The organism is Dyella humicola, from assembly GCF_026283945.1.
In the GTDB taxonomy this organism is placed as follows: domain Bacteria; phylum Pseudomonadota; class Gammaproteobacteria; order Xanthomonadales; family Rhodanobacteraceae; genus Dyella; species Dyella humicola.
Map to the genome: position 1 here is coordinate 342,978 of NZ_JAPDPC010000001.1, position 922,746 is coordinate 1,265,723.

Annotated in this window: 789 protein-coding genes, 6 tRNA genes, 2 other RNA genes, 1 pseudogene and 3 riboswitches (1 of these 801 cut by a window edge); of the genes and pseudogenes, 475 read left to right on the forward strand and 323 right to left on the reverse strand. The window is 63.1% G+C overall.

The annotated features are described in order from the left end of the window. The first annotated feature begins 350 nt into the window (after positions 1-350). On the forward strand, positions 351-848 hold the full coding sequence (locus OUZ30_RS01495; RefSeq protein WP_266180390.1) for a hypothetical protein: 498 nt from the start codon (positions 351-353) through the stop codon (positions 846-848). A 51-nt stretch (positions 849-899) separates the two neighbouring features. Here OUZ30_RS01495 and OUZ30_RS01500 read toward each other — a convergent pair whose 3' ends face one another. Beyond that, positions 900-1,562, reverse strand: coding sequence for a glutathione S-transferase family protein (locus OUZ30_RS01500; protein ID WP_266180391.1), 663 nt, complete (start codon positions 1,560-1,562; stop codon positions 900-902). A gap of 584 nt (positions 1,563-2,146) precedes the next feature. Here OUZ30_RS01500 and OUZ30_RS01505 point away from each other — a divergent pair. The 3 genes from OUZ30_RS01505 (at position 2,147) to OUZ30_RS01515 (ending at position 4,090) form a co-directional block, all read left to right on the forward strand. Beyond that, positions 2,147-2,392: a hypothetical protein gene (locus tag OUZ30_RS01505; RefSeq protein WP_266180392.1), complete on the forward strand. Its 246-nt coding sequence runs from the start codon at positions 2,147-2,149 to the stop codon at positions 2,390-2,392. A 161-nt stretch (positions 2,393-2,553) separates the two neighbouring features. Then, positions 2,554-2,889: a DUF5996 family protein gene (locus OUZ30_RS01510; protein WP_266183073.1), complete on the forward strand. Its 336-nt coding sequence runs from the start codon at positions 2,554-2,556 to the stop codon at positions 2,887-2,889. Positions 2,890-3,046: 157 nt separating this feature from the next. Continuing rightward, positions 3,047-4,090: a Vgb family protein gene (locus OUZ30_RS01515; protein ID WP_266180393.1), complete on the forward strand. Its 1,044-nt coding sequence runs from the start codon at positions 3,047-3,049 to the stop codon at positions 4,088-4,090. 171 nt (positions 4,091-4,261) lie between these two features. Here OUZ30_RS01515 and OUZ30_RS01520 read toward each other — a convergent pair whose 3' ends face one another. Both OUZ30_RS01520 and OUZ30_RS01525 read right to left on the reverse strand, forming a co-directional pair. Continuing rightward, entirely contained in the window at positions 4,262-4,945 is a 684-nt protein-coding gene (locus OUZ30_RS01520; protein ID WP_266180394.1) for a toll/interleukin-1 receptor domain-containing protein, read from the reverse strand. 19 nt (positions 4,946-4,964) lie between these two features. After that, the gene (locus OUZ30_RS01525) at positions 4,965-5,831 is read right to left on the reverse strand and encodes a c-type heme family protein (RefSeq protein WP_266180395.1); all 867 of its coding nucleotides are present in this window, start codon (positions 5,829-5,831) and stop codon (positions 4,965-4,967) included. A gap of 377 nt (positions 5,832-6,208) precedes the next feature. Here OUZ30_RS01525 and OUZ30_RS01530 point away from each other — a divergent pair, with 377 nt between their 5' ends. From OUZ30_RS01530 to OUZ30_RS01555, 6 genes are all read left to right on the forward strand, one after another. Beyond that, positions 6,209-7,207 (forward strand): GGDEF domain-containing protein, encoded by a 999-nt coding sequence (locus tag OUZ30_RS01530; RefSeq protein ID WP_266180396.1) that lies wholly within the window; start codon positions 6,209-6,211, stop codon positions 7,205-7,207. 352 nt (positions 7,208-7,559) lie between these two features. Continuing rightward, a complete protein-coding gene (locus OUZ30_RS01535) occupies positions 7,560-7,826 on the forward strand; it encodes a hypothetical protein (RefSeq protein ID WP_266180397.1) in 267 nt (88 codons plus the stop codon). 96 nt (positions 7,827-7,922) lie between these two features. Next, positions 7,923-8,366: a hypothetical protein gene (locus OUZ30_RS01540; protein WP_266180398.1), complete on the forward strand. Its 444-nt coding sequence runs from the start codon at positions 7,923-7,925 to the stop codon at positions 8,364-8,366. A gap of 110 nt (positions 8,367-8,476) precedes the next feature. Continuing rightward, complete coding sequence (locus OUZ30_RS01545) at positions 8,477-8,746, forward strand: YciI family protein (protein ID WP_266180399.1); 270 nt, start codon at positions 8,477-8,479, stop codon at positions 8,744-8,746. A gap of 404 nt (positions 8,747-9,150) precedes the next feature. Further along, entirely contained in the window at positions 9,151-9,864 is a 714-nt protein-coding gene (locus OUZ30_RS01550; RefSeq protein WP_266180400.1) for a hypothetical protein, read from the forward strand. Between the two features lie 241 nt (positions 9,865-10,105). Beyond that, the gene (locus tag OUZ30_RS01555; RefSeq protein WP_266180401.1) at positions 10,106-12,364 is read left to right on the forward strand and encodes a winged helix-turn-helix domain-containing protein; all 2,259 of its coding nucleotides are present in this window, start codon (positions 10,106-10,108) and stop codon (positions 12,362-12,364) included. 67 nt (positions 12,365-12,431) lie between these two features. On the opposite strand, the gene OUZ30_RS01560 is transcribed toward OUZ30_RS01555, so the two are convergent. Further along, positions 12,432-13,565 carry an NHL repeat-containing protein gene (locus OUZ30_RS01560; protein ID WP_266180402.1) on the reverse strand — a complete coding sequence of 378 codons (1,134 nt, stop codon included), beginning with the start codon at positions 13,563-13,565 and terminating at the stop codon, positions 12,432-12,434. Positions 13,566-13,709: 144 nt separating this feature from the next. On the opposite strand from OUZ30_RS01560, the gene OUZ30_RS01565 reads away from it, so the two are divergent. Next, entirely contained in the window at positions 13,710-14,417 is a 708-nt protein-coding gene (locus OUZ30_RS01565) for a VOC family protein (protein WP_266180403.1), read from the forward strand. Positions 14,418-14,997: 580 nt separating this feature from the next. Then, positions 14,998-15,798: a carbonic anhydrase gene (locus OUZ30_RS01570; RefSeq protein WP_266180404.1), complete on the forward strand. Its 801-nt coding sequence runs from the start codon at positions 14,998-15,000 to the stop codon at positions 15,796-15,798. 51 nt (positions 15,799-15,849) lie between these two features. On the opposite strand, the gene OUZ30_RS01575 is transcribed toward OUZ30_RS01570, so the two are convergent. Next, on the reverse strand, positions 15,850-16,380 hold the full coding sequence (locus OUZ30_RS01575) for a MarR family winged helix-turn-helix transcriptional regulator (RefSeq protein WP_266180405.1): 531 nt from the start codon (positions 16,378-16,380) through the stop codon (positions 15,850-15,852). Between the two features lie 373 nt (positions 16,381-16,753). On the opposite strand from OUZ30_RS01575, the gene OUZ30_RS01580 reads away from it, so the two are divergent. The 5 genes from OUZ30_RS01580 to OUZ30_RS01600 all read left to right on the forward strand — a co-directional run bounded on the left by OUZ30_RS01580 (position 16,754) and on the right by OUZ30_RS01600 (position 22,373). Then, complete coding sequence (locus OUZ30_RS01580; RefSeq protein WP_266180406.1) at positions 16,754-18,322, forward strand: DHA2 family efflux MFS transporter permease subunit; 1,569 nt, start codon at positions 16,754-16,756, stop codon at positions 18,320-18,322. Beyond that, positions 18,312-18,839 carry a MarR family winged helix-turn-helix transcriptional regulator gene (locus tag OUZ30_RS01585; protein ID WP_266180407.1) on the forward strand — a complete coding sequence of 176 codons (528 nt, stop codon included), beginning with the start codon at positions 18,312-18,314 and terminating at the stop codon, positions 18,837-18,839. The genes OUZ30_RS01580 and OUZ30_RS01585 overlap by 11 nt, the downstream gene beginning before the upstream one ends. Before the next feature lie 58 nt (positions 18,840-18,897). Next, positions 18,898-20,382, forward strand: a complete 1,485-nt coding sequence (locus OUZ30_RS01590; RefSeq protein WP_266180408.1) for an efflux transporter outer membrane subunit — start codon at positions 18,898-18,900, stop codon at positions 20,380-20,382. Positions 20,383-20,392: 10 nt separating this feature from the next. After that, positions 20,393-21,580 carry an HlyD/EmrA/EmrK family protein gene (locus OUZ30_RS01595; RefSeq protein ID WP_266180409.1) on the forward strand — a complete coding sequence of 396 codons (1,188 nt, stop codon included), beginning with the start codon at positions 20,393-20,395 and terminating at the stop codon, positions 21,578-21,580. 253 nt (positions 21,581-21,833) lie between these two features. After that, positions 21,834-22,373 (forward strand): MarR family transcriptional regulator, encoded by a 540-nt coding sequence (locus tag OUZ30_RS01600; protein ID WP_266180410.1) that lies wholly within the window; start codon positions 21,834-21,836, stop codon positions 22,371-22,373. Positions 22,374-22,501: 128 nt separating this feature from the next. Here the strand turns inward: OUZ30_RS01600 and OUZ30_RS01605 are convergent, their stop codons facing one another. From OUZ30_RS01605 to OUZ30_RS01620, 4 genes are all read right to left on the reverse strand, one after another. Next, entirely contained in the window at positions 22,502-23,305 is an 804-nt protein-coding gene (locus tag OUZ30_RS01605; protein WP_266180411.1) for a radical SAM protein, read from the reverse strand. A 48-nt stretch (positions 23,306-23,353) separates the two neighbouring features. Further along, positions 23,354-23,923, reverse strand: a complete 570-nt coding sequence (locus tag OUZ30_RS01610) for a 3'-5' exonuclease family protein (protein WP_266180412.1) — start codon at positions 23,921-23,923, stop codon at positions 23,354-23,356. Continuing rightward, entirely contained in the window at positions 23,920-24,579 is a 660-nt protein-coding gene (locus OUZ30_RS01615; protein ID WP_266180413.1) for a toprim domain-containing protein, read from the reverse strand. The genes OUZ30_RS01610 and OUZ30_RS01615 overlap by 4 nt, the downstream gene beginning before the upstream one ends. A 224-nt stretch (positions 24,580-24,803) precedes the next feature. Continuing rightward, the gene (locus OUZ30_RS01620) at positions 24,804-25,496 is read right to left on the reverse strand and encodes a TetR/AcrR family transcriptional regulator (protein ID WP_266180414.1); all 693 of its coding nucleotides are present in this window, start codon (positions 25,494-25,496) and stop codon (positions 24,804-24,806) included. 365 nt (positions 25,497-25,861) lie between these two features. Here OUZ30_RS01620 and OUZ30_RS01625 point away from each other — a divergent pair, with 365 nt between their 5' ends. The 3 genes from OUZ30_RS01625 (at position 25,862) to OUZ30_RS01635 (ending at position 29,287) form a co-directional block, all read left to right on the forward strand. Beyond that, positions 25,862-26,413, forward strand: a complete 552-nt coding sequence (locus OUZ30_RS01625; RefSeq protein ID WP_266180415.1) for a 4-hydroxylaminobenzoate lyase — start codon at positions 25,862-25,864, stop codon at positions 26,411-26,413. 218 nt (positions 26,414-26,631) lie between these two features. Continuing rightward, positions 26,632-27,249, forward strand: coding sequence for a hypothetical protein (locus OUZ30_RS01630; RefSeq protein WP_266180416.1), 618 nt, complete (start codon positions 26,632-26,634; stop codon positions 27,247-27,249). 868 nt (positions 27,250-28,117) lie between these two features. Continuing rightward, positions 28,118-29,287: a XylR family transcriptional regulator gene (locus OUZ30_RS01635; RefSeq protein ID WP_266151540.1), complete on the forward strand. Its 1,170-nt coding sequence runs from the start codon at positions 28,118-28,120 to the stop codon at positions 29,285-29,287. A gap of 63 nt (positions 29,288-29,350) precedes the next feature. Here the strand turns inward: OUZ30_RS01635 and OUZ30_RS01640 are convergent, their stop codons facing one another. The 3 genes from OUZ30_RS01640 to OUZ30_RS01650 form a co-directional block, all read right to left on the reverse strand. Beyond that, a complete protein-coding gene (locus tag OUZ30_RS01640) occupies positions 29,351-31,873 on the reverse strand; it encodes a glycoside hydrolase family 3 C-terminal domain-containing protein (protein ID WP_266180417.1) in 2,523 nt (840 codons plus the stop codon). Positions 31,874-32,203: 330 nt separating this feature from the next. Continuing rightward, positions 32,204-34,447 carry a beta propeller repeat protein gene (locus OUZ30_RS01645; RefSeq protein WP_266180418.1) on the reverse strand — a complete coding sequence of 748 codons (2,244 nt, stop codon included), beginning with the start codon at positions 34,445-34,447 and terminating at the stop codon, positions 32,204-32,206. Continuing rightward, positions 34,447-37,524, reverse strand: coding sequence for a TonB-dependent receptor (locus OUZ30_RS01650; RefSeq protein ID WP_425601504.1), 3,078 nt, complete (start codon positions 37,522-37,524; stop codon positions 34,447-34,449). Before OUZ30_RS01650 ends, OUZ30_RS01645 begins: the two co-directional genes overlap by 1 nt. Positions 37,525-38,428: 904 nt before the next feature. Here OUZ30_RS01650 and OUZ30_RS01655 point away from each other — a divergent pair. Beyond that, positions 38,429-39,151, forward strand: coding sequence for a response regulator transcription factor (locus OUZ30_RS01655; RefSeq protein ID WP_266180420.1), 723 nt, complete (start codon positions 38,429-38,431; stop codon positions 39,149-39,151). A 34-nt stretch (positions 39,152-39,185) separates the two neighbouring features. Here OUZ30_RS01655 and OUZ30_RS01660 read toward each other — a convergent pair whose 3' ends face one another. Continuing rightward, entirely contained in the window at positions 39,186-40,718 is a 1,533-nt protein-coding gene (locus OUZ30_RS01660; RefSeq protein ID WP_266180421.1) for a sensor histidine kinase, read from the reverse strand. A 586-nt stretch (positions 40,719-41,304) separates the two neighbouring features. Between OUZ30_RS01660 and OUZ30_RS01665 the strand changes: the two genes are divergently transcribed. Next, positions 41,305-44,574, forward strand: a complete 3,270-nt coding sequence (locus OUZ30_RS01665) for a protease pro-enzyme activation domain-containing protein (RefSeq protein ID WP_266180422.1) — start codon at positions 41,305-41,307, stop codon at positions 44,572-44,574. A 236-nt stretch (positions 44,575-44,810) separates the two neighbouring features. Here OUZ30_RS01665 and OUZ30_RS01670 read toward each other — a convergent pair whose 3' ends face one another. Continuing rightward, entirely contained in the window at positions 44,811-45,110 is a 300-nt protein-coding gene (locus OUZ30_RS01670) for a hypothetical protein (protein WP_266180423.1), read from the reverse strand. A 522-nt stretch (positions 45,111-45,632) separates the two neighbouring features. Then, complete coding sequence (locus OUZ30_RS01675; RefSeq protein ID WP_266180424.1) at positions 45,633-46,061, reverse strand: hypothetical protein; 429 nt, start codon at positions 46,059-46,061, stop codon at positions 45,633-45,635. On the opposite strand from OUZ30_RS01675, the gene OUZ30_RS01680 reads away from it, so the two are divergent. Continuing rightward, complete coding sequence (locus tag OUZ30_RS01680) at positions 46,051-46,281, forward strand: hypothetical protein (protein ID WP_266180425.1); 231 nt, start codon at positions 46,051-46,053, stop codon at positions 46,279-46,281. The genes OUZ30_RS01675 and OUZ30_RS01680 overlap by 11 nt on opposite strands. Here the strand turns inward: OUZ30_RS01680 and OUZ30_RS01685 are convergent. Together OUZ30_RS01685 and OUZ30_RS01690 are read right to left on the reverse strand one after the other, a co-directional pair. Further along, on the reverse strand, positions 46,278-48,215 hold the full coding sequence (locus OUZ30_RS01685; RefSeq protein ID WP_266180426.1) for a S8 family serine peptidase: 1,938 nt from the start codon (positions 48,213-48,215) through the stop codon (positions 46,278-46,280). The genes OUZ30_RS01680 and OUZ30_RS01685 overlap by 4 nt on opposite strands. Before the next feature lie 62 nt (positions 48,216-48,277). Beyond that, positions 48,278-52,156, reverse strand: coding sequence for an ESPR-type extended signal peptide-containing protein (locus OUZ30_RS01690; protein ID WP_266180427.1), 3,879 nt, complete (start codon positions 52,154-52,156; stop codon positions 48,278-48,280). A 292-nt stretch (positions 52,157-52,448) separates the two neighbouring features. On the opposite strand from OUZ30_RS01690, the gene OUZ30_RS01695 reads away from it, so the two are divergent. Then, positions 52,449-53,918 (forward strand): sensor histidine kinase, encoded by a 1,470-nt coding sequence (locus OUZ30_RS01695; protein ID WP_266180428.1) that lies wholly within the window; start codon positions 52,449-52,451, stop codon positions 53,916-53,918. On the opposite strand, the gene OUZ30_RS01700 is transcribed toward OUZ30_RS01695, so the two are convergent. After that, positions 53,871-54,596: a response regulator transcription factor gene (locus OUZ30_RS01700; protein ID WP_266180429.1), complete on the reverse strand. Its 726-nt coding sequence runs from the start codon at positions 54,594-54,596 to the stop codon at positions 53,871-53,873. The genes OUZ30_RS01695 and OUZ30_RS01700 overlap by 48 nt on opposite strands. A gap of 424 nt (positions 54,597-55,020) precedes the next feature. Here OUZ30_RS01700 and OUZ30_RS01705 point away from each other — a divergent pair, with 424 nt between their 5' ends. Both OUZ30_RS01705 and OUZ30_RS01710 read left to right on the forward strand, forming a co-directional pair. Further along, positions 55,021-57,264: a protease pro-enzyme activation domain-containing protein gene (locus OUZ30_RS01705; RefSeq protein ID WP_266180430.1), complete on the forward strand. Its 2,244-nt coding sequence runs from the start codon at positions 55,021-55,023 to the stop codon at positions 57,262-57,264. Positions 57,265-57,520: 256 nt separating this feature from the next. Further along, entirely contained in the window at positions 57,521-59,872 is a 2,352-nt protein-coding gene (locus OUZ30_RS01710; RefSeq protein ID WP_266180432.1) for an ESPR-type extended signal peptide-containing protein, read from the forward strand. A 215-nt stretch (positions 59,873-60,087) separates the two neighbouring features. On the opposite strand, the gene OUZ30_RS01715 is transcribed toward OUZ30_RS01710, so the two are convergent. Both OUZ30_RS01715 and OUZ30_RS01720 read right to left on the reverse strand, forming a co-directional pair. Beyond that, positions 60,088-60,528, reverse strand: a complete 441-nt coding sequence (locus OUZ30_RS01715) for a hypothetical protein (protein WP_266180433.1) — start codon at positions 60,526-60,528, stop codon at positions 60,088-60,090. Positions 60,529-60,839: 311 nt separating this feature from the next. Beyond that, positions 60,840-61,832, reverse strand: coding sequence for an aldo/keto reductase (locus OUZ30_RS01720; RefSeq protein WP_266180434.1), 993 nt, complete (start codon positions 61,830-61,832; stop codon positions 60,840-60,842). Positions 61,833-61,937: 105 nt separating this feature from the next. Here OUZ30_RS01720 and OUZ30_RS01725 point away from each other — a divergent pair, with 105 nt between their 5' ends. Next, the gene (locus tag OUZ30_RS01725; RefSeq protein WP_266180435.1) at positions 61,938-62,837 is read left to right on the forward strand and encodes a LysR family transcriptional regulator; all 900 of its coding nucleotides are present in this window, start codon (positions 61,938-61,940) and stop codon (positions 62,835-62,837) included. A gap of 12 nt (positions 62,838-62,849) precedes the next feature. Here OUZ30_RS01725 and OUZ30_RS01730 read toward each other — a convergent pair whose 3' ends face one another. Both OUZ30_RS01730 and OUZ30_RS01735 read right to left on the reverse strand, forming a co-directional pair. Further along, positions 62,850-63,614, reverse strand: a complete 765-nt coding sequence (locus tag OUZ30_RS01730; protein ID WP_266180436.1) for a bestrophin-like domain — start codon at positions 63,612-63,614, stop codon at positions 62,850-62,852. 135 nt (positions 63,615-63,749) lie between these two features. Further along, a complete protein-coding gene (locus tag OUZ30_RS01735; RefSeq protein WP_266180437.1) occupies positions 63,750-65,792 on the reverse strand; it encodes an amidohydrolase family protein in 2,043 nt (680 codons plus the stop codon). Positions 65,793-65,946: 154 nt separating this feature from the next. Here OUZ30_RS01735 and OUZ30_RS01740 point away from each other — a divergent pair, with 154 nt between their 5' ends. The 5 genes from OUZ30_RS01740 (at position 65,947) to OUZ30_RS01760 (ending at position 71,070) form a co-directional block, all read left to right on the forward strand. Further along, positions 65,947-67,095, forward strand: a complete 1,149-nt coding sequence (locus tag OUZ30_RS01740; protein WP_266180438.1) for an FAD-dependent oxidoreductase — start codon at positions 65,947-65,949, stop codon at positions 67,093-67,095. 230 nt (positions 67,096-67,325) lie between these two features. Beyond that, positions 67,326-67,694: a hypothetical protein gene (locus tag OUZ30_RS01745; protein ID WP_266180439.1), complete on the forward strand. Its 369-nt coding sequence runs from the start codon at positions 67,326-67,328 to the stop codon at positions 67,692-67,694. A gap of 170 nt (positions 67,695-67,864) precedes the next feature. Then, positions 67,865-68,293, forward strand: coding sequence for an SMR family transporter (locus OUZ30_RS01750; RefSeq protein ID WP_266180440.1), 429 nt, complete (start codon positions 67,865-67,867; stop codon positions 68,291-68,293). Beyond that, complete coding sequence (mdtI, locus tag OUZ30_RS01755) at positions 68,283-68,615, forward strand: multidrug/spermidine efflux SMR transporter subunit MdtI (protein ID WP_283255863.1); 333 nt, start codon at positions 68,283-68,285, stop codon at positions 68,613-68,615. The genes OUZ30_RS01750 and mdtI overlap by 11 nt, the downstream gene beginning before the upstream one ends. 118 nt (positions 68,616-68,733) lie before the next feature. Continuing rightward, positions 68,734-71,070 (forward strand): S9 family peptidase, encoded by a 2,337-nt coding sequence (locus OUZ30_RS01760; RefSeq protein ID WP_266180441.1) that lies wholly within the window; start codon positions 68,734-68,736, stop codon positions 71,068-71,070. Between the two features lie 178 nt (positions 71,071-71,248). Here the strand turns inward: OUZ30_RS01760 and OUZ30_RS01765 are convergent, their stop codons facing one another. The 4 genes from OUZ30_RS01765 to OUZ30_RS01780 all read right to left on the reverse strand — a co-directional run bounded on the left by OUZ30_RS01765 (position 71,249) and on the right by OUZ30_RS01780 (position 76,460). Further along, positions 71,249-72,463, reverse strand: a complete 1,215-nt coding sequence (locus OUZ30_RS01765; protein ID WP_266180442.1) for an ABC transporter permease — start codon at positions 72,461-72,463, stop codon at positions 71,249-71,251. A gap of 8 nt (positions 72,464-72,471) precedes the next feature. Further along, entirely contained in the window at positions 72,472-73,773 is a 1,302-nt protein-coding gene (locus OUZ30_RS01770) for an ABC transporter permease (RefSeq protein WP_266180443.1), read from the reverse strand. A gap of 250 nt (positions 73,774-74,023) precedes the next feature. Next, positions 74,024-76,072 (reverse strand): M56 family metallopeptidase, encoded by a 2,049-nt coding sequence (locus OUZ30_RS01775; protein ID WP_266180444.1) that lies wholly within the window; start codon positions 76,070-76,072, stop codon positions 74,024-74,026. Between the two features lies 1 nt (position 76,073). After that, a complete protein-coding gene (locus OUZ30_RS01780) occupies positions 76,074-76,460 on the reverse strand; it encodes a BlaI/MecI/CopY family transcriptional regulator (RefSeq protein WP_266180445.1) in 387 nt (128 codons plus the stop codon). A 363-nt stretch (positions 76,461-76,823) separates the two neighbouring features. On the opposite strand from OUZ30_RS01780, the gene OUZ30_RS01785 reads away from it, so the two are divergent. Together OUZ30_RS01785 and OUZ30_RS01790 are read left to right on the forward strand one after the other, a co-directional pair. After that, on the forward strand, positions 76,824-77,021 hold the full coding sequence (locus OUZ30_RS01785) for a hypothetical protein (protein ID WP_266180446.1): 198 nt from the start codon (positions 76,824-76,826) through the stop codon (positions 77,019-77,021). Between the two features lie 7 nt (positions 77,022-77,028). Further along, entirely contained in the window at positions 77,029-77,898 is an 870-nt protein-coding gene (locus OUZ30_RS01790) for a prohibitin family protein (RefSeq protein ID WP_266180447.1), read from the forward strand. A gap of 453 nt (positions 77,899-78,351) precedes the next feature. On the opposite strand, the gene OUZ30_RS01795 is transcribed toward OUZ30_RS01790, so the two are convergent. From OUZ30_RS01795 to OUZ30_RS01810, 4 genes are all read right to left on the reverse strand, one after another. Continuing rightward, positions 78,352-79,377 (reverse strand): ribonucleotide-diphosphate reductase subunit beta, encoded by a 1,026-nt coding sequence (locus OUZ30_RS01795; protein WP_266180448.1) that lies wholly within the window; start codon positions 79,375-79,377, stop codon positions 78,352-78,354. Positions 79,378-79,554: 177 nt separating this feature from the next. Then, on the reverse strand, positions 79,555-82,068 hold the full coding sequence (locus OUZ30_RS01800; protein WP_266180449.1) for a ribonucleoside-diphosphate reductase subunit alpha: 2,514 nt from the start codon (positions 82,066-82,068) through the stop codon (positions 79,555-79,557). A gap of 149 nt (positions 82,069-82,217) precedes the next feature. After that, a riboswitch (cobalamin riboswitch) is annotated at positions 82,218-82,435 on the reverse strand. A 236-nt stretch (positions 82,436-82,671) separates the two neighbouring features. Then, positions 82,672-83,535 carry a type 1 glutamine amidotransferase domain-containing protein gene (locus tag OUZ30_RS01805; protein ID WP_266180450.1) on the reverse strand — a complete coding sequence of 288 codons (864 nt, stop codon included), beginning with the start codon at positions 83,533-83,535 and terminating at the stop codon, positions 82,672-82,674. Between the two features lie 9 nt (positions 83,536-83,544). Then, complete coding sequence (locus OUZ30_RS01810) at positions 83,545-84,402, reverse strand: energy transducer TonB (RefSeq protein ID WP_266180452.1); 858 nt, start codon at positions 84,400-84,402, stop codon at positions 83,545-83,547. 288 nt (positions 84,403-84,690) lie between these two features. Between OUZ30_RS01810 and OUZ30_RS01815 the strand changes: the two genes are divergently transcribed. The 3 genes from OUZ30_RS01815 (at position 84,691) to OUZ30_RS01825 (ending at position 88,714) form a co-directional block, all read left to right on the forward strand. Then, on the forward strand, positions 84,691-86,901 hold the full coding sequence (locus OUZ30_RS01815) for a TIR domain-containing protein (RefSeq protein ID WP_266180453.1): 2,211 nt from the start codon (positions 84,691-84,693) through the stop codon (positions 86,899-86,901). 78 nt (positions 86,902-86,979) lie between these two features. Next, entirely contained in the window at positions 86,980-87,423 is a 444-nt protein-coding gene (locus OUZ30_RS01820) for a hypothetical protein (RefSeq protein WP_266180454.1), read from the forward strand. Between the two features lie 199 nt (positions 87,424-87,622). Continuing rightward, a complete protein-coding gene (locus OUZ30_RS01825; protein WP_266180455.1) occupies positions 87,623-88,714 on the forward strand; it encodes an MBL fold metallo-hydrolase in 1,092 nt (363 codons plus the stop codon). 63 nt (positions 88,715-88,777) lie between these two features. Here OUZ30_RS01825 and OUZ30_RS01830 read toward each other — a convergent pair whose 3' ends face one another. From OUZ30_RS01830 to OUZ30_RS01840, 3 genes are all read right to left on the reverse strand, one after another. Further along, positions 88,778-89,509, reverse strand: a complete 732-nt coding sequence (locus OUZ30_RS01830; protein ID WP_266180456.1) for a DUF1223 domain-containing protein — start codon at positions 89,507-89,509, stop codon at positions 88,778-88,780. A gap of 1,154 nt (positions 89,510-90,663) precedes the next feature. Continuing rightward, a complete protein-coding gene (locus tag OUZ30_RS01835) occupies positions 90,664-91,044 on the reverse strand; it encodes a hypothetical protein (RefSeq protein WP_266180457.1) in 381 nt (126 codons plus the stop codon). A gap of 90 nt (positions 91,045-91,134) precedes the next feature. Further along, positions 91,135-91,881 carry a glucose 1-dehydrogenase gene (locus OUZ30_RS01840; protein WP_266180458.1) on the reverse strand — a complete coding sequence of 249 codons (747 nt, stop codon included), beginning with the start codon at positions 91,879-91,881 and terminating at the stop codon, positions 91,135-91,137. Positions 91,882-91,977: 96 nt separating this feature from the next. On the opposite strand from OUZ30_RS01840, the gene OUZ30_RS01845 reads away from it, so the two are divergent. After that, entirely contained in the window at positions 91,978-92,361 is a 384-nt protein-coding gene (locus OUZ30_RS01845) for an ArsR/SmtB family transcription factor (protein ID WP_266180459.1), read from the forward strand. 275 nt (positions 92,362-92,636) lie between these two features. Here OUZ30_RS01845 and OUZ30_RS01850 read toward each other — a convergent pair whose 3' ends face one another. Together OUZ30_RS01850 and OUZ30_RS01855 are read right to left on the reverse strand one after the other, a co-directional pair. Further along, complete coding sequence (locus OUZ30_RS01850; protein WP_266180460.1) at positions 92,637-93,938, reverse strand: amidohydrolase; 1,302 nt, start codon at positions 93,936-93,938, stop codon at positions 92,637-92,639. Positions 93,939-94,151: 213 nt separating this feature from the next. Further along, entirely contained in the window at positions 94,152-94,529 is a 378-nt protein-coding gene (locus OUZ30_RS01855) for a peptidase C13 (protein ID WP_266180461.1), read from the reverse strand. A 112-nt stretch (positions 94,530-94,641) separates the two neighbouring features. Between OUZ30_RS01855 and OUZ30_RS01860 the strand changes: the two genes are divergently transcribed. After that, complete coding sequence (locus OUZ30_RS01860) at positions 94,642-95,490, forward strand: serine aminopeptidase domain-containing protein (protein WP_266180462.1); 849 nt, start codon at positions 94,642-94,644, stop codon at positions 95,488-95,490. 7 nt (positions 95,491-95,497) lie between these two features. On the opposite strand, the gene zapE is transcribed toward OUZ30_RS01860, so the two are convergent. Both zapE and OUZ30_RS01870 read right to left on the reverse strand, forming a co-directional pair. Next, positions 95,498-96,613, reverse strand: coding sequence for a cell division protein ZapE (gene zapE, locus OUZ30_RS01865; protein WP_266180463.1), 1,116 nt, complete (start codon positions 96,611-96,613; stop codon positions 95,498-95,500). Between the two features lie 73 nt (positions 96,614-96,686). Then, positions 96,687-97,376, reverse strand: a complete 690-nt coding sequence (locus OUZ30_RS01870) for an alpha/beta hydrolase (protein ID WP_266183075.1) — start codon at positions 97,374-97,376, stop codon at positions 96,687-96,689. Positions 97,377-97,433: 57 nt separating this feature from the next. Between OUZ30_RS01870 and OUZ30_RS01875 the strand changes: the two genes are divergently transcribed. Further along, positions 97,434-98,051: an acyl carrier protein phosphodiesterase gene (locus OUZ30_RS01875; RefSeq protein WP_266180464.1), complete on the forward strand. Its 618-nt coding sequence runs from the start codon at positions 97,434-97,436 to the stop codon at positions 98,049-98,051. 173 nt (positions 98,052-98,224) lie between these two features. Here OUZ30_RS01875 and OUZ30_RS01880 read toward each other — a convergent pair whose 3' ends face one another. After that, a complete protein-coding gene (locus OUZ30_RS01880) occupies positions 98,225-98,746 on the reverse strand; it encodes a c-type cytochrome (RefSeq protein ID WP_425601505.1) in 522 nt (173 codons plus the stop codon). Positions 98,747-99,089: 343 nt separating this feature from the next. On the opposite strand from OUZ30_RS01880, the gene OUZ30_RS01885 reads away from it, so the two are divergent. The 6 genes from OUZ30_RS01885 to OUZ30_RS01910 all read left to right on the forward strand — a co-directional run bounded on the left by OUZ30_RS01885 (position 99,090) and on the right by OUZ30_RS01910 (position 112,365). Next, positions 99,090-100,352: an efflux RND transporter periplasmic adaptor subunit gene (locus OUZ30_RS01885; protein WP_266180465.1), complete on the forward strand. Its 1,263-nt coding sequence runs from the start codon at positions 99,090-99,092 to the stop codon at positions 100,350-100,352. A gap of 154 nt (positions 100,353-100,506) precedes the next feature. Continuing rightward, on the forward strand, positions 100,507-103,743 hold the full coding sequence (locus OUZ30_RS01890) for an efflux RND transporter permease subunit (protein WP_266180466.1): 3,237 nt from the start codon (positions 100,507-100,509) through the stop codon (positions 103,741-103,743). A gap of 358 nt (positions 103,744-104,101) precedes the next feature. Further along, positions 104,102-107,227 carry an efflux RND transporter permease subunit gene (locus OUZ30_RS01895; protein WP_266180467.1) on the forward strand — a complete coding sequence of 1,042 codons (3,126 nt, stop codon included), beginning with the start codon at positions 104,102-104,104 and terminating at the stop codon, positions 107,225-107,227. Between the two features lie 351 nt (positions 107,228-107,578). Further along, positions 107,579-109,816: an NADP-dependent isocitrate dehydrogenase gene (locus tag OUZ30_RS01900; RefSeq protein WP_266180468.1), complete on the forward strand. Its 2,238-nt coding sequence runs from the start codon at positions 107,579-107,581 to the stop codon at positions 109,814-109,816. A gap of 181 nt (positions 109,817-109,997) precedes the next feature. Continuing rightward, a complete protein-coding gene (gene chrA, locus OUZ30_RS01905; RefSeq protein ID WP_266180469.1) occupies positions 109,998-111,221 on the forward strand; it encodes a chromate efflux transporter in 1,224 nt (407 codons plus the stop codon). Between the two features lie 76 nt (positions 111,222-111,297). Continuing rightward, positions 111,298-112,365, forward strand: coding sequence for a TraB/GumN family protein (locus OUZ30_RS01910; RefSeq protein ID WP_266180470.1), 1,068 nt, complete (start codon positions 111,298-111,300; stop codon positions 112,363-112,365). Between the two features lie 58 nt (positions 112,366-112,423). On the opposite strand, the gene OUZ30_RS01915 is transcribed toward OUZ30_RS01910, so the two are convergent. Both OUZ30_RS01915 and OUZ30_RS01920 read right to left on the reverse strand, forming a co-directional pair. After that, positions 112,424-113,368, reverse strand: a complete 945-nt coding sequence (locus tag OUZ30_RS01915) for an aldo/keto reductase (RefSeq protein WP_266180471.1) — start codon at positions 113,366-113,368, stop codon at positions 112,424-112,426. Positions 113,369-113,447: 79 nt separating this feature from the next. Further along, the gene (locus OUZ30_RS01920; RefSeq protein ID WP_266180472.1) at positions 113,448-113,639 is read right to left on the reverse strand and encodes a hypothetical protein; all 192 of its coding nucleotides are present in this window, start codon (positions 113,637-113,639) and stop codon (positions 113,448-113,450) included. Positions 113,640-113,746: 107 nt separating this feature from the next. On the opposite strand from OUZ30_RS01920, the gene OUZ30_RS01925 reads away from it, so the two are divergent. From OUZ30_RS01925 to OUZ30_RS01940, 4 genes are all read left to right on the forward strand, one after another. Next, positions 113,747-114,667, forward strand: coding sequence for a LysR substrate-binding domain-containing protein (locus OUZ30_RS01925; protein ID WP_266180473.1), 921 nt, complete (start codon positions 113,747-113,749; stop codon positions 114,665-114,667). Positions 114,668-114,818: 151 nt separating this feature from the next. Continuing rightward, a complete protein-coding gene (locus OUZ30_RS01930; protein ID WP_266180474.1) occupies positions 114,819-115,931 on the forward strand; it encodes an S-(hydroxymethyl)glutathione dehydrogenase/class III alcohol dehydrogenase in 1,113 nt (370 codons plus the stop codon). A 225-nt stretch (positions 115,932-116,156) separates the two neighbouring features. Further along, positions 116,157-117,047 carry a class I SAM-dependent methyltransferase gene (locus OUZ30_RS01935; protein ID WP_266180475.1) on the forward strand — a complete coding sequence of 297 codons (891 nt, stop codon included), beginning with the start codon at positions 116,157-116,159 and terminating at the stop codon, positions 117,045-117,047. Positions 117,048-117,090: 43 nt separating this feature from the next. After that, positions 117,091-117,627 (forward strand): pseudouridine synthase, encoded by a 537-nt coding sequence (locus tag OUZ30_RS01940; protein WP_266180476.1) that lies wholly within the window; start codon positions 117,091-117,093, stop codon positions 117,625-117,627. Between the two features lie 78 nt (positions 117,628-117,705). On the opposite strand, the gene OUZ30_RS01945 is transcribed toward OUZ30_RS01940, so the two are convergent. Then, positions 117,706-118,494 carry a TatD family hydrolase gene (locus OUZ30_RS01945; RefSeq protein ID WP_266180477.1) on the reverse strand — a complete coding sequence of 263 codons (789 nt, stop codon included), beginning with the start codon at positions 118,492-118,494 and terminating at the stop codon, positions 117,706-117,708. 334 nt (positions 118,495-118,828) lie between these two features. Here OUZ30_RS01945 and gspE point away from each other — a divergent pair, with 334 nt between their 5' ends. From gspE to hrpB, 12 genes are all read left to right on the forward strand, one after another. Next, complete coding sequence (gene gspE, locus OUZ30_RS01950) at positions 118,829-120,562, forward strand: type II secretion system ATPase GspE (protein ID WP_425601470.1); 1,734 nt, start codon at positions 118,829-118,831, stop codon at positions 120,560-120,562. A 189-nt stretch (positions 120,563-120,751) separates the two neighbouring features. Next, on the forward strand, positions 120,752-121,969 hold the full coding sequence (gene gspF, locus OUZ30_RS01955; RefSeq protein WP_266180480.1) for a type II secretion system inner membrane protein GspF: 1,218 nt from the start codon (positions 120,752-120,754) through the stop codon (positions 121,967-121,969). 57 nt (positions 121,970-122,026) lie between these two features. After that, the gene (gene gspG, locus OUZ30_RS01960) at positions 122,027-122,452 is read left to right on the forward strand and encodes a type II secretion system major pseudopilin GspG (RefSeq protein ID WP_266180481.1); all 426 of its coding nucleotides are present in this window, start codon (positions 122,027-122,029) and stop codon (positions 122,450-122,452) included. A 41-nt stretch (positions 122,453-122,493) separates the two neighbouring features. Next, positions 122,494-123,003 (forward strand): GspH/FimT family pseudopilin, encoded by a 510-nt coding sequence (locus OUZ30_RS01965; protein ID WP_266180482.1) that lies wholly within the window; start codon positions 122,494-122,496, stop codon positions 123,001-123,003. Next, complete coding sequence (locus tag OUZ30_RS01970) at positions 123,000-123,401, forward strand: prepilin-type N-terminal cleavage/methylation domain-containing protein (protein WP_266180483.1); 402 nt, start codon at positions 123,000-123,002, stop codon at positions 123,399-123,401. The genes OUZ30_RS01965 and OUZ30_RS01970 overlap by 4 nt, the downstream gene beginning before the upstream one ends. Next, entirely contained in the window at positions 123,398-124,096 is a 699-nt protein-coding gene (locus tag OUZ30_RS01975; RefSeq protein WP_266180484.1) for a prepilin-type N-terminal cleavage/methylation domain-containing protein, read from the forward strand. Before OUZ30_RS01970 ends, OUZ30_RS01975 begins: the two co-directional genes overlap by 4 nt. A gap of 11 nt (positions 124,097-124,107) precedes the next feature. Then, positions 124,108-124,971, forward strand: a complete 864-nt coding sequence (locus OUZ30_RS01980; protein ID WP_266180486.1) for a type II secretion system minor pseudopilin — start codon at positions 124,108-124,110, stop codon at positions 124,969-124,971. Next, positions 124,968-126,131, forward strand: a complete 1,164-nt coding sequence (locus tag OUZ30_RS01985; protein WP_266180487.1) for a PilN domain-containing protein — start codon at positions 124,968-124,970, stop codon at positions 126,129-126,131. Before OUZ30_RS01980 ends, OUZ30_RS01985 begins: the two co-directional genes overlap by 4 nt. Then, complete coding sequence (gspM, locus tag OUZ30_RS01990; protein WP_266180488.1) at positions 126,128-126,757, forward strand: type II secretion system protein GspM; 630 nt, start codon at positions 126,128-126,130, stop codon at positions 126,755-126,757. Before OUZ30_RS01985 ends, gspM begins: the two co-directional genes overlap by 4 nt. Next, complete coding sequence (locus OUZ30_RS01995; protein ID WP_266180489.1) at positions 126,754-127,491, forward strand: general secretion pathway protein GspN; 738 nt, start codon at positions 126,754-126,756, stop codon at positions 127,489-127,491. The genes gspM and OUZ30_RS01995 overlap by 4 nt, the downstream gene beginning before the upstream one ends. Beyond that, a complete protein-coding gene (gene gspD / locus OUZ30_RS02000; protein ID WP_266180490.1) occupies positions 127,492-129,861 on the forward strand; it encodes a type II secretion system secretin GspD in 2,370 nt (789 codons plus the stop codon). Positions 129,862-129,989: 128 nt separating this feature from the next. Continuing rightward, the gene (gene hrpB / locus OUZ30_RS02005; protein ID WP_266180491.1) at positions 129,990-132,509 is read left to right on the forward strand and encodes an ATP-dependent helicase HrpB; all 2,520 of its coding nucleotides are present in this window, start codon (positions 129,990-129,992) and stop codon (positions 132,507-132,509) included. 100 nt (positions 132,510-132,609) lie between these two features. Here hrpB and OUZ30_RS02010 read toward each other — a convergent pair whose 3' ends face one another. From OUZ30_RS02010 to OUZ30_RS02020, 3 genes are all read right to left on the reverse strand, one after another. Further along, positions 132,610-133,482: a formylglycine-generating enzyme family protein gene (locus OUZ30_RS02010; RefSeq protein ID WP_266180492.1), complete on the reverse strand. Its 873-nt coding sequence runs from the start codon at positions 133,480-133,482 to the stop codon at positions 132,610-132,612. A 218-nt stretch (positions 133,483-133,700) separates the two neighbouring features. Beyond that, positions 133,701-134,297 (reverse strand): glycoside hydrolase family 11 protein, encoded by a 597-nt coding sequence (locus tag OUZ30_RS02015; protein WP_266180493.1) that lies wholly within the window; start codon positions 134,295-134,297, stop codon positions 133,701-133,703. A gap of 401 nt (positions 134,298-134,698) precedes the next feature. After that, positions 134,699-135,067, reverse strand: coding sequence for a hypothetical protein (locus OUZ30_RS02020; RefSeq protein WP_266180494.1), 369 nt, complete (start codon positions 135,065-135,067; stop codon positions 134,699-134,701). 705 nt (positions 135,068-135,772) lie between these two features. On the opposite strand from OUZ30_RS02020, the gene OUZ30_RS02025 reads away from it, so the two are divergent. After that, positions 135,773-137,755 carry a serine hydrolase domain-containing protein gene (locus tag OUZ30_RS02025; RefSeq protein WP_266180495.1) on the forward strand — a complete coding sequence of 661 codons (1,983 nt, stop codon included), beginning with the start codon at positions 135,773-135,775 and terminating at the stop codon, positions 137,753-137,755. A gap of 134 nt (positions 137,756-137,889) precedes the next feature. After that, positions 137,890-138,252: an MliC family protein gene (locus OUZ30_RS02030; protein WP_266180496.1), complete on the forward strand. Its 363-nt coding sequence runs from the start codon at positions 137,890-137,892 to the stop codon at positions 138,250-138,252. 16 nt (positions 138,253-138,268) lie between these two features. Here OUZ30_RS02030 and OUZ30_RS02035 read toward each other — a convergent pair whose 3' ends face one another. Beyond that, a complete protein-coding gene (locus OUZ30_RS02035; RefSeq protein ID WP_266180497.1) occupies positions 138,269-138,952 on the reverse strand; it encodes a DUF4336 domain-containing protein in 684 nt (227 codons plus the stop codon). Between the two features lie 132 nt (positions 138,953-139,084). Here OUZ30_RS02035 and OUZ30_RS02040 point away from each other — a divergent pair, with 132 nt between their 5' ends. From OUZ30_RS02040 to OUZ30_RS02070, 7 genes are all read left to right on the forward strand, one after another. Next, on the forward strand, positions 139,085-139,618 hold the full coding sequence (locus OUZ30_RS02040; protein ID WP_266180498.1) for a TetR/AcrR family transcriptional regulator: 534 nt from the start codon (positions 139,085-139,087) through the stop codon (positions 139,616-139,618). Positions 139,619-139,701: 83 nt separating this feature from the next. Then, the gene (locus OUZ30_RS02045) at positions 139,702-140,367 is read left to right on the forward strand and encodes a response regulator (protein ID WP_266180499.1); all 666 of its coding nucleotides are present in this window, start codon (positions 139,702-139,704) and stop codon (positions 140,365-140,367) included. Next, positions 140,364-141,791 (forward strand): sensor histidine kinase, encoded by a 1,428-nt coding sequence (locus OUZ30_RS02050; protein ID WP_266180500.1) that lies wholly within the window; start codon positions 140,364-140,366, stop codon positions 141,789-141,791. Before OUZ30_RS02045 ends, OUZ30_RS02050 begins: the two co-directional genes overlap by 4 nt. A 248-nt stretch (positions 141,792-142,039) precedes the next feature. Further along, positions 142,040-143,410, forward strand: coding sequence for a TolC family protein (locus OUZ30_RS02055; protein ID WP_266180501.1), 1,371 nt, complete (start codon positions 142,040-142,042; stop codon positions 143,408-143,410). After that, positions 143,407-144,453, forward strand: coding sequence for an efflux RND transporter periplasmic adaptor subunit (locus OUZ30_RS02060; RefSeq protein ID WP_266180502.1), 1,047 nt, complete (start codon positions 143,407-143,409; stop codon positions 144,451-144,453). Before OUZ30_RS02055 ends, OUZ30_RS02060 begins: the two co-directional genes overlap by 4 nt. Continuing rightward, a complete protein-coding gene (locus OUZ30_RS02065; RefSeq protein ID WP_266180503.1) occupies positions 144,450-147,494 on the forward strand; it encodes an efflux RND transporter permease subunit in 3,045 nt (1,014 codons plus the stop codon). Before OUZ30_RS02060 ends, OUZ30_RS02065 begins: the two co-directional genes overlap by 4 nt. 107 nt (positions 147,495-147,601) lie before the next feature. Next, positions 147,602-149,224, forward strand: a complete 1,623-nt coding sequence (locus tag OUZ30_RS02070) for an ArnT family glycosyltransferase (RefSeq protein WP_266180504.1) — start codon at positions 147,602-147,604, stop codon at positions 149,222-149,224. Here the strand turns inward: OUZ30_RS02070 and OUZ30_RS02075 are convergent. The 6 genes from OUZ30_RS02075 to OUZ30_RS02100 form a co-directional block, all read right to left on the reverse strand. Beyond that, a complete protein-coding gene (locus OUZ30_RS02075; protein ID WP_266180505.1) occupies positions 149,217-151,040 on the reverse strand; it encodes a tetratricopeptide repeat-containing diguanylate cyclase in 1,824 nt (607 codons plus the stop codon). The genes OUZ30_RS02070 and OUZ30_RS02075 overlap by 8 nt on opposite strands. A 30-nt stretch (positions 151,041-151,070) precedes the next feature. After that, positions 151,071-151,388: a hypothetical protein gene (locus OUZ30_RS02080; RefSeq protein WP_266180506.1), complete on the reverse strand. Its 318-nt coding sequence runs from the start codon at positions 151,386-151,388 to the stop codon at positions 151,071-151,073. A 187-nt stretch (positions 151,389-151,575) separates the two neighbouring features. After that, positions 151,576-152,382, reverse strand: coding sequence for an SAM-dependent methyltransferase (locus OUZ30_RS02085; protein ID WP_266180507.1), 807 nt, complete (start codon positions 152,380-152,382; stop codon positions 151,576-151,578). Positions 152,383-152,616: 234 nt separating this feature from the next. Continuing rightward, positions 152,617-153,405, reverse strand: a complete 789-nt coding sequence (locus tag OUZ30_RS02090) for an alpha/beta fold hydrolase (protein ID WP_266180508.1) — start codon at positions 153,403-153,405, stop codon at positions 152,617-152,619. A 49-nt stretch (positions 153,406-153,454) separates the two neighbouring features. Beyond that, positions 153,455-154,567, reverse strand: coding sequence for a serine hydrolase domain-containing protein (locus OUZ30_RS02095; RefSeq protein WP_266180509.1), 1,113 nt, complete (start codon positions 154,565-154,567; stop codon positions 153,455-153,457). Beyond that, positions 154,564-156,090: a serine hydrolase domain-containing protein gene (locus tag OUZ30_RS02100; RefSeq protein WP_266180510.1), complete on the reverse strand. Its 1,527-nt coding sequence runs from the start codon at positions 156,088-156,090 to the stop codon at positions 154,564-154,566. The genes OUZ30_RS02095 and OUZ30_RS02100 overlap by 4 nt, the downstream gene beginning before the upstream one ends. A gap of 263 nt (positions 156,091-156,353) precedes the next feature. Between OUZ30_RS02100 and OUZ30_RS02105 the strand changes: the two genes are divergently transcribed. Next, complete coding sequence (locus OUZ30_RS02105) at positions 156,354-157,211, forward strand: fumarylacetoacetate hydrolase family protein (protein ID WP_266180511.1); 858 nt, start codon at positions 156,354-156,356, stop codon at positions 157,209-157,211. Positions 157,212-157,252: 41 nt separating this feature from the next. Here the strand turns inward: OUZ30_RS02105 and OUZ30_RS02110 are convergent, their stop codons facing one another. Then, positions 157,253-158,803 carry a S53 family peptidase gene (locus tag OUZ30_RS02110; RefSeq protein ID WP_266180512.1) on the reverse strand — a complete coding sequence of 517 codons (1,551 nt, stop codon included), beginning with the start codon at positions 158,801-158,803 and terminating at the stop codon, positions 157,253-157,255. A gap of 184 nt (positions 158,804-158,987) precedes the next feature. Between OUZ30_RS02110 and hemB the strand changes: the two genes are divergently transcribed. Together hemB and OUZ30_RS02120 are read left to right on the forward strand one after the other, a co-directional pair. Next, the gene (gene hemB, locus OUZ30_RS02115) at positions 158,988-159,980 is read left to right on the forward strand and encodes a porphobilinogen synthase (RefSeq protein WP_266180513.1); all 993 of its coding nucleotides are present in this window, start codon (positions 158,988-158,990) and stop codon (positions 159,978-159,980) included. Between the two features lies 1 nt (position 159,981). After that, on the forward strand, positions 159,982-160,362 hold the full coding sequence (locus OUZ30_RS02120) for a hypothetical protein (protein ID WP_266180515.1): 381 nt from the start codon (positions 159,982-159,984) through the stop codon (positions 160,360-160,362). A gap of 839 nt (positions 160,363-161,201) precedes the next feature. Here the strand turns inward: OUZ30_RS02120 and OUZ30_RS02125 are convergent. After that, positions 161,202-161,582 carry a tautomerase family protein gene (locus tag OUZ30_RS02125; RefSeq protein WP_266180516.1) on the reverse strand — a complete coding sequence of 127 codons (381 nt, stop codon included), beginning with the start codon at positions 161,580-161,582 and terminating at the stop codon, positions 161,202-161,204. A gap of 12 nt (positions 161,583-161,594) precedes the next feature. After that, positions 161,595-162,158, reverse strand: a complete 564-nt coding sequence (locus OUZ30_RS02130) for a DUF4865 family protein (RefSeq protein WP_266180517.1) — start codon at positions 162,156-162,158, stop codon at positions 161,595-161,597. Positions 162,159-162,639: 481 nt separating this feature from the next. Here OUZ30_RS02130 and OUZ30_RS02135 point away from each other — a divergent pair, with 481 nt between their 5' ends. From OUZ30_RS02135 to OUZ30_RS02155, 5 genes are all read left to right on the forward strand, one after another. Next, entirely contained in the window at positions 162,640-163,641 is a 1,002-nt protein-coding gene (locus OUZ30_RS02135; RefSeq protein ID WP_266180518.1) for a hypothetical protein, read from the forward strand. Then, entirely contained in the window at positions 163,629-163,778 is a 150-nt protein-coding gene (locus tag OUZ30_RS02140; RefSeq protein WP_266180519.1) for a hypothetical protein, read from the forward strand. The genes OUZ30_RS02135 and OUZ30_RS02140 overlap by 13 nt, the downstream gene beginning before the upstream one ends. A 154-nt stretch (positions 163,779-163,932) precedes the next feature. Further along, the gene (locus OUZ30_RS02145; protein WP_266180520.1) at positions 163,933-164,823 is read left to right on the forward strand and encodes a LysR substrate-binding domain-containing protein; all 891 of its coding nucleotides are present in this window, start codon (positions 163,933-163,935) and stop codon (positions 164,821-164,823) included. Positions 164,824-164,921: 98 nt separating this feature from the next. Further along, positions 164,922-166,763, forward strand: a complete 1,842-nt coding sequence (locus OUZ30_RS02150) for a monovalent cation:proton antiporter-2 (CPA2) family protein (RefSeq protein WP_266180521.1) — start codon at positions 164,922-164,924, stop codon at positions 166,761-166,763. A 241-nt stretch (positions 166,764-167,004) separates the two neighbouring features. Continuing rightward, positions 167,005-168,174, forward strand: coding sequence for a glycosyltransferase family 9 protein (locus OUZ30_RS02155; protein WP_266180522.1), 1,170 nt, complete (start codon positions 167,005-167,007; stop codon positions 168,172-168,174). On the opposite strand, the gene OUZ30_RS02160 is transcribed toward OUZ30_RS02155, so the two are convergent. After that, a complete protein-coding gene (locus OUZ30_RS02160; protein WP_266180523.1) occupies positions 168,093-171,560 on the reverse strand; it encodes an ankyrin repeat domain-containing protein in 3,468 nt (1,155 codons plus the stop codon). The genes OUZ30_RS02155 and OUZ30_RS02160 overlap by 82 nt on opposite strands. A 73-nt stretch (positions 171,561-171,633) precedes the next feature. Then, positions 171,634-171,930 (reverse strand): YcgL domain-containing protein, encoded by a 297-nt coding sequence (locus OUZ30_RS02165; protein WP_266180524.1) that lies wholly within the window; start codon positions 171,928-171,930, stop codon positions 171,634-171,636. A 307-nt stretch (positions 171,931-172,237) separates the two neighbouring features. On the opposite strand from OUZ30_RS02165, the gene OUZ30_RS02170 reads away from it, so the two are divergent. Continuing rightward, positions 172,238-173,674: an OmpP1/FadL family transporter gene (locus OUZ30_RS02170; protein ID WP_266180525.1), complete on the forward strand. Its 1,437-nt coding sequence runs from the start codon at positions 172,238-172,240 to the stop codon at positions 173,672-173,674. 81 nt (positions 173,675-173,755) lie between these two features. Here the strand turns inward: OUZ30_RS02170 and OUZ30_RS02175 are convergent, their stop codons facing one another. The 6 genes from OUZ30_RS02175 to OUZ30_RS02200 all read right to left on the reverse strand — a co-directional run bounded on the left by OUZ30_RS02175 (position 173,756) and on the right by OUZ30_RS02200 (position 183,742). Further along, positions 173,756-175,168, reverse strand: a complete 1,413-nt coding sequence (locus tag OUZ30_RS02175; protein ID WP_266180526.1) for a coniferyl aldehyde dehydrogenase — start codon at positions 175,166-175,168, stop codon at positions 173,756-173,758. Between the two features lie 6 nt (positions 175,169-175,174). Further along, positions 175,175-177,637: a TonB-dependent receptor gene (locus OUZ30_RS02180; RefSeq protein ID WP_266180527.1), complete on the reverse strand. Its 2,463-nt coding sequence runs from the start codon at positions 177,635-177,637 to the stop codon at positions 175,175-175,177. A 68-nt stretch (positions 177,638-177,705) separates the two neighbouring features. Next, positions 177,706-178,851: an SO2930 family diheme c-type cytochrome gene (locus OUZ30_RS02185; RefSeq protein ID WP_266180528.1), complete on the reverse strand. Its 1,146-nt coding sequence runs from the start codon at positions 178,849-178,851 to the stop codon at positions 177,706-177,708. 11 nt (positions 178,852-178,862) lie between these two features. Next, on the reverse strand, positions 178,863-180,101 hold the full coding sequence (locus tag OUZ30_RS02190; RefSeq protein ID WP_266180529.1) for a parallel beta-helix domain-containing protein: 1,239 nt from the start codon (positions 180,099-180,101) through the stop codon (positions 178,863-178,865). Positions 180,102-180,275: 174 nt separating this feature from the next. Beyond that, the gene (locus tag OUZ30_RS02195; protein WP_266180531.1) at positions 180,276-182,423 is read right to left on the reverse strand and encodes a TonB-dependent siderophore receptor; all 2,148 of its coding nucleotides are present in this window, start codon (positions 182,421-182,423) and stop codon (positions 180,276-180,278) included. A 236-nt stretch (positions 182,424-182,659) separates the two neighbouring features. After that, on the reverse strand, positions 182,660-183,742 hold the full coding sequence (locus tag OUZ30_RS02200) for an AraC family transcriptional regulator (protein ID WP_266180533.1): 1,083 nt from the start codon (positions 183,740-183,742) through the stop codon (positions 182,660-182,662). Positions 183,743-183,861: 119 nt separating this feature from the next. Between OUZ30_RS02200 and OUZ30_RS02205 the strand changes: the two genes are divergently transcribed. Further along, positions 183,862-184,659, forward strand: coding sequence for an acid phosphatase (locus OUZ30_RS02205; RefSeq protein WP_266180534.1), 798 nt, complete (start codon positions 183,862-183,864; stop codon positions 184,657-184,659). A gap of 105 nt (positions 184,660-184,764) precedes the next feature. Here the strand turns inward: OUZ30_RS02205 and OUZ30_RS02210 are convergent, their stop codons facing one another. After that, positions 184,765-185,493 carry a TlpA family protein disulfide reductase gene (locus OUZ30_RS02210; protein WP_266180535.1) on the reverse strand — a complete coding sequence of 243 codons (729 nt, stop codon included), beginning with the start codon at positions 185,491-185,493 and terminating at the stop codon, positions 184,765-184,767. Between the two features lie 73 nt (positions 185,494-185,566). Then, the gene (gene putA / locus OUZ30_RS02215) at positions 185,567-188,722 is read right to left on the reverse strand and encodes a bifunctional proline dehydrogenase/L-glutamate gamma-semialdehyde dehydrogenase PutA (RefSeq protein ID WP_266180536.1); all 3,156 of its coding nucleotides are present in this window, start codon (positions 188,720-188,722) and stop codon (positions 185,567-185,569) included. Between the two features lie 505 nt (positions 188,723-189,227). On the opposite strand from putA, the gene OUZ30_RS02220 reads away from it, so the two are divergent. The 5 genes from OUZ30_RS02220 (at position 189,228) to OUZ30_RS02240 (ending at position 193,497) form a co-directional block, all read left to right on the forward strand. Further along, positions 189,228-189,668 carry a DUF2244 domain-containing protein gene (locus OUZ30_RS02220; protein ID WP_266183077.1) on the forward strand — a complete coding sequence of 147 codons (441 nt, stop codon included), beginning with the start codon at positions 189,228-189,230 and terminating at the stop codon, positions 189,666-189,668. A gap of 20 nt (positions 189,669-189,688) precedes the next feature. Then, positions 189,689-190,654, forward strand: a complete 966-nt coding sequence (gene coxB / locus OUZ30_RS02225; protein ID WP_266180537.1) for a cytochrome c oxidase subunit II — start codon at positions 189,689-189,691, stop codon at positions 190,652-190,654. A gap of 49 nt (positions 190,655-190,703) precedes the next feature. Then, entirely contained in the window at positions 190,704-192,320 is a 1,617-nt protein-coding gene (gene ctaD / locus OUZ30_RS02230) for a cytochrome c oxidase subunit I (protein ID WP_266180538.1), read from the forward strand. Positions 192,321-192,369: 49 nt separating this feature from the next. Then, positions 192,370-192,501: a hypothetical protein gene (locus OUZ30_RS02235; protein WP_266180539.1), complete on the forward strand. Its 132-nt coding sequence runs from the start codon at positions 192,370-192,372 to the stop codon at positions 192,499-192,501. A gap of 114 nt (positions 192,502-192,615) precedes the next feature. After that, positions 192,616-193,497 (forward strand): cytochrome c oxidase subunit 3, encoded by an 882-nt coding sequence (locus OUZ30_RS02240; protein WP_266180540.1) that lies wholly within the window; start codon positions 192,616-192,618, stop codon positions 193,495-193,497. A 237-nt stretch (positions 193,498-193,734) separates the two neighbouring features. Here the strand turns inward: OUZ30_RS02240 and OUZ30_RS02245 are convergent, their stop codons facing one another. Continuing rightward, a complete protein-coding gene (locus OUZ30_RS02245) occupies positions 193,735-193,950 on the reverse strand; it encodes a twin transmembrane helix small protein (RefSeq protein WP_266151663.1) in 216 nt (71 codons plus the stop codon). A 59-nt stretch (positions 193,951-194,009) separates the two neighbouring features. Here OUZ30_RS02245 and OUZ30_RS02250 point away from each other — a divergent pair, with 59 nt between their 5' ends. The 10 genes from OUZ30_RS02250 to OUZ30_RS02295 all read left to right on the forward strand — a co-directional run bounded on the left by OUZ30_RS02250 (position 194,010) and on the right by OUZ30_RS02295 (position 209,114). Next, positions 194,010-194,750, forward strand: coding sequence for an SURF1 family protein (locus OUZ30_RS02250; RefSeq protein WP_266180541.1), 741 nt, complete (start codon positions 194,010-194,012; stop codon positions 194,748-194,750). Further along, positions 194,747-195,316, forward strand: a complete 570-nt coding sequence (locus tag OUZ30_RS02255) for a hypothetical protein (protein ID WP_266180542.1) — start codon at positions 194,747-194,749, stop codon at positions 195,314-195,316. The genes OUZ30_RS02250 and OUZ30_RS02255 overlap by 4 nt, the downstream gene beginning before the upstream one ends. Further along, on the forward strand, positions 195,316-196,482 hold the full coding sequence (locus OUZ30_RS02260; protein ID WP_266180543.1) for a COX15/CtaA family protein: 1,167 nt from the start codon (positions 195,316-195,318) through the stop codon (positions 196,480-196,482). Before OUZ30_RS02255 ends, OUZ30_RS02260 begins: the two co-directional genes overlap by 1 nt. A 2-nt stretch (positions 196,483-196,484) precedes the next feature. After that, positions 196,485-197,390 carry a heme o synthase gene (gene cyoE, locus OUZ30_RS02265; RefSeq protein ID WP_266180544.1) on the forward strand — a complete coding sequence of 302 codons (906 nt, stop codon included), beginning with the start codon at positions 196,485-196,487 and terminating at the stop codon, positions 197,388-197,390. An 801-nt stretch (positions 197,391-198,191) separates the two neighbouring features. Next, a complete protein-coding gene (locus OUZ30_RS02270; protein WP_266180546.1) occupies positions 198,192-198,437 on the forward strand; it encodes a hypothetical protein in 246 nt (81 codons plus the stop codon). 169 nt (positions 198,438-198,606) lie between these two features. Further along, complete coding sequence (gene mgtA, locus OUZ30_RS02275) at positions 198,607-201,273, forward strand: magnesium-translocating P-type ATPase (protein WP_266180547.1); 2,667 nt, start codon at positions 198,607-198,609, stop codon at positions 201,271-201,273. A gap of 174 nt (positions 201,274-201,447) precedes the next feature. Next, complete coding sequence (locus OUZ30_RS02280) at positions 201,448-203,103, forward strand: Na/Pi cotransporter family protein (protein WP_266180548.1); 1,656 nt, start codon at positions 201,448-201,450, stop codon at positions 203,101-203,103. A 275-nt stretch (positions 203,104-203,378) separates the two neighbouring features. Then, a complete protein-coding gene (locus OUZ30_RS02285; RefSeq protein ID WP_266180549.1) occupies positions 203,379-204,497 on the forward strand; it encodes an efflux RND transporter periplasmic adaptor subunit in 1,119 nt (372 codons plus the stop codon). Next, positions 204,490-207,585, forward strand: a complete 3,096-nt coding sequence (locus OUZ30_RS02290; protein WP_266180550.1) for an efflux RND transporter permease subunit — start codon at positions 204,490-204,492, stop codon at positions 207,583-207,585. The genes OUZ30_RS02285 and OUZ30_RS02290 overlap by 8 nt, the downstream gene beginning before the upstream one ends. 2 nt (positions 207,586-207,587) lie before the next feature. Further along, entirely contained in the window at positions 207,588-209,114 is a 1,527-nt protein-coding gene (locus tag OUZ30_RS02295; RefSeq protein ID WP_266180551.1) for an efflux transporter outer membrane subunit, read from the forward strand. A 119-nt stretch (positions 209,115-209,233) separates the two neighbouring features. On the opposite strand, the gene OUZ30_RS02300 is transcribed toward OUZ30_RS02295, so the two are convergent. Continuing rightward, complete coding sequence (locus tag OUZ30_RS02300; RefSeq protein WP_266180552.1) at positions 209,234-209,863, reverse strand: DedA family protein; 630 nt, start codon at positions 209,861-209,863, stop codon at positions 209,234-209,236. Positions 209,864-210,006: 143 nt separating this feature from the next. Continuing rightward, the gene (gene dnaG, locus OUZ30_RS02305; protein WP_266180553.1) at positions 210,007-211,743 is read right to left on the reverse strand and encodes a DNA primase; all 1,737 of its coding nucleotides are present in this window, start codon (positions 211,741-211,743) and stop codon (positions 210,007-210,009) included. A gap of 140 nt (positions 211,744-211,883) precedes the next feature. Here dnaG and OUZ30_RS02310 point away from each other — a divergent pair, with 140 nt between their 5' ends. Beyond that, entirely contained in the window at positions 211,884-212,540 is a 657-nt protein-coding gene (locus OUZ30_RS02310) for a GNAT family N-acetyltransferase (protein WP_266180554.1), read from the forward strand. A gap of 3 nt (positions 212,541-212,543) precedes the next feature. Here OUZ30_RS02310 and OUZ30_RS02315 read toward each other — a convergent pair whose 3' ends face one another. Then, entirely contained in the window at positions 212,544-212,714 is a 171-nt protein-coding gene (locus OUZ30_RS02315; RefSeq protein WP_266180555.1) for a DUF1328 domain-containing protein, read from the reverse strand. Positions 212,715-212,864: 150 nt separating this feature from the next. On the opposite strand from OUZ30_RS02315, the gene OUZ30_RS02320 reads away from it, so the two are divergent. Then, a complete protein-coding gene (locus tag OUZ30_RS02320; protein ID WP_266180556.1) occupies positions 212,865-213,167 on the forward strand; it encodes a hypothetical protein in 303 nt (100 codons plus the stop codon). Here OUZ30_RS02320 and OUZ30_RS02325 read toward each other — a convergent pair whose 3' ends face one another. Together OUZ30_RS02325 and rpsU are read right to left on the reverse strand one after the other, a co-directional pair. Then, entirely contained in the window at positions 213,168-213,614 is a 447-nt protein-coding gene (locus OUZ30_RS02325; RefSeq protein WP_266180557.1) for a GatB/YqeY domain-containing protein, read from the reverse strand. Positions 213,615-213,780: 166 nt separating this feature from the next. Beyond that, positions 213,781-213,996, reverse strand: coding sequence for a 30S ribosomal protein S21 (gene rpsU, locus OUZ30_RS02330; RefSeq protein ID WP_055999514.1), 216 nt, complete (start codon positions 213,994-213,996; stop codon positions 213,781-213,783). Positions 213,997-214,065: 69 nt separating this feature from the next. Here rpsU and tsaD point away from each other — a divergent pair, with 69 nt between their 5' ends. The 5 genes from tsaD to OUZ30_RS02355 all read left to right on the forward strand — a co-directional run bounded on the left by tsaD (position 214,066) and on the right by OUZ30_RS02355 (position 218,398). After that, positions 214,066-215,145 (forward strand): tRNA (adenosine(37)-N6)-threonylcarbamoyltransferase complex transferase subunit TsaD, encoded by a 1,080-nt coding sequence (gene tsaD / locus OUZ30_RS02335; RefSeq protein ID WP_266180558.1) that lies wholly within the window; start codon positions 214,066-214,068, stop codon positions 215,143-215,145. Between the two features lie 34 nt (positions 215,146-215,179). Beyond that, a complete protein-coding gene (gene folB / locus OUZ30_RS02340) occupies positions 215,180-215,536 on the forward strand; it encodes a dihydroneopterin aldolase (RefSeq protein ID WP_266180559.1) in 357 nt (118 codons plus the stop codon). A 1-nt stretch (position 215,537) separates the two neighbouring features. Beyond that, positions 215,538-216,020, forward strand: coding sequence for a 2-amino-4-hydroxy-6-hydroxymethyldihydropteridine diphosphokinase (folK, locus tag OUZ30_RS02345; protein ID WP_266180560.1), 483 nt, complete (start codon positions 215,538-215,540; stop codon positions 216,018-216,020). 68 nt (positions 216,021-216,088) lie between these two features. After that, positions 216,089-216,946 carry a DUF6159 family protein gene (locus OUZ30_RS02350; RefSeq protein WP_266180561.1) on the forward strand — a complete coding sequence of 286 codons (858 nt, stop codon included), beginning with the start codon at positions 216,089-216,091 and terminating at the stop codon, positions 216,944-216,946. A gap of 732 nt (positions 216,947-217,678) precedes the next feature. Next, entirely contained in the window at positions 217,679-218,398 is a 720-nt protein-coding gene (locus tag OUZ30_RS02355) for a response regulator transcription factor (protein ID WP_266180562.1), read from the forward strand. A 121-nt stretch (positions 218,399-218,519) separates the two neighbouring features. On the opposite strand, the gene OUZ30_RS02360 is transcribed toward OUZ30_RS02355, so the two are convergent. Then, the gene (locus OUZ30_RS02360; protein WP_266180563.1) at positions 218,520-219,989 is read right to left on the reverse strand and encodes a sensor histidine kinase; all 1,470 of its coding nucleotides are present in this window, start codon (positions 219,987-219,989) and stop codon (positions 218,520-218,522) included. 403 nt (positions 219,990-220,392) lie between these two features. Here OUZ30_RS02360 and OUZ30_RS02365 point away from each other — a divergent pair, with 403 nt between their 5' ends. From OUZ30_RS02365 to OUZ30_RS02380, 4 genes are all read left to right on the forward strand, one after another. Then, entirely contained in the window at positions 220,393-220,908 is a 516-nt protein-coding gene (locus OUZ30_RS02365; protein ID WP_266180564.1) for an RNA polymerase sigma factor, read from the forward strand. Continuing rightward, entirely contained in the window at positions 220,901-222,040 is a 1,140-nt protein-coding gene (locus tag OUZ30_RS02370) for a FecR family protein (RefSeq protein ID WP_266180565.1), read from the forward strand. The genes OUZ30_RS02365 and OUZ30_RS02370 overlap by 8 nt, the downstream gene beginning before the upstream one ends. A 129-nt stretch (positions 222,041-222,169) precedes the next feature. Next, a complete protein-coding gene (locus tag OUZ30_RS02375; protein WP_266180566.1) occupies positions 222,170-224,980 on the forward strand; it encodes a TonB-dependent receptor in 2,811 nt (936 codons plus the stop codon). An 80-nt stretch (positions 224,981-225,060) separates the two neighbouring features. Beyond that, positions 225,061-226,584: a CehA/McbA family metallohydrolase gene (locus OUZ30_RS02380; RefSeq protein ID WP_266180567.1), complete on the forward strand. Its 1,524-nt coding sequence runs from the start codon at positions 225,061-225,063 to the stop codon at positions 226,582-226,584. 98 nt (positions 226,585-226,682) lie between these two features. Here the strand turns inward: OUZ30_RS02380 and OUZ30_RS02385 are convergent, their stop codons facing one another. The 3 genes from OUZ30_RS02385 to OUZ30_RS02395 form a co-directional block, all read right to left on the reverse strand. Beyond that, the gene (locus tag OUZ30_RS02385) at positions 226,683-227,132 is read right to left on the reverse strand and encodes an H-NS histone family protein (RefSeq protein ID WP_266180568.1); all 450 of its coding nucleotides are present in this window, start codon (positions 227,130-227,132) and stop codon (positions 226,683-226,685) included. Between the two features lie 276 nt (positions 227,133-227,408). After that, entirely contained in the window at positions 227,409-228,155 is a 747-nt protein-coding gene (locus tag OUZ30_RS02390; protein WP_266180569.1) for a pteridine reductase, read from the reverse strand. A 60-nt stretch (positions 228,156-228,215) separates the two neighbouring features. Next, the gene (locus OUZ30_RS02395) at positions 228,216-228,914 is read right to left on the reverse strand and encodes a hypothetical protein (protein ID WP_266180570.1); all 699 of its coding nucleotides are present in this window, start codon (positions 228,912-228,914) and stop codon (positions 228,216-228,218) included. A 209-nt stretch (positions 228,915-229,123) separates the two neighbouring features. On the opposite strand from OUZ30_RS02395, the gene OUZ30_RS02400 reads away from it, so the two are divergent. After that, positions 229,124-231,319: a TonB-dependent receptor gene (locus tag OUZ30_RS02400; RefSeq protein WP_266180572.1), complete on the forward strand. Its 2,196-nt coding sequence runs from the start codon at positions 229,124-229,126 to the stop codon at positions 231,317-231,319. 111 nt (positions 231,320-231,430) lie between these two features. Beyond that, the gene (locus OUZ30_RS02405; RefSeq protein WP_266180573.1) at positions 231,431-232,624 is read left to right on the forward strand and encodes a class I SAM-dependent methyltransferase; all 1,194 of its coding nucleotides are present in this window, start codon (positions 231,431-231,433) and stop codon (positions 232,622-232,624) included. Positions 232,625-232,683: 59 nt separating this feature from the next. On the opposite strand, the gene OUZ30_RS02410 is transcribed toward OUZ30_RS02405, so the two are convergent. The 4 genes from OUZ30_RS02410 to OUZ30_RS02425 all read right to left on the reverse strand — a co-directional run bounded on the left by OUZ30_RS02410 (position 232,684) and on the right by OUZ30_RS02425 (position 239,960). Further along, positions 232,684-234,591 (reverse strand): LTA synthase family protein, encoded by a 1,908-nt coding sequence (locus tag OUZ30_RS02410; protein WP_266183078.1) that lies wholly within the window; start codon positions 234,589-234,591, stop codon positions 232,684-232,686. A 246-nt stretch (positions 234,592-234,837) separates the two neighbouring features. Further along, on the reverse strand, positions 234,838-236,067 hold the full coding sequence (locus OUZ30_RS02415) for a multifunctional CCA addition/repair protein (protein WP_266180574.1): 1,230 nt from the start codon (positions 236,065-236,067) through the stop codon (positions 234,838-234,840). Positions 236,068-236,916: 849 nt separating this feature from the next. Beyond that, positions 236,917-237,861 (reverse strand): complex I NDUFA9 subunit family protein, encoded by a 945-nt coding sequence (locus tag OUZ30_RS02420; protein ID WP_266180575.1) that lies wholly within the window; start codon positions 237,859-237,861, stop codon positions 236,917-236,919. Positions 237,862-237,875: 14 nt separating this feature from the next. Then, positions 237,876-239,960, reverse strand: a complete 2,085-nt coding sequence (locus OUZ30_RS02425; RefSeq protein WP_266180576.1) for a transglycosylase SLT domain-containing protein — start codon at positions 239,958-239,960, stop codon at positions 237,876-237,878. A gap of 256 nt (positions 239,961-240,216) precedes the next feature. On the opposite strand from OUZ30_RS02425, the gene OUZ30_RS02430 reads away from it, so the two are divergent. Then, a complete protein-coding gene (locus tag OUZ30_RS02430; protein WP_266180577.1) occupies positions 240,217-241,824 on the forward strand; it encodes a glycoside hydrolase family 17 protein in 1,608 nt (535 codons plus the stop codon). Here OUZ30_RS02430 and OUZ30_RS02435 read toward each other — a convergent pair. From OUZ30_RS02435 to OUZ30_RS02455, 5 genes are all read right to left on the reverse strand, one after another. Beyond that, the gene (locus OUZ30_RS02435; protein WP_266180578.1) at positions 241,738-242,172 is read right to left on the reverse strand and encodes a hypothetical protein; all 435 of its coding nucleotides are present in this window, start codon (positions 242,170-242,172) and stop codon (positions 241,738-241,740) included. The two genes, OUZ30_RS02430 and OUZ30_RS02435, sit on opposite strands and share 87 nt — an antisense overlap. Then, a complete protein-coding gene (locus tag OUZ30_RS02440) occupies positions 242,169-242,978 on the reverse strand; it encodes an endonuclease/exonuclease/phosphatase family protein (RefSeq protein ID WP_266180579.1) in 810 nt (269 codons plus the stop codon). The genes OUZ30_RS02435 and OUZ30_RS02440 overlap by 4 nt, the downstream gene beginning before the upstream one ends. A gap of 115 nt (positions 242,979-243,093) precedes the next feature. After that, the gene (locus OUZ30_RS02445; protein WP_266180580.1) at positions 243,094-243,747 is read right to left on the reverse strand and encodes a thiol:disulfide interchange protein DsbA/DsbL; all 654 of its coding nucleotides are present in this window, start codon (positions 243,745-243,747) and stop codon (positions 243,094-243,096) included. Positions 243,748-243,796: 49 nt separating this feature from the next. After that, positions 243,797-244,666: a thiol:disulfide interchange protein DsbA/DsbL gene (locus OUZ30_RS02450; RefSeq protein WP_266180581.1), complete on the reverse strand. Its 870-nt coding sequence runs from the start codon at positions 244,664-244,666 to the stop codon at positions 243,797-243,799. A 71-nt stretch (positions 244,667-244,737) separates the two neighbouring features. Beyond that, positions 244,738-245,508, reverse strand: a complete 771-nt coding sequence (locus OUZ30_RS02455; protein WP_266180582.1) for a c-type cytochrome — start codon at positions 245,506-245,508, stop codon at positions 244,738-244,740. Positions 245,509-245,624: 116 nt separating this feature from the next. Here OUZ30_RS02455 and yihA point away from each other — a divergent pair, with 116 nt between their 5' ends. Next, positions 245,625-246,260, forward strand: a complete 636-nt coding sequence (gene yihA, locus OUZ30_RS02460; protein ID WP_266183079.1) for a ribosome biogenesis GTP-binding protein YihA/YsxC — start codon at positions 245,625-245,627, stop codon at positions 246,258-246,260. 127 nt (positions 246,261-246,387) lie between these two features. Here yihA and OUZ30_RS02465 read toward each other — a convergent pair whose 3' ends face one another. Continuing rightward, positions 246,388-246,876, reverse strand: coding sequence for a GAF domain-containing protein (locus tag OUZ30_RS02465; RefSeq protein WP_266180583.1), 489 nt, complete (start codon positions 246,874-246,876; stop codon positions 246,388-246,390). Between the two features lie 119 nt (positions 246,877-246,995). Here OUZ30_RS02465 and bioD point away from each other — a divergent pair, with 119 nt between their 5' ends. From bioD to dcp, 3 genes are all read left to right on the forward strand, one after another. After that, positions 246,996-247,667: a dethiobiotin synthase gene (bioD, locus tag OUZ30_RS02470; protein WP_266180585.1), complete on the forward strand. Its 672-nt coding sequence runs from the start codon at positions 246,996-246,998 to the stop codon at positions 247,665-247,667. A 54-nt stretch (positions 247,668-247,721) separates the two neighbouring features. Further along, positions 247,722-248,072 (forward strand): hypothetical protein, encoded by a 351-nt coding sequence (locus tag OUZ30_RS02475; protein WP_266180586.1) that lies wholly within the window; start codon positions 247,722-247,724, stop codon positions 248,070-248,072. 114 nt (positions 248,073-248,186) lie between these two features. After that, positions 248,187-250,400, forward strand: a complete 2,214-nt coding sequence (gene dcp, locus OUZ30_RS02480) for a peptidyl-dipeptidase Dcp (protein WP_266180587.1) — start codon at positions 248,187-248,189, stop codon at positions 250,398-250,400. Between the two features lie 146 nt (positions 250,401-250,546). Here dcp and OUZ30_RS02485 read toward each other — a convergent pair whose 3' ends face one another. The 7 genes from OUZ30_RS02485 to OUZ30_RS02515 all read right to left on the reverse strand — a co-directional run bounded on the left by OUZ30_RS02485 (position 250,547) and on the right by OUZ30_RS02515 (position 258,115). Then, positions 250,547-251,914 carry a glutamate--cysteine ligase gene (locus OUZ30_RS02485; RefSeq protein ID WP_266180588.1) on the reverse strand — a complete coding sequence of 456 codons (1,368 nt, stop codon included), beginning with the start codon at positions 251,912-251,914 and terminating at the stop codon, positions 250,547-250,549. A 79-nt stretch (positions 251,915-251,993) separates the two neighbouring features. After that, on the reverse strand, positions 251,994-253,451 hold the full coding sequence (locus tag OUZ30_RS02490) for a sensor histidine kinase (protein ID WP_266180589.1): 1,458 nt from the start codon (positions 253,449-253,451) through the stop codon (positions 251,994-251,996). Next, on the reverse strand, positions 253,444-254,109 hold the full coding sequence (locus OUZ30_RS02495; protein ID WP_266180590.1) for a response regulator: 666 nt from the start codon (positions 254,107-254,109) through the stop codon (positions 253,444-253,446). Before OUZ30_RS02495 ends, OUZ30_RS02490 begins: the two co-directional genes overlap by 8 nt. 191 nt (positions 254,110-254,300) lie before the next feature. After that, positions 254,301-255,224 (reverse strand): Grx4 family monothiol glutaredoxin, encoded by a 924-nt coding sequence (gene grxD, locus OUZ30_RS02500; RefSeq protein ID WP_266180591.1) that lies wholly within the window; start codon positions 255,222-255,224, stop codon positions 254,301-254,303. A 62-nt stretch (positions 255,225-255,286) separates the two neighbouring features. Then, positions 255,287-256,144 carry a UDP-2,3-diacylglucosamine diphosphatase gene (locus OUZ30_RS02505; protein ID WP_266180592.1) on the reverse strand — a complete coding sequence of 286 codons (858 nt, stop codon included), beginning with the start codon at positions 256,142-256,144 and terminating at the stop codon, positions 255,287-255,289. A gap of 116 nt (positions 256,145-256,260) precedes the next feature. Next, positions 256,261-256,890, reverse strand: a complete 630-nt coding sequence (locus tag OUZ30_RS02510; protein WP_266180593.1) for an SGNH/GDSL hydrolase family protein — start codon at positions 256,888-256,890, stop codon at positions 256,261-256,263. Further along, positions 256,874-258,115: an aminotransferase class I/II-fold pyridoxal phosphate-dependent enzyme gene (locus tag OUZ30_RS02515; RefSeq protein WP_266180594.1), complete on the reverse strand. Its 1,242-nt coding sequence runs from the start codon at positions 258,113-258,115 to the stop codon at positions 256,874-256,876. The genes OUZ30_RS02510 and OUZ30_RS02515 overlap by 17 nt, the downstream gene beginning before the upstream one ends. 151 nt (positions 258,116-258,266) lie before the next feature. On the opposite strand from OUZ30_RS02515, the gene rsgA reads away from it, so the two are divergent. The 5 genes from rsgA (at position 258,267) to aceE (ending at position 266,740) form a co-directional block, all read left to right on the forward strand. Then, positions 258,267-259,325, forward strand: coding sequence for a ribosome small subunit-dependent GTPase A (gene rsgA, locus OUZ30_RS02520; protein WP_266180595.1), 1,059 nt, complete (start codon positions 258,267-258,269; stop codon positions 259,323-259,325). Positions 259,326-259,399: 74 nt separating this feature from the next. Beyond that, positions 259,400-259,879 (forward strand): hypothetical protein, encoded by a 480-nt coding sequence (locus OUZ30_RS02525; protein ID WP_266180596.1) that lies wholly within the window; start codon positions 259,400-259,402, stop codon positions 259,877-259,879. After that, positions 259,876-261,150 (forward strand): peptidase MATCAP family protein, encoded by a 1,275-nt coding sequence (locus OUZ30_RS02530; RefSeq protein ID WP_266180597.1) that lies wholly within the window; start codon positions 259,876-259,878, stop codon positions 261,148-261,150. The genes OUZ30_RS02525 and OUZ30_RS02530 overlap by 4 nt, the downstream gene beginning before the upstream one ends. 155 nt (positions 261,151-261,305) lie before the next feature. Then, complete coding sequence (locus OUZ30_RS02535) at positions 261,306-263,597, forward strand: NADP-dependent malic enzyme (protein ID WP_266180598.1); 2,292 nt, start codon at positions 261,306-261,308, stop codon at positions 263,595-263,597. Positions 263,598-264,046: 449 nt separating this feature from the next. After that, positions 264,047-266,740 (forward strand): pyruvate dehydrogenase (acetyl-transferring), homodimeric type, encoded by a 2,694-nt coding sequence (gene aceE, locus OUZ30_RS02540; RefSeq protein ID WP_266180599.1) that lies wholly within the window; start codon positions 264,047-264,049, stop codon positions 266,738-266,740. A 76-nt stretch (positions 266,741-266,816) separates the two neighbouring features. On the opposite strand, the gene OUZ30_RS02545 is transcribed toward aceE, so the two are convergent. The 3 genes from OUZ30_RS02545 to OUZ30_RS02555 all read right to left on the reverse strand — a co-directional run bounded on the left by OUZ30_RS02545 (position 266,817) and on the right by OUZ30_RS02555 (position 269,880). Further along, on the reverse strand, positions 266,817-267,149 hold the full coding sequence (locus tag OUZ30_RS02545; protein WP_266180600.1) for a hypothetical protein: 333 nt from the start codon (positions 267,147-267,149) through the stop codon (positions 266,817-266,819). Positions 267,150-267,254: 105 nt separating this feature from the next. After that, positions 267,255-268,448 carry a 5-demethoxyubiquinol-8 5-hydroxylase UbiM gene (gene ubiM, locus OUZ30_RS02550; RefSeq protein ID WP_266180601.1) on the reverse strand — a complete coding sequence of 398 codons (1,194 nt, stop codon included), beginning with the start codon at positions 268,446-268,448 and terminating at the stop codon, positions 267,255-267,257. 160 nt (positions 268,449-268,608) lie between these two features. Beyond that, positions 268,609-269,880 carry an MFS transporter gene (locus OUZ30_RS02555; protein ID WP_266180602.1) on the reverse strand — a complete coding sequence of 424 codons (1,272 nt, stop codon included), beginning with the start codon at positions 269,878-269,880 and terminating at the stop codon, positions 268,609-268,611. A gap of 153 nt (positions 269,881-270,033) precedes the next feature. Between OUZ30_RS02555 and OUZ30_RS02560 the strand changes: the two genes are divergently transcribed. After that, positions 270,034-270,336, forward strand: a complete 303-nt coding sequence (locus OUZ30_RS02560; RefSeq protein ID WP_266180603.1) for a DUF3247 family protein — start codon at positions 270,034-270,036, stop codon at positions 270,334-270,336. 27 nt (positions 270,337-270,363) lie between these two features. On the opposite strand, the gene OUZ30_RS02565 is transcribed toward OUZ30_RS02560, so the two are convergent. Beyond that, entirely contained in the window at positions 270,364-271,593 is a 1,230-nt protein-coding gene (locus tag OUZ30_RS02565) for an acyltransferase family protein (protein WP_266180604.1), read from the reverse strand. A gap of 152 nt (positions 271,594-271,745) precedes the next feature. Between OUZ30_RS02565 and OUZ30_RS02570 the strand changes: the two genes are divergently transcribed. From OUZ30_RS02570 to OUZ30_RS02580, 3 genes are all read left to right on the forward strand, one after another. Further along, entirely contained in the window at positions 271,746-272,633 is an 888-nt protein-coding gene (locus OUZ30_RS02570) for a LytTR family DNA-binding domain-containing protein (RefSeq protein WP_266180605.1), read from the forward strand. 136 nt (positions 272,634-272,769) lie between these two features. Then, the gene (locus OUZ30_RS02575; protein WP_266180606.1) at positions 272,770-273,495 is read left to right on the forward strand and encodes an outer membrane protein assembly factor BamD; all 726 of its coding nucleotides are present in this window, start codon (positions 272,770-272,772) and stop codon (positions 273,493-273,495) included. 60 nt (positions 273,496-273,555) lie between these two features. Then, positions 273,556-274,002 carry a DUF6491 family protein gene (locus OUZ30_RS02580; RefSeq protein WP_266180607.1) on the forward strand — a complete coding sequence of 149 codons (447 nt, stop codon included), beginning with the start codon at positions 273,556-273,558 and terminating at the stop codon, positions 274,000-274,002. A gap of 83 nt (positions 274,003-274,085) precedes the next feature. Here OUZ30_RS02580 and OUZ30_RS02585 read toward each other — a convergent pair whose 3' ends face one another. Together OUZ30_RS02585 and OUZ30_RS02590 are read right to left on the reverse strand one after the other, a co-directional pair. After that, the gene (locus tag OUZ30_RS02585) at positions 274,086-274,907 is read right to left on the reverse strand and encodes a ferritin-like domain-containing protein (protein WP_266180608.1); all 822 of its coding nucleotides are present in this window, start codon (positions 274,905-274,907) and stop codon (positions 274,086-274,088) included. A 151-nt stretch (positions 274,908-275,058) separates the two neighbouring features. Further along, positions 275,059-275,475, reverse strand: coding sequence for a universal stress protein (locus OUZ30_RS02590; RefSeq protein WP_266180609.1), 417 nt, complete (start codon positions 275,473-275,475; stop codon positions 275,059-275,061). A gap of 315 nt (positions 275,476-275,790) precedes the next feature. Here OUZ30_RS02590 and OUZ30_RS02595 point away from each other — a divergent pair, with 315 nt between their 5' ends. The 9 genes from OUZ30_RS02595 (at position 275,791) to OUZ30_RS02635 (ending at position 281,593) form a co-directional block, all read left to right on the forward strand. Next, positions 275,791-276,249 carry a hypothetical protein gene (locus OUZ30_RS02595; protein ID WP_266180610.1) on the forward strand — a complete coding sequence of 153 codons (459 nt, stop codon included), beginning with the start codon at positions 275,791-275,793 and terminating at the stop codon, positions 276,247-276,249. Positions 276,250-276,345: 96 nt separating this feature from the next. Beyond that, complete coding sequence (locus tag OUZ30_RS02600) at positions 276,346-276,882, forward strand: peroxiredoxin (RefSeq protein ID WP_266180611.1); 537 nt, start codon at positions 276,346-276,348, stop codon at positions 276,880-276,882. Between the two features lie 5 nt (positions 276,883-276,887). Next, on the forward strand, positions 276,888-277,430 hold the full coding sequence (locus OUZ30_RS02605; protein WP_266180612.1) for a hypothetical protein: 543 nt from the start codon (positions 276,888-276,890) through the stop codon (positions 277,428-277,430). A gap of 72 nt (positions 277,431-277,502) precedes the next feature. Then, entirely contained in the window at positions 277,503-278,255 is a 753-nt protein-coding gene (locus OUZ30_RS02610; RefSeq protein ID WP_266180613.1) for a DUF2884 family protein, read from the forward strand. 103 nt (positions 278,256-278,358) lie between these two features. Next, positions 278,359-278,799: a PA2169 family four-helix-bundle protein gene (locus tag OUZ30_RS02615; protein ID WP_266180614.1), complete on the forward strand. Its 441-nt coding sequence runs from the start codon at positions 278,359-278,361 to the stop codon at positions 278,797-278,799. 25 nt (positions 278,800-278,824) lie between these two features. Further along, positions 278,825-279,400 carry a DUF924 family protein gene (locus OUZ30_RS02620; protein ID WP_266180615.1) on the forward strand — a complete coding sequence of 192 codons (576 nt, stop codon included), beginning with the start codon at positions 278,825-278,827 and terminating at the stop codon, positions 279,398-279,400. A gap of 30 nt (positions 279,401-279,430) precedes the next feature. After that, complete coding sequence (locus OUZ30_RS02625; protein ID WP_266180616.1) at positions 279,431-279,703, forward strand: DUF2845 domain-containing protein; 273 nt, start codon at positions 279,431-279,433, stop codon at positions 279,701-279,703. 239 nt (positions 279,704-279,942) lie between these two features. Continuing rightward, complete coding sequence (locus OUZ30_RS02630) at positions 279,943-280,305, forward strand: DUF2845 domain-containing protein (RefSeq protein ID WP_266180617.1); 363 nt, start codon at positions 279,943-279,945, stop codon at positions 280,303-280,305. Positions 280,306-280,372: 67 nt separating this feature from the next. Next, positions 280,373-281,593, forward strand: coding sequence for a low temperature requirement protein A (locus tag OUZ30_RS02635; protein ID WP_266180618.1), 1,221 nt, complete (start codon positions 280,373-280,375; stop codon positions 281,591-281,593). On the opposite strand, the gene OUZ30_RS02640 is transcribed toward OUZ30_RS02635, so the two are convergent. Both OUZ30_RS02640 and OUZ30_RS02645 read right to left on the reverse strand, forming a co-directional pair. Next, positions 281,587-282,606 (reverse strand): 2-dehydropantoate 2-reductase, encoded by a 1,020-nt coding sequence (locus OUZ30_RS02640; protein WP_266180619.1) that lies wholly within the window; start codon positions 282,604-282,606, stop codon positions 281,587-281,589. The genes OUZ30_RS02635 and OUZ30_RS02640 overlap by 7 nt on opposite strands. Beyond that, a complete protein-coding gene (locus OUZ30_RS02645; RefSeq protein WP_266180620.1) occupies positions 282,603-284,261 on the reverse strand; it encodes an FAD-binding dehydrogenase in 1,659 nt (552 codons plus the stop codon). Before OUZ30_RS02645 ends, OUZ30_RS02640 begins: the two co-directional genes overlap by 4 nt. 243 nt (positions 284,262-284,504) lie before the next feature. Between OUZ30_RS02645 and OUZ30_RS02650 the strand changes: the two genes are divergently transcribed. From OUZ30_RS02650 to lpdA, 4 genes are all read left to right on the forward strand, one after another. Beyond that, on the forward strand, positions 284,505-285,323 hold the full coding sequence (locus OUZ30_RS02650; protein WP_266180621.1) for a DUF2884 family protein: 819 nt from the start codon (positions 284,505-284,507) through the stop codon (positions 285,321-285,323). Positions 285,324-285,403: 80 nt separating this feature from the next. Beyond that, positions 285,404-286,237, forward strand: coding sequence for a mechanosensitive ion channel family protein (locus OUZ30_RS02655; RefSeq protein ID WP_266180622.1), 834 nt, complete (start codon positions 285,404-285,406; stop codon positions 286,235-286,237). A 233-nt stretch (positions 286,238-286,470) separates the two neighbouring features. Further along, complete coding sequence (gene aceF / locus OUZ30_RS02660; protein WP_266180624.1) at positions 286,471-288,141, forward strand: dihydrolipoyllysine-residue acetyltransferase; 1,671 nt, start codon at positions 286,471-286,473, stop codon at positions 288,139-288,141. Between the two features lie 92 nt (positions 288,142-288,233). Continuing rightward, a complete protein-coding gene (lpdA, locus tag OUZ30_RS02665; protein WP_266180625.1) occupies positions 288,234-290,018 on the forward strand; it encodes a dihydrolipoyl dehydrogenase in 1,785 nt (594 codons plus the stop codon). Between the two features lie 132 nt (positions 290,019-290,150). Here the strand turns inward: lpdA and OUZ30_RS02670 are convergent, their stop codons facing one another. The 5 genes from OUZ30_RS02670 to OUZ30_RS02690 form a co-directional block, all read right to left on the reverse strand. Beyond that, a complete protein-coding gene (locus OUZ30_RS02670) occupies positions 290,151-291,200 on the reverse strand; it encodes a hypothetical protein (RefSeq protein ID WP_266180626.1) in 1,050 nt (349 codons plus the stop codon). Positions 291,201-291,805: 605 nt separating this feature from the next. Then, the gene (locus OUZ30_RS02675) at positions 291,806-293,680 is read right to left on the reverse strand and encodes a tetratricopeptide repeat-containing sulfotransferase family protein (protein ID WP_266180627.1); all 1,875 of its coding nucleotides are present in this window, start codon (positions 293,678-293,680) and stop codon (positions 291,806-291,808) included. Between the two features lie 61 nt (positions 293,681-293,741). Beyond that, positions 293,742-296,651, reverse strand: coding sequence for a TonB-dependent receptor plug domain-containing protein (locus OUZ30_RS02680; RefSeq protein WP_266180628.1), 2,910 nt, complete (start codon positions 296,649-296,651; stop codon positions 293,742-293,744). 160 nt (positions 296,652-296,811) lie between these two features. Further along, positions 296,812-297,954: a DNA polymerase IV gene (dinB, locus tag OUZ30_RS02685; RefSeq protein ID WP_486599068.1), complete on the reverse strand. Its 1,143-nt coding sequence runs from the start codon at positions 297,952-297,954 to the stop codon at positions 296,812-296,814. Positions 297,955-298,007: 53 nt separating this feature from the next. Continuing rightward, entirely contained in the window at positions 298,008-299,333 is a 1,326-nt protein-coding gene (locus OUZ30_RS02690) for a tyrosine/phenylalanine carboxypeptidase domain-containing protein (RefSeq protein WP_266180629.1), read from the reverse strand. Between the two features lie 355 nt (positions 299,334-299,688). Here OUZ30_RS02690 and OUZ30_RS02695 point away from each other — a divergent pair, with 355 nt between their 5' ends. Continuing rightward, positions 299,689-301,017, forward strand: a complete 1,329-nt coding sequence (locus OUZ30_RS02695; protein WP_266180630.1) for an APC family permease — start codon at positions 299,689-299,691, stop codon at positions 301,015-301,017. Between the two features lie 70 nt (positions 301,018-301,087). Further along, positions 301,088-303,268 carry a beta-agarase gene (locus OUZ30_RS02700; RefSeq protein WP_266180631.1) on the forward strand — a complete coding sequence of 727 codons (2,181 nt, stop codon included), beginning with the start codon at positions 301,088-301,090 and terminating at the stop codon, positions 303,266-303,268. A 180-nt stretch (positions 303,269-303,448) separates the two neighbouring features. On the opposite strand, the gene OUZ30_RS02705 is transcribed toward OUZ30_RS02700, so the two are convergent. Genes OUZ30_RS02705 through OUZ30_RS02715 form a run of 3 tightly spaced genes read right to left on the reverse strand, consistent with a single transcriptional unit; the run spans position 303,449 to position 305,356 of the window. Next, complete coding sequence (locus tag OUZ30_RS02705) at positions 303,449-303,859, reverse strand: hypothetical protein (RefSeq protein ID WP_266180632.1); 411 nt, start codon at positions 303,857-303,859, stop codon at positions 303,449-303,451. Between the two features lie 60 nt (positions 303,860-303,919). Beyond that, entirely contained in the window at positions 303,920-304,411 is a 492-nt protein-coding gene (locus OUZ30_RS02710; protein ID WP_266180633.1) for an Mpo1 family 2-hydroxy fatty acid dioxygenase, read from the reverse strand. 18 nt (positions 304,412-304,429) lie between these two features. Next, positions 304,430-305,356 carry a phosphoribosylaminoimidazolesuccinocarboxamide synthase gene (locus tag OUZ30_RS02715; RefSeq protein WP_266180634.1) on the reverse strand — a complete coding sequence of 309 codons (927 nt, stop codon included), beginning with the start codon at positions 305,354-305,356 and terminating at the stop codon, positions 304,430-304,432. Positions 305,357-305,619: 263 nt separating this feature from the next. Between OUZ30_RS02715 and OUZ30_RS02720 the strand changes: the two genes are divergently transcribed. The 6 genes from OUZ30_RS02720 (at position 305,620) to OUZ30_RS02745 (ending at position 311,634) form a co-directional block, all read left to right on the forward strand. Then, entirely contained in the window at positions 305,620-305,934 is a 315-nt protein-coding gene (locus tag OUZ30_RS02720) for a c-type cytochrome (protein ID WP_266183081.1), read from the forward strand. After that, positions 305,931-306,737 carry a co-chaperone DjlA gene (gene djlA, locus OUZ30_RS02725; RefSeq protein ID WP_266180635.1) on the forward strand — a complete coding sequence of 269 codons (807 nt, stop codon included), beginning with the start codon at positions 305,931-305,933 and terminating at the stop codon, positions 306,735-306,737. Before OUZ30_RS02720 ends, djlA begins: the two co-directional genes overlap by 4 nt. Positions 306,738-306,850: 113 nt before the next feature. After that, positions 306,851-307,531, forward strand: a complete 681-nt coding sequence (rpe, locus tag OUZ30_RS02730) for a ribulose-phosphate 3-epimerase (RefSeq protein ID WP_266180637.1) — start codon at positions 306,851-306,853, stop codon at positions 307,529-307,531. Between the two features lie 771 nt (positions 307,532-308,302). Further along, positions 308,303-308,992: a proteobacterial dedicated sortase system response regulator gene (gene pdsR / locus OUZ30_RS02735; protein WP_283255943.1), complete on the forward strand. Its 690-nt coding sequence runs from the start codon at positions 308,303-308,305 to the stop codon at positions 308,990-308,992. Further along, entirely contained in the window at positions 308,992-309,588 is a 597-nt protein-coding gene (locus OUZ30_RS02740; RefSeq protein ID WP_266180639.1) for a hypothetical protein, read from the forward strand. The genes pdsR and OUZ30_RS02740 overlap by 1 nt, the downstream gene beginning before the upstream one ends. A 33-nt stretch (positions 309,589-309,621) precedes the next feature. After that, a complete protein-coding gene (locus OUZ30_RS02745; protein ID WP_266180641.1) occupies positions 309,622-311,634 on the forward strand; it encodes an ATP-binding protein in 2,013 nt (670 codons plus the stop codon). A 6-nt stretch (positions 311,635-311,640) separates the two neighbouring features. Here the strand turns inward: OUZ30_RS02745 and OUZ30_RS02750 are convergent, their stop codons facing one another. Next, complete coding sequence (locus tag OUZ30_RS02750; protein ID WP_266180642.1) at positions 311,641-312,870, reverse strand: hypothetical protein; 1,230 nt, start codon at positions 312,868-312,870, stop codon at positions 311,641-311,643. Positions 312,871-313,021: 151 nt separating this feature from the next. On the opposite strand from OUZ30_RS02750, the gene trpE reads away from it, so the two are divergent. The 3 genes from trpE to OUZ30_RS02765 all read left to right on the forward strand — a co-directional run bounded on the left by trpE (position 313,022) and on the right by OUZ30_RS02765 (position 315,565). Next, entirely contained in the window at positions 313,022-314,497 is a 1,476-nt protein-coding gene (gene trpE, locus OUZ30_RS02755; protein ID WP_266180643.1) for an anthranilate synthase component I, read from the forward strand. A 2-nt stretch (positions 314,498-314,499) separates the two neighbouring features. Then, positions 314,500-315,201 carry a hypothetical protein gene (locus tag OUZ30_RS02760; protein WP_266180644.1) on the forward strand — a complete coding sequence of 234 codons (702 nt, stop codon included), beginning with the start codon at positions 314,500-314,502 and terminating at the stop codon, positions 315,199-315,201. A gap of 169 nt (positions 315,202-315,370) precedes the next feature. Next, complete coding sequence (locus tag OUZ30_RS02765; RefSeq protein ID WP_266180645.1) at positions 315,371-315,565, forward strand: hypothetical protein; 195 nt, start codon at positions 315,371-315,373, stop codon at positions 315,563-315,565. A 50-nt stretch (positions 315,566-315,615) separates the two neighbouring features. Here the strand turns inward: OUZ30_RS02765 and OUZ30_RS02770 are convergent, their stop codons facing one another. Then, the gene (locus OUZ30_RS02770) at positions 315,616-316,296 is read right to left on the reverse strand and encodes a M15 family metallopeptidase (protein WP_425601506.1); all 681 of its coding nucleotides are present in this window, start codon (positions 316,294-316,296) and stop codon (positions 315,616-315,618) included. 342 nt (positions 316,297-316,638) lie between these two features. Here OUZ30_RS02770 and OUZ30_RS02775 point away from each other — a divergent pair, with 342 nt between their 5' ends. The 7 genes from OUZ30_RS02775 (at position 316,639) to OUZ30_RS02805 (ending at position 323,386) form a co-directional block, all read left to right on the forward strand. Beyond that, a complete protein-coding gene (locus OUZ30_RS02775) occupies positions 316,639-318,045 on the forward strand; it encodes a C40 family peptidase (protein WP_266180646.1) in 1,407 nt (468 codons plus the stop codon). A 79-nt stretch (positions 318,046-318,124) separates the two neighbouring features. Further along, positions 318,125-318,919: a L,D-transpeptidase family protein gene (locus OUZ30_RS02780; protein ID WP_425601471.1), complete on the forward strand. Its 795-nt coding sequence runs from the start codon at positions 318,125-318,127 to the stop codon at positions 318,917-318,919. A 159-nt stretch (positions 318,920-319,078) separates the two neighbouring features. After that, positions 319,079-319,675: an anthranilate synthase component II gene (locus tag OUZ30_RS02785; protein ID WP_266180647.1), complete on the forward strand. Its 597-nt coding sequence runs from the start codon at positions 319,079-319,081 to the stop codon at positions 319,673-319,675. Next, complete coding sequence (gene trpD / locus OUZ30_RS02790; protein WP_266180648.1) at positions 319,672-320,748, forward strand: anthranilate phosphoribosyltransferase; 1,077 nt, start codon at positions 319,672-319,674, stop codon at positions 320,746-320,748. The genes OUZ30_RS02785 and trpD overlap by 4 nt, the downstream gene beginning before the upstream one ends. A gap of 45 nt (positions 320,749-320,793) precedes the next feature. Further along, positions 320,794-321,588, forward strand: a complete 795-nt coding sequence (gene trpC, locus OUZ30_RS02795; RefSeq protein WP_266180649.1) for an indole-3-glycerol phosphate synthase TrpC — start codon at positions 320,794-320,796, stop codon at positions 321,586-321,588. A 3-nt stretch (positions 321,589-321,591) separates the two neighbouring features. Then, positions 321,592-322,293 carry an HAD family hydrolase gene (locus OUZ30_RS02800; RefSeq protein WP_266180651.1) on the forward strand — a complete coding sequence of 234 codons (702 nt, stop codon included), beginning with the start codon at positions 321,592-321,594 and terminating at the stop codon, positions 322,291-322,293. A 73-nt stretch (positions 322,294-322,366) separates the two neighbouring features. Further along, positions 322,367-323,386, forward strand: coding sequence for a bifunctional helix-turn-helix transcriptional regulator/GNAT family N-acetyltransferase (locus OUZ30_RS02805; protein WP_266180652.1), 1,020 nt, complete (start codon positions 322,367-322,369; stop codon positions 323,384-323,386). On the opposite strand, the gene crp is transcribed toward OUZ30_RS02805, so the two are convergent. Further along, positions 323,383-323,997 (reverse strand): cAMP-activated global transcriptional regulator CRP, encoded by a 615-nt coding sequence (crp, locus tag OUZ30_RS02810; RefSeq protein ID WP_266180653.1) that lies wholly within the window; start codon positions 323,995-323,997, stop codon positions 323,383-323,385. The two genes, OUZ30_RS02805 and crp, sit on opposite strands and share 4 nt — an antisense overlap. Before the next feature lie 363 nt (positions 323,998-324,360). On the opposite strand from crp, the gene speD reads away from it, so the two are divergent. Beyond that, positions 324,361-325,146: an adenosylmethionine decarboxylase gene (speD, locus tag OUZ30_RS02815; RefSeq protein ID WP_026633844.1), complete on the forward strand. Its 786-nt coding sequence runs from the start codon at positions 324,361-324,363 to the stop codon at positions 325,144-325,146. 81 nt (positions 325,147-325,227) lie between these two features. Here the strand turns inward: speD and coq7 are convergent, their stop codons facing one another. Together coq7 and OUZ30_RS02825 are read right to left on the reverse strand one after the other, a co-directional pair. Then, positions 325,228-325,869 (reverse strand): 2-polyprenyl-3-methyl-6-methoxy-1,4-benzoquinone monooxygenase, encoded by a 642-nt coding sequence (gene coq7 / locus OUZ30_RS02820; RefSeq protein WP_266180654.1) that lies wholly within the window; start codon positions 325,867-325,869, stop codon positions 325,228-325,230. Between the two features lie 10 nt (positions 325,870-325,879). Beyond that, positions 325,880-327,082 carry a (Fe-S)-binding protein gene (locus OUZ30_RS02825; RefSeq protein ID WP_266180655.1) on the reverse strand — a complete coding sequence of 401 codons (1,203 nt, stop codon included), beginning with the start codon at positions 327,080-327,082 and terminating at the stop codon, positions 325,880-325,882. Positions 327,083-327,213: 131 nt separating this feature from the next. Between OUZ30_RS02825 and rplM the strand changes: the two genes are divergently transcribed. From rplM to OUZ30_RS02845, 4 genes are all read left to right on the forward strand, one after another. Next, a complete protein-coding gene (gene rplM / locus OUZ30_RS02830) occupies positions 327,214-327,642 on the forward strand; it encodes a 50S ribosomal protein L13 (RefSeq protein WP_046972628.1) in 429 nt (142 codons plus the stop codon). Between the two features lie 9 nt (positions 327,643-327,651). Beyond that, positions 327,652-328,044, forward strand: a complete 393-nt coding sequence (rpsI, locus tag OUZ30_RS02835) for a 30S ribosomal protein S9 (RefSeq protein WP_266152260.1) — start codon at positions 327,652-327,654, stop codon at positions 328,042-328,044. A gap of 54 nt (positions 328,045-328,098) precedes the next feature. Beyond that, positions 328,099-328,172: transfer RNA gene (locus tag OUZ30_RS02840), tRNA-Gln, on the forward strand. 734 nt (positions 328,173-328,906) lie between these two features. After that, positions 328,907-330,982 (forward strand): S53 family peptidase, encoded by a 2,076-nt coding sequence (locus tag OUZ30_RS02845; protein ID WP_266180656.1) that lies wholly within the window; start codon positions 328,907-328,909, stop codon positions 330,980-330,982. Positions 330,983-331,069: 87 nt separating this feature from the next. Here the strand turns inward: OUZ30_RS02845 and rpiA are convergent, their stop codons facing one another. From rpiA to OUZ30_RS02875, 6 genes are all read right to left on the reverse strand, one after another. Further along, positions 331,070-331,711, reverse strand: a complete 642-nt coding sequence (gene rpiA, locus OUZ30_RS02850; RefSeq protein ID WP_266180657.1) for a ribose-5-phosphate isomerase RpiA — start codon at positions 331,709-331,711, stop codon at positions 331,070-331,072. A 24-nt stretch (positions 331,712-331,735) separates the two neighbouring features. Then, complete coding sequence (locus OUZ30_RS02855) at positions 331,736-332,200, reverse strand: EVE domain-containing protein (RefSeq protein WP_266180658.1); 465 nt, start codon at positions 332,198-332,200, stop codon at positions 331,736-331,738. Continuing rightward, positions 332,197-332,817: a 5-formyltetrahydrofolate cyclo-ligase gene (locus OUZ30_RS02860; protein ID WP_266180659.1), complete on the reverse strand. Its 621-nt coding sequence runs from the start codon at positions 332,815-332,817 to the stop codon at positions 332,197-332,199. Before OUZ30_RS02860 ends, OUZ30_RS02855 begins: the two co-directional genes overlap by 4 nt. 93 nt (positions 332,818-332,910) lie before the next feature. Next, positions 332,911-333,098, reverse strand: a non-coding RNA gene (ssrS, locus tag OUZ30_RS02865) — 6S RNA. A 7-nt stretch (positions 333,099-333,105) separates the two neighbouring features. Further along, positions 333,106-333,426 (reverse strand): cell division protein ZapA, encoded by a 321-nt coding sequence (locus tag OUZ30_RS02870; RefSeq protein ID WP_266152265.1) that lies wholly within the window; start codon positions 333,424-333,426, stop codon positions 333,106-333,108. Then, positions 333,419-333,658, reverse strand: a complete 240-nt coding sequence (locus tag OUZ30_RS02875; protein ID WP_266180660.1) for a TIGR02449 family protein — start codon at positions 333,656-333,658, stop codon at positions 333,419-333,421. Before OUZ30_RS02875 ends, OUZ30_RS02870 begins: the two co-directional genes overlap by 8 nt. 102 nt (positions 333,659-333,760) lie before the next feature. Between OUZ30_RS02875 and OUZ30_RS02880 the strand changes: the two genes are divergently transcribed. Beyond that, entirely contained in the window at positions 333,761-334,324 is a 564-nt protein-coding gene (locus OUZ30_RS02880; RefSeq protein WP_266180661.1) for a UPF0149 family protein, read from the forward strand. Then, on the forward strand, positions 334,282-335,631 hold the full coding sequence (locus OUZ30_RS02885) for an aminopeptidase P N-terminal domain-containing protein (protein WP_266180662.1): 1,350 nt from the start codon (positions 334,282-334,284) through the stop codon (positions 335,629-335,631). Before OUZ30_RS02880 ends, OUZ30_RS02885 begins: the two co-directional genes overlap by 43 nt. 18 nt (positions 335,632-335,649) lie before the next feature. Here OUZ30_RS02885 and cydX read toward each other — a convergent pair whose 3' ends face one another. The 10 genes from cydX to rph form a co-directional block, all read right to left on the reverse strand. Then, the gene (gene cydX / locus OUZ30_RS02890) at positions 335,650-335,787 is read right to left on the reverse strand and encodes a cytochrome bd-I oxidase subunit CydX (protein WP_266180664.1); all 138 of its coding nucleotides are present in this window, start codon (positions 335,785-335,787) and stop codon (positions 335,650-335,652) included. 15 nt (positions 335,788-335,802) lie between these two features. Then, positions 335,803-336,933 carry a cytochrome d ubiquinol oxidase subunit II gene (gene cydB / locus OUZ30_RS02895; RefSeq protein WP_266180665.1) on the reverse strand — a complete coding sequence of 377 codons (1,131 nt, stop codon included), beginning with the start codon at positions 336,931-336,933 and terminating at the stop codon, positions 335,803-335,805. A gap of 10 nt (positions 336,934-336,943) precedes the next feature. Continuing rightward, entirely contained in the window at positions 336,944-338,530 is a 1,587-nt protein-coding gene (locus tag OUZ30_RS02900) for a cytochrome ubiquinol oxidase subunit I (protein WP_266180667.1), read from the reverse strand. Continuing rightward, positions 338,527-338,769 carry a cytochrome oxidase putative small subunit CydP gene (gene cydP, locus OUZ30_RS02905; protein ID WP_266180668.1) on the reverse strand — a complete coding sequence of 81 codons (243 nt, stop codon included), beginning with the start codon at positions 338,767-338,769 and terminating at the stop codon, positions 338,527-338,529. Before cydP ends, OUZ30_RS02900 begins: the two co-directional genes overlap by 4 nt. 198 nt (positions 338,770-338,967) lie before the next feature. Beyond that, positions 338,968-340,290, reverse strand: coding sequence for a Xaa-Pro dipeptidase (gene pepQ, locus OUZ30_RS02910; RefSeq protein ID WP_266180669.1), 1,323 nt, complete (start codon positions 340,288-340,290; stop codon positions 338,968-338,970). Between the two features lie 1,171 nt (positions 340,291-341,461). After that, the gene (locus tag OUZ30_RS02915) at positions 341,462-341,830 is read right to left on the reverse strand and encodes a PilZ domain-containing protein (protein WP_266180670.1); all 369 of its coding nucleotides are present in this window, start codon (positions 341,828-341,830) and stop codon (positions 341,462-341,464) included. Further along, positions 341,827-344,103: a DUF1631 family protein gene (locus OUZ30_RS02920; RefSeq protein ID WP_266180671.1), complete on the reverse strand. Its 2,277-nt coding sequence runs from the start codon at positions 344,101-344,103 to the stop codon at positions 341,827-341,829. The genes OUZ30_RS02915 and OUZ30_RS02920 overlap by 4 nt, the downstream gene beginning before the upstream one ends. A gap of 85 nt (positions 344,104-344,188) precedes the next feature. Next, the gene (gene hemW / locus OUZ30_RS02925; protein ID WP_266180672.1) at positions 344,189-345,355 is read right to left on the reverse strand and encodes a radical SAM family heme chaperone HemW; all 1,167 of its coding nucleotides are present in this window, start codon (positions 345,353-345,355) and stop codon (positions 344,189-344,191) included. 4 nt (positions 345,356-345,359) lie between these two features. Next, positions 345,360-345,959, reverse strand: coding sequence for an RdgB/HAM1 family non-canonical purine NTP pyrophosphatase (rdgB, locus tag OUZ30_RS02930; RefSeq protein WP_266180673.1), 600 nt, complete (start codon positions 345,957-345,959; stop codon positions 345,360-345,362). 20 nt (positions 345,960-345,979) lie between these two features. Next, positions 345,980-346,711, reverse strand: coding sequence for a ribonuclease PH (rph, locus tag OUZ30_RS02935; RefSeq protein ID WP_266180674.1), 732 nt, complete (start codon positions 346,709-346,711; stop codon positions 345,980-345,982). 81 nt (positions 346,712-346,792) lie between these two features. Between rph and OUZ30_RS02940 the strand changes: the two genes are divergently transcribed. The 7 genes from OUZ30_RS02940 to OUZ30_RS02970 all read left to right on the forward strand — a co-directional run bounded on the left by OUZ30_RS02940 (position 346,793) and on the right by OUZ30_RS02970 (position 352,062). Beyond that, on the forward strand, positions 346,793-347,653 hold the full coding sequence (locus OUZ30_RS02940) for a YicC/YloC family endoribonuclease (protein WP_266180675.1): 861 nt from the start codon (positions 346,793-346,795) through the stop codon (positions 347,651-347,653). Further along, positions 347,650-348,291 (forward strand): guanylate kinase, encoded by a 642-nt coding sequence (gene gmk / locus OUZ30_RS02945; protein ID WP_266180677.1) that lies wholly within the window; start codon positions 347,650-347,652, stop codon positions 348,289-348,291. Before OUZ30_RS02940 ends, gmk begins: the two co-directional genes overlap by 4 nt. Before the next feature lie 203 nt (positions 348,292-348,494). Beyond that, complete coding sequence (locus OUZ30_RS02950) at positions 348,495-349,331, forward strand: ABC transporter ATP-binding protein (RefSeq protein ID WP_266180678.1); 837 nt, start codon at positions 348,495-348,497, stop codon at positions 349,329-349,331. Then, on the forward strand, positions 349,328-350,101 hold the full coding sequence (gene mlaE, locus OUZ30_RS02955) for a lipid asymmetry maintenance ABC transporter permease subunit MlaE (RefSeq protein ID WP_266180679.1): 774 nt from the start codon (positions 349,328-349,330) through the stop codon (positions 350,099-350,101). Before OUZ30_RS02950 ends, mlaE begins: the two co-directional genes overlap by 4 nt. 64 nt (positions 350,102-350,165) lie before the next feature. After that, positions 350,166-351,032, forward strand: a complete 867-nt coding sequence (mlaD, locus tag OUZ30_RS02960) for an outer membrane lipid asymmetry maintenance protein MlaD (protein WP_266180680.1) — start codon at positions 350,166-350,168, stop codon at positions 351,030-351,032. A 53-nt stretch (positions 351,033-351,085) separates the two neighbouring features. Next, positions 351,086-351,757: an MlaC/ttg2D family ABC transporter substrate-binding protein gene (locus OUZ30_RS02965; protein WP_266180681.1), complete on the forward strand. Its 672-nt coding sequence runs from the start codon at positions 351,086-351,088 to the stop codon at positions 351,755-351,757. Further along, positions 351,754-352,062, forward strand: a complete 309-nt coding sequence (locus tag OUZ30_RS02970; protein WP_266180682.1) for an STAS domain-containing protein — start codon at positions 351,754-351,756, stop codon at positions 352,060-352,062. Before OUZ30_RS02965 ends, OUZ30_RS02970 begins: the two co-directional genes overlap by 4 nt. 78 nt (positions 352,063-352,140) lie before the next feature. Here the strand turns inward: OUZ30_RS02970 and OUZ30_RS02975 are convergent, their stop codons facing one another. Beyond that, on the reverse strand, positions 352,141-352,986 hold the full coding sequence (locus OUZ30_RS02975; protein WP_266180684.1) for an MlaA family lipoprotein: 846 nt from the start codon (positions 352,984-352,986) through the stop codon (positions 352,141-352,143). Positions 352,987-353,187: 201 nt separating this feature from the next. Between OUZ30_RS02975 and rpoZ the strand changes: the two genes are divergently transcribed. The 7 genes from rpoZ to OUZ30_RS03010 all read left to right on the forward strand — a co-directional run bounded on the left by rpoZ (position 353,188) and on the right by OUZ30_RS03010 (position 361,571). Further along, positions 353,188-353,478, forward strand: a complete 291-nt coding sequence (gene rpoZ / locus OUZ30_RS02980) for a DNA-directed RNA polymerase subunit omega (protein WP_199100727.1) — start codon at positions 353,188-353,190, stop codon at positions 353,476-353,478. A gap of 136 nt (positions 353,479-353,614) precedes the next feature. Next, positions 353,615-355,780, forward strand: a complete 2,166-nt coding sequence (locus tag OUZ30_RS02985) for a RelA/SpoT family protein (protein WP_266180685.1) — start codon at positions 353,615-353,617, stop codon at positions 355,778-355,780. Between the two features lie 175 nt (positions 355,781-355,955). Next, positions 355,956-356,339 (forward strand): RidA family protein, encoded by a 384-nt coding sequence (locus tag OUZ30_RS02990; protein WP_266180686.1) that lies wholly within the window; start codon positions 355,956-355,958, stop codon positions 356,337-356,339. An 80-nt stretch (positions 356,340-356,419) separates the two neighbouring features. Then, positions 356,420-358,540 (forward strand): ATP-dependent DNA helicase RecG, encoded by a 2,121-nt coding sequence (gene recG, locus OUZ30_RS02995; protein ID WP_266180688.1) that lies wholly within the window; start codon positions 356,420-356,422, stop codon positions 358,538-358,540. A 202-nt stretch (positions 358,541-358,742) separates the two neighbouring features. Then, complete coding sequence (locus tag OUZ30_RS03000) at positions 358,743-359,669, forward strand: nucleoside hydrolase (RefSeq protein WP_266180689.1); 927 nt, start codon at positions 358,743-358,745, stop codon at positions 359,667-359,669. Positions 359,670-359,775: 106 nt separating this feature from the next. Beyond that, entirely contained in the window at positions 359,776-360,021 is a 246-nt protein-coding gene (locus OUZ30_RS03005) for a type B 50S ribosomal protein L31 (protein ID WP_266180690.1), read from the forward strand. 254 nt (positions 360,022-360,275) lie between these two features. After that, a complete protein-coding gene (locus OUZ30_RS03010) occupies positions 360,276-361,571 on the forward strand; it encodes a citrate synthase (protein WP_266180691.1) in 1,296 nt (431 codons plus the stop codon). A 79-nt stretch (positions 361,572-361,650) separates the two neighbouring features. Here the strand turns inward: OUZ30_RS03010 and OUZ30_RS03015 are convergent, their stop codons facing one another. Further along, a complete protein-coding gene (locus OUZ30_RS03015; RefSeq protein ID WP_266180692.1) occupies positions 361,651-362,325 on the reverse strand; it encodes a hypothetical protein in 675 nt (224 codons plus the stop codon). Positions 362,326-362,411: 86 nt separating this feature from the next. Further along, the gene (locus tag OUZ30_RS03020) at positions 362,412-364,949 is read right to left on the reverse strand and encodes a penicillin-binding protein 1A (RefSeq protein WP_266180693.1); all 2,538 of its coding nucleotides are present in this window, start codon (positions 364,947-364,949) and stop codon (positions 362,412-362,414) included. A gap of 249 nt (positions 364,950-365,198) precedes the next feature. On the opposite strand from OUZ30_RS03020, the gene OUZ30_RS03025 reads away from it, so the two are divergent. The 11 genes from OUZ30_RS03025 to OUZ30_RS03075 all read left to right on the forward strand — a co-directional run bounded on the left by OUZ30_RS03025 (position 365,199) and on the right by OUZ30_RS03075 (position 377,749). Then, on the forward strand, positions 365,199-366,257 hold the full coding sequence (locus OUZ30_RS03025) for a pilus assembly protein PilM (RefSeq protein WP_266180694.1): 1,059 nt from the start codon (positions 365,199-365,201) through the stop codon (positions 366,255-366,257). Further along, entirely contained in the window at positions 366,257-367,009 is a 753-nt protein-coding gene (locus tag OUZ30_RS03030) for a PilN domain-containing protein (protein WP_266180695.1), read from the forward strand. The genes OUZ30_RS03025 and OUZ30_RS03030 overlap by 1 nt, the downstream gene beginning before the upstream one ends. Continuing rightward, positions 367,006-367,719, forward strand: coding sequence for a type IV pilus inner membrane component PilO (locus tag OUZ30_RS03035; RefSeq protein WP_266180697.1), 714 nt, complete (start codon positions 367,006-367,008; stop codon positions 367,717-367,719). The genes OUZ30_RS03030 and OUZ30_RS03035 overlap by 4 nt, the downstream gene beginning before the upstream one ends. Further along, the gene (locus tag OUZ30_RS03040; RefSeq protein ID WP_266180698.1) at positions 367,716-368,261 is read left to right on the forward strand and encodes a pilus assembly protein PilP; all 546 of its coding nucleotides are present in this window, start codon (positions 367,716-367,718) and stop codon (positions 368,259-368,261) included. Before OUZ30_RS03035 ends, OUZ30_RS03040 begins: the two co-directional genes overlap by 4 nt. A 56-nt stretch (positions 368,262-368,317) precedes the next feature. Further along, the gene (locus OUZ30_RS03045) at positions 368,318-370,558 is read left to right on the forward strand and encodes a type IV pilus secretin PilQ (protein ID WP_266180699.1); all 2,241 of its coding nucleotides are present in this window, start codon (positions 368,318-368,320) and stop codon (positions 370,556-370,558) included. A gap of 159 nt (positions 370,559-370,717) precedes the next feature. Next, positions 370,718-371,713, forward strand: a complete 996-nt coding sequence (locus OUZ30_RS03050) for an AAA family ATPase (RefSeq protein WP_266180700.1) — start codon at positions 370,718-370,720, stop codon at positions 371,711-371,713. Next, a complete protein-coding gene (locus OUZ30_RS03055; RefSeq protein ID WP_266180701.1) occupies positions 371,710-372,642 on the forward strand; it encodes a DUF58 domain-containing protein in 933 nt (310 codons plus the stop codon). Before OUZ30_RS03050 ends, OUZ30_RS03055 begins: the two co-directional genes overlap by 4 nt. Continuing rightward, on the forward strand, positions 372,639-373,184 hold the full coding sequence (locus OUZ30_RS03060; RefSeq protein WP_266180702.1) for a DUF4381 domain-containing protein: 546 nt from the start codon (positions 372,639-372,641) through the stop codon (positions 373,182-373,184). The genes OUZ30_RS03055 and OUZ30_RS03060 overlap by 4 nt, the downstream gene beginning before the upstream one ends. Next, positions 373,177-374,157 (forward strand): VWA domain-containing protein, encoded by a 981-nt coding sequence (locus OUZ30_RS03065; RefSeq protein ID WP_266180703.1) that lies wholly within the window; start codon positions 373,177-373,179, stop codon positions 374,155-374,157. The genes OUZ30_RS03060 and OUZ30_RS03065 overlap by 8 nt, the downstream gene beginning before the upstream one ends. After that, complete coding sequence (locus OUZ30_RS03070) at positions 374,154-376,055, forward strand: VWA domain-containing protein (protein WP_266180704.1); 1,902 nt, start codon at positions 374,154-374,156, stop codon at positions 376,053-376,055. Before OUZ30_RS03065 ends, OUZ30_RS03070 begins: the two co-directional genes overlap by 4 nt. After that, positions 376,052-377,749 (forward strand): BatD family protein, encoded by a 1,698-nt coding sequence (locus OUZ30_RS03075; RefSeq protein WP_266180705.1) that lies wholly within the window; start codon positions 376,052-376,054, stop codon positions 377,747-377,749. The genes OUZ30_RS03070 and OUZ30_RS03075 overlap by 4 nt, the downstream gene beginning before the upstream one ends. On the opposite strand, the gene OUZ30_RS03080 is transcribed toward OUZ30_RS03075, so the two are convergent. Further along, a complete protein-coding gene (locus OUZ30_RS03080) occupies positions 377,733-378,257 on the reverse strand; it encodes an O-acetyl-ADP-ribose deacetylase (RefSeq protein ID WP_266180706.1) in 525 nt (174 codons plus the stop codon). The genes OUZ30_RS03075 and OUZ30_RS03080 overlap by 17 nt on opposite strands. Before the next feature lie 74 nt (positions 378,258-378,331). On the opposite strand from OUZ30_RS03080, the gene OUZ30_RS03085 reads away from it, so the two are divergent. From OUZ30_RS03085 to OUZ30_RS03095, 3 genes are all read left to right on the forward strand, one after another. Beyond that, on the forward strand, positions 378,332-378,796 hold the full coding sequence (locus OUZ30_RS03085; RefSeq protein ID WP_266180707.1) for a MarR family winged helix-turn-helix transcriptional regulator: 465 nt from the start codon (positions 378,332-378,334) through the stop codon (positions 378,794-378,796). A 324-nt stretch (positions 378,797-379,120) separates the two neighbouring features. Then, entirely contained in the window at positions 379,121-380,251 is a 1,131-nt protein-coding gene (locus OUZ30_RS03090) for an efflux RND transporter periplasmic adaptor subunit (RefSeq protein WP_266180709.1), read from the forward strand. A gap of 92 nt (positions 380,252-380,343) precedes the next feature. After that, on the forward strand, positions 380,344-383,448 hold the full coding sequence (locus OUZ30_RS03095; protein WP_266180710.1) for an efflux RND transporter permease subunit: 3,105 nt from the start codon (positions 380,344-380,346) through the stop codon (positions 383,446-383,448). Positions 383,449-383,528: 80 nt separating this feature from the next. Here the strand turns inward: OUZ30_RS03095 and OUZ30_RS03100 are convergent, their stop codons facing one another. From OUZ30_RS03100 to OUZ30_RS03110, 3 genes are all read right to left on the reverse strand, one after another. Continuing rightward, positions 383,529-384,968, reverse strand: coding sequence for a M20/M25/M40 family metallo-hydrolase (locus OUZ30_RS03100; RefSeq protein WP_266180711.1), 1,440 nt, complete (start codon positions 384,966-384,968; stop codon positions 383,529-383,531). A gap of 129 nt (positions 384,969-385,097) precedes the next feature. Then, positions 385,098-385,508 (reverse strand): large-conductance mechanosensitive channel protein MscL, encoded by a 411-nt coding sequence (mscL, locus tag OUZ30_RS03105; protein ID WP_266180712.1) that lies wholly within the window; start codon positions 385,506-385,508, stop codon positions 385,098-385,100. 96 nt (positions 385,509-385,604) lie between these two features. Then, positions 385,605-386,291, reverse strand: a complete 687-nt coding sequence (locus tag OUZ30_RS03110) for a fumarylacetoacetate hydrolase family protein (RefSeq protein ID WP_266180713.1) — start codon at positions 386,289-386,291, stop codon at positions 385,605-385,607. Between the two features lie 232 nt (positions 386,292-386,523). On the opposite strand from OUZ30_RS03110, the gene OUZ30_RS03115 reads away from it, so the two are divergent. From OUZ30_RS03115 to OUZ30_RS03130, 4 genes are all read left to right on the forward strand, one after another. Next, positions 386,524-387,771: an efflux RND transporter periplasmic adaptor subunit gene (locus OUZ30_RS03115; RefSeq protein ID WP_266180714.1), complete on the forward strand. Its 1,248-nt coding sequence runs from the start codon at positions 386,524-386,526 to the stop codon at positions 387,769-387,771. 76 nt (positions 387,772-387,847) lie between these two features. Beyond that, a complete protein-coding gene (locus OUZ30_RS03120; RefSeq protein WP_266180715.1) occupies positions 387,848-388,534 on the forward strand; it encodes an ABC transporter ATP-binding protein in 687 nt (228 codons plus the stop codon). A gap of 10 nt (positions 388,535-388,544) precedes the next feature. Beyond that, complete coding sequence (locus OUZ30_RS03125) at positions 388,545-389,711, forward strand: ABC transporter permease (RefSeq protein ID WP_266180716.1); 1,167 nt, start codon at positions 388,545-388,547, stop codon at positions 389,709-389,711. A 10-nt stretch (positions 389,712-389,721) separates the two neighbouring features. Then, positions 389,722-391,038 carry an ABC transporter permease gene (locus tag OUZ30_RS03130; RefSeq protein ID WP_266180717.1) on the forward strand — a complete coding sequence of 439 codons (1,317 nt, stop codon included), beginning with the start codon at positions 389,722-389,724 and terminating at the stop codon, positions 391,036-391,038. Between the two features lie 181 nt (positions 391,039-391,219). Here OUZ30_RS03130 and yedA read toward each other — a convergent pair whose 3' ends face one another. The 3 genes from yedA to OUZ30_RS03145 form a co-directional block, all read right to left on the reverse strand. Beyond that, the gene (gene yedA / locus OUZ30_RS03135) at positions 391,220-392,143 is read right to left on the reverse strand and encodes a drug/metabolite exporter YedA (protein ID WP_266180718.1); all 924 of its coding nucleotides are present in this window, start codon (positions 392,141-392,143) and stop codon (positions 391,220-391,222) included. A 123-nt stretch (positions 392,144-392,266) separates the two neighbouring features. Then, the gene (locus tag OUZ30_RS03140) at positions 392,267-393,163 is read right to left on the reverse strand and encodes a methylated-DNA--[protein]-cysteine S-methyltransferase (RefSeq protein WP_266180719.1); all 897 of its coding nucleotides are present in this window, start codon (positions 393,161-393,163) and stop codon (positions 392,267-392,269) included. A 158-nt stretch (positions 393,164-393,321) separates the two neighbouring features. Then, the gene (locus OUZ30_RS03145; RefSeq protein WP_266180720.1) at positions 393,322-393,591 is read right to left on the reverse strand and encodes a hypothetical protein; all 270 of its coding nucleotides are present in this window, start codon (positions 393,589-393,591) and stop codon (positions 393,322-393,324) included. Between the two features lie 78 nt (positions 393,592-393,669). On the opposite strand from OUZ30_RS03145, the gene OUZ30_RS03150 reads away from it, so the two are divergent. Beyond that, the gene (locus OUZ30_RS03150) at positions 393,670-394,014 is read left to right on the forward strand and encodes a Rieske (2Fe-2S) protein (protein ID WP_266180721.1); all 345 of its coding nucleotides are present in this window, start codon (positions 393,670-393,672) and stop codon (positions 394,012-394,014) included. A 16-nt stretch (positions 394,015-394,030) separates the two neighbouring features. Here the strand turns inward: OUZ30_RS03150 and OUZ30_RS03155 are convergent, their stop codons facing one another. The 5 genes from OUZ30_RS03155 to OUZ30_RS03175 form a co-directional block, all read right to left on the reverse strand. Further along, the gene (locus OUZ30_RS03155) at positions 394,031-395,848 is read right to left on the reverse strand and encodes an SLC13 family permease (protein WP_266183084.1); all 1,818 of its coding nucleotides are present in this window, start codon (positions 395,846-395,848) and stop codon (positions 394,031-394,033) included. Between the two features lie 336 nt (positions 395,849-396,184). Next, the gene (gene trmB, locus OUZ30_RS03160; protein WP_425601472.1) at positions 396,185-396,892 is read right to left on the reverse strand and encodes a tRNA (guanosine(46)-N7)-methyltransferase TrmB; all 708 of its coding nucleotides are present in this window, start codon (positions 396,890-396,892) and stop codon (positions 396,185-396,187) included. 133 nt (positions 396,893-397,025) lie between these two features. Then, complete coding sequence (locus OUZ30_RS03165; RefSeq protein WP_266180723.1) at positions 397,026-397,826, reverse strand: thiazole synthase; 801 nt, start codon at positions 397,824-397,826, stop codon at positions 397,026-397,028. Between the two features lie 59 nt (positions 397,827-397,885). Beyond that, entirely contained in the window at positions 397,886-398,086 is a 201-nt protein-coding gene (gene thiS / locus OUZ30_RS03170) for a sulfur carrier protein ThiS (RefSeq protein WP_266180724.1), read from the reverse strand. 81 nt (positions 398,087-398,167) lie between these two features. Then, positions 398,168-400,360: a DUF6600 domain-containing protein gene (locus tag OUZ30_RS03175; RefSeq protein ID WP_266180725.1), complete on the reverse strand. Its 2,193-nt coding sequence runs from the start codon at positions 400,358-400,360 to the stop codon at positions 398,168-398,170. 242 nt (positions 400,361-400,602) lie between these two features. On the opposite strand from OUZ30_RS03175, the gene OUZ30_RS03180 reads away from it, so the two are divergent. The 7 genes from OUZ30_RS03180 (at position 400,603) to OUZ30_RS03210 (ending at position 405,596) form a co-directional block, all read left to right on the forward strand. Next, positions 400,603-400,676: transfer RNA gene (locus tag OUZ30_RS03180), tRNA-Gly, on the forward strand. Between the two features lie 57 nt (positions 400,677-400,733). Then, a complete protein-coding gene (locus OUZ30_RS03185) occupies positions 400,734-401,189 on the forward strand; it encodes an ATP-dependent zinc protease family protein (protein WP_266180726.1) in 456 nt (151 codons plus the stop codon). After that, positions 401,186-402,094, forward strand: coding sequence for a 30S ribosomal protein S6--L-glutamate ligase (gene rimK, locus OUZ30_RS03190; RefSeq protein WP_266180727.1), 909 nt, complete (start codon positions 401,186-401,188; stop codon positions 402,092-402,094). Before OUZ30_RS03185 ends, rimK begins: the two co-directional genes overlap by 4 nt. Positions 402,095-402,188: 94 nt before the next feature. Beyond that, positions 402,189-402,674, forward strand: a complete 486-nt coding sequence (locus OUZ30_RS03195) for a hypothetical protein (RefSeq protein ID WP_266180728.1) — start codon at positions 402,189-402,191, stop codon at positions 402,672-402,674. A 190-nt stretch (positions 402,675-402,864) separates the two neighbouring features. Continuing rightward, a complete protein-coding gene (locus OUZ30_RS03200) occupies positions 402,865-403,353 on the forward strand; it encodes a hypothetical protein (RefSeq protein ID WP_266180730.1) in 489 nt (162 codons plus the stop codon). Positions 403,354-403,642: 289 nt separating this feature from the next. Beyond that, positions 403,643-404,329, forward strand: a complete 687-nt coding sequence (locus OUZ30_RS03205) for a response regulator transcription factor (protein ID WP_266147878.1) — start codon at positions 403,643-403,645, stop codon at positions 404,327-404,329. After that, a complete protein-coding gene (locus OUZ30_RS03210; RefSeq protein WP_266180732.1) occupies positions 404,313-405,596 on the forward strand; it encodes a sensor histidine kinase in 1,284 nt (427 codons plus the stop codon). The genes OUZ30_RS03205 and OUZ30_RS03210 overlap by 17 nt, the downstream gene beginning before the upstream one ends. A 129-nt stretch (positions 405,597-405,725) precedes the next feature. Here the strand turns inward: OUZ30_RS03210 and OUZ30_RS03215 are convergent, their stop codons facing one another. From OUZ30_RS03215 to metF, 3 genes are all read right to left on the reverse strand, one after another. Further along, positions 405,726-406,643 carry a branched-chain amino acid transaminase gene (locus OUZ30_RS03215; protein WP_266180733.1) on the reverse strand — a complete coding sequence of 306 codons (918 nt, stop codon included), beginning with the start codon at positions 406,641-406,643 and terminating at the stop codon, positions 405,726-405,728. A gap of 120 nt (positions 406,644-406,763) precedes the next feature. Continuing rightward, positions 406,764-407,390 (reverse strand): DUF4124 domain-containing protein, encoded by a 627-nt coding sequence (locus tag OUZ30_RS03220; RefSeq protein ID WP_266180734.1) that lies wholly within the window; start codon positions 407,388-407,390, stop codon positions 406,764-406,766. 28 nt (positions 407,391-407,418) lie between these two features. Beyond that, a complete protein-coding gene (gene metF / locus OUZ30_RS03225; protein WP_266180735.1) occupies positions 407,419-408,246 on the reverse strand; it encodes a methylenetetrahydrofolate reductase [NAD(P)H] in 828 nt (275 codons plus the stop codon). 205 nt (positions 408,247-408,451) lie between these two features. Between metF and OUZ30_RS03230 the strand changes: the two are divergent. Both OUZ30_RS03230 and OUZ30_RS03235 read left to right on the forward strand, forming a co-directional pair. Further along, a pseudogene (locus OUZ30_RS03230) lies at positions 408,452-408,925 on the forward strand (cbb3-type cytochrome c oxidase subunit I); the annotation flags it as partial. Positions 408,926-409,080: 155 nt separating this feature from the next. Continuing rightward, complete coding sequence (locus tag OUZ30_RS03235; RefSeq protein ID WP_266180736.1) at positions 409,081-409,989, forward strand: lysophospholipid acyltransferase family protein; 909 nt, start codon at positions 409,081-409,083, stop codon at positions 409,987-409,989. 94 nt (positions 409,990-410,083) lie between these two features. Here OUZ30_RS03235 and ahcY read toward each other — a convergent pair whose 3' ends face one another. Then, entirely contained in the window at positions 410,084-411,517 is a 1,434-nt protein-coding gene (gene ahcY, locus OUZ30_RS03240; protein WP_266180738.1) for an adenosylhomocysteinase, read from the reverse strand. A 37-nt stretch (positions 411,518-411,554) separates the two neighbouring features. After that, positions 411,555-411,687, reverse strand: a riboswitch (S-adenosyl-L-homocysteine riboswitch). 459 nt (positions 411,688-412,146) lie between these two features. Here ahcY and ppc point away from each other — a divergent pair. Both ppc and OUZ30_RS03250 read left to right on the forward strand, forming a co-directional pair. Further along, positions 412,147-414,852, forward strand: coding sequence for a phosphoenolpyruvate carboxylase (gene ppc / locus OUZ30_RS03245; protein ID WP_266180740.1), 2,706 nt, complete (start codon positions 412,147-412,149; stop codon positions 414,850-414,852). A gap of 199 nt (positions 414,853-415,051) precedes the next feature. Next, positions 415,052-416,044, forward strand: a complete 993-nt coding sequence (locus OUZ30_RS03250) for a glutathione S-transferase family protein (RefSeq protein ID WP_266180741.1) — start codon at positions 415,052-415,054, stop codon at positions 416,042-416,044. A gap of 87 nt (positions 416,045-416,131) precedes the next feature. Here the strand turns inward: OUZ30_RS03250 and OUZ30_RS03255 are convergent, their stop codons facing one another. Beyond that, on the reverse strand, positions 416,132-418,003 hold the full coding sequence (locus OUZ30_RS03255) for an ATP-binding cassette domain-containing protein (protein WP_266180742.1): 1,872 nt from the start codon (positions 418,001-418,003) through the stop codon (positions 416,132-416,134). 288 nt (positions 418,004-418,291) lie between these two features. On the opposite strand from OUZ30_RS03255, the gene OUZ30_RS03260 reads away from it, so the two are divergent. Next, complete coding sequence (locus tag OUZ30_RS03260) at positions 418,292-419,431, forward strand: D-alanyl-D-alanine carboxypeptidase family protein (RefSeq protein ID WP_266180743.1); 1,140 nt, start codon at positions 418,292-418,294, stop codon at positions 419,429-419,431. A gap of 302 nt (positions 419,432-419,733) precedes the next feature. Here the strand turns inward: OUZ30_RS03260 and metK are convergent, their stop codons facing one another. After that, complete coding sequence (gene metK / locus OUZ30_RS03265) at positions 419,734-420,933, reverse strand: methionine adenosyltransferase (RefSeq protein WP_121882559.1); 1,200 nt, start codon at positions 420,931-420,933, stop codon at positions 419,734-419,736. A gap of 289 nt (positions 420,934-421,222) precedes the next feature. Continuing rightward, positions 421,223-423,052, reverse strand: a complete 1,830-nt coding sequence (locus OUZ30_RS03270; RefSeq protein ID WP_266180744.1) for an FAD-binding oxidoreductase — start codon at positions 423,050-423,052, stop codon at positions 421,223-421,225. Positions 423,053-423,274: 222 nt separating this feature from the next. Between OUZ30_RS03270 and OUZ30_RS03275 the strand changes: the two genes are divergently transcribed. Further along, entirely contained in the window at positions 423,275-423,433 is a 159-nt protein-coding gene (locus tag OUZ30_RS03275; protein WP_266180745.1) for a hypothetical protein, read from the forward strand. A gap of 23 nt (positions 423,434-423,456) precedes the next feature. Here the strand turns inward: OUZ30_RS03275 and OUZ30_RS03280 are convergent, their stop codons facing one another. The 4 genes from OUZ30_RS03280 to OUZ30_RS03295 form a co-directional block, all read right to left on the reverse strand. Next, positions 423,457-424,278: a class I SAM-dependent methyltransferase gene (locus OUZ30_RS03280; RefSeq protein WP_266183085.1), complete on the reverse strand. Its 822-nt coding sequence runs from the start codon at positions 424,276-424,278 to the stop codon at positions 423,457-423,459. Between the two features lie 87 nt (positions 424,279-424,365). Then, positions 424,366-425,277, reverse strand: a complete 912-nt coding sequence (locus tag OUZ30_RS03285; protein ID WP_266180746.1) for an alpha/beta hydrolase — start codon at positions 425,275-425,277, stop codon at positions 424,366-424,368. A 142-nt stretch (positions 425,278-425,419) separates the two neighbouring features. Continuing rightward, the gene (gene dusB, locus OUZ30_RS03290) at positions 425,420-426,406 is read right to left on the reverse strand and encodes a tRNA dihydrouridine synthase DusB (protein WP_266180747.1); all 987 of its coding nucleotides are present in this window, start codon (positions 426,404-426,406) and stop codon (positions 425,420-425,422) included. A 66-nt stretch (positions 426,407-426,472) separates the two neighbouring features. Then, a complete protein-coding gene (locus tag OUZ30_RS03295; protein WP_266180748.1) occupies positions 426,473-427,741 on the reverse strand; it encodes a nucleoside permease in 1,269 nt (422 codons plus the stop codon). 225 nt (positions 427,742-427,966) lie between these two features. Here OUZ30_RS03295 and rhtC point away from each other — a divergent pair, with 225 nt between their 5' ends. After that, the gene (gene rhtC, locus OUZ30_RS03300) at positions 427,967-428,596 is read left to right on the forward strand and encodes a threonine export protein RhtC (RefSeq protein ID WP_266180750.1); all 630 of its coding nucleotides are present in this window, start codon (positions 427,967-427,969) and stop codon (positions 428,594-428,596) included. Between the two features lie 171 nt (positions 428,597-428,767). On the opposite strand, the gene OUZ30_RS03305 is transcribed toward rhtC, so the two are convergent. The 3 genes from OUZ30_RS03305 to OUZ30_RS03315 are packed head-to-tail and all read right to left on the reverse strand — an operon-like array spanning position 428,768 to position 432,408. Beyond that, positions 428,768-430,138 (reverse strand): FAD-binding oxidoreductase, encoded by a 1,371-nt coding sequence (locus OUZ30_RS03305; protein ID WP_266180751.1) that lies wholly within the window; start codon positions 430,136-430,138, stop codon positions 428,768-428,770. A 48-nt stretch (positions 430,139-430,186) separates the two neighbouring features. Continuing rightward, entirely contained in the window at positions 430,187-430,543 is a 357-nt protein-coding gene (locus OUZ30_RS03310; protein ID WP_266180752.1) for a YraN family protein, read from the reverse strand. Between the two features lie 14 nt (positions 430,544-430,557). Continuing rightward, the gene (locus tag OUZ30_RS03315; RefSeq protein WP_266180753.1) at positions 430,558-432,408 is read right to left on the reverse strand and encodes a penicillin-binding protein activator; all 1,851 of its coding nucleotides are present in this window, start codon (positions 432,406-432,408) and stop codon (positions 430,558-430,560) included. A 94-nt stretch (positions 432,409-432,502) separates the two neighbouring features. Between OUZ30_RS03315 and rsmI the strand changes: the two genes are divergently transcribed. The 17 genes from rsmI to lpxC all read left to right on the forward strand — a co-directional run bounded on the left by rsmI (position 432,503) and on the right by lpxC (position 450,992). Then, the gene (rsmI, locus tag OUZ30_RS03320; protein ID WP_266180754.1) at positions 432,503-433,330 is read left to right on the forward strand and encodes a 16S rRNA (cytidine(1402)-2'-O)-methyltransferase; all 828 of its coding nucleotides are present in this window, start codon (positions 432,503-432,505) and stop codon (positions 433,328-433,330) included. A gap of 227 nt (positions 433,331-433,557) precedes the next feature. Then, positions 433,558-433,924: RNase P RNA component class A (gene rnpB / locus OUZ30_RS03325), an RNA gene on the forward strand. A gap of 310 nt (positions 433,925-434,234) precedes the next feature. Next, positions 434,235-434,681 carry a division/cell wall cluster transcriptional repressor MraZ gene (gene mraZ, locus OUZ30_RS03330; protein WP_266180755.1) on the forward strand — a complete coding sequence of 149 codons (447 nt, stop codon included), beginning with the start codon at positions 434,235-434,237 and terminating at the stop codon, positions 434,679-434,681. Between the two features lie 56 nt (positions 434,682-434,737). Then, complete coding sequence (gene rsmH / locus OUZ30_RS03335) at positions 434,738-435,661, forward strand: 16S rRNA (cytosine(1402)-N(4))-methyltransferase RsmH (protein WP_266180756.1); 924 nt, start codon at positions 434,738-434,740, stop codon at positions 435,659-435,661. Further along, on the forward strand, positions 435,658-435,930 hold the full coding sequence (gene ftsL, locus OUZ30_RS03340; RefSeq protein ID WP_266147919.1) for a cell division protein FtsL: 273 nt from the start codon (positions 435,658-435,660) through the stop codon (positions 435,928-435,930). The genes rsmH and ftsL overlap by 4 nt, the downstream gene beginning before the upstream one ends. Continuing rightward, the gene (locus OUZ30_RS03345; protein ID WP_266180757.1) at positions 435,927-437,741 is read left to right on the forward strand and encodes a peptidoglycan D,D-transpeptidase FtsI family protein; all 1,815 of its coding nucleotides are present in this window, start codon (positions 435,927-435,929) and stop codon (positions 437,739-437,741) included. Before ftsL ends, OUZ30_RS03345 begins: the two co-directional genes overlap by 4 nt. After that, complete coding sequence (locus tag OUZ30_RS03350; protein WP_266180758.1) at positions 437,738-439,210, forward strand: UDP-N-acetylmuramoyl-L-alanyl-D-glutamate--2,6-diaminopimelate ligase; 1,473 nt, start codon at positions 437,738-437,740, stop codon at positions 439,208-439,210. The genes OUZ30_RS03345 and OUZ30_RS03350 overlap by 4 nt, the downstream gene beginning before the upstream one ends. After that, complete coding sequence (locus OUZ30_RS03355; protein ID WP_266180759.1) at positions 439,207-440,577, forward strand: UDP-N-acetylmuramoyl-tripeptide--D-alanyl-D-alanine ligase; 1,371 nt, start codon at positions 439,207-439,209, stop codon at positions 440,575-440,577. The genes OUZ30_RS03350 and OUZ30_RS03355 overlap by 4 nt, the downstream gene beginning before the upstream one ends. Further along, positions 440,567-441,667 (forward strand): phospho-N-acetylmuramoyl-pentapeptide-transferase, encoded by a 1,101-nt coding sequence (gene mraY / locus OUZ30_RS03360; RefSeq protein ID WP_266180760.1) that lies wholly within the window; start codon positions 440,567-440,569, stop codon positions 441,665-441,667. The genes OUZ30_RS03355 and mraY overlap by 11 nt, the downstream gene beginning before the upstream one ends. A 2-nt stretch (positions 441,668-441,669) precedes the next feature. Further along, positions 441,670-442,911, forward strand: a complete 1,242-nt coding sequence (gene ftsW / locus OUZ30_RS03365) for a putative lipid II flippase FtsW (RefSeq protein WP_266180761.1) — start codon at positions 441,670-441,672, stop codon at positions 442,909-442,911. After that, positions 442,908-443,981, forward strand: a complete 1,074-nt coding sequence (gene murG, locus OUZ30_RS03370) for an undecaprenyldiphospho-muramoylpentapeptide beta-N-acetylglucosaminyltransferase (RefSeq protein ID WP_266180762.1) — start codon at positions 442,908-442,910, stop codon at positions 443,979-443,981. Before ftsW ends, murG begins: the two co-directional genes overlap by 4 nt. Continuing rightward, the gene (murC, locus tag OUZ30_RS03375; RefSeq protein ID WP_266180763.1) at positions 443,978-445,420 is read left to right on the forward strand and encodes a UDP-N-acetylmuramate--L-alanine ligase; all 1,443 of its coding nucleotides are present in this window, start codon (positions 443,978-443,980) and stop codon (positions 445,418-445,420) included. The genes murG and murC overlap by 4 nt, the downstream gene beginning before the upstream one ends. Then, positions 445,417-446,352 (forward strand): D-alanine--D-alanine ligase, encoded by a 936-nt coding sequence (locus tag OUZ30_RS03380; protein ID WP_266180764.1) that lies wholly within the window; start codon positions 445,417-445,419, stop codon positions 446,350-446,352. The genes murC and OUZ30_RS03380 overlap by 4 nt, the downstream gene beginning before the upstream one ends. Then, complete coding sequence (locus OUZ30_RS03385; RefSeq protein ID WP_266180765.1) at positions 446,349-447,086, forward strand: cell division protein FtsQ/DivIB; 738 nt, start codon at positions 446,349-446,351, stop codon at positions 447,084-447,086. The genes OUZ30_RS03380 and OUZ30_RS03385 overlap by 4 nt, the downstream gene beginning before the upstream one ends. Continuing rightward, positions 447,083-448,315, forward strand: a complete 1,233-nt coding sequence (gene ftsA, locus OUZ30_RS03390; protein ID WP_266180767.1) for a cell division protein FtsA — start codon at positions 447,083-447,085, stop codon at positions 448,313-448,315. Before OUZ30_RS03385 ends, ftsA begins: the two co-directional genes overlap by 4 nt. A 118-nt stretch (positions 448,316-448,433) precedes the next feature. Beyond that, positions 448,434-449,615 (forward strand): cell division protein FtsZ, encoded by a 1,182-nt coding sequence (ftsZ, locus tag OUZ30_RS03395; RefSeq protein ID WP_266180768.1) that lies wholly within the window; start codon positions 448,434-448,436, stop codon positions 449,613-449,615. Positions 449,616-450,077: 462 nt separating this feature from the next. After that, positions 450,078-450,992 (forward strand): UDP-3-O-acyl-N-acetylglucosamine deacetylase, encoded by a 915-nt coding sequence (gene lpxC, locus OUZ30_RS03400; RefSeq protein ID WP_266180769.1) that lies wholly within the window; start codon positions 450,078-450,080, stop codon positions 450,990-450,992. Between the two features lie 232 nt (positions 450,993-451,224). Here lpxC and OUZ30_RS03405 read toward each other — a convergent pair whose 3' ends face one another. Further along, positions 451,225-451,707: a DciA family protein gene (locus tag OUZ30_RS03405; protein WP_266180771.1), complete on the reverse strand. Its 483-nt coding sequence runs from the start codon at positions 451,705-451,707 to the stop codon at positions 451,225-451,227. A 30-nt stretch (positions 451,708-451,737) separates the two neighbouring features. Here OUZ30_RS03405 and OUZ30_RS03410 point away from each other — a divergent pair, with 30 nt between their 5' ends. Continuing rightward, positions 451,738-452,667, forward strand: a complete 930-nt coding sequence (locus tag OUZ30_RS03410; RefSeq protein ID WP_266180772.1) for a M23 family metallopeptidase — start codon at positions 451,738-451,740, stop codon at positions 452,665-452,667. 242 nt (positions 452,668-452,909) lie between these two features. Continuing rightward, complete coding sequence (secA, locus tag OUZ30_RS03415; protein ID WP_266180773.1) at positions 452,910-455,648, forward strand: preprotein translocase subunit SecA; 2,739 nt, start codon at positions 452,910-452,912, stop codon at positions 455,646-455,648. Positions 455,649-455,739: 91 nt separating this feature from the next. Here the strand turns inward: secA and OUZ30_RS03420 are convergent, their stop codons facing one another. From OUZ30_RS03420 to OUZ30_RS03460, 9 genes are all read right to left on the reverse strand, one after another. After that, positions 455,740-456,591 (reverse strand): symmetrical bis(5'-nucleosyl)-tetraphosphatase, encoded by an 852-nt coding sequence (locus tag OUZ30_RS03420; RefSeq protein ID WP_266180774.1) that lies wholly within the window; start codon positions 456,589-456,591, stop codon positions 455,740-455,742. After that, positions 456,591-456,974, reverse strand: a complete 384-nt coding sequence (gene apaG / locus OUZ30_RS03425) for a Co2+/Mg2+ efflux protein ApaG (RefSeq protein WP_266183086.1) — start codon at positions 456,972-456,974, stop codon at positions 456,591-456,593. Before apaG ends, OUZ30_RS03420 begins: the two co-directional genes overlap by 1 nt. A gap of 290 nt (positions 456,975-457,264) precedes the next feature. After that, positions 457,265-458,050, reverse strand: a complete 786-nt coding sequence (rsmA, locus tag OUZ30_RS03430; protein WP_266180775.1) for a 16S rRNA (adenine(1518)-N(6)/adenine(1519)-N(6))-dimethyltransferase RsmA — start codon at positions 458,048-458,050, stop codon at positions 457,265-457,267. A gap of 123 nt (positions 458,051-458,173) precedes the next feature. Then, complete coding sequence (gene pdxA, locus OUZ30_RS03435) at positions 458,174-459,193, reverse strand: 4-hydroxythreonine-4-phosphate dehydrogenase PdxA (RefSeq protein ID WP_266180776.1); 1,020 nt, start codon at positions 459,191-459,193, stop codon at positions 458,174-458,176. A gap of 7 nt (positions 459,194-459,200) precedes the next feature. Further along, positions 459,201-460,550, reverse strand: coding sequence for a peptidylprolyl isomerase (locus OUZ30_RS03440; protein WP_266180777.1), 1,350 nt, complete (start codon positions 460,548-460,550; stop codon positions 459,201-459,203). 38 nt (positions 460,551-460,588) lie between these two features. After that, entirely contained in the window at positions 460,589-463,039 is a 2,451-nt protein-coding gene (locus OUZ30_RS03445) for an LPS-assembly protein LptD (protein WP_266180778.1), read from the reverse strand. 242 nt (positions 463,040-463,281) lie between these two features. Further along, positions 463,282-464,202 carry a histone deacetylase family protein gene (locus tag OUZ30_RS03450; protein WP_266180779.1) on the reverse strand — a complete coding sequence of 307 codons (921 nt, stop codon included), beginning with the start codon at positions 464,200-464,202 and terminating at the stop codon, positions 463,282-463,284. A gap of 5 nt (positions 464,203-464,207) precedes the next feature. Continuing rightward, on the reverse strand, positions 464,208-464,768 hold the full coding sequence (locus tag OUZ30_RS03455) for a cob(I)yrinic acid a,c-diamide adenosyltransferase (RefSeq protein WP_266180780.1): 561 nt from the start codon (positions 464,766-464,768) through the stop codon (positions 464,208-464,210). A 17-nt stretch (positions 464,769-464,785) separates the two neighbouring features. Further along, positions 464,786-465,394: a hypothetical protein gene (locus OUZ30_RS03460; RefSeq protein WP_266180781.1), complete on the reverse strand. Its 609-nt coding sequence runs from the start codon at positions 465,392-465,394 to the stop codon at positions 464,786-464,788. Between the two features lie 123 nt (positions 465,395-465,517). Here OUZ30_RS03460 and ubiH point away from each other — a divergent pair, with 123 nt between their 5' ends. From ubiH to OUZ30_RS03475, 3 genes are read left to right on the forward strand one after another with little or no spacing between them, the layout of a single operon-like run. Further along, positions 465,518-466,759 (forward strand): 2-octaprenyl-6-methoxyphenyl hydroxylase, encoded by a 1,242-nt coding sequence (gene ubiH / locus OUZ30_RS03465; RefSeq protein WP_266180783.1) that lies wholly within the window; start codon positions 465,518-465,520, stop codon positions 466,757-466,759. After that, a complete protein-coding gene (locus OUZ30_RS03470) occupies positions 466,756-467,973 on the forward strand; it encodes a UbiH/UbiF/VisC/COQ6 family ubiquinone biosynthesis hydroxylase (protein WP_266180784.1) in 1,218 nt (405 codons plus the stop codon). Before ubiH ends, OUZ30_RS03470 begins: the two co-directional genes overlap by 4 nt. Positions 467,974-468,006: 33 nt before the next feature. Continuing rightward, on the forward strand, positions 468,007-468,795 hold the full coding sequence (locus OUZ30_RS03475; RefSeq protein ID WP_266180785.1) for a dienelactone hydrolase family protein: 789 nt from the start codon (positions 468,007-468,009) through the stop codon (positions 468,793-468,795). Between the two features lie 56 nt (positions 468,796-468,851). Here OUZ30_RS03475 and OUZ30_RS03480 read toward each other — a convergent pair whose 3' ends face one another. Beyond that, entirely contained in the window at positions 468,852-469,853 is a 1,002-nt protein-coding gene (locus tag OUZ30_RS03480; RefSeq protein WP_266180786.1) for a polyprenyl synthetase family protein, read from the reverse strand. Positions 469,854-469,990: 137 nt separating this feature from the next. Between OUZ30_RS03480 and OUZ30_RS03485 the strand changes: the two genes are divergently transcribed. From OUZ30_RS03485 to OUZ30_RS03555, 15 genes are all read left to right on the forward strand, one after another. Continuing rightward, positions 469,991-471,211, forward strand: coding sequence for an MFS transporter (locus OUZ30_RS03485; RefSeq protein WP_266180787.1), 1,221 nt, complete (start codon positions 469,991-469,993; stop codon positions 471,209-471,211). A 115-nt stretch (positions 471,212-471,326) separates the two neighbouring features. Further along, entirely contained in the window at positions 471,327-472,298 is a 972-nt protein-coding gene (locus tag OUZ30_RS03490; protein ID WP_266180788.1) for a DedA family protein/thiosulfate sulfurtransferase GlpE, read from the forward strand. Between the two features lie 429 nt (positions 472,299-472,727). Continuing rightward, a complete protein-coding gene (gene kdpF / locus OUZ30_RS03495) occupies positions 472,728-472,820 on the forward strand; it encodes a K(+)-transporting ATPase subunit F (RefSeq protein ID WP_266180789.1) in 93 nt (30 codons plus the stop codon). Beyond that, the gene (gene kdpA / locus OUZ30_RS03500) at positions 472,817-474,619 is read left to right on the forward strand and encodes a potassium-transporting ATPase subunit KdpA (RefSeq protein ID WP_266180790.1); all 1,803 of its coding nucleotides are present in this window, start codon (positions 472,817-472,819) and stop codon (positions 474,617-474,619) included. Before kdpF ends, kdpA begins: the two co-directional genes overlap by 4 nt. A 20-nt stretch (positions 474,620-474,639) precedes the next feature. Further along, on the forward strand, positions 474,640-476,721 hold the full coding sequence (gene kdpB / locus OUZ30_RS03505) for a potassium-transporting ATPase subunit KdpB (protein ID WP_266180791.1): 2,082 nt from the start codon (positions 474,640-474,642) through the stop codon (positions 476,719-476,721). Positions 476,722-476,738: 17 nt separating this feature from the next. Continuing rightward, complete coding sequence (locus OUZ30_RS03510; protein WP_266180792.1) at positions 476,739-476,948, forward strand: hypothetical protein; 210 nt, start codon at positions 476,739-476,741, stop codon at positions 476,946-476,948. 92 nt (positions 476,949-477,040) lie between these two features. Next, positions 477,041-478,543 carry an outer membrane beta-barrel protein gene (locus OUZ30_RS03515; protein WP_266180793.1) on the forward strand — a complete coding sequence of 501 codons (1,503 nt, stop codon included), beginning with the start codon at positions 477,041-477,043 and terminating at the stop codon, positions 478,541-478,543. Between the two features lie 9 nt (positions 478,544-478,552). Next, positions 478,553-479,122, forward strand: coding sequence for a potassium-transporting ATPase subunit KdpC (gene kdpC / locus OUZ30_RS03520; RefSeq protein WP_266180794.1), 570 nt, complete (start codon positions 478,553-478,555; stop codon positions 479,120-479,122). A 40-nt stretch (positions 479,123-479,162) separates the two neighbouring features. Next, entirely contained in the window at positions 479,163-481,829 is a 2,667-nt protein-coding gene (locus tag OUZ30_RS03525; RefSeq protein WP_266180795.1) for a sensor histidine kinase, read from the forward strand. A gap of 11 nt (positions 481,830-481,840) precedes the next feature. Continuing rightward, the gene (locus OUZ30_RS03530) at positions 481,841-482,536 is read left to right on the forward strand and encodes a response regulator (protein WP_266180796.1); all 696 of its coding nucleotides are present in this window, start codon (positions 481,841-481,843) and stop codon (positions 482,534-482,536) included. A 240-nt stretch (positions 482,537-482,776) separates the two neighbouring features. After that, positions 482,777-483,313, forward strand: a complete 537-nt coding sequence (gene ssb / locus OUZ30_RS03535; RefSeq protein ID WP_266180797.1) for a single-stranded DNA-binding protein — start codon at positions 482,777-482,779, stop codon at positions 483,311-483,313. A 206-nt stretch (positions 483,314-483,519) separates the two neighbouring features. Further along, positions 483,520-484,725, forward strand: coding sequence for a site-specific integrase (locus OUZ30_RS03540; RefSeq protein ID WP_266180798.1), 1,206 nt, complete (start codon positions 483,520-483,522; stop codon positions 484,723-484,725). Between the two features lie 33 nt (positions 484,726-484,758). Continuing rightward, positions 484,759-486,396 (forward strand): site-specific integrase, encoded by a 1,638-nt coding sequence (locus tag OUZ30_RS03545; protein WP_266180799.1) that lies wholly within the window; start codon positions 484,759-484,761, stop codon positions 486,394-486,396. Continuing rightward, a complete protein-coding gene (locus tag OUZ30_RS03550; RefSeq protein WP_266180800.1) occupies positions 486,383-488,350 on the forward strand; it encodes a hypothetical protein in 1,968 nt (655 codons plus the stop codon). The genes OUZ30_RS03545 and OUZ30_RS03550 overlap by 14 nt, the downstream gene beginning before the upstream one ends. After that, complete coding sequence (locus OUZ30_RS03555) at positions 488,347-488,823, forward strand: protein kinase (protein WP_266180801.1); 477 nt, start codon at positions 488,347-488,349, stop codon at positions 488,821-488,823. The genes OUZ30_RS03550 and OUZ30_RS03555 overlap by 4 nt, the downstream gene beginning before the upstream one ends. Before the next feature lie 377 nt (positions 488,824-489,200). Here OUZ30_RS03555 and OUZ30_RS03560 read toward each other — a convergent pair whose 3' ends face one another. After that, positions 489,201-489,425 (reverse strand): helix-turn-helix domain-containing protein, encoded by a 225-nt coding sequence (locus tag OUZ30_RS03560; protein ID WP_266180802.1) that lies wholly within the window; start codon positions 489,423-489,425, stop codon positions 489,201-489,203. 85 nt (positions 489,426-489,510) lie between these two features. Between OUZ30_RS03560 and OUZ30_RS03565 the strand changes: the two genes are divergently transcribed. The 4 genes from OUZ30_RS03565 (at position 489,511) to OUZ30_RS03580 (ending at position 490,791) form a co-directional block, all read left to right on the forward strand. Beyond that, positions 489,511-489,849, forward strand: coding sequence for a hypothetical protein (locus OUZ30_RS03565; protein ID WP_266180803.1), 339 nt, complete (start codon positions 489,511-489,513; stop codon positions 489,847-489,849). Positions 489,850-489,998: 149 nt separating this feature from the next. Beyond that, a complete protein-coding gene (locus OUZ30_RS03570; protein WP_266180805.1) occupies positions 489,999-490,151 on the forward strand; it encodes a type II toxin-antitoxin system MqsR family toxin in 153 nt (50 codons plus the stop codon). A 53-nt stretch (positions 490,152-490,204) separates the two neighbouring features. Then, entirely contained in the window at positions 490,205-490,402 is a 198-nt protein-coding gene (locus OUZ30_RS03575) for a type II toxin-antitoxin system MqsA family antitoxin (protein WP_266183087.1), read from the forward strand. A gap of 131 nt (positions 490,403-490,533) precedes the next feature. After that, positions 490,534-490,791 carry a hypothetical protein gene (locus OUZ30_RS03580; protein WP_266180806.1) on the forward strand — a complete coding sequence of 86 codons (258 nt, stop codon included), beginning with the start codon at positions 490,534-490,536 and terminating at the stop codon, positions 490,789-490,791. 247 nt (positions 490,792-491,038) lie between these two features. Here the strand turns inward: OUZ30_RS03580 and OUZ30_RS03585 are convergent, their stop codons facing one another. After that, positions 491,039-491,650, reverse strand: coding sequence for a hypothetical protein (locus OUZ30_RS03585; RefSeq protein WP_266180807.1), 612 nt, complete (start codon positions 491,648-491,650; stop codon positions 491,039-491,041). Between OUZ30_RS03585 and OUZ30_RS03590 the strand changes: the two genes are divergently transcribed. The 5 genes from OUZ30_RS03590 to OUZ30_RS03610 all read left to right on the forward strand — a co-directional run bounded on the left by OUZ30_RS03590 (position 491,649) and on the right by OUZ30_RS03610 (position 494,811). After that, complete coding sequence (locus OUZ30_RS03590) at positions 491,649-492,104, forward strand: hypothetical protein (protein WP_266180808.1); 456 nt, start codon at positions 491,649-491,651, stop codon at positions 492,102-492,104. The genes OUZ30_RS03585 and OUZ30_RS03590 overlap by 2 nt on opposite strands. Positions 492,105-492,181: 77 nt before the next feature. Beyond that, positions 492,182-493,162, forward strand: coding sequence for an HAD domain-containing protein (locus OUZ30_RS03595; RefSeq protein ID WP_266180809.1), 981 nt, complete (start codon positions 492,182-492,184; stop codon positions 493,160-493,162). Between the two features lie 22 nt (positions 493,163-493,184). Beyond that, on the forward strand, positions 493,185-493,439 hold the full coding sequence (locus OUZ30_RS03600; protein WP_266180811.1) for a type II toxin-antitoxin system Phd/YefM family antitoxin: 255 nt from the start codon (positions 493,185-493,187) through the stop codon (positions 493,437-493,439). A 170-nt stretch (positions 493,440-493,609) separates the two neighbouring features. Then, a complete protein-coding gene (locus OUZ30_RS03605; protein ID WP_266180812.1) occupies positions 493,610-494,254 on the forward strand; it encodes a hypothetical protein in 645 nt (214 codons plus the stop codon). Positions 494,255-494,571: 317 nt separating this feature from the next. Beyond that, the gene (locus OUZ30_RS03610) at positions 494,572-494,811 is read left to right on the forward strand and encodes an AbrB/MazE/SpoVT family DNA-binding domain-containing protein (RefSeq protein ID WP_266180813.1); all 240 of its coding nucleotides are present in this window, start codon (positions 494,572-494,574) and stop codon (positions 494,809-494,811) included. 407 nt (positions 494,812-495,218) lie between these two features. Here the strand turns inward: OUZ30_RS03610 and OUZ30_RS03615 are convergent, their stop codons facing one another. The 5 genes from OUZ30_RS03615 to OUZ30_RS03635 form a co-directional block, all read right to left on the reverse strand. After that, positions 495,219-496,511, reverse strand: coding sequence for a type II toxin-antitoxin system HipA family toxin (locus OUZ30_RS03615; RefSeq protein ID WP_266180814.1), 1,293 nt, complete (start codon positions 496,509-496,511; stop codon positions 495,219-495,221). 91 nt (positions 496,512-496,602) lie between these two features. Next, positions 496,603-497,283: a class I SAM-dependent methyltransferase gene (locus OUZ30_RS03620; protein WP_266180815.1), complete on the reverse strand. Its 681-nt coding sequence runs from the start codon at positions 497,281-497,283 to the stop codon at positions 496,603-496,605. 77 nt (positions 497,284-497,360) lie between these two features. Beyond that, on the reverse strand, positions 497,361-498,275 hold the full coding sequence (locus OUZ30_RS03625) for an AraC family transcriptional regulator (protein ID WP_266180816.1): 915 nt from the start codon (positions 498,273-498,275) through the stop codon (positions 497,361-497,363). 537 nt (positions 498,276-498,812) lie between these two features. Next, a complete protein-coding gene (locus OUZ30_RS03630; RefSeq protein WP_266180818.1) occupies positions 498,813-499,505 on the reverse strand; it encodes an alpha/beta fold hydrolase in 693 nt (230 codons plus the stop codon). 447 nt (positions 499,506-499,952) lie between these two features. After that, complete coding sequence (locus OUZ30_RS03635) at positions 499,953-500,591, reverse strand: CGNR zinc finger domain-containing protein (RefSeq protein WP_266180819.1); 639 nt, start codon at positions 500,589-500,591, stop codon at positions 499,953-499,955. Positions 500,592-500,761: 170 nt separating this feature from the next. Between OUZ30_RS03635 and OUZ30_RS03640 the strand changes: the two genes are divergently transcribed. Next, entirely contained in the window at positions 500,762-501,382 is a 621-nt protein-coding gene (locus OUZ30_RS03640; RefSeq protein ID WP_266180820.1) for a TMEM175 family protein, read from the forward strand. 218 nt (positions 501,383-501,600) lie between these two features. Here the strand turns inward: OUZ30_RS03640 and OUZ30_RS03645 are convergent, their stop codons facing one another. The 3 genes from OUZ30_RS03645 to egtB are packed head-to-tail and all read right to left on the reverse strand — an operon-like array spanning position 501,601 to position 505,609. After that, positions 501,601-503,328: an MOSC and FAD-binding oxidoreductase domain-containing protein gene (locus OUZ30_RS03645; protein WP_266180821.1), complete on the reverse strand. Its 1,728-nt coding sequence runs from the start codon at positions 503,326-503,328 to the stop codon at positions 501,601-501,603. A gap of 23 nt (positions 503,329-503,351) precedes the next feature. Next, positions 503,352-504,335 carry an L-histidine N(alpha)-methyltransferase gene (gene egtD / locus OUZ30_RS03650; protein WP_266180822.1) on the reverse strand — a complete coding sequence of 328 codons (984 nt, stop codon included), beginning with the start codon at positions 504,333-504,335 and terminating at the stop codon, positions 503,352-503,354. Further along, positions 504,332-505,609, reverse strand: coding sequence for an ergothioneine biosynthesis protein EgtB (gene egtB, locus OUZ30_RS03655; protein WP_345781034.1), 1,278 nt, complete (start codon positions 505,607-505,609; stop codon positions 504,332-504,334). Before egtB ends, egtD begins: the two co-directional genes overlap by 4 nt. Before the next feature lie 204 nt (positions 505,610-505,813). Between egtB and OUZ30_RS03660 the strand changes: the two genes are divergently transcribed. Further along, complete coding sequence (locus tag OUZ30_RS03660) at positions 505,814-506,737, forward strand: sensor histidine kinase (protein WP_266180823.1); 924 nt, start codon at positions 505,814-505,816, stop codon at positions 506,735-506,737. 113 nt (positions 506,738-506,850) lie between these two features. Continuing rightward, entirely contained in the window at positions 506,851-507,264 is a 414-nt protein-coding gene (locus OUZ30_RS03665) for a response regulator (RefSeq protein WP_266180824.1), read from the forward strand. Here the strand turns inward: OUZ30_RS03665 and OUZ30_RS03670 are convergent. Beyond that, positions 507,227-507,859, reverse strand: a complete 633-nt coding sequence (locus tag OUZ30_RS03670; protein WP_266180826.1) for a response regulator transcription factor — start codon at positions 507,857-507,859, stop codon at positions 507,227-507,229. The two genes, OUZ30_RS03665 and OUZ30_RS03670, sit on opposite strands and share 38 nt — an antisense overlap. Positions 507,860-508,409: 550 nt before the next feature. Between OUZ30_RS03670 and OUZ30_RS03675 the strand changes: the two genes are divergently transcribed. The 5 genes from OUZ30_RS03675 (at position 508,410) to OUZ30_RS03695 (ending at position 513,057) form a co-directional block, all read left to right on the forward strand. Next, a complete protein-coding gene (locus OUZ30_RS03675; protein ID WP_266180827.1) occupies positions 508,410-509,399 on the forward strand; it encodes a DMT family transporter in 990 nt (329 codons plus the stop codon). 263 nt (positions 509,400-509,662) lie between these two features. Continuing rightward, complete coding sequence (locus OUZ30_RS03680; protein ID WP_266180828.1) at positions 509,663-510,355, forward strand: alpha/beta hydrolase; 693 nt, start codon at positions 509,663-509,665, stop codon at positions 510,353-510,355. Positions 510,356-510,438: 83 nt separating this feature from the next. Further along, complete coding sequence (locus OUZ30_RS03685) at positions 510,439-511,293, forward strand: alpha/beta fold hydrolase (RefSeq protein WP_266180829.1); 855 nt, start codon at positions 510,439-510,441, stop codon at positions 511,291-511,293. Positions 511,294-511,715: 422 nt separating this feature from the next. Then, positions 511,716-512,165 (forward strand): VOC family protein, encoded by a 450-nt coding sequence (locus OUZ30_RS03690; RefSeq protein ID WP_266180830.1) that lies wholly within the window; start codon positions 511,716-511,718, stop codon positions 512,163-512,165. Positions 512,166-512,193: 28 nt separating this feature from the next. Continuing rightward, positions 512,194-513,057, forward strand: a complete 864-nt coding sequence (locus OUZ30_RS03695) for a DUF427 domain-containing protein (RefSeq protein WP_266180832.1) — start codon at positions 512,194-512,196, stop codon at positions 513,055-513,057. Between the two features lie 150 nt (positions 513,058-513,207). Here the strand turns inward: OUZ30_RS03695 and OUZ30_RS03700 are convergent, their stop codons facing one another. Further along, positions 513,208-514,119, reverse strand: coding sequence for a DMT family transporter (locus tag OUZ30_RS03700; RefSeq protein WP_266180833.1), 912 nt, complete (start codon positions 514,117-514,119; stop codon positions 513,208-513,210). A 341-nt stretch (positions 514,120-514,460) separates the two neighbouring features. Here OUZ30_RS03700 and OUZ30_RS03705 point away from each other — a divergent pair, with 341 nt between their 5' ends. The 4 genes from OUZ30_RS03705 (at position 514,461) to OUZ30_RS03720 (ending at position 518,217) form a co-directional block, all read left to right on the forward strand. Then, positions 514,461-515,111 (forward strand): CGNR zinc finger domain-containing protein, encoded by a 651-nt coding sequence (locus OUZ30_RS03705; RefSeq protein WP_266180834.1) that lies wholly within the window; start codon positions 514,461-514,463, stop codon positions 515,109-515,111. 771 nt (positions 515,112-515,882) lie between these two features. Beyond that, positions 515,883-516,770 carry a haloalkane dehalogenase gene (locus OUZ30_RS03710; RefSeq protein ID WP_266180835.1) on the forward strand — a complete coding sequence of 296 codons (888 nt, stop codon included), beginning with the start codon at positions 515,883-515,885 and terminating at the stop codon, positions 516,768-516,770. Between the two features lie 520 nt (positions 516,771-517,290). After that, the gene (locus OUZ30_RS03715; RefSeq protein WP_266180836.1) at positions 517,291-517,518 is read left to right on the forward strand and encodes a hypothetical protein; all 228 of its coding nucleotides are present in this window, start codon (positions 517,291-517,293) and stop codon (positions 517,516-517,518) included. Positions 517,519-517,521: 3 nt separating this feature from the next. Further along, the gene (locus OUZ30_RS03720) at positions 517,522-518,217 is read left to right on the forward strand and encodes an SOS response-associated peptidase (RefSeq protein ID WP_266180837.1); all 696 of its coding nucleotides are present in this window, start codon (positions 517,522-517,524) and stop codon (positions 518,215-518,217) included. Positions 518,218-518,271: 54 nt separating this feature from the next. On the opposite strand, the gene OUZ30_RS03725 is transcribed toward OUZ30_RS03720, so the two are convergent. Further along, positions 518,272-518,724: a hypothetical protein gene (locus OUZ30_RS03725; protein WP_266180838.1), complete on the reverse strand. Its 453-nt coding sequence runs from the start codon at positions 518,722-518,724 to the stop codon at positions 518,272-518,274. 947 nt (positions 518,725-519,671) lie between these two features. Here OUZ30_RS03725 and OUZ30_RS20400 point away from each other — a divergent pair. The 5 genes from OUZ30_RS20400 to OUZ30_RS03745 all read left to right on the forward strand — a co-directional run bounded on the left by OUZ30_RS20400 (position 519,672) and on the right by OUZ30_RS03745 (position 528,942). Then, positions 519,672-520,208, forward strand: coding sequence for a 2'-5' RNA ligase family protein (locus OUZ30_RS20400; protein WP_425601473.1), 537 nt, complete (start codon positions 519,672-519,674; stop codon positions 520,206-520,208). A 270-nt stretch (positions 520,209-520,478) separates the two neighbouring features. Continuing rightward, on the forward strand, positions 520,479-521,135 hold the full coding sequence (locus OUZ30_RS03730; RefSeq protein ID WP_266180839.1) for a hypothetical protein: 657 nt from the start codon (positions 520,479-520,481) through the stop codon (positions 521,133-521,135). A gap of 983 nt (positions 521,136-522,118) precedes the next feature. Then, the gene (locus OUZ30_RS03735; protein WP_266180840.1) at positions 522,119-523,927 is read left to right on the forward strand and encodes an ATP-dependent nuclease; all 1,809 of its coding nucleotides are present in this window, start codon (positions 522,119-522,121) and stop codon (positions 523,925-523,927) included. A 63-nt stretch (positions 523,928-523,990) separates the two neighbouring features. After that, a complete protein-coding gene (locus OUZ30_RS03740; RefSeq protein WP_266180841.1) occupies positions 523,991-525,211 on the forward strand; it encodes a hypothetical protein in 1,221 nt (406 codons plus the stop codon). 86 nt (positions 525,212-525,297) lie between these two features. Next, a complete protein-coding gene (locus OUZ30_RS03745; protein WP_266180842.1) occupies positions 525,298-528,942 on the forward strand; it encodes an ATP-binding protein in 3,645 nt (1,214 codons plus the stop codon). Between the two features lie 361 nt (positions 528,943-529,303). Here OUZ30_RS03745 and OUZ30_RS03750 read toward each other — a convergent pair whose 3' ends face one another. Then, positions 529,304-529,975 carry a glutathione S-transferase family protein gene (locus tag OUZ30_RS03750; protein ID WP_266180843.1) on the reverse strand — a complete coding sequence of 224 codons (672 nt, stop codon included), beginning with the start codon at positions 529,973-529,975 and terminating at the stop codon, positions 529,304-529,306. 192 nt (positions 529,976-530,167) lie between these two features. Here OUZ30_RS03750 and bla point away from each other — a divergent pair, with 192 nt between their 5' ends. From bla to OUZ30_RS03775, 5 genes are all read left to right on the forward strand, one after another. Further along, positions 530,168-531,193 carry a class A beta-lactamase gene (gene bla, locus OUZ30_RS03755; protein ID WP_266180845.1) on the forward strand — a complete coding sequence of 342 codons (1,026 nt, stop codon included), beginning with the start codon at positions 530,168-530,170 and terminating at the stop codon, positions 531,191-531,193. Positions 531,194-531,445: 252 nt separating this feature from the next. Next, the gene (locus tag OUZ30_RS03760; protein WP_266180846.1) at positions 531,446-532,636 is read left to right on the forward strand and encodes an alpha/beta fold hydrolase; all 1,191 of its coding nucleotides are present in this window, start codon (positions 531,446-531,448) and stop codon (positions 532,634-532,636) included. Positions 532,637-533,132: 496 nt separating this feature from the next. Next, a complete protein-coding gene (locus tag OUZ30_RS03765; protein ID WP_266180847.1) occupies positions 533,133-534,116 on the forward strand; it encodes a hypothetical protein in 984 nt (327 codons plus the stop codon). Between the two features lie 122 nt (positions 534,117-534,238). After that, positions 534,239-535,480: a molybdopterin-dependent oxidoreductase gene (locus tag OUZ30_RS03770; protein WP_266180849.1), complete on the forward strand. Its 1,242-nt coding sequence runs from the start codon at positions 534,239-534,241 to the stop codon at positions 535,478-535,480. Between the two features lie 10 nt (positions 535,481-535,490). Further along, positions 535,491-535,838 (forward strand): hypothetical protein, encoded by a 348-nt coding sequence (locus OUZ30_RS03775; protein WP_266180850.1) that lies wholly within the window; start codon positions 535,491-535,493, stop codon positions 535,836-535,838. Positions 535,839-535,866: 28 nt separating this feature from the next. Here the strand turns inward: OUZ30_RS03775 and OUZ30_RS03780 are convergent, their stop codons facing one another. Then, on the reverse strand, positions 535,867-536,265 hold the full coding sequence (locus OUZ30_RS03780; protein WP_266180851.1) for a DUF302 domain-containing protein: 399 nt from the start codon (positions 536,263-536,265) through the stop codon (positions 535,867-535,869). A gap of 368 nt (positions 536,266-536,633) precedes the next feature. Here OUZ30_RS03780 and OUZ30_RS03785 point away from each other — a divergent pair, with 368 nt between their 5' ends. The 4 genes from OUZ30_RS03785 (at position 536,634) to OUZ30_RS03800 (ending at position 540,405) form a co-directional block, all read left to right on the forward strand. Continuing rightward, complete coding sequence (locus OUZ30_RS03785; RefSeq protein ID WP_266180852.1) at positions 536,634-537,110, forward strand: YqhA family protein; 477 nt, start codon at positions 536,634-536,636, stop codon at positions 537,108-537,110. A gap of 172 nt (positions 537,111-537,282) precedes the next feature. Next, positions 537,283-537,744, forward strand: coding sequence for a hypothetical protein (locus tag OUZ30_RS03790; RefSeq protein WP_266180853.1), 462 nt, complete (start codon positions 537,283-537,285; stop codon positions 537,742-537,744). A 291-nt stretch (positions 537,745-538,035) separates the two neighbouring features. Beyond that, positions 538,036-539,358 (forward strand): Xaa-Pro dipeptidase, encoded by a 1,323-nt coding sequence (locus OUZ30_RS03795; protein WP_266180854.1) that lies wholly within the window; start codon positions 538,036-538,038, stop codon positions 539,356-539,358. A gap of 270 nt (positions 539,359-539,628) precedes the next feature. After that, positions 539,629-540,405 carry a class I SAM-dependent methyltransferase gene (locus tag OUZ30_RS03800; RefSeq protein ID WP_266180855.1) on the forward strand — a complete coding sequence of 259 codons (777 nt, stop codon included), beginning with the start codon at positions 539,629-539,631 and terminating at the stop codon, positions 540,403-540,405. A 241-nt stretch (positions 540,406-540,646) separates the two neighbouring features. On the opposite strand, the gene OUZ30_RS03805 is transcribed toward OUZ30_RS03800, so the two are convergent. The 3 genes from OUZ30_RS03805 to OUZ30_RS03815 all read right to left on the reverse strand — a co-directional run bounded on the left by OUZ30_RS03805 (position 540,647) and on the right by OUZ30_RS03815 (position 544,179). Next, on the reverse strand, positions 540,647-542,170 hold the full coding sequence (locus tag OUZ30_RS03805; protein WP_266180856.1) for a flavin-containing monooxygenase: 1,524 nt from the start codon (positions 542,168-542,170) through the stop codon (positions 540,647-540,649). Between the two features lie 157 nt (positions 542,171-542,327). Continuing rightward, positions 542,328-543,134 carry a family 1 encapsulin nanocompartment shell protein gene (locus tag OUZ30_RS03810; RefSeq protein ID WP_266180857.1) on the reverse strand — a complete coding sequence of 269 codons (807 nt, stop codon included), beginning with the start codon at positions 543,132-543,134 and terminating at the stop codon, positions 542,328-542,330. Next, positions 543,127-544,179 carry a Dyp-type peroxidase gene (locus OUZ30_RS03815; protein WP_266180858.1) on the reverse strand — a complete coding sequence of 351 codons (1,053 nt, stop codon included), beginning with the start codon at positions 544,177-544,179 and terminating at the stop codon, positions 543,127-543,129. The genes OUZ30_RS03810 and OUZ30_RS03815 overlap by 8 nt, the downstream gene beginning before the upstream one ends. A gap of 331 nt (positions 544,180-544,510) precedes the next feature. Between OUZ30_RS03815 and OUZ30_RS03820 the strand changes: the two genes are divergently transcribed. Together OUZ30_RS03820 and OUZ30_RS03825 are read left to right on the forward strand one after the other, a co-directional pair. Continuing rightward, on the forward strand, positions 544,511-545,611 hold the full coding sequence (locus tag OUZ30_RS03820; protein ID WP_266180859.1) for a thioredoxin family protein: 1,101 nt from the start codon (positions 544,511-544,513) through the stop codon (positions 545,609-545,611). A gap of 56 nt (positions 545,612-545,667) precedes the next feature. Beyond that, positions 545,668-546,735 (forward strand): alpha/beta fold hydrolase, encoded by a 1,068-nt coding sequence (locus tag OUZ30_RS03825; RefSeq protein WP_266180860.1) that lies wholly within the window; start codon positions 545,668-545,670, stop codon positions 546,733-546,735. Between the two features lie 53 nt (positions 546,736-546,788). Here OUZ30_RS03825 and pdxR read toward each other — a convergent pair whose 3' ends face one another. Next, the gene (gene pdxR / locus OUZ30_RS03830; RefSeq protein WP_266180861.1) at positions 546,789-548,270 is read right to left on the reverse strand and encodes a MocR-like pyridoxine biosynthesis transcription factor PdxR; all 1,482 of its coding nucleotides are present in this window, start codon (positions 548,268-548,270) and stop codon (positions 546,789-546,791) included. Positions 548,271-548,398: 128 nt separating this feature from the next. Between pdxR and OUZ30_RS03835 the strand changes: the two genes are divergently transcribed. Next, entirely contained in the window at positions 548,399-549,376 is a 978-nt protein-coding gene (locus OUZ30_RS03835) for a transporter (protein WP_266180862.1), read from the forward strand. Positions 549,377-549,540: 164 nt separating this feature from the next. Next, entirely contained in the window at positions 549,541-550,563 is a 1,023-nt protein-coding gene (locus tag OUZ30_RS03840; RefSeq protein ID WP_266180863.1) for a class I SAM-dependent methyltransferase, read from the forward strand. Here the strand turns inward: OUZ30_RS03840 and OUZ30_RS03845 are convergent. The 5 genes from OUZ30_RS03845 to OUZ30_RS03865 all read right to left on the reverse strand — a co-directional run bounded on the left by OUZ30_RS03845 (position 550,523) and on the right by OUZ30_RS03865 (position 555,602). Next, complete coding sequence (locus OUZ30_RS03845) at positions 550,523-552,205, reverse strand: hypothetical protein (RefSeq protein WP_266180864.1); 1,683 nt, start codon at positions 552,203-552,205, stop codon at positions 550,523-550,525. The genes OUZ30_RS03840 and OUZ30_RS03845 overlap by 41 nt on opposite strands. A gap of 98 nt (positions 552,206-552,303) precedes the next feature. After that, positions 552,304-552,495 (reverse strand): hypothetical protein, encoded by a 192-nt coding sequence (locus OUZ30_RS03850; RefSeq protein ID WP_266180865.1) that lies wholly within the window; start codon positions 552,493-552,495, stop codon positions 552,304-552,306. 41 nt (positions 552,496-552,536) lie between these two features. Continuing rightward, positions 552,537-552,824: a hypothetical protein gene (locus tag OUZ30_RS03855; protein WP_266180866.1), complete on the reverse strand. Its 288-nt coding sequence runs from the start codon at positions 552,822-552,824 to the stop codon at positions 552,537-552,539. A gap of 99 nt (positions 552,825-552,923) precedes the next feature. Further along, complete coding sequence (locus OUZ30_RS03860; RefSeq protein ID WP_266180867.1) at positions 552,924-553,298, reverse strand: hypothetical protein; 375 nt, start codon at positions 553,296-553,298, stop codon at positions 552,924-552,926. A gap of 117 nt (positions 553,299-553,415) precedes the next feature. After that, positions 553,416-555,602 carry a TIR domain-containing protein gene (locus OUZ30_RS03865; protein ID WP_266180868.1) on the reverse strand — a complete coding sequence of 729 codons (2,187 nt, stop codon included), beginning with the start codon at positions 555,600-555,602 and terminating at the stop codon, positions 553,416-553,418. A 380-nt stretch (positions 555,603-555,982) separates the two neighbouring features. On the opposite strand from OUZ30_RS03865, the gene OUZ30_RS03870 reads away from it, so the two are divergent. From OUZ30_RS03870 to OUZ30_RS03880, 3 genes are all read left to right on the forward strand, one after another. Then, positions 555,983-558,286, forward strand: coding sequence for a TonB-dependent receptor (locus tag OUZ30_RS03870; RefSeq protein ID WP_266180869.1), 2,304 nt, complete (start codon positions 555,983-555,985; stop codon positions 558,284-558,286). A 67-nt stretch (positions 558,287-558,353) separates the two neighbouring features. Continuing rightward, the gene (locus OUZ30_RS03875) at positions 558,354-559,040 is read left to right on the forward strand and encodes a Fe2+-dependent dioxygenase (RefSeq protein ID WP_266180870.1); all 687 of its coding nucleotides are present in this window, start codon (positions 558,354-558,356) and stop codon (positions 559,038-559,040) included. Further along, positions 559,037-559,744, forward strand: a complete 708-nt coding sequence (locus OUZ30_RS03880; RefSeq protein WP_266180871.1) for a tetratricopeptide repeat protein — start codon at positions 559,037-559,039, stop codon at positions 559,742-559,744. The genes OUZ30_RS03875 and OUZ30_RS03880 overlap by 4 nt, the downstream gene beginning before the upstream one ends. Positions 559,745-559,846: 102 nt before the next feature. Here OUZ30_RS03880 and OUZ30_RS03885 read toward each other — a convergent pair whose 3' ends face one another. Then, positions 559,847-560,260 carry a DoxX family protein gene (locus tag OUZ30_RS03885; RefSeq protein ID WP_266180873.1) on the reverse strand — a complete coding sequence of 138 codons (414 nt, stop codon included), beginning with the start codon at positions 560,258-560,260 and terminating at the stop codon, positions 559,847-559,849. Positions 560,261-560,591: 331 nt separating this feature from the next. Beyond that, the gene (locus OUZ30_RS03890) at positions 560,592-561,407 is read right to left on the reverse strand and encodes an SDR family NAD(P)-dependent oxidoreductase (protein ID WP_266180874.1); all 816 of its coding nucleotides are present in this window, start codon (positions 561,405-561,407) and stop codon (positions 560,592-560,594) included. Between the two features lie 698 nt (positions 561,408-562,105). Here OUZ30_RS03890 and OUZ30_RS03895 point away from each other — a divergent pair. Together OUZ30_RS03895 and OUZ30_RS03900 are read left to right on the forward strand one after the other, a co-directional pair. Then, positions 562,106-563,659 carry a mechanosensitive ion channel family protein gene (locus OUZ30_RS03895; RefSeq protein ID WP_266180875.1) on the forward strand — a complete coding sequence of 518 codons (1,554 nt, stop codon included), beginning with the start codon at positions 562,106-562,108 and terminating at the stop codon, positions 563,657-563,659. Between the two features lie 57 nt (positions 563,660-563,716). Then, entirely contained in the window at positions 563,717-564,343 is a 627-nt protein-coding gene (locus OUZ30_RS03900; protein WP_266180876.1) for a hypothetical protein, read from the forward strand. A gap of 66 nt (positions 564,344-564,409) precedes the next feature. On the opposite strand, the gene OUZ30_RS03905 is transcribed toward OUZ30_RS03900, so the two are convergent. From OUZ30_RS03905 to OUZ30_RS03920, 4 genes are read right to left on the reverse strand one after another with little or no spacing between them, the layout of a single operon-like run. Next, on the reverse strand, positions 564,410-565,627 hold the full coding sequence (locus OUZ30_RS03905) for an AGE family epimerase/isomerase (protein WP_266180877.1): 1,218 nt from the start codon (positions 565,625-565,627) through the stop codon (positions 564,410-564,412). After that, positions 565,624-566,601 (reverse strand): carbohydrate kinase family protein, encoded by a 978-nt coding sequence (locus OUZ30_RS03910; RefSeq protein WP_266180878.1) that lies wholly within the window; start codon positions 566,599-566,601, stop codon positions 565,624-565,626. Before OUZ30_RS03910 ends, OUZ30_RS03905 begins: the two co-directional genes overlap by 4 nt. 10 nt (positions 566,602-566,611) lie before the next feature. Continuing rightward, a complete protein-coding gene (locus OUZ30_RS03915) occupies positions 566,612-568,315 on the reverse strand; it encodes a sugar MFS transporter (protein WP_266180879.1) in 1,704 nt (567 codons plus the stop codon). A gap of 14 nt (positions 568,316-568,329) precedes the next feature. Continuing rightward, positions 568,330-569,376 (reverse strand): LacI family DNA-binding transcriptional regulator, encoded by a 1,047-nt coding sequence (locus tag OUZ30_RS03920; protein WP_266180880.1) that lies wholly within the window; start codon positions 569,374-569,376, stop codon positions 568,330-568,332. 153 nt (positions 569,377-569,529) lie between these two features. On the opposite strand from OUZ30_RS03920, the gene OUZ30_RS03925 reads away from it, so the two are divergent. The 4 genes from OUZ30_RS03925 to OUZ30_RS03940 all read left to right on the forward strand — a co-directional run bounded on the left by OUZ30_RS03925 (position 569,530) and on the right by OUZ30_RS03940 (position 575,847). After that, positions 569,530-571,893 carry a GH92 family glycosyl hydrolase gene (locus OUZ30_RS03925; protein ID WP_425601474.1) on the forward strand — a complete coding sequence of 788 codons (2,364 nt, stop codon included), beginning with the start codon at positions 569,530-569,532 and terminating at the stop codon, positions 571,891-571,893. A gap of 103 nt (positions 571,894-571,996) precedes the next feature. Then, a complete protein-coding gene (locus tag OUZ30_RS03930; protein ID WP_266183090.1) occupies positions 571,997-573,793 on the forward strand; it encodes a sensor histidine kinase in 1,797 nt (598 codons plus the stop codon). Next, positions 573,790-574,236, forward strand: a complete 447-nt coding sequence (locus OUZ30_RS03935) for a response regulator (protein WP_266180881.1) — start codon at positions 573,790-573,792, stop codon at positions 574,234-574,236. The genes OUZ30_RS03930 and OUZ30_RS03935 overlap by 4 nt, the downstream gene beginning before the upstream one ends. Before the next feature lie 30 nt (positions 574,237-574,266). Next, the gene (locus tag OUZ30_RS03940; protein ID WP_266180882.1) at positions 574,267-575,847 is read left to right on the forward strand and encodes an ATP-binding response regulator; all 1,581 of its coding nucleotides are present in this window, start codon (positions 574,267-574,269) and stop codon (positions 575,845-575,847) included. 1,033 nt (positions 575,848-576,880) lie between these two features. On the opposite strand, the gene OUZ30_RS03945 is transcribed toward OUZ30_RS03940, so the two are convergent. Then, a complete protein-coding gene (locus OUZ30_RS03945; RefSeq protein ID WP_266180883.1) occupies positions 576,881-578,287 on the reverse strand; it encodes a sigma-54-dependent transcriptional regulator in 1,407 nt (468 codons plus the stop codon). A gap of 54 nt (positions 578,288-578,341) precedes the next feature. Further along, the gene (locus OUZ30_RS03950) at positions 578,342-579,997 is read right to left on the reverse strand and encodes a sensor histidine kinase (RefSeq protein ID WP_266180884.1); all 1,656 of its coding nucleotides are present in this window, start codon (positions 579,995-579,997) and stop codon (positions 578,342-578,344) included. 309 nt (positions 579,998-580,306) lie between these two features. On the opposite strand from OUZ30_RS03950, the gene sucC reads away from it, so the two are divergent. From sucC to OUZ30_RS03965, 3 genes are all read left to right on the forward strand, one after another. Then, entirely contained in the window at positions 580,307-581,470 is a 1,164-nt protein-coding gene (sucC, locus tag OUZ30_RS03955) for an ADP-forming succinate--CoA ligase subunit beta (RefSeq protein ID WP_345781035.1), read from the forward strand. Positions 581,471-581,484: 14 nt separating this feature from the next. Further along, positions 581,485-582,360, forward strand: a complete 876-nt coding sequence (gene sucD, locus OUZ30_RS03960) for a succinate--CoA ligase subunit alpha (RefSeq protein WP_266148017.1) — start codon at positions 581,485-581,487, stop codon at positions 582,358-582,360. Between the two features lie 71 nt (positions 582,361-582,431). After that, positions 582,432-584,063 (forward strand): NAD+ synthase, encoded by a 1,632-nt coding sequence (locus OUZ30_RS03965; protein ID WP_266180885.1) that lies wholly within the window; start codon positions 582,432-582,434, stop codon positions 584,061-584,063. Positions 584,064-584,207: 144 nt separating this feature from the next. On the opposite strand, the gene OUZ30_RS03970 is transcribed toward OUZ30_RS03965, so the two are convergent. Then, positions 584,208-585,047, reverse strand: a complete 840-nt coding sequence (locus OUZ30_RS03970; RefSeq protein ID WP_266180886.1) for an outer membrane protein assembly factor BamD — start codon at positions 585,045-585,047, stop codon at positions 584,208-584,210. Between the two features lie 70 nt (positions 585,048-585,117). Between OUZ30_RS03970 and rluD the strand changes: the two genes are divergently transcribed. Further along, on the forward strand, positions 585,118-586,095 hold the full coding sequence (gene rluD / locus OUZ30_RS03975) for a 23S rRNA pseudouridine(1911/1915/1917) synthase RluD (RefSeq protein WP_266180887.1): 978 nt from the start codon (positions 585,118-585,120) through the stop codon (positions 586,093-586,095). A 4-nt stretch (positions 586,096-586,099) separates the two neighbouring features. Beyond that, positions 586,100-586,852 (forward strand): peptidoglycan editing factor PgeF, encoded by a 753-nt coding sequence (gene pgeF, locus OUZ30_RS03980; protein WP_266180888.1) that lies wholly within the window; start codon positions 586,100-586,102, stop codon positions 586,850-586,852. 44 nt (positions 586,853-586,896) lie between these two features. Here the strand turns inward: pgeF and otsB are convergent, their stop codons facing one another. Then, entirely contained in the window at positions 586,897-587,700 is an 804-nt protein-coding gene (otsB, locus tag OUZ30_RS03985; protein ID WP_266180889.1) for a trehalose-phosphatase, read from the reverse strand. Between the two features lie 198 nt (positions 587,701-587,898). Between otsB and clpB the strand changes: the two genes are divergently transcribed. The 31 genes from clpB to OUZ30_RS04140 all read left to right on the forward strand — a co-directional run bounded on the left by clpB (position 587,899) and on the right by OUZ30_RS04140 (position 618,610). After that, positions 587,899-590,481 (forward strand): ATP-dependent chaperone ClpB, encoded by a 2,583-nt coding sequence (clpB, locus tag OUZ30_RS03990; protein WP_266180890.1) that lies wholly within the window; start codon positions 587,899-587,901, stop codon positions 590,479-590,481. Positions 590,482-591,238: 757 nt separating this feature from the next. Then, positions 591,239-591,460, forward strand: a riboswitch (cobalamin riboswitch). Between the two features lie 157 nt (positions 591,461-591,617). Further along, positions 591,618-593,426: a TonB-dependent vitamin B12 receptor gene (btuB, locus tag OUZ30_RS03995; protein WP_266183092.1), complete on the forward strand. Its 1,809-nt coding sequence runs from the start codon at positions 591,618-591,620 to the stop codon at positions 593,424-593,426. A gap of 76 nt (positions 593,427-593,502) precedes the next feature. Further along, the gene (locus OUZ30_RS04000) at positions 593,503-594,084 is read left to right on the forward strand and encodes a hypothetical protein (protein ID WP_266180891.1); all 582 of its coding nucleotides are present in this window, start codon (positions 593,503-593,505) and stop codon (positions 594,082-594,084) included. 79 nt (positions 594,085-594,163) lie between these two features. Then, a complete protein-coding gene (gene cobO / locus OUZ30_RS04005; protein WP_266183093.1) occupies positions 594,164-594,766 on the forward strand; it encodes a cob(I)yrinic acid a,c-diamide adenosyltransferase in 603 nt (200 codons plus the stop codon). Positions 594,767-594,775: 9 nt separating this feature from the next. Next, entirely contained in the window at positions 594,776-596,074 is a 1,299-nt protein-coding gene (locus OUZ30_RS04010; protein ID WP_266180892.1) for a cobyrinic acid a,c-diamide synthase CobB, read from the forward strand. Next, the gene (gene cbiB, locus OUZ30_RS04015; protein WP_266180894.1) at positions 596,071-597,000 is read left to right on the forward strand and encodes an adenosylcobinamide-phosphate synthase CbiB; all 930 of its coding nucleotides are present in this window, start codon (positions 596,071-596,073) and stop codon (positions 596,998-597,000) included. Before OUZ30_RS04010 ends, cbiB begins: the two co-directional genes overlap by 4 nt. After that, on the forward strand, positions 596,993-597,988 hold the full coding sequence (gene cobD / locus OUZ30_RS04020) for a threonine-phosphate decarboxylase CobD (RefSeq protein ID WP_266180895.1): 996 nt from the start codon (positions 596,993-596,995) through the stop codon (positions 597,986-597,988). Before cbiB ends, cobD begins: the two co-directional genes overlap by 8 nt. Next, entirely contained in the window at positions 597,988-599,472 is a 1,485-nt protein-coding gene (locus OUZ30_RS04025) for a cobyric acid synthase (RefSeq protein WP_266180896.1), read from the forward strand. The genes cobD and OUZ30_RS04025 overlap by 1 nt, the downstream gene beginning before the upstream one ends. Beyond that, on the forward strand, positions 599,460-599,981 hold the full coding sequence (cobU, locus tag OUZ30_RS04030) for a bifunctional adenosylcobinamide kinase/adenosylcobinamide-phosphate guanylyltransferase (protein ID WP_266180897.1): 522 nt from the start codon (positions 599,460-599,462) through the stop codon (positions 599,979-599,981). Before OUZ30_RS04025 ends, cobU begins: the two co-directional genes overlap by 13 nt. Next, positions 599,978-601,024 (forward strand): nicotinate-nucleotide--dimethylbenzimidazole phosphoribosyltransferase, encoded by a 1,047-nt coding sequence (gene cobT / locus OUZ30_RS04035; RefSeq protein WP_266180898.1) that lies wholly within the window; start codon positions 599,978-599,980, stop codon positions 601,022-601,024. Before cobU ends, cobT begins: the two co-directional genes overlap by 4 nt. After that, positions 601,021-601,599, forward strand: a complete 579-nt coding sequence (locus OUZ30_RS04040; RefSeq protein WP_266180899.1) for a histidine phosphatase family protein — start codon at positions 601,021-601,023, stop codon at positions 601,597-601,599. The genes cobT and OUZ30_RS04040 overlap by 4 nt, the downstream gene beginning before the upstream one ends. Next, positions 601,596-602,315 carry an adenosylcobinamide-GDP ribazoletransferase gene (locus OUZ30_RS04045; RefSeq protein WP_266183094.1) on the forward strand — a complete coding sequence of 240 codons (720 nt, stop codon included), beginning with the start codon at positions 601,596-601,598 and terminating at the stop codon, positions 602,313-602,315. The genes OUZ30_RS04040 and OUZ30_RS04045 overlap by 4 nt, the downstream gene beginning before the upstream one ends. A 172-nt stretch (positions 602,316-602,487) precedes the next feature. Then, on the forward strand, positions 602,488-602,763 hold the full coding sequence (locus OUZ30_RS04050) for an FmdB family zinc ribbon protein (protein WP_266180900.1): 276 nt from the start codon (positions 602,488-602,490) through the stop codon (positions 602,761-602,763). 125 nt (positions 602,764-602,888) lie between these two features. Then, entirely contained in the window at positions 602,889-603,479 is a 591-nt protein-coding gene (locus tag OUZ30_RS04055) for a DUF3011 domain-containing protein (protein WP_266180901.1), read from the forward strand. Positions 603,480-603,608: 129 nt separating this feature from the next. Next, on the forward strand, positions 603,609-605,381 hold the full coding sequence (gene aspS, locus OUZ30_RS04060) for an aspartate--tRNA ligase (protein ID WP_266180902.1): 1,773 nt from the start codon (positions 603,609-603,611) through the stop codon (positions 605,379-605,381). A gap of 104 nt (positions 605,382-605,485) precedes the next feature. Next, positions 605,486-606,124, forward strand: coding sequence for an esterase/lipase family protein (locus OUZ30_RS04065; RefSeq protein WP_266180903.1), 639 nt, complete (start codon positions 605,486-605,488; stop codon positions 606,122-606,124). Between the two features lie 105 nt (positions 606,125-606,229). Next, positions 606,230-606,964, forward strand: a complete 735-nt coding sequence (locus OUZ30_RS04070) for a YebC/PmpR family DNA-binding transcriptional regulator (RefSeq protein WP_266180904.1) — start codon at positions 606,230-606,232, stop codon at positions 606,962-606,964. A gap of 39 nt (positions 606,965-607,003) precedes the next feature. Next, positions 607,004-607,525, forward strand: a complete 522-nt coding sequence (gene ruvC, locus OUZ30_RS04075; protein ID WP_266148042.1) for a crossover junction endodeoxyribonuclease RuvC — start codon at positions 607,004-607,006, stop codon at positions 607,523-607,525. Then, positions 607,522-608,121: a Holliday junction branch migration protein RuvA gene (ruvA, locus tag OUZ30_RS04080; RefSeq protein ID WP_266180905.1), complete on the forward strand. Its 600-nt coding sequence runs from the start codon at positions 607,522-607,524 to the stop codon at positions 608,119-608,121. Before ruvC ends, ruvA begins: the two co-directional genes overlap by 4 nt. Before the next feature lie 3 nt (positions 608,122-608,124). Beyond that, positions 608,125-610,026, forward strand: coding sequence for a potassium transporter Kup (locus OUZ30_RS04085; protein WP_266180906.1), 1,902 nt, complete (start codon positions 608,125-608,127; stop codon positions 610,024-610,026). A gap of 221 nt (positions 610,027-610,247) precedes the next feature. Beyond that, positions 610,248-611,294 (forward strand): Holliday junction branch migration DNA helicase RuvB, encoded by a 1,047-nt coding sequence (gene ruvB, locus OUZ30_RS04090; protein ID WP_266180908.1) that lies wholly within the window; start codon positions 610,248-610,250, stop codon positions 611,292-611,294. Between the two features lie 154 nt (positions 611,295-611,448). Then, positions 611,449-611,862 (forward strand): tol-pal system-associated acyl-CoA thioesterase, encoded by a 414-nt coding sequence (ybgC, locus tag OUZ30_RS04095; RefSeq protein ID WP_266180909.1) that lies wholly within the window; start codon positions 611,449-611,451, stop codon positions 611,860-611,862. 29 nt (positions 611,863-611,891) lie between these two features. After that, on the forward strand, positions 611,892-612,581 hold the full coding sequence (gene tolQ, locus OUZ30_RS04100) for a protein TolQ (RefSeq protein WP_266180910.1): 690 nt from the start codon (positions 611,892-611,894) through the stop codon (positions 612,579-612,581). Positions 612,582-612,592: 11 nt separating this feature from the next. Beyond that, complete coding sequence (gene tolR / locus OUZ30_RS04105) at positions 612,593-613,030, forward strand: protein TolR (RefSeq protein WP_266180911.1); 438 nt, start codon at positions 612,593-612,595, stop codon at positions 613,028-613,030. Then, positions 613,027-613,971, forward strand: coding sequence for a cell envelope integrity protein TolA (gene tolA / locus OUZ30_RS04110; protein WP_266180912.1), 945 nt, complete (start codon positions 613,027-613,029; stop codon positions 613,969-613,971). Before tolR ends, tolA begins: the two co-directional genes overlap by 4 nt. 8 nt (positions 613,972-613,979) lie before the next feature. Beyond that, positions 613,980-615,296 carry a Tol-Pal system beta propeller repeat protein TolB gene (gene tolB, locus OUZ30_RS04115; protein WP_266180915.1) on the forward strand — a complete coding sequence of 439 codons (1,317 nt, stop codon included), beginning with the start codon at positions 613,980-613,982 and terminating at the stop codon, positions 615,294-615,296. 249 nt (positions 615,297-615,545) lie between these two features. Then, on the forward strand, positions 615,546-616,052 hold the full coding sequence (gene pal, locus OUZ30_RS04120) for a peptidoglycan-associated lipoprotein Pal (protein ID WP_266180916.1): 507 nt from the start codon (positions 615,546-615,548) through the stop codon (positions 616,050-616,052). A gap of 104 nt (positions 616,053-616,156) precedes the next feature. Next, positions 616,157-616,945: a tol-pal system protein YbgF gene (gene ybgF, locus OUZ30_RS04125; protein WP_486599069.1), complete on the forward strand. Its 789-nt coding sequence runs from the start codon at positions 616,157-616,159 to the stop codon at positions 616,943-616,945. A gap of 10 nt (positions 616,946-616,955) precedes the next feature. Next, a complete protein-coding gene (queE, locus tag OUZ30_RS04130) occupies positions 616,956-617,645 on the forward strand; it encodes a 7-carboxy-7-deazaguanine synthase QueE (RefSeq protein WP_266180918.1) in 690 nt (229 codons plus the stop codon). Between the two features lie 142 nt (positions 617,646-617,787). After that, positions 617,788-618,474: a 7-cyano-7-deazaguanine synthase QueC gene (gene queC / locus OUZ30_RS04135; RefSeq protein ID WP_266180919.1), complete on the forward strand. Its 687-nt coding sequence runs from the start codon at positions 617,788-617,790 to the stop codon at positions 618,472-618,474. Positions 618,475-618,534: 60 nt separating this feature from the next. After that, positions 618,535-618,610, forward strand: a tRNA-Lys gene (locus tag OUZ30_RS04140). Positions 618,611-618,721: 111 nt separating this feature from the next. Here the strand turns inward: OUZ30_RS04140 and OUZ30_RS04145 are convergent. Continuing rightward, positions 618,722-620,158: a sensor histidine kinase gene (locus tag OUZ30_RS04145; protein ID WP_266180920.1), complete on the reverse strand. Its 1,437-nt coding sequence runs from the start codon at positions 620,156-620,158 to the stop codon at positions 618,722-618,724. Positions 620,159-620,543: 385 nt separating this feature from the next. On the opposite strand from OUZ30_RS04145, the gene OUZ30_RS04150 reads away from it, so the two are divergent. Continuing rightward, the gene (locus tag OUZ30_RS04150; RefSeq protein WP_266180921.1) at positions 620,544-621,062 is read left to right on the forward strand and encodes a DUF3617 domain-containing protein; all 519 of its coding nucleotides are present in this window, start codon (positions 620,544-620,546) and stop codon (positions 621,060-621,062) included. A 75-nt stretch (positions 621,063-621,137) separates the two neighbouring features. Here the strand turns inward: OUZ30_RS04150 and phnD are convergent, their stop codons facing one another. Next, positions 621,138-622,205 carry a phosphate/phosphite/phosphonate ABC transporter substrate-binding protein gene (gene phnD, locus OUZ30_RS04155; RefSeq protein WP_266180922.1) on the reverse strand — a complete coding sequence of 356 codons (1,068 nt, stop codon included), beginning with the start codon at positions 622,203-622,205 and terminating at the stop codon, positions 621,138-621,140. Between the two features lie 278 nt (positions 622,206-622,483). Continuing rightward, entirely contained in the window at positions 622,484-623,173 is a 690-nt protein-coding gene (locus OUZ30_RS04160; RefSeq protein WP_266180923.1) for a LuxR C-terminal-related transcriptional regulator, read from the reverse strand. Positions 623,174-623,536: 363 nt separating this feature from the next. Between OUZ30_RS04160 and OUZ30_RS04165 the strand changes: the two genes are divergently transcribed. Next, the gene (locus tag OUZ30_RS04165; RefSeq protein ID WP_266180925.1) at positions 623,537-625,249 is read left to right on the forward strand and encodes a type VI secretion protein IcmF/TssM N-terminal domain-containing protein; all 1,713 of its coding nucleotides are present in this window, start codon (positions 623,537-623,539) and stop codon (positions 625,247-625,249) included. 30 nt (positions 625,250-625,279) lie between these two features. Here OUZ30_RS04165 and OUZ30_RS04170 read toward each other — a convergent pair whose 3' ends face one another. From OUZ30_RS04170 to OUZ30_RS04185, 4 genes are all read right to left on the reverse strand, one after another. Continuing rightward, positions 625,280-627,130: an ATP-binding response regulator gene (locus OUZ30_RS04170; protein WP_266180926.1), complete on the reverse strand. Its 1,851-nt coding sequence runs from the start codon at positions 627,128-627,130 to the stop codon at positions 625,280-625,282. Between the two features lie 151 nt (positions 627,131-627,281). Then, the gene (locus OUZ30_RS04175; protein WP_266180927.1) at positions 627,282-628,016 is read right to left on the reverse strand and encodes a TVP38/TMEM64 family protein; all 735 of its coding nucleotides are present in this window, start codon (positions 628,014-628,016) and stop codon (positions 627,282-627,284) included. Further along, complete coding sequence (locus tag OUZ30_RS04180; RefSeq protein ID WP_266180928.1) at positions 628,013-628,570, reverse strand: nucleoside deaminase; 558 nt, start codon at positions 628,568-628,570, stop codon at positions 628,013-628,015. Before OUZ30_RS04180 ends, OUZ30_RS04175 begins: the two co-directional genes overlap by 4 nt. A gap of 24 nt (positions 628,571-628,594) precedes the next feature. After that, positions 628,595-630,379: a glutamine--tRNA ligase/YqeY domain fusion protein gene (locus OUZ30_RS04185; RefSeq protein ID WP_266180929.1), complete on the reverse strand. Its 1,785-nt coding sequence runs from the start codon at positions 630,377-630,379 to the stop codon at positions 628,595-628,597. Positions 630,380-630,827: 448 nt separating this feature from the next. Here OUZ30_RS04185 and OUZ30_RS04190 point away from each other — a divergent pair, with 448 nt between their 5' ends. Both OUZ30_RS04190 and OUZ30_RS04195 read left to right on the forward strand, forming a co-directional pair. After that, complete coding sequence (locus OUZ30_RS04190; protein WP_266180930.1) at positions 630,828-631,106, forward strand: putative signal transducing protein; 279 nt, start codon at positions 630,828-630,830, stop codon at positions 631,104-631,106. Between the two features lie 100 nt (positions 631,107-631,206). Next, a complete protein-coding gene (locus OUZ30_RS04195) occupies positions 631,207-631,737 on the forward strand; it encodes an adenine phosphoribosyltransferase (RefSeq protein WP_425601475.1) in 531 nt (176 codons plus the stop codon). Positions 631,738-631,783: 46 nt separating this feature from the next. Here the strand turns inward: OUZ30_RS04195 and OUZ30_RS04200 are convergent, their stop codons facing one another. Together OUZ30_RS04200 and oxyR are read right to left on the reverse strand one after the other, a co-directional pair. Then, positions 631,784-632,383, reverse strand: a complete 600-nt coding sequence (locus tag OUZ30_RS04200) for a hypothetical protein (protein ID WP_266180931.1) — start codon at positions 632,381-632,383, stop codon at positions 631,784-631,786. 7 nt (positions 632,384-632,390) lie between these two features. Continuing rightward, positions 632,391-633,335, reverse strand: a complete 945-nt coding sequence (oxyR, locus tag OUZ30_RS04205) for a DNA-binding transcriptional regulator OxyR (RefSeq protein ID WP_266180932.1) — start codon at positions 633,333-633,335, stop codon at positions 632,391-632,393. 155 nt (positions 633,336-633,490) lie between these two features. Here oxyR and OUZ30_RS04210 point away from each other — a divergent pair, with 155 nt between their 5' ends. Next, positions 633,491-636,175 carry a M1 family metallopeptidase gene (locus OUZ30_RS04210; protein ID WP_266180933.1) on the forward strand — a complete coding sequence of 895 codons (2,685 nt, stop codon included), beginning with the start codon at positions 633,491-633,493 and terminating at the stop codon, positions 636,173-636,175. Positions 636,176-636,364: 189 nt separating this feature from the next. Then, a complete protein-coding gene (locus OUZ30_RS04215; protein ID WP_266180934.1) occupies positions 636,365-640,483 on the forward strand; it encodes a hypothetical protein in 4,119 nt (1,372 codons plus the stop codon). 53 nt (positions 640,484-640,536) lie between these two features. Here the strand turns inward: OUZ30_RS04215 and OUZ30_RS04220 are convergent, their stop codons facing one another. The 6 genes from OUZ30_RS04220 to OUZ30_RS04245 form a co-directional block, all read right to left on the reverse strand. Beyond that, positions 640,537-641,553: an NADP-dependent oxidoreductase gene (locus OUZ30_RS04220; protein WP_266180935.1), complete on the reverse strand. Its 1,017-nt coding sequence runs from the start codon at positions 641,551-641,553 to the stop codon at positions 640,537-640,539. Between the two features lie 22 nt (positions 641,554-641,575). Beyond that, positions 641,576-642,364, reverse strand: coding sequence for an SDR family oxidoreductase (locus OUZ30_RS04225; RefSeq protein WP_266180936.1), 789 nt, complete (start codon positions 642,362-642,364; stop codon positions 641,576-641,578). Between the two features lie 16 nt (positions 642,365-642,380). Continuing rightward, a complete protein-coding gene (locus OUZ30_RS04230) occupies positions 642,381-643,151 on the reverse strand; it encodes an SDR family oxidoreductase (protein WP_266180937.1) in 771 nt (256 codons plus the stop codon). A gap of 76 nt (positions 643,152-643,227) precedes the next feature. Further along, positions 643,228-643,917 (reverse strand): histidine phosphatase family protein, encoded by a 690-nt coding sequence (locus tag OUZ30_RS04235; protein ID WP_266180938.1) that lies wholly within the window; start codon positions 643,915-643,917, stop codon positions 643,228-643,230. A gap of 3 nt (positions 643,918-643,920) precedes the next feature. Continuing rightward, positions 643,921-644,991 carry a phosphotransferase family protein gene (locus tag OUZ30_RS04240; RefSeq protein WP_266180940.1) on the reverse strand — a complete coding sequence of 357 codons (1,071 nt, stop codon included), beginning with the start codon at positions 644,989-644,991 and terminating at the stop codon, positions 643,921-643,923. Beyond that, positions 644,988-646,217, reverse strand: coding sequence for an acyl-CoA dehydrogenase family protein (locus OUZ30_RS04245; protein ID WP_266180941.1), 1,230 nt, complete (start codon positions 646,215-646,217; stop codon positions 644,988-644,990). The genes OUZ30_RS04240 and OUZ30_RS04245 overlap by 4 nt, the downstream gene beginning before the upstream one ends. 128 nt (positions 646,218-646,345) lie before the next feature. On the opposite strand from OUZ30_RS04245, the gene OUZ30_RS04250 reads away from it, so the two are divergent. The 3 genes from OUZ30_RS04250 (at position 646,346) to prmC (ending at position 650,013) form a co-directional block, all read left to right on the forward strand. Continuing rightward, positions 646,346-647,260: a LysR family transcriptional regulator gene (locus tag OUZ30_RS04250; RefSeq protein ID WP_266180942.1), complete on the forward strand. Its 915-nt coding sequence runs from the start codon at positions 646,346-646,348 to the stop codon at positions 647,258-647,260. 136 nt (positions 647,261-647,396) lie between these two features. Further along, the gene (locus OUZ30_RS04255; RefSeq protein ID WP_266180943.1) at positions 647,397-649,073 is read left to right on the forward strand and encodes an FAD-dependent oxidoreductase; all 1,677 of its coding nucleotides are present in this window, start codon (positions 647,397-647,399) and stop codon (positions 649,071-649,073) included. A 109-nt stretch (positions 649,074-649,182) separates the two neighbouring features. Beyond that, positions 649,183-650,013 carry a peptide chain release factor N(5)-glutamine methyltransferase gene (gene prmC / locus OUZ30_RS04260; RefSeq protein ID WP_266180944.1) on the forward strand — a complete coding sequence of 277 codons (831 nt, stop codon included), beginning with the start codon at positions 649,183-649,185 and terminating at the stop codon, positions 650,011-650,013. Positions 650,014-650,063: 50 nt separating this feature from the next. Here the strand turns inward: prmC and dxs are convergent, their stop codons facing one another. Further along, a complete protein-coding gene (dxs, locus tag OUZ30_RS04265) occupies positions 650,064-651,953 on the reverse strand; it encodes a 1-deoxy-D-xylulose-5-phosphate synthase (protein ID WP_266180945.1) in 1,890 nt (629 codons plus the stop codon). Between the two features lie 171 nt (positions 651,954-652,124). Continuing rightward, on the reverse strand, positions 652,125-652,727 hold the full coding sequence (locus tag OUZ30_RS04270; protein WP_266180946.1) for an HNH endonuclease: 603 nt from the start codon (positions 652,725-652,727) through the stop codon (positions 652,125-652,127). Between the two features lie 255 nt (positions 652,728-652,982). Here OUZ30_RS04270 and OUZ30_RS04275 point away from each other — a divergent pair, with 255 nt between their 5' ends. Together OUZ30_RS04275 and OUZ30_RS04280 are read left to right on the forward strand one after the other, a co-directional pair. Continuing rightward, a complete protein-coding gene (locus OUZ30_RS04275; protein ID WP_266180947.1) occupies positions 652,983-653,753 on the forward strand; it encodes a SapC family protein in 771 nt (256 codons plus the stop codon). 233 nt (positions 653,754-653,986) lie between these two features. Next, positions 653,987-654,388, forward strand: a complete 402-nt coding sequence (locus OUZ30_RS04280; RefSeq protein WP_266180948.1) for an ester cyclase — start codon at positions 653,987-653,989, stop codon at positions 654,386-654,388. 23 nt (positions 654,389-654,411) lie between these two features. On the opposite strand, the gene OUZ30_RS04285 is transcribed toward OUZ30_RS04280, so the two are convergent. The 4 genes from OUZ30_RS04285 to OUZ30_RS04300 form a co-directional block, all read right to left on the reverse strand. Further along, on the reverse strand, positions 654,412-655,119 hold the full coding sequence (locus tag OUZ30_RS04285) for a DUF899 family protein (RefSeq protein ID WP_266180949.1): 708 nt from the start codon (positions 655,117-655,119) through the stop codon (positions 654,412-654,414). A 65-nt stretch (positions 655,120-655,184) separates the two neighbouring features. After that, positions 655,185-655,658: a GNAT family N-acetyltransferase gene (locus OUZ30_RS04290; RefSeq protein ID WP_266180950.1), complete on the reverse strand. Its 474-nt coding sequence runs from the start codon at positions 655,656-655,658 to the stop codon at positions 655,185-655,187. Between the two features lie 121 nt (positions 655,659-655,779). Then, positions 655,780-657,555: an acyl-CoA dehydrogenase C-terminal domain-containing protein gene (locus tag OUZ30_RS04295; RefSeq protein WP_266180951.1), complete on the reverse strand. Its 1,776-nt coding sequence runs from the start codon at positions 657,553-657,555 to the stop codon at positions 655,780-655,782. A gap of 37 nt (positions 657,556-657,592) precedes the next feature. Continuing rightward, a complete protein-coding gene (locus tag OUZ30_RS04300) occupies positions 657,593-658,075 on the reverse strand; it encodes a hypothetical protein (RefSeq protein ID WP_266180952.1) in 483 nt (160 codons plus the stop codon). Between the two features lie 204 nt (positions 658,076-658,279). Between OUZ30_RS04300 and OUZ30_RS04305 the strand changes: the two genes are divergently transcribed. After that, positions 658,280-658,747: an SET domain-containing protein gene (locus OUZ30_RS04305; RefSeq protein WP_266180953.1), complete on the forward strand. Its 468-nt coding sequence runs from the start codon at positions 658,280-658,282 to the stop codon at positions 658,745-658,747. Between the two features lie 792 nt (positions 658,748-659,539). On the opposite strand, the gene OUZ30_RS04310 is transcribed toward OUZ30_RS04305, so the two are convergent. Then, on the reverse strand, positions 659,540-660,043 hold the full coding sequence (locus OUZ30_RS04310; protein ID WP_266180954.1) for a GreA/GreB family elongation factor: 504 nt from the start codon (positions 660,041-660,043) through the stop codon (positions 659,540-659,542). 137 nt (positions 660,044-660,180) lie between these two features. Further along, on the reverse strand, positions 660,181-662,220 hold the full coding sequence (fusA, locus tag OUZ30_RS04315; protein ID WP_266183096.1) for an elongation factor G: 2,040 nt from the start codon (positions 662,218-662,220) through the stop codon (positions 660,181-660,183). 473 nt (positions 662,221-662,693) lie between these two features. Between fusA and OUZ30_RS04320 the strand changes: the two genes are divergently transcribed. The 3 genes from OUZ30_RS04320 to OUZ30_RS04330 all read left to right on the forward strand — a co-directional run bounded on the left by OUZ30_RS04320 (position 662,694) and on the right by OUZ30_RS04330 (position 667,054). Next, positions 662,694-663,524, forward strand: a complete 831-nt coding sequence (locus OUZ30_RS04320) for a hypothetical protein (protein ID WP_266183097.1) — start codon at positions 662,694-662,696, stop codon at positions 663,522-663,524. A gap of 62 nt (positions 663,525-663,586) precedes the next feature. After that, positions 663,587-665,512: a hypothetical protein gene (locus tag OUZ30_RS04325; RefSeq protein ID WP_266180955.1), complete on the forward strand. Its 1,926-nt coding sequence runs from the start codon at positions 663,587-663,589 to the stop codon at positions 665,510-665,512. Between the two features lie 267 nt (positions 665,513-665,779). Beyond that, positions 665,780-667,054 carry a threonine/serine exporter family protein gene (locus OUZ30_RS04330; RefSeq protein WP_266180956.1) on the forward strand — a complete coding sequence of 425 codons (1,275 nt, stop codon included), beginning with the start codon at positions 665,780-665,782 and terminating at the stop codon, positions 667,052-667,054. Positions 667,055-667,120: 66 nt separating this feature from the next. On the opposite strand, the gene OUZ30_RS04335 is transcribed toward OUZ30_RS04330, so the two are convergent. The 3 genes from OUZ30_RS04335 to OUZ30_RS04345 all read right to left on the reverse strand — a co-directional run bounded on the left by OUZ30_RS04335 (position 667,121) and on the right by OUZ30_RS04345 (position 670,006). Next, positions 667,121-667,444, reverse strand: a complete 324-nt coding sequence (locus OUZ30_RS04335) for an H-NS histone family protein (RefSeq protein WP_266180957.1) — start codon at positions 667,442-667,444, stop codon at positions 667,121-667,123. Positions 667,445-667,731: 287 nt separating this feature from the next. After that, positions 667,732-669,429: a proline--tRNA ligase gene (locus tag OUZ30_RS04340; protein WP_266180959.1), complete on the reverse strand. Its 1,698-nt coding sequence runs from the start codon at positions 669,427-669,429 to the stop codon at positions 667,732-667,734. A gap of 118 nt (positions 669,430-669,547) precedes the next feature. Continuing rightward, complete coding sequence (locus tag OUZ30_RS04345; protein ID WP_345781036.1) at positions 669,548-670,006, reverse strand: DUF4124 domain-containing protein; 459 nt, start codon at positions 670,004-670,006, stop codon at positions 669,548-669,550. Positions 670,007-670,079: 73 nt separating this feature from the next. Between OUZ30_RS04345 and pssA the strand changes: the two genes are divergently transcribed. Genes pssA through rimI form a run of 3 tightly spaced genes read left to right on the forward strand, consistent with a single transcriptional unit; the run spans position 670,080 to position 671,806 of the window. Continuing rightward, a complete protein-coding gene (pssA, locus tag OUZ30_RS04350; RefSeq protein WP_266180961.1) occupies positions 670,080-670,850 on the forward strand; it encodes a CDP-diacylglycerol--serine O-phosphatidyltransferase in 771 nt (256 codons plus the stop codon). 2 nt (positions 670,851-670,852) lie between these two features. Then, positions 670,853-671,329, forward strand: a complete 477-nt coding sequence (locus OUZ30_RS04355) for a hypothetical protein (protein ID WP_266180962.1) — start codon at positions 670,853-670,855, stop codon at positions 671,327-671,329. A 6-nt stretch (positions 671,330-671,335) separates the two neighbouring features. Next, on the forward strand, positions 671,336-671,806 hold the full coding sequence (rimI, locus tag OUZ30_RS04360) for a ribosomal protein S18-alanine N-acetyltransferase (RefSeq protein ID WP_266180963.1): 471 nt from the start codon (positions 671,336-671,338) through the stop codon (positions 671,804-671,806). A 154-nt stretch (positions 671,807-671,960) separates the two neighbouring features. Here rimI and OUZ30_RS04365 read toward each other — a convergent pair whose 3' ends face one another. From OUZ30_RS04365 to OUZ30_RS04385, 5 genes are all read right to left on the reverse strand, one after another. Next, positions 671,961-674,807: a valine--tRNA ligase gene (locus tag OUZ30_RS04365; protein WP_266180964.1), complete on the reverse strand. Its 2,847-nt coding sequence runs from the start codon at positions 674,805-674,807 to the stop codon at positions 671,961-671,963. Between the two features lie 188 nt (positions 674,808-674,995). Then, entirely contained in the window at positions 674,996-676,063 is a 1,068-nt protein-coding gene (gene hemE, locus OUZ30_RS04370) for a uroporphyrinogen decarboxylase (RefSeq protein ID WP_266180965.1), read from the reverse strand. A 1-nt stretch (position 676,064) separates the two neighbouring features. After that, entirely contained in the window at positions 676,065-676,325 is a 261-nt protein-coding gene (locus OUZ30_RS04375; RefSeq protein WP_266180966.1) for a WGR domain-containing protein, read from the reverse strand. Between the two features lie 151 nt (positions 676,326-676,476). Then, positions 676,477-677,580, reverse strand: coding sequence for a 3-dehydroquinate synthase (aroB, locus tag OUZ30_RS04380; RefSeq protein ID WP_266180967.1), 1,104 nt, complete (start codon positions 677,578-677,580; stop codon positions 676,477-676,479). Continuing rightward, positions 677,577-678,116: a shikimate kinase gene (locus tag OUZ30_RS04385; RefSeq protein ID WP_266180968.1), complete on the reverse strand. Its 540-nt coding sequence runs from the start codon at positions 678,114-678,116 to the stop codon at positions 677,577-677,579. The genes aroB and OUZ30_RS04385 overlap by 4 nt, the downstream gene beginning before the upstream one ends. Positions 678,117-678,174: 58 nt before the next feature. On the opposite strand from OUZ30_RS04385, the gene OUZ30_RS04390 reads away from it, so the two are divergent. Then, a complete protein-coding gene (locus OUZ30_RS04390) occupies positions 678,175-679,014 on the forward strand; it encodes an NAD-dependent epimerase/dehydratase family protein (protein ID WP_266180969.1) in 840 nt (279 codons plus the stop codon). Positions 679,015-679,124: 110 nt separating this feature from the next. Continuing rightward, complete coding sequence (locus OUZ30_RS04395; RefSeq protein WP_266180971.1) at positions 679,125-679,469, forward strand: YbjQ family protein; 345 nt, start codon at positions 679,125-679,127, stop codon at positions 679,467-679,469. A gap of 13 nt (positions 679,470-679,482) precedes the next feature. Here OUZ30_RS04395 and OUZ30_RS04400 read toward each other — a convergent pair whose 3' ends face one another. Beyond that, the gene (locus tag OUZ30_RS04400) at positions 679,483-680,313 is read right to left on the reverse strand and encodes a kinase (RefSeq protein ID WP_266180972.1); all 831 of its coding nucleotides are present in this window, start codon (positions 680,311-680,313) and stop codon (positions 679,483-679,485) included. A gap of 40 nt (positions 680,314-680,353) precedes the next feature. Between OUZ30_RS04400 and pdxH the strand changes: the two genes are divergently transcribed. Genes pdxH through OUZ30_RS04415 form a run of 3 tightly spaced genes read left to right on the forward strand, consistent with a single transcriptional unit; the run spans position 680,354 to position 682,252 of the window. After that, entirely contained in the window at positions 680,354-680,941 is a 588-nt protein-coding gene (gene pdxH, locus OUZ30_RS04405; RefSeq protein ID WP_266180973.1) for a pyridoxamine 5'-phosphate oxidase, read from the forward strand. Positions 680,942-680,973: 32 nt separating this feature from the next. Beyond that, positions 680,974-681,411, forward strand: coding sequence for a secondary thiamine-phosphate synthase enzyme YjbQ (locus OUZ30_RS04410; protein WP_266180974.1), 438 nt, complete (start codon positions 680,974-680,976; stop codon positions 681,409-681,411). 34 nt (positions 681,412-681,445) lie between these two features. Then, positions 681,446-682,252: a cobalamin-binding protein gene (locus tag OUZ30_RS04415; protein ID WP_266183099.1), complete on the forward strand. Its 807-nt coding sequence runs from the start codon at positions 681,446-681,448 to the stop codon at positions 682,250-682,252. Between the two features lie 165 nt (positions 682,253-682,417). Here the strand turns inward: OUZ30_RS04415 and OUZ30_RS04420 are convergent, their stop codons facing one another. The 3 genes from OUZ30_RS04420 to proC all read right to left on the reverse strand — a co-directional run bounded on the left by OUZ30_RS04420 (position 682,418) and on the right by proC (position 685,982). Next, positions 682,418-684,508 carry a M13 family metallopeptidase gene (locus OUZ30_RS04420; protein ID WP_266180975.1) on the reverse strand — a complete coding sequence of 697 codons (2,091 nt, stop codon included), beginning with the start codon at positions 684,506-684,508 and terminating at the stop codon, positions 682,418-682,420. Between the two features lie 77 nt (positions 684,509-684,585). Continuing rightward, positions 684,586-685,161, reverse strand: a complete 576-nt coding sequence (locus OUZ30_RS04425; protein ID WP_266180976.1) for a YggT family protein — start codon at positions 685,159-685,161, stop codon at positions 684,586-684,588. After that, the gene (gene proC / locus OUZ30_RS04430) at positions 685,158-685,982 is read right to left on the reverse strand and encodes a pyrroline-5-carboxylate reductase (protein ID WP_266180977.1); all 825 of its coding nucleotides are present in this window, start codon (positions 685,980-685,982) and stop codon (positions 685,158-685,160) included. Before proC ends, OUZ30_RS04425 begins: the two co-directional genes overlap by 4 nt. 317 nt (positions 685,983-686,299) lie before the next feature. Here proC and OUZ30_RS04435 point away from each other — a divergent pair, with 317 nt between their 5' ends. After that, entirely contained in the window at positions 686,300-687,337 is a 1,038-nt protein-coding gene (locus tag OUZ30_RS04435; RefSeq protein WP_266180979.1) for a type IV pilus twitching motility protein PilT, read from the forward strand. A gap of 38 nt (positions 687,338-687,375) precedes the next feature. Continuing rightward, on the forward strand, positions 687,376-688,542 hold the full coding sequence (locus OUZ30_RS04440) for a PilT/PilU family type 4a pilus ATPase (RefSeq protein ID WP_266180980.1): 1,167 nt from the start codon (positions 687,376-687,378) through the stop codon (positions 688,540-688,542). An 87-nt stretch (positions 688,543-688,629) separates the two neighbouring features. Here OUZ30_RS04440 and OUZ30_RS04445 read toward each other — a convergent pair whose 3' ends face one another. After that, positions 688,630-688,995, reverse strand: coding sequence for a BON domain-containing protein (locus OUZ30_RS04445; protein ID WP_266180982.1), 366 nt, complete (start codon positions 688,993-688,995; stop codon positions 688,630-688,632). 403 nt (positions 688,996-689,398) lie between these two features. On the opposite strand from OUZ30_RS04445, the gene OUZ30_RS04450 reads away from it, so the two are divergent. Then, a complete protein-coding gene (locus OUZ30_RS04450; RefSeq protein ID WP_266180983.1) occupies positions 689,399-690,178 on the forward strand; it encodes an ACT domain-containing protein in 780 nt (259 codons plus the stop codon). Between the two features lie 19 nt (positions 690,179-690,197). Next, complete coding sequence (locus OUZ30_RS04455) at positions 690,198-690,941, forward strand: MHYT domain-containing protein (protein WP_266180984.1); 744 nt, start codon at positions 690,198-690,200, stop codon at positions 690,939-690,941. A gap of 98 nt (positions 690,942-691,039) precedes the next feature. Here OUZ30_RS04455 and OUZ30_RS04460 read toward each other — a convergent pair whose 3' ends face one another. The 6 genes from OUZ30_RS04460 to gshB all read right to left on the reverse strand — a co-directional run bounded on the left by OUZ30_RS04460 (position 691,040) and on the right by gshB (position 696,845). Beyond that, positions 691,040-692,803, reverse strand: coding sequence for a hypothetical protein (locus tag OUZ30_RS04460; protein ID WP_266180985.1), 1,764 nt, complete (start codon positions 692,801-692,803; stop codon positions 691,040-691,042). A 133-nt stretch (positions 692,804-692,936) separates the two neighbouring features. Further along, positions 692,937-693,863: an aspartate carbamoyltransferase catalytic subunit gene (locus OUZ30_RS04465; RefSeq protein ID WP_266180986.1), complete on the reverse strand. Its 927-nt coding sequence runs from the start codon at positions 693,861-693,863 to the stop codon at positions 692,937-692,939. 26 nt (positions 693,864-693,889) lie between these two features. Further along, positions 693,890-694,330, reverse strand: a complete 441-nt coding sequence (gene ruvX / locus OUZ30_RS04470; RefSeq protein ID WP_266180987.1) for a Holliday junction resolvase RuvX — start codon at positions 694,328-694,330, stop codon at positions 693,890-693,892. Beyond that, positions 694,327-694,902, reverse strand: a complete 576-nt coding sequence (locus OUZ30_RS04475; protein ID WP_266148130.1) for a YqgE/AlgH family protein — start codon at positions 694,900-694,902, stop codon at positions 694,327-694,329. The genes ruvX and OUZ30_RS04475 overlap by 4 nt, the downstream gene beginning before the upstream one ends. Before the next feature lie 102 nt (positions 694,903-695,004). Continuing rightward, the gene (locus tag OUZ30_RS04480) at positions 695,005-695,871 is read right to left on the reverse strand and encodes an energy transducer TonB (RefSeq protein WP_266180988.1); all 867 of its coding nucleotides are present in this window, start codon (positions 695,869-695,871) and stop codon (positions 695,005-695,007) included. Next, a complete protein-coding gene (gene gshB / locus OUZ30_RS04485) occupies positions 695,868-696,845 on the reverse strand; it encodes a glutathione synthase (RefSeq protein ID WP_266180989.1) in 978 nt (325 codons plus the stop codon). The genes OUZ30_RS04480 and gshB overlap by 4 nt, the downstream gene beginning before the upstream one ends. 546 nt (positions 696,846-697,391) lie before the next feature. Between gshB and pilG the strand changes: the two genes are divergently transcribed. From pilG to OUZ30_RS04520, 7 genes are all read left to right on the forward strand, one after another. Next, positions 697,392-697,748: a twitching motility response regulator PilG gene (pilG, locus tag OUZ30_RS04490; protein ID WP_114238650.1), complete on the forward strand. Its 357-nt coding sequence runs from the start codon at positions 697,392-697,394 to the stop codon at positions 697,746-697,748. A gap of 31 nt (positions 697,749-697,779) precedes the next feature. Then, the gene (locus OUZ30_RS04495) at positions 697,780-698,151 is read left to right on the forward strand and encodes a response regulator (protein ID WP_266148133.1); all 372 of its coding nucleotides are present in this window, start codon (positions 697,780-697,782) and stop codon (positions 698,149-698,151) included. A 7-nt stretch (positions 698,152-698,158) separates the two neighbouring features. Then, complete coding sequence (locus tag OUZ30_RS04500) at positions 698,159-698,701, forward strand: chemotaxis protein CheW (RefSeq protein WP_266180990.1); 543 nt, start codon at positions 698,159-698,161, stop codon at positions 698,699-698,701. Positions 698,702-698,814: 113 nt separating this feature from the next. Further along, positions 698,815-700,845 (forward strand): methyl-accepting chemotaxis protein, encoded by a 2,031-nt coding sequence (locus OUZ30_RS04505; RefSeq protein WP_266180991.1) that lies wholly within the window; start codon positions 698,815-698,817, stop codon positions 700,843-700,845. A 74-nt stretch (positions 700,846-700,919) separates the two neighbouring features. Next, positions 700,920-707,033 carry an Hpt domain-containing protein gene (locus tag OUZ30_RS04510; protein ID WP_266180992.1) on the forward strand — a complete coding sequence of 2,038 codons (6,114 nt, stop codon included), beginning with the start codon at positions 700,920-700,922 and terminating at the stop codon, positions 707,031-707,033. Further along, positions 707,026-708,726 (forward strand): chemotaxis protein CheB, encoded by a 1,701-nt coding sequence (locus OUZ30_RS04515; RefSeq protein WP_266180993.1) that lies wholly within the window; start codon positions 707,026-707,028, stop codon positions 708,724-708,726. Before OUZ30_RS04510 ends, OUZ30_RS04515 begins: the two co-directional genes overlap by 8 nt. Further along, positions 708,723-709,199 (forward strand): chemotaxis protein CheW, encoded by a 477-nt coding sequence (locus OUZ30_RS04520; RefSeq protein ID WP_266180994.1) that lies wholly within the window; start codon positions 708,723-708,725, stop codon positions 709,197-709,199. The genes OUZ30_RS04515 and OUZ30_RS04520 overlap by 4 nt, the downstream gene beginning before the upstream one ends. A 22-nt stretch (positions 709,200-709,221) precedes the next feature. Here OUZ30_RS04520 and OUZ30_RS04525 read toward each other — a convergent pair whose 3' ends face one another. Continuing rightward, positions 709,222-709,956 carry a 16S rRNA (uracil(1498)-N(3))-methyltransferase gene (locus tag OUZ30_RS04525; protein WP_266180995.1) on the reverse strand — a complete coding sequence of 245 codons (735 nt, stop codon included), beginning with the start codon at positions 709,954-709,956 and terminating at the stop codon, positions 709,222-709,224. Positions 709,957-710,128: 172 nt separating this feature from the next. Between OUZ30_RS04525 and OUZ30_RS04530 the strand changes: the two genes are divergently transcribed. Beyond that, positions 710,129-710,497 (forward strand): hypothetical protein, encoded by a 369-nt coding sequence (locus tag OUZ30_RS04530; RefSeq protein WP_266180996.1) that lies wholly within the window; start codon positions 710,129-710,131, stop codon positions 710,495-710,497. Between the two features lie 26 nt (positions 710,498-710,523). Here the strand turns inward: OUZ30_RS04530 and OUZ30_RS04535 are convergent, their stop codons facing one another. Next, a complete protein-coding gene (locus tag OUZ30_RS04535) occupies positions 710,524-711,885 on the reverse strand; it encodes an adenosylmethionine--8-amino-7-oxononanoate transaminase (RefSeq protein WP_266180997.1) in 1,362 nt (453 codons plus the stop codon). Positions 711,886-711,947: 62 nt separating this feature from the next. Between OUZ30_RS04535 and gspN the strand changes: the two genes are divergently transcribed. From gspN to mazG, 5 genes are all read left to right on the forward strand, one after another. After that, positions 711,948-712,733, forward strand: coding sequence for a type II secretion system protein N (gene gspN / locus OUZ30_RS04540; RefSeq protein WP_266180998.1), 786 nt, complete (start codon positions 711,948-711,950; stop codon positions 712,731-712,733). After that, positions 712,730-713,533, forward strand: coding sequence for an inositol monophosphatase family protein (locus tag OUZ30_RS04545; RefSeq protein ID WP_266180999.1), 804 nt, complete (start codon positions 712,730-712,732; stop codon positions 713,531-713,533). The genes gspN and OUZ30_RS04545 overlap by 4 nt, the downstream gene beginning before the upstream one ends. A gap of 261 nt (positions 713,534-713,794) precedes the next feature. Beyond that, positions 713,795-714,352 (forward strand): ADP compounds hydrolase NudE, encoded by a 558-nt coding sequence (nudE, locus tag OUZ30_RS04550; RefSeq protein WP_266181000.1) that lies wholly within the window; start codon positions 713,795-713,797, stop codon positions 714,350-714,352. Further along, positions 714,349-715,176, forward strand: a complete 828-nt coding sequence (gene cysQ, locus OUZ30_RS04555) for a 3'(2'),5'-bisphosphate nucleotidase CysQ (RefSeq protein WP_266181001.1) — start codon at positions 714,349-714,351, stop codon at positions 715,174-715,176. Before nudE ends, cysQ begins: the two co-directional genes overlap by 4 nt. Next, complete coding sequence (gene mazG, locus OUZ30_RS04560; protein ID WP_266181002.1) at positions 715,173-715,985, forward strand: nucleoside triphosphate pyrophosphohydrolase; 813 nt, start codon at positions 715,173-715,175, stop codon at positions 715,983-715,985. Before cysQ ends, mazG begins: the two co-directional genes overlap by 4 nt. 903 nt (positions 715,986-716,888) lie before the next feature. Here mazG and OUZ30_RS04565 read toward each other — a convergent pair. Then, positions 716,889-717,428 (reverse strand): tetratricopeptide repeat protein, encoded by a 540-nt coding sequence (locus OUZ30_RS04565; RefSeq protein WP_266181003.1) that lies wholly within the window; start codon positions 717,426-717,428, stop codon positions 716,889-716,891. A 144-nt stretch (positions 717,429-717,572) separates the two neighbouring features. On the opposite strand from OUZ30_RS04565, the gene OUZ30_RS04570 reads away from it, so the two are divergent. Next, positions 717,573-718,340, forward strand: coding sequence for a DUF4097 family beta strand repeat-containing protein (locus OUZ30_RS04570; protein WP_266181004.1), 768 nt, complete (start codon positions 717,573-717,575; stop codon positions 718,338-718,340). A gap of 8 nt (positions 718,341-718,348) precedes the next feature. On the opposite strand, the gene OUZ30_RS04575 is transcribed toward OUZ30_RS04570, so the two are convergent. The 3 genes from OUZ30_RS04575 to OUZ30_RS04585 form a co-directional block, all read right to left on the reverse strand. Then, on the reverse strand, positions 718,349-719,470 hold the full coding sequence (locus OUZ30_RS04575; RefSeq protein WP_266181005.1) for an SLC13 family permease: 1,122 nt from the start codon (positions 719,468-719,470) through the stop codon (positions 718,349-718,351). A gap of 76 nt (positions 719,471-719,546) precedes the next feature. Then, positions 719,547-722,030, reverse strand: coding sequence for an ABC transporter permease (locus tag OUZ30_RS04580; RefSeq protein WP_266181006.1), 2,484 nt, complete (start codon positions 722,028-722,030; stop codon positions 719,547-719,549). Positions 722,031-722,061: 31 nt separating this feature from the next. Continuing rightward, a complete protein-coding gene (locus OUZ30_RS04585; RefSeq protein ID WP_266181007.1) occupies positions 722,062-722,787 on the reverse strand; it encodes an ABC transporter ATP-binding protein in 726 nt (241 codons plus the stop codon). Between OUZ30_RS04585 and OUZ30_RS04590 the strand changes: the two genes are divergently transcribed. From OUZ30_RS04590 to OUZ30_RS04600, 3 genes are all read left to right on the forward strand, one after another. Beyond that, positions 722,786-723,427: an arylesterase gene (locus OUZ30_RS04590; RefSeq protein WP_266181008.1), complete on the forward strand. Its 642-nt coding sequence runs from the start codon at positions 722,786-722,788 to the stop codon at positions 723,425-723,427. The genes OUZ30_RS04585 and OUZ30_RS04590 overlap by 2 nt on opposite strands. Before the next feature lie 125 nt (positions 723,428-723,552). Further along, a complete protein-coding gene (locus tag OUZ30_RS04595; RefSeq protein ID WP_266148162.1) occupies positions 723,553-724,284 on the forward strand; it encodes a response regulator transcription factor in 732 nt (243 codons plus the stop codon). A gap of 21 nt (positions 724,285-724,305) precedes the next feature. Then, positions 724,306-725,295, forward strand: a complete 990-nt coding sequence (locus OUZ30_RS04600) for a sensor histidine kinase (protein ID WP_266181009.1) — start codon at positions 724,306-724,308, stop codon at positions 725,293-725,295. Between the two features lie 4 nt (positions 725,296-725,299). Here OUZ30_RS04600 and OUZ30_RS04605 read toward each other — a convergent pair whose 3' ends face one another. After that, positions 725,300-727,519, reverse strand: a complete 2,220-nt coding sequence (locus OUZ30_RS04605) for a reprolysin-like metallopeptidase (RefSeq protein WP_266181010.1) — start codon at positions 727,517-727,519, stop codon at positions 725,300-725,302. 86 nt (positions 727,520-727,605) lie between these two features. Then, positions 727,606-728,964, reverse strand: coding sequence for a 3-oxoacid CoA-transferase (locus tag OUZ30_RS20330; RefSeq protein ID WP_283255872.1), 1,359 nt, complete (start codon positions 728,962-728,964; stop codon positions 727,606-727,608). Positions 728,965-729,211: 247 nt separating this feature from the next. Here OUZ30_RS20330 and OUZ30_RS04620 point away from each other — a divergent pair, with 247 nt between their 5' ends. Next, the gene (locus OUZ30_RS04620; protein ID WP_266181011.1) at positions 729,212-730,207 is read left to right on the forward strand and encodes an isoaspartyl peptidase/L-asparaginase family protein; all 996 of its coding nucleotides are present in this window, start codon (positions 729,212-729,214) and stop codon (positions 730,205-730,207) included. Between the two features lie 45 nt (positions 730,208-730,252). Here the strand turns inward: OUZ30_RS04620 and OUZ30_RS04625 are convergent, their stop codons facing one another. The 3 genes from OUZ30_RS04625 to OUZ30_RS04635 all read right to left on the reverse strand — a co-directional run bounded on the left by OUZ30_RS04625 (position 730,253) and on the right by OUZ30_RS04635 (position 733,845). Then, positions 730,253-730,816: a response regulator transcription factor gene (locus OUZ30_RS04625; protein WP_266181012.1), complete on the reverse strand. Its 564-nt coding sequence runs from the start codon at positions 730,814-730,816 to the stop codon at positions 730,253-730,255. A 101-nt stretch (positions 730,817-730,917) separates the two neighbouring features. Then, positions 730,918-732,195, reverse strand: a complete 1,278-nt coding sequence (locus tag OUZ30_RS04630; protein WP_266181013.1) for an ATP-binding protein — start codon at positions 732,193-732,195, stop codon at positions 730,918-730,920. A 117-nt stretch (positions 732,196-732,312) separates the two neighbouring features. Then, entirely contained in the window at positions 732,313-733,845 is a 1,533-nt protein-coding gene (locus OUZ30_RS04635; RefSeq protein WP_266181014.1) for a peptide MFS transporter, read from the reverse strand. A gap of 247 nt (positions 733,846-734,092) precedes the next feature. On the opposite strand from OUZ30_RS04635, the gene OUZ30_RS04640 reads away from it, so the two are divergent. From OUZ30_RS04640 to OUZ30_RS04655, 4 genes are all read left to right on the forward strand, one after another. Further along, positions 734,093-734,467 carry a diacylglycerol kinase gene (locus OUZ30_RS04640; protein WP_266181015.1) on the forward strand — a complete coding sequence of 125 codons (375 nt, stop codon included), beginning with the start codon at positions 734,093-734,095 and terminating at the stop codon, positions 734,465-734,467. Positions 734,468-734,697: 230 nt separating this feature from the next. Continuing rightward, a complete protein-coding gene (locus OUZ30_RS04645; RefSeq protein WP_266181016.1) occupies positions 734,698-735,318 on the forward strand; it encodes a LemA family protein in 621 nt (206 codons plus the stop codon). A gap of 1 nt (position 735,319) precedes the next feature. Continuing rightward, a complete protein-coding gene (locus tag OUZ30_RS04650; RefSeq protein ID WP_266181017.1) occupies positions 735,320-736,213 on the forward strand; it encodes a TPM domain-containing protein in 894 nt (297 codons plus the stop codon). 1 nt (position 736,214) lies between these two features. Next, complete coding sequence (locus OUZ30_RS04655; RefSeq protein WP_266181018.1) at positions 736,215-736,718, forward strand: TPM domain-containing protein; 504 nt, start codon at positions 736,215-736,217, stop codon at positions 736,716-736,718. 139 nt (positions 736,719-736,857) lie between these two features. Here OUZ30_RS04655 and OUZ30_RS04660 read toward each other — a convergent pair whose 3' ends face one another. Continuing rightward, positions 736,858-739,740: a TonB-dependent receptor plug domain-containing protein gene (locus OUZ30_RS04660; protein WP_266181019.1), complete on the reverse strand. Its 2,883-nt coding sequence runs from the start codon at positions 739,738-739,740 to the stop codon at positions 736,858-736,860. A 355-nt stretch (positions 739,741-740,095) separates the two neighbouring features. Between OUZ30_RS04660 and lgt the strand changes: the two genes are divergently transcribed. The 4 genes from lgt (at position 740,096) to OUZ30_RS04680 (ending at position 743,300) form a co-directional block, all read left to right on the forward strand. After that, a complete protein-coding gene (gene lgt / locus OUZ30_RS04665) occupies positions 740,096-740,926 on the forward strand; it encodes a prolipoprotein diacylglyceryl transferase (RefSeq protein ID WP_266181020.1) in 831 nt (276 codons plus the stop codon). A 4-nt stretch (positions 740,927-740,930) separates the two neighbouring features. Next, the gene (locus tag OUZ30_RS04670) at positions 740,931-741,725 is read left to right on the forward strand and encodes a thymidylate synthase (RefSeq protein WP_266181021.1); all 795 of its coding nucleotides are present in this window, start codon (positions 740,931-740,933) and stop codon (positions 741,723-741,725) included. A gap of 111 nt (positions 741,726-741,836) precedes the next feature. Further along, positions 741,837-742,325: a dihydrofolate reductase gene (locus OUZ30_RS04675; RefSeq protein WP_266181022.1), complete on the forward strand. Its 489-nt coding sequence runs from the start codon at positions 741,837-741,839 to the stop codon at positions 742,323-742,325. Positions 742,326-742,367: 42 nt separating this feature from the next. Beyond that, positions 742,368-743,300: a Nudix family hydrolase gene (locus OUZ30_RS04680; RefSeq protein WP_266181023.1), complete on the forward strand. Its 933-nt coding sequence runs from the start codon at positions 742,368-742,370 to the stop codon at positions 743,298-743,300. Between the two features lie 7 nt (positions 743,301-743,307). Here OUZ30_RS04680 and coaE read toward each other — a convergent pair whose 3' ends face one another. From coaE to pilB, 4 genes are all read right to left on the reverse strand, one after another. Continuing rightward, positions 743,308-743,931: a dephospho-CoA kinase gene (gene coaE, locus OUZ30_RS04685; protein WP_266181024.1), complete on the reverse strand. Its 624-nt coding sequence runs from the start codon at positions 743,929-743,931 to the stop codon at positions 743,308-743,310. Further along, on the reverse strand, positions 743,928-744,785 hold the full coding sequence (locus OUZ30_RS04690; protein WP_266181025.1) for a prepilin peptidase: 858 nt from the start codon (positions 744,783-744,785) through the stop codon (positions 743,928-743,930). Before OUZ30_RS04690 ends, coaE begins: the two co-directional genes overlap by 4 nt. Positions 744,786-744,850: 65 nt before the next feature. Beyond that, positions 744,851-746,119: a type II secretion system F family protein gene (locus tag OUZ30_RS04695; protein ID WP_266181026.1), complete on the reverse strand. Its 1,269-nt coding sequence runs from the start codon at positions 746,117-746,119 to the stop codon at positions 744,851-744,853. Between the two features lie 145 nt (positions 746,120-746,264). After that, positions 746,265-747,986: a type IV-A pilus assembly ATPase PilB gene (gene pilB / locus OUZ30_RS04700; RefSeq protein ID WP_266181027.1), complete on the reverse strand. Its 1,722-nt coding sequence runs from the start codon at positions 747,984-747,986 to the stop codon at positions 746,265-746,267. Between the two features lie 707 nt (positions 747,987-748,693). Between pilB and OUZ30_RS04705 the strand changes: the two genes are divergently transcribed. From OUZ30_RS04705 to OUZ30_RS04720, 4 genes are all read left to right on the forward strand, one after another. Continuing rightward, positions 748,694-749,548, forward strand: coding sequence for a glycosyltransferase family 2 protein (locus tag OUZ30_RS04705; protein WP_266181028.1), 855 nt, complete (start codon positions 748,694-748,696; stop codon positions 749,546-749,548). 198 nt (positions 749,549-749,746) lie between these two features. Then, positions 749,747-750,874, forward strand: coding sequence for a glycosyltransferase (locus OUZ30_RS04710; RefSeq protein ID WP_266181030.1), 1,128 nt, complete (start codon positions 749,747-749,749; stop codon positions 750,872-750,874). Beyond that, positions 750,871-751,599 carry a class I SAM-dependent methyltransferase gene (locus tag OUZ30_RS04715; protein ID WP_266181031.1) on the forward strand — a complete coding sequence of 243 codons (729 nt, stop codon included), beginning with the start codon at positions 750,871-750,873 and terminating at the stop codon, positions 751,597-751,599. The genes OUZ30_RS04710 and OUZ30_RS04715 overlap by 4 nt, the downstream gene beginning before the upstream one ends. A 68-nt stretch (positions 751,600-751,667) precedes the next feature. Continuing rightward, entirely contained in the window at positions 751,668-752,318 is a 651-nt protein-coding gene (locus OUZ30_RS04720; RefSeq protein ID WP_266181032.1) for a class I SAM-dependent methyltransferase, read from the forward strand. A gap of 56 nt (positions 752,319-752,374) precedes the next feature. Here the strand turns inward: OUZ30_RS04720 and OUZ30_RS04725 are convergent, their stop codons facing one another. The 5 genes from OUZ30_RS04725 to OUZ30_RS04745 all read right to left on the reverse strand — a co-directional run bounded on the left by OUZ30_RS04725 (position 752,375) and on the right by OUZ30_RS04745 (position 759,331). After that, positions 752,375-753,526 (reverse strand): lipopolysaccharide biosynthesis protein, encoded by a 1,152-nt coding sequence (locus tag OUZ30_RS04725; RefSeq protein WP_266181033.1) that lies wholly within the window; start codon positions 753,524-753,526, stop codon positions 752,375-752,377. Between the two features lie 81 nt (positions 753,527-753,607). Beyond that, positions 753,608-755,665, reverse strand: coding sequence for a hypothetical protein (locus OUZ30_RS04730; protein ID WP_266181034.1), 2,058 nt, complete (start codon positions 755,663-755,665; stop codon positions 753,608-753,610). Positions 755,666-756,073: 408 nt separating this feature from the next. Then, entirely contained in the window at positions 756,074-758,059 is a 1,986-nt protein-coding gene (locus OUZ30_RS04735; RefSeq protein WP_266181035.1) for a tetratricopeptide repeat protein, read from the reverse strand. 114 nt (positions 758,060-758,173) lie between these two features. Further along, positions 758,174-758,611, reverse strand: a complete 438-nt coding sequence (locus tag OUZ30_RS04740) for a pilin (protein ID WP_266181036.1) — start codon at positions 758,609-758,611, stop codon at positions 758,174-758,176. Positions 758,612-758,950: 339 nt separating this feature from the next. Beyond that, positions 758,951-759,331, reverse strand: coding sequence for a pilin (locus OUZ30_RS04745; RefSeq protein WP_266183101.1), 381 nt, complete (start codon positions 759,329-759,331; stop codon positions 758,951-758,953). A 293-nt stretch (positions 759,332-759,624) separates the two neighbouring features. On the opposite strand from OUZ30_RS04745, the gene OUZ30_RS04750 reads away from it, so the two are divergent. Then, positions 759,625-759,831, forward strand: coding sequence for a hypothetical protein (locus OUZ30_RS04750; RefSeq protein WP_266183191.1), 207 nt, complete (start codon positions 759,625-759,627; stop codon positions 759,829-759,831). 104 nt (positions 759,832-759,935) lie between these two features. Further along, entirely contained in the window at positions 759,936-762,020 is a 2,085-nt protein-coding gene (locus OUZ30_RS04755; protein WP_266181037.1) for a S9 family peptidase, read from the forward strand. Positions 762,021-762,099: 79 nt separating this feature from the next. Here the strand turns inward: OUZ30_RS04755 and OUZ30_RS04760 are convergent, their stop codons facing one another. Both OUZ30_RS04760 and OUZ30_RS04765 read right to left on the reverse strand, forming a co-directional pair. Then, complete coding sequence (locus OUZ30_RS04760) at positions 762,100-763,788, reverse strand: tetratricopeptide repeat protein (protein WP_266181038.1); 1,689 nt, start codon at positions 763,786-763,788, stop codon at positions 762,100-762,102. A 130-nt stretch (positions 763,789-763,918) separates the two neighbouring features. Then, the gene (locus OUZ30_RS04765) at positions 763,919-764,947 is read right to left on the reverse strand and encodes a magnesium and cobalt transport protein CorA (RefSeq protein WP_266181039.1); all 1,029 of its coding nucleotides are present in this window, start codon (positions 764,945-764,947) and stop codon (positions 763,919-763,921) included. Positions 764,948-765,060: 113 nt separating this feature from the next. Between OUZ30_RS04765 and OUZ30_RS04770 the strand changes: the two genes are divergently transcribed. Next, the gene (locus OUZ30_RS04770) at positions 765,061-767,079 is read left to right on the forward strand and encodes an acyltransferase family protein (protein WP_266181040.1); all 2,019 of its coding nucleotides are present in this window, start codon (positions 765,061-765,063) and stop codon (positions 767,077-767,079) included. A gap of 18 nt (positions 767,080-767,097) precedes the next feature. On the opposite strand, the gene OUZ30_RS04775 is transcribed toward OUZ30_RS04770, so the two are convergent. The 6 genes from OUZ30_RS04775 to miaB form a co-directional block, all read right to left on the reverse strand. Further along, a complete protein-coding gene (locus OUZ30_RS04775) occupies positions 767,098-768,336 on the reverse strand; it encodes a lipoprotein N-acyltransferase Lnb domain-containing protein (RefSeq protein WP_425601507.1) in 1,239 nt (412 codons plus the stop codon). 20 nt (positions 768,337-768,356) lie between these two features. Continuing rightward, positions 768,357-769,205: a CorC family transporter gene (locus OUZ30_RS04780; protein ID WP_266181042.1), complete on the reverse strand. Its 849-nt coding sequence runs from the start codon at positions 769,203-769,205 to the stop codon at positions 768,357-768,359. Positions 769,206-769,432: 227 nt separating this feature from the next. Next, positions 769,433-769,900: an rRNA maturation RNase YbeY gene (ybeY, locus tag OUZ30_RS04785; protein WP_266181043.1), complete on the reverse strand. Its 468-nt coding sequence runs from the start codon at positions 769,898-769,900 to the stop codon at positions 769,433-769,435. Next, complete coding sequence (locus OUZ30_RS04790) at positions 769,897-770,883, reverse strand: PhoH family protein (RefSeq protein ID WP_266181044.1); 987 nt, start codon at positions 770,881-770,883, stop codon at positions 769,897-769,899. Before OUZ30_RS04790 ends, ybeY begins: the two co-directional genes overlap by 4 nt. Before the next feature lie 12 nt (positions 770,884-770,895). Next, on the reverse strand, positions 770,896-771,390 hold the full coding sequence (locus tag OUZ30_RS04795; protein ID WP_266181045.1) for a GNAT family N-acetyltransferase: 495 nt from the start codon (positions 771,388-771,390) through the stop codon (positions 770,896-770,898). Then, positions 771,387-772,739, reverse strand: coding sequence for a tRNA (N6-isopentenyl adenosine(37)-C2)-methylthiotransferase MiaB (miaB, locus tag OUZ30_RS04800; protein ID WP_266181046.1), 1,353 nt, complete (start codon positions 772,737-772,739; stop codon positions 771,387-771,389). The genes OUZ30_RS04795 and miaB overlap by 4 nt, the downstream gene beginning before the upstream one ends. Before the next feature lie 409 nt (positions 772,740-773,148). On the opposite strand from miaB, the gene OUZ30_RS04805 reads away from it, so the two are divergent. Next, positions 773,149-774,264 carry a lytic transglycosylase domain-containing protein gene (locus tag OUZ30_RS04805; RefSeq protein ID WP_266181048.1) on the forward strand — a complete coding sequence of 372 codons (1,116 nt, stop codon included), beginning with the start codon at positions 773,149-773,151 and terminating at the stop codon, positions 774,262-774,264. Positions 774,265-774,279: 15 nt separating this feature from the next. Here the strand turns inward: OUZ30_RS04805 and OUZ30_RS04810 are convergent, their stop codons facing one another. After that, entirely contained in the window at positions 774,280-775,470 is a 1,191-nt protein-coding gene (locus tag OUZ30_RS04810; RefSeq protein WP_266181049.1) for a S1C family serine protease, read from the reverse strand. A gap of 361 nt (positions 775,471-775,831) precedes the next feature. Here OUZ30_RS04810 and petA point away from each other — a divergent pair, with 361 nt between their 5' ends. From petA to OUZ30_RS04835, 5 genes are all read left to right on the forward strand, one after another. Continuing rightward, on the forward strand, positions 775,832-776,437 hold the full coding sequence (petA, locus tag OUZ30_RS04815) for a ubiquinol-cytochrome c reductase iron-sulfur subunit (RefSeq protein ID WP_266181050.1): 606 nt from the start codon (positions 775,832-775,834) through the stop codon (positions 776,435-776,437). After that, entirely contained in the window at positions 776,437-777,738 is a 1,302-nt protein-coding gene (locus OUZ30_RS04820) for a cytochrome b (RefSeq protein ID WP_266181051.1), read from the forward strand. The genes petA and OUZ30_RS04820 overlap by 1 nt, the downstream gene beginning before the upstream one ends. Further along, positions 777,731-778,480, forward strand: a complete 750-nt coding sequence (locus OUZ30_RS04825; RefSeq protein WP_425601476.1) for a cytochrome c1 — start codon at positions 777,731-777,733, stop codon at positions 778,478-778,480. Before OUZ30_RS04820 ends, OUZ30_RS04825 begins: the two co-directional genes overlap by 8 nt. A gap of 74 nt (positions 778,481-778,554) precedes the next feature. After that, on the forward strand, positions 778,555-779,178 hold the full coding sequence (locus OUZ30_RS04830; protein ID WP_266181052.1) for a glutathione S-transferase N-terminal domain-containing protein: 624 nt from the start codon (positions 778,555-778,557) through the stop codon (positions 779,176-779,178). Positions 779,179-779,363: 185 nt separating this feature from the next. After that, the gene (locus OUZ30_RS04835; protein ID WP_266181054.1) at positions 779,364-779,816 is read left to right on the forward strand and encodes a ClpXP protease specificity-enhancing factor; all 453 of its coding nucleotides are present in this window, start codon (positions 779,364-779,366) and stop codon (positions 779,814-779,816) included. An 18-nt stretch (positions 779,817-779,834) separates the two neighbouring features. On the opposite strand, the gene OUZ30_RS04840 is transcribed toward OUZ30_RS04835, so the two are convergent. The 4 genes from OUZ30_RS04840 to OUZ30_RS04855 all read right to left on the reverse strand — a co-directional run bounded on the left by OUZ30_RS04840 (position 779,835) and on the right by OUZ30_RS04855 (position 783,899). Continuing rightward, entirely contained in the window at positions 779,835-780,242 is a 408-nt protein-coding gene (locus OUZ30_RS04840; RefSeq protein ID WP_266181055.1) for a DUF3301 domain-containing protein, read from the reverse strand. Positions 780,243-780,323: 81 nt separating this feature from the next. Further along, positions 780,324-781,178: a carboxylating nicotinate-nucleotide diphosphorylase gene (gene nadC, locus OUZ30_RS04845; RefSeq protein ID WP_266181056.1), complete on the reverse strand. Its 855-nt coding sequence runs from the start codon at positions 781,176-781,178 to the stop codon at positions 780,324-780,326. Beyond that, entirely contained in the window at positions 781,175-783,463 is a 2,289-nt protein-coding gene (locus OUZ30_RS04850; RefSeq protein WP_266181057.1) for a DUF1631 domain-containing protein, read from the reverse strand. The genes nadC and OUZ30_RS04850 overlap by 4 nt, the downstream gene beginning before the upstream one ends. A gap of 163 nt (positions 783,464-783,626) precedes the next feature. Beyond that, the gene (locus OUZ30_RS04855) at positions 783,627-783,899 is read right to left on the reverse strand and encodes a Trm112 family protein (protein WP_266181058.1); all 273 of its coding nucleotides are present in this window, start codon (positions 783,897-783,899) and stop codon (positions 783,627-783,629) included. A gap of 65 nt (positions 783,900-783,964) precedes the next feature. Between OUZ30_RS04855 and purE the strand changes: the two genes are divergently transcribed. After that, on the forward strand, positions 783,965-784,468 hold the full coding sequence (purE, locus tag OUZ30_RS04860) for a 5-(carboxyamino)imidazole ribonucleotide mutase (RefSeq protein ID WP_266181059.1): 504 nt from the start codon (positions 783,965-783,967) through the stop codon (positions 784,466-784,468). Further along, positions 784,465-785,619, forward strand: a complete 1,155-nt coding sequence (locus OUZ30_RS04865) for a 5-(carboxyamino)imidazole ribonucleotide synthase (protein ID WP_266181060.1) — start codon at positions 784,465-784,467, stop codon at positions 785,617-785,619. Before purE ends, OUZ30_RS04865 begins: the two co-directional genes overlap by 4 nt. A gap of 71 nt (positions 785,620-785,690) precedes the next feature. Here the strand turns inward: OUZ30_RS04865 and sodB are convergent, their stop codons facing one another. Then, complete coding sequence (sodB, locus tag OUZ30_RS04870; protein WP_266181061.1) at positions 785,691-786,269, reverse strand: superoxide dismutase [Fe]; 579 nt, start codon at positions 786,267-786,269, stop codon at positions 785,691-785,693. Positions 786,270-786,384: 115 nt separating this feature from the next. On the opposite strand from sodB, the gene grxD (OUZ30_RS04875) reads away from it, so the two are divergent. The 6 genes from grxD (OUZ30_RS04875) to OUZ30_RS04900 all read left to right on the forward strand — a co-directional run bounded on the left by grxD (OUZ30_RS04875) (position 786,385) and on the right by OUZ30_RS04900 (position 796,578). After that, on the forward strand, positions 786,385-786,708 hold the full coding sequence (gene grxD / locus OUZ30_RS04875; RefSeq protein ID WP_266181062.1) for a Grx4 family monothiol glutaredoxin: 324 nt from the start codon (positions 786,385-786,387) through the stop codon (positions 786,706-786,708). Next, positions 786,708-787,478 carry an SDR family NAD(P)-dependent oxidoreductase gene (locus OUZ30_RS04880; protein ID WP_266181063.1) on the forward strand — a complete coding sequence of 257 codons (771 nt, stop codon included), beginning with the start codon at positions 786,708-786,710 and terminating at the stop codon, positions 787,476-787,478. Before grxD (OUZ30_RS04875) ends, OUZ30_RS04880 begins: the two co-directional genes overlap by 1 nt. A 36-nt stretch (positions 787,479-787,514) precedes the next feature. After that, complete coding sequence (locus tag OUZ30_RS04885; protein ID WP_266183103.1) at positions 787,515-788,114, forward strand: YhgN family NAAT transporter; 600 nt, start codon at positions 787,515-787,517, stop codon at positions 788,112-788,114. A 100-nt stretch (positions 788,115-788,214) separates the two neighbouring features. After that, positions 788,215-789,924: a bifunctional ornithine lipid synthase OlsF gene (olsF, locus tag OUZ30_RS04890; RefSeq protein WP_266181065.1), complete on the forward strand. Its 1,710-nt coding sequence runs from the start codon at positions 788,215-788,217 to the stop codon at positions 789,922-789,924. Between the two features lie 476 nt (positions 789,925-790,400). Beyond that, positions 790,401-792,821, forward strand: coding sequence for a TonB-dependent receptor (locus OUZ30_RS04895; protein ID WP_266181066.1), 2,421 nt, complete (start codon positions 790,401-790,403; stop codon positions 792,819-792,821). Between the two features lie 445 nt (positions 792,822-793,266). After that, entirely contained in the window at positions 793,267-796,578 is a 3,312-nt protein-coding gene (locus OUZ30_RS04900) for a TonB-dependent receptor (RefSeq protein WP_266181067.1), read from the forward strand. A gap of 109 nt (positions 796,579-796,687) precedes the next feature. Here OUZ30_RS04900 and OUZ30_RS04905 read toward each other — a convergent pair whose 3' ends face one another. Beyond that, positions 796,688-797,062 (reverse strand): DUF2784 domain-containing protein, encoded by a 375-nt coding sequence (locus tag OUZ30_RS04905; protein ID WP_266181068.1) that lies wholly within the window; start codon positions 797,060-797,062, stop codon positions 796,688-796,690. Positions 797,063-797,249: 187 nt separating this feature from the next. Here OUZ30_RS04905 and ppnN point away from each other — a divergent pair, with 187 nt between their 5' ends. From ppnN to OUZ30_RS04925, 4 genes are all read left to right on the forward strand, one after another. Then, positions 797,250-798,653, forward strand: a complete 1,404-nt coding sequence (ppnN, locus tag OUZ30_RS04910) for a nucleotide 5'-monophosphate nucleosidase PpnN (RefSeq protein WP_425601508.1) — start codon at positions 797,250-797,252, stop codon at positions 798,651-798,653. Positions 798,654-798,719: 66 nt separating this feature from the next. Then, a tRNA-Asn gene (locus OUZ30_RS04915) sits at positions 798,720-798,796 on the forward strand. A gap of 765 nt (positions 798,797-799,561) precedes the next feature. Next, entirely contained in the window at positions 799,562-800,245 is a 684-nt protein-coding gene (locus OUZ30_RS04920; protein WP_266181070.1) for a DUF2092 domain-containing protein, read from the forward strand. Continuing rightward, positions 800,235-800,783 (forward strand): hypothetical protein, encoded by a 549-nt coding sequence (locus OUZ30_RS04925; protein ID WP_266181071.1) that lies wholly within the window; start codon positions 800,235-800,237, stop codon positions 800,781-800,783. The genes OUZ30_RS04920 and OUZ30_RS04925 overlap by 11 nt, the downstream gene beginning before the upstream one ends. 3 nt (positions 800,784-800,786) lie before the next feature. On the opposite strand, the gene OUZ30_RS04930 is transcribed toward OUZ30_RS04925, so the two are convergent. Further along, positions 800,787-801,344, reverse strand: coding sequence for a GspH/FimT family pseudopilin (locus OUZ30_RS04930; protein ID WP_266181072.1), 558 nt, complete (start codon positions 801,342-801,344; stop codon positions 800,787-800,789). A 157-nt stretch (positions 801,345-801,501) separates the two neighbouring features. On the opposite strand from OUZ30_RS04930, the gene uvrB reads away from it, so the two are divergent. From uvrB to OUZ30_RS04950, 4 genes are all read left to right on the forward strand, one after another. Then, complete coding sequence (uvrB, locus tag OUZ30_RS04935) at positions 801,502-803,520, forward strand: excinuclease ABC subunit UvrB (RefSeq protein WP_266181073.1); 2,019 nt, start codon at positions 801,502-801,504, stop codon at positions 803,518-803,520. 83 nt (positions 803,521-803,603) lie between these two features. After that, a tRNA-Val gene (locus OUZ30_RS04940) sits at positions 803,604-803,678 on the forward strand. 329 nt (positions 803,679-804,007) lie between these two features. Continuing rightward, complete coding sequence (locus OUZ30_RS04945) at positions 804,008-804,571, forward strand: OmpA/MotB family protein (RefSeq protein ID WP_266181074.1); 564 nt, start codon at positions 804,008-804,010, stop codon at positions 804,569-804,571. A gap of 126 nt (positions 804,572-804,697) precedes the next feature. Next, entirely contained in the window at positions 804,698-805,147 is a 450-nt protein-coding gene (locus OUZ30_RS04950; protein ID WP_266181075.1) for a CopD family protein, read from the forward strand. An 83-nt stretch (positions 805,148-805,230) separates the two neighbouring features. Here the strand turns inward: OUZ30_RS04950 and OUZ30_RS04955 are convergent, their stop codons facing one another. Next, entirely contained in the window at positions 805,231-806,244 is a 1,014-nt protein-coding gene (locus OUZ30_RS04955; RefSeq protein WP_266183104.1) for an NAD-dependent epimerase, read from the reverse strand. A gap of 407 nt (positions 806,245-806,651) precedes the next feature. On the opposite strand from OUZ30_RS04955, the gene thrS reads away from it, so the two are divergent. From thrS to OUZ30_RS05000, 9 genes are all read left to right on the forward strand, one after another. Next, a complete protein-coding gene (thrS, locus tag OUZ30_RS04960; RefSeq protein ID WP_266181076.1) occupies positions 806,652-808,553 on the forward strand; it encodes a threonine--tRNA ligase in 1,902 nt (633 codons plus the stop codon). 44 nt (positions 808,554-808,597) lie between these two features. Then, a complete protein-coding gene (infC, locus tag OUZ30_RS04965; protein WP_323134909.1) occupies positions 808,598-809,125 on the forward strand; it encodes a translation initiation factor IF-3 in 528 nt (175 codons plus the stop codon). 329 nt (positions 809,126-809,454) lie between these two features. Beyond that, entirely contained in the window at positions 809,455-809,652 is a 198-nt protein-coding gene (rpmI, locus tag OUZ30_RS04970) for a 50S ribosomal protein L35 (RefSeq protein ID WP_017463631.1), read from the forward strand. Between the two features lie 16 nt (positions 809,653-809,668). After that, the gene (rplT, locus tag OUZ30_RS04975) at positions 809,669-810,028 is read left to right on the forward strand and encodes a 50S ribosomal protein L20 (RefSeq protein ID WP_131409389.1); all 360 of its coding nucleotides are present in this window, start codon (positions 809,669-809,671) and stop codon (positions 810,026-810,028) included. Positions 810,029-810,295: 267 nt separating this feature from the next. Further along, on the forward strand, positions 810,296-811,291 hold the full coding sequence (pheS, locus tag OUZ30_RS04980; protein WP_266181077.1) for a phenylalanine--tRNA ligase subunit alpha: 996 nt from the start codon (positions 810,296-810,298) through the stop codon (positions 811,289-811,291). 22 nt (positions 811,292-811,313) lie between these two features. Next, positions 811,314-813,725, forward strand: a complete 2,412-nt coding sequence (pheT, locus tag OUZ30_RS04985; protein ID WP_266181079.1) for a phenylalanine--tRNA ligase subunit beta — start codon at positions 811,314-811,316, stop codon at positions 813,723-813,725. 1 nt (position 813,726) lies between these two features. Next, positions 813,727-814,026 (forward strand): integration host factor subunit alpha, encoded by a 300-nt coding sequence (ihfA, locus tag OUZ30_RS04990; RefSeq protein ID WP_019467382.1) that lies wholly within the window; start codon positions 813,727-813,729, stop codon positions 814,024-814,026. Beyond that, positions 814,007-814,363, forward strand: a complete 357-nt coding sequence (locus tag OUZ30_RS04995) for a MerR family transcriptional regulator (RefSeq protein WP_056007932.1) — start codon at positions 814,007-814,009, stop codon at positions 814,361-814,363. Before ihfA ends, OUZ30_RS04995 begins: the two co-directional genes overlap by 20 nt. Before the next feature lie 70 nt (positions 814,364-814,433). Beyond that, positions 814,434-814,510 (forward strand) — tRNA-Pro (locus OUZ30_RS05000). Between the two features lie 66 nt (positions 814,511-814,576). Here the strand turns inward: OUZ30_RS05000 and serA are convergent. Next, positions 814,577-815,809, reverse strand: coding sequence for a phosphoglycerate dehydrogenase (gene serA / locus OUZ30_RS05005; protein WP_266181081.1), 1,233 nt, complete (start codon positions 815,807-815,809; stop codon positions 814,577-814,579). 122 nt (positions 815,810-815,931) lie between these two features. Between serA and OUZ30_RS05010 the strand changes: the two genes are divergently transcribed. From OUZ30_RS05010 to pip, 3 genes are all read left to right on the forward strand, one after another. Continuing rightward, positions 815,932-817,314: an FAD-binding oxidoreductase gene (locus OUZ30_RS05010; RefSeq protein ID WP_266181082.1), complete on the forward strand. Its 1,383-nt coding sequence runs from the start codon at positions 815,932-815,934 to the stop codon at positions 817,312-817,314. A 142-nt stretch (positions 817,315-817,456) separates the two neighbouring features. Then, positions 817,457-818,488 (forward strand): YncE family protein, encoded by a 1,032-nt coding sequence (locus OUZ30_RS05015; RefSeq protein ID WP_266181083.1) that lies wholly within the window; start codon positions 817,457-817,459, stop codon positions 818,486-818,488. A gap of 72 nt (positions 818,489-818,560) precedes the next feature. Beyond that, positions 818,561-819,517 carry a prolyl aminopeptidase gene (gene pip / locus OUZ30_RS05020; RefSeq protein ID WP_266181084.1) on the forward strand — a complete coding sequence of 319 codons (957 nt, stop codon included), beginning with the start codon at positions 818,561-818,563 and terminating at the stop codon, positions 819,515-819,517. A 60-nt stretch (positions 819,518-819,577) separates the two neighbouring features. On the opposite strand, the gene OUZ30_RS05025 is transcribed toward pip, so the two are convergent. From OUZ30_RS05025 to OUZ30_RS05045, 5 genes are all read right to left on the reverse strand, one after another. Continuing rightward, complete coding sequence (locus OUZ30_RS05025; RefSeq protein WP_266181086.1) at positions 819,578-821,344, reverse strand: EAL domain-containing protein; 1,767 nt, start codon at positions 821,342-821,344, stop codon at positions 819,578-819,580. A gap of 52 nt (positions 821,345-821,396) precedes the next feature. Beyond that, positions 821,397-823,043, reverse strand: a complete 1,647-nt coding sequence (locus OUZ30_RS05030; protein ID WP_266181087.1) for a methyl-accepting chemotaxis protein — start codon at positions 823,041-823,043, stop codon at positions 821,397-821,399. Positions 823,044-823,303: 260 nt separating this feature from the next. Beyond that, the gene (gene upp, locus OUZ30_RS05035; protein ID WP_266181088.1) at positions 823,304-823,945 is read right to left on the reverse strand and encodes a uracil phosphoribosyltransferase; all 642 of its coding nucleotides are present in this window, start codon (positions 823,943-823,945) and stop codon (positions 823,304-823,306) included. 104 nt (positions 823,946-824,049) lie between these two features. Beyond that, a complete protein-coding gene (locus tag OUZ30_RS05040) occupies positions 824,050-824,403 on the reverse strand; it encodes a PsiF family protein (protein ID WP_266181089.1) in 354 nt (117 codons plus the stop codon). Positions 824,404-824,562: 159 nt separating this feature from the next. Further along, complete coding sequence (locus OUZ30_RS05045; RefSeq protein WP_266181090.1) at positions 824,563-826,065, reverse strand: aminotransferase class III-fold pyridoxal phosphate-dependent enzyme; 1,503 nt, start codon at positions 826,063-826,065, stop codon at positions 824,563-824,565. A gap of 284 nt (positions 826,066-826,349) precedes the next feature. On the opposite strand from OUZ30_RS05045, the gene OUZ30_RS05050 reads away from it, so the two are divergent. From OUZ30_RS05050 to secF, 9 genes are all read left to right on the forward strand, one after another. Next, entirely contained in the window at positions 826,350-827,264 is a 915-nt protein-coding gene (locus tag OUZ30_RS05050; protein ID WP_266181091.1) for an ABC transporter ATP-binding protein, read from the forward strand. Then, entirely contained in the window at positions 827,264-828,061 is a 798-nt protein-coding gene (locus tag OUZ30_RS05055; protein ID WP_266181092.1) for an ABC transporter permease, read from the forward strand. Before OUZ30_RS05050 ends, OUZ30_RS05055 begins: the two co-directional genes overlap by 1 nt. Before the next feature lie 45 nt (positions 828,062-828,106). Then, positions 828,107-829,321, forward strand: coding sequence for a sensor histidine kinase (locus OUZ30_RS05060; RefSeq protein ID WP_266181094.1), 1,215 nt, complete (start codon positions 828,107-828,109; stop codon positions 829,319-829,321). A gap of 193 nt (positions 829,322-829,514) precedes the next feature. Continuing rightward, complete coding sequence (locus OUZ30_RS05065; RefSeq protein ID WP_266181095.1) at positions 829,515-830,117, forward strand: response regulator transcription factor; 603 nt, start codon at positions 829,515-829,517, stop codon at positions 830,115-830,117. 212 nt (positions 830,118-830,329) lie between these two features. Next, positions 830,330-831,361 (forward strand): tRNA preQ1(34) S-adenosylmethionine ribosyltransferase-isomerase QueA, encoded by a 1,032-nt coding sequence (gene queA, locus OUZ30_RS05070; RefSeq protein ID WP_266181096.1) that lies wholly within the window; start codon positions 830,330-830,332, stop codon positions 831,359-831,361. Positions 831,362-831,605: 244 nt separating this feature from the next. Further along, a complete protein-coding gene (gene tgt, locus OUZ30_RS05075) occupies positions 831,606-832,733 on the forward strand; it encodes a tRNA guanosine(34) transglycosylase Tgt (protein ID WP_266181098.1) in 1,128 nt (375 codons plus the stop codon). Positions 832,734-832,975: 242 nt separating this feature from the next. After that, on the forward strand, positions 832,976-833,317 hold the full coding sequence (gene yajC, locus OUZ30_RS05080) for a preprotein translocase subunit YajC (RefSeq protein WP_266181100.1): 342 nt from the start codon (positions 832,976-832,978) through the stop codon (positions 833,315-833,317). Between the two features lie 90 nt (positions 833,318-833,407). Then, positions 833,408-835,279 carry a protein translocase subunit SecD gene (secD, locus tag OUZ30_RS05085; protein ID WP_266181101.1) on the forward strand — a complete coding sequence of 624 codons (1,872 nt, stop codon included), beginning with the start codon at positions 833,408-833,410 and terminating at the stop codon, positions 835,277-835,279. 16 nt (positions 835,280-835,295) lie between these two features. Further along, on the forward strand, positions 835,296-836,252 hold the full coding sequence (gene secF, locus OUZ30_RS05090; protein ID WP_266181102.1) for a protein translocase subunit SecF: 957 nt from the start codon (positions 835,296-835,298) through the stop codon (positions 836,250-836,252). Positions 836,253-836,401: 149 nt separating this feature from the next. Here the strand turns inward: secF and OUZ30_RS05095 are convergent, their stop codons facing one another. The 6 genes from OUZ30_RS05095 to OUZ30_RS05120 all read right to left on the reverse strand — a co-directional run bounded on the left by OUZ30_RS05095 (position 836,402) and on the right by OUZ30_RS05120 (position 842,770). Continuing rightward, positions 836,402-837,586, reverse strand: coding sequence for a radical SAM protein (locus tag OUZ30_RS05095; protein WP_266181104.1), 1,185 nt, complete (start codon positions 837,584-837,586; stop codon positions 836,402-836,404). Between the two features lie 420 nt (positions 837,587-838,006). Further along, on the reverse strand, positions 838,007-839,122 hold the full coding sequence (locus OUZ30_RS05100) for a sterol desaturase family protein (protein WP_266181105.1): 1,116 nt from the start codon (positions 839,120-839,122) through the stop codon (positions 838,007-838,009). A gap of 173 nt (positions 839,123-839,295) precedes the next feature. Then, complete coding sequence (gene murU / locus OUZ30_RS05105) at positions 839,296-840,009, reverse strand: N-acetylmuramate alpha-1-phosphate uridylyltransferase MurU (RefSeq protein ID WP_266181106.1); 714 nt, start codon at positions 840,007-840,009, stop codon at positions 839,296-839,298. Next, positions 840,006-841,019 (reverse strand): aminoglycoside phosphotransferase family protein, encoded by a 1,014-nt coding sequence (locus OUZ30_RS05110; protein WP_266181107.1) that lies wholly within the window; start codon positions 841,017-841,019, stop codon positions 840,006-840,008. Before OUZ30_RS05110 ends, murU begins: the two co-directional genes overlap by 4 nt. Positions 841,020-841,101: 82 nt before the next feature. After that, the gene (locus tag OUZ30_RS05115; protein ID WP_266181108.1) at positions 841,102-842,442 is read right to left on the reverse strand and encodes an ammonium transporter; all 1,341 of its coding nucleotides are present in this window, start codon (positions 842,440-842,442) and stop codon (positions 841,102-841,104) included. Beyond that, positions 842,432-842,770, reverse strand: coding sequence for a P-II family nitrogen regulator (locus OUZ30_RS05120; RefSeq protein WP_266181109.1), 339 nt, complete (start codon positions 842,768-842,770; stop codon positions 842,432-842,434). The genes OUZ30_RS05115 and OUZ30_RS05120 overlap by 11 nt, the downstream gene beginning before the upstream one ends. A gap of 340 nt (positions 842,771-843,110) precedes the next feature. Between OUZ30_RS05120 and OUZ30_RS05125 the strand changes: the two genes are divergently transcribed. The 5 genes from OUZ30_RS05125 (at position 843,111) to OUZ30_RS05145 (ending at position 848,576) form a co-directional block, all read left to right on the forward strand. After that, positions 843,111-843,545 carry an SUF system Fe-S cluster assembly regulator gene (locus tag OUZ30_RS05125; RefSeq protein ID WP_266181110.1) on the forward strand — a complete coding sequence of 145 codons (435 nt, stop codon included), beginning with the start codon at positions 843,111-843,113 and terminating at the stop codon, positions 843,543-843,545. A gap of 44 nt (positions 843,546-843,589) precedes the next feature. After that, entirely contained in the window at positions 843,590-845,068 is a 1,479-nt protein-coding gene (sufB, locus tag OUZ30_RS05130) for a Fe-S cluster assembly protein SufB (RefSeq protein WP_266181111.1), read from the forward strand. Between the two features lie 111 nt (positions 845,069-845,179). Next, positions 845,180-845,950 carry a Fe-S cluster assembly ATPase SufC gene (gene sufC / locus OUZ30_RS05135; RefSeq protein WP_266181112.1) on the forward strand — a complete coding sequence of 257 codons (771 nt, stop codon included), beginning with the start codon at positions 845,180-845,182 and terminating at the stop codon, positions 845,948-845,950. Continuing rightward, entirely contained in the window at positions 845,947-847,266 is a 1,320-nt protein-coding gene (gene sufD / locus OUZ30_RS05140; RefSeq protein WP_266181113.1) for a Fe-S cluster assembly protein SufD, read from the forward strand. The genes sufC and sufD overlap by 4 nt, the downstream gene beginning before the upstream one ends. Before the next feature lie 62 nt (positions 847,267-847,328). Continuing rightward, positions 847,329-848,576, forward strand: coding sequence for a cysteine desulfurase (locus tag OUZ30_RS05145; protein WP_266181114.1), 1,248 nt, complete (start codon positions 847,329-847,331; stop codon positions 848,574-848,576). Positions 848,577-848,654: 78 nt separating this feature from the next. On the opposite strand, the gene OUZ30_RS05150 is transcribed toward OUZ30_RS05145, so the two are convergent. Beyond that, positions 848,655-848,975, reverse strand: coding sequence for a putative hemolysin (locus OUZ30_RS05150; RefSeq protein WP_266181115.1), 321 nt, complete (start codon positions 848,973-848,975; stop codon positions 848,655-848,657). Positions 848,976-849,146: 171 nt separating this feature from the next. Between OUZ30_RS05150 and OUZ30_RS05155 the strand changes: the two genes are divergently transcribed. Beyond that, positions 849,147-850,538, forward strand: a complete 1,392-nt coding sequence (locus tag OUZ30_RS05155) for a pyridoxal phosphate-dependent decarboxylase family protein (protein WP_266181116.1) — start codon at positions 849,147-849,149, stop codon at positions 850,536-850,538. Positions 850,539-850,598: 60 nt separating this feature from the next. Here OUZ30_RS05155 and OUZ30_RS05160 read toward each other — a convergent pair whose 3' ends face one another. Further along, positions 850,599-852,635, reverse strand: a complete 2,037-nt coding sequence (locus OUZ30_RS05160) for a M13 family metallopeptidase (protein WP_266181117.1) — start codon at positions 852,633-852,635, stop codon at positions 850,599-850,601. Positions 852,636-852,799: 164 nt separating this feature from the next. On the opposite strand from OUZ30_RS05160, the gene OUZ30_RS05165 reads away from it, so the two are divergent. Both OUZ30_RS05165 and OUZ30_RS05170 read left to right on the forward strand, forming a co-directional pair. Then, entirely contained in the window at positions 852,800-853,348 is a 549-nt protein-coding gene (locus tag OUZ30_RS05165) for a GNAT family N-acetyltransferase (RefSeq protein ID WP_266181118.1), read from the forward strand. Beyond that, positions 853,345-853,665: a non-heme iron oxygenase ferredoxin subunit gene (locus OUZ30_RS05170; protein WP_266181120.1), complete on the forward strand. Its 321-nt coding sequence runs from the start codon at positions 853,345-853,347 to the stop codon at positions 853,663-853,665. The genes OUZ30_RS05165 and OUZ30_RS05170 overlap by 4 nt, the downstream gene beginning before the upstream one ends. A 79-nt stretch (positions 853,666-853,744) precedes the next feature. On the opposite strand, the gene OUZ30_RS05175 is transcribed toward OUZ30_RS05170, so the two are convergent. Genes OUZ30_RS05175 through OUZ30_RS05195 form a run of 5 tightly spaced genes read right to left on the reverse strand, consistent with a single transcriptional unit; the run spans position 853,745 to position 858,741 of the window. After that, positions 853,745-854,554 carry a MipA/OmpV family protein gene (locus tag OUZ30_RS05175; protein ID WP_266181121.1) on the reverse strand — a complete coding sequence of 270 codons (810 nt, stop codon included), beginning with the start codon at positions 854,552-854,554 and terminating at the stop codon, positions 853,745-853,747. Between the two features lie 28 nt (positions 854,555-854,582). Then, entirely contained in the window at positions 854,583-855,518 is a 936-nt protein-coding gene (locus tag OUZ30_RS05180; RefSeq protein WP_266181122.1) for an efflux RND transporter periplasmic adaptor subunit, read from the reverse strand. Then, the gene (locus tag OUZ30_RS05185; RefSeq protein WP_266181124.1) at positions 855,515-856,273 is read right to left on the reverse strand and encodes an ABC transporter ATP-binding protein; all 759 of its coding nucleotides are present in this window, start codon (positions 856,271-856,273) and stop codon (positions 855,515-855,517) included. The genes OUZ30_RS05180 and OUZ30_RS05185 overlap by 4 nt, the downstream gene beginning before the upstream one ends. A gap of 3 nt (positions 856,274-856,276) precedes the next feature. Further along, positions 856,277-857,410 (reverse strand): ABC transporter permease, encoded by a 1,134-nt coding sequence (locus OUZ30_RS05190; RefSeq protein ID WP_266181125.1) that lies wholly within the window; start codon positions 857,408-857,410, stop codon positions 856,277-856,279. Further along, the gene (locus OUZ30_RS05195) at positions 857,410-858,741 is read right to left on the reverse strand and encodes a TolC family protein (protein WP_266181126.1); all 1,332 of its coding nucleotides are present in this window, start codon (positions 858,739-858,741) and stop codon (positions 857,410-857,412) included. The genes OUZ30_RS05190 and OUZ30_RS05195 overlap by 1 nt, the downstream gene beginning before the upstream one ends. 456 nt (positions 858,742-859,197) lie before the next feature. Here OUZ30_RS05195 and OUZ30_RS05200 point away from each other — a divergent pair, with 456 nt between their 5' ends. Both OUZ30_RS05200 and OUZ30_RS05205 read left to right on the forward strand, forming a co-directional pair. Continuing rightward, positions 859,198-859,902 carry an MtnX-like HAD-IB family phosphatase gene (locus OUZ30_RS05200; RefSeq protein ID WP_266181128.1) on the forward strand — a complete coding sequence of 235 codons (705 nt, stop codon included), beginning with the start codon at positions 859,198-859,200 and terminating at the stop codon, positions 859,900-859,902. Positions 859,903-859,955: 53 nt separating this feature from the next. After that, complete coding sequence (locus OUZ30_RS05205) at positions 859,956-861,365, forward strand: aspartate aminotransferase family protein (protein WP_266181129.1); 1,410 nt, start codon at positions 859,956-859,958, stop codon at positions 861,363-861,365. Between the two features lie 148 nt (positions 861,366-861,513). Here OUZ30_RS05205 and OUZ30_RS05210 read toward each other — a convergent pair whose 3' ends face one another. Both OUZ30_RS05210 and OUZ30_RS05215 read right to left on the reverse strand, forming a co-directional pair. After that, positions 861,514-862,854: a sensor histidine kinase gene (locus OUZ30_RS05210; RefSeq protein WP_266183105.1), complete on the reverse strand. Its 1,341-nt coding sequence runs from the start codon at positions 862,852-862,854 to the stop codon at positions 861,514-861,516. A gap of 107 nt (positions 862,855-862,961) precedes the next feature. Further along, on the reverse strand, positions 862,962-863,651 hold the full coding sequence (locus OUZ30_RS05215) for a response regulator (RefSeq protein ID WP_266181130.1): 690 nt from the start codon (positions 863,649-863,651) through the stop codon (positions 862,962-862,964). Between the two features lie 225 nt (positions 863,652-863,876). Here OUZ30_RS05215 and OUZ30_RS05220 point away from each other — a divergent pair, with 225 nt between their 5' ends. The 5 genes from OUZ30_RS05220 to OUZ30_RS05240 are packed head-to-tail and all read left to right on the forward strand — an operon-like array spanning position 863,877 to position 868,556. After that, a complete protein-coding gene (locus OUZ30_RS05220) occupies positions 863,877-864,536 on the forward strand; it encodes a PepSY-associated TM helix domain-containing protein (RefSeq protein ID WP_266181131.1) in 660 nt (219 codons plus the stop codon). 12 nt (positions 864,537-864,548) lie between these two features. After that, positions 864,549-865,064 (forward strand): DUF2271 domain-containing protein, encoded by a 516-nt coding sequence (locus tag OUZ30_RS05225; RefSeq protein WP_266181133.1) that lies wholly within the window; start codon positions 864,549-864,551, stop codon positions 865,062-865,064. Positions 865,065-865,085: 21 nt separating this feature from the next. Continuing rightward, on the forward strand, positions 865,086-865,898 hold the full coding sequence (locus OUZ30_RS05230; RefSeq protein ID WP_266181134.1) for a DUF4198 domain-containing protein: 813 nt from the start codon (positions 865,086-865,088) through the stop codon (positions 865,896-865,898). Between the two features lie 22 nt (positions 865,899-865,920). Beyond that, positions 865,921-866,913 (forward strand): FAD:protein FMN transferase, encoded by a 993-nt coding sequence (locus OUZ30_RS05235; protein WP_266181135.1) that lies wholly within the window; start codon positions 865,921-865,923, stop codon positions 866,911-866,913. Beyond that, complete coding sequence (locus OUZ30_RS05240) at positions 866,910-868,556, forward strand: sulfite reductase flavoprotein subunit alpha (protein ID WP_266181136.1); 1,647 nt, start codon at positions 866,910-866,912, stop codon at positions 868,554-868,556. Before OUZ30_RS05235 ends, OUZ30_RS05240 begins: the two co-directional genes overlap by 4 nt. An 85-nt stretch (positions 868,557-868,641) precedes the next feature. Here the strand turns inward: OUZ30_RS05240 and OUZ30_RS05245 are convergent, their stop codons facing one another. From OUZ30_RS05245 to OUZ30_RS05260, 4 genes are all read right to left on the reverse strand, one after another. After that, positions 868,642-869,211, reverse strand: coding sequence for a HutD/Ves family protein (locus OUZ30_RS05245; protein WP_266181137.1), 570 nt, complete (start codon positions 869,209-869,211; stop codon positions 868,642-868,644). Then, on the reverse strand, positions 869,208-869,747 hold the full coding sequence (locus OUZ30_RS05250; protein WP_266181138.1) for a GNAT family N-acetyltransferase: 540 nt from the start codon (positions 869,745-869,747) through the stop codon (positions 869,208-869,210). Before OUZ30_RS05250 ends, OUZ30_RS05245 begins: the two co-directional genes overlap by 4 nt. Before the next feature lie 5 nt (positions 869,748-869,752). Then, a complete protein-coding gene (locus tag OUZ30_RS05255; RefSeq protein WP_266181139.1) occupies positions 869,753-870,232 on the reverse strand; it encodes an SET domain-containing protein-lysine N-methyltransferase in 480 nt (159 codons plus the stop codon). 105 nt (positions 870,233-870,337) lie between these two features. After that, entirely contained in the window at positions 870,338-870,685 is a 348-nt protein-coding gene (locus OUZ30_RS05260; RefSeq protein ID WP_266181141.1) for a ComEA family DNA-binding protein, read from the reverse strand. A gap of 218 nt (positions 870,686-870,903) precedes the next feature. Between OUZ30_RS05260 and OUZ30_RS05265 the strand changes: the two genes are divergently transcribed. From OUZ30_RS05265 to OUZ30_RS05275, 3 genes are all read left to right on the forward strand, one after another. Continuing rightward, positions 870,904-872,328, forward strand: a complete 1,425-nt coding sequence (locus tag OUZ30_RS05265) for a M20 family metallopeptidase (RefSeq protein ID WP_266181142.1) — start codon at positions 870,904-870,906, stop codon at positions 872,326-872,328. A 110-nt stretch (positions 872,329-872,438) separates the two neighbouring features. Next, positions 872,439-873,158: a YggS family pyridoxal phosphate-dependent enzyme gene (locus OUZ30_RS05270; RefSeq protein WP_266181143.1), complete on the forward strand. Its 720-nt coding sequence runs from the start codon at positions 872,439-872,441 to the stop codon at positions 873,156-873,158. Between the two features lie 242 nt (positions 873,159-873,400). Continuing rightward, a complete protein-coding gene (locus tag OUZ30_RS05275; protein ID WP_266181144.1) occupies positions 873,401-874,138 on the forward strand; it encodes a C40 family peptidase in 738 nt (245 codons plus the stop codon). An 88-nt stretch (positions 874,139-874,226) separates the two neighbouring features. On the opposite strand, the gene OUZ30_RS05280 is transcribed toward OUZ30_RS05275, so the two are convergent. After that, entirely contained in the window at positions 874,227-874,868 is a 642-nt protein-coding gene (locus OUZ30_RS05280) for a Rossmann-fold NAD(P)-binding domain-containing protein (protein WP_266181145.1), read from the reverse strand. A gap of 206 nt (positions 874,869-875,074) precedes the next feature. Here OUZ30_RS05280 and OUZ30_RS05285 point away from each other — a divergent pair, with 206 nt between their 5' ends. Together OUZ30_RS05285 and OUZ30_RS05290 are read left to right on the forward strand one after the other, a co-directional pair. Next, complete coding sequence (locus tag OUZ30_RS05285; protein ID WP_266181146.1) at positions 875,075-875,728, forward strand: rhomboid family intramembrane serine protease; 654 nt, start codon at positions 875,075-875,077, stop codon at positions 875,726-875,728. A gap of 30 nt (positions 875,729-875,758) precedes the next feature. Beyond that, positions 875,759-877,141 (forward strand): amino acid permease, encoded by a 1,383-nt coding sequence (locus OUZ30_RS05290; RefSeq protein WP_266181147.1) that lies wholly within the window; start codon positions 875,759-875,761, stop codon positions 877,139-877,141. 750 nt (positions 877,142-877,891) lie between these two features. On the opposite strand, the gene rapA is transcribed toward OUZ30_RS05290, so the two are convergent. From rapA to pilV, 7 genes are all read right to left on the reverse strand, one after another. Further along, positions 877,892-880,732, reverse strand: coding sequence for an RNA polymerase-associated protein RapA (rapA, locus tag OUZ30_RS05295; protein WP_266181148.1), 2,841 nt, complete (start codon positions 880,730-880,732; stop codon positions 877,892-877,894). A gap of 126 nt (positions 880,733-880,858) precedes the next feature. After that, the gene (locus tag OUZ30_RS05300; RefSeq protein ID WP_266181149.1) at positions 880,859-881,461 is read right to left on the reverse strand and encodes a GspH/FimT family pseudopilin; all 603 of its coding nucleotides are present in this window, start codon (positions 881,459-881,461) and stop codon (positions 880,859-880,861) included. Between the two features lie 5 nt (positions 881,462-881,466). Beyond that, complete coding sequence (locus tag OUZ30_RS05305) at positions 881,467-881,895, reverse strand: type IV pilin protein (RefSeq protein WP_266181151.1); 429 nt, start codon at positions 881,893-881,895, stop codon at positions 881,467-881,469. Next, positions 881,892-886,286, reverse strand: a complete 4,395-nt coding sequence (locus OUZ30_RS05310; RefSeq protein ID WP_266181152.1) for a pilus assembly protein — start codon at positions 886,284-886,286, stop codon at positions 881,892-881,894. The genes OUZ30_RS05305 and OUZ30_RS05310 overlap by 4 nt, the downstream gene beginning before the upstream one ends. A 17-nt stretch (positions 886,287-886,303) precedes the next feature. Beyond that, a complete protein-coding gene (locus OUZ30_RS05315) occupies positions 886,304-886,963 on the reverse strand; it encodes a pilus assembly PilX family protein (RefSeq protein ID WP_266181154.1) in 660 nt (219 codons plus the stop codon). Positions 886,964-887,084: 121 nt separating this feature from the next. Beyond that, positions 887,085-888,446 carry a PilW family protein gene (locus OUZ30_RS05320; RefSeq protein WP_266181155.1) on the reverse strand — a complete coding sequence of 454 codons (1,362 nt, stop codon included), beginning with the start codon at positions 888,444-888,446 and terminating at the stop codon, positions 887,085-887,087. Then, positions 888,443-888,970, reverse strand: a complete 528-nt coding sequence (gene pilV / locus OUZ30_RS05325) for a type IV pilus modification protein PilV (RefSeq protein WP_266181156.1) — start codon at positions 888,968-888,970, stop codon at positions 888,443-888,445. Before pilV ends, OUZ30_RS05320 begins: the two co-directional genes overlap by 4 nt. 404 nt (positions 888,971-889,374) lie before the next feature. Between pilV and panE the strand changes: the two genes are divergently transcribed. Further along, entirely contained in the window at positions 889,375-890,307 is a 933-nt protein-coding gene (panE, locus tag OUZ30_RS05330; RefSeq protein ID WP_266181157.1) for a 2-dehydropantoate 2-reductase, read from the forward strand. A 117-nt stretch (positions 890,308-890,424) separates the two neighbouring features. Here panE and OUZ30_RS05335 read toward each other — a convergent pair whose 3' ends face one another. Then, entirely contained in the window at positions 890,425-892,563 is a 2,139-nt protein-coding gene (locus OUZ30_RS05335; RefSeq protein WP_266181158.1) for a M13 family metallopeptidase, read from the reverse strand. 376 nt (positions 892,564-892,939) lie between these two features. Between OUZ30_RS05335 and OUZ30_RS05340 the strand changes: the two genes are divergently transcribed. Together OUZ30_RS05340 and OUZ30_RS05345 are read left to right on the forward strand one after the other, a co-directional pair. Next, positions 892,940-894,625, forward strand: a complete 1,686-nt coding sequence (locus tag OUZ30_RS05340; RefSeq protein WP_266181159.1) for a phospholipase C — start codon at positions 892,940-892,942, stop codon at positions 894,623-894,625. 80 nt (positions 894,626-894,705) lie between these two features. After that, entirely contained in the window at positions 894,706-896,331 is a 1,626-nt protein-coding gene (locus OUZ30_RS05345; RefSeq protein ID WP_266181160.1) for a multicopper oxidase family protein, read from the forward strand. Positions 896,332-896,559: 228 nt separating this feature from the next. Here OUZ30_RS05345 and OUZ30_RS05350 read toward each other — a convergent pair whose 3' ends face one another. Next, positions 896,560-897,237, reverse strand: a complete 678-nt coding sequence (locus OUZ30_RS05350) for a DUF502 domain-containing protein (RefSeq protein WP_266181161.1) — start codon at positions 897,235-897,237, stop codon at positions 896,560-896,562. A gap of 132 nt (positions 897,238-897,369) precedes the next feature. Between OUZ30_RS05350 and OUZ30_RS05355 the strand changes: the two genes are divergently transcribed. Then, complete coding sequence (locus OUZ30_RS05355) at positions 897,370-897,894, forward strand: RNA polymerase sigma factor (RefSeq protein ID WP_266181162.1); 525 nt, start codon at positions 897,370-897,372, stop codon at positions 897,892-897,894. 2 nt (positions 897,895-897,896) lie between these two features. Then, positions 897,897-898,559, forward strand: coding sequence for a hypothetical protein (locus OUZ30_RS05360; RefSeq protein WP_266181163.1), 663 nt, complete (start codon positions 897,897-897,899; stop codon positions 898,557-898,559). Between the two features lie 18 nt (positions 898,560-898,577). On the opposite strand, the gene OUZ30_RS05365 is transcribed toward OUZ30_RS05360, so the two are convergent. After that, on the reverse strand, positions 898,578-899,030 hold the full coding sequence (locus OUZ30_RS05365) for a DUF4442 domain-containing protein (protein WP_266181164.1): 453 nt from the start codon (positions 899,028-899,030) through the stop codon (positions 898,578-898,580). A gap of 206 nt (positions 899,031-899,236) precedes the next feature. Between OUZ30_RS05365 and OUZ30_RS05370 the strand changes: the two genes are divergently transcribed. Continuing rightward, complete coding sequence (locus OUZ30_RS05370; protein ID WP_266181165.1) at positions 899,237-901,231, forward strand: alpha/beta hydrolase family protein; 1,995 nt, start codon at positions 899,237-899,239, stop codon at positions 901,229-901,231. Between the two features lie 72 nt (positions 901,232-901,303). Here the strand turns inward: OUZ30_RS05370 and trxA are convergent, their stop codons facing one another. Beyond that, entirely contained in the window at positions 901,304-902,176 is an 873-nt protein-coding gene (gene trxA, locus OUZ30_RS05375; RefSeq protein ID WP_266181166.1) for a thioredoxin, read from the reverse strand. Between the two features lie 325 nt (positions 902,177-902,501). On the opposite strand from trxA, the gene OUZ30_RS05380 reads away from it, so the two are divergent. The 8 genes from OUZ30_RS05380 (at position 902,502) to nadD (ending at position 910,960) form a co-directional block, all read left to right on the forward strand. Then, positions 902,502-902,972 carry a paraquat-inducible protein A gene (locus OUZ30_RS05380; RefSeq protein ID WP_345781037.1) on the forward strand — a complete coding sequence of 157 codons (471 nt, stop codon included), beginning with the start codon at positions 902,502-902,504 and terminating at the stop codon, positions 902,970-902,972. After that, a complete protein-coding gene (locus OUZ30_RS05385; RefSeq protein ID WP_266181168.1) occupies positions 902,969-903,592 on the forward strand; it encodes a paraquat-inducible protein A in 624 nt (207 codons plus the stop codon). Before OUZ30_RS05380 ends, OUZ30_RS05385 begins: the two co-directional genes overlap by 4 nt. Beyond that, entirely contained in the window at positions 903,585-905,270 is a 1,686-nt protein-coding gene (locus tag OUZ30_RS05390; RefSeq protein ID WP_266181169.1) for a PqiB family protein, read from the forward strand. The genes OUZ30_RS05385 and OUZ30_RS05390 overlap by 8 nt, the downstream gene beginning before the upstream one ends. Continuing rightward, complete coding sequence (locus OUZ30_RS05395; protein ID WP_266181170.1) at positions 905,267-905,890, forward strand: PqiC family protein; 624 nt, start codon at positions 905,267-905,269, stop codon at positions 905,888-905,890. Before OUZ30_RS05390 ends, OUZ30_RS05395 begins: the two co-directional genes overlap by 4 nt. A gap of 84 nt (positions 905,891-905,974) precedes the next feature. Then, positions 905,975-908,734, forward strand: coding sequence for a leucine--tRNA ligase (gene leuS / locus OUZ30_RS05400; RefSeq protein ID WP_266181171.1), 2,760 nt, complete (start codon positions 905,975-905,977; stop codon positions 908,732-908,734). Positions 908,735-908,739: 5 nt separating this feature from the next. Further along, positions 908,740-909,291 (forward strand): LPS-assembly lipoprotein LptE, encoded by a 552-nt coding sequence (locus tag OUZ30_RS05405; protein WP_266181172.1) that lies wholly within the window; start codon positions 908,740-908,742, stop codon positions 909,289-909,291. A 20-nt stretch (positions 909,292-909,311) separates the two neighbouring features. Beyond that, the gene (gene holA / locus OUZ30_RS05410) at positions 909,312-910,322 is read left to right on the forward strand and encodes a DNA polymerase III subunit delta (RefSeq protein WP_266181173.1); all 1,011 of its coding nucleotides are present in this window, start codon (positions 909,312-909,314) and stop codon (positions 910,320-910,322) included. Further along, a complete protein-coding gene (gene nadD, locus OUZ30_RS05415) occupies positions 910,319-910,960 on the forward strand; it encodes a nicotinate-nucleotide adenylyltransferase (RefSeq protein WP_266181174.1) in 642 nt (213 codons plus the stop codon). Before holA ends, nadD begins: the two co-directional genes overlap by 4 nt. A gap of 6 nt (positions 910,961-910,966) precedes the next feature. On the opposite strand, the gene msrB is transcribed toward nadD, so the two are convergent. Both msrB and OUZ30_RS05425 read right to left on the reverse strand, forming a co-directional pair. Next, the gene (gene msrB / locus OUZ30_RS05420) at positions 910,967-911,590 is read right to left on the reverse strand and encodes a peptide-methionine (R)-S-oxide reductase MsrB (RefSeq protein ID WP_266181175.1); all 624 of its coding nucleotides are present in this window, start codon (positions 911,588-911,590) and stop codon (positions 910,967-910,969) included. A gap of 29 nt (positions 911,591-911,619) precedes the next feature. Continuing rightward, positions 911,620-913,341, reverse strand: a complete 1,722-nt coding sequence (locus OUZ30_RS05425; protein ID WP_266181176.1) for a cytochrome c biogenesis protein DipZ — start codon at positions 913,339-913,341, stop codon at positions 911,620-911,622. A 343-nt stretch (positions 913,342-913,684) separates the two neighbouring features. Here OUZ30_RS05425 and OUZ30_RS05430 point away from each other — a divergent pair, with 343 nt between their 5' ends. From OUZ30_RS05430 to OUZ30_RS05465, 8 genes are all read left to right on the forward strand, one after another. After that, positions 913,685-914,209, forward strand: coding sequence for an RNA polymerase sigma factor (locus OUZ30_RS05430; protein WP_266183106.1), 525 nt, complete (start codon positions 913,685-913,687; stop codon positions 914,207-914,209). Between the two features lie 5 nt (positions 914,210-914,214). Then, positions 914,215-914,874, forward strand: coding sequence for an NrsF family protein (locus OUZ30_RS05435; protein WP_266181178.1), 660 nt, complete (start codon positions 914,215-914,217; stop codon positions 914,872-914,874). 509 nt (positions 914,875-915,383) lie between these two features. Then, positions 915,384-915,686, forward strand: a complete 303-nt coding sequence (locus OUZ30_RS05440) for a hypothetical protein (RefSeq protein WP_266181179.1) — start codon at positions 915,384-915,386, stop codon at positions 915,684-915,686. Between the two features lie 242 nt (positions 915,687-915,928). After that, positions 915,929-916,321 (forward strand): ribosome silencing factor, encoded by a 393-nt coding sequence (rsfS, locus tag OUZ30_RS05445; RefSeq protein WP_266181180.1) that lies wholly within the window; start codon positions 915,929-915,931, stop codon positions 916,319-916,321. 86 nt (positions 916,322-916,407) lie between these two features. Then, entirely contained in the window at positions 916,408-916,878 is a 471-nt protein-coding gene (gene rlmH, locus OUZ30_RS05450; RefSeq protein ID WP_266181181.1) for a 23S rRNA (pseudouridine(1915)-N(3))-methyltransferase RlmH, read from the forward strand. A 66-nt stretch (positions 916,879-916,944) separates the two neighbouring features. Then, positions 916,945-917,394, forward strand: coding sequence for a GNAT family N-acetyltransferase (locus OUZ30_RS05455; protein ID WP_266181182.1), 450 nt, complete (start codon positions 916,945-916,947; stop codon positions 917,392-917,394). 92 nt (positions 917,395-917,486) lie between these two features. Continuing rightward, a complete protein-coding gene (scpC, locus tag OUZ30_RS05460; protein ID WP_266181183.1) occupies positions 917,487-919,001 on the forward strand; it encodes a succinyl-CoA:acetate CoA-transferase ScpC in 1,515 nt (504 codons plus the stop codon). Between the two features lie 32 nt (positions 919,002-919,033). Beyond that, the gene (locus OUZ30_RS05465; protein ID WP_266181184.1) at positions 919,034-919,603 is read left to right on the forward strand and encodes a Maf family protein; all 570 of its coding nucleotides are present in this window, start codon (positions 919,034-919,036) and stop codon (positions 919,601-919,603) included. Here OUZ30_RS05465 and OUZ30_RS05470 read toward each other — a convergent pair. Further along, entirely contained in the window at positions 919,600-920,481 is an 882-nt protein-coding gene (locus OUZ30_RS05470; protein ID WP_266181185.1) for a CPBP family intramembrane glutamic endopeptidase, read from the reverse strand. The genes OUZ30_RS05465 and OUZ30_RS05470 overlap by 4 nt on opposite strands. Before the next feature lie 148 nt (positions 920,482-920,629). Between OUZ30_RS05470 and OUZ30_RS05475 the strand changes: the two genes are divergently transcribed. After that, a complete protein-coding gene (locus tag OUZ30_RS05475) occupies positions 920,630-922,189 on the forward strand; it encodes a TerC family protein (RefSeq protein ID WP_266181186.1) in 1,560 nt (519 codons plus the stop codon). A gap of 241 nt (positions 922,190-922,430) precedes the next feature. On the opposite strand, the gene OUZ30_RS05480 is transcribed toward OUZ30_RS05475, so the two are convergent. Then, positions 922,431-922,746 carry the 3' portion of an MAPEG family protein gene (locus tag OUZ30_RS05480; protein WP_283255873.1) on the reverse strand. The gene runs 80 nt beyond the window's last position, so 316 of the gene's 396 nt are visible here — the last part of the coding sequence; its start codon lies beyond the right edge, outside the window; its stop codon occupies positions 922,431-922,433.

Genomic DNA, 922,746 nt, shown 5'->3' on the forward strand with positions numbered 1-922,746 from the left:
ATCTCCAACTCTTCATAAGCCCCATGAAAAAAAGTAGGCGCGTGGTTTGCACTCCCTCCGCGCCAAGCTGAGTTGTGCCAAAAAGTAGAGATGGGCCCTCGGCCGTCTCGCACACTCGGGCTGGGCTTGAACATCTCCGGCCGTAACGCGGGCGTGATCCCGGGAAGGGTCCTTGGCCACGGATACCCAACATTGCCGCAGCTTCCCATGGCATTGCTCCGGGGATCCCAGGGGCTGGATGTCGGCGTGCCCCAGTGGCAGTCCACTACACGACATCCGATGACTTCTGACCGATTTATTTTGTCTTGAGGGCGGCCTTAGGCTGGACATAGCCACAGAGGGGCGGTGCCATGCGCCTGATTACCATGGGTTGCGGTTTGTGCCTGTTCGCCGGCAGTGCCTTCGCCGCAGCCGATGAACCGTTTCGTGAGTTTGCCGATCTGCCGGGGCAATGGACGTGCCATGGCGTATTTCCCGCCAGCGGCAAGAGCATCGACTCCATCCTTCGCTTCGAAAGCGATTTGGCCGGGAACGCTTTGGTCAAACATCACGACGACACGTCGCCTCCTGCTGCGTACCACGCAATGGAAGCATGGCGCTACGACGCCAAATCGGGGCGCTATAACGCGGTCGTTCTCGACAGCCTTGGCGGCACGCGAATTTTCGTGACGGAGGGTTGGCGCGACAATCGACTGGCTTGGACCTCCGCGCCCGAGGTGAAACCCTCACAGCGTTTCATTTACACCCGAATGCCGCAGAACCACCTCCGGGTCGATTGGGAAGTGGAGCGGGATGGCAAGCTGATCATCGGCGATACGCTCGACTGCGAGCGACAACGGCCCAGCTAAGGCCGGGCAGCGCTAAATGACACCCGGCTTGAGTTGGAGGAACCGGGACAGTCAGCTTTTGACGTCGGCTTTGCTTAGGTCTGCTGCAGCAAAATGCGCCAACTGGTCTGAGTGTGCCTTCACGAAAGACGGGCGGGCCGTGGCGCGCGCGACATAGTCACGACAAGCGGGATGTGCCGCCAATCCGTCGAACCGATCGACAAGGCGAAGCACATCCACCATGCCTATGTCGGCGACAGAGAAGGTTCCGGCCAGCCACTCGCGCCCCGCCAAGACCGGCTCCAGATGCTTGAGCCGGGCCTTGAGGAAGTCATCCAAACGCTTCCATTCCAGCGTTTCACGGGCGTAACCAGAGAACGCAAAGATGGACCAGGGCAGGCTCGCCATCTCAACTGAATTGAGCGCCGCGAATAGCCATTCGATAGCCAGGCTGCGACCGCGCGAGTCGGCAGGCATCAGCGCATCACTACGATTGCCCAAATGAAGCAGGATCGCACCGCTCTCGAAGATCGAGATGTCTCCATCGGTCAACCAGGGCACTTGGCCGAAAGGTTGGTGCGCGAAGTGCTCAGCATTCCGGGCGGCAAATGGCACGCTCTCGACCCGATAAGGCAGCCCGCCTTCTTCCAGTGCCCAACGCACACGTAGGTCACGAACATAGCCTCGCGGCGTCTCGGGAACCCAATCGAAGGTGGTGAGGATCAAGTCGACCATTCGGGATCTCCATTTGTAGTCGGCTTCGCTGACCATTGACCGCGCACGGGGCAAGCGATACGGCAGGGGTAATGGAGGGGTCAAGCGATACCAAAACATATTACGATGTTTGGGTGAATATCGGCTTTCGACCCGATATAGGTATTCCGCCCCGTTTTCAGTGACCCTGTCACGGCGGCCACCTAGTTGGCCGCGATGGCGGGGCTGTATCAAAGCTGTCGCGGTGGATTCTCAATGGGAGACATGCAACGCATTCCATCGTCTCTGTTGGCGACGTTGGAGAGCGGCGGCCCAGGCTCGATGTGCAGGGATAGGCACAAGTGCACGGTATACCCGAAGGCATTCGCCCGCCGACATGCCGACATGCCGACCTTCGGCGGAGCGATAACATTGCGATCGCGCGTGATGTCGAGCAAGCTGACGGATGTCAGCATTCGAACCATGGCGGACCTTGGCCAGTGCTGGTTCCTGGCGTGCTGAAGTGCTGGAATCCCAGCGCGAATGAGATGGCGGAGAAGTCATGGGTATCCATGGGCTTCCTTCGCTTCGAGCTACGGCCTTTTACTCGATTCTGGAGATGAAAAATGCCAGCGCCAATCACTCTCAGCTTTGCCCGTGATATTCGCCCCATGTTCACCAGCATGGACGTTGACCATATGAAAAAGAGCATGGACCTCAGTGACCGCGACAGCGTGTTCCGGAACGCGAAAGCCATCTATGAATCGGTGTCCAGTGGTCATATGCCGCCAGCGTCGAGCGGTGAGCCACGCTGGACACAGGAGATGTGTGCGAGGTTCAAGGATTGGCAAGAGCAAGGTGGAGAGCCGTAAGGTGCCGTGGCTGTCCATCGGGTGGAGCTGTGCAATAACTGCGCTCGGCGATTCTTCTCCGTAACGTTCAAATCGACTTCTCGCACCTGCAGATGAGGACGCTGCCATGCCTGTCCGGAGCGATATCCTTCTCGACCCATGGCCCCTTCTTTCCTACCCGGATGTTGCCGGCACCCGGTATTTGCTCCACATGGGTCTGCAGGCTGTCGGCAAGGCTCATCGAGATGGGATGGTGGACTGGCAATACCGCTTACCCCAGGCCGGCGTTCTATTCTTTTAGCTATCCGCAGCCTGCGGGAATCGAAGACGAAAGAATCAGCCCTTCAAGCGCGCGCTGGGATCCCGCCATGGGCGAGTTCATCTTCGATGATGACGAGCTGCCCAAATCGAAAGACCCTGATGGTGTTCTGCTGTCGTTTTTCCGATCTGCCTTCAATGCCTCAGCTGAGCGTGCGGGCTGGGATCCGAAGCTCATGGGGAGCGGAAGGCCTGATTAGCTGATTTCCAGGCCCTATGCTGCTCGGCCGCCTTGTCGGGACAAAAGCCACCACCGCTAGTCACGGTGTTCGCCAAGCCCATCTCATGGTGCAAATAAGTGCCAAGATAAAGCGGCCTGCAGGCTTGGAAACTTGTCCCGAGAGAAGGGAGGTGGCCGTGCTGAAAATCGCCAGAGCCAACGTTGTCACGGCGGTACACAGGATGCTCGAATCCTGGCGGGTACCGTTTTTAGCGGTGGCCCTGTTGAGTGGCCTGCCCGCGCCGGGTTCGGCACAGGTGCAACCTCAAACCTTCGCATCGTTCGCCGTCCCCGCCGGCAGCGCTCCGCACGACGTCGCGCCTGCACCTGACGGTACTGTGTGGTACACCGCACAGGCGCGGGGTGCAGTCGGGCGGCTGGACCCGCGCAGTGGCAAGGTCGACTGGGTTCCGCTTGGCAACGCCTCGGCGCCACACGGCGTCATCGTCGGTCCGGATCAGGCTGCCTGGATTACTGACGGCGGCCAGAACGCGATCGTGCGAGTCGACCCCAGCACACTCGCCGTCACGCGTTTCCCGCTGCCAAAGGAGCGGTCGAACGCCAATCTCAACACAGCCGTCTTCGACAAACGGGGGCACCTGTGGTTTACCGGGCAAAACGGTATCTACGGCGAACTCGATCCGGTGAGCAGCAGGATGCGCGTTTTTGATGCGCCGCGCGGACGCGGGCCCTATGGCATCTGCGTGACCCCCGACGGAAGCCTCTACTACGCGTCACTGGCTGGCAGCTATATCGGCCACATCGACCCCGCAAGCGGCACAGCGCAGGTCATCGATCCGCCGACTCCCAACCAGGGCGCACGCCGTATATGGTCCGACTCGAAAGGGCGCGTCTGGGTCAGCGAGTGGACCGCAGGAAAAGTCGGCATGTTCAATCCGGCTACGCATCAATGGCGTGAATGGCCATTGCCCGGACACGATCCGCACGCGTACGCGATCTTCGTCGACGACCAGGACATCGTCTGGCTGAGTGAATGGAGCGCCAACGCGCTGGTGCGCTTCGACCCCCGAACTGAGCGATTCGATGTATTGACGCTGCCGCGCCCAAACTCAAACGTCCGTCAGATGATGGGACGCCGCGGGGAGGTCTGGCTGTCCGCATCGGGCACCGATCATCTGCTTCTCTACCGAACGCGCGCACCAGAAGCCGGCAGCAAGTGACGGAGCCACGTGGTGACGCGCGTTTGCCATGCGCAGCGATGCAGGCCGCTTCGTTGAGGCCCTTGCATGAGCTGGTGCCTGTTTGTAGTTAACTCGCGATGCGCCTGAGACAGGCTCATGCCCACACACGGCGTTGCGGGCTTTCGTTGGTCGTGGGTAGCCACCCGTCGTCTATTTGCCCTTGCCGATCCGCCAGCAGGCTTCAAGGAAAATTCGTCGTTCCTGCTCGCCGTCAATTTCCGGTGCGAGGCGCCGCGCAAGGGTATCCAGGTCGCCGCCGCCCTGCGTGGCCCGACGTACCAGGTGTCCGGCCACGGGCCCGATGCGCTTGGCGAGTTCAACCTCTAGCAGGCGCAGGTGGGCCGCATCGACGCCGCCGGCCGCATGGACGCTATCGCCCGGCCCGGTGTCCTGCGATGGCCGATGTGCGGCGGGGATGTCGTGGGCGGTGTACCCGCCGAGGGCTGTATCGAGGTAATCGCACAGGCGAGTGATGTGCGGTTCGAGTGGTGGCGGGAACGCATCCATCCAGTGTTGTGCACTGAGGAAGTACTCCAGGCTCTTCGATGGCAGCACATCCTCGATCCGAAACGGCAGGATCGGCAACTGCTTGTGCACAGCCCGTTCCACTTCGCGCCGCACTTGGCCCGAGTCGTTGCTGCTGCCGGAGAAAACCAGCACCATCAGCCGCGCACTGGAAATCGCATCGATGATTTCAGCCGCCCAGTCGGCTGCCGGGGATACGTCGCGCGGCGCGATCCATACGCTGATGCCGCGCGCTTCCAGGCGCTGCACGAGCGCGAATGCAGCCTCCCGATCCGGCTGCGAATAGCTGACGAACAGGTCGTGTGCCATGGCACCCTCGCGGAATACATCAGAGCATCCCCAGCATCTGCAGCGCCTTGTCCAGGCTCTTGCGCATGCGGTTAAAGGCGGCCGACAACGCCGCCACCTCAGGCCCTCCGCCACGTGGGAACTCCGCGGCGGCGGTATCACCGAGGCTCACCTGGTCGGCTATCCGTGCAATCCGGCGCACCGGGCGGATGACCAACATATAGAGCGAGACGTTGACGACCACCAGTACGCTGACAAGCATCGCCGCGATGGCGGTCAGCACGTCGCGGCGGACGCGTCCGGCGTTCGACTCGGCACTGGCCAACGGCACCGAGATGACTTGCGCGCCGACGACCTCGTTGGGCTGCCAGCCAAAACCATTGTCGCTCCCATAGCGTGCGAGCATCGTTGCCGGTGCCGCCGAAGGCAGGCTGTGACAACCCAGGCAGCCGGCATCGACGCGGATCGGGCGTGCCAGGTAAAGGGTTTTGCCCATCGGGGTGTCGCGTGTTCCGCTCACTTCCCTGCTGCTGCTGTCGTTGCGGAAGCGCTGCACGATGTCGGCCTCCCAGTCCGTCGCGCGGTCGCGTGGATTGGTCGGGTTGAGCGTGGCTTCCTTGTAGGAGTAGTCGGGGTGCTCTTTGTGCAGCGTGAGGAAATTCTGCGTCGCGGCATAGAACGGCACGCTCTGCGGGCGGAACGCGCTGACCATCTTGTCGTCGAGTAACGGCCCGATCTCAGTCTCGGTGTAGGAGCGAATCGCCGCAGCGCTATCCAACATCAAGCCGGCCTGGGCGAGCACCTCGCGCGTCGCGTTGTCCTGCAGCGTCGATGTCACGACCAGGGAGATCGCGACCATGCCAAGCGCGAATGCGACAAGCAGTATCAGGTTGATCCGCAGCAGCATGCTCGACCCCCTTGCCGGAGCACAGGCCCACCGACCCGGCCCCAGCAGTGTTCATGGCTGTTGGAACTTCGCTGGCGCCCTGGAGACGCGCCACTCATGCCACCTCGAGAAATCATGACACAAAGCGCCAGGCCGGGGACCTGCCCGGTCGATGGGGGCCTGGTCGATGGGCGATTTGGAGGGAAGTGCCTGCGCAGCTTTGCCCGCCTCTCAGCCGGCATGCGCTCGCCGGCGTGCATCCCCGCGTTGCAACATTCGTCGCTGCAAGCTGAAATGGGACAACTCGCCTCGATGGCCGTCTTCATCCATTTCCATTCCAGCCGAAAACCCTTGTGATTATGCAAACGCCACAGCTAAACGCTCCTGCCGCCGCCTTCATGGGCAGGCTGGCAGATTCGGTGACTCATGCGCGCACTCTCGAAGAGTTGGTGCGGCCGCTGCTGGAACTGCTCCAGACCGTGACTGGACTTGAATCCACCTACCTGACCACGATCGATCAGGAAGCGGGCTTTCAATACATCCTGTTTGCGCGCAACACGCGCCGGCTCGAGATTCCCGAGGGATTGTCCGTGCCGTGGGAGGGCACCTTGTGCAAGCGTGCCCTGGAGGAGGGCCTGCCCTATACCGATGACGTCGCCCATTGTTGGGCGGATTCCGCGCCGGCACGGGCACTCGGAATTGCGACCTATGCGAGCACCGCCGTACGCACGGATGACGGCACGCTCTACGGCACGCTTTGTGCTGCCAGCGGGGAGCGCCAGCCGTTGGCCGAGGGCGCCGAGCAGGTCCTGCAGATGTTTTCACGATTGATCGCCCAGCAGGTCGAGCGCGAACGACTGGTGCAGGCGTTGCGACAGGCGAATGACGTGCTGGCGATCAGTGCGCTCGTGGACACCACGACCCAGCTGCCCAATCGACGTGCACTGATGGATGAGATGAATCACCGCCTCGCGTCGCTAGTACCCGACCAGCAGGCGCTTGTGGTGGCCTTCATTGACCTTGACCAGTTCAAGGCGATCAATGACAAGTACGGACATGACACGGGTGATCGCTTTCTGGTTGCCATTGGTGGCCGACTTCAGGGCGCACTTCGCGCAGGTGACTTTGCCGCCCGTCTTGGTGGCGACGAATTCGTGGTGCTCGCCACCTCGTCCCGTGCTGATGCGACTGGCGCGGTCCATGCGCTGCGAACCCGACTTGAGGTCGCCACTACCGGCCGATTCCATTTGAAAGATCTGACGATCGACTATGGCGGGCCGAGCATTGGTGTCATCGTCGCAGCACCGGAATGGCGCGATCCTGAAGCGTTGCTTTCCGAGGCCGATGCTGCAATGTACGCCGCCAAGCGCACACGCAAGAACACATTCCGTCACTGACACATGCGGGAAGAGTCGTTGCCGACCCATGGCAGACAAGCGCAAGGGGGGCAAACACGCTTTGGTTAGGGGCGCTGTGTACGAAGCGAAAGCGCCTCTGGATTGCCTTCCCGGCTATCCCCTGGGGAAGCCTTGGCTGAGGTCGGACCTTGTCCCCAAAGATGCCCCGAAACGTCAGGGGCAACCTCTGCCCCATGCCCTTGCCGCGATTCCATGAGGTCAACGGACGGCCATTTGGCGGCTTGGACAGGGCGATACTCCCCGACGGCTTGAAGAGTTGCCATACTGCGCACCGGGGACTCTAGGCGTTGTCTGCTCTTTTGGCGGGCGGACACGGGGACAAGGGGGGGATATGGGGCTTTGGTCAGGCTTGGCCGTCGGGCAGGGATTTCCGCGTCCCGAAGGAACTGCCAGCTTCGAGCTTTATGGCGTCGTCTCCGCCTGCGACTCAGGCTCGGCGCTTTCAAAGGCCATTGATCTCGCCACACGGCACTGGCCGGAAATCGCGCAAGGCAATCAAACCTCCGCTTCCGAGGCCGTGATCCATGCCGGGGGGATCAACGAGGTTGCCTTGGTACCGGGAATGGAGGTCGACTTCGTCGACGTCTCTTGGACCTAGATGCCCTGTCCACACCCCAAAGTGGACAGATGCTTGGCTTGCGCAACTACACACTCGTCGATTCGAAATGGTCTTCCAACAAAGAGGGTGGACTTCATGAAATCGAAAGGCTTGGTATTGGTATCGGTTGGGCTCATCGTCGTCGTGGGCTTTCTAGTGCAGCGAAGCTACAGTTCGAGCGCGCGTCCAGACAGAAATCCGGATCCGCAGAAGAGCGCTTTGCCGGTCGACGCGCTTCAGTTCAAACCCATCGATCACGAGAGCTATGAACTTGGTTTCGCGGCTGGAAAGTCGGCCACAAACACAACCAAGAAGCCCGCTGACTGGGTCAGTTATTGGCTTGGCTACGGGGAAGAAAAGCGGGCGGAGGGTGATACCCCACCGCGCGCGGGTAGTTTCGCCGACCTCCTCCATGAGGATCAGCGTTGCGTTCAAGGCGAAGTTCTAACGATTCGCGAAAGTACCTATGCCAAGACAAAGAATGCCTCGGGAACCACATTCCTGTGCAACCGCTTCACGGTTTTGCCGCCTGCTAGCTGAAGGGGCAGGGCTGATGGAGCCGGTATTGAAGGCACCTTCAGCCCTACTCGCACGTGCGTCTATTAGGTGTGTCGGCCGATCTTTGCCTGTTAGACAACATGGAGAAGCGAATGAAGTTTCTTATGTTCTACGAGCTGGCTCCTGACGGTCTATCTAAAGTGCAAGCGAATCTCCCTGGCCACCAAAGTCGGCTAAGAGAGTTTCACACGGGAGGCTCACTCCTCATGGCAGGGCCGTATGGCGCGCCACCGCTCGGCGCGGTGGGGATCTTCACCTCGCGTGAGGCTGCCGATGAATTCATTGCGGGCGATCCGTTCGTGCTGAACGGCGTCGTGGGCAAATACAGTATTCACGAATGGTTTGAGGTCTTAGCGCCTTGAGTCAGCGCCCGCCATCTGCTTGCACCTGAAGCACTTGCCTCACTCGGCATTCAAGGGGTCGCGCGTGCCACGCGCGGCTTACCTTGGGCGTTGACTGTATAGACGCGCCTAATAGCGAGACGCCCGGCAAGTGACGGTCGGGCGCATTTGTTTGCGGGGCAGTCATTGCAGCCCCGAGGAACCGACGTCAGTGCTTCCAACGGGGCAGAAATCAGTCAGCCCGCCGCGATTCTTCGCATCCCCCCATGAGACGTCGGCATAGCGGAGCGGCGGATGTCGATTTGCCCGTGCCAGGTTCGTCGTTCAGATGAGAGGCTTTCTGTTGGGCCAGACGCACAGTCAGGCCCAACGGGCAGAGCGTGCCTCAAGCACCTTGCATGGGAACGGCCTGAGGGAGCAAGCAGATGAACAGAAAAGTCCATCATTTCAGCTGTCTGGTCACGATATGCATGCTCGCTACCTGGGCTGTGAGCGCAGTCGCCGCGACGCAACAACCGCGCCCAAGTTATCCCCGCATGGCGTCGCTTTCCCAATACCTGATGACTGACCGTGCCGCGGAAATAGCGTTGGCGCGAAGCGCTGCGCCTGCGGCGATTTCCGACCGTGCCACCGTCCTGGTTCTCGCACCGCATGGCTATGTAACAGCCGTCGAAGGCAAGAACGGCTTTGTGTGCGTCGTCGAGCGAGGCTGGATGTCGCCCTTCGATGCTCCCCAGTTTTGGAATCCCAAATTACGTGGACCTATCTGTTTCAATCCAGAGGCAGCCAGGTCGATCCTACCCATGACGTATAAAAGAACGGCCCTGGTGCTGGCCGGGCAATCCAGGGAGGACATCCAAAAGGGCATCGAGGCCGCGCTCGCCGCCAGGCAACTGCCGCCGCCGGAGTCTGGAGCCATGTCTTACATGATGTCCAAGCAAGGGTATCTGGACGACCAGGCGGGTCACTGGATTCCACATCTGATGTTTTATACGGCCACCAACGTGGATTGGGGTGCTGATCAGGCAGGCTCCCCGGTCATGTTGAACCCACAATTTCATGGCTCACCTGAGCCGATAAACGTGTTCATGATGCCTGCCGGCAAGTGGTCCGACGGCACCGCCGCGCCGAGCAGGTAGGCACAGCAGCGCTGATGGAGCCGGCGGTCGGCGTGCTGGAAAAGTCCGCCTTGACCCATGACGGCAGACACGTCCGACGTTCACAAAATCAGCGTAAAAGTAGGTACGAGCGGCGCCTGCTGCCGATGGCACGGGCATGCTGTTCAGTCGATAACGGAATTCACACTTGGGCCATGCCGAGGCTCGCAACTGACTTGGTGTAACCTGAATAGGACCGGGAGTGGCGATGGAGGTCGAACAAATGGCTGCAGAGTCCGCCTCTGCTGCGTGGATTGCGTTCGGTGCGATAGAGATCGACACCCTGGGCCATCGCTTGTTTGTCAACGGCGAGGAGGTCGGGCTTGAGCGCAAGGCATTCGCCGTACTCGTCCTGTTGGCGCGCGAACCCGGTCGCGTCTTGAGCCGTGACGAGATTCTCGACGAGGTGTGGGGGCATACGCACGTCACGCCTGGCGTGCTAAGTCGCGTCATCGCGATGTTGCGTCATGCGCTCGGCGAGAGCGGCGACGAAAGCCACTATCTGCATACCGTGCATGGCGTCGGTTTTCGCCTTGATGCCGAGGTGCGATCCGCCAGGTCGCGTGAGGAGTTGGTGACGGATGGGGCCTTTCCGGTCACCGAGCCTGAGTTCGAACCGGTACTCACCAGCACGGTCGCCGCGCCACCCGTCGCCACGGCGGCGAGTTCGGCAGCGCCCTCGCGGCCGGTCCAGCCGCCTCGGCTAAAAAAGCGCCTCGTTGCCTTCTTGACGGGGCTGTTCGTAGTGGCAGCCGTACTGCTCGGCCGTCACCTGTTCGCACGTCACCCTGCGGACACGGCGCCGGTGGCGGATCTCAAGTCCATCGCGGTGCTGCCGTTCGAGAGTCTCAGTACCGACCAGGGCAACGCGTATTTCGCCAGCGGCATGCAGGACATGATCCTGACCGAGTTGGTGGGTATCGGCGGGCTCAAGGTGATCTCCCGCACCTCGACCGAGAAGTACCCGAGCCATCCGGAGGACGTGAAGACCATAGCGAAACAATTGGATGTGGCGACGCTGCTGGAGGGCACGGTTCAGAAGGTCGGCAATCAAGTGCTCATCAATGTGCAGTTGATCGACGCGAACAGCGGCAACCATCTTTGGGCGAAAGCCTATACGCGCACGCTGGAGAATGTCTTTAACGTGGAAGGCGAGGTCGCGCAGAACGTAGCGGAGGCGCTGAAGGTACGGCTGACATCTGCCGAGACCGCGCGTATCGACAGGGCGCCGACCTTGAACGCCGAAGCCTACGATCTGTACCTGCGAGCCGGCGCACACGCCAACCGCGCCTACGATGATCCCACGCTGTCATCGTCCGAGTTGCGCTTGGCGATCCCGTTGTATGAACAGGCCTTGGCCAAGGATCCGGAGTTCGCGCTGGCGGCCGCCGCGCTGGCGCGCGCCCACATGCAGATCTATTTCTTTGGGCCCGATCGCACGAACGCGCGACTGGTGGAGGCGAAGACCGCCGTCGATCGCGCCCTGGCGCTGCAGCCGAATCTGGGCCAGGCCCATTACGCGCTGGGCCTGTATGACTATTGGGGGCATCGGGACTATGCCGCTGCCACCACCCAGTTGGAGCTGGCCCGGCAGGCGTTGCCCAACAGTGCCACGGTTGAGCTCCTGATCGCCTCGATCGCCCGGCGCCAGGGGCGTTGGGATGAGGCGGTGGCGCTGTTTCACACGGCCACCGAACTTGATCCGCATAGTGAGTTTGCGTTCAACCAACTCGGCGTGACTTACCAGAGCATGCGTCGTTACGCCGATGCCGCGCGGGCCTATTCCGCTGCCCTGGCCGTAAGTCAGAATCCCATTGGCGAACGTATGTCGCTGGCCTTCAATGAGCTGATGTGGAAGGGCGATCCGGCACCGCTACGCGCCGCGCTGGCGGCGATTGCGCCGGGCAGTGATGCCTACGCCGGCAATGTCATGGCCATCTATTTCGAGCGCTCGCTGGCGCACGACTATGCCGGGGTCATCAAGTTGGTCGAGGCGAACAAGGCAGAGAACTGGGACGACGCGGACAACGTCGTTTTGCCCCGACGCCTATTCCTGGCATGGGCTTTGGAAGCGGCGGGAGACACGGCCAAAGCGACAGCGGCGTATGCCGAGGTGGAGGCGCGTGCGCACGCCGCCCTTGGCGAGCGGCCGGACGACGCGGACCTGCATCTCACCCTGGGATATGCCTATGCCGGACTCGGGCGAAAAGCCGAGGCCGTCGCCGAAGGCGAGCGTGCCGTCGCCTTGATGCCGATCACGGCGGACGCCCTCACCGGAGCGGACATGCTCGCGCACCAGGCGCAGCTCTATGTGCGGGTCGGCCAGCCCGAGCAGGCCATCGACCTGATCGGACGAGTGCTGTCCATGCCTGCTGGCGGCATCCTGACGAGCGGATTGCTCCGGATCGACCCGGTATGGGATCCGCTACGCGACGATCCACGCTTCAAGGCGTTGCTGCTGAAGTACCCCAGCGGAGCCTAGGCCTCCAAAGAGCCGGCCGCCGCACCCGACCTGACGTCCGGACGCGGCGGCACTGAAACAGTTACTGCTACTGCTCGGTGGTCGGGACGAGAGTCACGACGAGGTCGTTGGGGACATCGTCGATGGCCGCGTAGTTGAACGCCGCGTTCTTAGGCGCCAGTACCGTAGCCACGCCGAATGCGCCGCCTTGTGAAGCGTCGACATTGACTTCTCCGACGTAGTGGCCGGTGCGCGTGAACTCCACGATTTCACTCGGATGCAGAGGATCGGCGTTGACCGCATCACCGTTGGCAGTCAGCAGATGCCCGTTCGGAGCAAATGTCAAAGCCAGGGGGCCGCGCAAATGGGGATCCACAAAGACAACGTGGCCTTTGTTCACGGCCGTGTTGCGCTCTCCTGCGTTGGGTATGGCGAAGATCGCATTGTCCGCGGTAGACGCGACGAACAGCGTGTCAGAGGCGCCGTCATAAGCCAGCCCCGTTGGCCCCAAAACTAGTGCTGCCGAGTTCGGTTGATGGGAATAACCCATGGCAATCTGTACTTTTTTGGTGACCACGAAGCCCGAGCTGCCAATACTGACATCCAGTCGCGACACGGTCCCGCTGAGCACGTTGGAGACAAAAATTTGTGCGCGATTGCCTTGGTCGTTGATGGCCAGATCCCACGGGCTATCCAGGTACGTGCTATTGGACAGCGTAGTCACCAGGTGGCCATGGCTGTCGATGACTTGGAGCGCTCCTTGCGAAATCGTGTTTATCGTGCCGTCCGACGTAGGCACGTTTCCAACGATGACGAAGCCGCGACTAAGTACGCCCAGTGCGGTCGTCAGACCAGGATAGTGGCTTTGGAAAAACGTCGTGGCGTTACCAGGAGTGCCCGCTGCGACACCTGGTGCCAAGTCACCCGTGGGCGTCAATTTGATGATCGTTGTGCCAGTGCCCTGGAGGTTGTTGATGTTGTTGAAATTTGACACCAGCACGTCGCCGGGCGCGATGGATCCGCCCTGCGGGAAGTTCACGGGCACGAATGCCACGCCGTAGGGGTTCAAGTCGCCGTTGGCCGGGATCGTCGAAGATGTAATGCTGGGCGGCAGGAAAGCGTCTTGCGCAGCCGTCGCTTGCGCAATATTGATGGTGTAAAGAAATAGATACGCGAGTCCGATCGCGGATAGGCGGGTCATCCTTCGAATATTCACGCTCATGGTTGTCTCCTGTTTCAGTCGGGGACACCAGGGCCTCTCCACGCCCCTGTGAGTGTGGTCCGGGTGAGGGGTACGTCGATGTGCCGCCCAACGCTCGGTCGGACGGCGGAGATGCGCACTGCTATAGAGTGATTCCCTCCGAGCATGCGCGAAGGTGCATCGGCAAGGGACCGTGATTTAGATATCATTCATCCGGTTCGACCTGCCGCGCATCAACCGATTCTGGTGGAGGGAGATCTGCAGTCGCTTTTCGCCATGCTGGAAGGCCCGCCGCGACCGTACTTCGCGCACGGATTCGATGCTATCTACACCCATTGCTCTATATCCCGGCTCGTCACACCGACTTATATAGAGCCGGCGCGTCACCACGGGCCACGTCAATTGCAAAGGAGCGAGCAAATGCTAGTGAGGTCGATCCTGGTGCTATGCCTTGGATTTCTCTTGATGGCCAAGCCGGCTGAAGCCGCGCCGGCCGCGGCGGCCGGACACGTCACTGGCGTCGGCGGCGTGTTTTTCAAGGCGAAGGATCCGAAGGCGCTGGCCGCGTGGTATCGCGACGTGCTTGGACTGCCGATAGAAGCCTGGGGCGGTGCGGCGCTACGCTACGACGCACCCAAGCACCCTGCGGTGCTGGCCTGGAATGCATTCCCTGCCTCGACGAGTTACTTCGCGCCATCGACCAGTGCGTTCATGATCAACTACGCAGTTGACGACATGGATGCCTTGCTCGCACGGTTGCGCGCAAAAGGCGTCGTCATTCTGAAGCGCGACGACAACGACCCAAATGGCCGCTTCGCGTGGATTCTGGATCCCGAAGGCAACAAGATCGAGCTTTGGGAACCGAAGCGCTAGGCACGTCCTCATCAGCCGGCAAACCAGCTGCGATGTCTGAGCGCGTGGTGGGTCATGTCGATATGAGCCAAAACTACACGGATCACGGTGGCGACTCTGCGCGTGCATCAACTTCCGTCGACCGTCGTACGTAGCTGTACAACTGCTCTTCTAAGCGACGGACGAAGGTTTGGCGCAGTGAAGGGCGTTGGCTGTTTCGACCGGCTGAATCCGTAACCTAACGCGGACGTGAAACCGTCCTTCACGGAAGCGCGAGGGTCCACGCGCGAAAATGCAGGCGATTAACCGGTTTTCACCTGTTCGGTGGTTTGGGCCGCGCTCTGGCCACAGCTGTATGCCAGCGTCTTCCATTGACAAGGATTGGGTGGCGACTGTTGTGGGGCAGATGGCGCATGTTGTGTTTTGAACTGAAACCCGTGCCTAGTTACATCCGGCGCAGCGTCGATGCATCGGTAGTGACGACCAGGAAGCTTTGGATGGGCCGCGTCGTCTACAGCATAGGTATGGCGGGGTGCTTCGTCGTTGCGTGTCGAAGTAGCCGGTTCCCATGGTGGGGTTCCATAACGTCTGGGGATTGATCATGCGTAGTTCCAAACGGCACCTGCTCGGTTTGACCACCGCGGCGGTCATGGTGGCATCAGTGGGCGTGCTGGCCCTGCCTCTCTCATCGGACAACTGGGCGTCGACGCCACACTGGTCGTACTCGGGGAAAAGTGGTCCCTCGCACTGGTCGTCGATGGGTCCGAGCTTCGTCGTGTGTGGCAATGGCAAAGCGCAGTCACCCATTGATCTTGAGTCGCGTGATGCCAAAACCGGAAAGGCCGACGAGTTTCACATCGACTATGAGAAGGGCGCGGTCGCCCTGGTAAACAATGGGCATACGGTCCAAGCCAATGTCAGCGACGCCAAGGACACCGTGGTCTTCGATGGCGATACCTATCGACTGGCCCAGTTCCATTTTCATTCGCCCAGTGAGCACACCACGGACGGAACGCGCTTCCCGCTGGAGATCCACTTCGTCAATGAGGATGGAAGAAAGCGGGTCGTTGTCGTTGGCGTGATGGTGAAGCTAGGCAAGCAGAACGAGAGCCTCGCGTCGGTGCTCAGGGCTCTTCCTGCCTCGGAGAAGGAGACTTCGAAGGACACCCGGCCGCCGGTCACGGTGGACCTGGGCTCCGTCCTTCCCCACGACCACGGGGCCTATGTCTATGCCGGGTCGCTCACCACGCCGCCCTGCACGGAGGGCGTACATTGGGTCGTGCTCAAGGAGCCCATTCAAATGTCGAGCGATCAGATCGCGTCCTTCACGCGACTCTTCCCCGACAACCATCGACCTCTGCAAAAGGCCAATGGACGGGAGATCGACAACGAATCGGATTGAGCGTCGCGGATCGGCGTCTGATCTCAGTGGCTACCTGGGCGCGTCGAGGCGTCAGTTCTTTTCGTTGGAAACCTTGGCAAAGCCATCGCGCATACGTCGCAGCAGACGTTGAATCACATCCAGTTCGTCTGGCGAGAGGTCGACAAATACCCTCTCCAGCCTATGCGCATTCATCTCCATGGCGCTGGTGATGACGTTCTTGCCCTTCGCCGTCAGCGTCGCGAGTAACCGGCGCCGGTCTTTCTCATCACCGATCGATTGCACGAGACCGTCTTGCTCGAGCGAGAACATCAACGCGGATACCGTGGCGCGCTTGACCTGTAAGGCAGCAATGATTTCCTGATGCGGAACGGGACGACCACCAGCGCCCCAGAGCACGGCGAGCGCCATGAATCGCGCAGGTGAACCTGCCGTGCCTTCCAGCCACGCGTTCAACATGTTGTTGATCTGCTGGCTCACCAATTTGAGCGTGAAAACGGTTTCCAGACGCTGGGCAGCCGCCAGCGGAAACCGGCGCAGGTAGGCCTCGCGCAGATACGGGGTGGGAAAGTTCTGGTCGCTGGTCGAATCGTCGTCTGTCAAAGCATTTCCCCTCTCCAAAACTATCTGGTACTGGATTGTATGTTACAAGACAATTTCTTGCGATAGATATAACACCTCAAAAACAATGAGATAAGCCGTTTATTGTCGGCTGGCGGCCTGCGTGTTGACTTGTTCGTGGCCTAACAGTATTGTATGGCGCCATACAACATGGCGAAGGGCGAGCCACGACACGGATGCTCGTGTCAGCGCCGTCGCCGTGAACGCTTCGAGCTGTGAAGGGAGTCCAGCTGGACATCCCCGAAACGCCGGTCAGGCAAACCGCCGGCGCTTTTTTTTAACCACATATCTGACTAGTCAGATATTTGAGCCGCTAGTCGCTGCATTGACACCTACGTCGCCGCACCGGATTTCCATGATCGCATCCACTTCGCCCGCTGCACCGTCCCCGGCCCCCTTAACAGGCATCCGGTTTGCACTCGGTGCCTTCGCCGTTGCACTTGCCACCTTCATGAACGTGCTTGACTCCTCGATTGCCAACGTCGCCATTCCGACGCTGTCGGGCGATCTAGGCGTGTCGGTCGACGAAGGTACGTGGGTGATCACCATGTTCGCCGCCGCCAACGCGGTGGCGATTCCGCTCACCGGCTGGCTCACCCAACGCATCGGTCAGGTCAAACTGTTCGTCGGAGCGATTCTGCTCTTCGTGATTTCCTCTGCATTGTGCGGCATAGCACCCACCCTCCCGGTGCTGCTGGCGGCCCGCGTGCTACAGGGATTGGCCGCGGGTCCACTGGTGCCGTTGTCGCAAGCCCTGCTGCTCACGACGTTTCCAAAACACAAAAGCGGCAGCGCGTTGTCGTTGTGGGCCATGACAGCAACGGTCGGTCCGATCGCTGGCCCGGCTTTGGGTGGCTGGATCACCGATAGCTACAGCTGGTCGTGGATCTTCTACATCAACGTGCCGGTAGGCCTATTCGCTGCTGCCGCGGTGTGGGCGATCTATCGTGACCGTGAATCGCCCGCTCGTCGTTTGCCGATCGACACCGTTGGGCTGATCTCCCTGATCGGCTGGGTCGCGGCACTGCAAATCATGCTCGACAAGGGCAAGGATCTGGATTGGTTCAACTCACCTGTGATCTGTGCGCTTGGCGTATTCGCGCTGCTCACGTTCGCGTTCTTCGTGATCTGGGAGCTGACCGAAGAGAAGCCCATCGTCGATCTGCGATTGTTCGCCGGACGCAACTTCCTCGGAGGCACGGTCGCCATCTCTGTCGCCTATGCGATCTTCTTCGCGAACCTGGTGATCCTTCCGCAATGGATTCAGGAGTATCTCGGTTATCGCTCGGTCGACGCAGGCTTGGTGACCGCTCCGCTGGGAGTCTTCGCCGTGATGCTTGCGCCGATGATGGGCAGGATGATGCAGAAGATCGATGCACGCATCTTGGCGACACTGGCCTTCGCCGGTTTTTCAGCGGTCTTCTTCCTGCGCTCGAATTACACTACCAACGTGGATCAATACACCTTGATCCTGCCAACGCTGCTCCAGGGTATTCCGACCGCTCTATTCTTCGTGCCGTTGACCGCGATCATCCTGTCGGGCTTGAGCCCCGATAAGATCCCCTCCGCCGCGGGCTTGTCGAATTTCGCGCGCATCCTCGCGGGCGCCGTTGGAACATCACTACTGGCCACTGGCTGGAACGACCGCACGATCCTGCATCACGCACGGCTGGTCGAGCAGGCCAACAGCTATAACTCGATCTTCAACGAATCGATCTCGCAGGCGCAGTCGACGCTCCACGTCGGTGCGTCCAATGCGCTCGCGTTCATCGAGAACGGATTGGGCGCGCAGGCGGCCATGCTCGGTCTCAATGACATCTTCTGGATGTCCGCCGTCATCTTCGTTGTGATCATTCCGCTGATTTGGGTCACTCATCCAAGCAAGGATGCGGCGGCTGGAGCGGCGGCCGCTGGTGGCCATTGATAAGACGCAAACAGGACCGTTACCGAACGACGCATACAACGCGTCCGAGGACTTCGACGTGGAACACTACACACAGAAAACCTTCTCGAGGACGCACAGCATCGGCTTCATGTTGACCAAGGCGCGCAACCTGGTGACTGCGGAGATGGATGCGGCCGTCAAGCGGCTGGGCATTACCAGCCACCAGATAGGCATCATCCTCTGGCTTAGTCGCGGCATGGCTGCCACACCCTTTGAGATGTCGAAGCATCTAAGCATCGACACCGGTCTGATGAGCCGCATGCTGGACAAACTTGAGGCAAAGGGGCTGCTCAAGCGTTCCCGAAGCAACCTAGATCGCCGCGTCGTCGATCTGACGTTGACCAGCACAGGCGAGGCGATCGCCGCCGAGATTCCAAATATTGCGTTGCCGGTGTTCAACCGGCGTCTGAGGAACTTCAGCGAGGCCGAGTTCAACGAACTGCAGCGGCTCCTTCACAAGTTCATTGACGTCGATACCCCTCGCCAACCTTCTTGAGGCCGAAGCGCGCGCGCTCCAGCCGATAAAACCCACCCCACTTACCGAGACAAAGACCATGCGTGTTCAGCTCATTGCAGCAGCGGTCGGATTGACCGTCGCACTGGCAGGCTGTGCCAGCACCGGCGGGCTGCATCCGGACGGCGCTCCCATCCACCCAGACTCTCTCGAGGTTGAGCGCACGCTCGCAAACGTCAAGGTGTCACCTGCCGCTTGGCCTGAAGCTGACTGGTGGACCTCATTGGGCGATGGCCAGCTCAATGCATTGATTGCCGAGGCCCTGCACGACAACCCAGGTCTCGCAGAGGCCGATGCACGGGCGCGCCAGGCGCAGTCAGAAGCATCGAAGGCCGATGCTGATCGCAAGCCGGAAGTGGATCTCGCGGGAAGCGTTACCGAGGTTCGCTTACCGACAACGCTGCCACCCATAGGCAAGGGCCATAACAAGACCGCCAAGTATGTCTCCGCCAGTTTCAAATGGGATCTGGATCTTTGGGGTGGCGAACGCGCAGCGTGGGAGGCCGCTCTTGGTCAGCAGCGGTCGGCGGAAGTCGACGCCCATGCGGCGCGGATTGAACTGTCCACGAACGTCGCTCGCGCCTACGTGCAGCTCGGTTACGCCTACACTCAGCAAGATGTCGCATCGGCCGAGCTCGAGCGGGCGACCGACGTGCGCGGGTTGACGCAACGACGCGTCGCCGCTGGCATCGATAGCCTGGTGCAGCTCAAGCAAAGCGACTCAGAAGTGGCCAGTGCACAGGGTAGAAAGGCGCAGGCGGATCGTGCGATCGATGCAGCGCGGTCCGCGCTGTCCGTGCTCCTGGGCAAAGGTCCGGATCGCGGCCTGACGATCACCCGCCCCCAGCTTTTGCCACCCGGCGCCGTGAGCGTGCCATCCGATCTGCCGGTCGAATTGCTTGGGCATCGCGCGGACCTCGTCGCCGCACGGTGGCGCGTGGAAGCCGCTGACAAGGATATTGACGCGGCCAAGACCCAATTCCTTCCGAACGTCAACATCACCGCCATGGCGGGTCTGGTCGCGCTCGGCGGCGGCAATCTCTTCCAGGCGAAGTCCCGCTTCTACGACGCGGGCCCGGCGATCAGTCTGCCGATCTTTGATGGCGGTCGCCGCCGTGCGGATTTGAACAGCAAGGACGCGCAATACGATCTCGCCGTGGCGCAGTACAACGAGACGCTCGTGCGTGCAGTCAACGAAGTGTGTGACGACAACAATGCACTGACCTCGTTGCAGGTGCAAATCGACGCGCAGCAGCGCGCACTCGAGGCGGCTAACGATGCCTGGACGCTGGCCGAGCAACGCTACAAGGCTGGCATTGGCAGTTACCTGGAAGCCCTCATCGTGCGCCAGCAGTTACTGGTCGCCCAGGATCGCCTGGCGACGCTGCATGCCGAACAAACCGATTACTCCGTGCAAATCATCAGGGCGCTTGGTGGTGGCTTCCACCCAGGCCAGCCCGCTCCCGACGTGTCGACAGTCGCCGCCGATGCGAACTCGCCTTCCCTCATTCATCATCGCTCTTGAGTCAGTCATCATGTCTACACAAATATCTTCGGCTCCTAACGGAGCCGCGCAACCCACGAAGCATGGCCGTAGCATCATGCTCCGCATCCTGGGTGCAGCTGTCCTTGCGGGCGCCATTGGTTTTGGTGCTTGGTACGTGCTGGCGAGTCGCTGGTACGAAGGTACCGACGACGCTTACGTCAACGGCAACGTCGTGCAGATCACGCCGCAGATTGTCGGCACCGTGGTCAGCATCGGTGCCGATGACGGCGACTTCGTGAAACAGGGCGATGTGTTGGTCACGCTCGACAAGGCGGACGCGGATGTCGCCCTGGAGAATGCCGCTGCGAACCTTGCCAATACCGTTCGCAAGGTGCGTGGTCTGTACAGCACAGTGTCAGGTGCGCAGGCTGATGTGGCCGTGCGTCAAACGGCGGTACAGAAGGCAAAGGACGACTACGATCGTCGCGCCAACCTGGCTAGCTCCGGCGCGATATCCGCGGAAGAGCTCTCACACGCCAAGGATGCCCTGACCGCTGCCGAGAGCTCGCTCACCACGGCCGAACAGCAGCTGCAGACCAATAAGGTGTTAGTGGACGACACCATTGTCACGTCGCATCCCGATGTCAAAGCCGCTGCCTCTCAATATCGTGCCGCTTACCTCACAGAAGTGCGCACGACCATGGTGGCACCGGTAACGGGCTACGTCGCCAAGCGCAGCGTGCAGGTTGGCCAGCGCGTGCAGCCTGGAGCGGCCTTGATGGCCGTTGTGCCGCTGCACGAGGTATGGATCGACGCCAACTTCAAGGAGACCCAGCTCATGCACATGCGCATCGGCCAGCCGGTGGAAGTGACGTCGGACATCTATGGTCACGCGGTCAAGTACGACGGCAAGGTGCTGGAGCTCGGTGTGGGCACGGGCGGCGCCTTTTCGCTGCTGCCGGCGCAAAATGCCACCGGCAACTGGATCAAGATCGTGCAGCGCATGCCCGTACGTGTGGTATTCACCGACCCCAAGCAGCTCGACCAACATCCGTTACGCGTCGGCATGTCTTTGACCACGAGGGTGGACTTGCACGACAAGAGTGGCCCGATGCTTGCTCAGAAGGTACCCACGCGGCCGGCTTTCAGCACGGATGTGTATGAGCAGCAGTTGGCGCACGCTGACGAGCAAGTCGCTCAGCTCATTCACAAGAATATGGCCGGTGATGCGAAGTAGGTACGCCAGCGCAGGAGCAGGGCCTGTGGTGGTGCATTGCTGATTAGGCTGGCGTGCGCGTGAATCTGCACGCCGGTCGAACTATGAGCAGCGGCATGGCGCAGCTCTCCTCAGCATCCCATCTCTCTGTGGACTTCGGCCAACACGTCTCAATTAATCGATGCGCCGCGAAGAAGCTGTCCGTGGGTTCTGCAGTCAATGCCCGGACGATAGACAAAACGCCACGCAAACAACTTTTTCGCGCGGAGTGACTATGAACAAGCACGCGACGAATACCGGTCGCCGGACAAATGGGCGTGTGGCGCTTGCACCGCACCCCTTAGAGCACGTCAGCGAGCAAACTGCGACAGAAACGATCTACAAGGTCACGGAGGTCGCAAGATCGTTGAGGTGCGCAAGCCAACTGATGGAAAAGTGGGTGGCTATGGCTGCAGGAGCGAGTGAGCACCTGACGATGTCGCATTGGCTCGTGCTTGTTCGCCTTTCAAGTGCACCGACGTGCAAGCAGGCGGAGCTGAAATGCGACACAAAGATTTCCGCTCCGCATTTGACGAGACTGATCGATGATCTAACTCGACAAGGTCTGGTGCGCCGGCACCGCTCATCATCAGACCGCCGGCAAATCCTCCTTGCACTTACAGAACAGGGGAGGGCTGCAGCGCTTGGTCTATTGGCCTCGTTGGACCATGTCAGCGGGCCATCGCAGCTCAACGCCATCGAAGACCTTGGTACATCTCTCGAACAGTTTGTGTCGCTCGCGGCCGGTGATGGATGGTTTGGCGGTGGGGTGTAGTCCTTGAGTGAGACATACCCGAATTCGCTGCCATTACAGATCGCCAATGCGGTCTTTGTCATCGGCCTGAACGGGCCAGGGTCGGCAAGACAAGTGCATTGTTCAGCCGGTACCGGAACGCTGTCAGGTCATCTCTGAATGCTGCTGTCGGGGATGCGCTTGGGCGGTACCGTGTAGCCGGGAATGGTGTAGAGCAGGGTGTCGAGCGATTCGCTTGCACGCTCAAGCAGCACGCGGCCATCGGCTTCGACGACTGGCAGGGGTTGAGCGGAAAAGTCGAGCCAGCGCACGTCGAGACGACCGCGAAGGGTGTGCCGCAATCGGCGAACCCGTTCATGCGCTTGTGCACGTTGCGCGGGTGTCAGGCCGTATTCGCCTTGCGTCCGATAGCCGCTGCCGCGTGGGATGAAAGGCAGTACGCACCATTGCGGCACGCCTTCGGCCAGGCAGAAGTCCGCCATCCAGTCCAGTACCCATTCACCGCCGGAGACGACGGTTGTCTGTATCCCGGTGGGAATGCCAGCCATGAGCAGGGAGCGTAGATGCCGTGTAGCCAGGTCGAAGGCCGCGCGACCCACCACCGCGTCATGGTGTGCGCGATCGCCGTGCAGGCTCAACTTGACCCGGGTGCGTGCCGCACCGAGCGCCGGCAGCAGTCGATCGGGCAGCGCGATGCCATTGGTGGTGAGCCGCGAGCCACCGCCTTGGGCCCGCACATGGGCGAGCAGCTCGGGCAGGGCGGGATGGATGGTGGGTTCGCCTCCGCAGAAGTGGATAGTTCGCACGCCCTGGCCTGCCAGCCAGTCCAGTCGTTGCATCAGCACATGGGCGGGCGGGTGCGCACCATCGGGGGGAGCCAGGCAAAAGCCGCAGCGCGCGTTGCAATAGCGCGTGACGCGGAAGCAAACCATCGCTGGCAGATGCAGTTTCATGGCGACGCCGGAGCCCCCGCGTGGACGAGCCGGCTGCGCCTTGGCCGGTCAGCGCTTTCGGCTCTCGCTGAGCATGTTGCAGAACAGTGCACCCTGCTCGAGCGCGTCGTCAAGCGCCACGTGGCTGTGTGGCAGGTCGTCGAACCAGCGCCTGGGCATGGCGTTCTTGGTGCTGCGCCGATAGTCCTTGCGCAGCAGCACCATGGCCAGCGTCTTCATGTCGAGCGCGGAGAAACTGAAAGGACTATGCCCGACGAAACGGATCAAATACCAGTACACGAACATGAAGTCGAACGCTGCCGGATAGCCCACGAACACGGGTACGCCCGGCAACGCTTCCAGCCATCCTGCGTATTCCGCCATGGCGGTTTCCGGTGCGCGCAGCTCAGTGCGAGTCGCCTGCCAGGCCTCGGCGTGCTGTTGCCACCAAGTGAGCGTATCCGGGTGGCCGCATGCGCCGGGTAGCAGTTCGAGGTTCGCGGTGAAGGTGCCCAGCAGAGTCTTGTCAGCGGTATAGGCGGCCGATGCAAAGCTAAGCATCGAATGCGGGCCGGGAATCGGTCCGTCGACTTCGACATCGGTACTGACATAGATCTCGGAACGGGGACGCTCGCTCATCGGGCAGTTGTATCACGGGCCTGGATGCTCTCGCGGAGCCAGCGCGCCATGGCGGCCTGGCCGCGCTTGAGCAACGCCGTGTTCCAGTCCTTGCAATGGGATGGTGGCAACAGACGACGCGTTGCTGAGCGCGGAAGGTGCTGCATGTAATTGGCCACTTCATCCTCCCCAGGTGCATTGGCGTCGAAAGCCAGCCACACGGTCCGACTGGCACAAACTTCCGGCAGCCACGGCGCCCAGCGCCCGATCGTGGCGACGCAATCCCAGCCGCATGCCGCGAGCGACAGGGCATCGAAGATGCCTTCGACGAGGATCAGTGGCTCGCCATGCCAGCCCGCGCCGGTGCTGGCCACGCCGCCACCGGCGCCGATCGTGAACATCTTGTCCTGTCCGCGCAGGGTTTCCAAGTAACGGCCGTGCACCGAGACCAGGCGGGCTTCGCGATCGTGCATGCCGATCAGGACGGCGGGCCGCCCATTCCAGTCAGGGTCGAAGCGCATGCCTGCGGCATCGGCGATTGCCAGCGGAATCCGCCGTCGCTCGACATAGGCCTGTCCGGGCGTGCCTGATAGCGACAAAGCGCGGGCCAGCCGCTCGTGGGGTTGCTCGCCCGTGTGGGGCATGCTCGGGGGATCGCTGTGCGTATGTCGGGACATGGGTCGCCGCGCTGCCCGCCAGGGTCTGGTGTCAGTCTGAGGATCGCAGTCACTCCATTTTACAGGTACCCGGACGCAGGTCTTCGACGGCGGACGTGTGTCCGCAGGCGGCACCATGGGTGACCCAATTCGCGCAGATCGCCATGCGCGTGGACTAACTACTCCCCATTGGACTTCGACATGGTGCGGCAGAGCGGGCCCGTCGGTGTATGTCCTTGCCTCTGTTATCGGCGCGCGCGTGTTTTGGTTTTTCTGAATGCGCGCAGGAAGCTTGCGACCGCCTCATGCGCCCAGCGGTCGCGTTGCGCAGCCGAGGGGCGTGAGTTCGGGTGGGTCAGAGACTGCATCTGCGCTTCGCCTCGAACCATGTTCACGAAAAGTGCTGCGGCGGCGTTGCGCCCGACACTGCTGAAGTCGAGTTCGTTCCGCGACATGGTCCGATCGAGCAAGGTCGCGACCATCTCGTTCATGGCGCCCGGCCCGGCAATGTAAAAGCGCCTGGCCAGTTCCGGAAAACGTGGGGCTTCGGCAACGATGACCCGATACAGCGCCAGGGCCTCGGGTGACAGCACCAGGTCCAGATACGCGCGCGCCGTTTCTTCCAGAATCCATTCCAGGCCCTTGTCCGAAAACTTGAGTTTGCGCGTGGCCACAAAAAAGCATTCGCACTCAGCCTCGACCACCGCCGTAAACAGAGTCTCCTTGTTTGGATAGTGCGAATAGACCGTGGACTTGGATACGCCGGCGGCTCGCTGAATCATGTCGGTGGTCGCGGCACTGAAGCCGTGCGCGAGAAAGATCTCACGAGCTCCCGCCAGCACGGTGGCTGCCTTATCCCGCGGCGGCAAAACCGTGTATGCCGCAGGATTTGCTTCCTGGGTGGCGGTGGCGGACTTGCGGCGCGGCGAAGGGGGCATACATGGGGCAGGTAAAGGTGATGGCCTCCAGCCTATCAGCAGGCACGTACCGTACCGATCGGTATATCTGGATGACAAGGATATTGGCGTACTTTGAAGCGCTTTTATCCAAAGGCTGCTTGACTTACCGTACCGATCGGTATACTATTTATTTCGTTCCATCAGAACAGGTCCGTGAGCCATGTTGGTCGGCCGCCAGTCGGTCAAGCTTGCGATGAATGACTCCCTGCGCGTGCAAGCTTGTTGATGTCGTAGGTCGACAGTTCTGATCCCATTTGCAAAACAAGCCAGCGCGGCCACTCGACGTGGTTCCCGTTGAGGGATGGCGCGCGTGTGCATGACGCTTAATCGAAGGACTAGCTGAAATGTCTCAGATCCCATTCACCAGTAGCCAAGACGAATTTCTCGCCCGTTTGATTCCCGTGCTGCAAGAGGTCAAGGACATGACCACAAGCACGGAGGTCGAGCAATGGCTTAACTCGACATATGGTGTTGAAAGCGAGTTGTACAAAGATCTGGCGCGTCTGGTTAGCCTCGGCCTGAAAGAGGGCTGGGTGGCCGATGTTGAAATCGCGGGCTCACGTTACCGTCGCGCCCAACTCGCTGCACCTAGCGCGGAGACGTTTTTCTTCAGCATCACGGGGGTGCTGATGGACAGTACGGATAATTCCCAGGGCAACCCCGAGGACAGCTTCCGTGGCGGCTATCACTCGCACCCGTATGGCGAGATCAATTTGGTCGTGCCGCTCAATGAAGGCGCGGCGTTGGCTGGTCCAAACGGCTGGTGTTATGGCGGCTGGACCACACCGGTACCGGGAAGCCACCACTTTCCGGAAGTAAAGGGCGGCGCCGTCATCTCAATCGCTTTTCTGCCAGCTGGCCGGATCGCGTTCGACGTCAATGCGCCGTCGCGCTAAAGCATTCTGGCGTGCCCTGTAGACGTCGATCCTGTGGCGCACGCCGGTCAAACGAGTGATCGCGCGCGCTGGCCACGCTCACGGTAGGGCAGTGGTGACTGGCAACGACTCTTCCGTTGCACCGGAGAGCCCCGCGATTCTGCGAAAATGCGCATTCCCCTATCCAGCTTGGTTTGCGGGAGGCGCTGATGTCACGCTTGGAGAATCGCTCAAAGCCTATGACCGCGCTCGGCTTGCGCGCGCGCAAGGGCGGCGCCGTGGTCATCGGCATCACCATGGACAAGGGCGAGCCTCGCGTCGTCGTCTCCACGCTTCTTGAAACCTGCGCCGACGGCGACCGGCTTTCCTTTGAGCCCTACCGCGTCGCGGCCGAGATGGCGCGCGGGCCGCAGGGTGGAGTCAGCGCCGAAGCGGCGGAGGTCGTGGCGGAGGGGCGCAGGCGTCAAGAACGACTGGCAACGAACAGTCTGCGGGGGACCATCCGTCAACTGGAGGGTGCGGGGTGCAAGCCGGTCGTCGCTGCCTTGCTCGTCAATCGCGCCAGCTGGATCACGGACCTCCTCCAATACAGTCTTGCGTGGCCGGAACATGTACCCGTGGCCGAGGCCCTTGCCGTGCGCGACGCACTTCGATTCGCATGCCATCAATGCGGTATCGAGATCGCCGAGATGGACGAGAAGTCGCTACCCGATTTCGCAACCAGGAGCCTCGGCATGCCATCGACGGAGATCACGGCCCGACTGAAGGCTCTGGGCGCGCCCATTGGGAAACCCTGGCGGAAAGAACAGAAGCTTGCCTGCCTGTCCGCCTGGACCGCGGTTACAGGGCAGCGCTGAAGCCAGGGCGTAAGTCGATCCGTGGCGATGCAGAGATGGGTCCATCGCGTTCCTAGTGGATGGACTCAACCGCTGGACCTGGGAACGGCCGCGTTGAGAGCGTCTGCTTTCGAGGGCCGACTCGACCCCAAGGGTGCGTGCAAGGTCTCGCCAGTCGCCGCGCAGATGCTTCGGATGGCGTCATTGGCCCATGGTCAGCTGACAAGTGAGTCCCGAGTACGGCGGCATTCAAGCATGGAAAATGGACTGGCCCGGATATTGCGGCACGAGTGAGACGGCGCAAGGGCGGGACGACCAATCACCGAGAAAATACAAATCAAGACGGCGATGGCCGAGCGAGCGCTTTTCTTTGCGCCAGGGGCTACGGGAACACACCAATGCGCGACCATGTCATGTGGCTAATGGCAGTGTTTACTTAGCGGTCGAACATCGATAATCGCGTCCACTGAAAAGCTGCACATGAAAGAACGCCCAAGACACTGACCCGGGGCTCGTGGCGAGCGAGTACGAGTCTTCGATGGCTTGGGCACACCCCCGCATGAGTTGGCCATTCCCAATCGCGCCCGGATAGCTCGGGGCTGGCTAGTCGGAAAGAGGCTGACGCAACCGTACCGCGCGACAGTCGCCAGGCAAGAATGTTTTAAAGTATGTGTTCCGAACTCATGCACGATTTGCGTTGCCCTGCGCTAATTGCGAAGACTAATTCTGCCCGTGATCGCGCGAGTCGCAGGAGACCAGTAAGAAAATATATCAATAGGACTTTTGACCTATTTTCGTTGATGCGCCGCAGCGTGTCGCTGGTCGATTAATCCGTTACGTTTTGGAGGGTAATACTCGTCGTAATCAGGTTGCTTATGTAACGGTCCCTATGTCTCCTCATCGCATCGCACTCCTCTTCAATGCCAACAAGGTTTATGACCGGCAGGTGATCGCCGGTATCGGGCAATACATCACGTGCACGCGCGTGAAGTGGGACCTGTTCATGGAAGAGGACTTCCGCAGCCGCACGGTCGGCATTCGCCAATGGCGTGGGGACGGCATCATTGCCGATTTCGACGATCCGATGGTGGCCGAGGCGGCGTCGGCCCTGTCCATTCCGGTCGTGGCCGTGGGTGGTTCCTACGCCGACGAATCGCACTATCCGGCGGGCATTCCCTATGTAGCCACCGATAATCAGAAGCTGGTGCAGCTGGCCTACGATCAACTGATCGAGCACGGCCTGCAACGCTTCGCCTTCTTTGGCAAACCGCCTTCGCCGGACAACCGCTGGGCGCACGAACGGGAGATGTGGTTTCGTCGTCTCGCTGCCGCGGACGGCCTGGAAGGCTTTGTCTACCACGGCTCGCCCACCAGTGCCGGCGGTTGGGGTCGCGCCCAGGAAGAGGTCGCCGAGTGGGTGGGTTCGCTGCCCAAGCCGATCGGTATCATCGCCGCCACCGATGCCCGCGCGCGGCAGCTGCTACAGGCATGCATCGTGGCCGACGTACCGGTGCCGGAGCAGGTGGCCATCGTCGGCATCGACAATGATCCCATCGTGCAGATGCTCAGCTGCATCCGGCTCAGCTCGGTGATCCAGGGCGCGGAAGAAATGGGCCGCACCGCGGCGCAATTGCTGCACCAGATGTTGCATGGCGGCGACTACTCCGCCACGCGCGTGCTGGTGCCGCCGGCAGGCATCAATGTGCAGGCCAGCAGCCAGTACCAGTGCATTCGCAGCCCGCACGTGATGCGTGCGCGCCACTACATTCGTCAATACGCCTGCATGGGCATCAAGACCGAACAGGTGGCCTGCTACGCCGGCATTTCACGCACCTCGCTGGAAGAGCATTTCAAGCGGGAGCTGAAGAAGTCCGTGCATCAGGTGATCCTGGACCACAAGCTGGAAACCGCGCGGCACATGCTGGCCAATCCGCTGGTATCGCTGTCCGACGTGGCCGTGCGCAGCGGGTTTACCTCGTTGCAATACATGTACGCGGTGTTCCGGCGTGAGTTCAACTGCACGCCGAAGCAGTATCTGGAACAGCTGCGGGCGTCGTAAGACGCGTGCGTCGCCCCGGCCTTGGCCGGGGCGAATGGCTGGCCACCAGCTATCAGATGGGCGCTATGGCGCCAGCGACAGTTCCGCCGTCAGCGGGGTGTCATCGGAAGCATCGCCCACGTAGAGCTTGAACATGCCCGGGTCGACCTTCCAGCCATGGCTGGCCACGTCGTAATAGGCAAACGCGCGTCGATCGAGCTTCAGCGTCACATGCTGCGTCTTGCCCGGGGCCAGGCGCACTTTCTGGTACGCCTTCAATTCACGCGCCGGCCGCGCCGCCTTGGCGGATGGATCGCCCACATACAACTGGGCCACGTCGGCGGCGTCCACCTTGCCCGTGTTGGTAAGGTCGAACGATACGCTGACGTTGTCCTGCGCATCCGGCTTGCTCACGCTGAGGTGGGCAAAGGCGAACGTGCTGTAGGAGAGGCCGTGGCCGAAGGCGAACAGGGGCTGCGTCTGCTCGGGGTGGCTGGTGTACCAGCGATAACCGAGGAACACGCCTTCCTGGTAGGCCACGTCGAATGGCTGGCCGAAGGTGAATGACTTGGGTTCATACCCGGCATGCGCGGGATTGTCCGCGATATCGCGCTCGAAGCTGATCGGCAGCTTGCCTTCCGGCGAATGCTGGCCGAACAGGACCTGCGCGATCGCGGTGCCGCCTTCCTGGCCTGGGTACCAGGTTTGCAGCAAGGCGGGTACCTGGTCCAGCCAGCGATGGCTTGCATAGCCGCCGCCGGACGTCACCGTCACCACGGTTTTCGGATTGGCTGCTGCCACCGCTTCGATCAGCGCGTCCTGGCCCCATGGCAAATCGTAGCTGCGATCGAACGCCTCGCTTTCCGAGGCGGGATCGAAGCCGACCGCGACGATCGCCGCATCAGCCTGTTTCGCCATTTTTCGTGCATCGGCGGAAATCATGTCATCGACGGCGACCACGCCAAAACCCATGCGGCTGTAATCGACGTCGGGCTTGTAGTCGAGTCGGATCGTCACGGGCTGGTTGGCGTGCAGCGCCAGCGTGGCATACCGCGGCGCCTGGCCTTCGCGGTGCGGCTGTTCGATGGCCGGCTTGCCGTCGACATAAAGCGTGTAGGTGTCTTCGCTGGCGGCGGCGGTGAGGAACAGGTACTTGCCATCCCGCACCGGTGTGAAGCGACCGCTCCAGCGCATGCTCTTGCGTTGCTTGGCCGGGCTGGTCCACAGCTCCGACTTCCACTGGTCGACATGCGCATCGATGCTGGTCGCGGGCGTGCCGGCGAAGCCGTCGTTGGCGAACACGTCCTTGCGCAGGCCGGTTTCGCCGTGGGGCCCGGTGAACTGGCCCTGCTTGAAGACGTCCATCGGCGCGGGCAGGCCGCGGGTGTACAGCACCGTCACCTTGTCGCCCAGCAAGTGACGGATGCCATCCAGGATGCTTTGCGCGTGAAACGTATCCACATGTGAACTGCCGCCGGCGCCGGCAATGGCCGGATCGGCGTCGGGTCCGATCACCGCGATGGTCTTGATTGCGCGGGCATCCAGCGGGAGCACCTGATGCTCGTTCTTCAGCAGGGTGAGGCTTTCCAGCGCATTCTGCAGCGCCACCTTGTCGTTCTCTGCACTGTCGGGCGGCAGGCTGGAAACGGTCTGCTCGCGATCAAGAAAGCCGAAGCGCACGGCGGTGCGCAGGATGCGGCGAACTTTGTCGTCGAGTTCGGCTTGCGTCAGCGTGCCGTCCTTGAGCCTGGCCGCGATCAGGCCGGCATTCATCAGTTCCGCATTGGGCATTTCCAGGTCCAGCCCGGCCTTGAACGCTTTCGCGCCATCGTGCACGGCACCCCAGTCGGACATCAGCAGACCGTCGAAGCCCCATTGTTGCTTCAGGATATCGGTGAGCAGCAGCTGGCTTTCGGAGGTGTAGTCGTGATTGAGCAGGTTGTAGCTGCTCATCACCGCGCCTACGTGGCCTTGCCGCACGGCCATCTCGAAGGCCGGCAGGTAGATTTCATGCAGGGTGCGTTCGTCGATGAGGCTATCGACGTGACGACGATCGTATTCGGAGTTGTTGGCGGCGTAGTGCTTGACCGTGGCGACCACGCCCTGGCTCTGGATGCCATCGATCAGGCCGACGGCCGTGCTGCCGGACAGCAGCGGGTCCTCGCCGAAATATTCCATGTTGCGGCCGTTGAGCGGCGAGCGGTACATGTTCACACCGGGGCCGAGGATGAAGTGCACGCCGCGCGCACGCGCATCGCGGCCCATGGCCTCGCCCACGCGCTCGGCCAGTGCCGGATCCCACGTTGCCGCCAGCCCGATGCCGGCCGCATAGGCGGTGGATTTTCCGAACACGCGCACGCCATACGGGCCGTCGGACATCTTCAGCGGCGGCAGGCCGATGGTCGGCTGCGCGATGGTGTAGAAGTTGTCCTTGCCGCCGATCAGCTGCAGTTTCTGTTCGAGCGAGAGCTTGGCCAGCAGTCCATCCACGCGGCGTTCAATGCCGGCGTTGTCTGGCGTCGGCGCTGCGCCTGCGCAGGCAAGCGGCTGGATCAGCATCGCGAGGCTCAACGACAACAGTGCGGGTTTCAGCCAGGACTTGCGCATGGAATGCCTTTCAATGAGAGGTGGGGGTCAGTAGCGCCAAGCTGGAACATGCCGACGGACAACAGCCCGATTAAGTGGCGCCATGGCCGATACATGTATTTGCCCACTCGGCGCCCGTTCAAATTTTCCGGATCAGGGCCGGAAGCTCCCTAGACGTTGGCTTCTACGGAGTCGCCATCCCAGTTCCCTCACCGTCATCCCCGCGAAAGCGGGGATCCAGTGACTTTTGCTCTTGCGCCACGTTGAACCAAAGGCCAAAGGCACTGGATCCCCGCTTTCGCGGGGATGACGACTTTGGAAGGGGGCCGCAGATTCCTCACACTTACAGACTCAGGGTCTCTCGGCTTTGGCAGGATCGCCGTAGACAATGCCGCGCCCGCTGGTGCCGAAATACACACGGCCAAACAGGCGCGGATCGCCGGTGATCATGCTGATCTCGCCGTAACGATGGGCGTCATCGTCGATGCGCAGCCAATGCTGGCCTTCGTCGATGGAGCGAAAGATGCCCGCTTCACCGTTACGCGTGCCGGCTGCGTACAGCGTCGCCTGAGATCGACCGGGCGCCGGCATGCCAAAGCCGAAGGCGTCCACGCTGCTCAATTCGCGGGTGCTGGCCAGACGCGCCCCCGTGTCGTTGCCGAGGACGAGTCCCTCGTGGCTGGACAGATAAAACTGCCCAGCCACGTCCGGCGAGGCGTGCAGGCGCAGATGCGAGGCCGAGCCCGCGAACGCGCCCAGGTCGCCGTGGATCGGCTGAAAGTGTGCGCCGCCATCGCGGCTGACAAACAGCGTTTTCTGCGCCGCGTCGACCGCGTAAAAGCGCTGTGGGTCGAGACGATCGGCGACCACGTGTAGATGCCCTTCCAGACCGTCGGTCGTCTGCCAGTGTTGGCCGAAGTCAGCGGTGAGATAGCCGTGCTTCGCTTCGCGCGGGAACCACAGCACATGCCCCGCGTCCGCCGCGATGGCGATGCTGCCGCCGCCTTCACCTTCCATGTTGGCGGGTTCGTTGGCGAAGGCCTGCCAATGGTTGCCGCCATCGGTGGAGTAGGCCGCGCGGACAGCCGGCTGCGAAGGCTGGCGTAGCCAGCCGCTGCGCACGATCACGTCGGGCTTGCCGCCCGCGTAGTCAACGTCGTCGGCATCCGTGTAGCGCGGTGGAGTGGCGAACTGCGGCGGCGCCACCTCGAGTTCATCGTGGCGGTAACCGTCCAGGTCGTACATCGCGCTGATCAGGTGGGCACCGGCGGATGGACTGATGATGGCCTTGGGGACGATCTCCTCCAGGCCTTGATCGAGGAATTGCCAGTGCACCGTGCCGCCGTGGTCGAGTTGGCCCAGGTCGTTCGCAGCCCATACGCCGTAACCGGTGACGAACCATGCGCGGTCGGCGTCATGCGGGTCGATGGCGATGGAGGCAATCCAGTGCGGCGTGTGTTCCTTTAACCAGACCGGGTGTTCGGTATCGAACTGCGAGTGCGCAAAGACCTCCTGCCAATGCTGGCCGCCATCCGTGCTGCGGAACAGCAGATCCTTTGGCGTGTAATGCCCGAACGTGGCGGTCATCACCACTTGCGGGTTCTTCGCATCGACCGCCACGCCGTCCCAGCCATAGCCGCTGGGGTGGCCCGCCGCGCGGGGCAGTGGCGTGATGTCGGTCCACTGGCCGTCCGCAGGCGTGTATTTCCACACCGCGCCATCGTGCACGCTGTCCGGTCCGGGTTCGTCGCCGAAGGTGAGGTAATAGGCGCCATCGCCAGCGCGCAGCATGTGGTGAGGACGCAGGCCGTCGGGCTGGCCTGCGACCGCACTCCAGCTCTGGCCGCCATCGGTGGAGTGATAGAGGCTGGTGTCTTGGGTGGAGACGCCGGCGTACAAGCTGCGGCTAGGGTGTCCGGGCCTGCCGCTGGTCGGATCAAACACCACGAACACGATGCCTACCGGCTGCGCGCGCGTGGCGTGGGTAGCGTGGGTGCCGGCGCTGGTGGCGATGGCGGGGAAACCGTCCACTTTCGCCCAGTGCGCGCCATGGTCCGCGCTGCGCCACAGGCCGGCGGTGCGCGAACCGAGGAACAAAATGCGCCCGTCGTTCGGATCGACCGCGAGCCGTTCACCGTTGTTGCGGCCCTGCTCATTGCCGCCCATCGGAAACGGCAGGTCGCTGCGGGTGAAATGGGAGCCGCGATCGGTGGAAATCAGTACCGCGCCGTTGCCGGCTGCGGGGAAGGTATAGGTGCCGGTCAGCAGGTAAAGCCGCTTGGCGTCACGCGGATCGACGGCGAGGCTGTCCACGCCGTAGAGATTATTGTCGCCAGCGGGAAGCCAGTCCTGCAGTGGCGTCCACTGCGCACGCGCCTGGTCCCAGCGATACGCGCCGCCCACATCGGTGCGCGCATAGAGCAAGCCATTGGCGGCGGGGTGGTAGAGCAAGCCGCTGACAAAGCCACCGCCACCCATGCGGACATTGGCATAGCGGTACGAAACGGCACCGTCGCTTGCATGCGTAGGCATGCAAGCGACGGTGAGCAGACAGGCAAGCATCCAGCGGCTTGCCTTGTTCGCCTGAGCGAGCATTAGAACGTGCCGCGGAACACGAGCTCGTAACGACGATCGTTCTGGAAGATCGCGCGGGTGTACAGGTTCGGATCCACCGTGCCATTGACATAGGTGGAGGGACCCATCAGCACGCGCGTGGTCGTGTTGGTGAGGTTGTTCATCTGCAAGCCGATCTGCAGATTCTTGTTGATCTTGTAGAACACCGAGGCGTCGAGCGTGCCAGCCGAATCGTTCCACATGGGCAGGTAGGTGTCACCCGAATCCTCGGCCGTGATCAGGTAGCGGCTGCGCCACGACCAGGCCACGCGTGCGGACCACTTGCTGTACTCGTACATGCCGATCAGGTTGTAGCTGTTCTTCGACAGGCCGGCCATCGGCAGCGGCGGGTTGGTGACGACGAAATTCGCGCCGCACGAACCGTTGGCATGGTCGGGATCACACGAGGTGGTGCCGGAGATCTTGCTGCTGTTGAGGTAGGTGTAGTTGGCCTGGAAGCCCAGGCCCTTCCATGCACCCGGCAGGAAGTCGAAGAACTGCGAGTAACCTGCCTCGGCGCCCCTCACGCGACCCGTACCAGCGTTCTGCGGACCGGTGACCGCGAACTCCTGGCCGCTGATGTTCTCGGTAGTGATTTCGTTGGTGATGTAGTTCTTGATTTCCTTGTAGAACACCGTCGTGTACAGCATGCCGGTCGGTGCGAAATACCATTCCAGCGCGGAGTCGAACTGGTTGGCCTCCATCGGCTTCAGGTTCGGATTGCCGCCGGTGCTGGCAGTCCAGCCGGTGATGGTCGGCTCCTGGCCTGCCGGACCACCCCACGAAGCACCGAGCTTCATGTACGAGTTGAGCTGGGTGATATCCGGGCGTGTCATCGCCTTCGACGCGGCCAGGCGCAGCTGCAGATCGTCGGTCAGCTTGAAGCGGAGGTTCAGGCTGGGCAGCAGGTTGTGGTAACTGCCCTTGCCATCGATCGGTACATAGGCGCCGCTGAACAAGGCCAGCTGTGCCGGCGTCAGGTTGGCCGTGCTGCCGCTGATATTGCTTGCCGCGGGATACTGGATGGAGCCATTGGAACGCACGTCGGTATTGACGAAGCGCAGGCCGATGTTGCCGTCGAAGGGAACGCCCAGCGCGGTGTCATTGCCGAAGTAGAGCGAGGCGTAAGCGGCCTGCGTCTTTTCGTTCAGGTGGTTGTCTTCCCCAGCCAGCCCCGGAACCTGTGCCTGCCAACCACCGGCGGCCTCGATCGCATACAGCTGCTGAATCGCCGCCTTGTAGTTGCTCACCAGCGCATTGCTGGGGAACCACAACGTGTTCGGCAGGTTCGCGCCGCGGTAGAAGTTGGACATCGTGTACTGCTCGGTCATCGACGACGGGATCTGGTTGAACCAGTCCAGGCCCGTCGACGTGTAACCGGAGGTCTTCCAGATCTGGCTGATCGGGCCCCAGTTGTAGCCACTGCTGGTGTTGTTGCTCTCGGCATCACGATCGGTGAAACGCACGCCGACACGGAAGAACTGCAGCCAGCTGCTGTCCTGGAAGTTGTATTCCAGGTCTGTGCGAATCGTGCGCTGCTCGGCGTAGTCCTTCTCCAGGTGGTCCATCGCCGCACCCAGGTAATAGTTGCCCTTGTTGGCGAGGTAGCTGGGATCGGACAGGGTCAGGCTGGGCGTGCCGACCACGCTCACGTTCGCTGGCGGCATGTAGAACTGGCCGAATACCGAGAAATCCGTCATGTCGCTGGTCGACTTGACGAGCTGCACGTCGGCCGTCAGCAGCATGTGATCGTTGATGTTGTACTTCATCCCGTTCGACCAGTCCGTGGTGCGGGTGAACTGGGTCTGGATACGGTTATCGGTGTAGTAGTTCACATAACCGTTGGGAATACCTATCGACGACGGGCCGCGCCATGCGTCGGACGCCATGGTGCCGCTCTGGAAGATGCCCTGGCTGTTGTAGTTGAACTCGGTACCGGGTGCAGGCAGGACGTTGTTGTAGGCGCTCTCGTTCGTCTGCACATTGTGCTGGTCCCACTGCAGGTTGTAGTCCGAGCGGAAGAACTGGGAGGTGAACTCAAGATCGTTGGTCGGACGCCACTGCAAGGCGCCGTACAGGCCGATGCGACGGCGCTGCATCTGCATTTCCAGCCAGTTGATGTCGCCAGGCACGTAGACCGTGCTGGTGGGCGAGCCGGCGGCGATGTTCGGGGCGTAATAGGCCGTATCGGTCGCATTGGGACGCATGACGTACGGGTTGGTCTGGATGCCGTCGTTGCGCGACGCCAGTTCCGAGTAGGACACGTCGACGATCGCGCCGATTTCGCCGAGGTCCTCGGTCTTCCAGCGGTCGCTGTAGAGGAACGAAGCCGACGGCTTGCTCTTCTGCGCCATGTCCCCTTCGTTGATGCCGGTGGAGAAGCTGACCACCTGGCCCGGATTGTCGAACGGCATGCGTGTGCGCAGGTTCACCGTGCCGCCGATGCCGCCTTCGGTGATTTCCGCCGACGGATTCTTGTATACGTCCACGCCTGCCATCAATTCAGCCGGCACGTCCTCGAAGCCGAGCGCGCGGCCGTTGTTGGCCGAGAAGCTGTCGCGGCCATTGAGCTGGCTGGCCACGTAGGGCAAACCACGGATCAGTACGCCGCTGCCTTCAGCGGACGGATGGTCCGGGTCATTGTCGGCCAGGAAGTGATCCACCGTCACGCCGCTGATGCGCTGCAGGGTTTCGGTCACGCTGCGGTCGGGCAGGGCGTTCATGTCCGTCGCGGTGACGGAATCGACGATCTGGCTCGCGTTCTGCTTCAGCGACTGCGCCGTCTCCAGGCTGGCGCGGATGCCGGTGACCGTCACGCCATCGAGATTCTTGACGTCTTTCTGCTCGCCGTCCTTCTTCTTCTTCGCATCGGTCTTTGCATCGGACTTGGCCGGTGCCTGCGTCGTGGTACCCGTCGTCTGGCTAGCGTCCTGCGCCAGGGCGATGGTCGGCGCATACATGAGTGCCAGGCCCAGGGCGACGGCGGCCGTCAGTCGACGGCTGGACAGCGACACGGTGGAGGACAGGTACGCGCCATCCTGCAACACCGAAGTTTGCATCTTGCTCTTCATTCTTGGATCACTCCCCCAGCATGTGTAATGTCGCCGATGACTCGCGCCCTTCGGCTTATTTTTTTTCATCACGACGCCAGCCCGGTCCGCAAGATCTTGCAACGCGGTCCCCATTACCCGGTCTTAGGCGTTTGCGTAGTGAATAGGACGGAGTGCCTATAAACAATTACGAAATTGCTGGCCGTCTTTAATGATTCTTCGTTTGCAGTCGCCGCAATCAAGCGTTTGAATCCGACCCGCGTTTGCGCGATCGCGTCCCTGCAGGGCAATTCATTCCGTTCGTGGTGGATTATCCCAGCCTCGGGCGGCGGTGGGGGAGCTGCCTTGAGGTGCGCCCAGACGGTGACTGGGGCGTCTTGGCAAGGGGGGGGCATCAGCGCCGGCTGACGACCATGTCCCCACCTGGCACGCGACCGTAGGACGCGCTGCCGGTGGTCAAGAGGTGGTCAACCTGTACTTCCGTGCTGGGCCTTCCGCTTCAGCTTTGTGCGGGTGACCCGGTGGCTTGCTGCTCATGAATATCTCCCTCGCTGCCGGAAAACAAGGCTCCTTGGTGCCCACCAGAGGCTGCTGGAAGCATCTCGCCCGGAACGCCATCGATGGTGCTCTCCGAGTGACGGGCCGCTCCAATGGCGGGGGGCGGGCGCCGTGGTCTACGAATGGTTTGGTCGACCCGCGGGCAAAAGTTGTACTCTCAACCAGTGGTTGCCCTTTTGGAGCAGCGCGAGCACGGTTCGTTACCTGGACTTGGCTTTGCATGCTGCTCTGATGCGCACCCGTCATGGGTAGCAGGGGTTACTGGCGGCCATTCAATCGGCACGGACGAGCAGGGCAGAGGCGTGGTCTCGACCATCTATCACTCGTCAGTGACAGTTCGATCTTGAGGTGTGTTGTGGCTGCGTCGATCAATCAGCTCAATTCGGCCGATACGGCGAGACCATTACGGCTCGTCTTGCTCGAGGATGACGACTTGCTGCGCGATCGGGTGCTCGCGCCGAAATTGCGCCAGTTCGGCTTCGACGTCGTCACGGCGGGCAGCATGGCCGAGATGCGCAAGGTGATGGCGGGCATCCATCCCGACATCATCGTGTTGGATATCGGCCTACCCGATATCGACGGTTTTGAAGTGGCGCGCAAACTGCGGGTAGATATTCCCAATGCCGGTATCGTGATGCTCACCGGGCGGTCAGAAAACACGGATCGAGTGCGCGGACTGTCGGAAGGAGCGGATGCCTACCTATCCAAGCCTGCCGAGATCGATGTGCTGGTAGCGACCCTGCATAGCGTGGCGCGGAGGTTGAAGCCGTCGGCTCGCACGGTAGAAGACAAATGGCGTTTGAGCGCAGATGCCTGGCTTCTGTTCTCGCCTTCCGGTGGTCGGGTGACCTTGACCAAGACAGAGCGGCAACTGATGGAAATGCTCATGCGCCATCGCAATCAAGTCATCTTGAGAGAATCCCTGATAGGCGTGCTAACGGACGATGTCAGCACGTTTGACCCCCATCGTCTTGATTCGTTGGTTCATCGCTTGCGCCGAAAAGTACTCGCGACGATAGGTGAGTCCTTGCCGCTGGATGCCGCGCATGGCACGGGATATCTGCTGGCCGTGGAATGATTCTGGCTATCGTCACTTCGCACGCCCCTTTCGCTTAAGCCGAAGACAGCAGGCTACGCAGATCGTTGTCGTCATCGATCAAGAGGGCCCAGGCATGCTCTTCAGCTTCCGACACGCCCGGCTCGGAGCTCGCCGCAGACGCCGTCGCCATGGGCAGTCGTATGCGGAAGACTGAGCCCTTGCCAGGTTCACTCTCTATACGTATGTCGCCATTAGCGCGCTGAATCAGGTCGTAGACCACGCTAAGGCCAAGCCCCGTGCCGCTTCCTATCGGCTTGGTGGTAAAAAAAGGTTCGAAGATCTTGGCCTTGGTGCTCGCCGACATGCCCGTTCCCGTGTCCAGAATAGACAGGATCACATCGCTGCCTTCTCGTTCGGCGGAAAGCGTGCATGCGCCTCCGCTTGGCATGGCGTCTCGAGCGTTGGCCGTCAGGTTAATGATGGCGAGCGCGAACTGGCTGCGATCAAAACGGATAAGAAGCTGGCTGTCGGGGACTCGTATGTCCAAGAGGATCGACGGTGGTAGCAGCTGCCTGAGAAGAGGGTGAAGCTCGTGTATGGCCGAGGCGATGTCGAACGTTTCCGCATGGGTGGCGTCGCGGCGGCTGAAGTTGAGAAGCTTGCGGCAAACGGTCGTGCCGCGGCGCGCGGCAAGCTCGATGCCTTCCATGGCGTCTGCCGTGATCTGTACGTCTTCATCGGATAAGGCGTCGGCCGTGGTCAGGCGATCTCGCTCCGTGGAAAACCCTAGAATGATGCCAAAGACATTGTTCAGATCATGGGTGATACCGCTTGCAAGCTTGCCCACGGCATCCATTTTCTGGGCATGCAGGAGCTGTTCCTGGGCCCGCCCACGTTCTGTTATCTCCCAACTCAACTGCCGGCGTTGCGCGTTCGCCTCGGCGAGGCTCTGCCGCAATGCATTCACACTGCGATCCAGGATGACGGTGATCAGCAGATAACTCATCAGGGCGCGCAGCGGCAGTGAGTTATACGCCTCGACGAGCCAGGGCATGACGTGGGGAATGGAAGCGATTTTTGTTGGCGCGATACTTATGATCAAGACAACCGCCTCGGCGGCGTACGTGATCCATAGCGCGCGTCGACCGAGCATCATGCCGCTCAAGGCCAGGACCATGATCAAGGTGATGCTGCCATCGGTGGCGCGGTAGCCGAACGCGGCATAGGCCAATGCGCCGGAGCACAATATGACGGCAAGGTATAAAGACACCGCCGGCCTGAATCTACCCGTGCGTATCAGATACAGGCCCAACCATGCCACCGCCGTCATCGCCAGGTCGGTTCCCAGATCAACGGCAATGGCCATTCGCGTGCCCGTGCGGGCCTTGCTGTAGAAGCGTTCGTAAAGGTATGGCCAATGGAACGATGCCAAATACAGCTTGTTCAGAGGGGTACGAAGGCCCTCGAATAGCAGTAGCCACTGCATGAAGAGTGCATTGCGGCGATCGACCGGATCATCTACGGGTATGCGGTCGATCCAGGCGCGGAGACGTGCAAGCATAAGTTCGTTCTTCTGAGATGTCGCGGATGCATGGATGCCGTTCATGCCCCTTGTGTTTGTTGAATTGGCCGGGGCACGGTGGCTGACTGCCCATAGTACTGATAGCCAATCCGGCGAAGAGTTAAGTGAGGGAGCTTGCTTTTTCGGTCCCTCTCCGCTTCCGGTCGTCGGCGGTTTGTGCTGATGGGCACGGCGGATCCACGTCGGCTGAGAAGTTCGTCGCGCAGCATGCCGCTGAAGCGCTTCACGAACCCCGTTCATGATGGACTGCTCGTCGCACCAAACGAGCGCATCCACGCGCATGTCGCGAGCAGTCGCTCAGACATCAATCCGGCAGTACGAGCGATTGAACCCGTGCCGGCCGGTATCGCACCGCGGCCAGGGATTCCTGCGCGAAGGCGACGAGTCCTGGACCTTTCCCGCATGCGCAGCATCGCCATCCGAGGCGGTGAGAAGTCGGTGAGATTAAGCGAATAAAGCCGTGTATGACGAAGGGAAATTGCAAGGATAAGCTGCAGTGGCTGATGTGGGGCCTGGCGCTGGATCCAGGTCCGTCAAACATGCTTCGTCAGCGGCGAAGCCGCCGAGACATTTCATCACTCGTTGCAAAATCTCCTGGGGAGGGGACTACATGTCATTTAATAGATGCAAGCCATGGCTTGGGGGATTGGCGGTTGCGTTTGCGGGGACCCTGTCGTGGGGTGCGCAGGCCTCAGCCGCCACGCCAGTAGCCAGCAACACCGCGAGCACTCCGCTCATCGACGCGTCGAAGATCAGCGGCAATCAATTGACTACGCTTAAGGGGACAGTCCCGCTGCCGGTCCTGGTCAGTGCGGATAAGGGCGCCATGGGGCAGACGGAAGTCATTCCGTCGATGACCTTGCTGCTCAAGCGCAGTCCGCAGCAGCAGAAGAGCTTCGAGAGCTTTCTGGCATCGCTCAACAATCCAGCGTCCGGCAATTACCACAAGTGGCTGACGGCCAAGGAGGTCGGCGAGAGGTTCGGGCCCAACGACCAGGACGTGGCCACCGTAAAATCCTGGCTGGCCTCGCAAGGCTTGGGCGTCAAGAGCGTGTCGCCCGACAAAATGCTGATCCACTTTTCTGGCTCGGTCGCCGCGGTGCAGCGCGCTTTTCACACGTCGATGCACCGCTACACGGCCAATGGCAAAACGCATTTCGCCAACGCCACCGAGCAGCAGTTGCCTAGCGCGCTGACGCCGGTGGTTGCGGGCGTGGCATCGCTCAGCAATATCTTCCCGGAGCCGCAGGTCAAAAATGTCCAGGCGGTTACGCGGAACAAGAAAGGGCAGTGGGTGGCGGCGGGCGGCAAATCGTCCAACTTCAATTTCGTGTTGAACGGCGACGTCTTTTTCGACGTCGTGCCGTCAGATTTCAACACCATCTACAACGTCAACCCGCTGTGGTCGGAAAGCACGCCCATTCGAGGCGCGGGCCAGACGGTCGCGGTACTCGAGCGTACCGACGTGTTGGACCAGGATGTGGCGACCTTCCGCCAATCGTTCTTGCCACCCGATGCCCTGGGCGCGTTCAGCCAGATCCATCCCGCCGCGTTCGTGGGCGACACCAGCTGCGCGGATCCCGGAACCAACGGCGATGAGGGCGAGGCGGCACTGGATGCCGAGTGGGCCGGCGCCGCTGCGCCCGATGCGAACGTAACCCTGGCCGCGTGCGCGGATAGCGGCAGTGACTTCGGTCCTTTCCTGGCTGCGCAGAACTTGCTCAACCAGACTACGCCACCGGCGATCATGAGCTTGAGCTACGGTGAGTGCGAGCTGGTCAGTGCCGTGGTGGGCGATTCCAACGAGGCCGATTACCTGTGGAGTCTGGCAGCAGCCCGCGGTGTCACGGTATTCGTATCGTCCGGTGACGCCGGCACGGCCGCCTGTGATCAGGGTCAGAGCGTGGCCAGCTTCGGCATCGCGATCAATGGCCTGGCCAGCACGCCCTACAACATCTCTGTGGGCGGCACGGACTTCAACGACTTCAACAACACGAGCAAGTACTGGGCGCCGGGCAACGGCAACCTGGGCGCCAGTGCACTGGGCTACATCCCGGAGCAGACCTGGAACGATTCCTGTGCCAGCAGCCAGCTGTACCCGATACTGAAATTCTCCGATCCGAACACGGCCTGCAACAATGGCCAGGGCTTGAATTTCCTGGATACCGCTGGTGGCGGCGGCGGTCCGAGCTACATCGTGCCTCAACCGTCATGGCAGACGGGCGTCTTCGGGATGCCCCAGACCAACATGCGTGCCACACCCGACATCGCGTTGTTCGCGGCCAACGGCCTCTACGGCCACGCCTTGATCTTCTGCATGTCCGATGCGTCGGAGGGCGGCACGGATTGCAATTATCTCAACCCCGTCAACGCCGTCTTCAACAGCGCGGGCGGCACCTCGTTTGCCGCACCCGCGATGGCCGGCATCCAGGCCCTGATCAATCAAAAGGCCGGCGTCAGTCATGGCAATATCGGGCCGACGTTCTATGACCTGGCACGCAAGCAATATGGCAGCGTCGGGTCTCCGGCGAACGCTTGTGGCAGCGACGGCGCGGGCGCCAACTGTGTCTTCCATGACGTGACCGTCGGAGATATCGACGTGCCCTGCGCAACGGGTACGGCGGATTGCTACTCCAAGGGCAACGACAGTTTCGGCGTGGTCAGTAACGGTGGAGCGGCATCCTTGATTACGCCCTGGAAGACCGGTGCGGGTTACGACTACGCAACCGGCCTGGGTTCGGTCAACGTGCAGCACCTGGTCAATGCCATCGTGACAGAGGATACGCGTGGCAACCTCTTGCCAACCTGGGATCTGTTCGGATTCAACAGCAGCGGCACGTCCAAGCATATCGGGACGAACGGCGTGCTGGACGGGCACAGCACCATCCTGATGATCAATTCGGTTCCGGATAGCAACGGCGCAGTGGATGCGCAGATGTTGTGGATGAACGGCGGCACGGTCGTCGGTACCAATCCCTGGGACGGCGTCTTTGCGCCGGGCGACCAGGTTACGGCCATTGCCACTGACTTGTTCACCGGTGCTTTGGCGAACCAGACCGTGATGGAGAGTTATAACCCGGTCAACAACACTGCCGCCTTGTCGATCTATAGCTACGGCTGGATTAGAAATAATGTGGCGCCGAATCCGGCTGGCTGGGTGCTGGTGGGCTCGGGTGTTGTCGACAGCACCGGTATTTCCCAGGAAATCTGGCGCAATAACGCCACGGGCCAGCTCGGCTTCTGGAGCATCAACTGCAGCGGCGGAATCATGTTCGGCCAGTTTAGTCCCGGCACCAATTGCACCCGTGTCGTCGGCAACACGATCGCGGCCACCACCGGCTACACCCCGCGCCTGGCTGACCTGAATGGCGATGGCTATATCGACATCGTCTGGACGGGCCCCAAGAACGACATCTATTACTGGATCAACGACGGCCAGGGCAATTTCACCAAGACGTATGGCGGCACCTTCCCGGCGGGCTGGGTACTGGAAGGCGCGGGTGAAGTGGCTGGTAGCGGCAAGACCGACCTCATCTGGTCGAGTGCCGGCAGCCATCAGATGGGCTGGTGGGTCATGAACGGTACGCAAGTAGTCGACCATCAGGTTCGCAGCGTGGCGAGCGGGTACAGCATCGCCACGATCGAGGATTTCGACGGCGATGGGCTGGCGGACATTCTGTGGACCAATAGCAGTGGCGATGCCTGGGTCTGGCAGGGCACCGGCGGGGCCTTCGTGTCGCAGCATGTGGCCGACGGGCAGGGCAATCTCTACACGATCCCATCGGGTTACGTGGTACAGAAGAACCGCTTGCAGGGCGTCCTTTCCCTCGCCGCGGGCAGCAACGTCAATGCTTCAATGGTCGTTGCCAGCAAGCACTGAGCTAAGTGATTGAACACCGGGCCGGCTGTTTGCCGGCCCGGTCTCAACTTGGCTGAAGCCGTGGACAAGCGGCTTCAAAGACGCTGAAGAACCATTGCTTCCGAACCTTTCAATCATCGCAGGCGTTCCCACGGCATGGCCTTGGTAGAACGTCGTGCTCGCATCGCGATCGCGACGGTCGCCCCGTCATGGTCGAACCGGCAGCCGCGTGTTCCAGCATGGGGTTTCCGACGTCGTCAATGGCCGGAAGGCTCAGAGGCGTGGCGTTCCAGGCCCTGATAGACCAGGCGATCAAAGAAAACGGGATTGATGACGAACTGTCCCCACATGAGGTCATATTCCGCACTCGGCGTGGCCGCCAGGACCTCGTCGAGCGACTTGCCTTGATGCTTGAGCGACGCAACGTTCTCAGGCACACCAACGAGCATGTCCCTGAAGGCGACGAGCTGCCCGCGATTGCCAACAGGACCATGACCCGATAGGACGATCGTGTGATCCACCCTCATGCCCAAGGCTTCGTTCACGGCGGCAATCATGCCGTCGATGCTTCCACCGCGTGCATCGTCTATGAATGGGTAGATGCCGTTCCCGAACGTATCGCCAAGCACGAGGACGTCGGCATTCTTGAAGTAAACGATGATGTCGCCATCGGTTTGGGCCTGCGAGATAGGCTTTACCTGGACCGTTTCGCCGCTTCGGTGTTACCGGGCAAGGATTCTGACGCGGCCAAGCTATGGCGCAGCGGCGAGGTCAGAGTATGGGTCAATGCACGTTGCGTTCGGGTCGACGACGATTGACCCGTGGCCATGCCGCGGGTTGAACGCGCGCTTCTGATCGGCGCTGGTCATTGCGGGGAGTGCAATCGGCAGGCAGGTTAACGATGTCTGTTTCCTGGCCAAAAAAGGCATCGCCGAGCGCATCATTCACGCGGGATGGTGACCTAGTTGATCTTGCTAGGACACACGTAGGGAGGTTCGTCGAGGTCATCGATGGGCGAGCCAGAATTCATGCCGATATCGCGACCTCATGGGGAAGCGCTGACCGCTGGTCGGCATTCATCAGCACTGAAGCGTGCCCAGCTGCCGCAAGGCGATTCCTAGCGCAATTCGGTAACTCGTCGATAGATCCCCGTTGATGATGATGGTCGCCAAGGGGGCGCCGCGGTGGCAGGACCCAGATCCTATCGCCGTGTCGCTGTCATCGTGGACTTCAATATAGGGTGCCGTCAGTTCGTCGAGTGCGTCGTGCAGACCTGCCTCGGGATGTGCCTGGGCTTCCAGTGCAATGTCACCGGGATCAAGCAGCACGAACTCGGGGGTTTGGGTCCGGGCTACGCGCAGGCCGGCGATGAAATCGCGCAGTCCCGTGCAAGCGCAGACCTCGACGATGCGTCCCGCTTCGCGGGCTAGTTGTTGGAGGCTGCGCAGGAGCTCGCCGTTGAAAGAGTTGCCGGTGGGGTGGGGGCCCCGGAGTATCATGATGGTCATCGCTTTACGCTGGTGTCGGCGAATGACCCATGCTGCGACCCACGGGCGTAAAGACACCATGCCGGCGCTGACCAATAGCGTAAAATTTCCGCATACTTTCCATCGCGGAACTTTGCGGCATGCGATCCGGGCCGAGATCGCGCCATCCGCGTTGCTTGCGTTATCCGGTGCGGATGTGAGCGAGGCGGCATTCCGTACCGCCTCGCCTTTCTTCACTTAATGCGCGACGTAGCTGGCGATCACCTGCACGTTCGCAAAGGCCTTCACGCCGACCACGCTGACGTACCAGATACCCGGAGCCGGGCTCGTCTGGACAATCGTCTCGTTGTTGGTGTTTGGCTTGACCGACGAGAAGTCGGCGTTCGCGCCGTTCGGGGCCACCGGAATGCCCAGTTTGGCGTACAGCGACACATCACCCGTGCCGCCGATCGTGCGCAGCGTGAAGTTGGTGGAGCCCGGCGGCACATAGATGCTGTAGGTGATTGCATCGCTTGCGTTGCCTGCTGCCGTCGCCGGCACGCCGCTGGTGAGCGTGATAGCCGGAGCGACCGTATTGGCGTTGAGTGCCGCCTGCACAGCCGCCGCCGCATCTACGATGCCGGCGCCGATCGGGTGATCCTCCGTAATCGGGAACTTGCGGGCCGACACGATCAGCGCATTCTGGATCTGCACTGGCGTCAACGCGGGCAGCCCCGCTGCCTGCACGGCACCGATCATCAAGGCCACGACGCCGGTCACATGCGGTGTCGCCTGCGAGGTGCCTGCCATCTTGCCGTAGATCGGGTTGCCCGGGGTGGTGGCACCGTCATTGAGCGTGGACCAGATGAAGCCGGCGTCGATCTGCTGACCACCGCCGGCATCGTTGGCGTAAATGCCGCCGCCCGGGGCGGCGATGGTGACGTCGTTGCCGAAGTTGGAATAGAAGGCGCGCCTGCCGGTGATACCGACGGACGACACCGCGATCACGCCAGGGCAGCTTGATGGAGTGAATCCCGAGGTATCCGCGCCATTGTTTCCGGCAGCCACCACCACAGTCGTACCACGCGATATGGCACCCGCGATGGCCTGAGCCGTGACATCCGACGCAGAGCACGTCGCCTGACCGCCCAGGCTCATGCTGATGATCTGCGCGGGATGCGGATTGGTCGGCACGCCGGCTACCTGGCCACCGGAAGCCCAGGTGATCGCATCGACGATGTCCGAGGTGGAGCCGCCGCAATGGCCCAGTACGCGAATCGGCACCACCTGCGAGCCCGGGGCGACACCGGTCATGCCGACACCGTTGTTGGTGATCTCGCCGATGTTGCCGAACACATGCGTGCCGTGCCAACTGCTGTTCTCATTCACGCCACACATCGCGACCGTGGTCCAGTCACCGGTATCCCAACCGCCAGCAACGCGACCATCAGTAGCGCGTCCGGATGTCGCGGCATCCGTGATGAAGTCATAGCCACTGGCGGCCAGCGCCAGATTCAAATCCGGATGTTGCGTCACGCCGGTATCGATCTCGGCCACCGTTACGCCGGTGCCGTCGTAGTTCGGCCAAGCGGCCGACGCGTTACTGCCACCCAGGTTGGCCCAGGGAACGGTATCCGCGCCGATCAATTCGCTCTCGCCGGTACCCGGCCGCATGTGCCACTGATACTGCTGGAAGCTCGGATCGTTCGGCGTGCTGGTGCCGACGGCCAACGGCTTAGCGGGAGCCGTGGCGGTGATGTCCTTCACGATCTGCATCCGCACATCGGGCTCGACGTGCACGACCGCCGGATCCGCAGCGATCTGCTGCATTAGCGAGGCCGCTTCGTTCTGGCTGAGTTTGCGATTCGTACGCACAAGGTCCGCACCGATGGAGAGCTTGCGCTTCCAGGCCACGCTGACTGCCTGGGAAGGCGTCGCCTTGAACGCCGAAGCGTCGAGCTTGGCGCGCGACACCGCGGCGTTGACGTTCTGCGTGACGGCCGAGCCATTCGCGTTTTCCGTGCTTCCATTGCGATAGACGACGATGAAGCCATCAAACGTCTGATTCGCAGTCAGTGCGGACGGGTTGATCTTGGTAAGCGCATCCGGCGACACCACCGGGCTGGCGGCGTGCGCGGAAGAGAAGCCGATGGCCGCTGCGAGTGCGGTAAGTCGAAAAAGAATCGAGCGATTCATAGATTGTTCCCCAAATGATTTGTGCAGGAAAGCGGGGCGCCCGGTGGGCGCCCCGCAGCGCCTTACCAGCTGATGCCGCCGCCGACGCCGACCTGCGATTCGGATCCGGAGACCGAAGCGCCGATCGAAACGCTGGCGTGGTTTGCGTTGAACGCGCGCTGATAGCCCACGGAGAAAGCACCCTGGCCGTTGTAGTTGCCGGCACCGAAGCCCACGCGATTGTCACCAGCAAGGCCCGATGTATTGGCCGTCATCTGCGCCATGGCAGCACCCATCGCACCCACGCGATCCAGACGTTGATTGACGTCGTGGAACTGGTCGTTCATCTGGGTTTGCAGGTTGGACAGGCTCTGCACATTGCCGAGTGCGGAATCGGTATAGGCCTTGGCCGCCGAGAGCGTCTGCTGCGCATTGGTATCGGTGTAGCTCTTGGCGGTTGCCAGGGCCGCGTTGAGCTGACCGACGTTGGTCGCATCGGTGGCGTTCACGCCGGCGGCCACATTGGTGATCTGTCGCTGGTTGGTGGCGGTGCCGACGGACACCGTGTTGGCGACATTGGCGACCGAGCCCTGGCCCAGGGCCACGGCATTGGCGGCCGTCACTGACGAGCCTTGACCGATGGCCGTACCCGAGGCAGCCGTCACCGACGCACTCTCACCGACGGCGACCGCATTCGTTGCCGTCGCGGCGATCACGGTGTTCGCACCGACGGCCGTGCTGCCATCCGCCTGCACCTGCGCCTTGCCGCCTAGTGCGGTGTCGTTCGGGCCTGCAGCGAAACTGCTGGCACCGACGGCCACGCCGTTGCTACCCGCAGGGCTGCCGCCGGTCACAGCGCCATTACCGATCGCCACACCGCCCGAACCGCTCACCACGGATGCGCTATTGCTGCCATCCACGGCAATCGTGCCTGGCATGGAGGGGCCGCCACCACCTGACGGTAGCGCACTGATCTCGTTGCTCAGTGTGGTGAAGTCCAGGTTCTCCTTGGTGATGGCATTCGTGAGCTGGGTCTGCAGCGGTTGGATGCTGGTGTTCGTATACGCATTGGCCGTGGCCAGCGCACTGTTGACCTGACCCACGTTGGCGGCATCGGTCGCATTCACGCCGGCGGCGACGTTGTGAATCATCGTGCCGTTCGCACCACCCAAGGTGAGGTTGCTCATGTCCGCAGCGTCGTAGTTCACCGCCAGTGCACTGACCTGGGCCATGCCAGTCGTCACCGCCGAATTCAGCTGGCCAAGATTCACCGCGTCCGTTGCCTGCGTGCCTGCCGCCACATTGGTGATCTGACGCTCTGCACCCACGCTGCCGACCGATACGGTGTTGTCGCGATCGGCGACGGAATTGGCGCCGAGCGCAACGGCATTGTTCGCCATCACCGTGGCGCCATAGCCAATCGCCGTGCCACCGCCATTGAGCGTCACCGCGCCGCTGCCGATGGCCGTGTCGCCCACCCCTGCGGCATAGCTGCTCGAACCCACCGCGGTCGAGTAGTCACCTTCGGCATCGGCCTGGAAGCCGTTCGACATGCTCTGCAGACCCACTGCAATCGCGTTGTTACCGATCGCCTGCGACTGCACGCCACTGGCCGATGCGCTGACGCCGACGGCCATCGCCTGGTTGACGCTGGCGATGGAGGCGGCGCCGATGGCCACCGAGTCACTGACATTGGTGTTGCCGGTGGGATCGCCGGCGGTAGCGCCATTGCCGACCGCCATATTGCGCGTACCCGTGCCGCCACCGGCCCAGGCGTTGGTGCCCAGCGCGATGTCGCTGGTATTGGCTGCAATCGCGTTGTTGCCCAGTGCCACGGTGTCGGTGCCCCAGGCCACGCTATTGACGCCGACCGCGGTGCCGTTGGTCATGGTGGTGTTGAGCGCACCATTGGCGATGGCATTGCGACCGATGGCCAGGCTGCCGTCACCGTCCGCGGTCGACTTGTAGCCGATGGCGATCGACCCGGCGGTGGGGTCACCGCCCAATGCTTCCGAACCGCTGGCATAGGCCCCGGCACCCAACGCGACGCTGTAGTCACTGTATGCATAGGAGCTCGTGCCAACCGCAACGGCAGAAGTGCCGCCGGACGATGCCCCAAGGCCGCTGCCCCCAAACTCGCTGAACGCACCGCCCAGGGCGACCGAACCCGGGCCGACCGAATACGAGTGCGAGCCGATGGCAACGGAGCCGTTGCCGTAGCCGATGGCGCGGTCACCAATACCAATGGCGTCAATACTGCCTTGGGCGATGCCGGCCGAGTAGCCAATCGCCACGCCGGTCTGGCCGCCATAGGAGATTGCATTGGCGCCGATGACAACGCTGCCAGTGACCAGGCCCGATCCACCGCTATAACCAGGAGAGGTTTCCACGGCCTCGGCACTGTTACCGATCACGACGGTATCCGCTGAGTTCGGGCCGGAGTACGCGCCGCCGCCGCTGCCGATGACGATGCTGTGGGCACCCTGGGCCTGGGCGTTGGTGCCAAGCGCCGTCGCGGCGGCACCCGGCGCAATGGCTCCGTTGCCAACCGCCATGGAAGAGGCCGAAGTGGCGCTCGCGCCGAAACCCATCGCAATGGCGTACTTGGCGCCTGCATTGGCGCCATCACCTATCGCCGTGCCATACGATGCCTGCACCTGCGAGCTATAGCCCATGGCGGTGCCGCCGGTGATGGAAACCGGCGTAGCGGACTGGTCGGCAACGAGCGAGCTGGCACCCACCGCGACGGACTGGGTGGCGGCGTTCATCTCCACGCCGTAACCCATCGCCAAATCCTGGCGGTAAAGCCCCGGGATGGCCGTGCCCGTACTCAATCCCAGGTTGGTGATGGTCGCGGTAGCGCCCATGACGACGCTGTTGGAGATGCCGACATCGGACGCCGTATAGCCGATCACGGTCGAGCTGGCGCCGGTGGTCGTCGCGCTGGTGCCCAGCACCATGCTGTTGGAGCTGCCGGCGCTCGAGCTGTTGCCAAGCGATATGGCGTTGCTACCGGCAGCCTGGGCGCCATCGCCGAGCGCCATGCTGTTGGCACCGCTGGCTGTCGTCTTGACGCCCGTTGAATTCGCGCTGCCAATCGCGGTGGCATAGTTGCTCGTCGACTGCGCACCTTCACCCAAGGCGATGCCGTTGGTGCCGCTGGCGGTCGATGCCGTGCCAACAGCCATGGCTGCGGCACCAGCAGCTTGAGCGCCCTGGCCCACCGCCACGCTGGTATCGGTGGCCGCACTGGCACCCGTACCAAGGGCCGTGCTGTTAAGGCCGGTCGCGGTCGCGCCGGCGCCTAGCGCCACGGCGGCATTGCCCACGGCGTTGGCGTTTTCGCCCACCGCCGTAGCCGTATCGGCCTGAGCTTGTGCACCCGTGCCCAGGGCGGTGCTGTTGGCACCCGTAGCGGTTGCGCCGGCACCCAAGGCGGCGGACGAATTACCCATGGCGTTCGCGTTGTAACCGACTGCCGTGCCGTTATCGGCCTGCGCCTGGGCATTGCTGCCCAGCGCAGTACCGTTGCTGCCCATGCTGTTCGCGCCGGAACCGAAGGCCACATCGTTGTAGCCTCCCGCGTTGGCCGGCGAGGTCGAACCGCCGTTCGGGCCAGAGATCGACCAGAACCCGGTGGGATCGCTCACGCTTGTGCCAGCCGGTGCGGTGGTTGCCGTCGGTGCCGTTACCGTCGGCGGCGTCACCACCTGGATGCTCTGCGCCATCAATGCGCTGCAAGTGAGTGCGTCGGTCGTTCCCGTGTTGCCGCTGCCTGGCCAGGACAGCCCCGCGCAAGCGTTGGCCGCGAAGGGCATCATCGTCGCACCCACTAATGCGACGATGGCGGCCACCTTGCGCGTCTTGCCATGACGGCCTTTGCCGGCCGAGCGCGCATGCTCCGACGCCACGACGACGGCGCCAAGCGCCGGATTCCAGACTTTGCTGTAGATCTTATTCACCAAGATTCCTCCCCAAAACCGTTGGCTGCGCGGCCGCTCCCACGGCTCAATAGCAGGTGGCCTCCCCTTAGGCCTGACCCTGCCGACGCTGGCTTCCGGCAACCTAGAAAAGAGCGCGTGATCGCACTCGCGTTGTGAAGCCAGCCGAGGTTCGGCGACGCCTGGGGGCAAGTCACGCACGCTCGCGCACGTCGAGCACGAGGCTCTCCAACCTCACCGACCTTGTGCTTGATCACGGCGCTCGCGCAGGGAAGAATGGGCGGGCAAGTCGCAGTTTTCCGGGGCCCACAGCATGACCATTCCAGGACTACGAGCGGTGCGGGAATGGCTGGATCGGGCACCTACGGACAACCCGGTCGATCGCCTCAACGCACGCTTTATCCAGCTATTGATGATCGGCTTCGGCCTGGCGTCGGTGTTCAGTCGCGTCTATTTCACGCTGAGGGAACCGGCTATCGCGTTGCCGTCAGTCTGGACGCTCGATCAGATCACCGATCTCACTACCGACGTTGTGGTCACGCTGGCCGCCTTCGGTGGCGTGGTGGTGATCCGGCGTGGCCATTTTCATCGCGGCATCCAGTTGTTTCTCTGGGTTTCCCTGCTGTCCCTGGTAGCGGATTACATGTCCTCCGGTTATCGCCATGCGCCGCCGGATCCCACGCCCACTTTGCTGCTGGCGGTGGCGGGCATCATGCTTGGGCGCCGCACGCTTTGGGCCGTCTATATGGCCATTATCAGCATGTTCGCGCTTGGCCAACTGGGGGACGCGCTGTGGGTGCCCGGGCCAGAGCTCAGCGTCTCGGATGCGCTGCACACACTGCCGATGCTGGTGCCGGCTTATCTGCTGGTCACCTTCGCCATCGACAGCACCACGCGCGCGCTGCGCACCATGCTGGCCGAAGCGCTACAACGCGGTGAGGCGCTCGCCCGCAGCAATGAACTCCTCAAACGGGAGATGGAGGAGCGCGAACGCACGCAGCAGCAGTTGATCCATTCGCAGAAGCTCGACGCCATCGGTCGCGCGGCCAGCGGCGTCGCGCATGATTTCGACAACGTGCTCAGCGTGGTGCTGGGCTATGCCTCGCAACGCGAGCAGCTGGCCGACCTTGGCACGCCGGCCTTGCTCAACGCGCTGGAAGGCATCGAGCTCGCCGCGCTGCGGGCGCTGACCGTCAGTCGCAAGTTGCTCAACTTCAGTCGCGAGGACGTAGGCGCCACCCAGGTGTTCGACGCGGCTGCTGCGCTCACTGAGCTGCAGCCGATGCTGCGCCAACTGCTGGGGCGCTACATCCAGCTGGACTTGCAGCTGCAAGCGCACGAGATGCTGGTTCACCTCGATCGCGGTCAGCTCGAATTGATGGTGCTGAATATCGCCGCAAATGCTCGCGACGCCATGCCGGACGGCGGCCGTTTCAGCATGACGCTCGAACGGCTCGAGGCGGAACCTGCCCTGCAGCTCACCCTGGCGGATACCGGCGTCGGCATGACCGATGAGGTGCGCGCCAAGGTATTCGAGCCTTTCTACACGACCAAGCCGTTTGGTCGCGGCACCGGCTTGGGGCTCGCCGTGGTCGCCAGCATGGTCGAGGCCGCCTGTGGTCAGATCGATGTTTCCAGCGCGCCACAAGTGGGTACGCGCTTCCGAATCCGCCTGCCGTCGCTAGGCAAGGTCGACGATGCGCCGCGTGACGCCATCAAGCATGCAGCAGCGTCTTCAAGCGTCGCTGGCGAACAAATAGCCCTGGCCACGCGAGGTCAATAACGGCAACGGCTGGCCCGCTGCGTCCTGCGCCTTGCGGCGCAGTCGATGCACCATCATTTCCAGGCGGTGCGGATCGAATTCGTAGATGTCGGACGTGAGCGCGCCGATCAGTCGCTCGCGTGACACCGGCTCGCCTCGCACGGCCATCAGGATGCGCAGGATGCAACGCTCGGGGGCCGTCAGCGGCAAGGCCTGGCCGGCTGGCGTCACCAGGCACCAGTCGTCGGTATCCAGTCGCCAATGACCTGAGCCACCAAAAGGCGTGGCGAGATGGCCCGCGCTCGGTCCTGCGGCAAGGCGGCGCGCCACGCTATGCAACGTGGCTGCGAGCACTTCGATGTTCACCGGTTTGTTGAGGAACGCATCGGCGCCGTTGGTCAGTGCACTGACATGGTCGTCCATGCCGGTGTTGCCGGTAAGCATGACGATGCCGAGGTTGGACACCTCGCGCAGATGCTTGACGACGGTAAGCCCATCCTCGTCAGGCAGGCCGATATCGAGCACCACCATGTCGAAGCGCTGGCTCAGCATGTGGCGGTACAGTTCGGCCGCGGATGCGGCGCCCGCCACCTCGAAACCGAAATAGCGCAAGCCGGGAATGATGATGCCTTCACGCAGTTGTGCATCGTCTTCCAGCACGCCAATGCGCCACGCGCGGTTTGGCGTTCGAGCGACCATCTTCGGGTTTCCGTTGTTCATGCGGCCTGGGTGCTGCGGTGGTGTGGAAAGGGCTGACACTCTCGGTGCGCAGTATCCACTGCGTCAAGCGGATTTGCACAATTTCCCGGTGATTTCCCCGCGATTGCTTGCACCGGTGCAGTTCCGGAGGTGCGGCTGGGTGTGGTCGGTGAGCAAGCGTGAGGAAGGGTGGGTGTGGGTGCGTGTTTTGTGCAGCGCGGTTGGTCGAAGCTGATTTCAAGCTGTCGTCCGGCTAGCGTGTTGCCGCTGCAAACCAGGGGGTGCTCCGCCACGCGGAGTGCGGGGTTCTCGGGATCGTCGTTAGCCAGCGAGCTTGACCATGCGCCTTCTAGGCGCGCTATTCGATTTGGGGTCCACGCGCATGCAAGGTGTGACGTTGGCCTCGCATACCCGGGGAACGAAGATGTCCAGTTGTACTCGTGTGTTGAAGGCGGGCTCGCATGCCTGCCGCAAGGCGCTGCTACCCATGGCACTCGCGCTTGTCCTGAGTCCGTTGTCGGCCCATGCGGCGACCACGTGGGCTCCTACCGCAAGTCATGCCGCCCTGTTGAAGACGCTGTCGGCGAACTCGGCCGTCGCGGGCGCGCCTGCCACCACGAGCACCCACTACGTGCTCAATGTGCATGGCAAGCCGCAGGTCAAGGAGCTCGTGTCACCGCTGGAAAGCACCAAGGTGCTGCACGTGGCCGTGAGCCTCAACCTGCGCAATACCTCGCAGATGCAGGTGCTGATCAAGAGCATCAATACGCCTGGCAACGCCGCCTATGGCAAGTTCCTCACCCCCGAGCAATTCAAGGCCGCCTATGCGCCGACCGACGCGCAGGTGCAGGCAGTCGTGGCGCATCTGCAGCAGTCTGGCTTTACCCATATCAGCGTGTCTGCGAACAACACGCTGGTATATGCCGACGGTAATGCCAGCACGGTCGGCACCGCGTTCAACACCACCATGAAGACGTACACCCACAACGGCAAGCAGCACTTCGGCAACGATGCCGATGTGATGGTGCCGCAGGCACTGAGCGGCATCGTAGGATCGGTGGTGGGCCTGCAGAACGTCAGCACCAAGCACACGCTCAGCTATCTCGGCCCGAAGGTGGGTACGCAGGTTGCCGCGACACAGGCCGTGTCAAACGTGACGCACTCGCCCACCGAGTTCCCGGGCATCTATGACGCGGCCACTACGCCAACCGCATTCAACACCACGGTAGGTATCATCACCTGGGGCGACATGTCGCAGACGGAAAGCGACCTGGCCCTGATGACCAGCGCTGCGGCGATGAACCCAGTCAACGTGAAGGTCGTCCCGGTCACCCTCGGCAGTGCGGTCGACTTTTCCGACGACTCCAGCTCGGACGTGGAATGGAACCTGGACTCACAGTCCATCACCGGCACGTCGGGCGGGGTCAAGCAGCTGATCTTCTACGCGGCGGCCAACGGCAAGGGCGGCCCGGCCGACGAAGAGCTGACCGATGCGGGCATTACCGCCGCCTACAACCAGGCGGTGGTCGACAATCTGGCCAAGGTGATCAATGTCTCGCTTGGCGAAGACGAAACCGGCGCCAATCAGTCGGGTACCCAGCAGGCGGACGATGCGATCTTCGCGCAGGCGGCGCTGCAAGGGCAGACGTTTTCGGTGTCCTCGGGCGATCAGGGCGTCTATCTCACTACCAACGGTGAATTCGAGACGAATGCGGGCGTAGTGTTGCCGGCACCCTTCAGTCTGAGTACGTATTCCGTCAGCGAACCGGCGTCATCGCCGAACGTGATCGCCGTCGGGGGCACCAAGCTGAGTACCAACAGCGGCGCCTGGGCTGGTGAAGTGGCCTGGAACGATGGCGTCGAGGACGCTGGCGATGGCAACAATCGCATCTGGGCGACCGGCGGCGGCACTAGTCTTTTCGAGACGGCTCCGACCTGGCAGCAGACCACGCTTGGCGCCAGCAATCGCCAGATTCCGGACATCGCGTACGACGCCTCGTCGGTTACCGGCGCCCAGATCATCATTGGTGGCCAGCGCTATTCGGTGGGTGGCACCAGTTTGGCGTCGCCGATCTTCGTCGGTGTGTTCGCCCGCGCGCAGACCTATGCCAACAACTCGATCGGTTTCCCGGCCAGCTTCATGTACCGGGACTTCCCGAGCAACCCGGCCGTGTTGCATGACGTGACCTCGGGCAACAACGGCGTGACTTATGCCGGTACGACCTACGGCTATAACGCCGGCACGGGCTGGGACAAGACCACCGGCTTCGGCTCGCTCGATATCAGCAAGTTCAATGCGCTGGCCTACACCTGGGGCAACACCAACGTGCCGCCGACGACCGCGCCACCGCCGGCTGCACCCATTGCGTTGACCGATGACGTGGCGGTCACCACGCAGGGCCCGGCCGGCTCCAGCCAGCAATTCACGCTTGTAGTGCCCAATGGTACGGCGAGCTTCACCGTGCGCACGTCCGGCGGCAGCGGCGATGTAAGCCTGTATGTGAAGCGTGGCAGCGCGGCCGGCGCTTCCGGTTATGACTATGTGTCGGCGCATCCCAGCACCAACACCGAGTCGGTAACGGTCCGCAACCCGGTCGCGGGCAAGTACTTCATCACCGTAACCAGCCCGAGCGTATTTACCGGCGTCAGCGTGCTCGGCGTGTACTGAGCGTAAGGCGGCTGACGGGAGGAGGGCAGGTTCGTGGGGATCGCCATGAGCCTGCTCACCGCACGACGCACATACGCACGCTGGTTGCCGCCGTTGCTGGTGGCCGATGGTTTTGGCCCATGCAGCGCGGTGGCGGCCCGTTTCGATTACTCCATGGACGTCCATACGTCCTCTTTCAAGGTGCATGACATCCGTCGCCGCGCATCCGCGCGACACGATGATGCCGCGCCGCGAATCCATCTTTCGGGGAAGGGCAATGAACACGATTCACAGCAAGATCTGGAACCAGTCACTTGGCATGCTGGTGGTCGCCAGCGAATTCGCCAAGGCGGCCGGCAAGGGCGCGAACGCCAGGCGCGTGCGTGCCTGCATCGCGGCCGTGACGCTGGTCGCCGCCATGACACCGGCCTTCGCGGCGGACAACGCGACACCACAGCTGGTAGGTACGACGCAAGCCACGACGACCAAGCCGGTCGCGCAGGTCGTCGCTACGCCACAGGTTTCGAATCCCGCGGATCCGTATTTCTCGGCGGACGGCGCCGGCGACGGCAGCGACGACGCGTTGTCCCTTGGTACCAATAGCGTGGCGGCCGGCGCGCTGAGCACGGCCATGGGTACGGAAAGCACGGCGATGGGCTACAACAGCTTCGCGCTCGATGACTACACCACAGCGGTCGGCGGCAATGCGTTCGCCGCGGGTATCGGCTCCTCCGCCTTCGGTCACAGTGCCACCACGGGCAACAACTACGCCACCGCCGTCGGCTACAGTGCCGGCGCCGCGAATTTCAACACGACCGCTATCGGCGCCAACGCCCGGGCCACGGGCCTGAGCAGCGTGGCCATCGGCGGCTTTATCGTCGACGCCAATGGCAACCCCAAGGACTTCGACATCTCCGGTAATCCGCAGGCGGCAGCGGCGACCGGCGACTACGCTACGGCGGTGGGCCCGGGCGCTCTGGCCACCGCGCACGGCGCCACTGCTATCGGCGTGGCGGCCACCGCTTCCAACCAGAACAACGTCGCGATTGGTAACAGCGCCAATGCGACAGGCACCAATTTTGCTGTCGCAGTGGGTACAGCCTCGCAGGCCCTTGGTGATTACACCGTGGCCGTAGGCAACCAGGCGGCTGCCATCGGTGACGATGGCACCGTGGTTGGCGCGGTAGCCCAGGCAACAGGCACAGGTGATACGGTGGTGGGCATCGGCGCCAACGCCGCCGGCGACTATGTCGTCGCCATGGGCATCGGCGCTAATGCCGTGGGTACGCAGTCGGTGGCCATTGGTGCTGGATCGAGTGCCGCTACCGACAATTCCATCGCCTTGGGTGCATTGGCTAGCGCGACCGGAGCGCAATCGGTTGCCGTCGGTACCGGTGCGACGGCGACGGGCAACAACAGCGTCGCCTTGGGCACGGGTTCGCTGGCAGATCGGGACAATAGCGTCTCGGTAGGCGCCGCGGGCGCAGAGCGCCAGATCACCAATGTCGCGGCCGGCACGCAGGCGACCGACGCCGTGAACCTCAGCCAGCTCGACGCGGCCGTCGCCGCCGGCGGTGGTTCCGCTAATCCTCTGGCCGTGAGCTACAACACCGCCAGCAAGAGTGATCTCACACTGGGTGGCGCGGGCGGTACGATGATCCACGGTGTGGCGGCTGGGGTTAGCGCTACCGACGCCGTCAACCTGGGACAGCTCAACCTCGACTTCACCACCCTGAGCAACGAGATCAGTGCGCTACCTTCGGGCGGCGCTGCTGCCATGCCGAACACCATCGCGGTCGACGGCAGCAATGGCGCGTCCGTGGTGGCCGGTTCGGGCGGCGTGGCCATCGGCAATGGCGCTGCGACCGGCGGCAGTGCGGCAGGTAGCAACGGCGTGGCCGTCGGTGCCAGCAGTTTCGCTGCCGGCCCGAACGACACCGCGCTGGGCGGCAAGGCGCAGGTGCAGGCGGATGGCAGCACGGCCGTCGGTGCGAACACCGTGATCGCCGCGACGGCAACGAATGCGGTCGCCGTCGGTGAGAGTGCGTCGGTGACGGCTGCCTCGGGTACGGCCATCGGTCAGGGCTCATCGGTGACGGCCGCCAATGCCGTGGCCCTGGGCCAGGGCTCGGTCGCCAATGTCGCCAACACGGTGTCCGTCGGCACAGCTACCAACCAGCGACAGATCACCAATGTGGCCGCCGGTGTAAACGCCACGGATGCGACCAACGTCGGTCAGCTCAACGCGGCCCTGGCAACGGCCAAGAGCTACACCGATACCAACGCACAGCAGACGCTCTCGGCGGCCAAGGCCTATACCGATTCCGCACTCGGCAACGTGCAAAGCCTGTCCAACCTGCAGAACCAGATGAACGACCAGTTCCAGCAGGTCAACAAGCGCATCGATGAAACGGGCGCGATGGGCGCCGCTTCGACCCAGATGGCCATCAATGCGGCAGGCGCCACCGGCAACGGCCGCATTGCGGCAGGCGTGGGCGAACAGTCGGGCCGCTCGGCGATCTCGGTGGGCTATGCGGCACCGCTGGGTAGCCGCATGCACGTCAGCGTGGGCGCCACAGCCAGTGGTTCACAGACATCCGTCGGTGCGGGCTTCGGTGTAGATCTGTAAGTGCTGGTAACGCGCACCGGTCGGCATGGCTTTGCCCTGCCGACCGGTGTCGCGAGTCGCGACATCAGCGATCTGGTCGGAGGCGACGAATCGTCGGCTCCAACTTGCCGGCTACGTTGCCGGCTACGATCAAGCGGCTGAAGGCCCCAGCTACGCTTTGCTTGTTCCATGGCGATATTCGCCGGTGACGCCTGGCTGCCCTCTCGATGGAGGGGCTAGGCGGGACCTTGCTGGGAACGTTCCGAGGCTCGACGAAGCCAGGGATCGCCCGCGGCCCAGATATAACGTTGGCTGACGTAGCCCCAAGGGATCACGATCGGCACGAGCACGACGCCCATCAGGCAGGCAAACAGTGTTTCGGACGCATACGCATCCAGGCCGGGCCCTAGCCACATGGGCACGGCAGACGCGACCACCCAAATGACCTTCCAAAGCAGTTCGAAGAGCAGCAGCGGAAGCATTTGCAGCGGATAACGAAGGCCAAGCACGGACATGACGGCCAGTGCGCCTAGCAGCGCGCGGATGACCGATTTTGGCCCGGCCACCAAATCCGGCGGCGAGATGATATGTGGCCACACGGTAGTCGCCAGGCCTGCCGCGATGAGCAGGTACATAGCCCTCAGCAAGTAGAGCCGGACGGTGCTGACGCTATTCATGTCGTTGATACCTCCAGCTTAGGAGAGGATCGACCCGCGGCTGGCGCCGCTCATGGGTGGCGGCCCTGTGAAAACGCCACGCAACGCAGCGGGGCTACCCAAGGCTCACGCAGTCGATGGAGTGTCGCATGAAGCGATTCGTTGAGGGTGTTGCACGTGAGTCTAGAGATCGCCCTGAAGGCTTCTGGGTATGACTTCGGCCGCTCAACGAGTGAGAGGACCAAGGCGATCGCAACGACAGTTGAGTCGGCGTCGCCGGTAGTCTCGCCGTCACTACCGGCTTGACGGCGAGGTGGGCCTCGAAAGACGGATCAAATGTTGACCATGTGCATCATCGTTGCGTGGTAGCGCGTGCCGGCCGCAGCGTCGAGCGGAAAGATGGCGTCGATCGCCCTCAATTCTGCTGCATTGAGCGTGACATCGAGCGCGCTAATGTTTTCATCCAGGCGGTCGCGGCGCCTGGTGCCGGGAATGCCGATCAGGCCCTTGTCCTGCGCCAGCACCCAGGCCAGCGCCAACTGCGCAGGCGTGCAGCCCTTGTCTGCGGCAAGCGCTTTCACTTCGTCCACCAGTTGCAGATTGTGCGCAAAGTTTTCGCCCTGGAAACGCGGCGAGTGGCGGCGGTAGTCGTCCTCGGCGAAGTCGTCGGGGCTGGCAAAGGCGCCAGTGAGGAAGCCACGACCCAGCGGAGAGTAAGCCACCAAGTTCACGCCCAGACGGCGGCAGGCGTCGAGCATGCCGTTCTCTTCAGGATCACGCGTCCACAGCGAGTACTCCACCTGCAGCGCGGCGATGGGGTGCACCTTGCTGGCACGTTCCAGCGTCGCGCCCGAGGCTTCGGACAGGCCCAGGTAGCGCACCTTGCCCGCCTTTACCAGCTCAGCCATGGCGCCGACGGTTTCCTCGATCGGTACGCGCGTATCCACGCGGTGCTGGTAATACAGGTCGATATGATCCAGCCCCAAACGTTTGAGGCTGGCGTCGCAGGACGCGCGTACGTATTCAGGGCTGCCGTTGACGCCGCGCTTGGACGGATCATTGAGGTCACGCACGATGCCGAACTTGGTGGCGACAAAGGCCTGGTCGCGACGGTCGTGAACGGCCTTGCCCACCAAAACCTCATTGGTGAAGGGGCCATACACGTCGGCGGTATCGAGCAGGTTGATGCCACGCTCCAGCGCGTGATGGATGGTGGCGATGGATTCGGCGTCATCGCGCGCACCGTAAAATTCGCTCATGCCCATGCAGCCGAGGCCGAGGGCGGATACGAGAGGACCATTCTTTCCTAACTGTCGTGTTCGCATGGAAGAGGCTCGCGTTGGGGGGTGGCGAACATCATTAGTCATGACGGCGTTCGGATAAATGATCAATAATCGCCATATCTGTTGCCGAAATTGCCAACAATCACCATGGACCGACTGCAAGCCATGCGGGTATTCACGCGGATCGTGGAACTGGGCAGTTTCACCCGCGCTGCCGACGACCTGAGCCTGCCGCGCGCCACCCTGACCCACACCATCAAGCGGCTGGAGGAGCGCGTGGGCGCGCACCTGCTGCAGCGAACGACGCGTAGCGTGCGGCCCACCCGCGACGGCGAGGTGTACTACAACCACTGCGTGCGCCTGCTGGCCGACCTCGATGCGGTGGAGGCCGACTTTCGCGAAGCCGCCTCGGTGCCAAAGGGCAAATTGCGCGTGGACCTGCCCTCGACGGCAGCAGGCACGATCCTGATCCCCGCCTTGCCGGACTTCTTTGCGCGCTATCCGCAGATCGAGCTGGAGATCAGCACCAGCGACCGCTTCATCGATCTGGTGCAGGAGGGCGTGGACTGCGTCCTGCGCGCCGGCGAACTTTCCGATTCGAGCCTGGTGGCGCGTCGCGTTGCCACGCTGTCCCAGGTCACCGTGGCCAGTGCCGATTATGTGCGTCGACTAGGCATTCCGCTGACGTTGGCGGAGCTGCAGGACGGCCACGTGGCGGTCAACTGGGCTTCGCCAACGACGCGTCGCGTGACGCCGCTCGAATTCATGGTCGGCAAGCGGATGCGCGAAGTGATGCTTCCGTCCCTGGTCACGGTCAATGGCGCGCATGCCTATCTCAGCTGCTGCGAGGCCGGCTTGGGTATCGCCCAGCTGCCTGCCTATCGGATTGTCGATCAGCTCGCCCGAGGCAGCCTGGTGGCGCTGCTGCCCGGCATGCCGCCGCCCTCGATGCCGATAAGCGTGGTCTTTGCTTCGCAACGCCAACTGCCCTTGCGGCTGCGCGTGTTCATCGACTGGGTCGCCGAACAGCTACGCGGCATCCGCTGATCCCACCAGCCCTCACTGTCCCAATTGCGAAAGCGCCTCGCGCATCGGCGTCACTGACACTTTGACGATACCGGTAAGCGGTGTATCCATCTCCAGGATCACGAAGATGGCGCCCGACGCGGACAACGCGCACAACAGGAAAAAGAACATCACGGTGCCGTTGCGTGGTGCAAGCAAGCCGAAGGTGCCGAAGATCACGCACAGCCACGACACCAGCACGATCAGCAAGGTCATCGGAATGGCGCCGCTTTTTTGCATCAACGCCAGCCAGCGTGCAGAGAACACTTCGTCGGAAATATCCAGTGCGCGCTCCTGCAGCTGTCGCTGGTTCGCGCTGGTTGGCGTCAGTTCGGCCAGCCGGCGCTGGAAATCGCTGATGTGGTTGAGTACCTGTGGGCTGTCCAGCGTGGCCAGCGTGGTCGAATTGCCGGACGCCAGCAGTTCGATCCAGACGCCGTAATTGTGCTTGAGCTGCTGGCGCAGTGACTGCACCTCGGGCCCGTATTGCGCCAGCGTGCGATCCAGTCGAATGATGTTGACCGCGTTGCGCTCCAGATCGCCACTGACCGTGTCAAACGAACTCTTGGCCGAGGAGATCAACAGGCCCAGCACCAGGGCGGCGATGGTGGCAATAAGGCCGGTGGCAAGTTTGATCGCGGTGGCCGACTCTTCATCGAGGTGGTGATCGGGCAGGCGGGTGCGCATATGCATGCCAACTAACGCGCAGCCGAACACGCTGATGAAAATGAGCAGGAAGATCAGCAGATGCTGTGCCATGGACACCCTCCCCAGCGGACCCAGCCCGGATCCTGCGTAAGCGCAAGGCCGGGAATGCTTTTCCGGCCTTGCGCAAACATTGCCACTGCGGCTGGGCCGCGTCGAGTGGCTGCTCCTGGGATATGCCGGTGCCGATTAATCCTGGTACGCCGGACGCTTGCTGATACCGCCGGCCGTGCGCAGGGCACCGGCGTCCATCAGCTTGCCTTCCATCATCACGACATCGGTATGGCGCAGGTCCCCGATATTCACCGCCGGGTTGCCGTCGACCAGCACAAGATCGGCCGACTTGCCGATCTGGATGCTGCCCGTGTGCTGGTCAGCGCCAACCAGATGCGCGGTCTCGACGGTGGCGCTGGCCAGCGCTTCTTCGTTGGTGAAGCCGGCCTGCACGTAGAGTTCAAGCTCGCGCACCAGTTCCAGTCCCGAACCATCGGTGCCGGCCACGATCGGCACCCCGGCTTTATGCATGGCCGCCACCAGGGCCTGCAATTTGGCAAAGCTGGCGCGATAGTCGGCGCGGGTCAGATCCTTCGGCACCGCGAAACCACCTTGGCGAAAGCCGCGCTCGACCGCTGGCGGCAAGGTACCCACAAAGGGTGCGTAAGCCGGCGAGAGATCGCCATTTTCCGGTACGAACAGGCTTTCGGCCACGACCAGGGTCGGGTCCGACGTGATCTTGCGCTGCGCCATGCTGGCGATCAGCGACTTCATCGGGTCCTTGGTGAGATCGACATCCTTCGCATAGCGGCCCGGGCCTTCAAAGCGCGCCATGCCGTTGGATACCTTCACCACGGCATCGGGCATCGCCTGCATCATCACGAAGTAGATGTGGGTGATTTCGTCGTAGCCATCAGCGATCGCCTCGTTGGGTCGCATGCCGGCGGGAAGGTGCCCATGCACATGCAGTCCGAGCCGATGTGCTTCCGCCGCGGTGGCGCTTACCCAGGCCGGATTGAAGGTGCCATAGATCTTGATCGCATCGAAGCCATCCGCCTTGGCCTTGCGTACGAGTGCCAGTGCTTCGTCCTGAGACGTAGCCACGCTGGCTACCTGGGCGGTATTGGGGCCCTTGCCATCGATCAGCGAGGACGGATAGACCTTCGGGCTCAGCAGTTCGCCCTTCGCGCGACGTGCCGCGCGCGCCATGGTGAGTTCGTTGATATTGCCGGGGTCACGTACGGAGGTAATGCCGAGTGACAGCAGCATCGGGCCGGCGGCATCGTCGGGCACATGCTGGTGCGAATCCCACAAACCGGGAACCAGCGTCTTGCCCTTGCCGTCGATGATCTGCGCATTCTTTGGCACGCTGACCGACGCGGCAGCTCCGACCTGGGTGATCACACCCTTGTCGACAAGCACAGTCTGGCCATCCGCAAAATGAGTGCCGTCGAGAAAGGCGCGCACGTTGGTGAAAGCCACCGGGCCTGTTGGCGTCTTGAGCAGCTTGGGTACCAGCGCCTTCGAGCTCAGCGCCATGGCATCGGACTGGGCCTTCTCAAGCACAGGCTGCGCACTTTCGTAGCCGACCGGCATCCAGGACAGTCCGTTGACGAAGGCGAAGAACTTGCCCGACGCATCAGCCCACACGGGAATCGGCGTGTTGGCGACGCCGGTGATTGCATAAGCCGTCACTTTCTTCTTGTTGGCGCCATCGCCGATGGTGGCGGTGGTGAGTTCTTCGGCATGTGCCTGGCCACCTGGCAGCAACGCCATCGACTTGCTGGGCGACATCAGCAACTTTTCGAGCATGTCGGCGGTGAGGTCCATCGGTCCGCCAAAGCTCACGTATTCGGCGGCTGCCTTGTAAGGGGCGGAGCCCGCATCCACCTGGCTCTTCCATATGGCGGTGCCGTCTTTCACCGCGAACGTCTCCGCGGCATCGCCTTGCGGGATGTGGCCGCGAATGATGACGTGGTTGAACATGCCATCGCCACCCGTGGTGGCCGCGCTATCCATCTCGAATACCTGGCCGCGCAGCACCATGCTTTCGCGGCCCATACGGGTGCCATCAGCGGCGGTCCAGCGGGCCGAGGTGCCGTGCTTGCCGGCCGTCGACACGATGGTGAAGTGCTGTGCGTTGGAAGGTGGAGTGGCGAGCTGCTCGGTGGGCGTGGATGTGCCGGCGAGACAGGGCAGGGCGAAACACAAGGCGAACACGGCGAGCGGGGCGCGCATGGGAAAGCCTCCGATGGGTTCGCGCTGAGTATGGGTGAGTGGCGATCCGGGTAGAAGTGCGACCTGGGGGTGTCTGATGGCATAGGCGGCGTTGACGTCGGGGCAACGTTCGTTGGCGGCACACTACGGCGGGACAAAGCCTGGCGTTACACCAATGGGCCTGCCGAACGACATTCAGAGCGCCACCAACGCGGCCGTCTTGATTGCCGGCGCCGGCCCTACCGGTCTGGCGGCGGCCCTGTTTCTCGCGCGGCGCGGCGTCGCCGTGCGCATCGTCGATTCCGCGCCGCTGCCTTCCGTCAATTCCAAGGCGCTGGCCGTCAACAGCCGCACGCTCGACATGCTGCAGGACACGGGTGTATCGGACCGTATCGTGACGCAAGGCTGGTCGGCGAGGGGCGCCACCCTGCACCAGGGGGACAAGGAGATCCTCTCGTTCGATCTGCCGACGACGCTTGGCGCGCCACGCGCCATGACGGTGTTGCCACAGGCGCGGACCGAGACGCTGCTGACCGACGCCTTGCATGCGCAAGGGGTGAATGTCGAGCGCGGAGTCAGTCTGAAATCGCTGGTGCAAGACGAGCGGCAAGTGACATCGACACTCGTCCACATGGACGGCCATACGGAAGAAGTGAAAAGCCAGCTGCTGCTGGGTGCCGACGGCGCGCGAAGTACGACGCGCCTTGCGCTCGGGCTCGAGTTCGCCGGAAGCGACCTTCCCGAGCCCTGGAAACTGTGGGATTTGCAGCTGGAAACGCCGCTCGACCCCTGGCACGCTCACATCATGTTCGAGCCGGATGGTTTCATCTTCTTGCTGCGATTGCAGGCCGGACTCTGGCGTGTGATCGGCAATGGCGACGACCCGCTCGCGGCCTTGCGCCGTACGAGCACCTTGGGGCCGGTTGCCTGGACGTCGCAATTCCATATCGGGCACCGCGTGGCCTCGAAGGCGGCGCTAGGTCGTGTCGCGCTCGGTGGCGACGCGGCGCATATTCATTCGCCGATCGGTGCGCGTGGCATGAACCTGGGCATCGAGGATGCGTACGTCTATGCCGACTGCGCCGCCGATGCGCTGGCTGGCGATATGACGCGATTGCACGACTATGCCGTGCTTCGACACGCCGTGCACAAGGCCGTGGTACGGCGAATCGGCGCGATTACCCGTCTGGTGCATGGGCGGCCCACCTGGCTACGCCGGGTGCGCGATGAAGTGGTGCCTCTGGCCGCCCACCTGACGCTGGCACGGCAGCTGATGCTGCGGACGGTTGGCGGCCTCGATCATCCCCTGAAGACTCGTCCCTAGGCCATTCCACGCGATCCGTGGCGCCATCGACCCGGCGCAGTGCAAGGTCTTGTCGCCCCCTAAAGTCGAACCGCCCTTGGCCGATAACGGAGAACGCGCGCCATCCGTTCTCCGCAAGTCGCCAGCGGCCCGGTATGGGCGCGGACACGGCCCGCCGGCCTCCGAGGTGATGGACGAGGCGCCGGTGGATGACGGTCGGCTGCACGCAGTCCCATGGGATGTCTATCTGTATGAACGCTCACAAGCATCAATCAAAAGGCAATCGCGTGGACTGGAGCGACCCGCGCCTGGAAGCCCTGCTGCGCAAAACCGAAGCCTGGAAGCTCGACAATCGCGGCACCTATGCACCCAAGGAAGTACAAGTCCACATGGGCTGGGGCGCGACCACGGCCCGTCCAGCCGTGTTGGTGTGGGAGCGCGACCAGGTGATGATGATCGAGACGCGCTTTCCGATGGAGCTGGGCGAACACGTACGTGTCGACGAAGCGCAGGGCGTGAGCATACGCAGCGTGTGGGGCATCGTGGCCGAAGGCCGCGAAGGCTTTCGTGCCGAGGACCGCGCCAACGGCGTGCACCTGCACTGGCTGCATTTGCGCTGATTGCTTCTCCCTCTCCCTTGAGGGGGAGGGTTGCGGTGAGGGGCCAATCTTGCGAGAAACGTGGTTCAAGGCGGATGCTTTGAAACGCTTCGCCTGCCTCTGTCCCCCAACCTCCATCCTCTCCCGGCAAGCCCTGTCTTTGGGGCACTCCAAAAATCCGTGTTTACCGCTTGAGCAGCGAAACAGCGCGCCCACGCGCTACGATGCAGGTGACGCCACTGCAGGAGAACAGCGTGCGCTACTGGCTATTCATGGCGGCCGCCATCATCACCGAGGTGATCGGCACGGTGGCGATGAAGTACGGCGCCCACCAGGGTTCGCGTGCCGCCGGCTTGGCGGTGATGTTCGTGATGCTGGTGCTCTCGTACACCTCGCTGGCGATGGCCATCAAGCGCATTCCGCTGGCGGTGGCGTATGGCATGTGGGAGAGCCTGGGCCTGGTGTTGATCACGCTATGCAGCGCATGGCTGTTCAGCGAAGACCTGAAGCCGGTAAAGCTGGTGGCCATCGCCCTGATCATTGGCGGCATCGTCCTGCTCGAGCGCGGCACCGAGGAGGCACCTGCCTCGATACGCGCGGGGGACGATCATGCTGCCTGAGTTTGCGCCCATCCATCTACTCTATCTCGCCATCGCCATCGTGCTGGAAATCGCCGCGAATGTGCTGATGAAGGTCTCGCATGGTTTCACCTACAAGCGCCCCGCCATCGCGGCGATCGCCTGCGCATTGGCGGCGTTCACGGCGCTCAGTTTCGCGGTCAGAGGGATCCAGCTATCGGTGGCTTACGGCGTGTGGGGTGGCGTGGGCCTGGTCGCCACGGCGGTATTGGGCATTACCGTATTTCACGAGCACCTGCGCCGTTCCGGCTGGTTGGGCCTGGGACTCATCATGGTCGGTGTCTACCTGATGAAGTTCGCCTAGGCTTGCCTCGCCCCCGACCTATGGCAGGGGTCCGCGCGCCGCGGCGACGCTACGATGAAAGGTTAGAGTAGGCGCCAGGTCAGGCGTCTGCATGCATTGATTTATCCGGGGAGTTGGCATGGTTTTGACGACACGCAGCTCGCGCCTTATCGGCGCGTTGGTGATGAGTACGCTATCGGCAGGTGTGGCCGCGCAGGGCAAGGCCCTGACGGCTGACGACTACGCCAGGGCCGAGCGCTTCGTGGGCTACAACACCACGCCGCTGGTCGACCACGCGGTGCAGAGCGTGACTTGGCTGGACAACGACCACTTCTGGTATCGCGACCACGATGCCAGCGGCGATCACTACCTGCGATTCGATACCGCCACGGGCAAGACCGGGGCCGCCTTCGATCAGGTCCGTCTCGCCAAGGCGTTGAGCAAATTGCTCGACAAACCCGTGGATGCAAACAAGCTTGGCCTCACCAACTTCGTCCTGATGGCTGATGGCCGACTCGACGTCAACCTGCGTGGTAAGCACTACTTGTGCGATCTCAAGGAAGCTGCCGTGTGCACGGCTGGCAAGGACGACGACGCCAGTGGCATCGGCAACGAGCCCGGCGTGCTCTCTCCGGATAAGCGCAGCGAGGCTTTCGTGCGCGACTGGAACCTGTGGGTACGCGACGTGGCCACCGGCAAGGAAACCCAGCTCACCATCGATGGCGTGGAGAACTTCGGCTACGCCACCGACAACGCCGGCTGGAAGCACACCAACAAAGCCATCCTGGTGTGGTCACCCGACTCGAAGCAGATCGCCACCTTCCAGCAGGACCAGCGCAAGACCGGTGACATGGTCCTGGTCGGCACCAATGTCGGCCATCCCAAGGTGGAAAAGTGGAAGTATCCGCTGGTGGGCGACAAGGACGTGACCATGATCGAGCGTGTCATCGTCGACGTGGATGGCCGCAAGGTGCTGCGCCTGAAGATGCCAGCGGATCAACATCGCTCCACCCTGTGCGATGACGTGAGCTGCGGCCGCGAAGGCGGCTGGGACGATGTGCAGTGGGCGCCGGACGCGCGCACGCTAGCCTTCGTGTCCTCGTCGCGCGATCACAAGCAGGCCTGGTTCCGCGTCGCCGATGCCAGGACCGGCGACGTACGCACGGTGTTCGACGAGACCGTCCCCACCTATTACGAAAGCGGCGACGGCAAGGTCAACTGGCAGTATCTGCCGGAAAGCAATGAAGTCGTCTGGTTCAGCGAGCGCAGCAACTGGGGCAACCTTTACCTCTACGACTTGGGCACCGGCAAACTCAAGCACGCCATCACCACCGGCGACGGCAATGTCACCGAAGTGCTGAAGCTCGATGCCAAGACGCGCACGCTGTGGTTCCGCGGCGTGGGCCGCCAGCAAGGCGTCGATCCGTACTACCAGCAGTTCTACAAGGTTAGCCTGGACGGCGGTGAGCCGACCCTGCTGGCGCCGGAGCCGGCCGATCACAGCATCACGCTGTCGCCCGACGGTCGCCTGTTCGCCGACGCCTATTCCACGCCAACCACACCGTCGATCACCGTGCTGCGCAGCGTCGATGATGGTCACGTGGTGCATGGCATCGCCAGGGCCGATATCACGCGCCTGAGCGCCACCGGCTGGCAGCCACCGGAGCCGTTCACGGTGAAGGCACGCGACGGCAAGACCACGCTATACGGCCTGATGTTCAAGCCAACGCATTTCGATCCGAACAAGAAATATCCGATCATCGACTACGTCTATCCCGGCCCGCAGACGGGCTCGGTGGGCACGCGCAGTTTCAATCCCGCCCGTGTCGACCATCAGGCGCTGGCCGAGCTTGGCTTCATTGTCGTTGCCATCGACGGCATGGGTACGCCGGGGCGGTCCAAGTCATTCCATGACGCGTACTTCGGCAATATCGGCGACAACACCTTGCCTGATCAGGTGGCCGCCTTGAAGGCGTTGGGCAAACAGCACGCGTGGATCGATCTCGATCGCGTCGGCATCTGGGGCCATTCCGGTGGCGGCAACGCCACGGCAGACGCGATGTTCCGTTATCCAGATTTCTTCAAGGTGGGCATTGCCGAGAGCGGCAACCACGACAACCGCAACTACGAAGACGACTGGGCCGAGAAGTGGCAGGGCCTGCTGGTCACCGACAAGGACGGCAAGAGCAACTATGACGACCAGGCCAACCAGAGCCACGCCGCCGACCTCAAGGGCCATCTGCTGCTGGCGCACGGCACCATGGACGACAATGTGCCGCCGTACGAAACCCTGCTGGTGGTCGATGCGCTGATCAAGGCCAACAAGGACTTCGACCTGCTGCTGATTCCCAATGCACATCATGGCTATGGTGCTGCTGCGAACTACATGATGCGCAAGCGTTGGGACTACTTCGTGCGCAACCTCGCCGGGGATACGGCGCCGAAGGAATACACGATGAAGCCGCCGAAAGACTGAAGCGCCGCTCTACTTCCTCTCCCCTTCGGGGAGAGGATTGAGGTGAGCCACGAACAGGGGGTAAAGGGCGGGTGCTCGCGGGATCGCTTCATCGAAAGCGACTTTCATTGAAGCCTCATCGCAAGATTACCCCCTCACCCCAACCCTCTCCCCTTGGGGGAGAGGGAGTTCATGAGGTTCACCCACCCCTCGTCGCCACCACCGGCGGCACCGCCGCTGCACGCAGCGCCGGTCCAAGCACGGCCAGTTGCCCCAACAGCCACAGTGCGATTGCACCCATCGGTAGATAGATCCATGGCAGCCGCTGCATCGTGTACCGCTGCATCAGTTCGAGATTCAGCACAAACGCAAGCACGACCCCGAGCACGACGCCGCCGCTGACGATCAGGAAATTTTCCAGCTGGAAGTAATGCAGGATGTTGTCACGCGTGGCACCTACCGCGCGACGGATGCCGATGGCTTGCTTGCGCTGCTGCACCCAGAAACTGGCGAGACCAGCGATGCCGGCGGCAGTGACCAGCAACAGCGCGCCGGCAGCAGCGAGTAGCAGGCCGATCATGCTGCGGTCGCGCGAGAAGTAATCCGCACGCAGTTGCTCGAACGTCTGTGCATGGCGAAGCACACGATTGTTGTCGAGGCGGGTGAGCACATCGGTGGCCTGCTTCAGCACGCGTTCGCGTTCGTTGGGGTCAGTGCGCAGCACATAGGTGACGTTGCCGGTATCGGGCAGCAAGGGAAGCAGGGTGCTGTATTCGTTGCCGGCGCTTTCGTCCAGCGTCGGCCGCAGCAGGTGATCGACCACGCCCACGATGCGGACCGGACCGTCGCCCGGATAAATCAGCTTGCCCAGCGGGTCCTGGCCGGGGAACAGCTGCTCGGCCAGCGCACGCGTGACGATGGTGGCCGCCACATGGTTGATGCCCGACCAGTCGTGTGCGCTATCGATCGGCATGTATTCGTCGGGCAGGAAGTCACGCCCCGCGATCAGGCGAAGCCCTAGCGTCTGCCGTTCGCCTGGGGTGCCGTTGAAGGCCGTGGCCGTGAGTGCGGGATTGCCAGCGGGCCTGGTGGCAATCCCGTTGCTCCAGTTGTTGCTGTTGAGCGGCAGTGCATCCACCGCGACGGCTGAGATCACGCCCGGAATCTGCCGTAACGCGGCGAGGTCGCTGTTGTGCCGGACCAGCGGATCGTCGTGCTCGTCCACGCTTATGCTTTCCAGGGTGACGAGTTCGTCTTCCGCTACGCCGCTGGCCTCGTGCATCTGGGCGGTGCGATGGCCGATCATCGAAGCGACATTGCAGACGATGGCGCAGGTAAAGGCGACCTGGAGCACCAGCAGCATCACGGTGAGCTTGTGCCGGGTGAGACTGGCGAGCATGGGTGAGCGGCGCATATGAGGTCTCACTGTGTCTTGAGTTGCAGGGCGGGCGTGATGTGACAGGCGCGCCAGGCCGGCAGCAGGCCAGCAAGCACGCTGGCGATCACGGCCAGCACGAACGTACCGAGCAACATGCTCATATCCAGGTGCGCAAGCTGCGCGTAACCGTCCGGCCGCTGGCGCACACTCCATAGGCCGGCACAGGCCAGCAGCAGGCCGAGTACGCCACCAGTCAGGCCGATCACCGACGCTTCCACGCCCAATTGCAGGAAGATGTCGCGCCGACGCGCGCCCAAGGCACGCCGCACGCTGATCTCGCCGGCACGGCGCAGGAAGCGGGCAAGCAGCAGGCCCACCACGTTGAGCATGCATACGGCGAGGAAGCCCAGCGACAACGACAGCTGTAAGCGCAGGTCGTCGGGAATCACGTGCTGGTTGGCAAGCCAGCTCATCAGGTCGTAAAGGCCGGGGTCGACCGGCCGCGGGAAGCGTCCGTGCGCCTGCTGCTGTCGCCAGTAGTCGGCAAGGAAATCGCGGTAAGCGCGTGCCTTGGCCGGGCTGTCGAGCTGAACCCAGAACTGCAGCCAGCTGCAGTGATCGCTGCTGCGACCGTCACCGCCATCGCCCCAGCAGGAAAAGCGGCCGTTGAAGTCCAGCCCCAGGTCCATTGCCGTCTGCAATGGCAGAAAGAATTCGTCGCTGCGACCAAAGGCGCGGTTGTCGAGCTGTGCGTAGAAGGTCGGCTGCGGATGCCAGTCGTCGACCACGCCGATAACGCGAAAGTCCGTGTTCTTCAAGCGCACAATGCGACCGATTCCCGAGGCATCGCCGAACAGTTTGCGCTTGAGGCCGCTGTTGAGTACCACGACGCGTGCGCGTTGCTGATCGTCCTCCGCGCTCCAGCCGGCGCCAGCGCGAAAGGGCGCGCCAAACATGCCGAAGAAATCGGAGGTGACGTAATGACCCGTTTCATAGAAAGGCGATTCCCCAGCGTGGGTGGAACGCACCGGTACCGAGCCGCCCGTCATCGCGGCCTGGCGGTCTGCCCTTGCCGCGCGCAACAGCGCTTGCGCATCGGGCCAGGTGAGGTTGCCGCCAGGCAGGGATGCATCATTCTTGGATGTGGCCAGCGGGCGAGCGTCGATCACCGGAACATAAAGCGTGGCGCTGCGCCCGGGCAGCGGATCGCCCGACATCGCGTGGAATACGGTGATCATGGTCATGCTGGCGCCAATGCCAAGACCGATCACCAGGATCATCAGCGCGGTCAGGCCCTTGGTCTGGCGCAGACTGCGCAAGGCGATCGCAGCGTAGTAGTTGAACATCTCTTGCCTCCGTGGGGCGCAACTTCACTAGCGATGCGTCGCCGAGGGAACGCGCGACGAAGCGGCCAGAATATGAAGCGCAATTCACCGCCCGCTCCCCACATGGGGGAGCGGTAAGCTGCGGGTGTTCGTTGTCGACGCTTCGAGATGGCGTCTATGGCTACGTGGACCGCGAACAACTCGTTCTCGGCTCGTCATCCCAGCGTTCGCTGCGATGACGAGCTCAGCGCGGGGCTATCCTCGGCTCCCTTCAGTGCGCGCTGACCGGCTGCGCCGCACCCTTGGCGACGGCCTCGGCAATCAGGCTCTGCATTTCACGGTCGGCCTTGGCGGAAACCTCTTGCTGCTGCTTTTCCAGCACCTGCTGCTGGCGTTCGAGATCTGCTTGCTGGCGCTCCAGATCCGCTTGTTGTTGCGCGAAGGACTTTTCCTCGCGTGGCTCTCGCTGTCTGTCGGCAAGTGCCTTGATCTGATTGTCGAGTGCGCGCGTTTGCGCATCGAGTTCACGCAGTGCCGTAGCCGGCACCGAAGACTGCGCCTCCAGCGCGGCGCGTTGGGCTTCCAGCACGCCACGTTGTGATTCGAGCTGACCCTCTCGGGCGGCGAGTTCCCCCATGCGAGAGGCCGCGGCGCCTTGCTGGCTGGCCAGACGGCCTTGCGCGCCGGCGAGGCGGCCTTGTTCACTGGCCAGGCGACCCTGCATCCTGGCCATCTCCTTCATGGGTGCGTAGACGCTCTGCGCGCGACGGATATAGGTGTCGTCCCGAATGACATACGCCTGCTGCTCGCGACGTATCCACAACATCGATTCGTTGGCCTTGCGTTCGCGCTTGGCCGCGTCGATGTCTCGGGTCGTGCCGTTGACCATGATGCTGTCAGCATTACGATCGAACAGGGCGAAGCCGTTTCTCGAGTCGTTGTCGATATCGATATCGACATGACTGGCGTGCAGTCCGTTCGTATCCGCGGGCGGCGCAGGCGGCGCGGGTGGTGCAGGCGGCGTCGGCGGGGTTCTTGGCGTGGGCGGCGTCAGCGGCGTGGGTGGCGTCGGCGGAACCGGTGGCACGCTGCTCGTATGCGCATGACTATGCGTCTGCGTGACGGTGGCGCTCGTGGGCTTCTGTGCGACGGTCGCTGCCTTGGCAGGCACCGCCTGGGTCACTGGGGCGGCCAGCTGTGCCGGTTGAGCCGCGCTAGCCGCGGTTGCGGGTGCAGCGTTGGTGGCATCCGAAGCCGCTTGGGTTACGCGATACGGCAGCACACCCGCAGCGGCGACCAGGACGATCCATAGCCAGCCGCGTGCACCTGACGTGGTGCCCTGAGCACTCTGTTGCAGCATGGTCAACCGCCTTTTCAGATTATTGAAGGTGGGGGAAGCACCGGCCAGGCCGGCATGGAGCGGATGAGCCACGCCGAGCCGCAGCAACAGGCGGCCATAGTCCTGCGGGGTCGCATCGTGTTGTTGCACCACCTGGGCATCGCAGGCAGCTTCGCGATGCAGCGCGTATTCGCGCATGGCCCAAGCCACCAAAGGGTGAAAAAAGAACAGTCGCTGCGCCATGGCGGGCACCCAACCCATCCAGAGATCGCCACGGCGCAAGTGCGCCAGTTCGTGCGCGAGCGCCAGCGCAGATTCCTCCGCGGAAAGACTCTGCTGCGCGGGCAGCAGCACGGTAGTGCGCCACAGGCCGGTGACCTGCGGCGAGTCGATGGCAGGCGACACGCGCAGCGAAGGGCACCGACGCAAGCCCATGGCCTTGGCCTGTGTCGAACACGCGGCCTGCAGGGCGGGATCGTTCAAGGGCAGCGAGGTGCGCATGACGGCTCGAGCCTCAAGCCATTGGCGCGAGGCCAGCATGACTTGCACAAGTACGCCCGCCAGCCACAGCGCAAACAACGCGACCTTCCAGTTCGCAGGTGTCGACGCAGCATCCGTCGTGGCCGCTACGGCTTCGCTGTCGGAAGCGCTGTCAGCGACCTGAAACGACGTGGGATCGGTGACCCGGGCGACGGCCGTGAAGTGATGTTCACGGGGTGCGGCGAGCACGGTTACGACGGAAGCTTCCGGTACGGTGGCGGGAGCAGGGGAGAGCAAGCGCAGTTGCAGCGGCGTCGCCACGACCAGACCGAGCAACAATTGCACGCCAAGCAACCACCACAACAGGCTTCGCGTCGATGCCGGCAGGCGCGGCATGTATCGGCCAGCAAGCCAGATGCCGCCGGCGAGCAGGGCCGCCTGCAAAGACGTCCAGGCAAGACGATCGACGACGACTTCAGCGAACGATGAGAAGGCGCTCATCTCAGGTCTCCTTGCGGCGCGATTGCAGCTGGCTTACCAGCGCTTCCAGCTCGGCGAGTTCGGTATCGCTGACTTCGGCGCGTTCGGACATCCACGCAACAAAGGGCGACACCGAACCACTGAGTGTCTTTTCTACAAACTGGCCGACCGCCGATCGCATCACCTCGCCGGGACCCGTGGACGGGCTGTAGCGATAGACGCCATCCACCTGGCGGCGGCGCAGAAACGACTTGCTGCGTAGGCGGTCCATCATGGTCAGCACGGTGGAGCGGGCCAGCCCACGTGGTTCGCCAAAACCGGTGACGACTTCACCGACCGACGCATGGTTGTGTTCAGCGATGTATTGCAGCAGCGCCAGTTCCTGGTCGCCGATGGATGGCTTGGCCACGTTTGAATCCCTATGACTACATCTGTAGTCAAGCTAATCCGTGACTACAGCTGTAGTCAATAGGTCGTTGGGCAGGGCAATGGGTCGGGAACGAACTTGTTGCGTCGCACAAAAAGCGGAGTAGACTTCGCGCCGTCCTCATCCAGCAGCGCGCATCGGAGTGCGCTTATATGAAGGCCGTGGCCACCTTATTCGCCTACTCGTCTTGCCGCATCCGGCACCGCTTCTCGCGGACGGGCTAGCGCTCCCCATCGTTCTCCAGGCTGTATCTCCGCCAGCGGGTTGATCGCGCTGATGGGTGAGGCATGCCGGATGGACGTCCAAATCGGTGCATGGCGCCAAGTTCAAAGCAAGGGGAAATCCATGAAGACGCTCTTCAACAGGCTGGCGTATGGCGGGTGGCCGTTCGCCATCGGCGTGCTTGTTTATGTCGCTGTCATCGGCCCGGAACTGATCTCCGCCGCCAGTACGTCTGCCGTACTCGTAGGTCTCGGTCTCCTCGCCCTGCTAGCGGCGTGGGGCCATGTCGTCCTGCGCCGTGTTCTCTCTCACAAGGAATGATCAAGCCATGAAGCGCTTAGTGACGGTGTTGTTATCGCCTTTGGTGTTGTCGCTTGCTGCATGCTCCAAAGTGCCGGCGGGCAATGTGGGCGTGAAATTCCAGATGTATGGCGACGACAAGGGTTCGTTGCAGGAATTGCCGCCGGGTCGCTACTGGGTGGGCTGGGGCTATGAGATGTACACCTTCCCCACTTTCACTCAGACCTATACGTTCACCAGGTCCGCATTCGAAGGACGCCCGGTTGATGAGTCGATCAGCTTCCAGACATCGCAAGGTTTGACCGTAAATGCCGATGTGGGCATCACCTATCACGTCGATCCGTCCAAGGTGACGCTGATCTTCCAGAAGTACCGCAAGGGCATCGATGAGATCACCGACGTCTATCTGCGCAACATGATCCGCGATGCGTTGGTGAAGGACGCCTCCAGTCTCGACATTGAATCGGTCTACGGCAAGGGTAAGGCCAGCCTTATCGAAGCCGTGCAGAAGGACGTTGCCGACGAAGTGGGTTCGGTCGGCATCGTGGTGGAGAAAATCTATTGGATCGGCGAACTGCGCTTGCCGGAGAACGTAGTGCAGTCGATCAATGCCAAGATCCAGGCCACGCAAATGGCCGAGCAGCGCCAGAACGAGGTGGCTCAGGCACAGGCCGAGGCGCAAAAGGTGGAGGCCGAGGCACAGGGTAATGCGCAAGCCCAGCTCACCATCGCGGAGGCCGAGGCAAAGGCGATCTCGCTGAAAGGCGAAGCACTACGCCAGAACCCGAACGTCGTGCAAATGTCTGCCATCGAGAAATGGGACGGTCACCTGCCCACCTATAACGGCGGCGGTGCCTTGCCGTTCGTGAATCTTAGCAGCCCGGTGCCGAGCAAGTAAGCAAGCTTGATTCCCGCACTCGACGCCGGGAGCGGGCGTCGAGTACGGTGGAGTGCCGCGATCACTGAGTGCTTTCTCCGCTCTTGATTCAAGTCAAGCCAACGTGGGTGCAGATGCCCGCCCACTCGTCCGAAGAATCGCTCAGGGAGGACGCGGGTTACGAATTTTGTCCGGCGCACAAACGCGCCTAGACGGCGGGCAACACGAATCAGTGGTTTGTCACCCAAACGGGCAACGCGACGGTCAACATCCCGCAGACAGCGCACTAAGTACAAACCGGAGGCGTCGTGAAGCCCGGTAGTGTTGATGCATACGCGACGTTTACGATGAGTTACCAATAAGCGGAAGTTGCCATGGTTGCGATAAGCAGCCGGTGATAAAAAAGCTCGTCTCTTGTGACGGGCACTTCCATTTTCTGCTGCGTTAAGGCGATTTCGACGCCGCGGTTTTCGATCAGAACGCCATATCGAATGCCACTTCGCCCTGCACGCCAACCTGATAGGCCGAGACGCGGCGTTCGAAGAAGTTGGTCACTTCCTGCACGTCCTGCAGATCCATGAAGTCGAACGGGTTCTTGGCGCCGTACTTCTTGGGCAGGTCGAGCTGGGTCAGGCGCTGGTCGGCACAGTATTCGAGGTACTGACGCATGTCCTTCGCCGACAAGCCGGCCACGCCACCGGAAAGCACGTCCTCGGCGAATTGCGTTTCGCAAGCGATCGCCTCTTCCAGCATCTCCTCGATCTGGCTGCGCATGGAGTCGTCGAACAGGTCCGGCTCTTCCGATCGCACAGTGCGTACCACGTCGAACGCGAAAGCCATGTGGCAGCTTTCGTCACGGAACACCCAGTTGGTGCCCGATGCCAGCCCGTGCAGCAGGCCGCGCGAGCGCAGGAAATACACGTAAGCGAACGCAGCGAAGAAGAACAGGCCTTCGATACAGGCCGCGAAGCAGATCAGGTTGAGCAGGAACTGGCGGCGAGGCTCGCGCGTCTCCAGTCGATGCAGGTTCTGCACCGAATCGATCCACTTGAAGCAGAACTCGCCCTTCTGGCGGATCGAGGGAATCGTCTCGATCGCGTGGAAGGCCTTGTTGCGCTCGGTCGGATCGGGAATGTAGGTGTCGAGCAGGGTGAGGTAAAACTGCACATGCAGTGCTTCCTCGTACAGCTGGCGCGACAGATACATGCGCGCTTCCGGCGCATTGATGTGCCGGTACAGGTTAAGGACGAGATTGTTCGCCACGATGGTGTCACCGGTAGCGAAGAACGCGACGAGGCGATGAATGAGGTGGCGATCAGCTTCCGACATCTTTGACTTCAGGTCGGTGACGTCGAGCGAGAAATCCACTTCCTCCACCGTCCAGGTGTTCTTGATCGCATTGCGATACATCTCGTAGAACTCGGGATAACGCATGGGGCGCAGGGTGAGTTCGAAACCGGGGTCGAGGATGTGTTGGGGGCGGTCGGGCTGGGTGGACATGGGGTTCCCTTGCATCAGTGACGCACAGCCGCAGGCCGTCGCCATTCGGTTTTGTTCGTCATTCCAGCGAAAGCTGGAATCCAGTGACTTCCTGCTCTTCGACGGCAAGTGTCGGCGAAAGGCGCTGGGTCCCAGCCTTCGTTGGGATGACGAGCCAGGAGGCGGGTGCGAATAGGTTTACTGGCAGGCTTCGCAATACTCCGGATTCTCCAGCGAACAGAACACGGCCGCCGTCGCCTGCTCCTGATCCGCAACAGGCGCAGCCTTCGCCGCTGGCGCCGAAGACACCGTCGTCTTGGCGATCTTGGTGGCCGGACGCGAACGCAGGTAATACGTGGTCTTGATGCCCGCCTTCCACGCATACATGTACATCGAGCTGAGCTGGCCGATATTAGGGTTTTCCATGAACAGGTTCAGCGACTGGCTCTGGTCGATATAGGCCCCACGTGCAGCACCAAGATCAATCAATGCCTTCTGCGGTAGTTCCCATACCGTGCGATAGATGCTGCGCAGGCGCTCCGGGATCGCAGTGATGCCCTGGATCGAACCCTCGGCCAGCTTGATGGCGTCGCGGACTTCACCGGTCCACAGGCCGAGGGTCTTCAGTTCCTCGACCAGGTAGCGGTTCACCACCAGGAAATCGCCGGACAGCGTCTCGCGCTTGAACAGGTTGCTCACCTGGGGCTCGATGCATTCATAGCAACCGGCGATCGACGCGATGGTGGCGGTGGGTGCAATGGCGATCAGCAGCGAGTTGCGCAGGCCCTTGGCCTTGATCGCTTCGCGCAAGGATTCCCAGCGGGCGCTGTCGTGCGGCTGCGCGTTGCTCCAGTAGTCGAACTGCAGTTCGCCGTTGGCCGCACGGCTCTCGGCAAATCCGGGATGCGCGCCTTGCTGTGCCGCCAGTTCATTCGACTGCGACAGCGCGTGGAAGTAGATCTCTTCGGCGATGCGCGTGGACAAGGCCAGTGCTTCGGCCGAGTCGAACGGCAGGCGCAGTTTGAAGAATACGTCCTGCATGCCCATCACGCCCAGGCCGACCGGTCGCCACTTGCTGTTGGCGGTCTTGGCGGTGTCGATGGGGTAGAAGTTGAGATCGATCACGCGATCCAGCTGGCGCACCGCGGTGCGCACCGTGGAGGCGAGCTTGTCGAAATCGAACACACCGTCGACCACATGGCGCGCCAGGTTCACCGAACCCAGGTTGCACACGGCGGTTTCCTCGGCCGAGGTCACCTCCAGGATCTCGGTGCACAGGTTGGACAGGTGGATGACGTTTTCGGGGCGCGCGGTCTGGTTGCTGGTGGCGTTACTGCGATCCTTGAAGGTGATCCAGCCGTTGCCAGTTTGGGCCAGCGTGCGCAGCATGCGCGCATACAATTCGCGCGCCTTCACTTTCTTCGCGGCGAGGCCGTTGGCCTCGGCTTCGCGGTAAGCGTTCTCGAAGGTCTCGCCCCAGCTGTCGACGAAGTGCGGCACGATCTTGGGGTCGAACAGCGACCAGTCGCCGTCGCTCTCGACGCGGCGCATGAATTCGTCGGGAATCCAGTTGGCGAGATTGAGGTTGTGAGTACGGCGGGCTTCGTCGCCGGTGTTGTCACGCAGCTCGAGGAATTCCTCGACGTCGGCGTGCCACGGTTCCAGGTAGACGCAAGCTGCACCCTTGCGCTTGCCGCCCTGGTTCACGGCGGCCACCGAGGCATCCAGCGTCTTCAGCCACGGTGTCAGGCCGTTGGAATGGCCGTTGGTCCCCTTGATCAGCGAACCGCGCGAGCGCACGCGCGAATAGGCGAGGCCAATGCCGCCAGCGAACTTGCTGAGCTTGGCCACGTCGGCGTATTTGTTGTAGATCGACTCCAGCGAATCGGATGGCGAGTCGAGCAGGAAGCACGAGCTAAGCTGTTCATGCGCGGTGCCGGCATTGAACAGCGTGGGCGAACTGGCGATGTATTCCAGCGACGACAGCAGGCGATACAGTTCCAGCGTCTCGCCGATCTCGTTGCCGCCCAGTGAGCACGCAATACGCATGAAGAAGTACTGCGGCGTCTCGATCACCTTGCGCAGCTGAGGATGGCGCAGCAGGTAGCGGTCGTACACCGTGCGCAGGCCGAAGTATTCGAAGCGGCGCGAGGCGAGCGGATCGATGGCGTCGTTGAGCTTGCGCGCATTGGTGGCGACGAAATCGCGCAGGCGCGCATTCAGGATGCCAAGTTCGGCGCCGCGCGCGATGGACTGCGAGAAGCTCTGGATTTCCTGGCCGCTTACTTCCTTGTCGACATAAGCGCTGAGCAGGCGCGCGGCCAACTGGCCGTACTCGGGTTCTTCGGCGGTGAGTGCGGCGGAGGTGCGGATGGACAGTTCGTCCAGCTCGCGCGTGGTGGCGCCGTCGTACAGGCCGCCAATGGTCTTCAGCGCCACGCGCAGCGGATCGACGCCGTGCAGGCCTTCGCCGCTGCGAGTGACCGCGCGCACGATCTTGTTGACGTCGACGATCTCCTGGCTGCCGTTGCGCTTGGTAACGCGCATCTGGCCAGGGTTATGCGGTGGGGTCAGGGCAAACGGCGCGTCGTCGCCGCCTTGGGCGGGTGCGATGGGCTGGGGTGCTTCGGCCACGACGGCCTCGGCAGGGAAAACGGCGGCGTCCGCGCGGTCGTCAGTACGCTCGCGCGAGGTGGTATCGATAGGTTGCATGCAGCATCGCTCCGGGCCTGGTCATCAACCGCCTGCTCCCGCGCGCAGGGCTGAAATAGTGCGAGTCCACGGACGGTCGACCGACAGGGCATGCCGCCCTGCGCATCGACGCGCCTCCCCGCGGAAGCCGTCACCACGCATCGCGGCGCTCAGGCCACGATGTGCCGGCAGGTCTTCGGACTCGTGGACATGGGTCTTGCGACCCGGCCTACTTGCTCCCGCTTCCCAGCCGCTGAGGGCCAGTGCGATGGGGGCTTTCGTTTCCACTTACCGCTGCGGGGCAGTTCCGGATTTGCACCGGATTCCCTATTAAGCCAATCCGACCGTAGGTCTGAGAGAGGCACCGACCAGCACAACATATCGGGCTAAACCAGGCCGGTCAACCCAATAGATTGTGGATTAGGCGGTGGATAAGCAGGAAAAAGTGAGGCGGTGGCGGGGGTTATCGGCCCAGCAGGAAAATTTCCTGGGGCTCTGTTCAATGGCTCCACAGGAAGGACGGCAGCAGGCCGAAACGCCACTTCGCCTGAGTCGTCATCCCCGCCATCGCGGATGACGGCTTGCTTCGACGATCGCCCTGGGATTTGAAGCAGAGTGCTTGGCTCAGCTCGGCCGGCTGGCGAGGATGTCGGCGAACGTCGCGGCGAAACGGTGCACGTCCCCCGGCCAGCGAGCGGAGACATAGTTGCCGTCGCGCACAACGAAGGCCGGTCTGCCATCCGTAGCGCTGTCACGCACCAGGCCGGAGGTCTTGCGTCGATAGTCTGGAACGTCGCGAGGCACATCGAGGAAATCTTCAGGCCTGGCCAGTGCGCGCGTCACTTCCTGCTGCACCGACATATAGCCCGCCGGCTGCCCGGGACCATCGGGATACGTGCGGTAGTAGTCCGGGTCCCAGAAGCGGGTGATGCGGGTGATCGACCACGCGGATTTCTCCAACGCCCAGGTCAGCGCGGTAGTGCGTCGGCCATGCAGCACGGAACGACCATCCGCACCGCGGCTGCGCGCAGCGAGCACCACGCCATGACAGATCGCGGCGACCGGTTTGTCGGCGCCGAAGAAGGCGGCAACTACATGCTGCAGCTGCGAGCTTTCGAGATATACACGCACGCCACGCGCGCAGTGGCCACCGGGAAGCAGCAGTCCATCGAAGCCAGCGGTCTCGACGTCATCCCAGCGCAGCGGCGCGTTGAAGGCCTGATCTTTCAGTAGCGCGGCGTAATCGCGACGCGCAACCGCATTGGCGCGCAATAGACGGCCAAACGCGGTCAGCTTGCGCAGGCCCGGGATCCAGCCCCACAGATCCAGTCCTTCGCCACTGATCATGATCGGGTCCGCGCTGGCCGTCTGGCCGTCTGGCGTGGCAAACGTCACCTGATGGCCTGCCTGGGTAAGCACGCGCCACGGCACGGCGACTTCGCTGGGGTCGAAGTCCTGGTGCGGCAGGGGGATCAATACGTGGGCCATCAGGTGTACTCAGCTTCCAGCCAGCGATGTGGCCAGGCGCGGCCCGGTGCCAACCTGGTGGAGTGCTCCGTCTGGGATGGCGTCAGGAGCCTCGGAAAGCAGGGTGCGGTCCTTGACCCAGGGCACGTCTTGCTTGGGACCGGGTACATAGATGTCCCAATGACCGTATTCCGACGCCGGTGACTGCTGTTCGCCGAAGGCGTGAAGATCGAAACTGACGGGAACACGCACCAGCCAATAGGGCGCATCGGCGTCTTTACCCTTCGTCGGGATATCGTAGGTCCATTCTCTGGCAGCGTTGAGCGCAGCGCCGGCTAGGCTCTTGCGATACCGATCCATGGCCCATTTGTCGCCGTAGGCACGCAGGTTGACCTGTTCGGCGAAAGCATCTTGCACGCGGCCATCCCGGTCGATGCGCAACAACAGGAAGACCGTGCCCGATACCCGCGCATCGATGGCCATCGGCGGGTACTGGGGTTGCCGCCTGGTCTTGAATTGGATGCGCTCGTCCTTGGCGCCCTTATCGTCGCCGAAAGTCGCGGCGATGATGCTCACCGATTCGTGTTGCGCGTCGACGGCCTTGGCGAGTACGCGCACGCTCATGCTCTCATTCAAGACAGCCTCGGGCGTGGCAGCAAACTGAAATTTCCAGGAAGGGATATTTTTCCGGATGAGCTCGGTGACCGCCGGCGGTAGCTTCTCCGCCTGATCGAGCACATAGCCTTTGACGCTGCCGTCCGGACTGATCTGCACAGCACCCTTCACGAGCATGCTCGCCTCGGCGATCTTCCGAACATTTTCCGCCTGTGCGTCCGGTGTCGCGCACGACAGCCACACACTCAACATGCCCACCAGCAAAAGCCTCATACCGAATCCCTCCGTTGGAATGCACGCAGTCTAGCTTTACGGGGGCGGCATTTAGCCTTCCAAGGCGGGGCCAGTCGCCAGCCGGGGGCGTGCCATGGTTTTCGAATGGGTCGAACAGCCCGCCACGACCTTAAAAGTGTGATGGTCATCACATTTGGTATGCTACGGTGATGATTCCGAATGCTTTTGTCGGCGTCTTCGGAAGGTCGGTGCCTGGTTTCCGACCGAATGTCGTGGGGATTCCACGGCCAAGGAGGGCGGCAGCCTTCTGCGGGAGTGCGGTGCGTTATGGCGCAGGCCCCCGTGGTATCGGAGTTCCGGTACCGCGCCTTCATCAGCTACAGCCACCAGGACAAGTCCTGGGTCGACTGGCTGCACAAGGCACTGGAAACCTATCGCGTGCCATCGCGCCTGGTCGGCCAGCAGACGACCGCGGGGACGATTCCGCGGCGTCTTGCGCCCATCTTCCGCGACCGCGACGAACTGGCCAGCGCCACCGACCTGGGCCGCAAGGTCAACGAGGCACTCGGGCAATCCGAGAACCTGATTGTGATCTGCTCGCCGCGTTCGGCGACCTCGCGCTGGGTGCAGGAGGAAGTGCTGGCCTTCAAACGGTTGGGCCGTAGCGAACGCATTTTTTGCCTGATCGTCGATGGCGAACCCAACGCCAGTGATTGGCCGGGCCGGGGGGCCGAGGAGTGTTTTGCGCCGGCGCTGCGCTTTCAGCTGAATGCCGACGGACAGCCGACCACAACGCACACCGAGCCGATCGCAGCGGATGCGCGCGCAGGCAAAGACAGCCGCAGCACGGCCAAGCTGAAATTGATCGCCGGCATGCTCGATATCGGTTTCGACAGCCTGCGGCAACGGGAGCTGCATCGCCGTCATCGCCGTATGACGGCGGTCACCGCAGCGGCACTGGTCGTGATGGCGGTAACCACGGTCCTGGCGATCAGGGCAACGATTGCGCAACACGCCGCGGATGTGGCCAGCCAGGTCGCGGAACGCCGCCAGAAGCAGGCCGAGGATCTGGTCGACTTCATGCTTGGCGATCTCAACGACAAACTGCAGGAAGTGAAGCGTCTCGACATTATGGCGGCCGTTGACGACAAGGCGATGGCGTATTTCACCTCGTTGCCGGTCACGGATGTCACCGACCAGGCTTTGGCGCAACGCGCCACGGCGTTGCAAAAGATCGGCCGCATTCGCGAGGAACTGGGTCATATGCCCGAAGCGATGGTGTCTTACCAGGCCGCGGCGAAGCTGACCTCCTCGTTGGCTGCTGCCCATCCCACCGACGTGCCTCGTCAGCTCCAGCACGCGCGCATCTTGACCTTCATTGGGCAGAACCAGTGGTTCCAGGGACAGCTCGACCAGGCGCAGGCGAGCTTTGAATCGGCGCAAAACGTATTGCAGCAGGCCGAACCCCATGCGGCGAACGATCTCGTGCTGCAGTTTGAGCGGGAGATGATCTACAACAATCTCGGCCATGTACTGGAGACGCTCGGTCGCCTGGACGAAGCATCGGTGCAGTACAAGAGCGCGCTGGAACTGTCGAGGAAACTAGTGGCAGCTAATCCCGACAAGACCGAATGGGCGGTCGAACTCGGTGGTGCGCACAACAATCTCGGCAAGCTGGCGCTCCTGCACGGAGATCTTGTGACTGCCATTGTCGAGTATGCCAAGGACGACGCCATCGAAGCCGAATTGGCGGAGCGAAACCCCAAGGACAATGAGCAAAGCGACGCCATGCTCACGGTGCGGGCCATCCTGGGGCGCACGCTGGCCTTGGCCGGTGATGACGAGACCGGCATGCACCATTTGCAGCAGGCGGTGCAGATGGCGAACGCGTTGGTGAAGCTCGATCCCCACAATAGCGGCGCTCAGGACGACCTTGCCCACTACGCTCAGCAACTGGCCCGGCTGAAACGCCTCAACGACGATCTGCCTTCGGCGCAAGCCCTGACCGCGCAGTCGCTATCGATCTATGCCGAGCTGGTTCGCGAGAGCCCCGCCGACACAAGGCTGCAACGAGAGCTGGCCGAAGCGCGGACGGAACAGGCCGCCGAATTCCTCGCCGCCGGGCAGGTAGATCCGGCGCGTGCGCAGGTGCAGGCGGCACTCCACGCACTGCTTCCTTTGCGGCAACAACAGCCGCATGACCGCTCGACCTTGTTGGCCACCATGGCCGCGCAAGTGTTGCTGGCCAAGGTCACTACCGATCCGGCGGCCGCCGCGCAGCTACGCAGTGCGGTGGTCACTGCGGCACAGGCCCAGCCAAGCGGTCGGGGCGATCCTCGACTGCTGGCGTTACAGGTGGAGGCACTGCTTGCACTGGGCAGCAAGGGCGACGCGGAGCCGCTGATCCGGCAGTTATGGAACAGCGGCTATCGCGATGCGGGGCTGCTGGCTTTATTGCAACGCGAGCGCATCGCTTATCCGGTCAATGCGACGGTTCAGCAGCAGCTGCTGGCGGCAACCAGCAGAAGCGGTCGCTGAAGTATGAACAGGGCAGGCAGGGAGCACGGAAGCATCCACAGGCACGGGGAACCAACCTCTCACCCATAGGAGTTCACCATGGAAAACCATAGCGAGCAGCATGTCGTGTTGAGTGTCGAGCTTAGGTACGATCTGAGCGAATGCGACGACGATAATATGCTTGTCATCGACAATGGCGATCACCATCGGAGCTTTCGCAGACTGGAGAACCCCGATCACATGCATACCATCACCTGGAGGCTGACGGGCAACGCCATTGATGGCGAGTTCTGTGCGCTTGACGACGACGAACACCCTGGCTTCGTCTGGCTCATAAGGAAGCCTGATGCAAGAGTCTTTCACCATCTGCAGCTGAAAGGCGGCAAAACGTTGGAGATACACAATCACCACATCGACAAGAGCAGCGAAGGTACGTGGTACTACCAGCTCTTTGCACGTTTCGGTGACAGGGTGTACGGCGTGCCTTTGACATGCGTCGCCGGGGGCGCGAATAGCCCCAATCCGTCAATCAAGAATAACTAGCGGCTTCCGGCCAACACGGGCAGGGACGCCGCCAAGCCTCCGGCCGCGGCCCAAACGTCACGACTTGGAATTCGCCGGGATGACCCGATAAGAAAGGGACGGCACTCGCCGCCGCCGGAGCACCGGCGGTGGCCGTTTGTCACGGCTTGATATTCCATGTGAACGGGTGCGCCAGTACTGCTTGCCCGGGAGGTTCGAGATGGCTTTCTTTGCTCGGCATGCGACCGGACTCAGGCTTGAGCGGATGCAGGCGTCTGCGCAGTACGTTGGCGCTGGCTTCGTCAATACTTACCCCTCGAGCACGCCGCTGGTGCGCGAGAACCGACCCTCGCTGACCGACTTTGTCTTTGGCGGCGAAGGACGCACGCCAGGTCAGCCGTTGCCCGCGCTCGATCCGCGCGGCGCCTGGACACAGCCCGTTGAAACGGGCTTGCGCGCCACCTGGCTGGGCCATTCGACGGTGCTGCTGGAGATCGATGGTCAGCGCGTGCTGACGGATCCGGTGTGGGGGCAGCGCGCGTCGCCGTTCTCCTTCTTCGGGCCCAAGCGCTTCCAGCCAGTGCCAGTCGACATCGCGCAGTTGCCGCCATTGGACGCGGTGCTCATCTCGCACGACCACTACGATCATCTCGATTACCCGAGCATCCGGGCACTCGCTGCCATGCAGGTGCCTTTCGTTACTTCACTGGGCGTGGGCGTGCATCTGGAAGCGTGGGGCGTGCCGGCGGAGCGCATCACCGAACTCGACTGGTGGGAGCACGTCGTATTGCCGGGTGGGTTGACGATTACCGCTGCGCCTTCGCATCACTTCTCGGGGCGCGGACTGCACGATCGCAACGCGACGCTGTGGTCGTCGTTCGCCTTGCGTAGTGAGCGGCATTCGGTATTTTTCAGTGGCGATACCGGCCTGTCCCCGGCCTTCGCCGAGATCGGGCAGCGGCTGGGGCCGTTCGACCTGGTGATGATCGAAGTCGGTGCATTTCATCCTTCCTGGGGCAATGTACATCTGGGTCCGGACAATGCCCTGGAAGCGTGGGCCCAGTTAGGTAGCGGTCGTCTTCTCCCGGTGCATTGGGGCACGTTCAATTTAGCCATGCATCCCTGGGCCGAGCCGGCGGAAGTGTTGTTCGCCAAGGCACCCGAAGGCCTGCTGATGCCGCGTCTGGGCGAACCGGTGGAACCGGCTCAGGTGGAAGGCGTGCAGCCGTGGTGGCGGGGTGTGGCTCCCGGCCACTGGCAAGGCCCGGCGCTCGAGGCAGCCGAATTCCTGGCTCTGCGGACGAACGACTAGGCTTTCGCTTGGCTGGCGCTTTACCGCCGCAGGCTCACGCTCTCAAAACCAGGGCTTCGAGATTCAATGCGAGTTCGCTTCCTTTGAGGCGCTGAGAATGTCGCCACCCCGCGGAACTTGGACCAGCGCGGCGGTCGCCAAGGTCGATGATCGGGCAGCTGGGAGCGCGAAGGTCTGCATTGCTCCGTTCCATGTTCCAAGGTGAATGAGTTCGCGCACGACGTTGCGATGCTGCAGCGTGCGGCCGCTGTTCTCGCCTGCACCAATGCGAACCTCGAGCATGTGCGGGTCATAGCGCACCAACCACACATCACACGGTACGGGCGGCTGGCCAGCACCAACGACGAGTTGACCCTGGCCCCATTCGATCGACGGACCGTTGCTGTTGGCATGCGCTATGGCATCGGCGAGCTGTGCGCGATCCGTTCCCACGATGTCAGCGTGACCATTGATATAGATTTGAGGCGTCCAGACGTTGCCGTGCTTGTGCGCGCGCGCGTAGTCCCACTGCCGTTGCGTATAGGCGTCGCGGGCGAACGTGTCCTTCCAGCCGAGGTCATCCCAATAAGTCACGCCGAAAGACAGCGCCAGAATGTCTTGCTGTCCGGCGATCGCATTGAGGTTGGCTTGCGCGGGTGGACACGACGAACATCCCTGGCTCTGGAACAGCTCCACCACCACAAGGCGTTGTCGCTGCGGTGACGACGAGTCCTGGGCCTGGCTCAGCGCCGTGAAACCGAGCAGCGCGACAGCGCCAAGTAGCGTCTTGAGCAGACTGCCGAATGTCATGGCCATGCAGCTCTCCGGGCAAGGGCGAAGCTTAGGGAGGCAAATAGCTTACCCCTACGCAATGGCTTCGCCGCATCCCTTGCACCGGTTACACGGCATGCCCACATGCACAAGCAAGTTGTCATTGGGGCGAATTCGACATGGCGCCGAACCAGGTACACGACTTCGGCGTGGCCGCATCAGCAGATTGATCTGGGAGTGCAGGGGGTGAAGTCTGGCTAAGTGTCCAGACGTGCCGGGGGCATGATCCCGCACCGGCTGAAGAAGCGATGGATGGACGGGTAATGCTTATCCGTCTTTACCATGCGACTTCATGGAGCCGCACGCCGCGCTCATGGCGGCGTACTGGCAAGGCGTTCGTACCGACTTAGCGCCGGAAACGTGTGTTAGGTGCCAGCGGCTTTGACGGAGCCGTGCCCGAGTGGTTCGGCTCGCGTGCAAACTGGTTCGTGGTCTTGTAGCTGACCCGCGAGTCTGCCGTCTTGTTTGCATTTGCGTTTGGGTTTGCGTCTCGTGCGGTTTTCACTTCCGCACCGCTGTAAACGCTATGGATATTGGCGAGGGAGAGTGCTTTAGGAAACGGATTCATTCGGTCGCTCTGAGTTGAGCCTGATCCTGATGATCAGGGTGAATCATCGTTTCGAAACCTCGATAGCTGAGGCGCTAAGTGCGGCGGGCACGCGCAGCGAATGCATAAAGGCATGAGCGGCGGGCACCCACACGTTCTTCTACCATACGCTAGTTGGCCGGCGGGTCAAGCGCTTTTCGGCGGTGTCGCCCCCGTGTGCCGGTGCGATTTCAGTGCATTCGGTGGTACCAGAGCACCTCACTGCCAAGCGGAGTGAGCGAGACCTTGGATCGGCCAAGCGTCACCAACTTCTCCTTGAGCAGGCAGCGCAGGTCGCTCGGGTGGCCGACTGACCCCAAGGATAGGGGGCAGTCATGGTCAATCCCGCGCAGTAGTACCCACTGAGACAGCGTCAGGGTTGCCGGGTGATTCATGCGTTTCTCCGCCAGTGAAGCGTGAGCTTCATCCAAGAGGGGCCGGCGGCAGCCGCGGTCGCGGCATCTGCAAGGCTGAATCTTCAAACGATCTGCCGGCTTTGGACGGCCAAGCGGACCTCCTGTCTCTCTGCCGCTGTTCGGCCTTGCCGTTGCCGTTAGGGCCGGCCCTTGATGGATCGGATCAGCTTGAGACGGCGCGCCTTCTCTTCCGCCTTCCTGTTGTCCTGGGCCATCAACAACGACTGTCGCCGCGTCAAGGGTATCGGTATCGGCTCCGCAACAGGTGCCATATAACCCATGCGGCGCGCCATCCCACGGGCGCGATCCACCCAGCTATCGAAACGGAATTGAAGCTGCGACCTTGAAGTCGAGTGCGCCATCATGTGAGGACCTTGGTCGACGGCGGCGATCGTCAGGTAATCGCCGTTACGTACCAACGACGACGTTGCGCCGGATGGCATTAACAGGCTGTGATGAAGCGCGTACGCAAGGTCGACGCAGTACGCCCCTCGTCGGCTTTGCCCGAGGCGATCCATGCATGGAAGTACCACGCACCACGGCCATTAGCCGCACGATCAGGGCGCACCCCGACATCGGAATGCGCCCTTGCGTGGTTCGGTGTTCGATCAGCGGAGACCGCCACCCGCAAACAGGTGTTCGCCAGTCAGCCAGGCCGATTCGTCTGAAGCGAGGAACGTGACAATCGAGGCGATATCGTTCGGCTGGCCAATGCGGCCAAGAGGCGTGTTGGCGACGGCGTGCGATTCGAATTCGGAGCCGATGAAGCCTGCGGTGTGTGTGCCTTCTGTTTCGACCATGCCGGGATTTACAGCATTGACGCGAATTTTGCGCGGGCCAAGCTCGCGCGACAGCACGCCGGTAATCGCGTCCACGGCGCCCTTGGTGGCGGTGTAAACCGAGCTTCCAGGGGGCACGATGCGGGTAACCAGCGAACCGATATTGATAATGCTGGCGCCTTCGCCCAGATGTCTTGCCGCCGCCTGCGTGGTCAGCAGCAGGCCAAGTACGTTGACGTTGAACTGCTTGTTGAAATGGTCTTCGGTAATGTCTTCAAGCGGGGCAAACTCGTAGACGCCCGAATTGTTGACCAGCACATCCAGCTTGCCGAAGTGCTTGATGGCGGCGTCGACGATGCCTTTCGCATCAGCGGCCTTGGAAACATCACCGCCAACGGCCACCGCCTTGCCGCCGGCCGCGGCAATCTCGGCAACGACGGCGTCAGCGCCAGCCTTGCTCGACGCATAGTTCACGACCACCGATGCACCGGCGGCGGCGAGCGACTTGGCGATGGCGGCGCCAATGCCTTTGGATGCGCCAGTGACGATGGCGACCTTACCTTTGAGCTTGCTCATGACGTGTTCCTTTGAGGGGGTGGGGCACAATCTACTTCTATAGTTCGCAACATAGGAACTACAGAACTAATTATCAAGTGCTGCTAAAATCGAAAGATGAGGCCTCTGACCCACCCATCGATGGAAGACATAACCGTGGAGGGCATCCTCCATGCGCTATCCGACCCCGTGCGCGTGGCGATCTTTGCGGAGCTGGCCGGCTCCGCCTGTGCCCACACCTGCTCGAACTTCCTGCAGGTGAGCGACCGCAGCATTCCGAAATCCACGCTTTCACAGCATTTCCGCGCATTGAGAGAGGCGGGGTTGATACGCAGCGAGCGGCATGGCGTGGAAATGCACAACAGCTCTCGTTGCGAAGAAATCGAACGGCGCTTCCCGGGCTTGCTTGCCGCGATCATGAATGCGCACCGCATTCAGTCCGCGGGCCGCTCGCGTGCCGCGAAACGACACGCTGCCACGCCGAAGGCGAAGGCGGGATGATGTCGGTGTCGCGTACTGATCTGAGACGGTGTGCAACGTCGCGCCTGGCAACGCATCCGAAATGAAGCGGGCATCTAACCGACTTTGTAAGTGGCCAATGCCGACATAAAAGATTTTCCGGTCACGGCATTCTGCCTACGTCTGATCGGTTCCTCTGTGAGATCCAGACGCTATGAGCCAGTCCTCCACCCCCTAGAATCGGCTCATCGGCCCCCCGCAAGGGGGGCCCTTCTTTGCCCGCGCTTAAAGTCGTGCCCTAGCCCGCGCACGCGACCTCAACTCGCAGCTCCGTTCAGGTAGTCCAGCGTGGCTTGCAGCATGGACGCCATGCCGATCTCGAGTGCGGCTTCGTCCATGAAGAATTTCGGCGAGTGGTTGGCAGGCGCTTTCGAGGCATCCTGTCCAACGGGCGTGGAGCCAACGAAGAAGTAGACGCTGGGGACTGCCTTTGCGAAATAGGCGAAGTCTTCCGAGGCCATCCACGGCTTGGCTTCGATCGCGTGGTCGCTACCGATGGCCTTGCCGATGCTGGCGCGCACGCGAGCAGCCAGCGCAGGGTCATTGACCAGTACCGGGTTGCTGTCGCCAACGGGAACGGTGGCGTCGACGGTGGCGCCATTCGCCTGGGCGATGTGATCGGCGATGTTCTTGAGGTTGTCGATGGCCTGTTGGCGCATGACCGGATCGAAGGTGCGCAGCGTGCCTTGCAGCTCCACCTTGTCGGGCACGATATTGAAACGCTCGCCGCCTTCGACGATGCCGAAGCTGAGCACGGCGGGCAGGTCACCGATGTTGAGCTTGCGGCTCACGATGGTCTGGGCAGCACTGATGATTTCCGCCGAGGTGACGATGGGGTCCACGCCATTCCAGGGCATGGCGCCGTGGGTCTGGCGGCCGTGCACAACCAGCTTGAACCAGTCCGATCCGGCCATCGTCGGGCCCGGGCGCACGGCGACCGTGCCGGTGTTGAGCGCGCTGACGACATGCATGCCGAACATCGCATCCGGCTTGAAGTCGCGGAACACACCTTCCTTCAGCATCAGCGACGCGCCACCTTCTTCTCCCGCGGGCGCACCTTCTTCGGCGGGCTGGAAGACGAACATCACTTCACCGGGCAGGTCCTTCTTCATGCCGGCCAGCACGGTGGCCAGTCCAAGCAGCATGGCCGTGTGCGCGTCGTGGCCGCAGGCGTGCATCACGCCGGTCTCCTTGCCGCGATACTCGCCCTTGGCCTTGGAGGCGAAGGGCAGATCCACCTGTTCGGTAACGGGCAGGGCATCCATGTCGGCGCGGATGGCCAGCTTCGGTCCGGGCCTGCCGCCCTTGAGGATGCCGATCACACCGGTATGGGCGATGCCCGTGTGCACTTCCAGGCCAAGCTTCTTGAGCTGCGCGGCAACCAGGGCGGAGGTGCGTGTCTCGCGGTTGCTCAGTTCCGGGTGCTGGTGGATATCGCGACGCCATGCGGTGACCTGCGGCAGCTCGCTCTGCACGAGTTGTGCGGTGTCGGCGGCATGGATGGATCCGCACACGGCGGTGGCAGCGGAAAGAGCCAGGGCAAGCACGCAACGACGCATGGTGTGTCTCCTCGGAGGGTCGTCCGATCCTAATGGAAGTTCTGCTTCAGGCGCTCGCCAGAGTCGATGCCGCGCGCGCACGACGTACGCTTCGTCGAGGCGTTCCCGATGAGAGCCACCGGCACGATGTGGAAGTGCCTGATACGCGAAGCGTTGGCGTTGGCTTTGGCGTGGGAGCGGGTGCGGTCATCGCCATATCCCGAGCGTGGCGAGTTACTTCGCGATGCTGAAATCGATTTCGATCGGATAGGGCTTGGGCTGTGCCGGTGGCGCCGGCAGCATCCAGCTGGCGAACTGGCCGGCCATGCATTTGGCCACCGCCGTTTGTGGCTGCACGTCGATCTGAACCAGGCGGCCATCCGGTGTGACGTTGGCCACCAGGGTGAAGGGGCCCTTGTCCGTCGGTTTGTTGCTATCGATGCAGGACTTGTAAGCGTCCGTGGTCGGATGGCCGATGCGATCCCATAACTGCTTCTGATAGGCCGGCCCGGTGGCTGCACCTTCGGCCAGCTTGGCCTGGGTGACGCGCGTGTGGAAGTCGGCGTCCGCAGCAGGACTCAGTTGCAGGGCAAGGGCGAGCAGGACGGACATGGTGGCTCCGACGGTTCGGGAACCTTCACGTTAGCAGCTCAGCAGCTTGCGTTCATGCGGGCGACGCGACGCACCGTTATGGTGCCCTCATTCCACCCGGGGGAGGGCTGAGATGAAGGCGATACTGCGCCCAAGCGTGATGCTGATGGCCCTCCTGGCGAGCAGCGGCACGCGTGCGGCCGACTCCATCCAGGTGCAGCGCCCCGATGGGGCGATGACGCCGCTGTTGGTGTACGAGCCCGCGTCGACGAATGCTTGCCCGCCGCTCCTGCTCATCTCGCACGGCGCCGGCGGCAGCGAGAAAGGCTACGGCTATCTGGCCCAGGCCCTGAGTGAGGACGGCTGGCGCACCATCGTGATGGGGCATCGTGAAAGCGGCAGCGCCCCTTTGCGCGCCGACGTCCGGCAGCACGGCCTGAAGGAAGGCATTGGCGCCCTGGTGACCGACGCCGATGCATATCGCGCCCGCTTCATGGATATCGATGCGGCAACCCGCTGGGCTGAAAAGCAATGCCACGCGCCGTATCGGGTCTTGCTGGGCCATTCGATGGGGGCGATTACCGTGATGCTCGAAGCGGGAGCGACCAATCGTCTCGGCGTCCAGGGCAAGGGCGGTTTCGATGCCTATGTCGCCTTGTCGCCGGAAGGCCCGGGGCGCGTATTTCCCACCGGAGCGTGGGCGCCGATTCACGCGCCGATGCTGCTGCTGACCGGCACGCGCGATGGAGGTCTTGATGGCGACTATCGCTGGCGTACCCAGGCCTTTGATGGTCTTGGGCCGGGCTGCCATTGGCTTGGCGTGATCGACGGCAGCAGCCATCTCAACTTTGCCGGCGTCGGTCTGTCCCGCAGCACCGAGACGGCGACGGTCAGCCTGGTGCGCTCCTACCTCGATGCCTTGCGTGGCGGCCATTGTGGCGAGCCGCCGCATCTGGCCGGGGTGCAGGTGCGCAACAAGTAGCGGCGAATCAAGGCAGGTGATCGCTGGCGAGATACTCCTCGCTCTGCATCTCGATCAGGCGCGATTCCGTGCGCCCGAATTCGGCGCGCAGCCGTTCACCGTCATACAGTTCGGTGATCGGCGCTGCCGCCGAAAGAATCAGCTTCACGTGGCGATCATAAAATTCGTCCACCAGCGAAACGAAGCGGCGGGCCGCGTCGTCCGTGTACACGGTGAACTGCGGCACGTTGGAAATGATGATCTCGGGGCCGGCCTTGGCCAGCTCGATATAGTCGGAGACCGCACGCGGACCTTCGCACAGCGCGGCGAACTCGAACCACAAGATGTTCCTGGCGCGCTTGCGCAGGGGAATGGGGCGGTCGTTGAGTACGATCTCGCCGCCTTCCTCCACCTCGCCTTCGGCCTGGCCAGCAAAGATGCGGGCGAGTGCGCGTTCGGCTTCCTGGCTTGGCGGCGTGTGATACACCGGTGCCTGGGACAGCGCACGCAGGCGCCAATCGTGCGAGGAAATCATCTGCACGATGTGGCAGCGCTTCTCGATCAAGGCAATGGCGGGCAGGAAGCGCGCACGTTGCAGGCCTTCCTTGTACAGGTTGGCCGGCGCCGTGTTGGAGGTGGTCACCAGGCTCACGCCACGAGCGAACAATGCCTCCAGCAAGGTGCCGAGGATCATCGCATCGCCGATGTCGTTGACCAGGAACTCGTCCAGGCACAGCACGCGACAGCGCCCAGCGATGTTCGCGGCGACCTCGAGCAAGGGATCCTGGCGTTCGCCCAGGGCACGTAGCTGTTCGTGCACTTCGCCCATGAAGCGATGGTAGTGGCGACGCAATGCCTTCCCATGCGGCAGGCTGGCCACGAACAGGTCCATAAGGAACGTCTTGCCGCGGCCGACGCTACCCCATAGATACAGGCCGGGCACGGTTTCGCGGGTGTCGTTGCCAAGCAGGGATTTCAGACGTCCAAACAAGCCGCCGTTGTCGACCGTCGCTGCGATGAGCGCCGCGTGCATGCGGTCGAACTCGGGCAGCAGTGCCTGTTGGGCCGGGTCGGCCTCCCAGCGATGGGCGGCGACGCCTTCCAAGTAACGGGCGCTGGGCGCGAGCAGGGGGGAATCAGTCATCGGTACGGCAAACTCTTAGAGCGCTACGCGACAAGGCGCAGCAGCTGGCACGGTGGATGGAATCGGCGCGACATCAGTCCTGGCGCAGCCGCGGCAGCCAGGTTTGGATCGCATGCTTCACGGCGCCGCGCAGATCCATCAGGCGACGATGGAAGAAGTGGCTGGTTTCCGGCATGCGCACGAGCTCGGGCGGGTGATCCATGCCATCGATCCAGTCGAACACCGCCTGCGGATCGACGACTTCGTCTTCCTCGCCTTGTACGACCAGCCAGTGGCAGGTGGGCAGCGCAAACCCTTCGAATGGCCAACGACCTGCGGGCGGCGCAATGCTGATCAGGGCATCGGCGTGCAGGCGCACGGCATTGCGGATCGACACATAGCTGCCGAAGGAAAAGCCGGCAAGCCATACCGCATCGTCTGGACGCGTGCGACGAACCCAGGCCACCACGGCAGCCAGGTCGTCGCCTTCGCCATTGCCGTTGTCGTAGCTGCCTTCGGACTCGCCGGTGCCACGGAAATTGAAACGCACGGTGTCCAGCCCTGACTCGCGCAGCGCGCGCTCCACCATCGTCACCACCTTGTTATGCATGGTGCCGCCTTGCAGCGGATGCGGGTGGCAGATGACCGCCGTGCCGCGGCGCGCCTCTTCCGGCAGCGCCACGTCGCTGATGGCTTCGAGCTTGCCGGCGGGGCCGCTGAGCGCGAAGCTGGCAGCCTCTGCGGGAAATTGGTCGGGCTGGGTAGGGAGCATGACGGGATTCATGGCCATGATGATAACCGCCACGTGTGGCCGCCGGTCGCGCGAAGCAAGGCAACGTGCGTGAACAACCTGGCGCATACGTTGCTGGCGGGCGATGACGAACTGCTGCAGCTGGGTGGGCTGATGGGCGATTTTGTGCACGGACAGCCGGATCCGGCCATGCCCGAGCGTTTGATTGCCGGGATTCGCCTGCACCGCGCCATCGACGTCTACACCGACAGTCATCCCGAAGTCGCGGCGGCGCGTGCCCTGCTTCCGCCCCCGTATCGCCGGTATGCCGGCATCCTGCTCGATATGTGGTTCGATCACCTGCTGGCGCGGGATTTCGAACGATGGAGTGGGCGGGGGCTGGAACCGTACTCCGCTGGCGTGCGTGACTTGCTGCGCCGCCATGAGTCGTCCCTGCCGGCCGGGCTGCAGCGTTTTCGGTTGTACATGGAGGCGCATGCGTTGCCGGCAGGCTACGCCCGGCGCGAGGAGATGGCGGCCGCGTTGGAGGGCATTTCCCATCGGCTAAGTCGCGCCAATCCGGTGGGTCAGGCGCTGCCTGTGCTAGCCGAGCTCTCAGTACCGCTGCACGGGCATTTCGAAGCGTTTTTTCCGCAGTTGCAGGGGTTTGCTAGCGAGTGGATCGAAGCCAATACCTCCCTCTCCCCTCCAGGGAGAGGGTTGGGGTGAGGGGTGGGTGCTCGCGATACGCTTCTTCATGCGGGCTTTAATGGGGCGGGCTCCGTAGATACTTTCCCGCGAGCACCCGCCCCTCATCCCAACCTTTTCCCCGCCGGGGAGAAGGGGCAAACGAAAACGCCGCCCACTGGGCGGCGTTTATCGAAAGCTTGTTGGATCAGGCCTTACTTGGCCTGATCCACGATCCAATGCACCGCGTTCTTCACCTGCTCGTCGGTCAGCGACGGGTTGCCGCCCTTGGCCGGCATCATGTTGCCGTCCGGGCCCTTGTAGCCCTCGATGGCATGCTTGACCAGCGTGTCGAGGCCTTGGGCGATACGCGGACCCCAGTTCGACTTGTCGCCCAGCTTCGGCGCACCGGCAACGCCGGCGGTATGGCAGCTGTGGCACAGGTTGTCGTAAATCGTCTTGCCATCGGTGGAACCACCGTAGGCGACCTGCGCGGCGGCGGCCTTGGCGGCGGCTTCCTGAGCGGCCTGCATGGCGGCGCGGCCGGTGTCACCGGCGTACACGGCACCCGCCGGAGCGATGCGCTCGGCGACCTGCTTGGGCGTCTCGGGGTTAACGTCCTTGGGCTCGCGGTCGTAGATCAACCAGGCACCGCCGATCAGCATAAGGGTCAGCACACTAAGGCCCACGATCAGCAGCGAGAAGCTGCGCATGAAGCTCTGGTCGGATTTGGTCAGGGAACCGCTCACGCAAGTACTCCATATCAATGGACGGCCATGCAACCAAGATTGGGCATGGGTTCAGGCAACAGGGGCGGGATTATAGTCGAAGCTCGCGGCAAGTTTCAGGTCGACGCCGCGGGTGCGCGCCGTGCGTCGTAAAGCCGCAGTTTTCATGCAATATTCGGCAACTTGACACGATTAGCTGGTAAAACCCTGCCATCGGTCATAGGGCACCCATGTCAACTGGCATTGTCCAATGCCGTTGAACAAACCCTATCCTTTCATCCGACGAACAAGTCAGGCGCGCAAGGCGCGCCGGTGGGGTCGGGTGGCCTGCCGTCAATTCTGGGAGTTTTTCATGTCGCGTTTTTGGAAGATCGCGCTGATCGTTGTGGCTGTGATCGTGGTGGGAGCCGTGGGCTTCCGCTTGCTGCATAAGCCTGCGACCGAGGATGGTGCGCAGGCGCAGGGCGGTGGGCAGCACAAGGGACAAGGCCAGGATCAGGGCCAGGATAAGGATGCGGCACCGGTACCCGTTACGGTTGAGCACGTCGTCAAACAGGATGTGCCGGTTTATCTCACGGCGCTTGGCACCGTGCAGGCGCTCAACACCGTGACGGTGAACCCGCAGGTGAGTGGCGAGCTGTTGGCCATCAACTTCAAGGAAGGCCAGGAAGTGAAGAAGGGCGAGCTGCTGGCGCAGATCGACCCGCGCTCTTTCCAGGCCACCTATGACCAGGCCGCGGCCAAGCAGCAGCAGGATGAAGCCCTGCTCGCCACGGCGCAGAGCACGCTCAAGCGCAACGACGCGCTGGTCGCCAAGGGCTATGTCGCCCAGCTCGACATGGACACCTTCCGTAACAACGTGACCAACCTGACCGCGACGGTGACGGCGGACAAGGCTTCCGTGCGCGCGGCCAAGGTCAATCTGGACTACACGCGCATCATCTCGCCGATCGATGGCGTGGCCGGCATCCGCAATGTCGACCCGGGCAACGTGGTCACCACCACGACGGCCCTGGTCACCTTGACCCAGATTCATCCGATCTACGTGATGTTCAACCTGCCCGAGCAGAACCTGGAGATGGTGCGCAAGGCCGCCGCCGTTGGCAACGCGCTGGAAGTGCTGGCGCTGGACCGCGCGGACGCTCACACCATCGCCGACGACGGTCAGCTGAATGTGGTCGACAACCAGATCGACACCACCACCGGCACCTTCAAGCTGCGCTCCGTGTTTGCCAATGGCGACAGCGCGCTGTGGCCGGGCCAGTTCGTGAATGTTCGCCTGAAGGTGCACACCGTCAGCGGCGGCCTGGTGATCCCGGGGCAGGCTGTGCAGCGCGGACCGGATGGTGACTACGTCTATCTCGTGCAGCAGGACCAGACGGTGAAGATGCAGCCGGTGAAGGTGGCAGGCGAAGTCGGTGACAGCCACGTGATGATCGGTTCGGGCCTGGCCCTGAACGATCCGGTGGTGACCGAAGGCCAGTTCCGCCTGAAGCCGGGCAGCAAGGTAAAGGCGCTCAAGCCGGGCGAAGTACCCACCGCGCCGACCGCGGCGGAAGTGGAACAGGCCAAGAAGAAGGCCCAGCAGACCGGCGGCGGTCGCCGCGGCGGCTGACGTGGGGTGCGGGATGGGTGTCGGGGGCGCATGCTCCCACACCCGGATAGAGCCGGCCGATTTTTCGAAACGGCAGGTTTTTGTGCCCCCGCGACCCGTCCCCCATCACCCGTCGGCGCGAACTGGCTGACAGCGAGATATCAACGGCAAACCTATGGGCTTCTCCACACTCTTCATTCGCCGACCGATTGCGACCTCGCTGCTGATGGTGGCGGTGCTGCTGCTCGGCATCCTGGGCTACCGCGAGCTGCCGGTCTCGGCCCTGCCTGAAATTTCGGCGCCGAGCCTGGTCGTCACCACGCAGTACCCGGGTGCCAGCGCCTCCACCATGGCCTCGCTGGTCACCACGCCGCTGGAGCGCAACTTCGGCCAGATCTCCGGCCTGACCATGATGACCTCCGACTCGTCGGCGGGTCTGTCCACCATCGTGTTGCAGTTTGCGATGGACCGCGACATCGACATCGCGGCGCAGGACGTGCAGGCGGCCATCAACCAGGCGCGTGGCACCCTGCCCAGCACGCTGCCGTATCCGCCCGTGTACAACCGCGTGAACCCGGCCGACGCGCCGATCATGACCTTGAAGCTCACCTCCGACAGCCTACCGCTGCGCGACGTGAACAACTACGCCGACTCGATCCTGGCGCAGAAGCTGTCGCAGGTGCAGGGCGTGGGCTTGGTGTCGATCGCTGGCAACGTGCGCCCCGCCGTGCGCGTGCAGGTGAATCCGGCGCAGCTGGCCAATCTTGGCCTGACCATGGAAGACGTGCGCAGCGCGCTCACCGAGGCCAACGTCAACGCGCCAAAGGGTACGCTCAACGGCGCCACGCAGTCCTACAGCATCGGTACCAATGACCAGCTGGCGACGGCCGGCGAGTACAAGAACACCATCATCACGTACAAGAACAACGCGCCGGTGCGCCTGTCCGACGTCGCCAATGTCATCGATGGCGTGGAGAACGACCAGCTGGCCGCCTGGGCCAATGGCAAGCCCGCCGTGCTGCTGGATATCCGTCGTCAGCCGGGTGCCAACATTGTGCAGACGGTGGAGCAGATCCGCTCCATCATGCCGCAGTTGCGCAGCGTGTTGCCGGCCGACGTGCATCTCGAAGTGTTCGCCGACCGTACCATCACCATCCGCGCCTCGGTCGAGGACGTGCAGTTCACCCTGATCCTCACCATCTTCCTGGTGGTGGCGGTGATCTTCGTCTTCCTGCGTCGCTTGTGGGCGACGGTGATTCCGTCGGTCGCCGTGCCGCTGTCGTTGATGGGCACGTTCGGCGTGATGGCCTTCACCGGCATGTCACTGGACAACCTCTCGCTGATGGCGCTGACCGTCGCCACCGGCTTCGTGGTGGACGATGCGATCGTGATGATCGAGAACATCGTCCGCTACATCGAGCAGGGCAAGGACGGTAAGGAAGCGGCCGAGATCGGCGCGAAGGAAATCGGCTTCACGGTGCTGTCGCTGACTGTGTCGCTGGTGGCGGTATTCCTGCCGCTTCTGCTGATGCCTGGCGTCACCGGCCGCCTGTTCCACGAGTTCGCGTGGGTGCTGACGATTGCGGTGACCATCTCGATGCTGGTGTCACTGACCCTGACGCCGATGATGTGCGCCTATCTGCTGAAGCCGGACTCGCTGCCCGAAGGCGACGACGCCCACGAGCGTCATGCCGCCGCCGGCAAGCGCACCACGTGGTCGCGCATCGTGGGCCTGTATGAGAGTTCGCTGGACTGGGTGCTCGATCACCAGCGCCTGACCATCATGGTGGCCGCCGTCACGGTCGTGGTAACGATCTTCCTCTACGTCGTGATTCCGAAGGGCCTGCTGCCCGAGCAGGACACCGGCCTGGTGACCGGCGTGGTGCAGGCTGACCAGAACGTCGCCTTCCCACAGATGGAACAGCGCACCAAGGCGGTGGCCGATGCGTTGCGTCGCGATCCTGCCGTCACCGGTGTGGCGGCTTTTATCGGCGCAGGTTCGATCAACCCGACCCTCAACCAGGGCCAGCTCAGCATCGTGTTGAAGGATCGCGGTGATCGCGATGGTCTCGACACCGTGCTGGCGCGCTTGCAGAAGGATGCTGCCGATATTCCAGGCGTGGCCTTGTACCTCAAGCCAGTGCAGGACGTGACGCTGGACAGCCGCGTGTCGGCCACCGAGTACCAGTACTCGATGGCCGATGTGAACGCGACCGAGTTGTCGAGTTACGCCAACCAGATGACCCAGGCCTTGCGTGAGCGCCCGGAACTCTCTGACGTCGACAACAACCTTGCCGACCAGGGCACCTCGCTGAAGCTCACCATCGATCGCGAAAAGGCGAGCCGACTGGGTGTGCCGGTGCAGACCATCGATGACACGCTGTACGACTCGTTCGGCCAGCGCCAGATCTCCACCATCTTCACCCAGCTCAACCAGTATCGCGTAGTGCTGGAAGTGGCGCCGCAGTTCCGCAGCAGCTCGGCGCTGCTCAACCAGCTCACCGTGAAGAGCAACGGTAGCGGTGCGCTGACCGGCAGCAATGCCACCAGTTTCGGCCAGGTGGCTTCGAGCAATTCGTCCACGAGCACCGGCCTGGGCGTGGCGAACACGGGCGTGGTCATCGGCGCGGGTGGCACCATTCCGTTGGCCTCGCTGGCTACGGCCGAAGTGACCAATGCGCCGCTGGTGGTGAGCCATCAGCAGCAGCTGCCTGCGGTGACCGTTTCGTTCAACCTGGCCCCGGGCTATTCGCTGTCCGAGGCGGTGAACGCGATCCATGAGGTGGAGCAGAAGCTCAACTTCCCGCCGCAGGTACGTGGTCAGTTCGTGGGCAAGGCAGCGGAGTTCTCCACCTCGCTGACCAACGAAGTGTTGCTGCTGGTGGCTTCGATCGTGGTGATCTACATCGTGCTGGGCGTGCTCTATGAGAGCTATATCCACCCGCTGACGATCATCTCCACCTTGCCGCCTGCCGGCGTGGGTGCGTTGCTGGCGCTGATCCTGTGCGGCATGAGCCTGTCGGTGGACGGCATCGTGGGCATCGTGTTGCTGATCGGTATCGTGAAGAAGAACGCGATCATGATGATCGACTTCGCCATCGAGGCGCAGCGCGAGGGCATGAAGCCGCACGAAGCGATTCGCCGCGCCTGTCTGCTGCGCTTCCGCCCGATCATGATGACCACGGCGGCGGCCATGTTGGGCGCGTTGCCGCTGGCCCTGGGCAATGGCATCGGTGCCGAATTGCGCCGGCCGCTAGGTGTGTCGATCGTCGGCGGCCTGCTGCTCTCGCAGTTGGTGACGCTGTACACCACGCCGGTGATCTACCTGTACATGGAGCGTTTCTCCGACTGGCTGCGCGAGCGGCGTGAGCGCCGTGAGTTGGATCGCGCACAGGTACGAGGAGCGATGTGACGTTGTTGCAACGACCCGCTGCGGATGATGCCGCCGGAGTCGAAACGAAAGGGGCGCGATCCACGGGTCGCGCCCCTTTCAGCGTTTCCCGCGACCGCTTTTGTGGGGGCGCATCGCACGACCACATACGCAGGAGCGCACCGAGTGCGCGAAAAGCCTACGGAGCGGTGACGCCGCCGCGCCTATCGCGCACTGCGTGCGCTCCAACATATGCGGCGAAGGATCAACCAAACAGGTGGTCGTGCGTTCAACGGTTGATGTCCGAAATATACATCTCCCTTTGCGCACGCCTGGGCCTGGCGTGGCGCCTCCCTGAACACCCCTGCGAGCAGGGCGACTTTCGTGGTTCGTTGACTGCATGAACATCTCCGGCCCCTTCATTCGGCGCCCGATCGGCACCTCGCTGCTGGCGATAGGTGTCTTCGCGGTAGGCCTGATCTGCTATTTGCTGCTCGGTGTCGCGGCGCTGCCGAACATGCAGTTCCCGGTGATCTTCGTGCAAGCGAGTCAGGCGGGCGCCAGTGCCAGCACCATGGCGTCCACCGTGGCGGCACCGCTGGAGCGACATCTCGGGCAGGTAGCCGGCATCGACACCATGCGGTCGTCCAGTTCGCTGGGCAGTACCCAGGTGTTCATGATGTTCAACACCGGGCGCAACCTGGATGCCGCCGCGCGCGATGTGCAGGCGGCCATCAATGCCGCCCAGTCCGATCTGCCCAGTGGCCTGAATGCACCACCCAGCTATCAGAAGGCCAACCCGAACGACGACCCCATCATCGCGTTCGCCTTGACCTCCGATACGCAGTCGGCGCGCGATCTCTATGACGTGGCCGACTCGCTGCTGGCGCAGCGCCTGCGTCAGCTGGACGGCGTGTCGGAAGTGGACATCCTCGGCGCCGCCACGCCGGCGATACGTGTCGACGTGAACCTGCGGCAGCTCAACGCGCAGGGCCTGTCGCCCGATCAGCTGCGCAACGCGCTTACGGCGGCCAACGTGACCTCTCCGCAGGGCTTCCTGTCAGACGGCAAGACCACCATGGCGGTCACCGCGAATGACTCGCTGCACAATGCACAAGACTTCGCCAGCCTGGTGATTGCTTCCCACAACGGCGTGCCCGTGCGCCTGTCGGATGTGGCGAAGGTCTACGACGGTTTGCAGGATGCGTATCAGGCGGCCTGGTTCCAGGGTAAACCTGCCATCCTGATGTACGTCTACCGGCAGTCGACCGCCAACATCATCGGTACGGTGGATCGCGTGAAGGCGGCCGTGCCCGTCCTGCGCAGCTATCTACAGCCTGGCACCACGCTGACGCCGTACTTCGATGGCACGCCGACCATCCGCGCCTCGCTGCATGAAGTGCAGGCCACGCTGCTGATCAGCTTGCTGATGGTCATGTTGACCATGGCCGTGTTCTTGCGCCGGCTCGCGCCGACCTTGATCGCCACGGCAGCGGTCCCGCTGTCGCTGGCTGGTGCGGCGATCGCGATGTACATCCTCGGTTACACGCTCAACAACCTGACCCTGCTGGCGCTGGTTATCTCGATCGGCTTCGTGGTGGACGACGCGATCGTGGTGATCGAGAACATCGTGCGCCATATCGACCAGGGCATGTCGCGGATGGACGCTGCGCTGGCAGGTGCAAAGGAGATCGGCTTCACCATCGTGTCGATTACCGCCTCGCTGGTGGCGGTGTTCATACCGCTGTTGTTCATGGGCGGCATCACGGGCCTGTTCTTCAAGGAATTCACCATCACCCTGGTGGCGGCGATCATCGTCTCGGCGATGGTGTCGCTCACGCTCACCACCTCGCTGTGCGGCCAGTTCCTTAGCGGCCATGACGACGACAAGCCGACCACGCGCATTGGCATCGCACTGGAGAAGTTCCAGCAAAGCCTGCTTGGCGTGTACTCGCGGGCGCTGAAATTTTCGTTGAAGCACACGCTGGCTTTTGCGCTGACGCCGTTGGCGTTGATCGTGGTGACGATCCTCCTGTTCGGCGTGGTGAAGACGGGATTGTTCCCGCCGCAGGACACGGGACTGATCCGGGGTCGCGCCACCTCGGGTGCCACGGTGTCGTTCCAGGATGCGGTGGCGCGCCAGCAACGTCTGATCGACATGCTGCTGAAGGACCATGACGTCGCGCGTGTCGGTTCCCGTCTTGGCACCAGTCGCCAGGGCGCTTCCGGCACGTTCGATATCGAACTCAAGACGCATGCGCAAGGCCGTAAGGACGACACCTTCGCGGTGTTGGCGCGACTAAGTGCCAAGGCTGCGCGCTATCCGGATCTCAACGTGCGCCTGCGCCCGATCCAGGATCTGCCCAGCTTCGGCGGTGGTGGTACCAGCCAGGGTGCGCAGTACCAGGTGTCCCTACAGGGGGATAATCCCGAAGAGCTGCAACTGTGGCTGCCCAAGCTGGTGGCCGAGCTGAAGAAGAATCCCAAGCTCAAGGACGTCGGCAGCGATGTCGACGACGCCGGCCTGCAACAGAACGTGGTGATCGATCGCGACAAGGCGGCGCGGTTGGGCGTCGGCATCGGCACCATCGATGGCGCGCTGTACAACGCGTTCGGCCAGCGACAAATCAGCACCATCTACTCCGACCTTAACCAGTACAAGGTCGTGGTCAATGCGTTGCCGAACCAGACCGCGACGCCGGCCGCGATCGACGCCATTTACGTATCCAGCACCAATGGTGTGATGGTGCCGCTTACCGCCTTCGCGCATCAGCAGCCGGGTCTGGCGCCCACCCAGATCACGCACGAAAACCAATACACAACCATGAGCATGAGCTTCAATCTCGCGCCTGGGGTGAGCATGGGTGAAGCGCTGCAGATCATTCAGAAGACCGGTTCCCAGATGCGCCTGCCCGGCGATATCCGCATCAATATCGGCGGCGATTTCCGTCGCTTCCAGCAGTCGCAGAGCGGCATGCTGTGGCTGCTGCTTGGCGCCGTCGTCACTGTCTACATCGTGCTCGGCATGCTGTACGAGAGCCTGATCCATCCGGTCACCATTCTCTCGACATTGCCGGCCGCCGGTGTCGGTGCGCTACTGGCCTTGTGGTTCACCAATACCGAACTGTCGGTGATCGCACAGATCGCCCTCGTGTTGCTGATCGGCATCGTGAAGAAGAACGCGATCATGATGATCGACTTCGCGCTGGTATCGCGCCGCGAGCGCGGGCTGAGTGCGATGGATGCCGCCTACGAGGCCTGCATGGTGCGTTTCCGCCCGATCATGATGACGACGATGGTGGCGATTCTCGCGGCGGTGCCCATCGCGGTAGGCCTGGGCGAGGGTTCCGACTTGCGCCGCCCACTCGGTATCGCGCTGATCGGCGGCCTGATCATTTCGCAGAGTCTCACCCTGCTCAGTACGCCAGCGCTGTATGTGATCTTCACCTGTCTCGCCGACCGCGTGCACGCGTGGCGGGTGAGGCATCGTCAGCCCCGGCCGCTGCCGGCTGGCGAGAACGTCTGACCCACTCGTTGTTGTTGACGTAGGAGCGCACCCTGTGCGCGACCATCCGGCAGGACTGCCGGTTTGGACAACGTACGCTGCCCATGGGCGAAGGCCAAGGATGGCCCGAGTAAAAAGCCAACGGAGCGGTGATGCTGTGATCGCGCACCGGGTGCGCTCCTACAGAAAAAGCCTGGGGCACCATACCCTTGCGCATCGTCCAGGCCCATACGCTTTCGCCCTCCGGCCGAAATCGTGACAATAAGGGGCTTTCGTCCACCGCTTCCGCCCCCATGTCGGTTGCCTCCGGACGAATCGAGCGTCCGCACGCCCCCTTTTGGTAAGGCCGTAACCCGCGAGGTCATTGCAGAAATGTCGAACACGCCGAAGATCATTTACACGCTGACGGACGAAGCTCCGTACCTCGCTACGGCGTCGCTGCTGCCGATCGTCGAAGCCTTCACCAGTACGGCGGGCATCGCCGTCGAAACCCGCGATATCTCACTGGCCGGCCGCATCATTGCGCTGTTCCCGGATGTGCTGAAGGACGACCAGAAGATCGCCAACGACCTTGCCGAGCTGGGCCAACTGGCCACCACGCCGGAAGCCAACATCATCAAGCTGCCCAATATCAGCGCCTCGATGCCGCAGCTGAAGGCCGCGATCAAGGAGCTGCAGGGCCAGGGTTATGCGCTGCCGGACTATCCGGAAGATCCCAAGGACGTCAGCGACTGGAACGTCAAGGCGCGCTACGACAAGGTCAAGGGCAGCGCGGTGAACCCGGTGCTGCGCGAAGGCAATTCCGACCGTCGCGCACCGCTCTCGGTGAAGAACTACGCGCGCAAGCACCCGCACAAGATGGGCGCCTGGAGTGCGGATTCGAAGACGCACGTGGCGCACATGGACGGTGGCGACTTCTACGGTAGCGAGAAGTCCACCGTGGTCGCCAAGGCCGGCAGCGTGAGTATCGAGTGGTTCGGCAAGGACGGCAGCCACACGGTGCTGAAGGAAAATACCGCGCTGAAGGATGGCGAGATCATCGACGCCGCCGTAATGAGCAAGAAGGCGCTGGCCAGCTTCATCGACGCACAGATCGAAGACGCGAAGAAGCAGGGCGTGCTGTTCTCGCTGCATCTGAAAGCCACCATGATGAAAGTCTCCGACCCCATCATGTTCGGCGTGGTGGTCACCGAGTTCTATAAGGACGTGCTGAGCAAGCACGCCGACGCGCTCAAGAACATCGGCTTCGATCCGAACAACGGCATCGGCGACCTGTATGCGCGCATCGGTGGACTGGCTAAGGAACAGCAGGACGCGATCCTGGCCGATATCACCGCCGAGTACGCCAAGCGTCCGGCGCTGGCCATGGTCAATTCCGACAAAGGCATCACCAACCTGCACGTGCCCAGCGACGTCATCGTCGACGCGTCGATGCCGGCGATGATTCGCGACTCCGGCAAGATGTGGAACACCGAAGGCAAGTTGCAGGACACCAAGGCGATCATTCCGGACCGCAGCTACGCGGGCGTGTACCAGGTGGTGATCGAGGACTGCAAGGCGCATGGTGCGTTCAATCCGTCGACCATGGGCAGCGTGCCGAATGTGGGCTTGATGGCGCAGGCCGCTGAGGAATACGGCTCGCACGACAAGACCTTCAAGATCGCCGCTGACGGCGTGGTCAAGGTGATCGACGAGGCTGGCAGCGTGCTGCTGGAGCAGGCGGTGGAAACCGGCGACATCTGGCGCATGTGCCAGACCAAGGACGCGCCGATCCAGGACTGGGTCAAGCTGGCGGTCGACCGTGCGCGCCTGAGCAACACCCCGGCAGTGTTCTGGCTCGATCCGCAGCGTGCGCACGACACCCAGATCATCAAGAAGGTCGAGCAATACCTGAAGGACCACGACCTGAGCGGTCTCGATATCCGCATCATGTCGCCGGTGGAAGCCACTCGCTTCTCGCTGGAACGCATCCGCCAGGGCCAGGACACCATCTCGGTGACCGGCAACGTTTTGCGCGACTACCTCACCGACCTGTTCCCGATCATGGAACTGGGCACCAGCGCCAAGATGCTCTCCATCGTGCCGCTGATGGCCGGTGGCGGCCTGTTCGAAACCGGCGCAGGCGGCTCGGCACCCAAGCATGTGCAGCAGTTCCTGGAAGAGGACTATCTGCGCTGGGATTCGCTGGGCGAATTCCTCGCGCTGGCCGCCTCGCTCGAGCATCTCGGCAACCGCTACGACAGCAAGGACGCCAGCGTGCTGGCCAAGACGCTGGACGAGGCGAACGGCAAGATCCTCGACAACAACAAGTCGCCGGCTCGCAAGGTCGGTGAGCTGGACAACCGCGGCAGCCACTTCTACCTGGCCCTGTACTGGGCCCAGGCGCTGGCCGCGCAGAACGACGACGCCAAGCTCAAGGCGAAGTTCGCAGCACTGGCCAAGACGCTGGCCGACAACGAAGCGAAGATCATCGGCGAGCTGAACGGTGCGCAGGGCAAGTCGCTGGATATCCAGGGCTACTACCACCCGAACCTCAAGCTGGTGAGCAAGGCGATGCGGCCGAGTGACACATTCAACGATGCGCTCGCCGCGCTCGTTGCGGCAGGCTGATCGCAGAGTCGTCATGTAACAAAAGAAGGCCGCGCAAGCGGCCTTCTTTTGTTGGTGGTTCCAGTTCGCCTCGCGTCATCCCAGCTTGGCCAGCCGTTCGGCTGTTGAGAACTGCTGGGATGACGGGCCATCGAGTCTGCTGCATAGCCGAGCGTAGAGGCGCTGCTATAGGCTCGCATGCATGAGCACGCATCCCGCTTCCGCCGAATCCAGCTTGCCTCCTGGCCGGGCGTGGGAAGTGTTTACGGTCTTCCTTGCACTGGGCCTGCGCTCGTTCGGTGGCCCGATCGCGCATCTTGGCTATTTCCGTCGTGCTTTTGTCGAACAGCGACGCTGGCTCGACGATGCACGGTTCTCCCAATTGCTCGCGTTGTGCCAATTCCTGCCGGGCCCGGCGAGCAGTCAGCTCGGTTTCGCCATCGGCTTGCTGCGCGCAGGGTGGCCGGGCGCTATCGCCGCTTTCGTCGGCTTCACCCTGCCTTCGGCCGCGCTGATGCTTGCCTTCGCCTGGTGGGCGCCTTATCTGCATGGCGCATGGGGGCAGTCCCTGCTGCACGGGTTCAAGCTGGTGGCGGTGGTGGTGGTGGCGCATGGCGTGCTCGGCATGTGGCGCTCGCTGGCGCCCGACTGGCCGCGCCGGGCTCTGGCAATGGGCGCGGCGGCCATCCTGCTGTGGCAACCGCAGGCGTGGATGCAGTTGCTGGTGATCGTGCTGGCCGCGTTGATGGCGCCGTGGCTTTGCCGCAACGTCATGGCGCATCGCGATGCGGCACCCACGCCACGCTACGGCCGTCGTGCGGCTATTGTGCTGCTGTCTCTCTATGTGGCCTTGCTGTTGTTGGCGTGGAGCGTGGGTACGCACGGCGCGCTTCAGGTTCAGATCGGCGCTGCGTTCTATCGCGCGGGTGCGCTGGTCTTCGGCGGTGGCCACGTGGTGCTGCCGTGGTTGCGCCAAGCCCTGGTTGTTCCTGGTTGGGTGGACGAAGGCAGTTTCCTCGCCGGTTACGGCGCGGCGCAGGCCATGCCAGGACCGATGTTCTCGTTGGCCGCGTATCTCGGCAGCCAGATGCAGGGCGGGCAGGGCGGTGTGGCCGGTGCGCTGGTCGCGTTAGCCGCGATCTTTCTGCCGGGCTTTCTGCTGCTGGGCGGCGTGCTTCCTTTCTGGCAGAGACTTTCCGCGCGCGCCGAAGCGGTACGCGTGGTTGCTGCGATCAACGCGGCCGTCGTCGGCCTGCTTGCCGCCGCGTTCTATCATCCTGTGTGGACGGGCACCGTCAGTGGACCAGCCGACATCGTGATCGCTGCCTGTGGCTTTGCGATGCTTGCGCTAGCGAAGCAGCCTGCCTGGGCCGCGGTGCTGTGGTGCGTGGCCGCCGCAAGCCTGGGGCCATGGTTGGGCCGCTGAATAGATGATTTCCCGCGATGGAACCGGCGCTGTCGTGCCATGGTCAGAATGCAGATCCCTGAAGGAACCACGATCGATGAATCGGACCGCCTGTCACTCGTTGAACCGTCGTCGCCTGCATCGGGCGATGGCTGTGGGGATGCTTGTTCTGGCGGGGGCGGCACCTGTCTTCGGGCAAAACGCGCCGCCCCCGGGGGCGACGGCACCTGCGCCATCTCAAGTCACCAATCTCGATGCGGTGACGGTCAGTGGCATACAGCCCGGGCCGGGCCTGTGGAAGGTGAGCAAGGGTGATCACGTGATGTGGGTGCTTGGCACGTTGTCGCCGCTGCCGGAGCACATGCAATGGAAAACCGACGAAGTCGAACAGACCATCGCCGAATCGCAGGAAGTATTGGGGCCGCCGTCGGTGGCGTTAAAGCCCAAGACGAATTTCTTCGGCAAGCTGTTTCTGTTGCCGTCGTTGATCGGTGCCCGCAAGAATCCGGACGGCCAGCGTCTGCAGCAAGTGGTGCCGGCGGCTGAGTACGCGCGTTGGCAAGTGCTCAAGCAGCAATACATCGGCAGCGATCGCAGCGTGGAAGACTGGCGCCCGATCTTCGCGGCGGTCGAGTTGTACGACAAGGCGATCAAGCGCAGTGGACTCAGCTCCTCGGGCGGCGTGAAAGACACCGTGCGCGAGCTGGCCAAGAAGCATGGCGTGAAGGTCAGTGCGGCGCGTTACACGATGATGATCGAAGAGCCGCGCGCGGCCGTGAAGACCTTCAAGGCCTCGCCCATGGACGACCTGGAGTGTTTTGGGCGCACGCTCGATACCGTGGAACACGATATGGGCCGCATCACGGCGCGTGCGAACGCCTGGGCCACGGGTGACCTTGAAGCACTGCGTGGCCTGCCGATGAATGACCAGCGCGAAGCGTGCATTTCCGCGGTCACCGAAGCGGGTTTCGCCAAGCAGCTGGGCTTCAGCGACATCCAGCAGAAAGCCCAGGCGATCTGGCTCGGTGCCGCCGAGCAGGCGCTGAACACGAACACGCAGACCTTCGCGATGTTGCCGATGGAGGAGGTGCTGTCGCCGAAGGGCCTGATCGCGCAGCTGAAGGCGAAGGGTTATCAAGTCGAAGCGCCAGACGGCAGCGAGTAGTTCTTAGCTCGTAGCTCCCTCTCCCCTTCGGGTCGCCTGCAGGGGAGAGGAAGTAAAGTCAGGCGCTCGCTCTATCCAGCGCCGCGATGTCTTCAGCACTCAACTGTAGCTTCACCGCCCCAAACAACTCCTTCAGCTGCGCGACGCTGGTAGCACTGGCAATCGGCGCCGTCACACTCGGGCGGGCCATCAACCACGCCAGGGCCACCTGCGCGGATGTCGCGCCATAGGCAGCCGCCACCTTGTCGAGCGCCGCGAGAATGCCCAGCCCGCGCGCATTGAGATACTTCTGCACCGCGCCGCTGCGCGCCGCGCTCTTCGCGAGGTCGGCTTCGCTTCGGTACTTGCCGCTCAGGAAACCACTGGCCAACGCGTAGTAGTTGATCACGCTGATGTTCTCGGCGATGACCAGTGGCTCGAGTTCTTTTTCGTAAGCTGCACGATTGACCAGGTTATATTCCGGCTGCAGGGTTTCGTAGCGCGGCAGGTTGTTTTGTGCGGAAACGGCGAGCGCCTCACCGAAGCGATCGGCGCCGTAATTGGACGCGCCGATCACGCGCACCTTGCCCTGCTCGATAAGCCGCGCGAACGCTCCCAGAGTTTCATGCAGCGGCACCGTCGCATCATCTTCGTGGGCCTGGTACAGATCGATATGATCCGTCTGCAGCCGCTTGAGCGAACCTTCCACGGCCTGGTTGATATTCACGGGTGACAGGCCCGGATGCTCGGCCCATTTCGCCACCTTGGTGGCAATGACCACCTTGTCGCGCTTGCCGCTGCGCTTGAGCCACTTGCCGATGATGGTCTCGGATTCGCCGCCGCGATTGCCCGGCACCCAGGCCGAGTAGACGTCTGCGGTATCGATCAGGTTGAAGCCGGCATCAACGAAGGCATCCAGCAGTTCGAACGAACGCTGTTCGTCCGCGCTCCAGCCAAACACGTTGCCACCGAAGGCAAGCGGTGCGACGGAAAGTGGGGATCGGCCGAGGGGGCGGAGTGGCATGGGCGAGGTCCTTGCTACCGTGCCCGCCGCGGGATGCGGCGGGCGTACTCGGTCGACTTGGTAGCGGCCCCGCCGCGAATCAAGTCGGCAGGCAGTCGCCGGCAACCAGGGCGGGGCCTTCCTCGCCCGTGCTTGGGACCGGCCCTGCCGAGCGCTCCCGTTTTCCACTGGGCTTTTTGTCGGACTTTGGCGTTTCGGCCAATCGGCGCGCCAGGTCGAGATTGGTGATGTGGCCGTGCATGAACAACAGGTCAGTCCAGAGCGAGCTCATGACATCCTCCCTTCGCGTTGCCATGTGTAGTGGTTTGTTCAACATAGGCGGATCGCATGCAGCGAAAAAGCGATATATTCACAAGCTAGACTTGAGGGAATTTCAATATGGCGCGCGTCTCGCTGGATCGTCTCCAACAGTTCGTGCAGGTCGCCCGTCTGGGCAACCTCTCGCGCGCGGCCGAACAGGCCAACCTCACCGTCAGTGCACTCAGCCATCAAGTGCGCCAGCTGGAACAGCGACTGGAGCGAAGGCTGTTCGATCGGGGCCCGCGTGGCGTGCAGCTCACGCCCGAGGGACGCCGCCTGATGGAAGCGGTAAGTCATCACTTCGAAGGCATCGACCGCGCCCTCTCGGGTTATCGGGTCCGTCGCGAGGAAGCGCTGACACTCAGCGCGATTCCCGGCGTGATGTCGAGCTGGCTGGTGCCACGCCTGGCGCGCCTGGTGGCGGCGCATCCCGAGCTGGAACTCAACCTGCAATCGAGCGTGGAACTGGTCAATTTCGATCGCGATCCGGTCGATGCAGCGATGCGTTATGGCCGCGGCCCCTGGCCAGGCCTCATCACCGAGCGCCTGTTCGACGAATGGATTGCACCGGTGGCAGCGCCGGCCCTGCTGGAACGCATGCGCGGTGTCGATCCCGCCGATCTCGCCAAGTGGCCGCTACTCGGTGATCCCGGTGATCGCTGGCGCGACTGGTTCACGGCCACCGGCGGCCAGCCGCCGAGGCGCTACGTGGCCCAGTTCGACAACACCGATGCATTGCAGCGCGCGGCGAGCGAGGGTATGGGCGTGGCCTTGGGGCGCATTGTGATGGCGCGGCCGCTGATCGAGGCCGGCTTGTTGCAGGTCCTGGGCAATCGCTACCAACAGATTCCGGAAGCCTATTTCCTGGTGTACCCCGAGCGGGCGCGAGATCACGCGAGCCTGCGCATTTTTCGCGACTGGTTGCATGGGGAGGCGGCGGCTTATGCAAAGACGATGTCGTATGCGACTACGGCAGCGAGGGGTGTTACGCAGGCCTGAGCATGCCCGTCATCTCAGTTGTCGCGGGATGACGAGCAAGAGGACCTGCGCCCGGCGAGCCTGTGCCGTCCACGGTCGCCAAATTTCACAAGCTCGCCCCAAAACGTCATCATTCCCCTTTGCATCCCCCGATCCCCCCGGAGTACACCCCATGAAATCTCGCGCCGCCGTTGCCTGGGAAGCAGGCAAACCCCTCACCATCGAACAGGTCGACGTGGCTGGCCCCAAGGCGGGCGAGGTGCTGGTACGCATCGTGGCGACAGGCGTGTGCCATACGGACGCTTTCACCTTGTCGGGTGCCGATCCAGAAGGCATGTTCCCGGTGATTCTCGGCCACGAAGGCGGCGGCGTCGTGGAGGAAGTCGGCGAAGGCGTGACCTCGCTGAAGGTGGGCGATCACGTGATTCCGCTGTACACGCCCGAATGCGGTGAGTGCAAATTCTGCCTCTCGGGCAAGACCAACCTGTGTCAGAAGATCCGCGTGACCCAGGGCAAGGGCCTGATGCCTGATGGCACGTCGCGCTTCTCGCTCAACGGCAAGCCGCTGCTGCACTACATGGGCACCAGCACGTTCAGCGAATACACCGTGCTGCCGGAAATCTCGCTGGCCAAGATAAACAAGGCAGCACCGCTGGAAAAGGTGTGTCTGCTCGGTTGCGGCATCACTACCGGCATCGGTGCCGTGCTCAACACGGCCAAGGTGGAGCCGGGTGCGAGCGTGGCCGTGTTCGGCATGGGTGGCATCGGACTGTCGGTGGTACAGGGTGCCGTGATGGCAAAGGCCGGCCGCATCGTGGTGGTGGACACCAATCCGGACAAGTTCGTCATGGCCAAGGCGCTGGGCGCGACGGACTTCATCAATCCGAAGGACTATCCGGACACGCCGATCCAGCAGGTCATCGTGGACCTTACGGACGGTGGCGTGGATTACTCGTTCGAGTGCATCGGAAACGTGCAAGTCATGCGTTCGGCGCTGGAGTGCTGCCACAAGGGTTGGGGCGAGTCGATCATCATCGGTGTTGCAGGTGCCGGACAGGAAATCAACACGCGGCCCTTCCAGCTGGTGACCGGACGCGTGTGGCGCGGCTCGGCGTTTGGCGGCGTCAAGGGCCGCACGCAGCTGCCCGGTTACGTGGATCGCTATATGGCCGGCGAGATCAAGATCGACGAGATGATCACCGAAGTGTTGCCGCTGGAACGCATCAACGAGGCGTTCGACCTGATGCACGAGGGCAAGGTGATCCGCTCGGTGATCCATTACTGAGCTGGCGCAAGCCGCTCAGCGCACTGAAAGCCTGGCTTTAGGGGCGTGTGCTTTGCTGGCGCAAATCGCCGCGATTGAGCCGTTGCCAGCATACTCATCGCGGCTCGATGGCGCTGGGCTGGCGGGTGCAGTCCATCCACTATTCGTATACGTGGCGCCCGGCAAGCTGCGTGCTAGCCTGCCATACAGCCACGTTTCCTGATCTGTTCCACATAGGGGTTGTCGATGAATAAGCGTGTGATTCCGGGTCTGGCAGCGTTGCTGCTGGCGGCCTGCAGCGGCACTTCCGGGCCGGCTGATGCGCAGTCGCAGGATCAACCGGCCGGCGCCCTGGTGCCGCCGACCAGCGCCACCGATTTCACGGCGTCGAGGCTGGATCAGGTGCTGGCAGGCGATTGGCGTTCAGCGGAGAACCGGGCGCGCGACGTCTATCGCCACCCCAAGGCCACGCTGCAGTTCTTTGGCCTGCGGCCGGACCAGACAGTGATCGAAATCACCCCGGGTGGCGGCTGGTATAGCGAAATCCTGGCGCCGCTGTTGCACGACAACGGTCATTTCATCGCTGCCGTGCAGAAGCCGAAGGAGGACGGCGAAGCGCGCCGCGATGTCACCGCGCTGCGCGAAAAGTTCGCCGGCAATCCGGCGCGTTTCGGCAAGGCGCAGATTCTGGAATTCGACCCGAAGGCGCCGGTATTCGGTGCACCGGGATCGGCCGACATGATCCTTACCTTCCGCAACGTGCACAACTGGGTGATGGCCGATACCGCACCGGCCATGTTCAAGGCGTTCTATGCCGCCTTGCGTCCGGGCGGCGTGCTCGGCGTGGAAGATCATCGCGCAGCGGACAACGCCAACGTCGACGCCGTCAAGGAAAGCGGCTACCTGCCCACCGGTTATGTGGTGAAGTTGGCGACCGACGCCGGATTCAAGCTGGAAGAACAAAGCGAGATCAACGCCAATCCGAAGGACACGAAGGATTACCCGAAGGGCGTCTGGACGCTGCCACCCACGCTGACCCTGGGTGACCAGGACAGGGCCAAATACCTCGCCATCGGTGAATCGGATCGTATGACGCTGCGTTTCGTGAAGCCCGAAGCGCCGGCCAAGTCGCCGTGATTGACGACGATCGCGCGCCGACCTGGCGCGCGATCGATGCCGCATGTTGATCGCGCTCAACAAACCCTATGGCGTGCTGTGCCAGTTCACCGATGAGGACGGCCGCCGCACGCTGGCCGACTTCGTCACACAGAAAGACGTCTATCCGGCAGGCCGGCTCGATCACGACAGCGAGGGCCTGCTGCTGCTGACCGATGACGGCCGTCTCGCCCATCGACTCACCGACCCGAAGCACAAGCAGCCAAAGACGTATCTGGTACAGGTCGATGGCCAGGTCACTGAGGATGCCGTGGCCGCGCTACGGCGCGGCGTCATGCTCAACGACGGCCCCACGTTGCCGGCGAGTGTGGAACACGCCGTCGAGCCGGATTGGCTGTGGCCGCGTGATCCGCCCGTGCGCTTTCGCAAGCTCATTCCCACCAGCTGGCTGCGCATCACCTTGCGCGAGGGCCGCAACCGTCAGGTGCGGCGCATGACGGCAGCGGTGGGTTTCCCCACCCTGCGCTTGATCCGCGAGCGGATCGGCCCGCACGCGCTAGATGGCTTGCCACCAGGAAAGACGCGCGTAATCCCCCTGTAGGAGCGCACCCGGTGCGCGAAACTTCTACGTAGCGGTAACGCCGCCATCGCGCACTGGGTGTGCTCCCCCAAAGGCAAATCACGCAAGCCCGAAGAACGCCTCTGCCGCCGCCGTGCTGTTGGCCGCCGTGACTTCCACCGGCTCGCCGCGATCGCGGGCAATCTCTTCGCAGATATGCCGCAGATACATCGGCTCATTGCGTCGATGCGCTGGCTGCGGCCGCACCGTGCGCGGCAGCAGGTAAGGCGCATCGGTTTCGATCATCAGGCGATTCGCTGGAATCTCCCGCACGAGCTCACGCAGATGCGTGCCGCGCCGTTCGTCGCAGATCCAGCCGGTAATGCCGATATGGCAATCCAGCGCGAGATAGTCACGCAGCGCCTCGCCGGTATCGGTAAAGCAATGCACGACGGCACCCGGCAGCTTGTCGCGATAACGGCGCAACAGGGCAATGAAGTCATGGTGTGCATCGCGCTGGTGAAGGAACAGCGGCTTCTGCACATCCACCGCGATCTGCAGCTGGCGCTCGAACACGGCCAGCTGCACGTCACGCGGCGAATAGTTGCGGTTGTAGTCCAGCCCGGTTTCACCCGCCGCGCGCACTTCCGGATGCTTGGCCAGTTCGCGCAGCAAGGCATCGGTGGCGTCGTCGTAATCAATGGCGTGGTGCGGGTGCACGCCAGCGGTGGCGTAGAGCACGCCTGGGTGCTTCTGTGCGAGCGCCAGCGCATGCGTGCTGCCGTCACGCGATGCGCCTGTCACGACGAGTCGCGTGACGCCATGCGACTGCGCACGTTGCAACACGGCATCGAAGTCGTGGTGGAACGATTCGTGGGTGAGATTGGCGCCGATATCGAGCAACTGCATGGGCTTGCCGGATCGCTAAAAACGGCGATTGTCCCAGACTGGCGCCGCCGCCGCACACGCCAAACTTGTTTGACAGTTGGGCCAATGGCGGCGGGCGCATTTCTGAACCGGCTGGGACGCTTATGGCTTCAACGGCACCGAATGGTCATATCCGGTGTCTAGGCTTCTTGGAGGCGGGTCAAACCTAATCATCTGCACATGGTCGATAAAGTTGATGCATGGTGAGGAACCGTGCTCGCTTAGCGGCCAATGGGTGTGTTAACAATACGCATTCGATGCCGTCGGGAGCGGCGTGGCGTGGGAATATTGCCGAGTTTCCGAGTGGGGTGTAGGTATGTCGGCAGTCGCAAAGCCTGTGGTCAGTAAGGAGGGGAGGGCGATGGATAGCCAGGAAGCAGCGGTCTGTGCGTTGCTGGTTTCGCGCGGGCGGCTGAAAGACTCCGACCTGGCGCGGGCGCGCCGGCTGCATGAGGAGTCGCCTGAAGGCACCCTCACCGCCTTGATGGCTCGGTTGGGGCTGGTCTCCGAGCGCGACCTGGCCGAAGCCTGGTCCGAGTTGCTGCAGACGCCGCTGTTGGCCGCCCGCGAGGCGCCCGAACTGCCGCCGACGGAGCTGGACGTCTCCAGCCGCTTTCTCAAGCAGCATCACGTGGTGCCGGTGCGGGTGGGTGAGGATAGCCTGGGCCTGGTGGTGGCCGATCCGGCAGATGCCTACCCCCTTCAGGCCATTCAGCTCGCCGCCGGCCGACCGGTGGTGCTGCGCATCGGGCTGCGCTCGGAAATCGATGACCTGATCGAACGTTATTACGGTTCCGGCCGCTCGGCGATGGGCACCATCGTCGAGAACCTGGACGGCAGCGCGGCGGTCGAGGATGACGTGGAGCACCTGCGTGACCTGGCCTCCGAGGCGCCGGTGATCCGGCTGGTAAACCTGATCCTGCAACGTGCGGTGGAACAGCGCGCGTCGGACGTGCATATCGAACCGTTCGAGAATCGCCTGAAAGTGCGCTATCGCATCGACGGCGTGCTGCACGAGGTGGAGGCCCCACCTTCCAGCTCCACTGCCGCGGTGATCTCGCGCGTGAAGATCATGGCCAAGCTCAACATTGCCGAGCGTCGCCTGCCGCAGGATGGTCGCATCCAGCTGCGCGTACAGGGCAAGGAGCTGGATCTGCGCGTATCCACCGTGCCGACCAGCTTCGGCGAATCGGTGGTGATGCGTATCCTCGATCGTGAGTCGGTGGTGTTCGACTTCGCTTCGCTCGGCTTCACCGACAACTTCCAGCAGCGCTTCATCGATGTGCTGGATCGCCCGCACGGAATCCTGCTGGTGACCGGCCCGACCGGCTCGGGCAAGACCACCACGTTGTATACGGCGCTCTCCAAGATCAATACGCCGGACGTGAAGATCATTACGGTCGAGGACCCGGTCGAGTACCAGATCGAAGGCATCAACCAGATCCAGGTGAAGCCGCAGATCGGGCTGGATTTCGCGGGTGCGCTGCGCTCCATCGTGCGCCAGGATCCGGACGTGATCATGATTGGCGAAATGCGCGATCTGGAAACCTGCCGTATCGCCATCCAGTCCGCGCTCACCGGTCACTTGGTGCTGTCCACCCTGCATACCAACAGTGCGGCCGGCGGTATCACGCGTCTGCTCGATATGGGCGTGGAGGATTACCTGCTCGGCTCCACCGTCAACGGCATCCTGGCGCAGCGCCTGGTACGTCGCCTTGATCCTGAGACGGCGACGTCGTATGAGGCCCTGCCCGAAGTCGTCGAGCAGTTTGAGCTGCACAAGTACACCGACGAGCGTCCGATCCGTTTATGGAAACCAGGCAGCAGCGCGGCCAACCCGACGGGTTACCGTGGGCGCCGCGCCATCATGGAATTCCTGGTGATGAGCGATCCTTTGCGCCGCATGGTGATGCAACGCGCCGATGCCGGCGAAATCGAACGCCAGGCACGCGCCGAAGGCATGCGCACGATGTACGAGGACGGTATCGCCAAGGCCGTAGCGGGCATCACCACCCTTGAGGAGGTGTTGCGTGTCACGCAAGAATCGTGAGTCTGCTCCCTCTCCCTTGTGGGGAGAGGGCTGGGGTGAGCCCCGAACAGGGGGTAAAGGGCGGGTGCTTGCGAAAGCGCTTGTTTCTGCGATGTCGCCCTTGGCCAAGTTCCCGCGAGCACTCGCCCTTTACCCCCTGTTCGGGGCTCACCTCAATCCTCTCCCCAAAGGGGAGAGGAGGATGATTGCGTGAGTCAGTTCCGCTATCGCGCGATCAGCGCTGCCGGTGAGACGCTGCAAGGGCAGATGGAGGCCGCCAGCCTCGAGGAAGTGATCAGTCGCCTGCAGGATCAAGGGCACACACCGCTGGACGCTCAGGCCGCGGGTGCCGACATCGGTGGCAGCGGTCTGGCGGCATTGTTCCGGCGTGGCCCTTTTACCGGCGACCAGCTCGCGCAGTTCACCCATCAGCTCGCCACCCTGCTCGGCGCCGGCCAGCCGTTGGATCGTGCGCTGGGCATTCTGATGGAGCTGCCCGAAGGCGAGCGCGCGAAGAAGCTCATCGAGCGTGTGCGTGATCGCGTGCGCGGCGGTACGCCGTTGTCGCAGGCGCTGGATGAAGAGCACGGCGTGTTTCCCAAGCTCTATATCAGCCTGGTGCGCGCGGGCGAGGCGGGCGGTTCGCTGGAGGACACGCTGCACCGGTTGGCCGAGTACCTTGAGCGTTCCCAGCAGCTGCGCGGCAGCATCATCAATGCGCTGATCTATCCGGCCTTCCTGATGGTCGGTGTGCTGGGTTCGCTGCTGCTGTTGCTGGCGTACGTGGTGCCGCAATTCGTGCCGATCTTCCAGGACATGCAGGTGCCGATTCCGCTGATTACCCAGGTGGTGCTGGTCGTGGGCAACACCTTGCAGTCGTGGTGGTGGTTGCTGCTTATCCTGTTGGTGATGGGCGTGCTGGTGGCGCGAGCGCGGCTGCGCGATCCGGCGATGCTGCTGGCATGGCATGCGCGCCTGCTCACCTTGCGTGTCGTCGGACCTCTCTTGCTGAAAGTGCAGACCGCGCGTATCGCACGCACGCTCGGCACCCTGCTGAAGAATGGCGTGCCACTGCTATCGGCGCTGACGATCGCGCGCCAGGTCACCGCCAATCGTGCTTTGGACCAGGCGCTGGAACAGGCAGCGGAACAGGTAAAGGGTGGCGCCGGCTTGAGCTTCTCGCTGGCGCAGTCGCAGCGCTTTCCGCGATTGGCCCTGCAGATGGTGCAGGTAGGCGAGGAAGCCGGCCAACTCGACACCATGCTGCTGAAGGTAGCCGACACCTTCGAACTGGAAAGTCGCCGCGCCATCGATCGTTTGCTGGCCGCGCTGGTGCCGGCACTGACCATCGTGATGACCGTGATGGTGGCGATCATCATGGCGGCGATCCTGCTGCCGTTGCTCAGCCTCACCAGCAACATTCAGTAAGCCGCGTTGTCCGATAACACACCACTCCGACTCCCCGATTCCACGAGGTACCTGGACATGCAACAAAGGACCAACCGCCGACTTAGCACGGCACGCGGCTTCACCCTGCTCGAAATGCTGGCGGTGATCGTGCTGATCGGCATCATCGGCGCCGTGGTGGTGACCCAGGTGGGCAAGAACGTCGATAAGGGCAAGTACGGCGCGGGCAAGGCGCAACTCACCACGCTCAGCCAGAAGATCGAGAACTACGCGCTCGACAACGGCGCGCCACCGAAGCAACTGCAGGACCTGCTGGTGAAGCCGGCGAATGCGCGCAACTGGCAGGGCCCTTATTCGAAGGAGTCTGAACTGCACGATCCGTGGGGTCACGACTTTGGCTACAAGTACCCGGGCGACCATGGCAGTTTTGACCTGATTTTCTACGGTCAGGACGGACAGCCTGGCGGCGACGGCTATAACGCGGACGTGGGTAACTGGCAGTAATGATGGCGGTAGGGGACATGAGGCAACGAAAGGCGAGCGGCATGGCCGCCCGTCGTCGTTTGTCGCGTGCCTCTTCGCGCGGACCGCGCGCTCGCCACGCATCACGCGCGGCCGGTTTCACCTTGCTGGAAATGCTGGCGGTAATCTTGCTGATCGGGATCGCCGCCGCCGCCGTTGCGGTGTCGGTGACGCAGGGCCTGGCGAGTGCGCGCGTGAGTGCGGCGAGTGGGGAATTGGCGGCAGCCTTGCGGGCGACGCGCGCGCAGGCCATCGTGCATGGCGAAGAGCGCAGTTTCGATGTGGACACACGCGCCAATACCTACCGGCCCGCCGGTGGCGAAGTGGTGCGTTTGCCATCGGGCATGCGTGTCGGCATCACCAGCGCGCAGGAAGACCAGGTCAATGCCACTACCGGGCGCATCCGGTTTTTTCCGGATGGCAGTTCTACAGGTGGTCACGTCACGCTGCAGCGTGAGCGTCGACGCTGGCAAGTCAACGTGTCCTGGTTGACCGGCGCCGTCAGCGTGGCCGATACGAGCGCGAAGCTATGAAACGGCGGGTGCGCGGCTTCAGCCTGCTGGAAGTGATCGCGGCAATCCTGCTGCTGGCGATCGCATTTACCGCACTGATGAAAGTGGCAGGTGGTTCGATCAGCCTTGCACGCAATGCCGCTGATCACAGCGAGGCGGCGTTGTGGGCGCGAAGTCGGCTCGACACGGTGGATATTGACACGCCATTGCGGCTCGGCAGCAGCGATGGTCGCTTCGATGAGCGCTATCGCTGGCATCTGGTGGTAACGCCATGGAGCCCCGGCCAAGTCGACCCGAATGCGCAACTGCGCATGGTCAAGCTCGATCTCGACGTGTTCTGGGGCAGTCGTCCGCGTGAGCGCTCTGCGCATTTCAGCACGCTGCGCGTGTTGACTCCTCCAGCGGCGAATGCACCATGAGGCCGGCAGCAAGCGCCGCAGGCGCACGGCAGCAAGGCGCTCGCGGCTTTACGCTGCTGGAAGTGCTGGGTGCGCTCGCCTTGCTGGCGCTCCTGTTATTGGGCGTGTATTCGGGCGTGCGCACGGCAACGCAGACGGTGCGTTCCGGCGAAGCAGCCATCAGCCGCCTGGACGAGGTGCGCTCCGCCCAGCAATTCCTGCGCCGTGAGCTGGCGCAAGCACGTGCGGTACCGCTGGCGAAGGCCAGCAACGGCGACCCGATCTATTTCAGCGGCGATGAGCACGAAATGCGTTTCGTGGCGTCCTTGCCGGGCTATCTCGGCAAGCTCGGGCCGCAGTTGCAACAGCTGAAGCTGGTGCCCAATGGCAAGGGCGGTTCGCGTCTGGAGGCCAGTTTTGCGCTGATGCCGCCCGACGGCAGTGCGCCCCGTCCGTTGAGCGAGCCAGAAGTGCTGGTGGACGATATCCGTGGCGGCAGCTTCAGCTATCGCGCGCCCGACACGGCGCAAGCCAAGGGTGATTGGCGCAAACACTGGGACGATAGCCGCGTGATGCCGCGCATCGTGCGCATCGCCCTGACGCTGGATGGCGCCAGCTCGTGGCCGTTGCTGGAGGCTCCGTTGCGGGTCGATCCCACGGCCACCCAGGGCCAGGTGAACCTGCTGCAAGGCCTGCAGCCGCGGAGTCTCCAGTGAGGCGCGCCGTCATGGTCCATGCTCGGGCGCAGCGGGGCGTAGCCCTGCTGGTCGTGCTTTGGGCGTGCACGCTGCTGGCGATCCTGCTGGGCGGCTACGCCATGCTTGCGCGCACCGAAGGCTTGCAGGCGCGCTACATGTTCGCGCAGACCCAGGCGCATTACGCCGCCGAGGCCGGCTTGATGCGCGCCATCTACGCCATGCAGGATCCGCAGCAAGAGCAGCGCTGGATAGCCGATGGCCGCGTTTATCCGTTCGTGTTCGATGGCGCGAACGTCAGCGTCAGCGTGATCGACGAAAGCGGCAAGGTGGATCTCAACGCGGCCTCGCCGGATGTCTTGCAGAATCTCTTTCGCCTCGCCGGCATGCCGGATGCCAAAGCGCTGGATCTTGCGAAAAACGTGGTGGACTGGCGCAGCTTCGCCATGACCCCGGCCGGCGCTGGCCTCAACTCGTCGGCTTATGCGATGGCCGGCCGCGACTACGGCCCGCGGCATGGGCCCTTTGCCAGCGTGGAAGAACTGCAAATGGTGCTGGGCATGGATCCGGCGGTCTACCGTACGGTAGCGCCGCAGCTGACGCTTTGGTCAGGCCGGCCCAGCCCCGATCCCGCCAAGGCACAGGCGCTGGCGCTGGCTGCGACGCCTCCCGGCATGAGCCTGCAACAGGCGGATGCGATGGTGGCGGCGAGACTGGCCACACAAGCGCAGCCGGGCCTAGTAGTCAGTCAGGGAGTAACGCATAGTATTCGTTCGGAGGCTACGCTGGCCGACGGTACGCGCGCGATCCTTCGCGCCACAGTGCGTTTGCAAGTAGCTCGCAACGGCACCATGCCGTATGCGGTGCTGCGTTGGCAGGAGGGTGACGGGGAATGAGTTCGGCAACGCAGCCGCTGCGATCGCAGCTCGATCGCGCACGTCGCGCGTGGCGCGCATCGCCACTGCCACGCTTTTTTGCGTGGTGGGGTGGCGAGCTCATGGCCTTGCTGCCACATCGCTGGCGGGTGATGTTTGGCAGCGGCCCGAGCTGGTACCTGTTGAAGCCGGCGGGCGATGACTGGCAACTGTTTCGCGCCGGTCGCGCCGACCTGCCCGCGCAATGGAGCAGCCAGCTCGATGCGGCCGACCAGCAGGTGGCCTTCGCCGATGCCGTGCGTGGCGTCGATAGTGAAGACTTGCGCGTGGCGTTGTGCTTGACGCCTGCCGAGGTACTGCGTCCCCGCCTAACCCTGCCACTGGCGGCGCGCGACAGCCTGCAGCAGATAGGCGCTTTCGAAATGGACCGCCAGACGCCGTTCCGCGCCGAGCAGGTGCGCTACGACGTGCGCGAGTTGAATGGTCCCGCGCCGGCTGGTCGCTTCGCGGCGGAACTTGTGGCTGTGCCGCGGGCTACGCTGGATCCCCTGCTTGCGCGACTGGCTACCTCGGGGCTGCAGGTCGATGCCGTGGACGTCGCCGTCGAGCAGGATCGGCTCGGCGTCAACCTCTTGCCGGCGGAACTGACGCCACGTCGCCAGCATCCGCGCCAGCGACTGAACCTCGCTTTGGGCGCGGCCGCGATCCTGCTGCTGGTGCTGGCCTTGATGCAGTATGTGCACAACCGCGAAAGCGCATTGGCGCAGATGCGCACCGAAGTAGAAGGCATGCGTGCCGACGCGCAGCAAGTAGCCGCGCTGCGCCAGCAACTGCAGGACAACGCCGGTGCTGCCGGCTTTCTGGCCCAGCGCAAGGCGCGTACAGTGTCCGCGCTGGCCGTGCTGCAGGACATCAGTCAACGCCTGCCGACCACGGCGTGGCTGGAGCGCCTGAGCATCGATAACAGCGGCCAGGTCGGCTTCCAGGGACAAAGCCCGCAGGCCGCGCGTCTCGTCGATGCGCTGAAGGGCTCAACCGTACTGACCGACGCCAATTTCCAGGGCACCATCCAGGTCGATCCGTCGACGGGGAAAGAACGCTTCTACATGGTCGCGCAACTGCGCAAGAACACGGAGCCGAAGCCCAAGGCCCCGCCTGCCGCGATGGGAGGCGCACCATGAAGCTGGACGCATTGAAACCGCGCGAAAGCCGCATCGCAGCCATCGTGCTGTTGTTGCTGGTGCTGGTCATCGGTTACTTCGCGCTACTGCACTGGTGGTTCGTTGCACCGCTGCAATCCGTTCACGCGGAGATGAACGATCTGCGCGATACGCATGCGCGTTTCGCCGCGGCCATCGCGGAAAAGCCGCTGCTGCAGAAGCGTATCGCTGCCATGGGCGCAGGGCAGGCGGCGAGCCATGCTTTCCTGCCCGAGGATGATCCGAACGCTGCTGCCGCCGGACTCATGCAACGCGTCGTCGATGCCGTCGCCCAGCATCCGCAGAGCGGCGCTTGCGACGTCACGCAGAAGATGCCGGTGCCCAATCCTCCCTCTGCGCCCGATGAGCCTTATCGCAAAGTGGCCGTAAGCATCAGCCTGCGTTGCGAAGTGCAGCCGCTGGCCGAAACGCTGCACGACCTGGAACAGGGTTCGCCCTATCTGTTCGTGGATGACCTGAGCATTTATCGCAATCCCGTCGCCGCCCAGCAACAGGTGGGGGCGCCATTGGAAGTGCAGTTCACCCTGTCCGGTTATGTGCGTCAGCCGCGCAATGCGGGTGGCGATATGCAGGGAGAGGCTCAATGAACGCCGAGGCACAGCGCCGTCTGACACCCGTGCTTGGTGGTCTGGCCGCCACGTTCGGCTTGCTGTTGTTGCTGTTGCTTGCCGGCATGGGCCGCCACGTACATTGGGGAGCGACTCGGCCGGTGGCGCCGCTGCCCGAGGTGCATGACAAGGGCTTGCCGCCGCCGGTGCCGCTGGAGCAGTTCGCGGCCGTGTGGACACAGCCGCTATTCAATGCCGATCGCAAGCCGGCCATGCGCGCCGCCAGTGGCAGCGCGAGCCTGGGCGATATGCAGCTTACTGGCATCATCCTCACGCCTGCGCTGCACATGGCCTTGCTGCGCGACAAGAGTGGCGAACACGAAGTGCGCGTGCGCGAGGGCGACACCTTGCCGGACGGCAGCTGGCGCCTGGCCGAGCTCAAGCCGCGTGCGGCGATCTTCGAATCGGCCAGTGGCCGCACCGAACTCGGTCTGCCCGCCGGCGCACCCATCGACATGCCCAAGAGCGCCACCATGGCCAACGGCATGGCGCCCACACCTGCGCCACCCACGGCACCCATGCCAGCGGGTGCGGTGCGCATGATGACCGGCCCTGTGGCGCCGGCACCCAGCACATCTCTGCCGAATGCGAATATGCCAGGCATGCCGCAAACCAACGCGGATACGCAATCGGATCGCATCCGTCAGCTTAAAGAAGCCATCCAGAAGCGTCGCGCCGAACAGTCGGCAGCGCCCTCCGAAGGAGCACATTGAATGTTCACCACGCGCACGTCGCGGATTCGCCGCATCGGTACGCTCACTTTGGCTATCTGGCTAAGCGGTTGCCAGACCTTGCCGCAACCACACGATGACGGCGCGCTGCAGCGCGAGGCCATGGCCGGCACCGAGAATCCTGTACCGGCCCAGCTGCCTCTCAAGTCGAGTGGGCAACCGCAGGACCAGCACGCCGCCTTGGAGCCGAAGCTGCGCAGCGGTACGGGCAAGTTCGTGCAGGCGACCGGATTGGCGCAACCCCGTGAGGTGGCCAGCGGTGAAGGCGCGGTGACGTTCAACTTCGAGAACCAGCCAGTTCAGGCGGTGGTCAAGGCCATCCTGGGCGACCTGCTCAAGCAAAACTACACCATCGTGCCGGGCGTGCAGGGCAACATCTCGTTCTCCACTTCCCAGCCGGTGGACAGCAGTCAGGCGCTGCCGATCCTGGAAACCCTGTTGTCGTGGACCGGCAATTCGCTGGTGCAGCGCGAAGGCCGCTATATCGTGATGCCGTCGAAGGACGCGGTGGCCGGCAACCTGGTGCCCAGTCTCGGCGCCGTCGCGCCGTCGGCGGGATTGCAGGCGCGCCTGTTCCCGCTGCGCTACATCTCGGCCACCGAGATGCAGAAGTTGATCAAGCCATTTGCGCGCGCCGACTCCGTGTTGCTGGTTGATTCGTCGCGCAACCTCATCGTGCTGTCCGGTACACCGCAGGAATTGGAGAACTATCAGCGCACCGTGCAGACCTTCGACGTGGACTGGCTGCGCGGGATGTCGGTCGGCGTGTTCAGCCTACAGCGCGCCAATGTCAGTGAACTGATGCCCCAGCTCGACCAGATGTTCGGCCCCAAGGGCGATACGCCGCTGGCCGGCATGCTGCGTTTCATCCCGATCGAACGCACCAACGCGCTGGTGGTGATCAGCACCCAGCCGACATATCTGAGGGAAGTAGGCGACTGGATCGCCAAGATCGATCACGGCGGCGGCAACGAGCCGGACCTGTACGTCTATGACGTGCGCAATATCAAGGCCTCGGATCTCGCGCAGTACCTGGCGCAGATCTATACCAATGGTGCCGCGAATAACAGCGGCGGCAAGGTCGGCCCGGGCCTCAACGAAGGCACGCTTGGGAATAGCGGGAACGCCTACGGTTCTGGCAGCGGCATGGGCAGTACGGCAGGCAGCTTCGGCAGCAGCACCACCGGCGGACTTGGCAACTCCACGGGCGGGCTCAGCACCCACGGCGACCTCGGTACGACCAGCGGCGGTCTGGGTGGCAATACGGGGACTGGCGGCGGCACTACGGGCGGCAGCGCCTTTGGCAGCACGGGTGGGGTGTTTGGCAACAGCAACAACGCCAACAACAATCAGGGCGCCCAGCAATACAGCTCCGAGGACGGCAGCATCCGTATCAGCTCGGTCGATGCCAACAATCAGCTGATGGTGCGTGCGCGCCCTTCGCAGTGGGGGGAAATCGAGCAGGCCATCAAGAAGCTGGATAACGTGCCGCTGCAGGTGCAGATCGAGATGCGCATCCTGGAAGTGGACCTCTCCGGCCAGTTCCAGTTCGGCGTGCAGTGGTACTTGCAAGGCCTGGCCGGCGGCACCAACAACGGTGACGGCACCTTTACGCCGGGCACCCCCAGCAACCCGCGGCAAATTGGCCTGGGTCAGGGCGGCAACACCTACAACCCTGGCTCCAGCACCTCGCCGGGCGATGCGCTGTTCTACTCGTTCGTCAACAAGAACTTCCAGGTCGCGCTGCGCGCGCTGGAAGTCAACGGCAATACCAAGACGTTGTCCGCGCCGTCGATGGTGGTACTAAACAACCAGATTGCGCATATCCAGGTCGGCAACCAGATACCGGTCAACCAGACCTCGATCATTCCCGGCCTGGGCTCGACCACGACGACTTCAACCGCGAGCAGCGTCACCTACCTGCCGACCGGTGTCATTCTGGACGTGCAGCCGCGCGTCAATCCGGGCGGCCTGGTGTATCTCACGGTCCAGCAGCAGGTCAGCAACACGGTAGGCATAGCCAACCTGCAGGGCAACTACACCATCCAGCAACGCGCGGTGGGCACCCAGATTGCCGTGCAAAGCGGTCAGACCGTGTTGCTTGGTGGCTTGATCCAGCAAAACGAAGACAATACGAACACGGGTATTCCCGGGCTCAATCAAATTCCGTTCCTTGGTCGATTGTTTGGTACGACCAGCCGCAACCGCACGCGCACCGAGCTGATCGTGTTGATAACGCCGCGGGTGATCACCAACAGCGAAGACGCCAAGCAGGTGACCGACGAATACCAGCGCAAGTTCGAATCGCTGGCGCCGCTGCGGACGATGCCGACCACGACGACTCAACACTGAGTCGTCACTCCTTCTCCCTTTCAGGTGACCCGACGGTCGTCCCTGCGGGGGAGTGGGTTGGGGTGGGTGGCCGGCGCTCGCGATAACGTCAATAGAGGGTAAACAGCCGCCCCACTATCATGTGCGCGATGAGCACGCCGCCGTCCTTCCCGATCACCCCCCTGCTGCCCGAGATCAGCGCCTCGCTCGCGGAACATCCGCGCCTGGTGTTGGAGGCGCCCCCGGGCGCCGGCAAGACCACGCAGGTACCCCTGGCCTTGCTCGGTCAGCCGTGGCTGGCCGGAGCCAGGATCCTGATGCTGGAGCCGCGCCGCATCGCCGCGCGTGCGGCCGCGCAATTCATGGCAATGCAGCTCGGTGAAGAGGTCGGCCAAACGGTTGGCTACCGCATCCGTTTCGAGTCGAAGGTAAGTGCCGCCACGCGCATCGAAGTGGTCACCGAAGGCATCCTCACAAGGTTGATCCAGGATGATCCCGAGCTCAGCGGTTTCGGCATCATCCTGTTCGACGAATTCCACGAGCGTCATCTCGCTGGTGACCTCGGCGCCGCCTTGGCGCTCGACGTGCAAGGCACGCTGCGACCCGACCTGCGCATCATGGTGATGTCGGCCACGCTCGACGGCGAGCGCATTGCCCAATGGCTGGATGCGCCACGCATCAGCAGCCCGGGTCGCAGCTTTCCGGTACGCGTGGAGTATCCACCGGCACGCGTGCAGGAAAGCCTGGAGCATCACCTCGCACGCATCGCTCGTCAGGCCTTGGAAGAAAACGGTGGCGACGTACTCGCCTTCCTGCCCGGTCGTCGCGAGATCGCACGCACCCAGGCTGTGCTCGAGCAGTCGCTTGCGCGTGACGACGTAGAAGTCGTCGCGCTGCACGGCGAACTCTCGCTGGCAGAGCAGCAGTCTGCGTTGAATCCTGCCGAGCCGGGCATGCGGCGCATCGTGCTGGCTACCAACGTGGCCGAATCGAGCGTCACCTTGCCCGGCATTCGCGCGGTCGTCGATAGCGGCCTTGCGCGCGAACCGCGCTTCGATCCCAACTCGGGTTTCACGCGGCTGGAAACCGTCAATATCTCGCAGGCCTCTGCCGATCAGCGTACGGGTCGCGCCGGCCGCGTCGCCGAAGGCAACGCCTATCGCTTGTGGCCACAAAGCAAACGCCTCGACGCCTCGCGCTCGGCCGAGATCGCGCAAGCCGAATTGTCAGGCCTGGCGCTTGAGCTGGCGGCATGGGGCATCACGGCAAACAGCGGTAGTGATCTGCCCTGGCTGGATGCGCCACCCGTCGGCGCGCTCGCCCAGGCGCGCGAGTTGCTGGTGCAGCTCGCCGCGCTGGCGCCCGATGGGCGCATCACCGCGCTGGGCCGCGAGATGCTTGAACTGGGCGCCACGCCGCGCCTCGGTGCCGCCGCCTTGCGCGCCGCACCCGAACTGCGTGCATTGGTCGCCGATCTGCTCGCGCTGATGGAAGCGCGCTCGCCACTGCGCGGCGAGCAGGCGCGCAGCGACGACTTCCGCGCGCGCGTCACCGCCCTGCATGCATGGCGCGATCGCCGTACAGCAGGTGCGCGGGGCGGTGCCGATACGGGGGCGCTGGCCGCGATCGAACAGGCGAGTAAGGGCTGGCGTCGCCGACTGGACGTACGCTCGGCCGCCAGTGGCATGCCTGATAGTCACGCGGTGGGCGATCTGCTGATGCATGCGTTCCCCGATCGCGTGGCACGCCGCGACGAGAGCAATCCGCTGCGATATACCCTGGCCAATGGCCGTGGCGCGCGTCTGCATGAAAACACCGCCTTGCATGGCGAACCGTGGCTGGTGGCGCTCGATCTGCGTTTCGAGGCGCGCGACAGCCTGATTCTGGCTGCGGCACCGCTCGATCCGCGCGTACTCGAACGTGACTATCCGTTGCAGTTCAGGCGCGAGCGCGTGTTGCGTTGGAACGACGAGCGCAATGCGGTCGAAGCCTTCGAGGAACAGCGGTACGCCGCGATCGTGCTGGAGCGTCGCAGTGTGCCGGTGAAACCGGAGGATGCCTTGCCTGCCTTGATCGCTGCCGTGCGCGCCAAGGGTATCGACGCCTTGCCGTGGAGCGAAAACGCCCGTCGCTTACGCGCACGCATGCAGGCACTCCGTGCGTGGATGCCAGAGCTTGGCCTGCCGGATATCTCGGACGCTGCATTGCTCGACACAGTCGATGACTGGCTTTCGCCCTATCTCAACGGCAAGCGCCGCCTCGATGCCTTGAGCGCGGAAGAACTCTCGCAAGCGCTCGGCACGTTGTTCGACTACGAACAGCGGCGCCTGCTCGATGCCCAGGTACCCGAAAGCCTCACGGTGCCCAGCGGCATGAGTCGTCGCCTTGAGTACGCCGAAGGCGAGCCACCCGTGCTCGCCGTGAAATTGCAGGAGCTGTTCGGCTTGGCCGACACGCCGCGTGTTGCCAACGGACGCATTCCCGTCACCTTGCATCTGCTGTCACCCGCCGGGCGCCCGATCCAGGTCACGCAGGACCTGAAGGGTTTCTGGGAGCGTACTTATCCTGAAGTAAAAAAAGAGCTCAAGGGTCGCTATCCCCGCCACCCGTGGCCGGATGATCCGTGGACCGCAGTGCCGACGCATCGGGCCAAGCCGCGGGGTACCTGACCCCGCGGCATCGATTGGCGCGCGTAGATTCGAGTCAGCGCGACCGATTCGCTTGTCACATCGCACTGTTCCGCGTAGATCCGGCCCGCGATTCCGTTTCTTATCGACGGTTCAGTACAACACGGAAGCCCTGGTCGGGGCCCGCGCCATTCGCCGCCAGGCTGCCGCGGAACGCGGAAGCGGCGCTGAAGTCGGCGCCCATCCAGCCGCCGCCCTTCCAGACTCGGCCGTAGCCACTTGAACTTCCTTGCGGATCGGTGACATGGGCCTGCAGGTCGCCGCTCCAGTCCCAGCACCATTCCCTGACGTTGCCCGACATGTCGTAAAGCCCCAGCTCGTTGGGCTTCTTGCTGCCGACAGGCTTGGGTTGATCATGATTCTGCTCGATCGCGGGCCAGCTCCACGCGCCCGATAGGTCTTCATCGCCCGAGTTTCGCCAATACCAGGCGACGTCATCGATGTCGTCGCTGCCGCTATAGGTGTAACTCTGGCTTGACTGACCACCACCTGCGGCATATTCCCATTCTGCTTCGGTCGGCAGTCGGTAACCGTTAGCCCCTGGGTTGATCGTGACCTTCCATCTTGCATGGTCGAGATAACCAAATCTCGGGTCGGGCTGATTGTTTGGGTCCTGCTTGGCCTTGTCGATGTTGTAGTACGGCCTCAAGCCCTCTTTGATGCTTCGCTTGTTGCAGTACTCGATGCTGTCGTACCAGCTCACCATTTCTACCGGCAGATTGTCGCCCTTGAATTTCGACGGGTTGCTATCCATCACGTCGAGCCACTCTTTTTGAGTGACGTCGTATTTGCCGATATAGAAGTCCGAGACGACGACACCGGTTCCGTAGTAGTTGGATGTGGTGTTTTTAAACGTGCCGCCCTTGACCCGTACGAAGTTGGCAGGCACGTCTCTCGCCGAGGCGCGGGCAACGTGGGTGATGGCCATCAAGATGGCGACCATCGCGATGGCCATAAAAACGAATGGTTTCTTCATCGAGAGCCTGCGTATTCGGGTCGACGACCCGCATGCATGTGAACGACACATTCCCGGATGAGCCGCGGCATCGGGTGTCCGCCACATCGGCGGCATCCGGCACGCGTCGAACTCTCCGAATCGCCCTTTGAAAGGCATAAAGCCGGCGGCTCGCGGCCGCCGGCTTCAGCGTTTTCAACACACCTTCACGGGACTCCTTACCACACCGTCGCGTTTACCTGGACGCTGGCGCCGTTGTATGCCTCGGTGGCCAGGATCATGTAATTGAACGTACCCATATTCATGCCCAGGCTCTTCCAGTGGCTGAAATGGTTGCCCGTGGTGACGGTGCCGTTGGCGCCGATCGATGCGCCGCCCCAGGCATCCAGGTACTGCTCGAATGTCGCGGTACCAATGATGGAGGGCTGGTTCACTTGCTGGTGTTCATACGTGCTGTAGCTGTGTCCATCGCTGGTCACACTGCCTTTATACGTGGCGTTCCCCGTATAAAGCGAACCGAACTCGGTGATGTAATATTCGACGAGCGGGTTGGTGGTCCAGCCGTAGACAGAGATAGTGTTATAGCCGCTGGCGGAGCCCACGTTGTAGCCGACGCTCATATTCCCGCCAGTACTCCAGCCCTTGCCGCCCACCACATCACTGACACCCGACCAGGTGATGGCGTAATTGCCGGCATAGGTGGAAGCCTGGGGAAACGTCATGGTGGCCGAGCCGCCACTGCTATACAGCGAATAGTAGTAGCCGTTATTCGTGCCGGTACCGTTGTTGCTTACCGACTGGGCGTTGGCTGCCATCGAAGCGCCACCCGCTATGAGGGCGCAGAGCATTGCTTTTTGAACGCGCGACGAAACGAACGTAATTGCGTGCATACGAATTATCCCCGTTCCTTGAGGGCGTGCGACAACGCCACCACAGCAAGCGCTGTAGCGCACCGACGCAGCCGTCAATTGCTTTCAAAGTAGACGCATCGCCACCCGTAACGGGCAGCCCCCGTATTACCTCCCCGGCCGATGGCTCGAAGAGCGGTGCAACACTCGGCTCAAGAGCCGATGTTGGCGCTGATCTTTGTCTCGGCGCGACGCCGAGGTAGACGTGGAACCCAGTAATGTTAGCGCTACCTTTAGTCGCGCTTGAATCTAGGCACGGCTTTTTATCGGAGTCAACGAATCGACGATCGACAGCGGCGCATCAGAGTTCAATTCGCGAACTGCGACACATTCTTGGACGTGCCGGACATCCAGTCCCCTGCGAAGTGGCGTTGCATGGGCGTCGCCGCATTCATCGGCGTGGATTCGAGGATGATTTTGAGCATCCTGTCCGGCTTGCGCGGCGCCGCGCGCTGCCGGGTTTCTTGGTGCAACCATCGGGTAGCAATACACTGCAAATCGAAAGCATGTGAGGTCGCCGGTAGTGCGATCCAATGCATTGGCTGCTTCAAGTGTTGGCGGACCAGCGCATGGGGATACTGATGAAACCGCGTTTTGTCATATCGATGGCATTGGCGATCGCTTGCCCGTGGGTGGCGCCATGCCCGGCGCAGAGTGTTCAGGCAAAAGCCGTTCATGCCGGTGGCGCCTCGACTGCGTATGGGAGCAAGGTCGGCAGGAAGGCCAGGCCCGTCCGGTCTCCATTGGATCTATCGCTGAGCCGGTGGCCGCCATCAACGTCGATATCCAGCCAGGGGTATCACCCACCGCTGATCGATCCTCTGTATAAGGCAGGCCGACTCGACGCGGGTCTCCCGGCTGGCTCGGCGTACCTACGGCCCAGCTTGCCGTTGTTCGCGCCAGCGGGCCCAACGGGGTTGGTGAAAGCTTCCAGAGCCGCGCTTGATTTCGCTGCGAGAGCGGTCTTGTCCATTGCCGAGTTCCGACGCGGCAATACGGCATGGCAGCCTACATCGCCCACTCCAATCTACATTGCGGGCGATTACCCGACCGCGCGAACAGCCGCTGCTGCGAGTTGCCAGGCCAGTGCACCCGCAGTCGCTGGCGCCTCATGTCTGGGCTACTCGCAGCCTGTTTGGCCGCCTTGAGAAATCCAGGAGGCTGCCCGCTTGGAAACTGCAATAAGGCCACCGTTCTAGCGTTGCAGGCGGCGTTGATCCAAGCCAAGTTTCGGTCGCGATCGCTTTGGGTCAGCACTGGCGACCATCATTCACGCGTGTAGACTCCGACGAAGTCACCGACGTCCCCAGCGGTGCCGGGCAGGATCCTTGGCTTGGCGCGCCACTGACAGCAGAGCGTTTCCTCCATCCGAGAGGTACTCCATGTTGATGCGATGTGTTGCCTTCGTGCTTCTCTTTATGATGCTTGCGCCCGTATCGGCAAAGGACGCTCCGACACCTGCGCCCAACATCACGGTGAAGGCCGATGCCCAGCGCACTACGTCAACGGGGACGCAGTTTGTCGTTCCGGCGGATTGGACGATTCACACGCATGGCAACAAGATCACGCTGAATCCGCCCGAGCCCGGCTCGCAGGTGGTGCTGGTGGATGTGAAGGCGGCGGATGTGGACGCGGCGGTGGCCGCGGCTTGGAAGATCTATGGGCCCGCCAAGACCTGGCCGCTGCATGTTGCTACCGACAGTGCACCGCGCGACAACTGGGACCAGATCAAGGTTTATAACTACGAGACCTCGGCCAACGACAAGCGCGACGTGACGGCGATTGCGTACCGGCGCGATGGTGCCTACACCGTGCTTATCTATGACGTCGCCAATGCGGTGGGCGAGAAGCGCGCATCGCAGCTGCGCGCCATTTCGGATCGCTTGCTGCCGAAGGGCTATAAGCGCGAGACGTTTGCCCACAAAAAGGCACATCCCCTGGATGTCGAGCGCGTCGAAGCGCTCAAGGCGTTCGTGGAAGAAGCGCGCAAGGCCTATGACGTGCCGGGCGTGGCCATCGGCCTGATCGACCACGGCAAGGTGGTCTTCGCGGGCGGTCTTGGCGTGCGCGAGATCGGCAAGCCCGAGCCGATCGACGCCGATACGCTATTCATGATTGCCTCGAACACCAAGGCGCTCACCACGCTGATGCTCGCGCGCGAGGTGGACCAGCATCGGTTCGATTGGGATACGCCGGTGACCCAGGTGATGCCATCGTTCAAGCTTGGGGATGCCGACACGACGCGCCAGGTGCTGATGCGCCACCTGATCTGCGCGTGCACAGGCATGCCGCGGCAGGACATGGAATGGTTGCTCAATAGCCGCGATGCCACGCCGGACACCGTGTTGAAGGCACTGGCCGGCATGCAGCCGACGAGCAAGTTTGGCGAACTGTTCCAGTACTCCAACCTGATGGCCGCCGCCGCCGGCTACATCGGCGCGCACGTGCTGTACCCGCATATGGAACTCGGCGCGGCCTACGATTTTGCCATGCAGAAACAGGTGTTCGATCCGCTGGGCATGCACCTGACCACGTTCGATTACGATCGCGCGCTGCTTGCCGATCATGCGACGCCGCATGGCCTGGATGTCGATGGCCATACCGCCGTGGCCAATATGGGGATCAACAACTCGATTCGTTCGGCGCGACCGGCAGGTGCCGCCTGGAGCGCCGTAAGCGACATGCTGCGCTATATCCAGATGGAGTTGGATAACGGCCTGCTTCCGGATGGGCAGCGCTACGTGTCGGAGGCTGCGTTGCTGGAGCGGCGCAAGGCGAATGTGGCCATGGGTACGACGGCCAGCTACGGCATGGGGCTGATGGTCGATCACACCTGGGGCGTGCCGGTGGTCCATCACGGCGGCGACCTGACGGGATTCCACTCCGACATGTTGTGGTTGCCGGAGCAGGGCGTGGGCGCCGTGATCCTCACCAACGCCGATGCGGGCGTGTTCATTCGTGGCCCGTTCCAACGCCGTTTGCTGGAGGTGTTGTTCGATGGCAAGCCGCTGGCACAGGGTGACATCGATGCCGGCGTGAAGCGGCTCAAGGCGCAGATTGCGGCGGAGCGGAAGCGCTTGACGGTGCCTGCCGATCCCGCCGACGTCGCCAAACTGGCGAACAACTACCAGAACGCGGCGCTTGGTAGCATCCAGGTGCAGCACGACGACAAGCATACCGCGTTCGACTTCGGCGTCTGGCATAGCGACGTTGCCTCGCGCAAAAACGACGACGGCTCCGTCTCGTTCGTGACTATCTCACCGGGCGTGGACGGATTCGAATTTGTTGTTGCCGGCAAGCCCGACGGCCGCAAGCTGGTGTTGCGCGACGGGCAGCATGAGTATGTTTACGACGCGGTGAAGTAGGTGCGTGCCCCTGCTCGTCATTCCAGCGAAAGCTGGAATCCAGTGACCTTGCTCGGCCCTCAAGGCACTGGATCCCAGCTTTCGCTGGGATGACGCTTGTTGACGGTCCTCTTAGGTGGTCGAGGTAATACGTGATGTCGAAGCTCATCAAGCCGCTATGTGTCGTCGCAAGCTTGCTCGCCGCATCGACCGCCTCCGCGGACACCCTCAACGTGCCGCAGATTCAACTGGCCGGAACCATCAAGCAAAACTATCAGTGCGACGGAGGCAAGTCGCTGCAGGTGACCTACCTTAACGCCACGAACGGCCAGAGCTTTGCGTTGCTGGCCGTCGAAGGCAAGCCGCTGCTCTTCGTCGATACCATCGCTGCTTCGGGTGTCAGATATCAGGCGGGTCGCTACGTATGGTGGAGTAAAGGCAATAACGGCGACCTTTACGATGCCATGCAGGGCGTGGGTGCAGCGCCCATAGTAGCGGGCTGCTCGGCGTCGCCATGAACCCACGCGTTCCGCACTAGCCGCGCGTGAAATAGGCGAATGCCTGCTCGACGGCCGCATGGGCATCTCCGTCGATGATGGCGTTATGGGCCACGACCACGCGGACGAAAGGCCACGCGAGAATGCGCTCGGCACTGGCACGCGCAGCGTGACGGTCCTTGACGACCAGGCGAATGGTTCGCGGTACCGCCAGTCGGTTCCTGACGTCGGTCAGCGCTGCGAAGGCTCTCGCCGTGAAGGGCAGATCACCTTGCCACCATTGGCATAGGTCGGTGACGATGAGGGTGCGCGACGCTTTGTGAAACCACACGGTTTCATTCCCGAGTGGAATCCCGTCGAAAAAGATCTGGTCCAGCTCCTGCGCCCATGCGGGCTCGGGCGATCGGCTGAGTTCGCGCATGCCCCGCAGATCGGGTCGCTTTTGCAGTAGGCCGGGAGCGCCGTACAAGCTGGCATCGGGAAATGCCGCAAGACATTCCGTGGCGAACAGATGATGGGTCTTACTGGGCGCGACGATGTAGCGGACGGTGCCTATCTCGGCGAGTTGCTGACGAACCTCCGGCGATAAAGGCACCGGAGAATGCAGCCACAGCGACCCGTCGCGAAGCCGCACAACGGTCATGCGCGACGATACGCGCAGGCCACTCACCACGAAGTCATGTTGCACGTGCCAGAGATCGGCTGTGATCGCCTCGAGCATGATGGTTTCGCCTCCTGTCTGCGTGCCGATGGCGCAAAGGGCCGCACCACCGTATCCGTCGTATCCATACCGATAGGTATGTAGACTCGCATTCGGGTTCGCCAAGGTCAATACCTATGGGTATGGTTGTCGATGGATGAGAGGAAGAGCAGACAGGATTGGTTGGCGGCGGGATTGCGTGCGCTTGCGACGAAAGGTCCAGACGGATTGCGCATCATGTCGATCGCCAAGCAACTCGAAGTGACGAAGGGCAGCTTCTATTGGCACTTTTCGAGCCTCGATGCCTATCTCGAAGGCCTGTCCGACCATTGGGAGCAGAGCCATACCCAGGAGGCGATTGCCTGCGTCGAGAGGATGGGCGGCGATGCACAGACCAAGTTGCGTCATTGGTTCATGGGGGCGGCGGCATCGGATCTGGTACTCGATCGAGCGATGCGATCGTGGTCCTTGGTGCATGCCAAGGCCGAGGAAGTGCAGAAGCGCGTCGACCAGAAGCGCACCGATTATCTGGTTGCACTGCTGCGAGCCGCAGGCCGGAGCAAAAACGAGGCCTCGACCCTGGGTCGCTGGTCGTATTGGGCCTTTGTCGGCTACTCAACTCTGGAGGGGCAGGCCGTGAGCGAAAAGGAAATCCGTCTGATTCTGTCGGTACTGGCACCCAATTAAGTTTTTCATAAGCCGCCTGCCGGATAATCAGCTGACCGCCCGGGCAGTTACGCTTCCGGCGAGGCGGCAGGAGCCATACCTACGTGCACATCCTTCTTGTCGAAGACGACGCGCATCTGGGCGACGCCATCCAGCGCGCGCTGGAGCGCCTGGGCTATACGGTGTCGTGGCTGCGGGATGGCCGCTCGGCGTCCAGTGCGATCCGCGACCGGACGGCGGATCTGATCCTGCTTGACCTGGGTCTGCCGGGTCGTGATGGCATTGAGGTGTTGACCGAGGCGCGTCGTGCACGCATTGAGACGCCGGTGCTGGTGATGACCGCGCGTGACGGCCTCTCCGCGCGTGTCGACGGCCTCGATGCCGGTGCCGACGATTACATGATCAAACCCTTCCATGTGGAAGAGTTGGCCGCGCGTATTCGTTCTTTGAGCCGGCGCATGCGCGGTCTGGCCGTAAATCGCATTGACGTGGGCGCGCTGAGCCTGGACCTCGGTACGTCGGAGGTTACTTTTCGCGGTGATGCGGTTGAGCTGACCCGGCGCGAGTTCTCGCTCTTGCAGGCGCTGATGGAGAGCGCGGGGAAACTGGTCCGGCGTGAGAGCCTTGAGAACTCGCTGTACGGCCTGGATCACGTGGTCGGCAACAATGCCCTGGAAGTGCTGGTGCATTCATTGCGGCGCAAATTGAGCTTCGAGACGATCCGCAATGTGCGCGGCTTTGGCTACATGATTCCACGGGACCCGAAGTGAGGGCGGCCAGCCTGCGGGAGCGACTGCGCTGGTTGATTCTTGGCGTGATCGCCGTGGTGCTGTTGCCGCTGGGTGTCTACAGTTTTCGGCGCACGGTTCACGAAGTGGGTGAATTGTCCGATGGCCGCCTCGCGCAATCGGCGCGCACCTTGCAGGTGTTGATCGAGAACGGCGGACTGTCGGCGCTGCAAGGTGGCGAAGCGGGTCGTGTGGTGGTGGTGCCGATTGCCGCCAAATCCGTGCAAGAACGCGTGTTGCATGGTGAAACCAACGAGTCGGAAGTCGGCTTCCAGGTGTTCGATCGTCACGCGCAGCCATTGCTGGTCACTGCCAACCTGAGCGCCTTGCCCCCTCCAGCGGCCGACGGCGGGGGCTTTCGTGACCTGCAGATCGGGCACTACCGCTGGCGCGTGTTCACCCTGCCACCGAACGCCGATGGCATCGTGATCCGCGCGGCCGAGCGTTACGACAGTCGCAGCGACATCACGGTGGCGCTGTGGCTTGAGCACGCCTTGCCGCCCCTGGTCGCGCTGCCGGTACTCGCGCTACTGGTCGGCTGGGCGGTGCGACGGGGCCTGCGGCCGCTGGACGTATTGGCCGAGCGGCTGACCGCGCGCCAACCAGGCAGCCACGACACGCTGGAAATCGCGCAAGCGCCGCGTGAGCTGGAGCCGGTAGTGACGGCGCTCAACGAACAATTTGCACGCCTTGAAGATGCTCTCGAGCGCGAGCGCCGTTTCAGTGCGGACGTGGCGCATGAACTGCGGACGCCGTTGGCGTCGACCATGATCAATCTTGAAAATGCCGAGGCGAGCCGTTCCACCGGGGAAGCGGATGTCGCGCTTGCGGGCGCCCGCCAAAGCCTGGCCGCGCTGGCCAGGCGAGTGGAACAGCTGTTGTCGCTGGCGCGGCTGGAGACGAGCTCGCGCGTGGGGCATCGCGCCGAGATCGACCTGGTGGATGTTGCCACCACAGTCATCGAAGAACTTTCGACGGTGATTGGCGATACCGATGTCGAGCTGGACGTTGCGCTGCCTGCCGAGCGCCTGCCGGTGTCGGGCTATGAGGTGGCGTTGGCTGCGTTGCTGCGGAATCTGCTGGAAAATGCGCTGCGCCACGTTCCTGCCGGAGGTCGCGTGCAGCTGTCGGTGGGACGCGAACGGGACCAGGCCGTCATTGATGTCATCGACAATGGCGAAGGCATCCCGCCCGAGCGTCGCGATGCCGTATTCGCACGCTTCCACCGCGAGGCCAGCAGTCGCGGCGAGGGTTACGGACTGGGCCTGTCCATCGTGCAGCGTGCCGCTCAGTTGCACGATGCTTCCATCGAATTGCTTGATTCGCCATTTGGACAGGGATTGCGTGTGCGCGTGTGTATGCCATTGCAGGATGGCGCGCAAGCGGTGGTGCCGGACTCGGTGTAACAAGCGGAGCCCCCTGAATTGGCTACTCCCCCTGCATACAGGGGCTGGAGGAGGGGTGCTACCCGCCAAGAGCACCCCTCCCCAGCCCTCCCCTGCAAAGGCCGGGAAGGGAGTCGGTGCGCGGTTCGCCATGGCCGTTTTTCCTGCAGGCGGAGTGGGGCGTTGGAGGGTGGCGTAGACACCGCAAAGTCAACGCTAAGGCAAGTCCGTTAGGGTGTGCGCTCCCCTACCGTATCCCGGGTCTTTCGGTGTTGTCTTCCAGTCATCTTCGCTATCGAAGCGTCACCGCGCATCGTTTGCCGGCGGGCATGCTGCTCGCCGCCCTGATGGCCGCGGGGCTTGCCGGCTGTGCGACCTACAAGCCACTGCCGCTGCCCACGCAGGCGGAGTCCGCCTCGTCGCTGTCGCAGTTGCAGGGTTATGCGGGCACCACCCTGCCACTGGATTCGGTGGCGCTGGAGCGTCTGGTCCTGCTGAACAACCCCGATCTGCGAACCGCGCATGCGCGTCATCAGGCGGCCCAGGCACAGCGTCGGCAGGACAGCGTGCTGCCCAATCCCGTCGTGGGCGGCAGCATCGGTTATCTGCTCTCGGGCGTCGGCGATGGCACCGCATGGACCGCTTCGATCAGCCAGGACATTGCGGCGCTGATCACGCTCAAGCCGCGCCGCGAGGCGGCCAAGGCCGCGGCCGACGAAGTCGATGCAAGTCTGCTGTGGGAGCAATGGCAGACCCTTGGCAAGGCGCGCCTGCTGGTGATCGGCCTGGTCGAAGGAGATCGCCAGATCCAGTTGCAACAGCGGGCGCTGGACGCGCTCATGCAACGCGAATCGCGTATTACGCAGCAGGTCGGCAAAGGCAATCTCGAGCGCCTGACCGTCGAGCCCGATCTGTCGGCCGCGGCCGATGCACGCGCGGCGATGGATGACCTGCAGCGTCGTCGCCTCGACCAGCAGCAACAACTGACCGCGCTGCTGGGGCTGAAGCCCGACGTGGTGGTACCGCTCGCGCCCTTGGCGCGCGCGGAGCTGGACGTGGCATCAATCGACAGCGAGGCGGCCACCATCAGCCGCCGCCGTCCGGACATGGTGGCCTTGCAGCTCGGTTATCAGGCGCAGGACGCCAGCCTGCGCGCTGCCGTGCTGGCGCAGTTTCCGCCGCTGTCCATTGGCTACGACGCGTCGCAGGACAATAGCCACGTGCGCAACGGCGGTCCGGCGGTGTCGTTCGCCTTGCCGATCTTCGACCGCAACCAGGGCAATATCGGCGTCGCCCGCGCCACCCGCGAGCAACTGCATCAGGAATACGTCACGCGCCTGGCCACATCGCGCGATGAGGTGAATGCCTTGCTGGCGCAATACGAGCAGCTGCACGCGCAGTGGCTTGCCCTCGCCCCGGTCACCGCCGATGCCATCAACGCGGCGGCCCATGCCAGAACGGCCTGGCAGGCGGGGCTGCTTGACCTTCGTAGCTACGTCGATCTCGACGTCGCCGCCATCAACCGCCAGATAGCCATGATCGCGCTGGAGCAAGCCATGCTGGAACAGCAGGCGGCGCTGGAGCTGCTGGTGGGACGCGGCATGCCAAGTTCACTTGACCAGGATGTGATCGCCCCATGATTTCCCGACTGCCATGGTTTGTTCCGGCCATCGCCGCGTTGGCGCTGGCGGCCTGTTCCGGCGGTGAGGCACCCGAGACGTCGGCGGTGAGTGCGGCCGTCTCCACCCAGCCGGTCCGTCAGGGCAGCCTGCCCGACCTGGTCGTGGCCTATGGCACGGCGGGACCCTCTGCCGACGCCGCGCTGGTGATGAACGTGCAGGCGGCAGGTCGCGTCACCCAGTGGGCCGTGACTCCCGGTACGCCGGTGAAGCGCGGGCAGCGACTGCTTTCGTTCGAGCTGGCACCCGCGGCGGTGGCGGCTTATCAGCAGGCACTGAGTGCGCGCAAGCTGGCCGAAACGCAGCGTGCCCACACGGCCGAATTGCTGGCGCAGCAGCTGGCCACGCGCGATCAGCTGGAACAGGCCGACAAGGCGCTGAAGGATGCGCAGGCCAACCTCGATGCCTTGGTCCAGCAGCAGGGCACTGCCGCGAAGCTCGAGCTGACCGCGCCGTTTGACGGCACCGTGGTGACCGTCGATGCCGCGCAGGGCGATGTGCTGCAGCCCGGGGCAGCGCTGCTGTCCGTGCATCGTGGCGACGGCCTGGTGATTACCGTGGGCATCGAGCGTCAGGCGATGGAGCGCGTGAAGGTGGGGGCCAAGGTCGATCTGACGCCGCTGGATGCCGCCGAGCCGATGCACGGCAGCGTGCGCCGTGTGGCGCGTGCCTTGAATCCGCATACACACCAGCTCGATGTGGAAGTGGTGCCGGATGGCACGCCTATCGCTGGCGAGGGCTTCCGTGCTGACATCGTGGTCGGCCAAGCGCAGGGCTGGCTGCTGCCGCGCGATGCCGTACTTGGTGATGAAGAAGACCGTTTTGTGTTTCAGGTCGCCGACGGCAAGGCCGTGCGCGTGCCGGTGAAGGTGATCGGCGAATCGGACAGCACCAGCGTGGCCACCGGCAAGCTCGATGCGCATCGTCCGTTGGTCACCGTGGGTGCTACCCAGCTCGATGACGGCATGGCGGTTCGCGTCGAGGCGCCGGGCGCTCATCCATGAATAGCTCCACCTTTCTCGCCCGGCATGCCCGGGCCATCGTGATCGTGGCGTTTGCGCTGGCACTTGCCGGCCTTGCCAGCGCCTTCACCTTGCCGGTCGGCTTGTTTCCGCAGGTCTCGTTTCCGCGCGTGGTGGTGGATCTGGATGCTGGCGATCGCCCGGCCGACCAGACCTCGCTGCTGCTGACGCGACCCGTCGAGGAGGCGATTCGCACGGTGCCCGGCGTGGCCGGTTTGCGTTCGGAGACCACGCGCGGTTCGGCGCAGATTTCCATCGACTTTGGCTGGGGTCGCGACATGGTGGCGTCGACCCTGCTGGTCGATTCGGCCATCGCGCGCGTACTGCCAAGCTTGCCACCGGGTGCGACTTATAACGTGCGGCGCATGGACCCCACGGTCTTCCCGATCATTTCCTATGCGCTGCAATCGGACACCATGTCGCCGGTCGCACTGCGTGATCTGGCCCAGTATCAAATCGTGCCGTTGCTCGCCTCGGTGGAAGGCCTGGCCCGCGTCGACGTACAAGGCGGCGAAACCGCCGAGCTGCAGGTCGAAGCCGACCCACGCAAGCTCGCCCAATACGGCCTGAGCCTCGATGATCTGTCCAATGCACTGGCTGGTGCCAACCAGCTGCAGGCCGTCGGACGCTTGCAGGATCGCAACAAGCTCTATCTGGTGGTGGCCGATCACTCGCTGAAGCGGATCGAGGCGATCCGCCAGGTGATGCTGAAGAACGATCCGCATGGCTGGGTGCGTCTTGGCGACGTGGCGACCGTGCGCGACGGCTACGTTCCCCAGTGGGTCAAGGTCAGCGAGGACGGTCGTCCGGCCGTGTTGTTCAACGTTTTCGAGCAGCCGGACGGCAATGCCGTGCAGATCGCGCAGCAGGTGCGCGACAAGCTGGCGACGTTCCGCCTGCCCGCTGGCGTCAAGCTCAGGTCCTGGTACGACCAGAGCGAGTTGGTGGTGCAGTCCGCCAACAGTGTGCGTGACGCCGTACTGATCGGCCTGCTGCTCGCAGCCGCCGTGTTGCTGCTGTTCCTGCGCAATCTGCGCGTGACCCTGATCGCCATGCTCGTGGTGCCGGTGACGCTCGCGGTCACGGTCCTGCTGCTGCAGGTCATGGGCATGAGCTTCAACATCATGACGCTTGGCGGCATTGCGGCCGCCGTGGGTCTGGTGATCGACGACGTCATCGTGATGGTCGAGCACGTCGCGCGTCGTGCCGGTGCCGAAGTGGGCGGTGGTCCGGATGCAGTGCTACCGGCGGCGCGCGAATTCCTGGCGCCACTCACGGGCTCAAGCCTTGCCACGTTGATCGTGTTCATTCCGCTGGGTTTGCTCAGCGGCGTCACGGGCGCCTTCTCCAAGGCCTTGTCGGTGACCATGGCCAGCGCGCTCACGGTGTCCTGGCTGGTGGCCGCCTGGGTGGTGCCGCCGCTGTTGCGTCGGCTGGTCGACTTCACGCAGTGGCGGGACCCGGGTTTCAGTCACGAGAAGTGGCTGGCACGCACCCACGCCGCGCTTTACGACGGTCTGGCGCGCCGCCCCGCGTGGCTGCTCGCGATCGTCATTCCCTTGCTGATCGTGGGTGGCATCGCTTTTACCCGCGTGTCGACGGGCTTCATGCCGGCCGTCGACGAGAGCGGCTTCGTGATGGACTACTACACGAAACCCGGTACCTCGCTGCCCGAAACGGCACGCCAGATCAGCCAGGTGGAGGCCATCCTGCGGCGCATGCCCGAGGTCGACACGTTCTCGCGCCGCCTCGGCACGGGTCTGGGTGGCGATCTGGGGCAGTCCTATCACGGCGATTTCTTTGTGCGGCTCAAGCCCGGGCATGAGCGTTCCACCGAGGACGTGATGAGCGACGTGCGCGCACATGTCGAGCAGGAAGTTCCCGCTGTGGACATCGAGCTGGCGCAGCTGATGGAGGATCTGATCGGCGACCTCACCGCGGTGCCGCAGCCGATCGAGATCAAGCTGTATGCCGCGCATCCCGAGCAATTGGTGCCGCAGGCCGAAAAGGTGGCCAAGGCGCTGGCCGATATCCCCGGCGTGGTCGACATCAAGGACGGCGTGCAGCTGGCCGGCGACGCGTTGAACGTGGATGTCGATGCCGACAAGGCGACGCTTGAAGGCATGACCGTGCAGGCGATAACCCAGGCGGTGAACAACGCGCTCACTGGTGTCGTGGCGACGCAGTTGCCGTCGGCGACCAAGAGCGTGGGTGTGCGCGTGCGCATGCCCGATGCGACACAGTTGCGCATTCCTCAGTTGATCGCGCTGCCGATCAAGGCACCGGATGGCCATGTGTTTCCGCTGGGTCGCGTCGCGTCGGTCACCGCCGTCACCGGTCAGCCGCAAATATCCCGCGAGAACCTGCAACAGATGGTGGCCGTCACTGCGCGCATCGAAGGACGCGGCATTGGCGCCAGCGTCGCCGACGTGAAGAAGCTGCTGGCCCAGCCCGGCATGCTCGATGCCGATATGCGCTATGAACTCGGCGGCTTGTACGAGCAGCAGCAGATCGCGTTTGTTGGCCTGAGCAAAGTGTTCCTGATGGCGCTGGTGGCGGAGTTCGTGCTGCTGCTGTTCCTCTATGGCCGCCCGGGACTGGCCCTCATCGTGATGGGCTGCTCGCTGTTCTCGGCCACCGCGGTGTTCATCGCGCTGTGGCTGTGCGGGGTGGATCTGAACATCACGGCGATGATGGGCATGACCATGATCATCGGCATGGGCACCGAAATGGCGATCTTCTACGTGTCCGAGTACGTCACCCTGTCACGCGAGATGTCACCGTTCGAGGCGCTGCGCGTGGCCAGTCGTGACCGACTGCGGCCGATCACCATGACGACGCTGGCGGCAATCCTGACCTTGTTCCCGCTGGCGCTCGCGCTGGGGCAGGGGGCAGGCATCCAGCAGCCCCTGGCCATCGCCATCATCGCGGGCCTGACCCTGCAGTACCCCTTGGTGCTGCTGGTGATGCCGACGCTCATCGGTCTCACCTTGGGCCGCAAGCATCGCACCGCCGGGCCATGACCTTCATGGCCCGTCAGGGACGCGTAAGCAAGGACTCGGGTTTGATCGACGCAAGCTCCCTGTGAAAGACTAATAAGTCTGTAAGCGAGGCAGTGCAAGATCCGCTCATGAATTCCAGGCTTGGTCGTCTCGGCACGCTGCGGGTCTCGCCCGCGCTGCTGATGTTGTTGCTGCTGCCGTTGTTGACGGTGTTGCCCGCCGTGCCGATCGACGAGACGCGCTATCTGAGTATCGCCTGGGAGATGCGCCAGAGCGGAAGCTGGATCACCCTGCACCTCAATGGCTTTCCGTACGTCGACAAGCCGCCACTGCTGTTCTGGATGATCAATGCCGGCTGGAGCGTTCTAGGCATCTCGCTATGGTCGGCGCGCGCCATGGTGCTGCTGTTCGGCATGGCTTGCGTCGAGCTGTGCCGGCAGCTGGAACGCCGCCTTGCGCCGGACGCCTCGGGGCAGGCGGCATGGCTGCTGATGGGTTTCATCTTCTTCGCCATGTTCAGTGGCGTGGTGATGTTCGACGTCACCTTGTGCTTCTGCGTGTTGCTTGGCTTCCTGGCCATCGTCACCTATGTGCAGACCGGCAACCGCGCCGCGCTGCTCCTCCTCTTCGTCGGCAGTGTCCTGGGCGTGCTGGCCAAGGGGCCGGTGGCCTTGCTGCACCTGGCGCTACCGATCCTGGCCGCGCGCTGGTGGTCGGCCGCTGAGCGGCCCGTGTCCTGGCGCAAGGTCATCACGATGGTGCTGGTCGCGGTGCTGGGCGGATTGCCCGCGCTGCTCTGGGCCTGGGCTGCCGTGCATAACCTCGATGCTACGGACGCGCATAACCTGTTGCTGCGGCAGACGGCGGGCCGCGTGGTGGAGAGTTTTGCCCACAACCGTCCGTTCTGGTGGTATCTGCCGTGGGTGCCGGTGCTGTTGTTGCCGTGGCCCATCCTCTTGCGCTGGCGCCGCGTGACGGCGGTTGCAGGTGAGCGATCCGGCTCCGCCGCGGCGCGCTTCGGTCTAAGCGCTTCGGTACCGGCCTTGTTTGCCTTCTGTCTGGTGAGCGGCAAGCAGCTGCACTATCTGCTGCCTCTGCTACCCGGGGTGGCCCTTCTGTTGGGCGCGTGGCTGCGGCGCGACGCCGAGCTGCTGTCGTCCCGGCGCATGTGGACCATGGTGGTTGTGTTCTCCGCCCTATGGCTGTGGTCGAAATTCGGCCGGCCACCGATGTCGATGGAGGACACCCACGGAGATACGGCCATCTGGCTGCATCTGTTGTCGGCGTCGCTCATCGCGCTGGCTGCGCTGTACCTGCTGCTTAGCCGCCACGAGCGTGCGGAGCGGCGGGCCACCGTTGCCATGCTGCTGCTCACCATGGCCTTGCTGCCGATACTGCGCTTGCAGGTGCTCGGTGCGATGGACCTGACCGGCATCGCGCAACGTGTGGCCAGCTTGCGCGAGCGCGGTGTTCCCATCGCACGCTCGGACGACGAGCCCGGACTGATCACGTTTCTGGCCCGGCTGCCCGAGCCACTTGCCGCGGCGGAAGATCCGATGGCGTGGGCTAAGCAGCACCCCGATGGTTATTTTCTCTTCTACGCCGGTCGCGGCAGAGTGCCTTCCGACGTCGAAGACTCGGCAAAGTTCGCCAATGGATGGGTGAGCCTGGTGTCATCCCGGGCCGCGTTGGCCAATCCCCAACTTTTGAGTCGCCCACCCAAATCGGTGCGTGGCTTGGACGTCAACTGACGATGCCGGTATGCGGCGGCAAATTACCGAGGTCGTTGTTCACCACATGCCGGTCGGTGTCGGCCTTGGGCTCGACTGAAACATCGCCGATCTCGCCATAGACCACGCGATTGCGTCCATCGCGCTTGGCGCGGTAGAGCGCGTTGTCGGCATCGATCATGAGCTGGCGCAACTCGTAACCGCTGCGGTCGGTCGAGGCCACGCCGAAACTCGCAGAGATCGCCACGTCGCGGGTCTCTCCATTCACGGGCGTCGCGGCAATAGCCAGGCGAATGAGCTCAGCCTTTTCTCGAGCCTGCGCCGGTCCGCATTCGGGAAGAAAGATCGCAAACTCCTCGCCGCCCAGGCGCCCGAATACATCGCGCCGAAGCAGGTGCGCTTGGCACGCGGCCACGGTGCGCTTGAGCACCATGTCGCCAACGCCATGTCCGTAGGTATCGTTGACCAGCTTGAAATGGTCCAGATCCATCAGGATAAGGCAGGCGCTCCGGGTGGACTTCGCTGCCTGCCGCAGCGCCAGCTCCGCGGCGTCGACAAAGTGCTGCCGACTGTAGATGCCGGTCAGGCTGTCCTGTTGCGCCAGTCGCATGAAGCGCAGCTGAGAGCGTTTGAGGCGGAACAGCCATAGTCCAACGGAAGCGAGAAACATCAGCAGCAAGGCGATATAAAGGCGACCGTTCTCCACGGCCTTGCGGTCCAGTTCGCGCTGAAGCTGCAGGATGCTGTTCTGCTTGTTCAGCGTTTCGACTTGCAACTTGTTGGCGAGCAGTTGTTGCTTGACCGTCTGGTAGGCAAGCGCGCGTGCACGGATATCGTTCAAGTAACCCTTGTCTGCCTCCATGAATTTTTCATGGTAGCCCAGCGCGGCGCGCACATTGCCCTGTTGCGATTCGACAAGATAAAGAACTTCATAGGCCTGGCTCAGCGATTCGGCGTACTCGCTCTTGACGGCGTCATCGATAGTGGCGAGCGCAAACTTCCGGGCCTGAGCGGCGTCCCCTGCGCGCAAATATGCCTTGGCGAGCAGCGTGTCGAAAATGGCGATTTGTGCGGGGTAGCGGTAACTGCGAACGTCGGCGTAATTGCGTTGAAGCAGCGCAATGGCGTCGCCGTAGCGGCCTTGTTGGATCGCGAGGTCGGCAATATCGGCTCTTCCCGCGTTCGCAATCAGGTTCTCCCCGGCTTTCACGCAAATGTCGATGCCGTCCTGAAAAGGAGGAGGTTCGACGTTTGCACCACTTTTGCGAAACTGCGCATGCAGTTTCAGATACGTGCCAATGCACTGATGCCTCTGCAGCCGGGTGTCATCGAGCATTTGCTGGGCGTAGCTGATGGCCAGATCATATTGGCCCGCCGTAGTGAGGAACTGCGAAGCCTCGACCAGAGCTTGATAGCGTGCTTCGTCATCGCGGATGCGGGGCAGTTGGTCAATCAGCTGACTCAGTTGGGAGAACGCATCTTCATATCGATGCGCGATACCGAGAATGTTTATCCGTGTGGCCGTGGCGCGGAAGCGCAGCGTGTCATCGGGGGATTGCTCGATGATGGCACTCAGCAATGGTCCCGCAGCGTCGTATTTGCCTTCGTAAGCCACTTCCCATGCATCGAGGTAGCGAAGGTGCCATTGCTGCGTTGTAGTGAGCGTTGCCGCATCCCGGTCGAGTTGCGCCAGTAGTTGTACAAACGTCGGGTGGTTGGACGTCTTGATGCTATCTGCGTGATCGAGTTGCTGGGACGGGTCAGTCGATGCGGGTAAGGCCGCAAAGGCCGTACCCGCAGAGAAACTCAGGAGCAGACATGCGCCTGAAAGGACCAACCGGCTTATCCTGCCGGCGCGACGCATGGGTCACACCGGTCCGGTGACCGGATGTACGAAAGGCGACGCCTTCCGCGACGTCTTCGTCGGCTGCCTATTTTCCGGCGCTTCCTCGTCGCCTTCCTCTTCTTCTTCCTCGTCTTCTTTACCCGGAGTGCTCTGGATGCAGAACATCGGCCCCTGCTGCAGTAGCGCGTAGAGCTCGGCGGTGCTTTTGGCAATGATGGCGGCGCCTACCGCGGAGTCGATTTCCGTCTCAGCCACAGCCTGCGCAAGATCGTCCTGGGAGGCGTGACGCAGCATCGCGTCCTTGCCCATTTTTTCGAGAAAGTCGATAACGCTCGACATAATGATGACCCCCTAGTCGTTGTGTGTCGCGAAGAGCTTCCCCGTAACTCACGCCGCTTCCTCTCCCCAGGATTCGACGTGGAGCCCGATCATATCTCCCTTCTTTGCCGAAAATGTGGAGGCCTGGGCGTCCTCATGGGCCGCCACGTTGCCATGGCCGCCGATAGCGCGCTCCTTCATCCGGCCGTCAGGCATGCGCAACGGCGAGATCCAGGGCAGTCAGCCGCGCGCGTATCTCCGGGTCGGGCTGCATGGCCCGCGAAGGCGGGATGACCAGCGTATCCGCCATGGTGAGATCCGCCTCAGGCAAGGCCTGCAGAGGCAAACGCTCGATCCGGGGCGACTGGATGGGCAGGGTCGCGGCACGATAAATGATGACCTCGTGATCCAGCGGGTAATCGCGTGCCAACACCTCGATCAACACCTGGCGGTAGGCGGCCCCGGTGGCAAAACGCTTGTTGGTCTGATCGCCCGCCAGTCCCACCTGCCACAGCACCAGCCAGGCGCTTGGATCGATACAACGTCGATAAAGCATGTACTGGCTGGTTTCGTAGTGCTGGCAACCGCAGGTGCCAGGATCGATGCCCAGATCGGCATAGAGGCAATCTTCGGATGAAATGCCTGGCTCCATTTGAGCGGGGTAGCCTTCCTGCCGAGCCACCTCGATCGCCCTATGCGGCGCCCGTGCGAAGACGCCTGGGTGACCGTAAAACACCGCGCATACGCGCTTGCCTGCGCGTACCTCGGCCATGATGGCGTCGACCATTTCCCGATAGGTTTGCTGACGCGGCTTACCGTCCCGGTAGTACGGCTGCAGGCTACGCACATCCGCGTGCATCTCCGTGAGCCAGAGTTCGACGATGCCATCGGAGACACCCGCGAACACCACGTCCGCGTTCTCGATGTGGCTACGTGCCAGCGGGCTGATATGCGAACCGAGGGTAATGCCGATGCCTACGCATGCCAGGCGGCCGGTCGAAGTGGGCGTGCTCAATGCGCAGTGCTCCTGAGTGCGTGACGGGCAGTGGATCGCCGGTTTCCTTGTCGTCAGCACTCAGCATAAGCGGGGCTCGATGAGGTATGCCACCGTGCGTTGGAACCTTTGCAGCGTCTCTTCGACCTGGACGGTGCCGCCTACCGGCTGCGGACGGCACCTATAGGAGTGCTTGGTGGATCGACGCCCGGGTGCACACCTTGTGCGTTGGTCGCATCGGTAAGGCCCGGTCCTTCAAGCATGCCTGGGCAGCGGCGCTTTGTCGGTCAGGAACGGCACCACGACATCAAGAAACGCCTCCGCGTGCTCGGTATGCAAGCGGTGGCCGCTGCCAAGGTAGTGGGTGCTGGCGTGCGGGAGCTGGTTGGCGAGCAGTCCGATGCGCCGGGTGACGGCGCCGTCGTTGTGGCTGGCCAGCAACAGGCAGGGTGCTTCAATCGTGCCGAGTCCTTGCCACCAGTGTGGCATCGGTGCCCTCAAGGCGGGCAGTACCGTGCGCGCCGAACGAAAGTCGAATTCCCTGAGCAGCCAGAGTCGGGCAATGCGTGCGGCACCAAGCGTTCGAGCGGACCGCCACCAAGCAGGCTTTGCCTGCAGGGCCTGGAGTTCTGCCGCGTCGGCCGCATCCCTCGGTGGCACCGGGGCGGCTTCGATGACGAGTCGATCGATGCGGTCGGCCAGGCGCATGGCGAGTCGCAAGGCCAGATGTCCGCCCAGCGAGTGGCCGACGAGACTCATATACCGTAGCTGGAGTGCGTCGAGCAGGCCGATCAGATCCTGCTCGAAGTCCTCCAGCGCATAGCTGTCGGCCCAGGCGCTGCGCCCGTGGCCACGAAGGTCGGGCACGATGACCCGAAAGCCCCGCCGCGCCAGCGCGCCTGCCACCTCAGTCCAGCTGGCGGACTGGCTGGCGAAGGCATGGATAAGCACGACCGGCTCGCCGTCATCGTCGCCAGCGGTGCGGTAGGCGAGTGGCCGACCTTGGATGTCGACTTGCTGGTGAGGTGAAAGGCGTGCATCCATGGTCACTCGATGTCCGCAAACGGGGCAGGAAGTCCGGGTTTTCCGCGTATCAACAGGTTTCGTTGCGCAGGCAGGCAATCAGCGTGGGATCGCTGCCGATCAGGTCGAAGATCGGCAAGACGAGCTTCTTGCCGTTGTCGCTGTTGGTGAGGATCACGGTGCCGTTGCGATCCTTCAGGCTGAGATAGACCAGGGTGGCCACGCCCTCGTCGGAACCGTCGTGCATCAGATAGGTGTCATCGCCAAAGCGGATCACCTCCCAGCCCAGTCCCATGCCTTCATCATCGGGGCAGCCCGTCTTGATCGGCATGCACTTGGGGATCTTCTCCCTGACCTGGATGCGGATGCGCTCCTGCGCGACCGCGGGCGTGAGGCCAGTGTCGTCGAGCACGGCCTGCATGAACTTGGCGTAGTCGCGCGCGGTGGTATAGAGCATGTCGGATGCAAAGGCCTTGTCGGCGATCTCGGGTTCGAGCACCTTGCCCTGCGCGTTGGTCGGCACGGCGATCCTTCCCTTGAACCAGGGGCGGCCGGTATAGGCCGTGTCGGTCATGCCGAGTGGTTGCAGTACCTGGGTTTCCGCCAGCGTTTCGAATGGCGTCCGCAGTTTGTTCTCGGCAAAGCGCTTCATGTACTCGTAGCCCTCGCCGGAGTAACCGAAGGCCTGGCCGGGCGGTCGCTTGAACGTCAGTACACCACCGGTCATCCGGCGCCAGTTGGGAAAGCCGGTCTGGTGGCTTAGCGAGTAGCGCGGCGTCAGCAACTTGGCGCGTTCGTCCCTGGCGATATCCGGATCGAGCCAGTATGTGTACATGGGCTCATCCAGCGAGACTTTGCCTTCGGAGACCAGGCGCAGCATGACTTGCGCGGTCACCGGCTTGGTCAGCGATGCCACGTTGTAGAGCGTGGCCTCCGTGGCCGGCACGCCGGGGCTTTGCGACCCGTAGGCCGCCACGAATACGACCTTGCCATGCTCGATATGCGCGATGGAAACGCTAGGTACGCCGTTGTCGGCCAGCAGCTTCGGCATCTGGCGGTCGAGCAGCGCATGCAGCGCCTTGGTGCGTCCGGTATCGGTCGTTTCCTTGTTGCCCGCGCTGGCGCAGGCACTCAAGGCCAGCGTGACGCAAAGGGTGCCGCAGATCATCCGTGCGCGTGTCATGGTGCGTCCTTGAGTGGGGTTGTCATCGGTTGCCTGCTTAGCTCAGCCCATTGGGCCAGCACGAAACCACGGTTCTGGATTCGCTGCGGGGGCGGTAGTCCATCGACCGAGGGGAACAGGCCATGCGTGGGCGAGACGCCGTCGTCATCGGCACGTGCCGTGATGGCGCCATCAAGCCGCTGGCCATCGCGAAGCTTGAGGTTGAAGCCGAGGATATAAGGGCGTCGCGTAGCATCATCGATGTTCAGGCTGCCGGTGGTGACGCCGCGCAGAAAGCCGCTCTTGGTGATGCGGGCTTCGTTGAGCAGCGAGGTCAGCTGATCCGCAAGCGTGACTTTGATGTCGCCGGAGGGCAGTACTTGCAGGGTGATCGGGATGGTGCCCTGATAGGTGTCGACGTCGCCCTTCCAGATGCCGATCCATTCGGCGGGTGGTTCAAACGTCGGCGTGGTCGATGACGTGGATCTCGGTGGTGGCGTCCATCCGGGCAGCAGTGCCTGCATGATTTGATCGGCTACGACGGGAGCCAGCCGTTCCTCGGCGTTGGTGAGCACGACCACCACGAGATGTTTGGCCGGGATCAGGCGTAGTTCGGTACGCACGCCGGGCATGTCGCCGTCATGCGAGATCACTTCATAACCGGATTGTTGGCCGATTTCCCAGCCGACGCCATAACTCTTGCCGTTGCCTTCATCCATCGTCGGCTGATGCATGGCATCGATCAAGGCATCGGGCAGGATGGCCATCTGATCGGGCAGATGGGTTTTCAGCTGGAACATGCCGAAGCGCGCCATATCGTGCGCACTCGCGTAGATCGCCGAGGCGCCGTCATGATCGGTTTGGTAGGGCGGGATGGGTTGCCCGTCGTGGCCATAGCGGACGGCTTCCAGGGCAGCGCGCTTCGCCGTGGTATCGACGGCGCTGCGCTGCATGCCGAGCGGAGCAAACACGGCGTCGTGCATGACGTCGGCAAAGGACTTGCCCGCGAGCCTGGCGATGACGTGGTCAAGGATGCCGTAGCCAAGATTGGAATAGCGAAACGTCTCGCCCGGTGGCGTCATCAGCTGGCCGTAGCGCTGGATGATGACGTCCGCTGTGGGCCGCCGCCATGGCTCGTTCGCATAGAAGAACTGGTAGTGCTCGGGCAGGCCGGAGGAGTGATTGGCCACGCGTCTTACTGTGGCGTCGCGCGCGTCGCCAATCCGGGCGACCAGGGGCGAGTTGCCCAAATAGTCGTTGATGGGATGGTCGAGATCGAGCTTGCCAGCATTCACCAGTGTCATCAGCGCGGTGGCGGTCAGCGGCTTGGAGATGGACGCGAGGGAGTACATGGTCTGTGCGGTGGCGGCTCGCCGGTGTTCCTTGTCCGCGAGGCCGAAACCCTCTTCCCATACGATGTGGCCATCCTGTGCTACCGCGACAGCAAGCGAGGCCACGTGCTGCTGTTGCAACTGGGCGGGGATGGAGCGGCGAATGGCGTCGAAGGGATCGCTGGCCGCGAACGCATGGGCGGCGAACATCATGCCTGCACCGAGCAGGACGGTACCGATCGCGAGCGAACGCCTAGGGGGTCGCAACGAACAAGGGCGTGGACGTCTGACCAGATGCACCAACATCGGTGATGCTCCCCATCCTCTAGGAATCGCCATGCGCCGTCGTGGCCGCCCGGAACTGCGATGCGGCATGCTGCCCCAAAGGTTTAAGCTGGTGCAGTGCCGTTCGGCCTGGTGACGCCAGGCCGCGCACGGATCGCAACGTGGTAGCGGATACCTAAAGGAGAGCCGTTATGCGATTGCTGCGTTTCATCAAAGGCGATCGGGAAGGCGTGGCCATGGATACCGATAGCGGGCATCGGGCGCGCTTCGTAGACGAGGCCGGCTATCCCGGTCCTATCTCGTCGCTAGCCTGCATGAGCGCAGGCGACTTGGCCCGCGCAGCGGACGATCTTCGCGCCGGTGAAAGCATCGATCTCGCCGCCGTCACGTTTCTTCCACCTTGCGGGCAGACCGGAAAAATTGTTTGCCTCGGCCTGAACTATCGCGACCATGCCCACGAGTTCGACTTCGAGCCGCCGGTCTATCCCACGCTGTTCGCGCGCTTTGCGTCCAGCCTGATTGGACATGGTCAACACCTGATCCGTCCGCGTGTTTCTGAGAAGTTCGACTACGAGGGCGAACTGGCGGTGATACTTGGTCGCGGTGGGCGGCATATTGCGCAGACGGCGGCGCTGGAACATGTCTTTGGCTATGCCGTCTTCAATGACGGCTCGATTCGGGATTACCAGCTGCTTACACCGCAGTGGACGGTGGGCAAGAACTTCGACGGCACGGGAGCCTTCGGCCCCTGGGTGGTCACGGCGGACGAATTGCCGCTAGGCGCGACGGGCCTGATGTTGGAGACGCGTCTCAACGGCATCGTCATGCAGCGGGCATCGACCAGCGACATGATCTTCGGCGTGGCGCAGACCATCGCCCTGCTCAGTGAGGCGATGACACTGGATGCGGGCGATGTGATCGTCATGGGTACGCCATCGGGCGTGGGTTATGCGCGCAAGCCGCCCGTTTACATGAAGGCAGGCGATATCTGTGAAGTCGATATCGAGCGCATCGGTGTGCTGCGCAACGTCGTGGCCGACGAAGCCTGACTGCGCCGCTCGAAGCTCACTTCGAGCGGCGCAGGAGCGTCTCACGAAGCACTAGGTTGCATGGCCGCCAGGGCTGTCAGCAGGGCCGTGCCCTTCGGGCTGCCCAGGCCGGTACACGCGTCCCAGCCCTTGGCCGCCTTGTAGTGGCCGTCGTTGCCCTTGGTGATGTCGTTGAACGCGCTTTCGCCGATAGCGTAGAACGCTGCGTGCGGATCGCCCAGGCTGCGTCCGAGTTGCTGGTTGAAGCGCGCAATCAACGCCGCCCATAACGGGGCCACCGCGCTGGTGCCGCCGATGACTTCGTCGCTGCCATCCACGCGCACCTGGTAGCCGGTGGTCGGATCCGCATCACCGGCAACGTCCGGCACGCCGCGGCCGACGAACTTGTTGGCACCCTTGGGCACTTTCGACGTGCTTTGCCAGGAAGGCAGGGCAAAGCTGGCGCTGACGCCGCCGCCGGTGGCGCCCTCGTTGCTGGCCAGTTCGTTCCACACCGTCTCGCTCGTGATGGCGCTGGCACTGGCAACGAGCTTGGTGCCACCGCAGGCCAGGGCGTAGGGGCTGGAGGCGGGAAAGTCGACGTGCGGCTTGCCATCGCTTTCGCCGTCGGTGAAGCCGCTGTCGCCACAGGCCACTGTGACGGTGACGCCCAGTGCCACCGCGTCCGCCAGTGCGGACTCCATCGCAGCGAGCGTGGCCGGCGCCCAGCTGTCTTCGGGGCCACCCCAGCTGATCGAGATCACCGAAGGATGGTTGGTCGTGTCGTGCGCGGCTTGCGAGATGGCTTCGTAGAACCCCTGATCGGTATTCGGTGCGAAATACAGAGCAATGGCAGCGCCCGGCGCGAGCGAGCCGACCACTTCCACATCCAGCATCACTTCACCGTCGGCGTCACTGCCGGTCTGGCTGCTGCCGCCGGCCACGGACACCTGGGTGACGGTGGGCACCTGGCTGATGCCAAGTCCCTGGATGTATTGGGTGAAGTCGGCCTGGGTGTAGCCGCCGCCCAGTTCCAGCACGGCCACGGTCTGGCCGCTGCCGTCCGTGTTGGCGGGAAAGTCGTAGAGCTGGGCGACCCGCAGCGGCGTATAGCTGACCGACGCTTGCGCTGCGGGGCGGCGGAAGTGGGGGCGCGCCACGGGCCGCTTGTCCAGGCCCAGCACGGCGATCACGCGCGATGACAGATCGGCCGGCAAGGCCGGCTGACCGTGGCAGCCGAGCATCACCGCGCCGCCGTCATCGAACTGATAACGCCCCAGGGTCACGCCGAACGCCTGCTGCAGCGCTTGCGGCGTACCGCGCAGATGAACCACGCGTCGATGCGGCTCGCTGGCGGTTTCCTGCAAGCCGTGCTGGTGCGCAAACCCGCGCACGTTCTCCACATCGGCGGGATCCGCTCCCCATTGCGCACCGAAGTCCTCACGCCGGGGCGCCGGCCTGTGCGGCCACGCGGCTGGCGTGGGGTGGTCGCCACGCCGCCGTAGGACCACGGTGACGTCGATGGGCTCGGTGCCCTCATGCGGGCCAAGGTAGCGGGCGTCAGCGGCCAGGGGCCAATGCTTGCGATGGGCGGAGGTCGGGCTCTGGCTCATGGATCGGACTCCTTGGTGGGCTGGGAGAGACTGCATCGGCGAATGTGTCAGCCGGGTGATGCCTGGCCATGCGGTTCATCGATCATGTGGCTTGGCGGTCTCATGGTCCGCGTCAAAGCGTCCTAAGCGGCAGGGGAGGCGCGAGGCGCTAAAATGCTTCGATGTCTTACGCGAGAGTCCGCTTATGAGCTTCCCCGCCCTCCGCATGCGCCGCATGCGCCGCGATGCTTTCTCCCGCGCGCTGATGCGCGAGAACACCTTGCTGCCCAGCGACCTGATCATGGTGGCCTTCGTCATCGAAGGCGAGGGGCAACGCGAGCCGGTGCCGTCGATGCCAGGCGTCGAGCGTCTGTCCATCGATGAGCTGCTGAAGCTGGCGGGCGAATGCGTGCGCCTGGGCATTCCGGCGCTCGCCTTGTTTCCCTCGCCCGGCAGCGCGGTGAAAACCGAAGATGCGCGCGAGGCCTGGAATCCTCAGGCACTCATGCAGCGCGCCACGCGTGCCTTGAAGGCGACGTATCCTGAGCTGGGACTCATCGGCGACGTTGCGCTCGACCCGTACACCACGCATGGACAGGACGGCTTGATCGACGACGACGGCTACGTGATGAACGAGCCGACCATCGAGGCACTGATCAAGATGTCACTGGCGCAGGCCGAGGCTGGCATGGATTTCGTGGCGCCGTCGGACATGATGGATGGCCGCATCGGTGCGATCCGCGATGCGCTGGAAGATGCCGGTTACATCCACACGCGCATCCTGGCCTATTCGGCCAAGTACGCGTCGGCATTCTATGGTCCGTTCCGCGATGCGGTCGGTTCGGCAGCGAACCTGGGCAAGGGCAACAAGCACACTTATCAGATGGATGTCGGCAACAGCGATGAAGCGTTGCGCGAAATCGAACTCGACATCAGCGAGGGCGCCGATGCCGTGATGGTCAAGCCCGGTATGCCGTACCTGGACGTGCTGCGTCGGGTAAAGGACGCCTTTGGCATGCCTACCTTCGTTTATCAGGTGAGCGGAGAGTACGCGATGTTGAAGGCTGCGGCGCAAAACGGCTGGCTGGACGAGAAGGCCGTGGTGCTCGAATCGCTCACTGCATTCAAGCGTGCGGGTGCCGATGCAATTCTTACGTACTACGCCGTGGATGCGGCGCGGTGGTTGCGCGGGGAATGACATGAGCTTGTCTTTTCGCGGTGTGGCCGTGGCTGCGGGTGTCATTTGCCTGGTATTGGCACTGGTATGGATGGTCGTGCCGTCGGTGCTTTTATGGCTATGGCGAATCGATGCGGCGGCCTCTGCCGAGCTCATGGCGCGTCGCGGTGCGGCGCTGTTTCTTGGCGTTGGCATCATGTTGCTGATGGCACGGGACGCCGGCCCCAGCCCGGCGCGGGGCGCCATAGCGACGGGCCTCTCCGTCAGCTGCGCCACCCTGGCGGTGCTGGGCATCTACGAGTTTGTGCTGGGTCATGCTGGCGTGGGCATCTGGCTGGCCATCGTGGTCGAGATTGCCCTGGCGGCGGGTTTTCTCGTCGTTCGCCGTAGCGAGGAAGGCTGAGGCTCGAAGCGAGCGCCTGTTCGAGTGTCGCGCCGGTCCCTGTTACTCCTTCTCCCCGAAGGGGAGAAGGTTGGGATGAGGGGCGGGTTTGCGATAACGCTACAACCGTGTCTCTCCGCCAGCGTGCCGCTTACGCAGCGGGCGTTCCGAACCGCTGCCGCGGTCCGGGTCACTTTTCTTTTGCTGGCCCAAAAGAAAAGTAACCCAAAGTAGTGGCCTAAAGAGCTCATAGCATGGCGTTGGATACGAGCCTGAAGGGCGTAGCCAGCCAGATAGGTGGCGGCCCATGGCCGATACACAGCGGCTACACCGCAACGCGCCATGGCGCAGAGGGATTAAAGCGTGAGTGGTGCGATGGCCATCTGCGCACCCGGATACCGCAATCGTCACGACCCTCGGCCGACCCTGCCTTAAGTCCTCGCCGCGGTGGCGCGTTGCGGGGGAGGCGCTGCGTCTCGCCGTGGGCGACCAGCTATTGGCTCGCGGAAACCTTCCAACGCTTCTATCCCACGGAGTGCTACCAGTCTTTAAGGCCGTTTTCTTTGGGTTACTTTTCTTTTGGGCCAGCAAAAGAAAAGTGACTCGAGCGCCGGCAGGCGATCGAAACGCCCGCTGCGTAAGCGGCACGCTGGCGGCAACGCTCGGCCATCGCGTTATCGCGTTATCGCGAGCACCCGCCCCTCATCCCAGCCTTCACCCCAAAGGGGCGCAGGAGTAAGAGTGGGTGGCTCGGCGTGCCGGAGCGCACGCCGCATCCCATAGGGAGTTTCTTCGGTCGTAAGGGGCAGCCAGGCGATAACGCCGCAACCGAAGTCGTTCCAAACAGGGGCAGGGGAGCGTTATGCGTACTGCGCAATCCCATTGCCAAACGACCAGTTCTCCTTGGCCGTTTCCAGCAGGCTGATGAACACGTCCTGGGGTCGCAGGCCGGGTTCGGCGACCAGTAGTTCGGCGACGCGCGCATAGAACGCCTGCTTCTGCTCAACAGTACGCGTGTTGTTGCAGGTGATCTGGATGATCACCAGGTCGTCGGTGCGCGGGATGTCCAGATAGTTCGCGTCGTAATCGAACTCGTCGGCCTCGTGCTGGTGCACGAGGATGAAGCGGTCGTTCTGCGGCACGTTGAACGCCTCGATCATGGCGCGATAAATGCCGTTGCGAATGGCGGCGATGTGTTGCGGCGACTTGCCGCGGCGAAGGCTGATGCGGACGAGGGGCATGGCAGAGAATCCCTAGCGATGGGCTTGCGGTTGAGAGACGTGACCGACCTGATAAAGCTGACGATGTTCGGCGGCGAGAGCGGAGTCCGGCTCGTCCCACAACCGAAAGCGAACCCGCGTCCAGGTGGTGGGCTCGAAGGCATTCGCGGCGCCCAGTGCGCCGTGATCGAGATCGTCCTGCAGGGTCCCGTGTTCGTGCTCACGCATCACATCGAGAGCGGTGTACGGCGCAATGCGGACAACATCCCGCGAAGCGAAGCGGGCGAGGCGTGCTTCCGGCGTGAGATAGGCATCCCATACGGGCCAGCATTGGATGGTTGGCCAGCCAAAGGCCTGGGCCAGGTTGGCAAAACCGGCACCGCCGAGAAAGCGCTGCATGGCCGCGCTGTCTTCCCATAGATAGAACGGCGCGTAGAGGTTGTCGCGCGATGTCGCGCCGCGCTCGGCGTAGAGATACGCCTTGAGGTGCAGGCCTTCGAAATCGTCCAGCAGGTGTCCTTTGCTGGCAATGCGTTGGCGCACGATGGCCATGTCATAGTCGGCGGGCAGCACGAAACTGTATTGCATCGCGATCATGTCGAGGTGGCTCCATCGTGGCTACGTACCGTATGACCAGCGCCGGTAGCACGAGTCCAATCGGCATGGGCCGCGGCACAGGTGTTCGGCCCGGCCATTTTCGTCCGGCCGGAGTCACGATCCTGTCGGTGCCGGCCATGGCCCGTGCCGTAGTTCACGCAGCGCCTGCTCTGTAAATTCTGAGGATTCCACTGTAGGCCAGTCCTTCAATCCATAAAATCGGGAAATTTTTGATTGTTATTGCTAATAATCGGGATAGTTGTCCGTCGTCCAGGCCGCAGGCAGGAGCTTCGCCCAGGGCAAAAACGAGCGTCAGCCATCGCCATGCCACCGCATCCTCTAAGGCCGTGTCGGCCGCTATGATGGGTCTGGGGATTCCATCAGGGTGTGCACCGCAATGATGTTCGAAGGGGAGGGCTCACGGCGTCACGAGCGCCTCTATGCCCTTTGGCTGTCCGTGGGGCTTTTCGCAGCTCATCAGTTGATTGAGCTGCTGGTTGCGTTCGCTTATCACCGCCATGTTCTGGACGTCTGCTACTGGGACTGCAAGTGGTATGCGGGCATCTCCCTGCATGGCTATGCACAGACGGCGACCGCGGCGAATCACCAGGCCAATTGGGCATTTTTTCCGCTGTTTCCCCTCCTGGTCGTGCTGATAAACGCGGCAACCTCGCTGTCGATTCCCTTGGTTTCGGTGTTGCTCGGGAAGGTTCTTTTCCTTTTTGCCATCTACGCTTTCATCGAGTTCTCGAAGAGATACAGCGAACGCGTGCCGCCGCTTTGCGCGGGAATGATTGTTGCGCTGAGTCCCTATGCCCTCTACGGCAACACGGGATATACCGAGCCGCTGTTCCTGCTGCTGACCTGCGTGTTCTTTGTTTTCCTGAAGGACCGTCGATACCTGGCTTGCGGTCTGGTCGGCGCCTTGCTGTCGGCCACCCGCGTGCCGGGGATTTTCGTGGCGCTTCCCTACGCCATCGTGGTGGCTCAACAGTTCCTGCCGGCCAGTCGGGAGCAGAAGCTGGAAATGGTGCTGGGCGGCTTGCTGATTCCGCTGGGCCTCGCGCTGTTCATGCTGCACCTGCATGCCGTCACCGGCGATGCGCTGGCGTTTATCCATGTGCAGAAGGCCTGGGGACGCCCGCTGAGCAATCCGTGGTCGGTGATCGTCGGCGGCTTTGCGCAGGGCAAGATTCATCTGATCTGGGCGTTGATGTCGGTACTGGCCTTGGCCGCCTCACTGTTCCTGATCTTCACTCGGCGCCTGACGCTTGGGCTGTTCTCGCTCTTCTGCACCGCCATTCCGCTGTGGACAGGATTGCAGTCGATGCCCCGCTACATCTGGTGGCAGGCGCCCATCCTGCTGGTGTTGGCGAACGTGATCAGTCGACGGGCGACCATGATCGTCCTTATGCCCATCTTTGTGCTGGGGCTGGCGTATATGTACATAGCGTGGATGGCGGTGAAGTCATGGGTCGTCTGAGCCGAATCTACCCGCTACTCATCGTCGCCTTGCTGGCGTTCTATGCCGTGCTCGCGTTCTGGGTGCTTCATCCGACGGTAAGCGTGGCGTATTTCGAGTACTACCTCTCAGGCACTCAGGCCTCGACACCGCCGTAACACGTGCCGCCGTCGCTAGAGCAGGGGCATAAGGCACCCGATCCGATGTCCGATCGGTCGCCGGTTTCGCTTGACGACAGCCCGCGCCGGGCAGCAATCTCTTCCTGAAAACCGGGAACGTCTGCACTCGGTTTCGCGCGGAATGGGATGATCTATGCGACGTGTCACGTTCGATCTGGATGTCTTGCGCAGCTTCGTCGCCGGCGTCGAGCTGGGCAGCTTTGCGAAGGCTGCTGAGCGCCTTGGACGTTCCACCTCAGCGGTGAGCGCGCAGCTCAAGAAGCTGGAAGAACAGGCCGGTACGCCGGTATTGCGCAAATCGGGGCGGGGCATGGTGCTGACCGAGACCGGCGAGACCATGCTGTCGTATGCGCGGCGCCTGCTCGAACTCAATGACGAAGCCGCCACGGCGCTTCAGGGCGTCGAGCTGGAAGGCTGGGTGCGCTTGGGCCTGCAAGAGGATTTTGGCGAGACCTTGTTGCCCGACGTGCTGGGACGTTTCGCGCGAGCGCATCCCAAGGTGCGTATTGAAGCGCGCATCGCTCGCAATGCGGAGTTGCTTGACCGTGTGGCCTCTGGGCGGCTTGATCTTGCACTGGCCTGGGACACGGGCGCGGTCTCGCCGCATGCCGAACGGCTGGGCGATGCACCGCTGCTGTGGATCGGTGGCCCGGAAGCCGCGATCTTAACAGTGCGCGAGAGTGATGACCCACTACCGCTGGTGATGCTGGAAGCACCTTGTCTCATGCGCACGGCGGCGATTGCGGCGCTCGATCGCGCCGGCATGCCCTGGCGCATTTCATTCACCAGCGCCAGCCTGACCGGCATTTGGGCGGCGGTAGCGGCCGGTCTGGGGGTGTCGCTGCGCACGCCGTTCGGCTTGCCGCCGAGCGTCCGCGCGTTGGCACCGCATGAAACGAGCCTGCCTGCCCTCGGCACGCTGGGACTCTGCCTGCATCGTGCCGAGGCCGAACCATCACCGGCAGTCGACCGACTGGCGAACATCATTGCGCAACAGTGGCAGGGTTTGCCGCGGGTCATCTGATGTGCAGCGCCGCCAACCCGAAGTGCGCCAACAGCTGGGTTCGGATCATCGCGGGCAGGGGCATGAAATAATGCCGGTTCCCCGAATGGAGTGCGCGAATGGATAGCCACCATTTCCTGGAGACCGCGCTGGTATTTCTGGTGGCGACGGTCATCGCGGTGCCGCTGACCAAGCGTTTCAAATTGGGCTCGGTGCTGGGTTATCTGTTGGCCGGCATCGTGATTGGTCCGCAGGAATTGGGCCTCATCAACGATACCGCCGGCGTCGCCACCATTTCCGAATTCGGCATCGTGCTGATGCTGTTCGTGATCGGCCTGGAGTTGTCGCCACAACGTCTTTGGGTGATGCGCCGTTCCGTCTTCGGCACCGGCGTGTTGCAGGTGCTGGCGACCAGCATCGTGATGGGCGCTGCGGCCTACTATCTGTTCGGCCTTACGGTGAATGCGGCGACCATCATAGGTGGCAGCCTGGCGCTCTCGTCCACGGCCTTCGGCTTGCAGATACTCGCCGAACGCAAGGAGGCCGGCTCGCCCTACGGCCGCCAGGCGTTCGCCATCCTGCTGTTCCAGGACCTCGCGGCGATCCCACTGATTGCTGCCGTGCCGTTGCTGGCGAGCGCTTCGACCAAGCACGGCTTCGACCTCACGGCGGTAGCGCGCATGGTGGGCACCATCGTCGCCGTGATGATAGGGGGGCGATATCTGTTGCGGCCGGTGTTCCGTTTCGTTGCCAAGACGGATTCGCTGGAGGCGTCCACTGCCACGGCCTTGCTGGTGGTGATGGGCACCGCCTGGCTGATGGAACTTGTGGGCGTGTCGGCGTCGCTTGGCGCGTTCCTGGCCGGTGTGCTGCTTGCTGATTCCGAGTACCGGCATGACCTGGAGTCTCATCTCGAGCCGTTCAAGGGACTCTTGCTCGGCTTGTTTTTCATCAGCGTCGGCATGTCGATGGACGTCACCTTGTTGCTGCACCAACCGTTGCGCGTGGCAATGCTGGTCGGCTACCTGATGTTGATGAAGGGCGTGTTGTTGTGGCCGCTGGGTCGCGTCGTAGGCGGGCTCGATCGCCGCGATGCCTTGCGCCTGGCCGTGCTGCTGGCATGCGGTGGCGAGTTTGCCTTTGTGGTGTTGAAACTGGCGCGCGAGCAGAGCTTGATTACGGCCGAACAGCAGAACCTGCAGGTCCTGGTCATTACGCTATCGATGGCGCTGACTCCATTGCTGGTCGTGCTGTGCAGCCGGGCGTTCGGCACGAAGCCCAAGAAGACGCGTGAGTTCGACACCATCACGGCCGATTCGCCCCGCGTGATCATTGCCGGCTATGGCCGCATGGGCCAGATCGTGGCACGCGTATTGCGCGCGCAGGGCATCTCATTTGTGGCGCTCGACCCCTCGGTCGAGCAGATCGATCTGGTGCAGCGCTTCGGTAGTGCCAGGAATGTCTTCTTCGGCGATCCGGCGCGGCCGGAAATGTTGCGCGCGGCGCAGACCGACCAGGCCGAGGTATTCGTATTGGCCAGCGACGATCCCGAGGCGAGTCTGCGCACCGCACGCGTGGTGCGCCGCCTGTATCCGAAGCTGAAGATCGTTGCGCGCGCGCGCAATCGCCAGCATGTGTGGCGCCTGATGGATCTTGGGGTGGATGGCCCGATCCGCGAAACGCTGTATTCCAGCCTCAAGATGACGCGGCAGACACTGGAGGCGCTGGGCATACCGCCCGAACTGGCGGCGGATCGTGTCGAGCGCTTCCGTCGGAACGATGCCGAGCTGCTCGCGCGCCAGTACCTGGTTTATGACGACGACGCGCGCATCGTGCAGACGACGCGCGAAGCGCTGAAGGATCTCGACCAGCTGTTCCAGGCCGATGCCGAGCCGGTGCCTGCTCGCGAGCGCAAACGCCCAACCGGCGTCACACCGGATGACAAGGATGTGACGCGCTAGAGATCGAGAGGTCCGGACGTGGCAAGGGTGATTATCGCGATGTCTTCGATGCACACCGGCTGGTGTCCAGGGAATCTCGTCCGGCTGTGCGCCCCTGCACGTAAGGCGGACGTGGCAACTTTCGCCGTGTTCGCAACTCATTTCGACGCGAATAAGGAAAGATGGCTGCGCCGGGAAGTCGTGCCGTCGAGGGGCGGATCGCTTCCGGGATCGGGCGTGGCCCGACGCCGGCTCTTCGTGCATGAATTCGCGCGTTCCAGCCCATCCTGTCGTCATCCGCTTCGGCCGTCTTGGCGACACCATCCTGCTGCAGCCCTTGCTGCACAAGCTTCGTTGTCGCTACGGCGGGAAGTGCATCCTGGTGTCGCTGGGCGACTCTTCGCGTGTGCTGTACGAGGGCCACGAGGACGTTGCCGAAGTCAGGCACTTCGACAAGCAGCACGGTTCTCTGTGGTTCAATCCGCAGCGTCTGCTAACTGCGTTGTCGATGCGCGCCGTGCGCGGGGCGCCGTTCTATATCTGCGAGCCCGACGTACGCACACGCACCAAGGTACGCCCCATGCTTTCGCTGGCCGGCGTTCCTGCCGACCATTGCGTCTTCATTGAAGACCTCCCCTTGCGCCCGGATGAGCACTGGGTGGACTGGCTGCTGCGTTTTGCCGATGAAACGCCGTCGGCGTTCGACGCTGTGCCGCGGGCAGGGCCCGGCCTGCCGCACGCACCCAGGCTCGAACCGACCAAGGCAGAACAAAACGGTGCACGGGTCTGGCTGGCGGAGCGCGGTCTGCAAGGCCGGCCGTTGTTGCTGCTGCAGCCGGCGAACAAACGCACCATGCGCTGGAATGGTCTGCGCCAGGCCGACGATGACGACAAGTCATGGCCGGTCGAACGTTGGGCTGGCCTGGCCCGCGCCATGCTGCAGGAGATGCCGCAGGCGAGCGTGCTGCTCTGCGGATCGGCCGCCGAAGCCGGCTACCTCGCATCGATAGGTGGCGCAGCTAAGCATCCGCAGGTGATCGTGCCCAAGGAGGGCGTGCCGCTGGGCTATCTGCGCGCGCTGCTGCATACCGCGCACAGCATGGTGTCGGTCGACACAGGGCCGGCTCATCTGGCCGCTGCGGTGGGATGTCCGCTGGTGGTTCTGTTCGGCAATCGGTGGCCATCGCTGTGGACGCCGCGCAGTGGGGTTGGCAGCGCTGTCCGCGTCCTCGGTGGGTTGCCCCAGATAGCGCGCGTCGACCGCATCGGACTGGATCAGGTGATGCAGTCGTGGCGGCAATTGCCGCCACGACCGGAGTCGTTGGCCAGAAAGCTGGCCGAGGATGCACTTCAGTCGGACGGCTGGGCGGGCTGCCGCAACATTTGCCGCACGCTGGGGATCGACGAGCCCACGCGCGCCGCCAGTTCGTGAGCGATATCGATGTAGCCGATGGCGCGCGCCACGTCGGCCGCAGTGCGGCCGAACGCATCGGCGGCCTGGCGGTCGGCGCCGCGCGCCAGCAGCACACGCGCCGGTGCCAGCATGGCGTGCATGGCGCAGGCGTGCAGTGCGGTGACACCACGCTGATCAGCGTGTTCCAGCAAGGCGCCGGCATCCAGCAACACCGGCACCAGGGCGCCGATGTGGGTCGCGTCGCAGTCGCTGCCCGGGCGCAGGTGCGCACCCAGGAGCAAGAGCAGCGGTGTCTTGCCTTCCTTGTCGGCCAGACTCACGTTGGCACTGCGCTTCAGCAGCGCGTCGAACAGGCGCCGGGCACGCAGGCTGTCGTTGTACTCAAAGCCGAACTGCGCCGCGGCGTGCAGAGCGCCATGGCCACGCGCATCCACCGCGTTCACGTCGGCTCCGGCATCCAGCAGTTGCTCGGCAATCTCGGGATAGCCCAAGGCGGCGGCCATCATCAGCGCCGTGGCATCACCGGGCAGGCGTTGGTCCACGCTGACGCCATGCTGCAGCAGCAGCGCGATCAACGCCTCGCGGCGTGCGCCAACCGCTGCAGTCAGCGGCGTCATGCCGTTGTTGGCGGCCAGCGATGCGTCCGCACCGGCTTCGAGCAGCAGGGCAGCGACGTCGCGGTGACCGGCGCCGCAGGCGTGCAGCAGTGCCGTGGCGCCCTGCTGGTCGCGCGTGTCCACAACGAAGCCGAGTTCCAGCAGACGCTCAACGGCGACCAGGGCGCCGGCCGCAGCGGCCTGAGGCAGATCGTCGGCGCGCAACGGTCGGCTGGGGCGTGCCCAGTCGCCCCAGTTCAACCAGCGCTCCACCGCAGCATGTTCCAGCGAGAGACCGAGCGGCGTTTCGCCATTGGCATCGACCGCCTCGGGGTCGGCACCATGCGCGACCAGCGCACGCACCAACGGCAGCGCATATTCGCCATGTTCCAGCGCGGCGAACAGGGGCGTGCGGCCATGATGGTCGCGGGTATTGGGATCGCAGCCGCGCGCCAATAGTGCTTGCAGCAGCGAGGGCTGCCCAAACGTGGCCGCCAGGTGCACCGGGGTGCGCTCGCGCGCGTCCGGGGCAAACGGATCGCCGCCACGCTCGAGCATGGCCAACGGCAGCGCGGCGCCCTGCACGCTGTCTTCCAGTCGCAGCAGAGCCTGGGTGATGAGGCCTGCACCGGCCGGTGTCGCGCCCGCCTGCAACAGATCCTCCACCGCCTCGGTGGCAGCGGGCAACTGTTGCAGCAGGGCGTCGAACAAGCGGCGGCCGAGCGGTGGCAGCTGTGGCTCGCGGTCTTCGATGGTGTCGGCATCGTCTACCAGCTGCGGTTGCAGGCGCGCCTCGGGATCGAGGGCGTGATCGAGCAACCAGCGCCGCGCTGCACCCTGGCCCGGTGCGGCGAGATCCAGATAGAGCTGAGCGAGTTGCGCCTGCGGCCATTCGCGTACGCGTGCGGCGAAGGTGGACACGATCGCCCAGTGACCGAAGCGCAACGCATCGAGTAGGTGCGCAGGGGTATCGGCGCCTTCCGGCAACGCGTCCATGCTGAGGCTGGCGGGGAGCGGGGTTTCCGGGTCGAGCAGAGCGACCAGATCCCAGCGACCGGCAGCGGCAGCGTGATCCAGCGCACTGCGCCCGTCGCTGCCGGCGGTCTTGGGCTCGGCGCCCAGTGCGAGCAGGGCACGCACCATATCGGCATGCGCATGTGGCGACTGGCAGGCCAGGGTCAGCGCATCGCGGCCGTGGATGTCGCGCAGCCGCGCGTCGGGCTGTGCTTCGGCCAACAGTTTCACGATGCCCACGGCGCCGGCGCGAGAGGCCTCCATCAGGGCGGTGCTGCCATGGCGATCGGAGAGCCCGACATCCGCACCCGCGGTGCGCAGCACACGTGCAATCTGCTCGTGACCTTCAGCCGCGGCGGCCATCAGCGCGCTGCGATGACGCGCGCACACGGCATTGACGGAGGAGCGATGCTTGAGCAGGAGTTTGACGCCTTCCACATCGTCGTCGGCCACGCCGGCAGCGGCGACGATCGCCGGCTCGCCATCGGGTGGGTTCGGTTTGGCGCCACGTTCAAGCAGGAACTTCGCCACCGGCCAGTTGGCTGCACCGCAGGCAATGGCGAGCGGACTCAGGCCTGCCTTGTTGAGCGCATTGATGGCTGCGCCCGCGTCGAGCAGCATGGCCGCCACAATGGGCTCGCCGCTCAACACGGCGCCATGCAAGGGGGTATTGCCTTCGGTGTCCGCAGCGAGCGGGCTGGCACCGTTGGAAAGCAGGGTCATCACCGCATCGGCGCGACCGTGCCAACTGTCCCGGGTCACCGCGAGCAGCGGTGTCAGGCCGCCATTGGCACGGTTCACGTCGGCACCCTTGGCGATCAGGGCGCGCAATAGCCTGGTCTCGGGTAGCAAGGCCGCCAGCGTCAGCACGGGGCGCTGATCGCGCTCGCCGCTGGCCGCCATGGTATTGGGGTCGGCGCCCGCCTCGACCAGGGCCAGGGCGCGCTCGATGTCACTGTCGCGCACGGCAGCCAGCAGGGCCCGTGCCTGTTCCGGCGTGCCGGCGGTGCGCTCTTCCTCGCTGAGTTGCGGCGCGGGCTTCGTCGGAGGGGTCGACACTCGCGGCTCGACCACGCCGGCAGACGGCTGCCGCAGCGGGCGCCGCGTTTCGCACAACAGGGCGCGCAACGTGCGGTTCGCGATCACCAGGCAGCCCAGCGGCATCAGCACCACGCCATAGACAGCCAGCGCCGCCGTGCGCAGTTCCGACGGCAGCACGCCGTAGAGCCCGGTGAGTGCGACGGCGACAAACGCCAGCACCAGCAACGAGAACGCCGCCGGCAGGAAGTGCGTGAAGAAGCGTTCCTCGCGCGACAGGTGACGGCCAAAGGTCAGGCTGCGTGCCGTCGCCGTGAAGATCCACGAGCCGTCGCTTTGCGGCGGATAGGCGTCGTCCCACACATAGGCCAGCCCGAACGCGGGCCAGACGCGCCACAGGGTCGTCAGCGCCACCATCAGCGCGCCAGCGAGCAGCAAGGCCGCGCCAAGGCTTGGCGCCTGGTTCAATCGGAGCATGGGCCAGGCGACCAGCAGAAACACCAGCACCACGTAGCCCGTGAACATCACCAGATAGGCCGCGCCTCGACGCAGCACGGTGCGGCCAAAATGGGGCTCCGGATCGAAGCCGATGGCGTGGCACACCGCCGCCATGGTCAACGCATTGGCGATCAGCAGCGGGATGAGCGCAAGCGGGTGCGCGCCGAGTGCGGCGATCGCCGTGGCGATCAGCCCAGGCACGAACCAGGCGAGTGCTTGCAGCAGCGGGGGCGGGCGACGCATTTTTGAGTAGGCCATGGGCGCGGAGTATAGGAACCGTGACGAGGGCAGACGGTAATCCCGTGTTAACAACGTCGATCAAAAGTGACGTTCAACGATCGCGGCTGCGATCCTGCGGGGCGCTTTTGTAGGCAAGATGATTGGCAGCGGCGAGCGTCTGCTGTGGTGGCAGTTGCAAATGCCAGCCCTGGTCGCGCAAATGCGCCATCACTTGCTGGGCATCTTCATTGGGCAGCTTGCGCTGGTCGTTGAGCTCGACTTCGAGCACCAGGCGCAGCTCACCAAGCATCTGGGTGAGCGAATCCGGCAGGGGGCTGAAGTCATCTCGGTGACCCAACCACAGGTACGTGTCGGGCTTTCGTTGGCTGGCATAGACAAAACAGTGCATGAGGGGCACCCATCGGCGTGAATCGTTAAGGAGGGCGCACCGGCAACGGTACGGACTGCAAGGGTAGCAGCCCATGGCGTTGACGTGCCCGTCACGGCCTGAACGCTGCGATCTTCGGCCAACGCCCACGAACAGGCGACATGGGTGTTCATCCACCAGGAACGTTTGCTGCAACTGCACTTGCAAGCCCTGCGCCGAGCCGGCACAGTGCCGGCCGGGGGTGTTAAACGCGCGTATGAAATTAGCGAAATCGTCCAACCTCCCGCTACGACCCGAGCCAGATCAACGATAAGCAGGAGCAATGCTGATGCAGTCTTTCCGTCAATTTTCACGTGCGGGCCGTCCGCTCACGCTTGCTGCGCTGAGCCTGGCCATCCTGGGGACGCTCGCTGCGCCGCAGCGCGCCGAAGCCAGCGCTTTCCAGTTGCATGAAGACAGCGCCGCCGCCATGGGCCGCGCCTACGCCGGTTCCGCCACGGCGGGCGGTGATGTGTCGGTCGTGGCCAACAATCCGGCTGCGATGTCCGACCTGAAGGGTACGTATTTCCAGGCGGACATTACCGCCATCAATTTCGGCACCACCTTCAGCGGTTCCGCCCATGACGCGCTGGGTCGTCCGATCAGCGGCGGCAACGGCGGCGACGCTGGCACCACCATGCCGGTCCCGGCGATCTTCTTTGCCACCCAGATCGACGACAAGTGGCACGTCGGCGCAGGGTTCACCGTGCCGTTCGGCTTCCAGACCGAATACAACCAGGACTGGATCGGCCGTTACAACGCCATCAAGTCGCAGTTCACCTCGCTGGATGCCACCTTGTCGGTGTCCTACGACGTGACCGACAACTTTGCGCTGGGCCTGAGCGGCATCGCGCAGCGGACCTCGGCCGAGCTGACCAGCGCCATCAACTACAACGCTGTCGGTCTGGGCCTGGTCAACCAGGCGGCGATGGCGGGTGCGCTGACGCCGGCCCAGGCTCAGGCACTGGGTCAGCAGGTCAACACCATCATTCCGCCGGGTTCGGACGGTATCGCCCGCATCAAGGGCGACGACTGGGCCTACGGCTACCAGATCGGCGCGTACTGGAAGATCACCTCGAACGACAAGCTGGCCTTCGACTATCGCTCGAAGATCTCGCACACGCTCGAGGGCACCGCCAACTTCACCGTGCCGCCGAACGTGCAGGCGCTGTTGTCCAGCCCGACCGTGGCCCCGCTGCTGGCCGGTGCTGGCGGCGTGCCGTTCACCCGCACCGTAGGCACCGCACCGTTCACCACGCCGGCTACCGCCACCGCCAGCTACTGGCATCAGGAAGAGAAGTGGGGCATCGGTACCGACGTGTCCTGGACCAAGTGGGACGTGTTCAAGAACCTGACGGTCAACTACGCCAATCCGGCGCAGCCGTCCAGCGTGGAAGCGTTCAACTGGAAGAACAGCTGGTACGTGGCCGTCGGTGGCGACTACTACCTGAACGAGAAGGTCACCCTGCGTGCCGGTTTCGCGGTCGACACCACGCCGACCACGAACAGCACCCGCGACCCGCGCGTGCCCGATGGCACCCGTCAGCTCCTGTCGGTCGGCATGGGCTACAAGGCCAGCGAGCATTTCGTGCTCAACGCCTCGTATGCGCACATCTTCGTGAACAAGGCGACCATCAACGCGACCAGCTCCACCGGCGACGTGCTGACCGGTAGCTCGGACGACTACGGCAACCTGCTGAGCTTCTCGGCCCAGTACAAGTTCTAATCGGAACGGTTGCAGACCAAACCTCCCCGCGCGAGCGGGGAGGTTTTTTTATGGACGAATGGGTAAGGGCGCTCGGGCGAATCAGCCGTGGCGAAGCAACAGGCTGAGCATGCGACGGAAGCGCGCGCCGTAAGGCGGACTGAGCATGCCGGCACCATTGATGCGCGATTGGTGGAACACCGGCTTCATATGCGAGAACGTGCGGAAACCGGCTTCGCCGTGATAACCGCCGATGCCCGATGGACCCACGCCGCCAAACGGCAGGTCATGCTGGGCAATGTGGTAAATCGTGTCGTTGATGGTGACGCCACCCGCATGGGTGCGTGACAGCACGCGGTCGATCGCGGCGCGGTCCTGTTCGAACAGATACAGGGCCAGCGGCTGCGGATGCGCAGCCACATAGGCGATCGCTTCGTCCAGCGTGTCATACGGCAGCAGCGGCAGCAGCGGGCCGAAGATCTCGTCCTGCATCACCGCCATGCTGTCGTTGACACCGGTCAGCAGCATCGGTGGCATCAGGCGACGCGAGGCATCCTCCTGCGCATCGGTGAGTGGCTCCAGGCGGGCGCCCGCCGCCACGGCGTCGTCGCGCAGCTTCGCCAGACGCGCGTACTGGCGGTCAGTGATCACGGTGGCGTATTGCCCCAGCGTATCCAGCGACGGATACAGCCGCGCCGTGGCCGCACGAGCGGCAGCGACAAACTCCGCCACGCGTGCGCGCGGCACCAGCAGGTAGTCGGGTGCGATGCAGGTCTGGCCCGCGTTCACCAGCTTGCCGAGCACGACGCGTTCGGCGGCGTGCTCCAGCCGCGCGGTAGGGCCGATGATGACCGGCGACTTGCCACCCAGCTCCAAGGTCACCGGCGTGAGATTGGCGGCGGCGGCGCGCATCACATGGTGACCGACCGCGGTGGAGCCGGTGAACAGCAGATGGTCGAACGGCAACGCCGAGAACGCCTGTGCCACCTCCGCGTCGCCCGTCACCACCACGACCTCGTCGGCCTTGAAATAGCGCGCCGCCTGTTCGGCGAACAGCGCCGAAAAACGTGGCGTGTACTCGCTCATCTTCAGCATCACGCGGTTGCCCGCGGTGAGCGCGTCGATCAGCGGGCCGACGGCGAGGAAGATCGGGTAGTTCCACGGCACGATGATGCCGACCACACCGCGTGGCTGCGGCAGCTGCGCGATTTTCGCCGGCAGGAACACCATGTTGGCGAGCCCGCGACGCGCGCGCATCCAGCGGCGTCCGCGGCGCAGCGAGTAGCGCAGGTTGGACAGGCTCGGGTAGATCTCCAGCAGTTCGGTCTCTTCGACCGGCCGATGGCCGAAGTCAGCGCTGATCGCCTTGGCGAACGCCTCGCGCTGTTCGGTCAGCATCTTCTCCAGCGCGCGCAGGCGGGTGGCACGCACGCTCCAGGCCGGCATCGGATCAGCCGCCTGCGCGTTGCGCAGGCGGGCCAGGGTGGCGTTGAGATACTGGCTGGTTTCGGTCATGTCGGATCAGAACTTGGCATGCAATTCGACGCCGTACACGCGTGGCGGCGAAATGCTGGCGAACGGCGTGCCGAACACGCTGGTGCTGATGTTGTTCACGCCGGTCACGTACCGTTTGTTGAAGATATTGGTGCCATACAGTGCCACACCCCAGCGATCGCCGGCTGCGCTCCAGCCCAGGCGCGCGTCAGTGCGCTGCTGGCTGGTGCCGATCTGGAAGTTCGGGCTGATGTTGCACGAGCCCTGCACCTGCGAATCGGAATTGCAGCGCGCCTTGCCACGATAGGCCTGCGACAAGTCGAACTCCACATCGCCGTTCGCTACATGATGCCATGTATAGGCCAGCGAGGCGGCGGCAGAGAACTTCGGCGTGCCGGTCGGCTGGCCGTCCAGGTTGGTGCCATCGGGCGCCGTCGCATTGCGATACGTGTCATCGATATAGGCGCCGTTGAAGCTGATGCGGAAGCTTTCGATCGGCCGCCACTGCGCTTCGAGCTCCAGGCCCTTGGCTTCCTGGTTGCTGCTGTTGACGATATACACCGGCACGACCGAACCGGCGCTGTTCGGGTCCAGCGCCAGCGACTGCAGGTTGTTGTAGCGGTAGTAATACATCGAGGCATTCAGCAGCAGGTTCTGCTCAGGGAACAGGCTCTTGATGCCGGCCTCGTAGTTCGTCACCGTTTCCGGCGCGAAGCGCGAGCCGATCTCGACGCTGTTGTAACCGCCGGCCTTGTAGCCGCGCGTGACTGAGACATAGCCCATCACGTCAGGCGTGAACTTGTAGTCCGCCACGACGCGGGGGCTGAAATTGTTCCAGGTGTTGCTTTCCGCTACCCGTACGCCCACGGCGGTGGGGAAGATCACATTGCCGCCGAAGGCGGCCAGCGCTCCTTGCGCGTCGGGCGGCAGCATCTGGGTGATGCCAAGCCCATTGAGTCCGGCAATGACGCCATCGAAGGCAGGCGCGCTGCGCGGCATGTTGTACCAGGTGAAGTCCTTCTCATCGCGCGTATAGCGCAGGCCCGTGGTGATGTTGAACTTGTCGTTGACGTGCCAGATCACGTCGCCGAACGCGGCGTAGGCCTTGAAATTGCCGTCATTGCTGATGGCTTCCTGCCACGGAAAGCCGAGCAGCGAGAACGGCAGGCCCATCGCGGCCAGCCCATTGCTGATGTCGGTCAGCGGCGTACCGACGCCGAGGACGTTCTGCGCCAGCGTGTCGAGGCTGCTCGTGTTGGTATTGGTCTGGCTCTGCTGGCGCGCCTGTTCCTGGTAGTAGCTGACGCCGCTCACCCAGTCCATCAGGTCGTTGTTGCCCGTGAGTTTGAACTCCTGGTACCAGCTGTTGTTGTGTTCGACGTTGGCGGTGTCGAGATAGGTGACGACGTGGTTGGTGCCGTCGTAGTCGCCGCGATTGAAGGTGTCGAAGCCGCGCCAGGCCGTGGTCGAGACCAGGCTGCCCCAGCTGAAGGAATGATCGACCGACAGCGTGGCGCCATCGAAGCGGCGCGTTTCCCGTGCGCCGATCGCGTCGTTGTAGAGCGGCGCGTGCAGCGGGTTGAGATAGGTGGTCGGATCGGCCGGGAATGGCGCGCGCTGGTTAGTGTCGTTGGACAGCGGGATCAGGCCGATAGCGGGTTCAGGCGCCTGGTTGAGCTTTTCGTGATCCCACGAAAGCAACACGCGGGTATTGTCGGTGATGTTCCAGCGATACACCGCGCGGGTGCCCCACTGGTTCTCGCCGCCGTATTGCTTGCCGGTGGCGGCATCCTTGATCCAGCCGTCGCTCTGGTTGTCCAGTACGCTCAGGCGCAGCGCCATGTCCTTGTTGATGGGGATATTGAGCAAGGCGTCAGCATAGCGCTGGCCCTCGTTGCCGATGCGCACTCGCGCATCACCCTCGAACTTGTCGGTGGGCTCGTTGGTGACGATGGAGATCGCGCCGCCGGCGGCATTGCGGCCAAACAGCGTGCCCTGCGGACCCTTCAGTACCTCGATGCGCGCGATGTCGTTGAACGCCAGCAAGGCGCCACCCGAACGCGCCGCATAGACGCCGTCGACGTAGACGCCAACGGCGGATTCGGTGCCGACACCAAAGTTGGAGGTGCTGATGCCGCGCAATTCATACGTGGGCTGGGTCGGCTGGCTCGCGTTGACGACCAACCCCGGCACGAAGATGTCCATCTTGCTGAGGTCGGTCGCGGCCAGCGTATCGATCTGCTTGGCGGTGACGATCTGCAGCGCAATCGGCACCGACTGCACTTCCTGCGTGCGGCTCTGCGCGGTCACGGTGACGTTGCCGAGCAGCTTGGCCTTGTCGGGATTGGCCGTGGTGCTGCTGGAGCTGTCCTGCGGCGATGGCTGTGCCTGATCGTCGGCAAACGCGACGGCGGCATGGCTGCCGAGCAGAAATACCGTGCCACCGAACAGCAGGCGGCGCAGGCAAACGGACAGCGGACGTGGACGCATGGTCATCACCGGTTTCTCCCCTTTTGTATATGTAGAGCCGCGGTTTCAGCCCGCGGCTTGCAGAGCACTCAATGAATCGCGACGCAGCCCCCCGACTGCGCCGCGATCCATGCCTTGATCAGTGCAACGCCCTCACGATGCACTGTGCTTCTCCCCAACTCGGGCATCATCACGCCGGGATCGGCCGAGTCCATGCGATACGGCAGGATGGAGTCGTTCGGAACGCCTGGCACGATGTCGAACAAATGGTCACCGGTACCGCGGCCAGCCGCGACAGGCGGCTTGCAGATGCCCAGGTGACGGTCTTCGGGCGCGCTCACGTCCAGCGTCAGTCCGGTCGTATTGGCCGCGCCCTTCGGATTGTGGCAGTGCCCGCAGTTGATATCGAGATAGGCACGCGCACGCGCGTCGAGCGACGCATGCGTGTCCATCCAGTTCGCGTTGCGCGGCGCTTCCGCCGGCGCTGGCGCGCCGGTGAGATAGCCCACCTTCATCAAATGGGCGAGCTGGTTTTCCGGGCCGTCGGCATAGTGATAGTCACGGTTGAGATGGCGCGCCTTGGGTCCAATTGGATGGATTTTGCGCGTGACCCAATCCTGCGCGTGGCAGCTGGAGCACTGGCTCTCGTCGGGCACCACATAGTTGAAGTCTTCGCGCTCGCCGGCATCGGCGACCAGGGTCAACGGAATCACCGCGCCGGTGCGCGCCAGTTCGGCGTCGCTCTGGTCGTCCTTCCACACGTACGGAATGGCCGCCCAGCCCGCTTCGCGGCGCACCAGGATGCGTGTCTCGACCAAGTGCACATTCGCGAGGTCGAGGCCTTCGCCGGCGAAGTCGCGTGAGCTGTCATAGGTACGTGCGACGTCGCTGAACTTCCCATTCGCCGTTTTCGGGTAGTAGAAGGTCTTGCTGATGATGGTGCCGACCGGGAAATCGAACGTATCGGTGGCGTCATACTTGGCGGACACGCCCTTGGGCATCCAGATCGTGCGCAGCTTGTGCGCGTAATCGGTGAACAGCGGCGTGTTGAGGTCGTACGGCACCACACCTTCGTTGAGCACGAGCTTGCCGCCGCGCACTTCCACGACATGCCAGTCGCTGAGTCTTGGCGGGCGCCCATCCGCCTGGAACGCCACCGGGTCCAGGCCACGGTGGCAAGCACTCACCAACAGCAACGCCAGCAACAGGCCGGCACGCAAACAGTACTTCATCATCGACGACTGCCTCAGGCTTTCGGTTCCGGATCGAGCACAACCGGCGACAGCTTGGGCAGCGTGCACTGGTACGGCTTGGTGTCGGTGCTGGGGTTCTTATAGTCATGCGGGCCGTCGGCATTGATCACGCCCACATCGCCGTTCTGGATGCAGAACCGTTCGCCGTCAGGCGGCAGGCCGTTAACCAGCGTCCTCTGGTCCACATAACCATCCCACAGGATGTCCGGGAACTTGCCGTTGATGCCGAACACCGCGGTCTTCAGCGTCTTCAGCTTGATGCCGTCGGGTGAATCGCCGCCACCCTTGAAGCGGTTGTCGTAGATGAAGATGCCTTTCGGATACGGGTTGTAGTCGGCCGCCACGCCCTTGGTGTTGTAGTAGTTGGTGGAGAAATAACTGGAGATGATCACATTGGCCGTCTTGTGGTCGGCGATGTCGTTGTCGAAGATCTCCACCTTGTCGTTGGAATTGACCACCACGCCCGCGCCACGCGGCACGCTGGCCACCGCCGCACCCTTGGCGGCGAAGTTGTCGGTGTTGTTGTCGAACACCTGGTTCTTGAACACGCGCGAACTGTGCCCGGCCTGCGACAGATTCGGCATGTTGAACACCAGGATGCCGCCGGTGTTGTGGGTGGCGGTGTTGTCGTAGACGTCGGCGTTCACCGAATTCTCGATCTCGATGCCGGCCACGTTGTACTCGGCATGATTGCGCCGCACCACGATGTTGTTGGACTGGCCGACGTAGATGCCCGCGTCGGAGGCGCCAATCACCACCGAGTCTTCCACCAGCACGTTCTGCGTCTTCACCGGGTACAGGCCGTAGGCACCGTTGGTGGTCTTGGGACCGCCGGTCCATTCCACGCGCACGCCGCGGATGGTGATGTTCTTGCCCTGGTTGATCTTCAGGGCATCGCCCTTGGTGTCTTCCAGGGCCAGGTCCTCGATGGTGAAGTCGTTGGCATTCACCAGCAGGCCTTCGGGGCCGACCACCTGACCCTTGAACGACAGCACGGTCTGGTCCTTGCCGGCGCCCCTGATGGTCACGCCGTCCGTGCGCAGGCTCAGGCCGCGCTGGAGATGGTAGTGACCCGCGGGAATCTCGATCACGCTGCCCGGCTTCGCGTCGAGCAACTGCTGCTGGAGCTTGGCCTCGAAGGAGGCGTCGGTGCTGCTCTGCGTGGGGGCCTGTTGACTGCTGCAAGCGGCCAGCAGGAACGGAATGATCACGGCCAGATGAGTTTTGCGCATGGTTGCCTTGCTTCCCCGGGTGCGACAGTGTGCTTGACGAGCCACTGTCTCGGAATCCGCTGGCGGCGGGGAGGGGCGTAGCAGCGGTGAAGGGGGGCAATTCGGCCAGCGTCGCTCCCCCGGATGACCGCGACGGTCAGTCCGGAGGAGCCGGGTCGCGCCTGCGCAAGCGGTTTACCAGCGGTAGCGCGCCGATACGGTGATTTCGCGCGGATAGCCGTAGTAGCACCAGATCGCGCTGTTGCAGGCACTGACGTAGGTCCGGTCGAACAGGTTGGCGGCGGTGACCTGGAAGCGCCAGTTCTGCAGGTCGTAGTGGGCATTGGCGTCGTACAACACATAGCCGCCGGTGCGGAACGCGTTGTTCGCGTCGCCGTAGTGCGCACCGATATAGCGCACGCCACCGCCGAAACCGAGGCCGGCCAGCACGCCTGCATGCACGTTGTAGTCGGCCGAGACTGAGGCCTGCTGCTTCGGCACCAGGGCGACCTGCTTGCCCAGGGTGGCATCGTTGGCGCGCGTGACCTTGGCATCGGTGTAGGCGTAGGCGGCCGTCATGCTGAGGTGATCGGTCAGCGCGACATTCGCTTCCAGTTCCGCGCCACGGGTGCGGGTCTGGCCCTGCTGCAGCGAGAAGAACAGGTGCTCGGGATCGACGGTGAGCGAATTCTTCAGCGTCAGCTGGTACACCGCCGCCGTGATCAGCGTGCGCCCCGAGGGCGTCTGGTATTTCACGCCGCCTTCGTACTGATCGCCGGTGGTCGGCTTGAACGCATTGCCTTCGAAGGTCTGGCCCACCGTGGTCATGAACGAATGGGAATAGGCGATATACGGGACCAAGCCCAGATCGGTGGTGTAGTTGAGGCCGAGGCGACCGGAGAAGGCGCTGTCGTTCTGCTTGTCCTGGGTGTTGGCGATCTGGTCGTCGACCTTATTGGTCACCCAGTCGTTGCGTCCGCTGGCGACGAGGCCCCAGCGGCCCCAGTTGATCTGGTCCTGCACGTACGCGCCGAGCTGTTCGAGCACGCTATGAGTGTGAAAGGTGTAGGGCGTCGGCGTGATTGGCGCGCCGTAGACCGGATCGAAGATATCGATGGGCGGCGCGGCGCCGAAGCCGGATTTGTAGTCGTTGCTGCTGTGGAGATAGTCCACGCCCATCAGCACCGTGTGCTGCACATCGCCCTGGGCGAATTGCGCCTCGGCCTGGTTGTCCACGGCCACCACATGCGCCTCGTCCACCAGCGGATAGTTGTAGCGGTTGAGCGTGCGCAGGTCGTCCTGCAGCCCCAGGCTGCCGATCGAACGGTGATCCACCGTTTCGTTCTGCACGCGCAGGTCCTGGCGCACCGACCACACCTCGTTGAAGCGATGGGTGAATTCGTAGCCGAGCGACGCGTCGGTCTTGTGGTAGTAGTCGTAGTCCGGCTCGCCGGTATTGACGTCGCGCGGGATCTGGCCGTTGGGATTCGGGTAAAGCGTGCCCTGCGAGGGCAGGAAGCCGCCCACGCCGCTGGACAGGCTGCGCTGGTAGCGCGCCAGCAAGGTCAGCGAGGTGTCGTCGTCCGGCTTCCAGGTGAGGCTGGGGGCGAAGTAGTAGCGATCGTCCTGCGAGTGCTCGATGTTGGAGTCGCCCTTGCGGGCGAGTGCCACCACGCGCCACAGCCAGTGGCCGTCGCTGTCGAGCTGGCCGCCGGTATCGCCGGCCAGCTGGCGCTGGCCAAAGCTGCCCACGGTCGCCTCGATTTCCTGCGGCGCCTCCAGGCTGGGGCGCTTGCTGGTCATGTCGATCATGCCGCCCGGCGGCATCTGGCCGTACATCACCGAGGTCGGGCCCTTGTTCACTTCGATGCGCTCCAGGCCGTACGGCTCGATGCGCGAGTCGGCCGTCCACACGCCATTGGGCAGGGCCAGGCCGTCCAGGAACTTGGCCGGGTCGTAGCCGCGGATGAGGATCCAGTCGCTGCGCGGATCGGCGCCATAGCTGCCGCCCACCGCGCCGGCCAGGTAGCGCACGGCTTCGTCCAGGCCTTGCACGCCGTACAACTGCATGCGCTCGGGGGTGATGATGCTGACCGACTGCGGAATGTCGACCGTCGGCGTTTCGGTCTTGGTGGTCGAGTAGACGACGTTGACTGCCTCGAGGGCGACGCTGTCTTTGCTGTCTTTGCTGTCCTTGCCGACTTTGGCGTCTTTGCCGTCTTGGCTAGTGGTGGTCGCTTGCTGCGCGTTGGTGCTGTCGGTTTGCTCGGCTGCAAAGGCCGGGCCGGCGAGAGCAAGCGACATCGCGACCAGAAGCGCACTTCTGGAATAAGTGGCAGACATACGGGGCAACCTGGGCAGAAAGGAATGGGTTGTGGCCCGTACCAGCGCCACCCGCTCTGACGGCGGATGGTTAAATGATAGTGATTCGCATTATTAGTTCAAGTTTTTTGATCTAGGCTGGGAAAGGCTGGCCGTGTTAGGCCGTCCGGGTGCCCGATGACGATCGCCCGGCCGAGCCGGGGTTGGGAGCCGAAGACTGCCGGCATGCTGCCGTTATGGACGGTCTTGCCTGGGATTCAGGCCGCGTGCTGGCGGGCGCTGCGCGGCGGCATGCCGGTCCAGCGCTTGAACGCACGACGGAATTCGCGTGGATCGCTGAAGCCGATCTCGAGGCCGATTTCCGCCACGCTCAGCGCACCGCCGTGCAACAGCTCCAGCGCCCGTTCGGCGCGGACACGGTCATGGATCTCGCGGAAAATCCGGCCGCCTTCGGCCAGCCGACGGCGCAGCGAACGTTCGCTCATATTGAGCATGCGTGCCACATCCGGCAGTCGCGGCTGCTGGCGCAGGTGGCTTCGCAGCAAGCGCTCGACCGAGCCGACGACTTCCTGTTGCATGCCGCCGACGTCGTGCTGTTGCATGCACAGAGCAAGTGCCTGCTGGGCGGTCAGCGGGTTGTGTGAGGGCAGTGGGTGCCCCAGCCATTGCGCGTCGAGCACGACGCGGTTGAGGCGCGCACCGAACACCAGTTCGCACTGGAAGTAATCGGCATAGGCCTCGACATACGCAGGCCTGGCGTAGGTCACCTCAAGCCGTGATGGCCGAAAGTCGCTGCCCACCAGTTGGCGCGCGATCGCCAGCGCGCTGGAGAACAACTCCTCGCACAGGAAGGGCAGCAGCGGCGGATCGTTGAAGCGTGGCCATGCTGCCAGCGCCACTTCACGCGGGCTGACGGCTTCGAAACTGACATCGAGCAGGCTGCCGCTGACCCGATGATGCGTGATGCCCACCTTCATGGCATCGCCGAACGTGGGCGAGGTCATCATGGCCAGGCCGAGCAGGCCGAAGCTGCCCAGTGTCTCGCCCTGACCTACCTCAAGCCCCAGTCCCGCCTTGCCCGTTGCCTGCAACGCGCGGCGTATCACCATTTGGGCCTGTCGATAGGACACGCGCAGGGTCGGGTCGTTCAGCTGGTCGCGACGCAGGCCTGAACCGGTGAACCAGGCATCGCAGGGAAGGCCGCGCGCAAGCGCTAGCTGGGTGAGATGGACGAGGATGTTCGACGGGGTTTCGGCCGCGGTATAGCGCGGGTCGGCGCCCGCTGGCGCACCCGTGGAGTCTTCAGTTGCATGACCGACCATGGCCGCAACGGACGTCATCTGTTCACCCCAACCCCCGACGCCGGATCAGCCCGACGCAGACCTGATCTATATCATGCGGAGCGACCCTACCGCTTTATGCAATGCACCAACAGCCGCATGCTGACAGGAGAACGGCCATGCAAACCTATGTCGTCCACGCATCGCATGCCGGCTTGCTGGCAGCCCTGGTCCTGGCCTCCGGCTGCGCGCCGGTGCAAACACCACCGGCGAACCAGCCTGCGGCGGAGGCGCCGCCGTTGCAGACCGCCGTGCTGTTGCCTGCCGCGCCGAAGCCGGGCTCGGCCCGCTACGAGGCCGACCGTCAGGTGTTTCGCGCCACCCGCAAGCTGGAAGGCACGCCACGCTGGGAACTGGCCCAACATGACGTGGACTACGCCACGCCGGTGCTGATGGATGACTTCAGCTGCGCCATGGGCGTGCCGTTGGATGCCCAGCGCCTGCCGCGCCTGACCGCCTTGGTCGATCTGACCAGCACGGCCGCCGACAAGTCGACGGGACCCGCCAAACAGGCCAACCAGCGACAGCGTCCGTTCCTGATTGATCAAGGAGCCGTGTGCCAGCCCACCGAACAGCTCGCGAAGAGTTTCGACTACCCATCCGGTCATGCCACCCGCGGCTGGGCGGTGGGCCTGGTGCTCGCCGAACTGGCGCCGGACCGTGCCTCCGACCTGCTGCTGCGTTCACGTGCGTTTGCCGACAGCCGCGTGGTCTGCGGCGCCCATAATCTGAGTGCGATTGAGGCGGGCGCGATGAACGGTGCCGCCGTGGTGGCGACCCTGCGAACGTCGCAGGCGTTCCAGGCGCAGCTATCCGCTGCGCGTGCGGAACTGGCCCCCTATCGCCAGGCAACCCCATCGAATGCCGGGCCGCAGTGCGCTGCCGAGAAAGCGTTGATTGAGCCGACGCCTTATTAAACGAAGCCCCGCAACGCCGCGTTCCTGTTGTAGGAGTGCACCCAGTGCGCGAAATCTACGAAGCCCTGTCCCTGTGACGCCCGTGATCGCGCACTGGGTGCGCTCTTACAAAGGCGCGCGTGTAGCGGTCTGCCAGAGTCCGATCCATCGATGCAGATCCGCCAGGCGCTTCGCCTCGTCATCGCGCATGTTCATGCCGATCGCGACACCGGCCACGTGGCCCGTGGGGTCCAGCAGCATAAGGGTGGGATACGTGTTGACGCCCAGCGTATCGATCAGGTCTTGCCCGTTATGCAGGATGGGCCATGCGAAGCTGCGATCGGTCGCGAACTGCCGCGCCGCATCCGCGTCCTCATAGGTAATGGCGACGAAGTTCATGTCACCGTGCTGGCGAGCGTAGGCATTGAGCGTCGGCACTTCGGCGACGCATGGCGCGCAGTCGGCGAAAAAGAAACTGATCAGCGTATAGCGACCCTGGTATGAGCCTAGTCGTTGCGTGCCACCCTGCAGTGCCGGCAGCTCGAACGGAGGAAATGCATCGCCGCGCTTGAACGCGAATCGACCGGGTTGTCCGGGTGTCTGGATGCGCAGCACGGCAGCGCCAGTCTGGCTGTCCTTGGTACTGCTGAAGGTCTTGCCATCGCCAAGCAGGCGGGCGAACGCGGTGTAGCCGACGGACACGCCAGCCTGATCGAGATAGCGCACCGAAGGTGATGCGCCGAGTTGCAGCGATGCGATCAGGCGCTGCTCATCGAGCATTTGCGCCGCATGAAGCGACGTAGTGAACAGCGCCGCCAGCAACATCCATCCGAGGAGTGGCGATGCACGTCGCACGGGAATCTCCGCTATCTGCCGTCGATGACGACAAGTGCGGGCCGGCGCATGCGCGCCGACCCGTCGTGCTGTCTTACTCGCCGATGGTCAGCAGCGATGCATTGCCGCCGGCCGCCGTGGTGTTGATGGTGAGCGTGCGCTCGCCGGCGAAGCGCAGCAGGTAATGCGGGCCGCCCGCCTTCGGGCCGGTGCCGGACAGGCCTTCGCCGCCGAACGGCTGCACGCCGACCACCGCACCGATCTGGTTGCGGTTGACGTAGCAGTTGCCCACGCGCGCGCGGCTCTGGATGTACTCGACGGTGTCATCAATGCGGCTGTGGATGCCGAGGGTAAGGCCGTAGCCGGTGGCGTTGATCTCATCGACTACCTTGGCCAGCTCGTCGCCCTTCCAGCGGATCACGTGCAGCACCGGACCGAAGATTTCGCGGGTGAGCGTGGCCAGCGAGGGAATCTCGTAGGCGCGCGGGGCGAAGAAGGTGCCGTTGCCGGTGGTGGCCGGGTCGAGCTTCACTTCGCCGATCTTCTTCGCTTCCTTGTCCATGCGCGCGGCGTGGTCGACCAGGATCTTCTTGGCGTCCTCGTCGATCACCGGACCCACGTCGGTGGACAGCTGGCCGGGGTCGCCGACCTTCAGCTCGCCCATGGCGCCGGCGAGCATCGCGCAAACCTTGTCGGCGATGTCTTCCTGCACGTACAGCACGCGCGCGGCCGAGCAACGCTGGCCGGCGGACTGGAACGCCGAAGCGACCACGTCCTTGACGATCTGCTCGGGCAGAGCCGAGGAGTCGGCGATCATCGCGTTCTGGCCACCGGTTTCGGCGACCAGCGCGGCGATCGGTGCATTGCGTGCGGCGAGGGCGCGGTTGATTGCCCAGGCGGTTTCGGTGGAGCCGGTGAAGGCCACGCCAGCCACGCGCGGATCGCGCGTGAGTGCGGCACCGACGGTGGCGCCGTCGCCCGGCAGGAACTGCAACACCTCGGCCGGCACGCCGGCATCCTGCAGTAGCTTCACGGCGACGTAGCCGATCAGGCTGGTCTGTTCGGCCGGCTTGGCAATGACCGCATTGCCGGCAGCCAGCGCAGCGCTGATCTGGCCCAGGAAGATCGCCAGCGGGAAGTTCCACGGGCTGATGCACACGAACACACCACGGCCGTTCAAGAACAGCTGGTTGCTCTCGCCGGTGGGGCCGGGCAGCTGTTCGGGATGGCCGAACAGGCGGCGTGCCATGGTGGCGTAATAACGCAGGAAGTCGGCCGCCTCGCGGATTTCGGCGATGGCGTCGGGCAGGCTCTTGCCGGCTTCGCGCACGCACAGCGCGATGAACTCGCCGCGACGCGCTTCCAATTGCTCGGCAGCATGCTCAAGGATGGCGGCGCGGCTCGCGGCCGGCAGGCGATCCCAGTTGTGCTGGGCGGCGACGGCATTGGCCAGCGCCTTTTCGACGGTGGCGCTGTCGGCGCTGACATAGCTGCCCACGACCTGGCGACGATCGGCCGGGTTGGTCACCTGCACGGTGGCGCCGCTGCTCTTGGCACCCGGGACCAGCGGCTCGGCGGTCCACGGACCGGTCTTGCTCTGGATCGCCTCGGCGAGGGCCTTCAGTTCGTTGTCGTTGGAGAAGTTGACGCCCATGGAATTCTTCCGAAGTTCACCGTAGAGATTCACCGGCAGCGGAATGCGCGGGTGGGGAATGGAGGCGAAGGCACGCACGGTCTCGCACGGATCGGCGACCAGTTCGCGCACCGGCAGACTCTCGTCGACCACGCGGTTCACGAAGCTGGTATTGGCGCCGTTTTCAAGCAGGCGGCGCACCAGGTAGGGCAGCAGGTCCTCATGCGTGCCGACCGGCGCGTAGACGCGGCATGGCACGTTGAGGTTGCCTTTGCCGATCACCTCGGCGTACAGGTCGGTGCCCATGCCGTGCAGGCGCTGGTATTCGTACGGACGACCCTGCGCCATGTGATGCACAGCAGCGATGGTGTGTGCGTTGTGTGTGGCGAACTGCGGGTAGATCAATGCCACGCCCGCGTCGAACAGCTTGCTTGCGCAGGCCAGGTAGGAGACGTCGGTGTTCGGCTTGCGCGTATAGACGGGATAGCCGGCCAGGCCGTTTTCCTGGGCGCGCTTGACCTCGGCGTCCCAGTAAGCGCCCTTGACCAGGCGCACGTACCAGCGACGACCGCTGGCACGCGCGGTTTCGATCAGCCAGTCGATCACGAACGGCGTGCGCTTCGCGTACGCCTGCACCACGATGCCGAGGCCATTCCAGCCTTGCAGCGAAGGATGCGCGAACACGTCACCGATGATGTCCAGCGACAGTTCCAGGCGCTCAGCCTCCTCGGCGTCGACCGACAGCGCAATGCCGTGCTTCATCGCCAACTGCGACAGCTCCAGCAGCTTGGCGCTGAGGTCGCGATGAGCAAGCTCGCGCTTGGCCACTTCGTAGCGCGGATGCAGGGCCGACAGCTTCACCGAGATCGACGGCGCGTCGGTGTGGTTGGCGAACGGTCCGCGCGAACCGATCGCGGCAATCGCGTTACGGTAGTCCTGCTGATAGCGCTCGGCGGTTTCGCTGGTGAGCGCCGACTCGCCGAGCATGTCGTAGGAATAGCGGTAGACCGCATATTCCTTCTGTGCGCAACGATCCAGCGCTTCGCCGATGGTGCGGCCCATGACGAACTGATGGCCCATGATGCGCATGGCCTGGCGTACCGCGAGGCGGATCGCCGGCTCGCCCGCGCGACCGACCAGGCGACGCAGCGCGCCGGTGAAGTCGTGGCGGGTTTCCTCCGACAAGGTCACCAGCTTGCCGGTGAGCATCAGGCCCCAGGTCGACACATTGACGAACAGCGACTCGCTCTGACCCAGATGCTTCTTCCAGTTCGCATCGCCCAGCTTGTCGCGGATCAGCTTGTCCGCGGTGGCCTTGTCGGGGATGCGCAGCAGGGCTTCGGCCACGCACATCAGCAGCACGCCTTCTTCCGACGACAGGTCGTACTGGCGCATGAAGGATTCGACGGCGCTCTGGTCCTTGGCGCGCAGGCGCACGCGGGACACCAGGTCGGCGGCCAGGTCGATCACTTTTTCGCGTTCCACCGGCGGCAAGGTCGCCTGCGCCAGCAGGTCGTTGACCGCTTCGGTCTCGTCACGCAGCCAGGCCGCGGTAATGCGGGCGCGGGCCGGTTCGACGCCAGTCGGAAGTTCGGGGCTGAGAATGGGCTGGGTCACAGAGGTGTAGCCAAAGGATGCGGGGTAGGGAATCGCGGGATTGTACGCGGGGGTGGCGGCGCACGCATCCGTACGGCGTGTTGCAGCGCACGACACGTTTTAATGGTCATGTGCTGCTGACACAGGCGCTCGACATCACATGGGGGCAGCCGGAAAGCGAGTCAATTGTCCAAGGCGGATCGAACGCACTGCGGCAAAAGCGCACAGGCGAGTGATTCGTCATGGACTTGGATGCCAGTCGCGGCGTAGGGACGTGCGCTGGGTCGCCGGTTACGGGTGCCCAGTGAGGGCGTTGCACCTTCGCTGCACCATGCGCAGCCTCGATCGCGCCGCAGGAAAGCGTGACTCAACAACACACTAGAGCCGTTCATGCGTGCTTCAAATCAAGTGGGTGCGTCATTCTTGCCCATCGAGGCCATCGCGGCCTATCATTCCTGCGTTCCAGGCACGCCGGATCCCCATGATCGTGCTTCGACCAGCAGCGGCCGGCTTGCCGTGCGCGACGATGTGGCTCAAGCCCAATCGCGCCCTGAGTCGCCGTGACTTGCGTCGTGTGATCGGGGTATTGGTGGCGCTGGCGTTGACGACGGCCGGGTTGGGCGCGTGGCAGGGGAATGTGTTTGCTCCGCTGTTCGCCTTGGTCGAGTCCTTTGCTGTGGCTTTCGCTTTAGGCGTGGCCTGGCGAGCCGGCGACCGCAGCGAGCGCATCACCCTCGACGAATCGTCGCTGGAGGTGCAATCCCTGCCAGGTCGGCGCAGTGCGCGTTTCCAGACTTACTGGGTGCGCGTGCAGCTGCACAGCGGCAAGGGGAGAGCTCGTCTATTGCTGACGTCGCATGGGCAGGAACTGGAAATCGGGGCCTTCCTCGCTGATGAGGAGCGCGCCGAACTGTCAAGGAAACTCAAGGTGTTGCTGGCCGCTATCAACGATCCGCAGCGCAGGTAGGTTCAACAAAGGTGCAAGACATGACATCTGGCGGCATCAGGCCTGGCAGTACCAAGCGAGTAGTCGCGGCATGCGCACTCATCGCCCTTGCAATGTTCGGCGGCGTGGCGATGGCCAATCCTCAGCCAGGACAGTTGAACATGACCCGTGGCTCGTCCACGTGGTCTCCCGTTCCGTACTTCCTCAATAACGTCGCGCTCGGTGTCTGCGTCGTCATCGGCATCCTCGTGTTCGGCGCGATGTTCATCGCCATGTTCCGCTTCCGCAAGTCGCGCGGTGCGGTGGCCGAGAAGTGGTCGCACAACACCACGCTTGAAATCATCTGGACCACGATCCCGGTGATCATCCTGATCGTGCTGGCCTATCTGGCCACCGGCGGCCTGCGCACGTTCTCCGACACCACCGGCTCGCTGATGACCGTGAAGGTCACCGGCTACCAGTGGAAGTGGCGCTACGACTACGTCGACTACCAGGGCAAGGCGATCGACAAGGTCGGCTTCATGTCCAAGCTGGACCGCGAGAGCGACGAGACCCGTCAGCTGAACTCGGGCCTCGACCCGAATGCGGTGAAGGTGGACGGCGTCAACACCTATCTCATTAATGTGGATGAGCCGCTGGTGGTGCCGGTCGGCGTCAAGATCCGCTTCGTGATCACCGCGGGTGACGTGATCCACTCCTGGTGGGTGCCGGCGCTGGGCTGGAAGATGGACGCCATCCCGGGCATCGTCAATGCGGCCTGGACCAACATCACCGAGCCGGGCGTGTACCGTGGCCAGTGCGCCGAGCTGTGCGGCCAGGATCATGGCTTCATGCCGATCGTGGTGAAGGCCTTGCCGAAGGAAGAGTTCGAGAAGTGGCTGGCTGACAAGGAAGCGCAGGCCAAGCAGCCGGCGCCGGCTGCCCCGGCAGCTGCCTCGACCGCGGCCACGCCGAGCACGGCGCAGATTGCACCCGACGCACCTGTTGCCCAGGGCCACCAGGGCTGATTCGTCAGCCCGCTTAACCGTTTCCGCATTTAGGTAGAGGTGCAAGGCCATGGCTCACGCAGCCACTCACGACCACCACGACGATCATCACGGCGCGCCGAAGAACTTCTTCGTCCGCTGGTGCATGTCCACGAACCACAAGGACATCGGCACCCTGTACCTGGTTTTCTCGCTGCTGATGTTCTTCATCGGCGGCAGCTTCGCCATGGTGATCCGCGCCGAACTGTTCAAGCCCGGCCTGCAGCTGGTGCAGCCGTACTTCTTCAATGAAATGACCACGATGCATGCGCTGGTCATGATCTTCGGCGCCGTCATGCCGGCCTTCGTGGGCCTGGGCAACTGGATGATTCCGTTGATGGTCGGTGCGCCGGACATGGCGTTGCCGCGCATGAACAACCTGTCGTTCTGGATCCTGCCGTTCGCCTTCGCGCTGCTGCTTTCCACGCTGTTCCTGCCGGGTGGTGGTCCCGCCGGTGGCTGGACCATGTACCCACCGCTGTCGCTGCAGGGCAGTTCGACCGCCTACGTGGTGTTCGCGGTGCACTTGATGGGTATCAGCTCGATCATGGGCGCGATCAACATCATCGCGACCATCCTCAACATGCGCGCGCCGGGCATGGACCTGCTCAAGATGCCGGTGTTCGTGTGGAGCTGGCTGATCACGGCGTTCCTGCTGATCGCAGTGATGCCGGTGCTGGCTGGTGCGGTGACCATGCTGCTCACCGACAAGTATTTCGGCACCAACTTCTTCAATGCCGCCGGTGGCGGTGATCCGATCCTGTTCCAGCACATCTTCTGGTTCTTCGGTCACCCCGAGGTCTACATCATGATCCTGCCGGCTTTTGGCCTGGTTTCAGAGATCATTCCGACCTTCGCGCGCAAGCCGATCTTTGGCTACAAGGCGATGGTGTTCGCGATTGCCTCGATCGCCTTCCTGTCGTTCATCGTGTGGGCGCACCACATGTTCGCCGTGGGTCTGCCGCTGGGCGGCGAGATCTTCTTCATGTACGCCACGATGCTGATCGCGGTACCGACGGGCGTGAAGGTGTTCAACTGGGTCAGCACCATGTGGGGCGGCTCGATGACCTTCGAGACACCGATGCTGTTCGCGATCGCGTTCGTGATCCTGTTCACCATCGGCGGCTTCTCCGGCCTGATGCTGGCGCTGGCGCCGGCCGACTTCCAGTATCACGACACCTACTTCGTGGTGGCGCACTTCCACTACGTGCTGGTGACCGGCGCGATCTTCGCCATCATCGCCGCGACGTACTACTGGCTGCCGAAATGGACCGGCCACATGTACTCGGAGATGTGGGGCAAGATCCATTTCTGGAACAGCGTGATCTGGGTGAACGTGTTGTTCTTCCCGCAGCACTTCCTGGGTCTGGCCGGCATGCCGCGCCGCATCCCTGACTACAACGTCGCCTTCGCCAACTTCAACATGATCAGCTCCATCGGCGGCTTCCTGTTCGGCGCCTCGCAGCTGATCTTCCTCGGCGTGATCATCCACGCGCTGTGGTTCTCCAAGAAGAAGGCCGCCGACCGTGTATGGGAAGGCGCCAAGGGTCTGGAATGGACCGTGCCGTCGCCAGCGCCGCATCACACCTTCGATGTGCCGCCGGTGATCCATGATCACGAGCTGGCTCACGGCCACGTCGAAGATTGATCCATGACTACCGCTCCGGTCTTGGCCGGGGCGGGTGGAAACGCATTAGATGAATCAGCTGTCGAACGATCTGATCAAGGAAGCGCGCCAGAAAGGCGTGCGACGCACGGCCCTGGTAGTCGGCGCCGTCGCCGTGGCGTTGTTCCTGCTATCGATCCTGCAAGGGCTGCATTACTCGTAACGCGTGACTGCAATCGTTATTCCTCCGTGGCGCCGGTGAGGCGTTCCGGGTTGAAGTTCCCCGCGCACTTCGGCGGGGGCGGAAGTAAACAAGAGAAATCCACGGGGTCTCACCATGGGTCATCAGCAAGACGCATATTTCGTACCGGCCAAGAGTTATTGGCCGATCGTGGCCGCAGTCGTCATGTTCGTCACCGTGTTCGGTGCCGCGCGCTGGCTGAACGCACCTCCGGGTGAGGCCGGCTTCGGCAAGACCATGCTGACGATTGGTTTCGTCGGCATCCTGCTGATGTTCTTCGGCTGGTTCCGCTCAGTGATCCGCGAATCGCTGGCCGGCAGCTACAACAGCCAGGTGGACCGTTCGTTCCGCATGGGCATGATGTGGTTCATCTTCTCCGAAGTGATGTTCTTCGGCGCTTTCTTCGGCGCACTGTTCTATGCCCGCATGTTCGCAGTGCCGTGGCTGGGCGGTGAAGGCCACGGCGTGCTGACCCATCAGTTCCTGTGGAACGACTACACGGCGGCGTGGGGCAGCAACACCGGTCCGGGTCATGTCGGCGGTGACTTCCAGACCGTGGCTCCGTGGGGCCTGCCACTGCTGAACACGCTGATCCTGCTTAGCTCCAGCGTTACGGTAACGATTGCGCACCATGCGCTGAAGGTCGGCCATCGCGGCAAGATCCTGCTGTTCCTCGGTCTCACCGTGCTGCTGGGCGCCACCTTCCTGTACTTCCAAGCGCACGAGTACATGGAAGCCTACCGGGAGCTCAACCTGACCCTGCATAGCGGTGTCTATGGTTCGACCTTCTTCATGCTCACCGGCTTCCACGGCATGCACGTGACGCTGGGCACGATCATGCTGGCGATCATCTGGCTGCGCGTGGCCAAGGGCCATTTCAGCAAGGACCACCATTTCGCCTTCGAGGCGGTGGCCTGGTACTGGCACTTCGTCGACGTGGTGTGGCTGGGCCTGTTCATGTTCGTCTACATTCTCTGAGGCGCCCAGGCGTCACGACAAAAAGCCCGCCGGAAGGCGGGCTTTTTTGTGGGAAACCGTGCCGACTCGGGGCCTCAAGTAGGAGCGCACCCAGTGCGCGATCACGGCGTCACCGCTACGTTGGCTCCCCCGCACTGCGTGCGCTCCTACATAAGAAAAGCGAAGGCCCGCCAAGGGCGGGCCTTCGTTCCAACACGGTGTCGCATGCAAAGCGCTGGCGGCACCGGGGCGTTACAATTACTGACCCACGCCGTGCGGGTGTATCCAGCCCATCCAGATGCCGAACACGACCATCAGGATGAGCAGCACCGACAGCCCGATACGGCGGGTCAACGCCCACACCGTGCGCTTGCTGCCGTCCTTGTCGGTCATCATGAAAAACAGGGCTTGACCGAGATTGAACAGCACCACCAACAGCAGGATCACCAGCGCATATTTGTAGATGGTTTCCACGTGATAGGTCCGAACGCTTTAGACATCCGCAGTATAGCGGCCGTATGCGGTGCCTCCGCGTGAAGTGGTTGCGCCGCCCCTCCTGGTTCGCGCTGCTGCTCACGGCGGCCGGCGCCTTGCTGTTCATACGCTTAGGCGTGTGGCAGCTGCATCGTGCGGACGAAAAGGACGAACTTCTGCGACGGTATGCCGCGGCGGATTCGGCACAGCCGCGCGATTTTGCCGCAGTGGCCTTGGTGCCGCCCGCCAACGCCTTTGCGCGGGTCCATGTGCAGGGCGAATACCTCGCCGATCGCGCCTACCTGCTCGACAATCCGAAGCATGACCAGCGCGGCGGCGTGGAAGTCTATGCGCCTTTCCGTCCGCATGATGGCGAGCGCGTGCTGCTGGTGGACCTGGGCTTTCTGCCCGGCAACGGTACGGATCAGGCGACGCAGTTGCCGCCGCTGCCCTTGGGCGAGCAAACCCTGCAGGGCCTGTACCTGCCGCCCCCGGGCGTCGGCTTCGAGATGGGCGGCGATGCGCTGGCGCGCCAGTCGCACTGGCCCAAGACCACGATCTACCTCAACCTGTCACAGGTATCGACCGATCTGGGCACGCAGCTATACCCGCAGGTGCTGGCGCTGGACGCGGACCCTGCTGCGATCTTCGTGCGCGAACATCTGCTCGATTTCTCCTCGATGCCGCCTGCCCGGCATCGTGCCTATGCTTTTCAATGGTTCACCTTTGCCGTGGCGGCCGTGGTGATCCTGCTGGTGCTGCATCGCCGCCGCCCCACGACACCGTCGGACAAGTCATGAATACGCCAGATCCCGTTGCCCTACGCGCGAGTCGCCTCAAGCTTCTACTGATCATGTTGGTGTTCGCCGCGCCCATGCTGGCTGCTGGCGTGCTCACCGTGATTGGATGGCAGCCGAGCGGCAAGGCCAACGGTCAGCCGATCGAGCCGCAGCGCAACTTCGCCACCGAGCAGCTGCAGGTGACGCTGGCCAACGGCCAGTCGTGGGCATGGCGCGCCGAGGAACCGCAATTGACCCTGGTCGCCCTTGCGGGGCCGGACTGCGCCGCGCAGTGCCTGGACGTGCTGACCAAGATGGCCGCTGCGCGCATTACGCTCAACCAGAACGCACCGCGCCTGCGCCTGCTCTATGTGGGTAAGCCCCCGGCCGATGCGTCCAGCAGCGGCATGAGCAGCTATTGGCAGCTGGGCCAGGACAGCAAGGACCGGTTGGCACCGTTCCGCCCCGGCAGGCCCGACAGCGTGGCCGCGTTGCTGGTGGAGTCCGATGGCACGGCGTTGTCGCTCTATCCTGCTGGCTTCGATCCCTCCGGATTGCGCAAGGATCTGCAGAAGGTCATCCGCTGATGGCGTCCCGTTCCCTGAGAATCCTGCGCGGCCTGGCCCTGCTGGCTGCCGTGTTCGCGTTTGGCGTGGTGATGTTTGGTGCATTCGTGCGCTTGTCCAATGCCGGCTTGTCGTGTCCCGACTGGCCAACCTGCTATGGCAAGGCGAGTTGGCCGGAACACGCGCACGAGATCGTGCAGGCCAATGCAGCGTTCCCGGATCGCCCGTTCGAAACGAACAAGGCCTGGCGCGAGCAGGTGCATCGCTTCCTCGCCGGCACGCTGGGCAGCCTGGTCTTCGCGCTGGCCCTGATCGCCAGTTGGCGTCGACCGTGGGCGCGTTATGCGGTGATCCTCGGTGCGATCTTCGCCGCCGCAGGTGTCACGTTGTATATGCGCGGCGAGCATCACTGGTCGTTGGTGTTGTCGTGTTTCGCCATCGGCTTGCCGCTGCTTGCGGCGATCGGCTTGCATCGACCTGGTGCATGGCGCATCAGCGTGCTCGCGCTCGCCGTGGTCATCTTCCAGGCCATGCTCGGTATGTGGACGGTGACCTTGCTGCTGAAGCCGATCGTGGTGATGGGCCACCTCATGGGCGGCATCACCACGTTCGCGCTCCTGGCTTATGCGGCGCTGCGCTTCGCCGGCGTGGGTGTCAACGACGAACGCTATGCCGGCCTGCGCAAGGCGGTGGTGCTGGGCATCGTGCTGTTGCTGGCGCAGATCGCACTGGGTGGCTGGACGTCCTCGAACTACGCCGCGCTGGCTTGCGGCACGGACTTCCCCAAGTGCCTGGGCCAGTGGGCACCGCCGACCGATTTTCGTGAAGGCTTCGTGTTGTGGCGTGGCATTGGCGTGAACTACGAGGGCGGCGTGCTCGATATGGCAGCGCGCAGCGCGATCCAGATCGCGCACCGTATCGGCGCCCTCGTGGTGTTCTGCTACCTCGCCTGGCTGTCGCATCGCACGTCGCGCCGGGGTCTGCGCGGGCAGGGACTGGCCATTGCCGTGGTGCTGGTCACCCAGGTCTTGCTCGGCATCAGCAACGTGCATTTTGGTCTGCCGTTGCCGGTGGCCACGCTGCACAATGGTGTTGCGGCGCTGTTGTTGTTCACCTTGCTCGCCACGCTGGCGCGCACGCAGCGTCGTCATGACGACGCCCTGACTTTCTCCTTCGGACATCACTGACGATGAGCAGCCGTTTCCACGAGTATCTGGAACTGACCAAGCCGCGCGTCGTCGCGCTGCTGGTGTTCTGTGCTGTCATCGGCATGTTCCTGGCCGTACCCGGCATTCCGCCGTGGCGCGCACTGGTGTTCGGTACCTTGGGTATCTGGATGGCATCCGGTTCGGCCGCCGCATTCAATCACCTGATCGACCAGCGCATCGACAAGCTGATGGCGCGCACCGCGCATCGTCCGCTGGCCACCGGCCATCTCACGCCGCGCCAGGTGCTGAGCTTTGCGCTGGCGCTCGGCGTGGTGTCGATGTTGATCCTGGTGTTCCTGGTCAATCCGCTTACCGCCCTGCTGACCTTCGGTGGCTTGATCGGATACGCCGTCATCTATACCGCGTATCTGAAGCGCGCCACGCCGCAGAACATCGTGATCGGCGGTCTCGCCGGCGCGATTCCACCGGTGCTGGGCTGGACGGCGGTGACCGGTGCGTTGCATCCGTTCGCGCTGCAGCTGTGCCTGATCATCTTCGTGTGGACGCCGCCGCATTTCTGGGCGCTGGCGATCTTCCGTCGTGACGATTACTCGCGTGCCCAGGTGCCGATGCTGCCGGTTACCCATGGCGTGGTCTTCACGCGCTGGCATGTGCTGTTCTACACGATCCTGTTGGTGCTGGTGACACTGTTGCCGGCGCTGACGGGTTATAGCGGCCTGGTCTACCTGGGTGGCGCCGTGGTGCTGGGCGCGGGCTTTCTTTATTACGCCGTGCGTCTGTTGAATCCGCCGGACGAGTTTTTCGCGATGAAGGTGTTCAACTATTCCATCGTGTACCTGATGGCGCTGTTCGCTTTCCTGCTGGTGGATCATTGGGTGATGGAGCCGTTGCTGCAGCAGGGGATGGTGTTGCAGAAGGCGGCTTAGCCTACTGGCGGTCGCTGACTGTTGGCGCGCTGTGGCTCCTTCTCCCCAGCGGGGAGAAGGCTGGGATGAGGGGGCAGGTGCTCGCGACAACGCGACAACTAAGCGTGGCCGCCAGCTTGCCGCTTACGCAGCGGGCGTTTCGACTGCCTGCCGGCAGCCGAGTCACTTTTCTTTTGCTGGCCCAAAAGAAAAGTAACCCAAAGAAAATGGCCTGAAGAGCTCATAGCATTACGTTGGATACGAGCCTGACGGGTGTGGCCAGCCAGATAGGTGGCGGCCCACGGCCGACACACAGCGGCTACACCGCAACGCGCCGAGGCGGAGAGGGCTTAAAGCGTGGGATTGCTGCCATGTCGCAACTGAGCTGGCGACATGGCTCGGTTGTAGCGTGATCGCGAGCACCCGCCCCTCATCCCGGCCTTCTCCCCGGAGGGGAGAAGGAGTAGAGCGGCAAACCTGCGAAATCCCCCATCAACGCAGCCCCACCATGCACACCCGCTTCAAGCGCAGCAACTTTCGTTCCTAATCGCGCTGTCATCGGGTTGACACTTCCGCACCGCAGCAAGACAATACGCGAGCCCCTGGCGCCTAGCGCCCTGTGGGCCTCTGTCCTACCAAACAAAGGCATATGGACGTTTACCCTAGTCGCAACGTCGACATCCGCGAGCATCGGGTGCCGGCATTGCATAACAAGTTGATTGCCTGCGGCGACCGCCTGCGGTCGGCTGGTGCTTTCCTAGACTAGGGAAGTCCGGCCCACCTCTGATGGCGCCGTTGGCGCCGTTACGAGGAGATGGGCCCATGAAGCTCCTTCGCGATTTCTTTCGTCTGCGCACCGCGGGACGCCAGTTGCTGGCCGGCCGCCGTGCGGAATCCCGCCGTTCCTGGACGATCACCGTCCCCGCGCCGCTGCATGACGCAGCGGCTCCGGCCGTCATCGATATGCATTGGAAAGCCGATGCTTCCCGCGGTCGCCCCGTCGCCCGTTGGCACGAACATGTCCCGCCGCAAGCGCAGCGTCATCTTCAGCTGGTATCCAGTCACTGATGAAGCCGTCGTCGGCTCGCATCGAAGTCCTGCGCAAGGGCTGGCCTCCACCAGCCCCGTGGTTTCGATCGCGACGAAGGTCGTAACGCAGGCATTGGCGTCACGCGCGGGATGATCCCGCCGGCTCGCTGGTCCGCATCAGCTGTCACCGATTTCACGGAAGCGAGTCATGTTCAAGCCCTCCACCCAGACCGTCACAACCAAGGCGGCTAGCAAAGGCGCGCCGGCCCCGTTGCGCATTACCGTTGCGTTGGAAGCATTTCGTCACAACGAGGCGCTGCTTGCCGCGCTCGATACCAGCGTCAGTGGCCTCAACGAGGAACAGATCGCCGAGCGGCTGGATCGCGACGGCGTGAACGAGGTTTCGCATGAGAAGCCGCCGCATTGGGCGCTTCAGCTGCTGCACGCGTTCAAGAACCCGTTCATCGTCGTGCTGTTGGTGCTGGCCGGTGTGCAGTTGGCCACGGACCGCACCAACCTCACCGGCCCAACCATCATTTCGGTGATGGTCGGCATCAGTGTGTTCCTCAGTTTCACCCAGGAATACCGTTCGTCCAAGGCCGCCGAGAAACTCAAGGCGATGGTGCGCAACACCGCCACGGTTACGCGTCGTGCCTCGGACGGCCATAGCGAGCGTATCGAGGTGCCGGTGGCGGAACTCGTCGCGGGCGACATCGTGCATCTCGCTGCTGGCGACATGGTGCCCGCCGACCTGCGGCTACTCAGTGCCAAAGATCTGTTCATCAGCCAGGCCATTCTCACGGGCGAATCGCTGCCGGTAGAGAAGTCGGCGCCACCGCATGGGGCCGTTTCCGATGAAGCGGAGCAGGGCGCTGCGGACAATCCGCTGGATCTGGCTACGGTTTGCTACATGGGCACCAACGTGGTCAGCGGTACGGCTGCGGCCGTCGTCGTGGCGACCGGTTCGCGTAGCTACCTGGGCTCGCTGGCGCGCACCGTAGTTGGTCAGCGCGTGCAGACCAGTTTCGATCGTGGCGTTAAGAGCGTCAGCTGGCTGTTGATCCGCTTTATGGCGGTGATGGTGCCGATCGTTTTCGTCATCAACGGCCTGGACAAGCACGATTGGCTGCAGGCGTTCCTGTTCGCATTGTCGGTGGCGGTCGGCCTGACCCCGGAAATGCTGCCGTTGATCGTCACCGCGAACCTGGCCAAGGGCGCCATCGCGATGTCGCGTCGCAAGGTCGTGGTGAAGCGTCTCAATGCGATCCAGAACTTCGGCGCCATGGACGTGCTGTGTACCGACAAGACCGGCACGCTGACACTGGACAAGATCGTGCTGGAGCGACATCTCGATCTGTACGGCGAGGAGTCAGAAGAAGCGCTCGAATACGGTTACCTCAACAGCCGCTTCCAGACGGGTTTGAAGAATCTGATGGACAAGGCGGTGCTGGAGCACCGTGACCTCGAGCCGACCGCCGCGCACTACACCATCGTCGACGAGATCCCGTTCGATTTCCAACGCCGCCGCATGTCGGTGGTGGTGAGCAACGGCGACGGCCACGAGCTGCTGGTGTGCAAGGGCGCGGTCGAGGAAATGCTGTCGATTTGCGGCTATGCCAAGGCGGGCGACGAGATCCTGCCGATGACCGACGAGATGCGCGCCGAAATCAAGGCGATGACCCGCCATCTCAACGAGGACGGCCTGCGCGTGCTGGTGGTGGCGATCAAACAGCAGCCACCGGCCCATCGGGCCTACAGCGTTGCCGACGAAAGCGACCTGATCGCCGTGGGCTGCCTGGCCTTCCTCGATCCGCCGAAGGACACCGCCGGCACGGCCATCGCGGCGCTGCATCATCATGGCGTCGAGGTGAAGGTCATCACCGGTGACAACGAAGCGGTGACGCGCAAGATCTGCCGCGAAGTGGGCCTGAATGTGGAGCATTCTGCCCAGGGCAAACACATCGAGCCGCTCGACGATGCCGAGCTGGACGAACTGGTAAAGCGCACGACCGTGTTCGCCAAGATGTCCCCGCTGCAAAAGGCGCGGGTGGTGAAGTCGTTGCAGCGCCAGGGGCACACGGTGGGCTTCCTGGGTGACGGCATTAATGATGCGCCGGCGTTGCGCGAGGCGGACGTGGGCATTTCGGTGGATACCGCCACCGACATCGCCAAGGAGTCGGCCGACATCATCTTGCTCGAAAAGAACCTGATGGTGCTGGAAGAAGGCGTGATCGAAGGCCGTATCACCTTCGGCAATATCATCAAGTACATCAAGATGACCGCCAGCTCCAACTTCGGCAACATGTTCTCGGTGCTGGTGGCGAGTGCGTTCCTGCCGTTCCTGCCGATGTTGCCACTGCAACTGCTGGTGCTCGACCTGCTTTATCACACCTCGCAGCTGTCGATCCCGTTCGACCGCATGGATGAGGAATACCTGCGCAAGCCGCGCAAATGGGATGCCAGCGATATCGGCCGCTTCATGGTGTGGATTGGCCCGGTCAGCTCGATCTTCGACATCACGACGTTCTGGTTGTTGTGGCATGTCTTCGGCGCCAACTCGCCCGAACACCAGTCGTTCTTCCAGACCGGCTGGTTCGTCGAGAGCCTGCTGACGCAGACCTTGATCGTGCACATGATCCGCACCCGCAAGATCCCGTTCGTGCAGAGCATCGCTGCGGCACCGGTGCTGGCGCTGACCGTGGCGGCCATCCTGGTCGGCATGGTGCTGCCGTTCACGGGGCTGGGCGCCAAGTTCGGCATGGTCCCGCTGCCGGCGGTGTACTTCGCCTGGGTCGGGATCACCGTGCTGACCTATTGTGTGCTGACGCAGCTGGTGAAGCTGATCTATATCCGACGCTACGGGCGCTGGTTGTGACGTTGCCGCTTTCGCAAGGGGCGAAAGCGTAGGGTAAGCGTTTCATGGCTTGCTGCGTTGCTTGCAGCACACGACGAGGGCACCTGCATCGGTGCCCGTGAATGATCACCTCTCCTCCCGCCAAGGGAGGAGCGAACGCGACGCGCGTTCGATTTGCTTCAAGGAGGCCACGCCATGAAGGGCACCTTCGCTCTACTCGACATTGCCGGTTACGTGGCTCTGCTGCTGTGGGGCACGCACATGGTCACCAGCGGCGTGCTGCGTGGCTATGGCAGTGCGCTGCGTCGCTGGATGGGACGCTATCTGGGCCATCGCCCGGCGGCGTTCGGTTTTGGCGTGTGCGTCACCGCGATCCTACAGAGCAGCACCGCCACGGGCCTGATGGCCACCTCGTTTGCCGCCAGTGGCTTCCTGGGCTTGGCGCCGGGGCTGGCCGTGATGCTGGGAGCCAACGTCGGTACGACCCTGATCGTGCAGGTGATGTCGTTCGACATCTCGATCGTGGCGCCGGTGCTGATCCTGATCGGTTTCACCATCCATCGCCGCAGCGACGATGTGAGTTACGAGAACATCGGGCGGGTGGCGATCGGCCTGGGCCTCATGCTGCTCGCGCTGCATCTGCTGGTGGTCGCGATGGCGCCGGTGGAAAACGCGCAGGTACTGCATGCGATTCTGCAGAGCCTGGCCAGCGAACCGGTGCTTGCCATGCTGGTGGCGGCCTTGCTTACCTGGGCCTGTCATTCGAGCGTGGCGGTGGTGTTGTTGATCGTGTCGCTGGCCAGCGCCGGCGTGATCGACGCGCCAGGCGCCCTGGCCTTGGTGCTGGGTGCCAACCTGGGTGGCACGATCCCCGCGTTGCTGGAAGCCCACACGCCAGTAGCCCGTCGCTTGCCGATGGGCAATTTGATGGTGCGTGGCTTCGGCTGCATTGTCTGCCTGCCCATCCTGCCGCTGCTGGCGCACTGGCTGGTGCCGCTCGGTGCATCGCCGGCGCGCATCGTGGTGAATTTCCATACGGCCTTCAATCTGGTGTTGGCACTGATCTTCATCGTGCCGGTGCAGAGTCTGGCGCGACTGCTGGTCCGCTTGCTGCCGGAACCGCCGAAGCCCAACGACCCTGGCGTACCCCAATACCTCGACGCGGGCGCCCTGGATTCAGCCAATGTGGCCTTGGCCAACGCGGTGCGCGAATCGATGCGCATGGCCGACATGGTCGAAGGCATGCTGAAGGGGCTGGTCGAGGTGTTCGGCAAGGACGACCGCGCCCGTGCTGCTGCGATCAGTAGCATGGACACCTCGTTGGATCGCCTCGGTGTGGCCATTCGCGAATACCTGGCCGATCTCGGTGGCGAAGCCTTGAACGAAGAGGATGGCGAGCGCAGCCAGGAAATCCACGCGTTCGTGATCAACATCGAGCACATCGGCGACATCACCGCGAACAACCTGATGGAGTTTGCGGCCAAGAAGGCACAGAGCGGGCAGGACTTCTCCGCCGACGATATCCAGGATCTTGCGGCCATGCATGCGCAAGTGATGGAGAGCCTTCGCCTTGGTCTGACGGTGTTCCTGCGTGGCGACCTGCGCGCGGCGCAGCAACTGATCGGTCGCAAGGAAGTGCTGTGGCGCCTGGAGAATGAGGCGTCGGACCGACACGTCCGTGCACTACGCGAACGCCGTGACGCCGGCGGTGGCGACGTCTACCTGCGCATCCTGCGCGACCTCAAACGCGTGCATTCGCACCTGGCAGCGCTGGCCTATCTGCCGCTGCAACGTGCTGGCCTGTTGCAGGATCGCCTGGTACGTGAGCCGGTGGCCCCCGGCGCGGCATGACTCATCGAAAACGTTCCGCTAGAGGAGAAACCCGACCTTGGACCCTAGTCCTTCAAGCGACCCGTCAATTCTGAATACGCCGACCTGATACCGCGAACGCGTGCCCTTCGTTCTGAAGGCGCCCGGATGCGGTAGCCGTCAACGGCTTTGACCGCAAACCGGGGCATCTCGGGCAGCTTCTCCGTCCTTGTCTTTCCCCTGTCGCACAACTCTGCTCTGTGGTCTTGGTGATCGCGGCGCTTTCGTTCGAGTTTCCATCCCGAAAGGGGAAAGTCATGTATCTCACTACCAAACATCTGTCCTGCCTGTCGGCCGCGCTCGCCCTGTCGCTGAGCCTGGCTGCCTGCTCGCACTCTGCGAACGAATCTACGCAAACGCCCCACGTCATTGCGGATCACGGTGTGCTGCGGATTCCGGAAAAGTCCCCGCTGCGCGCCGAGCTGATCGTCCAGGCTGTCGAGATGCGCGAGATGCCGCACGCCATGACGTTCCCGGCGCAAGTCGAGGTCGATCCGGCGCATCAGGCCAATGTCCTGCCGTCGCTGACCGGCAAGGTGGTCGAGCTGAAAGTCGGCCTGGGTGACCACGTCAATCGTGGTCAGCTGTTGGCCGTCATCGATTCGGGCGATCTGGCGCAGGCCTATGCCGACGTCGACAAGGCCAACGATGCGCTCGACCTGGCAAAGAAGAGCCTGGAACGCGCGCGCGGTGTGCAGCAGGCTGGCGGCAACGCCCTGAAGGATCTGCAGGCAGCGCAAAGTGGCTACAACCAGACGCTGGCGGAATTCAATCGCGCGCAGACGCGTCTGGCGGCCCTGGGTGGCGCGGGTTCTCATGTGGCGAGGTCGATGCAGGTCATCGCGCCGGTCAGCGGTTACATCACCGCGTTGTCAGTGTCGCCGGGTGTGTATGTCAACGACGCCACGGCGGCCATGATGTCCATCGCCAATCTCGACACCGTGTGGATCACGGCCAATGTGCCGGAGAGCGCGGTTGGCCAGGTGGCCAAGGGGCAGGAGGTCGATGCCACGCTGTCCGCCTACCCGGACGAAGTGGTGCATGGAAAAGTGAGTTTTGTCAGTCCCGTGCTGCAAGCAGATACCCGCCGCAGCATGGTGCGTGTCGCCGTCGCCAATCCGGATGGACGGCTGAAGCCGAACATGTTCGCCGAGGCGAGTTTCCATATTCCGCAGCCGCCGCAGGTCATGGTGCCGGAGTCGGCCTTGCTGATGAACAACGACAACATCAGCGTGTTCGTCGAAGTCTCGCCGTGGGCGTTCGAGCGTCGCACGGTCGAACTCAGCTATTCGGAGACCGAAGGCGCGCGCGTGACCAAGGGCCTGAAGGCAGGCGACCGCGTGATCGTTAGGGGCGGAGTCCTGCTCAATGATTAATGCGATCTTCCAGTTCTGTTTCCAGAAGCGCATGTTGTTCTTCGTCGTGACGATCCTCGTCGCGTGCTTCGGCTATTACTCCTGGACCCAGCTGGCGATCGAGGCCTATCCGGAGTTGAGCGATGTCACCGCCCAGGTCACCACCCAGGTGCCAGGGCTGGCCGCCGAAGAAATCGAGCAGCAGATCACCACGCCACTTGAGCGTGGCCTTGCCGGCACGCCCGGGCTGGTGAGCATGCGCTCCAGCAGCACCTTCGGCCTGTCGCTGATCACCATGGTGTTCAAGGATGGGGCGGAGGATTACTGGTCGCGCCAGCGCATCACGGAGCGGCTCAGTCAGGTCAGCCTGCCTCCCGGCATCACTCCTGGGCTCGATCCGGTGTCCGGTCCGGCCGGCGAGATCTACCGCTATACGCTGGAGTCCAACAGCAAGAACCTGATGCAGCTGTCCGAGTTGCAGACTTGGGTGATCGTTCCTGCCCTGGAGAAGGTTCCCGGTGTGGCCAATGTCGACATCTTCGGGGGCTTCACCAAGGAGTTCCAGCTGGAGCTAAATCCTGCACAGCTGCTGCGCTTCGGCGTCAGCGTGAATCAGGTCAGCAGCGCGATCTCGGCCAATACATCCAATGCGGGCGGCAGTCGCATCACACGCGGCGAGCAGTCGTACATCGTGCGCGGCATCGGCATGGTGCATACGCTGCAGGAGCTCGGCGACATCGTGGTCACGCAGAGCAATGGCGTACCGGTATTCGTACGCGATCTGGGCAAGCTGCGCTATGGCCACCAGGTGCGCCAGGGCATTCTCGGCAAGGACAACAATCCCGACACGATCCAGGGCATCGTCGACCTGCTGAAGTACGAGAACCCTTCGCGAGTGCTGGAGGGTATTCACGCCAGGGTCGACGCGCTGAACAAGCAGCTCGCGGCGCAGGACGTGCGCATCGTCCCGTATATCGATCGCGACGATCTGGTCAACGCGACCAAGGAGAAGGTCTTCCGCACGGTGATGGAGGGCGTGGGCCTCGTCTGCATCGTGTTGATCCTGTTCCTGGGCAGCCCGCGTTCGGCCCTGGTGGCCGCGGTAGCGATACCGATGTCGCTGGTGACCGTGTTCATCCTGATGCAGTTCACCCATATGCCGGCGAATCTGTTCTCGCTCGGCGCGATCGATTTCGGCGTGATTGTCGACGGAACCATCGTGGTCACCGAGGCGATCCTGCGTCGCCGTGAGGAAAAGCCCAATGAGGTGCTTACCGAAGACGATGTGATGACGGTGACCAAGCATGTCGGCCGCTCGATCTTCTTTGCGACCCTGATCATCATCACGGCCTATCTGCCGTTGTTTGCCTTCGAGCATGCGGAAGGCAAGCTGTTCCGCCCGATGGCTTTCACCGTGGGCTATGCCTTGCTGGCCGCCTTGCTGTGCACGGTGACCTTGACGCCTGGGCTCGCCTATATCGCGCTGCGCAAGCCACGCAAAATGTTTCACAACAAGCCGCTGGAAAGACTGCAGGCGGCCTATAGCGCCAGCCTTGGGCGGCTGATGCACCGACTGCCGGTGGCCTATACGGCTGCTGGTGTGACTTTCCTAGGCGTGCTGGCACTCGGGGCCACCATCGGGCGCGAGTTTCTACCTGAGCTGGATGAAGGCGCGTTGTGGTTGCAGGTGCAGATGCCGTCCGGAATTTCGCTGGACAAGGCCAGTGCGATGGCGGCCGACCTGCGCCGTGCCGTGCGCGAGTTTCCCGAAGTTTCCTATGTGGTGACGCAGCTTGGCCGCAACGATTCCGGCACGGACCCCTGGACGCCATCACACGTCGAATCCGGCGTTGGCCTCAAGCCGTACAACACCTGGGCGAGCGGTGAGAGCAAGGCGGAATTCCTGCGCCGGTTCAATGCGCGCATGCAGCAGATGCCCGGCATCAGCGTGGGTATCAGCCAACCGATCGTGGATGGCGAGAACGACATGATCGGAGGTGCGCATAGCCCGCTGGTGTTGCGCATCTATGGCGATGACTTCAAGGAGCTGCGGCGCATCGGTGGCGAGATCGTCGATGTGCTGAAGAACGTGCGAGGCACGGCCGAGGCGTCGATCTTCCAGGAGCCACCGATCCCTCAGCTGGCCATCACGGCGGATCGCGAGGCGGCGGCACGTTACGGCATCAACATCGCCGACATCAGCAGCCTTATTCAAACGGCCATCGGTGGCTCACCGATGGCGCAGGTCTTTGTGGCCGATCGCATCTACAACGTCACGGCTCGCGTGCCCAATGCCATCGCCAACAATATCGAGGCGATTGGGCAGTTGCCATTGACCTCCGCTGGCGGCGCGCAGATCCCCCTGAAGCAGGTGGCGCATATCGGCTTGGCGATGGGCGAGAGCACGATCTCGCATGAGCAGAGCCATCGTCAGCTGACCATACGCATCGACAACCGCGACCGCGCGTTGTCGGAGTACCTCAATGATGCGCAAAGGCAAATCGATGCGAAGGTTCACTTCAATAAACAGAACTATCAACTCGAATGGGCTGGCACGTTCGAGAACCAGCAGCGCGCGCAGGCGCGCCTGATCGTGGTGATGGGACTGGTGCTGGCGATCATGGCGGTGCTGTTGTTTGCCGAGTTCGGCAAGCTTCACCAGGCGTTCCTGGTGCTGGCCGTAGTCCCGCTGGCGGCCGTGGGGGGACTGATATCGCTGCATCTGCGCGGCGAGACGTTGAACATCGCTACGGCGGTCGGATTCATCGCCTTGTTCGGTGTGGCGGTACAGAACGGCATCATCATGGTGTCGAACATCAATCGCGTTCGAAAGGAAGGGCTGCCGCTGGAGGAGGCGGTATTGGCCGGTGCGACGGAGCGCTTCCGTCCGGTGCTGATGACCGCCACCGTCGCCAGTGTGGGCATGCTGCCGGCGGCGCTCGCCACGGGTATTGGTACGGACGTGCAGCGCGGCCTGGCCACCGTGGTCGTCGGCGGCCTGCCGATTGCCACCTTGCTCACCTTGTACATCCTGCCCGGCTGCTATTTCGGGATGGAGCGCTTTATCGAGAAGCACAAGCGTCGCGCAGCACCGGCGACGGGGGTTTGACCATGCACATCATCAACCGCGCAACGACTCGTCGTGGCAAGCGCAGCTTGCTTGCCCTGGCTATCGCACTCACGCTCAGCGCATGCGCCGTGGGGCCGGATTACAAGCGCCCGAATGCTCCTGCCGCGCATGATTACGCACCTACGGCGATGCCGCAGACCACGGCATCAACGTCCGGGACGGGTGGCGGTGCGCAGCAGTGGGTGCAGGACATGGACATTCCAGGCCAATGGTGGACGTTGTTCCATTCCACGCCGCTGAATGCGTTGATCGACGACGCGCTGAAGCACAATGCCGATGTCGAAGCGGCCCATGCGGCCTTGCAGGCGGCATGGGAGAACGTCCGCGCACAGCGCGGCGCGTTCTTCCCCAGTGTCAGTGCCAGTGTCGACCCGACTCGGCAGAAGACCGGCTCGGTGTTGTCCAGCAACGTCGCCTCCAACAGCACGCTGTACAACCTCACCACCGCGCAGGTCAGCGTGTCGTACTCGCCGGACCTGTGGGGCGGTAACCGCCGCCAGGTGGAGTCCCTGGTGGCGGAGGCGAACGCACAACGATTCCAGCTGGAGGCGACCTACCTCACGCTGACCAGCAACCTGGTCAACGCGGCGATCCAGGAAGCCTCGTTGCGTGCACAGATCGACGCTATCCAACACATCATCGATGACCAGCAACGGATCATGACGACGCTGCAACGGCAGCTTGCTCTTGGCGACGCGTCCGAAGCGGCGCTGGCAGCACAGCAGGCAGCGCTCGAACAGAGCCGGGCCAGCTTGCCGCCGCTCGAAAAGCAACTGGCCCAGCAGCGCGACCTGCTGGCCGCGCTCAGCGGCCGCATGCCAAGCGACAGCATGGATGCCCGCTTTACGCTGGACGGTTTGCAGCTGCCGAACCAACTGCCACTGAGCTTGCCTGCCCGGCTGGTCGAGCAGCGCCCTGATGTGCGCATAGCTGACGAGCAGTTGCACGCGGCCAGTGCGCAAGTCGGTGTCGCCATCGCAAACCGGTTACCCAATGTGCAGATCACGGCGAATATCGGCAGTGCCGCGGATAGTGCCAGCAACTTGCTGGGCACCGGCACGGGGTTCTGGAATCTCGGTGCGAATATCGCGGCGCCGATCTTCGACGGCGGAACGCTGAAGCATAAGCAGCGTGCCGCCGAGGCGACCTATCGGCAGAGCGCAGCACAGTATCGGAGCACGGTGATCTCCGCCGTACAGGACGTAGCGGACGTACTGCACGCGGTGAATGCCGATGCCGAAGCGCTGGTGGCGGCGGAGCGCGCCGAGCGCGCGGCGGCGCGCAGCTTGGAGATCGCACAGCATCAGCTCGGCCTGGGTGATATCAGCGAAGCGACGCTGCTCAATGCGGAACTGACCTGGCGGCAGGCGGAGATCGCGCTGATCCAGGCGCAGGCGAACCGCTATGCCGATACCGTGGCGTTGTTCCAGGCGCTTGGCGGTGGCTGGTGGAACCGCCAGGATGTGTCCGATGCGACTGCGGCTGCTGCTCCCGAAAGTCGGCACTGAGGCATCACATTGGCTATCTCCACCATCGTGCCTGCATAGACCGAAATGATCGTGGGGAAGCGGTGACGTCAGTCCTGCTGTTCGCTATCGAGGGACTTGGATGTGCCGTGTCGACTGCGTCAGGGCGCATCAGACGATGCACAGGAGGCCCGGCGCTTGTGCCGCCACCAGAGCACCACGACGGCCACGATGACGATACCCGTGAGCACCCATAGCCCGTTCTGGCCGCGGCGTATCCATTTAGCCAGCCATTCGTGATTATCGGCGCCGAAATAGCCGAGATAGACCCAGATCGGCACGCTGATCAACGCGGCCAGGCCATCGAGCAGGAAAAAGCGCAGGAACGACACCCGATGCGTGGAACCGGCCGTGATATAGACCGCGGTGCGCATGCCGGGCAGGAAACGCGCAAAGAACATCAGCCGGTTGCCGTAGCGCTCGAATTTTTGCTGCACCTTGGCGTAGCGTTCCGGCGTCAGCACGCGGGCGACTAGTCGCCACTGCAGGATGCGCGCGCCGTAGTGATGGCCAAGCAGGAACATGGCGGAGTCGCCGGCCAGTACGCCGACCATGGCCACCGCAAACATCCTGTGCACGTTCGCATAGCCAAGGCCCGCGATCACGCCGCCGGCGACCAGGGTGATGTCTTCGGGCAAAGGCACGCCCGCACCGCACAGCAGCAACGCGATGAACACCGCGAAGTAGCCGTTCTCGGCGAACACGGTTATCAGTCGTTCAAGCAGTTCCATCTACATCCATGCCAGGGTGGTCGCCCATGCCGTGAGGGTGTGGCCGATGATCCCACACCAAGGCGTCCCTACGCTTGCGGCAACGCACTCTTGAAGCATTGTCTATGCCCGTGCCAAGCCCGCGATGACGCGAGTGAAACCGTTCAGTGCGCGGGCGCGGCGGGTGGGACGCGCGCCGCCAGCAGTTCGCGTAACTCGGCTTTTTCGGCGCTGTCCAGCGTGCCGTCGCGGCTCTTGGCAGTGAGCCATTCACGCCGCTGCGTGATGATCTGCTGTTCCATGCGCTGCAAAGCACCAAAGAATTCGGCGCGTTGTGCTTCGGGTTCACCCACCACCATCGCGGCCATCAGCTTTTGCAGCGACGGATATTCAGGACGCTCGGCAAAGTGCTCTACCAGCATGGCCGGGTTGATGCCGGGGCGCGAGCGCGCCAGGTCGATCAATTCGGCCAGCAATTCGACCCCCGGCTTTTCCAGGCGCAGGAAGCCGTAGGGACGTTCCACTTGGTCGGCTATGCCTGGCTGCGCCAGCAAGAGTGCGATCGCACTGCGCACCAGCGAGCGCTGCACCACGATGGGACGCTGCACCGGGCGTCGGGCGGCAGGATCGGCCTCGAGCACGGCACGTGCCCCAGTGCGCTTCTCCAGTTCCTGGGCCATCAGATCGCGGAAGGCGCCATCCGGTAGCTTGGCAATCAAGGGGCGCGCGCGCTCGGCCAAGCGTGCGCGGCCATCGAGGCTGGCGGTGTCCACGTCATGCGCCAGCTCGTTGAAGAAGTATTCGGACAGGGGGGTGGCCGCTTTCATGCGCTTTTCAAAGCCGTCCTTGCCCTCCTTGCGGATCAGCGTGTCCGGGTCTTCGCCATCGGGCAGGAACAGGAAATACGCCTGGCGTCCATCACGGATGCGCGGCAGCGCAGCCTCCAGCGCCTTCCACGCTGCGGCGCGACCCGCGCGGTCGCCATCGAAACAAAACACCACGTCCGGCGCGGCGCGGAACAGCACTTCGGTATGTTCGGGCGTGGTCGCCGTGCCCAGGGTGGCCACCGCGATGGGCAGGCCGGCCTGATGCAAAGCGATGACATCCATATAGCCTTCGACCACGACGATGCGTGCCAGGCTCGGATTGGCCTGCTTCACCTGCCACAGCGCGAACAGCTCGCGGCCCTTGTGGAACAGGGGTGTCTCGGGGGAGTTGAGGTATTTTGGACCTTGATCCGAACTCAGCACCCGCCCACCGAAGGCGATCACGCGGCCGCGGCGGTCCAGGATGGGGAACATCACGCGCTCGCGGAAGCGGTCGTAGCGGTGTCCGCGTTCATTGCTGGCCACCATGCCGGCTTCATTGAGCAGCTGCATGCGGCGATCATTGCTGCCCAGCGCCTTGATCACGCCATCGAATCCCGCCGGCGCCCAGCCGATGCGAAAGCGCTTGATGGTGTCCTCATCGAGCCCGCGCTTGCGGCAGTAGGCCTGCGCCTCTGCGTTCTTGGGCAGCTCGTTTTCGTACCAGCGCGCGGCGGCATCGAGCAGGGCGTAGAGGTCGGTCTTGTCTTCGCGCGGGGCGTGGTCGTTGCCGCCTTCGCGCGGCACGCTGAGGCCGACGGATTGCGCCAGTTCCTCGACGGCATCCGGGAACTCCAGGCGCTCGTAGTCCATCAGGAATTTCAGCGCGCTGCCGTGGGCGCCACAACCAAAGCAATGAAAAAACTGCTTGGCCGGGCTGACGTAGAACGACGGCGAACGCTCGTTGTGGAACGGACAGCAGGCGGTCCATTCGCGGCCGGCCTTCTTCAGCGGCACGCGCCGCTCGATCACGTCGACGATGTCGACGCGAGCAAGCAGCTCGTCGATGAAACTGTCAGGGATACGTCCGCGCATTAGTCCTTTAGTGTAGAGGGTGTGACGCTTATTCGTGCTGTGGCCGCGAATGCCCGCATACGCGTCGGGACGCCCCCTGCGTGCCCTCTTGCGTTGCCCTATGCTGCGGGCAGGGGAGCCTGAGGGCTTTGGGGGCGGTCATGGGACATATCCTTGGAACGGCAAGGCCGGGCTTGCGGGTGCAGTTTCGTCCTGCGCGTCCCGACGATGCGGCGGTGGCGGTGCCCTTGATCTATAGCTCGGGGCCGGCCGCATTCGACTATGTGTTTGCCGCGGATGGCGACGGCGCAGCCGAGTCCTTCCTGCAGCGGTGCTTTGTCGACGGCGCGGGCGAGTTTGGCTGGCGCAACCACTGGGTGGGTGTCGTCCATGATCGGGTCGTGGCCGTGGGCGCCGGTTACGGGGCGAACACCAAGTGGCCGTTCACGCTCGCGGCCGCGCGGCAGATCCTCTCTCACTACGGCATGCGACACGGCGCAGCCGTGATTGCGCGCGGGCTTAGGGTGGAGTCGCTGATCCGCCCACCCGAGGGCGACATGCACTACCTCGCCCACCTCGCCGTGGTGCCGGAGCTGCGTGGACATGGCGTTGGCCGCGCCCTCATCGACCAGCTGGTGGGCGCGGCGCGAGAGGCGGGCAGGCGGCGCGTCGTTCTGGATGTGGCGGCGAGCAATCCGCGGGCCGAGGCGCTTTATCGGCGTGCGGGCTTCAAGGTGGTGAGCGAGCGCCGTTCACGCCTGGCCAATGCGCAGGTGCGCGTGCCCGACCATCGGCGCATGGAACGCGTGATCGACTGAGTCTCAGATGGCCTTGATCAAGCCGATCATCACCAGCAGCGCAAACAGGAACAGGATCACGAAGACCGCGAACAGCACCTTGGCGATGGTGGCGGCGGCGCCGGATACCCGGCCGAAGCCCATCCAGCCGGCGAGCAGCGAAATGATGAAGAAGATGATGGCCCACTTGAGCATGCGTCACTCCCTTGCGGTTGCAGGCGGCCAGCGTTGGCACTGACGACATGCCCGGTTTTAGAGGCCGGAGTGTGAAGAGGATGCAGCGAGGACTTGTTTGCCGCCGGCGAGGCCGGGCAAGCTGCCACCTCGGTGCAGCAGGAGTAGGCCATGTTTCTTACCGCGCTGGTGATGCGCAGGCAGGGCGCGATCGTGCGCAGCTTCGAGCGGGCCGGGGCCACCGGTTCGGCATCGGCCCGCACGGCGGGGGAATGGGGCCTCAAGCCGGATATGGCCTGGTATCAGCTGGTGGGGCGGGCCGTGCTGCGCTGTCCGGGGGGCGGGCGCTATTACCTGGACCGGCCCAGCTGGTTGCGCTTGCGCAAACGTCGACAGATCACCGGGCTGTTCATGGCCGCGGTGATCGTATGGCTCATGGCACTGTGGCTTTGGCTGCGCGTGAAAGCGGTGTGATCAGCCCGCCAGGCGCGCCTTGATGCGGCCCGATACCACGCCCATATCGGCGCGGCCGGCGGCCTTTTCCTTCACGGCGGCCACCACCTTGCCCATATCGCGGGCGGAGCTGGCGCCGGTCACGGCGATGGCGGCGGTGATCAGCGCGTCGACTTCGTCGTCGCTGAGCTTGGCTGGCAGGTAGGCTTCGATGATCACCATCTCGGCGCGCTCGACTTCGGCCAGATCCTCGCGGTTGGCGGCCACGAACTGGGTCACCGAGTCCTTGCGCTGCTTGAGCATTTTCTCCAGCACGGACAGGGTCTGGACATCGTCCAGCTCGATGCGTTCGTCCACTTCACGCTGTTTGATCGCTGCCAGCATCAGGCGGATCACGCCCAGGCGATGCTTCTCGCCGCCACGCATGGCGGTCTTCATGTCTTCGGTGAGCTGCTGCTTGAGGGGCATGACTTTTCCTCGGAAACACACAAAACCGGCGCTGCTCAAGGCAACGCCGGCCGGTGCAAGGCTAGTAGGCAGCGGCAGCGAATGGACGCGCCAGCTGCCGGGCAACCCGGGTCACGGTACCGCGAAGTACCCGCGACCAGCCGTCCGCACGAAGCGGACGACGGACTCAGTACATCCGGGTCTTGCGGGAGACGTCGCGCGAAAGACGGCGCAGATGACGCTTCACGGCGGCAGCGCGCTTGCGCTTACGCTCCTGGGTCGGCTTCTCGTAGAACTCGCGCTTGCGGGTCTCGGCCAGAACGCCGGCCTTTTCGCAGGTGCGCTTGAAGCGGCGCAGGGCAAGCTCGAAAGGCTCGTTCTCGCGGACTTTTACGCTGGGCATGGAAACTCCAAGTGTTAGACTGGCTCGCACTAACGAGCCGTTTGAATACGGTGAGCCGCGAAGTATAACGTGGAAACGACAACAATTTCAAAGCCCCAGTCGACCAAGCCGGTTACCAGACCTGTCCTGGGCATCGAGACATCCTGTGACGAAACCGGCGTCGCCTTGCTGCGCTGGGAGCCGGACGCGCCTGGACGCGGCCTGCTTTCACACACTCTCTACAGCCAGATCAAGCTGCACGCCGACTACGGTGGCGTAGTGCCTGAGCTGGCCAGCCGCGATCACGTGCGCAAACTGCTGCCCTTGGTGCGCGAGGCGCTGGCAGAAGCGGGCCTGACTCCGGCCGACCTAGGGGGCGTAGCGTACACCGCTGGGCCTGGTCTGGTGGGTGCCCTGCTGGTGGGGGCCTCGGCCGCCCGCGCCATGGCATGGGCCTTGGGCGTGCCCGCGATCGGCGTACATCACATGGAGGGTCACTTGTTGGCCCCGCTGCTGGAAGACAACCCGCCGGAGCCGCCTTTCGTGGCCTTGCTGGTCTCCGGCGGCCATTCGATGCTGGTCCAGGTGAAGGCCATCGGCGAGTACCGCATCCTGGGCGATACGCTGGACGACGCCGCAGGCGAAGCCTTCGACAAGACCGCCAAGATGATGGGCCTGCCTTATCCGGGTGGCCCGGCCCTGGCCAGGCTGGCGGAGCAGGGGCGTCCTGGCTTGTTCCGCTTCGCGCGCCCGATGACCGATCGCCCCGGCCTGGATTTCAGCTTCTCCGGCCTGAAGACCCAGGTGCTGCTGGCCTGGCAGAACTCGGACCATAGCGAGCAGACCCGTGCCGACATCGCGCGTGGCTTCGAGGAAGCCATTGTCGACACCATGATCATCAAGTGCCGGCGTGCGCTGCAGGCCAGCGGTGCGAAGCGACTGGTGATCGCCGGTGGCGTGGGCGCCAACAAGCGCCTGCGGGCGGAACTGGCAACGGTGGGTGACAAGGAAGGTTTCAAGGTGTATTTCCCGCGCCTGGATTTCTGCACCGACAACGGCGCGATGATTGCGCTGGCGGGTGCGATCCGGCTTGCTGCCGGACAGCATCAGGACGCCTCCGTGCAGGTGTTCCCGCGCTGGGATCTGGAAACCCTGCCGCCGGCGAAGTGATTCGTTCGACGGCTCCATCCGCTACCCTATCGGCATGGATATCGTTTTCATCGAAGACCTGCGCATCGACGCCGTGATCGGCATCTACGACTGGGAGCGGCGCGTGCGCCAGACGCTGTCGTTCGATATCGAGATGGCGTTCGACAACAGCGTACCCGCCGCGAGTGACGACATCGCACTCACGCTCAACTACAAGGACGTTTCCAAGCGTCTGATCGACTACGTCAGCGCCTCGAGCTTCGGCCTGGTGGAGACGTTGGCCGAACGCTGCGCCGCGATCATCCGCGAAGAGTTCGGCGTGTCGTGGGTGCGGCTCAAGCTGTCCAAGCCCGGCGCGGTGCGCGGTGCTAAAGCGGTGGGCGTGCGCATCGAGCGTGGTACGCGGCCTTAGGATGGCGCGTGTCTATCTGAGCCTGGGCTCCAATCTCGAGCCAAAGCGGTACCTCAACGATGCACTCGACGAGTTGCGCGTCCGCTTCGGCGAGCTGGCGGTCTCGCCGGCTTATCGCAGCAAATCCGTTGGCTTCGATGGCGCCGATTTCGTCAATCTTGCCGTGGGCATGGATACCGACCTTTCGCCGGAGGCGTTGAACGACTGGCTGCACGCGCTCGAGGATCGCCACGATCGGCGACGCGATGTGCCGCGCTTCTCCGACCGCACGCTCGACGTCGATATCGTGCTGTACGACGATCTGGTGCGACAAGGCGAAGGGCACCTGGACATACCGCGTAAAGAACTTCGGCACGCGTTCGTGCTCAAGCCGATCGCGGATATCGCGCCCACGCTGGTGCATCCGCTCAGCGGTCTCACCATGGCGGCGTTGTGGGCCGCGTTCCCGCTGGAGAGCGAACCACTGGCGCCCGAGCCGTTGTAGCCGCCATGCACTGTCGCCCGCAAGAAGCGGGTGATAAAACGCTCGTGTTCTCAACAAGGGGGTAGCTCATGGCAGGTCGCTTTTCGCGTAGCTGGAGCCTGATGAAGGCCAGCGCGGCAGTGTTGCGTTCGGACAAATCGCTGTTGATGTTTCCGCTGGTTTCCGGCATCTGCTGCCTGCTGGTAGCGGCCAGCTTTCTGATTCCCATCGGCCTGACCGTAGCGGCTTCCGGGCATGCCCTGGAATCGCATGAGCGCGCACTGTCCACCGGCGGGTACGTGGCGTTGTTCCTGTTCTACCTCGTGCAGTACTTCGTGATCATTTTCTTCAACACGGCGCTTGCGGGCGCCGCCTTGATGCATCTGCGCGGCGAGCCGGCCAGTTTTTCGGCGGGCTTCGAGCTGGCGCGTCAGCGCGTGGCAAGCATTTTCGGTTATGCGCTGATTGCAGCCACGGTAGGCCTGGTGCTGCGCGCGCTGCAGGAGCGCCTGGGTTTGATTGGCCGCCTGGTGGTCGGCTTCCTTGGCCTGGCATGGACGGTGGCCACGTTTCTGGTGGTGCCGGTATTGGCCAGTCAGGAAGTGGGGCCGATCGATGCGGTCAAGCGCAGCGTCGAGCTGCTCCAGCAGACCTGGGGCGAAAACATCATCGGCAACGCCGGCCTCGGTGTGGTGTTTGGCCTGCTGATGTTCCTGGCGATCCTGGTGTCCGGATGTCTGCTCATGGGCGCCTTCGCATTGCAATCGGCAGTCGCGATCGTGTTGGCTGTCGCGATCGTCGTGATCGGCCTGACCCTGCTCGGCCTGATCCAGGCCTCGCTGCAGGGCATCTATGCGGCCGCGTTGTATCGCTACGCCGAAGAGGGCCAGGTCGGTCACGGCTTCGACCAGGCGCTGCTCGAGCAGGCATTCCGTCCGAAGAGCTAATTCGGTGGACGGCCCATCCTCCCTCGCGACCGAAGCGAATCCTTCTGTTGGGTGTGCGAGGGCGGATGTGGCGTTCACACCGAAGGCGTTCGACCACCTTGGGGGTGGGTGATTTGCTCCATTACGAATGAACAAGGCGTCACGCCGCCGCACCACGGCGCTCGCTACGTTCGTGGGCGAGCTGAGCCGTCGCGGCGACGCATCGTGCTGCGCGCTGTGCCCGCGGCGCGGCACGGCCAGTGAACTCAAGTCTTCCGGCCTGCGGACGCCGATCCGCTGCTGATGGCCATGTGGCGCCATCGCCACATACGCGGGACATCGACCACTCTGGTGACCATGTGCGATACGTCGCGCCCCCTTGCGTCCCTGCTGTCGCAAGCAAGAATGAGTGAAGACGCGAATCAGCGCGGCAGGATGGGCACCCTGGCGGCCTTATGCCAATGACGATGGAGGCAGCTGAATAACCAGGGAATGCCGACGATTTGCGAAAGCGGGGCGTACCAGTCGACCTTTAATTGATTCAAAAGTAGTATCGGTCCTGGTCAGGGAGACCGCCGGCCCTCTGGAGCCTCCCATAATGGATGGCGCCAACAAGGTACTCGGGCGCTTTCGTCAGCAGCGTGTAAGTTTGATCCGCGCATGGGCGGTCGGGGATCTATACGCCGTTTCTCGGGAGCGCGTTATTCGGCCTGAATCCCTGGCAGCCTACCTCGCACATAAAAGATGACAGTGATGACATCGATCGATGTTTCCATCAAGGCCGACAAGGCCCCGTTGCGTGTGCTGATGCTCGAAGACGACGAGCTGCTGAGGGATCACGTGCTGGTGCCGCAGTTGCAGCGATTTGGCTTCGAAGTCGAGGCCGTCGGCAGTTTGGCGGCGTCAGTGCCGTACACGCATAGCCAGTGGCCGGACATCCTGCTTCTTGACGTCGGGCTGCCCGATGCGGACGGGTTCGATCATATTGGCGCGCTTCGCGCTCAATTGGGCGATGTTGGCATCGTCATGTTGACCGGGCGCAGTGCCACGGCGGATCGTGTGCGTGGCCTGACGGGCGGGGCGGATGCTTACCTCTCCAAGCCGGTAGACATCGATTTGCTTGCCGCCACGTTGTACAGCGTCGCGCGCCGTCTTCACCCTTCGCGACCGAAATCGACCCTGGGTCGGTGGCGCTTGGATGCGGATGGGTGGTGCCTGCAGTCTCCATCCGGCGGCGTGGTCGCGCTAACCCGGACCGAGGGGCGCTTGCTTTCCAAGCTTTTTAAAAAACCCAATCAGGCGATATCCCGCGATGAGCTTATCGCGATGCTGACAACAAACGTCTACGACTTCGATCCGCACCGCCTCGATTCGCTTATCCATCGCTTGCGCAAGAAGGTACAACGTGTGCTGCAGGTGCCTCTGCCGCTGAGTGCCGTGCACGGCGAAGGTTACGTTCTCTTGCTGATGTGATCGATGGGACGTTCTTTCGCGCGTCGATGATATGCGCGGGATGGGCTCGACTCGTGGCTCGCCGTGACGTCCCTGCTGAGCGGAGCCGACTCGCTGAGGCGCGAACGGGTAGTCGATGCGCCTACTGGGCGGTCGTCCATGCCGTTGTGACCCCGATGTTATTGACCTGGATGCCAGCCTTTAATGCCATGAAGATCATCTCTTGCTCCGGGACTCTGGCAACCGGCAATTGAATTCGAAACGCCGTGCCAATACCTGGCTGGCTCTCCACCTCAATGCTTCCGCCCGCAGCGCGGATCAGATTGTAGACCACGGTAAGACCTATGCCGGTGCCGCTGCCGACCGGCTTGGTCGTGAAGAAGGGTTCGAAAATCCGTTTCTTCATTTCCTCGGCCATGCCGATTCCGTTGTCTCGCAATGTAAGGCTGACGGTGGCCGCATCCGAAGGTGCGACGATCACCTCGAACAGGCCTCCCTCTGGCATCGCGTCACGCGCGTTGGAGGCTATGTTCAAGATGGCCAGTTCGAACTGACTGAGATCGAATTCGATATACAGGGGGGCTTCGTTGGCCTGGATGGCCAAATGCACCGAAGATGGAAACATCTGGCGCAGCATCGATTGCAGATCCTGGACAGCCTCCACTACATCGAAAGTCTCGACTTGCGTGGTGTCTCGGCGGCTGAAGTTGAGCAGCTTTCGGCTGATGGAATCGGCACGTCTCGCCGCCAACTCGACGCCAAGTAGTGCATGAGCCAACGCCACCGCATCGACTCCACGTTCCGCTTCTGGTTCGTCGAGGCGATGGCGCTCCCGGGCAAAACCAAGGACGATGCCGAGCACGTTATTGAAATCGTGCGCGATCCCCTGGGCCAGCTGGCCGATGGCATCCATTTTTTGAGAGTGAAGCAACTGCTCCTGGGTACGCTCGCGTTCCAGCATCTCGAGCTGCAGCTTTTGTCCCCGCATCTCTGATTCGGCCAGCGCCTCGCGCAGGGCGCCGATACTTCGATCGAGGATGATCGCAATCAGTGCATAGCCGAATGTGTGGAACAGCAGGTGGTGGTAAGCGGAAAAGATCGTCTTTGCATCACCCGTTCCGTTCAGATAATCGGTGGTCATGCCTGCGGCAAGGATGACCAGAATGGATACATAGATGGTCCAGAGCGCCCGTCGCCCAAGCATCAGGCCGCCCAATGCGAGCGACATGATCAACAGTGCATCGCCCGGAGTCACCTTGTAGCCAAACGCGGCAAACGCGACCAGGCCGGAGATCAGCTGGGTGGCAAGGAACTGCTTGACGGCCTGCCGGAACCTGCCGATGCGAATCAAATAGACGCCTAACCAGGCGGCCACGGTTATCGCCAGATCGGTTCCCAGATCTACCGCAATGGAAACGCCCTTTCCCATGGCCGCCTTTTCGAAGAAGGCGGTCGTCATGTACTGCCATTCGGAGGCCAGCAAATAGATCTTGATCAGCGGCGTTCGCAAGCCCTGGTAGGCCAATAGCAATTGCATGAAGACCGCATTGCGGCGGTCAACCGGGTCGCTGATGGGTACGCGCCTCAGCCAGGCTTTCAAGCGTTGCCACATGGGAGTTCTCGATGCCGAGGCTGGCTCGGGTAGTTATGGGCCGGAGGCTGTCGGCGGCCAGAGCAAGGTGATGGCTGGTTCGTATGACGCAGAGGAATCCACAAGGCAAACATGTTGATTGGTGAGATTTTGTAAGTCGAGGGAAATTATTGTGCGTGACGGTGAACAGTCTGTTCCTCTAGCTTCGCGAAATACCCATGCATGTCACCTGCGTGTCATCGCCGCGTAGCCGTGGGTAAGGGGGCACGTGACGAATCGTCGAGGCTGGATCGCTTTCTGTGATCTGGCGTGGACTTTAGCGTGTTCGTCCCTGTTTCACTAAGCAGTCACAAGCGCGCACTACGCTCTGACGCCATCGAGTTGCCGCAAGCCTGCTTCGGCGATGATTGCCGGAGGAGGCGTGATGCCTGAAAAGCAAGGCGCGTGGTCTGCGTTGTTTGCGGAGAAGGGAGCAGCATTGAGCAGCTATTTTCTGCGCCGGGTGAGGCATCGATGGGATGCTCAGGATCTGGTGCAGGAAGTGTATCTGCGGCTGCTACGCATCGAGCCTGCTGACGCGGCGGGCATTCGCAACCCTGAAGCCTATCTTTTCACCGTCGCCGCCAATCTGATCAAGGAGCACGCTGTGCTTCGACAGCAGTTGCCAGTGGGCAGCGATGGCCTGGACGAGGTGATGGAGCGACTGAGCGCGCCTTCCAGCGCCGAAGCTGAGTTTGACCGGGCGTTGCGCCGTCAACGATTGGGCGATCTCATTGAACGGCTTCCGCCAAAATGCAGGGCGGTCCTCGTACTGCACTATCGTGATGAGCTGTCGTATCGTGAAATTGCCGAGCGACTATCGATATCTACCCACATGGTGAAAAAATACATCGTGAAGGGACTGGCGGCATGCCGGCAAAGGATGGCCGACTATGAATAAGCCCAGGCATTTCGAAGACGCGAACCATGCGCGCCGAATCACCGAGCAGGCTGCCAGCTGGTATCTCGAACAACAGGATGAGCCCAGTGAGCGCCAGCGCGCCGCATTTCTTGCCTGGCTGCGCGCATCGCCTGCACACGTGGCTGAGTACTTGGCCATCGCACAAATGCATGGGGACCTCAAAGCTGCCGCGTCGCTACAGATGGATAGCGCGGGTGCGCTGATAGAGCGGGCGGCCCGGGAGAATCCCGTCGTGATGTTTCCGAAGGTCGCCGTCGATGCGCCTCGCGACCCAGTGCGACCTTCATCCGGGCTCCGCCGCCTCACGCGCCCGGCAGCCGGCGCCATCGCTGCGGTTGCCGTGGCGCTGCTGGTGTTGCTGGGCGTGGCACGTTGGAACACGCTGCGCCAGGTAGAGGCGCAGAGCTATGTCGCAGGTGCCGACTCGGTGCGGGCAGTCAAGCTGTCGGATGGAACGCTGGTCCAGATGGGTCGGGGCAGCAGTATCGATGTCCATTTCGACGCGCGCTACCGGCGCATCGAGGTAGTTCGGGGCCAAGCCTTGTTCGACGTCGGCAAGGATCCCGCTCGGCCGATGTTCGTGAGGGTAGGTGGACATGTGCTGCAGGACATCGGCACGGTTTTCGATGTCAATCGTGATGCGGAAGGAGACACGTTGACGGTCATCAGTGGCCGAGTCCGCGTCTTGCTCGCATCGCGCACGGGGACGGGTAAGGATGCGATCGGCACGGACGCTCCATTGATCGGTGGCGACGCAATGGCCGATCTGATTTCCGGCCAACAGGTCGAGTTGAGCGCTTCCGGTGTGGGGACGGTCGAGGCGGCGAAGATAGAACAGGCTACGGCCTGGTTGCCGGAAGATATTCGCTTCCATCGCGAAACCGTTGGGGACGTCGCGCGGCGATTCAACGCTTACACCACGCGGCCGCTGGTGATAGAGGATGAGCGCATCGCCAGTATGCGCATCAGCGGCGTCTTTCACGCCAACAACCCCCATGCATTCATCACCTACCTGGCGACGCTGCCGGATGTTCGCATCGAGCAGGATGGCGAGCGCGTGCGCGTCGTCGCCTCGTCGAGCCATGGCGCCGTCCAGGCTGGAAGGCTGTAAGAAAAAATTCATCGAATGAGCGGTACCCGGTTGTGGCCAAGTTGACTCTTAGATGGGTATCGGCCAGCACGCGGCGCATCAAGCGTCGGTGCTTGCCATGACGTCTAACCCATCAAGGCCACCACCGACATGCGCAATCGTCTTGCTCTTCACATCGCCTTCGTCCTCGCGGGCAGTATCCCGTGGGTGGCATTCGCCGATGCACCCGCGGCAGTACCGCACACTTCGGCCATTGCGGCCATGCCGCTTTCTCAGGCGCTGGACCGCTTTTCCCGCGAAGCGGGCATGCAGATTGTTTATGGCGCGGAGATAGCCGACAGCATACGCAGCCCAGGCGCCGACGCTGGCTTGCCCGCCGAGCAGCAGTTGCGTCAATTGCTGGCTGGTACCGGGCTTACCTATCGCTTCATCACGCCGAACACGGTCACGATCGTCCCGGGAAACGTATCAGCCAATGCGGGCAAGCCGGCCGCCGCTGCGGCGACGATGGCCGATAACAAGGCAACCGATCCAGGCGCAAGCAATCCGCCTGTTTCCAATGATGGAAAAAGCGCCAAAGACCTCGCGCAGGTCGTCGTCACCGGACGATCCGGTGTGGATGTGCGCACGAAGGCGCAAACGAGCTATTCGATCACGACGATCGATGAAGACCGACTGCGCATGCAGGCCCCCACCAGCGTGACCGAGGCAATGAAGTCCGTGCCGGGGTTCTGGGTCGAATCGTCAGGCGGCGAAGCGAGCGGCAACATTCGTGCGCGCGGCATCCCGGTGGACGGGTATGGCTCGGTGAATCTGCTTGAGGACGGCATCCCGGTGCAGCACGACCCTGCGTTGGGTTATCTGAACGCCGACCAGGTGTTTCGCCTTGATGAAACCATCGACCGTATTGAGGTCGTCCGCGGCGGTCCGTCCTCGATCTTCTATTCCAATGCACCGGCCGGCGCGATCAACTTCATTCCGCGTCAGGTCGGCGATACGGCGGAGGGCCTGGTCAAGTACACCGTCGGCAACTACAGCTTGAATCGCCTGGACTTCTGGTATGGGACGCCGATCGGCAACGGCTGGAAACTGAGTGCCGGCGGCTTCTACCGGATCGACAACGGCATCCGCAGCCCGGGGTTTACCAATGACCAGGGCGGCCAGCTGCGCGCGACACTGTCGCGTACGTTCGAAAACGGCGACATCAGTTTCGACGTGAAGCATATGGACGACAAGGTGGCGCTGGATCTCGGCATCCCCATGTATCGCAACACCAGCGGCAATATCGTTGCCGTGCCGGGCTTCAACGGCAACTACGGCACCCTGGCCGGTCCCGATACGCGACACGTCACGATGCTGCAAGGCGACGGCAGCTCGTACAACTTCGACAATAGCCTGGGCACGGACGTCAAGCGCACGCAATTCACGGTGAAATTCGACTACAACCTGGGTGACGACTGGAAGCTCGCCGAGAACCTTCGCTACAGCGATACCGACACCCAGCGCAACGGTGTGTATCCGAATGCGGTGGAGACGGCGACGGCCTTCCTGGCCTCGGCGAAGGCAAGGTTGGCCCAGTACTATCCGACCGCCAGCGGCATGCAGCTGCAATACGTCAATGCGCCGAATCAGGTGTTCAACAACGCCAACCAGAACGGCAACGGTCTGGTCGTCATCGGCGGCCTGCGCGGCATCACGATGCCCATGAACGAGTTCACCAGCGATACGCGCCTGATGCGCAAGTTCGAGTTCGGTGATCAGGTTCACGATGTTTCGTTCGGTTATTACTACGCGCGCTTCAACCAGAGCTTCGATCGCTACTCCTCCACGGCGCTGCTGGACGCGACCAATAATGCGCGTCTGCTGAACCTCGTCGCCCTGGATGCGGCGGGCAATCCCTTGGGCACGCTGACCAACAACGGCATCTACAACTACGGTTATGAGTGGGCGCACGCCAAGGGCACGTCCACGACGAATGCGTTCTACGTCTCGGATGAGTGGCAGGTCACCGACAAGTTGCGCATCGACGGCGGCGCGCGCTGGGAGAAGGTCAATACCGCGGGTTGGACCGAGTTGCCGAAGACGGTCAACCTGGGCACGCCGGCAAGCTCGCAGATCATCACCGGCAGCGGCCAATTCGTGGACTACGACCACAGTTTCAACAAACTCGGCTGGACGCTCGGCGCCAACTATCAGTTCAGCGACCGCCAGGGCGTGTTCGCGCGATACACGTCGACGTTTCGCTTGCCGAACCTGAGTTCGTACATCACCACACCCACCGCGACGCCGATCACGCAGACCATGGTGCTGCCCGAGATCGGCTACAAGTACAGCGATCGCTACCTCGATGCCTACGCGACGTTGTTCTACACGAAGTACAACAATGTCTCGTTCAGCAACTACGTGTTCAATGCCAATACGGGTGTGTCGACGCCGGAAACGGGCTATGCCAATACCGAGACCTATGGCTTGGAGCTCGAGGGCACGTTCTACCCGTCGCAGCTGTTCGACGTGCAGTACACCGCGACGCTGCAGGACCCCAAGTACAAGGGCCTGAGCTATACGACGGTAGTCGCCGGTGCGCCGGTCTTGCTCGACTACGATGACAATCAGCTGATTCGCGTGCCGAAGAACAGCTTCCGCGTCGTGCCGGGCTTCAACTTGCTGGGCAACGCGCTGCGCTTGCAGATGACCTACGAGTACGAGGGCAAGCGCTATGTCGATACCGCCAACTCGGTGATCCTGCCGCAATACCACACGATCGGTTTCAGCGCCCGCTATCAGGCCACGCCGGAGTTGTCGTTCTTCTTGTATGCCGACAATCTCAACAACTCCCTGGGCCTGACCGAAGGCAATCCGCGCGCAGGCGAGTTGGCCAGCAGCGACGCGGGCAAAGGTGTGTTTATCGCTCGTCCGCTATTGGGCCGTTCGTTCCGCGCATCCGTGATGTATCGGTTCTGATGATATCGCGCGCCGTCCCGTGCACCGCGTTTGCGGATGGTGTACGGGATGGCAGGGGATTCCCCGTTGAGGGTTGCATCATGGGTGAACAATTACGTCGTTGCTGGTGTCTCCTGGGATTCGCCCTGAGCTTGGCGATGTGGCTTCCGGCGCGTGCGGCCGAGCCCGCACCGGATCTCGTGCTTCATGGCCACCTCCAGGGCAACGACAATCACACCTATCGGGAAGTGCCGTTCGTTGTGCCCGCTGGGGTGAACCGCGTCACTGTGCAGTTCGACTACACCGGCCGCGCGGACCACACCACGGTGGACCTCGGCCTGTTGGGGCCGGGCGGCTTTGGTGCAGCGGATGGCTTTCGAGGGTGGAGTGGTGGCAGCAAACAGCTCTTTACGGTCAGTGCCACCGATGCGACGCCGTCATTCCATCCTGGTCCTGTTCGCGCGGGACGTTGGGCATTGCTGCTTGGGATTCCCAATATCCGTCCGACGTCCCGTGCCGACTACACGGCCAAGATCTGGTTCGGTCATCCCGGCGATCCCGCATGGATGCCTGCCGTACTGAACCCCCCGCTCCGACATGAGGCTGGGTGGTATCGGGGCGATTTGCATATGCACGGTGCGCACAGCGATGGAAGCTGCGCCAGCCAGAGCGGTGCGCAACGGGTACCGTGTCCGCTGTTTTTTACGGCGCAGCGAGCGGTTGATCGCGGCCTGGACTTCATTGCCCTGAGCGACCACAACACGGTATCGCAGATGAACGATATCCGTGAGTTGCAGGGGTACTTTGACCGCCTTCTGATGATTCCCGCGCGCGAGGTGACCACGTTCCAGGGTCACGCGAACCTGTTCGGCACCACCGAACCGGTCGATTTCCGCGTCGGAAGCGCTTCGGTTCCTGACTGGAATGCTTTACTGCGTCAGGTAGCCAGCATGCACGGATTGCTGTCGATTAATCATCCGATCCACCCGAACGACGAAACCTGCATGGGATGCGGCTGGACACCCACGGGGCCGGTTGACCTGCGAATGGTGCAGGCCATCGAGGCGGTCAACGGCGTCGACGCCATGCTGCCGGATTCTGGCATCCCGTTCTGGCAAGACCTGCTCAACCAGGGTTATCGCGTCACTGCCATTGGCGGTAGCGACAACCATGATGCAAAGCGCTCATTGGCGTTGACGGGAGGCGGCTTGATTGGAACACCCACGACCGCGGTGCATGCCAGCGAGCTGTCGATGGAGGCCATTCTCGCGGCTATTCGCGCCGGTCACGTGTTCATTGATGTGCAGGGAAGTCGCGATCGCCTGCTCGATGTGGTCGCCCAGGTTGATGATCGCAAGGCGGAGATGGGAGATGCGTTGGCAGCGCCGAGTGGTAGCACGGTGCAGGTGACCGTCAACGTTGGTGCCTTGGTCGGTGCCCACCTGGAGATGCTTGTTGATGGCAAGGTAGCGAACCCTGGGGGCGACCTCGCCATCCACGATGCCATGCAAACGGTGTCGTTCGACTGGCATAGCGATGGCCATAGACACTGGCTACGTTTCAACGTGCGTGGCGCTGGCGGGGAGTTGCTTCTGGTGGGCAACCCGGTCTATATCAATGGATGAATGAATAGCCAGCCCGTGCCATGGCACGATCGGCTGCACGCCAGAACCCATGGTCGGGTGTGCAGCCGCGCTGCGCCGCGCGGGAAACGTCTTTGCGACTAGCGGGCGGTCTTTCTCGCCGTGGTCTTTTTGCTTGCGCGCTTGGCGACCTTCCTGGGTGCTTTCTTCGCAGCCTTGGCTTTCTTGACGGGCGAGGGTGACTGCCCGGCGCCATCGATGAGGAGGCTTTCCACCGTCACGCCACGGCGCTTGAGCGCCTTCGAAAACCAGGTCGGCTGACGACCGCGGCCAGACCAGGTCTGTGTGGCATCGGAAGGGTCGCGGTACTTGGGAGCGACCGAGCCCTTGCCGCCTTTCTTGCCGGCGGCCTTCTTGCCGCGCGAGGGGTAAACGTCGTCCAGGCTAAGACCGCTGTTGGCCAGCAATGTATCGATTTTCTGCCTGACCGCCTGGACTTGCGTCGCATGGGCTTCCTGCATTTGCGCATTCGCGTTCGCGATGAGCGCCTGAAGTTCTTTCGGGGATAAGGTCTTGAGATCGATGGCCATGCGGATACCTTCGTTGGATTTTCTGGCTGAAGTCTAGGGCATGAGAGGCAGAGACGTGTAGATGACGAATGCGATGGTCATATCGGACTTCAGCGGATTTGTCATTGGGGATCAGGAATGATGATCGATAACAGCACGACGGTGTGCTGCAGCCATTGATGCTTGATGCCCGCACCCATCGGGAATGTAGGCATGAATAAGGTGCAATGGCTTACTCCGCTGCATGGACTTGACTGATGGCGCACGGATCTCGCGTGGTGGTCAGGGATGTCGCGTTCACACCGAAAGCGTGCGACCGCCATCGACTAGGATGATCTGCCCCGTCACAAACGTTGCGTCGCGCAGCAACCAAAGCACCGCGCCGGCAACATCCTCTGGCGAGCCGGCGCGTTGCAAAGGTGTGCGGGCCAGCATGGCTTGCTGATCGTCGTAAGGCTTGCCATCGCTGGGCCACATCACCGCGCCTGGCGCAACGCCATTCACGCGTATATCAGGGCCAAGGTCGAGCGCGAGTGAACGCGTCATGGCGGCCAAGGCGGCCTTGGCCATGCAATAGAGCGGATGCTTGGCGAGCGGACGTTCGGCGTAGATGTCCACCAGATTGACGATGGCACCTCGCGCTTCGCGTAATGCCGGCAACGCTGCCTGTGCAAGAAAGAAAGGTGCCTGCGCGTTGGAGGCGAACAACTCGTCCCATTGTGCGGGCGTCGCGCTGCCGACGGGGGTGGGGTAGAACGCGGAGGCGTTGTTGATCAGGGCATCGAGCCGACCAAAGCGGGTCAACACGCGTTCGATCATGCCGGGCAATGCATCGAGGTCGGCCAGCTCGGCCTGCACGAGATAAGTGCTGTCGCGACGTTGACTCTCGAGCGACGAGGCGAGCAATTCGGCCTCTGCCGCAGAACGGCGGTAGTGCAGGGCCAGGTCAAAGCCCGCTGCATGCAGTGTGCGGGCAATCACCGCGCCTACGCGCTTGCCGGCACCGGTGATTACGGCGACTGGACGCTCATGGCGTGGACTCATGCGTGGGCTCCTGCATAACGCGACGGAAGGCTGCGAGCTTGCCGCAAAGCGCGAGGTACGTCATCCCGTGGGCGTTCGGCGCGTCACCTTGTGTATCACGCGCCGGGCGAGACCGATCTTGGGAGTGGCCGGCTCGGTATCGGCGGCGGTGGTGTCGTCGGTTTCGATCGGCGCGCTGAACAAGGCGATGGTGGTACGCGCCACTTGCCCGGTGTCGTAGTAGGCATAGGCGCCCACGCCAACGGCACCCACCACCGGCAACCAGCGCGATATGCCGTTGCCGACCGCGCGTTGAGAAACCTTTACGCCCACGCGTTTGGCGACGCGAGCGGCAACGGTGTAGCCCATACGCCGGAACAGCACGCGATCGCCCACGCGCACCACCATGTCGCGGAACGCTTGTGCAGCGGTGTGGCGAAACAGGCACCAGAGCATTTGTTCCCGACCGAGCACCGAGTGCTGGCCGTACGCCGCCGCAATGTCGCTGACCATCTGCGCCTGAATCTTCCAGATGGCGATGAGCTCGGGTAGCACGGTGAGCCAGCCCAGCGGGCCTGGAGGCAAGGCCAATGAGCCAGCAGTAAGCGCTGCACGTCGGGCGGCACGACTGGCCAGGCTTCGCGCTTCGTTTTCCGGGTCCTTGCTGCCACTGACGTTGCTGTCGGGAATCTGGCTGACGAAATCCAGGATCGCCTGGGTCACCCGGCTGTGATCGCCGGGTTGGATGACCGTCGGAAGCTGGGAGGAGGGCTCAGGCATGTCGGCGACTATTCGCAGGTCACGGCATCTGCCGCAAGGTGACCCCAGTCTAGGCAATCGGCGTGAAAGCGGGCTGACCCCGGCGGGCCGGGCTTAACGCAGGATGTTGCGTTGCCATGCATGACTTCTGGGGCAGGCAACTACCGGGCTCAAGTGGCAATGTTATAACATATCAAAATAATAACTTTGCATTCCCGCCCGGAACCCTGATGAAACGATCTGTGCTTGCCTTGAGTCTTGCTGTCGCGCTGGGTGCAGTACCGGCTGCGTACGCCCAAACCAGTCCGAATACGGATGCCACCAGTGCGATCGCCAGTGGCAGTTCTGGCGGCGCCGATCCGGGCGGTACGCAAACGACGCCGGGCAAGGTTAAGCAGCTTGGTACGGTGGACGTGTCTGCTGCGCTCGACCAGTCGCGCAATGCCTTGTCGCCTGACACCGGCAGCAGCCAGTACGTGATCGACCAGAAGGCGATCCAGCAATTGCCGCTGGGCGATTCCACCCCGCTGAACCAGGTGCTGCTGCAGGCACCGGGCGTGGTGCAGGACTCCTTCGGCGGCCTGCATGTGCGCGGCGACCACGCCAACCTGCAGTACCGCATCAACGGCGTGATCATCCCCGAATCGATCTCCGGCTTCGGCCAGACCCTGGACGCGCGCACCATCCAGAGCATCAAGCTGCTCGACGGTGCGCTGCCGGCCCAATACGGCCTGCGCACCGCCGCCGTGGTGGATATCGAAACCAAGAGCGGCCCTGCGCTGGGCAACGGCGGCAGCGTCGGCATCACCGGTGGTTCGTTTGGCACCTTGAATCCGAATGCATCGCTATGGGGCAGCAGCGATCGCTGGAGTTGGTTCGTCACCGCCAATTACCTGGAGACCGATGTTGGTATCGAGAATCCGACGTCCAGCCGTAACCCGATCCACGACCATTCCAATCAGGTGAAGGGTTTCGGTGATATTTCCTATCTGATCGACAACGACACGCGCCTGAGCTTCATGTTCGGCGCGACCAATAATCGCTTCCAGGTTCCCAACAATCCGAACCAGACGCCGCAGTTCGGCTACCTGGATACGGTAAATTTTGACTCGGCCCAGCTCGACGAGCGCCAGCGTGAAACCACGCGATTCGGCGTGCTCTCGCTGCAGGGCAAGATTGGCCGCACCGACTACCAGGTGTCGGCGGGGCAGCGCTACAGCTCGGTCGGTTTTACGCCTGACGAAATCGGCGACCTGATGTTCAACGGGGTGGCCGCCACCATCGACCGCAACAACCGTGCGAACACCTTGCAGGCGGATTTTTCCACGCCGATGGGTGAAAGCCATACGGTGCGCTACGGTTTGTACGGTGAGTTCGAGCGCGGCAATATCAGCAACAACTCGCTGGTGTTTCCCGCCAACCCGGACGGCACGCAGTCCAGCACCACGCCCGTCGCCATCTACGACACCACGCGTCTGCTCGCGCGCACCTATTCGGCCTATCTGCAGGACGAATGGAGCATTGGCGACAAGTGGACCGTCAACTACGGCGTGCGCGGTGACCACTACGAGCTGTTCCGCAGCGAAAGCCAGCTTAGTCCGCGTGTTGGCCTGGTCTATCAGGCCACCGACAGCACCACCGTACACGCCGGTTATTCGCGCTACTTCACGCCGCCGGCCACCGAGGTGATCGACGACAGCAATATCGCGCGCTTCAACGGTACGACCAACCAATTGCCCGGCACCGGCAACAACCTGCCGCTGTCGGAGCGTTCCAATTACTACGATATCGGCGTGTCGCAGCAGGTCGGTTCCACGCTGACCCTGGGTATGGATGCCTACTATCGCCAGGTGCGTCGCCTGCAGGACGAAGGCCAGTTCGGCACGGCGCTGATCTACTCCAACTTCAACTACGACTTCGGCCGCGTCCGTGGGGTGGAATTCACCGCCAATTACGACAGCGGCCCGATTTCCGCGTACTTCAACGCCTCCGTGGGCCAGGCCTTGGGCAAGCGCGTGATCACGGGCCAGTACAACTTCAGTCCTGAAGAACTGGCCTACATCTACGACAACTGGATCCATCTCGACCACGACCAGAAGCTCACTTCGTCGGGCGGTATCACCTATTCGTTTACCGATACTACCCGCATCGGCGCCAATTACATCCTGGGTAGTGGCCTGCGTAGCACCGGAGCCAACGGCATTCCCAATGGCGAATCGCTGCCGTTCTACTTTCAGTTGAACCTCAACGTGGCCCATGACTTCACCTTCGGCAGCTTCGGCAAGGTGAAGACGCAGCTGGCCGTGCTCAACGCGCTGGACCGCACCTACGAGCTGCGCGATGGCACCGGCGTGGGCGTCGGCGCGCCGCAGTTTGGTCCGCGTCGGGGCGTGTACCTGAGCTTGCAGAAAGACTTCGATTTCTAAAGAGAAATTCGAGGTGCCCTAAAACCTGCTTAGCGCATCCCCGTCGTGGTCCTCACGGGATAGCGAAGGGGCATGCGTTATCCTTCGCGCGTTTCCCTCCAGGCAATGCGCATGTCTTCCCGACTCCCCGATCCCAGCGCCGACGAGCGCGCCCATTCCGACCGCCTGCTTACGCACCTGCGCGAAGCGATCGCCGCTCATGGTCCGATGCCGTTTGCGCAATACATGGAGCGTTGCCTGTACGCGCCGGGCCTGGGTTACTACAGCGCAGGCAAGACCAAGTTCGGCGAAGCGGGTGATTTCATCACTGCGCCTGAACTGGGTGAGCTGTTCGCGCGCTGCGTCGTCAACGTAGCGCTGCCGGTGCTTGAGCTGCTTGGCGATGACGCGGACTTCCTGGAACTCGGCGGCGGCAGCGGCGCCTTCGCCGAAGCCGCGCTCAAGTCAATGGCCGCCAAGGGCACCTTGCCGCGCAGCTATCTGATCCTCGAACCCAGTGCGGACCTGCGCGAGCGTCAGCGTGAACGACTTGCGCAGGTGCTGCCTGCGGACGTGTACGCCCGTGTGCAATGGTTGGATCGCCCGCCGGAAGAGGACTGGCGCGGCCTGTTGTTCGCCAACGAGGTGATCGATGCGTTGCCCACCACGCGCTTCGCGATGCGCGCGGGCGAGGTCTACGAGGAATATGTCGCGCTGGATGGCGAGGGTCGCCTGATGCGCGTGGATCGCCCCGCCGATGCCCTGGTGTCGGGGGCAGTGCGACATGTCGAGCGCGATATGGAGACCCGCTTCGCCGATGGCTATCGTTCGGAAGTCCTGCCTCAGTTGCCGTACTGGATTCAGGCCATTGCCGGCTCGCTGAGCGCCGGCATGATGCTGTTCGTCGACTACGGTTACGTGCGGCGGGAGTTTTATCTGCCGGAGCGAACCGATGGCACGTTGCGGGCCTACTACCGTCATCGCGCGCACAACGATCCGCTTTACCTGCCGGGCTTGAACGATCTCACCGCGTCGGTGGATTTCACCGCGCTGGCGGAGGCGGGCAACGGTGCCGGCTTTGGCGTGGCCAGCTATATGCCGCAGGCACCGTTTCTTATCGGCAGCGGCCTGCAAGAGGCCTTTGAGGCTGCCTATGAAGTTGCTGTGGATGAGCAGGCGCGCTATCGCCTCGCTCAGGAAGTGAAAAAGTTGACCTTGCCCGACGAGATGGGCGAACGGTTCCAGGCCATGATCTTCGTCCGCAACATGGACGTCGTGCCGTTGCCTGCCGAACTGCTGGAGGCGGATCAAGGCGATCGCCTGTAACGCCGACGTTCCAGCGGCACAAAAGAGCGGAGGCCGTGGCCTCCGCTTCGTCGCATGATTTACTGGATGCCCACGGGCGTCACGGGGCCGGCAGTGGCCGGCTGTACCGGCGTGCTGTCTTCCGGTCGCTTGAGCATCAGGCCACGTTTGAACGCGTACGCAGCGGTCTGGTAGTAAGCGGCGGCGTCATCGACCTGGCCCTGGTCGATCGGCGTACTGGGCACCGCGTCGCCGTTGTCGAAGTTCGGCCGCACCTGCTCAAACAGACGCTGCGGCTTCAGGATGCTCAATGCCTCACCGCGCAGATAGCCGAGTTTTTCATAGGTGGCGGGGAACGCACGTTCACGACCCGGCTCGAGCTGGAAGATATCCGCACCGAAGAAACGGCTGCGATAGCTGAAATTCAACATGCCCAGCACGGTCGGCATGATGTCGATCTGTGACATCTGGCGCGTCACCCGCTGCGGCGAGATGTATTTGGGTGCGTAGATCCACAGCGGGATGTGGTAACGGTTGATCGGCACGCTGGTGCGGCCAGCGCTGGAGGCGCAGTGGTCCGCCGTGATCACAAACACCGTGTCGTCGAAGTAGGGCTTGCTGCGCGCGCGCTTGATGAAGTCGGCGATGGACCAATCCGTGTAGGCGACGGCAGCCTCGCGCGTACCGTCCTTCTGCGGCACGCGGTTCGCCGGCACGGTGAACGGCCGGTGGTTCGAGGTGGTCATGATGTGCAGGAAGAATGGCTTGCCGGCTGCGTTGGCGCTGTCCATCTGCTTCAGTGCGAGCGTGTACAGATCCTCATCGGCCACGCCCCACACGTTTTCGTGATGGATCGTCTCACCCTTGGCGATGTCGTTGCGATCCACCGTGTGATAGCCGTTGTGGCTGAAGAAGTAGTTCATGTTGTCGAAGTAGCCGTAGCCACCGTAGACAAAGTCCGACTGATAGCCGCGGTCGTTGAACACGTTGGCCACCGAGAACAGGTTCTCGTTGTTGTGCGCCTTTACGATCGAATCGCCCGGCGTCGGCGGCACCGACAGCGACAGCGCCTCCAGGCCACGTACGGTGCGGGTGCCGTTGGCGTAGAGATTGTCGAAGAACATGCTCTGGCTGGTCAGCGCATCGAGGTTCGGCGTGATGTCTTTCTTGTTGCCGAATTCCTTGAGGAAGTCGGCGGACAGGCTTTCCACGCTGATCAGCACCACGTTGAGGTGTTTCTCCGGCCCGGCATGTCGGATCTCACGGGTCAGGTCCTGCGGATCGTTGCTGACATAAGTCGCCTCAGACGTCTTCATCAGGTCGCGAACACGAGAGAACGCCTGCTCCTGCGGCTGCGTGAGGTAGAAGCGCGAGTAGTCGAGGTGGCTGCTGCGAAACGCCGCGACGAATTCATAGACACCGTTGCCGGCGAGCTCGTTGACGTAGGCGTTATCGGAATGGTCCTTGTAAGTACCCTTGACGGCCACGGCCGTGACCACGGTGAGCGCCAGCCACACCAGCACCACCTTGCCGCGCTGCAGGAAGCCCGTGCCGCTGTCGCTCGCGCGCAATCCGCGCTTGCTGAGCCACACGATCACGACGGTGGCGAGGGCCAGCAGGCCGAGCCAGGTGCCAATCGGGTACGACTCGCGGATATTGCCGATGACCTCGGTGGTATAGACCAGATAGTCCACCGCGATGAAATTGAAGCGCGTGCCGAACTCGCCCCAGAACACCAGCTCGGAAGCGCCCACGAACATCAGCCAGCACAGCAGCACTGCAGCAAGCAGATAGAGCGCCCACTGGCCGGCGCGCGACACGTAGGCGCGCGGCGGCATCAGCCACAGGTACAGCACCAGGGGCCAGGCGATGTAGACGAAGGTGATCAGGTCATAGACCAGGCCGACGCCGAACGCATACGTCCAATAGAGCGGGTTGTGCGGCACGCCGCCGCCCGCCATGAACAGCAGGGCGATGCGGGTAAGCATGCCGATCAGCGCATAGCTGATGGCCAGCCAGCCCAAGGGGCGGAAACGCTGTCGCAGCGCAGAGGGCTGCTGGGGTGCAATCGACACGGATAGCTCCGGACAAGAAAGTGAAACGCCGGGCTACCGGGGGCGGTGCAGGCGACCCGCAGTTATGTATGCGAGGGGACCAACGAGCATAACAGGCGGGCTAAGCCCGTAAGTTTAGGGAAAGCCACCTTCCCGCGGGCTTTCGCCCTGACCGCCCGTTCAGCTAGCCGCCTGGCGGAGGCTGGCGATGGCCGCGATCCGGGCCGCTGTCAGGGCCTCGCCGATGGCGGGACCCTGTAGGCCCTGGGCGATAAAGGGCTCCGAACTCACGGCCGCGGCTGCGTCGCGCGCCCGCCGCAGGTACGTGGCCGACGGATAGGCGTCATCCGCATGCCCCAGCCGGCCGCGTTTGTCCGCCTCGCAGGCAGCAAGGAACAGGGCGAGGCGCTCGGGGCGGCGCAGCGCATCCAATGACGACAGCAGGCGCAGCACGGTGGCGGGCTTCAATTCGAACGCTCGATGGGCGTTGAGATGCTCGCGACAGACCTGTTCGGCCAGGGTGGCGTGTTCCGTCGGCACCCTGAGGCGCGCGACCAGGCGCTGGAGTGGCGCTACACCGGCATGCTCATGGCCAATATGACGCGGTAGCGCATCCACCGGCGTCAGCGCCTTGCCCAGGTCGTGGGTGAGCGCACAGAAGCCGACCACGTCGTTGCCGGGCGCGATGCGCGCCGCCATGTCCAGCACCATTTCCACATGCACGCCGGTATCGATTTCCGGATGGAACTCCGCGCGCTGCGGCACGCCATACAGCGCATCGATCTCGGGGAACAGCACGGCCAGCGCACCCGACTCGCGCAGCACACGCAGAAACGCCGAAGGCTGCGCTTCGGCGAGCGCCTTGCGCGTTTCCTGCCATACGCGTTCAGGCACGAGGTGATCGATTTCACCGTCGCGCACCATCTGCTGCATCAAGGCCATGGTGTCGGGCGCCACGGTGAAACCCAGCGGTGCAAAACGCGCGGCGAAGCGCGCCACGCGCAGCAGTCGCACCGGATCTTCCACGAAGGCTTGCGAGACATGCCGCAGCAGTCGCTGCTCAAGGTCGCGCGCGCCGTTGAATGGATCGACCAGCGCGCCATCTTCGGCCTCGGCCATTGCATTGATGGTGAGGTCGCGCCGCGCAAGGTCTTCTTCCAAGGTCACCGTGGGGTCGGCGTGAAAGGCAAAGCCGTGATAGCCGTGTCCGGTCTTGCGCTCAGTCCGCGCCAGCGCATATTCCTCGCCGGTTTGCGGGTGCAGGAAGACGGGGAAGTCCTTGCCGACAGGGCGATAGCCTTTGGCCAGCAAGTCCTCTGGGCGTGCACCCACGACGACGTGGTCGCGATCGACCAGGGGTTTGCCGAGGAGTTTGTCGCGGACGGCGCCGCCCACCAGGTAGATGTGCATGGATGGGATTCTGACATGAGGCGCGTCTGTGGCTGGGCGGATACGTGCCTGTCACGCCTGCGAACCTGCCATCCCAGCCCAAACTGGACAAGCGCGAAGCGCGCAGAACTGCCGTAGGGCGCGTCCTCAATGGGGCGGGCGTTTCGACCGCCAGCTCGCACGCTCTTACTCCTTTTCCCCTTTGGGGAGAAGGTTGGGATGAGGGGCGGGTGCTTGCCTCAGCGCGACAACTGAGCGCTATCGCCAGGTTGCCGCTTACGCAGCGGGCGTTTCGATCGCCTGCCGGCGCTCGAGTCACTTTTCTTTTGCTGGCCCAAAAGAAAAGTAACCCAAAGAAAACGGCCTCAAGTGCTGGCAGCACTCCGTGGGACAGAAGCGCCGGAAGGCTTGCGCAAGCAAATAGCTGGTCGCCCACGGCGAGACACAGCGGCTACACCGCAACGCGCCAAGGCGGTGAAGACTTAAAGCAGGCTCGGCCTACGGTCGAGTCGTTTGCGGTATCCGAGTGCTCAGATGGCCACCACATTACCCGCGCTTTAAGCTCTCTCCGCCTCGGCGCGTTGCGGTGTAGCCGCGGTGTATAGGCCATGGGCCGCAACCAATTCGGCTGGCGACGCCCGTCAGGCTCGTATCTCGCGCCATGCTATGAGCTCTTCAGGCCACTACTTTGGGTTACTTTTCTTTTGGGCCAGCAAAAGAAAAGTGACCCGGACCGCGGCAGCGGTTCGGAACGCCCGCTGCGTAAGCGGCAACCTGGCGACACCGCTCGATTGTCGCGCCAAAGGCGAGCACCCGCCCCTCATCCCAGCCTTCTCCCCTCCGGGGAGAAGGAGTTAAGGGCGAAAAACCTCAGCGCGGATGCGCCCTCGCCACCATCAACCGGCGCTGCCGCGCTGGCGCCTGCAGCAACACGGGCAACCATGGCGAGAACGGTTGCGGCACGATGCCTAGCGCAGCGTAACCATCCACCTTGCCCACGGAATCCGTGCGTAGCGAACGGAAGTTGTCGAGCGAGAACGGCTTGCCGGGTAGCAGTTCGGCGAACTGCGCCTGCAATCTTCCCAGGCTGTCGGGCAACGCAATGATGCGAGTGTGCAGGCCGGCCGCATCGCGGATCTTGCGCACGATTTCTTCCAGCGTGAGCACTTCCGGTCCGTACAACTCGAAGCTGCGATCGAGGCCGAGCTTGTCGTCGGCCACGCAGCGGGCGAAAGCCTCGGCGACGTCGCCCACCCAGGTGGGGGCCATGCGCGACGATGCGCGTGCCAGCGGCAGCGCGGGCATCTGGCGTAGCAGTTTGGCGAAGCGGGTGACCAACCCATCGCCAACGCCAAACATCACGCTGGGTTGGTAGATGGTCCAGTCGAGCGATGAGTTGCGTACCTGGGTCTCGGCTTCACCCTTGGTCTTGAGGTATTGCGACAGGCCCTGGCCCGCCTTGAGCGCGCTCATATGGTGCAGGCGCGCTACGCCGGCAGACTGGCAGGCGGAAATCACTCGCTGGGTCAGGTCGACATGTGCGTGGCGGAAATCATGGTGGCGGCTCGTATTGAGGATGCCGACCAGATTGATCACGGCATCGGCGCCTTCCAGCTGCCGCCGCAAGGCATTGCCGTCGTAAATGTCGGTGCTGCGAACCTGCACGCCGGGCAATACGCTCATTTCGCGCCGCTGTTCCCGATTGCGCGAGAGCAGCAGGATGCGATGACCGTCGGCGGCCAGGCGAGGCAGCAGATGGCTGCCGACGAAGCCGGTGCCACCAAGTACCACCAGCCGCTGTTCTTTCGTGGTCACGTCCAACCTCCGCCTCAATGGGTATTGCTCGATGTCCGGGCCGGCGCTTCGTTGCTCGCACCGGTGGCGGGCGCGGTCGCCGTCCCAGCGTTGACTGGGGCGGGTGTCACGATCGCCGGGCAGGTCACCAGCTTACGCTGAGTTTGGCCGTCCGGAAGGCGATACGTCTGGCCAATCGGGGTCAGCCGCTCGCTCAGGGCGACGGCCTTGCCATGCTGGCGCCAGTCGTAGATCACGCTGAACGCCATGACGCGGGCGACATACTCGCGCGTTTCCTTGTAGGGGATGGTGGCGACGAACAGATCGGGCGCCAGCGTGCCGCGGGCGTCGAGCCATTGATCGACCTTGCCGGGACCGGCGTTATACGCGGCGCTTGCCAGCCATGGTGCGCCATTGAAACGTTGGGCCATTTGCGCGAGATAGCGCGTACCCAGCGTGATGTTGGTGGCGGGGTCGTACAGCGAGTCGTCCCCGGCCCAGTCGAGGCCATGGCGTTTGGCGACCAAGACGGCCGTGCTCGGCAGCAGTTGCATCAGGCCGCGCGCATCGGCACCGGAGTGCGCATCCGGCATCCAGGCGCTTTCCGCGCGCAGGATGGCGTACGCCCACGACGGATCGATACCGGCTTGCTCGGCCTGACGCACCAGTCCATCCTGGCTGACGAGCGGGAAGCGCTGCTCGTAGTAGCGCAGCAGGTCGCCATTGTTGAAGCCGAATACGGCGCGGTCGTACCAGCCGCGACGGTAGGCCAGATCGGTCGCCAGTTTCACGGTCTCCACATCGGCGCCGTTCAAGGCCTGGTCCCACTCGCGTCGGGCCAGGCGGGGCAAGTCGACGGCGAATAGCTCGAACGCGCGCAGCAGCCCTCGGTTGGCCAGTAGTGCCTGTTCGCGCTGCGGATCGCCGTTGAGTTGCGCCTGGCAGATCGCATAAGGAGCATCCAGGCGATCGGCGGCGAGGAAGCCGAAGAACGTCGGCTCCTGTGCCAGCAAGGCGAGTAGGCGTTGCGCCTCCGCGCTACGGCCGAGTTCATTCAGTGCGCGCGCGCGGAACCAGCGCCATTCGCCATCCTGCTGTTGCGTGGGTGGCATGGCATCGATGGCAGCGAGTACGGCGTTCCAATCCTGCAGCGCGAGCGCGGCGCGCACGCGCCACTCACGACTGATATCGGTCTGTACGGATGTGGGCAGGGCCGTCAGGCGCGCGATGGCGCTGGCGTCGAAGTCGGTGGCATGGAACAGGGCGATGGCGTACAGCACGCGATCGCGCTGGTCTGGGGCGAACGTGAAATGGCTCTGCAGTTTCTGCCAGCCGGCGTCTGCGGCGATGGATTGTTTCCGTGCGAGCCGCTCCAGCGCGAGCATGGCCGCCTGGCGATGGCGCGGGGTATCCGGCCATTGCGCCGCAGCGGTCGCGGCGCCGGCAGGATCGCGCAAGGCCATGGCGATGCGCTGGGCGGCATCGACGTCCTCGGCCGGCAACCATCCGGCGATCGCACTGATGGTGCCGCCCTGGTTCGCGTCGGCGGCGCGATCGATGCGTGCCCACACGCGTTCCGTCGTAAGCAGGCCCTGGTCGTGCGCGGCATTGAGCACCGGATCGCAGGCGCCGGGTAGTTTGGGCTTGGCCCACAGCGCGGAAATGTCGCGATCGAAATCGAGTCGTGTGCCTCTGGCCAGCTGCGCCTGCAGCGCATAGCAGGTAAGCGTGTCGTTGATGCCCGGCTGATAGAGCGCGAGATAGTTGTCCCAATCCAGGCGTCGCGCGAGTTCGAGCAGAAAGTCGCGGCGCAGGTCGCTGGCAGGAATCAGACCGGGATTGCGCTTGAGAAAGTCCTCGACCCGTGCGCGATCGACCTGCCTGATGTCGTGCGTGAGCGCAGCGGCTTCCAGGTAGGGGTAGAGCGGATAGTCTTGCAGTTCGCTCGCCAGGCTGCGCCAGCCGTCGCCACCTTGCTGCGCGACGATATAGGCCTGCCTGAAGGCGGCGCGCTGAGCATCGGTGGAGTCAGCTGCGATGGCGGTGCTGGCCATCAGCAGACCAGCCATCACCATGGGCAGGCGCCGGGCGAAGCACCGCAGAGCTGCGCTGAGGGACATGAAAACTCCTTTTGCTGATCTTATGCCGAGCTTGGCGCAGTGTACTTCGCGATTTTTCACGGGCACGGCGCGCTGGGTTGGCCGGGGAGGATGGCCAATGGCCGCTGAGCGTGACGTGAAACACGACCGCCGTGGGGAGGCGGCGGATCCGCGCAGGCCTTAGCGGCCAAGGCAGGCGCAGAGCATGCCGGCGGGAGTCGCCTGTTAGAATGCTGCGCCCACGAGGCGCCGTGTTCGGCCCATCTACAGGAAGCGCATGTCGTCATCGCCCTCGCCGTCGTCCCGCATAGCACCGCTTGCGTGGCTGGTCCTCGTTGTCGCCGCGTTGTCCGGCGCACTCTGGTGGTGGATGATCGGCCGGCCGGTGTCCTTGCCCGAGGCGCCGACCTTGCGCATCGCCTGTGTATCGTATGCGCCGTTCCGCAAGCAGGGCGAGACGCCGCTCGATCTCCACGCCTATGTCAGTCCCGAACAGATCGATGCCGACCTGCGGGCGTTGTCGCAGCGCTTCGATTGCGTGCGCACTTACTCGCAGGGCTTTGGCCTCAACGCCGTGCCCGAAATTGCCGAGCGCTATGGCATGAAGGTGCTGATGGGCATCTGGCTGGGCCGCGACCTGGCCTCGAACGAGCGCGAAGTGAGCATGGGCATCGCCACCGCGAAGGCGCATCCCGGCGTATTGCGTGGCGTGATCGTCGGCAACGAGGTGCTGCTGCGTGGCGAGCTGACGTCGACGGCGCTGGCGGGCTATGTGAATCGGGTACGCGAAGGCATCCATGACACCCACGTGCCCGTGACCTATGCCGATGTGTGGGAGTTCTGGCTGCACTATCCGCAGATGGCGGATGCGGTGGACTACATCACCATCCATATCCTGCCGTATTGGGAAGACCAGCCGGTCGAGCCGAAAGACGCGCTGGCGCATGTCGCCGAGGTATACGCGCGGATGAAGGACCGCTTTCCGGGCCGCTCCGTGATGATCGGCGAGACCGGCTGGCCCAGTCAGGGCAAGCAGCGCCGGGGCGCTGCCGCCAGCCTGGTCAACGAGGCGCGCTATATGCGCGAATTCCTCCGCTACGCCGGCACGGTGGACATGCCATACAACGTCATCGAAGCGTTCGATCAGCCGTGGAAGCGCGAGCAGGAAGGCACGGTCGGCGGCTACTGGGGCATCTTCGATGCGCAGGCGCGCCCCAAATTTCCGATGCAGGGCCCGGTGGTCGAAGAGCCACGTTGGTATCTGGGCTTAGCGGCCGGTGGCGTGAGTCTGGTGCTGTTCCTGCTGGCCGGGCTATGGCGTCGCCACTGGCATGGGGCCAAGGGCTGGCTGGCGCTGGCGGTCGCCGGTTTTGCCAGCGGCACCGCCATGGCATGGCAATTCCGGCAGATCTGGTTCGCCGCCAGCAGTACCGTGGACTGGGCGTTTTCCCTGCTGATGTGCGTACTGGCGTTGGTTACCGCGATCGGGCTGGCGCGCTGGGTCGCTGCGCGGCTGGCGGGCGAGATGCCGCCCAGTGCGCCGCATCGCCGGCTGCGCTTCGCCTGGATGTTCGGCCTGACCTTCTACGGCCTGCTGCTGGTATTCGATGGCCGCTACCGCGACTTCCCGCTGGGCCTGTTCTGGCCGCCGGCGCTGGGCTATCTGCTGGCCGCGCTGCTGGAATCCGGGCGCAACGTTATCGTGCCGGCGGTGGAAGAGCGCTTCCTGTCCTGCGCGCTGCCGCTGCTGGCGGCTGGTGTGGTGGCGCAGGACGTCGGGCTCAATCCCGCTACCTGGCTATGGTTGGGCTTGAACCTGGCGTTCGCCGCCGCGGTATGGATCGAGTGGCGTCGTAGCGGTCGACTGCAAGCGCACCAGGCGTAGGGAGCCGATCAACAAGGCCAGTGCGCCCGGTACAAAGCAATACAGCACCAACGCGAACAAGCCCGTCGCGGCAGCAAGCCATGCGGCGATGGGCCGATTCCACACGAGCGCGAGCACGGCGGCAGCCATAGCCACCCAACCGTAGATGCCGATCGGCCAGTTGAAGATATTGCCGGTGATGAAACCCATCACGGTCCAGTGCCGCACATCGCAGGTGAGCGCATTGCTGCTTTCGCACAGGCGTGCGACTTCGGTCGATTCGACCAGCCCATAGCGCAGCGCGGCGGCGACGCCGCCCGCGGCCAGCACTAGCAACCAGGGCAATACAAGGCTTAGCGTTCGCTTCATCGGCGGAGTCTATGGGTACGTGGGGCGATGTTACCGGGCAAGCGGATTTCGGCCGCCAGCGGGAGGTGGTCGGAGAACGCTTGCGGTAGCACCCAGACCTTGTCGAGCTGGATCGCCTCGGAAGTGAGGATATGGTCGAGTGCCCGGCTTGGCTTCCAACTGGGGAACGTGGCCGGGGCATGCGGCGGGCGTACCAGGCCACACTTGGCAAACAGATGCTTCATCTCGGCACTGCGCACGTCGGTGTTGAGATCGCCCATCAGCACGGCGTGTGGATAGTCCTGCAGCACCTCGGCGATAAAGGCGAGCTGCTTGGCTCGGGCCGGTGCGCTCAGTGAGAGGTGGGCGATCATCACCGCCAGCGCATCCGGGCCTTCGCCAAAACGGGCCAACAGGGCGCCGCGGCCGGGGATGCGGCTGGGCAGCGGATAGTCCAGCACGCTGGTCGGTTCGAGCCGGCTGATCAGGCCATTGGCCGAATGCGCCAGGCGCGCCATCGGCCGGTTCGGCTGGTGGCTCCAGAACGGCATGCCGGCTGCTTCGGCCAGGTAGCGGGTCTGGTTGAGGAAGCCTGAGCGCAAGCTGCCGGCATCGGCTTCCTGCAGGCCGATCACGTCGAATTGGGGCAGCACCTCGGCCAGGCGATCGAGATTGTCCAGTTTGCTGCGACCGGGCAGCACGGCCGTGATGCTGCGCGTGACGTATTCGCTGTAGCGCTGCACGCTGGCGCCGGCCAGGATGTTGCAACTCAGCAGCCGCAGGCGGCGCTCCGGGACTGCTGGGGGAGTGGATGGGGCGCGATTCATCGGGACAGGGTCGTCGCAGAGGGTGACAACCACCATCGTGGCGTTGTCAGGCGCGCAATCATGCCCGTTTGGTTGTGAACAGGGGGCAAGCTGCCACAGCTCGCCCCCTCTGGACTTACTTACCGCCGGCCAGCTCGCGCTTGGCGAGCCACTGGGTCAGCGCCGACAGTTCATCCAGGCTATGGATGTTGGCGGTGCGGTACTTGCCGTCGACCACGATGGTCGGCGTACCGTCCACCTGCCACTGCTGCACCAGTTGGGCGTCCTTGCGGATTTGTGCCGTGACCTCGTCGGAGCTGGCGATACGCATGAAGTCGTCGCGCTTCACACCGTGGCTGGCGTAGAAGTCCGCCAGTTCGTCCAGGGTAGAGAGTGGGTAGTGCTCGCCGAACTTGGCCTGGAATAGTGCCAGGTGGGTCTGGTCCAGCACGCCCAGTTGCTTGGCGGCGTAGAACGCGCGGGCGTAGGGCAGCCACTCATCGTTGAACACGGCGGGCATCAGCTTGAACACCACGCCCGGCGGCAGCTGTTTGCGCATCTGGTCGGCCAGCGGGGCGAAATGGGCGCAATGGATGCAGCCGTAAGAGAACACCTCGACCACTTCTACCTTGCCCTCGTTGCTATAGCGGTGGGCGGGGGCGGCCAGGGAGATGTACTCGCTGCCGTCGGTGTACGGGGCGGGGCCGGAGCTGGTGGCCGTGCAGGCACTGGCGAGCAACAGGCCAGCGAGCAGGCCGGCGGCGCGTAGACGGGCAAAACGCTTGAACATGGAGCTCTCTCTTGGCAAAGGCTGTGGGAGTGTCTTCTCGGGAGGTGGCTTACTTGCCGGCCACTTCCTTGGACACCAGCCACTTCACCAGTTCAATCACCTGCTCGTCGCCGCCAGCGGTGCCGCGGTCCAGGCGGTACTTGCCGTCGACGACGATGGTGGGCGTGCCTTCCACGCCATACGCCTTCACCAGTTCATCGGAGCGCTTGACCTTGGTGTTGATGGTGAACGAGTTGGCCACCGCCATGAACTCCTTCGGATCGGCGCCGAACTTGGCGTAAACCTTGGCGGCATCGTCGAGGGTGGGCAGGGCCGACGCCGGCTTGAGGCCACGGCCGCTCGGGGCCATGGCGCTCAGCTCGTTGGTCTTCCACACGGCGTCGTACATGGCGTCATTGGCCTTGTCGGCCACGCCCAGCGCCTGCGCGGTGAGAAACGCGCGCTGCAGCATCGGCCAGTTCTCCTGCGGCATGAACGAGGCCGGCAGGTAAGCCATCACGGCGTCGGCGGGCAGCTCTGCCGCCAGCTTGTTCATGGTCGGGTGGAACTGGTTGCAGGCCGGGCACCCGTAGGAGAACACCTCGACCACTTCGATTTTGTCGGTCGTGGTGAGCTTGGGCTGGGCCGGTTCGATGCGGGTGTAGTTCTTGCCCTCCACCCACTTGCCGTCGTCGACGAACGGCGCGGCGGCAGGAGCCGCCGGTGCGGGCGCTGGCGCCTGGGCGGTGGTGCTGGCGGCAGCCGGTGCAGCCGTGCCGGTGGTGGCTGGCGCAGCGGCGGTCGCGGCGGCCGGCGGCTGTGCGGCGGGCGCCGTGGCAGCAGGTGCGGGCTGCGATGCCGTGCCGGCGCTGTCGTTATTGTTGCTGCACGCGGCGAGCGCGAGCAGGGCGATACACAGGAACGACAGACGCTTCAGCATGGTGGTCCTCAGTACAAACAAAGGCAGTGGCTCGGAACGAACACGCCGGTCAGAGGCCGGCGTGTCAGCAATCACTTGGCGGCAGCGGCGCCCGAAGCGCCAGCGCCTTCGGCGGCGTGGAGGCCTTCGACATAACTAGCCAGGGCGGCCATGTCCTTGGCGTCCAGCTTCTTGGCAATGCCAGGCATGATCTGGGCGTGGGCGTCATTGCCCCAGGAGGTGCCGTCGTGCCAGGCCTTGAGCGTCGCTTCGATGTACTGGGCGTGCTGGCTGGTCAGCTGCGGATACATGGCACCCGGGTTACCGCGGCCATCGATGCTGTGACAGGCCATGCAGGCCGGGATGCCACGGGCGACGTCACCTTCGCGGTAGAGCTTCTGGCCCTGTTCGACCAGCGCCTGGTCGGCAACGCCCGGTAGCGAACTCTTGCTGGCGAAGAAGGCGCCGACGTCACGCATGTCCTGCTCGGAAAGCGGCGTGGCCATGCCCAGCATGATCGGGTTCTGGCGCGCACCGCCCTTGAAGTTGGTGAGCTGGCGAACGATGTACGACTCGTGCTGGCCAGCGAGCTTCGGATACTGAGGATCGCTGGAGTTGCCATCCATGCCATGGCAGGCACCACACACGGCGGCCTTGCCGGCACCGGCGGTGGCGTCACCCGGCTTGAGGGTGGCAGTGGCTTCAGCCGCTGGCGCGGCGGCTGCGGCGGGCTGGGCCGCCGTGGCAGCGGCGGCCGGAACTTTGGCTTCCTGGGCGAAAACCACGCTGGAAGACAGCGTGAAGGCGAGGGCTACGGCATATCCAACAATAGCGGGCCGATAACCGGCGGGCCGAAAACTCATACACTTGTCTCCAGAAAAACTGCTAGGGCTGTACGGTACGCGCAAACCGCACGCCCGCAACTGGCAGAAACCTCGGAATTATCTCCGTGCCATCTTAGCCGGTCAAACCATTGTCTATATCAAATCCATTGCAGGGTGCCCAGTTCGTACTGGCCGCTCACCGAATCTCTCAACTCCCCGCCGACCACGGTGGCGAGGTGGCCTTTGCCGGCCGTTCCAACGCCGGCAAGTCCAGCGCCTTGAACGCGCTGACGGGGCACCGCGGGCTGGCCCGCACCTCCAAGACGCCAGGCCGCACCCAGCAGATGGTGGCGTTCTCGCTGCCGCCGCTGGAGCAGGGCGAAGGACAGCCGCCGCTGCAGGTGCGACTGATCGACCTGCCCGGCTATGGCTACGCGAAAGTGCCGCCCGAGCTACGCGACCACTGGAAACAGGAGATCGACGCCTATTTGCATCAGCGGCAGAGCCTGCGTGGCATCGTGCTGATCGCCGACATCCGCCATCCACTAAAGGAATTCGACCGGATGATGCTGGAGTTCTGCTTCGCCACGCATCTGCCCTGCCATGTGTTGCTGACCAAGGCCGACAAGCTTTCGCGTGGCCCGGCGGCGCAGGCGCTGGCGAGCTTGCGCAAGGATCTGGCCGCATCGGGGACGCAGGCGACAGCGCAGGTGTTTTCTTCTTCGGCGCCGACGGGGGTCGATGAGGCGCGCGCGACGGTGATGACGCTGCTGGGCACGCCGCGCGAGTGAGTCTGGGGGGAGTCGGGCGCCAAGGTCAGCCACCTGAGGTAAGCCTGTGTGGGGCGGCAGGTCATCTGTCGCCAACGGCACGATTGCCTCAGTGGTCGAACGATGCGCCCCCGCTACCCATCCCGCGTTACCCCACGCTCTTCATAAACACCTTGCACAGCGCCTCCATGCCGGCACGGTCTTCATCGTCGAAGCGTGCGATGGCGGGGCTGTCCACGTCCCACACGCCGAACAGGCTGCCGTCCGCGCGCACCAGCGGCACGACGATTTCGGACTGCGAGGCGGCATCGCAGGCGATATGGCCGTCGAATGCATTGACGTCACGCACCACCTGGGTCGTGCGCGTCTGCGCCGCTGTGCCACATACGCCGCGCCCCAGCGCAATGCGGATGCATGCTGGCTTGCCCTGGAACGGACCGACGACCAGCTCGGTGCCGTCGTAGAGGTAGAACCCGCTCCAGTTCAGCTCGGACAAGCTGTGATAGACCAGTGCGGCAAAGTTCGCGGCATTGGCGATCGTGTCCGGCTCACCCTCGAGCAGGCCGCGCGCCTGGCTGCACAGATCCTCGTAGTGCTCTCGCTTGCTGGCATAAGCCTGCGTCTTCACTTCGTACATGGGCATCGGCCTCGGCGATAAAGCCCGTATTATGCGCCGGCGTGGTTTGGCCGGCGTCATGTGCCTGGGTGCCGGCCGGACCGATACCGTTTTCTCGACACCAACAGGGTGGTGTGAGCATGTCGACGTTCTTTATCGCCGGTACCGATACCGGCGTGGGCAAGACTCATGCGACGTGCGCGTTGCTGCATGCCTTGCGTGCGAGAGACCTCACCGCCTGTGGCATGAAGCCCGTCGCCAGCGGGTGCTTCGAGACGGCCGAAGGCCTGCGCAACGACGATGCGCTGGCGTTGCAAGCAGCCAGCAGCGCGCCTATGCCTTACGAATGGGTGAATCCCCTGGCCTTGCGCGAGCCCTTGTCGCCCCATCTGGCGGCAGCGCATGAGGGTGTGGAAATCGGCCTCGCCCCGTTGCGCGACGCGTTCGAGCGGCTGCGTGCGGTTCACGACGCCGTGCTGGTCGAGGGTGTTGGCGGCTGGCTGGTGCCGCTATCGCGGGGCTTGATGGCGTCGGACATCGCGCGGCAATGGCAACTGCCGGTGATCCTGGTGGTCGGGCTGCGGCTGGGTTGCCTCAATCACGCTCTGCTCAGCGCCCGCGCCATCGCCACGGACGGTTGCCGGCTGGTGGGCTGGATCGGCAATCGCATTGACCCGGACATGGCCGCCGTGGACGAGAACATCGCCACGCTGCGCCAACTGCTGCCCGCGCCGTGCCTCGGTGTCTTGCCGCATGGTGCGGCGCCGCAGGCGGCAGCAGCAGGGCTCGATCTCACGCTGATCTTGGAATGAACTTCACGCGGCACATGCTTGCATACACAGGTGATCACGCAGGAGGCAGCCGACATGGCGATACGCAGTCATTACTACCTTTCGATTGCCGATCTGGCCCACGCGCGCGGTCCGGTACCGTCGCTGAGCTACGACGGCGCCGGACCTGACGATTTTGCCGCTGCGCTGCGTGAGGCGGTGCGCACCACCGGACTTTTCGAGCGCTGGCGCGCCCTGCAGGATGACCCGGACGAAGTCGATCCGGCGCTCGCCGCCATCGATCCTGCGGCGCAAGTCAGCGCCCGCGTGAGCGACTTGCGCATCGATGTGGATCTGGTCACCGATCTGCCGATGAGCATCGTGCGGCATCGCCTGAACTTACTGATCGGGCCGAACTGGCAGCTGCGCGACATGCGGGCAGCGTGACCTGACTTGCTGCCCTGACTTCCTGCCCTTGGAAGTTGGGGCAGGGTGTGGTTAGAGTCAAAGTTTGTCGTTCACTGCGTCCGAAGCCAAGGGCGCACTACTTGGGGATACCCGATGCTCCGCCTTCGTACACTTGTGATTGCCACTTCCCTTGCGCTCGGCGCCTGCTCGCAGCAGTCGAACGAGCCGGCCAAGTCGGCCGAACAGCCCGCTGTGGCCAGCACGGCTCCGGCCAAGGCCGCCAGCGCCGCGGCGCCGGGCGCCGAGTTCAGCGCTGCCAATCCCTTCTACGCCGCGAGCACGCTGCCGTTCCAGGCGCCGCCGTTCGACAAGATCAAGGACGGCGACTACCAGCCGGCCTTCGAGGAAGGCATGAAGCAGCACCTGGTCGAGATCGCCAAGATCGCCGACAACCCGGAGCCGCCGACCTTCGAGAACACCTTTGTGGCGATGGAGAAGTCCGGCGCGCTGCTGTTCCGCACCATGCGCGCGTTCGACGCGGTGAGTGGCGCGAACACCAACGAGACGCTGCAAAAGGTGCAGGAGGCGATGGCGCCCGAGTTTGCCGCGCATCAGGACGCTATCGTGATGAACGACAAGCTGTTCGCGCGCATCGAGACGATCTACAACAATCGCGATACGCTCCAGCTCGATCCGGAATCCAAGCGACTGGTCGAGGTGCTCTACAAGAACTTCGTGCACGGCGGTGCCAAGCTGTCCGCGGACGACAAGGCCAAGTTGAAGGAACTCAACAAGGAAGAGTCGACCCTCAGCACCCAGTTCACCAACAAGCTGCTCGCCGCCTCTAAGGCCGGCGCGCTGGTGGTGGACGACAAGAGCAAGCTCGACGGCCTATCCGATGGCGACCTCGCGGCTGCCGCCCAGGCTGCCCAGGGTCGCAAGCTCGACGGCAAGTGGGTGATTCCGCTGCAGAACACCACGCAGCAGCCGGCGTTGCAGAACCTCAACAATCGCGATACGCGCGAGGCGCTGTTCAAGGCCTCCTGGAACCGTGCTGAGAAGGGTGACGCCAATGACACCCGCGAGCTGGTTTCGCGCATCGCGCAGATCCGGGCGGAGCAGGCCAAGTTGCTCGGCTACCCCAACTACGCTGCGTGGAAGCTCGAAGACCAGATGGCCAAGACGCCGGATGCGGCGCTCAAGTTCATGAACAATCTGGCGCCGGCGGCCACCGCGCGTGCCGAGCGCGAGGCCAAGGACATCCAGGCCGTGATCGACCAGCAGAAGGGTGGCTTCAAGGTCGAGGCATGGGACTGGAACCACTACGCCGAACAGGTGCGCAAGGCCAAGTACGACCTCGACGAGTCGCAGATCAAGCCGTATTTCGAGCTGGACAACGTGCTGCAGAATGGCGTGTTCTTCGCCGCCAACCAGCTGTACGGCCTGACCTTCAAGGAGCGCAAGGACATCCCGGTGTGGCAGCCCGATGTGCGCGTGTTCGAAGTGTTCGACAAGGACGGCACCTCGATGGCGCTGTTTTATTGCGACTACTTCAAGCGCGACAACAAGCAGGGCGGCGCCTGGATGAGCAACCTGGTCGACCAGTCCAAGCTGCTGGGCACCAAGCCGGTGATCTTCAACGTGGCCAACTTCACCAAGCCGGCTCCGGGCGAGCCGGCCCTGCTGTCGTTCGACGACGTCATCACCATGTTCCACGAGTTCGGCCACGGCCTGCACGGCATCTTCGCCAACTCGCAGTACCCGACCCTTTCGGGCACATCGACGGCCCGCGACTTCGTGGAATTCCCCTCGCAGTTCAACGAGCACTGGGCGACCGACCCGAAGATCTTTGCCAACTTCGCGAAGAACTATAAGACCGGCGAGCCTATGCCACAGGCGCTGGTGGACAAGATCAAGAAGGCCTCCACCTTCAACAAGGGCTACGACATGACCGAACTGGTCGGCGCGGCCCTGCTCGACATGAGCTGGCATAGCCTCGGTGCGGATGAGCCGAAGCAGGATCCGAACAAGTTCGAAATGGATGCGCTGACCAAGGCCAAGATCAACCTTAGCTACGTGCCGCCGCGCTATCGCTCAAGCTACTTCAATCACATCTGGGGTGGCGGCTACGCCGCCGGTTACTACGCTTACCTGTGGACCGAAATGCTGTCGGACGATGCCTTTCAGTGGTTCAAGGAACACGGTGGTCTGACCCGCGAGAACGGTGATCGCTTCCGCGCCATGATCCTGTCCCAGGGCAATACGGTCGAACTGGGTCAGCTGTATCGCGACTGGCGCGGCAAGGACCCGAGCGTCGAGCCGATGCTGATCAACCGTGGTTTGAAGGAAGCGCCGACGAAGAAGTAATTCTTCAGTGAGTCGAAGTAGAAAAGGCCGGCACTGCCGGCCTTTTTTATGGCCGTCCCTATCCGTGGGGAGGCAGGGGCCCGGCATCGAATGGGCCCCGCGTCATGGCAGGGCCCACCCTTCGGCTTGCCGGTGAAGCTGGCAACTCAATACGCGAACTCGCGGAACGCCGGGTCGACACTACCGTTCCAGGCACCGTTGAACAGCTCCAGCTTGCGCTCGGCCGGGGTCTGGTTCGCCTCGACGATCTCGATCATCGGCTCTAGGAAGATGCTTTCGTCGGCGCCATGCTTGTTGAGGCGTGCGCGGCGCTTGAGGCCGTGCGAGGCGATCTTGAGCGTTTCCGCCGCCAGGTCGCGCACGCTGTGCTTGCGGAACGGCAGTTTGAGCGCCTGCTTCGGCACGCCGTCGCGCAAGGCGTGGCGCTCCTCGCGGCTGAAATCCTTGACCAGGTCCCACGCGGCACTCAGGGCGTCGTCGTCATAAAGCAGGCCCACCCACAAGGCTGGCAGTGCGCACAGTCGATTCCACGGACCGCCGTCAGCCCCTCGCATTTCGAGGTACTGCTTGAGGCGCACTTCCGGAAAAGCCGTGGTGAGATGGTCGGCCCAGTCCTTCATGGTGGCGTGCACGCCCGGCAACACCGGCAGTTCGCCCGCCATGAAGCGCTTGAAGTCCTGGCCGGAAAGGTCGACGTAGTGGCCGTTCTGATAGCTGAAGTACATCGGCACATTGAGCATGTAGTCGACGTAGCGCTCGTAGCCGAAGCTGTCATCGAACACGAAGTCGAGCATGCCGGTGCGATTCGGGTCGGTGTCTTCCCACACGTGCGAGCGATACGACAGGTAGCCGTTTGGACGGCCATCCGTGAACGGTGAATCCGCGAACAGCGCGGTGGCGATGGGTTGCAGTGCGAGGCTGGTGCGGAACTTGCGCACCATGTCGGCCTCGCTGGAGAAATCCAGGTTGACCTGCACGGTGCACGTGCGCTTCATCATGTCCAGGCCGAGGTTGCCGACCTTGGGCATGTACTCGCGCATGATCTTGTAGCGGCCCTTGGGCATCCATGGCATCTCGTCGCGGCGCCACTTCGGCTGGAAACCCATGCCGAGGAAGCCGATGCCGAGGTCGTCTGCAATGGAGCGCACTTCGGCCAGATGCGAATTGACCTCGCAGCAGGTCTGGTGGATGGTTTCCAGCGGTGCCCCGGAAAGCTCCAGCTGGCCAGCGGGCTCCAGCGTGATGGAGGCCTTGTCGCGCGACAGCGCCACCGGGTTGTCCCCTTCGCGCGCGACATCCCAGCCGTAGCGCGTGGCCAGGGTTTCCAGCAGCAGGCGGATGCCGCGATCGCCGTCGAAGGTGGGGGGGCGCAGGCTGTCGGTCAGGAAGCCGAACTTTTCGTGCTCGGTGCCGATGCGCCAGGCATCGCGTGGTTTTTCCCCCGCAGCCAGGTAATCAGTCAGCTGCTGGCGGTTGCCGATGGGCGTGCTCTTGACGGCACTGGGTATGGACACGGGGAACTCCTGTAGAGGCTGCCCTCACTTTGGGGGTGCCGGAGCGAAATTCAAAGTGCCTCACGCCACCGAATGAGTTTTAGTCGCTGGCGGGAAAGTCGATGCGCATGCGCGCGCCCTGGCCGGTACTGCCATCCAGGATGCTCAGTTGGGCGCCATGAACCCGTGCCACCTCATCGACGATCGAAAGGCCCAGGCCGCAGCCATCGGCCGTGCTGCCCGCGCCTCGGTAGAAGCGCTCGCGTACGCGGGGTCGTTCGTCAGGTGGAATACCTGTGCCGCTGTCATCCACTTCAAGGAAAGCGTGTCCGTCATTGACGCCACAGCGGATCGTTACATGGCCGCCGGCGGGCGTATGGCGAATGGCATTGTCGATCAGGTTGATCAGCAGCTCGTGCAGCAACCAGTACACGCCGGTGACTTGGGCGTGCTGGCTATCGGCTCCCAGGTCGATGCCGTGCGCCAGGGCGCGATCCAGCGAGCTCTCGATCACTTCGCCGATCAGGTGGGGCAATTCGATCGAGGTGTAGTGGCTGGCCCGATGCGCCGACGGTTCGGCGCGCGCCAGCGTCAACAGCTGGTTGGCGGTATGGGCCAGCCGGTCCACGCCACCGTGCAGCAGGGCAATGCGCTCTTCCAGCGGACTACCGGCGGTTTCGCGGCTGAGTACTTCCAGTTGGGCCTTGAGTCCGGTCAAGGGGGTTCGCAACTGGTGTGCCGCGTTGGCCATGAAGTGCTGCTGCGACAGCACGGAATTGCGCACCGTTCCCAACAAGGTGTTGAGCGACTCAACCACCGGCCGCACCTCGCTGGGAACCTGGTCAGTGGAAAGCGGCGTCAGCGCCTGCGCCGGACGGCTGGCGATCTGACGACTCAGGCGTTGCAGGGGGCGCAATGAAATGCGTATGCCGATCAGGGCGATGATCAACACGGCCGCCATCTGCACGGTGTCATTGAGGCCGAATGAGACGTCCATGCGATGAACCGCGCGGTCACGACGCGCCGGCGTCTCCGCCACGGTCACGATGACCGGATCACCGTCTTCAAGGGTGCGGTAGCTGGCCAGCCGCATCACCTCGCCCTGATAGTTGATGTCGGCGTAGCTAAAGCCATCCGCTGCCTTGTCGTCGGGCGGAGCCAGCGGCAGGTCCGGCGTGCCCGCCAGGGTACTTCCGTCGGGAAGGCTCACCCGATAAAAAAACGTATCGCCACCCATTCCGCGCAGCGGTGGCGGAGTCCCACCGTCGGGCATGGGTTTCTGCGGAGGTGGCAGGGGCTCGGCGTTGGCGAAAGGCCTGGGCGGTACCGGTGGACGCTCTGGCGATGACATCGCGAGCTGACCTTCCGGCGCGCGATGGAGGCGTGCAACGATCGCCAGTGCTGCGCGCGACAGTGCGCGATCGAAGGCGCTATGGATGGGGCTGACGATCATGCTGTGATCGACCGCGACGCCAGCCACCAGCAACAGCAACAGCGGCGCCAGCATGTACCTCAGCAGGCGCCGATGAATGCTGATCGGACGCTTGCGTTCAGGCATCTTCGAGGCGGTAGCCTAGCCCGCGAATGCCACGCACGGTGGCCGCGCTGCCCAGCTTGCTGCGCAGGCGCGACACGTGGACTTCGATGGCATTACCGGAGATGTCCTCACTCCAGCCGGTAATCGCCTGGGTCAGGCGTTCCTTGCTCACGACCTTGCCGCTGTGATGGGCCAGGCATTCGAGGATGGACCACTCGCGTCGCGTGAGTTCCAGCACGTCACCCGTGGTGTTGAGCGCGCGGCGACCCGCCAGATCGATACGCAGGCCGCCAATCGCAATTTCATTGGCAGTAGCGGCCGTGGCGCGACGGATCAAGGCGCGGCAACGCGCAGCCAGCTCAGGCAGGGCGAAGGGCTTGACCAGATAGTCATCGGCGCCCAGATCCAGTGCACTGATACGGTCGTCCAGGCCATCGCGCGCCGTCACGATCAGCAGCGGGAGCGGATTTCCACTACGGCGCAGGCGTCGCACCAAGGACAGCCCGTCCTCGCCTGGCAAGCCCAGGTCGACGATGGCGAGGTCGTAGTGGGTATCGGCCAGCCTTCCGGAAACCGATTCGGCGTCAGCTACCGCATCAACCACATAGCCACTCGCGACCAGGCCGCGGGTAATGGCATCGGATACAAGGGAGTCATCTTCGACAAGCAGGATTCGCATACGGCTTACGGGCGTGGATGTCTGCGCATGCTACCAGTAGCACATGACAGGACACAGGCTTCTGCGATAGTCGCAATATATTGCGCTTTTCAGGGTGTCAGCGCCACGTGTCCGGCGCCGGGTGAGCCTGCAAGAAAAACGCCCGCAGGGCGGGCGTTTTTCTTGGTCGATCGGGTCTGGCGCCGTGGCGATCAGTAGCGCGGCACCGACGCGTCGATCTCATTGGCCCATGCGTCCATGCCGCCCTCGACGTTGTAAACCTTGGTGAAGCCGTGGGCCGCGAAGCGCTCGGCCACGCCTCGGCTGGATACGCCGTGGTGGCAGATAAACGCCATCGGCGTGTCTTTGGGCAGGGCAGCGAGCGACTCGTAACCCTCTTCCTCCAGCACACGGGCCTGCGCCAGTGGGGCGGCTTGCGCACGGCCATGGGCCGGGCGCACGTCGACCAGGGTGATGTCACCTGCGGCCAGACGGGCCTTCAGATCCTGCACGGTAAGCGAGCCGATCTCCTGCGCGCCCGGGAATTTCAGACTCAGGCCTTCGCCCTGCACGGTGGACACCCAGTCGATAACGATGCCCTTGGCGCGCTGCGCGCTACCCGGGTCGAAGTGCACGTCGATGCCGTTGGAGCTGACCACGATGTCGTGGTCGCTGGCCGGTGCCAGCTGGAAGCCGGCGCTATGGTCCGGGCCGATCTCCAGGTGTAGCGCCAGACCCTGAGCGCTCGCCGTGCCCTGGCGGATGGCCTCGGCGGCCTTGTCGGTGATGGTGATCTCGGGCGGCGTGCGATCCGGCGCGGCCGCGCCGAACAGCTGGTGCAGCTCGCCGCTGGCATACATCTGGCGAATGATGTCGGCGCCGCCAACCAGCTCGCCGCCCACATAAAGTTGCGGAATGGTCGGCCAGTCACCGTAAGCCTTGATGCCCTCGCGGATTTCCGGATCTTCCAGCACGTTGACCGTGTGGTAGTCCGGCAGCAACTCGTTCAGCGTGTTGGTGGCGGCGGCGGAGAAACCGCACATCGGCTGATGGCGGGTGCCTTTCATGAACAGCACCACGCGGTGGTCCTGCAACAGGGATTCGATACGTTCGCGGGTGGTGCTGTCGAGAGACATGGAAAACTCCGGCAAAGAGGGCTGATTGTACGCCCCCGATATGCCGGCGGCACCCGGCCCGTTCAAGCGGCGGGGCGCATCTCCCCGAGATCGAGCCGGCTGCGCGTAAGCGGCGCCAACGCCAGCGCGGCGGCCGGGGACGGCAGCACCAGCTCGCGGCTGGCCCGTCCCAATGGGGCGAATTGCTCACTCCAGTGGATCAGCTCCATCGCGCCCGAATGGTCCTCCACCAACACCGTGCAGTGCTCCACCCAGTCACCATCATTGAGATAAAGCACCCCGCCCATGTCGCGGACGTGGCCGAAATGGATGTGGCCGCAGATATGGCCGTCGAAACCGCGTTCGCGTGCATCGCTGGCCACGCGCTCTTCATAGGCGCGGATATAGGCCAGCGCCTTGCCGATATGCGATTTCACGATGATCGACAGCGGCAGGTAGGGCAATTCCAGACGGCGACGCATGGCGTGCACGCGGCGGTTGGTCCAGCAAATGAATCGATGCATCACTTCCCCCAGGTGCACCATCCATGTGCGCCCGATCTGCTCCGGATCAAATTCATCGCCATGGCTGACGCGGTAACGGCGTCCGTCAGCGCCTTCGTGCACGGCATCAAGCTCGATCTGCACGCCACCGAAGCGCTGCCCGGCGAGGCCCCGCACGGGGGCATCGTGATTGCCCGGTATATAGATGACGTCAACGCCGCGCCGTGCCAGATCCAGCACCTCGGCGATCACGGCGCCGTGGTCCGGATGCCACCAATGCCGCCGGGCCAACGCTTCCATGTCGATGATGTCGCCCACCAGGTAGAGCTTCTCGCAGCGCAACTTGCGTAGGAAATCGAGCAGGTAGCTGGCCTTGCAGTCGGGCGTGCCCAGATGCACGTCCGAGATGAAGGCGCTACGGCAGTGGAAGTTCGCCATGGCAATCTCTCCCGGTGGTCTCCGGGATGCCAGCGTGCCCGCGGCACGTCACCGCGTGATGGCGAAATGGTTGCAGAAGGGTTTCCGCCGACCCGATGGGGCCAGGGGGCCGGGGGTTATAGGGTCAGGATGTAGCGTGATACGGGCAGGGCGGTCTGCGCCCACAACGTGTACTGCGCTGCGGACGGGTGCAAGCCGTCATCTGCGAGCAGGTCAGGATGACGCCGCGAGATGCCGGTGATGTCGACCCAATACGCGCCTCGACGCTGTGTTTCGTCGCGTGCAATGGCGTTATAGACGTCCAGCTCGTCGCCGATGCGTATCACGTTGCGGTCACTTTGGCGCGCAAACGGGGTGACGCCCCAGTCAGGTATCGACAGTACGAGTACATGCCTGGCGCGGTCGCCTGCCAAGGCGATGGCGCGCTCCAGCATGCGCTGGAACTCGCCGCGATAGTCGTCGGCGCTGCGTCCACGGTACTGGTTGTTCACGCCGATCAGCAGGCTGACCAGGTCGTAGGGTGGCGCCAACGTCGTGCCGTCCATCGCCGCCGCTAGCTCGTCGGTGGTCCAGCCGGTCGTCGCGATGATGGTCGGGTCATCGAGTGCCATGCCTTCATCGCGCAGGCATGCGGCAAGCTGCACGGGCCAGCGGCCATGCTCCGGCACGCCTTCGCCGATCGAATACGAATCGCCAAGGGCCAGGTAGCGCAGCACGTCAGCGTCGGCCTCAGGCAATCGCGGCACGTGGCTTATGCGCCGCGGCCATACCCGCCAGCACTCGCTCGATACGCACGAATACCTCGCGAATCTGCTCCGGCGGAGGCAGCAAGGTCAGGCGCAGGTGTCGGCTGTGTGGCACGTTGAAACTGCTGCCTGGTACAACCAGCACCGACTCTTCCTCCAGCAGTCGCAGGGCGAAGGCGTTGTCGTCGAAATCGGCAAGGCGGTCGCTTCGCACACGCGGGAAGGCGTAAAGCGCGCCCGAAGGCGACACGATGTCGAGGAACTCGCTGGCGGCCACGCCATCGAGTACTTCGCGGCGAGCCTCGTGCAGGCGACCGCCGGCAACCGTGAGCGCATGGATGGTCGGCGCACTCTGCAGCGCCGGCCGCACCGCCCATTGTGCGGTGACGTTCGCGCACAGGCGCAGCGCGGCGAGCAGCTGCAAGGCATCGCGGTAGTCGGTGGTGCGCGACGGATCGCCGGACAGACTCATCCAGCCCACGCGATAACCACAGGCGCGATGCACCTTGCTCAGGCCGCCAAAACTGACGCAGGGCAGGTCGCCAGCGACCGCGGCCAGCGGCTGGAACGGATTGCCGTCGTAAAGGATCTCGTCGTAGATCTCGTCGCTGAGCAGCAGCAGCCGATGCCGTTCGGCCACGGCGACGATGCGTTCCAGCAGTTCGCGCGGATACACGGCGCCGGTGGGGTTGTTCGGGTTGATCAGCACCAGCGCCCGCGTGCGCGGGGTCACCAGCGCTTCGATCTCGTCCGGATCGGGCAGGTGGCCGTTTTCCGCCAGGCAGCGGTAATAGCGAGGCTTGCCATCGTTGAGGATGGTGGCGGCGCTCCACAGCGGGTAGTCCGGGCTCGGCAGCAGTACTTCGTCGCCCGGCTGCAACAGTGCGCGCAGGCTCAGGTCGATCAGCTCGCTGACACCATTGCCGATGAAGATGCGTTCCACTTCCACGCCATGGGCGCCGCGATAGCGTTGCTGTGCGGCGATGGCCTCGCGTGCCTCTTCCAGGCCCTGCTCGTGGCCGTAGGCCTCGCTGTCCTGCAGGTGACGCGCAATGGCTTCGCGCAAATGCGCGGGGGTATCGAATCCGTAGCGGCCCGGGTTACCGATATTCAGCTTGATAATGGGCAGCCCGGCCGCTTCCAGCTCGCGCGATCGCCGGGTCAGTGCGCCACGGATTTCATAGCGCACGTCCGCCAGGTGCGCACTGGGTTTGATCGAGGCCAACGCAAGCGTCCTTCATTCTTCGTTGTTGCCAGCGCCGGGCGCCGGAGTGGTGTCTGCATGCTAACAGCGTAAGGATGCGAGGGGGGAGCCAAAAAGGGGCGAAAAACGGCGCAGTGTCGGGCTCCTCGCGGGCAGGGCATAATCACGCCCCATGACGGAAGCCGACATCATTGAGCGACTGCGCCGTATCGGTTGGCGCGGGGACACCTTGCCAGCGGACGGCCGGCGGCTGGCCCGCGTGGTGGCACAACATCGCGCCGGGTATGAGCTGCATGACGGCGAGACCCTGTTTGGAGCCCAGCCGGCGGGCCATTTCCTCAAGCGAAACATGGATCCCGCCGAGCGCCCGGCGGTTGGGGACTTCGTGGAACTGGAGGCTGGCAAGCCCCCGCATATCGTCGCGGTGCAGCCACGTCGTACGGTGTTGTCGCGCGCCGCGGCGGGTGAGCGCTATGAGCGCCAGATCATCGCCACGAATATCGACTATGTGCTGGTGCTTACCGGCCTGGATGGAGACTTCAATCCGGCCCGCATCGAACGCTATCTCTCGCTGACCGAGGGTTCTGGTGCCCAGCCGGTGGTGCTATTGAGCAAGCTCGATACCCGCGATGATGCCGACGAGCTGCTGGCCGCGCTGCGCGAACGTCTTCCCGAAGGCACGCCGATCCATGCCATCAATGGCAAGGACCCGGCCAATGTGGCGTTGCTGGCACGATATCTGCAGCCTGGCGATAGCGCCGTGCTGGTGGGCTCGTCTGGCGCCGGCAAGTCCACGCTCACCAATACGCTGCTGGGCAGCGAAAAGATGGCGACCAAGGCCGTGCGTAGCCACGACAGCCGTGGTCGCCACACCACGACGCATCGGGCCCTGTTGCAACTGCCCAGCGGCGGTTGCCTGATCGACACGCCGGGTATGCGTGAGCTCAAGCTTACCGGCGAGGAAAACCTCGACCTGTTCGCCGATATCGATGCCTTGGCCGAGCAATGCCGGTTCGCCGATTGCGGGCACGGCAGCGAGCCCGGTTGCGCCGTGCAGGCGGCGCTGGATAGCGGCGACCTGTCGGCCGAGCGCTGGCGTAATTACTTGAAACTGCGCGACGAGCGCGAGGAGCAGGCGGCCACCCTCGAGGCCCGGCTGCGGCGCCAGCGCGGCGGTCGTCCGGTGGGACGGCTGCATGGCAGCCATCGCGATTCGCGTGAGCGTGAGTAGCGCTGCAACCGGGTGGTTGCGGCGGTTGGCCCGGAAAGCACTACTATCGGGCTGTCTTGGTCCGGGGTGCAGGCATGCAGCGGCTTTCGTCGCCTTCCACGTTTTTCTATAAGCGGGTATTCCCCGTGTTCTGGTTCGGATTTCTGACCGTCATCGTGTTGACTTCGTTGGGGCTGAGCCGCGCCCCGCAACGAGCGGATCTGGCGCCTTTCCTGATTGGCCCCGTCGCCATGGCCATCTTCGGTTTTGTGTTGATGCGCAAGCTGGTCTTCGATCTGGTCGATGAAGTCTGGCTGGATGGCGACTACCTGCTGATCAAGAGCCGCGGCGAGTCGTCCCGCATCCCTTTGCGCGACGTGATCAACGTCAATGCCACCAGCATGACCAACCCGCGCCGCGTCACCCTGATGCTGCGTACCGAGTCTGCGCGCTGGGGCAAGGAAATCACCTTCATGCCGAACAGTCCGCGCGGCTTCCTTAGTGCCTTCAAAACCGACCCGGTGGCCGCCGATCTGATCGATCGGATCGATGCCCTTCGCCAGAGATCCGCATGAGTGTGAACCCCGCCAACGTGGCCCCCGAACTGCGGCGTTACGCCGAGCTGGATCAGCGCCTGCTGGCGGCAGTCAAAGGCATGCGTATCCTGTCCACGGTGTCGTGGCCGGCGTCGCTGGAGGACCGCATGATCGCGGCCTACAGCAGAGGCCAGTTCAGCCTGCCCGAGGTCAGCTATCAGCGGCCGGATCTTTCGGTGGAACGCGCAGAGCTGGTCGCGATCGAGCGCGAGGCCGGCTACGACGACCCGCTGGGCGAATACCTGTCGCGCACCGCGGAATCCTGGCGCATCGCGGCGGAAATGCTCGAGGCGGTGGGCACCAACGGCGTCACGGCACCTTCGATCGTGCTGTACGGCCGGCCGGGCGACGCCATTCCCGGCAGTGATCGCAGCAACCTGGATGCCGCCCGTTACTTCGTGGAGCTGTCCGACGAGCTGGGCTCGGACCTGCTGGCGGACGATATCACCGTGAGTATCCCCGCCGACACGCTGCGCGATGACCTGGCCCACACGCTCGATGACTTTTTCGGCGCAGGCGTGATCGCCGTGGAAGTGGACCCCGAGCTCACCGCCAAGGCCGCGGCAGGCGCGACCCGCATCCGCCTGCGCGGAGGCACTTGCTTCAACGAGTACGACCGCCATCAGCTGCTGGCGCACGAGGCCTTTGTGCATTCGCTGACGGCCCTCAATGGCCGCGCCCAACCGGTGCTCGCTTCGCTGGGTCGCACCTCGCCACGCGTCACCGCGACACAGGAAGGGCTCGCCGTGTTCGCCGAACTGATGTCCGGCGCCATCGACATCTCGCGGCTCAAGCGCATCAGCCTGCGCATTCTCGCCATCGACATGGCGCTGAGCGGTGCCGATTTCGTCGAGGTCTATCGGTTCTTCTGCAGTTGCGGACAGAGTCCGGCCGACAGCTTCCATTCGGCGCAGCGCGTATTTCGCGGCGTGCCGCTTACGGGCGGCGCGGCTTTTGCCAAGGACAATGTCTACCTGTCCGGGCTGCTCGCCGTGCACACGTTTTTCCGTTGGGCACTCAAGCAACGGCGCATGGACATGCTGCGTCATTTGTTCGCCGGCAAGCTCGCACTGCATGACGTCATCAGCCTGGAGCCGCACTTCGAAACCGGCGCGATCTTGCCTCCGCGCTGGTTGCCGCCGTGGATGCAGCACGTGCACGGCCTCGCGGGCAAGCTGGCGTTCTCGTTGTTCGTCAACCGCATCCACATGGGCAAGGTGCAGGCGGAGACGATTTCACTGAGTCTTTAGGGGCGGGCATGTTGGAATGAAGAACGGCCCTTTCTGGGTGAACAGCGACCTCGCCATGCGTGCGCGCATCGTCGGGCTTGGCTGGCCGCCAGTGTTACCATTCAGCGATGCCGCTTGCCGGCCCACATTCCCCATCACCTCAGTCCTCGCATCCCATGGCACTCACTGAAGAACTTCGTCTAGCTGCGCTCGAGTACCACCGCCTTCCGCGCCCGGGCAAGATCAAGGTCTCCGCGACCAAACCCATGGTGACCCAGCGCGACCTCGCCCTGGCTTATTCGCCCGGCGTGGCCTATGCCTGCGAAGCGATCGTCGAGGATCCCAATGCGGCCAGCGAGATGACCGCGCGCGGCAACCTCGTCGCAGTGATCACCAACGGTACGGCGGTGTTGGGTCTGGGCGATATTGGCCCGCTCGCCGGCAAGCCGGTGATGGAAGGCAAGGGCGTGCTGTTCCAGAAGTTCGCGGGCATTGATGTGTTCGACCTCGAAATCAACGAGCGCGACCCGGACAAGCTGGTCGACATCATCGCCTCGCTGGAGCCGACGTTCGGCGGCATCAATCTGGAAGACATCAAGGCGCCGGAGTGTTTCATCGTCGAGCGCAAGCTGCGCGAGCGCATGAAGATCCCGGTCTTCCACGACGACCAGCACGGCACCGCCATCATCGTGGGCGCCGCGGTGCTCAATGCGCTGGAAGTGGTCGGCAAGAAGATCGAGGACGTGAAGCTGGCGACCACCGGTGTCGGCGCCGCCGGTATCGCCTGCCTGGACATGCTGGTGGCGCTGGGCGTCAAGCCCGAACACATCCTGGCCTACGACCGTGAGGGCGTGCTTTACAGCGGACGCGACCACCTGGACCCGGACAAGCAGCGCTACGCACGCAACACCGACAAGCGCACGCTGGCCGAGATCGTCGACGGTGCCGATGTCTTCCTCGGTCTTTCCGCCGGCGGCATTCTCAAGCCCGAGATGGTCGTCACGATGGCTGAGCGACCGATCATCCTGGCGCTGGCCAACCCGAACCCCGAAATCTCTCCGGAAGACGCCAAGCGCGTGCGCCCGGACTGCATCATCGCCACGGGCCGTTCGGACTATCCGAACCAGGTCAACAACGCGCTGTGCTTCCCGTACATCTTCCGCGGCGCACTCGATGTCGGCGCCACCGGCATCAACGAGGCGATGAAGCTCGCCTGCGTGCGCGCGATTGCGCAGCTGGCTCGCATGGAAGCTGGCGACCTCGCCAGCGCCTATGGTGGGGACATTCCGACCTTCGGTCCGGACTACCTGATTCCGCGTCCGTTCGATCCGCGCCTGCTGGTGGTGCTGGCCCCGGCCGTTGCCCTGGCGGCGATGGAGTCGGGCGTCGCCACGCGTCCGATCGTGGACATGGAGGCGTACCTCGAGAAGCTCGGCCAGTTCATCTACCGAACCGGCTTGCTGATGAAGCCGGTGTACGAGCGCGCGCGCGCCGACCTCAAGCGTGTGGTCTACGCCGAAGGCGAGGAAGAAACCGTCTTGCGCGCCGTGCAGACGGTGATCGATGAGCGCCTGGCGTTCCCGATCCTGATCGGCCGCCCGGACGTGATCGAGGCGCGTATCGAGCGCCTCGGCCTGCGCATGCGCGAAGGCGTCGATTTCGAACTCACCAATATCAACGACGATCCGCGTTTCAACGATTACTGGCAGCAATACCACGCGCTGACCGAGCGTCGCGGCGTGACCCCGGCGGCGGCCAAGAACCTGTTGCGTTCGCGCCCCACCTTGATTGCTTCGCTGATGGTCGAACGTGGCGAAGCGGATGCGATGATCAGTGGCCTGGTCGGTCGCTTCCACAAGAAACTGGGCTACATGCGCAGCGTGTTCGGCCTGGATCCGGGCGTGCAGTGCACCTCGGCCATGACGGGCGTGATCAACGACCAGGGCGCGTGGTTCTTCCTCGACACCCACGTGCAGTGTGACCCCACGGCCGAGCAGATCGCCGAGGCGACCATGCAGGCGACCTACCGCCTGAAGCTGTTTGGCATCGAGCCAAAGGTGGCGATTCTTTCGCACTCGAACTACGGCAGCCACGACAATCCGAGCGCGGCGAAGATGCGCAAGGTGCGCGAGATCCTCATGGCGCGCATGCCCAAGCTCAACATGGACGGCGAAATGCAGGCCGATACCGCCTGGGACGAAGCCTTGCGTCACCGGATCTTCCCCAACACCACGTTGAAGGGTCGCGCCAACCTGTTCGTGATGCCGAACCTCGATGCTGCCAACATCACCTACAACATGGTGCGTGTGATGACCGATGGCGTGGCGATCGGCCCGATCCTGATGGGTATCAACAAGCCGGCGCATATCCTTACTCCCGCGGCCACACCACGCCGGGTGGTCAACATGACGGCGATTGCCGCGGTGGATGCGCAGATTCGTGCGGCGCAGGGCGAGAATCGCAGCTGATTGGCGGTGTTTCAGCTTTAGCGCGTTGGAAACGGGCCCTGGTGGCCCGTTTTCATTTGGCTTGAAGCCAAGCGGCGACGCGGACCCTTACTCCTTCTCCCCTCCGGGGAGAAGGAGTAAAGGCGGGTGGCTCGGCGCTCGAGCAGGCCGGCGCAACGCCCGCTGCCAAAGCGGCAAGCTTGCGGAGCACCGAAAGGAATCGTCACCCCAACATATTCAACACCTTGAAAGTCATGCGATCCCAGCTCGTGGCGGGGTGACGGCAGCGTGCGAGTCGTCAGGCCCGCGCACCGGACCCACAGGCCCACCCCATTCGCCCCCGTATTGTCTCGATCCAATTGGCGAAAAACCGCGCCGGAGCTACACTCGAAGGGTTCCCCGCCTCTCGCATAGCGAGGCGATCCACCTATAGCCGCGCCAACCCCCGGCGCCGCGGAGAGAAGCTCCCCATGGATCAGCTCGACGACATCCTCCACCAGGACCTCGACCCCACCGAAACCAAAGAGTGGCTCGAATCGCTAGATGCAGTCATCAGTCATGACGGCACCGAGCGCGCGCACTACCTGCTGGAAAAGATGGTCGATTCAACGCGTCGCGCTGGCGGCTACCTGCCGTTCAACCCGACCACCGAATACGTCAACACGATTTCTCCGCCGAACGAAGCCAAGATGAGTGGCGATGCGGCGATGGAATGGCGTATCCGTACGCTGGTCCGCTGGAACGCCATGGCCATGGTCGTGCGCGCCAACCGCAAGCCGGGTGAGCTGGGTGGCCATATCGCCAGCTTCGCCTCGTCGGCGACGCTCTATGACGTGGGCTTCAACCATTTCTGGCGCGCACCGAGCGCCGATCATCCGGGCGACCTGGTGTTCCACCAGGGCCACTCCAGCCCGGGCATCTATGCCCGCTCGTTCCTCGAAGGCCGCATCAGCGAGGAGCAGCTCGACCTGTTCCGCATGGAAGTGGCCGGCCATGGCAAAGGTCTGTCCTCGTACCCGCACCCGTGGCTGATGCCGGATTACTGGCAGGTGCCGACGGTGTCGATGGGCCTGGGCCCGATCCAGGCGATCTACCAGGCCCAGTTCTGGAAGTATCTGGAACACCGCGGCCTGATGCCCAAGACCGACCGCAAGATCTGGTGCTTCATGGGCGACGGCGAAACCGACGAGCCCGAGTCGCTCGGCGCCATCTCGCTGGCTGGCCGTGAAGGCCTGGACAACCTGGTCTTCGTGATCAATGCGAACCTGCAGCGCCTGGACGGTCCGGTGCGCGGTAACGGCAAGATCATCCAGGAACTGGAAGGCGTATTCCGTGGTGCCGGCTGGAACGCCATCAAGGTGGTCTGGGGCAGCTACTGGGATCCGCTCCTCGCGCGCGACACCAATGGTGTGCTGCGCAAGTTGATGATGGAAACCGTCGATGGCGAGTACCAGGCCTGCAAGGCCTTCGGTGGCGCCTACACGCGCGAGCACTTCTTCAACAAGTATCCCGAAACGCGCGAGATGGTCGCCAACCTGTCGGACGACGACATCTGGCGCCTCAATCGCGGCGGCCATGATCCGCATAAGGTCTATGCGGCCTACCATCAGGCGGTGAACACCAAGGGCATGCCCACGGTGATCCTGGCCAAGACCGTGAAGGGCTACGGCATGGGCGCGGCGGGCGAGTCCCAGAACCCCACGCATCAGCAGAAGAAGCTGGACGAAGAATCCGTGCGCCACTTCCGCGACCGCTTCAATATCCCGGTGCCGGACGACCAGCTCAAGGACGTGCCGTACTACCACCCGGGCAAGGATTCGCCGGAAGTGCAGTACATGCTGGAGCGCCGTCGTGCGCTCGGCGGTGCGCTGCCGCAGCGTCGTCGCCACACCGATGTGAAGATCAAGGCGCCGGACCTGTCGGCGTTCGAGCAGATCACCAAGGGCAGCGGCGATCGCGAAATCAGCACCACCATGGCGCTGGTGCGCGGCATGAACCTGCTGCTGCGCGACAAGCAGATCGGTGAGCGCGTGGTGCCGATCGTGGCCGACGAAGCCCGCACCTTCGGCATGGAAGGCATGTTCCGCCAGATCGGCATCTACGCGCCGTTCGGTCAGAAGTACCGTCCGCAGGACGCCGACCAGCTGCTGTACTACCGCGAAGACCAGAAGGGCCAGGTGCTGCAGGAAGGCATCTCCGAGGCCGGCGGCATGGCCGCCTGGATGGCCGCGGCCACCAGCTACAGCATCAGCAACCAGCCGATGCTGCCGTTCTTCGTCTACTACTCCATGTTCGGTTTCCAGCGCATCGGCGACCTGGCCTGGGCAGCAGGCGACATGCGCGCGCGTGGCTTCCTGATCGGTGGCACCGCCGGCCGCACCACCATCAATGGTGAAGGCCTGCAGCATGAAGACGGCCATTCGCACTTGCTGGCCGGCGCGATCCCGAACTGCAAGTCGTACGACCCGACGTTCTCCTACGAAGTCGCTGTGGTGCTGCAGGATGGCGTGCGTCGCATGCTGCAGGAGCAGGAGGATGTGTACTACTACCTCACCGTGATGAACGAGAACTACAGCCACCCGGATCTGCCGAAGGGCGCCGAGGAAGGCATCATCAAGGGCATGTACCTGTTCAAGGATGCCGGCAAGCCGAAGAAGGGCGAGCCGCGCGTGCAGCTGCTGGGTTCGGGCACGATCCTGCGTGAAGTGATCGCCGCCGCCGAGCTGCTGGAGAAGGACTTCGGCGTCACCGCCGACATCTGGTCCTGCCCCAGCTACAGCGAACTGCGTCGCGATGGTTTCGATGCCGAGCGTTGGAACCGCCTGCATCCGGAATCCGAGCAGCGCGTGCCGTATGTGACGGGCCTGCTGCAGGGCCGTCAGGGTCCGGCCATCGCCGCCACCGACTACGTGCGTGAATACTCGGACCAGATCCGCGCGTTCATGCCGGACGGCATGCACTACACCGTGCTGGGCACCGACGGTTTCGGTCGTTCAGACACGCGTGCGAACCTGCGTGGGTTCTTCGAGGTCGACCGCTACTGGATCGCCCACGCCGCACTGGCCGCACTGGCGAAGGAAGGCAAGGTCAACGCCAAGGACGTCAGCCGCGCCATCAAGACCTACAAGCTCGATCCGGACAAGCCGAATCCGCAGACGGTCTGAACGCTGTTGTGATCAGTCATGAAAAACCCGCCGAAAGGCGGGTTTTTCTTTGTGCGCGTGGTGCGCCCTGGATGGCTCAGTCGTTGTGATCGCGAAACAGATGGCGCAAGAGCAGGAACGCGCCCACCGTGCCGGCCACGATCGCCGTGGTGGCGACCGGATGGCGGGACACCTGTCGGCGCAACCGGCGATATTGGTAGTTCGCCTCGTCAGCGAAGTCCTCGGCCGCATGGCCGATCCGGCGCGCGTAGGTATTGCGGTGGTGCCCGAATTGCCGGCGTGCCTCGCGCCCACGTTCGATTAGGTCATCAGCCCGATCGGAGACGCCGTCTGCGTAGTGACGCACGCGTTCGCTCACCCGCTCGCGGACGCCGTTGACGCTGTTTTCAATATCGTGGGACCGAGCCATGGCGTCCTCCTTGCAGTAAGAACCTGCAAGTTGCCAGCGCTGGCGTGATTGATGTGTAAACAGCCGCTTCTTTCGTTCATGCGGGGAGAGGTTTGCCGCGCGCGGTCAAGGCACCAAGCCGCGTCCGCGGCCGCTGGCGGCCAACATGTGCGCCAGGCTGAGCCGGAACGGGGGTAGCGCCTGGCTGGCCCGCAGCAGCGCCGAACGTGCAAGCCTTATCGGCGGTCGGTCGTTGGTGAAGAGCTTCACGATCGCCAGCGTGGCCAGGTAAAGCGGAAGGGTGGCGAGGCGATGGGCGCCTTGATAACGACGAAGCACACGTGCCGATGCCATGTCCTGGCCCGTGGCGAGCGCCTGCCGGATCTGCGAAGACAGCGTTTCCACGCTAAGCAGTCCCAGGTTGAAGCCGTGTGCGGTGACCGGATGCATGCCGACTGCAGCGTCTCCAATCAGTGCGAAACATGGTGCGACGAAGCGACGTGCGTAGACGGCAACCAGCGGATAGACGTGCCGGGTGCTGGTCAGCTGCATGGACCCGAAGCGACCGTCGAAGCGGCGGCGGATCTCGTCGTTGAACCGGTGCTCGTCCATGGCCATCACGGATTTCATGGCCTGCCCGGGCAGGGTGAGCACGATCGAGGCCTCGTTGCCCAGCAAAGGCAGCAGGGCGAGTGTCTGGCCATGATCGAACCATTCCAGCGCTTGGTGCTGGTGAGGTTTCTCTAGCGCCACACGGCATACCAGCATCGTCTTGCCGAAATCGTGCATGTCGGCAGCAATGCCCGCGTCCCGGCGCAACTGCGAGAAGCGACTGTCGGCAGCGACGATCAGGCGAGCGGTCACCACGCTGCCATCGGCCAGCTGCAAACGGGGCTGGCTATCGCTCAGCGTGAGGGAATATACCGCCGTGTCGCTGATCAGCGTAATGCCCGGCTCATGTTCGGTGGCGGCATAAGCCGCCCGTCGGATGCGGTCGTTGGGCACGAGGAAACCGAGTTCCTTATCGTCCTTGTCCGACGGCGCCACGATCAGGGCATGCAGGGAGTGACCATTGAGCACGCGCGCACTTTGCAGTGGGGAAATGTCCGCGGGATCGAGTAGTGCCCACAAGCCGAGTTCACGCAGGATGTGCACAGAGCGCTGAGTGAGCGCGATTTCGCGTCCATCGAACACGGGGTCGCGGAGGGCCTCGGTCGACTGTCGTTCGATAACGAGGATCTTGAGTCCTGTGCCCGCGAGAGACTTGGCGAAGCAAAGGCCGGCTGGACCCGCCCCGACGATGACGATATCGACATTCATGTCATGGATCCGCTGCGCCGTAGGTCACTAAAGTGATTTGGCATGCTAGCGGTCGATGCGGCGTTCGCTTTGATGCGTATCAAGCGGGTGCGGCGAAGCCGGTGCTGAGGCTCGTCCATGGCCGACTCGCGCTCGTCACCCTGATAAAGCAACGACTCGATCAGAGCCCCTGGCTAGCTGCAGGTTCGCTCAGCCCGGTGGGCCCGGCATGCAGCCGTTGGCGTCGTCGCAAGCTTGGGAACATCACCATCCACAGTCCCACCACCACCAGGGTGCCGATGCCGCCTATAAGCGTGGCATTCACTGCACCCACCCAGGCCGCGACCAGACCGGATTCGAACTCGCCGAGCTGGTTGGAGGTGTTGATGAAGATCGCATTCACCGCGCTCACGCGGCCGCGCATCGCGTCGGGTGTATCCAACTGCACGAGTGCACCGCGGATCACCATGCTCACCATGTCGAATGCGCCGAGCGCGAACAGTGCGGCCAGCGAGAGCCATAGCGTGGTGGAAACGGCAAATACCAGCGTACCCACGCCGAATCCTGCGACGCAGGCGAACATGATCGGCCCCACGCGGCGCTCCATGTTGTGCCGCGTAAGCCATAGCGACATCAACAACGCCCCTACGGCGGGCGCCGCACGCAGCAAGCCCAGGCCCCACGGACCCGTATGCAGGATGTCCTTGGCAAAAATCGGCAGCAAGGCCGTGGCGCCGCCCAGCAAAACAGCAAACAGATCGAGTGAAATCACCCCAAGCACATCGGGGCGCTGGCGAATGAAGTGCACGCCCGCGAATAGTGTTTTCAACGTCGCCGGTTCGCGTCGCGGCGGTGCCTGCTCGTAACGCAGGCGCCCCATCAACACGGCTGCGATGAGATACAGCACACCGCACACGGCGTATACCGTGCCTGGGCCGGCGACATAAAGCAGGCCACCAACAGCCGGCCCCATGATCATGGCGGCCTGGCCGGCCGACGCACTGGCCGCCATCGCGCGTGGTAACACGGACGTCGGCACCAGGGCCGGCACCATCGACTGTAGTGCGGGAAATTCGAAGGCCTTGGCAATGCTGACCACAAACACCAGCGCGAGGATGCCGACCTCATGCGCGAGATGAGCCAGGCTGATCGCTGCGAGCGCCACGATCGCCAGCAGCTCGACGATCAAGCCCAGGAGAACAATGCGACGGCGCTCGAACTGGTCAGCTACATGGCCAGCCGGCAATGCGAGCATCACCGAGGGAAGGAACTGCACCAGGCCGATCAGGCCCAGATCCAGCGCACGGCCGGTGATCGCATAGATTTGCCAGCCCACCGCCACCGACAGCATCTGGAAACCAAAGCCGGAAGCGATGCGCGTAAACCAGAACTGCACGAATGCGGGGTGCGAGCGCAGCGAATCTGCCGAGACCGTGGCGGTAGGGGAGGGCATGCGGTAGTCCTTGCGTGGTTACCCGCATTATCGGTGGCTGCAGACGGGCGGCAAAGCGTCGTCTATTCACACGGATGTCCTCGAACCTTGACCTGGGTTTGCCGCTGGCGGGTCTAATGTGAAGCCGCATATATCGAGCGATCGAGGTGGGCCATGGGCAGGCTGGCCGAGCACGTGTATACCGCGCCCGCGCAGATCCGGCATCTGGAGGCCCTGGTGGCCGAACTGCCGGCGAATGGACATGTCGTGCTGCAACTCAACGATGGCACGCGCCATGACGGCATCGTGTGCACGCGTCCCAACGTTCAGATGTTCCGCGATGGCGCTGAGAACGAGGGCGTCAACGGCGTCGTCCGGCTCGAGCGCCTCGATGCGCCGGACTGGCGTTGTTTCGTCTGGCTGAGTGATATCCGCCATGTCGAACACAGGGACTGCTCCATGGGTGGCGAGACCTGAACATCCAGGTCTCGCCCGCATTCGCGACTAGGCGTTCTGCGCCTGGCTCGGCAGCGCCGCTGGCTGCCGCAGGCTGCGCACGCGCGATCGTGCGTCCAGGCCGAACAGCGGGCGCAGCCAGCGCGAGCGTCGAATCGCGAACTCATGCAACAGCGCGCATCCGCCTACCGTGCCCAGCAAGACCAGGGTCGGTTCCAGCACCGGGCCGAGCCGCAGTGGCAGGAGCCCATAAGCCACGGCCAACAACACGCTTTGATGCAGGATGTACCAGGGGAATACCGCTTCACGCGCATAAGGCAGCCAGCGGAAGGGACGATTCAAATACTGGTGGCCCCAGCCTAGGACAGCGGCGATCGCTGTCCAGGCATACATGAAGCGCAACGCTTGCACCCACAGCCGGGCAGTGACAAGGACCGGATGCGGCAGCCAGCTCAGGTCGACCCAGTTGCCCAGCTGGTCGATGACATAGCGAACCGCAAAACAGCCGATCGCCAGCATCAAGGCGTGGCGGCGCAGCCGAGCCAGTTCGCGCCATAACCCGGCGTCGGTGCCCAGCACGTAGCCGTAGAAAAATACCGTGGCATAGCCGGCATGCGCATACCAGTCCTGATACACGGCATGGTTGATCGGAAAGCGCGCAGCCAGCAGCAGGTAGTAAGCCAGCAGCGGCAGCGACGGCAGCACCAGCAAGGCGATGCCGCGCACACTGCGGCATCGGCCGAGCAGTTGTTGTCCTCGCTCGGATTCCAGCACCGGCAGCAGGATCAACAGCCCCATCGTGTACAGCCACACATAGGGCAGGTACCACAGGTGGTTCCAGGTGAAGCCGTACTGCCAGCCGTCGAACGCGCCGGCCGGCCAGGGACCACCGGTCCAGTAGCGCAGCAGGAACGTACCGAAGCCGGGGGCGACCAAACCATTCGACACCCCCTGTACGTACGGCTGGATCGGTACCACGACAGCGATGCCGAACAGCAACGGCAACAGCAGGCGTACCGTCCGCTTCCAGGCCAACGCAGGCAGGCGCTGGCGACCCCTCAGGAAATGAACGGCCATGCCCGAAATCAGGAACAGCAGGTCCATCCGCCAGAAGCCGGAAGCCAGCATGGGGTACTCCAGCCAGCCGGCCAGATAGCTGCTCTTGAGGTGGAACTTCCAGTCATCGGCAGGGGCCACGTAGAGCATGCCCAGGTGGAAGAGGATCAACAGCCCGAAGGCGAGGACGCGCAAGGCGTCGATATCGTGGCGGCGGTTCATGGCTGGGTTCCGATGGCGGGAGCCTGGATGCTCTGCCGAACCCGGCCTCCGGTCATGCGCTAAGTGATTGATGGCATGGAAGTAGGGACGAACGGCCGACGGAAAGTGACGAAAGGCGACGTGATCCACGGCGGCCACGTAGAATCCCGGCCATGACCAAGCAGGCCGGTTTCGATTACCCGAAGTTCCAGCGCTGGCGGCGGCCTTTCGAGGTCGGCTTTTGGATTGCCTTGTTCGTCCCCAACACCATCTTCAACGGCATGGTGTCGTGGTACGACAACGTCTACCGCAGCCACAAAGTGTCAGACCTGGAGCCGTGGATCTGGGAGGCCAGCAGCAGCCTGGTGGTGCTGGCCCTGATTCCCCTGCTGGTGGCGGCGACGCGGCGCTGGCCGTTCCGCTTCGATAGCTGGCGGCATAGCCTCAAGGTGCACCTGCTGCTGAGCATCCCGTTCAGTCTGGCTCACGTCCTCGCGATGGTCGGGTTACGCGTGCTCGCCTATGCCGCCGCCGGTAGTCGTTACGACTTCGGCAACTGGCCGCGGGAGATGGGTTATGAGTATCTCAAGGACATCCGCACTTACTTCCTGATCGTCGGCATGATCTCGTTCTACGGCTTTGTCGTACGACGTCTGCAGGGCGAGGCCAGTCTTCTCAGCGAGCCGGACGAAGGGCCGCCGGTCGAGCCCATCGATCGGCCCGAACGTTTTCTGGTGCGCAAGCTGGGCAAGGAGTTCCTCATCGCCGCGCGCGAGATCGAATGGCTACAGGCGTCGGGCAACTACGTGAACCTGCATGTGCGTGGCCGCGACTATCCGCTGCGCGCCACCATGGGCGGCATTGAGGAGCGGCTCGATCCGCAGCGCTTTGTGCGTGTTCATCGCAGTTACCTGGTGAATTTCGATTATCTGGCGGAGATCGAGCCACTGGAGACGGGTGATGCCCGCCTGACCATGCGTGATGGCGCCAGGCTGCCCTGCAGCCGCCGTTTTCGCAGCCAGTTGCGCGAACGCTTCGGCGATGCGGCGATAAGTGCCTAAGGGCGCTGTTGGGCCACCCATTCCGACAGCTCTGCGCTGGGATCACGGCTATTGAAGATGAGCATGCGTAGGGCGGTTGCACCGTGCCCGTTATCCGTTCCACTCTAGACACCTTCTTTTCGCCTGGACGTCGCTCATGAATCTTTCGCGCCTGCGCCTCGCTACCGCCCTGGGCACCATGCTGGTCCTCGCCGGCTGTTCGCCATCAAGCGACCAGGCCGCAGCGCCGCAGGCAACCCAGGCGCCCGCCGATGATTCGGCGCAGAAGCTCGATACCTATCGCCAGCTGGTGCGCATCGGCAACGATGAGATGGCCGTGACCATGGGCAAGTCGATCGTCAGCCGCTATCCCGACAGCGCGGCGGCCAAAGAAGTGCAGCAGAGCCTGCCGGAGATCGAGAAGCGCTACACCGAGACGAGCGAGCGCAATCGGCTGCAGGGCCTATGGCTTTACCAAGTATCGCCGATGGAAGGAGGCACCCAGTCCACCGCCACCATCTACAGCAGTCAACCATCAGGCGAGAACCGCGTGCGCCTGGTGCTGCGCCGGCACACCGCATGGGGCCAGAATGCATTCCTGTTCAGCAGTGGCCCGCATGGCTTCGTGTGCAAGGGAAACTGCACGATCAAGGCCACCTTTGACGACAAGCCGGGCAGCATCAAGGCGTTCGCCCCCAGCACCGGTGAGCCGGCGCTGCTGTTCAGCGACGACAAGACCTTCATTGCACAATTGCAGAAGGCCAAGAAGATCACCATGGACGTGACCATGCAGGACGGCGAAAAGAAGGTGACCCTGGTGTACGAAGTGGGCGGTTTCGATCCCGCCAAGTGGCAGCCGGTGAGCAAGTCGACCAAGAAGTAAAACGTCCACGCGCACCCGATTCATGCGTTATGGAGCCTAAGCACTATGGAGATCGTCCCCATGTCCCTCAAACAAATTCTGATCGTCGGCGCATCGGTCGTGTTGCTGGCGGCTTGTGCGCGTGTCGGCAAGGACTTCACCGCGCGACTCGATGCGCGGCAGCAGGCCTACGTGACCGCCGCCGGTACACCGGTGAACAGCTTCCACTTCTACGGCTTGTGGTCATGGGAGCCACTCAGTGACGAGCAGCTGGCGGTCTATACCCGTCCCGGTGAGGCGTGGCTGCTCGACCTGGACGGTCGCTGCCGGAATCTGTTGTTCACCAATCACATCGCCGTGACCTCGGGTGCGAGTGTGGTCGCCGCCAAGTTCGACCACGTCATCACCGGCCCACGCGATGTGCCTTGCATCATCAAGCAGATTCGCCCGGTCGACATCGCCAGGCTGAATTCGCCGCAACAGGGCAAGCCGCGCGAAATCGAGGAAGCGCAGCGTCCAGCGAAGTGAACCATCCTGGCCTCGATCGAGCCTCGAGTGCCAGGGTTCGTGGCGCATGAGCGCGGCACCCTGGTTTCAACAGGCACTGATGCTCAATGCAGGAACAGCTTCTCGGCGATCTTCGCCAGTGGCTTTTCTACCGCGCTCTGCAAACGCGGAGGTAGATCCAGTGGCCTGAGCAGCATCTTCACCGTCATCTCGGCGGGGATATTTCGGCGCAGCAAACCCTGCGCGCGGCCGGTGACGCGGCGGAACTCCGCTTCGTTCTCTTTGTGCTGCGGATAGCACTGGTTGAACACGTGGCGTAGTGCGATGTCGCTGTCTTCGCTCTTGATCTCGTTGACGCGGCGCAGGATCACGCGGAACACCTTGTAGCGGCTGAAGCCTTCGCGTTCGCGGTAAATCCGGAAGTGGTGGTAGAAGTGCTTGTAGTGGCGCACTTCATCGCGCTTGATATGGCCGGTGAGCTCCTTCAGCACGGGCTCGTCGGTGATGTCGTTGAGCGCGCGGTAAAGACTGGCCGTGCCGGTTTCCACCACGCAGCGTGCCGCCAGCTCCAGGCCGCGGCTCGATTCCAGTTGCTCCGACGTGCACACCGCGCCGTACTCCTGCCAGAACGCGGCGAAGCCACGATCCCAGTCGAACTCGGGCCACACGGTCTTCACGTAGGCGGACAGCGCACGGCCGTGCTGAAGTTCCTCGTGTTCCCAATGCTGGCTGAGCCAGGTCTGCAGTTCCTGGTCACCAGCGAAATGGTCGACCAGGTTGTGCGTATACAGATCCGAGCCACTCTCGACGAAGGACGAGCTGCACAACAGGAAAAACAGGTCCTCGTTCTGGCGAACGCGATGGACGTCGATTCGGCTGAAGTCCAGGCTTTCCAGAGTCCAGGGCAACGATGTGGCATAGCTCACGCGGGCATTCCTGTGCGGGCGGGGCTGGCGCGCGCACGACGCGGCGCTGGCCTGGCATGACAATTAGGTGACAAGAGCATACGACGAGATCGTCGCGGGGGATTAACGCCCGCCGACCTAGAGGACCGGATGAGTCACACGAACTAGCGCATCAGCGAACGACGGTAACCGGTACGTGGGCGCGCTCAAGCATATCGCCGGACACCGAGCCCAGCAGCCAGCGCGCGAGTGCGCCCCGTTCGGTATGGCCAATCACGATATGGTCGATGCCGTGGCGACGCACTTGGTCCAGCAAAGCGTCACCGGGACTGCCGCGTACGACCTCTGCATCGATGAGCGCTTCCGCGCCCGGCGCCATCTCCTTCAGCTCTTCCAGCAGCGCGGTGCAACGCTTGGTGCCGGAGTCGGTGATCATCAGCGCACACGTATCGGCGCTGCCTTCGGTCACCTGCACCACCGATACCACACGCACTCGACCGCCGCTGGCTCGTGCCCATTCGAGGGCGAAACGAAACGCCTGTTTGGAGGAGGCGGAGCCGTCATAGCCAACCAGCGAGTACTTGAGCATGAAGTTCCTCTGGGTATGACGCAGACCGGGCTTCCGTCGGTGACCTGGTGATAGCGACGCTCGACGTGGGTTTGCTCGGCCTGCTGGCTTTGCTGGATCTTTTCGCCAGCGTACAGCCCTCCGAGCGCGACCGCCACGGTGATTTCCGTGTGCGCGTGGTCTTGTTATGGCGTCATCAGCGAAACATCTCTCCACGCTGCCTTCACATACCCAGCGACAAGGATGAATGGAGGCCCGGCCATATCCCAAAGCGTTCAGGGTCACTGTCGACAATAGTCGGTACCGTCTGATTCCACTCACGCAAGGAGACTGATGATGATCAAGCGTACGTTCGGAATGGCAGCCCTGATGCTCGTCTGTGCTGGCGCGATGTCCGCCTTCCCAGTCACCAGGGCGCGGGCAGCGGAAGCTGACGTCGAGTGTCACCTGAGCTTCAGCCTTGCCGGCTGGTCGGCGATCTACAAGCATGCAGAAGGCAAAGGCACGGTTGCCTGCAGCAACGGCCAGCGGGCCAACGTAAAGATCTCTACGGTCGGTGGCGGCCTCACTGCGGGCAAGTTCCGCATTGACAACGGCAAGGGTGAGATCACCCACGTACGCAGCATCGACGACGTATTCGGCGATTATGCACAGGCCGGTGCGGAAGCGGGCGTCGTCAAGAGCGGCCAGGCCCAGGTGCTGACCAAGGGCACGACCTCGCTGGCGCTGCATGGCAGCGGCGAGGGCATCGATCTGGGCGTATCGGTGGGGCAGTTCACCATTACCAAGATCTGATCCCGCTAGGCCGTCACGACAAAGGGCGCCCTGTGGCGCCCTTTGCTTTTGCAGCGCGTACACTGCTGGCCAATTTCCCGCGCCCGGAGTGCCGTCATGCGCCGTCTCCCGCTGCTGTTGATGCTGACCCTGCTGCTTGGATTGGCCGCTCCGGCCTTCGCAGACGCGCCGTCGGCGTTACCCCAGGTGGGACAGCCCGCCCCCGATTTCCGCCTGCAGGACCAGAACGGCAAGTGGCAGACCCCCGCCGATCACCGTGGTCGTTGGCTGGTCATGTATTTCTATCCGAAGGACTTCACCCCTGGGTGCACGACCGAGGTCTGCACCTTCCGTGACGACATCGCCAAGCTGCGCCAGGCTGGCGCCGATGTGGTGGGGGTGAGCCTGGACGACGTGAAGTCGCATGCCGAGTTCGCCGCCAAATACCACGTGCCGTTCTCGCTGCTGTCCGATGCCGACAGCAAGACGGCCCAGGCCTATGGTGTGCTGACCTCCAAGGTCGGCTTCAAATACGCGCGTCGCACGACCTTCTTGATCGACCCGCAGGGCAAGATCGCCAAGGTCTACCAGGACGTGGATCCGGAGAGGAACTCGGCGCAGGTGCTGGCTGATCTCAACACGTTGAAGGGGTGATCCCGATGCCACTGACGACACGGCGCGATGCCACCCGCCCCGGCGGGTTTGCGGTTTGGAGGATCGTGGTCTGGTTGATGCTGTTGCTGGCTGCTTTTGGCTGCCTGCAGTACGCGCTTCACGCCCAGCAGGTGTGGGGCGTACTGCAGACATCGGGCAGCCCTGAAGCGGTTTCCCACCTGCGCGGCGTACTGGCCTGGGACCTGGCCTATCTTGCTGGAGCCTTTGCGATCATCGTGATCTGCGCTGGCGCGATCCTGCGTCAGGCGTGGTCCCGGGTGGCCTTGCAAGTTGCCGCGGTGCTGCTGGCGATCTGGGCCCTGGTGAGCGGGATCACCCTGTTTGCGCAATGGCACAACGTCGACAACGCCGTATCGTTGCTGCAGCCGGGCGCGGACGAGGCCGCCCAGCGGACCCTAAACCGGTTGCGCCACAGCTTTGAAATGGCGGTGGGACTCAAGGCGCTCGCTGTGCCGGTCTTGCTTTGGCTGGCATGGCGGTTGCACCAGCCGGTCGTTCGCGGGCAATTCCGCCCTCGCAGGCCCTAGCCAGCCTGGAGTTCAGCGGCGGTTGCTGCAGCGCGGGTTATCGCTGCGGCTCCTCGTTCACATGGATTTGCCATGCTCGCGCGCCGTCTGTCGCTTATCTCCGTGCTTTCCCTGGCCAGCCTGGGGCTGCATGCGCAGGACCTGGCGACCACCTGCCATGCGAGCAGCAGCTACGACTTAACCGTGACGCCAGGCGCACTGTTGTTCGATCGCCCGCAGCCGGCGCCGCAGCGGGTCGAGTTGCAGGATGGCGTCTTGCGCACCGACAGTGCGGCGGTGCGCCTTCGACCCGAGGACCAGGATCGTCTCGCCCTCTTCGAACGCGAGCTACGCGCGCTCATGCCACGTGCTAAAGCCGTTGCGGCGCATGGCGTGGATATGCTCGCGGCGGCGATGCACGACGAGGGCACGCGGCTTTCGCTGAGCCCCGACACCCGCTCCGAGATGGATCGGCGCCTGGCCACGCGGGCGGTGGAGCTCAAGCAGCGCATCGCTGCCAGCAACAGCACGCACGACTGGCAGGGTAACCTGGCCGACCAGTACGCCAACCAGCTGGCATCGGATCTGATGCCCTTGCTCGCCAACGACCTTGGCCAGCAGGCCATCAATGCGGCCTTGAGCGGTGACCTGCAGGCGGCGGCCAACTTACGCGACAGTGCGTCGGATCTAAGCACGCAGTTGCGGCCACGCCTGGAGCGGCGCATGCAGGCGCTGACGCCCGAGATCCAGGCCTTGTGCCCATCCATCCAGCGTCTGGCCGAGTTGCAGCAAGGCATCCGCGGAGCGGGGAGCCAGCCATTGAACCTGATACAGGTCGGTCAATAGGGCGCGTGCCAGCGATGCCAAGCTGGTGGCGGCTGATTAACCTCCTGCTAAGCGGCAAAGGACGAGGATGTTGCCGCTGTTAACCGTGTGAGGAGGCGGCCTCGTGTCGCACGTGAGAGTACCGCGCTACAACGCCCTGATCCGGCGTGGCATTGACGACCGCGAGCTGTACAGGCGAGCGTTGACGCGCGTGCGCGAGCCGGGCCTGCAGGCTCTGTTGACTGAAAATCTGCACACGCTCGATGCTCTTATCGGTGACTTGCAGGCGCAGGTCCACGCCAGTGGCCATGCCCCGGCGCGCCACGGCACGCTGGCTGGTGCGGTGCGCAGTGCCCTTGCCGACATGACGACCGGTTTTTCCGCCAATCGCGACGCCGCCTGGATCCATTGCCTGGCGCGCAACGAATGCGCGTTGTTGCATCGTTTTGAGCAGCAAATGGCCCATGCCACGGACGAGTCCGCCCGGATACTGGGCGTGCAGCTGTCCCGCCTGCATGGCATTCACAACGATATGCACTGTCTAGCCGGCACGACGCACGGCTGAAGACACCCCTGGCCAAGGAACAGGCATGCCAACGACGCCCAAGGATGTGCTGGATTTCTGGTTCGACGCCGCTGCCGAAGCGGTCTGGTTCGACAACGACCAGGTGTTCGATGCGCGGATTCGGGATCGTTTCGGCGACGTGCTCGAAGCGGCTGCACGCGGGGAGCTCGATCATTGGACAGCCACGCCCGGCGGCTGGCTCGCGTTGTTGATCGTGCTCGATCAGTTCAGTCGCAATATTCATCGTAGCGATGCCCGTGCCTGGGCTGCTGATGCGAAGGCGCAGGCCATGGCGCTGGCCGGCATCGCTAGAGGCGACGATTTACGGCTATCGCCCTTGCAGCGCCTGTTTGCCTATCTGCCGCTGGAACATGCGGAGGATTCGGCACTGCAGCAGCGCAGCGTTGATCTGTTCGGGCAACTGCTGGCGCAGTCGCCGGCGTCGGAGCAGGTTCGCTACGAGGACTTTCTGGACTACGCGCGACGACATCGCGACGTGATCGATCGCTTCGGGCGCTTCCCGCATCGCAATGCCGCGCTTGGCCGCACCAGCACGCCGGAGGAAAGGGAATATCTCACGCGGCCCGGGTCCGGTTTCTAAGAGCCACCATCCATCAACAAGGAGTTCAGCATGCGTCGTTATCTCGTTGTCCCATTGTTGTTACTGAGCTTGACCGCACAGGCGGGCGACACCTTGCGCATCGGCAGCGAGGTACTGACCGTGGGCGACAGCGCCGCGCGTGCCATGCAATTACTTGGCAAGCCCGATTTCAAGGAGCCGGTGGAGAACAAATTCGGTGCTTATCAAGGAGAGCGCTGGCAGTACCAACGCGATGATGGGCACATCGTGACGGTGACAATAAGCAATGGAAACGTCAGCACTATCGAAGATCGAACGCGCTGAGCGGCAGTGTCAATTAGCGTGCGGCTTACGGCGTGGGCGGAATGCTTCATTCGTCAGGTTGTCGTAGCGGTACGCAGCGCCGGGACTCTCGCATCTCGCCCGCGCCTGGCAGGCCTCGTAGAGGGGCCATCACCTACACCACCTCGCGGCCACAGAGGAATGCGTGGTTGGTGGGTTCCTGTCTATCTTCGAGTTCGCCGCGCATGGGCGCGTTCGGATGGCGTGGGCAGGATGTTGCCATGCGCACGTGGTTCGTCGACAAGGAGGTGGCCATGCGTCGTTATGGGCTTTCTGCGCTCTTGTTGGTGGCGTTCGCCGCGCATGCCGGCAGCAGCACGTTGCGGGTGGGCAATCAGGTACTCACGGTCGGTGACAGTGCGTCGCGAGTGGTCGAGCTGCTTGGCAAGTCCTCGTACAAGTCGCACAAGAAGACCGGGACACGTAGCGGGAACGCGCGAGGCGCAAAGCACAGCGGCCGTCGCAAGACGTCTTCCGCCCGTGAGACTGGTGGCGAGCAGTGGCAGTACCGACGAGGCGATCGCGTTACCACTGTCCTGCTGGCGGATGGCAAGGTGGTCGGCTTCGAAGACTCAGGACGCTGAGCAGGAGGACGTGGCGAGTCTGCCCGCCGTCATGCGATAACAGGCGCGAACCGAGGGAGATCGCGCCATGTCCTACGTTCCACCCGAGGGCTGGCTTGCCGCGCCCAGCCTGTTGCGTCCGCACCAGGCCGGCATGCACGGCAAGGTCACCAATATCGAGCTGTTCTTTGACCTGGTTTTTGTCTATGCGGTGACGCAACTCTCCCATACGCTATGGCACGACCTGAGCCTGCTCGGCGCGCTGCACGTGCTGCTGCTGTTCCTTGCGGTCTGGTGGGTATGGATCTTCACCGGCTGGATCACCAACTGGCTGGATCCGGAACGATTGGCCGTAAGGCTGCTGATGCTGGCTTTGATGTTCGCCGGTCTGCTGCTGTCGACGGCGTTGCCCCAGGCGTTCGATGGGCACGGGCTGCTCTTCGCGGGCGCCTACGCCTGCATGCAAGTGGGTCGCTCGTGCTTCATGCTATGGGCCCTGCGCCGCTCGCCACTGCCGGCGCGCCGCAACTTTCATCGGATCACTCTCTGGCTGGCGACGACCGCGGTGTTGTGGATCGCCGGCGGTTTACAGGAGGGTCAAACGCGACTCCTGTACTGGACGATCGCGCTTGCCATCGAATACCTCGGCCCCGCCCTGTTCTTCTATGTCCCTGGGCTGGGACGCTCAAGCACGGCGGAGTGGGATATCGAAGGCGGCCATATGGCCGAGCGCTGCAGCCTGTTCGTGATGATCGCGCTAGGCGAGTCGGTGGTCGTCACGGGCAGTAGCTTCGCGGAGAGTGGGCGGGCACTGGATGCCTGGCTGGCCTTTGTGACCGCGTTCGTCGGCTGCGTGGCGATGTGGTGGATCTATTTTGATCTTGCGGTGGAAAGGGGTAGCCGCTCCATTCGCCAATCGGCTGACCCGGGGCGCACCGCGCGATTGGGATACACCTATCTGCACCTGCTGATCGTGGCCGGCATCGTGGTAAGCGCCGTGGGAGACGAGCTGAGCCTGAGTCAACCGCATGCGCTGGCGACGACGCCGCAAATCGCCGTACTGCTTGGTGGTCCGGCGCTTTATCTGCTGGGCAATGCGTTGTTCAAGATGACGGTCACCCACACCAACTTCCCGTTGTCGCATCTGGTGGGGCTGGCGTTGCTGCTGGCCATCCTGGTGCCCGCTGGCACGCCGAACGTGTTGTCGCTTGCCGCGCTGGCGACCTTGGTGCTAGTGATCTCGGCGACCTGGGAAACGCTCTCGCTGCGCAACCTGCGGCGAGAGCTTTACGAGTCAACGGATCACTGAGCCGAGCGAAGTTCGTCCAGTAGTTGTGAACCATTCCAGGGGCGGCGCGCATGTTCCGCGTCGTGCATCAGTGAGGCCAGTCGTGCGTTCACCGGTGCCTTCATGGCGTGGCTGGCGGCCAGCCGCACGACTTCGCCGTTGATGGCATCGACTTCGGTCGGCCGCCCCGCTTCGAGGTCTTCCCACATGGATGATCGCGCCAGTGGATCGATGGCGAGCAGGCGCGAGGCGACACGCTTGAAGCATGCATCCGGCAATTCAAGCAGGCGCGGCAGCCAGTCGGTCGGTAGCGGAGTGAGTCGGGCGGGCCGGATGCCGGCGCTGGCGAACACGTGCAAGGCTTCACGTTGCGCCAGTGCCAGGCAGCGGCGCCAGCAACGTTGCGACAGTTCCTGCTTCAGCGGCAAATCGGACAGCGCATTCACCGCGTTGTTGAGATTGAGCAGCAATTTGGCGGCCTGCACGGCAGGCATGTCCTGTCGTGGACGCAAGGGCAGGCCGGCGGCTTCGAACAAGGGGAGGAACGGTACCAGCGACGGATGTGCCTCCACCATGAGCTCGCCGCCGGAGCCCTGATGGAACGCGCCGGGGCCGCGTTGCAGCACATTGAACGGCACCATGCCTGCGAGCACGACGTGTTTGGGTAGTGCAGCGCGTAGCGCTTCAGTGTTATGCAGGCCGTTCTGGAAACTGATCACGGGCACGCCGGGGGCGATCACTCCAGCGAGTTCGCGCGCGACGGATTCGGTGGCGGAAGACTTCACCGTCACCAGGACCAAGTGCGCTTTTGCGGCGGCGAAGGGATCGAGATTGAGATCCAGCGTCTTGGGAGCAATACGGCAACGATGACCTTGCAGATCGCTCCAGGTCAGCCCATTCAAGCGCATGGCGTCGATGACGCGCCGGCGTCCGATATACGTCACGCGGGCCTGTTCGTTCAGACGTCCGCCGATATAGCCGCCGACACTGCCGGCGCCATAGATGGCGATGCGCGGGCGAATATGTTCGCTCATGCCACTGCCGCCGCAGCTGCACGGCCGGCGACGCGGCCTGAAAACAAGCAACCACCCAGGAAACTGCCTTCAAGCGCACGGTAGCCATGCACGCCGCCACCGCCGAAGCCGGCCGCTTCGCCCACGGCGTAAAGTCCGGGCAAGGGGCGGCCGTCGTGGCCCAGCACTCGCGCGTCGAGATCGGTTTCAAGTCCGCCCAGCGTCTTGCGGGTGAGTATGTTCAAGCGCACGGCGATCAGCGGGCCGTTGGCCGGATCGAGCAGGCGATGTGGCTTGGCCACGCGCACCAGCTTGTCGCCGCGATAACGGCGCGCGTTATGGATGGCCATCACCTGGCTGTCTTTCGCGTAAGGGTTGTCGAACTGCAGGTCCCGCGCCTCGACCTCACGGCGAAGTTTTGCCATGTCGAGCAATTGATTGCCCGCCAGCGCATTCATGCCATCGACAAGCTCTTCCAGCGTGTTGCGCACGATGAAGTCACGGCCGTGCAGCTTGAACGCCTCCACCGGCGCAGGCGCGCCTTTGCCGACGGCACGCTTGGCTACCTGGCGCCAACTTTTGCCGGTGAGATCGGGATTCTGCTCCGAGCCTGACAGTGCGAACTCGCGCCGGATAATCTGTTGGTCGAGCACGAACCAGCTGTAGTCATGGCCGGTACGGCGCAGGTGTTCGAGCGTGCCCAGCGTGTCGAAGCCGGGCCACAGCGGGCCGGGCAGGCGATTGCCGGTGGCGTCGAACCACAGCGAGGACGGTCCGGGCAGGATGCGGATCGCGTGCATCGGCCAGATCGGGTTCCAGTTCTCGATGCCTTCGACGTAGTGCCACATGCGATCGCGGTTGATCAGCTTGGCGCCTGCCGTTTCGCTGATGCCTAGCATGCGGCCATCCACGTGCGCAGGCACGCCGCACAGCATGTGCGCAGGTGGCGTACCCATGCGCTCGGGCCAGTTGCGTCGCACCAGATCGTGATTGCCGCCCATGCCACCCGAGGCCACGATCACGGCTTGCGCGCGCTGTTCGAAGGCCTGCGTGACTTCGCGCGAGCTGGGCTTGCCACGCTCCATGTTGTCGGGCGCGAGCACGCTGCCACGAACGCCGACCACCGCGCCTTGTTCAACCACCAGCTCGTCCACGCGATGCCGAAAGCCGAAGTGCAGCAGGCCCTTGGCCTGTGCCTCGCGTGCACGACGCACGAACGGTTCGATCACGCCCGGCCCGGTGCCCCAGGTCACATGAAAGCGAGGCACCGAATTGCCATGGCCGATGGCGCCATGACCGCCGCGCTCGGCCCAACCCACCACGGGGAACCAGCGCATGCCCATGGCGTGCAGCCAGCTGCGCTTTTCACCGGCGGCGAAGTCGACGTATGCCTCGGCCCAGCGGCGCGGCCAATGGTCTTCCGGGCGATCGAACGCGGCCGTGCCCATCCAGTCGGCCAGGGCCAGCGCATGCGAATCACGCACGCCCATGCGCCGCTGTTCCGGCGAATCGACAAAGAACAATCCGCCGAACGACCAGAACGCTTGCCCCCCCAGGCTTTGTTCCGGCTCCTGCTCCAGCACCAGTACGCGCTTGCCTGCATCGGTCAGCTCGGTGGCGGCGACCAGCCCAGCCAAGCCGGCGCCCACGACGATGACATCACACCCCTCCCGCATCCCACGTCCCCACATGGTGATTACTACAGGGGAACTTAGCGGGTGACGGCGGGCCTTGCTATGTGCGCTGCGTCATTGGCGGAAACCCTTATCGGTGAACGCCCCCGAGGAGGGCAAATCCGCGGCCATGACCGATGGCAGGGCATGACACCTGGCCCATGATCGATCGTGGTAGGAGGCGCATCGTGGCGTCCAGGTTGCGCAGCAGCGCGCACCGCAGGCAGCTTCGGGGAGGCGATACGCATGCGCATCAAAAGCATGGCTTTGGTATGGGCGGCGAGCGTGGCCTTGTGTGGCGCAGCGCGGGCGCACGATATCCAGATTCACGACGGTCAGTGCGGCTACTCGACCGAGTTCGATGTGCACGTCACCCAGGACCGCATCGACTTCCGGCGTGATGCCGGTCATCCGGGCAAGATCATCATGCATGACGGTCACCTGAGCGTCGATGGGCGCGACGTGGTGGTTTCAGCGGATGACGCAGCGCGCCTGCGCAATTACGAGTCGCAGGTGCGCAGCTTGCTTCCCGATGTGGCGGAAATCGCGCGCGAGGGCGTGAATATCGGTTTTGCCGCGATGCGTGCGGTGCTGCTCACGTTTGCCGAGAACGACGATGAACGCCACGACATGGTGGGCCGACTCGAAGCCAATCATCGGCAGGCCTTGGCGCGCATCGACGATGGCCTGGGCAAGGGCGTCTGGAAGCCGCACGACCTGGACGAGGTGATCGAAGGCAGCATCCAGCAGTCGGTATCCGATCTGGTTGGCAAGGTCGCCGGCGCCGCCGTCAAGGCCGCGCTCAGTGGCGATCAGAGCAAGGTGGCGGCGCTCGAGGCGCGCGCGGATTCGCTGGATCACACCATCGACAAGGAAGTGAATGCACGCGCCGACCAGTTGAGCAAACGCGCCGATCAACTGTGCCCGCGCCTCCAGGCGCTCGAAAGCCTGCAACAGCAATTCCAGTTCCGCCTGCAGGATGGCTCGCGCCTGCGCTTGCTGAGTCGGGAGCGTGACAACGCCAAGAAGCTGGCCACTACCGGCGATCATGCCAAGGCTGATTAAGCTTACCGACAGGCTCGCGACGGAAGCTTGATCGCGGGACTGCTAGGCTTCGCGGTTTCATCACGCACGAGTCCTAGCCCATGCACGATTTCCTGACGCGCCTGCCGTTTTCCGCAGGCGCGATCGACATGCTCATTCATCTGGCCACCGCGCTGCTGTTGTTGCTCGTGGGCCTGTGGCTGGCAGCACGCGTGGCGAACTTCGCCCGGCGCGCCATGCGGCGTGCCAAGGTGGACGAGACGCTCAGCGGCTTTCTGCGCAACCTGATCAACGGCGTGCTGATCGCCCTGTTGATCGTGATGGCCTTGCAGGAAATCGGCGTGCCCTCCGCACCGCTGCTGGCTGCCCTGGGTGCGGGAGGATTGGCCATTGGACTTGCGCTGCAAGGCTCGCTGAGCAATCTCGCCTGGGGCGTGTTGTTGATCATTTTTCGTCCATTTCGGGTGGGAGATTTCATCCATGCGGGAGGGATCGATGGCACCGTGGAGAGCGTCAGCCTGATGCACACGCTGCTGGTGATGCCGGACAACCGCGAGGCAGTGGTGCCGAATGCCAAGATCGGCTCCGACGCGATCATCAACTTCAATCGACGCGGCACGCGGCGCTTCGAACTGAAGGTGGGCATCGGCTACAAGGACGATATCGGCAGGGCGATGGACGTCGTGACCGAGCTGTTCGCCGCCGACGCGCGCATCCTGCAGGACCCCGCGCCCGGCATCTGGACCGAAAGCCTGGGTGAGAACGCCGTGGTACTGGTATTGCGCGCCTTCACCCGCAGCGGCGATATCTGGGCGGCGCAGACCGATTTGCTGCGTGCGCTGAAGGAGCGATTCGAGGCCGAGGGCATCAGCTTCCCGTCGCCCCAGCGCGTGCTGACGGTGGTGCGTGGGCCGGTGTCCGGGCAGGCCGGCTGAGCCATTGGGGCGGGAGGTTCCGTGCGGGCGCATTTTGCGTCCCCCGGGTGACATACGACTCGACCAAGCTTGGGCCTCGGCAGCGGATTGTGGTCGCAGGCTATGCATACGTATGCGAATGGTGGATTCAAACGATCCAAAAGCGTCCGAAAAGGGGTCTCGTTCGTTATGATTAAAGCCTTACGCGGCCGTCATCCCCGCACGGCACGCCATCGCCATCCGTAGGAGAAACCATGGCCGACCTCAAAGAAGCACGCGTTCCCGATATCGGCAGCGAGAATGTGCCGGTGATCGAAGTGCTGGTGAAGCCCGGTGACCGGGTCGCCAAGGAGCAGGGCCTGGTCACGCTGGAGTCGGACAAGGCGACCATGGAAGTCCCGGCGCCGTTCGCTGGCATCGTGAAGGAAATGAAGCTCAAGGTCGGCGATGAAGCGTCCGAAGGCACCCTGATCGCCATCATCGAAGTCGAAGCCGAGGGCGCCGCCACGGCTCCGAAGCAGGCCGCACCAGCCAAGGCCGAAGCGCCCGCCAAGGCAGCTCCAGCCGCGGCACCTGCCGCCACAACTGCCGCGAGCGGCGGTGTGCGCGAAGTGCTCGTGCCCGATATCGGCAGCACCGATGTCCCCGTGATCGAAATCCTGGTCAAGGTGGGCGACACCATCGCCAAAGACCAGGGCCTGATCACGCTGGAATCGGACAAGGCGACCATGGAAGTCCCCGCGCCGTTCGCCGGCGTGGTCAAGGAACTCAAGGTCAAGATCGGTGATGAGTTGTCCGAAGGCAGCTTGATTGCCCTGGTCGAAGCCGCTGGTGGCGCGCCTGTTGCCGCACCGGCGCCGCAGGCGGCTCCCGCCAAGGTGGCTGCGCCCCAGGTCGAAGAAAAGCCCGCCCCGATCGGTGGCCGCAGCGTACTGCCGGGCAACGCCCCGGAAGGCGACGTGCCGCCCTCGGTACGCCCTCCGTTCGACTCGGGCATCATCATGCCGGGCGACGCCCCCTATGCCAGTCCCGCCATCCGCGCTTTCGCGCGCGAGTTGGGCGTGGATGTACAGCAGGTCAAGGGCAGCGGCCGCGGCGGCCGCATCCAGCGCGAGGATGTCAGCGCCTATGTGAAACACGCGCTGGCGTCGGGTGCGCGTCCGGCCAGTGCGCCGGCGTCGGCGGGCGGCGGGCTCAACCTGCTGCCGTGGCCGAAGATCGACTTCGCCAAGTTCGGCGAGATCGAAGAGAAGCCGCTGTCGCGCATCCAGAAGATTTCGGGCGCCAACCTGGCGCGCAACTGGGCGATGATTCCGCACGTCACCCAGCACGATGACGCCGACATTACCGAGCTGGAAGCGTTCCGCAAGAAGCTCGGTGAAGAGAACAAGGACCTCAAGATCACCCCGCTGGTATTCCAGATCAAGGCGGTGGTCTCGGCGCTGAAGAAATTCCCGCAGTTCAACGCCTCGCTCGACGAGAGCGGCGACAAGCTGATCCTCAAGAAGTACTTCCACATCGGCATTGCGGTGGACACGCCCGACGGGCTGGTCGTGCCGGTGATCCGCGACTGCGACAAGAAGAGCCTGCTCGAACTGGCCGCAGAGCTCGGCGAAATCTCCAAGAAGGCGCGCGACAAGAAGCTCGGCCCGGCCGAAATGTCCGGCGGCTGCTTCTCCATCTCCTCGCTCGGCGGTATCGGCGGCACGGCGTTCACGCCGATCGTCAACGCGCCGGAAGTGGCCATCCTCGGTGTTTCCAAGGCGCAGACCAAGCCGGTTTGGAATGGCAAGGAATTCGCGCCGCGCCTGATCCTGCCGCTGTCGCTCAGCTACGACCATCGCGTGATCGACGGCGCGCTTGCCGCGCGCTTCGCAGCCTTCCTTGCTACCCAGCTCGGCGACATCCGCCGCCTACTCCTGTGATGTGCTCCCTCTCCCCGCCGGGGAGAGGGTCGGGGTGAGGGGCGGGCTTGCGATAGCTCGGCCGGTAAGCGAACAAGAACAAAGGATTCCCCATGGCAAGCACCATCGAAATCAAGGTTCCCGACATCGGCGGTCACGACAACGTGCCGGTGATCGAGGTGCTGGTGAAGGTCGGCGACACGGTCGCCAAGGAACAGAGCCTGATCACGCTCGAATCGGACAAGGCGACCATGGAGATTCCCTCCAGCGCCGCCGGCGTAGTGAAGGAGTTGCGGGTCAAGGTGGGCGACGAGTTGTCCGAAGGCGCGGTGATCGCCGTGCTGGAGGCAGCTGACGCCGCCGCGGTCAAGCCAGAAGCGCCGAAGGCGGCAGCGCCCGCAGCGGCAGCTGCTGCCCCGGTGAAGGCTGAGCCGTCCAAGCCTGCCGAGCCGGCGCCACGGGGCGCGAACGCTTCCGGCCTTCAGGCCGACATCGAGTGCAAACTGGTCGTGCTGGGCTCCGGCCCGGGCGGCTATACGGCGGCCTTCCGTGCCGCCGACCTGGGCGTCGACACGGTCCTGGTCGAGCGTTACGCCACGCTCGGTGGCGTTTGCCTCAACGTGGGCTGCATTCCGTCCAAGGCATTGCTGCATGCGGCTGCCGTCATCGACGAGGCCGAAGCAATGGCCGCGCACGGCGTCAGCTTCGGCAAGCCCAAGCTCGACCTCGACAAGCTGCGCAGCTTCAAGAACAAAGTGGTGGCCCAGCTCACCGGCGGCCTCGGCAGCATGGCCAAGCAGCGCAAGGTGCGCACCGTGCAAGGTGTTGGCACGTTTGTGTCGCCACACGAGCTGGAAGTGGAGACGGCCGAAGGCAAGAAGCTGATCCGTTTCGAGAACGCCATCATCGCCGCCGGCTCCCAGTCGGTGAAGCTGCCCGCGTTCCCGTGGGATGACGAGCGCATCGTCGATTCCACCGGTGCGCTCGAGCTGAAGGACGTGCCGGCCACGATGCTGGTCGTCGGCGGCGGCATCATCGGTCTGGAAATGGCCACCGTGTATGCCGCGCTCGGCAGTGAAGTGACGGTGGTCGAGTTCATGGACCAGCTGATCCCCGGCGCCGATGCCGACCTGATCAAGCCGCTGGCGAAGCGCCTCGGCGGCAAGCTCAAAGGCGTGCACCTCAAGACCAAGGTGGTCGAGGCCAAGGCCACCAAGAAGGGCATCGAAGTCAGCTATGAAGGCGAGAGCATTCCGGCGACCGCACTGTTCGACCGCGTGCTCGTCTCCGTCGGCCGCTCGCCGAATGGCGGCAAGATCGGCGCCGACAAGGCCGGCGTGGCCGTCACCGAGCGCGGTTTCATCAACGTCGACAAGCAGATGCGCACCAACGTGCCGCATATCTTCGCCATCGGTGATCTGGTTGGCCAGCCGATGTTGGCGCACAAGGCGACGCATGAAGCCCGCGTTGCGGCGGAAGTTGTCGCCGGCATGAAGAGTTACTTCGATGCGCGCGTGATTCCGTCCGTCGCTTTCACCGACCCGGAAGTGGCATGGGTTGGCGTGACCGAGCGCGAGGCGAAGGAGAAGGGTCTCAAGATCGGCGTGGGCAAGTTCCCCTGGGTGGCCAGCGGCCGCGCCATCGGCATCGACCGCACCGAAGGCTTCACCAAGCTGCTGTTCGACGAGGAGACCCATCGCGTGGTCGGTGGCGCCATTGTCGGCCCGCATGCCGGCGACCTGATCGCGGAGATCACGCATGCGATCGAGATGGGCAGCGAAGCGGCCGACATCGGCCTCACCATCCACCCGCATCCGACGCTGAGCGAATCGGTGGGCATGGCGGCCGAAGTCTACGAAGGCACCATCACTGATCTGTACCTGCCCAAGAAGAAGTGATGCGCCAGTGCATTGCGTGAAAGAAAAAGCCCGGGCCATGCCCGGGCTTTTTCTTAGCGGCGGGCGCGTCCTTCAAACAAATGCCGGGGAGTGATCCCCGGCATTTGCGCTCGCTTGCGACAGCAGGCGCCGTCAGTTCGATTCGGTGAACTGGATCGAGGGGGTCGAGCCACTCGAGGCGGTGCAGCTGCCCAGATTTAGATTGTTGCTCTCGCCGGTGGTGCCCGAGTCGGCCACGCACGAAGGTGCGCTGGTCGAGCCATCGCTCACCGCGACCTTCACGGTGATCGACGAGCCGCTGTTGAACTGGGCTTCCGAGCCGCCGGCATTGCCGACGACGTTGAACTCCGACTCCTTCCACACCGTTGCCAGATACAGCACGCTGTCCTTGCCGCTGGAGCTATAGGCCGTGCTGCCATTGGTGAACACCACCGTGTCGTTGCCGCCGGACGTGACCGTGCCCGTCAGCTTCACATTGGCGAGCTGGGTGGCCGGTACGTCGGGCGCGGTGGCCGCGGCGCTGTTCTTGTAGCAGTCGCCGGCGCCATCGCTACCCCAGCCGCTGGGGCAACGGGTGCCGCCGTAACCGATCAGCCAGTACTGCATGAACACGGCTGCCGAGCCCTGCACTTCGTAGTCCGGTGCATAGACGAATTGCTGCCAGACGGTGCAGCCCGAGTGGCCTTTGCACGCGGACGTGGTGGAGGAGAAGCTGGAGTTGATCTGCAGTGAGTATTCGTTCGTCCCCAGGATGCCGCCGCCACCATAGGCGGCCACGCCCACGCCCTTTTCCGAGGTCACGCCCGTCACGGCTGGGAACGTGCCGACCGTCTGCGTGATCAACGACGAGGTCTGCAAGGTGTAGTCATTGCCATTGCCCGCCGTTTCCTCGGCGCTGGGCAGATGGAAGTGCGGCAAAGGATGGGTATGCAGCGTGATCTGCCGGCAGGCTACCTGGCGCCAGATGACGCTGGGATAGCTGGCTTCGAAGCATCCTTCCGCAGGCGTTGCGATGTGCGCGATATCCTGGCGCCAACTCTCCCGCGCCTGTGCTTCCAGCGGGCCGACGATCTCGCTCGGGGGCTGGAGGGAAACGCCATGGGATTGGGCGGCGCAGACAGCAGGTAGCGCAGCGGCGCCGATCAGGCCGGCGACAAGTGCAATCGTCAATTTTGAACGCATGAATATTCTCCCTGGTACGCGAATAGCTATCGGTTCCAGTCCATGACGATTCATGGGCCGGTGTTTTCCAACAACAACTCACCCACGCGCCGGCAACTGCAACGGGTGCCGGCGAATCTCACGCTTACGTTGATGCATCCCCTGAAGGGCGGACGATGAAGCGATGATTCGTTCGCTACCGAGCACTCGGTCACGGTTTGATGTAAGCGCCGAAGCTATGTCCGCAACGCATTCGGCATGCATTTGCGAATCGAAAAAAGCTGCATGCGCTTCTGAAGGGTGCGGGTAAGCGAGTGCGATTCGAAGATATTTAGTGCGAGGCTGAAGGGAGAAGGCTTGCGCCAGCAGCTTCGCGTTTTCTTCACGAGGTTGATCGCTCGCCATGCCCGCAAAAAGGCACGATCACTGCGCAAGTGAGCAAGTTCTTGTTCACGGCTCTTTAAATTTTCGGTCTTCAGCTATCGCAGAGAAAAATCGCGCAGGCTCAATACTCCTTCTCCCCGAAGGGGAGAAGCTTGGCATGAGGGCGGTACTTGCGATAACGCTACGGTTGTCGTCAGCGGCCCGCTGGCGATGAGGTCCAGCGTCGCGCGTTGGGCTGGCTCTTAGTCGTCGTAGCCCAGTCGTTCGATCATCGGACGCAAGATGGGCAGGACGGGTTCGAACATTTCGCGATAGGCATGCCAGCGATTCACGGCCTTGGCGTGAATGCCCTGGGTCACTTGCGCGTAGCTCGGTGTGCTGATGTAACCCTTGCTGCGCGCATGGTCCGCGAAGCGCGCCATCGGCGCGGCATCGTCGATCCCGAGGAAGTGGCCAAGCCGGACCACGTGTTCATCAAAGCGGCTGACCACCGATTCGTAGCGCCACTCCAGCACGCGCGGGGCAAATACCTCGACATGCCGATACCAGTGTTCGAAGGCTTGCACATACCCATGCGCCAGGCGCTCCAGCGACGAGCAAAGCACCATGAAGGCGGGCGAGCGGAACGGCTGCATGTAGCAGCTCAGCAGCACATCGCAGGGATGGCGCAAGCACATGATGATGCGCGCTTCGGGAAACAGGCGCGCGATCATCGGCAGGCAAAGCATGTTGAGCGGATTCTTGTCGACGAGGCGACGATGACCCAGGTCTGGAACGACCTTGCGCACTCTGTCTGCGTAGATCGAGCGCAACTGATCGACGTTCTGCTGCGTGAGATGCGCGAGGTCGGCAGGATAGTGCTGCCCCACGAGCGTCATGCGCTCGGTCAGTTCATAGACAAACGCGCGCTCATCCATCGAGCGGAAATCCGGATGCGCATCGATCATCTGCTCCAGCAAGGTCGTGCCCGAACGAGGGAAGCCGATCACGAACACGGGGCTTTCGCTGTCGCGCGGAGCGGACAACGGCGCCCAGCGATCGTGCTCCAGATGGCTGACCCGATCGTTCGCCATGGTCAGCGGTTGGCTGCCTTCCGCGAGCAGCTCGGGGACGATGTCCTTGGCGATGTCGAGCTGTGTCGCGTGGGCGGTTTGGGCAGCCTGCCACGCTTCCTTGTGGCGACCTTGCTTGTTCAGCGCGGAAGCGAGACCAAAGCCCGCGTTCGCGCGCATGTCCGCCTCGTCAGTAAGGGCGAGAACGCGCTGATAAAGCTCGGCGGCCTGCGTTGTGTCACCTCGGCGCGCCGCCACCGCGGCGTGCGCGTGCCAGGCTTCGCAATGCAGGCGGTGGTGTTCAGCCGGCAATGCGTCGAGCAATGCCAGCGGAAGTTGTGACAGCTCCGCCTGGGCGCGTTCGGTCTGGTTACTGCGCTCGTACAGAGCAGCGCGCAGCGCCGCCATCCTCCATTGCACGAACAGTGCTGACGGGCCGTCGGGCAACACCGCGCGGGTCAGTACGTGAAAGGCGGCCTGCTGATCTCCCTGGGTCGCCAGCATGGTCGCCAGGATCATGGCCTGTTCGGCGGGCTGCGGCGGCCAATCGGCCGCGCCGGCCAGCATGGACTCTTCGCCGCTGTTGTCGCCGCAGACGTGACAGGCATGCGCGGCCTGCAGCCGCGCCTCGATAAAGCCGGGCTCTAGTCGCACGGCGTCGAGCAGGGCCTGGCGCGCCAGTACCCAGCGTTGTTGCTGTGCATAGAGCAGTCCGAGGTTGTAATGGACGTCCGCATTTTGCGGTGCCAGGCCGGTCGCACTCAGCGAAGCGCGTTCGGCCGCGTCCATGTCGCCTGCCTGCCGGGCCACGATGGCGAGGTTGTTCCAGTATTCGAAGGTTTGCGGCTTGAGCAGCGTGAGCCGGCGAAAGGTCGCGACGGCCGCTTCTGTGCGTTGGCTGGATTGCTGCGCAAGACCCAGCAGCAAGAGCACGGTTTCGTTGTCGGACTCAGCATTCGCAGCAGGTTCGCCGAGGGCGAGCACCTTGGCCATGTCGCCGCCGTTGTAGGCGGCGAGCATGCTTGCAGCGAGATCAGTAGAGGATGGCAATGGACGTCCCGTCATCCCTTCATGCTACCAGCGGGATGGCCGCGGCATGGCTGCCGCGGCCATCGTCACCGGATGATTAGAACTTCACGGTGGCGCGGGCCCAGTAGTAGCGGCCGAGGGTGTCATACGTTGCCGTATCCACGTTGAAGTTCTGGCCGTTCTGATAGATGAGCGGTGGCGTCTTGTCGCTCAGGTTGTCTACGCCGATATCGAAGCGGGTATGGATCTGCGGAATCTCGTAGCCGGCCGTGATCGACTGGTAGAGCACCGAAGCCATCGGTGCGTTGGCGCCGGTGGTGAAGTCCGCATTGAGGTTGGTCAGGCGGTGGATGTAGCGCCCCTGCCACTGTGCGCTCCAGTTGCCCAAGGCCCAGTTCAAGGTGAGCGTGCCACGCCAGCGAGCGATATTGCCGAACTGCTGGGTGTACGTGCCGGCATAGTTGACCGTGCCGGGGCCCGGCTGACCCGGGGTGGCGTTGTTGTTGAAGGTGGAGACATAGGTGGTGTTGAGCCCCGCCTTGAAGTTACCCGGGTTCACGCTGCCGATGTCGAAATGCGGAATCACATAGTTCAACGAGAAGTCGACGCCACTGGTGCTGAGGTTGCCCAGGTTCACCACCGGCGTATTGATGTAGTTCACCGCGCCAGCGAGCTTGCTGGTGTTGTTGTAGCGGTTGATGAACGCGCAATACGGGTTGCTGGCATCGCTGAAGCAGGAGTTGAGCACGGTCTGCGCCGCGATCGGCGTCAGCATGTCGTGCAGGTTGATGCGCCACACGTCGACACTGGTCGACAAGCCATTCGCCCAGTTCGGCGAATACACGAAGCCGTAGCTGATCGAATTGCCATGCTCGGGCTTCAGCGTACTGCCTGCCGGCACTGCGCCCGAGTAGTAGGCCGTGACCTGGCCCAACGGGTTACCGCTCCACTGCGGCGGAACGAACTGACAGGCGGAGTTCTGGTGCGGGGCTAGCTGGGCAGGGGTCAGGCCGACGCAAGGATCGCTGACAGTGGGGCCAGCAACCGTGCGGCCGTCGTACAGTTCGTCCAGGTTGGGCGCGCGGAACACCTGGGAGGCCGTGCCGCGAATCAGCAAGTCGGCGATCGGCCGGTACTCGATGGCGATCTTCGAATTGGTGGTCGTGCCGGTGGTGTTGTAGTGGGAAGTGCGAACACCAATGTCCACGTTCAACGCATAGGCCCACGGCTTATCCGACAGCAGCGGGACCAGCGTTTCGGCGTAAAGCTCACTCACGTTTTCGCTGCCACCGCCCGGCGAACCGCAGGCTTCGGCCAACACCGTGCAGGTGCCGGTCGCCACATCCAGAATGGCATCCGGCGTGACGCGGTAGCCCATGCTGGTGTCGCGATACAGCGCGCCGGCAGACAACTGCATCGCACCGGCGGGCAGATCCCACAGCTCGCCCGAAGTATTAATCTGGCCCTGCTTCATGGTGTTGGACAGGGTGTAGGTCGGCGCGTCCACACCCTTTCTCAGGACCGCAGTGACTGCCGGGTCAGCCTGATTGAAGATGTTCGCGCCGGCATCGATGGCCGCCTGGAAGGCCGGCACATTCACTTCGTTGAAGTTACGCTGGACACGCTGGGAGTAACCGTAATCGGCACTGGCATCCCAGATCCACGTGCTGGCGCCGAAGTTGCCGCGCAGACCGGCGTTCACCTGCTGGTTATCCGTCACGAACGTGTGCAGACGCGTGCCCAGGCCGGTGAGGCGCGTGCCCATCGCATAGCCGCTGTTCGGATCGCCAGGGATGGCGTTCTGGCTGAAGGTCACGCCGAACGGATTGTTCGGGTTGGTCGACGGCACGATCCAGCCATCGTTGGTGTTGGTGGGCGCCGGAGCGTCCTGACCGCTCGAACTGGTGTGGTTGTAGAACGCATCGGCGAAGAACGTCAGGTTATCCAGGAGCTTGTAGTTCGTGAGCACGAAGATGTTGTTTCGCGTCTGCTCGGTCTGGATGTAGTTGTAGGCGTTGTAGTTGAAGGTGTCGCCGGCGCCGCCATAGCAGCGGTAGTCGCTCAGGCTGTTGCCACTACCGCCGGCGAGGGTGACATAGGTATTGCCCTGCGAGTTGACCTTGCAACCCGCGGGGGCGATGCCGGCCGGCACCAGGATGCGGCCCGTCGGAATGGTGCCGGAACCCGCCGGCGTCACCACGCCGCTGGAAAGATACAGCTGATGTGCCGTGAAATCGCGGCGCGTCGCCAGTACCGGACTCTGATGGTTGTAATCGATACCAAGAACGATGTTGCCGCGGTCGTTGTTTGCGCCCGCTGTCAGCTGGGCACCATGACGCTGGCCATCACCATGGTCGGAAATGCCGTCGTTAACGCTGAGCTCGGCGCCGTGGTAGTCCTTGCGCAGGATGAAGTTGACCACGCCACCGATGGCGTCCGAGCCGTAAACCGTCGACGCGCCTTCGGCCAACACGTCGATACGCTCGATCATGTTCTGCGGAATCATGTTGACGTCGGCATTGGCCAGACGCTGACCGTCCACCAGCACCAGGGTGCGGTTGACGCCCAGGCCGCGCAGCGACACGCGTGCGGCACCGTCGCCGCCTTCCAGCGTGGGGCTCGCGCCGCCACCGCCGTTGCTGTTGTTCTGGGTGTTGGTGGCGTTGCCCGAGATGGCGGGCAGTGCCTGCAGCACGTTGCCCAGGGTGGGACTGCCGTTGTTGGAAATCGCGCTGCGATCCAGTGTCACCACCGGGCTGGCCGTTTCGGCGTCGACGCGACGGATCAGCGAGCCGGTGACCGAGACCGCCGTCAGTGTTTTGGCGTTGCTCTGCTTGGCCTGCTCGGTGCCGCCTTGACTGGTCTGGCCTTGCGCCGCAGGACCCTGGGTGGTCGAAGCATCCTTACTGTTCGCATCTTGGGCCTGTGCCATCGCGGCCGATGAAGCCATGCCGACAGTAAGGGCCAAGCGCACCGCTATGGATAGACGATTGTAGTTGGACTGCATTGTCACTCCCCGAATGTTTGGCAAAACAAGCCCGTACGGGCGCCTGGACGTCCGTAGGTGTTTCGTGTTGCCGTTGTATCCCCGACCCAACTGTTTCAGGAAATGGGGGGCGAGTAAAGGGGTTCTTAACAAATCTTCTTGCGAATTGGCGCGAAGGGCCTTAGCCGGGCAGCGGGTTGGCGAACAAATCGCTCTGCGCTGCGAAGCTGTCGGCGTCCACGAAGCCCGCCAGCCCAACGCCTACCAGCCGGTAGCGGCTATCCGCGGGCCGCTCCACCCGGTCACGCAAGGCACAGGCGATGTCGGCCAGTTCGGTGGCCGAGGTGGGGCGTGTAGGGGGCGTGAAACTTCGGGTCAACGTATGAAAATCCGATGTCTTCAGCTTCAGCACGACGGTGCGCGCCAGCCGAGCGTGCTCTCCTTGAGCTTCCTGTTCGTGCGCGGCCCAGGCTTTCGCTGCCAGTCGACGAATATGAGGCGCAAGATCGTGCAGGCCGAGGTCATGTTCAAACGTGTCCTCGGCGGACACCTGCAGGGTCGGACGGTCTGGCTGGACCGGGTAGTCGTCGATGCCCAGCGACAATTCCCGCAGACGCCGCCCCCAACGTCCGAAGCGTTGTTCCAGCTCATGTTCCGGTCGCAGGCGCAGGTCGCCCACGGTGACGATGCCCAGGTCGGTGAGCCTGGCCTCCATGACCTTGCCCACCCCCGGCAGTCGGCCTACCGGCAAGGGCGCGAGAAAGGCCTCGACCTGATGCGGCCGGATCACGAACTGCCCGTCCGGCTTGCGCCAGTCGGAGGCAATCTTGGCCAGGAACTTGTTCGGCGCCACGCCTGCCGACGCGGTGAGCTGGGTTTCCTCGCGTATCGCGGCGCGAATGGCCTCGGCCGTCGCCGTTGCGGAGGGCAAGCCGGTGCGGATGGTCGTGACGTCCAGATACGCCTCGTCGAGCGACAGCGGCTCGATCAGGTCGGTGTGGCGTCCGAAGATTTCGCGTATCTGGCGGGACACGGCCTTGTAGCGCGTGAAGTCTGGCGGTACGAAGATCGCTTGCGGGCATAGCCGTTCAGCCCGGACCGCCGGCATGGCCGAACGCACGCCGAAACGGCGCGCCTCGTAACTGGCGGCGCACACCACCGAGCGCGCGCCGCGCCATGCCACCACCACGGGCTTGCCGCGTAGCGAGGGGTCGTCGCGCTGCTCCACCGACGCATAGAACGCGTCCATGTCGACATGGATGATTTTTCGGGGAGTGCTGGGCACGGCTGCGACGATGGCGGGCGGGTCCGCACAGTCAATCACGAAACCCGCCGCCGTGTGCACGCCAGGCCGTCCCTGGCCCGGTCGATCCCTGGTTAGTGGCGGTTGGCTTGCAGGGACTGGTCCACCAGCTCGTTCTCGTAGGCTACGAAGCAGTCCAGGTCGAGCGTGTCCAGGCGGAAACGGTTGGCGGCGGTGAAGAACGCCATCAATGAAAGGATGCGCTGGGGATTTCGCGCCCACGGCGGCACGTAGACCGCACGCGCAATCAGGCCGCTTTGCAGGAAGGGCGACAGGTTGATCACGTCGGTGGTGGTCACCCGCCCCGCAAACAGCAGAGGCAGCATTTCCGCGCGGCCTTCCTGCAGCACCTTGCGGATGAAGATGTAGATGATCATGACGCCTTGCAGATAGGCGCTGTCCTTGGTGAAGCAGATGCGACCGCGCACATCGCCGCCGCGGAAGATGCGCGAGGCGCTGCGGTAGCTTTCGACGGGCGTCTGGCCCGCGTCGAGGAAGCCGCGAAACACCTCAATGAAGTCCGCGCCATCGAGCGCCCGCTTCACCATGATGACGCGCAGCGCGACACGGCGCAGGCGATTGAGGTCGATCGAGCCGGTAATGATCTCGGAGAAAGTGGCCAACCCTTCCTGCGCGCGCGTGGTGCGCGGGGCACCCAGGCCCAGCGACTTCAGATACGGCTGGTGCTTGCCGTTAAGCGCGGTGGCGGTGTGCACGAACGCCTCGTGCTCGGTCAGTTGGTCCAGGTCGAGTTCGGAGAACAGCGCGGTCGAACGGAGATTGATGCTTTTGCTGCCAGCGGTGGCCTTGGACGGCAGGTCGGGGTTCAGCACCACGTCGACCTTGTCCTTGTCGAAAAACTGGCCGAGTCGTTCGCGTAGTCGCTCGGCAAATATATCGGCAGGGATATCCGCCGGCACCGGCAGCACGCCCTCGCGGCCGATCAGGTCATCGCTGATGTCCAGTACATCCTGGGCGGCCTCGACGGAACTGGCGGTCTGGCCGGGATGAATCATGTCCGGACGTCCGTACAGGATGGTGGAGCAGCGGGTGAACTCTTCCGTGCCGACGCCCATCAGCATCTGGGCGGCCGTGAGGTAACTCCATGCCGTCTTGAACAGCCAGTCGCCAATCGGGTGACCGCGATCGAGCTTCGCCATGATCGCTTTCAAGGCGGCCATTTCGCCGGTGAGGTCCGGATGTCGCACCGGCGGTTGCGGCAGGGCCGGATGGCCACGCTCGAATCCCTGCAGAAACGTGTTCTCCAGCTCGACTGGCCAGTCGATGGCCTTCAGCACCCTGATCTTGCGGGCCGCGGCGATCAGCTCGCGATCGCATTCCAGGAATTGGCTCAGGACCTTGTCGTCCTCAGGCCGAAGATCGCTAGCGACGGTATTCATGACGCCTCCGGGGGGTCGTCGGTCGATACCTCGGGCCGACGTGAACGTGGCAGGGAGGAGGGCACTATGCGCCCGTGCTGTTTCACGCGCGTCCGAAGAATTACTGAAGCAAGGGAACTTGCCCGCGAGATGGCTGGCGCCGAGCGTCCCCCATCGTCGCGCTGCACTCCGCGACGAATGACAGCAGCGGCATCCAGCGGTGCGCGCGGCTTGATGGGCCGGGTGACCGACGGGCTGCCCCACCGGGCGGGAGTCCCCTCCGTGATCAACGTGTTACAGCATCGTGTCGAAGTGAGTGCCGCACTCGGCTATCGTCCGTCCTTCGTATCTGATGCGCAGGATGCCGTTCCGCACCATGACTGCCGAAACCTCACCCTCCTATCTGCGTCGCCTGGGCACCTGGGACGCTGCCGCCATCGTGATTGGCGGCGTCATCGGTGCCGGCATCTTTCGCAGCGCCTCTACGGTGGCCGAACGCACATCGTCCGGCGCACAGTTGCTCACGCTGTGGGCGGTGGGCGGCCTGCTGACGCTGGCGGGCGTGCTCTGCTATGCCGAGTTGGGTGCACGGCGGCCGCAGGCCGGTGGTGTCTACATCTACCTGCGTGAGGCGTTTGGGCAGCTGCCGGCGTTCCTGTTCGGCTGGACCATGGCGCTGATCAACTACCCCGGCAGCGTAGCGGCGGTGGCCACCACGTTTGCGGATTACTTTTGCGCCGCGATCGGTTTGCCTCTGCTGTGGGTGAAACCGATAGCGGCGGGTGCCATCACCTTTATCGTGGGTGTGAACTTTTTCGGCGTCAAAGCCGGCGCGCGCATGCAGAACCTGTTCACCCTGCTCAAGCTCACGGCCATCGTCTTGCTGGTGGTCGTCGGTTTGGTGCTGGCGCGCGGACAGCTCGGCTCGGTGCTGGCGCCGGACACGCTGCATCCGGTGCCGCCGGGCGCGTTCCTGGGCGCGTTGCTGCCGGTGCTGTTCACCTATGGTGGCTTCCACTACCTCAACGATCTGGCCGGTGAAGTGCGCGAACCGCAGCGCACCTTGCCGCGAGCGCTGGGGCTGGGCCTGGGCGGCGTCGTGATTTGCTATGTGCTGGTCAACTTCGCTTATCTGGCAGGCTTGGGCCACGCGGGCCTGGCCGCCAGCCAGGCGCCGGCGGCCGACCTGATGCGCAAGCTGTTCGGTGAGCACGGCGCGCGCCTGATCGCCGTCGGCATTGCCTGCTCCACCTTTGGCTATTGCAGCATCGCTATCGCCGGCGGTGCGCGCGTGCTGCAGACGATGGGCGCCGACGGCATGTTCTTCCGCGCGGTGGGACGGATCGACGCGCGCTCGCGCGCACCGCAGATGGCGCTGGCCGTGCTTGGCGCGTGGGCCATCGTGCTGGTGCTGTCCGGAAGTTTCGGCCAGCTGCTCGACTACACCACGGTGGGCGAGTGGCTATCGCACGCTTTCGGCATCGCCACGCTGTTCTGGTATCGGCATCGCTTCAGAAATGAGCCCTCGCCATATCGCGTACCGTTCTATCCGCTGCTGCCGCTGCTGTTCGTTTGCACCGTGCTGGGCGTGATCGTGGCGACCACGATTCACTCGCCCGGCGATGCCGGCATGAGCTTGGCGCTGATCCTGCTTGGCGTGCCGGTGTATTACGCGTGGCGTGCCTGGCAAAAGAGGGTGGCGTGATTTCTCACGGCAAGGCAGCCTTCAGTTGCTGCAGGCATACTGCGGCTATTTCCTTGTGCTCGAGTCGCCGATGAAACGGATTGCCATCGCCACGTCTTGCCTGCTTGCGCTGGCAGCCTGTCATTCGGGCTCGGATACCGACCGGGCCGACCTTAGCCGCAGCACGCCGACTCCGGCACCGGCTTCGCCCGCAGCGCCCACCAAGCCGACCACGCAAACCACGCTCGACCAGGTGCAGCGCGACGGCGCGCCCGTGACCGTGAGTGGCATGTCGCTGCAGAAGTACACCTTCGAACCTTCGCCACAACCACAGCTGGTGGTGTCGCTGACCCAGGGCGATTGGGATTGGTCGAAGGAAGGCGCGTTGCGCGTGGATATGCAGAATGCGATGGCTTGGGCAGTGACGCTCACGGTGGACATCGACGGTGCCGATACGGGGCAGCATCTGCATGCCACGGTCGCCGTTCCGGCGGGTCCGCCACAAACGCTGGTGGTGCCGTTACATGCGACCTCGCCGCGGGCGATGGGCATGCAGGCAGGGCCGCCGATGCCCTACACCGCTGGCAACCAGCGGATTCTGCTGGCAACCACGGTGGAGGGCTCCATCGACCTGGCGCACGTGAAAGCCGTGCGATTGGGCACGCCTTCGCCCACCGCACCGCAGACCCTGCTGTTCGGCAAACTGGATACGTCCAGGGGCGTACATGAGCTGCGCGACGCCTATACCGGCATCGTCGATGCTTGGGGCCAGTACACGCGCGGGCAATGGCCAGGCAAGGTCGATTCCGACGATGCCTTACGTGGTCGACACGGGAAGGCAGCGCAAGAGCCGGCCGCCACGCCGGCGGCGCGCAAGGGCTTCGATCGCTACGGTGGCCGCACCGACATGCCGCCGTTCAAGGCAAGCGGCTGGTTTCGTAGCGAGCGGCGTGATGGTCGCTGGCAATTGGTGACGCCTGAAGGGCACGCGTTCTTTTCGTTGGGTGTGAATGTCGTCGACGATGACGGCGGCCGCACCTATATCGAAGGCCGCGAGTTCATGTTCAAGGAACTGCCGCCCAACAGCGGACGCTGGGCGCCATTTTACGGCACCGGCGACAACCGCCAGGGCGGGCAGGGCGCGTCAGCCGGCATCGGCTTCAACCACGGGCGCTGGTTTGATTTCTATTCCGCCAACCTGTTCCTGGCCGATGGCCGGCATTGGCGACAGGCATGGCGTGCGCGCACGCTCGATCGCCTGGAGAGCTGGGGCTTCAACACCTTGGGCAACTGGAGTGACGATGCGTTGACCCAGACGCACCACCTGGCTTACACGCGCTCGATCAATATCTCCGGCGTGTTCGGCAACGTCTCCAGCGGCTACGACTACTGGGGCCGCATGCCTGATCCGTTCGATCCGCGCTTCGCGCAGGCGACCGAGGCGGCCGTGGCGCAGGCGACCAAGGAAGTCCGCGACGATCCGTGGCTGCTTGGCTACTTCGCCGACAACGAGCTAGCCTGGGCCGGTCAGGGTCCGCAAGGTCGCTGGGGGCTGGCGCAGGGTACCTTGCGCGGTGAAGCTCGCAGCCCAGCCAAGCAGGCTTTTATCGCTGCGTTGAAGAAGAAGTACAGCGACCCGTCGAAACTCGCCGCGGCATGGGGCATCACGCTGGCTTCATGGGACGCATTGGATGCCACCAATTTTGCCGCGCCCCAGCCGGACGAGGCACACCCGGCGATTGCCGACGACTACAGTGCATGGCTGCGGCAGTACGCGGACCAGTATTTCCGCACCGTAGTGCAGGCGATTCACAAGCACGACCCGCATCACCTGTTTCTTGGCGGCCGCTTTGCCGTGCACACGCCGGAGGTGGTGGCATCCTGCGCCGAGAATTGCGATGTGGTCAGCTTCAACGCTTACGCCGATGTGCCGGAACATGCGTTCGATGCCGCTGCATTCGCGAAGCTCAACAAGCCCGCGCTGATCACCGAGTTCCACTTTGGTTCCGATGACCGCGGCTCGTTCGGCAAGGGCGTAGTGCCAGTGTGGAACGAGCAGCAGCGCGGCGAAGCCTATGCACGCTATATCGCGGCGGCGGTGGCCAATCCTGCCATCGTCGGCGCGCACTGGTTCCAGTACGTAGACCAGCCGGTGACGGGGCGTCTGCTCGATGGCGAGAACGCGCATATCGGCCTGGTGGCGATTACCGACAAGCCCTTCCACGGTTTCGTGGAAGCGGTGCGCGAGGCGAATCGCAAGACAGGGTATTGATCGTCGCTTTTCTCCCTCTCCCCTGCGGGGAGAGGGTAGGGTGAGGGGCCAATCTTGCGATTACGGTCGGTTCGAAGCCGGATTCCTTGAGACTTCCCCGCGAGCACCCGCCCCTCACCTCGGTCCTCTCTCCCACAGGGACTACCTTCGGGTCGCCCGACGGGGAGAGGAAGACAAGCATCAGCTCGCCAGACTCGTCGCCGCCCCAAAGCTGATCGCCATGATCACCGCCACTGCCATGCATGCGCTGGCGAGGCGGATGCGGTGCGCGTCGATGCGCGGAATCAGTCGCCACAGCACCAGTACGCCGATCACCATGTCGACCACCAGCGCGCCACGCAGCAGCGCGGAGTTGAGCAGTAGCGCATAAGGCGGCTTGGTCAGTCCCTCGTGCATCGCCACGGCGGTGACGATCAACAGGCCTATGAGGTTCCATACCAGGCAGGCGAGGTAGGTGCGGTTGAAGACGACCGGACAGCGCTCGATCCAGCGCAGCACGGTCCACGCGATGAGGGCGAAGAACAGCGCGCCGATGCTGCTGTAGAGCACCCACCAAAGCAGGGTGCTGATCAGGGTAAGCAGGGTGGTCATGCGAGTCCTAAATCTGACGGCGGGAACGTGCGCCGGAATGATGCGAGGGCGCGAGGCAACTTACACGCCGAACCGGCGCAGCAGTTTGTCCATCAACCATGCGGGCCCCACCAGCAGGTACGCCAGGTCAGTGAGAAAGCTCGGGCGCCGTCCTTCGATGAGGTGGCCCACGAACTGCCCGATCCACGCCGCTACGAACACGGCGAACGCCAGCAGGCGTAGCGATGCCGGCCCCAGTTCGCGATAGGCCAGCTCGGTGAGCAAGGCGAACACCGCCAGCGCGATCAGCAAGGCGGTGCCCAGCCGGCGCGATTGCCTCCAGTACCAGGTGAACGCCATCACCAGCGCACACACGGCCCAGAAGCCCGGGCGGCCGATCGACGCCGGCACCGGAATGGTCCACATCAAAGCAATCGCGCACCACAGGATCAGCGGCACGCAGACCCAGTGCAGCAGCCGGTTGATCGGATGCTGATGATCGGCGCTGTAGCTGTCCAGCCAGTGGCGCATGTCGCGCGCCGGCACAGGCGCGCTGTCGTCTATAGGGGTCATGGCTCGGTGTGCCGCCGCTCAGTCGAGCGTGATGCCGGCGAGACGCTGCAGCGCCTCGGCGTACTTGGCGGAGGTGCCGGCGATGACATTGGCGGGAACATTCGGACCGGGGGCCTGCTTGTTCCAGTCCAGCGTCTCCAGGTAGTCGCGCACGAACTGCTTGTCGTAGCTCGGCGGGCTGATGCCCACGCGGTAGTGGTCGGCGGGCCAGAAGCGCGAGGAATCGGGGGTCAGCATCTCGTCCATCACGTAGAGCTTGCCGTTCTCGTCGGTGCCGAACTCGAACTTCGTATCGGCAATGATGATGCCGCGCTCGGCGGCATAGGCGGCGGCCCACTTGTAGATGGTCAGGGTCGCCTCGCGCACCTGTTCGGCAAGGTCGGCCCCCACCGCAGCCACCACGGCATCGAAACTCACGTTCTCGTCGTGGTCACCGACCGCGGCCTTGGTCGACGGGGTGAAGATGGGTTCCGGCAGCTGCTGTGCCTGTTGCAGCCCGGTGGGCAGCTGGATGCCACACAGCGAGCCGCTGGCCTGATAGTCCTTCCAGCCGGAACCGATGATGTAGCCGCGCGCAATCGCCTCCACCGGCACCGGCTTCAGGCGGCGCGTGACCACGGCGCGCTTTTCGTAAAGCTTGAGGTCGGTACCTGCTGGCAGCACGTCGCTCAGCGGCGTGTGCAGCAAGTGGTTGGGCACCAGGTGGGCGGTCTTGCCGAACCAGAAGTTGGAGATCTGCGTCAGCATCTCGCCCTTGCCGGGAATCGGGTCGGGCAGCACCACGTCGAACGCCGACAGGCGGTCGCTGGCCACGATCAGCAGCCGACCATCCTCTTGGCGGCCATCGGGGCGCTGGCCTCGCGGGAGCGCGTAAACGTCGCGCACCTTGCCGCGATGGATCAGCTCGAGGCCGGGCAGGTTCGATTGCAGCAGGGTGGTGGGCACGTTGTTTCGCTCCTGGGTGGCCGGCCTGGGCGCCCAGGACCGGGAACAAGGTGCCGGCTTCGCATTATGGGCCGGCGATCAAGCCCGCTATTGTAGCCGGTGGCGTCTGTGCGGGAGGTGTCGCTGCGGCCAGCTGTCTCCGGGGCGCGGGCCCGCTGGCTGCTAGAATCGCGCGCTTTGGTCCAGAGCCCGCTCGCATGTTCCAGCTGTCCCGCGCCGTCGCTGTGCCGCGCCCTTGGATCAAGGGGACGGGTCTGGCATCCATGCGCAGCGTCCTCGCCGCCGTGCTGGCCGTGGCCGTTGTTGGGCCCACGTTCGCCGCAGCACCCGCCAAGCCCGCACGCCTGGGCTTGTGCGCGGCATGTCACGGCGAAACGGGTAGGGCGCAGATTCCCGGCGCGCCGAACCTGGCCGGACAGCAACTCGATTACCTGCGCGAAGCGCTCAAGCAATACCGCGATGGCCGCCGCAACGCGCCGCTGATGCGTGCGGCGATCGGCCCGGTCAGCGACGCGGATCTCGATGAACTGGCGCGCTGGTACAGCGCGCAGGCACCACAACAACAAGGCACCCCATGACTTTTACCTGGACTCTGTGGTTGGCCCTGTTCGGCCTGATCTTCGGCCACGGCTTGCCCGGCGCCGTGGTCGGCGCCATTACCGGCTTCATTATCGACAGCCTGCGCCAGGGACAGCGGCGTCGGGTGACGCCACAGGCCGGTGGCTATGTCAGCCCGCTGTTTGCCTTGCTGGGCGCAGTGGCGAAGTCCGATGGTCGTGTCTCCGAGGCGGAAATCGCCGTGGCCGAGCGCCTGATGCAGCGCATGGGGCTGGAGCAGGAACAGCGGAAAGTGGCCATCACTGCCTTCAACGCCGGCAAACAGCCGGAGTTCGACGTCACCCCGGCCATCGAGGAGCTTCGGCGCTGGGTAGGCCTGCGTCGCGACCATGCCTTCCCGGTGCTCGATGTGGTGATCGAAACGGTGCTCGCCGAAGGCAACCCACCACCGGAGCAGATGGCGATCCTGCGCCAGTTGGCGTTCGCGCTGCGTATTAGCGACATGGAGCTGATGGCGCTGATGGCGATGAAGGGTTTTGCCTGGAACGCCACCGGCGGTTCGCGTGGCTATGGCAACCACGGTGGCGGTGGTTACGTGCCGCCCCAACGGACGACGCACGGCCCTGACCCGTACACCGTGCTGGGCATCTCGCGCAGCGTGGATGATCGGGGGGTCAAGCGCGCCTATCGCAAGCTGATCTCCGAGCATCACCCGGACCGTCTCGGCGACCTGCCCGAAGAGATGCGCAAGCGCGCCGAGTCGCGTGCCAGCGAGATCAACGCCGCCTACGAGCGGATCAAGGCCGAGCGCGGGTTCAAATAGGCCGGTTCACATAAACTCAGCCATGACGTGTGGGCGCGCACGCTGTGCGCGACCGCAGCCACCACGTAACCCCCGGGTCGCGCACAGGGTGCGCTCCTACAGGAATAACGACCATGTCCAAGCAAGCCAACGTCATTGCACCCTCCATCCTTTCCGCCGATTTCGCCCGGCTCGGTGAGGACACCGCCAAGGCGCTGGCCGCTGGAGCGGACTGGGTCCATTTCGATGTGATGGATAACCATTACGTGCCCAACCTCACCATGGGCCCGATGGTGCTCAAGGCCCTGCGCGACTACGGCATCACCGCGCCGATCGACGTGCACCTGATGGTGAAGCCGGTGGACCGCATCGTCCCGGACTTCGCCAAGGCCGGCGCCAGCCTGATCAGCTTTCATCCTGAGGCGAGCGAGCATGTCGATCGCACCATCGGCCTGATCAAGGATTCCGGTTGCCAGGCGGGCCTGGTGTTCAATCCGGCCACGCCGCTGGGCTGGTTGGACTACGTGATGGACAAGCTCGACCTGATCCTGCTGATGTCGGTCAACCCGGGCTTTGGTGGGCAGAAATTCATTCCCACGGCGCTGGACAAGCTGCGAGAGGTGCGCCGCCGCATCGACGAGAGTGGTCGCGCCATCCGGCTGGAAATCGACGGCGGCGTGACGGCAGCCAATATTGGCGAGATTGCAGCCGCTGGTGCGGATACCTTCGTAGCCGGTTCCGCCATCTTCAACGCGCCCGACTATCGCAGCGTGATCGAGACGATGCGCCAGAACCTGGCCGCTGTTAGCCCGTAACGGGTCGCGCCCGGCTGGCGTGGTTTCTTCGAGACAAGAAAAATCCCGGCGCAAACCGCGCCGGGATAAGTATCGTCGGAACGACGTTTGAGGAGACCACACGGTGGAACGCAAATCCACGGCAAGAATTCGTGACCACCGCAAGGTCTGACCGGGTTTGTTCGATTTGGTTCCCCTGTCCCGCGATTCCGCCGGACTGGCCTCTAAAAAGACCCCCGCCGGAGCGGGGGAGGAACGTAGCCCAGGGGGTAGGACGAAACGCTTAAAGCGGCTGCCAGCCAGGATCCGCTTCATCGGCCCCGGCGGCGGGCGCGCTTCCCTGCGCACCAGCCGCCTGCAAGCCTTCCACGGCTACTGATAGGCAAGGATCGTTCAGGTCGTCGGCGTTCATGCCTGCGCTTCTCAATGCAGGCTCATGACCAGCCCGAGCAGCAGCGCGCCCAGCGCCAGCACCACCCGTAGCGGCTCGAAACCCTGTAGTTCGGCGTTGGGATCGACGGGTGGCTGGCCGGTGGGGCGCATGTTTCAGGACTCCTGCGTAGATGGCTCCATTCGGCTACCGGCCTGAGCAGCCCAGAAGGCCCTGAAGTGGCAGGATGCGGGCAAGATCGGGCCGGAACCTGACGATGGCTTGGGATGTGCCTGGCGCCCCGGCTGCAACATGGCCGTGTGCCGACCACACATGGCGAATTGCTGGCAGATGGCGTTGCCGGCTTGCGTGGCCGGCCCGCACCCTTCACGCTGCGCGCCATCGTCATGTTGGAGCAAGCCATGGGCCGCAGTATCGCCATCGTCGAAGACGAGCCGCTGATCCGCGCAAACTACGTTGAAGCCCTGAACCGCTTCGGCTACGAGACGCGTGGCTACGGTTCGCGGCAGGAGGCCTCCAGTGCCTTTGGGATGCGCTTGCCCGAGTTGGTCATCATCGATATCGGACTGGGCGACGAGCCGGAAGGCGGCTTTGACCTGTGCCGCGAGCTGCGCGCGAAATCGTCCACGCTGCCGATTATCTTCCTCACGGCACGCGATTCGGACTTCGACGTGATCTCCGGCCTGCGCCTGGGTGCCGACGATTACCTCAGCAAGGACACCAGCCTGCACCAGCTGGCGGCACGCATCGCGGCGCTATTCCGTCGCATCGAGTCGCTGAAGGTGCCGACGTCCAGCGAGACGGTGATCGAGCACGGCCCGCTCAAGCTGGAATCGGAGCGCATGCGCATCACCTGGAATGGCGAGGAGATTCCACTCACCGTCACCGAGTTCTGGATGGTGCATACGCTGGTGCGCTTCCCCGGTCACGTGAAGAATCGCGACCAGCTGATGCGCGAGGCCGAACTGGTGGTGGACGACGCCACCATCACCTCGCACATCAAGCGCATACGCAAGAAGTTCATTGCCGTGGCGCCGGAGTTCGACGCCATCGAGACCGTGCATGGCGTGGGTTACAGGTGGAAGCCGTAATGAAGTATTTGCTGGGTTTGATGTGTCTGTTGCTGTTGACAGGTACGACGCACGCCGCGGGTGCCGTTAACGACAAGGCAGTGATGGCGTATGGCCAGTTGGATGGCGCAGCGACGGGTTGGTCCATCCATACCGAGCTGCCTGACGGCTGGAAGCAGGATTGCTGCGTGTATGCGAAAGCCATCGGCGTGAACCTGGTGCTGTACAAGGGCGACTGGACTGGCGAGCCGGATCGCGTGATGGTGTTGAACGTATGGCCGGCCAAACTGGCAACGCTCGATGCCGAGCTGCAGGAGGATCGCAAGCACTACCTGCAGCTTGATCCGGCCGGCAAGGTCAGTGCGTTTCCCCTGGCCCATGCCGGCATGCCCTGCCAGGGCGTGCTCTACCAGGGCAACGATCACAAGGACGACGCCGTGGTGTTCTGCGATCCTGGCAAGGCCAGCGGCATTCGGCTGAGCTGGTCGATGACGATGGCGCACGATGACGCGATCGGGCAGGACCTGCTCTCGCTGTTCAAGCGCGTCGTGGAACAGTCGCGCTACATGGCCTATCAGCCGCCGAAGGATGCCAAAGACAAGGCTGCGCAGCATTAAGCCGGCGCGTTCCGCTTTCGGTATCGTCGCGCCATGACCCTGCGCCGCAAACTGCTGCTCGTCGCCCTGTGCACCCTGGCGCTGCCAGTGGCGGGCTGGTTGTACGTGCGGCAAATGGAAACGCTGTTGCGCGAAGGCCAGGCACAGGCGCTTACCGCGTCGGCGCGCGCGATGGCGCGCAGCCTGGTCGTTACCGATGCCCCGTTGCCGCCTGCCGAATCCGGCTGGTACGTGCAACAGGCCGTCAATCCGATCACGGTGGACGGCTATGGCGATGACTGGGCGCCGCTGACGCCATGGAGCCAGCCGCTGGACAAGCGCGGCAAGCTGCTGCTGGCCGAGGATGCCGACTGGCTTTATCTCTACGCTGACGTGCGCAGTGCGCATCGCACCCGCGCCGACGCTGGCGATCCCAATGCCTTGATGGCCGATCATCTGGTGCTGAGCCTCGGCAAGGGCGACCAGTCGCGCCGCTACCTGCTGGCGAGCGCGGCACCGGGGCAGTTGACGGCGCGGCCGCTCGATCCCGCCGTGGCCGGCTTGCCTGAGCTGATCACGGCGCAGTGGCAGGAAGACGGTAGCGGTTACCACGTGGAGTTGCGCCTGCCGCGCAGTCTGGCGCTCGACCAGCTGGGACTGTCCGTTTACGACGCGGCCACGGGTGGCGATCCGCAGGCGGTGCAGAATCGGCCATTGGTGGCGTATTCGCCGGTGCTTTCCAAGGAGCTTTCGCAACTCGCGCTCGACGGTGTGCAGGCGCGCGTGCTGGCGCCGCAAGGTTGGTTGCTGGCGCAGACCGGGCATCTCAGCACGCCAGCGGCCGCGCCGGGCGATCAGCCGGGCTGGTTTGCCGCGCTGGTGTATCGCTCGCTGTTGGCTGACCAGGTGGGAGAGGCCGAGCCCTGGACACAGGACGTGCCGCGACTTGACGCCACCGAGGTACAGAAAGCCAGCAAGGGCACGCCCGCCACGGTGTGGCGACAAGGTGAGGCGCGCGGCAGTGTCGTCTTGGCGGCTGCGGTGCCGATCGAGCGTGACGACCAGGTGCGCGGCGTGCTGCTACTGGAGCAGTCCAGTCGTGCGGTGCCGCTGCTGGCCAATCGTGCGCTGCTGGGTCTGCTGTTGACCAGCTTCAGCGTGCTGCTGGTAGCGGGTGCGATCCTGTTGATTTTCGCCACCCGCCTGAGCCTTCGGCTGGGTCGATTGCGCGATGCGGCCGAGCGTGCGCAATTGAATGATGGACGTCTGGAAGGCCCTTTCCCGATGACTGGTGCCGAGGACGAGATCGGCGACCTGGCCCGCAGCTTCGAGCGACTATTCGACGTGGTAGGTGGCTATACGGATTACCTGCGCACGCTGGCGTCCAAGCTGTCGCATGAGTTGAACACGCCGTTGGCGATCGTGAAGTCTTCACTGGACAATCTCGAGCACACCTTGCAGGCGCAGCATGCCATGCCCCCCGACGCGCAGCCTTACCTGGTGCGTGCACGCGATGGCGTGGCGCGGCTGGGCGCGCTGGTGCGGGCCATGAGCGAGGCGAGCCGGATGGAGCGGGCGATTGCCGCCGCCGAGCCGGAGGATGTCGACCTGGTCGAAGTCGTGCGTGGTTGCAGCGAAGCCTACCGCCCGTTGGCCGGTACGCGACGACTTGAGTGTGTGCTTCCCGATGGCCACCTGTACCTCCACTGCGCGCCGGAGCTGATCGCGCAGGCCTTGGACAAGCTGTTCGACAACGCGTTGTCGTTCACGCCGGAAGGTGGCTGGCTGCGCCTGAGCTTGCGCGCGCAGGGAGATGGCGCGGAGATCGAGCTGGCGAACCAGGGACAGCCCTTGCCGGCAGCGATGCACGGGCGCTTGTTCGACTCACTGGTCAGCCTGCGCGACAAGGCCACGCCGGGCGATGCGCCGCATCTGGGGCTGGGGCTTTACGTCGTGCGTCTGGTCGCCGAGCGACACGGTGGCGTGGCGATAGCGCGCAATCTCGATGATGGCGCTGGCGTGGCGTTCTCTCTGCAATTGCATGGCATGCCACGCCAGCGCTTGTAGCAGCGGCTACTTCAGCTCCTCCAAGGTCCACCCACCCGCACCAGGCAACACGGCAATTTGCCGAATAGTGGTGGCGGCACAGTCGTCCGGTTTGCGCGTGCATTGGGCGAGGGTGATGCGCAGGTGTTGGTCGTCGATCAGGTCGAAGGCCGTAAGCTGGGTTGTGGCAGGACTGGCAGCCGCTTCCAACGCGGTGCCGATGAAGACGCCATTGCGGAATACGTAAAGCTGTAGCGCGCTCGGCTGGCACTGGTCGTTTACCGCTACGGCGGCTTCGGCAACATAGGTGTCGCCTTTGCGCTGCGCTCGCCCGGTGAGCATGCGCTGACCGGTGAGCAGGAAGCGGTCCTCGTCGTTCTTTGGCGCGGCAGCCTGGGCCTTGCACTGCGTTGGCGACTCCGCCGCCTGCGCGCGATCACTTGGCGCCATCGGCTTCAGCGGCCGGGCGATATAGGGGCGCGCCACCGACGCGGCCACCGCTGTGGGTTGTTCCATCCACAGGAATAGCGCCGTTGCACTCAGCATCAACGCTGCCACCGCATACACCCGCCCCCGCAAAAGTGGGCGGCGATAAAGGAAGAGCAGGGCACCGAGCGCGATCAACGTGGTAACGGGTGCCAAAGAGCGCCAGAACATCGCAAGCAGACCGAGCAGGGCAGCCGCCACGGCAACGCGGGAAAGCGGGCCCTTGGCAGGAAGCGGCTCACTCGGTGGAGAGGGCGGCAGTGACGAAGGCTCATCCCGCTGCGGGTCGAGCGCAGGTAGAGGAGGAGGCAGCTGGCGGGAGGTTTCTGTTGCCGTTACCTGGGTGAACTCTTCTGGCGCCTCGGCGGTCGCGGCTAGCGGGGGCGGCAGCTGTGCTTCGATGGCGACGGGCTGCCAGGCAAACCATTGCTGTCCCCCGTCGTGGCACCACTGGTCGCCAGGCTCGGCATAGCGGGGCAGCGCGGCCTCAGGAATCGGGCCGCGCACTTGCTGCTCGCGTCGCAGCCAGACCAGCGCCTCGCTATCGGGCAGGGACTCGGCCTCCGCGCCCAGGGCGCGTAGCTGGGCCACCTGGGCTTTGGCGGCGGCGGAGTCAAGGCCGCGGCGGATGATCAGTGGCGCGCGCTCGAACACGCGTTCGCGAAATCCACTCATCTCCATGCCGAAGGCGGCGGCCAGGCGCGCGTGCACGGTGGTGGGGTCCTGCCCATGGAGCAGGCGGCCGGAAAGTACCAGGCAACGGTGGTCCATATCCTTCGATTTCCCCTGCGGCGCCGCAACGTGCGCCGATCTGGCAAGGGTAGGTGGGTGACGCCGGGCGGACAAGCCACCGTGCAGACTTCGGTTCGGCGCGGTGCTGCCCCTACAATGGCCATTCAAGCTTGGCCATCCGGACCCCCACGTGATCTCCCGAGAAGAATTCGACGCACTGGCAACGCAGGGTCATACCCGTATTCCGCTGGTGCGAGAGGTGTTTTCTGACCTCGATACGCCGTTGTCGGTCTACCTGAAACTGGCCGACGGCCCGTATACCTTCCTGTTCGAATCGGTCGAGGGCGGCGCTACGTGGGGACGCTATTCCATCATCGGCCTGCCGGCGAAGCGTGTTTACCGGCTGCGTGGGCATGAGCTGGAAGTGGAAGATGCCGGCGAAGTGACCGAGCGTCGCCACGTGGAAGATCCGCTGGGCGAGATCGAGAAGCTCCGCCAGCAATACGATGTGCCGCGCCTGCCGCAGCTGCCGGCGTTCAGCGGCGGCCTGGTCGGCTATTTCGGTTTCGAGACGATCGGCTATATCGAACCGCGCCTGGCGCGCTGGGATCGCGCCGATGAGTTGGATACGCCCGATGTGTTGCTGATGCTCGCCGAGGAAGTGGCGGTCTTCGACAATCTCAAGGGGCGCTTGTACCTGATCGTGCACGCCGACCCTTCCCAGCCCCACGCCTATGCCGAAGGGCAGCGTCGTCTGGACGCGCTGGTCTATCGCTTGCGCCAGAGTGGCGTGTCCTATCCCCAGCTCAACCAGTCGACGGCGCTGGACGAGAGCGATTTCAAGTCCTCGTTCACCAAGGAGGAGTTCGAGGCCATGGTGGAGCGCGCGAAGGAATACATCCGCGCGGGCGATATTTTCCAGGTGGTGCCGTCGCAGCGCTTGAGCGTGGGTTTCAATGCACGTCCCGTCGATGTTTATCGCGCGCTGCGTGCGTTGAATCCCTCGCCGTATATGTACTTCGTCGATCTCGGCGCCACGCAGATCGTGGGTTCATCGCCGGAAATCCTGGCGCGCTTGAAGGACGGCAAGGTGGTGGTGCGTCCGCTCGCCGGCACGCGCAAGCGTGGTGCCACGGAGGAAGAGGACCAGGCCCTCGAAGCCGAGCTGCTGGCCGATCCGAAGGAGCGCGCCGAGCACGTCATGCTGATTGATCTTGGCCGCAACGATATCGGCCGCATCAGCGAGACCGGCAGCGTGGAAGTCAGCGAGTCCTTCGCGGTCGAGCGCTATTCGCACGTGATGCACATCGTCTCGCAGGTGCAGGGCAAGGTGCGTCCCGGTGTCGGTTATATGGATGTGCTCAAGGCCACCTTCCCGGCAGGTACGCTCAGCGGGGCGCCGAAGATTCGCGCGCTGGAAATCATCCAGGAACTGGAGCCGTACAAGCGCAACATCTATGCCGGCGCGATCGGCTGGATCGGCTGGTGGGGTGATGCGGATACGGCCATCGCCATCCGCACGGCCGTGATCCAGGGCGGGCGCCTGCATGTGCAGGCCGGTGCCGGCATCGTCTATGACTCCGACCCCGCATCCGAGTGGGAGGAGACCATGAACAAGGGTCGCGCACTGTTCCGCGCCGTGGCGCAGGCAGCGCAGGGGCTGTGAGCATGCGTCGTCACGCGGTGCTGCCTTGTGTGCTGGGGCTGACCGGCAGCTTGCTCGTCACTCCCGTGCCCGCGAGTGCACCCGATGCGCCCACGATCTGGCGTGGCGACTTCACCTCTCGCGTGGAAGTGCTGGCGCTGTTGCAGTCGCTCAACGCCGATCTATTGAGTCACTCAAGCGCCACGCTGACCTTGGAGCGCTGGTGCGGGTCGCATCATTTGGCAGCCGAAGCCAAGGTGGTGGCCGAGCGCGTCCGCGGCGTGGACAAGCCGCTGCCGGAAGACGCACGCGAGCAGCTTGGCATTGGTGCGGACGAATCCGTGCGCTACCGTCGCGTACTGCTCGCTTGCGGCGGCCATGTGCTTTCCGAAGCCGACAACTGGTACGTACCGGGTCGACTCACTGACGCGATGAATCACGAGCTCGACACCACCGACACGCCGTTCGGCAAGGTGGTGCAGCCGCTGCACTTTCGCCGGCAGACCTTGTCCGCCGACCTGTTGTGGTCACCGTTGCCACAAGGCTGGGAGACTGGCGCGCCGTTGCCGCCATCGCCCACCGATGTGCTGGAGATGCCGCATTTCGTGCTCCAGCACCGTGCGGTGTTGTACGACCAGGCAAACCGCCCTTTCAGCCTGGTAATGGAGAGTTACACCTCGAACCTGCTGGCCTTTCCGCCGGTAACCCCGGGCAATCGTCCTTAACCCAGGCAAGCGCTCGCTTCGAAAGGTCGCGGAGCGCGCGATCCGTGCCAGCACGTGAAGAGTTCTCAGATTTCTCCGATAGTCCAAGTGGGTGGTGACGTCTAACCTTCTAGGCACTGGGCCCGCTTTTTGATCGGCAGGCTCAGCCCGATGGGGAAAGGAAGCCCGCATGGCTGTCACGCTTATCGAATACACCGTGTCCAGGCACGAGCGTCATGGCTGGATCATTCGGCGCAATGGTCTCCCGCTATGCCGGCGGCAGAAACTGTTACTAGCCGTGAGCTTCGCCACGCATCTGGCCGAACGGGAGTCGATCCTGTTGTCAGGGGCGGCACGAATTTCGATTGGGCAAATTGACGTTTAAGCGGAAGCCTTGGGGCCGTACCCGTCAAGCGTCCCGTCAGCCGCCGCGGCTCATTGCACCGGCACGTCGTAGATCGTGTCCGTCGCGGGTCCCGGCGTCAGCGTGTAGTGCCACCATTCCATGGCGTAATTGCGAAAGCCCTGGTGCGCCATCGCGTCGCGGAGCAGGGCGCGATTCGCGTGCTGGGCGGGCGTGGCTTGCGGCGAATCCGTATTCGCCAGCGGGCCGAAGAAATCAAAGCCCGTGCCCATGTCCAGCGGAGCGCAATGCGTATCGCTGGCATTGCATTGGAGCAGGGTCAGGTCCGCGGTAGCGCCACGGCTGTGCCCCGACACGGGGGCGATGTAGTCGCCGAGCAATTTGCTCTTGTCCAGATCGGGGTAATGCGCGGCCTTGGTATGCTGGTCGGACAGGTCGGACGCCCAGCGCACGAAATGCTGTACCGCGCGTGCCGGTCGGTAGCAGTCGAACAACTGCAGCCGCAGATGGCGCGGGCGCAAGTCATGCTCGACGCGGGCGAGTGCTTCAGCGGCGGGTCGCAGCAGGAAACATTTCGGTGCGAGATAGCCGTCAACCGGCGTGCCCACGAAGTTGTCGCTGCCGGCGTACTTGATGTCCTCGGCGATGTCAGGCACCAGTTGGCGGATATCGACCAGGCCTGCCTCATCGGCCGTTTTGGCCGTCGAGAGTACCGGCGTCGCGTCCGCCATCGCATGGTTGGCCAGCAACATGCCGGTCAAGGCCGTGCAAATCCACAGAAATCTGCGCACGCCAATGCGGTCAGCTAGTCGCATGCGTTGAATCGGCGCGTTTGATTGCCAGTTTCCATCGGTCCTTGCCATGCTGCTGCCACCTGCCAGTACGAACGTGAAGGCGCCGCCTGGAGCACTGGACACTTTCACGCCGCCTCCCGTTCGTGTGGTGGAGGGCATCGTACAGGCTTGGCGTTGCACGTAGCGCATGGTGGCACGGTGTAGCGGACAAGGAGCAGCATCCGATACGGCGGAGCGATATCCTGCGCATCAGGTTCGCCCGTTTTTGCGCCCGCTCTTGGCTAGTCGTAAGGGATACTCATGCGATTGCTTCATGCTGCAACATGGCTTCTCGCCGCTTCCCTGGTTGTCTCACCGGCGCGGGCATACAACGGAGGTGGCCAGCTTCCGGTGCCACCCTCGGGCGTCATCGGCATAGACAGCGAAACCATGCTTACCCCGGACTTCTGGATTCATCAGCTCGCCGAACCTGATCGCGTGCTGCTCGGCGCGGACGCTATCGCGTCTCAGAATGCGCAGTTGTTCCAGGTTGATCCGTCCATGCGCGATCTGCGGACGCTGCCGGCGGCACTGATGCGCGATCAGGTCGTGGCATGGATCAAGAACATCTCCGAGCTGCCCAAGCAACCGCTGTACGACGAGAAGGGCGAGCGCGTTCCCGCTGACCTGCTCCAGCAAGTCAGCGACGGGCTCGCACTCGATGGCGTGCCGATGGAGCAACACACGCGCTACGGGCTGGTGCTGCATCGTGCCGCCTTGCGTAGCTTTCCGACCGACTTGCGGGTGTTCACCTCCGCAGACGACAGCGACATAGACCGTTTCCAGGAGACGGCCGAGTTTCCCGGTACGCCGGTGGTCATTGCGCATGAGAGCAGCGATGGCCAATGGTTGTTCGTGCTAAGCCCGCGTTATGCGGCGTGGACGCGCAAGGACAATATCGCCGAGGGTTCCGCCGAACAGGTCTTCGGCTATGCGGGACGGCGACCACGGCGCGTGGTAACGGGCCCTCAGGTGGTGACGGTCTATTCACCCGAGCAGCCGGGCGTGTCGCAATTGCAGCTCGATATGGGGGTTGCCGTACCCGTCATGGCCGATCATCCCGCCGACCAGCCAGTCAATGGCGAGTCGCCATATACCTCGCATGTGATCGAACTGCCGATACGGACGGCCAGCGGCATGCTTGGCTTCTCGCCTGCGCTGATCCAGCGCCATGCCGATACCGCCGCTGATTATCTGCCGCTCACCGAAGCCAACATCCTGCATCAGGCCTTCAAGTTCCTCGGTGAGCGCTATGGCTGGGGGCATGCCTACGACGGACGGGATTGCAGCGGTTTCGTGGCGGACGTCTATCGCAGCATGGGCGTGCAGATGCCGCGAGATACCAGCAGGCAGGCCGTCAGTCCGGCGCTGACGCATCAGGTCTTTACCAGCAAGGATCGCCACGACGTCCGCATGAAGGCGGTCAACGCATTGCAGGTAGGCGACCTGGTCTACATACCGGGTCACGTGATGATGGTGATTGGCCGGCGCGGGGGAGAACCGTACGTCATCCATGACACCACGGGTATCAGTTACCGCGATGACGGTGGTGCGTTGCGCGAGGTCAAGCTCAATGCGGTGTCGGTAACGCCCCTGCTGCCGCTCATGCTGGATAGCAAGCACTCTTATGTGGACAGCATGACAAGCATCGTGCGTGTCCGTCCCTGAGCGACCGGGGCCTACCCATCTCGAAAGTATTGAGGCAGGCTGGTGGCATCGATTCCTCTTCCTTCCGATGCGACCTCACATGCCTCACACCCATCGCCGTTGCGGCTTCCGTCGACTCCTGGCTTGCGCCATCGCGATCGTTGCGCTCGTCAGCAGCACCATCGTTCCGGCGGCCGATGGCAACGCAGGCTGGCGCGATTCGCGCCAGATGGTGCTGGTCGTGATTCCCGACTGGAACACGGATCACGGCGTGTTACGCACGTACCAACGCACAGGCGATACGTGGCATCAGGTTGCCAGCGCGAAGCCCGTAACCATCGGGCACGCGGGTGCTGCGTGGGGTCTGGGTCTCAACGATGCTCAGGCGGAGGGTCCGCAAAAACAGGAGGGCGATGGTCGCAGCGCCGCTGGCGTGTATCGCATCGGCGAAGCGTTCGGTTATGCATCGAAGACCGATACGCAACTGCCGTATCGCGCACTGCAAGTGTCCGACTACTGCATGGATGTGAGTGGTTCGCCTTACTACAACCGGATCGTCGATACGCGCCAGGTGGGCGAGCAGGCCGTGGCCGGTTCCAGCGAGCCGATGCGGCGTGACCTGCATCTCAACGGCGACCAGCTCTACAGGGTGGGCTTCGTCATCGAACACAACCCCCAAGGGCGCGAAAAGGCAGGCAGCTGTATCTTTGCGCATGTGTGGAAATCGCCCACGGACGCCACCGCCGGCTGCACCGCGATGCCGGAGTCCGTGATGCGCCAGCTGCTGGCGTGGCTGAAGCCGGAGGATCACCCGGTCTTCGTGCTTTTGCCGCAAAACGAGTACGCGCGTTTGCAGTCGGCATGGCATCTGCCTGCGCTGGATCATCAACCCTGAGAGTGCCGCCAAAGGCATCGCATGCTGCAGCGCGGCGCCGCTTTGAGCACAATGCACTTCCTGCCACCGCATAGCCGCGCTCGGGCGGTTCTCCGTGCGGCGCCAAAGCACCTCGCTTTGCGGTTAATTGTTGCGCTTAATCAATGAGTTGGCCCTTCTATGCTGCTGATGATCGATAACTACGACAGCTTCACCTTCAACCTCGTGCAATACCTGGGCGAGTTGGGACAGGAGGTGAAAGTGGTGCGTAACGACGCGCTGGACGTGGCCGGCATCCGCGCGCTGCGGCCCACCCACATCATGATTTCGCCGGGGCCTGGTACGCCGGACGATTCAGGCGTGTCGCTGGGCGTGCTGAGCGAATTGGCCGGGGAGATCCCGGTGTTCGGCGTATGCCTGGGGCACCAGGCGATTGGCCAGGTCTTCGGCGGCAAGGTGATCCGCGCCAAGCAGATCATGCATGGCAAGACCTCGCCAGTACGCCATCGCGGCAAGGGCGTGTTCGCCGGTTTGCCCGATCCGTTCGAGGCCACGCGCTATCACTCGCTGGTGGTGGAGCAAAGCTCGCTGCCCGATTGCCTTGAAGTCACCGCGTGGACGGAAAATCCCGATGGGTCGATCGACGAAATCATGGGCCTGCGCCACAAGACGTTGAATGTCGAGGGCGTGCAGTTCCATCCGGAGTCGATCCTGACCCAGTACGGTCATGACTTGCTGCGCAATTTCCTCGGCCTTCCGCTGAAGCTGGCCGCATGAACGACACGTCCACCACACAGTCCATAGGACGCCGCGTGACGATTACGCCGCAAGAGGCCTTGCAGCGCACGATCGAGCATCGCGAGATCTTCCATGACGAGATGATCGAGTTGATGCGTCAGATCATGCGCGGAGAGGTGAGCCCGCTGATGACCGCAGCCATCATCACTGGCCTGCGCGTGAAGAAGGAGACCGTGGGCGAGATCACCGGCGCGGCGCGCGTGATGCGTGAGCTGTCGACCAAGGTGGAACTGCCGGCGCACGAACATTTCATCGATATCGTCGGCACCGGCGGTGATGGTGCATCGAGCTTCAATATCTCCACGACATCCATGTTCGTGGCCGCTGCGGCTGGCGCGCGCATCGCCAAGCATGGTGGTCGCAGCGTCTCGTCCAAGTCGGGCAGCGCGGACGTCCTCGAAGCGCTAGGCGCGGCGATCGACCTGGCGCCGGCGCAAGTGGCGCAATGCATGCATGAAACCGGCATCGGCTTCATGTTCGCGCCCAATCATCATCCCGCGATGAAGGTGGTGGCGCCGGTGCGCAGGGAAATGGGCGTGCGCACGCTGTTCAACATCCTTGGGCCGCTGACGAATCCGGCGGGTGCGCCCAACATCCTTATGGGGGTGTTCCACCCGGACCTGGTGGGCATCCAGGTGCGCGTATTGCAGGCACTCGGCGCGAAACATGCACTAGTTGTGTGGGGACGCGACGGCATGGACGAGATTTCGCTGGGTGCGGCGACGCTGGTGGGCGAGCTGCGCGACGGCGAAGTGCGTGAATACGAGGTGGAGCCGGAGGATTTCGGCCTTGCCATGGCGTCCAGCCGCAACTTGCGGGTGGAGAATGCGCAGGAGTCGCGCGCTATGCTGCTGGAGGCATTGGAAGGCCGCAGCGGCGTGCCGCACGATATCGTTTGTCTCAATGCGGGTGCTGCGCTTTACGCTGCCAATGTGGTGGATTCCATTGCGGCCGGCATCGAGCTGGCCCGTGCAACCATCGCCAGTGGCGCCGCCCGTGCGAAAATGGATGCCTTCGTGGCAACGACACGGCGTCTTGCGGATCAGCACTGACGCTCTTGCCACGTTTTTCACGCAATGACCGATTACGCTGCCGACATGACCGACATCCTCCAACGTATTTTGACGCGCAAGACCGAAGAGGTCGCCGAGCGCAGTGCCAAGCTCCCCTTGATCGAGCTGTCCTCGCGCGTGGTGGATCTTCCAGAAACGCGCGGCTTTGCTGCGGCTATCGAGGCCAAGATCGACGCTGGCCTGCCGGCCGTGATCGCTGAGGTGAAGCGTGCAAGTCCGAGTAAGGGCGTGATCCGCCCCGATTTCGATCCCGCCGCCATTGCACGCAGCTACGAAGCGGGCGGTGCAGCCTGTCTTTCGGTGCTGACCGATCGCGACTTTTTCCACGGTTGCGAGGATTTCCTGCAGCAGGCGCGTGCGGCCTGTTCGCTGCCGGTGCTGCGTAAGGACTTCGTGATCGATCCGTATCAGGTGTATGAGGCGCGCGTGATCGGCGCCGACTGCATCCTGCTGATCGTCGCCGCGCTCAGCGATGGCGCCCTGCTGGAATTGGCGATGCTCGCAGCCGAGCTCGACATGGACGTATTGTGCGAAGTGCACGATGCCGAAGAGCTCGAGCGTGCACTGGCCTTGCCCGTGCCGCTGATCGGCGTCAACAACCGCAATCTGCGCACCTTCCACACCTCGCTCGAGACATCGCTGGAGCTGCAACAGTTGATGGAGTACGACCGCATCCTGGTCAGCGAGTCGGGTATTCATACGCCCGACGACGTGACCCTGCTGCGTGATGCCGGCGTCAACGCGTTCCTGGTCGGCGAGGCGTTCATGCGTGCGGGTGATCCGGGCAGCGAGCTCAAGCGCCTATTCGACGGCAAGTAAGTGATGGCGACAGTAGAAAAAGAGTTCATGCCGGATGCTGCGGAGGTGGCCTCGTCCGCACCGCGCACGGTGCTGTTCGATTTCGATGGCGTACTGATTCACGGCGACGCGTTTTCCTTGTTCATGCGCGAGTGCTACGAGCGCTCTTTGCTGCGCAAGCTGGCCGCCGTGTTGGCCTTGCCGTGGATCGCCCTGGTGCTGCCGTTTTCGCGCAAGCATGCGGCGCGTTTGGTGGTCCACGTCGGCTTGCTGGGTTTGAACGAGCGACGCTACCAGGTGGCGGCGCAGGCGTTCGCTGCCAGCCTGGTGCGGCGTCCGCGCCAGTTCAGCCGCGACGGCTTGCTTGCCTTGCGCCGTCATCAGGCCGAGGGTGACCGTGTCATCGTGGTGACGGGCTGTGAGCACGTGTTGGTCAGCCATATCCTCGATCAGCTCGGACTGAGCGGCATCGAAGTGCTGGCTTCGCAACTGCGCCCTGGCATCCTGGGCATGCGCGTGAAGCTGCACAACCTGGGGCGGCGAAAACTTGTCCAACTGGGCGCGATCGGCGTGAAAGAGTGGCATGTCGCCTACAGCGATTCGCTGGTGGACGTGCCGATGCTCAAGCCGGCCGGCCAGGCGGTGCTGGTCAATGGCACGCCGAAGCTGTGCAAGAAGATGGAAAAGGCGCTGGGGCGCACCATCACCCGGGTGGACTGGTTCTAACCCGGGCCTGACGTTCGACAGGGTTGCATGAAAGGGTTTCAGGGAATTACGTTAGTGCTAACGCAATTGTCTGATGGGTCTTTTCATGTACCTCGCATCGCTCGGTGAACTGGCGCTTGGCAGTCGGCTCAAGGCGCTCAGCGACCATTTCTATGCGGCAGCCGACGAGGTCTATCGCAGCTGCGGCGTATCCATCGAATCACGCTGGTTTCCGCTCCTGCGCTACCTGTGGGAGAACGGTGCGACCACGGTCAGCGATGTCGCCATGGCCATTGGCCAGACCCATTCCGCCGTGAGCCAACTCGCCGACAAGCTGGTGCGCGCTGGCCTGGTGAAGCGGCGCAAGGATGCCCGGGACGGCCGGCGCAGCCTGCTGGTGCTGACAGAAAAGGGGCGTGGCGCGCTGACCTCGCTCGGCCCTGTCTGGGTTGCGATCAGGCGCGGAGCGATGGCTTCGCTGGGTCAGGATGGCCTGACCTTGCTGGCCGCGCTGGCGGCCTGCGAAAAGGCTTTGCAGGAACGCCCCGTGGTGGCGTCCATACTGGCCGAGCATGCCGCGCTCAGCACAGCCGAGCTGGAGATCATCTCCTTCGAGCCGGCCCTGAAGGAGCACTTCTATCGCCTCAACGCAGCGTGGTTGGAGCGGTATTTCCGCTTGGAAGATATCGATCGCGTCGTGCTCGGCGACCCCGAGCGCTACGTACTGAAGCCCGGCGGCGCGATCTTCTTCGCCCGGCTGCGCGGTGAAGTCATTGGCACCTGCGCGCTGTTGCACGAATCGCCAGGCGTCTATGAGCTGTCGAAGATGGGTGTGGATGAATCATTCCGCGGCCTTGGGGCCGGGCGGCGCTTGCTGGATGCGGCCATCGCCGAATTCCATCGGCGCAAGGGCAGGGAGCTGTTCCTGGAGTCCAACAGCCGCCTGAAGACCGCACTGCGCATGTACCAACAGGCGGGCTTCGTCATGCAGCCGTCCGTACGGCCCGGCTCGCACTACGAGCGGGCCGACGTTTACATGGTCTACGAGAAGAAGCCCCCGAGGCCGCACCCGCTGGTGCGGGGTGCGGCGAAACGAACCAGGCTCAGCCGTTAGCGGGTGCCGCGCACCACGATGGTCTTGCCCGCCACGTCGATCATGCGTTGCTCTTCGAGCTGCTTGAGCACGCGGCCGACCATTTCGCGGGAGCAGCCCACGATACGGCTTACTTCCTGGCGCGAGATGCGGATCTGCGTGCCTTCCGGGTGGGTCATGGCATCCGGCTCCTGGCACAGGTCCAGCAGCGTTCTGGAAATGCGGTTAGTCACGTCCATGAACGCCATGCGGCTGACCTGGCGCGAGGTGCGCAGCAGACGATTGGTGAGTTGGGCACCAATGGCGAACAGGATCTTCGGACACTCCTCGCGCAGCGGGCCTTCCATCAGCTGGAACAGGCGTTCGTAGCTGATCTCGGCCATTTCGCAGGCGGTACGCGTGCGCACCATCGACTCGCGCTGCGCCTGTTCCACGAACAAGCCCATCTCGCCGATGAATTGGCCGCGGCTCAGGTAGGCGAGGATCAGTTCGCGGCCCTGCTCGTCCTCGGTACACACGGCGAGCGAGCCGTCGATGATGTAATACAAGGTGTTGGCCGGATCGCCCGGACGGATGATGGCGGTCTTGCCTGGGTAACGGCGCCGGTGGCAAAGGGCCAGAAAACGCTCCATGGATGCCGGGTCCGGTGCAAAGTTCGCTGGCGCCTGGGAACGTTCAAAAGCCTGTTGTAGCTGATATTTAAGTTGCGCCACGATGTGTCCCGTAGATTATGGTCCGAGGCCCGCGAGCGGCCACCGGGGTGTCCAATCCATCCCCCTCCGGGCATTATGGCAAACTAACTTGACCTGCCGAAGGTTCAGTTTTTCTTTTTTTTGCCGCATACTTCACGGTCTTTCGGACGCGATCCCCTTGTCGCGCTCCGGTCACAAGGGTCGTGGAAGCTTCAGGCTTTCGCGTCGAATTATCCAGCGGGGACCCTTGTCGCTAACCCGCCTCTGCTGCTGGCCGCACATTCCGGCCATGGAGAGCCCGTTGTGGTGAAACCACTTCCCCGCCTGCGCTTGCAGGGTTTCAACAACCTGACCAAAGCGCTGAGCTTTAACATCTACGACATTTGCTATGCAGTGTCTGAAGAACAGCGCCAACGCTACATCGAATACATCGATGAGCAGTACGACGCTGACCGCCTTACCCAGATCCTGACGGATGTGGCCGAGATCATTGGTGCCAACATCCTGAACATCGCACGCCAGGATTACGATCCGCAAGGTGCATCGGTCACCATCCTCATCTCCGAGGAGCCGGTGGTCGAAAAGCTTGGCCGCGACACCATTTCCGGTGCCGTGGTGGCGCATATGGACAAGAGCCACATCACTGTCCATACGTACCCGGAAACGCATCCGCACAACGGCATTGCGACGTTCCGCGCGGACATCGACGTGGCCACCTGTGGCGTCATCTCCCCGCTGAAGGCGCTGAACTACCTGATCGACAGCTTCGAATCGGATATCGTCATCGCCGACTACCGAGTGCGTGGCTTTACCCGCGACGTGAAGGGCAAGAAGCACTTCATCGATCACAAGATCAACTCCGTACAGGACTACCTGGCTAAGCACATTCGCCAGAAGTACGAGATGTTCGACGTGAACGTGTATCAGGAAAACATGTTCCATACGAAGATGCACATCAAGGATTTTGACCTTGATACGTATTTGTTCGAGGCGCATGCCGACGATCTCTCCTTCAAGGAGCGCCAGCGCATCGAGTCGCTGCTGCGCCGCGAGATCGAGGAACTGTTCCACGGCCGCAACCTGATGTGACCGATCTGGCGCAAGCCACAAAAAAACCCGCCGGAAGGCGGGTTTTTTCTGTGAGGTTGGAAAGGCTGGGATCCAGTGCCTTCAAACCCGATACGCCACCGCCTTCATCACCATCGAACTCAGGTGCATAAGCCCGGGAATCGGGAACGGCAGGTCGATGCCGCCGCGGACCTTGGCGTCATGCGCATGGCGCACTTCATCGGCCTGCATCTGCGTGAGGATCGCGCGCGAACGCTCGTCCTGGGGCGGCAGCTTGTCCAGGTGCTCTTCCAGGTGCGCTTCCACCTGGCGCTCCGTCTCGACCACGAAGCCCAGGCTCACCGGATCACCCGCCAGTGCGGCGGCGGCTCCGATCACATAGCTGCCTGCGTACCACAGTGGGTTGAGCAAGCTGGGGCGACTGTCCAGTTCCTTCAGGCGCTCTGCGCACCAGGCCAGATGGTCGGTTTCCTCACTAGCCGCGTGTTGCAGGTGCTCGCGGTTTTCCTCGCTGCGCGCCAGGGCAGCCTGGCCGTCATACAGCGCCTGGGCGCAAACCTCGCCGGTGTGGTTGATGCGCATCAGCCCGGCGGCGTGGCGACGCTCGGAGTCATCCATGTCGGACTCGTCGAAGGCCTCGGCCGGTGACGCGCGTCCGGCTTCTGGCGAGCCGGCCACCGTTTCCAGGGCGCGTTCGATGCCGGCCAGCAGACGGTCGAGCGGGGAGAGCGTGCGTGCGTTCATGGCAATGCCTCTACGAAATCAATTGCTGTGCGAGCAAGGTCAACGGATGCAGGTGCGGCCACTGGCGACCGCTTTGGTCCATACCCGCAGCCAAATGAAGGCGGCAACCGATATTGGACGATAACAACTGCTGTGGCGCCAGGCTGGCGATCTGTTCGAGCGTATCGTCGCGCAGGCGCGCGGCGCGCTGCGGAAACTCAAGCATGTGCGAACCGGCGGCGCCACAGCAGTGCGGTGGACGTGGCACCAGCTTCACTTCCAGCTCCGGCACTTGGCGCAGCAGGCCAAGCAAGGCCGATTCGCTGCGTGCCACGTTGACCTGCGTGCAAGGCAAGTGCAGGGCAATACGTCGGGCCAGGGGATGAAAGCGCAACTGATCCGCGCGCTCGGAAAGCAAGGTGACTGGGTCCGCTACCGTGACGCCGGGCAGGGCGCGTCTTAGTGTGCCCAGGCAACCCGGCGTGATCGATACCAGTGATTGGGCTCCCGCTGCCTGCCACGCGTCGCGTACTCGTTGGGCGGCGTGCTCGGCGCCCTTTGCTTCGCCGCCGTGCAAATCGATGGCGCCACAGCAGAATGCGGGCAGCAGGGAAACTCGATAGCCCGCCGCGCGCAGTAGTGTGATGGCGGCCTGCTGGGCTTGGGCATCCTCGACGCTGGCAACGCAACCTGGAAACAGCGCGACGCCTGGTTGCGCCGACGGAGCGTCGGCCGGAGAGGTTGGCAGTGCAGCCTCGTTCGACCCATCCGGCAGCGTCTCCAGCGAGGCGCGCCAGGCCGATGCGGGCGGCAGTCGTTCCGCAAGGCGCCGTTTCCAGCGAGCGAGCCCGAGCATGCCGGCGAGACGGCTGGCGAACTGCCATAAGGCGGGTCGCTTGATGAGTGCCAGTAGCAGTCGTGGTCGGCCCGGTGCAGGCCCCAGCAGGGCGCGCGTTTCCACCAGCAGCTCGCCATACTGCACGTTGGCCGGGCACACCCGTTCGCAGTTCAGGCAACCCAGGCAATGATCCAGGTGTTCCCGCAGCGAGGCCGTGGGTTCCACCTCGCCCCGCGCCAGCGCAGCCGCGATGGCAATGCGGCCCCGCGGCGACTCCGCTTCGTTGCCGTCCAGGGCGTAGGTGGGGCATGCCGGCAGGCAAAGTCCACACTGAACGCACTGGTCGGCCAACGAGGCAATGCGTAGGGGGGGCTTTTCATCAGGCATGCCGGTCATGCTATCATCGCCAGCTCGCAGCCCGCCGGTCGGTGGGCTTGCGCGATTGATGAAAACTCCGTTATCATCTCGCGCCTTTGTTCCACCGATTACGTGTACCGCCCTGGTGGCGGCAGACTAGGTATTCTGAAATGAAAACGTTCAGCGCCAAGCCGGAAAGCGTCAAGCGCGATTGGTTCGTGATTGATGCTACGGACAAGACGCTCGGTCGTCTGTCGACCGAGATCGCCCGCCGTCTGCGCGGCAAGCATAAGCCCGAGTTCACTCCTCACGTCGACACTGGCGATTATATCGTCGTGGTCAACGCGGAGAAGGTTGCCGTGACTGGCGCCAAGCTGGACGACAAGATGTACCACCGCTTCACCGGCTACGTCGGCAACCTGAAGACCATGAGTCTCAAGGACCTGCTGGCCACGCATCCGGAGCGCGTCATCGAAATCGCCGTGAAGGGCATGCTGCCGAAGAATCCGCTCGGCCGCGCGATGTACCGCAAGCTCAAGGTGTACGGCGGTGCCGAACATCCGCATACCGCACAGCAGCCGCAGGCGCTGGAACTCTAAGGAACCATCATGGCGATCCAGCAAAATTACGGCACCGGCCGCCGCAAGACCTCCGCCGCCCGCGTGTTCCTGCGCAAGGGCAAGGGCGAGATCATCGTCAACGGCAAGAGCCTCGAGCAGTTCTTTGGTCGCGAGACCTCGTGCATGATCGTGCGCCAGCCGCTCGAACTGATCCAGGCCAGCGACAAGTTCGACGTCAACGTCACCGTTGCCGGCGGCGGCATCACCGGCCAGGCCGGTGCGATCCGTCTCGGTATCGCCCGTGCGCTGATCGAGTACGACGAAACCCTGAAGCCGCAGCTCCGCAAGGCTGGCTTCGTGACCCGCGACGCCCGCGAGGTCGAGCGCAAGAAGGTCGGTCTGCATAAGGCCCGCCGCGCTACCCAGTTCTCGAAGCGCTAATCACGCTTCGACGGTACGGTGCATCAAGTCAGAGCGCACCGCTCCGCCGGGTTTTGGGAGATCGTCTAACGGTAGGACAACGGACTCTGACTCCGTTTATCTAGGTTCGAATCCTAGTCTCCCAGCCAAAATAAAAGGCCCGCCTATATGGCGGGCCTTTTATTTTGGCTGGGGTACAGGAGGCAAACCTACGTTCGACGAATTTGTCAGGAACAAATTTGGACAGCGCAAAGCGCTGGCCCCGTAGCGCGGAGCGCGAAGGGGTGAGCCCCATGGATGGGGCGAACAATCCGAGGCCCGCAGGTTGAGAAGGCTCGCCCTAACGGCGGGCCTTTTATTTTGCCTGGGACACAGGAGACGAACCTACGTTCGACTTGTTGTCTGGAACTTGTTGGACAGCGCGCCAGCGCTGGCCCCGAAGCGCGCAGCGCGTAGGGGTGAGCCCCAAGGATGGGGCGAACAATCCTAGACCCGCACGTTGAGGCGGCTCGCTCTTGTTTCTGGTTCGAACCATCGCAGCAAATAGCGCGATCTTCGCAAGTTCATGTTTTTGCGAATTATTTATCCGCTGTGACGAACTTCACAAATCTCACCAAATCTCACCAAGGCTGACAGACTTCTGTCGCGCCAGGCGTAGTCTTGGCAACGCCGCACCGGTGCTCAGCCGGATTAGTCGTTGGGGAGGCGGCAGCATCTCTTACCGTTGGTCTTCAAGCACCGCCGTCCGCGCCAGGTGCGCTGGCGAGCTGCGTCTTGCTGGACCTTTCCGAAGTCATTGGGAGGAAGCGACGTGAGATTGAATACGGTATGTACGCGCGGTCAAAGGACCGCGAGAACCTTGTTGACGCTTTTGGCCGTCGGGATGGGAGCTACGTTCGCGGCACACGCCGACGCTGCCACCATCGGTCTATTGTCCAAGCCGCTCATCGCGCGCCCGGCAAACGATAACGATCGCGTGAGCGTGCCGGGCAATGTGTCGCCCTACGCGACGGCGGAGAACGATCGTGGTCTTGCGCAGGATGGTCTTTCGCTGGAGCACATGCAGTTGCTGCTCAAGCGTCCAGCCGACCGCGAGGCGGCGCTACAGAAATTCATGCAGGACCAGCAGACTCCGAGTTCGCCGAACTACCGCAAATGGCTCACCGCGGATGAATTCGGCCAGCAGTACGGCGTATCGCAGCTGGACATCGATGCGGTCACCCACTGGCTGACATCGCATGGCTTCACCGTCAACCGCGTGTATCCCAGTGGGACAATGATCGATTTCTCGGGTAATGCCGGAGCGGTGCGCCGCGCGTTCAATACCGAAATCCATCATCTGCATGTGGCCGACTCGGACCATCTCTCCAACATGAGTGATCCGCAGATTCCGGCGGCTTTCGCTTCCGTGGTCGCCGGCGTGGTCTCGCTCAACGATTTCCGCCCGCATACCAACAGCAAGCCGCGCGCGGACTACACCTTCACCAGCAGCGGCAGCACTTACCAGGCGGTGGTGCCGGCGGATCTGGCAAAGATCTACAACTTCACGCCGCTGTTCAATGCGGGCATCAATGGCGCAGGCCAGACCATCGTGCTGATCGAAGACACGAATGTGTACTCGACGGCCGACATCTCGACTTTCCGCTCGACCTTCGGCCTGCCGGCCGGCACCTTTACCCAGGTGCATCCGGACAGCTGCACCAACCCGGGCGTGCTCACCGGTAACGATGGTGAGGCCGAACTGGATGTGGAGTGGGCCGGTGCTGCGGCACCGGGTGCGACCCTGGAACTGGCCTCGTGCGCGGATACGTCGACGACGTTTGGCGGCTTGATCGCGATCCAGAACCTGATCAACGCCTCCGGCACGCCGCCGGCGATCATGAGCGTGAGCTACGGCGAGTGCGAAGCCGCCAATGGCGCCACTGCGAATGCAGCCTACATCTCCACCTATCAGCAGGCCGCTGCCGAAGGCGTCTCGGTGTATGTCTCCTCCGGTGACGAAGGTGCTGCCAGCTGCGATGCCAACCAGACGAAGGCTACCCACGGTATCGGCGTAAGCGGCTTTGCATCGACGCCATACAACGTGGCGGTGGGCGGTACGGACTTCGGCGATACCTACGCCGGCACCAACAGCACGTACTGGAGTTCCACCAACGGCTCCACCTATGGCTCGGCGTTGTCGTACATCAATGAAATCCCGTGGAATGACTCCTGCGCCAGCGTGCTGATCAGCGGCAAGAGTGGCTATAGCACGCCGTATGGCACCAGCGGCTTCTGCAACAGCGCCACGGGCAAGCAGTATTACCTCACCACGGCATCGGGCAGTGGCGGTCCCAGCGGTTGCGCCAGCGGCAAGGCGAGCACGACCGGTGTGGTGGGCGGCACCTGCGTGGGTACCGCCAAGCCGTCGTGGCAGTCGGGCTTCCTGGGCAATCCAGCCGATGGCGTGCGTGATATCCCGGACGTCTCGCTGTTCGCGGCCAATGGTGTGTGGGGTCACTACTACGTTTATTGCTACACCAACACGGCCGGCGGCGGCGTGGCCTGCACGGGCGCACCGAGTGCTTGGGCCGGTGCAGGTGGCACCTCGTTCGCATCGCCGATCATGGCGGGCATCCAGGCGCTGGTGAATCAGAAAATCGGCGCCAGCGTGGGTAACCCGAACCCGACCCTGTATTCGTTGGCCAAAACCGAATACGGCACCAGCGGCAGCACCTCGTGCAATTCCAGCAATGGCAATGGCGTGGGTAGCGGCTGCATCTTCTATGACGTCACCCAGGGCGACATGGACGTGAATTGCACGGGCACGCACAACTGCTATCGTCCTTCGGGCACGAACGGCGTGCTGTCGACTTCCAGCTCCAGCTATTCGAAGGCCTATGGCACGGGTACGGGCTGGGATTTTGCGACCGGCATCGGCACGGTCAACGCGGCCAACCTGGTCAACGCCTGGCCATAAGCGTTATTTGACGTGTTGAAGTAAAAACGCCTCCCGTTAGCGCGGGAGGCGTTTTCTTTTCCGTGCGTTGCGCGTCGCATGGCACGATCACATTTCGCGATCGCCCACCAGCACGACATCGGCCGGACGGCGTGCGAACAGGCCCACCGCGACGATGCCCGGAAGCTGGTTGAGGTCGGTTTCCAGCGCGACCGGATCGACGATCTGCCAGCCATGCACATCGATGATCCAGTTGCCGTTGTCGGTCACCACACCGTCGCGCCACACCGGCTGGCCGCCGCGCTTGACGATTTCGCGACCGATCAGGCTGCGTGCCATCGGGATCACCTCGATCGGCAGCGGAAACTTGCCGAGCAGGTCCACCTGCTTGCTCGAATCGATGATGCAGATGAACTTCTCGCTGGCCTCGGCCACGATCTTCTCGCGCGTGAGCGCAGCGCCGCCGCCCTTGATCAGCCGCTTGTGCGAATCGCACTCGTCCGCGCCATCGACGTAGAGGCTGAGCGGGCCGGCGGCATTGAGGTCGAGCACGGGAATGCCCAGGCGCTTGAGGTGTGCGGTGGACTGTTCCGAACTGGACACGGCACCCTGGATGCGGTCTTTCAGGTCGGCCAGCGCATCGATGAAGAAGGCGACGGTGGAGCCGGTGCCGACGCCGACAATGGCGCCGTCCTCGACATAGCGGATGGCGGCTTCGCCGGCCTGGCGTTTTTCGTTGGCGTTGCTCATGTCATGCGTCCCGATGAGTAAGAGTTATTCCATGCCCAGGATGTGGCGCCATTCGGTGGATTCCACCGGCATCACGGAGAGGCGGTTGCCCTTGCGCACCAGTGCCATCTCGGCCAAGGCCGGTTCTGACTGCAGCTCCTTCAATGGAATCGTGCGCTTGAGCTTCTTCACGAACTTCACCTCTACCAGCGCCCAACGCGGATTGTCGCGCGAACTGGCCGCATCGAAGTATTTGCTCTTGGGGTCAAACTGGCTGGGGTCCGGGTAGGCATCGGTGGCCACTTCGGCAACGCCGACAATGCCTGGCTCGGCGCAATTGGAGTGATAGAAGAACACCTTGTCGCCGACCTGCATGCCATCGCGCATGAAGTTGCGCGCCTGGTAGTTGCGCACGCCGTCCCAGGCTTCCTGGCCCTTGCGCTTCAAATCATCGATGGAAAACGCGTCCGGCTCGGATTTCATCAGCCAGTACTGGGTCTTGGCAGTCATGCGCGGGCTTCTCCATCCTCGCCGGAGGCGTGGCAATCAATCAGTTCGAGATCAGTGGCGATGTAGTCGAGCGGCACGTCCCATGCTTCGGCATCGATCTGCGGCAGTTCCTGGAATGCATAGCCGATGCCGACCAGCAGCGGTTCGGTGGGGCGAACCTGTTCGCGCAGGAAGGCAAAGCCGCGGTCGTAATAACCGCCACCCGTACCCAGGCGATTGCCCTGGCGGTCAAACGCCAGCAACGGCACCAGCACCAGGTCGAGCTGGAACGGCTCCAGCAGTTCCTTTGGCTCGACCGGTTCAGGAATGCCGTAGCGATTGGGTTGCACGTCGTCGCCAGCCTGCCAGGGAGCGAAGCGCAGGCGGTGGTTGGGGCCGATCACCGGCAACAGGAACTGTTGGCCGCGCGTGGCCAGCGGCGGAATGACCAGATTCAGCGGCAGCTCGCCATGGGAGGCCCAGTAACCGGCTACGCGTGCATCCGTGAGGTATTCAGGAAGCTGTTCGAGGCTGCGGCGCAGCCCCTGGGCGGCGGCGATACGCTGGGGCGGCTTGAGCGCGCGGCGCTGTTCAGCCAGTTGCTGGCGTAGTTCGCGTCGCTGGGCGATGGCGTCCATTCGCGTCTCCTGCAAAGCAAGCTCGCGAATCGGCGGCGAGCGGCCCTGAGCCGTACGGCGCCAAACGGCGCCGTACGGATGGGGAATGAGGTGGCGTTAACCGCGATGCCGCTGCCCACCGAACGACCTTGATCCACGATGGATCAGGTGGGAGGGCTTACAAGGTCTCGAGGCTTTCCGCACGCGGCGGACATGCACAACAACCAATGAAAAACCGACCCGGGGCCGTATTTAGGAACAAGGCAAATGTAAGAGTGTGCTGGCGCACAACGCAGAAAACGCCGAGGTCTATTTTAGTTGGGTGTCGAGGGCAGCTTCAAGCTTGCGTCGCAACGCGGCCAATCCTTCAGTCACGCCCTGGTCACTGCCAGTGTGCGTTTTTTTCAGTGCGAGGAACTCGTGCGTGACGCTGATGGCGGCCAATACGGCCAGGCGATCGAAACCAGGTGCCTTGGCGTTGGCACGCAGCTCGCGCATCTTGCGATCGAGGTAGGCTGCTGATTCCAGCAAACCCTCGCGCTCTTCCGGCGAGCAGGCGATCAGGAATTCGCGATCGACAAGTCGCAGTGCGACCGGTTCGTTAGGAGTGCTCACGCTGCTCTCAGCCATTGTTCTCAAGCGCCTTCAGTCGCTGGATCATCGCTTCGACGCGGCTGCGCGCCTGCTCGTTGCGCGCCATCAAGCCTGCGCGTTCGTTCGCCAGCTGTTCCTGGCTATGTCGCAAGCTGCGGTTTTCCTCGGTGAGTCGGCGCACGACGTCGAGCAGGCGATCGAGTTGCTCGCTGATGGCAGCAAGCTCTTGCTTGACGGGATCGGGCTTGACGGTTTCGGGCGCGCTCATGGGCCGAAACTATAGCAGGAGGCCTACCCAAAACAGCAGGCTCCGTACGGTTTCGTGAGGGGCTGCATTAAACTGGCGGCTTGCCCGGAAAGGAGTGACGCCATGAGCGCAAATGAGCCGATTGGCTACGACGAACTGGACGATGCCGTCGTCCGCATGCAGCTGGGTACCGAAGCCAGCGACCTGCATGGTTCGCTATGCGGCTTCCTGGCTGGGGGCGGGCGCGTTGGCAAGCAGCCGCTGATCGAGACCCTGCATGTGGACGCCGAGGGCTTCACGCCTTCGGTGCCGGCCCAGGCCGTGCTCGACCGGCTGGTCAAGCAGACCGAAGCCGAGCTGGCCGATCCCGAACTGGGCTTCGAGCCGCTGTTGCCGGCCGATGATCGTCCGCTGCCGGAACGCGCCGAAGCGCTGGTCGACTGGTGCCGCGGCTTCCTGGGCGGCTTTGGCCTGGCCGGTGCCGAGGCGCACGGCAAGTTGTCGGACGAGGCGGAGGAAATCCTGCGCGATCTGGGCACCATTGCCGCCTCATCGTTCGACTTCGGCGAAGAAGGCGAGGACGAGGACGCGCTGATCGAAGTGCATGAATTCGTCCGTGTGGGCGCCATGCTGTTGTTTGCCGAATGCGCCGGCCGCAACAAGCCCGGCAGCGATACCGTGCATTGAACATCTCGGCCGAGGAATTCACCCGCCGTCGTCGCCAGCTGATGCGCATGGCGGGTGAGGATGCGGTGTTGCTGATTGCGGCTGCACCTGAGCGCGTGCGCAATGCGGACGCCAATTGGCCATACCGCCAGGATTCGGACCTGCACTATCTGTCCGGTTTCCCCGAGCCCGCCGCGGTGCTTGCCTTGCTGCCCGGCCGAAAGCATGGCGAGGCCGTATTGTTCTGCCGCGAACGCGACGAGGAACACGAGCGCTGGCATGGCGAGTCCATCGGCACCGATCGAGCGGTCAGCGAACACGGCATGGACGATGCGTTTCCGATCGACGATATCGACGACATTCTGCCCGGCATGATCGAAGGCAGGGCGCGCGTCTACTGTCATTTCGGGCGCGAGCCGGAGTTCGATGCGCAGCTGCTGGGCTGGATGCGCCGCCTGCGTCAGTTGCGCGGTGGTGGCGTGGTACCCAAGGAGTTCGTGGCACTTGGTCATCTGCTGCACGACTTGCGCCTGTACAAGTCGCGCGGCGAACTGAAGCTGATGCGCAGCTCCGCATCGATTGCCGCCGATGCGCACCTGGCCGCCATGCGCGCCGCCGTTGCCGGCCGGCAAGAATACGAGGTTGAGGCCGAGATCTTGCGCGTGCTGCGCAGCCGCGGCGCGGTGCCAGCGTTTCCGCCCATCGTGGCCGGTGGCGTCAACGCCTGCGTGATGCACTACACCGCCAATCGCGCGTCGTTGCGCGAGGGCGATCTGCTGTTGGTGGATGCGGGTGCGGAAGTGGATTGCTATGCGTCCGATATTTCGCGCACGTTTCCGATCAGCGGTCGCTACAGCCGGGAGCAGCGTGCGCTGTACGAAGTGGTCCTGGCCGCCCAGCTCGCGGCCATCGACGAAGTGTTGCCGGGCCGCCCTTTCAGTGCCGCGCATGAAGTGGCGGTGCGGGTGATCACCGAAGGCCTTTGCGCGCTGGGGCTACTCAAGGGCGATGCGGATAGCGCGATTGCCGAAGGTAGCTACAAGCGTTTCTTTCCCGCCAAGACGGGCCACTGGCTGGGTCTGGATGTCCACGACGTGGGCGACTATCGGGTGGACGGCGAGCCGCGTCTGCTCGAACCGGGCATGGTGGTGACGGTGGAGCCGGGCATCTACGTGCCGCCGGGCGATGCCAGCGTGGCGGAGCGTTGGCGCGGCATCGGCATACGTATCGAGGATGACGTGGCGGTCACGCGTGACGGCAACGACGTGCTTACTGCTGGCGTACCGAAAGACGCCGACGAGATCGAAGCCCTGCTCGCGTCACGCTGAGCAGGGCCGCCATGCGAATCAATGACGCGTATCGCGGGACCGCGCTGCGCTGAGGCGATGTGCTTCATCCGTTGCATCGACCTCGTACCACATGGCGTTGAGTATCGCGAACGCACAGGCGAGCCCAAGGCCAAGTATCCAGGTGAAATACCACATGGCGTCGTCTCCCTATCAGTAAGTGTGGCCAGACTGGCGGATGTGTTCCAGCGTCACGCGCCCGCGCAGGACGTGAAACACCCAGCTGGTGTACGCGATGATGATCGGCATGAAGACGAGGGCGGCGCCCAGCATCAACTCCAAGGTGCCGCGGCTCGATGATGCGTCCCAGACGGTGAGGCTGGAGCGCGGATCGAGACTCGACGGCAACAGGAACGGAAACAGCGCAAAGCCCGCCGACAGAATGGTGCCGGCCACCATCACGCTGCTGCACAGGAAGGCGCCCAGCCCACGTTTTGCCACGCTGAGCTGCACGCCGATCGCGCCGAGCAGCCCAAGCACCGGCGCCGCCCAGAACCACGGGTATTGCAGATAGCTGGCGAACCAGCTGCTGCCACGCGCCACTTCCTTGTACAGCGGGTTGGAAGGGCCATCCGTCACGACCGGCCCCACGATGGCGAAACCCGCCACGCCGTAGGCGAGCCAGATGCCGGCCACGACGTAGAACACAGCATAGGCCAAGGTGGCCCAACGTGCGATACGCGCGGCGCGTTCGGCGATGACATGGTCGGCCTTGTACGCCGCCCAGCAGGCGCCGTGGGCCAGCAGCATGCTCAGCGACACGAGGCCAGCGACCAAGGCAAAGGGATGGAGCAGCTCGAAGAAGCTCCCATGCCAGGTCATGCGCAGATTGCCGTCGAACTGGAACGGCACGCCCAGGAACAGGTTGCCGAACGCCACGCCGGAAATCAGTATCACTACCACGCCAGACAGCACCAGCACCCAGTCCCACACGTTACGCCAGCGCGGGTCGTGGACCTTGCCGCGGAAATTGAAGCCCACCGGCCGCACGATGAAGGCGAGCAGGACCAGGAAAATCGCCAGGTACATGCCGGAGAACGACACGGCGTAGAGCATCGGCCAGGCCGCGAAGGCCGCGCCGCCGCCAAGGATGAACCACACCTGGTTGCCTTCCCAGGTCGGTTCGATGGTTTCCAGCAGCACCAGGCGTTCCTCCTCGGTGCGGGTCAGTACACGCAGCAGCGCCGCGATACCGAAGTCGAAGCCGTCCATGATGGCGAAGCCGATCAGTAGGATGCCGAGCAAGGCCCACCAGATCACCCGCAGGGTTTCGTAGTCGAACATGGCTCGTTCCTCAGGTTTGCACGGGAATGATGGTGGCGGCCGGAGCCGTGGACGGTTGGCCGGGTGGCCATAAGCCGAGTCCATCCGGACCCTTGCGGGCGAACTTCACCATCAGCACCACGTCGATCACCGCCAATGCGGTGTAGAACAGCACAAAGCCGCCGAGTGAAGTCCACACCTGGCCTGTCGTCACGCTGGACACGCCCAGTGCCGTCGGCAAGACGCCTTCGATCGACCAGGGTTGGCGGCCGTATTCGGCGACGATCCAGCCCAGCTCCGCTGCAAGCCACGGCAACGGCAGGCTGCAAAACGCCAGCCGCAGGTACCAGCGGTCCTTGTCGAGCTGGCGCTTGCTGGCCTTCCAGAAGGAGAACGCGAACAGGGCGATGAAGTAGAAGCCGCAGGCGACCATGATGCGAAATGCCCAGAACAGCACCGGCACATTGGGAATCGTGCTGTCGGCGGCCCTCTGGATGTCTTCCGGTGTGGCCTTGCGTGGATCGTCGATGTAGCGCTTGAGCAGCAGCGCGTAGCCCAGATCCTTGTCATGCGCGGCGAGTATCGCCTTGGCCTGCGCGTTGTTGCGGTCCGCGCGCAGCACCAGCATCGCGTCATAAGCGAGGATGCCCTGGTCGATCCTGCTCTTGGCGTCGTCGACCAGATCGTGGATGCCGGGAATCGGTTCGTCGATGGAGTGCGTGCCGATCAAGCCCATCACCCACGGAATGCGCAGTGCAAAGTGAGTGGTGCGATTCTCGATGTCGGGAATACCGAACAAAGTGAATGACGCGGGTGCGGGTTCGGTTTCCCACATGGCCTCGATCGCGGCCATCTTCATCTTCTGGTTTTGGGAGACGGCGTAGCCCGATACGTCGCCCAGCACCACCACCGAAAGCGAGGCGGCAAGGCCAAAGCTTGCCGCCACCGTCATCGAGCGCTTGGCGAAATCCACATTACGTCCGCGCAGCAGATACCAGGCGCTGATCGATAGTACGAACATCGAGCCAAGCACGTAACCGGCGCTCACGGTGTGCACGAACTTCGCCTGCGCCACCGGGTTGAAGAACACCTCGCTGAAGGACGTGACTTCCATGCGCATCGTCTCGGGGTTGAAGGCCGAGCCGACCGGGTTCTGCATCCAGCCGTTGGCGATCAGTATCCAGAGCGCCGAAAGGCTGGTGGCCAAGGCAAGGAACCAGGTCACCAGCAAATGCGTGACGCGCGAAACGCGGTCCCAGCCCACGAAGAACAAGCCGACCAGCGTGGCTTCGAGGAAAAATGCCATCAGTCCTTCGATCGCCAGCGGTGTACCAAACACGTCGCCTACGTAGTGCGCGTAGTAGGCCCAGTTCATGCCGAACTGGAATTCCATGGTGACGCCGGTGGCGACGCCCATGGCGAAGTTGATGCCGAACAGGATGCCCCAGAACTGGGTCATGCGTTTCCACACTTCACGTCCGGTCATCACATAGACGCTCTCCATGATGGCGAGCATCCAGACCAGACCGAGCGTGAGCGGTACGAACAGGAAGTGATAGAGCGCGGTCAACGCAAACTGCATGCGTGAGAGCGTGACGACATCGGCGTCGATGATCATGGGCTGTCTGCGCGTGAGGTGGATGATGCGGCTGCCGGTGCGAGCAGATGCTCGATGGCAGTGGGACGAGTGTCGGGTCGTGCATAAGGCGTCATCGCGACCCACCAGATCAGCGTGAGCAGGACGATCTTGGCGATGACCAGGAGAATCAACTTGCGCGCCAGTTGTCGTAACGGACGACGCTGCCATGCGGCGGTGGCCGGATCTGGTGCAACCGGATCGGCTGATTGCATGGACATGCCCAAGGCTCTCGCTTACCTGGAGCGAGCATACGCAAAGGATGTGAAGGTGTCGTGCGGGGGGATGTCGCAGCGGTGGATGGCCGCAGGGCGTTATGCCTCGTAGGCGTGGTCGCCGCGATGATTTGAGCGTGGTGATCGAGGGAGCGAAAAGCGCGAAAGCCACCCGGCGACTGGCTGATCGCCGGGTGTCACCTGTCAGAGCAGGGCGAAAGCATCCCGGGTCAGGTTTTCGGGCGCGCCGTCGGTGCACACCACGTCGTCCTCGATACGGACGCCACCGTACTGGCGGAAGCGTTCTACCTTCGCCCAATCGATGTCGCTCGCCACTGGCTTGGAGCGCAGTTCGTCGAGCAGCATGTCGATGAAATACAGGCCGGGCTCGATGGTGACCACCATGCCCGGTTCAAGGTCGCGGGTCATGCGCAAATACGGGTGGCCTTCCGGACGCGCAATCGTGCCGCCGAGCTCGTTGTGCTGGAAGCCGGCCACATCGTGCACCTGCAGGCCAATCGGATGACCCAGCCCATGCGGGAAGAATGCCGAGGTGACACCCGACGCCACCGCGCTTTCTGCGCTCATGCGAATGAAGCCGTGCTCGCGCAGTACGTTGGCCAGCACGTGGTGCGCGTGGATATGCAGGTCCGGATAGCCCTGCTTGGCGCGCACTCTGGCAACAAAGCCCCGCTGGGCAGCGTCGACGCTATCCACCAGTGCCTGGAATTCGGCGTGTCCGTAGGCGGCATACGTGCGCGTGATGTCGCTGGCATAGCCGGCGGCGCTGGCGCCCGCGTCGATCAGGAACGAGCAGCTTTGCGCCGGTGCCACGCGATCGAAGTGCGTGTAATGCAGTACGGCGCCATGCTCGTTGAGTCCGACGATGCTGGCATAGGGCAGCTCGGCATCGTTCTGCCGTGCCGCTGCGAGGTAGGCCATGTGGATGCCGAACTCGCTTTCGCCCGCACGGAAGGCCTGCTCGGCCGCGCGATGGGCCCGCGCGCCGATACGGCTCGCTTCGCGCATCAGTTCAAGCTCATAAGGCGTCTTGTACGAGCGATGCCAGTGCAGGTAACTCAACACGCATTGCGGGTTGTTCGCCTCGGCGCCCGGTACGGCGGGACACTCTGGCCCGAGGATGGCGCGACGCGTATCGACGCCCGGCAGCTGCGCGACAGCGTCGGTCGCGTTGCGGACGATGACGATATCGAAATGCTCCACCCAATAACCGTGCGGCGCGTCCGGCACGACGTGCCAGTAATCGCGCGGCTGCAGAAAGATCAGCTTGGGCCTGTGGCCCGGCGTATAGACGATCCAGCTGCCCGGCGCGTCGGTCAACGGCAGCCAGTGGCGAAAATGCGGATTGGTGACGAACGGATAGTCCTGGTCGTCCAGAAACTTGCGCAGCGGCGTGCTTGCGGCGATCACCAGATGGTCATACCCGCCTATGGAAAGCGCCTTGTCCGCACGGGCGCGCAGCGTGGCCAGGTGCTGGGAATAGAGCGGGGCGAGGCGATCGTGCATGGGGACTCCTGAGTGTTTTGCCTGCGGCGCAAGCGACCGTGCAGGTGTGTTTGGGACGCGTGTAGGTGTCGCGGGGACGCGCTACATGATCGCGCGGCAGGGGCAAGCGTGCCAGTCGCCTGGGTTCCCTGTTGGCTTTCCCTTTTGCTTGTCACGGCGTCAGCATCCAGCAGCAGCTTGGCTGGTCACGCTGGACAATCTTACGGAGTGCTTGTGGTGCCTCACCGTCATCCCCGCGGAAGCGGGACAAGCGCGAAGCGCGCAGAACGCCCGTAGGGCGGCCCCGAAGGGGCGAGCGCAGCGAGTCATCCAGTGCCTTTCGCTCCTTATTAGCGCTTCCGCGACCTGGCTCGCCTGCCGCGGGCTTCCGCTGCCCTGCCGGGCAGCGGGTTACTTCTCTTTGCGTGGCCAAAGAGAAGTAACCAAGAGAAAGGCCACCCCGATGGCGCGCCTTGCGGGCTGCGCCCTCCAGATGCGCGGGTGGGTTACGGAGGTTTGTCGACAGGGCCTCCTGCCCTGACGACAAACTGGCCGGCATCCCTGCCGGCCACCCTGCGGGCTTTTTCCTCCACCCACCCGCCGCGCCATAGGGGACCCGGAGAGCAGAAGAACAACCCCCAAAGCCAAAGCCAAAGGCAAAGGCAAAGCGAAAACAAAAACAAAAGCGAAAACGAAAGCCAAGCAACCGCGATGAGCAGCGCAACGCGCTGCTCGAGCCTTAGGCTCGGGCTTTTGACGTGTGGACCCCTGTGCGGCGGTGAGGGGCGGACGATCAGGCCCCGCAGGGGGCGTCGGCAGGGATGCCGATGCCTTTTCGTCAGGGCAGGAGCCCTGTCGAAAAGCCCGGCCGACCCTCACGGACTTGCCGAGCTGAAAGCTCGGCAAGCGCCAAGCGGGGTGCCTTTTCTCTTGGTTACTTCTCTTTACTCCGGGCATCCTGCCCTCCGCCCTTCGGGCCGGCTTCGCCGTTCGCGCGTGCTCCTGCACGCGCGTGGGCAAGCAAAGAGAAGTAACCCGGCCTCCGGCAGGAGGACGGAAGCCCGCCGCAGGCGAGCCCGGTTGCGGTCAACTTGGATCAAAAGCGAAGGGCGCTGGATGAGTGTTACGGCCGTCCCGCGCGCTGCGCGGTCACCCTCCATCGCATGGATGAGGAAAGCCGCAAGGCAAAACCTCAATTGTGCCCAGGCAACTCCAACCACGCGTCCAGCAAAGCCGCATCCGAGTCCCCAATGGCCACGATGCGATAGCCAGCCCAAACCTGGCCCGGGCTGGCCGCTGCCTCCTGCCACTGCTCCTGGATGCCCACCTCGATGGTCTGCGGTGAACTGCCCAGGCCGGGCAGGGAAAGATTGACCTGATAGATAGCTTCGCTGCGTGGCGGATGGGGGCTGATCAGCAGCATGCCGTTGGCTGACAGGTTGCCCAGATGCCCGATGGACTGGCCGCTGATGACGTCGGTCACCAGGGCGGTGAAGTTGGCCCGCTTGCGCAGCGCCCGGCGCTGGTCGATGGAGGTGATGTTCTCGCTCACGTCGCTCATGCTCCCTCGCGCTGCGCGCCCGCAAGGGGCTTGGTTACCTGTCGAAGGTGGCTGGTCAGGGCCTGCCAGGCTCGATCCAGCAGGTTTTCGCGGACGGGCGCCATTTCTCGGGCGCGACCGCAGGCCATTTCATGCGCCAGATGCTCCAGGCTCATTTCCTCACCGCGCATGCCGCGTCGAGTCACGAACAGGCTGTTGCCGGATACCGGCGAGTACCACGCCAGTTTGCGTTGGGTGACTTGTCCGTTGGCAGGGTCGATGAACTCGAACCAGCTGCCGAACGGGAGCTGGCGCAGGCGGTTGTGGATGCGTTGCGTCTGCGGCTCCAGTGGGGCCGCGGGGCGCGCGACCGGTTCGGGCGCAGGGGTCGGTTCGGCCGCGGCATGCTCGCCCAGTCGCTGGTGCTGTTTCAGCTTGAGCGCGAGCTCGGTCGTCGTAGCGGTTTCGCTGGTAACCGGTGTGTTGTGGGGGATGCCCAGCAGGCGTTGTGCCACCTGGACGGCTTCCTCGGCATGCATGCCGATTTGCTGCAGCCCGGATTCCACTTCTGCCTGCAGCAGGCTGGGGTCGGTGACGGCCTGCTGTCCCAGCAATTGATCGGTGATACGCAGCCGCATGGCAAAGGCTTCGCTGTCTTCGCCATGACGCAGCAGGGTCAGCGCCAATACATCGGACCAGGCCCTTTCCAGCAGCGTGCGCAACAGGCCGCGGGGATTGCAGCGCTCGAATCGTTCGGACATCAATTCCGCGGCACGATGGCGTGCCTGCTCCAGGCGCTCGCGGCCCTGCATGGCTTCCACCTGGCGACGCTCGGCGATCTGCGCCTTGCGGTTCAGCAGGCTCAGATGGTGCTCGATGTCGGCCATCAGGCTGGTATATAGGCCGGTGCTGGGCGGCTCGCGGCGGGCGCGCTCGACCAACTGGGTGAGCTTGGCCGAGAGCGAGCGATCGGAATCACCTTCGGGGCCATCCAGCCAGTCGTTGGCGGCTTCGGCCACCATGCTCAGCAACTTGCGCGCCGGGTGTTCGCGCTGGTTGAAGAACCCCTGGTCGGCCACGGCCATGCGCAGCAGCGGCAGCTGCAGGTCTCCCAACAGCGAGTGCGCGTTGCCACCGCTTTGCATCTGCTGGCCAAGCTGTTCGAACAGCATCGACACGAGCTCCACCGTGTCGCCTTGTTCGTCACTCAGGTGCATCTGGCTGGCGCCGGCCGGCCTGCCGGCGTTGAGTTGGGTAAGCAGCTCTTCACGCAGGGCCTTGGCGCTATGCAGCTCGCGGGTGGCGTGGTCGGTCACATCAGAGACGTGCAGCTGCAAGGCGTCCAGCGCGAGTTGCAATTCTTCCGGCGAGGCGGCGCGCCCTCCGCTCTGATAATTCAGGGCACCCTGGCCGGCGCGATGCTGCGCCAGCATTTCGCGGAGGTTATCGAGCACCGCAATGCTGTCAGTGCGTGCCGCGGTTGCGTTCGGCGGGGGCGTCGACGGCGCCGGTTGATTCCGCGCCAAGGCGTTCGGCGCCTGCTCTGCGAACGGTCCGCGCTGTCGTTCCAGCTGGATGCGCGGCGCGGTGGGGAACGCACGCAACTGGGGCAGGATGCCATCGCTGCGCAGGTGCTCGTTGACCGTTTCATAGATCGAGGGCAGTGACTGCACGACGGCGTTGTCAAAACTCTGCAGCATCAACAATCGGTGTTCGACGGGCAGGTCCATCGAGGCGCTCGCGTCACGGAACGCACATGACAGTGCCTGCGGACCCAGCGGCAGGACTTCGCCCTCCAGCGGTGGCTGGCCGACCAGCACCGCAAAGCGATAACCCAGCTCGAACAGCAAGGTGCCGTTGCGCGCCTCGCCTCGAGCGACCATTTTGTTGAGTGCCACGGTCTGCTCGTGCTCGGTCTGGTCGAGCAGGGCCAGCGGGCGGCGCAGCGCATCGGGCTCTTCTTCCGCCACAGCTGGCGCACCAAGCCTGCTGAAGCTGGTGCGCACGCCCTGCATGAAGCGCCGCTCCAGCGCAACGCGCTGCTGTTGCAGTTGCTGGCGACTGAAGAGATGTTGCTGCTGCTCGAGATGATTGCGCGAGCGCTCGGCCAGCCCATAAAGGCGCTGCTCGATATCCCCCAGGCACAGGCGCACAGGCGACTCCAGCCAGCTTGCGCAAAGTGCGTGTGTTTCCTCGATCAGACGTCGCGCACGCGGCGGCCAGCCCGCATTGTCAGGACGGGCGTCCTGATCGGCTGCAAACGGCTGACGTCGACCCTGCTGTTCGACATCCATGATTAACCCTGTTTCAGACTCCCCCCGGAGCCCGGAGTTTATGCTGGTTGCGGCGCTGCCGCCATCGGCTGGACGGGCGATCTCGTTAGTCGAGGAAGCCGCCGATCACATCATTGAGAAAACGTTGGCCCAAAGGGGTGGTGTGCAAGAGGTCCGGGTCGTCGGTGAGCCAGCCGCGCTCGCGGGCCGCAGCCAGGGCCGGGCCGATCCGCTCGGCCGGCAGGCCGGTGCGCTCGGCAAAGTCGGCCAGGGGCACGCCTTCGATCAGGCGCAAGGCATTGAGCATGTACTCGAAGGGCAGCTCCTCGGCGTCGACCTGGTTGTCGCCGCCGATGCGCTCAATGCCGCCAGGGGCCGCCAGATAGGCGTTGGGGTGACGGGTCTTCCAGCGCCGGCGCACGGCGCCCGCGTCGGGGTCGCTGAGCTTGCCATGGGCGCCTGCGCCGATGCCCAGGTAGTCCCCGAAGCGCCAATAGTTGAGGTTGTGCGCGCAGTGCCGGCCGGACTGCGCATAGGCGGATATCTCGTATTGGCTATAGCCAGCGTCCGCCAATTGCTGTTCGCAGGCCTCCTGCATGGCCCAGGCGTGGTCGTCATCAGGCAGCGGCGGCGGGTTCGCGGCGAACGCGGTATTCGGTTCCAGGGTCAGCTGGTAGTGCGAGATATGCGTGGGCCGCAGCGCGATGGCGCGCGCGACGTCGTCCAGCGCACCTGCCTGTGCCTGCTGGGGCAGTGCATACATCAGGTCCAGGTTGATATTGGCGTAGCCGGCGTCCTGGGCGGACTTCACGGCCGCTTCCGCCTCGCTGGCGGAGTGGATGCGGCCGAGCCGGCGCAGCTTGTCGTCGTCAAAACTCTGGATGCCGAAGGAAAGGCGATTGACGCCCGCGGCCAGATAGCCGTCGAAACGGCCGTGTTCGACCGTGCCCGGGTTGGTCTCCAGGGTGATCTCTGCATCCGCCGCCAGCGCCAGGCGCGAGCGCACGCCGTCGAGGAAGCGGTCGATCAGTTCCGGCGCGAACAGGCTGGGCGTGCCGCCGCCGAAGAAGATGCTTTGTATCGTTCGCCCATGGGCAGCTGCGCCAAAGTCCCGCAGGTCGGCATCGAGATCCGCCAGCAGCACATCCACATAAGCGGCATACGGCGGCGGCTCGTTACGCAGGCCGTGCGAATTGAAATCGCAGTAAGGGCACTTCTTCACGCACCACGGCATGTGGACGTACAGCGATAGCGGTGGCGCGATCAGGGGCATGAGGTCAGAGGTGCCGTGCGTTCAGGCGTGCGCGCAACTGGATCAGCGCCTGGGCACGGTGACTGATGCGGTTTTTCAGCGCTGGTGCCAGTTCGGCGGCGCTGACATCCTGGCCGTCCGGCAGGAATAGCGGGTCATAGCCAAAGCCGTGGCTGCCACGCTGCTCGGTCAATACCCGGCCGTACCAGCGACCTTCGGCGATCAGTGGCGACGGGTCGTCGGCGTGCTGCAGCAGCACCAGCACGCAGATGAAGAAGGCGCCGCGTTGTTCGGTGGTCAAGCCGTCCAGCTCGCGCAGCAGCTTGGCGTTGTTGGCCGCGTTGTCGCCGTGGCGGCCGGCGTAGCGTGCCGAATACAGCCCGGGCGCACCGCGCAAATGATCGACGCAAAGCCCCGAATCGTCGGCCAGCGCTGGCAGACCACTGATGCGTGATGCGTGGCGCGCCTTCAACAACGCGTTCTCCACGAAGCTGAGACCGGTTTCTTCGACGTCCTCCACATCGTACGCCGACTGGGCGAGGAAACTGCGCTCGCTGTCGGCGAGCAGGTCGTTGAACTCGGCCAGTTTGCCGGGATTGCTGCTGGCTATGACGATGCGGGACATGTGTGGTTTTCCAGCCTGGATCAGCTCAGTTCCAGCGCGGCGCGCTGGGCGGCGACAAGTTCGCCGATGCCCTTCTCGGCGAGGCCGAGCAAGGCATCCATCTCATCGCGGCGGAACGCATGGCCTTCGGCCGTCCCTTGCACCTCGATGAAACCACCACCGTCGTTCATCACGACGTTCATGTCGGTATCGCAGTTGGAGTCTTCGGCGTAGTCGAGATCCAGCACGGGCACCCCCTGGTAAATGCCTACCGAAACGGCGGCCACGGCGCCAATCACAGGGTTGCGTCGAAGGTTCTCGCGCTTCATCAGCAGCGTTACCGCATCCACCAAGGCCACATAGGCGCCGGTAATGGCGGCCGTGCGGGTGCCGCCATCGGCCTGTATCACATCGCAATCGAGGGTAATGACACGCTCGCCCAAGGCCTGGCGATCCACGCAGGCGCGCAGGCTGCGGCCGATCAGGCGCTGGATCTCCATGGTGCGGCCACCTTGCCCACCGCGCGCGGCTTCGCGTTGCATACGGGTATTGGTGGCGCGCGGCAGCATGCCGTATTCGGCCGTGACCCAGCCCTCGCCCTTGCCGCGCAGCCACGGTGGCACGCGGTCTTCGATGCTGGCGGTGCAAAGCACGCGGGTGTCGCCAAAGCTGATCAACACCGAGCCTTCGGCGTGGCGTGTGAAGTGGCGTTCGATGGTGATGGTGCGCAGCTGGTCGTTGGCGCGACCGTTAGGGCGGCTTTGGGAGCTCATGGGGCGTATGGCCTTAAGAATTGGGCAAGGCAGGGCGGGAGAGTTTACCATTGCGCCTTTCCAGACATCCGCAGGCTCTCCATGATCCGCAGCATGACGGCTTACGCCTCCGCCGAGACGACCGGCCCCGCCGGCACGCTCAGCTGCGAATTGCGCACGGTCAATCACCGTTATCTTGAGCTTAGCCCCCGCCTTCCCGACGAATTGCGCGTGTTCGAGTCCGCCTTGCGCGAGCGCATCGGTGCGCGCCTTTCACGCGGCAAGGTGGATATCACGGTGCGCTTGCGTGGTGAGGCCCGCGGTGAATCGCTGCAGGTCAATGCAGCTGTGCTGGCGCGGCTGTCCGAGCTGGCGCTGGATATGGAGGCCAGCTTCCCTCGCATGAAGATCGAGTTCACCGAATTGCTGCGCTTTCCCGGCGTACTGCAGCAAGCCGAGGTGGAGCCTGAAATGTTGCAGGGCGCCTTGCTCGACGTGCTCGAGCGCGCGCTCGACGCGCTTACCGCAACGCGCGAGCGGGAAGGCAGCAAGCTGGCCGAGCTGCTGAAGGACCGCCTCGACGCCATCGAGCGCATCGTGGCGGATGTGCGCACCTGGATGCCACAGATCCGCGAAGGCCTGCGCGCACGTTTGGAGTCGCGCCTGGCAGACATCAAGCAGCCGGCCGACCCGGGCCGACTCGAGCAGGAACTCGTGCTGCAGATCACGCGCACCGATGTGGACGAGGAGCTCGATCGCCTCAGCACGCACATTTCCGAAACGCGCCGCGTGCTCGGCATGCAAGAGCCGGTGGGTCGCCGACTGGATTTCCTCATGCAGGAGTTCAATCGCGAAGCGAACACGCTCGGCTCCAAGTCGATCGATTCGCGCAGCACCAATGCCGCCGTTGAGCTGAAGGTACTGATCGAGCAGATGCGCGAGCAGGTGCAGAACATCGAATGAGCACGAGCATACCCGCCCTGGCGACCTCCGAAGGCACCTTGTTCGTGGTGGCTGCGCCGTCGGGTGCGGGCAAGTCAACCCTGGTCAATGCGCTGCTTGAGCGTGAGCCCGCGATTTCGCTGTCGATCTCCCACACCACGCGCCCGCCGCGTCCTGGCGAGTTGTACGGCCGGCACTACTATTTCGTCGAGCGCGTGGCGTTTGAGCGAGAGGTCGCTGAAGGCATCTTCCTGGAACATGCCGAAGTGCACGGCAACCTGTATGGCACCTCGCGCACCACGGTGTCCGAGCTGTTGGAGCAGGGCCGCGACGTGTTGTTGGAGATCGATTGGCAGGGTGCGCGACAGATCCGCCAGAGCAAGCCCGATTGCGTCAGCGTATTCATCCTGCCGCCTTCGCGGGCCGAGCTGGAGCGCCGATTGCGCGGCCGCGGCTCCGACAGTGCCGAAGTCATCGCGCGCCGGCTGGACAACTCGCGGGAGGAAATCGCCCACGCCCACGAGTTCGACTACGTTATCGTCAATGATCGCTTCGAGGACGCCCTGGCCGACCTGCAGGCCATCGTGCACGCGGTACGTCTGCGCACCTCGCTGCAATGGCAGCGCCACGAAGCACTGATCGCGGAGCTACTGGCGTAAGGCTAATCTGACGGTAGCTGGGGCAGGTCCGAGGTCCGATCAGATGGCCGTCATGCCAGCCTTGGCTGGGATGACGGAAAGCCGGTGGCATGAATCCTCAAATCCTTGTTTCGTTAGCGGAAGCTGAGCGCCTCGACGATCGGCGCATGGTCTTCAAACCCTTATTCAGCTAACGTGGCGGCTTTCCTCGCGCAGCCTCGCCCATGACCGACTCCGTTAGTGCCAAGCCCGAAGACAGCGCCCTGGTGCGCGTCCGTGGCCTGACCACGGTGCTCAGTGGCAAGAAAGTCTTCGATGCGCTGGATATGGACATCCCACGCGGCAAGATCACCGCCATCATGGGGCCCAGCGGTACCGGCAAGACCACCTTGCTCAAGCACATCACCGGCCAGATGCGTGGCGACGCGGGCGAGGTGATGGTGGATGGACAGAGCGTGTCCAAGCTGTCGCGCGACAAGCTGTTCGAGCTGCGTGAGCGCATCGGTTATCTGTTCCAGAATTCAGCGCTGCTCACCGATTTCGACGTGTTCGAGAACGTGGCGTTTCCGCTGCGCCAGCACACCCAGCTGCCGGAAGTGCTGATCCGCAACATCGTGCTGACCAAGCTGCAGGCCGTGGGCCTGCGCGGCGCCGCCGGACTGATGCCGACCGAGCTTTCCGGTGGTATGGCGCGTCGCGTGGCGTTGGCGCGCGCGATCGTGTTCGACCCCATGCTCATCCTGTATGACGAGCCTTTTGTCGGCCTCGATCCAATTGCGCTGAACCAGGTGCTCAAGCTGATCCGCACGCTCAACCAGACCCTTGGTATTACCAGTGTGCTGGTGGCGCATGAGCTGGAGGCCATCAAGCAGGTAGCCGATCACATTTATCTCATTGCCAACGGCAAGGTCGTTGCGCAGGGCGATCCGAAGACGATTGCCAACGACGGTTCGCCGTGGACGCGGCAGTTCTTCGGTGGCGAGGCCGATGGCCCGGTGCCGTTCCAGTATCCGGCCGGCGACCTCGCCGAGTCGCTCGGATTTCCAGGGAGGGGCGCATGAGTGTGCCGATGAGTCGCGACAACATCGTGTTGCGCTCGCTGTCGCAGATCGGCGATTGCGGCCTGTTCCTGCTGCGGATCCTAGCCTCCGTTCCGCGCAGCCTGCGCCACATACGCGAGACCGTGCGACAGCTGTGGTTTGTCGGCGCGATGAGCCTGATCATCATCATGGTCTGCGGCCTGTTCGTCGGCATGGTGTTGGGGCTGCAGCTGTATGACGTGCTGTCGATCTTCGGTGGCACGTCGGCCACCGGCACGGTGGTGGCGATCGCGATCTATCGCGAGCTTGGTCCGGTGGTGACGGCGCTGCTGTTTGCCGGGCGCGCGGGTACCTCGGTCACCGCCGAGATCGGCCTGATGCGCGCCACCGACCAGATCGCCGCGATGGAAATGATGGCGGTCGATCCGATCGCTTATGTGATTGTTCCCCGCTTCCTGGCTGGCGTGATCGCCATGCCCCTGCTGTGCTGTGTGTTCTGCGCGCTGGGCATTTTTGGCGGCCACCTGGTCGGCGTGAGCTGGCTGGGCATCGACAACGGCACGTTCTGGTCGAACATGACGGCGACCGTCGACCTGGTGAAGGACGTGATCAACGGTGTGGTGTGGAAGAGCGTGGTATTCGGCACCGTGGTGTCGCTGATCGCGGTGTTCCAGGGCTACACGACGCCGCCGACCAGCGAGGGTGTGGCCTATGCCACGACCCGCACCGTGGTGGCGTCCTCGATCGCGATCCTGGCGCTCGATTTCGTACTGACCGCGTTTTTGATGTGACCGGCCTGATGACGAGCGCCAACGTGAAAACCGTAACCCTCCCTATTCGATTGAGGATTGTGCCGTGAGCCAGAGACCCTCTTATGCCGTCGGCACCGGCCTGTTCATCGTGCTTGGCTTTGCCGCATTGGGCTATCTCGCCACCCAGACCACCTCGGTAGCGAACAGCAGCCGAGGGCCGAGCTATACGGTCGACGCGCACTTCGCAAACATCGGGCAGCTCAAGGAGCGTGCGCCGGTCAAGGTGGCTGGCGTGCGCATCGGCCAGGTGCAGTCGATCGCGCTCGATCCGGGCAAGGAGACGGCCAATGTGAAGCTCGCTATCGATAATCGCTATAGCCAGATTCCCGACGATTCGATCGCGACCATCTTCACCAGCGGCCTGCTGGGCGACCAGTACGTGGGCATCCAGTACGGCAGCTCCAAGAAGACCGTTTCCGACGGCAGCACGCTGGCGCTCACGCGACCGGCACAGCAGCTGGAAGAGATGCTCGGCAAGTTCTTCGGCGCCGGTGGTTCGGCGGACAATTTGTCCGGCAGCTTTCTGGTCAAGGCTCGATTCACCAATGTGGGTGCGCTTTCCGCGGGTGCTCCGGTGAAGATGGCTGGCGTGGCCATTGGCAGCGTGCAGTCGGTGAAGGCCGACCCGATCAAGCTCGATGCGGAAGTGACGCTGGCCATCGACAAGCGCTACGACCAGATTCCTGACGATTCGGCCGCGGCCGTGTTTACCAGTGGGCTGATCGGCACCCAGTTCGTCGCGATTCAGCCTGGCGGTTCACCCGATATGCTGAAGAATGGCGACGAAATGGTACTTACCCAGTCGGCGCTGCAGATCGAGGATCTTATCGGCAAGTTCCTGGTCAGTGGTTCGTCCAGCGACAAAAAGAGCCCCGACGCCGGCAAGCCCGACTCTGGCAACAAGCATTGAGTCCGCGCCGCGCGTCCCGATATTCCCTAAAGATCTTATCGAGGAGTCTCCCCATGTTGCGCAGTCTGGCTCTTGCCACCGCTATCGCCTTTGGTGGCGTGGTTGCCGCCCCCGTTTTCGCCCAGAATGCTGCCCCAGCTGCAGACGCCCAGCAAACGCCGACGCAGGTGGTGCAGGTCATTACTGACCAGCTGTCCAAGGCCATCGAAGGCCATCAGCAGGAGCTGAAGAACAACCACGAAAAGTTGATCGGCGTGATCGACGGCGTGTTCCTGCCGCACTTCGACATCGACTATGCATCGATCCTGGTGCTCGGCCAGCATGCCCGCGACGCGACGCCGGAACAGCGCTCCCGTTTCGCCAAGGCGTTCTACAATTCGATCACCCATCGCTATGCCGAGGGCCTGCTCGACTACACGCGCGGTCGCATCAAGGTGCTGCCGTCCAGCGGTGACGTCAATGACAAGCGCACCATCGTGCGTACGCAAGTCGTTTTGGACGATGGCAAGACCGTGGCTGTCGACTACGCTTTCCGCAAGGATCGCGAGGGCAACTGGAAGGCCTATGACGTGATCATCGAAGGCATTTCCTACATCACCAACTATCGCAACCAGGTCGACGCCGAGATCCGCAAGGTGGGTATCGATCAACTGATCACCAACCTTGAGACACAGGGTGATAAGGCGCTGGAGACGATGGAAAAGGGCACCAAGGACGCCCCGTGATCGCTTCCTCGATCACGCCTTTGCAAGTTGACGACGGCGCGCCGGATAGCGTGCGTGTGTCGGGCGCACTGACGTTCGCCAATGCCGCGGTGGCCCTGGATGCCCTGACCGCGGCCGTAGCTCGAGACGGCCGCCATACGCTGGACCTGGCCGGTGTGACCCGTACCGATAGCGCCGGCCTCGCCTGCGTGCTGGCGGTACTGGCCAAGGCGGCGGAGCAGGGGCACAAGCTCACGGTGCGCAACATTCCCGAGGGCATGCACCTGCTGGCCAGGGTGTGTGACGTGGAAGGCCTCATGGTCTGAGGTTTGCCCGGTCCGCGCCGGGCGAACCAACAAAAAAGGGGCCTTAAGGCCCCTTTTTTGTTGCCTTGGTGCTGGCGATCACTGCTTTTTCGGAGGGTTCTGCGTCGGCTGCTCGGGCGGCTGCTGGTTCTGCCACTTCTGTTGCTCTTCCAGCAGTTCGTCCGGGTTGAAGTTCTTGTCCTTCAGGCCCTGCATCTGCTCGATCACATCCTCAGGCGGGTTGCCGCGGTAAATCATGTACAGACGCTGCTGGCGGTACGCGTCGCGAATGAAGGCATACGGGTCGTAGGCCGAATTCAGGAAGCTCTCCGCGTCGATGGCGCTCGAACGCAGGGTGATCAAGTACAGCACCTGCGGCAGGTATTCCTGCCCATACTCGTAGCTGTTGTTGCGCGCGAAGTAGCTCAGCGGATCGAAGAAGTAACCATCCACCGGCGTGCGCCAGACATCGCGCATGGTGGTGGGACCTAGGAATGGCAGCATCAGGAAGCTGCCCTCGGGCACACCCCAGCGCGCCAGGGTGACGCCGAAGTCGGTCTCATCCAGCGGGATACCGAGTTGGCTGGCCGGATCGAAGATGCCGCCGAGGCCGAAGGTCAGGTTCACAATGAAGCGACCACTGCTCTGCGCCGCTTCCTTGGGGCGAGCCTGCAACAAGTCGTTGGCTACCGTGATCGGCAGGCGGATATTGGTGAAGAAATCACTGACCGAGCGGCGGATCCCCTCGGTAGTCACCTTGCGATAGCCCACGGCCACCGGACGTATCACCGCCTTGTCCAACGAATTGTTGAAGGCGAACATGCTTCGGTTGAACTTCTCGTGCGGATCGTCCGTTCGCGGCTTGGCGACCGCACAACCAGCCAGTAAAGCCACGGCCACCAGGGGCAGACTGCGCGAGAAGAGGGAGCGGAGGGCTGGCGACATGGGTGGCAACGGTCCCGGGGTTGGGGTTAAGCCGAATATTGTACTTGGTAGTTTTTTATTATGTACAGAACCGATTAAGTGTCAGGCAGCTGCGCTGCAGGCCGGCTGAACCGCGCATCATAAAGCTTGCTGCATTGCCAGCAAAGCGCCCTCTGGCTACACTGGCAAACGATAAGTCGCTTTATTCTCTAAGGATTTCAGATGGCCCGCATTACCGTCGAGGACTGCCTGCAGGTGGTCGACAACCGCTTCGAACTGGTGCTGATGGCGACCAAGCGCGCCCGCCAGCTCGCCAACGGTGCTGAGCCGGCAGTCAATCCGGATCATGACAAGCCGACCGTGCTCGCCCTGCGCGAGATCGCTGATCGCCGCATCGACCAGGCTACCATCGACGAGATCGACAAGGCCGAGCGCGAGCGCGCTGAGCGTGAGGCCCTCGAATGGGCTGCGGCCGAGGTGGACGACGACCTCTCCAAGGGTGGGGATGACTGATGGAAGGCGGTGGCTGTAGACAGCGCGCACAACCTGCCGGCACGACCGGCATGGGTTGCTGGCGCGTGGACTCAGTCATTGCATCGGCTTCAAGCAAGCGCGGGGAGGCGGTCGCCTGAGCGGGGACCGAACATCCATGCCGGCAGTCACGGATCCGTCCCTTAAGGATACGTCGACGCTGCCGCCTTACGTCCTGGCCTTGAAGGAGCGCGTGGCCTACCTGCCCGAGGCGCAGGTGGCTCGCGTGATCCGCGCCTACGAAGTGGGCGCCCGGGCACATGATGGCCAGGCCCGCAAAAGCGGGGAACCTTACATCACGCATCCGGTGGCCGTGGCTGGCATCCTGGCCGAGCTTGGCCTGGACGCCGAGACCATCATCGCAGCGATCCTGCACGACACGCTGGAAGACACGGCGCTCAGTCGCAGCGAGCTCGCTGGCGAGTTCGGTGAAACCGTGGCCGAACTGGTCGACGGCGTCACCAAGCTGGACAAGATGAGTTTCAGCAGTCGTCAGGAGGCGGATGCGGAAAGCTTCCGCAAGATGCTGCTGGCGATGGCGCGCGACCTGCGCGTGATCCTGATCAAGCTCTCCGACCGTCTGCACAACATGCGCACGCTGGGCGCCAAGGACGCGTCGTCACGTCGGCGCATCGCGCGCGAAACGCTGGAGATCTACGCGCCTATCGCGCAGCGCCTGGGCATGAACAAGGCCAAGGCGGAACTGCAGGACCTGGGCTTTCGCGCGCTCTATCCCGATCGCTATCGCGTGATCAGCGAGCGCATCCGCGCCGCGCTGGGCAATCGCCGCGAGGCGATGGGCAAGATCGAGACGGCGTTGTCGGCGCGACTGACCGGCGAACACCTCACCGCGCGTGTCGTCGGGCGCATCAAGTCGCCGTGGAGCATCTATTCCAAGATGCACAACGAGCACAAAAGCTTTGCGCAGCTGATGGATGTCTACGGCTTCCGCGTGGTGGTCGACTCGGCCATGAGTTGCTACATGGCACTCGGTGCCGTGCATGGCCTGTACAAGCCGGTGGATCGTCGCTTCAAGGATTTCATCGCGATTCCGAAAGCCAACGGCTACCAGTCGTTGCATACCGTGCTGCTGGGGCCGTTCGGGGCGCCGATCGAAGTGCAGATCCGCACCGCCGAGATGGATTCCGTGGCCGAGCGCGGCGTGGCCGCCCATTGGGCCTACAAGACCGATTCCGGTCCAGCCAATAGCGCGCAGGCGCGTGCGCGCGAATGGTTGTCGTCACTGGCCGACAGTCAGGCCAATACGGCGTCGTCGTCGGAATTCATCGAGAACGTGAAGATCGACCTGTTTCCAGACGAGGTCTACCTGTTCACGCCACGTGGCGACATCCTGGCCTTGCCCCGCAATGCCACGGCGCTGGATTTCGCCTATGCCGTGCATACGGACGTGGGTGATCACGCGGTGGCGGCGCGCGTCGACAAGAAGCTGCTGCCGCTACGCACGCGTCTCGAATCTGGCCAGTTGGTGGAGATCATCACCGCGCCGTCGGCGGTGCCCAATCCCGCCTGGCTGGAATCTGTCGTCACGGGCAAGGCGCGTACGGCGATCCGCCAGTACCTGAAGCATTTGCAGCACGAGGATGCGGTGGATTTCGGTCATCGGATGCTCGATCGCGCGCTCGATGCGCTGGGTTCAAGCCTGGATGCGATTCCGCCAGCTGTGCTCGACCGTTTCCTCGAGACGTCCAAACTCAAGCGTCTCGAAGAACTGCTCTCCGATATCGCGCTGGGCAACCGCATGCCGCATCTGGTGGCCAGTCAGCTGGTGGCTGCGCGGGGCAAGAAATCGTCCGATGTGCAGCAGGCGCCGCATGCGGCGGAGAAGATACGCATCACCGGTGCGGAGCGCGGCGTGCTCAGCTTCGGCAATTGCTGTCACCCGCTGCCGGGCGACGAGATCATCGGTTACCTGTCGTCGGGCAAGGGCATCGTGGTGCATCGCGTTGAATGCCCGAACGTGGTGGAGCTGCGCAAGTCGCCGGAGCGCTGCGTGGCGATCGAGTGGGATCGCGACGTGCAGGGCGACTACCGTGCCGAGCTGCGAATCGAAGTTATCAATCGCCCGGGCGTGCTCGCCACGGTGGCTGCCGCGATCGCTGCCGCCAACTCGAACATCGAGAACGTCGAGTACGTCGAGCGCGATGCGGCGGCAGCCACGTTGCTATTCGCGCTGGAAGTGAAGAATCGCAAGCACCTGGCCGAAGTGATTCGTCGCGTGCGGCGGACTGGCGTGGTCAGTGGTGCGTATCGCTATCCTCTGTAGTACTTAGGGGTCTGGGGGGCGGATAGCGGGGCGCCCTGTTCGGGTGCCGCGCCTTGATCTTGGCTGTTCTTCGCCGCGCTTGAGGTCATGGGCATGGCAAAGCGGTGCGCCGCCGCTACCCATCCCCGATCCCCCCGCCTTAAACTCCCGGCTCCCCTGACCCGAGGAGTCCCTCATGTCCCGCAGCATCATTTCCACCGAGCTGGCCCCGGCCGCCATCGGGCCCTATTCGCAGGCCGTGCGCGCCGGTAGCACGGTGTATTTCTCCGGGCAAATTCCGCTGGATCCGGTCACGGGCGCCCTGGTCGACGGTGATATCACCACGCATACCCGTCGTGTCTTTGAGAACCTCAAGGCCGTGGCGGCAGCGGCGGGTGGTTCGCTGGACAAGATCGTCCGCGTGGGCATCTACGTCACCGACCTTGGCCATTTTGCGGCCGTGAATGCGGTCATGGCGGAGTACTTCCAGGCGCCGTTCCCGGCACGCTCCACTATCGAAGTCTCCGGCCTGCCCAAGGGCGCCGAAGTGGAAGTCGATGCCGTGATGGTGCTCGACTGATCGCTACACGTGCCATCTGCCGACAGCCCCAAGGACGCCGCCGGCTGCGCGCCTGGCCGTTGCTCGGTTAGGCTTTGCCGATGCCGACCCCTAGCGCCCTTGCCATGACATCGACGCATGCTGCTCCTGGCGACACGCCGGTTTCAGCTCTGCCGGGTGTGGGTCCTGCGCTGGCGGAAGCGTTGGCGCGGCTTGGTCTGGAGCGGGTGCAGGATCTCTGGTTCCATTTGCCGCTGCGCTACGAGGACCGGACGAGGGTCGCGGCCATCGCCGACCTGCGCCCCGGCGAGCGTGCCCAGGTAGAGGGTGTGGTGGAGGCGGTGGAGCGGGGCTTTCGCTATCGCCCGCAACTCAAGGTAGCGATCAGCGACGACTCGCAGCAGACGCTAGTGTTGCGGTTCTTCCATTTCCGACGCAGCCAATCCGAGCAGATGCAGCCCGGTACGCGTCTGCTTTGCTACGGCGAAGTGCGCCAGGGTTCGCAAGGCCTGGAGATGGTGCATCCGCAGTATCAGCGGCTCAGCGGCGACGAGCCAGCTACCGTCGACGAGCTGCTGAGTCCGATCTATCCGACGACCGACGGATTGGGGCAAAAGCGCCTCGCTGGCGTCATAGCCAAGGCGCTGGCCCTGCTGCCACCCGATGCGCAACTCGAGTTGATACCACCCGCACTGTGTGCGGAATACGGCCTCACCTCGTTGCGGGATGCGCTGGTCTACGTGCACCGGCCACCGCCGGATGCGCCTATCGGACAGCTCACGGCGGGGCGCCATCCGGCGCAGCAGCGACTGGCATTCGAGGAACTGCTGACCCAGCACCTTAGTCTCAAGCGCATGCGCGCCGCGGTGCGTCGTCGCCATGCGCCGAGCCTGCGTGGCACGGGGCAATTGCGCCAACGTTTGCTGGCCGGGCTGCCGTTTGGCCTGACCGGCGCGCAGCAGCGCGTTACGGCCGAAATCGCCGTGGACATCGCGCAAGCAAAGCCGATGTTGCGTCTGGTACAGGGTGATGTCGGCAGCGGCAAGACGATTGTCGCTGCGCTGGCAGCGGTCGCCGCGGTGGAATCCGGGCAGCAAATAGCCTTGATGGCACCGACCGAGCTGCTGGCGGAACAGCATCTTCATCACTTCCGTCATTGGCTGACGCCACTTGGCATCGAGGTGGCTTGGCTAGCTGGCAAGGTGGCGGGCAAGGCGCGGCAGCAAGCACTACAGCGCGTCGCTGAAGGCGCGCACGTGGTCATTGGCACGCATGCGTTGATGCAGGAAGGCGTGGCGTTCGCCCAGCTCGGCCTGGTGATCGTGGACGAACAACACCGCTTCGGCGTGCAGCAGCGCCTTGCGCTGCGCGACAAGGGAGCGGATCAGGGTTCCGGCTTGGTGCCGCATCAGCTCGTGCTCACGGCAACGCCGATTCCGCGCACGCTGGCGATGAGTGCGTATGCCGACCTCGACGTTTCCGCCATCGACGAATTGCCGCCGGGCCGCACACCGGTGCAGACCATTGCGATCTCCAATGCGCGACGCGCGGAAGTGATCGAACGCATCCACATTGCCTGCCTTGAAGGACGGCAGGTGTACTGGGTGTGCACCCTGATCGAGGAGTCCGAGCAGCTGCGCGCGCAAGCCGCCGAGGTAGCCTTTGCCGAGCTCTCGGTCGCGTTGGCCGATTGCAGAATCGGTCTGATCCATGGGCGCATGAAGCCCAAGGAAAAGCAGCTCGTGATGGACGCCTTCAAGGCGGGCGAGCTGAGCGTGCTGGTAGCGACGACGGTCATCGAAGTGGGCGTGGATGTTCCCAACGCGAGTTTGATGGTGATCGAGAACAGCGAGCGGCTCGGTCTGGCGCAGCTGCACCAATTGCGTGGACGCGTGGGGCGCGGCTCGGTGGCGTCAAATTGCGTGCTGCTCTATCAGCCGCCGCTGGGACAGCTGGCGCGCGAACGCCTGCAGGTGATGCGCGAGACCAATGATGGTTTTCGTATCGCGGAAAAAGATCTTGAGCTGCGTGGCCCTGGCGAAGTGCTTGGCACGCGCCAGACCGGCCAGCTCAGTTTCCGCATTGCCGATCTGGCGCGCGATGCGCATTTGCTGCCGGCGGTGCAGGAGGTGGGTGCGTATCTGCTATCGCATCACCCGCAACAGGCAGAACAACTGATCGTGCGCTGGATTGGTGGCGCCGCGCGTTATGTCCACGCCTGAGCGTGGCGCACCCCTATGTGTAAGAGCACACCCACTGCGCGACCGCGGAGTGGCGCTGTCACCGTCACGCCAGGCCCCCTTTGGGGGGATTAGTTTTTCGCGCACTGGGTGCGCTCCTACAGAAGGCCGCGAAAGGGACCTGAGCTTGCGCCCGCGCCAAGAGCTTCTAAGCTAACCGTTTCAATCCCCACGACGAAGCCCCATGAGCAAGCCGCAACTGCTGATCGATACCGACCCCGGCGTGGATGACGCACTGGCCATCTTGATGGCGCACGCTCACGCTGACGTCGTGGGACTCACGATCGCTGCAGGTAACGTCGGCCTCGGTCATACCGTTCGCAATGCGCGGACTCTGGTGGACCTGGTGGAAGCGGCGACGCCGATCTTCGCGGGCTGTCCGACACCGCTGGTGCGAATGCCTGAAGAGGATGCGGTGCACGTGCATGGTAGGGATGGCCTTGGCGATGTCGGCTTTCCCGAGCCGAAGGCCGTGGCATCCGCTGAACATGCCGCGCAGGCCATCCTGCGTTTGACGCGTGCACATCCCGGCTTGACGCTGGTGGCGCTGGGGCCCCTGACCAATCTGGCGCTTGCCCTTCGTCTGGATCCAGCATTGCCGCAGCGCGTGACGCGCCTGGTCGTCATGGGTGGCGCTGTGACCGGTCTGGGAAATACCGGCAGGATACCGGCCGAGTTCAACATCGGTTTCGATCCCGAGGCGGCGCACGTCGTATTCGAGGCCTTCCCGATGTTCGACCTGGTCGATTGGGAAGCCACGCTGCGGCACGCCTTCACTGACGAAGCGTTCGATGGCTGGCTGGCGGCGGGCGATAAACGCGCCGACTTCTTTGGGCAGGTATTCGGTACGGCGCGCGCATTCAATCGCCAGCGCGGCCGTCGTGGCGTGATCGCTGCCGATGCGCTCGCCATGGCCGTGGCCATCGATCCGGGCATCGTTACGCGCAGCGAGCAGCGACATGTGGCGGTAGAATTGGACGGTCGCCTCACGCGTGGCGCTACCGTGGTCGATTGGGCGGGGCGCCTGGGCCGTCCGGCCAATGCCCGCATCGTGATGGACGTGGATCAGGCGCGTTTTGCTGCCATGGTCAGGCGCGCGCTAGGGGCCTGAAAGGCTTCGCGCCGGGCCTCCGCGCCCCAAGTGATTGACCGACTTGCCAATGAGCCGGGTCGGTCGATATAATGCCGCTCTTTTCACCCACCGCTTTGAGTCAGTCATGAAGCCCGATATCCATCCGAATTATCGCCCGGTGGTGTTCCAGGACCTGTCGTCCGAGTTCGCGTTCCTTACGCGTTCGACGATCGCCACCAAGGAAACCGTCAAGTGGGAAGACGGCAACGAGTACCCGCTGATCAAGGTGGATATCTCCAGCCAGTCCCATCCGTTCTACACCGGCAAGCAGAAGACGCTTGACGTTGGTGGTCGCGTCGACAAGTTCCGTCGTCGCTACGCGCAGAAGTAAGAGCGCGCGAAGATTTGTCCGGGCGCCGCGCTTGCGTGGTGCTGCATGGATAAGAAGCGCGGGGCGAGCCTAGGCTTGCCCCGTGTTTTTTTGTGCCCGCAATCCGACTATTCGCTAAGGCATGTCCCCAGAACGATGTGCGATAATGGGCGCTGAGGTGTCGCAGTAAGTCCCCAGGGCGACATCAACCCTACCTCGTTGGCCCGCGCGTTGCCGCGATGCGCCGACGACGACATTACGTGAAGGAGGTTTCCGTGTCCGATTCCAAGATCGTCAAGTTGGTGGATGAGTCGACCAACCGCAGCAGCGAATTGCCCCTGCTCAGCGGTACGCTCGGTCCTGCATGCATCGATATCGGCACGTTGTATAAGGACACGGGCCACTTCACCTACGACCCGGGTTACGGCAGCACGGCCAGCACCAAGAGCGCGATCACCTATATCGACGGCGACGAAGGCGTGCTGCTGTATCGCGGCTACCCGATCGAGCAGCTGGCCGAGAAGTCCAGCTTCCTCGAAGTGGCTTACCTGCTGCTCAACGGCGAGCTGCCGAACAAGCAGGAGTTCTCGAACTTCGAGCACGAGATCACGCATCACACGATGATGCATGAGTCGCACAAGAACTTCTTCCAGGGTTTCCATCACGACGCGCATCCGATGGCCATGCTGGCCGCCTCGGTGGCTTCGTTGTCGGCGTTTTATCACGACTCCCTGGACGTGGATAATGCCGCCGACCGCAAGCTTGCCGCGATTCGCCTGATCGCCAAGATGCCGACGATCGCCGCCGCATGCTATCGCTATTCGATTGGCTGGCCGTTCCGCTATCCGCGCAACAACCTCGAATACGTCGACCGCTTCCTGCACATGATGTTCGAGGTGCCGAGCGAGCCGCTGGAAATGAGCCCGGTTGCTGCCAAGGCGTTGGACCTGCTGTTCATCCTGCACGCCGATCACGAGCAGAACGCCTCGACCTCCACCGTGCGCCTGGTCGGTTCGACCGGTGCCAATCCGTACGCCTCGGTTGCCGCAGGCATTACCGCGCTGTGGGGTCCGGCGCATGGCGGCGCCAACGAGGCGGTGCTGAAGATGCTCGAGGAGATCGGTACGGCGGACAAGGTCGAGACGGCCGTCAAGCGCGCGAAGGACAAGAACGACAACTTCCGCCTGATGGGCTTCGGCCATCGCGTCTACAAGAACTTCGATCCGCGCGCCAAGATCATCCGCGAAATGTGCCACAAGGTGCTCAACGAGCTGGGCGTCAACGACCCGCTGCTCGATGTGGCCATGAAGCTGGAAGAAGCCGCACTGAAGGACGACTACTTCGTCGAGCGCAAGCTGTACCCAAACGTCGACTTCTACTCCGGCATCATCTACAAGGCGCTGGGCATCCCGGCGGAAATGTTCACCGTGATGTTCGCCATCGCGCGCACCGCCGGCTGGATCTCACACTGGATCGAGCAGCACGAAACCCCTGGTTCGCGCATCGGTCGTCCGCGCCAGATCTACACCGGTTCCGACGTGCGCAACTACGTTGCTGCCGACAAGCGCTAAGCGCCATTCGCTAGCGATGCAATAACAAACGCCCCGGTCATGCCGGGGCGTTTTTGTTGGTGAAGTACGGGGTGCCGGACTAGCGCAGTGCGGTCGAGAGCATCCGTTCGAACTCGTCTTCCTCCTCGTTCGTAGCCAGCAGTTCCTCCACGGCGGCGAGCGGTGCGCGGCGCATGGGTTTCTCGTCGATGCGATCGAGCGGAGGCTGTCGCAGCGAGTCGAGCGGCAGTACGGTGATGTCGAAGGGCAGGCCGTCGGCGGAGAACAGCAGGACCGGATATTCGGTTTGTTCGTCGCGCGTGGTGCGCAATCGCCGGGTCTGCTGGGTCAGCGGGACACCTCGTTCCTCAAGGAATAGCACGACGGTCTCGGCGCTTTCGCTGAACACGTGCAGGCATACCGCCGAATGAGTATCCGCTGTGCCGTCGAGCACGGCGCCAACCAGGCGGGGTTCGAAGCGTTCAAGGAAACGCATGGCCTCCGCTGCGGCTTCGCGTCGCTCCTGCAGCAGTTGCGGTTGCGTGTCGGCGTGGAAAATGCGCTGGTGTTCGCGCAGGGCCTGTTCGATTTCGTTGTTGCGCGGCAGTGCCTGCGCATCAAAGATGCCAAGCCGCTCGGCAGCCTTGAGCTTGGCGTGGTGGAAGTCGCGGATGCCGTGTTCGCTCATCAGTCGCGCCGCCTCCTGGGCGACGCGCAGACGATTGCGCTGAAGACGATCCTGCGCGTGGATACGGTGATGTTCGCCTCGTGCCATGCCCCTTTCCTCCGGCGAAGCTGGCGTTCGCTTCCGCGAACGCGGGCGGCAGGACGGGCCAGTGGTCGGAACCCGGCTGCCGACGATTAGAAGATGTCGTAGGCGTGCTGCTGGTCCTGATCCTCCTGCTGCTGGTTGGCCTGGTTGCGCAGGCGATCCACGTCTTCCACCTTGAAAATCTCGGGCATGCTGTTGGGCGCGCCTGCGCCGGCCGGCAAGCCGCTGGCGCGGTCTATCTGCACCGTACTGATACCAGGCGGCATCGGCAAGGTGCTTGAGGGAGCGTCCTTCAACACCGCGCCCATGTAGGACATCCAGATCGGCAGGGCCGCCTTGGCGCCGAACTCGCCCTTGCCGAGTGAACTGAAGTCGTCGAAACCCACCCACACGGTGGTCACCAGATTGGCATTGAAGCCGGCAAACCAGGCGTCACGGTGGTCATTCGTCGAACCGGTCTTGCCGGCCAGGTCGTCGCGTCCCAAGGCCATGGCGGCCGCGCCGGTGCCGCGCTTGATGACATCCTGCATCAGCGAGGTGACGAGGTAGTCGTTGCGTACGTCGATGACCTGGGGGGCAAGCACGGGGGCATGGGCGCCGTCACCGTGGGCATCGGCCGGAAGCACGGCGTCACCGACGCCAGCGACACTGCCCGAGGTCCCCGGCGTACCCGCCGAACTGGTGCTGGCCACAGCATTGCTCAGGGTGGCGGCTGCACTGCTGGCCGGCGGCGGGCCGGGCGGACGAGTATCCAGCAGGCGCTCGGCGCAGGTGCGGCAGGCGCGTGCCGGGTTCGCCTGGTACACCGGCTTGCCATCGCGATCCGTGATCTCGCTGATGAAATAAGGCGTCACCAGGTAGCCGCCATTGGCGAACACCGAGTAGCCGCGCGCCATGGTCATCGGCGAAACCGATGCGGTACCCAGCGCCATCGACAGGTTGCCGGGAAGCGAGTCGAGCGTGAAGCCGAAGCGGGTGATGTAATCGCGCGCAAAGCGCACGCCAATGGCGTCGAGCAGGCGCACCGAGACCAGGTTCTTTGACTGGACCAGGGCCTCGCGCAGGCGGATCGGACCGTCGAACTTGTCGTCGTCGTTGGAGGGCGTCCACAGGCCGCCCGGTCGGGACGGGTCGGGTAGGGCAAGTGGGGCGTCATTGACGATCGATGCCGGTGTAAAGCCGCGTTCGAAGGCCGCCGAGTAGATAAACGGCTTGAAGCTCGAGCCCGGCTGGCGGGCCGCCATCACGGCGCGGTTGAACTTGCTGCGCAGGAAGTTGAACCCACCGACGAGCGCCTGTAGCGAGCCGTCCTCGGGATTGACCGAGACCAGCGCGCCTTGGGCGGCGGGGATCTGGGTCAGCTGCCATTGGCCCTTCTCATCACGAGATAGGCGCACGATGTCGCCACGCTTGAGCACGCTGGTCACGCTCTTCGGGGCGGCGCCGACGCGGGTATCACTGATATAGGGATGGGCCCAGTCCATCGCTTCCAGCGCCAGCTTCACCGTTTCGCGGTTGGGCAGATAAATGGTGGCCTCATTGGCCGATACCGCGGTGACGAGGCCTGGATCCATCCCGGAGATATCAGTGTAGCCAGCCAGGGCCCGCTCGAAGTCCTCGGTGCCGGCGTCGGCAGCCAGCTCCTGATGGGCTTCGGGTCCGCGCCAGCCGTGGCGGCGGTCGTATTCGACCAGGCCAGCCCGCATGGCGTTCACGGCGGCCTGCTGACGGTCGCTCTGCAGCGTGGTCTTCACCACATAGCCTTCGGTGAGTGCGTCATTGCCCAGGCGGTCCAGCACCTGCAAGCGCACCATTTCGGCCAGGTAGGGCGCATCGAGCTCGATCGCCGGCTCATGCGGGGCGGCATCGTTGGGCTCGGCAATCGCCTGTTCGTACTCCGCCTTGCTGATGTAGCGGTTTTCCAGCATCTGGCCGAGCACCCAGTTGCGGCGAGCCAGGATGCGCTTGGGGTTGTTGAGCGGGTTGACTACCGAGGGCAGCTGGAAGCTCGAGGCCAGCGTTGCGGCTTCGGCGATGGTGAGCTGGTCCAGCGTCTTGCCGTAGTAAAAGGAAGCCGCCGCAGCCACGCCATAGGAGCGGTGACCCAGGAACATCTTATTGAGGTAGAGCTCCAGGATCTGGTCCTTGGTCAGCTCGCTCTCCATGCGCAGCGCAATGAAGATTTCGGTCAGCTTGCGCGAATACAGCTTCTCGGGGCTCAGGAAGAAGTTGCGCGCGACCTGCTGGGTAATGGTCGATCCGCCTGGTCCTTTATCGCCGCCCGACACGATGACGTGCCAGCCGGCACGGGCAATGCCATGCCAGTCAACGCCAGGATGGTTGTAGAAGCTCGCATCCTCGGCTGCCAGCACGGCGTGCTTGAGCCGCTCGGGCACGTTGGCAATGGCGATCGGGATGCGTCGCGTCTCACCGAAGCTTGCGATTAGCTTTCCATCGGCACTGAGCACACGCAGTGGCACCTGCATGTGGTAGTCCTTGAGGACGGCTACCGAGGGCAGGCGGGGGGAAATAAGCCAGTACGCTACCCCCACGGCCGCAACGCCCAGCAGTAACCCGGTAAAGGCCAGAACGAGGATCCAGCGCACCAACCGCTTGAGAATTTGCATGATGTGGGTATTTGCGAGACGCAAGTCAAAACAAGACAGAGTATAGATGTTGCACTATCCACGACATGAATCGAGTGCGTCTCAGCTAAGACAGGCCAATTGATGCTCTTGATCCAAGGTGTGCGTACCATCACGCGAATGTGTCGAGAAAAAGCTCGTAGGCCATTGCCAATACGTTAATTTTTGGATTTAATGCTAGTGCGTACTCGCCAGTCTAGGCGCAGGCGCCCAGGGGCAAGGGGGAAAATCGTGGGGCTCTTTACACCCAAGAAGCCGCCACTTGTTGGCGTCGACATCAGTTCGACGGCCGTCAAGTTGCTGCAGCTCAGCCAAGCCGGCGGTCGCTATCGCGTGGAACATTACGCGGTCGAGCCACTGCCCCCTAATGCCGTAGTCGAGAAAAACATCGTCGAGGTCGAGGCGGTGGGCGAGGCCATCCGACGAGCCTTGGCGCGCTCCGGCTCCAAGCTCAAGCATGCGTCGGCGGCGGTAGCCGGGTCAGCCGTGATCACCCGCGTCATACCGATGCCGAGTGAGCTGTCCGAGGATGATCTCGAAGGCCAGATCCAGGTCGAGGCCAACCAGTACATCCCGTATCCGATCGATGAGGTCAGCCTCGACTACGAGGTGCTCGGTCCGGTACGCGACAACCCCGAAATGAACAATGTGCTGCTCGCTGCCTCGCGCACCGAGAACGTCGACATGCGCGTGGCCGCGCTCGACCTGGGTGGGCTTTCCGCCAAAGTGGTCGATGTCGAGGCCTTCGCCATGGAGAATGCGTTCGCCATGGTGGCCGACCAGCTCAATGTCGGTCGCGATGCGCTGGTTGCCGTGGTCGACATCGGCGCCACCATGACCACGCTGTCGGTGCTGCGCAACCAGCGCACCATCTATTCGCGTGAGCAGGTGTTCGGCGGCAAGCAGCTGACCGACGAAATCATGCGCCGCTACGGTCTCTCCTATGAGGAAGCCGGCCGTGCCAAGCGCAAGGGCGGCCTGCCGGACTCCTATGAGAGCGAGGCGCTGGAGCCGTTCAAGGAGTCGCTGATCCAGCAGATCGGGCGTCTCCTGCAGTTCTTCTTTGCCGGTAGCGAATACAGCAAGGTCGATCAGGTCGTACTGGCGGGCGGCTGTGCCTCGATCGAAGGCATCGGTCCGATGCTCGAGGACCAGCTGGGCGTTCCCTGCGTCGTCGCCAATCCTCTGGCGCGCATGTCGCTGTCGCCGCGTGTGCAGGCGCAGTCGCTGGCTCAGGACGCCCCCGCATTGATGATTGCGGTCGGCCTCGCGCTGAGGAGCTTCGACTGATGGCACATATCAACCTACTTCCGTGGCGCGCCGAGCGCCGCAAGCAGCGAGAGCGCGAGTTCTTCATGCAACTGGGGGCCGCCCTGGTGGCGGCCATCCTGGTGCTGCTGCTGTGGACAGCCTGGATGGGGCAGCGCGTCGACAACCAAAACGACCGCAATACGCTTTTGCAGGGCGAGATCAAGCAGCTCGACGAGCGCATCGTCAAGATCAAGGATCTGGAGAAGGTGCGTGAGCGACTGCTGGCACGCAAGCAGATCATCGAGCAACTGCAGGCCAATCGCTCGCAGATGGTGCATCTGTTCGATGAGCTGGTAAGGACGATTCCGGCCAGCGCGCGACTGGGTGGCCTCAAGCAAAGCGGTGACTCGCTGACCCTCGACGGTGTAGCGCAGTCCAATGCCAGCGTGGCCGAGTACATGCGCAATATCGAGGCGTCGCCGTGGATGGGGCATGCCGATTTGCGCAAGACCGAGAACACGCACGCTGGCGACACGCGGATGCCCTATAACTTTGGGCTGGATGTCGCGCTGAGCCGACCCAAGTCCGACGAGAACGGTGAAGTCTCCGACGACGATCAGGCGCCCATCGTGCCAACCGCCAAGCCCGCACCGGCGGCCGGCGCTCCAGCTACGCCACCAGCTCCGGCTCCGGCCGCAGCCACCCAGCCGAGCAAGCCGGCGGCGGCGACCAGTGTCTCCGCGGGGGCCAAGCCCACGAGCCCGGCCGGTAATGGAGGAGCCAAGTCATGAAGTTCCTCTCCGATCTGCAGAACCTCGATCGCAACAATATTGGCGGTTGGCCGCAGTCGATCAAGGTCTTCTTTACCGCCTTGGTGTTCGTCCTCGTTGTCTTCCTGGGCTGGTACCTGTACGTCAGCGACCAGCAGACGACGTTGGAACAGTTGGTGGGCAAGGAAGACCAGCTGAAGCAGGAGTTCTCGCAGAAGCAGGCCAAGTCGGTCAATCTCGAGGCTTTGCAGCAGCAGCTCGACGAGATGCAGGACATGCTGCGGCAGTTGCTGCGCCAGTTGCCCAGCAAGACCGAAATGCCGGAACTTCTGGTCGACATCTCTCAGACGGCGCTCTCTGCAGGCCTGGAAACCGAGCTGTTTCAGCCGGGGCCGGAATCGCCGAAGGACTTCTACGCGGAGAAGCCGATCACGCTGCGCATGGTGGGCACTTATCACCAGTTCGGCACCTTCATCAGTGGCGTGGCATCGCTGCCGCGTGTCGTGATCCTGACCCTGCACGATGTTTCGCTGACGCCGAAGAACGCCCCCGCGGCAGGCAAGGCGGGCGCGCCCGCTAGCGCCGCACCTGCGGGTGGCTTGCTTGTGCTGCAAGGCACGGTAAAGACCTATCGCTATCTGGAAGATGACGAGAGTGCCGAGGCCAAGGCAGCCAATGCCAAGTCAGCCGGCGGCAAGACACAAGCTGCCAAGACAGGGGGGCAGAAATGAGCAAATTGACTGCCATCCGGTCCGTTGTTCGGGCCACGCGTATCTTGCCGGTGCTCGCTGCATTGTTGGTGCTCGCCGGTTGCACGCGCGGTACCTCTGATCTGCGTGACTGGGTCGACCAGGAAAAGCACAAGAAGGGAGCGCCGATTCCGCCGCTTCCCGTCATCAAGACCTTCGAAACCTTTCAGTACAACGATCAGGGTCGCCGTGATCCGTTCAGTCCGAGCACGGCCGAGCTGCAGCAAGGCAACGCCAACAGCGGCCCGCGTCCGGACGAGAACCGTTCCAAGGAGCCGTTGGAAATGTTTGCGCTGGACAGCCTGAAGATGGTCGGCACGGTGGGAGGGGGCACGGGCATTGAGGTGCTCGTGAAGGATCCTGGTGGGGTGATTCACCGTGTCCATCGCAACGAATACATGGGCCAGAACTACGGTCGGGTCACCGCCATCGGCGATGACCATATCGACTTGGTAGAGCTGGTTTCCAACGGAAATGGTGGCTGGATGGAACGTCCTGCCAGCATCGCGCTCAGCGAGAAATGAGAAATACAGGGGCTGATGCAATGACCAACCAAATCAAACCTGTTCGGGGCCGTGTCATGCGCCAGGCAAGCCGCTATGTGATCGTGGGCCTGCTGACGCTCGGTGCCGCCTGGTCGAACGTGGCCGCTGCTGCCACCAGTACCCTGAAGGAGATCAGCTTCGACACGCTGCCGGGTGGCCGCATCGAGCTGCACCTCAACTTCGCGCAAGGGCCGGTGCCGGAGCCAAAGATCTTCACCACGGGCAATCCGCCGCGCATCGCTGTCGACTTCGCCGACACCGACAACGCGGCGCCGCGCCATATCGATATCAACAAGGGTTCCACCACGGGCGTGTCCGCCGTGTCGGCCGGGGGGCGTACCCGAGTCGTCGTGGAATTGATGCGCGAATCCACCTATCGCTCGCGTGTCGAGGGCAATAGCCTGGTGCTGACCGTGAATAACGGTACCGATGCGACAACCACGACGACAGCAGCCACGATCGATCCGTCCAAGGCGCTGCCTTCGGCGATGAATGGTCCCTCGGTGTCGAATATCGACTTCCGTCGCGGCCCGAACGGCGAAGGCCGCGTGTTGATCGACTTCAGCGGTGCGGGCGCCAACGCCGATATGAAGACCCAGGGCGACAAGGTGGTGGTCGAGCTCGGCCAGGTGAACTTGCCGCCGAATCTCGCGCAACGGCTGGATGTGCTCGACTTCGCCACGCCCGTGCAATCCATCGTCACCAAGGCCGGAGTGCGCGGCGGTGCTCGCATGGAGATCGCCGTCAAGGGCCCGGTGGATGCGTCGGCCTTCCAGAGCGGCAATCAGTACGTGGTCGAGATTGCGGCCAAGAAGAAGGATCCGAAGGCCGCGGACGGCAAGCTGGCCAAGGGTCAGGAGCCCGTCTACAACGGCAATCGCGTCACCTTCAATTTCCAGGACATCCCGGTCCGCTCGGCGCTGCAGTTGCTCGCCGACATTTCGGGCCTGAACCTGGTGGCGTCCGATACGGTGGGTGGCAGCGTCACGCTGCGGCTGGTCAACGTGCCGTGGGACCAGGCGCTCGATGTCGTGCTGCGCGCCAAGAGCCTGGACAAGCGTCGCAACGGCAACGTGATCTGGATTGCGCCGCAGGAAGAGCTGGCCAAGTACGAGCAGAACATTGCCGATGCCCGCCTGAAGGCGGAAGACAATGCCGAGCTGGTCACGGACTATGTGCCGATCAGCTATGGCAAGGCCAAGGATATCGCCAAGCTCCTGACCACCGGCAGCATGCAGTCCCAGGGTGGCGGCGGTGCCGGTGGCGCGAATTCGTCGCACGGCTTCCTGTCCTCGCGCGGCAGCGTATCGTTCGACGAGCGCACCAACACCCTGCTGATCAACGACAACCCGCAGAAGATCCGCGAGTTGCGTGAACTGATCGCCGTGCTGGACAAGCCGGTGCAGCAGGTGTTGATCGAGTCGCGCATCGTGATCGCCACCGACAACTTCACCCGCGATCTGGGCGTGAAGTGGGGCGTGCAGGCGACTCGCACCTTGCCGGGCGGCAACGTGATTGCTACCAACCCGTCCGGAGACGGCGCCGTTTCGCTGGCGACCAGCCAGCACAATGCCAACGTGACCAATGCGGTCAATATGGCTAACTTTCTCAATGGCGGCAGCGTCGGTCCTGTTCCCACACCGCCAACGGTCACTTACCCGGGTGGCGCGAACGTCAACCTGCCCGTGACCAGCCCCGCCGGCCAGCTCGGCCTGGCGATCCTGGGCAAGAACTTCCTGGTCGACCTCGAGCTTTCCGCCGCCCAGACCGAAGGACGTGGCGAGGTCATCTCCAGTCCTCGGGTGATCACCTCCAACCAGCAGGAAGCGGTGATACGCCAGGGTCAGGAAATCGGCTACGTGACCTTCCAGAACAGCGCCACCGGTGCGGCCGGTAGCGGCACCGCGACGGTGCAGTTCAAGGACGCCGTGCTGGAGCTGAAGGTGACCCCGACGATCACCGCCGACAATCGCGTCTACCTGATGATCAATGTGAAGAAGGACGCCCTGGCGAGCTTCATCACCGTACCGGGTAGCGGCCAGGTTCCGCAGATCGACACCCGTGAGATCAATACGTCGGTGCTGGTGGACAATGGTCAGACCGTGGTACTCGGCGGCATCTATGAAATCACCAAGCAGAACACCGCGACCAAGGTGCCTGGCTTGGGCGATATCCCGGGTCTCGGCTTCCTGTTCCGCAGCACCTCGCGTGAAAGCGACAAGGCTGAGCTGTTGATCTTCGTGACGCCGCGCATTCTCAGCGAAAGTCTGCAATAAGCGCGGGTACAGGGCGATACGGAAAGGGCGGCTTCGGCCGCCCTTTTTTGTTGCTGTCGGGGCGCCTTGCGTGCTGGCGCCGCCAGCCAAAAGTCATGGGTACTAAACTTCTCCGCGGGTTTAAGGTCTGTAACCGCGCAACCTTAGATGGAACACCCGATGGACATGCCCCAAGCCCAGCCTGCATCCCGCTTGCAGCAGGCGTTTTTACGCGTACGCGACGAGCTGCAGCGCAGCGTCATCGGTCAACCGCACCTCATCGACTGCCTGCTGGTGGCGCTGCTGGCCGACGGCCACCTGCTCGTCGAAGGCGCGCCCGGCCTCGCCAAGACCACCGCGGTAAAGGCGCTGGCAGGCTGTATCGAGGCTGATTTTCATCGCGTCCAGTTCACGCCGGATCTGCTGCCGGCGGATCTCACCGGCACCGATATCTTTCGTCCGCAATCGGGCAACTTCGAGTTCGAGCAAGGCCCGCTGTTCCACAACATCGTGCTGGCCGACGAAATCAATCGTGCACCGGCGAAGGTGCAGTCGGCCTTGCTGGAGGCCATGGCCGAGCGGCAGATTACGGTGGGCCGCAGTACCTGGCACTTGCCCGACCTCTTCATGGTGATGGCAACGCAGAATCCGATCGAGCAGGAGGGCACCTTCGCGCTGCCCGAGGCACAGCTCGACCGCTTCGTGATGCATGTGACCATCGGCTATCCGGATGCCGCCTCCGAGCTGGCGATCCTCAAGCTGGCGCGAGATCAGGCGCGCCGCAGCCTGCATCCGGTGCCCGCGTCACGCCCGACCCTGAGCCAGGCCGACGTCTTCGAGGCACGCGACGCCGTGCTGGCCGTACACATGGCGCCGGCGCTGGAGGAGTACCTGGCGCAACTGGTGCTGGCTACCCGCAATGCCGCTGCCTATGGGCCCGAACTCAAGCGCTGGATTGCCTGGGGCGCGAGTCCGCGCGGCACCATCGCGCTGGACCGCTGCGCCCGCGCCCATGCGTGGCTTGCCGGTCGCGACTACGCCTTGCCGGAAGACGTTCATGCCATCGCCCATGAAGTGCTTCGGCACCGCGTCTTGCTCAGCTATGAGGCAGAGGCCGAGGGCGTGCGCAGTGATCAGGTCATCAAGCGCGTGCTGGACCTCGTGCCGCTGCCGTGAGCGCTGTCGTGAATAGGCCGTTGGAGGCCGATGGCCGCACCCGCGTTCGACTTTCAGAACTGGTTGCACTGCGTGCGCGCGTGGCGAAGGCGGCTTTGCCGCGGCTGGAAAGTCGCGCCATGCGCGCGGGTCAGCAGTCCAGCCGTCTATACGGCCGCGGCATGGACTATGCCGAGTCCCGCGTCTATCAGCCGGGCGACGATGTGCGCCGGCTCGACTGGCGCCTGACGGCGCGCAGCGGACGTCTGCATACGAAGTTGTTCCAGGAGGAACGCGAAGGGCGCCTGCTGATCCTGCTGGATACCCATGAAAGTATGCGTTTTGGCACGCGTGCGCGATTCAAATCGGTACAGGCCGCGCGAGCCGCAGCGATTGCGGCCTGGTACGCGGTGCGTGCCGGAGAGCGCGTCGGTCTGATGGAGTTTGGCGGCGGAGACCGTTTGCTCCGTCCTCAGTCGGGTCCGCGAGGAGCGCTGGCCGTCTGCGGTGCCCTGGCCGAGTGGGATAGCGTGGACGCGCGCGCACACGGCGAACAGCTGTCAGATGCGCTGCTGCGCGCATCCCGCCTCATGCATGGCGCGAATCGCGTCCTGTTGATCAGTGATGGGCTCAGCTGCGACGAGGCCGCGCATGGCCGGCTGCTCGACCTTTCAAGGAAGGCCGGAGTCCGTGTATTGGTCGTGGCGGATGCGCTCGAGCTGTCCATGCCGGCACCGGGCCGCTACCCACTTGAACATGAAGGTGAACGTCGGGAAGTCGTTTTGCTCGGTGAACGCCAGCGCCGCGAGTTTCAGCGGTTGCTAGGTGCGGGGCAGGCGCGGTTGAACGAACTGTCACAACGACTCGGTATGCCCCACCGTACGATCGACACCGCAAGCGACCCGGTCGATGCCGTCATGGCCTTGCTGGCACCCGGGGTGCGCCGATGATGGCGATGTCCGGCCATGCGCCAGTGGACGCAGGTCCCGTGCTGCGTGACATTCACCTGCCTCGAGATCCGTCCTGGTGGCCACCCGCACCCGGCTGGTGGATGCTTGCACTTTTGTTGGTGGCACTCGGCTCGATAAGTGTCTGGTGGTGGTTCCGCCGGAACCGACGCCGTGCCATCGAGCACGCCGTATTGGCAGAAGTGGATCTGCTGGCGGCGCAATGGAGCGATCAACCCCAGCAGCTCGCCGCCGGCTTGCACCAGCTACTGCGTCGTGGCGCGCTGCGCTATGACGCCGAAGCTGCCCGCGTACATGGCCAAGACTGGCGACGTATCCTGGCCGTGGTATCCGATGATCAGGCCATCTTGGACCCATTGACGCTACTCGAATCGGCCATGTATCGACCGGATCCCTCGTTCGATAAGGAAGCCACGGTGGCGGCCACGCAAAAATGGCTGCGGATGGCATGGCGCCATCCGCCGATCCGTAAGGCTTCGTCCGCGACGCAACGGTCCTCGCAGGTGGAGTCCAGTCATGCCTGAGTTCGCCTGGCCCTGGATTTTCCTGCTGCTGCCGTTGCCCTGGATGCTGCGCCGCTGGTTGCGCCCGGCCCAGCCGGGGCAGGCGCTGCACTTGCCACATCCCGGCTTGCATCTGGCGGCCGCCGAACGGAGCCAAGAAGGCGGCGCCCGATTCTGGTTGTTGCTGCTTGCGTGGCTTTGCCTGCTTGTGGCTGCGGCACGCCCGCAATGGGTAGGCCCGCCGCAAGCACAGCAGCGCAGTGGCCGGGCCTTGATGCTGGCGGTGGATCTGTCGGGAAGCATGCGCACCGACGATATGCAGCTTGGCGGCCAACCGGTCAGTCGGTTTGGTGCCGTCGAGGCCATCGCCGGCGATTTCATTTCGCGTCGCAGCGGCGATGAAATGGGCCTCATCGTGTTTGGTAGCCGCGCGTTCCTGGTCACGCCATTGACCTACGATTTGAATGCGGTGCGTGCCCAACTCCAGGGTGCAGCCGTTGGCCTTGCGGGGACCGAGACCGCCATTGGCGATGCGATCGCGGTCGCGGTGAAGCGGCTGGCGAGCTTGCCGGAGCAGGCACGCGTGGTCGTGTTGCTCACCGATGGTGTGAACAATGCCGGCAGCATCGCGCCGTTGGACGCAGCACACGCGGCCAAGGCGGCAGGCGTGCGCATCTATACCATCGGCATTGGCGCGACCGAAATGCGCGTTCCCGACTTCTTTGGATCGCGCACGATCAACCCGTCGGCCGATCTCGATGAGGGCATGTTGCGATCGATGGCCTCCCAAACCGGGGGACGCTATTTCCGTGCCACGGACTCGGGGCAACTCGCCGATGCGTATCGTGCTATCGATGCCTTGGAGCCGATGCCACAGCAGGGGCCGACCTTGCGACCACGCCATGAGCTGTTCCCGTGGCCGCTCGCCCTGGCCACGCTGGCATGGCTGCTTGCGCTGGTGCCGCGTGCGCGCCGGGTCGAGGTGCTGGCATGACCGAGGCATGGCAGCAGTTTCATTTCCTGCGGCCGTGGTGGCTGCTGGCGCTGTTGGCCTTGCCGGCGCTGCTGATGATCGCGACGAGGCGGAGCGTGGCGCGCGAGGCATTGGCGTCCCTGGTCGATGCCGAATTACTCCCGCATCTGCTGCAAGGGCGCGAGCGCAGGCAGAACCTGCCGTACATGTTGCTCGCGCTGGGCTGGACGCTGTGCGCCCTGGCCATGGCGGGCCCGACCTGGAGCCGCGTCGCGCAACCGCTGTTTGCGCGGCGTGCGGCCCAGGTGGTCGCCTTGTCGCTATCCCAGCACATGCTGGCGCGCGACGTGGCGCCAAGCCGTCTCGATCGCGCCCGTTACAAGGTACGCGACCTGTTTGCCGCCAATCACGATGGCCTCAATGGGCTGCTCGCTTATGCGGGTGAAGCGTTCGTGGTGGCGCCGCTTACCACCGACGCGGGTAGCCTCAACGATCTGCTCGACGCACTTGCGCCCGATACGATGCCGGCCGACGGCGACAATGCGGCGCAGGCCATCGAGCGTGGCGTGGCCTTGATGCGCGACGCCAAGGCAGGCGGTGGTTCGCTGGTGCTGGTCACTGACAGCGCGGATGCGTCGGCACAGGCAGCAGCACGCAAGGCGCTCAGCGAGGGCGTGCGGGTCTCGGTGCTCGGTGTCGGCACGTCCCAGGGTGGCCCGGTGCCCCTGGCGGACGATAGCTTTTTGCGCGATGCGCAAGGCAGCCTGAGCATGGCGCGTCGCGACGACGATGCCTTGCGCGCTCTTGCCGCCGCGGGTGGTGGTCGCTATGTGCCGATGAGCGATGGTCGCGACGACATCGATGCCTTGCGCGGGCAACTGCATGCCGATGGCGCAGCGACGTTGGCGGCCGACCACCATGGCGACCAATGGCAGGATCGTGGGCCCTGGTTGCTGCTGCCGTTGCTACCCCTGCTTGCGATGGCGTTTCGTCGAGGCTGGCTGATGTTGCTTCCACTGGTGTTGTTGCCTTGTTTCCCCGATGCCGCCCACGCTGGCGCGTGGAATGACCTGTGGCAGCGGCCCGACCAGCAGGCTGCCGCGGCGCTCAACCAGGGTAGGGCGAAGGAGGCCCAGCAGCTGGCACGTGATCCGGCATGGCGTGGAGCCGCCGCCTATCGTGCCGGCGACTACGCTGCAGCCAGCACCGCGTTGAAGCAAGCGTCCGGCGTGGATGCGCCATACAACCTGGGCAATGCCCTGGCCAGGCAGGGTGACTATCAGGGCGCACTGGACGCGTACGATCAGGCGCTCAAGTTGGCTCCGACCAACGCCGATGCGCTGGCGAACCGCAAGGCCGTCGAGGACTGGCTGCATCGCCAACAGCAAGACCAGTCCCGCGACAAAGGTGCACGCAACGACAAGAACAAGTCGGGGCAGGGCAAGCAGAACTCGCCATCGGACGATGCGCAAAACCAGAGTGGACAGCAGCACGAGCGTGCCGACCAGAACGATGGTGAAGGCAAGCCGGGGCAGGATGAAAAACGTGACTCCCAGGACGCCGACAAGAACAAGGGCGACCAGAAGCAGGATCAGGGTAAGCCGGCGGATGGGTCATCGCAGACCAAGCCGCTGACGCCACAAGAGCAGGCCGAGCAACGCGCTCGTCAACAACAGGCTCAACAGGCGCTGCAGAAGCAGATGGACAAGGCACTCGGAAAACCGGGACAGGAGCAGAAGCCGGCTACGCATGAGCTGGGCGCGGTATCCGCGGATGACCCGCAATCCAAGCTCCCCGCCGATGTGCGGCAGGCGCTGCAGCGCGTACCCGACGATCCGGGCGCGTTATTGCGGCGCAAGTTCGATCTTGAATATCGGCAGCGCCATGGCACTGCACCGCTGGAGGACGACTCGCCGTGAAGTCGCGCCATTTACTCGCCCTGCTGTGGCTTATCACCTGCCTGGTGCCCATCGCGTCGCGCGCGGCCGAGGTGCAGGCCACGCTGGATCGCGCGCGCGTGGAGCTGGGCGAAACCGTTACGCTAAATCTGCGCGCCGCCGGTGGCGGCCTGGTCCAAGTGCCGGACCTGAGCGCCTTGGGGCGGGACTTTGCTGTGCTGGGGACATCCAGCAATAGCAGCGTCAGTATCGTCAATGGCAACCGCACGGCGCAGGTCGTCGTTGGCGTGGCGTTACGCCCCTTGCATGTGGGCATGCTGAGGATACCGTCCTTCCCATTTGCCGGTGGTACGACGGCACCGTTGACGCTGGAAGTGGTGGCGCCCGATCCGGCGGCAGCCGCATCCGGCCATAAAGACGTCTTTCTGGAAGCTACCGTCGACCCGGCTAGTGGCTATGTCGGACAGCAGCTGGTCTATACCGTTCGGCTGTATTTCGCGGCCAACCTGACCAACGGCGCATTGGAAGATCCCCAGTTGGCCGGTGTGGATGCACGGCGCCTGGGCGACGAGACCAATTTCCAGGCCGAGCGCGCGGGACGTCGCTACAACGTTATCGAACGCCGATACGCACTTACGCCGCAGCACGAAGGCCACCTGGTGATTCCGCCGATCGCCTTCCAGGGCGACATGGTGAACATGGCCGACCCCGATGCGTTCTTCGGCAATGCCACGCCGGTGTCGGCATCTTCGCCCCCCGTTGCCATCGACGTACGACCGGCACCCGCCGGGGCCGCGCGTACCGCGTGGCTGCCGGCGCGCGAGTTGACGCTGACTCTGGATGGCGGCCCCTCGCAAGGCGAACTGCGCGTCGGACAGCCGCTGAACCTGGTGATGAGTCTGCAGGCCACGGGCTTGCCCTACGAAGCCTTGCCCGCACTGAGTCTGCCCACGCTGGATGGCGCCACCGTGTATCCGGACAAACCCGTCAACGGCACGCGCGTGGACGGGGAGTGGATCGTCGGCCGCCGCCAGCAGGGCTTCGCCATCGTGCCCAACCGCGCTGGCACGCTGACGATTCCTGAAACCACGCTCACCTGGTGGAATGTGGCGTCCGATCATGCCGAGGTGGCGCGTATTCCGGCACAGAGTTTCACGGTGTTGCCCGCCACGGGTTCGGTGGCATCAGCCCCCACCCATGCAGCACAGTCCTCGCCGGCCGTGGTGCCGCCGGCTACATCGGTTGCTGTCGGCGGTCGCACCGCGCCCTGGCGCTGGATCGCACTGGTCAGCTTCGGCTTGTGGCTGGTCAGCGTGGTCGGCTGGCTGTGGTGGCGACGTCGACGCACGCGGACTCCCAGCGAGAATTCGCCGAGGGCCGCAGCGAAGGTGACGCCCGCGCACATGAGGTCGGCCTTCCTAGGTGCTGCTCGCGGTAGCGACACTGCGGCACAAGCCGCGGCCCTGATGGCTTGGGCACGGGCCGAACGCCCGGCCTTGCAGAATCTCGGCGAGCTGTCCCAGGCGCTGGCATCGGACAGCCAGCGAGCGGCCATTGCCGCCCTGCAACGCAAGCACTACGCAGGCATGGACGAGCAGGGCGTGGGAGAGCGACTGGCGAAGGTTTTCCGGGACGGCTTCGCATGGCGCCAGGACGAACAGGACATCAACGCGTCACCGCTGCCGCCGTTGTACCCATTCAACCTGCATCGTTGAGCGCTGCCTGCCAGATTGACGCCATCGACGCGCTGAAGCAGCACAACAACACGCGGATCGGAGCGATTCCCTTCTGTGCGTCGCGAAGGTTCTGCAAAGCAACGGGTGCGGCCAGCTCGGGAGGGTAGCCATAGATGCCGCAACTGATGGCCGGAAAAGCGATGGACTCGACCGCGTGCTCGATGGCCAGCGCCATGCTTTCCTGGTAGCAACTTGCAAGCAGCGAAGCTTCGTCATGGGAGCCACCCCGCCAGACCGGGCCGACCGTGTGGATGACGTAGCGTGCAGGAAGATTGAAACCCGGCGTGAGGCGGGCTTCTCCGGTAGGGCAGCGCACGCCAGGTTGTACCTGCGGCAATTCGCGACAGGCCTCCAGCAGCGCCGGACCCGCGGCGCGGTGAATGGCGCCATCGACGCCACCGCCCCCCAACAAACTGGAGTTGGCCGCATTCACGATCGCATCCACGTCGAGCCGGGTGATGTCTGCGGTGACAATTTCGATAGACATAAGGCGTGGTTTCGTGGGAATTTGCGGCCTATGCTTCAGGTTACACTTGGACAGCGCGGACCGACATCACTTCCATGACTAAGGTCGAAGATATTTCCTTTGGTTATCTGTTGAACGATGTGACCTTGCTGTTTCGCAAGCACTTCGACAGACGCGCCGTGAAATTCGGGTTGACTCGCGCGCAATGGCGGGCCACCAAGATGTTGTATCACCGCGAAGGCCTGCGCCAGACCGAGCTTGCCGATCTGCTGGAAATGGAGCCCATCGCCGTCGGTCGAGTCATCGACCGCCTTCAGGCAGCGGGTTTCGTGGAGCGGCGGCCGGATCCGAAGGATCGTCGTGCCTGGCGCCTATACGTGACCGATCAGGCGCGGGGCGTCATCGCCGATATGGAGCTTATCGCCCAGGGCCTGCGCAAGGACGCCACCATCGGCATCGACGTCGCCGAGTTGGAGCAGGCCATGGGCGTGCTGAACCGGATCAAGGAAAACCTGCAGGCCCTTGATGCCTCGTCCACGGAGGGCGAGCAGGAATCGTAGTCCGTTCGAGCGGCCGCCTAGACGGCGCTGGGCGCATGAGTATCGGGCCTGAATATGCCGCGCTGTGGGCTTGCCAGATCCCGGTGCGCGTAATGTCCTGCGATCAGATCAACATGCGCCTTGCATGCATGCCGCATAGTGGCTTGTTTGCCAAGTGCTGTCGGTCGTGCCGTTCGGGGGTGCCGACTACCGCACAATGTCCAATGCGGCGCGCTGTTCCATACAAAGAGGGGAGTGGCGCACCTTCTGTGGCATATATCGAGTCGACACCGTGGCGCCCGGCCTCCAGCCGACCCCAGCCCGCGGCCGATGGTCGGAGAACTCATGCAGCGCACGTCCCGTAAGAAATCCGTCTTGCTTGTCGCGGTGCTCGTTGCGACGGCTTTGGCCGTCCAGATGTTTCGCGGGAGTGAGCGCGCTACCGCCAAGACGCCTGCCGTGCCTGCCGTGGTTCCGGTGAAAGTGGTGAGCGCGCACCGCGGTGATCTCGACCTGACCCTGAAAGTGATTGGTCGCGCCGAGGCCTTCTCCACGGTCAATGTGCAGGCACGCGTCAGCGGCCAGCTGCAGTCGTTGTTGTTCACGCCTGGCGCTCACGTGAAGAAGGGCGACACGATCATCCGCATCGACCCCAGCCTCCTGCAGGCCCAGCTCGACCAGGCCCTGGGCAACCTCGCCAAGGACCAGGCGCAGCTGGCCAATGCCGAGACCGTGCTGAAGCGTTACCAGCCGTTGCTGGGTAAAGGTTACGTGGCACAGTCTGATTACGATACCTACAAGGCCAATCAAGGCATCTATCAGGCATCAGTGAAGGCCGATCAGGCCGCCGTGGAGCTGGCGCGCACCCAGCTCAGCTACGCGCAGATCCAGGCGCCGTTCGATAGCGTCGCAGGTGCGCCGTTGATCTATCCGGGGGCGCAGGTGACGGCGAACGACACGTCCATCGTGGTGCTGAACCAGATTCGCCCTATCCACCTCACGTTCTCCATCCCGGAAACCGGGCTGGCGGGAACCAAGGCTGCCATGGGGCGCGGCAGCGTGGCAGTCACCGCCAGCATTCCCGGCACCAAGGCGGCACCCATGCAGGCCGAACTGGATTTCATCAACAACGCGGTAGATCCAACCACCAGCACGATCCAGCTCAAGGCACATTACGACAATAACGATGACCGACTTACGCCGGGTCAGTTTGTCGAGATCGTTTTGCCCACGACGCGCCTGACCAACGTGGTGACTGTGCCGTTGGTGGCCTTGCAGAATTCGCCGCTGGGCAGCTTTGTCTTCGTCGCCAATGCCGATGGGACGGTGCAGCAACGCATGGTCACCGCCGGGCCTACCAGCGGCTCGCAAGTCGTGATCGAGAAAGGCCTGGTTGGCAGCGAGCATGTGGTTACCGATGGCCAGCTGTTGCTGGTGGATGGCGCGCACGTGCGTGTCGTTACCGACAACGGATAAATGCCTGCCATGCCCACTCTTCGCACCCATGTTGCGCGTCTCTTTCGTAGCCACGCGTCGCTATTTGGAACGGCCGTGAACGAGGCTAGTGCATGAACCTGCCCGCACTCTGCATCCAGCGGCCGGTGATGACGGCGCTGTTGATGATCGCCTTGCTCGTGTTCGGCATCGCGGCTTACCCGAAGTTGCCAGTCAACGAATTGCCCAACGTCGACTTCCCGACCATCACGGTCAGCGCGAGCTTGCCCGGTGCCGCGCCAGAGACCATGGCGACGGCCGTGGCGACGCCACTGGAAAACCAGTTGTCGACGATCGCGGGCATCCAGTCGATGACGTCCACCAGTGCGTTGGGCGGCACGTCGATCACGCTGACCTTCGAGCTCGACCGCAATATCGACGGCGCGGCACAGGACGTGCAGGCGGCCATTTCCGCAGCGCTGCGTCAGTTGCCCACCAGCATGCCGACGCCGCCGACGTTTCGAAAGGTGAACCCGGCCGATGCGCCGATCATCTATCTCACCCTGCGTTCGAAAACCCAGCCGCTTTCGGTGGTGGATGACTACGCGGAGACCCAACTGGCCCAGCATCTGTCGATGATCGATGGCGTGGCCCAGGTGAATGTGTACGGCGCGCAGAAGTATGCCGTGCGCATCAGCGTCGACCCGCAGAAGCTGGCGGCCAGCGGCATCGGTATCGATACCATGCAGAACGCGATTTCCAACGCCAACGTGAACCTGGCGACCGGCTCGCTCAACGGTAATCGCCAGCTGCTGTCGATTCGTTCGGACGGTCAGCTGCAGCGCGCCGATCGCTACAACAACATCATCGTGTCTTACCGCAATGGTGCGCCCGTGCGCCTGTCCGATCTGGGCACGGCCGAGGACAGCGTACAGAACGACCAGGTGGCCAGCTGGTACAACGGCGAGCGGGCCATCATTCTGGCCATCCAGCGCCAACCGGGATCGAACACGGTGGCCACCATCGATCGCATTCGCGCCGCGTTGCCCCAGTTCGAAGCGACGCTGCCGCCATCGGTCAAGATGGCCGTGCTTTACGATCGCTCGGATTCGATTCGCGCCTCCGTCGACGACGTGCAGTTCACCCTGCTGCTGGCGGGTGTGCTGGTGGTACTGGTGATCTACTTGTTCCTGGGTAATGCATCGGCCACGCTGATTCCCGGCCTTGCGTTGCCGGTATCGATCGTGGGTACGTTCGGCGCGATGTTTGCGCTTGGCTACAGCCTGGACAATCTGTCGTTGCTCGCCCTGACCCTGGTGGTCGGCTTCGTGGTGGACGATGCGATCGTGATGCTGGAGAACATCGTGCGGCATGTCGAAGACGGCATGGATCCGTATGAGGCGTCGCTCAAGGGTGCGGGCGAGATCGGCTTCACCATTTTCTCGATGACGCTGTCGCTGGTGGCGGTATTCCTGCCGGTGATGTTCATGGGTGGCATCGTCGGTCGCCTGTTTCATGAGTTTGCCGTGACCTTGAGCGTGGCGATTCTGATTTCCGGCTTCGTCTCGATCACGCTGACGCCGATGCTGTGCAGCCGCTTTCTGCGTCATGCCGAGCACGAGAAGAAGGCGCGCGTGGTGCTCTGGTTCGATCGCGGCTTCGAGCGCGTGCGGCAGGGTTATGCGCGCAGCTTGGCATGGGCCGTAGGGCACCCACGCTCCATCCTCGGCGTGTTCTTCGGCAGTCTGCTGTTGACCGGCGTGTTGTTCGTGGTCGTCGACAAGGACTTCATTCCCGCGGGCGATTCCGGCCAACTCAATGTGAATGTCGAAGGTCCGGACGATATTTCAGTCAGGGGCATGGGGCAGCGTCAACAGGCGCTGGCGGCCATCGTGGCGAAGGACCCGAACATCGATGCCTACATGTCGTCGGTAGGCAGCGGTGGCGCGCGCACCACGACCAACAACGGCTCGATCCTGTTGCGGTTGAAGCCGGCCAGCGAACGCGCGCTCGATCCCAACGGCATCATCCAGGAGCTACGCAAGAAGTTTGCGGAGGTTCCGGGCATTCGGGCCTATATCCAGAACCCGCCATCGATCCAGGTAGGTGGTCGCCAATCCAAGGCGCAATATCAGTACACCTTGCAGTCCATCGATACGAATGCGTTGTACAGCTGGTCGGGCAAGGTCATCGATGCCTTCAGCAAGCTGCCTGGTTTCCAGGATGTCACCAGCGACCTGGACCTCAATGGTCCGTCGATCGTGGTCAATGTCGATCGCGACAAACTGGCCACGATGGGACTGAGCATGGACCAGGTACAGACCGCGCTCGGCTCGGCATTCGGCGCCAACCAGATCTCCACGATCTATGGTGCGTCATCGCAGTATTGGGTGATCTTGCAGGTCTATTACGCCCTGCAGAACGACGCCGATGTGCTGTCGCAACTCTATGTCACGTCGAGCAGCGGCACGCTGGTGCCACTCAACGCGGTGGCGAGCTTCGAGCGCAAGCCCCAGGCGCTTACCGTCAATCATCAGGGCCAGAGTCCTGCCGTGACGGTGTCGTTCAATCTGGCGCCGGGCGTCAGCCTCAGCGAGGCCGTGGCGAGTATCGACGGCGCGATGAAGAAGATGGACTTGCCACCGTCGATCACCGGCAGCGTGCAAGGTACCGCGCAGGCGTTCCAGGACTCCATGCAGGGCATGGGCCTGTTGCTGGTGCTGGCCTTGTTCGTGATCTACCTGGTGCTTGGCATTCTCTATGAGAGCTTTATCCATCCGCTGACGATTCTCTCGGGCCTGCCATCCGCGGGCGTAGGCGCGCTGCTGACCTTGATGATCTTCCGCGCACCGCTGGATCTGTTCTCCTTCGTCGGCATCGTGATGTTGATCGGCATCGTGAAGAAGAACGCGATCATGATGATCGACTTCGCGCTGGAGCGGCAACGTAACGATGGCATCTCGCCGGCCGAGGCCATCGTCGAGGCGTGCCACGTCCGTTTTCGACCGATCATGATGACGACGATGGCTGCCTTCGCCGGCACCTTGCCGATTGCCCTGGGTCTGGGTGCGGGCGCCGAGACGCGTCGTCCCTTGGGGCTTGCCGTGGTGGGTGGCCTGCTGGTTTCGCAGGTGCTCACCCTGTACCTGACGCCGGTGATTTACCTGTACATGGTTCGCTGGAGCGAACGTTTCTCAAGCAAGCGCCGTCTTCCACAGGCAAGTCCGGCTCACGAGTAGAGCAACGGGCGGACCACCTACCGTCAAAAGAAAGGGCGGCCCGGAGGCCGCCCTTTTTGTTGCTCGCTGATGATGGTGGATCAGTCTTCCGCGCCATCCTTGGCGAAGGCGCCCGCTGCCGAGCCGAAGTCACCGTTCGCCTGTGCCGCCATATACGAGAAGGCGGCATAGACTGCGACGTTCTGCGCCAGCTCCTTCGGGTCGATCTTGTCGAGCGTGTCGTTGGCGGTGTGGTGGAAGTCGAAGTAGTCCGTGCCGTCCTGGGTCAAGCTGAGAGCGGCCATGCCCTTGGCATGCATCTGCGACAGATCGGAGCCGCCACCCCCCGCCATCTTGGCGTCATAGGCCACGCCGATCGGCGCCAGCACCTGGGCCATCTGCTCGATGGCGCCGCGGGCTTCGGGCTTCACGCTGGCACTCATGCGCCATACCTTGCGTGCGCCGAAATCCGATTCGGTGCCCAGCTGGAACTTGGCGACATCGGCAGCGTGCTTTTCCGCATAGGCTTTACCGCCCCACAGCCCCATCTCTTCGTTGGCGAAGGCGATGACGCGGATGGTGCGGTCTGGGCGCTGCGGCATGTCGCCGATCAACTTGGCCGCGGCCATGGCAATGGCGACACCGGCACCGTCGTCGATGGCACCTGTGCCCGGATCCCACGAATCAAGATGGCCGCCGATCGCGACGATCTGGTCCGGATGCTTCTTGCCGGTGAACTCGCCGATCACGTTGGCGCCCGTATAGGTGCCAGTGATGCCGCAATCGAGGTCCAGCTTGATGCTGACCGGCTTGCCATAGGCCAGCACGCGCGTGAGCTGGTCGGCATCGGGATTGGAGAGGGCGGCCGCGGGGATGGCTTCCTTCGGATCCTTGAAGCCCGTCACGCCGGTATGTGGCGTTCGACTGTGGGCATCGGTGCCGGCCGAGCGCAGCAGGAACGCAGCGGCGCCCATCTTCGAGGCGATCACCGGGCCGCCCACACGGATGGCCGAACCCATGCCGTAATCCTGGCCGTCCTTGTGACGCTCCATGCGGGCGTCGACGTAAACGATCTTGCCCTTCACGCTGGCCGGGTCAGCCTTCTTCAGCGCATCGAGGCTGTCGAATCTCACCACGTCGGCCGTGAGCCCACCCTTGGGCGTGCCGGACGAATAGCCCAGCGCGATCAGGGCCAGCGGCTGCGGGAACGGAGCGACGATTTCCGCGTGTTCGCTGCGACGTTCCCACAGCGGATAGGTGACCTGCTCGGTGTAGACCTTGTCGAAACCGAGGGCTTTGAACTTGGCGATGGCCCATTCGCGGCCACGCTGGTCTGTCGGGCTGCCGGCGAGACGAGGGCCGACTTCCGTCGTCAATGACTCGACGATCTGATAGCTGGTGTTGTCGTTCATCGCCTTGTCGCGCAGCTGTTCGGCCGCCTTTACGGCTGCTGCTGGGATGGTGGTCGGGCTGGCGGCACTGGCAGTGCCAACCGCCAGGATCAGGCTGGCGGCAAGCAGGGTGAGCGGCAGGCGGCGCATGGGTAACTCCTCGGGCGGAAACCGCGATTATCGCGTGCCCGCCCCGGCGCGCTTAGGCCAGAAGTCATGTTGATGCCAAAACACGCAGCGACCGCACCAACGGCGGGTCGCTGCACTTGGCCGGAAGCGCTACTGCCTGGTCTTGAGCAGATCGCGGATCTCGGTGAGCAGTACCACATCCGGTGCCGGAGGTGCCGGTGCGGCTTCCTGGCGGCGGGTGAGCCGGTTGATCGCCTTGACCAGCAGGAAGATGGCGAACGCGATGATGATGAACTGGATCAGCGTATTGATGAAGGCGCCATAGCCGATGGCGACTTCGGCCACCTTGTGAGCCGGGTTGCTGTTATCGGCCGGCTTGAGCACCCACTTCATGTCGGAGAAGTCGATGCCGCCCGTGAGCGCGCCGATCGGTGGCATCACGATCTGATCGACCAGTGACGTCACGATCTTGCCGAACGCGCCGCCGATCACCACGCCGACGGCGAGGTCGATGACGTTGCCGCGCATGGCGAATTCTTTGAACTCTTTCAGCATGCTCATGCTTCACTCCCTCGCTAAGGCCGCGGATGGCAAGGGAACTCTAACGCAGCACGGGCCGGGCGCGACAGAATGGCGCCCGGCAAGCACGTGGGCGATTCAGACGACCTGGCCGTCCAGCGTGGCCACGCCTGCGACTTCGGCGTGGAAACGATCACCGCGCTGCAGCGCGGCCACGCCAGCCGGTGTGCCGGTGAAGATCAGGTCGCCGGCCTTCAATTCGAACAAGGTCGACAGGATGGCGATGATCTCGGCCACGCCATGCACCATGTCGCCGAGCCGGCCCTGCTGGCGCTGCTGGCCGTTGATGCTCAGGCTTACGCTGGTGTCGTCGCTCAAGGAGACCTGGCCGGCCGGCCGCAAGGCAGATACCGGCGCGGAGTGATCGAAGCCCTTGGCCACATCCCACGGATGGCTCTTGGCCTTGGCGATGGCCTGCAGGTCGCGGCGGGTGAGGTCCAGCCCGACGCCATAGCCCCAGATCAGCGAGGCGGCGCGCTCCAGCGGAATATCCCGGCCTCCAGCACCAAGCGCGACCACCATTTCCACCTCATGATGGAGGTCCTGGGTGGCCTGCGGGTAAGGCACGTCCGCACCGTCGGCGACGATGGCGTCGGCCGGCTTGCAGAAGAACATCGGCGTGTCCTTGTCCACGGTCGCGCCCATTTCTCGGGCGTGTTCGGCATAGTTGCGGCCGATGCAGAACACCCGGCGGACCGGGAAACGCTGGTCGCTGCCAAGGATCGGCAGGCTCGGAATCGTGGGGGGGGTGATGGCGTATGACATGGCCACGCAAGATTAGCAGTTCAGGCTGGTTTGCTCCCAGTAAGGAGGCAAGCTTCACGTCAGCTTTTCTCCGGCGGGACTTGCGAGTACAAACGGCGGGGTTACACGGCGGCGGCAGGCCGCGTGTGACAGCTGTCATCGTCAATGCCTGATGGCGCGCCCTGGCTGAAGAGCGGCCGCTGCATCATGGTTTGCACATTGATCAACCGGCAACAGCCGGCGGGGAGCACTAGTGGCGAATACGGATCTTTTGAAGGAACTGCGCATCGAGAAGCATCAGCGCGAAGAGCATGGCCAGGGATCGGGTCGTTGGCCGTGGATCATCGCCGTTGCCCTCGTCGCGTTGTTGGTGCTCGGACTCGGCGGTTGGTGGCTCGTCGGTCGGCACCCGATCGAGGTGCAAACCGCCGTGGCACAGTCGCCCGCATCGAATGCCGGCGCTGGCGCGGTGCTGCAAGCCACCGGTTATGTCACGGCACGCCGCCAGGCGACGGTGTCAGCCCAGATCACCGGTACGCTGACCCACGTGCTGATCGAAGAGGGCGACCACGTCAAGCTGGGACAGATCGTGGCGCGTCTCGACGACGCCCAATACAAGGCAGCGCTGGAGGCCGCGCGCACCCAGGCCGCTGCTGCGCATGCGCTGGTGGCGCAATTCCAGGCGCAGCTCGCGCAGAACGTGAAGGATGCGGAGCGCCAGGAGTCGCTGGTCACCAAGGGATTGGTGGCGGCGCAGGCGGCGGAACAGGCACGCACCCTGGTCGATACGACCCGCGCGCAGCTGGTGTCCCAACAGCGGCAGGCCGCTTCAGCGGATGCCCAGGTGGTCGAGGCCCGCGTCAATTTCGACTACTGCGTGATCCGCGCGCCGTTCGATGGCGTCATCACCACCAAGGACGCCCAGGTGGGCGAAATCATATCGCCGTTCTCCGCCGGCGGCGGCTTCACCCGCACCGGCGTGGGCACCATTGTCGACATGGATTCGCTGGAAGTCGACGTGGACGTCAACGAAGCGTATATCGGTCGCGTGAAGCCGAACATGCCTGCCGAAGCGGTGCTGGATGCTTACCCGGACTGGAAGATTCCGGCGCACGTGATCGCTATCGTGCCGGCGGCCGATCGGGGCAAGGCCACCGTGAAGGTGCGTGTAGCACTGGAGCAAAAAGACGCGCGCATCGTTCCGGATATGGGCGTGCGCGTGTCGTTCCTGGAACAGAAGCAGGAACATCCGGCGGCACAAGCGCCACAAGGCGCACTGGTGCCGGCGGCGGCCATCACGCAGCGCGATGGACATGCGGTGGTATTCGTCGTAAGTGGTGAGGTCGCGCAGCAGCGTACCGTCACGCCAGCAGCATCGAGCCAGGGCGACCTGCGCCTGCTGCCTGCCGGCGTGCAGGTGGGCGACACGGTGGTGGTATCGCCGCCCGTAGCGTTGAAAGACGGTATGCGAGTAGTCGCAACCGGCAAACCGAAGGACTGAGCGGGCACCAGGCCGCAGCGTATGACTGAGCGCATCGCAGCTCGCGATGCTACGTATTCGCATAGGGAGCATAAGCATGGGCACGTTGATCGAAACCCGCGACCTTTCCAAGGTGTACGAACGCGGCAAGCAGAAAGTCGAAGTGCTGCACCACATCACCCTGGACATTGCCGAGGGCGATTTCCTCGCCTTGATGGGGCCGTCGGGCTCCGGCAAGACCACCTTGCTCAATCTCATCGGTGGCCTGGATACGCCGACGGGCGGCAGCATCACCGTAGCCGGACAACGGCTCGACCAGCTCAGTGGCGGATCTCTCGCCAAGTGGCGTGCGTCGCATGTCGGCTTCGTGTTCCAGTTTTACAACCTCATGCCGATGCTCTCGGCCCAGCGCAATGTCGAACTACCGTTACTGTTGACGAAGCTCTCCAGTGCGCAGCGCCGCAAGAATGCGTCCATCGCGCTGCAGCTGGTCGGGCTGGATGACCGCGCGACGCACAAGCCCAGCGAGTTGTCCGGTGGTCAGCAGCAGCGTGTGGCGATTGCGCGCGCGATTGTTTCCGACCCCACCTTGCTCGTTTGCGACGAGCCAACCGGTGATCTTGATCGCCAGTCCGCAGAAGAAGTACTGGGCCTGCTGCGTCTGCTCAATCGCGAACACGGCAAGACCATCCTGATGGTCACCCACGACCCCAAGGCCGCGGAGTACGCCAATCACACCCTGCATCTGGACAAGGGCACGCTGGTCGAACAGGCCGTGGCGTGAGGAGACGGCGATGAAATATCTTCATCTCATCTGGGCTGCGCTGTTTCGGCGCAAAGCCCGTACGATACTTACGCTGGTTTCGATCATCGCCGCGTTCCTGTTGTTCGGCATGCTCGATGCGGTGCGTACCTCGTTCAACCAGGCGGGCCAGAGTGCGAACGGTGCGCAGCGCCTGCAGACGGGCTCCAAGTTGTCGTTTATCCAGACCTTGCCGCAGTCGTTGGAAGCGCAGATTTCACAGGTGCCGGGCGTGAAGATGGTGACCTATGCCAACTGGTTCGGCGGTGCCTATCAGGACCCGCATAACCAGGTCTTCAGCTTCGCCGTCGAGCCCAACTACATCGACCTGTATCCGGAAATCGAAGTGAGCGCCGCCGAGCGCAAGGCCTTCGACGAGACGCGAACCGGGGTGCTGGTGGGCGAAAAACTGGCCAAGCGCTTCAACTGGAAAGTTGGCGACAAGATCCCGTTGCAGTCGACCATTTTCCCCAATCGCGAAGGCAGCAAGAACTGGACGTTCGACATCGTCGGCATCATGCACTCCAAGGACAAGAAGGCAGGCGGCTTCTACGATCAGCTGTTCCTGCTGCATTGGAAGTATTTCGATGAGACCACGCCTTTCAATCGTGGCACCGTCGGCTGGTACGTAACGCGCGTTGCCGACGTAAACCAGGCGGATCGCGTGGCCAAGGCGATCGACGCCATCTCGGCGAATTCCGATCACGAGACGCGTACGCAGACCGAGCAGGCGGCTACCGCAAACTGGATGAAACAGCTGGCCGATATTGGCCTGATCGTCGGGTCCATCATGGGCGCCGTGTTCTTCACCCTGTTGCTGCTGTCGGGCAACACCATGATGCAGGCGGTACGCGAGCGAACGAGTGAGCTCGCCGTGCTCAAGACTATTGGATTTTCCAGTCACAGCGTGTTGGCGATGGTGCTGGCCGAATCGGTGCTGTTGCTGCTGCTGGGTGGCAGCATCGGACTTGGGCTGGCGACGTTGATTATTCCGGTGCTCAGTGCGGGTAGCGGCGGCATGCTGAATCTTGGTGCCGTTAGCGCGAGCAGCTGGGTGCTCGGTATCGTCTTGATGATACTGATCGGTCTGCTCGTGGGTGCGTTGCCGGCGCTGCGCGCCATGCGCCTCAATATTGTCGATGCACTGGCTGGACGCTAAGGAGAACGACATGGGTGCATTGACGAATTTGCTGCTGTTGCTCCTGGTGGTCGCCGTGATGGTTATTTGGGTGATGCTGCCCTGGTACGGCGTGGTAGCCCTTGCGCTGCTGTTCGCTGGGTGGATGCTGTTTACCCGACGCGGGCAGCAGGCGGCCTCCGTGGCCGGCGTAGGCATCAGTACGCTGGGTCAGCGCATGGGTTCATCCGCCGTGATCGTGATCGGCATTGCCGGTGTCGTCGGCGTACTGGTCGCCTTGCTCGCGATGGGCGAGGGCTATGCCGAGACGCTGCGCAAGACCGGTAGCGACGATACCGCCATCGTGATGCGCGGCTCGTCCGCCGCCGAAGTGATGTCCGTACTCGATCACGACAGCGTGACGTTGATTCCACAGGCGCCCGGTATCGCAAGAGACGCCAAAGGGCAGCCGATCGCTTCGCCCGAACTGGTCGTCGCGGCGAACCTTCCGCTCAAGGGTGGCACCGCGGATGACGAAGGCAGCGTGCAGCTGCGCGGCGTGGGTGAGCAGGCGTGGGCGGTGCGTCCGAATGTGAAGATCGTGGAAGGATGCAACTTCCAGCCGGGCATGCGTGAGCTGGTCGTAGGCAAGGGCGCGGCGAAGGAGTTCGCGGGTCTGGAACCTGGCCATACGATCCACTTGGGCAGCCAGCAATGGACCGTGGTGGGCGTGTTCTCTTCCGGCGATGCGATGGACTCGGAAGTATGGGGCGATGCCAGCGTGGTGGCGGATACCTATAGGCGCGGCAGCAGCCGCGCGTCGGTGACGGTGCGGTTGACTGATCCCAAGGCTTACGACGCGTTCAAGGCCGAGCTCGATGGCAATCCGCAATTGAAAGTGGACGTGAACACCACGCTCGACTACTTCAGCAAACAATCGGAAGGCATGACCAAGGTCATCCGCATTGTCGGCATCACGGTAGGCCTGATCATGGCGATCGGCGCGATGTTCGGTGCGCTCAACACCATGTTTGCTGCCGTGGCGGCACGTGCCAGGGAGATTGCGACACTGCGTGCCATCGGTTTCCCCGGGCTGCCGGTGGTGGTCGCCGTCATGCTGGAAACCATGCTGCTTGCGCTGCTTGGCGGTCTGCTCGGCGGTTTGCTCGCATGGCTGATCTTCAATGGCTACAGCGCGTCGACCTTGGCGGCGGGCACCGTGGGCAAGCTCAGCTTCGAACTGAAGGTCTCGCCGGCCTTGCTCTGGACCGGCCTGAAGTGGGCGCTGGCCATCGGCTTTATCGGTGGCGTGTTTCCAGCGGTTCGGGCGGCGCGCTTGCCGGTGACCACGGCACTGCGGGAACTGTGATGGACAGGGCGCGCGGGTGTTTGCCTGCGCGCCTTTTCTGCGACGACCACGCCGCGCGACACGGGCTGCAAACCTTGGTTCGTCGCGTTCACGGGTATCCCCGATCAAGGTTCGGCCGATGTTCGACTTGGGACTACCGTTGCGGCAAGCCGAAGGTAGTCAAGCGGCCGGAAGAGGCGGTTCAGCGGGTGACGCGTCGTTGCCTGGCCAACGTGATCGCACCCACGCCAAACAGAATGATTGCCATGCCGACCAGGTCCGAGGGGCCGACATGTTCCCCTGCCAGCATCACGCCGAACAGCACCGCGACCGGTGGGTTTACGTAGGCATAGCTGGTGGCCAGCGCGGGTCGCGCGTGCTTGAGTACATAGAGATAGGCGCTGAATGCGATGATCGAGCCGAATACGGCGAGATAAACCACGGCGGCGGTAGCGCGCACGGTGGGATGCGCCGGCAGGTGTTCACCGCTGCCAAAACCTACCAGCAGCAGCGCCACGCTGGCGCATAGCATTTGCGCGGCGGTGTTCATGGGGCCGCTCGGCATGTCCTGACGACGGCTCCAGACCGAACCGAAAGCCCAGCTCATCGCGGCGACGAGCAAGGCGATAGCGCCGATGCGCGAGCCGGAGAGAGCGCTGCCGAGGTTCAGTACGATCACGCCGACGAAGCCGATCACCAGGCCGACCGTTTCACGGCGCGAGGGCCATTCGCCATACATGCCGGCGAACATCGCGGCAAACAGCGGCATGCTCGCCACCGCCACGGCGGCAATGCCCGAGCTCACGCGCTGCTCGGCGAAGCAAACCAGTCCGTTGCCGAAGCCAAGCAGCAGTACGCCCGTAAAGGCCGCATTGCGCCATTGATGCAGTGTCGGTGCTTGCATGCCGCGCAGGCGAAGGAAAGCAAACAGCGCGACGCCCGCACCGAGAAAACGGATGCCCGCCAACAGGAAGGGCGGGTAGCTCTCCAGCGCGTAACGGATGCCGAGGTAGGTCGAGCCCCAGATGATGTACAGCGCAAACAGCGCCAGCGGCACGAAAACGTGCGCGTCGGCAACAGGGGCAGGCGCCGCGGCGGCGGCGGATGTCGTGGCGGAGTCGGTCATGGGCAGGGAGCGTGAGGAGGCATCGCGGGGCTGGATGCTCGCCATAGTCTACAGGCCTCACAACATATTCCGGTCGAGGCGCGGGCAGAAGCGAGACCTATACAAGGCTGATTTGAGATCCGCTCAAGCCGCTGCCGATGACGCGGCGGTTGAACGCCGCGCGTGAGGGTTCTCGTCCCGTTGTTCGCTCGCCAACAGTTCGCGCTTTCGCTCCACCCCCCAGCGCCAGCCGCCCAGCGAGCCATCCTCGCGCACGATGCGGTGACACGGCACGATCAAGGCGAGGCGATTGCTGCCACAGGCGCGGCCGATGGCGCGCGCCGCCTTGGGCATGCCCAGCTCGGCGGCAAGTTCACCGTAGCTCTTGGTGGTGCCGCTGGGTATGCGCGTCAATGCCTCCCACACGCGCCATTGAAAGGCTGTAGCGGCGACATCGAGCGGCGGTAGTGCGGGCGCTTCGGCATCGTTCCAGCCCAGGTCGCTGGCAATGCGCCCAATGACCGCGTCCAGCCATTCCTCGCGGCCGGCGTCGACGCGCTGGCGCGTGGCTTGCGGGAATTCCGCGGCGAGACGCGCATTCAGTTCGGCGTCGTCGTCACCGAGCGTGACGGAGCAGATGCCCCGCGCCGTGGTGGCTACCAGCAAGCGGCCCAGCGGCGTATCTGTGGTGGTGTAGCGGATATCCGCGCCCGCGCCACCGGCGCGATAGCTGGCCGGGGTCATGCCGAGCAGGCGGTCGCTATGCTCATAGACGCGACTGCCCGAACCGAAACCGGCGTCATAGACCGCGTCCGTCACTGCAGCCCCCGTGCGCAGCGCTGCCTTGAGCTGGTCGAAGCGACGCGCACGGTGATATTCGGCGGGACTCATGCCGTAGCGTCGCCGAAAGGCGCGCTGCAAATGCGTGGGACTGAGCCTGGCCGCGTCGGCCAGCGCCTGCAGGGTGGGCGCTTCATCGGCCCGCTCCACCAATGAGCGGACATGTTCCAGGGCGGTATCGGTGGCGCTGCGTGCAGTCATGGCGACATCCGTGAAACGACTGGCCTCAGGCTAGTCGCGGCCGGGGCCGATGACCATCCGGATCTTGCGCAGGACAGCGATGGGCTGAAACCCCCGGGCAATCGCATGGCGCGCGCCCGTTCCATCAAACATCGCCGTTGAAGCAGGATCGATGGTGCTCAGCGCACCGCGTGGCGAGTATGGTTCAGCACCACGAATTCGCCCTCGATGATCTCGGGCTGGTGCGGGCGACCCGCCACGGATGCCGTCGAGCGGCTACGGGACCAGTGGCGCAAAGCGAACACCAGGCTGCCGCCAATCAGCAGCACACCCGCAACGACCAAGCCGAACAGCATCAGCACGCCGACGAGGGCCAACCCAACGATAAGCGACAGGGCGCGAACGAGCGGGTGACGGGAGCGACGTGGCATGGGCATCGAAAAGCGCATGTGTTAAAAATCCGTGTGGTAAAATCAAGGACTTACAGGCGTAACGATGGGGCCTTAGGGCCGAAGAGGCAAGTGCCGATGGATGCAGCTACCCCCGACCAGGCGCTTTGCCGACTGGACGATATTCCCAATGGCGGCGCGATTGCCGTCGACGCCGTACTGCGTGACGGCGAGGAAAACGTGATCGTGCTGCGTCGCGATGACGCGGTGCGTGCTTATCTCAATATCTGCCCGCATGCCGGCCGACGTTTGGACTGGGCGCCCGGCAAATTCCTCATCAAGGACAATCTACTGATCTGCGCCGCCCACGGCGCCTCGTTCAACGAAAGCGACGGCCTTTGCGTGGGTGGCCCATGTCGCGGTGAGCATCTTCGCGCCGTAGCGTTGCGGATCGACGACGGTGAGGTTTATCTCGAAGGTTGAAGCGTGGTCGCTGCGATCAGTGGTACATCAAGTTGATCGCCACCAAGGTGATCACGAGCACCATCGCAGTGAGCGGCAGCCCGACACGCAGGAAATCCTTCGCGCGATAACCACCGGGGCCGGCCACCATCATCAGGGCTGGGTGGCCGGAACTGAGCAGGAAGGTATTGGACGAAGACACCGCAACGATCAAGGCGTACGCCGACGGGTTGCCGCCGGTGGCGACCGCCACGCTGATGGCAATGGGCACCATCATCACGGTGGCGCCGACGTTGGACATCACCTGGGAGAACAGCAGGGTGAGCACGGCCAAGGACGCCTGCAGGATCCAGTGCGAGGTATGGCCCAGGTGCTGCAGCACGACCTGTGCCAGCCACGCAGCCGCGCCGGTGGCGTCCATCGACCAGCCCAGCGGAATCAGGCAGGCGGTGACGAAGATCGTCTTCCAGTTGATCGCCTTGTACGCCTCATCCATGTTCAACACGCCGGTGAGCAGCATGCCGACGGCACCGGTCATCATGGCCACGGAAAGATCGAGGTGGGTGAACAAGGCCAGGCATTTGGCCAGCACGAAGAAGCCTACCGCCTGCCAGACCTTGCCCGGGCGCTGTTCTTCCTTCGGGATGTCGGTGACTACGACGAGGTCTTTGTCCTCGGTCGCCAGGCCGAGATCGCGCCAGCTTGAGTGCAGCACTAACGTGTCGCCTGCGCGCAGGCTTACCGAGCGCACGTCGTCGCGATAGACCTGGTCGCCGCGATTCACGGCCAGCACCGAGATGCCGTAGCGTTTGCGCAGGCGCAGGTCGCCGACGGATTGCTTGAGGAAGCGCGAACTGGGCGGAATCACCGCTTCGGAAATGCCCGCGCGGGTGGGGTTGAACAGCTCACCCAGTTGGCGCATGCGCGGCGACAGCTTGCACAGCTGATTATTGGCGAACTGATTGAGCTGTTCGCGTGGCCCCAGCACCCCGAGCACGGAGCCGACCCAGATGACGTGATCTGCTGGCGGCGCCATGCGCGCATCATTGCCGCTCTTGATGGCGAGGATCAGCGGCGCGCCGTAGAGCTGCTCGACTTCGCCGATACTCATGCCTACCAGCGGGCTTTCCGCGGTCACGGTCAATTCGGCGGTTTCGCCGACAATACCGTAGGTGTCGGCAAAGTAGCTTTCGGTACGGCCGGGCGTGACCTTGAGGCGCTCGTCCTCGCGTTCGGGCAAAAGCTTCTTGCCGAAGAAATAGAAGAAGCCGACGCCCGTCAGCGCCAGCACCAGACCCACGGGCGTGACGCTGAACAGGCCGAACTTGGGAATCGTGTGTGCGCCCGCCGGCAGGTTGGCGTTGGCACTGGCCACCAGATCGTTGAGCACGATCAAGGGCGAGTTCGCGATCAGCGTGGTGTTGGTGGCGGCGAGGATGCAAAACGCCATGGGCAGCAACAGCCGTGAAAGCGGCACACCGGTGCGCGCGGAGAGGCGACTGGTCACCGGGATCATCAGCGCGGCCAGTGCCTGGCTGGGAATGACTGCGCTGAACAGGCTGGTGACGAGGTTGATGACCAGGCCCAGGCGCGATTCCACGCCGCGCGCCATGCGCATCACGAAGCTGGCGGTGAGCGTGAGCACGCCGGCGCGGTCCAGGCCTGCGCCCATGATCATGATCGCGATGATCGCTATGACGGCGTTACCGGCAAAGCCATTGAAGACGCGGTCAGAAGGAATCAGGCCGGTGAGGCCGATCACCACCACGACCAGCAGGGCCACCATGTCGGCGCGGATCCATTCCAGCACCAGCATCAGCATGGTGAAGCCCACCAGCCCGAGTACCAGAATCATTTCGGGGGTGAGCGAAAGACCCACTAGCGGGCGTCCCCTTGCCGGGCGGCCTTGCGATGGATGGTGCTGGGCAGTGGAAGCTTCACGCTGCGACGACTCGTCCCTGTTTGAGGGGCGAGTATAAGCGGGTCGTGATGAGTGCTGGTGAACTGCGTCCGCACTAACAAGCACTGCTCTTATTCCCTCTCCCCGCTGAGGAGAGGGTTAGGGTGAGGGGCGGGTGCTTGCGATAAGGTTGCGAATGACGAGCCTATCTGCTGGAGATTGAAGACCGAGGCCAGCGTGACCCCTCACCCCAGACCTCTCCCCACTGGGGAGAGGGAGCATCTAGCCAGCTCAGACCTTGCGGTAAAGCAGATCCCACACGCCATGCCCAAGCTTCAGGCCCCGGCGCTCGAAATGGGTCTCGATGCGCCAGGCCGGTTTATCGCCATAAAGGCCTGCACCGATGTCATTGCGCCAGTCCGGCGCGGCTTCCATCACTTCCAGCATGTGCTCGGCATACGGCTGCCAGTCGGTTGCCAGGTGCAGCAGGCCATGGGGCGCCATGCGCGATGCGAGCAGGGCGACGAACTCGGGTTGGATGATGCGGCGCTTGTTGTGGCGCTTCTTGTGCCAGGGGTCGGGAAACCAGATGCGCGCCTCGGCCAGCGTGCCGGCTGGAATCTCGTGCTCAAGCACTTCCACGGCGTCGTGCTTGTAGAGGCGTACGTTGCTGGCGTCACGGGCGGCCAGCGCGTTCATCAGCCTGCCCACGCCGGGGCCATGCACTTCCACGCCGATGAAATCGCGCGCCAGGTCGTGCTCGCTGGCCCAGGCCAGGGCCTCGCCGTTGCCAAAGCCGATCTCCAGCACCAGCGGCGCAGTACGGCGAAAACGAGTGGCATAGTCCTGCGGCGCGCCGGTGTAGTCCACGCCGTAGCGAGCCCAATGGTCATCGAAGGCGCGCTGCTGGGCCGGTGTCATGCGGCCTTCGCGCAGCACGAAGCTGCGGATGCGGCGCAGGTACTCGGGTTTGCTGGCGTCGTCGTGGTCGTGGGTCATGGACATTCCGAAAGCGTCGGGGCTCCCTTCCCTGCGAGCAGGGAAGGGGAGGGGAGGGGACTTTTGCCTTGAGGCTTGAAGAGCCCCACCCCCTCCAAGCTTCCCCCCTGCGAGCAGGGGAAGGGGTAAGGCATCAGCCGATGGTGCCGTCGATCGGCGAGGAGGCCGAGGCGAAGCGCTTGCGCGGGATGCGCCCGGCCTTGAAGGCGGCGCGGCCGGCCTGAATCGCCAGCTTCATGGCATGCGCCATCAGCAGCGGGTCCCTGGCGCCGGCAATGGCGGTATTCATCAACACGCCGTCGCAACCCAGCTCCATCGCGATCGCTGCGTCGGAGGCGGTGCCCACGCCGGCATCGACGATGATTGGCACCTTGGCGTTCTCGATGATTTCCAGCAGGTTGTAGCGGTTCTGGATGCCCAAGCCCGAGCCGATTGGCGCGGCTAGTGGCATTACCGCCACGCAGCCGATCTCCTCGAGGCGCTTGGCCAGGATCGGATCGTCGCTGGTGTAAACCATCACGTCGAAACCGTCAGCTACCAGGGTCTCGGCTGCCTTGAGCGTTTCCACCACGTCGGGGAACAGCGTGCGCTGGTCGCCAAGCACTTCCAGTTTCACCAGCTTGTGGCCATCCAGCAGTTCGCGGGCAAGCTTGCAGGTGCGCACGGCGTCCACCGCGTTGTAGCAGCCAGCGGTATTGGGCAGCAGGGTGAATTCCGCGGGCGGCAGTGCGTCCAGCAGATTGGGCTGGCTGGCATCCTGGCCGATGTTCACGCGACGGATCGCCAAGGTGACGATCTCGGCGCCGGCGGCCTGCGTGGCGCGGCGGGTTTCGTCGAAATCCTTGTACTTGCCGGTGCCGGTGAGCAGGCGCGAGCCATAGCTTTTGCCGGCAATGACGAGAGGATCGGCGGAATCGAACGTCTTGATGTTCATCGTGATGTCTTGGTCTGCGGGCAACGCCACGACGGCGCCGCCAGGGGGCTGGCGCCGGATCAACCGCCGCCGATGGCGTGAACGATTTCGACTTGGTCGCCTTCGACCAGCGCGTGGCTGATATGCAGGCTGCGCGGAACAATCTCGTGATTCACTTCCACAGCGACCCGGCGGGCACCGTAACCGGCCTCCTGCAGCAACTGGGCGACCGTCGTGGTGGGAGCGCAGTCGCGTGGACTGCCGTTGAGCGTGATTTGCATCCGCCTATTGTAGCGGCTACCGGCATGCCACAAAAAAGGCCCGGCGATTGCCGGGCCTTGGTAAGACGCGCGAGACAGGCGTCAATTGTGTTGATCGTCCTTGCGGCGGTCGTCGTGGTGGGGCTGGCTGTGCGGCTGCTCATGCGGCTGGCCAGCGTTTTGGGCCGGTCGTGGCTGCGGCTGTGGCTGTGGGGCCGGGTTGCCTCGCGGCGGCTCGTAAACACGCTGCGGTGCTTCATTGCCGCGCTGCTGGGGCTGGAACGTCCGCTGTTGAGGTTCGGCGCTCTGTGGCTGCGGAACGTTGCGCGGTTGCTGGAACTCCGGTCGCTGGGCCGCGTTTTCCCGCTGGTAGCGTGGCTCGTTCTCCTGGCTCACAGGAGCGCGCTCGACGCGTGGCACGTTCGGCAGCGTAGCCGGTGATGGCTGGGTGCGTGCACGATCGGACTCGGCGCTGGGGATGTAGCTCACGCCCGGGCGCGGTTGATTGCCTGGCGTGGCGCGTTCGATCGTGGGCATTTCCTCCCGCGAGTGCGCGAACCGCACGGACGGCATTTCACCGGGGCGCATGGCGGCACGCTCGTTGTCCTGCACGACCGCCTGGCGCGCGCTGGGCGCGTGCCCGCCATAGGAGCCTGGCGGCACGGACGGGCCCGCCGTCGGCATCTCGGCGGAACGGTTTGGTGCCACCGCAGCCGCCGGACGGCTGCCCTGGGGCTGCCCATTCAGAAGTCGAACATTGGTCGGACCCTGGAAAGCGTGCCGCTCTCCCGCCGGAACGGTGTTCGGAGCGCGCCCTGCAAAGGTCGCGGCCGGGGCGTTGCGAGCCACTACTTCACGCTCGAAGCCTCCTGCCGGCAAAGCTCGGCCTGCCGCTGCACGTGGCGGAGCAAAGCTCGCCTGCCCTGGCCGCACGCCAGCGCCGCGCGGCATGACCGGGGCCCCGGCGAAGTGTTGCGGGTCCATGGCCATCATGTGGTGCTGTGCATTGCGGGCGGCCGCGAAGTCCTGGCCGGACATGGCGGTAAAGGCATGCGGCGCTTCGCGGTTGACGAAGCGCTCATTCGGCATCGGTCGGCCATCGCGGAAATAGTTGTAGTGATTGTTGATGTTTCCCATCACCACGCTGCGGCCGTTGCGCTCGTAGATGTTGGTGACATTGACGTTGGTGTAATAGCCGCGGCTGGCGTGATACCAGGGGTTGTAGACCTCATGCGGGCCCAGCGGGAACCAGCCCACGGGGGCGCCGCCAACGCCGATCGATGCGCCGCCGACAAAGGCGACCAGCGCCGGCGCATAGACCGGCCGCTCCCTCACGGGGCCAGGGACCCAGCCCCAGTTGCCGCGCACATAGGCCCAGCGGCCGTAGTGGTACGGTGCGAAGCCCCACGGCGAATCGTCCACCCAGGTCCAGCCCCAGGGCGCGATATAGGCCCAATGGCCATCGCGATACGGTGCCCAGCCCACCGCCACGTTGGACGGGTACCAGACCTGTCCGTAGTCGGGGTCGGCCTGCCAGTTGCCGTATTGGTTCAGGTCCTGGGCGCCGACGACTTCGTCCGAGACGTAGCGGTCCGACTGCGATTGTTGCTGTGAGTAACGCTGGTCGCGGCTGTTGCTCCAGGCGTCGAAGTCGTCACCGCCGTCGGTATCGCTGATCACCACGTTGTTGAGCGAGGAGTCGGCGAACTCGTAGCTGCGCCCCCCGACGACATTGCGCTGCGCATTGCCTTCCCCGTACACCACGGCCCGGCCATCGAAGTCGATGATGCGCGTCGATTTGCCGTCGTCGCCGATGTCGACGCGGAAGCTGCCAGGCTGATCCACCACGAGCGCGACGGTAGGTGTATCGATCTCGTAACTCTGGCCCTCGGCCAGGCCGTGCACGGAGAGATTCAACGTGCCCTGGGTGAGTTCCACCTGGGTCCGCTGATCATTGAGCGTGAGAAAGCCGAAGTCCGAATCGTCCGCGATGCGCAGCGTGCCGCCACCCAGTTCCAACTCGGCGCGGGCGTCTTTCCCGGTGGAAAGGCGGTCGCCGGTCGTCAGTGGGCGGTTGAGGCTGGCGTCGCCCCAGTCCTTGGTACCAGCCGGCAACAAGCCGACATCGCCGGTTCGATAGGACAGGCGCGCCACGCGCGAAGGCGGGTCGGCCGCACTGTCGTCGTCCGGTGCTTGTGCCTGGGCCAGTGCGAGGCCGCCGACGCAGATCAGCAAAGCCGCCGCCAGCCATCGCCAGCCCCTCGGCGACGTCAGGGAAGCAGGAAACACGCGCATCGAGTTCTCCGAAGGGTAGGGCGCGACCAGGTCGCGAGCAGATTTCACCGTCCCTAAAACGCGCAAGAACCAGCGGACGCTGACGGACACATTATGCTGACGGTTGATTACCTATCGGCAAGGACTTGCCGGGGTCATCGCCATAACTGATTCAGCGGGCCGCCATGTCCGGTTCATGCCGCGTTCGGCTGTAGCTGGCGGTTCCAAAATCACGCAGTCCCGGGTTACCATCGCCGAACCCTGCGGGTGTAGCTCAATGGTAGAGCTGTAGCTTCCCAAGCTACTGACGAGGGTTCGATTCCCTTCACCCGCTCCACTGCTCTCGATCCCCACCGAGCTTCCTTTCACGTAAACCCTGCGGCGTGCGCTGATAATGGCGGATGTGATCACCCTCGGCTGGCGGGAGCGTCTGGCGTTGCCGGAACTCGGCATCCCCCTGCTAAAGGCCAAGCTGGATACCGGCGCACGCAGTAGTTCGCTGCATGTGGATGCGCTGGAAAGTTTCGAGCGCGACGGTGAAACCTGGCTGCGTTTTGCGGTGAACGTCGGTGGTCGTCATCGGGTCGGCGTGTCTTGCGAAACGCCAGCGCTGGATCGTCGTGCTGTGACGGACACCGGTGGCAGGCGAACCTTGCGTTGGTTCATTCGCACCGACGTCATGGTGGCGGGGCAGCGCTTTGCAGTCGACATCAATTTGACTGATCGGCGGCATATGTTGTTTCCCATGTTGCTGGGCCGCACGGCATTGGACGGCCGCTTCGCGGTCGATCCTGCCCTTTCCTATACACAGCCACGACCGATCTGGGGCGTGGCCACGGGTGTTTCATGAAGATCGCTATTCTCTCCCGCAACACCCGACTCTATTCGACCCAGCGTCTAATCGAAGTGGCGCGCGATCGTGGCCATGTCGTGCGCGTTCTCGATCCGTTGCGCTGCTACGTGCGCATTGCGCCGGGCAACATGTCGATTCGCTACAAGGGCAAGGCGCTCAAGGGCATTGACGCGGTGATTCCGCGCATCGGCGTCACCAGCACGTTCTACGGCACCGCCGTATTGCGCCAGCTGGAAATGATGGGCGTGTACTCACCCAATTCCTCCGATGCGGTGCTGCGTGCGCGCGACAAGCTGCGCTGCCTGCAGATTCTCGCCGCCCAGGGTCTGGACATGCCTGCTACGGTGTTCGGTGATAACCCGGACGACACCGCCGATGTGCTCGCCATGCTCGGCGAGCCGCCGCACGTGATCAAGCTCAACGAAGGCAGCCAGGGCACCGGCGTCGTACTGGCGGAAAAACGCAGCGCCTCGCAAAGCGTGATCGAGGCCTTTCGTGGCCTTTACGCCAACTTTCTCGTGCAGGAGTTCATTGCCGAAGCCAAGGGCAGCGATCTGCGTTGCTTCGTGGTGGGCAAGAAAGTCGTGGCCGCCATGCAGCGCGATGCCAGCCCCGGCGAGTTTCGCGCCAACCTGCATCGCGGCGGCACGGCCAGCCCGGCCACGCTGAGCCCGGAAGAGCGCCGCATCGCGGTGAAGGCCGCTTCGGCCCTGGGGTTGGGGGTCGCAGGCGTCGACATGCTGCGCTCCAAGCGTGGCCCGCTCATTCTGGAAGTGAACGCATCGCCCGGCCTGGAAGGCATCGAGGCGGCCACCGGCGTGAATGTGGCTGCTGCCATCATTGGCCTGCTCGAAACCGAAGGATCGCTTCAGGCATCGGCTAGCTCGGCGCGGCGTCGCTAGCCGGCTTTTGACCCGAGGGCGGGGCAGGCATAGCATTTGCCCCTCCTGCAGGGCGTGTCCCGCGCTGGGATGCGGCAGGACCAGGGAGGTCGGCATGAAGCTCAAGCTTTCATCGTTCCTCGTGGCGGTCACGCTGGCCATGGCGCCCATGGCATGTCTTCAGGCAAAGCCGCCATCGCCCAACGTCAAGGCGGATACGAAGGATCAGTTCGCCAGCGTGGCGAATGACGTTCGTGAACAGATGGCGCCCGGTGGCCGGTTCGAATTCGTCGACGTGGGCGAGCACGGCACGGTCGAGAAAGATCTTGCACAAATGCAGGCGCTTTTCGACAAGTTCGGCAGCGTAGATGCGATGGACGCGCCTTCGAAGATTCAGCTTTATAACGATCAGTCCGAAGTCAATGCGATCCTGACCCGTCGCGATGGCGATCGCGAAGTGTGCGAGCGGGCGCCTGCGTTGGGCACGCTCATTCCCAAGACGACCTGCCGCAAATACAGCGACATAGAGAGTGACAGGCGCGACACCATCAAAATGAAGGACGACATGTTGCACACCATGAATCCGCGGCCTTCGCACTGACTGCTGCTCGGGTTCCTTCGATGCGCCGCGGGCGAAGCGGCCCGTTCGTTCGCACGGAAACTGGCGTTTGCTGACATGGTGAAAGTGAATCCCTGGCGAAGTTTTGACCAAGGCTTCTACGCGTCATACCATCGCACGGTCCTGCGAAGCGTACCCCGAGGGGGGGTGCGGCAGGGCTCGGGAGGAAAGCATGAAGCTGAAATTCTGGTCGCCATTGATGGCGGCTACGGTGATTCTGCTACACGTGGCGTCCGTGCAAGCCAAGGAGGCCAAGCCTGATGTAAAGGCGAATACCAAGGATCAGTTCGCTGCTGTTGCAGATCACGTTCGCCAGCAGATGGGGCCAGGAGGACGGTTTGAGTTTGTCGACAAGACCGAGCATGAAAAGGTGGATGGCGACCTGGCGAACATGCAGTCGCTGTACGACAAATTTGGCACGGTCGACGCCATGGACCAGGCGTCCAAGGTCGAGCTCTACAACAACCAGTCCGAGGTCAACGCCATCCTGACCAGGCGCGATGCCGACCGGGAGATTTGCGAGCAGGTCAAACCGATGGGATCCAATATCCCCAAGACGGTCTGCCGCACCAATCGCCAGGTCCAGCAGGACAACGATGCCGCGCATCGGTACATGCAGGACATCCAGCAGGTGCAGACCCAGAAGGGCGGCAGGGGTTAACGCTGAAGTGAGAGTCGGTTAACTACTGTGTAACCGCAGGGCCCCTATAAAGGTTTCACTGCAATTTGCTTGGCACTTCAACCGCAAGGTCGGGTGACAGCAGATTACGGTATCGGGGCAGTAGCTTGGGCCCAGGCGAACGACCACAAGTCGACCCGCCTGGGCCTTTTTCTTTACGCCCTGTCGGTTTTATTCAGTTTGGCGTCCGTTCCGACCCCCTTTCCCGCATTCAAGCTTGTTAAGCTTGCCACCTCGGCCGGTCCCTATACCGGCTGCGTATGGAGGACGCATGCGCGTACTGGTGATTGAAGACAACAGCGATATCGCTACCAATATCGGCGATTACCTGGAAGATCGTGGCCATGTGGTCGATTTCGCCGGCGACGGCGTCACCGGTCTCCATTTGGCGGTGGTGCACGACTTCGACGTGATCGTGCTCGATCTCACCCTGCCAGGCATGGATGGCCTCGACGTGGCGCGCAAGCTGCGACACGAGGCGCACAAGCAGACCCCCATCCTGATGCTGACAGCGCGCGACGCGTTGGAGCAGAAGCTGACCGGCTTCGAATCCGGCGCCGACGACTACATGACCAAGCCGTTCGCCCTGCAGGAGCTGTCCGCGCGCCTGGAAGTGCTGGCGCGTCGCGGCAAGGGCCCGCAAAGCCGCGTCCTGAAGGTAGGTGATCTCACCTACAACCTCGACACGCTCACGGTGACCCGCGAAGGCAAGTCGATCCAGCTCAATCCGATCGGCCTGAAGCTGCTGCAGGCACTGATGGAAGCGAGCCCGTCGGTGGTCACGCGGCAGGATCTGGAACAGCGCGTGTGGGGTGAGGAGCTGCCTGACAGCGATTCGCTGCGCGTGCATATCCACGGTCTGCGCGCAGCCATCGACAAGCCGTTTGAAAAGCCGCTGATCCACACGCGGCACGGTATCGGATATCGGATGGTCGAGCCGGATGCGGTCCAGGCGTAAGCTCAGATTTCGCCTGGTCGTCTCGTTCGCGCTGTTCGGCTTTGGCCTCAGCGCGTTGTTCGCGATCGCGGCGCTGAACATCCGCGGCCGCGTGGAAGATCAGCTGGTGAACGCCAGCCTGCTCGACGATGCGCATTGGGCCAATCAGCAGGCCCATGAACACCCGGGTACGCCCAGTGGCTCGCGCCTGCTCACCGGCACCGTGCTCAGCGATCGCACGCTCTACAAAGCACCGCTTTCATGGCAAAACCTGCCCAACGGCGTGCACGACATCTTCGAGACCGATGAAGAGGGCCAGCGGCATCATTACAAGCTGGCGGTCTACCACGAAAACGGCATCATCAGCTTTATCCGCTATGACGTTTCGCGTGAGGAGCTGGGCAAGCAGCAACTCCTGGTCAGCGTCATTGGCGCGGTTTTCCTGTTCGGCCTGCTATCGCTTGCACTCGGTCTGTGGCTCTCGCGCAAGGTACTGAAGCCAGTAAGCGACCTGGCGCGTCGCCTGCGTGACTTTCGCAAGAACGGTAAGGCTGAGCCGCTGGCACCGCATTTCGCGGACGACGAAGTGGGCGAGCTGGCACTGGCACTGGACGAGTACGCGCAGCGGCTCACGGCGATGGTCGAGCGCGATCGCGAATTCAATTCGGACGTCAGCCATGAGTTGCGCACGCCGCTGGCGGTCATCGCCAGCACCACGGAATTGTTGCAAGGCTCGCCCGATCTCAACGACAAATTGCGCGAGCGCCTGAAGCGCATCGAGCGTGCCTCGCGCCAGGCCACCGAGCTGATCGAGGCCTTGCTACTGCTGTCGCGTGCGGAACGGCGTGGACCGACACGCGGTGAAACCACCGATGTAGCGAAGGTGGCGGCTGATGTGATCGAGAGCCAGCGTCCGCAGATGCGTGACAAGCCGCTGGGCGTCGAGCTGACGGTCAAGCAGTCGGTGAGCATCAATGCGCCGGCTTCGGTGCTCTCGGTGGCGCTGACCAACCTGATTGGCAACGCGATCAAGTACACCATGGAAGGCATGGTAACCGTCGAAGTAAGCGCCAATCGCATCGAAGTGATCGATACCGGTCCCGGCATCAAGCCGGAGGATGCCGAGCGACTGTTCCAGCGCGGTGTGCGTGGCGAAGGTGCGGGCGGCAGTGGCGCGGGACTGGGCTTGGCCATCGTGCGCCGCCTGTGCGAACTCTATGGCTGGGACGTGTCGATGCGTCCGCGCACCGACAGCAATGGCGCCATCGCGAGCATCGTGTTTTCCTAAGATCGCGTTGTTGCAGGAGCGCACCCAGTTCGCGACAAGCCCATCCCCTGAGGGGATGGGCGGAACGGCCATGTTGCTACGCCGCGGTCGCGCACTGGGTGCGCTCCTACACGCATGGCAGTGTCCGTGTTACAGCGCCTCCAACCAGCCCCACTGGTCGTTGGTCTTGCCCGTGAACAGGCCGAAGAACAGCTCCTGCAAACGACGGGTGACCCGGCCGGCCTTGCCGCTGCCGATCTGCTTGCCGTCCACCGAACGAATCGGGGTGATCTCGGCGGCGGTACCGCACATCAGCAGTTCATCGGCGAGGTAGAGGTATTCGCGCGGAAGATCGCGTTCGATCACTTCGATGCCGTCTTCGCGCGCCAAGGTCTTGAGCGTATCGCGCGTGATGCCGGCAAGGATCGACGCGCTGGCCGGCGTGGTGTGCAGCACACCATCGAACACCAGGAACAGGTTTTCGCCGGCACCTTCGCTAAGCAGTCCGCTGGACGCCAGGGCAATGCCCTCGCCGAAGCCCAGACGCCGAGCTTCGCGCGCGATTAGCTGGCCAGAGAGGTAATTGCCACCGGCCTTGGCGCCCGCGGGAATGGTGTTGGGGGCAAAGCGCTGCCAGCTCGACACGCAGGCGTCGATGCCGTTTTCCAGGGCCTCGGGACCGAGGTAAGGACCCATTGGCCAGGCGGCCACGGCGACGTCGATCGGTGTTTCGGCCGAGAGGCCAAAACCACCCAGGCCGCGATAGGCCACTGGGCGCAAATAGGCTGCGCTGAGGCCGTTCTTGCGCACGACGTCGCGACAGGCAGCCGCCAGTTCGGCTGGCGAGTAGGGCAGGGCCATGTCGTAGATCTTGGCCGACTGATACAGGCGATTGAGATGGTCGGTGAGACGGAAAATGGCTGCGCCATCGGGCGTGGCATAGCTGCGGATGCCCTCGAACACCGAGGATCCGTAATGCAGCGCATGCGCCATGACGTGGGTGGTCGCCTCTTGCCAGGGCTTGATGACACCGTTCTGCCAGATCCAGTCGGGGTACTGCTGCGCCATGTCTGTTCTCCGCGGAAAATCGCAACATGATAACTCGCGGCGCGCCAGGGCGGTTTTACGCCTTCATTGAAAGACGTCCCGAAGGGTGCCGGGAGTCGGGGGAGCGGTAGCCCAGGAGGCTCAGCCGGGGCTACGCAACCAGAGGCAACCGGAACGCCGCACCACCGCGAAATGCTTTTCATGGGGCAGGCCGCTGCCATCGGTTGCCGCTGTGCGCACCACGATTTGCCGATCGGCAGGCGCTGGGGAAGGTGCGGCCGGAGGCGTCGAAACATCGGCCGGATCCAGCGAACGCTCCAGACCGCCCATGTCGCTGGACTGGGACCGGGCCGGCGCCGTGTCCTCGGAGGCTTCGCCGACATCCAGCAGCGGGTGTTGCATCAGTTCGCCGATGGAACGGATATCAGCGACCACGGCCTCACGCCCATAACCACTCCAAAGCATCAGCCCGGCCAGGCGGTTGGGGTCGTGCCGGCTGAAGGCGTCGACGACGCTCTGGCGCAGCTCAGGCACGCTCGCAGCACATAGCACCGGTGGCGGTATGGCCTGTTCCTGTGGCGTGCTCGCATGGGCCGCACTAGCGGGCGAAGCGTCGGCCACCGGCGTGGCCTGCAGCGCCGCGCAGGGCTGATCCGTGAACACGGGGTTGCCGTCCTGTCCCACGCAGCGGTGAATGCCATCCTGTGCCGCGGCACTCATCGGTAGCAGAAACAGCAGAAGCAACAGGCGGATACGGGTGGACAGCATCGAGCGAGCATACGCCCGCCCAAGTGGGTTAACCGTGCAGTCGATCCAGAATCGCCCGCGTCGCCTGGGCCCGGTTCAAAGTGTAGAAGTGGAGGCCGGGCGCGCCGCCCTCCAGCAACCGGCGACAAAGCTGGGCCACGACGTCGGCGCCAAGCTCCCGCACCGAGACGGCATCGTCGCCGTGTGCCTGCATGCGTTTGGCGATCCAGCGCGGTATTTCCGCGCCACACATGTCGGAGAAGCGCTTGAGCTGCGTGAAATTAGAGATTGGCATGATGCCCGGCACGATCGGCACGTCCACGCCGAGGCGGCGCACGTCGTCGACGAAACGGAAGTATGCATCCGCATTGAAGAAATACTGGGTGATCGCACCGTTGGCCCCGGCATCGATCTTGGCCTTGAAGTGGCGCAGGTCCGCCAGCGCGTCATCAGCCTGCGGATGGATTTCCGGATAGGCGGCCACCTCGATGTGGAAGTGGTCACCCGAATGTTCGCGAATGAACTTCACCAGTTCGGAGGCGTAACGGAAGTCGCCCGGTGAAGCCATACCCGAGGGCAGATCGCCCCGCAGCGCCACGAGGCGGCGATAGCCCGCGGCGCGATAACTATCCAACAGCTCGGCCAGCTCGGCCCGGGTACCGCCCACGCAAGACAGGTGCGGGGCCACGCTCAGGCCATGCGCGCTATGCAACCGGTGCACCGTTTCGCCGGTGTAGTTGAGCGTCGAACCGCCGGCACCAAAGGTCACCGACACATATTCCGGCGACAGTGACTTGAGCGATACCGCCGCCTTGTCCAGCTGTGCACGCTGCTCGTCGGTCTTGGGCGGAAAGAACTCAAAGCTGATCAGCGGCATCGCAACGGGTCCGAAAGTGGCGTTGGCGGAATTATATATCTCTTTTTCGCGATATAGAGATATCCCGATGCCGCCGTGGTCGCGGGAAGTGCATGCGACAAATCGCGCCGCGGGCCCACCCCTTCTCGCTTGATCTAGATCAAGCGGAAGTCTGGCGTTGGCCCGCAGACTTCCCGCCATTCAGTCATGCCTAGGAGTGGGTCTCATGGTGGGCGTCGAGGGGACATATAACGACAAGGTCGTACGGCAATTTGCCGTCATGACCGTGGTGTGGGGCATCGTGGGCATGCTGGTGGGGGTGATCATCGCTGCCCAGTTGTATTGGCCCGGTCTCGATTTCGATCTTCCGTGGCTCAGTTATGGCCGTCTCAGGCCATTGCATACGAATGCCGTGATCTTCGCTTTTGGTGGCTCGGCGCTATTCGCCACCAGCCTGTATGTGGTCCAGCGCACCTGCCATGTGCGCCTGCTATCGGACAAGTTGGCTGCCTTCGTGTTCTGGGGCTGGCAGCTGGTGATCGCGGCCGCGGCGATTACGTTGCCATTAGGCATGACCCAGGGCAAGGAATACGCCGAGCTCGAATGGCCTATCGACGTCCTCATCACGATCGTCTGGGTCGCTTATGCGGTGCTGTTCTTCGGCACCATCGCCAAGCGCAAGGTCAAGCACATCTACGTGATCACGCATGATCTCTGCCTGGCGCAGGCGTTCGAACGGCACTTCCGTCTGGTCGATGGCGCGCTTGGCCCTTCATCCACGATGCATGCCACTACGCCGGAAGCGCCGGTTTTAGAGAGCGCGGTCTGATCGGCGCATCCCCGATGGAGTGGCTCATGTCGATGTGGGGAAACCTTGGTCGGCTACCGGGCGTGGCGCGGCGCGCATGCCTGATCAGGCTGTCGGCGCGTTCGATCGAACGGCTGGCCACGATCACCTGGTGTGTCAAAAGTCTGTGCAATGCCCGCGAGCGTTGGAGTGGCATCACGCGTTACGAGACGGGGCGCGAGCTCATGTTGCTCGATCCGGCCGACAAGTGGCGTGCGATGACCGGGAAAACGCTGGAGAGCCTGCTCGACCGCCGTTTCTATTGCGGCCGGGTGGCGCGGCCCGACGAGGCGTGGCCCGATCTGCGGGAGGTCGCCCAGGCGCTGGCGCGCCAGATCGTGGCGCTCAGAGGCGACAACCCCAAGCGGCCGGTCATTCTTTCGCCATTCCATTACGTATCGCAGTGCGTCTACGTCTATGTGCTCGACGAGGTGCGCAAAGCGCTGGGGCTGGAAACCCTGTCGGCGGTGACCGGCGTGTTTGCCGGCGAAGAGATGGTCATGCCCAAGCTGGAGCCGCTATACACGCGCGATGATGGCCAGCGCAACAATCTCGGCCTGCGTGTAATCCCGGCCTTGCGGCGGGATGGCGTCGTCGTGCTGTTCGCGGATGCGGCCCCCTACACCATGCACCGATTTCTCATGGAAACCGTCGACGTGACGGTACTCGGCCGCCCTGGCCGGATTCATGGCGGCGTGTTCCGCATTGGCGCGCGGATGAACACCGTGTTGTTGCCGTTTTATCTGCGCTTTGCGCGCGGCAGATTTAGTGCGGAAATGTTGGAGGCGGTCGAACTGGCCTCGCCCGACGCACCGCAACAGCTGGCGGACAGGATCAGCATCGCCTTGAAGAGCAATTACGCACACTGGCTGATGGCCGGGCATCCTTCCATGTACGGGTTTGCGTCCGTCAAATAGGCGCATCCGGGGCGGGGATGCCGGCGCAGGCTCGAGCAAAAAAAAGGCCGCCCGTGGGCGGCCTTTCGATGGATCACACGGACCGTGCCACAGCTTAGTAGCGGTAGTGCTCCGGCTTGTACGGACCGTCCACCGGCACGCCGATATAGGCGGCTTGTTCCGGGGTGAGGCGGGTCAGCTTCACGCCGATCTGCTCCAGGTGCAGGCGGGCCACTTCCTCGTCCAGCTTCTTGGACAGGCGGTAGACCTTCTTCTCGTAGGAGTCCTTGTTCGCCCACAGGTCGAGCTGGGCCAGGGTCTGGTTGGAGAAGCTGTTGGACATCACGAAGCTCGGGTGACCGTGGGCGCAGCCCAGGTTCACCAGGCGGCCTTCAGCCAGCATGTAGATGCTGTGGCCAGACTTCTCGAACGTGTAGCGGTCCACCTGCGGCTTGATGTTCTCGCGCGACACACCCTTGGCGGTGTTGAGGCGATCCATCTGGATCTCGTTGTCGAAGTGACCGATGTTGCACACCAGGGCGTTGTTCTTCATCGCCGCCATGTGCTCCAGCGTGATGATGTCCTTGTTGCCGGTGGTGGTGACATAGATGTCGCCCAGTCCCAGGGTCTCTTCAATGGTGGTGACCTGGAAGCCTTCCATCGCGGCCTGCAAGGCGTTGATCGGATCGATTTCGGTGACGATCACGCGGGCGCCGAAGCCTTTCAGCGAATGGGCGCAACCCTTGCCGACGTCACCGTAGCCGCAGACCACGGCGACCTTGCCTGCGACCATCAGGTCGGTGGCGCGCTTGATGCCGTCGGCCAGCGATTCGCGGCAGCCGTACAGGTTGTCGAACTTGGACTTGGTCACCGAGTCGTTGACGTTGATCGCCGGCACCAGCAGCTTGCCGGCTTCGGCCAGCTGATAGAGGCGATGCACCCCGGTGGTGGTTTCCTCGGACACGCCCTTCCATTCGGCGGCGACCTTCTTGAACCAGCCCGGACGCTCCTTGTGCACGCGCTTGACCAGGTCCTTGATGACCTGCTCTTCGTGGTTGCCGCTGGGCGTGTTGACCCAGTTGTCGCCGTCTTCCAGCTCGACACCCTTGTGGATGAACAAGGTGGCGTCGCCGCCGTCATCGACGATCAGCTGCGGGCCCAGTTCACCGGGGTGGGACAGCATGTCCAGCGTGCATTCCCAGTACTCCTCGAGCGACTCGCCCTTCCAGGCGAACACCGGCAGGCCACCGGCAGCCATCGCGGCAGCGACGTCGTCCTGGGTCGAGAAGATGTTGCACGAGGCCCAGCGCACCGAAGCGCCCAGCTCGCGCAGGGTTTCCGCCAGCACGGCGGTTTCCTTGGTGACGTGCAACGAACCCGACAAGCGCACGCCCTTCAGCGGCTTTTCCTTGGAGTAGCGGGCTCGGATCTGCATCAGGCCCGGCATTTCCTCTTCGGCCATGCGGATGCGGCGGCGGCCCAGATCGGCGAGCGAGATGTCGCGGACCTTGTAGTCCTGGTGGGCGGAATCTTTGGTGACTGCGTTCATGGCGTAGCTCCGGATGTTGCGACCAAGAGGTCGCATCGTTAACCGGGCGCCGTTACAAATTGAATCCGTCGAGCCTGGCCGGGGAAGGCGAATGCCAGCACGGGAAAGTGCGGGCTGTAGCGGAAATCTCCGCATTCGACTTGCCAACGGTCGCAGCGCCCCTCAACGGGACCTGTGAGTATAGCGTCAGAGAGGAATGGGTTCTGCCCCCCGGTGGCGATGTCGGGCTTTGGCGCCAGCCATGGTTGATGGCCTTGGCCCGGGGAGGGCGGCAGCGTTAAAGGCGCAAGTTATTGCGACAAGACGCCAGCGACGCGCTGATGTCGCGGGAGATGGTGTAAGACCAAAGGCCAATTCTCTAGGTGGCCAAAAACTACCCCCTCCCGTCCCCCTTGCGGGCAGGGGGAGGGGCCAAAAGCATGCCCGCACCACTCCCTCCCCTGCTCGCAGGGGAGGGTTGGGGAGGGGGGGCTTTTGACTACACGGAAATGTTCAACACGCCCTAAGGAAACGGAGCGATTTGCGCCCCGTTTTCGTTCAAGGGAAAGGATGGTTTTGTGGCAGTGCACAAATGGATGGGGCTTCGGGTAGTCTTGGACGTCCAGACATCCAATTCTCTCCAGGCATCGATGAACCAGTACCGCAGTCCTGAGTTCGCCCCGCACGAATCCCCGTTGCGCGAAGACGTCCGCCGCCTCGGCACCCTGGTCGGCAACATGCTGGCCGAGCAGGTTTCACCGGCCTTCCTCGACGAAGTGGAACGCATCCGCATGGCCGCCATCGCGCGTCGCCACGAGGGCGCGCCGTTGGCCTTGTTGGCTGACTTGCTGAGCGGCCTGGAGACGGCGCGTGCCGAGGCGCTGGCGCGCGCCTTTGCCACCTATTTCCAGGCGGTAAACATTGCCGAACGCGTCCATCGCATTCGTCGCCGGCGCGACTACCAGCGCGAAGGTGGTGCCCCTCAGCCCGAATCCTTGCTCGATGCGCTGACGCAGTTGAAGGCACAAGGTGTGGAAGTAGGTGAGTTGCTTGAGTGGTTGGGACGGTTGCAAGTGGAACCAGTTTTTACCGCGCATCCCACCGAGGCGGTGCGTCGTTCCCTGCTCGAGAAAGAACAATCCATCGTGCGTGCGCTGGTCGACAACTTCGATCCCACGCGAACCCCGCAAGAGCGCAAGGAGGACGAAGATCGCATCTTCATGGCGCTCAACGCGGGCTGGCAGACGGCCGAAGCGTCGCCGGTAAGTCCTACCGTGCAGGACGAACATCACCACGTCGGCTTTTATCTGGCCAACCCTGTCTATCGCATCGTGCCGGCCCTGTATGAGTCACTCGCGGACGCGCTGCAGGCGGTTTATGGCGTAGCGGTACCGCTGCCGCGTCTGCTGAGTTTCGCCACCTGGGTGGGTGGTGACATGGATGGCAATCCAAACGTGGGCGCCAGCACCATTGCAGCCAGCCTGGCCACGCAGCGCGCGCACGTGCTGGAGCATTACATCGAAGACATCGCCGGACTGGGTCGCCTGCTCAGCCAGACCGAGGGGCGGGTGGCGGTGGATGAATCGCTGGCGCTGCGGCTGGCTGACTATCGCGTGCGCTTTCCCGAGGCAGCAGCCAAGGTTCGCCCACGTCATGCGGACATGCCATATCGCGGCCTGCTGACGGTGATCGGTGCACGGCTGGAAGCGACCCATGATGATGACCATCCGGAAGGCTATACATCGGTTCGCGAACTTCTCGACGACCTGCACCTGATCGCCTTGAGCCTGGTGGATCATCGCGGCCTGCATGCCGGTGCCTATGCCGTGCAGCGACTGATCTGGCGTGTGCGCACCTTTGGCTTCCATCTGGCCAGGCTGGACGTGCGGCAAGACTCGCGCGTGCACGACGATGCGCTGGCAAGCCTGCTCGGCGACAGTGAGTGGGCGAAACGTGATACGGCGGAGCGCGTGCTTCGCCTGCGCCCCATTGCAGGCGGCCAAACCAAGCTCGATACCAGCGATGAGCCGACCGCGATCGCCTTGTACGACGTCTTCTCCACCTTGGGCGATGCGCGTCGACGCTATGGCACACATGCCCTGGGCCTGTACATCATCAGCATGGCGCGTTCAGCAGCCGACGTGCTCGCCGTGCTGGCGCTGGCACGCTACGGTGGACTGATCCAGGACGGCAAAGTGCCGCTGGACATCGCGCCGTTATTCGAAACGGTGGACGATCTCACCAATGCACCCGCTACGTTGCGCGACTTGCTCGACGATCCGGTGTATCGCTTGCATCTCGCCTCGCGCGGGGATCGCCAGTGGGTGATGCTGGGCTACTCCGACAGCGGCAAGGATGGCGGCACGCTCGCTTCGCGCTGGGGTCTGCAGCGCGCCCAGGTGGAGTTACTCGATGTGGCGTCGGCTGCAGGTATCCGACTGTCGTTCTTCCATGGTCGCGGCGGCTCCGCCAGCCGTGGTGGTTCGCGCATCGCACCGGCGTTGATGTCTTCACCGCGCGGTTCGGTGGCGGGTGTGTTGCGCATCACCGAGCAAGGCGAGGTGATTCATCGCAAATACGGTATCCGCGCCTTGGCGCTGCGCAATCTCGAACAGACCGTGAGTGCCGTACTGCGCGCGTCCCTGCGGCCACGCACGGAAGAGCTCCGCGAGGGTGAGTGGCGTACGCGCATGAGCCAACTGGCCACGCGCAGCCGCGAGCACTACCGCGCCTTCGTCGACCGCGAAGGCTTCGTGGATTATTTCCGCGCCGCCACGCCGATCGATGTGATCGAGCGCATGACCCTGGGTTCTCGCCCTTCGCGCCGCCGCAGCATGCGCGGCGTGCAGGATTTGCGCGCCATTCCGTGGGTGTTCGCGTGGACGCAATGCCGTTCGATCTTGCCGGGCTGGTACGGTCTCGGTACGGCGCTGGAGCAGGGCGTCGCGCTGTTCGGCGAACAGGAGATGGCGGAGATGGCTCGCGACTGGCCGTTCTTCGCCAATATGCTCGACGATGTGGCCATGGTGCTGGCCAAATGCGACCTGGATATTGCCGAGGCATTTTCGCGATTGGCCGGTCCGCTGCACGAGCCGTTCTTCGCCTTGATCCGCGACGAGTTCGAACGCACGCAGCGCTGGCTGATCCGCCTCAAGCGAACCGACCAGCTATTGCAGAACGAGCCGCGTCTGGCCGTCTCGATCGGCCTGCGCAATCCCTATATTGACCCGATGAGCCTGTTGCAGCTGGATCTGCTGCGACGCTGGCGCGCCGGCGGTGAAGCGGATGAGGCGCTGCTTGGCGCCCTGGTGGCGTGCGTCAATGGCGTCTCGCAGGGCTTGCAGAACACGGGTTGACGGCGTGCCCGGCTCGACTATGGGCGAGACGGACAGGCGGCTGCATTGATCGGATTTTCCGCACACCTGTCTCGCTATCGTCTTTCGGCATCGAGAGGTCTCGGATGTCATGCCGCCACGTCCGCAACATGGCGGCTCGGGTCTTGTCGTTGACCTCGATCATCCCCGTCAGGAGATGACCCCAAGGACGAGGTACGCCATGATCGATTTGTACAAGCTGCACTGGTCGCATTACGTTGAAAAGGTGCGCTGGGCACTGGATTTCAAGCGGCTGCCCTGGCGCGGTATCGACATCGTGGCCTTCACCAAGAAGGAGATGCGCGGCTTCGACTGCGCGCAAACCGTGCCGCTGATCCACGACACGTCGACTGGCGTGGCGATCAGCGATTCATCGCCGATCATTCGTTATCTGGAAGACACCTATCCAGAGCGTCCGTTGTTTCCCGCCGATTCGTCCGAGCGCGAGCGTGTCTGGCAATGGATGTTGCGGCTCGACTCGACCCTGGGTCTGTACGCGCGCCGTCTAGGCTATAGCCAGATCATCATGGAATGTCCGCAAACACTGGCCCAATTGTTTTTGCCCAATTTTTTCGGCGGCCTGTTCGCGCGGCGCGGTTGGCGTGTGCTGGCCTCGCACGTCGTCGGCATGATGCTGACCTTGCGCTTTCGCTTTCATCACAATCGGCAGGACCGCATCTACGAACAACTCGAGGCACTGCTGATTCCCGTGGCGCGTTTGCTTGACCGTGCGGGTTTCCTGGTGGGTGGACAGTTCACCGCGGCAGACCTGACCCTGGCCTCGCTGCTGCGGCCATTGCGTGTCGTGCCGCACTTCAGCCACCACCCTTCGTTGCAATCGTTGTTCGTGTGGCAGGAGCAATTGTTCCGCATCCAGGGGCGGGATGTGACCTTTCCCTACGAAGACGCGATCCGGGCGCAACGCCAGCGCAGCGGCACCATGCGCTGGCGGGTGAGCTGGATGCAGGCGCCCGACGACCTGCATGCTGCACCTGTCGACGGCGAGACTTTGCATGTGGCCGGGAATGACCAGCAGCCAGTAAGCAGCTGGACGGTGTTGCTAGGACTGCCGGCCTATCTGAAGTTGCGCTGGTTCAGCGGCGTCAAGAAGTTGCCCTATAAGCCTGCAGCTTATCTGGGCATCAGCCGTTCCCGCGTTCTTCACGGCGCCTGAAAACGGCTGCGTGCCTATCGAGATCCCGAACGATCGTGTGCACAACAGCAGCGGCGCGGTAGCGCCGATGCTATTGTCATCGGAGGATCAGCCGTCCAGTTCGGACCAGCGTGCGTAGGCGCCGTCGAGCTCGGCTTGCACGGAGGCCAGTGCTTCGTTGGCCTTGACGATGGTGGCGCTGTCCTGCTGGAAAAACGAGGGATCGTTCATCGCCTCGCTGCGCGTGGCGATATCGGTTTCCAACTGCTCGATACGCAACGGTAACTGCTCCAGTTCGCGCTGCTCCTTGAAGCTGAGCTTGCGTTTTGCCGGCGTTGCGGCGGGAGCGGGGTCATTGCGGGTCAGGCCAGGTTTTGCGGCTGCAGCCGCCACGGCCTGCGCGGCCGCTGGGCGCTGCCACAGCCAATCGCTGTAACCGCCTATGTACTCGCCGATCTGGCCATGGCCCTCCAGCACCAAAGTGCTCGACACGACGTTGTCGAGGAACGCTCGGTCATGCGATACGAGCAGCAAGGTGCCTTGATAGTCGGTGAGCAGTTCTTCCAGCAGCTCGAGTGTCTCCACGTCGAGATCGTTGGTCGGTTCGTCCATCACCAGCAGGTTGGACGGCTGGGCGAACAGCTTGGCCAGCAACAGGCGGTTGCGCTCACCACCGGACAGTCGAGTGATCGGTGCGCGCGCACGTTCGGGCGAGAACAGGAAATCCTGCAGGTAGCCGATGATGTGCTTGCGGCTGCCGTTCAATTCGATGAAGTCGCGGCCTTCGGCCACGTTGTCCAGCGCGTTGAGTTTGTCGTTGAGTTGCAGGCGGTGCTGGTCGAAGTAGGCGATCTGGATACCGGTGCCGAGCGTGGCGTGGCCGCGTTGCGGCTTGAGCTCGCCCAGCATGATCTTCAACAGCGTGCTCTTGCCGGCGCCGTTCGGCCCGATGATGCCGATGCGATCGCCGCGCATGACGGTCGTGGTCAGATTATCGATCAGCACGCGGCCGTCATAGGCCTGGTGCACGTGTTCAAGATCGATCACCTTCTTGCCCGAGGCCTGGGCACTGGCGGCGGTCATCTTGACGTTGCCGCTGAGGTTGCGCCGTTCGGCGCGCTCAACGCGCAGCGCTTTCAATGCACGCACGCGGCCTTCGTTGCGCGTGCGTCGGGCCTTGATGCCCTGGCGGATCCACACTTCTTCCTGGGCCAGCTTCTTGTCGAACAGCGCATTCGCCTGCGCTTCGGCATGCAGGCGTTCTTCGCGACGACGCAGGTAATTTTCGTAGTCGCCCGGCCAGTCGGTGAGCTGGCCGCGGTCGATTTCGACGATGCGGGTCGCCAATGCGCGCAGAAAGCTGCGGTCATGGGTGACGAAGATGATGCTGCCGTCGAACTGCTTGAGGAAGGTTTCCAGCCAGCCGATGGCTTCGATATCGAGATGGTTGGTCGGTTCGTCCAGCAGCAGTACGTCGGGCTTGCGCACCAGCGCTTGCGCCAGCAGCACGCGGCGCTTCATGCCGCCGGAGAGTGCGGCAAAATCAGTGTCGGCAGGCAGCTCGAGTTTGGTCAGCACCTCGGTGACGCGACGATCGAGATCCCAGCCGTGCTGCGCCTCGATCTGGGTCTGCACGTCGCCCAGCGCATCGAAGTCGCCTTCGTGCAGGAGGTGGTGGTAGCGCGCCAGCAGATGGCCGAGATCGCCGAGCCCTTCGGACACGACGTCGAACACGGTGCCCTCAGTACCCTGCGGCACCTCCTGGGCCATGCGGGCAACCACGATGCCGTTCTGTATACGAAGCTCGCCATCGTCCGGCTTGAGCTCGCCGGCGATCAGCTTCATCAGGGTGGATTTGCCTTCGCCATTACGGCCGACGATGCAGACGCGCTCGTTACGTTCGATCGAAAGATCAACATGTTCGAGCAGGAGGGGGCCGCCGATGCTGAAATCGACGCGCTGAAGTTGGATTAGGGACATCCGCCTATTCTAGGCGATGCGCCCCCGTGTTCGATCGATAGGCTGGCTTTAACGGCGAATTTATGGCGCCTGTGGGGCTTAATGCAGTAGTTTTACCGACTTAAGCTTCGGCCGTACCTGCCGAACTCCTCGCTGCGAAACGGCTTTGCGGGCCCGCTCTTCGAGCCCGCTCCGGAGCGTTGCGATCTTCCAAAGACCATGTCAGGGGAAATAACCCTTGAATAACATGGCATTATGTTGTCAAATTTATCCATTATCTAGGTGCCGATGGCGGCGCGAGGGGTCAGGGTGGCCATCAAGACCAAAACACCGAGATGGTTGTCTGCTTGCCGTCAGAGCTTTGCTGCGGTGGCGCTGTTGGCGCTAGCCAGTTTCATGGGCGTTGCCCATGCCGGTTATGCGGCCATCGTGATCAGCGAGTCGGACGGACAGGTGCTGACGGCGGTCAACCCCGATGAGCCGAACCGTCCAGCGTCGCTGGCCAAAATGATGACGCTTTATCTGACCTTCCAGCAGTTGGAGAGTGGTCAGATCAAGATCGATCAGGAGCTGCCGGTGTCGGCCTGGGCGGCAGGTCGGCCGCCGACCAAGCTCGATCTGCGTCACGGCCAGACCATTTCGGTGGGCGACTGCATCCTCGGCATGATCACCAAGTCGGCCAACGACGCCGCCACGGTAGTGGCTGAAGGCCTGGGCGGCTCCGAAGGTCACTTCGTCGAAATGATGAATGCCCAGGCCCTCAAGCTCGGCATGACCGGCACGCATTTCGAGAATGCGTCGGGCCTGCCCGACCCGGACGACTCCACCACGGCGCGCGACATGTCCAAGCTGGCCATGGCGCTGTATCACGACTTCCCGCAATACACCCACTACTTTGCGACGACCGAATTCATGTTCCGCGGCCGGCTGGTGCGTGGCCATAACAACCTGATGGAACGTTATCCGGGCATGGATGGGCTGAAGACCGGCTTCACCAATGCGTCCGGCTTCAATCTCGCTTCGACGGCCGTCCGCGATGGCCATCGTCTCTTCAGTGTGGTGCTGGGTGGTCGTACTGCTGCAGCCCGCGACAATCTGATGGCGCGCCTGTTGGACGACGGCTTTGAGGATCGCGCGACCCCCGACTACCTGGTGGCCCGGGCTGGTGGCGCCACCGGAACCGGCACGGCGCAGAAGATCCTGACGGCGCTGTCGCCCATTGGCACGGCGGAAGCCGAGCCCGCGCCCGTACCGGAGCGGCATCATCGTCGCGGCAAGGTAGGCAAGGCCAGCGCCGTGGCCAGTAATAGCTGCACCAAGCGCAAGGGGGCGACATGCCCCGCAGCGGCCAAGCGCACGGCGGCCAAGAAGACGTCCTCGGCTCATTCGCAGCAGGCTCAAGCGAATGCCGAAGCCGTGGCCAAGAAACCGACAAAGACCGACACGTAAGAACAGCGGCACTTGCCGCGTTGATGCCGCCTTGGTCCCGCGGGACCATGGTCAAGCGACTCAGAACCTGTTCGCTTACGTCGCAGCGCGACGCCCTGGTATCGCGTGCGACGGTGGTGACCTGGGGCAGGCGGGTGGGGGCATCCGGACGCCGGGAAGCCGATAGCTCCAAGGTTCGTGAGCCCTTTTCGGCGGATTCACTCTGGCGCGTTGAGCGGACGGATCATCCAGGCATCGCCGTATCGCCAAAAGAAAACGGGCCGCGTGAGCGGCCCGTTTCTGTTTGAAGCGAAGCGCGAGGCTTACTTCAGCTTGGCATCGGCGCGCAGCGCTTCGGCCTTGTCGGTCTTTTCCCACGAGAACGCGGTGTAGGTCTTGCCGTCCGGACCCTTCACTTCGTACGGGGTGCGGCCGAAGTGACCGTAGCTCGCGGTCTGCTGATACATCGGATGGACCAGGTCGAGCATCTTGATGATGCCGTACGGACGCAGGTCGAAGTGCTTGCGGATCAGCTTCTCGATCTTCTCGTCGGCGATCTTGCCGGTGCCGAAGGTGGTTACCGAGATCGAGGTCGGCTCGGCCACGCCAATGGCGTAGCTCACCTGCACTTCGCAACGGTCGGCAATGCCGGCGGCCACGATGTTCTTGGCCACGTAGCGCGCGGCATAGGCGGCCGAACGGTCGACCTTGGACGGATCCTTGCCCGAGAACGCGCCACCACCATGACGGGCCCAGCCGCCGTAGGTGTCGACGATGATCTTGCGGCCGGTCAGGCCGCAGTCGCCCACCGGGCCGCCGATCACGAACTTGCCGGTCGGGTTGATATGGAACTTGGTGCCCTTGTGCAGCAGCTTGGCCGGCAGCACGGGCTTCAAGATGTGCTCGCGCACGGCCTCGATCAGGTCCTTCTGCTTCACGCTCGGGTCGTGCTGGGTGGACAGCACCACGGCATCGATAGCCGTCGCCACGCCATCTTCATAGCGCAGGGTGACCTGGCTCTTGGCGTCCGGACGCAGCCACGGCAGCGGCGAATTCTTCTTCTTGCGGACCTTGGCCTGCTGCTCGACCAGACGGTGCGAGTAGTAGATCGCCGCCGGCATGTAGTCCTTGGTTTCGTTGGTCGCGTAGCCGAACATCAGGCCCTGGTCGCCAGCGCCCTGTTCTTCCGGCTTCTTGCGGTCCACGCCCTGGTTGATGTCGGGCGACTGCTTGCCGATCAAGTTCAGCACGCCGCAGGTCTCGCCGTCGAAGCCGACGTCGGAAGAGTCATAGCCGATGTCGACGATGACCTTGCGGGTCAGCGCTTCCAGGTCGATCCAGGCGCTGGTGGTGATTTCGCCGGCGACGATCGCGACGCCCGTCTTCACCATCGTTTCGCAGGCCACGCGCGCACGCGGATCCTGCGCGATGATCGCATCGAGGACGGCATCGGAGATCTGGTCGGCGACCTTGTCCGGGTGGCCTTCGGAAACCGACTCGGAAGTGAAGAGGAAATTGCTCATCGCGGTATATATCCTTCCTTACGGATAGAAAGATGAAAGGGGTGGCGCATGATACACGGGGAACCCCCGTTTTGCAGCCTCAGCATGTCCGCCGGACATGACGATTTCATGCCGATTCAGCCATTTGGACGGCTTTATGGCTCGCTGCAAACGCTTCAAACGGCCATCTGAAGGCGTCTGCAGGCCGGCCAGAGCGGCCGGAGCATAGCGCAGTCGTGTCCCACGGAGGGTGGGAATGGCCAGGGCGATGGCACCCACCCGGGGGTTCCTGAACCATGGCCCGGTTGATTCAGCCGTTCGAGTGCAATCGGCTGAAGCCATCTTCGCTCCAGCCTTCGCTGCCGACGCCGTGGTGCACGAAAAACAGCCCTTCGGGGTCGTACTGGCGTTTCACCGAGGCCAGCCTGGGGTAGTTCGTGCCCCAGAAAGACGTCTGCCAATCGCGCTCGAAATAGTCACTCTCCGATACATAGGAGCCCGCGCCGGGGGCGGCTTTGAGCAGCGCGTCCATGGCTTGGCGAATACGCGCCGCCTCGTCGCGCGCATTGGCCAGATCGGGCTCGGCGTCAGGCATGCCGGGGAAGGCCGGATCGCCTTCGCTGGCGATGATCGCCAGCGCAAAAGCATCCAGAGCCTGGGGATTCATCGCCGTATCGCGAGCCAGGGCTACGGCGTCAGCAGGCGCGCCCGCCAGGCCCTTGTTGAAGTGCAGCGACAAGCCCCAGTGGCGGCTTGCCGCGAACAGGGCGTCGGCCAGCGTCGCCTGCTGATCGCCGCCGAGCAGTGACTGCGGCAGCCAGGCCGAACGGTAGCCGTGGATGAATTGCGCCACCTGTCCTTGGTCTCCAGCCCAGAACACGTGATTCCTTGGGGCGCTGGGGCGACTGTCGGCGACCATCAGGCCGGGCGCATGCTGGCGGAAGAACTCCGCATCCCAGAAATGCCTGGCCGGCAACGCCAGCACCTGAATATCCGAGGTGATGCGATAAGCCCTGCGCGCGCGGACCCAGGCGAGGAAGGGCGCCCACACCTGTTCCGCCGCCGCCTTGTCCAGGCCCTGGAACACCATGGACAGGCGCAAGGTATTGTCGCCGCGAAACACCAGTTGCTCGCCCCAGTGCGGATTGAACAGCGCCTCGCGATAGAAGCCGACAACTTGCGCGATGAGTACGCGGTAGGCCTCGTCCGAATCGGCCTCAATCGCACCGAATACGCCGCCGAAGGCATCTGGCAGATCGTAAGTGCGCAGGGTCAATCGGGTCACCACGCCCAGGCTGCCGCCACCGCCGCCCTTGATGCCCCAGAACAGCTCGGGATGCTGATGCGCGTTGACGACCAGTGCATTGCCATCGGCCGTGACCACCTCGGCTTCGAGCAACCCACCCGACGCCGTGCCGAAGTTCTTCGAAAAACTGCCAAAGCCGCCGCTTTGCACCAGGCCCGCCACACCCACCGTGGTGCAGCCGCCGCCTTGCACGTAGCGGCCACCCTGGGTGGTTACTGCATCGTAGGCGTCGATCCACATCGCACCGGATTGCACGGTCACCGCCGGCAACGGGGCCTGGATGCCTTCGCCGCCCTGGGCCACAAAGGCATCGTGCAGGGTCACGGCGTTCATATGCCGCGTCCAGATCAGCAGCGAATCGGGCGAAGCAGAGGTGCCCTGGTAGCTGTGGCCACCGCCTTTCACGACCAGGCGCAGGCGATGCTGGCGGGCGAAGTTCACCGCCGCCACCACGTCGGAGGTGTTCTGGGCCGCTACGGCATAGACGCTGGGACGGGAGGTCCAGGCATCGGCCCAGCCGCTGGTTTGGGTCAGGGCGGGTTCGTCGCCGATGAAATAAGGATTCTTGATCTGCGCCAACGCCTCGCGGCAGGCGTCGTCGTCGGTCAAGCAACCTTCGAACGGTGAGCGCAGGCGCTGCAGGCGTCCTCCCACCGCCTGCTTCAATTGTTCCCATTGCGCCGCCGATGGCCAGGCCGGGTCACTGGGGCGTACGCGCGAGCGCAGGCGAAGTACGTGCGCAGCGGCGGCCTCCGTGGTCGCACATGCCGGTGACACCAGCCAGGGAAGCAGCGGCAGGGTCAGGGCGGCCTTGAGCAAGTCGCGACGATGCATGTCATTCCCCTTCGAGTTTGGAAGCCGTCACTCTGCGCCGGTCCAGGCGCCGGGCAAGGGCAGGGTGATGAACGGCGGTCCCGCTGTGACGAATAGCGGGGCCGCCGGGACGGCGGAGTGTCACCCGGGACGCGACTGGTCCAGGTGAAGGCGCCAGCCTGGGCGGCAACGTGCGACATGGCCCCAATCAACACGGCGCACCGGGGCTGAAAAGAACGGTGGATGAGGCAGGTGATCTGGGGGATATGGCGCGTTCTTGCGCTGTCCCTGTCGTTGGGCCCGCTGGCGGCCGTTGCGCTGGCGAAGGATGCGGGCCCTGTGCAGTGGAAGCCGGACATCGCACTATGGCTATCCGCGCTGAAGCTGGTGCTTGCCGATTAAGGCTACGAGACGCAGTCGCCGACTCAATAGACCGTGGCCCGCGCCTGCACAAAGGCGAAGAAAAACACCGCATTCGGGTCGTTGCGCACGCTCTGTATTTCCCGCCGCATGCCTTCGACCGTCGCGATGTCGACCTTACCGCTGACCACCAGTTGCTCGGCGGCGGACAGCAGCACTTCTTCCCAGAATTCGATCATCTGCTTGCGCTTGCCGGGCTGGCGATTGTCCAGGTGGAAGCTCTTCACCTCGGTCTGCACGTCGCGATAGCCGCCGGCCAACAGCAGGTTGCCAAGCTTGGCGCCGATGAATGGATCACCACCGCTGTCGTACTGGTGGTCGTTGAAAGCCATCCAGTAACGCAGCAGGTGCGGTGAATAGGGATCGAGGAAGAACGACGAATTGAGCACTTCAGTCACATAGATGACCGAGCCCGGGCTCAACACGCGACGTACTTCGGTCAGCACGCGGGCGGGGCTGGGCATGTGTTCCAGCACCCAGCAAAGGTAGGCCGCGTCGAAGCTGCGCTCGGCAAATGGCAGATCGGTGGCATCGGCGAGCTGAAGCGTGTACCGCGCGCTGCACCACGCCGTCTCCGCGAGATTCCGTTCGGCTGCGGCGAGCTGTGCGGGCGAGCGATCCACGCCGGTGACGTGCAGATTGGGAAAGCGGCGCAGCAGGATCTCCGTCTGCGCGCCCACGCCGCTGCCCACTTCGAGCAGGCGGCTGGCCTCGCTGTAGTCGATGCCGCCGAACAGCTTGGTTTCGAACATGCGCGCCTGACGCATCAGGCGCGATTGCTCCTCCGAAGAGAAGCCGTGGATATAGGGGAACTCACCGGTGACGATGCTGTTCACGATGGCGGACCCTGTCGTCGGACGCCTTTAGCCGGACCGCCACCCTACACCTGTTGGTGTCGACGGAAAGTTGCCGCCTCAGCGGCCGTCTCCGCAGGCTTGTCCGATGCAGGCGGGTGCGGATCGAGGGCTACTCTGTGCTGTAGTCGGGTGCGCATGAACGAAGGCGAGAATGTCACCCAATGTCGGTGCTTCGCTGCGCATCGGCCGCGATAACGCAAACAACACTGCCTCGTGCCCCAGGCCCGGGTACAGCTTGAGTGTCACGTCCTCGTGGTGGTCTTGCATCGTGCGCGCCAGCGAGATTGCGTTAGAGGGGTCGACCTCGTGATCGCTGGCGCCTTGCAGCAGCAACATCGGCGGTTCGGCACCGTGCACGTACGACACCGGCTGGGCGGTTCGCTGCTCAGCCGGCGTGTGACCGAACATACCAAGCATGTCCGTTTCATGGGCAGGAATCGGCATGAAGTCGTAGCAGCCAGCCAGCCCGATAAAGCCGGCCAGGTCTGCCGGGCGGATGCCGTACGCGCCCAGCCACTGCGGATCGGTAGCCACCAGCGCGGCGATCTGGCCGCCGGCCGAGTGCCCCATCACGAAGATATCGTCCGGCGATCCACCCAGTTCGCTCGCGTGCTGATGCGTCCACGCCACCGCGCGCGCGGCGTCCCGCATAAAGCCGTCCATGCGCACCTGGGGATATTTGCGGTAATCGGGGATCACCACGATCACACCCTGCGCCGACAGCGCCGTGCCCACGAAGCGATACCAAGTGCGCTCGCCACGCACCCAGTCGCCGCCGTAAAAGAACACCACTACCGGCGCGTGCTCCGCGTGCGCAGGCGCATAGATATCCAGCGCGAGCTGGTGATCGGCATCGAAGACGATGCCGCGCTGCTGCTCGATGTGCTTGTGCTGATCGGTGGCATTGAGCCCGGCGAAGAGGGTGGCTTGGCAGCCGCTCAGCAGCAAAACGGCGCCCAACACGATCATTCGGCCAAAACGGACGAGCCGCTTCTGATGGGTACGTCTATGGCGGCACTGAATCATGAAGAGGAACGCATGCAGCGGAGCGCCGATGATGCATCAGGGCTGCGCGCAAGGGTTTGCGATCACCGCATGCGATCGCGAGGATTCACGCCGCCAGTCGTTCTCCAGCGCCTAGCGCGGCGAAATAGTCCCGTGTCAGTTGCAGCTGTTCGGCGGCGCATTCGGCGCGATTCACCACGTGGCGGAAGGCGGCATTTTCGGGGCGATCCTTCGCGTACCAGCCCAGGTGCTTGCGCGCGATGCGCACGCCCTGCAGTTCGCCATAGAACGCGTAGAGGTGTTCGAGGTGATGGATCAGAATCTCGCAGACTTCGTGCGGCGCCGGCTCGGGTAGTGTTTCGCCGGTGGCGAGGAAGTGTGAGATCTCGCGGAAGATCCACGGTCGACCTTGCGCGCCGCGACCTACCATCACCGCGTCGGCGCCGGTGACATCGAGCACGTGCTTCGCCTGTCGCGGCGTGACGACGTCACCGTTGGCCAGCACCGGGATACGCACGGCGGCTTTCACCGCCGCGATGGTTTCGTACTCGGCCTCGCCTTCGTACTTGTCGGCACGCGTGCGGCCATGCACGGCCAGGGCGGCAATGCCAGCATCTTCGGCGATCTTTGCAATGGTCAGCGCGTTCTTGTTATCGCGATCCCACCCGGTGCGGATCTTCAGCGTCACCGGCACATCGACCGCATCGACCACCGCCTTGACGATGCGCGCCACCAGCGGCTCGTCCTGCAGCAGGGCCGATCCTGACCACACGTTGCAGACCTTCTTGGCCGGGCAACCCATGTTGATGTCGATGATCTGCGCACCATTGTCGGCGTTGTAGCGCGCTGCCTCGGCCAGCATGGCCGGATCATAGCCAGCGATCTGCACGCTTACCGGCTCGGGTTCGCCGGCATGGTCCATCCGTCGCAGCGACTTGCGCGTTTGCCACAGGCGGGGATCGGATGCAGTCATTTCGGACACAGCCAAGCCCGCACCCAGCCGCTTGCACAGCAGGCGAAACGGTTTGTCGGTGACGCCGGCCATGGGGGCGAGCACCACGTTCGGGTCGATGCGGTAAGGGCCAATCTGCATGCGCGGATTGTAACCGGAGCCAGCTTTTCCTGTAGGAGCGCACCCAGCGGCGCGACCCAGGCCGACTCAGTGCGCGGCCTTCTCCGCCCATACCTGCGCGTTGGCCGGATCATGCTTGTGCTTGAACAGGAACATGAAGAGCACCGCGACCACCAGCGAATACAGCGCAAAGGTGATCCAGATGCCGTGCCAGTCTTTGCTCTGGTCCGCTTGCGTGAAGAACGCCTCGATGATCAGCCCGCTCAGTGAACTGCCCAAGACCGCGCCGATGCCATTGGTCATCAGCATGAACAGGCCCTGCGCGCTGGCGCGGATCGAGGGATCGCTCTGGCCTTCGACGAACAGCGAGCCAGAAATATTGAAGAAATCGAAGGCCATGCCGTAGACGATGCACGACAGCACGATCATCCACAGGCCCGGGCCCGGGTCGCCAAAGGCAAACAGGCCAAAGCGCAGGGTCCAGGCAAACATGCTGATCAGCATCACCGTCTTGATGCCAAAGCGCTTCAGGAAGAACGGAATCGCAAGGATGAACAGCGTCTCGGAAATCTGCGAGATCGACATGATGATGGCTGGGTAACGCACCGCCACCAGGTCCTTGTACGTGCCCATCTTGGCGAAGTCATGCAGGAAGGTGTCGCCGTAGGCATTGGTCAACTGCAGCGAGGCGCCAAGCAGCATCGCAAAGACAAAGAACACCGCCATGCGTGGATCGCGGAACAGCGAGAACGAAGTGAGCCCGAGCGTGTCGAGCAACGACTGGTTGGGCTTGCGCTGGAAACGCGGCGGGCAGGGCGGCAGGGTGAACGCGTACAGGCCCAACAACAGGGCAGCGCCGGAGGCGACATAGAACTGGCCGGACGAGGTTTCCAGGTGCAGCAGGCTCACCGTCCACAGCGCGGCGATGAAGCCCACCGTGCCCCACACGCGGATCGGCGGGTAATCCTTGACGATGTCCTTGCCGTCGCTTTTCAGTGCGTTATAGGCCACCGCGATGGAGAGCGAGATGGTCGGCATGTAGAACATCATGTTGATCAACATCACCCAGAACATCAGCCCCGGCGACTGCACCATCGGCACGCAGAACAGCACCAGTGCGCCGCCGATATGCATCAGGCCGTAGAGCTTCTCCGCGTTGATCCATTTGTCCGCGACCACGCCCATCAGCGACGGCATGAACAACGAGGCGATGCCCATGGTCGAGAAGATCGCGCCGAACTGCGCGCCGGACCACTGCTTGGTCTGGAACCAGTAGGCGCCGATCGTCAGCAGCCATGACCCCCATACGAAGAATTGCAGGAAGTTCATCGCAATCAGGCGCAGTCGGAGATTCATCAGCGTGTTCGTATGAGTTGAAACGGTTGAACGGTAGGGCGGGACACGCTCTTCCGGGCAGGCCAATGGCGATGGCGGCCTGTCGCGGCGATCCCGATGATCCCCTGCATGGCGCCGTGGGCGACCCATGGCCATGTCAAAATAGCCGCCAGCGTAGAGGAATGGGTGCTGGCGCGACAAGTTGCGGTGCCGCGACGCCCGTTCGGACCATTGAGGAGATGAGGCGTGAGTTTGTTCCTGACCATTGCGGTCGTGCACCTGGTAGCCCTGTTGAGCCCGGGTCCCGACTTCTTCTTCGTCTCGCAGACGGCAGTCAGCCGCACCCGCCGTCAGGCCATGTTTGGTGTGGTGGGAATTACCCTGGGCGTCATGGTGTGGTCGGCACTGGCCCTGGCTGGCCTGCAGTTGCTGTTGCAGCGGCTGGCCTGGCTGGAGCGGCTGATTGCCATCGCTGGTGGTCTCTACCTGGCCTGGATGGGCTTCAAAATACTGCGCGGGGCGCTGAGCAAGCCGTCGTCCCCCGGTGAGGAGCAGAAGCCCGTACTGCAGCAGGGCGACTGGGCGACCTTGCGAGCAGGCCTCTTCACCAACCTTTCCAACCCGAAGGTAGTCATCTATTTCGGCAGCGTGTTCTCTGCCTTCCTCGGCGACCGTGTGAGCACCGGCGCCCGCTGGGGCCTGTGGACCATGGTTATCGTCGAAACCATGCTGTGGTTCACGCTGGTGGCTGGTGTGTTTGCACTACCGGCAATGCGCCGCGGCTACCTGAGGCTGTCGCGCTGGATCGACGGGCTGGCGGGCGCGGTATTCGTGTTGTTCGGGCTGCACCTGATCTTTGCCAAGCGCTCGGTCTAACCGCACCCCTTGTAGGTGCGCACCCAGTGCGCGATGGCCGTTACGGCGTCATTGCTTGGTTGGCTTGTCACTCGGGCCATCCTTGGCCCGCGCCCTTCGGGGAGCTGGCGCTGTGCAAACCGGAAGTCCCGCCGGTTTGTCGCGCACAGGGTGCGCTCCTACAGACCGGCTTCAGGGCAATAATTTTCCCGGATTCAGGATGCCATCCGGATCAAACGCCGACTTCACGTTGCGCATCAGCTGCAGCGTGCTGGGTTGCAACGCCAGCGGCATGAACTCGCGCTTGACCAGGCCGATGCCGTGCTCGCCCGAGAGCGTGCCATCCAGCGCGATCACCAGCGCGAACACCTCCGCCAGGCAGGCATGCGCACGTTCGCGCTCTGCCTCGTCGCGCGGCAGCAGGTTGACGTGCAGGTTGCCGTTGCCGGCGTGACCGAAGCTGACGATCAACACGTCGTGCTTCTTCGATAGCTGCTTGATGCCGTCGACCAGCTCGGGCAGCCGGCTCACCGGCACCACCACGTCCTCGTTGATCTTGTTCGGCGAGATGGTGCGTTGCGCGGGTGAGAGCGCCTTGCGGGCGGACCATAGCGCCTGCGTCTCCTCCGCCGTCTCGGCGACACGCAGCTCTTCCAGCCCATCGCCGCGCGCGGCACGTGATACCGCTTCCATCGCGCCGGGCAAGGTATCCGGCTCACCATCCACTTCGACCATCAACATCGCGCCAGCCAGCGGCACCACGTCACCGCCGTAATCACGGGCGAGCTTGAGCGCCACGTCGTCGATGAACTCAAGCGCACACGGCGTGACCGGCTGCGCCATGATCCGCGCCACCGCCCGCGCAGCGGCGCCAACGTCGCGATAGGTGGCGCGCATGGTGCGCAGCCCGGTGGGTTTGGGCGTGAGTTTGAGCGTGGCTTCGGTGATCAGCGCGAGCGTGCCTTCCGAGCCGATCAGTAGACGCGTGAGGTCGTAGCCGGTGGCGCCTTTGCTCGTATACGTGCCGCAGCGGAATCCTTCGCCTGAGCCCGCAACGGCGCGCAGGCCCAGTGTGTTCTCGCGCGGACTGCCGTATTTCACCGTGCGCGGACCCGCCGAATTGCAGGCGAGGTTGCCACCGATGCTGCACCAGGGTGCCGAAGAGGGGTCGGGCGGCCAGAAGAACCCATGGGGTTTCAGTGCCTGCTGCAGATCGCCATTCAGCACGCCCGGTTCCACCACCGCCAAGCGATTGTCCGGATCGATCCGCAGAATGCGGTTCATACGCTCGAAACTCACCACCACGCCGCCATCCACCGGCACCGTGGCGCCGGTAGTATTGGTGCCGCGGCCGCGACCGATCACGGGTACGTGATGGGCACGGCAAGCTTGCACCAGGGCCTCTACCTGCGCGTGCTCGGTAGGGAACACCACGGCATCGGGTTTCGCGTTGCGGCGCGAGTTGTCGTAGGCGTAGGCGAGGCGTTCGGCGTCGCCGGTGGCCAGCGAGGCCTCCGGAAAGTGCGAACGGAGGGTGACAAGCAAGGAGTCGGGAAGGCTCATGCGCGCAGTATCCCACCGGATGCGGCTTGCGCGGGAATCATGCTGGGGCTAGTGCGCGTCGAACGCGCCGCGCAGCCAGTTCATCTGCGTCTGCTCCTCGGGGCCGTCGTAGGTCACCACATCGAAACGACAGGTTCGCTGTGCGTACTTGCCATGGGCGGCAAGCCACAGTTCGGCGGTACGTATCAGCTTTTGCTGCTTGCTGGCAGTGACCGAGGCTGCCGCGCTGCCGTGCGCGGCGCGCAGGCGGTGACGTACCTCGACAAAGACCACGGTGTCGCCGTCGAGCATGATCAGGTCGAGCTCGCCGTGGCGCGTGGTGTAGTTGCGTGCCAGCAGTTTGAGGCCGGCGCGCTGCAGAGCGGCGCCGGCGCGTTCCTCGAAGCGCGCTCCTGCAGCACGCATCAGCCCGGCTCCAATCAGCCCTGGGTGGGCTGATCGTTGGTGGCGGGCGGCGACAATGCCGGCGCGCTATCCATCTGCAGGCTGCCATTAAGCGGACGGGCCAGGCCGTCCTGGAACTTCGCCCACACCAGCACGCGACGCACGCGACCGAACTGGTCAGCGGTGAGCTGACCGCTGGCGCCCGGCAGATAGCTGCCGGGATGCGCGCGCAGCCAGTCGACGTAAGGCGCAAGACTCCAGGCATCCATGCCGAAGGCGAACAGCCGCGCCGACGTGCCGCGCGCGGCTGGCAGCTGCGCGGCGATGTCGCCGTGATTGGGCAGGCCTGGCTGCACGTCAAACAACCACGGCGCGTCGCAGAATTCGACGCCTTCCAGGTCACGGTTGGCACCGGCGTCGTCTACGCCGGCATAGATATGCGAGGTGCCGAACACGGGCAGGTTCACGCGGGCGAGCTTGAGCTGCGGCAGCAGCAGCCGTGCCTGCTGCGGGCGCATGCTGATGAATACACCGGTGGTGTTGGTGCCGCTTGCATCATTGGCGGCGTTGTTGGGGTCACCGCCATCGGTCGGCATGCCCAGCGCGGTGATGGTCGAGGCGTAGTTGACGCCGGTGGCGGCGAGGTTGCCGGTGCCGGCAACTTTGCCGCCGCGGGCCTCCATTTCGGCCTTGAAGGCGGTGGCGGCGCGTTGCGCAAAGTCGTCGTTGCTGACGATGACGAACGCCGTGAGAGTGCCGCGCTCGACCATGTGGTCGGCCGCCTGGGCGCCCTCGGTTTCCGGCAGCAAGCCGAATTCGCTCACGCCATTGGCCGGCAGGCTCTTGTCGTCCGGATGATTCAGCGCGAGCAGGGCCACCGGCAGGTCCGACAGGCCGAACAAGGCGGAAACCTCGCCACGCGTCAGCGGCCCGATTACCAGTTGTGCCCCGTCGGTGACGGCTTGCTGATAAGCCTTGATGGCCGTGGCTGGCGTACCGCCGCTGTCGTATACGCGCACCAGCGGTCGAGGCGCGTGATTGCGTGAGGCATCGGCGTAAGCAGCAAAAAAGCCCTCACGGATAGCCGAGCTCGCCGTGGCGAGATTACCGGTCGCGGGCAACAGCAGGGCGACGCGCGCAGGCATCTTGTAGCCCTCGCGCACATTCGCGCCTTCGCCCGGCATCATGGTGCCGACTTCCTGTTCCAGCGCGGGTTGCTGATGCGCTACCGCGACGCCGAGCTCAGTCAGCGCCTCGTTCACCCACGGCAGCATGCGATCACTTTGCTGCATGGCGCCGGCGCGCTGTTTCAGTGGTTCAGCGCCGAGCTTCACCAGTAGGGCGACCAGCTGTTTGCGATTTTGTGTTTGATCGAGGCCATTGAGCTGGCTGTCCATCTCCACGCGTGAGCGTGCCGCACCCCAGAAGTCGCCGGTCTCCTGCATGGCCTGCGCGCGCAGCTCAAGCAGGCGAAGTTGCAGCGCCGGTGGCACGCTGATGTTCGGTTGCGTGGTGAGCTGCAGGGCGCGATTCGCATCGTGCTGCTTCAGTGCCAACTCGGCTTGCAGCAGGTCGAGGCGAGAGGGTTCATCACCGGTCAGGCGCTGGCGTCGAATATCGTTGGCGAAGGGTGCGGCGCGGTCGAGCTGACCTTCCTGGCGATACGCTTCGGCGGCGAGCAGACGATAGTGATCGGGGCTGCCGGACGTTTTCGCCAGGGCCAGGTACGCCTGTGCCGCATCCTCGAACTTGCCTTGCTGGACGAGCGCATCGGCCTGCTGGCTGGCGGCGATTTCGGCGGGGGAGCGGGTCGCCGTTGGGGGAACGCAGGCGCTGAGTGCGAGTGAAATCAGCAGGGCAACGCCTGCGGCGCGGTACAAGCGCATGGCCAAATCCCTTTCGATCTTTTTGACGACATAGTCGGCGGATGGGCGATGATAGCCCATCGGATTGCCGCCTCGCGGCGGAGGAAATGGCAAGATGTCACAGATTCAGCCCGGCCTGCTATGGGTGGTCGCCACGCCGATTGGCCATCGCGACGATTTTTCCGTGCGCGCCATTGAAACCCTGCGCTCGGTCGCGGTCATTGCCGCGGAAGACACGCGGCACAGTCGCCCGCTGCTTACGCACTACAACATCGGCACGCCGCTGGTGGCCTTGCATGAGCACAATGAACGCGACGTGGTCGATGCGATCGTGCGGCGCTTGCAGGGCGGTGAATCGGTCGCCTTGATCTCTGATGCGGGTACGCCCTTGATCAGCGATCCCGGCTTCCGGCTGGTGCGAGCGGCGCGTGCGGCCGGCATCCGTTGTGCGCCGGTGCCCGGCCCGTGCGCAGCCATCGCAGGACTTTCCGTGGCAGGTCTGCCTAGCGACCGCTTTGTATTCGAGGGTTTCCTCCCGCCCAAGTCCGCGGCGCGACGCGCCCGTTTGCAGGAACTTGCGGGCGATGCGCGCACGCTCATCTTCTATGAGTCGTCGCATCGAGTGGCGGAGAGCCTCGCCGATATGCGCGAGATCTTTGGCGAAGAGCGCGAAGGCGTGCTGGCGCGCGAATTGACCAAGCTGTTTGAGACGGTGCTCGGCGAATCGCTGGGCGAGCTGGCGACGCGGGTGGCGAACGACCCGAATCAGCAGCGCGGCGAGCATGTGATTCTGGTGGCCGGTCGCGGCGAGGAAACCGATGCGCGCGAAGCGGAGGGGCGGCGTGTTTTCGCCCTGTTGCGCGAGGAGTTGCCGCCCGCCAAGGCGGCCAAGCTGGCGGCGGCCATTACCGGTGCGCCGCGCAAGCTGTTGTACGAGGGTTAGGGGCGATCGGCTTTTTGTAGGAGTGCACCCAGTGCGCGACCATCCGGCAAGACTGCCGGTTTGCACAGCGCCAGCTGCCCGAAGGGCGAGGGCCAGGGATGGCCCGAGTGAAAAGCCAACGGAGCGGTTATGCGCGTGATCGCGCACAGGATGCGCTCCTACAGGAAGGCTGCGGGGCGCTCACTTCTCAGGCGTTTTGAGCCGCATATTGCACTACAATGCCCCGCGGAGTCGGCCGGACAGTCGCGTCGCGCGCAAGCGCATCGAGGAAAGTCCGGGCTCCATAGGGCAAGGTGCCAGGTAACGCCTGGGCAGCGCGAGCTGACGGCCAGTGCAACAGAGAGCAGACCGCCGAACGGCATCTTCGGATGTGCGTGGTAAGGGTGAAAGGGTGCGGTAAGAGCGCACCGCGTGCGGGGCTAACGCCGCATGGCACGGTAAACCCCACCTGGAGCAAGACCGAATAGGGGAACGATAACGCGGCCCGCGTTGTTCCCGGGTAGGTTGCTGGAGCCAGACGGCGACGTCTGGCCGAGAGGAATGACTGTCGCGTCGCAAGACGTACAGAACCCGGCTTACAGGCCGACTCCGCCTCTATTCACTGCCGGCCGTCATCGCCATGTCGATCCTGACGTGGCGATGACGTCGGCGTCGTGGGCATGAACAGGTGATTCATGCCGGGCCCTTCAGAGGGTCCTGAGGCAACTGGAAACGCAGGCTCGCGTTTCGAAAAAATCCTACCCATTCAAGCACCTTTGGGTGTTTCCTCAGAAAGGGCTGGAATTACTGCCAGATCATCGCCTTTCTCATTGATTCACAAGCGAAATTCCCTTGACAGTCTCAGGGGGCGAGACTATCGTGGGTTCCTGTGTGAAATCGTGGGAATTAGTGGAGTCTATTGGCCGTGTTCCAGGGCGAAACCGCCATCACTGTTGACGACAAGGGCCGGCTGGCCATTCCGACCGCGTATCGCGAGTTGGTGGCCGACGCCTGCGCCAATCGTCTGGTGATCACCTACAACCCCTTCGAGTCGGGCTGCCTGTGGCTGTTCCCGTATGCGGAGTGGGAGCAGGTGCGCGACCAGGTGAACTCCCTGCCCAAGGTCAAGGCCGCTCATCGCGACATGCAGATGAAGCTGGTGGGCGCCGCGAGCGTGGTCGAACCGGATGGCGCGGCACGCATCCTGCTGCCGACCAGCCAGCGCGCGACCACGGGGATCGAGAAGAAAGCGGTTCTGCTGGGCATGGGCAACAAGTTCGAGCTGTGGAGCGAACAGGCCCACCTGGCCAAGATCCGCCAGACCATCGGCGAAGACGAGATCACCAACGAGATGGCGGAGCTGCGCCTGTAACCGGCAACGGTGGCGGCGCGGCTGAGTTAATGGGACGGGAGCGGGAGTGCAACGGCATGGCCGAGCGGTTAGTGCACATCCCGGTGATGCTGGGTGAAGCAGTGGAGGGACTCGCCGTGCGGGAAGGCGGGCGTTATCTCGATGGCACCTTCGGACGGGGCGGGCACGCCCGGGCCGTGCTGTCGCGTCTGGGTCCGGACGGGCGCCTCTTGCTGATGGATCGCGACCCCCAGGCCATCGCCACCGCGCAGGCCGAGTTCGCCGCCGATCCGCGCGTGTCGATCCGTCATGCCAATTTCTCCAGCATGGCCGAGTGGGACGAAACCGGCGGCGGCCTGGACGGCATCCTGCTTGATCTGGGCGTGTCCTCGCCGCAGCTGGACGAAGCCGCACGCGGCTTCAGTTTCATGGCCGATGCCCCGTTGGACATGCGCATGGACACCACCCAGGGCGAAAGCGCCGCGGATTTTCTGGCGCATGCCAGCGATCGCGAGATCGCCGACGTGCTGTGGGTGTTTGGAGAAGAGCGCTTTAGTCGCAAGATTGCGCGTGCCATCGTCGAAGACCGTGCCGAAACCCCGATCACCCGCACGGGTCAGCTGGCCGCGCTCATCGAGCGCGTCGTGGGCCGCCGCGAACCGGGCAAGCATCCGGCCACGCGTAGCTTCCAGGCGCTGCGGATTTACGTGAACGGCGAGCTGGACGCGTTGGCGAAGGGCCTCGAGGCGGCGTTGTCGCTGCTCAAGGTGGGCGGCCGCCTGTCGGTGATCAGCTTCCATTCGCTGGAGGATCGCGCGGTCAAGCTGTTCATTCGCGACCACTCCGGTCGCGTGCAAGGCAGCCGCCGTGGTCCGCCGGTGGCGGCGGCACCCGCCCGCCTGGCTGCGGTAGGCAAGGCGCAGTTTCCTTCCGATGCCGAACTAGCCGTCAATCCGCGCTCCCGTTCGGCGGTGCTGCGCGTGGCGGAGAAACTGGAATGAAGGTCCTCGGCGGCATCTTCATGTTGATCCTCATCGCGGCGGTGCTATCCAGCGCCATTGCCGTGGTGTGGACGCGCCATGAGAGCCGCGTGCTGTTTGTCGAGCTGACCCGCCTGCAGGACCAGCGCGACGACCTCAATATCGAATACGGCAAGCTGGAGCTCGAGCAGGCCACTTGGGCCGAGCCGCGCCGCGTCGATGACGAGTCACGGCAGAAGCTCGGCATGGTCAATCCCAAGCCGCAAGACATCCAGCTGGTGCGTCGATGAAGCCGCACCATCGCACGACGGCCCATCCCACCCGCCGCCGTAACGCGGCTCCGAGCACGCGCCGCCGCATGGTGGTGGTCGTGGTGGTGCTTGGCCTGGCATCCCTGGGCCTGGTGGCTCGCGCCTTCGACCTGCAGGTGGTGCGCAAGGAGTTCTATCAGAACCAGGGCGATGCGCGCTTCCTGCGCGAGGTGCCGATCGCCGTTTCGCGCGGCACTATCTTCGATCGAAATGGCGAGCCGCTCGCCGTGTCGACGCCGGTGGTGTCGATCTGGGCCAATCCGGCCGAAGTGCTGGATAACGAAGATCGGCTGCCGAAATTGGCGGCTGCCATCGGCATGGATACGGGCGCACTGAAGGAATACCTCGCCCAGCGTTCCGAGCGCGAGTTCGTCTATCTCAAGCGCCAGATGTCCCCGGATGCCGCGCAAGTGGTGCTGGACCTGGGCGTGCCGGGCGTGAATGGCCAGCGCGAGTTCCGTCGCTTTTACCCTTCGGGTCCGGTGACTGCGCACGTGCTCGGTTTCACCAACATCGACGATCACGGCCAGGAAGGCCTGGAACTGGCCTTCGACGACTGGCTGGCCGGCAAGAAGGGCGCCAAGCGCGTCATTCGCGATCGCATGGGTCACGTGGTGGAGGATGTCGAGCTGGTGCGTGCGCCGCAGCCTGGTCGTGACATCACCCTCAGCATCGATCGACGCATCCAGTTCCTCGCTTATAACGAGCTGAAGAACACCATCGAGCAGTCGGATGCCGACTCCGGTTCGATGGTGATCATCGACGTGCTCAACGGCGAAGTGCTGGCCATGGTGAACTGGCCCACCTATAACCCGAACGCGCTGCGCGGCAGCAATCCGTCCAGTCGTCGCAACCGCGCGATGACCGACGTGGTGGAGCCGGGCTCCACCATCAAGCCGTTCGTGATGGCGGCAGCACTGTCCAGCGGCAAGTACACGCCCACGGGCCCGCTGGTGGACACCGGCAACGGCCATTTCTTCTATATCTCGCATGACATCCGCGACACCCATGCCAACGGCATGCTGTCGCCCACCGGCATCCTCGCCAAGTCCAGCAACATCGGCGCGGCCAAGGTGGCGATGACGCTGGATACCGGCCTGTTGTACGAGACCTACCGTGCATTCGGCTTCGGCAACAGCACCAACAGCGGCTTTCCGGGCGAGGCCTCCGGCTATCTCAAGCCGGGCAAGAGCTGGGGCATGCTGGAAAAGGCCATTCTGGCCTACGGCTACGGTCTCAACGTGACCCCGCTGCAGCTGGCGAACGGCTACGCCACCATCGCCGACAACGGCGTGATGCATCTGCCCACCTTCGTGAAGGGCTCGGACAACGACGCCAAGCAGATCATCGATCCGAAGATCGCCACCGAACTGGTGCAGATGATGGTGTCGGTGACGCAGCCGGGCGGCACGGCAGCGCCGTACACCTGGATCGCCAACTACGGCGTGGCCGGCAAGACCGGCACCGCGCACAAGGCCAGTGCAGGTGGCTATTCGAAGAACAACTACAGCGCGGCCTTCGCTGGCATCGTGCCTGCCTCCAGTCCCCGCATGGCGGCGGTGGTGGTGATCGACAACCCCAAGAAGGGCAGCTATTACGGCGCGCTGGTGTCGGGCCCTGTCTTCGCCAAGGTCATGGATGGCGCCCTGCGTCTGATGGACGTACCCCCGGACAACATCGGTCGCTGGTACGTCGGCGGGCCGTTACAGGGACAGAACGGCTTGACCGGAAGCAAGCCGCCGGTGGTGGAAACGGTGGATGACGCACCCATCGAGGGAGCCACGCCATGAGCGCGCGCCTCGACCAACTGCTCAAGGGCATCGCCGACACCCCGGGTGTCGGCGATATCGTCGTTTCTGGCCTCACGCTGGATTCGCGCCAGGTACGCCCTGGTGATGCGTTCTTTGCTCTACGCGGCACGCGCGGACATGGCATCACGTTCGCGCAGGGTGCTGTCGCGCGCGGTGCGCGCGTGGTGCTGGCTGAAGCGCCGGCCGATGAGACGCAAGCCATAGATGTGCCCGTGCTGTGGGTAGACGGCCTGCACGGCAAGGTGGGCGAGATCGCTTCGCGCTTCTTCGGGCGTCCTTCCGAGTCGCTGCGCGTCATGGGCGTGACCGGCACCAACGGCAAGACCTCCACCGTGCAATTGCTGGCCCAGGCGCTGGAACACCTGGGCCACCGTGCGGCCACCATCGGCACCTTGGGTGCTGGTTTGCATGGCCGCATCAGCGAAGGCGAGCGCACCACGCCTGATGCGATCAGCGTGCAGGGGCTACTGGCTTCGTTTCGCGAAGAGGGCGCCACCCACGTGGCGATGGAAGTGTCCTCGCACGCGCTGGAGCAGGGCCGCGTGGCTGCAGTCGCGTTCGAGATGGCCGCCTTCACCAACCTCACACGCGACCATCTCGACTACCACGGCAGCATGGAGGCCTATGGCGAAGCCAAGGCCAAGCTGTTCGCGTGGCCGTCGCTGCAGGCTGCCGCCATCAACATCGATGATGCCTTTGGCCGTAAGCTTGCCGACCGCCTGCCAGCGCATGTACGCGCACTGCGTCTGAGTGCGGAAGGCGATGCGGCTGCGGACATTCGCGCCGTCCATGTCACCACGTCAGCTGAAGGCCTTTCCTTCGAGCTGCAGACGCCATGGGGAACCCATGCCGTCCGCAGCAGCCTGCTTGGCCGATTCAACGTCGCCAATCTGTTGGCGGTGGTCGCGTGCCTGGGTGCGCTGGGTGCATCGTTCGAGCCTATCGTCACGGCCATCGAGACCTTGCAGCCGATCAACGGTCGCATGAACCGCCTCGGCGGCATGCAGGCTCTCCCGCTGGTCGTCGTCGATTACGCCCATACGCCTGACGCGCTGGAGCAGGCGCTCACCGCGCTGCGAGCGCATTGCGAAGGTCGCCTGATCTGCGTCTTCGGTTGCGGTGGCGAGCGCGACGCCGGCAAGCGGCCGGAGATGGGCGCGATTGCGGAGCGTCTGGCCGACCAGATCATCATTACCGACGACAACCCGCGAGGCGAAGACGGCAACGTCATCGTGGCGCAGATCGTTGCCGGGCTCCGTCAGCCGGCTACGGCAACGGTCGAGCGCGATCGCGCGGTGGCCATCGATCGCGCCCTTGCTCTTGCCGTCGCCGGCGACGTGGTGCTGATCGCCGGCAAGGGGCATGAGACCTATCAGGAAGGCGCTGCCGGCAAGCGACCGTTCGACGATCTTGCCGTGGCCCGCCACCTATTGGAGGCACGCGCATGATGCGCTTGAGCGCCATCGCCCTGTGGACCCGCGGCCGCTTGAACAGCGCCGATATGGACGTGACTGGCGTCGCCATCGATACGCGCAAACTGAAGCCGGGTGACCTGTTCGTGGCGATCAAGGGCGAGCGGGTCGACGGTCACGACTTCGTCGACGAGGCCATGGCGCGTGGTGCCGTGGCGGCGCTGGTCACCCGCAAGGTGGATTCGGACTTGCCACAAGTCCTGGTGGACGACACCGAACTGGCGCTGGGTGACCTGGCGAGCGCGGTGCGCGCGCAGAGCAACGTGCGCGTCATCGGCATCACCGGTTCCAACGGCAAGACCACGGTGAAGACGCTCACGGCGTCGATCCTGTCGCGTCACGGCCGCATCCACGTCAATGCCGGCAATTACAACAACGAACTGGGTTTGCCGCTTACCCTGCTGTCCATGCCGCAGGACACCCAGTTCGCCGTGCTCGAAATGGGTGCGGGCAAGCCGGGCGATATTGCCTACCTCGCTGCCATCGCACGGCCCGATATCGGCCTCGTCAACACCATTGCGCCCGCGCATCTTGAGCGGATGGGTAGCCTGGAAGGCGTCGCCGAGACTAAGGGCGCCCTGTACCAGGCCCTGCCGGTCGACGGCGTGGCGATCATCAATGCGGACGATGCGTTCGCCAGCTTTTTCGCGGGGCTGGCAGGCACTCGCCGCCAGTTGCGATTCGGGCTGGAGCACAAGGCGGATGTCGGCGCAGACATCCTTGAGCAACGTGTGGACAGTTCACGCTTTGTGCTCAGCACGCCGCTTGGCGATGCCGAAGTGATGCTGCCGCTGGCCGGTCGTCACAACATTGCCAACGCACTCGCCGCCGCGTCGATTGCGCTCGCGCTCGAGGTGCCGCTGCACGCCATCGTCGCCGGTCTCGAACAGGTGCCGGGTGTCGCCGGGCGGCTGCAACTCGAACACATGCCCGGCAACTGGACCTTGATCGATGACAGCTACAACGCGAATCCCGGCTCGGTCGGTGCCGCCATCGACACGCTTGCACTGGCGGACGGCAAACGCTGGCTGGTGCTGGGCGATATGGCCGAACTCGGCGAGAACGCAGCGGCACTGCATGCCGGTATCGGCGAGCGCGCGCGCAAGCACGGCATCGACCGGCTGTTCGCCGTCGGTCCCTTGAGCGCTGCGGCAGTCAAGGCGTTCGGCGACGGTGGCGAGCACTTCGCGGACAAGGCGGCGCTGGCCGCCGCACTGAAGCAACAGGTTCACGGCGGCGTCACCTGCCTGGTCAAGGGCTCGCGCTCGGCCGGGATGGATCAGGTGGTCGCCGCGCTTCGCAACGACAAGGGAAAAGGGGAGGGCGCATCCGATGCTGCTTGAACTCGCAGACTGGATGGCACGGCACTTCACGGCCCTGCACCTGTTTCAGTACATCACGTTCCGCACGATCATGGCCGCGCTCACCGCGCTGTCGATGTCGCTGCTGTTTGGCCCGTTCCTGATCCGCAAGCTGGCCGAACTCAAGGCCGGCCAGGTGGTGCGCAAGGATGGCCCGCAGACACATCTGTCCAAGGCCGGCACGCCGACCATGGGTGGCGTGATGATCCTGCTGGCGGTGAGCATTTCCACCTTGTTGTGGACCGACCTGCACAATCGCTACGTGTGGCTGGTGCTGGCGGTACTGCTCAGCTTCGGCGTGATCGGTTTCTACGACGACTACAAGAAGCTGGTGCTGAAGGACAGTCGCGGGCTGGCGTCGCGCTGGAAGTATTTCTGGCAGTCCGTGTTCGGCCTCGCCGCTGCGGTGTTCCTTTATCACACGGCACCGCAGGCGACCGGCGTGCTGCCGGTGGCGGAGACGGCGTTGTACGTGCCGCTGTTCAAACAGGTGGCACTGCCGCTGGGCGTGATGTTCGTGGTCGTTGCCTATTTCATGATCGTGGGCTTTTCCAACGCGGTGAATCTCACCGATGGCCTGGATGGCCTCGCCATCATGCCGACGGTACTGGTTTCGGGCGCGCTCGGCATCTTTGCCTACCTGGCCGGCAACAAGGTGTTCTCCGAGTACCTCGGTATACCTTCGATTCCCGGTGCGGGCGAACTCGCGATCGTCTGTGGCGCACTGTCCGGCGCTGGCCTGGGTTTCCTGTGGTTCAACACCTATCCGGCCCAGGTCTTCATGGGTGACGTGGGCGCACTCGCGATCGGCGCGGCACTCGCCGCCATCGCGGTGATCGTGCGCCAGGAGATCGTGTTGCTGATCATGGGCGGCGTGTTCGTGATGGAAACCGCCTCGGTGATGATCCAGGTGGCGAGCTTCAAGATGACCGGCAAGCGGGTATTCCGCATGGCGCCGATCCATCACCACTTCGAGCTGAAAGGCTGGCCCGAGCCGCGCGTCATCGTGCGCTTCTGGATCATCAGCGTCGTGCTGGTGCTCATCGGTCTCGCCACGTTGAAGGTGCGCTGACCATGCTCTTCGACACCACCCAGGCCAAACGACGACAGGGACCCCGCGGCAGCTTCGATATGCCGCTGGTGATCGCGCTCGTCGGTCTGGCCTGCATTGGCGTGGTGATGGTGACCTCCAGCTCGATCGCGGTGGCCGATAGCCAGCACATCGGTGCCTTCTATTTCTTGAAGAAGCACCTGTTGTTCCTGGGTCTGGGCATGGTCTTTGCCGTGATGGCCATGCGCACTGAGCTGAAGCTGTTGGAAAAAAATGCCTATCTGTTGCTGGGCGCTGCCGTCGTCCTGCTCTTGCTGGTCTTCGTGCCCGGCATCGGTGCACGCATCAACGGCGCACGTCGATGGCTGCATCTCGTCGTCACCACCTTCCAGCCGGTGGAAGCGGTCAAGTTGATCCTGGTGGTGTATACGGCCAGCTATCTTGTGCGTCATCGCGAAAGCGTCGAGACCTCGTTCTGGGGCTTGTTCAAGCCGATCGTGGTCGCGGGGATGTTCGTGGTGCTGCTGTTGCTGCAGCCGGACTTTGGTTCGGCGACGCTGATGATCGCGGTGACCATCGGCATGATCTGGCTCGGTGGCGCCAAGCCGGTGTATCTCGGCGGCATGGGCCTGCCGGTGGTGGCGTTGCTGTGGTTCGTGGCGAAGTTCGAGCCCTACCGCATGCGCCGCCTGACTTCGTTCATCGATCCGTGGGCAGACCCGTTCAACGACGGCTTCCAGCTTACCCAGTCGCTGATGGCGATTGGCCGTGGCGAATGGACCGGCGTGGGCCTGGGTTCGAGCGTGCTCAAGCTGTCTTATCTGCCCGAAGCGCATACCGACTTCATCTTCGCGGTGATCTCCGAGGAGCTAGGCCTCGCCGGCATCCTGCTGGTGATGGGTCTGTTCGCGCTGGCGGTGGGCCGAGGTCTTTACATGGGCCTCAAGGGCATGGAAATGGGCCAGCGCTTCTCCGGCTACGTCGCCTTCGGCATCTCGTTGATGCTGGGTGCGCAGACCATGGTGTCGATTGGCGTGAATCTCGGTGCGTTGCCGACCAAGGGTCTGACCTTGCCGCTGATCAGCTACGGCGGCTCGTCCATCGTGCTGACCTGCGCCATGGCCGGCGTACTGCTGCGGACCACCTACGAGATCAATCGCGCCATCGACGCGCGCCAGATGGCGGCGCGTTTGCCTGCCAACGCCGTCCCCGACGCGAACACCGCCGTGGCCACCACGCCCGCGCGCGAAGCGGTGACCGCATGAGCGCGCAAGCTCCCGTGCTGATCATGGCCGGCGGCACCGGCGGACATATTTTCCCCGGCCTGGCCGTGGCCGAGGCGCTACAGGCACAGGGCGTGCCGGTGGTGTGGCTGGGTGCGGAAGGCGGCATGGAAACGAAAGTCGTGCCGGTCCACGGCATCGAGCTGATCACCGTGCCGGTGGGCGGACTGCGCGGGAAGGGCATCAAGACCCGGCTGCTGGCGCCGCTGATGCTCGCGCGTGCGCTGCTGGCATCGCTTAGCGTGCTGCGCCGGGTCAAGCCGCGCAGCGTGTTGTCGATGGGAGGCTATGTCGCCGGTCCGGGCGGCGTTGCCGCGCGGCTTACCCGTCGTCCACTGCTGGTGCATGAGCAGAATCGCGTGGCCGGTTTCACCAATCGCAAGCTCGCAGGATTTGCGCAGCGCGTGCTGGCCGGCTTCAGCGATGCCTTGCCTGGCGCCGAGTGGGTGGGCAACCCGGTGCGCGGCGCGATCGCGGGATTGCCGGCGCCGCGTGAGCGGATGGCTGCTCGTCGTAGCCGTCCACGCCTGCTGGTATTGGGTGGCAGCCTGGGCGCGCGCGCATTGAATCTGGCGCTGCCGCAGGCGCTATCCCTGTTGGCGCCGGGGCAACGGCCCGAGGTGCTGCACCAATGCGGCAACCGTGGTATCGACGAAGCGCGGGCCGCCTATGCCAAGGCCGGCGTGGACGCGCAAATCGTGCCGTTCATTGAAGACATGGCCGGTACCTATGCCTGGGCCGATCTTGCCGTATGCCGGGCGGGCGCACTGACACTGGCTGAGCTGACGGCAGCAGGGCTTGGCGCGGTGCTGGTGCCTTTCCCTTATGCGGTGGACGACCACCAAACCCGCAACGCCGAGGCGCTGGTCGCCGCGGGTGCGGCCGAATTGATGCAGGAGCGAGATCTGGACGTACAGCAATTGGCGCAACGCCTCGAGGCGTTGCTGGGAAATCGTGATCAGCTGGTGGCGATGGCCGAGGCGGCGCGCACGCTCGCGAAGCCCGATGCCGCAGCCGTGATCGCCCGTGCCTGCATGGAGGTGCGCGCATGACGCCGCGTCGCCTGCTCGCCCACGAAGACCTGATGACCACCTTCCGCCGCGTGCATTTCATCGGCATCGGTGGTGTCGGCATGAGCGGCATCGCTGAAGTGCTGCACAACCTCGGCTATGCCGTGTCCGGCTCGGATCGAGCCAACTCGCCGACGGCGCAGCGACTGGCGCAGCTGGGCATCGTGGTGCACGTTGGCCATGCCGCTGAAAACATCGGTGACTCCGATGTCGTGGTCACTTCGAGCGCGATCAACGCCGACAACCCCGAGCTGATCGCCGCGCGCGCGGCGCGTATTCCGGTGGTGCCGCGCGCCGAGATGCTGGGCGAGTTGATGCGCTTCCGCCGCGGCATCGCCATTGCCGGCACGCATGGCAAGACCACCACCACCAGCCTGGCGGCAAGCGTGCTGGCCGAGGCGAATTACGATCCGACCTTCGTGATCGGCGGCCAGCTCAACGCCGCTGGCGCCAACGCGCGGCTGGGCACCGGTCAGTACATCGTGGCCGAGGCGGACGAGTCCGATGGCTCGTTCCTGATGCTGTCGCCGGTGATCGCCGCCGTCACCAATATCGACGCGGATCACCTGGAGAACTACAACGGCGACTTCGCGCTGGTGAAGAAAGCCTTCAGCGATTTCCTGCATCGCCTGCCGTTCTACGGCCTGGCTGTGCTGTGCGTCGACGATCCGGAAGTGGCCGAGCTGGCCAAGTCCACGACCCGCCGCGTCCTGAGCTACGGCATCGACACGCCGGATGCTGACGTGCGCGCCAGCAATCTGTCGCAGCACGGTTTCGAAATGCATTTCGACCTGTGGCTGCCGGGTCGCAATGAAGCGCTGCATATCAAGCTCAATCTACCGGGCCGCCACAACGTGCTCAACGCGTTGGCTGCCGCCACCATTGGCTGGCAGCTGGGCGTGGAAGCCAAGGCGATCGCCCATGCGCTGGAGCACTTCCAGGGCGTGGGGCGTCGCTTCCATCGCCGTGGCGAAATCGCGCTCGACCATGGCAAGGTCTTACTCGTCGACGACTATGGCCATCATCCGCGCGAGCTTGCCGCCGTGTTCGAGGCGGCGCGCGGGGGCTGGCCGGATCGGCGCCTGGTGGTTGGCTTTCAACCGCATCGCTATAGCCGCACGCGCGATCTGCTGGACGACTTCGCCAACGTGCTGGCCGAGGCCGACGTACTGGTGCTGACCGATGTCTATCCCGCCGGCGAAGCGCCGATTGCCGGTGCGGACGGCCGTGCGTTGGCGCGCGCCGTGCGTGCGCGCGGCAAGGTCGACCCGGTGCTGATCGACCATCCGCGCGAACTGAAGACCACGCTGCCCGCGCTGCTGCGCGACGGCGATCTGTTGCTGCTGCTCGGCGCTGGCGATATCGGTGCGGCAGCCGTGGAGCTGGCGCAGGCCGGTCAATTGAAGACGAGCAAACCATGAGCAAGACGATTACCGATCCCGCACAGTTTGGCCGCGTCGCCGTGGTGATGGGCGGCAGTTCGGCCGAGCGCGAAGTGTCGCTCGACTCGGGCCGCAATGTGCTCGCCGCGCTGCAGGCGCGTGGCGTTGATGCGCACGCCATCGACGGTATTCCGGCCCTGCTCGATGCCGTGCGCGCAGGCCACTTCGCGCGCGTGTTCAACATCCTGCACGGCGGTGGCGGCGAGAACGGTGAATTGCAGGGCGCGCTGCAGTCGCTGCGCGTCCCGTTCACCGGCTCGGGCGTGCTCGGCTCGGCGCTGTCGCTCGACAAGATCCGCGCCAAGCTGGTTTGGCAGGCGCTGGGTTTGCCGACGCCGCGCTTCAAGGCGCTGCCGCGCGGCGCCGACGTGCATGCCGCGGCGCGCGAGATCGGCTTCCCGCTGATCGTAAAGCCCGCCTGGGAAGGTTCCAGCGTCGGCGTGACGCGCGTATTCGACGAGAAGGATCTCGACGCCGCGGTGGAACTTGCGCACAAGTACCCCGGCGATCTGCTGATGGAAACCTTGATCGAGGGCGGCGAATACACCGTCGGCATTCTCGATCGCCAGGTGCTGGCCACCATCAATATCGTGCCCAAGGGCGAGTACTACGACTACAACGCCAAGTACATCGCCGAGGACACCCAGTACATCTGTCCGGGCCTGCAAGGCGATGGCGAGCGCGAGATGCAGGCGTTGTCGCTGCAGGCATTCGACGCACTGGCCTGTTCGGGCTGGGGCCGCGTCGACGTGATGCGCGACAAGCAGGGCCGCAACTGGCTGCTGGAAGTGAATACCGCGCCGGGCATGACCTCGCATTCGCTGGTGCCCAAGGCCGCCGCCGTGGCCGGCATCGACTATCAGACCTTGTGCTGGCGCGTGCTGGAAACGAGCTTCCGGGAGGGCGTGTGAGGGGAACCATCCGCCTCGTTGCCTGGTGTCTGGCCATTGCGCTCGTGGCGCTGCCGATCGTCGGCGTGCTGCGCGGATGGTTTGCGGCCAATCGTTGGCCGGTGACCCAGTTGACGGTGCAGGCCGAGTTCAAGCACGTGACCCAGGACGAGTTGCGTCAGGCCGTCATGCCGCGCCTTGGCAAGGGTTTCTTCGCACTTGACCTGGATGGCGTGCAGAAGGCGGTGGCGGCGTTGCCGTGGGTGGAGTCGGTGGAGGCGCGCAAACGCTGGCCCGACACCTTGATCCTGCGTATCTACGAGCGCCAGCCGTTTGCACGCTGGAACGAGAAGCAGCTGATCAGCCGTCAGGGCCTGGTGTTCGACGTGCCCGACGTGACCGCTAACACCGACCTGCCGGATCTACGTGGTCCCGACGCGCGTCTGGCCGAAGTGGTGAGCTTCTATGCGGAAACGCAGAAGGCGTTCACCAATACGCATTTGAAAATCACCGGCGTCGCGCTCACCGAGCGTGGCAGCTGGAGCCTCACCACGAGTAACGGCGCGCAGATCGTCCTGGGCGATCGCGACCAGGCCGGTCGCCGCCTGCGCCGTTTCCTCGATGTCTATCCGCAGCTGATGGCGGGCCATACTGATGGTTTCGCCTATGCCGATCTTCGTTACACCAATGGATTTGCAGTTCGATGGCCGCCGCAGGCGAACGCCGTGAACGCTGGAGGCACGCCCCGCACATGAAGACCAAGAACGACAAACAGCTGGTGGTCGGCCTCGATATCGGCACCTCCAAGGTGGTCGCCATCGTCGGCGAGTACGAGCCGGGCGAGCCGATCGAAGTGATCGGCATCGGCACGCACGTCTCGCGCGGCATGAAGCGCGGTTCGGTGGTCGATATCGAATCCACCGTGCATTCGATCCAGCGCGCGGTCGAAGAGGCCGAATTGATGGCCGGCTGCGATATCCGCTCGGTGTTCGCCTCGATTTCCGGCAGCCACCTGGAGACCAAGAACTCGCACGGCACCGCTGCCATTCGCGACCGCGAAGTCACCCCGGGCGATCTGGACCAGGTGCTGGAGGCCGCCAGTGCCGTGGCCATCCCGGCGGACCGCAAGGTGCTTTACAAGGAATCGCAGGAGTACCGCATCGACGGCCAGGATGGCATCCGCTCGCCGGTCGGCATGAGTGGCGTGCGCCTCGAAGCCAGTGTGCATCTGGTCACCGGCGCCGCCGCCGCGGTGCAGAACATCAGCAAGTGCATCCAGCGTTGCGGCCTGACCGTGGACGAGCTGGTGCCTTCGGCCGTGGCGAGTTCGAAGTCGGTGCTGACCGACGACGAGCGCGAGCTGGGCGTCTGCCTGGTCGATATCGGCGCCGGCACCACCGACATCGCCATCTATACGCAGGGCGCCATCCGCTACACCAAGTCACTGCCGGTGGGCGGCGACCAAGTCACCAACGACATCGCCTATGGCGTGCATACGCCGACCGCGCATGCCGAGGAAATCAAGATCAAGTACGCCTGCGCGCTGGCTCAGCTGGCGCATGCGGAAGAAACCATCCAGGTGCCGAGCGTGGGCGATCGGCCGCCGCGTCGACTGGCCCGCCAGTCGCTGGCGCAGTCGGTGCAGGCGCGCTACGAAGAAATCTTCGAGATGGTGCAGGACGAGCTGCGTCGCTCCGGCTACGACAGTCTGGTGGCGGCCGGCGTGGTGCTGACCGGCGGTGCGTCTCGTATGGAGGGTGCGCTGGAGCTGGCCGAGGAGATCTTCCACAAGATGGTGCGCGTCGGTGTGCCGCAGCACGTCAGTGGCCTGGGCGAGGTCATCGCCAACCCGCTGCATTCGACCGGCGTCGGCTTGCTGCTGCATGGCGCGCGCTCCGGTGGCATGCGCGTAAGCGGCCCGGCAGGGGGCAGCGTGGGCGGGTTGATCGACAAGTTGCGCGGCTGGGTTACCAAGAATTTCTGATTTCGACGGGGCATGAGGCCTAGTCATGGACGAATGGATGTTCGTCCGCCACCTCGGGGTGACAGGAAGGTCAACGCCCGCGGTTACAACGACAACGAAGCTCTACGGAGGACGGGAAATGTTTGAACTGATCGAAAAACTCGCACCAAATGCAGTGATCAAGGTCATCGGCGTGGGCGGCGGCGGCGGGAATGCCGTGGCTCACATGCTCAATGCAAACATCGACGGCGTCGAATTCGTCGTCGCCAACACCGACTCGCAGGCGATGAAGAGCTGTGGCTCGCGTACGCACCTGCAGCTCGGCGCCAATGTAACCAAGGGTCTGGGTGCCGGCGCGAATCCGGAAGTCGGCCGTCAGGCCGCGCTGGAAGACCGAGAGCGCATCGAGGAAATGCTCGAAGGCGCCGACATGGTTTTCATCACCTGCGGCATGGGTGGCGGTACCGGCACCGGCGCAGCCCCGGTGGTGGCCCAGCTGGCTAAGGAAAAGGGCATCCTCACCGTGGCGGTGGTCACCAAGCCGTTCCCGTTCGAGGGCCGTCGCCGCATGCAGGTGGCGCTCAAGGGGATCGAGGACCTGTCCCAGCACGTCGACTCGCTGATCACCGTACCGAACGAGAAGCTGCTGTCCGTCCTCGGCCGCGAAGTCACCTTGCTGAATGCGTTCAAGGCTGCCAATGACGTGCTGCAGGGCGCCGTGCAGGGCATCGCGGACCTGATTACCGCGCCGGGCCTGATCAACGTCGACTTCGCCGACGTGCGCACCGTGATGTCCGAAATGGGCATGGCGATGATGGGTTCGGGCACGGCCCGTGGCGATGATCGCGCCCAGGCGGCGGCCGAAGCGGCCATCAACAACCCGTTGCTGGAAGACGTCAACCTGAACGGCGCATGCGGCATCCTGGTCAATGTCACGGCCGGTCCGAACCTGACCATGCGCGAATTCGACGAAATCGGCCGCATCATCCACGATTTCGCCAGCGAAGACGCCACCGTGGTCATGGGCACCTCACTCGATCCTGAAATGCAGGACGATGTCCGCGTCACCGTGGTGGCCACCGGCCTCAACCGAGCCGCAGCCCGCCAGCCGATCCGTCCGGTGGCAACCCAGCAGGTCGAAATGCGCCAGCGTCCGCGTCCGGTGGTACTGCGTACCGGTACCGGCAACGAAGTGGTGGATTACGCCCAGCCGGACTCGGTCACGACCAGTCGCGCCGACACCTCGGCGTCCGGCAAGAGCGCCGACCCGAGCTTCGACTACCTCGATATCCCGGCTTTCCTGCGCCGCCAGGCGGACTGAGACGCTGACAGGACAAATAATTTGAAGAAAAATTGAACAAATCGCCGATTTCACTTGTCACTTACAAATCGCGCGTCAGACCGTCTTGGCGGATCTGGCCTGCGAGGGCCTTCCCGTTAAGAAAGCGGGTGGCTTGGCTGACGCTGCTCGGCGATCGTTCTTGAGTAGGTAGGGCTTCATAGACCGTGCCTCAGGGATGACGCATGACCGGCCTGGGTGAATCCGGGCGGGTCCAGCGTCCCGCAACCGGAATCCCGTCCCGGTCGCGGGGCGCTGCGTCTATACCAAGTTATTGAAGATGTTAGGAAATTCCCCGATCTTTTCGCTTATGGATATCTTTCGTAAATGAAAGGAACATGAAAGGGATGTCAGGGTTTGTGGCGTGGATTGGCTTTTCACAGGTTAAGACTGTGTTAGCATCGCTCCCCTAATTTGGCTGCTGCCCCTTACAGGTACCAAAAAATGATCAAGCAGCGTACGCTCAAGAACATTATTCGTGCCACCGGCGTCGGTCTGCATACCGGCGACAAGGTGTACATGACGCTACGCCCGGCCGCTCCGAACACGGGTATCGTGTTTCGTCGTACGGATCTCAATCCCCCGGTTGAACTGCCAGCGCGCCCCGACAAAGTGGGCGATACGCGCCTCTCCACCACGCTGGTGAACGGCGACGTGCGTGTTTCCACCGTGGAGCATCTGCTCTCGGCGATGGCCGGCCTGGGTATCGACAACGCCTATGTCGATCTTTCCGCGCCTGAAGTGCCGATCATGGATGGCAGCGCGGGTCCGTTCGTGTTCCTGCTGCAGTCCGCCGGCATCGAAGAGCAGAACGTGGCCAAGCGCTTCATTCGTATCAAGAAGCCGATCAAGGTGCAGGAAGGCGACAAGTGGGCCACCTTTGAGCCGTTCGAAGGGTTCAAGGTGGGTTTTTCGATCGAATTCAACCACCCGATCATCAGCAAGCGCACGTCCAAGGCGGAGATTGATTTCTCCACTACCTCCTTTGTGAAGGAAGTGAGCCGCGCGCGTACGTTCGGTTTCATGCGTGACATCGAAATGCTGCGCGAACACAACCTCGCGCTGGGCGGTTCGATGGACAACGCGGTCGTGCTCGACGATTACCGCGTGCTCAATGAAGACGGCCTTCGCTACGAAGACGAGTTCGTCAAGCACAAGATCCTCGACGCCATCGGCGACCTGTACCTGCTCGGCCACAGCCTGATTGGCGCCTACTACGCGCACAAGTCGGGCCACGAGCTCAACAACAAGCTGCTGCGCACGCTGATGGCCGATGCCACGGCGTGGGAAGAGGTCAGCTTCGCGGACGATCCGGCCACCTCGCCGATCTCCTACGCGCACCCCGCCCAGGCGATCTAAGCCGCCCGCTTTTCGTCCAAGCTGAACAACCTGAACGGCCGCGTCCCTGGGACGCGGCCGTTCGTTTTGTGATATACCCTTCGCCTTCCATATGCTGCTGTTCACGTTCTGATGACATTCCAGTCGGTCAGGTCCGTGGGGGCGTGTTATAAACCCTGCAGCGTCGGTCCCCGGATCGGCGTCAGGGAAGTACGGAAATGCTGTAGGGCGGAACGCGGCACACGCTGTGCGATCAAGCGGTTCCGTCAGATCGGGAATCAGAAACTTCGGCGATGGACGCCAACTCGAGGAACAGTTCCCGTAATTCCGGGTCTGTGGTTGAGGCTGCTGCGGCTCTCAGGTGAGAGGCAGCGGCGGGCGAAAGCGGTTTGGACCGATCCGGCACGATTTCTGTCGGTGGTTGGGGGGCCACTTTCACGGTGACTGAACTGGCGTACGTGCCTATGGCGCGTGCGGTCGAGAGGATTTGCGTCTGGAGAAGGCGCAGCCTGGCGGCCAGAGCCGGGGTAGGAGCCAGAAAAACGAGACGGCCGTCGTGCAGGTTGGCAAAACGAACCTGCTCGCGGAGTGGTGACGGTAACGTCTGGCGCAGTGCGCGATCCAACGCATCCAACTCACGGGCTTTGCGGGCCAGTGAGGCAACGGGGCCGAACTCGATGACGGGTTTGAGGCCAGAGCCGGTGCGACGGGATGGGGTTGGGACGTCGCGCTGCATGGATGCCGACATCTTCAAAGTAGTAGAGACATGCAAATCATACTTGTGTCACGCACCAAAAAGGTGCCGAAAACCTGGAATCTTGCCGACAAGCGGCTACGTTTTCGCCTGCTTGGGCTTGCAGCAGCAGCCGTGCTCGGTTGCGCTGGTCTGGGCGGTGCCGTGGCCATGGCCGTCGCTAGTCCTCACGACCGCGCCTTGGCCGAGATTCGCCAGCTGCGCCAGCAGGTGCAGCAGCAGAATCTCCAGCTGACTGGCGTGCGCAAGGATGCCCAGCGAGATATCGACGCACTGGCGGTGAAACTGGGCCAGCTGCAAGCCCAGTCCACCCGGCTCAACGCGCTCGGTGAGCGCCTGACCCAGGTCGGCAAGCTCGACGATGGCGAGTTCAACTTCGACGAGCAGCCCGCCGTGGGTGGTGTGGAAGACACGGCGGACAGCGCTTACGCCCTGCCGCAGACCTTGAATACCAGCATCGATCAGTTGGCCAATCAGTTCGACAGTCAGCAGGCACAGCTGTCTGCCCTGCAAAGTCTGCTGCTGGACGCCAAGATCGAGTCCAATCTAAAGCCGACCGGCATGCCGGTTGAGGGCTATATCTCATCCTATTTCGGTGGCCGCCCTGATCCGTTCAGCGGGCATGCGGCCTATCACACGGGTCTCGACATCTCCGCGCCCAAGGGCACCCCGGTGCATGCCGTGGCCGAGGGCATGGTGACCTTCGCTGGCGAGCGCACCGGCTACGGTGACGTGATCGAGATCGATCACGGCAATGGCTACATGACCCGCTATGCCCACAACAGCAAACTGGAGGCCAGTCCCGGCCAGCGCGTGCACGTGGGCGACGTGATCTCCGAGGCGGGTTCCACCGGCCGTTCCACCGGCTCGCACGTGCATTTCGAGGTCTGGTACAAGGGGCGCGTGGTCAATCCGCTGGCCTTCGTGAAAAACCATCGCTGAGTGGTGTGCCGGGCGGCGCTTCGCCGCCCTTGAAAGCCCTCGTGTGCGCCGCCACTCCTTGACGGGGACGATGAACGGGGAGTTCGGCGCAGCCGATGGCCACGCCAGGCGGGTTGTACCAAGGGTCCTTCAACAAAGCGGCCATGCGTTTGGGATACCCAGCCGACCCTAGTATCATCATTCCTTTCGTCCTGCCCGGACTTGCCGGGCGGGCGGCTTATGAATCCTGATCCGGAAGATCGATGTTCAATCGTGCCCTGACGAGCCTCTTTGGTAGCCGCAATGAACGCGTGCTGCGCCAGCTCTCCAAGAATGTATCCCGCATCAATGCGCTGGAACCCGAGTTCGAGAAGCTGGGCGACGACGGCCTGCGCGCCAAGACCGAGGAGTTCAAGCAGCGTATTGCCGCTGGCGAAGCGCTGGACAAGCTGCTGCCCGAGGCGTTTGCCGTCGTGCGCGAGGGCGCCAAGCGCGTGCTCGGCATGCGCCACTACGACGTGCAGCTGATCGGCGGCATGGTGCTGCATTCGGGCCGTATCGCCGAAATGCGCACGGGCGAGGGCAAGACCCTCGTCGCCACCTTGCCGGTGTACCTCAATGCCCTGGAAGGCAAGGGCGTCCACGTGGTGACGGTCAACGACTACCTGGCTCGCCGCGACTCGGCGCAGATGGGCAAGCTGTACAGCTTCCTTGGCCTTTCCACGGGCGTGGTATGGCCGGGCATGGACCACGCCGACAAGCACCAAGCTTATAGCTCCGACATTACGTACGGCACCAACAACGAATTCGGTTTCGACTACCTGCGCGACAACATGGCGTTGAGCAAGGACCAGCGCTACCAGCGCGGCTTGCACTACGCGATCGTCGACGAGGTCGACTCGATCCTGATCGATGAAGCGCGCACGCCGCTGATCATTTCCGGCCCGGCCGAGGATTCGCCGCAGCTCTACATCGCGGTGAACAAGATCGTCCCCAAGATGATCCGCCAGGAGAAGGAAGACACCGACGGCGATTATTTCGTCGATGAGAAACAGAAGGCCGTGCACCTGTCCGAAGAGGGCATGTCGCACGCGGATGAATTGTTGCGCGATGCGGGCGTGATCGATCCCGATAGCGGCCTGTACGACTCCAAGAACCTTGCCGTCGTGCATCACCTCAACGCGGCGCTGCGCGCCAATGCCATCTATCACCGCGACGTGGATTACATCGTGCGTGATGGCGAAGTGGTGATCGTCGACGAGTTCACTGGCCGCACCTTGCCGGGCCGCCGCTGGTCGGACGGTCTGCACCAGGCCGTGGAAGCGAAGGAAGGCGTGCCGATCCAGCGCGAGAACCAGACGCTGGCCACGGTGACGTTCCAGAATCTGTTCCGCATGTACAAGAAGCTGTCCGGCATGACCGGTACGGCCGATACGGAAGCCTACGAATTCCAGCAGATCTACGGTCTGGAAGTGGTGGTCATCCCCACCCACAAGCCGATGATCCGCCAGGACAACGCCGACATGGTCTTCCTTGGCCAGGAGGTCAAGTACAAGGCGGTGATCGAGGACATCAAGGATTGCCACAAGCGCGGTCAGCCCGTGCTGGTAGGTACCACCTCGATCGAAGTGTCCGAGCTGCTGTCCGAGCTGCTGCGCCAGGCCAAGATTACGCACGAAGTGCTCAATGCCAAGCAGCACGAGCGCGAGGCGCATATCGTGGCGCAGGCCGGTGCGCCCGGTTCGGTCACCATCGCCACCAACATGGCTGGTCGCGGTACCGACATCGTGCTGGGCGGTAGCCTGGAAGCGGCGCTTGCGGCGTTGCCCGAGGATGCCAGCCAGGCGCAGCGCGACCAGGTCAAGGTCGACTGGAAGAAGCGTCACGAACAGGTGCTGGCTGCCGGTGGTTTGCACATCGTAGGCACCGAGCGCCACGAGTCGCGTCGTATCGACAACCAGCTGCGCGGTCGATCGGGTCGCCAGGGCGATCCGGGCTCGTCGCGTTTCTATCTGTCGCTGCAGGACAACCTGCTGCGCATCTTTGCTGGCGACTGGGTCGGCCGCTGGATGCGCATGTTCGGCATGAAGGAAGACGATGCGTTGGAAGACCGCATGGTCAGCCGTCAGATCGAAAAGGCGCAGCGCAAGGTCGAGCAGCACAACTTCGACATCCGCAAACACTTGCTCGAGTTCGATGACGTCGCCAATGACCAGCGCAAGGTGATTTATCGCCAGCGCGATGAGTTGCTGGAAGTCGACGATGTCTCCGAGACCATTGCCGACATCCGCGATGACGTGGCGATCGAGATGGTTCGTCGCCATGTTCCGGCCGACAGCATCGACGAGCAGTGGGATATCGCCGGTCTCGATCGCGAGTTGGAGAGCGAGTTCGGGCTTTCGGCGGATCTGAAGCACTGGATCGACCAGCAGCAGGAGGTCGACGACAAGATGATCCTCGAGCACGTGCGCGAGGCGGTCGAGCAGCTGTTCAAGAACAAGGAACTGCAGATCGGCCCCGAAACGATGCGCCAGCTCGAAAAGCACATCATGCTCAGCGTGGTCGACAACGCCTGGAAGGAGCACCTGGCGAGCATGGACTATCTGCGCCAGGGCATTTATCTGCGCGGCTATGCGCAGAAGCAGCCCAAGCAGGAGTTCAAGCGCGAATCGTTCGAACTGTTCTCGAGCATGCTCGATCGCATCAAGACGGAAGTCGTGCAGATGCTGGCGCGCGTGCGCGTGCGGAGCGAAGAAGAAGTCGCCGCGATGGAAGCCGAGCAGCAGCGCATGGCCGAGCGCCTGCAGCGCCACATGCTGGCTAGCGGCGGCGGTGCGCCGGTGGGTGCATTGGGCGCCGATCCCGAGTCGCTGGCAGCCAGCAGCATGGTGGCGCAGCCGGCGGCAGCCGGACTGCACGACGGTCCCAAGATCGGCCGCAACGATCCCTGTCCGTGTGGGTCGGGCAAAAAATACAAGCATTGCCACGGCCAACTGAGCTGAGCAACAAAGAAACCCCGCCTCGGCGGGGTTTCTTTTTGGAGACATCACTGGGCGGAGATCGGGCGCTGGCAAGCGGCGCCCGAGGAACATCTCAGTCGCCACCGCCGGGTGGCCGCTTGCGGTACGGCTCGGCGTCCACGGCGATATAGCGCGGCTCTTCTTCGTCCAGGCGCAGTGCGGTGAGCTGGCCACCCCAGACGCAACCGGTATCGATCGCATAGACGCCCAGGCCGGCGAACCGGCCCAGTGCCGACCAGTGGCCGCACACGAAGCGCGTTTCGCGCCGGCGCATGCCCGGCACCTCGAACCAGGGATACATGCCCGGCTTCTGCGTGCCGGGGATACCCTTGCTTTCGAAATCGATGCGTCCTTGCACATCGCAGTAGCGCATGCGAGTCAACGTGTTGATCGACGCGCGCATCCGTTCGATGCCCTGCAGTCGGCTATTCCACGCGGCCGGACGATTGCCGAACAGGTTCTTGAGGAGTCGCGGATGGCGCGGACTGCCGAGTTCGCGTTCGATCTCCTGCGCGGATCGTTGCGCCTGGCGTAGCGTCCACAATGGTGCCAGCCCCGCGTGCACCATGGTCCAGTTGAGCTGTTCATCATGGTGCAGCAGTTTTTGCGAGCGCAGCCACTCCAGCAGTACCGGTGCGTCGTCGGCGAACAGGACTTCGCGCAGCTCCGGGTTCACCTTGGACTGCGCCTCGGGGCGCCGCTGGGCGATCGCCAACAGGCTCAGGTCGTGATTGCCCAGGGTGACTACCGACTGCTCGCGCAAGCTGTGGATCAGGCGGAGGGTTTCCAGCGACTGTCCGCCGCGATTGACCAGATCGCCGCAGAACCACAGGCGGTCACTCGCAGGGTCGAAACGGAGCTTGTCGAGTAGGCGTTGAAGTTCGGGATGGCAGCCCTGCACGTCCCCAATGGCGTACGTAGCCATCAGTGCAGCGTTCGCGGAATCGACAGGGTGAACGGCGGAATTGGCGTTTCGAAACGCGTACCGTCGTCAGCCAGCATTTCATAGCTGCCCTGCATCACCCCGACCGCCGTTTCCAGCACGGCGCCCGAGGTGTATTCGTATTCGTCGCCGGGTCGAATCCACGGCTGCTCGCCGACGACGCCTTCCCCGCTGACTTCTTCGACCTTGCCATTGGCGTCGGTAATGACCCAGTGGCGCGTCAGCAGGCGTGCGGGGACATCGCCTGCGTTGTGAAGGGTGATCGTGTAGGCGAAGACGTAGCGGTTGTCGCCGGGACGGGATTGATCGGGGACAAAGCGGGGTTCGACCTGCACGTCGATCGTGTAGGAAGATCTTTCGTTCATGCCGAGATTGTACGGGTTGTCGCCGCGCATGGGGAAAGCTTGCGTGAAAACGGCTGAATCACCGCCCTCTGCGGGGCTTTGGTAGCTCGCCCTGACTCGATGCCTCTGCGAAGACCGTAGGCTTGTGGCCGGTTGTTGCATGGCCGACGAGTTGCTGCATCCACGGGGCTATGTCGACAGCCTGCTCAGGCGCTCGAAACGGGCCCGCTGCGTCCCACGGGGACTCACTTCGGTCGTAAGCGGCAACCTGGCGACAACGCTCAGTTGTCGCGGTATCGCAAAGCCCGCCCTCAACCCATAACAACTTTGGCCAGACGCACGTAGTCGTGCGGCGAGAGGGTTTCGGCGCGGGCCTTGGGGTCTACATCCGCGGCGATGATGGCGCTGCTGTCCATGACGTTCTTGAGCGCATTGCTGAGCGTTTTCCGCCGTTGGGCGAATGCCGCCTTGACGATGGTGTAAATCCGCTCGGGATCGGCGTCCGGTAATTGCTCGGGCGCGAGAGGCACCAGCCGCACGACGGCCGAATCGACCTTCGGCGGTGGGCGGAATGCGCCGGGCGGTACCGTGAACAGCGGTTCCACCCGACAAGCCAGCTGCAACATCACCGAGAGCCGCCCGTACACCTTGCTGCCAGGCTCAGCCGCCATGCGGTCGACCACTTCCTTCTGCAGCATGAAGTGCATGTCCTGGATGGCGCGAGCGTGCTCGACGCAGTGGAACAGGATCGGGCTGGAGATGTAGTACGGCAGGTTGCCGGCCACGCGCAGACGCTCCACACCCTGGCGATGGGCGAGGGCGGTGAAGTCCACCTTGAGCACGTCCGAGTGGATGATGTTCAACTCGCCAACGCTGGCCGCCCGCGCCTTGAGGCCGGGAATCAGGTCAGTGTCCAGTTCGATCGCGGTGAGCTTGCCCGCGGCGGCAAGCAGCGGCAGGGTCAGTGCGCCTTCGCCCGGGCCGATCTCCACGACGAAGTCCTCCGCGCGTGGCGAGATGGCGCTGACGATGCGCTCGATATAGCGCTTCTCGTGGAGGAAGTGCTGGCCGAAGCTTTTCTTGGGACGGGCGTTCATGAGTGATGCCGGGGAGTGGGCTGTGGGCATGCGGACATCGTGTGATGTCGCGAGAAACGAAGACGTGAGTGTGCGCTTGTCGAGTGTGCGGCCGGCTGCGTTGCGTTGCTGCGTGCGCCAGCGCTACCCATCGTCCACTCCGTGCGTGCCCGTGTGTTGGCGTCGTGCCACGAGCTCCAGCGCCATCCGCGCCGCGGCGATCAGGCTCGATGGATCTGCGCGACCGGTTCCGGCGAGATCGAGCGCGGTGCCGTGGTCCACCGAGGTGCGGATGAAGGGTAGACCCAGGGTGAGATTGACTGTGCGGTCAAAGGCTTCGCTCTTGAGTACAGGCAGGGCCTGGTCGTGGTACATCGCCAATACCGCATCGTAGCGCTCACGTTGGGCGGGCACGAAGGCGGTATCGGCGGGCAGCGGCCCGATCAGTTGCATCCCTTCAGCGCGTAGGGTGTCCAGCAAGGGGATGATCGTATCGATCTCCTCACGCCCGAGATGACCACCTTCGCCCGCATGAGGGTTGAGGCCCAGCACGGCGATGCGCGGTTCGCCAAAGCCGAACTTGTCCCGCAGTTCGCGCTGAACGATGCGCAGGACGCGTTCCAGCGTCGCCGGCGTAATGGCAGCAGGCACGGCAGACAACGGGAGGTGTGTCGTGGCCAGCGCGACGCGCAACTCTGGACTGGCCAGCATCATGACGACATCGGCGTGGGCGCGCTCGGCGAAAAATTCGGTATGCCCGCTGAAGCGGATGCCTGCTTCGTTGATGGACGATTTTTGCAGCGGGGCAGTGACGACGGCAGCGTAGCGTCCTGCCATGCAACCATCCGCCGCCTCGGCGAGCGTGGCCAGCACATGTCGGGCATTGCGTGGATCAGGCTGCCCCGGTACTTCCTGCGTATCCAGCGCTACATGATGAATGCGCAGTTCGCCGGGACGCCGAGTGCGAATTGGCGCCGAATCGTCGTCGATAAACTCGACCGGCAGGCCGCAGCGGTCAGCGGCTCGCTGCAGCAGATGGCGATCGGCGATCGCAATGAAATTGGCCGCCAACGGAGTGGCGGCCAATCGGATCAACAGCTCTGGGCCGATCCCCGCCGGCTCACCCGCAGTGATGGCAAGCCGGGGTAGGGTGTCGTTGCTCAACGCCGTCTCAGGGGGACTTCGCCGCGCCCTGCGGCTCGCCAGACTCGCGCAGCTCGGGCACCAGGATGTTCACGTAGGCGTTGGAACGCATCTCGCGCAGGTAGTCTTCATAGACCTGCTCGGCCTTGCGGTTACCGATGGCCTGACGAGCCTGATTGCGCGAGATCTCGTCCGTGCGGTCGGCCTGGCGAGTGCCGAGGCGCTGCAGGATGTGCCAGCCGATTTCACTCTGGAACGGCTGCGAGACTTGGTTGTCCTTCATCTCGCCCAGGTGCTGGGCAATGATCGTGCCCCAGTCCTGCTGCGCGAACCAACCCATGTCGCCACCATTGTTCGCGGTGGTGTCGTCCTTGGAGTTCTCCTTCGCCAGCTTGGCGAAGTCCTCATGCTTGTTGACGATCTGGTTGTACAGATCCATCGCCTTCTGATGGGCCTGCTCCGGCGTCAGCAGCTCGCTGGGCTTGATCAGGATCTGGCGGGCGTGGAACTCGTCCACCATCTGGCGGCTCGGTGCGCGCTGCTCGATCAGCTTGAGGATGTGGAAACCCGTGGGACCGCGCAAGGCAGCGGTGACATCGCCAGCCTTCATATTGGCGACGGCGTCAGCGAAGGCGGGCGGAACTTCATCCACACGGCGCCAGCCAAGATCGCCGCCCTCAAGGGCATCCTGGGCATCGGAATAGCGGATCGCCGCTGCATGGAAGTCCATGCCGCCCTTGATAGCATTGATGGCCTGCTCGGATTTTTCCTGAGCGGCCTTGATGTCGGCGGCACCGGCGCCGGCAGGCAGGCTGACCTGGATATGCGCCAGATGGATTTCACCAGCCTTATAGGAGGGGCTGGTCAGCATGTTGTTGATTTCGCTGTCCGTGACGGTCACCTGGTCGCGCACGACGCTATCGTGCAGGCGCTGGGCCACCAACTGGTCAGAGAGCTGGTGACGGAACGCGGCAAAACTGGAGCCGTCGTGCTCAACCGCTGCCCGCAACTGGTCCGCCGTCATCCGGTTCTGCTGGGCGACCGCATTGACGGCCTGGTCCACATCGGCATCGGAGACGCGGATGCCCTGGTCGTCGGCACGCTGCACCTGCAGCTTCATAAGGATCAGGCGATCGAGTACCTGTCGCTGGAGCACATCCATCGGTGGTAGCTGGCCGGGATTGCTGGCGTACTGCTGCTGCACGGAGCGCACGGCTTCGTTCAGCTCGCTCTGCAGGATGACGCCTTCATCCACCACCGCCACGATACGGTCGAGCGGCTGTTTGCCGGTGGCCGCCTGCGGCAGCAACTGGGCATGGGTGGGCAAGGCGGTCGCCGTAGCGATCGCGAGCAGGAACATCGCGAAAGGTTGCTTCATTAGTCCGGAGCCTTCAATCGCCCGAGGCGACAGGGAAGTTATTGATATCCAAGAATACCACTGCGCAGGAGGTTTTCCGACTTGCCCATCGAGCTCCCCATGCCCTTGAATTCGACTTCAAACATGATGGAGGTGTTGGTGGAGGCGCCTGCCGCTGGCGTAAGGTAGTTGTAGGAATTCACGTAATGTCGTGCGATCAGGCGTAGGGCAACGCAGCAGCTGTCATATTCCACGCCAGCGAGCGCCTCCACCGTGGCCTTGTCCAGCACCGAATACGTCCAGTGGCCAAGCAGTCGCCAGCGATCGGAGACGGGATAGACAATGGATGCGTCGTATTGTTCCAGCAGGGGTTGCACGCTGCCGGGGGTGCGGCGGTAGCGGTAGGAGAAATTGATGATGCCGTCGGTGAGCAGGCGTCGCTGAACCCCGATCGCGCCGAGATCGGTGAGGCGGGTGTTCGGGTTCCACTGATAGGACGAGGTGACTCGCCATTGGTCGTCGAGCTGGGTGTCTAGCTCGGCAACGTAGTCAGAGCCGGACCAGTTGGTGGGCGGGGGGACGGAATTGCCATAGGGCAGCTGTACCCGCTGTTCGGTGAAGTAGCGGATTTGGCCAAAGCTCGCCGATAGGCGCTCGACGCCGTTTTCGTCCAACAGGCGCGAAGTGATCGCGCCGGTGAGATTGTTGGCATTCATCTGCCGGTCCGCGCCGGAAAATTGGTTCGGCGTAAACAGCTGCCAAGTGTCGAACGACATCAGGTTGGTATCGAATAACGGCAAGTTGTCCTGATCCCGGTACGGCACATACAGGTAATAAATCCGAGGCTCCAGTGTCTGGGTGTAACTGGTGCCAAATAGCGATGTGCTGCGGTCGAAGATCAATCCGCTGTCGAGACTGACAATGGGCAACGAGCGGCTAGGCGAGGTTTGAGTGAATGGCGTGGCTATGCCTGGCGTGAGTGGTCCGACGTAGCCGAACGCATTGTAGTTGCCGATCAGATCGTAGGCCGTATAGCGATAAGCGACCTTGGGGCGTACAAACCACGAGGCACCTCGAAAGTCCGCGGCAAGATAGGGGTACAGGTCGAGACGATTGCCTTCGACCGACTCGTCCTTGCGGAAGGCGACCGCTTCGGTATTGGCCCCAAACTCCAGCCATCGTTCGATCGGCACATCCACATTGAAGACGGCGCGCGGCCAGCGCTTGTACTGCACCGAGCTGTCGGGTAACGAGGGGTCGATGTTCTGGTAATCGTCCGCGCCGATCCAGGCCGCCCACAAGCTACCGCCCCCCCAAGTGCCGCTCCCCACGACGTAGGCGCTCGATGTGAGCGTGCCGATGGATGCAGTGAACAGGTCATTGCCGAAGTCGCGCAGATAATTGCGATCCGACGCGCGATTGATGCTTGTCGTGAATGCCCACGGACCAAACAGGTGCGTATAGTCGTTGAGCTTGAACAGGTAGCGATTGGTGTTCTCGGTGTTGATGACGCTATCTGGATCCGTCGTGCCACGATCGTTCGGCAGGAACTCGATATTCATCTGGCCGGTGCTGCCAGGGACGTAGTAGCGGAACTCGCCACCCAGTAACACGCCGCGGTCGGTGTAGATGCGCGGATCCAGCGTGGCGTCGTAATTCGGCGCCAGGTTGAGGTAATAGGGCGCGCTGATCATCAGGCCCGAGCGGCTGGAATTACCAATGGTCGGGTCCAGGAAGCCGGTCTTGCGCTCGTCGTTGATCGGGAAGCTGAAGTAGGGCATGTAAAAGATCGGCACGTTGCCGACATACATGGTCGCGCTGCGGGCAATACCCTCGCCGGTCTCCTTGTCCATGCGGATGTCTTTGGCGCGCAGTTCCCACACATGGCTGCCGACATCGCAGGTGGAATAGGTCGCCTGGAAATAGCGGGTGCGCTGATCGTCCAGCATCTGGCCTTGTTCGGCCACGCCATGGCCGCGTGAGGTCAACATCTGATAGGTCACGTTGTCGGCGATGCCGGTGCTGGCGTCCTGGTTGCCACGCATGTGGTCAGAAGACATCAGCTGGCCGACTTCCTGGTAGCGCACGTTGCCGCGCGCATCGTAGTCGCTGGTGTCCTGGTTGTAGTCCGCCACGTCGGCTTGAACGCGCTGGTCGGCGCGTTCCATCTTCACCCTCCCCTCAAGGTGGTAGATAGACTGGTTGGAGCTATCCACGCGCTCGGCGTAGACATAGGTATTGGAGGTGGCACGCACCGAGCTGTCCTTGCTCAGCAACGGGTCGTAGAAATCGAGCATGGCGTTCGGTCGGCACATCGCGAAACTGACCGGCCTTGGCGCGCAGTGGAACGCACCGAGCGGGCAGCCCGCCGCCGCTCTGGCGGTAATCGTGGGTCCCGACGTTTGCGGCGCCGACTGAGCTTCAACCGGGCCACCGAACAGGGCAAAGGCAGCAGCGACCGCCAACAGGCGGCGCGGGGGCAGGTGGCGCGAAGTCAGCTTGGGCGTCACGTTGGCAGTCTGTCGGCTGGGAGGCTCGTAAAACTATCAGAAAGACCCCCTGGACGGCAGTTGCATCAGCGGCCCGTGGTACGAGGATCAGGTATCAGCCGGCTAAATCGAGCACGGCCGACGCCCGGTGGCGAGCCGATCCGAACCCGGAGTCGTACATCGCCCGCCCCTGCTGCGCCAGCGAACCCCACACCGTCCCCAGCCGTCTAGCCGCAAGGCGTCGCGTGACAACTGGAGCAGCGCTAGGCGTCCAGTAGCTCGCCGACGTGTGCGGCGACGCTCGCGGCCAGGGCCAGCAGGTTGTAGCCGCCTTCCAGACTGGATACCAATCGCCCCTCGGCGTGGGCGTGCGCCACGTCGAGTAGTCGGCTGGTGATCCAGGCGTAGTCTTCGCTGCCCAGGCGCAGGTCGGCCAAGGGGTCATTGCGATGGGCGTCGAAGCCTGCCGATACCAGCACCAGCTGTGGCTTGAACGCGTGCAGCCGAGGGATTAGCGCGCCCTCCCACAGTTCGCGGAACTCGTAGGAGCCATCGCCCGGCGACAACGGCGCGTTGACGATATTGCCAACGCCGCGTTCGTCCTCGCGCCCGCTGTCGGGGTACAAGGGCATCTGGTGGCTGGAAATGAACAGCACACGCGATTCCTTGGCGAAGATATCTTGCGTGCCGTTGCCATGATGGACGTCGAAGTCGGCGATGGCGACGCGCTTGAGGCCATGGGCCGCCATGGCGTGGGTCGCCGCCACGGCGATATTGTTGAACAGGCAAAAGCCCATGGCCCGGTCCGGCGGCGCGTGATGGCCGGGTGGCCTCACCGCGCAAAAGGCCTGCCCACCGCCGCTGAGCACGGCGTCCACGGCCGCCACGGCGGCGCCGGCCGCCCGCAGCGCAGCTTCGGCCGAACCGTGGGACATCAGGGTGTCTTCATCGAGCCGGACGGTGCCGCTCTCGGGCACGATGCCCAGGATGCGATCGATGTGCTCGGCGGTATGCACACGCAGCAGCTGTTCACGCGTTGCGCGCGGCGCCTCGATGCGGTCCAGGGCAGCGAAGCGGTCATGGTCGAGCGCTTGAAGTACGGCACGCAGACGCGCTGGCGATTCGGCGTGATCCGGGCCGGGATCGTGTTGCAGGCAGTGGGCGTGGGTATAGAGCCGCAGCATGGCCCCTACGCTTTTCGGCGGCGCTCGTGCTGCCATAACACCTCACCGTGGCCGCTGGCGCGGGCCAGCACGCGGGAGATCACGAACAGCAGGTCGGAAAGGCGGTTGAGGTAGCGTTGGGCTTGCGGTCGCACGTCTTCGACACGGGCCAGTGCGATGACTTCACGCTCGGCACGGCGACACACGGTGCGTGCCAGATGGCAGCAGGACGCGGCCATGCCGCCGCCGGGCAGGATGAAGTCCTTGAGCGGCGGCAGCGGGTCATTAAAACCGTCGAGCACCTGCTCCAGCCGGTCGATGTCCTTGTCCTCGATCATCGCCATGCCGGGAATACACAGCTCGCCGCCGAGGTCGAACAGCTCATGCTGGACCTGGGTCAGTGCTTCGCGGATGGCGTCGTCCACGCCAGCGGCAGCCAGCACCATGCCGATGGTGCTGTTGAGTTCGTCGACCGTGCCATAGGCCGATACGCGTAGCGAGTCTTTGGCGACGCGGGAACCATCGCCAAGGCCGGTGCTGCCATCGTCACCCGTGCGGGTGTAGATCTTTGAGAGGCGATTACCCACGGGTGGCCACTGTCTCGTTAGCGGTGCAGGTCACGCGACGCGACGGTATGACCGAGCGTGCGCGAAAGCTGGGTGACCAGCACGTGCAGCAGGGCGCCGATGCCTACGTAAAACGCGGTGGTACCGAGGAACGGCAGATACCAGTCGCCCAGGTTCGCGAACCATGCGCTGAAGCTGCGCGGCTGCGGCACGCTGTTGCTGAGCCAGTAGAAGCTGCCGTTGGAGAGCACGTAGCAGGCCAGTTGGCTGACCAGCAGCGCCACGGCCGCAAGACCCAGGGTCGACATGCTCAGGCCGCGCTGGTGGCGCGCCAGCCAGCTGCCGCCCATCCACAGGGACAGGTAGGCCGGAATCAGGAACCAGTAGGCCACCGATACGCAGTAGTGGCTCCAGAAGTCGATGCCCTGTCCGTTGATCACCAGGTAATCAATGAGGACGGCCCCGGCCATGAGCAGCGGAAATGCCCAACGAAACGATCCGCGCAGCCAGAACCCGGCCAGGAAGAACACCGCCCACGACGCATCGCGCACATCATGGTTGAACAGCGAAAGGTGAATGCGGGTGGCGGTCATCACCAGGGCGAGTGCCAGGAAGATGCCTAGCCGCTGGGTTTGCGTCATAGCCATGAGTTGCTCCGTCTGATACGCCAAATGCAGACAGCAAGTCTATCGCAATTATGGATAGCCGAACGCCTCTTGAATGGGGGCTGCCATGGGGTCCGGCCGTTTCAGCGCGTATCATCCCCCGCCATGATTACCTCATCTGATCACGTCGCCCCTGTGACTTCCGCTCAGCAGCCGGTCCTTATCATTGGTGGTGGACTGGTGGGCGCCAGCCTGGCCATTGCGCTCGACGCGGCCGGTATCGACGCCGTCATGGTCGAGGCCGCTGCGCCGCGCGTCGGAGATCAGCCCAGCTACGATGAACGCAATCTCGCGCTGGCCCGGGCTACCGTAAACGGCCTCGCTGCAATCGGCGTATGGCCGCATGCAGCGGCACAAGCGACCCCGATTCGTCACATCCACGTCACGCGTGCCGGCGAGTTCGGCAGTGTCCAGTTGGACGCCGCGAAACATGCGGTCGACGCGTTGGGCTGGACCCTCCCTGCTCGCGAACTCGGGGCGGCCTTGCTGCGGCGCCTGGATGAGTGCCGACGACTGCGGCGCCTGGCTCCTGCCCGACTGGAGGCATTGCAGCCGCTGGCCCAAGGTTGGCGGGCACGCATTCGCACAGCCGAGGGCTCAATGGAAATCGATACACCGCTGCTGGTGGGCGCGGACGGCACCGCGTCGTTCGTGCGCGACCAGGTCGGCATCGGCACCGAACGCCATGACTACCAGCAGACGCTGTTCGTCTGCACGATCACGCCGGAGCGCGACCACGCCAACCGCGCGTACGAGCGTTTCGCGGACAACGGCCCGATCGCGCTGCTGCCACTGACGGAGCGCCGCTGTGGCCTGGTGCTTACCGTTGCTCGCGAGGACGCCGACACCGTCGCTGCGTTGGACGATGAGGGTTTCGTCGGTCTGGCCCAGCAGCGGTTTGGCTGGCGGCTGGGCCGCTTGAGTCGACCGGGCAAGCGGCATGCTTATCCCATCCAGCGGGTGGCGGCGAGCGCACTGGTCGCGCCAAGGGCGGTGCTGGTCGGCAATGCAGCCCAGACCATTCATCCGATTGGCGCGCAAGGATTCAATCTGGGTCTGCGCGATGCGCTGACGTTGGCGGAACTGGTGGCTGGCGTGGCCGACCCAGGGGCTCACGATGTGTTGGAGCGCTACGCCGCACGCCGTGCTGCCGATCGCGAGGGCACCATGGCGATGAGCCATGGCCTCGTGCAACTGGCCTGTCTGCCACAGCCATGGTTAGGGCCGTTGCGCTCCATGGTCATGCTGGCATTCGATCGCCTGCCGCCGGTGCAGCGTTTGCTGGCCAGGCGCGGCATGGGTTTTCGCAGTGATCCGCCTCGTGCGGTACTGGAGCGACTGCCATGAGCGGCCCCGGCATGACACGAGGCGAGTCTTCACGCCGTCGCGGACCTGCCTTGGATGTCGCAGTCGTAGGCGGCGGCATGGTGGGCGCCGCGACCGCGCTGGCGCTGGCGCGCGCAGGATTCGCCACGGCCTTGCTTGAAGCTTGGGCCCCTTCGCCGTGGTCCGCTCAAGGCGACGTTGATTTGCGCGTGGTCGGTCTTGCGCCTTCGTCTGTCGCGCTGCTTGACGAACTCGATGTATGGACGTCCATCCGCGACGCGCGCGCGAGCCCCTATGCGCACATGCACGTGTGGGATGCGGCGACGGGTGCCGCGATCCATTTTGATGCGGCCACCGAAGGACGCGATCTGCTTGGCTACATCGTCGAGAACAGCCTGGTGCAGTGGCAGTTGTGGCAGGCGCTGGAGGGTGCTGGCGTGCGCCGGCTGTGCCCGGCACAGGTGCATCGTTTCGAGGTGCTTGAAGATCGCATTCAACTGGAGCTCGACGCCGGCGAGGCCATGTCCGCGCGCCTGCTGGTCGCCGCCGACGGCGCCGGATCACCCCTGCGTACACTGGCCGGCATCGAGACGCAGGGGCGCGACTATGCCCAGCGCGGCGTGGTGGCCCACGTCACCACCGAACGCGCTCACGAAGGCACGGCGTGGCAGCGTTTCCTGGCCACCGGCCCGCTGGCGCTGCTGCCTTTGGCGGATGGACGCAGTTCCATTGTGTGGACGCTGCCCGAGGCCGAGGCGCAGCGCGTCATGGCACTGGGCGACCAGGCATTTCTCGATGAGCTCGGCGTCGCCAGCGACTTCCGCCTGGGACGCGTGACGGGCAGCACGCCGCGTGCCGCGTTTCCGCTCAAGTTGCAGTTGGCCAAGAGCTACCAGGCCGATCGATTCGTGCTGTTGGGTGATGCGGCGCATGCGGTCCACCCGCTGGCAGGGCAGGGTGTGAACCTGGGACTGCGCGACGTGACTGAATTGCGCGATACCCTGGTGGCTGCGCGCGACGAAGGTCGCGACATCGCGGCGAGCCACGTGCTGCGTGGTTACGCGCGCCGCCGACGCAGCGCCGACACACTCGATGCGCTGGGCTTTGACGCGCTGGCGCGTATCTACAGTTGGCAGTCGCCGCCGCTGATGGCTGCGCGCGGCCTGGGCGTGCGCCTGCTGGATCGGTTGTCTCCCATCAAACGTCGGTTGGCGGAACACGCCGCTGGCCTTTAAGCCTTTCAAACCCTGCAACGAGGAGTGGAAGTCATGCGTATCGCCCGACTTTGTTGTGCGCTGTTGTTGTCCGGCTTTGCCTTCGCCGCCCAGGCGAAGATGGTGCACAAGCCGGTGGAATGGATGCAGGACGGCACGCGTTTTCATAGCGTGCTGGTCTATGACGACGCCGTGGCCACCAAGCGCCCGGGCCTGGTGATGGTGCCCAACTGGTATGGCGTGAACGATCTCGCGCTGAAGAAGGCCGAGGGCATTGCCGGCAAGGATTACGTCATCCTGGTGACCGACATGTATGGCGAAAAGGTGCGCCCAACCAGCGACGAGCAGGCGATGGCGGCAGTGAAGCCGCTATACGGTGACCGTGGGTTGATGCGTACCCGCGTCAATCTCGCGCTGGGCCAGCTCAAGGCGCAAGCCAAGGAAGCCCCTATCGATCTTTCGAAGCTGGCGGCGATCGGCTTCTGCTTCGGCGGTTCGGCCGTGCTCGACCTGGCGCGCAGCGGTGCCGACATCGCCGCCGTGGTGTCGTTCCATGGCGGGCTGCAGACCGATGACCCGGCCTTGGCCAAGCAGATCAAGGCGCGCGTGCTGGTAATGAACGGTGCCGATGACAAGGGCACCATGCCCGACGCGGACAAGTTCATGGACGAAATGCGCGGCAGCAAGGCCGACTGGCAGTTCGTGGTGCTGGGCAACACGGTGCATTGCTTTACGGAAACCGATCAGCACAAGCCCGGCTGCGCCTATGACGAACGGGCGGCTCAGCGCAGCTTTCGCATGATGCAGGACTGGCTGCACGGGGCGTTTACCGGCACGCCGTAAGGTTTGACCGATGCGCGTGCACCTCGGTCGAGGTGCACGCGATATCGTCGACGAGATCAGAAGTCGCGCTGTACCGAGTAGTCTGCCAGCGCAGCCAGCGCGTCGCGCCAGGGAGATTCGGGCAGCTCGCTCAAGGCGTGGCGTGCAGCGTTGGCATGCGCCACGGCGCGCGCGTGCGTGCGCTCAAGTGCACCGGAATCACGAATGGCGCCAATGATTCGATCGAGCGAATCGAGGCCGCCGTGCTCGATGGCATGGCGTAGCGACAGCGTCTGCTCGGCGTCGGCGCTCTGCAAGGCATAGATCAGCGGAAGGGTGGGCTTGCCCTCGGCCAAGTCGTCGCCCACGTTCTTGCCCATGGTGCCGGCATCGGAAACGTAATCCAGCAAATCGTCGGCAATCTGAAAGGCATAGCCGAGCTCCATGCCATAGCGGCGTAGTGCGCTGACCTGATGCTCGGGCAGGCCACCCAGCAGGCCGCCGAGTTCGGTGGCGGCGGCGAACAGCACGGCCGTCTTGCGTTCGATCACGGCCAGGTAGGAGGCCTCATCGACGTCGGCATTGCCGATGTTGAGCAGCTGCAGCACCTCGCCCTCGGCGATGGTGTTGGTGGTGTCGGCCAGGATGCGCATGATGCGCATGTTGTCCAGCTCGACCATCAACTGGAACGAACGCGAGTACAGGAAGTCGCCCACCAGCACGCTGGCCGCGTTGCCCCACAGCGCATTGGCGGTCTTGCGGCCACGCCGCAGGTCCGACTCGTCCACCACGTCGTCGTGCAGCAGGGTGGAGGTGTGGATGAACTCGATCACCGCCGCCAGCTTGATGTGCTGATCGCCGTGGTAGCCGGCCGCGCCCGCTGCCAGAACATGCAGCATCGGCCGCAAGCGCTTGCCGCCACTGGCAATAATGTGGTCCGCGATCTGGTTGATCAGCACCACGCCCGAGGACAGGCGGGCCCGGATCAAGGTGTCGACGCGCTGCATATCACCGGCAGCAAGCGCTCGTACGGCGGCGTAATCGGCGGAGCGGCGGGTGTCGGTGGAAGTCGTTGTCATGAGTAGGTCAAGGCTTCGTATCCGCCGATTATAAGGATATGGCGGCGCAAGAATGCGCCGCGACACGCGACCACAGTTTGGCGGTTGGGTCGAAACGTATAATGACGGGGTGGCCCGTCCTTACAAGATCCCGTCCGGTGAGCAAACTCTCCCCTCTTGAGCGGCGCAGTGCGCTGACCCTCGCTTGCGTCATCAGCCTGCGCTTGTTTGGCCTGTTTCTGATCATGCCGGTGTTCTCGCTGTATGCGAAACAGATGCCGGACGCCACGCCCTGGCTGATCGGGCTGGCCCTGGGCGTTTACGGCCTGGGCCAGGTGCTGCTGCAGATCCCGCTGGGTCTGCTGTCCGATCGGATCGGGCGCAAGCCCGCGATTACCATCGGATTGCTGGTGTTCGCGGCGGGTGGCCTGTTGGCGGCGTCTTCACATAGCCTGGTGGGTATTGTCATCGGGCGGGCGTTGCAGGGCATGGGGGCGGTGGCCGGGGCCGGTACGGCGCTGGCCGCGGATCTGACGCGCGAGGAGAACCGCAGCAAGGTCATGGGCATTATCGGCGTATCGATCGGCGTGGCCTTCCTGCTGGCGCTGATCCTGGGGCCGCCACTGGAGGCGGTCGATGGCCTTTCCGGCTTGTTTGCCGCCACCTCCATGCTGGCGTTGGCCGCGCTGGTCCTGCTCTGGTTGATCGTGCCTACGCCGGAGCGGCAGAAAGCGCCGGCCGCCGCAGCGCTTGGCAGCGTGCTGTCAATGTTGCGTGACGGCCGCATGATGGTGCTTAACGGGTCGGTGTTTTTCCTGCACATGCTGCTCACGGCCAGCTTCGTCGGCTTGCCCTTGCTGTTGGCGGACCGCCTGCACCTGCCGGTGAGCCAGCATTGGGAGCTCTACCTGCCGGTGATGGTAATCGCCGCCCTGGTGATGGGCGCCTGCCTGCACCGTATGCGCGACGTGGCGCAGAGCCTGCGTATCGTGGCGGTATGCGTGGTGGCCATTGGCCTGGGGTTGCTGGGCTTTGCCTTCTCCGGGGACCATCTTGCGGTCCTGGGTGTGGCGGCGGCCGTGTTCTTCTCGGCTTTCAACTTGTTGGAGGCCGCGCTACCGAGCCTGGTCTCCCAACTGGCACCCGCCCATTTGCGCGGTGCGGCCATGGGTGCCTATTCCACCAGTCAGTTCCTGGGCGCCTTTGTCGGCGGTGCGGTAGGCGGGGTGGCGCTCGGGCAGGTGGGTACCGGTGGGGTGTTCATCTGCGCGGCCGCCATGACCCTGATATGGCTGCCGCTGGTGCTGATGGGGGGACGTCGGATGGCCGGCGTGGACGCCAGCGTGGCAGGGGCCCTGCAGGCGTCGCCGGGGGCCTGACTTTGCCTCGGGTGTGAGCGCAAAATGGATTGCGTTTGGACCCGGCCGCCCCAATGATCCGGGCACTGCACCGCCCATATCGGCCGGGTTGTTGGCCGCGCGAGGTTTCCCGCCCATGGCTCATCACATCGTCGAGCTGATCGCACAATACGGGCTGTTGTTGGTTTTCATCAATGTGCTCGTCGAGCAGGCTGGCGCGCCGCTGCCGGCCGTGCCGACCATGATCGTCGCTGGTGCCTTGGCTGCCGCGGACAAGCTGCCGGTGGCCGGGCTGTTGGGTGTGGCCGTGCTGGCCTGTCTGCTGGCCGACTTTGCCTGGTATGCGGCGGGCCGTTATTACGGTGGCGGCGTGATGCGTACGCTGTGCCGTATTTCCTTGTCGCCCGATTCTTGTGTGAAACAGTCGGAGCTGCGTTTCCAGCGCTGGCGTGGCGGCATGTTGCTGCTCGCCAAGTTCGTGCCCGGTCTTTCTACGGTGGCGCCGCCGTTGGTGGGGGCGATGGGCCTGCGGCCAGCACCTTTTGCGCTGTTCGATGGCCTGGGCTCGCTGCTGTGGGTCGGCGTTGCGGTCGGTCTGGGCTATGTATTCGCCAGCCAGATTGAGGATGTACTTCAAGCCATGGCCAACGCCGGCAGCATCGCCTTGATGTTGCTGGGCTGTCTGCTGGCGCTCTACATCACCGTCAAATGGTGGCAGCGCCACCGCTTGCTGCGGACGCTGCGCATGGCGCGCATCACGGTGGAAGAACTCAACGACGCGATAACCGCTGGCCGCACGCCAGCCGTGGTCGACGTGCGTTCTGCTGCCGCGCGGATGGTGGATACCCGCGTGATTCCAGGCGCGCTGCTGGCGGACGTCAGTAGTGTCGATCGCATTGTCCAGGCGGTGCCCATCGACAGCGAACTGGTGATTTATTGCAGCTGTCCGAACGAGGCTTCTGCTGCCGTGGTGGCCAAGGCGCTGATGGCGCAGGGCTATACCCGGGTGCGTCCGTTGCTGGGTGGACTGGATGCCTGGGACCACGCCGGACTGCCGATCCAGCGTCTGGTCGTGGTCGACGACGTAGGTATGACCACGACCGCCTGAGCGCCCGCTCGAAGTCCTTGCGCCCTCTCGAAGGGAGGAGTGGGTTCTCGCTCGGTTGTCGGGTGTCGCTAGGTTGCTCGTCTATAGCGCGACGACCGAGCCTTTCCGCCAGCTTGCCGCTTACGCAGCGGGCGATAACAGCCAACCCAAGCCCGATGCCAATCGGCAAATTTTTACGCGTTCTATACGCCCCCGGGGTAATTCGCTACCCCTTTCTTATGCGCCAGTTCCGACAATTTGCACCGTTGATTAATACGGTGAGTCGGAACACATGGACGCCATCTACCTCTTGTTTTCGTTCGTGCTCTTTGCGGCAGCACTCGGCTTTCTGCTGATCTGCGACCGGTTGGGTCGACGCCCCTGATTGCCGGCCGTTGCCTGCGCGGCAACGGATTCCCTGGCTCACGCTTCCTCTGCGGGAGATCTCCCATGAACGTCATCTATATCGTGGCCTCCGTCATCGCGGTGGCCCTGACGGGCTATTTGTGCGTAGCCCTGCTCAAGCCGGAGTGGTTTGAATGACTACCTTCGATTTCTTCCAGGTTGTGCTCTACCTGGCCGTGCTGCTGGTGCTGATCAAGCCGGTCGGCAGCTATATGGCGTTGGCGTTTTCCGAAACACCCAATCGTGTGACGCGCTTCGGTGGTGGAGTGGAGCGCCTGCTCTACCGGATCGCCGGCGTGCGTGCCGACGAACAGATGGGCTGGCGGCGTTATGCGATCGCCATGCTGCTGTTCAATATGGTCGGCATGGTGGTCGTGTATGTATTGCAGCGTGCGCAACAATGGTTGCCGCTGAATCCGCAGCACTTTGCCGCGGTGACGCCCGATTCGGCGATCAATACGGCCATCAGCTTCATCACCAATACCAACTGGCAGGGCTACGGTGGTGAAAACACCATGAGCTACCTGACCCAGATGCTCGGCCTGGCGGTGCAGAACTTCCTTTCCGCGGCGACGGGTATCGCCGTGCTGCTGGCGGTCGTGCGTGGCTTCACCCGCCGGAGTGCCAACAGCGTCGGCAACTTCTGGGTCGACATGACGCGCAGCACGCTTTACGTGCTGATGCCGTTCTCGTTGTTGATGTCGCTGTTGCTGGTGTCACAGGGTGTGGTGCAGAACTTCTCTGCTTATGTCGACGTGCCGGTGGCGCAGGTCACCAGCATGACCGAGACCGTCAAGGATGCCGCTGGCAATCCGCTGAAGGATGCCGCCGGCCACGACGTCACCCACGAATCGAAAGTGACGACGCAGACCTTGCCGATGGGCCCGGCCGCTTCGCAGATTGCGATCAAGCAACTGGGCACCAATGGTGGCGGCTTCTTCAATACGAACTCGGCGCATCCGTACGAAAACCCCACGCCGTTCAGTAATTTCCTGGAGATGCTGGCGATCTTCCTGATCCCCGGTGGTCTCTGTTACACCTTCGGCAGCATGGTGGGCGACCGGCGGCAGGGCTGGGCGATCCTCGCTACCATGCTGCTGATCTTTATACCGCTGGCCTACTGTGCCATTGGCGCCGAACAGGCGGGCAACCCGGCGATGCACGGCCTGGCGGTGGATCAGCATGCCTCCGCGCTGCAAGCGGGCGGCAACATGGAAGGCAAAGAAACGCGCTTCGGCATCGCCGCGAGCGGCCTGTTCGCCACCATCACCACGGCGGCTTCGTGTGGCGCGGTGAACGCCATGCACGACTCGATGACGCCGCTGGGTGGCTTGGTGCCGATGTGGCTGATCCAGCTCGGCGAAGTGGTGTTCGGCGGTGTCGGCTCGGGCCTCTACGGCATGCTCGCCTTTGCGGTAGTGGCCGTGTTCATTGCGGGCCTGATGGTGGGCCGCACGCCGGAGTACCTCGGCAAGAAGATCGAGGCGCACGAGATGAAGATGGCCAGCCTCGCCGTACTGGTGCCGTGTGCACTGGTGGTGATCTGCACGGCCATCGCGGTGATGACCCCGGCAGGCGTGGCTGGCGTGTCCAATCCTGGTGCGCACGGCTTCAGCCAGATGCTTTACGCCGTCTCCTCGGCCTCCAATAACAACGGCAGTGCGTTTGGCGGTCTGTCGGCCAATACACCGTTCTGGAATGTGCTGTTGAGCGTGTGCATGTATCTGTCGCGCTACCTGTTGATGATCGCCATGTTGGCCATGGCCGGTTCGCTGGCGGCCAAGCGTCATGTGCCAGCTTCGGCCGGCACCTTGCCCACCCATACGCCGCTGTTCATCACCTTGCTTGCCTGCGTGGTGATCGTAGTCGGCGCGCTGACTTTCCTACCGGCGCTCGCGCTGGGGCCGATTGCCGAATTCCTGATGTCGGTCCGCTGAAGACCACGGGACACTGATCCATGACGACGACACATACTCACGTTCACGCTGTGCGGACCTTCGACCGCGCACTGATCCTCAAGGCCGTGGCGGACTCGTTCCGCAAACTGTCGCCGCGGTTGCAATTCCGCAACCCGGTGATGTTCGTGGTGTTCGTGTGCAGCGTACTGACCACCCTATTGTGGGTGCAGGCGCTGACGGGACACGGCGAGGCGCCCACCAGCTTCATCTTCTGGGTCACCATCTGGTTGTGGTTCACCCTGTTGTTCGCGAACTTCGCCGAAGCCCTCGCCGAAGGTCGTGGCAAGGCACAGGCGGCGGCGCTGCGCGGTTCACGCAAGGATGTCGTGGCGAAACGGCTGGAGAGTCCTCATCGCCAAGCGGCGATCACGTTCACGCCGTCATCGGAGCTGCGCGTCGGTCATCTGGTGCTGGTGGAAGCCGGCGAACAAATGCCGGGTGATGGCGAGGTGGTGGTGGGTGCGGCGAGCGTGGACGAGAGCGCGATCACCGGCGAATCCGCACCGGTCATCCGCGAATCGGGTGGCGACCGCAGCGCGGTCACCGGTGGTACGCGCGTGCTTTCTGACTGGCTGGTGGTGCGTATCACGGCCAACCCTGGCGAGAGCTTTCTCGATCGCATGATCGCCATGGTGGAAGGCGCCTCGCGGCGCAAGACGCCGAATGAAATCGCGCTGACCATTCTGCTGGCCAAGTTCACGCTGATCTTCCTGCTGGCCTGCGCCACGCTGCTGCCGTATTCGATCTATAGCGCGCAGGTGGCGGGTTCGGGCAGCCCGATCACCATCACCGTGCTGGTGGCGCTGCTGGTCTGTCTGATTCCCACCACCATCGGTGCGCTGCTTTCGGCCATCGGTATTGCCGGCATGGATCGCATGATTCGCGCCAACGTCATTGCCACCTCCGGTCGCGCGGTGGAAGCGGCTGGCGACGTCGATGTGCTGCTGCTCGACAAGACCGGCACCATCACCCTGGGCAACCGCCAGGCTGTGGCTTTCCTGCCCGCACCTGGCGTGGAAGAGAGCATTCTCGCCGATGCTGCGCAGCTGGCCTCATTGGCCGACGAAACGCCCGAGGGTCGCAGCATCGTGGTGCTCGCCAAGGAACGTTTCGGCCTGCGCGAACGCCAGCTGGAAGAGGGCCATGCGGAGTTCGTGCCGTTCACCGCACAGACACGCATGAGTGGCGTGAACATGGGCGAGCGGGTAATCCGCAAGGGTGCGCTTGACGCCGTGGAACGCTATCTGGAAGCGAACGGCAGCCACCTGCCGCCGCTGGTCAAGCATATGGCCGAGGACATCGCCCGTCGTGGCGCCACGCCGCTGATCGTGACCGAAGGATCCACCGCGCTGGGCGTGATCGAGCTGAAGGACATCGTGAAGGGCGGCATCCGCGAGCGGTTCGCCGAGATGCGCCGGATGGGCATCAAGACGATGATGATCACCGGCGACAATCCGCTCACCGCAGCTGCGATCGCTGCCGAGGCCGGTGTCGACGACTTCCTCGCCGAAGCCACGCCGGAAGCGAAACTCAAGCTGATCCGCAGGATCCAGGCCGAGAATCGTCTGGTGGCGATGTGCGGTGACGGCACCAATGATGCACCGGCACTGGCCCAGGCTGACGTCGCCGTGGCCATGAACACCGGCACGCAGGCGGCCAAGGAAGCCGGCAACATGGTCGACCTGGATTCCAATCCGACCAAGTTGATCGAAGTGGTGGAGATCGGCAAGCAGATGCTGATTACGCGCGGCTCGCTTACCACCTTCTCCATCGCCAACGACATCGCCAAATACTTCGCGATTATTCCGGCGGCGTTCGCCACCACTTATCCGGCACTGAACACGCTCAATGTGATGAAGCTCGCCACGCCGCAGAGTGCGATCCTGTCGGCCGTGATCTTCAACGCACTGATCATCATCTTCTTGATCCCGCTAGCGCTCAAAGGCGTAAAGTACCGGGCACTGGGTGCGGGTGCATTGCTCCGCCGCAACCTGCTCGTCTACGGACTCGGCGGTATCGCGGTCCCATTCATCGGCATCAAGCTGATCGACATGCTGCTGGTCCTGTGCGGACTGGCCTGAAGCGAGAGGTTTAGATCATGCAGACGCTTAAGCTTTCCGTATCGCTGCCCGACGACACGCACCCGGACATGGAGCTCCGCCTGTCCACTGATGATTCCACCTGTGATGTGGTGATTGCGTTGCCTTCGGCCTCGGCGCGGACGGTCAAGGTAGACCGGAAGAACGATGACCAGGCGCCCCCCAGCGCCCAGGACGATTACGTGCTCGGCGGCTACGCCGGCATTTGAAGTCGATGCCGGACGGCATCGACGCTCCACAGCCCCATACAACCCCACAAGAAAAGGACGGTCCGTCCCCGGGCCGAATGTCAGGAATACCTATGGTTTCGAAGAAAATTCTGTCGAAGAGCAGGCTCCCGTTTGCAGTTCTGCTTGCGATTGCGCCCGCCAGCCAAGTGCTTGCGTCCACCATCGACGCTTCTCCCGTATCCTCCGCTGCGGACATCGATAGCGTGGCGCCCTCGGCGCCGGTAGCGGGCAGTGCCGATTGTTCAAGAGGCTTCTTTTCGCGCCTTGCCTCGGCCTACCGTGAGGACGCCCAGCCGTCCGATCCCAATGCTCCCGCGCCGGCACGTCGCGCCATGGATGCGCCGCTCAATTCGCCGCCGTTCCCCAGCGCGGAATGGCAGCTCGGTGGCGTGGCTGCGCCGATCGGCGTGCCCAACTCTTACGGCCAGTATCCGCTGCAGAAAGCCCTCTCCTGCACGAAGCTTGGCAACTGGATGGAGCGCAACAAGATCGAGATCAACGGCTGGATCAATCCCTCCGCCAACCTGAGCTCGTCCAGCAACTCCAACTTCCCGCTGTCGTATGCAACACGTCCGAACCGGGTGGAGTTCGATCAGTTCGTCACCAACATCACGCGCGTCGAGGACACCGTCCAGACCGACCATGTGGACTGGGGCTTCAATATCTCCAATCTGTATGGCTACGACTATCACTACACCGTGTCCAAGGGTGTTTTCAGCAACCAATTGCTGAACAACCCCAAGGCCGACAGCGCACTGAATGGCAAGATCTACGGTGATGACCCGATGTTGTTCTACGGCGATATCTATATCCCGTGGGTCGCCGAAGGCATGGTCATCCGCGTCGGTCGCTATTTGTCGCTGCCGGATATCGAGGCGCAGTTCTCGCCGCAGAACTACCTGGTTACGCATTCGATCCTGTACACGGTCGACCCGTACACTCAGACCGGCATCATGACCACGACCAAGCTCAGCAGCCAGTGGACGTTCCAGATTGGCATCAACGGCAGCAATGATACGGCGCCCTGGAATTCGTCGGCGCGGCCCTCGTTGCAGACCTGCGTGCGCTGGGTGTCAAAAGACAACGACGACATGCTTTACCCCTGCATCAACAATGTGAACAAGTCCGACTACAACTACAACAACGTGCAAATGTATGTGATGACCTGGGGTCATCGCTTCAACAACAGCGTGCATATGCAGACCGAGGCGTATCGCATGTACGGCCGCAATATCCCGGGCTTCGGGCCGGGCGGCACGCCGGGTGCGCCGGGGTCGTCGCCGTTGGCGGGCACGGCAGGCGAATTCGGCATCGTGAACTACCTCAACTTCGAATTGAACTCGAGCAACATGATGTCGTTCCGCAACGAGTACTACGACGACGAGAAGGGACAGCGCACGGGTTTCGCGACGCGCTACAGCAGTCACACGCTGGGCCTGACGCACTGGGTGTCATCGGATCTGGAAATTCGCCCGGAGCTGCGCTACGAACACTCGTACGACGTGAATGCCTATGACAAAGGCGCGAAGAACTACCAGGTCGTCGGTCTGGTCGACGCGATCCTTCACTACTGAGGTCATGATATGAGCAGGCTCTTACGCAATGCGGTCGGGATGTTGCTGCTGATGACGGTGATCACCGGCATCGCCTATCCGCTGGTGGTTACCGGACTGGCCCAGGTGCTGTTCCCGTCGCAGGCGAACGGCAGCCTGATCACCAAAGACGGCAGGCCGATCGGCTCTACGCTGATCGGCCAGTCCTTCACCGAACCGAAGTACTTCTGGGGTCGCCCTTCGGCGACCACGCCCCAGGCCAATAATGCGACGGCGTCCAACGGCTCCAACCTGGGGCCGACCAATCCCGCGCTTACCGATGCGGTGAAACAGCGGATCGACGCGCTGCGCGCCGCCGACCCGGGTAACACCGCGCCAGTGCCGGTGGACCTGGTCACGGCCTCGGGCAGCGGTCTCGATCCGGAGATCTCGCCGGCGGCGGCGGCCTATCAGGTGTCGCGTGTGGCCAAGGCGCGCGGCTTGAGCGATGCGCAGGTGCAGGCGTTAGTGACCATGGCGACCAGTGGTCGCCAGTTCGGTATGATCGGCGAGCCTCGCGTGAATGTGTTGAAACTCAATCTGGCTTTGGATGGCCATTGAGGCATAACGTAGTCGCCGATCACTGACGTACTGGGACAGCATGTCCGAACCTTCCCGCGAAGCACGCGCCGATGCCTTGCTCGATTCCGTACAGGAAGAGCGAAGCCGTCGCCTGAAAATTTTCCTCGGTGCAGCCCCGGGCGTCGGCAAGACCTTTGCCATGCTCTCGGCCGCGCGCGAGCTGAAGCGGCAGGGCGTGGATGTAGTGATCGGCCTGGTCGAAACTCACGGCCGTCCGGAAACCTCGGCGCTGCTCGAAGGACTCGAGCAGCTGCCGCGTCGGCCGGTGACTTATCGCGGGCGCGACTTCACCGAGTTCGACCTCGACGCCGCCTTGCAGCGGCGCCCCGAGGTGATCCTGGTCGACGAGCTGGCGCATAGTAATTTGCCCGGCGGCCGTCACGAGCGTCGCTGGCAGGACATCTCAGAGCTGCTTGATGCTGGCATCGAGGTCTATACCGCACTCAATGTGCAGCATCTGGAAAGCCTCAACGACCAGGTGCGGCGCATCACCAATGTCACCGTGCGCGAAACGGTGCCGGATGCCTTCCTCGATCAGGCGCGCGATATCGTGCTGGTCGACCTGCCACCGCGCGAGCTGATCCAGCGCCTCAAACAGGGCAAGGTCTACGTGCCGGAAACGGCCGCCGCCGCGCTAGATGCGTTCTTCTCGCCGACCAACCTGGTCGCGCTGCGCGAGCTGGCGGTGGACACGGTGGCCGGCCATGTCGACAGCGACCTGCGCGAGCACATGCTGGCGCGTGGTGGCGCCATGCCGGTACGTCGCCGCGTGCTCGCCGCCATCGACGGACACTCGCAAAGCGAGTATCTGGTACGGATCGCAAGGCGCATCGCCGAGCGGCGCGGTGCGCCGTGGAGCGTGGCCTTTGTCGACACCAGCGCCACGCTCGACAAGGCGCGAGGGGAGCGGTTGGATGCCGCCATGCGTCTGGCCCGCCGTCTCGGTGGCGACACCGTGGTATTGCGCGGTCACGCGATCGCCGATGAATTGATTGCTCATGCCGATCGTGAAGGCATCGGCCAGATCATTCTCGGCCGCACGCGCGAGCGATTCCTGGCACGCATGCTGGGGCGATCACTGACGCAGCTGCTATTGCGTCGCGGCGCGCATCTCGAACTCACGATCATCGCCACGCCGACCGAGCGTGCAAAGTCGCGCCTGCGCCTGCGCATGCCCGGCGGCCGCGGGCGTCGGGATGAGTACATCTACGCCACGCTGGCCACCCTGGTCGCGTTTGCGTTGTCGTTCATCGCGGACCGCTATCTCTCCGTTGCCAACCTCTCGCTGATCTTCCTCACGGCCGTGCTGGTGGTGGCCGTGCGCACGCGCATGGCCGTGGCCGTATACACGGCGATCCTCTGTTTCCTTGGTTATAACTTCTTCTTTGCGCCACCGCGCTACACCCTGGCCATCGCCAACTTCGACGATGTGCTGGCGGTCTGCTTGTTCCTGGTGGCGGCGCTGGTTTGCAGCCGGCTGGCAACGCAGCTGGCCAGTCAAGTGGAGTCGATGCGCGCGGCGCATGCGCATGCGCGTGCCTTGCTTGCGTTGGGGCAGCGGCTGTCCACCAGTACCGATGCTGCCGGCATCCGCGCGGCGGGTGCCGTCGCCCTGGCTCATGCACTACGTTGCGACACTGCCATCCTGGCGCGTGATGCCAGCCAGGTGCTTCGCGTGGTGGCGTCGTCGCCGCGCGACTTCCCGCTGCTTACGCAGGATCTGGCGGCGTCCAGCTGGAGCGAACAACACGCCGAGCAGGCGGGCCGCTACACCGACACGCTCAATGCAGCTCCTTGCTGGGCGCTGCCGCTGGGCAACGAGGAGAATCGGCTGGGCGTGGCAGCCTTGCGTTTCCCGTCTGATCAAGGTGAGCCTTCGCCTGATCAGCGTAGCCTCGCGCTGGCGATGGTGCAGGACATCGGCCAGGCGCTTCAGCGTGCGCGCCTTGCCGAAGAGCTGGAGGGCGCGCGGGTGCAGGGCGAGACCGAGCGCTTGCGCAATGCACTCCTCTCTTCCGTCTCGCACGACCTGCGTTCACCACTCGCGTCGATGATCGGCTCCGCCGGCACGCTGGCCAGCTATGGTGATCAGCTGCCGCCCGGTGAACGGCACGAACTGCTCGAAGCCATCCTTGGTGAAGGCCAGCGGCTCGATCGCTACATCCAGAATCTGCTCGACATGACCAAGTTGGGCCACGGGACGCTCAAGCTCAATCGCGACTGGACCGATGTGGCCGAAATTGTGGCCGCGTCCACCACGCGCCTGCGCAAGTTGTTCCCGGACCTGAAGCTGGTGACCGAACTGCCACCGGGAACGCTATTGCTTTATGTGCATCCGGCGCTGATCGAACAGGCCTTGTTCAACATCCTGGAGAACGCGGCACGCTTCTCGCCGCCGGGTGAGCCGGTGCGCGTGGTGGTGCGTTCGAAAGGCGAGCAGTTGCAGATCGATGTCATCGACCGCGGCCCGGGTATTCCCGAGGACGAGCGGGCGCTCATCTTCGACATGTTCTATTCGGTTTCGCGCGGTGATCGGGCGCCACAGGGCACGGGACTTGGGCTGGCCATCTGCCGCGGCATGATCGGCGCGCATGGCGGCAGCGTGGAGGCCTTGCCCGGCGAGGGGAGAGGCACCACCATTCGCATAACCCTGCCGTTGCCGGCGCCGCCCGACCAACCCGGATAACCTCAGCCCCAATGACTGCTGCCACTCCCTGCGTTCTAGTGATCGATGACGAGGCGCAGATCCGCAAGTTCCTCGATATAGGCTTGCGTGCCGAAGGCTACGAGGTGCTGTTGGCGGCCAATGGCGCTGATGGCTTGGCGCTTGCTGCAACACGCTCCCCCGACCTGGTCATCCTGGATATCGGCTTGCCGGATCGCGAGGGGCACGATGTACTTGCCGAACTAAGGCAATGGAGTCACGTGCCGGTACTGATGTTGTCGGTGCGCGATGCCGAAAGCGACAAGGTGAAGGCGCTCGACGCCGGGGCCAACGATTACGTCACCAAGCCTTTTGGTATCCAGGAACTGATGGCGCGGCTGCGCGCCATGTTGCGTTCCCGCCCGGGGGAGCCGGAGGCTCCGCAGCGCTACGACGACGGTCACCTGATGATCGATCTGGCGCGCCGTGAAGTCATGCTGGATGGCGCCTTGCTCGCGCTCACCCGCAAGGAGTACGCCGTACTCGCCACCCTGGTACGCCATGTCGGCCGCGTGGTCACCCAGCAGCAACTGCTGCGCGATATCTGGGGCGCCACCCATACGCACGACAGCCATTACCTGCGCATCGTGGTGGGCAAACTGCGCCAGAAACTGGGCGATGACCCGGCCACCCCGCGTTGGCTGAAAACCGAGCCCGGCGTGGGCTACCGCTTTATCAGTGGGGTCTAAGCGGCAATTTGCTGCTTCTGGCTGTCGCAGCCCGTGAGAGCCGCCAGTGGTCTGATTCCCCGGGCTTTTTAGGCCATGCCGGGCAAGCGGGGAGGGTGCAAGACCGACAGAGTCATGAGCACGGGCCCCAGGTCAATCTCTGTACTCGGCGTGTGGCACGGTTATGATAGCGACCAGTTCAACCATCCCGGTGCTGACTGCCCAAGAACGCAGCGCCGGCTTCAAGAGGAAACGAAATCCATGGCACGTGGCATCAACAAAGTCATCATCGTCGGCAATCTCGGCGCGGACCCGGAAACCCGCTACACCGGCAACGGCACAGCGATCACCAGCATCCGTATCGCCACTTCAGAGAACTGGACCGACAAGCAGAGCGGCGAAAAGCAGGAGCGCACCGAGTGGCATCGCGTGAAGCTGTTCGGCCGCCTGGCGGAAATTGCCGGCGAATACCTGAAGAAGGGTCGCCAGGTCTATATCGAAGGTTCGCTGCGCACCGACAAGTACACCGACAAGGACGGCGTCGAGCGCTTTAGCACCGACATCATCGCCGCGGAAATGCAGATGCTCGGTGGCGGCTCAGAAGGCGCCGGCGCGGGTGGTGGCGGTGGCGGCGGTTATCGCGAGCGCCCGCAGGGCGGCGGCGGTGGCCAGCCGCGCCAAGGCAGCGGTGGTGGTGGCCAGTCCCGCGGTGGCGACAATTACGGCGGCCAGCAGCGCCAGTCCGCACCGCCGCTGGTGCAGAACAACAGCTTCGATGACGACGATATTCCCTTCTGAAGATGCTAAAACGAGTGGTGTCAATTTACATTAAGCATCGCTGACTTAAATTATAGAAATATCAAATACTTTTGAAGAAATGGCCCGCAGTGGAGATGTCAATTTCCGCTGCGGGTTTTTCTTTGCCCCTTCGGGGTATTTGATCTTGCCAAGTGAGACATCGTCAGGTTAAAAGAGTTGCCAGATAACGAGCGTGAAGTTCGGTCATGAAGATTGAAAGTCTCAAGCATCCTTCTGGTCAGATTCTTCCGATGCTTCTGGATGAGGTCGGCCTTCCCGTGGTGGGACCCAATGAGTGGATCCTTTCTCGCTATCAGCGATCGGAGAACACGCTTCGGCGCAATTTGGGAGAGCTCGCGATCCTGTACGAATGGGCATCAGGTCTGGGTATCGACATTGATGATCGAATTGCTTCGGGCCGAGGATTTACCGAAGCAGAGATAACTGGATCACTTTTACCCGAGCTTCGGCGGGATCATAGCCATCGCCACGTGGTGAAAGTCGCGGTGTCTCCCTCCGTCCAGGTCCAGCGGATCGCAACTTGCGCCGCCTACTTAGGCTGGATGTTGGACGCTGTCACTGCGCTGACGCTCCGCAAAGATGAGCGCAGCGTACTCGCGGGGACAAAGGATCGCTTGTTCAAGCTGTTGAGCGGCGCCATGCCTTCAGATGCGGGTAGCCCAAAGCCGGCGCAAGAACGCCTATTGAGCGAGACCCAAAGGCGCTTCTTGATCGCAGAATTGCTCACGGTCAACGAACAACATGGGTCCGCGCGTAAACACGCGATACGTCGGCGCGACAACGTGGCAATCATGCTCATGCTCATCTGCGGAGTTCGCATCGGTGAGCTTCTGGGAATGAGAGTGGAAGATGTTCAGTTCGGTGCGCTGACAACGGTGTTCGTGCAGCGCCGGCCGATCGACCCCGATGATCCACGGACGCACCGGCCGTTGGTGAAGCGCCAGTCCAGAACGCTTTGGCTCGATACGAAATTTGCAGCAATCGTAAACGAGTACATTCTGCATAGCCGCGAGGTTCTCTTGACCAACGCGCGCCGCGACACGGACTATCTCATCGTAAGCGACGAAGGTCTGCCGCTTTCGATCAATCGCATGTATCGCATTTGCACGGCGTTGGTGCGGAAATTTCCGGGCAAGTTACCGAGTCGCCTTTCGCCGCACTCCTTGCGGCACTCGTTTTCATCGGATCTCGAAAAGGCTCTGCGGGAAAACGGCATTGAGGAGCACCGGCGCCGTCAACATCTCGCGCTGCTCAGAGGAGATAGCAGCTTGGAGTCGCAGGACGTCTACATTGCTACCGAAATCAACGAGGCAGCGAATCGCATTCTTTTGGCGAACCAGAAGAAAGCCATCGAACAGGCTGACAGTGTGAACGAACGTCTGCCCTTCTAATCCAACGACCACCAGTCAACAAACTCTCTCACCATGAATCTGCATAGCATCTCGACAAAGATCGCGCCCCTTCCTCTAAATGAGCAGATATCGACATTCGGATGGCGAGCAATACCGGGTAGCTTCATCACCAGAGAAGGCGTACCTGTCGATTGCAGTGACGACACGTGGACATTCGCGGATACAGGGGGCGTAAGGCGATGCAACTTCAAAAAAATCGCCAACCCCAGGTTGCGTTGGAGCTTGATGCGTCGCGTGATGCATTGCGCTGAAACCGTTTCCACCAGTGCAGCGGTCCTGATCTATAAGGATTTCTTAGGAGAAGTGATTAGTCGGGAGACCGAGTTCGAGTTGGATGCGTCTTGCCCCGATGAGTTGTTTCGAGATCGCTTAGCATCTTTGATTAAGAAAACAATAAAGGATGCAAGGAAGAAGAAGAGATTGTTTCAGATGCACCGCCTGGTGAGATGGTATGTGTGGTGTGCGGCCAACTTTCCAGAAGCTGGCTTTTCGTTGAGTTACGCCGCGACGCTGGATGGAATGGTTATTCCTGGTAACCCGAAGGGTCAGGCCGTCAAGGACGAGGATCCAGAGACAGGACCCTTCGACTTGTCGCTTGAGCTTCCGGTGATTGTCAGGGCGCTACAGAACGACGACAGCGAAACATACGAGCATCTTCAAGAGCGCGCCGCCGTTGCTCTCTGTCTTGCCCTTGGTCGCAATCCCGCAAACTTCATCTTTCTTGATCAAGGTGATCTGCGAGATCTGACGCTAGGCATCGAGGATGTGGACCCCTGCTATCAGCTTGCTGTCCCACGCATCAAAAAGAGCCTAATCAGTCCAAGGCAAGACTTTCAGTTGGAAACACTCGAAGCGGCATTTGCGGCTCACGTGCTCGCTTTGAGTCGGGCAAGCGCGGGTAAACCGGTTGAGGTACTTACTGAAGAAGGTATCGTGACCAGCGATGTGCAGCCCCTATTTCGTCGCCGGAAGATCAATCAAAAGCCCGTTCCAACTTCCGCTGTGCATCGAGCTCTTCGCCCTGTAACGAACTTTATAAATGTCTTACTAAAGTCCTTCGTTAAGCGTCACAACATTCTGTCGCCGATAACCATGACGCCTCTTATCGTGAGCGCGCGCCGGTTCCGCTATACCTTGGCGACGTCTCTGGTGGATCAGGGAATTAGCCGTCGCGAGCTTGCGCGAGTCCTCGATCACTCGGATACGCAACACGTTCAAGTCTACTTCGAGCTGAGAAGTCGAATCATTCGCCATCTGGAGGCGGCTCAGGCGAAGCTGTTTGGAACGTATCTCGGATATTTCAAGGGGCGATTCATCCACTCGGCTGACGAGGCTGAAACAGCAGGTCGAAGTGACAAAGCGCTGTCTTTTATCCCCGAATCACACCCGACAGATTCGATTGACATCGGCATGTGTGGAGAGCAGCGCTTGTGCGGACTAGATCCGCCGTTCAGCTGCTATCTGTGTCCGAAGTTCCGGCCCTACGTGCATGCCAACCACGACAACGTGTTGGCCGTTCTCCTCGCCGAACGTGAAGATCGTCTGGCGAAGTACGAAAGTGTCCGGTTGGGCATCCAGATCGACGACGTGATCTTTGCGGTGGGTCAGGTCATTGCAGAAGTGGAGAAGCTTGCCTATGTTGAAGCCTAAGATCAAAGATGGCAGGTCGAATCGAAAGCCTAAGTCACACCCATTTATTCAGCCCGTCCCGGGAGACGAAGAGGCAAATCTCAAGCTGCTGGTTGAAGCGGCGCAAGCCCTCATGGGAGAAATTGAAGGCGCAGATTGGGCGACGAATCCATGGGAGATAACTGGCGGGCGGTTGATTGAGCATCCCGGGAAGAACATTTTTCGTGCAGACCTGTTCTTTCGCTCGCCGGAAAAGAGAGGTTTCGCCAACATCACTGGTCCGTTCGAAGATCTCGCAAAGTCACTCGTGGCTTTGCGATTTAGTCGCTCAAATGCATCACTTTCTAACCAACGGACTTTCGTCACCGCTGTCGCGTACGTGGCACAGGAGGCGGCCGGATACCCAGTGTCTGGGTTACGTTCCACGCATCTCGATGCCGCCTGCGCCAAAATCGCCGAGGACTATTCGAAAGGCGTGGCGTACAACATGCATAAGGCGGTCGCGGAATTCGCGAGTCACTGTGATGCGAATGAATTGTGCCGCGTACGGCTTCAGTACAAGTATGCGGCTATGGTGCGTCCTGATGGGACGACCGGGTTCATCGGTCGTCGGCTCGACGATCCTGAAGCGACGGTGCGAGATGAAGCCAAGATGGCGACTCAGGCCTTGTATCGAATGCTGGGGGCGCTCCATCAACGTGTCCCGGTGGGTCACGAAGGGCGATTGCCCCTGGCTATCTTGTCAATCTTGGCATGCACGGGATTTCGATTCGGTGAAGCAGTTTCGTTGCTCGTGGACTGTATTCGACCCGGCGAGGGCGGCGGGGTTGGCTTGCGCTATTTCAAAGGGAAGGCCAAGTTTGGGAGGGCCTCCACGCCACTTGAGACAAGGTGGCTGTCCGGGGCTATGGCGGACATCGTATGCCCCATAGTCCAGGAGATGATCGCGTTCTGCCAGGCGCCAAGAGACGTTGCCCGGGAGATGCGACGTGTCAACGGACCAGACGTTCGCTTTCTTGAGGCGCTTCCCGAAGGTGCGCGTATTGGAGTCCTGGATCTCAACGAGCTGGGTATACCGCCGCACGGTTGCGTAAAGTGGCTGCAGGCCAACAGGCGATGGGCGTGTGCAGGGACAACGGCCGAAGATCTCATTGAGTACTGTCGTAGAGACTTCCATGCTCGTTTTGTTGAGCTGAGATTCGTGGACCAGCATCGGAAGGAGTACTACCTGGAGCACATGCTCTTCTGCGTGCCGGTGTACCTTTCGCAGATGTCTTCACCAGCCAAGTGGCTGAGTACGGGCTACAGCCATGCGATGTTGGCGGGTTGGATTAAGCGGCGCCTAGAGCCTCTGGCGCGCGAGTTTGTTCCCGAATTTCTGACATCAATCGACTTCAGTTCGCATGCCTTCCGCCATACGGTAAATACTCTATTGGACGAAGGTGGACTGCCTGAATTGTTGCAGACGGATTGGTTTGGCCGCTCCAATCCCCGGGACACCAAGGCGTATCAGCACACGAGCAAAGAGAAGAGAGTGCTTGAAGTGCGCGCCGACTTGCTCAGCGGGAAGGCACATGGGAGGCTGGCCGATGATCTGAAGAAGATCCCGATTACATTGCGTGAGAGCTATGTCGAAGCCAAGGTCAGGGCCGTCCATGACGTGGGTCCGGGTGCTTGTGTTCACGACTTCTCACAGCTGCCATGTGAGCGCCATCTGCAATGTACGGGAGATTGTAACGACTACGTTTGGGCGGAGGACGACGAAGGTCGGGACGAGGAGCTCAAGCGCCAGTGGTCAATGGCAAAGATCGCGCAACGAACGGCCGAAGAGCGATCGACAGGTGATCGACCACGTAAAAGCGTTGATTGGAACGCGCACAACGCGAAGAAGCTCAAAACCCTTGAGGAACAGCTTCGGCTTCGAGCCATCGAGCCGTTTGATCCGGACGCTTATCTGGAGGAGATCGCAGCATGAAACTGACTCGATACGGGCGGATGGGGCAGCTGCAAGAGCAGCAAATTGTTCAAGAGCTTGCGCGTTGGGGGCGCGGTGAGCTGGGGGCGACGCTCACGTGGGAGCACCTGGAAAAGCAGTTTGGCTTCAGCCGGCAGACGTTGAATCAGAAGTCGTCGATCAAAGCAGCCTATAAGCTGGCCAAGGAGGCCCTTCAGGGAGGGCTCGTTCGATCAAGGCAGGAAACGGACGATGAAATCAAAGCCCTTAACCAGGAGATAGCCCGACTTCGTCTGGAGATCGAGCAGTACAAGGATCGAGAGAAGCAATGGAAGCTTCGCTGGCAACGCGTTGCTTTCAATATACGCAAAGCAGGGGTCCAGATGTTTCAGGTCGATCGTCCGGTCCAGGACAAAAGGCTACCGTCTGCAACAGAATCGGCTAAGGTCATTCAGCTCTTTGACGGCGAGATTCCGCCCAGTGGTCGCGTCTGATTAACAGGCTGCGCGGAACTTGCGCGCCAATCAGTGTGTCGTAACACTTGCGCTGGGTTGCGCGCAGAAGAGACCGAGCGCCGTCGCGCGACTCGAGAACGGGCCACGGGCTCGGAACTGGAACACTACGTTCTAGCGTGGCAGCGTTTGGCTCCAACACCTGTTAGGCGGCCAAGATCTCACGCGCGTTAGGGCCTCTATTCGAGCTTTCGTGCTGGTCCTCTAGCTCGCGATAGCCCCTAACGGCACGTCCAAGCTAAGAGGGGAGCGAAGCCAGCAGCTCACTTTCCCCGCCATCGCCCCCGGCTTGGTGCACCCCGAGCGCGGTTGCAAGATATAGTCTCGTCTTGCATGAGACGCTTGATCTCGCTTAATCCTCAGATCTTCGCCGACTTCGCTAGCGTGGCTACCGACATACCCAGCCCCGTCGCGACCCGGCTCAGAGTTTGGATGCTCATGTTGACTAGACCCCTCTCAACCTTGCCGTATTGGGCGCGGTGCATACCGATGGCGTCGGCAAAGGACTCCTGGCTGAACTCTAGTGCCTCGCGTCTGCGGCGAATGGCACCTGCTAGTTTCATTTGGGCGGTCGGCTCTTCCATGGCCACGACCCTAGATTGGTGCTACTTTTAGGACTACGCCCTTAAATGTAGGCTACTTAAAAGTAGCATTGAGGTGGCTGTGAGCATGCGCCTTGTGGACGATGACCTCGATATATCAGTTGAGCTGAACCTCGACCCCACGGTCAGGGCTGCCCTGAGCGTCCAATTGCAGCGGGCGGCCTTTGGGCAAGGCGCATCGCTATTCGAGTGGAGGTTGGCGCAACGTCTGTCTGATGCTCTGGATTCTGATCTCCAGCCGCCATCGGCGAGCCAGCTTTCTTATGCCATGTCCATCTCCAAAGCCTTGGACATTTCCCTCCCGAGCGAAGCCTTGAAATTCAGAGGCTCGATGAGCGAATTCCTAGGCCGCTACGCGCAGCAATTCAAGCAATTGCAGCAGCGAGCCGAAGGACTTCACGAGTAAAAGAAGATTGGCTCCAAGAACTTCCCGAGGTAACTATGGTTGCATCGCAGCAAATCGGCGTTGGCTCATTTGCAGGCGTTGAAGAACGCAGCGAGTGGCGACTGTAAAGGCAGGCACGCAAGACCACCCAACACTAGGACATCTACGCGATGAAGCTCGCGGAATTCCACACGAGCATGATCACGCGCGCAGATCGTCGAGTTTCGCTGGATGTCTATCTGCCAAAGACATTAGTCGGCGAGGCCTATATGAAACTGACGGTTATAGAAGCCGCGATCTTCGTGTCCTTCAAGGAGCCCTGACCATGAAATGTCCATCCTGTGTAGCCGCGGCGCTGGTTCCTGACACCCGCGACATGCCATGCACCTACAAGGGTGCGTCGACCGTCATTCCAGACATCACCGGCGATTACTGCCCGGCATGCGGAGAAGCGATCTTCAATGCAGCCGAGTCGTCCCGCGTCAGTACGGCGATGTTGGAGTTCAACAGGCGCGTGAATGCCTCAATCGCGGACCCAAGCTTCATCACCAGTGTTCCGACTGTTCAAAGGTAGCACTGAGCGCTAGTGCTCGAACGGAGCAGCGCGACAGTCGATCGCGCACACCTCCCTAGATGACTAAAGAAATCACGCGCATGCTCGGACTATGATTCTCGTCCATGCAGGCACGCCAGGCGAGGCCACCGATGACGACGAATGATTACTTCAAGGCCGAATGGTTAGCGCTGGACCCGGATGTCCTTGAGCGGCTGATTCCGGTGCGGCATGGCCACGTGCGAATCGAGGATATTGAAGCGGCGTCGCGCACGACAGCACCGAATCTGGAGCAGGCCTGGGCGGTGTGTGCCTACGGCATCACGTGCTCGGGGGATGGCATTCCTCTTCGCGATTGGAGGCGTTTTTTGGGCACGTTGCGATGGATGCGTGAGCAAGCTCAACGTTAACGGGCCAGCCTTCAACACAGCCTACGCGGCGGCTCTTAGTCAACTGGGGAGGTCGGAGAATGCCTCGAATGTGGGCGCGGATGGCGGCCCCGTCGCCATCAATCCGAACCTCCCCAGATGACTAAAGAAATTTGCGCTGTGCTGCCATATGATCGCGACATGCGCCACTGGCTGCCGGAGCGCTATTCACATGCAGACGTTGAGTCACCGGACGAATCAGTGTCCCGAATCACCTTCCACTTGGATTCTATTCGTTGAAACCAAGGGGATGTGGAACACCGAAGACGTACCCGAAATGCAGGGCTCGAGTGATGTTTACACCCCGCCGAAGCAGCGCCTGATGGATGGCCCGCAACTGGAGCACGCTCTGGCGCCGTATCTGGATCACGTGGAGATTGTGATCTCCGATTGGGGCGCTCTCCATGCACCGCTCGAGGCCTTTCGACGACAGCTTCCCATAGACGTTGCCAAACGCGTGATCGACTCGATGTTCCTGCCTGAGCTCACCAATTCGTCTTGGAGTGAGTACCACTCCACAGTGGTGACTCGGTACGACTGTCTGCGATTGTGGCTGGATCGACGGCGCCCCCGTGCGGGTGACCAATGGATCGCGATCGAGCAGGGCGCGCAGCTCGACGCCTGGCCAGCGAGGGAAAGAGAACACGTGATCATTGGGAAGCTTGCGCAGCCCCAGGTTTTGCGTCGGGTGCTTGAGCGCCTGAATGCGCAGCTCGGAACGCCTGGCGCGGCGAATTCGATATAGACATTGCACTTGGCCAACCAAAACGCCAGGGTCAATCGGTGCCTCGCTCAATTCGGCAGCTAAATCCAACATGATGTCGTCGAGGCTCAAAACCATGATCGCGCGCCTGTATCGCCCCCCAGGAGGTAGGCGACAGGTCATCGCCGTGTCGCGGCAGGAGGCCGCGCAATTGCCGCCACTACTCACCCTCGCCGTCATCTCGATCACGGCGCCGGATCGCGCACGCGCGAAACTGCCACCGATAGCACACATGCTGCGATTGAGTTTTGCTGACGTTGATTTCGATCGACGGGAACTCTCCGAGCGTGCCCGACAAAAGCTACCTCAGGCCTTTCAGCACGAGCAGGCCATCGCCATCCATACCTTTGTGCGAGGCTTGCCGCCGACCGTCGCGAGCATTGTCGTGCATTGCGAAGGTGGCTTCTCGCGCTCTTCTGCCATCGCCCTCGGACTGGCTAATCACTATGGCTACGAGGCGTGGGTCAAGGATGAGGCATCCGCCAATCGCTCCGTCCTCAACCGGCTTCTTGAACATGGCGCGACCCCATAAAGCGCCGAAGCGCTTGATGTCTCCAGCAAGGCGCTACCTATCGTGTCACTGACGAAAGGCCCAAAGGTACCGTCCCAATGATCCTCTACCTCGATTTTGACGGCGTGCTGCATCATGACGACGTCCGGCTTGACCTGCACAACCGCCCCTATTTGCGCGGATCCGGTACCCTATTCGAATACGCGGACCGACTCACGCAGGTGCTCGCACCGTATCCGCAGGTCAAGATCGTCCTTTCGACCAGTTGGGTGAGAGTCAAGCGCTTCAGCTACGCCGTGGGCCGGCTACCAGTTGAACTTCGCCAGCGCGTAATCGGGGCGACCTGGCACAGTCGCTTCATGCTCGATGACGAGCTACTGGATTGGTGGCTAAACACCGCGACTCGCTATGAGCAAATCATTCGTGACGTCCGGCGCCGGCAACCGCAGCAATGGCTCGCGCTTGATGACGACGCAGAGGGGTGGCCCGACAGCGCGAGCGCGCATCTAGTGTGCTGTGATTCCCGACTTGGCCTCAGTGAATCGAGGGTCTGCCGGGAGCTTGAAGGCCGGCTTGCCGAATTCCATAGGATTGGAATCACTGGCGAGGGCGGCACTATGCAGGCCACAGGAGTGGGGCGACCTCACTGCGCGAAAGCCTTGACTACCAAAAATCGCGCCCGAGTAGCCGCCATGACCGCAAAGGCCAAGTATGCGGCGCGGAACGGGACCCGCTGGTTCAGTTCCTCCGAGCTTCTGGCACAGGCGAAGCTTCAAGGGCTTCTGACCATACCCACGCCAAGCGAATGGACAACTCACCGACGGATGTTTGCGATTGATCTGGACGGCGAACCGCGCTTTCCCGCATATGGACTGGATCCGCTCACCTTCGAACCATTCCCGGCGATGGCTGCGATCCTGGATATTCTTGAGGGTCGTGACGCCTGGTTCCTCGCAGTGTGGTTCGAGTCCGTCAATAGCTACCTCGGCGGCGTTTGTCCGCGAGAGGTATTGGCGCAGGATCCGATTCGCGTGATCTCCGCAGCCCAGAACGAAGCCGCGGGCATCATCCATGGCTAATGGCTTCCCGCAAAGGTGCACTATGCAGACCTACAACATCCGCGATGCGAAGACGCAACTCTCGCGCTTGGTGGACCGGGCCGCCAAGGGTGAGTCCTTCGTGATCGCCAAGGCTGGCAAACCGATGGTCAAGGTCGTCGCACTGGATGCTCCGGAGACACCACGGGTCAGGCGCTTCGGTTACCTGGCCGGAAAGATCAGCGTGCCTGGCGACTTCGACACGATGGGTGCGGAAGACATCGAGAAAATGTTCGTGGGTGCGGGCGGCAAGCCTTAGTGCGTATTCCGGTCGAACTGAACATCAGTTCCAGTAAGCGCTGACCACGCTGCTGCTGATCAGGGATGCCGACGAGCCCTTACGGCTATATTCTGGGCAGGTCTGCTTCCGACCCGGAGCAGACCCTTCGAGGGTGTCTCAGACATACGACGGCAACGCGGGGCGATCTCATGAATCCGAAAACCGATTCGGAAACTCTCTTTGAATCGTTCTGTACGCATCATCAGCTCCAGTGGGATCCTATCCCGACTGACGTCACGGCCAGACCCGATTACAAGCTGACGATTGGCGACATTCAGATTGCGGTCGAGATCAAGCAGCTCGACACGCTTAGCGGCTTCATTCTCGGCGGCAGAAGCAGTCGAACGACAGGTGATCACGTCCGTGCGGCCATCAAAAGCGCCCATAGCCAGATCAAATGGGCGAGTCGCTCAGACATGCCGGGGTTGCTCCTGATCTACAACGCGCGTGATCCGTGGCAGGCCTTTGGCACTGAGGAACATGACTTCCTCGACGCCATGTATGGTGAGCGAACGGTCAAAATCTCAAAAGGGACGGGCGCGCATGGTCCGGTATTTCACGGCAGAAATGCAAAGCTACGGGCTGACGACAACGTCGGCTTCAGCGGCGTTGGACATTTGCTTCGCATACAGCGCCGATGGCCCATAATTACGATCTACGAAAACGCCCATGCGCGATACCCGTTGCCATTTGAGCTGCTTAAGCCGTACTTCGAGGTCAGACGCGTAATGCTCGAACGCATAGATACCCGGCCTCGCGGATCGGAGGTTCCCAATAGCGGCGATGTGGACTAGACGGGCTACCCGTTTTTCTTTTTTTTTTCCGTTTTCGAGTCAGCCCCAGGGGGCGTTGCTGCCTTACCGGCTCCAGGGGCATGCCGGAATGGTGCGGCCTCAAGCCGAGGTCATTGCACGTCAGGGAGGCCTGCCGTAGGAATAGATTCGACCGTATCCATTCAACTGAGAGATCACGGTGGTCGATCCGGCCATTCGATCCATGGTATTGATCACCGGCTTGAAGTCGACGATGTGCATGGTCCCCGTTCCGCCCAAGTGCGGCGCGCCATCCAAGCGGTGATATAGCTCACTTAAACCAGCTTGGAGTCTGATTGATGAAGGCGAAAATGAAGCTTGCTGGCGGTGGCGCCACGGTCACACTTCCCGCTTCAGTCATTTCCGCCGCCGGATTTCGTCCGGGTGCTGAGGTAGAGATCCACGTGGAGAACGGCCGCGTTGCCCTGACCCAACGCGGAAGCGACGCCTTACTTGATCGCCTGCTCGAAGGAATCACGCCGGCGAACATCCATAGGGAGGTCGATACAGGCGGCCCTCTCGGAAACGAGGCGCTCTGACCTTCTGGTTGAAGCACGCCATACCCGGGCCATGAAGTTCAGAATCATGTCGTAGTGGTCGTTGCGTTGACCGGTTGAAACGGCAACCCGAAGCGGACATAGAAGATCAAGGTTGGTCAGACATTAGGTGGGCGCCAGGGATAGACCGTTGATGTAGCGCGGACATGCAATTTCCTGGCATTTTTCGCCGTATTCAAAGCCGGATGGCATGTCTGTCGTCCCGAGTTGCGTCTGCCGCGGCGCTGGGTAGCAAAAAGGCGCAACCTTAGCGCTGTTTGTGCGTGAATCTGGGAGTCGCAGGCCGCACGAAACTGGCATGGCTCATTGAGCAGAATTCTCTCCTTGGGGTTAGCGCTCCCCCGTACTGACCTAACCAGAGTCAACCCAGAAAGTGCGGGGTGCCAGGTTCAAAACCTGTCCGGGTAGCCTTCGAAAACGTAGTCATTGAGGAACTGCCGTTTCCAGAAGACCTCTCGCTGCCCCTGACTTAGGCCTGCCTCGTCACAGATACCGTGCCAGTGACGGCGAACACCGATCACTTGTGCAGCGATTAGCGCTCGAGCGTCCACGTCAGCGAGAAGAAACTGAGGGGCTGCACGTCGACAGCTTTCAAGCCGGCTGCGTCGATCATCCCCGTTGATAAACATGGCTTGGTTGGCTTCGCGCCCCAGTCGCGATTGAGGGCAAATGTCATACGCCGGGGTGAGCGACAAATGGGCGCCGCCCCAGAATGCCGCATGATTGCGGGCATGATCGTCTGTGTTGCCCACCAATACGTTGAAGACCATGCGTCCAAAGAGTTCATGAAGGGTGGCCTCTGGCTCGGTGAAGTGAGCCTGGATAATCGTCGCGAGTTCGCAGTAGCTCGCGTAGCGCGCCTCCATTTCACTCAAGCCGAATAGGGTTAGTGCCGACACCATCGCGCGACGTGTCCAGCCGCGATCGTGGCGTTCGCGATCGAAGCGCTGGACGAGCAGCACATCCTTACCGCGGGCCTGCTGCAGTTGCACCGGGGCCACGGTCAGGTGGGCAGCTTCCTTAGCCAGTCGCATGGCCACGTACTCCGCCTTGACGACGGCTTGAACATCGCCCGGCGCAGGGAATTTGGCAATGAAGTGACCGCGGGCGTCCTCCACCAACGCCTTCGGACGCGCGCCCCCCACGCCGCTGCCTTGATTCAGCGCCTCGGTGAGCGATGGTGACATCGGCTCTCCCTCTTCCAGACATTCGGCCGCCTCCAGGAGCGCATCAAGGGCGACAGGCTTGAGCGCACGTGGCTCGTAGCGGGCTCCGGAGCGTTGGAAGTCCAAAGCTCCGATGCGGCCGGAGCTGGAATGCAGCATGACGGTCAGCTCATCTAGTTCAATGTCGCGAGCGGCTTCGCCCACTAAACCGGTGAGCTGACGAACGATGGTTCGACGGCCCCACGCATCGGGTGATCCGTCACGAAGGCATCCGGCGACATCGAGCGGAGGCAATGGAGTCAATACGCCACGCTGCAGCGGCAACTCCGGCGCAAAGATCGGAATGGCATCGCCGCGCTCCAGGTAAGATGAGCTGTAGGTAAACTGACATACCAAACCCTCGACGGCCAATTGGCCCGCAACCACGGGCTCAAGTCGCCCAGGAAGCCAGATCCACACGAAGGCGTCCTTCGGAGCGAGCTCGCCAACCTGCCTTGCCCTTTGACTAGAGCTCATGTTGTACGCTCAATCCTGTCAATGGTTACCTCGGTGTCAAAAGGCGTCACCACCTTTCTACGCCATAGGCTTGTCTACCGCGAATCCTTGACTACATCAGCGGCATGTCTGCCTTAAACAGTGCCACCTTTCCCACCTGCCAGGCGACGACATTCGTGAAATGCTCAGCGAGGGCGAACTGCAAGTTCGCCAGTGTGTCGCGTTTGTTTCCGAAGATGCCCTTGCGGTTATAAAGCCCCATCAGGCGGCGACCGAGCCAGTTATGCTCTGCCTCCTCACCGAGAATCGTCGCGCCATATAGCACCCCACCAGGCGCGAGGTGAGGGGCAAGCGAGGAAAACACTTTGCGTGCTTTGTCGGTCATGTTCCCCGGCAGACAGTGCAAGAGATAGAACAGTGAAATGGAGTCGAACTTCGCACCACCGAGTGCACCATCGGAATGCAAAACGTCCTCACGGATGAGCGTTGGCTGCAAGTGCGATACGCGCGAACCCGCTACCCGTAAGCTGTTGTCATTGAGATCGAGCAGGGTGACCCTCTGCCCTAGTATGTCCGAGCTGTGAGCCAGGTAATAGCCCGAACCCACGCCCACGTCTAGGTGGTTGGAACTCAAGTGTTGGCGAAAAAAGGGCAGCAACACGGCATCGGTTGGACACTTCCACGCGTATTGGTTAGAAAGGCCGAGGACCCAGTAGTCATAAATCTTCAATACGCAGTCGGAATAGACGGCCGCACCCTTTTCCGAATGGGTGGGTGTAGAAGGCTTGTTCATAAGTAACACCGCTGAGAAATATAGTGAATTTGTCGCGTCAATCGGGTTGGAAGTGCAGTTGGAAGCTGTTGCTAAGCTCAGTTCCACGTTAGAGGCCGCACGCCATCAGCGCGCACTTTCCCTGGGCTCATGCCACTCACCCGCTTAAATAATCGACGAAAAGCCGCTTCGCTGCTGTAACCAAGATCCTGAGCGATGCCAGCCACGGTTTGCTCACGGTTGCGAAGCAATTGCTCCGCTAGGCCGACGCGCCACTGCGTGACGTACTGGATAGGAGGCAGTTTCATCAGTTGCTTGAAGCGCTCGGCAAAGGACGAACGCGACATGCACGCGAGTGTGGCCATGGATTGCATGGTCCATACATTGCCTGGATGGTCATGCACTGCCTGCACCACCCGCGCAATGCGCGGGTCAGTCAGAGATGCAAACAATCCTTGCCGGCTGCTCGCGGTACGCGAGTATTCGCAGATGGCCGCCGTGAATAGCGCATCGGCGAGCTTGTTGAGCAGCACGTTTCGGCCGGCACAGTCGGCATGGGCGACCTCTGCCATCGTAGTGGCCAATTGGCGGAAGGTTGCGCTAGCGCCGGCGCCACGAATGACTAGGCATGCGGGTAAGGCCAGATTGAGAGGATGCCGCGACGTGCCGGTGAAGCGGAATTCGCCACAGATCAGGCTGGTGTGGTTAGGGTTGTCTTCCATGGTGCTGCTGAGTCGGTGCCGTGGACTATGCGGGAAGATCAACAGGTCTCCTGATTCTAGCGTCATCGTCGCGTCGAGCGCATCGCATTCAACCTGGCAACGCCCGCTGCCCACTAGATGAAACAAGCCACACTCGTGAGGCGGTATCTCGGCAAGCCACGGCCCACGACGATGAAGCTCGGCGACTACATGAACCTGCAGCATTGACCGGTTGAGCAGAGATTCCAACGCAGGCTCTAGATACCCTTGGCTCGGCCCCGTAGGTAGCGAGGGATTCGGTTCGATGTACATGGGCGTATTCCCGGAGGGTGTCTCATGAAGAACCTTGCGGCCGGTCATGGCGCTAGGATGACTCGCTCGACCAACACGTAAGGCTCGTCCCTCAGCGATGGCGCCCATGCCAATGTCAATCGACGTATCCCGCATCTCGTAGACAACCAGATGCTGAACTCTCGAACGGAGAGCTTTGTCATAACCCGATCTTGCCGAACGATTACGCAACTGATGCACTTGATGGTCGAACCGGGCTCGATACATAGGTTGGCACGACGTCTTCTTCTAGCGCCAACCCTTACCCGACAGAGACGCCCTCGATGCTGAGGCTACGCACCCCAACTGTCGCCGCCACTTTTTTCCTGGCGAACGTGTATTGGCTTGGCGAGATGCTGTGTACAGCCATGCAACGACCTCATTTGGTCGTTAGGGTAGTTCTCACATATGAGTTTCGGTTATGAAGCTGTGTTGATCGTGGCAATGGCCATGATGCTGATGGCCCCTGGCTCGCGGCCTTCTCGCCATCGTGGCCATTGCCATCGCAAGCCCTCAGCCTCAGCCAGACACGCCCTGAATGGCGTCCTCAACGATGTCCGTTACCAAACTGGCAGCAGTGACGCTCGGCAGATGGTCAACTGGGAATGCCCGCGCATGCGCGTTCATTCGCTGCGCCATAAAACGCTGTGTCTCTTCCGGAATCATATGGTCCTGCTGCGCGATCAGGAACCAAGACGGAACACTTTTCCAGAGCGGCGTTCCAACTGGCACCACGATGCATGCAGGAGAGATCGGGCGCTGCACCGCGGCCAGGTGTGTTTGCTCAGCAGCCGTTGCATGCTGAGCAAATGCAGTTTTGAACGCACTCGCTGGCAGCCGAATCAGGCCATCGTCGGAAGGGGCAAGCTCGGGTGCCTCCCCGCCATGGCCAAACCGATTGAAGATTTCCGCCACGGTCTCCCCCTCGTCAGGAGCCAGGCCCGCCACGAAGACCAGGCCCTTTACCTTCTTGCTCTGAGTCGATTGGATCACGGCGCCTGCGTATGCGTGGCCTACCAACACCACCGTCCCATCGATTCCGTCCAATGCCTTGTCCACCGCTGCGACGTCATCGGGTAGGGACGTAAATGGCAACGACACGGTAACCGTTTTGATGGACTTGGCTCTGAGCAAAGAAACCACTTTGGACCAGCTTGACTCGTCAGCCCATGCGCCGTGGGCAAATACTACGGTTACTGCTTTTGCATTCATTCCGTAAGCTCCTTCACTTGCATTGGGGATCACAACTAGGGGTATCGCGAAAGCACGCCCAATCAGACAATCGCCTCGTAAGGGCCTGGGTGATCGGGATTGCGACTAGATTTGGCTGCAGGATCTACCGCGCCGCGTGGGTCTAGCGTGTAGGTAAGTGCAGATGCGCAGCCATCGCGACCGGGAGAGAGTGCCGGCGATCTGTGGGCGTTTCGGATACGTAGTCAGAATACGCCGCGCAAGAAGCTTCAACGCCGGTGCACGTCTAACGTGCAGCAGTCGATTCTCCGGGCTTTCGGCACGCAGAGACCAGCACGAATCAGTCAGATAGAAGTCCATTTTCAAAGCTTGGACTAGACGCAAGCCTTGATTCCCACCCGAAAGGGTGAAGAGTAGATCTGAAACTTCAGAGTAAGATTGCGACTCGCGAAGTAAGCAGTACTGGTCTTAACCGACTTTGGTCTGTCGTTCTCGATGAGCGGCCTGCTTGGCGCGGTTGCCACATACGGCCATGCTGCACCAGCGCCGGGTGCGCCGACGTGTGCGATCAACGAACAACAAAGTGCAGGATTGTCCCTGGCATGCTTTGACGTCAGTAAAGTCTTCGGAAGCAACGAGTTCGGCGAAGGACTCCGCAATGGGAATAAGCAGAGACTCTGGGGAGCGCCATCTCCGCGTTGTCTCCAAATCGACACCCGCAACCACTTTGCCGGAATCCGGATCCCGACGCTCGACGAGTTCCTTGAAGGCTTCGTCACGGGCCAGAATCCGATTTATAGGCGCAAGATCTCCGACGACGGACTTCCCTAGCGGTTTGCCTTTGTTCTTCTGGACGAAGCCGCGGAACCATTCACGCAGCGCCCGAGCTTGATTTGCAACGGCGTCCAGCTCCCCGGGCCCTGACGCGGACTCAAAGGAGTCCAGTACTTTGACAGGGACCAGGTCGGCAGTCCTCAACCAGTCGATAAGCCCCTCGCCGTCCTCAATCCATTCGACGCGCGTGTCCACTGGAGTCGACACCGAGTTCAGGAAATCGAGGCCGATGTCGTCGGCGATAAAAATGGGGGGCATCTCAACTTTGGCCATGACCGCTCCTGGGTGAAGGCCCGCGGGCTTCGATGTCAGCCCACGTAACCCTCTGATAAGCGATTGACAAGTTACCACAAATGGGCAAGTCTCACAATTATCTGGATGGAGCCTCAGGGCAGATTCGCCAGGGAAGCCATTCGCGCCAGTTCGCCGAAACGAGGTGGGCTATGGAAGAACGCAAGCGTGGGTCGGAGCGTGTCGTCGCGTTCGCGGACGGCGTCTTCGCGATTCTCATCACACTGCTCGTTCTTGACCTTCATGCACCGCATCTAGGCACCCTGCAGTCTCTTTGGGCGCTCTGGCCGTCATTCGTCGGCTATGGAGTCAGTTACCTGTTCCTCGCCATTGTCTGGATAAATCATCATCACTTGCTGAGACTTGCGCCCGCCGCCACACCCCAACTGATTTGGTCGAACTTCGGGCACCTGTTCAGCGTCTCGTTAGTCCCCTTTACCACTTCGTGGATCGCGAACACGCACCTGGCTCCGATCCCGATGGCGGCTTACGCGCTCGTCTTTGTTCTGGTCAATGTGACCTATTTAATGCTGTGCATGGAGGTCGTCGATCGGCAGCACGCTGAAAACGTGCCTTATCCGGCTCGTCGTTCGATGCGCAGGCGCTCGCTGCTGACGCTAGGGGCTTTCATAAGCGCGTCCATCGTGGCTCTCGTGTACCCGATAGGTTCGTTGGCGATCGTTTGCGCTTGTCTGATTCTGTACCTGAGGCCCGAGGCGCCCAGTAAGGAGTCGATCGAAGACCCAAAAGAAAAGCCCGCCAGTTCGAAGTAGTACGTAGTTTCTAGTGGAAGTGGGTCAGGCCAGCGGTGTCTCTGTACGCCATAGAAGCCATGGGGTGGAGGTCTGACGGCCTTAAGGATCCTTCGTAGTGTGTCCTGGCGCCGCATTGGTGCCTGGTTGCTGTGGCAACGCCCTCTTAGCCCGATTCGAAGCATTGATCGCTCGCGCACGTTCGCAACGGCGGCCTCGGGGTCACCTGCAGGCCACGGTCACAGATCGAGCTCCACGTCGCCTAAGGGCGTCGCGCAGCATAGAAGTACCTGACCTTCTGGCGGCAATTCCAAAGGTGTTGGCTCATACGCCACACTTCCCTGCAACAGCGGGGTGATGCAGTTATGGCAGACGCCGGTCCGGCAGCTCCATCTCACTGGTACATCGCACGCCTCGGCGAGCTCAAGCAGTGAGCCATAGTTCGTGCCCCAGTGAACCGATAGCCTGCTCCGCGAGAACGCGACTTCAGGCCCTGAGGCCGCGGCGTCCGCTGGCAGGTGTGGCTTTACCGCCGGCTTGGGCACAACGCCAGGCGCTAGACTCGCCTCCGCGCCAAACGCCTCAGTCCGAATGTCGGCATACACAACGCCCTGCGCAAGCAATGCTGTACGGAGTTCATCCATGAAGCCCTGGGGACCACATAGATAGAACACTGCCTCTGTGACGGGGACGCCCAGTGCAATCATGGCCGGCACGTCAATTCGCCCAACCGCCTCCATTCGCTGATCTTGGACATCCGAGGGCGATGGTCGGCTGAAGAACATCAAACGCTTTGAATTGGGGATGGATGCAAGGAGTGCTCTCGTTTCATCGAGGAACGGGCAATGCGAACCATCACGCGCACTATGCACCCACCACAAATGAGGGCGGTCTCCGTTTAGAGAGGCGATCTGCGTGAGCATGCCAAGGAGCGGCGTAATTCCAATACCGGCGCTTATCAATACAACCGGTCGAAGCGTGGATCGGTAGAGAAAGGAACCGCGAGGTGAGCTCACTTTCAAGGTTCCTCCGACACACAAGTGCTCGTGGAGGAACTCGCTAACGCCACCGGATATTCGCTTGATCGCGATTCTGAATTCACCGGCCCGTTGCCCGCAAAGTGAATAGGACCTCACAGATGGCGGCATATCCGGCGAAGTTTTGACGCGAATCGCCACATGCTGCCCACCGACAGGCATCGGCAGTGGATCTCCTTCACTGGCTACTAAGGTGAATGCGCACACGTCCTCCGTAACCTGATCGCGCCGAACGACCGTAAGGTCACGGTACCCTTGCCAGAGCAAGGCCGGCGACCAGTTGTTGTTTTGCTCGTCCAGGTAGGTCTGAAATGAACCTCGCCATCCGTCACTGAGAGCACGTATCCCTATCGCTCTCTCGAGGTCAGTCTCCTTTCTCCCTGGCTTGTAGAGGAGAGTGTCGATCGCTGCAACGCTCATGCTGTTGCGATCTCGCTCGACCAGGGAGATGGTGTCACCGGATCCAATATCCCCCTCGCGTAACACGCGCATATAAAACCCAGGACGGCGATGATCCACCATGAGGGATGGCAGATCCTTCTGCTCCATCCGTATACCGAGCTTGTAACAGGTCACCCGCGGTTGCGTCACCTCAAATAGTGCTGAGCCGATTTGGTACCTATCCCCGATCCAAACATCCTCATCGGCCAGGCCGGTGACAGTGAGATTCTCGCCGAAATTTCCAGGCTTAAGATCATGCCTATCGAGAAAATTGCTCCAGTACTCGTAGGCTTCCCATTGGTAAACCAGAACTGCACGATGTTCACCGCCATGGCCTTGGAGATCAGCCTGCTCATCCCCTGCAAGGTTTAACCGCCTGGCGAGCACGCGATCAATCACCGGATATTTCCAGATAGCGGATTTGATGCGCTTCCCTTGCCAGGAAAGCTCCTGGCTGCGGCCAACATTTACAGAAAGCAGGACGTTCATCTCACATTCCCCTGGACCTAGGCTCAGGTAGAAGACTGATCATGCGACGTGCTTCGTGCCAAGAATACGGAAAATAGTCCGGCCCGGTCGGTCCATTCCCGAATAGGCTCCCAGTGTCCTCCGCGAAGCACAAGGCTGGCCGTTCGATTGTCGTACTTGTGACTATTTTCTGTGTGAATGCTCTCGCCGCTAGCCATGCGGAAGCGTTGCCCGGCCACGTCAAAAGCGAGATCCCGCTTTGCAATCAGATGCATCTCAACTCGCGATCTCTCGGAGTTCCAGATCGCCTTGTGCTGGAACGCATCTATGGGGACCGTGCCACTGAGTTCGCGGTTGATTCGCTCAAGCAAATTAATGTTGAATCGTGCCGTGATGCCCTGTGTGTCGTTGTAAGCAGGGATAAGCGTTCGTTTGCTCTTTACACGGTCTATGCCTATCAGTAGGTACGCACCTCGGCCGAGTGTCTGCGTCATCAACCGCAATACATCAATGGCATCGGGAATATCCATATTCCCGATGGTAGAGCCAGGAAAGAAGCCAAGACACGGCCCCCTTACCCCGTTGGGCAGCGTGACGGGGAAAGCGAAGTCCGCCTCCAAGGGCGACATCGCCACGTCTTCAAATTGCCTCTCTAAGGCAGTCACTGACTCCTTCAAGAATGCACCCGATATGTCAATCGGCACGTAGTTCTTGGGCTTCGTTGCGGCCAACACCAATGGGGTCTTGGTCGATGAGCCCGATCCGTACTCGACCAACGTCTGAATTGGTCCAGTCACCTTGGCGATCTGCTTGGCGTAGTCAGTGAGGATTTCTGTCTCAGCACGAGTGGGGTAGTACTCGGGCAGCTGCGTGATCAATTCGAAGAGTTCCGAGCCCTGGTGGTCATAAAACCAACGAGGTTCAATCGCCTTCTTGGCCTTCGCCAATCCGGCCAGAACCCCTGCCCGGAAGCCTGGGTCGACATACCAGGTCTTCTTCTCGATCGATAGGGCGGAGCCTAACGTCATACATTCCTCGCTAGTCGAACGCCCGAAAACATCCAACGCTGGTGTGGGTAGAAAAAGTTGCGATAGGTTGATCTGACATGCCCGCGGGGCGTGGCACAGGATCCGCCGCGGAGAACAAACTGGCCTGACATGAATTTCCCGTTGTATTCGCCTACCGTTCCCGCTTTTGGCTCAAATCCGGGGTAGGGAAGGAATGCAGAGGACGTCCATTCCCATACATCTCCAAACATCTGCCGTAGACCAAAACCGCCGGAGTCAGGCACAGGAGTGGCAATAGGGTTAGGCATCTCGAGGAACGTTCCAAGCGATGCGTCTTTGCCCTGTGCCGCTACCTCCCACTCGGCTTCCGTAGGCAGGCGAGCGTTTGACCAACGCGCATAGGCGTCTGCCTCGAAATAGCTGACGTGACAAACTGGCGCTTCAAGGTTCACAAGTGACCAACCACGAAGGGTCAGCTGATACCAACGATCATCGATCTCCTTCCAGTAGAGCGGCGCATCTATTCGATTGCTCCTGACCCAGGACCAGCCGTCCGACAACCAAAGGTCAGCGCGTCTGTAGCCACCTTCCGACATGAAGTTGAGCCACTCCCGATTGGTCACCAGTCGATCAGCTAGCGCATGGCCAGCCAACCAAGTGGTGTGTTCGGGCTGCTCACAATCAAATGCGAACTCACTTGCCCCTGCGCCAATTTCCCACGGCCCCTGCGGGCCCTCTATCCATTGGATCGGCGCCACCTTGGCTGGCTTATCGGGCGCTACAGGCGCCCAAATTCCCTCCTGAAGCGGGCTTTCGTGAATCAAATGTTGAAGATCCATCAAGATCAATTCTTGATGTTGCTCCTCGTGGTGGCATCCGAGCTCGACGAGCGTGCGGCCCTCTGCGTCGAGCCTAGGAAGTAGCTCCAACAAGGCTGCATTGATGCGTTGGCGATAGCTTAGGACTCTGTCCAGCGTCGGTCGGACCAAAAGCCCCCGCGAGGCCCGCCCCAGACGTTCTCCTTCACCCTCGTAGTAGCTATTGAAGAGATAGCGGAAGCGATGATCGAAAAGCTGAAAATGCGCTTGCCGATCCCGCAACACGAATGTTTCGAAAAACCATGAGGTGTGGGCTAGGTGCCATTTCGCGGGCGAAGCGTCAGGCATCGATTGCACGGTTGCCTCTGCATCGCTCAGGCCGTTACACAGGGTCTCGGTCAACTGCCGAACCGCCCGCAGTCGACTTTCCAGGGCATCACCTGGTTCTTCGCCAAGATGCCACTTAATCGCGGTCACGTGTCTTCAATTCCTACGTACTGATCAAAAACGCCTGCGGTCGCAGACATGGGGCACTGGCTGTGGACCGATAGATCCAGAAGCAGGGGCTAGTGTGTCATCACATCCTCGTAAGAGTAACCCCTACGAATGGTGTTGACAAGTTACGCTGGGAAGACTAAAAAGTGTCGCGGTCTAGAGGCATCCACTCGATAGGGTGAGTACGTGAGCGAAAGTGAACAAAAGGGCGCTTGTGTAAACGCTCTGATCCGCCCTGTTGTGAGGGGCATTTCAATGGCGCGGAGGGCACGGATGGCTTGCGCGAGCGTTCTGGCTATCGTGTTGGGATTTGCCACTCAGGGCGCGACGGCAACAGACTCGGCAGCGGTCTTTGGTAGTCCACCTGCGTTCTATCGGACATGGTGGTTCGAAGCATTGCTTGGCGTGGGCGCCTTATCCCTGATCGCTCTGGTCTATCAATGGCGAATCGGGCAGCTAACCCAGCGAGCTCGCATACGTGCAAACGAGCGAGAACGTATTGCCAGAGAATTACACGACACTTTGCTGCAGAGTGTTCAGGGTATGTTGCTCAGTGTTGAGTCGGCAACGCGGAGTCGATTCATGAGCGAAGGTTTGCGGAAGGAATTGTCGCACGCGGTCTTGCTGGCCCGGGCAGTGGTCGTCGAGAGCCGGGATCGCGTCGCGAGCTTGCGGGCAACGGAAAGGTCCAACGGCCTTAGCCTCGAAGCCCTGCGCGAAGAGCTGATTGCTTATCGTAACGATTTAGACCGAAATTTTACCGTGAGCGTACGAGGGCGCGTGCGGCGGCTACGACCCTGCGTTGAGGCGGAACTTGTCGCCGTTCTACGTGAAGCCATCGCCAATGCGGCCGCCCACTCAAGCGCCAAGAACATATGGCTCCGACTTGATTTCGGCTGGCGAACGCTTTCTGCTGAGGTGGGAGACGACGGGTGCGGCATTGCGCCGGAAATTGCATCCGTCGGCTCGCGGGATGGTCACTGGGGAATGCAAGGAATGCGTGAACGCATCCGCGAAATACGGGGGACCGGTTACATAGATTCCGTTCCAGGACAGGGAACCATGGTCGCTGTTCGCATCTCGTCATGGAGAGCGTATGCGATCGGGTGAAATGGCCTGCGACCTCACTCGATGAAGTCGTTTCTGGCTAGTTCAACTACCCTTTAGTGGGTTTCGTGGCTTCGGATAATCATCGCAGAATGTAAATGCATGGGGAGTGTGCAATGGACCGTCTGCCGCCTGATGTCCGTGTACTCATCATCGATGCGCATGCAGGAATGCGTAGGGGACTGCATTCGCTTCTAGACAGCACCGAGGATCTACGATGGGTGGGTGAGGCTCTCGACCTGGCGGACGGCCTTAAATCCGCCTCGCGGTTGGAGCCCGACGTGACCATCGTGGACTTCGGAGCCGCTCAGAAATTCGGGTTTGATGATCTCGGTGGCCACCTATCGGCGCACTCCTGGATAGTAATGAGCGACTATCCCAATGCCTCAAAACTATACAAGGCGATCGCATCGGGCGCATATGGCGGCTTCCTGAAGCTTTCCCCCGCATCGGAAATCCTCTCCATAGTGCGTGCCTGCGGTAGCCTGGCAACTAGGGAGGGGAGAGGAAGCCGCGACGCATCGCTATAGTGACGGCGTGCGCTCGATCGTTAGCCCCCAGCTTTGCAAGTATGCTCTTCATGCGAGTTTTGATGGTGTCCTCGGACACCAACAACGTGTCGCCAATCGATCGATTGGTATGGCCCTGAGCTACCAGTCGTAGAACGGCGAGTTCACGTCCACTGAGCGTCTCATTGCCTCGGTACGCTGATACTTCCTCGCTCACGTCACTGGTAAATGCCCTCTTGCCATCGGCTGCCAGACGTACCGCTCGCACTATTTCTTCACTGGACGCGGTCTTGAGCAGGTATGACGTCGCACCGAGCTCAATCGCGCGGCACACGCGTGCATCGCCAGAGAACGTGGTCAACATCACGAGTGAAGCACGTGGATATTCGCGCCTTATGTCCGCGATGGTCTGCAGGCCGTCGATACGGGGCATCTGGATATCCATGAGCGTCACCGCAGGTACAAGATCGCGGAACGCCCGCAATGCTTCGTCGCCGTCCGATGCTTCGCCGACGACCTTCATGTCACGTTCCTTCTCGAGCGTTGAACGGAGGCCCTCCCTCATCATGGGATGGTCGTCTACGAGAAGAATGCGGATGATCCGATCCAAGCTCACCGATATATGCCTAGTTAGGTAATTCGACTCCCTCCACCCGCGAGTTTGGCGAGGCGGAACGAATTCATGGGAGCGATCCCGCTCCTCGACTGATGACGCCGCGAAAGGCGATTCGTGTAATGCGAAAGCGACGATGCAGGCTAAGTTTCCAGCTTCTGAGTCTAGATCTTGCTTGACCGATCCCCAATCCTCTATCCGGTGAGTGCAAGGATCATTCACCGACAAAGGTTTGATTCGCGTGTCTCGAGGGGACTCGATCGAGTCAGTCGATGCGTCTCAAGCGATCTGCCGAGCCACGCGGATGAGTCGACGGCCGTCTGCCCGATTTGGCTCATCACCTTCTCGGGCAAATTTTCTCTCCAAAGGGTGAAGCCGCCACGTCCTCTCGGAGTTAGCGTGCTTGCCCTATCGCACGCACTAGACGCCTAGCCGGGACCAAAGGCGCCTAGTGGGATGATCCCTCGAATCTGGCGGCTATGGATAATACTAGCATAACCGGTGTAGGATATGCGCGCCGGTTACGTACATTTAAGGCGAGGAGAGATCCCGGATGACGACCGCTACTTACCGCGCTTCAGAGATCGACGGGTCGGACACTCTATCCTTCGTCGCCGTTTTGGTCGGATCCACATTTCTCATGGGTTCCAGCTTTGTTGCGGGAAAGATCCTTCTTCAAGCGGGACTACCACCGTTGCTACTGGTCGGGTCGCGGTTTCTCGTGGCGGCGGTCGCAACGTTACCGATCATCTCCCTATGTCGCGGCGGACTAATCGCGAACCTCGTTCCAAAGAGTGCGAGCGTTCGCGATGCTTCCCTAGTGGCGGTCATAGGCTTGCTGCAAACGACCGCGGTGATGGGCGCACTCAATGTGGCCATGGAACACATCTCCGCTTCAATGGCCGCAATTCTATTGTTCACCAATCCCCTGTTTGTTGCCTTGCTTGGCCGTATTTTTCTCAATGAGACGCTCGGTCCTTGGCGTATGTGCGGGTTATTGGTCGGAATCGCCGGGGTCACGTTGGCCATCGGGGTTAATTCGACTCGGCTGGCAGGGCGAGGCACCGAGGTGGGTGAGCTAACAGGATTGCTCTCGGCATTCTGCTGGGCTTCCGCGACGATACTGGCTAAGAAGGGAAGGCTCCCTTTCAACAGCTGGTCGCTCAGCTTTTGGCAAATGTTCGTTGGTTCGATCGCTGCGCTGGCCTTCGGGTTGGCCACTGGCGAAGAATGGCCAAAGCACTTGTCCCTCAATCATTGGATGTGGTTCGCCTGGTTGGCGGTCCCTGCGTCTACCGGCTCGTTCGGGCTTTGGTATCTCGCTCTCGCCAAAGGCGGTGCGACCCGAGCTAGCGGTTTTCTGTTCCTGGCGCCACTTTTCGCGGTCCTGCTATCGGTTTTGGTCTTCAAGCAAATTCCTACTTGGATGCAGGCCGCGGGCGGGCTGCTCGTTGGAACTGCGATGTGGCTGATGAACCGGGACTCTCTAACGCCCTATGTACCAATGGGTAGCCGTGGCCGTGAGGCCGAAAACGGATCCTGACTAGAGTTGTTTTGGCTGCAGGCCATCAGGAGTGTCGCGAGGGGCTTCCCCTTCATTGAGGTCAGATAAGTCCTCTGCGGGGAGCTGTTGGCTGCCGGACCGATGGAGCCCAGACACATTGTTCTCACACACCTTTGCATAACCTGTTGACGGTACGTTAACAAGTTACCGTGTTATAAATAACCTGTTGACGCAGTGATAGCGGGTTACTTTAGGCGGATGGAATCCATGGTACAGGTTGCGACTTCCTGAGGTAGGCCGAGATGGGCGCGAATGATCCAACGGTGGTGTTTGTCCATGGCGCATGGGTCAACGAGACGAGTTGGGACAAGGTTGTACATGCGTTACGGAGCAAAGGTATTGCCACGGTGGTAGTAACTCTGCCGCTCAGTTCGCTGCGCGATGACACGGTCGTGTTGGGCGACGCGATTGAGCAGATCGACGGCCCGATAGTGCTAGTTGGGCACGCTTACGCGGGTGCAGTGATTGCTTCGATGGAGGACCGCAAGGTGAAGGCCCTGATCCATATCGCGGCGCTGGCGCCGGATGAGGGGGAAACCGTCGCGGACGTGTTTCACCGCTTCGGGCATGGGCGTAAAGCACCAAAGTTGGTCCCAGACGCAAGTGGTTGGATCCGATTGCCTGCCGAAGCATTCGGGAGCGCATTTGCGCCGAATGCAACTCCGGAAGAACAGAAGTACTTAGCTGAAAACCAGCTACCGATTTCTCCCACATGCATCACCGTTCCAGTGGGTTCGCCGCTATGGAAACGGGTGCCCAGTTGGTATTTGGTCGCGGAGATGGATCACATGATCCCGGTGGAAACGCAGCGGTTCATGGCGGAACGCATGAAGGCCCATACGATGAGCTGCGCCGCGGATCACTTGCCAAGCGTCACAGCACCGGGCTGTGTCGAGGAAATCGTGGTAACAGCCCTGAGCCATTTACGGCAATAGGGACGTGACGGGCGACCTTCCAACAAGGAGCGGTGTCCGTCAAGCCTCAACCCAAGTCTTTTCTAGTACGCGGAGATTGTTTTATGAGCACGATTAGCTATCGCAAGGCCGATGTTGATGGATTCAATGTTTTCTATCGTGAGGCTGGATCGCCGAGCAAGCCGAAGCTCCTGTTGCTGCACGGATTCCCGAGCTCGAGTCACATGTTCCGCGATCTGATTCCTCTGCTAAGTGATCAGTTCCATATCGTGGCTCCCGACCTGCCTGGCTTCGGGCTGTCGGACAGGCCATCGCGGGAGACGTTTTCCTACACGTTCGACTCGATCGCCAAGGTCATTGAGCGTTTCACCGAGGTCATTGGTTTCGATCGATTTGCCGTCTATGTGTTCGACTACGGCGCCCCGACGGGATTCCGCCTGGCGGTGAATCACCCTGAGCGGATCACTGGGATCATTTCCCAGAATGGCAACGCCTATGTCGAGGGTTTGAGCGAAGGATGGAATCCCATTCGCGCGTATTGGGAGAACGCGACGCTGGAAAACCGAGAGGCGCTGCGCGCTCTCCTGACGGAGGAAACGACACGTTGGCAGTACACGCACGGTGTGGCCGATGAATCGGCGATTTCGCCTGATGGCTACGGGCTCGATAGCTACTATTTGGCGCGTAAGGGGGTCGATGAGATCCAGCTGGACCTCTTCGGGAATTACCAGAGCAACGTGGCGCTCTATCCGACATTCCAAGCATATTTTCGCACCCATCAGCCGCGCTTCCTGGCGATCTGGGGCAAGAACGATCCCTTCTTCCTTCCTCCAGGGGCGGAGGCATTCAAACGCGACATTCCGAACGCTCGCGTTCAATTTCTGGACACGGGTCACTTCGCACTGGAAACGCATGCGAAGGAGATTGCGGTAGCAATCCGGGAAGTCTTTGCGGGCTGAGCGGAAAGGCGCCCGATCGGCAACGGGGCCATTTCTGAGAGTGGAATCGTATCGTCAGAAACCAGTGCGTGCTGTGTGTCGCGCGTCAGGGCCGACGAAAGTGGAAACAGGAGTATGTGCGTCAGGTGGCTCCGTAGGTCTGCCTATTTGTTCGGGGCACAGAAGCGGCCACTGTTGAAATTGTGATTGTGCGGGCGGAGGCATTCCGCCCGCATGCCGTACCCGGAAGCTGTCTAAGGCACGCAAGCCGGCAGGGGCGCGCGGATTCGGTGTGTTCGCCACGGGAGGTACACGAAGACACCTGCTCCGAGGATCGGGCGGCGTATGATTTGCTCGACAGGGACGCGCGTAACAACCTATTCGCGACGATGTGCCGTACAGCTGCACACTCGCTATAACTCTTGATGGAGATTATAGAGGCCATGTCTAACGAGACGAATTCGAGAACACTAACGTTTGCATTGGAGGTAGTTCCAGTGCCGGTCACGGATATCGATCGCGCAATCTCTTTTTACACCACAAAGGTGGGTTTCGACCTTGATGTCGACTATCACCCCACAGCTGACTTTCGCGTGGTACAGCTGACTCCGCGAGGATCAAAATGTTCGATACATCTGCTGGCAACGAAGTCTTCGGAACGGCTGCACAATCTCTACCTTGTCACTTCGGATCTCTCTGAGGCGCGAGCCGAGCTGATCAATCGCGGTGTCGCAATGGGTGATGCTCGCCACAAAGATGTACTAGAGGCGTGGTCCGGTGGCTGGAGCCCGGGCCTGGATCCCGAACGTCGTGACTACGCTAGTTTTGCGGATTTTGCTGACCCTGATGGTAATACGTGGACGCTGCAGGAGCGTGGCCATGGCAAACCCTAATCTCACTTAAATAGACGGGGACACGACAATGGGACTTTCTTGGCAACAGGGACCGCTTGGCGGCGCACCAAACGGTCAGTTCCTCACTGCCCAACCTCTACCGGAGCGTTTGCTGTTCGCGGAGCGGCTTCGTCGCAGGCTTCGAGTCAAGCTTGCCGGCGAATGGATCGCCGACAGCGAGAATGTGCAACTGTTGCATGAACCTGGTCGATACCCGGTTGCTTACTTCCCGATTGGGGATATCCGTCAGGGAGTCCTGATTGAGGAGGCTCGAATCACGAAACACCGTGACTTAGGCGACAGCCAATGGTACGCCGTGAACGTCGGCGACCGGCGGGTGGACCACGCGGCCTGGCAGCACGTTGCGTTGCCTGAATTCGCGAATGTGCTGCGCAGTCATGTCGCGTTTGGATGGCGGGCGATGGACGCGTTCTTCGAGGAGGACGAGCGCATAGTTGGTCATGCCGCCGACGCCTATCACCGCATCGACATTCGCCAGACGTCCCGTCACTTGGTGGTCAAGGACGGTGAGCGGGTCATCGCAGACACCAAGCAGCCGTTGGTTCTGTACGAATCTGGCTTTGCTCCGAGGTGGTATGTGCGTCGGGAGGACATTGATGACAGTGCTTTGAGTCCAACCGAGGGGCAAACTTTCTGCCCCTATAAAGGCTTGGCCAGCTACTACGACATTGGTCATCAACGGAAAGCTGCCTGGTACTACCCTCAAGCTTGGCCAGAAGTCGCGCGCATTTCGGGCTTCGTCTCCTTTGAACCGGACCAGGTAGACGTACATATAGATGGTAAGAAGCTCGCCCTTGAGCCGGGTCAGACGGTGGTCGCGCACGGGATCGACCGCGGGCTCGATCCGGACGAACTACTAAACCGCGGCTAGCCAGGGCGCTTTGGTTGGGCGCTACCACCGCGCCGTGAACGCGAGGATTTGGCCAGTCGGCTGTACGTGTAAGCCGACGGAGATAGCATCGGGTGGTCGCGCGCCATAGTGGGGAGCACTCGCGGTGTGCGGATAAATGGCAGGCACTGATCAGGTGTCTTCGTTTACGGCGCCGCTGAGGTCAGTACTGCGGATTCGCGGGCGCACTAGACCTGTCGTGAGTGCAACGCCAAGAAGAATCACGACACACCCACCCGCCATGGTCGTCGTCACTGGTTCATGCAGAAATAGTACGCCCCATGACACACCGAACACGGGAATGAGGTAGAGCACTGCCATGCTACGGGCAGCGCCGATACGGGCCATCAGGCCAAAAAACAACACGAAGGCAAGCGAGGTGCAGGCGGCTGCCAAGCCGAACGCCGCCAACCACGCCGAAACGCCTGGTGTCTTTGCCGGCCAAAGCCACACGGTGAAAGGTAACAACATCACGGCGGCGGCCAGCTGGTTCCCAGTAGCGACGCTAAGCGGCGTTATGCCGCGCAAGCAACGCTGTGAATAGTGCGCGCCGACGGTATAGCAGACGTTGGCCGCCACGCACGCGGCCATGGCCCAACCGGGGGCATGATGGCTGTCGCCCAAGCCGACCGTTCCGGCAACCAGCCAGACCACCCCGGTTAGGCCAATGACCAACCCGCTAGCCCGTGTGGCGTCCAGCTTATCCCCCAGCCATAGCCAGCCCGACAGTGCAACTAGCAAGGGCGCAATGGCGTCGGTAATAGCAGAGACGCCTGCGGGCAGGCTCTGGGCGGCGTACGAGAACAGGACAAATGGGAGCGCTGAGTTCGTCAAGCCAATGACGGTGATGTCTCGCCAATGCGTCCGCATCTCCGCCAACCGCGAGCGCGTCAGCAACGGGATTGAGCAGATCACCGCACCAATAGCGCGTAGGCCTGCCAGTACGACGCCACCGAACTCGTCCGCACCCATGCGCATAAATAAGAACGATGCGCCCCAGAGAGCACCGAGTAAGAGCAAAGCGGCAATATCGGAAGTCTTCATAGCTATATCTGTTTCTGATCTAGAGGCGACTACGGGCCGATCACAGCCTCAGCCACTTCCCGTCGCGCCGGCTCGGATCTGAATTTGGTTTCCGCTGCGAGGGGATGTCAGGAGTTACATCGCGAAGCGCGACATTCCACTCAATCATGGTGTCGACCACCGACGCGCAACCCAGCCACGGCTTTCCTGCAGCGACTTTCGGAAGCGTGAAGCCCAATCAACCCGAGTGAAATGCAGCATGGGCGCCCGATCTAGTAACTTGTACGCGCACAGCATACAGGTTACGCTAAATGTAGGAAAGCTCCTTTTTGTAATGCCTAATTTCGAAATGGGAAGGCGAAATGAACGCGTCGAAATACCCGCCCGCAGTGTTCGTTGCGGATGCCATTGCCCTGGACTTTCTCAATACGGTGACGCTCAAAACGGATACGCCGTACGATTGGCTGGCCGATGGCGCTGCTTTGCTTTCATGGCTAGAGCAAGCTGCGTTGGTACCTTTGGACGTCGTGAAAGCGTTTGGCGCCGATGCTTCGGATGAAGACCTCTGTGCCGTCGCGCTCCAGGCTCGAACGCTGCGAGAGTGGTTTCGCGCATTCGTCGAGAAGCATGGGTTGGGGCCGCCTTCAACCGCCACGCTTGCCGAACTAGCTCCAATTAATTGCATTCTTGAGCGCGATGCAGCGTTCCGGCAGGTCGTCATTTCAGATCCCGTGGGTTCGAGCAACGGGTGTGGTGACCTAGAGTGGGCTTCGATGCGTCGTTGGAATGGTGCTGAGGCACTCTTGATCCCAATCGCCGAATCGATTGCAAGGTTTGTCGTAGTCGAAGATCTGTATCGTGTCAAAACTTGTGAAGGACATCAGTGTTCAATGATCTTCCTGGATCGCGCGAATACGCACAGTCGACGTTGGTGCAACATGGCAAGGTGTGGAAATCGCGCTAAGCAAGCGAAATTCCGCGAGAGGATCAGGGTGCCAACTGGCGAAGGTTGAGCGACCCCTTGCGTGAGTTACTTGGCCCTAGTGGTATAGGGCAAGACTGGCCTAGGCCGCGTCGAGCTGTGGAGCGGGCGCCTGCCAACTGTCCATGCGCTCAATAGGAGATTGGGCGGATGAGGGCGCTCGATTGCAACAGAGGCGCCTCGTGCCCGCGCGCCGCCGATTTGACCCGATAGATTTTGTGGTGGCGTCCGCAGGCATGCGACATGCGGGGCGCGTCCGACGCCTCCCATAGCCTGCTGCGCAACAATCACCACATGGTTAGCGCCAGGTGCATGGCGCTTTCGCTGTCATGTGGCAGCCCTTAGGGGAGCTGAAGAATGAACAAGTGTTCCCTCACTGGCGCATGAGTGCTTGACACTCGTAATTTGCAAGCGTAACCTCCCAAACGTCACGGAAACGGTTATGTGCAATCGGACGGACATCGGGCAGGCAGTGGCTTTGAGCGCTTGGCGTCAAAGTTGGCGGTGGTGTTTTCGGATGCTTTCCGATCGGACGTCGTGAAGGTGAAGTGAAGATGTCTTCAGGACATCTCTCCCTCTCATCAGAGCAGATGGAGCGAAATACGCCCGGCGGAAGCCGATAGGCCGCGCATCGATTTCACTGGCTATTGGGCCCGGAGCGGCAAGGTTGGGCAACTCGTAAGCCTTGCGTATAGAAACGCATACGCAAGGAATTTCACTTGGCATTTACTTCATTCGATTGGTGGTTAATTGGTGCCGCAGCAGGGGTGCGAATCAGTTGCCATCCATGGGAGCAATTAACATGATCTCTTCAGCATTTCCGTTCGAAAAGAAGCGGAAGAACGTACTCGGCAGCGAGATGGCATATGTAGAGGTGGGCGAAGGTGATCCCATCGTGTTTCTGCATGGCAATCCGACCTCGTCCTACCTATGGCGCAACGTAGTGCCCCACCTTCAGAAGCTAGGTCGCTGCATCGTGCCCGATTTGATTGGCATGGGTGACTCGGCAAAGTTGCCGAATAGCGGCCCGGGGTCGTACCGCTTCGTGGAGCATCGTCGTTACCTGGATGCACTGTTGGAAGCGCTCGATGTCCGTGAGAACGTGACGCTAGTTATCCATGATTGGGGTTCGGCGCTCGGGTTTGATTGGGCAAATCGCCATCGCAAGGCTGTGAAGGGCATTGCATACATGGAGGCGATCATCATTCCGCAAGGTTGGGATCACTGGGACAAGTTCGATATGCGCCCCGCCTTGCAAGGCCTTCGCGGTGAAGCAGGCGAAAAGATGGTTCTCGAGGAAAACTTCTTCATCGAGAAGATCCTGCCTGGGGCGATCTTGCGTCAACTTTCCGAGGAAGAAATGGCTCATTACCGTAAGCCTTTTGCTGAGCCGGGAGAGGGGCGTCGTCCGACGCTAACCTGGCCTCGCGAGATTCCGATTGAGGGGAATCCCGTCGATACGTTTGAGATCGTGAAGGATTATGGAAAGTGGTTGAAGACAAGCGACGTCCCGAAGCTTTTCATAAGCGCCGAGCCCGGCGGGATTTTGTCGGGGGCGGCAGAACTGGAATTCGCTCGTAGTTTGCCGGCTCAGACCGAGGTCACGGTGAAAGGTGTGCACTACGTGCAGGAAGACTCACCGGACGAGATTGGGCAGGCTATTGCTAAGTGGTTGCCGACGATCGGTTGACGCAAGTTAGCGCAATAGGTCTTTAGAAAAGCGCCGCGGGTACCAGCGATGGTACTCGCGGAATGCGTGGCACTATCGTGGGCGGGTTTTGCCCGTCCGCTACGGCATCCAATAACGGCACAGAGTGTCGTGGCTGCGCATCCGAATCTCTGAGACACCCCGGGCGTACGCTCGCCTCCATGATCGTATGGGTGATTCCCCCAGGCAGTGACGGAACGATGCTGGCTCAAACATCGAGCGGGCATGTGACGCTTGCGACTATCCGGCCTAAGGGAGATGCGTGGGAGTTCACCTTTGAACGGGGTGCCCGCAACGCGGGGCCACACCCCGCACCTTCCATCGCCTGGGCGAAGCGGCAGGTGAAGGGCTTCCTGGCTCGGCGCGAGGAACGCCTGGTGCTTCCGTCTGAGCGGCCGGTGGGCGGGTACCCTGCGCCGTTACCCAGTCACCACTGCGATTGTCTCGGGCGGCCCTATCCGGCTGTGGTTGTCAGGCCCCGCCCGTCGCGCCGGAGACGGTGATGGCAATGACGCGCGACGATCTTCAGGTCAAGCTCAATTGCCTGTACCTCCAGGTTCGGCGCCTGCTGCGCGAAAATCCAGATCCGGCCGATTTTTGGCCCGAATTCGCCGGCCGCGCTGACGAGATCCTGGACCAAGCGGGCCCCTCTGAGTACGACTGGGTGGCCGGGCAGATCGACGCTATGCTGGAGGACAACGGGCTGCGCGCCCACCAACTGAGCACATGACCTATGTGTGGACGGTATGCGCTGTATGGGCCGGTCAAACTATCCCGTCGAGCCAAGGCGGCTCTCGATGCGCTGGACCTTGACCTGGTCAGTGCCGTCAATCAGCGAGAACCGCAGTACAACGTCGCGCCGACTCATCACGGGTTGGTGGTCACTGCGGACCCGAAGGGTGTCGCCGCGCAGATGTTCCGCTGGGGCCTGATTCCAAGCTGGGCAAAAGACGCCAAGATCGGTTTCAACACAATCAATGCGCGAGTGGAAACGGTCGGCACCAAACCGGCGTTTCGCTCGGCGTTTAAGCACCGGCGGTGCCTGGTCCCCGCCTCGGGGTACTTCGAGTGGAAGGGCGAACCTAAGGTAAAGCAGCCCTATTTCATCCACGACCCAGCGGGAGAGCTATTGCTCTTCGCGGGACTCTGGGAATCGTGGCATGACCCCAAGGACGAAGCGGGACGTGCAGTCCACAGCTACACGATTATCGTTGGCGAGGCCGGCCCGGTGTCGGGGCAGATCCATGACAGGCAACCTGTGATCCTTGCACCCGAAACCTGGGAGGATTGGCTTCGTGGCGACATCGAGATCGCCAAAGCCGCTTTGGACGCGCGGGACATCACTGAGCTGGCTTACTACCCCGTCACGAAAGCCGTTGGTAACGTGAAGAGTCAGGGCGAGGATTTGGTCCAGCCGATCGCCTTGTGAGCGAGCAGGCCCAGAGAGCCCGTATGTCGGATCTGCCCGGGTTACCCGTCGTCCTCATGACCCGGGCGTAGATGGCACTTTGCGCCAGCGCTTCCAGCCCCATAGGCCGACTGGTGCAACAAACGCCGCCCAAAGCCACTGCCAGTTGTTCGATACGAAGTCGGTGATTCGCTGCCACGCGGTTACCTCCACAACAATCTCCTTATCAAATGTGCGCATCACGCGCTCTGAGGGTGTGTCACCAACTTTGATGATCGCGGACAGAGTTAGGTGCAACGGGTGCGTTCCAGACATCGTCGGTACAACGTCCCATGCCCACTCCACCGTGTCGTCTGCTCCAATTGCCTGCCGCTCCGGCGTGATGGCCGTGATAGCAAATTGCGGGCCGGTCAGGCGTGCCTCCATCTGCTCGGCAATCTTGATGCTTGCACCTTGTTTGCTACCCGGCGCCGCGATCTCCGCGGTCAGTTGTTCCACGGTCTTCTTCATGTCCAACAACAACTGCACGTGGGCCGTCTGCTTTACGTTTAGTGTGGTGGGTGTGTTGAAAGCGATCTGACCCGTCGGTAACGCCTTGAGCTCGCGATCCAGTGCCGCGAACGCGAGGTTGGGGTCCTCGTTGGCAACAGGCGGAGGCGGAGGGGGCGGCGGTGAGGTAGGGGGATGCACGGACGGGTGGTGAGGCTCAGGCTGCGGTGGGGGCAGGCTTGCGGTTGGAGGGTATGCTGGCTCGGCAGCTGGCGCGTCGGCCGTGGATGGCGGCGCCGCCGCTGGCGCGGGCTGCTCAACTGGCACTGTCGGCTCGGCTGCCGCTGCCGCCGTGGATGCTGGCGCCGCAGCTGTCGCGGTGGGTGGCGGGCTCGCAGCCTCAGGAGGAGACCGACTCCCACTTTCAGGATTGGGCGAGGTGCTCGTATCCCTGGGGCCCGAGCATGCCGCCAACGACGAACCGATGGTGATGACGCCTACGAGGAGGAGTATCGACAGGACGGCCGATACCGCCCCGATCAATCCATTTTTCGCGCCCATATGCCGCCGCTCCTCGCAGTAGTGAGGGGTACATGCATCTGCGATCCGCCAGCTTGGCTGTGTCGGACCGGGGCGATGGGAAAATCATCCTCCGAGAGACGGAGGCTCGCTAGTGCCGGAACCTGACCTAGGCGCGCTTTGCGCGGATAATGGGGGGCATGAGCGAGCCAACCCCCGAAGGTCTACGTCGCTATCCCAACACGGCAGGCTACAGCGCCGACCTGGTCGACCCCATCGCGTGCACCTGTAAGCCAACCTGCCTTCCGCGGTGCGCGGGAGAGTGCGGCTGCGAAGCGTGCGCCGTCCAGTTCAATATGTTTTGCGATATGGCCGGGTTCTATAGCACCGGCGACACCTTTGACGAGAAGGCCAGGGCGCTGGCCAGGTATCGGGGTGAATGCTAAGTAGCCCGCGGACGAGCAGGTATGAGCCGGACATTGTTGGCGCTGCTAGTGCCCGAAGCGGAGCCGCTGGTTGGCGAGCTGCGCGCCCGCTACGACCCAGCCGCCCGGCGCGGACTTGGCGCCCACATCACCCTGGTGTACCCATTCCTTGACAGCGCTGATGTTACGGCGGACGTGCGGGCAGGACTCAGTGCTGTAGTTGGAAGCTATGGGCCGCTGTCTTTCCATCTGGAGGAGGTGCGGACGTTCCCGTCGACAGTGTGGCTCGCTCCGACCCCGCCCGAGCCCATTCACACCTTGGCCTCGGCCATTGAGCAGGCGTTCCCTGTCAGACCGACCGTGGGCCATGCGTTTGCCCGCTATACACCGCATCTAACAGCTGCTCGCGATGTGAGGCGGGAACGACAGCTCATTGCCGACGTCCTCCGGTTGCGTGTCGAGACGTACGGATACGTCGAATGCACGTGCCACGCAGTCGTCTTGCTTGAGAGTGTTGACAAACGATGGCGACCATCCGGCGCATTCCCTTTGGGTGGTGCCATGCACCACCCTCGATGACCGGGCGCGACCTTGTTGCGGGCAATTTGATGGTGTCCAGCGCCACGCACCCCATCGCAGCGGACGGAGGTTGTATCTCCTTAGTCGAAGCAAAGAGGCCGAACGACGACCTTGGCGTCATGGAGGTGACCGAACGGGGGGTACTGACAGGTAGTTCCTAGCCTTCCGGATGATACCAACGGCAGAACTAGCGCATTTAACCTTCGGGCGGCCGCAACACAGCTTCCGCGGCTCGGGGGTTCAGTACTCAACTGCGAAAAGGGGTCACTCATGGAACGGAAAGCTTTGTGCTTGTCGTTGTTGGTTGGTGCGCCACTTATTGCGTCTTTCTGTGCTGTGGCGAGCCCTCCTCATGCCGCAACTCCAGATACGCAATCGTCGCAAAAGCCAACCGTCGGTGCGCCAAGCGCCCTCAAGCAAAAGCTGTTGGATGCGCTCGCCAATGGCTACGACTGCCACGTTCGAATCTCTGGAAAAGCTCCGCTCACCAGCGTCATTGCTGGAAACCCATACGTAGTCGAATACAACGCCAAGACGAATAAGTGGTACTACGCCGGCCCCATTCCCAACCGTGACCACGATTACAACGACATATGGGGGCGGCCATTCAATCAAGGAGGCATTTTCTCACCCGCGGACGGCCTTGTTGCGATTCTCAATCAAACCTTCTATCTCGACGATCTAGGTTGGCTCTGGGACATCGGTGACGGAAGCGGGGCCCTACTAGCGGTCAATGGCCGGCTCTATTGCGACGATGGCCCGCCCTTCCCACCAACGCCGCCGTCTAAACCCTCGGATGACCAGATAAAGAAGGCGCTGGAGGACAGCAAGAAACATGGGCCAGCGCTCCAGGACTTTAAGAAGAATTACGAGCAGGTTTTGAAGCAGCCGCGGGTATACACGATGCCGGTTCCACCTGAGGCCTAATAACTGGAAGGCAAGCGCTTGTCGGGTTAGAAAGTTGCCAGTGGCGGCAGGTGAGGGTCTGTGGGCACTATGCCCCCGTGAAAATTAGAGTCGGATAATGGGCGCATCAGGCGGTTGAGCGACCCGGACCCGTAAAAAGAAATGTCCGTCAACCGGCGCCGCGCAAGCTTCGTGCAGTTGACTCTTAATCAATTGGTCGTAAGTTCGAATCTTAGACGGCCCGCCAATTGAATCAAGCGTTTAGCGGAAGCTAAGTGCCCTTTTGCTTGCCTGAAATCCACCTTGCTTAGCTGTGGCTTAGGGATGGCTTAGTTGCGACGTCGGACCGGACACCGCCTGGATTAGCTGGCTTGGGCAGCATCAGGGCTCGCAGCAGCTAAACGCGGGCGTAGCAGGCCTCTAGCAGGCTGTTTGATCACGATCCCGCTCCTCCGAGACTCAATGACTTGAGTCCAGTGAGCATGGCTTGTAGAGCCGCGCTTAGGCCAATTGAAAGCTGGTCAATTGATCCCGGATCAAACTGCTTTGACCCTCCCCGTGTTCCAGTTCGCCGGATTCGATTACCGGCGTTTCAAAGTGCCATCCGAGTTGAAGTCATCCGGTCCGAGGATGCGAGCACCTGGCGGCGGCATGCCATCAGCCTCTGCGAGGCTCTCTTTCGTATGGGCGGCCGAGGCTTGCCCGACGGATTCGAGTACGTGGCGCGCATTGGCTGGATTGCGCAGCATGTGCCACGTGTCTCGTGCGCCAGCGGAGAGGGGCCACTGGGCAAGGGGGAACAGGTGCCGGTGCGACTGTATGGGGTGCTTCATATCGCGACTCCCGAGTGACTAAAGCCTGCAAGAGGTTGGTCGATGCTGCATTCTATAGTGACTTTTTCGTCGTGGCTCGATTCCGGGCCGGTTGCACTCGTTCGAGTCAGACGAGAGCGCTGCGAAATCTTAGTGCTACAGGATGTTTTTTTGGGGAGGAGTTCTATGCGCTTGATCAAGCTGCACGTAAAGAATTTTAGGTCTGTCAAAGACTCTGGCGAATTTGACGTTACCCAGCTCTTTGCGCTCGTCGGCGAGAACAATACGGGTAAATCCAACCTGCTGCGCGCTATCGAGGTTCTGCTTTCTGCGGGGTCTGGCAAGGTCGGAAAGGATGACTTCTTTGATCAGGCCGCTGTCGTCGTAATCAAAGGGACGTTCACCGACCTGACACAACAAGAGCGGCTTCGTTGGAGGCCCTACTTGATCGCTGACCAGTTGATTCTGGAGAAGCACATTTCACTCACTCTGGACGACAACACTGGGCGCGCGAAAGCTGAAGCGATCTTTCACGGATATCAAGCAGAGCCGAGCTCTTGGTTCCTTTCCATCCCGAAGATTCAGGAGCGGCTTGGGGATCGCCCCAAATGGCAGGATGTAGCTAGGGAAAATGGCCTTCCTGACTACTTTCTAGAGGACGGTAAGTCCAACAAGACGATCTACGTAAAGGCTCTGGCTCGGTTCCTGTTGGAGAATGAGGTCGACTACGACGAGCCAGATTTGAAGCAAACGCAAGCCCTCGGCCTACAAAGCAATGTGATCGCGGCGCTGCCCAGGGTCTATTTGCTTCCAGCGATTACGGACTACTCTGATGAGATTGATCGGCGCTCATCTACGTCTACATTTCGTCGGCTTATGGCTGCACTGTCGGATCGGTTACTCCAAAGAGACCCGCGCTTCATTGAGCTTCAAACTGCACTGGCTACTATTCGCTCTCTCCTCAATCCGGCTGCCTCAGCAGGTGGCGTGCCGCGCATTCAGACGCTCGATTCCGTTGAGAACAAAATTACCGAACTCCTCCGCAGGGTGATGCCTACTGTTCAAAAGGTTTCCTTTGCCGTAGAGATCGACGAAGTACAAGACCTCTTCTCGGCGGGAGTTTCGCTATCTGTCGACGACGGAATGAACACCGATGTTCTCGCGAAGGGGCATGGCTTGCAGCGGTGTGTCGTCTTCACGCTGCTTCAAACCCTCATTCTCAACGAGAGAAACCGGCTCGTAGAGAACAACGATGCGATACCGGCTGCGCCAGAGAGCCCCATCATTTTGCTTGTTGAGGAGCCAGAACTTTACATTCATCCCCAGTTGGCGAAACTTCTGTACGACGTCCTGTCGGCGTTCTCCTTGACTGACCAGGCTATCTACACGACGCACTCGTCCTTTTTTATTGACGCCTACGATGCCGAGAAGATAGCGATAATCTCGAAGCTGACGGTGGAGCAAGGAACTCTAGTACGAGGGTGTGACAAGTCAGCATTCGATGGGTTGGATGATCGAAAGCTCTTTAAGGGGTTCACCATGCTCAACCCTGCGATGAACGACCTGTTCTTCGCAAAGAAAGTGATGCTTGTGGAAGGGCCGGAGGACATCATCGCAGTGACGGCAACGCTGAAAGCGTTGGGCCGTATAGTGGCCCGCGTCGAAGAGTTGGGCTGGTCGGTAATAGCGTGCGGGGGTAAGGATTCGATCCCGTTCTTCCAGAGGGTTCTAAATGCTTTCTCTATCCCTTATGCGGTGATCCACGATCTCGACATCCATGAGGGTATGAAGCAGGACGCTGAGGCGACCCATAAGAAGACTAACGACACGATTGCCATGCTTTCGCAGGGCGCACCGATACACGCGTTTCCGGTCAAGCTAGAAAGATCCCTCGGATTGGACAGGCATTTCGGAGATCAGTACGCAGCACATTTGTTCTTCAGTGAGTCGGCATCGATCACCCAAGAAGTGATGGATCTGATTTCCGGTGCATTTGCGTAGTTCCGCTCGCGGATGAGCAGGGAATAGGCTGCGGCCTGCAAAACTAGTCAGGGGATAGGTGTCATGTTCGAGTTAGAGAGAGAGTCGGATTTCTTCCGGTGCATGTCCTGCGAGCGCGCCCTTCTGGTGCAGAACGTCGAGATACTTTTCGACAACAAGTTACTGTTGGATGCCTCCTATCATCACCCAAAGGATTTCATCCTCAATCTAAATAACTGTCTCCGATCTATGCTCTTCTTCGTCGAGTCGTCGACAAAGAATGCGCCAGATTGGCTAAAGACTTGTGTTTCCGTCTATCGCGAAAAAAATCTTGATAAGTATGAAATGCTCAAGAACCTGCGCGATGTAAGCATGCATCAGGCGTTGATCTTTCCGAAGGAGTCGCTAGTTATGGGTCTCTATAGGATCAAGTCTCAAGCAAATTATGTTCTGAAAATTGGCATCGGCGACCATGGTGGCCCAGGGGAGTACGCATGGGATATTGCCATGATGAATTCCGAAGACATCTTTCATCAGATGCTCGTTTTTCACAGCATGACCTTCATGGATCTGGAACATTCCGCCCTCGCGGAATGCCTTGGCATGACGAGGAAGTGGTTCTTCAAGATGCACTTCAAGAACAAGCGAAGGACGTTTGACGAGACGATTGACGTATATAACCTGTTCTGCGACTTCGCCAATGGTCTGCTTGACGAAGTGTGTGAGGCGTTCGCGGAGAGGAAAGGAATAAGGAATTCGATTCGATTCACGGCGAGCCAAAGTGAACACAATCATGTGAACACAATTCTTGAGATTGATCTTTACCCGTCGCTATTTAAGGACTGGTGGGAGGACGAAGGTATGGAGCCACTCAACGCCGGTATCCGACTTTGGAGATGGCGAGGACGCCGTCTCGAAGCCGTGGATGCCGCGCATAAGAGGCATTTCGGTGCGCTCTCCACTTCGGCAGATGACTATGTTCAGGCGTTGAAGAGATATGCGGCGATGAGTGACGACGAAGTTTCTGCCGAGTCGACCTTTGACGGCTTCTTTTCATTTGTAAACTTAAACGACTGGCACGCCAAGAGAGCTTTCGGACACTACATGGAGAATTCGTCCGTCGATCCCTCTGAGGTTATGACTGTTCATCGGCTGGGGCGGGTGTACACGGATGATTTGATGTCCGGACGAAAGGAGGTTGCGGTATCGGGGGAGCGCTTTCGGACGTACATTCAAGATCTCGCACTTAAACTGGAGAAGAGACTCAAGAGGCCGAAAGAGCGACGTTCGCGCAAGTCAAAGTAATGGTTAGCTATGTGCGCGATGTGAGGTCATTTGCAACGGAAATCCTGCCGAGTTTTTCGGGGATTTTGCCAAGAGGAAGGCTCCCGATGTTCAACGATACTGTTTCTGCCCTTGCGGCCATAACCGATGCCGCTCAGTTTGAGCGTATCGCCACCGCTGTATTGCGCTGTGCCATACCGAGCCTCTACGCGAACCTGTCACATCAAGGGGTTAATACCGATGGTAAGACCGTCAAGGCACCTCTCGACAACGTTGGCTGGGTGCATACGGGCGGTGGAGCTATGCTGGTTGCGGTGGCCCACACCACGGCAGCGCGTGGCGATCTCGATGGAAAGTGGTTGCATGACCCGGCTACGGTCAAGCCTCGAAAGAAGGGAAGGAAACCAACCCAGCCGGCTGGCGACCTGGTCAAGGCGATTGAAGAAATAGGGGAGATCCGAAAGGATTGCCCGGGCTTGGAGGCAACTCTTGCTCTAACGACGAATCGCGAAGAGCCGGCAGAAGTACGCGTAAAGGCACACAAATTGGCAGAGGCCAATGACATTTCGATCGATGTTTGGTCGGTGTCTCGGCTGGCACAATTTTTGGACACCAATCCGGAAGGGCAAGCCATCCGGCTCGAATATTTGGGTGTGAATCCGACTCGGCTCTCAATGAAGGAGCTTCTGCGGGTCGGCAAGAAATGCTTGTCTAGTAGATTAGTCGAGACAACGGCCGACGAGGTCGTGGCTCGTGATATGAGCTATTTGTCGGGCCATGCACTACTGTCCGGTGCCTCCGGGATGGGTAAGACAACCGTTTGCACGAGTGCCCTGTCCGAGGCCCTTCGGCGAAATCGACCCTGTATTGTCATCGAGGATCAAACGATCCGGCAGGCCGTCACGATTGAGGAGGCGCTCGATATTGAGTTGCGGCGCTATTCATCGTCACTGGAGGCCAACTCAGGTACGCGAGCACTTGAGCTATGTTCTGAGCTTGAACCACTGCTGGTGGTCGTTGAAGACATTAATCGTTCGGATAACACGGAGCGATTGCTCAACAAACTGATTAGCTGGGCGCTTCGAAGTTCGCCGGGAACCATTGACGCACGGTGGCGATTGGCTTGCCCCGTGTGGCCTCGTTTTCTTGCTTCTATCGACAAGAAGGAGGAAGTCGATAAAGCAGGAATGGTGCACGTCATCGGCCTCTATACTGATGATCAAGCCCGCGAGGCTGTCCAGAGGCGTGGCACGCAATTTGGGCAAGCCTTAGACGAGCTGGCCGCCGCCGCGATTGCGAAGGCTCTGGGTAATGATCCGTTGCTGATTGGCCTTTACGACTTCCGGTCGAGCGCGCCATCTCACAACGTCATTGCAAAGTATGTTGCCGACGAGCTTGATCGCGTCTCCCTAAGAGTGCATTTCACGACAAGCGAACTGGAAGACGCTATTCGTCTACTGGCTACTGAAATGTTGGAGATGCGGAACCTCCAGCCAACTTGGCGTGACGTTCAGTCCTGGCTGACCAACGAACGTGATGTATCCGCGTTGCGCGCATTAGTTGCAGATGCTCGGTTGCTTCGGCTGTCGAGGAGCGGGCGCGGAGAAGTCCTAGATGCGAGACATGATCGTGTGCTATTTCACATCCTGGCGGACGCTGTCAGTCATAAGTTGCAGGAACTGACGGGCGCGGCGTATTTTTCAGATCCGTACTTTGCCGAGATAGTCGGCATGGGCGCGGTGATTTGCCGACTAGAGAGCGAGCGCCTTGTCGGACTGATGACAGATAGTCCGTTGGTTCCCTTCTACGCCCTCAAATACGCCTTAGGGAGCGGTGGCGACTATGCAAATGCTGCTGCCGGTGCCATAGAGCAATGGGTCCAATCGGAGGGCCGGAGGGGAGCGCAGTACTTCGGTCGACGTTATCTTGGTCTCGTGATTCTTGCTGAAATCGATGACCCTATTGTCAGCGAGCTGACGTCGATGTTTCCGGCAGAAGATATGCATCAGGCATTCTTCGAAGCTAGATTTCGGAATGGTGACATCGGTGCGGGCCTGAACTGGCTAACCGAATACTCCTTTGAGGTTAGCTTCCCTGGACGTCGCGAATTGGTTGATCGAGTTCGGCAGAAGTATGGAAGTGCATTGGTGCGGGCACTCGATGCCATCCTAAGGAACCAAGGAGTGCCAGAACGAGCGCTTGTCGGCGCGCTAATACTAGCGGGTTATATCGCGGAACCTAGCCTCGCGCCCGCGGTCCGGGAAGCTTGGCGGCATTGTGTTGACTCTCGCCATCTCAGAGTGTTCCTGTGGGCTGCAGCACGTGTTTGCGGAGATGAAGCAGAAGCAACCCTTGCACCAATTTGCGACGCATGGGAAGCGCTTCCACATGAGAATGGTGTAAACAGCGTCAGCCCGCGGAACGATCTAGCTGCCTACGGCGTTGACTGGAAGTTCAGTGAAGAAGTGCCTCGCTCAGCCATCCCCTACTTCGTCGAGCGAGCCGCGAGATCGGAGGCCTTGTATTGGCAAATTACATTCATGCTTAGAGGAGTTGACGATCCGGTTGCTGTGCAACATGAAGCCGAATACCTCGCAAGGCGGAGTCGCGACGCCGATGGCGGGGGATTTATTGATCACTTCCTGAAGGACGAGTGGCGGCGTCGCGATGAGCAAGGCCGCCCCATGTCGAGGGCTAGCAAGGATCGGCTGTTCGGTATCTCTGATGATGATTCTAATGATGACCATCTGAGAAAACAGGCCTTTTATCTTTGGGAGTCGAGCGTCGATTCGCGCGATGTTGGTCTCGCGCGGACAGTTGCTATTGGTGACGTACGATTCAATGCTTCCCTGTGGTGTCGAGCAAGGCGAGGGGACCTGACAGTTGTCAGTGACATCCTGCTAAAGATTGATGGGAACCCCAAATACTGGTGGCAGGTGGGGCGCTATCTCTGGAGTCCCCTATTAACCGACAAACTTCAAGATGCGCTGGAGGACTTCGCTAGCTCGCCTGCGCAGCAAAAGGAAGATGACGTTGGTTGGATTCTTCCCGAACTGATACTTCGGCTTGACTTGGAGACCGCGGAACGAATCCTTTTAGGTGTATGGAGCAAGCTTGGTCGTGTGCCTTGGTTTCTACAGGCAGCGCTTGTGCTGGCTACACCAAAGTTGGTTGGACTTGCCGCGGCTGTTCTTGAGGAAGCGACAGATCCAAGCGCACTTTTGAAGCATTTTTCGTTTACGGCGGGACTAGGCATTAATGGTCGAGATGGCTTTACGCGCTCACGGCAGGTAGAAGTCCTGCAACCGTACCTCCATCTACTGTCTGATCACGATCTTTTCCGAGTATGGGATGTTTGCATCAAACGCGGTTGGTTGGACCTTGCCCACAATCATGTAGAGCCAGTGATACGCGGTCGGACCAGCGAGCTTGCTCTTGGCTTTCGAGGTTCCTCGATCGATTCATCTGGGCTAGATGCCGAACTGGATGGAAGTCGCGCTGGGACGGCTCGTTTCTGGTTCGAAGATGCTGTTAGGAGAGGGGCCTCAAGAACCGAGGTGATCCCCTATCTGTTCGATTGGTTGAAGGAAAGGAACACGGCAGCGGCGCTGGCGGTTGTGGCAGAGGTGCTCGCCCAGGACGGTAGCCGAAGGGATTTTGAACAGCTCAAGGAGATTGCGATGGACGCGCCAAATTCCGAGCCAATTATGGAAACGCTTCAGTTCGACATCTATAGGCGCACCCTTACTTGACTGCTTCGCCCAGCTTAAATTTGGAGTTGACTCAAGCTGGGTCACAAGTCGGGGCACTAACTTTACGCAGCTGAGCGGTTGGGGCAACCAAAACCTTACAGCTTGCGCGATCCGGATAACGGGCTACCTTCAACCTTACACCGTTGGACTGAACGGACTCACTTTGTAGGGTAAAAGCTGTTTTTTTTGGCGCAAAGTGCCAACCTTACATTGTTGTAGTCAACACTTCCATTTTGAGATATCGCTTAGGCCCGCAGTGTCAGATGCGTGAGCAGAAGCCCCCGATTTGTCGGGGGCTTCTCTTTTTGAAAAGTGGGCATCTTAGCGGCGGTTTGTATGCCGAATGGTGGGCGCTGGGCTTTCAGCTCAGCAGCTCATAGGGGCCGCCACGCTCGAGCGCGCGCTGATAGGCGGGGCGCTGATGAATACGTTCTAGAAAGGCCGCGATATGCGGGTAGGTAGCGTGGCTGCCACCGCGCGCGCTGGCCGCTTCCAGCGGAAAACTCATCTGGATGTCGGCTGCGCTGAACGTATCGCCCACGAACCAGCCCGTCTTGGCGAGTGTTTCGTCGATATAGGAAAGATGCAGCTTCAGTTGCGGATCGACGAAGCCGGTTTGCAGTGAGCTCGCGATCTTGCGCGCAATCGGCTTCGCGAAGAACGGCATGGGCGCGTGGGCGATGCGCGACGCCACCAGCTTCAGCAGCAGCGGTGGCATGGCCGAACCTTCCGCGTAATGCAGCCAGTAGATATAGCGCAAGCGTTCGGGTGTGCCCGTTGTGGGAGCGAGGTGGCCGGCACCGTAACGCTCGATCAGATACTCGATGATCGCGCCGGATTCGGCGATGATCAGGCCGTCATCCTCGATGACCGGAGACTTGCCGAGTGGATGGATCGCCCGAAGTTCGGGCGGTGCGAGCATGGTTTTCTTGTCGCGCTCGTAGCGTCGGATGTCGTACGGCACCCCAAGTTCCTCGAGCAGCCACAGCACGCGCTGGGAGCGGGAGTTGTTCAAGTGGTGGACGATGAGCATAAGGATGCTGCCTTGGGATGGTATGCGCATCGTACTGAGGCCCTGCCGCTGCCGGTACTGGCGCGAGCAACATCGCACCAACGGGGATTCCCGTGCCCGGTGCCCTGCATATCGTCAGAGACAAGCCATAAGCTTGCCATTCCGGTGTGCAAACTGGTCTGCTGATCATCCATGACTGCAAGGACGTATTCGATGAAGATGTCGCGTGTTCGTGCTCCGGCCATTGCCGGATGCTTGCTCAATCTTGCGCTCGCTTGCTTGTCGCCCTCCGTCGAAGCTTTCGAGCAGCCTTCAACAGCGGTGGCACAGACCGACCTCCAGCACACGCTGGAGGCGCTGGCGCAGCGCGCCCGTCCCGGGTTGCTCGGGATCGCCGTGTTGGATCTGCAGAGCGGCAACGCATGGCGAGTCAATGCAGACCACGCCTATCCGATGATGAGCATGTTCAAGGCCCCGGTTGCCGCCGCGGTGTTGTCCCGCGTCGAGCGAGGCGAGTTGACGCTGGGGCAGCAGGTCACCATCAAGCGCGCCGAGGTCATGCGCGGTTCGGCCGTGCCCTCGATCGGCGCCCGGTTCCAGGGCGAGGAAATGACCTTCACGGTCGACCAGCTGCTCACCGCGGCGGTGAGCGAAAGCGACAACACGGCCGTGGACGCCCTGATCCGGGTGGTCGGCGGTCCTCAGGTCGTGACATCGTTCCTGCATGCGCATGGCATCGATGGCATGCGCGTGGACCTGGATGAGGCCGGACTGCGGCGTGTGTTCAGCGGCCTCGTGCAAGGAGAGGCGGTGCCAACGAACGAGTCGCCGGAAGCAACGGATGCGCGGTACGAGCGCGGATTCCAGGCTTTCATGGCCGATCCGCGCAACCGCAGTACGCCTGATGCCGCCGTCACCTTCCTCAGTAAACTCTGGCGCAACGAGTTGCTGCCGCCGAAGTCGACGCAGCACTTGTTGCGCCTGATGTATGCCCAAACCATCCCCAACCGTCTGCGGGCAGGCTTGCCCAAGGATGTTCGCTTCGCCGACAAAACCGGCACATCCGGATCGTTCGATGGCGAAGTCGGGGCCTATAACGATATCGGCATACTGACCTGGCCCGACGGACACACCGTCATCGTTGCCGCCTTCCTCAGTGGTTCGCGCGCCTCGGATGCCGAACGTGATGCGTTGTTCGCCGAGCTGGGGCGACGTATTGCCGCGGCGTTTCAACGCTGACCCAAGCTCGCGGACGTCCATGCCCGGACGTCCGTGTCATTGTCCGCGGACGATGATGTCCAGCCGTCGGGCACCGGCAAGCAGTTGAAATGACACGATTCCGCCGTTGAGGATTCGCTGGCACGCGGATTGCTGGGACGTCGGGTAACGGCGCCGCGTTGCGGAGTGGACACAGGCGCCAGCCATGCCCTGCAGTCATCGAGCTTGGATGACTTCAGTGGCTCGACGCAAATCCAAACGGGGAGAGTTACCTTGGCAAAGTTCCGCACATCATTTCTTTTCGCGCTGACCCTGGTGGTTGGCATCGCGGCAGTCGATGCCTTATCGGTCGCCGCAGCTGCGGACGTTGTCGGCAATGCGGCGGCGCCGGTCGGAGCCAAATCGTCGATGGTGTCACGTGACGAGGTGACGCGGATTCTCGAGAGCAATCGCAAGATCGTCTCGCCCCAGGGCGTCGACGAAATGATCAAGCTGCGCATCGGTGGCATCGATCAATGGCTGTCGATTCGCGGCAAGGACCGGCGCAACCCGATCCTGTTGTTCCTGCACGGCGGTCCGGCCTCGCCGGCCATGCCGGAGGCGTATACGTTCCAGACGGCCTGGGAGGACTACTTCACCGTGGTGCAGTGGGATCAGCGCGGCGCCGGCAAGACTTATCGGGCCAATAGCGAAGAGGCGATGGCGCCGGGCATGAGCGTGGAAGGCCAGGTCAATGATGCGGCGGAGGTGGTCCAGTACTTGCGCCAGCGCTTCGGCAAAGAAAAGATTTTCCTGCTCGGGCATTCCTGGGGTTCGGTGTTGGGCGTGCATCTGGCGCAGCAGCACCCGGACTGGTTCTACGCCTATATCTCGGTAGGACAGGTGGTGAACGGGCGCCGCAATGAAGAAGTGGGTTACGCCTTCGCCATGCAGCAGGCGAAAGCGCAGGGCAACGACGAGGCCGTGCACGAACTGCAAGCCCTCGCACCCTATCCAGGCACCAAGCTGACGCTCGACCGTATCGGCATGCGCAGCAAATGGGAGATGTACTACGGCGGTCTCGCCTATGGCCGCAAGGACTACCAGTTCGAAGACGATGTGGAGAAGCTCTCACCCGACTACAGCCAGCAAGACCTCGACGCCATCGGCAAGGGCAGCCTGTTCTCGCTGGACCATCTCCTGCCATCGCTGTTCGCCGTCGACTTCGACCACGTGACGCACTTCGGATGCCCCGTCATCGTGTACGTGGGGCAGCACGACTACACCACGCCGCACGAATTGGCCGAGCAATGGTTCAACGATATCCAGGCACCATCGAAGCGACTGGTCTCGTTCGCTGACTCGGCGCACATGATGATGCAGGAACAACCCGGTCGCTTCCTGGTGCATCTGGTGAACGATGCGTTGCCATTGGCACAGAAGTCGGGAGATTCGGCACCTGCCGAAGTTACACGCGACCGCTGACTTGGCCTTTTCCTGGTATGGCGGCAATGACAGGTGTTGCCAGTCCTGGGGCTTGGGCGTTCTAGCCGGTGTGAGGCCGATCCCTGCCCACACCGGCCTCCGGGCCTAGGGATGTTGATGACAAGGCATTCCATTGGGTGAGACATCGCGTGCGTGCTTGCGACCGCAGGTAATCAGGCGACTGTCCCCGGCGCCGCCACGGTCCTGGAGGTATCGTCACTCAGCTCCACGATGACAGGGAGTTCACTTGCTGTTCCCTCGAAACAGAGCAGACTTGACGACCGTCACTTCGGGAATGCCTAGGGTGCAGCACCGGTCCACCAAAGAAAGTCTCTTTCGCCGCAGCGGCGGGCGCTGGTCGCCTGTCTTGCTTCTGGCGGTTTGCATGGGGCCGACTCTCGCGGCCCAGGGTCAGGGCGCAGCGACGCATTCGCCTACGGCTGTATCGCAAGGACCGAGCGCAGAGCCACTGTCCATCCAGGTTAACGATGATCGGATGACGCTTGCGCTAACTCGGGTTCCCCAGGTGTATCTCTTCGGCAGCATCGACGCTGATGCGCCGCGTCGATTTGAAGGCTTGATGAAGTCGAGGAAGATTCCCCCGGGTTCCGACATCTATCTGAATTCACCAGGAGGCGATTTGAAAGCCGGTCTGGCGTTGGGACGGTTATTCCGATCCGAAGCGATGGTGACGCATCTAGGGGCGCCTAGGAAGAAGCTGCGTTCGGGCCCAGCACCCAGGGACTCCCTATGCGTGGGCGCTTGTACCTATGCGTACTTTGGCGGGCTCTATCGATGGGCGGTGACGGGTAACGACCGCATCGGCCTGAACTCTTTCAACACGACAAATCCCAAGGGTAGAGATGCGGAAACGCCGCCGCAGGTGCCGGGTGAAGTGGCTTCGTACTTGAAGGAGATGGGCATCGATCAGGAGGCGTTGATGCAGGCGTCGATGACCTCGAACGATCAGATCGTCTGGTTGTCTCCCGAGCAAATGCTCGCCTCCGGGCTTGCCAATAACGGACGCTTGCCGCCGACCTCAAAATATCTCCCGTCGGCAGGGGGCTCATTTCTCGAGCTCAGCCAAATCGCTCGCGACGGCGAGCACAAGATCACCTTCCAGTGCCGGCCTGACGGACTCACGCTCAGTTCCTCCTTCAAGGTAGGCCTTGATCGCGCAAGACAGCTCGCTGCGCGGGGCGCTGGGGCGTACTTCCAGGTCGATCAACTGGAGATGTTGCCGGAACAGCGCGCTAGTGTGGATGACGCCAACCAGTCGCTGGTGATCGATCGCCCGTTCCCCATGGGAGGGCTGGCGCGTCTGTTGACGGCGACGTCCATGGGGGCCTGGATCAGTGACCGCAATGGTGCCGTTCGTTATGGCTTCACCTTCGAACTCGATCCGGTAAGGGATGAACTCAAGGCCTACTATGCGAGCTGCAAACAGGTCGCCGAGCGCGCGAAATCACAGAAGCCCTGAGAGCACGGTAACGCCTGCCCTGCCAGGTGATCCCGGCGCTACAATCGACGCATCGGTTGGCTGAACACCCTGCGACACTGCGTTGATCGCGGCATACGGATTGCACTTGCGAGGGCACCGACATGAGCAACGAGCTAGGTCCCACGGCGTCATCACGTCGCCGCTTCCTGCAATCGGCGGGCCTCTTCGGATCCGTTGGGCTACTCGGCGCGGGCACGGCGCTGGCAGGTTCAGCCACGTCCATCCGCTTGCCGTTTGCCAACGGCTATCGTGACCTCACCAGCGAGTTTCCGCAGAAGGGTCAGATGATTCTACTGCGCGGACGGCCGCCGTTATTGGAAACGCCGTTCGACGTATTCGATCACGGCGTATTCACGCCGAACAATCGCTTCTATGTACGCTGGCACCTGGCCTCCATCCCTACGGATGTGGATGCGGCGGCTTTCCGTTTGAATGTCCATGGCCAGGTCGGCAAGAGCCTGTCGCTGAGCCTGCATGAGCTCATGACCGAGTTCGAGCCCGTCGAGCTGGCGGCGGTAAATCAGTGCTCTGGCAATTCGCGCGGACATTTCAATCCGCGTGTACCGGGCGGCCAGTGGGATAACGGTGCCATGGGCTGCGCGCGCTGGACCGGTGTGCGGCTCAAGGATGTGCTGGATCGGGCGGGTGTCAATGCGGGGGCCGTGCAAGTGCGCTTTAACGGCCTGGACACCGGGTTGATTCCGGCTACGCCGGACTTTATGAAGTCGCTGGATATCGAGCATGCGCGCGATGGCGAGGTTCTCATCGCTTACGGGATGAATGGCGAACAGCTACCCCTGTTGAATGGCTTTCCCACGCGGCTTGTCGTACCCGGTTGGTATGCCACCTACTGGGTCAAGATGCTCAATGACATCGAAGTGCTCGACACCACCGACGACAACTACTGGATGGCCAAGGCCTATCTGATTCCGGATACGCCACATGCGGATGTCGCGCCGGGCCAGACCGGATTCAAGAGCGTGCCGATCAATCGCATGGGGCCGCGCTCCTTCTTCACCAACCTGCACGACGGGGCAAAGGTTTTGGCTGGACATGCGGCGTCGCTGCGCGGCATCGCCTTTGGCGGCGACACGGGCGTAGCCAAAGTCATGTGGTCGGGCGATGGCGGTGCGCACTGGCAAGAGGCGCGGCTGGAGCAGGACTTCGGCAAGTACAGCTTCCGCCGCTGGAACGCGCAGTACACGCCGCGCACGAAGGGCGAAGACGTGCTGATGGTCAAGGCGATCAATAGCAATGGTGTTGAGCAGCCCATGACGCCGAACTGGAATACCGGCGGCTTCATGCGCAATGTGATCGAGTCGATCAAGCTCACGGTGGGGTGAGGACAAGGCCATGAATCACGCCCGCATGCTTTGTCTTGAACTCGTGTTGCTCGCACTGGGGATGGATATGGCCAGCGCGCAGGAGCGCACTGCACCCATTACGATCCATTCGGTATCCGTGCAATTGCCTGCCGGCCAAGCCGAATTTCCGCCGGGTCCTGGCGCAGATGCCGCGGGAAAGTGTCTGATTTGCCACTCCGCCGACATGGTGTTGAAGCAGCCGCTGATCTCGGAAGCGGCGTGGAGAAGCGTGATCAACAAAATGCGCAGCGCCTATGGCGCGCCGATTACCGATGACGATGTCAACCTGCTCACCGCGTACATGACGCGCATCAACGCGGACCAGCAAACCCACTAGCGGCGCAGGGCCAGTCGACTACCAAGGTTCAATGGGCGGCCTGTTCCAGCAGGCCGATGGCGCCCGCGAGGTTCTCGGTCATGGCTGCCGGCAGCCCATGGCGTCGCGTAATGTAGTCAGGCGCGTTGTAGGCGATCCAAGTGGTTCCCTGCTCGTCCTCCCACACGAGTGCCTTCAGGGGAAGATCCAGTCCGGCGGCGGGTTCGGCTTGCATCAAGGGCGTTCCGGCCTTTGGAGTGCCGAAGATCAGCATCTGCTCTGGACGCAGCTCGAGCCCGGCACGTGCCGCGTCCCCACTGAAATCGATGCGCGCAAATATCATCACCCCGTGTGCCTTGAGCTGCTGCTCGATCTTCTCCATGGTTTGCGGCACATCATGTTCGGATCGAAGGCGAACCATGCCTTGATCGACGTGGGTAGTTGACATGATCGGGTCTCCGGGGGGCGGTTGCCGTGCGAGTGACCAACGAAACGTCTTCATCAGACCAGTCTACTTGCCAGCGTCAGCTTGATGGGTGGCTGCCTTGTGGATGCGCAGTCGCCGAGGAATCGTTGACGGCTGGCAAGCGAGACCATGGTACGGCTTGTGCCCACGTCCATGGTTCGCTTCTGCTACTAAGCTAACGTTCCGAGTGCCAACGGGTATTGGCAAGTTCGCTAGTCTTCACGGGCGCTTCACGGCTCACGCGGGGTCATGGGCCCGGCACTGAAAAGCGGAGTCATGCGGTCCGGAGGAGGCCAAGTTGTTCTGTCTTCAGCATGCCCAGTCGTGTTCACCTGAGAGAGGTTGCACCGATGCTGCGCCGTATCCTGGCCTCAAGCCGCTACATCATGCTCGTTCCCATCATTGGGACGTTTCTTAGCTTCGTGGCCTTGATTTTCTATGAGGCGATTGTGCTCTCCGCAAGCGTTGTCGATACCGCCCGAAACGGTACGATCTCGGCCAAGTCGGTGAAAATATTCGCCGTAAGCATCGTCGAGGCGGTGGATGTATTTCTTATCGCCATCGCCATCTACATCATCAGTATCGGCCTCTATTCGCTGTTCGTTGACGACAAATTGCCGCTGCCGAAATGGCTGGAGGTCAATAACCTTGAGGATCTGAAGGGAAACCTGGTCAGCGTTGTCATCGCCGTGCTGGCGGTCCTGTTTCTCCGCGAAGTCGTTGCCTGGGATGGCAGTGGCGATATCGCGACCTTTGGTGTGGCCCTTGCCTTTGTTGTAGCGGCGCTGACATTTTTCCTGATGAAGAATAACGTCAGGCGACAATGAGCTCGCGCTGCTATCCGATACGCGCGTCGTGACGAAGCGCGACCCGGGGCCATGCGCCCATCCACTCTGAATATCAGCTATCCACCCGAAGCTGCGATCCCGCCCAAGGCTATGGTCTTTTCTCAATGGCGACCCTGATAATGCCGGCGCATTTACACACTGGGAGGGTCGCATGAAATTGCTGTTCAAGCGCATGATTTTGACTGCTGGATTGGGCATGTTGTTGCCATTGTCGGCGTATGCCGATATGCCGGGGCGTCACCCCGCTTATCTGCACGCGTTGTCCGATCTTCGCGCGGCTCGCTGGATGCTTGAGCATCGACCGGGCGACGCCGCTGTCAGCAGTCAGGAGGATGTGGCGATCGATGAGATCGACCACGCCATCGGTGAAATCAAGCGCGCTTCGTACGACGATGGCAAGGACCTGCGCGATCATCCGGCGGTCGATATGCCGATGGACGGCCCGGGGCGCCTGCATAAGGCTGTCGAACTGCTCGCCAAGGTCCACAGCGACATCGATCGCGAGGAAGACGATCCGGAGAGCCGGGAGTTTAAGCATCGTGCCCTTATGCACGTCGATGAGGCAGCCCACGCCGTGGAGCATGCCATCCACGATGTGCGCGATGGCCGCTGAGTTCCAGCCAGCCTGACCTGACTCACATCCGAAACGGCCGCTCAACCTGTTGAGCGGCCGTTTTTATTGAGGGATGGAAAAGGGGGCCGGGCGGAGGCGGCCTATCCAGGCGTGCCAGCGCCTGGGGCGCGACCTGGTGGGGTACCCATGCATGACCAACGACGGGGGCAGGGGCCGGCCATCCACGGTAAGGTGGCAGCGGGGGATATCGCATGATCGTGGCGCAACGCGCATCGTCTGGCTGTCCACCCGTACAGCTACCTTGCCTATTGCCCACGGAGATTTCGTCTCATGCGTTTACTGCCTCTTTTCGCCGCCATCACCCTGATCCTCGGAACGAGCGGTGTTGCCCGGGCCGATGATGCACCAGCCGCGGCCCCTGCCCGGGTCGTCGTCCGCGCTGCCCACCTGGTGGACGTGCAAAGCGGTACGGTGCGTGACAATCCGCTGGTCGTGATCGAGGGCGAGCGTATTACCGACGTTCGCTACGACGGCCAGGTGCCAGCCGGGGCCAACGTGATCGACCTTGGCGGCGCCACCCTGCTGCCCGGCCTGATCGACTGCCACGTGCACCTGACCGGTGACCCGGGCGAGGTCAAGGGCGACTATTACGAGTCCGTGCTCAAGCGCAGCGCGATCGACTCGGCCATCCTTTCGCCGATCTATGCCAAGCGCACGCTGGATGCCGGCTTCACCACAGTGCGCAATCTCGGTGCCAGCGATTATGTCGACGTCGCCTTGCGCAATGCCATCAATCGCGGTGACATCCCCGGCCCACGCATGCTGGTGTCCGGCCCGCCGCTGGGCGCCACCGGCGGACATGCTGACGACACCACTGGCTTCTCGCCGTGGATCGAATTCCATGGTGTCGACGGCGTCGCCGATGGCGTGGACGCGATCCGCCATCGCGTTCGCGAGAACGTCAAGAACGGCGCCGATGTCATCAAGTTCATGGCCAGCGCGGGCGTGCTCAGTGCGGAGACATCGGTGGGCGCACCGCAATATTCGCAGGAAGAGATGAACGCGATCGTCGACGAAGCGCATCGCTGGGGCAAGAAGGTGGCGGCGCACGCGCACGGCGCAGAAGCCATCAAGATGGCCATACGCGCCGGCGTGGACTCGATCGAGCACAGCAGCATGATCGACGATGAAGGCCTGAAGCTGGCCAAGCAGCACGGCACCTATCTCGATTTTGATGTCTACAACGACGACTACATCCTCAGCGAATACGCAAAAAAAGGCTTTCCCGCCAGCACGCTCGATAAGGAAAGGTTGGTGGGCCGCACGCAGCGCGAGAACTTCCAGCGCGCCGTGAAGGTGGGCGAGAAGCTTGCCTTCGGCACCGATGCCGGCGTTTATCCACATGGCTGGAACGGTAAACAGTTCGCCACCATGACCCAATGGGGAATGACGCCGATGCAGTCCATCCAGGCTGCTACCGTCAACGCCGCAGACCTGCTCGGTATCAAGGACAAGGTGGGCGCCGTGGCGCCGGGTTACTACGCCGACCTCGTCGCCGTTGGCGGCGACCCCATCAAGGACATCGCACAACTCCAACACGTCAGCTTCGTGATGAAGAGTGGTGCCGTGGAAAAGAACGAACTCAAGCGCTGAAGCAAAGAACACGTGATCATCGCAGGCTGCGCGCGTCTAACCGTCTCGGCGCGCGCAGCCACATTCGCGATGTTCGGCGCGGTGGTCTCACATGCGATCACACGCATGACATCGCAGCCAGCCAAATCAGAAACGGAGCAATCTCAGGGTGTGCTCGCATCGCCACCGCCGGCTACGTAGTGCTGATAGCCGTTGGATGCTCGGGCGGCATCGCCGCGTCGTCCGGCAATGGGAACCGCACTGCATAGGCTTCGTGATAGGCTCAATGACATGGACGCGACCGCCAAGATTTCGTACCCATCAACGGGACACACCAGCTGCCTTCAAGTCGAAGATCATTCCTTTTGGTTTAAGCACCGGAACGAATGCATCTCGGCACTGATCGGGCGGTTCTTTGCCTCGGGACGATTCGTCGATGTCGGCGGTGGAAATGGTTTCGTTGCGCGCAAACTCGTTGATGACGGGTTGGATGTCATCCTGGTGGAGCCGGGCGCCGATGGTGCCCGCCATGCGCGTGAACTTCGCGGGCTCGAGAATGTAATCCATGGCACCTTGTTGGACGCCATGCCCCTTCTGGGGGAGGCGGGTGCCATCGGCGCGTTCGATGTCGTCGAACACGTCGAGGACGATGCGGCATTCATTGATCAGGTGGCTGACGCTCTGAGCGAACGTGGACTTTTCTTTGCTACCGTGCCTGCATACCAGTGGCTTTGGTCAAGCGCCGATGACGAGGCAGGGCACTACCGACGCTACACGAGCAGAAGCTTCACGGACCTGCTGTCGACGAGGTTCGATATGCTGTTCAGCAGCTACTTCTTCGCGCCGCTAATTCCACCTGTCGCGATCTCGCGCGCCTTGCCTTATCGCCTTGGCCGGCGAGGGGCAAGGGACGATGAGAGCGCGGCGCGCGAGCACGGCACATCCAATGGCATGGCTACAAGGGCCATGAGCGCCATGCTAAGGCATGAAGTCAGGCGCATCTCGACCATCAAGCCCTTGAAGTTCGGCTCCAGCCTTATCGTCGCGGCACGCAAGAAGGCTATCTGACTTTGTCTCCGGACATACGCGCGCCAGCAGGGCTGCGTTCGGGTGTCGTCGAATGGAGGTGGTCGTGAATAGGCCAACCGCGACGTGAGACGTGGTGCGAATGCTTCGTGTCGCAGGTCGTCAGAGTAAAGGTCTTCGGCATTGCGTGGTTGATCCGCGCCTTGTGGATCACGGTCATGATGCCAAAGGCCACAGGAGACTTGCACTGACGTCGCCTTGCTCAATTCATTAACATATCGATTCACCCAAGGCTAGACACGTCATCTGTCGCTTTCGGACGTGCATAGGTGTCGCTGTGCGCATCGAACTCAAGGGCAGGGTCGTCGATGGGTAGCTTGAGCAGCATCCGGCGATCGAATTCGTAATTGTGCATCACACGCCACGGCACGCTTCGACCCTGGCGTGGCATGGATGTTCCACCCCGGAGCACGTATCCCGACGACAGCGAATCCAGGATCGTTTCGCTCTGCATCTCGTTGGTGGGTGCGCGCGGTGTGACGGTGGCCAGGTGACGGTCGTCCATGTAGTTAAGCAGCCGGCAGATGTAGCTCGCGGCAAGGTCCACCTTTAGTGTCCAGGATGCGTTGGTATAGCCAAAGATCACGGCCATGTTCGGCGTATCTTGCAGAAGGACGCCCTTGTAGGTCATCAGTTCACCCACCGGACGTTCGTCGCCATCGACATCCAGCGTCGCCCCACCTAGCGCCTGCAACTGAAACCCGGTTGCCGTGATGATGATGTCGGCTTCGAGTGTCTTGCCCGAGGTGAGTCGAATTCCCGACTCGGTGAAGGTGTCGATCGTATCCGTCACGATGGACGCCTTTCCCTTCCGAAGCACCTCGAACAGATCGCCATCGGGCACGGCGCACAGGCGCTGGTCCCATGGACCGTACCTCGGCGAAAAGTTCTTCAGGTCTACATCGGGGCCCACCCGCTTGCGTACACTTGCCAAAAGCAATGCGCGCACTTGAGCGGGCCAACGCTTCGCTGCCTTGTAGATGAGCCGCTGCAGATAGATATTGCGCTTGCGCGCGATCGCATAGACGAGGCGCGCGGGAAGAATATGTCGTAAGCCTGCGGAAATGCCGTCATGGGCCGGAAGCGAGAAAATATAGCTTGGTGATCGCTGAAGCAGCGTGATATGGGCGGTTTCTTCGGCCATCGCAGGTACGATCGTCACCGCCGTCGCACCGCTGCCAATGACGATAACGCGCTTGCCGCGATACGCCAGACCCTCGGGCCAACGTTGGGGGTGAATGAACTGCCCCTGGTAGCGATCGATGCCGGGATAGTCGGGCAGGTAGCCCTTCTCGTGGTCGAAGTACCCAGTGCAGGTAATGAGGAAATCGCAAGTGAAACGGCAGGCCTGATCATTTTTCGCATTCACCGCGATGACGGTCCAATGCTTCTGTTCAGTGGACCAGGAAGCTCGCGTCACTCCGATGCCGAAGCGAATGCGCCTGTCCACCCCGTAGGCGCGTGCCGTTTCCTCCACGTAGGCTCGAATCGATGGGCCATCGGCAAGAACCTTGAGTTCGTTCCATGGCCGAAACTGATAGCCGAAACTAAACATGTCCGAGTCGGAGCGGACACCTGGATAGCGAAACAAATCCCATGTGCCACCGATCGCGTTACGACGCTCAAGCAGGCCTACGTTCTTCCCTGGGCAATCGATGGCCAGATGACACGCCATGCCTATGCCCGAGAGCCCGGCGCCGATAATCAGCACATCGTAATGGGTGTTTTCCTGGTGATGGCCACTCATGTCGCGTGCCCTCCCGTGCTGCGGATGTCGCGACCTGGATAGCGTACCTCGCTTTTCGATCCCGGGGCTCTGGGTATGAGGCCGAGCGGGCGCACGTGGCAGTCGTGCCTGGCGCCTTCAGCAATGGCAGATTTCCTAGACGCCGTCCGACATGGTCTTACTTGCCGCTAGGTGAAAGCACCACGGCGGCCTCGGCGGTCAATTGCAGGAAGGTGAAAGTCTCCTGAAAGTACAAACGGACGGCACTCTCGGAATGTCCCAGATAGCCGATGGAGATGTCCTGGCCAAGATGCAGCTCGAAATCGCCGCCACGCGTGCTGAGCACGACGCCGCCGCTGATGGCAGGCGCCCAGATGATTTCCCCATCCACCAGGTTTCGCATGTCCCGGATAATGGGATAGCCCTCCTGGGTCGCCGCGCTGACCGTGGTGTAAGGCCCTTCACCCAACAAGAGCGTGTAGGGGCCATTGACACCCATGTCGCGCAACTGGCTGACCGCTTGCGCGACCGCAGCGGGGTAACCTTCGACATGCTTCGGCAGGGCGATGGCCTTGTTGCTGCTGCCTTTGTGAATGCCGCGAATGTGGGCCAGTTCGTAGCCTTCGAACACGGCGCGATCTTCGGCGAAGGCGATCTTTTGAGCCGCATCCTTGAGTGGCTGCAAATCCGGATCGTTCGCCCCGCGCTCGACCGAATCGATGGCGCGACGCGTAAGCTCGAACGGAACGCGTAGTTGCACCAGGGCCTTCACGTCACGCAACCAGGCTTCGATGCCAGCGTCCGGCGGCTGGATGACGTCCAGGTGTCCTGTGCCTACGGCCGAGTACTCGGGGCCTTTGGGCCCCAGCACATCCACGACCCGCCGTGCTGCCAGGTGGCGCTTCAGTGTTCGCGCCGCTTCCTGCTCGATCTGTTCCCACGCCTTGGCGGAAATGGGCGCAAGCTCCCGGTGCAGATTATTCATGGGCTGGTGCTCCTTTGAGCGAACCGATACCGAGCGAACCGTCTGAGGACTGTGGATGGGTATGCGCAGCGTCGAGCACCTCCTCTTCGTCAGCAGGGGGCGATGAGGAAACGTCTTCCGCTGGTACGTTGGCGAGGAAGGTTGCCGACGGCACAAAGAACAATGTTCCCGTCACCGCCTTGCTGAAGTCGAGCAGGCGGTCATAGTTGCCGGGTGGCTTGCCGACGAACATGTTGGTAAGCATTTGCTCAATGCGGACCGGGGAGCGTGCATAGCCGATGAAGTACGTGCCGAACTCGCCCTTGCCAACGTCACCGAAAGGCATGTTGTCGCGCACGATTTGCAGCTCTTCGCCGTTCTCTTCGATGGTCGTGAGCACGTTGTGGGCGTAGGTCGGCTTGGCGGCATCGTCAAGTTCGATGTCGGACAGCTTCCTGCGGCCAATGATGCGCTCTTGTTGTTCAACGGGCACCGCGTTCCACGCCTTCAGGTCATGCAGGTACTTCTGCACGATGACATAGCTGCCCCCGATAAAGGCCGGGTCCTCGTCGCCGATGATCGTAGCGTCCTTGGCATCCTGGTCCACGGGGTTTTCGGTGCCATCGACAAAACCCAACAGGTCGCGCGCGTCGAAGTACTTGAAGCCATGCACTTCATCAGCGGTGGTAGCGATGTCGCCTAGTCGGGACATGATCTGGGTTGCCAACTCAAAGCAAAGGTCCATGTGCGTGGCACGGATATGGAAGAGTAGGTCGCCCGGTGTAGAGACGGCGTGGTGCTCGCCACGGATCTCCTGAAACGTATGCAGGTTGGCGGGCCTGGGGTTCGGAAATATTTGGCCCCAAGCGTCCGAGCCAAAGCCCATGACGCACGACAGGCGCCCATCCGGAGCGCGGAAGCCGATGGCACGCAAGAGCGATGCCAGGTCACTGCAAAGCGTGCGCACCGCTTGGCCGGCGCGTGGATCCGGCTTCAGTGTGAGCACGAGAAAGATGGCCGACTGCGTAAGCTTTTCGGCAACCGGTTGCGCAACAGTCGTAGGCACACTCCACTCCTTTTTGATCGGGGTTTTGATGCATGGTTGTCGCGTCGTGATGCGCCCGTGCGGACCTGCAATCAGTCCCACTCGATGATGGCTTCGTTCGCCGAACTCTGGCGTGGACAGGGATTTACCACGCCCGCCTGGATGGCAATGGCTAGACCCTTTACCGCGCCCTACGGTAGGGACCGAATATCGTTGAGATTAACCCGGTCCAGGCTGCGCCATTATCCACGCGATCGCCAGACGCGCGCGCCCATATCTTGATCCTATAGACGCAACGACAACGCCAGGGGTGTAACGATGCAGGCTTTGAGGGAGTTCCCGGCGAGGGAGCATGTCCATCATGAATGCGAGCAAGTTCTTGCCGACCTTGATGATCACCTGCGTGATGGGGATGTCAATCGGGGCCTATGTGGAGGCCAGTGGCGTGCCCATGCCAGCAGAACCACAGCGTATGGATCTGCCTGTCGAAGGCGATATGCCTTCGCTCAGCGGGGCGACCGGGTGGCTCAATTCGCAGCCACTGACCCCAGCCGGTCTGCGCGGAAAAGTCGTGCTGGTGGATTTCTGGACCTATTCCTGTATCAACTCGATACGTCAGCTTCCTTATCTGCGCGCGTGGGCCAGGAAATACAAGGACCAAGGATTGGTGGTGATCGGCGTGCACTCGCCCGAGTTCGCCTTTGAAAAAAATCTCGACAACGTTCGTCAGGCCGTCACCGATCTCAGGGTCGGTTCCCCCATTGCTACCGCGATCGACAGCAATCATGGGATTTGGCAGGCCTTCAACAATGAATACTGGCCCGCAATCTATATCGTGGACGCCCATGGCCGCATTCGACACCATGTGTTTGGTGAAGGCGAGTACGACCAGACCGAAAGAGTGATTCAACAATTGCTGGCCGATGCCGGGGCACGCAACGTCGATCAAACGCTGGTCTCGGGCGATGGCCGGGGCATCGACGCTGCCCCGGACCTGGCCGACCTGAAGTCACCGGAAACCTATGTCGGTTCGGAACGCGCGGAGAACTTCGCGTCCAAGGGGGGCAGCCTGTTCAGCAGCCATGGCGTCTATTCCGCCCCTGAATCGTTGAACCTCAACCATTGGGCCCTGGTAGGCGATTGGACGATAGAGAAGCACTCCGCGGTCATGAACAAGGCCGGTGGACGCATCGTGTATCGCTTTCACGCGCGCGATCTTCATCTGGTCATGGGGCCGAGGGCGAAAGGAACGCCGGTAAAATTTCGCGTGCTGATCGACGGAAAGCCTCCGGGCGATGCTCACGGCGTTGACGTCGACGAGCAGGGAAACGGTACGGTTTCCGAACAGCGTTTGTATCAGCTCATTCGGCAACCGGGGCCAGTCGCCGATCGGGAGTTCCAGATCGAATTTCTCGACCCGGGTGCAGAGGCCTTTGTATTCACCTTTGGCTGAGTCGGTCCAGGCCTTCGGCGTCGCTAATACCGCTTTCCACACTACGGAGCTTCGACATGAAAAAGATCACGCCATCCGACGAGGTTGATCCTCGCCGTCGCAGCCTTCTTGGCGCCGCTGCGGTGACGCTGGCCGCCATCCCGTTAGGCGTCGCGACTCGCGCAGACGCCCAGCAAGGCGCCGCGGGGTCGAAGAGTCAGGCCCCGGTCAAGTCGAGTGCGCATGCGTCATTCGCCTCCATCAAACAGATCGACGCCGGTCTTTTGAATGTTGGCTACGCCGAAGCCGGGCCTGCCGACGGTCCCGCGGTCCTGCTTCTGCATGGCTGGCCCTACGACATCTACAGTTTTGTCGACGTCACACCGTTGCTGGTTGCTGCGGGGTACCGAGTGATCGTCCCGTTTCTGCGTGGGTACGGCTCCACCCGCTTTCTTGCGAGCGACACCGTGCGCAATGGCCAGCCATCGGCGATAGCCGTCGATATCATCGCTTTGATGGATGCGCTGAAGATCGAGAAGGCCACGATCGGCGGATTCGATTGGGGTGCGCGGACCGCAAATATCATCGCTGCACTCTGGCCAGCGCGCTGCAAGGCCATGGTGTCCGTGAGCGGCTATCTGATCGGCAGTCAGGCATCAGGTAAGGCGCCATTGCCACCTAAAGCCGAGCTTCAATGGTGGTATCAGTTCTACTTCGCCACGGAGCGCGGCCGCGTCGGCTATGACAAGAATCGGCACGACTTCGCCAAACTCATTTGGCAGCTGGCATCGCCAAAGTGGAACTTCGACGACGCCACGTTCGATCGCTCAGCGGCAGCTTTCGAGAACGCGGATCATGTGGCTATCGTCATCCACAACTATCGGTGGCGTCTCGGCTTGGCCGAGGGCGAGCCCAAATTTGACGGTTACGAGAAGAAGCTTGCCGAAAGCCCAGTCATCACGGTGCCCACCATCACCCTCGAAGGTGATGCCAACGGTGCGCCGCACCCCGAAGGCAGCGCTTACGCCAAGAAATTCTCAGGAAAGTATGCGCACAGGGTCATCGAGGGCGGCATCGGTCACAACCTTCCGCAAGAGGCGCCCGAGGCTTTCGCGAAAGCCATTGTAGACGTCAACCACATGTGATCTCCGGCGAGCAGGAGTCGGCACCCAGTGCACGAGGAGGCCGACTTGCAAGCTCAAAGACACAGCTTGAGCTTGCGGATGCCGTCATGGATTTCCTGTTCGGTGGCGCCGCCGTAACCAAGGATCAGGCCACCCCGGGTGGGCGGCTTCAGATAGCAGAGGGACAGGGGTCTGACCGAGACCCCTTGTTTGGCGGCCTTGATCGAAACGTCGACGTCGTTCACCTCGGGTGGGAGCAGGGCGGCGAGTTGCATGCCGGCCTCGGCGCCGATCACCTGGAGTTTGTCGCCAAGATGATGTTGGATGGCTTCGAGCACAGCCGTTCGTCGTTTGGTGTAGAGCACGCGCATGCGGCGGATGTGTCGCGCGAAATGTCCCTCACGAATGAAGTCGGTCATGGCTAACTGATAGAGCGCGGATGAGAACGTATCCATGGCGTCGCGGCCGCCGTAGAACGCTGCAACGAGGTCCTTCGGCACCACCATGTAGCCCAGGCGCAGCGCGGGAAACATGACTTTGCTGAAGGTGCCTAGGTAGATCACCCGTGCATCGGTATCCAGGCCTTGCAGCGAGGTCGTGGGTCTTCCGCCGAAGCGGTACTCGCTGTCGTAGTCGTCTTCGATGATCCATGCATCGTTCTGCGCTGCCCAGCCAAGCAGTTGCATGCGCCGGGCCGCGCTCATGGTGTTGCCGAGCGGAAACTGGTGCGACGGCGTGATGTAGGCAGCACGTGCATGGCGGTTGAGGCGCATGCCCTCCGCGACGCGAATGCCTTCGTCATCGACGGGGACCGGAACCAGTTGCGCGCCTGCCGACTCCAGCGCCTGCCGCGCACCTGGGTAACCGGGCTCTTCAACCCATACGGACTCACCGGCATCCAGCAGCACGTGGGAGCAGATCTGCAGGCTGTGTTGCGAACCTGTCGTGACCAGGATCTGCGATGCATCGCATTGCACCGCGCGTACGGTACTCAGGTATTCCGCAATGGCTTCGCGAAATGGCAGGAGCCCCATCGGGTCGCCGTAAGCCATGGCCTCGAGCGGCATATGCCGGGAATGCCGGTTGACCAGCCGCGACCAGGCTTCGCTGGGGAAGTGATCGAGCGCGGGCAGGCCAACGCGAAAGGCTCCCATATTGCTCAACCATGTTTGTTCAGGAGCGTGCATCTGTATCGCGCGGCGGGACACCCTTCGCGTAGCGCCTTTCCGGGCACGTTGCGACGTCGCTTCTTTCGGTTTTGATCCGGCCGGTTTCGAGGCGTCGTCGGGTATCGATCGTGCGACGCAGGTGCCGGCCCCGGTGAAGGTTTCCAGATAGCCTTCCGCCAGCAATTGTTCGTAGGCGCTGAGTACCGGTATGCGGGAGACCTTCAATTCGCTGGCGAGGGCACGCGTCGAAGGCACGCGCTGGCCCGGGCGTAACTGGCCGTCGATGATCGCGCGCCGAAACCACTCGGACAGTTGCTGATACATCGGGGCGCCGCCAGCCGCGCTGAGCGCGACCGGTGGGAGAAAGCTGGCCGATAGACGTTTCATACCCGCTCCGCCTGAAGTGGCTATATCACATCGTCTTAAAGTGGTTATTTCACACAACCACTTGATAGCCTAGTTTCTACCCATACGCCCCGGCAAGGCCCGGGGAACGAAATATTGCAGGGCAGGCCATGAACGCGCTTCGCCGAATCGGATGCCATTTTCTGCTGCTCGTTTTCAGCTGCATTGTGTGGCTGGCCCCTGCTCACGCCCAGACGGCGGGCCCCGCCGCCATCGTGCAAGACGATGCCTGGTGGACTGGACCGATGCTGGCGAACTCGGCCGAGACGTTGCCGCAAGGCCATGTGCTGATCGAGCCCTATCTCTACAACATCATGGCCGAGCACTCGAACAGCTATGGATCGCGCACGTATATGAACTATGGGCTGGTGGACCGTCTGACGATCGGCATCATTCCCATCTTCGGCTACAACCAGGTTGACCACGGTCCGAACAGTTCGGGCGTGCTGGTGGGTGATTTCACCGTGCAGGCACAGTACCGGCTGACCAAGTTCCACGAAGGCAGCTGGATGCCGACCATCGCCATCCAGTTGCAGCAGTCCTTTCCCACCGGCAAATACGATCAGCTTGGCCATCGCCCGAGCAACGGCATCGGTAGCGGCGCCTATGCGACGGACCTGGGTATCAACGCGCAGACGTATTTCAGGCTGCCGAATCGACGCCTCTTGCGCCTGCGGCTCAATGTGTCGGAGACGTTTTCCAGCCATGTGGATGTCAACGGCGTCAGTGTGTACGGCACCGGTCCGAACTTTCGCGGCACGGTGGAGCCGGGAAATGCCACCTTCGTCGATACGTCGGTGGAATACAGCCTGACCCAGCGTTGGGTGCTCGCGCTGGATGCGATCTATAGCCGCAGTCGCAACACCACCATGAACGGTGTCGATTTCCTGAGCGTGTCGTCCGGGCTGCCCGATCTGTCGCGCGTCCATGCGAACGCCGGGGCCAGCGAAGCCTTTGGCTATGCACCCGCCGTCGAATACAGCTGGACGTCCAATCTCGGCGTTCTGCTTGGCGTCCGCGTGATTGCCGGCGGCCACAACACCGAGCGCACGGTGACGCCGGCGATCGCGATCAACTACGTCAACTGAGTTCACCGCCTCGCGCCATGCGCGGAGAAACGGGACGAGGCGACAGCACCGGTTTCATCCCATGGAGGCTGGATAGGAAAGGATGTCGTGCACACGTCAAGCATGGAGTGGTGGTTAGCCAACAGGGCTTTTCGACGGCGGCTTTGAATCGGAGGAGGTTTTCCATGAAGCGCCAACCGTTGTTTGTCGTTCTTGTCGTTTTTGCGCTTGCCTGCTGGGCCGGCGGGCGAGTGAATGCCGAGGTGGGTCCGCCACCCTACGTTGCCGCCGCGATTGCCGATCCGGCGCGTCCCGCGGACGACACGTCGCTGGATGCCAGTCGCAAGCCGGGCGAGGTGCTTGCGTTCGCGGGCATCAAGCCAGGCGACAAGGTAGTGGATCTGATGCCTGGAGCGGGCTACTACACCCGGGTCTTCAGCAAGATCGTCGGGCCCAAGGGCAGCGTGTATGCCTTGCAGCCGACGGAAATGGACAAGGCAGCTCCCAAAGGCCTGCAGCGCCTGAAAGGCTTCGCCAGCACGCCCGGCTACGAAAACGTGAGCGTACTCGTGCAGCCGATAGCCGAGCTGTCGTTACCGCAACATGTCGACATGGTGTGGACGTCGCAGAACTACCACGATCTGCATGATCCCTTCATGGGATCGCCGGACCTGGCTCGCCTCAACAAAGCCATCTTCGATGCGCTGAGGCCTGGCGGCATCTATATGGTGCTTGACCACGCCGCCGCCCCTGGCAGTGGTGTGTCCAAAACCGACGAATTGCATCGCATCGATCCGGCCGTGGTGAAGGCGGAGGTAACGGCTGCAGGCTTCGAATACGTAGGTGAGAGCGACGCCTTGCGTCAGGCCGGAGACGATCACTCACTGCCGGCCTTTGATAAATCCATGCATGGCAAGACGGACCGGTTCATCTACAAGTTTCGCAAGCCGATACGCGCGGCATCGGCTGGACAGGCGCCGGTTCCAACCCTCTTCCATCGCCTTGCCGCTGGTCACGCCGCGACCCAGCGAATCTGCAGGATAGTGAAGGCACTGGATGATGAACTCCACCGCCTTGAGGCACTTCCGGCCGTCGCTGAAGCGGCGGGCATGCGCTTGCTCAGGCCGTGCCCCGGGAATGGCTTGTTCGCCTCGCGCATCGCCCCGGTCAGAACTTGCTGTGCTCAACGTGACGCTCACGATGCATAAGCGCCCACTCCGCATGCTCGCTCAGCGCGGCGTCGCCCAGCGAAATGAGGATGTCGCGTTGCTCGACCGGGTCATGGGTTCGGTCGAGCGCCGCGCGCGCCCCGGCAAAAATATGCTGCATGAAGCGGTATTGCCGAATCAGTTCCCGATCCGCCTTGCGGTACGCATAGGCCTCACGAACGGCAGCGACAATTGACAGCACGGCCATCGTCATCACCAGCGGTGTCTTGGTTGCTTCGGAAAGTTTCAGGGCGAACAGGGCCAGGAACACGCTGATCGCGATGCCCGCCCATAGGCTGATCGCACCGATCGTCTCGGTGACGCGGTTCAGCGAGGTGCGCTCGATGATTTTGCGTTCGAAGTAATCGAGCTGTCCGGATTCTCCCGAGTCGCCCACCCATTCGTCGATGACCATGGTCAGGCCCTCGGCGGTGGCCCGGGGTGGCGGCCGCAGGCTGGCGGCACGCATCACGTTACGAATCCAGCCCAACTCGATGTTTTGCCGCTGCAGAAAATTGCCGTGCGCAAATTCATGATCGATCGAGGTCATCACGCCTGCACGTCGCCAGTACCACTGGATACGCAATCCTTCCGCCAGCGCGCGGTCGTCAAGATATTTGCGGTGCCAGCCACGGTGATGGGCGAGAAACGCCACGACACCACCCGCCGCAAACAGGAACACGAATAAATAGATGAGATTGTTCTGTTCCGAGAGATGAGCGTAGAAGGTGAAAGCGATGCCCATCATGGCGGCGATCGTGTAAGTGGCGCGCATGGCCACCATCACGCGCTTCTGGAAGTGCAGGGCCAGCCAGTCGGAAGCGCGAAACAGTTCTTCGATCGTCGCTATGGGAGACGCACTCGCCGATGGCGCCTCTGCAGCAGATTCCGCTATCTCCTCGGCGTACTTCGCGCAATCAGCATTGAACTCCGACATGCGGGTGAACATCAGCCGGAACTCGGCCGGCATGTCGACCTCCGTGGATGTGGTTTCGGCACTACGCCATAGGGTCTGCAGCGGCTGCAAGCCCTCGGCAACCTCCCCATCGATACCGTCGCGAGAGCAGACAATGTGGTAGATCAACCGTTCGTCGCCGCGGCCCAGGATCTGGCGCGTATCGCGATGTCGATCGAGCAGTCCGGGCATGGTGCCGGTCAGATGGTATTTCACGATCTGCGCGGTGCCACCAAGTCGACCTGAGTCCTTGCCATCCCAGATGGCGAGAAGGATATGGCAATGGCTGGCAATGTAGATGCCTGCTTTCGCATACTGCCGGTCACGCTCCGCGCCGTGCGATTCAATCGCCTGCCTCGTTTCGCCCTTGCGCAACGGTAGTTGCACGACCTCGGCCTGGTCGCACAGCGCATCAAAATCGGCGCGCACGCGGGGGTCGTGAAAGTCATCGATATAGAGATCCCTCGGTAGCGGGAGCGGCGCAATGAGATGCGCGCCGGCTGCCAGCGCTTCCTGAGCCACCAGCTGATCGCCGCCCTCGGCCAGCGAACTGACGATGACGAGCCGAAGTTCAGGGAAGTCATGTGCTAGCCGCGCGAAAAAATCCCGCACGCGTTGTCGGATCGGCTCGACCTCGCGCGCGGGAATATTGCGATGGCTGGTAACACCGATGACCAGTGGTGTCATTTCGGCTCCCTGGTGTTTTCGCACGAACAGTCGCCAGCTTGAGCATCATACGACCCATCCTCGGTCGTTACTTCAAGACATCGCGGAATCTTTCCCAATTATTTGTTGTGGATAGTTGGGCTTCCCATGCCGTCAGGCTGTGGCGCAGGGTCTGCTGCGAAGAACGTCAGAAACCAGCTAATGCCATTGGCCAAAAAGCCGGGAGAGGCGCTCACCGTACCGGCTTGTGCAATACCTGCACTGCTTGCTAGTGCAATGCCAATCAGCGTTGAAAATAGCATCTGTTTCATTATGGTTCCTCTTCGAGGTTGGTGGTTGTTGCTTTGACGAGTTATTCGTCAGCCTTCCCCCCGACAGAAAACCATAGTGCTTCGAATGTGACGTAAAGAAGAAACCTGGGTAGCGGCAGCGGCGCAATGAGATGCGAGCCGGCTGCCTGTGCTTCCTGGGCCACCAACTGATCGCCACCCTCGGCCAGCGAGCTGACCACGACGAGCCGAAGTTCAGGGGAGTCATGTGCAAGGCGCGCAAGAAAATCCCGCACGCGTTGCCGGATCGGTCCGACCTCGCGCGCGGAAATATTGCGATGGCTGGTAACACAGATATCCAGAGGCGTCATGTCGGCTCCCTGCATCTGTTCCCTGGACAGCGGATGGCTGATGACGTGCTTGATTTTGCGCCGGCCGTTGACTCACCTCAGGCTTGCGTTTGCCCCGAGCTAGTTGTTGTGAATGCTTGGACTTCCCCTCCCTTCGGCTCGAGGAGTAGCCGCGCCCGCCGCGGCGGACCCTGAGTTATAGATCCGCCCGTTGTAGGTCACTCCCAGGGTATAGCCGTATGGGGCCGGAACCGGGGTTGTATTGTTGTCCTGGATCGTGATCTGCGGGTTGCTGATGCCCATATTGGTGAAGCAGGGTGGTGTGGGTGGATTGAAGTGCAGCGAGCTGAAATTGAAATTTTGAATGGGGGACGCCGGATCCACTGACCAGGTGATCACGTTGCTGCCTGGCTGGACGTCAAGTTCTTCCGGATTCGTGGTCACGGGAGGAGTTTTGGTCGTGTCCAGACTCACGAGAACGCTTAGATTTGCCATGGCTTAACTCCTAATAAGGGGATGGGATGGCGATGGGCGGTATGGGTCGGGCGGGTCGCCTACCGCCTTGGATAGCTGGTTCGAAGATCGGCCTCGGCCATTCGTCTCCATAGGGATTCAGTTCATCGCTTTCGCGATTCGCTGCTCGGCCTCTGAGTCGAGTGGATAATCCACTTGCTTGAGCGTGACCAGGGCGACGAAATCCGGTGCCCGGTAACCCATGCTCGCAAGCTTCGCCACGGCCGGACGCGCCGCATCGATATCGTCGAGCAGCAGTAGTGCGCCGGCCCAGGTCGAGAGCACATTGGGGTCATCGCTGGACCTTGCCGTGACGGCGATGGCGTCGCGTGCGCGCACCCAAGCATCGCGCGCGGCGGCCGCGTCATGGCGTTGGGCGGCGACCTGCCCGAGCACCGTGTAGGCCCGTGCTGCAAGCAGCATCAGGCTGCGATCGCTGCCGTCCTTCGCAAGCAAGGTCTGGATCGTCGCTAACGCCGCTTTGGCCAAAGGCTCAGCGGCGTCTTGGTCAGCTTTCGCCAGTTGCAGACGTGCGCTTTCCAGCTGGCTTTGCGCCAGTTCCTTTTGGAGCTCCTCCAGCGCGGGGTCCTTGGCCGCAAGCGCGCTCAAGATCTGGATGGCGTCGTTATCGGCGACGGCGGCGGCATCCCATTGACCCTGCTGTCGTAGCAGGCCACCCAGTTGCTGGCTGTATAGCGCAACGTACTCTCGCCATTGTTCATTGGCCGGATCGAAGGCCACGAGCGCCTTGGCCCGGTCCACGGCCTGCTTCGTGTAGCGCGCGGCCGCTTCGAGTTTGCCGCAAAGCGCAAGCGTACGACCAAGAATCGCGTCGCCGACCACGAGATCTTCCTGCGCCTGATGATTATTCGGATCACGCGCGGCCAGCGCGACTTTGATGCGCTGATCGTTGCGATAGGCGGCGATGGCCGCGTCGAGGCGGCCTTGTTCCAGGGCCAGCTTGCCGAGGCGATCCCAGGCATAGCCAAGCTCGGATTGCCACAGCGTGTTGGGCGGCTGTTTGGCGGTCAGGCTCTGGAGGATTCTCAGGGCTTCGTCGTACTCGATCTTCGCGCTCGCGAGTTCGCCGACCGCTTGTAGCACCTGGCCGGTATTGCTTCGTGCCATGGCGAGGGCGAACGCAATGTCGGTATTGGCCGGTTGCGCCGCGATCGCCTGTTGCAGCAGTGCACTGGCGGTCTTGAAGTTCTGGGAGGCGCGTTGAAGATCGCCCTGATACCAGTAGGTCTGGCCGACCCACTTCAGGCTATCGGCATAGGCGGCCTGGCGGGCGACGTCGCCGGGTGAACGATGTACCAGTTGGGCGGCAAGTGCGGCGGCTGCCTGATAGGCTTCAAGTGCCGCGGGCAGTTGATTCTGGTCGATGCGTACGCTGCCGATCTTCTCCAGCGCCGTGACGCGTTGGGCCAGCCCCGCATCAGTGACATCGCTGCTCGGCAGCGAAGCGAAATAGGCCATGGCTTTGTCGCCAACCGCCTGCATGATGTCGAGCCGATGCACCTCGCCGAGTTTGTCGCTGAGATTGCCGAGCATGAAGCCCACCAGATCCTCGGCCTGTTTCTGGCGCCGCTCGGCGGCACGGCGTGCCACCACGGCGTCGATTGCCAGGAAGGTGGTGACCAGCATGATGGCGATCGCGACCGCGCTGACCGTGGTCATGCGTCGGTAGCGTCGCTGCAATTCGCGCTGTTTGAGCTGATCGAAGCCCACGTCGAGCATGCCGGCGATCAGCTTCAACTTGGCGTTGATCTTGCCGTCCTTGCCTGGCCGCACGTCGGCCGCGATGGGCTCGGTTTGCTCCAGGCTCAACTGGCCGTCGCTGCCGAGTGGATGGCGAAGCGCCGGTGCAAAGCATTCCTCGGCTTCGCGGCCGGGCAACTCGATCGTATTGGGTTCGCCATCGACGATCAGGCAAAAGATCCGCTCGCTGCGGCCTAGCCGCTTGAAGCTCAACACTTCCTCATTGACCCAGTGCGATAGCGCCGAGCGTGGCGAGCAGATCACGATCAGATTGGCGGACTCGCCGAGCGCCTCGTTGACCTTGCGACCCAGGTCGGTCGCGCTGGCCAGCTCGTCACGGTCACGGAAGACCGGCGCCAGGCGCCGAGGAATCGTGCCGGCGGCCGTGATTTTGCCCACCAGGCGTGAAGGGACGCGGTAGGTCTCCAGGGCCTTGTGCAGCCAGTCCGCCCAGGTCTTGTCCTGGTGGCTGTAACTGATAAATGCCCGATACCGGAAAACCGGTTCCGCAGACGCCTGGGTCATGACAAGCCGCACCCTCGTACGAGCTTACGCATTCCCTGCCGGGAAGTTGCCGTCCATCGAATCGGTTTGATACGCCCTCGATCGGGAACCGATCGATACCCCCTGCGATGGGGCAGCCTATCGTCGTAAGTGTGACGGAAATCACAATTTAAGAAGTCGGGAGGCCGCCGCTGACGCCCGGCGCATCTCGAATCCCCGCGGGTGTCGACCGAAGGTTATTGCGAATCATTCGCAAGAAGCGTATCTTGCCGCTCGCGTCACCTAGCCAAGCGGCCTCGCCCTGCCACGGTCAACGCACTCATTCCCCTAACCCAGCAGACGGTGCCAGCTCCTCCGGTTTACCCGAGGCGGGCGGCGCACGTCTGCGCGAAGGATCGAGCATGACCTCCAAAGCAATGGTGTCTTCCGCAGCCAACCCTCCCATCAAGCTGGTGGCCAGCGCGCTTGGGTTGGCCTTGGCTTCCACGGCGGCTTCCGCTGCGACCGGTGACGCCACCGATGTTCGTGACGGCGCGGCCGATCCGCAGAAGGCGCAGGAGCTGGATGGGATCAAGGTTCAATCCACCGTGGTCAACACGTCATCGCCGAAGTTCACGGCGCCGTTGCTCGATACGCCGCGTTCGGTGACGGTAATTCCGCAGGAGATCATCCAGCAGACGGCAGCGACGTCGTTGCTCGATGTGTTGCGCCAGGTACCGGGCATCACGTTTGGTGCAGGCGAGGGCGGCAATCCGAACGGCGATCGCCCGATCATCCGCGGCTTCAACGCCGAGAGCTCGGTCTTCATCGATGGCATTCGCAGTTCCGGATCGCAGTCGCGCGAGATCTTCGACATTGACCAGGTCGAGGTGATCAAGGGCCCCAGCTCGGCCTATACCGGGCGCGGCGGTGTGGGTGGCAGCATCAACCTGACCACCAAGCAGCCGATGTCCGAGGACTTCCTGCGTGGCACGGCCGGTATCGGCACGGATCATTTCTATCGAGGCACGGCGGACTGGAATCAGCTCGTGGGCGCGGACTCGGCCGTACGCCTCAACGTCATGGGTCACAGCAACGATGTGCCGGGTCGAAACGGGCCTGCGATGTCGCGCTGGGGCATCGCGCCGTCGGTCACGTTCGGGCTGCATGCGCAGACCAGTGTGACGTTGAGCTATTACCACCTGCAGAGTGACGACACGCCGGATAGCGGCATCCCGTACAACAACCCGTTTGCTGCCACGAGTCCCTACGCCAGGCTCAATGGTGACGGCCGCCCGTATTCCGTTTCGCGTGGCACGTACTACGGCTGGTTGGATCGCGACTATCAGAAGCAAGGCAACGATATCGGTTCGGTGCTCGTCAAGCACAACTTCGGTGACGGCTGGTTGCTGCGCAACACGACGATGGTTGCGCGATCCACCAATGACTACATCTGGACGCAGCCCGATGACAGCCAGGGCAATTTTCTGCTCAATGGTGGTATGTGGCGTCGTAACAACAATCGCGATAGCAACACCACCAACATCACCAACCAGACCGATCTCACCGGCGACTTCGAAACCGGCTCGTTGAAGCACGGCTTCGCCGCGGGTATCGAGATCAGCAGCGAGAAGACCCAGCGCAGCAGCTACGTGGTGGACCCGGCGAAGAATGCAGCAGATACCCAAACCACCGGCTCCGTCGTCAACGGCGCCTGCAGCCGCAAGTACGGCATCGGCGCAGCATCGGGTTATTGGTGCACGTCAGCCCAGGATCCCAACCCCAACGATCCGTTCAATGGCGTGATCATCGGCGGCCAGAACCCGACGCGGATCGTTACCGATACGCGTTCGGCGTGGGCCTTCGATACGGTGACCTTCGATCCGCAATGGTCGGTCAACGCAGGCGTGCGTTTCGACAGCTTCAGCACGCGGTCCACCGCCACCACCACCACGACGGGCGTGGTCACACGACTGAGCAACGATGCCAAGTTCTGGAACTACCAGCTGGGCGTGGTCTACAAGCCGGCGCAGCACGGCAGCGTCTACCTCTCGTATGGCACTTCGTCCAATCCGCCGGGTGTCGACGCGGGCGATGGTGCCGACGGCATCGCGGTGACCAACGCGGATCTGAAACCGGAGGACAGCCGCAACATCGAGCTGGGCACGAAGTGGGATGTGCTGGATCAGCGCCTGTCGCTTACCGCCGCGGTGTTTCGCAGCGAAAAAACCAATGCGCGCGTGGCGACGGGCGGGCGTGGCAGTCCGCTGATCAATGTCGGTGAGCAACGTGTCGACGGCGTGGAGCTTGGCTTCAACGGTCAGATCACGGAGCGCTGGAGCGTGTTCGGCGGCTACACCTATCTCGATAGCGAACTGGTGAAGACGGGACCGGGCGGTGCCGCCAGCCAAGGTAAGCAGTTCCCGAATACGCCGAAGAACAGCTTCACGCTGTGGACCAGCGTGGCGATTACCTCACGTTGGGCCGTCGGTGGTGGCGCTTACTACCAGGACAAGGTGTTTGGCGACACCGTCAATACCAAATGGGTGCCGAGCTATACGCGCTTCGATGCGATGGCGTCGTACCAGCTCAGCAAGAACCTGACGCTGCAGTTCAACGTGCAGAACCTCACCAACAGGTATTACTTCGACAAGGCGTATGCCGCGCACTACGCGTCGGTGGCGCCGGGCCGGGCCGCCATGCTCACGGCGAATTTCAGCCTCTGACAGGGTTGGTCGGACGTATCTGCCGCGCCTCCCATAAGGGAGCGCGGTCCGAAGACAAGGAAAAGCCATGTTGCTCCACGTACCGAACGTCCTGTCACCCGACGAGCTGGCGCATTGCCGGCAGCGCCTGCAGGACGCGCCCTGGGCCGATGGTCGGATAACCGCCGGACACCAGTCCGCGCTGGCCAAGGACAACTTGCAACTGCCGGAGGACTCGGCCGAAGCAAGTCAGTTGGGTGAGCTGGTACTCGACGCGCTGAACCGTCATACGACGTTCTTTGCCGGCGCCCTGCCACGTCACATCTTTCCACCGCTGTTCAACTGCTATCAGGGCGGCGGCTCATTCGGCATGCATGTGGACAACGCGATTCGCTATGACCGGCGATCGGGCAAGGGCGTGCCGACGCGCACGGATCTCTCGGCGACCTTGTTCCTGAGCGAACCCGATGAATACGCAGGCGGTGGCCTGATCATCGAAGACACGTTCGGCAGCCATACGGTGAAGCTCCCTGCGGGCGATCTCGTGCTGTATCCCTCCGGCAGCCTGCATCGCGTGGAGCCGGTGGTGAAAGGTGCGCGTGTGGCGGCCTTCTTCTGGATCCAGAGCCTGATCCGCGATGAGAGCAAACGGCGTTTGTTGCTCGAGCTGGATGTATCCATCCAGAGCCTGACGCAGGCCCATGCCAATCATGCGGATGTGCTGCGACTGACTGGGGTTTATCATAACCTGCTGCGCGTCTGGTCCGAAACGTGAGTGAATCGGCGCAACCGGGTGCCGGCGAGTTGCAACAACTTCTGCAAACGGCGCCCGACCAGGCGCATGGCCAGTTGCTCGCCGCGGCGCGGGCCGGCCACTGCGCGTCGCAGCTGGCCGTGGCGCAGGCCTACCTGGAAGGCATTGGCTGCGAGCGCCAAGCGCAAGAAGCCGTCTACTGGCTCCAGCAGGCTGCCCATCAAAACGAGCCCGCTGCAATGAACATGCTTGGCCGGTGCTATGAGAATGGCTGGGGTGCATCGGTGGACTACGCCCTCGCTGCCGTGTGGTATCGGCGTGCGGCGGAATACGGCTCGGATTGGGGCCTGTACAACTACGCCCATGTGCTCGCCAACGGGCGTGGGGTGCCCAGGGATCGGGCTCATGCCTTCGTGTATTTCGGGCTCGCCGCGGGAGCAGGGCATGCTCGCGCCATGCATTTCCTGGGGCAGTACCACGAACACGGATGGGAGACGCCAGCGGATCTCGGCAAGGCCCGCGAGCTCTATCGGCGTTCGGCGGAGGCGGGCGATTACCGCGGGCAATGCAGTTGGGCGTCTTTTCTCGCGGAGGAGGGGCGTATCGGCGAGGCGTCCGCCTTGCTCAGCTCTGCCCTGGCGGCCGCACCCGCTTACTTCGCGGCCGCGTTGCTCGACCAGCTGAAGCACTCACGTCATCCCGAACTACGTACGTTGGCCGACTAGGGCCGGGCCCTGCAAAACGCCTACCTGCCGGTCGCCGCGGGTGCGGGTTCCGGCATGTCGGAGGAGTCCCGGGCAGCAGGGCTCCTCGTGCCTGGTGCAAGCCTATCGCTTATCGATCGAATAACTGCCCGGCCCGGTTATGCACAACAACAGCAGGCCGCCGGCGATGCTCACGTTCTTGTAGAAGTTGATCATGCTCGCTGCGCGGTCGGGGTCGACCATGTTCCAGAACTGGTGTCCGATGACCGCTGCGCCGACCGTGTAGATCGCCAGCAAAAGTGCCAGTGGGCGTGTGTAGAAGCCCACCACGATCGCCAAGCCCACGACGAACTCCATGAAAAGGGCAATCCCGGCAGTCACAACGGGAAGTGGCACGCCGACCGTGGCCATGTAGGCGACCGTACCCGAGAAGCCCACCACCTTGTTCCAGCCGAAGATCACGTACAACATCATCAGCAGTATGCGGGCAATCAGGATACAACCGTCTTTATTGCCTTCCAGGAACGTATATCGCATGGTGGTTCTCCCATGAATGTACCTGGCGCATGCGAGCACAGCGCTCGCCTTGGCCCTGCAACGGCCGCCGCCGGCTGGCAGTGCGGCCGGCTCCACTATATCGCGCACAGGGGTAGCCGAGGGACCCTCCGATCAGTTTCGCCGGCCAGCCGGGAACGGGGTCGCTCGCGCGATGGCGGCCTGGGCGATCGCGCTCAGCCCATGGTCTTTCGGCTCACAAGTGTGATGGACGATGCGCGCTGCGCTCGCTTCGGCAAGCTCACCGCTGGCCCCCATCCGTTGTCCCGTGCACGCGAGTCAACAACGGCTGCCCGGTTTCCGATGGCTCGAGTCAGGCGTCTTCGGAAATATCACTTTTGTAACGATCGGCGGCGTGATCGCGTGAAAGGTTCGGTGCCAAATGCAGCCGCGCGGCGGTATAGCGGTTCCAGTCTTCGACGTCCGGCAATGAAGGGATGGTGACCAGCTCGCCCATGTCGTAGCCGGCCAGGGCGGCATCCACCATCTCGTCCACTTCCATGATCATGTGGGCGGGCAGCGCATTCGCATCGACGCCCGAACGTTCCCAGATCTCGGTGCGCGTGATGCCCGGCAAGACGGCCTGGACCTGGATGCCACGCCCGGCCACTTCCTTGTGCAGCGTAAGGGTGTAATTCAGCAGATAGCTCTTGCTGCCGTTGTAGGTGCCGTCGAACAGTTCGGGGGCCAGTGCGACCACCGAGGCAATGTTGATGATGCCGCCGTAGCCGCGTGCGAGCAGGCGCGGCAGGATGGCGCTGGTGAGCCGCGTGGGGGTGATGACGTTGAGCTGGATCATCGATTCGAACCGCTCCAACTGTTGCGCCACAATCGAGCCCGCGCCCGCCATGCCGGCGTTGTTGATCAACAAGCCGATGGTGTCGTCGTCACGCAGACGTTGTTCCACGAGCGCGCGTTCTGGCTGCGCGGTGAGGTCGGCGGCCAGGACATCTATATTCACGCCGAACTCGCGCATCAGTCGTTCGGCCAGGGACTGCAGGCGCGCCTTGTCACGAGCCACCAGGACCAGGTCGTGCCCGCGCTGGGCCAGGCGCTGGGCATAGGTGGCGCCGATGCCGGCGGATGCGCCGGTAATCAGCGCCGTATCGAGCTTGTGGCTTGGTGACATCGCGAAGTCCTCCAGGCAAAAGACGATGGCTTTATCGGTGCGCTGCAGCGCCTGACGGAGGCCCGTGCCTTGGCCGTCCCTGCGGCCACGCTTGGGCGCCGTGTCGTGGTGCGCGTGGTGCCTAACCCTATCGCCTGGCGAGGGCGCGGTCACTCCCCAATCAGGTAGACGCCAAGTCGACCTGCGCGCGCCGTTCGGCCGTTGATGACGGCTCGACGCTCACGCCATCGTGACGACGGGCGCGCTACTTAGCCTGTGGTGGCCGCCAGACGCTTTTGGGCCATGGCAGCACTTGATAGCTCAAGGGGGGCGCGCCCCTGAGTGGCAAGAGCACGACCGGGAGCATGCCGACGACCTCCCGAAAGCGTTCCACTGCAGCCATCCATGGGCGCGGGTAGCGCGGCGAGGATGCCGTAAAGAGGGCTTGCCACATTTCGTCTCATGGCCGGGAAGGGCTTTGACACTTTATGGCGTATACGAACGACCCCCTATGCGTTGACCGAGGGCCGGTATGGGAGGGGCGCAAGCGCCAAGGCCCCTATACGAAGCAGGCCTTTTCCTGGCTTCTAGTCGTTTTTCTGGCATGCCTGCCCGGGCTGTCCCTGGCGGCTGCGCCACCCGCGAGCGCGGCAAGCGCACCTTCGGCCCTGGCCGCTGCAGAGACGCCGACGTTTCCGATCGTGGTCTGGAATCGTACGGTGACGACCTTGTCCGTACCGATTCGTAGCCTGTCGGCACGCGATCGCGCCGCTGCGGCGAGCAAACGGATCGGGGACTTGCTCGACAAGTTGACCGTCGACGATATTTCCGAAGTCTGGGCCGAGTCAGGCGCGGACAAGGGAGTGATCGTTCGGGCCGACAACGTGGTGCTGTTCGCCATCCTTACCGGCGATGTAGCGGGCGGTGATCGCGCGGCGGTGGAGCAGGAAGCACATCGAGCAGCCGAGGTGTTGCGCAGCATCGTCAAGGAGCGATCCGAGGCGCGCCGGCCAATGGAGTTGTTCACCGATATAGCGATCACCGCGCTGGCCACGCTGGTGCTGGTGGCGCTGTGCTGGTTGCTGGTGCGACTCAATCGTGTCGTTCAGCGGCGGCTGATAGCGATCGCCAGGGCACGTTTGCGCCTGACCATCGCCGGCTTCGATTTCCGGCCGCTGGTATGGAGCACGTTGCGGCGTCTGGTGTCGCTGGTCAATCTGCTGCTGGTGCTGTTTCTCTGCTACCTGTGGCTGAGCTATGTGCTTCGGTTGTTTCCCTATAGCCGTCCGTGGGGAGCCCAGCTCGGCCAGTACATGATCGACCTTGGTATGCAAATGCTCTCGGCCCTGGTCGAGCAGATTCCCAATCTGCTGACCCTGGTGGTGATCTTCCTGATCACGCGGGGCATCGTCCGGTTGATCTCCACTTGGTTCCATGCCGTGGAAAATGGCACCGTGCAGGTGGGTTGGCTTGAGCCCCCGACGGCCTCGATCACGCGGAAGCTGGCGTCGCTACTGATCGGACTGTTCGCCTTGGTGGTGGCCTACCCCTATATACCGGGCGCCGGCAGCGACGCATTCAAAGGCGTCAGCGTGTTCGTCGGCCTGATGTTGTCGCTCGGTTCCGCCGGCATCGTCAATCAGCTGATGAGCGGGCTCGTGGTGCTGTATTCGCGTGCCGTTCGCGTGGGGGATTTCGTGCATGTGGGAGACCACGAGGGCACTGTGCGCGAGATGGGGGCGCTCTCGATCAAGCTGGTCACGCGCACACACGAAGAGGTCATCATCCCCAACGCGGTGCTGTCATCCACGCCCATGCGCAATCTTACTCGGCAGTTGCCGGAGGGCGGATTGCTGCTCACCACGTCAGTGACCATCGGCTATGACACGCCATGGCGACAGGTGGAGGGCTTGCTGGAACTGGCTGCCTCACGCACCACCGGCCTGCTGCGCGAACCGCGCCCGTTCGTCTTGCAGACTGCATTGTCGGACTACTACGTCGAATACCTGCTCAACGTCGGAACCCTGCATCCGTCGATCTACAAGGACACGCTGTCGGAGCTGCACAGGAACATCCAGGATGCGTTTAACGAATTCGGCGTGCAGATCATGTCGCCGCATTTCCGTCGCCAACCGGACGAGAAGGTCTGGAGTCCAGCGGAGCATTGGTACGACCCTCCCGCGCACGGACCGGCTATCTCGGATCGTGCGGAGGCTTCAGATAGCAGCAAGGGCAGCGCCGCGCCGGCTGCCGATAGTGGGCCGCCGACGTAATGCGCCTGCGGTCAGGAGACCTGTCCCTGTCCACATGACCCGAAGGAGATTGTCATCATGACTTCATTGCATCGTTCCCGTTCGTATCTGCTTTGCGCCTCCATCGCCATGGTTACGCCGCTAGGTGCCCTTGCCCAGCCGCAGGAGGTGGCGCATTCGTCAACGGTAACCAGCACGGCGCATGAGATGGCGCGCAGCGAGGCCACGCTCACGGCCACGATCGCAAAGGTCGATCGCGACACTCGCATGATTACCTTGCGCGGCCCCGAGGGCGATGAAGTCATGGTCGAAGCCGGCCCCGAAGTAAAAAACTTCGACCAGTTGAACGTGGGCGACCAGGTCAACGCCCACTTCCAGCGTGCGCTGGCGCTTGAGTTATTGCCTGCCGGTAGCGCATCGACCGGCGTGGCCTACGAGGGTGGCGCAGAGGGCGCGCCCAAGGGCGCCAAGCCGGGTATGACGGCCGGCCGCACCATCACCATCGTCGCCAAGCTCGCGGCGGTCGACATGAAGAACCACACGGTGACCCTGCTTGGGGATAGTGGCGAGAAGGAGGTCATCGAGGTGAAAGACCCGGCGCGACAGGCGCGCATGAGCCACCTGAAAGTGGGCGACATGGTGCGCATCACGTTTGTGGAGGCGATCGCTGTCACGGTCACGCCAAAGGCCAAGGCGAAGGGCTGACGACGCGACAGGAAGGTCACGCGAGTGACCTTCCTGGCCGCACAGGGCGCGCGGCGCGCCGAAGGATCAGGGCACGCCGCCTTCGCGGATCAGTTCCATCACCTCATAGCACGCGCCCATGGTGTGGTAGTCGGTCTTGCCGGCAGGACTTTTCTCGTCGTCGAACTTGCGATTGTCGCGACTGAGGATGCGATACCAGGCGCCGTGCTGGTGGTCGATGAAGTGCTGCCAGGCATAGGCCCAGAGTTTCTCGTACCAGTCGTCGTACGCGGCCAGCCCGGTGCGTGCGTGCAACAGCGCAGCGGCGGCCAAGGATTCGGCCTGCACCCAGAAGTATTTGTCATCGTCGCAGACGCGGCCGTCCGGCGCGAAGCCGTAGCAGATGCCGCCGTATTCGTTGTCCCAGGCGCGGGCAAGGGCGGTATCGAAAAGGCGCATGGCGGTCGGTGCCAGCCAGTTCTCCTCGCGGCCGCGCTCAAGCAACAGCGGCTCCATGATCAGTAGCAGCTTGGCCCATTCGGTCTGGTGGCCGGGCTGGAAACCCCAGGGTCGGAACAGGTGCTTGGGATCGTCGCGGTGATAGTCCCAATCCACCCGCCACTGGCTGTCGTAGTGCTCCCATACCAGGCCATCGGCCTTGGCGGCCTGCCGGCGCGTCATATGGTCGGCCAGCGCCAGCGCGCGCTCCAGGTAGCGTGGCTCGTCAGTGGCCTGATAAGCGGCGAGCATCGCCTCACACATATGCATGTTCGCGTTCTGCCCGCGATAGTCACTGAACTGCCAGTGCTCGTCGGCTTCATCGCGGTAAAGGCCCGCCTCGGCGTCCCAGTAACGCTGCTCCAGCAGGTTCCAGGTTTCGTCCATCCACGCCTCGGTCTCCTTGATGCCGGCCTTGCGCGCAGTGGCGTAGGCGAGCAGCACAAAGGCCACGCCGTAAGCGTGGTTGGTGCGATCTTCCGGCTTGCCGTCGCGAATCGTCCACGCATAGCCGCCGGAGTCGGGGTTGCGATGGACTTCACGCAGATAACGCAGCCCATGCCGCGCGGCATCGAGGTATTCGGGGTTGTCGAACTCACGCGCCGCCATCGCATAGTTGAAGATGAAGCGGGTGCTGCTCACCAGGTGGCGATGGCTACGATCGTAGATCGTGCCGTCGTCCTTGAAGTAGTGGAAGAACCCACCTGCGGGGTCGATGGCGCGTGGATGATAGAAAGCCATCGTCTGTGCGATGTGCGCGCGCAGGAACGCCTCGCTGCGGAAATCGGGAGTCGCGGGGGCGGTCATGCGTAGGTCTCCATGAAGCTGAGCACTTCGGCCTCGTCCGGCATCGCGGTGAACGAGCCCTGGCGGGTAACGGTGAGTGCGCCGCAGGCAGCGGCGAAGCGCAAGGCCGCGTGCAGGCGGGGCAGTTCGGTGACCAGTCGGTCGAGACGAGCGGGCGTGGCGTCGAGTGTGGCCAGCTTGCATAGCAGGCCGCCAACGAAGGCATCGCCAGCCGCTGTGGTATCGACGGCAGGCACGGCATACACAGGTAATTCGCCTTGGGCGTCGGGATGGAACCATCGCAGCAGGTTGGGTCCATCGGTGACTACCAGCAAGCGGGCACGCCCCGCCCACAGGCGTTCGAGCGTGGCATCTTCGCCATCCACTGCGAGCCAGGCGAATTCCTCGGCGCTCAGCTTCACCACGTCAGCCAGTTCGAGTGCCGGCCACAGCAGCGCACGAGGCTCGACATCACGCGGCCATAACGCTGGGCGCAAGTTGAGATCGAAGCTGACCAGGGCGCTGGCGGCGCGCGCGCGGCGCATGCCTTCGCGCGTGGTCTCCGCCAGTTGCGGGTCGGTCATGCTGTTCGAGCAGACGTGGAAGACCGCCGTCTCGCGGAAGCTGTCGTCACGGAAGTGTTCCGGCCGGAACAACAGGTCGGCCGATGGCGGGCGATAGAAGCTGAAGCTGCGCTCGCCTTTCGCGTCGAGTGCGACAAAGGCGAGCGCGGTGTTGGCTTCGCCGGTACGCGCCACGCCGTGCGTGTCGACACCGGCGCGCTGCAGGCTGTCGAGCAGGAAGTCGCCGAACAGGTCGTTGCCAAGCATGCCGGCGAATGCAGCCTCGCCACCCAGTCGGGCCACGGCTACCGCGACGTTGGCCGGCGCGCCCCCCGCATAGGGCACGAAGCTGCGCGGAAAGCCGAATTCATCGCCGCCTTCGCTATGGAAGTCGATCAGTGCTTCGCCAAAACAAACAATGGTGCGTGACATCAAACGATACTCAGGAAGTGGAAGCAGGCACGGCGTTGTCGCGTATCAGTGAGCCGCGCAAACCATAGAAAACGATATAGGCGTAGCAAAGCACGGGCAGGATGAAAGCGTGTTGGATACCGAGACGATCAGCCAGCACACCTTGCGCCAGCGGCAGGATGGCGCCGCCGACAATGGCCATCACCAGCAGGCTCGAGGCCTTTCCCGTCATCGGCCCCATCCGCTCAATGCCCAGCGTGAAGATGGTGGGAAACATGATGGAGTTGAACAGGCCAATCGCGATCACGCTGGCCATCGCCACCTGTCCGTGCGTGAACATGGTGGTGAGCACCAGCAGACCCGCGATGGCGGCAAACACCGCCAGCAACTTGCGTGGGTTGATCCACACCAGCAGGGCCGAGCCAGCGAGGCGCCCCACCATGGCGCCGCCCCAGTACATCGACACGTAGCGCGACGCCTGCTGTTCGCTCATATGGCCGACATCGGGCAGCGAGAGATAGTTGACCAGGAAACTGCCGATCGATACTTCCGCGCCGACATAGAAGAAGATCGCCAATACACCGAAGAACACATGCGGATGGCGCAACGCATCCAGCAGCGTGTGGTGGGTCCGGTCCGCCTGTTCGGTGGCCTCGGTAAGCGCGGGCATGCGAAACATCCACACACCCACCGCCAGCACGATCAGGACCAGGCCAAGACCCAGATACGGCACGCGCACCAGGTCTGATTGCTTCTGGCGGTAGTGGCTGAGCTGCTGCTGCGTGTCGACCGAGAGGCTGCTGCGAACGGACTGGAGTTGCGTCGCTTCGGTCGCATCGAGGCGGGCGGCACTGAGCTTGTCGAGCGCGCTGGCGAGCCGTTCCGCCGGCAGTGCCGCGATGCGGTCGGCTGATTGCGCGGCGAGCGTGGCCGCGAGCTGGTTGACTGGTAGCTTGTCCAGTACCTCGGCCAGTTTTGCTGGCGGCAGCTGGCTCATCACCACCGCCACCGGGGCGGCCGGCAGTCGATCGAGCGAACCCGCCGCCGTATCGCCCAGTGCGGCGATCAGGTGGTCGGCCGGGGCCTGCTGCATGGCGACGATGGCTTGCGCGGGCTCAGCATTATTGAGTGCGTGAACCAGCGCCACCGTCTCCGGTGCCTTGTGCAGGCTCGCGGGTATCGATGCGGAGGTGGCAGAGAGGATCAGCAATCCGCCCAGCAAGGGCCCCAGCGTGGTGCCGAGCGAATTCATTGCCTGCGCCAGCGTCAGGCGGCTCGAACTGGTGCGCTCTGGTCCAAGCAGGGCGACATAGGGATTGGCCGCCACCTGCAGCACGGTGATGCCGGTGGCCAGGATGAACAGCGCAGCGAGAAAGGCCGCGTAGGAATGCAGCTGCGCAGCGGGCCAGAAGCCGAACGCGCCGAGTGCCGCGATGCCCAGCCCGGCCACGATGCCCTTCTTGTAGCCGAGCGCCGCCACCAGCCGTCCGGCGGGTAGCGACATCAGGAAATACGCGCCGAAAAAAGTGAACTGCACGAGCATGGCTCGCGCGTAGTTCAGTTCGAACACCGACTTCAGGTGCGGTATGAGGATGTCGTTGAGTACGGTGAGAAAGCCCCACATGAAGAAGATCGTGGTGGCTACCGCCATCGCCAGCGGGTAGTCGGTATAGCGTGTCTTGCCGGTGCCCTGCGACGCGCTGGCCGACAAGGTGGGAGGGGCTGCGAAGGCCATGCGGATTCCGTCGGTCAGAGGGGAGGACAGCTGCTTTCGCGCACCACCAGCTTCACCGGTGCGACGACGGTGCCTGCCTTGGCCTGCGGTTGTCGCAGACGGGCGAGGATCAGTTCGGCGGCCTGGCGTCCGCGCTCGCGCGGCGCCGTGGACAGCGTGGTGAGCGGCGGCATGCTCAAGGAGGCTTCGGCGATATCGTCGAAGCCGGTCACCGCGAAATCGCGCCCCGGCTGTCGGCCATGCTGGTTGAGGCCAAGCATGAGGCCCAGCGCGACGGCATCGTTGTAGCAAACCGCCGCCGTAAGCGTTGCATCGCCAGCGAGCAGGGCCTGCGTGGCGCGTGCCGCATCGACACGCGTCGGTGCGCTTTCCACGCGCCACGTTGGCGCGACAGCCAGCCCGGCGGCATGCATCGCCTGCTCGTAGCCGGCATAGCGTTCACGGCTGGAGCTGGAATCGTCATGGCCACCAAAGAAGGCGATACGGCGATGTCCCTGCGCGATCAGATGCTCGGTGGCCAGGCGCGTGCCGCGCTGGTTGTCCAGCATCAGCCGGTCCCAGTGCGCGTATTCCGGCAGCGTGCCACCCAGCTCGCGGTTGAACAGCACCACCGGCGTGCGCGCACCGACAGCGGCCAGCACATCGCGCGCTTCGCTGCCTTCTGCGGGCGAGAGGATGATGCCGCCCGGGCCGTGCTCGATCAGCGAGCTGAGCACGGCGTGTTCGCGCGAGCTCGACTCGCCCGTGCTGCCAAGCAAGGTGACGAAACCAGCCTCACCGAGTGCTTCGTCGACCCCCGCCGCGAATTCGGCGAAGAACGGGTTCGCCAGTTCATTGACGACCAGGGCGATGCTCGACGACGTACGCCGGCGCAGATTGGCCGCGGCACGGTTATAGACGTAGCCTTGACGGCGTAATTCGTCCTCGACGCGCGCGCGGGTATGCTTGTTCACCAGCGGACTGCCCCGCAGCACCAGCGATACGGTGGCGCGCGACACGCCGCAGCCGGCGGCAATGTCGTTCAGGGTGATTTTGCGATCAACAGATGTCTGGCTTTCCATAGCGGGCCGCTGTGATTAGAACGATCTAAATGTAACCCGCTCCCGCTGTGAAACGGAAACAGATTCGATGGCGCAGTGCAGCATGCATGCGCCCCCGGGGCAGTGTTAGTTTTCGAATTTAGAACGATTCAAATTTCTTCCCGAGGGGAATCCATGAGCTGTTTGCCGTCCCGTGCATGGCTGCCAAGCCTGCTTGCTGCCGCAATGTCGTTGTCTCCCGGCCTGACTCACGCGGCCACCGGTCATGCGGAGGATGTCGACCCAAGTATCGGCACCGGCGGCGACGGACATACCTTTCCCGGCGCGACGATGCCGTTTGGCATGATCCAGCTTTCGCCGGATACGGCGATGCCGGACTTCAAACACGCCTACAAGTGGGCGGCCGGCTATCAGTACGGTGATAGCAGCCTGCTGGGTTTCTCCCATACGCATTTTTCTGGCTCGGGACATTCGGACCTGGGCGATGTGCTGGTGATGCCGATTGCCGGTGACGTGAGGTTGGAGCCGGGCGACGTGGCCAAGCCGGGCAGCGGCTACCGCTCGCGTTTCAGCCATGACAGCGAAACGGTACAGGCCGGTTATTACGCGGTGACGTTGAGCGATTACGACGTCCGCGCCGAACTGACGGCCGGACGTCGCGTGGGTTGGCATCGCTACACCTTCCCGGCGGGCAAGCCGGCGCACCTGCTGTTGGACCTGCGGCCGAGCATTTACGACTATCAGGGCAAGGTGCTGTGGTCGAGCCTGCGCGTGCATGACGACGGCACGGTGACCGGATGCCGCACCACCCGAGGCTGGGCACCCGGCCGCGAGCTGTGTTTCGCCATGCGCTTCTCGCAGCCGCTGCGCTCGCGCACGCTGTACAACCGCGAGACGGATAACGTCTACAAGGGCTTCGCCGGCCCGGGCCGGCAGCCCGAGGACCACGACGCGCAAAGCGGTCGCGCCCTGGAGGGCGTATTCGATTTCGGCGACCTGAAGCAGCCGCTCGGCGTCAAGGTGGCGATCTCCCCGGTGAGCGAAGATAACGCCATCGCCAACCTCGATGCGGAAGGGCAGGGCTGGGATTTCGATGCCCGCCGCGCCGAGGCGCGCGCCGCCTGGGACAAGGCGCTGGCGGTGATCGACGTGGACGCATCGAAGGACCAGCGCGTCGGTTTCTACACCTCGCTTTATCACGCCATGTTGTCGCCCACGCTGAGCATGGACGTGAATGGCCAGTTCCGTGGTCCCGACGGTGCGGTGCATCAGGCCACCGACACGAATGGCAAGTTCGAATTCCACTCGACCTGGTCGCTGTGGGACGTATATCGCGCCCAGCAACCGCTGATGGCCTTGCTGGCGCCTCAGCGCAGCACCGACTTCATCCGCTCCCTGATCGCTTCGCGTGAGGCCAGCCCGTTCGGCATCCTGCCGGTATGGGCGTACCAGGGCATGGAGACGTGGTGCATGATCGGTTACCACGCCGTGCCGGTGATCGCCGATGCGTATATCAAGGGCGTGCGTGGCTTCGATGTGGACGCCGCGATCAAGGCCATGGTGGCGAGTGCGACCTACGCACCCTACGGCGGCTTGGGTGAGTACATGAAGCTCGGCTATGTGCCGATCGACAAGGAACCGGAAGGCGCGTCCAAGACTCTGGAATACGCCTACGACGACTGGTCACTGGCCCAGATGGCCAAGGCCGTGGGGCGCAAGGACATCGCCGCGACCTTCGACAAGCGCGCCGGCAACTGGCGTCATGCGTATGACCCGAAAACCGGCTTCATGCGTGCGCGCAAGGTGGACGGCAGCTTCCGCGAGCCGTTCAATCCGGATACGGCCGGCTATGGCACCGACTACACCGAGGGCAATGCCTGGCAGTACTCCTGGTACGTGCCACAGGACGTCGCCGGCCTGGTCAAGGCGATGGGCGGCGACGCCAAGTTCGTGACCAAGCTGGACAGCGTGTTCGATGCCAAAGTCGATCCTTCGAAGTTCGCCAACGTGGAAGACATCACCGGCCTGATCGGCTGGTACGCCCACGGCAACGAACCCAGCCATCACCTGGCTTATCTCTACGATTACGCCGGCGCACCCTGGCAGACCCAAAAGCGGCTCAAGCAGATCATGGACAGCCAGTATGCGCAGCGTCCGGATGGCCTGGCCGGCAATGACGACCTGGGCCAGATGTCGGCCTGGTATATCTTCACCGCCCTGGGCTTCTACCCGGTGACTCCGGCCAGTGATGAGTACGCCATTGGCCGGCCATTTGTCTCCCGCGCCACGCTGCACCTGAGCAACGGCAAGGACTTCACGGTCACCGCCGAACCGCTGGATGACGCCCACCCCTATGTCGGCGCTGTCACCTTGAACGGCAAGCCGCTGGATCGGGTCTTCCTGCGGCATGGGGAAATCCTCGCCGGAGGCGAACTGCACTTCACCATGCAGGCCGAGCCCAATCGCAGCTGGGGGAGCGCGGCTGACGCCAGGCCGTCGTCAATGAGCGGGTCAGGAAATCGCTGGCCTGTAATGTAAGGATTGTCCTAGCTATAAAGCTGGCTATTGCCGGGGTGATTCTGCAAACATGCCCTACATGTTGCGCTCATCCTGGAAATTGGCGTCGACGTTGCGGCCCGCCATGAAGGACCGCATGGCGCTGCGTTGGCGCCTGGGTGGCCTGCTGTTTGCCGTACTGGTGATCGTGGCGCTGCCCTACATGGTGACGCGCAGTGGCGCGGGCGAGGCCATCAAGGCCAACGAGCGCGTGACGCACTCGTCGGAAGTGAAGTCGCTGACCTATCGCATCGCCTATGTGACACGCGATAGCGAGGCGGCCATTTACCGCCTGATTCATGGCGACGTCGATCCCCAGGTGCGCATGCGGGCCGAGCGCGCCAGCCATGAAGTGCCAGGATTGCTGGCACAACTGCGCGACATGACGCGCGACAGCCCGGACCAGCAATCCCTGATCGGCGCTTTGGGTTCCACGGTCAACGGCAGGCTGGCGCTCACCAGTCAGGCGATCCAGCGCTACGAGCACCGTGACCAGAACGGCGCCAGCGATGCCATGCGCGATTCCGGCACGCTGTTCAAGATGGACGACCTCATCGACGGCGTCGTGCGCAATGAGGACAGCACCCTGCTCGCCCGGCGCTCCGTAGCCCAGCGCGAATCCTTCAACAGCAGTCTGGCGCTGGCGATCACCGCCATCGCGCAGATCGTGCTGCTGACCATCGTGGTCATCGTGTCCGAGCGCCAGATCAGCCGGCGCCTGCAGGCAGAGGTACGCGAGGGGCAGGCCGTGCAGCGCTCGCAGCTGATCGTGCAGGCGGTGCGCGAGCCCATTGCGTTGCTTGATACCTCGCTCGGTACGCTGCTGGTCAATGCGGCGTTCGGCGAGCTTTATGGATTGCCGCCGGATTTCCGGCAGTCGCTGCCGTTGACCGAGATCGGCGACGGCGCATGGAGCGATAGCGCGCTGCTGCAACGCCTCAACGACGTGCTGCTGCTAGATCGTGAGTTGTGGGACTACGAGCTGATCCAGCGCACCGTGGACGGCGTCGATCGTCACGTCGTGATCAATGCCCGCCGCCTGGAGCAGGACGGCGAGGGCGAGCCCGTGTTGCTGTTGACGCTCAGTGACGTGACGGCACGCGCGCTGGTCGAACAGCAGGTGAAGGAGCTCAATCGCCAGCTCGAAGGCAAGATCGAGCAGGTATCGGATGTCAACCGCGAACTGGAGGCCTTCAGTTATTCCGTATCACACGATCTGCGTGCGCCACTGCGGCACATCAGCGGGTTTGCCGGCAAGCTGTCGCATCACCTGGGTGATGGTGCCGACGAAAAGACCCGGCATTACATCGAAGTCATCAATGATGCCGCGCGCCGCATGGCGCTGCTGATCGAAGACCTGCTGGTGTTCTCGCGCCTGGGTCGAGGTGCGCTTCGCCTGCAGCCCGTGGACATGCAATCACTTGCCGACGAAGCACGTGCGTTGGCCGAGACCGATGCGCATGGTCGCCATATCGTGTGGTCGATTGCACCGCTGCCCATCGTCATCGGCGATGAGAACATGTTGCGCACGGTCTGGCAGAACCTGCTGGGCAACGCAGTGAAGTACACCGGCAAGTGCGAGGTGGCGCGCATCGATGTCGACGTCCAGCGCAATCGGGACGGCAGTTACGAGTTCCTGGTCAGCGACAACGGCGCCGGCTTCGACATGCAGTACGCCGGCAAGCTGTTTGGCGTGTTCCAGCGCTTGCACCGCGCGTCCGAGTTTCCCGGCAACGGCATCGGCCTGGCCAATGTGCGGCGCATCGTTTCGCGCCATGGTGGTCGCGTGTGGGCGGATGCCAAGCCCGACCAGGGCGCGCGTTTCCATTTCACGCTGCCATCCTCCGATCTGGCGGAAAGTCTCGCCCAGAGGCGGCCATGAATCACCGCGATATCCGAACCATCCTGCTGGTCGAAGACAGTCTCGCCGACGCTGAAATGGCGTTGGACGCGCTCAATGGCGCGCATCTCGCCAATCCCGTCGTGCACGTGGAAGATGGCGTCGATTGCCTGGACTACCTCTATTGCCGCGGCGAGTGGGCGGGGCGCGAGCCGGTCGATCCCGCGGTGGTGCTGCTGGACATCAAGATGCCGCGCATGGGTGGCATCGAGGTGTTGACGCACTTGCGCGCCGATGAGCGCTTTCGTCGCGTGCCCGTGGTCATCCTGTCCTCGTCGCGCGAGGAAAGTGACCTGGCGCGCAGTTGGGACATCGGCGCGAATGCCTATGTGATCAAGCCGGTCGACGTCGATCAGTTTTTCGACGCCGTGCGAACGCTGGGACAATTCTGGGCCGTGCTGAATCAGGGCCCGGAGCACGATTGAGTCCGATCGAAACAGGCTCTGGAGCGGCAAATGCCAGATAGGCACCAGTGGGGTCTTGCCAGAATACGCGTGCTGCAGATCGAGGACAGTCAGCTCGACGCCGAACTCGTGTTGTCGGAACTGGATGCCGACGCGATCGAATACGACGTGTGCCTGGTCGACGAAGAACGTGATTACGTGGCCGCACTGGAGGAGTTCGATCCGCACATTGTATTGTCGGATTTGAGCATGCCGGGATTTTCCGGCCAGCGTGCACTCGACCTGTTGCGCGAACGGGACCAGGATCTTCCTTTCATCTTCGTCTCGGCGACCCTGGGCGAAGAGGCAGCGATCGAAGCGCTGCGCAACGGCGCCACTGACTACATCCTCAAGCAGAACCCCGCGCGCCTGGCGTCGGCGGTACGCCGCGCGTTGCGCGAGGCCGATGCCCAGCGGGCACGCCGTCGCGCCGAAGCGGAGCTGATCCGCGCCCAGCGTTTCGAGAGCCTGGCCATGCTGGCTGGCGGTCTCAGTCATGACCTGCGCAACCTGCTGCAACCCTTGTTGCTGGCCGGCGACAGCCTGCAGGACTATCAGCAGGATCCGCGACTGGCCCGCCTGGGCCGCCTGGTGCGCGACTGCGGCAAGCGTGGCCTGGACATGGTGCAGTCGATGCTCTCGTTCGCGCGTGGCGCGCGGCGAGCCGAGCAAGTGCGCGTCGGTGCGCTGCTCGACGCGCTGGCCTTGCTTCTGCAGGGCAGTGTGCCGCGTGCGGTCATGCTGGAAATGCATGCGGACGATACGGAGCTCACCTTCGACGGCAATCACACCGAACTGCAGCAATGCCTGTTGAATCTGAGCCTGAATGCCATCCAGGCCATGCCTGAGGGAGGCAGCCTGCGCATCGAAACGACGCAGGCGGCGCTGCTGGAAACGTTTTTCGCCAACGACGAAGAAGCGCACGCGGGCAACTATCTGTGCCTGATCGTTTCCGATTCGGGTGTTGGCATGGACGAAGCCGTCCTGCAGCACCTGTTCGAGCCGTTCTTCACCACCAAGGACACGGGCACGGGCCTGGGCCTGGTGTCATGCAAGCGCATCGTCACGGCGCACGGTGGTGTCATGCGGGTGGACAGCACGCCAGGGCAGGGCACCCGTTTCCATATCTATATCCCACTGCTGGAGCGGTCCGCCGAAGCCTTCGATCAGGAAGAGCATTTCAATCTGCAAGGCGAGGCGGAACGCGTCCTCGTGGTAGCCGAGGAGGCCGGCCAGCTGTCACTGCTGGTCGACACGCTCGACTCGTGGGGCTATCAGGCGCACGCCAGCCAAAGCGGTACGGCCGCGTTGCAATGGATCGAGGCGCAAGGCGTGCCCGACCTGGTGGTGATGGACGCGGACATGAATCTGTTCACTGGCGTGAGAACGCTCGCCGCCCTGATCGACCATGGTTATCGCCGCGCGGTGCTGATGCTGGCTCGCCCGGATGCGCCGCCCGATATGGATGAACTGCCCGTGATGGAACACCTTTACATGGTCGACAAGCCGCTCTCGACTCAGAAGCTCCTGCGGACCGTACGCGAGGCGCTGGAGGCGAGTGCGGCGGGGCAGCTGCCGGAGGGGCCGCTGTAGGCATGTTGGCTGTGGCCGCGGCACAAACAGGGTGTGCGCGAAGCGCGTAGAACGCTGGTGGGGCGGCCTCGAAGGGGCGAGCGTAGCGAGTCATCCAGCGTCTTTCGCTTTTCTTCCAGCGCGCCCGCGATCTGGCTCTCCTGCGACTGAAGGAAGCCCCGGTGGGCCGGCGACCTGCCGCCCCCTTGTCGGCGTGCTTTGCTCCTTCTCCCCGGAGGGGAGAAGGTTGGGATGAGGGGCGGGTGCTCGCGGTAGCGCGACAACTGAGCGTTATCGCCAGCGTGCCGCCTACGCAGCGGGCGTTTCGACTGCCTGCCGGCAGCCGAGTCACTTTTCTTTTGCTGGCCCAAAAGAAAAGTAACCCAAAGAAAATGGCCTAAAGAGCTCATAGCATTGCGCGAGATACGAGCTTGACGGGCGTGACCAGCCGAATTAGTGGCGGCCCAAGGCCGCTACACCGCGGCTACACCGCAACGCGCCGAGGCGCAGAGGGCTTAAGGCGCGGAGGTTGTGGCAGCGATCAGGGCACGCGGCTACGGCAACCGTTTCGACCGTCGGCCGGACCTGCTTTAAGCCCTCACCGCGGTGGCGCGTTGCGGTGTAGCCGCTGTGTCTCGCCTTGGGCAGCCAACTGTCTGCTCGCGTAAACCTTCCAACGCTTCTATCCCCCGGAGTGCTACCAGCTCTAGAGGCCATTTTCTTTGGGTTACTTTTCTTTTGGGCCAGCAAAAGAAAAGTGACTCGAGCGCCGGCAGGCGATCGAAACGCCCGCTGCGTAAGCGGCAACCTTGCGGCCACGCTCAGTCGTCGCGTGACAGCATGCACCCGCCCTCCGTCCCAACCCTCTCCCCACAGGGGAGAAGGAGCAGAAGCGAGTTGCTCGACGCGGCGGAGCGCACGCGTGCGTCCCACAGAGACTACCTTCGGGACGTCCAAAGGGGAGAAGAAGGGGCAGTCGCGTTCACCGTAACGCCAAACAGCCACGATGCGGGGCCATAACAAAAAGGCCGAACAGAGTTCGGCCTTTTCGTCATCAATCGATGCCAAGCTTCTTTAACTTGTAGCGCAATGCGCGGAACGTAATACCCAGCTTCTTGGCGGCCGCCGTTTTGTTGTAACGCGACTCCTCCAGCGCCTTGATGATGGCCGTGCGCTCGAGATTGCTGATGTAGTCATCCAGGCCGCCATCGGCGGTTGCCGACGCGGCAGGCGCGGACGGTGGCGCCATCGGCGCGGTGCCGGCCATGGCTGGGATCGCCTCGGCGGTGGGGCGTGCCGTGCGCTGCGGCAGCATCAGGTCGCTGACGTCGATCTGGTCGCCGTCGCACATGGCCATGGCACGTTCGAGAATATTCTCCAGCTCGCGCACGTTGCCGGGGAAGTCGTAGCTTTCCAGCGCCTGCAGCGCGGCGGGTAACAGCTGCCCCGGGCTGTCACCACTCTTGGCGGCCAGCTGGCGTAGCACGAAGTTGGACAGCAGGGTCACATCGCCGCGCCGCTCGCGCAGCGGCGGCACGCGCAGTTCGATCACGTTGATGCGATAGAACAAGTCCTGGCGGAACTGGCCCTGTTCGACCAGGGTGGCGAGGTTCTTGTGGGTGGCGGAGAGGATGCGTACATCCACCGGCACTTCTTCGCGCGCACCGATCGGACGCACGGCTTTTTCCTGGATCGCGCGCAGCAGTTTCACCTGCATGTGCAGCGGCAGCTCGGCCACCTCGTCGAGGAACAGGGTGCCGCCGTTGGCGGCCTGGAACAGGCCTTCCTTGTCGCCAGCGGCACCGGTAAAGCTGCCCTTGCGATGACCGAAGAACTCGCTCTCCATCAACTCCGAAGGAATGGCGCCGCAGTTCACGGGTACGAACGGACCACTGGCACGCGGGCCTTGTTCGTGGATCAGGCGGGCGACCAGCTCCTTGCCCACGCCAGATTCGCCGGCGATGTAGACCGGCGCCTGGTTGCGCGCCAGTTTGCCGATGGTGGAACGCACCTGTTGCATGGCCGACGAGTCGCCGATCAGGCGCTCGTTGGAATCCTGTCGCGCGGAGGCGGCATGGCCGCTGCGCTTTTCCTCGGCCAGCGTCAGCGCCGTGCGCACCAGGCGGCGCAACATCTGGATGTCGACCGGCTTGGAGACGAAATCGAAAGCGCCTGCCTTGAGCGCGCTCACGGCCGCGTCGACGTTGCCATAGGCCGTGATCATGGCCACCGGTGTATCCGGATGTTCGGCTGAAATCAGCTCGATCACCTCGTGGCCTGTGCCGTCCGGCAAGCGCATGTCGGTGAAGCAAAGGTCATAACTGCGCTCCCCGAGAGCGCGTCGGGCTTCGCCCACGGTACCTACCGCATCGACCTGCAGGTCCATGCGGCCCAGGGTGATGGTCAGCAGTTCGCGGATGTCGCGTTCGTCGTCAACGACCAGGACGGTCTGTGCGCTCATGATTTCTCAGAAAGTAGGTAGCGCGGAGAGGTTACTAGGCGACGCGCGCAAGGGTCAAAGTTGTGTGGCACGTGCCGTCTCGCCGTGCTCGGTCGGGCCACGCGCGGGCGGGGTCAGCACGAGTCGGAAACAGCTGCCGCCGCCGGCCACGCGTACATATTCCAGCGAGGCCTGGTTCGCCTCGCTCATCTGGCGCGCCAGGTACAGGCCCAGGCCGGTGCCGTATTCATGCGTGGTGTAGAACGGCTCGAAGATCTGCGCCGCCACCTTGGGCGCGATGCCTGGGCCGCGGTCGATCACTTCCAGGATCGGCACGCCGTGCTCGCCGTGGCGTGCCACCACCATGACCCGCGCCGGCTCGCCGGGCAGGCGGCCATAACGCAGGGCGTTCTGCACCAGGTTCCACACCACCTGCTGCAGCTGCTGCGGGTCGGCCACGGCGGCTACCGGGGTGCTGGCCTGGATGACCCGAAGCGAATCCACGCCCAGGTCGTTGCCTTGCCGGTATTCGTCGACGAAGCCATTGGCCCAATGGCCCAGGTCGAGGGTTTCCGGGCGCGAGCGCTCGCGGCGCGACAGCTGCAGGATGTTCTCGATGATCTCGTTGAGGCGGACGCAATGGTTGTTGATGATCTCGACCATGCGCTGGTCGGTATTGTCCAAGCCTTCCGACTCGGCCAGCAGCTGGGCGGAGTAGCGGATGGCCGCCAGCGGGTTGCGGATTTCATGGGCGATGGAGGCGGACAGGCGCCCCAGCGAGCTGAGCGTAAGTTCCTCCGCCCGTCGCGATACCAGCGAGGTGTCATCCAGGAAGATCAGCACATGGGAATCGTCGTTGGGCGCCAGTCGGCTGAAACGGGGCACCACCTCGGGCACTCCGTCGGCCAACTGGGTGGCGGACTCGTCCAGCTTGCCGGAGGTCATCCAGTGATACAGGCGACGCGACAACTCGGGCGCCACGCGGCCCAGGTCGCGTTGATCGGCGGTGGGGTTGCCCAGCAGCATCCAGGCCGACTCGTTGATCTGGTGGATGCGGTTGGCGTCGTCTACCAGCAGCACGCCGGTCTTCATGCGGCGGATGATCAGCTCGTTAACCTGGGCCAGGTTGGCCAGGTCGACGCCGCGCTGCTCGGCCAGCGCCTCGGTGGCGCGCATTTGCCGGCTCAGCACGAAGCAGAGCATGGTGATGGCGAAGTAGGCCAGGCCGAACAGGCTCGATTCGAGCAGCTCGCTGTCCATGCTGAGATTATTGTGCCGGCTCTCGATGAAGGAGTGACCGATCACGCCCAGCGTGGCCAGGGCGGCAAAGAAGCAGGACAGGCGCAAGGGCAGGATCAGCGCGCCAGCCGCCAGGTTGACCGCGAGCATCATGGCGATGCCGATGCGCGCATCGTGCATGGTGGTGATGGCCAGTACCGCGGCGATGATGTCCACCACCAGTGCCCCCGAGACCGAGAGCCGGATACGTCGCGTGGAGCGCCGGGTGAGCGACAGCATGCCCAGCGCGAACAGCAGGAACAGCACTGCCACGCCACGGGCCAGGCCGACGTCGGCCAGCTTGGGCCAGCCCAGGCTGGTAGGGCTGAGGGCCAGGCCCACATAAACCAGGGCCTGGGCCAGGCGGAAGCAGTTCAGGAACAGAAGTTCGTGCCGCGCCGCTTCGGGAGCCGGGCGGGCGCTGGGGTACACGGGCTGAACGGTGCTGGACACCTGGCGGGGTACTCTCGGATGGGCCGACCGGACGGTCTGGATGAGTATAAACGGGCCGCTAACCCCGTATAGGGGTAGGGCACTGGGGACTCCTGGAGTCGGCGGCTGGCGATCCGCCCCTTTCCATCGGGGCCCGCTTCCGCGAAAATACCTGGCCGTATTGCGCGGTTTTCGTCATGTCGACAGGCAAGGCGTCGGCGCACTGCATGCATACCCGGCAGCGCTTGTACCGCCGTCCGTCCCCTCGACCGCCCAGGCCCCACAGTCTGCCGCGGCCTCCACGTTTCCCCCGTTCGCTCGAGGTATCGAATGAATTTCCACGAGTACCAGGCCAAAGAATTGTTCGCGCAGTACGGTATCGCCGTCCCGCCGGGCAAAGTAGCCAACTCTCCCGATGCCGCTGTCGACGCCGCCAAGCACCTTGGTGGTTCGCAGTGGATGGTCAAGGCACAGATCCACGCAGGTGGCCGCGGCAAGGCCGGCGGCGTGAAGTTCTGCCGCAGCCTCGATGATGTCCATGCCGCCGCCAAGGGCATGCTCGGCACCCACATGGAGACCTACCAGTCCGCCGGCCGTGCGCTGCCGGTGAACCTGGTGCTGGTCACCGACGCGACCAACATCGCCAAGGAACTGTATCTGTCGATCCTGACGGATCGCGATTCCAAGTCGATTTCGTTCATCGCCTCCAAGCACGGCGGCGTGGATATCGAGCAGGTCGCCAAGGACACGCCGGAAGACATCCACACCATCGTGGTGGACTTCGTCGAAGGGCTGCAGCCGTACCAGTGCCGCCAGCTCGGCTTCGCCATGGACCTCAATGCGAAGCAGGTCGGCCAGCTGACCAAGATCATGCTGGGCCTGTACAAGCTGTTCAACGAGAAGGACCTGTCGCTGGTCGAGCTGAACCCGCTCGCCATCCTCGAGGACGGCAACCTCGCCGCGCTCGACGGCAAGGTCAACTCCGACGACAACGCCGAGTTCCGTCACGCCGATCTGGCCGCCATGCGCGACCTGACCCAGGAAGACGCCACCGAGGCTGCCGCGATCACCTATAACCTCAACTACGTGACCATGGACGGCACCATCGGCTGCATGGTCAACGGCGCGGGCCTGGCCATGGCGACCATGGACGTGATCCAGCTGGCAGGCGGCGAGCCGGCCAACTTCCTTGACGTCGGCGGCGGCGCCACCAAGGAGCGCGTGACCGAGGCGTTCAAGCTGATCCTCTCCTCCGACAAGGTGAAGGCCATCCTGGTCAACATCTTCGGCGGCATCGTTCGCTGCGACCTGATCGCCGAGGGCATCATTGCCGCGGTGAAGGAAGTAGGCCTGAAGATTCCGGTGGTGGTGCGCCTGCAGGGCACCAACGTGGAGCTGGGCCGCGAACTGCTGGCCAATTCTGGCCTGGCGATCACGCCGGCTGACGATCTCAACGACGCGGCGCAGAAAGCCGTGGCTGCGGCCAAGGCCTGAGGAGCAACTGAACCATGAGCGTTCTCGTTAACAAGAACACCAAGGTCCTCGTGCAGGGCTTTACCGGCCAGCAGGGCACCTTCCACGCCCAGCAGGCGCTGGATTACGGCACCAAGGTCGTCGGTGGCATCACCCCTGGCAAGGGCGGCAGCGAGCACATCGGTCTGCCGGTCTTCAACAGCGTGTCCGAAGCTGTGGACGAGACGGGCGCCGATGCGTCGGTCATCTTCGTGCCGCCTCCGTTCGCCGCTGACTCGATCCTCGAAGCGATCGACGCCGGCATCCGCGTCATCGTGGCGATCACCGAGGGTATTCCGGTGCTGGACATGCTGCGCGTGAAGAACGTGCTGGCCCAGCACCCGGAAACCGTGCTGATCGGGCCGAACTGCCCCGGCATCATCACCCCGGGCGAGTGCAAGATCGGCATCATGCCGGGTCACATCCACATGCCGGGCAAGGTCGGCATCGTGTCGCGCTCCGGCACGCTGACGTACGAGTCGGTGTTCCAGACCACCAACGAAGGCCTCGGCCAGTCGACCGTGATCGGCATCGGTGGCGACCCGATCAACGGCTTGAGCTTCATCGACTGCCTGAAGCTGTTCCAGGACGATCCGCAGACCGAAGGCATCATCATGGTCGGCGAAATCGGCGGCAGCGCTGAGGAAGATGCCGCCGAGTTCATCGGCGAGTACGTGACCAAGCCGGTGGTGTCGTTCATCGCAGGTGCTTCGGCTCCTCCGGGCAAGCGCATGGGCCACGCCGGTGCGATCATCTCCGGTGGCAAGGGCACGGCCGCGGCCAAGTTCGCGGCGCTGGAGAAGGCGGGCGTCACCACGGTGAAGTCGCCGGCTGACCTCGGCAAGGCCCTCGCAGGCCTGATGAAGAAGTAAGTCAGCACTGACTGCTTTAAAATGCGAAGGCCGCGACTCGTTGCGGCCTTCGTCTTTTGTGGAGCAGGTCCATGGCAATGCTGCGTCTGGCGCTGGCCCAGTACGATTTCCCGGTCGGTGCGGTGGCGGCCAATGCCGCCAAGGTAGGCGATCTGTTGGCGCAGGCACGCGAAGGCGGTGCGGCGTTGGCAGTGTTTCCCGAGCTCACCCTCAGCGGCTATCCGCCGGAGGATCTGCTGCTGCGGCCGAGCTTCCTCGCCGCCTGCCAGTGCGAGCTCAATGCGCTCGCCGCGGCCACCAACGGTGTCGCCGCCCTGGTCGGTCATCCGCACAGCGAAGGTGAGGTCTATAACGCGGCGAGTCTGCTGCGAGGCGGACGCATCGAACTCACCCTGCACAAGCAGGCGCTGCCCAACTACGGCGTGTTCGACGACAAGCGCTATTTCCGCCCCGGTCATGACAGCGCCGTGGCGATGATCGACGGCGTGCGCGTAGGCATGCTGATCTGTGAAGACATCTGGCAGCCCGAGCCCGCCGCCAAGGCGGCTGCTGCGGGGGCCGAACTGATCGTGGTGATCAACGCCTCGCCCTGGGATGACGCCAAGCAGTCAGGTCGCGAAGCGGTGCTGGAAGCGCGTGCGAAGGAAACCGGTTGCGCGATCGTCTATCTCAACCTGATCGGTGGCCAGGACGAGGTGGTGTATGACGGCGGTTCCTTGCTGGTGAACAGCGACGGCAGCATCGCCGCGCGTGCGCCGAATTTCGTCGATGCCCTGCTGTGGGCTGAATTCGACAGCGAAACACGCACCTTGCGTGCCGAAGAGTGGCCAAGTGCGTCGGATAGTTCGCTGGAGGCGACGCTTTACGCCGCCCTGGTGCGCGGCATTCGCGACTACATCGACAAGAACGGGTTTTCCGGCGTGTTGCTGGGCCTGTCCGGCGGCATCGATTCCGCGCTGACGCTGGCGCTGGCGGTGGATGCGTTGGGTGCAGACCGCGTGACCGCCGTGATGATGCCCACGCGCTATACCTCGCAGCTGTCGCTGGAGGGTGCGCGTGCCCAGGCCGTACAACTGGGCGTGGACTATCACGTCATCGACATCGAGCAGACGGTCGATGCGTTCCTGGCCGCGCTTACGCCTGCGTTTGCTGGCAAGGCCGCGGACACGGCCGAGGAAAATCTGCAGTCGCGTACGCGCGGCGTGATGCTGATGGCGCTGTCCAACAAGCATGGCCGCCTGCTGCTGGCCACGGGCAACAAGAGCGAAATGGCGGTCGGTTACGCCACGCTCTACGGCGACATGTGCGGCGCCTATGCACCGCTGAAAGACGTCTACAAGACGGTGGTATACCGGCTTTCGCGCTGGCGCAACGCGCATGCGACGCAGCTGGGAGAGCCCGAGGCGATTCCTGCGGCGGTGATCGAGCGCCCGCCGTCGGCGGAGTTGCGCGATAACCAGACCGACCAGGATTCGCTGCCGCCTTACGATGAACTGGATGCCATCCTCGCCCGTTTCATCGAGAGCGAGCAATCACAAGCCGAGATCGTGGCGCAGGGCTTCCATGCGGACACCGTGCGCCGCGTGGTGCGTCTGGTGCTGCTCAATGAGTTCAAGCGTCGCCAGTCCGCACCAGGCCCGCGTGTGACGACGCGTGCGTTTGGCCGCGAGCGGCGTTATCCGATCACTTCCGGCTGGAAGTAAGCGGAAAGAGCAGGGCGTAGGGCGGCCTGGGTCGCCTTGGAAGGTCAATGGCCAGGCGAATGCCAAAAGAAAAGCCGGTGCGCTCGCGCCCACCGGCTTTTTGGTTCTTACCTCAGCGGCCGCATCGCGACGGGCTGTCTGGCATCAATGGTGACCCGAGAACGGAATCATCTTGCGGATCAGCGACGGCGAATGCGGCCAGTTCGGATCCGTCAGGTACGGGTGATTCGGGTAGTTCAGTGCCAGCACCTGGTGGGTCTGGTCGGCGAGACCCTTCTGGTCCATGCCGAGGTAGCTGCGCGTGAGGATGGCCAGCGCATCGCCGGTTTGCGGCGCCTGCTGGTAATGCTCGATCACGTATTGGGCACGGTTGGCGGCGCCAACGTAGACCTTGTTGCGCAGGTAGAACTCGGCCACGTTGATCTCGAACTGGGCCAGCACATTGCGCAGGTAGATCATGCGCTGGCGCGCATCGGCGGTGTAGGCACTGTCCGGGAAGCGGCGCGACAGCTCGGAGAAGTCGTCGAATGCCTTCAGGTTGAAGCCCTGGTCACGACGCGTCTGGGCCTCGTTGCGCTGCAGGAGGCGCTCCATGGCACCGCCCGTACGATCAAAATTGATCAGGCCGCGCAAGTAATAGGCATAATCCACATGTGGATGGGTCGGATACGTCTTGATGAAGCGGTTGACCGTGGAATAGGCGTCGTCCGGCTGGTTGTCCTTGTACTGTGAGTAGGCCAGGTCAAGCTGGGCCTGCTCGTTGTAGTTGCCGGACGGGAAGCGCGCGATCAGGCGCTGATACGCTTTGGCGGCTGCCGCATAGTCGGCATGCTCCATCGAGTCGTGGGCCTTGGCGTAAAGCTTGTCCACCGGCAGCGTATCGTTGGTGTCCTTCTTGTGGCCGAACATCGAGCAGGCGCTCATCGATACGGCGATGGCGAGCACGACAAAAACTTTGAAAGCCGGCAGCTTGGTTACGCGCATGAGAAAGGGTTCAGATGTTTGATCGAAAAGGGATGATAGCCGAAACCATCGGTTGCCCGGGCAGGCGGCCATGACGACCATACGTCATGAGGCCACGGTACCCCTGTCTGCCGCGGGTCGGAGGTTCGACCAGGCTTTGGCCGAGATGTTCCCGGACTACTCGCGTTCGCGTCTCACGGCCTGGATCAAGGCCGGGGCGGTGACCCTGGATGGCGCCCTGGCGCCCCCCCGCCAGCTTCTGCGGGGCGGGGAGCAGGTGCGGCTGGAAGTTGAGCTGGAGGACGAGGTGGAGATGGCGCCCGAGGACATCGCGCTGGACATCGTCCACGAAGATGCCCATGTGCTGGTGCTGAACAAGCCGGCCGGGCTGGTGGTCCATCCGGGAGCCGGCAACAGTGCGGGCACCTTGCTGAACGCCTTGCTGCATCACGATCCGGTGCTGGCCCAGCTGCCGCGCGGCGGCATCGTGCACCGGCTGGACAAAGACACGTCGGGCCTGATGGTGGTGGCCAAGACGCTGGCGGCGCATACGGCGCTGGTCGACATGCTGTCGCGCCACGACGTGGAACGGCAGTACGAAGCCGTGGTGCTGGGTACCTTGGTGGCTGGGGGCACCGTGGATGCGCCCATCGGTCGTCACATGGGTGATCGGTTGCGCCAGGCAGTACGCGACGAAGAGGATGGCAAGCATGCCGTCACCCATTACCGTCTGCGTGAGCGCTTCCGCGCCCACAGCCTGATCCAGTGCAGTCTGGAAACCGGCCGTACGCACCAGATCCGCGTGCATTTGGCGCATATCGGCCATCCGCTGATCGGCGATCCGCTTTATGGCGGTGGGCTGAAGCTGCCCAAGGGCGCCACGCCGGAGCTGGTGGCGGCCTTACGCGGGTTCCGGCGGCAGGCACTGCACGCGGAGCGGCTCGCCTTCGAGCATCCGATAAGCCGTGAGCCCTTGTCGTTCAGCGCCGAGCGGCCCGCCGATCAGCAGGCGCTGATCGATGCCCTGCGCGCCGATACGGCACAAGCACCGCCGGACGATTGGCAGTGATCGCGTGACGTTCGGTAACGATTGGATCATCCCCGACTGGCCGGCGCCGCCGCGGGTGCGCGCGGCCGTCAGCACCCGGCAAGGGCCGGGGCTTTCCGACGAACCTTACGATCGCCTCAATCTCGGCGCGCGTTCGGGAGATGCGCCGGAGGCGGTGGCAGCCAATCGCGTCGCCGTGCAGGTAGCTCTGGGGCTCGAGCGGGCGCCGCACTGGCTGCAACAGGTGCATGGCGTCGACGTGGCCGACATCGATCGCATGTACGACGAGGACGAGCCACGTGCCGATGCGGCCGTGACCTGTCGTATCGGCGAACCGCTGGCGATACTCACGGCTGACTGCCTGCCCGTCCTGTTTTGCACGCTCGATGGCGATGCCGTCGCGGCGGCCCATGCCGGCTGGCGCGGCATGGTGGCCGGTGTGCTGGAGGCTGCCCTGGCTTCGTTACCGGCGCCGCCCGTCAAGATCATGGCCTGGTTGGGGCCGTGTATCGGTGCACCCAGCTATGAAATAGGCGAAGAAGTGCGCGATGCGTTTCTCATTGCCGATCCCGCCGCGGAAGGCTGCTTCATGCCGACTCGCCCCGGTCATTGGTTGTGTGATCTCGCCGGATTGGCGCGTCGCCGACTGCTGACGGCCGGTGTCGCGCAGGTGTACGGCGCTGGCTTCGATACCCGGATCGATGAGCGCTTTTATTCCTATCGCAGGGATGGGGCGAATAGCGGGCGCTTTGCCAGCTTGATCTGGATGGAAGGGTAGGGGCGCGTTGCTGCAGGCTCGTCATCCGCGCGTGACCAACGATGTTAGGCATGTCCTCTGGAGTAGTCGGCGCGAGACAAGGCGCCGTGCTTCAGTGCGAGCAGCACGCGGACCAGCCAGGCTCGTGTGGAAGCGGGCTCCGGCAGCGCATAGTGGGCAACGCTGGGCCCGCGCCCGCCGACACGCACGCTCAAGCCGCTTTCCAGATTGACGGTGGCAAAACCATGTTCGTCGGTGAGATCGTCGCCGACGTAGACAGGTAGCCGTCCATGGAAGGGCCAATGGGCCAGCAGATGGGCGATTGCCGTGCCCTTGTCCATGCCCTGGGGTTTGAGTTCGATCAGCATGCTGCCCAGCTGCATGTCGTAGCCGGCAAGGCTGGGCAACAACGCCTCCACACTTGCGCGCAGTGCCTGGAACTGCTCAGGTGCGGAGCGACAGTGCAGGGCCACTGCCATGCCCTTGTCTTCCACCAGTACACCGGGAAGGCCCGCGGCGACCGTGGTGGCGAACTCCCGCACCAACGAGCGTCGCGCCGCGCCAATGTGGACGCCGCGATAGCTGCCATCGGCGCCACGCAGCTCCAGTCCGTGCAAGCCGGCCATCGCCCAAGGTGGATGGCCAAACAGATCGTCTAGGTCATCCAGGCTGCGCCCGCTGACGAGGGCAAGGGCGCCATCCAGTGTGCCGAACAGGTCGTCGAGGAGGTCGCGCAGACGCGTGTCGACTAAAACCTGGTCAGGCCGATGGGCAACATCCAGCAGGGTGCCGTCCACGTCGAGAAACAGAGCCCAGTGTTCACCGGCGCCCGGCAGGGGTGGCGCTGGTAGTGGTAATTGAGCGGACATGGCCGGGGAGGGAGAGGGCGATATCACGGCCACGAGCCTAGCAAGACAAATGTGAAGACTAGCTATGGATGGGTCCTGCAAAAACCGAACACGTGATATGCGCGTGATGACGGTAGTGCTTGAATCGCGCGGTGTCGTCCGCATCTCTTCGGGCAGTGGCGGCGAGGCCGCCAGATCACCTTGATGAGGGGCATGCCCATGCGGATGGACAAACTCACGTCGCGCTTCCAGCAGGCGCTGGCCGATGCGCAATCGATGGCCGTCGGGCGCGACAACAACATGCTTGAACCGGTGCACGTGATGGCTGCCTTGCTCGACCAGCAAGGCGGCTCGACGGCGCCGTTACTCACGCAGGCACAAGTCAACGTGCCTGCCTTGCGCCAGCGCATCAACGAGCAGATCGACCGACTGCCAAGAGTCAGCGGGCAGGAGGGCAACGTGCATGTCGGCAACGAGCTGACGCGCTTGCTCAATCTCACCGACAAGCTTGCGCAACAGCGCGGCGATCAGTTCATCGCCAGCGAATTGTTCGTATTGGCGGCGTTGGAAGACAAGGGTGAACTGGGTGCCGCCCTCAAGGCGGCTGGCGCCAACAAGGTGAATATCGAAGCGGCCATCGAAAAGTTGCGCGGTGGCGAAAAAGTGCAAAGCGAGAATGCGGAAGAACAGCGCCAGGCGCTGGAGAAATACTGCATCGACCTCACCGCGCGCGCCGAAAGCGGCAAGCTCGATCCGGTGATTGGTCGCGATGAGGAAATTCGCCGCACCATCCAGGTATTGCAGCGTCGCACCAAGAACAACCCGGTGCTGATCGGCGAACCCGGCGTGGGCAAGACCGCCATCGTCGAAGGCCTGGCCCAGCGCATCGTCAAGGGCGAAGTGCCGGAAGGCTTGCGTGATCGCCGCGTGCTCGCGCTGGACATGGGCGCGCTGATCGCCGGTGCCAAGTTCCGTGGCGAATTCGAAGAGCGCCTGAAGGCTGTGCTGAATGATTTGGCCAAGAACGAAGGTCAGATCATCCTGTTCATTGACGAGCTGCACACCATGGTTGGCGCCGGCAAGGCCGATGGCGCCATGGATGCCGGCAACATGCTCAAGCCCGCGCTCGCGCGCGGCGAATTGCATTGCATCGGCGCGACCACGCTCGATGAATACCGCAAGTACATCGAGAAGGATGCCGCGCTGGAGCGCCGCTTCCAAAAAATCTATGTGGGCGAGCCCAACGTCGAGGACACGATTGCCATCCTGCGCGGTCTCAAGGAGCGCTACGCGGTGCATCACGGCGTGGAGATCACCGACCCGGCCATCGTTGCCGCGGCCACGCTGTCCAATCGCTATATCCCTGATCGCCAGCTGCCGGACAAGGCCATCGACCTGATGGACGAGGCCGCTTCGCGCATCCGCATGGAGATCGATTCCAAGCCGGAAGAGCTCGACCGCCTGGAGCGCCGCCTGATCCAGCTGAAGATCCAGCGCGAGATGCTGAAGAAGGAAACCGACGAGGCGTCCAAGAAGCGCCTGGCCGACCTCGATGCAGACATCCAGAAGCTCGAGCGCGAGTTCTCCGACCTCAACGAAATCTGGAAATCCGAAAAGGCCGCGCTGCAGGGCGCGACCAAGGTGAAGGAGCAGATCGAAGCCGCCCGCATCGAGCTGGAAGCCGCGCAGCGCCGCCAGGACTACGCCAAGATGAGCGAGATCCAGTACGGCACGTTGCCAGCGCTGGAGAAGCAGCTTGTCGCCGCGCAGGCCGCTGAAACGCAAGAGTTCAAGCTGGTGAAGGATCGCGTCACCGAGGAAGAGATCGCCGAAGTGGTGTCGCGCTGGACCGGCATCCCGGTCAACAAGATGCTGGAAGGCGAGCGCGAAAAGCTCCTGCAAATGGAGTCCGCGCTGCACAAGCGGGTGGTCGGTCAGGACGAGGCGGTCCGCGCGGTATCCGATGCAATTCGTCGTGCACGAGCTGGCCTGTCCGATCCCAACCGCCCGTATGGCTCGTTCCTGTTCCTCGGCCCCACCGGCGTCGGCAAGACCGAGTTGTGCAAGGCGCTGGCCGAGTTCATGTTCGATACGCAGGACGCCATGGTGCGCATCGACATGAGCGAATTCATGGAGAAACACTCCGTGAGTCGCCTGATTGGTGCGCCTCCTGGCTATGTCGGCTACGAGGAAGGCGGCTATCTCACCGAGGCCGTGCGTCGCCGCCCGTACAGCGTGATCCTGCTGGACGAGGTGGAGAAGGCGCACCCGGATGTGTTCAACATCCTGCTGCAAGTGCTCGACGATGGTCGCCTCACCGACGGCCAGGGTCGCACGGTGGATTTCCGCAACACCGTCATTGTGATGACGTCCAACCTCGGCTCGCAGATGATCCAGGAGCACGCGGGCGACAGCGAGGCGGACTATCTGCAGATGAAGGCGAGCGTGCTGGGCGTGGTGCAGGCGCACTTCCGTCCCGAGTTCATCAATCGCCTGGACGAGCTGGTGGTGTTCCGTCCGCTGGAGAAGAAGCAGATCCGCGCCATCGCGAAGATCCAGCTCGCCTATCTGGAGAAGCGCCTGGCCGAACGCGAGCTCAAGATGGAGATCGGCGAAAAGGCGCTGGATCTGCTCGGTAATGTGGGCTTCGATCCGGTGTACGGTGCGCGTCCGCTCAAGCGGGCGATCCAGCAGCAGCTGGAGAATCCGCTGGCCAGGGAGATCCTGGAAGGCCGATTCCCTGGCGGCACCACGATCGTGGTGGATGCAGAGCAGGGGCATCTGACGTTCCGCAAACAGTAACCTCGAAACCTGAGGTGGTTTCGGCTTGAACGTCGAGTCACCCGCTCTTTCTCCTTCTCCCCTTTGGGGAGAAGGTTGGGGCGAGGGGCGGGAGCATGCTGTCACGCGACGACTGAGCGTGGCCGCCAGGTTGCCGCTTACGCAGCGGGCGTTTCGATCGCCTGCCGGCGCTCGAGTCACTTTTCTTTTGCTGGCCCAAAAGAAAAGTAACCCAAAGAAAACGGCCTCTAGAGCTGGCAGCATTGCGTGGGATAGAAGCGCTGGAAGGTTCCCGCGATTAGGGAACTGACTGCCCACGGCTACACACAGCGGCTACACCGCAACGCGCCACCGCGATGAGGACTTAAAGCAGGCTCGGCCAAAGGTCGTGATGTTTGTCGCATCCAAGTGCCAGGTAACCACCCCACCACCGACGCCTTAAGCCCTCTTCGCATCGGCGCGTTGCGGTGTAGCCGCGGTGTGTCGGCCGTGGGCCGCCACTCATTCGGCTGGCCACGCCCGTCAGGCTCGTATCCCGCGCCATGCTATGAGCTCTGGCTCTTTAGGCCATTTTCTTTGGGTTACTTTTCTTTTGGGCCAGCAAAAGAAAAGTGACCCGGACCGCGGCAGCGGTTCGGAACGCCCGCTGCGTAAGCGGCAACCTGGCGATATCGCTCGGTCAACGCGTGACCGCAAGCACCCGCCCCCCATCCCAGCCTTCTTCCCGGAAGGGAGAAGGAGCAAAGCGCGCCGGCAGGCGATCGAATCTCCCGTCTGCTAAGATCGCCCCGCCTGAGGTGACCACCAGCTGCAAAGCGAGTGGTTGAAACGGGAATCCGGTGCGGCGCGTGAGCGCCCATTCCGGAGCTGCCCCCGCAACGGTAGGCGAGTAAACGGTCAGCAATAGCCACTGTGCTTTGGCATGGGAAGGCGCTGGTCCGGAAGGCATCCGATGCCTTCGCTCGCGAGCCCGGAGACCGGCCTCGAGGTACGACCAGACAGGCGGTGGGCCATGTCATGGATGCCATGCGTCGCATGGCCGCCACGTCTCCTCACGCCTGTTCCTTATCTCATGCAAACCGCGCGGGCAGGCGCGGTTGAGGAGCATTGCTGTGGCATTTCAGAAGTCCCCCGTCCGCCAGACGATCCTGGCGGCGATGTTGTTGACCGTGATCTCGTCGGCGTCCGCCGACGATGCGACGACCGACCTCAGTAGCGTCGTGGTCACCGCGACCCGTACTGCGCAGACGCAGGACCAGACCCTTTCGGCGATCACCGTGATCGATCGTGCCGATATCGAACGCCTGCAGCCGGCATCCCTGGCGGACCTGCTGCGCGGCACGCCCGGCATGCAGCTGGCCAACAACGGCGGCCCAGGCAAGGCCACCAGCGCATTTCTGCGTGGCACCGAGTCCGATCATGTGCTGGTGCTGGTCGATGGCATCAAGATCGGCTCGGCCACCACTGGAACGGCTGCGTTACAGGACATCCCCGTCGAGCAGATCGAGCGCATCGAGATCGTGCGCGGGCCGTTCTCCAGCCTGTACGGTTCGGAGGCCATCGGTGGCGTGATCCAGATCTTTACTCGTCGCCCCGAGGGCTCGTTCGTACCTGCCTTCAGCCTGGGCGTGGGCAGCTATGGTCATCTAAGCGGTTCGGCTGGTCTGGCCGGGACGAGCGGTAACGGCTGGTATTCGCTACAGGCCTCGCATGACCAGACCGACGGCATCAACGCCTGTCGCGTGGGAGCCGCCGAAGTCGGTGCCGCGTGTTTCGCCGATCAGCCCGACAAGGACGGCTATCGCAACACCGCCGTGACCCTGCAGGGCGGTTATCGCTTCGACCAGCAATGGGACGCCGATGTCCGCCTGTTCCGCAGCGAGGGCCACAACTATTACGACGGCACCTATTCCGACTCCGACGAAAGCGTGACCCAGGTGGTCGGCGGCCGTCTGCACTACCGTCCCACCAAGGACCTCACCTTCACCTTGAGCGTGGGTACCAGCGGCGACTTCAGCAAGGACTATCTGCAAGGCGTCTACGTTGACCGTTTCGACACCCATCGCGATATTGGTTCGTTGCAGGCGGATATCGCGCTGGGCGGTGGCCTGCTCAGCAGCGGTTTCGACTGGCAGCGTGATCAGGTGGACAGCAGCACCGCCTACGCCGTGGACAGCCGCATCGATCGTGGCGTGTTCGTGCAGTGGCAACAGACCTTCGGGCGCCAGTCGCTGCAGGCCAGCGTGCGCCGCGACGACAACAGCCAGTTCGGCGGCAAGAACACCGGCAGCGTCCTGTGGGGCTGGGATTTCAGCAACAGCCTGCGCCTGACGGCCAGCTACGGTACGGCGTTCAAGGCACCCACGTTCAACGACCTGTATTACCCGTACTACGGCAATCCCAACCTCAAGCCGGAAACCTCGCAGAACATCGAATTGGGCCTCCGTGGCGCCTACGGCTGGGGCTACTGGTCGCTCAATGCGTTTCGCAACAAGGTCGATGACCTCATCACCTATGACGCGTCGACCGGCCTGCCGGGCAACGTGGAAGATGCGCGCATTCGCGGCGCCGAGGGCGTGGTCAGTGGACACCTCGCCGGTTGGCTGTTGACCGGCACGGCCACCTGGCTCGATCCGCGCGATGAAACGCCTGGCGACCAGTACGGCAATCTGTTGCCGCGTCGCGCACGCCAGACGGCGCGCGTCGATGTGGACCGCGGTTTCGGTGCCTTCAGCGTGGGCGGTAGCTGGTACGTGGCTGGACGTCGTTACGACGATCTTGCCAATCAGCATCCGCTCGGCGGCTACACCCTGACCGATCTGCGCGTGGCCTATGCACTGGATCGCAGCTGGAAGCTGCAGTTGGCGCTCAACAATGCGTTCGCCAAAAACTATGAGACGGCCTGGTATTACAACCAGCCCGGTCGCAATTACATGCTGACCCTGCGTTACCAGCCGGCTCCATAAGCGCAAGCGCGGGGCGGGTCGTCCCAGCCCCGCGTGACCATTGCAAGACCTTAGACCAAGATCCGGGAGTCACGTCATGAAGTTACCGTCAGGTCCGCGTTCTGCCCTGCTATTGGGGTTGCTGGTGCTGGTCATGTTGTCCACCCGCTTCAAGCATTTTGGCGATGTGCTGCATCTGCCCGATGCTTCGATGGCCGTGTTCTTTATCGGTGGTCTGTTGCTACGCCGCCACGCGATGTTCGCCTCGCTGGTGGCGCTTGCCATGGGGCTGGACTGGGCATCGATCCAGTATGCCGGTGTCAGCGATTTTTGCGTCACGCCGGCGTATGCGTTCCTGCCCTCGGCCTATGCCGTGCTTTGGTATGGCGGTCGCTGGTACGCGCCACGCCTGCGCATCAGCACGGCTTCGCTGTTGGGCGCCTGGGTCGTCGCGCTGCTGGCAGCGTCCGTTTCCTTTGCCATCTCCAATGGCGCGTTTTATTGGCTGGGTGGTCGTTATGCACAGCCGCACCTGGCCGAGTACGTGTCGCGTCTGTGGCAGTGGGCTCCCCTGTTCGTGCGCACCACGCTCGCTTATGTCACGGTGGCGTTGGTGGCCTATGCCGCCGTTGCCAGGCTGATGTCGACACGTGCCGCGCCGTCAGCGCAGCAGGCATAGGAGCCATGTCCATGACGAGTAGGTTCCATCAGATGCATAGCCGGGGAGCAGGCTTATGAACGATCCGTCGCGCGGTGAAATGTTGACCGCCGAAGAGCGCCATCGCGAGCGCATGCAGCGCAAGAAGGAACTGGTGGACCGCAAGATCGCCCGCGCCACCATCGAACGCGGCGTGTTGGTGGTGAACACCGGTAACGGCAAGGGCAAGAGTTCGTCCGGCTTCGGCATGCTGGCTCGCTCGCTCGGTCATGGCTTCCACTGTGGCGTGGTGCAATTCATCAAGGGCAGTTTTTCCACCGGCGAAGAGGCGTTCTTCCGTCGCTTTCCCGACGAAATCGACTATCACGTGATGGGCGAAGGCTATACCTGGGAGACCCAGGACAAGGCCCGCGACATCGAGGCCGCCGATGCAGCATGGCAGGTGGCGGCGGGCATGCTGACCGATGCCCGTTACGACTTCGTGCTGTTGGATGAGCTCAATATCGCTCTGGTGAAGGGTTATCTCGATGTTGGCGTGGTTGGCGCCGCACTCGCTGCGCGACCGCCGCAGCAACACGTGGTGATCACGGGTCGCGGTGCACCGGATAGGTTGGTCGAGCAGGCGGATACGGTGACGGAAATGCGCGTGGTGAAACATGCATTTGAGGCCGGTATCCGGGCTCAAAAGGGTATCGAGCTGTAGGTGATGTCGATGCAACCGAAAACCCATCATTGCCCTGCCGTGCTGGTTTCCGCTCCGGCTTCGGGCCAGGGCAAGACCTCGGTGACCGCGGCGCTGGCGCGTTGGCATACGCGCGCAGGCAGGCGCGTGCGCGTATTCAAGACGGGCCCGGACTTTCTTGACCCGATGGTGCTCGAACGCGCCAGCGGGGCACCGGTGTATCAGCTCGATCTATGGATGGGTGGCGAAGACGATGTCCGTGCGCGCCTGTATGAAGCCGCCGGGGACGCCGATCTGATCCTGGTGGAAGGGGTGATGGGTCTGTTCGACGGCGGCATGTCCAGCGCGGACCTCGCACAGAAGCTGGGCTTGCCTGTGCTGGCCGTGATCGATGGCTCGGCCATGGCACAAACCTTTGGTGCCATTGCCACGGGGTTGGCGCGCTATCGCGAAGGGCTGCAGGTTCATGGCGTAACCGCCAACCGCGTTGGCAGTGCGTATCACGCTCAATTATTGGCCGACAGTCTGCCGCCCGATCTGCGTTGGTTGGGTGCCCTGCCGCGCGATGCATCACTTGCCTTGCCCGAACGCCATCTCGGCTTGGTGTCGGCGGGGGAATTGCCTGATATCGATGCCCGACTCGATGCGCTGGCCGATGCCTGGGCTGCGCATGCCTCGTCCGAGCTACCGCCGCCCGCGGCATTCTTACCGGTGGCGACGTCACCGGTCGGTTCGCGATTGCGAGGTTTGCGCCTGGCGATCGCGCGCGATCAGGCGTTCTGTTTCATTTACCCGGCTAACCTGGACGTGCTGCGTGCAGCGGGCGCAAAGCTGCTGTTCTTCTCGCCCATAGCGGGGGAATCCCTGCCTGATTGCGATGCGGTGTGGTTGCCGGGTGGCTATCCCGAGCTTCATTTGTCGGCGCTGTCGGGCCATGACATGTTGCGCCAGGCGTTGCATGCGCATGTCGATGCCGGCAAGCCTCTGCTCGCTGAATGCGGCGGCATGCTCTACGCGCTCGACGAGCTGACCAATCGCGATGGCGAGACCTTTAGCATGGCGGGCCTGTTGCCAGGTCGCGCCACCATGCAGACCCGACTGGGCGGACTCGGCATGCAATCGGTCACGTTGCCGGAGGGCACGCTGCGCGGACACACCTTCCACTACGCGCATGCGGCCATCGATGTGGCGCCATTGGCCATGGCGGTCAATCCCGACAAGGGGCCTAGTAACGAAGGCGTCTATCGCCGTGAACGCCTTACGGCGAGCTTCATGCATGCGTACTTTCCCTCCAACCCGGAGGCCGCCACGAAATTGTTCCTGCCATGACGACGGCGCTTGCCATGCTGGCGGCGATCCTGCTCGACGCCTGGCTGGGCGAGCCAAGGCGTGCGCATCCGCTGGTGGCGTTCGGCCGGTTGGCGGGTGGCATTGAAGCGCGACTGTATCGCGATCGGTACATGGCTGGCCTGCGTGCCTGGAGCCTCGCTGTAGTGCCGTTGGTCGTGCTCTGCTGGCTCGCGGCCAAGATGCTCGGCAGCATGACTGGCTGGCTCAGCTTCGTATTCGATGCCGTGGTGCTCTATCTCGCTATAGGCTTGCGCAGCCTTGGCGAGCACGCCACGCCGGTGGCGTGTGCACTGCATGACGGCAACCTTCCCGAGGCGCGTACTGCAGTGGGCCGCATGGTTAGTCGCGATACGCACGTGCTCGACGAAACGCAGGTTGCAGCGGCGGCCACCGAGTCAGTACTGGAGAACGGTAACGATGCCGTCTTCGCTGCGCTGTTCTGGTTTGTCCTGTTCGGTGCGCCGGGTGCCGTGTTGTACCGGCTGGCCAATACGCTCGACGCCATGTGGGGATACCGCACGGCGCGATACGAGCGCTTTGGCTGGGCTGCGGCACGGCTCGATGATGCGCTCAACTATCTACCGGCGCGGCTTACCGCGACAACCTATGCGCTGCTCGGTGACGCGACGCGGGCATGGCGTTGCTGGCAGACGCAGGCATCGTCATGGGACAGCCCGAATGCCGGCCCGGTCATGGCGGCCGGTGCGGGTGCGATTGACGTGAGGCTGGGTGGCGCGGCGCCTTATGCCGGTGTGTGGGAGTCTCGACCGGTGCTGGGCGAAGGGTTGCCGCCGGACGCAGGCGCCATTGCACGTGCGCTTCGATTGGTGCGACGTGGTGTGGCGCTGTGGCTGGCGGTGGCATGCTTGTTTGCGTTGTTATGGCGGGTGACCAGCCATGCTTGAGCACGGCGGACGCTTGCAGCAGGCAGCCATCACCTATGGCATTGCGCTCCCGGACTGGCTTGATCTCTCCACCGGCATCAGTCCCTTCGCGTGGCCGGTGCCTGAGATCCCGGCCCAGGCATGGCATCGTCTACCCGAAGATGACGACGGTTTGGTGGACGTGGCGCAGGCCTACTATCACGCCCCACAGCTGCTGCCGGTTGCCGGTTCGCAGGCCGCCATCCAGGCACTGCCAAGCTTGCGCGGGCCGTCCCGCGTAGGCGTCATCGCTCCCGGTTACAACGAGCACGCACATGCATGGCGCAGGGCGGGCCACGAGGTGACCTGTCTATCGGCATGGTCGCTATTGGAGCGTGCCGACGAGCTAGACGTCATCGTGCTGATCCACCCGAATAACCCGGGCGGTGAGCGGTTCCAGCGTGAGGCGTTGCTGGCCTGCCACGCGCGCCTCAGGGCCCGCGGAGGTTGGCTGATCGTCGATGAGGCCTTCATGGACGTCTCGCCGGACGACAGCCTTTGTCCGTTTACCGCGCGTGACGGGCTGGTCGTGCTGCGTTCGGTTGGGAAGTTCTTTGGACTGGCGGGTATCCGCGCGGGCTTTGTATGTACGTCAAGGCCGCTGTTGGATGCGCTTCGAGACTATCTCGGTCCGTGGACCTTGAGCGGCCCGACTCGCCACGTGCTCAAGCTGGCGCTGGCCGATCGTGACTGGCAAGCGCAGGCACGCGGATGGCTTCGACATGGCAGCGCGCGGCTTGCCGAGGTGTTGCTCATGCACGCGGTCACACCGACAGCAGGCTGCGCGTTCTTCCATTGGTGGCGTCATGAGCTGGCCCCGTCGTGGCATCACGCACTGGCCGAGCGCGGCATCCTCACGCGGCTGTTCGACGAGCCGCGTAGTCTGCGTTTTGGATTGCCTGCCGATGAGGCTGGCTTGCTTCGCCTGGACCAAGCTTTGGCAAGTGTCCGTTTGATGGGGATGACCTGATGAGCGCCAGTGTATTAATGGTGCAGGGATGCACGTCCGATGCGGGGAAAAGCACGCTGGTGGCGGCGTTGTGTCGTTGGCTGCATCGGCGCGGCGTCGCCGTGGCGCCGTTCAAGCCGCAGAACATGGCGCTGAATTCGGCGGTCACGGTAGATGGTGGTGAAATCGGTCGCGCCCAGGCCGTGCAGGCGCAGGCGGCCCGCGTGCCGCCGCATACCGATTTCAATCCGGTCCTTCTGAAACCCAACAGCGATGTGGGCGCCCAGGTCATCGTGCACGGTCATGCCATCGCCAACATGGATGCGCGTGTCTATCACGACTACAAGCGCATCGCGATGGACGCGGTGCTCGCATCGCACGCACGGCTGGTATCGCAGTACGACGCGGTCATCGTGGAAGGTGCTGGCAGTCCCGCCGAGATCAATCTGCGCGACCGGGACATCGCCAATATGGGCTACGCCGAAGCGGTCGATTGCCCGGTGTTGTTGATTGCTGATATCGATCGCGGCGGTGTCTTCGCGCATTTGGTCGGCACGCTTGCACTGCTGTCAGATAGTGAACGTGAACGCGTCGCCGGTTTCGTCATCAACCGCTTTCGCGGCGATCCCGCGTTGCTGCAATCGGGTCTGGACTGGCTGGAACGCGAGACCGGCAAGCCCGTACTGGGCGTGCTGCCTTTTTTGCAGGGCCTACAACTCGAAGCCGAAGACGCCTTGCCACGCGATCGGACGCACAAGCCTGGCGCAGGCCTGCGCGTGGCCGTGCCGGCGTTGCCGCGGATAAGCAACCACACGGATCTCGACGCTTTGCGCGCGCATCCCGACGTCGATATGCGCTTCGTTGGCCCCGATGAAGTGCCTCCCGCCTGCGACCTCATCGTGCTGCCCGGTTCCAAGTCCACTCGCGCGGATCTCGCCTGGTTGCGGGCAAACGGCTGGGAGGAGGCGATCGAGCGGCATCTTCGTTATGGCGGCAAGCTGATCGGTATCTGTGGTGGCTTCCAGATGCTGGGCCGCTTCGTGCATGATCCCCATGGCATCGAGAGCGCGCCGGGCTCAAGCGTTGGACTCGGCTGGCTGGACATGGAAACCACGCTGGAAGAGCGCAAGAAATTGCGTCGCGTGGCTGGAGAACTGGTCCTGGGAGGGGCGCGGGTGAGCGGCTATGAGATCCATTGTGGCGTCAGCCATGGCGCGGCGCTGGCAAGGCCTTCGAGCAAGCTCGACGGAGGGTTGCCCGACGGCGCCTTGTCGTCAGACGGTCAGATTCTAGGCAGCTATCTGCACGGCTTGTTCGACGAGCCACCGGCTCTCGTGGCGTTGCTGGCATGGTCTGGTTTGCACGACGCATCTTCCATCGACATGCACGCCTTGCGTGAAGCCAGCATCGAGCGACTTGCCGATGCCGTGGAAACACATCTCGATACGTCGGCGCTGCTGCGCTTGCTGAAGTTGAGCGCGACGGAGCCTGCATGCGCACTCTGATACTCGGTGGTGCCAGGTCGGGCAAGAGCGCCTTGGCAGAACGGCTCGCCGTCTCGTCGGGTCATGCTGTGGTCTATGTCGCTACCGCGCAGGCGCATGACGCCGAAATGGCGGCGCGTATCGCGCATCATCGGGCGCGGCGCCCGGCCCACTGGTCAAGTGTGGAAGAGCCGCTGGCTCTGGCTGATGTCTTGCGTGCACAGGTTCGGCCCGGGCGTTGCGTCCTGGTCGACTGCCTCACGTTGTGGCTGAGCAATCTGCTCGGCGATGCCGATGCATCGCGTTTCGAGCGTGAGGTTGCGGCCCTGCTGGATATTTTCCCCTCGTTGACCGGGCAGGTCTTGCTGGTGAGCAACGAGGTGGGGCTCGGCGTGGTGCCGCTGGGTGAACTTACACGCCGCTTCGTCGATGAAGCGGGTCGATTGCATCAGGCGCTCGCGAACCAGTGCGAGCGTGTGCTGTTCGTTGCGGCCGGCATGCCGCTGGCCCTCAAGGGAAGTCTTGCATGAGCCTCGATTGGCTGTCCGTGCCCTGTCAAAGCGTTGATACGAAAAGTGAGCAACTCGCGCGCGAACATCAGGCCCAACTGACCAAGCCGCCTGGTTCGCTGGGTACGCTGGAGACGCTGGCGATTCGTCTGGCCGGGCTGCAACACACGGTGCGTCCGGCAGTGCAGCAAGTATGGATCAGCGTGTTCGCCGGCGACCATGGCGTGGCGGCTGAAGGCGTGTCGGCCTTCCCGCAGGTGGTGACCGGCGAGATGGTGCGGAACTTCGCGAACGGCGGTGCCGCCATCAGCGTGCTTGCGCGCTCGCTCGGCGCCATGCTCGAAGTGGTGAACCTGGGCACCGTGAACGATCCGGGTGAATTGCCCCATGTGCGTCGCGCGTTCATTGCGCCGCAGACCCAGAATTTCTGCGAGCGGCCGGCCATGACGATGGCGCAGCTCGACATGGCGCTGCGCGCGGGTGCCGAAAGTGTCGCTGCGGCGCGCGACGCGGGCGCGCAGCTTTTCATCGGTGGTGAAATGGGTATTGCCAATACCACCTCGGCCGCGGCGCTGGCTTGCGCCTTGTTAGGTGAATTGCCGATGCGGTTGGCGGGTGCGGGCACGGGGCTGGATGCGGCAGGCATCGACCATAAGGCAGCGGTGATTGCGCGTGGCCTGGCTCGTTATGCGGCCGACGCTGACGCGCTGACGTGGCTGGGTCGGGTGGGCGGCTTTGAAATCGCGGCGCTGGCCGGCGCCTATATCGCATCGGCCCAGCGAGGCCTGCCGGTGCTGGTCGATGGTTTTATCACCACGGTGGCGGCGCTCGCGGCGACCCGCATCAATCCGGGTTGTCGCGCCTGGATGTTCTTTGGCCATCGGTCGAGGGAGCGCGGGCACGGTCAAACGCTCGCGGCGCTGAACGCCGATCCGCTCATCGACCTCGGTCTGCGCCTGGGCGAGGCAAGCGGTGCGGCTACCGCCGTGCCGCTCATGCGCCTGGCCTGCGAGCTGCACTCGCGCATGGCCACGTTTGCCCAGGCAGGGGTGAGCGGCGCATGACGGGCACGCACATCGGCATCGATTTGCTGCGCCATGGCGATACCGGTCAACGCAGCTATCGAGGACAGTTGGACGACGCCCTCAGTGCACTGGGCTGGACCCAGATGCGTGCGGCGATCTTCGGGCGTAGCTGGGACGCGGTGGTTACCTCGCCGCTGCGGCGATGTGCCGACTTTGCCCATGACTTTGCGGCGGCGCGCCGTTTGCCGCTCAGGGTGGATGAGCGATTGGCCGAATATCACTTCGGCGAGTGGCAGGGTGTTCCCATTGAAGTCCTGGCCAACGAACAGGGCGAGGCCCTGGCGCAATTCTGGGCCGACCCGGTGAACTGTCCGCCGCCGGGGGGTGAACGCTTCTCGGCCTTTCACGCCCGCTTGTGCGCTGCGCTCAATGACGTCGCCGTAGAAGCCGAATCCCGCCGCATTCTGGTGGTGACGCATGGCGGGGTGATCCGCCTGCTTCACTGCGAGGCGGAAGGGCGTGACTTCGGCGAGATGGCGAATATCGACGTGCCGCATGCCTCCGTGCATCCGCTGGCCTGGGTGGCACCGGCGGCCGGGTTGGCCAAGGCCTGATGCGCGGCCTGCTCCTCGCCATCGGCTTTCTCACCCGCCTGCCGGTACCGGAGAGGGCGTTCGATGGCGCATCGGTGTCGTCGTCCTCCCTGGCCTGGTATCCGGCGGTGGGGCTGTTGATGGGCGGCCTGCTGTGGATGCTTTCCTGGGCCATGGCCTCGGCGCCGCCACTGCTGGCCGCAGCGGTACTGCTGGCGGTCTGGGTCGGTTTGACAGGGGCCTTGCATCTGGATGGTCTGGCGGACAGCGCCGATGCCTGGGTGGGTGGTCTCGGCGACAGCGAGCGCACCTTGGCGATCATGAAGGACCCTCGCTCCGGGCCGATGGGCGTGGTGGCGCTGGTGCTCGTGCTGTTGCTGAAGTTTGCGGCCCTGGCCAGCCTGCCGCCGCACAACGCAGCTCTATGGCTTGCACCACTGCTGGGGCGCGCGGTGCTGACGACAGCCTTCATCAGCACGCCTTATGTACGCAGCGGCGGACTGGGTAGTGCGTTGCTCGGAGCCTCCCGCGGGGCCAGCCTGGCCGCACTGCTGATGACCGGGTTGCTCTGTTTTTACGATGGCTGGCTTGGCTTGCGCGCCTTGGTGGTGGCGCTGACAGTATTTGCATGCTGGCGCTTGGCCTGCATGCGGCGGCTGGGCGGCATGACAGGCGATACCTGTGGTGCCCTGACCGAACTGGTGGAAGCTGCCGTGCTGGTGGCGCTGGCTGCCTGAGAGCGCTTCAGCCCGGCGCTTGGACGTCCCGCTGGTGGATGGCTGAGGCAGGTCGATCGTCCGGACCATGTCTAGACGTTGAATTTGCCCCGCCTGCCTCGATAATGGATGGTTGCCACCGTTCACGACCGGAGGAAGTCCCCGCGGGACGTTGGCCGATTGCGGAGTTTCCATGCCTATCTATGAATTCGAATGCAGCGGCTGCGGCCATCGTTTCGACCGCCTGCAGAAGTTGTCCGATCCTGATCCCAGCGTCTGCCCCGCCTGCGACGTGGCCGAGGTGAAGCGCCGCGTGAGCGCGCCCAGCTTCCGCCTGGCCGGTGGCGGCTGGTACGAGACCGACTTCAAGAAAGACGGCGACAAGAAGCGCAACCTGGCCGGGGACAGTGAAGCCGCCAAGCCTTCAACGCCCGCGCCGAGCACCACCGGCACCAGCAGCGACACCTGATCGGGGCCGGATCTGAACGCCGCATGGCCGAGCGGTAAGTTTGTGCGGGTTCGTCGCAAGTTATTCAAATTCGGTTGAGCATGCGTCCGTTAGCGTGACGCCCCATCACAAGGGGAGCGTTGCCGATGCTGCAGATTCGAACGGGTTGCATGGGGGTACTGGTGGGCTTGGTCGCGGGTGCGTTGTTGAGCGCCACGCCCCAGGCGCACGCACAGGGGCGTGAAGCGATCCGCTGTGGCAGTGAGGACGGCAGCCTTACGCGCTGTCAGATGCCATGGCGTGATGCCGAGCTGATTCGCCAGGAATCGAACAGCCCCTGTGAGCGCGGGCGGAGCTGGGGCGTGGATCGCGAGGGCCTCTGGGTCGATCGCGGCTGCCGTGGCCAATTCGTGGAAGCCGGGCGGGGTGGCGAGTGGCGCGACCGCGACAGACGGGACGACGACCGCCGCGATGACGAACGCCGGGACGACGATCGGGACCAGGGTGAGTGGCACCCCGGTCCGGACTGGGATCGCGAGATCCGCTTTCAGTGCGAAAGCAACGACAAGCAGCAGCAGTTCTGCCAGGTCGATGTAGGTGGCCGCGGTGGCGTCCGTCTGTTGCAGCAGCTGTCCGGCAGCCCCTGCGAGGAGGGCTACAGCTGGGGCTGGAATCGTGCCGGCGTGTGGGTTACCCGGGGTTGCCGGGGCCTGTTTGCGGTAGATCGGCGCTGGTAAACCGCGCGTGGCGGGGTGATGCGCGGCGCTTGCAGCCGCGCGTCACTGCCCGCCTCTGCTGCTGCCGGTGTTAACATTCCGGGTCTTTTCCACGCATTACGCCGCCTTGCGGCCCGGAGTTCCAAGCGCATGCGCACGCATTTTTGCGGCCTCATCGACGAGGCACTGGTCGGCCAGACCGTCACCCTGTGCGGCTGGGTCAATACCCTTCGCCTGCAGAGCCATGTGGCCTTCGTAGACCTGCGTGACCACGAGGGCCTTGCCCAGGTGGTGGTCGAGCGCGAGAACGCGGCCGCCTTCGCGGTGGCAGGCGAGATCGGCAACGAATACTGCCTGCGCGTCACCGGCACCATCCGCAAGCGCTTGTCGGTGAATGACAAGCTGCGTACCGGCACGGTGGAACTGCTGGCCGATACGGTGGAAATTCTCAATGCCGCGAAGGATCTGCCGTTCGCGCTGCATGAGAACCCCAACGAGGACATGCGGATGACCTACCGCTACCTCGACCTGCGTCGCCCCGAGATGCAGAAGATGATGCGCACGCGCATCAAGCTGGTGCAGACGCTGCGTCGTTACCTCGACGCGCGCGGCTTCCAGGATATCGAGACGCCGATCCTCACCAAGGCCACGCCGGAAGGCGCGCGTGACTACCTGGTGCCCAGCCGCGTGCATCCGGGCCAGTTCTACGCGCTGCCGCAGTCGCCGCAGCTGTTCAAGCAGATCCTGATGATGGCCGGTTTCGATCGCTACTATCAGATCGCCCGCTGCTTCCGTGACGAAGATCTGCGCGCCGACCGCCAACCGGAATTCACCCAGCTCGACCTTGAGTTCGCGTTCGTCGAAGAGAAGGACGTGCAGGACTTCGTGGAGGAACTGATCCGCCACGTGTTCAAGGAAGTGCAGGGCGTCGAGCTCGACCCCAGCTTCCCGCGCATGACCTGGGCCGAAGCAATGCGTCGTTTCGGTTCGGACAAGCCGGATCTGCGCATCGCGCTCGAACTGGTGGACATCGCCGACGCCGTCAAGCACGTCGAGTTCAAGGTCTTCGCTGAACCTGCCAACGCTGCCAACGGCCGCGTGGCGGCACTGCGCGTGCCCGGCGGCGCCAGCTTGACCCGCAAGGAAATCGACCTGCTTACCGAATACGTCGCCAAGTACGGCGCCAAGGGGCTGGCCTGGTTGCGTGTGGACGATCTTTCCAAGGGTCGCGAGGGCATCAATTCGCCCGTGGCGAAGTTCCTCGATGACGCGGCGCTGGATGGCGTGCTTACGCTCACCGGGGCGCAGAGCGGCGACATGGTGTTCTTTGGTGCGGGCAGCTGGAAGGCGGTGACCGACTTCATGGGCGCACTGCGCCTGAAGGTCGGCAAGGATCGCGGTCTGGTCGAAAACAGCTGGAAACCGTTGTGGGTCACCGACTTCCCGATGTTCGAGTACGACGAGGAAGACCAGCGCTTCGTCGCCTTGCATCACCCGTTCACGGCACCGAAGGTCGATGACGTGGACGACCTGCGCGCCAATGCAGCAAACGCCGTCAGCCGCGGCTACGACATGGTGCTCAACGGCAACGAGATCGGCGGCGGTTCCATCCGTATCCATCGTCCGGACATGCAGAGCACGGTGTTCGATCTTCTGGGCATTAGCCCGGAGGAGGCCGAGCTCAAGTTCGGCTTCCTGTTGAAGGCGCTGAAGTTCGGCGCGCCGCCGCATGGTGGCCTCGCCTTCGGTATCGACCGCATTGCGGCGCTGATGGCGGGTACCGAGTCGATCCGCGACGTGATCGCGTTTCCCAAGACCACCAGCGCGCAGGATCTGATGACCGACGCACCGTCGATGGTTTCGGAGCCACAGTTGAAGGAGCTCCATGTGCGCATAGCCGCGGCAGACAAGCTTCACGGCTGAGCTTGGACGCACGAGGGGCGGCAGGCTGGTTAAGGGCAGGTATGCTTCGCTGGAGCCATCCTGCCTATGGTTCCCTTCACGACTCCTCATTCTCCGGTCCCTGAATGTCTGATCATGTGATCCTTCTGCACGGCCTGTGGATGCGCGGTTTTGCGTTGGCCATGCTGCACCGGCGCATGATGGAGGCAGGCTTTCGCGTGCACCGCTTCGACTATATGAGCGTGGCGGCCACTCAGCAGCGCATCCTCAGCCGGCTGGAAGCACGTATCCACGAGTTGGCTCAGGAGACGCAGACCGTTCATCTGGTGGGCCACAGTCTGGGTGGCCTGCTGGCGCTGCGCGCCTGCGCGGAAGACGTTGATTTGCCGCCTGGTCGGGTCGTCTGCCTGGGGTCTCCCTTGAAAGGCAGTGCCGCTGCGCGCGGCTTCGCCGGCATGGGGCGCGGTGGCGAGGCGCTGTTGGGAGGCAATCGCGAGCTGCTCGAATACGGTTTCGAGCGCTGGGAGGGTGAACGTGAGGTCGGCGTGGTCGCCGGGCGCCTGTCGCTCGGCCTGGGCGCGGTGCTGGGCCAGTTTGAGGGCGACAACGACGGTACCGTGGCCGTCGACGAGACGCATCTGCCAGGCATTGCCGACCATTGCGTGATCGAGACCAACCATACGGGCCTGCTGTTCTCCGTCGAGGTGGCTCGTCAAGTGACGCAATTCCTGCAACGAGGCCGCTTCGACCGTACGGATTCCTGAGCCGGGGTCGCCGATTTCGCCGTTTCACGAGGCGGCTTGCCTGCCCGCCGTCCCGAAGGGATAGAATTCGCGCTCCGTTCTATTGCCAGATTTGCAGGAAGTGTCATGGGTAGAGGCCCGTCCATCGAAGGTCGCAAGAACGCCGAAGACGCCAAGCGCGCCAAGGTATTCACCAAGCTGATCCGCGAAATCACCGTGGCCACCCGTGCTGGCGTCGCTGACCCGTCCGCCAATCCGCGCCTGCGTGCGGCGGTGGACAAGGCGTTGTCGGCCAATATGACCAAGGACACCATCGAGCGCGCGATCAAGCGCGGCTCGGGTGCCGATGGCGGTGCCGCGATGGAAGAGCTGCGCTACGAGGGTTACGGCCCGGCCGGCATCGCGCTGATCATCGACTGCTTCACCGACAACCCGGTCCGCACCGTGGCGGACGTGCGCCATGCCTTGACCAAGCACGGCGGCAACCTGGGCACCTCCGGCTCGGTGGCCTTCCAGTTCTCACGCGTGGGTGAACTCGTATTTGCCACCGGCGGCGATGAGGCCAAGGAGGAAAAGGTGCTGGAGGCTGCCCTCGATGCCGGTGCCGACGACGTCGTGAATGAGCATGGCGAGAGCACCGTACTGTGCGCGCCGGAAAACTTCGAAGCAGTGCAGCAGGCCTTGCTGGCGGCGGGACTGACGGCCCAGCACGCCGGTGTCGGCATGCGTCCGAACAACCGCGTGGCCGTGCCCGACGAGGCCTTGGAGACACTGCAGGACCTGCTCGAGAAGCTCGATGCGCTCGACGATGTCAGCGAAGTTTCCCATAACGCTCTGCTGCCGACCGAGGCAGCAAACTAAGTTCGCACGGGCTCTTACGGCCCTCGCGAACCCACGCCCATGACGCGCATCATCGGCATCGATCCGGGCAGCCAGCGCACCGGTGTCGGCATCATCGATGTCGATGCCGGCGGCAAACTGTCCCATGTTTTTCATGGCGCATTGGCGGTGGCTGGCGAGGCCAGTTTTCCGCTGCGCCTGAAACGCATATTTGACGAGCTGTGTGCCATCATCGCCGCCCATCGGCCGGACGAATGCGGCATCGAACGCGTGTTCATGGCGCGCAATGCCGATTCGGCGTTGAAGCTGGGCCAGGCGAGGGGGGCCGCGATTTGTGCGGTCGTCAGTCAGGGGGTCGCGGTGCACGAGTACGCAGCGACGGAAGTAAAACAGGCCGTGGTCGGTAGCGGCCGCGGTGACAAAACCCAGGTGCAGCACATGATTGGCGTCCTGCTCGGACTGAAGGGGCCGTTGCAGGCCGATGCGGCGGATGCGCTCGCCATTGCGGTGACCCACGCGCATACCCGCGCAAGCCTGGATCGCGTCGGCATTCCACGGACGGCATGGAGACGTCGCCGATGATCGGTCGACTGCGCGGCATCCTGGTCTCCAAGCAGCCACCGTGGCTGCTGATTGAAGTCGGCGGCGTCGGTTACGAGTTGGAAGCGCCGATGTCCACCATCTACGACCTGCCGTCGATAGGCAAGGAAGTGACACTGCTCACCCACTACGCCGTGAAGGAAGACAGCGTGGCGCTGTATGGCTTCTTTCACGAAGCCGAGCGCACGCTGTTCCGTAGCCTGCAGAAAGTCAGTGGCATCGGCGCGAAGATTTCACTCGCGGTGCTCTCTGGCGTATCCACGCATGACTTTGCGCGCTTGGTGCAAACCGGCGACGTGGTCGCCCTGACCAAGATCCCTGGCATCGGCAAGAAGACCGCCGAACGCATCGTGGTTGAGTTGCGCGACCGCATGGATGGGCTGGCTGCGCCGCTGTCTGGTCTGGGCAGCAAGGCGAATGGCGCACCGCTGGACCCTGCGGGCGAAGCCACCGTCGCACTACAGCAGCTCGGCTACAAGCCGGCTGAAGTCACTCGTCTTGTGCAGAAGGTCGCCGCCGATGGCGACACTGCCGAATCGATCATCCGCAAGGCGCTGCGCGCCGCACTAGGGAATTGACCCGTGACCCCGGATTCCACCCACGGCACGACCGACGCTGATACCAAGCGACGCCTGGCAGCGTTGGCCCTTGGTGCGATCGGCGTGGTCTATGGCGACATCGGCACGAGTCCGCTGTACACCTTGCAGACGACGCTGAGCCACGACGGCATGAAGCCCACGCCGGAGAGCATTTATGGCGTGCTGTCGCTGATTTTCTGGGCGCAGATCCTGGTGGTCTCGCTCAAGTACGTCGTTTTCATCATGCGCGCCGACAACAAGGGCGAGGGCGGCATCATGGCGCTGCTGGCGCTGGCCTTGCGCAGCGTCAAGGGCGATGCACGCCAGCGCTGGTTCCTGGCGATCATCGGCATCTTTGGTGCCGCGCTGTTCTATGGCGATGGCGTGATCACGCCGGCCATCTCGGTGCTTTCGGCGGTTGAGGGCGTCAAGGTGGCTGCGCCTCATCTCGATCGCTGGATCGTGCCGATCACCGCGGTGATACTGTTCTTCCTGTTCGCGCTGCAGCGACATGGCACGGAGCGCGTCGGCAGGCTGTTCGGGCCGGTGATGGTGATCTGGTTCATCGTGATCGCGCTGCTGGGCGCGAACATGATCGCGCACAATCCGCACGTGCTGACGGCAATCAATCCGCTCTATGGCGTGCGTTTCTTCTTCACTCACGGCATGCAGGCGTTCATTGCGCTCGGCGGCGTGGTGCTGGCGCTGACCGGCGCCGAGGCGCTGTACGCGGACATGGGGCATTTCGGCAAGCGGCCGATTCGCCTGGCCTGGTTCAGCTTCGTGCTGCCGGCCCTGGTGTTGAATTACTTCGGCCAGGGTGCGCTGCTGCTGGATCACCCCGAAGCGATCGACAGCCCGTTCTTCAAGCTGGTGCCGAGCGTGATGCTGTACCCGATGATCGGCCTGGCCACGGTGGCCACGGTGATTGCCTCGCAGGCGGTGATCTCCGGTGCGTTCTCGATGACGCGCGAGGCGATGTCGCTGGGCTATTCGATGCGCATGCCGGTGGTGCATACCTCGCGTGAGATGTCCGGCCAGATTTTCGTGCCGTGGGTGAACAACTTCCTGCTGGTGATGGTGCTGCTGGCGGTGGTGGGTTTCCGCAGTTCGGATAGCTTGAGCGCGGCCTACGGCATCGCAGTGACTGGCACCATGACCATCACCACGATTCTTGCCCTGATCGTGGCGCGCCGGCAGTGGCATTGGAGCCGCCTTACCGTCATCGTCGCTGGCATCCTGCTGCTGTCCATCGATCTGTCCTTCCTGGGCGCCAACCTGATCAAGGTCGAATACGGCGGCTGGTTCCCGCTGGTATTGGGCGTGGCGGTGTTCATCGTGATGACCACCTGGCGGCGCGGTCGCGAGTTGGTGGTGCGCGAGATCAAGCAATCCGGGCTGGCGCTGCAGCCGTTCATCGAGAACATCGCCGAGCATCCGCCGTTGCGCGTACCGGGTACGGCCGTGTTCCTCACCGCCAACCAGAATTCCGTGCCACATGCGTTGCTGCATAACCTCAAGCACAACAAGGTGCTGCACGAGCGCAATGTGCTGTTGACGGTGGAGATGCTGGAGACGCCGGTGGCCGAGCCGAACGAACGCATCGAGATCACCGAGCTGGGTGGCAACTTCTATGGTCTCGAATTGCGCTTCGGTTTTGCCGAGGATCCGAATATCCCGCGGGCGCTGTCCCAGTGCCAACGGGTCGGCATGCCGTTCGACATGATGGACACCACGTTCTTCCTGTCCCGCGAAACCATCATCGCGGATGCGCGGCGTCCGGGCATGGCGCTATGGCGCGACAAGCTGTTCGCCTTCATGGCGCGTAATGCGTTGCCGGCGACGGCGTTCTTCCAGATTCCCGGCAATCGCCTGATCGAACTGGGTGCGCAGGTGGAGATTTAGCCGCGAGGCGCGGGCGCTGCTGTGGAAGTGCGGCGGAGTTTGGCTGGCGAAGGGTAGTGGGGCGCCAGCGTCGACTACCTGAAATAACCCTGGGCGTGACGACCAGGAACCGTCGCTGGCTGCATGATGACCACAGGTGGCCGGACTACGCGCCCCCGCTACCCATCCCATCTCTGCTCCATCCCCCCGGCAGCGCCCTCACGCTGCCATAATGCGCACCTATGACCGACCACCGCATCGTCACCGCCGCCGCCCATATGGACGACGAGGCTCTGGAAGCCTCCATCCGGCCCAAGCGGCTGGCCGAGTATCTGGGGCAGCAGGCGGTGCGCGAGCAGATGTCGATTTATATCGAGGCTGCAAAGAAACGTGGTGGTGCGCTGGATCACGTGCTGATCTTCGGGCCTCCGGGCCTGGGCAAGACCACCTTGAGCCACGTGATTGCCAACGAGCTCGGCGTCAATTTGCGCTCCACCTCGGGTCCGGTGCTGGAGCGCGCCGGTGACCTGGCCGCCTTGCTGACCAATCTCGAGCCGCACGACGTGCTGTTCGTGGATGAGATCCACCGCCTTTCGCCCGTGGTCGAGGAAGTGCTCTATCCGGCGATGGAAGATTTCCAGATCGACATCATGATCGGCGAGGGCCCGGCCGCGCGCTCGATCAAGCTCGACCTGCCGCCATTCACCTTGATCGGCGCGACCACGCGGGCGGGCTTGCTCACGGCGCCGCTGCGTGACCGCTTCGGCATCGTGCAGCGTCTGGAGTTCTATACGCCCGAAGAGCTCACCGCCATCGTGCGACGCTCCGCCCGCATCATGGGCATTGCCTGCGATCCGGAAGGGGCGCAGGAAATTGCCCGTCGCTCACGCGGCACCCCGCGTATCGCCAATCGCTTGCTGCGCCGCGTGCGTGACTACGCCGAAGTGCGTGCCGACGGACAGATCACGTTCGCCGCCGCCCGTGCCGCGATGGAGATGCTCAAGGTGGATGCCGAGGGTTTCGACGAACTGGATCGCCGTTTGCTCAACACCATCATTGAAAATTTCGACGGCGGCCCGGTGGGCGTGGAATCGCTGGCCGCCGCGCTCAGCGAGGACCGCGGCACGCTTGAAGACGTGGTCGAGCCTTATCTGATCCAGCAGGGTTTCCTGGTGCGCACCGCGCGCGGCCGCATGGCCAGCGCCAAGGCGTGGCGACACTTGGGCCTGACGCCGCCGCCGCGTCAGCCGTTGGCGGTGGACCTGTTCGCCGGTGACGGGAGTGTCTGAGCGGGAGCGGGCAGCGGGTCGTGGGGACGCCTGCCCGCACGATGGACGCGAGCCTGTCATGGTCCGTCTTCAAGCCTTCGGCTGGTTGCGGCCCGTAGTCTTCGCGCCCCCGCTACCTATCCCCCATCCCCTGGCCCGCCCTTAGAACCCGTCCATGTCCGATCACCAGCCCTTCCATTGGCCCGTCCGCGTCTATTGGGAAGACACCGACGCTGGCGGCGTGGTCTATCACGCCAGCTATCTGCGTTTCATGGAGCGAGCTCGCAGCGAGTGGCTGCGGGCCATGGGTATCAACCAGTCTGCCTACAAGGAGGCCACTGGTTTGGCCTTCCTGGTCCGGGAAATGCAGATCGACTTCCTGCGGGCGGCCCTGCTGGATGATGAACTGTCGGTAAGCGTCGAAGTCAAAGAACGGCGCGCAGCCAGTATCCTCTTTGCCCAAACGATCCGCCGGGTGGACGGGACGGAGCTGATTCGCGCGAAGGTGCGCGTGGCCTGTGTCGATGTCCGCCGAATGCGTCCGGTGCAAATTCCGGCCGATTTCACCCCTGGCCTTTCCCCTCAATAAAAGTACGTACGCTGGAGAACCTTCGAGCAATGAACGGTGGACTGAACATTTTCAAGCTGATCGCGGAAGCGAGCATCCTGGTGCAGTTTGTGATGCTGGTGCTGCTGGTGTTCTCCTTCCTTTCATGGGTGATCATCCTGCGCAAGCATGCCCAGCTGAAATCCGCGATGGAGGAGGCCGAGGGCTTCGAGGAGCGCTTCTGGTCAGGTGCCGACCTCGCCCAGCTGTTCCGGGAAGTGAGCAATCGCGGTGCCGAGAACGGCGGCATGGAAAACGTCTTCGAGTCGGGCTTCCGCGAGTTCGTGCGTCAGCGCCAGCGCAAGACGCATGACATGCGCGTCGTCATCGAGGGTTCCGAGCGCGCCATGCGCGTGGCCGGTACGCGCGAAATCGGACGGCTCGAGCGCAACCTGGAGTTCCTCGCCAACGTCGGTTCGATCAGCCCCTACGTGGGCCTGTTCGGCACCGTCATCGGCATCATGGGCGCGTTCCAGGGCCTGGGCGAGATGAAAGACGTGACCATCGCCGTGGTGGCGCCGCACATCTCCGAGGCGCTGATTGCTACCGCCATGGGTCTGTTCGCGGCGATTCCCGCGGTGTGGGCCTATAACCGCTTCGCCAACAAGGTCGAGCGCGTGGCCTCCCGCTACGACGTGTTCCAGGAGGAGTTCTCCTCCGTGCTGCAGCGGCAGATCCAGGCCGACGACGCGTCTGCTTGAGGATTTGATCAATGCGTAGCACTGCGCGACACAAGCGCTTCAAGCTCAAATCCGAGATCAACGTCGTGCCGTATATCGACGTGATGCTGGTGCTGTTGATCATTTTCATGGTCACCACGCCCATGCTCAACTCCAATGTCGACGTGAACCTGCCGCAGGCGCACGCCAAGTCGATGCAGGACAAGAAAGACCCGGTCATCGTCTCGGTCGATCAGCAGGGGCAGCTCTATCTCACGCTGGGTGACGAGAAGAAGCAGCCCGTCGATGTCGAGACCATGAAGGCCAAGGTAGGTGCGTTCGTGAAGGCGAACCCTGAGGTCAGCGTCCTTGTGGCCGGTGATCGCGACGGCAAGTACGAGGGCGTGTATCAGGTGCTGGCCGACCTGCAGCAGGCCGGCGTGGCCAAGGTCGGTCTGATGAGCGCGCCGGAGTCGGGCAGCAAGAAATGAGGGCCGACTCCCCCAAGGGTACGTCCAAGGCTGTCGTACTCTCTTCCATTCTCCATTTGGGCATCGTGGGTTTTCTGGCCCTCGCGGTGGTGCCGTGCTCGTTCTACGAGAACCTGTTCGAGACGCTGCACCTGCCAGCCAGCTGGAATCCGATCACCTGCGCCAAGCCGCTGTCGCTGCCGGGCGAAATCATCGAAGCCACCCTGATCGGCCCTACCGGCGCGCCGCCGCCGAAGGCGGTCAAGGCCAAGCCGGTGCCGGACACCACGCCACCACCGCCGACGATTCCGCCACCGACGCCCCAGGAAGAGGCGCCCGTGGTCAAGACGCTACCGCCGCCGCCCGAGCATCCGGATACCAAGGATCAGGAGAAGGTCGTGGCCGATGCCTTGCAGAAGGCTGAGGACGCGAAGAAGGAGCAGGAGGAGAAGCAGCGTCAGCGACAGTCGGAATTGGACGCCCAGGCGGCCAAGCAGAAGCAGGACAAGCAGAAGCTCGACGAGATGTTCGCCAAGCTTGATGCGGCCCAGAACGCGGCCCAGAAGGCGCAGGACAAGGCCAAGCAGGCCAAGCAGCAGATGGAAGACCTCAAGAACGCCAAGGACAACGGCATGACCAATGTGCCCGCTGCCGAGCAGCGACAGACCGGTACCAACGGTCCGGACGCGGGTTTGCTGGCCCAATATTTGGCTGCGATTCAGAACGCGGTCACACAGAATTGGCTTCGCCCGGATAACATGCCGAGCACGCCGTGCATCGTGCACATCGTGCAGTTGCCTGGTGGCGACGTGATGAGCGCCAAGGTCGATCCTAGCTGCCCATACGACGACGCCGGCAAGCGTTCCATCGAAAACGCCGTACTGCGCGCTCAGCCCCTGCCTTACAAGGGCTTTGAGAGCGTGTTCAACCGCAATATCGATTTCACTTTCAGGCCGCAGTGATGAAGCCCATGCGCAAATTGAGCTTAAGCCTCACCCTCGTCCTGCTCGCCGTGACCGCCTTGTTCGTCGGTCCGGCCGCAGCCCAGTCGCTCAATGTCGATATCGTCGGCGGACTCAAGACGGCCACCCCGATCGCCGTGGTGCCATTTGCCCAGGCCGGCGGTGAGCCGCTGGCGACCGACGTTGCCGACGTCATGCGCAACGACTTCAACCGTTCCGGCAAATTCCGCTCGCTGGCCAAGAGCGAGATCGTGGAGACGCCGTCCAAGGGTGCGGACATCAACTTCGCCACCTGGCGCCTGCTCAAGCAGGACTACATGGTGGTGGGACGCGTCATTGACGCGGGTGGCGGCAGCTTGCGTGTCGAGTACGAGTTGTGGGACGTCAACAAGCAGCAGAGTCTGCTGGCCCAGGCCTTCACCGCGCCGGTCGGTGACCTGCGCGGCGTCGCCCACCAGATCGCCGACCAGATCTACGAAAAAATCACCGGTGTACGCGGGGCATTCTGGACGCGCATTGCCTATATCACCGCCGTGGGCCTGGGCAATAACACCACCTACGCGCTGATCGTGGCCGATTCGGACGGCTTCAACCCGCAGGTGGTGGCCCGCTCGCGCGAGTCGCTGCTGTCGCCGGCGTGGTCGCCGGATGGCCGCAAGATCGCCTACGTGTCGTTCGAGAGTGGCAATTCGGCCATCTACGTGCAGGACATCACCACGGGTTCGCGTCAGCTGGTATCGGCCAAGTCGAAGGGCATCAACGGTGCCCCGGCCTGGTCGCCGGACGGCAGCAAGCTCGCCCTGGCGCTGTCCTTCGTGGGCAATCCCGAGATCTACGTGCTCGATCTGGCCAGCCGCCAGGAAACCCGCCTGACCAACAATCTGGCCATCGACACCGAGCCGCGCTGGACCCCAGACGGCCAGAGCATCATCTTCACCTCTGACCGTTCTGGCCGTCCGCAGCTCTACCAGATGCCGGCCAGCGGCGGTGGTGCCGACCGCATCACCTTCCAGGGTCAGTTCAACGCGAATGCCTCGATCAGCTACGACGGCAAGCAGATCGCGATGGTGCAGGGCAACGGGAACGTGTATCGTATTGCCATTATGGACCGCAGTCTGGGTGGGCAGGTGCGCTTCATTTCGCCGGGTCCTATCGATGAAACCCCGAGTTTCGCGCCTAATGCCAGCATGCTGTTGTATGCCGCTACCGAAGGACGCCGCGGCGTATTGTATGCCGTATCGGCTGACGGCCTGGTCCGGCAGCGCCTCGTGCTGTCCGATGGCGATGTCCGCGAGCCGGCCTGGGGACCCTACCGGGAGCGTTAATCAGTTCATGCCGTGACGCGTAAGCGGCACGGCGATGTGATTCGGGTGTGAACGGCATAACGACACCCCGGATCAAACAGCTTGTCGGTCGCGGCAGTGCGTCGCAATCGGCGGGTCAGGCGGTTGCGAGACAGCGCACCGCCGGCAGCAAAATGTCAAAATAACAGCCGGTTGACCGGCGATCACTGTCCCGAAACCGCAATCATTACTGACTGTCGGAACTCAAACCTGTTTGAAGGAACGTCCACCATGAATAAGACCATTCGCGTTGCCCTGGTCGCCCTGCTTTGCGTTGGCGCGGCCGCATGCTCGAAGAAGCAGGAAGTTAAGCCGCAGCCGCAGCCTGAGCCGCAGCCCATGACTCAGCCGGCCCCGACCAGCAACAAGTTCACCCCGGCCGATCTCGATACCGATGCCTGCCTGCGTCAGCGCGTCGTGTACTTCGATTTCGACAAGGACGTGATCCGTCCTGAGTTCGAGCAGATCATGCAGTGCCATGCCAAGTATCTGCAGGACCGCCCGATGGCTGCCATCCGTCTGGAAGGCCACACCGACGAGCGCGGTACCCGCGAGTACAACCTTGGCCTGGGTGAGCGCCGCGGCAACGCCGTGTCCAATGCCCTGCAGGCCAACGGCGGCTCGGCCAGCCAGCTCAGCGTCATCTCCTACGGCAAGGAAAAGCCGGTGTGTCGTGAGCACAACGAGGATTGCTGGAGCAAGAACCGTCGCGTCGAGATCGTCTACACGGCGAAGTAATGAAGAAGCGTCTGGCTAAAAGTTTCACAGCCAGGATAAGCATGGCGGGCGCGTTAGCGTCCGCCATGCTTTTTGCTGTCCCGGCACTGGCACAGGAGTCCCGCTTGAGTCTGGCCGACCGCGTTTCGCGGCTCGAGCAGCAGGCACAGAGCCAGAACCAGGGCGTCGGGATGGTCAACCAGGTGCAGGCACTGCAATCGCAGGTGCAGCAGCTGCAGGGTCAGGTCGAGGAGCTTCAGCATCAGCTGCAGCAGGCCGACGACAAGAACAAAGCACAGTACACGGATCTCGATTCGCGCCTGGGCCGCCTTGAGGGTGGTGCCGGTGCAGCGGGGGGGAATGCCGCTGGTGCAGCCAACGCGAATCCGGCGCCCGCGCCGAATACGGCGAATGCCGCACCGGCAGCGGCTGCCGCCGCGGGTGCCGCGGCGGCGGCGACGGATGCGAGCAAGGGCAAGAACGCAAAGGCCGCTGGCGCGGCAGCACCTGCGCCGGCCAATGCGGCGGGCGCGCAGGCTGCCTATGATGAAGCGTTCAAAGCGCTGCGGGGTGGCGACTATGTGACGGCGTCGCGTGGTTTTCGCAATTTCATCCAGCAGTACCCCGACAGTCCGCTGGCGCCTAATGCCTTTTACTGGCTGGGCGAGTCGTACTACGTCACCATGAATTACCCGGTCGCGGTCGAGGCTTTTCAGCACCTGCTGAGTCAGTTCCCGCAAAGCGAGAAGGCACCCGATGCCATGCTCAAGCTCGGCTACAGCCAGCTCGAGCTCAAGCAGGTCGATGCCGGCAAGGCCACGCTAAAAGCCGTATCCACCAAGTATCCGGGTTCCAACGCTGCCAAGCTGGCCCAGGAACGTCTGCGCCGGCTCCAGCTGCAGCCGGCCAATTGAGGTTGTAGTTGTGAGCAGTAACGCGAGCGTGGTGCCTACCACCTCATCGCAAGCATCACCCGAGCGCTTGCGCATCACCGAGATCTTCCACTCGATCCAGGGCGAGGCTGATGCGATCGGCTGGCGCACCGTGTTCGTGCGACTTACCGGTTGTCCGCTGCGCTGTGTCTGGTGCGATACCGAGTATTCGTTTTACGGCGGCGACTGGCGCGATATCGACGACATCGTTGCCGAAGTGGCCTCGCATGGCGCCAAGCATGTCTGTGTGACCGGCGGCGAGCCGCTGGCGCAGAAGCGTTGCCTGATCCTGCTCAAGCGCTTATGCGATGCCGGCCACGACGTATCGCTGGAGACTTCCGGCGCACTGGATGTGTCGCAGGTCGATCCGCGCGTACGCAAGGTGATGGATCTGAAGGCGCCGGATTCCGGCGAAAGCAAGCGCAATCTGTGGTCGAACATCGACCTGCTGTTGCCTCACGATCAGCTCAAGATCGTCATTGCCAGCCGTGCGGACTATGAGTGGGCGCGCGCTGTGGTGGCCGAGCATCGACTGATCGAGCGCTGCATGGTGCTGTTCTCGCCGGTGCATGGCGCCATCCAGCCGCGCGAGCTGGCCGAGTGGATCATCGAGGACAAGCTCGATGTGCGTTTCCAGATGCAGCTGCACAAGCTGCTGTGGAACGACGAGCCGGGTCACTGAGCTTGTGCGAGTGCGGGTAGCCAAGCCCGCGCCCGTGTTTTGCCGGCGGTCAACGCCGTGACAAAGGTTTTCTGCGCGCTGGCCTATCTTGCCGGTGGCGTCTTTCGGCCGGTGACCGGCCTGGCTTGGATGGATGTAACTCATGTCACAGGAATACTCCCGTAAGGCCGTCGTGCTCGTCTCCGGCGGCATGGACTCGGCCGTCACCATCGCCATCGCACGAGAGCAGGGGTATCAGGTGTACGCGCTGAGCGTCGCCTACGGGCAGCGTCACAGCGCCGAGCTGGAGGCTTCCGAGCGTGTCTCGCGCGCGCTTGGAGCGGTGGAACACAAAACCGTCCATGTGGACCTGCGCACCATCGGCGGTTCAGCCCTGACCGCCGATATCGATGTCCCCCTGGATCAGATCGGTGATCAGGGCATTCCGGTCACCTATGTGCCCGCGCGCAACACCATCATGTTGTCGATCGCGCTGGGCTGGGCCGAGGTGCTTGGCTCCAACGACCTCTGGTGCGGCGTCAATGCGGTGGACTATTCCGGCTATCCGGATTGCCGCCCCGCCTTTATCGAAGCCTTCGAGCATCTCGCCAATGTGGCCACCAAGGCGGGCGTTGAAGGGGCGGGCATCAAGATTCACGCGCCGTTGATGCGCATGAGCAAGGCGGATATCGCACGGGAAGGTCAGCGCCTGGGGGTGGATTTCTCGATCACCGTCAGCTGCTATCAGGCCGATGCCGAGGGCCGTGCCTGCGGCCATTGCGACGCCTGCCGATTGCGCGCACAAGGCTTCATTTCGGCCGGTTTGCCCGACCCGACCCGCTATTTCTGAACGCACTTGCTTGTGCCTTTGGCGCTAAGTCAATAAAATTCCGGGCTTGCCTTTGATGATGGGCCGTTAGCTCAGTCGGTAGAGCAGTAGACTTTTAATCTATTGGTCCCGAGTTCGAATCTCGGACGGCCCACCAAAGCATTCAGAGACCTGCGAAAACGCAGGTCTTTTTTTTTGACTGCTATCTCGACTCGGCATAAGCGACGGGGCGTGAAGTGTCACGCCGGGGCGCGTTCGATTGGATGGATCAACCCGCCTGACGCCAGGCCGCGGAAGGGCGGCCACGGTTGCTTGAGTGTCGCTCCATGGCAGGCATGCGAGGCAGGTCGAACCAGAACGTGCTGCCTTGTCCGGGCTCGGAGCGAAGGCCGATGCGCGTACCCAGCAATCGGGCGAGTCGCTCGGCGATGGCGAGTCCAAGGCCGTAGCCCCCGCGGCGCTCGTTTTCTGCGGTCTGCAGTTGCACGAACTCTTCAAAGATACGTTGCTGGTGGATGACGGCGATGCCGGGTCCGTTGTCACGCACTTCGATCCGGATCGCCTGGCCCCGACGCCGTGCGGCGATCAGCACGCGACCACCCGATGCATTGGCGATCGCGTTGCTGGCCAGTTGATAGAGCAGGCTGGCGGCAACGTCGGCGTCACCGTGCAGTCGATGCTGGCTACCCCGCCAGGCGAGCGTGACGTTTTGCAGCGCCGCTTCGTGATTAAGCGACGTGCGGTCCCGCATGAATAGTTCCGCGGCAGTGAACCCCACGGGCTTGACCGCAATCACGCCAGCGTCCAGCCGCGATATCTCCAGCAGCGCGTCCAGCAAGCGCGTCATCGACGAGATGCTTATACGCATCTGGTGAACCATGGATTGCTGCTCGCTGTCCGCACTGGCATCGAGGCCGCCGGCAAACAGCTCCAGTGCCTGCAGAGGCTGGCGGAAATGATGGCTGACGAGCGCGATGAATTGGGATTTGCTGCGGGTGGCGGCCTGGCTCTGACGCAGGCGATCCAACGCTTCGGTGGCGTTGTCGTGCTGGACCGCGCTCCAGTCGCGCTGCTGTTCCTCCTGCAATTCGGACAGGCGTTGCAAAGCCTGGTTCACGCGCGAGAACTCCGCGCTGCCCGGCTTGGTATCGGCAGCGGGACGTCGGGCATTGATCAGGTCATGCAGCGCACCTTCGACGTGCGACAGAGGTTCAATCACGCGATTTCGTAGCGTCACGCGCGCCAACCATGCGAGGAGCATGACGCCGGCGCCGCAAAGGCTGCCGAGCAGCCACACCAAACCCTGTGCCCGATGCAGTGCGCGCGTGTCAATCTGCATGCTCAGCCAAGAGGATGCGCTGCCATGCTCGGCCAGCTCGCTTCGATAGATCACACCATCTGGCTTGAGCGCGGCGCCACTGCTCCAGAAACCACCGTCCGGGCCATGGAGTTCAACCCGCTGCAGCTGGTCCGCCTGGCCGTCCCGCAAGGCACGGTCGAGCGTTGCCTGCGGCGACGCGATGCCTTCGCTGCTCAGCTGGTTGGCAAGGCGTTGCAAGCGCAAGGTGACGGCCGCATCGGCGCGTTCGCCGAGGTTGTGCGTTTGCTGGATGCACAGGGCCAGAACGAGTGCCAGCGCGGCGATCGCGCTCGGCATGATGGCATCGATGAACAGGCGGGACAGCAGGTGAGCACGCTGCTCCATGGGTCAGGCCCCCACCAGTGGTCGGCTCGAACGAAGCGGCGCGAGGCACGGCTCGGGAGTCCGTTGACGGTGCATGACGTGAGCCGGTTGCATGATGGTTGACCCGCGGCAGGAGACCAACGGAAACGAACATCCTGGACAGGCCCCGATCGGGACCACCCTGCATGAGACTCTAAAGAATCCGATGAGACCCGGCGATACACATTTCGTTCTAGCGCGAGGTGCCATAGGGCAAACGGTCTATCCGCAAGTCCTGCGAGTTTTGCTGGCGCGCAGGTGGGAAGGCGGAGCGCTAACGGTCCAGCCGAGCCTGGTGGCATGACGCGGAAACGATTTGGCGGTACCTTGCAAACCCGCAGGGCCCGTCGGCCCCATGGAGATCGTCATGTCCGCTCGCTTTCGCTTCCTGCTCGCGCTTTCGTTGATCAGTGTCACTACCGTGGTCGTTGCCCAGGACATCCCCGCCAACATGCCCAAGCGTAAGCCCGGGTTGTGGGAAATGCAGACCACCGGCATGGGCGGGCACCAGCAGACCATGAAGCTGTGCCTCGACGCGGATACCGATCAGGCCATGTACAAGATGGGTACGCAGATGAGCGGCCAGAAATGCAGCAAGTTCAACATCGACGTGAAGGGAAATTCCGTGGTGTCTGACGCGGTCTGCAAGGTGGATGGCCCCAACGGCCCCATGAGCGTGACCAGCCACAGCGAGACCAAGTTCGATGGCGACGCCTCGTATCACACCGAAGGCCACGTTAGCTACGATCCGGCCCCCGCAGGCATGGGTCAGATGGCGGTAAGCAGCACCGGGCGCTGGGTGGGGCCATGCGCGGCGGGCCAGAAGCCTGGCGACATGATCATGTCCAACGGGCAGAGCATGAACATCAAGGATATGCATCCCTGAGGCAGGCCTCACGAGCGTCGGCAAAGGCGCTCGTGGCCGTTTGGCGTTGTCTGGTCAAGAGACGCCCGGCCGGCTCTAGGGAGACGGTGGCTGCATGAGCTGGTGTATCAGCGCCTCGTGCTCGGCATCGATTTTTCGCACACGGGCCTGCATGGCCGCATCGCTTACCCATTGGGCACTGTAGACACGACGCTTGTCGAGGTTGAACTCGATGTCTGCAAAAGGCACCAGCGTTTCATTGCCGGCAGGTGAGAAGCCGCTGAAGTCGCTGATGAGTTGCAACTTGGCCAATTCTGCCGTGGCGTTCTTGCCCTTTCCATAGGACGTGAACGCGGCCGCGACCCGGTGGCGCAATTCCGACGGCAGGTCGGTGCGAATCACGATGACGGAATTCGGAATCAGGCTGGACGTCCACAGCACGCGCAGCCGGTCATATTGATCGGGAAAGCGCTTGGCAAAGCGCTCCAGGTCGGAGGTGCTGTTGGTGGCTACATCGACCTCCTTGTTCGCTACCGCCAGGGCGTTGTTTTGGTGGTTATCCACGGAAACGCTTGCAAAAAAAGTATCCGAGTCGAGCCGGCGGTTGGCGAACACTTCGGTCTCCGGCACCAGGTAGCCCGAAACCGACAGCACTTCGCCTCGCGCATAGCGCAGGCGGCCCCGCTGGCGAAACATGTCGTCGAGGCTGTGCAGCGGTGAGTCCTTTTCGACCAGCATGACGGCGAAATAGCCTCGCGGACCATGGCTGCGCGTGAGCTGAGCGATCACCTGCATGCGGTCGCGGGTGACTGCCTCGAGCGCCAGCCGGCCAGACACGAAGGCAAAGTCGACACGTTCGTCCGACATCGCCTGGGCTAGCCCTTCGTAGGTACTGACCGAGAGGCTGCGCACCGGCAGGCGCAATGTGCGGCTGAGGTCATCCAGCATGGGGCGCCATGCTTCCAGCGATTCGGAGGGCCCGCCCATCGGCAGGATGCCGAAGGTCAGCGCCCGGATATGGGTGTTGCCCGCGCCTCCGGGATCGGCTGACGCCGCCCGCGGGCCGAGCATGACGCAGGCGAGCAAACTGCCCAGGACCAGGCGGACTCGCAGGCCTGCCCAGATCGAGTTTCGCCTGTGGCTTGAAATCCACCCCTTCAGCAACGCGGTATCTCCCCCGGGGACCGACGGATGCCTCTAGCCGGAAAACGACGAGGCGGCACGCCATGCCTCTGCTCGCCGCAGCATACGCTGCTGCCGTCAGCGACAGGTGAAAGGCTTCGGCGCCTGTCTAAAGTCTGCGGGTGGCCTACGCCGGGATCTGTTTGAGCGCCAGCCGAGCTAGAACCACGGTGTGTACGTCCGCACGCATCCGAATGATGACGCCGGATGGGGGGTAAATAAGCCTCAACGCGGCCTGCGTGGAGCCTCTGGACAGACTCTCAGATACCGCTGATGCGCCTTGAAGCCACAACGGCCTCGACCCGGTTGCGCACATTGAGCGCGCGGAAGATGGCGGCGAGATGAATCTTTACCGTGCCTTCGCTAATGCCCAGATCGCGGGCGATGAGCTTGTTTGGCTTGCCCTGCGAAAGCAGGCGCAGCACGTCGATCTGACGTTCCGTAAGCAGTTTGCGCAGGCGTTCTTCCAGCGAATCCTGGCTGGGCGACTGTGCATGCGACGTGGGGGAGGGCATGGGCATCGGGGCGGCTCCCGCACCGTTGCCGCGCTCCTGCAAAAGCAAGGGAGGCACATAGACGCCGCCGGATAGCACCAGCCGCACCGCCGACAACATCACGTCCGGCGAATAGGCCTTGGGAATGAAACCCTGCACGCCCATGGCGAGCAGGTCTCGCATCAAGCCTGGATCCTCCGAGCCGGACAGCACGATCACGGGCACATCGGGAAGCTTCTCGACCACTTCGGCGAGATGCTCGCTGCCCTGTACGCCAGGCATGGCGAGGTCGACCAAGGCCAGCTCCAGCGAGGAGGCGTTGGGTGCGTGAATCGCCTCCCGCAATTCGGCCATGTCCATGGCGATGACGAACTCGGTGTCAGGGCCAAGCTCAGCCAACTTCAGCTTGACCCCTTCGACGATAAGCCGATGGTCGTCCGCAATCAGTATGCGCATGTCATTCCCCGTGACGGCACGCGGAGATCCGATCGCCGTATGCCCGCTTGTAGCAACATAGTCCCACACCGCCTGCGCGGCAACCTCGGGACGCCTACGAATGGCCTAGTCTCAAGGTGATATGGCTGCCTTGCGGGGCACTCGGGAGAATCGATTCACTGCGATGGGGGAGTCGCTATGTGTAGCGTGTATCAGGTGGGGCAGCGACGACGCCATCATGGCGCGTGCGATGCCTCCAGGGGCAAGCATGTTCGTGAAAACCTGGATACGCCGATGCCAATATCTCTAGCAGTCATGATCGCCGGCGCTGCACGGTGATGACGTGAAGCCTTTTCTGCCTGCTTACAGGTTGCCCTAGCCGTCATGCGGTTGCTGGACTATTTTTCGCCGCTGTTCGCCTACGGCCTGGTCGTCGATGAGCAGGCAGCGGCCCAGACCGCCCCAAGTGAACTTGCGCCGCTCAATGCGCGGGCGCGGGAGTTGATCGATCAGGCCCGCAAATTGGCACTCGCCAACGGCAAGTCGATGCAGGAAGTCGAGCTTGCGGGCTTTGCCGTGGTGGCCTGGTTCGACGAGATCATCGTGCGCCATGAAGCCAAGCGGGATCAGCCCAGTCCGTTGCAGCTGACGCTGTTCCACACGAGTGATGCCTCCAGTGAATTCTTCGAGCATCTTGCACGGTTGGACAGCCGGGCCGAGGAGGTGCGCGAGGTCTACTGCACGGCGCTGCTGCTCGGCTTTGTTGGCCAGTATTACTACGAGAAGGGTGACGGCGGTGAGCTGGGCCGGATCAAGTCGGTCTATTGCCGCCCCTACGCGGCAACTGCCGCGGTACTCCAGGCGCTGCAGCGGGAGTCGATCACGCCACAGCCCTACCTCACGCCGGATTCACCGGCACGGCGAAAGCCGGGGCCATGGGCGGGCAGGCGACCGGCCTTGTTCGTGGCGCTTGGTGTGGTCTTGCTGGTGCTGGTGGCCTTTGTCGCCCCCGTCTTCAGTAGCGCGATGTCGGCACAGGCCTGGTATTTGGCGGGTATCCTGGTGGTTATCGCTGGCATGCTTGGATGGGCAGGATCGCTGGCGTGGCATTGGCTGGCCTTCACGCGAGCGTCTGCCGATCCGCATGCCAGATGGGACATCCGCAGCGTCAGGACAGCGCTCAAGGATGCCGTACGCCGCGTGCGTGGCGCGATACTTCACCCCTTACGGCGCCGTGGCAAATGGCGGCAGCTGTCTCGTCATCCCTGGCTGGTGTTTCTTGGCGACAACGGCGCGAACGTACGCGGGCTGCTACAGGCGGCTGCCCAGTCATCTCACGGACGACTGCTGCCGGGTGATGGTGTATCGACGAGCGGGCACTGGTGGCTGTTTCGATCCCTGGTAGCCATCGAAATGGACCCGCGCCTGGCCCAGGCCCGCGAAGACACCCAGGCTGCGGACCTGCTCTGGTCCGAGGCGTTGACGCGCCTGTCGCGCGAACGGCGCAAGTTGCCACTCGATGGTGTCGTGCTTGGCGTTGCCGCGCAAAGCTTGCTCGGGCCGGGTGCCGACATCAAGGCCACCGCCGCGAGGTTGCGCAGGATGGCAAATGAGGCCACCCAGCGCCTGCACCTTCAGCTCCCGCTGTATGTCGTGGTGACAGGCATGGACGTGCTGCCCGGGCATGCCTCATTCAAAGCCGCGTTGCCCCCGGCGGTATTTCGTAAAGTGTTGGGTTGGCGGAGATCCGAGGCATCCTCCGCAGGCGAGTCATCTGGCCGTATGGATGGCCATTTCGACGATACCTTCGAGCGTATGCGGATGATCGGCTTGGCGGCGCTTGCCAAGCAGCGAGAGCCACATGGGCGTCGCGAGATTTTCGAGTTCCGCCAATCATTGTCCGATCTGCAGTATGGCTTGCATGCCTTCATTGATCAGCTGATGGCAGAGGATCCCGCTGGCCAGCACGCGTTACGTTGGTGTGGGCTTTACTTCACGGGCGTGTCGCGGGGCGACTCGACGGGCGGCGAATTCGTGGAAGACCTGTTCAACCGCTTTCTGCCGGGTGACCGCTTGCTGGCGCGCAGGACCGCTTGAGGCCAAGTGCTGCGTCGTCAGGTCCGTGGCTCAGGCAGCCGTGGCGCGGGCGACATTCCAGGCGACCATCATGGCTTCGCGTAGTTGCTCGGGTGACACCGGCTTGTAGAGCACGGGGATATTGGCGGCCATGATCTCGCGAAGACGATCGCTGCGCGTTTCACCGGTGATCAGCAGGCGCGGGAAGGGCGCGTGGCCGTCGCGCGCATAGAGCTGATCCAGCGCCGCCAATACGTCCAGGCCACTCTCGCCGTCACGCAGGCGCAGGTCTGAAATCACGATGTCGGGTGGCGCAGGCCATTCTTCCGCTGCCTGCAAGGCCTGTATCCGATCCTCGGCGATGGCGACATCGCAGCCCCAGCTGCGCAGCAGGTAACGGATGCCGGAGAGGATGGCCGGTTCATCGTCGATGACCAACACGCGCATACCCGATACATCCATCGGCGTCTCCTCCGCCGGCGTGTCGAAAACCACCTGCGCTGGGACCTCGGGCAGATGAAAGGAAAAGACGCTGCCGCGTCCGGGGTGGGACTTCAGCAATACCTGCGTATCCAGCAGTTCCGCCAGGCGCTGCACGGTGGCCAGTCCCAGGCCCAGGCCGCGGCGTGGACCGGTATCGTGCTCGTTGGTGCCGTGGCATTCCACACGATAGAATTCGTCGAATACGCGCGCCTGGTGCTCGGGTGCGATACCGCTGCCGGTGTCCCACACGTCGAGGCGAACGGTGCCGTCACAACGGCGGCGCGCGACCACCAGGACGCCGCCCTTGTTGGTGTAGCGCAGCGCGTTGCTCACCAGATTGTTGAGGATGCGCGCCAGCATGGTGCGGTCGCTGCGCACCCACACGTCGGTTGCGCGCATGATCAGCCGCAGCCCGTGCTGCTCGGCAATCATGCGGAAGTTGCGGCTTACTTCCTGCAGTACCTGGTCGAGAGGGAATTCCGCGATCTCAATCTGCATCGCGCCGGTTTCAAGGCGCGAGAGGTCGAGCAGTTCGCTGAACAAGTGATCGAGTGCTTCCACGCACTCCTGGATGTGTGCAATGCGATCCAGCCGTACCGGATCGCGCTCGTCCACCGCCAACGACGAGGAGAACAGGGTCAGCGCATACAGGGGTTGGCGTAGATCGTGTGACGCCGCGGCCAGAAAGCGGGCCTTGGCGACGCTGGCCGCCTCAAGCGCCGCGTTCTTTCGTGCGAGTTCCACGGTCGCGTGTTCGATCTCCCGTTCCATGCTGAGCTGTACGTCGAACAGCGCCAGCGCGGCACTGTTGAAGCCGCGCTGCAGTTCACCGATTTCCGACTGGTCGGTGACCTCCACTTCGACGTGGCGGTCACCGCGACCGAGCTGGTGCACGGCCGAGACGAGGCGGCGCAGCGGCGCACTGATCCAGCGCGCCGCCTGCCACGCGATCACGGAAGCCACCAGCAGGCTGACGAAAAGTGCGATCAGCGCATTGCGCAGACTGGCCTGTTGCGCGGAGATGGCGTTGCTGAGGCTGACGTCCACCAGCACCGAACCGAGTACCGGGTGTCCGGGCTGGTCGCTGTCGACGACGTCGCGTACTACGGTCAGGCTCTCAGTGGTGCCCGCTCCGCTGCGGCCCAGGCTGTCGGCGAGGATCTCGCCATCGGCCGCGCGGATCTGCACACGCGCTACATGGGGCAATTCGCCAATCGATTCGGCAATGCGCACCAACTCGCGGCGCTGCATGTCGCGCAGGGGGGTGGTGGATACCGAGGCTGCCTGCGTCGCGATGGCGCCAGCGGTGTTCTGCGCCATGTCGCGCAAGGTGATCAACTGGCTCCGGGTGAGCATGGTGACCAGCAGCGTGGCCGTGACCATCGTTGGCACGAGCGCAACCAGCGCGAATCGCTGCATAAGCGACGTGCGCCGCCACCACCGCACCGCCCGGGAGTTCGCCCCTGCACCCATTGGCCGTCACCCCATTCGGCACTCGTGCGCCGAGGGGTGTCAGCCTAGCGCGATTCGCCGAGTAGGACAGCTATCCTATTGGTCGAGGGCATACCCATCATTGGTCCTGGGTATTCGCTGAGGGCGATGCTCCGCTCCGGCGTCTGCGGCTGATACGTTCGACCAGCAGGGGCAGCAGGGCCAGCACGCCGATAGCGCTGAGCGGGATCCACACCGCGCGCTGCATCAACAGGCTCGCTCCAAAGTGGCCATGGCTGCGGGCGAGTGCTTCGCCAAGGCCGGCCCCGATGGACGTCTCGAAGATCAGGGAGACCGTGCCCCCCAACCAGCTCGCACCAAGAAACAGCCAGAGCGGGCAGCGCAGCCAGGCCAGCGCGACCGTGACAAGACCGAACGGGGCCACCGGCACGAAGCGCAGGAACATGGTGTAGGCCGTGGGATGGCGCTCAAAGCCGTGGTGCACCTTGTCCACAAGGGCAGGCGGATGCTTGCTGCCGGTGCCGAACGCGTAGCGGCTGGCCAGGAACAGGATCAGGGTGCCCAGGGTGAGCCCGATGGAGGAATAAATGCTGCCCTCAAGCGTACCGAAGGCGAAGCCGCCCGCCATGATGATGATCACCGTGCCCGGGATGCCCGTCGACATGGCCAGGGTGAGCAGGCCGATATAGGCAAGACGACTGAGCCAGGGACTATCGGCGATACCCGCGCGCAGCTGGGCCTGGTGCGTCACCAGCTGCTCGGGATGCAGGCGATCGAGCACGCCGGAGCTGAACAGCACGATGCCGGCCAGCACCAGCAGGATCAGGGGCAGCGCGGCGCGCAGGCGGCTCAATAGGGCTGCCCGCTGCGGCCGTAGACGGCCAGCACGTCGCGCGCCTGCTCCCGCAGGATGTCGCGGCGCACCGCGATACCGCGGCGTTCGAGTTCACCCGTCCAGTCGGCGGGCAGGGGGCCTTCGTCGAACTCGGTGAGTTCCTCGACATCCTCCGCTCGTGCACCGATCAACAGCTCGTCGATGCCGGCCCATACGGTGGCACCGTAACACTGGCAGCACGGCTGGGCGCTGGTGGCGAGCGCGTAACGACCGCCGTCTTCATTGATGCGGTAGCTGGCCAGGCGCTGCTGGGCGCTCATGAAGGCCATCATTTCGGCGTGCGCGACGGAGCAGGTTTGCGGCACGACGCGGTTCACGCCCACGGAAACCAGGCGTCCATCCGCATGGAACACCGCCGCGCCAAACGGGCCGCCGTGACCGTGCTCGATATTGTGACGCGACAGTTCGATGGCGAGCCCCACGCGTTCCTGGTCGGTGATGTAGCGCTTACCCGTGTCAACCACGTCGCCGATCCACGGTGGCAAGGTCAGGTGAATCTGCAGGCGCAGCATGCGTATCTCCTTATAACGCGGGTTTCAGCCAGCCTGCTTGGCCCAGGTGTCGCGCAGCGTAACGGTACGGTTGAACACCGGCGCGTCAGCGCGATGGTCAATGCGATCGGCCACGAAGTAACCGAGACGCTCGAACTGATAGCGCTGTTCCGGCGCAGCGATCGCCGCGGCAGGCTCGAGCCAGGCGTGCACGACGCGCTTGGCTTCCGGGTTGATGTGCTCGATCCAGCTTTTGCCGTCGGATTCGTCGTCCGGGGCCGGCACGTTGAACAAGCGGTCGTAGACACGCACCTCGGTCGCCACGCCATGCTTCGCGCTCACCCAGTGGATGGTGCCCTTCACCTTGCGGTCCGCACCGGGCAAGCCCTGGCGCGACTCGAGGTCGAGCGTGCAGCGTAGCTCGGTGACGTGGCCATCGGCATCCTTGACCATCTCCTCGCACTTCACGATGCCGACGCCGCGCAGGCGCACTTCGCCCTCCGGCTTCAGGCGATGGAAGCCCTTGGGTGGCACTTCGGCGAAGTCCTCGCGCTCGATCCACAGCTCGCGGGAGAACGGCACTTCGCGCGTGCCAAAGCTCTCGTCCTTGGGATGGTTGGAGAACACCAGCGTTTCCTGGTGATCCGCGGGCAGGTTGGTGATCACCAGCTTGAGCGGATCCAGCACGGCCATGCGCCGCGCCGCGGTCGCGTCCAGGTCTTCGCGGATGCAGTTCTCGAGGATCGAGTAGTCGATGATGCTGTTCTGCTTGCTTACGCCCAGGCGCTCGATCAGCAGGCGCAGGCCAGCCGGGGTGAAGCCGCGACGACGTAGGCCGCGCAGTGTGTTCATGCGCGGATCGTCCCAGCCATCCACCAGGTTTTCGTTCACCAGCTGGGCCAGCTTGCGCTTGCTGGTGATGCTGAAGGAGAGGTTGAGGCGAGAGAATTCGATCTGTCGCGGCTTGGCCGGTTCGGTGCGAAAACCGCCTTCGCGCAGGTGCTGCCACAGCTCCGGATGGTTGACCAGGTCGACCTTGTCGACGAACCAGTCGTACAGCGGACGATGGTCCTCGAACTCCAGCGTGCACAGCGAATGGGTGATGCCTTCCAGCGCGTCCGACAGGCAGTGCGCGTAGTCGTACATCGGATAGATCGGCCAGGCGTCGCCGGTGTTCTGGTGGGCGATCTTGCGGATGCGGTAGATCGCCGGATCACGCATGTTCATATTGCCCGAGGTCATGTCGATCTTTGCGCGTAGCGTTTTGGCGCCATCGTCGAATTCACCCGCGCGCATGCGGCGGAACAGATCGAGGTTCTCCTCCACGCTGCGCTCGCGGAACGGCGAGTTGCGGCCCGGCTCGGTCAAGGTGCCACGGTAGGCACGCATGTCCTCGGCGTTGAGGTCGTCCACGTAGGCGACGCCGTCCTTGATCAGCTTGATCGCCGAGTCGTAGAACACCTCGAAATAGTCCGAGGCGTGGCGCAGGTCATGCCACTCGTAACCCAGCCAGCGCACGTCGTCCTTGATGCCCTCGACGAACTCGGGGTCTTCCTTGCCCGGATTGGTGTCGTCCAGGCGCAGGTTGCACCAGCCGGTGAACTCCGAAGCGATACCGAAGTTCAGGCAGATCGCCTTGGCGTGGCCGATATGCAGGTAACCGTTCGGCTCGGGCGGAAAGCGCGTGCGGATGGCGTGATGCTTGCCGGTGGCCAAGTCCTCGCGAATGATCTGGCGGATGAAATCCCTTTGCACATCAGCGCGTTGACCCTCGGCCTGCGCTGCGGCGGACGAGACAATGGGTTCAATGGCGGCGTTTTCAGTGGACATCGGGACTCACAACTCGTACGCGGTGGCGGAAACGCCCAAGTTTACCTTGTCCAAGGTGGGGGTGTTTTGTGGGGTTTCAGCGGGTGGGAAGTAGGCGGCGAGGTCGGTTGGCTCGCCATCTCGGCAATACGCTTCGGCCGCCATCCCAGCGGCTCTCAACAGTGGCCTTACTGATCCAGCTGTAACAGCGAGGCCGGTCATTCAGTGCCTTTCGCTCTGCTGTGATGTGACCGCGACCTGGCTCGCCTGCCGCGGGCTTCCGAGCCGCTGCCGCGGCCCGGGTTACTTCTCTTTGCGTGGCCAAAGAGAAGTAACCCGGCCTCCGGCAGGAGGACGGAAGCCCGCCGCAGGCGAGCAAGCTGGCCACAACGTATCGGAAATCCGCCGAGATCAACCGGATGAAGAGCAAAAACTTGCCCATCCCCTCCCACAGCGCTAGCGTGCCCCCATGCGCATCGCATACCGAGCTGAAACCCTGATCGACGCCCACCTGGTGAAGGACGCCCTGGAGCGTTCCGACATCCCCGCGTTTATTTCGGGCGAATACCTGACCGGGGCGGTAGGACAGCTGCCGGCGCTGGATTACGTGGCCGTGCTGGTGCCGGAAGCGAGCGTGGACGCGGCGGAGCGGATCGTGCGCGAGGTCGAGCGCACCCTGGTCGAGGCCCGCCTCGCCATGGACGAATCGGACGAGGATCCGGACGCAACGCACCCCGCATTCGGTTGAACCCATTCCATAGCTCGAGCACATCGCAGGGCTGGGCCGGCCTGGGCGGTATTCTGTTAGGCGCGCAACGCCCCCGTAGGCGGGCACAGGAGTGAACCAGGTGGACAGTTCGTTGACGCAGATCCGGGCACTGATCCGCGCTGTACCCGACTTCCCCAAGCCGGGCGTCGTCTTTCGTGACATCACGCCCCTGCTCGCCGATGCCGGTGGTTTTGCGCGTTGCGTGGATGCGTTGGCCGAACCGTGGCAGGGCAGTGGCGTGCAGGCGGTATGCGGTATCGAGTCGCGCGGCTTCATTTTCGGCGCCGCGCTGGCGCAGAAGCTGCACGCGGGTTTTGTGCCGCTGCGCAAGCCCAACAAGCTGCCACCGCCGGTGGTTGCGGTGGACTACGAGCTGGAATACGGCGTCGATCGACTGGAGGCGCGCAACGATGCGCTGCGTCCGGGTGAAAGAGTGTTGATCGTGGACGATGTACTTGCCACGGGCGGTACGGTGGCCGCGGCGCGAGCCCTGGTGGAAAAGCTCGGGGCGCGGCTGGTGGGGGCCAGTGTGGTGATCGAACTGGCCGCCCTGCAGGGGCGCAGCCGCTGGCAAGACGACGCGCCGTTGCATGCCTTGCTGCGCTACTGAGCGCGCGTTGCGCGTTCTCATTGGGTGATCTGACGTTTTCGACGGCTCAGGGCGTTGCCGGTGCGATGCTCTCTACAAAAACCAGCTCACAGGCACCATCGCCGGTGTCGTCGCGCGTCATTGATGTTCGCCAACGCCAGCCGCCCGGGCGGCTGGCGTCGACCAGAAACCCTTCGAGATGCACGACTTCGCCGGGGCGCACGCGCTCCAGTTCGTCACGCACGATGTTGTCGGCGGGGATCATGTGCATGTTGGCGCTGGACGTCTCGATTTCCCGACGTGGAATCGGAAACGTGTCGACGTGCCAGTGATAGAAGCGGTTGCCCTGGCTGATCTCGATGCGGGCCAGCACGCTGCTGTCGGACATGCGGCCCCAGCCCATGGCGAGATCGACCGGCACCAACTTGGCGCCTGCATCGAGGTGGTAGTCCTCGCGGGACAGCACGCGCGCAGTCATTTCAAACCGCGCGCGCGTGACGAGTGTGATGTCACCACGCTGTAGCGTGGTGCCCTGTTCGAGATCGATTTGTGTAGGCGCATCCGGCGCCAGGATGCCGGAGCCCGGTGTGAGCGGGCGCGCCCGCCACCAGTGAGCCGCGCCGAGGCCGGCAATCAGCAGTAGGCCGATCAGGAGAAAACGTGGCATGGGTGACTCAGGGCGCGGCGCGCTTGGCAGGTTTGGCTTCGCTCAGGTTCGGCTGCAGCAGCTCCGGCGGCAAGCTGCGGATCACATCGCCGAAACGCTCGAGGAACACACCCAGCGACGAGCTCTTGCGCCACACGAGCGCAATGCGCCGGCTAGGCGCGTGCCCGGAGAATTCGATCAGGTGCACATTGTCGGTGCGTGACATAGGTGGCTTGATGGCCAGCGTCGGCAGCAAGGTAATGCCCACGTTTGCCGCCACCATCTGGCGCAAGGTTTCAAGACTGGTGGCGCGGAAGCCGGAGCGTTCGCCGGCACCGGCGAGCTGGCACACCTCCAGCGCCTGGTCGCGCATGCAGTGGCCGTCCTCCAGCAGCAACAGGCTTGCATCTGCCAGGTCGTCGAGTTTCAGCCGGGTGCGCTTGTGCGCCAGCGGATGATCGTCGGGCACGGCGAGCACGAACGGTTCCTCGAACAGAAATTCGGCGTGCAGGCTGTCCTCGTGCAAGGGCAGGGCAAGCACGCCGACATCCAGCGCGCCCTCGCGCAGCATCTTCACCACTTGCTCGGTTTTTTCTTCGACCAGCAGCAGCTCCAGTCGCGGGAAGTGCTTGCGCACCAGCGGCACGAGATGCGGAAGCAGGTAAGGGCCGAGCGTGGGGAAGATGCCCAGTCGCAAGGTGCCCGATTCCGGGTCGCGCGTGCGCTGCGCAATCGCCTTGATCTCGTCGATCTCCGACAGCACGCCACGTGCGCGGCGGGCGATTTCGCGACCGGTTTCGGTCAGCAGCACTTTGCGCGGCGTGCGCTCCACCAGCGCCACGCCAAGCTCTTCCTCCAGCTTTTTGATCTGCGTGGAGAGCGTGGGCTGGCTGACGAAACTGGCCTCGGCGGCGCGCCCGAAATGCCGGTGCTCGGCCAGGGCTACAAGGTAGTGCAGGTCGCGCAGGTTCATAGATGAGCGTCCACACGGTGCTGATAGGTCATGTCTATGGATTGTGATGGTATTCATCAGTTTCGACAATGTGCGCCATGTCTTCTGGCACTGTGTCGCTCGTCATGGCAGCCCCTAGCGTGGGCGTTTATTTGTCCCAGGAGTGCCCACGCACCATGCGCCGCTTCGTTCGCCCGTTCGTCCTTACCGCCCTTGCCGCTTGCTGCGGTGCCGCCTTTGCCGTCCCGGCCGCCAATGACCAGCCGCAAGGCAAGCTGCCGCGCTGGGCCATGCCCGAGTCGTATCAGCTCGACTTCAAGGTCGATCCGCGCCAACAGGATTTCACCGGCACCACCACGATCAAGCTGAAGCTGGAAAAGGCGACCGATCATTTGTGGTTGCATGGTCGCGAGCTGAAGGTCAGCAAAGTCGTCATCACCGACGCCGCCGGCAAGGCGCATCAGGGCAAGTACGTAGAGGTGGCGCCGAAAGAAGGCGTGGTGCGCATCGATTTTGACAGCCAGCTGGCGCCGCAGGAACTGAGCCTGGCGATCACCTACAGCGCGCCGCTCAACCAGCAGCTGCAGGGCTTGTACAAGGTAAGCCACGAAGGCCAGCCGTATGCGATGACGCAGATGGAACCGATCAGTGCGCGTTTCGCGTTCCCCGGTTTCGACGAACCCTCGTTCAAGACGACGTTCGACATTCGCCTGACCGTCCCCAATGACGAAGTCGGTATCGCCAACACCAAGCAGCTGAAGGAAGAGGCCGCCGGTGATGGCTGGAAGACGCTGACCTTCGCCAAGACGCAGCCGCTGCCGACCTATCTGGTCGCGTTTGGCGTCGGCCCGTGGGACGTGGTGAAGGGCCCGGACATCTCCTCGACCCAGTACCGCGCACAAGCCACCGAACTGCGCGGCATCGCGGCGAAGGGCGAGGGCCATCGCATGCAGCATGTGCTGGGCGAAACGCCGAGCATCATCCACACGCTCGAGGACTACTACGGCTTTGGCTATCCGTGGGACAAGCTCGACCTGCTCGCCGCGCCCGACTTCTCTGCCGGTGCGATGGAGAACCCGGGCCTGGTCACCTTCCGCGACTGGCTGTTGCTGATTGATCCGGATTCCCCGGCCAACTACGTGCGTGGTTCGTTCAACGTCACCGCGCATGAGCTGGCACACCAGTGGACGGGCGACACTGTGACCATGGGCTGGTGGGACGACCTGTGGCTCAACGAAGCGTTCGCGACCTGGATGCAGCAGAAGGTCACCCAGAATGTGCATCCGGAATACCGCGCCGACCTCGACCGCGTGCGCGGTGCGCAGGGCGCGATGAATGGCGACAGCCTGGTCACCACGCGCAAGATCCGCCAGCCGATCACTGGCAATGGCGACATCGAGACGGCCTTCGACGGCATCACCTACCAGAAGGGTGCGGCGGTGCTGGGCATGTTCGAAGGCTACGTCGGCGAGTCGACGTTCCAGAAGGGCATGCGCTCGTATATCCAGCAACACAAGTTCGGCAATGCGACGGCGGACGATCTGGTCGCTTCGATTGCCAAGGCGGCCGACAAGGGCCAGGACTTCCAGCAGGCGTTCAAGAGCTTCCTCAACCAGCCGGGCGTGCCTTATGTGCAGACCCAGGTGAGCCAGGAAGGCGGCAAGACCGTGCTGCACCTGACCCAGAGCCGCTACCTGCCGTTGGGCAGCAGCGGCGATGCGAAGAGCGTGTGGGGCGTGCCGATGTGCGTGCGCTACGGCACCGCCGATGGCAGCAAGGTCAGTTGCGAACTGCTCGACAAGGCCCAGGGCACCATGGTGCTCGCGGGCGCGAGCAACCCGACCTGGGTGATGCCCAACGCGAATGGCAGCGGCTACTACCGTTTCGCCATGGCCAAGGACGATCTGGCCAAGCTTGGCCAGCAGGTGGGCAAGCTCGACGATGCCGAGCAGCTCGCCTACGCCGATGCGGTGTATGCCAGCTTCAAGCATGGCGATCTGGATGCGGCCGATGTGCTCGCCGCGCTCAAGCCGCTGACCTCGTCCAAGACGCGCGAAGTGGCCACGGCGCCGCTGGGCAGCTTCAACTGGATCTACCGCAATGTAGCGCAGACCGATGCGCAGCGCGCCAAGCTGGCCGAGTGGGCCAAGGCCGCCTATCTGCCGCGCATGCAGCAGCTGGGCTATCACCGCAAGCCGGGCGAGGCCGACACCGATTCGCTGCTGCGTGACACGCTGGCGGCCCAACTGGCGCTGGGCGTGAAGTTGCCCGAAGTGCGTGCCGAACTGCTCAAGCAAGGCGACGCCGCGCTCAAGCGCAAGCCTGACGGCCGCCTCGACCTTGCTGCGGCCGATCCGGATCTGCTCGGTATTGCGCTCGGCGTCGCCGTGCAGGAGCGCGGCAAGAGCGCGGTCGATGCGCTGATCGCCGAACTGCCGCAGACCAGCGACCCGGCCATGCGCAACGCCATCCTCGGCGGCTTGAGCGAAGTGAACGATCCCGCGCTGGCCATCCAGGTGCGCAATTTCGCGTTGAACAAGCAGGTCAAGGTCGGCGAGATGGCTGCGCTGTTGAGCGGTGGTCGCGATACGCGCGAGCAGCGCGATGCCTCGTGGAACTGGGCGCAGTCGAACTACGACAAGATCGTGGAACGCACCGGCAGCTTCGCGGGCGGCCAGCTGCCGAGCCTGATCGGCGGTGGCGGTTGCTCGAAGGACGAGGCCAATCGCTTGCAGGCGTTCTTCAAGACCCGCGCCAAGGATGTCACCGGTGCCGAACGCGGGCTGGCGCAGACCAGCGAGTCGACCCTGCTTTGTGCCGCTCTGACGGAGAAACAGGACGCGTCGGCGATCCTTCGCTGATCCCGGGGCCGGCAGACGACCGGCCTGCTTGAAGTCACCATCACGCCGGACGGTACCCACCGTCCGGCGTTTTTTTTGCCGCAACCCCTTTCCACCCGCATCGGCGTTGCATGACCTGGGAGCGCACCACGCGGTCTGCGGCTTGCTTCTACACTGTCCCGACCCGCACGGGTCGTCAGGGAGAGATACATGCGTCGTCCATGGGAATGGTTGTTGGGACTCATGCTGGTGGCCGCGCCGCTGTTGGCGCAGGACGTGCCACCCGCCTTGCGGGACTGGAAGGACTGGGTGTTGCATGACGTGCCGCAGCACGCCTGCCCGCTACTCGCCACACCGGACGCGGACGCCAACGTTGGCACCTGCGCATGGCCGGGACGTCTGGTCCTGGACGTCGATAAGGACGGCGCGCACTTCAGCCTCGGTGTGCATGTGGACGCCGAAAGCTGGGTGGGCCTGCCGGGCGACGCGCGCAACTGGCCGCAGCAGGTCAGTGTCGATAACAAGCCCTGGCCCGTGCTCGATCGCGAGGAGAATCCGGCGTTGCATCTGGCTGCCGGCGACTATGTCATTCGCGGGGTGTTGCCATGGGACAGCCGTCCAGCGCGCCTTCGCGTACCCGAATCGATTGGGCTGGTGTCGCTCACGCTGGATGGCAAGGTCGTCAACCGCGTCGAACGCCATGCCGATCAGGTCACGCTGGGCGAGGCGGCAGCGGCTCAGCGTGTCGTCGACGCGCTGTCGTTGCGGGTTTACCGGCACCTCGCCGATGGCTTGCCGTCGCGACTGGAAACCCAGCTCCAATTCGATGTCACCGGCAGTTCGCGCGAACTGCTGTTTGGCCCTGCGCTACCCAGGAATTTCATGGCCACGTCGCTGCAAGGCGAGCTGCCGGCGCGACTGGAAAGCGATGGACGTCTGCGCGTGCAACTGCGCCCCGGTCACTGGACGCTTACCCTCGGCGCGCGCGGTACCGAGGTGCTTGAACACATCACCTTGAGCTTGCCCGCCGGGCCTTGGCCGCGCCAGGAAATTTGGAGCTATGCCGACGACACCTCGTTGCGCAGCACGCGTGTCCAGGGGCAGGCGACCGACGCGGCCCAGGCCGATGTACCCGGGGAATGGCAAAACCTGCCCGCCTATGTGCTCGATGGCAGCAGCGGACTCTCCATCGAACAGGGCACGCGCGGCGGCGAAGGCGGGCAGGGCGATCAGCTCACCCTGCATCGCCAGCTGTGGCTCGATTTCGACGGCCGCGGCTACAACGCAGCCGATCATCTCACCGGTACGTTGCGCCGCCACCAGCGCCTCGACGTTACCGCGCCTTGGCAACTGCAAAGCGCCGTGCAGGACGGTACGCCGTTGTTGATCACCGCCAACCGCGATGGGCATGGCGGCGTCGAATTGCGCTACACGTCGGTGAACCTCAAGGCCGGCCTGCGCCTGCCCGAGCGCGGTGCGATGCCAAGCACGGGATGGCAGCTGCCCCTGGAAAGCATCGACGCCACGCTGCACTTGCCCTACGGCTATCGGCTGCTCGGCGCCGCGGGCGCGGATCGTTCGCCCGATTCGTGGATCGCCCAATGGAGCCTTCTCGATCTGTTCGTGGTCGCCTTGATCGGTTTGCTGGCCGGACGCTTGCTGGGTTGGCCGTGGGCCTTGGTCGCCGTGGGGTTCCTCGCCTTGTCGCAACACGAGTCCGGTGCGCCGCGCTGGACGCTGGCCGTGGCGCTTGCGCTGGCCCTGCTGATGCGCGCCTTGCCGGACGGACGGCTACGGGTGATCTCTCGCATCACGGCTGCCGCGCTGCTCGCCTTGGCCGTGCTGTGGACGCTTCCGTTCGCGGCGAGGGAGATGAGCTACGCCCTGCATCCACAACTGGAAGGACGCAGCGTCGCTGGTGGCCAGGTCCTCGAGACGCGCTACGTCCAGCCGGAGGCTTATGCGAATCAGGAAGAGCAGGATCGGCTCGCGGCATCGAACGCACCCGAATCGGCCCCCGCGCCCATGGCGATGATGCAGCCGGCCCCGCCTCCTCCACCCGCTCCGCCTGCACCTGTTGCAGAGATCAGTGCGGGAAAAACCGCGCCCTCGATGGTTCTCAAGTCCGTGACGGTGACGGGCACGCGCCTCACCGCATCCATGACCGTGGGTCAGGAAACGGATGCGCATAGCGTCATCCAGGCGGGCCGTGGCGCGCCCCGTTGGGACGTCGGCAACAACTATCGGCTCGGTTGGTCCGGGCCGGTCATGGCCGAGCAGAGCACGCGCCTGGTCATTGCTCCGGCCTGGCTGGTGCGCCTGTTGCGTGTCGCCATGCTGGCGCTGTTGCTGCTGTTGCTGGGCCGCCTGTCGCTTGGCTTGCTACGCCCATGGCTGGGGCCGTGGCGTGGCTGGAGCGTGCGTGGCGCTGCCGTCGCGCTGCTCGCGCTGGCTCTGCTGCCGCACGCCGCGCAGGCGCAAGACACGCCCAGTGATGCGGTGCTCACGCAGTTGCGTACGCGTCTCACCGAGGCGCCGACCTGCGCGCCGGATTGTGCGGCGGTGGCGCGCGCAGAAGTGCAGGCAAGCGGCGACAGCGTGGTACTCGATCTGGACATGCACGCCGGCGCCACGGTGGCCGTGCCTTTGCCGCAAGCCGACGCCTCCCTGCAGTTGAGCGGCGTCAGCACGGATGGGCACGATGCGATCCTGACCCAGCAGGCCGATGTGCTCCTGGTCAAGCTGGAGCGTGGCGTGCATCGCGTGTCATTGCGTTATCGCGCGGCGCCGGTCGATACGGCCAGCCTGCACTTCGCGCTACGCCCGCAACGCCTCGAGTTCAGTGGCGAGGGGTGGGCGGCTGACGGCGTGGACGACCATCGGTTACTGGGCGACAGCCTGAGCTTGAACCGCGTGCGTGCGGGCTCGGATGGAAAGCCACAAGAGGCGGCGGTGCAGGCATTTCCACCCTATGTGAGGTTGACCCGAACCCTGGTCCTTGGCGTGGACTGGAGCGTGGAAAACACGGTCGAGCGAATAGCGCCCAGCGATGGCGGCTTCAGCCTTGATCTGCCCCTGCTGCCAGGCGAACATCCGCTGGGCGACAACATCCGTGTCCACGATGGCCGCATCGGCGTGACCTTCAACGCAGGCCAGGACCTCGTCCGCTGGAGTAGCCGACTGGATACCTCGGACAGCCTGGGGCTCACCGCGCCGGCCCTGAATGATCGCGCCGAGGCATGGGTGCTGCAGGCGGCCCCGATCTGGCATCTCGAAGCCAAGGGCGTGCCGGCGAATCTCAGCGACGATGGCTTGCGTTATCTGCCCTTGCCCGGTGAAAGCCTGCAGGTCGCCATCCATCGACCCCAGGCGATGGCCGGCGACAGCTTGGCCTTCGACGAAGTGACGGTGCGCAGTCATTCGGCTGATCGCGCCACCGAAACCTTGCTCGTGCTGGCTGCGCGTAGCACACGTGGCGGCGAGCATCTGATCGGCTTGCCACCCGGTGCGGAATTGCTCGAGGCACGCCGCGACGCCTCGCTCATGAGCCTGGCCATTCGCGACGGCAAGCTCAGCCTGCCGTTGTTGCCGGGCAGCCATCGCTACAGCTTGCGCCTGCGCGAACCGCAAGGCGTCGCCGTGCGCACGCGCACGCCGACGTTTTCGCTCGATGCGCCGGCGGCCAACATCTCGTTGCAGCAGTCGTTGCCAGAGGACCGTTGGGTACTGTGGACGTGGGGTCCGGCGGCGGGTCCAGCCGTGATGTACTGGTCCCAACTGATCGTGCTGCTGCTCGCCGCGTGGCTGCTGTCGCGCCATGCACCGACACCGCTGCGTTTCCATCAGTGGCTGTTGCTTGGCCTTGGCTTCTCGGCCTTTGCCTGGGGCGCGTATGCGCTGGTGGTGGTCTGGTTGATCCTGCTCGGCCTGCGCGCCCGGCATGTGGTGCCCGAGCCCTACGCTACCCGCTTCAACCTGCTGCAAGCGGGCTTGGCGCTGATGACGGTGGCGGCCCTGGTCGTGCTGGTCTCGGCGGTGCCGAAAGGGCTGCTGGGGCTGCCGGACATGCACGTCGCGGGCAACGCTTCCAGCGCCTGGCAGCTGAACTGGTTTGCCGACCAGAGTCGTGGCGTGCTGCCGCACGCCGGCGTCTTCAGCGTCTCGCTATGGTTTTACAAGATCGCCATGCTGCTGTGGGCGCTGTGGCTGGCGAATGCGTTGATCGGCTGGCTGCGCTGGGGCTTCGAGGCCTGGACCAAGGGTGGTTATTGGCGTCCACGCAAGCCTAAGGCGATCGAGCCACCGCCGGTGCCGGTGCCTGCGGAGTAGCGGGAATGCATTGCTGCGACGGAAGGTATCCGTCGCAGCAATGATTTCGCGGCTCAGGCTTCTGCGGCCACGCGCAGTACAAGCTTGCCGGTGTTGCTGCCTTCGAACAGGCGGTTGAGCACCAGCGGAGCGTTCTCCAGGCCATCCTCGATGGTTTCGCCGGCCTTGATGCGGCCTTCGCGCACCCAGCCAATCAGGTCCTGCACGGCGCGCTGGCTGTCGCGATAGTCGAACGCGAGGAATCCACGCACGGTGAGGCGCTTGACGATGATCACGCTGTAGTCGTCGGCAGGCTTCGCGCCGCTGGTGTAATTGGCGATCAAGCCGCACAGCGCCACGCGTCCACCGTTGACCATGCGCGACAGCACCGCGCGCATCACAGGGCCGCCGACATTCTCGAAATTCACATGCACACCGTCGGGGGTGGCGGCAGCCAAGGCCTGCTTCCAGTCATCGGCCTTGTAGTCGACCGCGGCGTCGAAGCCGAGATCGTCAATCAAGTGGCGGCACTTGTCCGGACCGCCCGCAATACCGACGACGCGCGCGCCGCGCAGCTTGCCGATCTGTCCGGCAATCGAACCGACTGAACCCGCCGCCGCCGATACCACCAGGGTTTCACCGGGCTGCACGGGCGCGATCTCGGTGAGGCCGTAATACGCGGTGATGCCGCTGAAGCCACAGGCACCCAGCAGGGTGGGCAAGGGGACGGGCGGCTTCGGCGGCAGCTTCACCCAATCCTTCGCCCGCTTGTCGTCGACCACGGCGTAGTCCTGCCAACCCACCAGTCCCTGCACCAGGTCGCCGACTGCGTACTGCGCGGAGCGCGAGGCCACCACGCGACCCAGCCCGAGTCCGCGCATCACCTCGCCGATCGCCACCGGCGGCATGTATTGCGGAATGTCGCTCATCCACACGCGGTTGGTCGGATCCATCGAGAGATACAGCACGCGCACCAGGGCCTGCCCCTCGGCGAGTTCGCCCGTGGGCTGTTCGTGCAGTTCGAAATTGTCCTGGCGGACCAGGCCTTCGGGTCGGCTTTTCAGCCGCAGTTGGCGATTGACGAATGACATGGGAGCTCTCGTGGGGAAGGGGTCAGATGGCGCGCGCGCCACCGTCGATCACCAGCTCGGCGGCGGTGACGTAGCGGCTTTCATCGGATGCTAGATAGAGCACTGCATAGGCGACGTCATCGGGCTCGCCCAAACGCTTGAGGGGGATGCCTCGCACCAGCTTGCGCGTGGCCTCTTCTTCGCCAAGCGCCTCGAAGAACGGCGCCACGATGCCGGTGCGGATAAACGCCGGGTGCACCGAGTTGCAGCGCACGTCGATCTTCTGTCGCGCGCAATCCAGTGCCACCGACTTGCTCAGCATCGCCACGGCAGCCTTGGAGGTGTTGTATGCGGTGTAGTCCGGATCGACCTTGAAGGCGGCCAGCGAAGAGATATTGATGATGGATGCCGGTTGCGCATCACGCAGATAGGGCAACGCGTATTTGCAACCCATCATCACGCTGTCCAGGTTGATGCTCATCACGCGCTGCCATTCCTTTAGCGCGATGCTCTCGATGCTGCCCAGCGATCCGATGCCGGCGTTGTTGACCAGCACGGACAGGCCGCCCATGGTCTGTGCCGCTTGTTCCAGCACCTGTTTCCACACGGCTTCATCGCGCACGTCCTGGGCTGCTGCCCATGCCATCTGCGCGCCGAGTTCGCTATTGATCTCGTCGGCAAGCCTGGCGGTGGCGCCCGCATCCACGTCAGTGAGAAATACCTTGGCCCCGTGGCGTGCCAGCAGGCGTGCCATGGCAGAGCCAAGGCCACCTGCGGCGCCGGTGATGAAGGCACGCTTGCCGGTGGCACGCGGAGGAGGGGTGTAGGTCATGGCGAGTTCCTTCGGGTCAAACGCAGAGATAGCCACCATCGACGTTCAGCACCGCACCGGTGGTGTAGGACGCGGCGTCGGAGGCGAGATAGAGCGCGGCGCCGGCCATTTCCGTCGGCTGGGCTACGCGACGCATGGGCACATGGGCCAGCGCCTGCTTGAGGATGGCTGGCGTATTGACCAGTACCGAGGCGAACTTCGTATCGGTGAGGCCGGGCAACAGCGCGTTGCAGCGCACGCCCGCTTCGGCGCACTCGACCGCAAAGGCCTTGGTCATCGAGATCACCGCCGCCTTGGTGATCGAGTAGATGCCTTGTGCCACGCCCGGCACCACGCCGTTGACCGAGGCGACGTTGACGATGGAGCCGCCACCGTTCTTCTTCATCAATCGCGCAGCGTGCGTCGACATGTAGAAGTAGCCGCGAATATTCACGTCCACGGTCTTCTGGAACACCGAAGGCTCGGTATCGAGAATGTGGCCGAAGAACGGATTGGTGGCAGCATTGTTGATCAGGATGTTCAGGCGCCCGTGCTTCTGTTCTACCGTGGCATAGAGCGCTTCGATCTGTTCCATCTCGCCGATATGGCAGGCGATCGCTTCGGCCGAGCCGCCCTCTGCCACGATGCCGTCGACCACGGTCTGGCAGTCGACTTCGCGTCGGCTGGACACGACCACATGGGCGCCGTGTACCGCGAGCAACTTGGCGATTTCGGCCCCGATGCCACGACTCGCACCCGTGACGATGGCGATTTTTCCGGTGAGGTCGAAGGTGGCGGGAGTGGTCATGGTCGATGCTCGCTATTCGTGGAATGAATGTTGGGTGTTCGAGTTGGCAGGGAAACGCAAGCTGCCATGCGCAAGCTCATCGCAATGTCACAAGGTGCGGGTCGTCGAGGCGCTCCAGATGGGGCCACGCGTTATAGGTCACCAGCCTGGCTCCGCGTGAGCTCAGTCGCAGTCGGGTCACGCCGGTATTCACCAGTGGCCAGCTGAGCTTGAAAGTCTGCGCGACGGGCGCCTCCAGCAAGGCGCTCGCGATCACGGCGATGGGGCCGCCGGACGTAAATGCCCATAGGGTCTTGGCGGGATGCTCGGCGAGCTGCTGTAGCGCGTCGAGGACATTCGCGCGAAACGTCGGCCAGGACAGGCTGTACTCCGCATCGTGTCGACCGCTGATCCAGCGTGCGACGGCGTCGGCGAACAGGCGCTGGAACGCGCGATGCGGATCGGCGTCCTGTTTGAGTTCGGCACGCAGGGCACCCGGTCCGGCAAGATCGGGACGGTGGCGCGCGAGTATTTCGTGGTGATCGAATTCGTCCAGGCCAGGAAACAGTACGGCCGGCGAACTCAAGCCGGCTGCTTGCAGGCACAAGGAAGCCGTATCGCGATGACGCAAGCGCGGCCCCACAGCAACCAGGTCGGGAGCAGGGCTGGATGCAGCCAGCCATTCACCGAGCAGGGACGATTGTTGCTCACCGATAGGCGAAAGCTGGTCATAGTCCTCCGCGCCGAAGCTGGCCTGGCCGTGACGGATCAGCAGCAGCTCGCGCATCGCTTACGCCGCCTTGCCGGCGATGATGCGACGGCAACGCTGGCCCATGTAACGCGCGGCGTCGCCGAAACCGGCAAATTGCGGGTGGGTGGTCTGGCCCAGGGCGTAGCGACGGTAGATCTGCTGGATGATGACCATCAAGCGAAACAGGCCGAATACTTCGTAGAAGCCGAAGTTCGACACGTCCAGGCCGCTGCGTTGCCCGTAGTAGGCGACTACTTCGCGTCGGGTAAACATGCCGGCTTCGTGCGTGGGCTGGCGACGAAACGACTGGAACACGGCGTCGTCATCGGCTTGTACCCAATAGGCCAGCGACCCGCCGAGGTCCATCAACGGATCGCCGATCGTGGCCATCTCCCAGTCCAGCACGCCGATGATGCGCAGCGGGTCGTCCGCGTCGAGCACCAGGTTGTCGAAACGGTAGTCGTTGTGGATGACGCAGCTGGCGTTGTCGCGGGCGGGTTGATGCGCATCGAGCCAGGCGAGCACGTCATCGCATGGGTCGGAACCGTCGGTGGCGGCCTGTCGCCAGCGCTCGCTCCAGCCGCTTACTTGCCGCGCGATATAGCCGTCGCCTTTGCCCAGCGTGCTCAGGCCCGGTTGGGTGGTGTCGACGTGGTGCAGTTCGATAAGGCGGTCGATGAAGCCGCTGCACAGACGCTGCACGCCATCGCGATCCAGTCCCAGTGCGGGCGGCAGGTCGCGCCGAAGGATGGTGCCGTCGAAGCGTTCCATGACGTAGAAGTCCTGTCCGATTACGTCGGCGTCGTCGCAAAGAGCGAGGATCGCCGGCACATACGGATAGCGGGGCCTGAGCGCGCTCATCACGCGCGCTTCGCGCATCATGTCATGCGCAGACTTGGCCTTAGCGCCGCGTGGCGGTCGGCGCAATACAAGTTCCCGGTTGGCATAGCGGAGCAGGTAGGTGAGGTTCGACGCGCCACCGGGAAATTGTGTGACCGCAGGCGTGCCCTCCAGGTCTGCGATGTGCTGCTTGAGGAATGCATCGACGCGCGAGGCATCGAATGCATCTTCCTCGCGCACCGGGCGTGTCTGGTCCGGTATCGCGGTCACGCACGAGCTCCTTTCGCCAACTGCGCCTTGGCCTCGAGTTTGGCGACCACGGCACGATGCACCTCGTCCGGACCGTCGGCCAGACGCAGCACACGCGCATAGGCGAAGAGTCGCGTCAGGGGCACATCGTCGGACAGGCCGGCGCCACCGTGGATCTGTATCGCGGCATCGGCGGCTTGTTGCGCCACGGCGGGTACCACCACCTTGATCTGCGAAATCAGGCTAAGTGCTGCCTTGATGCCATGCGTGTCGAGTGTCCACGCCGTCTTCAAAGTCAGCAGGCGCGCCTGCTCGATCGCCATGCGCAGGTTGGCCACGATGTCCGCATTGCCGCCGAGACGCAGCAGCGGCTTGCCGAACGCTACACGCGATTGGGCGCGCTCACATAACAAGCCAAGCGCGCGTTCGGCCGCGCCGAGCGCGCGCATGCAGTGATGTACTCGACCGGGGCCAAGCCGCCCCTGTGCAATCTCGAAACCACGCCCCGGGCCGAGGATGACGTGGTCCAGCGGCAGTCGCACGTTGCTGAAGCTCAGCTCGCCGTGGCCGGACGGTTCGTCGTAGTCATGGAATACCGGCAACATGCGCTCGATGTGTACACCAGCCTGATCCAGCGGACAAATCACCATGCTGTGCCGCCGATGCGGTTCGGTATGCTCGTCGCTCAGGCCCATGAAGATCACGAAGCGGCAGTGCGGATGGCCAAGGCCCGTTGTCCACCATTTGCGACCGTTGAGCACGATGTGATCGCCATCGACCTGCGCCGTCGCCCGCATATTGGTGGCATCGGACGAAGCCACTTCCGGCTCGGTCATCGCGAAGCCCGAGCGGATCTGGCCATCGAGCAGCGGCGTCAGCCAACGTTCGCGTTGAGCGGGTGAGCCATAGCGATGGAGCACTTCCATATTGCCGCTGTCGGGCGCAGCGCAATTGAACACTTCCGGCGCGATGAAGGAGTGCCCCATGAGCTCGGCCAGCGGCGCATAGTCGAGATTGCTGAGGCTAGGGCCACCTTCAAGGTCAGGCAGAAACAGATTCCACAGCCCCTCGGCACGGGCACGAGCCTTCAACTGCTCCATGATGACCGGCTGGCGCCATTGGCGATGGTCGGCACCGCCGGCCAACTGGGCGGCATAAACGGACTCGGCCGGGATGACTTCCTCACGCATGAAGCGATCGAGGCGTTCGGCAAGCGCTCGGGTGCGCTCGGAAGGTGAGAAGTCCATGGCTTTCCTCCAGAAGCAGCCAGCCTACGCCTGCGTCGTCGGATAATTAAAATGAATATGCTTTATGTCTACGTATTAGTCATGTGAATATGTTGGCGGTGAGCCGTGCCGGCTCAAGGGAGGTTGCCGTGGAGCGCGACAGTCGCATCGATCTCAATCTGTTTCGCGTGCTCGACGCCATCTATAGCCAGGGCGGTGTGAGCGCGGCGGCACGGGTGCTGCACCTCACCCAGCCCGCCGTCACACACGCGTTGGGCCGCTTGCGTGACCATCTCGGCGACCCGCTGTTCGTACGCCAGGGCAACCGTCTGCTGCCCACGGAGAAAGTACGCGCGATGATGCCGGCCGTGCAGGCGCATTTGAAAGGACTGCTGGGCAGCACGCACACGCAGCCTCGGTTCGACGCGGCGCAATTGCAGATGGAGTTTGTCATCGGCTTTCGCGACATTCTCGAATCGATTGCGCTGCCCGCCCTGATGACGGACATCGAACGCTTCGCGCCCGGTGTGCGGGTCGTCAGTCGGCGTCTCGCCGCCGATGAAGTGGAGCGCGAACTGAGTACGGGCGCGCTTGATCTGGCGGTGGACCGGCCGCTGCGTGCCGGGCCGCGTATTTCGCGTCGCCATTTGCTGGATGAGTCGCTGGCGGTGGTCGTGCGCCGCGATCATCCGTTCGCGAGCCAGCTGCGGCGTGCCGACTACCTCGATGCGCAGCATGTCGTCGTCTCGCCGCTTGGTGAGTCGAACGCGCTGGACTTGCTGCTGGGGCAGAGCGGCATGTTTCGCGAAGTACGCCTGGTCTGCCAGCACTACTTTTCCGCGTGCCAGATCGTTGCCGCCAGCGATTTGCTGCTGACCGTGCCGCAGTCCTATGCGAACCACCTCGCGAGCCTGTTGCCGGTTGCGGTTTGCCCCTTGCCGATTCGCCTGAAGGCGTTTCCGATCCTCGCCTACTGGCATGACTCCAAGGACGACGACCAGGCGCACGGCTGGTTTCGCGAGCGCCTCGTGCATGCCATTACGCACGCGATGGGGCCGTCTTGAAACTGACTTGCCCATGACGCGGATACAGGCGCAGGATGCTCGGACCGGGTTGCACAAAATGTTGGTGCAAAGCGGCTGATAGCCCAGGAACAACCCGGCGACGCGCGTCGGGATGGCTCATGACGAGGTGTCTTGCATGTCGGATCAGTCCCCATCGCCCGAGATCGTGTACGACCCTACCGATCCCATGTTGCGCAAGGAGCAGATGTTCCCGCGCTTGAGTCCGGAGATGGTTCAACGTATTGCTGCCTACGGTCAGGAGGAGTTGGTGCCAACCGGCACCCTGCTGTTCGAGCGAGGCCAGCGTGGCTCCGATTTCTTCCTCGTGCTGGAAGGCCTGGTCGAGGTGTTCGAGACGGACAAGTTCGGACACCCGAACGTATTCACCATTCATGCTGCGCGCCAGTTCAGCGGCGAAATGAACCTGTTCAACCAGCGCAGCATCCTGGCCTCGGCGCGCGCTGCCTGCGACAGCAAGGTGGTGCGTGTGCGTTCGGAGGACTTCCGTCGCATGGTCGCTTCGGAGGCCGATATCAGCGAAATCATCATGCGCGCCTTCATCCTGCGCCGGGTCGGCCTGATCCGGCAGGGCCTCGGCGGCGTGGTGCTGGTCGGTCCTGGGCATAGCGCCGACACGCTGCGGCTGGAGCGCTTCCTGGTGCGCAACGGCTACCCGCATAAGCTGATCGACACGGAGGTCGATCCGGACGCGGACGGTTTTGTCGCGTGCTTCCAGTTGAAGACCGAACAGTTGCCCGTGGTGATCTGCCCGGAACGCTGCTTCCTGCAGAACCCGAGCAACGCCGAGTTGGCCGACGAGCTCGGACTCACCGAGACGATCGACCCGCAGCACGTGTATGACGTGGTGGTGGTGGGCGCCGGTCCTGCCGGGCTGGCGTCTGCCGTCTATGCCGCGTCTGAAGGCCTTTCCACCCTCGTGGTGGAAGGCATGGCGCCGGGCGGGCAGGCGGGCACCTCGTCGAAGATCGAGAACTACCTGGGCTTCCCCACGGGTATCTCCGGGCAAGCATTGGCCGGACGCGCCCAGGCGCAGGCACAGAAGTTCGGCGCGCGACTGGCCATCTCGCGCCAGGCAGCAAGCGTCGACTGCTCAGAGCAGCCGTTTCGGCTGCAGCTCGACGACGGCCAGGAGGTCACGGCGCGGGTGGTCATCGTCGCCACCGGCGCCCGCTACCGCAAACTCGATGTGCCCGGCTATGCGCGTTTCGAAGGTGCGGGGATTCATTACGCAGCGACCGCGATGGAAGGTCAGCTGTGCAAGAACGAGGAAGTCGTCGTGGTCGGCGGCGGTAATTCCGCCGGGCAGGCAGCGGTATTCCTCGCCGGCATCGCGGCACACGTGCACGTGCTGGTGCGTTCCGATGGACTTGCCGCCACCATGTCCGACTACCTGGTGCAACGCATCGCGCGCTCATCGTCGATCACCCTGCATGCGCGTAGCGAGATCGTCGGCCTCGAAGGCGAAGAGCGCTTGCGGCATGTGAGCTGGCGTCATCGAGATACCGGTGAGCTGACCACGCGCCCGGTTGGCAACATGTTTGTGATGATCGGCGCGGAACCCTGCACCGAGTGGCTGAAAGACTGCCTTGCACTCGATAACAAGGGCTTCGTGCTGACCGGGCGCTGCGCCGAAGGCCACCTGCTGGAGTCGCCCTATGCCACCACCAAGCCGGGCATCTTTGCGGTCGGCGACGTGCGCTCCGGCTCGGTGAAGCGTGTGGCTTCCAGTGTCGGTGAGGGCTCGGTGGTGATCCAGGCCGTGCATCGCTATCTCGCCCCGGACGTCGGCTGAATGCTCGTGCATTCGATCTACACTGTTCGCCTTTTGCTGGTGGACATCCGCATGCTCGCTCGATCGTTTTCCCTCGCGCATCGTCGCCTGCCGGTGTGTAGCTTGCCGCATGGCTGACGTGCGCCAGTGGTTGGCCCAGGCGGCGCTCCAGCTCGGCGACAGGCTGGAAGCGGAACTGCTGCTGGTCCATGTCCTGGACAAGCCGCGTAGCTGGTTGATTGCGCATGCAGACGATGCGCTGGATGCAGCGCATGAGGCCGATTACGCAGCCCTGGTCGAGCGTCGACGGCATGGCGAGCCCGTGGCCTACATCACCGGCCGCCGTGGTTTCTGGTCGTTTGATCTCGAGGTCACGCCAGCAACGCTCATCCCGCGCCCCGAGACTGAATTGCTGGTGGAGTTGGCGCTAGACAAATTGCCGGCAAAGCGTGCCTCGCGCGTGGCCGATCTTGGCACCGGTAGCGGAGCCATCGCCCTTGCCCTTGCACGCGAATGCACGCGCGCGCAGGTGCTGGCCACCGACGCGAGTGCAGAGGCGCTTGCGGTCGCCCGGCGCAATGCCGAACGCCTGGGTATCGCCAATGTCACGTTTGTGCAGGGCGACTGGCTTGCTCCGCTGGCGGATCAGCGCTTCGACCTGATCGTCTCCAATCCGCCCTACATCGAAGCGGACGATGCACATCTCGCGCAAGGCGATCTGCGCTTTGAGCCAGCCAGCGCACTCGCCTCAGGGCACGATGGGCTGGACGCCATCCGACGCATCGCGGCCGACGCGCGCGCTCACCTTGAGCCGGGCGGCTGGTTGATGATGGAACACGGCTGGAACCAGGGCGAAGCGGTGCGAGCCGTACTGACGGGAGCTGGATTCGTCGAGGTGTTTACCGCGGTCGACCTGGAGCAGCGCGACCGGGTGAGTGGTGGGCAAAAAGGCGACGACTAGGCGTCGCCAGCCGATGTGCTGAGGCACACCGGCTGGCTGACAACCGAGACTCAGGCCGTGACCTGACTCAACGTGCCCACGTGCGGGAAGCGGGCTCGAATCGCCTTGCGAATGCCGGGCAGATCGAGGCCGGCCATGGTCAGCACCTCTTCGCGGCTGCCGTGTTCCAGATACACATCGGGCAGACCCAGGTGCAGGATGGGCATGAGCACGCCATGCGCGGCCAGGCATTCCGCCACCGCGCTGCCAGCGCCGCCCGCGATGGCGTTGTCTTCAAGCGTGACGAAGGCTTCATGGGTATTCGCCAGCTCGAGGATCATCGCCTCGTCCAGCGGCTTCACGAAGCGCATGTTGACCAGGGTGGCATCGAGTTCGGCGGCGATTTCCGCCGCAGGCGCCAGCATCGCGCCGAAGCTGAGCAGGGCAAGACCACGGCCGCGACGACGCAGCTCCGCCTTGCCGATTGGTAACGTTTCCAGTTCCTTGCTCAAGGCAATGCCGGGGCCGGTGCCACGCGGATAGCGCACCGCCGCCGGACCATGGTGCTGAAAGCCCGTACTGAGCATCATGCGGCATTCGTTTTCATCCGCGGGCGCCATGATGATCATGTTCGGCAGGCAACGCAGATAAGTCAGGTCGAAGCTGCCCGAATGCGTCGCACCGTCCGGACCGACCACGCCCGCGCGGTCGATGGCAAACGTCACATCGAGGTTCTGCAGCGCTACGTCGTGGATGGCCTGGTCATACGCGCGCTGCAGGAAGGTGGAATAGATCGCCACCACCGGCTTGGCGCCCTCGCAGGCCATGCCGGCCGCCAGCGTCACGGCGTGCTGCTCGGCAATTGCCACGTCGAAATAGCGTTGCGGGTATTCCTTGGAGAAGCGAACCAGTCCGGAGCCTTCGCGCATGGCCGGCGTGATGCCGAGCAGACGGCTGTCCGCGGCGGCCATGTCGCACAACCAGTCACTGAAGATGTCGGTGTAGGTGGGCTTGGACGGCGCGGATTTCTTCACCAGGCCGGCCTGCGGGTCGAACGGGCCGACCGCGTGGTATTCGATCTGCGCCTGCTCAGCAGGTGCGTAACCCTTGCCCTTGGTGGTGATGATGTGCAGCAGCTGTGGGCCGGGCAGGTCCTTCACCGTGCGCAGCGCGGTCAGCAGCAGCGGCAGGTTGTGGCCATCGATCGGGCCGGTGTAGTGGAAGCCCAGTTCCTCGAACAGCGTGCTCGGCACGAACATGCCCTTGGCGTGTTCTTCCCAGCGCTTGAAAAAGCGGCCGAAGAACGATTGCTTGGGGATCGCGCGCTTGGCCCGTTCGCGCCACGCGTTGAGCGTGCGGTTGGACATGGCGCGACCGGCCATCTTGGTCAGCGCGCCGACATTTTCGCTGATCGACATGCCGTTGTCGTTGAACACCACCAGCATGTTCGGCTCGACGTCGCCGCCATGGTTAAGCGCCTCGAACGCCATGCCGGCGGTCATTGCGCCATCGCCAATGACCGCGACGATCTTGCGCTGGTCGCCCTTGCGCTGCGCGGCAATAGCCATGCCCAGCGCAGCCGAGATCGAGGTGGAGGAGTGACCGACACCAAACGTGTCGTATTTGCTTTCCTCACGGCGCGGGAACGGCGCGAGGCCGTCTTTTTTCTTGATCGTGGTGATCCGGTCTCGGCGACCCGTGAGAATCTTGTGGGGGTAGCACTGGTGGCCGACGTCCCATACGAGGCGATCGTTGGGCGTGTCGAACACGCGATGCAAGGCCACGGTCAACTCGACCACGCCCAGGCCGGCGCCAAAATGGCCGCCGGAGCTGGCCACAGCTTCGATCAGGTATTCGCGCAGTTCATCGGCAACGGCGGGTAAGTCCTCATCGGGGACGCGGCGCAAGTCGGCCGGCGATTCGATGGGCGCCAGATGGGGGTAACGGGACAGGTCGTTCATGCGCCTATTGTTGGCCCAGCGGAAGGGCGGGGCAAGGGCAGAGAAGTGAAAACCTGCGGCCGGTGCCTCGCGGGGGCCTCCACCCGGCACGGCCGGCGGCGCGAAACCCGCAGCGATATCGGAATCTGTTCAAAATACCTACGTGGTCACGCGGAGACCTTGAAGCGGCCTTTAAGCCATGTGCTGCCGGCGGTCGCGCGGCAGGTGGCTGACCAGGAATTCCATCTGGTCGGCCAGGATGTTGCGGTTGGACAGGATCAGGTGCTCGACCCAGCTCGGGCGGTAAGGCACCGCGAGCAAGGGCATATTGGCCTGCTGAGGCGTGCGATTGCTCTTGCGCAGGTTGCAGGCCAGGCAGGCGCAGACCACGTTTTCCCACGTGTCCTTGCCGTGCTTGGAGATGGGCAGGACATGGTCGCGGGTGAGTTCACCGCGGCTGAAGCGCTCACCGCAATACATGCACAGGTAGCGATCGCGGGCGAACAGAGCGGTATTGGTGAGCGCGGGGGCCGGATCGATCGCGTGGTCGCGGCAATGGCCGGTGCTGGCAATGATCGGATGCAGCGACAGCTTGCTCTGCTCGCCACTGAGCCGATTCTGGCCGCCGTGCACGGTGAGGCAGGGGTCGCCCAGGGTCCAGGCGACGGCGTCGCGTACGTAGAGGCAAACCGCCTCCTGCCAGCTGATCCAATCAAGAATACGGCCAGCGGCATCCAGCGAAAGCACGCGGGTCGAATGCAGGTCGACCACGCGGCGAGGCACTTCCATCAGCATGCAAAGCGTCCTTCAACCAAGGCGAATGAACGTTCGGGCGATGCAACGATGCTCGTAACCACGGCAGGATAGTCCAATTTCGTTACAGAACACACGCAAATGGTTGTCTGGGCAGGAAGAACCTTACGTAGACAGGGGTGTTCGCTGGGGCCCCGGGCACTGATATAGTGCTCGTTCATCTGTAGACCCGGGGCCGGGTTTGGGAGGGGGAGCCTCGGTGGCGACCCCGGCACGGCTGGGGGAGAGGTAGTAAACGTGGCTGAAGTTCTTTTCTACGAGCGTCCTGTGCCGCTCAACCGCACCGAGCACAAAGACCTCCGTATCAAGCCGATTCCGAACCTGAAGTTCGCGAGCACGGTGCATTCGGTGCCGCTGACCGGCGTGGAGTTCCCCGCTGCCGCGCGCGACCTGCCTATCCTGTTCGGCGGCCTGACCCCCGAGGATGCAGGCCCGATGGCACTGCTCGGCCTGCGCGAGAACGAGAATCTGTTCGTCAACGAAGCCGGCCAGTGGGAAGCCAATACCTATATTCCCGCCTTCGTGCGCCGTTATCCGTTCGTGCTGGCTGAAAAGCCTGTTGGCCAGGAAGGTGATGACTTCACCGTCTTCCTCGACGAGGCCTACGAAGGTTTTGGTACGGCGGAAGGCGATCGCCTGTTCAAGGAAGACGGCGCCGAGACCGAACTGCTGGCCAATGCCGTGAAGTTCCTCGGCGAGTTCCAGCAGCATGTCGCGCGCACCCAGTGGTTCATGGAGCAGCTGCGCAAGCACAACCTACTCGAGCCACGGAACATCCGCCTGGAGAAGGATGGCAAGTCCATCAACCTCAATGGCCTGTTCGTGGTGAACGAGGACAAGCTGCGCCAGCTCGACGAGAAGACCACGCATGAATTCCTGCGTGAGGGCGTGCTCGGCTGGATCTACGCGCACCTGCTGTCGCTATCCAACATCGATCGCATCGGCCAGCGTCTGAGTCAGCGCGAGCAGGTCGAAGTGACGGAAGCGGCTTCCGCGACCAAGAACTGATCGCGCAGCGTCGCGGCGTCTCTCGATGCCGCGACGCTTTCCCCTGGCGCGCAAGGCGCCAAGGGCCGGGCGAACGTCGCCCAGACCTTGCCAGTGATGGCCACCCAGCGTCCGTTCCCGGCGTGTCCTCACATAACCCAAGCGCAGACTGGGGCTATGCTTGCTGCGACATGACCGGTTGATCGGGCTGATCCAGCGCCCGGCGTGATCTCCGCTTCCGAAGGGGTGCCACCGTGTCGGAACAGAACAAGCGTGTCGTGCTGACCTACGTGGACGCATTCAATCGCGGCGACCTTGATGCGATGTGCGCCACCTTTGCCACGAATGCCTTGATCTATGGCGCGCTCGGTTGGGGTGGGCTCGACATTGCCAGGCCACTGTGGGGCGACCTGATGCGCTGCTTCCAGGTCAGCCTCGAAGTCGACGCCATGGTGGCCGAGGGTGAAACCGTGGCGGTCCGCTATACCGAGCGCGGCCGCTCCGTGGCGCCGTTCAAGAATGGCCCGGTGACAGGCAAGAACTATGAAGTCGTCGCCATGGAGTGGTTCGCGATAAGGCAAGGGCATATCGAGCGCCGATGGGGCACCCGTGACGTGGCGTCGATATTTCGCCAGATGGCGTTGCCGCCACCTTGATCGGCGCCCTGACCTGACAGGGTCTAGCCGCCGTAGGTGAGGCTGGGCCGCCAGTCGACGCTACGGCCTTCCGGCGTGTAGTCCAGTACGTGCCACAGCGGCCAGATCGGATCGACATGGCGGGGATCCTGCCCTGGCTCGGGGGCGACGAACATCAACTCGCTGCCCCAGGTGTGATGGACCCGCCCGTCGCGCCGCACGAACACGTTGAGCATCGGCATCTGCTTACCGTCGGCGGTCTCGCCGTGATAGTCCACGTTGTAGGTGTTGTGCGCGGACGACAGCAGATGCAGATGGCGCCATCCGCGTTCTCGCGCAAAGTGACGGATGCGCTGGATCGGCGATTTGGCTATGACGGCCACATTGGTGCGCTGGCGCAGGTGTGGCATCTGGCTGTCGAGCGCATCGAGAATGGATGAACATGACGGGCAGGGCTGGGCCATCGCCGGGCCGAACATGTAGTTGTAGATGACCAGGCTGTCCTTGCCGTCCTCGAACAGATCCGACAGGCGCACTTGCCGCTCGATATCCGTGTCGACAGGCGTGTCGCCTTCATCATCAAAACTGTAGTCCAGCGGAACGGGGCCACCTGGCGGCAAAGCGCGTCGCAGGGCGGCGGTGGCTTCGAGCTGTCGCCGCAATTCCATTTCGGCCTTCAGCAGGCGGTCGCGCGAGCGGCGATAGGCGTCGGTTTCGCCAGGGAATCGAACGGAATGCAGCGACTGTTCCATCGTCGTCTCCCTTGATGGTGATGACCGTGTACGCCACGGTCAGCGCCCCTGTCTTCGGTCACCTATCAGCGAACCGGTTTGGCCAGTCGCAAGAGGTCGGCGGCATAGCCGGCGTTTTCGTAAATCGCCCGCGCTCGTTCGTTGCCAGGAAATACGGCCAGCGTCACCAACTGGCAGCGATGTTCGCGCGCCCAGGTTTCGGCATGGTCGAGCAGGGCCTGGCCCACGCCGCGGCCTTCCTGTTCCGGCGCCACGGCCAGGTCGGAAATATGGCAATTGCTGCGTCCGTTGAAGAAGTCCTGGGTCTTCTGCAGGTGGATGAAACCTACCGGTTCGCCATCGCTGTCTTCGGCCACGAACAGGAAACTGTTGGCTGGCTGGTCTTCGAGATGGCGCAGCAGGTCGTTGCGGATGCCTTCGATGCATTCGTGTCGACGTCGCCAGGGCGGCAGCGTGAAGTCCACGAAGCGGGGCACCAGGCCAAGGATGAAATCGTCGTCGTCTTCGGCCAGACGAATCAGGTAGGTCACATCGCTCATGCGGGGAAACCGGGCCGCCAGGGAAAGGTTTGCTGGTTCTACACCTTGCCTCGCCGTCGCGGTAGTCCCCGACCCGATCCTCGCCCGTGGGCGGGGATCGGGTCGGAGCGGTACGGACGCGTCAGGCGATCGCCGGCAGGGTATCGATGCCTGCCTCGATGGCGGCCTGGTGGGTCAGGCAGCGCGGCAGGATACGGCTGAAGTAGAACTTGGCCGTGTCGCGCTTGGACTGCTTGAACGCTTCCTGCTGGCTGCTGTTGGCCAGGGCCGCCACGCTGCGGGCCCACATGTAGGCCAGGGTGACGTAGCCGGAGTAGTAGAGGTAGTCGGTGGCTGCGGCACCCAGTTCTTCCGCGTTGCCTTGCACGCGCTGCGCCAGCGACAGGGTGAGATCCGCCCACTGCTTGGCATAGGTGGCCAGCGGCGCGATCAGCTCACGCAGCGAAGCGTCTTGCGCGTGCTGCTGGCAGAACGCCTGAATTTCCTTGAGGAAGATCTTGAAGCCGGCGCCTTGCAGCTGGAGGATCTTGCGGCCCAGCAGGTCGGCTGCCTGGATGCCGGTGGTGCCTTCGTACAGCGTAATGATGCGGGCATCGCGCACGAACTGCTCCACCCCGTTCTCGGCGATATAGCCGTGGCCACCGTATACCTGCAGCGCTTCCTTGGTGCTCTCCTGTGCCAGCTCGGTCACCACGCCCTTGGCGATGGGGATCAGGAAGGCGACCAGGTCGCTGGCCTGCTTGCGCGTGGCTTCGTCGGCTCCGCGTGCTTCGACGTCGGTCTGCAGCGAGGTGTACAGCAGCAGCGCGCGCGAGCCTTCGGCAATGGCGCGCTGGGTGAGCAGCATGCGACGCACGTCCGGCTGCACCAGCAGGTTGTCGGCCGGCTTGTCGGGGAACTTCGGACCCGACAGCGAGCGCGACTGCAGGCGCTCACGGGCGTAGTTGTTGCTGTTCTGCAGTGCACGTTCGGCCAGTGCCAGGCCCTGCACGCCGACGCCAAGGCGCGCGGCATTCATCATGGTGAACATGGCCGCCAGGCCCTTGTGCGGCTGGCCGATCAGGTAGCCTTCGGCGGCGTCGAAGTTCATCACGCAGGTGGCCGAGCCGCGCAGGCCCATCTTGTGCTCGATGGCGCCCGCCGCCACGGCGTTGCGCGCACCCAGCGAGCCATCCGCGTTCACCTTGAACTTCGGCACGATGAACATCGAGATGCCGCGGCTGCCGGCCGGTGCGTCGGGCAGGCGGGCCAGTACCAGGTGGATGATGTTCTCGGTGAGGTCATGCTCGCCAGCGCTGATGAAGATCTTGGTGCCGGTGATCTTGTAGCTGCCTTCCGCGCCGGGTTCGGCGCGGGTCTTGAGCAGACCAAGGTCGGAACCGGCCTGCGGTTCGGTCAGGCACATGGTGCCCGTCCAGCGGCCTTCCACGATGGGCTTGAGGTAGGTGTTCTGCTGCTGCTCGGTGCCATGCAGCTCCATCGCGTGGCAGGCGCCCTCGGACAGCAGCGGGTACAGGCTCCAGGACAGGTTGCCCGACTGGAAGATCTCGGTGGTGGCCGTGCCGATGGTGTTCGGCAGGGCCTGGCCGCCGAAATGCTCGGCCTGGGTCAGGCCAGTCCAGCCACCGTCGGCGAACGCCTTGAAGGCTTCCTTGAAGCCCTTGGGCGTGGTCACCGTCTGGGTGGCCTTGTCGAAGCGGCAGCCTTCCTCGTCGCCACTGGCATTGGTCGGCGCCAACACGGCTTCGCTCAGGCGGCCGGCTTCTTCGAGCACAGCGTCCAGCAGATCGCGCGTGTGGTCTTCGCCACCCTGCAGCTTGGTGAGGACGGCTTCAGCGCCAAGCACGTCAAAGAGGGCGAAACGCTGGTCGTCGAGCGGAGCCTTGTAAATGGTCATGGCGTAAGTCCTTCGTGGGTAATGCGGGCGCCAGAGGTCAGCGCCAGGTATTGGGGATGCCCGGCACCGGCGAAAGCCAGTCGTTGCCGTGGAAACTGAAATCGCGCGCCGTCTTTTCCTGCTCCGGCTGGGCACTGGCGCTGCCAGAGACGCTATAGGGCAGGCTGCCCGCGCTGCCCTTGCTGGCGGTGGCTTTGAGGGCGGCGGTCATCTCGGGGGTGGCCAGCAGATTGATCTGCATAACATCCGCAGCGAAGGCGGGAATGTCCAGGTCGAAGCTGGTGTGCAAGCGCACGGGTACCAGGTCGGCCACCTTCAGCTCGCCGTCGATGGAACGGAAGTCCATGCCGCCGTAGCTGTTGTTCTGAATGCGAAGCGTGAGCTGCCACTGCCCATTCGGCCGCAAGGCCACTTCCTGGAGGCTCACCGACGGCGGGAACACGCTCTTGCGTGGCGGCCCGCAGGCCACCAGTCCAGCCACCAGAACACCGAGCGCCACACAGCGAAGCAGTCGTCTCATGGATTCACCTCAAACGATTGTTTGAATCTTAGCAGGAGGACTGAGGCGTCTGTCACCTGCCCAAGGCGTCCACTATAGAATTCGCTGCATGGTGCGGCCGACGCCGTCATCCCTGCATGATGGTGCCGGCCGTGCGCCGGGAGGTTCCCATTGCGCGCTGCAGCAGGCATCATCAGCCGCTTCCCCAGACTCTGCTTGCCACTCATGACCCGACGTATCGCTGCCCGCCGCTCGCCCATCCATGGCAATGGCGTCTTCGCCGTCGCCCCGATCAAGAAGGGCGAGGAAGTCATCGAGTACAAGGGCACGCTGATGACCCATGCCGAAGCCGATGTGCTTTACGGCGATGGCGGGGAAACCGGACACACGTTCCTGTTCACGCTCAACGATGAGTACCTGATCGACGCCAACCGCAAGGGCAATACGGCGCGCTGGATCAACCACAGCTGCGATCCGAACTGCCAGGCACTGATCGAGGAAAGCGCGAACGGTGATCCGCGCAAGGACCGTGTGCTGATCGAGGCGACCCGCAACATCAAGCCGGGCGAAGAGCTGACCTACGACTACGGCATCACGCTGGACATGCCGCATACGGCGCGACTGAAGAAGTTGTGGGAGTGTCGCTGCGGCTCGAAGAAGTGCACCGGGACATTGCTCAAGTCCAAGCGCTGAGCGCCACCCGCTGTTACTCCTTCTCCCCTTTGGGGAGAAGGTTGGGATGAGGGGCGGGTGCATGCTGTCACGCGACAACTGAGCGTGGCCGCAAGGTTGCCGCTTACGCAGCGGGCGTTTCGATCGCCTGCCGGCGCTCGAGTCACTTTTCTTTTGCTGGCCCAAAAGAAAAGTAACCCAAAGAAAACGGCCTTACGAGCTGGTAGCACTCCGTGGGATAGAAGCGTTGGAAGGTTTGTGCAAGCCAATAGCTGGTCGCCCACGGCGAGACACAGCGGCTACCCCGCAACGCGCCAAAGCGGTGAGGACTTAAAACAGGCTCGGCAGACGGTCGAAACGCTTTTGGGACCCGACCGCCGATTCGGCCACCCCACCACTCCACCACCCGAGCTTTAAGCCCTCTACGCCTCGGCGCGTTGCGGGGTAGCCGCGGTGTGTCGGCCGTGGGCCGCCACTCATTCGGCTGGCCACGCCCTTCAGGCTCGTATCCCGCGTAATGCTATGAGCTCTCAAGGCCATTTTCTTTGGGTTACTTTTATTTTGGGCCAGCAAAAGAAAAGTGACCCGGACCGCGGCAGCGGTTCGGAACGCCCGCTGCGTAAGCGGCAAGCTGGCGACACCGCCCAGTTGTCGCGTAAATGCGAGCACCCGCCCCTCACCCCAACATCCTCCCCATAGGGGGGAAGGAGTAAGAGCGGGTGGCTCGGCGCTTGAGCGAGCGGCCGAAGCGTTCCGTGGATTGGGCTAGACACCCATGGTGACTTTCATCGGGCAGACAGCGCGAAACCCAGATCACCCATCCGCGGGATAACCGATCCCCACCACCTCCACCGTGAGATCACCCGCCGGTCGGTGCCACACCACTTCATCGCCGACACGCGCCCCCAACAGCGCCGTGGCCAGTGGCGATACATAGCTGACCAGTCCGTGCTCCACATCGGCTTCGTCCTCGCCTACGAGGCGGTAACGAGCGTGACCTTCGTCGCTGTCGACGATGACTTCGGCGCCGAAAGCGACGCGGTCGCGGGGCTGTTGCAACAAATCCACTTCGATGGCGCTGCCGACGCGCGCGGTAAGCCAACGCACGTCGCGCTCGACCGCGGCAAGCTCGCTTTGCACCGACAGCAAGTCGCTGTTGGCACGCAGCGCATCGCGGTGCTCGCGCGCAGCGATCATGCGCGCACGCAATTGTTCCAGCCCGCGCGGCGTTACGTAATTGGGATGTTCGCTCAGCGGGATATCCGGCAGTCGTTCGCCGACGGTCTCGTCCGCATCCTTCACAAAGGCGCGACTCATCTCATGCCTCCAGCGCCGGGTGCGCCGGCGCATGCTCTATTCATTGACATGGCGGCGATACCGCCGCGCATCAAGCGCCATGCAGGCCTCGGCGACGTGCGCGGCTGGTGCCGGGCACGTCATCGACCCGCAGCGAATCAGTCGTCTTCCACGTGCGGCTTCCAGGCCTCGGTGAGCTGTTTCTGTACCGGTGGCGGCACCGGTTCGTAGTGGCTCAGGTCCAGGCTGTAGCGGCCGCGGCCGCCAGTCATGGCCTTTAGCTCGGTGGGGTAGTCGGTGAGTTCGGCGAGCGGCGCCTGTGCCTTGATGACCAGTTCGCCGCCGCGCAGCGAATCGGTGCCAAGGATGCGTGCACGTTTGCCGGCGAGGCCGCCGGTCACGTCACCCACACTGGCTTCGGGAATCGCCACTTCGACGTCCACGATGGGCTCGAGCACGATCGGGCGCGCCTTGCCCACGGCATCGAGGAACGCTTTCTTTCCCGCACTGACGAAGGCCACTTCTTTCGAGTCCACCGGATGGTACTTGCCGTCGTACACCGTCACGCGCAGATCCTGGAGCGGGAAGCCGGCGACGGCGCCGTTTTCCAGTGCCTGGCGCACACCTTTCTCGATGGCGGGCAGAAACTGGCCGGGAATGACGCCGCCTTTGACCGCATCCACAAATTCGAAGCCCGCACCGCGATCCAGCGGTTCCACGCGCAGGAATACTTCACCGAACTGACCCGCACCACCGGTCTGCTTCTTGTGGCGGTGATGGCCTTCCGCGTGGCCGGCAATCGTTTCGCGATAGGCGATGCGTGGCGGGTGGGTGGTGACCTCCACGCCATAGCGTTCCTTCATGCGTTCGAGCATCACTTTCAGATGCAGGTCGGATAGACCGCGCACCACGGTCTCGTTGAGTTCCTTGTGATGTTCCACGCGGAAGCAGGGGTCTTCTTCCGCCAGCCGCACGAGTGCCTGCGACAACTTTTGCTCCTGCCCCTTGTGCCTGGGTTCCAGCGCAAGCCCGAACATCGGTTGTGGGAACTGCATCGGCGAGAGATGGATGCTGTCTTCGTCGTGGGAGTCGTGCAGCACGGCGTCGAAGTGAATTTCCTCCACCTTGGCGATCGCGGCGATATCGCCGGGAATCGCCCGATCGATTTCTTCATGCGTCTTGCCGCGCAAGCGGAACAGGTGTCCGACCTTGAACGGCTTCTTGTTGTCGTCAATGAATAACTGGGTGTCGCGACGAATCGTGCCCTGCCACACGCGGAACACGCCGAGCTTGCCGACGAAGGGGTCATTGACGATCTTGAATACGTCAGCGATCACGTGCTGTGCGGGATCGGCATTGACCGTGATGCGTTCGCCTTCGCCGTTGACGAAGGGTGGTGGATTGCCTTCGGCGGGGTTTGGCAGTAGTCGCTCGGCGACTTCGAGAAACTCCTTCACGCCAACGCCCGTACGTGCACTGACGAAACAGATCGGAATCAGGTGGCCTTCACGCAGACATTGTTCAAAAGCGTCGTGCAGTTCCTGTGGGCTGAGGTCACCTTCACCCGAATCGAGGTAGTGCCCCATCACCGCTTCGTTGATCTCCACCACCTGATCGAGAATGCGCTGGTGCGCTTCGGCCAGGGAGGAGAAATCCGTCGTGCCCTTGTCGTGGAAGAAACAATCAAGCACCTGTTTGCCGCCAAGGCATGGCAGGTTCACCGGCAGGCATTGCGTGCCGAATTCCTCGCGCAATGCGTCGACCAGTGCGCCGAGTTTGGCACCCTCGAAGTCGATCTTGTTGACGACGATGACACGCGCAAGGCGACGTTGCGCGGCGCGCTCCATCATGCGGCGCGTGCCGTATTCGATGCCGTTGATGGCGTTGACCACGACCGCGATCGTTTCGGCCGCTGCAAACGAGGAAAGCGTCGGTCCGCGGAAGTCCGTATAGCCAGCCGTGTCGATCAGGTTGATGTGGCTGCCGCCGTAGGGAATGCTGGCGATGGCGCTGTCAATGGAATGCCCGCGCGCCTTTTCCTGACTGTCCGTATCCGACTGCGTGGTGCCTTTATCTACCGAGCCCTGCGCCTGGATCACGCCGCCGGCATGGAGCAAGGCTTCGAACAGGCTGGTCTTGCCGGCACCAGCATGGCCGGTTAATGCGATGTTGCGGATATTTTCCGTGTTGTACGACACGATGCGACCCTCCTTTGCAGGGCGCGGGGTCGTGCCGACGATGACCTGCGGCGCCGCACGAAGCCGCACGAGCGACTGACGATGGCGGGCCGTCATGGTCGTCCGGGCGTTCGGGACGCGGGGGCGGTCATGGCGGGTACGGTGGTGGGAACCGTTTGCATAGCCTTGAGCCAATGTCGCGCCGGGTCAAGTTGCACTGCGGGGCAGGGAACCCAGGCACTGGCTCGCTGTCAGCATCAGTCTCCCCCCTCGCGTGGCCTGAAGGATGCAGGCGGCGCAGTTTTCTCTATGAAAGACGGAAGGGACTCGTCATCGAGCATACCGAGCAGGTCGAACATCATCGCTGGACGTCGCCCGATCCCCTGAAACGCGGGCTGGCGCCACTCGATGGCCCCACCCGCGCACTGTTGCACCAGTTGCGCTGGCGCAAGGCGCCGCCAAACCGGCGACGCCAAGGGTTGGCCTTGGGCATCGTGTTGCTGCTGCATATCTTGTTCGGGCTACTTACCTGGCACGAGATGCGCTTGCGCAACCTGTCTGCGGTGGCTTATCGGCGCGACCACGCCCTGCAGGTTCGCCTGATCCCCCGCGCGGCCATTCGTCCTAGTGCCGAGATCGCCCCGCTGGCGCTGCCGCCCCCGCCGGCCCCGGTCGTCGCCATGCCGCATGAAGTCGTGAAGCCACCGGCGGTGCACGAGGCGCCCGCGAAGAACGCGATGACCGTGAGCCCCCCCGCGGCCGCGCCGGCACCCGCACCGACGCCTCAGCCATACGAAGGGTCGGGGCAGCAGGCGTTGCCGTCCGCCAGCAGCGCAGCCCCCGCCGCGGCACCCGGCTACGTGCAGCGGATGCCCCAAGGCGATGCCAAGGTGATGCAGCACGACAGCCCCATCACCTACAAACCGACTCGCTTCGAGGAGGGTTTTTCACATGGCGGCAGCAGCGTCGACGATGCGTTGCAGCGTGCCGTGGACAGCACGACGGTGAAGAAGACCTTTCACATTGCGCCGGGCGTGCGCATCCATTGCGCGATCTCGTTCGCTGCGCTGGCGGGTGGCTGTGGGGGTGATCCGCCGCCGCCACCGTCGTCGAAGAGTGGCGATATGCGCCTGAACATGGCGCCCGCCAACGCATTGACGCCGGGTGCGTCGGCTCCGCCTGCGCCCAGCATTGACGAGTGCATTGCGATCTACCGTGCCGACAAGCCTCTGCCGCACGGCTGCCCAGTCGATACGCCGACGCGTTCGGTCGATGCCGAACTGCGGGAACGTGCCGCGCACCCGGGGGACCAAAACGGCGGATAGCCAGTCGCCGGCGCTGTGCGGGGGCTTCTCAGATAGCCCGGGTCGCCGGCTACACTTGCCCCATGGACAGGGAATCCTCCGCCCGGCTGACTGTGTCGCTTCCGTCGCCCAAGTCAGCGGCGGAGGGCGGTGCCGTGTATCGCCGGCGGCGAGCCGAGCGACCGCGCGATCGCTGGTTGCGCATCCTGGCTCTGGTCGGGACGCTCGCCGTCCATCTGGTGTTTCTGGTCGGTGTGATCCTAGGCCCGGCTTATGAGCAGGAAGAGCCCAACGAAGAATCCACCGCGGCGCTGCAAGTCCGGCTGATCGAGAAAAAGCAGGAAGAACCTCCACCGCCACCACCTGTACGTGGCACGCCGCCCAGGCAGGTAGGGCCGATCCATCGTGGCAATGCGACGAACGCGCCGCGCACGGTGAAGCACAGCACGCCGGCAACGCGCACCGACAACGACATCTCGCCCGTACCCGTGCCCGCGCTGGAGGCGCCGGTGATCGCCACGGCAGCGAAGCCGACCGCGCCAAAGCCGGAAATCACGGCCGCACCGTTGCCGCCGGTCACCGTACCCAAGCCGGCAGCCACGAAAGAGTTGCAGCCGGTGCCGACGGCGGCCCAGCCACCGCAAGTCGCCCTGGAGACACCGCCCGTGTCGCAGCCGGTGCCACCGAAGTTCCAGCCCGAGCCCGTGCGCAAGCCCCAGCTGGAAGGCAACGAGCCGGTACCGCCACCGGCATCGCTGGCGATACCCGAGATCCCGCCGCAATCGGCGCCCGTCGTGGAGGCGCCCACCATCGCCATGGAAAAGGCTGCGCCGGTAAATACACCGCCCAGCGTGGCGGCCGTGGCACGGCCGGAGCAGCCTGCTGCGCCGCCAGAGCCGGAGATGCAGGCCGTGCCGTTACCTGCGCAGCCCGCACCTACGGTCAACCTGCAGCCTGAACCCAGTACCGTGACGCCGGTGGTGTCGCGCGAGCATCCGCAGATCCAGGCGCCCGCCATACAGGTGGCGGAACCCGAACTCGAGGCGGTTCCGCTGCCGCCGAATCCGCAGCCGAGCCTGGAACGCCCGCAGGCGCCGCGTCTGGAGACTGCAGCGCCCAAGGCGATCGCGCTGGAGAACACGCCGACGATCGAGCGGCCGCAGATCTCCGCCGAGCAACCCCCACAGGCGGCACCGAGCCCGTCAAGCGCGGCTCCCGCCTCGACCCCCTCGGCGGCGCCAGCACCCAGCGCGGCGGCCGCCCAGGAAAGCGCTGCCAGCAGTGAGAGCAGCAAGTCGGCGGGTGAGCAGGGCGCCAGCCGTGCGCCCAATGCCACGCCACAAGGCAGTAACGCGGGAGCGCCCGGACAGCCCAGTGGCGTGAACCAGTCACCCGCGGTGGCCGGCAAGAATGGATTGAATCTGTCCGTGCCCCCTGGTCAGGGCAATGGACAAGGACAGCAAGGTGAGCACGAGTCCGCTGGACCCACGGGCACCTATGTCCAGCTCAAGCCACACGGCAATACCGAAATCATGTCGCACGGCACGCCCAATATTGGCTACCAGGCGACGCGCTTCGAGAAGGACTGGACGCCGGAGGGTGAGAGCTCGATCGATACGGCGCTTCGCCATGCGGTGGAGAAAACCACCATGCGGCATACCTTCCACCTGCCGCGTGGCGTACGTGTCGAGTGCGTGGTGATGCCGTTGTTCCCGATGGCCCTGTTCGGCTGCGGCAATGGCGATCCGCCGCCGAAGCCGGTGGACGACGTGGTCTACGAGCGGATGAAGCTTGCGCCAAGCAATCCGCTGGTAACGCCGGCACCGGCAGCCACTCAGGCCTCACCGGTGATGGCTACGGCCAAGCTGGACAACAGCGCGCAGTGCGCCGCGGCGCATGTGGGCGGCGGACCGCTGCCGCCAGGGTGCGCAGCTGATCCGCCTGCTGTGAATTCGGTGCCGGCGCGGGCGGGCAGTACATGGGTGCCCGCGAGTGATCAGTTTCACTGAGGTGATGGTGGTCGTTTGGCGGGATGCTGATGCATCACGATGTTGTTCATCGTCACGGCGACGCACAGTCGCTTTCGATCGTCATCTCCGCTCGAAGTCGTGCGGCTGTTGAGCGCCGTCGGCATGATGAAGCGAAATGCGGATCAAAAGCGTCGCAACCCTAACAATGGCCATCCAAATCAGTTTTACTAGCCGCATGCCCATGGCCACACCGACATCGCCCCTACCCATGCCAAGCCCTGAACATTCCATGCGATTCCTCGCGCGATGACGCCGTCCGTCGTCGTTACGTCGCTTGCCATGGCGCCACTGAATACGCGCATTGCCTTCCTGCTGGAGCTGGCGCGCCGTCTTCATCAGTACGGTACGGCTGCGCCGCGCCTGGAGGGGGCCATTGCCGGTTCGGCGCAGCGGCTTGGGCTGGTTGCCGATGTGTGGTCCAGTCCGACCGCCATCATCATCTCGTTTACCGATCTGGCGCAGAGCGAGCAGGATGTGGCCCAGGTCACGCAGGTGATGCGGTTGGCGCCGGGTGATGTGAACCTGGCGCGCCTGTGTGATGCCGACGCCATCGCCGACAAGGTGATCGCCGGTGACATGGAATTGCGCGAGGGGTTTCGACTTCTGCGGGATCTGGGGCGGCCGGAGACGCGTCGCGCGCAGGCCGGCGTGATCGCCAGCTATGGCCTGGCGGCGGCCACCGTCGTGGCCTTGCTGCTCCACAGTTCATGGGCGGATCTGATTGCGGCGGCGTTTATCGGTCTCATCATCGGCGTCATTACCGTGCTGTCGGCGACGCGACCTCGTTTGGCTGTTGCGGGCGAGGCGATCAGCGCCATGGTGGCCACCGTCATTGCCATCATGGTCAGCCAGTTCATCGTGCCGCTGGCGATCAAGTCAGTGATCCTGGCGGGCTTGATCGTTTTGATGCCAGGCATGGCGCTCACCACGGCCGTGCGTGAAATATCCAGTCAGCACCTGGTGGCCGGTGTGGCGCGCATGGGCGGCGCCATTGCAACGCTGATCAAGCTGACCTTCGGTACCGTGGCGGGCACCCAGCTGTGCAGCGCTTTCGGTGTTGTGGGGCGCGACTACGCCCTGCCACCATTGCCGTCCTGGACGGATTACCCGGCCCTGTTGATGGGCGCCTTTGCGTTTGCCATTTCGTTTCGCGCGGCGCGGCGGGACTGGCTGGTAGTGATGGCGGCCGTGGTGCTCGGTTATCTGGTGACGCGCTGGGGCGGTGCTTTTGGGGGAAATATCCCCGCTGCGCCATTCGGCGTATTCCTGGGTGGCTTGACGCTTAGCAGTCTGGCCAATCTCTACGCGCGCTTCGTGCATCGCCCGGGCGCGATCATTCGTGAACCCGGCATTATCTTGCTGGTGCCAGGCAGTGTCGGCTACCGCAGCGCATCCTATTTGCTGGAGCGTGACACCAGCCTGGGTATGGATACGACCATGCTGCTGATTACCTTGTTGATTGCACTGGTGGCGGGGTTGTTGTTTGGAGATCTTTTGATCGCTCCGCGTCGTTCACTCTGAATAGCCCACGGAAATAAAAAACGCCGGCGCTAGGCCGGCGTTTTCATTATCGGGAACCTGCGGCGATCAGATCGCCAGATCCTTTTCCTTTTTGCCCGCCTTCAGCGCGTCATTGAACCAGCGCGGGCGCTTGCCGCGGCCGGACCATGTCTGCTCCGGCTCGGCGGGATTACGGTACTTTGGCGCCACCGTGCCACCGCTGCGGCGGGTCTTGGCGCGGCCGGTGCCGAAGATATCCTCGAATGCATAGCCCTCGGCTTTGATCAGCGCGTGAATCTTCTCACGCAGCTTGGCGACCTTTTCCTTACGCAGTTCATTCTGACGCAGTTGAGCCTTGCTGATCAGATCATTGAGCTGGTTGTGATTGAGGCTCTTGATATCAACGGCCATGAGCAACTCCCGAAGGTGAGTATTGGCGATAAATGGGCATCGCCTCAATAGGGACGATGCATCTTCGATTTACTTTTGATTCTCTAACATGTGCATCGCAATTGCAAAGAGTGTCAATGAATGAATCCACCTTTGGTGAGGCCTATTAGCAATGAATCTGAATTTGAATGGGAAATGCATGGATTTCGGACACTCAAAAATGTTCACCATAGTCAGTGCGCTGACAGTGCCCGTAAATAAAAACAGCCGCATTGGCGGCCGTTTTTATGGATCTTGCAACGGGTGGCTTAGCCGAGCAGGGAGAGCAGCTCGTCCTGCGTAATGGCACGGCTTTCCGCGGCATCGCGCGCGCGATATTCCAGCGTGCCGGCAGCCATGCCGCGTTCGCTGATAACGACGCGATGGGGAATGCCAATTAATTCCATGTCGGCGAACATTGCGCCCGGGCGAAGGCCACGGTCGTCCAGCACGGCTTCAATGCCGCGCTCATTTAGCTGCCTATAAAGCGCATCAGCTGCCTGGGCGATGTCGGGCGAGTTCTTGGGATTGATCACGCAGACGGCGATGCGCCAGGGCGCCATCGCTTCGGGCCAGATCATGCCGGCGTCGTCGTGGCGCTGCTCGATGGCCGCAGCGACGATACGGCTGACACCAATGCCGTAGCAGCCCATGTACATGACCTGGGCCTTGCCGTTTTCGTCCAGTACGGTGGCCTTGAGCGCCTCGGCATATTTCTGGCCGAGCTGGAAAACGTGGCCCACCTCGATGCCCCGCGCGATTCGCAGCGTGCCGTGGCCGTCCGGCGAGGCGTCACCCTCGATGACCTTGCGGATGTCCTCGATGCGGCTGATGCGCGCATCGCGGTCCCAATTGGCGCCGGTGTAATGGGTACCATCCTGATTGCCGCCACAGACGAAATCGGCGAGTACGGCGGCACTGCGATCGACGATGACCGGCACTGAGGCGGGCAGGCCGACGGGGCCGAGGAAGCCAGGGCGGGTCCCGGTCAGTGCGAGGATCTCTTCCTCGCTGGCCAGCTCCGATGCGCCCGGAAGCTCAGCCAGATTACCGGCCTTCACTTCGTTGATCTCATGGTCGCCACGCACGCACAGCGCGACCAACCCTTCGGTCCCGCGCACCAGGATGGTCTTCACGCACTGTTGTGGCGGGATCTTGAGGAACGCAGCCACCTCATCGATGGTTTTTTGCGTGGGCGTGTCCACGCGCTGCAAGGCGGCGGCAGGGGCAGAGCGCCCGATGGCCGGTGCCAGCGCCTCGGCCTTTTCGATATTCGCCGCGTAGTCGGAGCCGTCAGAGAACGCGATGGCATCTTCACCCGAGTCGGCCAGGACCTGGAACTCATGGCTGGCGTTGCCGCCAATGGCGCCGGTGTCGGCCTGCACGGCGCGGAAGGTCAGGCCCAGGCGGGTGAAGATGCGCGAATAGGCCTGGTACATCACATCGTAGGTGGCGGCCAGCGAAGCGGGCGTGAGGTGGAACGAGTAGGCGTCCTTCATCAGGAACTCGCGCGCGCGCATCACGCCAAAGCGCGGGCGGATCTCGTCGCGGAACTTGGTCTGGATCTGGTAGAAGTTGAGCGGCAGCTGCTTGTAGCTCTTCAACTCGTTGCGCGCGAAGTCGGTGATGACTTCCTCGTGCGTGGGGCCGTAGCAGAACTCCTGCTCCTTGCGATCCTTGATCTTCAGCAGCTGGCCGCCGAATTTCTCCCAGCGGCCGGTTTCTTCCCATAGCTCCTTGGGCTGCACGGAAGGCATCAGCATCTCGATGGCGCCGGCGCGGTTCATTTCCTCGCGCACCACCTGCTCCACCTTGCGCAGCACGCGCAGGCCCAGCGGCGACCAGGTGTAAAGGCCGGAAGCGAGCTTGCGGATCATGCCGGCACGCAGCATCAGCCGGTGGCTGGTGATTTCGGCGTCGGCGGGGACTTCCTTGACGGTGGCCAGGTGGAATTGGCTAAGGCGCATGCGAGCGGATCCGGCGGGTTAAAAGAGGCCGATTATAGCTATCCGCGACGCCGACTCCGTGGATTCGGGCCCAAGATCCGCGTCGTGGGCCCAAATCTGCAGGTCATGGTTCGGTTGTTCAGCCGCCCGAGCAGTACTGCTGGTACTGGGCTTCGGCTGCGCTCTGCTGTTGCTTGCGCTGGTCGGCGCCCATCACTTTTTGCTGGCCGCCGTCGTCCATCACGACCGGACCGCTGCTCTTGAGCGTCTCAAGATTGGTCTTGAGCGAGCTGCACAGCTTGGCGCGGTTCTCGGGCGTGTCGGCTACTGGCTGGGTCGATGGCTTCGTGGCTGATTCGCCTTCGCCCTCGGTGTTGGCCTTGGGGGCAGGCTGTGCCAGCGGTTCCACCGTACCGGTGGTGGTGACCTTCTTGTAGTTGGTGCCCTGCGGCGGGGGAGCATCTGAGTAGTGCACTGTGCCGCTGGCGTCCGTCCATTTATAGGCCTGGGCGGCAACCAGGGGCGCAACGAGCAGTAACGCGGCGGCGATCAGCAGGCGGCGCATCGGGTTCTCCAAGGCTTTGGACAAGGTGCTCAAGTTAACAACCCCCTTCGGCCGGACTCAAGCGGCAGATGGTTTACACTGCGCGCATTCCGTCACGGATTGATTCATGAGCGACAGTACGCCAGTCCGCCCCCCGCGTCATAGGGGTATTTACCTGCTGCCGAACCTGTTCACCACTGGCGCCATGTTCGCCGGTTTCTACGCTATTGTCGTAAGCATCGGTGGTGACTTCAGCTCGGCCGCCATTGCCGTGTTCGTGGCCGCGCTGCTGGACGGTATGGACGGCCGGGTGGCCCGCCTGACCGGCACGCAGACCGAGTTCGGCGTCCAGTACGACTCGCTGTCGGACCTGGTGAGCTTCGGCCTGGCGCCTGCGCTGGTGATGTACACCTGGTCCTTGTCCACCTTGCGCGACTTCGGCCCAACCTGGGGCAAGATCGGCTGGGCTGCCGCCTTTATTTATGCGGCCTGTGCCGCGCTGCGCCTGGCCCGTTTCAATACCCAGGTGGCGGTGATCGACAAGCGCTACTTCCAGGGCCTGCCCAGTCCGGCGGCCGCTGCGGTGTGCATGTCCTTCGTCTGGAGCATGGACAAGTTCGGCATCCTCGGCGAAGAGGTGTGCTTCATCACGATGGTGATGGCGGTGGTTGTGGGCCTGCTGATGGTCAGCCGATTCCGCTACTACAGCTTCAAGTCGCTGCCGATGGGCGATCGCGTGCCGTTCCTGTGGATCATCATCGGCGTGTTGATCCTGGTGCCGTTTTTCGTGGATCCGCCGCGGGTGTTGTTCGTGGTGTTCACGCTGTACCTGCTATCCGGGCCGGTCATGACCCTGTGGGGTCGCGCGACCCGCCGTCGGCGTCGCGGAGCGGCTTGAGCATGGCCGCGCTCGCACACGCCTCGTCGGCCCAACGTGCGCGTGTGCTGCGCGCCTTGGGTGTGACGCACTGGGTGCGTCGCGTGCCGTCTGAAGTCGTTGCCGCAACCACCGAGTCAGTGCCCGCAGCCGCATGGTCGGGCGAATGCGTCGTGCTGTTGCCGGCGGGTTGCTCGCAGCGCGAACTGGACCTGGTGGGGCGTGCGTTGATGACCAGTGGCGCGACCGTGGCTCGTGCGCCACGTATCGAAGTGAGTAACGGCCGGTTGCCGTCGGCGCCGGAGGCCCGCGCCTATCTCGTGTTTGGCGAGGCGCAGGCGCATGCGCTGGGTCGTGAGCTGCCTGCCGCGACGCTCAGCCGGGCGCATATCGTGCTGGCCGACGAGCCGGCCGGCGTACTGGCCTCGGCGGCCGGCAAGCGTCGCCTGTGGAATGCGCTGCGCAGCCTGCGGCGTGCCCTGGCCGCACCCATGGAGTGATTGACCATGGTCGCTGTGGCCCGTCCCCATGTCGAGATCCGCACCATGCGGCGCGAAGACTTGCCAGCCGTCGCGGCGATGGAGGCCTCCTCCTACGATTTTCCCTGGTCACAAGGCATTTTCAGCGACTGCCTGAAGGCCGGTCATCCCTGCTGGGTGATGTGGGCCGAAGGCGAGGCGGCGGGTTACGGTGTGTTGTCCGTAGCCGCTGGCGAAGCCCACGTGCTGAACGTATGTATAGGTCCGGGGCATCGTGGGCTTGGCCTGGGTCGGCTGCTGATGCGACGACTGCTCGATATCGCACGCTGGAACGGCGCGACGCGCGTGTTCCTCGAGGTTCGGCCGTCCAATCCGATTGCGCAGAAGCTCTATGAATCGATGGGCTTTGCTGAGATCGGTCGCCGGCCCAAGTACTACCCGGCCAAGCAGGGGCGCGAGGATGCCATTGTGATGGCGCTGGACTTACTGCCGTCGTAGCGCATTTCTCCTTCTCCCCGAAGGGGAGAAGGTCGGGATGAGGGGCGGGTGCTCGCGAAGGAGTGGCTACAAAGCCGGCTCTGAATCAGCCTCGACTCAAGATTGACCCCTCACCCCAGCCCTCTCCCCGCCGGGGAGAGGGAGTAAGAGCGAGTCACCTCAGCTTCTGCGCCTGCTCACGCAAGGCATTGAGCTGCACGCCCCAATCGGCGATGCGCTGACGCTCCTGTGTCACCACTTCGGCAGGCGCATTCGCCACGAAGTTGGCGTTGCCAAGCTTGCCTTCACACTTCTTGATCTCGCCTTCGATGCGGGCGATTTCCTTCGCCAGGCGCGTTTTCTCCGCGCTGAGGTCGATCAGGCCGGCGAGAGGAATCAGCACGCGTAGCGAGCCGACCACGGCCGCGGCTGCGGCGGGTTCGTCAGCACCCGACTCGATCCATTGCGGTGCGTCGACGCGGGCGAGGAAGCTGATCTGGGCGGCGAACTTGGCGGCGCGCGCACGATCCGTTGCATCGCCATCGGCGAGCAACAGGGGAATGGTCTTGCCCGGTGCGATGTTCATTTCCGCACGGATGCGGCGGATGCCGCTCAGCACGTTCTTGAACCACTCGATTTCCGCCGTGGCGGCGTCATCGGCAACGATGTCATCCGCATGTGGCCACGGGCGCTGCATCAGGCCGCTTTCCGTGAGAGCGAGCTTCGGTGCAACCGACTGCCAGATTTCCTCGCTGATAAACGGCACGATGGGGTGCAGCGCGCGCAGTACCGTTTCCAGCACGACGACGAGGGTGTGGCGCGTGGAGGCGGCGGCTTTTGCGTCGTCGCCATTCAAGGCCGGCTTGGACAGTTCCAGGAACCAGTCGCAGAACTCGTTCCAGGTGAACTCGTACAGCGCTTGCGCCAGCAGGTCGAAGCGATAGCTGGTGAAATGCTGCTCGACATCGAGCAAGGTCTGCTTGAGGCGGGTAAGAATCCAGCGCTCGGCTTCGGTGGCAGGCGCACCCGTGGGGGCCGGCAGCTCACCTTCCGGCAGGTTCATCAGCACGAAACGTGCCGCATTCCATAGCTTGTTGCAGAACGCCTTGTAGCCTTCCGCGCGCTTGATGTCGAAATTGATGGTGCGGCTGTAGCTGGCCAGCGCGGCGAAGGTGAAACGCAGCGCATCCGTGCCGATGGCGGGGATGCCGTTCGGATAATCCTTGCGGATGCGCTTTTCCACCTTCTCGCGCACCTGCGGAATCAGCAGCGACTTGGTGGACTTCTCCACCAATGGCTCCAGTTCGATGCCATCGATCAGGTCCAGCGGGTCCAGCGTGTTGCCCTTGGACTTGGACATCTTCTGGCCTTCCGCATCACGCACGATGGCGTTGATGTAGACCTCGCGGAACGGCACTTGGCTGGTGAAGTACTTGGTCGCCATCACCATGCGGGCGACCCAGAAGAAGATGATGTCGAAGCCGGTGACCAGCACCGCGCTGGGCAGGAAGATCTTGTCGTTTTGCCAGTCGGCCACGATGTCGCCGTGCTCGTTCTTCACCGGGCCACTAGCCGGCCAGCCGAGCGTGGAGAACGGCCACAGCGCCGAACTGAACCAGGTGTCGAGCACATCGTCGTCCTGGCGCAAGGCGCCCACCGGCGCGGTGGTGGCATGCGCGCGGGCATCGGCTTCGTCTTCGCCCACGAAGATGTTGCCGCCTTCGTCGTACCACGCCGGAATACGATGGCCCCACCACAGCTGGCGGCTGATGCACCAGTCCTGGATGTTGTCCAGCCACTGCGTATACGTGGTGCTCCAGTTTTCCGGCACGAACTTGATCTCGCCCGAGCGCACCGCGTCGAGCGCGGGTTCGGTAATCGCTTTGCGGCCACCGATGGTGCCCACCGGCTTGGCGCGCCCTTCGGGCAGTTCGTCGGTGGTCAGATCGAGGAACCACTGGTCGGTCAGCATCGGCTCGATCACCGCGTCCGAGCGCTGGCTCACCGGCACCTGCAATTTGTGCGGCTTGGTTTCGACCAGCAGGCCTTCGGCTTCCAGGTCGGCCAGCACGCGCTTGCGTGCCTCGAAGCGATCCAGGCCCTGATACTTGGCCGGTGCGTTTTCGTTGACCTTGGCGTCGAGTGTAAAGATGCTGATCGGCGCAAGGTTGTGGCGCTGGCCGATGGCGTAGTCGTTGAAGTCGTGGGCCGGGGTGATCTTCACGCAGCCGGTACCGAACTCGCGGTCGACGTAGTCGTCGCCGATCACCGGAATTTCGCGGCCGGTCAATGGCAACGTCAGCGTCTTGCCGATCAGCTGTGCATAGCGCTCGTCTTCCGGATGCACCGCCACGGCGACGTCGCCAAGCATGGTTTCCGGACGCGTGGTGGCAACCACCAGGCTGGTGCTGCCGTCCGTCGTGGGGTAGCGGATCGACCACATATGGCCGTCGCGTTCCACGTTGTTCACTTCCAGGTCGGACACGGCCGTGCCCAGCAGCGGATCCCAGTTCACCAGGCGATTGCCGCGGTAGATCAAGCCCGCGCGATACCACTCCACGAACACCTTGCGCACCGCGGCCGAGAGCCCCTCGTCCATGGTGAAACGCTCGCGCGACCAGTCGGCGGCGGCGCCGATGCGGCGCATCTGGTTGGTGATGGTGGAACCGGATTCTTCCTTCCACTTCCACACGCGCTCGACGAACGCCTCGCGGCCCAGGTCATGGCGGGTCTGGTCGTTCGTGGCCAGCTGGTTTTCCACGATCTTCTGCGTGGCGATGCCGGCGTGATCGGTGCCCACCTGCCACAGCGTGTTCATGCCACGCATGCGCTGGTAGCGGACCAGCATGTCCATCACGGTCTGTTGGAACGCATGACCCATGTGCAGCGTGCCGGTGACGTTGGGCGGCGGCAGCAGGATGCAGTACGGCTCGCCATGACCGGAGGGCTTGAAGTCGCCACTGGCTTCCCAGCGGGCATACCACGTCGACTCGATCTGGCTGGGCTCGAAACTCTTTTCCATCGGGGGCTCGCGATTGCGCGCCGGGGTCGGCGCGTGGGGATGGGCGTCAAAGGGTCGATTGTACGGGTGGGGGGCGTGAGGTGCCAAAAGCGGGCTGGCCGACTGAGTGGCGGGAGCTGGAGGGTATCGCGAGCACCCGCCGCCTCACCCCAGCCCTCTCCCTGGAGGGGAGAGGGAGCAAAGGCAGCTCAACCGCGCAGTTGACGGCCGTAGGCGTGGACTTCGTCCACCAGGACCTTGACGTGCTCGGGGTCCACTTCCGGGGTGATGCCGTGGCCCAGGTTGAAGACATGGCCGGGGTGGTTGCCGTAACTATCCAGCACCCGGCGGGCTTCGCGGCGGATGATGTCGGGGCTGGCGCGCAGCACGGCGGGGTCGAGGTTGCCTTGCAGGGCCACGCGGCCGGCGACGGCCTGGCGGGCATCGGCCATGTCCATGGTCCAGTCCACGCCCAGGCCGGCGCAACCGGTGTCGGCCAGCTGGGACAGGTGCTGGCCGGCGCCCTTGGAGAACAGGATCACCGGCAGCTCGCGGCTGTGCGGATCGGCCTTCAGCGCGTCCATCACCTGGGCCATGTAGCGCAGGGAAAACTCGCGGAACGCGGCCGGGCCGAGCAGGCCACCCCAGGTATCGAACACCATCAGCGCCTGCGCGCCAGCGGCGGCCTGGGCGATCAGGTAGGCGGCGACGGACCGGGCCAGCGTATCCAGTAACTGGTGGGCCAGGGCCGGCTCGTTCCAGCACATGGCCTTCAGCGTGGCGAAATCGCGCGAACCATGGCCCTCGACCATGTAGCAGGCCAGCGTCCACGGGCTGCCGGAAAAGCCGATCAGCGGCACGCGGCCGTGCAGCTCGCGGCGGATCAGGCGCACGGCGTCCATCGCATAGCCCAGCTCGCCTTCCATGTCAGGCACGCCGAGCTTGTCGATGTCGGCCTTGCTGCGTACGGGGTGCGCGAACTGCGGACCTTCGCCCTGGGCGAAGCTCAGGCCAAGACCCATGGCGTCGGGGATGGTGAGGATGTCGGAGAACAGGATGGCCGCATCCAGTTCGAACCGCTCCAGCGGCTGCAGCGTCACTTCGCAAGCCAGTTCCGGATTCTGCGCCAGCGCCATGAAACTGCCGGCGCGCGCGCGGGTGGCGCGGTATTCGGGCAGGTAACGGCCGGCTTGGCGCATGACCCAGATGGGCGTGGTGTCGGTGACCTCACGGCGCAGGGCGCGCAGGAAGCGGTCGTTCTTCAGGGGTTCTAACATTTCAGTGTCCGTACGGGCCTTCCAGCCCCTGGCTGAACATCACGCGGAAACCGCGCTTGAGTTGCGCATCGCGGGCCTTCTCGAAGGCGGCGATGGCGTCGTCGCGTTCGAGAAACTGCTCGCGTTTGAGTGTGGCCTTGCCGCCCTGGACACCGGATTCGCGGTAAAGCGTCCAGCCACCAAGCAAGTCCTGCTCAATCGCAATCTGGACATAGCGCGGCGCCTGGCTGGCATCGGGCATGGCTTGCAGGTAGAGACGCATGGATACCTGGGCTTAGGAATAGGGGCTAGTTGCCACAATGCCTGCATTCTAGAAGGCCACGCACGCAGTAGCGAGCGCGTCGCGGTCGCAGGCGTGGTCGGGGGCGCCTCGCCGCTATCCTGATTTGTACCGTGGCGACCAGGGCTCCCAATCAGCGGGTGGCCGATTCCAATACCGCCAATACTGCTTTCTCGTCCACGCCGCCGATGATCTCGGCACGACCAACACCTCGCCAAAGAATCAAGCGCAAAGTGCCGGCGAGGTTCTTCTTGTCCAGCCGCATCAAGGCCAGCAGCTGGTCCGGATCCATGCCAGCCGGAATCGCGGTGGGCAGGCCGAGGGTGGTGAGCAGTTGGTGCAGACGAGTGGTGTCGACCGCCTCACTCATGCCTAGCCGCTCGGACAACTGTGCCGCCAGCAGCATGCCGATGGCGACGCCTTCGCCGTGCAGCAGCACGCTGTACTTGCCGGCCGTTTCCAGCGCGTGGCCAAACGTGTGGCCGAGATTGAGCAAGGCACGCTCACCCTGTTCGGTTTCGTCGCGCGCCACCACCCCGGCTTTGTAGGTCACCTTGCGCGCGATGGCTTCGATCAGCGGCGCCGGTTCGCGCGCATTGAGCGCGGCCGCGTGTTGCTCAAGCCAGGCGAAGAAAGCCGGGTCGCCGATCGCAGCGCCTTTCACGACCTCGGCGAGACCGGCGCGATATTCGCGGTCCGGCAGCGTGGCCAGCGTGCTGGTGTCGGCCACGACGGCGCGTGGTTGGTGGAAGGCGCCGACTAGGTTCTTGCCGGCGGGAAGGTTGACGCCCGTCTTGCCGCCCACCGAGGAGTCGACCATGGCGAGCAAGGTGGTTGGCATCTGGATAAAGTCGATGCCGCGCATCCAGCAGGCGGCGCTGAAGCCGGCCAGATCGCCCACCACGCCGCCACCCAGCGCGACCACGCAGGCGTCGCGCGTGGCGCCCAGCTGGGCCAGCGCTTCCAGAGCGCGGCCGACATTCGCAAACGTCTTGTGGGCCTCGCCATCGTCAAGCTGGAACGATGACCAGCGCAGGCCATCCAGCCCTTCGGCCACGCGATCGAGATAGAGCGGCGCCACCGTCGTGTTGCTGATCACCAGTGCATGTCGTCCGCGCAAGGCGGTCCGCCAGCGCGCGTGGTCGGCCAGCAGGCCCGGGCCTATCCAGACGGGATAACTGCGCGTGCCGAGCGCGACGTTGATGGTGCGAAGGTGGCTGTCGGTGTGTGTGGTCATGCGGCGTGCTGGCGATGCCAGGATGGGTCGATCAAGAGGATGCTGCGCGCGCTGGCAGCGTGTACGTGCTCGTGTGCGCCTGGAATCACCAGGTCGGCAATTTCCTGATAGAGATGCGTGCGCTGTTGGGCCATGGCCTCCAGTCGCGTGGCGCGATCGCTGCCGGCGAGCAGGGGACGCTGGCGGTCCTGCGACAGGCGTTCCAGTTGCAGTTCGAGCGTGGCTTGCATCCACAGCACGTAACCGCGCTCGGCCAGCAGGCGGCGGTTCGCCGGGTCCAGTACAGCACCCGCGCCCGTGGCCAGCAGTACGCCGCGCCGACGGCTGCACTCCTCGAGCAGCTGGCTTTCGCGCCGTCGGAAGCCGGCCTCGCCCTCGATCTCGAAGACGGTGCTCACCGGTACGCCACACTGGCGTTCGATTTCCTGGTCGAGATCGACGAAGCTCAGACCATAATGCTCGGCAAGCCGACGTCCAATGGACGTCTTGCCGGCGCCGGTCGGTCCGACGATAAACAGGTTGCACGATGGATTCATGCGCAAATGCTAACAGGCGCGGGACCGCAAAGCCGGTCGCGCCAATGCGGTGGCACGCTTGAGCGGGCGCGTACTGATTGCCGGTTGCGGCGATGTCGGCCTGCGCGTGGCGAAGCTATTGCTGGCGCGTGGCGACCAGGTATGGGCCTTGCGCCGCCGTAGGTCCCTGCCTGATGGCAGCGGCATTCAATGGCTGCAGGGTGACCTTACCCAGCCGGAAACATTGCGCGACTTGCCCGATGGGATCACCCAGCTGGTCTACTTGCCGACGCCTGATGCGCGCGACCGGGCTGCTTATCACGCCGTCTTCGTGGATGGATTGCGCCATCTCCTGGCGGCGCTCGACGGCGACACGCTCGAGCGCGCGCTGTTCGTGTCATCCAGCGCCGTTTATGGCGAGCATGGCGATGGATGGGTGGACGAGCACACGCCACCCGATCCGCCGGGCTTCAATGGCAAGGTGTTGCTGGAGGCCGAGCAATGGCTGGCGGCGCAGCCGGTGCCGTCGATCGTGTTGCGGCTTGCCGGCTTGTATGGCCCGGACCGCCTCGAACTCGTCGAGCGCCTGCGCGCCGGCGCGGTGCGTGTGCCGCGCAAGGTACCGCACTGGGCCAATCGCATCCACGTTGACGATGCCGCGGCGGCCATTGTGCATCTCTTGAGCTTGCGTGAGCCGATGTCGCTCTACCTCGGTGTCGATGACACGCCGCTGCCACTTGCTGTGCTTTACGACCACCTCGCGCGAGTGGCCGGTGCGGCGCTTCCTGGCGAGGGTGCGGCACCGTCTGGCGTAGGCAGCAAGCGCCTCAGCAATGCGCGGCTGCGTTCCAGTGGTTTCGTACCCCAGTGGCCCGATGCACGCGACGGCTACGTTGCGCTGCTACGACATGCGGGTTAATCACGGCCTGAAACGTGCGGTCATCCCAGCTTGACCAGAGATTCCGCTGTTAAGAGCCGCTGGGATGACGATCCGAATCGACACACCCTCAATTTCTGGAGAACAACTTCATGCCCGGCAAGATCCAGCCCCACATGGTCAGCACCAGCCACGAACTGCCCGGCTATCGCATCGTTCGCCCGATGGGCATCGTGCGCGGCATCACCGTGCGTTCGCGCAGCGTCATCGGCAATCTCGGTGCTGCGCTGCAGACGCTGGTGGGTGGCAATATCTCGATCTATACGGAGTTGTGCGAACACGCCCGCGAAGAGGCGTTCGAGCTGATGCTGCGCCACGCTGCCGAGCATGGTGCCAACGCGGTGATCGCGATGCGTTACGACGCCAACGATGTGGCCGAGGGCGTCACCGAAGTGCTCGCCTATGGCACCGCCGTGATGGCGGAGCCATTAGGCTGACGAGTGGTTACCGTCAACTGTGGTTGAGCGCGAGCACATGGCGATGGGCGTCGTATTCCACCGAGGTATCGGCCAGCGCGGGCAGGGTGGTCAGGGCGTGCCGGCTCAGACGTTCGAAATGGGCGAGGAAGCGCAGCATCGTCTCGGCATCCATGGCCAAGGGGGCATGGCGCGCCAGTAATTCCTCTTCCTGCTCGCTGCGCCACTTGCGCACCACTTCCCAGTTCGGCGCCTGCAGCACGATCAGGGCATCCAGCTTGCGCCATAGCGGCTGGTAGGCGCGCAGCTGCTTGTTGACCCAGTGGCGCCAGCGACCATCCGGGTCTTCGTCGCGCTCCAGGCTATTGACGGGTTCTTCCAGTGCGGCCTGAAGCTGCGGGCGCACTCCCAGCGCCCAGCCTTCCAGGACCACCAGCTTCGGCGGCCGGGTGACACGCGGCCAGCGCGAAGGTGTTACACGGGTGTCACGCCCCTTGTCGAAGCGGGGGTAGTCCACCGGCCATTTTTCCGATGCCTGGGGCAACGCGGCCAGCACCGACAGCAGCAGCTCGATCTCGTGCGTACCGGGCACGCCCCGGGTGCGCAGTAATGGGTGGATCTGCTGCGCCAGCACTTCCCGCTCGCTGCGCGAGTAGTAGAAATCATCCAGGGAGAGCACTTCGGTCGGCCAGCCGCGCGATTCCGCCTGGAGCTTCATTTCCCGGGCAAGCGTGCTCTTGCCGCTGCCCTGCAGGCCGGACAGGCCCAACAGGTACGTGCGGCGGGCGCGGGCGATGCGACCGGCGTACTGGTCGAGCAGGTGTCCCGCCAGGGTCGAATTCTGCGTGCTAGCATCTGGTGACATTCGGCCATGATGGCGCGCTGCGGCCACGATTCAAGACCCCATGTTGAAACCAGAGATTCTTGACACCTTCCTGCAACTGTTGGACGAGGCCGCGGCGGGAGGCGATCCCGAGCCTACGGCCATGAATTTGGCGACGGTCGATGCGGCCGGGCGGGTGAGTTCGCGCATCGTGCTGCTCAAGGGGGCCGACGAGCGCGGTTTCCGCTTCTATACCAACTACGAGAGCGACAAGGGCAGCCAGCTCGATGCGCATGCCCAGGTGGCCCTGTGCTTCCATTGGAAGCAGCTGCGGGAGGTGGTGCAGGTTCGCGTCGAAGGCGTGGCGCGCAAGCTGCTGGCGGAGGAGTCGGATGCCTATTTCGCCTCCCGCCCGCGGGCCAGTCAGCTCGGCGCCTGGGCCTCGCTGCAGTCGCAGACCTTGCCCGATCGCGACACCTTCGAGCAGCGCTTCAAGCGCTACGAGCATGAATTCGAAGGCCGCGACGTGCCCCGTCCCCCGCATTGGGGCGGCTACGTGGTGGAACCGGACATGGTGGAATTCTGGTACGGCGCGGAGTTCCGGCTGCACGACCGCGTGCGCTGGAGTCGCCATGGCCAGACCTGGACGCATCGTCTGCTCTATCCTTGAGCGTACCTACCAGCCATTCGGAGGCATGAAGCATGCGCGCAGCGCCCGCTGACCACGTTGCCCAGAATGGCTTTGTCGTGCACTCGCGCGGCCGCGGCTTCACCGAGATCACCGACAGGATTGGTGACGTGGTGACCGCCAGTGGCGTGCACACGGGCGTTGCCAACATCTTCAGCCTGCACACCAGCTGCTCGTTATTGATCAGCGAGAACGCCGACCCGACCGTACGCGATGATCTGGAACGCTGGCTGGCGCGCGCCGTGCCCGATGGCGACGCCATCTTCCGGCACGATGAGGAAGGGCCGGACGATATGCCGGCCCACGTGCGCGCCATCCTCACCGGTGTCAGCCTGGTGGTGCCGGTGCATGCGGGCAAGTTGCAGCTGGGTATGTGGCAGGGCATCTATCTTTGGGAACACCGGCTTGATCCGCATCAGCGCAAGATCACGGTGACCGTGCTGGGACATTGAACGCGTGATTGAACATGGCAGCAACGGCCTGGGCATGGCCGATCATTACCCTCAGCGCATCGTCTGCATGACCGAAGAGCCGACCGAGGTGCTTTATGCACTCGGTGAGGAACACCGCATCGTCGGCATTTCCGGCTTCACCGTGCGACCGCCGCGGGCGCGCAAGGAGAAGCCGAAGGTCTCGGCCTTCACCAGCGCCAAGATCAGCGAGATCCTCAAGCTGGAACCGGATCTGGCGATCGGCTTCTCCGACATCCAGGCCGATATCGCGCGCGACCTGGTCAAGGCCGGTGTGGAAGTGTGGATCAGCAACCACCGCAGCGTAGACGGCATCCTTGCGTATATCCGACGTCTTGGTGCGATGGTGGGCGCGACCGACAAGGCCGACGCCTATGCGCGGCAGGCGGAACGCCATATCGAGGCGATCCGTACGGCGGCGGCGCAGTTCAAGCGTCGGCCGCGGGTGTATTTCGAGGAATGGGACGATCCGCTAATTACCGGCATCCGCTGGGTGGCCGAGCTGATTCGCATCGCGGGCGGCGACGATGTGTTTCCGCAGATGGCGGGCGAGTCGCTGGCCAAGCATCGCATCCTGGGAGATCAGGGCGAGGTCGTGCGGCAGGCACCGGACATCATTCTTGGCTCGTGGTGCGGCAAACGTTTTCGTCCCGAGCGTGTCGCTGCGCGCGATGGCTGGGATGCGATTCCGGCCGTTCGCCATGGAGACATTTATGAGATCAAGTCACCGATCATTCTGCAGCCGGGGCCGGCGGCGTTGTTTGATGGATTGAGCGCCATGCATAAGATTTTTGCGGATTGGGTGAAGCGGCAGGAAGGATAGCTTCCTCTCCCCTTCGGGGAGAGGATTGAGGTGAGCCCCGAAAAGGGGGTAAAGGGCGGGTGCTCGCGATATGGCTGAAAAGAACCTGCTCCGATTAGGAACACTCGCAAGATTGACCCCTCACCCCAGCCCTCTCCCCAAGGGGAGAGGGAGCAAAGCGGGACGTCACCAGATACGAACGCGCTGCGCTTCCGGTCGCCACATCGGTTGCCCCTGCTTTACATCGAACGCTTCGTAGAATTCCGGGATATTCGACAGCGGGCCGTTGACGCGCCACTTGGCTGGCGCATGTACGTCGCTCAGTAGCGATCGGCGCAGCAATTCCTCGCGTTCCTGCGACATCCACGCCAGCGCATAGCCGAGGAAGTAGCGTTGCAGCGGGGTATAGCCGCCGATCTTCTCGCCCTTCTTGAATTGCTCGGTCTTCTTGAACGCATCGAGGCCGATCAAAAGGCCGCCGAAATCGGCGATGTTCTCACCCAGGCTGGCCTCGCCGTTGATATGCAGGCCGGGCAGCGGTTCGTAGGCGTTGAACTGCTTCACCATGACGGTGGCGCGTTGGTTGAAGCGCTCTGCATCCTGCTTGGTCCACCAATCTTTCAGATTACCGGCAGCGTCGAACTGGCGACCCTGGTCGTCGAAGCCGTGGGTGATTTCATGCCCGATGGTCGAAGCGGCCGCATAGCCATAGACCACCGCATCATCGATCTGGTTGTCGAGAAAGCCCGGGATGATGAAGATCGCCGCAGGCAGCACGATCTCGTTGTTGGACGGGTTGTAGTAGGCGTTATAGGTTTGCGGGTGCATCTCCCACTCGGCGCGGTCGACCGGCTTGCCATACTTCGACAGCATGTCGTTGAACGTCCAGCGACTGGCGTTCATCATATTCTGCGCATACGACTCGCGACCGATGCTGAGCGCGGAATAGTCTTTCCATTTGTCCGGATAGCCGACCTTCTTGGTCACCGCTGCCAGCTTTTCGTGCGCCTTGGCCTTGGTCGCGGGACTCATCCAGTCGAGCTGGTCGATGCGCTCGCCGTAGGTCGTGCGAATAGCCTCCACCATGGCGCGGTAGCGCTGCTTGGTGGCCTCAGGAAAATAGTCCCTTACATAGATGCGGCCCAGGATCATGCCCAGGGCCGTGTCCTGCGCATTGAGCGCACGCTTCCAGCGCGGCTTTTGCTCCTGCTGCCCCGACAGCACGCGACTGTAGAAATCGAAATGCTCGTTATCGAGGTCCTGGCTCAGGTAGGGCGCATACGTATCAGCCAGATGCACGCGCAAGTAGTCACGCAGTACCGGCACCGGCGTCTTCCCCAGCAAGGCCTGCAGTCCACCGAAGAATTCAGGCTGCCCGACGATGAGCGTTTCCGGCGACAGCTTCCACGCCTTCAGGCGCTCAGTCCAGGCGATGGACGGCGTGAGTTTGCCGGTGAAGTCGGCGGGCGCCATCTTGTGGTAGTTCTTTTCGGGGTCGCGCAGATCGGCCAGTGGACGCGACACCTTGGCCAGCGCGGTTTCGAACGCCATCACCTCGGTCGCGCTTTTGCGCGCCGCGGCATCCTCGGCGCCGAGCAGGCGGAATATGCGGTGCAGGTGCTCCACATAGGCGGCGCGTGCCTTGGCGACACCCGGTTCTTTGTTGAAGTAGTAATCGCGCTCTGGCAGGCCCAGGCCACCCTGGCCCAGATGCACGGCCATCACATCGCTCTTCTTCTCATCCTGCGACACGCCGACATCGAAGAAGGCGTCGACGCCCAGCGGTTGCAGCGCGAAGCCTTCGTCCAGTGCAGAGTTCAGGTCATGCACCGCATCGATGCGTGCGAATTCGGCCTTGAGCGGGCTGAGGCCGAGCTTGTCGGCCAGGGCCTGGTCCATCGCCGTGGTCCAGAAGTCGCCCACCTTTTGCTCATCGCTGCCCATCGCAGCGTTCTTTTGCGCGGCCGCGGTTTCGCTGATCTTGCGCAGCTTGGCGTAGAGCTCGTCCTGCACGACCTGGCCGATGCCCCACATCGATTCCTGTGCCGGGATCGGGTTGCTCTTCAACCATGCGCCGTTGGCGAACGCGAAAAAGTCATCGCCAGGGTTGACCGATGCGTCGATATTCGACGCTACCACGTCCCGTTTTGCCGCTGCTGGGGCTGAAGGCGCCGTCGCTTTGGGCGCTGTGTCGGCGGCCTGTGCGCAGGGTAGCCAGGCGGCGGCCATGCTCAGGGCGAGGGCGCACAGGCGGAGGGAATGCGAAGTCACTTTCATGATGGGCCTTCCGTATCAGAGAGGAGCAAGGCCGCGCTGCCATCGACGCGGCCAAGAGACATTGGAATCGAGAGCGCTTAGAGCCCGAGAGCCAGTCGGCCGCCGAAGTCGGCCAGTGGCGATACCAGCAGCAGACGCGCCAGGATCAGCACGATCATCACGGCCCAGGGGGCGAAGTCGAGGCCACCCGCCACCAGCTTGCCGCGCAGTGGGCGCAGCAGCGGATCGACCAAGCTGCCGGCCAATCGATATACCGGGTGGTAATGCTCGACCTGGAACAGGCTCATCAGCGACCAGATGAAGATCAGCACCACGTAGAACATCAGGATGAAGTCGAGCGTATCGGCGACCGACAGCAGCACCAGGCCAAGCACATGCGGGAACGCGCCGAGCAGCGCAAACAGCAGCACGCGCTTGAGCAACATCAACAGCCAGATCAGCAGCAGGGCGGCAATATTGATTCGGCGCCAGTTCGGCACCAGCTTGCGGATCGGCGCCAGGATGGGATTGGTGGTGCGGTAGACGAATTGGCTCAGCGGATTGTGGAAGTCCGCGCGACTGGCTTCGGCCAGCAGGCGCAGGGCGAACAAGGCTGCGGCGGCGCCAAAAGCGAGTTCGAGCAGGAAGGAAAGGGCGTTGACGAGATAACTCACGGTGTCGGGTCCAGACTGGCGGCCAGTTCAGCGCCGCGGCGCGTGGCGGCAGCCACGGCGCGGGCCACGATGGAATGAAAGTGATCGGCGGCGAAGCTTTCCAGAGCCGCTTGCGTGGTGCCATGAGGCGAGGTGACGCGCTGGCGCAGTTCGCCTGGATCCTCGCCGCTCTCGGTCAGCATGCGGCCGGCACCCAGGCAGGCCTGGGCGGCGAGGGCGCGGGCGACGTCGCGCGGCATGCCCTGCGCAAAGGCGGTATCTTCCAGTGCTTCCACCAGGGCGAAGAAATAGGCCGGGCTGGAGCCGGCAATGGCGGTGACGGTATCCATCAACGCCTCGTCGTCGATCCAGCGGGTGAGGCCGACGGCATCCATGATGTGCTGGGCCTGTGCACGTTGTTCCGGGCTCACCCGCCGGTTGGCGCAAAGCCCGGTGGCGCCCGCGCCGATCAGCGCCGGGGTATTGGGCATGCAGCGCACGATGGGCAGCGTATGGCCAAACCAGCGTTCCAGCTGGTCGATGCGCACGCCGGCGGCGATCGAGATCAGCAGCGGGCGTTGGCGATGCAAGGTGTCCTGCAGCTCGGCATGGACCGCCGGCATGATCTGCGGCTTCACCGCCAGGATCAGCACATTCGCCTCGGCCGCGGCCAGGCGGTTCTCGCCATAACAGGCCACGCCGAAGTCCCGCCCCAGCTCCTGGCGTGCCTCGGCCCGGGGCTCGGCCACGCTGATGGAGGAGGCAGGGATGCCGGTCTTGAGCAGGCCGCCGATCAGGCTGCGCGCCATGTTGCCGCCACCGATGAAAGCAATACGTGTCATGCAGGTTCCTCGCCAATCCGGCGCCTACCTTACAAGACGGCGCCTCGGCTCGTCCCGTGGCGGAAGTGCGGGCGCCTGGGCCACCCGCGGCCAGACTTCTGCAAACCACGTCCCCTCTTTGGGTAGTAGAGCGAATGAAAGGCTGGTCGCCCGGGCCATCGCGCGAGTAGTATCGGCCCGCTGCATGGGGAACCGGGTTTGGACCGTTCGGACGGCGTCTGCGCGCTTGCGCGGTGGCGCCGCGTCCATGGATACCCCCGGCCGTGCGGCCTTGCCGCAGCATGTCATCCAGATGATCGGGTTGAGGGGAACGCCAGATGGATATCGCCGAACTGCTTGCCTTCTCGGTGAAGAACAAGGCCTCGGACTTGCACTTGTCCGCCGGTCTGCCGCCGATGATCCGTGTGGACGGCGACGTCCGCCGCATCAATATTCCAGCGCTGGAGCACAAACAGGTGCACTCGCTGATCTACGACATCATGTCGGACAAGCAACGCCGCGACTATGAGGAATTCCTCGAGGTCGACTTCTCCTTTGAGATTCCCGGCCTGGCCCGCTTCCGCGTCAACTCGTTCAACCAGAACCGTGGCGCCGGCGCGGTGTTCCGTACCATTCCTTCCGAAGTGCTCACGCTGGAGGATCTCGGCGCGCCGCCGGTGTTCCGCGACCTGATCGAGCAGCCGCAGGGCCTGATCCTGGTGACCGGGCCTACCGGCTCGGGCAAGTCGACCACGCTGGCGGCGATGGTCGACCACATCAACAAGAACGAATACGGCCACATCCTCACCATCGAGGACCCGATCGAATTCGTGCACACCTCGCAGAAGTGCCTGGTCAACCAGCGCGAAATCCATCGCGACACCCACGGCTTCAACGAAGCGCTGCGATCGGCACTGCGTGAAGACCCGGACTACGTGCTGGTCGGCGAGTTGCGCGACCTGGAGACCATTCGCCTGGCGCTGACCGCCGCGGAAACCGGTCACCTGGTGTTCGGTACGCTCCATACCAGCTCGGCCGCCAAGACCATCGACCGTATCATCGACGTGTTCCCGGCCGGCGAAAAGCCGATGGTGCGCTCCATGCTGTCCGAATCCCTGCGCGCGGTGATCTCGCAATCGCTGCTGAAGAAGGTAGGCGGCGGTCGTATTGCGGCGCACGAGATCATGGTGGGCATCCCGGCCATCCGTAACCTGATCCGCGAGGACAAGGTGGCGCAGATGTACTCGTCCATCCAGACCGGTCAGCAGTACGGCATGCAAACGCTCGACCAGAACCTGCAGGACCTGGTCAAGCGCGGCCAGGTCACTCGCCAGCAGGCGATGGGCTATGCCCGCAACAAGGACATCTTCAAGTAAGCGGTTGGTCGTTGGGTTGAATCCAGAGGGTCCGTGCCATGAGTGATTTTGATTTCTCCTCGTTCCTGAAGCTGATGGTGCACAAGAAGGCATCGGACCTGTTCATTACGGCCGGTGTCGCGCCCTCCATGAAGGTGCAGGGCCGCATCGTGCCGATCACGCAGAGCCCGCTGTCGCAGCAGCAGTCGCGCGACATGGTGCTCAACGTGATGACGCCGTCGCAACGCGAAGAGTTCGAGAAAACCCACGAGTGCCAGTTCGCGATCTCGGCGCAGGGCGTGGGCCGTTTCCGCGTGTCCTGCTTCTACCAGCGCAACTGCGTAGGCATGGTGCTGCGCCGGATCGATTCGAAGATCCCCACCATCGAAGAACTTAGCCTGCCGCCGGTCATCAAGCAGCTGGCCATGACCAAGCGCGGCATCATCATCTTCGTCGGCGGCACCGGTACCGGTAAGTCGACCTCGCTGGCGTCGATGATCGGCTACCGCAACGCCAACTCGACCGGTCACATCATCACCATCGAGGACCCGATCGAATACGTGCACAAGCACGAGGGCTGCATCATCACGCAGCGCGAGCTGGGCATTGACACCGACAGTTGGGAAAACGCACTGAAGAACACGCTGCGCCAGGCGCCCGACGTCATCATGATCGGCGAAGTGCGTACGCGCGAGACGATGGAGCACGCGATCAACTTCTCCGAAACCGGTCACTTGTGCCTGTGCACACTGCACGCGAACAACGCGAACCAGGCGATGGACCGCATCCTGCACTTCTTCCCGGAAGACCGCCGCTCGCAGCTGTTCATGGACTTGTCGCTCAACCTCAAGGGTGTGGTTGCACAGCAGCTGATCCCGACCCCGGACGGCAAGGCGCGCCGTGTTGCGGTGGAGGTGCTGCTGGGCACGCCGCTGGTGCAGGACTACATCCGCCAGGGCGAGATCCACAAGCTCAAGGAAGTGATGAAGGAGTCCACCAACCTGGGCATGAAGACCTTCGACCAGAGCCTGGTGGAGCTTTATCACGCCGGCGAGATCTCCTACGAGGACGCTCTGCGTCACGCCGACAGCTCCAACGAAGTGCGCCTGCGCATCAAGCTCGCGCAGGGTGGCGATGCGCACACCTTGTCGCAGGGTCTGGACGGCGTGGAGCTGGAAGAGACCAAGGACTCGCAGAACTTCGGCGGTGGTCTGTTGCGACGTTGATCGCCCTCGCCACGCGGCTGGCGGAAAGAAGGAGCCCGATGGGCTCCTTCTTCGTTTCAGCTGCCGCCAGACACGGCACGGGAACGCTTACTTGGCGGTATCGCTGATCGTGAGGCCACTGGTATCGACGCTCTTCACGCCCTTCACCTTTCGGGCTACCTGCGCGACCTTGGTTTTCTCCGTCGAACTAGTCGCCGTGCCCGTCACGGTTACGACGCCGTCCGTGGTGGAGACGTTGAGATCTGTGCTGCTAACGCCCTTGGTCGTTGCCAGCTCGGACTTCACCTTGGTGGTGATCCAGGCATCGGCGGTCTTGTCGGGCACGGTCTGGTTGTCCGACTGCTTCTGCATGGCGGCATCCTGAGCGGCAACCTGCGCGAACGGCACGACCGAGAACGCGGCCACCAGGCCAGCGGCAATGAGCGTCTTGCGAATCACGTTGTTGGTGCGCATGGGGAATCTCCTGTAGTGGGGAAGCGCTGTCCTTGAGACAGACGGCTGCCGCGGGTGGCGGCATCCGTGGCACCTATCCAAGCAGCCGCAACATGAACCAGGCTCGGCTGATACCGACAACGGTTCAGTGCGCGATTAGTGTTGCGAAGAAAATGTGCGCATGACGTTGTCATCGCGTTCGCAGGAATCGGGGCCAACAATGAGACGCAGAACACATTGTTGGCCTCATTTGCATGCGGTAACTGACGCCAGGATGACGTTCGCAAACTCGTGCGTCATTGGCACGGCGAAGTGATCGAAACACCGTGAATATGCCTCGATACACGTATTGTGAAACGTTCACTCATCCGGCACATTGCCAAGATAAAACATAGTGTCGTCAGGCTTGATTTCGGGGGGGATCATGGCCGAGTTGGAAGTTCGGGTGATATCCGAACGGCGTGAAGGATTGCTCATCGCGTTGGGTCGTGTCGTCAGCGAGCACGGTCACGTGCTGGTGCGCCAGCGTCTGTCGCCAGACGTCCAGGGTGCGAGCCTGACCCTGGTGTTGCGTGGTCCAGACGGATCTCGATCCGCCTTGGAGCAGGCGCTCAGTGTGCATCCGCGTGTGCTGAGATTCGAATCGTCATGGCGCACGGCCGAAAAGCATTTCGTGCCAACACTGCTGGACGCCGTGGACGTCGAAGTATCGGCCGTCGCGCTGTCGCCGCCGAAGGCGCTTGCCCTGGGCATGCCATCGGCTGCCGACGTGGCGCGGGTCGAGCGCATGTTGCCCAATCTGGCCAAGGACTATCCGCGGATCTTTCCGTGGTTGATCAATCTCGAGTATGCAGTTGACGCTGAAGCGCGGGAGGCGTCCCTGCATTTTGCGGGCCGGCGTGCCGGGGCCTGGGTGTTCCGCCGCGATTTCGCCTTCGGTGCGCGCCTGGCTGCCACCGACGCCTTGAAGCGCATTGTCGTGCCGGCATTGCGCGATTTGGTAACCGTGGAATTGCGCGGCGATCAGCTGTATGTGCGCGGCTGCCCGTTGTGCCAGCCCGGCGGATCGTCCGGTGGACGATTCTTCTGTGGCTTCATCGAGGGATTGCTGGCCGATGCACTGGCGACCGGTGCGCCAAGCGCCAGCGAGGTCAATTGCCATTGCCACGGTGCGCCCGAGTGCGTCTTCGAACTGGCACCGTGATCGATTCAAGGGGGATTTCATGCAGGACATGCATCAGCACTACAACTATCTGCTGGTAGGACTTTCGTACCTGGTGGCCGTACTCGGCTCCTTCACCGCTTTGCAGTTCGCGCTAGGCATTCCCTTGGCGCGTACGCCGGGACAGCGCTGGGGCTCGATTCTCGCCGCGGGCACGGCCATGGGTGGGGGCGCCATCTGGGCCATGCATTTCGTCGCCATGCTCGCGTGCAGCATGGGTGCGCAGGCGACCTACGACGTCGTGCTGACCGCCATCTCGGTGCTGCTCGCGGTGGTGGTGTCTTCGCTGGGACTGGCGATTGCGGGTAGCGCTGTCTTTCGTTGGACCAACCTGCTGGCAGCCGGCACCTTGATGGGGCTCGGCGTGGCGGGCATGCACTACCTCGGCATGGGCGCCATGCTGATGTCGGCGCAGGTGACGTATGACATGTGCCTGGTCGCGTTGTCGGTGTTCATCGCCATCGTCGCATCGACGGCTGCGTTATGGCTGGCCTTCAATCTGCGCGGAAAACTGCAGATGCTGGGCAGCGCCCTGGTCATGGGGATAGCCGTATGCGGCATGCATTACACCGGCATGGCCGCGGCGACCTTCAATCAGGGCGGAACGCTGCCCGCCGGATTTGAACAGGGCGTGCGGGGTGATCATCTGGGCGGGGTGATCGCCATCATCGTGATGGCGATGCTGGTGCTTGCCCTGGCGATCAGCATCGTTCGCCAGTATCGACGGTCGGTGCTTTCCATCTAGGGCCTGTTGATCCGCCCTGGCTCGGGAGCGGTTGAGGGCGCTCCAACCACAAAGGGGCGCCGAAGCGCCCCTTTGTGATGACGACCGCTGTCGCTGCCTTACTTCAGTTCGTTCTGGTTGGTGATGACCAGGCCATCGTCTTCCATGTGGACTTCGGCGGCTACCGACTTGATGCGCGCCGCCTGTGCCTGCATCGACTCGAACTGCTCCTTGGAGTGCTCGGCCGCGGCCTTTGCCGCTGCCGCGGCGGCCGGGTCAGCGTGATCGGCCGACGTGGTGAGCTGAGCGATATGGTCGGCCCTTTGTGCCATGGCCTTGACCCAGGCAGAGTACATATCGCCACTAAGCTGCAGGCGGCCGAAGCGGCCGGCATCGCCGGTGGGTGCGTTCAGCATTTCGCCCAACCTGCTGTCTTCGCCCGCGCCAATGGCCAGGGCGAGTGCCTTCGGACCCATGGCCGCCCACACCGGCGCACCCAGCGGAGCAGTCACCTCAGGCGGCAGCGCCATCGGCTTGCCATCCGTGGTGAGCTTGAGCTGCGACAGGCCGGAGGCCACCATCTGGCCCATCGCCAGCAGTGCCGTCGGGTTCGACGTGCCGATGACAATGCGGCCGCTGAACTTGGGCATGCTGTCCGTGCTGCCCGCCTCGAAGCTGTCCAGCGCCACGCGCAGGCCAAGCAGGTCACCCACCGGGGGCACCGCGGCCTGCTGAGACAGCGTGCCGATCTTCACGAAGCCATCGTTGAGGTCCGTCAGCGACTGGCAGGTGAACGGCTTGGAGGCCACCGCTTCGGCCTGTGCGCTCCAAAACGCGCGCAGTTGCGCCACTGGCAGCGCCAGGCTGACATCGAACGGCGCGGTGCCCGCAGTGCCCAGTCCCGGTAGTTCCACCTTGAGACCGGAGAATGCCTTGGTGATGTCATCGGCCAGCGCGACGTCCCAACGCAGGTTCTGGTGCTTCTCGTCGAGCTTGGTATAGCCAAAGCTCACCGAAGGCACGCGAGCAGCAATGCGCGAGGCTTCACCTTCACAGCTCGGCGAGATCTGCAGCTGGTTGGCCACCGGCTCGCCCGTCTTGGCCGATTCGGCCGCGGCGCGAGCCTTCCGCAGGGCATTGAACATCGGGTCCTTGCCGCCAGCGGCCAGCGGCAGCAGGCGCACCAGGTCGACCTGGCCAATGGCCCACGGCTGGTAATCCTTGGCCTTGGCCAGCTTCTCCAGGCGACCATCGTCCTGCAGGTTCTTGGACGGGCGATCCAGGCCGAGCGCCAGACGCAGCGTGGCTTCGGGTGCATCGGTCGGCAACAGCGCAGCAATCGCCTGCTTGCCGACCACGGCGATGACGACTTGGGTATCCGTTTCCGTCGACACATGCTTGCGGTAGCTCTGGCTACCCACGGTGGCCGTGTCGAACGGCTTGCCATAGGCGGTTTCCAGGCGTCCGACAAAGGCGTCGAAAGCCTTGGCATCGGTCAGCTCGAAACGGATCACGGGTGAGAGTCCCAGGCCGTAGAAGGCCGAGCGACCCTTGATGTTGAGGCCCGCGTTCTGCGCGAACTGCTCGATCGTCTTGCCGTCCAGCTCGGCAATCACGGCCTTCAGGAGGCGTGCGGTATCGGGGTCCTTTTCGGCCATGTCGTCCGCCGCGGACTTCAGCTGCACCAGCTGCGAGGGAAGCTGCGCATTGGTCTGCGCCAGCAGCGCCTTGCGGGTGTCGTCGTCGAGGACGTCGAGGTTGGCCACCACGTAGGGCGTGTCGGCCGGCACAAAAGCAAGGGGTGCGTCCTTGTCCTTGTGATGGCACGCAGCCAGAAGTACGCCGGCGAAACCCAGCGCCACAAAGCGCGTCGTCGATCGCATGTTTATTCCCTTAAATGGAGGTGTGTTATCGCGCCGCGCATTATGCCCGGAATCAAGGGCTGGCGCGGTGCACCACGGCCAGGGCGGCGCCGTGGCGGGATCTTCGTTGGCTAGGGATTGGACTACCCTGTTGTCAGCGGCCCAGCACCTCGGCCAGCACAGCCATGCGCACGAAGACGCCATTGCCGACCTGCTCAAGGATACGGGACTGCGGACCATCGGCCACTTCCGAGGCGATCTCGATGCCACGGTTGAGCGGGCCCGGGTGCATCACCAGGGCGCCCTTGGCGGCACGCTCGAGGCGACGATTGTCGAGGCCGTAACGGGCGAAGTACGCCGCTTCGTCGGGCAGGTCGGTGGCGGCCATGCGCTCTTTCTGCAGGCGCAACATGATCACCACGTCGGCGCCTTCGATGGCGGCGTCGAAATCGTCGGTAAGCACGCAGCCGGGGAATTCCGCCGCCTCGGGCAGCAGGCCACGCGGAGCGCACAGGCGAATTTCCTTCGTACCCAGGGCCGTGAGTGCGTGCACGTCCGAGCGGGCCACGCGGGAGTGCTTCACGTCGCCGCAGATCGTCACGGTGAGCCGCTCGAAATCGGGGCGATGCTGGCGGATGGTCAGCACATCGAGCAATCCCTGCGTGGGATGCGCCCGATTGCCATCGCCGGCATTGATCACCGAGACGCCGCTCATGGCGTGGCGCACGAGTTCTTCGGGCGTGCCCGACTGCTTGTGGCGCACCACGATGGCATCCAGATGCATCGCCTCAAGCGTGTGCAACGTATCGAACAGCGCCTCACCCTTGCTGGTAGAGGAGAAGCCGATGTCGAAGTTGATGACGTCGGCGCCGAGCCGGCGCGCGGCCAGCTCGAACGACGTGCGCGTGCGCGTCGAGGGTTCGAAAAACAGGTTGAGTATCGTGCGGCCGCTCAGCATGTCGAGCTTGCGCGTGCCGTGGGCGCAACCCTCGCGCATGGTCTCCGCGCGGTCGAGCAGGCGCTCGATGGCGGCGCGGGGCAGGTTTTCCAGCGTGGTGAGGTGGCGCAGGCGTGAGCTCATGGGGGCGTGTCGTCGAAGGGTGGGTATCAGCGGTCGGTGGCCGCAGGCGTGGGCGAAGCCAACCAGCGTTCCAGGATGACGGCGGCGGCTTCAGCATCGATGGTGGCGGCGTCGCGGCGTTTTTTCAGGCCGGCGGCGCGCGCACTGGCAAAGCGTTGGGCCGCTTCCTGAGAGCTGTGGCGCTCGTCGGTGAGTTCTACCGGCACGCCGTAACGCTGGCCCAGCTTCTCGGCGAAGCGTCGGGCGCTGCGACTGGCCGGCTGCTCCTGGCCGTCGAGAGTAAGCGGCAGGCCCACGACCAGGGTGTCCGGCAGCCATTCCTGGCGCAGGGCGTCCAGTTTCTGCCAATCGGGATCGCCATCGCGCACCGGGATGGCGGCCAGGCCGCGCGCACTACCCGTAAAACGATTGCCGACCGCAACGCCTAGCAGGCGGCTGCCGACATCGAAACCAAACACACAGCTCACGCGTGACCTGCGTAGCCGGGCAGCGCCAGCGGATCCACCCCAACCAAGCCGGCGGCGGCGCTCCAGCGCTCCTCCAGCGGGGTATGGAAGACCACGCGTTCGCTGGCTTCGACGGTGAGCCAGGTGTTGTCCTTGAGTTCCTGTTCCAGCTGGCCGGCGCTCCAGCCGGCATAGCCCAGGGCCATCACGGCCAGGCGCGGACCTTCGCCATTGGCCATGGCTACCAGGATGTCGCGCGAGGTGGTGACCGACCACTCGGCATTGATGCGATAGCTCGACTCCCAGTGCCCCGGTTCGCGGTGCAGCACGAAGCCGCGCTCCTGTTGCACGGGGCCGCCGATCAGCACCGGCGCGTCGGCTAGTTCCAGATCGTTGCACTCGAGCTTCATTTGGGAGAGCACGTCACCCAGCCGATATTCGGACAGCTGGTTCACCAGCAGTCCCACCGCACCGTCCTCGTCGTGCTGGCAGATAAACGCGACGCCCCGAGAAAACGGCGGTTCGGCCAGGCTCGGCATGGCGATCAGGAAGTGGCCGGCGAGCGATTGGGGCTGAGACTGGGAAACGGTCATGGGCGCATTGTAGAACCTGTTCGCGCCTGCCCCATAGCGCGGCCGCATCGGCTGCGGTCAAGGCTCCCGCGGCGTGGTGTAAACACGCCGTGAGTGGCGACCTTAGCGGCTACGCAGGATGTCGTTTGGCATGAACTGCCAGGTACGCGTGATGTTCAGCTCGTCGATGTGGTCTTTGTCCACCGGCAGCGAGGGGAAGGGGGCCGCCAAGCGCACGATGCGCTGTGCGGCGGCGTCCAGCAGTTGCTGCCCCGAGCTGCTCACCACCTCGATTCCCTTGACCGAGCCGTCGCGGTTGAGCGTCACGGTCATCAACACGTCACCGTGCAGACGGCGGCGGCGGGCTTCGTTCGGGTAGTTCAGGTTGCCGACGCGCTCCACCCGGTCGACCCAGCCTCGCATATAGGCCGCATAGGCGTATTCCTTGGTGTTGGCCGAAATGAACTTCTTTTTCGGGCGCTTGGCGTACTGCTCGCTGCGATCACGCACCTCGGCGGCCAGCTGCGCCATCTCCTGCCGCCGCGTGACCTCGCTAGGCGACTCGGGAAGGTCCTGCGGCGTCCGTTCCAGCTTGGCGCTGTCGGTGCTGACGGTGTAGTGGCTATCGCCGGTGGTGGTCAGCAGCTTGTCGTCGGTGGCGTCCTGCGGCCGCGGCGCACTGGCCTCCACCGGTTGCGCGACGACCCCGGGGTTGGGCTTGGGGATCGGCCCGGAAACCAACTGCGAGGGGCGGGCGGCCTTGTCGCTCTCGCCGCCACCGGAGTTATTGGCCTGGGCCAGGAAATCGGCCTTGTCCGGGGCGTCGCGGTTGGCGACGTCCACCAGGGTGACATCCAGGGTCGGCAGGCTGGGCTTGGCTTTGACGTAGTTGAACGTGATGCCAAGCACCAATACGCCATGGAGCAACAGCGAGAAGAGCAGGGTGGCGCCGATCATGTCGGCGCCAGTGCGGACAGCAGGTTGGCTCACGCGGCGCGGTTTCCGATTCGAGTGCGTTCGATGACGTCGAACAACTGGCCCGCAATATTAAGCCCGAACTGCGCGTCCAGTTCCCGGGCACAGGTTGGCGATGTGACGTTGATCTCGGTGAGGTAGTCGCCAATCACGTCCAGGCCCACGAACAACAGGCCGCGTCGACGCAGTTCCGGCGCCACCTGGGACACGATCCAGCGATCCCGCTCGCTGAGTGGCACGCCGACGCCGCGGCCGCCAGCCGCCAGGTTGCCGCGGAACTCATTGCCCTGGGGAATGCGTGCCAGCGCATAAGGCACCGGCTCGCCGTCAATGACCAGGATGCGCTTGTCCCCGGAAGTGATTTCAGGAATGTATTTTTGGGCCATGGTGAACTGGCGGTGCTCGCCGTGCGGTCCGGCCGCAATCAAGGTCTCGAGCATGGAGTTGAGGTTGGTATCCCCGGCGCTGACCCGGAAGATGCCGCGGCCGCCCATGCCGTCCAGCGGTTTGAGCACAACTTCGCCGTGGGTGGCCACGAAGGCGCGCATTTCGGCGGCGTCGCGGGACACCAGGGTGGGCGCCATGCATTGAGGGAAGTGCATGGCGAACAACTTCTCGTTGCAGTCCCGGAGCGCCTGGGGGCGGTTGACCACGCTCACGCCGGCACGCTCGGCCTGTTCCGCCACCATGGTGTCGTAGATGAACTGCGCGTCGACCGGTGGGTCCTTGCGCATCAGCAGCACGTCGATCTCACGCAGGTCGCGCCATCGCGGTTCTTCCAGCATGAACCAGCCCGAGGCATCGTCCCGCACGGAAAGGGCAGCCAGACGCGCCCAGGGCAGGCCGTCCCGCAGGGCCAGGTCGCCCTGCTCCAGGTAGAACAGGCGATGCCCGCGCCGCTGGGCCTCCAGCAACATGGCGAAGGTAGTGTCCTTGGCGATCTTGATGGAGCCGATCGGGTCCATCAACACGGCGACCGAAAGGGTCATCGTCATTCTCCGGTAGTAGAGCGTCGTCACGATCTGTCCCGGCGCTGACCGGGAAAGAGCGTGGGAGTGTATGTCGAGACGCGGTCATCTGATGACTTCCCTGGGCAATTCGCCTCCGACCCGGCTGGTGGTGGCCCCGTTCGCTCCGAGATGCAGGGGCGGGCGGCCAGGTTGTGGTTTCAGCAAAGCGGGAACTGTGCAAATACAGGTCAATTAGCACCTTGACCGGGCCAGCCACCCATGGTCACGATGAAGCCCAACATCGAGACGTTTCGCCGGTTGATGGCCTAAATCAATGACGTGGCGCTCTCCGGGTGAGATTTCAGCTTGACGTCACGTCAGGCAGGCGGTAAACAGCAACAGACGGATGCCTGCCGGCTAAGTAGCGAGTTAGTACGTCATAAGAAGCTTTACTGAATTCTTTTGTCCACGTGGGGCTGGCAGCAGTTGCCGACGGCCGCACGTTTTACCTGAGCCTGGGGCGGGTCGCAGGGGGGTCTTGTGAACTTGAACATAAATGGAAATGGCTTGGCCGGCCTTAAGGTCATGGTTATCGATGACTCGAAGACCATCCGGCGGACCGCCGAAACCTTGCTGAAAAAAGAAGGTTGCGACGTGCTGACCGCCGTGGACGGTTTCGAGGCATTGGCCAAGATCTCTGACCAGAAGCCCGCCATCATCTTTGTCGACATCATGATGCCGCGCCTCGACGGGTATCAGACCTGCGCGCTGATCAAGAACAATCCGCAGTTCCGCGGTACGCCGGTCATCATGCTCAGCTCGAAGGACGGACTGTTTGACAAAGCACGCGGCCGCATCGTCGGCGCCGAACAATATCTCACCAAGCCCTTCACGCGTGATGAGCTGCTTGGTGCTATCCATCGACATGTCAGCACGGTGTAAGACCGGCGACTACAGGGTCTGAGGGGGACCTGTGGCCAATATTCTCATTATCGACGACTCGCCGACCGACGTGCGCGTGTTCACCACGCTGCTTGAGCGTGCGGGTTATCGGGTCGATTCCGTTGGCAGTGCCGAGGAAGGCATCGAGCGCGTGCGTGCGCAGTTGCCTGACCTGGTCATCATGGACGTCATCATGCCCGGCATGAACGGCTTCCAGGCCACCCGCACGCTTACCCGCGACCCGGTGACGTCCAACGTTCCGATCGTCATGATCACCACCAAATCGATGGAGACCGATCGCGTGTGGGGGCTGCGCCAAGGTGCGCGTGCCTTCATCACCAAGCCGGTGAACGAAAAGGATCTCCTTGCATGTATCAACGATTTGCTGCCGAACGCCGCCTGAGGTGACGATGAGCCAGACTGCCACGCTCTCGCCCTTCGAAATCCTGGCCCGCTACGAACGACTTTCGCTGGTTCATTCCTCCGATACGCCGGAGAAGCTGGAGGCCCCGGGTCTCTGGCGTGGCATTGGCTACCGCGCCGGCAGTCGCCTGTTCGTCAGCGGCATCGACGAAATCAGCGAATTGCTGGCGGTGCCGGTATTGACGCCGGTGCCCGGTACGCAAACCTGGCTGCTTGGCGTGGCCAATGTGCGAGGCAACCTGGTGCCGGTCATCGATCTCGCTCGCTTCCTGTTCGGTGAACGCACCGTACAAACCGAGCGTACGCGCCTGCTGGTGGTGCGACAGAGTGGCGGCAACGTGGCGCTGATGGTCGACGAAGTTTTCGGCCAGCGCACGGTGGATGCCGAGCAGCGCCGCACGGCCGAACAAGAAGACGATCCGCGCCTGGCGCGATTCGTGGAAGATCGAGTGGGCGAGCCACGGTTGGCCGTGTTCAGCATGGGCAAACTGGTGCGCGCGCCTGATTTCCGCCAAGCCGCAGCGGCTTGACGGACGATAGTTGAATCTAGGGTAGGACCGGCGCCAGTTGTGGCCGGAATCAGGGCGATGATCCCAGCCTCCGCCAGCAAGGGTGGCGGGGGTAGACGGGCGAGGTGAACGAAATGAGCACTACAGGGGGCGTTGGCAAGGAGCGGGGCTTTACCGGCCTCATCATTGCGCTGGTCATCGCGATTGGATTCGCGGGTGTCGATTTCGTCATGCTCAACATCAGGAACAGCGAGGATCGGCAGGCCATTGCCCTGACCACGCAGATCCAGGTGTTGTCACAGCAGACGGCTAAGTACGCCATCGAGGCGGCAGACGGTAACGTCGACTCCTTCAAGGAGCTCGAGACCAACCGCAACGCCATCGATTCGGCGGTCCAACACCTGAACAAGGGCGATGCGAAGAGCGGCATGCAACCTTATGCCGACAACAACGCAACCCCCGCCGGTCGTGCCGTGGGCGCGTTGACCAATGCCTGGGGTCAGCTCGATGCCGACATCGGCAAGATCCTTTCCAACAAGGCCCTGGTGCTCGATTCGGCCCAGCGCGCGACGACGCTGTCGCGTGACCTGCCGCTGCTCAACTCCAGCATGGAGCAGGTGGTAAACATCCTGCAGCAGCACGGTGGCAGCGCTGAGCAGACCTATACCTCGGCCCGCCAGATGTTGCTGGCCGACCGTATGATCCGCCGAGTGCAAGAAGTGCTGCAAGGTGGCGACGCCTCCCAGCCCGCGGCAGACGGCCTGGCCCGTGACGGTCAGCTCTATGGTTCGGTGCTCAAGGGTCTGCTCGAAGGTAACGCCGAAGTCGGCGTGCACTCGATGGGCGACACCAATGCACGCAAGATTCTTACCGACATGCAGTCCCAGTGGGACAACCTGCAGGATCCGGTCGGCAAGCTGGTCGGCGCTGCCGGCAACCTCAGCGACGTGAAACGCGCAGGCAACCAGGCCTCCCTGGATTCGCAGAACGTGCTGTTGCGCGCGAACGAGCTGTCCGACCAGGTCAGCAAGCTGCCCTTGCGCCGCCTGTTCCCGAACGTGTGGTGGGGCGTGCTCGGTGCCATCGGTGCGGTCGCCTTCATCGTGGTGCTGGTGGTTCAGCTCGTTACCGACCAGCGCCGCCGCTTCCAGGACAGTGCCGAGCTCAACCAGCGTAACCAGGAGGCCATCATGCGCCTGCTGGACGAAATGGGTTCGCTCGCCGAAGGTGACCTGACGGTCAAGACCACGGTGACCGAGGACATTACGGGCGCCATTGCCGACTCGGTGAACTACGCCATCGACGAGTTGCGCACCCTGGTGACCACGATTAACGAGACCTCCGAGCAGGTGTCCTCGTCGGCCCAGGAGACGCAGACCACCGCACGTCATCTGGCCGAGTCGGCGCAGCACCAGGCGCAGCGGATCAGCACGGCGACCACGGCGATCAACCAGATCGCCAGCCTCATGGATACCGTGTCGAAGGATTCAGCCGAATCGGCCGACGTGGCCGAGCGCTCGGTGAAAATTGCCTCGCGCGGCGCCGAAGTGGTGCGCGAGACGATCTCGGGCATGGACTCGATCCGCGACCAGATCCAGGAGACCTCCAAGCGCATCAAGCGCCTGGGCGAGTCTTCGCAGGAGATTGGCTCGATCGTGGAACTGATCAACGACATCGCCGAGCAGACCAACATCCTGGCACTCAACGCGGCCATCCAGGCAGCGTCGGCCGGTGAGGCGGGTCGCGGTTTCGCGGTGGTGGCGGACGAAGTGCAGCGCCTGGCAGAGCGTTCCGCCAGCGCGACGAAGCGAATCGAAACGCTGGTGCAGACCATTCAGTCCGATACCAACGAGGCGGTGAATTCGATGGAGCAGACCACCGCGGAAGTGGTGGCCGGTGCCCGACTGGCGGAGGACGCCGGTAGTGCGCTGGGCGATATCGAGCGCGTGTCGCACGATTTGTCCGCACTGATTCAAAACATCTCCACCGCCGCCCGCCAGCAATCCACCGCGGCGTCGGACATCTCGGTGTCGATGAATGCGATCCAGGAAATTACCTCGCAGACCTCACAGGGTGCGAGCCAGACGGCCGACTCGATCGGTTACCTGGCTCAGCTTGCGAGTGATCTGCGGCGTTCGGTGGCTCACTTTAAGCTGCCGGGCTGACACAAAACGATTTTCACAGGGGGCAACCTCGACGGTTGCGTGACAAAGCGTTACGTGGCCGCAGTGAGGGGCGCATGAGACTTCAAGATCACATCGATTTCACCACCCTGCAGTGGGTCAAGCCAGAGCTCGACGAGACGCTGGCGCTTGCCCGCGAGGCGTTGGAGTCCTACGTCGACAATCCGGGCGACCGGGCTGCCATGCGTTCGTGCGCCGACAGCCTGCATCAGGTGCAAGGCACGCTGCGCATGGTCGAGCTCTACGGCGCCGCGATGGTTGCGGAGGAGATGGAGACACTGACCATCTCGCTGCTTGAGGACCATGTCGCCGACCGCGAGGACGCCTATGCGGCCCTGATGCGTGGCCTCATGCAGCTGCCGGACTATCTCGAAAGATTGTCTGGCGGCCACCGTGACGTACCGGTGGTGCTGCTGCCGTTGCTCAATGACCTGCGTTCCAGTCGCGGTCAGCAGGCGCTGCACGAATCGGCGCTCTTCACGCCCAACCTTGACGTCGTGCTGCCGCACCAGGCGCCAGCTCCGGCGCATGACATCGCCGCTGAGCGTCAGCGCAGCGAAGTCGCTGCCCTGCGGCTGCGCTTCCAGCAGCAGTTGTTGACCTGGTTCCGTGGGCAGGGCAACGAGCAGCAGTTGACGGGCATGATTCAGACCTTGGATGCCATCACGGCGCGCTGCCATAGCGTGCCTGGGCGTCGTCTGTGGTGGATCGCCGCCGGTGTCCTCGAAGGCGTGCAACAGGGCGTGCTCAAGAACCATGCGAGCGAAGTGCGCCAACTGATTGGCAAGGTCGATCGCAGCATCCGCCAACTGGTGGAACATGGCGAAATCAGCCTGCGCGGCGGTGATTCCGACGAATTGGCGCGCAAACTGCTGTACGTGACGGGCCAGGTCAAGCCGGGCAGTCCGCGGATGGAGTTGCTGCGCCAGACCTACTCGCTCGACGCCCTGCTGCCTGAGGCGAGTGAGGTGGAACACGCACGCGGCTCCATGTCCGGCCACAACCGTGCCTTGCTCGATTCCGTGGCGCGTGCGCTGAAGGACGACTTGTTGCGGGTGAAGGAGGCGCTGGATCTGTTCCTGCGGCAAACCGACGCCGATCCTGCGCAGCTGGCGAGCCAGACCGAAGTGCTGGACCGCGTGGGCGACACGCTGGGCATGTTGGCATTGGCTGTGCCGCGACGCGTGGTCAACGAGCAGCGTCGCGTGCTGGACGAAATCGCCAATCGCGTGCGCACGCCCGACGAAGAGCTGTTGCTCGATGTTGCCGGTGCGCTGCTTTATGTGGAAGCGTCGCTCGACGATCACATCGAAAGCCTGGGTGCCGAAGAAGAAAGTGCGCCTGAAGGCGCGACTGCGATGCTGCCGCGCAGCGAGGCGCGCCATATCCTGGCGACCCTGATGCACGAAGCCACCGCCAACACCGGCAAGGTGAAGGAAGCGATCGTCGCTTATGTCGAGTCGGGCTGGCAGTCCAGGCAGCTGGCCGATGTGGGCCCGCTGATGGAGGAAGTGGCGGGAGCCATGCGCATGCTGTCCGCGCCGCGTCCCGCCGAACTGGCTGAAGGCATTGGCCGTTTCGTCGGCAACGAGTTGCTGGCCGATCGGCGCGTGCCCAGCACGGCGCAGATGGATCATCTCGCCGATGCGCTTGCCGCGCTGGAGTATTACCTCGAGGCCGCGCGCGAGCATCGCGGTGGCCTGGAACACATCCTGGACGTCGCCGAGCACAGTCTGGGTACGCTCGGCTATTGGCCGCCGCCGGCCGCGCGCGCGGCGGTGTTGGACGACATGGACGAAGCGCCGGAGCAGGTCGCCAAGGCGGCAGATGCCGCGCTTGCGGCAGCGCTGGCCAACCAGCCGGAGCTCTCGGAAACCGTCAGCCTGGCCCATGGCGATGATTTGTCGGGGCTGATCATCGGTCACAGTGAAACGCCGCAACCGCTGGAACACGAGATCACCGGCATGCGCCTGGCGGACACCGAACATCTCGGTCCGCAGGAAGCCGTGCAGGGCGGCGATGACGAATGGATCGAGATCGAGGAAGAGATCTTCGAGCAGGTACCAGTAGCCCGCGCGTCACAGGCTGAAGCGGGCTTTCAGGCCAGTACGGCGGGCATCGACGACGACATCCGCGACATCTTCCTGGAGGAGATGCAGGAAGAAATCGATAGCCTGCATGCAGCGCGCCAGACCTGGCTCGCCGATACCGCGCAGTTGGATGCACTCACACCCATTCGTCGCTCCTTCCATACTTTGAAGGGTTCTGGCCGGCTGGTCGGCGCCACCATGCTGGGTGAATTCGCCTGGAAGGTGGAGAACATGCTCAATCGTGTGCTGGATCATTCGATTCCGGCCAACGAGGGCGTGCAGGAAGTGGTGAGTGGCGCCATCGATGCCTTGCCGCAACTGCGCATTGCGCTGTTGGGCGAAGGGGCACCGACGGCACCGATCAACGCCATCATGGAGATTGCCGAGCGACTTGCCGCCGGCCAGCAGGATGCGCGCATCGCCGACATTGCGCCTGCCGCGATGGAGAGCGTGCGTCGCGTCGTGCATCGCCGCGTGCCGCGTGTCGATGTCGCCGCCATTCCGACCGCCAGCCTTGCCGATGTCGAGGCCGCGACGAGTTCGCCGGTCGAGCACTTCGCGGACGCGATCGAAGCGCCGGTCATGCCGCCGATCGATCCGGTGTTGCTGGAGATCCTGCGTAGTGAAGTCGCGCAGTACCTTGCGTCCATTCGGACGACGATCAACCGCGTCGACGGCGAACTTCGCGTCGACGACGGTCTGCTGCGTGCCGTACATACGCTGCACGGCGCCATCGCGATGGTCGACATCCCGTTGCTGACCCAGCTGCTTTCGCCACTGGAAAGCCTGCTCAAGCGCCTGCGTGCCGCCGGTCGGCCGCTTTCGGCCGAGGGCGTGCACCTGCTGGGCCAGAGCGCTGATGCCGTCGATCAGGTCATGGGACAGTTCGATGCGCCGTCGCCGCAGCTGCCGAATATCGATGCACTGATCCAACGCATTGCGGAGTTGCGTGATAGCCAACCGGAACCTCAGGTGGCTCACGTGCTGTTTGAGCCGCATGCGGACGATCTCGTCGAAACGGACGGGCCGACCAACGATGCCGAGCGGGAAGACCTGCTCGCCGCGTCGCTGGACGAGGCGCTGTCTGGTGTGTCGGGAACGCCGGGTCACGCCCATCCCGTCGCTGCGGATGAGCCCTCGGGCGATGCGTATGCCGACGAATTGATGGCCGCCCTGGGCGAGTTCGATCTCGACGCGCATCTGCCCGTCGCCGGGCACGCGACACCTTCGGCGGAAGCCACCTCTGATGCGGCGTCCCTCGTCAGCGCCGACGAGGAGGATTTCGCCAAGGCCTACGCGGATCTGCTGGATGAGGCTGATGCTGAAGAGGCACTGAGCCTCGACAAGGCCGCCGACGAACACGTCACGCTGACTTCGGCTGACGAGATGGCGCTGGCGTTCGAGCTCGATGACGCGCCCGTTGTCGCTTCCACGATCGAGATGGACGAACAGGTTGGTCTCGACGATGCCGTGGCCGCCGAAGACGGTGCACCGGTGGACGACGTCGTTGCGCATGTGGTCGCGCCGGAAATCGTCGACGAAACGCCGGTCGAATCCATTGAGGCGTCGGTCGAAGCCATCGAGACGCAGGCGATCATTGCTTCACCGGCGGACGAGCAGGAACGCCTCGCTGAGGAAGAGCTTCTCCAAAGCACGCCGGCGGAGGAGCACGAAGCCTCGCACGATAACGAGCTCATACCCAGCCAGATCGATCCCGACCTGCTGGAAATCTTCATTGAGGAAGCGCGCGAGCTACTCGATCATTCGGACGGGGTACTCGCCGAGTGGCGCGCCGAGCCAAGCGCGATCGAGCACGTGGCCGAGCTGCAGCGCGACCTGCACACTCTCAAGGGCGGTGCGCGTATTGCCGGACTGGTGCCGGTGGGCGATCTCACCCACGCCATCGAAACGGCGCTGGAGAAACCGCTGCACGCCGAGTCGGCCCATATCGGCGACCTGATCGCCGCGTTGGAAGCGGGCTTCGACCAGCTGCATCAAATGGTCCAGCGCGTTTCGCAGGGACATGCGGTCGCCTACCCGCAAGCCATGATCGATCGTTTCGTGGCCATGTCTGGCGGCGCGCCGAGCGAGGTCGTGACGGCCGAGGCGGTCGCCATCGAGCCAGCAGCCGTCGAGCAGACGACCGCGACGGTGTTGCCATTCCCCGATCGCACCAAGCTGCCCGAGCTGCTGCCCGAAGAGCACGAAGAGACTGCCAGTGCGCCGCAGGAACAGATCCGCGTTCGCGCCGAACTGCTCGATACGCTGGTAAACCACGCTGGCGAGGTGGCGATCTACCGTTCGCGCCTGGAACAGCAGGTGGCGGGCTATCGCTTCAACCTGGTGGAGCTCGATCAGACGGTGCAGCGCCTGCGCAGCCAGCTGCGTATGCTTGAGATCGAAACGGAAGCGCAGATCATCGCGCGTTTCCAACGCGAGCACCGCGAAGGCGGCTTGTCGGTCTTCGATCCGCTCGAACTCGATCGTTTCTCGCAGTTGCAGCAGTATTCGCGCGCACTGGCCGAGTCGGTCTCTGACCTTGTTTCCATTCAGGGCATGCTCGACGACCTGACGCGTCAGGCCGAGACGCTGTTGATCCAGCAGTCGCGGGTCAGCTCCGAGCTGCAGGACGGCTTGCTGCGCACGCGCATGCTGCCATTCGACACGATGGTGCCCAACCTCCGCCGCACGCTGCGTCAGGCCGCACAGGAAGAGGGCAAGAGCGCGCAGCTCTATGTGGAGGGCGCCCATGGCGAAATGGATCGCAACCTGCTCGACCGCATCAAGGCGCCGTTCGAGCATATGTTGCGCAACGCCGTAGCCCATGGCATTGAATCGCCGGCCGAACGACGCAAGGCGGGCAAGCCGGCCGAAGGTGCGGTGCGCATCCGCGTGGCGCGTGAGGCGACCGAAGTCGTCGTGCGCGTCAGCGACGACGGCCGCGGCCTGAATCGCGACGCGATTCGCAAGCGCGGCATCGAGCGTGGTCTGGTGCGTGCCGACGCCAAGCTCAGTGACGATCAGCTGCTTGCGCTTATCACGCAGCCTGGCTTCTCCACCGCAAGCAAGGTCACCCAGCTGGCCGGCCGCGGCGTGGGCATGGACGTGGTGGCGAACGAGATCAAGCAGCTCGGCGGTTCGCTCTCCATCGAATCGAAGGCGGGCGAAGGCTCCACCTTCGTGCTGCGCCTTCCGTTCACCCTGGCCGTCACGCAAGCCATCCTGGTGCGCATTGGCGAATCCAACTTCGCCATTCCGATGACCTCGGTGCAGGGCGTGGCACGCATCACCCCCGCCGAACTCTCGGAGCGTCTGGCTGATGCAGAGCCGTCATTCCCGTATGCGGGAGACGAGTACAGCATCCACGATCTGTCCGAACTGCTTGGCATCGTGAGCGGTTACACCGGTGACGAAGAGCAGTTGCCGTTGTTGTTGACCCGCTCCGGTGACCTGCGCGCCGCCATTCGCATCGATGCCGTGATCGGTTCGCGCGAAATCGTGGTGAAGTCGGTGGGCCCGCAAATCAGCTCGGTCCCCGGCATCCTCGGCGCGACCATTATGGGCGACGGTTCGGTGTTGATCATTCTTGATCTCGCACCGCTGGTCCGCCATGGGGTGGCACGCCGTCAGCAGCGCCTGGAAGAGGGGCTCAGCGCGGTACAGGCGCCGGTGGTGGAAGAGGTTCGCGTACGTCCGCTGGTGATGGTGGTGGATGACTCCATCACCATGCGCAAGGTCACCAGTCGCGTGCTGGAGCGTCACGAATACGAAGTCAGCACGGCCAAGGACGGTGTCGACGCCATCGAACGGCTGCATGAGCGTGTGCCGGACCTGATGCTGCTCGACATCGAGATGCCGCGCATGGACGGTTACGAGCTGGCCACGCACATGAAGGCCGATCCGCGTTTCCGCGATGTGCCGATCATCATGATCACCTCGCGTACTGGCGACAAACACCGCCAGCGCGCCTTCGACATTGGCGTGGATCGTTACCTCGGCAAGCCGTATCAAGAGGCTGAACTGCTGATGCAGATTGGCGAAGTTCTCGAGCAGCGGACTACGGAGTCGTTCAATGGCTGAATCGGCCACCGCAGTCGCCTTGCTGTTCGATGACCGGGAACTGGGCAGTCAGTTGCGCGATGCGCTGCATGAGCGTGGAGCCCGGATCGTCCACGAGGGGGCGCTTTCCACCCTCAGTCGCGCGATGCTGGAGGACACCGGTGCCGAAGTCCTGGTCGTGAATCTGGATGACGATGCCGAGCACGACCTCGATCGGCTTTATGACGTGATCGACGGCGATCGGCCGCGGGTCGTGTTCAACGATGCGCAGGCCAGTCGCCAGCTGGATGGATGGGATCGCGCCCGTTGGGCCCGCCATCTTGCCGTGAAGGTCTTGGCGCAGGGCGATCTCGACCCGCCGCGTCCACAGCATGCGCCGGTCGTACTCGCCGTGGCGGAAAGTACCTACGTGGCAGCGAGCGACGAGGCCCAGGCGGTCGAGCTCGGTGCACCCGAGGCGACGCCCATGCCCTCCGCGGCCGATTCCGCGGACGCGCCCGGCGACACGGCTTCGCCGGTTTATTCCCATGAACCCGTGGCGATGGCGAGTAGCAATGCGGCCGCCGTGTCCGAGACGCTGGCGGCCGAGCTCGAGGCGTTGCTGGCGGCCGACGATGGAATGTCCGAGGCCGATGATTTTGGCGCAGGCCTGAAATTCACTGCGGAGGATGATCTGCCCCCGCTGCATGATGGGCATTTCGGCGTAGACGCCTTGATGACGCAAGGCCCGGCACCGGTCGAGTCTGAGCCGGTGGCAAGAGAGGCCGCTGTCGTGGCGATGCCGTCTTTCCAGCTCGATCATTTGACGCTCGCACCGCTGGACGAATCGTTTGTTTCGCCGGTGGTTGCGGTGACGGTCGCCGCCGCCGATACAGCCCACGAATCGCTCATGACGGCGGCGTCGAGTTGGGCGTTGGTCGAGGATGTGCCACTGACCGAGCAGGCACCTGCCCAGCTGTCGGAATTTGGTATCGAGAAGCTCAGCGCTGCTGATTTCCTCGCGCCGGAAGGGGGCAGTCAAGAAGAGTCGGCCATGGAGCTTGGCTTGAGTCTTGAACTGGTCTCGATCGAAGAGGCCATTGCTCCCAAGGCTTATGAGGGCGGGCATGAAATGCTGCTCTCCGACCTCGATACGGCTATTGGGCGCATGCTGGTGCTTGGCGCGGCATCCGATAGTACCGAAGCCGTGTGCACGTTCCTGTCGCTGCTGCCGCCCGATTTGCGCATGACCGTGCTGCACGTCCAGCATCTGGATGGCACGTCGGCGGACGACCAGGTTCAGCTGTTGGCCCAGCGCAGTAGTTTGCCCGTGCGTATGGCGGCCCATGGTGCACGTGCCCGCACGGGCGAAGTGTTGGTCGTACCTGCGGACCAGCAGGCTCGTGTGTATCGCGACGGTCGCATCGAGCTGCAGCCACTGGGCGCACAAGCCGTGCAGAGCTCCTTGATCGATGCCAGCTTCACCATGGTGGCCAATGTGTTTGGCCGCAGTGCGCAAGCGATTGTATTTGCCGGCCAGGCGAATGATGCCGTGGGCGGCTGTCAGGCCATTCATGACCGTGGTGGTCAGGTGTGGGTGGAAGCGTCATCCGAAGGGCATTTCGCCGATATGGTGCACGGCATCGAAGCCGAGCGCCTTAACAGCTATTCCGGCACGTCCGCTGACTTGGCGGCGCGTCTGATCGAGGAGATGTCCATGGAGAGCCGGCGATGAGTGAGCTACCGCTACCTCGCGAAATCCGTTGTGTGCTGGTGCCTGTTGGTAACCTGCGTCTGCTGTTGCCCAATGCCACCGTGGCCGAAGTCATCACCTTGCCTGCTGCCGAGCCGGTCGAAGGTGCGCCGCCCTGGTTGCTGGGTCGCATTGCGTGGCGTGGCTGGCGCGTGCCGCTGCTGTCATTCACCAAGCTCGCTGGAGTGAGCGAGGGCGATAGCGAACAGGCCGTGCGCGTGGCCGTGCTGAAGGCCCTGGGCGGTCATGCCGACCTGCCGTTCTTAGCGGTCATCACGCAGGGCTTTCCGCGCCTGACGACGCTCAATGCCGAGCTGATCATCCCCACGCACGATGGCGCGCCGTTGCCGCCCGGTGTGCGGGCGCAGGTGCTGGTTCGTGACGACGTGGCCGTCATCCCCGATCTGGAAGGCATCGAAGCCGAACTGATCGATCTGCTCGCGTTGGCGAGCTGAAACTTGACCGTTGCGCGGCGGCTCAAAGGTCGCCGTGCAGTGCCTGCAAAGCTGCCAGGGCGGCGAGTCCGGCCGTCTCCGTGCGCAGGATGCGCGGTCCCAGGCGCAGGCCATGGAAGCCCGCCTCGGTAAGCGACACGATGTCGCGACTGCCCAAGCCACCTTCCGGTCCCACCACGAGTACGCCCCCGGCCGACGTGAAGCGGAGTGCGCCCGCCTGCTGTGTACCCTCGGGAAGCAGGGCAAGCTGCAGCGCGCCATCGTTGCGCAGTCCTCGCAGCCAAGTGTCGAGCGCAATGGCGGGCGCCACCTCAGGCACACGGGCGCGCCCTGATTGTTCGCAGGCGCTGGCGGCCACGGCCCGCCAATGAGCCAGACGCTTTTCCGCGCGGGCCGCGTCCAGCTTCACCTCCGAGCGTTCGGTCAGCAGCGGTACGATGCGGGCAACCCCCAGTTCCGTGGCCTTCTGCACGATCAGGTCCATCTTCTCGCCGCGGGCGACGCCCTGCGCCAGGGTCAGCCGTAGCGGGGACTCGTTGTCCAGGGCACGCGACGACTGGATCTGGGCAATCACTTCGCGCTTGCCGACGGTCAGAATGATCGAGGGGTAGTCGCTGCCGTCGCCGTTGAACAGCGTGATCGTGTCGCCAGCGACCAGTCTCAGCACGCGCGCAACATGTTCTCCGGCCTGCTCCGGCAGGGCCAGTTCGCGGCCCACGGTCAACGGTTGATCGACATGTATGCGAATAGTGCGCATGAAACGTTTTGGGTAGGAGGAAGTCGCCAGCATAACGGACGAGGGACCGACTCAAGCGCCCTGCCAGGCGAAACCTGAACGGGTGCGAGGCGCTGGTGGCGCGGCCTTGTGTGGCTCGCCACGCAGGCGCAGCATGTAACTGATCGTCCTTACCTTTAAGGAGGTGGAGACCATGTTCAGAACCACCCATGCTCATATCAACCATGTCCTGATGGCCTCGCTCGTTGCCCTGGGAGCCGCAACGGCGGCTCACGCACAGGACACGGCGTCACAGGCTTCCACCGCTGCCTCCATGCAGAGTGTTGCCGACGCACAAGGCAGTGCAGCCACCCCGGCTGCCGCGCAACGACCGATACTCAAACCGGGTGACCGCAATTGCCTACAGACCACGGGCAGCCTGATTCCGGCCAAGCCCGGGACTTGCCTCACTTCGGCAGTGGGCCGCAGTTACAGCCAGGACGATATCTACCGTACCGGCCAGCCCAACTTGGGGCCGGCGCTGCAGATGCTCGACCCGAGTATCACGGTGCGAGGCCACTGACGTGGGCCAACGCCGTGGCCAGGCGATTAGCCCGCCACGGCGACATCGATGCCGCGCATCGCGACGTCGACCAGAAGGTCCATCTCCTGCGTGGTGACGACGTAGGGAGGCATGAAGTAGATGACGTCACCGAGCGGGCGCAGCAAGGCGCCGTGCTCCAAACCGTGCAGATACACGCGCAAACCGCGTCGTTCGCCGGGCGGGAAGGGGCGTCGCTTGGTTTTATCCGCCACCAGTTCGACGGCGGCGATCATGCCAGTCTGGCGCACATCTGCCACGTGCGCGTGGTCCCTCAACGGCGCCAGCCTTGCGGCAAGGTGGGCCGCAAGTGCGCGGTTGCGTTCCAGCACCGGCTCGTCGCGGAAGATGTTCAGGGTTTCCAGCGCCACGCGGCAGGCCAGCGGGTTGCCGGTATAGCTGTGTGAATGCAGGAAGGCCTTGCCGGCGCTGTATTCGGCGTAGAACGCTTCATAGACCTGTGAAGTGGTGAGCACTGCCGACAGCGGCAGGAAGCCACCCGTGAGCCCCTTGGACAGGCACATGAAATCAGGCGTTACCTGCGCCTGCTCGCAGGCGAACAGGGTGCCGGTGCGACCGAAGCCGACGGCAATTTCGTCCGCGATGAAATGCACTTTGAACTCGTCGCAGAGCGCACGCAGGCCGGTCAGGTAGTCCGGGTGATACATGCGCATGCCGCCCGCGCATTGCACCAGCGGTTCGACGATGACGGCGCAGACCTCGTGGGCATGCTGCTCCAGCACGCACCGCATGTCGCCGAGGCGCCGCTGGGCGACCTGTGCGGCGCTCTCACCGGGTTCGGCATCGTAGGTATCGGGCGACGGGGCAAGGATGGGCGTAAGCAGCAAGGGTGCATAGGTCTTGCGATACAGCGCCACATCGCTGATCGACAGCGCACCCAGCGTTTCTCCGTGATAGCTCCCGGTCAGCGCGATAAAGCGCGTCTTCTCGCCATGCCCCTGATTGAGCCAATAGTGGAAGCTCATTTTCAGCGCTACTTCGATCGCTGCTGAGCCATTGTCGGCATAGAACACGCGCTCAAGACCCGGCGGGGTGACGCGCACCAGCGCTTCGGCCAGCGCCACCGCGGGCTCATGCGTGAAGCCGGCGAAGATCACGTGCTCCAGCGTGCGTGCCTGGTCGGCGAGAGCCGCGGCGAGCCGCGGGTTGGCGTGGCCAAAGATATTGGTCCACCACGAGCTGATGCCGTCCAGATAGCGGCGGCCGTCGGTGCCGATCAGCCAGGCGCCGTCACCGCGGGCGATGGGCACCATGGGCACCGTTTCGTGATCCTGCATCTGGGTACAGGGATGCCACAGGTGGCTCAGGTCACGGCGCACCAGGGCGTCGACAGCGGGGGAGGTGTTCATCCGGCTATGATCGGGGTTTGGAGCGTTCCTACTCAAGTCTTGCAAGCACTGCGGGAGTCGGTTTGAAGCGTTGGCGAGCTGCATTCATTGGCCTGTTGGCCGTGCTCTTGATCGGTTTTGGACTGCTGTGGTTCCTTCCCGCAAGCTGGGCCATGCCCTTGCTCGCTACCCGGCTACCCGGCGTTCGGCTGCAACAAGTGAGTGGTCTGCTATGGGACGGGCGGGCCGGCCAGGTGCTTTCCGCCAAGGGCGAGGACCTCGGTCGACTGGGCTGGCGACTGTCCCGGCGGGCCTTGCTGGGTGAGACCCGCTTACAGCTGAATCTTCACGGCACGCGGATGGATTTTTCCGGACGCATGGAAGGGCAAAGCGTCGGCGAAGCGACCTGGATGGACGTCCATTTGCGCGCCGATATGGGGCTGCTCGGTCCGGCCATGACGTTGCCGATGGGACAGCCGCGAGGCGTCGTTCGCCTCGCGGCAAGCCGCGTGCAGCTGCATGGCGGCTGGCCGCAGGAACTGGACGCCCAGGTGCGATGGGAAGAAGCCAGCTTGCTGACGCCACGTAACGGCAACATAGCGCTCGGCAATCTGCTGATCAGCGTGCAGGGCAGCGGTGGTGTGCTGGCTGGACACGTGCAGGACGATGGCAGCGGTCCACTGCGTATCGACGGCCAGTTTCAGCTCAGTCCGTTGGCCCGCCGCCTCTCGGCGACCGCTGCACCACGCGACCCGAATCCCGCACTGCAGCGGTGGCTGACCGGGCTGGGTCCAACCGATGGCAGTGGCCGGACGCATATCAATTACAGTGGCGGTCTCGCAGCCGCCATGCCAGAGGGGGCACGATGAGTGGATTGAATCTGTCGCAGGCACTGGATGCCGCGCGCGAGGCAGCGCAGGCCGCCGCCGAGGTCTTGCAGCACTACTGGAAACGCGGCGTCGAGGTTGAGCTGAAAGCCGACGATACGCCAGTTACCGTGGCCGATCGCGAGGCCGAACTGGCAATCCGCAAAGTGTTGCAGAAAGCGTTGCCCGAGGCGGCTATCTACGGCGAGGAGTTCGGTCGCGATGACGGCGTCCATGAGTTGCTCTGGATGGTCGATCCGCTCGATGGCACCAAGAGTTTCGTGCGACGCACGCCGTTCTTTTCCACCCAGATCGCGCTGATGCACCACGGCGAACTGGTACTCGGCGTGTCGAGCGCCCCGATCTATGGCGAGACGATGTGGGCCAGCAGGGGCGGCGGCACCTGGTTCGAAGGACAACGCGTGCATGCCGCTGCCACCACGGATCTGGCACAAGCGTCCATTTCCACCGGCAACGTCAAGTCGCTCACTGCCGACGCGCGGTGGGCCGAGCTGGGTGCCCTGATTCGGGAGAGCAACCGCATTCGCGGCTATGGCGACTTCTGCCACTACCACTTGCTGGCGCGTGGCGGGCTGGACCTGGTGCTGGAGTCGGACGTGAGCATCCTCGATGTCGCCGCCCTGGCGGTCATCGTGCGTGAGGCTGGCGGCATCTTCACGGACCTGGATGGCCAGGCGTTGACGCTGGATTCACGCAGCGTGCTCGCCGGTACGCCGGCGCTCCATGAACTCGCACTGTCGCGGTTGCGCCAGGCAAAGAGCCCGTTCCCTAACTCCGCGTAGCCCGCGTTGAGTCCGTGTGTCCGCCAGGGAGCGGGGCGTGGCGAAGCGCCTGACTGGCTGTCAGGTCGAGCCGCGCACCGGTTCCTGGCGGACACACGGGCTCAACCCTGCGGGCCGGGTCTGTTTGCCCGCATGCCGGCGTCATCATTCGGTTGTGTACGGACGTACACGCCCTCCTTCTTCCTTGGCCTGCGTGCAAACAGCTCCCGGCGCGGGCCACGTGGAGTTAGGGAACGGGCTCTAACGCGATAGAATGGCCCGATGCGCAAGCCTCCGATCATCCATGCTACCCGGGACGTGCACGACAGCAGTTTCCTGCACGTCGAGCAGCTCGATCTTGAGTTCTCCAACGGCGAGCGCCGCATTTATGAGCGTTTGAAGGGTGGCGGCCTGGGTGCCGTCATCATCGTGCCGATGCTGGACGATGAAACCGTCTTGCTGGTTCGCGAGTACGGCGCGGGCGTAGGGCGCTACGAACTGAGCCTGCCCAAGGGGCGCCTCGATCGCGACGAAACCGCCGAGCAAGGCGCCGATCGTGAACTGAAGGAGGAAATCGGTTTTGGCGCACGCAAATTGAAGATCCTGCACAACCTGTCGCTGTCGCCTTCCTACATGACGCATATGGCGCATGTGGTACTGGCGCAGGATCTCTATCCAGAGCGCCTGGAAGGCGACGAGCCTGAAGAGCTCGAAGTGGTGCCGTGGAAACTGGCTGACCTGCACACCTTGATAGCACGTGACGATGTCACGGAAGGGCGCTCCATCGCCGCCCTGTTCATGGCTCGCGAATACCTTGCTGGCCGATTCCAACCGACATGAGCCACCCGCCTTTTTCCGCCCTCTTGCAACAGGTTTCGGCCATCGCCCGCGATGCCGCTGAAGCGATCCTGGTGATCTACCGCGATGATTTCGAAGTGCAGCGCAAGGTCGATCAATCACCGGTGACGGCGGCGGATCTCGCTGCACAGCAGGTCATCATCGCCGGCTTGGCCCGGCTCGATGTGGTGCTCCCGGTGATTTCCGAAGAGGCCCGCACCATGCCGTGGCTGCAGCGACGCGAGTGGCGTCGCTACTGGCTCGTCGACCCGCTCGACGGCACGCGCGAGTTCATCAAGCGCAACGGCGAGTTCACCGTGAACATTGCCTTGATCGACGATCATCAACCCGTACTCGGCGTGGTGCTGGCGCCCGTGACCGGCGAGCTGTATGCCGCTGCGCGCGGGCAGGGCGCCTGGATGCAGGACGATGCGCACGCGGCTTGGCGGCGCATCGGTACGCGTGCCATGGCGCAGCCACCGACGGTGGCGGGTAGTCGTTCCCATGGCGGTGCCGGTGCTGCGTTGCTGCCGCAACTGATTGGGCAAGACTACAGCTCCATGCCACTCGGATCGTCGTTGAAGTTCTGCCTGGTGGCGCGTGGCGCGGCGGACGTCTATTTGCGTCGTGGGGCGACCAGCGAATGGGACACGGGGGCCGCGCAGGCCGTGCTTGAGGAGGCAGGTGGCGCCGTGCTCGATCTCAGCGGCGAGCCGCTTCGCTACAACCGCGGTGATTCGCTTATCAACCCCGAGTTCATCGCCGTGGGTGACGCTTCCATCGATTGGAAGGCACGCCTGCTGGCCGCTGACATGGAAGCCTCATGAGCGGGGACCAGCGCCACAGTCTTGACGATCTGCTCGCCATCATGACGCGTCTGCGCGACCCCGAGAGCGGCTGTCCGTGGGATGTGCAGCAGAGTTTCGCCACTATCGCGCCGTACACCATCGAAGAGGCCTACGAGGTCGCCGACGCCATCGACCGCCGGGACTGGCACGATTTGCGTGATGAGCTGGGCGATCTGCTGCTGCAGGTCGTCTTTCACGCCCAGATGGCCAAGGAGGCTGGGCTGTTCGATTTTGCCGATGTTGCGCACGCCATCAGCGACAAGATGGTGCGCCGTCACCCTCATGTGTTCGGTGATGAAAGTTACGAGAACGTCGAGGCACAGAGCCAGGCCTGGGATGCCATCAAGGCGGCCGAACGAGTGGCCAAGGGCGAGCAACATGACGACAGTGCCCTGGCCGGTGTCTCCCGTGGGCTACCGGAATGGAAGCGTGCGCTGAAGCTGCAGGAGCGTGCTGCGCGCGTCGGTTTTGATTGGCCGGATGAACAGCCCGTCATCGACAAGCTGCTCGAAGAAGTGGATGAAGTACGCGCCGAATTTGCCAACGGGCGCGATACCCAGCGACTGCAGGACGAGATCGGTGACGTGTTGTTTGTGATGGTGAATCTCGCGCGGCATGCCGGCGTCGATTTTTCACAAGCCATGCGTCATGCCAATGCGAAGTTCGAACGGCGCTTTCGCAGCATGGAGCAGTTGGCGCTCGAGCAGGGTCGATCGCTGGCGCAGCGGGATCTGGTGGAACAGGAAGCGCTTTGGCAGCAGGCCAAGCGAGACGAAGTCGCGGGCTAGGAGCCGGCTCTTGCAAGGTCTTTAGTCAACTCAATCTTCTTCTCCCCTGAGGGGACAAGGTCGGGATGAGGGGCGGGTGCATGCTGTCACGCGACAACTGAGCGTGGTGGCAAGGTTGCCGCTTACGCAGCGGGCGTTTCGATCGCCTGCCGGCGCTCGAGTCACTTTTCTTTTGCTGGCCCAAAAGAAAAGTAACCCAAAGAAAACGGCCTCAAGAGCTGGTAGCACTCCGTGGGATAGAAGCGTTAGAAGGTTCCTGTGATCAGGGAACAGACTGCCCAAGGCGAGACACAGCGGCTACCCCGCAACGCGCCACCGCGGTGAGGACTTAAAGCAGGCTCGGCCGACGGTCGCGTCGCTTGTTGCATCCGAGTGCGCAGATGGTCGCAGCGCGCCCCAGGCCTTAAGCCCTCTGCGCTTCGGCGCGTTGCGGGGTAGCCGCTGTGTGTAGGCCATGGGCCGCCACTCATTCGGCTGGCGACGCCCGTCAGGCTCGTATCTCTCGCAATGCCATGAGCTCTTTGAGGCCATTTTCTTTGGGTTACTTTTATTTTGGGCCAGCAAAAGAAAAGTGACCCGGACCGCGGCAGCGGTTCGGAACGCCCGCTGCGTAAGCGGCAAGCTGGCGATGGCGCTCATAGATGCGTTACCGCAAGCACCCGCCCCTCATCCCTAGCTCCTCCCCTGAGGCGAGTAAGGAGTAAGAGCGCGCCAGCAGGCGCTCGGGTGGCCCGCTGCGTCCCTCGGGGACTTCCTTCGGTCGTAAGAGGCACGCTGGCGACGCCGCCCAGTTGCCGCAGCGCACGTTCGCGTCGACGAGAAAAAAAGGAGGCACGGGTTCTGGGGTCCCGTGCCTCAGGATGGGACGCGGCCGACCACGGCAGCGTCAAGTTCTTATTCTAGTTATGGCTGTGGCGCGGGCGCCGGGCCCGGCTTCGTGGTGGCGTGATGTTCCTGCCACTCGCTGCGCATTTTTTCGAATTCGGCGCGCTGCTTGGCTTCGTTGGCCAGGTTTTCATCGAGGCTCTTGCGCAGCGTGGCGATGGCCTGGTCCGGGTTGCTCGGTGCCAGCTGGGCACGGGCCAGGTGGTGATAAACATAGGTGCGTACGACAGGATCCTGCGATTTGGCGAGCACGTCGTTGTAGAGCGCAGGCAGTTCCTTGGCGCGTCCCGTCATCATGTAGAGGTGTTCCAGTTCGTGCAGGTCGGAGATGACTGCCGAGCCAGGACCACCAAAGCCGTGCCCATCAACGTCGGGACCGCCCCGCAGGCCGTGAGGGCCGCCATCGGCCATGGACGGGCCTTTGGGTGGCGTCGGCGGGCGAGTCTTCTGCGCGGATGCCGGTGACGCGCTCGGAGCGACGTCCTGGGCCAGTACGAAGGACGCCGAGCCGGCGATGAGCAGGGCCAGGGCGGAAGCGAGCAGGGTCTTGCGCTGCATGGTGTCGAGTCTCCACGATGGGTCCTGATGACAAACGTGCCTTGGGGAAGGTGGTTGACCATGGCGGAAGTCACGGGGGGTGACCCTTCAACCTTTTGGCGACATGGCACATCTCATGAAGGTTCGACTAACGAGGAGTTCTACATGCGCCGACTTCTGCTTGCCGCCCTTCTGATTGCGCCGCTCGCCGCACAGGCTGATCAGTGCAAATACCAGGCGCCGCGTAATCTTTCCCTGGATCTCACTGGCATCCATTCCGTGCAGATCGATCTGCACAGCCACGACATGCATCTCACCGGCAGCGAAAGCGCCAAGAGTGGCGAGCTGACCGGGCGTGCGTGTGCTTCGGATCCCAAGCTGCTGGACGATCTGGTGGTGACCCAGCGACGCGAGGGCGACCGTCTGATCATTGATGCTGGTGGCAAAAGCCACGTGATGATCAGCCTGTTCGGGAGCTCCTACTGGAGCCTGGACTTGAACCTGCAATTGCCGGCACAGATGCCCGTCGTGCTCAACGTGGGCTCGGGCGATGCATGGGTGACGGGGCTGCAGCGCCTGGAGAGCCAGGTGGGTTCGGGCGATTTGCATGTCAGCAAGATCAGCGGCCCCTTCAACACCAGCGTGGGCTCGGGTGATGTCGACGCTCGCGACATTGGTAGTCTCGAGCTGGGCGCGATGGGCTCGGGTGACCTCAAGGCGGACGGCATCAAGGGTGATGCACGCGTGGGCGCCGTCGGTTCGGGCGATGTGACGCTGTCCGGTGTGGGCGGCAATGTGCGTGCCGATACCTTGGGTTCGGGCGACCTGAAGGTCAGGGACGTGCGTGGCGATTTCAGCCTTGGCGCCAAAGGCAGTGGCGACGTGAGTCACAGCGGCGTGCAGGGCAAGGTCAGCGTGCCGCGCGAAGACTGACGGGGCTCTCAGCCCAGCCAGCGGTACGCCAGATAGACCAGGGGCGCGCATACCAGCAGAAAGGGTATCGACACCTGGTGAAACAGCCGTCCACCATGCGGCTGTTTCGCCAGGCGCAAGGCGATAAGGTTGGCCAGCGAACCCATTGCCAGTCCAAAGCCGCCCACATTCACCGCAACCGCCAGCGCTGCGGCATCAGGCGCATGGCCGAGCAGCAAAACCGTTGCCGGCACATTGCTGATCAGCTGCGAGGCGAGGATGCCGCTGGCGTATAGCGTCAGCGGGTTATCCAGATTCAAGCCATCCAGCGCATGTCGCACTATTCCCAGCTCGGCAAAATGGCCCAGGCCGAGAAAGATCGCGGCGAAGGTGGCCAGCAGCAGCCAGTCCACGCGTGCCAGCGTGCTGCGTTCCAGCAGCGCGAACGGAACCAGCAGAAGCACGGCGCCAAGCACCGCATGGCCGTGTTCCATCATCAACACCATGCTGACGAGTGCGCCGACTGAAAGCATTGCCTGTGATGTGGATACGGGGTGCCCATCGACCTGGTCGGCGTGCAGCTCCACCTTTCCTCGTGGCATCCACGCCAGGGCGAGTAGGGCGACCAGGGCGAACATGATGGCGAACGCAGGCACCATGGCCTGGCTGAATTGCAGAAAGGTGAGGTGGCCGAACTGCCAGAGCAAGAGATTCTGCGGGTTGCCGATAGGACTGAGCGTGGAGCCGGCATTCACTGCCAGTGCTTCCAATACCACGGTGCGCATCACCGGCAGGTTGGAGATGCGGCCGATCGCCAGCGTCAAAGGCACGATCAGGAACAGGCTGACGTCGTTGGTGAGCACCATCGACAGCAGCGCCGTGGTACTCACCAGTAGCAAGGCCAGCCCGCGCAGGGAATGCGCCCGCTCCACCAGCGCAGCGGCGGCGTGCTGCACCAGGCCACTGTCGCGGATGCCCTGGATGCAGATGAGCAAGCCCAGCAGGCCTCCCAGGGTGGGCAGTTGCAGCCATCGATGATAGTCGGCGAAGGGTCGCGGATCGGCGACAGCCAACACCATCGCCAATAGCGCAAAGCCGAGCAGCAGGCGCTCCTGGGCGAGGCGCTTGATGCCACGCTGTAGCGTGCTCATGCCGACGTGGCTCGCCGAGGAGGGCATGTCATGTGAGGGCGAATTCGCTGCGGTGTGTGATCAGTCGAGCAGATGCTCAGCTCTCCCGCAACAAGCGCATGGGCGACGTATGGATAACACGCCGCGTGCCGGCGAGACCCAACAGCATCACCACGACGGCAGCTGCGAGCGCAGCCAGCATCAGCGAGCCCAGTGGCGGCACGAAATTCTCGATGTGGAAGATCGCATGCCCAAGCCATAGACCGGTGCCGGCGGCGCCGAACGCGGCGGTAAGTCCTGCCACCAGGCCGAGCAGGGCAAACTCGCAGGCCGCGGCGGCACGCAATTGCGAGCGACGGGCACCCAGCGTGCGCAGCAGGGCCGCTTCATGGCGACGTTCCTGCGCACTTGCCGCGAGCGCGGCGGCAAGCACCAGCGCACCCGCGAGCAGGCTGAAGCCGAGCACCCAGCGCACGGCGCCGCTGACCTGGTTGACGATGTCGCGTACACGGTCGAGCATCGCGTCGACATCGATCAGGCTGAGGTTGCTGAAGTCGCGCGACAGCTGCGCCAACGCCTCGGCATGGCCGCGCGGCAGGTAGAAGCTCGCGATCCAGGTATGCGGCAGGGCATTGGCGTGGGCGGGATCGAGCACAAGGAAGAAGTTGACGCGGAACGAACTCCAGTCGACCTGGCGGATGCTGCCTACCTTGGCATCGAGATTTTCTTCACCCACGTTGAAGCTCATGGTGTCGCCGACTTTCAGCGCAAACATGTCGCGCCACATGGTGTCGATCGACACTTCGGCTTGGGCGGGATGCTCGCCCGACCATTGGCCAGCCACCACCCGATTGCTGGGCGGCAACTCGCCAGCCCAGGACAGGCGCAGTTGGCGATCGGCCCATTCCTTGGCGCGTTCGTCCTTGAACTTGAGCTGGTCGATCGGAAGGCCATTGATGGCCGTGAGCTTGCCCACCGCCAACGGCGCCATGTTGAGCTTTTGTCCGCCCATCTGCGCCAGTGCCTGCTCGAAGCCGGGGCGCTGGTCATCCTGCAGATTGAGGACGAACCAGTTCGGCGTGTCGGCCGGCAGCTCGCGGCGCCAGCCTTCCAGCAAGGCGGGTGCGACGATGGCCAGCAGAAGCAGGGCAACCAGGCCAAGACTCAGGGCAGTCGCTTGCAGCAGGCTCATGCCGCGGCGGCGAGCCAGCGCGGCCAGGCCGAGCCGCAGGGCGGGGTGCGCACCTGGTGCAACGCGTCGTGCTATCCACAGCAGCAGCGCCGAAAGCAGGGCAGCGACAACGGCCACGCCAAGCAGGCTGACGGCGAGAATTCCCGCCAGCTTGGCCGAGCCGCTCTGGCTCCAGATCAGCAACAAAGCGACCAGGGCGGGTACCAGGTAGAGCGCATCGAAGCGCCGCACATGCCGTGCGGCGCTCTCACGAAAAACCGCGACTGGGGGCACTTCGGCCAGACGCGCCAGTGGCGGCAGGGCGAAGCCGGCCAACACAGCGAGTCCCATCAAGGCCGCAGCGCACGCAGGCCCGATCGGTATCGAGGTCGGCACGGTCGTGAACATCTGGCTGGCGAAGCTCCAGGTGATCTGCGCCAGCGCGAGAGCGAGCAAGCCGCCGAGCAGCACCGCCGGCACGGCAAGCAGCCCTAGCGTGCCCACCAGCAAGCCAAGTACCTGGCGACGTGGCGTGCCCAGTGCGCGCAGTAGCGCCACTTCGTTGGTCTTGCGACGCGCGTAGCGCTGTGCGGCGAGCGCAATGGCCACGCCTGCCAACAGAGCGGACAGCAACGCCGTCAGCCGCAGGAAGGCGCTGGCGCGATCGAAGGCGCTGCGCATCCGCTCCTGGGTTTGTTCGGGAGTGATCAGCTGGGCGCCCTGGGGCAAGGCCTGCGCCTGCACCCAGTCGCGCCAGTGCCGCACGGCGGCGGGTTGGCCGGCGACCAGTACGCGGTGCCGCGCGCGACTGCCCACACCAAGCAGGCCGGCCTGTTCGGCATCGCTGACATTCATCAGCGCGCGGGGTGCCAACGCCACCAGTTCGCCGCCATCAGGCTGGCGTACCAGCTCGGCGTCGATGCGCAGCTCGCGACCACCCAGCTGCACGGTGTCGCCGAGCTTGAGGTTCAGCTGGACGAGCGCGCGATGATCAAGATAAGCCACACCGGGCGGCGGCCCGTGGCCGGTGATGGTGTGCCCCTGCGCATCGAGCAACTCCAGCGTGCCCCGCAGAGGGTAGGCGCCGTCGGTAGCCTGCACGTCGAGCAGCTGGCTTTGCCCATGGGCGAAGGCCACGCTGGGAAAGCCGGCGCCGGCGGTGACGGCGAGTCCGCGTTGGGCCGCCTGGGCGGCGTAGTCGGGGGGCAAGGCCTGTGGCGAACTGATACCCAGATCGCCGCCGATCAGCTCGGCCGCGCTGGCCAGCACGCCGCGCTCCATGCGCGTCGCCAGGGTGGCGACCACGCCAAGCGCCACCACCGCCAATATCAAGGAGGCGCCAAGCGTGCGCAGCTCGGGCAAGTGCCATTCGCGACGAAGGCTGCGTAGTGACAAGGCGAGCAGCTTCATCGGCGTACGCTCGGCGCAAGGGTAAGGCCCGTCATGGCGTCACCGCTGCCGAAGAACGCGAGGACGCAACGACACGGCCGTTGTCCAGCTCCACCCGGCGGATGCAGCGCGCCGCGAGTTTGGGGTCATGCGTGACCAGGATCAGGGTGGTGCGGTGATCGTGATTGAGCGCGAACATGAGGTCGCTGATGTGGTGCCCGGTGCGCTGGTCGAGATTGCCGGTGGGCTCGTCGGCAAACAACAGACGTGGGCCGTGCACGAACGCGCGTGCAATCGCCACGCGCTGCTGCTCGCCCCCGGAGAGCTGGGCCGGATAGTGCCGCCGCCGTGGGGTCAGCTCGACCGCCTCCAGCGCTTCGCGGGCACGGGCGCGCGCGTCGTCGCGACCTTCCAGCTCCAGCGGCAACATCACGTTTTCCTCGGCGGTGAGGGCCGGCAACAGATGGAACGACTGGAACACGAAGCCCACCATGCGTCGACGCAGGTCGGCGCGGGCTTCCTCGTCCATCTGTTCGAGTGCGTGGCCGTTCAGCGCGATATGGCCGCTGGACGCCGTGTCGAGGCCGGCCAGCAGGCCGAGCAGGGTGGTCTTGCCGGAGCCGGAGGCGCCGACGATGGCGAAGCTTTCTCCTTCACGCACCTGTAGCGAGACTCCCGTGAGGATGTCCAGCCGCCCCTCGGGGCCTTGCACCGACTTGCTAACATCGACCACGTCCAGAAGGACATCTTTGGTGAAAGCGGAGGCATTGCCACTCATGCGTCGTTTCCTTTGCTGGCCGGCTTTCTTGGGGCGGGCTCTGTGTGCCCTGGTTCTACTGGGTGCCGTCGGCACCGTTTACGCGGCCCCGCCGAAAACCGTGCTGGTGTTGGGCGACTCGTTGTCGGCCGCGCACAACATCCCGGTCGAGTCCGGCTGGGTACATTTGCTAGGCGACCGTCTAGCCAAGATGGAGCCGAGCTGGGCCGTGGTCAATGCCAGCATCAGTGGCAAAACCTCGCTGAGCGGGCGGGATCGCCTGCCGGAACTGCTCGAGAAGGTCCACCCGGCCGTGCTAGTGATCGAGCTGGGCGCCAACGATGGCCTGCGGGGCCTGCCGCTGGCGGCCTTGCGTGACAATCTTGCCGCCATGATCGACGGTGCCCAGAAGTCCGGGGCGCGGGTGTTGTTGCTTGGCATCGAGCTGCCGGTGAACTATGGGCCGCAATATCGCGACGGCCTGCGCGACCTCTATGCCGACCTGTCCAGGGAGAAAAAGGTCGCCCTGGTGCCCTTTCTGCTGGAGGGCGTCGCCACCCGGCCTGAGTTGATGCAGGAGGACGGCCTGCACCCGGTGGCCTCGGCCCAGCCGAAAATACTGGACAACGTCTGGAAGGAGTTGGAACCTCTGTTGCGGTAGCTCTCTTGCACTAGACGTGCACGCGATCACAACAATCGATGAGGCCACGCCTTGAATTTCACGTGGCCCTCACGATGCGAATCGTTAGCTGTTCACCTTTGTGAAGTCTGCTTCTGGAGGTAAGGATGAGCTCACGCGACGAACAATCCGGATTGATTCTGCTGGTGGAAGACAACCGCCAGATCGCGGAAATGGTCGGCGAATTTCTCGAGCGCCGCGGCTACTCGGTGGACTACGCCGCCGACGGTGTCAGCGGGCTGCATCTGGCCGTCTCCAACAGCTACGACGTGGTCGTGCTCGACCTGATGCTACCGGGCCTGGACGGCCTGGACGTGTGCCGCAAGCTGCGTCGTGATGCCAAGAAATCCACGCCGGTATTGATGCTTACCGCCCGTGACACGCTGGAAGACAAACTGGTGGGGCTGGAGGCCGGTGCCGACGACTATCTGGTCAAGCCGTTCGAGGTGCGCGAGCTGGAAGCACGGCTGCGTGCACTGATTCGCCGCGATCGCCGCCAGGTATCCACGGAAATCCTCACCGTTGGCGACATGACACTCGACACGGCGACGCTGCGCCTGGTGCGCGGTGGGCACGAACTCACCGTCTCGCCGATTGGACTGAAGCTGTTGGCGATACTCATGCGCGAATCGCCGCGCGTGGTCAGCCGGCGCGATATCGAGCGGGAAATCTGGGGCGATACGCTGCCCGATTCCGACACGTTGCGCTCGCATCTCTATAACTTGCGCCGGGTGATCGACAAGCCCTTCGAACGCCCTCTGCTGCACACTATCCATTCAGCCGGTTATCGCCTTGCCGATCTTGAATCGGAGGTGGCTTCTGCCTCGCAGCCGGCATGATACCGCCCGTATGAGTTAGCTATGGTTAGCAGGGAAAGTTCGCAGCCCGCGGGGGTGTTCCACCGCGGCCTGTTCTATCGACGCTTGGCAATTATCTTTGGCCTGCAATTGCTGGCCATCGTGATCGTGTGCCTGATGGGCCTCTATGACGTGGCGCCCGCGAGCGCCGTGTTGGTGCTGATCGTTATTATCAGTGCGCTGGCATGGCTGGCCGCACGTCGCCAGTGGGCGCCGGTGAGTCGGCTGGCACAGGCCGTGAGCGACTGGGACGAACAATCGCCCGACCTCGCCAGTTGGCAAGCCGATCAGCTCCCAGAGCGTACTGACGCCGATGTGGCGACGTTGGCTAGCAGTCTTTATGGCTTCGCCAACCGTATTGCTGGCTACAACCAGCGCGAGCGCAATTTTACCCGCGATGCCAGCCATGAGCTGCGCAGCCCACTCACGGTGATCAAGATGTCGGCCGACATGCTGGCCGATGACCCCATGCTGGGTCAGTTCGGACAGCGCTCGGTGCAGCGCATCAAGCGCTCGACGCGAGAGATGGAAGCGCTGGTCGAGGCCTTGCTGATACTCGCACGCGAATCGGACAACGGCCTCACCGAAGAGGACTTCGTGGTCAACGACGTGCTGCGCGACCAACTGCCTGACGTGCTGGAAATGCTGGAAGGGCGACCCATCACGCTTGAGCTGGAAGAGCCAGCGCGATTCGCCCTGCACGGTTCGCCGCGCGTATTCGCCGTGCTGTGCTGGCAGTTGATTCGCAACGCCTGCCAGCAGGCGGAGGGCGGCACGGTGGTGGTCACCGTGCTGCCGAGCGTGGTGACGGTGACGCATCGGGGTGAGGCGCCCGCGCCGACCACGGCGGATCGCCATGGCTTCGAGCTGGCCATCGCGCAGCGCATCAGCGAGCGCTTTCACTGGCCACTGGAGTTGCAGACGCGCGAAGGTCGTCGACACATCGCGCGTATTCGTTTTCCGGAGTCGCAGGTCCTCGTCGCCGGCGCTTGAGCAACTACGGTTTGCTTATCAGATTCGAAACGACGCTCCAGCCGGTGGGGTAATCCCAATAAAAGTAGCCTGGCTGGGCCGCCGGGAAACTCAGCATCTGCATCGAATTGAAGCTGCTGTTTCCGTTGTTCATCCACAGATAAAGGTCGTTGGCCGGCGACGTCCAGAGAATGCTCGCCAAGCCCGATGAGAAGCGGTCGATGGCTGCGATGCGATAACCGGCACCGATGGACATGATCTTGGAGCCGGTTTGCGTGGCGCCGTTCATCAACCAGTATCCGAACTGGTTCGTGCTGCTGTTCGTCCAGATCAAGTCGGCGCGGTGGTCCCCGTCGATATCTCCTGCTCCCACGAGCTGCCAGCCAGCCGGATAGTTTGGGCCGCGTATGCTGGTGAATGCGCCCGTACCGTCGTTCATCCAGAAATAGAGGTCATTGGCGGGGCTGGTCCAGACCAGATCGGCGTGGCCATTCCCCGCGAAATCGCCGACTGCCGCGATGTAATAGCCCGCAGTCACTGTGAGCGTTCGAAGGCTGACCACGGTTGGACCGTTCATGATCCAGTAGCCGAACTGGTGCGTTGTATTGTTCATCCACAACAGGTCGGCCTTGCCGTCACTGTTGATGTCGGCGGTGCCGATAAGCGTCCAGCCAGCCGGATAGGTGCCGGCATAGTTCGAGGTAAACGTGCCGTTGCCAGCATTCATCCAGATATAGAGATCATTGGCAGCGCTGGTCCAGACCAGATCCGTGACGCCATTGCCGGCGAAGTCGCCTACGGCCGCGATGTGGTAACCGCTGGCGACCGAGACGATCTTGCCGCTTTGCGCGCCGCCGCCCTGGACCATGATGGAGGCATATTGCCCGAGGGAGGGATTCTGAAGGACCACGTCCGCGGAACCGTCGCCATCGAGATCGATGCCCGGTTCACCGGGATCATTGAATGCCGCAACAATGGGCATCGTTTGATTCAGGGCCAGCGTCTGGTTGGCCGTGACTGGATCGCCGCATGGATTGCCGTTGCAGAGGTTGATGGCTGGATTGGCGAAATAGGGCACGGACTGCTGAGCGCCCGTGCCATACGCCATGATGGTGAAGAAGCTCCCGCTGGTCAGCGTTTGGCGCCAGCCATAGGCATACGCAAATGCACCCGGTTGACTGGCATCGGCGACATCGTGGGCCAGGCCCATGTTGTGTCCCATTTCATGGGCCAACGTGATGTCGAGGCAGTAAGAGCCGCCGTTGCTCCCATCGCCGATGGTGGAATTACCAAAAGGTGCGTACGCGGTTGTGAATGACTGTTCGCCGCCACCGTTGAGATAGCCGAGGCCACATACGCCGCCCTGCCCGGTGGAGGAGTACGGACGGACCAGGCTTACCAGGTCCGCGCCGAGCGCTGCCCGACGCGCGCGCAGGGCTGCCAGTGGACCGGTGGCAGAGGTATTCACCATGTCGTCCAGCACGCTGTTGTCGTCGCTGTTGTCGGTGTAATTGACCTCCATTGTGCCCACCAGCCTCACGCGGCTATTCACCTGGCTATCGCTATAGGCCTGGTTGGCCACGGCGACCAGATAGTTGAGGCGCGTGACCACGGACGAGACGGAGCCGAGTTGGGTGACCATGCCCGGCGTGTAGCCGAGCAGTACATCGATGGTTGGCCCGGTGCCGGCGCTCGCCATCGCTGCCGAAGCCTGCATCGCAGCCTGGGTCCTGATGTTGTCTTTCGCCGAGGCCTGAACCTTGGGCGGCAGGCGGTAGTCAATCGAAGGGTTTGCGCTTGGTGCCAGCTGCAGGGCCTGCGCCGCCGCTACCTGCTCGTCCTGCTTGGTGATATAGGTTTTGCCGCCCTGGGTGATGAGGCGCAGAGGTTTTCCGGTTGAGCTAACCAGGGAGCCGAACGTTGCGTCCTGTCCGAACGTGACAACGACGCTGCGCTCGCCAGCCGTCGTGACAATCTTGCCGATCCAGGTCTGATTGCCATCGCGCTGTTTGTCCACGCGCACGGTCCGGGCGAACAGGTGCTCGTTGTCTGGCGTGGTTATCCACATGCCACCTTCGTTCAATGCACTTTGCGCAGCGTCTTTCTGGATGTCGGCCGGATACAGCCGTTCGCTGCCTTGGAGAATGCTGTCCTGCTTGGAAATCTGCCTGACCAGCTCGGGTGTTGCGGCCATACAGGCGCCGCTGCCGGCCATCGCCAGCAGAGCAAGAATCCATTTGCGCATCGGCATTCCCCTCGAATGCATTCTGGTTGTGGTCGGCCACGCAGGGCCGACCATGAGGTTATGACATGACAGCGCTTAAAAATGTATCAGTTTTTGAGTTCGGCGGGGATGGCGAACTGGCAGCCCGTCCTGGCCTTGACGTCCTCGAGCGTCACGCCCTCCTGCAGCTCGATCAGGGTGAGTCCCTTGCCCTTCTCGACGGCGAACACGCACAGGTCGGTAATGATCAGGTCGACCACCTGCTTGCCGGTGATCGGCAGGTCGCAGTGGTCCTTGATCTTGGGCGAGCCGTCCTTTGCGGTGTGCTCCATCAGCACCACCACGCGGCGCACGCCGCTGACCAGATCCATGGCGCCACCCGGGCCCTTCACCATCTTGCCCGGCACCATCCAGTTCGCCAGGTCGCCGGTACAGGAGACTTCCAGGCCGCCCAGGATCGACAGGTCGATATGGCCGCCGCGGATCATCGCAAACGACTCCGCGCTGGAGAAGAAACTGGAGCCGGGCAGTTCGGTGATGGTCTGCTTGCCGGCGTTGATGAGGTCCGGGTCGACCTTGGCGTCATCCGGGAACGGTCCGATACCCAACAAGCCGTTTTCCGACTGGAGGGTGACGTCCATGCCCGGCGGGATGTAATTGGCCACCAGGGTAGGGATGCCGATGCCGAGGTTCACGTAGAAGCCGTCCTGCAGCTCCTTTGCGGCGCGCTGCGCCATGGCGGTGCGGATCGGGCTTTCCTTGCCGGTATTGGCGCCGGCCACGGTGCGGAATTCGATGCGCTTCTCATAGGCGGGGCCCTTGATGATGCGATCGACATAGATGCCTGGCACATGGATGTTGTCGGGGTCGAGTGCGCCCACTTCGACCAGTTCCTCCACCTCGGCCACGCAGATTTTGCCGCAGGTGGCGATCATCGGGTTGAAGTTGCGCGCCGTTTTGCGGAACACCAGGTTGCCCAGGCGATCGCCCTTCCAGGCCTTCACGATGGACACGTCGGCGTGAATGGCTTCCTCCAGCACGTACTCCTTGCCGTCGAAAACCTTGGTTTCCTTGCCCTCGGCCAGCTTGGTGCCGAAAGCGGTGCGCGTGTAGAAGCCGGGGATGCCGGCGCCACCGGCGCGCAGCTTTTCGGCGAGCGTGCCCTGTGGCACGAGATGCAGTTCCAGTTCACCTGCCAGCACCTGACGCTCAAATTCCTTGTTCTCGCCCACATAGGAGGCGTAGACACGCTTGACCTGACGGGTCTTGAGCAGCGGACCCATGCCGAAGTCGTCGACGCCGGCATTGTTGCCAACGATGGTGAGGCCCTTGGTGCCCGCAGCGAGCAGTGCCGCGATGAGGTTCTCGGGGATGCCGCATAGGCCGAAGCCGCCAGCAGCGATGGTCATGTTGTCGAACAGCAAGCCGTCCAGGGCCTGCGTCGCGCTTGCATAAACCTTGTCCATTGCGATGCCTTCTTGCAGGGAGATCGAGTTGCCAAGGATACGACGGATTGATGACCGCTCATGCTTTACGAAGCTCGCACTGACCCCGGAATCCGCTATACGGCCCGGTATGGGGCAGGGCTGCCGATCTCCATCCGGATGAGCATGGCGGGGCGGCTGGATATACTCGCGGCCAAAGCCCTGGGGAGTGCCGTCAGTGAAGTCCAGCCGTCTTGTCGCCGCCATCGCGGCGCTGGGGATCTCGTCCATGAGTCATGCCGTCACGCCTGTACTGGTCATTCACGGAGGCGCCGGGGTGATCAAGCGCGAGATGAGTCCGGCCAGGGAAAAGGCGGTGCGTGCCGCGCTCACCCTGGCACTGCGCAACGGCTATGCCCAGCTGAAGGACGGCAAGACCGCGGTGGACGCGGTCAGCGCGGCGATCACGGTGCTGGAGGACGATCCGAACTTCAACGCCGGCAAAGGTTCGGTGTTCACGCATGACGGGAAAAACGAGCTGGACGCCGCAATCATGGACGGCTCGACGCTGGAAGCCGGCTCGGTGGCGGGCGTGCGTCGCGTGAAGAATCCGATCCTGCTTGCACGCGCGGTGATGGAAAGGTCATCGCACGTCATGCTGATCGGCGACGGCGCGGAGGAATTTGCCAAGCAGGTCGGCATCGAGCTGGTCGACCCATCGTACTTTCGCACCGAAGAACGCTGGCAGCAGCTGCAGAAGGCGCTGAAGGAAGATGCCGAGCACGCCAGGCATTCGGACGTCGAGACGGCCAAACATTTTGGTACCGTGGGTGCCGTAGCGCTGGATGCACAGGGGCACCTCGCCGCAGGTACTTCGACGGGCGGCATGAACGACAAGCGCTGGGGTCGTGTCGGCGACTCGCCGATCATTGGTGCGGGTACTTATGCGAACTCCGGCTGTGCGGTTTCTGCCACCGGCTGGGGCGAGTACTACATCCGCACCGTGGCGGCGCATGAGATCTGCATGCGCGTAACACAGATGCGCGTGCCGTTGAGACGCGCGGTGGCCGAAGTGATCAATCAGGAAATTCCGTCGATGGGCGGTAACGGTGGTGCGATTGCACTCGACGCCGATGGCAATGTATCGATGCCGTTCAACACCGACGGCATGTATCGCGGTTGGATCGGGGCCGACGGCGTCCCGCACGTGGCGCTTTATGGTGACGAGAACGACGGCACGGGCGAGCCGCTACCCGCTGCGGCTGATTCGTCTGGGCAACCCTGATTCGCAGAGGCTGAACTAGCGGGCCGCCATCAGCGGCCCGCTAGTTCAGTCGTCGCTGTCCGGGCGCTCACGCACCGGATGCTTGCTGAGCTTCCGCTGCAGGGTACGGCGATGCATGCCGAGTCGACGGGCGGTTTCGGAGATGTTGCCGTCGCATTCGGTCAGCACGCGCTGGATGTGCTCCCACTCGAGGCGACGCAGGGCCAGCGGCGCTTCCGGCGCATCGACCAGCTCGTCGTCGCCTGTGCTGGTGTCGCCGTCGAGCAAGGCGCGTACCACGGCATCGGCATCGACCGGCTTGGAAAGATAGTCGTGGGCGCCGCGCTTGATCGCTTCCACCGCGGTGGCGATGGAAGCATAGCCGGTGAGCAGGAGGACACGGATTTCCGGCACCAGGGCCTGCAGCTCGGGGATCAGGCGCAGGCCGTTCTCGTCGCCAAGCTTCAGGTCGAGCACGCAGTAGCGAGGCTGATGACGCCGGGCGAGGGCGCGCGCTTCGTCAGCGTTGCTGGCGGTGATCACCTCGAATCCGCGCGAGCCCAGCGCACGCGCAAGGACGCGGGCGAACGTAGCGTCGTCGTCAATGATCAATAGCTGTTGGTCGCTCATCGAATGCTCCATCGGCCCGCGGCCGCAGATGCTCATTGTTGCCGGATGCGACAACGCATGCACCTGTGATCATCCGCCCCTGTGGCTATCTGCCGCAGTTTTCAGGACGCGGCGATCACGGATAGAGGCAAACGGAGACACATTTGTGCGCCGTTCTCCGTGTTGTTTGTAGTCAATTCACCCTCGAGCCGCTCAGCGGTGGCCTCAGCCAGGGCCAGGCCTATACCTAGTCCGGTCATTTTGTGAGATTGGCCGAGTACAGACAATTCGCCGGTAGGGGTGAAGCCAGGACCATGGTCGCTCACGATCAGCTCAAGCCAGCCGCCGTCGCGGTGTACGGTCAGCGCGACGACTTGCGACTGGTTCAGCGCCGAGGCGTCGGCCGCGTTGTTGAGCAGGTTGAGCAGGGCATGGCGCAGGCCCGGTGGCGTGCGCAGCACGATGTGTTTCGCATCGTCGGCGACCGTCAATTGCAAATCAGCTTCGGGTCGCAGTAGCTGGAAGCGCTCCTGGCATCCATGGATGAAATGGGTGAGCGTGAGTTGCTCGGGCTCCTGCGAGAGCTGGGCTTTGCCGAAGGCCACCATTTCGCGAAGTATCGTGCGGCAACGGTCCACCTGGCCTTCCAGCAGGGCGAGATCCTCGCCCAAGGGCGCATCGCCGGCATGCTCGCGACGCAGTTCCGGCAGCAGCGTGCGCATGGTCGATAGCGGCGTATTGAGTTCGTGAGCTGCACCGGCGGCCTGGGTGGCGATGGCAAGAATGCCTTCGTCACGCAGGGCGCGTTCCCGCACGCGCTGCACCTCCATCTGCTGCAAGCGCACCGCGCGCGCCAGTCGATTGATGAAGAAGCCGAGCAACAGGGCGGTAATCACGAAATTCACGCCCATGCCCACCACATGGAGCGAGAAACCTCCTGCTGTTGCCCCGTGCAACGGCGCGGGCAAGGGCACATACCAGAACAGCAGCACGAGGTAGGCGATGCCAGCGAGCGCGGCCACCATGAACACCGCGCCCACGGGCAGGGCCGCGGCGCTGAGCGCGATGGGCATCAACAGCAGGGTGATGAATGGATTGCTGGCGCCGCCGGTGAAATACAGCAGGTAGCCCAGAACCAGCGTGTCGAAGGCGACATGCAGAATGGTTTCCCATTGCCGGATCGGCCATGGCTGGGTCAATCGCCATGCGGCGAACACGGCGAACACGGCGAGCAGCCCAATCCCGACCATCAGCGGAATCAGCGGGATGTCCAGCTTCATCCATAGCGCGCAGACGAGTACGGCGGCGCTTTGGCCTGCGATAGCGCAAATGCGCAGCCAGGCGAGGCTGCGGGTGAGTGCGTGTGGACCGATGCGCTGCTGCGAAGTGGGACGTTTCATGGGGGAAATACTAGCCGCTTTGCCCCCTCTCCCTGCTCGGCAAGGATGCTGGCGAGGACTTCACTGGCTGCGCGGCTCGTTGCCCTCCCCCGAGCGAGGGAGGGCAACGGCGGCGATTTACACTTCTTCGCTATGTACAGCCGGCAGCGGCGTGTGCGATTCCGCGTGACTGCGCGAAAGGCGGCTCATCAGCGGCAGCATGATCACCGCAATGACGGTGCAGGCAATGCCCACGAAGCCGAGCTTGTTGAACAGGCTGATGTAGATGTTCAGTGACTCGACGGGATCCTTGATGTTCTCCGGCATGCTGGCGAGGTTTGCAACCACGCTACCGAGATACTGCGAGATACCTACGGCGACGTAGTAGCCGCCCATCATGAAGCCGCCCATGCGCGCGGGTACATAGCGGGCAATCATGGCCAGGCCCAGGCCACTGACCAGTAGCTCACCCAGCGAGTACAGGCCGTAACCCCAGACCATGGTCCACGAAGACACCTGGCCGTTGACCGCATTCAGCGCGCCTATGCCGTACATGAAGAAACCCAGCGCCACCGCGGCAAAACCCAGCGCGAATTTGACCGCGACCGAGGGATCCTTGCCAAGGCGGCCGAGCGAGTTGTAGATGAGCACCAGCACGGGGCTGAGGAGCACGATCCAGATCGCGTTGAGGTTCTGGTACTGCTCCGGAATCCAGTTGAACAGGTGGACGCCGAAGATATCGAACGAGAGGTTGACGTTGTTCTGCGCGAACAGGTTCAGCGAGGTCGCCATCTGCGCATAGAAGATAAAGAAGAAGATCGTCTGCACGGTCAGCACCAGCGCGGCGATCAGGCCAGCGCGTTCGCTCTTCTCGCTGCTGCGGATCAGGTGCACGAAGATGCCCAGGATCACCAGGCCCGCCAGGTACACGCAGATCTTGGCTGCCAGCAGGCTTTGCAGGATGAAGGCCGCGATGAACACCATCGCCAGCGATGCACCGAACAGGGCAAGCACGAGTCCCGGTTTGACCGGCTGTTCGTCGGCGGGAGAGCCGATGTGCGCCAACGTGCGACGCATCAGCGAGTAGTTGATCAGGCCGAGCAGCAGACCGATGGCACAGGCACCGAAGGCGGTGTGCCAGCCCATCGCATCGCCGAAACGCTCGCCGACGTAATTGCGGATCAACGGCGTAGCGGTCATCGAAACCATCGAGCCGATGTTGACCGCCATGTAGTAGATGGTGAATGCGCTGTCGATCCGAACGTCGTCGCCTTCGTAGATCTTGCGCACCAGGTTACCGGCGTTGGGCTTGAAGAAGCCGTTACCGACGATGATCACACCGAGTGCGCAGTACAGCAGGGTGGGATTGTTGGAGGGAATCCACAACATGGCGTAGCCCAGCGTCAGCACCACGGCGCCGGTGACCATGGTGCGGCGCGTGCCGATGAGCTTGTCGCCCACCCAGCCACCAATCGCGGGGGTCGCGTAGATCAGTGCGGCGGCCGCGCCCCAAACCAGGTTGGCCTTGCTGTCGATGAAGCCGAGCTTCTTCATCATGTAGGTGACCATCAACACCTGCATGCCGTAGAAGCCGAAGCGCTCCCACATCTCGATCAGGAAGACGGTGCTGAAGGCGCGGTTCTGGGAGACAGGTGGATTCTGGGTTGCCATTCAATTGTCCGTACACGGTTCATACAACGACCGCAGGGCGGTCGGCTCGTGCAACCCGGAACAGGGTCACAAAGTGCGGGAGGGTAACCCATCTGTCATTCAGGCCACGTTGCACCGCCGCACGCAGGAATCTGCGATCTGGCGCGTAAAGGCCAGCTGCGGCATTATTCGCGCCCTGTGTCCGCCGTCTGTGGTTACGGCGTTGCCGCCGGCACAAACCGCATTCTCGAGAGGAAACACGTTCATCATGGCCGCAACCGGTTTTCGTGGGCCCAGGCAGATCTGGAATGCCCTCAAGTGGTCGATGAAGGGTCTGCAGGCGGGCTGGCGCCACGAGGCATCGTTCCGGATGGAAGTGTGCCTGGCCGTGGTGCTGGTGCCGCTGGGGCTGTGGCTGGGCAACGGCCCGCTAGAGAAGATCGCACTGATCCTGTCGCCGATTCTGGTGCTTTCCGCCGAACTGCTGAATTCCGCCGTCGAAGCCGTGGTGGACAAGGTCAGCCCGGAATTCCACGAACTGGCCGGGCGTGCCAAGGACATGGGTTCGGCGGCGGTGTTTTTGCTGCTGATGCTGACCGCCTTGAGCTGGGGCCTGATCCTGGCACCGCGCTGGTTGCCCTGATGCGCTTCGCGCCCGCACCAAGTGCGCGACCCAGGCGTGATGGAGTCACCGCTTCGTAGGCTTTTCACTCGGGCCATCCCTGGCCCTTGCCCTGCGGGCAGCAAGCGCTGCGCAAACCGGCAGTTCTGCCGGTTTGTCGCGCACTGGCGCGCTCCTGCAAAAGGGAGCGCACGTTGCGTCGGGTGCGGTGGGGTGCTGCAATGGTGCTTCCACCGGATGGGAGCAGACTCATGAAACTTCTTCGTACCCTTGCGTTGCTGTTGGTCGTGGCTGGCCTTTCAGGTTGCGGCTACAACGCCATTCAGCGGCAGGACGAGGCGGTCAAGGCGGCCTGGTCCGAGGTGATCAACCAGTATCAGCGCCGTGCGGACCTGGTGCCCAACCTGGTCAATACTGTGAAAGGCTATGCCCAGCACGAAGAAAAAGTGCTGACCGAGGTGACCAATGCTCGTGCCAGGGTCGGCACCATGCAGCTGTCGCCCGATGCGCTCAACGACCCGCAGAAATTGCAGCAGTTCCAGCAGGCGCAGGGGCAGCTTTCCAGCGCGTTGTCGCGGCTGATGGTGGTCAGCGAGAACTACCCGCAGCTCAAGGCTGACGGCTTGTTCCAGAACCTGCAGGCGCAGCTCGAAGGCACCGAGAACCGCATCACTGTGGCGCGCAATCGCTACGTGCAGGCGGTGCAGACCTACAACTCGATGATCCGCACGTTCCCGAACAATCTCACCGCCAAGATCTTCGGCTACCAGGTGAAGCCGAACTTTACGGTGGAGAACGAGAAGGCCATCTCCACGGCACCGACGGTCGATTTCGGCGGCAGCACGCCGGCGCCTGCCACTTCGGCACACTGAGATGTCACGGCGCCTGACGCGCCTGTTGCTGGTGCTGGCGATAGCGCTGCTGTCGCCAGTCTGGCTGCATGCCCAAGACCAGGCCCCCAAGCTCACCCGGCATGTGACCGATCTCACCGGCACCTTGAGTGCAGAGCAGGTTAACCAGCTTGATGCCCAGCTGGTGGCGCTGGAAAAGAGCAAGGGTGCGCAGCTGGTCGTGCTGATGGTGCCGTCCACGCAGCCACAGGACATCGCGGAATTTTCATTGGCGGTGGCCGAGGCCAACAAGATCGGGCGCAAGGGTACCGATGACGGCTTGCTGCTGCTGGTGGCCAAGAACGACCGCCGCGTGCGCATGGAAGTCGGCTACGGCTTGGAAGGGGCGATACCGGATGCGGCCACGGCGCGTATCATCCGCGAATACATCGCGCCGAAATTTCGCGTCAACGACTATTACGGCGGTATCAACGATGCGCTCGGCGCCTTGACCCTGCTGGTCAACGGTGAGGCCTTGCCGCCGCCGGTGGAGAGCGCCAATCGCGAACGGCATGGTTTCAATTTCGGCAATGTCCTGCTGATCGGCGTCTTCGGCGCCTTCTTCCTGCGTGGCGTCCTCGGACGCTCCGCCGTCTGGGTCCGTACACCACTTGGCGCGGTGATCATTGGCGGCTTGCTGTGGCTGCTCGCCGCCTCCTTGGGTGCCGGCATCATGGGCGCACTGATTGGTGGCGTGCTGATGCTGTTGCCAGCTGGCGCCGGCCGCTCGATTGGCGGCGGCGGCTGGGGCGGGTTCGGTGGTGGCGGCTTTGGTGGCTGGGGCGGCGGCGGTGGCTTCGGCGGTGGAAGTGGCGGTGGTGGCTTCAGTGGTGGCGGCGGCAGTTTCGGTGGTGGTGGTTCATCAGGGAGCTGGTGACATGGCGCGTACCCAACGTTTGCTGATGAACCTTTTCGATGGCTGGTTCCAGCTACGCCATCGTTTCCCCAAGACCCTGCTCAATGAGATGACTCGTGCGATCGCCGATGGCGAGCGTGGGCATCGCGGTGAAATCTGCTTCGCCATCGAATCGCGGCTTGCGCCACTGGCTGTGCTGGAAGGCCATGACGCCTATCGGCGGGCCCGTCAGGTGTTCGCCCAGCTGCATGTATGGGATACCGAGCACAACAGCGGCGTGCTGTTCTACGTGCTGATGGCGGAACACCGTATCGTGATCATTGCCGATCGTGGCATTGCGGCCGCAGTCACCCAGGTCGAGTGGGATGGGATACGCGATCACATGCGTGCATGCTTTGCGCGTGGCGCGTGGCGCGAGGGTTGCCTCGAAGGCATTGCCGAAGCACATGCGCTGCTCAATCGGCATTTTCCCGGCAACGACAAGACGCAGCCGGACGAACTGCCGGATCGTCCCGTCATTCTCTAGGTTCTCGTCGCGCGTCAGCTTCGCCGTTGTGGGTGCGCCTCGGTGTGGCCTTTGATCCCACGTGTTGCTGGGCGATTTCGCGATAAAAAAAAGGCGGGCCCGAAGGCCCGCCTGATCTGGAAGTCCGGCTCTTTCGAGCTTAGAACTTCTGGTTGTACGACACGTACCAGAAACGGTCGATGTCGAACGCCGGGTTGTACGGCGCGCTGCCGGTGCCCGAGGTGGTGACGGAGTAGTAGAACGGACCCTTCTTGTTGAAGATGTTGTTCACACCGACCGTGAAGGTGCCCTTCCACGGAGCCGTGTAGTGGAACTGCGCGTCGTTGAACGCCACCGAGCCCTTCTGGCTCATGCCGGTCATGCCCCACCAGGGGTTGGTGTAGTCCGGCGAGCTGCACTCGATCGTGGCCGTGTAGCACTGGTCCTTCAGGCCCGAGTAGTAGCGGATCGTCCAGCTGGCGCCAAAGGCCTTGTAGGCCCAATCCACCTGCAGGTTTGAACGCAGACGGTACAGACCGTCTTCGCCCGTTCCGCCACTCGTGCCACCGGACATGAAGCCGACCGGGTTCTGGGGGATGGCACCCGGGCCGCTAACGACCTCGTACTTGGACAAGTAAGTGCTGTCCGAGGCGATGCGGAAGGTACCGATCGCAGTCTCCGGCAGACGGTAGTGGATACCGAAATCGTAGCCTTCGGTCTTCAGCGTGCCCAGGTTTGCCAGGCTCTCGTTGAGCGTGTTGACCGAGCCGGTCACCAGGCTGGACGTGTTGTTGCTGGCGCGCGTGAAACGATTGCAGAAGGACGGATCGTTCTGCACGTAGCAATAGCTAAGAATCTGCTGCGCGTCGACCGACGAGATGATGTTCTTCACGTAGATGTTGTAGTAGTCGACGGTGAAGTCCAGGCCGGACACCTGGTGCGGGCTATAGACCAGGCCCAGCGTACGGGTGATCGACGTCTCCGGCTGCAGGTTCGCGTTGGAGCCCGACAAGAAGGCTACCGGGGTCTGACCACCGCTGGTGCTGGTGATCTGGGCGCCGGTCTGGTCGATCTGGCGATAGTTCGCCGGCACGCCAGTGGCTGCGCAACGCTGCGCGACGCCCGCGTTGGTCGCGGCGGCGCCGAACTTGGAATCGCACGGATCCAGGAACGTCTCGAAGCTCTGGCCGGTACCACCGTAAAGATCGTCGATGGTCGGTGCACGGAAGCCTTCAGCGTAGGTACCGCGAACCAGCAGGTCCGCGAACGGACGCCAGCGGAAGCTGTACTTGTTGTTGGTGGTGCTGCCGAAGTTGCTGTAGTGCGAGTAGCGGCTGGCGACGTTGATGCCGAATTCCTGCGCACCCGGCAGGTCGCGCAACAGCGGCACGTCGAGCTCGAGGTAGGCTTCATTGGTGTTGTAAGCACCGCTGGTCGGCGCGCTGGCGAGATTGGTCGTCAGGCCGGCCGAGTCGGCGGCGTCCGGACGGAAGTTGCCCTTCTCGCCACGGTGCTCGACGCCTACGGCGAGGTTGACCGTGCCAGCCGGCAGGTCGAACAGTCCGCCGGACACGTTGGCGGTGTAGTCGTCAGTGGAGCTGGTCTGACGGCTGGTGCCGACGTGGCTGATGTAGTTCCACACCGACTGCGGCGTGGCGCCCGGACCGGCAAGCATGTTCCACGGCACGCAACCGGCGGCACGATCGGCGGCGCTGGCGCACTCGACCTGGCCGTTGATGGTCGTCGTCGCGCCCAACGCCTTTGCTGCGTTCGGCAGGTAGATATTGCCGGTGGTGATCTGGCGGATCTTGTTCTGGGAGTAGGTGTAGCCAGCGTCCCAGCTCCAGTCATGACCGAGGAACTGGAAGTAACCCTCCGCGCCCAGGTCGATGTGAGCGAGCTTGGAATTGCCCAGAGTGACGCGCGGCATTTCCACCGTGCGGCGGAAGAACTCGGTCTCATTGCCCGGGAACGGGTTGAAGGCGTTGTTCGGGTCGATGGTCAGGCCGGTGTTGCCGGTCTGGAACGGGTAACCCGCCAACTGGCTCGAGGTGTCACGCGTGCTGTAGGTGGCCGCACCACGCAGGGTGATGTTGTCGGTCAGCTTGTAGCGATCCTGCAGGAACAGGTTCTTCAGCTTGGAGCCCGCGCGGAACGTCATGTCGCTCTGCGTGTTGTACTTGTCGGCCGTGCTGGTCGGATCGTACAAGTGGTAATTGGCGATATTGGCCGTGTCCGTGGCGCCGTGATTGATCACGTACTGGTTGCCGGTGTTCGGATCGACCACGCGGCCCCACGGGCCGAGGCCCAGGCCAGCGGTCGGATGACGCGGACCCTGGGCGTAGCTGGTCTCTTCGCGCTCGCTGTTCCACATCGGGTCGGTATTCTTGTACGACGCGCCGACGATGATCGAGTTCTTCTCGGTGCTGTGACCCCAGGTGAAGTCATAGTTCTGCGTCTCGCCGTCGCCCTTGCCGTTCTGGCCGTAGTAGACGTTGGCTTCGGCGCCGTCGAACTTCTCGCGGGTGATGATGTTGACCACGCCGCCGATGGCGTCGGAGCCGTAGATGGACGAAGCGCCGTCCTTCAGGACGTCGATGCGCTCGATCATGGCGACCGGGATGGTCGACAGGTCGGTCAGGCCGCTGAGGCTGGTGCTCCAGCGACGGCCATTGACCAGCACGAGGGTGCGCTGCGAGCCGAGGTTACGGATGTTGACGTAGGTGCCGCCGACGTCGGCGCCGGAGGACAGCGTGTCCTGCGGGGTGATGTCCGGGGTGCCAGCCGACGGCATGCGAGCCAGGATGTCACTGACGTTGGTCAGGCCGGTGGCCTGGATGGCGGCGCGGTCCATGGTGAAGATCGGCTGGGACGTTTCCACGTCCACGCTGCGAATGCGCGAACCGGTCACCGTGACCGTTTCAAGGCTCTTGGCCGAGGACTGATTGGCTTCGCTGGAAGACGCATCCTGTGCGGCAACCGACCACGTCTGCAGTACGAGCGCTGCAGCGATGGCAGTAGCCAGCAGTGTCTTTTGCTTCATTGTTGAAACTCCGAACAAAAAATAGCCATCAGCCAGCGCGCGAGCGCTGGGCAGCTGGATATGGGGATGGCGCGTAGCACCCTGGGGAAGGATCTGCGCGCCGCGGCATCGCCGTGCTTGGGGGACGGGCGATGTAATCCCGAAGTTAAAACAAAGTGACGTGTGGGTGCAAGACGGCTGTCATGTTCAGGTGATAGCCATTTTTGTTATCAGTTTTCGGCTTGTCATGACCCTCGGGCCTCGACAGTGGGCCCACGATCTGCTTTCAGAGTCGCAACCCGAAAGCCTTGGTAAGGACGCACCCTTACAGGGCGGGCCCCGCTACACTGGCGCTTTTACGCCGCCCCGTTTGCCCATGACGCAGCCCTTTACCGTTGCCTTCGACCCTGTTGCCTTTCATCTGGGGCCCATTCAGATCCACTGGTATGGCCTGATGTACCTCTGCGGCTTCCTGGGCGCCTGGATGTTGGCTGAGTACCGGCGCGGCAAGGGATACCTGCCGGTAACGCGCGATGCGGTGGGCGACCTGGTGTTCTACGCAATGATGGGCGTCATTGTCGGTGGGCGCGTTTGGTACATGCTGTTCTACGCCGACATCCATTGGATCTGGACCGATCCGCTGGCGCTGTTTCGCGTATGGGACGGCGGCATGAGCTTCCATGGTGGCTTGCTGGGGGTGTTGGCGGCCGGCTGGTGGTGGTCCCGTCGCCACGGCGTGCATTTCTTCGACACCATCGACTTCGTGGCGCCGATTGTGCCGATCGGCCTGGGCTTGGGCCGGCTGGGCAACTTCATCAATGGTGAACTGTGGGGCAAGCCGTCGGATGCGACCTGGGCGATGATTTTTCCGAATGCGCCGGATCGTTTGCCGCGCCACCCCTCACAGCTCTACGAGATGCTGCTGGAGGGCGTCGCGATGTTCAGCGTGCTGTTCCTAATATCGATGAAACCCCGGCCGCGTTACCTGATTTCAGGCCTGTTCGCGCTGATGTACGGTTGCTTCCGCTTTGCGGTGGAGTTTGTGCGTGTGCCCGATCCGCAGCTCGGTTATCTGGCCTGGGGCTGGCTGACCATGGGGCAGATCCAGTCGCTGCCGTTGATCATCGTTGGCGTTGTGCTCATCGCGATGTCGCGCAAGGCGCCGACCTTGCGGCGCAACGCCGTTTCGCTGCCGGGCAAGGAGTAAGCGCATGCGTGCCTATCTGGATTTGCTGCAGCATGTGTTCGATCACGGCACCGAGAAGGGCGACCGCACCGGCACCGGTACACGCAGTGTGTTCGGCTACCAGATGCGCTTCGATCTGGCCCAGGGCTTTCCGCTGGTCACCACCAAGAAGCTGCATCTGAAGTCGATCATCCACGAGCTGATCTGGTTTCTGCGCGGTGAAACCAATACGGCCTATTTGAAGGAGCACGGGGTCAGCATCTGGGACGAGTGGGCCGATGCGAACGGCGAGCTTGGCCCGGTGTACGGCAAGCAATGGCGTGCGTGGCCGACGGCCGATGGTGGCGTGGTCGACCAAATCCGCTGGGTGGTGGACGAGATCAAGCGCAATCCCGATTCACGCCGCCTGGTGGTGAGCGCCTGGAATGTGGGCGAGCTGCCGAAAATGGCGCTGATGCCATGCCACGCGCTGTTCCAGTTTTACGTGGCCGACAGCAAGCTGAGCTGTCAGCTTTATCAGCGTTCCGGCGACATTTTCCTGGGCGTGCCCTTCAACATCGCCAGCTATGCGCTGCTGACCCACATGATCGCGCAGGTGTGCGATCTGGGCGTGGGCGATTTCGTGCACACGCTGGGCGATGCGCATCTGTACAACAACCACCTCGAGCAGGCGCGCCTGCAGCTGTCGCGTGAGCCGCGCCCCTTGCCGCGTCTGGAGCTCAACCCAGAGGTGCGCTCGCTGTTTGACTTCCGCTTCGAGGACGTGGCCATCAGCGGTTACGAGCCGTACCCGGCTATCAGGGCACCGGTGGCGGTGTAAACGCGCGAACAACCTGTGGATGCGTCAACGCATCCTGCTAAAATCGGTCGCCGCGGCGCCCGCGGCCGGCCGCCGCGGGCTGCTTCAACCGTCGATGACCCAAGGATTTTCATGGCTATTTCGTTGATTGCCGCTCTGGATGAGAACTTCGCCATCGGCCGCAAAGGGCAGCTCCCCTGGCACCTGCCGGACGACCTGCGCTGGTTTAAAGAGCTGACCCTCGGCAAGTATGTGCTGATGGGCTACAACACGGCCGTCGCCGTCGGGCGCGCCCTGCCGGACCGCACGAACCTGGTGCTGAGCCGCAAGCACGAAGCCCCGTTTCCGGGCCAGGTCACGGTGCGCTCTCTCGCCGAAGGCCTCGCTCGTGCCAGTGGCACCGGGCTGATGGTGATCGGCGGGGGTGAGGTGTATTCGGCGGCATTGCCGCAGGCCAAGCGCCTCTATCTCACCTGGGTCAACGCAGCGGTCGATGGTGCCGATACGTTCTTCCCAGGCGTGCATTTCAGCGACTGGACCGAGGTCTCGCGCGTGCATCACAAGAAAGATGCCGACCACGCCTATGACTTCGACATGGTCGAGTACATTCGCAACGACTGATCCAGGTCACTCGCCCATGGCCTCCTCGAGGTGACCCGAGCCATGCACGTGATGGCCGGCGTTCTGCTTGATGCCCGCGGTCATGTATTGCTGGCGCAGCGACCGCCCGGCAAGCATCTGGCGGGCCTGTGGGAATTTCCCGGTGGCAAGCTGGATGCGGACGAGCTCGCGGTCGTCGGACTCGTCCGCGAATTGCGCGAAGAGCTGGGTATCGAGGCCGTGGTCAGTGAGCCACTGATCCGGGTGCCGTGGCGCTATGGCGATCGATCGTTGCTGCTCGACGCGCGAATGGTGCGCCGCTGGCACGGTGAGCCGATGTCGCTGGAAGGGCAGGCGCTGCAATGGTGCGATCCCGCGGCCGTCGATCCAGCCATGCTGTCGCCGGCCGATCGACCCATCCTGCGGGCACTGCAACTGCCGGCGGGTTATCCGATCACGCCCGCTGACGTACCTCCCGAGGCCTTCGAGGCATGGCGACGTCGCCTGGTGGAGTCCATGGAGCATGGCCTGCGCCTGGCCTTGCTGCGTTTTCCGCTATGGGCACCGGGGCGAGTGCGCGAACTGGCGGCAGCGGTGCTGCCGGTGGCGCGAGTGCAAGGCGCACACCTGCTCTTGAGTGGTGACGTCGCCGGGGCCCTCGAGCTGGGTAACGGAGTTGGCGTGCAGCTCAAGGCCTTGCAGCTTTCCTCTCTGGAAGAGCGGCCATTGCCCTGGAGCCAACTGGTTGGCGCCAGCTGCCATGACGAGGCCGAGCTCGCCCGGGCTTCGCCGTTCGCGGATTTCGCGACGCTCTCGCCCGTGTCATCGACGGTCACGCACCCCGGAGCGACGCCCCTGGGTTGGCCGGCGTTCCAGTCAATGGTCGAAGCCGCTGCCGTGCCGGTCTATGCGCTCGGCGGCATGACGGATGCTGACTGTCAGGCGGCGCGACTGGCGGGAGGGCAGGGCGTGGCCGGGATCCGCGGTTTCTGGTGAGGCGCGATCAACGCGCGGCTTCAGCCAGGGCCAGGTAGCGCGTGTGCAATTGCGATACGGCGCGGTCCAGCTCCGCTTCGTCGCCGTGGTTTTCGATGACATCGTGGGCCAGCGTCAGCCGCTCCGTGCGACTGGCCTGACGCTCGATCATGCGTCGCGCCAAGGCCTCATCGATGCCGTCGCGTCGTACCAGCCGGTCGAGCTGTTTCGCCTCGGGTGCGTCGACCACCAGCACCCGATCCACCCAGCGGTAGTGGTCCATGTTTTCTGCCAGCAACGGAATCGCCAGCAGGCAGTAGGGGCCGCGATCTGCGTGGGCGTGCTCGTGTAGCCAGGCGCGGACGCGCGGGTGAATGATGGCCTCAAGTGCGCGTCGCGCCTCGTCGTCGCCAAAAACGCGTTTGCGCATGGCGGCGCGGTCCAACTGGCCACTGGCGTCGAGCACGTCGCCACCGAAGCGATCTATGACGGCCTGCAGTCCGCCGGTGCCAGGAGCGATGACCTCTCGCGCGGCCACGTCAGCATCGTAGACCTGGATGCCCAGTGTTTCGAAACGCTGCGATACGGCGCTCTTGCCGGCGGCAACGCCCCCGGTCAGTGCGACCACAAAGCTGCGGTGCTGGCCACTCATCGCAGCCCGGTCAGCTGCATGTAATTGAGCAGCAACCAGTCCCCCGCGACGAACCACACCCAGCCGGCAGCGGCAATGAAGGGGCCGAATGGCATGGGAATCTCCCGGCCATGCTTGCGCATCAGGATCAGCGTACCGCCGATCAGTGCCCCGATCAGTGACGAGAGCAGGATTACCGGCAAAAGCGCGCTGGGCCCCATCCAGGCACCCAGTGCGGCAAGCAGCTTGAAGTCGCCATAACCCATGCCCTCCTTGCCGGTGAGCAGCTTGAACAGCCAGTACACGCTCCACAGGCTCAGATAGCCGATGGCCGCGCCGATAATCGCCGACGAAGGCGTGACGAACATCGGCAGCACGGCGAGCAGCAGGCCCAGCCACAGCAGGGGATAGTTGAGCTGGTCGGGGAGATATTGCGTGCGGAAGTCGATGCCGGCCAAGGCGATCAGCATCCAGGTGAACACCAGGCCGGCGAGAGCGGGCCAGGTGGGACCGAACTTCCATACGATAACCGCGCTCAGGACACCGCTCAGCAGCTCGATCAGCGGGTACTGGATGGAGATGGAGGCCTTGCAGTAACGACAGCGCCCGCGCAGCAGCAGCCAGCCAAACAGCGGGATATTGTCCAGCGCGGAGAGCCGGTGAAGGCAGTGCGGGCAGTGCGATGGTTCCCGCACGATACCTGGAGGCAACGGCTTGTCCTCGGACTCGACCCCAAGCGTGTCGAGCGCATCCAGCCGCCACTCGGCCTTCATGCGTTCCGGCAGGCGCAGGATCACGACGTTGAGAAAGCTACCGACCAGAAGGCCGAGCACGCCGCTGGTGAGGATCCAGGCCCATAGAGGAAGTTCGAGCATGCGCAATTCCAAAGGCTATAAAAAAGCCCCCCTCCCAGTGGGAGAGGGGCTTGGAGAACAGCAGATTACACCGTGCCTGCGAGCTTGAAGATGGGCAGGTAAAGCGCCACCACCATGCCACCGACCAGGCCACCCAGGATCACCATGATCAGCGGTTCGAGCAGGGTGGAGAGCGTGTCGACTGCGTTGTTTACCTCTTCCTCGTAGAACTCGGCCACCTTGAACAGCATGTGGTCGAGGGCGCCGGATTCTTCGCCGATGGCGGTCATCTGCACCACCATGTTGGGGAACACGCCGGTCTGGCGCATCGCCAGCTGCAACTGGTGACCTACCGCGACATCGTCTCGCATCTGCCTGACGGCATTGCCATACACGATGCTGCCGGTGGCGCCGGCCACGGCATCCATGGCTTCCACCAGCGGCACGCCGGCGCGGAAGGTGACACCCAATGTGCGAGCGAAACGGGCAATCGCCGACTGGCGAAGGATGTTGCCCATGACCGGCAGCTTTAGCATCACGCGATCAAGAAAGTGGGCGAACTTCGTCGAGCGATTCTTGGCCATGACGATGGCGGTGATGCCGCCAACGATGCTGAGAAGAAGTGCCCACCAATAGGACTTCATGAACTCCGAGGCCTTGACCACGACCAGGGTCGGCGCGGGCAAGTCAGCGCCGGCGTCTTTGAAGGTCTGTGCAAAGACGGGAACCACGAACAGCAACATGATGGTACAGACCAGCAGCGCCACGGCCAGCACCATTACGGGATAGAACAGCGCTTTCTTGATCTTGGCCTTGATGGCCTCCGTGCGCTCCTTATAGGTCGCCACGGTGTCGAGCACGGTGTCCAGCACACCAGACGCTTCGCCGGCATGGACCAGGTTGCGGTAGAGCTCATCGAACTGGACGGGATATTTCGCCAGCGCCTCGTGCAGGGCTGAGCCGCCTTCGATGCCTTGCTTCACATCGGTCAGGATGTTTTTGAAGCGAACATTCTTCTGACCGTCGGCGATGATCTCGAAGGACTGCACCATCGGCACGCCCGACGCCATCATGGTGGCGATCTGGCGGCTGAAGATGGCCACGTCACGTGGCTTGACCGTGCTGCCACTGGCACCGAACAGCGGCTTGCCGCGCTCGCGCACCGTTTGCGGATTCATGCCCTGACGGCGCAATTCGGCTTTGACGAGCGACGCATTCTTCGACGACATCTCGCCTTTCATGCGTTTGCCGCGCTTGTCCAGCGCGATCCAGTCGTACATGGTCAGCTTGCTGATCACGGCGCGCTGGGCGCCCAGCGAACCGGCATTCTTGGTAGCGGCGGTGGCCGTGGCCATTGTGATTCCCCCTGCTGGTACGGTCGGGTCGCCTTAACAAGACGACAGCCTGATTCTTTTCAGCTTAAGCCATTTGCCTGGAACAATTCGTGGCACCGGACGCACCTTTAGTGCGACATATGACCCTATTTGGCCTCGCCAAAACTCAATCCTTGGTGACGCGGTCGATCTCAGCGAGGCTGGTCACGCCCTTCTTCGCCTTCAACAGGGCTGAAGCACGCAAGTCGTTCACACCAGCCTTCCGGGCCGCCTCGGCGATCTGCAGCGCGTTGCCCCCCTGCAAAATGATCTTTTGGATCTCTTCCGCCATGGGCATCACCTGGTAGAGGCCTACGCGCCCTTTATAGCCTTCGTTGCAGATGTCGCAGCCAACGGCTTCGTAAAGGGTCAGGCCGGCGTCAATGTCTTCCTGGGTGAATCCGGCAGCCAGTAATGCCTGGGGCGGTAGGTCCATGGGCTTCTTGCAGTCGTGCAGGCGGCGCGCCAGTCGCTGGGCAATGACCAGGGTCACCGACGAGGTGATGCTATAGGGCGGAATACCCATGTTCATCAGGCGCGAAATGGTCTGCGGAGCGTCGTTAGTATGCAGGGTGGACAGCACCATATGGCCGGTCTGTGCTGCCTTGATGGCGATTTCGGCGGTTTCCAGGTCACGAATTTCGCCGACCATGATCACGTCCGGGTCCTGGCGCAGGAACGAGCGCAGTGCAGCCGCGAAGGTCATGCCGCGCTTGACGTTCTGTTGGACCTGATTGATGCCCTCGACGCGGATTTCCACCGGATCCTCGACTGTGGAGATGTTGCGCTCGGTGGTGTTGAGGATATTCAGCGCCGTATACAGGGACACGGTCTTGCCCGAGCCGGTAGGGCCGGTGACCAGCACCATGCCATAGGGCTTATGGATGGCATCCAGATAGAGCTGTTTCTGGACGTCCTCGTAACCCAGCACATCGATGCCGAGCTTCGCAGCCGAGCCATCCAGGATACGCATCACGATTTTCTCGCCGAACAGCGTCGGCAGAGTGCTGACGCGGAAATCGACGGCGCGACTCTTGGACAGGTTGAGCTTGATGCGTCCGTCTTGCGGTACACGCCGCTCGGCGATGTCCAGGCCGGCCATGACCTTGATGCGCGAAGAGATCCGCGAGGCCAGCTTCATCGGCGGGCTGGCCACGGCGCGCAGCATGCCGTCCATGCGCAGGCGCACGCGGTACTGGGTTTCGAACGGCTCGAAGTGGATATCCGAGGCGCCGCGTTTGATCGCGTCCACCAGGATCTTGTTGACGAACTTGACCACCGGCGCGTCATCGTTCGCGTTGGCGTCGATGCCGGTGGATTCGGCCTCGTCGTCGCCGCCTTCCAGCGCCATGTCGTCAAGATCGCCGCCGCCCATGTCGGGCACGCTATTGCTCATCGCGTTGAGCACGGTCTCGATGGTGCGCAGCAGTTGCCCGCGCTCCACCAGGATCGGTTCCACCATGCAATTGGAGTGGAACTTGATCTCGTCCAGCGCATGCGACTGCATGGGGTCGGCGATGCCCACGAACAGCCGCTTGCCACGCTTGAACAGGGGCAAGGCATGATGCTTGTTGATCAGCGCCTCGCTGATCAGGTTCAAGGGCATATTGGCCGGCACCAGGGTGCTCACGTCCATCATCGGCATGCCGAACTCGTCGGAAGCGATGCGGGTGAGGCGGGCGCTGTCGACCAGGCTATGGTCCAGCAGCCAGGCGGCGAAGGCGGTCTTGTGCTGGAGCGAGTCAGCCACTGCCTTGCGCACGTCGGCTTCAGGCAGCACATCTTCCGATACCAGCCTGCGCGCCATGCCGGAGAGGCCTGCGAGCGACGGTTGCATTAGCGTTGACATAGCAATACTGACTCAGCCCCCTGATTGAGTGGGAATTTACCCCAGTTGGGCGGGTAGGTCACTCGCCGTGAGAGGTTGATGGCATCCGGGGTGACGGTGCGCACATATCGCCGCCAGGCCGGCGCCTGTAGGTATGGCATGCATCAGGCGTGCCGCGCAGCCTAAAAGACAAGGATTTTGCTTAGGCTTGGAGCATGAAGGCTGGTTTCACCATACACGTTCGAAGTATCGGGCCGACAACCCATCCCCAGCGCCCGCTTTTTTTGATATTTGGCACCCCGCGTACCGAAAAGGCTGAGGTGGCCGGCGTGGAGCGGGGGCTGGGTTCGCTTAGGTGGGCCGGCCGTCGGGCCAGAAGCGGCCCGATTCGAATGGGATTTCGCCGGCCAGCGAGCAGTCCGTGCTCCCCAAATGGCGGCGGCTCGGCCCAGTGCCGCGACTTTGTCGTTGATAACGCGGCGAACGACCTTGAGCCGCCTCGCGGGGCCCTCGCCACCGCGTTGACCCAGGAGGTCGATCCGCCGTCGAAGTGGGAATCGCTTTTAGCACCCGGACCATAGTCCCTGTGCGCCTTGAGGGCCGGGTAGTGACGGTGCGGTGTCTCGCTAGATCTTTCGCGACGCCCGCGCGCACTTAAACGTCAATTCCACCACAGCCGCATGGGTTTACCCGGGTTATCATGCCGCCTTACGTCCGGGGGATCTCTTTTGAACCGTCTCAGCATCATCCTGCCCGCCAAGAACGAAGGGGCGGCCCTGAAGGCTTTGCTTCCTCGTCTACGTGCTATCCAGCCTGAAGCAGAAATCATCGTGGTCGACGACGGTTCCGCCGACGATACGCGCGATGTTTGCAAGAGCAATGATGTTCAGTGCCTGTCTTCGCCCTATTCCATGGGCAATGGCGCAGCCATCAAGCGTGGGGCCCGCGCGGCCAACGGCGAGATCCTCGTTTTCATGGACGGTGATGGCCAGCATGATCCTGCCGATATCGCGCGCTTGCTGGAGAGACTGGATCAGGGCTTCGATATGGTGGTCGGTGCGCGCGACTGGGAGAGCCAGGCGGGGGTAGGACGGGGTATTGCCAACACGGTCTATAACTGGCTCGCCAGCCGAATGACTGGCCACGTCGTCGCCGATCTGACCTCGGGATTTCGCGCTGTGCGCTCGAGCCGGTTTCGTGAATTCCTGCACTTGCTTCCCAACGGTTTTTCTTACCCTACAACCAGCACCATGGCGTTTTTTCGCAGCGCTTACCCGGTGGCCTATGTGCCGATCAAGGCGGCGCAGCGAGTGGGCAAGAGTCATATCAAGCCATTGCGCGACGGTATTCGCTTCTTGCTGATCATTTTCAAGATCGCGACACTGTATTCGCCGCTAAAGCTGTTTGTGCCGGCCAGTGTGGTCTTCTTCATGCTGGGATGTGCCAATTACGCGCGGACGCTCATTCAGTATGGGCGCCTCACTAATATGAGCACATTGATGTGGAGTGCGGCGGTTATCGTCTTTCTCATCGGTCTGGTATCCGAACAGATCACAGCGCTGACTTATCGACGTGATGACTAGTTCGCAGTCGCCAAGGTGTGAATTGGTTGCTGAAAGCGCGTGTCCGTTGTGACGAGCCAGTCCCAGAACTCGTTGGGCACGAGCGTTGGCGGATCTCCGGGAGACATATCCGGAGGCGAGGCTGCTGCGCGCCGGCCCAAGCTACTCGTTGTGACTTCGACGTATCCTCGGTGGGCAGATGATCCAGAGCCTGGATTTGTGCACGAGCTGGCCAAGCGACTCACTGATCGGTTCGACGTCACGGTCCTGTGCCCACGCGCAGCAAACGCCGCCCGCGAGGAGTGTCTTGAACGGGTCCGGGTGCTGCGGTACCGCTATGCGCCTGGCCGTTGGGCGACGCTGGTCAACGATGGAGGCATTCTCGCCAATCTCAGGCAGCATCCTTGGAAATGGCTCCTGGTGCCCTCTTTCATCACGTGCCAATGGATTGCGTTGTTCAAGTTGAAGCTCAGGTGGCGACCCGATGTCGTTCACGCGCACTGGCTTATCCCGCAGGGGGTCATTGGGGCGTGGGCTGGCGTGACGCCGTTTGTGGTCACGTCACATGGTGCGGATCTGTTTGCCCTGCAAGGCAAGCTGTTCAAGTGGCTGCGTGCCAAAGTGGTGGAGCGCGCAGCGGCGGTGACCGTGGTAAGCGATGCGATGCGACAACGGTTGCAAAGCGAGTGCCCTGGCACGCAGGTGCTTACCATGCCCATGGGCGTGGATATGGATGAGCGATTCGGCGTGTCTACGCAAGACCTCGGGTCGACCCATACCCTCCTGTTCGTGGGGCGCCTGGTAGAGAAGAAGGGGCTGATCTACCTCATCGAGGCAATGCCTGAGATTGTTGCCAGCCACCCCGGCGCACGCCTGGACATTGTGGGTTTTGGGCCTGAAGGTGATCGTTTGAAGGACCGAGTAAAACATCTTGGTCTTGATTCATCAGTGCGATTTGTCGGAGCCGTTCCCCAGTCGGATCTTCCGGGCTACTACAGGTCCGCGACGGCCTTTGTGGCGCCGTTTGTCCAGGCGTCAGGAGGCGATCAGGAAGGTTTGGGGTTGGTCGTTGCGGAGGCCATCGGTTGCCAGTGTCCAGTCATCGTGGGCGACGTACCCGCAGTTCACGACCTGATCGGCGATGTGCAGGAATGCATCGTTCCCCAGCGTGATAGCCCGGCCCTCGCCAAGGCCATCATCCGAGTCCTGGATGATCCTGAGTCGGCAAGGCAGCAGGCGGTCGCCTTGCGTGCAAGCATTTACGAACGATTTTCCTGGACGTCGGTGGCGAAAGGCTACGCGGAGCTCTTCAGTAGCCTGACCATAGAGGGTTCGCGAAGCGCATGAGCCATCCCATCGAGCGACAGCCTCATGTCGATACGAATATGCCGCTGCGGGCACTCAAGGCGCGCAAGATTGAAGTGCTTCTTGGCCTGGATGAGGAGCGCTCCCGTGGCAGCTTGCTTGAAGTAGGCACAGGCAGTGGCGGCATAGCTCATTATTTCGCCCACAGCACCTCCCGACAGTGGAGCGTTTCAGCAGTCGATGTGATCGACAATCGGCAATTGAAAGATGGATACGACTTCCAATTGATCGAGGGCTGCTTGTTGCCATTCGCTGATGAAACTTTCGATGTGGTGATCAGCAATCATGTGATCGAGCACGTCGGCGACGAGTCCAGTCAGCTACTGCACCTTCGCGAACTTAGGCGAGTATTGAAGCCGGGCGGCAGAGGTTACCTGGCTGTACCTAACCGCTGGATGGTGGTCGAGCCGCACTACCGCGTGCCATTCCTGAGTTGGCTGCCCAAACGATGGCGGTCCCGTTATCTCAGGTGTTTCAAGGCGGGTGGTGTCTATGATTGCGAACCGCTGACCATGCGCGGTGTAGAGCGATTGCTTACGGCGGCAGCCCTTGGCTTTGAAAACATCTGTTTGCAGGCGCTGCGGGTGATCCTTACGCTGGAGAATTCCGCGGCTCCCGCAGTTCGGGCCATTGCCGACTTGCCCGATCCGTTGCTGTCACGTCTCCTGCCCATCATGCCAACCTTGATCTATCGGCTACGGCGTTAGCGAGCGTGCGTATCTGATGACGACGTGCCCCAAGCCCTCCCTGCCCAAAATCCTGAGACTGTTGACCGATGTCCAATAACTTCACCAAGGCATGGGCCCGCTGGGCACCTCTTTTCTCCTTCGGGGGATCACGCCACTACTGGACCCAGCGTTATCGTTTGGGCGGGGACTCCGGTGTTGGATCGGAAGGGCCTGCCGCCCATTACAAGGCAAAGATCCTGAATGATTTCGTGGCGGCTCAGGGCGTTGAAAGCCTCATCGAGCTGGGCTGCGGTGATGGTCGGCAGCTGGAGCTCGCCAAGTACCCGAGCTATCTGGGCATCGATGTCAGCTCAGAAGCCATCGAGCAATGTCGCAAGCGCTTTAATGGTGACCTCTCCAAACGGTTCCAGGTATTGACTGACTACCATGGCGAGTCGGCTGACTTGGCGCTGTCGCTCGACGTCATCTACCACCTGGTGGAGGACGCGACCTACCACGAACACTTGCGAAGCCTCTTTTCAGCAGGCAAGCGCTTTGTCATCGTCTATTCCAGTAATGTGCTTGTCTCCGGGCGCAATTTCCGCCATGTACGCCATCGCGCAGTCAGCGAAGACATCGCGCGGTTGCATCCGGAGTTCGAGCGCATGAAGGAAGTCGAGGAAGCGTTGCCCGCACCGGTAGCATTCAATCGAGGCATCCCGACCGTCTTTCTCGTTTATCGGCGCAAAGTGGCTTGAATTAACGGCCCTTGCTGCGCATTCGGTAGCTTTGCTGCCGAATGCAAACGCAGACGTCAGGCATTGTGCTTGCGCACGAGCCACCAGCCGGATGCTGCCATCACCGCCTCCGCCATGATGACGGCGGCAATCAGCCCTCCCACGCCAAGGAAGTGGGGCAAGACAACCATGCCTGACGCAAGCAGAAGTACGCCGGCGATTTCAAAGGCGATGCGCTCGCGCGGGTGCCCGAGGGCGACCAGCACGGTTCCGGCCGACAGCCTTAGCGCAAGGAAAGGGGCGGTAATCGCCACCCAGGGCAGAAGGCGGGCTGTAGCGGCGTAGGTAGGCCCGAGAATGACGGGTAGTAAAGGGCTGCAGACAGCCAATGCGACGCTGCTGAATATGCCCCAGCCGAAGGCCAGCAGGGCGATCAGTCCAATCAGCCTTTTACCTTGCTTGTCTGGCTTGTGCGCATGTCTGAAGAGTCGTGGCTGGGCCGACAGCAGCAGCGCAATGACCGGCGTCACCATGGCTCCCATGATCCGTGATGTTGCCGCATAGATGCCTGCATCATGGGCACCTACAGCGCGCACGGCGATGGCCTTGTCCAACTCGGTCGGATTGGCGGCGACCAGTTGCATTGCCGCATAGGATGCGCCGGTCTTCAGCTCGTCCGCCGTGGCGATGCGCGGGTCCCAGTGAAGACGCACATAGCGTCGCGTTAAGTGATAACTGATCACTAGGCTAACGACGGATGTCGCGAACTGTAGGATCGCGTAGGTGGCGAGGCGATCCTCGTCGTCGACCGCAAAGCATGGTGCGATGGCAAGCAGGCGCAGTCCCAGCGGAAGCCACTGCACGAACTGGCTGAGGGGGACGCGCTCACTCGCTTGCAAGGTGAAGCTAAGCAGGGTGATGAAGGGCGTAATCAGAAGTTCAGTGGCGCCTATCCACCAGAGCGTGTTCAAAGACAGCAGACCACGGTCCGTTATCAGGCCACCGCACAGGAGATAGACCAGCAAAAGCGCGCAGCCGAGCAAAAGCGTGAGTGGCCATGCATAGCGCCAGATATCCGATGCCGCATCACCCTTGCGCGCCGTGGCCGAAAGCATCACGTAACCTGAGCCAAGACTGGGGAGCAGGCCCATAACAACGGCCAGCGCCATCGCGGCGGTCAGGTTGCCATAGATGGTGGGTGGAAGCAGACGAGTGAGCAGGATCAGCATCGCTGTCTGGGTGGCGACGCGCAGGGCGAGCAGGGCCGAGGTTTGCAGGCTTTGGCGAGCGAGTTGCCCCATCGTGTGCAGTCAGTTGGAGTTGTCGGAAGACGGTAACAGATCCCGGAGCCCGGCAAGCTCCTTGTCCAGATAGCCGCCCATATTGAGATCCTGCAAGTTGCCCAGCTGCCGTCTGGCCTCGTCAAACTTCTTTTCCGAAACGTACATGTGAAACAGCGTAATCCTGTAGGCCGCTTCGCTGGGAGCGACCTTGGTTGCCGCTGTCATCATTTTTTCGCCCAAGCCAGCATCGGAAAGCTCGTTCCAGGCAAACTCACCATAGGCTGCAAGAATGCGCGCACTCGGGTCCGGATGAGATATCGCCGCCTGAAATGCCGCACTCATACGCGACTTGGGCAGGTCACACTGGGCTTCATGCATGCAATGCACCAGGGCAATCAGCGAACTTTCGTCCTGCACACCAGGTTTTCGTGATCTTAATTTGGCGATCATGCTGTCCCACCACGTGTCCTTGATGGGCAAATGCATCCTTGCATTCATAAAGATCAGCGCCTGCTGCGGAAGGATGGATGACTTGGGGAGGCTGGCCGCTTGTTCCAATGGCGCATAGGCAAGGCGCGTGAATTCGGAGTTGGGGTCGTAGCGCGAATAGATAATGTAGGTTCGGCCGAGCTCATATTGGGCGCGAGGCGATTCCGGTGCTCGAGTCGCCAGTTCCCTGGCTAGGCGCAGCGGGTCTCCCCAGGCGTAAGCCGTCATGGTCGTCAGCCACAACCACCAGCCCATCAGCAGCAACAACGGCAACAGAGAAAGCCCGTGACGGAGTCGCCCTACAAGGTGTCGCCGTTCTAAGGCATCCGGGCTGCCGGCGACGGTGGCGCCCGATCCTGAAAGCGTCATCGAGCGCGGAACAATGCTGGGCAGGACGGCGAGCAGGAGGCCGAGGCTGGCGAAGTAATTGCGGTGTTCGTAGATCAGTTCCAGCGGCAGGATCGTGCCCGTCAAAAGATGGCTGGCGAGAAAGAGCGCAATTCCCAAGGCGGCAAGAGGGCGTCGACGACGAAGCCAGATCGCAGCAACGCTCAAGCCGACCAGGCAGGCGATGCTCGCGATGGTGGTCCACGGCGTCAGCAGCCCATCCGATACGTCAAAGTCGTCGTGATAGAACGACAGCCCACGTGCCGTGGGGAAAATAGTCCAGCGGATATAGTCGACCACCACGCGCGCTTCACTTAGCAGTCGCGTTGTCATGGTGAAGTCTCGGGTCGACCATGCCTTCGGCTGCAGCAGGCCCGGCAACAAATAGCCAAGGCCAATCAATAAAGGCAAAACCAGAATCATGAGGAACATCGTGACGAGGCGGCGGTCCTTCACACCGGTGCGCCCAGATGTCGAGTCGCTCGCGGGGCCGCGGAAGTCGAATAAGCACCATTCCACCAATAGGGCATAAAGCGGCAGCATCACCGCCGTTTCCTTGGCCATGGTACCAATGGCTGTCGGTAGCGTGAGGCTTGCCAGACATAGCAGGAATCCCCGAGAGAACAACTGTCCATCCGTGCCGCCAAGCATGCGGCGCCGGCCTTGGACGTAGCCGATCAGCCCCAGCAGGATAAAAAGGTTGGCCAGGCTCTCCATGCGCTGCACGACATAAAGGACTGCCGTGAGATTGATCGGCAGCAACAGCCAGGCCGCTGTTATCCACAGCGCCAGCATTGTGGGTCGCGAGTTAGGTTCAGTGTTGTCTTGATCTGCTGGCGTATCCGTTGAGGACTGCTTTCGCAGGGGATTTGCAAACCCTGACGTGCGCCCTGTGCACTGCAACAACGCTCGGATCAGCACGAACACCAGCACGCCATTGATCAGGTGGATGAGCAGATTCGTCAGCTTCATCCAGAAAGGATCGAGGCCGCTCAGCAGGAAATTGGCCGCAAAGCTCAACGAGGCGATTGGCCGCTTGAACTCACTAGACGGCGAAGAAAACGCGGCGTTGATCAACGAGGAGGCGTTGGCCTCCTCAGGCTGGACGCCTTTGTTGTCGACGATGTTCGGGTAGTCGTCAAACAGCCAGCCGCCATGAAGGCCCAGCCAATAGACCAGGGTGGTAACGAGAAGGACCAGCGCGAGCAAGCACCAGCCCCAGCGGGACGAGGAGGAATCGGGCGCCAAGGTATCGAATCGGTATCGAATAAGATGGCGGCAGCTTACCGCGTTCGGTGGCTTGGTCTAGCCGCAAGTTCGGGCAGCTTCGGTGCAAGGATGGATTCAGATAGGGCTGCGTGCGGTGGCTGGAGCGTGGGTGCTCGTCGACCTCTTGCGGATGGATGGCGGCTGGGTATTCCCAAAGGTTGTCAGAGGAACTTCATTACCGTCATCTCAGCGGCTCTCAACAGCCGAATGGCTGGTCAAGCTGGGATCCATTGCCGTTTAAGGCGCCGAAAACACAGGGTGACCCGCTTTGCTTAAATGAAGCGCCTCCAGTTTGACCCGTCATTCAGCTGTTAGAACCGCCGGAAAGACGACTTGTTCTGACCTTCTCTAACGCAGCCCGTCCGTTAAGCCTTGGCTTTGCTGCTGTGGCGCCGCGGCCGCCCCATGGGACTGCATCTTTTCAGCGTCGCTCTGCATGGCCATCAAAGTTGGATCGTTACGTAGTACCGGCTGCAACTGCCAGGCCTCGGCGATAACCGCCAGCGCCTCCTGCTCCCGGTGGTTTTCCAAGAGATAGCCAGCGAGCTGTTTGGAGTAACCAGCCACATCCTTCTCAAACCGCAGCGCTTGTTGCCACTGCTGAATAGCTAGAGTCGGGTCGTGCAATACAGCGCCGGCGAGTTCGGCGTACGACGAGTGAAGAGTGGTTCTCGTGGGGTTGCGCTTGATCGTGATCTCATAGGCGCGTGCCAGTTGCTGTGCGTCGATATCCGTTTTTCCGTTGAGACGCTCGGTCGTCAGCTTGTCTAACACGAGATACGCATCGGGACCTAATGGACGGTTCTGCAGTTTATCCAGGAAGCTGCTCCATAGCGCCACGACGTCTCGTTGGTCGTGGTGATCGGCATTCACGAGCAGCAGTGCCTCTTCCGCCATGGGCGTAGCGCTGGGCAAGGTGGTCGCTCGCTTCAGTTCCTTGATGGCGAGTGAGTAAAGTGGGGTATCGGGATTGTTGTGTGCCATGAACATGTAGCGCCGGGCCAGATCATAGGCGGCGCGCGCGGAGCCCGGATTGTCGTCGGCGAGTGTTTGCGGCAGCAGCAAACGATCCCCCCAAATCGAAGAGCGGACAAAGGTCAGCAAGCCGATGTTCACAAGGAGGATGCCTGCAATCAACACGACAACGCGCTGGTCCATGCGGCGCGTAGCGAGCCACATTAGATCAGCCAGGGCCAGCAAGACGCCGAAGAGCGCGGGGTAATTGCGATGCTCGAATACCAGCTCCAGCGGAAGCGGGGCGCTGGTCAGGCTGTGAGCCACAAAGAACCAGGCGATGCCGAGTGCAAGCAGCGGTCTGCGTCGACGCAATGCCACAGAGATAACGGCAAGGCCGAGCAGCAGCAGGCCGCCATACAGCGTCGTGATTGGGTGTAGCAGATCCCGCGAAGCGGGGTAGTTGTCATAATAAAAATGCAGCAGGCTTGGCAGGGGTAACAGGATCCAGCCAAGGTACAGCGGGAGCGCGCGCAGCTGAGTCAGTTCGCGCTGCCATGCGTTGTAGTTGCGAGCTGCATAGGCCGTTTGCGTGGTGTAGTGCGGGAGCAGATAGAACGCAAAGATCAGAGCGGCCAGCGAGCCTCCGGCGACGTACGCGATTTTCCAGGCGCGCCGGGTACTGGGCTTGTTCGCGGCAAAGTGCAGCAGCGTCAGCTCCAGCAGCAGGGTGTAGCCAGGCACCAGTACGGCGGTTTCCTTGGCGTAGTAGCCGATCAACGTTAGAGCGCCGCATAAGGCGAGCCATGGCCAGGCGCGTTGTCCTTCCATTTGCTGTTGGCGCGCACGCCAATACGCAAGCAGCGCCAGGAGTACGAATGCGAAACCCAGCAACTCCATGCGCTGCACCACGTACATAACGGCGGAAACTTGCAGCGGATGGACGGCCCATAGCGTTGCGATGCCAATGGCCCAGTAACCTGTGACGCGATGCTGGCGCTCCGCATCGGTGTTGTTCGCAGACGCCCAGCCAGCGAGCAGCAGGCGGCGCGTTAATAGCGTCAAGAGAACAGTATTGAATAGATGAAGCGCAAGGTTGGTGGCCTTGAAGCCCCAGGTGCTCCCGCCCAGCGCGAAGTTAACGGCATAGCTCAACATCGCTATCGGCCGTTCGATGTTGATGTGCGACCACGTCAGGACCCGCTGCCATTCATGCCAGTGCCAGCTGGTAACACGAATCGCGGGGTTCTCAGCAAAGATGGGGTAGTCGTCGAAGATGAATCCACCATGGAGCGCCGGCCAGAACGCCAGCGCGACTAGGGCCAGCAGGCCCAGCGCTGGCAGGATACGACGCAAGGACGCACAGGATGCAGAGGTCATGGATGGGGATCTTCGCCGGGCAGGTGATCGGCAGTGGATATAAAAGACAAGGGCCGCCATACGGCGGCCCTTGGCAAGTTGCAGGCTTGAGCCCAGTGCAGCCGATTGCCGCTATTACTGCGGGCAGCTGGCCGGAGCATACGCCACCGGCACGGCCGGCGTGGTGCAGACCCAGGAGCCGCTCTGGGTGCGGGTCCAGACGACCGTCCCGGTAGTGGCAATCAACTTGGCATTTGCGTGCTGGCCAAAAGTAGCCGTGATGATGGGGTTCGCGGTCCAGCCGGTGACCACCGGATGCCCCGGGGCAGCCTGAAGGTCCGACGACGTGCTGGTGTCGACGCAACTGGCCGGAGTGCCAAAAGTAGTGGCACCGTTATTGATGCAATCTTCCACAGCCACCTTCAGGTCACCGGCCTCACCGATCACACGCGTGACCTGCGAGCGGATCACATAGGTCTGGTACTGCGGAATGGCGATAGCGGCCAGGATCGCGATGATCGCAACCACGATCATCAGTTCGATCAGGGTAAAGCCCTTCTGTACGTTCTTCATGGTGGTTCCTCTGTTTTGGTTAGCTAACCTTGGATTGTGCCCCTGAGCCCCGGTCCCGTACCCCCTAGGCGGATCCGGTCCCCCACAATTACCGTGGAACGACCAGGAAACTCGTGGCAGATAGCAGCATCTTGTATGCCACCACTGCTTCCGGCAGGTCCCTGCCCGTGGGCAGGTGGCTGGATTGTGCAGGTGTTGGCACTAAGCAACAAGCCGGGCGGGTAATTGTCTTGCTGGTATTGAGTAGCCGATCCCGCTGAGTTGGGGAACTGAGTCGCCTGGAGGACATTCATGGTCACGTCGTGACGTTTTTGGTCACCTTGCGACCTCTCTTTCGCCTTAGAGGCAGCTGGCTGGGAGGTATTCCGGGGCAACGGTCGACGAGCAGGACCACGCGCCTGATGGACTGCGATCCAGTTCGATGGTGCGTCCTTGGATAGCCGTATTTCCTGCCAACTTGCACTTAATGCTGCCCGCTCCAATGGGCGTCACCGTCGACGTGATTTGGCTGCAGCGCGGCGTGCTTGCCTGAAGGCCCAAATTGTCGACATTGGCAAAAGTGCCGCCGTTCGTGACGCCCTGGTTGACCAGAGTTTCGTAAGCTGTGCGCCCAGGGCTGATCTCAGCCAGCCCGGCCGTCGTTTGCGACCGCGCCACATACGTTTGGTATTGCGGAAGGGCGATAGCAGCGAGGATGGCGATGATCGCCACAACGATCATCAATTCGATAAGCGTAAAGCCGGCGCTTGAATGCGGGCGGGACACGGCAGACTCCCCCTGAGTTTGTCGGGGAGGAGAGAGCAGGTTCTGTACCAAGAGAGTGTATCAATGCGCAAAAGATTGCGATCCGGCGTGCCTTTGCCACAATCCGTGATGCATATCACGCGTCCCGGCTACTAAAGCCCTTTCATCCATCGCTTCATCATCAGGTAAATCGCCAGCAGCGCCTTCATGCCTTAGAGCGAGAAGCGCTCCTGCATCTCGGTGAAGAAGCAGGCATACAGGCACTTCGGGTGGCCAATCAACTCGACGTGTTTGTCCGAATGACCAATCTGGTGGCGATCGCGATGGTGTTCGTCATGCGGTGCGTCGGCTGGGCACAAAGCGGGGCCGAGCAGGGCGGCGCCTTTTCTCTCTCACCTGCACCGAAAGGAGTCCCTTTTCGCGGCGCGGAGGGAAGCGGGGAAGTCGGGCTGGCAGAGGAGCTTGCCCGCTCCTAGCCCCCCTGCGAGCAGGGGCAGGAGTCAAGGCCAAGAAGCGCGCTTGCGCTCCGCCTCGCCGCCACTTACCGTCAAGGTTTTCGTGACACCCAGGGAAACCCTCGATGAAACCCTTGTTTTTCGCGCTGGCGCTCGCGTTGGCCGGCACTTCCGCCATGGCGGCCGAGGTCGAGAGCCATGGCCCGCACCCATTCAATATCCGCGATCTGGTGATGATGGACCGCGTTGGCGATCCGCAGCTGTCGCCGGATGGCCGCTTGGCGCTTTATACCGTGCGCGCCACCGACTATGCGGCCAACAAGGGCGTCACCTCGATCTACCTGCTCGACCTCGAAAACAATAGCCCGCCGGTCAAGCTGGTCGACAATGCTTCGTCGCCGCGCTGGGCGCCGGATGGCAGCGCGATCTATTACGTGGCGCCGAAGGATGGCGTGGCGCAGCTGTGGCGCCACCCGCTGGGCAAGGCCACTGATGCGCAGGCCGTACAGGTCACCCATGTGCCGATCGACGTCGATGGTTACAAGCTGTCGCCGGACGGCAAGAAGGCACTGCTCACGCTCGGTGTGTTTACCGACTGTGCCGATTTGGCCTGCACCAAGGAGCGTCTGGGCGGCCGTGCCGCCGACAAGGCGTCGGGCACAGTCTACGACAAGCTATTCGTCCGTCACTGGGATACCTGGGCCGACGGCCGTCGCGCGCAGCTGTTCATCACCGACCTGGACAACGCCAACGAGCAGCCGGTACTGCTGACCCGGGGCATCGACGGCGACGTGCCGAGCAAGCCGTTTGGCGACGAGGGCGAGTTCAGCTTCTCGCCGGATGGCAAGACGGTGTATTTCGACGCCCGTATCGCCGGCAAGAGCGAGCCGTGGTCGACCAACTTCGATGTCTATAGCGTGCCGGCCGATGGCTCGGCCGCGCCGCGCAATCTCACTGCCGCCAACCTGGCGTGGGATGCTGCTCCGGTTCCGTCGCCAGACGGCAAGACGCTGTACTACCTCGCGATGAAGACGCCCGTGTCGGAATCGGATCGCTTCGGCATCATGGCGCTCGATCTGGCCACCGGCCAGAAACGCGAAGTGGCCCCGAACTGGGATCGTTCCGCCGGCGGCCTGCAGATTTCCAGCGACGGCAAGACGCTCTATACGACCGCCGACGATAACGGCCAGCACCCGCTGTTCGCTGTTGATGTCGCCACGGGCAAGGTCAGTACGGTCGTCACCGATGGCGATGTGGGCGGCTATTCGCTGGGCAAGTCACGTTTGCTGATTCAGCGCGATGACCTCAAGCGTTCTGCCGACCTCTATGTGGCCGACCTTCAGGGCAAAGGCCTCAAGCAGGTGACGCGCTACAACGCCGAGCGCCTGAAGAACGCGAAGATGGGAGAGCCCGAGTTCTTCACGTTCAAGGGTTGGAACAACGAGACGGTGCAGGGCTACGTGGTGAAGCCGGCCGACTACAAGCCCGGCAAGAAGTATCCGGTGGCCTTCATCATTCATGGCGGCCCGCAGGGTGCGATGAGCAACGGCTGGAGCTATCGCTGGAATCCGCAGACCTATGCCGGCCAGGGTTTCGCCGTAGTCACCATCAACTTCCATGGTTCCACCGGTTACGGCAAGGCCTTCACCGATTCCATCTCGGGTGACTGGGGCGGCAAGCCGCTGGAAGATCTCAAGGCCGGTTGGAAGGCTGCACTGGCCAAATACAGCTTCCTCGATGGCGACCGCGCCTGCGCCCTGGGCGCCAGCTACGGCGGCTACATGATCTATTGGATGGCCGGCGTGTGGAACGAGCCGTGGAAGTGCCTGGTCGATCACGACGGTGTGTTCGATGCACGTGCCATGTACTACGACACCGAGGAGCTGTGGTTCGAAGAGCGGGAGAACAGCGGCACCCAGTTCGAACACCCAGAGAACTACGAGAAGTTCAATCCGGTCAATCACGTCAAGGACTGGCGCGTACCGATGTTGGTGGTCCACTCAGCCAAGGATTTCCGCATTCCCGATACGCAGGGCCTGGGTGCGTTCACTGCGCTGCAGCGTCGCGGCATTCCGAGCCAGTTGCTGCACTTCCCGGACGAGAATCATTGGGTGCTAAAGCCGCAGAACAGCGTGCAGTGGCACGAGACGGTGAATGCTTGGCTGAAGCAGTGGACGGCCAAAGACGCCCCAACGCCCGCTCGGAACTGAGGGATCTCGGTAATAATCAAACGGCGGCCTAGGGCCGCCGTTTGTTTTTCCGCATGCCTCAATGGCCGTCACAAACCTTCTATTGAGACGTCTGTTCTTGCTTGCCTTTAAGCGTGAGCGCCGTGGCCAGCGCAGTCTGCGACTGTGGATCGAGCGGATCCAGCGACACGGCTTTGCGAAGGGCTTGCTCGGCGTCTTGCAGTTGACCCTGCAGGATCAGCATTCGGCCGGTCGTGAGGTAATAGGTGTGCAGCAAGCCATTGTCCATTAGGAGCAAGGGCGACCGACTGGCCCTTGCCAATGCGGTATCCGCTCGCCCTGGGTCTCGGTCGTCGACGCTCAATTCGGCAATTTTTAGCATGCACTTTACGCAAGGATAGGGGTCGGCCAGCAACCGATCCCCCAGTTCGTGGGCCTCATTGTTGTCGCCACTCTTGATGTACGCATTCAGCAAGTTTTCCTTGGCTTGCCAAGATTGTGGGTTGATGGCCATCGCCCATCGCCACAAACTCGTGTCGTTCTTCCACATTGGCACGAAGACGCGGATATCGACGATGGAGAACATCAGCCAGAAGAGAAAGCCCGTTGTTAGTAGTGGGAGGGCCAGTCGCTGCTGCAAGACGTGAGTCTCAATGATGTGTGGAGCTCGTAGCAGAGGCAGCATGGAGCAGATGACGGCAAGAGCAGTCATTGCATAGCGCTCATGGTAGAGGCTGAGCTCGAAGGCTTGCGAGGCGATATGGAGCACGGGCAGCAGTGCGACGGTCGTCGCCATGACGATGCACCCTAACGGCGACCTGCGCTTAATCGCTGAGTAGAAACCTGCGACGACCACGGCAAGGGCCACGGTGGTGGTCAGCAGGGATGACAAGGTAACGAAGCCGAACTGCCGGGCATCGACAGGATGAATTGGGCTCATCCCGGCGATGGGCCAAAAAAACATCTTCCAATAGCGCAGATAAAGAAAGCAGATTTCCTGCAGACGGGCGAGCAGCGAGGCGGAGCTGCCTCCGAAGGGGTTCTCGATGGCCCCAAGTGCCCAGTGGCGGGCGGCCAAGTAGACGAAGCCGGCGAAAAGCATTCCCGCATACGCTAGCCAATTTCGACGGAGCAGGGTGCGAATCGCTGTCAGCGTGCTCTCGCCTTGCTTGCTCGCGAACAGCGCCCAGTCGAATACGACGATCAATAATGGGAATGCGACGGCGGATTCCTTGGTGCAAGCCGCCAGAAAGAAGATCGCCGTGAGAGCGACCGCCCGAGTGATATCACTTCGAACGTATGCGGTGGTGAGCAGGCCGAGCAACAACAACATGGTTGCAATGAGCTCGGCCTGGCAGCCGACCCATGCGATTGGCTCAATCAGCACCGGATGCAGACCGTAGAACAGCATGCAGCCTGCCGTCACCCATGTCAGCCGCTTGATGTCGCTTGTGACTGTCTTGCCGCAACGCCATGAAAGTAGGCCAACCAGGAGCGTAACAATCAGGTGCAGCCCTAACGAAACGGCATGCATTGGACCAGGCGTGCTATCAAATAGCCGTACCTGAAGCGTAAAGAACGCGACCGCTAGGGGTCTGAAGTAAAGCGTCCAGGCGTTGAAGTCTCGAAAGATGTAGTGCTTCCACTGGTCCCCCTGAGTGAGCCAGGGCTGGTCGTGGAAATTCGGCCAATCGTCCCAGACAAAGTCTGCGTGTATGACCGGCCAGTAGGCGATCGCAATCACGGCAATCACGACGCTTGCGATGCAGTAGATCAGCTTTTTTTGCATTTTTCCGACGCTTCTGGCGTGACTATGCGTGCCGTTCGACCCGGCCCTTGGCGTGCCCACCACTAATAGTGGAGCGTGCGGCACACCCAAGATGCCCCCTGAGAGCCTGATGTTAGGTGATTATCAGGGCCTAGAACCAGCGAGCGCGCTTGAGTCCGGCGTAGATTGAGACAACCAGCCCAATGACCAGGACAATCAGCACGGGGTATGCCCATGGCTGGTTGAGTTCGGGCATATGCGTGAAGTTCATGCCGTACCAACTGGTGAGCAGGGTGGGGGCGGCGAGCATGGCGGCCCAGCCGGCGAGCTTCTTCATCACCTCGTTCTGGCCGAACGTCACCAGCGAGAGGTTCACATTGATGGCGGCGGCGAGCATCTCGCGCATGGCGCTGATGGATTCGTTGACGCGGAACACATGATCGTAGACGTCGCGGAAATACGCGCGAAGTTCGTCCGGAATCAATTGCGGGTGCAGGCGCACGAGCTGGCTGATGATGTCCTGCATGGGGGCTACGGCAAGCCTAAGCGTCATCAGGTCGTGCTGCATGTCATACAGCCGCCTGATCGTGCTGCGCTTGAAGGTGTCGGAAAAGATGTCCTTTTCCAGCTCATGCAGTTCCTCGCGAAAGTCCTTCACGATCGGCAGCAGGTTGTCGACGATAAAGTCGAGCACGCCATACAGGCCATAGCTGGGGCCTAGCGCGAGCAGCTTGGGTGAATGCTCACAGTTGCGGCGCGCTGGTGCATAGGAAAGCGAGGCGCCATGGCGCACGGTGACCAGGTAGCGCGCACCCAGGAATACATGAGTCTCGCCGAAGGCGAGATGGCCACTCACCAGCTGTGCGGTCTGCACCACGACGAAAAGCGAGTCGCCGTAGGTCTCGATTTTGGTGCGCTGGTGAGCGTGCTGAGCGTCCTCGATCGCCAAGTCATGCAGATCGAACTCTTCCTGTAATTTGTCGAGCAGGGTTCCATCTGGCTCGTGCAGGCCCACCCACACAAAGGTGTCGGGCTCCTTCATTACTTCACTGATATCGTCAAGGCTGATGTCGCCAATGCGCTGGCCATCGAAGCGGTAGGCCACGCAATTGACAACCATCGAATTGCTGAGGGGGCTATCCGGCGGCGTGAGCGGATTGGGCAAAGGCATGGAAGGCATGATGCCCTTTCTCCGACCTTCAAGGCAATTTCGCCCTGGCAAATGCCGCAGGAGTGTGGGGACGATCGCAGGCGCTATCATCCATCATTCGAGGGTAGGGGGCGTTGCAATCCATGAGTACAGGTCATTACCGATTGGGGTATCGGGGCGACATCGAGGGGCTTCGTGCCGTCGCGATCTTGCTCGTGTTGGCTGCGCACGCCGGCGTGCCGTGGCTGGCTGGCGGCTATGTCGGCGTGGACGTCTTCTTCGTACTCTCCGGCTTCCTGATCACGGGCCTGCTGCTGCAGGAAGTCGCCGGCACGGGCCGTGTGGGCTTCGCAGATTTTTATCTGCGGCGCTTGCGGCGACTTATGCCTGCGCTGATCGTCATGATCGTGGCTACATCCCTGGTGGCCGCGGTGGTGCTGGCTCCCGGAGAGCAGCTCGCGCAGGCAAGAGCCGCCGCGATGGCTACCCTGTGGCTAAGCAACGTTCATTTCGCGCTCGCGCAGCTGGATTACTTTGCCGCGGGCGCGGACAGCAATCTGTTTCTGCATACGTGGTCGCTTGGGGTGGAGGAGCAGTTCTATCTGCTGTGGCCCGCGCTATTACTGTTGACGCTTGGTCGCAACCAGGGAATAGGGCGCATTGCTCGCCTGAAGGTGGTGATGGTCGGGGTCGCGCTGCTCAGCTTCGCGGCCTGCCTGGTACTCACACCGGGCTTCCCCCAATTGGCGTTCTACATGATGCCTATGCGCGCCTGGGAATTTGCCGCCGGTGCGCTGGTCTGGCTTTACTTCCGGCCAAAGGCGCGCGATGGCGTTGCTCCGAGTGCATTCGGTCCTGCGGCTACCGTCCGTTATTGGGCGGGGTGGTTGGGATTGGTTTTGGTAGTGGGCGTCGGGTTCGTGTTCAACGCCACCATGCCCTACCCGGGATGGCGAGCGCTGTTTCCCACCATCGGGGCGGCGGCCATTGTGGCGGCAGGTTTTGGCGGCGCCCCACAAGGCGTATCGAGGCTGCTCGCATGGCAGCCGCTGCAGGCGCTTGGGCGGGTGTCGTATGCATGGTATCTGTGGCACCGGCCTGTGCTGTTGCTCGGTCAGGCAATCACTGGTTCCCTTAGCCCCTGGGCTCGCGCTACCGAGATCCTCATTTCGCTGGGTCTCGCCGTACTCTCTTATCGGTATGTCGAATCGCCGATTCGCCATCAGACCTACTGGCTGAATCAGCGGCGAGTCACCTTGTTCGGATCGGTCATCGTCATGGTGTTGATCAACCTGTTGGCGATGCAATGGTTCACCACGGCGTCGGCCCGCATGGAGAGCCCGGAGTTGCAGCGTTATGCGAAGGCCCGCGTCGATGCGCCGGCTATTTACAACAAAGGTTGCGACGACTGGTATCGCAGCGATCAAGTACGCTTGTGTAACTTTGGTCCCGAACACGCAACGCATACGGCCGTCTTGATGGGTGACAGCATCGCCGGCCAGTGGTTTCCGGCGCTCGCCCGGATCTTTGATCGTCCGGATTGGCGTCTTGTCGTGTTGACCAAGTCTTCGTGCCCTATGGTGGACGAGCCGTTCTTCTACGAACGAATTGGGCGTGAGTACACCGAGTGTTCCACATGGCGTAGCCAAGCCCTTAAGCAAGTTGCGACGATGAGACCGGACGTGGTCGTGCTTGGTACGGTGTCGACGGACGGATTCACGCAGGCGCAATGGAAGGACGGAACCGTGCGTGTGCTCGGTGCTATCAGCGCTGCGTCCGATCACATCTACATCATGCGCAGTACGCCACATCTGCCCTTCGATGGCCCCAATTGTTTGGCAGATCATATGGGGCGTCCCGCGTGGCTAAGTTCATTGCTGGTGTGCGACGCCCCTGCGTCCGATGATCATGAGCAGCAGGTGTTCCAGTCGTTGCAACAGGCGGGCGCCCAATTCGCGAATGTACAAACCATCGACCTAAACGATCTGATCTGCCCTCTAGGACGCTGCAGTGCGGAGTTAAAGGGGGAAGTCGTCTTTCGGGATGCCCAGCACTTGACGGCGAGCTTTGCCAGATCACTTGGGCCTGAAATGGAACGGCGGATGGGTCTGACGGATGTCGCCGCCCGGCGAGCGAACGGTGACACAGCGGCGATTCGCTGAGGCCAGTCCTTTCGCTGGTTAGCGACGGCGTTGGCGAAGTGTCCACGCCAGCGCCAGCCAGCACGGCAGAGCAAACAGCAACCACGGTTGATTCTGTTGCACCACGCCGGGTAGCAGGTGCATCAGGACGGCGGCGAGCACGGCCAGCAACTGCAGCACGATCAGGCTATCGGTAAATCGAGATGTTTGCGCGCCGCGACGTGAGCGCCAAATGGCGCGCAGCAGTAGAAGGGCCAGCGGATTGAACAGCAGCAGGTTGGCGTTGGCCCAGGCCGAGTGGTGTGTGGTCAGCGTCCACAGTATCAACAGCGCGATGCCCACGAAACCGGCAAGCACCAGATAGAGCGAACCGAGCAGTGCATACACGGTCGGTGCGTAGCGTCGGGCCAGCACGAGCAGCGCGGCGAAGATCAAGCCGGCCAGCGCCAGCGGCAGGCGCAGATCCGGTGCGCTGTCAGGCGGCGGGGCGAGCCGATTCGGCGAGAGCACCTGCTCGTCCATCACCAAGGGGCGCATGCCGCCCTGGCCATCGGGAACTTTCACCTGGCGCAAGCTGGTCTGCAGCACCATCGGCAGGAAGCTCTCCTGCGAGGCGTTGAGCGGCTGATCCGCGTAGGGGCCAAGGCCCAGGTCGAGGATCAGCATCAGCCACGCCTGCTGACTCATCAGGCGCGCGGTCTGCTGTCGAAAAGTCATGTTGCCGGCGCGCGCTTCGAGCTGCGGTCTCAGCGTGCCACCCAGCGCTTTGTCCAGCGCATCGCGCACGCGGGTCGTGCAGTTGTCGGCGTAGTAGTCGTACTCGTAGCGCACGTTTTCCGGGCGCAGGTTCCACAACAGGAAGTCGCGCAAGTCGGCGGCCTGGGCCGGCGTGAACGCGAGTCTCTGGCGCGTTACCGAGCGGCCTACGTCGACGTAGTAGTGCTGGTCGACGTCGGACGGTGCAGCATCCATCAGGTAGTGCATGCGGCCGCGTGCGAAGTTGAACAGGAAGCCGCGTTCATCGAAGTCGAACACGCCGTAATTGAATGAGACGGCTTCACCGCTGACGTTGTCACGCAGTTCAATCGCGTCGTGGCCGAAGCGTTCCCAGTACGTTTCGCCGGGACCGTAGGTGATCAACGACACTTCGAGGTTGGCGCCCGGTGCGTCGGCGACACCCGCCCACGCAGGGGGCGACCAGCCCAGCAGGCAGCACAGCAGTAACGCGACGCCGGCCACGAATCGATGAAGTGCTTGAGGCGTCGCCGACGCCGGCATCCTGGCCAATGAACGCACGCTCACGCCTCCGGGCGCCGGACAACGCGGAACGCTTGCACGCGTCGGTCGTCTGCTTCGGTGACGTGGAAAAGATAGTCGCCGATGGCGATCTCCTCGCCGACTTCGGGCAGATGGCCAAACTCGGACGTACACATGCCGCCCACGGTATCGAATTCCTCGTCGGAGAATTGGGCGCCGGTCTGCTCGTTGAAATCAGCAATCGGCGTCAGCGCGCTGACGATCCAGCCACCGCCGGATTGCTCGTGCATGAGCGTGGGTTCTTCCTCGTCGTCGTGCTCATCGTCGATTTCGCCGACGATCTGCTCGAGCACGTCCTCGATGGTGATGAGGCCGGCGACGCCGCCGTACTCGTCCACCACCAGCGCCATGTGGTTGCGCGTATGGCGAAACTCCGCCAGCAGCACGTTCAGGCGCATCGATTCGGGAATCAGCGAGGCAGGTCGCAGCACGCTGCCGATGTCGAAATGGTCGCCGTTGCCGACAAACTTCAGCAGATCCTTGGCCAACAGGATGCCAAGGATGTCGTCCTTGTCTTCGCCGTGAACGGGGAAGCGGGAGTGGCCCGATTCCACGACGGTGTCGAGGATCTCGCGCAACGGGGCCTCGGCGGAAAGCATCACGATCTGGGTGCGCGGGACCATGGCATCGTCCACGCTCAGCTCGGTGACCTTGATGGCACCCTCGACCATGGTCAGGGTGTCGTTGGACATCAGGCCGTTGGCCTGGGCGGCGCGCAGCTCGTCGATGAGCTCCTTCCGATTGCGCGGTTCGCCAGAAAACATGTGGCCCAGTCGATCCCACCACTTGCGGTGAGCCGGGCCGCTGGTACTGCCAGGGTCCTCGTTCATTACTCTTGCGGATGCAGCCCATGGTCGGGCGGAAACATCAGTCTAGCGGAAAATTCGTGACGATTCAGAGCGCTGGCCCTTCGGCTATTCCCTTCCCCCTGGGGAGCTAGGGGAGGGTTAGGGGCGGTCTTGCGACGGGGCCGGTTCTAGGCCGCTTTGTTGAAGCTTTCCCGCGAGCACCCGCCCCTCACCTCGGCCCTCTCCCCGGGGGGAGAGGAGGAACGGCATCAGGCTTCGTAGGGATTGGCAATGCCCAGCCCGGCCAGGATGCGTGTCTCCAACGCTTCCATCGCCTCGGCTTCGGCGTCCTCAATATGGTCGTAGCCCAGCAGGTGCAGCACGCCGTGGACCGTCATATGGGCCCAGTGGTCGCGGGCGGCCTTGCCCTGTTCGGCGGCCTCGCGGGCGACGACGGGGGCGCAGATGGCCATGTCGCCGATCAGCGGCAGGGTGACGCCGGGTGGCAGTTCGACGGGGAAGGACAGCACGTTGGTGGCGTAATCCCGGCCGCGATACTCGCGATTGAGCGTGCGGCCTTCGTCGGTGTCAACGATGCGAATGGATAGTTCGGTGGCCTTGCGGCGCTTGGCGCCGCGAAGGGCGGCTTCCGTCCAGCGACGAAAGCTGGATGGCGCGGGCACACCCAGCCGGCGCGCCCCGTAGCCGACAGCAAGAGTCAGCGTTGGACCGCTCATTTGGACTGATCCTCGGACGCCTGCTCGAACGCTTCATAAGCGCGCACGATCTTCGCCACCAGGGGGTGGCGCACCACATCGCGCGAGGTAAAGAACGTGAAGCTGATGCCTTCCACGCCGCGCAGCACTTCGACGGCGTGGCGCAGGCCCGAGCGTACGCTGCGGGGCAGGTCGATCTGGCTGACGTCCCCGGTGATGACCGCCACCGAACCAAAGCCGATGCGCGTGAGGAACATCTTCATCTGCTCGACCGTGGTGTTCTGCGCTTCGTCGAGAATCACGTAAGAGTCATTCAGTGTGCGACCGCGCATATAGGCGAGCGGCGCGATCTCGATCACGTTGCGCTCGATCAGCTTGGCCACCTTTTCGAAGCCGAGCATCTCGTATAACGCGTCATACAGCGGGCGCAGGTACGGGTCGACCTTCTGGCTGAGGTCGCCAGGCAGGAAGCCCAGCTTCTCGCCGGCTTCCACCGCGGGGCGTACCAGCAACAGGCGCTGTACGCGATTGGCTTCCAGCGCCTCCACCGCACTGGCCACCGCAAGATAGGTCTTGCCGGTACCGGCCGGGCCGACGCCAAAGCTGATGTCGTGCGTGGTGATGGCGTGCAGGTAACGCGCCTGGTTCGGGCCGCGTCCCTTGATGAAGCCGCGCTTCACCTTGATGTTCACTTCCTGCGCGCTTTCGGCGGCATCATTGATGATGGCGTCGATACCGGATTCGGCGAGGTGCAGATTGATCTTGGCGCCGTTGAGCGACTCGCGTTCGGTGACGTTATAGAGCGCGCGCATCACTTTTTCGGTGGCACGTGCCGCATCGTCTTCGCCGATCACCTGGAACAGGTTGCCACGATGGCCGATCTCCACGCCGAGGCGCAATTCGATCTGGCGCAGGTGTTCGTCGAACGGACCACAGAGATTCGCAAGCCTGGCGTTGTCTTCCGGATCGAGGGAGAAGTCGCGTTGATTGAGGCCGTTGGTCATAAGAAGTGTGCGTTACAGATGTCGGTGCATCACGTAGACATCGGTCGGGCCATGCGCCACGTGGCGGAAAGCGCCCGGCACCTGTCCGACGATGCGGAAACCGTGGCGCTGCCATAGGCGCACCGCGGCGGTGTTGGTGGAGACTACAAAGTTGAACTGCATGGCGGTGAAGCCGGCGTCGCGGGCCTGCGTCATCGAATGTTCGCACATGGCCGAGGCGACGCCTTGGCCTCGTGCGGCGGGCGACACCATGTAGCCGGCGTTGGCGACATGGTCACCGAGGCCGGGCTGGTTCGGCTTGAGCATGTAGCAGCCGAGCACCAGGCGGCCGCGCTCGGCGACGAAGCACTGGCTGGGTGGCGTGGTCCACCAGTCGCGCGCCTGTTCGAACGTCAGGTCCGGCGGGTAGCTATAAGTATCGCCGGCCACCACGATACTGCGGAACAGAGGCCACACCAGCGCAAATTCGTCTGCGCCGATTTCGCGAACCGAGAGCGGCGCAGTCACGATGCCAGGGCGATGGTGTCGTTAGCGAGTTTCACGCGACCGCGCAGCGAGTTGCTCATGGCTTCGGTAATCACCACGTCGACGAACTGGCCGATCATGCGTGCGCTGCCGGGGAAATTTACATAGCGCATGTTCTCGGTGCGACCGCTTAACTCGTTGGGGTCCCTGCGACTCGGCTTTTCCACCAACACGCGTTGCACCGTGCCGACCATCGCCTCGTTGATCTTGCGGGCGTTTTCGTTGAGCGTGGCCTGCAGCCGGGCGAGGCGCGTGTGCTTCACGTCCGACGGCGTGTCGTCCGCGAGGTTGGCGGCTGGCGTGCCTGGGCGCGAAGAGAAGATAAAGGAGAAGCTCTGGTCGAAGCCGATGTCGTCGATCAGCTTCATGGTCTTTTCAAAATCGTCGTCCGTCTCGCCGGGGAAGCCGACGATGAAGTCCGAAGAGACGCAGATGTCCGGGCGCACGGCGCGCAGCTTGCGGATCTTCTGCTTGAACTCCAGCGCCGTGTAACCGCGCTTCATCGCGGTGAGGATGCGGTCCGAACCGGCCTGCACAGGAAGATGCAGGAAGTTCGCCAGCTGCGGCACGTTGGCGTAGGCCTCGATCAGCGAGTCGGAGAACTCCAGCGGATGCGAAGTCGTGAAGCGGATGCGGCCGATGCCTTCGATTTGCGCGATGGCATGAATCAGTACGGCGAGGTCGGCGATGCCGCCGTCATGCGTAGGGCCCCGATAGGCGTTGACGTTCTGGCCCAACAGGTTCACTTCGCGAACGCCCTGCGCGGCCAGCTGCGCCACTTCGACGATCACGTCGTCGAACGGGCGGCTGATCTCTTCGCCGCGGGTGTAGGGCACCACGCAGTAGGAGCAGTACTTGGAGCAACCTTCCATGATGGAGACGAACGCGGTGGGGCCTTCGGCGCGCGGCTCGGGCAAGCGGTCGAACTTCTCGATCTCCGGGAAGCTGATGTCCACCTGGGGTTTGCCGCTGGCGCGCTGGGCCTCGATCAACTGCGGCAGGCGGTGCAAGGTCTGCGGTCCGAACACCAGGTCGACGTACGGCGCGCGTTTGATGATGTCCTGGCCTTCCTGCGAAGCCACGCAGCCGCCCACGCCGATCAGCACCGGCTTGCCGCCCTGCTTATGTTCTTTCCAGCGACCCAGTTGGCTGAACACCTTTTCCTGGGCCTTCTCGCGGATCGAACAGGTATTGATCAGGATCACGTCCGCCTCGGACTCGTCCTGGGTCAATTCCAGGCCGTGCGAGGCCTTGAGTACATCGGCCATCTTGGCCGAGTCGTACTCGTTCATCTGGCAGCCGTGGGTTTTGATGAAAAGCTTGCCGGTCATGGGCTTCGGTACCGTTATTTCTATGGGCCGCAGGAGAGGGCGCCGAACCGCGTAGTTTACGCGCCCGAGTGGGTGCCCGCCACCCGAACGGCCGAGCCGGATCAAGCACTTGCGCATCCGCGAGCCGGCTTGCACGTGACGTCAGGCCTGGGGCCTGTTCTCGATCGGCATGGTGCGTGCCATGCGGATGGCGTGAACAGGCCCTTGAGTTTGTCCTGCCGCACGAATTGGCCGTGTCGTGCTTGGCGCGAGGCATCCGTGGAGGCACACTGCCGGCCAGGCCTGTCGCCGGCCGAAGCGGCGCGCAGGGGGGTAGGGAAGGGGGATCTATGTGGGTGCGTGGCTGGGTAACCGCGGTAACCCAAGGGGCGGGCTGCGAGAGCGGGGCGGCTCCGGGTGGACCGGCGCGATGCCTGTTGGGCAGCGCGTGACCGGATGTTTCGCCTTGCCGGTGGGGCGTCCTGCCCTGCGGTGGATGGTCGCGGCTTGCCTGTTGGCGGCTGGCCTGCTTGGATTTGCGGCGCGCGCCCATGCTGGCGCGCTGTATCGCTGCACCGGCGCCTCGGGCGAAGTCGTCTTCAGCAGCGGTACGGCCGGTTACCACGACTGCAGCCGCATCGGCGGCTCACCCGACGCGGTGCGCAGCAAATCGCGACCCAAGGCACCGCCCGCTTCACTGACCGAGGTGCAGGGCTCGGTCGAAACCTCGGCGCGGGTCGCACCCGAGCGTGCCGTCGCCAAGCCGGTGATGGCATCGCTGGCGCAGATCGAGGGCACGGTAGAAACGACAGCTCGCCTGCCCCTTCCTTCAACGCCCACTGGCAAGCCGGGGCAGTGGAGCTATGCCGACACCAGTCCGGCTACCAGCCGTTCCGCACCCGCCACACCGGTGGCCGATGTCTCCGCTGGCGGCGACCGGGTGCTGCGTGGCGCGGTCTATCGCGTCACTCGCCGCGATGGCAGCGTGGAGTACACCAATGTGCGTCCTGCTGGACAGCAGGACCACTCGGTAACCATGTTGTTCAGCTATATCGCGACCTGTGTGGCCTGCAATCTGCATTCGAACATCCGCTGGGACTCGGTGGCGCTCAACGTTACCGCCTATGCCGATGTGATCCAGCTGGCGAGCCAGGAGTCCGGTGTGGATGAGGCCTTTCTGCGCGCCATCATCCATGCCGAAAGCGCGTTCAATCCACGCGCGATGTCGCTCAAGGGTGCCCAGGGCCTGATGCAGCTGATGCCTGGTACGGCGCTCGACATGGGCGTGCGCGACGCGTTCGACACTGCGCAGAACATTCGCGGCGGTGCGCGCTACCTGGGACTGCTGCTGCGTACGTTCAGTGGCAACGAGCGGCTGGCTGCTGCGGCCTACAACGCTGGCCCCGCGGCCGTGCAACGCTACAACGGCGTACCGCCGTACGCCGAAACGCAGGTTTATGTGGAGCGTGTCGGCACCTTGCGCAAACGCTACGGTCTGGCCATGCGACCGCCGGCAGGACGTACGCCGGTCGTCGCCGGCATCTAGCTCCTGCTCACGATCTCAGCCATCCAGTGAGGCGGTCGGCGTCATTGGCGGCCGCTGCGCCAGGATCACTTCCGCATGGAACGGCGAGCCATTGCGCAGGCCCGATACCTCGACCTTGCTACCCGGCTTGAGAGCCGCCTCGTGCCGACGCAGGTCGGCCGGGTCGGCGATATCGTCCGAGCCGATGCGCAGCAGGATGTCGTGGGGCTGGATGCCGGCCTGGGCGGCAGGGCCGCCAGGATAGATGTCGGTGACCTGGGCGCCGCGGGCGGCGGCGGGAAGGCCGCTGTCTGCGGCGATCGGAACGAACGTGTAGTCCGCGCCCATCCATCCGCGTACGACATGGCCCGTGTCGATGATCTGGTCGAGCACTTTCTTGGCGCTGCTGACGGGAATGGCGAAGCCGATGCCCTCGGCATTGGCCGCCTTGCCAATCAGCAGCGTATTGATGCCGACCAGCTCGCCCTCGGAGTTGACCAGGGCGCCGCCAGAGTTACCCAGGTTGATCGCCGCGTCCGTCTGGATGAAGTCCTCCGGACTGGCGCTGCTCAATTGGCGGCCGATGGCGCTGACAATGCCCATGGTCACGGTCTGGTTGAGGCCCAAGGGGTTGCCAATGGCCAACACCACATCGCCGGTGCGCACGGGTTGGCGGTCGGCGATATGGATGACCGGCAGGTTGCTTGCATCGATCTTCAGTACCGCCAGGTCGGTCTCCACGTCGGCCCCCACCACCTTGGCCTTGGCGACGCGGCCGTCGTAAAGCAGCACCTGGATGTCGTCGGCGTTGGCGATCACATGATTATTGGTGAGCACATAGCCCTGGCTGCTGACGATGACGCCCGAGCCCAGGCTCTGCTCGCGCCGCTTGTAGGCGGGCCCCGCCGGGCGACCGCCGAAGAGACGTTGCAGCACCGGGTCCGTATACATCTGCACGGCCTGCTCGGTGACCATCTTGTTGGCATAAATGTTCACCACGGAAGGAGCGGCGCGCTTTACCGCGTCTGCATAGGACGCGGGGCCCGCGACACGTTCGGCTGGCGCGGAGGTGGAGGAGGAGGTCTCGATTTCGGTCGGACTCAATCCGAAATGCGTGCGCAGGCGATGGCCGACACCGGGCCATATCAAGCTGATCACGAACGCAGCCGCAAGCCCGATCACGACGAAGCGGGCGATGAAGGCGAGTGTGCCTGCGGCATGTTTCATGTCGTTATGCGTTTCTTGGCAAGGCGTTAGGATGGGTTGTGCGTGGAAGCGACAGACCCGGCGGCTTTATTGTACGAGTCAGGCCCTGACGCTACACTAACGCGTTTTTTGTGGGAGCCAGATTCTGCTGGCACTTGCGAAGCGGGTCGTCCCGGAAACAGGGGGGGACGCAGGGTGACCGAAAGCGAAGGCAGCGTGCAAACCGCTACACTGACCCTCGCTAACACCATGCGTGCCTGCTTTCTGGGTAGGGGGTTCTCTCGGCATGCCATGCTTGCTGCGGGACAGGATGACTCGCTTGGCAAGTACCTGTGGAACTCCAGTTCCGCGTCTCAATGGCATGTAAGTTCCGGAGAGCCTGATGGCGAACGAAGTCGTCGATCACGGCCGCCGCCGTTTCCTCACAGCGACCACAGCCGTGGTTGGTGGAGTAGGAGTCGTTGCGGCAGTCGTGCCCTTCATTAAGTCGTGGGAGCCCAGTGCGAGGGCCAAGTCCGCAGGCGCACCAGTGACGGTCGACATCGGCAAGATCGAGTCGGGCCAGAAGGTGACTTTCCCGTGGCGTGGTCTACCGGTGTTCGTGGTGAACCGCACCCAGGCTCAGCTTGATGCGCTGCCCAGTCAGGATGCCCGCCTCGTCGATGCAAAGTCGAACAGCGGCTCCGCCGAGCAGCAGCCTGCTTACGCGCAGAATGAAGGCCGCTCGATCAAGCCGGAATGGCTGGTGCTGGTTGGCCTTTGCACCCATCTGGGCTGCGTGCCCGACTTCGTACCGACGATGAAGCCCGAGCCGTTCGACCCCGAATGGAAGGGCGGTTTCTACTGCCCCTGCCACAAGTCACGCTATGACATGGCGGGCCGCGTCTACCAGGGCGTGCCGGCACCGAAGAACCTGCTGGTGCCGCCGTACCATTTCGTCGACGACACGCACATCCAGATTGGTGTGGATCCGAAGGAGGCCGGCTAATGGCCAACGCATTCACGCGCATGGGCGATTGGGTCAATGAGCGCGCACCGGGCCTGATGCCGGTGTATCGCAAGCACATGACCGAGTATTACGCGCCGAAGAATTTCAACTTCTGGTACTACTTCGGTGTGTTGGCGCTGCTGGTGTTCGTCAACCAGATCGTCACCGGCATCTTCCTCACCATGAACTACAAGACGAGTGCGGCGGAAGCCTTCAACTCGGTCGAGTACATCATGCGTGACGTGGAGTGGGGCTGGCTGATCCGCTACATGCACTCCACCGGCGCCTCGCTGTTCTTCGTGGTGGTGTTCCTGCACATGTTCCGCGGCCTGATGTACGGCTCGTACCACAAGCCGCGCGAGCTGGTGTGGCTGCTGGGCATGCTGGTGTTCCTGGCGCTGATGGCCGAGGCCTTCATGGGCTACGTGTTGCCGTGGGGCAACATGTCGTTCTGGGGCGCCAAGGTGATCATCTCGCTGTTCGGCACGGTGCCCGTCATTGGCGGCACCCTGGTCGAATGGATCATGGGTGACTACCTGCCGGCGGACGCCACGCTCAACCGCTTCTTCGCGCTGCACGTGATCGCGCTGCCGCTGGTGCTGCTGTTGCTGGTGGTGCTGCACATCTTCGCGTTGCACGAAGTGGGTTCGAACAACCCGGACGGCGTCGATATCAAGCATGGGCCCAAGGGCAACCGCTGGAACCCGAACAAGCCGGCTGACGGCATTCCGTTCCATCCGTACTACACCGTGCACGACCTCGTGGCGGTGGGCTTCTTCATGATGATCGCGGCGTTCATCATCTTCTTCTCGCCCACCGTGGGTGGCTGGTTCCTGGAGCACGACAACTTCATCCCGGCCAACAACCTGGTGACACCGACCCACATCAAGCCTTCCTGGTACTTCACCCCGTTCTACGCAATCCTGCGCATGATCCCGTCGTTCTTCGGCACGGCCTTCTGGGGCGTGCTGGGTATGTTCGGCGCGATCGCCCTGCTGTTCCTGTTGCCGTGGATCGACGCCGGCAAGGTGCGCTCGATCCGTTATCGCGGCACCGGTTTCAAGGTGGCGCTGATGACGTTTGCTGGCTCCTTCATCGGCCTCGCCCTCGTGGGTGCGGGCGTGGTCGGCGAGAAGCTCGTCGACTGGGTCCCTTCGGACGCGACCTTCTGGGAGAACGCATTTGGTCGCGTGATGACCGTCATCTACTTCGGGTACTTCGTGTTCCTTTGGTGCTACACGCATCTGGGCTGGGAAAAGACCAAGCCGGTGCCGGAGCGGGTGGTGTTTGACCATGACTAAGCGACAGTCCTCGATGAAGAAAACCATCTCCTCGTTTGCGCTTGCGATCGGCCTGTTGGTCGGCACCACCTCGGCCATGGCATCGGAAGAGGGCGGCTTGCCCTCGGCCGGCACCAATGTCCGTGACCAGGCTTCGTTGCAGCGTGGCGCCAAGCTGTTCTTCAACTACTGCGTCGGTTGCCACTCGCTGAAGTACGCGCGTTACTCGCGTATTGCCGAGGACCTTGGCCTGTCCGAACAGGAGGTGATGAACAACCTCAACTTCACCGGTGCGAAGTTTGGCGACACGGTGATCTCGCACATGCCGGAGGATTCGGCCCAGCAGTTCTTCGGCAAGGCGCCGCCGGATCTCTCGCTGGAAGTGCGCGCCAAGACCGCTGACTGGGTCTACGGCTACCTCAACTCCTTCTATCTGGACCCGACCCGCCCGGTGGGCTGGAACAACACGGTGTTCCCGAACGCCTCCATGCCCAATCCGCTGTGGGAGCTGCAGGGCCTGCAGACCGCCGTGATGAAAAACGGTGGCGAGGAAGTGGAGAAGCTCGAACTGTCGCAGCCGGGCAAGCTCACGCCGGCACAGTTCCAGCAGGCCACACGTGACCTGACTACGTTCCTTGAGTACGTTTCCGAGCCAGCGGCGCTGCAGCGTCAGCGTTACGGCATCTGGGTGCTGCTCTTCCTGGCAGGCTTCACTTTCCTGGCATATCTGCTAAAGAAGGAATACTGGAAGGACGTGCACTAAGACGTTGCTCCATAGCCTGAGGTACGGCGGCCTTGAGCCGCCGTACCCGCTTAACGTCGATGGGGAGATCGCGCATGGTTCCAAGTGCTCGTTCGCGTACCGCACTCGCCCTCTATACCACCGCGGACGGCATTCAATGCCACCGCACACGGTTGGTGCTCGCCGCTAAAGGCGTCACCTACGAGCGGGTATTGGTGGACCCGGCCAGGCCGCCGGAAGACCTGCTTGACCTGAACCCGTATGGCACGACGCCGACTCTGGTCGACCGTGACCTTACGCTCTATGACACGGCGGTCGTCTGCGAATACCTCGACGAGCGCTACCCCCACCCGCCCTTGATGCCGATCGACCCGCTGTCCCGGGCCAGGCTGCGTCTCGCCGCGGTGCGGATCGAGCTGGACTGGCTGCCCGAGATCGATGCCATCCGGGCTGGAGGGCGACCCGCCGATACCGCCCGCAAGCGCTTGCGTGAGCACTTGCTGGCGTCGTTACCGCTGTTCAAGGCGTCGAAATTCTTCCTCAACCCTGAAATGAGCCTCGCGGACTGCCTGGTGGCACCGGTGGTCTGGCGGCTGCCATGGTTGGGGGTGGATCTGGGGCGTGAGGGTAAGCCGATCCTCGACTATGGCGAGCGGTTGTTCGCCAGCCAAGGCTATGCGCGCAGCCTGACCGCCGAAGAAAAGGCCATGCGGCCCTGAGTTGCCGCTTGGCGTCCGCGGCGCCGCGGCCAGGCGCCGACCGGTTTCCGGCTGGAATGTAGCGGCAAACCTGCGCCGCTCGCGGCAGATTTACCTTCATCTAGCCCCGAGTTGGCTTAAACTCCTCCGATCTCCCTGGCAAGCTGTGGCGATTCCGCCATGGGCTTCCATCAATAGGTTTTTGCATGACCGACGACAAGCTCCCGCCGATGACCCCCAATCGCCCGTACCTGCTGCGGGCCATCTACGATTGGATCAGCGACAACAACCTCACTCCCTACGTCCTGGTGGATGCCGGGCGCGAGGGTGTGCGGGTGCCGCCGCAGGTGGTGAAGAACGGGCAGGTGGTGCTGAACCTGGCGATGCGTGCCGTTGCCAATCTCGATCTGGGTAACGATTGGATCAGCTTTCAGGCCCGCTTCTCCGGTGTCAGCCACAACATTCATATCCCCATTTCGGCCGTCCTGGCGTTGTACGCACAGGAGAACGGCCAGGGCATGATGTTCCCGGCTGATGAAGATGGCGACACGCCGCCGCCGACCACCCCTGATCCGGACGACACGCCGCCGACTCCTGAAAAGGACGATGCGGGCGACAAACCCAAGCGCAGTGCGCCGTTCCTTCGCGTGGTCAAGTAGTTGAAGCGCCCCGCCGGCTCAATGGAGGCGGCTATCCTTGGGCAAGCGAGGGCGTATCGGCACCACGTTGTCAGCCGGTGTCGGTGGCACGTGCTCCGAACTCATGCCTGGTAGATGGCTCTGGATGGTGGGCAGGCTCACGCCGGTGAGCGTTTGACCGATCATCCATAGCTGGCCCGGTTCGCGATCGTCCCCATCGATACTCACTTCGAACGAGTAGCAGCGTTCCAGTAGCCAGCGGCCATCGATGCGGCGCATGCGCACGCCACGCAGGCCCACGCTTTCGTCGAGCAGTTGCAGGCCATGTTGTTGGCATTGCTGACGGCCTTCCTGGGTAGCCTGTTCGCGGGCACGGCTAAGCTTCAGCCAAAGGCCGATCACGGCCAGCAGCAGCACCAGCAGAAGCAGGTCCGAAAGTTCGCTCATGCAGCGAGAGTGTAGGCTCGGCCGACGGCATGCAAGGGCTGCGCGGGTTTTCCGTTAGCCATGCAGAAGATCGCTAGCGGATCAATCCAGTTGCAATCGCAACGAAAGATCAACCGCGTGCACGTGCTTGGTCAGTGCACCTACCGAGATGAAGTCCACGCCGGTGCGCGCGAAGTCGCCAATGGTCGACAGATCCACGTTGCCGGAAATTTCCAGGTCTGCACGACCTTTCGCGATGGCGACGGCTTCGCGCATCAAGGGCAGGGTGAAGTTGTCCAGCATGATGCGATCGGCGCCCGCTTCCAGCGCCTGCTGTAGCTCTTCGAGGTTTTCGACCTCGACTTCGAGCAGCAGCGACGGATGGAGTTGACGCGCGGCCTTGGCTGCCCGCTCGATGCCACCGGCCGCGATGATGTGGTTTTCTTTAACGAGGATGGCGTCGTAGAGGCCGATCCGGTGATTGTGGCCGCCGCCGCATAGCACGGCGTATTTCTGGGCCAAGCGCAGCCCTGGCACGGTCTTGCGGGTGTCCAGCACGCGCACGCCGGTGCCAGCAACGGCGGCGACGTAGGCTGCCGTGATGGTCGCCGTGCCCGACAACAGCTGCAGGAAGTTGAGTGCAGAACGCTCGGCGCTCACCATGGCGCGCGCGTTGCCGCGAATCCGGCAAATCACCGCGCCCGCATGGGCGCGCTCACCATCACCTAGCGCCCAGTCGATCGTTACCTGTGGATCGAGCTGGCGGAAGCAGGCATTGAACCAGTCGATCCCCGCCATCACCGCATCTTCGCGGCAGGTCAGGGTGGCGCTTGCGAGTGCGTCAGCTGGCAACAGGTCGGCCGTGGCGTCTCCAGTGCCGATGTCTTCGGCAAAGCAGCGTTCCACATCCGCGCGGATCAGCTCGGGTGATGGTGGAGCAAGCGAGAGTGAAGTCATTCGGTATCGGTGGCGGTCGCCGTGGCAGGCAGGCTAAGACGGCCGACGATGGCATCCAGGGCGCGGTCAAACAGTGCCGTGGAATCAAGCACGCGTGCCGTACCCGCCGCGAGCGCTGCGGCAAGTTCTTGCGGGGCGTGGTCGGCCACTTTGAGACCGCGGCGGTTCACGAACAGGTAGCGTCCGCTCATCGGGCTGATCCACGAAAGCTTGGCGCGCTCGATGGTCTCCGGGCCGGTCATGAACTCAAGCCACGTACCAGGCTTGAGCTCGGAGACCAGCAGCATCTCCGGCGTATCGAGGGCGGGCTCAGCCTCAGCTTCGGACCGGGCCAGCTCGGCTTCGCTTTCGACGATCGGCTGGATGCTCTCGGGTATCGGCAGCGTGGTGGATTCTTCCGCCGCGTGTACCTCGGCCTCCGGCACAGGCTCGCCGAGCTGATGGCGGTAATAGGTGTGCAGCTGAGCCAGCAGGCGGTCGATGTCGCTTTCCTGGAAGGCGACATTGGCCAGGCCGCGGCGCAGGGCACGCTCGATGCCCGGCAGCATCTGGCGCAGCGCGCGACGCTCGTCGAGCGTACGGGCTGGCTTGGTGCTGTCGATAAAGTCATTGGTGAAGCGCACCGCATCGCGGAACTCGGAGGACTCTTCACCCTGGCGCAGGATGGTCAGCACCAGGTAGTTGGCCCAGGCGCGGGTGAGGATGCCGTGGATCAGCGGCGGCAACGCGTGATCGCCGATGCGGCTGAGGATTTCGCGAGCGGCGCGGCGACGAGCCTGTTCCAGCTTTTCACGGCCGCGAGTGGACTCGGCGACGCGTTGCTCTGCCAGTTCGGCGCGACGCCGGCTGATGTCTTGGAATTCCTGCAGCTCGGTGCACAGGCGCTCGAAAATGGTCAGGTCGTCGTCGAAGTCCTGCAGCAGGCGATCGACGATGGATTTGACCTTGTCGTGCAGGCGATGGTCACGATCCGACTCCGCTGACCAGCCCTTGGCGGCATCAGCCAGATTGTCGAGCAGGCGGCGCGCCGGATGCTGCCGATGCGCGAACAGCTTGCGATCGAGGATGGCGGCCTTGAGGTAAGGAATCTGCAGGCGAGCCAGCAGTACCTGCATCTCGGTCGGCAGGTTGCGGTCTTCGAGAATGAATTCGAACAGCATGCCGACGAGATCGATGGTGTCCTCGTCGATCGTCGAGACCTGGCTGGGGCGTTCGCCGCGCAGCGAGCCGATCTGGGCGAGCAGATGCTCCTTGAGATGCTGCACTTCGCCGGCCAGCTCGATCGCATCGCTGGCGCGCAACGGCATCTGCTGGCTGATGGCGGCCTGGCTCTGCAATACGCTGAGCGCGCCGATCAGCTCGTTGGCGCTGGGCATCTGTATCGCGCCGGCCGGCAGGTGGGCCGACTCGAGGCCACTGCGGCGCGCACTGAACAGAGTACGCAAAGTCTGCAGCAGTTCACTGGAAGCGACGCCTTCGTCTTCGGAAAGGAACGCGCCCTCGGCCTGATCGCCACCTGCGGCGGCCGCCGCCGCAGCGGTAGCACCGCTGCCGGCACGCGATGCGCCGCCCCGGGCCACTTCGTGTCGCAACTGCGGCAGTACACCGGCCTTGATCAGTTCGGCGTTGATCTCCTGGTACAGCTCGTCCAGCGAAGCCAGTACGTAGCGATCGAACAACTTGTAGATGATGAGCTTGACGCGCATCTCGGCGTTGAGTTCGCGCATCGCCTGGCGGAACGCCTGGGACAGTGCGGACGGACCGACCGGGTTGCTCGCGTCGTCGATCTGGATGCCACCGTAGATCACCGACAGGCGCTGGTTCACAGCAAAAAGATCGCGCGTCAGGCGCGACTCGTTCTTGCCGATCATGCTGGTGATGGCGAGCGATTCTTCCAGTTCGTTGTCGGCGACCAGCGACAATTCCACCGACCCGATAGGGAGCGGCGAGCTGCTGGTCGTGCCCGAATTGTTGCGATAGTTCGAGGAGAAGTCGCTCAGGTCCCGTGACACCTGGGCCAGGAAACTGCGCTCGACGATCGGGCGGCGCTTGCGCACTTCGCGCATGCCGTCGAAGTAATGCATCTGTGCGGCGTTGTTCTCGGCCTTCTCTGCCAGGTCGAACAGCGCATCGTCGACATGCTCGAACATGCCGTTGATCAAGATCTGCAGGCGACGACCTGCGACGTCCCGGACGTTGTTCAAGAGGGCGCCTCCGCGCTCGCTGGATGGGTCCAGGCGCTGGCTCAGGCTGACGATATTGGATGGTTCACTGGCGTCTTTCATCGCCACACCCCTAAGTGATGCCGATGTTCAATCAGCCCATCGCGACAATACGCTAGCCTACAATAAGGTAAAGTCGGGCACGCTGTCATGCCCCACGTGGTCGGGCTGTGACGCGGTCGTCAAGGGCAGGGATTTACGCCAGGGGGAAAGTCCGGCGCAAGAGTCAGGCGGCGGTCGGAAAATCCCGCAGTTGGGTGGTTCCGATGCCTTCCTCCGGGAGCATCACGGGGATGCCATCTTCGACCCGGTAGATGACCTTGCGATCAGTGGTGATCAGGCCCTCGGCCAAGGCTTCACGGACGGCGACGCCGGCCACGCTTTCGACCTGGCTGTTGCCGATGGCGCTGTTCAGGGCTTCGAGTTCAGTCCGGTTGAGCAGACGGACCGGAACCTTGCTGACGGGGCAGCACAGGATGTCGAGGAGGCGTTTGTCCATGGTAAGCGGGGTCGTGTCGGAGCGCGGAAAACTCGTACAATAGCCCCTTTTGGATGGCTTGGGTCATGACTTCGACTTCTCTCCCGCCGCGCGTAGGCGTTGTGATGGGCTCCCGCTCGGACTGGGAGACCATGGAGCACGCGGCTAACGTGCTGGTCGAACTGGGCGTGGCGCATGAAGTACGGGTGGTATCCGCGCACCGCACGCCAGACCTGCTGTTCCAGTACGCCGAGCAAGCGGTGGGTCGCGGTATCCAGGTGATCATTGCCGGTGCCGGCGGTGCCGCTCATTTGCCAGGCATGCTGTCCGCCAAGACGCGCTTGCCGGTATTCGGCGTACCGGTGCAATCGAAGGCCCTCAGTGGCATGGATTCTTTGCTGTCGATCGCGCAAATGCCTGCGGGTATCCCGGTCGGAACGCTGGCCATCGGCCGCGCCGGTGCGGTGAATGCAGGCCTGTTGGCGGCCTCGGTGCTGGCCTTGCATGACGCGTCGTTGGCCACCGCGCTGGACAACTACCGTGCCCGCCAGACACAGAGTGTGCTGGATCATCCGGACCCGCGTTCGTGACTGCTCGCCGTCAACCGGTGGTAGGCATTCTGGGTGGTGGTCAGCTCGCCCGCATGTTGGCGCTGGCGGCGGCGCCGCTGGGCGTGAAGAGCCTGGTCGTGGACAGCTCCGCTGATGCCTGTGCCGGTCAGGTAGCGCCGCTGGTGGTGGCCGACTGGTCCGACTATGAGGCCTTGGAGCGCTTTGCCGGTCGGGTCGACGTGGTCACCTTCGATTTCGAAAACGTGCCGGCGGAAACGGCGCACTGGCTGGCGCGGAAGGTGTCGGTGTTCCCGGCGCCGCGTGCCCTGGCCGTGGCGCAGGACCGGTTGGCCGAGAAGACCCTGTTTCATGAGTGCGGACTGCCGACACCCGCGTTCAAGGCGATCGACACTCGCGCCGAGCTCGATCAGGCGTTGGCGATGATTGGTGCGCCGGCCATCCTGAAAACCCGGCGGCTGGGCTACGACGGCAAGGGGCAGTTCCGCATCAAGACGCTGGCGGACGCCGATGCCGCCTGGGCTGCCCTGGGTGCGCAGGCGGCGGCGCATGGCCTCATCCTTGAAGCCTTTGTGCCGTTCGATCGCGAACTTTCGGTGATCGCCGTGCGTAGTCGCGATGGCGATTTCCGTACCTGGCCGTTGACCCAGAACTGGCATACCGACGGCGTGCTCTCGTTGAGCCTCGCGCCGGCGCCGGATATCTCAGCGCTGCAGGAGCGTGCCACCGGACTGGCGCGCACCCTGGCTGAAAAGCTCGACTACGTCGGCGTGTTTGCGCTGGAGTTGTTCGTCAAGGACGGCCAGTTGCTTGGCAACGAGATGGCGCCGCGCGTACACAACTCAGGTCACTGGACGATCGAGGGTGCGCTCACCAGCCAGTTCGAGAACCATGTGCGTGCCGTGCTTGGCCTGCCGTTGGGTGATACGTCGGCGCGTGGCCTGTCGGCGATGTTCAACTGGATCGGTGAACTGCCTGATGCGGCGCCGGTGCTTGATGCCGTGGATGCGCACTGGCACGACTACGGCAAGGAGCCGCGTGAAGGCCGCAAGGTGGGGCATGCCACGGTAGGTGCGGCCAATGCGGAACAACTGGTCGAGCGCCTCGCTGGCATCGCACATGCGCTCCATCGCGACCAGCAGGCCGATCCGGCCGTACGCGAACTCGGCTGAGCGATGCCCATGAAAGAACGGAGCCGTTACCGGCTCCGTTCTTTTACGCGAGAAGCGTTGGCCAGATGCGATCAGGCCAGGTTTTTCGCGGCAAAGTCCCAGTTGACCAGGTTCCAGAACGCCTCGATGTACTTCGGACGGGCGTTGCGGTAGTCGATGTAGTACGCGTGCTCCCACACGTCGCAGGTCAACAGCGGCTTGTCGCTACCGGTGATCGGCGTGGCCGCGTTGGAGGTGTTCACGATGCCCAGTGAGCCGTCCGCACGCTGCACCAGCCAGGTCCAGCCGGAGCCGAAATTGCCGACGGCCGACTTGGAGAACTCTTCCTTGAACTTTTCCACCGAGCCGAACGCCTTGGTAATGGCGTCGGCGAGCTTGCCAGTCGGCTCCTTGCCGCCGGTCGGGCTCAGCGAGTGCCAGTAGAACGTGTGGTTCCAGATCTGGGCTGCATTGTTGAACACGCCACCGGACGACTTCTTGATGATGTCTTCCAGCGAGGCGCTTTCGAACTCAGTGCCCTTGACCAGGTTATTGAGGTTGGTCACGTAGGCCTGGTGATGCTTGCCGTAGTGATATTCCAGCGTCTCGGCGGAAATATGCGGTTCGAGCGCGTTCTTTTCGTAGGGCAGGGCGGGGAGTTCGATCGCCATGAGTTGGCTCCTGGGCGTTGGCTAAGGGTTGGCCGGGTCGGCGCGGCCAGGCGGCCACCGATACACGGCTGATACACTACCGATCAATACGCATTGTAATGATGAATGAAAGACTATGGACGTTAACGAGCGAATCAAGGCCGTGCTGGCCGACCACGCCATCGTGCTCTTCATGAAGGGCACGCCGCAGTTCCCCATGTGCGGGTTCTCCAGCCGCGCGGTGCAGGCACTGAAAGAGGCAGGCGCGGAATTCCATGCCGTGAACGTGCTGGCCGATCCGGATGTGCGTGCCGCGCTGCCGCACTACGCCAACTGGCCAACGTTTCCGCAGCTGTTTATCCAGGGCGAGTTGATCGGTGGCTGCGACATCGTCGAAGACTTGAAAGTCTCCGGTGAACTCGCGCGCATGGCGGCCGAAGTGGCCGGAGTGCATCACTGATGGCCTTGCCGTTCGTACACCTGCCGCAGGGTTGGACGTCCACTGCGGATGCACTTGCTGGCCGCGTGATCCTGGTCACCGGCGCCTATGGTGGCCTCGGCGCGGCCGTGGCGCGGGCCGCGTCGCGCGCCGGCGCGACGGTGGTGATCACCGGTCGCCGCAAGCGTCAGCTGGAGCAGCTCTATGACGCCATGGTGAGTGAGGGACTGTCCGAGCCGGTCATTCATCCGCTCGATATGGAAGTCGCCACGCCGCGTGATTACGAGGCGCTGGCCGACGGCCTTGAGCGCGATTTTGGGCGCCTCGACGGTATCGTCCACGCGGCGGCCAGCTTCAACGGTCTTACGCCGCTTGCCGTCCACAAGCCGGATGACTGGCTGCGTGCGATGCACGTCAATGTATCCGCGCCGTTTGCGCTGACCCAGGCTTGCATGCCTTTGCTGGCGAAGGCGGAAGACAGTGCTGTCGTCCTTGTCCTGGACGATCCCGCCTTGATGCAGCGCGCCCACTGGGGTGGTTACGGCGTTTCCAAGGCGGCACTCGAACGCTTGGTCGAGATCCTGCACCAGGAGACCGAGAAGACGCCGCTGCGCGCGCATGCCTTGCTACCGGCGCCGATGCGCACCACCTTGCGACGTGCGGCGTACTTCGGCGAAGACACCACCATCCAGCCATTGCCGGATGCCACCGCTGCTGCAGCGGTCTATCTACTTAGCGCTCAGGGCCGGGTGGCGCGCGGCGCCGCACTCGACCTGCGTCCGCAAGCATGATCGTGCGACAGGGGCAGATCTGACATGGAAGCGCAGATGACCACGCTATCGGCGGCGATCCTGCTCTTCCTGATCATGGATCCGCTGGGCAATATCCCGATCTTCCTAAGCCTGCTGAAGGATGTGGCCCCCAAGCGCCGTCGCCATGTGATGGTGCGCGAGTTGCTGATCGCACTGGGCGTCTTGCTGGTTTTCCTTATCGGTGGCCAGCACATCCTCAAGGTGCTGCAGCTTAAGCAGGAGTCGATCAGCATTGCCGGCGGCATCGTGCTGTTCCTGATCGGTATACGCATGGTGTTTCCACCGGCGGATGGCGGCGGCATCTTCGGCAAACCTGGCGAAGGCGAGCCTTTTATCGTGCCGTTGGCCATTCCTGGTGTGGCCGGGCCTTCGGCCATGGCGGCGTTACTGTTGCTCACCAACACGCAGCCCGGCCGTACGGCGGATTGGGCCATCGCACTGCTGGGCGCGTGGCTGGCGACGGCGGTGATCCTGCTGTTCTCGACCTACCTGTTCCGCTGGCTGGGCGAAAGTGTGCTCACCGCGCTTGAGCGTGTCATGGGCATGCTGTTGATTGCCTTGTCGGTGCAGATGTTTCTCAGTGGCGTGGCAGCGTACCTCCATCTGGCCGTTTGAGACGTAGGGTGATCCCCTGCGTAACTTTTTTCGTCCCTGTGTGATCACCTTGCTGTCATAATTCGCCACCAGCATTTGGGGTATTCCCAAGGAGGCGGTCATGCTCAGTGTTGAACAGACCCTCACCGAACGTCTGCCATGGTTGGCGCAACATCCCCTGATCCGGCGGCCGATGGCCGGCATGCTGGGTCGCCTGGCCGATCAGGATGGTTTCAACCGGACGCTGGACGCGATTGGGGAGGCTGAAGGATTCGATTGCGTCGAACGCGCGCTTGAGATCCTCGGCGTCAGCTATTTCGTGAATCCTCGCGAACGCGAGAACATTCCGGTCGAAGGCGGCGTGTTGATTGTCGCCAACCACCCGGTGGGCATGATGGACGCCCTGACCCTGCTCCAACTGGTCGGCTCGGTGCGCAGCGATGTGCGCATCCTCGCGAACGACTGGTTGATGTCCATCCCGCAGTTACACAAGCTCCTGTTGCCCGTGGACGTGTTCGGCAAGGGCGCCGCGTCGCGTATGCGCGCCATTTATCGCGCGCTGGAGAATGGCGAGGCACTGATCGTATTTCCGGCGGGCGAGGTTTCAAGAGTGCGACCGTCCGGCGTGAGCGACGGACGTTGGGCGGATGGCTTTGCACGGTTGGCGCTGCACAGCCGCGTGCCCGTGTTGCCGATCCATGTGGCGGCGCGCAATTCCGCCATGTTCTACGGCTTGTCGATGCTGGCCAAGCCCCTGAGCACGGCCATGCTGCCGCGCGAAGCGATATCCCCGGTGAGCCGTCGCATTGGTTTCAGTGTAGGTGCGCTGGTCTCCGCCGAAGAGCTGGAGCAGCGCAGTGGCGGTTCCGCCAAGCGCGCGGCGAAATTGATGCGCCGCCACGTCTATCGCGTGGGGCGCCACCGTGGGCAGATTTTTGGTGGGCAGACGCCGCTGGCCCATCCGGAGCCGATTGATCGCGTGGCGGCCGAATTGCAGGCGCATGCCGAAAAGCTGGCCGATCTTAACGACGGCAAGCAGGTGTTGCTGTTCAAGGGTGCCTCCGACAGCGTGGTGCTGCGCGAGATAGGGCGCTTGCGCGAGCTCACGTTCCGTAAGGTAGGCGAGGGTACGGGGGCGCGGCGCGATCTTGACGTTTATGACGCGCACTACGAGCACCTCGTATTGTGGGATCCCAGGGCGCTGCGCATTGTCGGCTCCTACCGCTTTGGACATGGCGGCCGGCTGATCGCCGAACGCGGCATGGAAAGCCTGTATACGTCCAGCCTGTTCAACTATTCGCCGGCGCTTGAATCGCGCCTGGCGCAAGGCCTGGAATTGGGTCGCAGCTTTATCGCACCGGCCTACTGGCGCTCGCGCGCGCTGGACCAGCTGTGGCAGGGCATCGGCCTCTACCTGCAGCGCCATCCGGAGCTACGTTATCTGTTCGGTCCGGTCAGCATGTCGGTGAGCCTGCCGCTGGAGGCTCGCGAATGGATCGCCGCGGCTCATCAACATTACTTCGGCGCGCCAGGCCTGGCCTCTGCGCGGCAACCGTTCGAAGTCTCGCCCGCCGTGATCGATCTGGTGCGCGGCGCGCTTGAAGGTCTCGATCCCGCGGCGGGCCTGGGCAAGCTCAAGCATCATCTTGATGCGCTCGGTGTCAGCCTGCCGGTGCTATATCGCCAGTACGTGGATCTGGTGGAGCCGGCGGGTGTGCAATTCCTCGCCTTCGGCGAGGACCCGGGTTTTTCGGGTTGCGTAGACGGCCTGGTAATGCTCGATCTGGCCACACTCAAGCCGGCAAAACGCGCCCGCTATCTAGGCAAGTAGTACTCGCCGCCTCGTCGTGCATCCTTGCGCCAAAGGCGCAAGGATGCCGCCGTCCGGCCATCGCGGAGCTTGCGCGAGTCGTTCGAAGTTTCGATCAGACGAGTGAACTTCGGTGAGACTTGTGAGCAATCGGTAAATTTACTGTAAAATACTTATGCCAACCTTAGCGTGTTGGCCCATGCACAAGAAGTGTTTCGCTGCATGGGTCGATGTCGTCTGGTTGTCTTCTACAAGATATTTGCCCGATCTTCTCCGATCGGGTTTTTTTTGGCCCGGAGGAAGCGTTTAAAATTACGTTAAATGACATGAAATTGCGTTTAAGCACCATTGCTTGCGCATGGTCTTTCGACTAATCGAAAGATTTTCTGTCGGGCCGAGTACCCCTTATCCCTGAATCGTTTGCTGGCCACTCCACAGCGGCCGGCCGCGGCGTTTTTTGCCCATTAAGTCAACCATTGAGATCTAGGAAATACCCGATGAAACGAAACCACCTTTCCATGGCGATTGCCGTCGTGTTTTGTATGGCCGCCGGTTCGAGCTGGGCGCAGGATGCAGCAAATCAAACTGACCAGGCCGCCGCCGCTGCAACGGCGCAGCGCAGCGCGTCGAGCACGTCCAACACGACGACGTCCAATGACACTAAGCGCGTGCAGCAGCTGAACACCGTGTCCGTGCAGGCGCAGACACTGTCGCTGGGCGGTGGCCTGATGTCGGTGCAGACGGCGCCGAAGTCGGTTTCCACCATCACCCGCGACGCCATCATCCAGGCCTCGCCGGGCGCGAACTTCACCCAGATGATCGCCACGATTCCTGGCGTGAATTCTGCGACCGACGACGTCACCGGTCTGGCCAACGGCCATTACAGCATCCGCGGCTTCGACTCCTCGGACATCGGCATGACGCTCAACGGCGCGCCGATCACCGACTCGGGCAGCTACTCGGTCTATGCGACCGAATACGGCGATACCGAGAACATGGGCGACATCACCGTGCTGCAGGGCATTCCGGATATCGACATGCCGGACTCTGGCGCCAGCGGCGGCCATATCGGCTGGGCCACGATCGACCCGACGCACACGGCCGGCCTCGATTTCACCCAGAGCTGGGGTAACAACGACTACCGCCGCACCTTTCTTCGCCTCAATACGGGTGACACGGGTCCGGTCCGTTCGTGGCTGTCCTATTCCACCAACAGCGCCGACAAGTGGCGCGGTTCGGGTGACATGGACGTGACCAAGGTGGACGGCAAGTCGATCTGGACCATCAACGACGACAACTCCATCAGCGCGTCGCTGCAGTACAACCGCCAGAACAACATCAACTACCGTTCGCTGACCAAGGCCCAGGTGGCCCAGAACGGCTACGACTACGATTACACGCGGACGTGGATGCCGGGCTCGTCGGCTGCGGCCATCAACAACAATACCTACTACTACGGTCTGCGTACCAACCCGTTCCGCAGCTACCTGTTCAGCCTCGACGGTGAATTCAAGCTGGCCGATAGCCTGCGCCTGTCCGTGGTGCCTTACTTCTGGTACGGCAATGGCGGCAGCGGCGCCGGTGCGACGGTGACCGAGAGCAACGTCCAGTCGGATCGCTTCGGTTATGCGGATCAGGACGTCAATGGCGACGGCAAGGTGATCAACAACACCAAGGGTGTGGTCTATTCGTTCTCTTCGGCCACGACGTTTCGCCCCGGTGTGATCGCCAAGTTCAACCAGGACTTCGGCCTGAACAACAGCCTCGAGTACGGCGTGTGGTACGAGCGCTCGCGCAAGAGCCAGGCTGATACCTATGGTGCCGTCGACAGCGCCGGCAACCCGGGCGACCTGTGGGGCAACTCCAACTTCATCAATTTCCCGGTGAGTGGCCTGCCGCAGAAGGTGTATGACGAGTACACCACCACCGAGATCAAGAAGGGCTTTGTCACCGACAACTGGACCCCGAGCGACCAGTGGACCTTCACGGCTGGCGTGAGCTACCTGTGGACGAACCGCACCGGTTACGTGTGGGAATACCCGGGGTCGGTCGCGCCGGGCTCATTCGGCAAGCTGCAGAATTTCACCGATGTGGACAAGAACTGGAACAAGTTCCTGCCGACGGCAGGCATCAAGTTCCAGCTCGATGAGCGCAACCAGTTCTTCATCGGCAGCGGCAAGACCTTCCGCGCGCCGCCGAATACCGTGCTGCTGCTGAACACGCTCGACAAGCAGTCGCAGGCCAATGCGCCTGAGACTGCCTGGAACACGGATCTTGGCTACCGTTTCTACGGCGATGCATTGTCGGCCAGCCTCGACGTCTACCACAGCAACTACAACAACAAGCAGGAAAGCGCGTACGACGAAGCAACGGGCTACACCTACTACAGCTCGATCCACCGCATGCACATGGACGGCTTCAGCGGTGAGTTGAGCTACAAGATCGCGAAGGACTGGACGGCCTACACCTCGTACACCTACACCAAGGCGCAGATCGTCGGTTCGATCGACGGTGGCAGCGGCGACGGCATCTATCCGACCGACGGCAAGACCATGCCGGACACCGCCCGCAACATCGGCAACGTGAGCCTGGGTTACGATGACGGCAGCCATCTGTGGGCCAACCTGCAGGCGCGCGTCACCAGCTCGCTGTATGGCGATTACATGAACACCGAGCGCGTGGGTGGCTTCACCACGTTCAACCTGAGCGCGGGCTACCGCTTCAACAGCTGGGAGCTGCTGAAGAACCCATACGTGAAGTTGAATGTGCTGAACCTCACCGATCGCAAGGCGTTCTCCTACGTGAGCTCGGCGCAGTTCCTGGCCGTGACGAGCGGTTCGCTCTATGCCAGCTCGCCCACCTACGGCCTGCTGCAGCCGCGCGCGTTCATGCTGACCTTCGGTACCTCGTTCAACTAAGCCGTACCGCAAACCATTGCGTCAAAGCCGGCCCCGTCAGGGGCCGGCTTTTTTTGTGCCTGCGAAACGCGCTCACGCCCGTCCGCGGCAATGCCGTGGTCGATCCGCGCTTCCCTCCCGCGTCCGTCGCAGCATCAGGACGGCCTGGCTGAGTCCTCGAGGCCGCTTTTCCCCTGCCCGTGTGGCTCGGCCACGGAGGCGAAAGCTTACGATTTCCGGCGGCATTCAACCGTAAGAAATGCGCAGAAAGCCTCAAGAAGTTACGTATTTGTAATATTATGCGCTTACATTCGTCGTGATGGACTTGGGCCGGTGACTACTCCGAGCTCCCCGGGTCGATCAAATAACTTTCGGGAATCAGCCACTTAAAACAGTGGTGGAGGGGCATGGGACTCCTCTGCGCTGATCCCATGCCTTCTGCGAATCTCTCAAGGGTTGAAACTCGATGAACCACGTTTTGCGCACGAAATTACTGCCAATGGCGATCGCGACTTTGTTTGTCGCGTCGCCGGTCCTCGCGCAGGACACCTCCTCTTCGATCAGTGGCCGCGTGCTGGACGCCAGTGGCCAGCCGATCGCCGGTGCCGCCGTGCAGATCGTGCATGCGCCGACCGGCACCACCAAGACCACCACCACCGACGCCAGTGGCCGTTATGCTGCCCAGGGTCTGCGAGTGGGCGGTCCGTTTGATGTGAAGGTCTCCAAGGATGGCGCCCAGGCCGAGCAGGACAACGTCTACCTGCAACTGGCCCAGGACACCGCCGTCAACCTGAGCATGGGTACGGCCCAGGCGGCGGCGAAGAACCTGGACGGCGTGACGGTCTCGGCGAATTCGCTTTCGCAGACCTTCACCCCGGACAACAAGGGGCTGTCGACGAACGTCTCGCGTCGTGAAATCGAAGCCACGCCGACACCGGGCCGCTCGATCCAGAACATCGTGCGCCTCGATCCGCGCATCACCATCACCGACCGTGCCCGTGGCGAAATCTCGGCTGTCGGCCAGAACAGCCGTTACAACAACATCACCGTCGACTCGGTCAGCGCGAACGATCCCTTCGGCCTGAACGCGAATGGTCTGCCGACGCTTGGCACGCCGATCTCGCAGGACACCATCGAGGAATACAACATCTCGACAGCGAACTACGACGTCGCCACCCGTCGCGGCTTGGGCGCCAATATCAACGCGGTCACCAAGAGCGGCACAAACGACTTCCACGGCTCGGTGTACTACGCGTTCCAGAACACCGACATGATCGGCAATAACGAGATCGGCAAGGAATACGCCGGGTTCAATCGCCAGTGGACGGGCGGCGCCACCGTCGGCGGCCCGCTCATCAAGGACAAGCTGTTCTTCTTCGCCTCGGTGGAAAAGAGCGAGCAGGTCGGCTCGGGCAGCCCCTACGGCCCGCAGGATTCCGGCGCGGCAACGCCGATCAAGGGTCTGACCAATGCGCAGGTGCAGCAGGTGCGTGACATCGCCGCCAAGTATGGCCTGACCGATATCGGCTCGGTCGGCGGCGGCAATTCCAACCTGGACGACAAGCGCTACCTCGGCAAGATCGACTGGAACATCACCGACAATCATCGCGCCAGCTTTACCTATAGCGAGACCAAGGAAAACAAGCCGATCATCACCGGTAGCCAGACCAAGCTGGTGCTGTCCAGCGGCTGGTACAAGACCAACGTCGACAACAAGAGCTACGCGCTGCACTTCTACGACGACTGGTCCGACATCTTCTCCACCGACACCACGGTGTCGTATGCCAAGTTCGACCAGAACCGCGGCCCGTACAACGGCGTGGCGATGCCGGACATCACCGTGTATCCGGGGGTGTTTGGCGGCCCGGCGGTGGAGTTCGGCACGGAGTATTCCAGCCAGGCCAATGTGCTGCAGGTGAAGACCTTCAACGCGGCCTGGGCCGGCTCGCTGTTCCTCGGCGACCACACCGTGAAGGGCGGTATCGATTTCGAGAAGGACCAGTACTACAACCTGTTCCTGCAGAACTATTTCGGCAGCTACGTGTTTGAAGAAGTGCCGGGCCCCAAGGGCACCACCGGCCTGAGCAACTTCGTCGCCGGCAACTACTACCAGTACCGCTACAACCGCCCGGCCAACGGACTGAGTCTGGACGATGTGGCTGCGCGCTACACCCTCAACCAGTGGGGCGTATTCCTGCAGGATACCTGGCAGGTCACCAACAACCTGTCGCTGCAGTACGGCGTGCGCGTCGACATTCCGTTGATGGACGACCGGCCGATCTACAACCCGACGTTCGCCGCCGCGCCGACCATCAACCCGAAGACGGGCGCCGCTGCAGGTGGCTTCGGCCGCACCAACCAGACCACCATCAATGGCAATCGAGTGGTGCAGCCGCGCATGTCCTTCAACTATGCGTTCAACACCGAGTTGATGACGCAGTTGCGCGGTGGTGCGGGTCTGTTTGTGACCAATCAGCCCGGCGTATGGCTGGGCAATATCTTCTCCAACTCGGGCATGACCCAGGTGCAGTACAACTGCGGCCCGACCCAGTCGCCGCCCTGCAATACCAATCTGCCAGCGTTCAGTCCGGATCCGCATAACCAGAACAACGGTCCGGGTAGCGCAGGCCAGATGACGGTCAACACCATCTCGCCGGATTGGCATATCCCCACCGCTTGGAAGTTCAGTCTGGGCATCGATCGCGAGCTGCCCTGGTATGGCTTGGTCGCGAGTGCCGACTGGCTGCATATCGATCAGCGTGATGCGATCTGGTTCCAAAACATCAACCTCGGTGCGCCGACCGGCGTGCTGCCTGATGGTCGCGCGACGTTCTACAAGCTGCAGACCGATCCGGCCACGACCAAGCCGATCCCGCGTGCGAACGCCAACCCGGCGTTCTCGGGCCAGATGATCAATCTCGCCAATACCAGCAAAGGTAGCGCCGACAGCATCGCACTGGCGTTGCGCAAGCCGTTCTCGGACGAATGGTCGGGCATGGTCGGCTTTACCTGGAGCCGTGCGACCGAGGTGAACCCGGGTACGTCGTCGGTGGCGAACTCAAACTTCGGCAACAACTACGTGTTCAACTCGAACGAGAACGTGGCCAGCACATCGAACTACTCGGTGCCGCGTCGTGTAATTGCGTCGTTGAACTGGCAGCATCGTTTCTGGGGTGACTACAACACCAGCGCAAGCATCTTCTACGACGGCCATTCGGCCTCCCCGTACAGCTGGACGTTCGGCAACGATGCCAACGGTGACGGCTACACCAACGACCTGGTCTACATACCGCGTCCGGGTGAGGTCGAGTTCCGCCCGGGTACCGATCCGAAGCTGGTCCAGCAGTTCTGGGATTACATCCAGAAGAACGACTACCTGAAGGATCATCAAGGTGAAGTGGCCAAGCGCAACGATGATCGCGCCGGCTGGATCAACCAGATCGACCTGAGCTTCAGTCAGGAAATTCCGGGCATCTTCAAGGGCAACAAGGGCATCATCCGTCTCGACGTGTACAACTTCACCAACATGCTCAACAAGCATTGGGGCATCGAGAAGCGCGTGAACTTCCCGGGCGGTCGCGCGCTGGCGGACTATGCCGGCGTCGATCCGAAGACCGGCAAGTACATCTACAACATTGATTGCGGCGGCAAGGCGTCATGCACGACGTACAACCAGGGCAATGGCTACCAGCCGCTGCCGGTGCCGACCTATATCAACAACAACGACGACCTGGCTCAGCGCTGGTCGGTCCTGTTGACGTTGAAGTACGCGTTTTAAGGCTTGAATCAGACTTGGCGTCCTCGACTGGGGGCGCCAAGTCTGCCGCACTCGCTGTCAGTTCCACGCCACGCGGTCCGGTTTCCGGAACCATGTGGCTGCACTCCGATTATCTGCGTCGCCGCGGCGGAACCAGGCGCCAGGTCAGCAGTACGAGCAATGCGAAGAGTGCATAGCCGAGCGTGAACACCCAGGACGGCAAGTCGTAATAGAGCAGACGGCTCACCCAATGCTGCAGGAAGCCTTCCTCTCCGACAGTACCAGTGCGCAACCAGTCCTCAAGGACCGTCAATGGGCAGGCTATGCCCAACATCGGCAGCGCCGCCACCACGCCGATGGCGCAAAGATGGACAACGCGAAAGGTCCGGTCGCCGACCCACGGCCAGCCGACGCCTGCGCCGACCCATATCGCGACGAGTCCGCCAACGATGAACAGCACGAGCAGCGCGTGCACCACGAGTACGGTGTTGGCCAGCCAGGCCACAGCGTTCTCCTTGCCCTAGGGCGATCTGCAGCAGATTATTCGATAGGCCTTTTGCGTAAGGCCATTGCACCGACGCTTTCTGGCTTGACCCTAGCATGCCTTGCGCGGGAAGCTACACGGTCCGCCATGTCCCGTGCGGACGTACGAGCCGCGAAGGCGCGGCTAGGAGATTGCTTCAATGAATGAGATGAAAGCCGGCAAGGCCGGTCGAGCCGCCACCGTGAGCGCGCGCATTTCGCCCGCCGGTGGCCTGGATATTCTTTCCCGCAACGAAGTGGCACGCTTGCGCGATGCCAGTGGTTCGGGCATGCACGCCTTGCTGCGCCGCTGCGCGCTGGCGGTGCTGACTTCGGGCAGCATGAGCGATGATCCTCGCACCATTCTCGAGCAGTTTCCCGACTTCGACATCCAGGTGCTCCAGCAGGATCGCGGCATCAAGATCGAACTGACGCACGCGCCGGCCCAGGCTTTCGTCGATGGTCAGATCATCCGCGGCATCAATGAGCTGCTGGTCGCCGTCGTGCGCGACATCGTCTATGTGTCGACGCAGATGGAGCAGGGCAATTTCGATCTGGACGACAGCGTCGGCCTGACTCACGTGGTGTTCGAGATCCTGCGCAACGCGCGCATTCTCAAGCCGCAGATCGATCCCAATCTGGTGGTGTGCTGGGGCGGTCATTCGATCTCGCGCGACGAATACGAATACACCAAGCAGGTGGGCTATCAGCTTGGCCTGCGTGCCCTCGATATCTGCACGGGCTGCGGCCCGGGTGCGATGAAGGGGCCGATGAAGGGCGCCACCATCGCCCATGCCAAGCAACGTCGTCGCAACAACCGCTATATCGGCATTACCGAGCCCGGCATCATCGCGGCCGAATCGCCCAATCCGATCGTGAATCACCTGGTCATCATGCCGGACATCGAGAAGCGCCTCGAAGCGTTCGTGCGCATGGGTCACGGCATCATCGTGTTCCCGGGTGGCGTCGGCACGGCCGAGGAAATTCTCTACTTGCTGGGTATCCTGCTGCATCCAGACAACGCCGGCGTTCCGTTCCCGTTGATCCTCACCGGCCCCAAGCACTCCGCGGCCTACTTCGAGCAGATCGACCGCTTCCTGCGACTGACCCTGGGCGACGGCGTCGCGCAGCACTACCAGATCATCGTCGACGATCCGGCTGCCGTGGCCCGCGCGATGGTCCGCGGCATCGACAAGGTGCGCAATCACCGCCTGGACACCAAGGACGCCTTTTTCTTCAACTGGACGTTGAACATTCCGTACGCGTTCCAGCTGCCGTTTCGCCCCACACACGAGGCCATGCGCGCTCTGGCGATTCATCGCGATCGTCCGCGTCACGAGCTGGCCGCGGACTTGCGTCGAGCCTTTTCCGGCATCGTCGCCGGCAATGTGAAGGAAGAGGGCGTGCTTGCCATCGAGCAACATGGCCCGTTCGAGATCGACGGCGACAGCGACATCATGCGCACCCTTGACGAGCTCCTTAAGGCGTTCGTCTCCCAGGACCGCATGAAGCTGCCAGGCAGCAGCGCCTATGTCCCGTGCTACCGGGTGCTGACCAGCGAACCGGCCCACTAAGCGCCGAAATTGCACCGAAAGTCTTGACAGCCCAGGGTTGGATATACAAACTATCCAGCTCACCCCGCCCGAATAGCTCAGCTGGTTAGAGCACTTGACTGTTAATCAGGGGGTCGCTGGTTCGAGTCCAGCTTCGGGCGCCATCTTCGACAAGGCCTTGCAGCAATGCAGGGCCTTGATTTTTTTTGCGAGTGGCTTGAGCTGGCCTGGGTTGGACTGAATACGTCGCCGGCCATGCGACGGGGTTTCCTGCCTGTGGCTTCGCCTCGTGCCCGCCTCTTGCCGTGCCGACTCGAGGCAGGGCCATCCCCCAACGCTTTCCCCGGGCTTGCTTGCGCCACAGCAGGGATTCATTGGGCTGCTGATGATGGCTCGGGGGCGCCGCGTGGCATTCGCAGATCGTCGTTGACCCAAGCATCCTCCATGGCGGTCGAAGCACGATATTCGCGTGCGCTTATGTCGTGCCGTGGCCAGCGGAATCAGGGCCAAACGCCCCGGCTGGGTGGCTTGCATGCCCGTCAAATCGTCTGCATCCAAGGACCACACAGCGTTAACCATCAAAGCCGTTGAATGGCTTGCTTTCCTTGCATCTCGACTTCAATGAGCGCGCGGTGGCCGCGCAAGTTCGCCGAGGCGATCAACCAACGCGCTAGACGATCCTGGATCAGAAATATCCCCAGCTCGGCCGTACGCCTGCATGGCGGTGAATCGAACGTCGAATCGCTGCCCAAATCACCGGCTCATCGAGGAGGCACGTCATGGGTAGTCTGCGAAGTCTGGGATCCGCGGTTTTTGCGGCGTCGACCGTCGTCGTCGCGCTGGCTGGTGACGTGTCCCTGGCGCAATCGCCAACTGTGCCACCGGCGGCTGCGCCCGCTACGGACGCGGCACCGGCGATCGAGCCCGGAGTGCTTGATGAGCTCAACAAGATGGGCGCTTATCTGCGCACGCTGAACATGTTCACGTTGCAGGTCGACACCACCCTGGACGAGGTGCTGTTGAGCGGGCAGAAACTGCAGTTCGGCGGCAAGCTCACCTACAAATACCGCAAACCCAACGGGCTGTTCCTCAATTTGGATACGGATCGTCAGCAGCGGCAGTTTTTCTTCGATGGTAAGACCTTCACGCTGTATTCGCCGCGCCTGCATTTCTACGCGTCGACGCCGGCGCCGGCGACCGTGAAGGAGCTCTTGAGCGACCTGAAAAATAAATTTGGCATCGAACTTCCCATTTCCGATCTTTTTCTTTGGGGGACGGATGCCGCCAATGTGTCTGCGATCAAAAGCGCCATCGCCGTGGGTCCCGCGCGTATCAATGGCGCCGTATGCGAGCACTTCGCCTTCAGGCAGGAGGGCGTGGATTGGCAACTATGGGTTCGGCAAGGCGACAAGCCACTCCCGTGCAGGCTGGTGATTACAACGACCGACGATGATGCCAAGCCGCAGTACGCGGCGACGTTTACATGGGATGCATCGACGCCGGTGCCCGAATCGGCTTTTTCGTTCACGGCACCCAAGGATGCGCACCGCATCAGGTTCGCCACGACGGACGCTACCGCCGACACCGCAAAGGAGCCGGGCCATGTCCAGTAACGCGCGTGTTTATCGTTCCCCTATGGTTTTCCCGCTGATGCTTGCTGGCATCATCGGCTTGACGGTGGTTTCGACATGTTGTGCCCGCGAGGTACGCGGCGGTGCTCGTACGAGCGTCAATGCGGGCGGCAATCGAAACATCGGTGAGGGCGCTAATCGGAACGTCAACGCGGGTGGCAATCGAAACATCAATGCCAACGCCAACGCCAACGCCAACGTCAATCGCAACGCCAATGTCAACGTGAATCGCAACGCCAATGTCAATGTCAATCGCAACATCGACGTCAACGCCGACAACAACTGGGATCGCGGGATGGGCGGATGCTGTTACCACCCGGTGGCGACCGCTGCGGCGGTGACGGCGACGGCGGTTGTCACCGCAGCCGTGGTTGGCTCGATCGTCAACTCGGTGCCAAGCACGGGGTGTCAGAGTGTGGTGGTCAACGGCAATGGATACACCCAATGTGGTTCCACCTGGTATCAGCCGCAATACGCGGGTACGCAAGTAACCTACGTCGTGGTCAATCCACCCGGGTGATGCCTAGTGCGCGTTGGCGCACGTGCTGGCCTGATCCGTGGTGGTCTTGGGGCTGCGGACGCGGCCGGTACTGGAAACCACCACCGTAAGAGCGCCATCGGTATGCCCCCGGTGGCAAAGCGTGAAGGTGACATTGCTACCGTTGGCGCTTCCGTCATTCTGGAAGCGCACGCGTTGGCGTCCGACCGTGCTCAGGATGGTGAGCGTATCGTGGCGCGATCCGGTGAATAGCGGTTTGCCATCGATCCGGTCGGTCTGACTTGTGCGGTAGTGGCCAATGAGCCAGCCGCCCTCCCAGTGCAGCTCATCGACGCAGCGCTGCCCGTCGCGGGTGGGGCAGAGCATGGTGCGGCGCCCCGTGGTGACCGCCAGCCCTCGCGCATGGTGCAGGGCCGAGACCAGGTTCAGCTGCGCTGTTTGCAAGCGATGGCGCTTCACTAGTTGGCTCAGGGCGGGCGTGGCCACGCAGCTGAGTGTGACGACGATCAGACCAACCAGGATCTGCTCGACGAGGGTGAACCCGTCCTGGCGTCTGCAGCTGGCCATCCTGCGGCGTTTCATCGGGAGTCGCTTCCTGCGCAGCCGGGTGAGACAGCCTACCGAGCTGCGAAAGGCGGTCCCAGTCGTCATCATGGCATGCCGGGCGTCCTAGCCTGCTGACACGCACTGTCAGCAGGGGCAATTTAAAATGTCCCCTTGCGACCTCATGTAGACCGCCATGACTGACCGCTTTGAACTCGTATCCCCTTACAAGCCATCGGGAGACCAACCGACGGCTATCCGTTCACTGGCCGAGGGCTTCGAGGCAGGTCTCGCAGCACAGACCTTGCTAGGCGTCACTGGCTCGGGCAAGACCTTCACCATTGCGAATGTGATCGAGAAGGTGCAACGACCCACCATCGTGCTGGCACCGAACAAGACGCTGGCAGCTCAGTTGTATGGCGAATTCAAGGAATTCTTCCCGCACAATGCAGTGGAGTACTTCGTCAGCTATTACGACTATTACCAGCCGGAAGCCTATGTCGTGGCATCGGACACCTTCATCGAGAAGGATGCGTCGATCAACGAGCATATCGAGCAGATGCGACTGGCGGCGACCAAGGCATTGTTGTCGCGCAAGGATTCGTTGATCGTTGCGACGGTATCGGCGATCTACGGCCTGGGCGACCCGGAAGATTATCTTTCGTTGCGCCTGATCCTGGCGCGCGGCGAGCACATCGATCAGCGCGCCTTGATTCGCCAGCTCACCGAGCTGCAATACACGCGCAACGAGCTGGAACTGCGCCGCGGTACCTATCGTGTGCGTGGCGAAGTGATCGATGTGTTTCCGGCCGAATCGGAAACCGAGGCGCTACGCATCGAGCTGTTCGACGGCGAAGTGGAAAACATGTCGTTGTTCGATCCGCTGACGGGCGAGACCATCCGCAAGGTGCCGCGCTACACGGTATACCCGCGTACGCATTACGCGAGCACGCGAGAAAGCGTGCTCAACGCGATCGAGACCATCAAGGTCGAGTTGAAGGAGCGGCTGGAGCAACTCTACAAGGACAACAAGCTGGTCGAAGCACAGCGCCTCGATCAGCGCACGCGCTTCGATCTGGAGATGATGGCCGAGGTCGGTTACTGCCAGGGCATCGAGAACTACTCTCGTCATTTGACGCGGCGCAGTGCCGGCGAGCCGCCGCCGACACTGTTTGATTACCTGCCGGCTGACGCGCTGCTGGTGGTGGACGAATCGCACGTCACCATTCCGCAGCTGGGCGCCATGTACAAGGGCGACCGCTCGCGCAAGGAGACCTTGGTGGAGTTCGGGTTCCGCCTGCCTTCCGCCGTGGACAACCGCCCGTTGCGTTTCGAGGAGTGGGAGCAGCGCGCGCCGCGTTCCATCTATGTGTCGGCCACGCCGCGTGAGTACGAGCTGCAGAAATCGGGTGATGCCATCGTTGAGCTGGTGGTGCGTCCGACGGGCCTGATCGATCCGGAAGTGGAAGTGCGCCCCGTGCGAACCCAGGTCGACGATCTGCTCGGCGAAGTGCACAAGCGCGTGGCCATGGGTGACCGTGTACTGGTCACCACGCTGACCAAGCGCATGGCCGAGAACCTCACCGAGTACCTTGGCGAGCACGGTGTGAAGGTGCGTTACCTGCATTCGGATATCGAGACGATCGAGCGCGTGGAAATCATCCGCGACCTGCGCCTGGGTGAGTTCGACGTACTGGTGGGCATCAACCTGTTACGCGAGGGCCTGGATATGCCCGAGGTGTCGTTGGTGGCGATTCTCGATGCCGACAAGGAGGGCTTCCTGCGCTCTGCGGGCTCATTGATCCAGACCATTGGCCGCGCCGCACGTAATTTGCGCGGCAAGGCGATTCTTTATGCCGATGTAATTACCCGCTCGATGAAGGCGGCGATGGACGAGACCGCACGGCGCCGGGAGAAACAGCAGGCCTATAACGAAACACACGGCATCACGCCGCAATCGGTGGTGCGCCGTATCGCCGACATCATGGAGGGCGCCCGCAGCGAGGGTGCCAGCCGTGGCCGGGGCAGTCGTGGCGAGCGCCGCGCGGTCGCCGAAAAGGGCGTCGATTATGCCGCGCTCAGCGCCGATCAGGCTTCAGTCATGATCAAGAAGCTGGAGGCGCAGATGTACAAGCATGCCGAGAACCTGGAGTTCGAAGACGCGGCCCGGCTGCGCGACCAGATTCACCAGTTGCGAGAGCGCGCCTTGCGCTGAGAGGCCGCTTTCGCGGGGGTGGTTGTCGAGGTGATTCGGCTCACGTATACTGCGCGGCTCGCACGGTACGCCGTGCGAGAACCGGGCGGTTAGCTCAGCGGTAGAGCACTACCTTGACATGGTAGGGGTCACAAGTTCGATCCTTGTACCGCCCACCAATTGAAGTCCAGCAGCGGCGCGGCCTCCCGGCTTAGCGCCGCTTCTGTTTTTGGGGGTGGCTGACCTCGCGCTATCCCCGCGCAGGCGAGGAGCTTCCTTCGCCAATCCGCGAGCCATCCATCGCGTGCCTTGCGAGCCTTACGGGCGCCCAGGCAACGACTCATCGAACCGCAGGGTTCACCTGGACCCCCGTCGCCCTCCCTGCCGCCTGAAGCGGTTTCTTTTTGTTTTGTTCACAAAGTCTCGGCGAAGATCATCGCCACGGACGGCATTTTGTTCAGGGGCCAACATCACTTCCGCACCATTTCTCGGCGAGAGGGGAACACCCATGGCGAAGATTCTGACCCTGTGCGTATTAAGTGCGGCGCTGCTGATGGCGGGCTGTGTGTCGCAACAGAAATATGACGAGTCGCAACAAAAGAATGCTGAACTCGAGGCGCAGTACAAGCAACTCAATGCGACCATGGGCTCCGAGATATCGTCCCGCGAAATGCATATCGAGCGTATGCAAAACGCGATCAAGGTCTCGGTCAACAGCCAGTTGCTGTTCCCCTCGGGCGGTTGGGAAATGTCGACTGAAGCCAAGACCAGCATCGCCAAGATAGCCGCGATCCTGGCGCCGCATCAGCGTAACAAGATCATGGTCAACGGCTACACGGACAGCACGCCGATCGGTGCGGCACTGGCCGCCCAGGGTGTCCCGACCAATCTCGTCCTGTCGCAGAAACGGGCTGACAACGTGATGCAATTCATGATCTCGCAGGGCGTCAGGCCCGATATGGTCTCGGCTCACGGTTTCGGCGAGGAAAGTCCGGTGGCATCCAACGATACGGCGGAAGGCAAGGCGCAGAATCGCCGCGTGGAACTCACCATCGCGACTCCTGGTGGGTGAGCTGGCGAAACAGGGGGCAGGGTACACTTTCAGAAGGACTGTACTCTGACCCTATGATTGGCTCCGACGAAACGGCGCGGCCTTAGGGTTCGCGCCGTTTTTTTGTTTCTGCCGAGGGAGCCATGCATGACGTATTTGTGGATCAAGAGCTTCCATGTGTTGTTTGTCATCGCCTGGATGGCCACGGTGTTCTACCTGCCGCGCATCCTGGTGAATATCGCCGAGGCCGGCGACGAGCCGGCGGTGCGGGCACGGTTGGTGTTGATGGGGCGTCGGCTGTACCGCTTCGGGCACAACATGTTCGGGCTGGCCGCGCTGCTTGGCCTGACCCTGTGGCTGGGTTGGCGGGTGTTTCCAGGTGTGCTGCCGAACGTCACGGCGTCGCTGCACTGGATCGACGCCAAGCTGGTCCTGATTGCGCTGCTGCTGGGTTATTTCATCTGGACTGGCCGCCTGCTCAAGCGCAGTGAACGGGGCGGAGCGCTGCCGTCCTCCAAGACGCTGCGGGTCATGAACGAGCTGCCGGTATTCCTGCTGCTGGGTGTGATTTTCCTGGTGATTGCCAAGCCGTTTTGAGGGCTCTTCGTCGGCTAGTCCAGCGTTGTCATCGGATACCTCGCAATCGGAGGTGATGCGCTGGGGTGGGGCTAGGGATGTTGCTAGCTTTCCAAGTGGTTGTACTCGCGATACCAGGCCACAAACCGCGCCACGCCTTCCTCGATCGAGGTGCTGGGCGCGTAATTCACATCGCGCCTCAGCGCCGAGACATCGGCCCAAGTGTCCGGCACATCGCCGGGTTGCATCGGCAGCAGGCGCTTTTCCACCGTACGTCCGAGCTGCTGCTCCATCAGCTCGATGAAGCGCAGCAGCTGCACGGGTTGGTCGTTGCCGATGTTGTAGACCCTATAGGGTGCGCTGGACGTCCCCGGGCTCGGCGTGAGTGCGTCGTACGCCGGGTCGGGCAGGGCGGGATGATCCAGCGTGCGGATCACCCCCTCGACGATGTCGTCGATATAGGTGAAATCGCGGCTGTGATGGCCGTAGTTGAAGACGTCGATCGGCTCGCCACGGCTGATGCGGTCGGCGAACAGGATCGGCGACATATCGGGTCGTCCCCAGGGGCCGTAGACCGTGAAAAAGCGCAGCCCGGTGGTGGGTAGGTCGTATAGATGGCTGTAGGTGTGCGCCATCAGCTCATTCGCCTTTTTGCTGGCGGCGTACAGGCTCACCGGGTGATCGACCGGGTCCTCGACGGCGAACGGCAGCTTGCGATTGGCGCCATAGACCGAGCTGGACGAGGCGTACACCAGATGCTCGATCTTGCCGTGCCGACAGGCTTCCAGGATGTTCACGAAGCCCACCAGGTTGCTCTGTACGTAGGCTTGTGGGTTCTTCAGCGAGTAACGCACGCCCGCCTGGGCGGCGAGGTTCACCACGCGCTGGGGGCGACATGTCGCAAAAGCGTCGTTTACGGCATCTGCGTCGGCCAGGTCGGCCCGCCGATGGGTGTAGTTCGGATGCTGGGCAAAGCGCGCGAGACGCGATTCTTTCAGCTTGGGGTCGTAGTAATCGTTGTGGTTGTCGATGCCGTAGACGTCGTCGCCGCGTGCCAGCAGGCGCTCAGTCAGGGCGGCGCCAATGAATCCGGCCGTGCCGGTGACGAGGATGCGCATCGGAAAACCCTTCGGAATGATCGGCATATTCTATCGCCGGTGCGCGCAGTTGCCTTGAAGCACCCTGCTGAATTGACAGCGCATAGTGGGCTAAACTAGCGTTCTGACAGCAATCCACGGAGACAAGGTGGCTCGCGCTCATCACGCCGGCCGAGTGTGCGACATGGCAACTACGAACTTCCAACGCTGACCACGCCACGCCTTGTATTCAGGAAGGGCGCGTGGCGCCCTTTTTTTGTGGGTTGAATTTGTGCCTGTCTCCAGGCATGCAAGAAAAAACCGGCCATCCAAGGCTGGACGATTGATGAAGTGCCCGCCATCCAGGCGGGCAAAGACAAACCGGCCATCCATGGCCGGACTCTTCACTACGAGCACGCTTTGTGTGGGCGTGCGTATCAGGTATGGACATGATTGAGATCACGCTACCCGACGGCAGCAAACGCCCTTTTGAACACCCGGTGACGGTGCAGGATGTCGCTGCATCGATTGGGGCCGGCCTGGCCAAGGCCACGCTGGCCGGCAAGGTCGATGGCAAGCTGGTCGACGCCAGTTTCCCCATCGAGCACAACGCCAGCCTCGAGATCGTCACCGAGAAGAGCCCGGAGGCGCTGGAAATCCTGCGTCATTCCACGGCGCATCTGCTGGCGCAGGCCGTGCAGCGCCTGTATCCCGGCGCGCAGGTCACCATCGGTCCAGTGATCGACAACGGCTTCTTCTACGACTTCGCCTATGAGCGCCCGTTTACGCCCGAGGATCTGGTCAAGATCGAGGCGGAGATGGAAAAGATCGTCAAGGAAGGCCTGCCGGTGACGCGCAGCGTGAAGTCGCGCGATGACGCGGTGACCTACTTCCGTGGCCTCGGCGAGGAATACAAGGCCGAGATCATCGAGAGCATTCCGGCGAATGAGGAACTCTCGCTCTATACGCAGGGCGAATTCACCGACCTGTGCCGTGGCCCGCATGTGCCCAATACCGGCAAGTTGCGTGCATTCAAGTTGATGAAGGTTGCCGGCGCGTATTGGCGTGGCGATTCCAACAACGCGATGCTTACGCGCATCTATGGCACGGCCTGGCTCAACGACAAGGATCTGAAGGCCTACCTGCATCAGTTGGAAGAAGCGGAAAAGCGCGACCATCGCAAGATCGGCAAGGCGCTCGACCTGTTTCACCAGCAGGAGGAGGGCCCGGGCATGGTGTTCTGGCACCCCAATGGCTGGGCCATCTGGCAGCAGGTGGAGCAGTACATGCGCCGCGTGTACCGCCAGAGCGGTTACCAGGAGGTGCGTTGCCCGCAGGTGCTGGATGTGTCGCTGTGGAAGAAGTCCGGTCACTGGGACAACTACCAGGAAAACATGTTCTTCACCGAGTCGGAGAAGCACACGTTCGCATTGAAGCCCATGAATTGCCCCGGGCACGTGCAGATCTTCAACACCGATCTGCACAGCTATCGCGAGCTGCCGATCCGTTACGGCGAGTTCGGCGCGTGTCATCGCAACGAGCCGTCGGGTGCGCTGCACGGCATCATGCGTGTTCGTGCCTTCACCCAGGACGATGGCCATATTTTCTGCACGCCGGAGCAGGTCGAGGCCGAGGTTACCGCCTTCCATCTGCAGGCCATGAAGGTCTATGCCGATTTCGGGTTTAGTGATATCGCGGTCAAGCTCGCGCTGCGCCCGGATAAACGCATCGGTTCCGACGAATTCTGGGACCGCACCGAGGAAATGCTGCGTCGTGCGCTACGTGCGGCGGGCGTCGAATGGGTGGAGCTTCCCGGCGAGGGCGCGTTCTATGCCCCCAAGATCGAGTACCATCTCAAGGATTCCATCGGTCGTGCCTGGCAGGTCGGCACTATGCAGGTGGATTTCATGATGCCCGAGCGTCTGGGCGCCGATTACGTGGATGAGAATTCACAGCGTCGTCACCCTGTGATGCTGCATCGTGCCATTGTCGGCTCGATGGAGCGCTTTATCGGCATCTTGATCGAGCACTACGCCGGTCTGCTGCCTACCTGGTTGGCGCCGGTGCAGGCGACGGTGTTCAGCATCACGGATGCCCAAGCCGACTATGTCCGCGAGGTCACGCAAACCCTTGTCGATAAAGGTTTCCGCGTACAGGCCGATTTGCGCAATGAGAAGGTCGGCTATAAAATCCGCGAACATACGATGCAGAAAGTCCCTTACCTACTGGTGGTCGGAGATCGCGAGAAGGAATCAGGGGCCGTTTCCGTGCGTACACGTTCAGGCGAGGATCTCGGCAGCATGCCGCTGGCAGCCTTCGTCGAACGCCTGGAAGCCGAGACCAGCCGCTAAGCGGTGGTCCGGCCTTGATATGAACTCTTCTGGAGGATAGTGGTATCGCTACCACCGACACTAAGGGCAATCGCCGTAACCACGAAATTCGCGTTCCGCGCGTACGTGTGATCGGCGCCGATGCGGAACAGCTCGGCATTCTCACCCGCGATGAGGCACTGGCATTGGCCCAGGAAGCGGGGATGGATCTGGTCGAGATCCAGCCGAACGGCGACCCGCCGGTCTGCCGCATCATGGATTACGGCAAGTTCAAGTTCGAAGCCCAGAAGAAGGCCCAGGCGGCCAAGAAGAAGCAAAAGCAGGTTGAGATCAAGGAAGTGAAGTTCCGTCCGGTTACGGACGTGGGCGACTACCAGATCAAACTGCGCAACATGCTTCGCTTCCTCGAGGAAGGCGACAAGGTCAAGGTCACCATCCGCTTCCGCGGTCGCGAAATGTCCCACCAGGACCTGGGCCAGAACCTGGCCAAGAAGATCCAGGAAGACGTGGGCGAGAACGGCGTGGTGGAGTCCTTCCCGCGCCTGGAAGGCCGTCAGATGGTCATGATGATCGGGCCGAAGAAGAAGCAGTAATCGAAAAGGCGGCCCAGGGCCGCCTTTTTTCTTCCTCTCCCCTGCGGGGAGAGGACCGAGGAGAGGGGCGGGTGCTCGCGAGGGCCTTTCTACCCGTGCATTCGCCCAATCCGGCACCGAGGCCAGCCCGGCCCCTCACCCCAACCCTCTCCCCAGGGGGATAGGGAGCCAAAGACTGGCGTTACCCCGACTTCCTCCGTATAATCGCCGGTTCGACCCATACGGACGGGTCGTGAACCGATCGTGGCAGGACGGAAAGAGCAATCCCTGGGGTTGCCGCCAGATCAGTCAGAAACCGGGGTCTCAATCCCCACTCAAGGAGCATTCCGATGCCCAAGATCAAGACCAACCGGGCGGCCGCGAAGCGTTTTCGCAAGACCGCATCGGGCAAGTTCAAGGCAGGTCACGCCTTCAAGTCGCACATCCTGACCAAGAAGTCGACCAAGCGTAAGCGCGGTCTGCGTGCGACCAACCACGTCAAAGCTTGCGACACCAAGAGTGTTGCACGCATGTTGCCGTATCTCTAAGGCGGAGGACTGAACCATGGCTCGTGTTAAGCGTGGCGTTACCGCCCGTCGTCGTCACAAGAAGATCATTGGCCGTGCGAAGGGTTACTACAATGCCCGTCGCAAGGTCTTCCGCGTCGCCAACCAGGCCGTCATCAAGGCTGGTCAGTACGCCTACATCGGCCGCAAGCAGCGCAAGCGTCAGTTCCGCGCCCTGTGGATCGTGCGTATCAATGCTGCTGCCCGTCAGTTCGGCCTGTCGTACAGCCGCCTGATCAATGGCATGGCCAAGGCCGGCATCACGGTCGACCGCAAGGTTCTGGCTGATATCGCCGTGCACGACATCAAGGCATTTGGTGCGATCGCAGAGAAGGCGAAGGCCAGTCTGGCCGCTTGATCGTCTAGCGCTCTGCGCACAGACGATATGATGTGATCAAGCGGGGAGGAGGCCAAACGCCTCCTCCCCGTTTTTGTTTGGATGGCTCTCGATATTTGCTCCCTCGCCCCCGTTTACAAATTTGTTGACGGGGGAGAGGGCCGGGGTGAGGGGACACGTCTTGCCACGGTCTAGGTCGAAGCGTGCTTCGAATCAGCGATATCGCAAGAGTGACCCCTCACCCTAACCCGCTCCCCAAAGGGGAGCGGGAACAAGAGAGTCGCATTGATGGACGATCTGGATACCCGCGTCGCACAAGCGCTGGCCGATATCGACCAGGCCGACACGCTCGAAGCGCTCGATGCGCTGCGCGTGGGCCTGCTAGGCAAGAGCGGCATCGTGACCGCCGCCCTCAAGGCGCTCGGCGCCCTGGCACCCGATGAGCGCAAGGCGCGCGGCGCCGAGGTCAATCGCGTCAAGGATCGCCTTGCCGATGCACTGGCGGCACGCAAGCAGGTGCTGGAGCAGGCCGAGCTGGATCGTCGCCTTGCCTCCGAAACCCTCGACATCACGCTGCCCGGCCGCAACGGCGAGCGCGGCGGCATCCACCCGATCACGCGTGCGCTCGAGCGCATCAGTGCGATCTTCTCGCGCCTGGGTTACCAGCGTGCCGACGGTCCCGAGATCGAGGACGACTGGCACAACTTCGAGGCGTTGAATTTCCCGCCGCACCATCCGGCGCGCGCCATGCACGACACCTTTTATTTTGGCGATGGCCGCCTGTTGCGCACGCATACTTCGCCGGTGCAGGTGCGTTCGATGCAAGGACGCCAGCCGCCGATCCGCATCATCGCGCCGGGCAAGGTCTACCGCAGCGATTCGGATCAGACCCACTCGCCGATGTTCCATCAGATCGAAGGCCTGCTGGTCGATGAAACTTCCAGCTTCGCCGACCTGAAGGGCACGCTGGCCGAATTCATCCGCGCGTTCTTCGAGCGCGATTTCGAAATGCGTTTTCGCCCCAGCTACTTCCCCTTCACCGAGCCCTCGGCCGAAGTGGATATCCGTTGGGATGCCGAGGACGGCAGCACGCGCTGGCTCGAGGTGCTCGGCTGCGGCATGGTGCATCCGAACGTGCTGAGGAACTGCGGCATCGACCCGGAGCGTTACACCGGCTTCGCTTTCGGCCTAGGCGTGGAGCGCTTTGCGATGCTGCGCTATGGCGTTTCCGATCTGCGCGCGTTCTTCGAGAACGATCTGCGCTTCCTCAAGCAGTTCGCTTAAATCGCGGCAGGAATCGATACGCATGAAATTCTCCGAGAACTGGTTGCGCAGCCATGTGCCGACCCGCGCGTCGCGCGACGAACTCGCTGCGACGCTGACAGCGATTGGCCTGGAAGTCGAAGACGTCACTGCCTTGGGCAACGCGCTTGATGGCGTCATCGTGGCGCGCATTGTCAGCGCGCAAAAGCACCCCGAGGCTGATCGCCTGCAGGTCTGTCAGGTGGATACAGGCAGCGGCATCGTTCAGATCGTCTGCGGGGCGCCGAATGCGCGCGCTGGCCTGGTTGCTCCGTTGGCCACCGTTGGCGCGAACCTGCCCGGTGGCATCGCTATCAAGGCGGCCAAGCTGCGCGGCGTCGAATCGTTCGGCATGCTTTGTTCGGCCAAGGAGCTGGACATTGATCCCGATGCATCGGGCTTGCTCGAACTCCCCGCCGACGCGCCGGTGGGTTCGCCGCTTGCGACGTACCTCGGTCTGCCGGATGCCAGCATCGAAATCAAACTTACGCCCAACCGTGCGGATTGTTTCAGCGTGCGCGGCATTGCATTCGATGTCGCCGCAGCATTGGGAAGCGAGGTCATTCCGCTAGACGCCCCCCCTGTACCTGCCCAGAGCGATGCCACGATGAAGGTCGTGCTCGATGCGGGCGCGCGCGTGCCGCGCTTCGCCGGCCGCGTGATCGACAACGTCGATGCCAAGGTGCAAACACCGGTGTGGATGGCCGAGCGGTTGCGTCGTAGCGGCCTGCGCCCGATCAGCTTCCTGGTCGACGTCACGCAATACGTCATGCTGGAACTTGGCCAGCCCATGCACGCTTTCGACAAGGATGCGTTGGAGGGTGAGATCGTCGTGCGTCCGGGGCGCGCGGGCGAGTCACTGGCCCTGCTCGACGGCCGCACGGTGGCGCTGGACGACGACTTTCTGGTGGTCTCCGACAGCCGCGGCGGCAGGGGCGGTCGCGCGGTCGCGCTGGGTGGCATCATGGGTGGCGCTGACACGCGCGTTACCGACGTCACGCGCAACGTGTTCCTCGAGGCCGCGCACTGGATTCCGTCGGCCATCATCGGCCGCAGCCGCAAGCTGGGCATGCACACGGACGCCGGGCATCGCTTCGAGCGTGGCGTCGACCCGGAACTGCCGGGCATCGCCGTCGAATACGCGACACGACTGATCCTGGACATCGCCGGCGGCGTCGCCGGACCCTTGGTGGATGTCACGCTGCCGGAATACCTGCGCTCGCCGGAGCCGATCCTGCTGCGCCGCGCGCGGCTGGCCCGCGTGCTCGGCTTGACCGTCGCCGATGACGAGGTCGTTCGCATCTTCACGGCGCTCGGCATGAAGGTCGAGCCCCTGACCGATGGCTGGCGGGTCACCGCGCCAAGCCGCCGCTTTGACATCGAGCGCGAAGAAGATTTGATTGAAGAGGTCGCGCGCATCCATGGCTATGAAAACATTCCCACGCATACGCCGGCCGGCGCGCTGACGCTCGCCGCCGAACCGGAGGCGCGCCTCAACGAAGTGGCCGTGCGCGAGCAGTTGGCAGCTCGTGGCTACTACGAGGCTGTCAACCTCGCTTTCGTCGGCAACGACTTGCTGCAGCGCTGGGGCATGACCGAGCAGCTGGTGGCACTGGCCAACCCGCTGTCGGCCGACCTGGCCGTGATGCGTCCCTCGCTGTTGCCAGGACTGATCCAGGCGCTTTCGCACAATCGTGCGCGCCAGCAGGAGCGTGTGCGCCTGTTCGAGCTGGGCCGTACGTTCGAGATCGCACCGGCGGCGGCAGCCAGTAAAGAGGCGCCGACGGAAACCCCATCCCTGGCGATGGTGGCCTGCGGCACGGCCCAGGCCGAGCAGTGGGGCGAAGCCACCCGTAGCTTGGACTTCCATGATCTCAAGGGCGACCTCGACGCCCTGATCGCCTGGGGCGGTGAGCCGCAGCGTTGGGCCGTGCACGCGGACGGCCTGCCCGGCTGGCTGCATCCGGGCCGTGGCGCCAGGGTGACCCGCGATGGCATGACTGCGGGCTACCTGGGCGCGTTGCACCCCCAGCTGGCTAAAGCCCTGGACCTCGGTGCCGATGTCCATGTGCTCGAGCTGGCCTTGGATCCGGTGCTGGCCCGTCGCCTGCCCAAGGCGCAGCCCGTACCCCGCTTCCCCTCGGTTCGGCGCGATATCGCCATGGATCTGCCCGAGGCGGTCAGCTGGTCACAGATTGAGCAGGTCATCCGGACCACCCTTGGCGAGCAACTCAAGGAGCTCCGCCTGTTCGACCGGTACAGCGGCAAGGGGGTCGAAGCAGGCCGAAAGAGTCTCGCTATGGGCTTGATTTTACAGGACGCTTCACGCACGCTTACTGACGACGACGCGGACCGTTATGTACGTGAAGCGGTCGCAGCGTTGGAGATGGCATGCAAGGCAAGATTGCGAGGGTGAAATGGCGCTGACCAAAGCGGAGATGGCAGAGCGCCTTTTTCTCGAAGTGGGCCTCAACAAGCGTGAGGCAAAAGAATTCGTGGACGCTTATTTCGAAGTGGTCCGCGAAGCGTTGGAAAAGGGTGAGCAGGTCAAGCTGTCGGGTTTCGGCAATTTCGACCTGCGGCAGAAGAACCAGCGACCGGGGCGTAATCCCAAGACGGGTGAGGAAATTCCCATTTCCGCACGCCGCGTGGTGACGTTCCGACCGGGGCAGAAACTCAAGGTGCGAGTCGAGGGCTATGCTGGACCAAGGGAATAACACCGAACTTCCGGCCATTCCGGCAAAGCGCTACTTCACCATCGGTGAGGTCAGCGAACTGTGCGGCGTGAAGCCCCACGTGCTGCGCTACTGGGAGCAGGAATTTCCCGCGCTCAATCCGGTCAAGCGCCGCGGCAACCGTCGCTATTACCAGCGCCACGACGTGCTGATGATCCGACAAATCCGCGGCCTGCTCTACGACGAAGGCTTCACCATCACCGGTGCGCGTGCCCGTCTGGAAGGGCCGCAGGCGCGCATGGAGTCGAGCATTTCCCACCAGATCGTGCGCCAGGTGCGCATGGAACTGGAAGAAGTGCTGTCTTTGCTACGTCGCTGATCACTTTCGTTCTTCAATGACTTTCGGTGCTACCCGCTGAGCTGGTAGACTCACCGACTTGCCGTATCGTCGGGGCGTAGCGCAGCCTGGTAGCGCATCTGCCTGGGGGGCAGAGGGTCGTGGGTTCGAATCCCGCCGTCCCGACCAATTCGGCAACAAATAACAGAACGGCGCCCTTGGGCGCCGTTTTTGTTTGCCTCGAGCGTGCGTTTCTCAGTACAGCACGCGACTACGCAGTGTGCCGGGGATGGCGGCCAGTTGGTCCTTGAGCAAGCCCGACTGCTTTTCGTCGGCGGCCACATCGATCACCACATAGCCGACTTCGCTGTCGGTTTGCAGGAACTGGGCGTCGATGTTGATATTGCCGCTCGAGAACAGTTCGTTGATGCGCGAGAGCGTACCCGGCACGTTGCGATGGATGTGCAGCAGGCGGCGGCTGTGCGGGTGTTCGGGCAGCGAGACTTCGGGGAAGTTCACCGCCGACAACGTCGAGCCGTTGTCGCTGTAGCGCACCAGCTTGCTTGCCACCTCGATGCCGATATTGTCCTGTGCCTCCAGCGTGCTGCCGCCAATGTGCGGCGTAAGGATCACGTTGTCCATGCCGACCAGCGGCGAGACGAAGGCGTCGTCGTTGCCTTTAGGCTCTACTGGGAACACATCCACGGCAGCGCCGATGAGATGGCCGGAACGCAGCGAAGCAGCCAGGGCGTCGATATCGACCACGGTGCCACGCGATGCGTTGATCAGCAATGAGCCCGGGCGCATCCGCGCCAATTCATCGGGGCCGATCATCATGCGTGTCGCCGTGGTTTCCGGCACGTGCAGGGTGACCACGTCGGCACGTTCAAGCAGATCTTCCAGGCTGTCGGCGGCCCGCGCATTGCCCAGCGACAGCTTGGATTCGATGTCGTGGAAGATCACGCGCATCCCTAAGCTTTCGGCCAGCACGCCGACCTGGGTGCCGATATGGCCGTAGCCGACGATACCGAGCACCTTGTCGCGTGCCTCGAAGCTGCCGGCGGCAGACTTGGTCCAGCCGCCGCGGTGGCATAGCGCATTTTTCTGCGGGATGCCGCGCAACAGCATGATGGCTTCGGCGATCACCAGTTCGGCCACGCTGCGCGTGTTGGAGTAAGGGGCATTGAACACCGGCACGCCCAGCCGGCGTGCTGCGCCCAGATCCACCTGGTTGGTACCGATGCAGAAGCAGCCGACGGCGATCAGCCGTTTAGCCTGCTGAAGTACCTCATCGGTAAGGTGGGTGCGTGAGCGGATGCCCACGATATGGGCGTCCGCAATGCGCGCCTTCAGTTCGGCTTCCGGCAACGCCTTTTCATGGAATTCGATCTGGCTGTAGCCGGCGCGGTGGAAGCTTTCCACGGCGCTGCGGCTGACGCCTTCCAGCAGGAGCACCTTGATGTCTTGTTTCGGGAACGAGGTCTTCATGGCCGTTGCGCAAGGGAGAACCTCCTCACTATGCCAGACCTTGTGACGGATTTGCGGCATCGCAACACTGGACGCTGCGGGCCGTCGCTGGCAGGCTGCACGGGTACCCTTGGGACCTATCCATGACTGACACTCGCTTGGCCGATCTTGCTGATCGACTGCCCCACCTGCGACTGCTGACCGACCCGTCCGATCTAGAGCACTACGGACGTGACTGGACCCGCCGTTGGGCACCCGCTCCGCTGGCCATCGCCTTGCCGGCCGAGGTGGCCGAGGTGCAGGCGATCGTCCGCTGGGCGAACGAGCATGGGGTGGCCGTGGTGCCTTCGGGTGGTCGTACGGGCCTGTCTGGCGGCGCGGTGGCGGCCAACGGCGAGCTGGTGCTGAGTCTGGAGCGGATGAATCGCGTGCTCGAATTCGACGCGGTGGACCGCACCCTCAGTGTGCAGGCCGGCATGACCCTGCATGCCGTCCATGAGGCGGCGCGGGAGCAGGGTCTGGTCTATCCGGTGGATTTCGCTGCGCGCGGCTCCTGCTCGATCGGCGGCAATATCGCCACCAATGCCGGTGGCATCCGCGTGATCCGATACGGCAATACGCGCGAGTGGATCGCCGGGCTGAGCGTAGTTGCCGGCAATGGCGAACTGCTGCAACTCAATCGCGGCTTGATCAAGAATTCTAGCGGCTATGACTTGCGCCAGTTGCTGATCGGTTCGGAAGGAACGCTGGGAGTCGTCGTCGAAGCCACCTTGCGACTGACGGATCCGCCGCCGCCGTCGCAAGTGATGCTGCTGGCCTTGCCGACCATGGAAGCCTTGATGGAGGTGTTCGCGCTGTTTCGCGCGCGCCTGTCGTTGCAGGCCTTCGAGTTCTTTACCGATGCCGCGCTAAGACATGTGCTGGCACATGGTGCGCAGCGCGCCATGGATGGCGATCATCCTTACTACGTGGTCACGGAATTCGATGCCGACGAAGCCGCCCAGGACGCGGCGTTGGCTGCATTTGAACAGGGCATGGATGGCGGTTGGATCAGCGACGGCGTGATTGCTCAAAGCGATGCACAGGCGGCAGCGCTATGGCGTCTGCGCGAAGGCATTACCGAAAGCTTGGCGCCGCATCGTCCGTACAAGAACGATATCTCGTTGCGCATCAGCGTATTGCCGGCCTTCCTGCACGAGATGCAGGGCTTGCTTGGGCGCGAATACCCGCACTTCGAGGTGGTGTGGTTCGGCCATATCGGCGACGGCAACCTGCACATCAACGTGCTGCGCCCGGCAGATCTGCCCGACACGGATTTCATTGCCCAGTGCGAGCACGTCACCAAGCTGCTGGCCGATACCTTGCAGCGCCACGGCGGCAGCATTTCTGCCGAGCATGGCATCGGATTGGTCAAGCGAGCCTATCTGGGGAGCACGCGCAGTGAGGCGGAGATCGCACTGATGCGTGGTGTGCGGCAGGTGTTTGACCCGAAGGGCATTCTCAATCCGGGCAAGTTGTTCAGTTGAGGGGCGCTGGGGTGACAGTGTGAGAGAAGTCGCACTTAGGCCCTTTCCGGGCGCTTGCTTGCCGAGACTTTGAACTGGCACTAAGCCAGCTCTAAGCCCTTCGTAGCATGCTGTGGGGACTTCACCGCCGATGGGTCCGATCATGCAAAGACATCTCCGCAGCGCGCTGGCCGCGACACTATTCGTGTTCTGCGCCTCCCACGCCGTGGCTGCGCCAAAGCCCGCAGACTTCCGCGTGTTGTCGCGCCTGCAGCTCGGCGGCCCCGGTGGTTGGGATTACCTGAACTTCGACGCCACCCGCCGCCACCTCTTCGTCACGCGCGGCGACCGTGTGCTGGTGATCGACGTGGACAAGAACAAGCTCTACGCCGCGATTCCCGACACCCAGGGCGTGCATGGTGTGGCCATCGCCCAGGACCTCAAGCGCGGTTACACCAGCAATGGCAAGAACGCCACGGTGACCGTGTTCGACCTGGATACGCTGGCCACCGTGGCCACGGTGACCGGCACGGGCGAGAAGCCCGATGCGATCCTCTACGATCCTGCCTCGAAGCATGTGCTCACCTTCAACGGCAAGAGCAATTCGGTCAGCGTGATCGATACCAAGAGCAACACGGTGGTCGGCACGATTCCGCTGGCTGGAAAGCCCGAGTTCGCGGCAACCGATGAGTCAGGGCACGTCTACGTGAACATTGAAGATCGCGCCGAGCTGGTGCAGATCGACACCAAGACCAATGCCGTGGCCGCCAGCTGGCCGCTGGGTTCGTGCCAGTCGCCCAGCGGCCTGGCCATCGACACGAAGAAGCATCGCCTGTTCTCGGTCTGCGACAACCAGCAGATGGCCGTGGTCGATGCGCGCAGTGGGCGTGTGGTGGCCATCGTGCCGATCGGCGAGGGTCCGGACGCCGTCGTGTTCGACCGGGGCACCTCGACCGTCTTTAGCTCCAACGGCGAGAGCGGCACCATCACCGCGGTGCACCAAGACGATGCGGATCACTACAGCGTGACCGCGACCATTCCCACCCAGCCCAGCGCGCGCACGCTGGCCCTCGATCCGAAGCTGCACCGCCTGTACCTGTCGGCGGCCCAGTTCGATGCGGCCCCGGCGCCGGATGGCGGCAAGCGGGCAATGGTTCCGGACAGCTTCACCGTGTTGACGGTGGGCAGCCCGTAAGCGTCGCGTCTCGGGCAAGGGGGCGGCGTGCTAGCCTAATCCGCCGTCCCTGTTTCACCGAGGAGATTGAGCATGCCGCAGGCACTTCGTTCGCTGTATCCCGAGATCGAGCCGTATGACAGCGGCATGCTCAAGGTATCGGACCTGCACACGCTGTATTACGAGCAGAGCGGCAACCCGAACGGCAAGCCGGTGGTGTTCCTGCACGGCGGCCCCGGCGGCGGTACCAATCCGAAGTGTCGCCGCTTTTTCGATCCGGCGGTCTACCGCATCGTGTTGTTCGACCAGCGCGGCTGTGGCAAGTCCACTCCGCACGCCGAGCTGACCGACAACACCACCTGGCACTTGGTCAACGATATCGAGCGCGTTCGCACGCATCTCGGCATCGATCGCTGGCAGGTGTTCGGTGGTTCATGGGGTTCGACGTTGGCTCTCGCGTATGCGCAGACGCATCCCGATCGCGTCACCGAACTCGTGTTGCGCGGCATCTTCATGCTGCGTCGCTGGGAGCTCGAGTGGTTCTACCAGAAGGGTTGCGATGCGCTGTATCCGGACGCGTGGGAGTCCTTTCTCCATGCGATTCCGGAAGCTGAGCGCGGCGACTTGATGAGTGCGTATCATCGCCGCCTCATCAGTACGGACCCACAGGTGCGCGTGAACGCTGCACGCGCCTGGTCGGTATGGGAGGGCGCCACCAGCTACCTGTGGCAGGACACTTCGTATATCGAGTCCAGTGCCGAAGACGAGTTCGCGCTGGCCTTCGCGCGCATCGAATGCCATTACTTCGTGCATGGCGGCTTCTTCGAACACGATGACCAGCTGCTGCGCAATGTCGATCGTATTCGCAAGATTCCCGCGGTGATCGTGCAAGGCCGCTACGACGTGGTGTGCCCGATGCGCAGCGCATGGGATCTGCATCGCGCCTGGCCGGAGGCGGATCTGCGCATTGTGCAGGATGCCGGTCATTCGGCCTTCGAGCCCGGCAATATCTCGGGGCTGATCGAGGCCACGGATCGTTTCGGCCGCTGATTCGGCAAGCCCGTTACTTCGCAGTGTCAGCCTCGATCGATGACGGTCGGGGCTGTTTGCTTACGGCGTCGCCGTGACCATGGGTGCCGTCACGCGCGCGAGTACATGCAGGCCAACGTTCGCGCGCTTCGCCTGTCGCTTGGCGCGTGCAGCGAAGGCCGCAATGGACTGCGCGCGTTGTGGCAGCGGCGGCGACAGCTGTACCGCCCCCATGACCACCGTGGTGAAAGGAAAGAACTGCGGCATGCCGCGACGATCCTTGCCGCGCAGTCCGCCGCGCACCCTGTCAACCTCGTCGAACAGGTGGGGAGAGCGCGAGTTGAAGGCATCGATGACGGAGTGACAGCGCGCAGCCCAGTCTTCACTCTGAAACAGCACCACGAAATCGTCGCCGCCGATATGCCCCACGAAGTCGAGCGCGGGATCGACATGCTCGCTGAGGAGGCTGGACAACAGCCGGATCATCTCGTCGCCGCGCGAGTAGCCGTAGTGATCGTTGAATGGCTTGAAGTCAGTCAAATCCACATGCACCACCACGAAGCGCTCACTACCGCTGAGCAGGCGCTCCATATGTTCGGTCGTGGGGATATTGCCGGGAAGAAACGTCAATGGGTTGGCATGCCTTGCGGCGTCGATGCGCAACTCGCTCACGCGGCGCACCAAGGCCTCGCCGGTGCCGAGGCCGCGATACTTGCCATCGCTGGTGACGATAAAGCCGTCGCTCAGATAGCGTTGGTCTTCACCACGCAGAACGTCTGCGAGGCTTTCCAGGCTGCGGTGCTCATCGCACACCAGCGGCGCCGCATTCATCAGCGCCGTACACGATTTGCGCGCCAGCAGCTCGCGGGCAAAAGGTTGCGCCATGCGTTCGTTGACCAACCGACGATTGATCAGGCCAATCGGATGGCCGTCCTTCACCACGGCCACGGCGTGCAGTTCCGGGTGGACGACAAATAGCGCCATCACCTCGTCGTTGGTCTGTCGCGGATGCACCGACGGTGCCTCCATCAGCAGGTGACGCACCTGAGTAGGGCGCTGCGTCACCGGGCCGCGTGGCCGGGGCGGCACCGCCACTGAAGGCGTGCGCAGAATCTTTCGCGCATCGTCGCTGACCTCGGTCACCGGCGCGGCGATGGGCCTGCCGATCAGGAAGCCCTGCGCGTAGGGGATGCCGAGTTCGCGTAGCAGGCGCAGATCCGCCGGATCCTCCACACCTTCGGCGACCAGATCGGTGCCAAGCGTTTCGGCGACCTGGCAGAGCGCGCGGACGATGGCCAACCTTCCCGCGCTGCGTGACAGGCCGTGGATCAGGTAGCGGTCAATTTTGACGACGTCCGGATGGATCTCGTTCCACATTTCGAAGCTGGAATGGCCATTACCGAAATCGTCGAGCGCAATTCGAATGCCATGCGCACGCAGATAGCCCAACGCATGCGCCAGGCGCGCGGGGCTTTCCACGACGTCGCGTTCGGTCACTTCGATGGTGATGCGCGCGGGGTCCAAGCCGCTACCGGTCAGGGCGAACAGAACCTCGTCGGGAGGCAACGCATCGTGCAGGATCGCCTGGGCGCTGAGGTTGACCAGGATGCGGCCAACACCGGGGTGGGTGGCGAAGGCACGGCAGATCGTGCGTGCTGCGTGTAACTCGACGTCTGCCAGCCGCCCCTCCAAGCGCGCGAGATCCAGCAGATCGAGGATGGAGAAGTTGCCAGGCATGAAAGCGCAACGACTGAGTCCCTCGTGCGCGACGACTTCCAGCGTGTCCAGGCGCACCAGCGGCTGGAATACCGGCGTGAGACTCCCTGCTGCGAGTGCGCGCTCGAGCATGTGTTGTCGGGAATCAGGGCGAAGAGGGATGGCTGACATGCATGGCTTGGGCTCAGGCCGCCGCAGGGACCTGATGCGTGTGCTTCACTGCAGGTGGGGGCGGCGCCTCGTGCGCCTGCTCGTAAGTGCCTTCCACAGCATCGGGAAGGCGGAAGAAGGCCACCTGGCGCATCAACGCCTCGGCGTCGGTGCTGAGCGCGCGGCCCGTCATGTTGATGTCGTCCACCAGGCCGGCGTTCGCCTGCGTGACCTTGTCCATGTCGAGCACGCTGCGATTGACCTGGGCGACGCCACTGACCTGCGCCTGGCCGGCATCGGAAATCTGCGAAACCAGCCCTGATACGCGCGCCATGCTTTGCACGATGCCGTCCAGCGCCTCGCCGGATAGCGCGACACGTGCCCGTGCCACATCGACGGCTTCCGTGCTGTTGATGACCAAGCCACGGATATCCTTGCCCGCCTCTACGCAGCGCCGCGCCAGCAAGCGCACTTCATTAGCCACCACCGCGAAACCACGGCCGCGCTCGCCGGCCTGCGCCGCTTCAATGGCAGCGTTGAGCGAGAGCAGGTTGGTCTGGAAGGCGATGCTGTCCACCAGGTCGACGATCTCTGTAATGCCACGACTGGCTTGCTGAATCGCGTGCATGGAGTCCAGCGCTTCGCCGGCCACACGGCGCCCCTGTTCCACATGTCCCAGCGCTTCGCGTGCCGCATGAGCGGCGCCATCGGCGTGGTCGGCGCCCTGTATGGCCTTGCTCGCCATGTGTTCCATCGAGGCGGCGGTCTGTTCGAGGCTGGCAGCCTGCGCCTGGGTGCGCTGGCTCAGCGCCAGGTTGTCGTGCGACAGGCGATGCGCGCGTTCGTCCACTGAACGGGCGCTGGTGCGGACTTGCGTCAGCACCCGCGTGAGCTGCTCGTCCATCGAGGCCAGTGCCCGCAGCAGCTTGCCCAGTTCGTCATTCAGGCCGGCATCGAATCGTTCGCCGAGGGTGCCGGAAGCGATGCGCTGCGCGATGTCGGTGGCCAGGTTCAGGCGCTTCATCAGGCTGCGCATGAGGGTGCCATCGAGCACGATGGTGGAAAGCAGCGCCATCACGAGCAGGGCGAACAGCAGGATCATGCCCTGGCGATCCGCCTGGCGTTGCGCCTGTACCTGGCTGTTGCCTTTGGCCAGTGCAGCCTGGAACAGGTTGGCAAAGTCGCTTTGCAGCGGTTCGTAGGCCGGTTGTACTTCCGTACTGAGTTTCAGCGCGCCGATGTCGAACTGGCCTGCGTCGAGCAAGGCCAGCGTTTCGTCGATGGCGCGATCGGCTTCCGCACGATGCACCTCGGTCAGCCTCAACGATTGGGCCTGTTCCCGTGCCAGCTCGCTCGTGAGCAACTGCTTCCAATGACGCTCCGCATCGACGCGGTCGGCATGGATGCGTGTGTGCGCATCGTCGACGGCGGAGGGGAGTTGCGACAACACCGCATGTACCAACACCTGCAGGCTGCTGTTGTAGTCGTTCTGCACGCGGCCGACGTCGGCAACCGGACTGAGCGAGCCCTGCACCAACCCTTCGATGCGCGTGTCGGCACGACGCAGTTGCACGATGCCTGCGGCGCAGGTCAGTGCGAGCAATCCGAGGATGGATAACAGGCGCAGCAGCAGGCGCTTGCGCAGCGTCAGCATGGGAATCCACTTGGTCAGCTTGAGCATGGGATATCTGGAGGTGAGAAGACTGCAAGAGCTATCGGCTCACCGCGCAGTTCCTTTAGCCAATAAGTGAAAATAAGTGGTGATACATCAAGGCGTTATCGTTGTTCTTGGCGGGCAGATCAGTGCACGAAAGATCGCACGGCAAGATGTCGTCGCCGTGACTTTCGTGCTGCATTTCTCATTCGTATATAACGAGAAGCCCCGCCGTGGTCGGGCGGGGCTTTTGCGGGAGGCCGTAGTCAGGCTTGGAGGCAGCGCGGTTATGTGGCGGGCAACTGCTTCGTGCCGAAGATCTTGTCACCCGCATCACCGAGGCCGGGCAGGATATAGCCGTGCACGTTGAGCCGCTCGTCGATGGCTGCCGTGTAGATCTCGATATCAGGATGGGCGGCTTCGATGCGCTTCAGTCCTTCGGGCGCGGCCACCAGAAACAGTCCCTTGATGCGTTTGCAGCCGGCGGCCTTGAGCATGTCGACGGTGGCGACCAGGGTGCCGGCAGTGGCCAGCATCGGGTCGACGATCAGTGCAATGCGCTCGTCCATGCGGCCGGTGAGCTTTTCGTAATAGGTGATCGGCTTGAGCGTCTCCTCGTCACGCTGCAGGCCGACCACGCTGACTTTCGCGGCTGGGATAAGGTTGAGCACGCCGGGCAGCATGCCCAGGCCTGCACGAAGGATCGGCACGATGGTGATCTTCTTGCCCTTGATCTGGTGCACGGTCAACGGACCGGCCCAGCCCTCGATGGTCTGCTCGATCGTTTCCAGATCCTTGGTGGCCTCGTAAGTGAGCAGGGCTGCCACCTCGGACGCGAGCTCCCGAAACTCCTTGGTACTGATGCCGGCACGGCGCATCAGGCCGAGTTTGTGCTGGATGAGAGGGTGGCACACTTCGACGATTTTCATGCGTGAGCATCCCTGGTAGCTGGCGCAATTGTCACCTACGCCGCGTGTCATGCACAAAAAAAGGGTGCCGGTGTCAGCCGGCACCCTGGTCGCCTACGCGTGGATCAATGTGCCGTTGGGGCGGCGTCGCCCTTGAGGCAGGTGCTCATAAACGATTTGCGGGCGTCGCCCTTGAGTGACTTGGCCTGCGGATCGGCGTTGCACGCCTTCATCTTCTCCTGCTGCGTTTGTTTGGCGGCGGGAGCGGCCGGGCTTTCGCCCTTCAGGCAACTGCTCATGAAGGCTTTGCGATCGTCACCGGTCTTACCCGTCGCCTGCTTGTTGCAGTCAGTCATGCGCTGCTGCTGCGAGTTCTTGGCGGGTGTGCTGCCGGCGGCAGCCTGCGGTGCGGCAACGGCAGCGGAAGCGGCAAAGGCCAGCGCGAGGCTGGCGACCATCAGGCTTATACGCGAAGACATGCGAATACCCTCCTGGAAGACCGGCGAGTGCCGGTGTCGCAAGTCTATGCCTGCTGATACTTCCAGCGGGAGGGGCGTAGCAAGGGAGTGTACGGCGGCGATTCATCCTGCGGCGCGCTGGAGTTCAGCCGCACCGCAGGTAAATCGGGGCGGGGCGGTTCAGGCCGCCTGGGCCTCGGTTTTGAGCTTGCGCGGACCTTGCAGCAAGGCCTGGCGCACGTGGGCGACCACCAGGTCCACCTCGGCGCTGGTCACCAGGAAGTGCGGGGTGAAGCGCAGTGAATTGGTGCCGCCATGAATGACGCCGACGCCCCGTACGCGCATGTACTCCTCGATGGAGTCCGCACCGTAGCACTTGAACTCCGGTGCAAGCTCGCAGGAAAACAGCAGGCCGGTACCCTGGACCTTGGTGATGAGTCCGCCAAGTTCGTTCTTCAGCAGGTTGAGCTTGTCGACGAATTCACGGCCACGTTCGCTGATGTTGCGACGGACCTCGTCGGACATCTCGCCAAGCGTGGCAAGGGCCACGTCCAGCGCACGCGGGTTGGCCGTCATGGTGTTGCCGTAGATGCCCTTGCGGTACAGATTGGCAACGCGCTCGCTCACGGCCAGCACCGACAGCGGATACTGGCCGGCGTTGAGTGCCTTGGAGAAGGTTTCCATGTCCGGCGGGGCCAGCTTCTCGAAGCCCGGATAGTCGGTCAACGAAAGTACGCCGTGTGCACGCAGGCCAGCCTGGATGGAGTCGACCAACAGCAGCGCGCCGTGGGCTTCGGTGAGTGCGCGTGCCTTCTGGTAGAACTCAGGCGTCACGGCACGACCCGGATCGCCTTCGCCCATCACGGGTTCGAGGAACATGGCTTCGATAAACCAGCCATGCTTGTCTGCGTCGGCAAACACCGCTTCGAGCTGCGCGATGTCGTACGGCTGGATGGTCAGCAGCGTGTCTTCATGACGATAGCTGGCGAGGTGCTGCAGGTAGGTCTTGCGGGTGGAATCGGAGTACAGCGCCGGCTTGTCGGTGCGGCCGTGGAAGGCACCCTTCACGGCAAGGCGCTTGATGGTGCGACCGGCATGACGCGCACCAGGATCGGTCATCAACTTGGCATTGACGTCCGCGATACGGCAGGCCAGGCCTACCGACTCCGAACCGGAATTGAGGCACAGGTAGCGCGTATACGGATTGCTGCCGCGGTTGCGGCCCAGCTCGCGATCCATGGCGCGCGTGAACTGCATCTGCGAGACGCTCGGCGTCATCACGTTGGCCATCACCTGGGGCCGGGCCAACGCGGCGTCGACGGCCGCGTGGTTATGACCCAGGCCGAGCATGCCGTAGCCGCCGTTGTCGTGGATCACCGCACCCTTGAGGCTGATGACCCAGGGGCCGCGTGCGGCCGCCGGCAGGTAGTGATTGATGGCGTCGTCGGGATAGAAATTGACGAACTCGGCCTGCGCTTTGGTGATTTGTTCCGCTTCGTCCAGCTTGAGGAAGTCACCCAACTCGGCACGCAGTTCGCGATGGCGCGCGATGGCCTCATCGATTGCCTGTGCCAGCTGTGGATGGCTGGTTGCCAAGCGCTCGATGGTGGCGTCGTCCAAACCGGTGGTCTGCGGAGCACCGCCGAATTCGCGCAGTTCGCGCAGCTGATTAATTACACCCATGGGTTCCTCCTCAAAGTCGACGTGCTTGCCGTCCCGATGGCATGCGCGCCGATACGTCTATAAATGCATGTGGGAACGCATGAATTTGCCGCGTTTCCCAAGCCCGCAAAGGCTTTGTCGCACTGCGTTTCATCGGGGATGTGGCAATGCAACGGCCAGCTGAGCATAGCGCGGCCCCGTCGCCTCCGGTACCCCGTATGACGCTTGTCACCTGTGTCATCTGACGCTGGCGACTGCGTGCAAACCCTTGTGGCACCTAGCATGGCGGGCAAGGAGGAGGGCTCATGAAACAGCACGCTATTCCCGTCGCCAGCCTGGCCGGAGCGGTCAAACATTACGGTTCCTTAACGGCGCTGGATGGTCTGGACCTCATGCTGCATCGCGGCGAACTACTGGCCTTGCTGGGTCCCAACGGTGCCGGCAAGAGCACGGCGATAGGCCTGCTGCTCGGCTTGATACGCGCCGATGCCGGACGTGTCGAGCTGTTCGGTGAAGAACCGCAAAGCCTGCGTGCTCGCCGACGGGTCGGGGTGATGCTGCAGTCGGCCACGCTGCCGCAGACGTTACGCGTGGGCGAGTTGTTGCGTCTCACCATGAGCTATTACCCATCGCCACGCACGCTGGATGAATGCGCGACCTTGGCTGGTATTACCGACCTGCTCTCGAGGCCCTACGCAAGACTGTCCGGCGGGCAACAGCGTCGCGTTCAGTTTGCGATGGCGCTATGCGGCCGACCCGAGTTGCTGTTCCTCGACGAACCGACGGTTGGCATGGATATCGATGCGCGACAGCGACTATGGATGGCCATACGCAGTCTCGTGGCCGAAGGCTGTGCCGTGGTCTTGACCACGCACTACCTGGAAGAAGCCGAAGCGCTCGCGCAACGCGTCGTCGTGCTCGCCAAGGGGCGCGTACTCAGCGACGGCAGCGTGGATGCGTTGCGCTCGCGCGTGGCACTGACCCGCATACGATGCGTTACGGACCTGGATGAAGTGGCCTTGGCGCGTTGGGCGAACGTCGCGGCTGTCGAGCGCGATCAACGACATCTGCATATCCGCACCGACGCACCGGAGAACGTGCTGCGCCGCTTGCTGGATGCCGATCCCGCCCTGACCGAGCTGGAAGTGCTGCGCGCTGGCCTCGCCGAAGCGTTTACCGAACTCACCCGTGAAGCGACCACGACGCAGGAGGCAGCGTGATGACCACCGTTGAAGCGAGTTCCACCCGCTTGATCAGAACCGGCGAGATGCCGTGGCGCCGCCTGCTCGGCGCCTATGTCGCCGAAGCGCGCAGCGAATGTCTGCGCTACCTGCGGGCGCCGGGCTTCCTGTTGCCGGTGACCCTGTTCCCCACCATCTTCTACCTGCTGTTCGGCGTCGTGATGAATCGTGACGGCCATGCCGACGCCGCGCGCTACCTGCTGGCCAGCTACGGGGTGTTTGGCGTAATGAGTCCGGGCCTGTTCGGGTTTGGTGTGTCGCTCGCGATAGAACGCGACAACGGCCTGCTCACGCTCAAGCGCGCCCTGCCGATGCCGCCAGGCGCCTATCTGCTGGGCAAGATGCTGATGGCGATGCTGGCGGCGGGGACGGTCATCGTGCTGCTCATGCTCTTGGCCACTGGCCTGGCGCATGTGAGCTTGAGCCTGGGGCAGGCCGGCATGCTAATGCTGACCGGGATGCTTGGCGTATTGCCGTTCTGCGCGATGGGCATGTTCATCGGCACGCTGGTGAAGGGACAAGGCGCGCCGGGTGTGCTCAACCTGATCTACCTGCCGATGTCGTTCCTCTCCGGCTTGTGGGTACCTCTGTCGATGTTGCCGGCTCCGTTGCAGCACATCGCACCAATATGGCCCAGTGCACACCTGCAGGCACTGGCCCTTGGCGCCCTGGATTTGTCGCAGGCTGCAAGCGCTTGGCCGCATGTCCTCGTGCTCGGCGCTTACGCGGTGGTTTTTCTGCTGCTGGCTGCGCGGCGCCTGCGGCGCCACGGTTGAAGTAGCATGCAGACCCAGGGGAAGACACAACGGGAAGTGGGTGAAATGCGTAATACGATACGTGCATGGTTTACCCCCGCGCCGGATTCGCCGGTGGCCTACGCCATGCGCCAGGGCAAGTCGCCTTGGACCAACGCGGTGCACTTGCTGTGGTCCCTGTGGATATTCGTCACCCCGCTGTTCGACGGGTTCAGTACGCGCTGGGTCGTGCTGACCTTGGTCAGCTATCCGGTCTTCCTGCTGCTGTACGTCAAATGCTGTGTATCTTCGAGGCGGGTGAGCTATCGCTACGCCTTGATGCTGGTGGCGTTGGCCTTTGGATTGATGCCCTGGTACCCCAGTGCGCTGAGCTATTTCGTGTACGGCTGCGTGATGCTGCAAGGTTGCCGACTCAGCCTGCGCACCTACATGGTGGTCCTGCTCGCGCTCAACATCGCCTGCCTGTTGGAGGCGTGGTTGCTTCACTACCCGTGGCAAGCGGTGGTATGGATTCCGCTGACCACGTTCACGATTGGCCTGGTGATCAACGCCGAGCGCATCAGCAGTGGAAAAGACGCCGAGCTGCGCCTGTCGCATGACGAGGTCCGTCGTCTTGCCGCCACGGCCGAGCGCGAGCGCATCGGTCGCGACCTGCACGATCTGCTTGGACATACGCTGTCACTCATCACCTTGAAGCTGGAGTTGTCGCGCAAATTGTTCGACCGCGACAGCGAAGCCGCGCGGCGAGAAATGGAGGAGGCGGAAAAGGTTGCTCGGCACGCGCTGGCGGAAGTGCGCGCGGCGGTCAGCGGCATACGCGCCACCGATCTGGCCGCCGAGCTGGCGGCGGCGCGCCTGATGCTGGAGTCCTCCGCGGTCGCGCTGGACAGCGACGTGCTGCCGCCATCGTTGCCGGTCGATGTGGAGCGTGGCCTGGCACTGATACTGCGCGAGGCGGTCACCAATATTGCGCGGCATGCAAGGGCAACGCATGCACGCGTGTCGATCGTCGTGGTCGACCGCGTACTGCGTCTTTGCATCGAGGACAACGGTCGTGGCGGCGTCGGTAGCAACGGCAACGGCCTCAACGGCATGCGCGAACGTGTCTGCGCGTTGGGTGGTTCGCTGGAGGTTGACTCGCCGCCGGGCCACGGTACCCGTCTGCATATCCATGTGCCGCTGCGCATCCGCACGAATCCATGGGAGCGGGAGAGCGATGGCACCGACGACAACGCGGCGGCAGCCTCGACGTTGCCGCCGTTGGAACGGCGTGCGGTATGACGATCTTGTCTGGACCGCGCTCGGTCTTTCTGCCGTGTCTATCGGCCGTCAGCGCGACGACGGCGAGCACGATATTTTCAAGCAACAGAGGCACTCCCCCTATGCAAAAAGGCGATGACGACACTGGCGTCCTCTCCACCGATGGCAATGGCGCCCGCCTCGTCATGAGCACGACATGGCTGGGGAGCGCCGCATGATTCGCGTGTTGCTGGCCGAAGATCAGGCCATGGTGCGTGGCGCGCTGTCGGCCCTGCTCAATCTCGAAACGGATATCGACGTGCTGGGCTCGGCTGCCGATGGCGAGGCGGCGTGGCGTGAGCTGCAACGCCTGAAGCCCGACGTCCTGGTCACCGATATCGAGATGCCGGGCCTGACCGGACTGGAGCTGGCCCAGCGTATCCAGCGTCAGGAATTGCCGATCAAGGTGGTCATCGTGACCACTTTTGCGCGCCCTGGCTTTCTTCGTCGCGCGCTGGATGCCGGCGTGTCGGGCTATCTGCTGAAGGACGCACCTGCGGAGAACCTGGCAGAGGCGCTGCGCATGGTGCATCGGGGCGGTCGCGCCATCGACCCGCAACTGGCGCTGGAAGCCTGGTCGGAGGCCGACCCACTCAACGACCGCGAGCGGCAGGTGCTGCGTCTGGCCGGGGAAGGACAATCGGCCAACGATATCGCCAGTCAGCTCAATCTTTCACATGGGACGGTACGCAACTACCTTTCCGAGGCCATCGGGAAGCTGGGCGCGACGAACCGGATCGAGGCTTACAGGCTGGCGCGTCAGAAGGGTTGGCTCTGAGGGTCTGTTCAAAGTCTCCGCTACGGACAGGTGTTTGTACTCATTAGCTACTCGTCATCCCAGCATTCGCTGGAATGACGACTTAGGAAAGAGTGACGTTTCAGGCCTATCCAGCCCGCGTCACACGCCGCAAGCCAGCGGCCTGACATCGTGATGGGCTGTCGAAATGGGGTTTTGCGCGATAATGTCCCATTCGACGCTCAAGCCACGCCGTGAAGAAGACCGATTTCGATTTTGAACTCCCGCCCGAGCTGATCGCCCAGGCGCCGCTGGCCGAGCGCTCGGCCAGCCGTCTGCTGGTGCTCGATGTGGATGCGCAGACGCGCCAGGACCGCCTGTTCCGCGAGCTACCTGAATTCCTGCGCGAAGGCGACCTGCTCGTGTTCAACGACACGCGCGTGTTACCGGCGCGACTGCATGGGCGCAAGGACACCGGCGGCGCGGTCGAGATCCTGATCGAACGGGTCACCGGCACGCACGAAGCCACCGTGCAGTTGGGTGTCAGCAAGAAACCGAAGGAAGGCGGGCGCATCGAACTGGCGGATGGCAGCCATGCCGTGGTGCTGGGGCGCGATGGGGCATTCTTCCGATTGCGCTTCGAATCGCCTGATCCGCTGGAGCGGTTGTTGCTCCGGCTCGGCGAAATGCCGCTGCCGCCGTATATCGAGCGTCACGCCGACGATAGCGATCTGGAGCGTTACCAGACCGTGTTTGCGCGCGAGCCAGGTGCGGTCGCTGCGCCCACGGCAGGCCTGCATTTCGATGAGGGCATGCTGTCGCTGCTGCGCGAACGCGGCATCCAGTTTGGCTATGTGACCTTGCATGTAGGCGCCGGGACGTTCCAGCCGATACGTGCGGACGACATCAAAGATCATCAGATGCACCGCGAATGGCTGAATGTCGGCGCCAGCCTGGTGGAGCAGATTCGCCGCACGCGTGCCGCTGGCGGCCGCGTGATTGCCGTCGGAACCACCGTGGTTCGGGCGCTGGAGAGCGCGAGTCGCGATGGCCAGTTGCAGCCTTTCGCGGGTGAAACGCAGATTTTTATTTTTCCCGGCTATCGTTTCACCAGCATCGATGGCTTGCTCACCAACTTCCATTTGCCACAGTCGACCTTGCTGATGCTGGTTTCCGCGTTGGCCGGGCGGGAGTTCATGCTGGGCTCGTATCGGCATGCCGTGGAGCAGCGGTATCGGTTTTTCTCGTATGGCGATGCGATGTTGATCTTGCCGCGGGGTGGCTAGGTAGCCAGCACGTACCCATTCTTCGTGGCATTTGCCGAACCAATGCCCGTTGTAGGAGCGCACCCAGTGCGCGACCTCGGAATTGCCGCTTCGTTGGCTGGTCGCGCACTGGGTGCGCTCCTACAAACAGGGCGCGTGGCCGTGCCGATTGCCGGCCCTAACCGTCTCCCCACCGCAGGCAACGCCAAGCAGCGTCCGGAGCCCCCTAAAGCACGCCCCCCCCAAACACGCGATAATCCCCCGAATGACTTCCATGACTTTCGAACTTCAGGCCACCGACGGTGCGGCTCGTCGCGGCCGTCTTACGTTTGAGCGCGGCACGGTGGAGACACCGGCGTTCATGCCGGTGGGCACGTATGGCTCGGTGAAGGCGATGACGCCGCGGGACATCCGTGAAGTCGGCGCCGAGATCATCCTGGGCAACACCTTTCACCTGTTTCTGCGGCCGGGTCTGGAGGTCGTGGAGCAGTTTGGTGGCCTGCACAAGTTTATCGGCTGGGACAAGCCGATCCTCACCGACTCGGGCGGCTTCCAGGTGTTCTCGCTGGCGCACAAGCGCAAGATCACCGAGGAGGGCGTGGCGTTTGCTTCGCCGGTCGACGGTTCCAAGGTGTTCCTGTCGCCGGAGGAGTCGATGCGGATCCAGAAGGTGCTGGATTCGGATATCGCGATGATCTTCGACGAGTGCACGCCCTATCCGGCCACGGAGAAGGTGGCAGCCACGTCGATGGACCTGAGCCTGCGCTGGGCCGAGCGTTCGCGACGGGCATTCGACGACCAGAACAATCCGAATGCCTTGTTCGGCATCGTGCAGGGCAGCGTGTATGAGAACCTGCGCCGCCGTTCCGCCGAGGGCCTGGTCCATATCGGCTTTGACGGCTACGCGGTGGGCGGCCTCGCCGTGGGCGAGCCGGAGGCGGAGCGCAATCACACACTCGACTTCACCGTGCCCCTGCTGCCGCAGGACAAGCCGCGCTACCTGATGGGCGTGGGGCGGCCGGAGGATATCGTGGAAGCGGTGCGTCGCGGCATCGACATGTTCGACTGCGTGATGCCGACCCGCAATGCCCGCAACGGTTTCCTGTTCGTCGCCGAGGGCACCTTGCGCATCCGCAACGCCAAGTACGCCCAGGACACTCGGGTGATCGAGGAGGGCTGCGACTGCTACGCCTGCAGCAACGGTTTCAGCCGAGCCTACCTGCGGCATCTCGACCGCTGCAACGAGATCCTCGGCAGCCAGCTGGCCACCATGCACAACCTGCGGCATTACCAGCGGTTGATGGCCGGGTTGCGCGACGCGATTGCCGAGGGCCGGTTGGATGACTTTGTTGCGGAGTTCTATGCCCGCCGCCAGGGGGGCGTCGCCGCCTAGGTCGTCATTCCGGCTTGACCAGCCATTCGGCTGTTAAGAGCCGCCGGAATGACGGTAGGGGGAGGAACCTTCATGGCCTGCTCACGGTCGAGCACTTGGAAATCGTGCTCCCCGCCGCCAGAACCAGTGGCGGGAGGGCCTTGCGGCGCATGCAGGGTCCAGGGGCGCGTGGCATAATCCACGATCTTTTATCAGGTGCTGACAGAAATCCCTGTTGGTACCGCTACTTGCGAGACGAGCTGATGAATCTTCCGATGTCCTTCGTGATCGCTCAGGCTGCTCCGGCTGCCGGTGCCGGTCCGGCCGCGAATCCGCTGATGACGTTCCTGCCGCTGATTCTGTTGTTCGTGGTCTTCTATTTCCTGATGATCCGTCCGCAGATGAAGCGCCAGAAGGAACACCGCAACATGGTGTCGGCCCTGTCCAAGGGTGACGAAGTGGTCACCAATGGAGGCATTGCCGGCCGCGTGGAAGAGGTGGGTGAGAGCTTCATCACGGTCGAAATCGCACCGAATGTGAAGATCAAGCTGCAGAAGGGCGCTGTGCAGCAAGTGCTGCCCAAGGGCACGCTGAAGTTGTCCTGAGGGACGGGCCGGGGCGAGGGGCGCCGGCCACAACATGACGCATAGCTACCGCCGTGGCCCTTCGCGCCGCGGCTTTGACGGATTCAAGGCATGAGTGATTTTCCACGCTGGAAATATGCGCTGGTCGCCATCGTATTGGTGCTCGGTATTGTTTATGCGCTGCCGAACGCCTTCCTGCCGGTGCCTGCCGTGCAGATCACGGCGAACCGCAACGGCACGGTCGACCAGGCGCTCGAGCAGAAGGTCAGTGATGCCCTGAAGCAGCAGAACATCGCCACCACGAGTATCGAGGTCAAGGGCGACCATCTGCTGGCGAGCTTCATCAACGGCGACGTGCAGCGGACCGCCGCGGACGTCATCAAGTCGGCCCTGGGCGACGACTTCACCGTCGCGTTCAACCTCAAGTCCACCGTACCGGGCTGGCTTACCGCGATCGGTGCCAAGCCGATGCCGCTGGGCCTGGACCTGCAGGGCGGCGTGCACTTCCTGATGCAGGTCGATCAGAACGACGTGATCGACAAGCAGGAAACCCGCCACGCCGATGACATCCGCAGCCTGCTGCGCGAAAAGAACATCCGTTACGAATCGGTGACCCGCAATGCCGTGCGCGGCCAGGGCGTGTCCATCGTGCTGAAGTCCGCCGAGGACCGCACGGCCGCCACGAACGCCATCGCGGCCGAATACCCCGACCTGACCGTGCAGGACGGCCCGGTGACCGGCGACCGCTTCGTGCTCAACGCCGTGGTGCGTCCTGACAAGTTGCGCGAGCTGTCGCTCAATACCATCCGCCAGAACCTGGGTACGTTGCGCAACCGTATCAATGTGCTGGGCGTGTCCGAACCGATCATCCAGCAGCAGGGCGAGAGCCGCATCGTCGTTGAGCTGGCCGGCGTGCAGGACACGGCCGAGGCCAAGAAGCTGATCGGTGCTACCGCCACGCTGGAATATCGGGCTGGTTTTGGTACACCGCAACAGGCCATCGACGCCGTGCGTAGCGGCATCATTCCGCCGGACGCGCGTCTTTACAAGAATCACGAGGGCCAGCCTTACCTGCTGAGCAAGAACGTCATCGTCACCGGCGACCAGCTGGCGGACGCTTCGTCGACGTTCGACCAGCAGAGCGGCAGCCCGGCGGTGTCGGTGACGCTGAACGCGGCGGGCGCCAAGAAGATGCTGGACTTCACCACCAGCAACGTCGGCAAGCCGATGGGCGTGGTCTATGTGGAGCGTGTGGTCGACACCAAGATCGTGGACGGCAAGGAAGTTCGCACGCCGAAGATCACCGAAGAGGTGATCAACTACGCCACCATCCAGGGCGTGTTCGGCAAGAACTTCCAGACCACCGGCCTGCGCAGCCCGAAGGAAGCATCCGAACTGGCCCTGCTGTTGAAGGGTGGCTCGCTGGCCGCGCCGGTCGACATCGTCGAAGAGCGCGTGATCGGCGCCAGCCTCGGCCAGGACAACATCCAGAAGGGCTTCAAGGCCGTGATGATCGGTCTGGCCCTGGTGCTGCTCGCTGCGGCGATTTACTACAAGCTGTTCGGCCTGGTGGCGGATATCGCGCTGTTCTTTAACCTGGTGATCCTGGTGGCGGTGATGTCGGCCATCGGCGTCACGCTGACCATGCCGGGCGTCGCCGGTATTGTGCTCACCCTGGGTATGGCCATCGACGCGAACGTGCTGATCTGCGAGCGCATACGCGAGGAGTTACGCAACGGCTCCACGCCGCATGCGTCAATCCGCGCTGGCTATGAGAAGGCGTGGTCCACCATTCTCGACGCCAACGTCACCCATCTTATCGCCGCGCTTGCACTGACCACGATGGGTTCCGGCCCGATCAAGGGCTTCGGCGTGACCTTGCTGATCGGTATCCTGACCTCGATGTTCACCTCGGTCACCGTGACGCACGCGATCACTGCGCTCATCCACGGCCACCGCAAGCTCAAGACGCTGTCGGTCTGAAGAGGAACAGGCACACATGGAAATCTTCAACCACAACAGCAATATCAACTTCCTCGGCATGCGGAAGTTCAGCATCGGCATCGCCATCCTGCTGATGATCGCCTCCATCGGACTCATCGTGGGGAAGGGGCTCAACTACGGCCTCGACTTCACCGGTGGTGTCGCGCTGGTAGTCGATTACCAGCAGCCGGTCACCACGGCCGAGGTGCAGGCGGCGCTCGACAAGGGCGGTATCGAGCATTCGCTGGTCGCCAGTCTTGGCGGTACGCGTGAAGTCTCGGTGCGCTTCCAGCCGACCGCCGCAATGATGGATGAAGCCGGCAAGGTCAACCTGGACAAGGTGGCCAGCGTGGCTACCGCTGCGCTTACGGCAGCTCGTCCGGATGCCACGGTGAAGAGCCGTGACTACGTAGGTTCGCAAGTAGGTGAGGAACTGCGTGGCGACGGCATCATCGCCGCTCTCGTAGTCATGCTCGGTATCGGTGTTTACCTGGGCATTCGCTTCGAGTGGCGCTTCGCCGTGGCCGCCATCCTCACCGAGTTCCACGACGCCTTGATCACTGTAGGTATCTTCGCCCTGGTGCAGCGCGAATTCGACCTGACCGTGCTTGCCTCGGTGCTGGCGGTGATCGGTTACTCGATCAACGACAAGGTGGTGGTGTTCGACCGCGTGCGCGAACTGTTCCGTTCCTCGCGCAAGGCCGAGCCGGAAGAGATCCTCAACCGCTCGATCAACAGCACGCTGTCGCGAACCATCATCACCTCACTGTTCACCGGTATCACCATGGCCGCGCTGTATTTCATCGGTGGTCCGGTGGTGCACAACTTCGCCATCACCATGCTGATCGGCATCCTGGTCGGCACGCTGTCCTCGATCTTCGTCGCCAGCCCGATCCTGCTATGGCTCGGCGTCTCCAAACAGGACCTGATGCCCAGGACCAAGGAAAACCCGGAACTCGCGCGTCGCCCATAAGCGCCACGCGACTCTGTAAAAAAAACGGCCCGGGTTTCCCGGGCCGTTTTTTTGTCTCGCCAACCTGATTGTACTTACCTGTCTATTAGTCAAATCAGGTGTCGCCGGATCTCTCTACTTTTTGGATCACCGCATTCCTTGAGGGCAGGTCAAGGATGATCCGGCTTTAATTCGCCTTTCGACGGTGCACGGAACGCGGCGCGTCGCTTCGTGAGGGCGTTGGCACTCATGCTTGGCAACTCCTCACTCGAAAGCGCCCATAGCGAAGTCGCGACGCCGCGCTGGAACAGCGAACTGACGGCTGAGCGGAAGTCGCCCCGGCCCAGGGCCTGGGCCGAGTCGGCCAGGGCCATGGCGCCGTGCATCAGCACGCTCGCATGCCGGTAGCAGGACATCATGCAGGCGTTGCAGGGCTCGCGTTGATCGGGAAAGCGATCGAGGTCGAAGACTGAACCCATGGGCTCTGACCAGGCCTCGCAGCGCCAGATATCGAGGTTCCAGTCGAGATAGAAATACTTGCTGCCACCGACGCAGGGAATCAGTTGCTGTTCGCCGCGCACGAAGCGGGCGACCTCGGCCAGCGCGGCTTTTGGATCCATTACGCGAAAGCGCTTTTTCATGCGCGCGATTTTGTTCAACGCGTCGAGAATTTCTTCAGCGCTCAGGTCGACCAGCGTCGACGTTTCATCGTAGACGAGCGACGAGGAGCCGAACGCCTCGCGCCTTGGGTAAGAGAACGAGACGGAATCGAAGCCAAGCCGCGTGAGTGTCTCCGGCAGCAAGTCGTAATTGACCAGGCGGCTTACGGTGACCGAGGCGCAGACCGGGATGCCGAAGCTGCGCGCCCGCGCAATGCCGTCTGCAATACGCGCCTCCAGACCCTGCAGGCCGCGATTGTGCTCATGCTCGCCCATGTTGGCGCTATCGATCGAAACGAGCAGGCGCTTCAGGCCCGCAGCCGCCAACTGGTCAATGTGCCGGGAAAGGAACCAGCCGTTGGTGATCAGGCCGCATTGCATGCCGGCCTTGGTGGCCGAGGCGACGAGTGATTCGATCTGTGGATGAACCAGGGGCTCGCCGCCCTGAAACGTCATGTAGCGAATGCGACGTTTGCGCAAGATCGGTAATGCCCGCTCAAATTCGTCCGGCGCAAGATAACGTCGCGGCCCTGCCAGCTTCTTGTCGCGCGAGAAGCCACAGAAGTCGCAGGCTGCGTTGCATACGTTGGTGACCGAAACGTCGCAGACCGCCGGCAAGGCATTCGGTGAAGGGGGGGCGCTACCGTCGGCGTGCCGCTGATCATGCCCTGCCGTGTCCCGCACTTTTGTATCCATAGAACCCCCGTTGGTCTGGCCACGCGCTCTGCCCGAACAAGGGGGCACATACGCCTCACGGTGATACTGGTTTGCGTCTGTGCCGCTGGCAGCTGTTCGGCTGGAGGCGATGGGCAGCCAGCGGCAAGGGGCATGCTAGGTCCATTCCTACATTCGAAATGTGAAGGTCTGGTGTAGGTCGCCGATGGGCCGCACCGAACGACGTTCAAGCCCCGTGGCCCGCCCATTAGGGTCATTGAGATGCGTTCGGGACAGCCATGACGACGCGGGGCGCATGCGCCAACGGCCTTGCGCCGCCAGCCTCAACCACCCGGGTCATGTTTACCGAGCGGGTTCGACGCCGCGAAAAGGCACGCCGCCCATGTCCCTGCCAAGGTGATCTTTCCCAGGGCGAGAACAGGGGCTGCCGGTGATCCGGGGTCAGGCCGTTTCGGTGCTTTCGCGAACCGCCGAGCTGGTGCTTTCCGCTTCGTGTGAAGCATGGGCCGGCTGCAACACGTGATGCCCCAGTGCATGCAGGTCGAGTTGGTCGACCGGGATCGGCCGGTAGTCGGGGCCGAAGGCCACTTCGCCCAGTTTCCAGCCGGCCGGCCGACGCACGGCGCCCCAGAAGCGCTTGATGCCGTTCCAGTGCAACCCGATCAGATTGTGGTTGTTGTCGTCGTCGACCATCGGGTCGCCCACGCCGGTGGGACGGGGCGGTTCGCCGTACAGCGCGGTGCCGAACAGCACGTCCCAGATCGAGAACACCTGGCCGAAGTTGCAGTTGTGCAGCTTCGGTCGGGTCGGATCGACCAGCATGTGGTGCAGGCGGTGGAACTTGGGCGCCACGAACACGCGATCGAATACCGGGCCGAAGCCGAGACGCACGTTCGTGTGCGAGAGGTTTTGCACCAGTTCGCCCACCAGCACCAGCCAGGCAAATTGCTCCGGCTCCACGCCGATCACGATGCCGACCACGGCGAGAATCATCGACTGCAGGAAGCCGTCGATCGGGCTGCCGCGGTCGTTGGTCCAGCAGCTCATCTGGCGCGTGCTGTGATGCAGGCTGTGCAAGGCCCACCACCACGGCAGCGCGTGTTGCATGCGATGCATCCAGTAGTAGACGAAGTCGTAGACGAGGTAGTAACAGAAGAACAGCAGCAGCGGATGCGCCTTGAGCACGGGTACCCAATGGGTGAGCGCCAGCGGCGAGGCGCTGGGGTCGCTGGGACCGGTGTCGGGGCCGCCGAAGAAATTGGCGATCGGCGAGAGCACCAGGTAGCTGAAGACGGGGAAGATGCCGATCAGCATCATCAACGTGTACTGGAAATCCGCCCGGGTGAGCTTGCGGTCGGTCCATTTTTCCGCCGGCATCAGGCTTTCGAGCGGGCGGAAGATGAAGCCGATGATGCAAAGCTGGAGCGTGGCGACCAGCAGCGCGCCCGAGATGTCGTTCGCATTGCCGGCGAGGTCTTGCAGATGCAGGAACTGCAGTACGGGGAGCACGCCATGCTCGGCAAACCAGCTGACCCAGTGGGACCACAGTTCGGACATCTTTGAATACACCTTGCTTGGGGCGGGCAGGCTCGGCAGGCTGGAGTCTTTGGCGCGACCGACTGGGGCTGTCCGTGGCGCCGCTCCGGCGCTCTACTGAACCGGGTGGTTTAGGATACCGGCGGCGACCGCAGGCATCCAGTCGACAGGATTTTGCGTCGCCGACCTTTCGCTCAGCTGGCGGAGCGCAGGCGGGCGTCCAACTCGTTCAGCCGCTGCGGCGTACCGACGTCGGTCCAGGCGCCGCGATGGTGGCTGCCGCTCAGTTTTTCCTGGGCCATGGCGCGCAGCAGCAGCGGTTTCAGTTTGAACGCGGGTGGCTGCGCGTCTAGATCGGCGGTGTGACCGATCACCTCGCGCCAATCGTCGAGTAATTCGCGCCGGAAAACGCCCAAGCCGCTATAGGTCAGGCGCGGCGGCGCGTCGTCATCGTGCAGCAGGCCTTCATCGTCCAGCCGGAAATCACCGTGCGGATGTTGCGCCGGGTTATCCACCATCAGCAGGTGCGCGAGACCGCGGGGTTCGGAGGGCAGCGCAGCGAAATCGGCATCGGTCCAGACATCGCCATTGATCACGATGAACGGCTCCGGGCCGAGCAGGCCGAGAGCGTTAAGCATGCCGCCACCGGTTTCCAGCGGCGTTGGCCCTTCATAGGCGTATCGGATGCGGAGGCCCCAGCGCGAGCCATCGCCCAGCGTGTCGGGGAACTGTTCGGCCAGGTGCGAGGTGTTGATCACTACGTAATGCACGTCGATGGCGGCGAGCTTTTCCAGATGCCACACGATCAGTGGTTTGCCGCCGACCGGCAGCAAGGGCTTGGGAGTGTGGTCAGTGAGCGGGCGCATGCGCTCGCCCAGGCCGGCCGCAAAGATCAGTGCGTGCCTCATGCGGCGGCTACCTGGGTGAGATCGCGTCCTTGCGCATGGCGCTCGAGCAGGGCGACGAAGTCCGCCAATTCCGGATAGCTGCGCGCCACCGATACCACGTAGTGATAAACCCGTGGCACGTCGGCCAGATAGCCCGGCTTGCCGTCGCGATACCACAGCCGATAGAACTGCCCGAGGACCCGGATATGGCGGTGCAGACCGGTGAGATCGAACCAGCGCAGGAAGTGCGCGCAGTCGATGTCCTTGCCGATCAACCCCGCATCCACGAGTCGTCGCCGATAGGACTCCACCCAGCCCTCGATGCGTTCGCGCGGCCAGGTGATATAGGCGTCGCGCAGCAGGGAGGCGAGGTCGTAGGTGATGGGGCCGGCCAGGGCGCCCTGGAAGTCGATGATGCCGGGATTGTTGTCGTGGACGATCAGCAGGTTGCGGCTATGGAAGTCGCGGTGCACGAAGCAGCGGGGCTGTTGCAGCGCGTTGCGTATCACCACATCAAAAGCGGCTTCCAGTACGTCCCATTCGTCGCAATCCGGCGTGTGGCCGAGATGGCGGCCGAGAAACCACTCCGGCATGACTTCCAGTCCGCGCACGAGCAGGGCATGGTCGAACGGTGGCAGGTCGCTGTAGTCCATGCGCGACTGCATGCGCAGCAGTGCATCCATGGCATCGCCGTAGAGTTGGTCCGCGCTGTCTTCGTTCAATGCCGGCAGGTACAGGCGCGTGCCGAGATCCTCGATCAGCAGGAAGCCCTGCTCCAGGTCATGCGCATGCACCGCCGGTACATGCAGGCCGGCGGCAGCGAGACGCGCGTTCATGGCCAGCCACGGGCGCGGATCTTCCTGCGCGGGCGGCGAGTCCATCACGATCCAGCTGGAGCCGGCATGGTGCGTGCGCCAATAGCTGCGGAAGCTGGCGTCGGAGGAGGCGGGTTCGAGGGTGAGCGCGGCGTCGCCGAGCGTGGAGCGGGTCCAGGCCAGGCGGGCGGCGGCGCGATCGGGAGCGGTGGTCATGGTGTGCTGCTAGTGACGATGCGCAAAGCTTAACGGCTCGCGGCTTTAGCTTCCTCTCCCCGTTGGGGAGAGGGAGCAGCGATCACGACAGGTTGTAGGCCTTCTCTTCGTGCAGCGCCAAATCCAGGCCGATCTGTTCCTGCTCCTCATCCACGCGCAGGCCCAGTGTCCAGTCGATCAGCTTGAGAATGAGCAGGCTGAGTACGGCGCTCCAAATCACGGTGAAGCCCACGCCCTTGGCCTGGATCCACAACTGCCCCCCCAGCGATTCGACGTTGCCGAAACCGCCAAGCTTCGGCGACGCCAAAGGGCCGGTGAGCAAGGCGCCGACGATGCCGGCCACCGCGTGCACGCCAAATACATCAAGTGAGTCGTCGTAGCCGAGCCTGTGCTTCAGGCGGGTGGCGCTGAAGAAGCAGATGACGCCGGCGAGCAAGCCAAGTACCAGGCCGCCCCCAGGGCCGGCCGTGCCTGCGGCGGGCGTTACGGCGACCAGGCCCGCCACCGCGCCGGAAACAATGCCCAGCACGCTGGGGCGCCCGTGCGCGATCCACTCTGCCCCCAACCAGCCAAGAGCGGCAGCGGCGGTGGCGATCTGGGTGACCAGCATGGCCATGCCGGCGCTACCGTTGGCGGCAACGGCCGAGCCCGCGTTGAAGCCGAACCAGCCCAGCCATAGCAGGCTGGCCCCCACCACGGTGTAGCCGAGGTTATGCGGCGGCATCGGCACATGGGGGTAGCCACGGCGCTTGCCGATCACCAGGCAGGCGATCAGGCCGGCGATACCGGCGTTGATATGCACCACCGTGCCGCCGGCAAAGTCGAGCACGCCCAAGTCGCCCAGCAGGGAGCCCGGTCCACTCCACACCATATGCGCCACCGGCAGATAGACGATGGTGAGCCAGAGTCCGCTGAACCACAGCAGCGCACTGAACTTCATGCGTTCGGCGAAGGCGCCGATGATCAGTGCCGGCGTGATGATCGCGAAAGTCAGCTGGAACATCACGAACACGCTTTCCGGCACCGTTTGGTAGCGCGAATCCGGCTTGAGCCCGGCGAGGAACACGCGGTCCAGCCCGCCAATAAACGAATGCAGATTGGTGACGCCTGCTTGCATGCCTTCGGTGCTGAAGGCGAGCGAATAGCCATAAAGCATCCACAGCACCGACACCACGGCGGTGATGGCAAAGCACTGCATCAGAATGGACAGCAGGTTCTTGGAGCGCACCATGCCGCCGTAGAACAGCGCCAGCCCGGGGATGGTCATCAACAGCACCAGGGCCGTGGCGGTGAGCATCCATGCCGTGTCGCCGCTGTCGATATGCGAGGGGGCGGCTGCCTGTGCCCACGCGGGTGCCGAGGCGGCCAGGGCGATCAGGCCAAGCGTCACGCGTCGCTTCAGAGCTTTTGCATCAAAGCGCATCGACGTCGACCTCCTGCGTGCGAATGCGGATGGCTTGTTCCAGCTCGCTGACAAAAATCTTGCCATCGCCGATCTTGCCGGTGCGCGCAGTGCTGCTGATCGCTTCGATGGCGTGTTCGAGCTGTTCATCAGCCACCGCCACCTCAAGCTTGAGCTTGGGAAGAAAGTCCACCACGTACTCGGCGCCGCGATAGAGCTCGGTGTGCCCGTGCTGCCGGCCAAACCCCTTGACCTCTGTGACGGTCATCCCCGTCACACCCACCTCGGTCAACGCCTGGCGAACATCGTCCAGCGTGAACGGTTTGATGATGGCCGTAATCCACTTCATCCCCAGAGCTCCCCATGCCGTAGATATGTGGCAGTGCAGCACGATGCGTGCCAGGAGGGTTCGTGTGCTGCGATGTCGATCACCAACTGCCTCTCCGTCATCCCGGCGAAAGCTAGAATGCAGTGTCTTCAAAGGGTTGCAGAGGCACTGGATCCCAGCTTTCGCCGGGATGACGGAGAGGTATTGGCCAGGTTGCGGTAAAGCCATGGCTCTGCATTGCCCAAAAACGGGGCGGCGCAGCACCACTAAGCCCGCTTTTGGTGCAGCGCCCTGGTTTGACTGGCACGGCGTTAATCAGTACCATTTTGGTCCCGATTCGAGCAGTCCTGGCCGCTTCCCTATGCTTCGCGTCAGCCGCCTCACCGATTACGCCACGGTGGTGATGACCTGCATCGCCGCCCATCCTGACGACGTGCTCAGCACGGCGCAGATCGCTGATGAGACGCGCCTGGAGCTGCCCACCGTGAGCAAGCTGCTGAAGCTGCTTGGCCATGCCGGGCTGGTGGAATCCTTCCGTGGCGTCAACGGCGGCTACCGGCTGGCGCGACCGGCCGGGGAGATCACCCTGGCGCAGATTGTCGAAGCGCTTGAAGGCCCCATCGGCATGACCGAATGCAGCGTCGCCGTCGGCCAGTGCGACCGCGAATCGCTATGCGGCGTGCGTACCAATTGGCAGCACGTGAATAGCGTCGTGGATAACGCCCTGCGCGCCGTCAGCCTGTCCGACATGCTCAAACCACCTAGTCGTCGTATCGACGCGAACCTGATCGGATGACACCTGATCTTCCCTCGACCGCCCACGACGACACGAAGACGACCATGACCACCGAAACCTCCGAACGCAGCGACACCTCCACCACGCTTCGCGACAACGCTGAAGTTGCCGAGGCGCTGGGCCGTCGCTACGAGGCCGGCTTCGTCACGGACATCGAAACCGACAGCCTGCCGCCCGGCTTGTCCGAAGACATCATCCGCCAGCTGTCCGCGCTCAAGCAGGAGCCGGAGTGGATGACCGAGTGGCGCCTCAAGGCGTACCGCCACTGGCTCACCATGCCGACGCCGGACTGGGCCAAGCTCAATCTCAGTCCGATCGACTATCAGGCGATCAGCTACTACGCCGCGCCCAAGGAGGGCCCGAAGTCGCTGGACGAAGTCGATCCGAAGCTGCTGGAAACCTACGAGAAGCTCGGCGTGCCGTTGCACGAGCGCGCCAGGCTAGCCGGTGTGGCGGTGGATGCCGTGTTCGACTCGGTCTCCGTGGGTACCACCTTCCGCAAGGAGCTGGCCGAAGCCGGCGTGATCTTCTGCTCGATGAGCGAGGCGATCCGCGAGCACGGCGAGCTGGTGCAGCAGTACCTGGGCAGCGTGGTGCCGACCGGCGACAACTATTTCGCGGCCTTGAACTCGGCGGTGTTCTCCGATGGCTCGTTCGTGTTCATCCCCAAGGGCGTGCGTTGCCCGATGGAGCTGAGCACCTACTTCCGCATCAACGCGATCAACACGGGACAGTTCGAGCGCACCTTGATCGTCGCGGAAGATGGCGCCTACGTGTCCTACCTCGAAGGCTGCACCGCGCCGATGCGCGACGAGAACCAGCTGCACGCCGCCGTGGTGGAACTGGTCGCGCTGGAGAAGGCGCAGATCAAGTATTCGACGGTGCAGAACTGGTATCCGGGCGACGAGAACGGCGTCGGCGGCATCTACAACTTCGTGACCAAGCGCGGCGATTGCCGCGGTGATGACTCCAAGATTTCCTGGACCCAGGTCGAAACCGGTTCGGCGATTACCTGGAAGTACCCCAGCTGTGTGCTGCGCGGCGATCGTTCGGTGGGCGAGTTCTACTCGGTGGCACTCACCCATCATCATCAGCAGGCCGATACCGGCACCAAGATGATCCATATCGGCAAGGGCACCAAGTCCAAGATCATCTCCAAGGGCATCAGCGCCGGCCGCAGCAGCAACAGCTATCGTGGCCTGGTGAAGGTGGAGAAGGGCGCCGAAGGCGCGCGCAACTACACCCAGTGCGACTCGCTGCTGATCGGCAAGAAATGCGGCGCCCACACCTTCCCCTATATGGAAGTGAAGAATCCCACGGCCATCGTCGAGCACGAAGCCACCACCTCCAAGATTTCCGACGACCAGCTGTTCTATTGCCGTAGCCGCGGCATCGGCGAGGAAGACGCCGTATCGATGATCGTCGATGGCTTCTGCAAGCAGGTGTTCCGCGAACTGCCGATGGAGTTCGCGGTGGAAGCGAAGAAGCTGCTGGAAGTATCGCTGGAAGGTGCGGTGGGATGATCCGCTCCACCCGGCATCCGCAGCCCTGTGGCGCGGTGTCACCCTCTGTATCGAATCGACTCCAACTATTGATCGTGCCGTGCCTGCGGGCCGCTAACTGAAGAATCTGCCATGCTGAAGATCGAAAACCTGCACGCCCGCGTCGAGGGCAAGGACATCCTCAAGGGACTCACGCTTACCGTGAACCCGGGCGAGGTGCACGCGATCATGGGGCCGAACGGTGCTGGAAAATCCACGCTGGGCAACGTGCTTTCGGGGCGCGACGGTTACGAAGTGACCGAGGGCTCGGTGAGCTTCAACGGCGTCGATCTGCTTGCCATGGAGCCCGAAGAGCGTGCCGCCGCCGGTGTGTTCCTGGCGTTCCAGTATCCGGTGGAAATTCCCGGGGTGAACAACACGTATTTCTTGCGCGCCGCGCTCAATGCGCAGCGCAAGCAGCGCGGCGAGAAGGAACTGGATTCCATGCAGTTCCTGAAGCTGGTGCGCGAGAAGCTCAAGATCATGCAGATCTCCGATGAGTTGCTGCATCGCGCGGTGAACGAGGGTTTCTCTGGCGGCGAGAAGAAGCGCAACGAGATCTTCCAGATGGCCGTGTTGGAACCGAAGCTGGCGATCCTCGACGAGACCGATTCGGGCCTGGATATCGACGCGCTCAAGCAGGTCGCGCAAGGCGTGAATGCGCTGCGTTCGTCCGAGCGTGGTTTCCTGATCATCACGCATTACCAGCGCCTGCTCGACTATATCGAGCCGGACTTCGTGCATGTGCTGGCCGATGGCCGCATCGTGGAAAGCGGTGACAAGACGCTGGCGCTCAAGCTGGAAGAGCACGGCTATGCCTGGGTCACCGAGAAGGATCCCGCGCTGACGGGGGCGTCCGCATGAGCGAGCCGCAACGCATGCCTTTCGTCGAGTCGCTGCTGGAAGCGGCGGCGCAGGCGCGCTTGCCCGGCAGTAACATCGGCTGGCTGGATGCCGCGCGCCGCGAGAATCTCCAAGCCTTCGCCGCGGCCGGCTTGCCGGATACGCGGATGGAGGCCTGGAAATACACGGCGCTGCGCGCATTGGGGCAGCGACGCTTTGCACCCGGCGATGCACTTGCAGCCACGCGCGACATCGATCCTGCTGCGCTCGCGCTGCCGGGTATGGACGGGCCCGCGTTGGTTTTCGTCAATGGCGTATTCCGTGCGGACCTTTCCCGTATCCATGCTCTTCCAGCCGGGCTGAGCCTGCAGCCGCTCTCGCAGGCCTTGCAGGGTGACGCCGAGCCGCTGCGCTTCGCGCTGTCGCGGCATTACCGCGAAGGCGGTGATGTGTTCGCACGCCTCAATGCGGCCCTCGCTGGCGATGGCGTGGTGCTGCAAGTCGCTGCTGGCGCGAAGTTCGCGCAACCCGTGCAGCTGGTGTTTGTGGGTGCGCCCGCCGAAGGCGATCTTGCCTGGCATGTCAGGCATGTGATCGAACTGGGTGAGGGTGCCGAGCTTTCCGTGGTCGAACATCACATGGCGACGGGTGCCCATCAGCACTTGGGCACGCAGGTGATGGATGTCGTGCTGCGCAAGGGGGCGCAGTTGCGTCACGTCACACTGCAGAACGCCGCCGAGGGCAGCACCCTGGTGCGCCACAACAGCGTGCAACTGGATACTCAGGCGCAGGCCATGCTGTACGTGTTGGAGCTGGGCGGCTCGCTGGTTCGGCATGATCTCCACGCGACGCTGGTGGGCGATCAGTCCCGCCTGCAAACGCGCGGCGTCTTCGTGCTGCAGGGCCGCCAGCATATCGATACGCAGATGGCCATCCGTCACCAGGCGCTCAATACGGCGTCGGAGTCGGTGTGGCGCGGAGTGGCTGACGGGCGTGCGCGTGGGGTGTTCCGCGGTGCGATCGTGGTTGCCCGGGGTGCCGACGGCAGTGATGCCAGCCTTAGCAGCAAGAACCTACTGCTTTCCTCTCAGGCCGAGATCGACACCAAGCCCGAGCTGGAAATCTACGCGGACGAAGTGAAGGCGGCGCATGGCGCAACCGTCGGCCAGCTCGACGAGCGTTCGCTGTTCTACTTGCGTTCGCGCGGCATTCCGTTGACCGAGGCCCGCTCCATGCTTACGGCAGCGTTCTGCCGGGCGGTATTCGAATCGCTGCCCGAAGAGAGCCTTCGCGATCACCTTTACCACCAGCTGATGGCGCACCTGCCGTCTGCTTGAGTCACACCTACGGCCCGCGATGATCGATGCATCACCGCGCGCGACAAGGCGAAACGACCACGATGAACGCACAGTCCAAACATCTCCCTACGGTTTTCGACGTGCAGCGCATTCGTGCGGATTTCCCCTTGCTGTCGCGCACCGTGCACGACAAGCCGCTGATCTATTTCGATAACGCCAATACCAGCCAGAAGCCGGTGAGCGTGATCGAGGCCGTGAACAATCATTACCGCGAGCACAATGCCAACGTGTCGCGTGCCGTGCATCTGCTTGGCGAAGAAGCGACCGCCGCCTATGAGGGTGCGCGCGACAAGCTGGCGCGCTTCATCAATGCCACCTCGCGTAACGAGCTGGTGCTCACCTCCGGCACCACGCAGTCGATGAATCTGGTGGCCTATAGCTATGCGCTGCCGCGACTGAAAGCGGGTGACGCGATCCTCACTACGGTGATGGAGCATCACGCCAATATCGTTCCCTGGCAGCTGGTCGCCCAGCGCAGCGGCGCGACGGTGAAGCCGGCGCCGATCGACGAACGCGGCGAGTTGATCGTCGAGAAATACTTCGAGATGCTTACGCCGGAAGTGAAGCTGGCTTGCGTCACGCATGTATCTAACGTGTTGGGCACGGTGAATCCGGTGCGCGAGATCGCCAGGGAATGTCGCAAACGGGGCATCCCACTGCTGGTCGATGGGTCGCAGGCCGTACCGCACCGCCCGGTGGACGTGCAGGCCTTGGGTTGCGATTTCTACGCTTTCACCGGCCACAAAATGCTGTCTCCCACCGGCACCGGCGCTTTGTGGGCGCGCAAGGAATATCTCGAAGCGATGCCGCCGTTCTTTGGTGGTGGCGAAATGATTCGCGAAGTTCGCTTCGATGGCACCACGTTTGCGGAGCCGCCGCACAAGTTCGAAGCCGGTACGCCGAATATCGCGGGCTTTGTGGGCTTGGGTGCTGCCATCGACTATTACGAATCGATCGGCTTCGAGGCCATTCATGCGTGGGAGCAGCAGTTGCTTGCCTACGCTACCGAACGACTGCGCGAGATTCCCGGCCTGCGCCTGTTCGGCGAGGCGAAGGAAAAGGAGCCTGTCATCTCGTTCCTGATCGAAGGCGCGCAGGCGACCGATCTCGCGACCTTGCTCGACCTTCAGGGCGTCGCGGTCCGCTCCGGCCATCATTGCGCGCATCCGCTGATGCAGTTCTACAACGTGCCCGCCACGCTGCGCGCATCACTTGCGTTCTACAACACCCGCGAAGAGATCGACGCGTTCGTTACCGCGCTGCTCAAGGTGCGCAAGCTGTTGATGTAAGGCCTTGTTGCAATGGGGCAGCTGGAGCGGCCGGTTGGCCGCTTTCGACCAACGTGTTGCCTGGCAACAAAATATCGCTCAGGGTCTTGCTGGACTCGATGCGGACGCCGGCTTAGGCGGAGCGACGCATTGATGGTCACGGAACAGTGCCCATTCCTCGCATTCGCGACCATCGGGAAACAGGCAAACGCCGTAGATATTGCCCGCAGCATCGCGGCGCAAGTTGACTCGCCCACCCTGTTCGGTGCAACTGACCGAGGCCGGATTGGGTATGCCGATGCGTGGCCTTGGCGCTGAGCTCGCGATACCGGGTGTGGGTGGCGCGGCTGGTGGCGGTGCCTGCTGTGAGGTGCAGGCGGCAAGCATGAGCATGAGCGTTGCAAGGATGGCGGACTTCATGTGCACTCCGAGGACGCTTAGTCATTCCGTGGCGCGACGTTAGCGCCCGCGCGAGCGGCGATGAACGCGACCACCATGAAAGCCTGATGACGTCTTGGCCAGATATACCGTGTTGAATGTCGGCACTATGTGTGCAGTGATGGCGACAACCCATGGGTCCAAGGAGGTTCCATGCACCACCGCCTTAAGGATGATCTCTCAAGCTTCGATGCCATTCTTGATCAGGCCCGTGCCATGGCCGGGGCCTATCTGGAGACGCTTGATCAGCGTCCCGCGGCTGCCACGCTTCCGCCTGAGCTGCCGCCTATCGCATTGCCGGCGCGCGGCGAGGGTGCGCGTGCCGTACTGCGGCGCTTCGAGCGTGACTACGCGGCGTTGCTGTCGGGGAGCCCGGGTCCGCGCTATTTCGGCTTCGTCACGGGTGGCGGTACGCCGGCATCGTTGGCGGCCGACTGGTTGGTAAGCACCTATGACCAGAACACGCAGCGCAATGGCGATACCTGCGCTTCGACCATCGAGCTGCAGGCAGTCGACATGCTTCGCCAGTTGCTGGGCTGGCCCGCCGAATGGACGGGCGCCTGCGTGACAGGGGCGACCATGGCGAACTATGTCGGCATGGCGCTGGCCCGGCAATGGGTCGGTCTTCACTACGATCGCGACATTGCCGCTGACGGCCTGCAGGGATTGCCGTCCATTCCGGTGTTTGCTGGAAGTGCACACTCCAGCACGCTAAAGGCACTGAGCATGGCCGGCCTTGGCCGTAACGCCGTGCAGACACTGCCGCAGTTGCCGGGGCGCGAAGCATTCGACGTCGGCGCGCTTGAACAGCGGTTGCGCGAGCGTGGCGACCAGCCAAGCATCGTGGTGGCCAGCGCCGGCACGGTGAATACCGTGGATTTCGATGATCTGGCTGCGATCGCCAAGCTCAAGCAGCGCTATCGCTTCTGGCTGCATGTGGATGCTGCCTTCGGTGGTGTGGCGGGAGCCTCCGAGCCGCGCCGTGCCTTGATGGCTGGCATCGAGGCGGCGGACTCGGTGACGGTCGATGCACACAAATGGCTCAATGTGCCTTACGACTGTGCCGTGGCCTACACCGCGCATCTGCCTTTACAGGTCGAAGTATTCCAGAACCACTCCGCCTATCTGCCGGCACCGGAGCCGTTGCCCGATCACTTTCTTCATTTAACGCCGGAGAACTCGCGTCGCTTCCGCGCGCTGCCGTTGTGGATGGGTCTGCTGGCGTATGGCCGCGAAGGGTATGCGGATGTGGTGGAGTGCAACTGCGAGGCCGCACGCTACCTGGGTGAGTTGATTGCCGCCGATACACGGTTCCGATTGGCGGCGCCGGTGCGGCTCAACGTGGTTTGCTTCGCTCCCGTTAGTGCTGATGCGCAGGCCATTGCCGTGTTGCAGAAGGCGATGCACAAGTATGGCACCGCTTATCTGTCTCCCTCGATACTGCATGGTGAGCCGATACTGCGCGCCGCGATCTGCAATTGGCGGACGACCAGGGACGACATCGATCTCGCTTTCGCAGCATTGCAACGTCTGGTGTCCCGATAAAAAAAGCGCCGTGGCTGAGCCACGGCGCCTTGATTGACTCTTTGAGCAACGAAGCCGTCGTTACCAGATCTTCACCTGCCTATCGGCAGCGCGGACCATCTTGTCGCCGGCCTTGCACTGGAACGCCTGGGCGAACGCGGGCATGTTGGACGGCGCACCGATGGCGCGGAACTGCGATGGTGCATGCGGATCGGTATTGAGCAGGGTCAGCTGCGCTTCCGGCCGGATATTGCCACGCCAAACGCGACCCCAGTTAAGGAAGAAGCGCTGCTCCTGCGTGTAGCCGTCGATCTTCTTCTTCGCTTCGGCGGGATTCTTGGCCAGTGCCATCTGCAGCGCATCGTAGGAGGCGTTGAGGCCGCCCAGGTCGCCGATGTTCTCACCCATGGTCAACTTGCCGTTGACGAACTTGCCGGGCAAGGCCTCGTAGCTGTCGAACTGCGCAGCAAGCCTGTCGGTGCGCTCGTTGAACGCGGCGCGGTCGGCGTCGGTCCACCAGTTCACATTGTTGCCCTGGGCGTCGAACTTGCTGCCCTGGTCGTCGTAGCCGTGGCCCATTTCGTGGCCGATGACGGCGCCGATGCCACCATAGTTGAGTGCGTCATCCACCTTCGCGTCGAAGAACGGCGGCTGCAGGATCGCCGCCGGGAACACGATTTCGTTCTTCTGCGCGTTGTAGTACGCGTTCACCGTTTGTGGCGTCATGCCCCATTCGGTGCGGTCGACCGGCTTGCCGATCTTCGCCACCATATAGTCGTAATTGAATTTCTCCGCGGTCTGCACGTTGGCGAAGTAGTTGCCTTGCTGAATCTCCAGGCCGGTCCAGTCGCGCCACTGGTCGGGGTAGCCGATCTTCGGCGTGAACGTGGCCCACTTCTCCAGCGCCTTCTGCTTGGTGGCGTCGCTCATCCACTCCAGCTTCTCGATGCGCGCCTTGTAGGAGGCACGAAGATTGGTGACCAGTTCCTGCGCGCGCTGCTTCGATTCCGGCGAGAACGTCTGTGCGACGTAAAGCTGGCCCAGCGCCATGCCCATGCCGCCCTCGACGGTGTCGAGCGTGCGCTTCCAGCGCGACTTCATTTCCTTCTGGCCGTTGAGCGTCTGCGCGTTGAAGGCGAAGTCTTCCTGCTGGAACGGCGTGGACAGGTAGGGCGCAGCGTTGTCGATGGCATGGAAGCGCAGATACGCCTGCCAGTCGGCGACCGGTACGTCGCCCAGCATCTTGTCGAACTCAGCGAAGAACTTCGGCTGCGACAACGAGAAACCGCTGGTTACATCAGCGTTCTGTGCTTTGAAGAAAGCCGTCCAATCGAAGTGCGGCGTTACCTTGTTGGCATCGGCAATGCTGACGTAGTGGTAGCGGTTCTCCGGCTGGCGCAGTTCGGTGGGCACCAGGGAGGCACCCGCCAGACGGGTCTCGAGCGCCATCACGGCCTTGGCCTGCTTCTGCGCGTCGTCGCTGCTTACGCCAGTCAGTTCCAGCGTGCGCGCGATGTGTGCGACATAGGCCGTGCGGATTTTCTCGAAGTCCGGCTTGCTGTAGTAATCGGCGGTAGGGAGCCCCAGTCCGCCCTGGCCAGCGTAGGCGATCTGCTTGCTGGAATCCTTGAAGTCAGGGTTGCCGTAGAAGCGGAATGCCACGGGATTGCCCTGGGCGTAGCTGTCGCTGATATAGGCTGCGATATCGCTGCTGTTCTTCAGTCCGGCAATGCGTGCCAGCTCCGGCTTGATCGGCTCGAAGCCGGCCTTTTCGATGGCAGCCTCGTCCATGCCAGACGCATACAGGTAGCCGATCTTTTGTTCGATCGAACCCGGCTTGGCCTTGGCGGCGTCCCTGGCAGCCTTCTCGACAATGGTGTGCTGGGCGTTGAGGCTGGCCTCGCGCAGCGCGTCGAACGAGCCCCAGCGCGTGCGGTCGGCGGGGATGGGGTTGGCGGCGAGCCATTTCGCATTGACGAAGCCGTTGAAGTCGTTGCACACGTCCTTGGCGCTGTCGAGCTCCTTGATATCGAAGCTGCCCGACGGTGCGGCCCAAACGCCACTACAGAAGGCCATGCCAACGGCGAGCGCCAGCGGTTTCACAATGCGGTTCTTCATGGATTCTCCTGTGATGGGATGCGCGTGGTGCATCCGGACGACGATGGTGCATTCCGAGGCCGCCATGACCCCACCGGACAGGCTAGGCAACGCGGCGGGACCGCGCACAGTGTCGAAGGTCATTGTGCGGTGCGATCGGCAGTCATCGGCTTTATGATGAGTGGATGCCTACATCTCGCCCCCCTGTTTATCGCACGGCCGTTGCCACCGACGTGCCTGCCATCGTTGACCTGGTCGAATCCGCCTACCGCGGTGAATCTGGCCAGCGCGGCTGGACCACCGAAACCCACTTGCTGGATGGCCGGCGAACTGACGCTGAAAGCGTGGCCGACCTGATTGCCCGCGCCGGCAGCGTGGTATTGCTCGCGGAGCGCGCGGGCGAGCTGTTGGCCTGCTGCAACATCGAACGACAGGGGAATGCAGGTTACTTCGGTATGTTCGCCGTCACCCCCGAGCTGCAGATGGCGGGCCTGGGTCGTGCGTTGTTGGGCGAGGCCGAGCGATTCGTGCGCAACGAGTGGGACGGCGCGTTCATGCACATGACGGTGATCGAACAACGCGCCGAGTTGATCGCGTGGTACGAGCGTCGGGGCTATCGACTTACCGGTGAATTCAAGCCGTTTCCCTATGGCCAGGAACGCTTCGGCATTCCGCGTCGTGAGGACTTGCGTTTCGTCTGCATGAGCAAATCGCTGAACGAGGTGGCTGCATGAATCTCGCCAACTGGATTTTCGTGGGAACGCGCAGCGAATTGCTGCCCGGCGAATTCAAAGTGGTGTGGGATGGCGATACCGCCATCGCCGTCTACAACATCGACGGCGATCTCTACGCCATCGAGGACGTCTGCAGCCATGATGGTGGTGATCTCGCGGGTGGCGAAGTGCACGGATTCGAAGTGGAGTGCCCGCGCCATGGCGCGCGTTTCGACCTGCGTACCGGAGCCGTCACGTGCCCGCCCGCCTATGAGCCCATCGCGAGCTTCCCCGTGCACGAAGTCGATGGACAGATCTGGACGCGTGACGATCGCTGAACCTGGCTCAGGGAATGTCTCGCTGCGCTTGCAGCGGACCCACTAAAGGGCTCGTTCGGATTGGCCGATAGCGGCGATTTCAGAAGCGGTACGAGAAGGCCAGCGTCGTCGTAAGCTGATTGGCATTGCCGAAGTGTCGTACCAGCGGGCTATCTGCTGCCTGGTCGAGCAGGCGCGTGTAGTCGATCAGGATGGCAAAGCCGGTATGCAGGCTGGTCGGCATGAAGGCGCTGTATTCCAGTGAAATCTGCTGACTGCCGGAACCCGGGCTCCATGGATCCACGCCGAGTTGTTGCGCCTGTTGCGGCGTGAGCCCGAAAAAGCGTCGCATGGCCGGGCCATTCATGCCCTGCCACTGCACTTCCACGTTGTGCATCAGGTAGCCGATGGCGGGAAGATCGTAATCGGCATACAACGTGTAGTACGCGCCAGCGCCATTGGTGTCATGGCTCACGGTCGTCCCCACATCGAACTGCACGGTGAAGTGATATTCGAGATAGCCGCCTAGGTTCAGCCGAGCCGGCAGCGAGTCGACGATGCCTTCGAGCTGGGGGCCGAGCTCATCACGATCGCGTCCCCACTGATAGTTGCCGTACAGGCCGCCGTGCCATTGGCTTTCGTGAATCAGGTCCACGGTGAGGCCGTCGGTGGTGGACAGCGTGATATGCCAAGGAAGCTCGGCATAGATGAAGGGGACCGGCTGATTTTGCTGGTGATTGGCGCCCGGCCAGGCGGGCATGCGCTGGAGGCCGGCGCCAAGCAGGATCGTGGGGCCTTCCAACGGGTCATCCGCATGGGCGCTGGTTGCCGTGCCCATCATCAGTGCCAGCGCGACGAGCAGCGATTTGAATGCCAGAGCGATCGGGCGCTTGCGTCCGTACGAAGTCATATGAACACGCTCGGGAGCTGGCAGAGCTTCAGGAGCCGGACTTGCCCGAGGGGCTGGCGTCACCTTCGAACTGAACGATGACTCGTTGCCCAATGCGCAGCGAGGCCGGTGGTGGTTGGTCGAACACGAGCACGCACTGCACCGTGCGAGTATTTGCCCGGATCAGCGGATCCTCCTCCAGCGCACTTGGTCCGAATACTGTACCTACGCGCTGTACACGTGCCGTCAACGTGGGAGCGCCGCTGCCGCTGTCGTCCACGACCTTGGCGCGCATGCCTTCATGCACGGTACCGACAAAGGATTCGTTGAGCTCGGCGCGCACGATGCGCGCTCCTTCGGGCAGCAGCACAAAGGCGGGGCCGGTTTGCGGTGACACCGCGGCTCCGGGCTGGATCAGGCGTTCAACGATCTGAGCATCGACCGGGGCGGTCAGGCTGCGTTGCGCCAGTTCGTAGCGTGCGGCTTCGGTCTTGTGCGCGGCCATGGCTGCGTTCGCGCGCGCGCCGTCCAGCTCGCCCTGCAGCTGTTGTGCAGCTTCGCGTGCGTCATCGGCGCTTTGGCCATCGCCAGCGCCGGCTGCCGCGGCTGCCGCGAGGCGTTCGGCGCGTTGCTGGGCTGCCTTGAGGCGTACTTCGAGCAATTTGCCTAGCGCGACTGCCTGTTGCTGCTCGGCCTCGGCAGCGCTCACCGCCAGTTGGGCCGGCTTGGTGTCAAGCATGGCGAGCACCTGGCCCTTACGCACGTGATCACCCTCATGCACCTTGATATCGGCCACCACGCCCTCGCGCGGCATGCTGAGCCTGAGCAAGCCACCTTCGATGTCGACGCGCCCGCGCGCTACCGCCGCGAATGCGGGGGCGGCTGCCTGGGTGCTGGCCTTGCCACTGTCGTCGTGCGAGCAGGCACAAAGCAGCGACGTGGCAACGGCCAAGGCAAGCAACGGGGAAAACAGACGCAAACTCATGCTGAAGGTTCCTCGATGCCTGGCGTAGGCGTCGATAGGGGTGACGGCACACGGTCGCTAAGGATACGGCCATCCTCCATCCCCAGCACGCGATCCGCATGGCCGACCAGGCGAGGATCGTGGCTGACGCACAACACCGTGGTGCCATGCGTGCGCGCGATGCGATGCAGGATGTCGATGATGATCTGACCGTTCGCGGAGTCGAGCGCACTGGTGGGTTCGTCGGCGAACAGCAGGTCCGGCTCCTTGGCCAGCGCGCGTGCAATCGCCACGCGCTGCTTCTCGCCACCGGAAAGTTCGGATGGGCGCAGGCCCATGCGCGGTCCCAGGCCCACTTCTTCCAGCGAGGCCCTGGCACGGCGGCGCGCTTCCACAGGGGTGATGCCGAGATAGCTTAGCGGTAGCTCAACCTGCTCCAGCGCGTTGAGCGCGGGGAACAGGTTGAAGCCCTGGAACACGAAGCCGGTGTGATGCAGGCGGAAGCGTTCGAGTGCACGCTTGTCGAGCACACTCAGATCCTGACCGAGCGCGATCACATGGCCGCTGTCCGTGCCCTGCAGGCCACTCAGAATGGCCAGCAGGGTGCTCTTGCCACAGCCGGAGGGTCCGGAGATGAGGGTCAGCTCTCCGGCGCGCATGTCCAGGGTGAGGTCGTGCAGCACGGTGGCGCGGACAGCGCCCGACGCGAATGACTTGCTGACATTGCGCGCCTGCAACGAAATGGAGGGCGCGGGTGGGAGCGACGTGTGATTCATTGCTTACCTCAACAACGTCGCCGGGTCGGCACGGTGCAGGCTGCGCATGGCCGCCAGGCCCGACACAATGGCCAATCCCATGCCTACCACCAGGCAGGCGAGTGCCGTCCAGGGATCGAGCGCCACCGGCACACTGCGGGTGCGTGCGAGCACCAAGGCGATGCCGCCAAGCACCGTGCTACCGACCAGCCCGATGGCGCCGACCCAGAACGCCTGTTCCATCACGACCTTGCGCAATTCGCCCACGCCGACGCCGAGTGCGTTGAGGGTGGCGTATTCGCGAATCGATCCGATCACGGCGGCTACCAGGGTCTGGCTGGTAATCACCGCGCCGACCAGGAACACGATGCCGGCCAGGAACAGCACGCCCGCGCCCGCGCCGGTGTCGAACATCCAGTAAAGCTGCGAGCGGCGTGCGAAATCCTGCGCGGTCCACACGTCGTATTTGCCGAAAGCCGTGTTTCCGCGCAGCCGATCGGCGACATCGTTGGCGATGGAGGGATCGCGCAGCTTGGCCACGAAATACGTCATGCGGTTGGCATTGGACGGGTCGGTATCCAGCTCCGACGCCGTGGCCAGCGAGGCCACCACGTTCACGCCGCCCAGCGCACGCAGGCCGTTGCTGACACCCACCACGCGTACGCGATGGCCATTGATGACCGCCGTGTCGCCAACGCGCACGCCCAGGCTATCAAGGTCCGCGCGATCCACGATCACTGCATCCGGCTCGTTGAGCCGAGCACGCAAAGCAGGGGGCAGGGCATGCGCGAACAGCATGCCATCGGGGCGCGCGTTGATGCCGGAGACGAATACCGACACGCCGCCGGTATCGCTGGGGCCACGCCAGTCGGCGTCGACCCAGTGAAACGGCTCCACCGCTGTCACGGCCGGGTCCATGCGCAAGCGCATTTCCACGCCAGCGTCGATGGATCGGCCGAGGTTGACGCTTTGCGTGCCCGGATAGCCGGCCCACAAGTCCGCCGACGAGCCGGTGATGTACACGCTGGCACTGCCGAAGATGCCTAGCACCAACGCAGCCTGCAGCAACTGCAGCAGGCCGGCGAAACCCACGGCGACGATGGCGGGCAGGAAGCGGCGCCATTCGTAGATCAGAGTCTTGCGCGCGAGTGACACCATCAGTCGGCACTCGGTGGCAAGGCAGGGACGGGCATGGATGCGCCGCCAAGTGCCTTGTACAGCGCGACATAGGCCAGGTCGCGCGCCGCCACGGCGCCCACGACCTCGAGTTCTGCGCGATGACCTTCGATCAGACCATCTTGCACGTCGAGGTTGCTGCCCAGGTTCAGTTCGGCGCGCTTGTGTAGCGCGGCCATGCTGGTTTGTAGTGCTTGGGCAGCCTGTTGCGACGCCGTCTCGCGACCGCGCAGCTGCTCCAGATCACCCATGGCGGTTTCCGCCTCTGCCACGCCTTGCAACACGGCCTGGCGATACGCCAGCACAGCGGCACGCAGCTCATGGTCCTTGGCGTGGGCATTGGCCACGCGCTGGCCCCAGTCAAACAGCGGGATGTCGATGATCGGGCCATACGAGAAGATCGCTTCCCCCGTATGTACCCGGTAATTGCTGGCGATATTGGACGACCATTGCAGCGACGCGCCCAGGCCGATATGCGGATAAATCTCGGCACGACTCATGCCGAGTTCGCCAGCGGCGCGCAACACATCGGCCTCGGCGCTCTGGATCTCCGGTCGCGCGCGCAGCATATCGGCCGGCGCGCTGGTCAGCTGCCACTCGCCGAGCTGTGGCTGGGTACCAGGTTGCAACCACTGCGGATCGGGTTCGTTCTGGCCCACCAGCACCGCCAATTGCTGGGCGCTGCTGTTGATCACCTGCTCTGGGTCGGCCAAGGCCGCCTGCGCGCGTGCGAGCTCGGCCTGGGCTCGGGCCACCTCCTGCGGAGGCACTAGTTTCAGTTGTTCGCGGACTTGCAGCAGCCGAAGCTTTTCCTGCTGGGCGTCACGGATGGCCGTCAACAGTTGCGCCTGCCGCTGGGCCGAACGCAGTTCGATCCAGCGGCGGCTGACTTCGGCCACCAGCGAAACCTGCGCGCCACGTAACGCGGCGCTGGCGCCGTCGAGCTGGCCCTGCGAGATTCGGCCGGTGCTTTGCCAGGCGCCGAACAAGGGCAATTCCCATAGCGCGTCGAAGCCGACGACAAAATACGAGGCTGTCGTGTCGGGGTCGATCACGTCGTTGGTGCGCCCGTGCAACGAAGGCAGGTAGCCGTCGTGAGCATGGCGATTCAACAGGCGAGCCGCGCGCATGCGCTCGGCGGCCTGCGCGACATCGAGATTGCCCTGCAGGGCACGATCGATCAGCGCGTTCAACTCGGGGTCGCCCAGTGCCTGCCACCAACCGTGCAGGTCGGTCGTCGGCGGAGCGACGCCGATCGGCGCATTGCGCCAGGTCTCGGGTAGGGGGGGCTTGAGCTGAGGCAGCGGCGCCACCGAGCATCCGGCCAGCAGAACCAGGCCCCATGCCAGCAGCCCCGGCGCCAGGCGGTGGCCGCGGGTCGTTATTCCTTGGACCGACGTTAGCGGATTATATCGACGCTGAAGCACGAAATTCCCGAAAATTCAGGTAAATGGAGTCCGTTTTATGACCGCAAGCTAAACCACCGATGCTCTTTCTGATCCCGATACGGTCACGAGGTTCCACGTAGAGGGAGAACAACAGTTGCCTGGGGCCACCCACTGTGAATATCGGTGGTGCGCTGGGCTCGATCGTAAATGAACAAGGATACTTGAGGACGCTTACGAGTGGCTTTGTGGAAATGAATTGCCGGTTTTGGCTACGTTCCGGAACGGCCTCACCCCACACTTCGCGCAGTATCTTTCGGAAAGAAAGGAGGCCGAAAGGGGTGGGTACCTATCGTGTCGCCATCCTGCAATGCGGAGCTTTACGTGACTGGTTGGACCATTCTCTGCGATTTCGACGGCACCATCTCTGTCGAGGACGTCATCGACTCGCTGCTTGACCGCTTTGGCCGCCCGGGTTGGGAAACCTTGGAGCAGGACTGGCGTGCAGGCCGCATCGGCTCGCGCGAGTGCATGACCGGCCAGGTTTCCCTGCTGGACATGACTCCCGAGGCGCTGGACAAGCATCTCTCCTCGTTGTGGATCGATCACGCCTTCCCGGCGTTCGTGAAGAAAGCCCGTGAGCTGTCCACGCCCATCCGGGTGGTGAGCGACGGTCTCGATTACGCCATCCACAAGATCCTGGGTCGTTATGGCCTGGACGATCTGCCGTTGGCGGCCAATCACCTTGCGCCGGCTACCCCGCCGCGCCAGTGGCAGCTCACCTCGCCATTCCAGGCCGAAGGTTGCCGTAGCGGTACCTGCAAGTGCGCCGTTGCCGCTCAGGCGAGCAAGGGTGGCACCAAGACTTTGCTGATCGGTGATGGCGCCTCGGACTTCTGCGCCGCCGACCGCGTCGATTTCGTGTTTGCCAAGCATCGTTTGATCGAACATTGCCGCGCTGCGGGCATACCGTATGTGCCGATTACCGGTTTCGAGGACGCGCTGGAGCTGTTGCCGCGCCTGCTCGATGGCAGCCTGCTCGCCGAGCATGCGCCGGTTGCGCCCGCGCTGGCTGTTGCCTCCCTCTGATCAGATCCCCCTCCTGATCACCCCAACTATTTGAACGTTTCAGGATTTCTCTGATGAACGCTTTTGACAAGAACGCCGCTGGCGTCGTGATTCCCGACGAGCAGCTGCTGGCTGACGAGGCTCAGTGGAGCTCGTTTGGCGATACCGTCCATTACGTCGACCCGCCGAAGATCTTCCGCCACGGCGAAGGCAGCTGGATGTACGACACCGCCGGCGTGCCGTTCCTCGACCTGCAGATGTGGTACTCCGCCGTCAACTTCGGCTACGGCAACAAGCGCCTCAACGACACGCTGAAGCGCCAGATCGACGTGCTGCCGCAGGTCGCCAGCCAGTACCTGCACCAGACCCGCATCGAGCTGGCCAAGACCATCGCGGTCGACGCGCAGCAGAAGTTCGGCCTGAAGGGCCGCGTCCACTTCAACGTGGGTGGCGCGCAGGCGGTTGAGGATTCGCTCAAGCTGGTGCGCAACTACAGCAACGGCAAGAGCCTGATGTTCGCCTTTGAGGGCGGCTATCACGGCCGTACCCTCGGTGCGTCGTCGATCACCTCCAGCTATCGCTACCGTCGGCGCTTCGGCCACTTCGGCGAGCGCGCGATGTTCATCCCGTTCCCGTATCCGTTCCGTCGCCCGAAGGGCATGACGCCGGAAGAATATTCCGACGCCTGCGTGCGCCAGTTCGAGCGCCTGTTCGAGACGGAATACAACGGCGTGTGGGACCCCAAGGTCAACCAGGCCGAATACGCCGCTTTCTATGTCGAGCCGATCCAGGGCACCGGCGGTTACGTCATCCCGCCGAGGAACTTCTTCAAGGACCTGAAGAAGGTGCTGGACAAGTACGGCATCCTGATGGTCGTCGACGAGATCCAGATGGGTTTCTGGCGTACCGGCAAGCTGTGGTCGATCGAGCACTTCGGCGTGACGCCGGACGTGGTCGTGTTCGGCAAAGCGCTCACCAATGGTCTGAATCCGCTGTCGGGCCTGTGGGCACGCGAAGAGCTGATCAACCCGACCATCTTCCCGCCGGGCTCCACCCACTCGACCTTCAACTCCAACCCGCTGGGTACTTCGCTGGGTCTGGAAGTGATCAAGATGGGTTACGAGCTGAACTACGAGAAGACGGTAGCCGAGAAGGGCGCCCACTTCCTCGACGCGCTGAAGGATCTGCAGAAGCGCCACAAGGAAATCGGCGACGTCGACGGCCTGGGTCTGGCGCTGCGCGCCGAGATCTGCACCGACGATGGCTTCACTCCGAACAAGGCCCTGCTGGACAAGATGGTCGACATCGGCCTGGCCGGCGACCTCGATCACAACGGCAAGAAGATCGGCCTCGTGCTTGACGTGGGTGGCTGGTACAAGAACGTAATCACGTTCGCACCGTCGCTGGACATCTCGCACGAAGAGATCGACTTGGCTATCGCACTGCTCGACCAGCTGCTGACCAAGGCCAAGAAAGCGTTGTAAGACACCACCGCGGAGCTCAGGCTCCGCGGTTGCTGTCGACTGGTTTGTCTCGTGTGATTCCCATGCAGGGGATGTGTGACAACGGCGACGCTTATGCGTCGCCGTATTTTTTTTGAGGTGGGGAAAATGCGCCGTGCGGCGCGCCAGGTCAGTCTGGCGACTTGGACGTGCGCGCAGACGGAAAGGTGATTTCCACACGCAGGCCGCCGCTGCTGCCAGCGAGATAACGCACTTGCGCGTGATGCCGTTCGGCAATGCGTTGCACGATGGCCAGGCCCAGGCCGGTGCCTTCCTCGGTCATGCCGGGCACGCGGAAAAAGCGTTCGCCCAATCGGTCCAGGAATGCCGGTGGCACACCGGGACCATTGTCTTCCACGCTGAGGCAGGGGCAGCCGGAAACGACCGACACGCCCGCAGTCACGACGCTGTTGCGGCCGGCATAGCGCAAGCTGTTGTCGATCAGGTTATCCAGCATTTCCTGCAGCGAGAGGCGGTCGCCGTCGATCCAGACGGGCTCAGGCTGCCCTTCATAACCCAGGTCCACGCCTGCCGCGATGGCCTCGTGCACGCGCAGGCCCAGCAGTTCGGGCACGAGCTGGGCGAGATCGAGCAGGCATTCGGAGCCGTCTTCGCTCAGTTCGGGCGACTGCGCTCGAGTCAAGGCGAGTAGCTGGCTTGAGGTGCGACTGGCGCGTTGGGTCAGGCGCTGGATGTGCTGCAAGGCATCGCTGACGGTTTCCTTGCTGGGATCCACCTGGGCGCGCTCGACATGCACGCGCAGCCCGGCCAAGGGCGTTTTCAGCTGATGCGCGGCATCGGCAATGAATCGTTCCTGCAAGGCCAGCATGCGTCGCTGTCGTGCGAACAGTCCGTCGATGGTGCGTGTGAGCGGAAGAATTTCCACGGGTACGTCGGCGTCGCCAATCGGCGCCAGATCGTGCTCGCGTGCCGCGAGGCGCGCGGTGAGCGGATCGAGCTGGCGCAGGCCCACGCGCACGCCATACAACACCAGGAAGAACACGCCTGCGATCAGCAGTGCCTGTGCCGGAATGCTTAGCAGCAGGATTTCACGCGCGCGCAGGTGGCGGTCATGAAACGTTTCGGCCATGGTGACCGTGAGCTGATCGCTCGGATCGCGCAAGTTGGGAATACGCACCGTGGCGGCACGCAGCTCACGACGCTTCAACGCCGTGGTGAAGAGCGCCGGTTCACCGTCCAGCGTGGCCGCGGAAAGTGCGGCCGATTGCAGTTCCTGGCTGCCGGCCAGCAGGCCGTGTTTCTGGCTGCTGACGTTGAAGTAGTTATGTCCTTCCGGCGCGTATTCGAGCAGAAAGCGCGCCTGCGGCGAGATCTGTCCGCCGAGGTCCTCCTGGCTGAGCATCTGCGCCAGCGTCATCGCGCTGTCGGCGAGGTCGCGGTCGTGCACGTGGTTGGAATAGATCAGGGCGCCGGTGTAGGTGATCAGGCTCTCGATCACCAACAGCAGCATCAGCGGCACGAGCAGCGAGGACAGCAGGCGACGGCGTAAGCTTGGACGCTCGTCCGAGTCGACCACGCGATACAGCCATGCCCTGGCCGGCTCGGACCCAGGTTCGCTCATGCCTTGCTTTCCTTGTCTTCCTTCACTTCCTCCAGCAAATAACCGAGGCCGCGGATGGTGCGGACCTGGGTGCCGGAGTCTGCGAGCTTGCGACGCAGGCGATAAATGGCGATATCCAGCCCGTTATCGGTCAGTTCCTCGTCCCAGCTGCACAAGGCTTCGACCAGTTGCGCGCGGCTGGTGACGCGGTCTGGCCGTGCTGCAAGGGCTTCAAGCAGGCCAAACTCGCGCGCCGTGAGTTCCAATGCGGCGTCACCGATCCATGCGCGATGGCCGGGCAGATCAAGCCGCAGCTGTCCAATGGCCAGCTCCGGTGCGCCTTGTGCGGTATAGCGTCGCAGCAGGGCGCGCACCCGCGCTTCGAACTCGGCCAGGGCGAAGGGTTTGACCAGGTAATCATCAGCACCGAGATCAAGGACACGTACGCGTTCGCGCAGACCTTCGCGAGCGGTGATCACCAGCACAGGCAGGCCGGTGCCGCGCTTGCGTAGTCGCTGAAGTACATCGGCGCCGTCCAGATTAGGTAGGCCGAGATCGAGGATGAGCAGGTCGTAAGGCGTGTCGCGCAGGGCCGCGTCGGCCTTGGCACCATCCGCGACGCAATCCACCGCATGGCCACCCTGGCGCAGCGAAGCGCTGACGCCGGCGGCAATGGAAGGATCGTCCTCGGCAATCAAAATGCGCATGGGGGGTACCGGTGGGGGCGGTCGGCCGGGGGAGTGGTTAGCATGGCGGTGAAGGGGATCAAATTGCGAGTGATTCTCATTTGTGGCAACATTCCGGCCCGATGTCGGGGTAAGCGCCGCACAGGGCGGCAGCTTAGCGCCCCGACCCGATGCTAGGACAGTTCGCGCGCCATCGTTGCATGGCCCGATATGCGTCCGGACGATCCGACAGGCAAGAAGGCAGGCATGGAATCAGCGGCGCGCGCGCATGGCAGCAAAATGGGATCGAGCCGTGGCGGTTCAAGCCGGGCCTTCTGGCTGAAGCAGCTGCATCAATGGCACTGGATCAGCTCGGCGCTGTGCCTGGTCGGCATGCTGTTGTTCGCGGGCACCGGCTTCACGCTCAATCATGCAGGGCAGATCGAAGCGAAAACACAGGCCCTGCAACGCAACGGTCAGCTGCCCGCGCCCTTGCTGCACGCCGTCTCCGGTGACGACGAACGCAAGGGCGTTGCCTTGCCCGACGGCGTGGCCGACTGGGTCAATGGTGCGCTGGGCGTCGACGTGGCTGGCCGCGCCGCTGATTGGTCATCCGATGAGATCTATGTATCGATGCCGCGTCCGGGCGGCGACGCGTGGCTGAGCATCGATCGAGAAAGCGGCAAGGTGGAATACGAGCGCAGCACGCGCGGTGTCATCGCCTACCTCAACGACCTGCACAAGGGGCGGCATGCCGGTGCGGCCTGGGGTTGGTTTATCGACGTCTTTGCGTTGGCCTGCGTGATTTTTTCGGTCACCGGTTTGCTGCTGTTGAAAATGCACGCCGCACAGCGTGGCGCCACCTGGCCGCTGGTGGCCTTCGGTCTGGTGTTGCCGCTGTTGCTGGCCCTTATCTTCATTCATTGACGGGGAATTCCCATGCGTCGATTGTTGTTCTCCATGCCCGCCCTGCTGCTCGCTGCGCCCGCGGTGGCTGCCGACCTCCATGTCACGGTGCAGATTCCGCAACTCGATGTGGCCGAGTATCACCGGCCGTATACGGCGGTGTGGATCGAGCGCGGGGACCACAGCGTCGCCGCGCAGTTGGCCATCTGGTATGCGCAAAAGGAATCGAAGGAAGGCGCCGGCACCAAGTGGTTGCCGGAGCTGCGCCAATGGTGGCGTCGCGGTGGCCGCGAGCTGCAGTTGCCGGTGGATGGTGTCTCGGGTGCAACACGTCCGGCAGGCGAGCAAAAGTTGAACTTCCACGACGGCAAGGCTCCGCTGGGTGACTTGCCGGCCGGCAAGTACGAGCTGGTGGTGGAAGCCGCCCGCGAAGTCGGTGGTCGCGAAGTCGTGCGCCTGCCCTTTGTTTGGCCGGCGAGTGCACCGCAAGTGCTCGCGGCCCAGGGCAGCAGCGAGCTTGGCGCGGTCAAGCTCGATCTCGCCCCTTAAGCAGGCTCCAAGGTGAACATGATGAAGAAGCAATCGTTGAAGTGGAGCGTCCTGACCCTGGCCTTGACCCTGCCGTTCGCCGCGCAGGCGCACAAGATGTGGCTGGTGCCATCGGCGACCAATGTCTCCGGCGCCGATCCCTGGGTGACGGTGGATGCGGCCGTGTCCAATGACCTGTTCTACCCCGACCACATGCCCGTGGCCTTGGATCGTGTGATCGTCACCACACCGGACGGCCAGACGGCCAAACCGGAAAACGGCATCACGGGACAGTATCGCAGCGTGTTCGACGTGCACCTGATCGAAAAGGGCACTTACCGGATCGCCGCGATCAACGGCGGCCTTTTCGCCACCTACGAACTCAATGGCGAGAAGAAGCGCTGGCGCGGCGATGCGGCCAACCTGGCCAGGGAGATTCCCGCCGGGGCGAAGAACGTCGATGTCGCCGAGTCGATCAATCGCGTGGAAACCTTCGTCAGCAACGGCAAGCCGGGCGGCCTTGCGCTGAAGCCCGAAGGCAAGGGGCTGGAGCTGGTGCCGGTCACCCAGTTCACCGACCTGATGGCGGACGAGCCGGCCACCTTCCAACTGTTGCTCGACGGCAAGCCGGCGGTCGGCCTCAAGGTCACCGCGATCGCCGGCGAGACGCGCTATCGCAACACGCAGGAAGAGATCGACAGCACCACCGACAAGGACGGCAATTTCAGTCTCAAGTGGCCACATGCAGGCATGTACTGGGTCAACGCGAGCACGCAGGACGACAAGACGAGCATCAAGCAGGCCAAGCAACGGCGGCTGTCGTACTCCGCCACGTTGGAAGTGCTGCCGCAGTAATGCGCGCACGCGACATCACACCATGCTGACCGGGACCACGCCATCGGAGAACCTCGTCGTGCAGGCCCTGCAAGGCGAGACCATGGGCACGACCTGGTCAGTGCGTGCGGTATTGCCGGTCGAACTGTCGCTGCAGTCATGGCGTGATGGCATCCAGGCAGCGCTCGATCTGGTCGATCGCCAGATGAGTACGTACAAGCCGCAGTCGGCGTTGTCGTGTTTCAACGCCGCGCCTGCCGGTACCTGGCACGCCATGCCCGCCGAGTGTTTTGAGGTTATTGCGCACGCACTGCAGATGGCGCGCGACAGCAGCGGCGCGTATGACCCGACCGTGGGGCCGCTGGTGAATTTGTGGGGCTTCGGTCCGGACGCGTCGCGTCACGAGCCGCCTTCGGACGAAGCGATCGCGGTGGCGCGTGAGCGCATCGGCTGGTGGAAGCTCAAGCTCGACGCGGCTACGCGTAGCTTGTATCAGCCCGGCGGGATTTATCTGGACCTTTCTTCCGTCGCCAAGGGCTATGGCGTCGATTTGGTGGGGCGCTATCTCGATAGCATCGGCATCGGTGCGTGGCTGGTGGAAGTCGGCGGCGAACTGAAGGGCCACGGCAAAAAGCCGGACGGTTCGCCATGGCGCATCGGTGTCGAGCGTCCCGGTGCGGCGGTTGGCGCCGTCGAAAACATGGATCAGCTCAGTCGGGTCGTTACGCTGAGTGGCTGCGCCATTGCTACATCGGGCGACTACCGCAGGCAGTTCGAATCGGCTGGCCGATCGTACTCGCATCACATCGATCCGCGCACAGGTCAACCCGTGCCGCACTTTGTAGCATCGGTCAGCGTGATCGCGCATGACGCGATGCAAGCCGATCCGTTGGGTACCTTGATGACCGTGTTGGGCCCAGTACACGGGCTTGCTTACGCGCGCGAGCGCGGACTGGCCGTGTTGTTCCTCTTGCATGGAAAGAACGGTACGGAGGAACGCCTTTCGCCTGCATTTGCCGAGGCGCTTCGTTCGTGAATCGATCCCCGACGCTGTCGATCGAAGGCAAGCCGTGGGGCAACGTTGCGCTGATCGCGCTACTGGTCGTGCTGGCAGGTGGTCTGCTTGCGCTACATACCGGCGAATGGGAATGGCGCGATCCTGGCGCGGAGCGCTGGCTTCTAGCGATCGCAGTGCTAGCGGCCTGGGCGGGTTTCACCGCATGGACGGGCTGGTCTCGTCGTCGCGCGATGCACAGTCAGATGCTTTCGGCGCCGTCATCCGGCACGCCGCAGGGAGAGGCTGTGCTGATTGCTTTCGCCAGCCAGACCGGTACCGCTGAACAGCTGGCCCGACAGACCGCGCAAAGTCTGCAACTGGCAGGCATGGCGGTGAGCCTGATCGAATTGGGTACGCTCGATGGCGATGCGTTGATGCAGGCGACGCGCGTGCTGTTCGTCGTAAGCACCACCGGCGAAGGCGATGCGCCCGACAGTGCCGCGCGCTTTGTTACCCACTGTATGCGCGCACCACTACCACTCGGTCAGTTGCAGTACGGGCTGCTCGCGCTCGGTGATCGCGACTACGACGATTTCTGTGGCTTTGGACGGCAGCTACGGCACTGGTTGCAGCAGAGTGGTGCGCACGCGCTGTTCGATGCCGTCGAAGTCGACAACGGCGAGCCCGCTGCGTTGCGTCATTGGCAGCACTACCTGTCGTTGCTGTCCGGTGCCACCGAATTGCCTGACTGGGAGCGTCCCGATTATCAGCGCTGGCAGTTGATCGAGCGACGCCTGCTCAATCCTGAAAGCCTGGGCGGTCCCTGCTTCCACCTCGCTTTTCGCCCGATGGACGGAGAGGCAACGTGGCAGGCGGGTGATCTGGTTGAGTTGGGGCCACGCCATGCGCCGGACGACGTGGCGCGGTGGCTGGCCGCGCCGCCCTACGATGGTGATGTGCTGATCGAACATGACGGGCGCCGTGCAAGCTTGCGGGACTGGCTGGCGGGGAGCCACCTGCCTTGCTTCGACGACGTTCGCGGCCGCACGCCCGTTGACGTCGTACGCGATCTTCAGGCGCTGCCGCATCGCGAGTATTCCGTTGCGTCCATGCCCTCGGATGGTTCGCTGCATCTGCTGGTACGTCGCATGGTGCGTGCGGATGGCAAGACCGGGCTCGGCTCAAGCTGGCTCACCGAGCATGTGGACGTGGGGGCCGAGGTCGCGCTACGCATTCGCAACAACCCGGGATTCCACGCGCCGCCTGACCGACGCCCGCTTGTGCTTATCGGCAACGGCACGGGCTTGGCCGGCTTGCGTGCCTTGCTCAAGGCGCGTATCGATGCAGGTCATTCACGCAACTGGCTGCTGTTCGGCGAGCGACAGGCGACACGCGACTTCTACCATCGTGACGAGATCGAGCAGTGGCTGCGCGACGGACATCTCGCGCGGCTTGATCTCGCCTGGTCACGTGATCAGGTCACGCCCGCCTACGTGCAAGATCGGCTTCGCGCTGCGGCAGACGAGCTGACGCAATGGGTGAGTGAAGGGGCGGCCATCTACGTCTGCGGCAGCCTCGCCGGCATGGCGCCTGGTGTGGACGCCGTGCTGCGCGAAGCGCTGGGTGAGGTCGAGCTAGAGCGCTTGCGCGAACACGGCCGCTATCGGCGCGACGTGTACTGAACGCTGCTGCGGCATCGTGTTTCGCATGGGCGCACGCCGTGCGTGCCAAGCGCCATGGTTCATCGTCGACATCACGGGCGATGGATCAGTCCGCCGGTAGCCTGGCCAGCACGATTTCGCCGCCACCCTCGATGCGCACGGGGTGCGCTGGAATCGGGTCGATCCACATCATGTCGTTGGGAGCGAGCTCGTGCGATCGGTGGTCGGCGATCACCTTGGCATAGCCGGCGAGCAGAAGCACGAACCAGTGCCAGCCCCTGGGTGCCAGCAACACCATGGCGCCATGGAGTGGACGGGCGATCAATTCACCCTGGACATCGCCGCGCAGCATCAGGTTGAAGGCGCGGGTGGCGCCTTGGGGCAGCGCAGCGTATGGCACGTCGTCGCCGCTGAAGTTGGCGAGGTCGAATCGGTTCAGGAATTGCGTGCGACCGTCGGGGAAGGTCAGTTCGACAGGGGCGTCCAGCGGCACAAACTGCCGTCGCGCGTCGGCAAATGTCGAAAACGACGCAGGGTTTTCGATGTCAGCAATGCTGAGACGCCATTGCCAGGCATCCTGCTGCGGGCCGCAGGCGATTTCGGTGGTAACACCGGCACCATTGGCCCATGGCTGCCGGCGCAATGCATCGACGGCTACAGGGCGAAGCACGCTCATGCGTAGGCGCGGCGTTGCTCGCGATACGGCGGGTAATAGGCGAACACGTGGTTGTTTGTACCGAAGAAATCCATGTCATCGATGTGTTCGCCGCCCAGGCGCTCGGCGACGCGGTCCGAGGCATCGTTGCCGATGCGCACCAGGCTGATGACGCGCTGCGCGTTGAGCCTGCGCCAGGCGAATTCAAGAATCGCATTGCCCGCCTCGGTGGCGTAACCGTGGTGACGGAACTCGGGCCGCAGCATCCAGCCCAGTTCCAGATCGGGCCAGCCTTCCGGTTGCATCAGGCCGGCGCGCCCGACGAATTCACCGGTTTCCTTCAGCTCGAGCGCCCACATGCCGTAGCCACGGAGCTGCCAATGCCCGATCAGCATGGCGAGCGAACGCCAGGCATTGGTACGGTCCAGCGGCTGGCCATCGCCCACCCAACGCGTGCTGGCCGGGTCGGCCAGCATGGCGGCGTAGGTTTCGAAGTGCCGCTCGCCGAGAGCGGTAAGGCGCAGGCGCGCAGTTTCAAGGACAGGTATGTCGATCATGGGTGTCAGCTAGCAATACGGATGCCATGGAGCAGGGTGGCGAGGGCGTGCGTGCTCAGGGTCAGGCTTTCGAGCCACGGCAAGCCGACGATTTTCTGGCCCGTCGCGGTGTCCACGAAGACCTCTTCCTCGCCAGGTGGTAGCAGGTGGCGATAGTCCACGGTAATTTCGGTGCCGGCGGGCAAATCGCTCAGAGCGAAGACGAAACCGAGATGCCACAGTCCGGTGGGCGTAAAGCTGTGGTTGATGAAGCACTCGTCCGGCCAATCCGGTGAAACGGTATAGCGGTCTTCGAACCAGCGGGCGCTGGCGTAGAGCTGCTCAGCCAACGCGGGCGATCCGCTCAGCTCAGCATAGGAATACGTGCGATCGATGGCGTCCGGCGCAGTGACTATCTGCCCGGCCACGACGTCCTGGTCCAGGAACAAACCTTTGCCAGCCCCTGCAATGGCAGACGCAGCGATGCGGTAACGCGCAACGATCATGGTGGCCTAAGCCGAGGGCGAGGCGGGCGAGTGTAGCGCAACCGGCCGGCGTCGCCAGAGCCGGCCGGTTGCCTGTTTGTGTACGCAAGTTGCTGACGGGTTTGATTATTCGCCGGCGGCTTTGCTGGCCTTCGGTTTTGCCTTGGTCGGTGCCGGCTTGTTGGCTGCCTTGCTGTCGCCGGGAACGTCGCCGAGCAGAATCGAGTCGCGGTTGCGCTCCAGCGTGGCCGGGCCTATGCCCTTGACCTGCGACAACTCATCCACACTTTTGAAGGGGCCGTGTTCATCGCGCCAGGCCACAATTTTCTCCGCCTTGGAGAGGCCGATGCCGTCCAGCGACTTGGCGATGGTGGGGGCGTCCGCTTTGTTGACGTTTACCGGGGTGGCCGCAAACGCGGGCACTACCAGTGCGAGTGCGAGGGTGGCGAGCAGGGCTGCAATTTTATGGTGCATGGGTAGGTCTCCCTTTTGAGGTGAGTGCGGCATCCATGTGTGCCGCGCCATGACTCTGACCGGCCAGCTGGCTTTGGACAGTCGGGCGGCACGTTAGATCCGGGTGAGGGCTGGGACTACCCGTGTGTCGGTGGGAAACAGGGCAGCCTGTGGGCTGCGGCGAGCTTCTCGTCCGCGCTGATACAATTTCGCCTTTCCCCACGCTGCAGGAGTCGCCCATGGATACCGCTCGCCTCAACCGTTTTGTCAGCGGACTCTGGGATGACGAGATCGTGCCGCAGCTGGTCGAGTACATCCGCATTCCCAACAAGTCGCCGATGTTCGATCCCAAGTGGGTCGAGCACGGCTACATGGATGCAGCCGTCAAGCTGATGGAGAACTGGGCCCGCAGCAAGCTGCCGGCCTTGCCGGGCGCCACATTGGAAGTGGTGCGTCTGGACGGCCGTACGCCGTTGATCTACATCGAAGTGCCAGGCACCGGTGATGACACTGTGGTGCTGTACGGCCATCTGGACAAGCAGCCGGAGATGACCGGCTGGGCCGAGGGCCTGGGTCCGTGGACGCCGGTGCTCAAGGGCGACAAGCTGTATGGACGCGGTGGCGCCGACGACGGCTACGCCATCTTCGGTTCGCTGGCGGCGTTGCTGGCGCTGCGCGAACAAGGTGTGCCGCATGCGCGCTGCGTCGTGATGATCGAAGCCTGCGAGGAATCGGGCAGCTACGACTTGCCGTTCTACGTGGATCACCTCGCCGATCGCATTGGCAATCCGTCACTGGTGGTGTGCCTGGATTCGGGCTGCGGCAACTACGACCAGCTGTGGCTTACCACCTCGCTGCGCGGCATGACCGGCGGCGAACTGACCGTGCAGGTGCTGGAGGAGGGCGTGCATTCGGGCGATGCGTCCGGGGTGGTGCCGTCCAGCTTCCGCATCCTGCGCGAGCTGTTGAGCCGCCTCGAAGATCCGCAGACCGGCACGATCAAGCCGAAGGAACTCTACGTCGAGATTCCGCCGCAGCGTATCGAACAGGCCAAGCGTTCGGCCGAGGTGCTGGGCACGGCGGTATACGACAAGTTCCCGTTCGTGGAAGGCATGCATCCGGTCACCGAGGACCTGACCGAGCTGGTGCTCAACCGCACCTGGCGTCCGCAGCTGGCGGTGACCGGCGTGGACGGCATGCCGCCGCTGGAAAGCGCCGGTAACGTGCTGCGCCCCAAGACCTCGGTGAAGCTGAGCCTGCGCGTGCCGCCGACGCTGTCGGGCGCCAAGGCCGGCCAGTTCGTCAAGGAGCTGCTGGAGAAGGACCCGCCGTACGGCGCCAAAGTCAGCTTCAAGCTGGAGAAGGACGGCAGCGGCTGGAATGCACCGCAGTTGTCGCCCTGGCTGGAGCAGGCCGTGGCCACGGCATCGCAGAATTATTTCGGCACGCCGGCGGCGTACATGGGCGAGGGTGGCAGCATTCCGTTCATGGGCATGCTGGGCGAGAAATTCCCCAAGGCGCAGTTCCTCATCACCGGCGTGCTCGGTCCGCACTCCAATGCGCATGGCCCGAACGAGTTCCTGCACATCCCGACCGGCAAGAAGGTGTCGATGGTGGTCGCCGATGTCGTCGCGCGTCACCACGAACAAGGCGCCAAGGGCTAAGCCCGCTTGAAGGTCGCCCCGGCGGAAGCCGGGGCTGCGCGCCTTCGTGGCCAGGGGTGACTTCGTGCCGGTCGTCGCCCGCAGGCAGTGACACCCAGGGATTGCCAGCGATGAACGATGCTCCGAACGACTACACCTATCTCGCGACCCACTGGAGGGCTGTACGCGAGCGGGTGGATGCGGCCTGCCGCGCCGCGGGTCGCGATCCTTCCGAGGTTTCCATCCTGCCAGTGAGCAAGACCTTTGGTCCCGACGTGGTGCGAGCCGCCATGGCGCTGGGGATGACGCGCTTTGGCGAGAACAAGGTGCAGGAAATTCGCGGCAAGGCCGAGGCGCTGGCCGACTGTGCGATCGAGTGGGTCGTCATCGGCCATCTGCAGACCAACAAGGCCAAGGACGTGGCGCGGCTGGCCAGCGAGGTGCAATCGCTGGACCGACTGGAGCTGGCCGAGGCTTTGCATCGCCGGCTGCAGCTGGAAGGTCGCACGCTCGACGTGCTGGTCGAGGTGAAAACCTCGCCGGAGGAGAGCAAGCAGGGTTTGTCCCCGGCGCAATTGCCCGCCTTTCTGGACGCCCTTGGTGCCTACGACAGCCTGCGCGTGCAGGGTTTGATGACGCTGGCCGTGCAATCGGACGACCCGACCGCCGTGCGCGCCTGTTTCCGTCAATTGCATCAATTGCGTGCCCAGGCGAAGGCCCAAGGGCATGATTTGTCTAGACTTTCGATGGGCATGAGTGGGGATTTTCCGCTCGCCATCGCAGAGGGGGCGACCGAGGTCCGAATTGGCTCGGCGATCTTTGGTCGGCGGCCTCCTGTCACAGCTCAGTAACAGGTCTGTATCAAATAAATAGTTCACTAATTGATCAAAAAATCACCAGTTACGGTGACTTTATTGTTCTAAATCAATATGTTGATGGCTGCGCCTGAACCCTGACAAATTTCGCAACGATGTAGTTCAGTTAACCCCGATCGAACATACGACCGGATTCCCCCTGCTAAGTTCACGTCTCCATCACGGCCGGCGGCTCAGCCGACGGTCTGACTCACGAACTGCAGAGGGATTTTTCCCATATGCCAACCAAGCGATTGTTTAGTGCTGCTGCGCTGGCTTGTGCACTGTTCGCGTCCCTTCCGCTGTTTGCTGAACCTCTTGCTGGTCAGGCCAGTGCGCCGGCCGCAATGAACATCACGCCGAATCTCATGGGCCAGCTGGCAGTGTTTGCGCCAGCAGCTGGACTGGCACAGTCCGTCGTTCCCGCCAAGGCGAGCATCGCGGCACCGGTGGCCAAGCAGGCCGCGGCTGGTTGGGGCGCCGAACAGGACGAACTCGACGCTGACGCCGATGGCATGCCGGGTACCGGCGTGGACAACAACGCGGTGGCTTCGCTGGCCGGCGAAACGTCCGGGCTGCGCAAGACCTTGATCGGTCTGGCCATGACGCTGCGTGACATCCGCTATGTCCGCGGTGGTCGCGATCCTTCCACCGGTTTCGATTGCAGCGGTTTTGTCCGCTATGTGTTTGCTCACGCCGTGGGCCTGGATCTGCCGACCAACTCGGCTTCGCAGTTCCTCGCTGGCCTGAAGGTGAGCCGCGGCGATATGAAGCCGGGCGATCTGGTGTTCTTCCGCACGGCAGGTAGCCGTGGCCAGGGCCGCATTTCGCATGTCGGCATCTACATCGCCAACGGCCAGTTCATCCATTCGCCCTCGCGCGGCAAGACCGTGCGTGTGGACAGCCTGGACGAGTCGTATTGGTCCAAGCGTTTCGCCGGCGCCAAGCGCCCGGACGCCCTGGCTCGCAGCAGCTGATTTGATGGGTCTCCGCCAGTCAAAGGCCGCCTTTCAGGCGGCCTTTTTTTATGCCTGCAACAACAAGGTTGCCTAGGGCCTGTTCGCCCTAACGGCCGAGTTCGCGCAGTTCGTCCGATTCGACAATGCGCACACCGTTGCCGGGCGTACTGGCCAGACGCCACAGGGCTCGAGCCACCGTAGCCGCTTCGATACCGCGCAAGCGCCCCGGCAGTACCCGCGAGAAGGGCGCCGCGACGACTTCACCCAGCCGAAACTCCCGACGCGCCCCCAGCAGCAATGAAGGGCGCACGATGGTCAGGCGGGGCCAGTTCTGTTTCTGCAAGGCGAGCTCGAGTTCACCCTTGGTGCGGTTGTAGAAAATCTTCGAGGAGGGATCGGCGCCGAGCGCGCTGATCGCCAGATAGTGGCGTGCGCCCATGGCCAGGCCGTGCTTGCCCAGCGCCAGCGGCCAGTCGTAGTCGACCATGCGGAACGCCTCGCGCGAGCCGGCCTGACGGATCGTCGTGCCCAGGCAGCAGAACACGGTATCGATCGGACCATGCAACTGGGTGATCAGATGGCTGACCATGCCTACCTGATTTTCCAGCTTGGGGTGTGCGGGGAGAGCGTGCCGCGTCGGCGCAAGCACATGGGAAACGCCGGTATCGTCGAGCAACAACGACAGCAGCAGCCGTCCCGTAAGACCGGTGGCACCCGCAAGTAGTACCTGGCGTGGCGAATCCGTCATGCGGTCATCCTACGGTTTGTGAGGCCTGGTCAATGGGTGGGTAGAACGTCGCTGGGATGCTTGCCTGGGCAAGGTGGGCATGACCATCTTGCGACGATCGACAAGAGCCTGTGCAAAGTTTCCGTGTGGTCACCAGCGCCGCATCCGTGGCGGTGCCGAGCCTGTACGGGTACGCTTGCGTAGTTTGTAGCCTGGAATCACCCCGCATGCCTTTCGATCTTCCTCCCGTTACGCGCAACCTGCTGATCGCCAATGTGGCGATTTTCCTGTTGCAGCAAGTGATGGGCGAGACTCTGCTGGTGCACTTCGCCCTGTGGCCCTGGGGGGCGGACCAGGTGGCCCAGGCCGGTGACGGCAGCATCGTGTCGGTCGGTTTTCGAGTCTGGCAGGTGGTGACCTATGCCTTCATGCATGGCGGCTGGACCCATCTGCTGTTCAACATGTTCGCGCTGTACATGTTTGGTGGGCAGATCGAGCGCCTGTTCGGCACGCGCAACTTCATCCTGTATTACTTCGTCTGCCTGGTGGTGGCGGCGCTTGCCCAGCTCGCCGTAGTGCAGTGGTTCACAGGCGGGTTCTATCCCACGCTGGGCGCATCGGGTGCCATCTTCGGCCTGCTGCTGGCGTTCGGCATGATGTATCCGCATGAGAAGGTCATGCTGATGTTCCTGCCGATTCCGATGCCTGCGTGGCTGTTCGTGACTGGCTACGCACTGGTCGAACTGCTGCTGGGCGTGACCGGCACCCAGGCCGGCGTGGCGCACTTTGCGCATCTGGGTGGCATGCTCGGTGGCCTGGTGCTGATCCAGTACTGGCGTGGCAAGTTGCCGATCAAGCCGCAGCGTCGCCTCTGGCGCTGATCGCTCGCCCTACATCTATTCGGCTATTTCATGACGCAGCATCTCCAGCGCCGGCTTACGCCGCGCCATATCACGTTCATGGCGCTTGGCATGGCCATTGGCGCCGGCCTGTTCCTCGGCTCGGCCGATGCCATCACGCTGGCGGGACCATCGGTGCTGTTCGCCTACATGTTTGGCGGCGTGATGATCTTCATCATCATGCGCGCGCTTGGCGAGATGACCGTGCACGATCCCGTGGCAGGTTCGTTCAGTGTCTATGCGCAGCGCTACCTGGGTTCATTCGCAGGTTATGTCACGGGCTGGAACTATTGGCTGCTCATGGTGGGCGTGGGCATGGCCGAGGCCACCGCGGTCGGAACGTATATGCACGCATGGTTTCCCGATTGGCCGCGCTGGATCTGGGTATTGGGTAGCGTGCTGACCATCGGTGGCCTGAACCTGCTAACCGTGAAGATCTATGGCGAGATGGAATTCTGGTTCACCCTGATCAAGGTGTTGACCGTGCTGGCGATGATCGCCGGCGGCCTGTCGCTCATCTTCCTGGGCTGGGGCAATGGCGGCCAGCCGACGGGCCTGTCCAACCTGTGGTCGCACGGCGGCTGGTTCCCACATGGCCTGACCGGCATGGTGCTGGCGCTGCCCGTGGTGGTGTTCTCGTTCGGCGGCGTGGAAACCGTGGGCATTGCGGCGGGCGAGGCCGCGCAGCCTGAACGCACGATTCCGCGCGCGGTGAACTCGGTGCTGTGGCGCATCCTGATCTTCTATGTGGGTGCGCTGTTCGTGATCATGGCGATCTATCCCTGGACGGGCCTCGGCACGCAAGGCAGCCCGTTCGTCACCACCTTCGCCAAGCTCGGCATTCCGCAGGCGGCGGGTCTGATCAACTTCGTGGTCATCACGGCGGCGCTGTCCGGCTTCAACTGCACCACCTTCAGCGGCAGCCGCATGCTCTACAGTCTGGCTGGCAAGGGGCAGGCTCCGGCGGCGCTGAGCAAGGTCAACGCGCAGGGTGTGCCGCTTCGCGCGATCCTGGCGACGTTGGCTGTCCTCTTGTTTGCCGTGGTTCTGAACTATCTGCTGCCGGCGAAGGTGTTCGGCATCATGATGTCGATCCTGTCGTTCAACACGGTCTGGACGTGGACGATGGTGATGTTGGCGCACTTCAGTTTTCGTCGGCGTCAGCGCGCCGAGGGAGTTCCGCTGGGCGCGTTTCGGTTGCGGGCGTGGCCGATTAGCAGTGTCGTCTGCGTGGCCTTCCTGGGCTTTGTGCTGTTCATGCTTGGCTACAGTCCCGATACCCGCGTGGCGCTCTATGTGGGCGCTGCGTGGATCGCGCTGTTGACCGTCGCTTACATGTTGTTCGGTGTGGAGCAGCGCATGCAGGTGCGTGAAGGGTTGCTGGCGACGGCCTAGGTTGTGTTGCCGCGCATACGCCTTCCCCCCTGTTGGGGAGAGGGCTGGAAAGAGGGGTGGGTGCTCGCTCTCACGCGACAACTGGGCGGTATCGCCAGGGTGCCGCTTACGCAGCGGGCGTTCCGAACCGCTGCCGCGGTCCGGGTCACTTTTCTTTTGCTGGCCCAAAAGAAAAGTAACCCAAAGAAAATGGCCTTGAAGGCTCATAGCATGGCGCGGGATACGAGCCTGACGGGCGTGGCCAGCCGAATTAGTTGCGGCCCACGGCTACACACCGCCGCTACACCGCAACGCGCCGATCCGCAGAGGGCTTAAAGCGTGGGTGATGCGGTGGCCATCTACGCACGCGGATACAGCAAACGTCACGACCTTCGGCCGAGCCTGCCTTAAGTCCTCACCGCGTCGGCGCGTTGCGGTGTAGCGGCTGTGTGTAGCCGTGGGCAGTCAGTTCCTTAGTCGCAGGAACCTTCCAACGCTTCTATCCCACGCCATGCTGCCAGCTCTTGAGGCCGTTTTCTTTGGGTCACTTTTCTTTTGGGCCAGCAAAAGAAAAGTGACTCGAGCGCCGGCAGGCGATCGAAACGCCCGCTGCGTAAGCGGCACCCTGGCCATAACGCTCAGCTGTCGCGCCATGGCGAGCCCCTCACCCTAACCAACTTCCCACCAGAAAATACCTTCGGGTAGTTCGCGGAAGAGAGGGGCGGGAGTCGTCGCAGCTCCCGCGACGACTCCCGAAAAATCCAAACGCGCTCAGCGCAGCGCCATGAAGTCCGGGCTCACCACAAACCGCACGGCATCCAGTCGCAGTCGCGATTGCGGTAGCGCGGCCAATACGGCCGTGCGTTCGTCGGCCACCGCGGCAATCTCGCTATCGCTGATCGCCGGATTGACCGCGCGCATCGCGAGTAGGCGCGAAAGCTCGGCGTCGAGTGCTTCGGTCGCGTAAGCCAGGGCGTCGGTGACGCTGCCCTGTGCACGCTCGCTGGCCAGCGACTCAGCTTTTTCCAGCATGGGCGGCACCAGCTTGGTGAGGAACTTGCGGTAGCGCGGCACTTCGATGTTGCGGTCGGCGGCCTTGCGCAAGGCGATGTCGCTGGGGCGGAAGTCGACGCGCTCGGCAAGCCGCGTATCGACGGTAACGACCACCGGTTGCGTTGGCAGGAAGCGCTCGGCATCGAGCTTGCGGTCGGCTACGCATTCCAGAACGTAGACGGCCTGTAGCAGCGCGCTGCGTGGTGGCAGTCCGTCATCCACGAGGAACGCAGCATTGCCTTGCTCACTGGACAGTGCGAGATCCAGCGCGCCCAGCACGATCGGATGATCCAGGCGCAACAGCGGCAGTTCTTCGCGTGCCAGTGCGACCTCACGCGCGAATGTAACCGCCTGTGGGCCCTCGGCGAAGCCGGGCAGGGCGTCGGTGGAAAGATATTGCGGATCGAGCAGCAGCACCTTGCCGCCCAGCTCTTCGGCATGAATGCCGAAACGTTCCAACAGGCCCTGGATGAAGGCGTCGCGCGTGGGGTCGTTATCTTCGCGGGTGAATGCCTGTTGCAGTTCATCCGCGTGCAGGTCGCGGCTGGCCGCGAGTTCGAGCAAATGATCGCGGCCGCTGCGAATCAGCTCGGCCATCTCCTCGTGGCTGGCCAGGGTTTCCGCCAGCAGCACGTCAAGTTCCTGGTCACGATTGTCGTCACCGCGCGCGTGCTGATCAGCCAGTCGCGCGAGCGATTCGCCAAAGCGGCGCAGCAGCTCGCGACCATCGGCGGGGCTGGAGCGAAACGCATCCACAGCTTCGTCGTACCAACGTGCCAGCACATGTTGCGCGCTGTCGGCCACGGCAAGTATGTGGATGCTGATGTCGTGCTTCTGGCCAATGCGATCCAGGCGTCCGATGCGTTGCTCGAGCAGGTCCGGATCAAGCGGCAGATCCCACAGGATCAGTCGATGGGCGAACTGGAAGTTACGGCCTTCGGAGCCGATCTCCGAGCAGAGCAGCAGGCGCGCGCCGTCCGGCTGCGCGAAATACGCCGCATTGCGGTCGCGCTGCACGATGCCGAGGCCTTCGTGGAAGCGCGCCAGGCCGACGCCACTCTTCGTGCGCAGCGCTTCTTCCAGCGCCGACACCTTGGCCTGGCTGCGGCAGATCAGCAGGAACTTGTCCTGCGGGTGCGCTTCAAGCAGGGTGACCAGCGTGTCGATGCGGGGATCGCTGGTGTAGTCGAGCTCGATGGCCGGCGATGGCTGCTGGATATCCGCGTGGAACTCGGCCAGCAATGACTGGCGTCCATCGTCGCTGAGCGTGTCGCCGTCAAGCAGGTGCCACACCGGCAAACGCTTGGGGAAGCCGCCGATGCTGGCGCGACGATTGCGGAACATCGCGCGGCCGGTGCCGTGGCGATCGATCAGTGCAGCGAGGATTTCGCGTGCATGCTCGGGCTTGGTCGTGTCGGCGAGTTGTGACTGAAGTGTTTCGTCGCCGTGGAAGGCGTCGCGCAACGTGGTCCGCTGCGTATCATCAAGCGGCTGGCCGTCGAGCAAGCGATCGGCAACCTTGGAGAGGTTGCTGAACTTGTCCGACTCGCCCAGATAGACGTCCAAATCGTGATAGCGCTGCGGGTCGAGCAGGCGCAGGCGGGCGAAATGGCCGCTGCGGCCGAGCTGTTCAGGCGTGGCGGTAAGCAGGATCACGCCGGGCGTGGCTGCGGCGAGCTGGTCCACCAGCGTGTAACGCGGGCTGGCGGCCTCGGGCGTCCAGGACAGATGGTGCGCTTCGTCGACCACCAACAGGTCCCAAGAAGCATCGCGCAGCTGCTGGGCGCGCTTGGGCGACTGTTCGAGGAAGGTGAAGTCGGCAATGACCAACTGCTCGTCTTCGAACGGATTGCGGCTGGGGTCCGATTGCTCCAGGGCATCACAGCGCTCTTCGTCGTAGATGGCAAAGCTGAGGTTGAAGCGGCGCAGCAATTCGACAAACCACTGGTAGACCAGCGTGTCCGGCAGCAACACCAGCACGCGCTCGGCGCGCCCGGTGGCCAGCTGGCGAGCAATGATCATGCCGGCCTCGATGGTCTTGCCCAGGCCCACTTCATCGGCCAGTAGCACGCGGGGAGGACGGCGTGCCGAGGCAATGCCGGCCACGCGCAGCTGGTGCGATACCAGCCCGATGCGGGCGGCACCCAGGCCCCAGGCCGGCGAACGGCGGGCGTTGGCGCGACGCTTCAGGCCCTCGAGGCGTAGTTCAAAATGTGAAACGGGGTCGGTGCGGCCACCGATCAGGCGGTCATCGGCCTGGCTTACGCTTTGTTCGTCGTCGAGCTGGCCTTCTTCCAGCTCGCGGCCTTCTCCGCGATAGACCAGCAGCTCTTCACGGACCTCCACGCGTTCAACCAGGAAGGCAAGGCCCTTGCCGGCCACACGCTGACCCGGGCGAAACTCCGCGCGCACCAGCGGCGCCGAGTCCACCGCGTAAGGCCGCAGCACGCCTGCCTTGGCAAACAGCACCTGCACCCCGCGCCCTTCGACGCGCAACACCGTGCCGAGGCCGAGCTCAGGCTCGGCGGTGGAAATCCATCGTTGACCGGGTACGAACATCAGGGGGACCACAAGCAGCTAGGACCGCAGATTATCCGCCCAGTGGTTGTGGATGCCTAGAGAAAATGGTCCCCATGCTATTCGATGGTTCCATGACACGGGTCCGCGACCTCGGCAGGCACCGCGTTATGGCGCGCAGGCGGCCCCTACTGCCCACGGCTGTGTGCTGGTACTTCCCGATGTGCTCAGATCGAGTTCGACGCCCTGAACGGAAGCCGTGCTCGTGCCAGTACCCGTGCCGTTGTCGCGATAGCAGGTGGCGAATTTCAGAATCGCTGCGGTCGCGATGGGCAGCTGCTGACCCTGCCCATTGAAACTGATCACATAGCTGTTTGCGGTGTAGTTTGACTGGATCGAGACACCCTGGCGCGCCTGGGTGTAGCGCAGCAAGAGGTTGGTGGCCGACGCGGGATTGAAGATGGTGTTGGCCACCGCGTTTCCGGGCGTGTAGCTGTAGACCATCCAGCCTGTGTCGTACGTCTTCGTCGGAAGACAATTCTGGCCATCCGTGGTTGGGCAGACAGACACGGCCAAGCCGCGATTGGCCGCCTCGGTTCTGGCGTAGCTCAGGTCGGCCAGCAAGGCGTTGCTGCTCGAGGCGACCTGGTTGCGGCGGATCGAGTCGCGAAAGGCCGGCACGGCGAAAACCGCCAGTATCGCCATGATGGCGAGCGTGACCATCAGCTCGATCAGGGTGACGCCTTTGGCGTGTGACGATATCCGCTTCATGGCGATCACCAGCAGTTGCCGTTGGACGTGGTACCGGTCATCGACTTTAAGCCGGCGTTATTAATCGTCAAAATCAGGCAGGCGTCCGTGAGCTGAGCGGTTTGCGGCCTTGCCTCCATCGTAAATTGCTGGTTAGACACCAATACGCCACCCTGGATGTCGGCGATATAGAAGCCATTCTGCGAGCTGGTGTTATTGAAGCCGATGGTGGGCAGGTCAGCGTACTGGTTATGCGTGGCGTAGTAGCGCTCCTCGGCGACGGCGATGCTTTGCAGCAGCTGTTGCCCCTCCGTGCGCCGGGACCGGAACGCATAGCGCTGGTAGGAGGGGATGGCGATGGCGGCCAGCACCGCAATGATGGCCACCACGATCAGCAGTTCGATCAGGGAGAAGCCGCGCGATCGCTTCAACGAGTTCCAGTTACGTGACTTCATGGATTGATCTCCGACCAGGAGCGGCGACGCCAGATGGTGGTCTTGAAGGTAACTCCTCCGGGGCCCTTATTACCGGGATTGGGATTCAGGTTGTTGGTAGGCGTCACGCCGGGGAGCAAGCCCGTGCCGCCGCCGACCATGGTGGTCACCGGAATCGTGCCGCTCGTCCGCACATTGTTGACACGGGCACCAATGTAGGTGATGCCGCCTACCGAGCCGACGGCGGAGCCTGGGCCGCCCGTCGTGGCATTGATCAGCATCACCGCACCCAATACCGCCGGACTGCAGGGGTCGGTGCTGCTCGGGATCAAGGTGCTGATCACCGCCGTATTGCTGCTGAAGATGGCACCGGGTGTCACCACGACGCGTTCGCCGGCATCAGTCTGGGTCGTGCCGCTCATGGTGCTCAGGTCGAAGTACCAGCCGCCCGAGGTGCCGGGCACGGTATTGCTGGTCAGACTGCGGTAGGTGACGCCGTAATTTGGGTCACTGGTGTTGGTGATGGTGGTTTCGCTCAGCGTTTGCGCTGTCAGCATCGAACGCGTGATGGTGACGGGGGCTCCGCTGGAATCCACCTCGTCACGGATGCCGTACACGGTTTGCAGCGTGGTGCTGGTGTTGTCTCCGGCACCCAGGTATTTGCCGGTGCCGAACAGCACGATGAATCGATTGGTCGACGAATCGGGGAACAGGCGTGGCATGACGGTAATCGGCTGGGCGCCCTGGGTCTGCGGCTGGAAGGCCAGGGTGACGGTCCAGTTGCCCGGTGAGGGATCGCTCAGGTCGAAGCGCCACAGATTGCCCGCCAGGTCGCCGGCAAACGCCACATCATCGATCTGGTCGTGGTTGTAGTCGCCGAGCACGGGTGAGGTCAGCCCATAACTGGTCACGCCGGTGATCGTGGTGGGCGTCTTCAGCTCCTGGATCAGCGCACCGGTCTGTGCATCCAGCACGAACAGCGAGCTGTAGCCATTGGACGCCGCCGCAATGGTCGTGCAATTGGCCGGTTTGTCGGATTGGCTGCAGTCCGGGAAATAGCCGCCCGGTACCAGCACCACCCATTTGCCGTTGGCGAGGCGGCCGATGTTCGGCTGCCCATAGGTGTAGCCAAGATTGGCGGGATTGCCGGCGGTCGTTTTGGGCTGGTCAGCGTCGAATTCCCACAGCACGGTGCTGGAGGCCGCCGCTTCCGTCACCGTGGTCGGATTGGAGATGTCCAGCGCGTAAACACCGCGCCCACCCAGGCGCAGGCCACCCACCAGAAGGGTATGCCACTTGTTGTCGCTGAAGAACACATCACGCGTGACGGGGGTGCTGTTCACGGTGGGAGCAAACGTGAAACTGCTCTTGCTGGTCAGATTGCCCAGGTTGGCGTAGACCGCGCGCGGCACATAGGCCCAGCGCTCCTGTCCGGCCGTGGCACTCTGGCCCGGGCCATAGCTGGCGCAGCTGGTTCCGCTGCCCGGAGGATTGCAGGCCAGGGACGCGTCGAAGGCGTGCAGCATGCCGTCATTGGCAGCCACGTAGAGCGTGGCGGGTCGGTTGATATTGTTGCTGACGTAGGTGTCGTAGGACTGGGCCGAATTGCCGGCTTCCGGCGCACCTACAGGCCAGTTGTTGGTGTAGCCGCTGGCGGGATAGCTGACGTATAGCGGTTGCGCGTCGATGATGGCGCCAAGCAGGCTGTTGCGCGTGCGCATGACGCCCTTGGTTTCTTCGGTGCGATCGCCGCGCAGATAGTTCACGCGAGTGGCCAGGGTGTCATTGGTGCTGTCGGTCGAGGCGGGCGCGTTGAGACCATTCTGCTCGCTCGTATCGAACGCGGAGGTGCTCTCGAACGGCATGGCCGCCATGACGCCCGTGCTGCTCATATTGACGGTGAGAATCTTGCGGCTCGTGGGCGGCGTCGTGGTGCCGTTGGTCAAGATCGTGCCCGCGTCCCAGAGGACAGCGCCCGTCGAACCATCGGTGTTCAAGGTCAACGCCTGCAGCACGCCACTCCAGTCGATTGAGCTATAGCCGGTGTTATAGGTCACGGCGCCCAGCGTCATCACCGATGCATTGACCGCGCTTACCGTCGGTTGCGCCGCGCGGGCCGTAATGTTCGTAAGGATGCTGGTCAGCTGGGTGATCAGCAGCTGCGGATTGCCCGCGTTGAAAAACTGGCCGCGGCCGGCGAGCGCCGCATGCCAGGTGTCGTCAACGTTGGCGGCGATACCGCCGCCGGTGCCGTTGGGAACCGGCCAGCCCACCAAGCCGGACGAGTTTGCGACGCCCTTGCGCAGCGAGCAGGCGTCAGATGTGTCCGGTGCGGCGTTCGTGCAGTCCGTGTCCCCGGAAAAGTTGAGCTGGCCGTTCACGCCCAGACCGACCAGGTACTCCGACATATGCGGCCAGGTGGCCGGATCGTTTTTCGGATTGAAATAGATCTCGTTGTTCAGCTGCGTGGTGCCAACGATTGAGCTGGTGGTCGTGCTCGATGCGACGACGCCCTTGGTCAGGTCGGGCAGGTAGGCCGGTACGATCTTGTTGCTGGTCGGGGCATACAGGTCGGAGCGCAGATTCGTCGCCCAATAGTGGAAGGCGATGTCGGACAAGGACGCGTAGCCAGAATCACCGGCGTCGTTTACCGGCGCGAAGATCGAGGTGACGCCAGCGGAGGTGGGGCTGGGATACGCCGTATTGTCCGGCAAGGTGAGCGAGCTCGACGGCAGGGTGAGCGTGGACCTTGAAGGACCATCGGCGCTGCCGTTCCACAAGCCGTCCGTCACCAGCATGTGGAAGTTCTGGCGGCAGTAGAGCTCATTGCCGGTGGTGGCGCCTGCTACAGGCGGCTCCCAGTACGGATCGGTCAGATTTCCGGTGGCCCCTGTATTGCCATTGCCACGCTGGAAAAACGCGCCGGCGCGAGCCACGGCGCTACGCGTTGGCGTACCACCGCTGGCGGGTACCTGGAACAGCCAGTTGAAGAACGCGCTGCGGTAGCAGGTCGGTGGAGTCGACGTGGTGCTTGGGCTTTGCGCCGAGCTCGGGCTCTTGCTCGAATCGGTGGCGGCCAGGGTCGCGCACGTGGCCCCATCGATCAGTTCGCTGATGATGGCGGTAGTGGGAAGCTTGTAGCCACTGGTGTTGAGGTTTTGCCAGGCCATGCGGATATTGCTGCCGAAGCCGCCGCTTTCGGTCGTCGCGCCGAGTTGTCCGAACACCAGGGACAAGGAGGTGCGCGCCATCTGATTGCGCGTGCGGTAATACGCGTACCAGTTGGCGAAGTTCTGGTATTGGCTGGCGGGTACGGGAATGGCCTCCCAATTCGTGGCGGTGTAGAGCGCCGTCGTATCCGTCGTGGTCGCAGGCAGGCCGTACTGACTGAGGTTGACCGTCACGCCGGTCTTGAGCCGATAGTAGTACGGCCCGCCGTTGGGGTAGGTGACCGTGGTGCCATCGCTTAGCGTATGCGATGCCCCGTCCATCGGGCTGGTGCCCGAATACATATCACCGCCGCCGCCGCTTGCCGAAGAGCCCGTGCCGCACATCCAGCGGTTGTCTGTTGCCGCGGTGGTCGTGGTGACCGACCAGTAGTTATAAGAAGACTTGCTGGTGCTGGTCTTCGTGGTGCAGGTTTGACCATTGGGGCATGCGGTACCCGCGTTCAACTTGCCCGAACTATCCGTCCACGTATAAAACGTATAGTTACCGCCGCTCTTGGTCAGCGGGGTGTTTACGCACGAGCCCGTGTCCGCATTGCCGGCGCAGGCATTGAAGCTCGCGGACCAGGTCTTCGTGCTGACCGCTGGGCTGTAGGTGCCCAGCAGGTTGGTTGTAGCGCCCGTGCTGGGCTTGTCCAGATCGGGATTGTTGTTATAGGCGGCTGCAGCAGCCGTCACCGGACTCAAAGGGCGATTGATCAGGATGCCATCCACCCAGACGGCAGCGAGCGTCGCGTCCGCATTGGCAAACGACGTGCCGTCGGTGTACATCGGCGTCTTGTAGCTGATGTTGGGGTTGTAATACACGCCGTTCATGGTGAGGCCGCGCAGTGCCGCGTTGCTCCCCGTGGCGTGGTCCGCATCAATCAGGCCAGCGCAACGCCAGGGACCACCGCTCCAGTCCCAGGCCGAATTGAGCAGGCCGCCACTGTTGTTGGTGGTGAAGGGCGGCGCGTCATTGAGGCGATTGGACTGCATCGAGCCCGAGTCGTCGAACGTCATGACGATATTGGGCGCCACCGCCTGCGTTTGATTGGGCGGGGTCGGGCTCAGTTCCGTGGTGCCGAGCGACGCGGTTGCCGCCTGGGCTACAGGTGTGAACGGCGCGGCGAAGCCACTGATCAGTGTCAGCAGCACGGCTGAAATGCCGAGGCGCAGGCGCTGGGAAGAAGGACGAGTCGACATGGTGTGGATGCTCCGGCTCAATTGTTTGCCTGGGCGTCAAAGGTGCTTTGGACCACGCGCACGGCGTTTGGATTGCCACCAGTGGCTCGCGCGGTGATGCGGAAGACGTGCAAGTTGATCGTGCCGGCGCCGCCATTGAGCTGACCCGTATCGCCCGCCTCGCTCGGCGTGCCGGCGTCTTGAGGTAGCTCCGGCCCCATGTCCTCGATGATGTACCTGGGGTTGTTCGCCACCTGGGGATAGCCCGTGGCGCTGGCGGTGTAATCGACCGAACCGTTCGGGCCGGTGTAGGGATGCCCGATCGAGGAGAGCCATGCCTGGCTGGTGCGGAAAGTCGTGACATCGCCACCGGGACCATAGGGCGGATTGCTCGGGTTGTAGACGACACAGCCGTCGTCGCTTGAGATCACGCCGTTGAGGCAGTCGAGATGGCCGCCGATATTGCTGGTGGTAAGCCATAGCTTCCACTCGGCGCCCCGCAGTGCGGTTTCCGCACTCATCTGCGCCTGCTGGGCATTGCGCAGGCTGCCGGCCATGCGTTCCTGCAGTAGTGAGCGACCGGATGCGCCGATGGCCAGGATGGTCAGCAGCAGCATGAAGATGAGCGCCACGATAAGCACGGCACCACGTTGGCTGCGGCGTGTGGGCTGGTCTTGCGGTGATTGTGACTGCTTCATGGTGAACTCCGCTCTGCTCAATCCGGTGTGGTGCTGCCGCTAGTCCGAAGCGCCTGCCTGCCATGGATCGGTAGGTAAAAATCAAGTCTCCACGTGAACTGGCGCGCACGTGGCGGTGTGGTCATGAGTTGAAGTTGCGCAGTGAGATCAGCGCAGTGAATTCGCGACGGAGCAGCTGGTTGACAAAGTTCTGCTGGGCCGGCGTCACCTTGCGCCGAGCGTCCCCCGGCGCTGCCGGTGCCGTGATGCCATCGGTCTGGTAGGTGTACTGCATCTCGTCCGCCGTCAGCGTATACAGCGGCACCTGGCCATTCATCAGCAGGTCCACCCGAATGCTCTTGACCGCGCGCCACAAACAACCCTGGTCGACGGTGTCGATCGTGTGCTTCATCCCCGAGATGCAGCCCGTGGTGGTGCTGTTGCTCGCATCCACCGTCGCTGCGTCGAGAAATTGCGTGGTGCCGTCGGGGTACTCCACGCCGTATTTGAAGTCGAGGCGTTCGATGCCGCGCACGATTTCGTCACCGGGAAAGGCGCCATTGACGCGGCGCATAAGTGCACCCGTGGTGGTGCCGTCATGGTTGTCCACCACTTGCAGGTAATAAGTGACCGTCTGGAAGTCCGTATTGAGATCAAACAGCATGGGCGCCGCCGCGCCTTGCTGCCCCTGGGGTAGCGCAAAGTTGGTCCCTACCGGCAAGGGGGCGAGGATTGGCGAGCCCTGTCCCGAGACGGCAAAGATCTGACCGGTGGAACAATTGGACACCAACATCAAGTCATTTGCCTTGATGTTCGCAATGGGCGGTTCGCCGGCAGCCGCCTTCAAATTGATCTGCGTGATCGACGCGCCCGAAGTCACTGAACTCGTAGTCATGGTGGTGCCGGTGGTACTGCCCGAAGGGTAGATGGTCCAGCCAGAGCCCGGGTTGATAAAACGCATAGTGAGGACGGAGGTGCCCACCACGCGACTGCCGGCGGTAATGTTTCCTGCCGGGATGGTCGTCGACGAACTGGGATCCACGGGCGTGCAGGTGCCGGTGGCCGGGCAGTCATAGCCGCGCATCGACAAGAATGAAGGCATCACATATGCCCCCAAGGCCGCCGTGGGCGATGCGGGATAACCGCCAGTACCCCACTTGGTGGTGACATCGCTCATTGCGTTGGTCAGCGTCGTGCCGGTGACGTAGACCATCGGTGCGCGCAGGCCATCGACGTAGACGCCACCCGTGCCCAGCGTCGCGTCACCGGCGCTGTTGTTGCAGTACTGCCCGTTCGCCGCAGCAATGTCGCTGCTGATGCGCGTGATCGCATAGCGACCTTGTTCCTGCAAACGCGCCAGCTGGGTCTGCACGCGGTTACTGCTGGAGGTGGAGATGAAGATGGAAACGATGCCGGCGGCGACGAGCAGGCCGAGCACCATGGCGATCATGAGCTCGATCAGGGAGAAGCCGGAGGAGCGACGGGTGGGCCGGCGAGCGATCATGGCTGGAAGGTCCAGGCAAAAGTCTGTTGAAACTGGTTGGCTGTGTTGATGCTTTCATCTCCGGTCTGGCGTTCGTACCAGCTGATCTTCATATTGCAGGTACCACCATAAGGAGGACGCATCGACACCTGAGTGCTGCTGGGCGTGAAGCCGATCTTGGAGTTGTCGCACGTGATCTGTGCGGTCGGCGACGGCAGGAACGCCGCAAGCTGGCTCCCCCATTCGGCGAAGTCAGCCGTCGCCAGCTGATCCGGCGTGCAACGGGCGGTCTGGCAGTCCTGGGTCCCGGTGAACGGAACCGACTGGTTGTAGCTGCCATCCCATACGGCTGCCGGGTTGGCGCGCATGCGATCGGCCATATTGCCGGCGAGGAAGGCGACCTGGGTGCGCAGATAAGCGGCCTGATTCGAGCGCGTGGCCATCATCAACAGGCCGGCCATACCGATCAGGCTGACGCTGAAGATAAGCACGGCCATCAGCACTTCGATCAGCGAGACGCCTCGCTGACGCGACAAGACTTGCATAGCGTATTCCCCTGTTCCCCGAGCTCTTGATTGAATGATGGCGCCTACGCGTTGCAACTCTCGGTGAGGTGGCAGGGCATAGGCGGTCAAGCAATACAGGCATTGCCGCCGGTCGCTGCTGCGGCCGGAGGGCAGGTAAATTCTCTTACTAGCCGCGTCGGATTTCGACTGCCGTCCGTCGGGGAAATGCCGCCTTCCGTCACAGCTAAGTGATTGGGTTCAAAAAAACGGGCGAAAGTTCTTGCGATGGGCGGTGTGTCGCTGCAGTCATGCCGGATTCCCGCCATTGCCCGAGCAGTTGGAGTAATGCTTCGCGCTCACTATGGATTTGCCACAACGACCGGCCGGCTGATGGGTCGGGCTTGCGCTAGCCTTGGGCGCGTGGATTTCTGGAGGACAGCAACATGCGCATTCTGGTTATTGGTGCGGGCGCGACCGGGGGTTATTTCGGTGGTCGGCTGCTTGAGAGCGGGCAGGACGTCACCTTCCTGGTTCGGGCAAGACGCGCCGAACAGCTGGCCCGGCACGGCCTGGTCATCCGCAGCAGCCTCGGCGACGCCGTGCTGCCGTCACCACGGACGGTTCAGGCGGGAGAGGTGCGCGACGCGTTCGACCTGATCCTGTTGAGCTGCAAGGCCTATCACTTGCCGCAGGTAATCGAGGACATGGCGCCGGCCGTCGGATCGCAAACCATGATCCTGCCGTTGCTCAACGGGATGCGGCACCTGGATCTGCTCGACGCGCGTTTCGGTGCGGATCGCGTGCTGGGCGGCCAGTGCGTCATCGCGGCGACGCTGGATGCGGAAGGAGCGGTGCGGCATCTGAATCAGTCGCATGGCCTGACCTTCGGCGAACGTGACGGGACGCGCTCGGAGCGCGTGGAGCGTGTCGCCCAGAGCATGGCGAATGCGCGATTCGAGCCGCGCCTGAGCACGAGCATTCTTCAGGACATGTGGGACAAGTGGGTGTTCCTGGCCTCGTTGGCGAGCATCACGTGTTTGATGCGCGCGCCCGTGGGCGACATCGTCGCCGCGCCCGGTGGTCTGCAGGCCACGCTGCAGCTGCTGGAGGACTGCCGAAGTGTCGCGGCACGAAACGGTCACGCCCCTGCTGATGCTGTGCTCGCGCGTGCGCATTCGGTGCTTACCGAAGCAGGTTCCGCGCTGAGCGCTTCGATGATGCGCGATCTGGAGCAGGGTGGTCTTATTGAGGCCGATCATGTGGTGGGCGATTTGCTGGCCCGTGGTGATGCGTCCGAAGATGCGTTGCCCATGCTGCGCGTGGCGTATGCGCATCTGAAGGCTTATGAGGTGCGGCGGTCGCGGGCGAAGGCGTGATGGGTCAACTTCCTCTCCCCTCCGGGGAGAGGGAGAAAAGGAAAAGGCGCCGCGCTTTCGCGCGACGCCTTTTTTCATTCAGCAACGGCTACGACAGACGTCGCAGCCGCACGGTGCTTACCAGATCTTCACCTGCTTATCGGCAGGGCGGACCATGGCATCGCCCGGCTTGCACTCGAATGCACTGGCAAATGCTTCCATGTTCGACGGCGCACCGATGGCGCGCAGCGAGGCCGGTGCGTGCTCATTGGTGTTGATCTGCAGCACGAGCTGCTTGTCGCGGATGTTGCCACGCCACACGCGGGCCCAGTTGAGGAAGAAGCGCTGGTCCTGGGTGTAGCCGTCGATCTTCTCGCCGGCTTCCTGCGGATTCTTCTTCAATGCCGCCTGGAGCGCGTCATAGGCAGCATTGAGGCCGCCCAGGTCGCCGATGTTCTCGCCCAGGGTCAGCTTGCCGTTGACGTGGATGTCGGGCTTGCCCGGGACTGGCGCATAGGCGTCGAACTGCTGCACCAGCTTGTCGGTGCGCGACTTGAATTGCTTGCTGTCGGCCGCGGTCCACCAGTTGAAGTTGTTGCCGTCGCCGTCGAACTGGCTGCCCTGGTCGTCGAAGCCGTGGCTGGCCTCGTGGCCGATGACCGCACCGATGCCGCCGTAATTGATCGCGTCGTCACCGTTGGCATAGAAGAACGGCGGCTGCAGGATCGCGGCCGGGAAGTTGATGGTGTTGTCGGTCGGGTTGTAATACGCGTTGACCGTCTGCGGCGTCATGCCCCACTCAAGGCGGTCGGTCGCCTTGCCGATCTTGCCCAGGTCGTACTGGTAGTTGAACTTGGCGGCGGCCATCACGTTCCCGTAGTAGTCGCCCTGCTTGACCTCCAGTCCCGACCAGTCACGCCACTTGTCCGGGTAGCCGATCTTGGGCAGGAACTTGTCCCACTTGGCAATCGCCTTGGCCTTGGTCTCGTCGCTCATCCAGTCCAGGTTTTCGATACGTGCCTTGAGCGCGTTGCGCACGTTGTCGACCAACTCCTTCGAGCGCTCCTTGGCTTCCGGCGTGAACACCTTGGCCACGTAGAGCTGGCCCAGTGCTTCGCCCATCGACTCGTTGACGCCACCGAGCACGCGCTTCCAGCGCGGCTTCTGCTCCGGCTGGCCGGCAAGGGTCTTGCCGTAGAAATCAAACTTGTTGTCCTGGAAAGCCTTGCTCAGGTACGACGAGGAGTCATCGATGGCGTGGAAGCGCAGGTAGGCCTGCCACTGGTCGACCGGCGCAGTGGCCAGCAGCTTGTCGAACTCGGCCATGAACTTCGGCTGCGACAGCGAGAAGCCCTTGTCGATGGTCACGCCCTGTGCCTTGAAGAAGTCATCCCAGCTGAAGTGCGGGGTGATCTTGTTGGCTTCCTGGACGCTGACGAAATGGTATTCGTTGGCAGGATCGCGCAGCTCCACCGGCGACAGGGACGCCTTGGCGAGCTGGGTTTCGAAGGCCAGCACCAGGTCGGCCTGCTTCTTCGCGTCGGCATCGGCGACGCCGGTCAGCGTGAGAGCCTTGGCGATATAGGCGACATAGGCGTCGCGGATGTCCTTGTACTTCGGATCGAGGTAGTAATCCTTCGTCGGCAGGCCCAGGCCCGCTTCCTGCGTGTAGGCGATCTGCATCTTGGCGTTCTTGAAGTCGGCGCCGGAGCCGAACTGGAACACCTGCATGTCACCCTGGGTGAAGCTGTTGGTGATGTAGCTGGCGACATCCTTGCCGCTCTTGAGGGCGGCAATGGCATCGAGCTTGGGCTGGATCGGCTCGAAGCCGGCCTTGTCGATGGCCGCTTCATCCATGCCCGAGGCGTACAGGTAGCCGATTTTCTGCTCGATCGAACCGGCCTTGGCGCTGGCGGCGCCCTTGGCAGCCGCGTCGACGATGTCGTGCTGGGTGTTGAGGCTGTCGTCGGCCAGCTTGTCGAACGCGCCCCAGCGGGTGCGGTCGTTCGGAATCGGATTGGCGGCGACCCACTTGCTGTTGACGAAGTCGTTGAAGTCCTCGCAAGCCTTGACGTTGTCACCCAGTTCGCTCACATCGAACACGCTCTTGGGCGCGGCTGGAGCGGCGGCAGCGGCTGCGGCCGTACTGGCGGTAGCAGGCGCGGTGCTGGCGGCGGCAGGAGCGGACTGCTCCGCCTGCTCATGCTTGCCGCAGGCGGTGAGCGACAGGGCCAGGCTCACGGCGAGCGCCATGGGCTTCATATACGGCTTGGTCATAGGATTCCCTCTGGTTGTACGGTGCCCGCTAGGGCGGTCAATGGTGACAAGAGACCGCCAGGCTCCAGCAATCGACCAGCGGGCTCATGACCCTTCAGGCTAGGGCGCGAACTGGGGTCCAGACAGTGTCAAAGGTCAGGGGGTGGTGCGCCGGTGCCAGGCATGCTCTTGGGGACTGGCGACAGGGCGGGGTCGCCCTGCCAGACCGGCGCCGCTGCCAGCCCCAAGTCCTGGCTGCTGCGCGTTCTGTGCGTGGGATCACCTGCAAGTTATCGCGGTAAGCCGCCTGTTATAGGCCTGTCACCTTGTCCGCCTATCGTTCGTGGACACCGCGCTTTAGGGGAAGCGCACCACCCGGGACCGTAGGGAGCCTCCGATGCGACACAATCTCGCCGTTTGTCTTGCCGCGTGCGTTCTGAGCTTTTCCGCCGTTTCGTTTGCACAGATCCCCCTCAGCGAAGAATCCGCGGCGGATGCCGCCCACAGGCATGACCGGGATTTCCGAACGGCCACCCCGATCAAGCATCTGGTGGTGATCTTCCAGGAAAACGTGTCCTTCGATCATTACTTCGGCACCTATCCCAACGCGGCGAATCTTCCGAACGAGCCGGCTTTTTATGCGCGGCCGTTCACGCCGCGCGTTAATGGACTCTCGGCCAGCCTGCTCACGGCGAACCCGAACCAGAGCAACACCGCCAACGGTACCGGTGCGATCAATCCGTTCCGCCTCGACCGCACTCAAGCCGCCACGGCCGACCAGGACCACGCCTACGGTCCTGAGCAGAAGGCCTTCGACGGCGGTGCCATGGATCTCTTTCCCAAGTACACCGGCTCCGGCGAAACGCTGCCGGGTGCACCGGCCGATGAGGACGGTGCGGGCCAGGTGATGGGTTACTACGACGGCAACACCGTCACGGCGATGTGGAACTACGCGCAGTGGTTCGCGATGAGCGACAACAGCTATAACACCACGTTTGGTCCGTCCACACCGGGCGCGGTCAACCTGATTTCCGGCCAGACCAACGGTGTGACGCAGACGCTCAACGGTACCGCCAACGAGGTCGCCGACGGGCAGGGCGGGCTGACCCTGATCGGCGATGCCGATCCCATTGGTGACGTCTGTTCCTCGCCCACCGGCAACCAGATTCAACTGGGCGGTCGTAACGTCGGTGACCTGCTCAACGATGCCAACGTGACCTGGGGTTTCTTCGAGGGCGGCTTCGACCTGACCCAGGTGAATGCCAATGGCAGCACGGGCTGCAAGCGCAAGACGCAGTCGGCCGTGACCCAGGCCAACGAGAGCGACTACATCCCGCATCACCAGCCATTCCAGTACTACCCGTCGACGGCCAACCCGACCCATGCACGTCCGACGTCGATGGCGATGATCGGCCACCAGGGCGATGCGGCGAATCACCAGTACGACATCAATGACTTCTACAATGCGGTCAACGCCGGCAACTTCCCGGCAGTGAGCTTCCTCAAGGCGCCGGGCTACCAGGACGGCCACGCCGGCTACTCCGATCCGCTCGACGAACAGCAGTTCATCGTGCACGTGCTGAACTTCCTGCAGCAGAGTCCGGAGTGGCGTGACACGGCCGTGGTGATCGCCTATGACGATTCCGATGGCTGGTACGACCATCAGGCGGCGCCACGCGTCAATGCGTCGAACACCAGTTCCGATGCGATGGATGGCGCGGGTCTGTGCAACGCGCCGAGCATGCTGCCGGGCATCGCCAGTCAGGGCAAGCCGGTGCAGGGACGCTGTGGACATGGTCCGCGCCTGCCGCTGCTGGTGATCTCGCCGTGGGCACGCAGCAATTTCGTTGACCACACGATGACCGATCAGTCCTCGATCACCCGCTTCGTCGAAGACAACTGGTTGCATGGCCAGCGCCTCGGCGGCGGTTCGTTCGACGCGGTGTCGGGCTCGCTGGAACACATGTTCGATTTCTTCGAGCCTTCGCCTCATCACCGGAAGCTAATCCTGGACGAACAGACCGGCCAGCCGACCCAGCCGCCTTCGCCCTGGGCCAGCCTGTCACACGCGCCGCGCGGCTAAGCTATCAAGTTCGATGTGCACGCCCCGGACCTCGGTCCGGGGCGTTCTTGTTATCGTTGACGCCAACGGAGTCGCGGATCTTGCCTCCTTCCCGTCGCACTTTCCTTAAAGGCATGGCCTGGGGCGCCGCTGCCGGCATCTTGCCGATCAGCTGGCGAGCCTCGGCGGCGCCCATGCACATGCCGATGCGCGCGAATGGCACAGCCGGACTGTGCAAGCATCCCGTCGCCGATCAGACCGGTGTGCCGCGCTTGCTCGATCCGGCGCGACTGACGCCCTTTGTCGATCCATTGCCCGTACCGCCGGTGTTGCGTCCCGCACCGGGCGCAACGCTACGTATCGCGATGCAAGAGAGCGAACAGCGCCTGCATCGCGAGCTCGCGCCGACCCGTCTATGGACCTATGGCGGCAGCATGCCGGGGCCGACTATTGAGGCGCACAGCGGGCAGGTGCTGCGGGTCGAATGGGCCAATCGCCTGCCAACAAGACACTTCTTGCCAGTCGACCACAATATTTGTGGCGCGGAAGCGGATCAGCCCGAGGTGCGCGCCGTCGTACACGTGCATGGCGCACGCGTGCCCGCTGCCGATGACGGCTATCCGACCGACTGGTTCGTGCCTGGCAAGTCACGCCAGCAGACGTACCCCAACAAACAGGACGCGGCGACGCTCTGGTACCACGACCACACCATGGGCATCGAGCGATTGAACCTCTACGCCGGCATGCTCGGCATGTACCTGCTGCGCGACGAGCACGAGCTGTCGCTGGGCCTGCCCAGTGGCGAGTGCGAATTACCGCTGGTGTTGTGCGATCGCCTGCTGACCGAGGACGGGCAGCTCTACTACCCGGTGTCCGGCGTCAGCGATGCACCATGGGTGCCGGAAGTGTTTGGCAACGCCATGTTGGTGAATGGTGCGCTGTTGCCGCGTCTGGACGTGCAGGCGCGCCGCTACCGTTTCCGGGTGCTCAATGCAGCGAATGGGCGCTTTTTCCGGCTGAGCTTGCGCGGACAGCGGCCGTTCTTGCAGATCGGCAGCGATCAAGGTTTGTTGGCGGCGCCGGTGCGGCAGACCAGCCTGTTCCTAGGCCCCGGCGAGCGGGCCGACCTGGTGTTGGATTTCGCCGACCTGGCCGGCGGCCAAGTCGAGTTGATGAACGATGCCTTGCCGTTGATGCGCTTCAACGTGGCCGCCGGCAAGGTCGACGATACGAGTCGTGTGCCGGCGGTGCTGCGTGACGTGCCACGCACGGCCGAATCGAAAGCCGTCCTGACGCGCCAGCTCACCATCGACGAGTACGCGGATTGCACCTCCGAGCCCATGCTGATGTTGCTGGATGGCAAGCACTGGCACGATCCAGTCAGTGAGAAGCCGCGGCTCGGCAGCACCGAGATCTGGAGTTTCCTCAATCTCACCGAAGACACGCACCCGATCCATCTGCATCTGGTGCGCTTCCAGATCCTCGATCGACGCCCGTTCGATGTAGACGTCTATCTGGAATCGAAGACCCTGCAATACCTCGGCCCCGCGCAACCACCGGCGCCACACGAGGCGGGCTGGAAAGATACCGCCCAGGTGTATCCGGGCATGGTGACCCGCTACATCATTACCTTCGAGGGCTATGCCGGACGCTATGTCTGGCACTGCCATCTGCTGGAACATGCGTCCAACGAAATGATGCGGCCGTTCGAAGTGTTGCCGGCCTGACGGGCGCCGATCGCGCACTGGCTGCGCTCCTACTGCGCGATCCATGTAGGAGCGCACCCTGTGCGCGATTGGCAAGTCAACGCATCGGTGCCTTATGGCCTGCTGCTTGAGCGCCGCCGCGTCGAGCTTCAGCAGCGGATACGCGCCCACCATTTGCGTGCTGTACGACGAATGCTCAAAGTGGACGATCAGGTGTGCGCCGGGGCTCCGAGCGAAGGCGGCGTAGCTTTATTCGGCGTCTACGCTGTCGCCGCGTAGCTTGGCGATGGGCGACGCCGGCAAGGTATCAGGCGCGACGGCGCCCCCTGAAATGATGAAGGCCATGGCCTGGTCCATGGTCCAGTCGGTGGGGGTGAGTTCGTCCAGTGCCACCACTTCCAGATAGCCGCCCGTGGGGTTGGGCGTGGTGGGGATATATACCGCGGCCATCTCGCGGCCGGTGCCTTCCTCCACCATCACGCGAGTGACGAAGCCCACCACTTTCATGCCCCTGCGGGGAAAGTCGACCAACACCACGCGCTGTACGCCCGACGGCTTCTGCTGCAGTACGGCCATCAGCTTCTTGGTGCCGCCATAAATCGTCTGGACCAGCGGAATGCGCGCGAGCAGGCCGTCGAAACCATCGAGCAAGCGCTTGCCGATCATCCGGTTGGCCAGCCAGCCGAGCAGATAAAGCACAGCCAGGGTCAGCAGCAGGGCCAGCACCGAGGTGATCCAGCTGCTATTGAGTGCGGCGGCCGCCTCGGGCGAGGTGGACGAATACGAGGCGAGCAGGGCCGAGACCAGCGGGGCGCCAATATCGGCCAGCATGCCCAGCACAAACTTGAACACGACCCAGGTCACCCATAACGGGATGAAGGTGAGCAGGCCGGTAAAGAGGTAGCGTTTGAAGCGCAGGCGAGGCATGGGGCGGGTACCGGGGAGGGGAGCCGGCATTGTAGGCGAGTCGACGGTCTTGGCATGGATCACGCGGTCGGGCTGTGATTTTTTTCGCCGCCATGCGAATCATGGTCTGAAAGGGGCGGCAAGCGGACGGTCATGACAGAACGAGAGCGACAACGGCAGTTCGAGGCGCAGCTACAGGAGCACCGTGGGATCGTGCTCAAGGTAGCGAGCCTATACGCCCGGGGCGCGGACGATCGCAACGACCTCGCCCAGGAGATTTACCTGCAGCTGTGGCGATCGTTCGAACGCTATGACCCGGCTCGGGCGAAGTTCTCAACCTGGCTGTATCGCGTGGCGTTGAACGTGGCGATCTCCCAGCTGCGACGCTCGAGCGATGCGTGGGCTAGCCGCCTTGAACCGCTACAGACGCATCACCTGGAAACGATTGGCGACACATCTGAGCACGAGCCGGATGAGCGACTCGGGGCACTGTATGCGTTCATCGGGCGGCTCGATGCGATCAATCGCGCCTTGATCCTGCTCTACCTGGAAGACCGAAGCTACGCCGAGATGGCGGAGATTCTCGGCATCAGCGAAACCCATGTGGCCACCAAGATCAGTCGTATCAAGCAGAAGCTGCGAGGCCAGATGACTGGCGTGGCAACTATCGGAGCATGACCATGGAACTCGATGAAATGAAACTCGCCTGGCAACAGCTGGATCAACGATTGAGCGGACAGGAGCTGTTGTCTCGGCGCATCTATCGTGAAAGCCAGGGCGACAAGTTGCGCCACGGGCTGCGGCCGCTTGTGTGGGGCCAGTCCACCCAGATCGCGTTTGGCATCGGCATGATGCTTTGGGGCATCGCCTTCTGGAGCACTCACACATCCGTGCTGCATGCGCTGATTTGCGGCCTGGCGGTGCAGGCCTTCGGCCTGCTGATGATTGCGTTTGCGGCGCGCATCCTGTTTCTGGTGCAGCGCATCGACTATGCGGCACCCGTGCTGGAGATCCAGCGACGACTGGCCGAGTTGCGGGCATGGCGCGTCAAAGTGGAGGCGCCGTTGTTCAGCGTGCTCGGCAGTTTTATCTGGATTCCCATCGTGCTCATGCTTATTCAACAGGCATGGGACGAGGATGGGGTCGACTATTGGAGCCAACTACCCGGCTTTACCGCTCAGCTGATGCTGAGCGGGGTCGTCTCTCTAGTGTTGGTCGGATTGGTCTACGCCTTGCTGCGTCGTGCTGGCCGGTTGCGTTGGCTGGAAAACCATTTCGCCGGCCGCAGCGTGCAGAAGGCGGAGGCAGCGCTGGAAGAGATCGCCCGTTTCGAACGGGACTGAGTTTCAGCGCCGGTCGGCTCAGCGCGCCTTGGGTTTCAGGCGAACGTAGAGCTGCTTGCGTACGCGCGCCACCACATCGCCGCTGCCCGTGGTGACGTCCACTGCAAACCACCGCAGCACTTTCTCACCATTGGCCGCCGCTGCGCGCAACTCGTCGACCGTGGCCGGCTCAAGCTTGAAATGGGCGTATACGTCCTCCTTGCCCGGCGCCACAAACTCGATGGCTCCCGCCTTGTCCCACACGTAGTAGTCGTCGCCCAGCTGGTGCATGGCCAGCAGCATCCAGAACGGATCGGTCATCGCGAACAGGTTGCCGCCGAACTGGGTGCGTACGTAGTTGCGGTTCCAGGGGCGGAGCTTCAGCACCACGCGGACTTCCGACCAGTCTTCCGCAACGAATTGCACACCGATGCTGTTGAAAAAGAACGGCGGCCACAGGTTCATCAACCGGCGGAACGTGGATGGGCGCATGGCTGTTTTCAGTGGGGAGGACAGGCCAGCATAACTCATCCGTACTCTAGCGTATGGGTGAGTTGCCCGGTTCCCGTCCAACGGGCCGAGGGAGCTCCCCACGTGTGCAAGTGGCCGACAATGCCCCTGCGCAGGCCCAATATTCCACGCCTATACTGCCGCGCAAGCGGCGGCGCGAGGGGCGCCGGGCTCAAATGGGGGAGTTCATGAGAAAGCTGCTCAAGCGCGCATTGGGTTGCGCGCTTTGTCTGTGGGCGTGTTCCGCTTCGGCGCAAAGCGTGTCGTTCGCCGACCTGGCGCGCCATGTGCAATACAGCCAAGTGAAGATTTCCGATGACGGTCGGTACCTGGCGGCAACCACGGTGGTCGACGGCAAGCCACTGCTTGCGTTGATCGACCTGACCAATCACAAGGGCGGCGTGATTCATCCGCGCGAAGGTAATCAGGTCGCCGATTTTTGGTGGATCAACGATCACCGCCTGCTCTATATCGAAGGCACCAAGGTGTCCGGTTTCGATCGGCCCCAGTTGACCGGCGAGATATTTGGCGTGAATGCCGACGGCTCGGGAGCCGGGCTACTGTTTGGTTATCGCGCCGGCACGGGTGATCGCAGCGCCACCCACCTGCAGCGTGCGCAGTCCGAGCGCGCCTGGGCGGAGTTCATCAGCAAGCTGGACGATGACCCGTATCACGTGCTGATCGGCGTCCATCCCTGGGACACCGGCGCCGATGGCGCATTTACCGATGTCTACAAGATGGATGTACGCGAAGGCAACAAGTACCAGGTGACCACGGCGCCCGTGCGGAACGCCAGCTTCGTCGTGGATCATCATGGTGTCGTCCGCTTCGCCATGGGCGTGGATAGCCATAGTTACGACCAGGTCTATTACCGAGATGGAGACGGTAAACCCTGGACGCTTTTGTTCCAGGCTGATTCGCAGCATACGATCGCGTACCCGAAAGCCTTCAGTCGGGACAACCTTGTCGTGTACATGTCGTGCGGTGCGGCCGGCAAGGTCAGTGCGCTTTGCCCGTGGGACGTTGCAACGCAAAAGATGCAGGAGCCCGTCTGGAGCAGTGCCAGCGCCGACATGACGGGATTGGTGCATAGTCTTGATCACCTCGATGTGGTGGGCGTTTACTCCATGCCATCGACGCCGGCTGCCGAGGCGATCGTTCCCGATGCAGATGCGATCAAGGTAATCAGCGCACTATCGCGCCAGTTGCCTGGCGAAAGCGTGCGTATCGTGTCCAGCACCAAGGACGGCAGCAAGGCCATGGCGCTGGCCTCCTCCGACATGGATCCGGGCACGTTCTATCTTTGGGAAACGGCGACCGGCAAGGCCACCGCGCTGTTGCAGCGCGCCGGGTGGATCAAGCCAAGCCAGATGGCCGCGATGCAGCCGGTGGAGTTCAAGGCCCGTGATGGCCTTACCGTGCATGGTTATCTCAGCATGCCGCCCGGCAAGGAGCAGGCGAAACATCTACCGCTGGTGCTGTTTATCCATGGTGGTCCGTTCGGTATTCGAGACCATTGGGAATACGACCCCTACGTACAGATGCTCGCTACGCACGGGTATGCCGTGCTGCAGGTGAACTATCGCGGCTCGGGCGGTTACGGCACTGAGTTCGAGCATTCCGGTTACCGCGAGTGGGGCGGCAAGATGCAGGACGACGTCACCGATGCCACGCACTGGGCAATCGCGCAGGGCATTACCACGGCGGGGCATGTCTGCATTTTCGGTGGCAGCTACGGCGGCTACGCGGCGCTGGAAGGCGCAGTGAAGGAGCCCGACCTCTATCGTTGCGCCATCGGCTATGTCGGTGTCTACGACCTGAGCCTGATGTATACCGACGGCGATATTTCCGACCGCACCGCCGGCAAGAACTATCTCCGCGCAACGCTCGGCACGGACCCGGCCGAGTTGGCTGCGCACTCGCCGATCAATCAGCTCGACAAGCTGAAGGCCAATGTCATGCTGATCGTGGGTGGTCAGGACTACCGCGTGCCACCCAAGCACGGCCAGAACCTGCATGCCGCCTTGCAGAGCCGTGGCATCGCCCATGAGTGGCTGTACAAGCCCAATGAGGCGCATGGCTTCTACGATGAGGCCAACACGGCCGAGCTGTTCCAGCGAGTGACCCAGTTCCTCGATCGCAACATCGGGCAGGGTTCGGGACCGGCCGTCGGCTCGCCATGATCATCCAGCCATGAGCTGATGATTCGGCACGGCACCACCACGCTCTGGTGGTGCCGTGCTGGCACCGCTAGTTCAGAACACCAGCGACGCCATGCGCCGACGGTAGCGCCCCACCAACTCCGCATCATCCAGGGTGGCGAACGCAGCAAGCAGGCGCTTCTTCGCCTGCCCCTCGTTCCAGTCGCGCGCCCGCTCCAGGATCGCCAGGAACTGATCCAGGCCGGCGGCAGCATCATCTTCCAACAGCAGGCGCACGCCGAGCAGGTCGCGGGCGGCCCAATCGTTGGCGTCGGCCTGGACGCGCTGCTGCAGCTCGGGCAGGGAAGGGGCGCCCTGCAGCGCGCGGGCGAGGTCGAGCTGGCTGCGCAGGCGCACGGCGCGGGCATCGGTCGCGAGGTTGGCGGGTAGCGAGGTGAGTTCGGCCTGGGCGGCATCGGCCTGGCCGGCGCGCATCAGGGCCAGTGCGAGATCCAGCTTCAGTTCGGCGTTGTCCGGCGCAGCGGCGATGGCCTGCTGCAGTCGGTTGATGGCCTCTTCCGGCGATTCGGGGGCCTGCGTTTCCGTCCTGTCTTCCAGCGCAGCGCCGTCCAGCGGCTGCACCTGGTGGCGCGAGAGAAATTCACGCAGCTGGCCTTCCGGCAGGGCGCCGGCGAAGCCGTCGAGAATCTGTCCGTCCTTCACCAGCATGACGGTGGGGATGCTGCGGATGCCGAACATGCCCGCCAGCTGCTGGTTCGCGTCCACGTCGACCTTGCCCAGCCGGAACGCGCCGTTGTACTCGGCGGCGAGCTTCTCCAGCATGGGCCCGAGCGTCTTGCAGGGGCCGCACCAGGTTGCCCAGAAGTCCACCAGGATGGGCGTGGTCAGGGATGCTTGCAGCACCTCGGCTTCGAAATTGTCCTCGCGTACCTCAAAGGTATGCGCCTGGGCGGTCGTGGCACTCACTGGGAACTCCCGTTGACGGATCGCCCACAGATCAGGGCATCGCCCAGCATATCAAGGGCGCGCAGGCTGTCGGCGGACCGGGGGGCTCCTGCTAGGACATAAGGCAGGCGCAGCCCGATCTGCGCTGGGCATCGATATTTGCGAAAATGGCCGAATGACCATGCCAGTGCAAGGCGTCAAACCCAAAATCGCTCCGCCCACCTTGTGGATCTGCGAGCACTGCGACACGGTTTACCACCGGCGCGAGCTTGCCATGGGCGAAGTGGCGCGGTGTGCCCGTTGCGATGCCATCCTGGCTAGGCATCACAGCATCGGGGTGAGGGGCATGCTGGCCCTGGTGCTGACCGCCATGATCGCATTCGTGCAGGCCAATATCTGGCCCATCGTCACCCTGGGGCTCAATGGGCAGTTCATCAGCACCACCTTGTGGGGTTGCATCGTGATGATGTGGCGCGACAACACCCAGGTGGTGGCCGTGATCGTCGCGTGCACACTGTTTTTCGTTCCCATCGGCAAGATGTTGTTGCTGGGCTGGGTGCTGCTGTTTGCGCGCACGGGAAGGCGCGCACCGGGCTTTCGCCTGGCCATGGTGACCTTGTATCGCATCGGGCCATGGACGATGAGTGAGGTGTTCGTGCTCGGCACCCTGGTGGCCATCGTCAAGGCGAACATGTATTTCGACGTGATTCCGAACCCGGGCATCTTTGCCTACGGTGTGCTGATGCTGATCATCACGGCGTTCTCCAGCATCGACGTGCGCCGGCTTTGGGACCTCACCGAGGAGCGCCCGGCATGAGCACGTTGCCACGCGCCTGCGACCTGGGCCTGATCGGTTGCCATGTGTGCGGCCTGGTGTGCCGGGACATCCGCGCCCCTGATGCCGCTTGCCCGCGCTGCGGCTCGGCCTTGCATAGACGCAAGTCGGCCAGCTACTCGAAGACCTGGGCCTTGCTGATCGCGGCGTTCCTCGTCTACCTGCCCGCCAACTTGTTGCCGATCACGCGTACCGTGAGCCTGGGCGACGTGGACGACAACACGATACTCACCGGCGTCGTCGAATTATGGGTGAAGGGCTCGCCTTACCTTGCCGTCATCGTGTTCACCGCCAGTATCGTGGTGCCTGTACTGAAGTTCTTCGCGCTAGGCCTGCTGTTGATCAGTTCGCGCCGTCGCAGCCAATGGGCGCAGCGGCAGCGGGCAAAGCTATTCCGTCTCGTGGAGTTCATCGGCTACTGGTCGATGCTCGATGTGTTCGTGGTAGCGCTACTTACCGCGCTCGTGCAGTTTGGTTTTTTCAGCCAGGTGGAACCGTTGCCTGGCGTAGTGTTCTTTGGCCTCACGGTGGTACTCACCATGTTCGCCTCAATGACGTTCGATCCGCGATTGATCTGGGATGGCAGGGAATTCGATGACTGACGAAAACAAGCCGATTGCCGGCGACGACCTGCCCGAGCCCGTCGTACAGCGGCCGCGTATCAACGCCTCCCTGGTATGGCTGGTGCCCGTACTGGCGGCGCTGGTCGGTCTGTCATTGGTTATCCACGCGTGGACCCAGGCCGGTCCGACCATTAGCGTCAGCTTCCAGAGCGCGGAGGGCCTGGACCCGGGCAAGACGCCAGTGAAGTACAAGAACGTGACCATCGGCCGCGTCACTAATGTGCGCCTTGGTCAGGACCGCACCCATGTGGTCGCCAAGATCGCGCTGGAAAAAAGCGCGCAGGGCTTTGCCACCGCCGACACCCGTTTTTGGGTCGTGCGCCCGCGCATCGGTCTGGGTGGCGTATCGGGCATTGATACCCTGCTATCGGGGCCGTTCATTGGTGCCGACGTCGGCGAGTCGCAGGAGTACAAGGACGATTTCACCGGCCTGGAGTCGCCTCCGCCGGTCACGCATGGCGCCTTGGGCAAGACCTTTGACCTGCAGTCGGATGACCTGGGCTCCTTGGATATCGGCTCGCCGATCTACTACCGCCGCATCCAGGTGGGGCGCGTGTCTTCTTACCATCTGGACGAGGACGGCAAGGGCGTGACCTTGCAGATCTTCGTGGAGAAGCCGAACGACCAGTTCGTGACCAAGTCGACGCGCTTCTGGAACGCCAGCGGCATCGATGTCTCGCTGGGTGCGGACGGCCTCAAGGTCAATACGCAATCGCTCGCGACCGTGTTGGCAGGTGGCGTGGCGTTCCAGGACCCGGCCGGCCCGCACGACGCGACGGCAGCCGATGAGAATGCCACCTATCGCCTGTTCAACGACCGCGCCACCGCGATGGCGCCGCCGGATGGCGAGCCGAAATATATTCGCATGCGCTTCAGCCAGTCGCTGCGTGGGCTGGCGGTGGACGCACCGGTGGAATTCCTGGGCGTGCCATTTGGTCGGGTGGTGTCAATCAATCTCGACTTCGACGAAAAAACCCAGACCTTCCCCACGATCGTGGGCGCCGTGGTCTATCCGCAGCGCCTTGGGCGCGCGCATGACAAGCTGGTGGCGCTGGCCAAGGCGCGCGGCGACGACGAGCAGATGTCGCAGATGATGGGCCGGCTGATCGACCAGGGCCTGCGCGCCCAGGCGCGCACCGGCAACCTGCTGACCGGACAGCTTTACATCGCGATGGACTTCCTGTCGAACGCACCTAAGGCGGCCTACGACCCGACCACTCGGCCGCTGGAAATTCCGACCACGCCGGGTAGTTTCGACAAGCTGCAGGAGCAGCTGGCGGAAATCGTGGACAAGATCCACAAGATTCCGTTCGACAGCATCGGCAAGAACCTGGATCAGTCACTGGGTGAGCTCAACAAGACGCTCAAACAGGTCAATGCCAGCGTCTTGCCGGAAGTCAAAACCACCCTGCAGGGCGCACAACAGACGTTGGGCAATGCAAATAACATGTTCGCGCCCGATTCGCAGCTACAGCAGAACCTGGGCGGCAGCCTGCAGGAGCTGCAACGCGCTGCGCGCTCGCTGCGCGTACTGACCGATTACCTGGGCGACCATCCGGATGCGCTGTTGCGCGGCCGTCGCGCCGACAAGCCGCTGCAGGCGCAGCCGGCCCAGGTCGCGCCGCCCAGCGCACCGACACAAGGGAGCAAGCCATGATTCGTTTGGGATATCGGCACCTGACGACAGTCGCCGCGCTGACGCTGGTGCTTGCTGCATGCGGCTCGGCGCCGACCACGCGTTTCTACACCCTGGTAGCGCCGGCTGCCACCGAGGTGGCCCCGTCCAGTGCTTCGGCCGGCGCGGCGTTCCAGTTTGAAATGTTGCCGGTGTCGGTGCCGGCCCAGGTCGACCAGCCCCCCTTGGTGGTGCGCCAGGGTGACCAGAGTGTGGCGGTGCTGCAGGGCGAACGCTGGATCGCGCCGCTGGGCGACGAGGTGCGTGGCGCGTTGTCAGCCGACCTCGCGCGCGACTTCAACGCGCAGGACGTGAGCGGCCTGCCGGCCGGCAGCAAGCCGGTCATGCGGATCAAGCTGGACGTGCGCCGGTTCGACTCGATGCCAGGGAGCTATGCCCTGATCGACGCTGCCTGGAGCGTGCGTCCGCTCAAGGGTGGCGAACCGCTGGCCTGCACCAGCCGCATCAGCGAGCCGGTAGGTAGCGGCTTTGACGCCCTGGTGCAGGGCCATCAGCGGGCCATTGCCCGTTTGGCTGGCCAGATTGGCGCGGCAGCGGGGGCGCTGGCGGCCGGCAACAAGCCGGTTTGCCCGCCCGGCTGAGGCCGCATTCTGCTAGTCTGCCGCGTTCCCCCGCAGTGATCGGCCAGGGCCGGTCCTGCCAGCAAAGCACACGGCGCCGGAAACATGCAGGACATTCAAGATCAGGGTTCCCACGATCAGGGCAACGAACAGGGTTACCAGCCGCAGGCGGTGGAAACCGCCGCGCAGCTTTACTGGCGTGAACAGCGCGCCTACGAGGTAAAGGAAGACGCCTCGCGCCCCAAGTTCTATTGCCTTTCCATGCTGCCGTACCCCTCGGGTGCGTTGCACATGGGGCATGTGCGCAACTACACGATCGGCGACGTCATCAGCCGCTACCAGCGCATGAACGGCAAGAACGTGCTGCAGCCGATGGGCTGGGACGCGTTTGGCCTGCCCGCCGAAAACGCCGCGATCAAGAACAAGACCGCGCCGGCCAAGTGGACCTACCAGAATATCGAACACATGCGTGGCCAGCTGCAACGCATGGGCTTTGCCTATGACTGGACCCGCGAGTTCGCCACCTGTCGCCCGGACTACTACCGCTGGGAACAGTTGATGTTCACGCGGCTGATGAAAAAGGGCATGGCCTACCGCAAGAATGCGGTGGTGAACTGGGATCCGGTCGACCAGACCGTGCTGGCCAACGAGCAGGTGGTCGACGGCCGCGGCTGGCGCTCCGGCGCGCTGGTGGAAAAGCGCGAGATTCCGCAGTGGTTCCTCAAGATCACCGACTACGCGCAGGAATTGCTGGACGGCCTGGACACGCTGCCGGGCTGGCCCGATGCCGTGAAGACCATGCAGCGCAACTGGATCGGTCGCAGCGAAGGCCTGGAAATCCACTTCGAGCTGGAAGACGAAGCCGAGCCGTTGACCGTGTTCACCACGCGTCCGGACACCTTGCTGGGCGTCACCTTCGTCTCCATCGCCGGTGAGCATCCGCTGGCACTGAAAGCGGCCAAGAGCAACGAAAAGCTGGCTTCCTTCCTGGACGAACTCAAGCATGGCGGCGTGTCCGAAGCCGAGCTGGAGACGCAGGAAAAGCGCGGCATGGATACCGGCCTGTTCGCCATCCATCCGATCAGTGGTGAAACGATCCCGGTGTGGGTGGCCAACTTCGTGCTGATGGGCTACGGCACCGGCGCGGTGATGGCGGTGCCCGGTCACGACCAGCGCGACTGGGAATTCGCCCGGAAGTACAGCCTGCCGATCAAGATGGTCGTGGTGGACCGCTCGGTTCTCGATGCCGTGGCGGCCATCCAGCACGACTTGTCCAAGGGCGTGGGCGCCGATCCCGTGCGCGCCGCCTTGAGTGGCGGCAGCGTCGACGCCTATGAAACCTCGGCGGCGGTGCAGTTGATCGAGGATTTCGAGACCAGCGTCCAGCAGGACAGCGCGTTTACCGAGCGCGGCTACCTGGTGAACTCCGGCGAATTCGACGGCATGGATTACTCCCAAGCCTTCGAGGCCATGGCCGCCCGCTTCGAGCGCGAAGGCACGGGCCTGCGCCGCGTCAACTGGCGCCTGCGCGACTGGGGCGTGAGCCGCCAGCGCTACTGGGGTTGCCCGATCCCGGTGATCTATTGCGCCAAGTGCGACGCGGTGCCGGTACCGGAAGACCAGCTTCCGGTGGTGCTGCCGGAGAACGTGGCGTTCTCCGGCGTGCGGTCGCCGATCAAGGCCGACCCCGAGTGGCGTAAGACCACCTGCCCGCAGTGCGGTGGTCCGGCCGAACGCGAAACCGACACCTTCGACACCTTCATGGAGTCGAGCTGGTACTACGCGCGCTACACCAGCCCGGGTGCCAGCGATCAGGTCGATGAGCGCGCCAACTACTGGCTGCCGGTGGATCAGTACATCGGCGGCATCGAGCACGCCATCCTGCATCTGCTGTACTTCCGCTTCTATCACAAGCTCATGCGTGACGCGGGCCTGGTAAAGGCGGACGAACCGGCCACCAACCTGCTGTGCCAGGGCATGGTGATTGCCGAGACGTTCTATCGAGACAGCGCCGACGGCTCCAAGGACTGGATCAACCCGGCCGACGTCGAGATCCAGCGCGACGAGAAGGCGCGCGTGATCGGTGCCGTGCTCAAGAGCGATGGCCAGCCGGTGAAGATCGGCGGCACCGAGAAGATGTCCAAGTCCAAGAACAACGGCATCGACCCGCAGGCGATGGTGGACAAGTTTGGCGCCGATACGGTGCGCCTGTTCTCCATGTTCGCGGCCCCGCCGGAGCAGTCGCTGGAGTGGAGCGAGGCCGGTGTCGAAGGTATGGCGCGCTTCCTGCGCCGCTTCTGGCGCGAAGTGACTACGCATGCAGCCATGCCGGATCATCCGGTGGTTGATCCGTCGCAGTTGGATGCCGGCCAGAAGACGCTGCGCCGCCAGGTGCACGAGACCATCCAGAAAGTCACCGACGATCTAGGCCGCCGTCACTCGTTCAACACGGCGATTGCCGCGCTGATGGAACTGCTCAACGCGCTGAACAAGTTCAACGACCAGAGCGAGCAGGGCCGTGCCGTGCGCCATGAGGCGCTGGAAGCAATGGTTCTCCTGCTCAACCCGGTTGTGCCGCATGTCAGCCATACACTGTGGCAGGTGCTGGGACATGCCGAGTCGGTGCTGGAAGACCAGCCCTGGCCGCTGGCCGACAGCGCCGCGCTGGTGCGCGAATCGCTGACCCTGGCCGTGCAGGTCAATGGCAAATTGCGCGGTACCATCGAGGTGGCCGCCCATGCATCGAAGGAAGAGGCCGAAGCGTTGGCCCGTGCACACCCCCAGGTAGTCGCCTTCCTGGAAGGCCAGACCGTTCGCAAAGTGATCGTGGTTCCCGGCAAGATCGTCAACATCGTCGCAGGATGAAATCCATGACCCGTCTGTTCAAAGCTTCGCTGCTGTTGATGTTCACCATTTCCCTGGCAGCGTGCGGGTTCCATCTGCGCCAGAGCGCGGCACTGCCGCCATCGATGCAGCAGCTCCATTTGACGGTCAATGGTGGTGGCAATCTGCGCTTGAACATGACGCGCGCCCTTGAGGGCTCAGGCGTCACCGTGCAAGACAAGCCGGGCACCGGCATCGCTGAACTGAGCATACCGGTGGCATCGTTCAGCACCGATACGTTGACGGTCAGCGGTCTGGCGCGAGTCACCGAATACACCGTGCGCTACCACGTCGAATTTGAGGTGCACGACGGAACCGGCCAGCCGCTGGTGCCGCGTCAGCGCATCGATATGCAGCGCGAATTCAGCTACGACGCGACCAATACCATCGGTACCACCGCCCAGGTCCAGGCGATCCAGGACAGCCTCAACGACGACATGGTCCAGGCCATCCTGTTCCGACTGCAGGCTGCCACCAAGCATCCGGGTCAGGTCGCCACCGATGCGGCCGCGCCGGCGTCGGCGTCCAGTACGAACTAAGCGAAGAGAGCCTGCCTGATATGCCGCTCAATGCCGCTCAATGGCAGAAGTCGCTGGCGGCGGACAGCCTGCGTCCGGTCTATCTGCTGGCCGGCGAGGAATTGCTGGTGCTCGAAGCGGCGGACGCGCTGCGCGCCCAGGCGCGCAAGCTCGGCTATAACGAGCGCGAGGTGCTGGACGTCGGCAATCATTTCGACTGGGACGACCTGGCGCGTGCGGCAGCGGGCATGTCCCTGTTCGCCACGCGGCGTCTGCTGGATCTGCGCCTGCCCACCGGGCGGCCCGGCACCGAGGGCGCCAAGGCCATCAACGCGTTCTGCGCCGATCCGCCGCCGGACGTCACCCTGTTGATCACGGCGACCGACTGGAGCAACAAGCACGAAGGTGCTTGGACCAAGAACCTGGACGCTGCCGGCGCCCTGGTCGTGTTCAATGCGCCGCGCCCGAACGAATGGGGTTCCTGGATTGGCGCGCGTCTGGCGTCACGCGGCCTGTCCGCCACGCCGGATGCTGCGGCGCTGTTGGCTGAGCGCGTGGAAGGTAATCTGCTCGCTGCGGCGCAAGAGATCGACAAGCTGGTCGTGCTGCATGGCCAGGGCAAGATTGATGCACAAGAGATGGAAAACCTCGTCGCCGACAGCGCACGTTACGACGCTTTCAAACTCACCGATGCCGCCTTCGCGGGTGATGGCGGGCGAGCCTTGCGTATCCTTGCCGGCCTGCACGCCGAAGGCGATGAGCTGATCGCCCTGATGGGCTGGCTGGTGAATCAGTTGCAGCTTGCCCTGCGCCTGGCGAATGCGCGCGACTTCGCTGCGCAGGCCCGTGCCGAGCGCCTGTGGCCGGCACGCGAGCAGTTGTTTCGCAAGGCGTTGCGCCGCGCGCCACGGGAGCACTGGCTGCAATGCCTGGCGCGCGCTGCCCGCATCGACCGCATGGCCAAGGGGCGCGAGCAGGGCAACCCATGGCTGGAGGCGGAGCGTCTTATCGCCGCCATCGCCGAGCCGCGGGCGGCGCAGGCGCTGGAATGAACGTGCGCCCGTTGGCCATCTTCGGTGGCACCTTCGATCCTGTACATCTGGGGCATCTCAGCGTGGCGTGGGAAGCTGCCGAATTACTCGATGCCGACGTGCGTTTGATGCCGGCCAGTGTGCCGCCGCATCGACCGGCGCCGATCGCCAATGCGCCGCAACGCGCAGCGATGTTGCGTGCCGCGTTGCAAGAGCAGTCGCGCCTTACCCTGGACACGCGCGAGCTGGAACGCAGCGGCCCGTCCTACACCATCGACACGCTGACCGAATTGCGCGCGGAACATGGTGATCGTCCGCTGGTCTTGCTGATCGGTGCCGATGCGTTCGCAGGTCTGCCGACGTGGCACCGCTGGCGTGAGCTGTTTGATGTGGCGCATATCGGCGTACTCAGTCGTCCCGGCGTGGAAGCGGCGGTGCCCGTTGAGCTTGAGGCTGAAGTGGCCCCGCGTCTGGTCGCCGATGCTGCCGCATTGCGTGCATGGCCGGCCGGCAAGCTCATCGAGCTTGCCGTGACGCCGCTGGAAATTTCGGCCACGCGCATTCGCGAGCTGCTGGCGGCCGGGCGCGATCCGCGTTACCTGTTGCCCTGCGGCCTGTTCGATGACCCCGCGGTGCTGGCGCCGTACCGCCAACGGTAGCGATCTTCAGGCGCTGCCGCGTGGAATGAATCGCAGCGCCACCGAGTTCATGCAATAGCGCAGTCCCGTCGGCCGCGGGCCATCATCGAATACATGCCCGAGATGACTGTCGCAGCCGGCGCAACTGACGGTGGTGCGTTCCCAGCCGAAGCTGCTGTCGCGAAATTCGATGACGTTGGCTTTGGCGATCGGTTGCCAGAAGCTGGGCCAGCCGGTGCCTGAGTCGAACTGTGTAGCGGCGTCGAACAACGCCGTGTCGCATGCCGGGCAGCGGTAAAGGCCGGGCACCGGCGGCTTCTCGTGCGCCCCGCTGAAAGCGCGCTCCGTACCGGCGCGGCGCATCACGTAGTACGCATCATCCGGCAGACGCTCGTGCCACTGCGCATCGGTGAGCACGAGCTTGCGTACATGGCAGGGGCCGAGATGGTGCCCGTCATCGGCGAAACATTCGAGCAGCATGTCCTTGCCCTGTGCTGCCGGCGTTGCGGCCATGGCTGTACCTGGGGCCGCGCCGCTTCCGAGCAGGCGCGGCAGCAGCGGGGCGCCGATCGCCAGGATGGCGCCTCCCGTTAGCGCCGTACGCAGAAAGCGACGGCGTTCGGGTTTCACGAGATCCCGAGTGCGGGACATGACTACCTCCAACACATCAATAAAAAGGATCAACCGAAGGTAAAGGCGTAGGCCTGTACACCCGGGTCGAGGAAGGTGATTTCAAAAGTGCGTTCACCGCTGCCATTGGCTTGCCGCACGAGTTGGTAAAGGCGCTGCGCCGTGATGGTGCCGTTGCCGTCAGCGTCGGTATCCATGCCGTGATCGGCGCCTGGCGCCTTGCCGTCGATCAGCACGCGGAAGCGCACCGGCTTGCCATCACTGGCCGGGCCGAGCACCAGATGCAGGTCGCGACCGCGGAAGCGATAGACGATGCTGCCGTTCGCTTTATCGAGCTGCGCGTTTTCGTCGCGTACGGTCCAGCGTCCATCAAAGGCCCACTGGTTGGCCATCAAGTTGGTCGGCGCGTGGTAATTCCAGGCATCGTCATGCGCCACCTGGCCACCTGCGAAGTTCTCCGCGCGGGCGTAGCCGACATAGGTTTCCGGCGAGCGCTGCGCATCGCCCGAACCGGCGGCTTCCGCGCCCTGGGCACCCGGTTGCACGTAACCGCCCGGCAGGTTCTTTTGTCCGGCTTCGGTGAGCAACTGGCGGATCACGTCTTCGCTTTGCTCATATTCGCCCTCGCCGAAATGGTGATGGCGGATCTGGCCCTGCGTATCGATGAAGTAATGCGCCGGCCAGTATTCGTTACTGAAGCCTTTCCAGATGGCGTAGTTGTTATCCAGCGCCACCGGGTAATCGACAGCCAGATCCTTCACCGCCTTGATGACGTTTTGCGGCTCCTTCTCGAAGGCAAATTCGGGCGCGTGCACACCGATCACGACCAGGCCATGGTCTTTGTACTTGTCGGCCCAGGCGCGCGTGTAGGGCAGGGAACGGATGCAGTTGATGCAGGAGTACGTCCAGAAGTCGACTAGCACCACCTTCCCGCGCAGCGACTGCGCCGTCAGTGGCGGGCTGTTGAGCCATTGCGTGGCGCCCGTCAGCGCAGGAAGCTCGCCTTCCACGGGCAGCGGCTCGCCAGCCTTCACGATCGGCTGGGGTGGCGGCGTGGGGCGCACTGCGTCGATCAGCTTCTGCTCGATGCTTCCCGTACTGGCCAGTGACACGCGCGTCAGCAGGCCGGTGTCCATGCCCATCGCGATCACGGCCACGCCAATCAGGACGAGCACGCCGAGTGCGCGACGCACCCATTCGCCCGCGCCCAGCGATCGCTTCATCAGTCCAAATACGCGCCCCCCGATCACTAGAGCCAAAGCCAGTGACGTTGCTGCGCCGGCGGCATAGGTAAGCAGCAACAAGGTGGTCTGGACGCTGGCGCCGTTGAGCGCCGCGCCAGTCAGCAGCAGGCCGAGGATCGGCCCCGCGCAAGGCGCCCACAGCAGGCCGGTGGCCACGCCGAGGCCAGCAGCCGACCATGCCGAATCACCCTCGGTATCCGCGCGCTGCGTGAGCCTGTTGCCCAGCGCCACGAACGGCCGACTGATCCACTCGGCCAGATGGCTCGAAAGCAGGGTCACGCCGAGTACGGCAAGCACGACCATGGCGATGATGCGGCCGTATTGATTGGCCCGAATGGCCCAGCCACCGCCTACCGCCGCCAAAGTGGCGACCAGGGCAAAGGTAAGCGCCATGCCTAACAGCATCGGCAGGCCATTACGTGCGAACGGCCGGTCGGCCCGTGCGAACACGAAGGGCAATACCGGCAGGATGCACGGGCTGAGAATGGTCAGTACGCCGCCGAGATAGGCGAGGATCAGCACGAGCATGGGGCAGTGGCTCCAGGTGGTTTGACTGGTTATTCGGTGCGACCGGGGTTGCGGTTACCTGGCACCGATGGTTATCCCAACCGCCGCCGGAAGCCAGCCTCCACCAACAGGCCTGAGTCAAACGCTTTCGTCGCCTGAATCGTCCGTCGAGGTAACCGTTCAAGCCGCTGCAGCGAAGGTTTGTGCATGCCCTTCCAGTGAGACAAGCATGCCGCACGGCTTGACCATCGCCGCCGCGTCAGGTCTAGATAGCGTCCTTCCCACCTGGGCAAGGATCGATCCTGCCGTGACTGACGACACCCCCATTGCCAGCGAATCGCCGGAGCGGCAGCGGGCAGCGTGGATGGCAGCAGCCCAGGATGGCGATAAGCGTGCCTATGAGCGCGTGCTGGCGAGTTCGGTGCCGTTGATCCGCGCCGCGGCGCGGCGCCGGGGCGTGGCGGTGGACACGCTCGATGACGTGGTGCAGGAGACCTTGTTGACCGTGCATCGCGTTCGTCACACCTATGACCCCAGCCGCTCCTACGACGCCTGGCTCAGTGCCATCGCCAGCCGCCGTGCGATCGATACCTTGCGCAGCCACGGCCGCCGCGGCCGGCACGAGCTTCACGACGAGCGCGCGGTGGAGGTGCACCCCGGCGTGGATGATGCCACCGCCGCGACCGAGCGCGACCAGGACGCGCGCCGTCTGCGCGAGGCCATCGCGACGTTGCCGCCGGGGCAGCGCGAGGCCATCGAGCAGCTCGGTCTGAAGGAGCACAGCCTGGCCGAAGCGGCGGAGCATACGGGTCGCCAGCCCGGTGCGCTTAAAGTGAATCTGCACCGCGCCTTGAAGGCGCTACGTACCCGTTTCCATGGAGACCCCTGAGCATCATGTCCGAGCCGCGACTCACGGAGTCACTGATCCAGTCACTGGGCGAACAGCTCACGCCGGTGCGACGCCTGCCGTCGCCGTGGCTGCGCACGCTTGGCTGGTTGCTGGCGGTAGCGGCGATCGCGGCGTGGCTGCTGGCGCACTACGGTATTACCCACATGCTTCAGCGCTGGAGCGGCCAGCCTGATATCGCCTTGGCCGGCATCGGGGCGGCCGTGACGGCCGTGTGCGCGGCGTGGGCGGCGTTCTCGCTTGGTGTGCCAGGGCGTCCGGCGCGCTGGGCCTGGCTTCCGCTACCGGGCTTGTTGCTGTGGATCGGCGCGAGCGGCGTGGGTTGCCTGCGTGTATGGGTGGCCCCGGCCACCCACATTGCCAGCCTGCACGAAGCGAATGACTGCCTCGTCTTCATTATCAGTTTCTCGGTACCACTTTCGGTGTTGTTGATCTGGCTGCTGCGGCGAGCCTGTCCCCTAAGGCCCGTGCTGACGGCGGTGATGATCGGCCTGGCCAGTGCGGCGGCTTCGGCCAGCTTGCTGGAGATCTGCCACGCCTTCGATGCCGCCGCGACTGACCTGATGATGCATGCCTTGGCAGTGGCCATGGTGGTCGCCGCCAATGCCGCCATGGGTGGTCGCCTGCTGCAGCCCGCGCTGAAGTAACCACCGCCCGGGCATCAAGCCCGCGGGCATGGGGAAGTCGAGCCTCTCCAGAAGGGTGGTGCAATGCGACATAGCCGCGCGATCAGTCCCTGCAATCGCCGCTGCGCACCGCCCTGGAGTCTGGCGGATCATGAGACTGGCCCGATGGCGCGCGACTAGGTGCAGGCAGGCAATCCCGGTGGGCAGCGCAGCAATCCCAAAGTCGAGCCTCTCGCCTGTTGATATTGACGCTGAACAGCCGTCTCGTCGGGTCACATCCCTACGCCACGCACAGGTATAACCTTGTCCCGTAGACGGGTGCGGTTGCAGGCGGGGCGCGCTCGGCGGAGGTGGATTCACGGATCAGGGACGAACCGTTCGCATCGGGCAGGACTGCTGATGTGGCGTGGCCGGAACCGACGAACTCGGTACCGGATCGCCGATGCCGCTCGGGATGGACGGCAACGGTAGCTCCATGGAAGTGCGGCGATGTCGCACGGTTACCCCACCAATTCAGGAGATATGTACCCATGAAAGTATCCCGTTACACCGTACTCGCCCTCGCGACTGCCGTCGCCTTCGGCGTGGCCATGTCGCCTGTCATGGCGCAGAACACGCCCCCGCCGCAGTCTGCGACGGACGCCAGCAAGGACGCGATGAAGTCCAGTTCGGATGCGATGAAGTCCAGTTCGGATGCCATGAAATCATCCAGCGATGCGATGAAGAGCACTGCGGAAGAGCCAAAATCCGCCACCGAAACCAAGAGCACCCATCACAAGAAGCACAGCGCTCCCAAGAAGGACGCCGCCACCCCACCCGCCAGTGGTGGTTGAGGTCGGCCGTGATTGAACCGGCTCGCCTGTCGTAAGGATCGAGCCGTCGAGGGCATGGTGCAGCACGCCGCGGCATGCCGCGGGGTGAACACCATGCCCTCTTTGTGTGCGACGGACGCGTGTGTTCCGGGGTGGGGCGTGCCGGCGCCGGCTGGCGCCTGGCTTGACGTAGCCTTCAGGCCAGGGCGTTATACTGCCCCCGCGCCATCCCGCGCATCGATCCCGCATCGAGGCAACCGCACTTGAGTCCGACTTCCCATCGCAGCGCCAAATCCGCCACCACGGCGGTCCTTCGTCAGCACGTAATCGACGCCCTAGACGAACTGAAAGCCAAGGACATTCGAGAAATCGACGTTCGCGGCAAAACCTCCATCGCCGATCTGCTGGTTATCGCCTCAGGCACCTCGGCACGCCATGTCAAATCCATTGCCGACGAAGTCGTCAAGTTCGCCAAGAAGGCGGGCGTGATGCCGTTGGGCGTGGAAGGCGAGCAGGAAGCCGAATGGGTGCTGGTCGACCTCGGCGACGTGATCGTCCATGTCATGCTGCCGCGTATCCGCGAGTTCTATGGCCTGGAAAGGCTGTGGACCGTGGGTGACCGCGACGCTCATATCGAAGCCGTCAGCGCGGGCTAATCGCCCGCGTAGTGGCGGTACTTGCGCCGCGCCGCTGCTGAAGCGTGCGCGTGCTGTTTCGTTTTCTCCCTCTTTGGCATCTACGAATGCGCGCCCGCCTGATCGCCGTCGGTGAACGCATGCCCGCCTGGGTAGCCGAGGGTTTTGCCGAGTACCGCAAGCGGCTGTCGCATGACTTGCCGCTGGAATTGATCGAACTGAAGCCTGGCACGCGCGGCAAGGGGCGCGATGACACGCGCGCGATTCAGGACGAGGGCGCGGCGATCCTTGCGGCACTGCCACGTGACATCCACGTAGTCGCACTGGATGGGCGAGGCAAGACCTGGTCCAGCGAAGAACTTGCCGCGCAACTGGAAAAGTGGCGCATGTCCGGCCGTGATCTGGCCTTTCTCATTGGCGGCCCCGATGGTCACGCGCCCGAGGTATTGGCGCGCTCGGACCAGCAGTGGTCACTCGGTCCGCTTACACTGCCGCATATGTTGGTGAGGCTTGTATTGGCCGAGCAGTTGTATCGCGCTACGACACTGCTGTCTGGTCATCCTTACCATCGCGCCTGACGTCGGCCGCATCAAGTCCCTGGTGATGTGACGGCGCGAGCACTCACTTTCCACAAGGAACGCCCCATGTCTTACACGGTACGTCAGGCGACGATCCACGACCTCGACATCGTTGTGCCGTTGTTCGACGGCTACCGTCAGTTCTATGGCAAGCCTGGGGACCTAGAGCTGGCGCGGCGCTTTCTGCATGAGCGGCTGCAGTATCAAGACTCGGTCGTGTTGCTCGCCATCGACGAGGAAGGGCGCGGCATAGGCTTTACCCAGTTGTATCCGTTGTTTTCATCGGTGCGAGCCGCGCGCACTTATCTGCTCAATGATCTTTTCGTGGTGCCAGTCGCGCGCCGTGCTGGCGTCGCCGTTGCCCTCATGCGTGAGGCCGGTGATTTTGCGCGCGCCATGGGCGCGGTTGCCATGTCGTTATCTACGGCCCATACCAACACGTCCGCGCAGCGATTGTATGAATCGCTTGGCTGGAAACGCGATGAACATTTTCGCGAATACAACCTTCCACTGTAAGTGGATTCCTGGCTCAGACCTTTGTCTAAGTACGGCAATTGATGGGCGCATGGCGGGTTACCATCGGTGGAATGTGTGCAGGAGAAATCACCATGGATAAGCGTATTGGTCACGCGGGATTGGCCAGCCGAATCATGACGGCGGCCCAGGCCGCCGAACTGATCGACCCCGGCATGACGATAGGCATGAGCGGCTTTACCGGTGCCGGTTATCCCAAGGCTGTGCCGAAGGCGCTGGCCGATCGAATGATGGCCACGCACGGCCACGGCGATCCGTTCCGCGTTCGCGTGCTGACTGGTGCTTCAACCGCACCTGAGCTCGATGGTGCGCTCGCTCGCGCCGATGGCATCGACATGCGTTTGCCGTATCAGTCCGATCCCGAGTTGCGTGCGCGCATCAATCGCGGCGAAATGGATTATCTCGATATCCACCTGAGCCATGTCGCGCAGTACGCCTGGTTTGGTTTCTTCGGCAAGCTCGACCTGGCGGTCATCGAGGCAACGGCCATCCTGCCGGATGGCAGTCTGTTGCCGTCCTCGTCGGTGGGCAACAACAAGACCTGGCTGGACCTTGCCGACAAGGTCATCATCGAGGTCAATCACTGGCAACCGCTCGAAATGGACGGTATGCACGATATCTACTACGGCACGGCTTTGCCGCCGCACCGCAGGCCGATACCGTTGATCAAGCCGGACGACCGCATCGGTGAGCCTTATCTGCGCTGCGATCCGGCCAAGGTCATCGCCGTCGTGGAAACGAATGCGCCGGACCGCAACAGCGCGTTTGCACCCATCGATGAAACGTCGAAGCGCATCGCTGGCCATCTGATCGAGTTCTTCCGTCATGAGATTGTGAAGGGGCGTCTCAGCCCGCAGCTGTTGCCCCTGCAATCCGGTGTCGGCAATATCGCCAATGCCGTGCTTGCCGGCTTGCAGGAAGGCGGTTTCAGCGGCTTGACCGCGTATACCGAAGTGATCCAGGACGGCATGCTCGACCTGCTCGCCAACGGTGTGGTGAGCAGTGCATCGGCGACCTCGTTCTCGCTCAGCCCAGCGGGTATCGAGCGCTTCCTGGCGGACATCGAGTTCTTCCGCAAGCGCATCATTCTGCGCACGCAGGAAATCTCCAATCATCCGGAGCTGGTGCGACGCCTGGGCTGCATCGCCATGAATGGCATGGTTGAGGCCGATATTTACGGCAACGTCAATTCCACGCACGTGGCGGGCACCAGCATCATCAACGGTATTGGTGGCTCCGGCGACTTCGCGCGCAACGGCTTCCTGTCCTGCTTTCTCACGCCCAGCACCGCGAAAAACGGCGCGATTTCCTGCCTGGTGCCGATGGTCAGCCATGTGGACCACACCGAGCACGACGTGGCCGTGCTGGTGACCGAGCAGGGCCTCGCCGACTTGCGTGGATTGTCGCCGCGGCAACGCGCCAAGGTGATTATCGAACGCTGTGCGCATCCCACTTATCGTCCGCTGCTGCAGGATTACTTCGAGCGGGCCTTGCGCGACAGCCGCGGCAAGCACACGCCGCATCTGCTCGCCGAGGCGTTGGCCTGGCACGAGCGATTTCTCGAAACGGGCGATATGCGGCCAAAATAGGCCGCGCGTCGCCCAACGGACCCGGACACTCCATGCTCTATCTCGCCTCCCAGTCACCACGCCGTCGCCAATTGCTCGAACAAATAGGCGTCGACTTCCGCACCGTTGAGGTGGACGTGCCCGAACAGCGCGCCATCGCAGAATCGCCACGCGAGTACGTGAGCCGCGTGGCTCGCGAGAAGGCGCTGGCCGGGCTCGCCGCGTTAGGAGACGCCAGCGCGGTCGTGCTTGGGGCCGATACGGAAGTGGTGCTCGATGACGAGGTGTTCGGCAAACCGGCGGACGCGGCCGATGCTGCAACCATGCTGCGGCGACTGTCCGGGCGCGTGCATGAGGTGATTTCCACCGTATGGTTAATCAGTCATCAGGGGGAGTGGAGCGATACCAGCGTGTCACGCGTGCGCATGCCTGAGCTGGATGCCGCCACCATCAAGGCCTATATCGCCACGGGCGAGGCGTTTGGCAAGGCGGGTGCGTACGCGATCCAGGGGCACGGCGCGAAGTTGATCGAACACCTCGATGGGAGCCACTCGGGTGTCATGGGGCTGCCAATCTTCGAAACGGCGCGCCTGCTGCGCGCGCGCTCTTTAATAACAGCCTAACTGGCGGAGGTCATCACAAACCACGACACCACGGCGAGCAGGTTGTTCATGCTGTGAGCCAGGACGGCCGGCCAGATCGAACCCGACTGCACGCGTAGCCAGCCGAGCAGCAATCCCAGCAGCGCCAGGTTGGGCAGCGCGTACCAGAGAAACGACAGATCGGGCAGGTGGACGCAGGCGAAGAAGATGGCGGTGACCACGATCGCCCAGCCGCTTCCCACGTATCGGGCGATCGACGAAAGCAGCACACCGCGAAACAACAGTTCTTCCACCAGCGGGCCGATGCTCACCACCAGCAGTGCGAGAGGGATGCGCAAGGGCAGGGAGATATGGGCGCCGAGCTGCTTGATGTCCTGGCTGACCTCGTGCCCCTGCGCCACCCACTGCGTCAGCATGCCGCCGACGAAGGGCGTGGCCAGTCCAAGTACCAGGGCCAGGAGATACATGGCCGGCTGTTTCGACATGGCAAAGCCGAAACCGGGTAGCTCGGCTTTGGCCCATAACTGCGGCCACCAGCGTCGCACCAGATGCAGGATCGCGGCGGCTGCCACCAGCAGCGTGGCGATGACGGCGATGGCGCTCGCGTCCGAATGGGCCAGCCATGCGCGCCCACTCGTAATGATCGAGGTGACATCACCGCCGTGCTGCGCGAGAGCCACGAGGCCCGCGGCGAGACCGATAACGGCCGCAACGGAAAGCTGAAGCGCAAAGTACAGGGCGATCAGGCCGAGGGCATACCAGACGCCGGGCGCCAAGGCGGTAAGAGCGGGTGACGGTGGCGAAATGGGGGCGTAGTTCGGATGGTTCGCATCCATCGACGGTGGGTCCTGCGGGCGAGCGTCCAGATGATTTTCGCCAGGACGCAACGCGCTCGTCATCTGGCGTCCCCACGCTAGCCTCTGCCGCCGGATGGGCGCAATCCTGCCCTTTGGCACGGTCAAGCCACGGCTTGCGCAGCGTTCACAAAGTCGCCCTGTATAGTTGCAGCACGTTCCAAGGAGGAAACTGGCGCTTCGGTGCCGACGTATGTTTGCTTTCGACTGGCTGGCCGATCCTACTGCCTGGGCCGGTCTCCTCACCCTGGTGGTGCTGGAGATCGTGCTTGGCATCGACAATCTCGTCTTCATTGCGATCCTCGCCGACAAGCTACCGGCACGGGAGCGCGACAAGGCCCGCGTGCTCGGCCTCTCGCTGGCCCTGGTCATGCGCCTGGCGCTGCTGGGAGCGATGTCATGGCTGGTGAAACTCACCGCGCCAATCATCGCCTGGCAGGGCATCGCGTTTTCGTGGCGCGACATCATCCTGCTGCTGGGTGGCGCCTTCCTGCTGTTCAAGGCCACCGTGGAGCTGCACGAGCGGCTGGAGGCGGATGACGACCACGATGCGGCCAAGCGCGCGCCGGCCCAGTTCTGGCTGGTGGTGGCGCAGATCGTGGCGCTCGATGCCGTGTTCTCGCTCGACTCGGTGATTACGGCCGTCGGCATGGTCGATCACCTGTCCGTGATGATGGTGGCGGTGGTGATTGCGATGATCCTGATGATCAGCGCGAGCAAGCCGCTCACCCACTTCGTCAACGCGCGACCGACGGTGGTGATCCTGTGCCTGTCGTTCCTGCTGATGATCGGCTTCAGCCTGGTGGCCGAAGCGTTCGGTTTCCATATCCCGAAGGGTTATCTGTACGCGGCGATCGGCTTCTCGATCATGATCGAGGTGTTCAACCAGACCATGCGCCGCAATCGCCGACGCAGCCTGTTCAGCAGCGCGCGTACCTTGCGTGATCGCACCGCCATGGCCGTGCTGAACCTGCTGGGCGGCACCGGCAGTGATGACGAGAAGGACGCCGCGCATACGGCAACCACGACCGTGGTCGGCAGCGCGGCCATGTTCGGCAAGGACGAACTGGCGATGGTGCAGGGCGTGCTGGACCTGGCGCACCGGCCGGTGCGCTCCATCATGACGCCGCGCCCCGAGATCAACTGGATCGATCCGCGTGAAAGCGCCGAGCAACTGCGCGCCGAAGTCACCTCTTCCAGTCATGCCTGGCTGCCCGTGGCGGGTGACGATCTCGACCAGTTGGTCGGCGTAGCCTCCTCACGCGACCTGCTGGCGAGCCTGCTCGAACACGGGCAGATCGACGTCGACAACGTCGTGCGCAAGCCGCTCACCGTGCTGGAGTCGCTCAGCGTACTGCGGCTGATCGAAGAGTTTCGCCGCTCGCCGCTGCAAGTGGCCCTGGTGGTGGATGAGTACGGCAGCGTGCTTGGGCTGGTGACGCCCACCGATGTGCTTGAAGTGATTGCCGGTGAATTTCCCGATGACGAAAGCGGTGATCCTTCGTTCGTGCAGGAAAGCGACGGCAGCTGGATGCTCGACGCGAGCCTGGACCTGCGGCGAGTCGAGCACATGCTCGGCTTCAAGCTCAGCGGCGACGACAGCTTTTCCACGCTGGCCGGCTATGTGCTGCAACAGCTGGGACGCTTGCCCAGCGCGGGTGACAGCTTCACCAGCGAAGGCTTGCGCTTCGAAGTGGTGACGATGGACGGGGCGCGCATCGAGCGTCTCAAGGTCACGCCGGTCGGCGATTAGATGTGGCTGTGACTCCTTCTCCCCTCCGGGGAGAAGGTTGGGATGAGGGGCAGGTGCTCGCGGTCACGCGTTGATCGAGCGATATGGCCAGCGTGCCGCTTACGCAGCGGGCGGCACCCTAGCGACCACGCTCAATTGTCGCGCTGTCTCGAGCACTCGCCCCTCATCCCAACCTTCTCCCCGGCGGGGAGAAGGCGCAGAGGCCGCGCAACCGGAGCGCCAGGCCGCAAAGGGCCGGCGCCTAGCCCGCGAGCAAGGCTCGGAACAGTCCGATGACACCCAGCACCAACATCACCGCCCATCCGGCGGAAGCCACCATGAAGCCGGGGCCACGCTTGGCCGGGTCCTTCAGATAGGCCACGGCATACCACACGCGGCCAAATACCCAGACCAGCCCGGCCACGCTGCCCCACAGGGCAAAGCCATACTGCACGGCCAGCCAAAGCGTGGGCAGGAAGATCACGGTGGATTCCAGCGTGTTCATCTGCACGCGCCAGGCCCGATCGAAGCCCGGATGGCCGCTGATCGCCGGTGCCTTGATGCCGTACTTTTCTCGT

Bases quoted from the DNA above. Each gene is read 5' to 3' on its own strand.
- dxs (WP_266180945.1), bottom strand. From the start codon at position 651,953: ATGAACGACCTGTCCCGTTACCCCCATCTGGCGCCCATCGAATCGCCG.
- murU (WP_266181106.1), bottom strand. From the start codon at position 840,009: ATGAGGCACGCACTGATCTTTGCGGCCGGCCTGGGCGAGCGCATGCGC.
- aroB (WP_266180967.1), bottom strand. From the start codon at position 677,580: ATGACCACACACACCGACAGCCACCTTCGCACCATCAACGTCGCGCTC.
- sufD (WP_266181113.1), top strand. From the start codon at position 845,947: ATGAGCGAGCCGCAACGCATGCCTTTCGTCGAGTCGCTGCTGGAAGCG.
- pdsR (WP_283255943.1), top strand. From the start codon at position 308,303: ATGGGCCGCAGTATCGCCATCGTCGAAGACGAGCCGCTGATCCGCGCA.
- dnaG (WP_266180553.1), bottom strand. From the start codon at position 211,743: ATGCGCGGACGTATCCCTGACAGTTTCATCGACGAGCTGCTTGCTCGC.
- OUZ30_RS01870 (WP_266183075.1), bottom strand. From the start codon at position 97,376: ATGAATCCCGTCATGCTCCCTACCCAGCCCGACCAATTTCCCGCAGAG.
- OUZ30_RS02860 (WP_266180659.1), bottom strand. From the start codon at position 332,817: ATGGACGCCATCGCCCAGCGACGCGAACTACGCCAGCAACTGGCTGAA.
- rpmI (WP_017463631.1), top strand. From the start codon at position 809,455: ATGCCCAAGATCAAGACCAACCGGGCGGCCGCGAAGCGTTTTCGCAAG.
- OUZ30_RS03460 (WP_266180781.1), bottom strand. From the start codon at position 465,394: ATGGCTATGACGCAAACCCAGCGGCTAGGCATCTTCCTGGCACTCGCC.
- OUZ30_RS01495 (WP_266180390.1), top strand. From the start codon at position 351: ATGCGCCTGATTACCATGGGTTGCGGTTTGTGCCTGTTCGCCGGCAGT.
- tolR (WP_266180911.1), top strand. From the start codon at position 612,593: ATGCGTAGCACTGCGCGACACAAGCGCTTCAAGCTCAAATCCGAGATC.
- OUZ30_RS02530 (WP_266180597.1), top strand. From the start codon at position 259,876: ATGAGTGTGAACCCCGCCAACGTGGCCCCCGAACTGCGGCGTTACGCC.
- ftsA (WP_266180767.1), top strand. From the start codon at position 447,083: ATGAAGACCAAGAACGACAAACAGCTGGTGGTCGGCCTCGATATCGGC.
- OUZ30_RS04435 (WP_266180979.1), top strand. From the start codon at position 686,300: ATGGATATCGCCGAACTGCTTGCCTTCTCGGTGAAGAACAAGGCCTCG.
- OUZ30_RS02105 (WP_266180511.1), top strand. From the start codon at position 156,354: ATGCGATTGCTGCGTTTCATCAAAGGCGATCGGGAAGGCGTGGCCATG.
- OUZ30_RS01710 (WP_266180432.1), top strand. From the start codon at position 57,521: ATGAACACGATTCACAGCAAGATCTGGAACCAGTCACTTGGCATGCTG.
- OUZ30_RS01820 (WP_266180454.1), top strand. From the start codon at position 86,980: ATGGAAAACCATAGCGAGCAGCATGTCGTGTTGAGTGTCGAGCTTAGG.
- OUZ30_RS02180 (WP_266180527.1), bottom strand. From the start codon at position 177,637: ATGCGTCCACGTCCGCTGTCCGTTTGCCTGCGCCGCCTGCTGTTCGGT.
- metF (WP_266180735.1), bottom strand. From the start codon at position 408,246: ATGCCGCTGATCAGCTTTGAGTTCTTTCCGCCCAAGACCGACGAGCAG.
- OUZ30_RS05350 (WP_266181161.1), bottom strand. From the start codon at position 897,237: ATGCCTCGCCTGCGCTTCAAACGCTACCTCTTTACCGGCCTGCTCACC.
- cobO (WP_266183093.1), top strand. From the start codon at position 594,164: ATGTTGACCGCCGAAGAGCGCCATCGCGAGCGCATGCAGCGCAAGAAG.
- OUZ30_RS03930 (WP_266183090.1), top strand. From the start codon at position 571,997: ATGAAGGACCGCATGGCGCTGCGTTGGCGCCTGGGTGGCCTGCTGTTT.
- OUZ30_RS03885 (WP_266180873.1), bottom strand. From the start codon at position 560,260: ATGCGATATACGTTCCTGGAAGGCAATAAAGACGGTTGTATCCTGATT.
- OUZ30_RS03935 (WP_266180881.1), top strand. From the start codon at position 573,790: ATGAATCACCGCGATATCCGAACCATCCTGCTGGTCGAAGACAGTCTC.
- OUZ30_RS03015 (WP_266180692.1), bottom strand. From the start codon at position 362,325: ATGGCACGAGGCGAACATCACCGTATCCACGCGCAGGATCGTCTTCAG.
- OUZ30_RS05245 (WP_266181137.1), bottom strand. From the start codon at position 869,211: ATGAGCGTGCTTCGCCCTGTAGCCGTCGATGCATTGCGCCGGCAGCCA.
- OUZ30_RS02900 (WP_266180667.1), bottom strand. From the start codon at position 338,530: ATGATCATCGACGCCGATGTCGTCACGCTCTCACGCATGCAGTTTGCG.
- OUZ30_RS02435 (WP_266180578.1), bottom strand. From the start codon at position 242,172: ATGAAGCGAACGCTAAGCCTTGTATTGCCCTGGTTGCTAGTGCTGGCC.
- rlmH (WP_266181181.1), top strand. From the start codon at position 916,408: ATGCGCGCCCGCCTGATCGCCGTCGGTGAACGCATGCCCGCCTGGGTA.
- hemB (WP_266180513.1), top strand. From the start codon at position 158,988: ATGAGCTTCCCCGCCCTCCGCATGCGCCGCATGCGCCGCGATGCTTTC.
- OUZ30_RS04765 (WP_266181039.1), bottom strand. From the start codon at position 764,947: ATGCCTTCCATGCCTTTGCCCAATCCGCTCACGCCGCCGGATAGCCCC.
- OUZ30_RS02120 (WP_266180515.1), top strand. From the start codon at position 159,982: ATGAGCTTGTCTTTTCGCGGTGTGGCCGTGGCTGCGGGTGTCATTTGC.
- OUZ30_RS02750 (WP_266180642.1), bottom strand. From the start codon at position 312,870: ATGGACCACCGTTGCCTGGTACTTTCCGGCCGCCTGCTCCATGGGCAG.
- OUZ30_RS03100 (WP_266180711.1), bottom strand. From the start codon at position 384,968: ATGCGCCGCCTGCCGCTCACCCTGCTTGCCGCCAGCCTGATCCTGGCG.
- OUZ30_RS05165 (WP_266181118.1), top strand. From the start codon at position 852,800: ATGCCTACATCTCGCCCCCCTGTTTATCGCACGGCCGTTGCCACCGAC.
- OUZ30_RS03620 (WP_266180815.1), bottom strand. From the start codon at position 497,283: ATGAACAAGCCTTCTACACCCACCCATTCGGAAAAGGGTGCGGCCGTC.
- secA (WP_266180773.1), top strand. From the start codon at position 452,910: ATGTTCAATCGTGCCCTGACGAGCCTCTTTGGTAGCCGCAATGAACGC.
- OUZ30_RS04590 (WP_266181008.1), top strand. From the start codon at position 722,786: ATGCGTCGTTTCCTTTGCTGGCCGGCTTTCTTGGGGCGGGCTCTGTGT.
- OUZ30_RS04880 (WP_266181063.1), top strand. From the start codon at position 786,708: ATGGCCTTGCCGTTCGTACACCTGCCGCAGGGTTGGACGTCCACTGCG.
- OUZ30_RS02825 (WP_266180655.1), bottom strand. From the start codon at position 327,082: ATGACCGGCATGCCTGATGAAAAGCCCCCCCTACGCATTGCCTCGTTG.
- OUZ30_RS02160 (WP_266180523.1), bottom strand. From the start codon at position 171,560: ATGGCCTACTCAAAAATGCGTCGCCCGCCCCCGCTGCTGCAAGCACTC.
- OUZ30_RS05365 (WP_266181164.1), bottom strand. From the start codon at position 899,030: ATGCGCCCATCCACGTTCCGCCGGTTGATGAACCTGTGGCCGCCGTTC.
- OUZ30_RS03350 (WP_266180758.1), top strand. From the start codon at position 437,738: ATGAGCGCGCGCCTCGACCAACTGCTCAAGGGCATCGCCGACACCCCG.
- OUZ30_RS02695 (WP_266180630.1), top strand. From the start codon at position 299,689: ATGACTGCCGAAACCTCACCCTCCTATCTGCGTCGCCTGGGCACCTGG.
- OUZ30_RS05310 (WP_266181152.1), bottom strand. From the start codon at position 886,286: ATGTCGACTCGTCCTTCTTCCCAGCGCCTGCGCCTCGGCATTTCAGCC.
- OUZ30_RS03530 (WP_266180796.1), top strand. From the start codon at position 481,841: ATGACTGCTGCCACTCCCTGCGTTCTAGTGATCGATGACGAGGCGCAG.
- OUZ30_RS04770 (WP_266181040.1), top strand. From the start codon at position 765,061: ATGAGTACAGGTCATTACCGATTGGGGTATCGGGGCGACATCGAGGGG.
- OUZ30_RS03865 (WP_266180868.1), bottom strand. From the start codon at position 555,602: ATGACCCAGGCGTCTGCGGAACCGGTTTTCCGGTATCGGGCATTTATC.
- OUZ30_RS02465 (WP_266180583.1), bottom strand. From the start codon at position 246,876: ATGTACGAAGTGAAGACGCAGGCTTATGCCAGCAAGCGAGAGCACTAC.
- OUZ30_RS02355 (WP_266180562.1), top strand. From the start codon at position 217,679: ATGACATCGATCGATGTTTCCATCAAGGCCGACAAGGCCCCGTTGCGT.
- OUZ30_RS04925 (WP_266181071.1), top strand. From the start codon at position 800,235: ATGTCCAGTAACGCGCGTGTTTATCGTTCCCCTATGGTTTTCCCGCTG.
- OUZ30_RS03570 (WP_266180805.1), top strand. From the start codon at position 489,999: ATGAAGCTCGCGGAATTCCACACGAGCATGATCACGCGCGCAGATCGT.
- OUZ30_RS02785 (WP_266180647.1), top strand. From the start codon at position 319,079: ATGCTGCTGATGATCGATAACTACGACAGCTTCACCTTCAACCTCGTG.
- OUZ30_RS02760 (WP_266180644.1), top strand. From the start codon at position 314,500: ATGCGTCGTCACGCGGTGCTGCCTTGTGTGCTGGGGCTGACCGGCAGC.
- OUZ30_RS01805 (WP_266180450.1), bottom strand. From the start codon at position 83,535: ATGGCCCACGTATTGATCCCCCTGCCGCACCAGGACTTCGACCCCAGC.
- OUZ30_RS03130 (WP_266180717.1), top strand. From the start codon at position 389,722: ATGGGTGCATTGACGAATTTGCTGCTGTTGCTCCTGGTGGTCGCCGTG.
- aceE (WP_266180599.1), top strand. From the start codon at position 264,047: ATGGATCAGCTCGACGACATCCTCCACCAGGACCTCGACCCCACCGAA.
- OUZ30_RS01845 (WP_266180459.1), top strand. From the start codon at position 91,978: ATGAGGCCTCTGACCCACCCATCGATGGAAGACATAACCGTGGAGGGC.
- ihfA (WP_019467382.1), top strand. From the start codon at position 813,727: ATGGCGCTGACCAAAGCGGAGATGGCAGAGCGCCTTTTTCTCGAAGTG.
- kdpA (WP_266180790.1), top strand. From the start codon at position 472,817: ATGACTACCTTCGATTTCTTCCAGGTTGTGCTCTACCTGGCCGTGCTG.
- OUZ30_RS05220 (WP_266181131.1), top strand. From the start codon at position 863,877: ATGGAATCAGCGGCGCGCGCGCATGGCAGCAAAATGGGATCGAGCCGT.
- OUZ30_RS02870 (WP_266152265.1), bottom strand. From the start codon at position 333,426: ATGGCTGAGAGCAGCGTGAGCACTCCTAACGAACCGGTCGCACTGCGA.
- OUZ30_RS03910 (WP_266180878.1), bottom strand. From the start codon at position 566,601: ATGTCACGCACCATTGTTTGTTTTGGCGAAGCACTGATCGACTTCCAT.
- OUZ30_RS03850 (WP_266180865.1), bottom strand. From the start codon at position 552,495: ATGAAACAGATGCTATTTTCAACGCTGATTGGCATTGCACTAGCAAGC.
- OUZ30_RS03275 (WP_266180745.1), top strand. From the start codon at position 423,275: ATGAGGCAGGTGATCTGGGGGATATGGCGCGTTCTTGCGCTGTCCCTG.
- rplT (WP_131409389.1), top strand. From the start codon at position 809,669: ATGGCTCGTGTTAAGCGTGGCGTTACCGCCCGTCGTCGTCACAAGAAG.
- OUZ30_RS05300 (WP_266181149.1), bottom strand. From the start codon at position 881,461: ATGAAGCGGATATCGTCACACGCCAAAGGCGTCACCCTGATCGAGCTG.
- OUZ30_RS05010 (WP_266181082.1), top strand. From the start codon at position 815,932: ATGACTGACACTCGCTTGGCCGATCTTGCTGATCGACTGCCCCACCTG.
- OUZ30_RS01645 (WP_266180418.1), bottom strand. From the start codon at position 34,447: ATGCTCGCTCAGGCGAACAAGGCAAGCCGCTGGATGCTTGCCTGTCTG.
- gspE (WP_425601470.1), top strand. From the start codon at position 118,829: ATGTCGGCAGTCGCAAAGCCTGTGGTCAGTAAGGAGGGGAGGGCGATG.
- mazG (WP_266181002.1), top strand. From the start codon at position 715,173: ATGAGCGGGGACCAGCGCCACAGTCTTGACGATCTGCTCGCCATCATG.
- OUZ30_RS05320 (WP_266181155.1), bottom strand. From the start codon at position 888,446: ATGATCGCTCGCCGGCCCACCCGTCGCTCCTCCGGCTTCTCCCTGATC.
- ruvC (WP_266148042.1), top strand. From the start codon at position 607,004: ATGACGCGCATCATCGGCATCGATCCGGGCAGCCAGCGCACCGGTGTC.
- OUZ30_RS02590 (WP_266180609.1), bottom strand. From the start codon at position 275,475: ATGCTCAAGTACTCGCTGGTTGGCTATGACGGCTCCGCCTCCTCCAAA.
- OUZ30_RS04290 (WP_266180950.1), bottom strand. From the start codon at position 655,658: ATGAGCGATGTGACCTACCTGATTCGTCTGGCCGAAGACGACGACGAT.
- trpD (WP_266180648.1), top strand. From the start codon at position 319,672: ATGAACGACACGTCCACCACACAGTCCATAGGACGCCGCGTGACGATT.
- gshB (WP_266180989.1), bottom strand. From the start codon at position 696,845: ATGACCCTTTCGGTCGCCGTGTTGATGGACCCGATCGGCTCCATCAAG.
- OUZ30_RS04410 (WP_266180974.1), top strand. From the start codon at position 680,974: ATGCGCGCAGCGCCCGCTGACCACGTTGCCCAGAATGGCTTTGTCGTG.
- OUZ30_RS01965 (WP_266180482.1), top strand. From the start codon at position 122,494: ATGGCCGCCCGTCGTCGTTTGTCGCGTGCCTCTTCGCGCGGACCGCGC.
- grxD (WP_266181062.1), top strand. From the start codon at position 786,385: ATGGACGTTAACGAGCGAATCAAGGCCGTGCTGGCCGACCACGCCATC.
- OUZ30_RS04465 (WP_266180986.1), bottom strand. From the start codon at position 693,863: ATGAGCTCACGCCTGCGCCACCTCACCACGCTGGAAAACCTGCCCCGC.
- OUZ30_RS05110 (WP_266181107.1), bottom strand. From the start codon at position 841,019: ATGACCACCGCTCCCGATCGCGCCGCCGCCCGCCTGGCCTGGACCCGC.
- OUZ30_RS02205 (WP_266180534.1), top strand. From the start codon at position 183,862: ATGCAAACCTATGTCGTCCACGCATCGCATGCCGGCTTGCTGGCAGCC.
- OUZ30_RS05470 (WP_266181185.1), bottom strand. From the start codon at position 920,481: ATGACGAGCGCGTTGCGTCCTGGCGAAAATCATCTGGACGCTCGCCCG.
- OUZ30_RS03490 (WP_266180788.1), top strand. From the start codon at position 471,327: ATGGCTCATCACATCGTCGAGCTGATCGCACAATACGGGCTGTTGTTG.
- OUZ30_RS02010 (WP_266180492.1), bottom strand. From the start codon at position 133,482: ATGGCCATCGCGATGGTCGCCATCTTGATGGCCATCACCCACGTTGCC.
- scpC (WP_266181183.1), top strand. From the start codon at position 917,487: ATGGATAAGCGTATTGGTCACGCGGGATTGGCCAGCCGAATCATGACG.
- OUZ30_RS03005 (WP_266180690.1), top strand. From the start codon at position 359,776: ATGAAGCCCGATATCCATCCGAATTATCGCCCGGTGGTGTTCCAGGAC.
- OUZ30_RS01900 (WP_266180468.1), top strand. From the start codon at position 107,579: ATGTCGAACACGCCGAAGATCATTTACACGCTGACGGACGAAGCTCCG.
- OUZ30_RS02360 (WP_266180563.1), bottom strand. From the start codon at position 219,989: ATGTGGCAACGCTTGAAAGCCTGGCTGAGGCGCGTACCCATCAGCGAC.
- OUZ30_RS01910 (WP_266180470.1), top strand. From the start codon at position 111,298: ATGAATCGGACCGCCTGTCACTCGTTGAACCGTCGTCGCCTGCATCGG.
- OUZ30_RS02495 (WP_266180590.1), bottom strand. From the start codon at position 254,109: ATGCGAATCCTGCTTGTCGAAGATGACTCCCTTGTATCCGATGCCATT.
- OUZ30_RS04310 (WP_266180954.1), bottom strand. From the start codon at position 660,043: ATGAGTCGCGCCTTTGTGAAGGATGCGGACGAGACCGTCGGCGAACGA.
- OUZ30_RS02555 (WP_266180602.1), bottom strand. From the start codon at position 269,880: ATGCCCTCCCCTACCGCCACGGTCTCGGCAGATTCGCTGCGCTCGCAC.
- OUZ30_RS03745 (WP_266180842.1), top strand. From the start codon at position 525,298: ATGTTCAACGATACTGTTTCTGCCCTTGCGGCCATAACCGATGCCGCT.
- OUZ30_RS05215 (WP_266181130.1), bottom strand. From the start codon at position 863,651: ATGCGCATTTTGATTGCCGAGGACGATCCTTCCATTGCCGCCGGCGTC.
- OUZ30_RS03410 (WP_266180772.1), top strand. From the start codon at position 451,738: ATGCAAATCATACTTGTGTCACGCACCAAAAAGGTGCCGAAAACCTGG.
- OUZ30_RS01605 (WP_266180411.1), bottom strand. From the start codon at position 23,305: ATGAAACTGCATCTGCCAGCGATGGTTTGCTTCCGCGTCACGCGCTAT.
- uvrB (WP_266181073.1), top strand. From the start codon at position 801,502: ATGACTGACCGCTTTGAACTCGTATCCCCTTACAAGCCATCGGGAGAC.
- OUZ30_RS01615 (WP_266180413.1), bottom strand. From the start codon at position 24,579: ATGTCCCGACATACGCACAGCGATCCCCCGAGCATGCCCCACACGGGC.
- OUZ30_RS02350 (WP_266180561.1), top strand. From the start codon at position 216,089: ATGGCAGGTCGCTTTTCGCGTAGCTGGAGCCTGATGAAGGCCAGCGCG.
- OUZ30_RS02310 (WP_266180554.1), top strand. From the start codon at position 211,884: ATGGGACATATCCTTGGAACGGCAAGGCCGGGCTTGCGGGTGCAGTTT.
- OUZ30_RS02580 (WP_266180607.1), top strand. From the start codon at position 273,556: ATGTCCCTCAAACAAATTCTGATCGTCGGCGCATCGGTCGTGTTGCTG.
- rpsI (WP_266152260.1), top strand. From the start codon at position 327,652: ATGGCGATCCAGCAAAATTACGGCACCGGCCGCCGCAAGACCTCCGCC.
- dcp (WP_266180587.1), top strand. From the start codon at position 248,187: ATGCTCCGCCTTCGTACACTTGTGATTGCCACTTCCCTTGCGCTCGGC.
- OUZ30_RS02315 (WP_266180555.1), bottom strand. From the start codon at position 212,714: ATGCTCAAGTGGGCCATCATCTTCTTCATCATTTCGCTGCTCGCCGGC.
- OUZ30_RS02375 (WP_266180566.1), top strand. From the start codon at position 222,170: ATGCGCAATCGTCTTGCTCTTCACATCGCCTTCGTCCTCGCGGGCAGT.
- OUZ30_RS04215 (WP_266180934.1), top strand. From the start codon at position 636,365: ATGCGTCGTCCATGGGAATGGTTGTTGGGACTCATGCTGGTGGCCGCG.
- OUZ30_RS01625 (WP_266180415.1), top strand. From the start codon at position 25,862: ATGTCTCAGATCCCATTCACCAGTAGCCAAGACGAATTTCTCGCCCGT.
- OUZ30_RS05390 (WP_266181169.1), top strand. From the start codon at position 903,585: ATGACTGACGAAAACAAGCCGATTGCCGGCGACGACCTGCCCGAGCCC.
- rsmH (WP_266180756.1), top strand. From the start codon at position 434,738: ATGGCCGAGCGGTTAGTGCACATCCCGGTGATGCTGGGTGAAGCAGTG.
- OUZ30_RS02975 (WP_266180684.1), bottom strand. From the start codon at position 352,986: ATGTCGCCAGCCCTCCGCTCCCTCTTCTCGCGCAGTCTGCCCCTGGTG.
- OUZ30_RS04355 (WP_266180962.1), top strand. From the start codon at position 670,853: ATGGCCGCGCTCGCACACGCCTCGTCGGCCCAACGTGCGCGTGTGCTG.
- nadD (WP_266181174.1), top strand. From the start codon at position 910,319: ATGAACGTGCGCCCGTTGGCCATCTTCGGTGGCACCTTCGATCCTGTA.
- OUZ30_RS03380 (WP_266180764.1), top strand. From the start codon at position 445,417: ATGAGCAAGACGATTACCGATCCCGCACAGTTTGGCCGCGTCGCCGTG.
- OUZ30_RS04545 (WP_266180999.1), top strand. From the start codon at position 712,730: ATGAGTGGATTGAATCTGTCGCAGGCACTGGATGCCGCGCGCGAGGCA.
- secF (WP_266181102.1), top strand. From the start codon at position 835,296: ATGGAAATCTTCAACCACAACAGCAATATCAACTTCCTCGGCATGCGG.
- OUZ30_RS03450 (WP_266180779.1), bottom strand. From the start codon at position 464,202: ATGCTGCGGCTCTATACCCACGCCCACTGCCTGCAACACGATCCCGGC.
- OUZ30_RS03870 (WP_266180869.1), top strand. From the start codon at position 555,983: ATGACCTCCAAAGCAATGGTGTCTTCCGCAGCCAACCCTCCCATCAAG.
- OUZ30_RS03550 (WP_266180800.1), top strand. From the start codon at position 486,383: ATGTTGAAGCCTAAGATCAAAGATGGCAGGTCGAATCGAAAGCCTAAG.
- OUZ30_RS03840 (WP_266180863.1), top strand. From the start codon at position 549,541: ATGAAGCGCCAACCGTTGTTTGTCGTTCTTGTCGTTTTTGCGCTTGCC.
- OUZ30_RS01725 (WP_266180435.1), top strand. From the start codon at position 61,938: ATGGACCGACTGCAAGCCATGCGGGTATTCACGCGGATCGTGGAACTG.
- OUZ30_RS04305 (WP_266180953.1), top strand. From the start codon at position 658,280: ATGACCCGACGTATCGCTGCCCGCCGCTCGCCCATCCATGGCAATGGC.
- OUZ30_RS01800 (WP_266180449.1), bottom strand. From the start codon at position 82,068: ATGCAACCTATCGATACCACCTCGCGCGAGCGTACTGACGACCGCGCG.
- OUZ30_RS02740 (WP_266180639.1), top strand. From the start codon at position 308,992: ATGAAGTATTTGCTGGGTTTGATGTGTCTGTTGCTGTTGACAGGTACG.
- OUZ30_RS02620 (WP_266180615.1), top strand. From the start codon at position 278,825: ATGCCAACGACGCCCAAGGATGTGCTGGATTTCTGGTTCGACGCCGCT.
- OUZ30_RS02400 (WP_266180572.1), top strand. From the start codon at position 229,124: ATGAAACGATCTGTGCTTGCCTTGAGTCTTGCTGTCGCGCTGGGTGCA.
- tolB (WP_266180915.1), top strand. From the start codon at position 613,980: ATGCGCAAATTGAGCTTAAGCCTCACCCTCGTCCTGCTCGCCGTGACC.
- OUZ30_RS05260 (WP_266181141.1), bottom strand. From the start codon at position 870,685: ATGCACCATAAAATTGCAGCCCTGCTCGCCACCCTCGCACTCGCACTG.
- OUZ30_RS02845 (WP_266180656.1), top strand. From the start codon at position 328,907: ATGGGAGCTACGTTCGCGGCACACGCCGACGCTGCCACCATCGGTCTA.
- OUZ30_RS05095 (WP_266181104.1), bottom strand. From the start codon at position 837,586: ATGGATACAAAAGTGCGGGACACGGCAGGGCATGATCAGCGGCACGCC.
- OUZ30_RS01695 (WP_266180428.1), top strand. From the start codon at position 52,449: ATGACCATTCCAGGACTACGAGCGGTGCGGGAATGGCTGGATCGGGCA.
- OUZ30_RS04825 (WP_425601476.1), top strand. From the start codon at position 777,731: ATGACTAAGCGACAGTCCTCGATGAAGAAAACCATCTCCTCGTTTGCG.
- OUZ30_RS02880 (WP_266180661.1), top strand. From the start codon at position 333,761: ATGAGCGCAAATGAGCCGATTGGCTACGACGAACTGGACGATGCCGTC.
- OUZ30_RS01795 (WP_266180448.1), bottom strand. From the start codon at position 79,377: ATGTCCACCCAGCCCGACCGCCCCCAACACATCCTCGACCCCGGTTTC.
- OUZ30_RS04900 (WP_266181067.1), top strand. From the start codon at position 793,267: ATGAACCACGTTTTGCGCACGAAATTACTGCCAATGGCGATCGCGACT.
- OUZ30_RS03120 (WP_266180715.1), top strand. From the start codon at position 387,848: ATGGGCACGTTGATCGAAACCCGCGACCTTTCCAAGGTGTACGAACGC.
- OUZ30_RS02140 (WP_266180519.1), top strand. From the start codon at position 163,629: ATGGGTCGTCTGAGCCGAATCTACCCGCTACTCATCGTCGCCTTGCTG.
- OUZ30_RS02855 (WP_266180658.1), bottom strand. From the start codon at position 332,200: ATGACTGCCAAGACCCAGTACTGGCTGATGAAATCCGAGCCGGACGCG.
- gspD (WP_266180490.1), top strand. From the start codon at position 127,492: ATGTTCACCACGCGCACGTCGCGGATTCGCCGCATCGGTACGCTCACT.
- OUZ30_RS05045 (WP_266181090.1), bottom strand. From the start codon at position 826,065: ATGGGTGTAATTAATCAGCTGCGCGAACTGCGCGAATTCGGCGGTGCT.
- OUZ30_RS01600 (WP_266180410.1), top strand. From the start codon at position 21,834: ATGAACAAGCACGCGACGAATACCGGTCGCCGGACAAATGGGCGTGTG.
- OUZ30_RS02410 (WP_266183078.1), bottom strand. From the start codon at position 234,591: ATGCTTACCCGCATCGCCCTGCTGTTCATGGCGGGCGGCGGCGTGCCG.
- OUZ30_RS04255 (WP_266180943.1), top strand. From the start codon at position 647,397: ATGTCGGATCAGTCCCCATCGCCCGAGATCGTGTACGACCCTACCGAT.
- rsmI (WP_266180754.1), top strand. From the start codon at position 432,503: ATGTCACAGATTCAGCCCGGCCTGCTATGGGTGGTCGCCACGCCGATT.
- OUZ30_RS04585 (WP_266181007.1), bottom strand. From the start codon at position 722,787: ATGAGTGGCAATGCCTCCGCTTTCACCAAAGATGTCCTTCTGGACGTG.
- OUZ30_RS03470 (WP_266180784.1), top strand. From the start codon at position 466,756: ATGAGCGGCCCCGGCATGACACGAGGCGAGTCTTCACGCCGTCGCGGA.
- OUZ30_RS02095 (WP_266180509.1), bottom strand. From the start codon at position 154,567: ATGACACGCGCACGGATGATCTGCGGCACCCTTTGCGTCACGCTGGCC.
- miaB (WP_266181046.1), bottom strand. From the start codon at position 772,739: ATGACCGGCAAGCTTTTCATCAAAACCCACGGCTGCCAGATGAACGAG.
- OUZ30_RS02680 (WP_266180628.1), bottom strand. From the start codon at position 296,651: ATGCAGTCCAACTACAATCGTCTATCCATAGCGGTGCGCTTGGCCCTT.
- OUZ30_RS02560 (WP_266180603.1), top strand. From the start codon at position 270,034: ATGGGCAGGCTGGCCGAGCACGTGTATACCGCGCCCGCGCAGATCCGG.
- OUZ30_RS03185 (WP_266180726.1), top strand. From the start codon at position 400,734: ATGGCGGATGTGATCACCCTCGGCTGGCGGGAGCGTCTGGCGTTGCCG.
- OUZ30_RS02040 (WP_266180498.1), top strand. From the start codon at position 139,085: ATGGATGAGAGGAAGAGCAGACAGGATTGGTTGGCGGCGGGATTGCGT.
- OUZ30_RS20400 (WP_425601473.1), top strand. From the start codon at position 519,672: ATGAGCCGGACATTGTTGGCGCTGCTAGTGCCCGAAGCGGAGCCGCTG.
- OUZ30_RS05280 (WP_266181145.1), bottom strand. From the start codon at position 874,868: ATGACGGATTCGCCACGCCAGGTACTACTTGCGGGTGCCACCGGTCTT.
- OUZ30_RS04025 (WP_266180896.1), top strand. From the start codon at position 597,988: ATGAGCGCCAGTGTATTAATGGTGCAGGGATGCACGTCCGATGCGGGG.
- OUZ30_RS05230 (WP_266181134.1), top strand. From the start codon at position 865,086: ATGAAGAAGCAATCGTTGAAGTGGAGCGTCCTGACCCTGGCCTTGACC.
- OUZ30_RS03825 (WP_266180860.1), top strand. From the start codon at position 545,668: ATGAAAAAGATCACGCCATCCGACGAGGTTGATCCTCGCCGTCGCAGC.
- OUZ30_RS01595 (WP_266180409.1), top strand. From the start codon at position 20,393: ATGTCTACACAAATATCTTCGGCTCCTAACGGAGCCGCGCAACCCACG.
- OUZ30_RS03150 (WP_266180721.1), top strand. From the start codon at position 393,670: ATGGATGCAGCTACCCCCGACCAGGCGCTTTGCCGACTGGACGATATT.
- OUZ30_RS02390 (WP_266180569.1), bottom strand. From the start codon at position 228,155: ATGAGTCCACGCCATGAGCGTCCAGTCGCCGTAATCACCGGTGCCGGC.
- OUZ30_RS04630 (WP_266181013.1), bottom strand. From the start codon at position 732,195: ATGAAACGTCCCACTTCGCAGCAGCGCATCGGTCCACACGCACTCACC.
- pilV (WP_266181156.1), bottom strand. From the start codon at position 888,970: ATGCAAGTCTTGTCGCGTCAGCGAGGCGTCTCGCTGATCGAAGTGCTG.
- OUZ30_RS03080 (WP_266180706.1), bottom strand. From the start codon at position 378,257: ATGTCTATCGAAATTGTCACCGCAGACATCACCCGGCTCGACGTGGAT.
- otsB (WP_266180889.1), bottom strand. From the start codon at position 587,700: ATGTCCGCTCAATTACCACTACCAGCGCCACCCCTGCCGGGCGCCGGT.
- OUZ30_RS01525 (WP_266180395.1), bottom strand. From the start codon at position 5,831: ATGCTGCTGCGGATCAACCTGATACTGCTTGTCGCATTCGCGCTTGGC.
- purE (WP_266181059.1), top strand. From the start codon at position 783,965: ATGACTTCGACTTCTCTCCCGCCGCGCGTAGGCGTTGTGATGGGCTCC.
- cobU (WP_266180897.1), top strand. From the start codon at position 599,460: ATGCGCACTCTGATACTCGGTGGTGCCAGGTCGGGCAAGAGCGCCTTG.
- OUZ30_RS02700 (WP_266180631.1), top strand. From the start codon at position 301,088: ATGAAACGGATTGCCATCGCCACGTCTTGCCTGCTTGCGCTGGCAGCC.
- aspS (WP_266180902.1), top strand. From the start codon at position 603,609: ATGCGCACGCATTTTTGCGGCCTCATCGACGAGGCACTGGTCGGCCAG.
- OUZ30_RS02875 (WP_266180660.1), bottom strand. From the start codon at position 333,658: ATGAGCGCGCCCGAAACCGTCAAGCCCGATCCCGTCAAGCAAGAGCTT.
- OUZ30_RS05150 (WP_266181115.1), bottom strand. From the start codon at position 848,975: ATGAAGTCCGCCATCCTTGCAACGCTCATGCTCATGCTTGCCGCCTGC.
- OUZ30_RS05060 (WP_266181094.1), top strand. From the start codon at position 828,107: ATGCGTAATACGATACGTGCATGGTTTACCCCCGCGCCGGATTCGCCG.
- OUZ30_RS03700 (WP_266180833.1), bottom strand. From the start codon at position 514,119: ATGAAGACTTCCGATATTGCCGCTTTGCTCTTACTCGGTGCTCTCTGG.
- OUZ30_RS01770 (WP_266180443.1), bottom strand. From the start codon at position 73,773: ATGTTCAACTACTACGCTGCGATCGCCTTGCGCAGTCTGCGCCAGACC.
- OUZ30_RS02320 (WP_266180556.1), top strand. From the start codon at position 212,865: ATGTTTCTTACCGCGCTGGTGATGCGCAGGCAGGGCGCGATCGTGCGC.
- OUZ30_RS04775 (WP_425601507.1), bottom strand. From the start codon at position 768,336: ATGCCGGCGTCGGCGACGCCTCAAGCACTTCATCGATTCGTGGCCGGC.
- OUZ30_RS04450 (WP_266180983.1), top strand. From the start codon at position 689,399: ATGGCCGAGTTGGAAGTTCGGGTGATATCCGAACGGCGTGAAGGATTG.
- OUZ30_RS05190 (WP_266181125.1), bottom strand. From the start codon at position 857,410: ATGGTGTCACTCGCGCGCAAGACTCTGATCTACGAATGGCGCCGCTTC.
- OUZ30_RS03800 (WP_266180855.1), top strand. From the start codon at position 539,629: ATGGACGCGACCGCCAAGATTTCGTACCCATCAACGGGACACACCAGC.
- OUZ30_RS02915 (WP_266180670.1), bottom strand. From the start codon at position 341,830: ATGAGCGACGTGAGCGAGAACATCACCTCCATCGACCAGCGCCGGGCG.
- trmB (WP_425601472.1), bottom strand. From the start codon at position 396,892: ATGACCCACGACCACGACGACGCCAGCAAACCCGAGTACCTGCGCCGC.
- OUZ30_RS03440 (WP_266180777.1), bottom strand. From the start codon at position 460,550: ATGAAGCAACCTTTCGCGATGTTCCTGCTCGCGATCGCTACGGCGACC.
- bla (WP_266180845.1), top strand. From the start codon at position 530,168: ATGAAGATGTCGCGTGTTCGTGCTCCGGCCATTGCCGGATGCTTGCTC.
- OUZ30_RS04170 (WP_266180926.1), bottom strand. From the start codon at position 627,130: ATGCAGCGATTCGCGCTGGTTGCGCTCGTGCCAACGATGGTCACGGCC.
- OUZ30_RS04185 (WP_266180929.1), bottom strand. From the start codon at position 630,379: ATGTCCACTGAAAACGCCGCCATTGAACCCATTGTCTCGTCCGCCGCA.
- OUZ30_RS05285 (WP_266181146.1), top strand. From the start codon at position 875,075: ATGCCTTTCGATCTTCCTCCCGTTACGCGCAACCTGCTGATCGCCAAT.
- tgt (WP_266181098.1), top strand. From the start codon at position 831,606: ATGACTTCCATGACTTTCGAACTTCAGGCCACCGACGGTGCGGCTCGT.
- OUZ30_RS01920 (WP_266180472.1), bottom strand. From the start codon at position 113,639: ATGAGCTCGCTCTGGACTGACCTGTTGTTCATGCACGGCCACATCACC.
- OUZ30_RS04285 (WP_266180949.1), bottom strand. From the start codon at position 655,119: ATGGAACAGTCGCTGCATTCCGTTCGATTCCCTGGCGAAACCGACGCC.
- OUZ30_RS02235 (WP_266180539.1), top strand. From the start codon at position 192,370: ATGAATCAGCTGTCGAACGATCTGATCAAGGAAGCGCGCCAGAAAGGC.
- OUZ30_RS05115 (WP_266181108.1), bottom strand. From the start codon at position 842,442: ATGCGCTTTGATGCAAAAGCTCTGAAGCGACGCGTGACGCTTGGCCTG.
- OUZ30_RS01715 (WP_266180433.1), bottom strand. From the start codon at position 60,528: ATGAATAGCGTCAGCACCGTCCGGCTCTACTTGCTGAGGGCTATGTAC.
- OUZ30_RS04050 (WP_266180900.1), top strand. From the start codon at position 602,488: ATGCCTATCTATGAATTCGAATGCAGCGGCTGCGGCCATCGTTTCGAC.
- OUZ30_RS01535 (WP_266180397.1), top strand. From the start codon at position 7,560: ATGGGGCTTTGGTCAGGCTTGGCCGTCGGGCAGGGATTTCCGCGTCCC.
- OUZ30_RS02030 (WP_266180496.1), top strand. From the start codon at position 137,890: ATGTCGAAGCTCATCAAGCCGCTATGTGTCGTCGCAAGCTTGCTCGCC.
- OUZ30_RS03770 (WP_266180849.1), top strand. From the start codon at position 534,239: ATGAGCAACGAGCTAGGTCCCACGGCGTCATCACGTCGCCGCTTCCTG.
- OUZ30_RS03810 (WP_266180857.1), bottom strand. From the start codon at position 543,134: ATGAATAATCTGCACCGGGAGCTTGCGCCCATTTCCGCCAAGGCGTGG.
- cbiB (WP_266180894.1), top strand. From the start codon at position 596,071: ATGACGACGGCGCTTGCCATGCTGGCGGCGATCCTGCTCGACGCCTGG.
- OUZ30_RS02920 (WP_266180671.1), bottom strand. From the start codon at position 344,103: ATGGATGTCGAACAGCAGGGTCGACGTCAGCCGTTTGCAGCCGATCAG.
- OUZ30_RS05305 (WP_266181151.1), bottom strand. From the start codon at position 881,895: ATGAAGTCACGTAACTGGAACTCGTTGAAGCGATCGCGCGGCTTCTCC.
- OUZ30_RS05175 (WP_266181121.1), bottom strand. From the start codon at position 854,554: ATGACTTCGTACGGACGCAAGCGCCCGATCGCTCTGGCATTCAAATCG.
- OUZ30_RS04620 (WP_266181011.1), top strand. From the start codon at position 729,212: ATGAGTCATGCCGTCACGCCTGTACTGGTCATTCACGGAGGCGCCGGG.
- OUZ30_RS01555 (WP_266180401.1), top strand. From the start codon at position 10,106: ATGGCTGCAGAGTCCGCCTCTGCTGCGTGGATTGCGTTCGGTGCGATA.
- OUZ30_RS05435 (WP_266181178.1), top strand. From the start codon at position 914,215: ATGTCCGAGCCGCGACTCACGGAGTCACTGATCCAGTCACTGGGCGAA.
- coaE (WP_266181024.1), bottom strand. From the start codon at position 743,931: ATGAGTGGCCAGCACCGCAGCTTTGTGGTCGCACTGACCGGGGGCGTT.
- OUZ30_RS02455 (WP_266180582.1), bottom strand. From the start codon at position 245,508: ATGAGTTTTCGGCCCGCCGGTTATCGGCCCGCTATTGTTGGATATGCC.
- OUZ30_RS04595 (WP_266148162.1), top strand. From the start codon at position 723,553: ATGAGCTCACGCGACGAACAATCCGGATTGATTCTGCTGGTGGAAGAC.
- OUZ30_RS05440 (WP_266181179.1), top strand. From the start codon at position 915,384: ATGAAAGTATCCCGTTACACCGTACTCGCCCTCGCGACTGCCGTCGCC.
- OUZ30_RS03705 (WP_266180834.1), top strand. From the start codon at position 514,461: ATGAACGCGTCGAAATACCCGCCCGCAGTGTTCGTTGCGGATGCCATT.
- msrB (WP_266181175.1), bottom strand. From the start codon at position 911,590: ATGTCCCGCACTCGGGATCTCGTGAAACCCGAACGCCGTCGCTTTCTG.
- OUZ30_RS04790 (WP_266181044.1), bottom strand. From the start codon at position 770,883: ATGACCAACGGCCTCAATCAACGCGACTTCTCCCTCGATCCGGAAGAC.
- kdpC (WP_266180794.1), top strand. From the start codon at position 478,553: ATGAGCAGGCTCTTACGCAATGCGGTCGGGATGTTGCTGCTGATGACG.
- OUZ30_RS01520 (WP_266180394.1), bottom strand. From the start codon at position 4,945: ATGGCACACGACCTGTTCGTCAGCTATTCGCAGCCGGATCGGGAGGCT.
- OUZ30_RS03680 (WP_266180828.1), top strand. From the start codon at position 509,663: ATGGGCGCGAATGATCCAACGGTGGTGTTTGTCCATGGCGCATGGGTC.
- OUZ30_RS01580 (WP_266180406.1), top strand. From the start codon at position 16,754: ATGATCGCATCCACTTCGCCCGCTGCACCGTCCCCGGCCCCCTTAACA.
- hemW (WP_266180672.1), bottom strand. From the start codon at position 345,355: ATGCCCCTGATCGCGCCACCGCTATCGCTGTACGTCCACATGCCGTGG.
- OUZ30_RS02675 (WP_266180627.1), bottom strand. From the start codon at position 293,680: ATGACGGGACGTCCATTGCCATCCTCTACTGATCTCGCTGCAAGCATG.
- OUZ30_RS02395 (WP_266180570.1), bottom strand. From the start codon at position 228,914: ATGCCTGAGCCCTCCTCCCAGCTTCCGACGGTCATCCAACCCGGCGAT.
- OUZ30_RS03580 (WP_266180806.1), top strand. From the start codon at position 490,534: ATGACGACGAATGATTACTTCAAGGCCGAATGGTTAGCGCTGGACCCG.
- holA (WP_266181173.1), top strand. From the start codon at position 909,312: ATGCCGCTCAATGCCGCTCAATGGCAGAAGTCGCTGGCGGCGGACAGC.
- OUZ30_RS02600 (WP_266180611.1), top strand. From the start codon at position 276,346: ATGCGCCGTCTCCCGCTGCTGTTGATGCTGACCCTGCTGCTTGGATTG.
- OUZ30_RS03925 (WP_425601474.1), top strand. From the start codon at position 569,530: ATGAGCTGTTTGCCGTCCCGTGCATGGCTGCCAAGCCTGCTTGCTGCC.
- OUZ30_RS01790 (WP_266180447.1), top strand. From the start codon at position 77,029: ATGAAGCGCTTAGTGACGGTGTTGTTATCGCCTTTGGTGTTGTCGCTT.
- OUZ30_RS04210 (WP_266180933.1), top strand. From the start codon at position 633,491: ATGCGCCGCTTCGTTCGCCCGTTCGTCCTTACCGCCCTTGCCGCTTGC.
- OUZ30_RS01530 (WP_266180396.1), top strand. From the start codon at position 6,209: ATGGGCAGGCTGGCAGATTCGGTGACTCATGCGCGCACTCTCGAAGAG.
- OUZ30_RS02440 (WP_266180579.1), bottom strand. From the start codon at position 242,978: ATGAATCGCGCCCCATCCACTCCCCCAGCAGTCCCGGAGCGCCGCCTG.
- kdpF (WP_266180789.1), top strand. From the start codon at position 472,728: ATGAACGTCATCTATATCGTGGCCTCCGTCATCGCGGTGGCCCTGACG.
- OUZ30_RS01915 (WP_266180471.1), bottom strand. From the start codon at position 113,368: ATGCCACTCCGCCCCCTCGGCCGATCCCCACTTTCCGTCGCACCGCTT.
- rapA (WP_266181148.1), bottom strand. From the start codon at position 880,732: ATGTTCGTACCCGGTCAACGATGGATTTCCACCGCCGAGCCTGAGCTC.
- sucC (WP_345781035.1), top strand. From the start codon at position 580,307: ATGAATTTCCACGAGTACCAGGCCAAAGAATTGTTCGCGCAGTACGGT.
- OUZ30_RS03515 (WP_266180793.1), top strand. From the start codon at position 477,041: ATGGTTTCGAAGAAAATTCTGTCGAAGAGCAGGCTCCCGTTTGCAGTT.
- OUZ30_RS02545 (WP_266180600.1), bottom strand. From the start codon at position 267,149: ATGGCTCGGTCCCACGATATTGAAAACAGCGTCAACGGCGTCCGCGAG.
- trpC (WP_266180649.1), top strand. From the start codon at position 320,794: ATGACCGACATCCTCCAACGTATTTTGACGCGCAAGACCGAAGAGGTC.
- OUZ30_RS02385 (WP_266180568.1), bottom strand. From the start codon at position 227,132: ATGGCCATCGATCTCAAGACCTTATCCCCGAAAGAACTTCAGGCGCTC.
- OUZ30_RS03600 (WP_266180811.1), top strand. From the start codon at position 493,185: ATGCAGACCTACAACATCCGCGATGCGAAGACGCAACTCTCGCGCTTG.
- pilB (WP_266181027.1), bottom strand. From the start codon at position 747,986: ATGTCAACGCTAATGCAACCGTCGCTCGCAGGCCTCTCCGGCATGGCG.
- zapE (WP_266180463.1), bottom strand. From the start codon at position 96,613: ATGACTGATTCCCCCCTGCTCGCGCCCAGCGCCCGTTACTTGGAAGGC.
- OUZ30_RS02990 (WP_266180686.1), top strand. From the start codon at position 355,956: ATGTCCCGCAGCATCATTTCCACCGAGCTGGCCCCGGCCGCCATCGGG.
- OUZ30_RS05250 (WP_266181138.1), bottom strand. From the start codon at position 869,747: ATGATCGACATACCTGTCCTTGAAACTGCGCGCCTGCGCCTTACCGCT.
- OUZ30_RS01860 (WP_266180462.1), top strand. From the start codon at position 94,642: ATGAAGGCGATACTGCGCCCAAGCGTGATGCTGATGGCCCTCCTGGCG.
- OUZ30_RS03295 (WP_266180748.1), bottom strand. From the start codon at position 427,741: ATGAATCTCCGACTGCGCCTGATTGCGATGAACTTCCTGCAATTCTTC.
- OUZ30_RS01620 (WP_266180414.1), bottom strand. From the start codon at position 25,496: ATGCCCCCTTCGCCGCGCCGCAAGTCCGCCACCGCCACCCAGGAAGCA.
- ybgC (WP_266180909.1), top strand. From the start codon at position 611,449: ATGTCCGATCACCAGCCCTTCCATTGGCCCGTCCGCGTCTATTGGGAA.
- OUZ30_RS01885 (WP_266180465.1), top strand. From the start codon at position 99,090: ATGTCGCGTTTTTGGAAGATCGCGCTGATCGTTGTGGCTGTGATCGTG.
- OUZ30_RS02490 (WP_266180589.1), bottom strand. From the start codon at position 253,451: ATGCCTGAACGCAAGCGTCCGATCAGCATTCATCGGCGCCTGCTGAGG.
- OUZ30_RS04000 (WP_266180891.1), top strand. From the start codon at position 593,503: ATGAAGTTACCGTCAGGTCCGCGTTCTGCCCTGCTATTGGGGTTGCTG.
- OUZ30_RS03855 (WP_266180866.1), bottom strand. From the start codon at position 552,824: ATGACGCCTCTGGATATCTGTGTTACCAGCCATCGCAATATTTCCGCG.
- OUZ30_RS03175 (WP_266180725.1), bottom strand. From the start codon at position 400,360: ATGCGCGTGTTTCCTGCTTCCCTGACGTCGCCGAGGGGCTGGCGATGG.
- OUZ30_RS03710 (WP_266180835.1), top strand. From the start codon at position 515,883: ATGATCTCTTCAGCATTTCCGTTCGAAAAGAAGCGGAAGAACGTACTC.
- OUZ30_RS03020 (WP_266180693.1), bottom strand. From the start codon at position 364,949: ATGCAAATTCTCAAGCGGTTGGTGCGCTGGATCCTCGTTCTGGCCTTT.
- OUZ30_RS04840 (WP_266181055.1), bottom strand. From the start codon at position 780,242: ATGAGCGAACTTTCGGACCTGCTTCTGCTGGTGCTGCTGCTGGCCGTG.
- ftsW (WP_266180761.1), top strand. From the start codon at position 441,670: ATGCTCTTCGACACCACCCAGGCCAAACGACGACAGGGACCCCGCGGC.
- OUZ30_RS04510 (WP_266180992.1), top strand. From the start codon at position 700,920: ATGAGACTTCAAGATCACATCGATTTCACCACCCTGCAGTGGGTCAAG.
- OUZ30_RS02430 (WP_266180577.1), top strand. From the start codon at position 240,217: ATGTCGTCATCGCCCTCGCCGTCGTCCCGCATAGCACCGCTTGCGTGG.
- OUZ30_RS02745 (WP_266180641.1), top strand. From the start codon at position 309,622: ATGACCCTGCGCCGCAAACTGCTGCTCGTCGCCCTGTGCACCCTGGCG.
- rpoZ (WP_199100727.1), top strand. From the start codon at position 353,188: ATGGCCCGCATTACCGTCGAGGACTGCCTGCAGGTGGTCGACAACCGC.
- OUZ30_RS03685 (WP_266180829.1), top strand. From the start codon at position 510,439: ATGAGCACGATTAGCTATCGCAAGGCCGATGTTGATGGATTCAATGTT.
- OUZ30_RS02605 (WP_266180612.1), top strand. From the start codon at position 276,888: ATGCCACTGACGACACGGCGCGATGCCACCCGCCCCGGCGGGTTTGCG.
- folB (WP_266180559.1), top strand. From the start codon at position 215,180: ATGGATATCGTTTTCATCGAAGACCTGCGCATCGACGCCGTGATCGGC.
- OUZ30_RS04885 (WP_266183103.1), top strand. From the start codon at position 787,515: ATGACCACGCTATCGGCGGCGATCCTGCTCTTCCTGATCATGGATCCG.
- OUZ30_RS03540 (WP_266180798.1), top strand. From the start codon at position 483,520: ATGAAGATTGAAAGTCTCAAGCATCCTTCTGGTCAGATTCTTCCGATG.
- OUZ30_RS04580 (WP_266181006.1), bottom strand. From the start codon at position 722,030: ATGAAGCTGCTCGCCTTGTCACTACGCAGCCTTCGTCGCGAATGGCAC.
- OUZ30_RS03565 (WP_266180803.1), top strand. From the start codon at position 489,511: ATGCGCCTTGTGGACGATGACCTCGATATATCAGTTGAGCTGAACCTC.
- OUZ30_RS01550 (WP_266180400.1), top strand. From the start codon at position 9,151: ATGAACAGAAAAGTCCATCATTTCAGCTGTCTGGTCACGATATGCATG.
- mscL (WP_266180712.1), bottom strand. From the start codon at position 385,508: ATGAGCATGCTGAAAGAGTTCAAAGAATTCGCCATGCGCGGCAACGTC.
- OUZ30_RS02145 (WP_266180520.1), top strand. From the start codon at position 163,933: ATGCGACGTGTCACGTTCGATCTGGATGTCTTGCGCAGCTTCGTCGCC.
- OUZ30_RS02525 (WP_266180596.1), top strand. From the start codon at position 259,400: ATGCAGCGGCTTTCGTCGCCTTCCACGTTTTTCTATAAGCGGGTATTC.
- OUZ30_RS01635 (WP_266151540.1), top strand. From the start codon at position 28,118: ATGTCTCCTCATCGCATCGCACTCCTCTTCAATGCCAACAAGGTTTAT.
- pepQ (WP_266180669.1), bottom strand. From the start codon at position 340,290: ATGCACGATCGCCTCGCCCCGCTCTATTCCCAGCACCTGGCCACGCTG.
- OUZ30_RS04420 (WP_266180975.1), bottom strand. From the start codon at position 684,508: ATGAAAGTGACTTCGCATTCCCTCCGCCTGTGCGCCCTCGCCCTGAGC.
- OUZ30_RS01500 (WP_266180391.1), bottom strand. From the start codon at position 1,562: ATGGTCGACTTGATCCTCACCACCTTCGATTGGGTTCCCGAGACGCCG.
- OUZ30_RS02630 (WP_266180617.1), top strand. From the start codon at position 279,943: ATGCGCACGTGGTTCGTCGACAAGGAGGTGGCCATGCGTCGTTATGGG.
- OUZ30_RS04830 (WP_266181052.1), top strand. From the start codon at position 778,555: ATGGTTCCAAGTGCTCGTTCGCGTACCGCACTCGCCCTCTATACCACC.
- tolA (WP_266180912.1), top strand. From the start codon at position 613,027: ATGAGGGCCGACTCCCCCAAGGGTACGTCCAAGGCTGTCGTACTCTCT.
- OUZ30_RS05395 (WP_266181170.1), top strand. From the start codon at position 905,267: ATGATTCGTTTGGGATATCGGCACCTGACGACAGTCGCCGCGCTGACG.
- OUZ30_RS02280 (WP_266180548.1), top strand. From the start codon at position 201,448: ATGAAGGGCACCTTCGCTCTACTCGACATTGCCGGTTACGTGGCTCTG.
- OUZ30_RS02190 (WP_266180529.1), bottom strand. From the start codon at position 180,101: ATGCGCAAAACTCATCTGGCCGTGATCATTCCGTTCCTGCTGGCCGCT.
- OUZ30_RS04395 (WP_266180971.1), top strand. From the start codon at position 679,125: ATGCCCGGCAAGATCCAGCCCCACATGGTCAGCACCAGCCACGAACTG.
- OUZ30_RS03475 (WP_266180785.1), top strand. From the start codon at position 468,007: ATGCGTATCGCCCGACTTTGTTGTGCGCTGTTGTTGTCCGGCTTTGCC.
- OUZ30_RS01810 (WP_266180452.1), bottom strand. From the start codon at position 84,402: ATGAGGCTTTTGCTGGTGGGCATGTTGAGTGTGTGGCTGTCGTGCGCG.
- prmC (WP_266180944.1), top strand. From the start codon at position 649,183: ATGGCTGACGTGCGCCAGTGGTTGGCCCAGGCGGCGCTCCAGCTCGGC.
- ubiM (WP_266180601.1), bottom strand. From the start codon at position 268,448: ATGAATGTCGATATCGTCATCGTCGGGGCGGGTCCAGCCGGCCTTTGC.
- OUZ30_RS04570 (WP_266181004.1), top strand. From the start codon at position 717,573: ATGCGCCGACTTCTGCTTGCCGCCCTTCTGATTGCGCCGCTCGCCGCA.
- OUZ30_RS02705 (WP_266180632.1), bottom strand. From the start codon at position 303,859: ATGACCACCCTGCTTACCCTGATCAGCACCCTGCTTTGGTGGGTGCTC.
- OUZ30_RS01700 (WP_266180429.1), bottom strand. From the start codon at position 54,596: ATGGTCGCTCGAACGCCAAACCGCGCGTGGCGCATTGGCGTGCTGGAA.
- OUZ30_RS04565 (WP_266181003.1), bottom strand. From the start codon at position 717,428: ATGCAGCGCAAGACCCTGCTCGCTTCCGCCCTGGCCCTGCTCATCGCC.
- OUZ30_RS03215 (WP_266180733.1), bottom strand. From the start codon at position 406,643: ATGGCGCAGCAGTACCCCGACTGGATCTGGCAGAACGGTGTCATCAAG.
- OUZ30_RS02025 (WP_266180495.1), top strand. From the start codon at position 135,773: ATGTTGATGCGATGTGTTGCCTTCGTGCTTCTCTTTATGATGCTTGCG.
- OUZ30_RS03875 (WP_266180870.1), top strand. From the start codon at position 558,354: ATGTTGCTCCACGTACCGAACGTCCTGTCACCCGACGAGCTGGCGCAT.
- ctaD (WP_266180538.1), top strand. From the start codon at position 190,704: ATGGCTCACGCAGCCACTCACGACCACCACGACGATCATCACGGCGCG.
- OUZ30_RS03920 (WP_266180880.1), bottom strand. From the start codon at position 569,376: ATGGAAAGCCAGACATCTGTTGATCGCAAAATCACCCTGAACGACATT.
- OUZ30_RS04835 (WP_266181054.1), top strand. From the start codon at position 779,364: ATGACCGACGACAAGCTCCCGCCGATGACCCCCAATCGCCCGTACCTG.
- OUZ30_RS01855 (WP_266180461.1), bottom strand. From the start codon at position 94,529: ATGTCCGTCCTGCTCGCCCTTGCCCTGCAACTGAGTCCTGCTGCGGAC.
- OUZ30_RS03965 (WP_266180885.1), top strand. From the start codon at position 582,432: ATGGCAATGCTGCGTCTGGCGCTGGCCCAGTACGATTTCCCGGTCGGT.
- OUZ30_RS03030 (WP_266180695.1), top strand. From the start codon at position 366,257: ATGGCACATATCAACCTACTTCCGTGGCGCGCCGAGCGCCGCAAGCAG.
- OUZ30_RS05275 (WP_266181144.1), top strand. From the start codon at position 873,401: ATGCCAACCAAGCGATTGTTTAGTGCTGCTGCGCTGGCTTGTGCACTG.
- OUZ30_RS04660 (WP_266181019.1), bottom strand. From the start codon at position 739,740: ATGAAGCAAAAGACACTGCTGGCTACTGCCATCGCTGCAGCGCTCGTA.
- OUZ30_RS01745 (WP_266180439.1), top strand. From the start codon at position 67,326: ATGAACGCTCACAAGCATCAATCAAAAGGCAATCGCGTGGACTGGAGC.
- OUZ30_RS02950 (WP_266180678.1), top strand. From the start codon at position 348,495: ATGACCGACTCCGTTAGTGCCAAGCCCGAAGACAGCGCCCTGGTGCGC.
- OUZ30_RS03610 (WP_266180813.1), top strand. From the start codon at position 494,572: ATGAAGGCGAAAATGAAGCTTGCTGGCGGTGGCGCCACGGTCACACTT.
- OUZ30_RS04505 (WP_266180991.1), top strand. From the start codon at position 698,815: ATGAGCACTACAGGGGGCGTTGGCAAGGAGCGGGGCTTTACCGGCCTC.
- OUZ30_RS03285 (WP_266180746.1), bottom strand. From the start codon at position 425,277: ATGATCGTGTTGGGCGCCGTTTTGCTGCTGAGCGGCTGCCAAGCCACC.
- OUZ30_RS02415 (WP_266180574.1), bottom strand. From the start codon at position 236,067: ATGCACATCTACCTGGTGGGCGGCGCCGTCCGCGACAAACTCCTCGGC.
- OUZ30_RS03605 (WP_266180812.1), top strand. From the start codon at position 493,610: ATGAATCCGAAAACCGATTCGGAAACTCTCTTTGAATCGTTCTGTACG.
- OUZ30_RS01850 (WP_266180460.1), bottom strand. From the start codon at position 93,938: ATGCGTCGTTGCGTGCTTGCCCTGGCTCTTTCCGCTGCCACCGCCGTG.
- OUZ30_RS01760 (WP_266180441.1), top strand. From the start codon at position 68,734: ATGGTTTTGACGACACGCAGCTCGCGCCTTATCGGCGCGTTGGTGATG.
- OUZ30_RS05055 (WP_266181092.1), top strand. From the start codon at position 827,264: ATGACCACCGTTGAAGCGAGTTCCACCCGCTTGATCAGAACCGGCGAG.
- OUZ30_RS04515 (WP_266180993.1), top strand. From the start codon at position 707,026: ATGGCTGAATCGGCCACCGCAGTCGCCTTGCTGTTCGATGACCGGGAA.
- OUZ30_RS02885 (WP_266180662.1), top strand. From the start codon at position 334,282: ATGCGCCGGCCGCAACAAGCCCGGCAGCGATACCGTGCATTGAACATC.
- OUZ30_RS02175 (WP_266180526.1), bottom strand. From the start codon at position 175,168: ATGACCGAAACCAGCCAGTATCTCAACGCCACCCTGGCCCGCCTGCGC.
- OUZ30_RS02100 (WP_266180510.1), bottom strand. From the start codon at position 156,090: ATGATGTTCGCCGCCCATGCGTTCGCGGCCAGCGATCCCTTCGACGCC.
- OUZ30_RS02800 (WP_266180651.1), top strand. From the start codon at position 321,592: ATGGCGACAGTAGAAAAAGAGTTCATGCCGGATGCTGCGGAGGTGGCC.
- OUZ30_RS04010 (WP_266180892.1), top strand. From the start codon at position 594,776: ATGCAACCGAAAACCCATCATTGCCCTGCCGTGCTGGTTTCCGCTCCG.
- ahcY (WP_266180738.1), bottom strand. From the start codon at position 411,517: ATGAACGCAGTCACCAAAGATTCCGCCCACCAGGACTACAAGGTCCGC.
- OUZ30_RS04385 (WP_266180968.1), bottom strand. From the start codon at position 678,116: ATGAATCCATCGTGCAACCTGTTTATCGTCGGACCGACCGGCGCCGGC.
- OUZ30_RS05360 (WP_266181163.1), top strand. From the start codon at position 897,897: ATGGAACTCGATGAAATGAAACTCGCCTGGCAACAGCTGGATCAACGA.
- ftsL (WP_266147919.1), top strand. From the start codon at position 435,658: ATGAAGGTCCTCGGCGGCATCTTCATGTTGATCCTCATCGCGGCGGTG.
- OUZ30_RS03900 (WP_266180876.1), top strand. From the start codon at position 563,717: ATGACTTCATTGCATCGTTCCCGTTCGTATCTGCTTTGCGCCTCCATC.
- OUZ30_RS01545 (WP_266180399.1), top strand. From the start codon at position 8,477: ATGAAGTTTCTTATGTTCTACGAGCTGGCTCCTGACGGTCTATCTAAA.
- OUZ30_RS04690 (WP_266181025.1), bottom strand. From the start codon at position 744,785: ATGCTCGAACTTCCTCTATGGGCCTGGATCCTCACCAGCGGCGTGCTC.
- bioD (WP_266180585.1), top strand. From the start codon at position 246,996: ATGTCGACGTTCTTTATCGCCGGTACCGATACCGGCGTGGGCAAGACT.
- OUZ30_RS03780 (WP_266180851.1), bottom strand. From the start codon at position 536,265: ATGTCAACTACCCACGTCGATCAAGGCATGGTTCGCCTTCGATCCGAA.
- hemE (WP_266180965.1), bottom strand. From the start codon at position 676,063: ATGTTAGAACCCCTGAAGAACGACCGCTTCCTGCGCGCCCTGCGCCGT.
- olsF (WP_266181065.1), top strand. From the start codon at position 788,215: ATGCTCAGTGTTGAACAGACCCTCACCGAACGTCTGCCATGGTTGGCG.
- lpxC (WP_266180769.1), top strand. From the start codon at position 450,078: ATGATCAAGCAGCGTACGCTCAAGAACATTATTCGTGCCACCGGCGTC.
- OUZ30_RS01610 (WP_266180412.1), bottom strand. From the start codon at position 23,923: ATGAGCGAGCGTCCCCGTTCCGAGATCTATGTCAGTACCGATGTCGAA.
- OUZ30_RS04055 (WP_266180901.1), top strand. From the start codon at position 602,889: ATGCTGCAGATTCGAACGGGTTGCATGGGGGTACTGGTGGGCTTGGTC.
- OUZ30_RS02425 (WP_266180576.1), bottom strand. From the start codon at position 239,960: ATGTCCCTCAGCGCAGCTCTGCGGTGCTTCGCCCGGCGCCTGCCCATG.
- OUZ30_RS01705 (WP_266180430.1), top strand. From the start codon at position 55,021: ATGTCCAGTTGTACTCGTGTGTTGAAGGCGGGCTCGCATGCCTGCCGC.
- OUZ30_RS02450 (WP_266180581.1), bottom strand. From the start codon at position 244,666: ATGCTGAAGCGTCTGTCGTTCCTGTGTATCGCCCTGCTCGCGCTCGCC.
- OUZ30_RS04150 (WP_266180921.1), top strand. From the start codon at position 620,544: ATGTCCGCTCGCTTTCGCTTCCTGCTCGCGCTTTCGTTGATCAGTGTC.
- OUZ30_RS04855 (WP_266181058.1), bottom strand. From the start codon at position 783,899: ATGGACAAACGCCTCCTCGACATCCTGTGCTGCCCCGTCAGCAAGGTT.
- OUZ30_RS04680 (WP_266181023.1), top strand. From the start codon at position 742,368: ATGCACGTGATGGCCGGCGTTCTGCTTGATGCCCGCGGTCATGTATTG.
- OUZ30_RS03315 (WP_266180753.1), bottom strand. From the start codon at position 432,408: ATGCGCTTGTACCGCGCCGCAGGCGTTGCCCTGCTGATTTCACTCGCA.
- apaG (WP_266183086.1), bottom strand. From the start codon at position 456,974: ATGAACGAAAGATCTTCCTACACGATCGACGTGCAGGTCGAACCCCGC.
- OUZ30_RS03595 (WP_266180809.1), top strand. From the start codon at position 492,182: ATGATCCTCTACCTCGATTTTGACGGCGTGCTGCATCATGACGACGTC.
- OUZ30_RS01720 (WP_266180434.1), bottom strand. From the start codon at position 61,832: ATGCGAACACGACAGTTAGGAAAGAATGGTCCTCTCGTATCCGCCCTC.
- OUZ30_RS04325 (WP_266180955.1), top strand. From the start codon at position 663,587: ATGGACAGGGAATCCTCCGCCCGGCTGACTGTGTCGCTTCCGTCGCCC.
- OUZ30_RS02150 (WP_266180521.1), top strand. From the start codon at position 164,922: ATGGATAGCCACCATTTCCTGGAGACCGCGCTGGTATTTCTGGTGGCG.
- ruvA (WP_266180905.1), top strand. From the start codon at position 607,522: ATGATCGGTCGACTGCGCGGCATCCTGGTCTCCAAGCAGCCACCGTGG.
- OUZ30_RS02070 (WP_266180504.1), top strand. From the start codon at position 147,602: ATGAATTCCAGGCTTGGTCGTCTCGGCACGCTGCGGGTCTCGCCCGCG.
- OUZ30_RS03110 (WP_266180713.1), bottom strand. From the start codon at position 386,291: ATGTCATACGCCATCACCCCCCCCACGATTCCGAGCCTGCCGATCCTT.
- OUZ30_RS04715 (WP_266181031.1), top strand. From the start codon at position 750,871: ATGAGCCATCCCATCGAGCGACAGCCTCATGTCGATACGAATATGCCG.
- OUZ30_RS03940 (WP_266180882.1), top strand. From the start codon at position 574,267: ATGCCAGATAGGCACCAGTGGGGTCTTGCCAGAATACGCGTGCTGCAG.
- OUZ30_RS01570 (WP_266180404.1), top strand. From the start codon at position 14,998: ATGCGTAGTTCCAAACGGCACCTGCTCGGTTTGACCACCGCGGCGGTC.
- OUZ30_RS04365 (WP_266180964.1), bottom strand. From the start codon at position 674,807: ATGGAAAAGAGTTTCGAGCCCAGCCAGATCGAGTCGACGTGGTATGCC.
- OUZ30_RS05025 (WP_266181086.1), bottom strand. From the start codon at position 821,344: ATGCTCGAGCGCGCACTCGCAGCAGGGAGTCTCACGCCGGTATTCCAG.
- OUZ30_RS05385 (WP_266181168.1), top strand. From the start codon at position 902,969: ATGAGCACGTTGCCACGCGCCTGCGACCTGGGCCTGATCGGTTGCCAT.
- OUZ30_RS01925 (WP_266180473.1), top strand. From the start codon at position 113,747: ATGGCGCGCGTCTCGCTGGATCGTCTCCAACAGTTCGTGCAGGTCGCC.
- pssA (WP_266180961.1), top strand. From the start codon at position 670,080: ATGAGCGACAGTACGCCAGTCCGCCCCCCGCGTCATAGGGGTATTTAC.
- ppnN (WP_425601508.1), top strand. From the start codon at position 797,250: ATGAAAGCCGGCAAGGCCGGTCGAGCCGCCACCGTGAGCGCGCGCATT.
- gspM (WP_266180488.1), top strand. From the start codon at position 126,128: ATGAAGCTGGACGCATTGAAACCGCGCGAAAGCCGCATCGCAGCCATC.
- OUZ30_RS04335 (WP_266180957.1), bottom strand. From the start codon at position 667,444: ATGGCCGTTGATATCAAGAGCCTCAATCACAACCAGCTCAATGATCTG.
- OUZ30_RS03615 (WP_266180814.1), bottom strand. From the start codon at position 496,511: ATGAGCTCTAGTCAAAGGGCAAGGCAGGTTGGCGAGCTCGCTCCGAAG.
- OUZ30_RS02505 (WP_266180592.1), bottom strand. From the start codon at position 256,144: ATGGCGAACTTCCACTGCCGTAGCGCCTTCATCTCGGACGTGCATCTG.
- OUZ30_RS04780 (WP_266181042.1), bottom strand. From the start codon at position 769,205: ATGAACGAGGACCCTGGCAGTACCAGCGGCCCGGCTCACCGCAAGTGG.
- OUZ30_RS04655 (WP_266181018.1), top strand. From the start codon at position 736,215: ATGGCGCGTACCCAACGTTTGCTGATGAACCTTTTCGATGGCTGGTTC.
- OUZ30_RS03625 (WP_266180816.1), bottom strand. From the start codon at position 498,275: ATGTACATCGAACCGAATCCCTCGCTACCTACGGGGCCGAGCCAAGGG.
- OUZ30_RS03220 (WP_266180734.1), bottom strand. From the start codon at position 407,390: ATGCTGTCCACCCGTATCCGCCTGTTGCTTCTGCTGTTTCTGCTACCG.
- OUZ30_RS05430 (WP_266183106.1), top strand. From the start codon at position 913,685: ATGGCAGCAGCCCAGGATGGCGATAAGCGTGCCTATGAGCGCGTGCTG.
- OUZ30_RS03140 (WP_266180719.1), bottom strand. From the start codon at position 393,163: ATGACTGCACGCAGCGCCACCGATACCGCCCTGGAACATGTCCGCTCA.
- sucD (WP_266148017.1), top strand. From the start codon at position 581,485: ATGAGCGTTCTCGTTAACAAGAACACCAAGGTCCTCGTGCAGGGCTTT.
- OUZ30_RS02595 (WP_266180610.1), top strand. From the start codon at position 275,791: ATGATCAAGCGTACGTTCGGAATGGCAGCCCTGATGCTCGTCTGTGCT.
- clpB (WP_266180890.1), top strand. From the start codon at position 587,899: ATGCGGATGGACAAACTCACGTCGCGCTTCCAGCAGGCGCTGGCCGAT.
- OUZ30_RS03305 (WP_266180751.1), bottom strand. From the start codon at position 430,138: ATGAGCCTTCCCGACTCCTTGCTTGTCACCCTCCGTTCGCACTTTCCG.
- OUZ30_RS02090 (WP_266180508.1), bottom strand. From the start codon at position 153,405: ATGGATGCACGCCTTTCACCTCACCAGCAAGTCGACATCCAAGGTCGG.
- murG (WP_266180762.1), top strand. From the start codon at position 442,908: ATGAGCGCGCAAGCTCCCGTGCTGATCATGGCCGGCGGCACCGGCGGA.
- OUZ30_RS04820 (WP_266181051.1), top strand. From the start codon at position 776,437: ATGGCCAACGCATTCACGCGCATGGGCGATTGGGTCAATGAGCGCGCA.
- murC (WP_266180763.1), top strand. From the start codon at position 443,978: ATGACGCCGCGTCGCCTGCTCGCCCACGAAGACCTGATGACCACCTTC.
- OUZ30_RS03835 (WP_266180862.1), top strand. From the start codon at position 548,399: ATGAACGCGCTTCGCCGAATCGGATGCCATTTTCTGCTGCTCGTTTTC.
- OUZ30_RS04850 (WP_266181057.1), bottom strand. From the start codon at position 783,463: ATGAAAGACGCCAGTGAACCATCCAATATCGTCAGCCTGAGCCAGCGC.
- OUZ30_RS01505 (WP_266180392.1), top strand. From the start codon at position 2,147: ATGCCAGCGCCAATCACTCTCAGCTTTGCCCGTGATATTCGCCCCATG.
- OUZ30_RS03195 (WP_266180728.1), top strand. From the start codon at position 402,189: ATGAAGCTCAAGCTTTCATCGTTCCTCGTGGCGGTCACGCTGGCCATG.
- kdpB (WP_266180791.1), top strand. From the start codon at position 474,640: ATGACGACGACACATACTCACGTTCACGCTGTGCGGACCTTCGACCGC.
- OUZ30_RS05380 (WP_345781037.1), top strand. From the start codon at position 902,502: ATGCTGGCCCTGGTGCTGACCGCCATGATCGCATTCGTGCAGGCCAAT.
- OUZ30_RS03155 (WP_266183084.1), bottom strand. From the start codon at position 395,848: ATGATTCTGGTACTCGGGCTGGTGGGCTTCACCATGCTGATGCTGGTG.
- OUZ30_RS03945 (WP_266180883.1), bottom strand. From the start codon at position 578,287: ATGAGCGCACAGACCGTCCTGGTCGTTGACGACGAACGCGACATCCGC.
- OUZ30_RS04070 (WP_266180904.1), top strand. From the start codon at position 606,230: ATGGGTAGAGGCCCGTCCATCGAAGGTCGCAAGAACGCCGAAGACGCC.
- OUZ30_RS04605 (WP_266181010.1), bottom strand. From the start codon at position 727,519: ATGCGCAAATGGATTCTTGCTCTGCTGGCGATGGCCGGCAGCGGCGCC.
- OUZ30_RS03205 (WP_266147878.1), top strand. From the start codon at position 403,643: ATGCGCGTACTGGTGATTGAAGACAACAGCGATATCGCTACCAATATC.
- sufC (WP_266181112.1), top strand. From the start codon at position 845,180: ATGCTGAAGATCGAAAACCTGCACGCCCGCGTCGAGGGCAAGGACATC.
- OUZ30_RS04575 (WP_266181005.1), bottom strand. From the start codon at position 719,470: ATGAGCACGCTACAGCGTGGCATCAAGCGCCTCGCCCAGGAGCGCCTG.
- OUZ30_RS04190 (WP_266180930.1), top strand. From the start codon at position 630,828: ATGCGCATCGCATACCGAGCTGAAACCCTGATCGACGCCCACCTGGTG.
- OUZ30_RS01685 (WP_266180426.1), bottom strand. From the start codon at position 48,215: ATGAATCGCTCGATTCTTTTTCGACTTACCGCACTCGCAGCGGCCATC.
- OUZ30_RS04460 (WP_266180985.1), bottom strand. From the start codon at position 692,803: ATGCGATCGACGACGCGCTTTGTGGCGCTGGGTTTCGCCGGCGTACTT.
- OUZ30_RS02165 (WP_266180524.1), bottom strand. From the start codon at position 171,930: ATGCACTGTTTTGTCTATGCCAGCCAACGAAAGCCCGACACGTACCTG.
- OUZ30_RS02035 (WP_266180497.1), bottom strand. From the start codon at position 138,952: ATGCTCGAGGCGATCACAGCCGATCTCTGGCACGTGCAACATGACTTC.
- OUZ30_RS01840 (WP_266180458.1), bottom strand. From the start codon at position 91,881: ATGAGCAAGCTCAAAGGTAAGGTCGCCATCGTCACTGGCGCATCCAAA.
- OUZ30_RS03145 (WP_266180720.1), bottom strand. From the start codon at position 393,591: ATGCGCTTTTCGATGCCCATGCCACGTCGCTCCCGTCACCCGCTCGTT.
- OUZ30_RS04695 (WP_266181026.1), bottom strand. From the start codon at position 746,119: ATGGCCACGGCCACCGCCGCTACCAAGAATGCCGGTTCGCTGGGCGCC.
- OUZ30_RS05210 (WP_266183105.1), bottom strand. From the start codon at position 862,854: ATGCTGCTGTTGGTGATCGAGAGCCTGATCACCTACACCGGCGCCCTG.
- OUZ30_RS03000 (WP_266180689.1), top strand. From the start codon at position 358,743: ATGAGCAAGCCGCAACTGCTGATCGATACCGACCCCGGCGTGGATGAC.
- OUZ30_RS04415 (WP_266183099.1), top strand. From the start codon at position 681,446: ATGGCCGATCATTACCCTCAGCGCATCGTCTGCATGACCGAAGAGCCG.
- OUZ30_RS02710 (WP_266180633.1), bottom strand. From the start codon at position 304,411: ATGACCCCTATAGACGACAGCGCGCCTGTGCCGGCGCGCGACATGCGC.
- OUZ30_RS04950 (WP_266181075.1), top strand. From the start codon at position 804,698: ATGACGTATTTGTGGATCAAGAGCTTCCATGTGTTGTTTGTCATCGCC.
- OUZ30_RS02255 (WP_266180542.1), top strand. From the start codon at position 194,747: ATGAATACGCCAGATCCCGTTGCCCTACGCGCGAGTCGCCTCAAGCTT.
- rpe (WP_266180637.1), top strand. From the start codon at position 306,851: ATGTCCAAGCAAGCCAACGTCATTGCACCCTCCATCCTTTCCGCCGAT.
- OUZ30_RS03310 (WP_266180752.1), bottom strand. From the start codon at position 430,543: ATGCGTGCTGCAGGAGCGCGCTTCGAGGAACGCGCCGGCGCCGCTCTG.
- thrS (WP_266181076.1), top strand. From the start codon at position 806,652: ATGATTGAGATCACGCTACCCGACGGCAGCAAACGCCCTTTTGAACAC.
- cyoE (WP_266180544.1), top strand. From the start codon at position 196,485: ATGAGCAGCCGTTTCCACGAGTATCTGGAACTGACCAAGCCGCGCGTC.
- OUZ30_RS01785 (WP_266180446.1), top strand. From the start codon at position 76,824: ATGAAGACGCTCTTCAACAGGCTGGCGTATGGCGGGTGGCCGTTCGCC.
- btuB (WP_266183092.1), top strand. From the start codon at position 591,618: ATGTTGTTGACCGTGATCTCGTCGGCGTCCGCCGACGATGCGACGACC.
- OUZ30_RS04995 (WP_056007932.1), top strand. From the start codon at position 814,007: ATGCTGGACCAAGGGAATAACACCGAACTTCCGGCCATTCCGGCAAAG.
- OUZ30_RS02650 (WP_266180621.1), top strand. From the start codon at position 284,505: ATGCGCATCAAAAGCATGGCTTTGGTATGGGCGGCGAGCGTGGCCTTG.
- OUZ30_RS03785 (WP_266180852.1), top strand. From the start codon at position 536,634: ATGCTGCGCCGTATCCTGGCCTCAAGCCGCTACATCATGCTCGTTCCC.
- OUZ30_RS03270 (WP_266180744.1), bottom strand. From the start codon at position 423,052: ATGCATCGTCGCGACTTGCTCAAGGCCGCCCTGACCCTGCCGCTGCTT.
- OUZ30_RS05180 (WP_266181122.1), bottom strand. From the start codon at position 855,518: ATGAGTTTGCGTCTGTTTTCCCCGTTGCTTGCCTTGGCCGTTGCCACG.
- OUZ30_RS04180 (WP_266180928.1), bottom strand. From the start codon at position 628,570: ATGCTGCGCCTGCAGATTCACCTGACCTTGCCACCGTGGATCGGCGAC.
- OUZ30_RS03805 (WP_266180856.1), bottom strand. From the start codon at position 542,170: ATGAGTGGCCATCACCAGGAAAACACCCATTACGATGTGCTGATTATC.
- OUZ30_RS04760 (WP_266181038.1), bottom strand. From the start codon at position 763,788: ATGCAAAAAAAGCTGATCTACTGCATCGCAAGCGTCGTGATTGCCGTG.
- OUZ30_RS05370 (WP_266181165.1), top strand. From the start codon at position 899,237: ATGAGAAAGCTGCTCAAGCGCGCATTGGGTTGCGCGCTTTGTCTGTGG.
- OUZ30_RS04525 (WP_266180995.1), bottom strand. From the start codon at position 709,956: ATGCGCACTATTCGCATACATGTCGATCAACCGTTGACCGTGGGCCGC.
- nudE (WP_266181000.1), top strand. From the start codon at position 713,795: ATGCGCAAGCCTCCGATCATCCATGCTACCCGGGACGTGCACGACAGC.
- OUZ30_RS04635 (WP_266181014.1), bottom strand. From the start codon at position 733,845: ATGGCAACCCAGAATCCACCTGTCTCCCAGAACCGCGCCTTCAGCACC.
- OUZ30_RS04810 (WP_266181049.1), bottom strand. From the start codon at position 775,470: ATGAAACATGCCGCAGGCACACTCGCCTTCATCGCCCGCTTCGTCGTG.
- thiS (WP_266180724.1), bottom strand. From the start codon at position 398,086: ATGCAAATCACGCTCAACGGCAGTCCACGCGACTGCGCTCCCACCACG.
- OUZ30_RS03640 (WP_266180820.1), top strand. From the start codon at position 500,762: ATGGAAGAACGCAAGCGTGGGTCGGAGCGTGTCGTCGCGTTCGCGGAC.
- OUZ30_RS04225 (WP_266180936.1), bottom strand. From the start codon at position 642,364: ATGACCTACACCCCTCCTCCGCGTGCCACCGGCAAGCGTGCCTTCATC.
- OUZ30_RS04040 (WP_266180899.1), top strand. From the start codon at position 601,021: ATGACGGGCACGCACATCGGCATCGATTTGCTGCGCCATGGCGATACC.
- OUZ30_RS04160 (WP_266180923.1), bottom strand. From the start codon at position 623,173: ATGCGCATACTGATTGCGGACGACCATCGGCTTATCGTCGAAGGGGTC.
- OUZ30_RS05155 (WP_266181116.1), top strand. From the start codon at position 849,147: ATGCACCACCGCCTTAAGGATGATCTCTCAAGCTTCGATGCCATTCTT.
- OUZ30_RS05265 (WP_266181142.1), top strand. From the start codon at position 870,904: ATGGATACCGCTCGCCTCAACCGTTTTGTCAGCGGACTCTGGGATGAC.
- queC (WP_266180919.1), top strand. From the start codon at position 617,788: ATGTCACAGGAATACTCCCGTAAGGCCGTCGTGCTCGTCTCCGGCGGC.
- OUZ30_RS02060 (WP_266180502.1), top strand. From the start codon at position 143,407: ATGATTTCCCGACTGCCATGGTTTGTTCCGGCCATCGCCGCGTTGGCG.
- pheS (WP_266181077.1), top strand. From the start codon at position 810,296: ATGGACGATCTGGATACCCGCGTCGCACAAGCGCTGGCCGATATCGAC.
- OUZ30_RS01740 (WP_266180438.1), top strand. From the start codon at position 65,947: ATGGGCCTGCCGAACGACATTCAGAGCGCCACCAACGCGGCCGTCTTG.
- OUZ30_RS01675 (WP_266180424.1), bottom strand. From the start codon at position 46,061: ATGACCATCATGATACTCCGGGGCCCCCACCCCACCGGCAACTCTTTC.
- lgt (WP_266181020.1), top strand. From the start codon at position 740,096: ATGACGCAGCCCTTTACCGTTGCCTTCGACCCTGTTGCCTTTCATCTG.
- OUZ30_RS05465 (WP_266181184.1), top strand. From the start codon at position 919,034: ATGCTCTATCTCGCCTCCCAGTCACCACGCCGTCGCCAATTGCTCGAA.
- OUZ30_RS02290 (WP_266180550.1), top strand. From the start codon at position 204,490: ATGATTAATGCGATCTTCCAGTTCTGTTTCCAGAAGCGCATGTTGTTC.
- OUZ30_RS01650 (WP_425601504.1), bottom strand. From the start codon at position 37,524: ATGCAAACTTCGGTGTTGCAGGATGGCGCGTACCTGTCCTCCACCGTG.
- OUZ30_RS03480 (WP_266180786.1), bottom strand. From the start codon at position 469,853: ATGACAACGACTTCCACCGACACCCGCCGCTCCGCCGATTACGCCGCC.
- OUZ30_RS01660 (WP_266180421.1), bottom strand. From the start codon at position 40,718: ATGAACGGCATCCATGCATCCGCGACATCTCAGAAGAACGAACTTATG.
- OUZ30_RS04805 (WP_266181048.1), top strand. From the start codon at position 773,149: ATGCCTGTTGGGCAGCGCGTGACCGGATGTTTCGCCTTGCCGGTGGGG.
- OUZ30_RS05405 (WP_266181172.1), top strand. From the start codon at position 908,740: ATGACCCGTCTGTTCAAAGCTTCGCTGCTGTTGATGTTCACCATTTCC.
- OUZ30_RS03090 (WP_266180709.1), top strand. From the start codon at position 379,121: ATGCAGCGCACGTCCCGTAAGAAATCCGTCTTGCTTGTCGCGGTGCTC.
- leuS (WP_266181171.1), top strand. From the start codon at position 905,975: ATGCAGGACATTCAAGATCAGGGTTCCCACGATCAGGGCAACGAACAG.
- OUZ30_RS01975 (WP_266180484.1), top strand. From the start codon at position 123,398: ATGAGGCCGGCAGCAAGCGCCGCAGGCGCACGGCAGCAAGGCGCTCGC.
- OUZ30_RS03525 (WP_266180795.1), top strand. From the start codon at position 479,163: ATGTCCGAACCTTCCCGCGAAGCACGCGCCGATGCCTTGCTCGATTCC.
- OUZ30_RS02655 (WP_266180622.1), top strand. From the start codon at position 285,404: ATGCACGATTTCCTGACGCGCCTGCCGTTTTCCGCAGGCGCGATCGAC.
- OUZ30_RS03085 (WP_266180707.1), top strand. From the start codon at position 378,332: ATGACTAAGGTCGAAGATATTTCCTTTGGTTATCTGTTGAACGATGTG.
- OUZ30_RS05050 (WP_266181091.1), top strand. From the start codon at position 826,350: ATGAAACAGCACGCTATTCCCGTCGCCAGCCTGGCCGGAGCGGTCAAA.
- OUZ30_RS03740 (WP_266180841.1), top strand. From the start codon at position 523,991: ATGTTCGAGTTAGAGAGAGAGTCGGATTTCTTCCGGTGCATGTCCTGC.
- tolQ (WP_266180910.1), top strand. From the start codon at position 611,892: ATGAACGGTGGACTGAACATTTTCAAGCTGATCGCGGAAGCGAGCATC.
- OUZ30_RS05455 (WP_266181182.1), top strand. From the start codon at position 916,945: ATGTCTTACACGGTACGTCAGGCGACGATCCACGACCTCGACATCGTT.
- OUZ30_RS03040 (WP_266180698.1), top strand. From the start codon at position 367,716: ATGAGCAAATTGACTGCCATCCGGTCCGTTGTTCGGGCCACGCGTATC.
- OUZ30_RS03715 (WP_266180836.1), top strand. From the start codon at position 517,291: ATGGCAATGACGCGCGACGATCTTCAGGTCAAGCTCAATTGCCTGTAC.
- OUZ30_RS04670 (WP_266181021.1), top strand. From the start codon at position 740,931: ATGCGTGCCTATCTGGATTTGCTGCAGCATGTGTTCGATCACGGCACC.
- OUZ30_RS04530 (WP_266180996.1), top strand. From the start codon at position 710,129: ATGTTCAGAACCACCCATGCTCATATCAACCATGTCCTGATGGCCTCG.
- crp (WP_266180653.1), bottom strand. From the start codon at position 323,997: ATGGAGCGTTTTCTGGCCCTTTGCCACCGGCGCCGTTACCCAGGCAAG.
- OUZ30_RS01765 (WP_266180442.1), bottom strand. From the start codon at position 72,463: ATGCGCCGCTCACCCATGCTCGCCAGTCTCACCCGGCACAAGCTCACC.
- gmk (WP_266180677.1), top strand. From the start codon at position 347,650: ATGAGCACGAGCATACCCGCCCTGGCGACCTCCGAAGGCACCTTGTTC.
- OUZ30_RS05425 (WP_266181176.1), bottom strand. From the start codon at position 913,341: ATGCTCGTGCTGATCCTCGCCTATCTCGGCGGCGTACTGACCATTCTC.
- OUZ30_RS04295 (WP_266180951.1), bottom strand. From the start codon at position 657,555: ATGACCATTTACAAGGCTCCGCTCGACGACCAGCGTTTCGCCCTCTTT.
- petA (WP_266181050.1), top strand. From the start codon at position 775,832: ATGGCGAACGAAGTCGTCGATCACGGCCGCCGCCGTTTCCTCACAGCG.
- cobD (WP_266180895.1), top strand. From the start codon at position 596,993: ATGCTTGAGCACGGCGGACGCTTGCAGCAGGCAGCCATCACCTATGGC.
- OUZ30_RS05235 (WP_266181135.1), top strand. From the start codon at position 865,921: ATGCTGACCGGGACCACGCCATCGGAGAACCTCGTCGTGCAGGCCCTG.
- OUZ30_RS04645 (WP_266181016.1), top strand. From the start codon at position 734,698: ATGAAACTTCTTCGTACCCTTGCGTTGCTGTTGGTCGTGGCTGGCCTT.
- OUZ30_RS05255 (WP_266181139.1), bottom strand. From the start codon at position 870,232: ATGATCGTTGCGCGTTACCGCATCGCTGCGTCTGCCATTGCAGGGGCT.
- OUZ30_RS02445 (WP_266180580.1), bottom strand. From the start codon at position 243,747: ATGTTCAAGCGTTTTGCCCGTCTACGCGCCGCCGGCCTGCTCGCTGGC.
- OUZ30_RS02380 (WP_266180567.1), top strand. From the start codon at position 225,061: ATGGGTGAACAATTACGTCGTTGCTGGTGTCTCCTGGGATTCGCCCTG.
- OUZ30_RS01825 (WP_266180455.1), top strand. From the start codon at position 87,623: ATGGCTTTCTTTGCTCGGCATGCGACCGGACTCAGGCTTGAGCGGATG.
- OUZ30_RS02940 (WP_266180675.1), top strand. From the start codon at position 346,793: ATGATCCGCAGCATGACGGCTTACGCCTCCGCCGAGACGACCGGCCCC.
- OUZ30_RS03915 (WP_266180879.1), bottom strand. From the start codon at position 568,315: ATGGCCTTCGCAGCCCCTCCCACCTTGTCGGCCAGCGCGTCGCAGGGC.
- OUZ30_RS20330 (WP_283255872.1), bottom strand. From the start codon at position 728,964: ATGGACAAGGTTTATGCAAGCGCGACGCAGGCCCTGGACGGCTTGCTG.
- OUZ30_RS02610 (WP_266180613.1), top strand. From the start codon at position 277,503: ATGCTCGCGCGCCGTCTGTCGCTTATCTCCGTGCTTTCCCTGGCCAGC.
- OUZ30_RS02475 (WP_266180586.1), top strand. From the start codon at position 247,722: ATGGCGATACGCAGTCATTACTACCTTTCGATTGCCGATCTGGCCCAC.
- OUZ30_RS04675 (WP_266181022.1), top strand. From the start codon at position 741,837: ATGGCTATTTCGTTGATTGCCGCTCTGGATGAGAACTTCGCCATCGGC.
- OUZ30_RS03730 (WP_266180839.1), top strand. From the start codon at position 520,479: ATGGAACGGAAAGCTTTGTGCTTGTCGTTGTTGGTTGGTGCGCCACTT.
- OUZ30_RS03970 (WP_266180886.1), bottom strand. From the start codon at position 585,047: ATGCGCGTAACCAAGCTGCCGGCTTTCAAAGTTTTTGTCGTGCTCGCC.
- OUZ30_RS04500 (WP_266180990.1), top strand. From the start codon at position 698,159: ATGAGCCAGACTGCCACGCTCTCGCCCTTCGAAATCCTGGCCCGCTAC.
- nadC (WP_266181056.1), bottom strand. From the start codon at position 781,178: ATGACTTCACTCTCGCTTGCTCCACCATCACCCGAGCTGATCCGCGCG.
- OUZ30_RS04475 (WP_266148130.1), bottom strand. From the start codon at position 694,902: ATGACCGTTTCCCAGTCTCAGCCCCAATCGCTCGCCGGCCACTTCCTG.
- OUZ30_RS05185 (WP_266181124.1), bottom strand. From the start codon at position 856,273: ATGAATCACACGTCGCTCCCACCCGCGCCCTCCATTTCGTTGCAGGCG.
- OUZ30_RS03775 (WP_266180850.1), top strand. From the start codon at position 535,491: ATGAATCACGCCCGCATGCTTTGTCTTGAACTCGTGTTGCTCGCACTG.
- cysQ (WP_266181001.1), top strand. From the start codon at position 714,349: ATGAGCCACCCGCCTTTTTCCGCCCTCTTGCAACAGGTTTCGGCCATC.
- OUZ30_RS04735 (WP_266181035.1), bottom strand. From the start codon at position 758,059: ATGACCTCTGCATCCTGTGCGTCCTTGCGTCGTATCCTGCCAGCGCTG.
- OUZ30_RS03560 (WP_266180802.1), bottom strand. From the start codon at position 489,425: ATGGAAGAGCCGACCGCCCAAATGAAACTAGCAGGTGCCATTCGCCGC.
- OUZ30_RS03070 (WP_266180704.1), top strand. From the start codon at position 374,154: ATGACCGAGGCATGGCAGCAGTTTCATTTCCTGCGGCCGTGGTGGCTG.
- OUZ30_RS04065 (WP_266180903.1), top strand. From the start codon at position 605,486: ATGTCTGATCATGTGATCCTTCTGCACGGCCTGTGGATGCGCGGTTTT.
- OUZ30_RS04945 (WP_266181074.1), top strand. From the start codon at position 804,008: ATGGCGAAGATTCTGACCCTGTGCGTATTAAGTGCGGCGCTGCTGATG.
- ssb (WP_266180797.1), top strand. From the start codon at position 482,777: ATGGCACGTGGCATCAACAAAGTCATCATCGTCGGCAATCTCGGCGCG.
- OUZ30_RS03590 (WP_266180808.1), top strand. From the start codon at position 491,649: ATGATCGCGCGCCTGTATCGCCCCCCAGGAGGTAGGCGACAGGTCATC.
- cydP (WP_266180668.1), bottom strand. From the start codon at position 338,769: ATGTCCATGCAATCAGCCGATCCGGTTGCACCAGATCCGGCCACCGCC.
- rph (WP_266180674.1), bottom strand. From the start codon at position 346,711: ATGAGCTCCCAAAGCCGCCCTAACGGTCGCGCCAACGACCAGCTGCGC.
- OUZ30_RS04955 (WP_266183104.1), bottom strand. From the start codon at position 806,244: ATGCGCATCCTCGTCACCGGCACGGCCGGATTCATTGGCGCCGCCCTG.
- yedA (WP_266180718.1), bottom strand. From the start codon at position 392,143: ATGACCGACTCCGCCACGACATCCGCCGCCGCCGCGGCGCCTGCCCCT.
- OUZ30_RS01945 (WP_266180477.1), bottom strand. From the start codon at position 118,494: ATGCAGTTGCTCGATATCGGCGCCAATCTCACCCACGAATCGTTCCAC.
- OUZ30_RS01640 (WP_266180417.1), bottom strand. From the start codon at position 31,873: ATGCGCAAGTCCTGGCTGAAACCCGCACTGTTGTCGTTGAGCCTCGCG.
- ruvB (WP_266180908.1), top strand. From the start codon at position 610,248: ATGACCGACCACCGCATCGTCACCGCCGCCGCCCATATGGACGACGAG.
- OUZ30_RS02260 (WP_266180543.1), top strand. From the start codon at position 195,316: ATGGCGTCCCGTTCCCTGAGAATCCTGCGCGGCCTGGCCCTGCTGGCT.
- OUZ30_RS03765 (WP_266180847.1), top strand. From the start codon at position 533,133: ATGACGCTTGCGCTAACTCGGGTTCCCCAGGTGTATCTCTTCGGCAGC.
- OUZ30_RS05030 (WP_266181087.1), bottom strand. From the start codon at position 823,043: ATGCTCAAGCTGACCAAGTGGATTCCCATGCTGACGCTGCGCAAGCGC.
- OUZ30_RS02775 (WP_266180646.1), top strand. From the start codon at position 316,639: ATGCGATTGCTTCATGCTGCAACATGGCTTCTCGCCGCTTCCCTGGTT.
- OUZ30_RS03045 (WP_266180699.1), top strand. From the start codon at position 368,318: ATGCGCCAGGCAAGCCGCTATGTGATCGTGGGCCTGCTGACGCTCGGT.
- OUZ30_RS03905 (WP_266180877.1), bottom strand. From the start codon at position 565,627: ATGACCGCCCCCGCGACTCCCGATTTCCGCAGCGAGGCGTTCCTGCGC.
- OUZ30_RS02770 (WP_425601506.1), bottom strand. From the start codon at position 316,296: ATGTTGCTGGCCAACCATGCGATGGCGGACGCGACGCCGGTACTCTCG.
- OUZ30_RS02325 (WP_266180557.1), bottom strand. From the start codon at position 213,614: ATGCCCCTCAAGCAGCAGCTCACCGAAGACATGAAGACCGCCATGCGT.
- OUZ30_RS01890 (WP_266180466.1), top strand. From the start codon at position 100,507: ATGGGCTTCTCCACACTCTTCATTCGCCGACCGATTGCGACCTCGCTG.
- OUZ30_RS01985 (WP_266180487.1), top strand. From the start codon at position 124,968: ATGAGTTCGGCAACGCAGCCGCTGCGATCGCAGCTCGATCGCGCACGT.
- OUZ30_RS05170 (WP_266181120.1), top strand. From the start codon at position 853,345: ATGAATCTCGCCAACTGGATTTTCGTGGGAACGCGCAGCGAATTGCTG.
- ybeY (WP_266181043.1), bottom strand. From the start codon at position 769,900: ATGAGCGGTCCAACGCTGACTCTTGCTGTCGGCTACGGGGCGCGCCGG.
- OUZ30_RS02640 (WP_266180619.1), bottom strand. From the start codon at position 282,606: ATGAGCGAACATATTCGCCCGCGCATCGCCATCTATGGCGCCGGCAGT.
- OUZ30_RS02635 (WP_266180618.1), top strand. From the start codon at position 280,373: ATGTCCTACGTTCCACCCGAGGGCTGGCTTGCCGCGCCCAGCCTGTTG.
- OUZ30_RS02365 (WP_266180564.1), top strand. From the start codon at position 220,393: ATGCCTGAAAAGCAAGGCGCGTGGTCTGCGTTGTTTGCGGAGAAGGGA.
- OUZ30_RS04165 (WP_266180925.1), top strand. From the start codon at position 623,537: ATGCGGTTGCTGGACTATTTTTCGCCGCTGTTCGCCTACGGCCTGGTC.
- OUZ30_RS03545 (WP_266180799.1), top strand. From the start codon at position 484,759: ATGAATCTGCATAGCATCTCGACAAAGATCGCGCCCCTTCCTCTAAAT.
- OUZ30_RS01930 (WP_266180474.1), top strand. From the start codon at position 114,819: ATGAAATCTCGCGCCGCCGTTGCCTGGGAAGCAGGCAAACCCCTCACC.
- OUZ30_RS02690 (WP_266180629.1), bottom strand. From the start codon at position 299,333: ATGAATACCGTCGCTAGCGATCTTCGGCCTGAGGACGACAAGGTCCTG.
- pheT (WP_266181079.1), top strand. From the start codon at position 811,314: ATGAAATTCTCCGAGAACTGGTTGCGCAGCCATGTGCCGACCCGCGCG.
- OUZ30_RS03635 (WP_266180819.1), bottom strand. From the start codon at position 500,591: ATGGCCAAAGTTGAGATGCCCCCCATTTTTATCGCCGACGACATCGGC.
- rpsU (WP_055999514.1), bottom strand. From the start codon at position 213,996: ATGCCCAGCGTAAAAGTCCGCGAGAACGAGCCTTTCGAGCTTGCCCTG.
- OUZ30_RS02720 (WP_266183081.1), top strand. From the start codon at position 305,620: ATGCGCAGCGTCCTCGCCGCCGTGCTGGCCGTGGCCGTTGTTGGGCCC.
- ppc (WP_266180740.1), top strand. From the start codon at position 412,147: ATGAACCAGTACCGCAGTCCTGAGTTCGCCCCGCACGAATCCCCGTTG.
- OUZ30_RS04520 (WP_266180994.1), top strand. From the start codon at position 708,723: ATGAGTGAGCTACCGCTACCTCGCGAAATCCGTTGTGTGCTGGTGCCT.
- OUZ30_RS03790 (WP_266180853.1), top strand. From the start codon at position 537,283: ATGAAATTGCTGTTCAAGCGCATGATTTTGACTGCTGGATTGGGCATG.
- OUZ30_RS03795 (WP_266180854.1), top strand. From the start codon at position 538,036: ATGCGTTTACTGCCTCTTTTCGCCGCCATCACCCTGATCCTCGGAACG.
- mdtI (WP_283255863.1), top strand. From the start codon at position 68,283: ATGCTGCCTGAGTTTGCGCCCATCCATCTACTCTATCTCGCCATCGCC.
- OUZ30_RS03405 (WP_266180771.1), bottom strand. From the start codon at position 451,707: ATGCAGCGCGACGTCCCAACCCCATCCCGTCGCACCGGCTCTGGCCTC.
- rpiA (WP_266180657.1), bottom strand. From the start codon at position 331,711: ATGAGCAACGCCAACGAAAAACGCCAGGCCGGCGAAGCCGCCATCCGC.
- OUZ30_RS05160 (WP_266181117.1), bottom strand. From the start codon at position 852,635: ATGAAGAACCGCATTGTGAAACCGCTGGCGCTCGCCGTTGGCATGGCC.
- OUZ30_RS01815 (WP_266180453.1), top strand. From the start codon at position 84,691: ATGGCGCAGGCCCCCGTGGTATCGGAGTTCCGGTACCGCGCCTTCATC.
- metK (WP_121882559.1), bottom strand. From the start codon at position 420,933: ATGAGCAATTTCCTCTTCACTTCCGAGTCGGTTTCCGAAGGCCACCCG.
- OUZ30_RS05015 (WP_266181083.1), top strand. From the start codon at position 817,457: ATGCAAAGACATCTCCGCAGCGCGCTGGCCGCGACACTATTCGTGTTC.
- OUZ30_RS02065 (WP_266180503.1), top strand. From the start codon at position 144,450: ATGAATAGCTCCACCTTTCTCGCCCGGCATGCCCGGGCCATCGTGATC.
- OUZ30_RS04755 (WP_266181037.1), top strand. From the start codon at position 759,936: ATGAAACCCTTGTTTTTCGCGCTGGCGCTCGCGTTGGCCGGCACTTCC.
- OUZ30_RS01590 (WP_266180408.1), top strand. From the start codon at position 18,898: ATGCGTGTTCAGCTCATTGCAGCAGCGGTCGGATTGACCGTCGCACTG.
- rplM (WP_046972628.1), top strand. From the start codon at position 327,214: ATGAAAACGTTCAGCGCCAAGCCGGAAAGCGTCAAGCGCGATTGGTTC.
- rimK (WP_266180727.1), top strand. From the start codon at position 401,186: ATGAAGATCGCTATTCTCTCCCGCAACACCCGACTCTATTCGACCCAG.
- OUZ30_RS05100 (WP_266181105.1), bottom strand. From the start codon at position 839,122: ATGTCCGAACTGTGGTCCCACTGGGTCAGCTGGTTTGCCGAGCATGGC.
- proC (WP_266180977.1), bottom strand. From the start codon at position 685,982: ATGACACGTATTGCTTTCATCGGTGGCGGCAACATGGCGCGCAGCCTG.
- OUZ30_RS04650 (WP_266181017.1), top strand. From the start codon at position 735,320: ATGTCACGGCGCCTGACGCGCCTGTTGCTGGTGCTGGCGATAGCGCTG.
- OUZ30_RS02170 (WP_266180525.1), top strand. From the start codon at position 172,238: ATGCAGTCTTTCCGTCAATTTTCACGTGCGGGCCGTCCGCTCACGCTT.
- OUZ30_RS03255 (WP_266180742.1), bottom strand. From the start codon at position 418,003: ATGTCCCTAATCCAACTTCAGCGCGTCGATTTCAGCATCGGCGGCCCC.
- OUZ30_RS05120 (WP_266181109.1), bottom strand. From the start codon at position 842,770: ATGAAGTGGATTACGGCCATCATCAAACCGTTCACGCTGGACGATGTT.
- OUZ30_RS02570 (WP_266180605.1), top strand. From the start codon at position 271,746: ATGACCAAGCAGGCCGGTTTCGATTACCCGAAGTTCCAGCGCTGGCGG.
- OUZ30_RS01735 (WP_266180437.1), bottom strand. From the start codon at position 65,792: ATGCGCGCCCCGCTCGCCGTGTTCGCCTTGTGTTTCGCCCTGCCCTGT.
- OUZ30_RS01940 (WP_266180476.1), top strand. From the start codon at position 117,091: ATGTTGATCGCGCTCAACAAACCCTATGGCGTGCTGTGCCAGTTCACC.
- OUZ30_RS02670 (WP_266180626.1), bottom strand. From the start codon at position 291,200: ATGCGTTCAAAATTGACGATTGCACTTGTCGCCGGCCTGATCGGCGCC.
- OUZ30_RS02285 (WP_266180549.1), top strand. From the start codon at position 203,379: ATGTATCTCACTACCAAACATCTGTCCTGCCTGTCGGCCGCGCTCGCC.
- OUZ30_RS03050 (WP_266180700.1), top strand. From the start codon at position 370,718: ATGGACATGCCCCAAGCCCAGCCTGCATCCCGCTTGCAGCAGGCGTTT.
- OUZ30_RS03035 (WP_266180697.1), top strand. From the start codon at position 367,006: ATGAAGTTCCTCTCCGATCTGCAGAACCTCGATCGCAACAATATTGGC.
- OUZ30_RS02110 (WP_266180512.1), bottom strand. From the start codon at position 158,803: ATGAGCCAGAGCCCGACCTCCGCCCATCGCAAGCATTGGCCCCTGGCC.
- OUZ30_RS02295 (WP_266180551.1), top strand. From the start codon at position 207,588: ATGCACATCATCAACCGCGCAACGACTCGTCGTGGCAAGCGCAGCTTG.
- egtD (WP_266180822.1), bottom strand. From the start codon at position 504,335: ATGACGTTAGGCTCCGCCCTATCGATCGAGAAGAAGACCTGGTATGTC.
- sodB (WP_266181061.1), bottom strand. From the start codon at position 786,269: ATGGCGATCGAACTCCCCGCCCTGCCCTACGAAAAGAACGCGCTCGAA.
- aceF (WP_266180624.1), top strand. From the start codon at position 286,471: ATGGCCGACCTCAAAGAAGCACGCGTTCCCGATATCGGCAGCGAGAAT.
- OUZ30_RS01970 (WP_266180483.1), top strand. From the start codon at position 123,000: ATGAAACGGCGGGTGCGCGGCTTCAGCCTGCTGGAAGTGATCGCGGCA.
- pip (WP_266181084.1), top strand. From the start codon at position 818,561: ATGCCGCAGGCACTTCGTTCGCTGTATCCCGAGATCGAGCCGTATGAC.
- OUZ30_RS01830 (WP_266180456.1), bottom strand. From the start codon at position 89,509: ATGGCCATGACATTCGGCAGTCTGCTCAAGACGCTACTTGGCGCTGTC.
- OUZ30_RS02155 (WP_266180522.1), top strand. From the start codon at position 167,005: ATGAATTCGCGCGTTCCAGCCCATCCTGTCGTCATCCGCTTCGGCCGT.
- OUZ30_RS02565 (WP_266180604.1), bottom strand. From the start codon at position 271,593: ATGAACCGCCGCCACGATATCGACGCCTTGCGCGTCCTCGCCTTCGGG.
- OUZ30_RS04440 (WP_266180980.1), top strand. From the start codon at position 687,376: ATGAGTGATTTTGATTTCTCCTCGTTCCTGAAGCTGATGGTGCACAAG.
- OUZ30_RS03345 (WP_266180757.1), top strand. From the start codon at position 435,927: ATGAAGCCGCACCATCGCACGACGGCCCATCCCACCCGCCGCCGTAAC.
- oxyR (WP_266180932.1), bottom strand. From the start codon at position 633,335: ATGAACCTGCGCGACCTGCACTACCTTGTAGCCCTGGCCGAGCACCGG.
- pdxR (WP_266180861.1), bottom strand. From the start codon at position 548,270: ATGAAACGTCTATCGGCCAGCTTTCTCCCACCGGTCGCGCTCAGCGCG.
- dusB (WP_266180747.1), bottom strand. From the start codon at position 426,406: ATGCAGATTGGCCCTTACCGCATCGACCCGAACGTGGTGCTCGCCCCC.
- OUZ30_RS02985 (WP_266180685.1), top strand. From the start codon at position 353,615: ATGCCGGCAGTCACGGATCCGTCCCTTAAGGATACGTCGACGCTGCCG.
- OUZ30_RS04340 (WP_266180959.1), bottom strand. From the start codon at position 669,429: ATGCGCCTTAGCCAATTCCACCTGGCCACCGTCAAGGAAGTCCCCGCC.
- OUZ30_RS05270 (WP_266181143.1), top strand. From the start codon at position 872,439: ATGAACGATGCTCCGAACGACTACACCTATCTCGCGACCCACTGGAGG.
- OUZ30_RS03820 (WP_266180859.1), top strand. From the start codon at position 544,511: ATGTCCATCATGAATGCGAGCAAGTTCTTGCCGACCTTGATGATCACC.
- gspG (WP_266180481.1), top strand. From the start codon at position 122,027: ATGCAACAAAGGACCAACCGCCGACTTAGCACGGCACGCGGCTTCACC.
- OUZ30_RS04330 (WP_266180956.1), top strand. From the start codon at position 665,780: ATGACGCCGTCCGTCGTCGTTACGTCGCTTGCCATGGCGCCACTGAAT.
- OUZ30_RS03060 (WP_266180702.1), top strand. From the start codon at position 372,639: ATGATGGCGATGTCCGGCCATGCGCCAGTGGACGCAGGTCCCGTGCTG.
- OUZ30_RS02805 (WP_266180652.1), top strand. From the start codon at position 322,367: ATGGGTCTTTTCATGTACCTCGCATCGCTCGGTGAACTGGCGCTTGGC.
- OUZ30_RS04895 (WP_266181066.1), top strand. From the start codon at position 790,401: ATGAAACGAAACCACCTTTCCATGGCGATTGCCGTCGTGTTTTGTATG.
- OUZ30_RS02270 (WP_266180546.1), top strand. From the start codon at position 198,192: ATGAAGCTCCTTCGCGATTTCTTTCGTCTGCGCACCGCGGGACGCCAG.
- pdxH (WP_266180973.1), top strand. From the start codon at position 680,354: ATGTTGAAACCAGAGATTCTTGACACCTTCCTGCAACTGTTGGACGAG.
- OUZ30_RS02780 (WP_425601471.1), top strand. From the start codon at position 318,125: ATGCCTCACACCCATCGCCGTTGCGGCTTCCGTCGACTCCTGGCTTGC.
- OUZ30_RS01630 (WP_266180416.1), top strand. From the start codon at position 26,632: ATGACCGCGCTCGGCTTGCGCGCGCGCAAGGGCGGCGCCGTGGTCATC.
- OUZ30_RS02125 (WP_266180516.1), bottom strand. From the start codon at position 161,582: ATGCCCCTCGTCCGCATCAGCCTTCGCCGCGGCAAGTCGCCGCAACAC.
- OUZ30_RS05290 (WP_266181147.1), top strand. From the start codon at position 875,759: ATGACGCAGCATCTCCAGCGCCGGCTTACGCCGCGCCATATCACGTTC.
- OUZ30_RS03665 (WP_266180824.1), top strand. From the start codon at position 506,851: ATGGACCGTCTGCCGCCTGATGTCCGTGTACTCATCATCGATGCGCAT.
- OUZ30_RS03575 (WP_266183087.1), top strand. From the start codon at position 490,205: ATGCCATGCACCTACAAGGGTGCGTCGACCGTCATTCCAGACATCACC.
- OUZ30_RS02200 (WP_266180533.1), bottom strand. From the start codon at position 183,742: ATGACGTCCGTTGCGGCCATGGTCGGTCATGCAACTGAAGACTCCACG.
- OUZ30_RS03860 (WP_266180867.1), bottom strand. From the start codon at position 553,298: ATGGCAAATCTAAGCGTTCTCGTGAGTCTGGACACGACCAAAACTCCT.
- OUZ30_RS04245 (WP_266180941.1), bottom strand. From the start codon at position 646,217: ATGGACTTCTCACCTTCCGAGCGCACCCGAGCGCTTGCCGAACGCCTC.
- rdgB (WP_266180673.1), bottom strand. From the start codon at position 345,959: ATGTCCCGCATCGTCATAGCCAGCAGCAATCCCGGCAAACTGGCCGAG.
- cobT (WP_266180898.1), top strand. From the start codon at position 599,978: ATGAGCCTCGATTGGCTGTCCGTGCCCTGTCAAAGCGTTGATACGAAA.
- cydB (WP_266180665.1), bottom strand. From the start codon at position 336,933: ATGTTCGACTACGAAACCCTGCGGGTGATCTGGTGGGCCTTGCTCGGC.
- OUZ30_RS01665 (WP_266180422.1), top strand. From the start codon at position 41,305: ATGTCATTTAATAGATGCAAGCCATGGCTTGGGGGATTGGCGGTTGCG.
- rluD (WP_266180887.1), top strand. From the start codon at position 585,118: ATGACGACCATACGTCATGAGGCCACGGTACCCCTGTCTGCCGCGGGT.
- OUZ30_RS02965 (WP_266180681.1), top strand. From the start codon at position 351,086: ATGTTGCGCAGTCTGGCTCTTGCCACCGCTATCGCCTTTGGTGGCGTG.
- OUZ30_RS01540 (WP_266180398.1), top strand. From the start codon at position 7,923: ATGAAATCGAAAGGCTTGGTATTGGTATCGGTTGGGCTCATCGTCGTC.
- mlaE (WP_266180679.1), top strand. From the start codon at position 349,328: ATGAGTGTGCCGATGAGTCGCGACAACATCGTGTTGCGCTCGCTGTCG.
- OUZ30_RS05475 (WP_266181186.1), top strand. From the start codon at position 920,630: ATGTTTGCTTTCGACTGGCTGGCCGATCCTACTGCCTGGGCCGGTCTC.
- grxD (WP_266180591.1), bottom strand. From the start codon at position 255,224: ATGTCTCTCGACAGCACCACCCGCGAACGTATCGAATCCCTGTTGCAG.
- upp (WP_266181088.1), bottom strand. From the start codon at position 823,945: ATGAAAATCGTCGAAGTGTGCCACCCTCTCATCCAGCACAAACTCGGC.
- OUZ30_RS01730 (WP_266180436.1), bottom strand. From the start codon at position 63,614: ATGGCACAGCATCTGCTGATCTTCCTGCTCATTTTCATCAGCGTGTTC.
- folK (WP_266180560.1), top strand. From the start codon at position 215,538: ATGGCGCGTGTCTATCTGAGCCTGGGCTCCAATCTCGAGCCAAAGCGG.
- OUZ30_RS04455 (WP_266180984.1), top strand. From the start codon at position 690,198: ATGCAGGACATGCATCAGCACTACAACTATCTGCTGGTAGGACTTTCG.
- OUZ30_RS05040 (WP_266181089.1), bottom strand. From the start codon at position 824,403: ATGTCTTCGCGTATAAGCCTGATGGTCGCCAGCCTCGCGCTGGCCTTT.
- OUZ30_RS01510 (WP_266183073.1), top strand. From the start codon at position 2,554: ATGTTGCCGGCACCCGGTATTTGCTCCACATGGGTCTGCAGGCTGTCG.
- hrpB (WP_266180491.1), top strand. From the start codon at position 129,990: ATGAGCACGCCGCCGTCCTTCCCGATCACCCCCCTGCTGCCCGAGATC.
- OUZ30_RS05225 (WP_266181133.1), top strand. From the start codon at position 864,549: ATGCGTCGATTGTTGTTCTCCATGCCCGCCCTGCTGCTCGCTGCGCCC.
- OUZ30_RS03845 (WP_266180864.1), bottom strand. From the start codon at position 552,205: ATGACACCACTGGTCATCGGTGTTACCAGCCATCGCAATATTCCCGCG.
- OUZ30_RS01670 (WP_266180423.1), bottom strand. From the start codon at position 45,110: ATGATTGCCGCCGTGAACGAAGCCTTGGGCATGAGGGTGGATCACACG.
- sufB (WP_266181111.1), top strand. From the start codon at position 843,590: ATGACCACCGAAACCTCCGAACGCAGCGACACCTCCACCACGCTTCGC.
- OUZ30_RS03585 (WP_266180807.1), bottom strand. From the start codon at position 491,650: ATGGTTTTGAGCCTCGACGACATCATGTTGGATTTAGCTGCCGAATTG.
- OUZ30_RS03720 (WP_266180837.1), top strand. From the start codon at position 517,522: ATGTGTGGACGGTATGCGCTGTATGGGCCGGTCAAACTATCCCGTCGA.
- OUZ30_RS02300 (WP_266180552.1), bottom strand. From the start codon at position 209,863: ATGGAACTGCTTGAACGACTGATAACCGTGTTCGCCGAGAACGGCTAC.
- secD (WP_266181101.1), top strand. From the start codon at position 833,408: ATGAGTGATTTTCCACGCTGGAAATATGCGCTGGTCGCCATCGTATTG.
- OUZ30_RS04745 (WP_266183101.1), bottom strand. From the start codon at position 759,331: ATGATCGTTGTGGCGATCATCGCCATCCTCGCTGCTATCGCCCTTCCG.
- OUZ30_RS04600 (WP_266181009.1), top strand. From the start codon at position 724,306: ATGGTTAGCAGGGAAAGTTCGCAGCCCGCGGGGGTGTTCCACCGCGGC.
- OUZ30_RS04720 (WP_266181032.1), top strand. From the start codon at position 751,668: ATGTCCAATAACTTCACCAAGGCATGGGCCCGCTGGGCACCTCTTTTC.
- serA (WP_266181081.1), bottom strand. From the start codon at position 815,809: ATGAAGACCTCGTTCCCGAAACAAGACATCAAGGTGCTCCTGCTGGAA.
- OUZ30_RS01935 (WP_266180475.1), top strand. From the start codon at position 116,157: ATGAATAAGCGTGTGATTCCGGGTCTGGCAGCGTTGCTGCTGGCGGCC.
- OUZ30_RS04535 (WP_266180997.1), bottom strand. From the start codon at position 711,885: ATGAACACCTCCCCCGCTGTCGACGCCCTGGTGCGCCGTGACCTGAGC.
- OUZ30_RS01775 (WP_266180444.1), bottom strand. From the start codon at position 76,072: ATGAGCGCCTTCTCATCGTTCGCTGAAGTCGTCGTCGATCGTCTTGCC.
- OUZ30_RS05335 (WP_266181158.1), bottom strand. From the start codon at position 892,563: ATGACCAAGCCGTATATGAAGCCCATGGCGCTCGCCGTGAGCCTGGCC.
- OUZ30_RS01680 (WP_266180425.1), top strand. From the start codon at position 46,051: ATGATGGTCATCGCTTTACGCTGGTGTCGGCGAATGACCCATGCTGCG.
- OUZ30_RS02625 (WP_266180616.1), top strand. From the start codon at position 279,431: ATGCGTCGTTATCTCGTTGTCCCATTGTTGTTACTGAGCTTGACCGCA.
- OUZ30_RS05065 (WP_266181095.1), top strand. From the start codon at position 829,515: ATGATTCGCGTGTTGCTGGCCGAAGATCAGGCCATGGTGCGTGGCGCG.
- OUZ30_RS04270 (WP_266180946.1), bottom strand. From the start codon at position 652,727: ATGCTGATGGAAGTGCCTCGCCGCGTGGTCGACCTGCATTCGACCCGC.
- coq7 (WP_266180654.1), bottom strand. From the start codon at position 325,869: ATGAACGCACGCACGCTCTCCCCGCTCGACCGTCTGCTGGCCGGCATC.
- OUZ30_RS03890 (WP_266180874.1), bottom strand. From the start codon at position 561,407: ATGTCACCAAGCCACAAGCTCGATACGGCGCTGATTACCGGCGCATCC.
- OUZ30_RS01995 (WP_266180489.1), top strand. From the start codon at position 126,754: ATGAACGCCGAGGCACAGCGCCGTCTGACACCCGTGCTTGGTGGTCTG.
- OUZ30_RS02240 (WP_266180540.1), top strand. From the start codon at position 192,616: ATGGGTCATCAGCAAGACGCATATTTCGTACCGGCCAAGAGTTATTGG.
- OUZ30_RS03210 (WP_266180732.1), top strand. From the start codon at position 404,313: ATGCGGTCCAGGCGTAAGCTCAGATTTCGCCTGGTCGTCTCGTTCGCG.
- OUZ30_RS04625 (WP_266181012.1), bottom strand. From the start codon at position 730,816: ATGAGCGACCAACAGCTATTGATCATTGACGACGACGCTACGTTCGCC.
- chrA (WP_266180469.1), top strand. From the start codon at position 109,998: ATGAGCACGCATCCCGCTTCCGCCGAATCCAGCTTGCCTCCTGGCCGG.
- OUZ30_RS03095 (WP_266180710.1), top strand. From the start codon at position 380,344: ATGAACCTGCCCGCACTCTGCATCCAGCGGCCGGTGATGACGGCGCTG.
- OUZ30_RS02195 (WP_266180531.1), bottom strand. From the start codon at position 182,423: ATGTCTGCCACTTATTCCAGAAGTGCGCTTCTGGTCGCGATGTCGCTT.
- OUZ30_RS05145 (WP_266181114.1), top strand. From the start codon at position 847,329: ATGAACGCACAGTCCAAACATCTCCCTACGGTTTTCGACGTGCAGCGC.
- yajC (WP_266181100.1), top strand. From the start codon at position 832,976: ATGAATCTTCCGATGTCCTTCGTGATCGCTCAGGCTGCTCCGGCTGCC.
- OUZ30_RS03355 (WP_266180759.1), top strand. From the start codon at position 439,207: ATGATGCGCTTGAGCGCCATCGCCCTGTGGACCCGCGGCCGCTTGAAC.
- OUZ30_RS04230 (WP_266180937.1), bottom strand. From the start codon at position 643,151: ATGACCACTCCCGCCACCTTCGACCTCACCGGAAAAATCGCCATCGTC.
- OUZ30_RS04375 (WP_266180966.1), bottom strand. From the start codon at position 676,325: ATGCGTCTCTACCTGCAAGCCATGCCCGATGCCAGCCAGGCGCCGCGC.
- OUZ30_RS05205 (WP_266181129.1), top strand. From the start codon at position 859,956: ATGAACGCTTTTGACAAGAACGCCGCTGGCGTCGTGATTCCCGACGAG.
- OUZ30_RS04220 (WP_266180935.1), bottom strand. From the start codon at position 641,553: ATGTCATTCGTCAATCGCCAACTGCGGCTGAAAAGCCGACCCGAAGGC.
- ftsZ (WP_266180768.1), top strand. From the start codon at position 448,434: ATGTTTGAACTGATCGAAAAACTCGCACCAAATGCAGTGATCAAGGTC.
- rimI (WP_266180963.1), top strand. From the start codon at position 671,336: ATGGTCGCTGTGGCCCGTCCCCATGTCGAGATCCGCACCATGCGGCGC.
- OUZ30_RS03165 (WP_266180723.1), bottom strand. From the start codon at position 397,826: ATGAACATCAAGACGTTCGATTCCGCCGATCCTCTCGTCATTGCCGGC.
- OUZ30_RS02765 (WP_266180645.1), top strand. From the start codon at position 315,371: ATGGCTGTCACGCTTATCGAATACACCGTGTCCAGGCACGAGCGTCAT.
- OUZ30_RS03125 (WP_266180716.1), top strand. From the start codon at position 388,545: ATGAAATATCTTCATCTCATCTGGGCTGCGCTGTTTCGGCGCAAAGCC.
- OUZ30_RS02015 (WP_266180493.1), bottom strand. From the start codon at position 134,297: ATGGCAGCCAACGCCCAGTCGGTAAGCAACAACGGTACCGGCACGAAT.
- rsmA (WP_266180775.1), bottom strand. From the start codon at position 458,050: ATGAACGCCCGTCCCAAGAAAAGCTTCGGCCAGCACTTCCTCCACGAG.
- OUZ30_RS03675 (WP_266180827.1), top strand. From the start codon at position 508,410: ATGACGACCGCTACTTACCGCGCTTCAGAGATCGACGGGTCGGACACT.
- OUZ30_RS04235 (WP_266180938.1), bottom strand. From the start codon at position 643,917: ATGCGCGAGCTGCTGCTGATCCGTCACGGCCAGGCCAGCTTCGGCGCG.
- OUZ30_RS04300 (WP_266180952.1), bottom strand. From the start codon at position 658,075: ATGAGACGACTGCTTCGCTGTGTGGCGCTCGGTGTTCTGGTGGCTGGA.
- OUZ30_RS02130 (WP_266180517.1), bottom strand. From the start codon at position 162,158: ATGATCGCGATGCAATACAGTTTCGTGCTGCCCGCCGACTATGACATG.
- OUZ30_RS03420 (WP_266180774.1), bottom strand. From the start codon at position 456,591: ATGGCTACGTACGCCATTGGGGACGTGCAGGGCTGCCATCCCGAACTT.
- djlA (WP_266180635.1), top strand. From the start codon at position 305,931: ATGACTTTTACCTGGACTCTGTGGTTGGCCCTGTTCGGCCTGATCTTC.
- cydX (WP_266180664.1), bottom strand. From the start codon at position 335,787: ATGTGGTATTTCACCTGGATACTTGGCCTTGGGCTCGCCTGTGCGTTC.
- OUZ30_RS01895 (WP_266180467.1), top strand. From the start codon at position 104,102: ATGAACATCTCCGGCCCCTTCATTCGGCGCCCGATCGGCACCTCGCTG.
- OUZ30_RS03690 (WP_266180830.1), top strand. From the start codon at position 511,716: ATGTCTAACGAGACGAATTCGAGAACACTAACGTTTGCATTGGAGGTA.
- coxB (WP_266180537.1), top strand. From the start codon at position 189,689: ATGACATCTGGCGGCATCAGGCCTGGCAGTACCAAGCGAGTAGTCGCG.
- OUZ30_RS02405 (WP_266180573.1), top strand. From the start codon at position 231,431: ATGTCTTCCCGACTCCCCGATCCCAGCGCCGACGAGCGCGCCCATTCC.
- OUZ30_RS03250 (WP_266180741.1), top strand. From the start codon at position 415,052: ATGATCGATTTGTACAAGCTGCACTGGTCGCATTACGTTGAAAAGGTG.
- OUZ30_RS04640 (WP_266181015.1), top strand. From the start codon at position 734,093: ATGGCCGCAACCGGTTTTCGTGGGCCCAGGCAGATCTGGAATGCCCTC.
- panE (WP_266181157.1), top strand. From the start codon at position 889,375: ATGCGCATTCTGGTTATTGGTGCGGGCGCGACCGGGGGTTATTTCGGT.
- OUZ30_RS03645 (WP_266180821.1), bottom strand. From the start codon at position 503,328: ATGAACGTCCTGCTTTCTGTAAATGTTGGCCGCAGCCAGGAGCTTTCC.
- OUZ30_RS04445 (WP_266180982.1), bottom strand. From the start codon at position 688,995: ATGCGCACCAACAACGTGATTCGCAAGACGCTCATTGCCGCTGGCCTG.
- OUZ30_RS05125 (WP_266181110.1), top strand. From the start codon at position 843,111: ATGCTTCGCGTCAGCCGCCTCACCGATTACGCCACGGTGGTGATGACC.
- OUZ30_RS02220 (WP_266183077.1), top strand. From the start codon at position 189,228: ATGTGGCTCAAGCCCAATCGCGCCCTGAGTCGCCGTGACTTGCGTCGT.
- recG (WP_266180688.1), top strand. From the start codon at position 356,420: ATGCCGACCCCTAGCGCCCTTGCCATGACATCGACGCATGCTGCTCCT.
- OUZ30_RS03695 (WP_266180832.1), top strand. From the start codon at position 512,194: ATGGGACTTTCTTGGCAACAGGGACCGCTTGGCGGCGCACCAAACGGT.
- pal (WP_266180916.1), top strand. From the start codon at position 615,546: ATGAATAAGACCATTCGCGTTGCCCTGGTCGCCCTGCTTTGCGTTGGC.
- mgtA (WP_266180547.1), top strand. From the start codon at position 198,607: ATGTTCAAGCCCTCCACCCAGACCGTCACAACCAAGGCGGCTAGCAAA.
- OUZ30_RS05340 (WP_266181159.1), top strand. From the start codon at position 892,940: ATGCGACACAATCTCGCCGTTTGTCTTGCCGCGTGCGTTCTGAGCTTT.
- OUZ30_RS04200 (WP_266180931.1), bottom strand. From the start codon at position 632,383: ATGCCACGTTTTCTCCTGATCGGCCTACTGCTGATTGCCGGCCTCGGC.
- OUZ30_RS01565 (WP_266180403.1), top strand. From the start codon at position 13,710: ATGCGCGAAGGTGCATCGGCAAGGGACCGTGATTTAGATATCATTCAT.
- OUZ30_RS04400 (WP_266180972.1), bottom strand. From the start codon at position 680,313: ATGTCACCAGATGCTAGCACGCAGAATTCGACCCTGGCGGGACACCTG.
- OUZ30_RS01835 (WP_266180457.1), bottom strand. From the start codon at position 91,044: ATGGATCGCCTCGGGCAAAGCCGACGAGGGGCGTACTGCGTCGACCTT.
- OUZ30_RS02575 (WP_266180606.1), top strand. From the start codon at position 272,770: ATGAATCTTTCGCGCCTGCGCCTCGCTACCGCCCTGGGCACCATGCTG.
- OUZ30_RS03510 (WP_266180792.1), top strand. From the start codon at position 476,739: ATGCAGACGCTTAAGCTTTCCGTATCGCTGCCCGACGACACGCACCCG.
- OUZ30_RS01980 (WP_266180486.1), top strand. From the start codon at position 124,108: ATGGTCCATGCTCGGGCGCAGCGGGGCGTAGCCCTGCTGGTCGTGCTT.
- OUZ30_RS03750 (WP_266180843.1), bottom strand. From the start codon at position 529,975: ATGCTCATCGTCCACCACTTGAACAACTCCCGCTCCCAGCGCGTGCTG.
- OUZ30_RS04740 (WP_266181036.1), bottom strand. From the start codon at position 758,611: ATGAAGAACGTACAGAAGGGCTTTACCCTGATCGAACTGATGATCGTG.
- OUZ30_RS02020 (WP_266180494.1), bottom strand. From the start codon at position 135,067: ATGAACGGCTTTTGCCTGAACACTCTGCGCCGGGCATGGCGCCACCCA.
- OUZ30_RS02080 (WP_266180506.1), bottom strand. From the start codon at position 151,388: ATGTCGAGCGTTATCGACTTTCTCGAAAAAATGGGCAAGGACGCGATG.
- OUZ30_RS03235 (WP_266180736.1), top strand. From the start codon at position 409,081: ATGTCGATGTGGGGAAACCTTGGTCGGCTACCGGGCGTGGCGCGGCGC.
- OUZ30_RS04725 (WP_266181033.1), bottom strand. From the start codon at position 753,526: ATGCTGATCCTGCTCACTCGTCTGCTTCCACCCACCATCTATGGCAAC.
- ubiH (WP_266180783.1), top strand. From the start codon at position 465,518: ATGATTACCTCATCTGATCACGTCGCCCCTGTGACTTCCGCTCAGCAG.
- OUZ30_RS04930 (WP_266181072.1), bottom strand. From the start codon at position 801,344: ATGAAACGCCGCAGGATGGCCAGCTGCAGACGCCAGGACGGGTTCACC.
- OUZ30_RS04145 (WP_266180920.1), bottom strand. From the start codon at position 620,158: ATGGAGCAGCGTGCTCACCTGCTGTCCCGCCTGTTCATCGATGCCATC.
- OUZ30_RS02370 (WP_266180565.1), top strand. From the start codon at position 220,901: ATGAATAAGCCCAGGCATTTCGAAGACGCGAACCATGCGCGCCGAATC.
- OUZ30_RS03065 (WP_266180703.1), top strand. From the start codon at position 373,177: ATGCCTGAGTTCGCCTGGCCCTGGATTTTCCTGCTGCTGCCGTTGCCC.
- OUZ30_RS03630 (WP_266180818.1), bottom strand. From the start codon at position 499,505: ATGAATGCAAAAGCAGTAACCGTAGTATTTGCCCACGGCGCATGGGCT.
- OUZ30_RS02535 (WP_266180598.1), top strand. From the start codon at position 261,306: ATGGCACTCACTGAAGAACTTCGTCTAGCTGCGCTCGAGTACCACCGC.
- OUZ30_RS03200 (WP_266180730.1), top strand. From the start codon at position 402,865: ATGAAGCTGAAATTCTGGTCGCCATTGATGGCGGCTACGGTGATTCTG.
- lpdA (WP_266180625.1), top strand. From the start codon at position 288,234: ATGGCAAGCACCATCGAAATCAAGGTTCCCGACATCGGCGGTCACGAC.
- OUZ30_RS05355 (WP_266181162.1), top strand. From the start codon at position 897,370: ATGACAGAACGAGAGCGACAACGGCAGTTCGAGGCGCAGCTACAGGAG.
- mraY (WP_266180760.1), top strand. From the start codon at position 440,567: ATGCTGCTTGAACTCGCAGACTGGATGGCACGGCACTTCACGGCCCTG.
- rsgA (WP_266180595.1), top strand. From the start codon at position 258,267: ATGACGGAAGCCGACATCATTGAGCGACTGCGCCGTATCGGTTGGCGC.
- OUZ30_RS01560 (WP_266180402.1), bottom strand. From the start codon at position 13,565: ATGAGCGTGAATATTCGAAGGATGACCCGCCTATCCGCGATCGGACTC.
- OUZ30_RS03555 (WP_266180801.1), top strand. From the start codon at position 488,347: ATGAAACTGACTCGATACGGGCGGATGGGGCAGCTGCAAGAGCAGCAA.
- OUZ30_RS02645 (WP_266180620.1), bottom strand. From the start codon at position 284,261: ATGCGGGAGGGGTGTGATGTCATCGTCGTGGGCGCCGGCTTGGCTGGG.
- pilG (WP_114238650.1), top strand. From the start codon at position 697,392: ATGGTTATCGATGACTCGAAGACCATCCGGCGGACCGCCGAAACCTTG.
- OUZ30_RS02185 (WP_266180528.1), bottom strand. From the start codon at position 178,851: ATGATGAAGTACTGTTTGCGTGCCGGCCTGTTGCTGGCGTTGCTGTTG.
- OUZ30_RS05315 (WP_266181154.1), bottom strand. From the start codon at position 886,963: ATGAAGCAGTCACAATCACCGCAAGACCAGCCCACACGCCGCAGCCAA.